This is a genomic window from Nonomuraea sp. IBHARD001 (assembly GCF_056106265.1).
Window position 1 is genome coordinate 3,972,005 of the sequence record NZ_JBWBBW010000002.1, and the last position, 893,321, is coordinate 4,865,325.

The window sequence follows — 893,321 nt, forward strand, 5'->3', positions numbered from 1 at the left end:
GTTCTTCCTCGGCGTGCTGCCGTTCGAGGCCAGCAACTGGGGCGTGATGCTCAACCTGGCCGTGTTCGGCGGCGGCGCGATGTCGAGCCCGGCGGCGCTGCCGTACCTGATGGCGCCGCTGCTGGCGATCCTGCTGCTCACGCTGGGGATCGTGCTGGTCGTCGATGCGATGGACGAGATCTTCAATCCCCGGCTGCGAGAGGAGTGACCATGACGCCCGGTGTGCGGATCAACGATCTCACCGTCGTCTACAAGACCCAGGCGGGCGAGCTGCCCGCCGTACGCGGGGTCAGCCTCGACCTCGCGCCCGGCACCATCACCGGCGTGGTGGGCGAGTCCGGCTCGGGCAAGTCGACGCTCGCGCTGTCGCTGCTCAACGCGGTGCAGCCGCCCGGACGCATCAGCGCGGGCTCGGTGGTGATCGACGGACTCGGCGACGTGGTCGAGCTCAAGGGTGGCGACCTGCGCAAGGCCAGGGGGCGTCATGTCGGCTATGTCTTCCAGGCCGCGCAGAACTCCCTGAACCCCCTCAAGACGATCGGCAAGCAGCTGCTCGACCTGGGCCGCTCGCACGACGTCAAGGACCTGCGCGCCCTGGTCGCCGAGGCCAGGGCGCTGCTGGCCAGGATGGGCCTGGACGGCGCCCGTGTGCTCGACTCCCACCAGCACGAGCTGTCGGGCGGCATGCGCCAGCGGGTCGGCATCATGCTGGCCCTGGTGCTCAACGCGCACGTCGTCGTGCTCGACGAGCCCACGACCGCCCTCGACATGATCACCCAGGCCACCATCCTGAAGATCGTCAGAGAGGTGCACGAGGAGCGCGGCCTGACCACGCTGCTCATCACCCACGACATCGGCGTGGTCGCCGAGGTCGCCGAGAACCTCGCCGTCATGTACGGCGGGCGCATCGTCGAGCACGGCCCCACCCGCGAGGTGCTGGCCAGTCCGAGCCACCCGTACACACGCGGCCTGATCAGGGCCATCCCGCGCCTGGTCGGCGACATCGACGAGGCCCAGGCCCTGCCGGGCAGGCCGCCCACCCTGGCCACCGTGCCCCGGCAGGGCTGTGTGTTCAGGGAGCGCTGCGCCCTGCGCATGGACGTGTGCGAGAGCGAGGACCCGCCCGCGCTCGCGCACGGCGGCCGTACCGTCGCCTGTCATGCCGTCACGGCCCCCGTACTGGAGAAGGAGAGCGCGTGATCACGGGTCACGGCATCACGAAGACCTTCAGGCAGCGCGGCAACATGCTCAAGGGCCGCGAGGTCCAGGCGCTGCGCGGCGTCGACTTCGCCATCCCGGCCGGAGGGGCCGCCTCCTTCATCGGCGAGTCCGGCTGCGGCAAGACCACGCTCGGGCGCATCATCGCCGGGCTCGAACCCCACGACGGCGGCGAGATCGAGATCGGCGGGCAGCCGATGTCCGCGCTCAGGCCGAAGGAGCGCCAGCCGCACTTCCGCCGGATCCAGCTGATCCACCAGGACCCTTACTCGGCGCTCAACCCGACCAGGACCGTGCACCAGGCGTTGTACGCGCCGCTGACCCTGCGCGCCAGGCAGACGGGGCGCTCGCGGCAGTGGATGGACGAACGGGCGGCCGAGGTGCTGACGCTGGTCGGCCTCGACCCGGGCAGTGTGCTCGGGCGCTACCCGCACCAGCTGTCCGGCGGCATGCGCCAGCGCGTGGTCATCGCCAGGGCGCTCACCGTCGACCCCGACATGCTGGTCGCCGACGAGGCCACCTCGATGATCGACGTGTCGCTGCGGCTGGGCATCCTGGCCCTGCTGAAGGACCTGCGCGAGCGGCTCGGCGTCAGCGTGCTGTTCATCACGCACGACGTGGCCACCGCGCGCTACATCGGCACCGATGGCGAGCTCTACGTGCTGTACCGGGGCCAGGTCGTCGAGCGCGGCGCGGTCGAGACGGTGATCGCCGATCCGGTGCACCCGTACACGCAGGCGCTGCTGTCGGCCATTCCGGTGCTGCACGGCCTCGAGGTGCCGGGCGAGGAGCCCGTCGTGCCGACGGAGGCGCTGTCGGAGGCGCACGGCGAGCAGGGCTGCCTGTTCGCCAGGCGGTGCCCGTTCCGCACGGCCGAGTGCGAGAGCGAGCGGCCGGTGCTCGGCCATCTGGGCGGCTTCCCGCAGGAGCACGCCTGTCACCATCCGAAACCACGTCGTGTGGTGGCACGCCCGGCGGGGCGGGCATGAGCGCGCTCGGCGCGGTGCGGCCCGCGCTGGACTCGGAGCTGGGCGCGCTCGCCGAGCTCGCCTCGGCCGCGCTCACGCTGGACGAGCAGGCGGGCGAGCTGGTGACCAGGTTGTCGCGTCCGCCTGTGGGCCGGGAGTGGACGGTGCTGGTGACCGATGACCTGTCCGGGTTCGTGTTCGCCTCGCTGTCGGGGCGCGACGCCACGGTCGGGCACATCGACCTGCTGGCCGTGCGTCCCGGGGCGCGGGGACGGGGGAGCGGGCGTGCGCTGGTGCTGGCCGCCGAGGCGTGGCTGCGCGAACGCGGTGCGCGCGAGGCGAGGTTCGCCGGCAATCCGCCGTGCTACGCCTGGCCCGGCATCGACGTGCGCTACACCCCGGCCGCGTGTCTGGCCGAGCGGCTCGGCTACGAGCGGCTGAACGTCGCCTGGAACATGACGGCCGATCTGAGCGCGCCGCCCGCTCCCGGCTCCGGCCGGCTCGGCGAGGGCGTCACCGTGCACGCGGCCCCGCCGGGCGGGCGTGCGGAGGTCGTCGCGTTCGTCGAGGCGCACTGGAACGCGTTCTGGGCCTGGGAGGCGGCCGAGGCCACGGGCCTGCACTACGCCGAGCGCGAGGGGGAGATCCTCGGGTTCGCGGCGTGGGGGGCGCGTCCGGCCTGGTTCGGGCCCATGGGCACCGCGCCGGCCGCGCGCGGTCTCGGTGTGGGCGGTGCGCTGTTGCGCGCGTGCCTGGCCGAGATGCGCGAGGCGGGGCTGGCGAGCGCGCAGATCGGATGGGTGGGGCCGCTCGGCTTCTACTCCCGTGCGGTCGGCGCGCGTGCCGAGAGGGTGTTCTGGCTCTACCGCCGCGAACTGGGCTGATGGCGCCCCTCGCGCGGCGGCTACGTCCAGCCGTACAGCAGCGGTCCCTGCGGGGTCGTCGGGTCGCCGACCAGGTCGCGGGGGTCCTGGCCCGCGTCGAGGCGGGCGCGCAGGTCGCCGCCGCCCCAGAGCTTGTCGAGGAAGTCCGTCGTGGTGAACTCGCCCGGGTGCAGGGTGCGCATGACGTGCATCATGGACACGCCGGTCAGCACCGGCCTGAAGGCGTCGCGGTCCAGCACGTGCACCTGCACGCCGCTCACCATGACCCCCGCGTGCTTGCCGAACGTGGGGGTGAACCACGCCTCACGGAAACGCGCCCCCGGCAGGTCCATGGCGTTGAGCGCGGGGGCCAGGCGGCTGTCGAAGTACGGCGCGCCGACCAGTTCGAACGGGCGCGTCGTGCCTCGGCCCTCGCTGACGTCCGTGCCTTCCAGCAGGCAGGTGCCCGGGTAGAGCAGCGCGGTGTCGGGCGTGGGCATGTTCACCGACGGCAGCACCCACGGCAGGCCGCTGTCGGCATGCCACTGACCGCGCCGCCAGCCTTCGGCCTCGATCACCCGTACGTCGGCGTCCAGCTCACGTGCGGCCGACAGGGCGAGCTCGCCCGCGGTCAGGCCGTGCCTGACGGGGATGGGGAGCTTGCCGACGAAGCTGGTGAAGCCGGGCCGCAGCGGCGGGCCTTCGGCGACCTCGCCGCCGATCGGATTGGGCCGGTCCAGCACGACGAACGGCAGGCCGAGCCTGGCCGCCGAGGCCATCAAGTCGTACATCGTCCAGACATAGGTGTAAAAGCGGCTCCCGATGTCGAAGATGTCGAACATGAGGGTGTCCACGCCCGACGCGGCCACCGCCTCGTCGAGTTCGGGCCCGTCCTTCAGATAGGTGTCGACGACGCCGGGCTCCTGGCCGATCTCGGTGGAACCAGCCTGGGCCGCGCCCCGCAGGCCGTGCTCGGGTCCGAACAACGCGGTCACCGGCACTCCGGCCGCGCGCAACGCGTCCACGTTCGAGGTGAGGTCCGGCAGGACGCCGGTCGGGTTGGTGATCAGGCCGATCCGCTCGCCCTTGACCAGGTGGGGGTCGGTGACCAGCCGATGAATTCCGGTGCGCACGTGTGACATGGCGACCAATCTAGAAGATAATTTGCAGAGATGAAGACTTCAATGAAAATTACCGACATGGGACGACATGATTGATCCGCTCGCCGACCTGTCAACCGAACAGAGCGACCCCCGCTACAGCCAGATCGACCGGCTGTCGACGGAGCAGGTCGCCCGGCTCATGAACGCGGCCGACGCCTCGGTGCCCACCGCCGTCGCCGAGGCGGTGCCCGCGATCTCGGCCGCGGTCGACGCCATCTCCGCCCGTATGAAGGACGGCGGGCGACTGCTGTACGTGGGTGCGGGCACCTCGGGGCGGCTCGCCGTGCTCGACGCCTCCGAGTGCCCGCCGACCTTCGGCACCGATCCCGAACTCGTGCAGGGTGTGATCGCCGGTGGCGAGCGCGCGCTGACCCGTTCGGTCGAGGGCGCCGAGGACGACGACGTCGCCGGGGCCGCGGCCATCGCCTCCCGCGGCGTGGGGCCGCTCGACTCCGTCGTCGGCGTCTCGGCCAGCGGCAGGGCGCCCTACGTGCTCGGCGCGCTGGCCGAGGCCGCACGGCGTGGCGCGCTGACGGCCGCGATCTCCTGCAACGCGGGCACACCGCTCTCGGCGGCGGCCCAGCACCCGATCGAGGTGATCGTCGGCGCCGAGGTGGTCACCGGGTCGACCCGGCTCAAGGCGGGCACGGCGCAGAAGCTGGTGCTCAACATGATCTCGACGATCTCGATGATCAGGCTCGGCCGTACCTACGGCAACCGGATGGTCGAGGTGTCGGCGGCCAACTCCAAGCTGGCCGACCGTGCGGCCCGCATGGTCAGCGATCTGACGGGCGCCGGGATCGGCGTGGCCAGGTCGGCCCTGGAGAGCGCCGGATGGCAGGTCAAGATCGCCGCGGTGATGATCGAGCACGGCGTCGACGCCGAGGCCGCACGCGCACTGCTGCAGACGCACGGCGACCGGCTCGACACCCTGCTGGCCAGGGAGTCGCAGGGTGCCTGAGGACGGGCTCGGCCGCATTCTCGCCTCGGCCGTGCCGCAGGCGGCCTCGGCGGCCGTCGCGCTGATCGCCTCGGGCGGGGTGGTCGTGGCCGGTGCGGCGGTGGGGGAGGCGGTGCGTTACGCGGGCGCCGACGGCGCGCTCGCCGCCGAGCGGCCTGCCGTACGGCGGGACTCGATCTTCGATGTGGCCTCGATCAGCAAGCTGTTCACCACGAGCGTCGTGCTGTCGCTGCGCGAGTCGGGGCTGCTCGACCTGGACGAGCCCGTCGCGCACCGGCTGGGGCCCGGCTACGGCGGGCATCGCGCGGCCACGCTGCGGCACCTGCTCACGCACGTGGCCGGACTGCCGCCGACGCGCAGGGCCGATCTGGAGCTGCCGGACGCCTCCCCGGCCGTCCGGCTCGACCTGGTGCTGTCCACCCGGCCGGAGCGGGCGCTCGGCGAGCTGCACGTCTACTCCGACGTCGGCATGGTGACCGTCGGCAGGGTGGCGGAGCTGGCGGGCGGCGCGCCGCTCGACGAGCTGGTGCGCGAGCGGGTCACCGGCCCGCTCGGCCTGCGCGACACCGGCTACCGCCCGGCCGAGTCGCTGCGCGGGCGCGTCGTCGCCACCGAGGCCAAGCCCGAGCGCCCGCACCCCGGTTGCGTACGCGGCGAGGTGCACGACGAGACCGCCTACGGCCTGGGCGGCGTCGCCGGGCACGCGGGCGTCTTCGCCACGGCCGACGACCTGGTCGTCTTCGGCGAGGCCCTGCGCACGGGCGGCGCGCCGGTGCTGCGGCCGGACTCGCTGGCCGAGCTCGTCCGCGACCACGGCGTCAAGGGCGCGGCCTACGGGCAGGGGCTCGGCGTGCGCGTCGGCGACCCGGCGATCACCGGTCCGCTGTCGGGTTCCTACGGGCATTCCGGATTCACCGGGACGTCGCTGGTGGTGGATCCGGCCCGGGGCCTGACGGTGGTGCTGCTGACGAACGCGGTGCACCCGCTGCGCGGGCGTGCGGGCATCAGAGCGCTGCGCCACGCGGTGGCGGCCGAGGCGCTGCGCCTGACACGAGACTGAAGCTCACTTGCGGATCGGCCGAAACGACCCTGCCGACAGGCCCGCGCCACTCAGGATGGCCGCATGGAGGGTTTTGGCAGCATGATCTCGACCGCCGACTGGAACCGCCTGATCGGCACGGGCCGCATCCAGCGCTTCCCCAAGGACGCGACGCTGATGACCCAGGGGGATCGGGCCGACTCCGTGCTCATGCTCACCGCCGGTCGGGTCCGGGTCTCACGCGTCGAGCCGGACGGCAGGCGGGTGGTGCTGGCCGTACGGCATGCGCCGCAGTTGCTGGGCGAGCTCGGCCTGCTCGGCGAGGACGGCAGGACGGCCACGGTCGTCGCCGTCGATCCGTGCACGGCGGTGCGCGCGGACGGCAGGGTCTTCCAGGAGGCCGTGCGGTCCATGGGGCTCGAATCGACGCTGATGCGGCACCTGGCCGTGCGCCTGCGCGAGAGCGAGGACCTCAGGGCCGAGCTGTCCCTCCTCCCGGCGGGGCCGCGGGTGGCGAGATTCCTGCTGCGCCTGGCCATGGCGGTGCCGGACGGCCGCACCGAGAACGACCTGGGGCTCGGCCAGCTGGATCTGGCCGACGCGGTCGGGCTGACCCGGCAGACGGTGAGCGCCGAGATCGGCAAACTCAGGGACCGCGAAATAGTGCAGACGCTGCGCGGGCGCATCATCGTCCTGGATATCGCCGAGCTTTCGAAGGCCGCTCGAAAATAACGCGAAAGAGTGTCGGATTCCTTACATAGCAGTCAGGGCTTGTCGGGCATAGTAATGCCTCTCGTCGGACGACCCCTGGAGGCGATCCCCCGTGGAGCCCATGGAATCCGTACTTTCCGACCGATTTGTCATCGGTGTCGACGTCAAGAACTACAGTTCGCGCAATGCCCGGAGACAGGATGCCATCCAGCACGACGTCAAGGCCGTGCTCGACCTGGCGGCCAAGGAGGCCGGGCTCGACCCCGCACGCTGGCAGCGGATGGGCGCGGGCGACGGCGAACTGATCGTCCTGCCGCCGGACGTCGATCTGGTCCGCGTCGTCGCCAGGCTCACCCCCGAGGTGAACGCCCTGCTCAAGGCGTACAACGCCGACCGTGTCCCCAGTGCGCAGATCAGGTTGCGGCTGGCCATGCACATCGACACGCTCAAGCCCAGCGCGTACGGCTATGCCGGGCCCGCCCTGGTCGAGGTCAGCAGGATCCTCGACGCCCAGCCGTTGCGCCAGGCCCTCGACGCGGCGCCGGGCAGCGCCGTCGCACTGATCATCTCGGAGGCCGTCCACCGCAAGGCCGTGCTGTCCGATTTCGGGGGGCTTGACGCGAATCAGTTTCGCGAAGTCATCGTGAGTATTCCGGCCAAGGATTTCCGGCAACGAGCCTATGTGTACGTCCCTGACCACAATATGTCCACTTTCACCCCCAAAGCCGACAAGCAGGAAAAAGGGGACGACGAGCGCCGATCCGCTGCCCAGGTCGTCAATCACATCGAGACCGTGAACGCCCCCTGGGGATTCATCGGTAACGCGTTCTGATGACGGAGAAAACCGAGCCTGCCCTCCAGAAGGAGCCGGGCGAACGGCATTTCCCCAAGGCCGTGACGATCATCGAGCAGATGTACGCGCCGCACGCCACCGTGGGCTCGGCCGTCGGCTCCGCGGGCGGCGGCAGGCGGCGTGCGGGCCGGCTCGACCGTGAGGAGGTACGCGGCCATCTGCGCGCCTACCTCGAACCCGCCTGCCACGCCGAGGCGCTGGCCCAGCTGTCCAAGACCATGATGATCGCCCTGCTCGGCAGGCCCGGCCTGGGCAAACGCACGGGCGCGCTGAGCCTGCTCGACGCCGTCACGGCCAGGGAACTGGTCGAACTGCCTCCGCTGCCGCCAGCCGAACTCGCCGACTACCCCTTCAAGGAGGGCAACGGCTATCTGGCCTGCGGGTACGAGGACGGGCCCGGCGAGCCCGGCAGGGAGGTCGACTGGCTCGCCGTACGCGCCCAGGTGGTGGACAGCCGCGCGCACCTGGTCGTGACCGCGCACCGCGAGCCCGCCGTCAGGGCGGGAGGCGTGCGGCAGATCACCTGGAGCGCGCCGGACCCCGCCCGCTACCTGCGCAGGTCGTATCCGCCCGACAAGGTGGCCCTCATCGTGGCCGAGCTCGACGGCTTCTGCACGATGGAACGCCTGGCCAGGATCGCCTCGCACGAGGACCTCGACTGCGCGCTGCGGGAGCTGCGCTCGTCCTCGGTCGAGCCGGTGCGGGCCTGGTTCCAGGTCGACAAGCCGCGCGCCGCCCTGGTCGACCTGGCCGCGCTGTGCTTCCTGCAAGGGGCCAGCGAGCGCCGTTTCGAGCAGCTGAGCGCGCCGCTGACCGAGATCCTCGCCCAGCGGATGCCCGAGCCCGCCGACGACGCCCCCGCGGCGGCCGAGCAGGCGCTGCACCGGGGCAGGCACCGCCTCGTGGTCGAGGACAACCTGGTCGTCAGGCACAAGGACGAGCACGGCAGGACGCTCCTGCGTTTCGCCGACCCCGCCTACCACGACGAGGTGCTGGCCCAGCTGTCACGCTGGTACGCCACCCCCTTCTGGGAGGCGCTGCGGGAGTGGCTGTCCGGCCTGGTCAGGACCGGCGGGGCCGACCTGCGCTCGGGGGTGGCCCACGGGCTGTCGCGGCTGGCGCTGAGCAATCCGGAGGAGGCGGAGGACTCCTACCTGGAGCCGTGGTCGCGCGACGAGGGCGACTGGCAGGGGCAGGAGACGGCGACGTACCTGCTCTGGCTGATGTCGGAGCAGGACGCCCTGGCCTTCAAGGCGCTCACCACCGCCAAACGCTGGGCCGGATCGCCGGACCTGTGGCAGCGCTGGACCGCGGCGATGGTCTTCAGTGGCGTGCTCGGCCTGCGCTATCCGTTCGAGGCGGTGCGACGGCTGTGGAGCATCGCCGTGTACGGCACGAAGCTGGAGCACGAGGGAGTGCGCGCGATCGCCGAGCTGTTCGCCACCCTCGTCGACCAGCGCGAGGACCCCGCGCCCGTGCTGAAACTGCTGGAGCTGCGGCTGGCCAGGTTCGGCAGGACAGGCGCCGACGCGCGGCTGAAGCGGCTGACCATGTCGGCCGTGCTGACCGTGCTGTCGGTGTGCGAGGACGGCGGCAGGCCGTCGGTCGCACGCCTGCTGGCCGGGCGGCCCGGCGCATCGCCGCGGGTGGCCAGGCTGCTGAGCACCATGCTGCTGCACCGGCCGCACCGCCGCGCCGCGATGGACGTCCTGGCCGTCACCCTCGAATGGCTCGCCCGCGACGGGGCGAACGGCGACGCGGACGGCGAGGAGGTCGCCCACCGGTTCTGCCTGCACGTGTTCGCCCTGCTGGGCGCCGAGGAGCAGGAACTGCTCAACGCCGAGTTCACCGCGATGGTCACCAGCCGTCCCGAGACCACCTCACTGGCCGACATCCTGCGCGCCGCCCTGAACACAGACGACCCCGCGATCCACGAAAGCCACCAGCCATGACCCATGAGGACTACCCCGTCATCGAGAGCCGCCCGCTCAGCGCCCCGGGCAAGCGACTGCTGCGCGGCAGGCGCAGGGACCCGGCCGAACTGCCCAAGGCGCAGGGCCACCACCGCCTCGTCTACCGCGTGGACGGCGACTACATCCTGGACAACGGGGCGCTGAAGGCACGCGACGACACGCTGCTCGCGGCCGATCACGTCAGTGTGGTCGACGTCAGCGCCGACGTCGAGGTACGCGCGCAGCTGACGATCCGCTCGGCCGAGGACAGCGAGCTGACCGTCGAGGTCGCCTTCAGCTGTGTGGTCACCGACCCCGTCGTGGTGGTCAGGAACGGCCTGCGCGCCTCCCAGGTCCTCACCACCTACCTGCAGGGCCACCACCGGTTCTACGAACTGGCGCTCGGCTTCGACGACGGCCAGATCAACGAGATACGCCGCCTGGTGAACGCCCAGGTCAGGGCGTTCACCACCGTGCAGCCGCCGCTGTTCGCCGGAATGACGGCGTCGATGGCGAGCGTGCAGGTGCACACCCCCGACGAATGGGCCGAATGGGCCCGCCGCCGCAGAAGCCAGCAGTACGAGAGCCGCCTGCAGACCGAGCAGGAGGAACGCGACCACCAGCGCCTGGTCGTCAAGACCGAACGCGACCAGGCCCTGCAGGCCCAGCAGACCGACCACGCCCACACTCAGCAGTACGGCAGGCAGCAGCAGGACCACCTGATCGCCAGCAGGGACCAGGAGCACCGGCACATCCTGCACGCCCGCGACCAGGAGCACCTGCGCGAGCAGGTGGCCAGGCATGCCGAGACCATCGGCGCGGACCCCGAGCTCGCCCTGGGCCTGGCCCTGCAGTCGGGCGCGCTGACCCAGGTCGAGTACATCGAGGCCATGAGCAGGCTGAACGAGCGCCAGGAGGAGCGCTACCTGGCCGAACGCCGCGACGAGCTCGACTGGGACAGGGCGCAGCTCACCCTGGAACGCGAGGACAGGCGCGAGGAGCGGGCGTGGGCGCGCCGCATGGAGGAGCTGCGCCTGGAGTCCACCCGGGTGGAGCACCAGTGGTCGCACGAGGAACGCGTGAAGGAGATCGAGGCCACCTACGAGACCCAGCGCATCGAGCTGGCGCAGCAGCGCGAGAACGAGCTGCGCCGCCTCGAGCTCGAACGCGAGCGCAACGAGCAGAACTACGCCGTCAGCAGGGAGGACGCCAAGTACCACCACGAGCTCAAACTGACCAAACGCCAGGCGGAGGAGGCGGGCCGGCTGTTCCAGGAGCAGGAGGCGCGCGAGGCGGCACGCCGCCAGGAGGAGTGGAAGCGGGCCGACGACCTCAGCCGCGCCGAGCGCCAGGCCCGCTTCGTCGAGGGACTGCTCAGCAGGGGCCACTTCGACACCCAACCGGCCAAGGTCAGCCTCGACGGGCTGCTGGAGTCGATGGCGCTCGGCGGCGGCGACGGCGCACCCGAGGTCGAGGCCGCCGCGACGGCCCCGGCCCTGGAGGAGGCCCGGATGCCGGACGCGGAGCCGCAGGAGGACGACGACTGATGACCACCCAGCTGAGGCTGCCCTCGCTGCCCGACCAGTTCCGGCCGAAGGCGCCGGACAGAGGGGCGGGGCGCCACCTGCGCAGGCTGACCGGTGTGACGGAGGAACTGCTCGACTGGGTCCCCGAGGACCGCTCGCGCTACACCCTGCTGGGCTGCATCGTGCTCAACACCGGGGTGATGGCCGGGCTGTCGCTGTTCGTCGCGCTGAGCGGCATCGCGGCGGATGTGTGGGGCCTGCTCGCTGGGGCCGTCATGTGGGCTGTGGTGATCATGGTGCTCGACGCCTGGCTGATCGCGAGCACGCACGGGCTGATGGAGCGCAAGTTCAGGGTGCTGGCCGTCAGGCTGCTGGTCTCGCTGCTCATGGGGGCCTTCATCTCCGAGCCGCTGGTGCTGTGGGTGTTCGGGCCCGCCGTACGCGGGGAGGTCGTGCGGATGCGGGCCGACGACGCGCGGGTCGAGCGCAGCACCTGGGTACGGTGCAACCCCATCGACGAGTCCGCCGAGCTGCCGCCGGGATGCGCCGACTACGTGCTGGCCACGTCCGACTCGCCGAGGGCGGTCGCGATCCAGCTACGCAACGCCAAGGACCAGCGCGCCGGGCTGAAGGCCGAGATCAAGACCATCGGCGCGGAGATCGGCAGGCGGCAGGCGCTGGCCCGCGACGAGTGCAACGGCCGCAGGCGGCGCGGGCTCAGCGGCATCACCGGCGAGGGGCCGAACTGCAGGCAGGCCCGCATCGAGATCGCCCAGCACCGCAGGGACAGCGGCCTGGTGAACAAGCAGCGCCTGGTGATGCGGGCCGACGCCCGCATCACCACGCTGACCGCCAAGCTGAAGGACAGCCAGCAGGGCTACGAACGCCAGATCAAGGACGAGATCGACCTGCAGCTGCGGACCTGGCAGGCGGGCCAGAGCGACCGGGGCATCCTCGACCAGGTCAGAGCCCTGGAACGGCTGGCCGAGCGCAGTGTCTACGTGACGTTCCTGGTGTGGCTGCTGCGCCTGCTGCTGATCACCATCGACATCAGCCCCATGCTGGCCAAGGCCCTGCAGCGCAACACCGCCTACGACGCCGTGCACCGCCGCCAGCTCATGGCCGGGCGCAGGCTCAAGGACGAGGACGTGGACCTGAAGGTCAAACAGGCCATGGCCGAGTACGTCGTCCTGGGCAGGCAGAGCGACCACACCCGCGAAGCGCGCCTCAGCCAGGTGGCCGAGGCCGACAGATCGGCACGCGCACGGCGTCAGACCGACCTGGACCAGGAGGTGGAACGCCTGGCGGCCGAGCTGCGCGACCGCCCCTGAGCCGAGCTCAGCGCCCCCGCGCCCTGGCGTCGGCCAGATAGGCGTCAAGGGCCGCCCGGGTGACCCGCACCGCCGACTCGGAGGCGGCGAACGTGCGCTGGGCGACTCCCACGAACACACAGTCGACGATCAGCAGCTGGCTGATCCTGCTGGCCAGGGCGCCGGGCCTGAAGGCGGTCTCGCGCCCGGCCGAGACCAGCACGTGCGCGGCGACCGAGGCGAGCGTCGAGCGCGGGTGGTTGGTGATCGCGACCGTGGTGGCGCCCGCCGAGGCCGCCAGGCGCAACGGCTCGATGACGTCGGGCGTCTCGCCGGTGCAGCTCACGGCCACCACGACGTCGTCGGCGTGTACGATCGCCGCGCTCGTCACGGCCAGATGGGCATCGGTGAAGGCGTGACCGGACAGGCCGATGCGCATGAGCTTGTGTGCCATGTCGGTCGCGACCAGGCCCGACGCGCCGACGCCGTACACGACAACGCGCCTGGCCGACGCCACGGCCTCGACGACCGCGCCGAGGCGTTCGGGCGTGAGCTGGGCGGCGGTGTCGGCCAGGGCCTCGGACTCGGCCCTGGCCACCTTGGCGATCACGTCGGTCAGCGGGTCGTCCGGGCCGAGGTCGCCCGGCACCAGCCGGTCGGGCGTCATCTGCGCCGCCGCGGCGGCCAGGGCGAAACGCAGCTGGGAGTAGCCGGCGAAGCCCAGGCCCCTGGCCGTGCGTACGATCGTCGCCTCGCTGGTGCCGGACATGGCGCTCAGCTCGGTGATCGTGGCACGGGCCACGGTGGCGGGGTCGTCGAGGATCAGCCTGGCGATCGCCCTGGCGGCGGGGGTGAGCGAGGGCAGCACCGAGCGGATGGTGGCCACCAGGTTCTCGGGCGCGAGCTCGCTCATCGCCGACCGGCCAGCCACAGGGCCGCGGCCCGCGCCGACGCCCTGGAGATGCCGTGCGTGGCCAGGTGCACGGCTCCCACGGGTTCGCCGGGCAGGCCGGTCTCCACGACGATCGCGTCCGGACGCCGTTCCAGCGCCTCCCGCAGCAGCTCGCCCACCCAGGGGTGGCGTCCCGCGTCGTAGGTCACGACGACGACCGGTCGCTCCAGGTCGCCGAGGTCGGGCAGGACCGGGTCGTCGGCGGTGACCGTGTGCCCGGTCGTGCCCGGCAGGAGCTCGCCGAGCGCGCCGTACAGGCCGGTGGGGGTGCCGGGGTCGACGGCCAGGTTCATCCGGGGCGCGATGTCGACGACCAGGGGCGGGCCCGACGGCGCGGGCGCCTGCGCGCGCACGGTCACCTTGAGCGCGGCCCGCGCGGCCCGCAACCCGAGCTCCGAGCCGTGCGTGAAGGCCTCGGGCGCCTGGACGGCGGGCTCGGTGCGCGGGGTCGCGAGGGTGAGGACGCGGTTCGCCGCCTCGGCCAGCCGTTCCTCGGGGAGGCGGCCCTCGTGCACGGCCGTCACGAGGGCGTCGCGCAGCTCGTGCACGAGCGACTCCGAGGCGGCGCCTGCGCAGATCGCGTCGGCCCCGGCGGCCAGGGCCAGGACGGCGATCTCGCCGGGGGAGTGCAGGGCGGCCACCGCGCGCATCTCGATCGCGTCGGTGACGAGCATGCCCTCGAACCCGAGCTCCTCGCGCAGCAGCCCGGTCAGCACCCTGCGGCTGAGCGTCGCGGGCCGATCGGGGTCGAGCGCGGGCACGAGCAGGTGCCCGCACATCATCGCCCGCACCCCCGCCCGTACGGCGGCGCGGAAGGGCGGCAGGTCGCGCTCGTACAGCTCGGCGAGCGTGGCGTGCACGGTGGGCAGGGCGTGGTGGGAGTCGGTCACGGTGTCGCCGTGCCCGGGGAAGTGCTTGGCGCAGGCGGCGACGCCGGTGCTCTGCAGGCCGGTGATCCACGCGGCGCCGTGCGCGGCGACCAGCTCCGGGTCCGCCCCGAACGAGCGGATGCCGATCACCGGGTTGGCCGGATTGGCGTTGACGTCCAGGACGGGCGCGTAGTCGAGCGTCACTCCGGCGGCGGCCAGCATGCGGCCCATCTCGGCGGCCACGGCCTCGGTCCTGGCGACGTCGCCGCCTTCGCCGAGCGCCCGGTTGCCCGGCCACGAGCTGCCCGATGCCGCCTCGAACCTGGTGACGGCGCCGCCCTCCTCGTCGACGGCGACGACGACGGCCGGGTTGTCGGCGCGCAACCGGGCGACGAGGCCGGCGGTCTGCTCGACGCCGGTGATGTTCCTGGCGAACAGCACCGCACCGCCGAGCCCTTCGCCCAGCGCGCGGCGCAGCCACTCGGGGGGCGTGGTGCCGTCGAAACCGGGCTGCAGCACGGTCATCGCCAGTCTGGCCAGGTCGGGACTGCGGTGAAGCATCGGGGGGAGCCTTTCGCCGGGAAGCCGGGACATCCGGAATGTAGATAATCTCCGAATGACTGTACCGTGATGAAGAGTATCTACAAGGAGTGGGTCGTGCGTGTGCTCGGACTGATGTCGGGGACCTCCCATGACGGGATCGACGGCGCGATCGTCGACTGGACGATGAGCGAAGGCGTGCTGACCGGGGTGGTCGGGCCGTTCGGCTCGACGCCCTACGACGCGGGCCTGCGGGCCAGGCTGGTGGCCGCGTTGCCGCCGGGCCGGGTGGACATGGCCGAGGTGTGCGCGCTCGACACCCTGATCGGCCAGGCGTTCGCCGAGGCGGCGCAGGCGGCGGGACCGGCCGATCTGATCTGCTCGCACGGGCAGACGCTCTACCACTGGACCGGCGAAGGCCGCGTGCTCGGCACCCTGCAGCTGGGCGAGCCCGCCTGGATCGCCGAGCGCACCGGTCTGCCCGTCGTGTCCGGACTGCGCACGCGCGACGTGGCGGCCGGAGGGCAGGGGGCGCCGCTGGTGTCCTATCTGGACCTGCTGCTGCTGGCCGGACTGCCCGGCCGGGGAGGCGCCCTCAATCTGGGCGGCATCGCGAACCTGACCACCTGCGACGGACTCGCCTACGACACCGGCCCCGCCTCGGCCCTGATGGACGCCGCCATGCTGGCCGCCACCGGCCTGCCCTACGACGAGGACGGCCGCGTCGCCGCCTCGGGCACGGTGCACGAGGCGGTGCTCGAACACCTGCTCGCCGAGCCGTACTACCGGCTGCCCGCGCCCAAGAGCACCGGCAAGGAGCTGTTCCACCAGGGGTACCTGGCTCCGGTGTCCGGGCTGCCGCTGCCCGACGTGCTGGCCACGCTCACCGCGCTGACCGCCAGGACCGTGGCGGCCGAGCTGTTGCGTCATCGCCTGGCCACGGTCGTGGTCTCGGGGGGCGGGGTGCGCAATCCGGTGCTCATGCGCATGCTGGGTGAGCACGCTCCCGGCGTGCGGATCGTGGCCAGCGACGAGCTCGGCGTGCCGTCGGACGCCAAGGAGGCCGTCGCGTTCTCGCTGTTCGGCTGGCTGACCGCGCACGGCCTTCCCGCCACCGTCCCCTCGTGCACCGGGGCTCGCGGGCCTCGCGTCCTGGGCTCGCTCACACCCGGCCGGGGCCCGCTCCGCCTGCCGGAGCCGCTGGGGGAGGCGCCGAGGGCGGTCCGTTTCGTGCCGGGGGCGGGCTGACCGGTCGCGCCGCCCGTGGGTGAGGGCGGTGCGCCCCCGTGCGCCCCGCCCTCACGTCCTGTCGGCCTGCCGGTCGGCTACGGTGCGGCTCGGCCCGCGACGGCCGCCATGATGGCCGGGAGGCGGGCCGGGGCGTCCGAGGGCGGATCCCACTCGGTGGAGTTCAGCAGCACGGTGGCCAGGCGGCCCAGGTCGCGGGTGGCGAAGACCGCGCTGAAGTAGCCGGGCCTGTCGCCCACGTGACCCCAGTAGGTCTGGCCGCCCACCGCCGCCGACTGCAGTCCGGCGCCGTGGCAGGCCCGGCCGCCGGGACAGCCGGGCCCCTGCGAGGGCACGGCCGGAACGGTGAACATCTCGGCCAGCTGCGCCTTGGGCACCACCCGGCCGGAGAACAGCGCGGTGACGAATGTCGTCAGGTCACGCGCCGAGGAGATCATCTCGCCCGAGCCCCACGCCACCGACGGATTCTGCGCGCTCACATCGATCAGCCGCCCGCCCGCCGACACGTATCCCCGTGTGTGCGGTCCGGGTATGCCGGTCCTGACGCCGGGCACCGAGGTGGCGTCGAGGCGCAGCGGGCGCAGGATGCGCCGGGCGATCTGCTCGCCGTACGGGCGGCCGGTGACCTGCTCCAGGATGAGGGCGGCCACGACGTAGTCGTTGTTGTTGTACTGCTGGCGGGTGCCGGGGGCGAAGTCGAGCGGGAGGGCGACGGCCTTGGCCAGGAGCTGGGCCGGGCTGTAGGTGTCGAAGCGGTGCTCGGCGTACCACAGCGGGTCGTTGACGCGTACCCCCTCGCGCGACAGGCCGCTGGTGTGGTTGAGCAGCTGGCGCACGGTGATCGGCGCACGGCCGGAGGGCAGCAGGCCGGGCAGGTGCGACTGTACGGAGTCGTCGAGGCTCAGCGCGCCGTCGGCCGCGAGCTGCAGCACGGCCGCCGCGACGAACGTCTTGGTGATGCTGCCCACCCGGAAGCGGCCCTCCGGCGGGACCGGCGTGCGCCTGCGCAGGTCGGCGTGGCCCGACCTGCCCTTCCAGCGCCCGGCCCTGCCTTCGACGGCGACGGCCGCCGCGCTCGCCGTCTCGTCGGGCAGGCCCGCGATGGCCCGGCCGAGCGTCGCAGGGTCGAGGGGTGGGAGGTCGGAGGCCTGGGCGGGCGCGCCCGCAAGGAGGAGCGCCGCGAACGCCAGGGCGCTCAGCAGGCGGGTCGGCTTGCGTCGGAGCAGCATGAGCTGCTCTCCTTTCTGTCGTGACCGGTGTCGCGTAAGGACACGCCCGTTCGGGCGTGGTGATGCGGTCGCGTGGCCGCCGAGCTGCAACTCGGCGGCCACCTGTGTCGGTCGGCCAGGATCGGCCGGCCAGGATCAGTCGGCCAGGATCAGTCGGCCAGCTCGGGGAACGCGACGAACCTGGTCAGGATCGACCTGGTTCCCTCGCGCGGCCCCCCGGCCGAGAACCTGTCGAGCAGAGCGAGGTAGGCCGCGAAGAACTCGGCGAGCTCCTCGACCGTGAGATGCACCCTGCCCCTGGAGTACGGCAGCGCGTCGCCCCACTCGCCGAGCTCGTCGCGCGCCCGTTCGAACCTGGCGAAGTGGTCGAGGTCCTGGGCGAGCCACAGCCGGTGCAACTCGCTCATCGACGCGCGCATCTCCTCGTCCTGGGCGCTGTGCCGGGGGAAGGTCAGGGGCCGCCTGGCCGGACGCCACCAGCGCTGCCTGCCGCTCCCGCCCGGCACCTCCTCGATGAAGCCGTGCTCGGCCAGCACCCGCAGGTTGTAGCTGGTGCCGCCCGTCGTCACGCCCAGTTTCCTGGCCAGTGTGGTCGAGGTGGCCTCCCCTTCGGCCGACAACGCGCGAAGGATCCGCTGCCGCAGGGGGTTGGCGAGCACCTTGACCAGGTTGAGATCCGCTACCTCACTCACCTATGCACGATAACTCGTGCATCACTTGTCGTGCAACGGGGATTCGGGACGGCCCACGTTCTGCCGGAAGCGCCCCTCGACGTTCCCGGCCGGTGTGTACCTCGCCACGACGAAGGTGGCGGCCATCGGCAGCACGGTGCCCGCCGGGCAGCGGCCGACGGCCAGGGCGACCCGGGTGCTGGCCTTCCACACCACCTGGGTGAAGCCGCTGGTCGACTCGGAGTACCCGGGCCGCCCGTAGTCGTAGTCGGCCGCCTGCCCCATCCACGCCTCGAACGCCGAACCGATCGCCTCCTCGACCGGCGGCGAGCCCGACACGGCGAACAGGGTCTCCCCGTAACGCCCTCCGGAGTCGGAGGCGCGGAAGGCGCACCCGGCCACCTGCTCGCGTGTCGGCCCGGCCAGCGCCGAGCTCCAGGTCAGGGCGGAGGCGCCGTACTGCGCACGGGCGGCGTTGGCCGACTCCAGGGTCAGGGCCGCCACGTCCGGCGGCGCCAGGGTCAGCGCCACGGCCAGGGCCAGACTCGATGCGATCATGATTCGTCGTCTCCTTCGACCGAGGGCTCCTCGGGTGAGAGATAGGCCGATCTGGCCGTGATGTAGGCCGCCACCGAAACGGTGACCACCTGGGCGACCCCGACCAGCAGCAACGGCCCGGCCGTCGCCCACGTGGGCCGGTGCAGCCACATCGCCAGCAGGACCAGCAGGACGCCCACGACCTGCGGCTTGGTCCCGGCGTGCATGCGGTCGAGCACGGTCGGGAAACGCACCAGGCCGATGCCCGCCGCGAACGCCAGACCGGAGCCGAGCAGCAGGCAGCACGCCGCGGCCACGTCCAGCGGGCTCACCGCGAACCGCCGGAGAAGAACCTGGCCAGCGACACCGACCCGACGAAGCCCAGCAGCGACAGCACCAGCAGGTCGGGCAGCACGGTGTAGTCGTCGTCGGCGATGGCCGCCGCCCCGAGCCCGCACATGGCCAGCGCCGTCATCACATCGACGGCCACCGCCCGGTCCAGCATCCGCGGCCCGCGCACGATCCGGAACAGCGTGGCCGCGCCCGCCGCTCCGATCAGTGCCAGGGCGATGACGAACACGACGTTCATCCGGCCAGCTCCCCTCGGTCGGCGCGCGTGCCGAACGCGGCGACGACGCGCTCCTCGAGCCGGGTGACGTCCTCCTGTACGGCCGCGGGGACGTCGCCCCTTAGCCCGAGCACGTGCAGCACCAGCTCCCTGTCCACCACGTAGGCCTCCACGACCAGGCTGCCCGGCACCGACGACAACGCCACCATGATGATCATCGTCATCGGCTCCGACGACGTGCGCAGCCGTACCCGCACGAGTTCGACCGGCGGCGGCCCGGGGTGCAGCACCCACATCACCACCCGTACGGTCGACAGCACCATGTCCCGGCCGAACCACAGCAGGAACGCCACCAGCGCCACCGGGTGCACCCGGATACCGGGATCGACGACGGGCAGCGGCAGCAGCCACGTGATGACGACGGCTGCGACCAGCCCGCCGAGCACGTTGGCGAAGCTCAGCTCGCCCCACAGCAGCACCCACATCAGCGTCAGCCAGCCCACCAGCGGCAGCGGCACGTGCCGCCCCAGCACCCTGGGCGCCAGCCTGCTCTCCTCGTCCGACACGCTCACGGCGCCTCCCCCAGCACGGCCGAGATGTAGGGCGAGCGCGCGAGCAGCTCGCCCGCCGTACGCTCGGCCAGTCCTGACAACGGCCCCGCCAGTACGGTGAACGACAGGCCGAGCACCACCAGCGCCGCCGTCGAGCCGATCAGCGCGGCGGGCATCGTGGTCGTGGTGACGACGGCGTCGGCGCCGGTCGCCTCGGTGCTCTCCACGACCGTGCCGGGCCGGTCGGGCGCGTCGGGCTGCGGCGTGCGCCAGAACGCCTTGCCCCACGTCTTGGCCACCGCGTAGAGCGTGAGCAGGCTGGTGGCGAGGCTGGCGGCGACCAGGACGAGTGCGATCGGCCTGCCGTCGGCCACACCCGCCTGGATCAGGGCGAGCTTGCCCAGGAAGCCCGACATGGGCGGGATGCCGGACAGGTTCATCGCCGGGATGAAGAACAGCACCGAGATGACCGGCGCCAGCCGCATCAGCCCGCCGAGCCGCTCGACCGAGGTGTCCCCGGTGCGGCGCTCGATCAGCCCGGTGACCAGGAACAGGCTGGTCTGCACGGTGATGTGGTGGGCCACGTAGAACACCGCGCCCGCCATGCCCTGCACGCTGGACAGCGCCACCCCGAACACCATGTAGCCGATATGGCTGACCAGCGTGAAGGAGAGCATGCGTTTGATGTCGCTCTGGGCGACCGCGCCGAAGATCCCGACCAGCATGGTCGCCAGCGCCACCCACATGAGCAGCTGGGCGACGGGCCCGCCGGGAAACAGCAGGGCCTCGAGCCGGATGATCGAGTAGACGCCGACCTTGGTGAGCAGGCCCGCGAACACCGCCGTCGCGGGCGCCGGAGCCGTCGGATAGGAGTCGGGCAACCACGCCGACAGCGGGAACGCCGCCGCCTTGATCGCGAACACCAGCAGCAGCGTCAGCTCCACCAGCAGCTTGATATGCGTCGGCAGGTCGGCGAACCGCTCGGCCAGCTGCGCCATGTTCAGCGTCCCGGTGGCGGCGTAGGCGACGGCCATCGCGATGAGGAACAGCATCGAGGAGGCGAGCCCCATCACCGTGTACGTGGCGCCCGCCCTGATCCGCGACTGCGTCCCGCCGAACGTCAGCAGCACGTACGACCCGCCCAGCAGCATCTCGAACGCCACGAACAGGTTGAACACATCACCGGAGAGGAACGCGTCCGACACGCCCGCCACCATCACCAGGAAGGCCGGATGGAAGATGGCCATCGGCGCGTCGTGCTCCTGGTCGGCGAACGCGCTCGACACCGAGTAGATCATCACGCAGAGCGTCACGGCCGACGAGACGACCAGCATGAGCGTGGAGAGCCTGTCGGCCACCAGGCAGATGCCGAGCGGAGCGGGCCAGGAGCCGACCGAGGTGACCTGGGGCCCCTCGGTGTCGGCCGCGACCAGCAGCAGGAGCGAGACCACCAGCATCACACTCAGCGTGGCCACACTGATGAGCGACTGCAGCCGCCGCAGCCGCCCGCCGATCGCCAGCTTGAGCCCCGCGGCCAGCAGCGGCAGCACCACCGGCACGCTGATCAGCGTCTCCATCAGTCGTCGCCCTCCAGTTCCGGGTCGAGGGCGAGGGCCTGGCGTTCGCGTTCGGCCTGCAGCGCGGCGCGCATCTCGCGGCGCGCCTGCCGGTACCTGGCCCGCAGCCTGCGCCGCATCTCGCGCTCCCTGGCCGCCTGGTCGCGGCGGCTGCGGGCGTAGTCCTCCCTGAGCTGGTGCACGCGGGCCTCCTTGTCCTGGGTGGAGGCCTCCTCCTGGCGCCTGGCCTCCTCGAAGCGCTTCATCAGCTCCTCGGCGGGCAGGCCGTCGTCCTTGTGCGCCTGCATCCAGCGGCCAAGGTCGGCGTTCACGTCGAGGATGCGGCTCTCCAGCTCGGCCTCCTCGCGGCGTTCGCGTTCGAGGCGTTCGCGGTCCAGGTCCTCCATGGCGGCGCGCTGCTCCCGCAGCAGGCGGCGGTAGGCCTCCTGGCGTTCGACCAGGGCCAGGCTCAGCTCGCCGCGCCTGGCGCGCAGCCGTACCCTGCGGTCCTCGGTGTCGTCCTGGACCTCGTCGGTGCCGGTGAGCTGCCAGGTACGGTGCACCATGGCCAGCAGGAACGCGGTGATGCCGAGGGTGATGACGATCGAGGTGAGCACCATGGCCTGCGGCAGCGGGTCGGCCATGTCCCGCGGCTCGGTCAGGCCCAGGATCGGCGGGTCTCCGGCGGGGCCGCCCGCGGTGAGGATGAGCAGGTTCACGCCGTTGCCGAGCATGATCACGCCGCCGAGCACGCGCAGCAGGCTGCGTTCCAGCATCAGCGTCACGCCGACCGCGATGAGCACGGCCGAGATCGCGAACGGCAGCACGGGCAGGCTCATGAGGCGCTCTCCTCGTCGATCTGGCGGTCCAGCTCGGCGCCGAGGCTGCGCAGGATGTCCTGGACCATGCCGATGACGGTGATGTACACGCCGAGGTCGAACAGCAGCACGGTCGACAGGTGCACGTGCCCGACCAGTGGCACGCTCAGATCGGCGGCCAGCATGGTCAGCACCGCGTCGCCGAACACCAGTCCGGTCAGCGCCGTGCAGGTCGACAGCGTGAGGCCGACGCCGAGCAGGACACCGGCGTCGGCGGGGACCGCCCTGGCCAGTTCGTACCTGCCGCCCGCCAGGTAGCGCACGGTGATGGCGAGTCCGGCGACGATGCCTCCGGCGAACCCGCCGCCGACGCCGCTGTGCCCGGTGAACAGCAGATAGATGGAGACCAGCAGGATCGAGTGGAACAGCAGCCTGGCCACGATCTCGAAGGCCACCGAGCGCTGGCCCTGCGGCAGGGTGGCGGCCAGCCAGTGCCCGCCGCCGCCCGCGTCGGCGGCGCCCGCGTCGCGATCGAGGGAGTAGCTGCGGCGGCGCAGGAACACCAGGCTGGTGACGCCGAGCGCCAGCACCACCAGCACCGAGCTCTCGCCCATCGTGTCCCACGCCCTGATGTCGACCAGCAGCGCGCTGACCACGTTGTGCGCACCGGCCTGCGGCGCCGCCACGGGGGCGAGCTCGCCGACGGGCTGGGTGTCGCGCGCGCTCAGCGCCACCATCCCGGCCCCCGCTGCCACCACGCCGACGATCGCGCCGAGCGTGCCCCTGAAGGCGAAGGGCAGCCTGGCCGAGGTACGGAACGGCTTGATCGGCAGCCGCCGCAGCACCAGGGCGAACACCACCAGGCTGAGCGTCTCGGCCAGGAACTGCGTCAGCGCCAGATCGGGCGAGCCGTGCGCGAAGAACAGCAGCGCCACGCCGTAGCCGACCATGCCGATCACCACGGCCAGCAGGATGTAGGCACGGCAGACCAGGACGAACACCGAGGCGGCCAGGATCAGCGCCCCGACGATCGGCTGGGCGATGCCGGTCCACGGCACCAGCGTGAGGTTGATCTCGGCGGGCGGGCCGTAGATCATGGCGAAGGCGCCGATCGCGGCCATGCAGGCCATGGCGATGACCAGGTAGTCGGGCAGCGAGCCGCGCTGGAAGACGCCGGTCAGCTGCACCGCGGCCGAGTCGAGCCCGCGCACGACCGACCAGTACGCCTGGGCGGAGTCGTAGCGGTGCAGCCACAGCCCGGCCCTGGCGACCGGCTCCCTGGCCAGGAAGAGCACGAGGCCGCCGACGATCGCGGTCGCCGACAGCAGCAGCGGCACGGGCGCCCCGGTCCACACGGCCAGGTGCGTGCCGTGCCCGGGATCGGCGAAGGCGTCGGTGTAGGGCGCCATCGCCGCGCCGTACCGGCTCGCGAGCGGGGCGAGCAGCAGGCCGAGCGCGGCCAGCAGGGCGGGGGGTGCGAACATGGCGGCGGGCGCGCGGTGCACCGGGGTCGGCGTCAGGCCGGGCTTGACGGCGAAGGCGCCCCAGACGAAGCGCACCGAGTACCCGACGGTGAGCACCGATCCGACGGCGATCCCGGCCAGCACCGCCGGGTCGTGCAGCAGCGCCTCGAACGCCGCCTCCTTGGCCACGAACCCGATGAGCGGCACGATGCCGGCCATCGAGGCGGCGGCCAGCACGCCGGTCGCGCACACCCACGGCGCCGAGCGCCGCAGCCCGCTGAGCTCGCGCAGGTCGCGGGTGCCGCTGGCATGGTCGACGATGCCGACCACGAGGAACAGCGACGCCTTGAACAGGGCGTGCGCGGGCAGCATCGCCACCCCGGCGAGCGCGGCGTCACGCGTCCCGGCCCCGAACAGCACGGTCAGGAAGCCGAGTTGGCTCACGGTCCCGTAGGCGAGCAGCTTCTTGAGGTCCACCTCGCGCAGCGCACGCCACCCGGCCATCACCATGGTGAGCAGCCCGAGAGGTACGGCCAGCGCACGCCAGACGGTGACGTCGCCGAAGAGCGGCGAGAGCCTGGCCAGCAGGTAGATCCCGGCCTTCACCATGGCGGCGGCGTGCAGGTAGGCCGAGACCGGCGTCGGCGCGGCCATCGCGGCGGGCAGCCAGCCGCTGAAGGGGAAGATCGCCGACTTCGACAGCGCCCCGGCCAGCACCAGCGCCAGCGCGACCGGGACCAGCCCGCCGGACGGCGGTCGCTCGGCGATCTCGGAGATCCGGTACGTGCCCGCGGCCTCGCCGATGATGACGAACCCGGCCAGCATGGCCAGGCCGCCGAGCGTGGTGACGGTCAGCGCCTGCATGGCGGCCCTGCGGCTGGCCCTGCTCTCCGGGTCGTTGCCGATGAGCAGGTAGGAGAAGACCGTGGTCAGCTCCCAGAACACATACAGCAGCAGCAGGTCGTCGGCGACGACCAGGCCGAGCATGACACCGGCGAAGGCCACCATGACGGCGCCGAAGCGGCCGTCGCCGGTGTCGAAGTAGCGGCCGCAGTACACCAGGACGAGCACGCCGACCCCGGTGACCAGGAACATCATCAGCACGCTGAGCACATCGGCGCGCAGGCTCAGTCCGAGCCCGAGGGCGGGTGCCCAGTCGTGGTGTGAGGAGACCGGCAGCCCGGTGAGCGAGATCCACAGCGTGTAGGCGAATCCCGCGCCGGGCGCGAGCGCCAGCAGGGCGAAGACGCCGCGCCCGAAACGCCGGGCCAGCCATGGCGCGCACACCGCGGCCAGGGCGTGCACGATCAGCAGCGACTCCATGCTCTCCTCGGCACCACATGCGGGGATACGTCCGCGTTCAGTGTCGGATGCCGCCGCCGTCGTGATGGGAGACGCTGCCAGGGCCTGACCAGTTCATGATCGGAAAGTTGCCCCGGCGGGAGACGGGCCTAGTGGTGGTAGGCGTGCACGACCGCGTGCCCCTTGCCCTTGCCGATGATCCACTTGTTGATCGGCCAGGTGACGAAGAAGGCCACGACCAGCGCGAAGGCCAACGCGCCCCAGAACAGCCAGCTGGCCAGCCCCGCGTCCATCGCCCCGGGCACGGCGAGCATGACGCCGTTGTCGACGATCTCCATCACCGCGATCGACACGGTGTCGGCCGCCAGTGCGACCTTGATCGCCTGCCGCCAGCCGAGTCCCGCCTTGCGCACGCCGTACAGGGTCAGGGCGTAGCCGAACACGAAGGCCAGGGCCACGGCGAGCACGATCGTCCACAGGTCGCCGAACCCGAGCGCGGTGCCGATCACCATGCCGAGCACCTCGCCGATGGCGCATCCGGTGAGGCAGTGCAGGGTCGCGGAGGCGGCGGCCTTCCAGGTGGCTTTGGGCGGGTGGTGGTGGGGGGTTTCATGGTGGTGCGTGGTCATAGATCACATTTATACCCAGAGGGGGTATGGTTGGCAACCTCGGTCGGTTGACACCCCGAACGCGGCTCGGCAGGATCGCCGATCATGATCCCGGCGCAGCACCCTTTACCCTCCCGGCCTTCGCGCGCCGCCCTGCTGGTGTGGGGGGTGCTGGTCGTGGTCGCCGGGTGGGGGTGGGCGCCGCGGGAGTCCGGCTCGTTCGGCTGCTTCGGGTTCCAGCCCGTGCCGCGGCCCGCCGGATGGGAGGCGGCGCTACGGCAGGTGGCCGAGCCCGTGCTGTACACCGCGCTGCTCGGGGCGCCGATCGTCTTCGCGGCGCTGGCCTGGGTGGCGGTACGCACGGGAGCGCACCGGCGTGCGGCCGGACTCGGCGTCGCCCTCGTGCTCACGCAGTACGGGGCGCTGCACGCGCTGGCCCATGTGGACCGGATTCCCCAGGGCATGACGTGCGAGCGGGTGTTCGCCGGGCCGAGTGCGGCGCAGCTGGCGCTGGTGGTGACGCCGGGCCTGCTCGTCGTGGTCGCCGCCTGGCTCGGGAGCGGCGCGCCGAAGGTGGTGGGCAGGCGCGGCCTGGTGGTGGCCGTGTGCGTGCTCGCCGGGCCCGCGCTGGTGGTCGCCGGGCTGCGGCTGCTGCCCACGGGAGCCGTCGAGCAGGCGCGCAACGCCGACGGCACGCCCAGGCACGTCGTCCTGCTGGCCGAGGAGGGCGTGGTCGTCGTCGACACCGTCACCGGACGGCAGAGCGGCAGGCTGCCGGTCGCCGACGACCGGCTGCCCGGCTACCAGGCGGTCGCCCGTGACGCCGAGCCCGGTCACTATCTGGCCGCGGCCGGGTCGCCGGGCCCGGCCGATGGTCGTTCGCGGATCTTCAGGTTCACCGTCGGCCCCGACGGCGGCGCGGTGCTCGGCGATCCGGTCGGCGACGAGCTCGACGGCAGGGTGAGCGGCCTGGCCGCCTCGCCCGACGGGCAGGTGGCCTACAGCCTGGCGGCGGGAGGCGTGGACGGCGCGGTCGTCGGCACCGTGGACGGCCGTGAGTGGAGCACGCTGGAGGGCAGCCAGGGGCTGAGCTGGCTCGACGAGGGCACGCTGACCTTCGCCATGACCAGGAACCCGGCCATCGGCCCTGAGGTGGTCGGGCTCGACGTCACCAAGCCGGCGGGCGAGCTCAGGAGCGCGGTGCACCGGATCCTGCGCATGCCGCGCGGCTGGACGGGCACGCAGCTCGTCACCGGCGACCGGGTGCTCGCCCACGACGCCGACAGGGGAGAGGGGCTGCTGCTCTACGCGCGGACCAGGGGAAGGGCGCTCGGCCACGCCTACCGGAGCGTCGCGCCGACGGCCTACACGGTCGACGCCTCGGGACGCGTGCTGCTGGTGGCCGAGTTCGACACGGGCGACACGGGCGCGGGACCGGCCGCACGGATCGTGCGGGTCGACCTGGGGCCCGCGCTGGGCGCGATCGAGCCGCCCAGGCTGAGGGCGCCGCTGGACCTGCCCGATCTCGGCCTGCCGAGCGCCCCGCTGTTCTCGCTGCGGGGCACGGTGCTCGGCATCGCCTGGTAGGCAGGCGCTCAGGACACGCGGGTCTCGTTGATGATGGTGCGCTGGAAGCAGACGCCGTCCTTGAGCCACTGCCAGGTCCTGCTGCGGTGCTTGCCGTCCTCGCTCAGCACGATCATCTCGTACAGGCGCATGTCGGTGCCGGCCTCCTTGTAGATCCAGTTCAGATAGATCGTGCGCTCGTCGATCTCCCAGAACTCGCCCCTGATGCGGTCGGTGTCGAAACGGCAGCGCCCGCCGCCCAGGTACTCGCCGGGGAAGCGGTGCTCCTCGGTACGGCCGTCGGCCCAGGTGTAGACGTTCACCTGGTAGTAGTCGTGCTCGGGCGGCAACGTGCACGACACCAGCGAGCGATGGGTGTCGGTGACGGTGCCGTCGGGGGTGACATAGGTATAGGTGCCCTCCCAGTCGCCCTCGTGCCTGGCCAGCAGCGGCATGTCCTCGCGAATACCCATCAAGCTCTCCAAGGGGGATGAAAGACAAGGGGGATGAAAGATCAAACCATCCCGGAACCTAGTCCTGCGGGCCCGGCCACGCAACCATTGACCCCCTAAACGTCAGACGATTAGCGTGTCTGAGCGTGACGCTGCATGAGGCCGCGATCGGCCGCTACTACGAGGACTTCGAGATCGGCGACGTCTACCAGCACGCGCTCGGCCGTACGATCTCCGAGGCCGACAACACGTGGTTCACCCTGCTGACGATGAACACCAACCAGAACCACTTCAACGCCCACTTCGCCGCCCGCGCCCCGGTCGGCAAGGTCATCGTCAACTCCGGCCTCTCGGTGGCCATCGTGCTCGGCCTCTCGGTCATGGACGTCAGCCAGACCGCGCTGATGAACCTCGGCTGGGACGAGATCAGGCTCACCCATCCGCTGTACGTCGGCGACACCGTCTACGCCGAGTCCAAGGTGCTGGCCAAGCGCGAGTCCGGCTCGCGGCCCTACGCGGGCATCGTCACCTGCCGCACGCGCGGGCTCAACCAGGACGGCGACGAGGTCATGTCCTGGCGCAGGACCGTCATGGTCTACCGGCGTGACGCACCGCAGGACAAGAACTACTTCCCCCAGGCCAAGACGGGCCCGATGTGAGGCCGACGCCGGCCGGAGCGGTGATGCGATGAGATCGGCCCTGTACGTCCCGGGCGACCGGCCGCAGATGCTGGCCAAGGCGCTCGGCAGAGGGGCCGACGCGCTGATCGTCGACCTGGAGGACGCCGTGCACCCCTCGGCCAAGCGCGCGGCCAGGGCGGCGGTCGCCGCCTGGCTGGACACGCTCGACGGCTCCGGGCCCGCCGTCTGGGTCCGGGTGAACCCCGGCGAGCTCGGGCACGAGGACCTGCGCGCGGTCGCACGGCCGGGCGTCGCGGGCGTGTGCGTCGCCAAGACCGAGACGGCGGCCGAGCTCGCCGCCGTCGACGAGGTGCTCGCCGGCGCGCCGTGGATCGCGGTGTGCCCGCTGCTGGAGAGCGCGGCGGCGGTGCTGGCCGCCCAGGAGATCGCGCGGGCGCCCCGGGTGGTCAGGCTGCAGCTCGGCGAGGCCGACCTGAAGGCCGATCTCGGCGTGGAGTGCGGCCCGGACGAACGCGAGCTGCTGTGGGCGCGGTCGCATGTCGTGCTGGCCTCGGCCGCGGCCCGGATCGAACCGCCGCTCGGCCCGGTCAGCACCGACTTCCGCGATCTGGAGCGCCTGCGCGAGACGACGCACGCCCTGCGGCGGCTCGGCTTCCGGGGGCGCACGTGCGTGCATCCGGCGCAGGTGGCCGTCGTCAACGAGGTGTTCACGCCCTCGCCCGCCGAGCTGGCACGGGCCAGGGCGCTCGTCGAGCGCTTCGAGGCGGCGGGCACGGGTGTGGTGGTCGACGAGGCCGGGCGCATGGTGGACGAGGCCGTCGTCAGGCAGGCCAGACGGGTGCTCGGCCGCTGACGGGCGCGGCGGCCCGCCTGGCCGCGCGCCGCCCCGGCCACCCGCGCTCGGCATCCCGCAGGTGTGAGCCTCGCCGATCGGCGGCGTTGGTATCGTCACGCGGGTGAGCGCATTCGAGGAGGTGGCGCGGGGGCTCGCGCCGCAGGTGCTGGGGGTGCTGGCCCGCAGGCACGGGCAGTTCGACGCCTGCGAGGACGCCGTGCAGGAGGCGCTGCTCGCGGCGGCGACCCAGTGGCCGCAGGAGGGCGTGCCGGACAACCCGAGGGCCTGGCTGATCACCGTGGCCTGGCGCAGGCTCACCGACCAGGTGCGCGGCGAGGTGGCCAGGCGCTCGCGCGAGGAGCGGGCCGCGGCCATGGAGCCGCCCGCGCCGGACGAGGAGGCCGCAGGCGAGGACGACACGCTGACCCTGCTCTACCTGTGCTGCCATCCGGCGCTGTCGCCCTCGTCGCAGGTCGCGCTCACCCTGCGGGCGGTCGGCGGCCTGACGACCGCGCAGATCGCCCACGCCTACCTGGTGCCGGAGGCGACGATGGCCCAGCGCATCAGCAGGGCCAAGCGCAGTATCAGGAACGCGGGCGCCACCTTCGCCCTGCCGCCGCAGGCCGAGCTCGGCGAACGGCTCGGCGTCGTCCTGCACACGCTGTACCTGATCTTCAACGAGGGCTACACCACCACCTCGGGTCCCGGCCTGCACGAGACGGCGCTCACCGCCGAGGCCGTCAGGCTGACCCGCGAGCTGCACCGCCTGCTGCCCGGCGACGGCGAGGTGAGCGGGCTGCTGGCGCTCATGCTGCTCACCGACGCCCGCACGCCCGCCCGCACCCGGGGCGACGGCTCGCTGGTCCCACTGGCCGAGCAGGACCGCTCGACCTGGGACGCCGCCAGGATCGAGGAGGGCGTCAAGCTCGTCCCCGCCGCCCTGACCGGCTCGCCGCTCGGCCCCTACCAGCTCCAGGCTGCCATCGCCGCCGTGCACGACGAGGCGCCCAGCGCGGCCGAGACCGACTGGCCGCAGATCCTGGCCCTGTACGACCTGCTGGAGGGCGTCGGCGGCAATCCCATGGTCACACTGAACCGGGCGGTGGCCGTGGCCATGGTGCACGGCCCCCGCGCCGGGCTCGACGTCCTGGCCGCCCTCGACGGCGACGACCGGGTGGCGGGCCACCACCGCCTGCATGCCGTACGCGGGCATCTGCTGGAGCTCGCGGGGGAGCGCGAGGCGGCGGGCGCGGCCTACGCGGAGGCGGCCAGGCGCACGACCAGTGTGCCGGAACGCCGTTACCTCCAGGAGCGGGCCGCGCTCAGATGACGCCCTTGCCCCGCAGTTCGGCCAGCCGGTCGGGGGTCAGGCCGAGCAGGGAGCCGTAGACCTCGTCGTTGTGGGCGCCCATCGGCGCTCCGGCCCAGCGGATCGAGCCCGGTGTGAGCGACATCCTGAACAGCACGTTCTGCATGCGGATCGGCCCGAGCTCGTCGTCCTGGACGGTGGTGAGGGAGTCGAGCGCCTGGTACTGGGGGTCGTCGAACACGTCGCGCACGTCGTAGATCGGCGCGACGGCGGCCTGGGCGTGCTCGAAGGCGGCGATCACCTCGGCGGCGTCGCGCTCGGCGATCCAGCCGCCGACGTACTCGTCGAGCAGGGCGGCGTGCTCCGCCCTGCTCGATCCGGCCGCGAACCAGGGCTCGTCGATCACCTCGGGCCTGCCGACCAGGCGCATCACCCGCTCGGCGATGTTCTGCGAGGACGTCGAGACCGCCAGCCAGCGGCCGTCCCTGGTGAGGTAGGTGTTGCGCGGGGCGTTGTTCACACTGCGGTTGCCGGTGCGCTCCTGCAGCACGCCGAGCTGGTCCCACCACAGCGGCTGCGGGCCGAGCACGGTCAGCATCGGCTCGATGATGGCCAGGTCGATCACCTGGCCGAGGCCCGAGTTCGCCCGGTGCAGCAGGGCCATCGTCACCGCGTTGACGCACGTCAGCGCCGCGATGCTGTCGGCCAGTCCGAACGGCGGCAGGGTCGGCGGGCCGTCGGGCTCGCCGGTGATCGCGGCGAATCCGCTCATCGCCTCGGCCAGCGTGCCGAAGCCGGGCCGGTTGGCGTAGGGGCCGAACTGCCCGAAACCGGTCACCCGGGCGACGATCAGGCGGGGATTGGCCTCCTGGAGCGACTCGGGGGACAGGCCCCAGCGCTCCAGCGTGCCCGGCCTGAAGTTCTCGATCAGCACGTCGGCGCGCGCGGCCAGCTCCCTGATCAGCTCGGCGCCGTCCTCGGTGCTCAGGTCGCAGGTCACGGTCTTCTTGTTGCGGCCGAGCAGCTTCCACCACAGGCCGACGCCGTTCTTGCTGTGGCCGTGCTTGCGGGAGGGGTCGCCGTGCCTGGGGTGCTCGACCTTGATCACCTCGGCTCCGTAGTCGCCCAGGACGGTGGCGGCCAGGGGGCCGGCGAACAGGGTGGCCAGGTCGAGCACGACCACGCCGCCGAGCGCTCCTTCGTTCAAGACGTCCCTCCATGTTCCAATTTGGGGAATGCTGTTTCAGACTATGAGCCATGATCTACCTCGTCTACCGCATGCGTCTCACCGAGCGCTCACGCCGGAACATGAAGCAGTTCTGGGCCTGGCTGGAGGACAGGGAGCGCTGGTTCTACCGCGATCTGCCGATGGTGCGCGAGGTGAGGTGGTATTACAGCGTGATAGGCGAGGTCTACACGCTGGAGAACTGGGCCGCCTTCGACGACGAGGCGGCCTGGGGCGCCTACCGTACGGCGCTCGCCGGGCTCAAGAACGACGACGACTGGGAGGTCGAGCGCGTGTCGCAGGACGAATGGTGGGAGTTCCTCGACACCAGGATCGTCACCGATCCACCGGTGCGCACCGGGTTCAGCCGTGACTGACCCGCCGGTCGGCACCGGCAGCCAGACCGTCGCCACCGTCGAACGCGCGGCCGACGTGCTCGTGCTCTTCGCCGAGTCCGCCTCGCCCACGCTCGGCGTCACCGAGATCGCCGAGAGCCTGGGCCTGTCCAAGGCCGCCGTGCACCGCATCCTCGCCTCCTTCCGCAGCCGGGGCCTGGTCGAGCTCGACGAGGACAGCAGACGCTACCGGCTCGGGCTGACCGCGATGCGCGTCGGCCTGGCCTATCTCGACCGGATCGACGTGCGGGCGATGGCGGCGCCGTACCTCGCGGCGCTGTCGCGGGCGACGGGGGAGACGGCGACGCTGTCGGTGCGCACCGGCGACAACCGTGTCTACCTGGAGCAGGTCACACCGCGCCGGGAGGTCATCATGACCGTGCAGCTCGGCGTGCCCTACCCGCTGCACGCGGGCGCCTCCTCCAAGGCCTTCCTGGCCTTCCTGCCTCCCGACGAGATCGACGCCTACCTGGCGGGGCCGCTGCGCGAGCTGACCGCGGCGACCGTGGCCGACCCCGCCCGGCTGCGCACGGAGCTCGACCTGATCAGGCGCAGGGGATATGCGATGTCGTTCGCCGAGCGGCAGCAGGGCGCGGCCTCCGTCGCGGCGCCGCTGCTCGACCACGACGGCCTGCCCGCCGCCGTCGTCAGCGTGTGCGGCCCGGCCGAGCGCTTCAAGGACGAGGCCGACCAGTGCGCCGCCGCCCTGCTGGAGAGCACCGACGCCCTGTCTGCCAGACTCGGCCACCGGGGGACGCGCCACTAGGGCGGCCCCTGGCGCGCGATCGGGGGGCGAGGATGAGAGCAGTGGTGCTCGACGCACCGGGACCTGTCACCAACCTGCACATCAGGCGGCTGCCGCTGCCCGAGCCGGGGCCGGGCCAGGTGCGGATCAGGGTCAAGGCGTTCGGCCTCAACCGTTCGGAGCTGCACACGCGACTCGGCCTGGCCCAGGGCGTGACCTTCCCCCGCGTGCCCGGCATCGAGGCCTCCGGCGTGATCGACGCCGACCCCGAAGGCGTGCTGCCGATCGGCACCCAGGTGGTGACCATGATGGGCGGCATGGGCCGCACGTTCGACGGCGGCTACGCCGAGTACACCGTCGTGCCGCGCGCCCAGGTCATCACGTTCGTCTCCGGCCTGCCCTGGCAGACGATCGGGGCGGTGCCCGAGACCCTGCAGACCGCCTACGGCTCGCTCACCGTCGGGCTCGGGCTCACGGCCGGGCAGAGCCTGCTCATCAGGGGCGGCACCTCGGCGCTCGGCCTGCTGGCCACGACCCTGGCCAAGGACATGGGCGCCACCGTCTACGCCACCACACGCCGGGCCGACCGCCTCGCCCTGCTGGCCGAGCACGGCGTCGACCACCCGCTCGTCGACGACGGCGCGGTCGCCGCCCAGGTCCGCGCGCTCCTGCCCGAAGGCGTGCACGCCGCACTCGAACTCGTCGGCACGCCCACCCTGCCCGACACCCTCGCCGCCACCCGTGTGCACGGCACGGTCTGCTTCACCGGCATGCTGTCCAACCAGTGGCTGGTGCCCGACTTCTACCCGATCGGCTACCTGCCCAAGGGGGTACGGCTCAGCGCATACGGAGGCGAGAGCGCCGATCTGCCCGCCGCCGTGCTCCAGGAGCACCTGGACCTCATCGCCGCAGGCCGTCGCACGGCCGGACGCGTCACCGTCTACGGCCTCGACGACATCCGCCAGGCGCACGACGACCTCGAACACGACCGGGCGGCGGGCAAACTCGTCGTGCTGCTGGACTGAGGGCGGCGCTCAGGGCAGCTCGGCGAAACGTTCGACCTGCTCGGTGGCGCCCGAGACGATGATCACATCGCCGTAGGTCAGCTCGGTCTCGGCCGTGGCGTAGGTGAACTCCTCGCCGGGGCTCTTGACCGCCACGATCGTCACGCCGTACTTGCGCCGCAGGTTGGAGCGGCCGAGCGGCACGCCGACGTACTCCTTGGGCGGGCGGGTCTTGACCAGGGCGAAGTTCTCGTCGACCTCCATGTAGTCCAGCAGCCTGCCGCTGACCAGGTGGGCCACCCGCTCGCCCATGTCGTGCTCGGGGAAGACGACGTGCTGCACGCCGATCCGGCTGAGGATCTGGCCGTGCTGGAGGCTGACGGCCTTGGCCCAGATGTCGTTGATCTCCAGCTCGACCAGCAGCGAGGAGGTCAGGATGCTGGCCTCCAGGTCGCCGCCGATGGCCACGACCGCACGGTAGAAGTCGGGCACGCCGAGCTGGCGCAGCGCCTCCAGGTCGGTGGCGTCGGCGGTGGCGATCTGGGTGATCTGGCCGGACAGGTGCTGGACCACCTTCGGCCTGTGGTCGATGGCCAGCACCTCGGTGCCTCGCCTGACCAGCTCCAGGGCGAGCGAGCTGCCGAACCGGCCGAGCCCGATCACCACGACGGGGTCGTTCCGCGTCTCAGCCAATGATCACTCGCTCCTCGGGTAGTTCGTATCGTCGGGTGCGCTCCTTGAGGGCGAGCGCGGAGCCCAGGGTCAGCGGGCCGATACGGCCCACGAACATCAGCACGCTGAGCAGCACGTGCGCGGCCATCGGCGTGTCGGCGGTGATCCCCGTCGACAGGCCGTTGGTGCCGAAGGCCGAGATCACCTCGAACAGCACCTGGTCCAGGCTGTGCGGCGTCAGCACCAGCATGGCGTAGGTCGACAGGGCGACCAGGGCCACCCCCAGCATGCCGATCGACATGGCCTGGCGCTGGGTCGACTCCGGCAGCCTGCGGTGGCCGATGTTGACCCGGCTCTCGCCGCGCAACTCCGCCCACACGATGAACAGCAGCAGGCCGAACGTCGTCACCTTCACCCCGCCCGCCGTTCCGGCGCTGCCGCCGCCGACGAACATCAGGATGTCGGTGGCCAGCCAGCTGGAGGGGTTCATCTGGCCGATGTCGACGGTGTTGAAGCCGCCCGATCGGGTCATCGCCGAGGCGAAGAAGCTGGCCAGCAGCTTGTCGCCGTCGGACAGCGAGCCCATCGTGCCCGGGTTGCGCCACTCGGTCGCCAGGAACACCAGCGTGCCGATCAGCAGCAGCCCGCCGGTCACGCCGAGTGTGATCCTGGTCAGCAGCGACCACTTGCGCGGCCGCCGCCACGAGCGCCGCAGCTCGAACATCACCGGGAAGCCGAGCCCGCCGACGATCACCGCGGTGGCGATCGTCAGGCAGATCCACGGGTCGCCGACGAACCTCATGAGGTTGTCCGGCCACAGCGAGAACCCGGCGTTGTTGAACGCCGAAACCGCATGGAAGGCCCCCAGGTAGAGCGCCCTGCCGAACGGCTCGCCGTAGCCGACGACGAACCTGGTCGTCAGGATGACCGCGATCACCGCCTCGGAGGCGAGGCTGAACAGCACCACGTTGCGGACGACCCGCCGCAGGTCGGAGGCGCTGAGCGACTTGGTCTCGGTCTGGGCGAACAGCCGGGCGCGCAGCCCGAGCCGTCCCGACAGCAGGACGGTGAACACGGTCGCCAGCGTCATGATGCCGAGCCCGCCGACCTGGGCGAGCATCGCGATGACCACCTCGCCGAACACCGACCAGTGCCCGGCGGTGTCCACCACGACCAGCCCGGTCACACACACGGCCGACGTGGCGGTGAACAGGGCGGTGATCCACCCGGCGGACTCGCCGGACGACGTCGCGATCGGCAGCGCGAGCAACGCGGTGCCCATCAGCACGGCGGCGCCGAACCCGGTCGCGATCACCTGCGTGGGACTGCGAAACCGCTCCAGCACCGTGGAGGCGGGCCTCATCCGAGCGCCCCTCCACCAGATCTCCGCACCACGCCCGCCACCGGGACCTCCGTGTGAACCCGCCACCACGACCGCCGCCAGGCCACCCCTGACACCCGGCATACGCTAACAGCATTCGTGCGGGTCGGTGGGGGTGGGGCCGCGTGCCGGGCCGGGCTCTACATGCCGTCGCCGTCCCAGCGGCCGGCCGAGCGGCTGCGGACGGGCATGGTGGAGACGACCGGGGCGGGGATGGGCTCGCCCTGCCGCCAGGTGCGCCCTTTGCCCCGGTTGTGGGCATGGGCGTCGCCGCGCTCGCCCGGGTGCTCCAGCACGGCAGGGTCGGCGCCCCAGTCCATCGCTGGGGGATGGGGGTGGTCGTGGGTGTGGCCGTGCTCATGGTCGGCGGAGTGGCCGCCCTGCAGCCGGGCGGCGTCCACGGCCTTGGCGATGGCCAGCAGGCCGGGGTCGGCGCCCTGGCCGTGCTGGACGTAGTCGCCGTCGGGCTCGCCCTGGGCGCGCTGCAGGGCGAGCGACCCGGCCAGGTCGGCCAGGTCGCGCTCGGTACGCCAGGTGGGGACCGAGGCCAGGTCGTGCGAGGACTGCGACCAGCGCATGCGCCCGCCGCCGGGGCCGTAGTTGGTCGCCTCGCCGCCCCACCTGATCCACTCCTGCTGGGTGTACCAGTTGTGCAGTTCGCCGTCCGAGCGCAGCAGCCAGGTGGCGCCGCCCTCCATCGTGGTGAAGTGGCCGTGCTTGACCCGGGCCGGACGGAAGAAGTACGTGCCTTCGGTGAGGGTGCCGAAGTTGTACTCCATGTGGCCCTGCGTCGTGTAGGCCTCCTCGTAGCAGGGGTGATGGGCCAGGCGGTGGTCGGCCCAGCCCTCCTGGGCGTGCACGAGACGGGTGTAGAAGCCGGTCACCGGGTCGACGTGCAGGTACTTGATGAACAGTCCCGGCATCGGCCCGGCGTTGGGCACGGCGTCCCAGCGCATGGCCTCGGTGTCGAGGACGACGACCTCCTCGCGGGCGTCGGCCCAGCGGGCAGCTGCGGCGTCGAAGCCCGCGTCGCCGTACTCGCGGTAGTGCAGGATACGGGTGCCCTCGGTGAAGGTGAGGGCCTCGGCGGGCACGCCGCGAGGGGTGTAGAGGTAGCCGCCCTTGCCGATGCGCCTGCCGCCGTAGGTCATGGAGCCGTCGAGGACGTAGTACTCGGTGTCGGCGTGGTGCACTCCCGGGCCGCGGCCCCAGCCGGTGTGGAAGTCGATCCGCAGGGAGGAGGAGCCGTCCTCCTCGTCGACCGACAGGCGGCGCTCGCTGGCCCGGCCTTCGCCGCCGATGAGTTCGGCGCCGTGCCAGACGTAGTCCTTCTCGGCGATGAGTTCGACGTGGGGGCGCATCAGTGCTCCTTCAGGGATCATTCCTGCGGTATCGCGGGGGCAGGGCGGGCGCACAGGTGTCGTGGCGTGGCCCTTTGTTCCACTGGGAGAAACGGCTTTCCGATCCTTTGTAGAATGTCCCTCTGTGCTGCTGATCGTCAATGGAAAGTCTGACGATTCCCGTACGATCGGCCGCATGAGCACTCCGGCCTACCAGGCCCTGGCCGCCGATCTGCGGACGCGCATCGTCGCCGGAGAGTTCCGCCCCGGCGACCGGCTGCCGGTCGAGCCCGCTCTGTCGGCCCGCTACGGCGTCAGCCGCAGCACGGTCCGCGAGGCGTTGCGCCTGCTGGCCAGCCAGAGCCTGATCAGTACGACCAGGGGAGTGGCCGGAGGCAGCTTCGTCGTGGTGCCGAGGCCCGAGCAGATCAGCGACTATCTGCAGACCAGCTTCGGCCTGCTCGCCGTCGACGCCGAGACGGCCGTCGGGCAGCTGCTGGAGTTCCGCGACCTGCTGGAGGTCCCGGCCGCCGGGCTCGCCGCCCTGCGCCGCACCGAGGAGGACCTGCGGGAGCTGCGCGCCACCCTGTTCGACCCCGAGCCGGCCGCGCCGGAGGAGATGTACGAGCCGAACAAGCGCTTCCATGCCGTCCTGCTGCGCGCCTCGGGCAATCCGCTGCTGGAGGTCGTGGCCGCGCCGATCTTCCACGTCCTGGACGAGAGGTTCCATCGCGCCGATGCGCCCGCGCGCTTCTGGCGTGAGGTGGACCACGACCATCGCGCGATCCTCGCGCACGTGGAGTCGGGCGACGAGGCCGGGGCCAGGCAGGCGGCGCATGCCCATCTGCTGCAGTTGCGCGCCGCCTACGTGGCGATGGCCCGCTGATGCCGACAGACCCCAGGGGGGTATGTTAAGCTCGTTCTCATACCCCCTAGGGGTAGCAAAGCGCCTCCCGGAATACCATAGGGGGGTATGGTGTTCAGTAGGATGTAACGCTCAGCCGGAGGAGGAGACGACATGGCCGGATACGCCGGGACCAAGCAGGACCAGCTCACCAGGTTGCGCCGCGTCGAAGGCCAGATCCGAGGGCTGCAGCGCATGGTCGAAGAGGACAAGTACTGCATCGACGTGCTCACCCAGGTCTCCGCGGCCAACCGGGCCCTGCAGTCCTTCGCGCTCGGCCTGCTGGAAGAGCACCTCGCGCACTGCGTCGCCGAAGCCGCGGCCAAGGGCGGCCCGGAGGCCGACGCCAAGATCAAGGAAGCGTCCGACGCCATCGCCCGCCTCGTCCGTTCCTGAACAACCAGGCATCCTGAAACTCTCGCACCAGAAGGAGTCACCCATATGAGCACCTCGACCTACACCGTCAAGGGTATGACCTGCGGACACTGTGTCTCCTCCGTCAAGGAGGAGGTCGGATCCGTCGCCGGGGTCACCGGCGTCGAGGTCGATCTCGCCAGCGGCCTGGTCACCGTCGAGAGCGCGGCCCCGCTGGCCGACGCCGACGTCAGGGCCGCCGTCGAGGAGGCGGGCTACGAAGTGGTCGGTCGGTCGTGAACACAGCAGGCAAGCTCGGCGCCTACGCCCTGGGTCTCGTCGTCGTCTTCGGCGGCGCCCTCGGCGCGGGCGCGGCGGCGGGGCCGGACGCCGGTCCCGCACCCGCCCCCGCGCAGCACGACACCCACCCGAACGCATCCGCCTCTCCTGACCGTACGAAGATCGCGCCCGCGGCGGCGCAGCAGGTCCCAGGAGGGCTCCAAGTGTCTCAGAACGGCTACACCCTGACCCCGGTCAGCACCACGCTCACCCCCGGCCAGGCCACGGACTTCAGGTTCGCCATCACCGGCCCCGACGGCAAGCCGGTCACCAGGTTCGAGGTCCAGCACGACAAGAAGCTGCACTTCATCGTCGTCAGCCGCGACCTCACCAGCTTCCAGCACCTGCACCCGCAGGAGGGCGCCGACGGCGTCTGGAGCGTCGAGCTCACCCTGCCGGAGGCGGGGGCCTACCGGGCCTTCGCCGACTTCCTGCCCGAAGGCGGCCAGGCGCTCACCCTGGGCGCCGACCTCACCGCACCCGGCGACGTCCGGGCCAAGCCGCTGCCCGCCGCAGGCCGTACCTCCACGGTCGACGGATACACCGTCTCCGTGCGCGGCGACCTGGTGGCCGGGCGCTCCAGCGAGCTCACGCTGCTGGTCGGCAAGGGAGGCAGGCCGGTCACGGACCTGGAGCCCTACCTCGGCGCCTACGGGCACCTGGTGGCGTTGCGCGCCGGTGACCTCGCCTATCTGCACGTGCACCCGGCCAGCACCACGTCCGGCCCGGCCATCGTGTTCGGCGCCGAGGTGCCGAGCAGGGGCGACTACCGGCTGTTCCTCGACTTCCAGCACGAGGGGAAGGTCCGCACCGCCGACTTCACCCTCACCGCCACCGAGGGCGCCGCGGCCCCGCAGCCGTCGCAGCCCTCGGGCCACGACGCCGTGCCGCACGGCCACTGAACACCGCCACTGAAAGGAGAACGCAGATGACGACCACGGCCAACGGGTCGGTCGAGCTCTCGATCGGTGGCATGACCTGCGCGTCCTGCGCCAACCGCATCGAGCGCAAGCTCAACAAGCTGGAAGGCGTCACCGCCACCGTCAACTACGCGACGGAGAAGGCGAAGGTCACCTTCCCCGAAGGCGTCGACCCGCAGCAGCTCATCGCCCAGGTCGAGTCGGCGGGCTACACCGCGGCCCTGCCCGCGCCGCCGCGGCCCGAAGGCGCGGCCGAGCAGGAGCCGCACGACGAGCTCGCCCCGCTGCGGGCCAGGCTGCTCACCGCGCTGGTGCTCTCGGTGCCGGTCATCGCGATGGCGATGATCCCGCCGCTGCAGTTCACCTACTGGCAGTGGCTGTCGCTGACCCTGGCCGCGCCCGTCGTGGTCTACGCGGGCTGGCCCTTCCACAAGGCCGCCTGGACCAACCTGCGCCACGGCGCCGCCACCATGGACACCCTGGTCTCGCTCGGCACCCTGGCCGCGTTCGGCTGGTCGCTGTGGGCCCTGTTCCTCGGTACGGCGGGCACGCCCGGCATGACGCACGGCTTCGACTTCACGATGACCAGGAGTGACGGCTCGGCCAACATCTACCTGGAGGCCGCGGCGGGTGTGACGCTGTTCATCCTGGCGGGCCGCTACTTCGAGGCCAGGTCCAAGCGCACGGCCGGAGCCGCACTGCGCGCCCTGCTGGAGCTCGGCGCCAAGGACGTGGCGGTGCTGCGCGACGGCGTCGAGACACGCATCCCGTCCGGCCGGCTGGCCGTCGGCGACCTGTTCGTCGTCAGGCCGGGCGAGAAGATCGCCACCGACGGCGTCGTCCAGGAGGGCTCGTCGGCCGTCGACGCCTCGATGCTGACGGGCGAGTCGGTCCCGGTCGAGGTCAGGCCGGGCGACGGCGTCACCGGCGCCACCGTCAACGCGGGCGGCAGGCTGGTCGTCCGGGCCACCAGGATCGGCGCCGACACCCAGCTCGCCCAGATGGCCAAGCTGGTGGAGGAGGCGCAGACCGGCAAGGCGCAGGTGCAGCGGCTGGCCGACCGCATCTCGGGAGTCTTCGTCCCGATCGTCATCGCGCTGGCCGTGGGCACGCTCGGCTTCTGGCTGGGCACGGGAGGCGGGGCGGGAGCCGCGTTCACCGCCGCGGTCGCGGTGCTCATCATCGCCTGCCCCTGCGCGCTGGGCCTGGCCACGCCGACCGCACTGCTCGTCGGCACCGGCCGGGGCGCCCAGCTCGGCATCCTGATCAAGGGGCCGGAGGCGCTGGAGTCGACGCGTTCGATCGACACCATCGTGCTGGACAAGACCGGCACCGTGACCGAGGGCCGGATGACGCTGGCCGAGGTGCACCTGGCCGAAGGGCAGGACCGCGCCGAGGTGCTGCGCCTGGCCGGAGCCCTGGAGCACGCCTCCGAGCACCCGATCGCCCAGGCCATCGCACGCGCGGCCGGTTCGACCGCCACGGTCGAGGACTTCGCCAACGTCGAAGGACTCGGGGTGCAGGGCGTCGTCGACGGGCACGCCGTCCTGGTCGGCAGGCCGCAGTTGCTGGCCGAATGGTCGCAGCACCTGCCGCCCGCACTCCAGGAGAACCTGCGCACCGCGCAGGAGGCGGGTCGCACGGCCGTCGCCGTCGGCTGGGACGGGCAGGCCAGGGCCGTGCTCGTCGTCGCCGACACGGTGAAGGCCACCAGCAAGGAGGCCGTCGAACGGCTGCGCGGGCTCGGCCTGACGCCGGTGCTGCTCACCGGTGACAACGAGGCCGTGGCCAGGTCGGTGGCCGCCGAGGTGGGCATCGACGCCGAGCACGTCATCGCCGACGTGCTGCCGGCCGACAAGGTCGACGTGGTCAAGCGGCTGCAGGCCGAGGGCCGCACGGTCGCCATGGTCGGCGACGGTGTCAACGACGCCGCCGCGCTGGCCCAGGCCGACCTGGGCCTGGCGATGGGCACCGGCACCGACGCCGCGATCGAGGCCTCGGACCTCACCCTGGTCCGCGGCGACCTGCGGGTGGCGGCCGACGCGATCAGGCTCTCGCGCCGTACCCTGCGCACGATCAAGAGCAACCTGTTCTGGGCCTTCGCCTACAACGTGGCGGCACTGCCGCTGGCAGCCCTCGGCCTGCTCAACCCGATGATCGCCGGAGCCGCGATGGCGTTCTCCAGCGTGTTCGTGGTGAGCAACAGCCTGAGGTTGCGCAGGTTCTCCTGAGGGCGCGTGACGAACGCATGAAGAAGAGGAACCCCCGTGGCGCGATGCCACGGGGGTTCCCTGTGTTGCGGCGAGGCGACGGCAGCCGCTCATGGACTGCTACGGCGAGGGCCAGGGGTTGGGGTGCGGTTGCCTGCGGACTGTTACGGCGAGGGCCAAAGCTCGGGGCGCGGTCGCCTGCGGAGTGTTACGGCGAGGGCCAGGGGTTGGGGCGGCAGCCGTTCAGGGACTTGGTCTGCTGGGCCATCACCGGCGCCCTGCGGCCGGTGCCCGGGCATGAGCTGTGGGAGTGGCCGAGGCCGTGCCCGACCTCGTGACTCACGACGTACTCCCGGTAGGCGGCCAGGTCGCCCCGGTAGGAGCGCACGCCGCGGCCCCAGCGCATGGCGTTGATCACCGCGCGCCTGCCGTTCCAGCATGACAGCTCGCCGCCGGTGTTCAGCGGCAGGCACTGCTCGTCGGTGAGGGAGGGGCTGGACAGGGCGACCTTGAGATCGGCCGCGTAGCCGCTCGCCACCCTGACGAAGCGCATGCCCCAGCCCCTGCGGTCGTTGAGCACACGGTGCACCTCGGCGGCGAACTCGCGCCCGTCGAACGGCAGCCCGCGTTCGACCTCGACGGCGTAGCGCACGATCGGCCCCCTGGCCCCTCGCGGAGCGCGCGCCCCGCCGGGCACCAGCAGGTAGCGGCCGGTCGCCGCCTGCCGTACCGAGACGGCGGGCGGCTGCACGCGGCCGTTGACCACGACGGCGCGCGGCTGGGGCGGCGGGCGGCGGGTGGAGGAGGCGGTGGGCGTCACGGTGGGGGACGGCGTCGTGGCGGCCGGGCGCGAGGCGTCCGCCACCGGACGGACGCCGGTGGCGCGGGGCCCGCCGCATCCCGCGAGTACGGCGGCGAGCACGCAGCCCGCCAGCAGCCTGGTACCGGCACTTGCCCGCATAGCGAAGCCCCCAACGTCAGAGACGGCGGGGGCCAGGCAAGATCATAGCGCGTCACACCAGGTCAGGACGTGAGGCGCTCCCACCACGGGTCCTCTTCACCCGTGCGGGCCAGATCGACGAGCTCACCGGGCCTGGGTACGGCGATGCGCACGCCCTGGGTCCTGGCGGCGTGCCCGAGCCTGTCGACGGGCTCGGCCCACGGATGGGCGGCCAGGGTGAAGGTCGCCCAGTGCACCGGGATGAGCAGCTCCCCGCCCAGGTCGAGATGGGCGGTGACCGCCTCCTCCGGGTTCATGTGGATGTCGGGCCAGCTCGGGCTGTAGGCGCCGATCGGCATCAGCGTCAGGTCGAACGGCCCGTGCGTCGCGCCGATCTTCGCATAGCCCTCGAAATACCCCGAGTCGCCCGCGTAGAAGACCTTGCGCCGCCTGCCCGCCACCACCCACGAGCCCCACAGTGTGTCGTTGCGGCGCAGTGTGCGGCCCGAGAAGTGGCGTGCGGCGGTCGCGGTGAAACGCAGCCCGGCGACGGTGGCGTCCTCGTCCCAGTCCAGCTCGATGATGCGCGCGGCGGGCACACCCCAGCGCTCCAGATGCGCGCCGATGCCGAGCGGCACCAGGAACGGCGCGGCCGAGATCCTGGTCAGCTTGCGTACGGTGGCCAGGTCGAGATGGTCGTAGTGGTCGTGCGAGATGACCACGGCGTCGAGCTTGGGCAGGCCGTCCAGCGGCACCGGCAGCGGATGGATGCGCTTGGGCCCGACGAGCTGCGAAGGCGAGACGCGCCTGCTCCACACCGGGTCGAACAGCACCCGCCTGCCCTCGATCTCCACCAGCGTGGAGGCATGGCCGTACCAGACCGCGCGCACGCCGTCGGCGGGCGGGGTGTCGGCGGGAGGGACGCGCAGCGGGATCGGGCCCGCCGGTTTGCGCTGGACCTTGTCGGTGAGCATCTGGCGCAGCACGCTCGCGCCCTCCTGCGGCTCGACCAGCGAGGCGGGCACGGCGTTGTGGAAGGAGCCCTCGCGGTAACGCGGCGAGTTGCGCATGCGCTCCGCGCGCTCGGCCGAGGGACGGCCGCCGAGCTCGGCCGGGATGTTGCGCAACGCCGCGAACGCCGCCGCGGCGCCCGCTGCCGCGAGCCCGGCGGTGATCAACGTTTTCCTGGCTGCCTTCACGCGCCCACGCTCCCTGCACTCGACGTTCCATCGGATCAACTGCTCGGGACGGCATCGGTGTTCCCGCCCGGCTGAGAGCGGTCTCAGCTGTCGTAGGTCACCTGCGGGTCGCGCAGGCCGCGTGCGCCGGCCATCAGCGCGGCCTCGCGCTCGACGGCCTCGGCGACACGCGCGGGCATCGGCGCGAACGGCGTCACGCCCAGTGTCAGCCTCCTGCCCGCAGCCTTGGCCCGCCACACCCCCGCGACCTCGCCGTCGGCCAGCACCACGCCCGGACTGCCGATCGGCCGCCACACCGCCTTGTGCAGCGACCGGTCGGGCAGCAGCAGGTCGCGATCACGCGTGCGCAGCCAGAGGTCGGAGGGCGGCAGCAGGCGCACCAGGCCGGTGGCGGGCTCCGCGTTCAGCAGCGCGTCGACGCGGTCGTCGGGCAGCCAGGCCCTGCGCCCGTCCACCTCGATCTCGGTCAGGCCGTCGACCGGCCAGGCGGGACTCAGGGCGCTCACACCGGTGCCGAGGAAGGCGGCGGCGTCGGCGGGTGTGGCCGGGCCGTTGGAACGCAGGTACTCCAGCAGCAGCTCGGTCGTGCCCTCGGCCTTCCCTGGCAGGTCGAACGCGGGCTCCAGCGGGTGGAGCTCGGTGCCCTGGCCGACGGGCCGCACGCCGACGCCGCCCGCCAGGCCGGCCTGCTGGAACAGCGCGCCGGAGATGTGCTGCGAGCCGCAGGTCTTGCACCAGTACGTCAGCTCGGCGGGCACCAGGGCGCTGACGCCCTTGCTCACCTCGCCCTTGGGCATCGGCCCGGTCACGACCTGGCGGAAGGCGAGCGCCGCCGCCGTGAACGCCGCCACGCCCAGCTTGGCGCCCTCCTTGATGGACGTGCTCACGATGCGGGTGCGGGCGTCGGCGTCGCTCAGCGGCCACAGCTCCGCCGCCAGCCCCGGCAGGTCCTCCGGCCGGTGCAGATGCGGCGCGCCCCTCATGCTCCACGCCAGGACGAGGCCCTCGGGCTCCTGCTCGGCCACACCCGTCCTGGCCGCCAGCGCCAGCCTCGCCGAGCCGTACGGGGTGTCCTGCAGGCCGATGCCGAGCACGGCGGGACGCGCCCGCGCCCGGTCGAGGCCCTGGGCGGCGATCCGGTAGGCGAGCACGCGCTCACGCGATATCGCTTGCATGCCGACCAGCCTAAAGGGCGCCGAGATCGGCCCGGATCAGGCGTTCCCGCGCACGCGTGGAGGCTGTCGGGTCAGCCGTCGACGGCCCAGGCGTGGGTACGCCTGAGCACGGCGGCGACCGAGGCGAACCTGTCGCGGTCGAGCACCGCGCCCTCACGCCTGATGCCGTCCTCGGCCAGCTCGTACACACGGTCGAGGCACAGGTAGGACACCCGGTTGTCGCGATCCCACGGGCCCGTGCCGAGCTCCAGGTAGTCGTCGCGGCCCGCTCCCCTGCTGGAGAGCATCAGCGCCAGCAGGCTGCGGCCGAGCCTGCCCACCACCAGCAGCGGCCTGTCCTTGCCCTTGGCCGGGTCCTCCTCGTAGGGCACCCAGGCCCAGACGATCTCACCCGGGTCGGCGAGCCCGTCGAGATCGGGGGAGTAGGCGAGGCTCGCCGCCCTGTCGATCCTGTGCACCTGCCGTACCGCCCCCGTGGCCGGGCGGGGGTCGTCCTGGAGATCGCGCATCGGGCCAGGGTAGACGATCGGGCGGGCTGGACCTAGGTCATCTCCTTCGGCATGGGCAGGAGTGGCGTTGGCTCCTGTCGCCTTGCTGGTCGCGATCCGGATCGGCGATGCCGTCCGCGTCTCGTCGGCCTTCGTCGTGACCGCGTTCCGGGCACCGGTGCCGTGCGTTCGGCGGCCGGATCGCGGTCATGGCGAGGCGGGGGCCGGGCGCGGGTGTCGTGCGTTCGGCGGCCGGGACGCCGTCACGACGGGGCGGGAGCCGCCGCACCGGACGCCAGGGCCGCCTGGACGATGCGGATCGCCTCGCCGGGTTCGATTCCGACGCTGGCGATCACGGCCGCGTAGTCGGCGGCGGCCCGGCGGGCCCGTTCCCTGCCTTCCTCGCCGGCCGCCGCGACGAACGAGCCCGCCCGCCCGCGTGTCTCGATCAGCCCGGCCTCCTCCAGCTCGCGGTAGGCCCGGCCGACGGTGTTGACGGCCAGGCCGAGGTCGGCCGCGAGGTGGCGGATGGTCGGCAGCCGGGCGCCGACGGCCAGCGTGCGTTCCTGGATCTGCCGGGCGAGCTGGGCCCGCAGCTGTTCGAACGGCGGCACGGGTGAGGCCGCGTCGATGACGATCATCGCTGGCTCATGACCCGCCGGGCCACCGTCGCGCACGACGGCGTCCTCACCCGGAGCACGATGAACGCGCCCGCGCCCAGGACCAGGTTGGCGACCGCGGCGGCGCTCAACCAGCCCGGCACCGCGCCGAACAGCACCACCATGGGCAGCAACCACTGCACGCTCGGCGTGGTGAGCTCGCGGGCGTCCTCGACGCGCATGATGACGTCGGCGGTCAGCGACTCCTCGTCCTCGGCCACGACCGGGTGCCTGAGCAGGTGGCGCAGTTGCAGGGCGGTGATGGCCGTCACGCCGAGCAGGCCGATCAGCAGGATGACGGCCCGCTGCCGCACGCCGGGGTCGGGAACGGCCAGGGCGCCGCCGGCCAGCGCCAGCGCGCAGACGAAGGTGACGACCGCGAAGACGGCGTACGGCAGGCCGAGCACGGCGCGCCAGCCCGGCTGGATCGGATGGGCGGCCCTGCGCGACAGCGCCGCGCCCGCCCGCCGGTCGACGCGCCGCACCCACCGGTCGAGCAGCCACTGGGCGGGCAGCAGCGCGGCCACCAGTGCGGCCAGGGCCAGCAGCGGCAGCGGGCTGTACTGCGTCAGGCCGCCGAAAGCCGAGACGGCGGCGAGGCTGCTCACGATGATCAGCACGGCCAGGAGGACCTGGGCGGCGAGGCGGGCATATCCCCTGACCGCCAGCCTGCTGGCCAGCAGCGGGGTCGGGCGGACGTCGGCCAAGCCGTGCAGGGCCAGCCAGGCGCTCGCCACGCGCAGATCGGCCGCACGCGCCGACGGGTCGGCCTCCGGTGACGTTCCACGGGTCATGGCGCCTCCTTTTGTCGCAAGCTTTGTAGCAGCATGGTGCGTCATGCCTTGCGACAAAGTCAACCTCTCGCGGGCTCCCGTCGTCCCGGTGGAGCGAGTCCCCGGACGGCCATGGCCACCACCGCACGAGGTGGGGATCGGCCGGGCGGGGGTGGCCTGGCCAGGCGTGTGAGGCCACGACAGGCGCGCGTCGGCCACCACCGAGCGTGGCCGCCCAAGATTTTCGCCGAGTTTCCCCCTGGGGTCTCCGCCGCTTTCCTGTGAGTGTCCGCCGCTTCCCTGCGGGGTCTCCACCGCTTCCCCGCGGGTCTCTGTCGCGTCCCTGTGGGGTTTCCGCCGCTGTCCCGCGGGGTCTCCGCTGCTTGCCCCTGGGTCTCCGCCGTGACACGGCCGATGGGGGCGGGTCCGGTCACGCGCCAAGACAAAGCCCCGGCAAGCTCCGAGGCCGGGCGCCCTCCGAGGCTTGATCATGGGGCTGAAGCTCCACACCTCGACCACACGATCCCAACCCCGAACAGCTCCCAGCCGGAAGCCGGAGCGGGTCGCGCTTGATCCCGGTGCCGGGCTCCGAACGGCTCCTACTCGGCGGCGGCCGGGCCCAGCAGGCGGCGTAGGGCGGCCGGGGTGTGGCCGAGTTGGGTGCGCAGGGTGCGGGTGAGGTGGGACTGGTCGGCGAAGCCGAGGTCGGCGGCGAGCACGGCGAGTGCGCTCTCGCCCGCCTCCAGCCGGTCGAGCGCCATCCCCGCGCGCACCCGGGCACGGTAGGCGGTCAGCGACATCCCGCTCTCCCGAGAGAACGCCCTGCTCAACCGGTACGGCGAGACGCCCAGATGGGCGGCGAGCGACACCAGCGTCGAGGCGGCAGGATGGGCGCAGGACACGGCATGCCTGGCCGACGCCGCCAGCGCACGGTCACGCGGCGAAGGCGCCGCACCGGGCAGCCGCCCCTCGCAGGTCCGCGCGACCACCCCGGCGAGCACGGCCAGCAGCCGCTCGGAGACGTCGTCGCCCGCGACCGATGCCGCCCGCACCAGCCGCCGGTGCGCGAGTTCGAGCCGCGCGTCGACGTAGACGGTCCGCCGGGCGGGCACACGGTCGTCGCCGGTCAGCCCGCGCCACCACGAGGCGTCGAAGCCGATCGCCGTGCACTCGTCGCCGCCGCACGGATGGGCGAAGCGCTCCTCCTCGCCGGGCACGCTCAGATATCCGGCCGTCGGGTCGAGGTCGGCCTCCTGCCCGCGCACCTGCCGCCGGAAGCGCCCGCGCCTGACCAGCACGATCCGGTGCCGCGCGCCCGCCTCGGGCCGAGACCATCGCGTGTGGTCGTCGTCGCAGCTCACCGCCGTGATCGTGCAGCCCGGCGGAGCCGTGAGCCGAAGAGAGGAACGCACCCGGCCCACGCTACGCGGCGCCACCGACAATCCCGGGCCGCAAGGATGTTCAAGACCGGCACCCGCCCCGGACGCGACGCTGGACGCATGAACACCGAACTCATTGAGACAGGCACCAGGGCCATTGCGGCCCTCACCGGCGTGGTCGTCGACTGCGCCGACCCGCGACGCCTGGCCGCCTTCTACCGCACGGCGACCGGATGGGAGATCACGCACGAGGACGACGAGTTCGCCACGGTCGCGGCGCCTGGCCAGGCGGCAGGCGTGGGGCAGATCTCCTTCCAGCGGGTCGAGGGCTACCGCGCGGGGGCGTGGCCCGAGCACCCGGCCCATGTGCACCTGGAGTTCTCGGTCGCCGACATCGAGACGGCGGCCGGGCAGCTGGTGGCGCTCGGCGCCACGGTGGCGGCCGTCCAGCCGGGCGAAGGCGGCTGGCTGGTGCTCCTCGACCCCGAAGGACACGCGTTCTGCATCTCCGGCTGACCGGGGCGGGTGCGAGACTGGGCGGGTGTTGGACACCTCGGCTCGGTTGTTGCGGCTGCTGTCGTTGCTGCAGGCGCGCAGGGACTGGCCGAGTGCGGCGCTGGCCGAGCGGCTCGGCGTGACGACGCGCACGGTGCGGCGCGATGTCGACCGGCTGCGCAGCCTCGGCTATCCCGTGCACGCCACGCCCGGCGTCGCGGGCGGGTATCGGCTGGGCGCGGGAGCCGCGCTGCCTCCCCTCCTGCTGGACGACGACGAGGCCGTCGCGGTGGCGGTGGGGCTGCGCACGGCCGCCTACGGCACGGTGGGCGGCATCGAGGAGAGTTCGGTGCGGGCGCTGACCAAGCTGGAGCAGGTGCTGCCGTCGAGGCTGCGCCACCGGGTCAACGCCCTGCACACCGCCACCGTGCCGCTGCCCGGCGGCGGCCCCGTCGTCGACGCCGGGGTGCTGACCGCCGTCGCGGGCGCGTGCCGCGCGCACGAGCGGCTGCGTTTCGACTACACCGGCCACGACGGGAGTCGCTCGCTGCGCGTGGTGGAGCCGCACAGCCTGGTGTGCTCCAGCAGGCGCTGGTACCTCGTCGGCTGGGACGTCGAGCGCGCCGACTGGCGCACGTTCAGGGCCGACAGGATGAGCCCGCGCTCGCCCACGGGCCCCAGGTTCGAGCCGCGCGACCCGCCCGGCGGCGACGTCGCGGCCTATGTGGCCCATCGTCTCGGCTCGGCGATGTGGCCGATCGAGATCAGGGTACGGCTGCACGCACCCGCCGCGAGCATGGCCGCTCTGACCTCGGGCGTGGTCGAGCCCGACGGCGACGACACGTGCGTGCTGACGCTCGGCGGGGAGTCGCTGACCATGCTGGCGGCGGTCGTGGGCATGCTGGACGTGGACTTCGAGGTCCTCGACCCGCCGGAGTTCCGAGCCCACGTCGCCCGCCTGGCGGGCCGCTACGGCGCCGCCTCGCAGTGAGAGGGGGCGCGGGCGCTACCGTGCCGGGTTCGCCTCCGCCGCGGGTCCGGGGGTCGAGGTCAGCCTGCTCCACGCGATGCGGGCCGCGGCGGCGTTCCCGCCCGGGGTGCCCGTCACCCAGTGCGTCAGCCGGGGTGACTCCCGGCTGTCCTGGATCACCCAGCTCGCCCCGGTCGGAACATCGTTCCGGAACAGCCGGGCCACGCCCGAGCTGTCGACGCTCACCCGCCACACGGCCTCGCGCCCGGCGTCGGCCAGGACCAGGACGCGCTCCCAGCGCGTGGCGCCCTTGCGCATGCTCCACACGCCGCCCTTCTGCACGGTGAGCATGAGGCGGCGTGCGCCGTTGGCGACCTTCGCGCCGAGGCTGACGCCGCGGCCGGTGGCGGGGTCCAGGGCGCTGTCGTCGTCGACGCGGCCCCTGAACTCCAGGGTGAAGTCGCACGACTCCCGTATCTCCAGCGCGAGAGCGGCGCTCGCCGTACCCGCGTCGGGGGTGTGCAGGCGCAGGTGGCCCTCGTGCACGCGGGCGCCGGCGCCGAGCCGCCAGCCCGCCCACGCGATGCCGGCCAGGTTGTCGGCGACCTCCAGGCGGGAGAGTACGGCGGGGGCGGCGCCCGAGGCGGTGACGGTGACCCGGGCGGGCGCGGTGTCGGCGGGAAGCGTCCAGCGGGCGCCCGTGTCGGCGCCGTCGCACAGCAGGGCGGCGTTGCCCTTGCGGTCGGCGACGGCGGTCCACAGGTGCGAGCCGGTCGCCGGGTGCAGGAGCCTGCCGGAGGTGTGCAGGCCGGAGGGCAGGGCGCTGAGGGCCAGGCGCCTGCCGCCGGTCGTGACGTCCAGGGCGAAGGCGCTGCCCTCGGCCGAGACGACGAACCCGGCGGGCGGCCCCTGGCGCTGGGTGAGCACGCCGTCCACGCCGAGCCGCCAGCCCAGGCCCGTACGCTCGGCCGTGCCGCCCGTCTCCCAGGTGGCGTCGGAGCCGCGCACACCGGTGAAGGCGGCGTTCACATCGAGCCTGGCCAGCTTGATCTCGCGCTGGTTGTGCTCCCACACGACGAGGAAACGGCCGGGCGCGTACTCGTCGGCCGAGGCGTACACGTCCCAGCCCCGCGCCGCGCCCTTGGTCAGCCGCCTGCCGTCGGCGAACAGCCTGCCGGGGCCCCACGCGCCGCCCGGCCGCCTGACCTTGTAGTGCAGCACCTCGCGGTACTGGTCGGGCTTGTCCGCCGAGTCGCCCGTGAACGGCCCGCCCAGCGTGTTGTAGATCGTGATGTGGCGTCCCTCGGCGTCCCTGACGTACAGGCTCTTGACGTAGGCGTTGGGCAGTTGCTCGTCCAGCGTGAGCGCCGACCAGGTCAGCCCGCCGTCGGCGCTGGTCGCGGTGGCCGCGTACGTGGCGTGCGTGCGGTACCAGGCGTCACGCTCGGCCTTGGTCGCACCGCCGCGCAGATCGAGCGTACGGGTGACCATGACGAGCCTGCCGGGATCCTCCTGCGACACCACGACCTGCGGCTCCTCCACCGCGACCCCGGCGAGCGGCGGGGCCGAAGCCCCGGGCGTCCAGGTGCGCAGATCCGTCGAGCGCAACACGCCCACCAGGCTGCCGCCGTGCCCTTGCCGCCAGTACGGCAGCAGCCAGACGCCCTGGTGCCGCAGCGGCTTGCCCGCCAGCACGACGCCACGCGAGTTGGCGGGCACCCGGACGTCGACGGGGAAGTCGTGCCAGGTCAGCCCCCTGTCGGTGCTGCGCCTGGCCACCATCGTGACCGGGAACCCGTCGACCGCGCCCCTGGCGTCACGGTCGGCCGCGACGTCGATCCTGCCCAGGTAGGCGTACAGGACGCCGTTGTCGTTGAGGAAGATGACGTAGTGGTAGCGGTGCGCGGCCGTCGCGGCGGCCAGCACGCCGCGGGTCCAGGTGCGGCCGCCGTCGGTGGAGCGCGCGAAGCCGATCGAGCCCTGGTCGTTCGGGGCGGGGTCGATCGGGTCGGCCACACCGGCACGCCAGCCGACGATCACCGTGGCGGCGTCGAGCGCGACGACGTCGGGGACCCGGTTGCCCTCGTGCGCCAGTTCGCCGTCCGGTCTGAGGTCGGCGGCGGCGTGAACCGTCACGGGCTCGCTCACGCAGGGGCCGACCACATCGGCCTCGGACTCGGCTTCCGGCCAGGGCTTCGCGCTCATGCGAGACAGGCAACACAGCGGAGATCATCGCCAGCAAGGGGCGGCTCCCGACGTTCGGGAGATGTTCGGCCGTATGTCATCTGACGCCTCACGTGTTGACGCGGGCCGTCGCCGGGAGGAGCGTCGAAGGCAGGACGAAGGGAGAGCGGGATGCGCGTCACCGACGCCGCGCGGCCCGTTGTCGCAGGATACGACGGGTCGCCGGAGAGCGCACAGGCACTGCGATGGGCGGTGCACGAGGCCAGGATGCGTTACGCGCCGCTGGTGGTGTGTCACGCCTGGCAGGTGCCCTACCCGCTGCGGCCCGCCTCGCCCGCGACGGTGGAGAGCGTCAGGCGCATGGGCAAGCACGTCCTGGACCGGGGCCTGGCCCAGGCGCGCGGTATGTCACCGCGCCTGGAGATCAGGGCGGCGCTGAGCGCCGGTTCGGCCTCGGCCATCCTGCTGGGCGAGGCGGTGGGCGCCGAGCTCGTCGTGCTGGGCGCGCGGGGCGACGGCGGCTTCGCCGAGCTCGGCCTGGGCGCGACGGCGACCCAGGTGTGCTCGCACGCCCGCCGCCCCGTCGCCGTCGTACGGCCCGCGGGCGGCGCGACGGCCAGGGGGACGGGCAGGCGGCCGGTCGTGGTCGGCACCGACGCCGAGTCCCGCTGGACGGGTGAGCTGGCGGTGGCGTTCGAGGAGGCGTCGCTGCGCGGCGCCGTGCTCAGGGCGATCTGCCTGTGCCCGGCGGACACGGGCGACATCAGGGCTCAGGCCAGGAGCTTCCACCGGATCGTGGCGCTGTGGGAGGAGAAGTACCCGAGCGTCGAGGTGGAGACCCTGGTCGTCTCCGGCGACCCCGTCGACGTGCTCGCCGAGGCCGCCGGGCACGCCGACGTGCTGATCCTGCCCGACCGTCAGCCGGGCGACCTGCCCGACCTCACCCTGGGCCCCGCCTGCCAGGCCCTGCTGCACCGCAGCCCGTGCCCGGTGATCGTGGTGCCCTCCGCATAGCGCCAGAAGGGTCAGTCGGTGCGGTGCTCGCTCCGGTCGCCCGACCAGTCGGTGTGGTAGGCGCCGGGCCGGTCGACGCGGTGGTAGGTGTGGGCGCCGAAGTAGTCGCGCAGCCCCTGCACCAGGGCGGCGGGCAGCCGGTCGCGGCGCAGCGCGTCGTAGTAGGCGAGCGCCGACGAGAACCCCGGCGTCGGCACGCCGATCGACACCGCCGTGCTCACCACGCGCCGCCACGCTTCCTGGGCGACGGCGAGCGCGTCGGCGAATCCCTGGTCGGCCAGCAGGGTGGGCAGGCCGGGGTCGGCGGCGTAGGCGGCCCTGATGCGTTCGAGGAACCTGGCCCTGATGATGCAACCGGCCCGCCAGATCGTCGCCATCGAGCCGAGGTCGACGTCCCAGCCGTACTCCTTGGACGCCGCCGCGATCTGGTCGAACCCCTGGGCATAGGCGACGATCTTCGAGGCGTAGAGCGCCCTGCGCACGTCCTCGACGAGGTCCTCGCCCGCGACCGCGTGCACGGCGGGGCCCGCCAGGTCCTTGGCCGCGGCCCGCTGCTCGGGATGGCCGGACAGCGCACGGGCGAACACCGCCTCGGCGATCCCGGTCACCGGCACGCCCAGGTCGAGCGCGCTCTGCACGGTCCAGCGGCCGGTGCCCTTCTGCTCGGCCTGGTCGACGATCACGTCGACGAGCGGCCTGCCGGTCTCGGCGTCGACCTGGTCGAGCACCTCGGCGGTGATCTCGATCAGGTACGACTCCAGCTCGCCCTCGTTCCACTGCCTGAACACCCCGGCCAGCTCGGCCGGTGTCGCGCCGAGCGCCTGGCGCAGCAGGTCGTAGGACTCGGCGATGAGCTGCATGTCGGCGTACTCGATGCCGTTGTGCACCATTTTCACGAAGTGCCCGGCGCCGTCCGGCCCGACGTAGGCGCTGGTCGGCACGCCGTCCACCTTGGCGGCGATGTCGGCCAGGATCGGGCCGAGCGCCTCGTAGGACTCGGGGGAGCCGCCCGGCATGATGCTGGGGCCGAGCAGCGCGCCCTCCTCGCCGCCCGAGATCCCGGCGCCGACGAAGTGCAGGCCACGCTCACGCAGCTCGGCCTCGCGGCGGCGGGTGTCGGCGAAGTGCGCGTTGCCGCCGTCGACGATCATGTCGCCCGGCTCCATGAGCGCGGCGAGCTCCTGCACGACCGCGTCGGTCGCGGGCCCGGCCTTCACCATGACGATGGCCCTGCGCGGTCGCTTGAGCGAGGCGACGAACGCCGCCATGTCGCCCGACGGCACGAAGGCGCCCTCGTCGCCGAACTCCTCGACGAGCGCGTCGGTCCTGGCCGCCGAGCGGTTGTGCACCGCGACGGTGTAGCCGTGCCTGGCGAGGTTGCGGGCGAGGTTGCGGCCCATGGTCGCGAGTCCGGTGACGCCGATGTCGGCCTGGCTCATATCGTCTCCTACGTCGGTCAACACCCTTAGGTTCACTCGCAACCTCGCCGATCGGCCGCTGATTCCCCGGTGGCAAGCGCTGATTTTGCTGCGATGTGGGCATTCCGGGCCGGGGGAGTGACCGTGGAGCCGGGCTCGCGTTCGGCGGGGCGCGGCGGTGTCTGGTAGGCATGGGCGATGCGCCGTTCCCCGTGGGCCGCCCTCGCGGTCCTCCCCCTCCTGGCCGGTTGCGCGACGGTTCCCGTCGCGCGCGCCGCTCCCGCCCCTGCTCGGAGTACGGCTTCAGCGGCGCCGGGCGGCGCGGCGGTGAAACCGGTGCGGACGCCGGTCGTCCCCAAGGGCACGACGGCGGGCTACGTGCTCTACGACCGCCAGGCGGGCCGGATCGTGGCGCACCGCGAGGCGCACCGGCGCTTCCGCTCGGCCTCGGTCGTCAAGATCATGATCGCCGTCGACTACCTGGAACGGCACCAGCGGGTGCCCGCACGCGAGCAGGGCCTGCTCAAGCTCATGCTGCGATCGAGCGACGACGGCGCGGCCACCCGCCTGTGGACACTCGGCGGCCAGGGCGCGATCGTCGAACGCATGGCGAGGAAGCTCGGCCTGGCCGACACCGCGCCGCCGCCCGCCACCAAGCCCGGCTTCTGGGGCTATGTCTCGCTGAGCGCCTATGACGTGACCAGGACCTATCTCTACCTGCTCAGACAGGCCGAGCCGAGGGTGCGCGACACCGTGCTCGGCCATCTGCGCCGGTCGACGCCGTGCGGCACCGACGGCTTCGACCAGACGTTCGGCATCCCGGACGCCGTGCCGAAGCCGTGGGCGGTCAAGCAGGGCTGGTCCGGGTTCGGCACGGTGCCGCCGGTGGCGTGCTCGCGAGTGTCGGCGTCCTGGCTGCGGGCCGCGCCCGCCGGGCACGCGCGGGCGCGTGCCGTACCCGATCTGGGGCGGCCGGTGCTGCACACGACCGGTCTGGTCGGCAAGGACGAGCGCTACGTGCTGGCCCTGCTGACCGCGCAGCCGGTGGGGGCGACCTGGCGCGAGTCGGTCAGGCGCACGACGAAGCTGGCGGGCGAGCTGTACCGGATCACCACGCCCTGAGCGACGGGCGGCCCCGTCGACAGCCGTGAACGCGCCGTTGACAGCCGTGAAGGCGGGCCTCTACCGTCCATGGCGTCGATTAAAACGTTTTACTAGCTGAAAGGGAAGCCGCGTGCAGCGCATCCCTCCCACGGTCAAGGACCTGCTCCGCCGCCAGCACATCGAGACGCCCTCGTGGGCGTTCGGCAACTCGGGCACCCGCTTCAAGGTGTTCGCCCAGCAGGGCGCGCCCCGCGACCCCTTCGAGAAGATCGCCGACGCCGCCCAGGTGCACCGCTTCACCGGCGTCGCGCCCACCGTGGCCCTGCACATCCCCTGGGACCGCACCGACTCCTACGCCCGCCTGGCCGAGCACGCCCGCGACCTCGGTCTCGGCATCGGCGCGATCAACGCCAACCTCTTCCAGGACGACGACTACCGGCTCGGCAGCGTCGCCAACCCCGACCCGGTGATCAGGCGCAAGGCGCTGGAGCACCTGCTGCACTGCATCGACGTCATGGACGAGACCGGGTCGGCCGTACTCAAGCTGTGGTTCGCCGACGGCACCAACTACCCGGGCCAGGACGACGTCAGGGCCAGGCAGGACCGGCTGGCCGAGGCGCTCGGGCAGGTCTACGCGCGGCTCGGCGAAGGGCAGCGGATGCTGCTGGAGTACAAGCTCTTCGAGCCCGCCTTCTACACCACCGACGTGCCCGACTGGGGCACCGCCTACGCGCACTGCCTCACGCTCGGCGACAAGGCCGAGGTCGTCGTCGACACCGGCCACCACGCGCCGGGCGTTAACATCGAGTTCCTGGTCGCGTTCCTGCTGCGGGCGGGCAAGCTCGGCGGGTTCGACCTCAACTCCCGCTTCTACGCCGACGACGACCTGATGGCGGGGGCCGCCGATCCCTTCCAGCTCTACCGGATCATGACCGAGGTCGTCGCGGGCGGCGGCTACGACGGGAACGTCGCGTTCATGCTCGACCAGTGCCACAACATCGAGCCCAGGATCCCCGGCCAGATCCGCTCGGTCATGAACGTCCAGGAGGCCACGGCCAAGGCCCTGCTGCTGGACCGGGCCGCCCTGGCCGAGGCGCAGCGCGCGGGCGACGTGCTCGGCGCCAACGCCGTCTTCATGGACGCCTTCGCCACCGATGTGCGCCCGCTGCTGGCCGAGGTGCGCCGGGAACAGGGGCTCGACCCCGACCCCATGGCCGCCTACGCCAGATCGGGACACGCCGAGCGGATCGTGGCCGAGCGGGTCGGCGGCGTGCAGGCGGGGTGGGGCGCGTGAGCACCGGACACACGCCCGTCGGCGACCTGGTCGCCCGCTCCAACGCGCTGGGCGCCGACCCGCGCAACACCAACTACGCGGGCGGCAACACCTCGGCCAAGGGCCGCGAGCTCGACCCGGTCACCGCCGAGCCCGTCGACCTGCTGTGGGTCAAGGGCTCGGGCGGCGACCTCGGCACCCTCACACCGGACGGCCTGGCCGTACTCAGGCTGGAGCGCCTGCGGGCGCTCGCCGGGCGCTACCCGGGTGTGGAGCGCGAGGACGAGATGGTGGCCGCGTTCGAGCACTGCCTGTACGGGCGGGGCGGCGCCGCGCCCTCCATCGACACCGCCATGCACGGCCTGCTCGCCGCCGCACATGTCGACCACCTGCACCCGGACGCGGGCATCGCGATCGCCACGGCCGCCGACGGGCCCGAGCTCACCCGGCGGATCTTCGGCGACCGGGTCGTCTGGGTGCCCTGGCGGCGGCCCGGCTTCCAGCTCGGCCTCGACATCGCCGCCGTCGAACGCGAGCACCCCGAGGCCATCGGCGTCGTGCTCGGCGGCCACGGCATCACCGCGTGGGGCGCGACGTCGCAGGAGTGCCAGGCCAGATCCCTGGAGATCATCCGCACCGCCGAGTCGTACCTCGCCGAGCACGGCCGTCCCGACCCCTTCGGCGAGGTGATCCACCGGACGCTGGACCCGCAGGCCAGACGCGAGCGCGCGGCCGACCTGCTGCCGCTGGTGCGCGGGCTGGCCGCCAGTGACCTGCCGGTCGTGGGGCACTTCACCGACTCGCCCGAGGTGCTCGACTTCGTGGCACGCGCCGAACACCCGCGCCTGGCCGCGCTCGGCACCTCCTGCCCCGACCACTTCCTGCGCACCAAGGTCGCGCCGATGGTGCTCGACCTGCCGGGCGACGCGCCGCTCGCCGAGGTCGAGGCCAGGCTGCGGGAGCTGCACGCCGACTACCGCGCCGCCTACGCCGCCTACTACGCCAGGCACGCCACGCCCGGCTCGCCGCCGATGCGTGGCGCCGATCCCGCCATCGTGCTGCTGCCCGGCGTCGGCATGCTCTCCTTCGGCAGGGACAAGCAGACCGCCAGGGTGGCGGGCGAGTTCTACCTCAACGCCGTCCAGGTGATGCGCGGCGCCGAGTCCGTCTCCACCTACGCGCCGATCCCGGAGGCGGAGAAGTTCCGCATCGAGTACTGGGAGCTGGAGGAGGCCAAGCTGCGCCGGATGCCCGCGCCCAAGCCGCTGGCCGCCAGGATCGCCCTGGTCACGGGCGGTGGCTCCGGCATCGGCGCCGCGACCGCGCGCCGCCTGGCGGCCGAGGGCGCGTGCGTGGTCGTCGCCGACCGCGACCCGGCCGCCGCCCGCGAGGTCGCCGCCTCGATCGGCTCGCCCGACGTGGCCGTCGCCGTCGAGGTGGACGTCACCTCCGAGGAGCAGGTCCGCTCGGCCGTACGGCAGGCGGTGCTCGCCTTCGGCGGGCTCGACCTGGTCGTCAACAATGCCGGGCTGTCGTTGTCGCGACCGCTGCTCGACACCACGGTGGCCGACTGGGACCTGCAGCACGACGTGATGGCACGCGGCTCCTTCCTGGTGTCGAGGGAGAGCGCCCGGGTCATGGTCGAGCAGGGGCTCGGCGGCGACATCGTCTACATCGCCTCGAAGAACGCCGTGTTCGCCGGGCCCGACAACGTCGCCTACGGCGCGGCCAAGGCCGACCAGGCGCACCAGGTACGGCTGCTGGCGGCCGAGCTCGGCGGGTTCGGCATCCGCGTCAACGGCGTCAACCCCGACGGCGTCGTCCGCGGCTCCGGCATCTTCGCCGGAGGCTGGGGCGCCAAGCGCGCCGCCGTGTACGGCGTGGCCGAGGCCGACCTGGGCGTCTTCTACGCCGGGCGCACGCTGCTCAAGCGCGAGGTGCTGCCCGAGCACGTCGCCGACGCCGTGTTCGCGCTGACCACGCTCACCCGCACGACCGGGCTGCTGGTGCCCGTCGACGCGGGCGTCGCCGCGGCGTTCCTGCGATGAACACACGACCGATGAGCACACGACCCACGCACACGCGGTGGGCCGCCGTCGACCTCGGCGCCTCCAGCGGGCGGGTCGTGGTGGCCGAGATCGGGCCCGGCGGCGCGGACGTGCGGCTGCGCGAGGCGCACAGGTTCGCGAACGTGCCGGTGCGGGCGGGCGGCGTCCTGCACTGGGACGTCCTGCGCCTGCACCGCGGCGTGCTCGAAGGGCTGCGCGCGGCCGGGCCGGTCGACGGGATCGGCGTGGACGGCTGGGCGGTCGACTACGGGCTGCTCGACGCCGACGGGCGGCTGCTCGGCAACCCCGTGCACTACCGCGACGGCCGTACCTCATCGGTCGGCGACCCGGGACTGTGGGAGCGCACGGGCATCGCGTGGCAGCCGTTCAACACCGTCAACCAGTTGCGCTCGGCCGCCGGGTCGGCGCAACTCGCGGCGGCCAGGACGCTGCTGCTGGTGCCCGACCTGATCGTGTACTGGCTGACGGGCCGGATCGGCGCCGAGCTGACCAACGCCTCGACCACCCAGCTCCTCGACCCGCGTACCCAGGCGTGGGACACCGCGCTGATGGGCGAGCTCGGCATCGACGCGTCCCTGTTCCCGCCGATCGCCGCGCCGGGCGAGCGGCTGGGCGTCACCGGCGACGGCACGCCGGTGCTCGCCGTCGCCTCGCACGACACGGCCTCGGCCGTGGCCGCGGTGCCCGCCGCCGGGCCCGCCTTCGCCTACATCTCGTGCGGCACCTGGTCGCTGGCCGGGCTCGAGCTGGACGCGCCCGTGACGACGGCCGAGGCCGGGGCCGCCGGGTTCACCAACGAGGCGGGCCTCGACGGCACGGTCAGGTTCCTGCGCAACGTCACGGGCCTGTGGCTGCTGCAGGAGTGCCTGCGTACCTGGGGCACGGCCGACCTGGACGGCCTGCTGGCCGGGGCGGCCGAGGTGCGGGGCGGGCCGGTCGTGGACGTCTCGGACCCGGCCTTCCAGCCGCCGGGCGACATGCCGGCCAGGATCGCCGACGCCTGCGTGCGCGCGGGCCTGCGTCCGCCCGCGACCCGGGCCGAGACCGTGCGGTGCGTGCTGGACTCGCTGGCCGAGGGGCACCGCCGTGCGATCGAGGACGCGGTCAGGCTGTCGGGCCGCCCTGTGGAGGTCGTGCACCTGGTCGGCGGCGGCTCGCGCAACGCCCTGCTGTGCCGCCTGACCGCACGCGCGTGCGGCCTGCCGGTCCTCGCGGGTCCGGCCGAGGCCACCGCGCTCGGCAACGCCCTGGTCCAGGCGCGGGCGGCAGGCGCCGTGCCCGACGTGCGCGCCGCCGTACGGCAGAGCTTCGCGCCGGTGCGCCACGAGCCGGACTGACCGCTCAGGGCACCGGGTGGCCGCGGTCGTCGACGAGGACGCGGAGCTTCTTCGGGACGCACATGCGCCAGGCGTCCACGACCAGCTCGCGCATCTCGTCGGCGCCCAGGGCCGACATCCTGGCCATCACCCACTGGTAGCGCATGCTCGACTCGGGCGGAAGCAGGAACTTCTCCGGCTCGGCGGCGACCAGGGCCGCGCGCTCCTCCTTGGGGAAGCCGAAGCCCATGAGGGTCTCGTCGCGGGAGAAGGCGACGTAGACGATCGAGCCGACCCTGAACTTCACCCTGTCCCTGATCAGGTGTTCGGTGGTCCGGGGGAGGGTGACGGCCAGTCGGCGTACGTCGTCGACGGTGAGCATGAACAGCCTTCCTACCCTAGGCGACGTTGTTGACGGGCGTGATGGAAAACGATACGTTCCGGATGATTTCGCGGTGGCCGATGGGAAATCCGGTGAGATGCCGGTGCGGTCGCGCCACTGTATCCGGGCCTTGAGCCCGGGAGCCAGGTCTCTTGGCCGCCGCGTCCTCATGCATTGGGACGCGTGATCCCTAAGGAGGCCTGATGAGTGACCTGACCGGTCCGACGACCGTGCCCTTGCCCAGCCTGCGCCCTTGGCTGCTGGCCGTGCCGGTGTTCCTGCTGCTGGCGTATCTGGTGCTGATGGACAACGGCGCCATCTCGCAGACGGGTACGTTCCTCCACGAACTCATGCACGACGGGCGTCACCTGCTCGGCGTGCCCTGCCACTAGGGGACGTCGTGGTACGCACCCTGCTCGTCCGGGGCCTGCTCGTGGGGCTGGTCGCCGGACTGATCGCCGCTGCCTTCGCCTTCACGCTCGGGGAGCCGCGCGTCGACGCGGCCATCGCCATCGAGGAGGCTGCGGCGGCCGCCGCGCCCCCCGCGGCCGAGCCCGAGCCCGCCGACGGCCACTCGCACGAGGAGGCCGAGGTCACCAGACCCATGCAGAAGGCCGGCCTCTTCCTCGCACTCGGCCTGTACGGCGTCGCGGTCGGCGGCGTGTTCGCCCTCGTGTTCGCCGGGCTGCGCGGCCGGGTCGGTCCCCGCTCGGACGCCGCCCTGGCCGTCGTGGCCTCGGCCACGGCTTTCGTCGCCGTCATCGTTGTACCGTTCCTGAAATATCCGGCCAACCCTCCGGCGGTGGGGGATCCCGAGACCATCAACAGCAGGACCCTGCTGTACGTGGTCATGGTGCTGGTCGGCCTCGCCGCCACCGCCGTCGCGGTCGCCACCGCGCGCAGGGTGTCGCCGGGCAGCGGGCCGTGGGCCAAGTGGGGCGGTGCGGTCCTGGCCTTCCTGGTGCCGGTCGTGGCCGCGTGGCTGCTGCTGCCGAAGATCGACGAGGTCGCCGAAGGCTTCCCCGCCTCGCTGCTCTGGGAGTTCAGGCTGGCCTCGCTCGGGACGCAGCTGGTGTTCTGGACGGCGTTCGGCGTGCTGTTCGGCTATGTCGGCGACCGCGCCGCCCGCACCCGCGACCTGCGCGCCGTCCCGGCGACCTCACCGGGCTGAGCGGCATGCCCGCAGGTCGTCGCCTGCTGTTCGTCAGGCAGGCCATGACCCCGGGCATGCGCGAAGCCCGCTTCCCCGGCACCCCCGTCCTGGACGCCCACGGCCCCCGGCCCGCCGCTTTGCCGGGCGGGGCAGGGGCAGGCGCACGGACCGCGAGCCGGGAGCCCGGCCCTCCTCTGGAGGGCCGAACCGCCCCCGGGTCGCTCGATCCGGCCGATCGGCCGGACCCGGCGGCGCTGGCCAAGGCCACGCAGTTGCGCGACGCCGTCGCGCGCTGGGCGCGGGGGGCGGTGGTGTGCAGATGCGCGCCGCATCCCTCCGCCATGGCGACCGGCCGGGCGCTCGGCCTGACGCCGGTCGCCGAGGACGTGCTGGCCGAGGCCGACCACGGGCGCTGGAGCGGCCTGCCGTACGCGGCGGTCGCCGTGGAGGAGCCGCAGGCGCTGGCCGGGTGGCTGGCCGATGCCGGGTCGGCGCCGCACGGCGGGGAGAGCCTCGACGCCATGGTCGACCGGGTGGCGGCCAGGCTGGCGGTGTTCGGGGCCGCCTCGCACGCCAGGCTGGGGGAGAGCGTCGTGCTGATCGGCGACGCGGGGCTGATCCGCGCCGGGCTGTGTCACGCGCTCGGGCTGCCGTCGTCCGCGGGCCTGCGCTTCGACCTCGCCCCCCTGTCCTTCACCGAGCTGACCGCCGCCGGGAACGGCTGGCGGATCGCCTACGTCAACAGGAAGGTCCCTTCGTGATCCCTGCCTATCCGTTCAGCGCCGTCGTCGGCCTGGCGGACCTCAAGCTCGCACTGGTGCTGAACGCCGTCTCGCCACGCGTGGGCGGCGTCCTGGTGCGAGGCGAGAAGGGCACCGCCAAGTCCACGATCGTCAGGGCGCTGGCCGCCCAGCTGCCGCCGGTGGAGGTGGTATCGGGCTGCCGGTTCGGCTGCGACCCCGCCGCGCCCGACGCCTCCTGCCCCGACGGGCCGCACGAGAAGGGCGCGGGATCGCAGGTCAGGGCCGCCGCGCTGGTGGAGCTGCCGGTGGGCGCGGCCGAGGACAGGCTGGTCGGCTCGCTCGACCTGGAGCGGGCGCTGACCGAGGGCGTGAAGGCGTTCGAGCCCGGCCTGCTGGCCGCGGCCCATCGGGGCGTGCTCTATGTCGACGAGGTGAACCTGCTGCACGACCACCTGGTCGACCTGCTGCTCGACGCCGCCGCGCTCGGCACCAACTATGTGGAGCGCGAGGCCGTGTCGGTGCGGCACGCCGCCAGGTTCCTGCTGGTGGGCACCATGAACCCGGAGGAGGGCGAGCTGCGCCCGCAGCTGCTCGACCGCTTCGGCCTCACCGTCGAGGTACGCGCCTCACGCGATCCGGTGGAACGCGCCGAGGTCGTGCGCCGCCGCCTGGCCTTCGACGCCGATCCCGGGGCGTTCGCCGCGCGCTGGCGCGAGCAGGAGGCGGCGCTGGCCGCCAGCATCGCCTCGGCCAGGGCCAGGGTGGCCGCCGTCGTCCTGCCCGACGCGCGGCTGCGCCAGATCGCCACCGTGTGCGCCGCCTTCGAGGTCGACGGCCTGCGCGCCGACCTGGTCACCGCCAACGCCGCCGTCGCGCACGCCGCATGGTCGGGCCGCGCCAAGGTCACCACCGAGGACGTACGGCAGGCGGCAAGGCTGGCCCTGCCGCACCGCCGCCGCCGCGACCCGTTCGACGCCCCCGGCCTTGACGAGGCCAAGCTGGAGGAACTCCTCGCCCAGACCGACGAGGACGACCCCGACGACACCCCGGACGACCCGGGTGATCCGGACGCGGGGCCTGAGGACGGGCCTGCCGAGGACCGCGCCCCCGATGCCCCCGAAGCCTCCGACACCGACGCCCCCTCCTCCGACGCCGAAGCCGGCCGGAACGCCCCTCCACCCCCGTCCGCCCAGCAGGACGGCTCCCCTCCGGACGACTCCCAGGCGCCCCCGGGCGACGACCCCACCGCGGCCCTCGTCCCCCTCGCCGTCGCCGCCCCCGACAAGCCCTACCGCGTCCCCCTGCTCAAGGTCCCCGGCCTGGGCGAGGGCGCGTCCGGCAGGCGGTCGCGCGCCCGCACCCCGCACGGCCGTACGACCGGCTCGCGGATGCCGCGCGGCAGGCTGCGCGACCTGCACCTGGCGGCGACGCTGGGCGCGGCGGCGCCGTACCAGCGGGAGCGCGGCCGCAAGGGGCCCGGCCTGCTGATCCACGGCGGTGACCTGCGTGAGGCGGTGCGCGAGGGCAGGGAGGGCAACCTCGTGCTGTTCGTCGTGGACGCCAGCGGTTCCATGGCGGCGCGCAAGCGCATGACCGCGGTCAAGACGGCCGTGCTCAGCCTGCTCCTGGACGCCTACCAGCGCCGGGACAAGATCGGCCTGGTGACGTTCAGGGGTGCGGGAGCCGTCGTGGCCCTGCCGCCGACCTCGTCGGTCGAGGCGGGAGCCGCCAGGCTGCGCGAGCTGCCGACCGGCGGGCGCACACCGCTGGCCGCCGGGCTGACCAGGGCGGCCGAGGTGCTGCGCGTCGAACGGCTGCGCGACCCGGCCAGGCGCCCGCTCGTGGTCGTCGTCACCGACGGCCGCGCCACCTCCGGCGGCGACGTGGCGAGGGCTGCGGCCCTGTTCACCGGCCTGGCCTGCATCGTCGTCGACTGCGAGGACGGCATGGTACGGCTCGGCCTGGCCGAACGCCTGGCGGCGGTCATGGGCGCGCGGAACGTACGCCTGGACTCCCTCGCCGGGCTCGGCGACCTGGTCAGGGCGAGCACGGCACACGATCACAGGAAGGCGGGCTGAGCATGCCGCAGGGAAAGCCGGACAGTGTGCCGGACGACGGGCTCACCACCCGCCAGCGCAGGACCAGACCGCTGCTCATGGTGCACACGGGCACCGGCAAGGGCAAGTCGACCGCGGCGTTCGGCATGGCGTTGCGGGCCTGGAACCAGGGCTGGCCGATCGGCGTGTTCCAGTTCGTGAAGTCGGCCAAATGGCGCATCGGCGAGGAACGCGCGCTGACCGTGCTCGGCGCCAGCGGCGAGGGCGGCGAGGTGACCTGGCACAAGATGGGCGAAGGCTGGTCGTGGATCCAGCGGCCCGGCACCGGCGACGACCACGCCGAGCAGGCCCGCGAAGGCTGGGAGCAGATCAAGCGCGACCTGGCGGCCGAGCGCTACCGCTTCTATGTGCTGGATGAGTTCACCTACCCGCTCAAGTGGGGCTGGATCGACCTCGACGACGTCCTGGACACGCTGAAGGCCAGGCCGGGCGGCCAGCATGTGGTGATCACCGGCAGGGACGCGCCCGCGAGGCTGCTGGAGCTGGCCGACCTGGTGACGGAGATGGGCAAGGTCAAGCACCCCATGGACGCCGGGCAGAAGGGACAGAAGGGCATCGAGTGGTAGCACGGCTGGTGATCGCGGCTCCTTCGTCGGGCAGCGGCAAGACGACGGTGGCCACCGGTCTGATGGCGGCGCTGCGCTCGCGCGGCCTGCGGGTCTCCCCGCACAAGGTGGGCCCCGACTACATCGACCCCGGCTACCACGCGCTGGCCGCTGGCCGCCCCGGCCGCAACCTGGACCCGTACCTGGTCGGCGAGGACCGGGTGGCCCCCCTGTTCGCGCACGGCGCGGCCGGGGCCGACATCGCCGTGGTCGAGGGCGTGATGGGCCTGTTCGACGGCGTCGGCTCCGGCGAGACCGCCTCGACCGCTCACGTCGCCAGGCTGCTGGACGCACCGGTCGTGCTGGTGGTCGACGCGGCCAGGCAGAGCCGGTCGGTGGCCGCCCTGGTGCACGGATTCGCCTCGTTCGACCCGGCGTTGCGCTTCGGCGGCGTGGTGCTGAACCGGCTCGGTTCGGCCAGGCACGAGCAGCTGTGCCGGGCGGCCCTGGCCGAGCGCGGTGTGCCGGTGCTGGGCGCGATCGGCAGGCAGGAGAGCGTCGAGACGCCGTCGCGCCACCTCGGCCTCATCCCCGCCGCCGAGCGCAGCGCCGAGGCCGTCGAGGCCGTGGCCAGGCTCGGCGAGCTGGTGGCCAGGTCGTGCGACCTCGACGCCCTGGTACGGCTGGCGAACTCGGCCCCACGCCTGCACACGACGCCGTGGTCGGCGCAGGGCGCGCTCGACGGCGTGCGAGCGCCGGGCGGGTCCCGCCGGAGCCGTCCTGTGGTCGCGATGGCAGGGGGAGCCGCGTTCACCTTCGGCTACACCGAGCAGCGTGAGCTGCTGCGGGCGTCGGGCGCCGACATCGCCGTCTTCGACCCCCTGCGCGAGCGCCTGCCCGAAGGCGCCGCCGCGATCGTCGTCGGCGGCGGCTTCCCCGAGCTGTACGCGCCCGAACTGGCCGCCAACGAGCCGCTCAAGCGCGAGATCGCCGCGTTTCCCGGGCCGATCGCCGCCGAGTGCGCCGGACTCCTCTACCTGTGCCGCTCGCTCGACGGCCTGCCGATGTGCGGCCGTATCCCGGCCGATGCGGCGATGACGCCCAGGCTCACCCTCGGCTACCGCGACGCCACGGCCACGGCGCCGAGCCTGCTCACCCGCACGGGCGAACGCGTGCGCGGCCACGAGTTCCACCGCACGGCCGTACACCCGCCGGGCGGCCTCTACTCCTGGGAGGGCGGCGGCGACGGGTACGGCGACGCCATGCTGACGGCCTCCTACCTGCACCTGCACTGGGCGGGCAGCCCGCATCTGGCCGCCCGCCTGACCGATGCCGCCTACGCGGTGCCCTCCTCCAGGTCGCCCTCGGTCTTGAGGTAGACCTCCTGCAGCCCTTGCAGCAGGTCGGGGTCGGGGTGCTCCCACATGCCCCGGCTCGCCGCCTCCAGCAGGCGTTCGGCGATCCCGTGCAGCGCCCACGGGTTGGACCTGGCCATGAACTCCCTGTTCTCCGGGTCCATGACGTAGGTGGCGGCCAGCTTGTCGTACATCCAGTCGGCCACCACGCCGGTCGTGGCGTCGTAGCCGAACAGGTAGTCGACGGTCGCGGCCAGCTCGAACGCGCCCTTGTAGCCGTGGCGGCGCATGGCGGCCAGCCAGTTCGGATTGACGACGCGCGCCCTGAAGATGCGCGAGGTCTCCTCCGACAGCGTCCTGGTGCGCACCGCGTCGGGGCGCGTGCTGTCGCCGATGTAGGCGGCGGGCGCCTTGCCGGTCAGCGCCCGCACGGTGGCGACCATGCCGCCGTGGTACTGGAAGTAGTCGTCGGAGTCGGCGATGTCGTGCTCGCGCGTGTCGACGTTCTTGGCGGCTACGGCGATGCGCCGGTACGTGCTCTCCATGTCGGCGCGCGCCTCGACGCCGTCCAGGTCGCGGCCGTAGGCGTAGCCGCCCCACACGGCGTAGACCTCGGCCAGGTCGGCGTCGTCGCGCCAGTTGCGGCTGTCGATGAGCGGCAGCAGCCCGGCCCCGTACGCGCCCGGCCGTGAGCCGAACACGCGCAGGGTGGCCCGGCGTTCGTCGCCGTGCTCGGCCAGCGACTGGCGGGTGTGCGCCCTGACGTAGTTGTCCTCGTCGCTCTCCTCGAGGCCGGCCGCCAGCCGTACGGCGTCGTCGAGCATGGCCACCACGTGCGGGAAGGCGTCGCGGAAGAAGCCGCTGATCCGGACCGTGACGTCCACGCGCGGGCGGTCGAGCTCGGCCAGTGGGATCGGCTCCAGGGTGGTGACGCGCCGCGAGGCCTCGTCCCACACCGGGCGCACGCCCAGCAGGGCGAGCACCTCGGCCACGTCGTCACCGGCCGTGCGCATGGCGCTGGTGCCCCAGACCGACAGGCCGACCGAACGCGGCCAGGCGCCGTGGTCGGCCCGGTAGCGTGCCAGCAGCGAGTCGGCCATCGCCTGGCCGGTCTCCCACGCCAGGCGGCTGGGCACGGCCCTCGGGTCGACGGAGTAGAAGTTGCGGCCGGTCGGCAGCACGTTGATCAGCCCGCGCAGCGGCGAGCCGCTCGGCCCGGCGGGCACGTAGCCTCCGGCCAGCGCGTGGGTCAGATGGGTGAGCTCGTCGGTCGTGCGGGCCAGCCTGGGCACGACCTCGGCCGAGGCGAACTCCAGGATGCTCGTCACCAGCGCGTCGGGCCCGCCGAGCACCCGCGCGGTGACCTCGCCGGAGGCGGCCTTCGACCAGCCGGAGTCCTCCATGGCCTGGACGAGCGCACGGGCCTTCGCCTCGGCCTCGTCGACGCTCACCCGCCCGGCCGAGCCGTCCTCGGCCAGGCCGAGCGCCTCGCGCAGTCCGGGCAGCGACTCCTGACCGGCCCACATCTGCCTGGCCCGCAGCATCGCCAGCACCAGGTCGACCCGAGTGGCGCCCTGCGGGGCCGCGCCCAGCACGTGCAGGCCGTCGCGGATCTGGGCGTCCTTCACCTCGCACAGCCAGCCGTCGACGTGCAGCAGGAAGTCGTCGAACTCGGTGTCGTGCGGCCGGTCGGCCAGCCCGAGGTCGTGGTCGAGCTTGGCCGCCTGGATGAGCGTCCAGATCTGCGCCCTGATCGCGGGCAGCTTGGCCGGGTCCATCGCCGCGATCGAGGCGTGCTCGTCCAGCAGCTGCTCCAGGCGGGCGATGTCGCCGTAGGTCTCGGCGCGGGCCATCGGCGGCACCATGTGGTCGACGAGCACCGCGTGCGCCCTGCGCTTGGCCTGGGTGCCCTCGCCGGGGTCGTTGACCAGGAAGGGGTAGATCAGCGGCACGTCCCCGAGCGCGGCGTCCGGCCCGCAGGCGGCCGACAGGCCCGCCGACTTGCCCGGCAGCCACTCCAGGTTGCCGTGCTTGCCGACGTGCACGACGGCGTGCGCGCCGAAGTCGTCGGCCAGCCAGCGGTAGGCGGCCAGGTAGTGATGGCTGGGCGGCAGGTCCGGGTCGTGGTAGATGGCGATCGGGTTCTCGCCGAAACCGCGCGGCGGCTGCACCATGACCACGACGTTGCCCGCGCGCAGCGCCGCGAGCACGATGTCGCCCTCGTGCGTGAACAGCTCGCCGGGCGCGGGGCCCCAGTGCTCCTCGACGCCTTCGCGCAGCGCGGCGGGCAGCGTGCCGAAGTACTCGGCGTAGCGGGCGCCGGGGATGCGCACGGGATTGCCCGCGAGCTGCTCCTCGGTCAGCCAGTCGGCGTCCTGGCCGCCCGCCGCGATCAGCGCGTGGATCAGCGCGTCGCCGTCGGCGTCCGCCACGCCGGGGAAGCCCTCGCCCAGGTCGTAGCCCTCCTGCTGGAGCACGGCCAGCAGCTTGACCACACTGGCCGGGGTGTCCAGCCCGACCGCGTTGCCGATCCTGGAGTGCTTGGTCGGGTAGGCCGACAGCATCACCGCGATCCGCTTGTCGCCGGGAGCCACGTGCCGCAGCAGCCCGTGCCGTACGGCGATGCCCGCGACCCTGGCGGCGCGCTCCTCGTCGGCCACGTAGACGGTCAGCCCGTCCTCGTCGATCTCCTTGAAGGAGAAGGGCACGGTGATGATGCGCCCGTCGAACTCGGGGATGGCCACCTGCGAGGCGGCGTCCAGCGGGGACAGGCCGTCGTCGTTGGCCTCCCACGCCTCGCGGCTGGTCGTCAGGCACAGGCCTTGCAGGATCGGCACGTCGAGCCCGGCGAGCGCGCCCACGTCCCAGGCGGCGTCGTCGCCCCCGGCTCCGGCCGAGGCGGGCTTGGACCCTCCGGCGGCCAGGACGGTCACCACCAGGGCGTCGGCCTGGCGCAGCACCTCCAGCAGCTCGGGCTCGGCCGTCCGCAGCGAGGAGCAGAACACCGGCAGCGCCCGCCCGCCTGAGGCCTCGACGGCCTGGCAGAGCGTCTCGACGAAGGCGGTGTTCCCGGCCACGTGGTGCGCGCGGTAGTACAGGACGCCGATGACGGGGCCGTCGGTCGCGGCGGCGGTGCGCGGCAGCGGTCCCCATGAGGGGGTGGGCTCGGGGGCGGCGAAACCGTGCCCGGTCAGCAGCACGGTGTCGGACAGGAAGGCGTGCAGCTCGCCCAGGTTGGCCGGTCCGCCGTGCGCGAGATAGGCGTGCGCCTCGGCGCAGACACCGCCGCTCACCGTGGACAGCTCCATGAGCTCGGCGTCCGGCGCCTGCTCGCCGCCGAGCACCACGACCGGCCTGGGGCCCGCGAGCAGGGCGTCGAGCCCGTCCTCCCAGGCTCTCCTGCCGCCGAGGATGCGCACGACCACCAGATCGACGCCGTCGAGCAGGGGCGGCAGGTCGTCGGCCGTGAGCCTGGCCGGGTTGCCCAGCCGGTAGGCGGCGGCGCTGGCGCGTGCGCTCAGCAGGTCGGTGTCCGAGGTGGAAAGCAGCAGGACGGTGGGGTGCTCGGGACGCACGAAAGGTCCTCCCTCGGGGTCCGCGCCCCGGTCGTGGGTGTCACGACGGCAGAAGTCTCCTGGCTCCCGGATCGGCGCTCACCCCTGGCCTTCCCGTCCGTCGCCGGACCGTGGCCTGCGGTGGGGCTTGCTCCCCGGTTACAGTGGCGGGACCGCGCCGGTTTCTCACCGGCTTCCTTCTGCGCCGTCGCCTGCGCTCAGCATGGCACACAGATCCGGCCCAGAAAACTGGCGTTACCATCCTCAACGTGGCTGAAACCGGACGATCACGACGTGACGCCTGTCCCGGTGCGCTGTCGGCGCACGCCGCCGCCGACGGCCTGCTGGCCCGCGTACGGCTGCCGGGAGGCGCGATCACCGCGAGCGGGCTGCACGACCTCGCGGACGGCGCCGCCCGGCTCGGCTCCGGCGTGCTCGAACTCACCTCACGGGGCAACATCCAGGTCAGAGGGCTGGACGCGACCGGCCTTCCGCTGCTGGCCGGCCTGCTCGCCCGGGCCGGACTGCTGCCTTCGGCCACCCACGAGCGCGTGCGCAACATCGTCGCCTCGCCGCTGAGCGGGCGCTCCTCGCACACCCTGCTGGATGTGCGGGAGGCGGTGCGTGAGCTGGACGAGCGGGTGTGCTCGACGCCTCGGCTGGCCTCGCTGCCCGGGCGGTTCCTGTTCGCGCTGGACGACGGTTCGGGCGACGTGCGGGCGTTGCGTGCCGACGTCACGGCCGTGGCCGTCGCGGCGGACGAGGCGGCCGTCCTGCTGGCCGGGGCCGACAGCGGCCTGCGGGCGCCCGCCGCCCTCGTGCCCTCCGTGCTGGTCGCGGCGGCGCACGCCTTCCTCGACGAGCGCGAGGCGCAGGGCTCGGCGGCCTGGCGGCTGGCCGAGCTGCAGGAGGGCCCCTCGCGCTGCGCCGTACGGCTGGGCGGCGTCGCGGGGGTGGGCCGGGCGCCCGGAGGGGACGGGACGCCGCCAGCCGTCGGAGGCGTCGTCCAGCCCGACGGACGGGTGGCGGTGGTGGCCGGTGCGCCTCTGGGGCGGCTGACGGCGGCGCGGGCCGAGCTGCTGGCGGCCGTGTCCGCGCAGGCCGGAGGGCTGATCGTCACCCCGTGGCGTACGGTCGTCGTGCCCGACCAGGAGGCGGGGCGTGCGGCGGAGCTGATCGGGGAACTGGCGGCGGCCGGGCTGATCACCGATGCGGCGCATCCGCTGGCCGGGGTGAGCGCGTGCACCGGGCTCCCGGGATGCGCCAAGTCGCTCGCCGACGTACGGGCCGACGCCGAGCGCTGGGCGGCAGGGCAGGGGGTGATGCCGCCGGGTCCGGCAAAGGGCGCTAATCTCCCCGTGCACTGGTCGGGATGCGAGCGACGTTGCGGACGGCCACGCGAGACAGCGGCCGACTTCGTCGCCACAGCGGACGGCTACCGTACACAGCACGCAGGGGACATGTGAGCGACTACATCCGCGACGGCGCGGAGATCTACCGGCAGTCCTTCGCCACCATCAGGGCCGAGGCCGACCTGTCGGGCCTGCCCGCCGACGTCGCCAGGGTCGCCGTGCGCATGATCCACGCGTGCGGCATGACCGATCTGCCCGCCGACATCGGCCACAGCCCGCGCGTGGTCGCCTCGGCCCGTACGGCGCTGCTGGCCGGCGCGCCGGTGCTGTGCGACGCGACCATGGTGGCCTCCGGCGTCACCCGTCGCAGGCTGCCGGCGGGCAACGAGGTGCTCTGCCTGCTCGGCGACCCCCGCGTGCCCGCTCTGGCCCAGCGGCTGGGCACGACCCGCAGCGCGGCGGCCGTCGAGCTGTGGGCCGACCGGCTCGACGGCGCGGTCGTCGCGGTGGGCAACGCGCCGACGGCCCTGTTCCGGCTGCTGGAACTCGTCGCGGCGGGCGGACCGCGCCCCGCCGCCGTGCTGGGCGTCCCGGTGGGCTTCATCGGCGCGGCCGAGTCCAAGCAGGCCCTGGCGGAAAGCGACCTGGAACACCTGGTGGTACACGGCCGCAGAGGCGGCAGCGCCATGGCGGCGGCGGCGCTCAACGCGATCGCGAGCGAGGAGGAGTGAGCGTGGGCAAGGGACGCCTCAGAGGCGTGGGGCTGGGACCGGGCGACCCGGAACTGGTGACGGTCAAGGCCGCCAGGTACATCGGAGAGGCCGACGTCATCGCCTTCCACAGCGCCAGGCACGGCCGCAGCATCGCCCGCTCGGTCGCCCTGCCGTACCTGCGGCCGGGCGAGCAGATCGAAGAGCCGCTGATGTACCCGGTGACGACCGAGACGACCGACCACCCCGGCGGGTACCAGGGCGCGATGGACGACTTCTACGCCGAGTGCGCGGCCAAGCTCGCCGCCCACCTCGACGAGGGGCGCGACGTCGTCGTGCTGTGCGAGGGCGATCCGCTGTTCTACGGCTCCTACATGCACCTGCACAAGCGGCTGGCCCATCGCTACCCGACCGAGGTGGTGCCGGGCGTGACGTCGGTGAGCGGCGCCTCGGCCGTGCTCGGCAGGCCGCTGGTCGAACGGGACGAGACGCTCACCGTGCTGCCGGGCACGCTGCCCGCCGAGGTGCTCGCCGACCGGCTGGCACGCACCGACTCGGCCGCCGTGCTCAAGCTCGGCCGTACCTTCGAGAAGGTGCGCGATGCGTTCGCCGAGGCGGGCAGGCTGGAGGAGGCGTGGTACGTCGAGCGGGCCACCACCGGCGCCCAGCGCGTGCTGCCGCTGAAAGACGTCGATCCCGCCGGGGTGCCGTACTTCTCGCTGGCGCTGCTGCCGAGCGCGCTGACGCCCGAGCACGGCCTGCGCGCCGAGGCGGCGGGCGCCGTGCCCGGCAGGGGCGAGGTCGTCGTGGTCGGCCTCGGTCCCGCCGGTCGCGAGTGGCTCACGCCGGAGGCGCAGGAGGCGCTGGCCGCGGCGGACGACCTGATCGGCTACGGCCCCTACCTGGAGCGGATCGCGCCGAACCCGCGTCAGCGGCGGCACCCGACCGACAACCGCGTCGAGGCCGAACGCGCGGCGCACGCCCTCGACCTCGCGCTCACCGGTGTGCGGGTGGCGGTGGTCTCGTCGGGCGATCCCGGTGTGTTCGCGATGGCCAGCGCGGTGCTGGAGGTCGCCGACGATCCGAAGTACGCCGATGTCGAGGTGCGCGTGCTGCCCGGACTGACCGCCGCGCAGGCCGTCGCCAGCAGGGCGGGCGCGCCGCTCGGGCACGACTACTGCGTGCTGTCGCTGTCGGACCTGCTCAAGCCGTGGGACGTCGTCGCCGCGCGGATCAGCGCCGCCGCATCGGCCGATCTGGTGCTCGCGATCTACAATCCGGCCTCGCGCAGCCGCAGGTGGCAGGTGGCAGCCGCCCGCGACCTGGTGCTGGCGCATCGCGAGCCGGGCACGCCCGTCGTGGTGGGCCGTGACGTCGGCGGGCCCGGCGAGCGGGTGCGCGTGACCACGCTGGGCGAGCTCGACCCGGACGAGGTCGACATGCGCACGCTGCTGGTGATCGGCTCCTCGACCACGCGGGTGGCGTCGAGCGGCGCCGTCTACACCCCGCGCCGCTACCCGGCCTGAGAGACGGGGGAGGCCGCCCACGCGGCGGCCTCCTCGGCGGTGCCGGCCAGGCGCGCACCGGCGGGCAGGGGCGGCCTGTCCACCATGACGACGGGCAGGCCGAGCTCGCGCGCGGCCACCAGCTTGGCGGTCGTCATCGCGCCGCCGCTGTCCCTGGTCACCAGCACGTCCAGGCGGTGCTCGGCGATGAGCGCACGCTCACCCTCGACCGTGTACGGCCCGCGCGCCAGCAGCACGTGCATGTGCGCGGGCACCGGCGGCTCGGGCGGGTCGACCGATCTGGCCAGGAACCACAGGCCCGCGCACCCGGCGAACACCGGCATGCTGCGCCTGCCCGTCGTGAGGAACACCCGTGAGCCGAGTGCGGGCAGCAGCTCGGCGGCGGCCCGCAGGTCGGGCACGTGCCGCCAGTCGTCGCCTGGGCCACGCGTCCAGCCGGGCCTGCGCAGCACCAGCAGGGGCACACCCGTCGCCGCAGCGGCCTCGACCGCGTGCGCCGTCATCGTGGCGGCGAACGGATGCGTGGCGTCGACCAGCCGATCGACGCCTTCGGCGCGCAGCCAGTCCGCCAGCCCGGCCGCCCCGCCGAAACCGCCCAGGCGCACCTCGCCGACCGGCAGCCGGGGATCGCGTACCCGACCGGCCAGCGACGACACGACCCGCAGCCCCGGCAGCCGCTCCAGCAGCGCCGCCAGCGCCCTGGCCTCGGCGGTGCCGCCCAGGATGAGCACGCGTGCGGTCACGGGGTACGGCACCTGGCGGCGGAGTACAGGTGGCTGTCGGGGAAGCCTTCGGCGGCGAGCACCCGGCCCACCACGATGACGGCCGTGCGCACGATGCCCTCGGCGCGCACCTTGGCCGCCACGTCGGCGAGCGTGCCCCTGACGATCACCTCGTCGGCCCGGCTGGCCCTGGCCACGACCGCGACCGGGCAGTCGGCGCCGTAGCGCGGCAGCAGCTCGCGCACGACCTCCTCGATGCGCTGCACGGCCAGGTGCAGCACCATCGTCGCCCCGCTCGCGCCCAGCGTCGCCAGGTCCTCGCCTTCGGGCATCGGCGTCGCCCTGGCCGAGGTGCGCGTGAGCACGATGCTCTGCCCCACGCCCGGCACGGTCAGCTCCCGCCGCAGCGAAGCCGCCGCCGCCGCGAACGCCGGAACACCCGGCACCACCTCGTACGGCACGCCGATGGCGTCCAGCCTGCGCATCTGCTCGGCCATGGCGCTGAACACCGAAGGGTCGCCGGAGTGCAGCCTGGCCACATCGAGCCCGGCCTCGTGCGCGGCGGCGAGCTCGGCGACGATCTCGTCCAGCGTGAGCCCCGCGGTGTCGACCAGCCTGGCGCCCGGCGGGCAGTCGCCGAGCAGTTCGGCGGGCACGAGCGACCCGGCGTACAGGCACACGGGCGCGGCCCGGAGCACGCGCAGGCCGCGCACGGTGATGAGATCGGCCGCTCCGGGACCGGCGCCGATGAAGTGGACGGTCATACGCGCTCCTCGCGGGCGGCAGGGGCCGGGTGGGGTGTCACATGTGCTCCTTGACGGCCGTCCAGACGGTGACGGGCATCATCGGCCGCCAGCCGGTGAAGCCGCCGACCGGGGCCGCGTGCTGCACGGCCAGGCGCACCAGGTCGCCGCCGTGCTCGCCGTACCATCGGCCCAGCACGGCCTCGGACTCCATCGTGACCGCGTTGGCGACCAGCCTGCCGCCGGGGCGCAGGGCCTGCCAGCAGGCGGTCATCAGGCCGGGCACGGTCGCGCCGCCGCCGACGAACACGGCGTCGGGCACGGGCAGCCCGTCGAGTGCCCGCGGCGCCCGGCCGACGACGACCCGCAGGCCGGGCACGCCCAGGGCCGAGGCGTTGCGCCCGATGCGGTCGGCCCGCTCCTGACGGCTCTCCACGGCGACCGCACGGCAGGCCGGATGGCTGCGCATCCACTCCACGGCGATGCTGCCCGACCCGGCCCCGACGTCCCACAGCAGCTCGCCGGGCACCGGCGCCAGGCGCGACAGGCTGACCGCGCGCACCTCGCGCTTGGTGAGCTGCCCGTCGTGCTCGAACGCCTCGTCCGGCAGGCCGGGCACGGACGCGAGAGGGGTACGGCCGGGCGCGAGCACGCACTCCACGCCGATCACGTGCAGCGCGGGCGAGTCGCCCTCCGGCCAGCTCTCCGCCAGGCCGCGCACGACGGACTCGCGCTCGGAGCCGAGGTCGCCCAGCACACTCATCGGGCTCGGCCCGTAACCGGCCTCGGCGAGCAGGGCGCCCACGGCGGCCGGAGTGCCCGGCCCCGAGCCGAGCACCACGAGCCGCCGCCCCGGAGCCAGCCGCGCACGCAACGCCGCGAGCGGCCTGCCGACCACACTGACGGTCTCGACCTGCTCGTGCGCCCAGCCGAGCCGGGCGCAGGCCAGACTGAGACTGGAGGCATGCGGCACGACCCGCACCGCGTCGGCCCCGAGCAGCCGCACCAGCGTCGCGCCGATGCCGTAGAACAGGGGATCGCCGCTGGCCAGCACGCACACCCGCCGCCCGGCACGCTCCCGCAGCAGCGCGGGAAGCGCGGGCAGCAGCGGCGAGGGCCAGGCCACGCGTTCGGCGGCCGGATCGCCCGGCACCAGGCCGAGCTGTCTGGCCGAGCCCATCAGGACCTCGGCCGCCCGTACCTCGGTCCGCGCTGCGGCGCTCAGGCCGCTCCAGCCGTCGGCGCCGATCCCGACGACAGTGATCACATGTTCCCCAGCACGCGGGTCACCCGGATCTCCAGGACGACACGGGCCGGGTTCTGCCTCGGCGGCCGGTAGCGGGCGGTGTAGCGGGCCTCGGCGTCGGACACGGACGCGGGGTCGTCGCGGACGATCGCCCTGCCTTCGAGCGTCGACCAGCGGGCGCCGTCGACCTGGCACAGCGACACCGCCACCCCTTCGGCCCCGGCCCGAGCGGCCAGTACGGCCTTGCGCGAGGTACCGGAGGTGATCACCCGGGCCGTCGCGCTCTCCAGGTCGAGCGTGGCGCCCACGGGGACGACGTGCACACTGCCGTCGGGCCTGGCCGTGCTCAGCGTGCACAGGTGACGCTCCTGCCAGAAGGCGGCGAATCCCGCGCCCCGCTCGGCCAACTCCACGTCAGGTCCCCTCGCTCACCCACCAACGGCGCTGGCCATCGTAGCGGCGCGGCCCGCCCCGCCCGATGCCAGGTGAGCCGACGCCCCGGCGATCTCCCCCATTGCCAGGATTTCTGATGAAGAATCCGGCTTTTTCCGGCAAGCGAACTCTTTCTGTCATCTGTTACATGCTGGGCGGCCCGAGGGTGGGAATCTATTGGACGGACTCGCAGACGAACGAGGACGGCGTTGTGACCGATACCAGAACCCTGACGATCGGCGGTGTGGCCGCGCACCGCCGGTTGGACCGTGAGCGCGAGAGCCTGGCCCCGCGCCTGGTCGAACGGATCGTGAGCGAGGTGGCACGCTACCGGCCGCTGCCCAGGCAGGAGCTGGGCGCGGGCGTCGCCCTCGTCGTCGAGGAGAACCTCCAGGCCCTGGCCGAGGCGCTGCGTACCCGCGTCGTGCCCGACCTGCCCGGGGAACGGCTGGCCGAGACGGCGGCGGAGGGGGCCGAGGCGGGCATCCCGCCCGAGGCGCTGCTCGGGGCCTACCAGCTGGCGTTCGCCGAGGCCTGGCGTGCCGTGGTGGCCGAGGCCGCGCCCGGCGACCTGGCCGACGTGCTGACCTGTACCGAGCTGGTGCTCGACTTCGGCCGCAAGGCCGCCCAGGCGATCACCGCCGCCTACTTCGCCGAACGCGGGAGGGCGTCAGGGCGGGAGCAGGACGCCAGGTACCGCTTCGTCTCGGCTCTGCTGCGCGGCGAGGCGGGCGACGCGCTCGCCGTACGGGCCGGGCTTCGGCTCGCGCCCCGCTACCTGGTGCTCAGCCTGGCCTTCGACGGTGAGGGCGACGGGCGGCTGAGCCGCATCGAACGTGAGCTCGACGAGGAGGTGCTGTCCCTGCTCGACGCCGACGGCGGCACGTTGCTGGTGCCGTGGGAGGGACGCAGGGGCTCGACGGCCGTGCACTGGGACGGCGCGCCGGGCCCGTCCGCGCACTCGCTGGTCGAACGGCTGGCTGCGGCGGGCCGTACGTCGATCACGGCGGCGGTCGCCGAGGGGGCGCCCGAGGAGGTTCCGGCGCAGCTCAGGCAGGCCAGGGAGGTGCTCGACGTGGCCCGGTGGTTCGGCAAGGGGCCCGGGCTGTACCGGCTGGCCGACGTGCTGGTGGAGTACCAGCTCACCCGGCCGACCGCGGCGACCGCGGCGCTCGCCGGACTGCTGCGACCGCTGGAGGGGCATCCCGACCTGCTGGAGACGCTGGAGCTGCACCTGTCGCTCGGCCGGGCCAGACGGCGTACGGCCGAGGCGCTGCATCTGCATCCCAACACGGTGGACTACCGGCTGCGCAGGGTGACGATGCTGACCGGCCTTGAGCCCGCCGACGACGGCGAACTGTTCCGCCTCGTCGCCGCGCTCGCCGCCCGCAAGGCCGCAGGGCCGGGCTGACTCAGCCCGGCTCCCCCCTCGGATACAGGGCCCGGATCGCGCCGCCCAAGGCGTCGAGGTCGACGGCCTCCGGCGCGACGCGCCACTGGGCGTGCACACCGATCACCACACCGACCAGCAGCACGCTGAACGCCTCCGCGTCGACCCCCTCGGGCAGCACGGGAAGCAGCGCCCGCACGCCCTGACGCAGCGCGCCGTGCAGCCGGGCGTAGTGCTCCCTGATCGGCGAGTCCTCCTCCACGGCCTCGGCGAGCAGCGTGATGAACAACCGCGTGCCCGGCGTGCGGACGAACTCCGCGAGCCGGTCGAGCGGCTCGCCGCCCCCGGTGTCGAAGCCGGTCAGCAGGGCGCGCAGCCGGTCGTCGAGCACGGCCTCCAGCAGCCCCAGCTTGTTGCCGAAGTGCCAGGGGATGGAGCCCCGGCTGATGCCCGCCCGTTCGGCGATGTCGACGAAGCTCGTCTGCCGATACCCCCGCTCGGCGAAGAGCGCGGCGGCGGCGTCGACCAGGAGCCTGCGACTCTCGTCGCTCCTTTGCTCGCGTCGGGACGTGGTGGTGCTCATGGGTCCATCTAACCAGGTATGCCGGATGGCAGAGCGAGTGTTGAGCGGTATAGCCTGTGTTGGTCAGCATAGAACTTTGGGAGGCTCAACATGGCAGATCCGGGCGAAGTCTCGTGACCCGGCCTTGTGTCGCGACCAGGGTGCGGCGGGTATCCGAGACCGCACTGTCGAACGGCTGGTCCGGGCGTCTTGTCGGGGGTGGTGTCGCGCGTCGCCACAGTCTTTTCGGGGTCGATATCGCGTTCTTTCGGGGCCTGTCCGTGGCGGCTTTCGCGCTCTGGCGAGGTCCCCGCGAGGCAGTCGTCCCGTCCTTGCGTCGGCCCGGGGTTCGCTCGGCGACGACCGCGCGGCACCGGGGGCGCGGCTGGGCCGGGTGCGTTGCGGGGCGGTGGGCGTGGTGACGGCGGTGGTGCGCAGGCGGCTGGTGCGGTGGGCCGGTGGGATCGTGGTGGTGCTGGGGGGTGGGCACCTGCTGCTGATGACCGTGCTGGCCGGGGACGAGGTCGCCGGGTGGGCGCGGCGGGGTGTGTGGGCGGCGGTGCCGTTGCTGCCGGGTGAGGTGACGGTCGGGGCGTTGCGTAACTCGGCGGCCTTCTGGGGCGGGCCGGGGAGTTTCGCGGTGCCGCTGATCCTGTTCGGGTGCCTGCTGTGGCACCTCGCGGGGCGCGAGGTGGCCGTGCCCGCCGCGTTCGGGTGGGCGCTGGCGGGGTGGTGCCTGCTGGGCGGGCTGCTGCTGGTGCCCTCGCCGTTCATCGCGGGCGTGGTCGCGGGCGCGCTCGTCGTGGCGGCGGCCCGCGCCCGGCCGAAGCCCGGATGACATCCGGACCAGCGTGCGCGAGGCGATGGGAGCGCCCGTGGCGGCGGCCCGCGCCCGGCCGAGGGCCGGATGACGGCTCGGCCCGCCCGCTGACCGCCCCCGAGCGCGCCGGTATGACCGCGGCCGGAGCTCGGGTGGCGGCTGGGCCCGCCTGGGGCGCGCGTCGTTCTTGGCCTGTGCGACCGCGCTGCCCGGAGGAAGGCTCGGCCCGTCCGGCATACACCTTGCTCGACCCGCGCGGCCGTGCCGTCCAGGTGGCGGGTGGGGTCGGTCAGGCGCCGCTGGCGCCGTCGATGCGTTCGCGGAGTAGGTCGGCGTGGCCGTTGTGGCGGGCGTACTCGGCGATCAGGTTGATGAGCAGCCAGCGGACGGTGAACGGCCGGCCGCTTCCCCTGGCCGTGCCGGTGGCGTCGAGGTCGGCCGTGGCGAGGATCTGCCGTGAGCGCTCGCACTCCTCCCGCCACTGGGCCAGCGCTTCCAGGACGTCGCCGTCGAGGCGGTCGAAGTCCTGGTCGGGGTCGTCGTCGGAGTAGTGGAGCAGCGGCACGTCCTCACCGGCGAACTGGATGCGGAACCACCACCGCTCCACGCCTGCCAGATGCCGTACCAGCCCGTGCAGCGACATCGACGACGGCGGCACGCCACGCTCCGACAGCCGCTCGGGCGGCACGCCCTGGCACTTCAGCTCGAACGTCGCGCGATGCCAGTCCAGGAAGGCGACGAGCATCTCCCGCTCACCACCGACCCTGGGCGGATCGTCCCTCGTGTCCTCCTGCCACCGCTCGGCGAAGGTGGCGGGCACGAAGAGCTCGCTGTCGGACATGTAGTACTCCTCTCGTCTCGTCAGACCACGCCCGAGCAGTCTGCCCGAAGCCACCGACAGTTCTGCACAGCTCCCCCGGGTCGTTCGGCACAGCTCCCTCCGGCTGTTCAGCACGGCTCTCCCTGGCCATCCGGCACAGCCCCCTCCGGCTGTGTTCAGCACGGCTCTCCCCGGCCATCTGGCACAGCCCCCGCCCGTTCGGCGCAGCGCCGATGCCGTACGGCCGCAGAGTGGGGGAAGTGCGGGCATGGCGGCGCGGGGGAGCGGGGATCGTCGCGGCCGTGTGGACCCGCCGCCCGATGCGCCCGCTGTGCCCGGCCGCCCGCCTGGCCGCCTTCCCCCTGACCACGCGAACCCTGACCGTGCTCGCCCTGACCATGCGAACCCTGACCACGCTCGCCCTCACCGCGCTAACCATGACCGCACTCGCCGCCCCGAGCCCCGCCGCAGCCGCCTCCTCCCGCACCACGGCCGCCTACGGTACGAAAGCGGCCCAGCGCATGGACGTCATCCCGGGCCGTGACGGCCGCAGGCCGGGGGTGTTCCTCGTGCACGGCGGCTGGTGGTCGGAGGGCGACAAGAGCGCGCTCGCCTCGGTCGCCGCGCACTTCGCCGGCCGGGGATACGCCGTGTTCAACCTCAACTACCGCCTGACGGGCGCGGTCGTGTGGCCTTCGCCGCGCACCGACGTGCTGGCCGCCGTCGCGCACGCCCGTGCCAACGCCCGCCGCTACCGGTTCGACGCCTCCCGCTACGTGCTCGTCGGCTTCTCGGCGGGCGGCCATCTGGCCCTGTCGGCCGGCCTGTACGCCGAGGGCCCGCCGGGCCTGCGTGGGGTGATCGGCCTGTCGCCGGTGGCCTCGCCCGCCCTGGCCTACGAGGCGGGCGGCAGGGCGACGGCCTCGCCGCGTGCGGTACGGCTGCGCGAGGCGGCAAGGGCGCTGGCCGGATGCTCGCCTTCGGCCTGCCGTACGGTGTGGCGGAGTATGGAGCCGGCCGCGCACGCCACGGCGGCGGACGTGCCGGTCCTGGTGTTCCACTCCAGGCGCGAGTTCGTCCCGCCGGGCCAGAGCAAGGCGCTGGGCCGGTCGGGGATCACCCTCACGACCCGCGTCCTGCCGGGCAGCGCGCACAGTACGGACCTCTACCGGCGCGCGGACGTCGCGGCGGAGGTCGACCGCTGGACGGCCGAGGCGCTCGGCCGATGACGGGCAGGCCCGGCTATCCAGCCTCGGTCAGGTCGAAGAGGGCAGGCCCGGCTATCCGGCCCCGGTCAGGTCGAAGACGGGCAGCGCCTTGGCATGCAGCCAGCCCCGGAAGAACGGTGTCAGCGGCCGGGTGGTGAAGTGCTGGGCGTGTGCGACGAAGGCCTCGGTGGTGACCGTGCCGTAGCGGTGCAGGGCGCTCCAGCCGCGCAGCATGCGGAAGAAGGGCTCGTCGCCGAGCAGCCTGCGCAGCATGTGCAGGGTCAGGGCGCCGCGCTTGTACACGCGGTCGTCGAACAGCATGCCGGGCCCGGGATCGGCGAGCGGGAAGTCCTGCGGCAGCGCCTGCAGCCTGCGGTGCCAGCGCAGGGCCAGCTCGTCGGCCGAAGGGCCGCCGGACTCCTGCGACCACAGCCATTCGGCGTAGGCGGCGAATCCTTCGTGCAGCCAGATGTCACGCCAGTCGGCGACGGTCAGGCTGTTGCCGAACCACTGGTGGGCCAGCTCGTGCGCGACCAGCCGTTCCTCGCCCCTGCGCCCGTCGACGTGGTTCCTGCCGAAGATCGACATGCCCTGCGACTCGATCGGGATCTCCAGCTCGTCGTCGGTGACGACAACGGTGTAGGAGGCGAAGGGGTAGGGGCCGAACCGGTCGGCGAACAGCGCCTTCATCCGGTCCTGGCGCCCGAAGTCGTACCTGGCCTTGGTGGTGAGGCGGGGCGGGCACACCAGCAGCCCGCCGGGCGTCTGCACGCTCTGGTAGCGCCCGACCTGCACACTGGCCAGGTACGTCGACATCGGCTCGTCCTGCTCGTACGTCCAGGTGAGCGACGATCCGGCGCGGCGTTTGCCGGTCAGCCTGCCGTTGGCGACGACGGTGTAGGGCGCGGCGGCGGTGACGGCCACCCGGTAGGCGGCCTTGTCGCCCGGCCTGTCGTTGCACGGGAACCACGAGGGCGCGCCGATCGGCTGGCTGGCCACCAGCGACCCGTCGGTCAGCTCCTCCCAGCCGACGCCCCCGTAGGGCGAGGGCACGGGCCTGGGCGTGCCCGAGTAACGCACCTCGATCTCCAGCGGCTCGCTCAGCGCCAGCGTCCTGGCCAGCGGCAGCCGCAACCGCCCGCCGCGATGGGAGAAGCGCACCGGCCGCCCCCCGGCCAGCGCGTGTGTGACGCGGAAGCCGCGCAGGTCGAGGTCGACACTCCCGATGCGGGCCTCGGCCGTCACCGAGAGCCTGGCGGTGCCGCCCAGCCAGTTGCTGGCCACCCGATACTCCAGCGCCAGGTCGTAGCGCCGTACCCGGTAGCCGGGATCGCCGTGCCCGGGGAAGTAGCCGCTCACCCCTTGGACCACAGCGTGATCGGATTGCCGAACCAGCGTGTGCCGTCGGGCACGGACTCGCCCCGCATGACCAGTGAGGCCGGGCCGATCGTGGCGTCGGCGCCGATCACCGCGGCGGGCAGCACGACGCCGTGCGGCCCGAGCGTCGCGCCGCGTCCGAGACGTACCTCGTCGATGCTCATCACGCGGTCGTGGAACAGGTGGGTCTGCAGGACGCAGCCCTTGTTCACGGTCGCGCCGTCACCCAGCTCCACCAGGTCGGCCTCCGGCAGCCAGTAGGTGTGGCAGGTCACTCCGGCGCCGATCCTGGCACCGAGCGAGCGCAGCCAGACGTTCAGTGGGGTCGTGCCCAGCCACGGCTCGGCGAACCACGGCGCGGCCAGCACTTCGATGAAATTGTCCGCCAGTTCGTTACGCCACACGAACGAGCTCCACAGCGGCCTGTTGCCGACCGCGATCCGCCCGACGATCACCCATTTGGCGAGTGTCGCGAGCACGGCGGCCGCGACCCCGGCCAGGGCGAACACCAGGCCGCCGAGCAACGCGGCCACCGCGTGGCCGTACGCCTGGGCCAGGGCGAGCAGCGCGCCCGCCACCACGACGGCCAGCGCCACGGTCGCCATCGCGGGCAGGACGCGGCACGCCTCGACCAGCGCGCGGGCCGTCTTGAGCCGCAACGGCGGGTCGTAGGTGCGGCTGCGGTCGCCGCCCTCACTGGTACGGCGCAGCTCGACCGGGGGCATGCCCAGGTACGACGATCCGGACTTGGCCTTCTTCGGCGCGGCCGACAGCACGCCGACCAGGCCGTCCTTGGGCACCTTGCGGCCTGCCGCGGTCATGCCCGAGTTGCCGAGGAAGGCGCGTTTGCCGATCCGGGACTCGGCGATGCGCATCCAGCCGCCGTCCAGCTCGTAGGGGGCGACCATCGTGTCGTCGGCCAGGAAGGCGCCGTCGCCGACGCGCGTCATGCTGGGCAGGGCGAGCACGGTGGACAGCTCCACGTCCCTGCCGACCCGCATGCCGAGCGCACGCAACCAGGCGGGCGTCAGCACGCTGGCGTACAACGGGAACAGCCACACCCGGGCCGAGGCCATCAGCCGTCCGGTCGCCCACGCCTGCCAGGCCTGACGGCTGTGCACGGCATGACGGCCCGGCCGCAGCCCGATCGCCAGCAGCCGCACCCCGACCAGCGTGGCCAGCGCGAACACGGCCATCCCGGCGAGCGTCGCCAGAGGTACGGCGGGCAGCGCGCCGAGCACGGCCTGCCACACGCCGGGGCCTTCGGCGAACCTCGCCAGCACCGCGAGCCCGGTCAGGGCGGCCAACACCGGCAGCAGGCTCAGCAGCAGGGCGGAGACGCCGTAGACGGCCACCCAGCGCCGGGAGCGCGGCGCGACGGCGGCGTGCGGCTTGGCCTTGCCCTGCCTGGCCGCGGGCGCACCGGCCCAGCGTTCGCCGGACGGGATCGACCCGGCCACCGCCGAGCCGGGCGCGACCTGCGCGTTCTTGCCGATCCGCGCGCCGGGCAGCAGGGTGGAGCGTGCGCCGATCGTCGCGCCCTGGCCGATGCGGATCTCGCCGACGAGCAGGCGGTCGCCGTCGTACCAGTAGCCGCTGAGGTCGGCCTCGGGCTCGACGGAGGCGTTGTCGCCGAGGCGGAGCATGCCGGTGATCGGGGGAGCGGTGTGCAGGTCGGCGTTCTGGCCCACCTGGGCGCCGAGCAGTCTGGCGTAGTGCGCCATCCACGGCGCTCCGGCCAGGTCGGGCACGCCGAGCCTGGCGGCGAACTGCTCGGCGAACCACAGCCGCAGATGCGCACCGCCGCCGCGCGGATGGCTGCCCGGCCGCAGCCCGCGCAGCAGCAGTCTGGCCACGGCGGCGCTCAGCAGCATGCGGCCGGGCGGCGAGACGAACACCAGCCAGCCGAAGGCCACGGCCCACCACGACAGATGCGGCGCCCACGGCACCAGGTTGGCCAGCGTGACCAGCAGCGTGAGCCAGCGCAGCGCACCGGCGGTCAGCAGCGGGACCATGAGCAGCGCCTGGGCGGCCTGCGCCTTGACCGGCATCGGCTCGACCGGGCGTTTGCGGCGTTTGGGCTTGTGCGCGAGGACCGGCTTCAGCTCGGCCAGCCGGGCGGCCAGCGCGCCGAGCGTCGGGTGTTCGTACACGTCGGCGACGACCACGGCCGGGTGTTCGGCGCGCAGTTCGGAGACCAGGCGCGCGGCGGCGAGGCTGCCGCCGCCCTCGGTGAAGAAGTCGGCCTGCGGGCCTTCGGGCTCGACGCCGAGGATCGCGGTCCACAGCGCGGCCAGCGGGCCGAGGTCGGCGGCCGGGGCCTCGCCGGAGGCCTTCTTGGGCAGCGGCCACGGCAGCGCGTCCCGGTCGATCTTGCCGGACGTCCGGGTCGGCAGTTCCTCGATCACGGCCAGCCTGGGCACGAGCGCCGCTGGCAGGACCTCGCCGAGGCGCTCGCGTGCGGCCTTGACGTCGAAGGAGGCGTCGGCGACGACATAGCCGACGAGCAGCTGGTGCCCGCCGCCCGCCGTGCGCACGGCCGACGCCGCGCCCGCCACGCCCGGCAGGGCCTGCAGGGCGGCGTCGACCTCGCCGAGCTCGATCCGGCGTCCGCCCAGCTTGACCTGCTCGTCGGCGCGCCCGGCGAAGATCAGGCCCTCTTCCTCGGCGCGGACCAGGTCGCCGCTGCGGTAGGCGCGTTCCCAGCCGAGCGAGGGCAGCGGCGCGTACTTCTCCGCGTCCTTGTCGGCGTCGAGGTACCTGGCCAGGCCGACGCCGCCGATGATCAGCTCGCCGGTCTCGCCCATGGAGACGGGCCGGCCGCTCTTGTCGACGACCGCCAGGTCCCAGCCGTCCAGCGGCAGCCCGATCCTGACCGGCCCCTCCCCGGTGAGGATCGCGGCGCAGGCCACGACGGTCGCCTCGGTGGGTCCGTAGGTGTTCCAGACCTCACGCCCGGGTACGGCCAGCCGCTCGGCCAGTTCGGGCGGGCAGGCCTCGCCGCCGAAGATGAGCAGGCGCACGTCGTCGAGCGTCTCGACCGGCCACAGCGCGGCCAGGGTCGGCACGGTCGAGACGACTGTGATCGCATTGGCCACCAGCCACGGGCCCAGGTCCATGCCGGTGCGGACGAGCGCGCGCGGAGCGGGCACCAGGCAGCCGCCGTTGCGCCAGGCCAGCCACATCTCCTCGCAGGAGGCGTCGAAGGCGACCGAGAGTCCGGCCAGGACCCGGTCGCCGGGCGCGATCGGCTCGGCGGTCAGGAACAGCCCGGCCTCGGCGTCGACGAACGCGGCGGCGCTGCGGTGGGTGACGGCCACGCCCTTGGGCTTGCCGGTCGAGCCGGAGGTGAAGATGATCCAGGCGTCGTCGTCCAGGCCGGGGGGCTTCGGCGCGGAGGGGCCGGCCGGGTGCTCGCCGTACAGGGTGATGTCGTCGGTGATGACGGCGCGTACGGCGGCCTCGGTGAAGACCAGGCTCGCGCGCTCCTCGGGGTCGTCGGCGTCGACGGGCACGTAGGCGGCGCCCGCGCGCAGGATGCCGAGGATGGCGACGTACAGGGCGTTGGTCCCGGAGGGCACGCGGACGCCGACCCGGTCGCCGGCGCCGACGCCGAGCGCGTGCAGCCGGTCGGCGACGGCCTGGGCCTCGGCGGTCAGCGCGGTGTAGTCCAGCGCGACGACGCCGTCGTCGAGGGCGAGCGCGTGCGGGAAGGCGGCGGTGGTGGCGTCGAGGACGTCCACGAGGGTGCGCGGCTCGGCGGCCAGCACTCCGGCCGGGTAGACGGCACGGGGTACGGGCGTCGGGAAATCGGGTATCTGCGACGCGTACAGCTGGTCGGCGTCGAGCGGCGATGGTCGCAAGGCGGCTCCCTCGGGTCAGTCGGCGGCCCTGGCGCGTGACCTGGGCACGAACCGCGAGCGGGGCGACACGGATCGGCGCCGCCCCGGAGCCAACGGCCCATTTTCGCCGACTATTCCACGCTTTCCCGCACTTTCCGAGTCATGAGGCCCACGTCACGACCAGTATTTGAGACGAACTTTCTTGTTATTTGAGATTTGAGCTAGGGTCCATGGCACGGGCAAGACGATCGAAGGGCAGGTCATGGTCTATACACACGGGCATCACGAGTCGGTGCTGCGCTCGCACCGCTGGCGCACGGCCGAGAACTCGGCGGCCTATCTGTTGCCGCACCTGACACCTGATGTTCGCCTGCTGGACGTGGGGGCCGGGCCCGGGACGATCACCGCCGACCTCGCCACCCGGGTGCGCTCGGTGACCGCGACCGAGGTCGACGAGGCGGCGCTGGCCCTGACCAGGGCCGAGGCCGAGCGGGCCGGGGCCGCCAACATCGACTTCGCCGTGGCCGACGTGCACGCCCTGGACTTCCCCGACGACTCCTTCGACGTGGTCCACGCCCACCAGGTGCTGCAGCACGTCGCCGACCCGGTGCTGGCCCTGCGCGAGATGCGCCGGGTGTGCAGGCCCGGCGGCCTGGTGGCGGTGCGCGACAGCGACTACCGGGCCTTCGCCTGGTACCCCGAGCCGCCCGAGCTGGCGCAGTGGCTGGAGCTCTACCAGCGCACGGCCAGGTCCAACGGCGGCGAGCCGGACGCCGGCAGGCGCCTGCTGTCCTGGGCCGGGCAGGCCGGGTTCACCGAGGTACGGCCGTCCTCGTCCACCTGGTGTTATGCCGCGCCCGACGACAGCGCGTGGTGGGGCGGCATGTGGGCCGACCGGGTGCTGGTCTCCGACATGGCACGCCAGGCCCTGGCCGCGGGCTTCGCCGAGCAGGCCGACCTGGAGCGCATCTCGCGGGCCTGGCGCGAGTGGGGCGCCGACCGGGACGCCTGGATCTCGATCGTGCACGGCGAGATCCTGGCGCGCGCCTGACCGGCCTCGCGGGCCGGGCTCCGCGCTCTCAGGATCTCGATCGCGCACGGCGAGATCCTCGCTCGCGCCTGCCCCGCCTCCAGGGCCGGGCTCCGCGGCCTCAGATGCCCACCGAGCGCACGCGCTGCCACTGCGGGTCGCGGTAGAGCACGGTCGGCGTGCCGTCCAGGAGCTCGTCCGGGGCGGAGATCAGGATGACCTCGCCGCGTGCGCTCAGCTCCTGCAGCACGTCGCGCACCCTGGGCCCCACGGGCAGCCGCCCGGCGGGCACGCCCAGGGCGGCGCGCACGGCGTCGGCGAGCTCCGACAGGTGGAACGGGCCGTCCCAGGCCTCGATCATGCTTCTGACGACGGAGACCGTGATGACCTGCTCGGCCTCGGAGTGGGCCAGCTGCCAGATCAGCTGCTGCCTGCGTCTGCCGGTGCCCGCGCAGGCCGTGCAGTCGCGTACGAAGCCCTCGACGACCTCCTCGTCGGTGGAGCCGAGGCAGACGCTGCACATGCCGCGCTCCATGGCGTGCAGCTCGGCCGCGACCCGGTCGGCGAGCATGGCGCCGCAGTCGCAGCCGTAGGCGGTGCCGAGCAGGTGGCCGCTCTGCCTGGTGATCGTGTGCTTGGACATCTCGTTCCTCGTCATCGGGGACGAATCTACCCTTGGGGCGTGTCCTGCGCGCCGTCGAGCAGGCGCAGGGAGCGGCGGGCGGCGGCGGCCACCCGGTGGTCGGGATGCCCGGCGAACAGCCGCAGGGCCTCCTCGCTGCCCGGATGGTCGGACAGGCCGATCGCGGGCACCATGACCGAGACCTCGGCCGGGTCCATGCCCGCGGTGACCTCGGCCAGGATGTCGCCCTCCTCGCCGCCGAGCTCGCGCAGCGCGGCCGTCATGTCGGCCAGCACCCAGCCGAGCTCCTCGAACGACTCCACGCCTTCGGCCCCGTCGTCGAGCCTGGAGGAGATGAGCGCGCCGACGCCGTGCACCGCGCGTACCTCGGCCAGCGCCGCACGCCCGGTGGCGCCGAGGTCGTCGGCGAGCAGGCCGAGCCCGACGGCCCTGGCCAGCGGGCTGACCTGGGCCAGCGCCGAGGCCAGCTCGGCCGCGGCCTTGACGGCGTCGCGCCCGTCGAGCCAGCCGGTCAGCTCGGCCGCCTTGTCGGCCTCGGGGTAGGAGCGCAGCGCGTGCAGGAGTTCGGCCGCCGTCGCTTCGGCGCAGGCGCCGAAGACGGGCACGTCCTGGCCGGTGACGTCCTGGACGAACTCGCGACCGGCCCACAGCCCGAGCGGGGTGAGCCGTCCCTGCCGGGTGAGGCCGAGCCGCTCCAGCAGCGGGGGAGCATCGCCCGCTTCGCCCTCGCCGGTGAGGAAGAGCTGCATGAGCGCCATGCCGACCTCCTCCTCGCCCAGCTCCTCGGGGTTGAGCAGCAGGTAGCAGACGTCTGACCAGGCGTCGAGCACCCGTGCGGGCGGCCCTTCGCGCAGGGCGGTGTAGGCGGCGCCGGGCCAGGCGCTCTCCTCGTCGTCCTCGAGCTGGAGCACGCCGGTCTCGGTGGTCAGCGTCCACAGCCAGGAGGAGGCCAGGTCGTGCTCGCGCAGCGGCGGGGTGAGCTCGCCGACGGCCAGCAGCTCGGCGGTCAGGGGTGCGGCCCTGACGGCGGCGGCGAGCTCGGCGTCGGCGGCCAGGCGCACCGGCGGGAGCAGAGGCGCCGCGTGCGGCTCTTCGATGAATTCCACGCGACCATAGTGTCGGATCCCGCAAATACATGTATTTCCTATAGAAAGTGTGGGATATTAGACGGCGGAGCGAGGAGACTCGATGCCGAGGAGTGAGGGTGCGGTGCCGCGATGCGTAGGACAATCGACGTCATGAGCCCGTTGGAGGCCGCGGTCCAGGCCGGGGCATGGATCCGCTCGCTGGCCGTCGAGGACGAGCACGGCGTGCACTGGCGTGCCGGTGAGCCCGCCGCCCTGCCCCACCGCCCCGCCTCGCTGTACTCCGGCGCGGCCGGCATCGTGCTGTTCTTCCTGGAGCTGGCCGCCGCCACCGGCGACGACTCCTACCTGGAGGACGCCGTGGCCGGAGCGCGCTACCTGACCCGCGTGTGGCCCGCGCAGACCGACCTCACGCTGTACGACGGCCTGGCCGGCATCGTGTTCGCCCTGGCCGAGGCCGGGTGGGCGACGGGCGAGAGCGCCTTCTCCGAGGCCGCCGCGGCCGCCGCCGACCGCATCGTGCTGGCCGAGCACTGGACCGGCGACCCGGCCCAGCGCGGCGACGGCGGCATCGTGCTGGCCCTGCTGCACGCCTCCGCCATGCTCGGCGACCCCGCCTACGAGCGCGCCGCCATCGCCGCGGGCCTGCGCATCGCCACCATGCCGGTGCCCGGCCACAGCTTCGGCCAGGCCTGCACCGCCGACGTCCCGCTCGACGCCGTCGCCCCCGGCTTCCTCTCCGGTACGGCGGGCACCGCCTTCCTGCTGGCCCGCCTGCACGGCGTCACCGGCGACCAGCGCTTCCTCGGCGCGGCCCGCACCGGGGCCGGATTCGTGCGCGAGGTCAGCGAGGTGGCCGGCTCCTGCGCCCTGGTGCCGCACCACGTGCCGCAGGGCCGCGACCTGCACTACCTGGGCTTCTGCTCGGGCTCGGCCGGGGTCGCCCGGATGTTCCACGAGCTGCACGAGGTGGCGGGCGACCGCGGCGACCTCGACTGGGTCGAGCGCCTGGCCCACGGCATCCTCAGCAGCGGCGTGCCCGGACGCGAGACCGACGGCTTCTGGGACACCTCCTGTCAGTGTTGCGGCACGGCCGGACTGCTGGAGCTGTTCGTCGGGCTGTGGGCCGCGACCGGGCGCAGGCCCTACCTCGACTACGCCCGCATCCTGGGCGCCGACCTGGTGCGCAACGGCCGCGAAGGGCGCTGGGAGCAGGCCTACCGGCGGCTGCGCCCGGCCGAGCGCAGCATCGACTCCGGCTACATGGTCGGCGCGGCCGGGATCGGCGTGGCCCTGCTGCACCTGGACGCCGCCGAGCACGACGACTCCCGCCGCCTGATCCTGCTGCCCGACAACCCCTTCCCCGCCATCGCCCTGCCGAGGACCGAGCTGCGCCGCCTGCCGTGAGATCGCCCGGCGAAGGCGCGATTTCGGAAGTGTCATAGGGTTCTGCCACGATCCCGTGCATGTCCGACGAACCGGCCTGGGTTCAGGCCACCCCCGACTACCGCCTCGCCCTCGACGGCGCGACGCTGATCTGCGAGAACGCCAAAGGCGTACGGCTGAGGTCGGTGCCCAAGGCCGCACGCCAGAGCCAGGCGGCGGACGACCTGCTCGCCCTGCGCGACTACCTGGCCAGGCACCAGGCCGAATGCCGCACCGCGGTCGAGTCCTGGATGCTGGGCGCGCTGCCCGTGCCGAGCACCCTGCTGGCCGAGGTCTGGGCCGACCCGGCGTGGCGCTCCCAGCTCACCGACCTGGTCGTCATGCCCTGCCCGCAGGGCGAACCCGGGCTGCTGCGCCAGGTGGACGAGCGGGGACGCGTCGGCGTGGTCGACCTCGACGCCGAGAGCGCGTGGCTGGAGCCGGGCGAGGTGCTCATCCCGCATCCCGTCCTGCTGGACGACCTCGACGACCTGCGTGACTTCGCCGCCGAGCTCGGCGCCGTCCAGGCGGTGCCGCAGCTGGCCCGCGAGGTCTACCGCGCGCCGTACAAGGGGGAGAACGCGGGCGGCAGGTTCGCCGAGTTGCGGCATGCGACCGGCCGGGCGGCCTCGATGGGGTTCCAGGTGCGCGGCGGCTATGCGGTGTGCCGGGTGATCGACGGCGGCAGGCAGGTGCAGGCACGCTACTGGCTCGGCTCCGACAGCCCCGACGCCGAGGCCGTGACCGGCGAGCTGATCTGGGTCGACGCCGACGAACGCACGATCGAGCAGGCCGAGGTGGGCCCCGTGGCCTGGTCCGAAGGCGTGCGCATGGCAGAGCTGATCTACGCGGGCAGGAGCACCGATGACGAACAGTGACGACCACACCTCCCAGGCGTGCCGGGACCAGGCCGGAGCACCGACGACGAGCAGGGACGGCGACGCCTCCGCCGGTGTGCTCCTCGACGCCGGGCTCGCGCCGCTCGGTGCGCCGGGTGGCGAGGAGGTCACCGCACGCGGCTACCGCCACCCCCTGCTGGGCGAGAGGGTCGTGGTCAGGCTGACCGGGGCGAGCGTCGCGCCCGGCGAGGACCGGGCGCTGGCCTTCCTCGGCTTCGGCGAGCCGCACAGCGCCGTGCCCGTCGCCACCGGGCGCAGGCGCGGGCTCGGCTACCCGGCCTGGGCGTTCGTGCACGACCCGCGGCGGGCCAGGGCCGCGCTCGCCGCCGTCACCCCGATGGAACGTGCCGCGCGCCTGGGCCGGTCGCGACCGGGCGCGGCGGTGGAGGCCTACACCGAGATCGCCGCGACGCTGCCGCACGCGCACCTGCCGACCTTCTGGGAGCAGGCGGGACGGGCGTTCGTCGCGGGCGGGCAGGCCCAGCAGGCCGCGGTCATGTTCGGCCGGGCACGCGAGGCCGAACGCGTCTACGCGCTGCCGGTCGACGACGCGGCCACCCGCGCGGTGTTCCTGGAGTACGCCTTCGCCGGGGCGCTGCCGGTCAAGGCCATCGCCTCCTATGTCGCCGACCTGGCCGCCAGGCACCAGCCCGCCCGCGCCTACGCCGAGCTGTGGGAGGTCGCCGTACGCCGCACGCTCGGCGGGCTGCCGCCGTGGAGCGAGCTGCCCAAGCAGCTGCGCAAGCTGGCCAAGGCGGCGGGGCTCGACGCCGCGGCCGAGGACCGCAGGCTGATCGAGACGCTGCTGCCGGTGCCGTCGGTGCGCTCGGCCACGGCCGGGTTCTTCAAGAGCTACCGCGAGGCCATCCTCGCGTGCGCACGCGACTCGCCCGCCTTCCGCTCGGCGCTGGCCCAGGTGTTCCCCACCGCCGACGGCATCGACGCCTGGTGGCTCGGTCTGCTCGACGACTGCGACGCCCTGGCGGACGCCGACGCCGCCTGGCTCACGCGTCAGGCCGCGCACCTGCGCAGGGGCTGGCGCCGCCACCCGGTGCCCGACGCCTTCCTGGCCCTCGTCCGCAGGCTCGCCCCCACGCTGCGCGAGCCGATCGCCCTCGACGACTCCTCGGGCAACTGGCGGATGCGCACGATCGACCCCGACCTGCTCGACACCTGCCTGTCGGCGGGCGCCCAGGTACGCGCGCCCGGCGAGCACGCCGGTCTCGACCTCGGCACCTGGCTGGAGGCGGCGGGCGAGGCCAGGCGCACCGACCTGGCCGCCGTGGCCGCCGACCCGCGTTTCGCCAGGCTGCTGGCCTCGGCCGTGGCTGGACGCGGCCGCCACACCCACCTCGACGACCTCGCCGTACACCCCGTGCTAGGCCCGTTCGTGCGCGACTGGATGATCGCCAAGGCCGGGGAGGCGGGCGCGGGCGGCCTGATCGACGCCGCCGAGGCGCTGACCCTGCTGGAGAGCGGCATCGGCGGCGCCGCGCTCGACACCCTCGACGGTGTGCGCGAGGCCCTGCTCGCCGTCGACCCGGTGGGCCCGCTGCACCGGGCGCTCAAGGCCGGCGTGCTGGACGAGTACGGCTGGCCCGCGCTCGACGAGGCGGCGGCCGAGCTCGGCGAGCACCTGCACTGGACCGCGAGCTGGCCCGTGCTGGCCCTGCACAACCACGTCAAGGCGATCGCCGTAGGCCCGGAGGGCAGGGTCGCCGAGCACGACATGCGCGTGCCCGCCGGAGCGCGCAACAACCGCGTGATCTACTCCGGCCAGGCCTTCCTCGTCATCTGGGACGCCGACTACGACACCCATGCCTACTGGTCGACCGCGCCGAACGAGATCTTCGAGCCGAAGGGCTACGACTGGTACGCCCTCACCTACGGCGGCAACGACCTCGGCCACTCCTTCCTCACCCCTTCGGGCGCACGCCTCGGCGGCAGGAAGGAGCTGCGTCCCGGCGAACGCACGATCGGCCCGGCCGCACACCAGCTCTGGGACGGCCACACCTTCTGGATCCAGCAGGAACGCTGGAGCTCGGAGCTGCGTGAGCTCGATCCCGCGACCGGCGAGCTCGGCCGGGTCTCGCTGCCCGCCTTCCTCGAGGACGCGCCCCTGCCGCAGGGCAGCGGCCGCTGCCTGGCCCTGTGCTCGCTGGCCCCGCTGCCGCAGGGCGTCGGCGAGACGCCGCTCGGCCAGGCGGACGGGATGACCGGCTTCCGCGTCTCGATCGACGAGGACGGCTCGTACACGATCGAGGGGGTCGACGGGCGCAGGGCCGTGATCGACAGGCGGATGACCGCGCCGTGGGGCCTGCTGGCCTTCCCCGGGGGTGAGCGTCCGATGGCCGTGTCGGGGCAGTCGTCGGTGCGCCTGACCGGCGAGGACGGGCACACGCACTGGCAGCTGTCCGCCGACGGCGAGGGCCAGGGTTCGGCCCTTGTCGCGCCGCCCGCGTTCTGGCACTTCCTGCGCCCGCGCGACCTCGAAGGCTCCAAGGCCCTGCGCGCCCTCACCCCTGAGCGGGCCCGCGCCCTGCTCGACGGCGCGTCCGTCCAGGAGGCGCTTCCCGAGATCACCGACGAGCGGCTGCGCACCGGCGTGGCCGGGCTCGTGGCGCACGCCGCCGACCAGGGCCGCCGCCGCGACGACCTGCTGGCCAGGGCGAGGGCGGCGGGCCACGGCCGGTTGGACGAGAAGGCGCTGGGCGAGGCCCTGCACGGCCTGCTCGGCCACGACGGCTGGCGCGACGTCGACGACATCGGCAGGCAGCTGGAGCTGGCCGCGGCCCTGCTGGGCGGCACGCTCGACCCCCAGGCCGCCGTCGCCGCGCTGAGCAACCGCGCCGACGACTGGAGCGCCCTGGTCGGCCGGATGGGCGCGGTCGTCGTCCGCGCGGCCAGTCCGGCCACACCGCCGCGGCGCAGGGCCGCGCTGATCGCCCTGCTGCGCATGTGGGCGGCCCATCCGCACCTGGACCGGGTCCGCGTCGGCGTCACCACACTCGAAGGCCCCCAGGCCGGGTACGAGGAGAGGGGCGCCTGGCTGGTCATGTACGCGAGCGTCGACGACGACGAGGCGGACTTCGACGACGACGACGCCTACCGCTTCGTCGCGGTCGGCGACCTGCTGCCCGGCGGCGTGCTGGACGTGGAGGCACCCGGCCGCTCGGTCGCGCCGATCGACGCCGGAGCGCACGCCGACGCGCTGGAGGCGGCGGGGGAGCCGCGATGGGACGAGGAGGCCGTACGGCGCCTGGCCCAGGCCACCGGGCTGAGCCGGACAGCGGCGGCCCTGCTGCTGGCCGGTCTGCCCGACATCGACCAGTACGGCAGGGCCTTCCTCGATCCGCACACCCTGGGCGTCCTGGGCGTCAAACCGGCCCAGGCCGACGCCGCCAGGGCCGAGCTGGCCGACCTGACACCCGGCAGGCGTGCCGCCCTGCTGCACGCCGCCGTGCCCGTACGCCCGGACGCCGTGCTCGACCAGGGGGCGCTGGCCGACCGGCTGGCCGAGCTGTGGGTGGGGGAGTTCGGCAAGCGGGTGAACGTGCCCGACGACGCCGTCGCCGCGGCGGCCACCCTGCCCTTGCGCACCCCCGCGGCCAGGCTGCTCGGCCTGCTCACCGAGCCGGACGCGGCGCCCGAGCTCACCGTCGACGCCGACACCTGGCCCAAGGGCAGGCACTACGCCACCTCGCTGGTCAGGGCCGACGGCAGGCAGCCGATCGACGAGGTCGTCACCGACCTGGTCACGGCCATCCCCTGGGCATACGCGTGCCTGCCGGGCGGCCACCCGGTCAGGGCGGGCGTCCCCAGGGCGCTCGCGCTCGTCCGCGACCGGCTGGCGCACGAGGGCCTGCTGCTCGACGGCGGCCACGACGGCGAGGTCGGGCTCGAAGGCCACTCGGTGTTCGGCGCCGAGCCCTACACCGGCAGGAGCGAGGTGAAGGACGCGGCGGGCCTGGTCGACGACGGGCTGACGGTCGCGGTGACCGACGGCGGCGGCAGGCTGTTCTTCCGCCCGGCCAGGCTCGGCGACGACCCGCGCTCGGCGCTGCTGCGCTCCTCCCAGACGTACTGGGGCGAGCACCCCGGCCTCACCACGGCCGTCGACCTGCTGCGCTCCGACGGGTTCGGCGCGATGGCCGCCAGGGTCGCCGAGCTGCCCGAAGGGGCCTGGGAGCAGGACCCGCGCGCCAGCGCGCCCGGCGTCGTGGAGAGCGTGTCGGCCGGGCTCGGGCTCGGCGAGGACGCGGCCACGCTCTACCTGCAGCTGCTCACCCTGCTCGAACCCACCGACCGCCATGTCCGCACCTGGAACGCCTGGACACCCGCCAGGCACAAGAAGGCGGTGGCCGTCCTGCTGGAGGCCGGGCTGGTCCTCGCGGCCAAGCGCGAGCGCGCCGGACGAGGCGTGTTCGCGCCGGGCGGCTGGAGCAAGGCCAAGGCGCCGAACCTGCCGTTGGAGACGAGCAAGACACCCCTGTACGACCTGCGCGAGACGAACGGCAGAGCGCACGGCCCACTGCCCAGACACCTGCCGCTGAACCCGCTGCCCGCCCTCTTCGCCGAGGCCTGGCGGCGCCGTACCCAGGAGGGCGCGTCGTGAGCGTCGCACAGGTCACACCGGCCGAGGTCCGCTACGCCGACGAGCTCGACCGGCTCGCCGCCTCCGACGACGGGCCGAGGCCGCCGGGCTGGCGGCTCACACCCGCCGCCGTGGTGGCGTTCGTCACGGGGGAGGGGCGCGGCCTGACGCCCAAGTTCGTCGGCCCGCGCTCGCTCGTCGAAAGGGCCGTCGTCACGCTGGCGGGCGAGCGCGGCCTGCTGCTCGTCGGCGAGCCTGGCACGGCCAAGTCGATGTTGTCGGAGCTGCTGGCCGCAGCCGTCAGCGGCGACAGCGCCCGCACGGTGCACGGTACGGCGGGCACGAGCGAGGAGCACCTGCGGTACGGCTGGAACTACCAGCTGCTGCTGTCCAGAGGGCCGATCCCCGACGCGCTGACGCCTTCGCCGGTCCTTTCGGCCATGCGGGCCGGAGCCGTCGCCAGGGTCGAGGAGATCACGCGGTGCCTGCCCGAGGTGCAGGACGCGCTCGTCTCGGTCCTGTCCGAACGCCGGATGGCGGTGCCCGAGCTCGGCGTCACGGAGTACGCCGTGCGGGGGTTCAATGTCATCGCCACCGCCAACCTGCGCGACCGGGGCGTGTCGGAGATGAGCGCGGCACTGAAACGGCGTTTCAACTTCGAGGTCGTCGAGCCGATCGCCTCCCTGCAGGAGGAGATCGACCTGGTGCGCAGACAGGCGGGAGCCGTGCTGGCCGGGCACGACAGGGAGCTCGGCGTCGACGACGCGGTGCTGGAGGCGCTGGTCACCGCCTTCCGCGACCTGCGCGGCGGCCGGGCGGTCGAGGGCTGGCCGGTCGAGCGGCCGGCCGCCGTGATGAGCACGGCCGAGGCGGTCGCGGTGGCGGGCTCGCTCGGCATCCAGGCGGCCTACCTGGGCGCGGGCGACCCGCTCTCGCTGCTGCCCGGCTACCTGCTCGGCGTCGTGCGCAAGGACGAACCCGACGACCAGGGCAGACTCCTGGCCTACTGGGACACCGTCGTGCGCCGCCGGGCCGAGGGCGGGGCCAGGATGTGGCGTCGCCTGTACGAGCTGCGCGACGCGCTGGAACAGCGGTGAGCCGCTCGGCGGCCGAGGTCGTCGGGGAGCTGGCCGCCTCCCGCTCGCCGTACCTGATCGGGGTGCGTCATCATTCGCCGGTGCTGGCCGCCGCCATGCCCGCGCTGCTGCGGGCGGCCGAGCCCGACGCCGTGCTGGTGGAGCTGCCCGGCGAGCTGGAGCCGTGGCTGACCTGGCTCGGCTCGCCGCACACCCGGGCGCCGGTCGCGCTCGTCGTCGCGGCGGCCGGTGGGGAGCGGCTGGGGTTCTATCCGTTCGCCGACTTCTCGCCCGAACTCGCCGCCGTCAGATGGGCGGCGTCGGCCGGCGTGCCCGTGCACGCCGTCGACGTGACCGTGCCCGACGACGGCGGCGAGGGCACGGCCCTGGCCGGGGACCCGGACGAGCTGTGGGACCGCCTGGTCGAGACGCCCTCCTACGGCGCCTCGCCCGAGCGGGTACGGCGTGCGGCGCTGGCGGCCGGATGGGCGCTGCGGGAGGCGGGCGGCGAGGCAGGGGCCCGCGACCTCGTACGGGAGCGGCACATGCGGGCCAGGATCGCCGGGATCGGCGCGAGCCGCCCGGTCGCCGTGGTCGGCGCCTACCACGCCCCTGCCCTGCTGGAAGCCGACGCCCGCCTGTTCGGGGCCGCGCCGGACGACGTGGTGACGGCGCTGGTGCCGTACACGTTCGGGCTGCTCGACTCGCGCTCCGGCTATCCGGCCGGGATCAGGGACCCCGAGTGGCAGCAGGCCGTGTACGAGGCCGGGGGCGCGCCGGAGGCGGTCGAACGGGCGGTGGCGGCGTTCGCGACCGCGATCTGCGCCGGGATGCGGGCGGCCGGGCACGTGGCCGGGGTGCCGGACGCGAGCGCCGTCGTGCGTCTCGCGTCCGGTCTGGCCGCCCTGCGAGGTCTGCCCGCGCCCGGTCGAAGGGAGCTGATCGAGGGCCTGCAGAGCGCCCTGGGGCAGGGCGAACCGCTCGGCCGGGCCAGGGCCGTCGCCCGCGCCGCCGAACACGTCCTGGTCGGCGCGCGGCGCGGTGTGCTCGACCCCGCGACGCCCAAGGCCGGGCTGCGGGCCGACCTCGCCGCCGTGCTGTCCGGCCTGGGCCTGCCCGGTCCGGGCGAGAGCGCCGAACTCACCCTCGATCCCGCGCGCTCCGCCCTGGACAGGCGTCGCCACGTGACCCTGTCGCGGCTGTGCGCCGCCGGCATCGTGTACGCCACGCCCAGGCCGGTCGCCGGAGTCGGCGGCGCCGAGGCGCTCACCCGCGCCTGGAGCGCCTCCTGGCGCCCCCTGACCGAGGCCACGGCCGAGGTCGCCTCCGTGTACGGCACCAGCCTGAGGCAGGCGTCCGAAGGCCGTGTCAGAGGCCTGCCCGGCCCCGCGTACGAGGCGATCGAGACGGCCGCCGAATGCGGGCTCGGCGACCTGGCGGCCGAGCTGACCGAGCGGGCCAGGCACGAGTTCGCGGCCACGGCGGGACTCGCCGACCTGGTGGCGGCCCACCACCTGCTGCACAGGATCGCCTCCGGCGCGGTCCCCGGCCTGCCGGAGGCCGCCCCCGTCTTCGCCGAGGCCGCCGGCGAACTGCTCGACGCCGCCGTGGCCGGGATCAAGGGCATGGCCGGGGCCACCGGGACGCGGGAGGCCGAGGCGCTCGGCGAGCTGGTCAGGCTGGGCGGCCCCTCCGGCAGGCTGCTGTGGGCGCTTCGCGCGGTGCGGGAGCAGGGCAGCCCGCTCATGCAGGGCGCCGCGGCGGCGGCCCTTACCGTGCTGGGCGCCTACTCGGCCGCCGACCTGGGCGACCTGCTCGCCGGATGGGCCGAGGGCGGGCACCCGGGCGAACGGCTCAAGGGCGCGCTGGTCGTCGCCGCCCCGCTGGTGGAGGCCTCCGCCGATGTCCTCGACGCGCTCGCCGAACGCGTGTGCGCGTGGGAGGACGGCGTGTTCCTGGCCAGGCTGCCCGCACTGCGCGAGGCGTTCGAGGTCCTGTCGCCCGGCGCGCGGCGGCGGCTCATGGAGGCGCTGGGCGCGTCCGGCGTCGACGGGCTCGACGGGGAACCCTGCCTCGCGGCCTCGCCCGAGGAGCTGGCGTCGTGGGCGGGCGCCGACCTGGCGGGCCGCCGCGCGGTCGAGGCGCTGGGCCTGCCGCCGGGCGCACCTGGCGCGTCCGCGCCGCCCTTGCCCGCTGCATCTGGTGCGTCCGCGCCGCACTCGTCGCTCTCGCCCGCCGGGCCGATGCCCGCCGACCCGGCGCACGTCCTTTCGGCAGCCGATCGGTGGCGGCTGATCCTGGGCAGGCAGGCCGAGCGGCTCCGCGGCCAGGCGCGGCCGGTGGCCAGGGCGCTGGACGACCTCTACGGCCGTGGGCAGGGGGAGGAGTCGCTCGGCGGCGGTGGCGGCGAGCCGTACCCGTCGGTGCGGGAGTGGACGCTCGAACTGGAGGCGCTGTTCGGCGCGCGGGTACGCGAGGAGGTCGTGGCCAGGGCCGCGGCGCGCGGCAGGTCCGACGCGGTCGCCGCGCTCGACCCGGAGGGCGTGAGTGCCTCCATGGAGCTGCTCACCCACGTCCTCGCCCTGGCGGGCGGCATGCCGGAGGCGGGCCTGGCCAGGCTCAGGGCGCTGGCGGCCCGGATGGTGGCGGAGCTGACCCGCCGCCTGGCCGTACGGATGCGACCGGCGCTCACCGGGCTCACCTCGGCCAGGACCACGCGCAGGCCGGGCGGCCCGCTCGACCTGGCCGCGACCGTGGGCCGCAACCTGCACACGGCCAGGCCGGTCGGCGGCGGCTTCGAGCTCGCCGTCGAACGGCCGCTGTTCCGCACGCGCAACCGGCGTACGGCCGACTGGCACGTGCACATCTGCGTGGACGTGTCCGGGTCGATGGAGCGCTCGACCGTGTACGCCGCCCTCGTGGCCGCCGTGCTGCACGGTGTGCCCGCGTTGAGTGTGCGCTTCGTGACGTTCTCCACCGAGGTGATCGACCTGACCGGGCGAGTGGCCGATCCGCTCGGGCTGCTGCTGGAGGTCGCGATCGGCGGGGGGACCGACATCGGGGCCGGGCTGGCCTACGTACGCTCGAAGCTGACGGTGCCACGGCGCTCGATCGTGGCGCTGGTGACGGACTTCGACGAAGGGACATCGGTGGGACGACTGCTCGGCGAGGTGCGGGCGCTGGCCGAGAGCGGGGCGCATCTGATCGGCCTGGCCGCGCTCGACGACCGGGGGAGCGCGGTCTACAACCACGCGGTGGCCGGGCAGGTCGTCGCCGCCGGGATGCCGGTCGCCGCGCTCTCGCCCACCGAACTGGCCGCCTGGATCGCCGACAGGGTCCGCTCGTGACCCGCCCGGCCGTCGCGCCCGCCCCGCTGGCCGCCGTGCTGGCCGACGCCCCGGCCCGCGTCGCCAGGCGCCTGGACGCCCAGCCGCCTCCCGCCGCCGCCTGGCCGTGGACCCGGTCGGACGACGGCGGCTGGACGATCACCGCGGGTCAGGAGCGGGTCCACCTCGACGCCTCCCGCATCACCGCGCTCGCCCAGGTGAGGTGCACCTGCCTGCTGGCCCCCCGCTGCCTGCACCTCGCGGCCGTCCTCAGCCTGCTGGACCTCGCCGATGACGCGCCGGAGGAGGAGGCGTCCCCCGAGGAGGCCCGGCCCTCCGCCTGTCTCACACCCGCCCAGCGGGCGGCGGCCGACCAGGCGTGGGAGGCGGGGGTGCGCCTGCTGGCCACGGGCGTGGCGCATGCCGGGGCCGACACGCGGCTGCGGCTGCTGCGGGCCGTGCACGCCTGCCGTGCGGCCGGGCTGCCCAGGGCGGCGCACGCGGCGACCGTCCTGGCCCAGTCGGTGCTCGACCGCTCGTCGGCGCACCCGCGTTTCGCCCTCGCCGCCTGCACCCGAGCCCTGGCCGACCTGCTCGGCGTCGCCTGGCGGCTGCGGGCGGGCGCCGACGCCTCCCCCGCCGACGTGGGCGTCGCGCGACGGACGGCCCGGCCCATCGGCACCCTCGTCCTGTACGGCCTGTGCACCGACGCCGTCGTCTCGCCGGGCGGCCACGCGGGCGTCGTGACGTACCTGACCGACGAGCACGGGCGCGTGTACTCGGTGGCCGACGTCATGCCGGGCGACGAGGACAGGGTGAACGCCGCCTACCGCTCGGGCGTGCGCTTCGGCGGGCTTGGCATCGGGCACGAGGCGCTCGGCCGGTCGCGGATCTTCGCCCAGGAGGCCGCCGCGACCGAGGACGGCAGGCTGGGCGGCGGCAGGCGCACCTCGGCCGCCAGGACCGGCGAGGCGGACTGGCGTGCCGACCCGCTGGACCGGCTGTGGCGCGTGCCCCTGCAACGCCAGCTCGACCGCGTGTGGGCAGGCCAGGGCCCCACCCCGCGCGCCGGGCACGACCTGGTCTTCGTCGAGGCGACGATCCTGGGTGCGGGCGGCGCCGCTCTCGTGCTGGAGGCGGAGGACGGGCTGATCAGGGCCGTCGGCCCCGCCGGGAACGGCCCGGCCGAGCTGAACCTGCGGCGGCTGGCCGAGCAGCAGGGCAGAAGGGTGAGGCTGATCGGCCGGGTGCTCCCGTCGCGCCCGCACACGGTGGCGGCGCTCGCCGTCGACGGCGCCGACCTGGCCTTCGCCGACCTCCCCGGCGTGCCCGGCCCGGCGTTCGGCCCCGACCCCGGTGTTCCCGCCTCGCCGCTGACCCCGCTGACCAGGGTGCTGGAGCGCCTGGTCTACGGCGGCCGTCAGACGGCCGGCCCGCACGGCGCGAGAACCCTGGCCGCCACCGCCGCCGCCCTGAGCCGCGACCAGCTCCACACGGCCGCCGCCCTCCTGACCGCACTCGGCGAGGCCGCCTCCCGCCTCGCCCGCCGTACGACGGGCGAGGCCGTGCCCACCGACCCGGACGAGCTCGGCCGCGCCTGGCTGGCCGCCGTCTCCTACGAGCACGCGGCCCGCCTGACCCTGGACCGCGAGAGCTGGCGCACCCACTCTGGCCGGTGAGATGGGAACCCGGGTCAGACGGCCCCGTCGAGCCCCTCGCGCCTGACACCGATCAGGAACTCCTCCACCGCCCCCCGATCCGGCTCATCGGGCAGCGCCCGCAGCTTCACCGCACGCTCGAACTCCTCCATCAGTCCCGCACGCCAGGCCTCGACCTCCTCCCAGCCGATCTCACCGCGCCGCAGCGCCAGCAGCCGCTCCCGGTGCTCGCCCACGTCCACCATCGGCTCGCCGGAAAGGGCAATGCGCACCCCGCTGATCAGCAGCCTGATCATGTGCATCGCCTGCTTGCCCGGCGGCCGTTCCATGTCCAGCCGCCGGAACTGCGCATCGGCGTACCCGACATAGGCCTGGTACGACCGAGCCGAGACGAACGCCGGGCGCAGGTCGCGCAACCGCTGCCCGACGGGCGTGATCACCTCGACCAGCGGCGACCACAACACCTCCAGCACGGTCGGATTCGCCTGAAGCGCCAGCACGCAGAACCTTTCGACCTCCCACGAGAACTGCTCGGGCAGCGGCCCCTCCCGATGCGTGGCGGGCTTGTCCAGCCGCCAGAAGTCCGCCGTCGGCGCCACGAACACGCCCCGCCTGTCGGTGTCGGACCCCTCGGTCTGCAGCCCGTAGGCGCGTGAGCCGACGACGACACCGAGGACGAGATCGCTGAGCATGCAGGTCAGACTAACGATCTGATCAATCCTGGCGGTATCCGCACCCAGATCGGCCCGATGCGGCGACGATGGGCCGGTGAGCCTGCCCCGCGTGCACGTCACCGTCGCCGATGGCATGGTGAGCACAGAGGCGGCGCAGCCGTACCCTCTCGGTCCGATCGAGCTGGACCCCGCCCTGGTCGCCAGGTTGCGTGACGGCACGACGAGCAGGGCCGACGTCGAGCACTACGGCAGGACCCTGCACACGGCGCTGCTGGGGCCCGCCTGGACGGCCATCACCGGCGCGGCCGAGGTGAGCCGGGCGGGCGGTGTGGAGCTCGCCCTGCTCTGGCCGCCCGGCGACCCGCTGCACACCCATCTGTGGGAGGCCATGCACGACGGTCGCGGGCACCTGGCCGCCCACCCGGACCTGCTGGTCGCCGTCACCAGGGTGGTGCCCAGCGCGCAGGCCGAACCCGAGACCGTGACCAGGACGCCGAGGGTGCTGTTCGCCGTCGGGGCCGAGCTCACCGACGACGTGATCAGGCCGGGCGCGATGTTCATGGGCCTGCTGCGCGCCTTCGACACCGAGGGCCTGGCGGTCACCAGGATCGCGCAGGGCGTCAGCGCGCCCGAACTGGCCGACGTGTGCGCCGCCTTCCGGCCCGACATCGTGCACCTGGTGGCGCACGGCCGCCTCGACGAGGACGGCAGGCCCGTGCTCGACCTGCGCGGCGACGTCACCGGCGAACGACTGGCGGCGGCGCTCACCGCCGGAGGCGGCCTGCGGGCGGTGGTGCTCAGCGCCTGCCACACCGGCTGGGCGGGACCCGGCATGGCGCCGCTGGCGGCCGGGCTCGTCGCGGCCGGGGTGCCCATCGTGTCGGCCATGGCGGGCGAGGTGGCCGAACGGGCCTGCCGCCTCTACACGCGGCGCCTGGTGCACGCCATGCACGACGGCGAGCCGATCGCCGAGGCGGCGGCGAAGGGCAGGCGGGCGGCGCTCGTCGGCGTCGAGCACGCCACCGAACGCCTCGACTGGGCGATGCCCACGTTGTACCTGGCCTCGTCCGTGCCCGCCTCGCACCGCCTCACCGACCCGGTGAGCGCCATGCGGGTGGCCCAGCTGGCCGACGACCTCGACCTGCGCAAACCGCCCGTCTACATCGGCAGGAGCGAGATCCTCTCGCTGTCGGACGGCCTGTTCAGCCAGGGCGCGCGCGAACGGCTCGGCTTCGTCCTGGCCCGCCGCGACGGCACCATCCGCCGCCTCGGCGGCACCCGCCTGCTGCGCGAGGCCGCCTTCAGACTGCTGCGCGACGGCCACGTGCCGCTCCTGCTCGGCCCGTACGGCGCCGCGCCGCCCGCGACGCTGCGCGAGCTGGTCAAGAGCGTGCTCGAACAGGCCATCATGGTCGCCGACCTGCTCAAACGCCCCGCCCCCTCGCTCACCACGCTGGGCGCTCCCGCCTCCGGCTACGACGACCTGTACGACGCGCTGGAGGAGTTCGGCGCCGACCGCGCCCCGCTGCGCCCGCAGATCGTCAGGCGCAGGCTGGCCGCCGACCTGGCCGCGCTCGGCCGCGACCTGGGCCTGGCGGGCGAGCCGTTCGGCGCCCACACCAGGGTCGCGGTGTTCGCCGACGACCTGCACGAGTTCGCCGCGCTCGGCCCGCTGCTGGAGATGGTCAGGGGCACCGGCCTGGGCACCGACGAGTGCCCAGTGCCGCTGGTGGCGACCGCCTCGCTCACCGAAGGGCACGGACGGCTGCTGAAGTCCTTCAGCGAGGAGCACGCGGGCAGACGCGGATACCGTTTCCCCGAGCTGGCGCCGCTCGGCGAGGAGGAGGCCGTGCTCGGCTTCCAGTGGGTGCTGCTGCACCCGTGGCTGCGTGACGCCGAACCCGACCTGCGCAAGGTGTACGTCGCCGACCGCACGGCCGACCCCGACGACCTGCGCGAGACGTTCGGCATGCTGAAGGGCAACCCCACCGTCGTCGACACCGACCTCTACCTGGCGGCCAGGATGATGCGCAAGTTCAGACTGCTGATCTCCGACGACGACGACGAGACCTACGCGCGGTATGTGGAGAGGTTCGGATGACCCGGGCCGGACTCGAGGAGCAGCTGTCGCGCGCGGCGGGCGAGCAGCTGGCCCGCCGCCTGTCCGGGTTCGAGCCCCGGGTGCTGGCCAGACTCGCCCTGCTGCCCGAGTGGACCGAGGAGCTCGCGGCGGGCGTGGCGCTCACCGGCGACCTGCGGGAGCTGCTCGACCGGCTGGAGGCGATCGGCGTCGTGGACAGGCGCAGGCTGCTGGGGCCGAGGGGGCGCAGGCAGGAGGCGTTCTGGGTGCGCTCGTCGCTGCGCCCTGCGCTGGCCGCCTACCTGCGCGAGCGGCTCGGCGACGGGCTCGACGACGTGGTCGGCTCGCTCGCGGCCGAGCTCGCCGTCCAAGGCGCGGCGGCGGACTGGACGCGGGTGGCCGGGCTGCGCCACGACAGCACGGGAGGCGCGCTCACCGCGGCCGTCGACGAGCGCATCGCGGCGGGCGACCTGGCCTCGGCCACCGCGCTCGTCACCGCCGCCCAGGTGCTCGGCGACGTGCTCGCCGGAGCGCACGCCGACAACGCGCGCAGGGCGGGCTGGCGGGTCGAACGGCTGGCCCGCACCGAGGACGACCTCAACCACCTGCGCCACTACCTGGGCAGGCGTGAGGCGGAGACGGCGCTCGCCGAGGTGATCACCGGCGACGGGCCGTGGGCGCTGCACCTGCTGGGCGGCGGCGGCACCGGCAAGACGATGGTGCTGAGATACCTCGCCTCCGGCAGGTTCGCCGCCGACCACGGCCTGCCCGGCCTGACCGTGGCCAGGGTCGACTTCGACCACCTCGACCCCCGCTACCCGCAGGAACGCCCCGGCGAGGTGCTGCACGCCCTGGCCGCCGAGCTGGTCGGGCACGGGCCGGGCACGGGCGCCGGGCACCGGGCCTTCGAGGACACCGCGATCGCCCTGCACGAGGAGCTGGCACGCAGCGCCCCCGACCCCGCGCACGTCGAGGGCCTCCTGGGCCGGATGGCGAGCGGGTTCGCCGCCTTCCTGGCCACCCTGCCCGGCCGTGTCGTCCTGGTCCTGGACACGTGCGAGGAGCTCGCCAAGCTGTACCCTCCCGGCTCGGCCGCGCCGGGCGTCGAGCACACCTTCAGACTGCTGGAGCTGCTGCACGAGGCCGTGCCCGGCCTGCGGGTGGTGCTGGCGGGCCGCCGCAGGCTGGTACGCCCGCCGCCCGGCGTCCCGCATCCCGACGGCCCGCTGCTGTCGGCCAGGCCGTACGTCAGGGTGGAGGTGATGGGCGGGTTCACCCGGCAGGAGGCCGAGACCTACCTGGCCGGAAGGGCGCCGGGGCTGCCCGCGGCGTTGCGGGAGGCGGTGCTGGCCAGGGCCGGACAGCCGGACGGGCGCTTCAACCCGTTCGAGCTCGCCGCCTACGGGCACTGGGCGGCGGCCGAGCCGGACATGGACGCGGGCGAGCTGCTGCGGGCGCCGGGCGACCCGTATGTGAACTGGCGCATCATCGGCAGGATCGCCTCGCTCGACCTGCGGGACGCGCTGGAGGTCGCGGTGGCGTTCGGGCGCTTCGACCTCGACCTCGTCACCCCGGCGCTGCGCCGCAAGCGCCTGGACCCACGGGTGGTGTTCGACGGGCTCGCGGCCCAGGAGTGGGTGCACGTCGTCTCGCTCGGCGCGGACGGGCGGGCCCGCGTGATCGAGGTGGACGAGCATCTGCGCGAACGGCTGCGCGCGGCGCTCGGCGTGACGGACGGGCCGAGGCTGGCCCGCGACGCCGCCGACGTGGTGGACGCGACGCCGCTGCCGGACGTGCCGGTCGAGACCGTCGAGGCGGCGCTGCGGCTGCTGCCCGCCGCCGATGCGGGCCGGCTGTGGCGGCGGATCGAGGAGCGCGTGGTCGCGGGCGGCCACTGGGGCTGGGCGGCCCAGGTCGCCGCGCGCGCCGCCGCCGCGATCGAGGGCGGCGACGGCCCGACCGTGCTGGCCGCCGTACGCGCCACCCAGGCCGCCGCGCTGCTGCGCACCGGAGGGCCGGACGCCGCCGTCGGCCGGGCGTGGGAGGCGGTGGCCGAGCTGGCGGCCAGGCATCCCGACCGGGAGCTGGCGGCCGTGCTGCGGGCCAGGGGCGTGCTCGGCGGCATCGCCTGCGGTGCGACCGGCTCGCTCGCCCCCGTCTTCGACGTGCTGGCCGACGCCCCGGCCGACGCCCTGGTGGCCGCGCTCGAACGCGCCGTCGACTGGCCGGACCCCGACCAGGAGCGTTTCGCCGCCCTCACCTCGCAGCGGGAGCCGTCCACGCGTGAGGCGAGCCTGCTGCGCGCGCTCGCCGGAAGGCTCGGCCCCGACGCCATGGCGCTGCTGCTGGCCAGGCAGGCCCTGGTGGAGATGTGGGCCTGCCGCCTGGAGGAGGCGGCGGCGCTCGCCGACCAGGCCGTCGAGCTGGCCGAGAAGGCGCAGCGCACGGCCTGCGCGCCGGCGGCCGACTGGGTGGCTCCCCAGGCGCTCGCCGACCGGTGCAGGCTGACCCGCCTGTACGTCGCGACCAGGCGTGAGGAGGGCCTGACCGCCCTGCCCTGGCGGCACTGGCGCGACCAGGCCCGCGAACGCCCGCACCTGCACGACGCCGAACGCCTGCTCGCCCTCACCCTCGCCTACGAACTCGGCCACCAGCGCGTCGAGGCGCACGACCTGGACGACCTGGCCGAGGTGGGCGGCCATCTCACCAGGCCGGACGCGCACTGGCTGCGCGGCCGGGTCAGGCCGCTGACGGTCGAGCTGGCCGAGGCGTACGGCGTCGCCGGAGACCCCGAGACCGGCCAGCGCCTGCTGCGCGCGAGGATCAACCAGGTCGTCGAGCAGGGCGACGACCCCGACCTCATCGAGGCCTGCCGATGCGCCCAGCTGGAGCTCTCCCGCCGCTCCCGCACGCGGGCATGGGTGCTCGGCCTCGAACCCCTGTCGTACACGGGCACGCCGAGGGAGCGCGCCGAAGCCTGGCTGGTGCGCACGCTGGTGCAGCAGGAGCGCCCGGCGACCCCGGCCGAGGCGGGCAGCTGGCACGGCTGGTGGCGCTGCCAGGACCGCGCCTCGCTCGCCAGACTCGCCCAGCCCCTCCCGCCCCCGGCCGAGGGCGTGGAGCCGGGCGAGCACGCGGCCGACCTGGCCGAGTACGCCGCGCTCTTCCCTCAGGCGGCGAGCCCGCCGGAGGTGTCGCCGAGGCTGCTGTCCGACGCCGACCTGCTGCGCCTGGGCCTGGACCCGGCCCCCGCGACCCCGGGCGGCAGGGGACGCGCGCTGCTGTACGGCGCCGAGTCCACCCGGCTGCGCCTGCCCAAACAGGCCGCCACCCGCCTGGCCACCGCAGCCGTCCTGCTCACCAGGGCGGGCGACCTGGAGAACGCGCGCCAGGCCAGGACGCTGGCCCTGCTCGCCGAGGCCGACGCGGGCGGCTCGGCCCACCTGCAGCGGGCCAGGGACGAGCGCGTCAACCTGCTGAACGGCCTGCCCGAGATCGAGGGCTCGACCTGGCGCACCGAGTCGCGCGCCGCCCAGGACCTGATCGGCGGACGCCGCCCGCACCCGCGCCAGGACGCCCACGACGAGCAGAGCGCCGAGCCCGCCAAACCGGGCCTGCAGCCGAGGGGCGCGACGAAGGGGTTCTGGACCTGGGCCTCCACCTTCACCTGGCCGCGCTCGGTGCTGGGGCTGCTGGGACCGTCCCTGGCCTGGCTGGTGCCGGTCGGCGGGCTGGTCTGGGCGGTGCTCGCCCTGGTGCCGAGCGTCTCCGAAGGCGGCACGGCGCTGATGATCGCGCCGCTGGCGATGGTGCTGGGGGTGGCCGTGATCTTCACCGCGTTCGGCGTGTCGGCCGCCACCCAGGACATGGACTCCCTGCTCAGGCTGGGCAGCGCCAGCGGCCTGGTCTGCGTGGGCCTGGCGCTGCTGGCCGCGCCGCTGCCCTCGGGCGGGCTCAGGGCGGCCGTGCTGCTCGTGCTGGCCGCAGTGCCGGGCGTCGCACTCGTCTGCATGGGCGTGTGGTGGCTGGTGGCCGTCGGCCATCCGCCCGCCTTCACCATCTGGGTCAGCCGCGACCTGGACGGCGACGAGGGCCTGCGGCTGCAGGAGCACTCGACGGCGGCCACGTTCGACGGCGGGGTCGGCGCGATGGCCGACCGGGTGATCCCGCTCGGCTCGACCCGCTCGCACGCGCCCCGCATCGAGCCGGACCAGGGCGCGATCAGTCTCGGCGTCGAGGACTTCACCCAGCGGCGCTGGCGGCGCGGCCCGATCGGCGTGCGGATCTTCGCCGCCGAGGTGCAGGAGGACCACCCGTGGGAGCGCAGGCTGAGCGAGGGCCTGCCGGTCGGGGCGCGGGCCCGGCTGGTCGTCTTCAGGCAGCGCGGCTACGCCGGACAGGGCGTGGCCAGGGGCTGGACGGCCGCGCTCAAGCACGCCTTCGTCGGGCCCGCCGAGCTCTCACGCGAGCACAAGCCGCCGAGCGCCAGACGCGGACTGCTCGGCTACCGGGTGCTGCACGTGGTGGGCGACGCGCTCACCACGGCCGCCGGGCCGCGCCTGCGCGTCCAGGACACGCTCGGCCACGACCCCGGGCCTTCGGGCGCACGGGTCGGCGATGGTGAGCGCCTGGTCTTCGGGGAGGAGCTGGCCGACGGGATCGGGCTGGTGGTGCTGCAGCCGCGGCCGCACGGGCAGGCGCCTGGCCCGCTGGCCGAGCAGCGGGCCGCGTTCGTGGCGATGGCCGAGGAGGTGGTCTCGGGCCGGGCCAGGGCGGTGCTCGTACTGCCGGTGCTGCCGGTCGAGGCCGCGCTGCACGTGTCCGGCATGATCACGCAGGGCTATGCGAACCGCCTCTCGCCCCCGGCGCCCACCGCGACGATCGCCCTGGTCGCCGAGGTGAAGACGTACCTGTCCGGCCTCGAAGGCTCAACCGGGCAGGCCCTGCACGACGTGATCCTGCTCCTGCACGCCGCCGGGTGACAGCTCGGCCAGCAGCACGGCCGCGTCGATCTCCCTGACGCCGTCCAGCGCGCCCGGGTACAACGCGCACACCGACGCCCCCGCCGCCAGCCCGCCCACGTCCCCGTCGACGAGCACCGCCAGGTCCACCTCGCCCAGATCGCCCTCGTACGGCGGCGCCGGGTCCGACAGGCGGGCCGCGAACGCGCTCGCCGACTCGTCCTCGGCCCGCTCGTAGCCGACGATCCCGCCTTCCGCCCGCCGTACCAGCACCTGGCGGGCCCTGGCGGCGGCGTGCCAGCAGGCCAGCTCCCACAGGGTCACGCGGCCGGGATGCGACTCCTCTAGGGCGGAGCCGAGCGCGGCGATCTGACCGTGGGTGCGGGAGGCGCTGTGGTGCAGGCCGGTGGCGGCCAGGTTCAGATCGGCCCAGCGCAGCCTGCGCGCCCACAGGTCGGCCACCAGCGGCACCAGCACCTTGGCGGGCCCGGTCAGGTCGAAGCGCTGGCGTACGGCCGAGGGGTCGAACAGGCCGTCGGGCGTGCTCATGAACCCGGCGAAACCACGTTCGAGCCGGTCGAAGGGCACACTGTTGAAGCTGTAGACGACCGGGACGACGTAACGGCCGCCGAGCATGCGGATCGCGGCGGTGTCCAGGTCGACGAACTCCGACGAGCCCAGCGGTCCCGGCGCCGAGGTCAGGTCGCCCGAGTGCACGGCGGCGTCCTTGTCCAGCCGCAGCCTGGTGTAGTCGCACAGTCCGACGTAGGACCAGGCGGCGTCGAACACCACGATGGACAGGTCCAGGTCGACGCGTTCGTCCGTTGGCTCGATCCAATGCAGGAACAACCGCAGCACCTGGCCGGGGGGCAGCGGCTGGGTGCTGCCCCTGGCCAGCCGGGTGAGCGCGGCGGAGGCCGAACGGTCGGACGTGGGGGCCAGCAGGTCGGCCACCCCCTCGTCGAGCAGCACCTGGCGCAGCGGCGGCAGCGCGGCGGCGCGGCGGGTCAGCTCGCCGGCCAGCAGGGCGACGGCGGCGCTCACCGTGCCGGACGGCAGCGGCGGGCGCTCGTCGGCGCCGGTGTGGAAACGCGCGGACGCGCTCCTGGTCAGGAAGAGCCGTTTGCCGCCGGGCCAGGCACGCAACTGCCCGAGCGCGCCGAGCAGCACGCCGGGCGCCGCCTTCGTCGTCGCCGCCGCGATCGTCGCCTCGGCGCCGGGCACGCGCAGCAGGTCGGGCGCGCTGCGCAACAGCTGCGACAGCCGCCGCATCAGCTCGCCCGGCCGCTGGGCCAGCAGCGCGAGCGCCGTCTCGGCCTCGCGCCCCGCCACCGCTGCCTCCACCGCACTGGCCCAGGTCCGTACGACGACACGCCCGTCGCGCACCTCGAACCCGGCCCGCGCGGCCCGCTCGATCATGGCCCGCCCGAACGCCGTCCCCGCCTCCAGCCTGCTCCCGCGCACCGCCGCGAACGCCAGCGCCGCCGTCGGGTAACGCGCGTGGTGCTCGTGCGGGTGCAGCACCTCGGCCATGTGCTTCCACCGCTCCCGATGCCGCAGCAGGTCCTCCACCAGGTACGGCGCCGCCATGCCGTCCAGCAGGGCGAGCAGCGTCCGCCGCAGCGCCCTGGGCAGGGACGACCGCCTGGCCGGGCGCACGCGCAGGCCGGGATCGGCGCCCATGAGGACGTACAGCAGGCGCAGCACGTCGGTGGCGGTGCGCACCATCCCGGCGGGAGGCGTGCCGCCGCGGCGCAGCAGGCAGGCCACGGCCACGGCCCTGGTCTCGGCGACCGGGATCTCGGCGGGCAGCCAGCCGCCCAGGTCGGACGGGCAGGCGGCCAGCAGGGTGACCAGGTCGGCGAGCTGGTCGGCGGCCATCGGCGTGCGCAGGGCCAGCATCGAGGCGGCCAGCTCACGCGCCGAGGCCGGGGGGTCGGCGCACAGCCGCAGGGGCCGCAGCGGTGCCGGCTCGCCGCCGCCGGACCGCGGGGCCTTGGCGTCCGGCACGAGGAAGGGCTCGCTCGGGTCGAGCCGCCGATGGCAGATCGGGCACGCGCCGAAGTCGGAGGCGTCCCAGCACCGCCCGCACACCAGATGGGCGCACGGCGCGACCGCGTGCACGACCGATCCGGTGCCGCACAACACGCACGGCCGCTCGGGCTCCTGTACGAGCAGGGCGAACATCCGCCGGACGTAGAAGTCGCCGGTGTCGGCGGGCACACTCTTGGGGAAGCGCCGAAACAGCGGCACGTGCTCGGCGTCGGCCCCCACCTCGCGCAGCGCCAGGCGCAGGAGTTCGCGTCCGGCCGCGGCCAGGTCGTCCTTGGCCAGGGCGCTCAGGGCGGCGTGCAGATCGGCCGAGACGACATATCCGGCCTGGAGCAGCTCGCCCTCCAGCGCGCGCACGCCCAGCGGGATATCGGCCCGGACCGAACGCGGCCTGCCCGGCGCCCGCCGTCCCGGCGCCTGCGGTTCGGAGGCGGCGGCCAGGAGGCCGAGTGCGACCTCACGGCGACGCCGCAGCAACACCTCGGCGAGATCGGACATCCGGCACCCCTTCGGGATCCAGGCATGGAGAAGGGGCGGAGAGCGGACGCGCTGGGTCCATTTCGTAGATGAAGAAGAAGGAAGCACGTCCAGGAGCCGCCCCTAGACGAGCAACATAGCGACATATACCGAAATAGTCGCCCCCTTTCCCCGCACTACGAGCGACTTCTCAGGTCGGGGTCCTGACGTGCGCGCCTCCCGGCACGCGCGCTGGTGTCAGTACATCGTCTTCTCGTACCCCTTGGCCAGGTCGGCGTCCAGCTCGTCGGCGCTGTGGCGCAGGTCGAGCTGGTCGCGCAGGACGCGGCCCAGGCTCGCCTGGCTGCCGTGCTCGGGCCAGGTCTCGGGCTTCCACAGGCCGGAGCGCTTGAAGGCCTTGGCGCAGTGGAAGAAGCACTCCCGCACGTCCACGGTGAGAGCCAGCAGGGGCGACCTGCCGCCGACCGCCATCCGGTCGAACCACGGCGCCGAGCGCACGATGGCGGCCGAGCCGTTGACCCGCAGGGTCTCCTCCTTGCCCGGGATGAGGAACAGCAGGCCGACCTGAGGATTGCCCAGGATGTTGGACAGGCTGTCGAAACGCCGGTTGCCCGGCCGGTCGGGAATGGCGAGGGTGTTGTCGTCGAGTGCGAGCACCGTGCCGAGCGGCTCGCCGCGCGGGGAGACGTCCACGGTGCCGTCGGCGGCCGAGGTGGCCAGCAGCAGGAACGGCGAGGCCGCGATGAACGCCCTGGCGTGCTCGTCGAGCCGCCCGACGTCCTTGCGCAGGACCAGCTCGCTCGGCCGGCCGACGATCTCCCGCAACTCGGCTTCGGACGTCACACGCACAATGTTCTCGGGGGCAATGTTCTCGGAGGCACTCATACCGGCATCCTAAGCCGACGCGCCGTGCCCGCCATCAGGCACGGGAGCTCGGCGGAAAACCGTTTGTGGCCGTGGCGCCGGCGCTGTTAGCGTCCGGAACCGTTCCCCGACCTCGACGTGCCCGGCCGTGCCCCGGCCGTAGAAAGCAGTTGATGTATGCCCCTGGCCAGCGCCGAGCGTGCCCAGCCACGCCGCAGGCGACAGCAGTCCTTCTCCACCCAGGTCTGAGCAGCTCGCCCGGCCGGCTCGTTCGGCACGCCTTGCCCCGTCTCGTTCGTCTCCATGAGATCAAGCAAGGAGTTACCCAGGGTGTCTCACGCACGTTCCGTACTACGGACCGAGACGTTCGCATGTGTCCGCTGCGGCCTGCCCACCACCGTGATCGCCCCCGACGGGGTGCGACGCAACCACTGTCCCCGGTGCCTGCACTCGCGGCACGTCCACGACCAGGCCGAAGGCGCTCCTTCCGAGTGCCTGTCGCGCATGGTCCCGATCTCCGTCGCGGTGCTGCGCGACGGCGACTGGATGATCGTCCACCGCTGCGTGGGCTGCGGTGAGCTGACCTCCAGCCCCATCCGCAGCGACGACAACCAGTTCATCCTCATGCGGATGGCCGTACGGCCGCTCGCCCAGCCCCCGTTCCCGCTAGAGACGTTCGGGGACCTGTGAGATGCCGCGCCGCAAAGCGCCCAAGCGCTCACCGCAACGGCCGAAGGACGTCCTGCACGGGCCGGGAGGCGAGCGCGGCGACGCGTTCCGCTGCGCCGGATGCCGGATGGACGTCCCGCTCGCCGCGCCGGGCACCGTGCACCGCAACCACTGCCCGCACTGCCTGACCAGCCTGCACGTCGACGGCCGGGTACCCGGCGACCGGCGCACGGGCTGCCGGGGACGCATGACGGCGCTGAGCGTCTGCGTGCGTGAGGACGGCGAGTGGATGATCGTCCACTGCTGTTCGAAGTGCGGCGAGCTCAGCGTCAACCGGATCGCGGGCGACGACAACGCACTGGCGCTGATGCGCCTGGCCATGCGCCCGCTGTCGGAGCCACGACCGGGCGCGGCCTGACGCCGGGCCGAGCAGGCGCCGCCGGAATCCACCGGCGGCGCCCCGCGCCGGTTCAGTCGCGGGCGGTGGCCAGCAGCAGGTCGGTCAGCGCCTCGGCCGCGTCGACGCGGCCCAGCTTGCGCGCGGCCTCGGCCATCGTGGCGCGCAGCGACGGATCGGCCAGCAGCGGCATGAGCTCGGCCAGCAGCGCCTCACCCGACGGCTTGGGCGTCAGCAGCGCACGGGCCGCGCCCGACTCGGCCAGATAGGCGGCGTTGCTGCGCTGCTCGTCGCCGCTGCTGGGAATGAGCGGCACCAGCACCGACGGCTTGCCCACGGCCGTCAGCTCCGACAAGGTGCCCGCGCCGCTGCGCGAGACGACCACATCGGCCGCGGCCAGCAGGTCGGGCAGCTCGGCGCCCACGTACGGCACCGGGTGGTAGCGGTCGGCCAGCCCCTCGGGCAGGGACAGCGCCCGCATGCGGTCGATCCAGGCGGGCCCGCACTGGTGCACGACCTGGGCGTGCGGGAGCAGGCTGGGCAGGATCTCCGAGATCAGCGTGTTGATCTGCAGACTGCCCTGCGCCCCTCCCGTCACGTACACCAGCGGCACCTCGAACGTCAGCCCGAACAGGTCGTAGGCGGCGGCCCGGTCCCCGTGCAGCAGCTCGGCCCGCACCGGATTGCCGGTCACCACGGCACGGCCGCGCGCCGACGGCGGCAGATGCTCCATCGAGGAGGCGTGCGTGAGCGCGATGCGGGTGGCCATGCGGGCCAGGATGCGGTTGGCCAGCCCGACGACCGTGGTCTGCTCGTGCATGACCAGCGGGCGGCGCAGCAACTTGGCCGCCAGGCCGATCGGCACCGCCACATAGCCGCCGGTCGAGAGCACCACGTCCGGCTTGTAACGCGCGGCGTGCCCCACGGCCTGGGCGACGCCGAGCGGGATGCGGAAGACGTCCGCGACGTTGGTGGCCAGCTCACGGAGGTTGGGGCTGCGGCGGAGCTTGCCTGTGGTGATCGCCTTGAACGGGATGCCGTGCTCGGCGGTGATCCGGGCCTCGAGGCCGCTGGCCGTACCCACCCAGAGGACGTCGTGCGGGACGCGCCTGCGCGCGACGGCCGCGAGGGTGGTGAGCGCCGGATAGGTGTGGCCACCGGTGCCGCCACCGGTGACCAGCAGTCGTAGGGTTCTTGACATACGGCCAACAGTAAGGCTGCCCGCGCGAAAGCGCTGTGTCCGGCGAGCGAGTCGGGCTCCCGGCCGGCCGGTTTCGGCGAACCTCGCGGACAGTGATGTCGCGAAGGGACGATTGGTGATCAGCCGGACATGAGCTGGTGTCGGGATCCGCTACCGTCTTTCCATGCGACTCGGCGTTCTGGACATCGGCTCCAACACCGTTCACCTGCTCGTGGTGGACGCCCACAGGGGAGCACGGCCGATACCCGCCTACTCGCACAAGGCCGAGCTGCGGCTGTCGGAGCACCTGGAGGCGGGCGAGCGGCTGTCGGCGCGCGGGATCGCCAGGCTGGGCGAGTTCGTCGCAGAGGCCCTGCAGATCGCCGAGGACAAGGGCGTCGAGGACTTCCTGGCCTTCGCCACCTCGGCCGTGCGCGAGGCCGCCAACGGCGAACAGGTGCTCGCGGAGATCAACGAGCGCTGCGACGTCGACATCCGGGTGCTGTCGGGCCGCGACGAGGCCAGGCTCACCTTCCTGGCCGCCCGCCGCTGGTTCGGCTGGTCGGCGGGCAGGCTGCTCACCCTCGACATCGGCGGCGGCTCGCTGGAGATCGCCTCGGGCGTCGACGAGGAGCCGGACGTGGCCGTCTCGCTCCCGCTCGGCGCGGGCAGGCTGACCCGCGACCGCTTCACCGCCGACCCGCCGAGCCCCGACGAGGTACGCAGGCTGCGCAAGCACGTGCGCGCCGAGATCGCCCGCACGGTCGGCGACGTCAGCAGGTACGGCGAGCCGAACAAGGCCGTCGCGACCTCCAAGACGTTCAGGCAGCTGGCCCGCATCGCCGGGGCCGCGCCCTCCAGCGAGGGCCGCTACGTCTCGCGCACGCTGACCAGGGACGCGGTGGCCGAGTGGGCGGCCAGGCTGGCGGAGATGCCGGCGTCGGAACGTTCCGAGCTGCCCGGCGTCTCCGAAGGCAGGGCGGTGCAGCTGGCCGCCGGTGCGCTGGTGGCACACGCGACCATGGACCTGTTCGAGGTGGACCGCGTGGAGGTGTGCCCGTGGGCGCTGCGCGAGGGCGTGATACTGCGCAGGCTCGACAGCCTTCCGGCCCGCGCGGGCTAGCGGCTGGGTGGTTCGCGCCCCGATGGGTAGGGGGATTGCGGCCGCCCGCGGAGAATGATCGCCTTGATGGCGGGTGGCATGGCTTTGGACGACGGGCGGAGGTGTTGAGTGATGTGGACGCTGATCAGTACGGTCGGCACGGTGCTGGTCGTGTTGGGGCTGATCACGGTGGCCATTGTGGTGATCTCGGTGGTGGTGATGGTCGTGCTCGGCGTACTGCTGGGGCTGACCGGCCGCGAGCGCGTCTCGCGCAGGGCGAAGGTGCGCGCGCGGGCTGAACAGGCCGAGCGGGCCGAGCCGGGCGCGGACCCCGTGCCCGAGGCGGCGCGCCCCCAGGGCGTCGCACGGCCGGTGGTGCCCCGCGGTGTGCGGGTGCCGAGACCACGCACGGAGGCGGAGGTCCGCAGGCAGGCCGAGGCCCGCAGGCAGGCGGCGGCAGCCGCGGCCCAGCAGGCCGAAAGGCCGGCCGGGTCCGGCGCACGCGCGGGAGCGGCACGGCCGCGCAGCGGCACTCCCCGCTGAGACCGCCGAGACCGCCGAGACAGCGCGAAGGGGGCACAGGGACGAGATGTCCCTGTGCCCCCTTCTCCTCATGTCGTCAGGTGTGCGTCGTCAGGTGTGCACGGACATCGACATCAGGTGCCTGCCGGGCGCGTCGGCCAGAAAGCGCAGGCGCTTCTCCAGGCAGACCACCGCCCCCTGCTCGGTGCGGTTGGTGAAACGCACGTCGTCGGCCAGTGCCCGCATGATCTGCAGCCCCCGGCCGTGCTCGGCATGGGGCGCGGCCCGCTCGGGCACACCGTGGGGGTCGAAACCGGTCCCCGTGTCCACCACCTTGATCACACACTGGTCGTCGACCACGGTGGCGCTCACCGTGTAGTCGTCGCTCGGCCCGGCGTGTCTGATCACATTGGAGCACGCCTCGGACAACATCAACTGAATGTCGTCACGGATCTGTGGCTCCACGCCGAGCGAGCGTAGTGTGCCGTCCAGCATCTGACGGATCACGGGCACGCTGGCCGCGTCCCTTGGAAGTCGTAGGGCGATGCTCGCTTCCACGCTCACTCCTCAGGTCTCGAGTACCTGGCCCGTTCCCCGTACAGGTCGTCCCAATCGCATCGCAGGTCGCACGGGGTGCCGGGAGAGGTGTTCAGTCCCCGAGTATGGCCAGGGCGGTCTCGAAGACGACGGCGCGTGCCTCGTCCTCAGGCAGGTTCTTCGTCGACAGCAGCCACATGCCCGCGTGCAGGGTGAACAGCGCCATCGAACGGCGCAGGCGCACCGGCATCGGGTCGTCGTCGTCGCTGAGGCAGTCGGCCAGCTCCACCATCGTCTGACGCATCGTGGTGATCGTGGGATGGTCGCGCAGCGCGGTCTGGTTGCGCTCGAGGAAGCGCATGATCTCGTGGTGATGGGAGTGGGCCAGGTTCGCTGAGTAGCGGTGCAGGATCTCCCTGCGGGTCCCCGGCCCGGGCTCCTGCTTGCGGGCCCAGTCGACCAGGTCCTGGATCTCCTGCACGCGCCTCATCGCGAGGCTCGTCACGATGTCTTCCTTGGTCTTGAAATGGTAGTAGAGTGCGGCCTTCGTCACATGGAGCCGCTCGGCGATCTCCCGCAGCGAGGTGGCCTCGTATCCCTGCTCGGTGAAGAGCTCCAGGGCGATCTCCTGAATGCGGCTCCTGGTGTCCTCACGCATGGGGATCCTTAATCTGACTTGACGGCCGGTAAGTACGGACTTTAGCGTATGCACTTGCTTGCCGGTCGGCAAGTAAGTCGGAAGGGGGTATGCCGTGGCCGAGAAACCCGTCAGGCGGCCAGAGGTCATGGTGGTCCTGCCTGGCCTCATGCTCGCGATGATCCTCGCGATGCTGGACAACATGATCGTCGGTACGGCGATGCCGCGCATCGTCGGCGAGCTCGGCGGCCTGACCCACCTGTCCTGGGTGGTGACCGCCTACGTGCTGGGCACCACGGTGTCGACCCCGATCTGGGGCAAGATCGGCGACCTCTACGGCCGCAAGACCATCTTCATGGTCTCCATCGTCATCTTCATGGTCGGCTCGGTGCTGTGCGGCATGGCGGGCTCGGAGCTGTTCGGCGGCCCCGACGGCGGCATGGGCGAGCTCATCGCCTTCCGCGCCCTTCAGGGCCTCGGCGCGGGTGGCCTCATGGTCAACGCCATGGCCATCATCGGCGACCTGGTGCCCCCGCGTGAGCGCGGCACGTACCAGGGCATGATGGCCGGGGTGATGGCGCTCGCGATGATCGCGGGCCCGCTGGTCGGCGGCTTCATCACCGACCATCTGAACTGGCGCTGGGCCTTCTACGTCAACCTGCCGATCGGCGCGGTCGCGCTGATCCTGCTGGCGCTGAAGCTCAAGCTGCCCAAGTTGCGCTCCGAGGCCAGGATCGACTGGCTGGGCGCGATCCTGCTGTCGGTCGGCATCACCGCGCTCGTGCTCATCACCACGTGGGGCGGCAACGAGTACGACTGGGGCTCCCCGCAGATCCTCGGGCTCGCCGCGCTCGCGGTCGTCTCGCTGGCGCTGTTCGTGCCGGTCGAGCGGCGTGCGGCCGAGCCGATGATGCCGCTGGAGCTGTTCCGCAACCGCAACTTCACGCTGATCTCGCTGATCGGCTTCCTGCTCGGGTTCGCGATGTTCGGCGCGATCAACTTCCTGCCGCTGTTCCAGCAGACCGTGCAGGGCGCCAGCGCCACCAACTCGGGCCTGCTGCTGCTGCCGATGATGGCGGCGGCGATGGTCGTGTCCATCTTCGTGGGCAAGGCGATCACCAATACCGGCAAGTACCGGATCTATCCCATCCTGGGCGGCGTCGGCATGGCGCTCGGCATGTGGCTGCTGTCGCTCATGGGCGTGGACACACCCGCGTGGCAGACCGGCGTCTACATCGCCGTGCTCGGTCTCGGCATGGGCTTCCTCATGCAGACCACGATGCTCATCGCCCAGAACAGCGTCGAGCAGAAGGACCTCGGCGTCGCCAGCAGCGCCTCGACCTTCTTCCGGTCGATCGGCGGTTCGTTCGGCGTCTCGCTGTTCGGCGCGATCTTCAACAACCGGCTGCTGTCCGGCCTCGAGGACCGGCTCGGCCCGGCGGGCACGCAGATCGCCGAGGGCGGCGGCCGGGTCGACCCCGCCGCGCTCGCCCAGATGCCGCCGCAGGTCAAGGCCGGTTTCCTGGAGTCGCTCGCCTCGGCCATCTCGGGCATCTTCTGGTGGGCGATCCTGTTCGCGGCGCTGGTGCCGGTGCTGGCGTGGTTCGTCAAGGAGATCCCGCTGCGTGGCGGCGAGAGCGCGGTGGAGAAGGAGGTCGCGGCGGCGGGCTGAGCCGGAGCCGCCGACGACTCGCACACCTGGCTGAAAACAACAGAAACCAGGACCGTCAGTGTGTGGCGGGGGAAGCTACTGATCGACTACGGTCCTCGCGTGATCGATGGCGACGGCGGCTTCCCCGGCGCGGTGGGCATCGCCCATCTGCGCCCCTACGAGTGCGGCGGCTCACCCCACCTGCACACGGCCTCCACCGAGGGCTACGTGGTGCTCGACGGATCGGGCACGCTGGAAACGCTCAGCGGCCAGGGCTACCGCGAGCACCAGCTCGCCAAGGGCACCGTGCACTGGTTCACGCCCGGCGCGGTGCACCGGGTGCGGGGCGAGCTGGAGATCCTCGTCGTCATGGAGAACGCGGGCCTGCCCGAGGCGGGCGACGCGGTGATGACCTTCCCGGCCGAGGTGCTCGCCTCCCGTCAGGCCTACGGCAGGGCGGCGGCCCAGCCCGTCGACGAGGCGGGTGCCATCAGGCGCAGGGACCTGGCGGTGGCCGGGTTCGAGTTCTGGCGCAACCGGGTGCTGGCCCAGGGGCCGGGCGCCCTGGCCGACCTGCACGCGCTGGCCGTCGCGCTCGTCTCGCCTCGGCTGAGGCAGTGGCGGGAGATGTGGCGTTCGCAGGCTCTGGCCCAGGCCGAGCGGACCGGCGTGCGCATCGACCAACTGGCCGAGGGCGGCATCGAGCTGCTGGCCGCCTCGGGGGTGTCGGAGGGGGCGCACTCCGAACGTCTCGGTATGTGCGGGCATCTGCGGTCGTACCACATCAACGCGTAGGCAGCCGGGTTCACCGGTGTCACCCCTTGACCGCGGCCACCGAGCCGGGCCTCAGGGCAGCAGGTGTGAGGCCACCGTGCACAGGTCGGCGTCGGGGTCGATGTCGCGCACATGACAGGCGACACGGCGGAGCAGATCGCGAAACAGCACGCGCTGTCCGTCGTCGAGGCCGCCCAGCAGGCTGTCCTCCGCCTGCCGTACCCGGGTCTGGAGGGCGGTCAGCGCGGCGGCGCCCCCGGCGGTGGCGGCGATCTTCCTGGCGCGCCGGTCGGCGGGGTTGACCTGGCGTTCGACCAGACCTGCGGCGGCCAGGTCGTCGATCACGTAGGTCATCACCGTGCGGTCGATGCCGAGGTGGGCGGCCAGGGCGGCCTGGGTGGGCGGCTCGCCGTGCACCACCGTGGACAGGATCTGGTAGCCGCGCATGCCGTGCGGCAGCTCGCCCAGCAGCGGCGAGACCGATCCCTGGTAGGCGGCGAGCAGCGCGCCGAGATGCCAGCCGAAGTCGTCCGTCGATGTGCCGCTCATGGCGAAATATTACCCAGACAAGCGCTGTTCGACAAAACATCTGGCGTAAATATAGTTTGTGCGACAACTCATCTGTCGTACAGCGTTCATGGGGAAGGCGGAGGCATGCCCGACTACGGCCACGACCTGCTCTTCGGGTCGTTCATCACTCCAGACAACAGTGCGCCGCAGCAGGTCGTGGACCTGGCGCGTGCCTCGGAGGCGGCCGGGCTCGACCTGGTGACCTTCCAGGACCACCCGTACCAGGCGGGTTTTCTCGACACCTGGACCCTGCTGTCGTACGCGGCGGCCAAGACCGAGCGCGTGCACCTGTCGGCCAACGTGCTCAACCTGCCGCTGCGCCCCCCGGCCGTCGTGGCCAGGGCCGCCGCCAGCCTCGACCTGCTGTCCGGCGGGCGATTCGAGCTCGGCCTGGGCGCGGGCGGCTTCTGGGACGCCATCGAGGCCATGGGCGGCAGGCGGCTGACCCCGGCCCAGGGCGTCAGGGCGCTGAGCGAGGCCATCGACGTCGTGCGCGGCATCTGGGACGTGGGCGCCAAGGCCAGACTGCGTGTCGACGGCGAGTTCTACCAGGTCGACGGAGCCAAGCGCGGCCCCGCCCCGGCCCACGACATCGGCATCTGGCTCGGCGCGTACAAGCCGAGGATGCTCGCGCTGACCGGCGCCAAGGCCGACGGCTGGCTGCCCTCGCTGTCCTACCTGCCGGGCGGCATCGAGCAGATCGAGCAGAGCAACGCCGCCATCGACGCCGCCGCGACCGAGGCCGGACGCGAGCCGTCGGCCGTACGCAGGCTGCTCAACATCGGCGGCAGGTTCGGCCGGGCGGGCGAAGGCTTCCTCACCGGACCGCCCGAGCAGTGGGTCGAGCAGCTCGCCGCCCTCACCCTGGTCTACGGCTTCTCCGGCTACATCCTCGCCGGTGACGACCCCGCCGCCCTGCACATCTTCGGCCAGGAGGTCGCACCGGCCCTGCGCGAGCTCGTCGCGGCCGAGCGCGGCCGGGCCGAAGGCAGGTGACGGGCGTGGACTACGGGCATCGGCTCAGGTTCGGCGTCTTCCTCACCCCGTCGAGCGACCGGCCGCAGGCGCCGGTCGAGCTGGCCAGGCTGAGCGAGGAGCTCGGCTACGACCTGGTCACCTTCCAGGACCATCCCTACCAGCCCGCCTTCCTCGACACCTGGACGCTGCTGTCCTACGTCGCCGCCGCCACCGAGCGCGTGCACCTGTCGGCCAACGTGCTCAACCTGCCGCTGCGCCCTCCGGCCGTGCTCGCCAGGGCCGCCGCCGGGCTCGACCTGCTGTCCGGCGGGCGTTTCGAGCTCGGCATCGGCGCCGGAGCCTTCTGGGAGGCCATCGAGGCCATGGGCGGCAGGCGGCTCACCCCCGGCCAGAGCGTGCGGGCGCTGGGCGAGGCGCTCGACGTCGTCCGGGGCATCTGGTCGGCCGCCGACCGCGATCCGGTGACCCTCGACGGCGACCACTACAGCCTCGCCGGAGCCCAGCGCGGCCCCGCCCCCGCCCACACCATCCCGATCTGGATCGGCGCACGCGGGCCGAGGATGCTGCGGCTCATCGCACGATCGGCCGACGGCTGGCTGCCCTCGCTGAGCCGGATGAAGCCCGGCGAGCTGAGCGCGGGCAACGCCGTCATCGACGAGGCCGCCCGAGCGGCCGGGCGCGACCCGCGCGAGATCCGCCGCCTGGCCAACATCACCGGCCCGTACGGCCCCGCCGCCCGATGGAGCGAGGAGCTGACCGGCCTGGCCGTGAACGAAGGGGTCAGCACGTTCATCCTGGCCACCGACGACCCCGACCGGCTGCGGAGCTTCGCGGCCGAGGTGGCTCCGGCCGTGCGCGAGGCCGTCGCCGCCGACCGCGCCGCCCGGGGCACCGACGAGCGCGAGGTGCCCAGCCTGCTCCTGCGCTCCCGCCGCCACCAGGACATCGACTACGACGCCGTGCCCGAAGCGCTGCGCGAACGCGCCGTCGAGCCCGGCGCCGCCGCCTACGCCTCCGTACGCTCCACCTACATGCGCGGCGGCGCGCCCGGCCTGGTGCTGCGCCCGCGTGACGCCGTAGAGGTGGCGCAGGCGATCGGCTACGCCAGGACCCAGCCGGTGAAGATGTCGCTGCGCAGCGGCGGTCACGGCATCAGCGGCCGTTCGACCAACAGGGGCGGCATCGTCGTCGACCTGTCGGCGCTCAACACCGTCGAGGTGCTCGACCGGGCCACCCGCCGGGTCCGCGTCGGGCCCGGCGCCCGCTGGGGCGAGGTCGCCGAAGCCCTCGCCCCGTACGGCTGGGCGATCACCTCGGGCGACTACGGTGGTGTCGGCGTGGGCGGCCTGGCCACCGCAGGCGGCATCGGCTGGCTGGTACGCGAGCACGGCCTGACCATCGACCACCTGCGCGCCGTCGACGTCGTCCTGGCCGACGGCAGCCTGGTACGCGCTAGCGACGAGCACGACGCCGACCTGTTCTGGGCCGTGCGCGGGGCCGGGGCCAACTTCGGCGCGGCCGTGTCGTTCGAGTTCGAGGCCGACGAGGTGGGCCAGGTGGGATTCGCCCAGCTCGTCTTCGACGCGAGCGACGCCGCGGGCTTCCTGCGGCGCTGGGGAGCCGCGGTCGAGGCGGCGCCACGCGAGCTGACCAGCTTCCTCATCATGGGCCCGCCACGCCCCGGGCAGCCGCCGATCGCCCAGGTCATGGCGGTGGTCGACTCGGCCGATCCGGAGACCGTCGTGGAGCGGCTGCAGCCCCTGGCGGGCGCCGGGCCGTTGCTGCGGCACGCGGTGCAGATCATGCCCTACGACGTGCTCGTCCACACCGGGCCCGCCGTGCACGACGGGCAGGGGGAGCCGGTCACCAGGTCCGGGTTCGCCACGCACATCACGCCCGGGTTCGCCGAGGCGGCGGCCGAGCTGATCATGAGCGGGCGCACGCACTTCTTCCAGATCCGCTCGGTCGGCGGCGCCGTGGCCGACGTCGCACCCGAGGCCACGGCGTACGCCCATCGGTCGGCCGGGTTCTCCGTCGTCGCGTTCGGATCGGGCCGGAGCAGTCTGGACCTGGCCTGGGAGGGGCTGAGCCCGCATCTGTCCGGCCTGTACACCAGCTTCGAGACCGACCGGCGGCCCGAACGCCTCGACGACGCCTTCCCGCCCGCCACCCTGCGGCGGCTGCGTGAGCTGAAGCGGCGCTACGACCCCGGCAACGTCTTCCGCGACAACTTCGCCATCACCCCCGGGTCGAGCTGAGCCGCGCACGGTAGCGCGAGGGGGCGACGCCGTACCTGGCGGTGAAGGCCTGGCGCAGGGTCTCGGCCGAGCCGAAGCCGCAGCGGGCGGCCACCGCCGGCATCGGCAGCGCGGTGCCGGTCAGCAGGTGGGCGGCGGCCTCCAGCCTGGCGTGACGCACGTAGTGGCCCGGCGTCCGGTCGAGGTCGGCCAGGAACAGGCGGGTCAGGTGCCTGGCGCTGACGCCCGCGCCCTTGGCCAGTGCGGCGGTGGACAGGTCGCCGTCGAGGTGGGAGGCGATGTGGCCGACCACCTGGCGCACCACGGGGTTGCCCGGCGGGGCGGGCGCGGTGAACATACTCATCTGCGCCTGGTTGCCCGGCCGCTGCAGGTAGATCACCAGGTCGCGGGCCACCGTCCTGGCCAGCTCCGGCCCGTGGTCCTCCTCGATCAGCGCCATCGACAGGTCCAGGGCGCTGGTCACCCCCGCCGACGTCGCCAGATTGCCCTCGCGGATGTAGATCGGATCCGGGTCGACCCGCACCGCCGGATGCCTGGCGGCCAGCAGCCCCGCATAACGCCAGTGCGTGGTCACCCGATGCCCGTCCAGCAGCCCCGCCGCCGCCAGGATGCTCGCCCCCGTGCACACCGACGCCACCCGCCTGCTCTCCCTGGCGATCCGCCGTACGTGCGCCACGATGACCGGATCGGCGGCGGCCTGCTCGTGCCCCCAGCCGCCCGACACGAGCACGGTGTCGAACGGCCCGACCGCACGCTCCAGCGCATCGCCGCCCTGCAGCGTCAGGCCGGTGGGGAAGGAGATCGGCCTGCCGCCGGGGGTGAGCACGCGCAGGCGGTAGGGGTCGGTCAGCGCGCCCATCTGGTTGGCCATGCCCAGGCTGGTGGTGACACAGGCGATGTCGATCAGCTCGGCGTTGTCGTATCCGACCACCGCGATCTGGCGCTCGTTCACGAGGCCGACCCTAGTACGCCGAGAGCCGCTCGGACAGGTATCCCAGGATTTCGGACGTACAGGAGGAGGGATCTGGGCGGGGAGTCGTCGCGTCGGAGATGGTCGCCGCATGGCTGACACATCGCACACGCGCGTCGCGTCCTCGTCCAAGCGCTCCCTCGTCGCCGCCGTCGGGCATCGGTGGCCGACCCTGTGCGGGCTGGCGTTCATGGTCGTCTCCGCGCTGGACATGGGGGACGGGACGGGGCAGGCGATGATCGTGTTCCTCGCGGCGCTCATCTATCTCGGCACCGCCGTACTCGGCAGGCCCGGGGTGGTGTGGGTGCTGTTCGGGGTGTCGGTGGTGGCGGTGACGGTGTTCCGGGTGCTGGACGCCGATCCGTGGCCCGCCCTGGTCGCGAGCGCGGGCACACTGCTGGTGCTCGGGGTCGTGGGCGGAACGGCCGGGCGGTGGGGGCCGGCGGCCGTGCAGGTGCCCGCCATGGTGGTGTTCGGGGGAGTCGCGCTGCTCGCCGTGTCGGTGTCGCCCGAGATCGGCGGGTACCTCGTCGCGGCCGGGCTCATCGGACACGCGGTGCTCGACGTGGTGCTGCTGCGGGCGGACAAGGTGGTGGTGCGGTCGATGGCGGAGTTCTGCGCGGTACTGGACTTCACACTCGGAATCGCCGTTCTGCTCCTTGTCTGACCGGGATATCGTCACCCGAACTGCGCGTGACGAGTGAAAGCGGTCTGCCGTGTACCTGATCTACCGTTCCTGGGACGAGGGCCCCCTGGCCAAGTCCGTACGACGCCTGCCCGAGCCCACGGTGCTGGAATGGGTGCACCGGATGTGGCGCGAGGAGCCCGGCACCTCCGACGAGGCCTGGGCCGACACCGGACCGGCCGACCTCGGCGTCCTGTTCGAGAAGGGCGGCCCCAGGCCGGAGAGCATGGCCCAGGTGTGCGCGATCGTACGCAGGGACCTGAACGACCTCACCCAGTGCAACGCCGACGACGTCAGCCTGCGGGTGTTGTGGGAGAGCACCAGCCACCAGGTGGCCCTCTACCTGGTGGACGACGCGGCCGTTGCGGCCGATCCGGCCCGGTGGGCCTTCGCGGCGCACGAGGGGCCGCTGCCGAAGACCACCGGGCCCGCCGCCGCCTTCACCCCGCCGATGCCCGTGCTGAACCTGGCGCCCGCGCCGGGCGAGGGGACGACGTACGGGGTGATGTTCGGGTTCGACGGCGCGCACGAGAGCGTCGGCCAGGACGAGACCTGGGCGCTGCCCGGCACGCGCCTGCCCGGCCTGGCCGACGCGCTCAGGGCCGCCGGCGGCGAGGACTGGCCGACCCGGCTACGCGTGCTGAAGGCGCTCACCGCACCGGGGGAGCACGACCTCGCCGCCGCGCTCGCCCGGTGCAGGCGCTGGCCCGGCCACGACGACCCCGATCTGCTCGACGACGTCGGCACGCACCAGGCCGCCCTCGACCTGCTCGGCGACGACCCCGACGCCGACGAGTTCCCGGTCGAGGCCGGGGAGCACGTCATGCGCGTGTCGATCGGCTCGGCGGACGACGGCCTGCAGCCGTGGGTGCTCTTCGACGACGTGTGGGCCGCCTCCCATCCCGACCTGGCGGCCTCGCTCATCAGGTACGCCCGCCACTGGGATCCGGTGTGCGCGGGGACGCACTTCAGGGACGCGCCGTGCGGTGAGGACCGGGTGACCTACCTCGTGCTGGCCGCAGAGGACGGGGGAGTGCGGGTGCGCGTCGCCGGGCAGCACGACAGGGAGATCATGCCGTCGGGACGGCCGGGTGGGATCGAGGCGGGCGACGTGGTGGCCGGTATGGAGGTGAGCCTGCACTACCCCGAACCCGACATGTTCGGCTGCGTTCACCTTTTCGCCGCGCCCGGCCCGCTGGGACGTGCGGCGCAGCAGGCGCTCTGCGACCGTCTCACCGGCGACCTGCGCGACCGCGGCATCACCCGCGCCTACGGCTACTACGGCGGCGGCGCGGAGGCCAGGAGGCTGCTGGACTCGCTCATCCCTGCCCTGGAGGCACGTTGAACAGCCGGTCCAGCGCCGTCATCGCCAGCAGCCTGCGCAGATAGGGCGTGAGCGCGATCACGCTGAACACGGCGTCGCGGCCCTTGGCCTCGTTGTAGAGCAGGATGAGCGCGGCCAGCCCGGAGGAGTCGACGAACGACAACCCCGACAGGTCCGCCTCGAGCGAGCGGCTGCCTGGACCGAACAGACCCGTGTGGGCCAAGGCCGACAACTCCTTGGCCGTGTCGTAGTCGAGGTCGCCGCTCAGCGCGAGATGGACGGTCGCGGGGTCGGGGTTGTCCACTGTGATCCGCAACGGCATCCGCTCTTGCTGCACCCCCCCACCCTACATAGGACTGGCGGCAGAAAAATAAGAGGCGCCCAAGCCGCGCGAGGATGACAATGCTCGGCATGGACTTGCGCAGACCCGTCGTCGAGGACGCCCCGGCCATCCACGAGCTGATCTCGGCCTACGACCTGGCCGCGATCGGGCAGCCCGACTGCACGCTCGACGACGTCGCCGACGAGCTCACCGAGCCCGGCTTCGACATCGGCAAGGACGCCTGGCTGGTCCACGACGACCTCGGCGTGCTGGTCGGCTGGGCCTGGGCCTGCCGCAAGGGCGACAGCGACCAGATCGACGCCGAGGTGATCGTCAGGCCCGGCGTCGACCAGGTGGGCGAACAGCTGTGGGACCTGGTGCTCCAGCGTGCCCGGGAGCTCGGCGCCGAGCGCGGGCACCCCGCCGTGACCGTCGACATGGGCGTGTACCGCGAGGACGAGCCCAAGCGGGAGGAGGCCGAGGCCAGAGGGTTCACGCCCGGCACCAGCTTCCACCGCATGCGCATCGACCACGACGGCCCGTTCGAGCCGCCCGCGCCGCCCGACGGCATCACCCTGCGCTCGGGCGACGACCCCGAGGTGCTGCGCGCGGCCCACGCCGTGCAGCAGGGCGCGTTCGCGGCGCACTTCGGGTTCGTCTCGGTCGACTTCGACGGCTGGTACGAACGGCGTGCCGCGCAGAGCATCACCGACTGGTCGCAGCTCACCGTCGCCTGGGCCGGCGGCGAGCCCGTGGCCATGGCGCTGGGCAACAACCAGTTCCTGCCCGACGAGGACTGCGGCTACGTGGCGACGCTCGCCGTACTTCCCGATCACCGTGGACGAGGGCTCGGCAAGCTGCTGCTGCGCCATGCGTTCGCCCTGGACGCCGCGCGTGGCCGCAAGGGGACGATCCTCCACGTCGACGCCAACAACACCACACCGGCCCTCGGCCTCTACACCTCGTCCGGCATGCGCCGCATCATGGTCATCGACGTATGGCGCGCCCGGCTGGCGACGCCCTCAGGACGGTGAGGTCGCCCAGTTGAGGGGGCCGCGCCACTCGCCCAGCGTGTAGGCGATGGCGTCGTCGTAGGACAGGGCCGCCCCCTCGGCGAAGGCCGTGTCGTAGCCGCTTTCGCCCAGGGCCGTGCGTGCGGCCTGCTCGCACGCGGTGTGCTCGGCCGAGTAGAACGGCGAGCCGAACAGCGGCAGCCCGAACGAGCGCCAGATCGACTGCGCCGCGCCCAGCAGCCTGGCGCCGCGTGCGGCGTCGCCCTGCCCGGCGGCGGCCCAGGCCAGCAGCTCCAGACACATGACGCCACCGGTGACGTCGTGGAAGAGCCGCTTGACCCGCAGGGCCACCCTGGCATGCGCCCACGCCTGCGTCAGGTCGCCCGAGGCGAACTCCACCACCCCCAGCACGTAACCGGCGTAGGACCTGGCCCACAGCTCCCCGGCGTCGTCGCAGATCGCCAGGCACTCCAGCAGCACGTGCCGGGCCCGCTCCAGCTCGCCCGAGACCAGGTGCGCCATCGCCAGCTGCGGCAGGCCGAGCAGCAGGCCGGGGTTCAGCTCGCCGTTGGCCCGGTGGTAGGAGGTGGAGGCGCCGAACTGCAGCAGCGCCGTCGTCACGTCACCGGCGAAGAAGGCCGCGGCGCCCGCCACCTGGGTGGCGTAGGCCACGGCGGTGGCGTCGTGCTGGGCCTCGGCGTCGTCGTGGCAGCGCACGGCCCTGGTCGTGGCGTGGGCCAGGTCGCCCTGCATGACGGCGATCCAGCCGCACACCCACTGCGCCTTGGTCCTGGCCGCGCTCGGCTCGGCGGCCAGCGACAGCGCCAGGTCGAGGTAGTGGCGGCCTTCGCGCATCCGGCCGCAGGCGGCCCAGAAATACCACAGCGTGCCCGCCATCACCAGGCCCGCGTGCTGCTCGCCTGGATCGGCGAGGCTGTAGTCGAGCGCGGCCCGCAGGTCGGCCAGGTCCCGGGTCAGCCGGGTGCGCCATTCGACCTGGTCGCGGCCCGACCACGCCTGCTCGCCCTGGCGGGCCCTGCGCAGGTAGAAGTCGCGGTGCCTGCGCCTGATCGCCTCCTGCTCGCCGAGCGCGCACAGCCACTCGGCGCCGAACTCGGCCACGGTGGCGAGCATGCGGTAGCGCCCCTCGCCGTCGCACGTCAGCAGCGAACGCGACCGCAGCCTGGCCAGCAGCAGGTCCACCTCGTGCGCGGGCAGGTGCTCGTCGCCGCACACATAGACGGCCGCCGCCAGGTCGAACCCTCCGGCGAACACCGAGAGCCTGGCCCACACCAGCCGCTCGTCGGGGTCGCACAGCTCGTGGCTCCAGCCGATCGCCGCCCGCAGCGTGCGATGGCGCGGCAGCGCGCCGTCGGCACGGCGGCGCAGCAGCTGGAACCTGTCGCCGAGCGCCGTCACCAGCCGCTCGGGCGACATCACGGTGAGCTGGATCGCGGCCAGCTCGATCGCCAGCGGAATCCCGTCGAGCCGCTCGCACACCCGGGCGAGCGCCTGCCCGCTCGTCGCGGCGAGCTCGGGACGCCCAGCCCGGTCCACCAGCAGATCGACGGCGTCGCAGCCGTGCTCGCCCGGACCGGGCAGCGGCAGCGGACGCACCTCGTAGACCAGCTCGCCCGGCACGTCCAGCGCCTGGCGCGAGGTGGCCAGCACGCGCAGGCCGGGCGCGCAGCCGAGCAGCAGCTGCACCAGCATCGCGCACGAGTCGGCGACCTGCTCGCAGGAGTCGAGCACCAGCAGCAGCGCCCGGCCCTTCAGCCCCTCGATCAGCGCGTCGAGCTGCGGGCGCGCACTCTGGTCGCACAGTCCGACGGCCTCGGCCACGGCGCCGGGCAGCATGGCGGGGTCGGTGAGCGCCGACAGGTCGGCGACCGCGACCAGCCCGTCGTGCCGGGCCGCGGCGCGCATCGCCAGCCTGCTCTTGCCCACGCCGCCCACACCTGTGAGCGTGATCAGGCGCTCCTGCCTGATCAGCTGTGCGAGGTCGGCCAGCTCGTGCCTGCGGCCGACGAAACTCGTCGTCTCGAGATTCAACAGAGGACCTGACTCACTCGGTCGCCACGACAGTCCGATCCTAACGCTCAGCCGCGCCCGCCGGGCACGATCCGATGCTCGGCCAGGTGGGCGAGCACCGACTGATTGGCCTCCCACCCGTCGGGGAACTTGACCGGCACCCCGAGCCGCACGCCTTCGGCCGAGGGATGGGCGTCCAGCAGCTCGGGGATGCCCGACCTGGCCACCACCACGCACGCGTGCCGATGGCGGGAGGTCAGCACGCAGAGCCTGCCTGACTCCAGGTGGAAGGCGGTGGCGTCCCTGCGGCCCGACAGCGGGTGCAGCACGATCGTCACGTCGTACTCGCGTCCCTGCAGCCGGTTGGCGGTGTCGACGGTGATCTCGGCGGGCACGCCCGCGTTCCTGATCGCGGCGACCTGGTCGCGGTGCGCGGCGCCGATCGCGATCCGGCCCGCGCCGACGGCGCTCTCGCCGCGCTCGGACCGCGCGACGGGCGCGCGTTGCAGCAGCCGCTCCGCCAGCAGGGCCACCGCCTGTACGGCCTCGGCGTCGGTGCGCACGGTGTGCCTGGAGGGCAGTTCGTACAGCGCCCAGCCCGACCTGGCCGCCTCCTCAAGGGCCAGGTCGTAGGAGGTGCCCATCCCTGCGGTGGTCAGCTCCATCGAGCGCTCGCCGGGCCCGGTGCCGGACCTGAACCCGGTGAACGGATAGAACGCCTGCGACACCACCGGAGCGGCCGACGCGGGCAGCCGCCAGGAGACGGGCAGGCGGTGCACCGGCAGGTCGGGGTTGTGGCGGAGCAGCACCGAGACCGCACTCTGCAGCGGATCCCACGACAGTCCGGCCCACCGGTCGCCGTCGACGATCGAGAACGGGTCGAGCTGCCCGGGATCGCCCACGAACAGCGCGCGTTCGAACAGCCCGGCGATGCGCAGCAGCTTGTCCGAGCGCATCTGGTAGGCCTCGTCGACGATCGCCCACGGCCACGTGCGCCCGGCGATCCAGGCCCACTTGTCGGAGGTGGCGATGACGATCGCCGGGTCGTTGAGGTCCTCGATCCTGGTGCCGACCGTGACGCTCGGCAGGTCGAGCAGGCGTTTGGGCGCGATGTAGCCGCTCGCCGACAGCCGTCCCACGCTCAGCCCGGGATGCCCGTCGGCGATCCGCTCGACCAGGTCGTCGACCTGCTCGTTGGTCTGGGCCACGATCATCAGCGGGTCGCCGGTCGCGGCCAGGTGCGCCGCGGCGCGTACGACCAGGGTGGACTTGCCCGCGCCCGGCGGTGAGTCGACGACCACGCCCCTGTGCCTGGGCAGGTCGGCGAGCACCGCCCTGATGACCAGCTCCGGGTCCTGCACTACGACCAGTCCTCCTGCGCGTCGCCGTCGCTGGGAACGTACTCCTGCGGCGGACCGCCGTGCGTCCACGGCGTGAACTCGCGTTCGGGCAGCGCGGCGGCGCCCTGGAAGTCGTCGGTCAGCGAGCTGTAGCAGATGCGCTCGCCGATCTCGGGCACGGCGCCGGGTGCCGGAGTCCTCCCCCTGCCCATGCCCTTGGTCACCTTGAGGGTGACGACGCCGCCGACGATGCTCACCACCTGGGCCGCATGCCCCTTGCGTCCGGGCGAGCCCAGCGTGACACCGGGCGCGAGACGAGGGGCGTCCTCGGTGCGCACGACGACGATCGGCCGCAGCTTGCGCGAACGGCCCTCGCCCTCGGCGTGCTCCAGGTCGCGCTCGACGACCGTGCCGGCGAACGCCTCGCCGGTCAGGCGGAGCTCGGCCATCACCAGCGGGTCGTCGTAGGCGCGCTGCACGTCGTAGGAGGCCTGGGCGCGCTCCATCCGGGCCAGCCGGGAGGCCGCGGCGACCGCGCCGTCGCGCCTGGCCTGCGGCGGCGCCCCCTCGGCGATCTTCAACGCCATGTCGCTGAAGGAGCCCCTGTCGAATTCCCAGCGCTGGGCGACGCTCGCCCCCGGCGTCAGCGCGCGCAGCAGGTCGAGCGCCTGCCACACGCAGCGCCACGTGGGTTCGAGCTGCCCGCGCAGGGCCTCGGCGACGCGCTCGGGCGTGCCCGACTCCATCGCGGGGGCCAGCACCTCGGCGTCGAAACCGGGATCGGTCGCGGGCCCGGCGGGCGGCCACAGCAGTGGGTCCTCGGCGTCGGCGGCGGCCTGCGGGCCCTCGGTGATCCAGCCGAGCAGCGCCGCCAGATTGGCGTCCTCGAAGCCGCTCTGCCCGCTGGCCCAGTGGCGGCCGAGCTCCTCGGTCGCGGCCAGCGTCAGCGACGAACCAGGATGGGCGGCCCGCTCGGCGAAGTACGTCAGCCAGCGCCCCAGCAGCGGCACGCTCGCGTGCACCGGATAGGGCCCGTCCGCGCGCCGGAAGCGCGTCGAGCGCCCGACGAGCCGGGTGAACCCCACGCCCGCCGCGTTGGGCAGCACCAGCTGCGGCGCGTCGAGCGTGCGCTCGTAGGGGTCGGCGTTCTTGCGTTCGACCTTCTCGGTGTCGCCGAGGAAGGCGTCGAGGTAGGGCAGCAGCAGCCCGGCCAGCTCCTCGGCGAAGGCGAAACGCTGGTCGCGGTTGCGCGGCTGCAGCACGACCAGCAGCTGCGGCCGGTCGCGGTCGGTGCCGAGCATGGCGGCCAGCGGGGCCGCGGCCTCGCCCGACAGCTTCAGCGGGATGAACACCATCGGCCGCTCGGCCACATGGCAGTGCCTGACCGTGGTGATCGGCTGGGCGCGGCCCTCCTTGATCGCCCTGAGCCGGGCCAGCGAGGTCAGCAGGCTCACGTCAGGCATTCTCCCCTGAGCCGCTCGGCCGCGCGCAGCAGTCCGGCGATCTCCTCCTGGCCGGGCGCGGGCGCGCGTGAGCCCTCGGCCAGGGCCAGCGCCTCCTCCATCGAGGCCACCCCGCCGAGCTCGTCGCGCACACTGCGGCCGAGCACGTCGGTCGAGCCCTCGTGCCTGGCCTCGTCGCGGCAGAAGAAGCACAGGTCGCAGGTCGAAAGGCAGTCGGGCGCGTAGCGTGCCTCGACCCTGCGCAGCGCCTGCGACAGCTCGCCCGGCGGGCGCGAGGGCCGGCCGTCGTCGTCGGGCAGCAGGTCGAACGACAGGCCCTCGGGCAGGTCGGCGAGCAGCGCGTCGACTCCGGTCATCCGGGTGAGCTGCCGCTTGAGCACGGCCAGCTGCCTGCGGACGTCGACGAGGGTGGCGACCGGGCGGTTGGCGAAGTTCTCGGGGCAGACGAGGATCACCTCGTGCGAGACGCGCAGCGGGTCGTGGCCGAGGTCGGTCAGCATCTCGCGCAGGGCCAGCACGTAGACGGCGGCCTGCCTGGCGGCGCCGGCGACGGAGGCGGGCTCGGCCTGGCCGTCCACGACGGCGAACGACTTGATCTCCACGATGTGGAACATGCCGCCGAGCCGGAAGGCCACCACATCGGGCTCCAGGTAGGCGACGTGCCCGGCGATCGTCAGGCTGAGCAGCGGATGGTCGTGCAGCGTGCCCGCGTCGTCCTCCTCACGCGCGGCCCTGTCGATGAGCGTGCGCGTGTGGGCGTGGCGCAGGTGCGCGCCGACGCTGTCGACGTCGTGGTAGGCCACCAGCGGGATCGGCAGGCCGAGCAGCTCGCGCAGCATCCGCAACAGCTCGGCACAGCCGTTGTCCTTGACCAGCGCCTCGAAGGCGTTGCCGCGCGTGATGGCGAAGGGCGACTGCCCGAACGGCGCGGGGAAGCCCAGATGCCTGGCCGCTCCGTCCTTGTCGACGCCCGAGGCGTCGAGCAGGGCGCGGCGCGCGCATCCCGGATTGGCGGCGAGCGCGGCGATCGCGCGGGCGTCGTGCGGTCGGGCGGGGGTCGTGCCCCGCAGTGCGTCCAGCCGGCTCACCCGGAGCCCTCCTTCCTCGCGGCGTCACCCAGCGTAGCGGCGCCGAACAGTTGTGCGCCGTCTTCGAGCTGTTCGCGGGCCCGTGCGGCGATGGCCGTACGGGTGGCGGTGTCGGCCCGTTCGTGCACGCGTAGTTCTTCCTCGGCGGCCTCGGCCACCCTGGCCGGGTCGCAGGGGCCCGATCGGTCGGCGGCTCCCGGGATGGTACGTGCCATCCTGGTCAGCAGCCGTTCGCCGCCGCCCGGCTCGGGGCACTCGGCGAGCCGCCCCGACACCGCGATCGCCGCCCTGAGGAAGTCCACCCTGAGGCTCAGCGGCCCGACCACCCGGCGCGGCTGCTCCCACGTGCTGAGCGAGAGCAGCCCCCTGGCCGGGGACAGCCGGTCGGTGAGCGTGGCACACAGGTAGTACGGCCTGCCGTACGGGGCGCGTCTGAACGAGCGCTCCTCGTCCCTGCGCAGGCTGGTCAGCTGGCGGCTGCGCAGCGTCCCGGCGTAGAACGCCTCCTGTACGGCCACCACCAGGCGTCCGGCCGACGGCACCCCGAGCAGGCACAGCGCCTGGTGGGCCTGCTCCCTGACCGGCGTGGTGCGGGCGGCGGGCTGCGGCGGGCCGGGCGGTTCGGGCTCGGCGACCAGCTCGTCCCAGGCCTGTTCGGCCGCGCGCAGGTCCACCCGCAGCCGCCTGGCGAGCGCCGTGTCCCTGGCCTTCGCCGCCCTGCGCACGGCCGCCCTGAGCGTGTCGATACGCCGTTCGAGTGCGTCGAGGTCCTCGCTCATCGGCGGCCCATCTCAGCGCCCGTCGAGCAGCATCAGGGCCACGCCTGAGGCCAGCAGCACCAGGAAGGCGCCCATCACCGCCAGGTAGACCCGCGAGGACACCCCGGCAGGCGGGGGCGTCTTGCCCGGCGGCACGGCCGGCCGCTGCCCGCCGTACTGCTGGGGCCTGCCGTGCTGGGGGTGTACGGCGGGCTGGTACGGAGGGGGCTGTGGGCCGGAGCCGGGGGCGCCGGGGTAGGGGCCCGAGCCTGGGACGCCTGGGTAGGGGCCCGAACCGGGGTGGCCTGCGGGGGAGTGGCCGGAAGGGCCGGTGGGGGCGGAGTGCACGCCTCGGGCGTCGGTCGGCATGGCGTGAGCCTGAGGCCCGGTGTGGCCGTGCGCCGCACTCTGCCCGCCGTGTGCCGGGCCCGATCCCATCGGACCGCCGTGTGCCGGGGCCCCGCCCATCGGCCCGCTGTGCCCGGCCGCGCCGCCGCCCTGGACCCAGGCGCCGCTGTGCGCCTCCGGGCCGCCGGGCTGCCGCCCACCGGAGCCGGGGCCCGCGGGCAGCCCGACGGCGCCGGACAGGTCGGCCGCGGCCAGTTCGTCGCGCAGGGCCCTGGCGGAGCGGGTGCGGTGGGCGGGCTCGGTGGTGAGGGCGCGGCGCAGGACGTCGGTCAGGGCCGTCGGCACCCCGGCGATGTCGGGCACGGGAAGACGGTGGAAGGCCATGATCATGGCCAGGTTCGGCACGCCGGTCGCGGGGAAACGCGGCGGGCGGCCCGACATCAGCGCGTAGACGGTCGCGGCCAGCGCGTAGACGTCGCCGGTCGCGGTCGGCTCGGTCAGCTCGAACGCCTCGGGCGGCGCGTAGGCCGGGGTCAGCGACTCGCGGGTGACCGACGCCTCGCTGCCGGGCGAGGGGTCGGTGGCCAGGCCGAAGTCCGACAGCGCCACATTGCCGTAGCGGTTGATGAGGATGTTGGCCGGTTTGACGTCACGGTGCAGCACCCCGGCGTCGTGCGCGGCGGCGAGCGCGTCCGCGATCTTGACTCCGACGTCGCGTGCCTCGGCGGCGGGCAGGGTGCCCGCGCGCAGCCGGTCGGCGAGCGAACCGCCGGGACACAGCTCCAGCACCATGAACGGCCGCCCGTCGGCCAGCACGCCCGCGTCGTAGACGTGGGCGACGTGCGGATGGCCCGACAGCGCTCCGGCGGCCGTGACCTCGCGCATGAACCTGCGCCTGTCGCGTTCGGACAGCAGCACCCGGTTGTCCACCTTGAGTGCGACCTCGCGGCCGACCGCGAGCTGCCTGGCCCGGTAGACGACACCGAAGCCGCCCTGGCCGAGCAGGCCGAGCATCTCGTAGCCCGGCACGTCCGGCGCCACCGCCCACCTCCCATCGAGTCCGCGTTGCGGCAGGCTATCGGAAACCGGCGACATTCCCGAGATCAACGCATATCGTCACCAGCGCGTCGTCGAAGCCGCCCTACGCCGCCGCGATCAGCACGGTCGTGACCATCGTCAGGAGCATCGGCGCCCGGCCATCCGCCTGAGGATCTCGCGCCCGTGCACCCGGGCGGGTACGGCCCCTACCGCCTCGCCGGAGCCGGGGAAGCGCCGCAGGGCGTCGGAATGCGACCGCACCGGGGATGACACCACCACGACCGCGAAGGTCCACGCCGACGATCCTAAGCGCCGCACGTTCCGCCGCACCCGCTCTGGCCTCCCGGGTGCGGGCATGTCAGGATCACTCGGCGAGATGGACGACACGCGTCGAGCCGAGGAGCAGGCAATGTCGAATGGAGCACGCCACCTCATCGGGCTGGCCGTCGGGGTGGTGCTCGCGCCGGTGCTGTACCTGCTGTTCGCCTGGGGGCTCGAACTCGTCAGCGACGTGATGCGGACGTTCAGGCTCTCCTGGGGCGGCTACGCGGTGATGGGCCTGGCCGCGGCGCTGACCGGTGTGGTCGTCGCGTGGCGGTGGCTGTCGCCGCTGGCCGGGCTGGTGGCCTGCCTGCCGATGTTCGCGGTGCAGGGGCTCTGGCTGGTCCAGGTGGGCGTGGGGCTTGAGGGCTCGGTCGTGCCCGAGTTCCTCAGGGGCCACGGATCCTCCACGGGCGCTCTCACCGGGGTCTTCCTCGTCATCGGGGTGCTGCTGGTCGTGCCCGCCCTGTTCCCCGACCGCTGGCGGGCGCCGGTCACCCGCACCGCCGCCGTCTCCCAGCACGTGTTCCCCACCGGCCCGCCCCCGCCTCCGTACGGCAGCGCGCCCTTCCAGGCAGGGCACCAGCAGTACGCGCCGAGGCCCTCCGACAACCAGCCGCCGTACCAGAGCCCGCCGCCCCACGACCCCCGGCCGCAGGGCGGGCAGCCTCCGGTGATCCGTCCTCAGGGCGGCCCGCCCCAGGAGGGCCCGCCCCAGACCTGGACGGGCCCCTGAGCCCGGCGGACTCTCAGGCGGGCACGGCCGCGACCCAGGTGCGGTCGTCGGTCAGGAAACGGTCGAGCCGCAGGCCGGTCGCGTCCAGTTCGGCGGCCAGGTCGTCGTCGGTCAGCCGTTCGGAGGAGAACGACTGGGTCCACACGCGCTCGCCCAGCGTGTACCTCAGCGTGCAGTAGTAGAGCGAGGGGCCGGGCTTGGTGAGCTCGGTCATCTCCACCGTGAGGTCGCCCTCGGTCCTGACGTGCCCGGTGACCTCCCACCGGTCGTGCGCCTCGGGCGGCATCCACTGGATCAGCACCACACCGTCGGGCGAGACGTGCCTGGTGCACGCGCTCAGGAACGAGCGACGCCGTTCGGCGGGCGGGTAGTTGGCGAAGAACGACGCCAGGATCACACCGTCGAAACGCCTGCCGAGGTCCAGTGCGAGGATGTCGGCCTCGACGGTCTCGGCGCCCCGGATGTGGGCCAGCATGTCGGCCGACTCGTCCACCGCGACGACCTGGAAGCCGCGCTCGACGAGCGGATGGGTGACGCGGCCGACGCCCGCGCCGAGTTCGAGCAGGGTCGCGCCCTCGGGTACGGCCGACGCGATGACGCCGGGTTCCTCAACGGCCTCGATGAGGGCGAACAGTTCGACGGGGGAGCCGTCGGGAGCGATCGAACCTGGTCCTGTGCCACTGTTGGGGGAGATCGTCATACTTCGCACGCTAACTCAGCGCACCGGACCGGTGTCCAGGAAGAGCATGACATCGTAGGCGGCCTTCTCCCCGTCCTGCCGGTCCTCAAGGGCGGCCACCTGCCTCCTCAACTGTTGCGTCCAGCGCAACAAAGCCGTCGGCGACCCGTCCGGCACCTCCACCTGGAACGTCGCGGGCAGCACCGGCAGGACCACCACCGCGTACGCGCCCAGCAGCACCGACGACCTGGCGAAGGCCCTGAACGCCGCACGCGAGTCGCCGAGCGGCCTGGGTGTGCCGTCGTCACCGGGGGGCGGGCGCAGCACGACGATGTCGGCGTCGGCGGCGAGCGGCTCGAAGAGCCCACCCGCGTTGCCGCGCATCCGCCATCCGGCGCTCGTGCCGACGGCCACGCCGGCGAACAGCGCGATCCGCCGATCGGCCCCGGGCGCCCTTGGCCTGGCCTGGGCCGGTTTGACCCAGACGACCTGGTCGAGCAGGCGCCCGAGACGCGCGCCGAGCCGCTGTTCGTCGGCGTCGTCGTTCAGCTCCAGCAGGACCGGGGTACGCCTGCCGCCGAGCATGCGGGCCCTGCCGATGCCGTCGGGCAGGGCCGATCCGGCCGTCGTCAGCACCTCGCGCCGCCTGTCACGGCTCAGCAGCAGGGCGAGCACGCCGCAGAACACAGCCGTCACGGCCACGGCGACGGCACCGACCAGAGGCGGGCCGAGCAGGGCGGCCAGCGCGTAGGCCAGCCCGGCGAGGGCGTGCGGAACGGCGCCGAAGGTCCGGTTGCCCCGGTATCGGGGTGTCCTGACGGGCCGCCCCACGATCTTGCCGCGCCGTTCCAGCTCGGGCACCAGATCGACGCGCCCGGACAGCGAATGGCCGTCGAGCAGCCGCAGGGCGAACCAGGCCCGATGCCCCCACTCGTCCGTGTCCGAGAGCGGGGCCAGTGCCGAGGTGGCGTCCGGGGGCGACAGCTGCTCGTTAGGGTGCAGGAAGACCAGCAGGGTGATCGCCTGGGCCTGCACACGCTCGTCGCCGCTGTCCTTGGCCAGGGCGATCGCCTGCCTGAACAGCCGTGCCGCCAGGTCAGGCGCGCAGAAGTACAGCGACTCCGCCTTCTCCAGCACCCGCAAAGCGATGAAATCGTCGGCGATGTAGGACCGGTGGAACGCCTCCACCTCCACCTCGCCCAGCTGTCCTCCCGCACGGCAGCGCCGCAGGCCGATCTCGCTGCCCGCCTCCTCGGCGTCGGCCGGTCTGGCCCCGGTGACCAGGCGCAACGTCAGCCACGCCTCCGCGCGTACCCACGGCGTGCCCGTCCTGGCGATCGACTCGATCTCGGGGAACGCCTCCAGCGTCCGGTGCCGCCTGCACAGCCGCAGCAGGGCCAGCTGGCACTCCTGCACGGTGTCGGGATCGTCCCGGCCCGCCAGCGCGGCCTCCAGGATCGCCCGCAGCGCGGGTACGGCCTCCCGCAGTGGCAGCGACTCGGCCAGCTGCGCGCCCAGCGGCCTGACCACGCGGTGCAGCCAGACGGCGGGCGGGGGAGCCGTCGCGGGGAGCGCCCAGGCCGAGGTGCCGCCACGCAGCGCCGCGACCAGGCTGAGCAGCCGGTCGCCGTCGGCGTCCCCGCCCGACGTCTCGCCCGCCCACCTGGCCAGTTGCAGGGCGCGTATCCGCTCCTCGCTCTCCAGGGCGAGCCGGGCCAGCCTGCGCCTGGCCCGGGGGTTCACCGGCGGGATCCAGTCGAGGTACGGCTCGTCGGGCTGCCCGTCGGGGAAGGGCGACCGTGCGAGCACGGGGTTGCCGTGCAGCAGGGCCCTGTGCGCCTGCATGTGCGGATGCTCACGCAGTTCGGGATGCTCGGCCCACGGCGTCAGCTCCGCGTAGCGCTCGCCGCCCATCCAGCCGTCGAGCGCCGCCAGGACCGCGCCGCACGGCGGGTGCGCGCCGGGCCCGGCGGGCAGGGTGACGTCGGGGTCGCCGAGCGCGGCCAGCCCGAGTGCCGCCCGTTCGTCGCCCGGCCGCAGGCGCAGCACCTCGCTCCACAGCCGGTGCCGCCCGCCGGTCCCGGTGTGCAGCCTGGCCGAGGCCTGTGTGCCGAGCACGGCCGCGAGCAGGTCGCCCGACACGACGGCCGCCGACCTGGTGCAGGCCTGCTCGGCCCAGCTCCACGCCCGTCGCTCCCGCACGCGCTCCTCGAGCTCGGCCCACAGTACGGCGGCCGGGCCCGGCGGCGACAGCCGGAGCGCGGCCACCACCGTGGAGACCGGCAGCCCGGCCGGGTCGTCCGCCCGGCGTACCTGCGCCGCCGCGTCCGCGCCCAGGGCGCCGCGCCCGGCCGGGCCCAGCGGCAGCGCCCTGCGCAGCCTGACCCGCAGGTGCTCGTCGACCTCGACGACCGAGGGCAGGCCGTCGGCGCCGCGCTCCACGACCTGGATCCACTCCTGCGCGGCGAGTGCGGCGAACGCGGGTCCCGGGTCGTGCCCCGCCCGGGCCAGGGCGGGGGCGAGCAGGTCGAGTGTGAAGCGTTCGAGCTCGCAGGCCAGAGCCACGGCCGTGGTCAGCGCGGGCCCCCGCAGCCTGCCGAGTATGCGCCGCTCGACATACGGATCGCCCGGAGCCTGCCGCAACGTCACGGCGTCGAGCGACGGGTCCTCCTCCGCCCACGAGCAGTAGGCCGCCAGGTCGAACGGGTTGTACAGCGCCCCCGCCCTGGCCCGCTCCAGCACCGCCTCGCCCAGCGGCCGCGGCACCCGCCTGCGCTCCACATAGCCGAGCGCCTCCTCCCGCTCGAAGCCGTCCATGGCCAGCACCCGCAGGTACGGCCTGGCCGCCAGCTCCGGACCGGCGGGAGCCGAAGCGGGCGGCGGCACCAGCCAGGCGCGCCCGGCCAGCAGCACCCGCACCTGCGGCGCGAAGACCTGCAGCGCCTCCAGCAGCTCGAACGTCCTGGCGATGGCCGGAGCGGGAGAGCCGGGCAGATACAGCTTGGCCAGCTCCTCGCAGGTGTCGAGCACCAGCAGGGGCGCGACCGGCAGCGCCCCGGTCAGGGCGGCGAAAGCGCGCACGCACTCCTCGGTCAGCCGCTCCACCTTGGCCCGCTCGGGCGCGCTGCCCGCCAGCTCCTCGTGCAGCTCGGCCGCCTTGTCGCGCAGCGCGTCGTGCAACTCCTCCTGCTCACGGGTGACGGCATGGGCCAGCAGGTCGTCGGCGAGCGCCTCCAGCAGCGCGCCGGGCCTGGCGGCCGGATAGCTCGGGTCGAGATGGTCGAAGTCCACCCGGGCCACCGGAAAGGCGGCGAGCCCGTGCCGCCGGGCGAAGTCCCCCGACGCCAGCGACCGCACCAGCGTCGTCTTGCCGACGCCGCCCGCGCCGAGCAGGTGCAGCGCCCACCGCCGTCCGCCCAGCAACTCGGCCACCGCCCGCTCGTGCACGGGCCGGGGCGTGTAGTGCCTGAGCCTGCGCAGGTCCTCACCGTCACGCAGCGCCCGCTCGACCAGCCGCACGGCCCGCCCGGCCCGCGCGTCGAACGGCGCCCCGAACACCTGCGCCAGCCGTACGGCGTGACCGGCGAGGCGGGAGGCGCCGGACAGGTCGTCGTCGGCGAGCAGGGCGGCGGTCGCCTTCCTGATGTGGGCGGGGTCGGCGCTGTGGCACATCGCGGCGGCGTCACGCCAGGCGGGAAACAGCGCGCCGAAGCGTGCGGTCAGCCACGACAGCACGGCGTGCAGCGGCACCGGCCCGAGCGCCTCACGCAGGTACGCGCCGATCTGCGGGCGCATGCTCTCGCCCGCCCAGAACGCCACCTCGCGGGTGCCGGGCGGCCTGGCCAGGCGGCGGTGCTCGACCAGGCCCAGCGCGTCGAGCCTGGCGAACGGCACGCCGATGCCCGCCTCCGCGGCCCTGGCCGCGGTCCACTCGGGCAGCAGGACGAGCTTGGCCAGGTCGGTGGCGTCGAGCGCGGCCAGGTCCTCGTACAGGGCGCGTCGTCTGAGCGCCGCGAGCTCGGTCACGGCCTTCCCCTCAGATAGGCGGCGTAGGCGGCCTCGTCGTCGGCCGCCTCGAAGCGGCCCGAGGCGCGCACCACCAGGTACAGCTCCCTGCGCACGGCGTTGGGCCTGCCCTCCAGGTCGTCGAAGGCGCCGGAGACGTCGGCGCCGTCACGGGCCACGTACACCTGGGCGAACCTCCGGTCGGGCAGCCACGGATGCAGCAGCACCCACTGGAAGCCGAGCAGCGCCTCGCTCGCGCCGAACGGTTCGAGCGGCAGCACGACCCGGGTGACCGTGTTGGAGCCGTGGTCGAGCTCGGTGCGCAGCGGGCCCTCCCTGCTCCGGTCGCCGGTCACGACCAGCGGGACGGGGCACGCGGCCGTGCCGAGACCGAACCCGTTGACCCCCGCCAGCAGCGGGCCGAGCGCCCCGACCCACGTGTGCACGGCGTCGCCCATGACCACGACCCTGCTGTGCGGGCCGAACGGCGGCTCGCATGCCCTCAGCACCCGGGTGAGCGCGTCGAGGTCGGCGCCGAGCCGCAGCCTGGTCAGTCGTTCGTCCAGCGGCTCCGGTTCGCTCTCGAAGGCGGCGAGTGCGGTGGCGATCTCCATCGCATCCGCCGGTGCGGTCAGGCCGAGCGAGGCGACGCCGGGCAGGCTCAGCGAGCGTGTGTGCAGCACGGTCAGCACCTTGTCCATGATCCGTACCACGACGTCCCGCAGCGATCCCGGGGCTCCCGCACCGCCGTCGGCGTCGATCAGCAGCGGGAGATGGCCGCGCAGCAGCAGGCGCAGCCCCGTCTCCTGCAGCAGCCGCGTCGCGCCGAGCCCCGCGTAGTCCTGCCTGGCCACGGCGGCGATCAGGCCGTGCCCTTCGTCCACCCCGGCCTGCACGGCGCCGAGCAGCCCGGCCCTGCCGACATAGACCGGCTTGCGGTGCAGGTCGAGCGCCGCGACCAGGTCCCTGACGCCCGCGCCGGGCCGTGCGGCGATCGGCGGCAGGTCGCGCCAGGCGCCGCCGTGCACGTAGAGGACGGGCATGGCCCAGTCGAAGCGTTCGCGGCAGGCGGGATCGGCCCACAGGGCGGCCCTGCGCCCGTGCGCCGCCGCGGCGGCCAGGTCCTCGCCCTTGAGCAGCGCGTCGACGAACCTCCTGGAGAACAGCCTGCACGCCTGCTCGCCGACCTCTCCCGCCATCGCCGCCACGACCGGGACGCCCCGCCGTACGAGCTGTTCGGCGAGCGAGGGGGCCGCGCCGTGCCCCGTGCCGCTCTGGCAGGCGCTCAGGACGACCACGCGGGGGCGGTGGCCGGGCGGGGTGAGGGCTCCGGCGAGCCTGGCGGCGCTGACCCGCTCGCCCGCCAGTTCGATCGTGGCCTCGCCCTCCTCGTCGAGCGCGCCGTGCGCGGCCAGGTGCACGACGTCCGGGCGCAGCGCACGGCATCGGGCGGCCAGGTCGTCCAGGCCGACGCCTTCGGCCATCGTGACCTCGCAGCCGCCGTCGAAGTCGCCGAGCAGGCCCATGAACAGCCAGCCGGGCCTGATGACCGGGTCGTCGGCCGCCGAGCCCGCCGCGAGCAGCACGCGCGGCACGCCGGGGACGGGGGAGTACGGCATCGGCTCAGGCGTGCGGACGACCCGGGTGAAGGCCACCTCGACGTCGGGATGGGCGGCCAGGAAGGCGGAGGAGTCGTGCATGGCCTCCCAGTGCAGGTGCCGCAGCTCGGGCGGCAGGTCCAGGGCCAGTTCGACCGGGCCGCCCGGCGCTTTGACGCCAGGCCACTCGGGTCCGATCAGCGCCTCGAACAGCCGCCTGCCGTACCTCGCGGGGTCGGTGTCCAGTGCGTGCGGCGCTCGCATCGCGCGTGGCGCGAACCCCTCGACGGCCACCTCGTACGCGCCCGCGTCGCCGCCCTTGACCGTCACCAGGGTTCGGGGGTGGGTCACGGTCCGCAATCTACCCAGGAATGCCGCGCCCGGCGATGGCACGGCACGGATCGTGATCGTCCTATTCTGGCGGGGTGAGCGGAAGGGACCCCGATCGGCGCAGGGCGCTGCTCGACGCGGCCGACCGGGTCATCCTCAGGCAGGGGCCCGAGGCGTCGATGGCGTGCATCGCGGCCGAGGCGGGCGTCACCAAGCCGATCCTGTACCGGCACTTCGGCGATAAGAGCGGCCTGTACCAGGCGCTGGCCGATCGCCATGTGGGCTTCGTCGTCGGCGCGCTGCGCCCGCTGCTGGCGTCGGGCGGCGACGTGCGCTCCAGGGCGCGGGCCACGATCGAGGCCTATCTGGAGGCGATCTCCGCCCATCCCGGGCTGTATCGCTTCCTGTTCCACCGGGCGGGCGCCGAGGACGCCAGGATGCGTTCGCACATGACGGCGATCGTCAGGGATCTGGGGGAGGAGCTCGGCGCGCTGCTGGCCGCCGAGTGGGGCACGCCCGGCGCCCTGCGCGCCCAGATCCTCGGCCATGCCTTCGTCGGCCTGGTCCAGACGACGGGCGACTGGTGGCTGGACCACCCCGAGGTGCCCCGCGAGCGCGTCGTCGCCACCCTCACCGACACCATCGCCACCGCCCTGCACACGCCTGCGGGCCCCTGAGGGCGCGTGCCCGTCTCGGGCCTGACCTGCTCGAACCCCGATCGGCTCGCCGGGCATCGGCCGGAGGAAAAAACCGGGATAATTGCGGACTAGTAATGTCGCCGGACGCACAGCAGGGTCCGGGACGTGCTTGTATGTCCCTGTTTCGTAGTGTCAGCCAGCCCCTTGCCGATTAGAGGATCCGTTTCATGTCCGAATCATCGTTGCCGGTCGTGCAGTTCCTGCGCGAGGGGTTGGATCCGGTGGCCGAGCTGGGCCGCCTGCGTGCGGAGGAGCCGGTCAGCAAGCTCGACGTCCCCGGCGGCATCGTCGTCTGGCTCGTCACCCGCTACGACGACGTCCGTACCGTTCTGGGCGATCCCGCCAGCTTCATCAACGACTTCAAGAGCCTCGCCGGAGCGGGCAACCTGGCCGAGCCGGACCCGGGCGGCCTGGGCTTCACCGACCCGCCGCACCACACGCGGCTGCGCCGGATGCTCACCCCCGAGTTCACCATGCGCAGGCTGCGCCGCCTGGAGCCGCGCATCGAGGCGATCGTCAACGAGCGCCTGGACGCCATGGAGGCGGCGGGCTCGCCGGTGGACTTCCTGCAGGAGTTCGCCCTGCCGATCCCCTCGCTCGTGGTGTGCGAACTGCTCGGCGTCAAGTACGAGGAGCGCGCCGACTTCCTGCGCGCCAGCACCGACAGGTTCGACCTGTCAGGCGGCATCGAGGCGGCGCTCGGCGCGATCAACAACTCCCTCGACTACCTTGAGCCGATCATCGCCCGCGAGCGCAAGGAGCCGGGCGAGGGCCTGCTCGGCCAGCTCGTCCGCGAGCACGGCGACGAGATCACCGACCGCGAGCTGGCCGGCCTGGCCGACGGCCTGCTGACCGGCGGCCACGACACCTCCACCAGCATGCTCGCACTCGGCACGCTCCTGCTGCTGCAGAACCCCGACACCGCCAAGCTGGTGCGCGACGGCGACGAGCACATCGGCGCGGTCGTTGAGGAGCTGCTGCGCTATCTGACCGTCGTCCAGGTCGCCTTCCCGCGCTTCGCGATCGCCGAGGTCGAGGTCGGCGGCCAGAAGATCGCCCCCGGCGACATCGTGCTGTGCTCGCTGTCGGCCGCCGACCGCGACGAGGGGCTCGGTCGCGACATGGAGCGTTTCGACATCGAGCGCGACGCGGCCTTCTCGCACCTGGCCTTCGGGTACGGCATCCACCGCTGCGTCGGCGCCGAGCTGGCCAAGATGGAACTGCGCATCGCCTACCCCGCGCTGCTGCGCCGCTTCCCCTCGCTGCGCCTGGCCGTACCGGCCGAGCAGGTGCCGTTCAGGCCCGTCTCGATCGTGTACGGCGTGCAGTCCATGCCGGTCGCCTGGGACGCCTGAGCGCCGGGATCTCGCCTGGCCCGGCGGCCGCCCTCGGGCCGCCGGGCGAAGGGGCGCCTCCTCAGTGCGGAGCCGCCAGGTCGAGATCCTTGATCCGGGGGTCGCCCTCGTCGGCCGTGTAGTGGTCGGGCCTGGTCGCGTCCGGGCCCTCCGACAGCCGGGCCGCCCTGGCCACCAGCGTCACCACGACCGCCACCAGCAGGTTGGCCGCGAGCGCCAGCACCCCGGCGTAGATCGTCATCTTGGTGTCGAACCCGAGCAGCCCCAGCGGGAAGTGCGACCCGGCGAAGTGCGCCTTGCCGGTCACCGGGTTGGCGATGTTGTACAGCAGCCACATCCCCGAGCCCATGCCCGCCACCCACCCGGCGATCAGTCCGGCCTTGTGGAACCAGCGCGTGTACAGCCCGATCGCCACCGCCGGAAGCGTCTGCAGGATGATCACCCCGCCGATGAGCTGCAGATCGATGGAGAACCCGGTGTCGAGGAACAGGATGCAGGCCACCGCGCCGACCTTGACCAGCAGTGAGGTGATCTTGCTGACACGCGCCTCCTGGGCGTCGGTGGCCTCGCGGTTGAGGTACTCGCGGTAGATGTTGCGCGTGAACAGGTTGGCCGCCGCGATCGACATGATCGCCGCCGGGACCAGCGCGCCGATGCCGACGGCCGCATAGGCCACACCGGTGAACCAGTCGGGGAACATCTGGTCGAACAGCTGCGGCACGACCGTGTTGTTGTCCTTGCCGATCGGCGTCACACCCGCCGCGATGGCCATGTAGCCCAGCAGGGCGATGAGGCCGAGCAGCAGGCTGTAGGCGGGCAGCGCGGCCATGTTGCGTTTGATCACGTCACGGCTCCTGGCCGCGAGCACCCCGGTGACCGAATGCGGATACAGGAACAGCGCCATGGCAGACCCGAGGGCCAACGTGATGTAGGACAGCTGGTTGTTGGCGTTGAGCAGCAGTCCGTCCCCGGGGGCCGCGGTGGCGGCGAACTTCGCCTCGGCCTTGCCGAAGATCACCTCCCAGCCGCCCAGCTTGATCGGGATGACGATGATCGCCACGATGATCACGATGTAGATCAGCGTGTCCTTGACGAAGGCGATCAGCGCGGGCGCCCGCAGCCCCGACTGGTAGGTGTAGGCGGCCAGGATCGCGAACGCGATGACGATCGGCAGATGCCCCGTCACCCCCATCGACTTCAGCACCGCCTCGATGCCGACCAGCTGCAACGCGATGTACGGCATGGTCGCCACGATCCCGGTGACGGCCACCAGCAGCGCCAGCGTCGGCGAGCCGAACCTGGCCCTGACGAAGTCGGCGGGCGTGACGAACCCGTGCACGTGCGAGACCGACCACAACCTGACCAGCACCAGGAAAACCAGCGGATACACGATCACCGTGTACGGCACGGCGAAGAACCCCATCGCGCCCGCCCCGTAGAGCAGGGCGGGCACGGCGACGAAGGTGTAGGCGGTGTAGAGGTCGCCGCCGACCAGGAACCAGGTGATCCACGAGCCGAAGTTGCGCCCGCCCAGGCCCCACTCGTGCAGGCTGGCCAGGTCGTCGGGCCTGCGCCATCGGGCGGCGACGAAGCCCATGCCGCTGACCAGCAGGAACAGTGCGGTGAAGACGATGATCTCGGTGAGGTGTTCGCTCACGGGCGGTGCCTCCGCTTCGTCACCTGGTAGACGACGGTCGTGCACGCCACGCCCACGGCGATGAAGGCGAGCTGCAGCCAGTAGAACAGCGGGATGCCGAGCAGTTTCGGCTCCATGCCGTTGAACAGGAAGGGCAGCAGCGGGATGACGATGGGGACGAGCAGCAGCCAGTTCCACGGGCTGCTGTCAGACCGCTTCCGGGGGGTTGTCACCAGGTCAGCAAACCAGTCACGCCCAGCCTTGGGCCCGCGCCATTCGGTGAGCGGAAGAACTCGTGCGACGAATGGTCGCTCGGATGGAAAGCCCTGGAAAACATGACACAGGGTGTCCTGTTTCGACGGCACGCTGACCGTCATGGACAAGCCACTCAGCCAGAAGGTCGCCCTCGTCGCCGGAGCCACGCGCGGCACCGGCAGGGCCATCGCGGTCGCGCTCGGCGCGGCGGGCGCCACCGTTTACTGCACCGGCCGCACCACCCGGGCACAGCGCTCGGACCTGGACCGCGCCGAGACCATCGAGGACACCGCCGCCCTGATCGAGGCGGCCGGAGGGCACGGCGTCGCCGTACAGGTGGATCATTCCGTACCCGAGCAGGTCAAGGCGCTCGTCGAGCGGATCGACGGCGAGCAGGGGCGGCTCGACGTGCTCGTCAACGACGTGTGGGGCGGCGACCACCTGGCCCAGTGGGACACGCCGGTCTGGGCGCACTCGCTGCGCGACGGGCTGACCCTGCTGCACCGGGCGATCGACACCCATCTCATCACCACCCACTTCGCGGGCGCGCTGCTGACCAGGAAGCCGGGCGGGCTGCTGGTGGAGGTGAGCGACGGCACCTGGGAGTACAACAGCGCCAACTACCGGCTCAACGCCTACTACGACCTGGCCAAGATCTCGGTCAACCGGCTCGGCTTCAGCATGGCGCACGAGTTGCGCCCGCACGGCTGCGCGGCCGTGTGCCTGACGCCCGGCTGGCTGCGCTCGGAGATGATGCTCGACCACTACGGCGTCACCGAGGAGACCTGGCGCGAGGCCACCGTCGCCCAGCCGCACTTCGCCATCTCCGAGTCGCCCGCCTACACGGGAAGGGCCGTCGTCGCGCTGGCGAGCGACCCCGACGTCATGCGCTGGAGCGGGCAGTCGCTCTCCAGCGGCTCGCTGGCCCAGGTCTACGGCTTCACCGACGTCGACGGCAGCAGGCCCGACGCCTGGCGCTACCTGGTGGAGGTCGACCAGGAGGGACCGGCCGACACCACCGGCTACCGCTGATCGCCGGTGTAGAGGCGGTGCATGCGCTCGGCCGCTTCCGCCAGATGGGCGCGTAGCTCGGGCGGGCCGAGCACCTCGGCCTCCGGCCCGAAGCGCATGACCTGCGCGTAGGCGACGTGCACCGACTCCACCGCCAGCCGTACGACCGTCCAGCCCTCCTCGCGGCCGGCCGCGGGCTCGGCGGAGGCCACGGCGTCGGCCAGGGCGGCGGGGTCGGCCACGTGCCGCAGCATGCGCATGCCGGAGGGGCTCAGCAGCAGCCGCACGTGCGTGGTGAGCAGGGAACGCGCGAAGCTCTCGCCCTGCTCGCCCCAGAACGCCGCCAGGTCGAAACCGGGCTCGCGCTCGAAACGCCGCTCGCCGAGCACGGTGACCGGGCCGAACCTGTCCACGCGGTAGAGCAGGAAGCGCGGGCCCGAACGCCCGGCCAGGTACCAGGCGCCCGCCTTGAGCACCAGGCCGTAGGGCTCGATCAGGCGTTCGCGGCCCTTGTAGACGACCTCGACCGGATGGTCGCCCCACACCGCGCGCGCCAGGGGCGCCAGGCCCTCCGGCGGGGTGCGTCCGACGGCGAACCAGCCGGGGGCGTCCAGGTGGAAGCGCTGTGCGGCCGTCGCCGGGGCGTCGCGCAGGCCGGGTGCGAGTGCGGCCGACGCCTTGAGCCTGGCGGTCGCCGCCACCTCGCGCAGACCCATGTCGCGCAACGCCTCGGGCACGCCCGACAGGAACAGCGCCTCGGCCTCGGCCCGGTCCAGTCCGGTGAGCCTGGTGCGGTAGCCGTCGAGCAGCCGGTAGCCGCCGCCGCGCCCCCGGTCGGCGTAGACCGGCACCCCCGCCTCCGACAGGGCCAGCACGTCGCGGTGCACCGTGCGCTCCGACACCTCCAGCTCGCGGGCCAGCTCGCAGGCCGTCATCCCGCCCCTGGCCTGGAGCAGCAGCACCAGCGACATCAACCGGGCGGCCCGCACGTCAGCCCGCGACCGGGAGCGTCAGCGCCGAAGGCCGATCGGCGTCGTGGAAGACCTCGACATCGGCCGGGACCGAGGCCGCGCCCGCGCCCAGCGGCTCGCCGGTGCCGAGATTGCGGGCGATGGTGGGATAGGCCCCTCCGGCCACGTGCACCCGGATGCGGTGCCCGCGCCCGAACCGGTGTCCGGCCGGCCACATCTCCACCCGGACCCGGCGCACCCCGTCGGCGTCGGCGCCTTCGTGCGAAAGCCGCCGCACGCCCTCGCAGACGTTCACCGAGACGCCGTCCGGGCGCACGTCGCACAGCCTGACCACGACGTCCACGTGCGGCGTGCTGGAGCGCACCCACAGCTCGGCCGAAACGGGCCCGATCACCTCGACGTCGTCGCCGAGCGGCTGCCCGCTGTAGACCAGCACGTCACGCCTGGCCTCCAGGCGCCGCTGGTCGCGCGGCAGCGAGTTGCCCAGCAGGACGGGCCCGCTGATGACCGGCGTCGGATGGTCGGGATGGTAGCGGTAGGAGTCGGGCGGCGAATCGCCCGGCCGCTCGGGCGAGAGCCCGCCGCCCGCGCGCAGGTGCCAGCGCCGCTCGCGCACCCCGGGCACCGGCCAGTCGGGATAGTCTCGCCACTGCTCGGCCCCCGTCACGTACAACCGCACCGGCGACTCGCGCACCCCCGAGAAGTCGCCCAGCAGATGCGCCCTGAACCACGCCAGCGCCTCGGCGTTCGCCACCCGCCCGTGCCGCACGTCGACGTGGTACCACGGCCCGATCGTCAGGTACGGCCGCCGCCCCGCGGCCCGCAACGCCAGGTAGTCCTTCAGCTGCCACGGCAGGAACACGTCGTACCACCCGCCGAGCATCGTCACCGGCGCCGTCACCCCGCCCACACCGCAGGAGAAGTCACGCCGGTCCCAGTACGGCACCGCCGGGTCGGCGTGGTGGGCCAGCAGGTCCTGGTAGAAGGGCAGCGAGTGCCCGGCCGAGACCAGGTCGAGCCCGCGCACCGGCCCTTTGGTCAGCACCGCACGGCGCGTCCGGCGCGGCGCGGTGAACATCGCGGTCGAGCCGAACCTGCCGCCCATCGCCGCCGTCAGCGTCGTCCAGCTCAGCGCCGACTCCAGGGCGAAGGCCCCGCCCACATAGGCGGCGTCCCTGAACTGCGAGGCGCTGATCTGCACCGCCATCGCCGCCAGGTCGGGCCCCACGTCGGCCGCGATCGCCCACTGCGTGTAGCCGAGGTAGGAGGGGCCGTGCATGGCGAAGCGCCCGCCGTACCAGCTCTGGGCGCGTAGCCAGGCCACGGTGTCCATGCCGTCGTCGTGCTCGTCGCCGAGCGGGTCCAGGCTGCCGCCCGAGCCGAAACCGCCGCGGCAGCTCTGCAGCACGACGTCGAAGCCGTGCCTGGCGAACGCCCTGCCGTAGGCCAGGCCGAACAGCCCGCGCCTGCCGTAGGGCGAGCGGACGAGCACGGAGGGCGGCCGGTCGGCGCCCACGGGCTGGTAGCGGTCGGCGAGCAGGGTCACCCCGTCGCGCATGGGGACGGGCACGTCCCTGTGCACGCGTACCCGGTAGGTCGGTCGCATCCTTATACGAGTAACAGAGGCCGCGTGCGGGGGACAAGGCGGGGACGGCCGCGCGCCGTGTGGCGTTGCACTACGGCCCGCGACGCCGGTAATCTCTAGGCCATGCGAAACCGCTTGCGTCTTCAGTGGTGGCGCCGCTTCTAGGCGGCGCGATTTTTCGCATTTCCCACAGGGATGGCCGCCCCGGAAGGCGGCCTTTCTCATGTCCGCCCCGGGGCTCTTTGAGCTAGAGGGGCGACAAAGTGGAGACGAGCCGATATACCACCGCAGGGGGCGTGGGGGTTCAGCGGCAGGTTGGCGAGGTGTCCGAAGCGGCACTCGAGGAGATCGTGACCGCGCTCGGCGAGCGGAGGGGCGGCGCCTTCTCCTCCGGCATGGACTACCCGGGCCGCTACAGCCGATGGGCCTTCGGCTATGTCGACCCCTGCGTCGAACTCGTCGCCAGGGGCCGCACCATCTCGGCGCGCGCGCTCAACGAACGCGGCAGGGTCGTCCTGCCCGCCATCGCCTCCTGCCTGCTGGCGGCGGGCAAGCCGGTGGCCGAGCCCACCGAGGAACTCGTCGAGGTGCACGTCGCGGAGTCGGAGGACCTGCTGCCCGAGGAGCAGCGCAGCCGCAGGCCCACCGTGTTCACCGCGATCCGCGAGATCATCGCCGCGTTCGGCGCCGACGACCCGCACCTCGGCCTGTACGGCGCCTTCGGCTACGACCTGGCCTTCCAGTTCGAGCCCGTGCGCGAGCACCTCGTGCGCCCCGCCGACCAGCGCGACCTCGTCCTGCACCTGCCCGACAGGCTCGTCGTCATCGACCGCGTGCGCGAGACCAGCATCGAGGTGCGCTACGAGTTCACCGTCGACGGGCGCGGCACCGAAGGCCTGGCGCGCAGCGGCGAGAGCGTCGCCCTGCTCCCGGCCGGTGAGGTGCCCGCCGATCCGGTGCGCGGGCACTACGCCGAGGTCGTCGCCGCGGCCAAGGAGAAGTTCAAGCGCGGCGACCTGTTCGAGGTGGTGCCCGGCCAGGTCTTCCACGCGCCCTGTGCGGACCCGTCCGAGCTGTTTCGGCACCTGCGCGTCACCAATCCGGCTCCGTACGAGTTCATCCTCAACCTCGGCGAGGGCGAGCACCTGGTCGGCGCCTCGCCCGAGATGTTCGTCAGGGTCAGCGGCGACCGCGTCGAGACCTGCCCGATCTCCGGCACGATCGCACGCGGCAACAACCCGGTCGAGGACGCCGAGAACATCCGTACCCTCCTGTCCAGTGTGAAGGAGGAGTCGGAGCTGACCATGTGCACCGACGTCGACCGCAACGACAAGTCGCGCATCTGCGTGCCCGGCTCGGTGCAGGTCATCGGCCGCCGCCAGATCGAGATGTACTCCCGTCTCATCCACACCGTCGACCACGTCGAAGGCCGCCTGCGCCCCGAGTTCGACGCGCTCGACGCCTTCCTCACCCACATGTGGGCGGTCACCGTCACCGGCGCGCCCAAGTCCTGGGCCATGCAGTTCATCGAGGACCACGAGGCCACCACCCGCCGCTGGTACGGCGGCGCCGTCGGCTTCATCGGCTTCGACGGCTCCATGAACACCGGCCTGACGCTGCGCACCGCCCAGATCAGGAACGGCGTGGCCGCCGTCAGGGCGGGCGCCACCCTGCTGTTCGACAGCGACCCCGAGGCCGAGGAGCGCGAGACCGAGCTCAAGGCCAGCGCCCTGCTCGGCGCGCTCGCGGCCGTCGGCAACCCGGCGCCGCCCGCCGAGCCGGTCAAGGCCGAGCAGCCGGGCGCGGGCATGAAGGTCCTGCTCGTCGACCACGAGGACTCCTTCGTCAACACCCTCGCCGACTACTTCCGCCAGCAGGGCGCCGAGGTCACCACCCTGCGCCACGGCTTCCCGGCCGAGGTGATCGACTCCGTCGCCCCCGACCTGGTCGTGCTCTCACCCGGGCCCGGCTGGCCCTCCGACTTCGGCATGTCGGCGCTCATCGACCAGATCTACGCCCGCGACCTGCCGGTCTTCGGCGTGTGCCTCGGTCTGCAGGCGATGGTCGAGCACGCGGGCGGCACGCTGGAGCTGCTGGACTACCCCGAGCACGGCAAGCGCGGCCAGGTCGCCAGGCTCGGCGCGAGCTCGCTGCTCGACGGCCTGCCCGAGACGTTCACCGCGGCCCGCTACCACTCCCTGCACGCCAAGGAGCACGGCGTGAAGGGCTTCGCCGCGACCGCCCGCACGCCCGACGGCAATGTGATGGCGATCGAGGACGTCCAGCGGCGGCGCTACGCCGTGCAGTTCCATCCCGAGTCCATCCTCACCGTCGAGGGCGGCGCGGGCGCGAAGATCATCGCGAATGTGCTGAGGCTGGCGCGTAGGTAAAGCGCAGGTCGAATCGGCGGACTCGCGGGCCGGGCAGCACCTAGGCTTCCGGCAAGCCCTTCCACCTCCCGCGCACGGGCGCAGCCGCATGGGCCGGGCCCGTGCGCGGGACGGAAATCCCCGAGGTGACCTGACCATGCTCCCCCCTGACCTGCCGGACGCCGTACGCGAGGCGCTGCTCGCCCCGCTGGTCGACCACCACTGCCACGGGGTGCGCCGCGACGAGTTGTCGAGGGCGCGGTTCGAGCTGATGATCACCGAGGCGGCCACGCCCGCGCCGCCGGGCACCACCCACTTCGACACGCCCGTCGGCGCGGCCGTCAGGCGCTGGTGCGCGCCGGTCCTCGGCCTGGAGCCGCACGTGCCCGCGGCCGTCTACCTGGGCAGGCGGGCCGAGCTCGGCGCGGGCGAGGTCAACAGGCTGCTGCTGCAGGCCGCCGGGATCTCGCTCTTCCTCGTCGACACCGGCCTGGAGACGCCTGAGCTGCTCAGCCCGGCCGAGATGGGCAGGCACGGCGCCGCCGCGGCCGACGAGGTGGTCAGGATCGAGCAGATCGAGCACGAGGTGGCGGCCGAAGGCATCGGCGCGGTCGACTACATGGAGAGCCTGGCGATCGAGCTGGCGGCCAGGAGCTCGCGCGCCGTGGCGTACAAGACGATCATCGCCTATCGGCACGGCCTCGACTTCGACCCGGCCAGGCCCTCGCGCGGCTCGGTGATCGCCGCGGCCAACCGCCGCCTGTCCGATCCGAAGGAGCCGCTGCGCGACCCGATCCTGCTGCGTCACCTGCTGTGGAGCGCCGTCGACGTGGCCAGGGACAGGGGGCTGCCGATCCAGTTCCACACCGGGTTCGGCGATCCCGACCTCGATCTGTCCAGGGCCGACCCGGCCCAGATGACCGGCTTCATCCGGGCGGTGCAGCCGCTCGGCGTGCCGCTGGTGCTGCTGCACGGCTACCCCTTCCATCGGCAGGCCGCCTACCTGGCCGCGATGTTCCCGCACGTCTACATGGACGTGGGACTGGCGCTCACCTACACGGGCGCGGCGGCGGCGCGGGTGCTGGCCGAGACGCTGGAGCTGGTGCCGTGGCACAAGCAGCTGTTCAGCAGCGACTGCTACGGCGTCGCCGAGACGGCGCTGCTCGGCGCGCTGCACTTCAGGCGGGGCCTGGCCACGGTGCTGCGCGAGCGGCTGGCCGATGGCGACTGGAGCACGGCCGACGCCGTCCGCGTCGCGCACATGATCGGCTCGGGCAATGCCAGGCGGGTATACCGGCTGTGACCCGCCGAGGCGGGCCGGGTCTACCGGCGCGCGCTCGGGACCCGCGATAATCCCCCGCAATGAGTGCGATTGAGATCCGAAACCTGTCGAAGTCGTTCGGGCCGGTCAGAGCGGTCGACGACATCTCCTTCACTGTCGAGGCCGGGACGATCACCGGCTACCTGGGCCCCAACGGCGCGGGCAAGACCACGACGCTGCGCAGCCTGCTCGGCCTGGTCACCGCGGACTCCGGCACCGCCCTGGTGCACGGCACCCGCTATCCGGACCTGCGCGCGCCGCTCACCGAGGTGGGCGCCGTGCTGGAGGCCACCAACTTCCACCCCGGGCGCAGTGCGCTCAACCATCTGCGCATCATGTGCACGGCGGCCAGGCTGCCGGCCGAACGGGCCGCCGAGGCCCTGGAGCAGGTGGGCCTGGCCGACGTCGCGGGTAAGCGCGTGGGCGGCTTCTCCCTGGGCATGCGTCAGCGCCTGGCCCTGGCCGGTGCGCTGATCGGCCATCCGAAAGTATTCATCCTGGACGAACCCGCCAACGGCCTGGACCCGGCGGGCATCCAATGGCTGCGCGGTTTCCTGCGCCATCTGGCCCACGACCGGGGCGCCGCCGTACTGGTGTCCAGTCATGTGCTGTCGGAGGTCGAGCAGACGGTCGACGACGTGGTCATCATCGCCAAGGGCAAGCTGGTCAGGCAGGGCACGCTGGCCGAGCTGACCCGGGGCGAGGAGGCGCCGGTCCGGTTGCGCACGCCCGACGCGGGCGGCCTGGCGGGTGCGCTGGAGGCGGCGGGCGGCCGGGTCGAGCCCGGCGACGACGGCGTCGTGCGCGTGCGCGGCCTGGAACCCGAGCGGATCGGGCGGATCGTGCTGGAGCAGGGCGTGGTGCTGACCGAGATGGTCCGCGAGCACTCCGACCTCCAGGCGGTCTTCCTCGAACTCACCGGCGACGGCACGGCTTCACAGCAGGACCAGGCGCAGACGGGGGAGGTGCGGGGCTGATGGCGCTCATTCGCGCGGAACTGCAGAAGTTGTTCACCACCCGGCTGTGGTGGGCGATGTTGCTGGTGATGGTGCTCTACGTCGGGATGACGATGGGCTTCTTCGCGGCATTCGCCGGGCAGGCGCCCGGCAACGGCGCACCCGGCCTGCCCGGTCGCGACAGCCCGGAGTTCCAGCAGCTCATGTGGAGCTTCGGCACCGGCGGCGCGCTGTTCGTGATGATCCTCGGTGTGGTCATGATGACGTCGGAGTACCGCTACCAGACCATCACCGGCACCTTCCTGACCACGCCGAGGCGCGAGCGCGTCGTGGTGGCCAAGCTCGGCGCCGGGTTCCTGGTCGGGCTGCTGTTCGGGGTCGTGGCGCTGGTGCTGACGACCGCCGTCGTGGTGCCGGTCGCACTGGCGTCGGGAGGCGAGTTCAGCTTCACCGCCAACCACATCCCGCGCATCAGCCTGGGCGTGCTGGCCACGATGGGCCTGTACGCGTTGTTCGGCATCGGGCTCGGCGCCCTGGTACGCAACCAGATCGCGGCCGTCATCGGCGCCGTGGTGTGGGTGACGCTGATCGAGGCGATCGTCAACGCGGTGCCGCAGCTGCAGAGCGCGGTCGGCAAGTGGACGCCCGCGGGTGCGGGCAGCGCGCTGACCAGCACCGGCGTGGACGTGGGCCAGGGGGTCGACGTCCTGCCGCCGTGGGCGGGCGCCCTGGTCCTGGTCGGGTACGCGCTGCTGTTCGCGGGCGTGGCCTCGCTGACGACCCTGCGCCGGGACGTCACCTGAGGCGGGCGCACGAGCGGCCGGTCGTGAGGCAGGCGGGTCGTGCGTCAGGCAGGCGTCGGCGGGTGTTCCATGCAGGCGCCGAGCTTGGCGCCGACCGCCTGCATGGCCTCGCCGAACGCCGCCACCTGGGCGGGGGAGAGGTGGTCGAACAGCACCTCGCGCAGCGCCTTCACGTGGTCGGGCGCGATGGCCGCCACCAGCGCCCGGCCGCCGTCGGTGATCCGCGCGACGCTGGCCCGGCCGTCGGCCTCGTCGGGCCGCAGCTCCACGTAACCGCGCTCGACCAGCTTGCTGATGCGATGGCTCAGCCTGCTGATCGACACGTTGGAGGCGGCGGCGAGCTCGCTCAGCCTGCGCCCGTCCGGGCTGGCCGCGAGGCCGGTCAGCAGGCCGTACTCGATGTGGACCAGGCCGTGTGCCCTGAAGGTGCGCTCGACCTGCGGGATGCCGACCAGCATGACGGCCATGAGGCCGTGCCAGGCCCGCTGTTCGTCGTGGGTGAGCCCCTCGTCCAACGTCTTTCCGTCCTCTAGAAGCGCCCCCATGCGACGACGATCGTCATGGCCAGCAGCACCAGATTAGCCGCGATCGGCTCATTGCGCCGCCGGTGCACCAGCGCCGCGAGGACCATGGTGACGGCCAGCCCGACGGCCGCGATCGGCGTGAGGACGGGCGCGATGCCGGTGGCCCAGGGCAGGATCAGGCCGAGCCCGCCGAGCAGCTCCAGCACGCCGATGCCCCGCATCTGGGCCTGACTGAAGTCCTCGACGTACGGCAGGCGGTCCTTGAGCTTGTTCTTGTCGACGAGGGACTTCACCACACCGGCGCCGATGAAGACGACCGCGAGCAGGATCTGGAGCACCCAGAGGAAGACGTTCATAACTTGACCCTTCAAGTAAGTGGCGAGCCCGAGAGTAGCCACCAAAGCTTGAAGCGTCAAGTTGTTCGGCGACGGAGGGTCGCTTGCTCGTTTCTGCGCGAAACCGCCATCCTGCGAGCTTGACTGCGGTGATCAAATTGTGATTTGTCGGATGTCAAGACGAGGGTGATGATCAGGACGCCAGAACCCCCCTACGCCACCTGGAGGTGTCGTGCGCTGGCGACCGATCACCGTGACCGCATTCGGCCTGGCCCTGGCCCTGGCCGTTCCCGCGGGCGCCCAGGCCACGAGTCAGGCCCCGCCGCCCTCGCCGCCGGAGATCGAGGCCAGGGCGGGCACCGACGCCCCGGCCGAGGTCAGCGGGCTGGCCGAACCCGCCGAGGCGGCCGACCCGCTGCAGGCCGCCAGGGCGCACCTGGCCGACCCGCGCTACCACATCGACCCGGCCTCGCTCGTGCCGATCGGCGTCGTCGCCGACGGGCCGGAGCACACGGTCAGATTCGCCCAGCGCCACCGCGGCCTGCCGGTGTTCGGCGGCCAGTACCTCGTGCACATGCGCTCGGCCGACGGCCGCCGTGAGATCACGGGAGCGGGCGGCAGGTACCTGACCGAGCTCACCGTCGACGTCACGCCCACGCTCAGCGCGGCACGCGCGGCCGCGATCGCCCGCAGCCGCGCGATCAGGGACCCGCTGGCACGCGAGAGCGCCAAGGCCGAGACCGGCGAACTCGTCGTCCTGCCGCGCGGCTCCGGCGTCCTGGCCTGGCGGGTCAGGGTCGGCGCCGACGACGCCGCGCGCGGACGCCCGATCCTGCTCGACGTCTATGTCGACGCCCACACCGGCGCCCCCGCCCTGACCGTGAACAAGCTGCAGCTCGAAGGCCCGATCCAGGCCACCGGCACCAGCGCGCACGGCGACGCCCTCGCCCTGCCCGCCTACCGGCGTGCCGATACCCAGGTGGAGCTGCGCGACCGCAGCAGGCCCATGTGGAACGGCACGAAGGGCGAGATCCTCACCTACGACGCCGCGGGCGGCGACGTGCGCCAGTACCTGCAGCCGGGCATCCCGGCCGGCACCGAGCTCGCCCGCTCGCCGGGCGCCGTCTTCGGCCCCGAGCACACCGAGAGCGGCGCCGCCGACGCGCACTGGGGCAGCGGCAAGGTCTACGACTTCTACCGCGCGCTCGGCCGCGACGGGCTCGACGGCAAGGGCGCGACCATGCACTCGGTCGTCGACGTCACCTACCTCGGCTACCCCTTCGCCAACGCCTTCTGGGACGGCACCAAGATGGTCTACGGCGGAGGCGGCGACTACCACTCCTTCGCCGCCGGGCTCGACGTCGTCGGCCACGAGATGACACACGGCGTCATCACCAACAGCGCCGACCTCGCCTACATCGGCCAGTCGGGCGCGCTGAACGAGGGCCTGGCCGACTACTTCGGCAACGCCGTCGAGACCCAGGCGCTCGGCGTGCCGATGAGCCACCCGGACGCCAGCCTGCTCGGCGACCGGCTCTGCCGCACCGCCGCGCCCGCCGACTGTGCGATCCGCGACCTCGACGACGCCAGGGTGGCGGCCGACGACTACATCGGCGTCACGGTCGCCACCGACAGCGGCGGCGTGCACCTCAACTCCACCATCTTCTCCGGCGCGCTGTGGGACATCAGGGAGCGGCTCGGCGCCAGGACCGACAAGATCGTCTACAAGGCGCTGACCGAGTACATGACGCCGATCGACGACTTCGTCGACGGCCGCAGGGCCGTGGAGTCGGCGGCCAGGGCGCTACGCCTGTCGTCCGCCGACCGGCGGGTCGTGGCCAGGGCGTTCGAGGCGCACGGCATCCGCAAGGGCTGGGAGCGCCGTACGGGCACCGACAGCCGTACCCTGCTCGACGGAATCACCGACCCGGCCGCGACGCCCGACGTGGCCAAGGGGCGCTATGTGGTGTCCGACTCCTCGCCCGACGGGGCCTCGCCCACCCACATCGTGACCGGCGAGGTCAAGGGCGGCAGTCCGTCGAGGCTGTCGAGCGGGCAGGCGTGGAACTACGCGCCGGTCACCGACGGCGAGCGGGCGGCCTGGATCGCCTACGACGCGGCCGGAGACAGCTTCCAGGTGCTCACCAGGTCGCTGCGCGGCCATCGCCCGGCGACCGTCGCCTACGACAGCGGCGCGGTGGAGCTCGGCACCCTGGCCGTCGACGGCGACGCGCTGGCCTGGGACCGGGTCGACGGACTCACCCGCGAGAACGACGTCTGGCTGAAGAAGGGCACGGCCGAGCCGGTCAACCTCACCGCCCAGCAGGGCGTGCGCGGCTTCTACCCGACGATGCGCGACGGCAGGCTGGCCTACATCAGGGTGTGGGTGCAGGGCGGCGCCGTCAGGAGCACACCCGTGCTGTACGACATCAGGACGGGCACGGAGGTCGTGGTGCCCGAGTCGCCAGGCACGGGCACGCTGCCGCCGCTGACCATCCTGCCCGCGCTGACCGGCGGGCACCTCGTCTGGTTCGCCGACCTCAACCGTGACGGCCGCTACGGCGTCATGCGCGCCGCCGCCGACGGCACCGGCGTCGCTGCCGTCGTGCCTGACGGCCCCGCCGCCCCCCAGGCGTACTGGCTGGACGGCAACGAGCGCACGGTCACCGTCGGCCTCTATCCCGATGACGGCGACCTGCCGAAGATCTACCAGGTGCCGCTGTCCGGCGGTTCCCTCACCCGCTACTCGTGCAACAGGGGCGAGCAGAGCGTCTTCGCCTCGGGCGAGCGCGCCCAGGTCGTCTGGATCGACGGCACGGCGGGCGACACCGACCTCGTCACCAGGCAGGAGGCGAGGGGCGGCTGCTGAGCACCGCGGGCCGCCCGCCCGGTTGACGACGTCGGGCGGGCGGCCCGCGGGTTTGTGACCTGCGGGTCCACACAGTCTTGTCCACACAGTCGGGTCCACACAGTGGCCGGCGGGTCTAACATGGCGGGCGGCCTTGCAACCTGAGACATGGGGGTGTTCGAGTGAGCGACGAGCCGCGCTTCCTCGACGATGTGACCGTCGAGCTGGTCAAGCACAGCGCGTCCGATGCCGACGTGCTGTTCGCCGCGCGGGTGTCGACGGCGGGTGAGCAGTCCCTGGAGGAGCTGGACAAGGATCCCGAGCGGTCCAAGGGGCTGATCAACTACCTCATGCGCGACCGGCACGGCAGCCCGTTCGAGCACAACTCGATGACCTTCTTCATCAGCGCGCCGATCTTCGTCTTCCGTGAGTTCCACCGCCACCGCGCCGGATGGTCCTACAACGAGGAGAGCGGGCGCTACCGGGAGCTGCAGCCCTCCTTCTACGTGCCTGGCCCCGAGCGCAAGCTGGTGCAGGAAGGCAAGCCCGGCCGCTACGTGTTCGTCGACGGCACGCCCGAGCAGCACAAGCTGACGACCGAGGCGATGGAGGAGTCCTATCGGCGCTCCTACCGCGCCTACCAGGAGATCCTGGCCACGGGCGTGGCCCGCGAGGTGGCCAGGGCGGTGCTGCCCGTCGGCCTGTTCTCCACCATGTACGCCACCTGCAACGCGCGGGCGCTCATGCACTTCCTGTCGCTGCGGACCAAGCGCGATGAGGCCAAGGTGCCCTCGTTCCCGCAGCGCGAGATCGAGATGGTGGCGGAGAAGATGGAGGCGCACTGGGCGGGCCTGATGCCGCTCACCCACACCGCCTTCGTGACCAACGGCCGCGTCTCGCCGTAGCGGACGCTCCCCGGCCCGCCCGCCGAGTCACGGCGGGCGGGCGCCGGGCTCACAGCGCGGGCAGGACGAACACCTCCGCGCCCGGTGGCAGCGCGCAGTCCAGGCCGCCGATGCCTTTGGCGTTCTCGCCGCAGACGAACATACTGATGTGCCGCCTGATCCGCCCGTAGTCGTCACGCAGCCTGCCCTCCAGCGAGGGATGCGTGCGGCGCAGCGTGTCGAGGGCGGAGCCCAGGGTGGGCGGCGTGTCGGGGTCGGCGCCCACGGCGAAGACCTTGACCTCTGCCGCCCCGCTGACCCAGTGGCGCAGCGTGCTGGGCAGGACGAATACCACCATCGTGACGGGTTTGGCCACGGTCAGAGCACCGCCGCGCGCACGGTCAGCACGTCGGGCAGATGCCTGGCCACCAGCGTCCAGCTCTCGCCGCCGTCGCGCGAGCCGTAGACCTCGCCGTCGCGGGTGCCGAAGAACACGCCCGCCTCGCTCGCGCACATGGCGTCGCGCAGCACCGAGCCGTGCACCGGATCGCCGGGCAGGCCCTGGCTGAGCGGCTGCCAGCTGTCGCCGCCGTCGTCGCTGCGGTAGACCCTGGTCCGGTGGCCGACCGGCGTGCGATCGACGTCGGCCTGCAGCGGGAAGACGAACACCGTGTCCGGTTTGCCGGGATCGACCACCACGGGGAACCCGAAGTCGGACGGCAGCGACGAGCCGATGTCGCTCCAGGAGCCCCCGAAGTCGTCGGATCGGTAGACCCCGCCGTGATGCTGCAGGTAGAGCCGCTCGGGCCGGTCGGGATGCATGGCCACCTTGTGCACGCAGTGCCCGAACTCGGGGTACTGCTGGCCTTCGGGCAGGAACGGCACCCTGATCCCGGTGTTGGCCGCCTCCCACGTGGCCCCACCGTCCCGCGAGCGGTAGAAGCCGCCCGAGGAGATCGCGATGCCCAGGACGGCCGGGTCGATCGGATGGTTGACGATCGTGTGCAGGCACAGCCCGCCGCCGCCCGGTTGCCACTGCGGCCGGTGCGGATGGTCCCACAGCCCTCGGACCAGCTCGAAACTCTGCCCCCTGTCCTCGGACCTGAACAGTGCCGCCGGCTCGCTCCCGGCCCAGACCACACCGGGCTCGGCGGGCGAGGGCAGCAGTTGCCACACCTTCTCCAAGGTCGCCCCGGTCTCCTCGGGGAAGGCGACGGGCGGGCTGCCCGACTCCTGCCAGGAGGCGCCCAGGTCGTCGGACCACATGACCGACGGGCCGAAATGCCCGTATTCGATCCCGGCGAGCAGGCGGGGCGAAGGACCTCTGGTGTCGATCGCGACCGCGTGCACGCCGATCGTGGAGAACTGGATCGGCTCGACCTCGAAGGGGCCCGCTCCCGCCGATCTGGCCAGGAACAGCCCCTTCCGGGTGCCGATCATGAGAAGACTCGTCGTCATCACTGGCTCCCCTCTCTCGTCCCGCCATCGTGTCACGGCATGCTGGGAACCGCCTGGCTCTGCGCTATTTGCACCCGAGCGTCGTTCCATTACGTACCAGGTAATCGTGATGATTCCCTGGTGTCGGTAACGTGCCTGCCATGGGTGCTCTCGCTACACAAACTGAGACTTTTGGTGATTTGCTGCGGCAGTGGCGGCAGCGCCGCAGGGTCAGCCAGCTCGATCTGGGCATCGAGGCCGACGTCTCGGCCCGCCACATCAGCTTCCTGGAGACCGGCCGGGCCAATCCGAGCCGTGAGATGGTGATGCGCCTGGCCGAGGAGCTCGACCTGCCGCTTCGCCACCGCAACCACCTGCTGGTGTCGGCCGGGTACGCCCCGGTCTTCCCCGAGCGCGACGTGCGCGCCCCCGAGATGGACGCGGTACGGCAGGCGCTGGACACCATCCTGGCCGGGCACGAGCCGTACCCGGCGCTGGTGGTCGACCGGTTGTGGAACGTGGTGGCGGCCAACGGGGCGGCGGCGATGTTCATGGACGGCGCGCCCGCCGAGCTGCTGAAGGAGCCGATCAACGCGATGCGGCTCTCGCTGCACCCGGACGCGATGGGCGGCAAGCTGCTCAACCTGGCCGAGGTACGCGCCCACCTGCTGCCCAGGCTCAAGCGCCAGGCCGAGATGTCGGGCGACGGCAGGCTCGCCGAGCTGCACGACGAGCTGGCCGCCTACACCTACCCCGGCGTCGAGCTGAACGTCGCCGTCGTGCCGCACCCCGCCGACATCCTGGTCCCGCTGCGGATCAGGCACGGCGACGGGGTGCTGTCGATGTTCACCACGATCGCCACCTTCGGCACCCCGCTCGACGTCACGGTGTCGGAGCTGGCGATCGAGACGTTCTGGCCGGGCGACGAGGAGAGTGCCGCGGCGTTCCGCACGAGGTGACGGCCGCCCGCGCCGCTACCTCTCGGCGTGCACGATGTCGCGGTGGATCTGGGCGGGCGGCATGCCGTCGAGCTGCAGCCGCCTGACGGTCTCGTTGACCATGCTCGCCGGGCCGCACACGTATGCCTCGTGCTCGGCCCAGGAGTGGAAGCGCGAGGCGACGTCGGGCAGGCTGCCGCGCATGCCGTCGTAGCCCGCCTGCTCCGAGACCACGGGCAGGACGCGCAACCAGGGGAAGGCGGCCTCCATACGCGCCAGGTCGGGCAGGTCGTACAGGTCGCGTGCGCTGCGCGCGCCGTAGAGCAGGTGGATGTTGGGCCGCCTGCCCGAGGCGATGATGTGCTCGACGATCGCCTTGATCGGTGCCAGCCCCGTGCCCCCGGCCACGCACAGGACGTCGCGCGCCGAGCCCTCCTGCGGCGTCATCGTGCCCACGGGCGGCCCCAGCATGATGGTGTCGCCGATGCGCGTGTGCTGGGCCAGCGTGGTGGAGACCCAGCCGCCTGGCACCGCCCGCACGTGCAGCCTGACGGTGTTGTCGGGGCGCGGCGCGTTGGCGATGGAGAAGGCGCGCCAGACCCTCGGCCAGCGTGCGGTCTGCACGTTGACATACTGTCCGGCCCGGTAGGGCAGGCGTTGCGATGGTCTGACGGTGATGACAGCGATGTCGGGCGTGCGCAGTTCGTGGTCGATCACCTCGGCCAGCCACCAGGCGGGGGACACGCCTGAGTCGCTCTCGGCCGAGTCGATCATCAGGTTGGCCGCGGCCGTGTAGGCGGCGACCCACGCCGATTCGATCTCCCTGGTCCAGATGTCGGCGGCGAACCGCCGTACCGTGGCGAGAAGGGCGTTGCCCACCGCGGTGTAGTGCTCGGCGATGACTCCGTACTTACGGTGGTCCCTGCCGAGCTGTCCGAGGAAGCACGACAGGCTGTCCGGACTGTCCAGGCTCCACACGATCCTGGTCAGCGCGCTGAACAGCCGGTCCCGCTGCACGTCCATCGCCGGAGGGAACATGCCCCTCAGGTGTGGGCTCTCGGCGAACAGCCGACCGTAGAAGTAGGCCGCGGCCTTGCCGGCCACGGGTTCGATGACGGAGAAGCTCTCCTTGACGAGGCGCGGATTCAACGACATTTACTTAACCCCACCTATTGACCGGAATGCGATTCCGGTCGTGTCGCTCCACCTCCTGACGGCTCCGGGTGAAGAGCGCAAGGCGGGCCCCGGCACATCCATACGCTCGTTTTTGAGTCTTACATCACCTCTCGGGTGTCACAACCGTTTCACCACCAAACCGCGCGAACGGGAACTATCCGTGACGGTAATGTTATTTACCGTATCTGTCCGCAACGGGATTTCGGACGATAAATACGAATGTTTATCGCATTCATCTCCACCCCTCTTTCATGGCGCGCCAAATGCGTCCGGCGGGGGCCCGAGGCTGCTCCGTACCCCCTGCGACGGGCGGTCAGGACAGGTCAGTCGATCCTGAAGTGACACCACTGATACGCGGGATGGGTGACATAACCGAAATGCAGTGCGCCATGATGGGCTTGCATCTGGAGCCACCGGCCCACGGTGGCGGCATCATCCTGCTGCACGCCCCCCGGGAGCCCGTATGTCTCGACCGCTGATCGGTATCACCGCCTACCTCGAGGCCGCCCGATGGGGCATCTGGGTCAGGGAGGCGATCCTCACGCCGCCCTCCTACGCCAAGGCCGTCGAGCGGGCGGGCGGCGCGCCCGTGGTGCTGCCGCCGCTCGGCTTGCATGCCATCGACGACTACGTGCGGGGCCTGCGCGGCCTGGTGCTCACCGGCGGGCCCGAGGTCGCGGCCAGCGCCTACGGCGGCGAGCCGCACGTGCGCAGCGAGGACCCGCAGCCGCACCGCGACCGCTTCGAGCTGGCCCTGGCCAGGGCCGCCGTCCAGCACGACGTGCCCATCCTGGCCGTCGCCAGGGGCATGCACGTCCTCAACGTCGCCCAGGGCGGCACCCTCATCCCCTGGCTGCCCGACGTCGTCGACCACGAGCGCCACGGCACGCCCGGCCGTCCGCACGTCATCCAGGTCAGCGTCTCCAGCAAGCTGGGCAAGGCCGTCGGCGACAAGGTCGAGGTGACCGCGCCGCACCAGCAGTCGGTCAAGCGCCTGGGCAACGGGCTGCTGGCCGTGGCCTGGGCCGACGACCAGATCGTCGAAGGCGTGGAGCTGCAGGGCCACCGCTTCGGCGTCGGCGTGCAGTGGCACCCCGAGCGTGACGCCGAAGGCCGCCTGTTCGAGGCGCTGGTCGAGGCCGCCATGTAAGGTCCGATCATGGCGTTGCACCCACAGGCGAAGGCCTACCTGGAGCACTACCCCTCCGACCTCGGCGTCGACCTCGCGAGCCTCGGCCGCAAGGAGATCGACGCGATGCGGGCGTCCGACGGGTTCGCCGCACAGCGCGGCCCGCTCGTGGAGCTGCCCTACGTCAGGGACGAGACGGTGCCGGCCGACACCGCGATCCCGGTGCGCATCTACCGGGGCTACGAGGACGACGGGCCGCTGCCGGTCGTCGTCTACTTCCACGGCGGCGGCTGGGTCTTCGGCAGCGTCAAGCGCAACGACGCGCTCGGGCGCGACCTGGCGCTGCGGACGGGCGCGGTGGTGGTCTCGGTCGACTACCGGCTGGCGCCCGAGCACACCTTCCCCGCCGCCGCCGACGACGCCTGGGCGGTCGTGCGCGACGTGTTCGCCAGGCCCGCCTTCTACCAGAGCAACGGCAGGGTCGCGGTCGTCGGTGACAGCGCGGGCGGCAACCTGGCCGCCGTGGCCGCCTGGCAGGCGCGTGAGGCCGGGCTGCCGCTGGCCCACCAGGTGCTGATCTACCCGGTGCTCGACGTCGCCATGGACACCCCCAGCTACCGCTCCTACGCCACCGGCTTCGGCCTCGACGCCGCCGAGATGGCCTGGTTCGCCGAGCAGTACTCCCAGGGCGCCGCCCCCGACGACCCCCGCCTGTCGCCCGCCCGCCTGCCCGACGTCTCGGGCCTGGCCCCGGCGACCGTCGTCACCGCCGAGTGCGACGTCCTGCGCGACGAGGGCGAGCAGTACGGCAGGCGCCTGGCCGAGGCCGGGGTGCCGGTCGAGCTGCGCCGCTTCGACGGCGCCGTGCACAGCTTCTTCGGCCTGCCCGGCTTCTTCGACCAGGCCGTCGAGGCCCGCGCCTACGTGGCGGCACGGCTGCGCGAGGCCCTGTGACCCCTGCCGCCGCCCGGAAAACGTCTCGCGCCGGGGCGAGGGCGGCTGCCATGATGCCGGGATGCTCATCCGCGAGGTACGTCCCGGCGACGACGAACTCGGGCCTGCCCTGCTCGCCCTGCAGCACGCCGCCTACGCCGTCGAGGCGAAGCTCATCGGCGACGACCGCATCCCGCCCCTGCGCGAGACGCTCGACGACCTGCGCGCCGCCCCGCTGACCTGGCTGGCCGCCTACCAGGGCGAGCGCCTGGCCGCCGCCGTGGCGTGGGGCGAGAGCGGGAGCGAGGTCGACCTCGACCGGCTGGTCGTCGACCCGGGCCTGCACAGGCGCGGGCTCGGCGCGGCGCTGGTGCGCGAGGTGCTGGCCCGCGCGGACGGGCGCCGCGTCGTCGTCTCGACCGGCAGGGACAACACCCCGGCCCGCGCCCTGTACGAACGGCTCGGCTTCACGCGGACGGGCGACACCGAGGTGCTGCCCGGCCTCTGGGTCACCGGCTACGCCCTACCGGCCTGAGGGGCGGCCTCAGAAGCTGCGCGGCAGCCCCAGCACCTGCGTGGCGAGGTAGTTCAGCAGCAGTTCCTCGGTGACCGGCGCGACCCTGCCGATCCTGGCGTCGGCCAGCAGCCTGGCCACCGGGTACTCCAGCGAGTACGCCATGCCGCCGTGCGTCTGGAAGGCCGCGTCGGCCGCCTCCCAGGCCGCCTGCGAGGCGGTCAGCTTGGCGATGTTGGCCTCGGTGCCGCACGGCAGGCCCTGGTCGAAGCTGGAGGCCGCCTTGTACAGCATCAGCCTGGCCAGCTCGATCTTCGCCTTGACCTGGGCCAGTGGGAAGGCGATGGCCTGGTTGGCGCCGATCGGCCTGCCGAACACCTCGCGCTCCTTGGCGTACGCGACGGCCACCCGCAGTGCCACCTCGGCCCCGCCGAGCGCCGATGCCGCCAGCAGGACGCGTTCGGGGTTGAGGATGTCCCACAGGACGGCCGCGCCCTGGTCCGGCTCGCCGACGACGTCACGGGCGGGCACGCGCAGGTCGTCGATGAAGACGGTGTTCGACGGCGTGGTGTTGGCGCCCATCTTGGGGATCGGCCGGTAGCTGAGCTGCCCGGCCGCGACCGCCTCGGGCACGTCGACCAGCAGGACGGTCATGCCGTGCGTACGCGGCCTGGCCTCGGCGGCGGGCACGGTCCTGGTGACCAGGAGCATCCACCGGGCGCGCTGCACGCCGGTGATCCAGACCTTCTGGCCGTTGACCACGTACTCGTCGCCCTCGCGCCTGGCGAAGGTGGTGATGGCCAGCGAGTTGGACCCGGCGTCCGGTTCGGTCAGCGCGAAGCACGTCTCGATCTCGCCGGTCGCCAGGCCGGGCAGCAGGCGTTCACGCTGTTCGGGGCTGCCGTGCCTGGCCAGTGTCATGGCGCCGAAGCCGGGCGTCAGCACGTAGGTGAAGGCGGAGCCGCCCGCCGAGCCGGACGCCGACAGCGTCTCGGTGGCCACGGCGAGCTCCAGCAGTCCCTGCCCGCCGCCTCCGTACTCCTCGGGCACCGCGAGGCCCAGCCATCCGCCCTTGGCCAGGTCGGCCCACACCTCTTCCGGCCAGCGTTTGTCGCTCTCGCAGCGCTGCCAGTAGTCCATGTCGTAGCGCGCGCAGATGTCGCCCACGCCGCGTTGTACGGCCTTGGCGCTGTCGGGAAGTGTGAAGTCCACCGTGATCAACTCCGTCCTCGTTGCGTGCGCAATCGTAGAACGGAGTTCGGTTGACTGCCAGGACCAGCTCAGCCCCGGGGGCGGCGCGCGTGGTAGACGAACGCGGGAGGCGCGTTGCGCCACACCGTACGGCCGAGCACGACCTCCTCGAAGCTGTCGGCGAGCAGGGCGCGGAAGCGCCTGGCCGAGCCCAGCGGAATGGCATGCACATAGGAGAAGGTGGTGAAAGCCCCCGAAGGGCACATCGCCGTCATGACCGCACGCATCAGACTGCGCTGCAGATCCTCGGGAAAGGCGGCCCACGGCAGCCCGCTGACCACCACGTCGGCCCGCGAGAGCCCCCGGTCGACCAGGAGTTGCGGCAGCTCGACGGCATCGGCGGTGACCACGTCCACGTGCGGGAAACGGCCGGTCAGCAGGGTGGCCAGCTCGGTGTTCAGCTCGACGGCCAGGTGGTGCCCGCGACCGGCCAGCCTGCGCTGGATCGCGGCGGTGAAGGGGCCCGTGCCCGGACCCAGCTCGACAACGATCGGTTCCCCACGCTCGGGGACGGGGGTGGTCACCGTCTCGGCCAAGCGTCGCGAGCTGGGCGCGAAAGCGCCGATCGTCGCAGGCGAGCGCATGAACTGGCCGAGGAAGAGAGCCGTGTCATTGGGCATGGCAAGACTCTAGGCGACCGGTGAACTCCACATGATCCCCCTTTCGGGCGCGAGTGCGGCCGAAAGGAGGAGGCGACGTCGTTCCCCGGGAGGAGAGGGGCGGGTGCGCCCGCTGAATACAGTTGGTCCATGCGATGGCGGCCCTGGATGATCGACGTGCTTCTCGCGTTGGCCGGGATCGGCCTCGACGTGCTGACCAGCTGGCACACGCCCGGAGCCTTCCTCGGCCTCGGGCCGTTCTTCACCGCGGCCATCGCCGCCGCCATGGCCTTCGTCAGGTCGAGGCCGGGGCTCGTCGTGGTGGCGCTGGCCGCCCTGCTCGTCGTCACCGACCAGCTGGGCTCGCACACCGCCGACACCGCGCAGATCCTGCTGCCCTTCGCCGTCGGCGTGTTCGCCTACCGCACGCCCCGCTGGGCGCCGATCGTGCCCGTCGTCGCGCTGGCCGCCGTCGCCAACGCCCTCAACCTGGCCGATCCCGGTCTCGCCTTCACCGCCGGGGCCTGGTACTACTCGCTGTCGTTCGCGGCTCTGCCCGTCGTCGTCGGCCGCTACCTGCGCGGCAGCGGCATGCGGGCGGCCAGGCCCGACCTGGTGGCCGACCTCATGCTCGCGGGCGGCGGCGTCGCGGTCTCCGTACTGGGCAGCTGGCAGATCTGGGGCACCGCGGGCAGGCCGCTGTGGGTGGACGGGGCGGTGGCCGTGCTGGCCGGGCTCGCGCTCGGGCTGGCCAGGCGGCTGCCAGGCGCGGTGTTCTGCGTCGAGGGGCTGCTGCTGGCCCTGGCCGGACAGCACCTGGCCGGGGCGGTCAACACCATGCAGGGCATCTTCCTCGTCGCGCTCGGCGTGTTCGCCATGCGGGCGCACTGGTTCTGGATCCTGCTGGCCTACGCCACCACGTGTGTGCTCACCACGGCCATCATCGTCAACCAGGCCGAAGGCGACGAACCGCTGCGCATCGCCCTGATGTTCGCCCTGGTCGCCACGCCGGTCGCGATCGGGCGCTACCTGGGCGCCAAGCAGGCCGCGGGGGAGTCCGAACGGCTGCGCATGCGCGAGTCGGAGGAGCTGGCCCTGGCCCGGATGCGCGCCGACCGGCTGGCCGAGCGCGAGCGCATCGCCCGCGAGGTGCACGACATCGTCGCCCACCACGTCGGCGCCATCGTCCTGCGCGCGGGCGCCGCCCGGTTCGCCGACCCCACCGGCCCGTCGGCCGAGGCCCTTGAGGACATCCGGGCCACCGGCCACCAGGTGCTCACCGATCTGCGCGGCCTGCTCGACGTGCTGCGCGCCCCCGACGCCGAGCAGGACCTGCTGGCCGACCCGGGTGACGTCGTGCGCGAGTCGGCCGAACGCATGGCCGCCGCCGGGCTGGTCGTCGACCTCGACCTGGCCGAAGGCGTGGCCTCGGCGCCGCTCGTCGTGCGCGCGTCGTCGGCCCGCATCGTCCAGGAGGGCCTGACCAACGTGCTCAAGCACGCGGGCCCGGGCACCCACGTCACCGTACGGCTGGCCGCCACGCCGGAGGCGCTCACCGTCGAGGTGCGCAACGGCAGGGCGGCGACCATCCGCGAGCCGCTGCCGTCGTCGGGACAGGGCCTGGCCGGTATGCGCGAGCGGGCCAAGGCGCTCGGCGGCACGCTGACCGCCGGTCCCGAAGGGGCGGGCTGGCGGCTGCACGTGACGCTGCCCTACCCCAAGGGCGCGACCACCGCGCCCCAGGCCGAGCCGGTCGTGGGCGCGGAGGCCTGCCGGATGCGCTTCACCCCACCCCAACCTCCCAAGAGCCCCCGCAACCAACCCCCGAAAGACCAGGTGACAGCATGATCCGCGTGGTGGTGGCCGACGACCAGGCCCTCGTGCGTGCGGGTGTGCGGATGTTGCTGCAGGCGGCGGGCGGCATGGAGGTCGTCGCCGAGGCCGAGGACGGCGCCGAGGCCGTACGCCTGGCCGAGCTGCACCGCCCCGACGTCGTGCTCATGGACCTGCGCATGCCCAGGGTCGACGGCGTCGAGGCCATCAGGCGCATCCTGGCGGGCTGGCCCGCGGCCAGGATCGTGGTGCTGACCACGTTCGCCGAGGACGCCGACGTCTACGCCGCGCTCCGGGTCGGCGCGCTCGGCTTCCTGGTGAAGGACGACGAGCCCGAGCGCATGGTCGACGCCGTGCGCAGGGCCGCGACCGGCGAGCCGCTGCTGGCGCCCTCGGTGCTGCGCCGCGTCGTCGAACGCGCGCTGGCCGCCGAGGACCAGGCCGCCGCGCCGATGCCGGCCGGGCTGACCGAACGCGAGATCGAGGTGCTGACGCTCGTCGGCGCCGGCCTGTCCAACGCCGAGATCGCCGAGCGCCTGCACGTCGGCATCACCACGGTCAAGACGCACGTCGGCAACGCCATGGAGAAGCTCGGCCTGCGCAACCGCATCCAGGCCGCCGTGATCGCGCACAGGGCGGGCCTGGTCGACGCCGCCTTCCGCCCGGTCAGGCATCCACCGGCAGGCGGATCGGCCACTCCGCCCGCAGGCTGACGACCGGCCGGGCGCCGCGCGCCCACGATGTGATCCTCACCAACGGAAGGATCACCTCATGCAGGAGGTACTCGCACAGGCCCCCGCCGAGCGGCGGCCCGTGTCCACCGCTCTGCTGTACGCCCTGCGCGTCCTGGTCGTCGCCCAGGCGGCGGCCGTCGTCGTGGCGGCCTCGTTCGCGGGCCAGTCGGTGCAGAGCGCGCATGCCATGGCCGAGACGCATGTCATGGTCGGCATGGTCGTGCATCTCATCGCGTTGCTCCAGATCGTCGCCGCCGTCCTGGTCTGGCGGCCGGGCAGGGGAGCGGGCTGGCCGGCCCTGGCCAGCGCCGGGCTCTTCCTGGTCGGGATGGGCCAGCACTTCAGCTGGGACCTGCTCGGCACGCACGTGCCGTCGGGGGTGGCGCTGTTCGGCCTGACGGTGGCCGTGCTCGTCTGGGCGTGGTCGCCCGCGGCCGCTCGCCGCCGCTCCTGAGGGGTACGGGGCACGGCGGCGGGCGCGTTAGGGTGCGAGGGTGTTCGTGAAGATCTGCGGGCTGAGCAGGCCCGAACATGTCGAGGCCGCCGTCGAGGCGGGGGCCGACGCGATCGGCTTCGTGCTGACCGCGAGCCCGAGGCGGATCGAGCCCGGCCTGGCCAGGGAGCTGGCCGCGCTCGTGCCGCCGCACGTGCTGAGCGTGGCCGTCTTCAGGGGCGAGCCGACGGCCGTCGTGCGCGAGCGGTCCCTTGCGGCGGGGGTGGGCGCGGTGCAGTTGCACGGGGCGCATCCGCACGAGGACTTCACCGCGCTGAAGGATCTCGGGCTGACGCTGGTGCGTGCCGTCGCCGACGGCGCCGATCTGCGCTGCGGCGCCTTCGACGAGGACCTGCTCATCGTCGACGCGCCCAAGCCGGGTTCGGGCGAGCCCTGGGACTGGTCGGCCGTACGCGGCCGTCCGTCCGGCCGCTGGCTCCTGGCGGGCGGCCTGGCGCCGGCGAACGTCGCCGAGGCCGTCGCCGCGGCGTCGCCCTGGGGCCTGGACGTCTCCAGCGGCGTCGAGAGCGCGCCCGGCGTCAAGGACACGGCCCTCATCCGGGCCTTCCTCGCCGAGGCCAGGGCGGCGAGCGCCTGACGCTCCTCACGGAGCACCGTGTTCCCGATGCACAGGGTCATTAGGCCTACAAACCATGACAAATCCCCGTTACGGTCGAGCCACGTTTGTGTCGATCATGGTGTTTGGCGCTCCGGCGCCCAACGTTAGGGGAAACTCATGGTCACGACGCTCTCCTCTGTCGTGCGCTCATCCGCCGACGGGGCACGTGTCACGCTCGACCTGCCGGCCGAGGCGGGAGGACTGGTGTGGCACGGGCACACCAGATTCGCCGGTCCCGGGCTCGTCCGCTCCTTCAGCCTGGCCCCGGCCGGGCACCACAAGGTCATACCCAGCAAGATCTTCCCGGGCGGCCGCACCGAGACGTTCCGCCGTCAGGGATTCGACCTCGTGCTCTACGAGGCCGCCGACCGGTCCGACAGCGCCCTGGTCTGGGCCGGGCCCTACACCTCCGTCACCACCTGGTTCGGCGGGCCGACGCCGCGCCGCGCCCTGCTCAACCGCATCACCGCCGGGGTCGCCTTCGCCGACTCGCCCGAAGGGGCGAAGGTGACGCCGCTGCACGCAGCCGTGCGGCAGTTCGGCACGATGGTCATCGGCCAGAGCGACGACCTCGTCGTCCTGGCCAAGGACGCCAGGACCGCGCGCGAGAACCTCCCCGCCTGGCGCGGGGCCAGGGCGGGCGACGCCGAGGTGTGGAAGGACAAGCTCGACCTCGACCCCGAGGCCAGGGCGGTGCTCGGCGGCACCCCCTACGAATGGCGTTACACCTTCGCCAACCCGACCTGCGTCTTCACCCTCATCTTCCCCAGGGAGGCCGAGCAGGCGGGCCGTTCGCTCGCCGCCGACGACGGCCGGGTGGAAGCCGTGCTCGGCTCGATCCGGGTGGGGTGGCAGGCGTGACGCTCGCGACCTCGCTGGCGCTGCTGGCCCTGCTGGTGGCGGTGTTCGCCCTGGTCGGCGTGGTGGCCGTGTACGCGCGGGTGCGCACGCTTGAGCAGACCGCGCTCAACCCGGCGGGCGCCAGGCTCGACGACGACCTGCGGCCCGCCCCCGAGGCGCTGCTGCCCGAGGCCGGGCAGCGGGCTTCGCTGGTCGTGCTCATGGACGCCTCCTGCGCGATCTGCCACAACGTCTGGGAGGCCGCCGTCGGCGCCGAGCCCGAAGGCGTGCGCGTGCTCGGCCTGCTGGCCGACAGGCGATCGGCCGACGCCTTCGACCGCGGCGTCAGGCTGGCCGACGCCGACCTGTGGGCCGCCATGTACGAGGGCTACACGCCCTGCCTGTTCGTCGTCGACCCCGCGGGCCGTGTGGTCGACAGGCGCTTCGTCTACGCGGGCGACGACGTCGCCGCCCTGATCGAGACGATCGTGCCGTCCGCCGATCCCGTCGCCGTGCCGAGGAGTGAGCATGCGTCCTGACGACATCCCCACGATGACGGCGGCTCCGCAGGGCGCCGAGCCGAGCCGCGTACGCGCCCTGATCGCCGACGCGCCCGCCACCCGCAGGACCGTGCTGAAGGGCCTGGTGGTCTCGGCGCTCGCCGCGGTCGTCGTGCCGTTCGACTGGGTGCTGAACAAGCGGGCGGCGCTGGCGGCCGGCCCCACGTCGGAGTGGACGGCGGCCAACTGCTCCGACGCCTACGGCAGCGGCGGCTACACCCAGCAGAGCGCCAACTGGTGGGGCGGCCCCGCCGTCTGCTTCGGCGGCTGGCGGCGCGGCGCGAACCCGTGCAACTCCAACCAGCGCCACTTCGAGGGCAACCGCACCCACAACGCCGGCCAGTCCGACCAGGAGAAGTACTACGCCTACCGGGTCGACGACTACTGCGGCTACCCGACGAAGAACGCCTGGCGCTGGACCTACAACGGCGGCACCTACCGCTGCTCGGACGGCTTCACCAAGGTCACCTGGCGCGACGGCACCTACCACACCGACCTGACGATCGCGATGTGCCGCCTGTGAGCATGGCGGCCGGAAGGGGCCGGGCGCTGCGACGCCTGGCCCTGCACCCGCTGGCGCTCGCCGTACCCGTCGTCGCGGGTACGGCGGTGCCGGCGCTCGTGCCCGCTCTGGCGCCGCTGCTGGCGCTGTGGGCCGGGCTGAACGCCGGGTACGCCAACTCCGGCAGCACTTGAAGCCACAACTCGGCATTTCTGCTGGGCGCGTCGGTCTGGCGCGGTAAGGGGGCTTTGGCGTGGTTCGGACTGGGACTCTGGCTCGGCGCCTCGACGGTGGCGCTGGTGGCGGCGGTGCTCGGCGGCGTCGTGCAGGCGCTGACGCCCTGGCAGGGCAGGCTGGCGGTGCTGGCCGTGCTCGGCGTCGTGGTGGCGTCGCGCGAGTTCGGCGTGATCTCGCTGAAGGTGCCGGAGAACCGGCGACTGGTGCCCGAGCACGTGCTCAACCGGGGCCGTGCGGTCGGCGGTGTGCAGTTCGGGTTCGAGATGGGCACCGGCATGCGCACGTACTCGCCTTCGGCGCTGCCGCACCTGGTGCTGGCGGCGGCCGTGCTGGCGCTGCCGTTCGGCGGGGCGATGCTGGCCGGGACCGGCTTCGCGCTGGCCCGCTGGATCATGGCGGCGGCGAGCATCACGCACAGCGACGACGGCGAGTGGAGTCAGCTGTGGCGGGCCCGGCGCAGGCTGCTGGCGGCGCTCACCACGCTCGCCGTGCTCGGCGCGCTCACCCTGGCCCTGTGGCCGTGGGGAACCTACTGAACGGGAAGCGGGTATCACCACCATGAGACGACTGCTCCTGCTGCCGGCCCTCGTGCTGGCGCTCACACTCGTGCCCGCGGCTCCCGCGCTGGCCAAAGGGCCGGACACGGCCGTCATCACCGGCCCCGGGCTGAGCGCGCCCGTCCAGGTGCGGCCGGGCACCAGGGCCCAGGACAGGCGCCTGGACGACCTGCGGCTCGGCACCGCCGTACTGGCCGCTCTGGTCGCGGAGTACCCGCACGCCAGGTTCGCGGCCAAGCGGCCCAAGGGCAGGCTCGGGGCGCGCTACCGGGTCGCCTGGCACCTGGCGGGACGGCCCGAAGGCACGCTCGTGCAGTACCTCTACCCCCGGGCGGGCAAGGGCGTGCTGGTCTTCACCCCGGCCCAGGAGCACGCCGAGCGCACCGGCTGGCTGCGTGCGCCACGCTGGCTCAGGGGCACGCTGAAGGCCGCCGGGCTGCCGTGACGACGCACAACGGTCGTGGCGTGACACGCTGGGGATGAATCGGACGCAGTAGGGTCGCAAGCGTGAGCGAGACATCGGCCGAGGACCGCATCTGGACGGTTCCCAACATCCTGAGCTTCCTGCGCCTGCTCGGCGTCCCGGTTTTCCTGTGGCTGGTGCTCGGTCCCAAGGCGGACGGGTGGGCCATCGCGCTGCTCATGCTGGCCGGGTTCTCCGACTGGCTGGACGGCAAGATCGCCAGGGCGTGGAACCAGACCAGCAGGCTGGGCCGCGTCATCGACCCGGCCGCCGACAAGCTCTACGTCTTCGCGACGCTGCTCGGCCTGCTGCTGCGCGAGATCATCCCCTGGTGGCTGGTGGCGGTCATCCTGGCCAGGGAGCTGTTCGTCGGGGCGTTCTTCCCCGTGCTGCGCAGGCACGGCTACCAGGCGCTTCCCGTGCACTTCCTCGGCAAGGCCGCCATGGCCAACCTGATGTACGCCTTCCCTCTGCTCTTCCTCGCCTCCCACACCGGCGCCTGGTACCAGGAGTTCACCCAGATCATCGGATGGGCCTTCGCCATCTGGGGCACTGGTCTGTACTGGTGGGCCGCCGTGCTGTATGTGGTACAGGTGCGACAGCTCGTCAAAGCGGTCGAAGAGGCGCCAAAGGGGTGATCCGTGAAGGCGGTCGTCATGGCGGGCGGGGAGGGCACTCGGCTGCGGCCGATGACGGCCAACCAGCCCAAACCACTGCTGCCCGTGCTCAACCGCCCGATCATGGAGCACGTCCTGCTCCTGCTGCGACGGCACGGGCTGACCGAGACCGTCGTCACCGTGCAGTTCCTGGCCGCCCTCGTGCGCACCTACTTCGGCGACGGCGACGAACTCGGGATGAGCCTGCACTACGCCACCGAGGACATCCCGCTCGGCACCGCCGGAAGCGTCAGGAACGCCGCCGACCGGCTGCGTGACGGCAGCTTCCTCGTCATCTCGGGCGACGCGCTCACCGACATCGACCTGTCGGAGATGATCCGCTTCCACCGCGCCAACCGCGCCCTGGTCACCGTCGGCCTCAAGCGCGTGCCCAACCCGCTGGAGTTCGGCATCGTCATCGCCGACGAGCACGGCCGCGTCCAGCGCTTCCTGGAGAAGCCCACCTGGGGCCAGGTCTTCTCCGACACCGTCAACACCGGCATCTACGTCATGGAGCCGGAGATCCTCGACGAGATCGAGCCGGGCCGCTCGGTCGACTGGGCCGCCGACGTCTTCCCCAGGCTCCTCGAACGCGGCGCCCGGCTGTTCGGCTACGTGAGCGACGGCTACTGGGAGGACGTCGGCACGCACGAGAGCTACCTGAAGGCCCAGGCCGACGCGCTGTCGGGCCGGGTACGCGTGGAGATCGGCGGATTCGAGCTCTCGCCGGGCGTGTGGGTGCACGAGGGCGCGTCGGTCGATCCCGACGCCGTGCTCAAGGGCCCGCTGGTGATCGGCCCGTACGCCAAGGTCGAGGCGGGCGCCGAACTGCGCGAGTTCACCGTGCTCGGCAGCAACGCCGTCGTACGCGAGGGCGCGTTCCTGCACCGCGCGGTCGTGCACGACAACGTCTACGTCGGGCCGAGCGCCCACCTGCGCGGCTGCGTGATCGGCAAGAACACCGACATCATGACCGGCGCCAGGATCGAGGAGAACGCCGTCGTCGGCGACGAGTGCGTCATCGAGGCCGAGGCGTACGTCACCAGCGGCGTCAAGGTCTATCCCTTCAAGACCATCGAGGCCGGGGCCGTCGTCAACACCTCCGTCATCTGGGAGTCGCGCGGCCAGCGCAGCCTGTTCGGCCCCAACGGCGTCAGCGGCCTGGTCAACGTCGAGATCACCCCCGAACTGTGCGTACGGCTGGCCAGCGCCTATGCCACCACGCTGCGCAAGGGCGACAAGGTCGTCACCTCGCGCGACTCCTCGCGGGCGGCCCGCGCGCTCAAGCGCGCGGTGATCAGCGCGCTCACCGCGAGCGCCGTCGACGTGCTCGACCTGGAGGCGGCGGCGCTGCCCGTGGCCCGCTTCCACACCTCCCAGGCCCATGCCGCCGGAGGCATCGCCCTGCGCACGACGGCGGGGGACCCGCAGAGCGTCGACATCGTGTTCATGGACGCGCGCGGCGCCGACCTGGCCGCGGGCGCGCAGCGCAAGCTGGAGCGCGTCTTCTCCCGCCAGGAGTTCCGCCGCGCCTTCCCCGGCGAGATCGCCGGGCTGAGCTTCCCGGCCAGGGCGGTGGAGAACTACGCCCAGGAGCTGGCGCGCCGCGTGGACATCTCCGGCGTCAGCGACATGAAGGTCGTCGTGGACTGCGCCGGAGGCACCGCCTCCCTGGTGCTGCCCGCCCTGCTCGGCCGGGTCGGCGTCGACGTGCTCACCGTCAACGCCCGCCTCGACGACGCCTCGCCCGCCGAGACGATCGCCGGGCGCCGCCGCGACCTGCAGCGCCTGTCGGAGCTCGTCAGCTCGTCGAGGGCGGCCTTCGGTGTGCGCTTCGACCCGGTGGGCGAGCGGATCGCCCTGGTCGACGAGCTGGGCAGGCTGATCAGCGAGGAGCGCGCCCTGCTGGTCGTGCTCGACCTGGTGGCCGCCGAGCGGCGAGGCGGCCAGGTGGCGCTGCCGGTCAGCACCACGCGGGTGGCCGAGCAGGTCTCGCGCTTCCACGGCGTGCAGGTGCAGTGGACCTCCACCGCGCTCGACGCGCTCACCGAGGCGGCGAGCAGGCGCAACATGATCTTCGCCGGGGACGGCAGGGGCGGCTTCATCGTGCCGGAGTTCGCACCGACCGTCGACGGGCTCGCGGCCTTCCTGCGCCTGCTCGGCCTGGTCGCGCGCACCCGGCTCTCGCTCAGCCGCATCGACGCCCGCATCCCGGAGGCCAGGCTGCTCAAAAGGACCGTTCCGACGCCGTGGGCGGCCAAGGGCGCGGTCATGCGCTCGGTCATCGAGGCGGCGGGCGGGCGCGTGATCGACACCACGGACGGGGTGCGCGTGGTCGAGGAGGACGGGAGCTGGGCGCTCGTCCTGCCCGCGACGGCCGCGCCGGTGACCCATCTGTGGGCCGAGGGGCCGGACGTGGACGCCGCCCAGGCGCTGCTCGCCGAGTGGGCGGCGATCGTGGAGGCTGCGGCGGCCGCGGGGTGAACGTTGTTCGGAGGGTAAACAGGAGCGGGAAAAGGGTTGTCAGAAGGCGAACCCGCGTGTGGGATGGACCTTGGTACCGGCTCGGCGGTAACTTTGTCACCGTCCAAGTCCGTCGTCCAGCGTTCCGCCTTGACCTTTGCGTCTCATCAGCGTAAGTTGCGGCATTCGCAGTCGTAGCGACCCAACAACTTGAGAAGCGAAGAAGCAGGACGCCGTCGCCCTGAGCACCGTGAAACGCGTCTTCGCGGTAGGAGGCCGAGCCAGTCGATGCCGAGCGTCTACTGCACGCAGTGCGGACATGCCAACCCCGAGGATGCCCGTTTCTGCTCCCGCTGCGGGTCACCCCTGACCCGTATGGAGGTCGTGGGGGACACCACCTCGACGATCTCCGTCGCCGGGATCGAGGCGTATGAGGCGGAGACAGGAGAGGCGCTCCTGGCCGAGCGCGCCGCAGTGGAGAACCTCGCGCCGGGCACCGCGCTGCTCATCGTCATGCGCGGCCCCAACGCCGGCAGCAGGTTCCTGCTCGACCGCGACCTGACGACCACCGGCCGTCACCCGGAGAGCGACATCTTCCTCGACGACATCACCGTCTCGCGCCGCCACGTGGAGTGGTATCGCCACCCGGGCGGTCGCTTCACCGTGCGTGACGTCGGCAGCCTCAACGGCACCTACGTCAACAGGGAGCGCATCGAGGAGGTTCCGCTGCACGCCGGGGACGAGGTGCAGATCGGCAAGTTCCGTCTCGTGTTTCTCATGCGGGGCACCCCCGGCGTATGAGCGCTCAGGCGGCACGCTCACACATGAGCATCGGGGAGGTGCTCGCCCTGCTGCAGGGCGAGTTCCCCGACGTGACGATCTCCAAGATCCGTTTCCTGGAGGGCGAGGGGCTGATCGAACCCGAGCGCAGCCCCTCGGGTTACCGCAAGTTCACCCACCACCACGTGGAGCAACTGCGTTACATCCTCACCGAGCAGCGTGACCACTACCTGCCGCTGCGGGTGATCAAGGACAAGATGGCCGAGGCGCTGTCCAGGCCCAGGGTCGTCGGCGAGCAGCAGGAGCTGCGGCTGAGCCGTGCCGAGCTGCTGGAGTCGGCCGGGCTCGACGAGGAGACCCTCACCGAGCTGGAGGACTACGGCCTGCTGGCGGCGGTCGCCAGGCGCTACGACGAGGACGCGCTGAAGATCGCACGTGCGGTGGGCGCGCTGGCCGCCTTCGGGCTGCACGCGCGGCATCTGCGTGCGGTCAGGGCGGCGGCCGAGCGCGAGAGCGGGCTGGTCGAACAGGCCGTGGCCCCGCTGTTGCGCAAACGTTCCCCCGGGGCGATCGGCGAGGCCGATCAGGCGGCCCGCGAGATTTCGGGCCTGCTCATGGAGTTGCACGCGGCGCTTCTGCGCACCGGCGTCAGGGGCGTTCTCGGTCGATGACCGGCCCACAGGGACATTCCACGCCCCTCGGGTGTTACGTTGAATTGCGGTAGTGCGGCCCAACAATTGCGGTAGTCGAAATACGGAGCAGCCCGTGTTGCAGATGGAGGTCGTGGGCGTTCGGGTTGAGATGCCTACAAATCAGCCGATCGTCCTGCTCAAGGAGGCGCACGGAGAGCGATACCTACCCATCTGGATCGGGATGAACGAGGCCACGGCCATCGCCATGGCCCAGGCGGACGAACCACCCCCTCGCCCGCTGACCCACGATCTGTTCAGGGACGTGCTGAGCGCCCTGGGAGTCAGTCTGCGCACCGTCAACATCGTCGCCCTGCGCGACGGCATCTTCTACGCCGACCTGGTCTTCTCCAACGGCGTCGAGGTCAGCGCCAGGCCGTCGGACTCCATCGCGCTGGCCCTGCGGACCGGTGCGCGCATCTTCGCCAGCGAGGAGGTGGTCCAGGAGGCCGGAGTGATCATCCCGGACGACCAGGAGGACGAGGTCGAGAAGTTCAGGGAGTTCCTTGACACGATCTCGCCCGAGGACTTCGGCCGCGCTGGGTAGCTAAGTCTTCGAAAGAGGTAAGCGGCTCCGTACTCTGGCATGGGGCCGGTATTTCATTGCATTTACGCTTCACGACGCGCCGGGCAGGATCGTTGACTGACGTTGGTCACGGTCCTACGGTTCAAGTGAACCCTGTGGTTGTCCTTGACGAACCCCCAGATCAGACCACGGGATGAGAGAAAGCCGGAGGTCCGCGTGGCGGTCAGCAGCGGCGAGGGAAAGACGGCCGGCCAGGAAGATCCGGTGCGGCGCGAAAGCGCGAGGCAGCGTGCCGGTGAACAAGGTCTGCTGTTCGACGAGCAGCCTTCTTCGCTGCCCGCCGACATCGGCTACCGCGGCCCCACAGCCTGCGCGGCCGCCGGTATCACCTACAGGCAGCTCGACTACTGGGCCCGCACCGGACTGGTGGAGCCCACGATACGAGCGGCGCAGGGCTCAGGCTCGCAACGCCTGTACAGCTTCCGCGACATCCTGGTGCTCAAGGTGGTCAAACGCCTGCTCGACACCGGAGTGTCGCTGCAGCAGATCCGCACGGCCGTCCACCACCTGCGCGAGCGGGGATCGGGCGACCTGGCGCAGATCACCCTCATGAGCGACGGAGTCAGCGTCTACGAGTGCACGTCGGCCGACGAGGTCATCGACCTGCTCCAGGGAGGGCAGGGCGTGTTCGGCATCGCGCTCGGCCGGGTCTGGCGTGAGGTCGAGGGCTCCCTCGCGGAGCTGCCGGGGGAACGCGCGGCGGTCGAGGACGAAGTCCCGGCCGACCACCCAGCTGACGAGCTCGCCCAGCGCAGACGCGCCCGCCGCCTCGGCTGATCCGGAGGCGCTGGTAACCTAGGAGCAAGGCTGACGACCCCGTGCGGGAGAGTCCCCGGTCCGCCCGGGGCGCCGAAGGAGCAACCCTCCCCGGAATCTCTCAGGCAACCCGTACCGCTCGGGATAGGCAACTCTGGAAAGCAGGCGCGCCCGCCAGGCGCGTCTCACCGACGGTGAAAGCCCTCACGGGTGAAGCTCTCAGGTTGAGGTGACAGAGGGGGAGATCCGGCCTACGCCCGCGCCCTGGCGCCGGTCTCCACAGCCCTCGGGAGGCACCTCCATGACCGACCTTTCGTCGCCCCTCAGCGCCCTCGGCGCGCCCGCATTCGCCACCCGCCACATCGGTCCCTCCGACGCCGACCAGGCCAGGATGCTGGAGACCGTCGGCTTCGAGTCGGTCGCCGACCTCGTGGCCGTGGCCGTTCCCGAGGCGATCAGGGCCAAGGACAGCCTCAAACTCCCCGCCGCGGCCAGCGAGAGCGAGACGATCGCGGAGCTGCGCGAGCTGGCCGGGCGCAACAGGGTGCTCACCTCGATGATCGGCCTGGGCTACCACGACACGATCACCCCCGCGGTGATCCGCCGCAACCTGCTGGAGAACCCGGGCTGGTACACCGCGTACACGCCCTACCAGCCCGAGATCTCGCAGGGCCGCCTCGAAGCGCTGATCAACTTCCAGACCGTGGTGTCCGACCTGACCGGGCTCGACGTCGCGGGCGCCTCGCTGCTCGACGAGGCCACGGCCGCGGCCGAGGCGATGACGCTGGCCCGCAGGGCGAGCAAGGTCAAGAGCGAGGTGTTCGTCGTCGACGCCGACGCGCTCCCGCAGACCAAGGCCGTGCTGGCCACCAGGGCCGAGCCGCTGGGCATCACGCTGCGCGAGCAGTCGCTGGACGAGGACCTGCCCGAGTGTTTCGGCGTCCTGGTGCAGTACCCCGGCGCGGGCGGCAGGCTGCGCGACTTCCGCCCGGTGGCCGAGCAGGCGCACGAGGCGGGCGCCGTCGTCGTGGCCGCCGCCGACCTGCTGGCGCTCACGCTCGTCACCTCGCCCGGCGAGCTCGGCGCCGACATCGCGATCGGCTCCTCCCAGCGCTTCGGCGTGCCCTTCGGGTTCGGCGGGCCGCACGCGGCCTTCATGGCCGTGCGCGAGGGCCTGCAGCGGCAGATGCCCGGCCGTCTGGTCGGCGTCTCGCTCGACGCCGACGGCGACCCGGCCTACCGGCTGGCCCTGCAGACGCGCGAGCAGCACATCCGCAGGGAGAAGGCCACCAGCAACATCTGCACCGCCCAGGTCCTGCTGGCCGTCATCGCCGGGATGTACGCCGTCTACCACGGCCCCGAGGGGCTGCGCCGCATCGCCGCCCGCACCCACCGCCTGGCCGTGACGCTGGCCGAGGGGCTGCGCGCCGGTGGCGTGGAGGTCGTGCACGGCGAGTTCTTCGACACCGTGCTGGCCAGGGTGCCCGGCCGGGCGGCCGAGGTGCTGGCCGAGGCCGCCGCGCGCGGGATCAACGTGCACCTGGCCGACGCCGACCACATCTCCATCGCCTGCGACGAGAAGAGCACGCTGGCCGACGTGGAGCAGGTCGCCGCCGCCTTCGGCGCCGCCGCCGACCTGGCCGCCCTGGCCGAGCGCGACGACCTGGGCGCGCTGCCGCAGTCGCTGGTCCGCGAGTCGGACTACCTCACCCACCCGGTCTTCCACAGCCACCGCTCCGAGACCGCCATGCTGCGTTACCTGCGCAGGCTGCAGGACAAGGACATCGCACTCGACCGCTCGATGATCCCGCTGGGCTCGTGCACGATGAAGCTCAACGCGACCACCGAGATGGAGCCGATCACCTGGCCCGAGTTCGCGGCCGTGCACCCCTACGCCCCCGAGGAGCAGGCTGCGGGCTACGCCGAGCTGATCGGGACGCTGGAGGCCTGGCTGGCCGAGGTCACCGGCTACGACGCCGTCTCCATCCAGCCCAACGCCGGATCGCAGGGCGAGTTCGCCGGGCTGCTGGCGATCAGGGCCTACCACCGGGCGGCCGGGCAGGAGCACCGCGACGTCTGCCTCATCCCGTCCTCCGCCCACGGCACCAACGCCGCCAGCGCCGTCATGGCCGGCATGCGGGTGGTCGTCGTGGCCTGCGACGACAACGGCAACGTCGACCTCGCCGACCTGGACGCCAAGATCGGCAAGCACGCCGACGCCCTGGCCGCCATCATGGTGACCTACCCCTCGACGCACGGCGTCTACGAGGAGAGCATCACCGAGATCTGCGCCAAGGTGCACGAGGCCGGCGGCCAGGTCTATGTCGACGGGGCCAACCTCAACGCCCTGGTCGGCCTGGCCAAGCCCGGCGAGTTCGGCGCCGACGTCTCGCACCTGAACCTGCACAAGACCTTCTGCATCCCGCACGGCGGCGGCGGCCCCGGCGTCGGCCCGGTCGCGGTACGCGCCCATCTGGCCGACTTCCTGCCCGGCCACCCGCTCAAGCCCGGATCGCCCGTCGGGCCGGTCTCGGCGGCGCCGTACGGGTCGGCGGGTATTCTGCCGATCTCGTGGGCCTATGTGCGCATGATGGGGGGCGACGGGCTCAAGGCGGCGACCGAGCAGGCGATCCTGTCGGCCAACTACCTGGCGCGCAGGCTGGCCCCGCACTTCCCCGTCCTCTACACCGGGCGGGGCGGGCTGGTCGCGCACGAGTGCATCGTCGACCTGCGTCAGATCACCAAGGAGACCGGCGTCACCGTCGACGACGTCGCCAAGCGGCTCATCGACTACGGCTTCCACGCGCCGACCATGTCCTTCCCCGTGGCGGGCACGCTCATGATCGAGCCCACCGAGAGCGAGGACCTGGCCGAGCTCGACCGCTTCGTCGAGGCCATGGTCGCCATCCGGGGCGAGATCGCCAAGGTCGCCTCCGGCGGCTACGACCGGGCCGACAACCCGCTGCGCAACGCGCCGCACACGGCGGACTCGCTGGTGGCCGACGACTGGAGCCACCCCTACTCCAGGTCGGAGGCCGCCTACCCGCTGCCTTCGCTGCGCGAGGGGAAGTACTTCTCGCCCGTGCGCCGCATCGACCAGGCCTACGGCGACCGCAACCTCGTCTGCTCCTGCCCGCCGCTGGAGGCCTACGAGGACTGAGCACCGGACGGGCACGGCGGGCGCGGGCGCGCGCGGCCGCCGTGCCCGCGCTCAGCCGCCGGCCTTGCGCAACGCCCTGGCGGGCGCAGAGGGGACGCCCGCCCGCAGCGTTTCGGCGACCAAGGCCGCGACGTCGAAGTCGCCGCTCGCCCGCAGCTCCGCCACGCCCTGACCGACCCGCAGCATGATCAGCACCTGGCGTTCGTCCAGGCGCAGCCACAGCTCGATCGGCTGGGTGCGGGTCACCGGGGTGCTCCCGGCACGCAGTTGCGCACGGTCAGCGTGAGGCCGGGCCCCGCCGTGCACTGGTGCCACGCCTCGGTGGCCAGATTGACCCGCCCGACCGGCAGCTCGTGGCCCCGGTAGCTCACGTCGATCGAGTTGTTGCGCTGCCAGTCGGCGGTGACGACGAACTCCAGCGCCGGGCTCGCGCCGAGCGTCGCGGTGACCGAGATCGCCGCCGTGTCGCAGCCGGGCCCCACGGGCAGCTCGGCCACGAACCTGGCGCCGTGCGCGTCGTCGGCGGGTGTGAACAGACCATGCACCAGCAGCGTTCTCTCCTGCACCCCACCAGGCTCGCCCGCCGGGCCCGCGCCCGCAAGCCGCCGTGTTGGCCCATCCCGCATGGGTGAACTCACCCATGCCCGGTGCGCACCGTCACCTCCTGCCCGTACGGCGTGCAGGCCGAGCGCCTGGCGAAACGGCGGTCGCACGCCTGCACGGAGAAGAAGTACACGGCGTCGGGCAGCAGCCCGGTGAACTCCTGCTCGAACGCGCCCGTCTCGACGGCCCGGTGCTCGCTCGGCGCTCCGGAGTCGGCGAAGGCGAAATAGCCGATCTGGAACACGTCGGCCGGTCTGAACCTCCAGGTCACCCGTACGGTCGTGCCCTCGACCTCGGCCGAGACCACACACGGCCGGTCGGGGTGCTCGCACGGCACGACGCCCGACACCACCGGGGCGAACGGCCCCGGGGCGGCCACGGGCGCGCCGCGCGACGGCTGCAGGACGTGGCCGCGCGTGAACACCGTCACCGTGCCGTCGCCGTACGTCACCACCTCGCCGGTCGGCACGCCCAGCTCCGGGCGGCGCAGCCACAGGGCGAGGGTGGCGGTGGGCATGGCGACCAGGCTGCCGCGCGGGGCCAGCAGCGCCGCCGGGTAGAGGTGGTGTGCGAGGAAGTAGGTGATCCGGTGGCCGCCCGCCGTGACGGTGTCACCGGCGGGACAGCCCCAGTCGGGGTTCCAGTCGCGCACGTGGGCGGCGTCGACCCGGTAGCCGGGGCAGGCGTCCTGCAGCGGCGGGTCGGCCTGGATCGCCCTGACCACGGCGAACGCACTGGCCGGGAGCAGCACGCACAGCACCGCCGCCTGCCACCACGGCCGCGCCTCGCGCCTTTCGCCGGGCCGCTCGCCGTCGGCCAGGGCGAGCAGCCGCCCGGCCAGCGCCGTCTGCCGCAGCAGCCAGGCCAGTGCCGCCGCGGCGGTCAGGCCGGACGACAGGAGGACGGCGAGCTCGCCCGGCAGGTCGCCTGGCAGGTGCAGCACCGCGGCCAGCGCCAGCCCGACCACGAACGCGGGCACCCCCACCCTGGCCAGCCGCCACGGCCAGCGCGCCCCCGCGTGCAGCCTGGCCCACGCCGTGGCGACCGGGGCCACGTCGGCGTCGTGATGCGCCGTGCCCGCGCGCGCCGCAGCCCTGACCTCGGCCCTGAGCCTGAAGCCGAGCTGCCACCAGGCCAGCTGCGCGCCGAACCCCTCGGCCACCTCAGGCGGCGACAGAGGGCTCCAACCGCCCGAAGCGGCTCGCGGGCCCGGCGGGTCGCCTTGAATGGAGTACGGCCCTGGAGATACCACGGCTTCATCATCGCCCGGCACCGGAAGGCGGGGCGGTGTTCCGGCCCGATCCGGAGGCGATGCGATGCGTCCCGCGCCCATGCTGCTCGTGCTGGCGCTGCGCTGGGCGGCGTTCGCGTGGACGGCGCTGCTCGCGCTGGACGCCGACCAGGAGGAGCGGCCCTGGCTGACCGTGGCCGTCGTGGTGACGCTGCTGGTGTGGAACGGCTGGCTGACGTTCGCCGCGCCGCGCCGTACGACCGTGTTGCTGGTGATCGACCTGGTCGTCTCGGCCGGGCTGGTGCTGGCCTCCGGGCTGGTCCTGGCGCCGCAGCAGCTGCTCGGCAGCCATCCGTGGCTGGCCGGGGCCTATCCCATGGCGACGGTGGCGGCGTGGGCCGTGCTCTACCAGGTACGCGGGGGAGTGCTGGCGGGGCTGACGCTGGCGTTGATGTCGCCGCTCGCCTATGCGGTCAACGGGGTGGACTTCGCGGCGATCTCCTATCTCAGGACACTCAAGATCATCGGCGAGAGCCTGGCGTACCTCCTGGTCGGGGTCAGCGTCGGCCTGTCGGCCGGGCAGCTCGCCCGGCTCGTCGCCCATGCCGAACGCTCCTCGCGCAGTGCGGCCATGGCCGAGGAACGCAGCCGCCTGGCCGGGCTCGTGCACGACGAGGTGCTCCAGCACCTGGCCAGGATCCGCAGGTCCGGGCGTGAGCTCGCGGAGCGCGGGGCGGCGTCGGCGCTCGAACTGCGTGCGCTCATGGCCGACCTCGGGCTGCAGGAGGAGGCGCTGCGCTCGATGATCTACCCGTCGGCCGCGAGCACGCCGCCGGGCCAGGTCGCGCTCGGCCAGGCGGTGCGCGGCATGCTCACCGGCAAGGCCAGTGTGCCGGTCCAGCTCACGATGGCCGGGCCCGTCATGCTGCCCGCCGGGCACGCCGCCGAGGTGGTGGCGGCGCTGAAGGAGGCGCTGACCAATGTCGAACGGCATGCCAGCGCGCGACAGGTGTGGGTGACGCTGCTGCAGGAGCGGGGCGGCGTCACGGTCAGCGTCAGGGACGACGGCGTCGGCTACGGGCCCGAGACGCTGGAGCGGCCCGACCGGCTCGGCATCAGGGTGAGCATCAGGGAGCGCATCGAACGCCTCGGCGGGCGCGTCACCATGCGCAGCAGGCCGGGCAGCGGCACCGAGGTGGAGATGTGGGTGCCGCTCGACGGGAGCGGGTGACGGGCGGGCGGGGGCGTGCGATGCTCGGCAGGTGATCCGGGTCATCCTGGTCGAGGACCATCCGCTCACCCGTGACGGGGTGCGCGCCGGGCTGGCGTCGAGCGACAGGGTCGAGGTCGTGGCCGAGTGCGGCACAGCGGCCGGTGCGATCGAACTGCTGGCCGTGCACGACGCCGACGTCCTGCTGGTCGACCTGGCGCTGGAGGGCGGCGGCTCCGGGCTCGACGTCATCGCCGCCGCGCGCGGGCCCAAGGTGCTGGTGTTCTCGCAGGCGTCGGTCGAGGAGGTCGTCCGCGCGGTGCGGGCGGGCGCCGACGGGTGCGTGACCAAGGACGCGACGGCGGCCGAGCTGGTCCGCGCGGTCGAGCAGGTGCTGGAGGGGCCGGTGCTCCCGCCGGTGGTGGCGGCCAGGCTGGTGGCCGAGTTCCAGCATCCCGGGGAGCTGACGCCCAGGGAGATGTCGGTGCTGCGGTGCCTGGCCAAGGGCTACGACAACCGGGAGATCGCCGAGGATCTCGGGATCGCGGTGCGCACCGTCAACCGGCATATGGAGAACATCCGGGCGAAACTCGGACGGCAGCGGCGCTCGGAGCTGATCAGGCTGGCGCGTACCCGGTACCCGGACGCGGAGTGAGGGGCCGCCGGGGCGGTGGCTTCGAGTGGGGGTCATGTCCGGCTATAGGGGTGGCAAAGTCGTGTCCGGGATGGGCATGTGAGGGGACGGCGGCGGGGTTTCTGGTTAGGCTCGGATGATCGTCGTCGAAGGAGCTTTCTTGACGTCCCCCGAGCTCGACACCCCCCCACTTGACACCGCGAGGCGGCTGGCCGAGAGCGGTGACCTCGACCGGGCGGCCCAGATCCTGGCCGGTCCCGCGGCCGATCCGGACTCGCCCGACCACGCCCAGGCGGCGGTCGGCCTGGCGATGGTCCTGGACGGCACCGGCGACCAGGACGGAGCCAGGAGCGCCGCGCGTGCGGCCCTGGCGACCGGCCATCCCGAGTACGCCGCCCAGGCCGCCTGCCTGCTGGCCAGGGGATTCGAACGCGAAGGCAGCAGCGACCAGGCGCGGGCCGCCTGGCAGGCCGTGCTCGGTCTCGGCACGCGCGCCTACCTGCCGGTGGCGCATCTGGCGCTGGCCAGGCTGGCGCTGGGCGAGGACGACCTCGGCGCGGCCGAACGCGGCTGGCGTGAGGTCATCGCCGGGCCCGACCCCGTGCTCGCGCTCACCGCGGCCCAGGAGTTCGCCGAGCTGCTCATCGAGGAGGGCGAGCCGGACGAGGCGGCCAAGGTGGTGCTCGCGGCGCTCGGCAGCGTGGCACTCGAACAGGAACGCGGCCAGCCGTCGGGCGCCTCCGCCGGGAGCGCCGCCGTGGTACGCCTGCGGGTCCTGCTCGGCATCGCCAGGCTGGAGCAGGCATGCGCCGAGTTCGCCGCCGCCGTCGAGGAGGAGGGCGACGAGCCCGAGCCCACCGCCCTGGCCGTCGAACTCCTGGCCAGGACCCTCCCCTTGCGAGGCCGCGCCGACGACGCCGCGCGCGTCTGGTCCTTCGGCCTCGACCACGCCAACTCCACCGTCGCCGAACAGGTACGCCTCCGGATGTCCAGGGACGCCGAGGGCTGAGGGGGAGGCGTCGCTCGCGGACGTGGGCGGCCCCTCCCGCTACCGTGGACGCCATGGAGATCATGACGCCGCAGGGCCCCGCGCTCGTCGAGGTGGACGACGTGCCCGGTGCGCGGCTGGTGCTGGTGCTGACGCACGGGTCGGCGGGGAGCGTGGAGGCGCCCGACCTGCTGGCCGTACGGGAGGCGGTGGTGCGGGCCGGGGTGGCGGTGGCGAGGGTGACGCAGCCGTTCCGGGTGAAGGGGGCGCGGGCGCCGGGGAGCGCGGTGCGGCAGGACGAGGCGTGGGGCGTGGTGGTGGAGCGGTTGCGCGGGCACTGGCCGGGGGTGCCGTTCGTCCAGGGCGGCCGGAGCAACGGGGCGCGCGTGGCCTGCCGTACGGCGAAGGACGTGGGGGCGCTGGCGGTGGTGGCGCTGGCGTTTCCGTTGCATCCGCCGGGACGGCCGGAACGTTCCAGGGCCGACGAGCTACGCGGAGCGGGCGTCGACGTGCTGGTCGTCAACGGGGACAGGGATCCCTTCGGGGTGCCCGACCCTGCCGATGCCGCACGCCTGGTTGTGCTGCCGGGGGAGGGGCACGACCTCAAGAAGGATCCTGCCAAGGTCGGCGAGGTGGTCGCCGATTGGATCGGCCCGCTGCTGCGGGCGTAGTCATTGCGGGTGGTTGTTATGCCGCCCCGACGAGCGGGTTGGGGCGGTGCGGGGCGATGACGGCGCCGCTCGGCAGGAGCTCGCCGGTGTCCTCGAACAGCACCACGCCGTTGCAGAGCAGGCTCCACCCCTGCTCGGGGTGGCACGCGAGAGTACGCGCCGCCTCGCGGTCAGGCGCCTCGGCTGACGGACAGGCCGGTTCGTGCGGGCACATCGGCGTGCCTCCGATATCTGTGTGGGCTCCCTTTCCCGGAGTGTGGGCAGGGAACGGCTCGTGTTGTCGTGCTTTGCTGCCAAGTGTGTCGCGTGGATCACACTGTTCGACATAGTCCGTTAGGACGGTTGAAGGAGGACCTGGAGGATGATCCTTTGGGGCTGGTCTCCTTGTGACCTGAGACACAGGTTGCCCTATGGAAGATAACGGGCCAACTTCGACACGCCGCCAGAGTGGTAAACGATCGGTTACGGTGCCGCGCGCCGTCGTGCGCCGGGGGCGGGCATGGGGCCATACTGGTGGCGTTTTCCGAGGTCAGGCGGCCAGGCCGGTGAGCAGGGCGGCCAGACCGCGCTCGAAGTCGGCGTCGGCCGCGCTGTCGTGCGCCTGCCAGCGTTCGCCGTCGGGGTCGGCCCACCCGGCCTTCTGCACCTCGACGGCCACACTGCCGAACACGAAGGCCCGCAGTGCCTGTACGGCGCCGGCGGCGTCGTGCACGCCGGACTCGGCCAGCTGCTCGGTCTGCTCCTGGATGGCGATGGCCGTCGCGCCCTTGGGCGGTTTGGTCAGGGCGAGCGCCAGGACGCCTGGATGCTCGCGCAGGGCCGTGCGCGCCGCCCTGGCCCAGGCGGCGGCCGTCTCCTGCCAGGTGGGACGCCGTTCGACCTGCACGGCGGTGACGTGCTCGGCCAGGGCGTCCATCAGCGCCTCCTTGCCGCGCGGCAGATGGTGATATATCGCCATCGCCTCCACCTGGAGGGAGTCGCCGAGCCTGCGCATGGTCAGCCTGCGCAGGCCCTGGCCGTCGGCGATGTGCAGGGCGGCGTCGATGATCCGCTCTCTGGACAGGGGCACGGGCGGTCGCTTCGCGGGCATGCGATCATCCTGCCAAGCCGTACCTTACTGTGTAAAGGGCGGCGCGCCGTGCGGTCGACCCCTGAGTACGCGTCCGGGGCCCGGGCGGCGTACGCTTACCGCTGGTAACGACGTGTTGAGAGTGCGAGAGGGCAGAGTCGATGGCGTTTTTCCGTCCGCGTGTGAGCCGGGAGGCCGAGGTCCGCTTCCACGCCGACCAGGAGATCTCCAAGAGCTTCCCCGAGCTGCTCGAGAAGGCCAGGAAGGCCGAAGAGGTGCTCAACGACCTGCGGGCCGTCACCGCGCCCGAGATGGAGCTGCGGGCGGCCGGCCTGGCCTTCGACCGTTCGCTCACCGACGCCCTGCGTGCGGCCGAGGCGGGCCAGCGGGCGACGTTCGGCGTCAAGGCATACGACGACCGCATCAAGCGCCGCCAGGCCAAGGCCACGCCCAAGGGCGCCCTGTGGACCGCCGAGGTCGACCGGCTGCGCACGATGCGTGAGGACAACCGGCTGACCGGGATCGCCAGGCTGCCCCGGCCGGTGCCCTCGGCCCGGTAGGGCGAAGCGGGCTGCTCAGGCAGGGATGTCGACCTTCGGGTGACATCCCTGCCTTTCGTGTTTTCTGGTCATTTTTCGAGGAGGACCCATGGAGCGGTTCGAGGTGCCGGGTGGGCTGGCGCGGCGCACGATCGGGCGTGAGGGCGAGCGGGGCGAGGCGTGGGTGCGGGCGCTGCCCGCACTGCTGGGCGGGCTGGCGGCACGCTGGGGCCTGCGCCAGGACGGCGCCCCCCTGCACGGCTATACGGGAGTCGTCGTGCCGGTGCTGCGGGCCGATGGCGTCAGGTGTGTGCTGAAGGCGGGATGGGTCGACGAGTGGACGAAGGGGGAGCCGCACGCGCTGGCGGCGTGGGCGGGGCGTGGCGCCGTGCTGCTGCTGGAGCACGACGAGGCCTCCGGCGCGATGCTGCTGGAACGGCTGGACGCCTCGCGTTCGCTGGAGGACGTGCCCGACGTCGACGAGGCGCTGGAGACGGCGGCGCGGGTGCTGGCCGACCTGCATGCTGTACGGGCTCCGGAGGGCGTGTGGACGATCGCGGAGCTCGCCAGGCGGCAGCTGGAGGACCTGGGCAGGCTGCAGCACGAGCTGGGCGGGCCGGTGCCGGCGCGGGTGTTCGAGGCGGGCATGGCGGTGTACGAGGAGCTGACGCGCTCGCGTGCCGACGTGCTGGTCCACGGCGACCTGCACTTCCTCAACGTCCTGGCGGGCGGGCGCGAGCCGTGGCTGGCCATCGACCCGCAGGGCGTGGCGGCCGAGCCGGGGTGGGAGATCATCCCGCTGCTGCGCAACCGCTGGGAGGGGGCCGACCGGGTCCTGCCCCGCCTGGAGCGCGTGTGCCGGGTCGCGGGCATCGACGTGGAGCGGGCGCGCACGCTGACGTTCGCCAGGGCGGTGGACGACGCGCTCTCCATGCGTGAGGAGGACCCCGCCGGCCACGAGAGCGCCGAGATCGCCGACGCCGTGCTGAAGGCGCTCGCCCCCTAGCCCGCGCTCCTGCGGCGCACCAGCGGCAGGTACACCTCGTCGGTGATCTCGACGAGGACCTCGTCGGGCGCGGTGGGGATGCCGCGCACGACGTACTCGTTGCGCAGCAGCACGACGGCCACGGTGGCGACGCGCGGGCGCAGGGCGTCGGGCGTGGCCTCCCCCCTGGCGACGGCGCGGCCGAGCACGGTCAGCCAGGGGGCCGCCGCGGCCTCGTCCGACTGCTCCTGCAGCTGGTTGAGCAGCTCGCGTGCGCCTCCCGCCGCGGCCAGCAGGTCGCGCAGGACGGCGCCGAGCGGCGAGCTCCAGTGCCGGTTGGCCCCGCGCAGCAGCGCCAGCACGTCCTCGCGCAGGTCCCCGGTGTCGGGCGGCTCGACGGCGGTGGCCAGGCGCCGGTACGCGGCGATGCCGAGGGCCAGGCGGTGCGGCCATCGGCGGTAGACGGCGTTCTTGTTCGTCCCGGCACGCGCGGCGACCCTGTCCATGGTCAGCCCGGCGTATCCCGACTCGGTGATCTCGGCCACGGCGGCGGCCAGGATCGCCTCCTCCAGTGCGGCTCCGCGCCGTCGTGTGCTGCCTGTCATCGCGCCCCCGATCGTACCCTCGCCTGTTGCCAGGACTCGTCCGCCCTGTTTAGGGTACGGCTCGTACCTTAAATGAAGGGGAGCGACCATGCGTGCCCAGGGCATCAGCTACGACACCGGATTCGTCCGGCACGGCGTCACCGGCCGTCCGGCCTTCGACCACGACACCGCCGAGCGGGAGTTGCGCGTCATCCGCGACGACCTGCACTGCACCGCCGTACGCGTCATGGGCGGCGACCCGGCCAGGATCGAGCTCGCGGCGCGGATCGCGGCGGGGCTCGGCCTGGAGGTGTGGTTCTCGCCCTACCCGCTGGAGCTGACCGCGAGCCGGATGCTGGAGCTGTTCGCCGACGCGGCCGAGCGGGCCGAGCGGCTCAGGCGGGAGGGCGCCGAGGTGGTGTTCGTCACGGGAGCCGAGCACAGCCTGATGAACCAGGGCTTCCTGCCCGGCGCCGACACCGCCGAGCGGGTGGCGGCGCTGACCGGCCCCGAGGGCGCCCGCGCGCACATCGGCCGGGTCGCCGAGGCCGTCAACGCCTTCCTCGCCTCGGCGCTCGCCGTCGTGCGCGAACGTTTCGGCGGGCGCGTCACCTATGCCGCCGTGCCGCTGGAGCAGGTCGACTGGACGCCGTTCGACATCGTCTCGCTCGACCTGTACCGCTCGGCCGAGGTCGCGGACCGGTTCGCGGACGGCGTGCGCGCCCTCGTCGCGCAGGGCAAGCCGCTGGCCGTCACCGAGTTCGGCTCGGCCGGGTACGAAGGCGCCGCCGACAGAGGCGCACGCGGCCTGGAGGTCGTGCACTACGACCAGGTCACCGGCGAGCCGCTGCGCTTGAAGGAGAGGCTGGCCCGCGACGAGGCCGGGCAGGCGGCCTGCGTGCGCGAGATGCTGGAGGTGTTCGACGAGGCTGGCGTCGACGTCGCGTTCGTGTTCACCTTCGCCCTGTACGACCACGTGCACCGGCCGGACGGCGACCCCAGGGACGACCTGGACCTGGCCAGCTACGGCGTCGTCAAGGTGCACGAGGACCGGAGCCTGGAGCCCAAGGCCGTCTTCCACGCCGTCGCCGAGCACTACGCGGCCGGTCGTTTCAAGGATCGGTGAATTGATTGCCCGCCCTGCCGGACATGCCGGACGATCTTCGGAGAGGACGTCTCGCCTCCACACGTCAGGGGCCGGGTGGAAGGCGGGGCCGCCCGGCCGATCAGGAGGCGAACAGCTCGACCATGGCATCGCCGCGCGCGGTGCGGAAGACGCGTACCTCGCGGCCGCGCCGCTCCTTGGCCAGCAGCCCGGCCATGGCGAGCTGGGCGCAGTGGTAGGTGGCCGCGCTCGGCAGCACGCCGAGCGCGGCCGCGAGCTCGCCCATCGTCATCGGGCGTGCCGCCAGGCGCAACGCCTGCGCCCTGCTCGGTCCCAGCAGGACGGCCAGCTCGTCGGCCGGCCCCCGTGCGGGCCTGGTGGGCCAGGCCTGGGCCAGACCGGGCAGCGGGTAGCCCATCCACACCTGGTCGGGCAGCTCGAAGTCGAACACCGACGCGCCCGACCCGGCCAGGACGGGGACCAGGGTGATGCGGCGTCCGGCGAGCTCGAAACGCGCCGGGTCGACGTCCGGGATGCGCAGGGTGTCGCCCGCCAGCCGCCAGCGCGGGTTCAGCCCGGCGAGCACCACGTCGGCCGAGCCGCGCACCACGGCCGACCCGACCCGCTCGGCCTCACGGTCGAACAGTCCCTGCGCCCGTCCCCAGATCGGCGCGTAGGCCCGCCAGCACGCGCCCAGCACCCCGACATAGCCGCGCAGCCAGGCGGCGGGCCGATCGACCACGGCACGCCAGCGCTCGCTCTCGCCGAACTGCTCGACGAGCTGCGCCGCCAGCCGGTCGGGCGGCAGGTCGGCGAGCCGTTCCAGCGCGGCCCCGATGTCCGGCCCGCCCTGGCCCGCCTCGACGGTGAGGCTGTCGGGCAGCGCCGAGCCGCCCGGCGCGAACAGCGGTCGCAGCACACCGGCGGCCCCGGGAGGCGCCGCCCGCCTGACGAGGCTGCGCCAGGGCGGGGCCACCCCCTGGCTGACCCCGCCGAACGCGTCGGCCAGCAGCGACAGCAGCGTCGTCAGCGGGTCGACGGCCAGCGTGACCCGCGCGGAGTCGATCGCACCCAGCCGCAGCTCGGTATGGCCACGAGGGCTCACCATCACCACTCCCTCCCGGCCATCGGTGATCCGGCATCGGTGATCCGGCCACCTGTGATCCGGCCATACGTGAACGCCGGAAATCGATCAGCCGATCCTAGGGCCGATGCCCGATGTTGGACGGCGAAGCCCGTGGGTAGTGCTTCGACAATGTTGGATAAGACAACGGGGGATATTTCGGAAGATGGGCACGACAGAGCGCACTGGATCGCCGTCGAGAAGGCCGCGACGAACAATCTGCGCGAGGTGTCGCTGCGCATACCCAAGCAGGCGCTGACCGTCTTCACCGGCGTGTCCGGGTCCGGCAAGTCGTCGCTGGCGCTGGACACGGTCGCGGCCGAGGCCCAGCGGCTGGTCAACGACTCCTTCCCGGCCTTCGTCCGCACCAGGCTGCCGCAGGCGCCGCAGCCGGACGTGCAGTGGATCGACGGCCTGACGTTCACCGTACTGATCGACCAGCGGCGGTTCGCCGGGAACGCCCGCTCGACGGTCGCGACGGCCACCGATGTGGCGCCGCTGCTGCGGCTGATCTTCTCGCGCGTGGGCGAGCCGTCGGCCGGGTACTCGCCCGCCTACTCCTTCAACGACCCGGGCGGCATGTGCCCCAGGTGCGAGGGGCTCGGCGTCGTCCAGGACGTCGACGTCGGCGCGCTGCTCGACCTGGACAGGTCCATCGACGAGGGGCCGGTGAACTTCCCCGTCTTCAGGCCCGGCACCTACCGGTGGAAGCGGTTCGCCTACAGCGGCCTGTTCGACCGCGCCAAACCGCTGCGCGACTACACCGAGCGGGAACTGCACGACTTCCTGTACGCCGAGGACCTGAAGCTGCCCGACCCCGATCCGCGCTTCCCGAAGACGGCCAGGTTCGACGGCGTCGTCACCCGGATCAGGGACGTGTTCGTCCGCAACCCGCCCGCCAAGCGCTCGCCGGAGACCGACCAGGCGATGCGCCGCGTCATCACCGCCCAGACGTGCCCGCTGTGCGAAGGCGCGCGCCTGAACGCCGCCGCGCTGGCCAGCCGCATCGAGGGCCGCTCCATCGCCGACTGGTACGCGATGCCGGTCGACCGGCTGCACGACGTGCTGGGCGCCCTGCGCGACGCCCGGGTGGCGCCCGCGCTGGCCGAGGCGCGCAGGCGGCTGGAGGCGCTGCGCTCGGTCGGGCTCGGGTACCTCACCCTCGACCGGGTCTCCTCCACGCTGTCGGGCGGCGAGGCCCAGCGCGTGAAGATCATCCGGTACCTGGGCAGCCCGCTGAGCTCGGTCACCTACGTCTTCGACGAGCCGAGCAGCGGCCTGCACCCGCACGACGTCCGCAGGCTGACCGAACTGCTGCTGCGGCTGCGCGAGGCCGCCAACACCGTCCTGGTCGTCGAGCACCACCCCCAGGTCGTCATGCTCGCCGACCACGTCGTCGACCTGGGGCCGGGCGCGGGGGAGCAGGGCGGCGAAATCATGTTCGAGGGCACGCCCGCGGCCCTCCTGCGCACCGACGCCCCCACGGCCCGCTCCCTGCGCGAACCCGTACGGCTGCGCACCGCGACCCGTGCCGCGCACGGCCACGTCACGGTGGTCAACGCGCGTGCGCACAACCTCAAGGGCTTCGACGTGCGTATCCCCTTGCGCGTGCTCACCGCCGTCACCGGCGTGGCGGGCTCGGGCAAGAGCTCGCTCATCACCCAGGAACTGCCCGGACAGCACCCCGACTTCGTGGTGGTCGGGCAGGACCCGCCACGCGGCGGCGGCAGGTCGACGCCGCTGAGCCAGCTGGCACTCGCCGAGCCGATACGCAGGATCTTCGCCGCCGCGTCCGGTCTCGCGCCCGCCTGGTTCAGCTTCAACTCCAAGGGCGCCTGCCCCGAGTGCAAGGGGCGTGGTTTCGTCGTCACCGAACTCGCCTTCCTCGACGACGTCGCCACACCGTGCGAGGCGTGCGGGGGGAGTCGCTTCAACCCCCGGGCGCTCGCGGTCCGGATCGAGGGCGCGACGATCGCCGACGTGCTGGCCGCCAGGCCCGCCGCGCTGGCCGACCTGTTCGCCGGTCACGACGACATCGCCGCACGCCTGTCGTGGATGCGGCGCGTCGGGCTCGGCTACCTGGCCGTCGGGCAGTCGCTCGACACCCTGTCGGGCGGGGAGAAGCAGCGGCTGCTGCTGGCCAGGCACCTGGGCGAGGCCGTGCGGGGGCCGGGCATGCGGATCGTGCTGGACGAGCCCACGACCGGCCTGCACGGCACGGACGTCGACCGGCTGCTGCATCTGTTCGACGAGCTGGTCGACGACGGCGCCACGCTGGTGGTGGTCGAGCACGACCTCCGCGTCGTGGCGCACGCCGACCACGTGATCGACATCGGCCCCGGCGCCGGTGACGCGGGCGGCCACCTCGTCTTCGAGGGCCCGCCGACCGACCTGCCCGCCGCACCCGCCTCCCTCACCGGGCAGGCCCTGAGGACGGCACTCGGGCGAACGAGCTGACGGCCCCCGCCGCGCTGCCCGGCGGGGGCCGTCATGACCTGGGGGTGGGGGTCAGCACACGATGAAGATGCTCTGCCAGCCCACCGGGGTGCGCTGCTCGGCGCCGTCGTCGGAGGGGAGGGTGAAGTGGGCGACGCCCTGGCCGTCGGGCTGGTTGTACATCCGGCCGCTCTGGCCGTCGCCGTACCACTTGTACGAGCCGTGGAAGGGGATGTTGGACACGCCGCACGCGGTGATGACGACGCTTCTGCCGGAGAAGCCCTCGCCTTCGTAGGCGACGTACTGCGAGGCGTAGGCGGCTGCGGCCGTGCCGGTGATGAGGGCGGCGGTGAAGGCGGTGGTGAGGATGAGTCTCTTCACGGGGGTCCTTCCGACGACGAGCTCGATGGTTACAATATGTAATAGTAATATTACTCTCTGTATATGTCCATGGCTCGGTCGTCCTGGCGGCAGAGGACGAAGTCGGCGAAGGCATGCGCGCCGCGCCGTTCGCCGACCTCGTCGACGGCGGCGCGGATCCGGCGCAGGTGGTCGACCGTGAGCTCCAGGGGCGGCCCGTCCGGCTGGTACGTCGTCCTGGCCGGGTAGTCGACGCCCGGCGTGGTGGTCATCTCGATATGACATCCCACGACATGCGTGACCGGCCTGACCGCGGCGAACGCGATCAGCCGGTCGACGGTGGCGGTGAACGCGGCCCAGTCCTGGACGTACAGCCTGCCGGGATAGATCGTGTCGCCGGTCAGCAGGAACCCCGTGTGCGGGTCGTAGAACGTGACGGCTGAGCCACTCCTCGATCAGAGCGTCGACCACCGCGCGCAACGGGAAGTACCGCGGCGAGGCGGTCGCACCGGTGTCGAGGAGCACCGCCCGCTCGGCGCCGAACAGCAGGAACAGGAAGGGCGCCTCGTAGTCGACCGCCATGTTCTGCCGCAGGATGTGCGTGTGCTCGTCGTGGCGTAGACCTGGATGTCCGGATCGGTGTTGTGCTTGGCCGAAGGCGACCCGTGGATCCAGTCGACGTCGAAGGCGTGTGCGCGGGGAGGCGAGGTCGCGAATGCGGGATGCTGCGTCACCTCACCCATGATCGCCCACCGATCCGGCCGGGATCGGGGCGATGACCGCGACCGGCCGGGCCGCGGCGTCGTGCGGCTCGCGGCCCAGGCGTCTGACCGGCCTGATCAGCAGCAGCGCCGCCACCACCCCGGCGGTCACCACGGCCGAGACCATCATGAACGTACGCGGCTCGACCACCGTGGCGACGGGACCGGCCAGCGCCTGCCCGACCGCCATGCCCGCGACCGAACCGGCGACCTGGTAGGCGTTGACCCGGTTCACCACGTCCGGTGCGACCTGCGTCTGGACGGAGGTCGACCACATCACCGACCAGAACGCCAGCGCGCCGCCGCCGAGGAAGTGCCCGGCCATCAGCAGCGGCAGCGGCAGCCCGAGCGCGACCGTCAGCGGCACGGCCACGTACCCGCTGAGCGCCACGGCCCCGGCGGCCAGCGGCAGGCGCGGCCTGAGCCTGATCGCCACCAGCCCGCCGAGCACGGTGCCGAGGCCGAGCGCCGTCATCACCCAGCCGTAGTCGGCCCCGATGACCTGCGAGGACAGCGGCACGTACGGCCCGACGACCAGCACGCCCCAGAACACCCAGACCAGGATGACCGACCACATCCAGTTCCTGGCCTTGAACTCCTCCCAGCCCTTGCGCAGGTCGCCGAGCACGTTCGAGGGGCCGGGCCTCGGCGGTACGGTGACCCGGACCAGGATCAGGCACAGGCCGCTGACCAGGAACGTCGCCGCGTCCACCGAGTAGACGAAGACCGGCCCGGCGACCACGATGAGCACACCGGCCAGCGCCGGGCCCAGCAGATGGGTGACCGCTTCGGCGATCTTCAAAGTGGCGTTGGCCCGCTGCGGGTCCTTGGCGACCAGCGGGACCATGCCGTTGACGCACGGCTCGAACACCCCCGCCGCCATGCCGGAGAAGAACGCCATCGTCAGCAGCAGCGCGTACGGAGGCGACCCGTCGAGGAAGGCCAGGGCCACGACGCCCTGCGTGACGACCCTGACGACGTCCGCGCCGATCATCAACCGCCTGGCGCCGATCCGGTCGGCCACCACCCCGCCGAACAACATGACCAGCACGGCCGAAGCCGTCCAGATCGCGAGCACATAGCCGACTCCCGCGATCCCGTACACTTTGCCGATCGCCAGCGCCGAGGCGACGGGCATCATCGCGTCGCCGAGCAGCGAGATCGTACGGGCCCCGAAGTAGAGGGTGAAATTCCTCGTCCACATGAGCCCCAATTCTGGATATTTCCTGATCAGAGCACCGGTGTCCCGGATGACATCATTGGGTACTTTCGCGCCATCGCCTGCGGCCCGGACCGCGCTTTGCGAGCATGGAAGGCCATGACCTCCGGGACAGGGGAGTTGGGGCGCATGCACAGATGGCTCGCCGGTCTGACGCTCCTGCTGACCTCCTGCGCCCTGCCCGGCCCGTCCCCCTTCCGCCTCTCGCCCGAGGAGTTCGAACGGCGTGCCGTCGAGGTCGCCGACCGCTGGCACGGCTCGCCCGGCGACCTGGCCTGGCGCCACGGCCTCGTCGCCTTGGGCAGCCTCAGGACGTCCACGCACGGCCTGCCCGCCTGGGTGGGCACCAGCGCGCACAACGGCGCCTGGCGCCTGGCCGCCCCCCTCCCCACCGCCTCCCCGGCCCCGGCCGCCGTGCGCTTCCCCGACGGCGGGGTCATGCGGGTCCCGCTCGTCACGGCGTCGAGCGCGTACGCCGCCTTCAGCCCACCGGCGGCCCTCATCGAGGAGCCGTGCCCCGCCGGAGGCTGCCGCCCGCTCGACGTGAGCGCCGCCCACCTGGGCGAGGTCCCCCTGGAGACCAGCCGAGGCCGGGTACGCGTGCCCGCCTGGCTGTTCACCGTCAAGGGCGTCGACCAGCGGATCGCCCACATCGCGCTCGCCCCCTCGGCCGTCACCCCCCGCCCCCGGCAGGCCAAGGGCGAGACGGAAGAGGTGTACGCCTACGACCTCGTCCCCGGCAGACCGCACGCCCTCCTCCTGCGCTACGGGTACGGCGCCTGCGACACCGTCCACGGCGCCCGCTCCTACGAGAACGACCACGTGGTCGTCGTCGACGTCGACGAAGGCCGCACCCCGAGCGGCGAGGTCTGCCCGGCCATCCTCAAGTCCGCCACCACGACCGTCACCCTCACCCGCCCCCTGGGCAACCGCCTCGTCCTCGACTCCGGCACGGGCCTACCGGTGCTCCGGGGGAGGGGCAGGCCAGAGGCGGCGCTCCCACGCCGCCTCCCCCTCACGGTCTCTCGTGAAGGGGAGGCGATCAGCGCCTGGTGAGACCACGAACCCCGCGCAGCGTGGACGTCAGACCGTTCCCCCCGCGTGGCGCAGGGGTGCCGCGTGTTCCAGGGCCCAGTCCAGGGCGTGGTCGGCGACGGCCTCCCAGCCGGGGGCGCCGCAGGTCCAGTGGTCGCGGCCGGGGAACTCGTGGTAGTCGGTGCGGGCGGGGGAGGCGTGGTAGTGCTTGGCGTTCGAGCGGTTGACCGACGGGGGCATGATGTGGTCCTTCTCCCCGGCGATGAACAGCAGGGGGGCGCGGTCGGCGGAGTAGTCGACCCACGTGTCCTGGTGGCCGGGCTTGAAGTTGGCGAACAGGCCGTACTCCCACACCCAGTGGCCGGGCGCCGCGATCGCGTAGCGCTCCCAGACCTTGAGCGACTCCTCCTCGGTCAGTGTGTTGGTGAAGGCGTAGTGGAACTCCTCCGGCGTGAAGGCGACCGCCCGGTGCCGGTTGGCGGGGTTCTTCAGGGCGGGGAAGAGCGAACGGGCCTGGGAGATCGGGTTGACCCTGACCCCTTCGGTGGGCGCGGAGTCGATGACGACCCCGGCCGCGCCGAGCCCCTTGGCGAGCAGGAGCTGGGTGAGGGTGCCGCCGAAGGAGTGGCCGATGATGATCGGCGGAGTCGGCGCGGACTCCACCACGGCGGCCAGGTGCGCGACCGTCTCGGGAACGGTCAGTTCGGCGATGAGCTCGGGCTTGTCGCGCAGCGCCTCGACCTCGATCTCGAAGCCGGGGTAGGCGGGGGCGAGCACGGTGAAGCCCTTGGCCTCGTAGTGCGCCACCCACGCCTCCCAGCTGCGCGGCGTGACCCACAGGCCGTGGACCAGGACGATGGTGTCGGGGCGTTGGACGTCGTTCATGGCATGCTCCTGGCGGTGGTGGGTCAGGCGTCGATGAAGGCGAGCAGGTCGGCGTGCAGGCGGTCGCGGTCGGTGTCGGGCAGGGCGTGGCCGCTGCCTTCGTAGACCTTCAGCACGGCGCCGTCGATGAGGGCGGCCGACCGTTCGCCGCCGACCTCGAACGGCACGATCTGGTCGTCGTCGCCGTGCAGGACCAGGACCGGAATGTCGATCTTGGCGAGGTCCGGCCGGAAATCGGTGGCGGAGAAGGCGGCGATGCACTCATAGGCGGCACGATGCCCGCAGGCCATGCTCTGCAACCAGAACGCGTCCCGAAAGCCCTGTGCGACGTCCTGACGGCGGTTGTGCCCGAAGAAGGGGCCGTCGGCCAGGTCGCGGTAGAGCTGGGAGCGGTTGGCCGCCTCGCCCGAGCGGATCGCGTCGAACGTCTCGGGCGGCAGTCCGGCCGGGTTGTCCTCGGTGCGCAGCATCAGCGGCGGCACCGCGCTGACGAGCACCGCCCTGGCCACGCGGGCGCTGCCGTGCCTGCCGAGATAGCGTACGACCTCGCCGCCGCCGGTGGAGTGGCCGACCAGGGTGAGCTCGCGCAGGTCGAGGTGCTCGATCAGGCAGGCCAGGTCGTCGGCGTAGGTGTCCATCTCGTTGCCGTGCCAGCTTCTCCCGGAACGGCCGTGGCCACGGCGGTCGTGGGCGATCACCCGGTGCCCGTGCGTGGCCAGGAAGAGCGCGGCGGCCTCCCAGGCGTCGGAGTTGAGCGGCCAGCCGTGGCTCAGCAGGACCGGCGTGCCGCCGCCGCCCCAGTCGGTGTAGAAGATCTGTGTTCCGTCGTCGGCTGTGACGTACGGCATCGCGGGCCTCCCGGTGCTCGATGAGTATGGAATCGAGCATGTCCGCCGGGTACGGCACGCGGACCACGTGAAGCACGTGGTCCGTCAGTGCTCGGCGGCCTTGAGCCGGTCGGCGAGCTGGCGGCGCGAGGACAGGCCGAGCTTCTGGAAGACCTTGCGCAGGTGGTAGTCGACGGTGTTCGCACTGATGAACAGATTGGCCGCGATCTCGGGATTGGTGTGCCCCGCGGCGGCGAGCCTGGCGACGGTCAGCTCCTGGGCGGTCAGGTCGAGCCTGCCCTGCTCGTCGGAGGCGGCCGGCCTGCCGCCGACGGCCTCCAGCTCGGCATGGGCCCTGGGCAGGAACATCCGGGCGCCGCTGTGCTCGAAGTGCCGTATCGCCAGCTTCAGCTGCTCACCGGCGTCACGACGGCGCCGCATCCGCCGCAGCCACTCGCCGTACACCAGATGGGTACGCGCCAGGTCGATCTCCGCGCTCGTCGCGCTCAGCGCCTCCACCGAGGCCGTGAAGTACGGCTCGGCCTCGGTGTCCAGGCTGGTCAGCGCCCGCACCCGGGTGGCCACGCCGCGGCACCACGCCGATCCGTTGGCCTCGGCGAACCCTTCCAACAACGCGCGGACGGGGTCGGCCGCACGCGGGTGCCCGCTGCGGGCGGCGGCCTCGGCGAAGTCGGCGTACTGCGTCGGTGTGACCTGGAGGAACGGGTCCTCGACATACGGCTTGAGCCGCTCGTAGGCGTCACGGTAGGCGCCTTCGGCGACGTCGCGCAGGGCCAGGGCGGCGACGGCCGAGGCGGTGACCCCGCCGAACCCCACCGCGCGTGCGCCGTCGGCGATGGCCAGGACGACATGGCCGGGCGCGCCGGTCCAGGCCATGAGGGCGGCGTTGATGACGTTCTCGGAGTCGTAGCCCATCGCCAGCCGTACCTCGCGTACCTGGGCCATGGCCTCTTCGGCGCGCAGGACGGTGCCGCCGGTGAGCTCGGCCAGCGAGGTGGTCCAGAGCAGGGCGTCGAGCGCCTGCAGCGCACCGGCCTCACGGGCGGCGGCCGAGGCCCTGGTCAGCGCCGCCCTGCGCCCCGACTCGTCCCACAGGAACGTGGCCAGGGCCGCGATCGAGGAGGACATGTGCATCATCTCGTCGTCGGGCAGGTCGAGCAGCGCGTCGAAGGCGGCCCTGGCCTTGGGCACGGCCTGCGCGTACGGGTCCAGGACGAGGGCCGCGAGACCGGCGAGCACCGTCGCGCCGCTGCCCTCGGCCGAACGCGCGGCGCTCTCCAGCCGCCTGCCGACCTCCGGCAGGGACACCCCTTGCATGAACCGGTCGGCCACCGTACAGGCGATGAAGGCCTGGGTGACGGCACGCTGCTCGCGTTCGCCGTCGACGCCGCGGAAGTCGTCGGCGGCGCGTACCAGCTCGGCGGCGGCGGGCAGCAGCACCGCCGGGTCGGCTGTGAACATGCCGAGCGCGCACCTGACCACGATCATGCGCCCGCGCTCGACGCGGTCGACGGCGTCCGGGTCGATCCTGGCCAGCAGCTCGTGCGCGACATGGGCCGCGCCCACCGCGAGCGCCGCCTCGGCTGCTCCCACCAGCCGCGAGGCCTTGTGCGCGCCCGGCGGGGTCAGCTCGGCGGCCCTGGTCAGGATGCTCGCGCGTGAGGCCAGGCCGCCTCGGCGTGCGGCCAGGTCGGCGGTGTGCTCAAGGCGGTCGGCGACCTGCGCGTCGGTGCCGAGTGTGGCCCTGGCCGAGTGCCACGCCTCCAGCTCGACCATGCCGAGCCGGTCGGCGGCGGCGGCCAGCGCACGGTGTACGCGTCGGCGGTCGGCTCCGGACGCGGCGTTGTAGATGGCCGATCGCACCAGCGGGTGCCGGAAGCGGATCGACTCGCGCAGCTCGACCAGTCCCGCGATCTCGGCCCGGTCGGCGACCTCCTTGCTCAGGTCCAGCGCCTGCCCGGCCTCGGTGACGAGATCGAGGCTGGCGCTGGTGTCGGTGGCGGCGAGCAGGACCCACTGCTGGACCTGGGCGTCGGCGCGCCTGGCCTGCCGTACGTAGTGTTCCTCCAGGTGGCGGCCCACCGGGATGGGGTCGGCGCCCAGGCCGAGCCCGCCGAGCTCCTGGGCCGACAGGTCCTCGGCCAGGTCGATGAGCGCCAGCGGGTTCCCGCCGGTCGCGCGGGCGATCGAGGCCGCCGCCGCCGGGTCGATGGGGGCGCCGAGCGATCGGCGCAGCAGGGCGGTCGCCGGTTCCTGGTTGAGTCCGGTCAGGGCCAGTTCGGGCACGCCGCCCATCCGTGCGGCGATCTCCTGCTCGTCCCTGGCGGCGAACAGGATCGCCACCGGTTCGACGGCGAGCCGCCTGGCCACGAACGCCATGACGTCCAGGCTCTCCGGGTCGAGCAGGTGCGCGTCGTCCACCACACACACCACGGGCGTGGTGGCCGCCGCCGAGGTCAGCAGGCCGAGTACGCCCATGCCGACGAGGAACCGGTCGGGCGCCGGGCCTTCGGCCAGGCCGGACGCGACCCGGATGGCCTGGCTCTGACGTCCGGGCAGTGCGGGCATCAGCTCGCCGAGCGGGATGATCAGCCGCTGGATGGCGGCGAAAGGCAGTGTGCTCTCGGACTCGACCCCGTCCAGATGCAGCGGCGACAGCCCCGCCGCCTGCGCCGTGACCCTGTGCAGCAGCGCCGTCTTGCCGATTCCGGGTTCCCCCGTGACGAGCAGCGCACCGCCCCGCCCGTTACGCGCATGCCCGAGCAGCGACGTCAGCCGCCGTCGCTCTTCGTCCCTGCCCAGCAGTTCCCCGGCGTCGATCACGAGGACGACGGTAGATCACCCGTGCATACGTAGGCTAGGCGTATCGTGTCGCACAATTCCTACCTGTCTGGTGTGCGGAGTCCGGGTCGGCCGGACGGTGATCCAGCGGGGGATGGGCGGGCGCTCGTGAGGACCGGTTCGGACTCGCGTCTTGCCGCCTACGCGGCGGTCTCGGCGCGGCTGGCGATGCTGGGCGACCGGCGGCTCGCGCAGATGGTGGGACACGCCGACGTTCGCTCGGCTGGGATCGGCGGCAGGCCGGCCGAGATGGAGGTCGCCGGGAGGCGGGTCTTCGTGAAACGGATCGCGCTGACCGCCGTCGAGTCGCGACCGGAGAACGTGGGCTCGACGGCGAACATCTTCGGGCTGCCGCTGTTCTACCAGTACGGGGTGGGGTCGGCCGGGTTCGGGGCCTGGCGTGAGCTGGCCGCACACGTCATGACGACCAGATGGGTGCGCACCGGGCAGTACGCGGGCTTTCCGCTGATGTACCACTGGCGGGTCCTGCCCGACACGCCGCCCACCGGGTTCGCCGACGAGTTCGGCGGCATCGACGGGGCGGTCGCGCACTGGGAGGGTTCCCCGGCCGTGCGGGAGCGGCTGGAGGCCATCGGTCGCTCGACGTCGAGCCTGGTGCTCTTCCTGGAGCACGTGCCGCAGACCCTGGCCGCCTGGCTGGCCGGATCACCGGGGGTGGCGTCCTGCCTGTGGGCGGAGGAGGGGCTGGCGCGTGGGACCGCTTTCCTGCGTTCGCGTGGGCTGGTTCACTTCGACGCGCATTTCGGCAACATCCTGACCGACGGGCGCCTGCTGTACTTCGCCGACTTCGGGCTCGCACTCAGTACGGCGTTCGAGCTCGGTACGGCCGAGGCGGAGTTCCTGGTCGCGCATCTGGACTACGACCACTGCTACACGGCGGCTCACCTGCTGCACCACGTCCTCGGCGACCGGCCGGACTTCCTGCGCGACCGGGCCGCGGGAGAACGACGGCTCGGCGACGTCGCGCCGGAGATCGGTGCGATCGTCGAGCGGCACGCTCGGGCGGTCGTCGTCCTGAACGACTTCCATCGCCGCCTGGTCGGCGAGAGCAGGCGGACGCCGTTCCCCGCCGCCGCGATCAGGCGGGCCAGGCGTGGAGGATGACCGTCCCGGTCAGGTGCCGGTCCGGCGGCGTACGGCGTAGGCGTAGGTCAGGGTGAGGACCAGGGGGCCCCACGCCAGGCCGAGTGCGATGCACGTGTTCGCCAAAGGGATGGCGTGGGCGGTGAGGTTCGCCCATCTCGGGACGGGGCGCTCGGTCCGGCCGGGGCCGGGCGTCGGATGGGTCGGCGTGGTCGCCATGGGACCTACCCTCGTCGATGTCCGGCGGCCGTACCTCCCTTGCCGGGGTGATCGTTCTCCCCTCGGCGGGGGAGGGCGGGCCTCGCGTTGATCGGGTACGGCTGCTGCGGCTACCCTGATCGGCGTACCGGCGGGAGGGCATCGTGCAGTCGGGGGCAGGGGCGAGGATGAGTGCGGAAGACGATTTCCGGCAGGTGGGCGCGGAGCTGGCCGACCTGGGGGTTCGGACCTCGCGGATGATGGGCAGTCCGGCGCTGAAGGACCGGGCGGGCAAGGTGTTCGCGAGCCTGTGGCATGACGGCTCGATGGTGTTCCGGCTGGTCAGGGACACGCCCGAGCATGCCGCCGCGCTCGGGCTGCCGGGGGCCTCGCTGTTCGACCCGTCGGGGGCGGGCAGGCGGATGCGCGACTGGGTGGTCGTGCCGCACGCCTCGGTCGAGCAGTGGACCGACCTGGCCGAGGCCGCCCTCAGCCGACCGCGCTGAACGGGACACGGCCGGGATGATCGGGTGCCGCCCGCCCCCTGAGCAGGAGGCGCGCGGCGGCGAGGCTCTCGCCCCGCGACCGCGCGCCGTGCCCCGGCCGGGCCGTACCGGCTTCGGGGGTCAGGTCCTACCGGGCTAGCAGTTGGTGTGCTTGATGCCCATCGACAGGGCGGCGGTGATGGGGCTGCCCATGGCCGGGTAGGAGATGGAGAACTCCACGCAGCGGTTGTTGGCCGCCGCGTAGGACCAGACGTTCCTCAGCTTGGTCGCCTGGTAGTAGGCGAGCAGGCCGCAGGCGACCTTGATCGCCGCGTTCGGGATGGCGGCGCAGGTGGCGGCCAGGCCCTGGACGTAGGTGATGCTGTGGCGGTAGTTCCAGACCTCCGACCTGTTCCAGGTGACGTAGACGCTCCAGCCGAAGGAGACGCGGGGGTCGGCGACGACGGGGAAGACCGCGCCGGTGTGGTCGACCGTCTGGGTGATGCGGTTGCCGGTCAGGGAGTAGGAGGTGGGCAGGTCCCTGCCGGTGGCGTCCTTGGCCCACGGCGTGAAGACCTGGCCGACGACGGTGTCGCCGATCGTGATGACATATCCGCCCGCCGCGGTGTTGCCGGTCTCGGCGGCGGGAACGGGCTGGAGCTTCGCGCCCGGGGGCAGGGTGAGGTCGAACGCGGTCGAGGTGGGGGCGGAGGCGTCCTTGGCGACTGTGAGCAGGCGCGCGCCGCCCGCCACGGACTGGACCGCGGCCTGGACGGAGCCGACGTCGGTCGGGCCCGCCGCGATGCCGACCGAGTCGAAGTCGCCGGTGGTCAGCGGGGTGGTGGCGGTGGGCACCGACACCTTGAGTTCGAGCGGTGCGGCCGGGTCGACGGTGACCGTGGGCGCATCCGGCGCGGGGGGCCCGGTCTCGACGGCCGGTTTCCGCGCCGCCAGTGTGACGCCGTCGGCCAGGGAGTCGCCCGCCAGCTTGGCCGCGCCGGGCACGGTCTCGGCGATCACGTCGGGCACGGCGGCGATGGCCTCATAGGTCCGCCCTGCTCCGGCGTCGGCCGAGGTGACGAAGAAGTCGACCTCGTCCTGCTGGCGTTGCCTGCCGATGTGGTCGTCGGCGAACACCTTGAAACGGTGGGCGCCGGGTCCGGTGATGATCGGCCAACTGTACGGCGCTTCGGCGTCCTCGCCGATGAATTCGCCGTCAAGCCAGAAACGTAGGTTGGTCAAGTCGTCCGGCCCGGAGAAATCCACGACGAACGAGCCGTCGGCAATGGCACTCTCGTCAAGCTTGACACCGCCGACTGTCGTCAACGGCTTGGCACCGGTGTCGGCGAACGCCGTGGGGACACCGCAGAGCAGGAGTGCGCCTGCCGCGAGCGCGACGGCTGTGAGTTTTCTTAGTTGCATCTGAGAACTCCTGAACGAACACAAATGGACAAGACGCCCTCTTTATAGATCAGAAGATCTGAACGTCGGCCGGACGCCGCATGAACAGGGTCCCAAGATCAAGGATCTTGACAGCGGCTGGACGCCGGGCTCTGCTGAAGGCGGAAGATGTCGGGATGTGTCGCCGCTGGAGGACTGGAGCGCCGGTCATCAGGCACGCGAACGCGGCGCGCGGGTCCACACGACCACGCTCGCCGACCTCGACGCCGTCCGGCGAGCCCCGGCCGGCCCGCCGCCGTGAGGCCCGGGCGGGACCAAGCCGGTCGCGCCGACGTCAGGACCGGGCGCGTCCAGGTCGGTCCCGCCCGTGTCGAGATCGGGCGGGACCGGCATGACGCCCACGCGACCTACCGCCCGCCGCCCGACCCCGGCAAGCCGTCGCCGTTCGTCCGATCAGGCCTGGCCCCCCACAACGCAGGAACGTTGGGCGGCGTCCACCACGGCTGCGAGGTATGCGGCTGCCTGCACACGTACGTCACCCCTTCGTACGTCACCCGATCCCCCTTGGCGTACCTCTGATGCGGCGCCCAGGCGGGAATCGAGGGCAGCACGGTGAGCGTGTAGGGCGCGGTGACGTCGGTCAGGCCGTCGCCGATCACCTGGACGGTGTGGACGCCGGGTGCGGCGGCGGGGGAGAGGGCGATGGTCAGGGTGGAGGACGCGCCGGTGCGGACGGTCGGAGGGCTGAAGGAGGCCGTCACGCCTGCGGGCAGGCCCGAGGCGCGCAGCACGATGTCCTCGGGGACCGGCCCGAGGGTCGCGGTCTCGACGGTCGTGGTGAGCGACTGCCCGGCCTGCGCGCTGCCCGCGACCGGACGCAGCCGCAGCGAGAACGCCGACGGCTCGCAGATCGGCTCGCCGGGCTGCATCGGCACGTTCACCGCCGACCAGGCCGCCTGGACGCGTCGCGTGATCGTGCAGTCCTGCGGGAAGAGGTAGCCGGCCGCCCGTACGGTCGCCGAACGGGCCTTGGCGTGGTTCCACGGGGAGGTCTTCGTGTTCAGCCCGGCCATGAAGATCTGCCCGGCCTTCTGGATGCCGATGCCGGTCAGGGTGCTGCCGTCGCAGGTGGGGCTCGCCGGTCGGCCGCCGCCGGGCGCGCTTCCCTCGGCCAGCAGGTAGAACCAGTGGTTCTGCACCCCGGCGCCCGCGTGGACCTCCGTGCCGGGTATGGCCGAGCTGTAGCAGTTCGGATGGCCGAGCCGCGAAGGGTGGTACATGTAGCGCAGCGGTCCCTGCCCGGTGGGCGCGACCATCTCGCCGACCTCGTAGTCGGGCCGGTCGTAGGCGTTGTCGGCGTAGTGCTCGGTCAGCGCGCCGAAGACGTCGCCGGTCGACTCGTTCAGGGCGCCCGCCTCGTTGCCGCTGCCGGTGCCGCCGGGAGTCGTCTGGAAGACGGCGTGGCCGTACTCGTGTGCGACCACGTCCATCGCGGTCAGGGGCAGGGACAGGGCGGAGGCCTGGCGGCCGAACGCGGCGTAGGAGCCGTTCCAGTACGAGGCGGTGGTGTCGAGGCCAACCCGTGCGGGGTAGGCGCGGCCCTGGCCGTCGATGCCGCTGCGGCCGAGCCACGTGCGCATCATGTCCCACTGCTTCTGGACCGCGTAGAACACGTCCACGCAGGCGGTGTGGTGGGTGGAGGCCGGGGGGAAGGTCAGGGGGACGCCGTCGGGGCCGCCGCATCGCAGGCCGGGACGGGTCGGGTCGACCAGGGTGTACCCGTCGGCGGTGGGCGTCACCTCGATCTTCACCCGGCCGTTGTGGTTGCTGTCGGCCTCGACCTCGAGATGGCGTACCTCCTCCACCCTGTCGAAGATCGAACCGGTCACGGCGTCGACGAAGACACGCAGGCGGCTCGGCCCGCCCGCCTTCGCCCGGCCGCCGACCAGCACCTCCCAGGCCAGCCTGGGCACGCCGGTGCTCACGTGCACGACGGCCTGCGGCGCGGTGGCCGATTCGACCGCGCCGAGTTCGGCCTTCGCCGAGGCCAGCGCGTCACGGGCGCTCACCACCGGCTCGACGCCGATCGAGATCGGCGCGCGCTGCCCGGTCGTGACCTCGTGGACGACGCGCCCGGCCTGGTCGGTGGCCACGACGACCTCGCCGCCGTGGACCGGCAGCCCGGCATGCGTGCGCCGGTAGGCCAGGTAGCGCACGCCCTGCGGCCCGGTGACGCTGCTCGCCAGGGCGTAGGCGTCGCCGTCGGCCGTGTGCAGCCGCTCGGCGTGTTCGGTCAGCGCGGCCTGGGCCGAGGCGAGCGCGGAGGCCGCGGGCGTGGGAGGCGGTGCGGCCGAGGCGGGCACCGCGGCGAGCGCCGACGACATGATCGCCAGCACGATGACAGCCGATCCGAATGCGCGTTTCACAGCGGCCGGTCCTCTCAGCAGCCCCGAGGGAGTGACTGCTACCAATCTCCACCGCCGGACGCGCGCCGGGAGGTCCCAGCTTTCCATACGACGGTGCAATACCCCCCGCTACGCTGGCCGCCCCGGCCTGTCCAAGGAGCGAGACGGACGCGTCGGTCTCCTGGCCGTCGTCCGGGGCCGGGCCCACCTGTTCAAGGAGCGAGATGGACGCGTTGACGCTCGGCCCCGTACGGCAGGACCGCGTCGTGCTCTTCGCCGCCGGAGCGGGTGGCGACCCGGAGCGCTACCTGCCCCTGCTCGAGCACCTGGCCGACCACGGGTGCCAGGTCGTCGCACCACGCTTCGCGCCGTTCGACGGGCGCAGTCCGGCCGCCGCCGACCTGCTCGCCCGTCCGCTGGGCCTGGTCGAGGCGCTCGGCCGCCGGGCCTCGCCGTACGCCGATGTCGTGGCGGTGGGACATTCGATCGGCGGCTGGGCGGCGCTGTGCCTGGCCGGTGCGACGCCGTGGTGGCCGGACGGCCCGCTGCAGGTGGCGCGTGAGCCGCGGGTGCGGCGGCTGGTCCTGTACGCGCCCGCCGCCGGGTGGTTCGCGGCGCCGGGCGCCCTGGACGCGGTGACGGCGCCCGCGCTGGTGTTCGCGGGCGGCCAGGACGTGGTCACGCCCGTGGAACAGGCCCTGCACCTCAAGAGCGCACCGGCGGCCGACGTCGAGGTACGCGTGGTGCCGGGCGCCGGCCACTTCAGCTTCATGCACAGCCCTCCGCCCGGCGTACCGGCCGACGCCGCCGCCTTCGACCGCGACGGCTTCCTGGCCGACCTGGCGGGCCGGACCCTGGAGTTCGCCGTCGCATGACCACTCGGGCCAGTGCGATCATGACCCCATGACGCCCGACGGTACGGCTGCCGCGTGGGCGGAACGCAGGATCGCCTCGGTGCGTGACGACCCGGCGGCCAGGATCGCCCTCATGCGGCGATGCTACGGCGGCCCGTTCGGCAGGGCGCCACGGCATCTGCCGTTCCGCCGGGCGGCGATGTCGTTCATGCGCTGGCAGGTGCGGCGCGGACTGCTGGACCCGGTGTCAGGCAGTCCGTGGTGGCGTGCGGTGAACGAGCGTATCCTGCGCGACGGCTGTGAGGCGGTCGCGCTGAGCGCCGGTCTGCCCGGCCCGGCCTCCTCGCGCACGGCCGCGTCCTGGCTGGCGTTCGCCCGCCGCCCGAGCGCCGTGTCCTGGTACCGGGCGCACAACGGCAGTGTGGTCGCCGCCTTCCTCGAGCACCGCGACCTGGCCGATGCGGAGAACGAGGCCGAGCGCTTCTTCATGAACGTCGTGCTGTGCCGCGTGCTGTACGCGCATGCGCTCGTCGCGGCTCCCCGGATCTCGCTGGGATGGCTGCGCCCGCTCGCCCCGCTGCTCGGCGATCCGAGGCTCGGGATGACCGGTCTGTTCCTGCATCTGTCGCGCGTGCTGCCCGACGAGTACCCGTTGCGGGCGGGCGTCGGCTTCTTCCTGCGGGCCGAGCACGGGTTCGGGCGGCTGCTGGACTACGGCGTGATCACCCCGAGGCTGGAGCGGCTCTACGCGTGGTCGGCCGCCGAGCTCGACGCTCCGGGCCTGCTGGATTGTATCCACGAGGGCGCTCTGACCTATGCCTGGCCGCTGGACAAGCGTCACGTCTGGCGGGCGCCGAGGTCGTTATCGGTCCGAATGGTGCACAGGGCGCTGCCGCCGTACGGTCCGCATGGGCGGTTTTGACGGGGTTTTCGGCTCGGCAACACGGTATGGAAGCTTCCAAGCAAGCGCTACGATCTTCGTATCCACCACGCTCCTCGTCCCCAGGAGTCAGTACATGTCCGTCGATGACGAAAACCCGCGCCGGGATCTCGCCGCCAAGATCAAACCCGATGTGCCGCACGCCGCCAGGATGTGGAACTACTGGATGGGCGGCAAGGACAACTTCGAGGCCGACCGCGTGGCAGGTGACGCGGTCGCCCAGGTGTATCCAGAGATCGTGACGATGGCCGCGCAGTCCAGGCTGTTCCTGCAGCGCGCCGTGCACTACCTGGCGGGCGAGGCGGGCATCGACCAGTTCCTCGACATCGGCACCGGCCTGCCCACGATGCAGAACACCCACGAGATCGCCCAGGGCCTGGCGCCCCGGTCGCGCATCGTGTACGTCGACAACGACCCCCTGGTGCTCGTGCACGCCCGCGCCCTGCTGCGCAACACCACGCCCGAAGGCGTGACCACCTATGTGGACGGCGACTACCACGACCCCGACCAGATCCTCGACGACGCCGCGAACGTGCTGGACTTCACCCGGCCGATCGCGGTCATGTTCATGGGCGTGCTCGGCTACATCGCCGACCTGGAGGAGATGCGCTCGATCGTGTCGCGTGTGATGAGCGCCGTGCCGCCGGGCAGCTACCTGGTGCTGTGGGACGGCACCAACACCGGCCAGGCCGTCAGCGACGGTGCCGACCAGCTGCAGGAGAGCGGCGCGGTGCCGTACTACCTGCGTTCGATCGAGGAGCTCACCGGCATCTTCGACGGGCTCGACATGGTCGAGCCGGGCCTGAGCCCCATCACGCACTGGCGCAACGACACCAGCGACAAGCCGATCGACGCGCACGGCGCGGTGGCGCGCAAGCGCTGACCCGCCCGCACGGCGGCGCATGTGGAAAGGGCAAGAAGATCTCTCTTCTTGCCCTTTCTAACGTATAGCGGCCATGGGGGCTTGCGGCAAGACCCGGGGTGTGCCGCAGAATCGGCGGCCGTACGCAACACCGCCGAGCACATGGGGGTAGGACGTGGGTGTGCTGCCGGGAGACGAGCAGAATGTGATCGACCTTCGACAGGTCGACGAGACACAGGTGGCGAGCGTGGGCGGCAAGGCCGCGCACCTGGGGGCGCTGTCGCGGATCGAGGGCGTCGAGGTCCCCGCCGGGTTCGCCGTGACGACGGCGGCCTTCCGGCGGGTCGTGGCGCCCGCGCTGGAAGATCGGCTCGACCGGCTCGCGCGCCTGGACCCCGACGACCGGGCGGCCATCGGCGCCCTCGGCGCGCGGATCCGCGCGAGCGTCGAGGCGATCGCGATCCCGGGCGACCTGGCGGCGGCGATCACCGGGGCGCTCGCCGGGCTCGGCGACGAGCGGGCCGCCTACGCGGTGCGCTCAAGCGCGACGGCCGAGGACCTGCCGACGGCCTCGTTCGCCGGTCAGCAGGACACCTATCTGAACGTCGTGGGCCCCGATGAGATCCTCAGGCACGTCAGCCGGTGCTGGGCGTCGCTGTTCACCGAGCGGGCCGTGACCTACCGGCTGCGCGGCGGCATCGACCACCGCGCGGTCCACATGGCCGTCGTCGTCCAGCGGATGGTGCGACCCGACGCCTCGGGCATCCTGTTCACGGCCGATCCCGTGACCGGCGACAGGAAGGTCGTCACCGTGGACGCCGGGTTCGGCCTCGGCGAGGCCCTGGTCTCCGGCCTGGTGAACCCGGACGTGTTCAGGGTGCGCGACGGCCGCGTCACCGAGCGCGCGATCGCCGCCAAGCACCGTGCGATCGTCGCCGTGCCCGGCGGCGGCACCCGCGAGCGGCCGATCGACGCCGACGACCAGCGGCGCCCGGCCCTGACGGACGAGCAGGCCGTACGGCTGGCCGGGCTCGGACGGCGGATCGAGGCGTACTTCGGCAGGCCGCAGGACATCGAATGGTGCCTGGCGGGCGACGACCTCCTGATCGTGCAGAGCCGTCCGATCACCACGCTGTTCCCCGTGCCGCGCACGGGCGACGACGGCAACCACGTGTTCCTGTCGGTCGGGCACCAGCAGATGATGACCGACGCGATGAGGCCGCTGGGCCTGTCGATGTGGCAGCACACGGCCATGGCGCCGATGCTGGAGGCCGGTGGCAGGCTGTTCGTCGACTCCACCCGGCACCTGGACACGCCCGCGGGCCGGGCCGCCTTCCTGGAGCTCGTGGGCAGGTCCGACCCGCTGACCAGGGACGCGCTGGAGACCGTGCTGGCGCGTGACGGCTTCATCGCGCCGCCGGCCGAGCCCGTACCCGCCGCCGTGCCGCCCGGCGCGGGCCCGCCCGCGCCGATCCCCACCGACCCGGCCGTCGTGGAGGAGCTGGTCGGACGCAGCGAGGACTCCGTCGCCGCCCTGCGCCGCGACATCGCGGGCAGGCACGGGCCCGAGCTGTTCGACTTCCTGCTGGAGGCCTTCCAGGAGCACAAGCGTGTCCTGGGCGACCGCCTGAGCATGCAGGCGATCATGGCGGGCATGGAGGCCACCTGGTGGCTCAACGACCGGCTGGCGGAGTGGCTGGGCGAGAAGAACGCCGCCGACACCCTCACCCTTTCGGCCCCGGGCAACATCACCTCCGAGATGGGCCTCGACCTGCTGGACGTCGCCGACGCGATCCGCCCCCACCCCGAGGTGGCGGCCTTCCTCCAGGGCGTGCGCGACGACGACGACTTCCTGCGCGAGCTGCCCGGCCTCGACGGCGGCGCCGAGGCCCTGCGGGCGATCGAGACCTACCTCGACAGGTACGGCATGCGCTGCGTCGGCGAGATCGACATCACCAGGCCACGCTGGAGCGAGCGCCCGGCCACCCTCGTGCCCGCGATCCTCGACAACGTCAGGAACTTCGAGCCGGGCGCCGCCGCACGCCGCTTCGAGCAGGGCAGGCGACAGGCCGAGGACAAGGCCCGGGAGGTGCTGGCCCGCCTGCGGAGGCTGCCGGACGGCGAGTCGAAGGCGCGGGAGACCGAGCGGATGATCGACCGGGTCCGTACCTTCGTCGGCTACCGCGAGTACCCGAAGTACGGCATCATCAGCCGCTATCTCGTCTACAAGCAGGCCCTGACGGGTGAGGCCGAGCGCCTGGCCCGGGCCGGGGTGCTCGCCGACGCGCAGGACGTCTTCTTCCTCACCTTCGAGGAGTTCCACGACGTCGCACGCGCCAACCGGGTGGACCAGGCGCTGATCGCCGAGCGCAAGGAGGCGTTCGACGCCTACCGCGTGCTCACCCCGCCCCGGGTGCTCACCTCGGACGGCGAGGCCCTGACCGGCTCCTACCGGCGCGAGGACGTGCCGCCCGGCGCCCTGGCCGGTCTGCCGGTCTCGGCCGGGACCGTCGAGGGCCGGGCCCGTGTCGTCCTGGACCTGGCGCGGGCCGACCTCGAACCCGGCGACATCCTGGTCACCGTGCACACGGACCCGAGCTGGACGCCGCTGTTCGTCGCCGTCGCGGGCCTGGTGACCGAGGTCGGCGGCCTGATGACACACGGGGCGGTGATCGCGAGGGAGTACGGCCTCCCGGCGGTCGTCAGCGTCGTGGACGCCACCCGGCTGATCCGCGACGGCCAGCGCATCCGCGTGCACGGCGGCGACGGGTACGTCGAGATCCTGCCCTGACCGGCCCTACACCGCGGCCTCGGCGGGGACGGGCCGCCAGGTCCAGGCGAGGCCGAGCACGACGAGTGTGCAGCCGATCTCGACGGCGCTGTAGAACGCGTAGTACATGGTCACCGGTCCGGCCGTCAGCGAGGCCGCCTGCACGACGGTCATCAGCAGGGCCGCCGCGAGGTTGGCCCAGCGGTTGGCCCGGTGGGCCAGCACGCGTGACAGCACGACCATGGCGATCGGGATCTCCATGAGCACCCCGGCGCCGAGCAGGAAGCCCTGGGTGAGTCGCAGGCCGCCCGCCTCGCCCGACAGCAGTTCGGTCAGGACGGCGGCGTCCATGTGGCCGAGCACGTCGCAGTAGAGGTAGTTCAGCACGACGAAGATCCACAAGGTGGAGAGCAGGACGGGGCGGGGCGGGTTCACGGGGATCGGTCTGCCTTTCAGGATGGCCGGGCCACCGACGCAGGAGGGCCGGGCCACCGACGCTAGAAGGAAGGCCGCCGCCCGCCCACCCTCCTGAGAGGGGAGCGCCCCCCTCCCCGGAGGGGTCGCTCACGAGCCGGGCACGACGAAGCCGCTCTCGTAGGCGGCGATCACGGCCTGGGTGCGATCGCGCACACCCAGCTTGGCCAGCACGGTCGCCACGTAGGACTTGACCGTCTGCAGCGAGAGGAACAACTCGCCCGCGATCTCCGCGTTCGACAGCCCCCTGGCCAGCAGTCGCAGCACATCCTGCTCGCGCTCGGACAGGCCGGGAAGCGTCGCGCCCGTGCACGGGGTGAAGCGTTCGACGAGGCCGCGCACCGAGGCCGGGAACAGCAGCGACTCGCCCGCGCCCACCACCCGCACGGCCTCGACGAGCTGGGGCGGAGGCGTGCGCTTGAGGACGAACACGCAGGCCCCCGCGCGCAGCGCCTGATAGACGTAGTCGTCGACCTCGAACGTCGTCAGCACGAGCACCCGCACGCCGCCGCCCGCGCCGGTGATGCGCCTGGTCGCCTCCAGGCCGTCCATGCCCGGCATCCGCACGTCCATGAGCAGCAGGTCGGGCCGTGCCCGGGTGGCGAGCGCCACCGCCTCGGCCCCGTCGCCCGCCTCGCCGACGACCTCCCATCCGGGCTCGGCCGCCAGCACCACGCGCAGGCCCAGCCGTACCAGGGGGTCGTCGTCGACGATCGCGATCCTCATCCGGCCACCGTACGGCGCAGCGCGCAGCCCAGGCAGTCGCAGTCCGGATCGAGGCGGCATCCGGCGCGGGCCCGGCCGGGCAGCGCGACCCCCAGCGGCAGCACCGCCCGTACGGCGAAGCCGCCCGTCGTGGTCGTCCCCACCGTGGCCTGTCCGCCGAGCAGGGCGACCCGGTCGCGGATGGAGGCCAGCCCGTGCCCGCCGCCCCGGCCGGGCGCGACGGCGGTACGGGGGAGCGGGTTGACCACCGACAGGGCCACGACGTCGTCACCGCAGACCAGGTCGACGTCGACGACCCGGCCGGGCGCGTGCTTGGCGGCGTTGGTGAGCGCTTCCTGCAGCACCCGGTGCACACCCCGGGCGAGCACGGCGGGCAACGGGCCGAGGTGGATCCGCGTGCGCACGCGCATGCCCGCGTCGGCCGCCTCCCGCAGCAGCACCGGCAGGTCGGCGAGGCCGGGCAAGGGGGCGAGCCCGTCCTCGCGGAAGCCGGCGATGATCCGGTCCAGCTCGCCCAGCGCGGCGCGGCCCCGTTCCTGGATCGTGTCGAGCGCGTGCCTGGCGAAGCCCGGGTCGGTGTCGAAGACGTGGGCTCCAGCGCCCGCCTGGACCACGATCATCGACAGCAGGTGCCCGATGCTGTCGTGCAGCTCCTGGTCGATCCGTACCTGCTCCTCGGCCCGCACCGCCCGCGCCAGCACCGCCGCCTCGACCTCCTTCCGGCCCGGCCCGAGCAGCCGTACGGCCAGCCTCCGCTGCCACTGCGCGGCCCCGCGCACGGCCGTACGCGCGGTCGGCGCCACCACGAGGAACAGCACCGGCCCGAGCGGCAGCCACCACTGCGGCGCGAGGACGCCGACGAGCGGCAGGAGCGGGGCGACGAGCAGCAGGGGCGAGGCCGCGCAGGCCACGACGACGAGCGCGCCGAGCGGCCCGGCGACCGAACGCACGAGGATCCAGCCCAGCACCCGCAGGCTGTGGCGATCGCGCACCGTCGCGAGCGTCCGGCGCCACAGGTCGGCGGCCCGGGGCAGCCGGGCCCCCGCCGCGCGCACATGGCCGACCGGCGGCGGGGCGGGCACGTCCTGACCGAGCAGGGCGCGGGCGAGATGCCGCTCCAGCCGCCCGATCGGCCGCAGCGACAGATGTGCGACCAGGGCGAGCAGCAGGCCGACTGGCGCGAACCGCGAGGCGAACCCCGCCAGATACAGGCCGGCCACGCAGGCCGGCCAGAGCGGCCCGGTCAGCAGCCCGAGCAGCAGATATCCCGCCTCACGTATGTCACGGCCCGTCACCACGCGCCCATCTTGTCAGGCAAAAAGGGGAATTCCTTGAGGGGGACATACTGAGTATGCATACTTAGTATGCACTCCGGCCGTTCTCAAGGGGGAAGAAATGACGTCTGTGCGACCAGACCAGGTGGCCGCGGTGATGGCTCGATGAGCGTCTTACCGGTCACCCTGCGTCTCGCCCGCCGCAATGCCTGGCGGTCGCGGGGGCGAAGCGCGCTCATCATGGCGATGATCGGGCTGCCCGTCCTGGTCATCACGGGGCTCTTCACCTACATCGAGACCTCCAGGCTCGACCCGCGCGACGCGGTGGGGGTCATCCTGGGCACGGCCGACGTCCGGCTCACGCACGTCCCCGAGGGCGAGCAGCGGCTGATGCAGACGCAGGACGGAGGGGGCTGGACCACGAGCGGGAACGGCGAGGCGGCAAGGACCTCCCCGTCGGCGGCCGCGGTGGCGGCGCTGCTCGGGCCGGGCACACGGGTGATCCCCTACGACGCCGCGACGACCGCACTGGGCGGTCGGCAGATCACGACCGTGCGGACCGATCTGCGCGACCCCCTGACCGGTGGGATGCGGACGCTGAGCGAAGGCAGGCTCCCGGGGTCAGGTGAGGTCGCGGTGACGCCCGCGCTCGGCCTGCGGCCCGGCGAGACGCTGCGGCTGCCCGGCGCGGCCCCGCTGGCCGTGGTGGGCGTCGTCGAGCACCCGAACTTCCCCTCGCTCCTGGAGGTCACCGGGCCGGACCTGCCGCTGACGATCAAGGAGGGCCTCTGGAGCCCGGAGCAGCACAGTCTCGGCTGGCTCGCCGACACCGCGAAGCCGGTGGCCTGGAGTCAGGTGGCCCACCTGAACGCGCAGGGCCTGTTCGTCGTCTCCCGCGCCGCGCTCCCGACGCGCAACCTGTTCAACATCGCCGCTCTGGAGGTCCAGCAGATGGTCGGGCTCGGCGCCATGGCGGTCCTGGTGGTGATGGTGACCGTCCTGATGGCCGGGCCCGCCTTCGCGGTCGGGCTCAGGAGGCGGCGCAGGGAACTGGCCGAGATCGCGGCGCAGGGCGGGTCACACGGCCACCTGCGCGCGATCGTGCTCGCCGACGGCTTCGTGCTCGGAGGGGCGGCCACGGTCACGGGGACGGCGCTGGGCATCGGGGCGGGCGTGCTGGGCGCCTGGGTCGCCGCCCGCTGGGGCGGGGCGATCGGGCCGCCGGACGTGCCGTGGGCGCCGGTGCTGGGCGTGGCCGCGCTGGGCCTGCTCGCCGGGGTCGTCGCGGCGCTCGTCCCCGCCGTGCAGGCCGCCAGGCAGGACACCGCCGCCGTGCTCGCCGGTCGTACGCCGACCGCGGCCGACCGGCCCGGGTGGCCGCTGGTGGGAGCCGCGCTGGTGCTGGCGGGGCTGGGGGCGACCGTGGTGGCGCGGCGGCAGAGCGAGCCGGTCTGGGTGTGGGCCTCGGCCCTGCTGGTCGTCATCGGGCTGGTGGCGCTGATGCCGTGGCTGGTGGGCCGCACCGCGCCGCTCGCCACGCGGCTGAGGCTGCCGTTGCGCGTGTCCGTGCGCGACGCGGTGCGCCACCGCTCCCGTACGGTGAGCGCCGTGGCCGCGGTCATGGCGGTCACGGCCACGGTCGTGGCGCTGGGCATCGGCGCCCACAGCGAGTACGTGGACCGGCGTGAGGCCTACACCTCGGCCAGGCCGACCGGCATGCTGGCCATCTGGGCGGGCAACATCACCGACGCCGCCTGGAGCAGGCTGCGCGCCGAGGCCGTACGCGGCCTGCCCGGCGTGCCGCTGGCCGCGGGCTACCTGGCCAGGGACGCCAAGGGCAGCCGCTACGCCCTGCGCTACACCGTGCGCTGGAACGGCACCCGCACCCGCCGCACCGTGGCCGTCGGCGACCAGGCCCTGCTCACGATGTTGCAAGGGCGTGCGGACCCGAAGGCGGCCCAGGCGCTGGCGAGCGGCAAGGCCGTGGTGTTCGACCCCGGCGCGGTGCGCGACGGCAGGCTGGCGCTGCGGGCGAGCTCCACGTCGGGTCCGGCGCGCAGGTTCGAGGTGCCCGCCGTGGTGGCGGTGCCCGCCGACGAGCACCAGGGCGGCGCCGTGCTGCCGAGGGCCCTGGTCGAGCGGTCCGGGTTCTCGACCGTGGAACGCCAGCTCTACGCCATGCACCGGCTGTCGCTCGACTCCAAGCTGCCGGAGGCGCTGTCCAAGGTGACGTCCAAGGTGACGATCGCCGGTGAGGACGGGTACCGCCACATCTACCCGCCCGACACCCGGGGCTGGGTCGTCGGCGCGCTGATCCTCGTCGTGGGAGGCACCCTGATCGCCACCCGCCTGGCCGCGGCCGACATGCTCCCTGACCGGCTGACCATGCTGGCCGTCGGCGCGCCGCCCGGTGTGCTGCGCATGGTCGTGGCCGGTCAGGCGCTCTACATCTCGGGACTCGGCACCTTGGTGGGGCTGGCCGCGGGCACGGTGGCGGGCGTGGCGCTGAGCAGGCCGATGACGACGTACGGCGCGGGCGATCCCACCACGCTCGCGGTGCCGTGGCCGTTCGTGCTCACCGTGGTCGTGGGGCTGCCCCTGCTCGCGACGGCGGTCGCCCTGATCACCCGTACCCGTCCGCAGCTCACCCGCAGACCCGTGTGACGGTCGGTCCGTGGCGGCCGGGACCGGTACGGCGCCCGCCGCCCGGACGCCGTGCGGGGCCTTATATCGCCCGCGTATCGAAAAGCGCATACGGACCGGCAACACCGTCCTGCCTTGACTACGGGTATGAGCTACAGCCAACCCGTACGAACACCAGCACGCCGCATGCGACCGGCCCAGGTCGCCGCCGCCGTCGTGGTCGTCGGCGCCGTGGTGGCAGGCCTGGCCGCCTCGATCGCCGGGACCCTGCGTGACGGACCGGACGCGGGGCCGGTCGGCGGCGAGTCGGGGCGGCCGGCGAGCGAGGTGCACGAGCGGAGTGTGCCGCACGACCCGCCGCGTGCGCTCGGCGTGGCGGACGGCGCGGTGCCCGACGGCGTGACGGTGTTCGACGACGAGATCCCGGGCGTGGCCAACCTCGACCCCGCCCTGCTCGGCGCCCTGCGCAAGGCCGCGACGGACGCCGCGGACGACGGTGTGGAGTTCGTCGTCAACAGCGGCTGGCGCTCCCCGCCGTACCAGAACCAGTTGCGCCGCGAGGCGATCGCCACCTACGGCTCGGAGGAGGAGGCCGCCCGCTGGGTGGCCAGCCCCAGCGCCTCCCTGCACGTGTCGGGCGAAGCGGTCGACATCGGGCCGCCGCGTGCCGCCAAGTGGCTGGCCAGGCACGGCGCCGGCTACGGGCTGTGCCAGATCTACGACAACGAGCCCTGGCACTACGAGCTGCGCCCCCAGGCCGTCGGCCACGGCTGCCCGCCCAGGTACGCCGACCCCACCCGGGATCCGAGGATGCGCCCGTGACCACACCACGTGACGCCGTCGCCTCCCTGCTGGCGGCCGTCCTGCTCACGGGCGGCGTCCTGGCCGGTACGTCCGCCGTGCGCACGGCGCTCGCGGAGGAGGGCGGCAGGCGCCACCCGCTCGACGTCACGCTCACCGCGACCGCCGGGCCGCTCACCCGCGACCTGCTCGACCGGGTACGCCGCACGGGCGGCGTGGCGGCGGCCGTCGCGGTGGACGGCGTCGTGGCGCGGGCGTCCTGGCTCGGCGGGCCGCTCCCGGTCGTCGCGGCGCCCGCCGCCGACGAGGTGGCCCGCGACGCGGGGGCGTTCGCCCGGGTCGGGCCCGGCTGGATCGGCATCGACGCGGGCGCCTTCGGGCCGGAGGCGGCTCTCAGGACCGGCGACCAGGTCACGGTGGGCGTCGGCCATCGGCTGCTCGCCCTGCGGGTCGTCGTGGGCGCCGGATGGGGTCGCGCGGGCGTGGTCGCCCCGGCGACGCTGGAGTCGCTCACCGACGCCTTCGCACCGTACGCCGTCTGGGTGCGTGCCCGGCCGGACGCCGACGCGGAGCGGCTCGCCGCCGACCTGGACGCCCTGGCGCGTACGGCCGGCGCGACGACGGGCGGCGGGCTGCGGGCCAGACGGGAGGAGGAGCGGCGGGCGTCGCTCGGCTGCGTGGTCGTGGTGCTCGCGGTGCTCGGGGGCTGCGCCGAGGGGCGGTGGATCATGCGCGTGCGGCACGGCAGTAGGGTCGCTGCGGACCGGCGGCCGACGGGGCGCACGCCGCAGACGTACAGACAAGGACAGGTATGACCACCACCGCACTCATCGTCGGCGACCTCCAGGCGGGCATCGTGGACTCCTACTCCTTCGCCGAGGGTGTGCTCCCCGTCGTGGAGCAGGCGATCGCGGCGGCCAGGGCGGCGGCCCTCCCGGTGATCTTCATCCGGTTCGGCCTGCGCTCCTCCGGCGCCGACGTGGGAGCGGGCAATACGATGATCAGAGGCCTGCACGAGGCCGGAACGCTGTTCCACGAGGATTCCCCCCGGACGCTGGTGGCCCCGCGCATCCGGCCCCTGCCCGGCGAGGACGTCGTCGTCAAGCGCCGGGCGAGCGCGTTCGCCGGCACCGACCTCGACCGGCTCCTGCGCGCCCAGGGCGTCGACTCCCTCGTCCTGACCGGCGTCGCGACCAGCGCGATGGTCGCCGCCACCCTCTACGACGCCGCCGACCGCGACTACCACCTCACCGTGCTGTCGGACGGCTGCGCCGACGGGGAGCCCGACGTGCACGACTTCCTGGTCGGCCGGGTCTTCCCGGCCAGAGGCGTCGACGTCCTCACGGGCGCGGAGTGGATCGCCCGCCTGTGAGGTCGGGCCGCCGCATCCCTCTGCTGTTCGCCTGGCGTGTGATTGTTGAAGGGTCGATGAAGAAAATGAAGACTGTGTTATTGACCTGTTAATAAAATCAACATACGTTCACGTCAAGGCCTGTTCCAGGAGGAGTCCGCATGTCGACGTCGCCGCCCACCCCACCCAGCCTGCGAGCGTCGGACGCCGAGCGCGAGCGGGTCGTCGACCTGCTGCGCGCGGCCGTGATCGACGGGCGGCTGGACCCGGTGGAGTTCGACGAGCGGATCGAGGCGGCGCTGGCCGCCCGCACGATGGACGCGCTGGCGCCGCTGGTCGGCGACCTGGGCGTGCTGCCGACGGCCGAGCCCGCCCCCGAGCTGCTCACCATCAAGGAACGCCACGGCATCGTGCGCCGTGACGGCCGTTGGGCGCTGCCGAAGCGCCTGGTGCTGAACACCGGCTGGTGCGACGTGCTCCTCGACCTGACCGACGCCGTGGCGGGCGCTCCCGAGCTGGTCGTCGACATGCGGGTGAGCGGCGGCAAGGTGGAGCTGCTCCTGGCCCCCGGCATGGTCCTGGACGCCAACGAGCTGTCGGTACGGCACGGCGAGCTGGAGATCGGCCGCGACCGCGGCGGCGTGCCGCCGGGGCTGCGCGTCCGCCTGGCCGGACGCATGAGGCACGGCCGGATCGAGGCCCGATGGCAGGCGTGAGGCCGATGGCGGGCGCGCTGGACTGGCAGGAGCTCACGCATCTGACCCAGGGCAGGCCGTTCGTCGTCGAGCGGGTCAGGCTGGCCGGCAACGGGGTCGCGATCGAGGGCGAGTTCGAGCCGCCGCAGCTGGCCCATCTGAATGTCGAGGACCAGGTGTTCGTGACGGCGTTCGTCCGGTGCCACGGTTCGATCAAGGAGATGGAGCGGATCTTCGGGGTGAGCTACCCGACGATCAAATCCCGGCTGAACCGGATCACCAGGAGCCTGGAGTTCGTCGAGACCGACCCGGCCCCGACCGGCGCCGACGTGGTGGACCGGCTGCGCCGGGGGGAGATCACGGCGACGCAGGCGCTGGCGGAGCTGGAGGCGCGCCCATGACGCCGTAGGCCGCCGACCGTGCGCAGGGCCGTACCCGTACCCAGGAGAGGTCGCGATGAGCGAACAGCGCAGGGACATCCTCGGTCTGCTGGCCGAAGGCAAGATCACCGCGGACGAGGCGGAACGGCTCATCACGGCGCTCGAACGCGACCGGCCTTCGGCGGCGGCACCGGAGACACGGATCAAGGGCAGGGCGAAGTACTTACGGGTGCAGGTGGAGTTCGTCGAGGAGGAGGAGTCGGGCCGGATCAACGTCCGCGTGCCGCTCCAACTGCTGCGCGCCGGGGTGCGCCTGGCCGCGCTCATCCCGCCCCAGGCCCTGGGCAAGGCCAATGCGGCGCTGAGCAAGGCCGGAGTGCCGATCGACCTGGCCCAGCTCAGGCCCGACCAGCTGGAGTCGCTGGTGGAGCACCTCGACGAGCTGGCCGTCGAGGTCGACGGCCCCGACGGCCAGGTACGCGTCTTCTGCGAGTAGGGGCCGCGGGGCGTCGTCAGCGCCTAGCCTCCAGGTATGGACCTGGTCGGGCTGGCCCTCACCGCGATCGGCACCGTGGCGGGCGTGGCCGCCGCCTGGTTCGCCTGGATCCCGCTGCGCAGGCGGCTGCCGCCGGGCCGCGCCGCCGCCCCGCCCCCGGCGGCCGGGCCGGCGACGCCCGCCGGCTACGACGTGTTCATCTCCTACGCCCGCGACGACCGCGACTGGGTGCGCGCCTTCGCCGGGCGGCTGCGGGCCAACGGCGTGCGGGTGGCCTACGACGAGGAGTTCGTCCGCCACGGCGACCTGCTCGTCGTCAGGATCGAGGAGGCCATCCGGGCCGGTACGGCGGGCATCCTGGTCTTCAGCCCGGCCTCGGCCGCCAGCGACTGGGTGCGCAACGAGTACGCCGTCATGATGAAACGCGCCATCGAGACGGGCAGCCGCTTCATCCCGGTCCTGACCCAGGACACCGAGCTGCCCCCCTTCGCCGGGGCCCGCTCCTGCGCCGACTTCCGTGGCGTGGACCAGGGCGCCTACGACAGGCTGGTCGAGCAGATCGCCGCCGCGGTGCGCACCCCCCGATGACCTACGACCAGCCCGCGGCCCCGATGCGGGCGTGCAGGCGGCGCAGGAGCGCGGGCGCCCACCAGTTGGCGGGCCCGGCCAGCCGCATCGCCGCCGGGAGGAGGATCGCCCGGATGACGGTCGCGTCGACGAGGATCGCCACCGCCATCCCCACGCCGAGCATCTGCACGAACACCACCCCGGCCGTGGCGTACACGGCGAAGGACAGCGCCAGGACGGCCCCGGCCGTCGTGATGAGCGGCGCGGCGGCCCGCAGCCCGGTGGCGACGGCGGTGGCGGTGTCGCCGGTGCGGTCGTACTCCTCCTTGATCCTGGAGATGAGGAACACCTCGTAGTCCATCGAGAGCCCGTAGGCGATGCAGAACATGAGGATGGGGATGCTCGGGTCGATGCTGCCGGTGGCGGTGAAGCCGAGCAGGCCGGACAGGTGGCCCTCCTGGTAGACCCGGACGAGTACGCCGAACATGACCGCCAGGCTGAGCAGGTTCAGCACGATCGCCTTGAGCGGGATCAGCACACTGCCGGTCAGCAGGAACAGGATGACGAACGTGACGGCGAACATCAGCAGCACGAGCAGCGGCAGCCGCTGCACGACCGAGGCGCGGTAGTCGGCGAGTTCGGCCGGATAGCCGCCGACCAGGACGCCGAAGGGCGCGGGGGCCGCGCGTACCCTGCCGACGAGTTCGGCCGGGTCGTGCGCCGTCTGCGCCGAGGTGGGCACGACCGACAGCCACGTGCTCTCGCCCGAGACGAACCGCGCGGCCTCGCCCCCGGCCACGCGCGCTCCGGCCCGGTAGGAGCCAGCGGCCGAGTCGACCTGGGCGACGCCGTCGAGCCTGGACAGCGCGGCGGCGTACCCGGCGACGCCGGTGGCGGGCGTGGTGGACACGATCTGCAGGGCGTCGCTCTCCTCGGCGGCGAACTCGGCCCTGATGACGTCCTGCGTTTGGCGTGCGGGCGCCGATGCGGGCAGCACCCGGTCGTCGGCCACCCCGAACCTGACCCCGAGGAACGGCGAGCCGAGCAGGAGCAGCACCAGCGTCGCCGCGCCGCCGTACAGGACAGGTCTGCGCATGACACGCCCGGCCATCGCGTGCCAGAACCCGCCCGTGCCCGGCCCCGTGTCGCGGCGCGGCACCACCGCGCGCCCGAACGCGCCGAGCAGCGCGGGCAGGACGATCACCGCACCGGCGACGCCTCCCAGCACGACCGCGATCCCGGCATAGGCGAACGAGCGCAGGAAGTCGAACGGCAGCGCGAGCAGCACCGCGAGCGAGGCGGCCACGGTCAGCCCACTGAAGATCACGGTACGGCCCGCCGACTCGACACTGCGCGCCACGGCCTCGTGGTGGTCCCGGCCGTTACGCAGTTCCTCCCGATACCGGGTGATGACGAACAGCGAGTAGTCGATGCCGAGTGCGAGGCCCATGGCCAGGGTGATGTTCAGGGCGAAGGTGGAGACGTCGGCGAACAGCAGCACGCCCCGCAGCAGTGCGAGCGTCACCACCATGGCGAACACGCCGATCACCAGCGGCAGCACGGCGCCGAGCACCCGGCGCGAGTAGGCCCACAGCAGGACGAAGACCAGCGGGAAGATGATCATCTCGGCGCGGACGAAGTCCTGCCTGGCCTGCGGGACCGTCTGCCTGAACACCTCTTCGCCGCCTCCCGCCCTGACCGAGACGACCGCGTCGCCCCGGGTGAACTCGGGCACCAGGGCGGGCAGGATCCGCGAGCGCACGGTGTCGGCGTCGCCGGGGACGCGGGCCAGGATCAGCGCCTTGCCGCCGTCCTCGGCGCGCAGGGTGGCCGGTCTGCCCCTGCTCCAGTAGGAGGCGGCCTCGGCCACCCCTTCGTAGGCGGCCAGCCTTCGGGTCAGCTCCAGCCCGGCGGCGCTCACGTCGGCGTCGTCGACCGTGCCCGACCTGGCGGTGACCAGCAGGACGAGGTCGGCGCTGCCGGTGCCGAAGCGGGCGGCGAGTTCGGCCGCCGCCCGGTCCGACTCCGAGCCGGGCGCCTCGAACCTGGCCAGCGACAGCCCGCCGACCGTGCCCGAGGCCAGGACGGCGAGTCCCAGCGTGAGCAGCAGGCCGATCGTCAGGACCAGGCGGCGGCGCCGTACCAGGAGGTGGCCGAGGCGGCGCAGGCGGGGCGGCGCGGCGGTGGCGGGTGGAGGGGCGTGGAGCTGAACCGGCATGGGACTCCCCCGAAACTCGGTAAACTGCTCGTGTTTTCGTTGCGAGAGCTTTTTTACAAGTAAAAGCTCGTATTCGTCAATCGGGTGAGAGACATGTCCGACACACCCCGCCCCGTACGCCGCCAGGCCCGAGGGCTCAGACGCATGGCCGAGATCCTCGACGCGGCCGAGGAGGTCATCGCGGAGGTCGGCTACGCCGAGGCGACCACGAATGCGATCGCCGCCAGGTCCGGGATGTCGCCCGGCTCGCTGTATCAGTTCTTCCGCAACAAGGAGGAGATCCTCGACGGCCTGGTCGCCCGCTTCACCGACGACCGCCGCCGCCACTGGGAGGAACGCCTGGCCGGACCCGCACTCGACCTCCCGCTGCCCGACCTCGTCGACCAGGTCGTCGACGAGATCGTCGCCTTCAAGGGCACCCGCCCCGCCTACTGGTCCCTGCTGTACGGCTCGGCCACGGGCGACCGCCTCACCTCGGCCTCGGCCGTCCTGCACGGCCACATCGCCGAAGGCTTCGCCGCCCTGCTGGCCCGCCGTGCGCCGGGCCTGACGCCCGAGCGCTGCCTCACGGTGGCGACGCTGTGCCTGGCGACCGTCAAGGCGGTGACGCCCCTGGTCGCCGCCGCGCCCGCCGCCCGTGCGGCCGAGCTCACGGCGGAGCTGAAGCGGATGTTGCTGCTCTACCTCTCGCCCGCGCTCGGCGAAGGCCGCGACTGAGCGAGCAGGCGTGCGATGCTCGGCCAGAGGCACACGAGCTCGCCAGGCGGCACCCGCCCGGCGGGCGCCGCGCCGAGCGAGGCGTAGAACCGGCGCCCGCCCGTGTTGACGAGCCGGACGCGCACGCCCAGCGACCCGTGCCCGTCGCCCGCCAGGTCGGCGGCCACCGCCAGCACCAGCGCGCGACCGTGCCCGAGACCGCGGTGCCCGGCGTGCACGGCCAGGGCGTATATCTCGGCGTCGTGGCCGCTCCCCGGTGCGGCCGGGCCGCCCATGACCAGGCCGACGACAGCTCCGTCCGGCAGGAGCGCGACCCTCGTGTGATGCGGGCGCGGGCGCTCGGACGCCTCGGCGAGGAGGGTACGCCGCCAGTTGGCCGCCGACCGCTCGGGGGTGAGGTCGAAGTCGTCGTACCCGGCGAACGCGGCACACGTGATGCCGGCCATGACGTCCGCGTCGCCGGGACGCGCGTACCTGATCGGCATGCGCCTCACCCTAAGGGCGGTGCACCAGGTCGGGGGTGATGTCGTCCAGGCTGCGGCAGCCGGACAGCGCCATCGCGACCCGCAGCTCGGCGCCCAGGATGTCCAGCGCACGACAGGCGCCGGCGCGCCCGGCCGCGCCCAGGCCGTACACCAGGGGCCTGCCCACCAGGCAGGCGCGGGCGCCGAGCGCGAGTGCCTTGAGGATGTCGGCGCCGCGTCTGACGCCGCCGTCGAGATAGACCTCGACCCGGTCGCCGACGGCCTCGACGATCGCGGGCAGGGCGTCGATCGTGCTCACGGCGTCGTCCAGCTGCCTGCCGCCGTGGTTGGACACCACCACCGCCGACACCCCGGCGTCGGCCGCGCGTCCGGCGTCGTCGGGGCGCAGGACGCCCTTGAGCACGATCGGGCCCGGCCACAGGCCCCGGATCCACTCGATCGTCTCCCAGGACAGCGTGGGGTCGAACTGGGCGTTGATGTAGTCGGTCAGCGAGACGGCGCCCGCCGGGCTGCCCGCCGTACCGGCCACACTGGCGGCGGCGAAGCGGGGGGAGCGCACGAAGCGCCACGACCAGCGCGGATGGCGCATGCCCTGGGCGAGTGTGCGCAGGGTGAGGCGGGGCGGGATGCCGAAGCCGTTGCGCAGGTCGCGTTCGCGCGATCCGGCGCGCGGCACGTCGGCCGTGACGACCAGGGCGGTGTACCCGGCATCGGCCGCGCGTGCGATCAGGTCGGCGACGAGGGCGCGGTCACGCCACACGTACAGCTGGAACCACCTGTCGCCGTTGGAGCCGTTCGCCACCTCCTCGATCGAGTAGGAGCCCATCGCGGACAGGATGTACACGGTCGCGGCGCGCTCGGCCGCCTGGGCGATGCCCAGCTCGCCGTCGGGGTGGACGAGCCCGGTCAGGCCGGTCGGCGCGCCGAGCAGCGGCAGGCTCACCGGATGGCCGAGCACGGTGGTGGCGGTGTCGACGCCGGAGACGTCGGCGAGCACGCGGGGGAGCAGGCGCAGGTCGGCCAGGTCGCGCTCGTTGCGGCGCGCGGTGCGTTCGTCAAGCGCGGCGCCGTCGACGAAGTCGAACACGGCGCCCGGCAGCGCGGCCCTGGCGGCGCGGCGCAGGTCGTGGATGCTCAGGGCACGCGGGCCGCCGCCGCCCCTGCCCTCGCGGAGCCGGTGCCGGATCAGGTCGGTGAAGTCGCTCATGTACCGGTCCTTGTCCTCTCAAGTGGTCCGCTCAAGTGGTCCGCTCAAGTGGTCCGCTCATGTGGTCCACGAGCGGGCCAGTACGGTTCGCCCGTCGATCGTCACCTCGGCGTCGAGCCGGGCATGGTCGCGCGACAGGCGCGAGCGGGTCTCGACGTCGATCCGTTCGCCGCCGCCGAGCCGCAGGCGGACGTGGGAGCCGCCGGTGAACACGGCGCCGCCCTGATCGGGGCCGACGCTCGCGGTGCCGTGGAAGCCGAGATCCATCCGGCCGCCGTGCGGCAGCTCCAGGTGCGAGGTGCTGCCGATCGTGACGCCCGACTCCGTCACCTCGTGCCGGGGCAGGGCCGCCACCGTCCAGCCGTGCCGTACCTCGTCAGGGTCGGGGCGGGCGATCGCGACCCGTTCGCCGAGCTCGGCGCCGGGCGGCAGGGCGGGGACCAGGACGGCGGAGGGGTGGGCGGGGCCGTGGTGCAGGCGGATCTCCGGCGTCACCGGCGTCGGCCAGAGCCTCGGGAAGTCGGCCGTCGTGAGCGCCAGTCGAAGGGTGTGCCCGGCGGGCACCCGCCAGGCCGTGGGCCGCAGGACGACCGTGACCTCCTCGACGTCGCCGTGCCGCAGCGCCCTGGGCCGGCCTGAGGAGTCGCGGTGTGCGGCGTTGAGCGAGCCGACGGCCATCAGCGTCGACTCGCCCTCCGGCGAGACGTGCGACAGCTTGGCGCTCAGATGCACCTCGTCGCCGGTCACGAGCTCGACGAAGATCCTCGCCTCGACCGTGCCCGCGATCTCGGTGTCGTGGCCGAGCGGCGGGCTGTCGTAGCAGGCCGAGCGCCGGTCGTCGGCGCTCTGCTCGCGCGGGTCGCCCACGCCCAGGCCGACCGGGTCGAGCAGCCCGGCGGCGGTCCCGGTGCCGGGGTCGCCGCGATGGGTGTCGGCCGCGCCGGTCGAGGGCGGCAGCGGGAGCAGCCGGCCGCCCCCGGCCAGGTACCACGGCGTCGGCGGCACGGCGGGCGGCCAGGCGTCGGCCGCCCGCCAGCTCCCCTCGCCCTGGACGAAGGCGAGCACGGCGGGCTCAGGCGTGCCGGGCGCGCCCTTCAGCCACCGGCCGAACCAGGCCGCCAGCTCCGTGATCCAGTCCCACGGCTCGTGGCCGGGCGTGTCGGGAAGCACGTGCGTCCAGGGGCCGACGACCAGGCGCTTGGGCGCGGTGACCCGTTCGAAGGACCTGGTGACGCCGTCGAGCAGCACGTCGTTCCACCCGGCGACGAACAGGGCGGGTACGGCGACGCGCTCGGCGTCGATCGTGCTGGGCCGCCAGTGCTCGTCGAAGTCCGGACGGCCGGGCCAGGCCAGTGAGTGCACGGTGCCGTGCTCGAACCGCGCCAGCCGCTCACGCCAGACCCGCGACCAGCGTCCGCCGGGGTCCTGGTAGCTGGGCGGCGCGAGGTCGAGCGCCAGCATCAGCGACTCGCGCACCGCGTTGCCGATCAGGTTCGGGCAGCCGCCCGGGTAGACGAAGTCGTGGTACAGATCGGCCGATGCGAACATCGGCGCGATCGCCCTGAGCGCCGGGGGCCGCTCCGCGGCGATGGCCAGCGCCATGCACCCGCCGTAGGACATGCCCCACACGCCGACCGAGCCGTCGCTCCACGCCTGCCCGGCCGCCCACTCGACGACCCGCGCCCCGTCGCGCCCCTCGGCCCGCAGGTCGAACGTCGGGGTGCAGGTGCCCGACGAGCCGCCGGTGCCGCGGAAGTCGACCAGCAGGCTGGCGAAGCCGAGCTCGGCGAGCCGGACACGCGCGTGCTCGTACTTCGAGCCGATGACGTCGTCCTTGCGGTAGGGGTAGTAGCCGACCAGTGTCGGATGCCGCCGCCCGGTCGCGGGCAGGTACAGGCTCGCGGCCAGCTCGACGCCGTCGGGCAGCGGGATCAGGACGTCGGGGTGGCGGCGGACGCCTCCGATGGGCTCGGGCATGCGGACCTCTTCGCTGAAGGCAGGGCTGCCGGTCATGGGGCGATCACACTCAGGCGCAGGTGCGAGGGGGAGTGCTCGTCGTGGAAGACGGCCAGCTCGGCCGCGGAGCCCGCGCCGTCGTAGGCGGGGAAGGCGCTGGAGCTGACCTGCACCCGCAGCCTGCGGCCCGGCCGTACGGCGTGGGCGAGCGGGCCGAGTTCGATGCGCAGCTCGGTGGGCGTATGGGCGTCCAGGCGGGTGGTCGGGCCGGTGCGCAGGATGCCGTCGGCCAGCGAGTACGACACGCCGTCCTCGTTCACCTCGCACAGCTTGGCCGCGAAGTCGCCGCCCGGCGTCGTGCCCGTGACGTGCAGGAGGAGTTCGAGGTCACCGGCGACGATCAGCTCGGAGGCCAGCGGCGGCGAGGTGTAGACGAGCACGTCCTGACGCGACTCGACCCGGTGCTGGTCCTGCGGGCCCGCCGGGCTGCCGCCGAACTCCAGGTACCTGCCGCCGATCGACGGCACCGGCCGTTCGGGGTCGTGCCGGTAGCGGTCGGGCGGGCTCGCGGCGGGCGGCGGTTCGAGGCCGAGCCGCCCGTCGCCGTGCACGCCGTTGGCGCCGCCGCCCGAGCCGAGGTACCAGCGCTGCTCGCTCGCCTCGGGCGGCGGCCAGGAGTCGGCGGTGCGCCAGGTGTTGTGCCCCATGAGGAAGTACTGCACGACCGGCAGGTCGACGCTCTCGGCCCGCAGGTGGCGGCGGTAGAAGTCGAGATGCGTGCTCGTGATGCGGTCGGTGAACACGCCGGGGATCTCCCCGACGCCGAAGAACCACTGCCCGGCCGTCGGAGCCGGGCTGCCGTGCGTCCACGGCCCGACGATCAGCGACGTGCCCGCCCTGGCCTCGGCCGTGGCGCCGCGCTCGCGCAGGCCGGTGAAGTTGCCGATGGTGGCGCAGGCGTAGAAGTCGAACCAGCCCGTGCTGCACAGCGCCGGGACGCCCACCCTGGCCGGGTCGAACACGGCGCGCAACGCGGCGATGGTCTCGCTCATCAGCTTCGGGTCCGGCCTGCCCGCGATCGGGCCGAGCTCGGCGGTCCGGCGCGCGTAGGACTGCGGGTGCCGCCCGGCGTCGCGCAGGGTGGCCGCAAGCTCCGAGGTGATCGCCCCGGCCGCGACCATGGCGTCCAGGCGTTCCTCCAGCATCAGGGCCGTCAGCGCGATGCGCGCGTCCAGGATCAGCGCGGTGTTGTCGCGCGGCGCGCCCGCCTGCGCCGGGGCGATCGCCCTGAGCGCCTGCGGGCCGCCCACGGCCGCCGCCTGCTGGGTCGCCGCCACGAACGACCCGCCGATCATGGCGACCTTCCCGTCGCACCACGGCTGATCGGCCAGCCAGTTCACGGTCTCGACGCCGTCGCCGGTCTCGCCCGCACCCGAGTACGGCCTGAGGCTGCCGCCCGAGCCGCCCCTTCCCCTGATGTCCTGCGCCACGAACGCGAACCCGGCACGCGCCGCCGCGACCGGCGACAGCCCGTAGTCGCGTCCCCTCTCCTTGCCGTACGGCGTGCGCATGAGGATGGCGGGCACGGGCCCGGCGCCTGCCGGGCGTACGACGTCGGCACGCAGGGTGGTGCCGTCGGACGTCTTCATCTCGACGTCCAGGTCGATGCGCAGATGGTCGTTCATCGCTCTCCTCGGGCCACACGGGTGAAATCGGGGAACGGCGGCAGGTCCGCGCGCTCGCGCCAGCTGACCTCGACGCGGTCGCCGATCGCCACGGCCGCGCCGGTGATCGCGGCCATCAGCCTCGGCCCCTCCTCCAGCTCGACCACGGCGACCTGATGGGCGGGATCGGCCGTGCGCACGGTGGTCACCGCGTACACCGATCCGCGGCCGGAGGCGACGAGGCCGCCCACCTCGGGGCCGTGGCAGCGCGCGCACAGGGTTCTGGCCGGGAACTGGCGGTGGCCGCACGACGCGCAGTGCTGGACGAGGAGCAGGCCGCGGCGGGCCGCCGCCCAGAACGGCCGGCTCAGGGGGTCTCCGTACTCGGTGTGTTCGGCGGGCACGGTGCTCTCCTTCCTTGGGTCAGTCGCGGGTGAGCACGGCGGTGGCCGACATCCAGAACAGCCCGCCGTAGCCGTGGGCGACGGCCACCTCGGCGCCTGGCACCTGCCGTGCGCCCGCCTCGCCGCGCAGCTGCCTGACCGCCTCGACGAGCAGCTGCAGTCCGAGGCAGCCGGGATGGTTGTGCGACAGGCCGCCGCCCGAGGTCATCGAGGGCAGGCTGCCGCCGGGCCCGAGGCGGCCTTCGGCGACGAACGCGCCGGACTCGCCGGGCGCGCAGAAGCCGAGCTGCTCCAGTTGCAGCAGGACGGAGATCGTGCTGGCGTCGTAGGGCTGGAAGACGTCCACGTCGGCGGGGCCGATGCCCGCCGTCTCGAAGGCCCGCCGCGAGGAGCGATCGCCTCCCCAGTCCAGCAGGTCGGGCATCTGCCAGCTGGTGAAGGCCCGCACGCTCGTCCCGACCCCGCTCAGGCGCACCGGGGTCACGGCGGCGTCGCGGGCGCGGTCGGCACGGGTCAGGAGCAGCACGGCGCCGCCGTCGGTGCGCAGGCACAGGTCGAGGCGGCGCAGCGGATCGCACACCAGCGGCGAGTCCAGCACGTCGGCCACCGTGAGCGGCTCGCGGTGGAAGGCGTCCGGATTGCGTGCCGCCCACTGCCGCGCCGTGACCGCGACGGCCGCCAGCTGCTCGGGCGTGGTGCCGTACGCCGCCATGTGCCGTGAGGCGGCCAGCGCGAAGTGCCCGGCGGCCAGCGGGAGGCCGACCGGCTGCTCGAACTGGGCGAGCCAGCCGTCCTCGGGCGTCCAGCCGTCCCAGCCGGAGGGCCGCGTGCGTTTCGTCCGCTGCCTGCCGGCATAGGCGATCATCGCGACGTCGCAGAGCCCGGCGTCCAGGGCCGCCGCCGCGTGGGCGACGAAGGCGATCAGCTGGCCGCCGCCGATGTCGGAGCAGTCGGCGTGGCGCAGGTCGAGGCCGAGGTGCTCGGCGATCTGCGCCGCCGTGGCGGGGCCGAGCCCGAAGCCGAACACCCCGTCGACGGCGGCCAGCGGCAGCCCGGCCTCGGCCGACGCAGCCAGCGCCGCCTGGGCGATCATCGAAAGCTCGCTGTGCTCGTGCACCCTGCCGAGCGGCGTCTCGGCCGCGCCGACCACGTAGATCGGCCTGCCGACCAGATCGAGAGCCATCCTTCCCCCTCGCTCAGCCACCGGCCCGGTCGTCCGGGGCGGTGCCCAAACGGTGCCAGCGAGGGCATTCATTGTCAATGCTGACAACGAATGAAGTGCTGATACTTGGGTGACACTTAGATTTCACTGTCATTCTTGACAACGAATACGCGTGGTGCCTAGGTTGACCGGCAGACCTTCCCGACCGAGGAGCACCCCGTGGCCGACACAGTCAGGCGAAGCCGTGCCGAGCAACGCGCGATCAGCAGGACGGCGATCCTGGACGCGGCGGTCGACTGCCTGCTGACCGACGGCTACGCGGGGACGACCACGGTCGCCGTCCAGGCGCGTGCCTCGGTCAACAGGGGCACCCTGCTGCACTACTTCCCCTCGCGGGCGGCGCTGCTGGTCGGCGCCGTCGACCACCTGTTCGCCAGACGGCGCGAGGAGCTGCACGAGCTCTCGCTCGGCCTGCCGCCCGGCGGGTCGCGCGTCGGCACGGCGATCGACCTGCTCTGGGCGACGGCACGCTCGCCGCTGGTCGCGGTGACCCTGCAGCTGTGGGTCGTCTCGGCCGCCGATCCCGAGCTCGCCGACGCCCTGCGGGCGCACACCCGCTCGTTCGCCGAGCAGACGGCGCGGATGTTCGACGGGCTGTTCGGCCCCGAGCTCACCGCGCACCCCCGCTACCCGGCCGTGCGCGACCTGCTCTCCCACGCCGTGCGCGGGGCGGGCGTCGCGGCGGCGCTGGGCGGCGCGCCCGCACCCGAGTTCTCACCGGACGGCTGGAAGGAGATCGTCCACACCCTGCTCGACGTGCCGCCGGCCTGAGCACGACCCGGCGACGCGCTCGCGGCACCGCCTGCCCCGGAGGAGCACCATGCGAGACGACCAAGCCGTCGCCTACCCCGCGCGCCTGCGCGCCCTGGCCGAGGCCGACCCCGACCGGCCGATGCTGATCTTTTCCGCCCCCGGCGGGCAGAGCGTCCTGACCTGCGGCGAGCTCGTCCTGCGGGCCGAGGCCACCGCCGAGGCCCTGTCCGGATGCGGGGTCGGCGCCGGGACCCTGCTGCTGATCGACCTGCCGAACTCGCCCGAGCTCGTCGTCGCCTGCCTGGCCGCGTGGCGGCTCGGCGCGCTCGTCCTGGCGCTCAACCCGCGCCTGCCCGATCCTGAGCGCGAGCGGATCGTCGAGGCGGCGAGCCAGGGCGACCGGCCGCTCGCCGCCGTCGCCTCCTGGGCGCACCCGGCCGTCGGGCCGATCGTGGACGCGGCCGCACTGCCAGGCGCGCCCGCCGCCGGGTTCGGCGCACTGCCGTACCTGCCGCCGCTGCCCGGCCGATGCCTGGCCACCGGCGGCTCGACCGGCCGTCCGAAGATCGTCGTGGACACGCGCCCGCTGGCCTACCGAGGCGTCGAGCCGCTGCTGACCGCCCTGGGCGCGGCCGAGGGCCAGACCCAGCTCGTCGCCGGGCCGCTGTATCACGGCGGGCCGTTCGCCGCCCTGTTCCACGGCCTGGCCGCAGGTCAGCGCGTCGTCCTGATGGACCGCTTCGACGCCGGGCGAGCCGTCCGCCTGATCGAAGAGCATCGGGTCAACTGGATGTTCATGGTGCCGACCCAGCTGCAACGGCTGCTGGAGGTCGAAGGCCTCATCGCCGGACGGCTGGCCAGCCTGGAGGCGATCGAGGTGTCGGGCGGCGCCTGCCCGCCCTGGCTCAAACGCCGCTGGATCGACCTCATCGGCGCCGAACGCGTCTACGAGCTCTACGGGGCCAACGACGGGCTCGGGGTGAGCGTCATCCGGGGCGACGACTGGCTCGAGCATCCCGGGTCGGTGGGCAGGCCCTGGCGCAGCGAGGTCCGCATCCTCGACGGCAACGGCGCCGACGTGCCGCCGGGGACGATCGGCGAGATCTACATGCGCCCGCTCGGCGGGGTCGACCCGCGCCGGATCTTCACCTACCTCGGCTCGCCGCCGCCCGCCTCGGCGCCGGGCGGGTGGGAGAGCGTCGGCGACCTGGGCAGGCTCGACGACGACGGCTATCTGTACATCGCCGACCGCCGTACCGACATGATCGTCACCGGTGGGGCGAACGTGTTCCCCGCCGAGGTGGAGTCGGCGCTGCTGGAGCACCCGGCGGTCGCCGACGTCGCGGTGATCGGCCTGCCGGACGAGCGGTGGGGACGCCGCGTGCATGCGATCGTGCACCCACGGCGGCCCGCCTCGCCGCCTTCGCCCGGCGAGCTCGACCGGCACTGCCGCGAGCGGCTCACGCCGTACAAGGCGCCCAAGACGTATGAGTTCGTCGCGGACTTCCCGCGCACCGAGGCGGGCAAGGTACGGCGAGGCCTGCTCCTGGACGAACGCGTCGCCCCCACCTCTTCGGAAGAACGGATCCAAGCATGAGCGCAGTCGTCTTTCCCCAGCCGGGCGGGCCGCACCCCGTGGGATTCGCCGATGTCGAGTTCGTGGACACGACCTACCCGGGCAGGCGTCCGCAGGAGCGGGACGGGCGGCGGCTGAGCGCCCGGATCTGGTACCCGGCCGTGGAGGGCGGCGCCGAGCCCGAGGCGTACTTCCCGATGGAGGGGCCATCGGTGATCACCGAGGCGCTCACCCGGATGGGCGTGGCGGGCGCGCTCGTCGAGGCGCTCGGCGCGGCACGCACCCACGGCAGGCGGGAGGCGCCCCACGCCGACGGGCGCTTCCCCGTGCTGGTGTTCTCGCCCGGCCTCGGCTTCCACCTCTGGCAGAACACCGCCCTCATGGAGCATCTGGCCGCGCACGGCTACGTCGTGGGCGCGGTCGGGCATCCCGGCGGGGGCGGCGTGCGGTTCGCCGACGGACGGGAGGAGGGGCTGGACGCCGCGCACCTGGCGGCGCTCATGACCCACCACCGGCACACGCAGCTCGTCATCGAGGCGCGCGGCGACCTCGACGGGCTGGCCGCCGCGTGTGAGGTGATGCTGGCGGAGTCGCCGCTCGGCCCGCTCGCCGAGCGCAGGCGCGACGACCTGCTGGCGTTCGTCGACGCGCTGGTCGCGGGGGAGTTCGGCCAGGACCTGCGTGCGCACTGCGACACGGCCAGGCTGGGCTACTTCGGGATGTCGCTGGGCGGGGTGGCCGCCGTCGGCGCCGCCCAGCACGACCCGCGCGCCTCCGCCTCGGCCAACCTCGACGGTATGCACGTCTCGCGTGACCTCTACGACGCCGACGTACGGGTGCCGCTGCTGTGCCTTGCGGCCGAGTCGACCCTGCGGGTCGCCGGTGAGCAGGTGTACTACAACGGCCTGTTCTACGAGCGGCACGCCCACGCGGGCGAACGGCCGGACATCGTACGCCTGCGGCTCGACGGCGCCACGCACTGGGACCTCACCGACCTGGCCCTGATCCCGGTGCGCGAGACGTTCACCGCCATGCTGCCCGAACACGCCAGGCAGGGGCTCGGCGCGCCGGGGACGCCGGAACGGGCGATCGCCGCACTCGTGCGCGGCTTCTTCGACCGGCATCTGGCCGGGGGCGGCGCGTTCTCCGCCGACCTGGACGGTGTCCGCCCGATCGACGTCGGCGGCGTCCGGGCCTGGGCCGCCGCCCGGCTCACGGCAGGTGAGGGGCGGCGGGCAGCTCAACGGTGATGCGGATCCCGCCTTGCGGGCGCGGTGTCAGGGTGAGCGTGCCGTTGTGGGCCTGGGCGATGGTCTTGACGATGGCCAGGCCCAGGCCCACGCCCGCATGGTCGGTGTGGATGCGCTCGGTGCCACGCCTGAACGGCTCGGCCAGCGTCGAGAGCAGGCCGGGGGACAGGCGCTCGCCGGTGTTCTCGACCGTGAGCACCGCACGACCGGCGCGCACGCGGGTGCTCATCCACACCTCGCCCCGTCCGGGCAGGTTGTGCACGATCGCGTTCTGCAGCAGGTTCATGGTCAGCTGCAGCAGCAGGGCGGGCGAGCCGTCGGCGACGGCGATGTCGCCCGAGGTCTCGACGGTGACGCCACGCCGTTCGGCCAGGGGCAGGAGCGTCTCGGCCGCCTCCTCGGCGAGCAGGGACAGATCGACGCGCTCGCGGGTGAAGGAGCGCTGGTCGGCCCGGCTGAGCAGGAGCAACGCCTCGGTGAGGTCGATCGCCCTGGTGTTGACGACGTGCAGCCGTTCGATGACCGCACCGGCGTCGTGCCCGGGATCGGTGCGGGCCACGTCGAGCAGCGCCTTGGAGGTCGCCAGCGGCGTGCGCAACTCGTGCGAGGCGTTGGCCGCGAACCTGCGCTGCTCGGCGACGTGCGCCTCGAGCTGGGCGAGCATGCCGTCGAAGGCGTCGGCCAGCTCGCGGAACTCGTCCTGCCTGCCGTGCAGCCTGATCCGGTGCGACAGCGTGCCACCGGCGGCCGTGCGGGTGGCGTCGGTGATGCGGGTCAGCGGCGCGAGCATGCGACCGGCGAGTATCCACCCGCCGGGCAGCCCGAACACCAGCAGGAACCCCAGCACCACACCCGCCGCCAGCACATAGGTGCGCATCAGCGCCGCGCGCTCCAGCACCCCGCCCGGGATGACCGCGAAATCCGGCAGATCGCGCAGCAGGAACACCCACACCGCCGCGAGCAGCAGCACCCCGGCCAGCAGGAGGAACCCGGCATAACTGAGCGTGAGCTTGAGCCGGACACTCACCCCTGGCGCTCTGTCCACGTCCTGCTCCCTCGTCTCGGGGCGCACGGCGACGGCGCACGCACCCGGCTCATGCTAGGAGCCGTGAGGTATCGCGGGCGTCTCGAAACTCCGGGGCCGCGACGCCATCGGGTGCGGCGTCCGAGCAGGCCGGTCGGGTCGCCGTCCACGCCTGGCGTGCCGTACGGGGTGCAGCCTGCGCTCCACGAACTCCTCCGCCGGAGGGTCGCCGAGGTACTGCCGGTCGTAGCCCCCGTACGGTTCGACCATCGTGGCCGGGTCGAGAGGCCAACCGGCCGGCGAGCCGTCGAGGGTCTCGGGATCGTCCGGCGCAGCGGCCATGCTGACGAACAGCGGAACCGCCATCCCGAACAGCACCATCGCCATCCCCATCGCGACACTCCACCGCAAACCGTGCATCCATGACACGGTCGACGATTCTAGGGCCTCGCCGGAAAGGTCATCCCGCCCGACGAGCGCTCCGGCGATCCGGGCGAATGGCATACCCACCTCCGTGCACTCCTTCGAGGAGTGAAGCGCGTAGGGGGGCGGCCGGTACACCCCGATTCGCCCGTCCGCTCGCCCCGCAGACCCCCTACCGCATGCCCCTGACCTCCCTATGCCGTCCCGCGGCCCTCGACCGGCGACGACGGCCACGCCGAGATTGGCGATGAGCGCCTCAGGCCCACCGGGGCTCGGGGCGGACGAAGGAAGGAACCTCCTGATGAAGATCGGCAAAATCCTGGGCACGGGAGTCGCGACCGTGCTGTGCGCCGCCGCGCTGACCGCGGGGCAGGCCTCGCCCGCTTCGGCGGCGGGCGGCGGCTGTTCACCCGCTTCGGCCAACGGCTGGCGCATCAGCGTCTGCAGCTCCGACAACGGCCGGCGCGTCTCGGCCGACGTGTACGTCAACGCCCGGGGCTCGCTGGGCAGCTCGTGCTACGTCAGCTACGGCATCTTCAACCTGACCCGGAACAGGTTCATGGAGCAGACCGCGACGCCGTGCTCGCTGGGTCGCTCCCCCGAGCTCCACACCGACAAGGAGAAGGACCACCGCTACCAGAACCGGGCCGTCGTCGTCGTCAACGGCGTCGCCGTGGTGGGGGGCGTCAGCCCCATCACGTACTGACCCGGAGACAGTGGATCCCGGCGTCGCGCGGCGCCGGGATCGCCTCCGGTCATCGTGCCCGCCGCCGCTACGCGCGTGGGTCGCGTGCGATGACCTCCACCTCGATCAGCCAGTCAGGCTGGGCCAGCGAGGAGACCTCCAGCAGGGTGTCGGCCGGGTAGGGCTCGCTCAGGAACTCGCCCCTCAGCTGGATCACATGGTCGAGGTCGGCCGCCATGTTCCGGACGAAGATGCCCACCTTGACCACGTCGGCGAGCGAGGCCCCCGCCTCGGCGAGCACGGCCTGCAGATTGCGGAAGGCCTGGCGGCCCTGCTCGAGGAAGCCGCCGGGCACGGTGGCGCCGGTGGCGTCGAAACCGGCCTGCCCGGAGACGTAGATCAGGCCGCCCGCGCGGATGGCCTGGGAGATCTTGTAGGGCTCGTACCAGTCGGGGGTGGTGGCGATCTGCTCGATCTTCATGAGGCACTCCAGTACGCTTGTATGTACGTGCAAGTAAGTCCGTCGAGGATTAGTTTGCATGTGCATGTATCTACCTGTCAAGCCGGGCGGCCCGGGACCCGCCGGACCCGGGCCGGGGGAGTCACCGCGACACGCCCGCGCCCCGTTGTGTCGTGCCTTGCCCGCTCCACGTCAATCGGCATGCGATAGGGGGATCGGGGCGGCGTCCCGGCACAGGTCGTGGATGTCCGGGCGCGGGTGGAAACCGGCGGAGGTGTAGGTGGCGACGGCCCCGGTGTTGGCGGTCGGGGTGCACACGACGGCGCTGGAGGCGCCCATGTCCCGCAGGGCGGCGGCGGCCGCGACGGTGACGGCCCTGCCGTGGCCACGCCCTCGGTGCTCGCGGTGCACACCCATCGGCTCCAGCAGGCCGGGACGGCCGGGCCCCGCCGACCACACGGTCACGGCGGCCACCGCCTCGCCCGCGGCGTCGAGTGCCACCAGACACCTGCCCTGCTCGTACGGCGTCGCGGCGGCCATCGCGGCCCAGCGCTCGTCGCTGAAGGTGGACCCCTCGAACGAGGCACGCTGCACGGCGGCGCGCACCTGCGCGCGGGCGGGGCCGATCACCTCGATCCGGGCCCCCGGCGGGAGCTCGACCGGCCGGGCGAGGTCACGGCGCAGCGGCGTCCACGGCTCGCCCGGCCGCCATCCGGCCTTGGCCAGCAGGTCGCGGACGAGCGCGTCGGCGGGCGCCTCGACACCGACCGCCCCGTCGCCCAGGACGCCGCGTGCGGGCTCGGTGATGTCCTCGGCCAGGCGGTGGGCGAGCTCCTCGTCCTGCCGTGCGCCGGGTGCGACGGTCAGGCGCAGCAGGTCGCTCCCGTCCAGGAGCCCGGCGGCGAGGATACGCCCGTCCCTGCGCCATGTCCGGACCGCGGCAGCCGTGGCCTCCGGGCCGAAGCGGAAGTACCACCCCAGATCGCCCGGATGGAGCTGCGCCGGAGCGTCCTCCCGCTGCCATGCGCGCAGGGCGTCCACGACCTCGTCCAGTTCGCCGACGCCCGGTTGATTCAGTTCCACAGCCATGGCCACGATCACACACCATTGCGCTGGACGTCCGCATCTCATTATCCCGGCGCGCGGATTGCGTATCGACCGGGACAGCGGGAATTCACGCTCGCGCATATTGCTGCCATTCCCCGTGGGGAGTGCATTTCGGGCGTCGAGCGGCTGGTGGCGTCTGGCCGATGATGATTGCTCATGATGTGGACGGCGACGGCCCCGCGGTGCTCCTGCTGCATGCCGGGGTGTGCGACAGGCGGATGTGGGACGGCCAATGGCAGCCGCTGGTCGACGCCGGTTACCGGGTGATCCGCTGCGACCTGCGAGGCTTCGGCGACACGCCGCTCGGCCCCGAGCCGTACAGCGATGCGGGCGACCTGCGGGCCCTGCTCGACGGACTGCACATCGAGCGGGCATCGGTGATCGGATGTTCGTACGGAGGCAAGGTCGCACTGGAGTTCGCGGCGAGCCTGCCCGACCGTGTCGAGTCGCTGGTGCTGATCGCCGCCGCTCTGCCCGGACACGAGCCTGGCGACGCGTTGCGGGCGCTCGGCGACCGGGAGGACGTGCTGGTCGAGGCGGGTGACCTCGACGGCGGTGCCCGGCTGATGGCCGACAGCTGGCTGGGGCCTGACGCCGGGCCCGAGGCCTGGCAGGCGGTGCGTGAGATGCAGACCCGTGCTTATGAGCTGCAACTGGCCGACGGAGTGGTCGGACCTGTCGAGACCGCGTTCGACCCGGCCGCCGTCACGATGCCGTGCCTGACCGTCTCGGGCGGCCTCGACCTGCCGGACTTCAGGGCCGCCGCGACCCTGCTGCCGCACGCCGTACAGGTCGAGCTGGACTGGGCCGGGCACCTGCCGAGCATGGAACGCCCGGGAGAGGTCAGCGAACTGCTGCTCACCTTCCTGCGCGAGGCCGTGCGGCCGTAGGGCGACCCGCACCGGGTGCGGCGCGGATCGCCGGGGCCGATCACTCGAAGACGTAGGCGTAGTCGGCGCGGTCGTTGGCCCAGCTGCCCACGAACGCCTCCTCGTACCAGGCGCGGGAGTGGTGCAGGGTGGTGTTGCCGTCGATGATCTTCCCGCCCGCCCCGCCGGACTGGTTGTTCACCAGGGCGCTGGTGATGTCCTGCCAGCCGTAGTCGGACAGCTGGTACAGGTTGTACTCCTCGAAGGCGATCATGGCGCCGCCGTCGCGGTCCCACAGGGCGTGCTGGTAGAGGCAGTAGTTGCCGTAGCCGCAGACGATACGGGCGAACGTCGTGCTCCTGGCGGCACGGGCGGGCGTGGGGAAGGTCAGGACCACGCCCTGGTCCTTCCACACGATCTGGTTCGCGCCTTTGCGCTCGCCGCCGTGCCTGGCGATGTGGCCCTCGATCTTCCTGGTGAGGTCGGCCTCGTTCGCCGAGGCGAACGCGGAGGCCTCGGACGAGGGGCCCGGCGATGGGGGAGCCGCGTTCGCCGGGGCGGAGAGCGCCATTCCGAGTACGACGGTCGCGGCTGCGGCGAACATAGTGAGTTTTACGTTTCTCATAACGTCCTTCGCGTTTCGTGAATCGCTTCCTGGTGATTAGTCTGAGCGATTTCCCGAAAGGCATACGGGGCGGAAGCCGCCAAACACCGCCGGTTTTCTGCCGTTGTTTCTCACGCGGTCGGGCGGAGCTCCCATCGGCGGCACGTCGTCGAGCGCGGGCAGCCGCGATATCCGGGGTACGGCGGCGCGGCGGGCGTGGTGTCGCGGGTCCAGGTGTACAGACGCCACAGCGCCGCGTCGCGCCCGGCCCGGTCGTCGGTGCGTCCGGCGAGATCCTTGGCGTACCTGCGCAGCAGGTCGTGCACGCCGAACCGGGAGCCGTCGTGCCAGCGCAGGAGGTGCGCGTCGCTGAGCCTGGCGACCAGGTCGGCGGTGTCGGCGGCGGGCAGCCCGGCCAGCGCGGCGGCGGCGGGCAGGTCGAAGTCGTCGCACGGCACGATGCCGAACAGCCGGAACAACCGCCCGGCCGCCTCGCCGAGCGTGGCGTAGGACAGGTCGAACGCGGCCCGTACGGCACTGCCGGGGTCGGCGCCGATCTCCAGCGCCCCGATCGCGTCGCCCGCCCGCAGCAGGTCGGCATAGGCGCCGATCGCATGCGAGGGCCGATCGGCGAGGAAGGCGGCGGCCAGGCGCAACGCCAGCGGCAGGTGGCCGCACTCGGCGCACAGCCGGGCCGACGCCTCGGGCTCGGCCGCGACACGCGCCTCGCCGAGCAGGGAACGCAGCAGGCCGAGCGCCTGCCCTGGGCCGAGCACGTCCAGCGAGAGCCGGTGCGCGCCCTCGCGTGCCACCAGGCCGTGCAGCCGGTCGCGGCTGGTGATGAGGACCAGCGCCGACGGCGTGCCGGGCAGCAGTGGCCGTACCTGGTCGGCCGAGGCCGCGTTGTCCAGCACGATGAGCATGCGCCTGCCCGCCACCATGGACCGGAACCTGGCCGAGGCCTCGGCGGGATCGGCGGGGACGCCGCGTGGGTCGTGCCCGAGTGCGCGCAGGAACCTCGCCAGCGCGTCGATGGGCGCGACCGGCGCCTGCCTGTCGTAGCCGCGCAGGTCGATGAAGAGCTGCCCGTCGGGGAAACGACCGGCGACGCGGTGCGCCCAGTGCACGACGAGCGCGGTCTTGCCGACGCCCGCCGTACCGGCGACGGTGGTGAGTGCCGTGGGCCGATCCAGCAGGGCGTCGAGCCGGGCGAGGTCGGCGGCGCGCCCGCCGAAGCCGGGCACGTCGGCGGGCAGCTCCCTGGGCAGCGCCGCGGCGGGCGCGGCGGGCGCCCCGGCCAGGAGCGAGCGGTGCAGCTCGCGCAGCCGGGGACCGGGCGAGGCGCCGAGCTCCTCACGCAGGACGGTCCTGGCCCGCTCGTAGGCCAGCAGCGCCTCGGCCTGCCGACCGGCGCCCGCCAGGGCGAGCACGAGATGGGCGTGCAGCGGCTCGCGCAGCGGGTGCGCGGCGACCAGGGCGCCGAGCTCGGGCACCAGGCCGTCGTGCAGCCCGAGCGAGAGCTCGGCGCCGATGCGCAGGTCGAGGGCGCACAGGCGCAGCTCCTCCAGCCGCAGGGCCAGAGCCTGTACGCCGTCGTGGTGCTCGACGTCGGCGAAGGCGGGCCCGCGCCACCAGCCGAGCGCCTGCCGAAGCGTCGCCACGGCCGCGACCGCCCGACCTTCGGCCAGCTCGGCCCGCGCCTGCTCGACGGCCCGCTCGAAGGCGAACGCGTCGACGTCGGACCTGGCGGCCTCCAGCAGGTACCCGCCGCCTCCCGAGACGATCGAGGCGACACCCGCCAGGTCGCGGCGCAGGCGCGAGACGTGCACGCGCAGGTTGTCGGGCGCCGAGTGCGGCGGCGCGCCCGACCACACGGCCTCGATCAGCCGCGCCGTGCTCACCCGCTCGCCCGGTCGGCACAGCAGCTCGGCCAGCAGCTGCCGGGCACGGCCCGCGGGCGGCACCGCCCCGTGCGCCCCGTTGACCACGACGGCGCCCAGTACCCCGAATTTCACAGCACCTCGAACTTCACAGCACCCCGAACTTCACGACACCTCAGTACGTCACGACGCCCCGAACCTCACGACGCCCTGCCTTCCGATGCACCGATTCTGCGACCAGAACGGCGCTCGGGCTGCCGAACTCCGGAAATTTCGGCATATACGGCCGATATACGGGTGGTGCAACGCTTGGACGGCACGGTGGAGCACGCGAACGACCCTTCGGGATCGGCCTGAAGGGGGCGGCAGGCCGTACACGGGAGGCACAGCGTGAACAGAGGCTCAGCGGCGATCACGGTGACGGAGACGGGGGCGGGCCTGGTGTTCATGCCGACCGAGGCCAGGACGGCGAGCGGCGGAACGCCGTGCGCCCGCTGCGCGCTCCCGGCCCACCCGCCCCTGCGGCGTCCCGTGCGGCTCAGGTGGCGATCGGCGGGCAAGGACGCCTGAGCGGAAAGGGCGGACCCCGCAGGCCGGAGAGCGGCCTGCGGGGTCCGGGGGAGATGCTCAGCGGCGCTGCCAGAGAGCCGGGACGTTCGGGGGCTCCCAGCCGACATAGGCGGTGTGAGCCTGACGGCAGACGTACACGGCGCCCTGGTAGGTGACCTGGGCTCCGGCGGTGTAGGCGGTGCCCGCGCTCCAGGGGGAGGCGGGGACCGTCGTGGTGGCCGTCGGGGTGGAGCTCGGCGAGACGGTGGGGGTGGGGGTCACGGTCGCGGTGGGCGTGGGGGTGGGCGTCGGGGTGGGCGTCGGCTGGGGGCCGCCGCCGAGCTGCAGGTCGACGCAGTTGTAGAACGCCATCGCGGTGTCGGCGATGTTCCAGATGGCCAGCAGCTTGACCTTGCCGGTACGGCCGCCGAAGTTCACCGTGTGGTTGACGACGGAGCCGGGCACCCTGCCCTTGTCGTCGAAGACGGCGATCCGGGTGCTGCCGATGTAGTACTCCCACGTGCTGGTGGAGTGCCGGGCGTGGATGAGCCACTTGAAGTTGACGGTGTCGCCGACGCTGGCGACGGGCCAGGCCTTGCTGTCGTTGTCGAGCGGGGCCCAGCGGGCGTCGCCGCCGCTGCAGTTGCGCTGGCCCTTGGGACCTTCGACGCTGAACGGCTCCCAGATGATGTCGCCGCAGTTGCTCACCTTGCCGGAGGCGCAGTTGGCCTGGCGGCTCGGCGGGTCTGAGATGTAGCCGTGCGCGTTGGCGGGCGAGGCCACCACGAGCACGGTGGAGGCGGTGACGGCGAGCATGGCTAAGTATGTGAGCAGTCGTCGCATGGCAGGCTTCCTTTGGGGGATGATTGCCCTCCAAATATAAAGAAAAGTTTCCTAACAGTAAACGCGGGCGTCAGCGAGTTCCCACAGGCCACATACCATTTGCACACCACATCACGCTATGGCCAGACGTTTCGCAAGATCAACGGCAGCCGCGCGGCCCGGCTCCGACCGAGGCCACACCCACCGCCAGATCCAGGTCGCGCATCAGCTCCGACAGCACCTGCGGCGCCACCTCCTCCAGGCGGGCCTCCTCCAGCGGCGTCTGCTGGTCGGCCCTGGCGAAGCGCACCTCGTCGCTCGCGCACAGCGACACCGTGCCGTAGCCGTCGGCCCCGGCGTCGGAGGCCGCGTGGAAGGCCGCCATCGCACGCCACCCGTCGAGCTCCTTGGTCGCCACACACAGGTCCGACTGGCTGACCGCCTCCCAGTGCCCCAGCGTGAACCCCTGCCAGCCCCGCCCTTCGAGCAGTGCCTTGGCCTGGCCGTACCTCAGCACGTGCCCGGCGAAGCGCGCCGACGCCGTCAGGTGCGCCTCGGCCGGAGCCAGCGGGTAGACCTCGCGAAACACCTGCTCGTACGGCTGGCGCACCCCGGCTGCCAGCAGGTACGCGCGCCAGGAGCGCACCTCGTCGCGGGCCGCCCTGATCGGGTGCCACAGCCGTACCGGGGTACGCGGGTCCGGCTGGATGAGGCGGCCCGCGGGATCGGTCAGCGCCCAGCCGCCCGCGGTGGGCAGCGGGATGCCGGCCGGGCCCTGGAGGATCTCCCAGACCAGGGCTCCGGCCTGCGGACCGGTCAGGGGATGGTCGAGGAAGTACGCCTCGACGTCGCGCCAGCGCCACAGCCGGTCCTCGGCCAGGCCGCGCTCCAGATGACGGGTGACGGCCAGCAGGGTACGCCGTAGGTCCATGGCCGTGGCCTTGAGCTCGGCCAGCGCCTCGGCGTGCTGTTCGCGCACGGCCTTGGACGGGCTCCTGCGCCCGTCGAAAGTGAGCGACCCGTCGGCCCGCAGCACGGCCGTGCCCCGGCCGAGGGGGAAGGCGCGCTCGCCCTCGGGGGACAGGCCGAAGTCGGGAAAGGCCCGGTCGGCGAGCTGGGCGGGCGTCAGGCCCTCGGCCTCGGCCACGCCGTCGAGGGCGCGCTGCACGAGGGTGAGCAGGCTCCTCCTGCGGACCCGCACCCTGACCTTGGCCAGCTCGGGCACCACCTGCTGGCCGCCGCGCCTGGCCAGCACGCCGATCGCGGCGTCGGCCAGACGCGCGCACCGCGAGGCCGTACGCGCGCCGACCGGTCCCGAGCCGGTGACGGCGGCCAGGTCGCCGAGCAGGGGATCGACCCACGGCTCGGCGACCCGCTCCAGGCTCCACACCATGCCGCGCAGCACGTCGGCCGTGCGGTCGTGCAGGAAACCGCGCGAGGTCCACTCCCGCCTGCCGTACGTGTGGTGGATGCCGCACTCGCGGTGGCTCAGCAGGCGCGTCAGCACGTGCCTGACCAGGGCGGTGGCCGGCGGTGTGAGCAGGGCGGTGACCGCGCGCAGCCAGGCCGCCGAAGGGCGGGTCGTGGTGGCCGAGCTCCAGTGGCGCAGCAACATCGGGTCGGCGGTCAGTGCGGCGGCGTGCTCGCCCGCGAGCATGAGGGCGAAGTCGTCGTGCCCGCCCACCAGCCGGAGCACGGTGTCGGCCTCGCCCCTGCCGCCGAGCGCGGACACCAGCGCGTCGACCTTGCGCCGGGTGCGCCAGGCCGAGCCGCCGCTCGCATCGGTGGCCGCCTGCATCGCCAGCAGGCTGGGCAGGTGCTCGCGTTGCAGTTCCCTCGGCAGCGACAAGGTGGCCGCGACGGGCAACTGGTAGCCGCTCTCGTGCGCGAACTCGCGCCCGAGCGCCAGCCGCCACAGCGCCGCCGTCTCCTGCTCGCTCCACGCCAGCCTGCGCCTGGCCAGGCCGGCGATCACCGCCGTCAGCGTCGGGCAGTAGCTCCACCGCGCCGCCGACACCTTGCGCTGGGCCCACAGCCCCGCCTCACGCAGCTCATCGGCCCCGAACCCGGCCAGCAGCCCGCCCTCGGGCCGCTGCGCGAGCGGCAGCCTCGGGTGCGCGCTGCCCGGCACATAGACGGCGTCGAGCCGATCGGACACGGATGCGTGCTCCATGGGGGGCCTCCAAAACCACTGATCGCCTGTCCGCGATCGTAAGCGTTCCGCCTGACAGAACGCCGGGAGCCCCTGACCCAGGAAGCTCCTGACGCCTGCGGGCTCCTTGACGCCAAGAAGCCCGGCACCCCTGCCGTCGAGGCAGGAGGCGCCGGGCTCCCGGGGGAATACGGTGGCTAGCTGGCCCAGTCCAGCAGCGGCCTGGTGTTGCTGGGGTGGCGCAGCTTGGACAGCGACTCCTTCTCCAGCTGACGGATGCGCTCCCTGGTCAGGCCCAGGTGCTTGCCGATCTCGTCGAGCGTGTGCGGCTTGCCGTCGACCAGGCCGAAGCGCAGCGCCATGATGCGCGCCTCACGCGGCGACAGGTTGCCGAGCACGCCGCGCAGCTGCTCGCCGAGCAACTGCCTGTCGACGACCTCGGAGGCCTCGGGGGAGTCGACGTCCTCGATCAGGTCGCCGATCGTGGTCTCGCCGTCCTCGCCGATGGTGGCGTTGAGCGAGATCGGCTGGCGGCTGGTGCGCAGCAGCTCCTCGATCTGGTCGGGGGTGCGGTCGAGCTCGACGGCCAGCTCCTCGGGCGTGGGCTCGCGGCCCAGGCGCTGGTGCATGTCACGCTCGACGCGCGACAGCTTCGACAGCATCTCCAGCACGTGCACGGGCAGCCTGATCGTACGGGCCGAGTCGGCGAAACCGCGCTGGATGGCCTGCCTGATCCACCACATGGCGTAGGTGGAGAACTTGAAGCCCTTGGTGTAGTCGAACTTCTCCACCGCGCGGATCAGGCCGAGGTTGCCCTCCTGCACGACGTCGAGCAGGGCCATGCCGCGGTCGGTGTACTTCTTGGCGACCGAGACCACGAGCCTGAGGTTGGCCTCCAGCATGTGGTCCTTGGCCGCGCGGCCGTCCCTGACCACCAGCTCCAGGTCGGCGCGCCTGGCCGGGGTGAGGTCGAGCTCCTCCTCCAGCTTGTACTCGGCGTAGAGCCCGGCCTCGATCCTCCTGGCCAGGTCGACCTCCTGCGCGGCGGTCAGCAGGGTCCTGCGGCCGATCGACTTGAGGTAGGTGTGCACGGAGTCGCCCATGACCGAGGCGTTGTCGTCGAGGTCGAGGTTCTCCTCCACGTCGACGTCCTCGGTGGCCGAGACCAGCATGGCCTCGTCGGGGCTGTCCTCGCCGTCCTGCTCGGCGGCGGGCGCGGCGGTGTCGCTCTTGCTGGTGTCGCTCGTGGTCTCGCCCGTCTTCTTGCGGGTCGCTGTGGTCTTCTTCGCCGTCGCCTTCCTGGCGGCGGGCGCCTTGGGCTGCGCGCCCAGCTTGGGCTCGTTCTCGGCGGCGAGGCTCACCCCCGCCTCGGTCAGCTCGCGCAGGATCGACCTGCCCTCGGTCGGGCTGATGCCCGCCAGGGCGAACGCGTCGCGCAGCTCGGCGAGGGAAAGGTGACCTTGGGCTCGGCCTCGGTCCAGGAGCTGGTCGAGGGTCGTCGGGGCCTCGGTCGAGGTAACCACGGCGGTTCGGGGCATGAGGACACCTCCTCCTTCACGGAGTTTCAATGCTTACGGCTGTTTCAATGCTGTGGGCTGCCTGTGGTGGGGCGGCGTTCGGGCCGCTCGGCGCACCAGTAGCAATAACGTCTTTGGGCGGGATTTGTTCCCGGAGTGAGCGTAAAGAGCAGTGTGGCATGCGGAACACTCGCCGGGGATGAAAAAGGGCGGACCGCTGCCCGCGGTCCGCCCGGAAGGCCGGCTGGTCTACTCGGGGATCTCCCTGAGACCGCCGTCCACCTCGGGCATCGGCATCGGCTGGGCGTCTTCCATCCGCTCGGGCGTCCAGTGCTCGTAGACGGCGGCGGGGTCTTCGTTGAGCTCGTGGGAGACGACGACGTCGTCCGGCTCGGTCGGCTCCGCCTGTGGCGCGGGGCTCTGCACGACGGCCTTGGTCTCCTGTCCGGCCTTCTCCAGCCTGCCCGTCGAGGCGGCGGCCGCAACGGAGACCCCGCCGACGAGCACGGCGGCGATGACTCCTGCGGACACCCACATCTTGCGGGGCTGGTTCATGAGGGCTCCTTGTCGTCTTGCCTGTCACACTCTATGACGCGCGAAAACGCTTTCAGGTTCCGTCCCGCAGGGCGCCGAGGTCGGTCTTGCCGTTGGGCAGCAGCGGAAGCGCCGTGAGAACGCGCAGCTCACGGGGCAGGGCGTAGCCGGGGAGGCGCTCGCGGCCGAAGTCGCGCAACTCCGGCAACGAGGGCGCCCGCCGCCCCTCGCGCACCACCGCGACGGCCACCACGCGCTGGCCCCACTCGGCGTCGGGCGCGCCCACGACGGCCACGTCGGCCAGCGCCGGATGCTCGGTGAGCACGCCCGCGACGGCCGAGGCGGCGACCTTCTCGCCGCCGGTGTTGATCACGTCGTCGGCCCTGCCGAGCACGCTGAGCCGTCCCTCCGTGATCTCGCCCAGGTCGGAGGTGGTGAACCAGCCGCCGGGCGAGGCGCCGAAGCGGTAGCCGGAGAACAGCACCGGTCCGGCGACATTGATCAGTCCGTTGTCGTCAATCTTGAGATCTACATTGTAAAGGGGCTCGCCGTCGTACACGCAACCGCCGCACGTCTCGCTCATGCCGTACGTGGTGACCACCCGGGCGCCGAGGTCGCGCGCCTCCCGCAGCAGGCCGGGCCCGGCGGCGGCGCCGCCGAGCAGGATCGTCCTGAAGAGCGACAGGTCGGCGCCCAGGGCCACCAGCCTGTGCAGCTGCGTGGGCACCAGCGAGACGTGGTCGGCGCCCGAATCCAGCACGGCCCGCGGCTCGAACCTGTCATGGATGATCGGCTCGCTCTCGCACAACAGCGACCTGACCAGCACCTGAAGGCCGGACACGTGCGAAGGCGGCAGGCAGCACAGCCAGCGCTCGCCCTTGACCGCGCCGAGCCTGCGCAGCGAGGCCGAGGCGGAGGCGCGCAGGGCCGAGGCCGACAGCTGCACCCCCTTGGGCGTCCCCGTGCTGCCGCTCGTGGCGATGACGACGGCCACCTCGCCCGGCACGCCGACACCGCCGGGCGGGCGGCGCGAGCCGTCGGCGTCGAGCACCCGCGAGGGCCGCAGGCGCTCCAGCGCACCGGCCTCCTGACCGGGCGCCAGCGGCAGGATCGCGGGCCCCTCGCCGCTGAGCGCGAGCGCGACCGCCTCCATCAGGCGAGGCCCCGGCGGCGACACGACGGCCAGCAAGTCACGGTCCGCGTGCAAGGGGTGGCTCCTCATGCTCGTAAGGTTAGTGGCGACAGGTCGGACATCAGGAGGACGAGATCGTGAGTGCTGTCGACTGGAAGCGGTCGGGTGAGTACGAAGACATCATCTACGAGACCGCCGAGGGCATGGCGAAGATCACGATCAACCGCCCGGAGGTGCACAACGCCTTCAGGCCCACCACGCTCTTCGAGCTCAAGCACGCCTTCAACGAGGCGCAGGAGGACACCTCCGTCGGTGTGATCATTTTCACCGGCGCGGGCGAGAAGGCGTTCTGCTCGGGCGGCGACCAGAAGATCAGGGGCGACGACGGCTATGTCGACAAGTCCACCCCGCACGTCGGCAGGCTCAACGTGCTCGACCTTCAGGTGCAGATCAGGCGCTGCCCCAAGCCCGTCATCGCCATGGTGGCCGGCTACGCCGTCGGCGGCGGCCACGTGCTGCACGTGTGCTGCGACCTGACGATCGCCGCCGACAACGCGCAGTTCGGCCAGACCGGGCCCAAGGTCGGCTCGTTCGACGGCGGCTACGGCTCGTGGCTGCTGGCCGAGACCGTCGGCCTCAAGCGGGCCCGCGAGATCTGGTACCTCTGCCGCCTCTACGACGCCCCCACCGCGCTGAACTGGGGCCTGGTCAACGCCGTCGTGCCGCTGGCCGAGCTGGAGGCGACCACCGTGCAGTGGGCGCGCGAGATGCTCGACAAGTCGCCGCTGGCCCTGCGCATGCTCAAGGGCGCGCTCAACGCCGTCACCGACGGCGCGGCCGGCATGCAGCAGTTCGCCGGCGACGCCACCATGCTCTTCTACATGAGCGAGGAGGCGCAGGAGGGGCGCAACGCCTTCAAGGAGAAGCGCAAGCCGGACTTCGACCAGTTCCCGCGCCGCCCGTAGCCGATCGTCCATGCACGTCTTCCGTATTCCGATGCGCACCCGCTTCCGTGGCCAGACGGCCAGGGAGGGGGTGCTCATCCACGGCCCCGCGGGCTGGGGCGAGTTCTCGCCCTTTCCCGAGTACGGCCCGCCCGAGACCACCCGCTGGCTGGCCTGCGCCCGCGAGGCGGCCTACGAGGGCTGGCCCGCTCCGCTGCGCACCGAGATCCCGGTCAACGCCACCGTCCCGGCCGTCGGCCCCCAGCAGGCCCACGACCTGGTCAGCCGCTCGGGCTGCGGCACGGCCAAGGTGAAGGTCGCCGAGCGCGGCCAGAGCTTCGCCGACGACCTGGCCAGGGTCGAGGCCGTACGCGACGCGCTCGGCCCCGCAGGGAAGCTCAGGATCGACGCCAACGGCGCCTGGGAGGTCGCCGAGGCGATACGCAACATCAAGGAGCTCGACCGCTTCGACCTGGAGTACGCCGAGCAGCCCTGCGCCACCCTTGAGGAGCTGGCCAGGGTGCGAAGGTCGGCCAGTGTGCCGATCGCGGCCGACGAGTCGATCCGCAGGGCCGAGGACCCGCTGAAGGTCAGGGCGGCAGGGGCGGCCGACATCGCGGTCGTCAAGGTGCAGCCGCTCGGCGGTGTGCGCAACGCGTTGCGCGTCGTCGAGGCGTGCGGGCTGCCCGCGGTCGTCTCCAGCGCCCTGGAGACCTCGGTCGGACTGGCCGCGGGTCTCGCGCTGGCCGCCGCGCTGCCGGAGCTGCCCTACGCGTGCGGGCTCGGCACGATGTCGCTGCTGGAAGGCGATGTGGTGGAGCGCTCTCTGACGCCGGTCGGCGGCATGCTGCCCGTCGTGCGTCCCGAGGTGTCGCCGCCGGCGCTGGCCGCCTACACGATCGACGCGCCCTCGTGGTTCGTCCGTATGCAGGGGGCTGAGGCGTGAACCCCGCCACCGCGCTGGCCACCGTGCTGGTCGACGAGTTGGTGCGCTGCGGCCTTTCCGACGTGGTGCTGGCGCCGGGCTCGCGCTCGGCGCCGCTGGCCCTGGCCCTGCACGCCGACCCGCGGGTACGGCTGCACGTGCGCATCGACGAACGCTCGGCCTCCTACCTGGCGCTCGGCATGGCCAGGAGGCTGGAGCGCCCCGTGGCCCTGGTGTGCTCGTCTGGCACGGCCGCGGCCAACTTCCACCCGGCCGTCCTGGAGGCCAGCGAGTCCGACGTGCCCCTGCTCGTCCTGACCGCCGACCGCCCGCCCGAGCTGCGCGGCACCGGCGCCAACCAGACGATCGACCAGCTCAAGCTGTACGGCAGTGCGGTCAGGTCGTTCGTCGAGGTCGGCGTGCCAGAGGAGCGGCCCGGCCAGGTGGCGTACTGGCGTTCGCTGGCCTGCCGCGCCTACCAGCGGGCGCTCGGGCCAGCAGACCCCGGCCCGGTGCACCTCAACCTGGCCTTCAGGGACCCGCTGATCCCCGACGGCGACCCCTCGTGGTGCGAGTCGCTCGACGGCGACGCCTCGGGGCCGTGGGTGCGCGCCAGGGTGGCGCCGCCGCCGGTCGCGCTGCACCTGCCGCCGACCAGGCGCGGTGTGCTGGTCGTCGGCGACGGCGCGGCCAACGTGCGCCGCTACGTGGCCGCGGCGGGCATGGCCGGATGGCCGGTGCTGTCGGAGCCCAACGGCGGCGGGCGCTACGGCGACCACGCGATGTCGACCTACCACTTCCTGCTGGGCACACCGGAGTTCGCCGAGGCGCACCGCCCCGACGTCGTGGTGACGCTGGGCCGTCCCGGCCTGTCGCGCCCGCTGATGTCGTGGATGCGCAGGGCCGACGAGCACATCGTGGTCTCGCCCGATCTCAGCCACTGGCCGGACCCGACGCGCTCGGCCACCCAGGTGGCCCAGGCGGTCGAGATCCCCGTCGCCTCGGGCGACGACGCCTGGCTGCACTCCTGGAGGCGGGCCGACCAGGCGGCCAGGAGGGCGATCGACGCCGTGCTCGACGCCACCGGGGTCTCCGAGCCGCGCCTGGCCCGCGACCTGGTGGACTCGCTGCCCAACGGGGCGCTGTTGTTCTGCGGCTCCTCGATGCCGATCCGCGACCTGGACCAGGCGATGCGCCCGCGCAGGGGCATCAGGCTGCAGGCCAACAGGGGCGTCTCGGGCATCGACGGGCTGGTCTCGGCGGCGATGGGGGCGGCACTGGCCCACAACGGGCCCGCCTACGCGCTGCTGGGCGACCTGACGTTCCTGCACGACCAGAACGGGCTGATCCTCTCGCGCCGCGAGCCCAGGCCCGACCTGTGTTACGTCGTGGTCAACAACGACGGCGGCGGCATCTTCTCGCTGCTGCCGCAGGCGGCGCTGCGCGACCCGTTCGAGCGGGTGTTCGGCACGCCGCACGGGGTGGACCTGAGCTACGTCGCGGCGGCGTCCGGTACGCCGCACACGCTGGTGACCGACCTGGACCAGCTGCCCAAGGCGATGCGGGGGGAGGGGCTGCGGATCGTGGAGGTACGCACCGAGCGTGACACCAACGCCGTCCTGCACGCCGAGATGCGCGACGCGGCCCAGGCCGCCATCAGGTCGGAGCTGGCGGCCGAGGTCGGCTGAGGCGGGCGAAGGCGCGGGCGGCTCACATGACGGCGAGCTGCCCACCGTCGACGACGAGCTCGGCCCCGTGCACGAACGAGGCGTCGTCGGAGGCCAGGAACGCATACGCCGCCGCGACCTCCTCGGCCAGTCCCGCCCGGCCCAGCGGGATGCGCTCGCGCTCGTATGCGCCCTGGAAGTCGTCGTCGAGCCCGGCGGCGATGGCGGAGTTGAGCGGCGTGGCGATGTAGCCCGGGCACAGGGCGTTGACCCGGATGCCGAGCCTGCCGAGCTCGACGGCCATCGTCTTGGTCAGCAGCAGCACACCCGCCTTGGAGGCGTTGTAGTGGGCGTAGTCGGCCTCGCCGCCCAGGCCGTTGGTCGAGGCCATGTTGACGATGACCCCGCCGCCGCCCTGCAGGACGAACTGCCTGGCCACCGCCTGGGCCATGAGGAACATACCGCGCAGGTTGACCGAGACGACGTGGTCCCAGTGCTCGGGGGTGATGTCGAGGAACGGCTCGCGCCAGGCGATCCCGGCATTGTTGATCAGCACGTCGACGCCGCCGAGCGCGTCGACGGCGCCCGACAGCAGGGCGGCTACGTCGGACTCGGAGCTCACGTCGCCCGCCAGGCCGCTCACCTCGCCCAGCGGCGCGAGCGCGGCCGTGGTCTCGGCCACCTCGTCCGGGTCGAGGCCGCCCAGGACGACCCTGGTGCCCTCCTGCAGGAACCTGCGGGCGGTGGCGGCGCCGATGCCGCTGCTCCCGCCGCTGATCAGCACCCGCTTGCCGGTCAGTCCTCGCATGCGCTCACGTTCTCCTCGCTGGATGTGGGCTGGATGTGGGCTGGATGTGGGGTTGGGGCTTCGCCGTACGGCAGGACGGCGGTCAGCGTACGGCTCCGCGCGCGGCGACACGCAACTCGGTGACGACCTCGCCGCCCGAGACGCCGTAGGCCAGGTCGAACTGGTTGACGGCCGAGCAGGCATGGCCGGGAATGAGTTCGACCCTGGAACCCGCGGGCAGGTCCGGGCCGCGGGTGAGGTCGAGGTCGGCCACGGCGTGCTCCTCGTTGAGGAAGTCCATCCGCACGTGCGGCAGCCCCGCCGCGGTGATCCAGCCGGGCGTGCCCGCGTTGTCGGAGGTCAGGCACTTGGTTCCCGCGTCGAGGACCACCCGGCCGGGTGCGGGCCTGCCGACCACGGTGGCCAGGACGCGGGCCGCGGTGTCGCGCTCGCCGGCGACGCCGAGGCGCATCATGGCGGTGTCGTTGAAGATGTAGGTGCCGGGCCGGATCTCGGTGACGCCCGCGACGCCCGCGACATACCTGGCGGTGGGTGTGGAGCCGACGCTGATCTCACGCAGTTCGATGCCGTCGCGCGCGCACAGCTCGGCCGTGGCCACCAGGTCCTCGCCCTCGCGCCGGGCCACCCGCTCCAGCTCGGCGGGCGTACGGGCACGGTAGGCGTGGCCCGCGAGCGTCAGCAGGCCGACGACCTCAACACCCGGCACGGCGGCGATCTCGGCGACGAGGTCGGCCGTCGGCCTGCCCGGCGGACGGCCGAGCCGGTGCTGGCCGGTGTCGACCTCGACCAGGACCTCGACAGGTGAGCCGGTGGCCAGGCCCATGGCGCCGAGCCCCGCCGCGACCTCGGGGGAGTCCAGGCTGAGGCGTACCCTGACCCGCTCGCGCAGCGCGGCCAGGCGGCGCAGCTTGGGCTCGCCCCAGATCGGATAGGCGAGCAGGATGTCCTCGACCCCGGCATCGGCCATGATCTCCGCCTCGCCGAGCTTGGCGCACGTGATGCCGACGGCACCCGCCTCCAGCTGCATACGGGCCAACTCGGGGATCTTGTGCGTCTTGACGTGCGGGCGCAGTCTCACGTCGTGCGCTGCGGCGGTCGCGGCCATCGCGTCGATGTTGGCGCGCACCACGTCCAGGTCGATGACCAGGGCGGGGGTGTCGAGCTCGGGGTACGGGGGCGTGAAGTCGGGATGTGTCACTCCGGGGTACGTCACTCCGGGGTACGTCATACGTCACTCCTCTCGCGGGACCGCTTCCGCGAAGCGCGTCTTTCGGCATCGGCCTTGCCGGCTTTGACCTCGTCGGCTTCGGTGCCTGGCTCTGCCTGTTTCTGCCTGGCTTCGTGCCGGTCGCGGTGCCAAGCCCAGCCCAGCCCGCAGTGCCAGCTTCAGGCGCCTGCTGTCGCCCTCGGCGCAGGCCTTCCGTGCCGCCCCCGAGTGGGGCGCGGACCTGCCGGTGCCGACGGTCGAGCGCTCCAGCCGTACCGGCCGTCCGGTTCAACCGCGCCGGCCATGCGCTCGACGCTAGCAGCATTCCACAAAGCGGTCCAACATTCCACAATACGGAATCCAAAGTTGACAGTCCGCCAGTCGGAGTGCTTTTCTGACGCCACTTCGGAATTGCGTTCTGCTATACGGAATCGAGCGATGAGTATGAGACTGGGCACGGTGCGGTACGGCGGCCGGAAGGTCGCCGCAGTGGAGCGCGAAGGCGAGTGGTACGCGCTGCACGACTCCGCCCCCTTGGAAGCGCTGCTGGACGCCGGGAACACGGCCCTGGCGGGGCTGGCCGGACGCGCCGTGCGGCGGCTCCCGGGCGCCAGGCCAGCCGCCCCGCTGCGTCCGGGCAAGATCGTGGCGATCGGCCTGAACTACCTCGACCACATCCGTGAGGCCGCGATGGAGCGACCACAGCGGCCGCTGATCTTCGCCAAGTTCCCCTCCAGCGTGATCGGGCCGGGCGAGCCGATCGTCGTCGACGGCGACCTGACCACCCGGGTGGACTGGGAGGTCGAACTGGCCGTGGTGATCGGCGCCCCGATCAGGCGGGCGAGCCGCGACGAGGCGATGGCGGCGGTCGCCGGATACACGGTCGCCAACGACGTCTCCGCCCGCGACCTGCAGTTCGACGACGGCCAGTGGACCAGGGGCAAGAGCCTGGACACCTTCTGCCCGCTCGGCCCGGTCCTCGTCACGCCCGACGAGCTCGGCGACCCGCAGCGCCTGCGCCTGCGCACGCTGGTCAACGGCGAGGCCGTCCAGGACTCCAGCACCGCCGAGATGCTGTTCGGCGTGGCCGACCTGCTGGCCCACTGCGCACGCGCCTTCACCCTCGAACCGGGCGACGTCGTGCTGACCGGCACGCCGTGGGGCTGCGGCGAGTTCATGACCCCACGCAGGTCGCTACGGCCGGGCGACACCGTCGAGGTGTCGGTCGAAGGCGTCGGCGCGCTGAGCAACCCGGTGATCGGCGCTGGTGCCCGATGAGGGCCCTGGTGTTCACGGCGCCGGGCGAGGTGGCCGTGCGCGAGGTCGACGAGCCGAGCCCGGGACCGGGTGAGGAGCTGGTGCACGTCGTGGTCTCGGGCATCTGCGGCAGCGAGTTGCACGGCGTCAGGTCGCCGGGGTTCAGGGTGCCGCCGCTGGTCATGGGCCACGAGTTCGCCGGCCGTACGGGGGACGGGCGCAGGGTGGTGGTCAATCCGATCCTGTCGTGCGGGGAGTGCGACCTGTGTGGCCTGGGGCTGCGCAACGTGTGCAGGCGGCGGCGCATCATCGGCGTGCACACGCCGGGCGGCTTCGCCGAGCGCGTCGCCGTGCCGTCGGAGGCGATCACCGAGATACCGCATGACCTGACCTGGGCGGCGGCCGGGATCGTCGAGCCCGCGGCCAACGCCGTACACGCCTGGGGGCTGGCCGAGGCGCCCGAGGGCGCCAGGGTCGGCGTCGTGGGGGCGGGGGCGATCGGGCTGGCCTGCCTGCTGGTGGCCGCCTCGTCGGGTGCGGGCAGCGTCGAGGTGGCCGACACCTCGCCGGGCAGGCTGGCGATCGCGGCGGGGCTCGGCGCGGCGGTCACCGGGCCGGAGCTGACCGGCGAGTACGACGTGATCTTCGACGCGGTCGGCGCGGCGGCCACGCACGCGCAGTCGCTGGCCAGGCTGCGGCCGGGCGGCAGCGCGGTGTGGCTCGGCCTGGCCGACGCGAACGCCGCCTTCGACGCCGCCGACCTGGTCCGGGCCGAGAAGCGCGTGCGCGGCTCCTTCGCCTACACCGGCGGCGACTTCGCCTCGGCGCTGTCGATGGTCGGCGACTGGGACCTGGGCTGGGTCGACACCTTCCCGCTGGTGGAGGGCGCGCAGGTGTTCACCACGCTGATGAACGGCGCGAGCGTGCCGGTGAAGGCGTTGCTCGCGCCATGAGCATCACCTCAGCGGCAGGGCTGGAACGGCAGGTCGTTCAGCGAGTAGTCGGGCTTCTTCTTGATGGAGTTGAAGCCGAGCCTGACCGCGTCGGCGCAGTAGGTCTTCGGCGCGGTGGCGTACTCGACCTGGAAGACCGCCTTGCCCGCGGCCGTGAACGGGGCGAGTTCGCCGCACTCCTCGTGCTCGAAGCACTCCTCGTTGACGGCGTAGTCGAAGCTCGCGACGAGGTCGGCGGCCTGGCTGAGGTCGTTCTTGAGCGCCGCCGACAGGCCGTGGCGGTGCGCGATGGCGGCCAGGGCCCGGTTGTAGAGGAGCTGGGTGGCGGGGCTGACCGTCCAGCCGGTGACCGACCTGCCCTCCTCGTGTGCGTTGACGACGTCGAACTCCACGCCGTCGAACCCGGCCTGGGCGCACTTGGCGACCCGCGCCTCCATCATCGTCAGCAGGAAGTCGCGCTGGCCTTTGTCGTTGTTGATGTTGGCCCAGCGCTCGTTGGGGAACTCCGGGCTGAACGGCTTGCCCAGCAGCGACTTGCCGTGCGCGTTGTGCCAGTCGAGGAACTGCCGGTAGTCGGGCCTGAAGTCCTCGATGGACCCGGCGTCGACATAGCAGACGGCCCTGGCGCCCTTGGCGTGGATGGCCTTGACCGCCGCGGTGTTGAGCGTGGTGTTGTTCCCGGCCACGGCGGCGTCGGCGTACAGGTCGATATCGAACACCGTGGGCCGCACGCAGGCCCCGCCGCTCTGCGGCACCCCGCACACCTCCACATTGATGCCACCGGTGGCCGGATAGGCGGGATTGCCCTCCAGCTGGTACTGCCAGCGGCTCTGCGCGGCGGGCACCCAGACGGCGCCCTGCGTCTTGGCCGTCGGCGTGGGCGTCGCTTTGGCCGTGGCCGTGGCCGTGGGCCGGGGCTTGGCCGCGACGCGCTCGTCCGCCTGTGCGGCTCCGGCGGGTCCCGCGACGAGCGCGGCGGCGGCGGCGAGGGCCGCCCCCCATCGCAGCGACGTCGAGCCGAGGACACGGAAGGCGTTCACCATATGATCCCCTAAATTCCATATAGCGGAATGAAATTCCGACCACAAGGAAATCGAAGATCACCAGTGGTTGTCAACTCCCGCATCGCGGCCAGAGGCCCGCGCCGGGGGCGACGCATCAGGAAGTTGTCCGCACCACCACCCCCTCAACCAGCAGATTCCGCAATGCGGAACTCTAGTCTGCATGACGGACGGCCGCTATAATCCTGCCACGCAGCGGCATCTCACGTCCGCCGTGCTCTGCGGAAGGAAACCATCCCATGGCACGCATCGTCTTCGTCGGCGCAGGGAGCGTCGAATTCACGAAGAACGTCCTATCCGATCTCCTGACCCTCCGCGGCCTCGACGATCTCACGCTTGTCCTGCACGACATCGACGGGGGTCGGCTGGCGACGGCCGAGGCCATGGCCCGGTGGATGGTTTCGGCCGTCGGCAGCGGGGCCAAGGTCGAGGCGCACCTCGACCGCAGGGCCGCCGTCGAGGGCGCCGACTACGTCATCAACGAGATCGCCGTCGGCGGCCACGCCGCCACTCTCACCGACTTCGAGATCCCGCGCCGCTACGGCCTGCGCCAGACCATCGCCGACACGCTCGGCATCGGCGGCATCTTCCGTGCGCTGCGCACCATCCCGGTCATGGTCGGGCTCGGCAACGACCTGGCCGAACTCGCGCCCGGCGCACTGCTGCTCAACTACACCAACCCGATGGCGATGATCCCGCGCGCCGTCTACCAGGGCACGCCGTTCCAGCGTGTGGTGGGGCTGTGCCACTCGGTGCGCGACACCCAGGCCAGGCTGGCCTCGCTGGTCGGCCTGCCCGAAGAGGAGATCGCCTTCGTCACGGCCGGGGCCAACCACCAGGCGTTCGTGCTGAAGTTCGAGCACCAGGGCCGCGACCTCTACCCGGCGCTCGACGCCGCCATCGCCGCCGACCCCGAACTGCTGCGCACGGTCAGAGTGGAGATGTACCGGCGTTTCGGGCACTTCCCCACCGAGTCGAGCGAGCACGGCTCGGAGTACCTGCCCTGGTTCCTGCACCACGACGACCAGGTGGCGCACTTCCGCATCCCGGTGGAGATCTACCTGCGGTGGTCGGCCGACAACCTCGACACCTTCGAGGACACCAGGCGCCGCCTGGCATCGGGCCAGGGGGTGGAGATCGAGCCGATGAGCGAGCTGGCCTCCGAGGTGATCCACTCCATCGAGACCGGCACCCCCCGGGTCATCCACGGCAACGTGCGCAACGACGGCCTGATCGGCAACCTGCCCGCCGACGCCTGTGTCGAGGTGCCGTGCCTGGTCGACCGGGCGGGCGTGCGGCCCACCCGCGTCGGCGACCTGCCGCCGCAACTGGCCGCGCTCAACACCACCTTCCTCAACGTCGGCGACCTCACCGTGCGCGCCGCGCTCGAAGGCCGCCGCGACCACGTCTACCACGCGGCCATGCTCGACCCCAACGCCTCTGCCACCCTCACGCTGAGCCAGATCCACGACCTCGTCGACGAGATGATCGCCGCGCACGGCGACCTCATGCCGGAGGGTGTGCGATGAGGCGGCTGACGGCGGTCGCGCTCGCCCTGCTGGCGGCGACGGCCGGCCTGAGCGCGTGCGCGTCGGAGCCCGAGAGCGCCGCCGGACCGGTGGAGATCACCATCTGGCACGGGCAGGAGGACCGCTCGGCCAAGTCGGTGGAGAAGCTGGTCGCCGCCTTCAACCAGAGCCATCCGGCCATCAGGGTACGCACCGAGTCGGGCGGCGCGACCGCCGACGGCATGCTCCCCAAGATCACCGCGGCGCTCACCTCGGACGCCTACCCCGACATCGCCTACCTCTACGGCTCGTGGGCGCCCAATGTCGCCAGGAACCCCAAGGTCGCCGACCTCACCGAGGCGGTCAAGGCGCCCGCGGTCGGCTGGCAGGACTTCTGGGCCAGCGAACGCGAGGCCGTCACCGTCGAGGGCAAGGTCATCGGCTTCCCCGCCGTCGTCGACAACATGGTCGTCCTCTACAACACCGACCTGCTGAAGAAGGCCGGACTGCAGCCTCCGGGGCCGGACTGGACCTGGGACGACTTCCAGGCGATCGCCAAGGCCACCACCGACGCCAAGGCGGGCGTGTTCGGCGCCACCTGGGCCATCAGCGGCGGCGAGGAAGCCGTGTGGGGCCTGTGGCCGATGATCTGGCAGGGCGGAGGCGACATCCTCACCCCCGACCACAAGAAGGCCGTGTTCAACTCCGAAGCCGGCGACAGGGCCCTGGGCAGGCTCGCCGACATGGCCCTGCGCGACAAGTCCCTCTATCTGGACTCCAGCCCGGCCGAGAAGGGGCAGAAGCTGTTCGAGTCCGGCCGCCTGGCCCTGTTCATGTCCGGCCCGTGGGTCCTGCCCGACCTGCAGGCGGCCGGCCTGAAGTACGGCGTGGCCCAGCTGCCCGGCACGGCGGGCAACCACGAGACGGTCTCGGGACCTGACAACTGGGTGGTCTTCCAGCACGACCGACGCCGGGTCGAGGCCGCGACGACCTTCCTGACCTGGCTGACGGCTGCCGAGCAGCAACTGGTGTGGATGAAGGACACCGGCTCGCTGCCGATCCGCGAGTCGATCACCGCACTGCCCGGCTACCAGGCCTACCTGGACGCCTACCCCGGCATCGACGTCGTCTCGGCGAACCTGGCCAACGCCAAGCGGGTACGCCCGCCGACCACCAGGTACCCCAGGGTGTCGTCGTTCGTCGCCGACGCCATCGCCCAGGCGCTGCTCGGCAAGAGCGACGCCGCGAGCGCGCTGGACGAGGCCGCGGCCAAGGCCGACGCGGCGCTCGCCGTACCCGGGTCATGACCGTCACCGCGCCGGGCCTGAAGCGGGGGCGGCTGGGCGACCACGTGGCCGGGTGGTCGTTCGCGGGGCCGGCGACGCTGGTCATCCTGGGGTTCTCGCTGATCCCGATGGCGTGGGCGCTGCGGCTGTCGTTCACCGACTCCGACCTGATGTCGCAGGGGCGCGACGTGGGGCTGGACAACTACCGTGCGCTGCTGGCCGACCCGGTGTTCTTCCAGGCGTTGCGCAACACCGGGCTGCTGGTGGCGCTCTACATCCCGGCCTCGCTGATCGCGGGGCTGCTGGTGGCGGTGCTGCTGAACAGGAAGGTGCGGGGGATCGGCTTCTACCGCACCTGCTTCCTGGTGCCCTACATCGCCTCGGCGACCTCGGCCGGGCTGCTCATGGGCTACATCTTCGACCGCGACTTCGGGCTGATGAACGGCCTGCTGGTCAAGGTGGGGCTGCCGGTCCAGGGCCTGCTGAGCAGCCCTTCGCAGGCGATGTTCGTACTGACGCTGATCTTCTTCTGGACCAGGTTCGGCTTCTCCGTGGTGATCTACCTGGCCGCGGTGCAGGAGATCAGCAAGGAGGTCATGGAGGCCGCCGCCATCGACGGCGCCGGTGGCTGGGCGCGTTTCCGGCACATCATCGTGCCCGCGGTGCGCCCGATGACGATCTTCCTCGCGGTCTGGGGGCTGATCGACGCCCTGCAGTTCTTCGACCTGGTGATGACCACCACGAAGGGCGGACCGGCCAACTCCACCGTGACCATCGTCTACTACGTGTGGCAGCTGGCCTTCAGCTTCTTCACCGCCGGGTACGGCGCCGCCGTGGCCTACGTGCTGTTCGCGGGCACGCTCGTGCTGATCGTGGCGGGCATGGTCGTGGCCAGGCGCAAGGGGGCGATGCGATGAGGAGGCTCAGGCTGCCCAGCCGCTGGCACCTGCTGCTGGCGCCGATGTCGGCGCTGACGGTGCTGCCGTTCGTGTGGATGGTGCTCAGCTCGCTGATGACGCAGAGCGAGCTCAACAGGTTCCCGCCCGCGATGTGGCCCTCCGGCATCGACCTCGGCGGGTACCGCACGGTGCTGGCCGGCTCGGACTTCCCGCGCTGGTTCCTCAACAGCGTGATCGTCTCGGGTGCGATCGTGGCGGCGCAGCTGGTCCTGTGCAGCATGGCGGGCTACGCCTTCGCCAGGATGCGTTTCGCCGGGTCCAAGCTGGTGCTGGTGCTGGTCATCGCCACGGCGTTGATCCCGTTCCAGCTCACGGTCATCCCGACGTTCCTCATCTTCAACGAGGTGGGACTGACCGACACGCTGGGCGCGCTCATCGTGCCGCAGCTCAGCTCGGCGGTGGGCATCTATCTGATGACCTCCTTCTTCCAGTCCTTCCCCAGGGAACTGGAGGAGGCGGCCCGCATCGACGGGTGCTCGCGCTTCGCGGTGTTCTTCCGGGTGGTGCTGCCGGTGGCCAGACCGGCGCTGGCCGCGCTGGCCGTCATCACCTTCATCACCGCGTGGAACGATCTGTTCTGGCCGCTGGTGGCGATCAGCTCGGAGGCCAACTACACCGTCCAGGTCGGGCTGACCACCTTCCAGGGCCAGCACAAGGCCGACTGGCCCGCCGTGATGGCCGGGACCGTGCTCACCACGCTTCCCGTGCTCGCGGTCTTCCTGTTCGGCCAGCGCCGCTTCGTGCAGGCGCTGACCGGGGCGGTCAAGGGCTAGAGGCGTCAGGGCTGCCCGTGCTCCCGGTAGGGATGGGCGGGCAGCCCCCGCACGTCGGTACGGCAGCGCAGCAGCTCGCCGCCCGTGCTGCCGTCCCAGGCCGTCGTGACGTACAGGTCGGTCAGACCGGGGCCGCCGAAGGCGCAGCTGGTCACCAGGGAGGCGGGCAGCTCAACCCGCTGGCCGACCTCGCCGTCCGGCCGCAGCCGCAGCAATGCGCCGCCCTCCCACAACGCCACCCACACGTGGCCGTCGGCGTCCACCGTGATCCCGTCGGGCCAGCCCTCGCCGATCCGTGCGAACACGCGCCTGCCGCTCGGCCTGCCCGCGGCGGCGTCGTAGTCGAACACGTCGACGCGGCGGGTGGCGGTGTCGACGTAGTACATCAGCCGTTCGTCCGGCGACCAGGCGATCCCGTTGGAGATCGACACCTGCTCCAGCACCCGCTCGCACCGCCCGCCGGGCCCGAGCCGGTACAGCGAGCCCGCGCCCGGCGTGTCGTCCTCGGCCTTGCTCCCGGCGAAGAAGCGCCCGGCCCGGTCGCAGGCACCGTCGTTCATCCGGGTCCCCGCACGCTCCGCACCCGCCACCCCGGCCACCATCCGCAGCGCCGATCCGCCGTCCTCCAGGACCGCGAACCCGTCGCGCACGGCCAGGGCGAGGCCGCCCTCGGCGCGGGGGACGGCGACGCCGACCGGCATGCCGATCCCGAGTTGCGCATGCCGCCCGGTGGCGGGGTCCAGGCGGTGCACGACGCCCGCCGGGATGTCCACCCACAGCAGGCTCGACGTGGCCGCGTCCCAGCGCGGCCCTTCGCCGAGGCGTGCCCGAGGGACGTCGAGCACCTCCGGCCGCGACACCTTCACCATGGCCACATCCTTTACCTGATTCTGCCTGACGGAATCTAATTCCATGAGACATTCTAGGCAAAGTACGGCCGGTCGGTCAGAGCTGGTCGGCGATGGCCTGGCGCAGGGCCTGGCCGACCTCCTCCAGCCGGGCGGGCGGCATGCGGTCCTTCAGTGCGGTCACGCTGACGGCCGCGACCGGCGTGCTGCGCCCCATGAAGACGGGAGCCGCCACGCAGCGCACGCCGGGCTCGTTCTCCTCCAGGTCGAGGGCGTAACCGCGCTCCCTGATCTGGGCCAGGTGCGAGGCCAGCTTGGCGGGCGCGGTGAGCGTCGAACGGGTGCGCTGGGCCAGCGGGCCGTAGCGTGCGGCCCAGGTCCTGATCGCCTCGTCGGTCGGATAGGTCCAGGCCAGCAGGGCCTTGCCGACGCCCGTGCAGTGCGCCCCGTTGCGCCCGCCGACGACCGAGGTCATGGTGATCGAGCGCACCGCCTCCACCTTGTCCAGGTAGACGACCTCGCCGCCGTCGAGCGTGGCCATGTGCACGGTCTCGGCGAACTGCTCGCTCAGCCGCAGCAGCAGCGGGTGCACCAGCGTGCGCAGGTCCATGCTCTCGTAGAACCTGAACGCCGTGGCCAGCAGTTCGGTGCCGAGAAAGTACGGCCCGCTCGGCTCGGGCTGGCCGGCGAACCCCCGGTGCTTCAACGCGCCCAGCAGGCGGTGCAGCGAGCTCTTCGGCAGCGCCAGCCTGGTGGCGAGCTCGTCGAGCGTCACCCCCCTGCTGTGCCTGCCGATCTCCTGGAGGATCAGCAGAGCGCGGTCGACGCTCCCGACAGGGGACTGGGCCTCACCCATGGTTCTCCCTCGCATGTTCCGGATAATGGAATGCTAGAGCGTGATACGGAACTCTGGCCAATCCTGTGACCGAAACCTGGGGGCGTCGTGTCGGCCGCGCGGATCAGGCGATGCTCCTGATCGTGCTGTACTCCTTGAGCGTGATGCCCTCCGCCACCCTGCGCGCGGCCTTGGAGAGCAGACCCTTCCACGGAAGGTAGGGCAGGATCTTGTAGTTCTGGTTCAGGAACCATGCCATGAACCTGTTCTCCGGCACCATGAACTTGCTGACACCTTCACCGGATTTCTGACAGCCCTCCGCGTACGGCCGCACCTCCTGCTCGTACCTGGCGAAGGCCGTGCGGTGCTCGCCCCCCGCACGGGCCAGCTCACCGGCCAGGACGTAGGCGCCCACCAGGGCCAGGCCGGTGCCCATGCCCGACAGCGGCGAGGGCGAGGCCGCCGCGTCGCCCAGCAGGGTGACGCGCCCGCGCGACCAGGACTCCATGCGCACCTGGGCGACGGCGTCGAAGTACAGGTCGTCGGCCCGCTCCATCGCGCCCAGCAGCCGCTCGCTCTCCCAGCCGTTGCCCGCGAACCGCTCGGCCAGCACCGCGCGCTGGTGGCCGAGGTCGCGCCTGTCGTGCCCCAGCGGCGGCGAGCCGAAGTAGAACATGGCCTTGGCCTCGGCATTGTGCCGCGCCGCGTACAGCGCGACCAGCTTGCCCGGCGTCACGTACGCCAGGCCGGTGTGGTCGAGGTCCAGGTAGTTGGCCGTGGTGAACACCGCGCAGTACAGCCCGAGATGACGCACGAAGCGCTCCTCGGGCCCGAAGGCGAGCCGCCGTACGGCCGAGTGCAGCCCGTCGGCGCCCACCACCAGGTCGAACCGGCGCGGCGCCGCTTTCTCGAACGTGACGGCGACCCCCCGGTCGTCCTCGTCGAGCGCGGTGACGGTGTCGTCGAACAGGTAGGTGGTGAACGGCCTGGTCAGGTCGTACAGGATGCGGCCCAGGTCGCCGCGCAGGATCTCGACGTCACCGGCGAACAGGTCGGCCGGCATGTCCGCCAGCTTGCGGCCGGCCGCGTTCACATACGACATGGCGCCCATGCCGGTGCGCTCGCGCATCACCGCGGCGGTGATCCCCATGCGCTCCAGCAGCCCCATGTGCACGTGCCCGCGGAAGTCGACCGAGTAGCCGCCCGTGCGGGGCGCGGGCGCCCGCTCGACGACGGTGGCGGTGAAGCCGTGCCGGTGCAGCCAGTAGGCCAGGGCGGGTCCCGCGACGCCGCCGCCCACGATCAGGATGTTCTTCGTCATGCCGCCCACACTCGCGCCGGCCGCTCACCGGCCGCTCACCGGCGGCTCACCGCCCCTCATGAACACCACCAGCGGCGAGGTCCGCACCACGTCCGCGTGCACGCCCGCCCGGCGCAGCGCCTCCTCGGGTGCCAGGCCCATCGCCTCCGTCACCGCCAGGCGCACCCCCTCCGCACCCAGTACGGCCGCTGCCTCGGCTCGCACGCGTGCGCTCTCGGGGGTGGGACGGTCGGCGCCCCGCAGGACGACCGCGATGCCCAGCAACGCGGCGGCCCGCCCGGCGGCCTCGCGCGTGGGCGCCTGGCCTTCCCCCAGTACGGCCAGCGCGGCCATCGCCTCGATCGCACGCGCGGCATCGGGAAGCGCCCCCTGGTGCACGGCGGACTCGGTGGCGTGACGCAGGCTCTCCCAGGCGGCGGGCAGCTCCCCCCGGGCGGCGGCGAGATGGGCCAGGCCGATGAGGGCGCGGACGCGGTGGCCGACGCTGCGTATCCAATGCGGGTCGAAACCGGCCAGCGCCCGCTCGTACAGGCGCCGCGCCGTCGTGGGGTCGCCTTCGGCGCGGGCGAGATCGCCCAGGCCGCGCTCGGCGGCGGCGAGCGAGGAACGGCTCCCGGCACGCCTGGCGACCCGGGCCGCGCGCTCGTAGTCCGCGTGTGCCCCGGCCGGATCGCCGGCCGCCCGCTGATCGCCCCGGTTGCACAGCAGGTCCGACAGGTCCTCACCGGCGTCGAGTTCCTCGGTCAGCGCGATGGCCTCGTCCAGCAGCGCGATCGCGGTGTCGCCGTCGCCGCCGAGCTCGGCCAGCCCGGCCAGGGCGTCCAGCGTCAGCGCGGTGCCCCAGCGGTCGCCCAGGGCACTGAAACCTGCTCTGGCCTGGGCGAACTCATGTTCGGCCGTCGCGAAATCGCCACTGGCGTAGGACGGGTAGCCCCAGATGAGGTGCACGCCCGCCCGCTCCCACGGGTCGGGGCTGCCCCTGCCCGCCTCGACCACCGCCAGGGCGACGTGCGGGTCGCCCGAGCCGGAGTTCACCATCGGCCACAGGATCGTCACCATGGGATGCCTGCCCGGCCGGTCGGGATCGCGCACCAGCGCCTCGGCGCACGCGCGGTAGGCCCGCCACGCCCGGCTGCCCTCGGCCGAGACCGCCGTGGCCAGCGCCGTCAGCACGTAGGCGTCGCCGTAGGCCGGGTCCGGGTCAGGCCCGATGCGCTCCAGCAGCGTGACGGCCTGCGGCGTGGCGACGGCGCGCAGGCCCCGCATCCACAGGTACGGCAGCAGCGAGCCGAGCAGTCGCAACGCCAGCGGCACCGGGCCGTGCCCGGCGGCCCAGCGCAGCGCCGCCAGCAGGTTGTCGTGCTCGGCGGCCAGCAGGGCCAGCCTGGACAGCTGCTCACGGCCGCGCAGATGCGGATCGGCCTCGACGGCCAGCGCGGTGAAGTGCTCGGCATGGGCCAGCCGCAGTCGTTCGGCCTCTCCCGCCTCCTCCAGGCGCTCGGCGCAGTAGGCCCTGACGGTGTCGAGCATGCGGTAGCGGCCCGCCGTCACCTCCACCAGCGACTTGTCGGCCAGCGACTCCAGCACGTGCTCGCCGCCCGCCCCGCACACCCGAAGGGCCGCCCCGGCCGTCGCGCCGCCGGTGAACACGGTCAGCCGTCTGGCCATCGCCTGCTCGGGCCCGTCGAGCAGCTCCCAGCTCCAGGCGACGACCGCGCGCAACGTGCGGTGGCGTGCGGCGGCGGTCCTGCTGCCGCGTGACAGCAGGGCGAACCTGTCGTCCAGCCTGGCCGCGAGCTCCGCCAGCTCCAGCGTGCGCATCCGGGCGGCGGCCAGCTCGATGGCCAGCGGCAGCCCGTCCAGCGCGGCGCACAACCTGGCGACCAGCCCGTCGTCGCCGTCGGCGGCGAACCCCGGCCGTACGGCGGCGGCCCGGTCGGCGAACAGGCGCACCGCGTCCGGCCCCGTCAGCGGGCGTACCGGCCACAGGTGCTCGCCCGTGATGCCGAGCGGCTCCCTGCTGGTGGCCAGCACGCGTAACTCCGGGCACCCGGCGAGCAGCCGGTCGACCAGATGCGCGGCGGCGCCGACCAGGTGCTCGCAGTTGTCCAGCACGAGCAGCACCGGCCGATCGCCCAGCGCCTGGGCCAGCCGCTCGGCCGCGGGCACGGCCGGGGCGCCGAACAGGCCGCTCTCGCGCAGGCCGAGCGCCGCGAGCAGGGCCATGGGCAGGTCTTCGGAGGCGCGCAGCGGGGCGAGTTCGGCGTAGCACACCTCGCCGTGCTCCCGGTGTGCGATCTCCACCGACAGCCTGGTCTTGCCGCAGCCGCCCGGACCGATCAGCGTGACCAGCCTGGCCGAGGCGAGCAGGCGCGCGACGTCGCGCACGTCGTCGTCCCTGCCGACGAAGCTGGTCAGCTGGGCGGGCGGTCCCGGCGGGCCGCCCGGCCGCTCGCCGCGCAGCAGCGCCTGGTGCAGCGCCGCCAGCTCGGGCGAGGGGTCGGCGCCGAGCTCGTCGGCCAGCGTGCGCCTGGTCCTGTCGTAGGCCACCAGCGCCTCCGCCTGCCGCCCGCCCTGCTGCAGCGCGCGCATGAGCAGGCCGCTGAGCCGCTCGCGCAACGGATGCCGCTCGGCCAGCTCCCGCACCTCGCCGACGACGTCGTGCCCGCCCTGACGCAGCCGCGCCTCCAGCCGGTCCTCGAGCGCGCTCAGACGGCGCTCGTCCAGGTGTACGGCATGCGCGCGGCCCGGGCCGGTGCCGCTCACGTCGGCCAGCGCCCGGCCGCGCCACAACGCCAGGGCCGCGTCCAGCAGGTCCTGGGCCGCGCCGAGGTCGCCCGCGTGCAGCGCCCGCCTGCCGTCGTCGGCCAGCGCCTCGAACGTCACCGCGTCCACCTCGCCCGGCGGCGGCGTCAGCAGGTAGCCGGAGGGCGTGCGCTCGACGCCCGCGTGCGGGGCGAGGGCACGACGCAGGCGTGAGACCTGCGACTGCAGCGCGTGCGCCGCCTTGTCGCCGGCCGCCTCGCCGTACAGGTCGTCGAGCAGGCGCTCCACCGGCACCGTGCGTCCGGGCGCGGCGACCAGCAGGGCGAGCAGCGCCCGCTGCGCCTGCCCGCCGAGCGCGACCTCCTCGCCGTCGTCGTGCCAGGCCTGGGTCGCGCCGAGAATCCCGAATCGCATGGCGACCATTGTCGCCACCCGGGCGGCCCTACGACGCCGATGCCGGGCCGCGGCGGCCGTGCCAGGCGGTGAGGCCGGGCGGGGTGAGGAAGGCGTCGAACACCGACTCCAGCGCCCCGACCAGCGGCCCCCGCCAGCCCAGCGCGGAGGCGAGGACGGCGGGCGGGTCGGCCCGGTGCATGGTCATGAGCGCCGATGCGCAGGCGGAGTCGATCGCGGCGGCGGCATGGGCGTGCAGGTCGGCGCCGAAACCGGACAGCGTGACCACATGCGGGTCGTGTGCGTTGACGAGGGCGCCGATGCCCGTGCCCAGGGCGTGCGCGTTGGCGCGCACGGCCCGGGCGGCGGCGGGGTCGCCCGAGGCGGCGGCGGTGACGATCGCCTCGGCCTGGGCGCGGCCTCTGCCGCCTCCCGAGGCCAGGCCCATGCCTCTGAGCAGGGCGTTGGCCCCCACGTCGAGGCTCCAGCAGCCGCGCGCCCCGCACGTGCACGGCGCCGTGCCCCCGCTCAGCGGCATGTGGCCGAACTCCCCGGCGGCGCCCCGGGCCCCTTCCTGCGGGCGGCCGTCGAGCAGCAGGGTGCCGCCGAGGTCGAAGTCGAGGTGCAGGTGCAGGCCGACGGGCGCCTCGCGCAGGTGTCCTCGGCGCGCCTCGGCCAGGCCCGCCAGCCTGGCGTCGTTGCCGACGTGGACGGGACAGGCCGGTGCGCGTCCGCCCGACAGCAGCAGGGGCAGGTCGAGCTGCTCCCAGCCCAGGTGCGGCACGTCGACGAGCCCGCCGCGCCGTACGGGGCCGGCCACGGCGACCGCGACGCCGACGACGCGGGGGGCCAGGGCGTGGACCTGCTCGCGCAGGACGGCGCCGAGTGCGGCGAGCGTGGGGTGGGGGTCGCCGTCGTGGTGGCCTTCGGCGAGTTCGGTGACGGCGCCGCCGAGCTCGCCGGATGCCACCAGCCAGGAGTCCTCGCGCAGATCGGCGGCCAGGGCGAGCGGCCCTTCGCGGTGCGGTCCGGGCACGCTGGTGGGACGGCCCCGGGTGTGGGCGGCGACGGGCGACTCGCGGGCCAGCTCCTCGTCGGCGAGCTCGGCCATCAGCACGGAGGCGGTGCCTCTGGCCAGGTCGAGGTCGCGGGTGAGCTGGGAGCGGGTGCGGGTGGCGCCTGTCTCGTGGATCTCGCGCAGCAGTCGCACCAGATTGTGGCGGCGCAGCTCGCCGCTCGTCGTCGCGCCGGCAGGGGTCCGCATGCCCTCCATTGTGGCAGCGTCGGCGACTGATTATGCTCTCGGTATGAACAAATCCCCCGATGTGATCGCCAGACGGGCGCGCGGCGCGGTTTTCGTCTACTTCTTCCTGAGTGGGTTCATCGTCGGGCTCTGGGCCACCGGGCTGCCCGGCCTGGACGAACGCCTGCACCTGGGCCCGGCCAGGCTGGGCACCTCGTTGCTGCTGATCTCGCTCGGCGCCCTGGTGTCCATGCTGGTGGCGGGACGGCTGGTCGACCGGTGGTCGAGCCGTGCGGTGTGCCTGTTCGGGGCGCCCCTGTCGGCGTTGTCGCTGCTGGGGCCGGCGCTGGCGCCCGACTACGGATGGCTCGCGGTGTGGTGCGTGCTGTACGGCGCGGGCCTGGGTGTGGTCGAGGTCGGGATGAACGCGCACTCGGTGGAGGTCGAACGGCGCTACGGACGGCCGATCATCTCGGCCTTCCACGGCTTCTGGAGCCTGGGCGGCGCCGCGGCCGGCATGGTGACGGCGGCCGGAGTACGGCTGGGCGCCGACGGGCAGGTGCTGCTCATCGTGGCGGCGCTCGTGGTGCCGTTGGCGTACATGGCGACCGCCAGGTTCCTGCTGCCGCCGGTCGCGGCAGGGGAGCGGGCGCAGGCGCAGGGGGCGGCGGGCGGCGGCTCGGGGCTGCGCTGGGGGCTGATCGCCCTGCTGGGCGCGGTGGCGTTCGCCGGGCACCTGGCCGAAGGCGCGGCCATGGACTGGGCGGCGCTGCACGCGCGGTGGGTCCTGGACGCCGATCCCGCGCTCGCGCCGGTGGCCTTCACCGTGTTCGCGGTGGCGATGACGGGGGTGCGCCTGCTCGGCGACCCGCTGCGGGCCAGGCTCGGCCCGGTGGCGACGATGCGGCTGGCCGGTGCGCTGGCCACGCTCGGGTACCTGCTGGTGCTGTTCGGGCCGCTGGCAGGCGGGCTGCGCGTGGGCGCCTCCTGGGTGGGCTGGGCGCTGGTCGGCGTGGGCCTGGCGACGGTGGTGCCGGTGATCTTCAGTGCGGTGGGGGCGTCGGGAGGGGCGGTCGGGCGGGCGTTGTCGCTGGTGACGGCGTTCGGCTACAGCGGGCTGCTGATCGGGCCCGCCCTGCTCGGCTATGTCGCCGAGGCCGCGACGCTGACCGTCGCGCTGATCATCCCCGCGGTGCTGGCCGCCGCCGTCGGACTGGTCGGGCCGCCGTCGCTGGCCGCCCTGGCCGCGCACAGCCATCGGGCCCGCGAGGAGCGGGAGCTCGGCGTTCGATGAGGGCGACCTCGCTAGGGGCGGGGCCTCGCAAGGGGCAGGGGCTCAGCGTGGCCTCGCAAGGGTCGGGGCCTCGCGAGGGTCGGGGGCTCAGCGTTCGATGAGGGTGACCTCAAGGGAGTAGTGCGAGGCGCGGTAGAGGTGGGAGCCGTGCTCGACGGCTCTGCCCTGGTCGTCGTAGGTGGTGCGGACCATCGTGAGCAGAGGCGCGCCCCGGCGCTCGCCCAGCAGCCTGGCCTCGCTCACGCCCGCGGCCCGGGCGCCGATGCGCTGGTTGGCCACCCGCATCCGCACCCCGGCCGCGCGCAGCAGCTCGTACAGCCCCCTGCTCTCCAGCTCCTGCGCGCCGAGCCCGGTCAGCCCGGTCGGCAGCCAGTTGTGCAGCAGGGCCAGCGGCTCGCCCGAGGCGAAGCGCAGCCGCTCCAGGTAGAGCACGTCCGAGCCCTGTGGCACGCCGAGCACGTGTGCGATCGGCTCGTCGGCCGCCCGTGTCTGGAAGGCGAGCACCCGCGTGGCGGGGTCCTGCCCGGCGCCGCGCAGGTCGTCGTAGAGGCTGGTGAGCTCGACCGCGCGTTTGACCTGGCCGTGCACGACCTGCGTGCCGACGCCGCGCTTGCGGACCAGCAGGCCCTTGTCGACGAGGTACTGGATGGCCTGGCGGATCGTCGGCCTGGACAGGCCCAGCCGTGCGGCCAGCAGGATCTCGTTGTCCAGGCGCGAGCCGGGCGGCAGGTCGCCCTTGCCGATCGCGTCGGAGATCTGCTCGGCGACCTGGAAGTACAGCGGCACCGGGCTGGAGCGGTCCAGGTCGATCGCCAGATTCGCGGTCATGCGGGTCAGGCTAGCCGAGGTCAGAATGTCCTGACAAACACCCATCCGGGTGCGCGTCGTCCCGCCGTACCCGACAGGATGAAGGCGGGCCGTGCGGCCTGCGCGGCATCTCACGGCTTTGCGGGGAGGACATGTGGACACGTCAGGGCGGCATCGGCTGAGCGAGGTCGCGGAGGAGGCGGCCAGGGCGGTGGGCGACACGCTGCGCAAGGCGTTCAGGTCCAGGCCGCAGGTCGCCACCAAGCGCGACTTCCACGACCCCGTGACCGAGTACGACCGGGCGGCCGAGGACATCATCCGCAGGGTGCTGGCCGAACGTGATCCCGGCAGCGTCGTGGTCGGCGAGGAGGGCGGCGAGCTGGCCAGTGCGGGCGTGGCCGAGGGGGAGCGCACGACCTGGTACGTCGATCCGATCGACGGCACCGCCAACTTCGCGGCCGGTGTGCCGTTCTTCTGTGTCTCGATCGGGGCGGCCGTCGGCGGCGAGCCGGTCGCGGGCGTGATCTACGACCCGGTGCGCGAGGACCTGTTCTCGGCCTCTCCCGACGGCGCGTGGTGCAACGGCTCGCCCCTGCGCAGCGCGGGCGCTTCGACCGAGCGCGGGGCGATGCTGCTGACCAGCTTCCCCAGGCCCGCCGACGTGGCCGAGGGCGGGCAGGGGGCACTGCTGGCCTACGGCTCGCTGGTCACCTCGTTCGCCGCGGTGCGCAGGCCGGGCAGTGCGGCGCTGAAGCTGGCGCACGTGGCCGCCGGGTGGGCCGACGTCGCCTACGGGCGCGACTCGCACTCCTGGGACGTGGCGGCGGGCGCCTACCTGGTGCGCCAGGCGGGCGGCGTCTACGTCGGCGACCCGCTGACCGGAGGCGACTACCTGGCGCACGTGGCGGGATTCGACCTGGCGGGCTCGTCCCTGGCACCGCTGCTGCGCTGATCCCGCCCACTGTCGCGCCTGCCGGCGAGCCCGCTGTCGAGGGCCGTAACAAGGCGAGCCCGCTGTCCAGGCCGCTCAGTCCTTGACCACCCACCGCGCGCCGAGCTCCTCGTCGCGCGGCGGCGGGCCGGGCAGCTGCGAGGTGCGCGGCGGGGTGTGCACGGCGTCGAGCAGCATGGCGAGGTACCTGTGGCGCAGCTGCTCGGTGCGCTCGGCGTCGCCCAGCCGTACGGAGGCCAGCTGTTCGAACAGTATGGCGACGTCGGCCACCGTGATGTCGGACCGCAGCACGCCCGCCACCCTCGTGCGGTCGAAGACGGCCGTGCCCAGCCGGGAGGCCTCGGCCGATGCGGCGAACAGCTCCTCGGTGGGCGGGAAGGTGCCCGCCAGCGCGATGGTGAGCGAGTGGGTGTCGGCGACCACGATGTCACGCATGTAGCCGCAGAAGGCCTGCCACGGATCGCCCTGGTCGGCCAGTGCCCGCTCGCAGGCGGCGATGTAGAGGGCCAGGCCGTCGGCGCACAACTTCTGCAGCAGGGCGTCCTTGCTGGGGTAGCGCCGGTAGAGTGCGCTGATCCCGACGCCCGCCCTGTCGGCCACGGCGGAGATCGGCGCGCCGGGGTCTTCGGTGAAGACGGCGCGCGCCGCTTGGAGGATCAGTTCGTCGTTGCGCGCGGCCTGGGCCTTGCGGCCGCTCAGGGGTGTGGACGTCATGACTCCAGCATACATTGGAACGTAGGATTCCGTTCTATGTAATGGAGGGAGACTCCTCGGGGGTCGGGTCCGGGATCGCGCCGATGCCGAGCGTGCTCCGCATCGGCAGGATGTTCGCCTGCAGCACCGCGACCAGCAACGGCATGACCAGCTGCAGCAGCCGCTCGGCCGAGTCCGCGCCCAGGGCGCGCCAGGGCTGGGTGGCCAGCTCGTCGGTGCGCAGCTCGACCCTGTTGCGCCCGGCCAGGCCCCGGCCGGTGGCCAGGCCGTCGCCGCCGATCCAGCCGCGCGCGGCCAGGCGCTCGCGGGCGGCGGCCCACTCCTGCTCGCTCCAGCCTCGCCCGGCGAAGTTCGCCTCGGGCGCGGCGCCGACCGCGGCGAAGGAGACGAGCGCCTCGGCCGGGTCCAGGTCCGCCTCACGCAGGGCGCTCAGGTGGCCGTCGCCCCGGTGCTCGCGCAGTACGGTGATCGCCTGCCACAGGGTCAGATGGGGCTCCTTCGGCCAGGGCAGGTCCAGATTGGCCGCGGCCAGGGGCCTGGTGGCGGTCGAGACGCTCTCGGCCGCCCTGACGGCCAGCTCCGCCGCCTCGGTCATGGCCCCGGCGTCGTAGGCGTCGCCGAGCAGGTCGCGGATCACCCGGTCCATGGCCCGCGTCCTGGCCCGCAGTACCTCGGCCGGTGCGGCGACCTCCCACACGGCGGGCACGTAGGAGGCGATCATCGCGGGGCTGAAGCTGTAGAACGTGGCGGCGACCAGATGGGGGCCGGCCGCGCCCAAGGGGGCGGCACGCCAGGCGAAGTAGCTCGGCCAGCGCGGGTCGCGGGCGTAGCCGAGCGCGGCGGCGGCGTCGAAGGCCTGCGGTGCGAAGTACACCGAGGCGTGGACGGGTTCCAGGTGATGCCACATCCGGCGGGCCAAAGTCTCGTACACGGGTCCTCCTTGATTGGATAGTCACACTATCCAGTGGGCCGGCCGGTTGTCCACCCGAGGGGGGAGGGGTGCACGATGGGCGGTATGGCTTCATGGCGGCAATTCGAGGAGCAGGCGCCGGATCTCGCCTCGCGGGTACGCGCGGTGTTCGACGCGCGCACGCACAAGACGCTGGCGACGCTGCGCAAGGACGGCTCGCCCCGGGTGAGCGGCACCGAATGCATGTTCCGGCTGGGCGAGCTGTGGCTGGGCTCGATGCCGGGCGCGGTCAAGGCGCTGGACCTGCGGCGCGACGGGCGCATGGCCCTGCACGCCACCTCCGACGACCCCGACCCGCTGGACCCGGGGGCGTGGGCGGGTGACGCCAAGGTCTCGGGAGTCGCGGTGGAGGAGGGCGACCCGGAGGTGATCGCCTCCTTCGAGATGCCCGGCGACGGGCCGCACCTGTTCCGGATCGCGCTGGAATCGGCGGTGCTGACCCGGGTCGAGGGCGACATGCTGGTGCTGGACATGTGGCACGCGGGACGAGGCGTCAGCCAGGTACGCCGGGCCTAGCGACATGTGGCACGAGGTGTCAGCCGGGTGCGCCGACCTTAATGATCTACTTTGTAAAGGCGCCCGGCGCGGTTCGCCCGGCGGGCGAACCGCACTCAAGCACACCCCGCGGCGATCAGCCCGGGGCGCTCGTGGTTACCCTGAGCTGAGGAGGACGCCATGTCGATCATTTCGCGCGGTTTCCGCGGCAGACGCAGGGACGGCGACGTCGCGCTGCCGCCCGGCCAGTACCTCGTGCACGACTTCCCCGTCCTGTCGGCGGGCCCGACACCGAGGGTGCCGCTGGATCGGTGGGAGTTCGCCGTCGACACCGAGGCCGAGCAGGTGCACCGCTGGAGCTGGGCGGAGTTCACCGCACTGCCCCAGGCGAGCCCCACGGTCGATCTGCACTGCGTGACCAAGTGGTCCAAGCTCGGCACCACCTGGCAGGGCGTCTCGCTCGACGTGCTGTTCGAGGGGATCGAGACGCGGGCCGCCCACGCGCTGGTGTACTCCTACGGCGGGTACACCACGAACCTGCCGCTGGCCGATCTGCTGGGCGGCAAGGCGTGGATCGTGCACGAGTTCGACGGCGAGGCGCTCGAACCACGGCACGGCGGCCCCGCCAGGCTGCTGGTGCCGCATCTGTACCTGTGGAAGTCGGCCAAGTGGGTACGCGGGATCCGGCTGCTGACCGAGGACAGGCCCGGCTTCTGGGAGACGGCCGGATACCACAACTACGGCGACCCCTGGCGCGAGCAGCGCTACCAGGGCGACTGATGGCCCAGCCCGAGCGGCTGACGGCCGGGCCCGAGCGGCGTCTTCGCTGGGTGGCCGCGCGGCTGCTGTCCTCGCGTGCCGAGAGCGCCACGGCCCGCACGCTGGTGTTGCGGGCGCCCGGCTGGCCCGGTCACCTGGCCGGGCAGCACGTCGACGTCAGGCTGACGGCCGAGGACGGCTACAGCGCCCAGCGCAGCTACTCCCTCGCCGCCCCTGCCGACGGCGACCGCCTTGAGCTGACCGTGCAGACGGTGCCCGACGGCGAGGTCTCGCCGTACCTGACCGAGGTGCTGCGGCCCGGGGACGAGGTGGAGTTGCGCGGGCCGGTCGGCGGGTGGTTCGTGTGGCGGCCGGGCGGCGCGCGGCGGGTGACGCTGGTGGCGGGCGGGTCGGGCGTGGTGCCGCTGATGGCGATGCTCAGGGCGGGCGCGGCCGAAGGCGTCAGGCCGTTCCGGCTGGTGTACTCGCTGCGCGGTCCCGCCGAGCGGTTCTACGCCGAGGAGTTGGCCGGCCTCGACGTGTCGTGGGTGTACACGCGCGTGGCGCCCCCCGGGTTCGCCCGGCCGGTGGGCAGGCTGAACGCGGCCGACCTGGTGGGCGGCGGGTGGCCGGTCGAGGCCGGGCCCGACTGTTTCGTGTGCGGGCCGACCGGGTTCGTCGAGGCGGCGGCCGATCTGCTGGTGTCCCTCGGTCATGATCCGGCCCGGATCAGGACCGAACGTTTCGGTCCGACGGGAGCCTGACTTGAGCACCGATGAGCTGGAGTACCTGGACGGCAACGCGCTGGCGGGCCCGTTGCGCGAGATCTTCGCCGTGGACGTGACGGCGGCGCTCGGGGTGTGCGCCGGGTGCGGCCTGGAGGGGCCGGTGGCGGCACTGCGCGTGTACGGGCCGCCGTCGGCGCTGGTGGCGCGCTGCCCGTCGTGCGAGGAGGTCGTGCTGCGCGTGGTGCGCGGGCCGGGCGATGCATGGCTGGATCTGCGCGGCACGGTACGGCTTCGCATCGCGCTGCCTTGAGGGGGCGCGGGGTGTCCGAGGGCGGGCTTCGGGCTTGGGGCTTCGTACGGATCGAGGCTTTCGGGTGTTCTCAGGCGGTGCCCGCGAGGCCTTGGTGGAGCAGGGTGGTGAGGGTGTCGAGGATCTCCTCGTCGTCGGTGCCCGGGCCGTGTTCGCCTGCGGTGAGGAGCGCGTAGCCGAACATCGACATCATCGCGCCCATCGCCGCCGCCACGATCTCGGGGTCGCCCGGCAGCGTGCGGCCGATGTCGCGCATGTAGACGAGGTGGTCGCGCAGGGTGGCCGTCTCGGTGGTGAGGCTGTGCCAGGCGCGCCCGGAGCCGGGTGGTTCGGTCATGGTGGACTGCACGAGCGCGGCGACGACCGGCAGGTGGTCGCGGAAGACCTGCCAGGAGACGGCCAGATGCCTGCGTAGCTGTTCGCGTTCGCCCAGGTCGTGGTCGTGGGGGTGCTCGGCCGCGCCGATGGCGTCGTCCGCCTGGGCGTTCATGTCGGCGAGCAGGGCCTGGAGCAGATCGTCCTTGCCGGTGAAGTGGTCGTAGAAGGAGCCTGTCGAGCGGCCTGCCTCGCGGGTGATGTCGGTGATCTTGGTGTTGGTGAAGCCGCGCTCGACGAACAGGCGTCGCGCGGCCCGCTTGAGCGCGGCCTCGGTGTCCGCGGCCTTCTCCTTGCGTACTCCCACGGCGGCCCTTTCTTGACGGGGGTGTGGCCGCTCATCATACTGAACTCGATTTCGCCGAATGTATATTCACCGAATCATAGTTCAGGGAGTGTGTGTGAACGTCATCGTCATCGGCGGCGGTGTCGCGGGAGCCGCCGCGGCCGTCGCCCTGCGCAGGATCGGCGCCGAGGTCACCGTGTACGAGTCGCATGCCGACCCCGCAGGCCGGGTCGGCTCGTTCATCAGCCTGGCCGCCAACGGCATGCGGGCCTTGCAGGCACTCGGCTGCCTCGACGCCGTGCGCACGGCCGGGTTCGAGGTCGCCGACCAGCGCATGTGGTCGGCCTCGGGCCGCCTGCTCGGCACCGTCCCGCGCGGCCGGGCGGCGGGCAACGGCCTGCGCAGCGTCACGCTGATGCGCGCCGACCTGGTCGCCGCACTACGCGAACAGGCCGTGCTGGCCGGGGCGCGGGTGATCACCGGGGCCCGGCTGACGGCCGTCGAGCACGACGACGGGCCGTACGCGGTGCTGTCGGGCGAGGCGGGGGCACTCGACCGCGCCTGCGGGTGCGGGGCGGTGGATGTGGGTGAGGCGAGCACGCCCGATCCTGCCTGCCGGTGCCGGGCGGTGGTGCCGGGCGGTGACGGCTCGGTCGGCAGGGTGCGGGCCGATCTGCTGGTGGGGGCCGATGGTCTGTGGTCGGCGACCAGGCGTGCGCTCGACCCGGGCTCACCCGAACCCGCCTACGCAGGTCTGTACAGCGTCTCCGGTGTCAGTCCGGGCGTTCGGGGCGCCGAGCCGGTGTTCGACATGGTCTTCGCCCGTAACGGGGCCTTCCTGCACGTGTCGACGCCCGACGGGAACGTGTGGTGGTCGGCCCAGGTCGCCGAGCCGGTCGCGCCCCGGCTGGAGGGTGTGGGCGAGGGCGAGTGGCGTGCCCGGCTGGCCATGTTGTACCGGGGTGAGGCGGGGCCTTCGCGGCTCGTCGAATCGGCCACGCGCGTGCACACCCCCACGCTCATGCACACGCTGGCCGAGGTCGATCGCTGGCACGACGGCCGGGGCGTCGTGCTGAGCGGCGACGCCGCCCATCCGGTGGGCGCGGGCCAGGGCGCCTCGATGGCGATCGAGGACGCGCTGGTCCTGGCCCAGGAGGTCGCCGGGCACGCCTCGATCGGCGAGGCGCTGGCCGCGTACGAGCGCCGTCGCAGGCAGCGCGTCGCCAGGATGGTCAAGGCGGCGATCGCCAATCGCGACGCCAAGAAGGCGGGACCGCTCGGCCGTACGGTGGCGGGGGTGGTGATGCCGATCGCCCTGCGGCACTTCTACGGCAGGGCGACCGGCTGGCTCTACACCTGCGACCTTGGCGTGCTGCCTGCCAGGTGAGGGCCGGTCAGCGGGGCGGGCACTCGCCGCCCCAGCGCACGTGGTGGATGGTCAGGCCCGGCAGGCCGTAGTCCTCGATGCGGCCTTCGTTCCAGCCTCTGTGCACGCAGCGCTCCCATCGGGTCGGCTCGTTGTGCCAGCTGACGGTGAGCCAGGCGTGGTCCCAGTTGGGCTGGGTGTAGCCGTTGTTGAAGATCGAGCGCACCGGGCCGCAGTTCATGTACTGCGTGTTGGGCGTCGAGCAGATCTTGGTGTAGCCGTTGGCCTGGCTGTAGAAGCAGACCGATCCCTGCGGGCACGACCACTGGGCCGCGGCCGAGGCGGCCTGTGCCGACGGCGCCGCCACTGCCGTACCGGCGAGTACGGCGGCGATCGCGAGCACCTTGAGTTTGCCTGTCATGCGCTTCCCCGTCCCTGTTGAACGCTGAACCCCTGTTGAACGCTGAACCCCTGTGCGAGCGCCGGACCCGTGTGGAGCGCCGGATCCGCGTCGAACGCTGTCGAGCCAAGGGCAGCACGCCGCGTTCCCCGGACGCGACGATTCGGCCACCGTCGAATGCTCACCTCGCGGGTACTTCATCGTGGGCGACCGCCCGAGACGGCCTGGCGTCGCCGCATGCCCGCCTCTTGTGGGTAGGTCCTGTGGGGTGACTCCCCATGAGGCGAGACTCCGCTTCCGGGCCGGTTTGCGGACCCCGACCGCGGGCTGGTGTCCGGGGTGGGCGCAGGCCAACTTGGTCGCGGTGCCCTCCGCCTACGCCGACGACCTGGCCGCTTTCGCCGCGCGTAACGCCCGTGCGTGTCCCGTGCTCGACGTCGGCGCGCCGGGTGCGACCTCGACCAGGTACTTCGGCGGCGATCTGCGCACCGATCTGCCCGGCTACCGTCTCTACCGCGACGGCGTGGCCGAGGACCTCGACGACGTGCTGGAGCACTGGCGGCCCGACCTGGTGGCCTTCCTCATCGGCTGCAGCTTCACCTTCGAGCACGCCCTGCGTTCGGCCGGTGTCCCGGTGCGGCACGTGGAGCAGGGCGTGAACGTGCCGATGTACGTCACCGACGTGCCCTGCGCGCGTGCGGGGCGCATCGGCGGGCCGCTGGTGGTGTCGATGCGCCCGATGCCGCCCGGCCTGGTCCCGGAGGCCGTGCGGGTGAGCGGCCGTTTCGCCGACGCCCACGGCGAGCCCGTACACGTGGGCGACCCGTCGGCGATCGGCATCACGGACCTGAACACACCCGACTTCGGCGACCGGGTCGACCTGCGACCGGGCGACACGCCGGTCTTCTGGGCCTGCGGGGTGACACCCCAGGCGGCGGTCCTGTCGAGCGGCGTGCCCTTCGCCATCGGCCACCTCCCGGGCCACATGGCGATCACCGACCTGCCGGCGGAGTGAAACGCACGAGGTACGGCGTTCGCCGCCCTGCCGACGGGCCGGCGTAAGGAGGCCGCCTGCCTTCCCTCCGCCCAGGAACCCGGGACGCATCGACGCATGGCGTACCTCGGATTCCCCCGATGGAGCCCGGATCCCCTCCACCCGCAACGCTTTGACGGCGTTGACATATTGACCTGAGGTCACTATTAATGACCTCAGGTCAATAAATGCGTCCCAAGGAGTGCCGATGTCCCTCGCGACCGACAGCCAGACCTCCGGATCCGGCACCTCCGGACTGGAGCTCGTCGCCCGGCTGCTCGACCCCGCCGCGCGCCCGGACCCGTACCCGATCTACGCCGAGTTCAGGGAGCGCGGGCCGGTGTGGGTGCCGGAGATGCGCTCGCTGGTGGTGTCCGGGTACCGCGACTGCGAGGCGCTGCTGCGCGATCCCAGGCTCAGCGCCGAACGGCAGCGCTTCTTCCAGCCCGGGGACGCCCCTGACCCCTATCCGGCGCACGCGCCCTCCTCGGTCAGGCAGCCGTGGTTCCTCTCGCAGGACCCGCCGGACCACACCCGGCTGCGGCGCCTGGTCAGCAGTGCGTTCACCGCGCGTGCGGTCGCCAGGATGCAGGAGCCGATCTCGCGGCTGGTGGAGGAGTCGCTCGACGCCATGGCCGGAGGCGACAGCTTCGACCTGCTGGCGGGACTGGCGTACACGCTGCCGGTGACGGTCATCTGCCGGATGCTCGGGGTGCCCAGGGCCGACGACGAGCGGTTCCACCTGTGGTCGGCCCAGCTCACCCGGATGCTCGACGGGTTCTCCATGCCCGACGAGAGCCCGGGGCGGACGCCGCCGTGGGTGCACGGCATGGTCGACCTGCACACCTACGTCAACGACCTGGTCGCCGAACGCCGCCGCAGCCCGCGCCGCGAGGACCTCATCTCCGACCTCATCGCCGCGCACGACGGCCGCGACGCGCTCGCCCACGACGAACTCGTCGCCACCATCGTGCTGCTGCTGGTGGCGGGGCACGAGACGACCGTCAACCTCATCGCCAACGGGGTGCTCGCCCTGCTGCGCAACCCGCAGCACCTGGCCGCCCTGCGCGCCGCGCCCGCCCTGGCCTCGGCGGTCGTGGAGGAGACCCTGCGCTACGACCCGCCGGTCCAGCTCACCGCCAGGGTCGCCACCGAGGACCTGCGCATCGGGCAGGCCACCGCGCCCGAGGGCAGCCTGGTCATCCTGCTGCTGGCAGCCGCCCACCGCGACCCGGAGGCCAACCCGGGCCCCGACGTCTTCCACCCGGGACGGGCCAACATCCGCCACCTCGGCTTCGGCTTCGGCGCGCACTTCTGCCTGGGCGCGCCGCTGGCCAGACTCGAAGGACGCCTGGCGCTGGCCGCCTTCGCCAAGCGGGTACGCCACCCGGCCCTGGTCGTCGACCCGCCGCCCTACCGCGAGCACCTCAACCTGCGCGGCGTCAGCGAACTGCTCATCGCCCACCAGGGCGTCACCATCCAGGGAGCCGTCCAGGGAGCCGTCCAGGGAGCCGCCCAGGAGGGCGAGCGCTGACGACGAGGCGGCTACCCTGGTGCGATGGTCACACCCAGGAGCCGGCGCCGTCTCGCCCCCGAGGCCAGGCGTGCCGAGCTCATCGACGCCGCCATTAGGCTCCTGGACTCCGGTCAGCCGGTCACCAACTGGGTCCAGGCCGTCACCGCCGAGGCCGGCGCCGCCAAAGGCACCTTCTACGTGTACTTCTCCTCATGGGATGACATGCTGGTCGCCGTACGCGATCGTGTGCTGGCCGCCTACGTCGACCACTTCGACCACCTGGCCGCCACCGACGAGCCGATCGACTGGTGGGCCACGCTCGACGCCGAGTGCGCGACGGCCATCGAGCTCATCTCCAGGCCCGGCGGGCTGCACGCCGCCGTCTTCCACCCCGCCGCCGCGCACACCCCGGCCGACGAGGGCAGGCGCAGCACGATCGGCGCCGTGGCCAAGGTGCTGCGGCGCGGCATGGACGAAGGCGCCTTCCGCTGGATCGACCCGCACATCGCGGCCACGATCCTGTTCACCGTCCTGCACGACGCCGCCGACGCGATCGCATCGGGGGAGCCCGCCCAGCTGTGGCAGGAGGCCGTACGCGACCTGACCGGCCACTGGCTGGCCCCCCTCAGCCCCGGGCGGGGCCCTGACGATGACACGGCCAGTCGGGCAGCAACTCGTGCAACGCCCTCCTGACCTCGCTCAGGCTGTACGGCGCGGCCTTGCGCGTCATCGACACCGCCTTGCGGGCGTAGCGGGCGGCCTCGTCGTCCTCCCCGGCGGCGTCCAGCACCAGCGCGTGCGCGGTCAGCGTGCTGGCCATGGCGCCCTCGTGGGCGCGCCGGTCCAGGCGCAGCGCACGCATGCCGAGCTCCACGGCCTGGCTTGAGCGCGACAGCGCACGGCCGGGATCGGAGGAGCGCAACGCCAGCGCGTGCGTGCTGAGCGCCCGGGTCAGCAACGGCAGGTGCCTGCCGAAGTCGGCGGCGCACAACCGCCTGCACGCGGCCAGCCCCTCCTCGGTCGTCGTGACGGCCTCGTCGTCGTGCCCGGCCGCGATCAGGCAGCCCGCCCTGACGTCCAGGGCGGTGGCCAAATCCGGCAGGTAGTCGGGGTCGTCGGCCGCGTCGATGGCCCGCAACCGCGCCACCGCCTCCGCGCTGGCGTGCAGCGCCTCGGCGCCGCGCAGCAGCCGGGCGCGCACGGTCAGCGCCACACCCAGGTCGCGCTGGCGGTCGGGGGTGCCGCGCCACAGCGGGCGGCCCGAGACCGGCTGCCCGCCTTCGGCCAGTTCGGTGCGCAGCGCCACCAGTTCGGTCGCGGCGGCCAGCGCCTGCTGCCTTCGTCCTGCCTGGCGCAGCACGTCGCTGTGGTGCTGCAGCGCCCAGGCGAGCTTGGACAGGTGCACCCTGCGGTCGCGCTGCGTGAGCATGCGCGCGTGCCTGACCCGCCTGCCGCCCTCACGCAGTCGCCGTGCGTGCCTGAGCGCCAACATGAGCGTCATGCAGACCACTGTGAGGCCGCGACGCCCGCCTGTCACCAGGCGGCGGCGATCTTTTGCCGTGCCCGGCCGATGGCGCCTCAGTGCACGGAGAAACCGCCGTCGACGTGCAGCAGCTGCCCGGTCACGAACCCCGAGGCAGGGGATGCGAGGAACAGCACGGCCGAGGCGAAGTCGGCGGGCACGCCGTTGCGCTTGACCATGTGCCGGGCCGCCAGCGCCTCGGCCCTGCCGGGCACCGCCTGGGCCGCAGCCGTCAACGGCGTCAGCACGAACCCCGGCACGATCGTGTTCACCGTCACGCCGTGCGGCGCCCACGCCTCCGACTGCGAACGCGTCAGCCCCGCGATCGCCGCCTTGGCCGCGCCGTACACGCCGCTGTCACCGAAGGCGCTGATGGTCTGCTGGGAGCCGATGTTGACGATACGGCCCCAGCCGCGTGCCGCCATCCGGGGGCCGAAATGCTGGCCGAGGCGGTAGGGGGCGGTGAGGTTGACGGCGATCGTCTGCTCGTAGTCGTCGTCGGACAGCTCGGCCATCGGCTTGCGTATGTTGTTGGCCGCGTCGTTGACCAGGATGTCGATCGGCCCGAACGGCTGCTCGGCCTCGGCGATCACCCGGTCGACGTCGGCGCGCAGGCCCAGGTCGGCGGCGATCCACGCGCCGCGTACGCCGTGCTCGCCCCACTGTGCGACGCTCTCGCGCAGCCGCTGCTCGCCCCTGGCCACGGCCACGATCGAGGCGCCCGCCCGGCCGAGCGCCTCGGCCATCGCCCGGCCGATGCCCGAACTGCCCCCCGTGACGAGCGCGACCCGTCCACGCAGGGAGAACTGCTGGTGAAGATAGTCAGACACGAACGGTGAAGCTAGCACCCCGCCGCGCCCACCGCCCCGCCGGGTGGCCGCGCCGTCACCGGCAGCGCCTGTGCGCGGGCCCGACGCTGCCGAACGCGAACGGCCTGTCCCCGCGCCCGTCCAGCCGCGCCCGCAGCACCAGGCACCCTCCGCTGCGGCGGGCCTTCAGCAGATGGGCTCGCGCACGGTCGTACAGGGAGGACAGGGCGAGCAGGCACAGCGTGGCGACCCCTTTGTGCGGGATGCGGACGCAGATGACCTGGGCGGCGGCCTGAGCACTCCACTGCCTGTCCTCCAGCCAAGTGGTGATCTTCGCGGTACGCGCCTGGCTGACGTAGTACCGGCAGACGCCCTTGGAGCAGGACGGCTCCTCCTGGGCCGGAAGCCTGGAGCCGAGCACGGCCACGACCACGACGACGACAACGACGAGCGCCCTCATGACGCCTGTGCCCTGTGCGGAGCCCGGTGCGAACCGACGGCGCCCAGTACGGCGAAGCACACGCCCCAGCCGCCGATGGCCGGCACGGCGGCGAGCGGCCCGAGCGTCGCCAGGACCGGAAGGAGGACGACGAAGACATACAGCCCCGTCCCGGCCTCGGCGAGGCGCCGACCGGCCACGCCCGCCACCACGAGCCCGGCCCCGGCCGACGGCGTGGCGACGGCGAACAACGTACCCGCGACGTCCACCGAGACGAGCGCCGCCAGCTCGGCCACCACCATCACGGCCACGGCCACGGTGGCGACCCCGCGCCCCGCCCTGACCGGCGTGCTCGCCCCCGCCGCGGCCAGCAGGAAGAGCCCGCCCGCCTGCGGAACGTGGACGACGGCCAGGCACACCGCCCACCAGGCGGGCGAGGCCCTGCCGAACCCCAGCGCGGGTACCGCCATCGCGACCAGGACGAGCGCGACCTGCGACAGACCGCCGCCGACCAGCCAGCCAGCCGGGTGCCTCATGGCATCGCTCCTTTCGTGTGGATGTGTGGTCGTGTGGATGTGTGGCGAGGCTCGGCGTCCGTCCGGGTGTCCGGCAATGGACACGGACACCTCGCTCAGGCCCCCTGTGCGGCCGCAGGTGGTGGCCTATGCTGCAGGCGCGAGGGGGTGTCCGGCGCCGCCGGACACCCGGCGCTGCGGCAGGCGAGGTGCTCGGGTGCGCGACGACACGGATCCACGACGGGCGACGGATCCACGACTGGCGTTCGCGCGACGCCTGCGTGCCCTGAAGGACGCCGCCGCCCTGTCCGTGCGCGACCTGGAGTCGGCCAGCGCCCGCACCCCGCGCCGCCGTCGCGGCACGCCCGCCCTGACGCTGCCGCGCGGGACCATCGCCGGGATGATCAGTCTGACCCGTCCGGTACGGCCGGAGCAGGAGCATGTCGAGGTGTTCGTCGACACCTGCCTGCGGGTGGCGGGGGAGGCGGGGGTGGTGCTGCCCGCCGGGTTGGGGGAGCGGGGGGAGTGGGACCGGGTCTATCGGGAGTTGCTGGTGGAGTTGGCGGGGGCGCGAAGCGAGCGGCGGGTGGCGGGGGAGGCGGCTCGACGGTTGGAGGCTTCGTGGCTGGGGGCGGGGTCAGGGGCAGAGGCAGGGGAGGGGAGCGGGGCGGACGTGGTCGGGGCGGAGGGGGAGGTGGTGGAGGGGGCTTTTGTGGCTGGGGATGCCTCTGTGGCTGGGGGTGCTACAGGGGTGGTGGAGCTGCCTGTGTCCTCTGAGACGGTTGTTGGGTCGGCCTTGTCTACTGACACGCCTGTGTCCTCTGGCACGCCTGTGCCTCCCCTGTCACTCACGCCTCCCCAGCACCTCCCACCCCCCATCGACCAAGCGACATCCCACGCGAAAACCGCCCTGGCCACCCTCGTCACCCAGCAATGGCGAGTGGAGGCGGCATTGCGGGCGCTGGGCGATCCCGACCCGATTCCCGTGCGCTGGAGGACGACCGGCGACGAGCGGCTGATGGACCACCCGGACAACCTCACCCCCGCCACCACCCACCTGACCGCGTCCAGCGCCGACGTCGCCGCGCTGGCCGTACGGCTGCGGGCGATGCGGCGCAGGCGGCTGGTGATACTCGGCGGGCCGGGCACGGGCAAGACGACGCTGGCCGTACAGCTGCTGCTGGAGTTGCTGGCCACGCGGCGGGGGCACGAGGACGAGCCGGTGCCGGTGCTGCTGCCGGTGGCCGACTGGGACACCGCGCGCTTCCCACTGGTGCAGGACTGGCTGGCGGCGAGGCTGGCGCAGGACTACCCGGCGTTGCGCGCCACGGCGCTGGGGGCGGGAGCCGCGGCGGCGCTGGCGGGGGGCGGGCATGTGCTGCCGGTCCTGGACGGACTGGACGAACTGCCCGTCCAGGCCAGGGCCGCCGCCGTCACGGCGCTCAACCGCTCGCTCACCGCGACCGACCAGGTCGTCGTGACCAGCCGTACCGGCGACTACCGCAACGCCGTCGACAGCGCCGGGGACGTGCTCACCTCGGCGGTCGTCATCGAGCCCGACGCCCTGGACCCGGCCGCGGCCGCCGCGTACCTGCGCCGCTGCCTGCCGGCGAGGCCGGGCCCGGTGTGGGAACGCGTCCTGGACGGCCTGACCGGCGAAGAGCCGGGCGCGGTCGCGGGGGTGGCGGCCACGCCGCTGGGGTTGTGGTTGCTGCGCGCGGTGTACGTCGCGCCGGGCGCCGATCCGGCCGGCCTGCTGGACGCCGTGCGCTTCCCGGGCGCGGCCGAGTTGCGCGCGCATCTGTTCGACCGGCTGGTCGAGGCGCTGATCGACAGCCGTCCGCCCAGCGCGCGTCCGGGTGACGTGTTCCGGCCCCGGCGACGCCACGACCCGGCCCGGATGCGTCAGGTGCTCGGCTTCTTCGCCTGCCACCTCACCCATCCCCGCAATCCGGACGGCACCCCCCGTACCCGCGACCTGGCCTGGTGGCGGCTGGCCGCGCAGACGCGGGCGCTCAGCCGTACGGTACGGCTCGCGCTGGCGGCCGTCATCGCGCTTACGGTCACGGTGTTCTCGACGCTCACGACCGGGGTGACCGGGTCGATGCTGGGCAACGGGGTGGCCTACGGGCTGGCGTTCGGGGTGGGGGCGGGGCTGGTGGTGGCGTTCGGGGCGCGCCGGTGGGCGGGGCAGGCGCCGGGTTTCGCCGATCTGCGGCTGCGCGGGAGGCGCTTCAGGCCGGAGTTCAGGCCACTGCCCGCACTGCTGCTCGGCCTCCTCGCCTGCCTGGTGATGCTGGTCATGATGTGGTTCACGGTCGGCCCCGGCCTCGTCACCCTGGCCGCGGTGCTGGTGTCGGGCCTGGCGGTCGGCCTGGCGTACGGCTTCGCCACCGGGTTCGCGGCGTGGGCCGAGTCGCCCTCTCCCGACGGCCGGGCCAGTACGCCGCCGACGAGCTGGCGGGCCGATCGCACGCTGAACCTGGTACGCGCCGCGACCGTGGGCGGCACCGCCGCGCTGACGACGGGCCTGGCGGCCGGGTTCGCGGCGGGCATGAGCGACTCGGCGGCGTTCGGGTGGGCGGTCGGGCTGTCGTACGCGCTCACGTTCGGGCTGGGCGCGGGGCTGGCCGCCGGGCGGCATCACGCGTGGATGGCGTACACGGTGGCGAGTGTTCGTCTCGCCACGGCCGGGCGGCTGCCGTTCGGGGTGATGGCGTACCTCGACGACGCCCATCGTCTCGGGTTGTTGCGTGCGGTGGGTCCGATCTACCAGTTCCGTCATGCCGAGCTGCAGGACCGGCTGGCGGCCGGGCTCGACTCCGGAGGGTCTTGACGGGTGTGCGCGCGGGCTGCACTTCGTGTTCGACGCCGGCCTGCACTCGCAAGGGTTGAGGCTGGGCTCGCCGGCCGACCTGGTCGGGGCGGCGGGCGACCTGCGTGAGGCGCTGCTGGCCGTACGGGAGCTGCTGGCTGTTCTCGCGGCACACGGCGTCGACCTGCGGCGTCACCGGGCCGGTGTGCTGGTCCTGCGCGCTCCGGCCTGGCTGACGGCCGCGGTGCTCGCCCGGGTGCTCACGCATTTCGCCCCGGCGCGCGTGAACTTCGGGGCGCACCGCGACCCGCAGGCGCGCGAGCCGCGCGCGATCTGCCGCGACACCTTGGCGGAGGCGCACCGGCTGGGGGGCGCGGTTCCCCGTCTGGAGGCGGCGCGACCGCTCTTCGCCCGCGAGGCGACAGGCTGAGCGGGTCGCTTCCGCCTGGCCGCCAGGTCTGCGGCACCCTCGGCGGGCAGCCGTGCGCGCCGGTGTCCTCCATGCGACACTGCCTGGCCTCATAGTGGGTTGTGGCCATGTTCGGCGGATCATAGCGTCGTCGGGTGCCGATGATTGTGTTGTGTCTTGTCCAGTTCATGCTCGTGCTCGACGACACCGTCGTGAACGTTGCGCTGCCCAGCATCCGCGATGAGCTGGGGTTCAGCGCGTCCGGGTTGCCGTGGGTGGTCAACGCCTACTTCCTGGCCTTCGGCGGGTTGCTGTTGCTGTGCGGCCGGTTGGCGGACCTGCTGGGGCGCCGCCGGGTCTTCCTGGTCGGGGTGGCGCTGTTCGGGGTGGCCAGCCTGGCCTGCGGGCTCGCCCAGGAGCCGTGGCAGTTGGTGACCGGGCGGTTCGTCCAGGGGGCGGGGTCGGCGATGGCCGGACCGGCCGCGATGTCGATGATCACGCTGCTGTATCCGGGGCCGGGGGAGCGGGCCAGGGCGCTGGGCATCTGGGGCGGCATCGCGGCCCTGGGCGGGACCTCGGGCCTGGTGCTGTCGGGGGCGCTGACCGACCTGGTGTCCTGGCGGGGGATCTTCCTGATCAACCTGCCCGTCGTCGCCGCGGCTCTGGTGCTGATGCCGCGCCTGGTCCCCGAGTCGCGCGCTCCCGGGCGGCGCCGCCTCGACGTTCCCGGCGCGGCCCTGGTCACCGGCGCCGCGGTGTCCCTGGTGTACGGGCTGCTGCGGGCCGGGGAGAGCGGCTGGGGCGATCCGCTCGCCGTCGGCGCCGTCGTGCTCTTCGCCGTCCTGGCGGCGGCGTTCCCGGTGGCCGAGTCGCGGGCGGCGGCGCCGCTGGTGCCCCGCTCGTTCCTGGCCTCGCGGACGCGGGCGGTCGCCAACGGTGCGACGCTGCTGTTCTCGATGGCGATGTACGCGATGGCGTTCCTGCTGATGATCCAGGTACAGACCGTTCTGGGCTACAGCCCGCTTGTGGCCGGCCTCGCCTGTCTGCCCTACGGCGCCGGCATCCTGGCGGGCATGTGGCTGTCGTCGCGCCTCTCGCTCAGGATCGGGACGCGCTGGGCGCTCCTGCTGGCCTTCGGGGTCAACATCGCCGGCCTGCTGCTGCTGTCCGGTGTGGCGGCGGGCGACTCCTACGCCGCCCATGTGCTGCCCGGCATGCTGATCCTGAGCGTGGGCAACGGGCTGAGCCTGCCCGTCCTGGCCGTGGCGGCGGTCGACGGCACCACGGAGGAGGACGCCGGACTCGGGTCGGCGCTGTTCACCTCCGTCCAGCAGATCGGCGGGGCGGTCGGGGTGGCCGCGCTGGCCGTCATGGGCTACGCGGGCGGGCTGACGGCGGGCGCGGTCTGCGTGGCGCTCGGCGCCGTGCTCGTCGTCGTGCTGCTGCCCTCGCGTCCCAGGCGCGCCGACCCGCAGCCGCTCCCCGGCGAGGCGCGGTGAAGCGAACGCCATCGCCCTGAGGACATACGCTCGACTCCATGATCGAAGCCGCCGACTCCATGATCGAGGCCGTCGACACCGTCGTCCCGCCCTCGGTCGGCGTGATCGTCGTCGGGCACTTCGCGCTGTCGTCGGGCCAGTGGATCTCCCCGCACAGCCACACCCACCACCAGCTGGCCTGGACGCGCAGCGGCGTCCTCAGCGTCGCCGTGGACGACGCGTACTGGATCCTGCCCCCCACCCGGGCCCTGTGGCTGCCGGCCGGAGTCGTGCACCGGACCGGCGCCACCCGCGACGCGCCGCTGTGCAGCCTCTACTTCGATCCGGCGCGCTGCGCGCTGGACTGGACGGAGCCCACCGCGGTCGGCGTCGACGGGCTGCTGGCCCATCTGATCGGCTATCTCGCCCGCGGCGACCTCGCCGACGACGCCCGGCTGCGGGCCGAGGCCGTCGTGCTCGACCTGCTGCACCCGCTGCCGGCCCTGCCCATCGATGTTCCGCTTCCCGTGGACGAGCGTGTACGCGCCGTGGCCGACGCCCTGCTCGCCGACCCCGCCGACTCGCGCAGCCTCGATGCCCATGCGCGCCGCATCGGGGTGAGCAGGCGTACCCTGACGCGGTTGTTCGTCCGTGACACGGGGGTGAGCTTCGACCGCTGGCGCACGCACATGCGTCTGCGCGCCGCCCTGCCTCTCCTCGCCGAGGGCCGGCCGGTGTCGCAGGTGGCCCACACGGTGGGGTACGCCACTCCCAGCGCTTTCCTGGCGGCCTTCCGCCGGACCGTCGGCACCTCGCCCGGGCGCTACCTCGACAGCGCATCGAGCGAAAACGCCTATGGGGGAGACTGGGGCGGTGACGATCGACGGCGGGGGCGGGCGGCCTCCTGTGAGTAGTCCTTCCATCATCGTGCTGACGCTGGCGCGGCGGGTGGAGGCGGAGCTGGCGCAGGCGCTGGCGGGGCTGGAGCTGACGGTCGGCAGGCTGGGGCTGCTGGGGCACATCGCGGGGGTGCCGGGGGTGTCGTTCAGCGATCTGGCCAGGATGTCGGGGATCAGTGTGCAGAGCGCGCACGCGGCGGTGAAGGTGCTGGCGAGTGCGGGGCTGGTCCGCGACAACACGGCCAGGGCGGGGTCGGCCTCGGCGATCGCCCTGACGCCCGAGGGCGAGGACCTGCTGCGGCGGGCGCGGCAGCAGGTGGCGGCCGTGGACGAGCGCCTGTTCGGCGCCGATGCCGATCCGATCCTGCGTCAGGTGGGCGACACGATCCGCTCGGCGTTCTCCGAACCTTATTGATCTACTTTGTAAAGGCGCTCCCGGCGATACAAGATCACCAAACAGCATGAAGGACTGAAGACGTTCTTCAAGAAGCGGGCGGGCCCAGCTCGGTGGCGATGGCGAGGATCTCGTCGGTGAGGCCGGCCAGCAGGCGCAGGCGGTCGAGGTCGAGTCGCTCCATGATGCGGCGGTACTGGCTGGTGCCGGAGTCGGTGATCTCCTCGACGAGGGTGCGCCCCTGCTGGCTGAGCTCGACGCGGCGGATGCGCCGGTCGTGACTGTCCTCCCTGCGTACGGCCAGGCCGTGGGCGACGAGGCGGTCGACCAGGCCGGTGACGGTGCCGAGGCCGACGCCGAGGTGGTGGGCCAGGTCCTGGCCCGATGCCGAGCCCATGAAGGCCAGCAGCATGACGACGTGCAGCTGGCGCATGGTGAGGTTGGAGCTGAACAGGGGTGAGGATCGGTCCTGGGCAAAGATGCGGCCCAGGCCGCGCTGGGTTTCGCTGATCTTCTGGATCAGGGCTTCGCGTTCGTCGCTCACACTCACCTCTCGCTTCCTGAGAAGGTTATCAGGATTCCATCGCTCGGCTAAATATTCGTCATGAGCGAAGTGTTAGGCTGAAGCGAAACCTTTGGTCTCCCCTTCGTGAGGATTCGATGACCGCACTGGCCAGGTTGAGCCTTGCCAACCGCAGCCTCGTCATACTGGTCGCGCTGGTGATCACGGCGTTCGGCGCGCTTGCCATTCCGGGGCTCAAGCAGCAGCTTCTTCCATCTCTTTCGTTCCCGGGCGCCTTCGTGGTGGCGCCCTATCCCGGCGCCTCCCCCGAGATCGTCGAGGATCAGGTCACCAAGCCGATCGAGGACAGTTTCGCCGGGATCGCCGGGGTGGAGAAGGTCACCTCCTCCTCCAAGGAGGGCATGGCGCAGATCCAGGTGGCGTTCGCGTACGGCACCGACATCGAGGCCTCGCTGGGCAAGATGCAGCAGGCGGTGAGCCGGATCGCGCCCAGGCTGCCGCAGGGCGTGGACCCGCAGGTGGTGGCGGGCAACACCGACGACATCCCGGTGCTGGTGCTGGCGGTGGGCGACGGCGGTGACGAGCGGGCGATGGCCGACAAGCTCGACCGGATCATGATCCCGGAGTTGCAGGCGATCGAGGGGGTGCGCGAGGCGGCGGTGACCGGCACGCGCGAGGAGACGGTGGTCATCACCCCCGATCTGAAGAAGATGGCGCTCAAGGGCCTGTCCCCCGCGCAGATCCCCGAGGTGCTGCGCGCGAACGGCACGCCGATCCCGGCGGGCACGCTGACCGACGCGGGTAAGTCGCTGACGGTGCAGGTGGGTTCGCGGGTGGAGTCGCTGCAGGAGATCAAGGACCTGTATCTGATGCCGGCCGTACCCGCCCAGGCCCAGGCTCCGGTGCAGGGGCGTCAGGTGCCGCCGGGTGCCGCCGGGCAGGTGCGGGCGTTGCCGAAGCCGAAGCCGGTACGGCTGGGCGAGGTGGCGCAGGTGCGTCAGGAGCTGGCGGCGGCGAGCACGCTGACGCGCACGGACGGTAAGCCGAGCCTGGGTGTGTCGGTGACGATGACGCCTGATGGCAATGCGGTGGCGATCTCGCACGCGGTGAACGAGAAGTTGCCCGAGTTGACGCGTGCGCTGGGTGATTCGTCGGAGTCGGCGGTGAGTGTGGTCTTCGATCAGGCGCCGTATGTGGAGCGTTCGATCGAGGATCTGACGACGGAGGGTTTGCTGGGGCTGGCGTTCGCGGTGCTGGTCATCCTGGTGTTCCTGTTGTCGGTGCGTTCGACGTTGGTGACGGCGGTGTCGATCCCGTTGTCGGTGGTGATCGCGTTGATCGCGTTGTGGGTGGGCGATTATTCGCTGAACATGCTGACGCTGGGCGCGTTGACGATCGCGGTGGGCCGGGTGGTGGACGACTCGATCGTGGTGCTGGAGAACATCAAGCGTCATCTGGAGTACGGCGAGCCGAAGCGCACGGCGATCGTGGCGGCGGTGCGTGAGGTGTCGGGTGCGGTGACGGCGTCGACGTTGACGACGGTGGCGGTGTTCGCGCCGATCGCGATCGTGGGCGGCATGGTGGGTGAGTTGTTCGCGCCGTTCGCGGTGACGGTGGCGGTGGCGTTGCTGGCGTCGTTGCTGGTGTCGCTGACGGTGGTGCCGGTGCTGGCGTTCTGGTTCTTGAAGGCGCCGGTGTTGTCGCCGCAGGAGGCCGAGCGGGTGCGGGCGGAGGCGGAGGCGAAGGAGCGGCGTTCGTGGTTGCAGCGGGCGTATCTGCCGGTGTTGCGGTTCGCGACGCGGCGGCGGTTGGTGACGTTGCTGGTGGGTGTGGTGGTGTTCGTGGCCACGATGGGGCTGGCGGGCCGGTTGGAGACGAACTTCCTCGACTCTTCCGGGCAGAACACGGTGTCGATGACGCAGCGTCTGCCGGTGGGCACGGATCTGGCGACGTCGGATGCGGCGGCCAAGCGGGTGGAGGGGGTGCTGGCCGGGTTCGGCGATGTGGAGTCGTACCAGGTGACGGTCGGTGGTGGTAATCAGATGCAGGGCGGGGTCGGTGGGAGTGCCGATCGGGTGTCGTGGTCGTTGACGGTGGCCGATGGGGTGGACACGCCTGCGCTGGAGGAGCGGTTGCGTCAGCGGATCGGGGCGTTGGCGGATGTGGGTGAGGTGACGGTCGGTGGTGGTGGCGGTGGTGGTGGTTTCGCCTCTGATGCGATCGAGGTGATCGTGAAGGCGCCTGATGCGGCGGCGTTGGAGACGGCGGCGGAGACGGTGCGCGCGACGGTGGCGGGTGTGCCGGGGTTGCGTGATGTGTCGTCGAATCTGGAGGCGAGTGCGCCGCGTGTGCAGGTGGCGGTGGATCGGGAGAAGGCGGCTGCGGCGGGGTTGTCGGAGGCGCAGATCGGTCAGTCGGTGGCGCAGGCGTTCCGTGGTGCGCCGTTGGGTCAGGTGACGGTGGAGGGCCGGGCTTCTGATCTGGTGTTGCGCACGGGTGATGCTCCGGTGGATGTGGAGCAGGTGCGGGATCTGGAGTTGCTGACGGCTGCGGGTCCGGTGGAGTTGCGTGATGTGGCGAAGGTGTCGGAGGTGGAGGGGCCGACGCAGGTGACGCGGATCGATGGTGAGCGTACGGCGACGGTGTCGGCGAAGGCGTCGGGCAGTGATCTGGGCAGTGTGACGTCGGCGTTGACGGCGAAGCTGGACGGGTTGGCGTTGGCGGCGGGTGCGTCGTTCGAGATCGGTGGTGTTTCGGCTGATCAGGCGGAGGCGTTCTCGGATCTGGGGTTGGCGATGCTGGCGGCTGTCGCGATCGTGTTCATGATCATGGTGGCGACGTTCCGTAGTTTCGTGCAGCCGTTGATCTTGCTGGTGTCGGTGCCGTTCGCGGCGACGGGTGCGATCGGGTTGTTGCTGGCGACGGGTACTCCGCTGGGGGTGCCTGCGTTGATCGGCATGTTGATGCTGATCGGCATCGTGGTGACGAATGCGATCGTGCTGATCGATCTGGTCAATCAGTATCGGGCGTCGGGCATGGGTGTGGTGGAGGCGGTGCTGGAGGGTGGCCGTCAGCGGTTGCGTCCGATCCTGATGACGGCGGTGGCGACGATCTGCGCGTTGACGCCGATGGCGTTGGGTGTGACGGGGTCGGGCGGGTTCATCTCGCAGCCGCTGGCGATCGTGGTGATCGGTGGTCTGGTGTCGTCGACGGCGTTGACGCTGGTGTTGGTGCCGACGTTGTATGTGCTGGTCGAGCGGGCCAAGGAGCGGATGGGGCGTAGGTTCGGCCCGGCTTCGAAGGCTGAGGAGAGGGTGTTGCAGGAGGCGTCGGTCTGAGGTGTGGTGTCGTGGGGCCGGTGGCGTTGTGGCGTCGCCGGCCCTTCGGCTGTGTGTGTGGGGGGGCGGTGCGGGGGTCAGTGGGGCGGGCCGTGGCGTGTGGTCAGGCCGCCTCGGATGATGCCGGCGCTGTCGCGCAGGGTGGGGGTGTGTCGGCCTGGTGGTGCGCATTCGAGGATGGTGGCCAGGAGTTCGTCCTGGCGGGTGCGGCGGTGGCGGGGCGGGTAGGCGCGCAGGAGCCGGCGGCAGCGGTGTTCGTAGGCCGGTGGGTAATGGGGGTCATCCTGTCCGGGGGGTGATGCGCGGGGTGGTGAGGCGTTGGCGTGCTCGTGCGGTCAGGGCGGTGAGGCGTTCGGTTTCGGTGTTGAGCGCGTGGTGGCCGGGTGCGGTGAGGCGGTAGTAGCGGCGGAGGCGGCTGTCGACGATTTCTTCGTGGTCGAGGTCGACGAGGCCGTCGGCGCTGAGGCGGTCGAGTGCTCCGTAGAGGGTGCCTGGGCCGAGTTTGACGCGTTCGTCGGACAGGTGGCGTACGGCGGTGATGATGGCGTAGCCGTAGAGGGGTTCGGGGGTGAGGGCGAGGAGGATGAGGTAGGTCTGTTCGCGCAGGGGTGGTGATGCCATGCCCTACATATATCGTTGTGCGATATATGTCGCGAGGTGGACTATGGGGTGGTCCAGGGGGTGGCGTCGGCGATGGTGGTGGCGAGGGTGTCGAGGGCGTGGTTGTAGCCGGTGTCGAGGTCGGCGATGTGGTCTGCGGCCTGCGGGGTGGTGTCGGTGAGGCGCAGGTGCAGGTCGAGGTCGGTGCCCCAGGGGGTGGGCAGGAGGGTGAGGTCGTGGTGTGCGGTGAAGGCGGGTGCGCCGCCCGGCAGGTGGTGGGTGAGGCGGTAGGTGAGGCGTTCGCCGTTGCGGGCGTGCTCGACGGCGCCTTCGGCCGTGTCGTGTGCGATGCGCCCGCCGGGGCGTGCCTCGAAGAGCAGGTCGCCGGAGCTGGGCGCCCACCAGCGGGCCAGCAGCGGCGCCTCGGTGAGGTGGCGCCAGATGAGGGCGGGGTGCCCGGCCAGGCAGCGGTGGAAGGTGAGGGTGCGGCCGTCGGCCCAGCCGTGCTCGGGCCCGAGCGGCTCTTCGGGTGAGTCGGCGTGGGGCTCGCCGCGGTCGGCGAGTTCGGTGAGGGTCTGGGCGAGGGCGCGCAGGGGGCCGGGTGCGAGGGCGTAGAGGTGCAGGGTGCCGCTGCGCCGGGAGGTGAGCAGTCCGGCCCGCCGCATGGCCTGCAGGTGCTTGGTCGTCTGGGGCTGGCGGGCGCCCGCCAGCCTGGCCAGGACGCCGACGGGGCGGGGCCGGTCGGCCAGCAGGGTGAGCAGGTGCCAGCGGGCGGGGTCGGCGAGCGCGGCCAGGACTTCCTCCATGATCACGAGTATTCGTGGCTGCGAATATTCGCGTCAAGGAATACACGCCGGGGCGGAGCCATGGGCTTGTCCGCAGGCGTTATAGGCTGGGGCAACGTGACGTCCAAGCCGCGTATCCCCAATGTCCTTGCCGCCCGCTACGCCTCCGCCGAGCTGGCTTCGCTGTGGTCCCCCGAGTCGAAGGTGATCGCCGAGCGCCGCCTGTGGCTGGCCGTGCTGCGGGCGCAGGAGCGGCTGGGTGTGGCCGTGCCGGAGGGTGCGGTGGCCGACTACGAGAAGGTCGTGGAGCGGGTCGACCTGGCCTCGATCGCCGAGCGTGAGCGGGTGAGCCGCCACGATGTGAAGGCGCGGATCGAGGAGTTCAACGCGCTGGCCGGGCACGAGCAGGTGCACAAGGGTATGACCTCGCGCGACCTGACGGAGAACGTCGAGCAGTTGCAGGTGCGCGACAGCCTGCTGCTGGTGCGTGATCGCACGGTGGCGTTGCTGGCGCGGCTGGCGGAGCTGGCGGTGCGTTACGAGGGCCTGGTGATGGCGGGGCGTTCGCACAATGTGGCGGCGCAGGCCACGACGCTGGGCAAGAGGTTCGCCTCGGCGGCCGATGAGCTGCTGGTGGCGTTCGGCCGGTTGGAGGAGCTGCTGGCCCGTTACCCGTTGCGCGGGATCAAGGGCCCGGTGGGCACCGCCCAGGACATGCTGGACCTGCTGGGGGGCGATGCGGGCAGGCTGTCGGAGCTGGAGGACGAGGTGGCGGCCTTCCTCGGTTTCGAGCGGCGGCTGAGCAGTGTGGGGCAGGTGTATCCGCGTTCGCTGGACTTCGAGGTGCTGACGGCGCTGGTGCAGCTGGCGGCGGCGCCGTCGTCGCTGGCCAGGACGATCCGGCTGATGGCCGGGCACGAGCTGGTGACCGAGGGGTTCGCGCCGGGCCAGGTGGGGTCGTCGGCGATGCCGCACAAGATGAACACGCGTTCGTGCGAGCGGGTCAACGGCCTGGCGGTCATCCTGCGCGGGTACGCCTCGATGACGGGGGAGCTGGCGGGCGATCAGTGGAACGAGGGGGATGTGTCGTGTTCGGTGGTGCGCCGGGTGGCGTTGCCGGATGCGTTCTTCGCCTTCGACGGGCTGGTGGAGACGATGCTGACGGTGCTGGCCGAGTTCGGCGCCTTCCCGGCGGTCGTCGGCGCCGAGCTGGAGCGGTATCTGCCGTTCCTGGGCACGACGAAGATGCTGATGGCGGCGGTGCGGGCCGGGGTGGGCCGGGAGAGCGCGCATGAGCTGATCAAGGAGCACGCGGTGGCGGCGGCGCTGGCGATGCGTGAGCGCGGTACGGACAACGACGTGCTGGAGCGCCTGGCCGCCGACGAGCGTTTCCCGCTGGGTCTTGCGGAGCTGCGGGAGCTGCTGGCCGATCGGCTGGCTTTCACCGGGGCGGCGTCGGAGCAGGTGCGCGCGGTGGCCGAGCGCGTCGGCGAGGTGGTCGCCGCCTACCCGGGCGCGGCCGGGTACGCGCCTGGCGACATCCTGTAGGCGCTCACACCGTCGCGGTCGCGGTTCGGCGGGCGAGCTGGCGGCGTTCGAACCACAGGGAGGTGAACGGCGGCACCGCGCACGCCAGGCCGAGTGCCACGGTGGCGGGCCGCCAGCCTTCGGCGCGTGCGGCCACCAGCACCCCCGCCACGTACAGGACGAACAGGGCGCCGTGGATGGGGCCGAAGATCTTCACGCCGAGGTCGCCGGTCGCGGTGACGTACTTGAAGAACATGCCCACCAGCAGTCCGGCCCAGGAGCAGGCTTCGGCGATGGCGACGGCGCGGAACAGGCGGAGCGGGGTGGGCACGGGGGCTGCCTTTCACGGCGACAACAGCGGGAGCGGGGTTTCGGCTGGAGGAAAACCAGCATATGGGCGGTGGTGGCCGCCCGTGGATCCGGGCCGGGCGAAAACCGGGTGAGGTTGCGCAGGCCGTCAGGCACAGTGGACAGCGTGATGACCGGATTTGTTCCTGGAATTGAGCTTTCGCGTTCCTTTTATGCCGAGGTCGTGGCGCCCGCCGCCGCGCCCTGCCCGCACAGCGCCGCCCTCGTCGGGCCCGGCTCGGAGGTGCAGGCGTATGACACCGAGCGTTCGGCCGACCACGACTGGGGGCCGAGGGTGCTGCTGTTCACCACCCCGCAGCGCGCCCAGGAGCTGAGGGAGCGGGTCACGGCCGCGCTGCCCGGCTCCTTCCGCGGCTACCCCACCGTCTTCCCCCAGCGCGGGGCCAGCGCGCCGGGTGTGCGCGTGGGCGTGCTGGGCGAGTGGCTGCAGGAGCGCCTGGGGTTCGACCCGCGTGCGGGGATGACGACGCGGCGGTGGTTGTCGGCGCCCTGGCAGAGCCTGGCGGAGGTGACGGGCGGCGAGGTCTTCCACGACGGGCTCGGCGAGCTCGGCGAGGTCAGGAAGGCGCTGGCGTGGTACCCGGCCGACGTGTGGAGGTACGTGCTGGCCTGCCAGTGGCAGAAGGTCGCCCAGCAGGAGGCCTTCCCCGGCCGGTGCGCCGAGGTGGGCGACGAGCTGGGCTCGACGGTGGTGGCGGCCGGGCTGGCGCGTGAGCTGATGCGGCTGGCGCTGCTGATGCGCCGCCGCTACCCGCCGTACGCCAAATGGCTGGGCAGCGCGCTGGCCAGAGTGCCGGGTTCGGCCGAGCTGGCGGCGGCGCTGACACAGGTGGGCGCGGCCCGCTGCTGGCCGGAGCGGGAGCGCGCGCTGTGCGCGGCGTATGAGCGGGTGGCGGCGCTGCAGAACAGGATGGCGCTGGCCGCCCCGCAACCGGCGAAGGTGGGCCCGTACTTCGAGCGGCCCTTCCAGGTGATCGGCGGCGGCCGTTTCGCCGCGGCGCTGCGTGCGGCGATCACCGACGAGCAGGTCGCGGCGCTGGGCCCGGCCGGGTGCGTGGACCAGATCAGCGACAGCGTCGAGGTCCTGACCAGCCCGCACCTGGCGGCGGCGGTGACGCAGGCGGCTCTGGCGCTGTGAGATGAGCGCTGTGAGATGAGCGGTGCGGCGGTGCGGGGGAGCGTCGGGGGGCGGGCGGGCGGCATGCTGGTGGGGTGAGTGATGCGATGTTGGTGCCCATCGGGCGTTTCGCCGAGCTGGGGCGTCTGAGTGTGAAGCAGCTGCGGCACTACGCCGAGTTGGGGCTGCTGGTCCCGGCGCATGTGGACGAGGCGTCCGGTTACCGCTACTACCGGCCCGAGCAGGCGCGGCAGGCTTTGGCGATCGGGCTGCTGCGCTCGATGGACGTGCCGCTGGCGGTGATCGGGCAGGTGCTGGAGGACGGGGTGGGCGCCCTGGAGGGCGTACGCGAGCGGCTGGAGGCCGAGCTGGCGCGCCGCCGCCGCACGCTGGGGGTGCTGGAGCAGGTGCTGGCCGCCGGGCTGCCGTCGGCGCAGGTGCGGCTGGTACGGGTGGAGGCCGAGCGGGCGCTGATCGCCTCGGGGGTGGCGGCCGACAGCTCGGGCATCGCCGAGGTGACGTCGGCGTGTGTGGCCGCGCTGATGCCGGTGGCGGCGCAGGCCGGGCAGGTGCGGCTGGTGGGGTTGTTCCCGCTGCTGCTGGGTGCGCCGGTCGAGGTGCGGGTCGCGGCGCTGGGCGTTGCCGGGGACGCGGCCGCGGAGGGGCTGGTGGCCGGTGAGCTGCCCGGCGGGTTGTTCGCCGCCGCCTGCCACGTGGGCCCGTACGAGCACGTGCAGCTGACCGCGCACGCGCTGCTGGCCTGGTGCGCCGAGCAGGGCAGGGCGGTGCGCGGCCCGATCAGGGAGGTGTACGTGTCCGACCCGGCGACCACGCCAGCAGCCGAGCTGCGCACCGATCTGATGGTGGCGGTCGGCTGAACGCGGCGGCGCCGCGGGGTGTCGTGCGGCCTGAGGCCACGGGCCGGGCGCCCCTCTGATCGGCCGCCCGGTGAGCCCCTCCCGCGCTGCGCGATGGCGGCCGCCCCTCGCGCGGCCTTCGCCGCCCGACGCCGACGGCGACATCCAGCGCGGCCTTGAGCGCCCCTCCCGCGCTGAGGGCCTTCGCCGCCTGCCGGCGCACCCCGCGCGTACTGCGTGCGGGTGAGGGCGGGGATCACTCGCGGGCGTGACGCGCCGGGCGGCCTCGCGCGCCGACGATGGGCGCATGACGATCTCTGTGATGTGGCGGGCGGTCGGGTGTGCCGTCTCGGCCGTGGCTCTGGCCTTCGGGACCGGCCTGACGCCGGTGTGGTGGTGTGCGTGGGTGGCGGTGCTGCCGCTGCTGGTCGCGGTGAACGGGATGCGGCCCCGGTGGGCGGCGCTCGCCGGGGCGGCGGCGTGGCTGGGCGGGCAGACGCCCCTGTGGGGGTACTACGCGGGCACGCTGGAGATGCCGCTCGGCGTGGTCGCGGCGCTCATCGTGGGCACGTCGGTGCTGTTCGGCGGCGCGGTGGCGCTGTATGCGGCGGTGGCGGGGCGCGGCAGGCCGGTCCTGGCGGCGCTGGGGCTGGCCTCGGCGTGGACGGCGGTGGAGTTCGGGGTGTCGATGGCGTTGCCGCACGGCGCCTGGTGGTCGATGGCCTACTCCCAGGCCGAGACGCCCGTGGTGGTGCAGCTGGTGTCGGCGACCGGCGTGTGGGGGGTGACGTTCGCGCTGCTGGCCGTACAGGGGCTGGTGGCCGCGCTGCCTGCCGCCGCCCGCCGGGTGGCGCCCGCGGGGGTGGCGGCGCTGGTGGTGGCGGTGGTCTGCGGGTACGGCGTGGCGCGCCTGGCCTCGGCGCCCGGCCTCGCGACGCCGGGGCCGGGCGCGGTGCGGGTGGCGATGCTGGCCACCGACACGCCCGGCGACACCGTCGAGGCGGGCAGTGGGCAGGGGGCGGACCTGCTGGAGCGCTACGCCGCCCAGCTGGGCCGGGTACGGGCGGACGTGGTGGTGCTGCCGGAGAAGACGTTCGCCGCAGGGGGCAGGGCGCTACGCGGACTGGACGCGCGGCTGGCGGCGCTGGCGGGGGCGGGCCGGATGACGATCGTCGCGGGCGTCACCGTGCGCCAGGGGGATCGCGCCACCAACAGCGCCCTGGCCTACCCGCCCGGCGGCGGCGCGCCCGTACGCTACGACAAGCAGCACCTGATTCCCGGCCTTGAGCAGGAGTTGTCGCCCGGCGACGGGCAGGCGTTCGTGGCCGACGGGCGCGGCCGGTGGGCGATCGCGGTGTGCAAGGACCTGGACTTCCCCGCCCTGGTGCGCGCCTACCGGGCCGCGGGGGCCGATGTGGTGTTCGCCCCCGCCTGGGACTTTCCCGGCGACGCATGGATCCACAGCAGGGTCGCCCTGGTCCGGGGTGTGGAGAACGCCATGACCGTGGTGCGCGCCCCGCGCGCCGGGACGCTGCTGGCCAGCGACCCCTACGGGCGGGTGCTGGCCGAGCGGGCCACCGGCCCGGCGTTCGCGCTGGCGCAGGCCACGCTGCCGCCCGCCCAGCCGGCCACCCTCTACAGCGTGTGGGGCGAGTGGCTAGGCTGGGCGGCCCTGGCCCTGCTGGTGGTGTGCTCGCTCATCGGGCTGCGCGGGCCGGCGGGCGGCAAGGGGGCCGGACATGAGCCAACCTGTGAGTCAACCGTGGCAAGCCGTGACACAAGCGGTTGAACGGTTGCGCGCCCGGATCCCGCAACGCGTCGGCGACCTGCTGCTGGGCGGCGCCGTGACGGCCGCGACCGTCGTGCCCGCCCTGCTGCCCGCGCCCGGCTCGTGGTGGGTGCCGGCCCTGGCGGTGTGCTCGTCGGCGCCGATGATCTGGCGCAGGCGCGCCCCGGTGGCGCTGTCGCTGCTGACCGGCCTGGCGATGACGGCCATGGTGGTGTGGGAGAAGCCGTACCTGCCGTGGGGGCCGCTGCTGGGCGTCTACACCGTCGCCGCGCTCAGCCGCCCCGCGGTGCGCCTGGCCGTGGTGCCGCTCATCGGGGCCGCGGTGTGGGTGTCGCTGGCGTTGCCGCAGGAGGATGAGGAGGTCTACCGGATGGTCGCCACCGCGTTCGTGGCCGCGTGGGCGCTGGGCACCGGCGCCCGCGCCAGGGCGGCGGGCCGCGCCGAACACGCCGAGCGTGACCGCCGCCTGGAGCAGGAACGCCAGGCCGCCGCCGCCCGCGAACGCACCCGCATCGCACGCGACGTGCACGACGTGCTCACCCACTCGGTGGGGCTGATGGTGGTGCAGGCCGAGGCCGGGGCCGCCGTCGCGGGCGGCGAGCGGGCGCGCGCGGCGTTCGAGACCGTCGCCGACACCGGCCGCGGCGCCCTGAGCCAGCTGCGCGGCCTGCTGACCACGCTGCGCGAGCCCGGCCAGACGCCCGGCGAGCCCCGCCCCGGCCTGGCCTGGCTGCCCGACCTGGTGAGGCTCACCCGCCGCTCCGGCCTGCGGGTGCACCTCACCATGCCCGACGGCGCGCACACCCGCCTGCCGGCCGAGACGGACGTGGCCGCCTACCGCATCGTGCAGGAGGCGCTGACGAATGTCGTACGGCACGCGGGCGCGAGCACCGCACGGGTGAGCCTCGTCCTGGACGAGAGCGCCCTGCACGTCACGGTGTCCGACGACGGCACAGGAGCGGGCGCAAGCGGCGGCGGGACAGGCGGGCACGGCCTGACCGGGATGCGGGAGCGGGCGCAGGCGTGCGGCGGCGTGCTCAGCACCACCTCCGGCGGGCCGGGCGGCGGGTTCACCGTACGGGCGCGGCTGCCTTTGGCGGGCGCGGAGGTGGGCGGGTGAGCATCCGGGTGCTGATCGCCGACGACCAGGACCTGTTCAGGGCCGCCTTCACCATGATCCTCGCGGCGCAGGAGGGCATCGAGGTGGTGGGCGAGGCCGCCGACGGCGAGCAGGCGATCGCCCAGGCCGAGGCGCTGGCCCCCGATGTGGTGCTCATGGACGTGCAGATGCCCGGCATGGGCGGCATCGAGGCCACCGCGGCGATCTGCGCCCGCACCAGGGCCAGGGTGCTGGTGCTGACGATGTTCGACCTGGACGCCTACGTGTACGAGGCGTTGCGGGCCGGGGCGAGCGCGTTCCTGCTGAAGGACATCCGCCGCCAGGAGCTGGCCGAGGCGGTGCGCGTGGTGGCGTCGGGGGAGGCGCTGCTGGCTCCCACCGTCACCCGCCGCCTGGTCGAGACCCTGGTCCGGCGTCCGGCGGGCGGGGTGGCGCCGTTGCTGGCCGGGCGGCTGGCGGTGCTGACCGGGCGCGAGCGCCAGGCGCTGCGGCTGATGGCGCGCGGCCTGTCCAACACCGAACTGGCCGCCGAGCTGGTCGTCAGCGAGAACACCGCCAAGACGCACGTCAGCCGGGTGCTGGCCAAGCTGGGGCTGCGCGACCGGGTGCAGGCGGTGGTGTTCGCCTACGAGTGCGGCCTGGTCGTGCCCGGCGAGTGAGCGTGAGGCGGGCCGCTGCGGGAGAACACCGCCACCTGGCTCACCCCGGCGCGGGCACGCTGAGGGCCAGCACCGCCGCGTCGTCGTCCAGCGCCGTGCCGAACGAGGCCAGCAGGTCGCCCACCGCCGCCACCGCGCACGCCGCCGACGTCGGCGCCAGCGACGCCGCGAACGCCAGCAGCGCCGCCTCCCCGAACAGCCGCCCGGGCCCGGAGCCGGTGCGGGCCTCGGTCAGCCCGTCGGTGTAGAGCATGAGTGTCTGCCCGGGGCCCAGGCGCAGCGTGCGGGCGCTGAAACGGGCCTTGGGCAGCACACCGATGAGCATGCCGCCGGGTGTGGCCTGGAAGGCGGCGCCGTCGGCGGTGATGAGCACCGCGGGCGGGTGCCCGCCGGAGGCCAGGGTCACGCTGAAGGCGCCGCCGTCGCCCTCGGGGGCCAGCACCCCGAACACGGCCGTGCAGTAACGCGGGTCACGGCCGTGGAACTCCTGGTACAGCACCGTGTTGAGGGTGTTCAGCACCGCCAGCGGGTCGCCGTCGTGCACGGCGGCGGCCCGCAGCGTGTAGCGCACCAGCGAGGTGACGATCGCCGCGCGCGCCCCTTTGCCGCACACGTCGCCGAGGAAGAACGCCCACCGGGAGCCGCCCAGCGGGAACAGGTCGTAGAAGTCGCCGCCGACCTCGTCGCGGGAGGCGGTGTGGTAGCGGGCGGCGGCGCGCAGGCCAGGCACCTGCGGCAGCGACGGCGGCAGCAGGCTGGCCTGCAAGGTGGTGACCAGGCGTTGCAGGCGTTCGCGTTCGGTGTCGGCCTGCTGGCGGGCGTGCAGGAGTTCGCGCTCGTAGGCGCGGCGGTCGCGGGCGTCGACGACGGTGGTGCGGATCAGCAGGGGGCGGCCGGAGTCGTCGTGCCTGACGACGGAGGTCAGCAGCACCGGCAGCCGCCTGCCGCCCGCGGTGCGCAGCTCCAGGGCGACGGTGTCGATGTGGCCCTGGATGGCCAGCAGCGGCGCGTAGTGCGTCTCGTGGTAGATCCGGCCGCCGACGGTCAGCAGGTCCGACAGGGTACGCACGCCGAGCACCTGGTCGCGTTCGTAGCCGAGCCAGCCGAGCAACGTGGCGTTGATCTTGGCGATGCGGCCGTCGGGAAGCGTCGACAGGTAGCCGCACGGGGCGTTCTCGTAAAGGTCTTCGGCGCTCTGCTCAAGGTCGGGGACGCTCACGTGCGGCCTGCTCAGCGGGCACCGGCAAACGCCGCGATGGCCGCCAGGGTGGCTTCGGGCGCGCTGAGCTGGGGGCAGTGGCCGGTGGCCGGCAACGTCTGCAGGCGGCTGCCGGGGATGGCCGCATGGACGAACGCGCCGACCTCGGGCGGTGCGATGACGTCGTCGGCGCAGTCGAGCACCAGGGTGGGCACCCGCACCTTCGGCAGGTCGGCCCGGTTGTCGGACAGGAACGTCAGGCGGCCGAAATGGCGGGCGATGACCGGGTCGGTACGGCAGAAGCTGCTGGTCAGCTCCTGGGCGAGGCCGGGCCGGTCGGGGTTGCCCATGATGAGCGGCGCCATCGTCGCCGACCAGCCCAGGTAGTTGCTGTCCATCGCCTGCAGCAACTCCTCCACGTCGCCAGCGCTGAAGCCGCCCCGGTAGCCGGTGGCCGGGTCGTCGAGGTAGCAGGGCGAGGGCGTCAGCAGGACGAGCCTGGCGAAACGGGCGGGTTCGCGCACGGCGGCCAGGACGGCGATGGAGGCGCTGACGGAGTGCCCGACGAGCGTCACCTGCCGCAGGTCGTGCTCGGCGCAGATGCGCAGGATGTCGCCGGCGTAGGCGTCGAGGGTGGCGTAGCCGTCGGCGCTCCACGCCGACAGGTCCGAACGGCCCGCCCCCGTGTGGTCGAACAACACCAGGCGGAAGTCGCGGGCGAGCGCCGGGGCGACGAGACGCCACATGTTCTGGTCGCAGCCGAACCCGTGCGCGAGCATCATCACGGGGGCGTGCGGGGGGCCGGTGAGAACGACGTTGTTCCGGACGGCGTTGCCCGGGGCGGGGGCGTTGTGGTTGACGACGCTGTTCGTGGCGCCTGCGTTCATGCCTGCCATCCTGCCAGCCGCGCCGCGCCCGCACGATTGCCACGGCGATTGTCACCGGCGACGTTTGCCCCGGTGCGGATGGGTAGAGGGGGAGACGTCCCACCCACTACACCAGGGAGTTCGGCCTATGACTGAGTACTGGACCTACCGCGAGGGCGTCGGCGCCGAGACGGGCGTCAGCCTGGTCGGCTACGACGTCGAAGCCGTCGACGGCAAGATCGGATCGGTCGACGAGGAGAGCGACGCGGCGGGGGACAGCTACATCGTCGTCGACACCGGGTTCTGGATCTTCGGCAAGAAGGTGGTCCTGCCCGCCTCGACCATCACCCAGATCGACCCGCAGAACAAGAAGGTCTTCCTGGCCAGGACCAAGGATGAGATCAAGGAGGCGCCGGAGTTCGACGAGAGCACCTACCGCGAGCCCGGCTACCGTCAGCAGGTGGGCGACTACTACGGCCGCTACCCGCACCAGCCCTGATCTTCGGGCTAGGCCGCAGGGGCCCTTTCCGGTGCTGTCACCGGGGAGGGCCCCTGCGGCGTTGCGGGGGTGTTGTGGGGGTGTTGTGGGGGTGTGGCCGCCTGTGGCGCAGTGCGTGAGGGCTCGGCCGAAGCGGCGCGTTCGTGAGGGCCGGGCTCGTACGGGTCAGGTGGGGGCAGGTCGTCGTGGAGCCGGGAGCTCCTTCGGCTGTCCTGCGCGGGCGCGGGTCAGGTCAGGGTGAGGATGCGGGGGCCGTCGTCGGTGATGGCGACCGTGTGCTCGGCGTGGGTGGCGCGCTCGCCGCTGCGGCTGCGCAGTGTCCAGCCGTCGGGGTCGGTGACGTAGCGGCCGTCGCCTCCGGCCACGAACATCGGCTCGATGGCCAGCACCAGCCCCGCCCGCAGCCGTAGCCCCCTGCCCGCACGGCCGTGGTTGGGCACGTGCGGGTCCTCGTGCATGGCCCGGCCGATGCCGTGCCCGCCGAACCCGTCGGGGATGCCGCACCCGGCCTCGGCCGCCACCGCCGCGATCGCCGCCCCGATGTCGCCCATGCGCGCCCCGGGCACCGCGACGGCCACCGCCGCCGCCAGCGCCCGCTCACCGGCCTGCACCAGCGCCTGGTCGGCGGGGTCGGCCCGCCCGATCGTGAAGCTGATGGCCGCGTCGCCCGTCCAGCCGCCCAGGTGCGCGCCGCAGTCGACGCTCAGCAGGTCGCCCTCGCGCAGCCGGTAGGGGCCGGGGATGCCGTGCACGATGGCGTCGTTGACCGACGCGCAGATGACGGCGGGGAACGGCGTGGGCGCGAACCCCGGATGGTAGTGCAGGAACGCGGGCCTGGCCCCGGCGTCCTTCAGTACGGCGGCGGCGACGGCGTCCAGCTCCAGCAGGCTGACCCCGACGGCCGCCGCGTCCCGTACGGCGGCGAGCGCACGGCCGACCACCTGACCCGCCGCGCGCATCGCCTCGATCTCGGAAGGCGTCTTCATCTCAACCATAGGCGATAACTATACCGGTATTTGTATCCCGGTCGGTAGGATGTGTTCATGGTTCGCACCCCGTTGACACCCGAAGAACGCCTGCGCGGCCTGCGCCTGGGCGAACTGCTGCGCCACGCCAGAGCCGAACGCAGCATCGTCGAGGTCGCCGCAGCCGCAGGCATGTCCGCCGAAACCCTGCGCAAGATCGAGACCGGCCGCATCCCCATGCCCGCCTTCTTCACCGTCGCCGCCCTGGCCGCCGTCCTGGACGTCTCCCTCGACGACCTCACCTCCCGCCTGGCCCCCGTACGCACATGAACCCGCACCCGCCCGCGTGAAACCCGCCCGCCGCGCCCGCCGCGTGAACCCGTTTGCCGCCCCCGAGCCCGCTGGGGTAGCGTGACGGCCACGCCCACGGCGGCCCGCCACGGCCGCCGGCGACCGAGGAGGTGACACACCCATGACCGCTACCGCAGGCAGGGTGCTCTCCCCTCAAGGCCGATCGGCCGGCCGCCCCTAGGCGACCACGAGAGCGCCCCAGGCAACACCGGAAGGCGCCTCATGCTCCACCACACCACCACCCTCACCGCCGTCACGGCCACCCTGCGCGCCGCAGGCTGCGTCTTCGCCGAGGACGAGGCCGCCCTGCTGCACGCCACGGCCCGTACCCCGGCCGAACTCGACGACATGATCACCCGCCGCGTCGCAGGCCAGCCCCTGGAACACGTCCTGGGCTGGGCGCAGTTCCACGGCGCGCGCTACGCCGTCGAGCCCGGCGTGTTCGTGCCCAGGCGGCGCAGCGAACACCTCATCGCCCAGGCCGCGGCCCTGGCCGTACCCGGAGCCCTGCTGCTGGACCTGTGCTGCGGCACCGGCGCCATGGGAGCCGCCCTGGCGATCGCGCTCGGCGACGCCGAACTGCACGCCTGCGACATCGACCCCGCCGCCGTACGCTGCGCCCGGCGCAACCTCGCGCCCCTCGGCGCCCACGTCCACGAAGGCGACCTGTACGCGCCCCTGCCCCCGCACCTGCGCGGGCGCTTCGACGTCGTCATCGCCAGCGCGCCCTACGTTCCCACCCAGGCGATCGGCCTGCTGCCCGCCGAAGCGCGCGAGCACGAACCCCGCACCGCCCTGGACGGCGGCCCCGACGGCCTCGACGTCGTACGCCGCGTCATCGCCCAGGCGCCCGCCTGGCTGGTGCCCGGCGGCCACCTGCTGCTGGAGACGAGCCAGGACCAGGCCCCCCAGGTGGCCGCCCACGCCACCGCCGCCGGCCTGCCCGCCCGCATCAGCCACTGCGAGGACCTGTACGCCACCGTCGTCATCGCCGGAGGAACCGCCGGGGGAGCAGAGGATCCTGTGACGCCTGCGCCCCCAGCCGATTAGACGCGCTTAGACGCCCCTAGACACACCGAGAATCACTAGACGAGGCGTGTACGCCCCAGCCGCCAGGGGCGTACACGCTCGGACAACCCCGCCGAACGCACCGCGTGCAAGGACGCGGCCCCCGGTCACGGCTGCGCCAGCGCCAGCCGCAGCCCGAACGCCACCAGCACCATCCCCGTCACCCGGTCCACCGCCCGGCGCACCCCGGGCCGCCGCAGCCACCCGCCCACAGCCCCCGCCCCGAAGATCAGCAACGAGAACCACACCAGCCCCTCGGCGTTGTGCACCAGCGCCAGCAGCACCCCCGTCCCGAGCGCCGAATCCTGCGGCGCGATGAACTGCGGCAGCAACGCCACGTAGAACACGCCCACCTTCGGATTGAGCAGGTTCGTCAGCGCCCCCCGAGCCCACGCCCCCCACACCGTCTCGGCACGCTCACCCTCCTGGAGCTCCGGCGCGCCCGCCGCCCGCGCCCTGCGCAGCAGCGAGATCCCGAACCACACCATGTACGCGGCGCCCGCCCAGCGCAGCGCCGTGTAGGCCACCTGCGAGGCCGTCAGCAACGCCGACAGGCCCGCCGCCGCCGCGGCCCCCCACACCAGGACGCCGGTATTGACCCCCAGCGCCGTCGCGAACGCCACCCGCCTGCCCCCCACCAGCGCCGCCCGCAACACCAGCGCCGTGTCCAGCCCCGGCACCACGGTCAACACCCCGGCCACCACCGCGAACGACAACACATCAGTACTCATGCCGCACATTGTCCCCGCCCCAGGAGCCCGCACATCACCCCTACTGCTCCTCACCCGAACCGGACGAAGACGAGGAGGACGACGAGGACGGCCGCAGCAGCGGATGCGTGCGCATCGCCACCTCCAGCTCGCCAGGCAGCTCGTCACGATAACGCCCGAGAGTCGCCAGATCGCTGTGACCCAGCACCCGGCGCACCGCATCCATGTCCACCGCATCGGCCAGCAGATGCGTCGCCGTCGTATGCCGCAACCCGTGCGGCGTGACCGAACGCCGCTGATCGGGCGCCACCCGCGCCTGCACCCGGTCGATCACCGCCTGCACGTCACCACGCGCCAGCCTGCGCCCACGCCACGACAACAGCAACGCCTTGTCGGGGGAGTCCCCGCGCCCCGAAGCCAGGAACACCTCCAGCGCACGCGCCACATCCGAAGGCAACGGCACATCACGCGTCTTGCCGCCCTTGCCGAAGATCCGCCAATACCGCACACCGTCGTTGGTGTAGAAATCCTCCACATTCGCCCGCACCAGCTCCGACACCCTCGGCCCCAGCGCCGCCAGCAGCAACACGATCAGCCCGTCACGCGACTCCGTGCGCTGATCACGCCGCGCCCGCCTGCCGTCACGCGCCTGCGGCACCCCCTCCACCGCCGCCGCAGCGCCCACCTCGGGCGCCTCCTGCAGGCCGCGCGCCGCCCCGATCAGCCCCTGGGCCTGCTCCCTGGTCAGCGCCCGCCGCTCGGGACGCAACCCGCCACGCTCCTTCGACATCACCGTCGCCGACGCCATCGGATTGAGCTGCACCCACCCCACCCGCGCCGCATGCTTGAACAACGCCGACACCGACCGCCGGAAACGCGCCTGCGACGACGGACTCTGCAACCCGCCCTCCGGCGCCGCACGCCGCCCGTCCGGCTTACGCGCGAACGCAAGCAGCACCGCGTCCACATCCTCACCCGTCAGGTCGTCCAGCACCCGATCAGGCCCGGCCAGCCTGGCGAACGTCGCCACGTCCCGCGCGTAGACCTCGGCCGTCGAAGGCGACAACGCCCCCGTCGTCGTGCGCGCCACCACCAGCTCCACATAACGATCGACCGCCCGCTCCACACTCAGCCGATCCAGCTCCGCAGGCCGCATGCGCCCCCTCACCCCACCCCACGACAGACCCGTGCACCCGACAGAGCACGCCCGACAGAGCACGACCGTAGCGACCGCCACCGACACTTTGCCCCACCCACCCGCCACACGTTGCCGAAACCGCAACAGCGTTTGTCAACCGGACACCCCCTGACCCACAGTGGAAGCACACCACACCCGCACACCCCGGAGGACACCCACCGTGAACGACACCTACGACGTCGCCGTCATCGGCGGGGGAGCAGCCGGACTCAGCGCCGCCCTCACCCTGTCCCGCGCCCGCCGCAGCGTCATCGTCATCGACGCCGGCCACCCCCGCAACGCACCCGCCGCCCACATGCACGGCTTCCTCACCCGCGACGGCACACCCCCCGCCGAACTCCTGGCCGCAGGCCGCAAGGAGATCGCACAGTACGGAGCACACCACCACGACGCCACCCTCACCCACGCCGCCCCCGCACCCGGCGGCGGCTTCACCCTCACCCTCGACGACGGCGCCACCCTCACCGCACGCCGCCTGCTGCTCACCACCGGCGTCACCGACGAACTGCCCGACATCGAAGGACTCGCCGACCACTGGGGCACCCACGTCCTGCAATGCCCCTACTGCCACGGCTGGGAAGCGGCCGACCAGCCCATCACCGTCATCGCCACCGGCGCCCACGGCGTGCACCAGGCCCTGACCTGGCGCCAATGGAGCAAGCACATCACCCTGCTCCTGCACACCGGCCCCCAGCCCACCCCCGAACAACGCCACCAGCTCGCCGCCCGCGCCATCACCGTCGTCGACGGCCGAGCACAAGCCGTCGAAAGCCGCGACGGCGCCGTCACCGCGGTGCGCCTCACCGACGGCCGCACCATCGCCTGCACCACCGTCGTCACCGCCTCCCGCATGAACGTCACCCCCGGCCCCCTCACCGGACTCGGCCTGCACCCCGTCGAACACACCATGAACGGCCACGTCACCGGCACCCACATCCCCGCCGACCCCACCGGCGCCACCACCACACCCGGCGTGTGGGCCGCGGGCAACATCACCTCACCCACCGACCAGGTCATCAACGCCGCAGCCGCCGCCACCCGCGCCGCAGCCGCCATCAACGCCGACCTCATCACCGAGGACACCGCCGCGGCCGCCGCAGCCCACGGCAGCGGCATAGGCAGCGACAGCGACGAGAGCTTCTGGGACGAGCGCTACTCCCAGAGCGAGCAGATCTGGAGCGGCGACCCCAACACCATGCTCGTCACCCAGACCTCGAACCTGACCCCCGGCACCGCACTCGACATCGGCTGCGGCGAAGGCGGCGACGCCATCTGGCTGGCCGCCCAGGGCTGGCACGTCACCGCCACCGACATCTCCACCGTCGCCCTGCGCCGCGCCGAGGCACACGCCCGCGCCGCAGGCGTCGCCGACCGCATCGACCTGCGCCACCACGACCTCGCCCACACCTTCCCCGAAGGCGCCTACGACCTCGTCAACGCCGCCTTCCTGCACGCCCCGCGCGACATGCCCCGCACCGCCATCCTGCGCCGCGCCGCCGCCGCCGTCGCACCCGGCGGCACCCTGCTGATCATCGGCCACTCCTCCTTCCCCTCCTGGGAGCACGGCCACCACCCCGAAACCCACTTCCCGACCCCCCAGGAAGTCCTCGACGACCTCGCCCTGCCCCCCGGCCAATGGCAGGTCGTCGCCTGCCAGGACTACGAACGCCACCAGCTCGACCCCCACGGCCACCCCTCCACCCGCCCCGACAACGTCCTGGCCGTACGGCGAGCAGACGCCTGAGGGGCTCCGGCTCTCCTCACAGGCCGCGCCGGACGCAGGCCATGGCCTCCTGGGCCTCCTGGGCCGCCTGGGCCGCCGGACCGGCGAGGCGGCGGCCCGGCCCTCGGGGCAACGTCTGCGCGCACCCACCCCAAACGTTTTGACAACAGGGGAGAGGCACGGGCATGCTCGAACCACACGAGACGAAACGGTCCGTCTCGCCACCCGAGCAGCACCCCACAAGGAGACCCCATGCCCGCCCACATCGCCATGGTCAGCATCCCAGCCCCGGGCCACGTCAACCCCAGCCTCGAAATCCTCCGCGAACTCACCCACCGAGGACACCGCGTCACCTACGCCAACGACCCCACCTACACACCCATCACCACCGCCATCGGCGCCGAACCCAAGCCATACCCCACCACCCTCCCCACCGGCGACGACGCCACCTGGCCCGACGACACCATCGGCCAGCTCGACCTCTTCCTCACCGACAACATCGCCATGACCCACCACCTGCGCGACCTCTACCAACACGACCGCCCCGACCTCTTCCTCTACGACATCGCCGCAGCCCCGGCCCGCATCCTCGCCACCCAATGGGACATCCCCACCGTCCAGCTCTCACCCACCTACGTCGCCTGGGACGGCTACGAAGACGACATGGCCCCCATGCTCACCCAACTCGCCTCCACCCCACACGGAGCCGACTACTACCGCCGGGCCGAGCAATGGCTGCACGACAACGACATCCACCACACCACACACGCCGCCTTCACCGGCCGCCCCGAACACTGCCTCGCCCTCATCCCACGCGCCCTGCAACCCAACGCCGACCGCGTCGACCCCCGCCACTACACCTTCACCGGCCCCTGCCTGGCCCCCCGCACCACCCAGCAACCCTGGCAACGCCCCGACACCACCGACAACATCCTGCTCATCTCACTCGGCTCCACCTTCACCAACCAGCCCGCCTTCTACCGCAACTGCATCACCGCATACGGCGACCTGCCCGGCTGGCACGTCATCCTGCAGACCGGCAAACACATCGACCCCACAGACCTCGGCCCCATCCCCGCCAACATCGAAACCCACCCCTGGGTACCCCAGCTGGCCATCCTCGAACACGCCGACGCCTTCATCACCCACGCCGGCATGGGCGGCTCCAGCGAAGGCCTCCACCACGGCGTCCCCATGATCGCCGTGCCCCAGGCCGTCGACCAGTACTCCAACGCCGACCACCTCACCGCACTCGGCGTCGCCACCCGCCTCGACACCGCCGACGCCACCCCCGAAGCCCTGCGCCAGGCCCTGCACCACCTCACCACCGACCCCGCCGTCGCCCAGGCCTGCGCCGACGCCCGCACCGCCGTACGCGCACACGGCGGCACCACCCACGCCGCCGACCTCATCGAAAGCCACCTGCGCTGAACCACCCACCGGGGGAGAGGTGTCAGATGTCGCGGAACGTCTCGATCTGCGCACCCACCGCGTTCAACCGCTCCGCCAGATCCTCATACCCCCGGTTGATCACATACACGTTGCGCAGCACCGACGTGCCCTCGGCCGCCATCATCGCCAGCAGCACCACCACCGCAGGCCGCAACGCCGGAGGACACATCATCTCCGCCGAACGCCACCGCGTCGGACCCTCCACCAGCACCCGATGCGGATCCAGCAGCTTCACCTGCGCACCCAGGCGCGTCAGCTCCGTCAGATAGATCGCCCGATTGTCATACACCCAGTCGTGAATCAGCGTCGACCCCTGCGCCGCCGCCGCGATCGCCGCGAAGAACGGCACATTGTCGATGTTCAGCCCGGGGAACGGCATCGGATGGATCTTGTCGATGGGGGAGCGCAGCTTCGACGGGCGCACCGTCAGATCCACCAGCCGCGTACGCCCGTTGGCCGCCGCGTACTCCGCCGTGCGGTCGTGATCCAGCCCCATCTCCTCCAGCACCGCCAGCTCGATCTCCAGGAACTCCACCGGCACCCGCCGGATCGTCAGCTCCGAAGAGGTCACCACCGCCGCCGCCAGCAGGCTCATCGCCTCCACCGGGTCCTCGGAGGGGGAGTAGTCCACATCACGCTCGATGTCGGGCACCCCGTGCACCGTCAGCGTCGTCGTCCCCACCCCCTCCACCCGCACGCCCAGCACCTCGAGGAAGAAGCACAGGTCCTGCACCATGTAGTTGGAGGAGGCGTTGCGGATCACCGTCACACCGTCGTGACGCGCCGCCGCCAGCAGCACGTTCTCCGTCACCGTGTCACCGCGCTCGGTCAGCACGATCGGCCGCGCGGGGGCCAGCGCCCGGTCCACCTGCGCGTGGTACGTGCCGCCCGTCGCGGTGATCTCCAGCCCGAAGTGCCGCAACGCCGACACGTGCGGCTGCACCGTGCGCGTGCCCAGATCGCACCCACCGGCGTAGGGGAGCAGGAAGCGGTCGCTGCGATGCATCAACGGCCCCAGGAACATGATCACACTGCGGGTACGGCGGGCCGCCTCGGTGTCCATCGCCTCCAGGTCCAGCTTGGCCGGGGGGACGATCTCCAGGTCGTTGCCGTCGTTGATCCAGCGCGCCCGCACGCCGATCGAGGCCAGCACCTCCAGGATGCGGTAGACCTCCTCGATGCGGGCGACCTTGCGCAGCGTGGTGCGCCCGGCGTTGAGCAGGCTCGCGCACAGCAGCGCCACGCAGGCGTTCTTGCTGGTCTTGACGTCGATGGCGCCCGACAGGCGGCGTCCGCCGACCACGCGCAGGTGCATGGGGCCCGAGTAGCCGAGCGAGACGATCTCGCTGTCGAGGGCCTCGCCGATGCGGGCGATCATCTCAAGGCTGATGTTCTGGTTGCCTTTTTCGATGCGGTTGACCGCGCTCTGGCTGGTGGTGAGAGCTTCGGCGAGCTGGGCCTGGGTCCATCCGCGGTGCTGACGTGCGTCACGGATGAGGCGGCCGATCCGGCCGAGGTAGTCGTCTGCCACAAGGGGAAAAGATATCTCAGATATGAGATGCGGCCGAGACTGCGGCGACGTGAGAGGCGTCTCATTCCGGCCCCTCGGCTATACCAAACAGAATTCACCTTCTGTCCGGTATAGCATGTTCTGTCCGTTTCAGAGCTTGCGGACCAGGCGGGCCGCGGCGCGGTGACTCATGCCGGTCTCGCCGCGTACCAGGAAGACCGCCTCCTGCAGCTGGCCGCCCGCCTTGAGCTCGCGGGCCCGCTCCAGCAGGTCGGGGGCGGCGATCAGGCTGTTGCGCGGGCGCCCCGCCAGCCGTACGAAGAAAAGGATCACCATGACGGCCGCGACGACCGCGACGGCGGTCAGGGCGACCAGCCCGGGGGTGGAGATCAGCGGCAGGGACATGGCGCGATCGTAACGTCACACGGCGTTGACGAACAGCTCGGCCGCCTGTTGATCCATCCCGGTTTCGCCGCGTACCAGGTGAACGGCCTGTTCATGGTGCCCGGCCGCCTTCAGGGCGCGCACCCTGGCGGCCAGGTCGCCCTGCGGCGGGGAGGGGAGGTGCGGGGGCGCGTAGGGGGTGGCGGCGAGGGCCTCGACGTAGTTCTTGGCCTCGCGCAGGCCCAGGCCGGTGCGCTCGCGTACCAGCTTGATCGCCGCGATCTTGTGGCCTCGGCGGACCAGCTCGCGGATGTGATCTTCGAGTTGGTCCGGTGTGAGCGGCCACTGCGGCAGGATCGGCGCGGGCTCCTTGTCGCGGCTGAGCCACAGGACGACGCCGGTGATCAGCACGCCGAGCGCGATGGCGAGCATGACGAGTCCGGTGAACCCGATTGACAGCATGGCGCGCATCGTAGAGCGTCTGCTGACGGGCCGTACAGGTCCTCGCTGGTTGCCTGATAATGAACATTATGTCAAGTAGACCGCTTCCGGGGCCACCGGAGGGGGTGGCGTGCGCTCTGACGGCAGCCTTGACGTAATGTCGAAATACCGACTGAGAATGTTTGGCGGCATTTAGGCTGCTTCCGGGATAGCGCACGGGAAAAGGAGTAAGCGTGGGGAACGACTCGATCTTGTGCCAGGCGTGTCAAGGTGTTCTGCCGGCGTCCGGGCGTGATGCGTACACGCCGTCGCGTGGGCGGCTGATCGTCTCCAACGGCTACTGCGACGGCAACTGCGCGCGTGCGCAGGCCGCCGCCGCGCACCAGCTGCCGCAGGCCCAGCCTGTGCAGCCGGTCCAGCCTCAGCATGTCCAGCACGCCGCGCACGCCCAGCACGCGCTGGCCGCGCCCGTGCACGCGCCGCAGGCTCACGTGCAGCAGCAGCAGGTCGATCCGCTGATGGCGTTGCGTGGCGGTGAGGCGCGGGTCTGACCTGCGGGTCTCTTCGGTGCGGGCCGCCCTCCCGCCTCCCTCTCCCCCGTCGCCGCCCGGCGGGGTGATCTTGGGTTGTGCTCCCCCGTGCCCGCTGCGGCGGGCGCGTCTTCAGTGGTGTCCTGGCGTGGTGTGCCAGTAGTCGCGTGTGTGTACGGCCAGGCCGCGGGGGTCGAAGCGGACGAACACGCATCCGGCGAGTGTGGTGGGTTCGCCGTTGTCGTGGGCGTGGACGCGGAATTCGACGGCCGCCTGGTCGCCGTCGACGATGGGTGTGGTGAAGGTGACGCGGGGGTCGCTCTCGGTGGCGAACGACCACGTGATGTAGTCGGCGATGGCCCCTCTCCCCCGGTGTGGCTGCCTGAAGGGCATGGAGTGGTGCACGGCGTCCTCGGCGTACAGGGCGGTGATGGCCTCGACGTCGTGGTGGGTCCAGCCGTGGCGCCAGGTGGCGGCGAAGTGTTCGGCGGCCGCCCTGGTGTTCGGGTGGAGGGCGTCGGGTGTGGTCGTGGGGTCGCCGGGTGTGGTCATGGGGTCATTGTGGCCGGTAAAACGGGTTGCGGTTGTGTCGGTGGGGTTGGCTAGGGTCTTGGTTCGTGTCTGAGCAATCTTTGATTCACGCCCGCGCTCTGGTGAAGCGGTTCGGGGACTTCACGGCGGTCGACGGCATCGATCTGGATGTGGAGCCGGGTGAGGCGTTCGGTTTTCTGGGGCCCAACGGTGCGGGCAAGTCCTCGACGATGCGGATGATCGCGTGTGTGTCGATGCGGTCGGCGGGTGAGCTGCGGATCCTGGGGCTGGATCCGGGGGTGGACGGGCCTGCGATCCGGGGCCGGTTGGGGGTGTGCCCGCAGCTGGACAATCTGGATCCCGACCTGACGGTGCGGGAGAACCTGACGACGTATGCGCGCTATTTCGGGTTGTCGCGGGCGCAGGCGTCGGCGAAGGCGGAGGAGTTGCTGGAGTTCGCGCAGTTGCGTGACAAGGCGGCCAGCAAGGTGGAGCCGTTGTCGGGCGGGATGAAGCGGCGGCTGACGATCGCGCGGGCGATGGTCAACGATCCGGAGCTGGTGTTGCTGGACGAGCCGACGACTGGGCTGGATCCGCAGGCGCGGCATCTGTTGTGGGAGCGGTTGTTCCGGTTGAAGCAGCAGGGCACGACGCTGGTGCTGACGACGCATTACATGGACGAGGCCGAGCAGTTGTGTGATCGGCTGGTGGTGATGGACGGCGGGCGGATCGTGGCGGAGGGGTCGCCGCGTGCGCTGATCGAGGCGTATTCGACGCCTGAGGTGGTGGAGTTGCGTTTTGGTGGGCTGGAGCTCGCCGGGGTGGTGGCGGGGCTTGAGGGGGTGGGGGTTCGGGTGGATGTGCTGCCTGATCGGATTCTGCTGTATGCCAAGGATGGTGACGGGGCGGTGTCGGAGGTGCATCGGCGGGGGCTCGCGCCGTCGAGTGTGCTGGTGCGGCGTTCTTCGCTTGAGGATGTGTTCCTGCATCTGACCGGCCGGACGTTGGTGGACTGATGGCGCATCCGACGTTGGCCGTGTTCGAGCGGCACATGGTGTTGTATCGGCGGTTGTGGCGGGCGTCGTTGTTCTCGTCGTTCGTGTTGCCGGTGTTGTTCCTGGCGAGCATCGGGCTGGGTGTGGGGGGTTACGTCGGTTCGGTGCAGGGTGTGCCGTACGTGGAGTGGATTGTTCCCGGGGTGCTGGCGTCGACGGCGTTCCAGATGGCGGTGGGTGAGTCGACGTATCCGGTGCTGGGGTCGTTCAAGTGGGATCGGTCGGCGCATGCGATGTATGCGACGCCGGTGTCGGTGTGGGACATGTTGCGGGGGTGGTTGCTGTATTTGGTGGTGCGGGTGGAGATTGCGGTCGCGGTGTTCCTGGTGATCGTGGCGGTGTTCGGGGTGGTGGGTTCGGTGTGGGCGCTGGCTGCGCCGTTGGTGGTGGGGTTGCTGGCGTTGTCGGTGGCGGCGCCGGTGACGGCGTTCGCGGCGTCGATCGATCACGACAGTTATTTCGCGTTGTTGTTCAGGTTTCTGGTGATTCCTTCGACGTTGTTCGCCGGGGTGTTCTTCCCGGTGGAGCAGTTGCCGGTGCTGGTGCGTCCGTTGGCGTATGTGTCGCCGTTGTGGCATGGGGTGGAGTTGTGCCGTGCGGCGTTGACGGGTGTGGGGCAGGTGGGGGCGGTGGCCGGTCATGTGGCGTATCTGGTGGCGTGCACGGCGGCCGGGGTGTGGTGGGGTGCGGTGGTGTTTCGCCGGAGGTTGCAGGACTAGCCGCTCGTGTGGCCCGTTGTCCCTGGTGTTCGTTCGAGTGTCGTGAGGATGGTTCGGCGATGGTGACGTTGATGCTGGTCGGGCGGGTGTCGGCTCGCCGGGTGGGTGCGGTGGTCAACCGTAATGTGGGGGCGTTGCGTAGTGGCGCCTCGTACTGGCTGGTGTTGGTGTCGGGGTTTTTCGAGCCTTTGTTGTATCTGTTGTCGATCGGGGTGGGGGTCGGCGCTTTGGTGGGGCGGATTCCGCTGGCCGATGGGCAGGTGGTGTCCTATGCGGTGTTCGTGGCTCCGGCGATGCTGGCGGCGTCGGCGATGAACGGGGCGCTGGCGGAGACGACGTTCAACTTCTTCTTCAAGATGAAGTACGCGCGGACGTTCGATGCGATTCTGGCGACGCCGGTGCGGCCGGTGGAGATCGCGCTGGGTGAGTTGTCGTGGGCGATGGCGCGCAGTTCGTTCTACACGGCGGTGTTCTTGGTGGTGATGGTGGTGCTGGGGCTGGCGGAGCCGGTGTGGGCGTTGCTGGCGTTTCCGGCGACGATGCTGGTGGGGGTGGCGTTCGGTGCGGTGGGGATGGCGGCGTCGACGTTGCTGCGGGGGTGGCAGGACTTCGATCTGATGACGGCGGTGCAGTTCTCGTTGTTCTTGTTCTCGGGGACGTTCTCGCCGGTGTCGGATTATCCGCCGGCGCTGGCGGTGGTGGTGCAGGCGACGCCGCTTTATCACGCGGTGGAGTTGGTGCGTGGGATCACGCTGGGGCAGGTGGAGTGGTCGTTGGTGGGGCATGTGGGGTATTTGGTGGTGATGGCGGTGGCGGGGTCGTGGTTCGCGGCTCGGCGGATCGAGCGGGTGTTGTGTAAGTAGGGGGCCTGTCTTCTTCGGTGGGGTGGGGTGCAGGGCAGGTGAAGGAGAGCGAGGTGTCGCGGGCGGTGGCGGCGGCCGCCGGTTTGGCTGCCGGGTATGGTCTGGGCGTCGATGAGGCCGCTGTGCTGCATCGGTCGAATCGGATCGTTGTGGTGCTGCGGCCCGGTGGTGTGCTGGCCCGGGTGGCGTCGCTTGGGGACCGTCTTGATGTCGAGGTGGAGGTCGCCCGGCGGCTGGCTGGGACCGGTAGTCCGGTGGCGGGGCTCGATCCGAGGGTCGAGCCTCGTGTTCATGTTCGTGACGGTTTCGCTGTCACCTTCTGGACCTACTACGAGCCGGTCGGTGTACCGGGGGTGCACTCCCCTGCTGTTTACGCTGAGGCGCTGGCTCGGCTGCATGCCGGTTTGCGGGGTGTGCGCCTGGGTGTGCCGCACTTCGGGGATCGTGTCGCCGATGCCTTGCGGGTGGTGGAGGATCCTGCCGTGAGTCCGGGGCTCGGTGCGGCGGAGCGCTCCCTGTTGGGTGGCACCCTTCGCGGGATGAGTCGTGCGATCTCGGGGCGTGGTGCGCGGCAGCAGATTCTGTATGGTGAGCCGCACCCCGGGAATCTGCTGGCCACTGCGCAGGGGCCGTTGTTCGTCGATCTGGAGACCGTTTGTCGCGGGCCTGTGGAGTTCGATCTGGCGCATGCGCCGGAGGGTGTCGCCGCGTACTATCCGGGGGTCGATGCGGGGTTGCTCGACGATTGCCGGATTCTGGGTCTCGCTCTTGCGGTCTGCTGGCGCTGGGATCGTGGTGATCGGCTTCCCGATGGGCGCAGGAGGGGGCGGGAGTGGCTCGCCGAGATGCGGGCCGCGCTCGATCGGCGGGGGGATGGGGCCGGTGGCGAGCGTTGAGCGGCGTGTCTCTCGTCGGTTGCTTTCCTGTTTCTTGGGTGCCGGTTCGGCGCTGGGGGTTGGCTTGTTTCGCTCCCCCGTTGGCGATCCCGCTCAACCGGTGCCCCCTCCCCTGGTGTCAGGTCGTAGGCGCGGGTGGGTAGGGCTCGGTGCTGGTGACGTGGGAGGTGGGCAGCGGGCCGTACAGGTGGGGGAAGGGTTCGGGGGCGCCTGGTGGGGTTTCGAGGCGGACGTCGAGGCCGGTGGGGTCGATGTGGAGGATGAGGAGGGGGTCGGTGACGGTGTGGTAGTAGCGCTGGGCGACGCCGTGGAGTTGGGCGAGGGTGGAGCAGCAGTGGATGTAGCCCTCCTGCTGCAGGGTGCGGCCGAGGGTGGAGGTGGTGTACTCCCCCGTGTGCTGGGCCTGGCGCCAGTCGTCGGCGAGGGCGAGGTGCAGGATCATGTGAGGGCCTCCAGGGCGCGGTCGACGTCGTCGGTGGTGGTGTAGAGGTGGAAGCTGGCGCGGATGCGGCCGTTGCGGGTGGCGGTGCGGATTCCGGCGTCGGTGAGGCGTTGGAGGGTGCGGTGGTGGTCGGGGGTTTCGATGGTGGTGATGGCGCTGTCGCCGGGTGGCAGGCCGAGGCCGGTGCGCAGGCGGTTGGCCAGGGTGGTGTTGTGGGTGTGGATGGCGGGGATGCCGATCTGGTTGAGCAGTTCGATGGCGGGTGCGGCGCCGACGTAGGCGAACCAGGCGGGTGACAGGTCGTAGGCGCGGGCGTCGGGCGCCAGGCGCAGGGGCGGGCCGTAGGAGGCGTCGGTGGTGGTGGAGTACCAGTTGGCGGCGATGGGTGTCATGCGTTCGCGCAGGCGGGGTGAGAGGTAGCCGAAGGCGGCGCCGCGTGGGGCCATGAGCCATTTGTAGGCGGAGCAGGCGAGGGCGTCGATGCCGTGGGTGGTGACGGGCAGCCAGCCGCAGGCTTGGGTGGCGTCGGCGATGACGAGGGTGTCGTGGGTGCGGGCGGCGGTGATGATGTCGTGCAGGGGGGCGAGTTCGCCGGTGGATGATTGCACGAGGCTGAAGGCGACGGCGGTGGTGTGGGGGCCGATGGCGTCGGCGAGGTGTGCTGGTGGTGCGGTGTCGAGGTGGGCGGTGACGGCCCAGGGGAAGAGGTTGCTGGTGAATTCGATGTCGGGGGTGAGGACGCGGCTGCCGGGTGGCAGGGCGGTGGCGACGGCGGACATGATCTGGGAGGTGGTGGAGGAGATGGTGATGTCGGCGGGTGGTGCGTCGATGAGGTGGGCGAAGGCGGTGCGGGCGCGGTGGGTGGAGTGGTCCCAGGGGGTCCAGTCGGTGTGGCCGTGGCGCCAGTCGGTGAGGGCGTGTTGCAGGGCGGTGTAGGCGGGTGTGGGGGGCAGGCCGTAGCTGGCGGTGTTGAGCCATCCGGGCCGGGCCTGCCACAGGTGCTGGGTGTCGGTGATGTTCACCGGGGTGTGGTGTTCCATTCTTCGGCGAGCATGGCGTAGACGGCTTCGTCGGTCCATTCGCCTTTGATGTATTCGTTCTGGATGAAGTGGGCTTCGTGTCGCATGCCGAGGCGTTGCAGGAGGCGGGCGCTTGCGGTGTTGCGGGCGTCGAGGCGGCCGATGACGCGGTGCAGGCGCAGGTCGTCGAAGGCGAGGGCGAGGATGGGGCGCATGGCTTCGGTGGCGTAGCCGTGTCCGTGGTGTGCGGGGTGGAAGACGTAGCCGATTTCGCCGCTGTGGTGGGTGGCGCTGGTCCAGATGAGGGTGCAGTCGCCGATGAGTTCGCCGGTGGTGGTGAGGGTGGCGGCGATGGAGAGGATGTCGCCTTCGTGGGTGAGGGTGGTGCGCTGGGTTTTGAGGGTGAGGGCTTCGCGGGTGGCGTCGAGGTCTCGGGGGTCCCAGTAGAGGTATCTGGCGACTTCGGGCAGGTGCTGGAAGGCGTGCAGGGCGTGCAGGTCGTCGGGGGTGAAGGCGCGCAGGGTGAGGCGTGGTGTGGTGATGGGGTATCCGGGCTTGAGCACGGGCGCACTATAGGCGGGTGTGGTGGGGGGTGGCGAAGGGTTTTGGGGAACGGCTTGCGGATGGGCTCGAATACGTGTTCCACTTGCTGGCGTGGCTTGGGACGCTCTTTCGCTTGTCGAGGTGGGTGGCGTGGATCGGCCGCTCGCTCGGGGGCTGGTGTCGCGTGGGGCGTTTCTGGAGACGCAGGCGCGGGTGATGATCGAGAGGACTCCTGCGGCGGCGGGGTTGCGTGAGCGGCATGGTCTGAGCCCGTATCGGGGGTGTGTTCATGCGTGCCGGGGGTGTGTGGCGCGGCGTTCGCATCGGCGGCTGGGGTTGGATGCCGGGCGTGATTTCGATACGCGGGTGGTGGTGAAGGCCAATGCGGTGGCCCGGTTGCGGGCGGAGCTGGGGCGCTGGGACGGGTCTCGGCTGGCGGTGGGGGTGTCGGGTGACTGTTATCAGGATGCCGAGGAGACCTACCGGTTGATGCCGGGGGTGGTGGCGGCGTTGGTGGCGGCGCGGGTGCCGTTCACGGTTTATACGAAGAGTGCGCTGGTGTTGCGTGATGCGCAGGTGCTGGCGCGGGCGGGGCGGGTGTGCGGGGCGTCGGTGGCGGTGTCGATCGCGTTCGTCGATGAGCGCATCCGGCGTTCGGTCGAGCCGGGTGCGCCGAGCACGCAGCGGCGGTTGGAGTTGGTGTCGGCGCTGGCGCAGGCGGGGGTGCGGGTGCAGGTGGCGATGTCGCCGGTGTTGCCGTTGCTGACGGATGCGGCCGATCAGCTGGAGGCGACGGTGCGGCGGGTGGCGGCGGCGGGTGCGGGTGCGTGCTGGCCGGTGGTGTTGCGGTTGCCGCCGGGGACGCGGGAGTGGTTCATGGCGTGGCTGGGGCAGGCGCATCCGGGGTTGGTGGAGCGTTATGAGCAGTTGTATGACCGGGCGGGTGAGCCGGGTGCGGCTTATGAGGGGCGGATCACGGGTCAGATCCGGCAGTTGGCGGCGGCGTGCGGGATGCGGGGGCAGGAGGGTGAGCAGGAGGTGTGTGCGCCGGGGGCGCCGCAGCTGAGCCTGTTGTGAGGGGTGGGGGTGAGGGCGTGGAGATGCAGGGGTCTGCGTCAGGGCAGGAGGATGATTTTGCCGCGGGTCTGGCCCGCTTCGCTGTGCCGGTGGATGGTGGCCGGCTCCTCCAGGGGGACGGCTTCGGTCACGTCGACCTTCAGCTCCCCCTTGGCGACCAGGGCGGCGAGTTCGGCGACCTGTGCGGGGTCGTTGCGGGCCGAGAAGGACGGGTGCCCGGGTGGGGGGTGGCGGCTGACACGGTGGTGCCGCCCGGCCGTACCGAGGTGGCCGGGGTGGCGGCGGTGTGGGCGGTGACGGGGGCGAGGTTGATCACTGTGTCCATGGCGGAGGGCTTCAGATCATCCTTCAGGGCTCCTGCTGGCTGGTCCCGCCCGCCGGTGAGCCGGTGGCGCTCAGCGCCGGTGACGTGGTGTTCTTCCCGCACGGTCGCGGCTACGGGCTGGCCGACTCCCCTGCCCGGCCGCTGAACGAGCCCCGCTGTGATCCGACGACCGACGCCGGCCTGTTCGTGAAGGACTTCGTCGGCAACAGCGGGCCGAAGACGGTCACCTTGTGCGGCGGGTACCGGCTGGATCCGGGCCGGGCGCATCCCGTCCTGCGTGACCTGCCCGACCTGATCCACCTGCCCGCCCGGCTCGGTCACCATCCTCAGCTGCGTGCGGCCGGGTCTGGGCGCGGACACCGTCGTGCTGTCCCTGCTGGACACGTTGCTGGGCTGGACACGTTGCTGGGCTACCTGCTGCGTACCTGGCTCACCCAGCCTGACGGACCCGGCCGGGGGTGGCCGGGGGCGCTGGGCGATCCTGCGGTGAGTGCGGCGCTGCAGGCCATGCACGACGACCCCGGCAGGGCCTGGACCGTGCAGGCGCTCGCCGATCACGCCCGGTTGTCGCGGGCGGCGTTCGCGCACCGTTTCGCCGCGCTCGTCGGACGGCCGCCGCTGGCCTATCTGACGTGGTGGCGGATGGGCACGGCGGCCAGGCTGTTGCGGGAGTCCGGCGCGCCGCTGGCCGAGGTCGCCGCGCGTGTCGGGTACACCTCCGAGTTCGCCTTCGCCAACGCGTTCAGGAGGGAGTACGGCCAGGCGCCCGGCCGCTATCGCCGTGCGGGTTCAGCGGCCGGGCCGGCGCTGGATCGCCGTCCGTAGTGAGGCGCGCGAGCCGGTGGCCCAGCCCGGTGCGATGGGCGCGGACCGGGCCGGGCAGGACGGACGACCCGCTCGACCACGGGGGTGTCGGGGAGGCCCGCGACACCCGTGATCAACGCCCCTGGGCCGGTGTCTCGGTGTAGCGGTGGGCGGGGTTGGTGAGGGCGGCGGTGATGCCGCCGACGGCGTCGCCGAAGACGGGGCGCCAGCCGAGGGCGCGCAGGCGGCCGGCGTCCAGGGCGGCGTCGGTGGCGAGGTAGGCGGCCATGGGGCCGTGCTCGGCGAGCGCCTGCTCCAGCGGCCAGGAGCGTGCGGGGGTGCCGGTGGCGGCGCCGATGGCGGTGAACAGGTCGGCGATGGCCACCGGCTCCTGCTCGGCGGCGTGGTAGACGCCTTCGGCGCCGCTCTCCACGATGAGGGCGTAGGCCAGGGCGAGGTCGTTGACGTGGACGGTGGACCAGCGGTTGGCGCCCTCGCCCGCATACCGTGCGACGCCGTCGGCGCGGGCCAGGCGGGCCAGGGCGGCGACGGGACCCGCCCCCTCGCCGTAGACCATCGGCGGCCGCACGACCGCGCCGCGTACTCCCCCGGCGCTGAGCACGCGCTCCTCGGCGTCGGCGAGCCAGGCCAGCGGCCCTTCGACGGGTGCGGTGTCCTCCTCGGTGACCGGGGTACGGCTGGCGCGGGCACGCGGCGCGCCGGTGGTGGTCACGAACGCGCCCGCCGCGCCGAGCATGGCTCGCACGGCCGCGGCGTCGACGGCGGGCCGGTCGGGGCCCTCGGTGGCGGCGGTGTGCACGACGGCGTCGGCGGCCGCCGCCTCACGCGCCAGGACCGACAGGTCGGTTAGGCTGCCGGGCACGGCCTGGCCCCCCGCGGCGCGCACGAGCGCCTCGGCCCGCACGCTGCGGGCAAGCCCCCGCACCCGGTGGCCCCTGGTGATGAGCGCACGGGTGAGGGCCGAGCCGATGTATCCGCTGGCTCCGGTGAGGAAGATGTCCATGGTGTGTTTCCTGTCGCAGGTCAGGGGCGGGGTGTGGCTCCACCGTAGGCAGCGGCGCGAGGACGGGGTATGTCGCTCGCTCCAGGCGCCATGCGCGATCGTCTGAGGGGGGACGTGCTGGGCGCGGTGCTGGCCCGGGTACGGATCGAGACGAGCCTGTTCGCCCGGGTGGAGCTCGGCGCCCCGTGGGGTGCGGCGGTCGAGGCGAGCCCCGGGGTGGTGCTGCACCACGTGCTGGAGGGCGAGGCGTGGGTACAGGCCGCCGGGTCGCCGGTGTGGCGGGCGGGGCGCGGCGAGGTGGTGATGCTCCCCCACGGCCTGCCGTACACGATGCGTCACCGTCCGGGGGCGCCGCTGCGGCCGGTGGTGGCCTGGCCGCGGCGCGGGGACGGGCTGTCGGTGCGCAGGCGTCTGGGCGGCGACGGCGCCCGCACGGTGGTGCTGTGCGCGCGGCTGAGTGTGTCCGGGGCGGGGCACGCGCTGCTGGCACGGGCGCTGCCGCCGGTGATGCACTTCGCGGCCGGCGACGGCGGTGAGGCGGTGGCCGGGTTCGGGGCGACGCTGGAGGCGTTGCGCCAGGTCGTGCGGGCCGGTGGGCCGGGCGCGGCGCTGGTGGCGGCCCGGCTGGCGGAGGTTTTGCTGCTGCAGGGCGTACGGGCCGAGCTGGGGCGCGGCGCGGCCCCGGGCTCGTGGCGTGCGGCGCTGTCGGACGAGGGGGTGGCGCGCAGCCTGGATGCCATGTACGGCGAGCCGGAGCGCGCGTGGAGTGTGGCGTCGCTGGCCCGGGAGGCGGGCATGAGCCGGGCGGGTTTCGCGGCGCGTTTCCGTGAGCTGGTGGGCCAGACGCCGTTCGCGCATCTGACGTGGTGGCGGATGGAGGTGGCCAAGGCCATGCTGGCCGAGCGGCCCGGGGTACGGCTGGGCGAGGTGGCGGCCGCGGTCGGGTACGCCGACGAGTTCGCGTTCGGGTCGGCGTTCCGGCGGGTGGTGGGGGTCGCGCCCGGCGGGTGGGCCCGGCAGTAGGTTGGGGGAAGGGGGGCGGGGTCGTGGAGCGTGAGGTGGTGTTCGCCGGGCACCGCGCCCTGCTGCACGCCGTGGCCTACCGGGTGCTGGGCAGCGCCTCCGAGGCCGAGGACGTGGTGCAGGACGCGTGGCTGCGCTGGAGCCGGGCCGAGGTGGCGGCGGTCGCCGACCCCGAGGCGTACCTGGTCAGGGTGGTCACCCGGCTGGCGATCGACCGGCTGCGCAGCGCCAGGGTGCGGCGCGAGACGTATGTGGGGTCGTGGCTGCCCGAACCCCTGCTGACCGATCCGGACGCCGCCGGGGGCGTGCTGCTTCAGGAGTCGGTCTCCACCGCGATGCTGCTGGTGCTGGAGTCGCTCTCGCCGGTGGAGCGCGCGGTGTTCGTCCTGGGTGAGGTGTTCGGGTACGGCCATCACGAGGTGGCGCACCTGCTCGGGCGCAGGCACGCCACCGTGCGCCAGATCGCGCTGCGCGCCAGGAAGGCGGTCGCCGCGCGCCGCCGCCGCTACGACACCGACCAGGTGACCAGGCGCCGGGCGACCGAACGCTTCCTCGCCGCGTGCCTGGGCGGCGACCTGAACGCCCTCATGGAGGTACTGGCGCCGGAGGTGGTCATGGTGAGCGACGGCGGCGGCCTGACCGGCGCCCCGCGCAGGCCGATCCGGGGCCGCGAGCTGGTGGCGCGCGCCGCCGTCGTCCTGTCGGCGCGCCGCCCCCTCGGGTCGCTGGCCCGCCTCGCCGAGGTCAACGGCGGCCCCGGCATCGTCATCCACGCCGGTGACACACCCGTCCTGGCCGCCACCCTCCACCTGGTGAACGGCCGGATCGAGACGATCCACGTGGTGAGCAACCCGAACAAACTCTCCGGCATCCTCATGTGACGCAGACCACAGCGCCGTGTTGTCACTGCGCGGGCGCCCGTCTCGTCCGTGAGGCGATCCATCAGCCGATCGCCTCACGAAAGAGGGAACATGTTCACCGTCTATCTCACGATCACCCTGCTCGCCGCTCTCCTGTACGGCGCTGCGGCGGTCGCCAACCTCGCCGGGCACGACTATCCCGGCAGGCAGGCCGACAAGCTGGGGGTGCCCCGGTCGTGGATGCCCGTGCTCGGGATGTTGCTGGGCGCCGGGTCGCTGGGGCTGGCGGCCGGGATCGCCGTGCCGATCCTGGGCACGCTCGCCGCGTGCGGGCTCGTGCTGTACTTCGTCGGCGCGTTCGTGGTGCATCTGCGGGCCGGTGACCGCGATCTGGGGCCTTGGGCGCTGTTCTTCGGCACCGCAGTGGCCGCCCTGGTGGTCGGCCTGGTGGGCCGGTGAGCGGCGGGCGGCCTGTGTGAGCCCTCCCCTGCGGCGGCTGTCGTCGCAGGGGAGGTCGCGGTAGCTTGTGTTCGCGTTGGTTGAGCGTGCTGTGCGCAGGGGTGCGGGGAAGGCGGCGGGGCGTGGGGCGCTGGGTGTCGTCGGCGGTCCTGGTGCTGGTGCTGGCGGGGTGTGGTCTGCAGTGGCCGTTCACGCATCCGGGGGTGCGGTCGCTCGGGGTGGGGCTGGGGGGCGACGGCCGGGTACAGGTGCTGGTGCCGACGTGTCCGGGCGAGATCGTCGTCGACATGGCCGCCATGAGTTCCTGGGAGGCCGAGCCTGAGGTCATGCACTGGAAGGCGCATCAGCTGAGAGCCGGGCCCGGCGCCTCCGCGGACGCGGATGCCGATGCGCAGGTCAGGCTGACGGTCGGCGACGACGCCGCGTTCGGCCAGGTGACCTATCCCGTCGAGGCGGCGCTGCCCGGCGCCTACCACGTCGAGGTGGGGGTCCAGGTCGGAGGCGATCGCGAGGGCATCGGCGGGGCGGTGGACGTGTCGCGTCTTGCCGGGCTGCCCGAGGGGTGGGTGCTGTCGGACGACGGCGAGGCCGCAGGGCTGCCGGGCGCCGCGTTCATCCAGGCGGAGCGCGAGGAGTACTGCTGAGGGGACCGCGCCCAGGTGCTCAACCGCTTGCCTAGGGCCAGGGCTGGGGCTGGGGGCGGATCAGGTCCAGGCGCAGGCAGGCGGCGTAGGCCAGCAGGGCCAGGACGGCGGCGTCGACGCCCAGCGTCACCAGCGACCGCACCACCAGCCCCGCGCCCAGCGTCGCGATCAGCACGGCCGCCAGCACCCCCGCAGCAGCCACCACCCCCAGCCGCACGCCCACCCCCGGCTGCGGCACCGGCTCCCCCAGCGGCCTGCGCCACCACCACCATCCGGCCCACCCGACCGCACTCAGCGTGATCAGCGACCCGAACAACGCCACCCCTTCCTCCCGTAGCAGGACCGGATCCCCCGCGGCCGACAACCACACGTCCACGAGGTGATCCCAGAGCAGGTGCGTGGCGATCCCCACCGCCGCGCCCACCAGCCACCAGGCCCAGTGCACCACCCGAGCCCTGCTACGCCGTCCCGAACGTCGGGCCAGCGCCTGCGGGAGCAGCGTGCGGGCGGGCCCGGCGCACACCGTGATCACCGCTGTCAGCGCCAACGCCACCACCAGGTCGAGAGCCAGCGCCCAGGGCTGTGTGCTGTGGGTGTACCCGGCCTCCAGCATCGGGCCCCCGGGGACGGACAACGCCAGTACGTCGTCGGTGAGCGCGTAGGGGATGAAGTAGGGCAGGTCTGGCGCCATGGCCCCGGCCGCCACCGCGACGGGCGGCAGGAACCGCCGCAACGGCAACGCCACAACAGGATGAATCAACGTAAAAGGCACAAATGGGCAGACTACCTACCGTGACGCCTTGCTGCGGTCGTGGCGGAGTGCACCATGGCCGCAGTCATGTGGACGAGGTGTCCGCTTCGCGGCCGGACGGCGCGGAGACGCTTTCCTCCGCACGAACCCCCACCCCCCATGAACGCTTTCCCCCACACGAAGCCCCACCCCCATGAACACCTTCCCCCACACGAAGCCCCACCCTCCACGCGCCACCGCACCACGCCCTCACCCCGACGCGTGCAACTTCTGCCACTCGCCAAGGTCGTGGGCGCTGAACACGGTGACCTGCGGCGGCAGCTCCCGCAGACGGGCGAGATTGGCCAGGCGCAACGAATGGTCGACGGCGACGCTGCGCTGGGCCAGGGCCAACGCCCTGGGGCAGGTCGGGTTGCGCCGGTCGCGTTCGGTGGCGGCGTAGTAGGCGTCGCCGGCGTGCAGGAGCCAGCCGTCGCGCCGGGGGACGGCCACCGCGCTGTGCCCCCGGCTGTGACCGGCCAGCGGGACCAGGGCGATGCCACCGAGCCCGGGGATGGGCCGGGCGCGCAGACCGGCCAGCCAGGGCTCACCGGCGTCGTCATGGGTGACCCACTGGGGATGGTGAGCCCATTGCGCGCTCTGGTACCGGCGGCGTTCGGCCGCGGTCGGCGGGTTCACGGCGGCGGTCAACTCGGCGGTGTGCAGATGAACCTTCGCCTGCGGAAAATCAGCCAGACCACCCGCATGATCGAGATCAAGATGAGTCAGCACGATATGCCGTACATCGCCAGGATCCAGCCCCAAAGCGCGCAGGCGCGAGAGCATCGTCTCGGCCGGGTCGCACGCCGGACGGCACATCAGGCGGAACGCGGCCGGCACTCCCCCGCCCGGCCCCGGGTTGATCCCGGTGTCGACGAGGACGAGCCCCGCGTGGTCACTCTCCACGATCAGGCAGTGGCAGCCAAGGGCGGGTGCGCCGAACGGGCGCATGGTGCCGCAGTTCAGGTGATGGACCTTCATTTGATCGATTATGCGGGCTCGGCGGGCGAATTATGATCGTTCGATGGAGATTCGGATGGGCGGGGCCGGAGATGTCGACACGGTCCTGGCGATGTTCGACAGCGCTGTGACGTGGCTGGTGTCCCAAGGACGCTCCGGCCAGTGGGGCAGCGAGCCGTTTTCGGGCAATCCACAACGCAGGGCCCAGGCCGAGGGGTGGGGCGCCTCGGGCGGGATGCGCATCGCCGTACTGGACGGGCAGGCGGCCGGGTGCCTGGTGGTGGGGGCGCCGTCGGCGTTCGTGGGGCCGCCGCCCGGCGGGGAGAGCGAGCTGTATGTGCAGGTCCTGGTGATCGACCAGCGCTTCGCCGGGCGCGGCGTGGGCACGGCGCTGCTGCGGCGGGCGCACGAGGAGGCCGTGGCGCTGGGGGTGCGGCTGCTGCGCGTCGACTGCTACGGCGGCGGCGACGGGCAGCTGGTGCGCTACTACGAGAGACACGGCTTCACCCGGACCGAGACATTCGAGGTGGAGCAGGCGTTCGCGGGCGGAAAGTGGCCGGGCCAGATCCTGCAACGCCGCCTGCCCACCCGCAGCGCCCCCGACCCCGCTTGACGACCCCCCACCCAGCACGCCGAACCCACCCCTTCTTACGGCTTCGCCCCCACCCGGGCCACCGTGGTCCGTCGGCGGGCGCCCGTCTCAGCCGTGTGCTCGGGATCCGCCCCCTCCCGCCGTCACGACGCAATCGCCGAGCCCTGGCCCGGCGGAACGCGGGGTGGCCAGCGTCCCCCTGCACCCGGCGTGTGGGGGACGCCGGCCCGGGGGTGGACTACGGGTTGTGCTCGTGGATGTTCGGTGCGGGGCTGTTCACCTGCAGGGGGCGGTTGTTGCCGTTGGGGCCCCAGCGGGAGCGCATGCTGGAGACGAGGGTGTCGGTGGCCTGGGAACGGTTGCCGAAGACGACCCAGTGGATCGGCTGGCCGTAGGAGGGGGTCGTCAGGGAGCCGGTGTAGCGGTAGTTCAGCGTGTTGGACGGGAGCAGGTCCGCCACGTTGATGCCGCCGACGCTCGCACTGGCGCCCAGGGTGGCAGGGGCGCTGTTGAGGATGTCGTCGTGCGCGGTGACCGAGGGAGTGGCGACCGAGTCGATCAGTACGCCGAGCACGACCGTGCTCACCGCCCCGCTCACCGGATGGGTGTACTGGTGCAGCAGGTGCGCCTCGCTGGGCGCCACGCTCTCGCCCGCGAACGTGTGCTCGGCGTCGAAGTGGTAATGCACCTGCTTGAGCTTGTGCTTGACCCCGCCGAACATGATGTGCGGGTCACTCCAGGCGGCGATTTCGAAATGAATGTCGTCGTGGTCGCTCACGGTCCCGGTGGGCGCCTTGTCGCGGAAGTCGACGGTGCCGTCGGCGTACCCATAGTTGATCACCAGGGTGGGGGCGGCGTTCGGACAGGCTATGGAACGGTCGATTTCGATCGGGCTTTGCACGGCGCTGTTGGTGCCGGTTCCCGGGCAGGTGGGCGTCATGCGGGCCGAGGCCGGGGCCGGGACGGAGACGAGGGCGGCGGTCAGCGTGATGGCCGCCAATAATCGAACAACAGGGGAATGCATGCATTTGCCTTTCAGTGGGGTTAATTTCACCTTAATTGACAATCAATGACTCATGAAGGCATGCATTGACGAACAAAATGACCAAAAGACAAATGACCAAAAAGACCACAAGAAGTGCGGAGAGTGAGGGGGCGACAACGACCACAAAGAACGAACGGCGAGTAGAGAGGCAGGCGGGGCCGGGGCAGTGGACGGCGATGGACGACTATGGACGGCTATGGACGCGGTCGAAGACTCCTGCACCGGACCTCGCACCGCTCCCCGGCCTGAACCCTCCGTTCCCCGGGCCAAACCCTCCGTCCCGCGCACCCGACGCCCGCACAGCCGCGCACCCGACGTCCGCGCACCCCTCCCCCCGCCAGGCGGTCGCCGCCCGTCGACCTTCCACCCCGGCGCCCGAAGCGCCACCCAAGCGAAACGACCGACGACCGACGACCACCCACACCAACCGCTCACACCACCCCGTCACCCCTCCGACCGCACCACCTCCCCCTCGGTCTCCTTCTCGGCCGCCCTCTCGGCCGCCACCTCGTCCACCGCCGACCGCGACACCCCCGGCAGCCGCCACGCCGCCACCACGGCCGCCAGCATCACACCCCCCGCCACGTACAACGCCGTCCGCATCCCCCCGGTCGAAGCCTCCAGCAACGCCTCCCCCGACACCCCCGCGATGTCGCGATTGGCCACCGCCACCAGGGCGGCAAGCCCGGCCGCCGTGCCCACCTGCAACGCCGTGGACGCGACCCCGGAGGCCAGTCCTTGCTCGTGCGCCGCGACGCCGGTCCCGGCGGCGACCCACATGGCCTCGTAGGTGATGCCCATCCCCAGCCCGACGACCACGATCCCGCCCAGGACGGTCAGGACCGACCCTTGCGCATACATCCCGGGCGCCAGCAGCACGGCCCCGAGGGCGTTGGCGACGATCCCGGTGAGCAGCGTGGCGCGGGTGCCGAAACGGTGGATCAGGCGCTCGCTCAGGAAGTTGCCCGCCGTGATCGACAGGGTGGGCCCGAGGAAGGCCAGGCCGGTCTGCAGGGCGCTGAAGCCGAGCACGTCCTGGAAGTACAAGGTCAAGAAGTACGGCACGGCCTGCATCGTCAGGCCGAACACCAGGATGACCACGACCGCCCCGCTGAGCGCCCGGTTGCGAAACAGCCGCAACGGCATCAGCGGCGTGCGGCCCCGGGCCTGCAGGCGCAGGAACACCGCCAGCAGGACCAGCGCGGCCAGCACCGAGCCGACGACCTCCCCGCGCGCCCACCCGGCCTCCGAGCCGTGCGCGACCGCGAAGATCAGCGCCGTGATGCCCGCCGTACCGGTCAGGGTGCCGGGGACGTCGACGCCGCCGCGGGTGGCGCGGCCGTCGGGGGGCAGCAGGGCGAAGGCGGCCAGGGCGCCGGCGACGGTGAGCGGGACGTTCACATAGAAGACGGCCTGCCAGCCGAGGGTCTGGGTGAGGACGCCGCCCGCCAGCGAACCGGCGGTGAGGCCGCCCGCGCCCGCCATGGCCCACACGGTCAGGGCGCGGTTGCGCTGCCTGCCCTCGGCGAACGTGGTGTTGACCAGGGCCAGTACGGCGGGGAACAGCACCGCCCCGGCCAGGCCCTGCAGGGCACGCGCCCCCAGCAGTACGGCAGGCGTGGTGGCCAGGCCGCCCAGGACGGAGGCCACGCCGTACAGGGTCAGGCCCAGGACGAACATCCGGCGCCGTCCCGCCAGGTCCGACAGCCGCCCGCCGAGCAGCAGGAAGCCGCCGTACAGGACGGCGTACGCGGTGACCACCCAGGGCAGGGTGTGCGGGGTGAAGCCGACATCGGTCGCGATGTCGGGCAGTGCGACATAGATGATGGTGAAGTCGAGGCTGATGATCAGATGCCCGAGCGCGAGCAGCGCCAGGCTCCAACCCGGCCGTCGGCTGAGCGCCGGGGGCAGGGGTGTGGACATGGGTGTGCCTTTCGTGAGTGTCCGGTCCGGTGGCCTGTCATGGCTGCACTGCGACCGGCGGACACTTGTTGGCACATCCCCGCATGGCGCTGGGGTGGGCGGCGCTCGGGCTCGGCCCGTCGGGTCCGCGCATCGCCCCTCCCTCCCCGCGTCGGCGTCGTGCGCTGGCTGCGCGGGAACGACTATGCCGCCCGGCGGCCCGCGACGGCATCGGGCGCCGGGTCGGTACGGGCTGCGACTTTGGACCTAGGTCCATCGCCGGGACGAGGGGGCGTCGCGGTCCCCGCTGCGCTACGGCGAGGTGATCGCCAGGGTCACCAGGGACGTGGTCGAGGCGACCGTGCCCAGGCCCGGCGTGCACAGCAGGAGCCCGGCCGAGGGCCCGGTGACGGTCTGCACGACCGTGTCGCCGGTGAACAGGCCCGGGGTGACGACCCCGGTGACGGTGTACACGGCTGGCGGTGATCACACCCGACGGGGAGGCGCGCCCCGCCTGCCTGGCCCGGGTCAGGACGGCGCAGGACGAGATCACCGACCTGGCCGTGCTCGTTAGCGCGGCCAGGTCATGGCGTCCGGCCCCAGGCGGGGAGGGGGCTCACTCCTGGGCGTCCTCCCCGCGCAGCGAGGCCGCGAAGCGCCGGCCGGGGCCGGGGTCGACGCCGAAGCGTTCGGCATACAGCTCGTGCGTCTGGCCCCATCCCTCGTGGGCGGCCTCCTCCGACAGGGCGTGCCCCTGCAGGTGGGGGGTGAGGCGGGAGAGGTAGGCCTCCCAGCCGGTGGCCGTCTGGGCGCTCAGGCCGAGGTCGTCGATGACGTGCACGAACGTCAGGCGGCAGCCGTCCTCGCCGTGCGGCTCCAGGTCGAAGCTGTAGAGCTGGCCGGCGAACGTCCAGGCCAGGCGGTGCGGCGGGTCGACCTCGGTGACCTCGCCGGAGGCGCCACCGGCCTCGAACCTCTCGCCGACGGCGGGAGTCCACTCGGCGGCGGCGGGGAACCAGCGCTCCAGCTCGGCGGGCACGCTGACCGCCCGCCACACGCGTTCGACGGGGAAGGCCAGGTCGCGTACGAAGCGCAGGGCCGGGCGGCCCGCTACGGTTTCGAGGCTTCCGTGGATCATGGGTTGTCCTCCAGGTGTTGTTCCAGGGCGTCCAGGCGGCCCGACCAGTAGGCGCGGTAGGGCTGCAGCCATTGGTCGATCTCGGCCAGCGGCCCGGGGCGCAGGGAGTACACGCGCTGCTTGCCGTGGGTGCGTACGGCGACCAGCCCGGCCTCGCGCAGCACCTTGAGGTGCTTGGAGACGCCGGGCTGGCTGAGATCGAGGCGTTCGACCAGCTCGCCGGCGGGCCGTTCGCGTTCGCGCAGCAGGTCGAGGATCTGCCTGCGGTGCGGCTCGGCGAGTGCTGCGTAAGCGCTCATCCGGACATATTGCCAGATGGAAATATGACAGGGCAAGCCGGCCCGGTCGCAGACGGTCATGGTGTTCACGGTCGGCTCCCCTGGACGGCACTCAGCCCCGACCTACCCACCACCACGCAAACAGCAGCCCCTGCATGGGAAAGAAGCTCCCCGGCAAAAACGGACAGGCCGGCCTTCACCTCTCCCGAAGTTCACCTCGCGCCGCCAGCCCCCGTACGGCCAGATCGGCCTGGCGGGCAAGGGCGGCAGAGTCGTCCGGGGGCAGGAGTTGGGCGATGCGGATGAGGCCGAGCAGGTGGTAGGCGATGTCGCCGGCGGTGACGTCGGGGGCCAGGGTGTGGTCGGTGCGGGAGCGGTCGACGGCGCTTTGGCCGATCGCGGTGAGGTGGGTCAGGCAGCGCTGGAGGTCGGCGTCGGACGGCTGCCCGGCGGACAGGACGTCGGACATGGCCTTGTTGGACGACAGGGCGTCGAGGGTCGCGGTGAAGAAGGCGCGCAGGGCGTCGAGCGCCGTGCGGCCGGGTGGCAGGCCCGCGGTCGACAGGGCGGCCAGGTCGGTGCCGGTGACGGCGTGGACGAGGGCCTCGCGGGTGGGGAAGTTGCGGTAGAGGGTGCCGATGCCGACCCCGGCGGCCGCGGCCACGGCGCGCATGTCGACGGCCATGCCGCAGCGGCGGAAGGCCTCGCCGGCCGCGGCCAGGATGCGTTCCCTGTTGGCGGCGGCGTCGCGGCGCCGCGACCGGTCCGGTGTCATACGCCCATCCTATCGATGCGGAACTTGTGTTCCGATTGGTGTTAGCCTAAGCGGAACAAGCGTTCCGCAAAGGGAAGGGGCTCGTGCGATGAGGACGATCGTGATCACCGGGGGCACCGACGGGATGGGGGCGGCGCTGGCGCGGCACTACCTGCGCGCCGGGGAGCACGTCACGGTGGTCGGCAGGGACCGGGCCAAGTACGAGGCCCTGATCGCGGCCGACCCGGGCGAGGGGGAGTTCTTCGCCGCCGACCTGTCCCTGCTGGCCGACAACCGGCGCCTGGCCGAGCACCTGCTGGCCAGGCACGAGCGGGTGGACGCGATCGTGCTGGCCGCCTCCTACATCCGCACGCGCAGGCACCTGACCGCCGAGGGGCACGAGGCGTCGTGGGCGCTGTTCTTCCTGGGCAAGCACGTGCTGCTGGATCGCCTGGCGCCGCTGCTGGAGCGGGCCGGGCGGCCGGTCGTCGTCAACACCTCCGTGCCGGGCGCACGGCCGGACGCCATCGACCTCGACGACCTGGAACTCCAACGCCGGTTCACGTTCAGGCGCGCCAACGCCCAGCAGCGGCGCGCCAACGAACTGCTCGGCGTCCTCGCCACCCGGCGCCTGCCCGGCCTCACCTATGTGACGTGGGGGCCCGACCGCCTGGTGCGCACCGGTTTCGCCGGGCAGGTCGGCCCGGTGATGCGGCTGAGCGCGGCGCTCGCGGGCCGCCTGCTCGGCCGCAGCCCGCAGGAGGCGATCCGGCCGGTCGTCGCCCTCCTCGACGCCCCCTCCCCGGGCAGGCACGCCTACCGGGGCGCCGCGCGCCTGCCCCTGCGAGAGGGCGAGGGCGAGGAGGAGGCCGCCGACCGGCTCGCGCGGGCGATCGGCCCCACGGTGTGAACGAGACGCGACGCCCGGACTGTCGGTGCCGCCCGCCATACTCCCGCCAGGCCCGCAAGATCACCCACCGATGCGAAGGCGTGGACACGACATGGCGAACCTGCTGCGACGGCTCGACGACGAGGTCTACGTCCAGTACAACACGTTCGGACTGGAGGACACCGACCTGGCCGGATGGAGCTCCCCCACCGAGGAGATCTACCACTTCAACGCCGCCCTGCGCCTGGAGTCCTGGGACGCAGAGCCGGGGCCAGCGCAGGAGTGCTGGACGCCGTTCGAGTCGGCGACGTTCGTGGCCGGGAGCGGCGTCGTGTCCGTCGTGACCATGATGGACGGCCGCAGCCACGACTTCCTGATCGGCCCGCCGCACTTCGAGTACGGCCTGCGGCTGTACCTGCGCGAGCCGCGGCCGGGCGACGGGCACGGCACCGGCGAGTGCGACGAGACGTGGCTGCTGCGGTTCTGGCCGATCCGCGACGTCTTCGACCCCCTCCAGCACGCCAAGCCGTTCCCGTACTTCGCCCCCGCTGTCATGTACTACTCGATCGACCTCGAGCCCGGCCAGGGCGAGCAGGTCCCGGCCGCGCGGCAGGTGGCGGTGCCGGTGTCGGCCTGCGAGGACTGGGCGTCGCTGCGGACCGGCCCCGGTCTGGACACCTTCGACGGGTGGCTGCGCACGATGAGCGAGCGGGCGCGGGAGGCGGGGCTCACCGTGCACGCGCTGCTGCGCGGGCACGGGATCGACGTCGAGGACGGCGCCGACCTCACCCCGGCCACCTGCATCCCGGCCCGGGCGCGGGCGGGCCGCTACCAGGACGTGCTGCTCGACCGCTACGCCGCCGAGCGGGAGCGCCACTGCCACCCCCCGGGCAACCCGCTCGACGAGGAGACGCTACGGGGGCTGGCCGACGGCGAGCGCATCGCCAAGGAGCTGTGCCGCGACGGCGCGCACACCTACTCGGTGCCGCTGGTGGGTCGGGGCAACGCGCACGCGCCGGCGGGGAGCACGCGCCGGGTGTGGCAGTGGGTGGACGACCTGCTCGGCGGCGAACCCCACGGCGGCGCGCTCACGGTGGAGCGGCAGGTGCTGGCCCGCAACCCGTGGACCCGCCAGCTCCTGGTCTCCGGCCTGGTGACGATCCTGCGCCCCGACCACGACCGGCGGGGCGACTTCGACACCGTCTGGTACGTGGTGCGCGACGCCGAGCCGCACGAGGCCGCCCGCGCGTTGTGCGCGGAGGCGGTGTGGGAGGAGGACCGGGAGCGCCGCCGGGCCCTGGACGAGGTGGCCGCCGAAAAGCTGGCCCACCTGCGGGCCACCTGGCGCGAACGCGAACGCCGCGAGGCCCGCGGGTAGGCGGGCCCGTGCCGGTCAGAGGGCCGAGCCCTGCTTCCACTTGGCGAACGACATCTGCCAGTACCCCCAGCCGTTGTCCCACTCCAGCTCGCGGTCGGTGCCCTTGATGTCGACGATGTCGCCGCGCTGGGAGTTGGAGTAGAACCACTTGGCCTGGTCGGGGCGGGAGTTGATGCAGCCGTGGCTGACGTTGCGCACGCCCTGGGCCCACACGTTGTTCTTGGCGTGGACGTACTCGCCGGAGTTGGAGATGCGCACCGCGTGGTTGATGAGCACCTTGTAGTAGCCGGGGTCGCCCTTCTTGCGGCCGGGCGACTCCATCCACACCGGGTTGACCGCCTCCATCGTCAGGTGCACGCCCGAGGTGGTGGTGTACTCGCGCGTGGTGGCCATCCCGGCGCTGACCTTCATGGTCTGCACCAGCTTGCCGTCACGCCTGACGTACATGACCTTCTTGCGGGTGTCGAGCGTGCTGATCTGGCGGGCGCCGATCGCGATGACGGTCTCGTAGTCCTTGACGCCGTACATGCCCTTGCCGCCCTGCACGCCGTCCAGGCGGGCGGTGAAGGTGACGTCCTGGTGGGCGGGCCAGTACTTGGCGGTGCGGTAGATGACCTTGTTGTCGGCCACCCAGCGCCACGCGCCGTCGACCGGCTTTTCGGCCTCGACCTCAAGGGCACGTTCCACGGCCTTCTTGTCGGTCACCGCGTTGTTGAAGGTGACGATGATCGGCGCCCCCACGCCGACCTTCTCCCCCTTGCGGTTGGGCGTCACGTCCACCACGGCCAGCTCCACATCCGGCTTCACGGTGGTGAAACGGCTGGTCTGCGTGGTGGCGCCCGCCTTGGCCGTCACGGTGTAGGCGCTGGCGGGCTTGAGCGTCACCTTGGAGACCCACTTGGAGCGCGCGGCGTCGAAGGAGCCCTCAAGGGGGCCGTCCTTGCCCTGCACCACGACCTCGTCCAGCGCGCCGCCCGTGGCGGTGACCACGACCTTCTTGCCGGGCTTGACCTTGGCGCCGCCCTGGGCCGGACTGATCTTGATCGTGGGCGCGGGCGCGGCGCTCGTCGTCTGCTCCGCCTCCTGCCCCTGGGCGCCGGTGGCCGCCTGGCCTCCCGAGCACGCCGCCGTCACGGTGGCCGCGAGGGCGAGCGCGATGCCCGCCGCCGGCCGCTTCCAACCTGGTCCAACGCTCAACACTGTTCTCTCCCCCACCGCAGCAAACTGCACCCAAAAACCCTAATGGCCTTTCCCTTTAGACGTCACATCATTTGGGAGAGTTCGGTCACGTTTCGGTCACTCGCAGGATTCAATTGCACGTCAAGTGAGGGTCAAGAACGTGCCAAGCGCTGGGCGAGACGATGCGTCAGACCGGTATGGCGCCGCCCCGCCCCCTTGGTCCGTACGGCCTGCGCCAGCGCCCGCCGCGACCCGACGATCACTACCAGTTTCTTGGCCCGGGTGATGGCGGTGTAGAGCAGATTGCGCTGCAGCATCATCCAGGCGCCGGTCGACAGCGGGATCACCACGGCCGGGTACTCGCTGCCCTGCGAGCGGTGGATGGAGACGGCGTAGGCGTGGGTCAGCTCGTCGAGTTCGTCGAAGGAGTAGTCGACGCTCTCCTCCTCGTCGGTCAGCACGGTCAGCTGCTGGTCGTCGGGCCTGATGTCGGTGACGACGCCCACGGTGCCGTTGAAGACGCCGGCCGCGCCCTTGTCGTAGTTGTTGCGCAGCTGGGTGACCTTGTCGCCGATGCGGTAGACGCGCCCGCCGTAGCGGCGTTCGGGCAGGCCCTCGCGTGCGGGGGTGAGCGCCTCCTGCAGGGCGATGTTGAGCGCGCCCGCCCCGGCGGCGCCGCGGTGCATCGGGGCCAGCACCTGGATGTCGCGGCGCGGGTCGAGGCCGAAGCGGCGCGGGATGCGCCTGGCGACGACGTCCACGGTCAGCTCGGCGATCTCCTCGGCCTCCTCGCACGGGAAGAGGAAGAAGTCCTTCATGCCCTCCAGCTCGGGATGGCGGCCGGTGTTGACCCGGTGGGCGTTGACCACCACGCCCGACTCCTGCGCCTGGCGGAAGATCTGCGTCAGCCGTACGCGGGGGACGTCGTCGGCGGCCAGCAGGTCCTTGAGCACCTCGCCCGCGCCGACCGAGGGCAGCTGGTCGACGTCGCCGACCAGCAGCAGGTGCGCGCCCGGCGCGACGGCCTTGACGAGTTTGTTGGCCAGCAGCAGGTCCAGCATGGAGGCCTCGTCGACGACCACGAGGTCGGCCTGCAGCGGGTTGTCGCGGTCGTAGGTGGCCTCGCCGCCGGGGCGCAGCTGCAGCAGCCGGTGCACGGTGGTGGCCTCGTGGCCGGTCAGCTCCGACAGGCGCTTGGCGGCGCGGCCGGTCGGGGCGGCCAGGATGACCTTGGCCTTCTTGGCGCGGGCCAGGGTGACGATGGAGCGCACGGTGAAGCTCTTGCCGCAGCCCGGCCCTCCGGTCAGCACCGCCACCTTCTGCGTCAGCGCCAGCCGTACGGCCTGGCGTTGCTCGGGGGCCAGTTCCGAGCCGGTCCGGCGGTGCAGCCACTGCTCGGCCTTGGCCCAGTCGACGTCGCCGAACGCGCCCAGCCGATCGCCCTTGGACCACAGCAGCGACAGCAGCCCCGAGGCCAGCGACGTCTCGGCCCGGTGGAAGGGCAGCAGGTAGATCGCGGGCACGACGTTCTCGCCCGCCGGGACGTCCTCGCGCACGACGCCCTGTTCGGCGACGAGTTCGCCCAGGCAGGTGGCGACCAGATCGGCGCCCACCTGGAGGATCTTGACGGCGTCGGAGACGAGGTTGGGCGCGGGCAGGTAGCAGTGGCCGTCGTCGGCGGCCTGCGAGAGCGTGTAACGCAGCCCGGCCTTGACGCGCTCGGGGCTGTCGGCGGCGATGCCGACCGCCTGGGCGATGGTGTCGGCGGTCTTGAAGCCGATGCCCCAGACGTCGTCGGCGAGCTTGTACGGCTGGGCCTTGACGACCTCGATGGAGGACTCGCCGTACTGCTTGAAGATGCGCACCGCGATCGAGGTGGAGACGCCCACGCCCTGCAGGAAGATCATGACCTCTTTGATGATCTTCTGTTCGGCCCAGGCGGCGGCGATCAGCTTGGTGCGCTTGGGGCCGAGGCCCGCCACCTCCACCAGCCGTCCCGGGGCGGTCTCGATGATGTCCAGGGTGTCGGTGCCGAAGTGCGTGACGATGCGGTCGGCCATCCTCGGGCCGATGCCCTTGATCAGGCCCGAGCCCAGGTATCGGCGTATGCCCTGGATGGTGGCCGGGAGCACGGTCTCGTACGTCCACACCTCGAACTGCCTGCCGTACTGCGGATGCGACATCCACCGGCCGCTCATCCGCAGCGACTCCCCCGGCTGGGCGCCCAGCAGCGGGCCCACCACGGTCAGCAGTTCGTCCCCACCGCGTGCGACGGCGACCCTGGCGATCGTGTAGCCGGTCTCCTCGTTGGCGTAGGTGATGCGTTCCAGCACTGCGGTCAGGCTCGCGCCCGGGGTCTGGCCCTGCTCCGTCGACGCCACCCGCCGCCCTCCTCGCCGATCTGCCCGAGGTCAGCGTAGGACAGGCTTACGGCCCTGCGGGCCCGGGTTTTCGGCGATGATGGCGGGGTGACGGACGGTAGCGTTTCGAGCACGCGCGATGACGCTCTTCTGGTGCGGATCGAGCAGAAGGTGCACGACCCGGCGGTCTCGCTGTCGGCGGTGCTGCTCATGTGTGTGGCGTTGAGCGGCAAGGGCCGCTCCGGGTGGCTTCGCGACTGGGCCAGGAAGGAGGTCATCGGACACCCGCCGGGGCGCGTGCCGGTCTACCGTGTAGTCAATTCGGTGCTGCACGTGGCCTGCGTCCCATGGGCGGGCGGAGGCGGTGACGCACTCGCGCCGCCGCCGCGGCAGCTGCTCGGCGGCGTGTGCGAAGGGGTGGACAACATCGTCTACCTGTATCAGCCGATGCACGAGCTGGAGGCGCTGGCCGCCGCCCCGGGACCGACGTTCCTGGTGCACCCGCTGAGCGCGGACAGGTCGTGGATGGAGCAGCTGACCAGGAACGCCCGCAGCAACGGCAGCATCGCCTACAACGAGCGGGTCGGCTATCTGCTGATGGGGGTGGCGCCTGTGACGTACGGGGTGGCCGTGGGGCGCATGCGGGCCATGCTCGCCCAGGCGGTCTCCGACCTCCTGGGCGCAGGTCCCGGGCACCTGGGCGCGGCGGCGGCCGTGGGCGAGGGGGCGCCGCTGGTGGTGAGCGCCGCCTCCGGTTCGACCGTGCACCTCAACCACGGCGGCGCGTCCGTGAGCAGCAGCCGCACCGTCGTCGGCGGCGAGGCCGGCTCGCGCGGGTGGGCGCTGCTCGGGTGGGTGCTGGGCTTCCTCGTCGCCGCCGCGGGCGCCTACGCCGGGCTCGGGCAGTGGCTGCACTGGCCCGCGCCCTGGCCGTGAGCGCCCGGGCGCGGGCGGGCGCTAACCTTGGGGCCCATGAGTCAGGTGGGTGAGGCCGCCGCGCGTGCGCTGCTGCGCAGGCTGGCCGTCGAGCAGTCCGAGTCCAGGGTGCCGTCGCTGACGGCCGCGATCGTGCGCGAGGGCCGTACGGCCTGGTTCGGGGCGCGCGGGCAGGTGGAGGGCGCGACGCCGACCCCCTCGACGCAGTACCGCATCGGGTCGATCACCAAGACGTTCATCGCCGTGCTCGTCATGCGCCTGCGCGACGAGGGCCTGCTCGACCTGCTCGACCCCCTGGACAAGCACGTGCCGGGCACGCCGTTCGGCGAGGTGACGATCGCGCAGCTGCTGGCGCACTCGGGCGGGCTGACCGCCGAGCCGCCCACCGCCTGGTGGGAGCGCACGCCCGGCCTGCCGATCGAGGAGCTCATCGGGCGGCTGGGTCCCGAGCACGCGCGCCACCGGCCGGGACGGCGCTTCCACTACACCAATCTCGGCTACGGCCTGCTCGGCGAGGTCGTGGCCAGGCTGCGCGGCCGGGGCTGGGCCGAGGCCGTGCACGAGGAGATCCTGCTGCCGCTCGGCATGGGCGAGACCACCACGCGCCCGCGCGCACCGCATGCCACCGGCTACGCCGTGCATCCCTTCGCCGACGTGCTGCTGCCCGAGCCCGAGCACGACGCCGTCGCGATGGCGCCCGCCGGGCAGATGTGGTCGAGCGCCACCGACCTGGCCCGCTGGGGCGCCTTCCTGGCCGGGCACACCGGCGGCGTGCTCGGCGCCGAGAGCCTGGCCGAGATGCGCGAGCCCGCGATCGTCGACGACGGCGACGCCTGGGTGTCGGGGCACGGCCTGGGGCTGCAGCTCAAGCGTGAGGCCGGGCGCAGGCTGGCCGGTCACACCGGGTCCATGCCCGGCTTCCTGGCCACGGTGTGGGCCGACCCGGCCGAGGACCTGGCGGTGCTGTTCATGGCCAACACCACCACCGGGGTGCGCTCGTCGCTGCTGAGCGACATGCTGGCCGTCATGGCCGAGCACGAGCCGCGCCTGCCTGCCGAGTGGCGGCCCGCGCCGGTCGAGGCGGGCCTGCTGGCGCTGACCGGGCTGTGGCACTGGGGGCCCGCGCCGTACCTGCTGCGGGTGCTGCCCGAGCGCGGCCTGTCGCTGACGCCCGCCACCGGGCCGGGGCGCGCCTCCAGGTTCGCCGCGCAGGCCGACGGCACCTGGCTCGGGCTGGACGGCTACTACGCCGGGGAGACGCTGCGGGTGCACGAGGACCACCTCGACCTCAACACCTTCGTCTTCACCCGCGAGCCGTACGGGCCGGGCGACCCGGTGCCCGGCGGGGTGCACGAGGGCGGCTGGCAGGGGTGAAGGGGTAGTTCGTCGCCCGGCCTGTCCCGGTGGCGGTGGGCGCGTTCAGCAGCAGCGGGCGCGGGCGGCGGAGGCGAGCGGCCGGGGGTGGGTGGCCGCGGCGGCCTCGACGGCGGCGAGCATCGCCCGGCGTTCGGCCGGGGAGATCAGCCTGCCCCGGGTGACGACCGTGTGGATCCTGGTGGTGTTGCGGATGTCGCGCAGCGGGTCGGCGTCCAGGACGACCAGGTCGGCCAGGCGGCCCGCGGTGACCGTGCCGCTGTCGTGGGCGCGGCCCGCGTGGCGCGCGGCGTCCGAGGTGGCGCTCTGCAGGGCGCGCATCGGGCTCAGGCCCGAGCGCACCAGCAGTTCCAGTTCGTCGTGCAGGCCGAAGCCGGGGAAGACGTAGGGCTGGTTGCTGTCGGTGCCGGCCAGCACGCCGACCCCGGCCTCGCCCATCGCGCCGACGACGCGCAGCCTGGCCTCGAAGTAGGCGCGCTGGTCGGCGATCTCCTGCGGCGTCACGGGCGCGCCGAGATCGGCCTGCCAGTAGTCCTCCGTGCCCGGCGGCAGGTACTTCAGCCGCTCGTCGCCACGGAAGGTGCCGGCGGGAAAGGCCGTCACCCGGGTCGCGGTGAGGGTGGGGCAGTGCCAGGTGCCGTGCCGCCTCAGCGTGGCGAACAGGCGCCCGGCCGTACGCTCGTCGTAGTCGGCCACCGCCTGGCGCTCCAGATCGCGGGTCCACTGGAACCACGGGTAGGCGCCGCCCTTGCTCGCGATCGTGGTGCTCGCCAGCCGGGCGCGGATCGCCTGCTCGTGCCGTGAGGTCGCGAAGAACGTCCCGAACAGATGCTCCACACTGCGCTGCCCCAGCGCCGCCGCCTGCCCCATCGCCACCAGGTCGGGCAGATGCCCCGCCACGGCCAGCCCCAGCCGCCGCGCCTCACCCGCCAACGCCTCGAACAGCCCGGCGGGCAGCAGCGAGTACACCTTGACCAGGTCGGCCCCCGCCCCGGCACTCTCCCGTACGGCTTCGCGGGCCTGCTGCGGCGTGGCGACCGTACGGATGGGGAAGGCGCCGAGGAAGGAGTCGGGGCCGTCGACGATATTGCCCGCCAGCACCATCCTGGGCCCGGCGACCCGCCCCGCCTCCAGGCTGCGCCTCAGGTCGAAACGGTCCGGCGTGCCCCACATCTCCCTGATGCCGGTCACGCCGTTGGCCAGGTACAGCGGCAGGTACAGGTCGAGCTTGTCCATCTCGGTATGGGCGTGCATGTCCCACAGTCCGGCGATGACGTGCTTGCCGCGCAGGTCGAGGACGTTCGCGCCGGGCAGGTGCGGGGCCTGGGCGTCCCGGCCGACCCAGGCGATGCGCTCGCCCGCCAGGACGACGCTCGCGCCGGTCAGGGGTGGGCCGCCGAGGCCGTCGATCACGGTGGCGCCGCGCAGCACGTTCACCTGGTGGCGCGGGCGGCCCTCGGCGGAGGCGGCCAGGGGGACGGCCGAGGCGGCCGCGGCCAGGGCCAGCACGCTCATGAACTCACGACGGGAGGGACCGACAGGCATGGACAACTCACTCCTCGAACCAGCACGACCAATCGGAGTAGATCACTCCGTTACGTCCGGAACACTACGCCGGAGCGAAACGCTCCGCAAGCCGTCGCGCGCCCGGCGGAGCACGGCATCCGGCGAGGGCCCACCTCCGGAGGCGTCCGCGCCGTCCCGGGAGGGGCGCGCCCCCGGCGGGAGGCGGGCACGTCACGGCGCGAACAGGCCGGTAAGGTGGGGGAAGTGGCGTCGCCGGGCGCACCCGGTCCGCGGGGCAGGGATCATCCCACCGGTCGTGACACCTGGCTGACGGCCGACGGACCTCGGCCCGCACGCGCGGACACGGGCAGACGGGGGTTCGCCATGACCGCATCACCATCCCATCCCGAGCCTGCCGCGCGGCCAATGCCGGACGGGCGGCGCCTGTCGCTGGAGCACCTGCGCAAACAAGCCAAAGCGGGGGCCCGCGCCCAGGCCGTGCCGCTGAGTACGGCCCAGCACGACCTGGCCCGCGCATACGGCTTCGCCAGCTGGCCCAGGCTGGTGCGCCACGTGCGCGCCGAGGCGCTCGGCGGCATGGAAAGGGCGCTCGTCCTGGCCGACGCCCAGGCGCTGGCCGCCCTGCTGGCCGCCGGGCCGCACGCCGCCCGTGCCCCGGTCGCCGGGACGACGCCGCTGCTGGCCCTGCTACGCCGCTCGGGCGGCACGCCCGGCGACGTGCGCGCCTGCGCCGGTCTGCTGCTGCGGGCGGGCGCCGACGCCCGCGAAGGCGACGCCGACGGCAACGCGCTGCCGGCCGCGGTGGGGCGCGGCGACGCCAGCCTGGTCGCCCTGCTGATCGAGCACGGCGCCCCACCTGACGCCGACACCTTCTACCACGCCTGCGAGCACGGCGGCAGCGCCCTGCTCGACCTGCTATACCAGCCCGGCTACGAGAGCATGGTCGCCCACAAGCTCGACTTCGAGGACGCCGCCGGACTGGCCTGGTTCCTGGAGCACGGCGTCGACGTCAACGCCTGCCGCGCCCTGCACCACGCCATCGCCAGGGGCCGGGGCACGGCCATCCTCGGCATGCTGCTGCGGGCGGGCAGCGACGTGAACCTGCCGTGGGACCGCTGGGACGTCGGCCGCAGGCCCCTGGCGCTGGCCGCGCGCTGCGGGCACCTGGCCGCCTACGACCTGCTGCTGGCCCACGGCGCACGCGCCGACCTCGATCCGGTCGACGCCGCGGTGCTGGCCGTCGCCCAGGGCAGGAGCACCCGGCTGCCGCTCGCGCCGCCTCCCGCGCTCGGCATCGGCCAGGACGACCACGACTTCGGCTGGATTCTCGGGCAGTTCGCCCTGCTCGGCCGTACCGAGGTGGTGGCCGCTCTGATCGAGGCCGGGGCCGGGGTCGACACGCGCGGGTGGAGCGACTTCACCCCCCTGGAGCAGGCCGCCATGCACGGCCGCGCCGACACCGTGCGGCTGCTCGTCGAGCGCGGCGCCGATGTGGCGGACCGCGCCTTCGACGAGGAGGGGCCGACCCCGCTGGACTGCGCCCTGTGGGGCCTGGCCAACAACCGGGCCGAGGACGGCGACTACCCGGCCGTCGTGGCGATCCTGCTGCGGGCGGGCGCGCCCACCCGGCTCGGCCCGCCGACCGGCGACGCCGACGTCGACGCGCTGCTGACCGCCCGCTAGCCCACGACCTTCGCCAGGAAGCCCGCCAGGTTGGCCTCGGTCCTGCCGATGAGCTCCTCCAGGGTGAGCGACTCGTGCAGGCGCCCGCCGGGGCCGACCTCCTTCTTGCCGCGCAGGTACAGTGAGCAGGCCAGATCGGTGCAGATGTAGGCGCCGACCGAGTTGCCCTGCTGGCCGGTGCGCCCGGCCCGGCGTGCGCTCAGCAGCGAGACGCCGTCGCCGGTGTGCATGGTCAGGCACAACGAGCACATGCTGCGCCGCACGTGTCCGGCGCCCGGCGCCGCCCGGCGCAGCGCCACCCCGACCAGGTCCTCGCCGGTCTCGGCGACCAGGTAGGCGCGCTCGGGCGAGGCGGGGTCGCGCCAGCCGAGGAAGTCGAGGTCGGCCCAGGGCCTGGTGGCCAGGTCCCTGGGGACGGCCAGGCGTTTGGCCTCCCCCTTGGTGCAGTTGACGAAGGATGCGCGGATGTCGCGCTCGCTGACCTCTTTCATGAAGCCGACGCTAGCTTTCCCTAGAGCCAGCACGCAAATGCTTAAACCCCCTAGGCAGAACGTGTCCCACCTTCGTTCAGCCGGTCCGCCCGAACAGCAGCGCCGCGAGGAGGAAGGCGAAGAAGGCCAGCAGCACCAGCGTCGGCCAGTACACGCTCAGCAGGTAGGACAGGGCGAACAACCGGCCGGGACGCGCCCCGGCAGTCGCGGGGCCTGGCGGGTCCGGCGGATCGAGGTCCGGCGGATCGAAGGGCGGCGCGGAACGCCAGGCCGCGGGGACGCTCACGCGCCGAAGCGCCGGACGCTCGGTGCGCGCGCCGAGCGGGGCCTCCTGCAGCAGGCGCGCGGCCTGCAGGCGCAGCACGTTCACCTCGCGCTGTAATTCGTGGATCCGGCCCAGGGCCTGGGTGAGCTCGCCCTCCACCTGGTGGGCGTAGCGCCCGGCCGCCTCCAGCTGACGCGTGCTCCACTGCGCCTGCCGCCGTGCCGCGTCGCGGTCGGCCTCGGCGCGGGCCAGCTGGATCTCGGTGCGGTGCAGGCTGTCGTGCAGGTGCAGCAGCCGGGCCTCGGCCGCCTCCAGCCTGGCGACGTTCCCGGCGGTGTCGTCGCGCCGGTCGAGTTCGCGCCGCAGCCGTACGAGCTCCGCCTGGGCGCCGGTGGCGATCTCCTGCCAGTGCGTGGCGCGGACCAGCGCCGAGCCGCTCGCCCGGTGCGCCCGCTCGCGCAGGTCGTGCAGCGCGTCGAGCTGCGAGGCCGGTACGGCGTGCCCGTGCCGGGCCAGGTAGGCGGCGAAGGCCGTCAGGAACGACGCGGGTGCGATGCGCTCGCCCGACAGGTACCTGCTGACGGTGGATCGAGCGGTGTGGGTGGCCTCGGCGAGATCCTTCTGCTGCCCGCCCGCGCGCAGGACAGGCTCCAGCAGGGCCCGCAACCGCCCCGCGTAGACGGCGGCCTCCTGCCCGGCCCCCGCACCGCCGTACTCCTCGTGCTGCCCCATGCCCCGCCCCCGCAGACGACTCGACCGGCCCGCCACCACCCATCGTGCGCCGCGCGGTTGCCAATCCGCCGGGAATCGGCCCTTCCCCTACCGGCGGGCCCGGCCGTGCCCGAATCTCGATGAGCCGCGACCGGCCACGCCGCCGGAAAACCGAGGAGGAAACGGAAAAATGCCTGCTGATCGCCCGGTGCCGGGCATCGCCGTGACCACGCTCGTGGTGGCGGCGGCACTGTACGGCTCCGCCCGGGTGAGCGAGCGCGCCTTTCGCCTGCTGCGCCTGCTGAGCGCACAGCCGGAGCCACGGCAGCCGCCCGCGCCCGGCTGTCCGCCCGGCGAACGCCGCAGCGGTGTCAGGCTAGACTGACGGCTATGTCGACGCGCGACGAGCAGGCCGCCACGGGCCCGGATCGGGGCCGACGGGTGCGGATCGGCATACTCGGGCCGCTGCAGGCGACGGCGCACGACGGCGGCGTCGTCGAGATCGGCGGCGCCAGGCTGCGGGCGCTGCTGGCCAGGCTCGCCCTGGCCGCGCCGCGTGTGGTGGGCGTGGAGGAGCTGGCCTCGGCGCTGTGGCCCGACCAGCCGCCCGCCGATCCGGTCAACGCCGTGCAGTCGCTGGTCTCCCGGCTGCGGCGGGTGCTGCCCGGCGAAGGCGTGCTGGAGTCGGGGCCCGGCGGCTACCGGCTGATCGCCGACGTCGACGCGCACACCTTCGAGCGCCTGGCCCGCGACGGCAGGCTCGCCCTGCGCGCCGGGCGAGCGCGGGAGGCGGCCCCGGTGCTGCGCGAGGCGCTGCTGCTGTGGCGCGGGCCCGCGCTGGGCGAGCTCGGCGGGACGGAGTTCACCGGATACGCGGCCGGGCTGCGCGAGGCCAGGCTCGGCGCACTCGAAGACCGCATCGAGGCCGACCTCGAGCTCGGCGAGGCCGGGCCGCCGGTGGCCGAGCTGAGCGAGCTCACCACCGCGCACCCCTTGCGCGAACGGCTGCACGCCCTGCGGGTGCGCGCCCTGCACCAGGCGGGCAGGGGGGCCGAGGCGCTGGCCGCATACGAGCACGCCAGGGCGCTATTGGCCGAGGAGCTCGGCGCCGACCCCGGGCCCGAGCTGCGCGCCGCCCACCTCCAAGCGCTCGGCCAGGCGCCCGCGCCCGGCCCGCGCCGCGTCCGGGGCAACCTGCGGGCGCCGCTGACCAGCTTCGTCGGGCGCGAGGCCGAGCTGGCCACCCTGCGCGCCCAGCTCGGCGCCGGGCGCCTGGTCACCCTGGTGGGGCCGGGCGGCGCGGGCAAGACGCGCCTGGCCGCCACCGCCGCCGCCGCGCTGGCCGCCGAGCACCCGGGAGGGGCGTGGATGGTGGAGCTGGCCGCCGTCACCAACCCGGCCGACATCGCCCAGGCCGTGCTCGGCGCGCTCGGCCAGCAACGCGTCATCGACACGCCCGGCGCGCCCCGCGACACCATGGGCCGCCTGACCGAGGCGCTGTCGGCCGCCGACACCCTGCTCGTCCTGGACAACTGCGAGCACCTCATCGCCGCCGCCGCCCACCTGACCGCCGACCTGCTCGGCCGGGTCGAAGGCCTGCGCGTGCTGGCCACCAGCCGCGAGCCGCTCGGCATCGACGGCGAGAGCCTGTGCCCGGTGCCGCCGCTGGAGCTGGCCGCGAGCGCCGCCGGAGGCCGGGCTCCGGCGCTGGAGCTGTTCACCGACCGGGCCAGGGCCGTGCGTCCCGGGTTCGAGCCCGGCCCGGCCGCCGCCGAGATCTGCGCCAGGCTCGACGGGCTGCCGCTGGCGATCGAGCTGGCCGCGGCCAGGCTGCGCTCGATGACGCTGGAGCAGGTCGCCGCCCGGCTGGACGACAGGTTCGCCCTGCTGACCGGCGGCAGCCGCACCGCGCTGCCGCGCCACCAGACGCTGCGCGCGGTCGTCGCCTGGAGTTGGGACCTGCTGGAGGAGGCCGAACGCGACCTCGTCGAACGCCTGTCGGTCTTCCCCGCCGGGTTCACCCTGGAGGCGGCCGAGCACATGGGCGGCAGCCTGGAGCGCCTGGCCGCCCTGGTCGACAGGTCGCTGCTGCAGCTGATGCCGGGCCCGCGCTACCGCATGCTGGAGACCATCCGCGAGTACGGCATGGAACGCCTGGCCGAACGCGGCATCGGCGCCGACGTGCGCGCCGCGCACGCCGCCTACTACCTGCGCCTGGCCGAACGCGCCGAGCCGATCCTGCGTACCCGCGAGCAGTTGCCGTGGATCGCCGTACTCAACGCCGAACGCGACAACCTGCTCTCGGCCCTGCACCACGCCGCGGCCTCGGGCGACGCCGCCACCGCCGTACGGCTGGCCGCCGCCCTCAGCCAGTACTGGACGATCAAGGGGAGGCGCAGCGAGGCGGCGGGCTGGCTCGGCCTGGCGCTGGAGGTGCCCGGCGACTCCCCCGTCGAGGCCAGGCTGATCACCACCACCATGTACCTCCTCAACAGCGCCGTCACCAACGGCTACGCCAAGCTCGGCGACACCATCGCCGGGCTGCGCGGCCTGGCCGCCCTGGCCGAGCCCGGCAGCGGCTCGCACCCGGTGCTCACGCTCGTGGAGCCCGCGCTGGCGCTGTTCACCGACGACGACGAGGTGGGCAAGCAGGCGGTCGCCCGCAGGCTGGGCCACCCCGACCCCTGGACCAGGGGCATGCTGCGGATGATGCGCGCCTTCCTGCGCGAGAACGGCGGCGACCTGGCCGGCATGCGCGAGGACTTGGAGATCGCGGTGCCCGAGCTGCGCGCCGTCGGCGAACGCTGGTCGCTGTCGCAGGCGCTGACCGCACTGGCCGAGGCGAGCATGTCGGCGGGCGAGCCGCTGGCGGCCATCGCGGCGCTGCAGGAGGCCATCGACCTCATCCGCGAACTCGACTCCGACGACGACGCGGGCCACCAGCGCATCGCGGTGGCGGGCCTGCGCGCCCAGCAGGGCCAGGCCGAGGAGGCCAGGGCCGAACTCGTCGCCATCGCCGAAGGCCGTGACGCCGAGTGGTCGCCGCGCAACGTCGCCTTCGCCAACCTCGCCATCGGCGACCTGGACCGCGCCGCAGGGGACCTGGAGGAGGCCGGACGCCGCTACGCGCTGGCCTCGGCCGCCATCGAGCGGGTGCCGATGGTCGCCCCCCAGTTCAGGGCGCTGGTCATGGCCGCGCACGCCCAGCTCAGCGCCCGCTCGGGCCGCCTGGCCGAAGGCTGGGCGCAGATCGCCGACGGCGTGGACAAGGCGCTGCAGGCCAAGGACATGCCGGTGCTGGCCACCGTGGCCGTCGCGGTGGCCGCCCTGCACGAGCGCGCCGGGCTGGCCGAGCGCGCCGCCGTCGTCCTGGGAGCCGCCCAGCAGCTGCGCGGCGTCACCCACGCCCACCTGCCCGACGTGCACCGCGTCACCTCCGCCCTGCACCACACCCTCGGCCCCACAGCCCTCGCCGCCCTGCTCACCCAGGGCCGCACCCTGACCCGCCCCGAGGCCATCACCCTGGTACGGCAGGCCGCCCGCCCCCCGCACGGCGTCGGCTAGGCGCGCCTGCGGTAGGCGCGCACCGCCAGCGGGGCGAACACCGCCAGGAAGGCGGCCGACCAGCCGAGTGTCCAGGCGACGGGAGCGGCGACGGGGCCGCCGACCATCAGGCCCCTGGTCATGTCCATGACGTGGCTGACCGGATTGACGTTCACCCAGGCCTGCAGCCAGCCGGGCAGCGTCGCCGTCGGTGCGATCATGCTGGTGCCGAACGTCAGCGGGAACATCGTCAGGAACGCCACCCCCTGCACCCCGCCGGGCTCGCGCATCAGCACACCGGCCAGGACGAACGCCCAGCTCACACTGAAGGCGAACACCACCGTCAGCACGCACGCCAGCAACGCCGACAGCGGATCGGTGCCCAGCCGGAACCCCAGCACGAACCCGAACGCCAGCAGGCTCACGATCGCCACCGCGTACCTGATGAGATCGCCGAGCACCGACCCGATGAGCGGGGCCGACCTGCCGATCGGCAGGCTGCGGAAACGGTCGAACACTCCCTTGCCGATGTCGCTGTTGAGGTTGACGCCCGAGGCCATCCCGGCGAACATCACCGTCTGCACCATGATCGCGGGCAGCAGGAACTGCAGGTAGGCATGGGTGTCCCCGGCCACGGCGCCGCCCAGCAGGAACACGAACATGACGACGAAGATGATCGGCTGCAGCGTCACGTCGATGAGCTGCTCGGGGGTGCGCAAGGTCTTGATCAGGCTGCGCCGGCCCAGCGCCAGGCTGTGGCGCAGCAGCCCGAAGGGACGCGGCCCCTCGATCGAGGGCGTGGCGGGTGGGCGCCGTGTGATGGTCGTGCTCATGCCGCAGCCTCCTCGCCCGCCGCCTCGGCGTGCCTTCCGGTCAGGGTGAAGAACACCTCGTCGAGGCTGGGCAGGCGCAGCGACAGCTCGGCCACGCCGATCCCCGCCGCCGCCAGCCTGGCCACCACCTCGGTGAAGGCCGCCTCGCCCTCCACCGGCACCGTCAGCACGCCCCGGCCGGGGGTGTCAGGTGCGCGACCGGCGGCCGAGGCCAGGACGGCGGCGGCCTCGGGCAGGCGGGCGGCGTCGTGCGGGCGTACCAGGATGGTCTGGCCGCCGACGATCGCCTTCAGCTGCGAGGGGCTGCCGTGCGCGATCACCGAGCCGTGATCGATGACGCAGATGTCGTCGGCCAGCGCGTCGGCCTCCTCCAGGTACTGGGTGGTCAGCAGGACGGTGACGCCGTCGTCGACCAGGCCGCGCACGATCGCCCACACGTCCTCGCGCTTGGCCGGGTCCAGGCCGGTCGTCGGCTCGTCCAGGTAGATCACCTGTGGCCGGCCGACCAGGCTCGCGGCCAGGTCCAGGCGTCTGCGCATGCCGCCGGAGTAGGTCTTGGCCGGGCGGTCGGCCGCCTCGCTCAGGCCGAACTCCGCCAGCAGCTCCCCCGCCCGCTGCCTGGCCTGGCCCCCGCGCAGGTCGAGCAGGCGGCCGATGAGGACCAGGTTCTCGGCCCCGGTGAGATCCTCGTCCACCGAGGCGTACTGCCCGGTCAGCCCGATCATGCGCCGGACCTTGGCGGCCTCGCGCTGCACGTCCAGGCCGCACACCACCGCCCGGCCCGCGTCCGGGCGCAGCAGCGTCGCCAGAATGCGCACCGCCGTTGTTTTTCCCGCCCCGTTGGGACCCAGCACGCCCAGCACGCTGGCCCGGCGTGCGGCCAGGTCGATCCCGTGCAGGGCGGTGGTCCTGCCGTACCTCTTGACCAGCCCTTCGGCTTCGAATGCGTAGCTCATGGCGCTCAGCGTGCGCCCCGGCGCTGTCAGAGGGAGCACAGATCGCTGTCAGCGCGGGCACAGTGCCTCGTCCCATGGAGCCGATCATGGAATCGGCGGCGTATCGGCGGTTCGGTCGCAGTCCGTCCTTCCGGCGAAGGAGTAGACGTAGGGCGTGGTCGTGGCCAGCTCCGCGAATCCCAGGCCGCCCAGGATGGGACGGCTGTCGGGCGAGGCGTCCACCTGCAGGTAGCGCACGCCGAGCGCGGCGGCGGCCCGCGCGCGGTAGGCGACGAGGCTGCGGTACAGGCCGCGTCCGCGCCAGGCGGGCACGGTGCCGCCGCTCCACAGACCGGCGAAGGCGGTGCCGGGACACAGGTCCATCCTGGCCGCGCTGACCGGCGTGCCCTGCGCCGTCGCCACGACCGCCACCAGCGTGGGGTCGCCTTCGGCCAGGCGGGCGACCAGCTGTGCGACGATCCTGCCCGCGTCGCCGCCGAACGCCCGCTCGTGCACCTGCCCCATCAGCGCCGCGTCGGCCGCCGTGCGGACCGGGCGCAGCCGTACGCCGGGCGGCGGCCGGTGCTCGGCCAGGCCGGGCAGGGCGTGCAGGTCGGCGACCATGAGCGTCTCGCTCTCCTCGGCCTCGAACCCGGCGGCCAGCAGGCGCGCCCCCAGGTCGGCGGGTGTGTCGTGGGAGTAGTGCTTCCACTCGAAGGCATGCGGGAAGCGCGCGATCTGCGCGGCGACGGCCGCGTCGGCGTTCGCGGCGTCCAGGCCGGACCACACCACGCCGTTCCAGTCGCCCGGCCCGCCCACCTGGCGTACGACGCCGTCGCGGTGCTCGACGACGACGCCCGCGTGGTCGGGGCGGTGCCCGAGACGGATCTGGGTGTCGAAGTCCCGCAGGAGGAACTCATCCGGCATGGGTCACCGCCTTCGCTCAGAGGTCGTGCTGTTCGGCCAGGCGGGCCAGCCGGCGCAGCGAAAGCCGCAGGAACGCCGAGAAGGCCGGCCTGATCAGGGCGAAGCCCGCCCGGCCCGGCGCCCCGAACGGCAGGTGCAGTGTCTCGGCCCAGATCACCCTGCTGCCGCCTTCGGACGCGCCGATGCGGAAGTGGCCCTGCCCGCGCACCAGGAACCCGGTGTGCTCGACCGCCACGACGTGCGGCGGCTCCCATCGGGTGATCGTCATCGTGTCCAGGAAGCCGATCGGCCCCACGCCGGTGAACGCGGCGATCGAGGAGCCCCGGCTGCGGCCGTCGCCGCCGCTCACCCCGGCCCGGGTGGCGACCATCCACTCGGCGTGGCGCGGCCAGTCGGTCAGCACGGCGAACAGGCGCTCGGGCGTGGCGGCGCTGCGGGCGGCGACCGCCAGGTGTGTCGGCCTCATCGCCTCCACGCTACAGCCAGGCCTCAGGAACCGAGGAAGCGCAGCACCGCGAGCACCCGCCTGCTGTAGCCGCTGGCATGCGACAGCGACAGTTTGTCGAACACCGCGTTGGCGTGTTTCTCCACCGCGCTCTGCGACACGTGCAGGCGTTCGGCGATCGAGGCGTTGGTCAGGCCCTGCGCCATGTGTTCGAGCACCTGGCGCTCGCGCGGGGTCAGCGCCGCGATCGGATCGGCCCTGCTCGTACGGGCCAGCAGCTGGCGCACCACCTCCGGGTCGAAGGCCGCGCCCCCGGCCGCCACCCGCTCCAGCGCGTCCAGGAAGTCGCCCACCTGGGCCACCCTGTCCTTGAGCAGGTAGCCGACCCCTTCGACCGAGCCGCTCATCAGCTCGGTGGCGTAACGCCTCTCCACGTACTGCGACAGCAGCAGCACGCCGACGCCCGGGTGCTCGGCCCTGATGCGCAGGGCGGCGCGCACGCCCTCGTCGCTGTGGCCTGGCGGCATGCGCACGTCGGCGACCACGACGTCGGCGCCGTGCTCGGCCAGCGCCGCCAGCAGCGCCTGCGCGTCGCCGACGGCCGCGACCACGTCGTGGCCCTCCTCGGCCAGCAGCCGTAGGAGCCCCTCGCGCAGCAGGGTGGAGTCCTCGGCCAGGATCACGCGCACGGCAGCTCCGCGGTGATCTCAGTGGGGCCCGCGGCGGGGCTGAGCACGGTGAAACGGCCGTCCAGGGCGGCCACCCGGCGGGCCAGCCCGGCCAGGCCGCCGCCCGAGGGGTCGGCGCCGCCCCTGCCGTCGTCTGCGATGCGTACGACCAGCATCCGCGTCTCCTCGTTGGTGTGCACGTCGACGGTGATCAGGGTGGCGCCCGCGTGTTTGGCGGCGTTGGTGACAGCCTCGCAGGTCACGAAGTAGGCCGCGGAGCCGACCGCGCCCGCCGCCGCAAGGCCCGGCGCGCAGCTGAGGCGCACCGGGACCGGGGAGCGCTCGGCGACCGCGGCCAGCGCCTCGGCCAGGCTGAGGGAGTCGAGGCCGCTCGGGTAGACCCGCCAGGCCACCTCACGCAGCTCGGCCAGCGCCTGCTGAGCCTGCTCGTGTGCCTGGCCGAGCAGCTCGCCGAGCAACTCGGGTGATCGGCCGCGCCTGGCCCTGCCGATCACCATGGCCAGGGCGACCAGGCGTTGCTGCAGGCCGTCGTGCAGGTCGCGTTCGATCCTGCGGCGTTCGGCGTCCACGGCCGTCACGATGCCCGCCCTGGTCTCGGCCAGTTCGGTGATGCGCCTGCGCAGCGCCTCGGTCGGGTCGGGGGCCAGCAGCCTGGCCACCAGATGACGTTCCAGTACGGCCAGGCCGGCCAGACCCGAGGTGATGAGGAACATCACCACCACCCCCGCCACCACCACATAGGCCACCAGGCCGGGCGTGGGGGCGATGCCGTCGGGCCGTTCGCCGCGCAGCCATCCGCTCAGCAGGTTCCACCCCGTCAGCACCCCGACCACCAGCAGTGCGATGACCAGGGCGGCCAGCACGCCGACGCACCCGCGCAACGCCAGGTAGCGGTGCGCCCTGGAGCCGGCGCCCGCCTCCTGCGCCCGGCCCGCGCCCACGCCCAGCAGGGCCAGCCTCGGGCCGTGCGCGGCGGCCAGCGCCTTGGAGGCCCGCCCCACCGCCCGGCGTGCGGGCGGCACGGCCAGCAACGGCGAGGACAGCAGCACCCAGAGCAGCTCGACCGGCGCCACCAGGGCGCCGATCACCAGTGCGGCGAACGCCCTAGCGTGGGGCATGGCGTCCCTTGCGCCGGAGCTCGGCGATGCGTGTCGCCGCGAACACCAGCACCGCACCGCCCACCAGGACGACCACCACCTTCGATCCGATGCCCGCGTAGCTCTCCACCAGCGTCCAATTCTCCCCCAGCAGATATCCGGCCAGGACGAACGCCGTGTTCCACACCGCGCTTCCGGCCGTGGTCAGGGCCAGGAAGCGGCCCAGCGGCATGCGCTCGACGCCCGCGGGGATGGAGATCAGGCTGCGGAAGATGGGGATCATCCGCCCGAAGAACACCGTCTTGCCGCCGTGCCTGGCGAACCACGCCTCGGTCCTGGCGATGTCCTCGACCTTGACCAGCGGCAGCCTGGCCGCGATCGCGACCACCCGCTCGCGGCCCAGCAACGCGCCGATCGCGTACAGGGCCAGCGCCCCGGCGACCGAGCCGAGCGTCGTCCACACCAGCGCCTCGGCCAGGCTCATCGTGCCCCTGCTCGCGGTGAACCCGGCCAGCGGCAGGATCACCTCGCTCGGCAGCGGCGGGAACAGGTTCTCCAGCGCGATCGCCACCCCGGCCCCGGGCGCGCCCAGGCTCTCCATCAGCCCGACGGCCCAACCGGCGATTCCATCCATCTCAGTGCTCATGCCGACGACCCTAGAAACGCCGCCCGCCTGGGGTAATGCGGTGATCCATCGGCCTTTACTGGGGTAAACCACACCTTGCGCCTCCCGGTCCGGGCGCATAATCGGGCGCATGGACCTTGAGGTGTGGCACCTGAGGTACCTCGCCACGATCGACGCCACCGCGAGCCTCACCAAGGCGGCGAGCGCGTGCGGCCTGTCGCAGCCCGCGCTGAGCGCACAGCTCAAGCGCATCGAACAGGCCGTCGGCGGCTCCCTGTTCGAACGCGGGCAGGCGGGCACGAGCGCGACACCGCTCGGCCGTTCGCTGATGCCCCGGGTGCGGGAGGTGCTCGACGCCCTGGAGGATCTCGACCGGGCGCTGCGCCGCTTCCACGACCGCTCCAGCCGCCTGCTCCGGCTGGGCGCCAGGCGCACGGTGCTGGCCTCGCGCCTGTGCGAGGTGGTCGCCGAGGCCGTACCCGGTACGCCGGTCGACCTCACGCTGATCGACCGTCTGGCCGTCGCCTACGACGCGCTGCTGGACGGGACCGTCGACCTGGCCCTGCACATGGACTACCCCGGCCGGGAGGCGGCGCCGCCACCGGGGGTGCGGATGACGGTCGTCGGCGACGAGCCGACCTTCGTGATCGTGCCCTGCGACCATCCCGCCGCCCGGCGCGGCGAGGCGGGCCTGGAGGAGCTGGCGGGCTACGGCTGGCTGGCCGCCGTCAACGGCGACGACGAGTTCGACCGCCACTTCCAGGCCGTCTACGAGCAGGCCGACCTGGGCCAGCCCACGGTGCGCACCTTCGACCCGCTCATCGCCACCCAGCTCATGCGCAGGGGCGACCCGGTCGTGCTCATGGCCCAGGCCCTGGACAGCGGCGTCTCCCTGCCCGGCACGGTCGTGGCGTTGCGCGGCTCGCCGGTGCGGGCCAGGCACGTGCTGCTGTGGGCGCAGGGCGGCGCCTTCGACGAGGAGCTGGCGGCCAGGGTGCGAGACGGCCTGGTCGGCGCGTATGCCGAGCTGGCCGCCGAACGCGGCAGGCTGCCGGGATGGTGGGAGCGCAATCCGGGCTGGCTGGGTTCGCCCGGCTTTCACCCCGGCGGCGGGAACTCCTCCGGGGTCGTGCGCCACCCGGGGTGATCGGCGAGCCAGGCCCGGTAGGCGGGGGCCCGCTCGACGATCTCGTGCTGGGCCCAGCGCAGCCGCTCCCACAGCCGCCCGGCCTCGGCATGGCCCAGCGGCCCGTCGGCATGCCAGTACAGGCTCGTGGTCGTGCGCAGCGGCGCGTCCCGCAACGCGGCCACGGCCAGCGCCCCGTACGGCCTGGCGCCCGGCATCACCGGCAGCACCGCACGGCCGAGCTCGGTGAGCTGGTAGGCGGTCGTGTGATCGCTGCGGCGCGGGTCGACGGCATGCCCGGCCTCGCGGGCGGCCTGACGCAGGTAGGCGGCGAAGCCGGTGGCCCAGCCGTCGGTGACGCACCAGGTCTGCCCGGCCAGCTCGGCCAGCGTCACCTCACGCCGTCCGCCCAGCCGATGGCCGGCCGCCAGGGCGACGAACACCGGCTCCTCGGCCACCACCGCGCGCCGAAGGCCGGGCTCGATCGGCCGGAGCGCGTGCGGGAACTCGATGACGAGTGCGGCCTCCAGGTGGTGGCCCGCCAGCAGGGCCAGCAGCTCGCCGCCCGCCAGCGCGGTGCGCACCTCCACGTCGGTGCCGGTGACCTGCGGCACCGCGACCGTCAGGTGGGCCACCAGCATGCCCGGCGTCGCCCCGAACCGCACCAGCGACGGCATCGTGCCCGACAGGCTCCGCGCCGCGGTGAGGACCAGCCGGTCGTAGGCGTCGAGCACCGTGCGGGCGTGTGCGACCACCAGGGTGCCCAGCGGTGTGGGCTCGGCGCCGTGCGCGCCGCGCCGGAACAGCGCCCCGCCGCTGGCCCGCTCGGCCCGCTGCAGCGACTCCGAGACCGAAGGCTGGGCCAGGCCGAGCTCGGCCGCCGCGGCCGTCAGGCTCCCGGTCGAGGCCACCGCCAGGACCACCCGCAGGTGGCGGAGCTGTAACTCCATAGGCGGAGCTTATAGAGCACCGGGATTGGTTCAACCCCCGTGCGCCTCAGCACAGTGATCTCACGGCCGGCCGCCTCACCCCCCATCCACCTGTGCGGAGGAAACCCCCCATGCGAAGATCACTTCGTCTGCTCGTCCCGCTGCTGTTCGCCACGGCGATGGCCGTCGCCGTACCGGCACACGCCGCCGTCCCCGAGCCCACGCCGGAGCCCACCACCGCGATCGTCGGCGGCGGGCAGGCCAGCCAGGCCTACTCCTTCATGGCCTCGATGGAGGTCCAGGGCCGTCACCACTGCGGCGCCTCGCTGATCACCGCCGAATGGCTGGTCACCGCGGCGCACTGTGTGCAGCAGGTCTCGCCCGGCTCGGTGCAGATGCGGATCGGCTCGATCGACCGCACCACCGCGCAGGCCGTGCCCGTCGCCCAGCTGGTCACGCATCCCGGCTGGCGTGGGCAGGGCGCCGGCGACATCGCGCTGATCCGCCTCTCGCGCTCGGTCACCCACCAGACCGTCGCGCTCAACGACTCCTCACCGGCTCAGGGCGCCTCGATCCGGCTGCTGGGCTGGGGCCAGGAGTGCGGCACGCGCGGCTGCCAGCAGCAGGCGCCCCGCAGGCTCAAGCAGCTCGACACGCGGATCAACCCCGACCGCATGTGCACCAACGAGTTCAACGCCGCCGGCGAGCTGTGCGTGTACGGCTCGCGCACCCAGACCGCCTGCTACGGCGACTCCGGCGGACCGGCGCTGCTGCAGGCCGACGGCGGCTGGCGGCTGGTCGGCGCGACCAGCCGCTCGGGTGTGCAGAACGAGACCTGCGGCACGGGCGACTCCACCATCTACACCGATGTCACGGCCTACCGGCAGTGGATCGAGTCCTACACCGGCGGAGGCGGCCCCGGCACCCCGGGATGCACCGCCGCCGCGTGGAGCCCCGGCCAGTACTACCCGGCCAACTCCCGCGTCTCCCACCAGGGATATGAGTGGCTGAGCAGGTCCGGGTCGCAGGGCCAGACCCCGGGCACGTCGTGGATCTGGCAGCGCGTCGGCGCGTGCTGATCGGCGCCGCCTGACACCGGCCGCCGGTGGTGACGCCCGACCGGGCGCCGCCACCGGCGTGCGTGTGCCCGGACCAAGGCGGCGCATGCCGTACGGTACAGTGTACGGCTCCGGGTGGTCAGCGGCAGGAAGCAGAGGGCATGACGGGGCTTTCCAGACAGCAGACGGCCGTGCTCGCGCGATGCGCGGTGGTCTTCAGAGCGGCCGACCCGCCCAGGAACGCCCTGGTGAGCTTCTACGGCGAGGACCTGCCACCGGGCGAGCGCGAGCCGATCACCCTGGCGCGAGCCGACGGGGGTGTGGCCGGGACCGAGGCGATCAGCATGGGCGTCAACGAGGCGGTCGCCGTGCTCAGCCGGGCCCGGATGTCGCCCGGCGCCCATCCGGCGGCCGTGTTCTGGGGCGCGGCGAGCGTCATGGCGCTGCAGCTGGTCGCCAGGGGGCGCATCGTGCCGTGCGTGAGCGAAGACGGCTTCGACGCCTGGCGGGCCGGCCCCTTCGACGCCGCCGACCTCGACCGCCTGCGCGCCCTGGCCGCCACCATGCCCGCCGCCGCACGGGCGGTGCCGCTGCCCGCCTCCGACGGCGATCAGGTGCTGCTGCCCGAGGCCGAGCCGCTGCTGCGCGCCTACCTCGACGCCGTGGCCGACGCCATGCCGCGCAGCCCCGCCGCCGTGCGCGCGAGCGGCTCGGCGCTGTTCGCCTCCCGCGCCCCCGTCCAGGCCGGCCACCTGCGCGCCTGGTCGCAGGAGGTGGCCGCGAGCCTGGACTCAGGGGTACGGCTGTCGCTGCGCGTGCAGAGCCAGGGCGCCGAGCACACCTCGTTCACGGCCGTCGTGCAGCTGCACAGCAAGCAGGACCCCGCCCTCGTCGCCGACGCCGCCGACGTGTGGGCGGGCCGCGCCCCCGCCTTCGGCCCGCGCTCCCGCATGGACGCCGTGCTCGCCGTACGGCAGGCGGCCCGGGTGTGGGAGCCGCTGCGCGCCCTGCTGGACGCGGCCGTGCCCGACGAGCTGCCGCTGTCGGACGCCGACCTGGCCGAACTGCTGGCCGGGGCCGCGCTCAGCCTGTCGGCCGCCGGGATGGACGTCATGTGGCCCAAGGCGCTGCTGGGTGAGCTGAGCGCCAAGGCCGTCGTCGGCGGCTCCCGCGACGAGCGCGCCTCGATGCGCAGCTTCCTCGGCGGCCAGGAGGTGTTCGCCTTCGACTGGCAGCTGGCCCTGGGCGGCGTGCCGCTGACCTCCGCCGAGATGGACGTGCTGGCCGAGTCGCACCGGCCCGTCGTCAGGCTGCGCGAGCAGTGGCTGCTCGTCGACCCCGAGCTGGCCAGGAAGGCACGCGAACGCGACCTCAAGCCGATGGGTGCGCTGGAGGCGCTCGGCGCGGCCCTCAGCGGCAGCGCCGAGGTCGACGGGCAGGAGATCGAGGTCGAGGCCGCCGGTTGGCTGGCCGAGCTGCGCGAACGCCTGGCCGACCCCGACTCCGGCGCCGAGCCGATCGCCCAGCCGCCCGAGCTGAAGGCGGCCCTGCGCGACTACCAGCTGCGCGGCCTGCGGTGGCTGGCCAGGATGACCTCGCTCGGGCTCGGCTGCTGCCTGGCCGACGACATGGGCCTGGGCAAGACCATCACGCTCATCGCCCTGCACCTGCACCGCCGGCGTGAGCCGGACACCCAGGGGCCCACCCTGGTGGTCTGTCCCGCCTCGCTGCTGGGCAACTGGGAGCGCGAGATCGCCAGGTTCGCCCCAGGCACGCCCGTACGGCGCTACCACGGCGCGGGCCGCAGCCTGGAGGGAGCAGAGGCCGGGTTCGTCCTGACCACCTACGGCACCATGCGCCTGTCGGCCGCCGAACTCGGCGCGCACCCCTGGGGGCTGCTGATCGCCGACGAGGCCCAGCACGTCAAGAACCACGCCTCCGGCACCGCCAAGGCCCTGCGCACGATCGGCGCGGGCGCACGCGTCGCCCTCAGCGGCACCCCCGTGGAGAACAACCTGTCGGAGTTGTGGGCCATCCTCGACTGGACCACGCCCGGCCTGCTCGGCCCCGTCGGCCGCTTCCGCGCCCGGTGGGCCAAGCCCATCGAGGCCGACGGCGACCGCGAGAGCGCCGCGCGCCTGGCCGCGCTCGTGCGCCCGTTCCTGCTGCGCAGACGCAAGTCCGACCCCGGGATCGCCCCCGAACTGCCGCCCAAGACCGAGACCGACAGGCCCGTCGCCCTCACCACCGAACAGGCCGGCCTGTACGAGGCCACCGTGCGCGAGATCATGACACAGGTGCGCGAGTCGAGCGGCATGCAGCGGCGCGGCCACATCGTCAGGCTGCTGACCGGCCTGAAGCAGATCTGCAACCACCCCGCGCACTACCTCAAGGAGGCCGGACCCGCCCTGGCCGGACGCTCGGGCAAGCTGGAACTGCTCGACGAACTCCTCGACACCATCCTCGCCGAGGAGGGGTCGGTCCTGGTCTTCACCCAGTACGTCGCCATGGCCAGGCTGCTGGAGCGCCATCTGGCCGATCGCGGGGTCGCCACCCAGTTCCTGCACGGCGCCACCCCCGTGCCCCGGCGTGAGGAGATGGTCGCACGCTTCCAGGACGGCGGCGTGCCGGTCTTCCTGCTCTCGCTCAAGGCCGCGGGCACCGGGCTGAACCTGACCAGGGCCGATCACGTCATCCACTACGACCGGTGGTGGAACCCGGCGGTGGAGGACCAGGCCACCGACCGCGCCTACCGCATCGGCCAGACCAGGCCGGTCCAGGTGCACCGGCTCATCGCCGAAGGCACCGTCGAGGACCGCATCGCCGAGATGCTGCGCGCCAAGAAGTCCCTGGCCGACTCGGTGCTGGCCGGAGGCGAAGCCGCCCTGACCGAGCTCACCGACGCCGAACTCGCCGAACTCGTCTCCCTGCGCAGGCCGTGATGGCCGCCCCCGTCCCCTCGCGGAGGTACTGATGAACGCCAAGGGCTTCGCGCCGTTCCCGCCGCAGCACCCCGGCACCCGCTTCGCCCGCACCTGGTGGGGCCAGGCGTGGATCAAGGCGCTCGAACACACCTCACTCGACCAGACCCTGCTGAAGAAGGGCCGCGCCTACGCCAAGACCGGTCACGTGGGCACCATCACCGTCTCGCCCGGCCGTATCGGCGCGATCGTGCACGGCCTGTCGCACGAGGAGGCCTACGAGAGCGTCGTGCGGGTCGAGCCGCTCACCGACGCCGGATGGGACCGCTTCCTCGACCAGGTCGCCGCCAAGGCCGCCCACCTGGCGGCCCTGCTGGAACGCGAGATGCCGCACGCCCTGGTCGAGGCCGCCGCCGACGCCGGGGTGGCGCTGCTGCCGTCGGTCGGTGACCTGGAGCCGCAGTGCACGTGCCCCGACTGGGGGCATCCGTGCAAGCACGCGGCGGCCCTGTGCTACCAGGCCTCGTGGCTGCTGGACGACGACCCGTTCCTGCTGCTGCTCATGCGGGGACGCGGGGAGGCGCAACTGCTGGCCGAGCTGCGCGAGCGGGTGGGAGGCCCGGCGCAGGGCCCGACCGGTGGGGTGCCCGCGGTGTGGGCGTTCGCGCAGGACGCCGCCCTGCCCGAGGCGCCGCCCGCGCCCCTGGGCGGCCCCGCCGCGGCATCCTCGTTCCGCTACGACCCCGCGCCCGGCGTGGACCCCGAGGCCCTGGCCCTGCTGGCCGCCGACGCCGCCCTGCGGGCCCATGCCCTGCTGCACGACGCCGAGCCGCCCGAGCCGCTCGACGAGTGGCAGGACACCGTACGCCTGGCCGCCACGCATGCGGCGCCCGCCGTACAGGGGCGGCTGCGGCAGGGCGCGGGGGCGGGGCTCGACCGGGCGGCCGACGCCTGGCGTTACGGCGGACGTGCCGGGCTGGAGGTGCTGGAGCACGCCTGGAGCCCGCCCAGGGCGGACCTGCTGCGTGGTCGCAGCGCCGTACTGGGTGCCTGGGAGCGCGCCCCCGAGGCCGACATCTGGCGCAATCGGCTCACCCTGCCCGAGCACGCCCTGCAGGTGCGGTACGGCAGGGACGGGCGCTGGTACCCCTACCGCGACCGCACCGGTGCCGGCGACTGGTGGCCTTCGGGCAGGCCCGCCCGCGACCCGGCGGCGGCCCTCGACCTGATCGACCAGGCCTGATCCGGAAAAATCTAAGGCTCGACCTAAAAACAGGCTCGTCCTATGCAAAGATGACGCCATGAGCACCGACACCCTCGGCCTGCGCGAGCAGAAGAAGCGCGAGACCCGCCAGGCCATCTCCGACCACGCGACCCGCCTGTTCGTGGAGCGCGGTTTCGAGGCGACGACGATCGCCGACATCGCCGCCTCGGCGAGGGTGGCCAAGATGACCGTCACCAACTACTTCCCCCGCAAGGAGGACATGGCGCTCGACCACCAGGAGGAGTTCGCCGCGAGCCTGGCCGCGATCGTGGGCGCCAGGCCGGGCGGCCAATCGGCGCTGGGCGCCCTGCGCAAGGCGTTCCTGCGGGCCCTGGACGAGCGTGACCCCGTGGCCGGGTTCGCCGATCCCTCCTTCGCCCGCATGGTCGCCGCCAGTCCCACCCTGAGCGCCCGCATCCGCGACCTGCACGTGCGCCGGGAGGAGGCGCTCGCGGCGGTCCTGACGGCCGAGACCGGCGCCGCCGCCGACGACCTGACCCCCCGCGCCGCCGCGGCCCAGCTCGCGGGCGCCCACCGCGTCCTGTTCACCGAACTGCAACGCCGCATCCTGACCGGCGAGCCCGCCTCCTCGATCATCCCGGCGATGACCACGGCCGCGACCGCCGCCTTCGACCTGCTGGAAGCGGGCCTGGGCAGCTACGCCATCCGCTGACCCGGACTTGCTGGAAGCGGGGCCGGGCGGCTGCGCCATCCGCCGGCCCGGACCATCTTCAAGCAGGACCCGGCGGCTACTGCCGGTGGCTCAGCACGTTGACCACACGGCCACTCGGATCGCGTACGAAGAAGCGGCGCACCCCCCACGGCTCGTCGGTCAGCGGATGCACGATGCGATCGCCCGCCCCCGAGGCCAGCAGCGCCTCGTGCACCGCGTCGACGTCGGCCACCTCCACACTGATGTCCGGCTGCACCGCGGCCGAGGCGTCGGGCCCGGTCAGCGTCACCTGCGCGGTCGGGTTGGACGGCGAGGCCAGGGTCACCGCCCAGCCCAGATTCATCACCTCGACGAAGCCCAGCGTCTCGTAGAAGGCCCGGCTCTGCCCGAGATCCTGCGTGGTCACATCGGGGACAACCCTGCGAATGCTCATCCCCCATTGTCCCCCGCCCGGCGAGTACGGAGGTGCTGTCGGGGCGTATGGCCGCTTTGCCCATTTCGGTGGAGCATTATCGGAGCGCCAGATTCTAGAATTCGGCACTCCTGATTTGGCTGGGCCGACAAATTCCCGCGATATCTGATTTCATTCGATATCTGCGAGATTGTCGGGCGCCGAGAGGTGGAGCGTGCCATGGAATGCTCGTTTCCCGACCACACCTGGCAGTCGCGGGGGACGAACTCGCCCGCCTATCGGGCCCAGGCGATCGTGTGCGGCCGGTGCGGTGTCGGGCATTCGCTGGAGTTGACGTTCGAACCGGGCGAGAAGGTGCGGCTGGTGTCGGAGTTCTTCGCCGCCTCCGGCTCGGCCACGGTCTCGGAGGAGGTACGCAACTACTTCACCGTCTCGGTCGCCGTCACCTGGCGCGAGATCCAGAACGACGGCTACACGGTCGAGGCCGACGTCAGGGAACTCCCCTCGGCCGCAGCCAAGGAGCCGCCCCCGGCAGCCCCGCCTGCCCCGCCTGCCGCGCCTGAGCCCGACCCGCCTCGGCAGGGTCTGCGTGCCGAGCCCATGACCGTGGAACCGCCCAAGCCCAGGCCCAAGCCGTCCCCCCGCCCCGTCCCCCAGCCCCGCTCCCGGCTCCTCAAATCCCCGCCGCCTCCCCGACGGCGCAGATCCCGCCCGTGGCTCGGCGCGCTCCTCCTGCTGGCGATCGCCGCGGCCATCACCTTCGCCCTCATCGCCAACCGCCAGCCGCCCGCCGTCCAGAGCGTCGCCGCCCCGGCCCTCGTCTCGCCCTCGCCCGGCGCCAAGCTCAAACTCGCCAAGACCCTGACCGTCAAGGTACGGCCGGTCGCCGGGGCCAGCGGTTACCTGTACGGCTTCTTCCAGCGCGACACCATGGTCTGGGAGAACCAGCGCGACCAAAGCCGCCTGTCCGGCTCGGTCTACGCCATCAAGCCCAAGACCAAGGCACACCAACGCCTGCGCAAGGGCGAACTGCGGATCTGGGTCAGGGCCATGGTCGCCGGTCGATGGAGCGAGGCCGCAATCGTCACGGTGACGCTGCGCTGAATCCGCTCCGGCTACGTAGCATCGAATACATGCAAAAGGGCTCACTGGGCAGAGCGCTTGGGCTGATCTCCGGGGTGCTGGCCATTCTTGCGTTTCTCGGATATCAGACATACAACGACTTCGACGCACCGAAGTCACCCCGCGAGGGCGAGGCGGCGACATCCGCACCGGCCCCCGACCCGGATCAAGGCAAGTGGGACTACATCCACGAGGCCGACGAAGCCTGCTCCTCCGTCACCACCAGGATCGACACCGCCGGAAAGTACTCCACCCAGCGCCCCTCCGTCTGGCCCGCCGCGATCGGCCGCCTCCGTGCCGACATGCTGAAGACCTGGAAGAAGGCCGGAACGCCGGAGGACCCCTTCTCCACCTCCTTCGGCGACGAGACGAGGAAGATCTGGTCCGACTTCTCCGACGCGAACTGGTGGTGGTCGCACATGGTGCGCCTGCTGAAACGCGCGCAGTGGGACGACGCGCACGCGGCCTACGAGAAGTTCAAGGTCCACGACGACTCCGCGACCCAGCGCGCCACCCGGCTCGGGTACTCCGCCTGTGACTACGACTGGCCCCGATTCACCACCTGGTAAGTCGTCTGCCTGCGGGTTTTCCCCTGCCTCGGCCATGGAAGATCACCATGCATGGAACTGACGGTGATCGCCGTTGTCGGCGTGATCAGCATCGTGGCGGTGGCGGTCCTGTCCCGGCGGATCGGCGTGGCCGCGCCGCTCGCGCTGGTCGTGGTCGGGACCGCGCTCAGCTTCCTGCCTGGCGTGCCGCATGTCGAGATCCCGCCGGACCTGGTGCTCACCGTGGTGCTTCCGCCGCTGCTGTACGCCACGGCGGTCAACATGCCCGCGACCGACTTCCGGCGTGACATCAAGGCCATCTTCCGGCTGGCGGTGCTGCTGGTGGCCGCCACGACGCTGTGCGCCGGGTACCTGCTGTCCTGGCTGCTGCCCGGACTCGGCCTTGCGGCGGCGTTCGCGCTGGGCGCGGTCATCAGCCCGACCGACGCGGTGGCCGCGACCTCGGTCGGCAAACGGCTCGGGCTGCCGTCGCGGCTGATGACGATCCTGGAGGGCGAGGGCCTCGTCAACGACGCCTCCTCGCTGGTCCTGCTGGGTTCGGCGATCGCCGCGATGACCTCGACCGTGCATCTGTGGTGGGTCGGTGCCGACTTCGTGTACTCCGTCGTCGTCGCCACCCTCATCGGCGTCCTGGTCGGCCTGCTGACCGTCGTGGTACGGGGGCGGCTGACCGACACCGTGCTCAACACGGCCGTGTCGTTCGTGGTGCCGTTCCTGGCGTTCCTGCCCGCCGAGGAGGTCGGCGCCTCCGGGGTGCTGGCCGTCGTGATGACCGGGCTGGTCAGCGGACATCTCAGCCCCAGGTTCCTGCGGGCCAGGGACCGGCTGGCCGAGAAGATCAACTGGCAGACCGTGGCCTTCCTGCTGGAGAGCGCGATCTTCCTGCTGATGGGACTGCAGCTGCGTACCCTGGTCGACCAGGTACGCGACGCCGGTGAGAGCGTCGCGCAGGCGGTGGGCATCGGGCTGCTCGCCTCGCTGCTGGCGATCGTGGTGCGCATGGTGTTCGTCGCGCCGATGGTCGCCTCGCTCGGCCGCGACGCCGCCAGGGCCGAGGACTCGCGCACCATGCTCGACGACCTCGCCGACCGGCTCGGCAAGGGCGAGGAACTGCCCGGCAGACTCCGCAAGGCCGATCCCGAGAAGTTCGCCCACCGGCTGCAGCGCCGCAAGAACGACGACGACTTCATCATCAACGAGAGGTTCGGCTGGCGCGGCGGCACCGTCATCGCCTGGGCCGGGATGCGTGGCGCGATCACGGTGGCCGCCGCCCAGACGCTGCCCGCCGGCACGCCGTACCGGCCGCAGTTGCTGCTGATCGCCTTCGTCGTGGCGGTCACCACCCTGCTGGTCCAAGGGCTGAGCCTGCCGAAGGTGATCAAGGCGCTGAAGATCCCGGGCGACGACGCCGCCGCCGACCGCGCCGCCCTCCTGGACCTCAACGCCGACCTGTCGGCCAGGGCCGCCGACGCCCTCGCGGACCCCGACCTGACCAGACCCGACGGCACCCCCTACGACCCGGAGATCGTCGAACGCGTCCGCGCCATGACCACGGCCCGTAGAAAGCCGCCCGCCGCCCCGCACACCTCCTCCGGCGACAACGACCCCCGCGAGCAGTACCGCGAACTCCTCCTCACCGCAGCCGCCGCCCAACAGGACGAACTCCTCGCCGTACGCTCCACCGGCACCTACAACTCCCGCGTCCTCGGCCAGGCCCAAACCATGATCGACACCGAACTGGCCCGCCTGCAGAACACGCAGGGGTGACCTGCTACGGCTCCAGCAGGCGGTGGGGCCCCGGGCCCCGGTCGGCCAGGGTGTCGCCCGGGTTGGCCAAAGCGCACTGGTCGAAGGACAGGCAGCCGCAGCCGATGCACTCGGTGAAGCGGTCGCGCATGCGTTCCATCTTCTCGATGCGGGCGTTGATCTCCTGGCTCCAGCACACCGAGGCCAGGGACCAGAACTCCTCGGTCGGCGGGGCGTTCTCCGGCAGGAAGCCGAGCACGCCCGCGATCACCGACAATCGTCCGGCTGGCCGTCATCGTCAGGCAGGGCCGCCCGCCCTTACGCCGCCTGAACGACAACAAGGAGCACACCATGACTGAGACGACATCCCGCTGGATCCGGCACCACGCCCACCCCCTCACCACGCTCGACCCCCAAGCCCCCCTCACCGGCCTGCTCACGGCGCCGACCAGGACGCGGCTGGTCGGCCCGGACCACGACCCGGCCGACGACGCCGCGCACCACCTGTCCGGCGGGTCGCTCGCCGGTTGGTTCGACGTGCTCGCCCACCACCGCGAGGTCACGCCGGTACGGCTCATCGCCCCGCCGTCGTGAAGGCCAGCAGCAGCTCGCCGGTCTGCTCGGGCGCCTCCAGCATGGGCAGGTGCCCGACGCCGGGCAGCAGGACGACCCGTGCGCCCGCCACCGTCTCGTACCGGTGCGCCGACGCCGGGTCCCACCGGGGATCGGCGGCGCCGAACAGCACCAGCACGGGCAGGCCGAGCGCGGCCAGCCGCTCGGGCACGGCGCGTTCGGCGATGTAGGCGGTGTTGTGCCGCAACAGCGTCCTCATCGTCCGGTAGCCGATGCCCCGCACGTCGGCGAGCACGTCGTCCGGGATGTCCACCGGGAGGGCGGCCGTCGAGGCGATCCCGTCGCGGATCATCGCCGCCGACCTCCTCGGCCACAGCAGCGGGCCGATCGGCGGCGCCAGCAGGAGCCGCAGGACGAGCGGCTGGGGACGCAGCGCCTCCGGGCCCGGCCCGCTGCTGATCAGCGTCAGCGAGGCCACGAGGCCGGGACGCCGTTCGGCCAGCGCGGTGGCGACGTAGCCGCCGCTGGAGTGCCCGGCCACGGCGACGTGCCGCAGGCCGAGCTCCTCCAGCAGCGCCGCCACCCGTTCGGCCAGCGCGGGCACGTCGCACGACGGCGCGGGCGGCGACTGGCCGCAGCCGGGCAGGTCGACGCGGATGACGTGGTGGCGCTCGGCCAGCGCCGGGACCAGCGGGCCCCAGAAGCCGCCCGAGGCCCCCGACCCGTGGACGAGCAGCAGGGGCGGCGCCTCGGGCGGGCCGTCGTGCACCACGTGCATGCCATGGCGGTACTCAGTCATGGCAGCACGGTGCCAGGCCGGTCGGCGACGGGTCTTGGACGAATGTTCCCGCCTCGGACACAGCCCAGAAGTCCGCATATCGCCCGCCGAGCCCCAGCAGCTCCTCGTGCCCGCCGTACTCGGCGATCCGGCCCCCGTCCAGGAGGACGACCCGGTCGGCCCGCCGTACGGTGCGCATGCGGTGGGTCACCATCACCACCGTACGGCCGGTCATCAGGCGTTCGACGCCCTCGTGCACGGCGGCCTCGTTGGCCGGGTCCAGGGCCGACGTCACCTCGTCGAGCAGGACGACGGGGGCGTTCTTCAGCAGGGCGCGTGCGATCGAGACCCGCTGGCGCTCACCGCCGGACAGCAGCGCGCCGCCCTCGCCGACGTCGGCAGCCCAGCCGCCGGGCAGGCGTTCGATCACCTCGTCCAGTTGCGCCGCCGTCGCCGCGGCCCGTACCTCGGCCTGGGTCGCGCCGGGACGGCCCAGGCGTATGTTCTCCTCGATCGTGCCGTCGAAGAGGTGGACGTCCTGGAAGACGATGGAGATCCGCGCCATCAGCGCCTCGGTGCCGATCGCGCGCACGTCCACGCCTCCCATGCGCACGGCTCCGGCGTCCACGTCGTGGAAGCGGGCCAGCAGCCGCAGCATCGTGCTCTTGCCCGCGCCGGACGGTCCGACGATCGCCAGCCGCTGTCCTTCGGGCACGACGAGCGAGACGTCGTCGATCACCGTGCGCCCGCCGTGCCCGAAGGTGACGGCGTCGAACTCCAGGCCGTGGTGCGCGGGCGCGACCGGTACGCGCGGGTCGGGCAGCGGCTCGGTGCGCAGCAGCGCCTCCAGCCGGGCCAGCTCGGCCCGTGCGCCGCGCAGTTTGCCGCCGATGTCCGACAGCGACAGCAGCGGGTCGGCGCAACGGGCGGCCAGTACCAGCATCGCCAGCACCTGCGCCGCACCGGCCTGCCCGGCCAGCGCGAGATAGGCGCCCAGCGCCAGCAGCGCGGTGAAGAGCGCCTGCACGGTGAACGTCAGCCCCACGACGCCGGGCAGCGCCGCCAGCACCCCGCGGCGGGAGGCGCGCCCGACCTCGATCAGGGAGTCGTCCAGCAGCCGGAAACGTTCGCCGCTGCGACCGCCGACCCGGAGCACCGGCTGGGCCAGCAGGTACTCCACGACACGTGCGCCCGCCTCCTGGTCGCGTCCGTGCCGCTCGGCGTCCGCGGCGGCCGTCGCACGCGCCGTCCACCGCTGGATCACCGCCACCACGGGTACGGCCAGCAACGCCGCAGCGCCCATGCGCCAGTCGAACGCGGTCAGCACGGCCACGACGGTCAGCGGCGTCACCAGCGCGGACACGAACGGCGCCAGCAGATGCGCGGCCACGCCCATGGCCTGCAGCAGCCCGCGACCGGCCAGCACCGACACCTCGCCGACGCGCCCGGCGTCGTACCAGCCGAGGGGAAGGCGGGCCAGATGGGCGCCGAGCCGGTGGTACATGCCGCGCAACATGGTGGTCCCGACCCGCATGCCGGACAGGTCGCTGACATAGCGCAGCACGGCATAGCCGGCGACCGCGCCACCGAAGGCGGCCAGCCAGGGCACGGCGTCGGCGGGCGCGCCTTCGAGCAGTGCCCGCAGGACCGGGAGCAGAAGCGCGTAGGACAGGCCCTCGGCCACCGCGGTGATCGTCATCAGGATCACGGTGCGGCGCATCGCCCTGGCGTGGTCGTCTCCGAGCACGCGCAGCAGCGTCCGGATCATCGGGGCTCCCCTCCCCGGGTCTCGTGCCCGGCGTGTCGTTGCTGTCGTGCCGCCGGTTCGCCCGGTGCGCCGCGTTCGACGATCACGCCGTCGCGCAGGCTGACGACGGTGTCGGCGTCGGCGATCGTCTCCGGCCGGTGCGCGACGACGACGATGGTGCGCTCGTCGCCCAGGCTCCTCAGGGCCTGCCGTACGGCCTGCTCGGTCTGCGGGTCGGCGAAGGAGGTCGCCTCGTCCAGCACCAGGACGGGTGTGTCGGCCAGCAGCGCGCGGGCGATCGAGATCCGCTGCGCCTCGCCTCCCGACAGCTCGGCCTCCTCGCCGAGCACCGTGTCGTAGCCGCGTGGCAGGCGCAGGACGCGCTCGTGGACGGCGGCCAGGCGGGCGGCCCGGACCACGTCGTCACGGCTCGCCCCGGGCACGGCCATTGCGATGTTGTCGGCGACCGACGCGCGCAGGAGGCGTACCTCCTGAAGGACGAAGGACACGTGCCGGTACAGCTCGCCGGTGGCGATCTCGCGCAGGTCGACGCCGCCGAGGAGGATCGAGCCGTGGGTGGGGTCGAACAGGCGGGCCAGCAGCCGGGCCAGGGTGGACTTGCCGCTTCCCGACGGCCCGACGATCGCGGTGACCGTACCCGGCTCCAGGACCAGGTCGACGCCTCGCAGTACCTCGTGGCCGGAGGCGTCGTAGGCGAAGCGGACGTCGCGCAGCTCCAGCCGGTGCCCCTGCGGGACGCGCGGGCGTGCGGGTTCGGGCAGCGGGGCCACCGCGAGCACGTCCTTGATCCGGCCGAGCGCGCGGCCGGCGCTCCGCAGGTCGTCGAAGCCGTGCCCGAGCGCCGCCACCGGAGCGGTCAGCCCCAGCCCGAGCAGCAGGAACGGCAGCAGGTCCGCCGGGGCCAGGCCGCCGTACCCGATCAGCGCCGTCCCGCCCGCCAGCACCACCAGCAGGACGAACGGCGGCGACAGCGCCAGCTGCATCCCGGCGGCGACCGCCGACATGCCGCGTACCCAGCGCGAGAAGACGGCGACGAAGTCGTCGGCCGCCGTCAGGAACGCGCGGTGGGCGCGCGCGCCGCCGCCGAACGCCTTGACCACCGCGATCCCCCGTACGAACTCGACGACGGAGGCCGCGATCCGTCCCATCGCCGCGTCGTAGGCCTCCTGCTCACGCGTCCTGGCGGGCAGCATCAGCAGCGGCACCAGCGCCACCGCCAGCACCACCGGGATCAGGGTGATCAGTGTGAGCCGCACGTCGACGCCGAGCAGGTACACCAGCGACACCAGCGGGACCACGAACGCGGCGACGAGCTCACCGGGCGCGTGCGCGATGAACGGATGCACCGCGCTCACGTCCTCGCCCACCACCTTGGCCAGCTCGCCGGTGCGCCGCCCGGAGTACCAGCCGAGCGGGACGCGCCCCAGCGAAGCGGCGAGCGCACGCCGGAGCGTCAGCTGCACCCGGCCGTCGAGCACGTGCCCGGCCCCCGACGACGCGGCGGTGAACAGCAGCCGGACGAGCAGACCCGCCGCACCCGCGATCACCACACCCCGCACGTGGGCCTGGTCGACGGGACCGGCCGCCAGCAGGGTACGGCCGAGCTCGGCGACCGCCAGCAACGGCGCCAGCCCCGCCAGCGCACCCACGACCTGAAACAGCACCACGGCCGTGAAGCTCCATGAGTGAGGACGTAGCAGTCGGGCCATACCCGGAATGGTCATGGGCCCCACTGTCGCCGCCCGGGCCCGCCGGAGGATTGAACGAATGTTCCCCTAGCATGGCGTTCATGCCCTCCACCGCTCCCGCGTGGGACGCCACCTCCCCCGCACGGCGCAGCCGGGTCGCCGGTGTCACCATGGCCGGATTCCACGACCCCGGCACGGACGCGCAAGGGCACCGGATGATTCCGCACCCCGCCGTGACACTGGTCCTGGACGTCGGCGCCGGAGCGCCCGTCGTCGAGGACGCCGCCGGGCGACGGCACCGGGGCAACCTCGTCGCCGGGCTCGGACTCGGCGGCGCGGTGTGGGTCGGCGGCCAGAACATCACGTGTGTCCAGATACGCCTGTCCCCCGTGGTCGTCCGCGCGATCCTGGGCGTCGGCCCCGATGAGCTGGACGGCCGTGTGGTGAGGCTGGAGGACCTGTGGGGCGCTCAGGCCGCACGGATGGGCGAGCAACTGGCCGAGGTCTCCTCCTGGCCGGACCGTTTCACCCTGATCGAGGCGTCGCTCGGCCGCAGGGCCGAGGCAGGGGCGCAGGTCGAGCCCGAGGTGGCGTGGGCCTGGCGGCGCATCGTCGCAGGCCGGGGCCTGGTCCCCGTGGAACGGCTGGCGGCCGATCTCGGCTGGAGCCGCAAACGCCTGTGGTCACGCTTCCGCACCCAGATCGGCCTGCCGCCCAAACGCGCGGCGAAACTGGTCCGCTTCGACCACGCCGTCCACCGCCTGGCCGCCGGCCGCGACGCCGCCCGGGTGGCGGCGGACGGCGGCTACGCCGACCAGTCCCACCTGCATCGCGACATCGCCGAGTTCGCCGGCGTCACCCCCTCCACCGTGGCCACCGAGCCCTTCCTGGCCACCGACGACATCGCCTGGCCCCACGATCCCGGCCGATCGGGCGATCGCCGGGGGTGACGGGGGATGCGAATGGCCTGCGATGCGTGCTCGCCGCGATGCGCGGGCTGGTGGCCCGGTGAGGGTCTCGGGTCGGTGATACTGGGCGGGTGCAGTACGTGTCCAGAGTGCCGGGGTCGCCGCTGGACGGGCTGATCGACGACCTCTACTACCTGGAGGGCGCGCCGCCGTACGCCCGGTTGATGTTGCCGCCGATGCCGGGGGCGTTGCTGATCGTCAATCTCGGGGCGCCGTTCCGTATCCGTGCCGGGGCCGATGCCGAGACGGCCGAGTACGCCGATGGGTGCGTGGTCGGCATGCCGTCGCGTGCGTTCGAGTTCGGCTATCCGCCGGGGACGCGGTCGGTCGGCGCGCATGTCAAGGCGTGGGGGCTGGCGCCGTTCCTGCCGATGCCCGCGGCCGAGCTGTGTGATCGGCCGGTCGAGGTGGAGCAGGTCTGGGGCCGGGCGGCCGTCGCGGGGCTGCGGGATCGGCTGGAGGCGTCGGCCGGGCCGTACGAGATGCTGGCGGTGTTCGAGGCGGAGCTGATGCGGCGGCTGGGCGGGAGCGCCGGGTTGGGACTGGTCCGGCACGTGAGCGGTGTCATCGCGGCGAGCGGCGGGGCGGTGGCGATCGGCGAGCTGAGTACGGCGGCGGGGGTCAGCAGCACGCATCTGGCGCGGCGGTTCAAGGAGCTCGTCGGGGTGACGCCGAAGCGGCTGGCCCGTACCCATCGCTTCGCCGCCACCGTGCTCGCGATCGACCCGGCCGGGCCGATCGACTGGGGCGCCATCGCCGCCCGGGCCGGCTACTTCGACCAGGCCCATTTCGGCCATGAGTTCCGGGCGTTCACCGGGCTCACCCCGACCCGCTACATCGAGGTACGGCGGCGCTTCCTGCGCGAGCATCCCGGCCATGCGCTGGACGGCTGGCCGCTGCCCGTCGATTGATTTCTTACAAGAGCGACGGCTTGCCGGACGCTACTTTGGGGTCGTCCCCAAGCAGAGGAGAGGCCCATGGGCAAGGTGGTCATGTACGGCTCGGTGTCGGCGGACGGCTTCGTCGCCGACGACAACGACGCGCCCGGACCGCTGTTCGACTGGCTGACCGGCGGTGACGTCCTGCTGGACGGGAGCGGCGTGCTGAAGGTGTCGCAGACGTCCTACGACTACATCCGGCCGTACTGGGACGGGATCGCCGTCACGATCGTCGGCCGCCACGTCTTCGACCTGACCGACGGCTGGGACGGCAAGCCTCCGGGCGGGGTCGACCACGTGGTCGTCGTGACCCACCGCCCGGCGCCCAAGGGCTGGGACCCCGGGACGCCGTTCCACTTCGTCGACGGTGTCGAGGCGGCGATGGCCAAGGCGCAGGAGCTCGCGGGCGAGCGCGTGGTCGAGGTCGCCGCGGGCGACGTCGGCGGGCAGGTGCTCGCGGCGGGGCTGGTCGACGAGGTGCGGATGGACGTCGTGCCCGTCGTGTTCGGATCCGGCAAGCGATTCTTCGGTCCGGTCCACGGCCTGCACCTGCTGGAGGACCCCGACGAGGTGATCCAGGGCAACCGCGTCCTGCACCTGCGCTATCGGGTACGCCGCTGAGCGACGCTCACCCGATGCGGCGCATCGCCCGTTCGCGGCGTTCGGCGACGCTGGAGCCGGACTCGCCACCGGCCATCCGGCGCAGCACGATCGGGGCGAGCAGCAGGCCGACGACGGCCCAGACGCCGAGCACGCCGACCGTCTCCAGGTGCCGCCACGACTGGCCGATCTCCACGACCACCGCGCCGTCGGGCAGCAGGGCCGAGCGCATGCCGAGGCCGAGCCAGTACACCGGCAGGCCCTGGGCGATCCACTGCAGCCATTCGGGCAGCGCGGTGACCGGGTAGAAGACGCCGGAGATCGCGATCATGCCGAGGATGGGCAGCTGCAACAGGCCCTGGCTGCGGGCGCTGGTGAACACCGAGCCGAGGATCGCCCCGAGGGGCAGGGTGGCGACCATACCGAGCACCAGGACCCAGGCCAGCGTCGGCCAGGAGATGTCGGACCCGGCCGCGAGCCCGCCGATGAGCAGCACCCCCGGCACTATGAAGATCGCCAGATCGGCCAGCAGCCCGCCGGAGACCGAGACGACCTTGCCGACCAGGTAGGCGAGCATGCCGTTCGGTGTCGCCTTGGCGCGCAGCAGCGTGCCGTCCTCGCGTTCGGCGGTGAGGGCCTGGCTCATGCTGACCATGCCCATCGCGACGTTCATCCCGAGGATGCTCGGCAGGGCCAGGCTCGCCAGCAGCAGCCCGCTCGACCCGAACGGCATGTCACGCATGAAGTACACGACGCCCAGCAGCAGGCAGGGCCACAGCAGATGCGACAGCAGGTCGGCGCCGTTGGTGAACGACTGGCGCAACTCGATCAGACCTCGTGACAGGCCGATCCGGAATGTGCCGGCGACCGGGTTCATCGCGTTGCCTCCGCTTCCACAAGGTCGGACTCGGCCTGGCGTACCAGGGTGAGATAGGTCTGCTCCAGGGAGGCGCGGTGCACCTCGAGTTCGGCGATCGCCTCGCCGTACTCGGCGAACAGGGTGCGGACGAACGCGGTGGAGTCGGGCGTGGTGCGGGTGTGGCGGCGGCCCTCGTGCAGCCAGCGGACCTCGTCCTGTCCGGCGATGCGGCGGGCGAGCTCCTCGGCGGTGCCGTCGGCGACGATGCGCCCGCCGTTCAGGACGACGATGCGGTCGGCGAGCCGGTCGGCCTCCTCCAGGTCGTGCGTGGTGAGCAGGATCGTGCACTCGCGCCGGTCGGCCAGGCCTCTGACCAGGTCGTGGAACTCGCGTCTTGCCTGGGGGTCGAAGCCGGTCGTGGGTTCGTCGAGGAAGAGCAGTTCCGGGCGGCCGACCAGGCCGATCGCCACGTCCAGGCGTCGCCGCTGCCCGCCGGAGAGCGTTTTGATCTTCTGGTCGGCCTGCTGGGTGAGGCCGACGGCCGCCATCAGGTCGCCGGTCGGCCAAGGGCGTTCGATCGCGGCCGCGGCGTAGGGCCGGTAGTAGGCGCCCAGGTGCGCGAGCAGTTCGCGTACGCGCCATTTGCCGTGGTCGCGCCAGGACTGCAGGACGACGCCGAGCCTGGCCCGCCAGCGTTCGTCGCCTCGGGCCGGGTCCACGCCGAGGACCTGGACTCGGCCTCCCGAACGGGCGCGGAAGCCCTCCAGGATCTCGATCGTGGTGGTCTTGCCTGCGCCGTTGGGGCCGAGCAGGGCCAGTACCTCGCCGTGGCGCGCCTGGAAGGTGACCTCGTGCAGCACGTCGTGGGCGCCGTAGCGCATCCGCAGACCGTCGACGTCGAGCACGGTCGGGTCGGCCGTCGCCATCGTCGCTCCTTTCACCGGTGTCGAAGGGGTGCCGGAGGGCGGGGAGGCGGCCCCAGGCATGCAAGCAACTCTAGTTGACTAATTTCGACATAGTCAACCGGAGTTGCTTAGTGGGGGGCGGGAATGACATGGCCGCCAACCTGGCGGGCGAGCCGGGCTTTCCGTGCGTGCGTCGTGGTCACCCGTAGCGCGAGCCTGCCGCCTCCTGCTACCGGGCCTCGTGGCCCTCGCCCGGCATGTCCGGCGGGGATGCGGGGCGCCGGTTGGCGCGGTGGTTGAGCAACGAGGTGGTCAGCTCCAGTACGGCCACGATCGGCGGGAGCCACAGCGGCAGCTGATCGGCGAGACCGACGACCGTGGCGAGATGCGCGAGAAGGAGCGTCATGGCGGGAGATCCGTTCTGGTCCCGGCCGCCCCGGACGGGCGGCGCATCCCCCACCGTGCGGTCCCCCGGGCGTCGGTACGAGAGGCGCGAACAAGATCGGACAGGCGCTGACGAGGCCGTCCATGCCGTGACAACCGGCGACATTTCCTGACAACCGCTGACGTCGGCGGCCGTCCGGGCTTTACAGCCGCTTACAGCGTGGCATGCTCATGGGCACCATGACCGAGATCGGCGACCCGCTGGGCGCCCTGCGGCACCGGCTCCAGGAACTGCACGCCCACGCAGGCGAGCCCAGCACCCGCCACACCGTGCGGGTCATCCAGGATCAGGGGCTGGCGGAGAAGGGCGAGAGCATCAGCCACACCACGGTCCACACCGTCCTGCGGTGCGAGCGCCGCCCCGGCTGGCCGTACGTGCGGATGGTCGTGACCGCATGGGGCGGCGACGTTCAGGAACTCCACCGGCTCTGGCTCGCAGCCCGCCCGCGAACCGCGCCCCGCGCCCGCGCCACCGAACGCCCTCCCCTGATCGCCGCCGACACGGCGGGGACCGAAGGCGCGGCCCGGCCCGGCGGCAGGCAGATCGGCGGACCACTCATCGGCTACGACGACACGGTGTCCACGGTGGTGTGGAGCCCCGACGGCCGCATGCTGGCCAGCGCCGACGAAAAAGGCGGCGTGCGACTGTGGGACCCGGCCACCGGCCGACAGATCGGCCAGCCCATCACCGGCCACAACGGCCCGGTGTACGAAGTGGCCTGGAGCCCCGACGGCCGCATCCTGGCCTCAAGCGACATCGACGGCACAGTACGGCTGTGGAGCCCGGCCACCCGCCGGCAGATCGGCGCCCCTCTCACCGGCCACAACGACACGGTCTACACGATGACCTGGAGCCCCGACAGCCGCATCCTGGCCACCGCCGACGGCGACAGCGGCACGGTACGACTGTGGGACCCGGCCGTCGGCCGGCAGATCGGCGAGCCCCTCACCGGACACAACGGGTGGGTATACGCAGTGGAGTGGAGCCCCGACGGCGGCATGCTGGCCGGCGCCGGTGAGGAAGGCGTGATACGGCTGTGGGACCCGGCCACCGGCCGGCAGATCGGCGAGCCCCTCACCGGGCACAACGACACGGTGTTCGGGCTGGCGTGGAGCCCCGACAGCCGCGTCCTGGCCAGCGCCGGCGACGTCGACGGCACGGTACGGCTGTGGGACCCGGCCGTCGGCCGGCAGATCGGCGAGCCCCTCATCGGCCACAACGGGTGGGCGTTCGGGGTGGCGTGGAGCCCGGACAGCCGCATCCTCGCCAGCGCGGGCGAAGAAGGCGCGATACGGCTGTGGGACCCCGCCACCCGCCGGCAGATCAGCGCTCCCCTCACCGGGCACAACGGCGCGGTGGTCGGGGTGCGGTGGAGCCCGGACGGCCGCCTCCTCGCCAGCGCCGGCAACGACCACACCGTGCGGCTATGGGGCATTGCGCTCGACACCGCCGCACAACTCGACCTCCTGACCCGAGAACTGGCCGAACTACGTCAGGCCAACACCGACCTCCGCCGCGAACGAGACGAACTCGCCAAACAGCTGCGGCAACGTCAGGCAGGCACCTACGAGCAGCCAGCCAAGCCCGACTCCCCGCCGCGCCGACGGTGACCACGTCAACAGCCCCGTGATCTCGCCAGCTGCGTAGCTGGCTCTGGTTGTCGCCAAACGATTCTCTGCGCGCCCTACGCCCTCATACCTGAGCTGCCGTTGGAGGGTCTCACCGCGCAATCGGTTCAGGTCACGGCCAGGCCTCCGTCGACGACGATGTTGGTTCCGGTGATGTAGCCGGCTGCTGGGGAGGCGAGGTAGGCGACCAGATGTGCGACCTCGTCATCGGAGCCGAACCGCCCGAGGGGCAGTGTGGCGGCCAGGGTGTTCTTGAAGGTGCTGAGCGCGTCGGCGGAAAGGTCGAGCTTGTCGTAGGCGGGGGTTTCGATCGGGCCTGGGCTTACCGCGTTGACGCGGATCCCGCGGGGCGCGAGATCGACGGCGAGCGAACGGACCAGGGACAGTTGCGCGCCTTTGGTCGCGCTGTACACCGACAGATTGGGGCTGCCCTTGTCGGCCATGACCGAGCTGGTGAAGATCACCGAGCTGCTGTTCCGCAGCAATGGCAGGATCTTCTGCAACGTGAAGAGTTGGCCCTTGACGTTGATGTCGAAGAGCTCGTCGTAGGTTTGCTCATCGAGGGCGTCCAGGGGCGTGAACCGCACGACACCGGCGTTGAGGAAGGCGACGTCGACCCTGCCGAACCGCTGCCGGAGTTCGGCTGCGACCTGCTCGGCGTCGGCGATCGAGCGTGCATCGGCGCGGAACACGACGATGTCGCCGGGCAGCGTGCGTCGGGCGGCGGCCAGGGTGTCCGGATTCCGGCCGGTGACGAGGACCGCGAATCCCTGTTCGTGCAGCACGCGGGCCGTGGCAAGGCCGATACCGGTCGTGCCGCCCGTGATGAGCGCGGCACGAGGGGAGTCGGGCGCGATCACGTCGCGCTCACGTGGTTGGCGGTGGGGCGGCGCCATGCGTCGGCGGCGCCCGCCGCGTACTCGGCGAAGGTGGTCGCGGGTCGGCCGGTGACGGCGGCTATGTCGTCGGTGACCACGCCGAACGCGCCGGTGGTCATGGCTGCGACGAACAACTGGGTCACGTACTCGGCCTGGTCGGTCGGCACACCGGTGGCGAGGAGAGCGTCGCGGATCGTCTGAGGGCCGGACTCCACGTAGCGCACCTGCCGACCGGCGGCGACCGAGATGTGGTGGGCCACCTCCGCGAGCGTGAGTGCCTCGCGTCCTGTCAGCGAGTACGCCTTGCCGTCGTGGCCGTCCTCGGTCAGCGCCACGGCAGCCACCGCCGCGATGTCGTGGGTCGACACGTAGCTCACCAGTCCATCCCCGCCCGGCATGACGATCTCGTCACGTTCCCGGATGCTCGCGTCGAGGTTGGACCAGTGCTTTTCGGAGAAGTTCTGCATGAACGTGCCCGGCCGCAGGATGGTGCTCGGAATCCCGGCCTCCTCGACGACACGCTCGATGCGACGCAAGGGGTCCTCTGCGGGCGCCTGGTCCACGCCGAAGGCTGACAGCAGCACGACTCGTCGTGCTCCGGCCACCGCCGCGGCGTCGAGGAGGGACGCGACCTGCTGGGATTGGTGGGTGGTGATACCGGAGAGGTTCGCGGTGACGACGTAGACCGCGTCCACCTCCTTCAGCGCGGCTGCATAGGTACTTTCGTCGGACCAGTCGAAGTGCACTGGTTCGACGTGGGCATCCGCCGGTGCGGGGTTGCGGCTGGCCGTACGCACGGTGACGCCTCGTGCGGCGAGCTGGGGTACGAGGCGGCGGCCGGTCTTGCCGGTGGCGCCGGTGACCAGGACGGTCGAGTTCATCCGATCCTCCGGTGAGTGGTGCTGGTGAACGACTCGACCGTATGGCCCACTACTGAGCGCATCAATGACAGTTCTGAACGAGAACATATCCAGTTAGCTCAACCGCTACGGTGAATGGCATGACCGCACACGCACCTGCCCCGCCACCCGCTCCCGCCCGGCCGGGAGACGTTGTCGCTGACATCGTGGCGGACGTCGTGGCCTTCGCCCGGCGCGGCAGCACCGTCTACGGCCGCAACCGCTTCCACGCTCCGTGGGGTATCGGCTTCCCGGCGGGCGCGATGGCCAGTGTCCACGTCGTCACCGCTGGAGCGTGCTGGCTGATCCCGGACGGCGGCGAACCCATCCACCTCACCCGCGCCGACGTGGTCCTGGTGCCCTCCGGGCTGGCGCACGCGCTCGTCGACAGACCCGGCCGGCCGGTACGCCCGGTGGAGGAACTGATCGGAGGCCCACTCGGGCAGGCGACACCGACAGATCTGGTCATCGACGGGGACGGCCCGCTGACCGGGCTGCTGTGCGGCGCGTTCCTGCTGGACTCCAGCCCCGGACACCCGATCACCGCCGCGCTGCCACCCATCGTCCACATCGCCGCCGGGCAGGCCCGGGGCACCGGCCTGCCCGCCGCCCTCGACCTGCTCTCGGCCGAAGTCGAGCGTTCCGGCCCCGGCGCAGCGGCGGTCGTCGCATCCCTGCTCGACCTGCTGTTCGTCTACATCCTGCGCGCCTGGATCGCCGAGCAGCACAAGGAATGCCCAGGCTGGGTCGCAGCGCTCTACGATCCCGTCGTCGGAGGCGCACTGGCACTGATCCACCGTGACCCGGCCCATCCCTGGACCGTGCCGTCACTCGCCCGTGCCGTCAGGGTCCCGCGCGCAACGTTCAGCCGTCGCTTCACCACGCTCACCGGCCAGGCACCCATGGCCTACGTCACCTCCTGGCGGATGACGGTCGCATCCCGCCTGCTGCGTGAGGAACAGGCGCCACTGCGGGAGGTCGCGCGGCGAGTCGGCTACGACTCCGAATTCGCTTTCGCGCGAGCATTCAAGCGGACCGTCGGCCACTCCCCAGGCCAGTACCGGACATCAGCCAAGGCGAACCAGGTCCGCCCCGAAACCGGCCACCAGCCGACGCCCTCGCCGATCCACGCTACGGTTGTGGGGCCACTGGCGAGACGACATTCCGGCGGTCCATGACTTCTGGCGCAACCCGGCCGGTTCGGCCTGCTCGTGCTCCCCCCGCAATGGGGAGGCCCCTCCCCCGCAGTGGGGAGGCCCGCAAGATCGAACCTCACCAGAGTGGTCGTCATGGATCTGCAGAGCATCCCGGCGATCGCCGACGGTTTGCGTAAGGTCGAGAACACGATCACTCGGCTGGGCGGCTCGTCGGCGTTGCCTGCCATCAACGAAGCGGCCGAACGCGTCATCCACGCCGGAGGCAAGCGGCTGCGTCCCGCGCTGACCCTGGCCACCGCGCTGGCCTTCGGCAAGAAGCCCGACCGCAGGGTCATCATCGCCGCCGCCTGCGTCGAACTGATCCACGCGGGATCGCTCGTCCACGACGACCTCATGGACGGCGCCACCCAGCGGCGCGGCATCCCCACCCTCAACGCCGATCTCGGCCACGGCAAGGCGCTGGTCATCGGCGACTTCATGCTGGCCAGGGCAGGGCTGGCCGCGCTGACCGCCGTGTCCAGGCCGGTGGCCGAGGTGCTCGCCGCCACCACGGTGGAGCTGGCCGAGGGGCAGTTCCTGGAGAGCGCCAGCCTGTTCGACCGCGAGCGTACTCAGGAGTCCGCGCTCAGGTCGATCACCGGCAAGACGGCCGCACTGTTCCGTGCCAGTTGCACCGTCGCGGCGATCTGCGCCCGCGCCGAGCCACAGGATCGCGCGAGGACGGCCGCGTACGGCGAGCGGTTCGGCCTGATCTTCCAGATCCTCGACGATCTGCTGGACCTGGCCGCGCCTGCCGACTCCATGGGCAAGCCCACCGGTCACGATCTGGAGCAGGGCGTCTACACCCTGCCCGTGCTGCGGGCCAGAGCAGGCAATCCGCAGCTGCTCGACGGCGACGTGCCCGCGATCCTGGCCAGGCTCGATCGAGCCGAGATCGTCGCGGACACCCTGGCCTACTGCCGCGACCTGGCCGACCAGGCCGCCTCCGCCCTGCCCGCCTTCCGTGAGCCGGGCATCGCGGCGTCCTTGCGCGAACTGCCGCACTCCTACATCGACCAGGTCGCCGAGCTGACCCGCCGACCGGCACTGCGGAAGGCGATCTGACGCGCATGCCGGCCGCCCTGTCGTCGATCGCCGTGGCGGGCGTCGAACCCGTTCGGCGCCCGCCACCGCCTGACTGGGCCGCAGGGTTGAAAAGCACGAGAAAGCATAAGAAAGCGCGAGAAAGCAGGGTCAGACGGGTGGATTGTGGCGTGAGTAGTCGCCGAATGCCCAGCGCAGGGTGAAGGCGCCGGCGACCTCGACGACGGACTCGATGTCCAGCACCACCCGGCGTGGCTCGTCCCACTCCACCTTCGCCCGCCCGCTCACCTGCAGCGCCGAGCCGGTGTCGTAGTCGAGGAACAGCAGCCCACAGCCCGGATCGAGCTCCAGATTGCCGAGCGTCATGTACATCGAATTGCCGACATAGTCAGGCCAGGCCAGCCGCCGCTCGCCGAGCACCTGGACGAACCCGGGACGACCGCCCCGGTGCGAGGCGTCGGCGCCGAACCCCTCGGCATGGGTGGCGACGAAGAAGGTGTCGGCGGCGGCGATCAGCGCGGCCTGGTGTTCGCCGAGCGCGTCGGCGGTCGTGGTCGTGGTCGCGACCGGCGGGCTGTCGGCGATCGGCGTCCTGGTCTGCAGGTACTTCGGGCAGTTGGCATAGACCTGCTCGGTGCGCACCAGCAGCCCGTCCCCGGTCGCGCGGGCCCGGCCGTTGATCCGCATGCGCCGCCGGGTCGCGGCGTCCAGGGCGATCATGCCGATCGGCCGTTCGGTCGCGAAGGCCCCGGCCAGCGGCCCCGCGGGCTCGGCGGCGACCAGGACGGTACGCTCGTCGAGCGGCGTGGCGAACCCTTCGGGCCCGGTCAGCGGCGCCGACCACATCCGGCCCTCGTCGTCGCTCGCGCCGATGACGAGCAGGCGTCTGGCACGCAGGAACTCGGCGGCCACCTCGGGGATCTCCCCCTTGGTACGCGCCGACCCCCAGGCCCCGGCCCGCACACCCAGGCGGCGCTGGACGATCGTCTCTCCGATGTGCTCCATGACATGACCCCCGTGTAGGCGAACGTCTAGAAGAAGCCGCAGGTCGGGGCCGCGCCGCCGGGAGCCGGTCGCTCGCCTGCCCCGTTGGGCGCGTAGATCTCCAGCCTGATGCCGTCGGGGTCGTCGAAGAACACGCCGCCGGAGGAGGCGCCCTCGCCGTGCGGGACGATGCCGCCGTGGTGGATGCGCGCGCCGAGTTCGCGCAGCACCTGCTCGGCCGCGTTCACCTCGCTGAGGTCGCCGACCTGGAACGACAGATGGTGCAGGCCCGGCTTCCCGGTGTCGAAGCCGCCCGCGCTCTGCCGCCACAGCGTGAGCACGAGCCGGCCGTCCTGGGCGAGGAAGGCGTAGTCCTTGTCGGCGTCCCCCGACCGCCCGGCCAGGTCGAAGCCGAAAACGCGCTGGTAGAAGTGCAGGGAGGCGTCGAGGTCTGTGACATTGAGGCCGATGTGGCCGGTCTGGAAGGCGCCGGGCATGCTCACTCCTTGGCTCGTTGCGACACGAACTCTTGGTTCGTTGCGACACGAACCAATCTAACGGATGAGAGCCCGTTTTGCCGTTAGAAAATAGTGACCTGTGTCACCCTTCGTTCTTGTGGGTGTGGTAGTGCCTGGCCGCCCTGGCCCGGTTGCCGCATCCGGTCGAGCACCACTCCTGACGCGGGTGCTCCTTGACGAAATACAGCACGCAGCGCGGCGCCGGACACGCCCTGAGCTCCCCCGCCTGCGGCCCGGCCAGGAACTCCACCGCCGCCCCCGCCAGCGCCGCCGTCAGCCGCGCCTCCCGCGGCCCCACCGCCACCGCCTCCGCCCGCGCCCCCTGCGCGTCCCACGCCAGCCGAAGCGCGGAGGGCACGGCGAGCGCGGCCGAGTTGACCTGCTCCAGCGCCTGCTCGAAGGGCGGCAGCGCGGCCGAGTCGGCCAGGCTCGGCGTCGACGGATGGACGGCCCTGGCGAACAGCGCCCTGATCGCCGCCCGCAGACGTATCGCCTCACGCCACTGCGTCTCGGTGCAGTCCTCGTCCGCGAGGCCGGGCGCGTGCGTGCGCGCCCATGCGGTGAGCGCCTCGGCGTCGGGCAGGGTGTCGACGAGGCCCTGGCGGTCGGCACGGATCGTACTGACGAAATCTAGGACGAGCATCCTTCCAACCTAACGGGTGAACGATGCTCGCGGCGTTAGGCCCGCTGGCTGTCGTACCAGGGCTGGGCCGGGGCGATGTTGTGGATCAGGCCGAAGACGTTGCCGGGGTCGTAGGCCGCCTTGACCGCGCGCAGGCGGCGCAGGTTCGGCGCGGTGTAGGCGTCGGCGGTGCGGGACTGGTCGGCCACGAAGTTGAGGAACGAACCGCCGGTCGCATACGGACGCAACGCATCGGCCAGACCGGGCGGCGGCGCATCGACGATCACCGAGACGTCGTGGTCGCGGTGCCCGGCCGAACCGGTGTGCTCACCGTCGAGCGCCAGGGCGCCCGCCCAGTGGCGTACCTCGACCGAGGACTGCTCGCCGGTGCGCACCAGGATGTCGATCACCGCGTCCGGCAGGCCGGTCAGCAGGTCGAGATGCCTGGCCGCGGTGCCGCCCATGGCCGCGTCGGCGAACGGCATCTCGGCGAACGTGTCGAGCAGGGCCGCTCCCGCCGCCCGCCGCAGCGGCGCGAGCAGGCGCGTGCCGGTTTCGGCGTCGCCCGCGTACATCGCCTTGACGCTCACCACCCTGCGCCCGCGCGAGTCCTCGGGCACGTCGCCGGTGCCGGGCAGACGGTGGATCAGTACGGCGGTGCTCAACTCGCCCGGCGCCTGCTCCATCAGCGTGCGGTAGGCGCCGAGCAGGTCGGCGGCGCCTTCGGCGGCGAAGGTGGCCATGCCCGCCCACACGCTCGACACCGGGTACAGCTTGAACTCGAGCGACGTCACCACACCGAAGTTGGAGCCGCCGCCGCGCAACGCCCAGAACAGCTCGGGATGGCGCTCGGGCGTGGCCACGAGCACGTCGCCGTCGGCGGTGACGACCTCGGCGCGCGTGACGCTGTCGGCGGCCAGGCCGTGCGCCCGGCCCAGCCAGCCGAGCCCGCCGCCCAGTGTGTAGCCGACCACGCCGACGTCGGAGGAGGAACCGCAGAGCGGCGCCAGCCCGAACGGCGCGGCGGCGGCCAGAACCTCACCCCAGCGGGCACCCGCGCCGACCCTGGCCACCCGTCTGACCGGATCGACCACGACGGCGCCCATCCTGGCCGTCTTCAGCAGCAGCCCGCCGTCGCAGGCGACATGGGTGCCGTGCCCCGTGGCCTGCACGGCGAAGGGCAGGCCACGTCCTGAGGCGGCGAGCACGGCCCTGCGTACGTCGGCGACGCCCGCCGCCTCCACGATCACGGCCGGGCGCGGGTCGAGTGTGGGATACAGCGCGCGGCGCTGCTCGTCGTAGTGCGCACCGCCCGGCTCGTGCACCAGGCCCGAAAGAGCCTGGCGAAGACGTCGGCCGGAAGCGAGCGAGGCGAATGAGGACATGGTGAAACGCTCCTTGGCGAGGAAGGGGAAAGGCGAGAGGGGGTCGGAACGGCCGGCTCGTTCTCGACCTGCTCATCACATCATGTGGCACCGACAAAAACGGGCCCGCGGGAGTCAGGGGGTGGCGGCCGCGCGCATCAGCGTCTCGCCCGCCTCGGTGCGGTAGTACAGGACCGAGCGGCCCGCCCGGCGACGCCGTACCAGGCCGGCCTCCAGCAGGACCCGCAGGTGGCCGCCGACCGAGCCGAGCCCCTGGCCGCTCAGGGCGGTGAGCTGCGAGGTGCTCAACGGGGTGTCCAGCAGGGTCAGGATCGTGGCGCGGGCCCGGCCGAGCAGCCTGGCCAGGGCGAGCGGCGCGGCCTCGGCCAGGTCGGAGGCGGCCAGCGCGCCCGAGCACGGATAGGTGAGCGCGTAGCGGCCGGTGCCGTCCCACGACGCCCAGCCGTGCCCGCCCGTGACCGGTACGAACATCAATTCGGCCCCGGCCAGCGCCTTCGGCGGGTAGTCGTGGGTGTTGATCTGCAGCCGGTTCTCCCCCAGCCAGCGCACGCCCGAGCGCATGCCGTCGAGCGCCCCGGCCCACCCGTGCCCGGCCATCCGCGAGGTACGCGCGAGGATGTCGGCCTCGGCCACCCGCCGGGTACGCGGCCAGTACGGCTGCACGCACTCCTGCCAGACCCAGGTGAGCAGGTCGGCGGCCAGGCCGGGCAGGTCCTCGCGCAGCATCGACTCGGGCAGCGGCGCACGGGAGGCGACCTCGAGATCGGCGCGGGCCCGCTCGGCGGAGGTGGCGCGTACGACGGCGATCTCCCGCTCGAAGTCCGCATCGCCGGAACCCGGCGGCGTCGGCGTGATGAAGTCGGCCACCCACCTGCGCCCGAAGGCCAGCCGTACCAGCAGGGCGGCCCCGGGGTCGGCGGCCAGCACGGCGCGGTAGGCGGGCAGGTGGCGTTCGAGCCAGAGGCGATCGGCCGGGTGCTCGGCCCTGGCGGTGTTCAGCGCCATCAGCCTGGCGGTGGTCTCGGCCAGCGGCGAGATCACGAACCTGCTGCGCGCGAGGGTGTCGGCATTGACGTGCCACCAGCCCATGCCGCCCTCACCCGGTGAGCTCAAGCTCGACGAGCGCCAGCGCGGGGCCCTCGCCGAAGTCGTGCGCGTGCTGCCTGCCGGTCGCGGCGAAGCCGTGCTTGGCATAGAAACGCCTGGCCTGGGGCGAGTCCCGCAGCGTCCACAGGTGCACCCCGTCGTGCCCCGCCGCACGCACCCGACCCAAGGCCTCGGCCAGCAGCGCCGCCGCCAGGCCGCTGCCCCACACGTCCGGATGGGCGAACAGCGTGTGGATCTCCGCGAGCCCCGCCCGCGAGGCAGAGGGCCCGAACCGCACGAAAGCGCCCGGACGCTCGTCCAGGAACGCCAGCAGAAGTGTGACGCCGTCCTCGTCCGGCAGGTCGTGCCATCTGCCGCGCCGCTCCTCGACCCCGGCGGCGGCGACGCCCGGCGCACACAGCGGACCGTGCGAGCGCCCCCAGGAGAGCGCGTGGATCTCCCCCAGCACACCACCGTCGCCGCGCACGGCCTCCCTGATCGTGACCACCCCGCCCATGGGGCGACTGTACGGCGCGGGCCACGCGGAGGGGTATTCGGGGAGCGCCGGTTCCCTTCCCGGCGTAGGGTCGCGGCATCACCACCGGCGCACGACGAAGGACAGGTGACATGGCCGAGCCGGATGACAGCTCCGACCGCGAGCACGACGAGCTCCTGCGTCACGTCTTCGGCACCAATACGCGCCCCGTCCCCGATCTCGCCCTCGCCAATGCCCTGCTGCTCCGGCGTTACGTCATGGGCTGGACGTGGGGCCTGCCCCGGTATGTCCGCCTGATGGGCGACCAGGTCGAGACCTGGAACGGCCGGTTCAGGCGCGCCATGGTCCGCGACGCGCGGAAGATCAGCGACGCCGATCTCGACCGGTTGCTGGCCTGCGGGTGGCGGCCGTCGCTGGCCGCGGCCTGGCTGATCGCCATCGACCGGCGCATGCGCTATCGCCAGGCCCTGAGCGAGCTGCTGCTGGAGAGCGCCGGGCCCTACGCGGGCGGCGGGTACTGCATCGCCCTCGCGCGATTCGGCCGCCACGAGGACGCCGCCGTGCTCGCCCGCTACCTGGAGCACTATCTGCCCCTGACCGACTGCCGGTTCGACCAGGACACCGCGATCGGCGCCTTGCTCCACCTCGACGAGCGCCTCGGCACCGACCATGCCCGCCGCTTCCTCGACAACGGCCTGTGGCAGGCCTCCGCCTTCGCCGACACCGACCCCGCCGCCTGCCACCGCACGATCACCCACCTGTGCGCGGAGATCGAGGCGATGGCTCCGCGCCCCCATGCGGACGACCTTCCGGCCTGATGTACTCCAACGCGTACCCCTCGCCCGAGGCGGAGACGCGGGCGATGCCGGGTGAGTCGAGGTGGGCGCCCGCCACGTAGTGGGCGGGCCGGGTCAGGCGGCGCAGGAGGGCGGCGCGGGCGGCGCGGGCCTGGGGCTGGTCGCCGTCGAGTTCCCAGGTGATGTCGGGCCGCTCGAACTGCAGGGTGGGCACGTGGACGGTGTCGCCCCAGACGAGAAGGTGGCCTGCGGAGCCGCTGACGTCGTAGACGGTGTGGCCGGGTGTGTGGCCGGGGGTCGGGATCGCGGTCGTCCAGGCGTTGATCGCGACCTCCTGCGACACGGGCACGACGCGGTCGCGGACCGGTGCGAGGCGGCCGGTGAACACCGAGGCGTCGCCCGCGCCGATCCACACGCGCTCAAGCCCGGCGAACGCCTCGGACCCGCCCGGTGCGATCAGGCCGCTCACGTGGTCCTCGTGCCGGTGTGTGATGGCCACATCGGTGATCTGCCCTCGGTCGACGCCCGCCTCCTCCAGCGCGTCGTTGAGCAGTCCCATCGTGGGGTCGTGCCAGGCGTCGGACGCGCCGGTGTCGATGAGAAGTGAACGGGCGCCGTCGGTGACGTAGAAGGCGTTGACCGAAAGCCGCAGGTTCTCGCCCGCCAGCGGCACGGCGGCGGGCAGTTCGGCGAGCGCGCACCCGTCCTCGTCGCGCAGCCGTGTGACGGGCATGTCGATGTACCCGTCCCGCAACGAGATCACCTGAAGATCGCCGAATTCGAAGATGGCATGGTGCCTGCCACCGGAGACCAAACGCATGGGAACCTCCACCGGATCGCGTGTCTTCAATAGGAGACCGAATCTCCTTTAGAAGAAACCGTACACTGTGCCCAGCGCAGCGAGGTACCCACACGATCGAGGAGCACGGTGGCCGAACCACAGCACGGTGACGACCTGGCCGGAGCGTTCGGCGCCAATGTGCGGCGCCGCCGCGAGGAGGCCGGCCTGACGCTGGAGCAGCTGTCGGTGCGGTCGGCGGTCAGCCGGGCGATGCTGTCCAAGGTCGAACGAGGCGAGAAGAGCCCGACGATCGGCGTCGCGTCCAAGATCGCCCATGCGCTCGGCGCGTCCCTCTCCGACCTGGTCGGAGCGCCTGCCGCCGCCGCGCCCGGTGTGGCCATCGTCATGCGCAGGAAGGACCGTCCCGTCTTCCGCGACCCGGAGACCGGCTTCGAGCGGCACATCGTGTCGGCGGCCCCGGGTGCGGGCGGATCGGAGATGATCGCCCACCACCTGCCCGCCCGGGTCTCCACCGGGTTGCTGCCCGCCTATCCGCCGGGTACGGAGAAGCAGCTCGTGGTGCTCGACGGCACGCTCACGGTCGCGATCGGCGGCATCAGCGAGACGCTGGACGCGGGCGACTCCCTGTTCTTCCAGGCCGACGCCGACCACGGCTTCGCCAACCGGACGGACGCCCCCTGCGCCTACATCATGGTCATCTCGCGCAGAGCCTGAGCCTGACGCCGGGCGCTTTGCCCCACCACCATGCCGATGGTGGGGCAAAGCGCCGCCCCCGTCTCCGACGGCGAGCCGTCGGCCGGTCGCAGGTCAGCCGACGGACGCCTCGATGCGGACCGACGTCTTGCCACCCGAGGACTCGACGCTGGCGCTGAAGGAGCAGGTGAACGCGGCCACCTGTGCCACCTTGCGTACGGTGACCGTGATGTCGTCGCCCTCGCGCAGGGCCCTGGCCACGGGGGCGAAGGTGCTCCTGGCACGTTCCAGGCCCACGCGCGACAGGCCGGCACGCTGGGCCGGCTCCAGCCGGAACAGGCGGGCGACGACCAGGCGGGGGTCGCGGTCGAGGGAGGCGGCGTACTCCCACGCCCTCTGCTCGTCCGCCCTGACCCAGGCGACGAGCTCGTTGGCCTCTTCGGTGGTCAGCGCCACCGGGGCCGGGTCTTTTGTGATCGTATCCGACACGATGCACCTTTCCTTGATGGAGGGAACACCCCGTATTTCGGCGTACGCCCACTTTTGGATGACGGCCGATGGCATGCACTTGCATTGAGGAACCGGAGCTTCCTCAATGGCTCATACCGTTTGTCTCACACCGCACCGCAGGACGAACGAACGGAGCACCACCATGTTGCGTGGCCTGTCCACCACCAGCTTCTACGCCCCCGACCTCGACCTCGCCGCCACCTGGTACACCGAGTTGTTCGGCGTCGAGCCGTACTTCAGCGTCCCCGGCCCGTCCGGCAGGCCCGCCTACCTGGAGTACCGCATCGGCGACTACCAGCACGAGTTCGGCCTCATCGACAGTGCGTTCGCCCCGCCGGGACACGCCCTGACGCCGGGCGGCTCCATCGCCTACTGGCACGTCGACGACATCGAGGCCGCCGTCGCCCGCCTGGTCGAGCTGGGGGCGACGCCGCACGAGCCGGTCACCAGGAGGGGCGAGGGGTTCGTCACCGCGTCGGTCGTCGATCCGTTCGGCAACGTGCTCGGCGTCATGTACAACGAGCACTACCTGACGATCCTCAAGGCGAGCCGGTGACGACGCCGCCGCGGCAGGACGCGATCCTCGTCTTCGACGACGTCGCCCAGTGGGAGGACTGGCTGGGCGAGCATCACGACGAGCCCGAAGGGGCCTGGCTGAAGATCTCCAAGAAGGGGGCGCCCAGGCCCACGATCACCGTGGTCCAGGCCCTTGAGGTGGCGCTGTGCCACGGCTGGATCGACAGCCTGCGCCGTACCTACGACGAGCACCACTACCTGCAGAAGTACTCCAGGCGCCGCCCCAAGGGCTCCTGGTCGCTGATCAACGTCGAGCGGGTCGAGGCGCTGGAGGCGGCGGGTCGCATGCGCCCGGCGGGGCTGGCCGAGGTCGCGGCGGCCAAGGCCGACGGCCGGTGGGAGACGGCCTACGCCTCCCAGCGCAACGCGGTCGTGCCGCCCGATCTGCAGGCCGCGCTCGACGCCGACGAGGCGGCGCGGGCCCGCTTCGAGGCGATGGACAGGACCGGCCGCTACCTCGCCGTCCTGCCCCTGCTCAAGTCGCGTACGCCCGCGGTGCGCGCGGCCAGGCTGGCCAAGCTGCTCGCCGCCCTGACCTGAGGGCTCAGGCGGTGGGCCGCCTGGTCTCCAGGCCGTCGAGGATGCGCTCGACGCCGTAGTGGAAGCCGCTCTCGCGGGCGCCGCGCAGGTCGCCCTCCTGCAGGGCGGCATGGCCCTCGCGCAGCATGGGGTGCTCCCGCAACGCCCGCTCGGCCGTGGCGCGCAGGCTGTCGGCCCAGTCGGCCTCGCTCTTGCCGCTGCGGGCCAGCATCGACAGATAGGCGGCCTCGCTGGTGGTCATGCCGATGACGTAGGCGATGAGGGTGTTCATCGCCTGGGCCGCCTCCCCCGGCGGGAAGCCCGCCACCGTGAACACCGCCAGCATGCGCTCGCTCTGGCGCATCAGATTGGGGCCGAGCTCGGCCAGGCCCACCTGTCCGAGCACCGAGGCCACCCAGGGATGGCGCAGCACCATCGCGCGCAGGCTCAGCGCGCACGCGCTCACCGCCTCACGCCACTGGTCGGCCCGCACGTCCTCGGGCACGACCAGCTCGCCGTACACCTCGTCGACCACGAGTTCGATCAGCTCGTCCTTGCTGGCGACATGGCGATACAGGGAGGTGGCGCCCGCGCCGAGCCTGGTGCCGAGGCCGCGCATGCTGAGCGCGTCGATCCCGTGGGCGTCGAGCAGCTCGACGGCGACGGCGACGATGCGCTCGCGGCTCAGCGCGGGCTGCTCCTTCTTGCGGGCGGGCCGGGCCCACACCGAGGGAATGGGCTGGTCGCCGGTGGACATGGCAGGTCTCCTCTCTGTTGTCGCCACCAGTCTAGAGTACGGCGTGCGCAATTGCGTACAGTGAGTGAGGTTCGCCAGGCGGCGATTAGTCAACTAGAGTTGCTTGCATGTCCGCTGTTGAGAATCCCGCCTCCTCGCAACCCGCCGACGGGCTCGCGGCCGTGGTGGCGCTGCGGCGCCTGGCCGACCAGCTGGAGGACGCCGTCGTCGAGCAGGCCATGCGTGAGGGCTGGAGCTGGCCGCAGGTCGCCGAGGCGCTCGGGGTCACCCGTCAGGCGGTCCACAAGAAGCACGCCAAACGGCTCATCGCCGCAGGCGTCACGCTGAGGAGGCGCTGAGCGATGCCCGCCGCATTCGACATCTACCTGCACGCGATCCTGGAGCGCGGCCGCGCCGAGGCGCTGAAGGACGGCTCGGCCACGATCGAGGCGTACCACATGCTGCTGGGCGTGGCCGCCGAGCCGGACGGCACGGCCCAGCCGCTGCTGGCCTCGGCCGGGCTTGACGGCGAGGCGATACGCGAGGCCCTTGAGCGCGAGTTCGACCGGAGTCTCGGCGTGGCGGGCGTGTCGCGAGCCGCCTACGCCTTCCCCGCCGCGACCGGCGATCCCGAGCGGCGGCCCCAGCTCGGGGCGAGCGCCAAGCTGGCCATCGAGCGCGGCATCGCACTCGGTGCGCGCAAGCGCGACATGCGGGCCGCGCATCTGCTGTTCGGCATCCTGGAGGCCGAGCACGGCACCGTGCCGCGCGCGCTGGCGCTGGCCGCCGTCGACCGTGACGACCTGCGCGAACGCACCCGTCGGGCGGCGCTCGCGCAACCCTGAGGTTGCATGTCGGGTGCCCTATGTGCAACTGTGGAGTTGCACATAGACCGACGTATCCGAGTCGAAGGAGTACCTCATGAGCGAGGACCGCATCGAGCGCGACACCCTGATCGACGCCTCCCTTGAGCGGGTGTGGTCGCTGGTGACCGAGCCCGGCTTCTGGGTGGCCGACGAAGGCACCGTGAGCGGCGTCGTGGCCAAGGAGGGCGAGTCGCTGGTGGCCAGCAACGCCCAGTACGGCGAGTTCCCCGTGCGCGTGGAGAAGGTCGACCCGCCGACCTACATCGCCTACCGCTGGGCCAGCGCCTTCCCCGGCCAGGAGGTGAGCGAGGACAACAGCACGCTGGTGGAGTTCACGCTGACGCCGGAGGAGGGCGGCACGCGGCTGCGCGTCGTCGAGAGCGGCTTCGCCTCGCTGGCCGGGTCGCAGGAGCTGCGCGCCCAGGCGCTGAAGGACAACACCGGCGGCTGGCCCGAGGTCCTCGGCGGCTTCAAGGTCCGCGCCGAGAAGCCCTCCGTGTGACGGTCGACGAAGTCCTGGTCGCCCTGGCCGACCCGACGAGACGGCAGCTGCTCGACCTGCTCGCCGCCCGTGGCGAGGCCACGGCGACCACGCTCGCCGCCCAGCTGCCCGTCTCACGGCAGGCGGTGGTCAAACACCTGACCGTCCTGGACGCCGCCGGGCTGGTGGTCGGCGCCAGGGTGGGCCGCGAGGTCCGCTATGCCGTACGGCCGGCCGCGCTGGATGCCACGGCGCGGTGGATGGCGGCGCTCGCGGCCGACTGGGACCGGCGCCTGGCCGCCGTCAAGCGGATCGCGGAAGCGGCCGAGCGGGAGGCGCACTAGGCCTCGGCCTCGGTTTCGACCAGGCCGAGCACGCCGAGGAAGGCGCAGGCGGCGGGTGTGGGGGCGAAGCGGCTCCACACGGCGTACTCGACGCGGGCCGGCGCGTCGGACACCGCGACCGTGACCACACCGCTGAGCCGTGGCGCGTAGGCGGCGGGCAACATCGCGACGGCGAGTCCCGGCCCGACGAGCCTGTCGATGAAGTCCGCCGTCGTCACCTCGAACGCCACGTCGCGCACCAGCCCGGCGGCGGCGAACGCCTGGTCGGACTGGACGCGCCCGGCCGTGCCCGCGGGCAGGTCGACGAACACCTCGCGGGCCAGGGTACGCAGGTCGACCGACGCCTCCGCGGCCAGCGGGTGGTCCGGCGGGAGCACGGCGACGAGCCGGTCGCGTGCCAGCTCACGTACGGCCACGCCGTGCGGGCGCACGGTGGTCGGCATGCCGAGGAAGGCCACGTCGAGCGAGCCCTGGACGACCTGCTCGACGAGGTCCTCGCTCGCGCCCACCCGCAGGCCGATGCGTACGTGTGGGAAGCGCCTGCGGAAGTCGCGCAGGGCGATGGGCACGTCGACGGCCGCGACGGTGGGGATCAGGCCGACGGCCAGCCTGCCGCGCACCTCCCCCACGGCCGCCGCCACCTCGGCCGTCGCCCGTTCGGCTGCGTCGAGGCACTGGCGCGCTGCGGGCAGGAACGCCTCACCGGCGGGCGTCAGCCGTACCCTTCGGCTGGTGCGCTCGAACAGCCTGGCGCCGAGCTCGCGCTCCAGGCGGGCGATCTGGTGGCTGAGCGCCGACTGCACGACCAGGCAGCGCTCGGCCGCCCGGGTGAAGCTGTTGGTCTCGGCGACGGCCACGACGTAGCGCATCTGCTGGAGTTCCATCTATCTATCGTCTATCACGATCGATGCGCTGACAAACATGTGTTGGACTCATTGATTGTCCGGCGGCGAGACTTCCGGCATGACAAGTCCCCCTGTTCCCGCCACGGGCCTGGGCGCTCTGCCGCGTGTCGCGCTGACCGCCATCGCCCCTCTGACCTGGGGCACGACCTACGTCGTCACCACCGAACTGCTGCCGCCTGGCCATCCACTGTTCGCCGGGCTGCTGCGGGCGCTGCCCGCCGGGCTGATCGCACTCGCGCTGACCCGGACACTGCCGCGCGGCGCCTGGTGGGGCAAGGCGGCGGTGCTCGGCGTGCTGAACATCGGGCTGCTGCTGCCCCTGCTGTTCTACGCGGCCGAACGGCTGCCCGGCGGCGTCGCCGCGACCCTGGCCGCCGCCCAGCCGCTCGTCGTCGCCGTACTCGCCGTCGTGGTGCTCGGGCAGAGCCCGTCGCTGCGGCAGCTGGCGTGGGGGGTGGCCGGGGTCGCGGGCGTCGGGCTGGTCGTGATCGGGCCCGAGGCCTCGCTGGACGCCGCCGGGGTCGTCGCCGGGCTCGGCGGCGCGGTCACCATGGCGCTCGGCGTGACGCTCACCAAGCGGTGGGGGCGGCCCGAAGGCGTCGGCGCGACCGCGTTCGCCGGGTGGCAGCTCACGGCCGGAGGGCTGTTCCTGGTGCCGATCACCTTCGCGTTCGAGGGGGTGCCCGCCTCGATCGACTCGGGCGCCGTGCTCGGCTATCTGTGGCTGGGGCTGGTCGGCGGGCTGGTCGCCTACGCCCTGTGGTTCCGCGGGCTCTCCACGCTGCCCGTCGCCTCCGTCGCGGTGCTCACCCTGCTGTCGCCGCTGGTCGCGGCCGTTCTGGGCGCCGTACTGCTCGGCCAGACGCTCGGGCCGCAGCAGCTGGCCGGGTTCGCGCTCGCCCTGGCCGCGATCGTCGCCAGTCAGCTTCCCGCACGTTCTCCCGAAAGGATTTCTCGATGAAGATCGCCGTTGTCGGAGCCGCCGGCATGGTCGGCTCCCGTGTCGTGGCCGAAGCCGTGTCCAGAGGCCACGACGTCGTCGCCGTGCACCGCGGGCCGCGTCCTGCCTCCCTGCCCGCCCCGGTGATCGCCGTACGGGGCGACGCCGACGACACCGCTCATCTGGCCGGGCTGCTGGCAGGCGCCGAGGCGGTCGTCGCCGCCACCCGCCCGGCCGCCGGGCGCGAGCACGACGTCACCACCACCACGACCTCCCTGCTGCACGCGACGACCTCGGCCGGAGCCCGGCTGCTCGTCGTCGGCGGCGCCTCCCCCCTGACCGTGCCCGGCCGGCCGGACCTGCTCGTCCTCGACTCCCCCGCCTACGTCCCCGCCGACATCCGCCCCATCGCCGCCGCCAGCCTCGCCCAGCTGCGGACCTGCCAGGCCCACCCCGGCGCCTGGACCTACCTCAGCCCACCCGCCCTCCTCGCCCCCGGCCCCCGCACCGGCTCCTACCGCCGAGGCACCACCACCCTGCTGCTCGACCAGGACGGCCGCTCCCACATCACGGCCGAGGACCTGTCGATCGCCATCCTGGACGAACTGGAGAACCCCCGAGGCGAACAGCACTTCACGGTCGGGTACTAGGCGGCCGTCGCGCCCGGCGAAGCCGTACGGCCTCGGTCGAGTCGGGCGCCTGCAGGCTGCTGTCGTCGTGGATGGCGTGGGGCACGGCGACGAGCATCTCGTAGACGAAGTGGTGGAAGGGCGTCTCGGTGGGCGCGGTGAAGGCGAGCGGCAGCACGCCGAACTCCAGGTAGTGCACCATCTTCCTGGCCAGCTGCATCGGCGACAGCACGCAGGCCAGATGGCCGAATGGCCCGTCCTTGAAGTAGGAGGCCGTGACGAAGCACTCGTCCGCCGAGCCGTAGACGCCCTGGTCGCCTTTGTAGCGCAGGTTCAGGTCCTCGCCGTGCAGCACACCGCCCGGCACCCCCGCCGCCAGGAGGAAGGCCGTTCCCGCTTCGCTCAGGCTGACGGGATCGGCGCGCCCGTCGTGCATGTGCCTGCTGCCGGGCACATAGATCTCCACCTCCAGGCCGCGCCCGGCGTAGTGCCCATACAGCTCGGCGCCACGCTCCAGCCTGGTGGCGAACTCCTCGCCGGGTGAGCCGTCGGCCTCCAGCGGGTGCTGGGCCGCCACCTCTATGAGCACCCGCCCGATCGCCCGGCGACCCGCCATGAACGCGGCGGCGTGGTCGTATCTGGCGTTCCAGGCCCGCTCGGCCTCGGTCGTCTCTCGTCCAGCGGGCATGGCGCGGTTTCCTAACGTGGAGGCAGCTCGACCGGATGGGTGCGAGGGGGAGGCAGGCTGACGGGATGAACCTGCCCACTCTCCTGGGCGATCATCCAGGTTCGGTCGAAATGTCGGACGCAGGTCTGCAGGAGCGGGAGGTCGTCGCAGTTCCTGAGTTCGAGCGACGGGGTCTCCGAGGCGCGGGCCGGAGGCAGGGTGAGGGTGACCCAGCCCCACGTCCTGTCGCACAGCACCATGGTCGAGCGCAGGTGGGTACCGAAATGCCCGATGAAGACGCGGCCGAGCCTGGTCCTGCCGGTCAGCTGCATACGACGCCGCGCGTCCGCCAGCGCCTCGGTCGTGCGGGTGCGTACCAGCCGGATCTCGTTGGAGATCGACTCACCGCGCGCCACGTCCTCCGACTCGCTGGCCTCGACGTCGCGCAGGAACTGACCCTCGGGTTCAGGCACCAGGACGCGCAGCTCGCCGCCGCGTGCCAGCATCTCGACGAAAGCGTGCTTGTAGATCTCGAACAGCCTGACGCCGCTGGTGGACATCACCCGGACGGTCTCGGCGTTCCTGATCGGATCGGTCATCAGCTCGCCCGCGATGCCGTCCACCTTGATCTGCCTGATGCCCAGTCGTTCCGCGGGCCTGAGTACCTGGGTGATGTCGCTCCTCGACGAGACCACGTCGGAGTCGCTGCGGATCCAGCCGGGCCGATCGGGGTAGTCCCGCACCTCCTTGCGCAGGCTTGCGACGACTTTGCGGGCGAGCTCCTCCGCGGTGTTCCAGCCGCCGCGGAGCAGGTCCTTCTCGATCTTCGCCCGGAAGTCGAGGACCTTCTGCCGGAGCACCGGATCGCTCTCGTGCTGGTCGGCCGGACGCCTGCCGATGTTCTCGGCCAGGAAGGCGAGCACCGGCTTTCCCCGACCCAGGGCGTAGTCGTACTCACTCTCGGTGTAGCTCACGCCGTTGTCGAGCATGGAGCCGTAGGCGGCCGCGACGATGACGACGTAGTAGTCGCATTCGTCGATGAAGCGTTTGATCAGCTCCCAGCCGCCCCTGCTCGCGGCGGAGAACTGCTCCATGCCGATGGGGATGTAGTCGTTCTCCAGAAGGGCGTCGGCGACCGCTCTGCGTTCGTCGGCGAGATCCCTGCGGGTCGAGCTGATGAACACCTGGTAGCGCTTCTCGATCAACCTCGGCTCCTGAGAACGGCCCCCGGCTAGTGGTCGAGTACACGTTCATCCTAGGGACCAAAGCCCCGCCCGGCAGGGTGCGATAGGTTGCTGGGTTCATGACGGGATCATTGGAGTTGCCCGCTCGTGTGCTGGTCACCGGGGCCGCGGGGAACATCGGGTCGGTGTTGCGCCGGTCGCTGCTGGGCCGGGTCGCGCGGGTGCGGTTGTCGGATGTGCGGGAGGTCGGCGGGCTGGGGGCGAACGAGGAGTTCGTCCGGGCCGATCTCACCGATCTCGGGCAGGTCAGGCAGGCCGTGCGCGGGATGGACGCCGTGGTGCACCTGGGCGGGGTGGCCGACGAGGCGAGCTTCGAGGTGCTCAAGGGGCCCAACCTGGAAGGGGCCTACCACGTGTTCGAGGCGTGCCGGCTCGAAGGGGTGCGGCGGGTGGTCAGCACCAGCTCCAACCGCATCACCGGGCTCCACCCGGCGGGCGCCGCGCTCGACGGCGAGGAGGCGGTCAGGCCCGACGGGCTGTACGGGGCGACCAAGGCCTTCGGCGAGGCGCTCGCCGCCATGTACGCCGACCGGTTCGGGCTTGAGGTGATCTCGGTACGGGTGGGGTCGTTCGAGGAGAGGCCCGCCGAGCCGCGCCACCTGCACACCTGGCTGAGCCACCAGGACGCCGCCCGGCTGTACGAGGCCTGCCTGACCGCGCCTTCGGGGCTCGGCCACGTGCGGATCTACGGCGTCTCGCGCAACACCCGGTCGTGGTGGCGGCAGAGCCCGGCCGCGCAGCTGATCGGCTACGCCCCGCAGGACGACGCCGAGGACCACGCGGCCGGGCTCGGGGCCTTCGCCGAGCCGTACCAGGGCGGCAGGTTCACCGCGCCCGGCTATGGCGGCTGGGCCGTGGACGAGGGGTCAGAGACGGGCGGGTGAGGCGGAGTTGGCCCCGCTGATGAGCAGGCGCGGCGCGCCCGACCCGTCGGCGGGCACCGTCCAGGTGTTGTTGGTGCCGTCGGAGGTCTGCAGCGCGTAGGCGAGCGTGCGCCCGTCCAGCCAGACCGCCTGGTCGTCGACGCTGCGCGTCTCGGCCGTCGCCGTCACGTGCCCGGTGGCCAGGTCGAGCACCGAAAGGCGCCATCCCCTGGCGGGATCGCCGCCGACGGCCGACTTGTAGGCGATGCGGGAGCCGTCGGGCGACAACGAGGGACATTCCACATTCTCGCGCAGCGTGCGGACGGTCCTGGCTGCGAAGTCGCCCTCGACCAGGTGGCGGCGCCCGGCCGTCGCCATGGTGGCATAGAAACGGTTGTCGTCGGCGGTGAAGGTGACCCCCCAGAAGTTCACGTCCAGGCTCCGGTACGGCCGGCCGTACCTGGTGATCGTGAAGTCCTCCAGCGAGCGGACCAGCGTGCCTTTGACGGTGTCGAGCACGCCGGTCTGGGTGGAGAAGCCGCTCGTGGCGTAGGAGTGCCCGTCGACGAACACCGTCCAGGCGACCATGCGCCCGTCGGCCGAGACGCGCAGCCGGTTCGGGAACCCGGTCAGCGGCACGCGCCTGCGCTCGCGCAGCCGTTCGTCGAGCACGACCAGGCTGGTCGAGGCGAACGCGGCGACCGGCTTGAGGCAGGCGACCGTCGTGGCCGCCGCGTAGACGCGGTCGCAGGACACCTCGGTGATCTCGCGCGGCCCGCCCGGGTCGGAGCGGGCCACGGTGGACAGCAGGCCGTTGGTGAGCACGGTCATCGCCGGGCCCTCGACCACACCGGTCGCCGGCGCGGGCGGCGGCGGCTGCCTTCGGGACAGCGTGTACCCGGTGGCCGCGCCGCCCAGCAGCAGCACGACCACCACGGTGAGGAGCACGCGCAGGCGCGGGGACAGGGAGCTCACGCGCGTCAGTGACAGGCGGTGGTGCCGGAGTCGGTGAACGTCATCCCCGCCTGGGGCACGAACTGCCAGGTGTAGGCGCTCGCCCCGAGCGTCAGCTTCAGCACGCCGTAGGTGGTGCTGTTGCGTACCTCGCTGTTGGCAAGGACGGTGCCGAAGCCGTAGTGGCTGGCGCCGCCGGAGCCGACGACGAAGTGCCTGATGCCGCGGGTGGTGTCGAGCTGGTTGCTGGGATTGATCGGGGCGAACCGTTCGTACTGGTGGTTGTGCCCGGTGAGGATCAGATCGGCGTCGGCGTCGTACAGCGCCTGGACGAACGGTGCGACCGAGCTGTTGGGCGCGTGGTTGGAGCCGGAGGTGTAGCGCGGGTGGTGCCACATGGCCACCGTGCATGGCCTGCTGCTGGCGGCCAGGTCGGCGCGCAGCCAGGTGACCTGCGCCGAGCTGCTCCCGCAGCCGCCCACGGCCGAGCAGTTGGAGTTCAGCACGACGACGTGCCAGTTCGAGCCGATGTCGTAGGAGTAGTACCCCTTGGCCGGGTCGCCGGCCGCCGCGCCGAAGTAGCCGTAGTAGCCGCTCGCGCCCGAGGTGTTGTACTCGTGGTTGCCCGCGACCGGCCGGGTACGCGCCTTGTGCCGGCCCCAGGTCGGGTTGTAGTACGTCGAGAACTCCGAGGCCGTGCCGTTGTCGTAGACGTTGTCGCCGAGGGTGAAGACGGTGCCGGGGATGGCGTCGAGCAGGGCGGCCGTCGCCGAGTCGCCCGAGCCGGAGTTGGAGATGTCGCCCGCGCCGACCAGCACGTCACCCGCGGGCGGCGTGACCGTGGGCGTGGGCGTCGGGGTGGGCGTGACGCCGTAGGTGACGACGAGCTGCGGCGCGGTCGTGGCGCCGCTCTCGCGCGAGTCGTAGTCGGCGCCGTTGCCGCTGGTGGAGGTGGCGCCGATGGAGTACAGGCCGTTGCCGCTCACATAGGAGGTCACGTCGAGCTCGTACCAGGTGTTGGCCGCGACCGAGCCGAGCGAGCCCAGTGTGACGCCGTCGACGGCGGGCTGGTTGTTCCACGTGGTGGCGCTCTCGGACCAGGAGGTGCTGCTGACCGCCCTGAACAGGCCGCCGTTGTCGCTCTCGGCGCCGCTGACGGAGTCGGTGTGCACGCGCAGCTTGACCGAGGTGATCGCCGACGTGATCCCGGTGACGTCGAAGCGCAGGAACGTGCGCTTGACCGGCGAGTTGTCCACGCCGAGCTGACTCGAGGAGCCGTAGTTGGTGCCTGTGCTGCTGTTGTCCACATAGGTGTCGGCCACGGGCTGGAAGGTGGCCGTGGCCGCGCTGGCCGGTGGTTGGGCCAGGGTGACCGCGGCGAACACGACGGTCGCCGCCACGATGGCGCTGATGCTTCTGCCTCGGAACATACGCCTGCTCCTTGCTGCCGGCCTGGGGGGCATCCGGACGATAGGTCGCCCGGATGAGCACCCGAGGAGCGGCAGGCGTACGGCAGGTGAAGGGGCGGCCCACGTTCGAGGCACCCGGAGCCACAGCTTGACCTTGTCACAGTGTCAAGCTGTTCACTGATGGGGAGGAGGTGGTCACCATGACCAGGACCGAACAGACGACGACCGAACAGACGACGGACACACGTAAGGCTCTGCTGGCGCTGGAGGACGACAGTTCGTCGGTGCGGCTGCGGGCGGCGATGGGAGTGGGCACGACCCCGGACCCGGGCTACGTCGCCGCGCTCGTCGAGCGCTCGGCCGTCGAGCCGGAGTTCTTCGTACGCGACATGCTCACGTGGGCGCTGACCCGCCACCCGGCCGACCTGACCGTGCCGCTGCTGGTACGGGAGGTGGGCTCCACGCGTTCGCAGGCCCGCAGCCAGGCGCTGCACACGCTGTCGAAGCTCGGCGACGTCCGGGCGTGGCCGGTGATCACGCAGGCGCTGGTGTCGGACGCCGACGAGGAGGTGGCGCGGGCGGCCTGGCGTGCGGGGGTCGCCATGGCGCCGGAGGAGGAGCGCGCCGGGCTGGCCGTCATGCTGGCCACGCAGCTCGGGCGCGGCTCGCGGCAGACGCAGCTGAGCCTGAGCAGGGCGATGATCGGCCTCGGCGACGTGATCGTGCCGACGCTTCGCGACGCGAGCACGCACACCGACCCGAAGGTACGCGCGCACGCCCTCGCGACCGAGCGGCTGCTGCTCGACCCCGACGCCGGGTTCGAGTTCGCGATCGAGGAGGCCAAGCGCGCCGTGGCGCTCGGCGAAGGAGGCGGGCCCGGGTGAGGCGGTGCTGATCGGCGATGTGGCCAGGCACTCGGGCGTCAGCGCCCGGATGCTCAGGCACTACGAGTCGCTGGGCCTGGTACGGCCGACCGGGCGCAGCGAGGCGGGCTACCGGGAGTACTCAGGCGAGGACATCCGGCGCATCTTCCATATCGAGAGCCTGCGCTCGCTCGGCCTGTCGCTGCGTGAGGTCGGGCGGGTGTTCGACGATCCCGGCTTCACGCCATCGGAACTGGTCGACGACCTCATCCGCCAGACGCGTGAGCGCATCGCGGACGAGATGGAGCTGCTGACGCGCCTGCGCCGCATCGACGCCGCCGGGCCCGCCGGATGGCAGGACGTCCTGCAGATCGTCGCCCTGCTGCAGGCGCTCGGCTCCAAGAACGGCGCCAGGAGGCAGAGCGCCGCCCTGTCGTCGGTCGAGGACGCGTCCGTGCCGGTGGAGGCGCTGGCCGAGGCGGCGCTGCGGGAGTCCGACCCGCACGTCGCGGGCGCCCTGCGCTGGGCGCTGGCCCAGGCGGGCGAAGGCGGCGGCCTCGCGGTGCTGGCCAAGGGCCTGACCTCACCCAAGGCCGAGGTACGCAAACGCGCCGTGCAGTCCATCGCCGAGCTCGCCGACGACGAGGCGACCGCACTCCTGCGCAAGGCCCTGACCGGCCCCGACGCCGTGGTACGCGGTTACGCCGCCCTGGCGCTCGGGGCCCGCGGCCTGCCGGAGGCCGTTCCCACACTGATCGCCATGGTCGCCGAAGGCACCAACGACGTCGACGCGGCCGACACGCTGAGCGCCCTGGCCGGCCGTGCCTCCGCGGGCGAGACGATCGCCGCCGCCCTGGTCAAGCGCCTGGCGGGCGGCGCGGCCGACGTCCAGGTGCGGCGCAGGGTGGCCCAGGCGCTCGCCGACATCCCCGGGGACACGGCCCTGGGCGCGCTCAAGGAGCTCAGCCACGACGAGGACCGCTCGGTCGCGCTCACGGCCGCCTACGTGCTGGGGCTGCGCGAGGACACATAGAACCGCACGGCCCTGTCGCCCGAGGTGGACGACGCTGCATGAGACCTCACAGCCAGCCGCGCGACTCGGCCCTGTGGGCGGCCTCGGCGCGGTTGCGTGCGCCGGTCTTGGCGATGGCCGAGGACAGGTAGTTGCGTACGGTGCCCTCGGTGAGGAAGAGGCGTGCGGCGATGTCGGCCACGGTGGAGCCGTCGCGGGCGGCGGCGAGCACCTCGCCCTCACGCCTGGTCAGCGGGCTCGGGCCGACGGTGCGGGCGCCGGCGGCGAGCTTGGGGTCGAGCACCCGCTCCCCCGCCAGCACCCGCCGCACGGCCGAGACCAGCTCGGCGACGGGGGCGTCCTTGACCACGAATCCGGCCACGCCCGCCTCCAGCGCCCGGTCGAGATAGCCGGGCCTGCCGAAGGTCGTCACGATGATCACCTTGCGGTCGCGCAGCCGGGCGGCGACCTCGAGCCCGGACAGGCCGGGCATCTCGATGTCGAGCAGCACCACGTCGGGGTCGTGCTCGCGCACGGCCGCGACGACCTCGTCGCCACGCCCGACCTCGGCGACCACCTCGACGTCCGCCTCCAGGGCGAGCAGCGCGGCCAGGCCGCCCCTGACCAGGTCCTGGTCGTCGGCGATCAGCACGCGGATCACGAGGCCACGCCCAGGGCGACCCTGGCGTAGAGCCGGTAGCCGCCGCTCGCCGCTCTTCCGGCCTCCAGCAGGCCGCCCGCCTCGCCGACCCGTTCGGCCAGGCCGGTCAGCCCGGCTCCCCTGCGTTCCGCTGCGGGCTCGGGCCGACCGGTGTGCGGGCCGTCGTCGTGCACCTCCACGCTGGCCGTCCGCTCGTCCACGCGCAGGTCGATACGGCAGCGTCTGGCGCGGCTGTGGCGCAGCACGTTGGTCGCCGCCTCGCGTACGGCCCAGGCCAGGAGGGTCTCGGCGGCGGCCGGGACGGGGCCTTCGGCCGGTGAGACCTCCAGCTCGATGCCGGCCAGGCGCATCTCGCGTGCCGCCCGCTCCAGCTCCTCCGACAGGGCGGGCGCGCGATAGCCGGCGACCGCCAGCCGTACCTCGTCGAGGGCCTGGCGGGCCAGGTGTTCCATGTCGGTCATCTCGCGGGCCGCGCGGGCGGGGTCGGTGGTGGTCAGGCGGGCGGCGAGCTGGCTCCTGACGGTGATCGAGGTGAGGGTCCGGCCGAGGATGTCGTGCAGGTCGCGGGCGAAGCGCAGCCGCTCGTTCTCCACCGCCAGCTGTGCCACCTCCGCGCGAGCCGCGTCGAGCCTGGCCACCAGCCCTCCCATCCGCTTGATGCTGTCCACCGTGACCGCCTGGGCGGCGCCCGCGAACGGCACCCACCACACGCCCGCGAACGCCACCCCGTACGCGATCAGCGCGAGCCCCTCGACCCCGGCGGTCAGCGCCGCCGCCACGGCGAACACGACCCCCTCGAAGGCGACGGCCAGCGTGCTGACGACGAAGACGAACGACACGTAGGCCCACGGCGGTCCGAGCACGGGCAGCAGGCCGAGCGCGGCGGCGAGCAGCCCGGCCACAGCCGCGCCCGGGGCCCGCCTGCCGCCGAACACGCTCGCCATGACGACCAGCCAGCAGACGGTGAACAGCACCACCCCCGCGCCCGCCCCCACCGCCCGGCCGATCCCGGGCCCGGACCGCAGCAGCTCCCACAGCGGCCAGCCGACCAGCAGCAGCCATGCGACGGCTCCGGCACGAGCCGCGGTGCGGTCCCTGCCGAAGTCCTTCGGCGCCATGCCCATGCTCACAGAGCTCGACGGTAACGCCAGACGGCCAGCGCGGAGAACAGCAGCGTCCAGGCGGCCAGCACCCCGACCGACGTGCCCGTCGGCCACCGCCCCTCCAGCGCCCGCCAGCCGAGCGACCCCGCCTGGTAGGCCGGGCTGTACTCGGCCAGCGTGCGCATGCCCGCGGGCATCAGCCGCACCGGCAGCCACAGCCCGCCGAGCACCGACAGGCCGAAGTAGAGCGCCATCATGGCCAGGTTGGCCGCCTGCCCCTTGAGCGTGTAGCCGAAGGCGACGCCCAGCGCGGCGAACGGCATGACGCCGAGCCAGATGAGCACGACGAGAGCGGGCCAGGTCCACAGCGGCAGCCGTACCCCGGCCAGCAGGGCGCCCGCGGCCAGGACGGCGACGATGCTCGGCAGTACGGCGCTCGCACCGCTGAGCAGCTTGGCCGCCACGTAGCCGTGCGCGGGCAGCGGGGTGACCGCGAGCTGGCGCGACCAGCCCTTGCCCCGCTCCAGTGCGATGGCGCCCCCGATGAACAGCGCCCCTCCCATCGCACCGTAGGTGGCCATCGACACCATGATCGCCGAGGCGAAGTCGCCGTGCTGCTCCGGCGGCACGACATTGAGCACCTTGGTCCACAGCAGGTACAGCGCCACGGGGAAGCCGGTCAGCAGGACCAGCCCCGCCGGGTTGCGGAACCCGCGCCGCATCTCCAGAGCCAGGTACGACCTCATCGCGTGCCTCCGGTGAGGCTGACGAAGGCGCTCTCCAGATCGACGTCCGCCGTGCGCACGTCCCTGAGCTCGGCCGCGCCGAACGCCGCGAACAGGGCGCGCAGGGTGGCGTCGGGGTCGGCCGTGCGCAGGGCGACGACGCCGTCCTCGACGCGCACCCGGCCGACGCCGGGCAGCCGTTCGAGCGCCCGCGTTCGCGCGCTGTCGCTCCGGAAGCGGATCTCGGTGCCGCCGACCAGCGCCTTGACCGCGTCGACCGGCCCGTCGGCCACGATCCTGCCTTCGGCCAGCAGGACGACCCGGTCGGCGTGCTCGTCGGCCTCGGTGAGGTAGTGGGTGGCGAACACGACGGTACGGCCCCGCGCGACCCTGGCACGGACCACCTGCCACAGCGCCCTGCGGCTGTCGACGTCGAGGCCGACGGTCGGCTCGTCGAGCACGAGCAGCCTGGGGTCGCCGACCAGGGCGAGCGCGAACCGCACTCGCTGGCGCTGCCCGCCCGACAGCCGTCCGATCGGCCGTGCGGCCAGCTCGTGCACACCGGCGGCCAGCATCGCTCGATCGACCGGCATCGGACGGCCGTGCATTCCGGCGACCGCCCTGACCAGCTCGGCCACCCGTACGTCCTCCAGGAGCCCGGCGTCCTGCAGCAGCGCCCCGACGTCGCCGCCGCGCAGGGCCTCGGCCGGGGTGCGGCCGAACACCCGTGCCGATCCCTCGTCGGGGGTCAGCAGGCCGAGCGCGATCGACAGCAGGGTCGTCTTGCCCGCGCCGTTGGGGCCGAGCACGGCGACCGCTTGGCCCTCCTCCACCTTCAGCTCCACGCCGTCGAGCGCGACGGTCGCGCCGTATCGCCTGCTCACGGCCTTGATCTCCAGTGCGGTTCCCATGGGCCAAGCATGCGCGGCGGCCTGCGGCGGCTGTAGTGCCGTGTGTCACCGGTGTCAGGGTGCGGGGGTGGCGCGGCCGAAGCGTGCGGCCAGGGCGCGCAGGCCGGCGAGGAGTTCGGGCGGGCCCACGGCGTCGAAGTCGAAGCCGAGTCTGCCCAGTTGCAGGGCGAGCGCCTGGGGGTCGTCGGCGCCGACGTGGGCCAGGCATCGGTCGTCGGCGAGCGGTTCGATCACGATGGCGGCCGGGAGCCTGGCGGCGAGCGTCTCGGCATCGGTGTGCACGACGACCTCGGCCCGGAAGGACCAGGTGGCGGTGGCCAGGCCCTGACCGACGTAGGCCGCCACGTCGCCGCCGGGTGGCTCGCGCGGCTCGAACCTGACGCCTCCCGGGTCGGGCGAGGCGATCCGGTCGACGCGGAACGTGCGCCAGGCCGAGCGGGAGACGTCCCACGCCACCAGGTACCAGCGGCCTCGCGTGTGCACCAGGCGGTGCGGCTCCACCTCGCGGCCCGACTCGCCGCCGTCGTGTCCCCGGTAGCCGAAGCGCAGCCGCCTGCGTTCGCGAGCGGCTCCCGCGATGGTGGTGAGCAGGTCGGCCGCGACCGAGGGGCCCTGGGCGGGAATCGGCACGGTGTAGTCCTGCAGGGTGCTCACCCGGTGCCGCAGCCTGGCGGGCAGCACCCGCTCCAGCTTGGTGAGCGCACGTTGTGAGGACTCCTCGATCCCGGCCACGCCCGAGGCCGTGCGCAGGCCGATCACCACGGCCACCGCCTCCTCGTCGTCGAGCAGCAGCGGCGGCAGCGCCGCTCCTGCGCCCAGGCGGTATCCGCCCGACACGCCGGGCGTCGCCTCGACCGGGTAGCCGAGGGTACGCAGCCGCTCGACGTCGTTGCGTATGGTCCGGTCGGTCACGCCGAGGCGCTCGGCCAGTTGCGGGCCGGTCCAGTCGCGGTGCGTCTGCAGCAGCGACAGCAGGCGCAGCAGTCGTGCGGAGGTTTCCAGCATGGTCCGATCCTTTGCGCAAACCCGGAAAGAACCTTTCCGCTATTGCTCCTATCGTCGCAGACATGAGCCACGACATCCGTCCTTTCCGCATCGCCGTACCCCAGTCCGACCTCGACGACCTGCGCGAGCGCCTGAACCGCACGCGCTGGCCCCGGGAGGTGGACAGCGGCTGGAGCAGAGGGGTGCCGCTCGGCTATCTGCGGAAGCTCACCGCCTACTGGGCCGACGGGTTCGACTGGCGGGCGCGTGAGGCCGAGCTGAACGAGATCCCGCAGTACGTCACCGCGATCGCCGGTCGCGACATCCACTTCCTGTACGTCCGCTCGCCCGAGCCGGACGCGATGGCGCTGGTCATGACGCACGGCTGGCCGAGCTCGCCGATCGAGTTCCTCAAGGTGATCGGCCCGCTGACCGACCCGCGCGCCCACGGCGGCGACCCCGCCGACGCCTTCCATCTCGTCCTGCCGACCCTGCCCGGTTACGGCCTGTCCGCGACGGGCGAGCAGCCCGGCTGGGGCGACCTGTACGGCGTGGCCACCGCCTGGGCCGAGCTGATGGCACGCCTGGGCTACGAGCGCTACGCCGTACAGGGCACCGACGCCGGGACGGGGGTGGCCGGGATGCTGGCCATGATCGCGCCGCAGGCCGTGGCCGGGACGCATCTGACCGGCACCGGGGCGGGCATGCCGTTCGGGCCGCCGATCGCGCTGGAGGGGCTCGACGCGGCCGACCGGGACCGCGCCGAGCGCTTCAACGCCGCGCGTGAGGACGGCTACGGCTATCTGCACCTGCAGTCGACCCGGCCGCAGACGCTCGCCTACGCGCTCACCGACTCGCCGGTCGCGCAGCTGGCGTGGGTGGTGGAGAAGTTCCGCGAGTGGAGCGACCCGGCGGCCGAGCTGCCCGAGGACGCCGTCGATCGCGACCAGCTGCTGACCGCGGTGAGTCTGGCCTGGTTCACCGAGGCGGGCGCGTCGTCGGCGCATGCCGTGTACGACGGGATGCGGGCCTGGCGGCGCATGATGGCCCAGGGGTACGGCCACGCCCCCGCCGCGGCCGGTCCGCCGACCGGTGTCGCGGTGTTCGCCGCCGACACCACGATCAGGTCGCTGATGGACCCGGATGGCCGGATGCACTGGTCAAACTTCGACATCGGCGGACATTTCCCGGCAATGGAGACGCCCGACCTTTTGTCATCAGATATCAGGACGTTCTTCCGCGAACTGCGGTGATGTCGTTGCGGCAAATCGTCGCAGGTTGATTAGAGTCGGACATTGATGCCGATAAAGCATTCATGGTGACGTTTGTTCGTATCGTGGCTCTGGTGGCGTGCGGGGCCTTGTGGGGTTGGCTGGCCGTACCGTCGGTGCAGGGTGCGGCCAGGCGCGACTACGCCACGAGTTGCGCCAATCCCACCCGGATTCTCACCAGCGGCTCGGCCGTGCCCGCGATCGGGGCCGGGGCCGTCGTGCTCTTCCAGGCGGGCACCTACACCAGTGCGACCGCCAGCATCACCGGCGGCGGCATCGCCTGCCTGGCGCCCGGCGCGACCTGGAACGTCAACTCCTTCGGCACGCCGGTCGGCTCGATCTTCGTACGCGGCACGCTGAACGTCCAGACGCTGCAGGCGCTGAGCGCGGGCTTCAAGCTGGAGAACGAGGGGCTGATCGTCGTCAGCGGCATCATCCAGGCGGCGGCGAACGCCATCCTGCTCAACGACAAGGGCGCGACCTGGCGCGGCACCGGCTCGCAGTCGGTGCTCGGCACGGCGATGTTCACCAACCACGGCACCGTCGACCTGTCGGGCTCGCTCACGGTCGGCGAGCAGAGCAAGTTCGTCAACTCCGGCGACACCACGATCGGCGCCTTCCAGAACAACTCCTCCACCACCAACACCGGCAAGGTCACCGTGCTCGGCTCGGCCACCACCTCGGGCACCATGCTCAACCAGTGCATCGCCGACTTCCAGTTCGGCTACGAGTCGGAGGGGTCGACGACCAACGAGGGCATCGTCCTGGCCACCGGCGGCAGCGCGGGCCGGACCGGGCTGTACATCTCCGGGATCTACACCCAGACCACCGCCGGTGTCACCAGCGGCTCCGACTTCCGCGTCATCCTGATCGGCAGGCTGACCGGCGCGGGCGGCTACCGCTTCACCGGCTTCACGTCCGTGGCGGGCAACGTCACCGGCTCACCGCTGACCTTCTACGACACCACCCAGACCGGCAGCCAGATCTTCGACGTCGTCACCGGCACGGTCAGCGGCGTCGTACGCGCCGTCGTCCCCGCCCCCAACCCCGCCGTCCTGCCCGCCACCTGCGCCGCGGCCAAGGTCGACCTGTCGATCACCAAGTCGGTCCGCGCCAAGACGTGATCCGCCCGGCCGGTTCCTCTTGGAGGGCGTGGCAGGCGCACCGGGCGACGGCCGCGCATGGCAAAGGGCGGTGCCCGGCCGTGACGGCCGGGCACCGCCCTTTCGGGTGGTCAGCCCGCGCGTACTGACTTGGTGATCGACAGGTCGGACACCGCGGTGATCGGGGTGACGATCGTCGTGGTGTTGTTGTCCGGGGTCGGGTCGGTGTTGTCTCCGGTGACCGTGGCGGTGTTGCTCACCGTTCCGGCGACGTCGGCGCCGACGGACACGGTCAGGGTGAACACCTGGTCGGAACCGGCGGCCATGTTGCCGGGCGTACAGGTGACGACCTGACCGGCCGCGGTGCAGCCCGCAGGCGTGCTGGAGACGAAGGTCAGCCCGTCCGGAAGGGTGTCGGTGAACTTGACGCCCGTGTTGTCGGAAGGGCCGTTGTTGGTGACGGTGATGGTGTAGGTGCCGCTGCCGCCCGCGTTGAGGGTGCCCGCCGTCTTCGTGATGGCCATGTCGGACTCACGCGTGACATTGATGTTGGCGTTGTTGCTGTCCTCGGGCGTCGAGGTGTCGGAGTCGACGTTCGACAGGTTGGGGATGACCGCACCGGCTGCTGTGTCCGCCTTGACCTTGACGGTGATCTCCCAGTCCTTCGTGTCGTCCTTGGCCAGCGTGGCGAGGGTACACGTGATGGTCTGCCCCGATGTCGTACAGCCGGCGGGCAGCGGGGTGACGAACTCCAACCGGCTGTCCAGCGTGTCGGTGACGACCACGTTGGTCGCGGTGGCGGGGCCCGCGTTGCTGACGCTCAGCGTGTAGATGCCCTCCTTGCCCGCGACGACCGTGGCCTGCGGGTCGTCACGCCTGGCTCGGAAGGCCCTCGCGGGCTGACGCAATACGCTGCGGCGGACGCTCAGCTGGTCCTTGCCCCGATCGGCGCTCACCTTCGGCGCGGCGGCCGAGGCCTTGGGCGCCGAAGTCCGGGGCGCCGAGGCGCTCGCACCCGACGCCGTCGCGCCGGCCATCGTGGAGGCCGCCATCACGAACGCGCACGCCACGACACCCGCCGCCCGCCGACGGGAACGAAGGGAATTCAGGACTATTTTGGCGAGCGATGTCTTTTTTGCCACGTTTCTCCTTCGGTCAACAAACGCCGAATTCGATATGCCCTCCCGAAAGGCGAGGCCGCATACGGCTTACCGCATTTTGTGAATGATTTGCATGCGGTACCGCCCCCGTCACCAGGGCACCGCTCCGGCGTCGTCGAAAAAACCTCCCGTCGGGCCGTCGCCGGGCAGGGTCGCGAGCCGGATCGCGATGGCCGCACCCTGCTGAGGCGTGCGGACGCCGCGAAAGCCGTTGAGGTCGGTGGCGACGAAACCGGGGCAGGCGGCATTGATCAAGATCGTGGTGTCACGCAGTTCCTTGGCGTACTGGACGACGAGGGCGTTGAGGAAGGTCTTCGAGGCCAGATAGGCGGCGGGCACCGGCCCCAGGTCGATGCCGGGCGTGGTGTTCAGAGTGAGCGAGCCGACGCTGCTGGACATGACGACGATGCGCGGCGCGGCCGAGACGCGCAGCATCGGCAGCATCGCGTTGGTGACGCGGACGACGCCGATCACATTGGTCTCCACGACATCTCGCACGGTCGCCGGGTCGACCGTGGCCGGCGTCTGGGGCAGACCCCCGGTGATCGCGGCATTGTTGACCAGGACGTCTAGCCCTCCGGCGCGCTCGGCGACCAGTTCGGCCGCCGCGGCCACACTCGCGTCGTCGGTCACGTCGAGCGGCACGCCGAACGCGTCCGTCCCGGCCGCGCGCAGCTTGTCCACCGCGTCCTCACGACGCCGCCGATCGCGCGCGCCCACCCCGATCCGCCAGCCGAGCGCGCCGAGCCCGGCCGCGATCTCGTACCCGATCCCCTTGTTCGCACCGGTCACCAGCGCGATCCTCTGTTCACTCGTGCGCTGTTCACTCATACCGCGTTCACTCTCAAGGCGTTCACTCATACCGCGGATCCTGCTGCGGGCGCGGGTACGGCGTCCAAGACCGATCAGGTGGACGGCGATACCGCACGGGTATCGGTCGTGGTCATCGCCGGTTAGCATGATCGGGTGGAGACGCGGGAGATGCGCTACTTCGTCGCCGTCGCCGAGGAGTTGCACTTCGGGCGGGCGGCGCAACGGCTCGGGATCTCGCAGCCACCCCTGTCGCGAGCCATCCAGCAGCTCGAACGGCGACTCGGAGTCCTCCTGCTGCACCGCACCGCCCGCACGATCGCGGTGACCGAGGCCGGGTCGGTGCTGCTGCGTGAGGCGCGGTTCGCCCTCGAAGCGGTCGAAGCCGCCGAACGCCGTACCCGCCGCGCCGCCGCCGACCGGCCCGGTGTGGTGCTGGCCACCAAGGCCGGAGCGTCCAGAGAGCTGCTGCCGAAGCTGCTTGACGCCCACCCGGCCGAGGTCGAGGTGGTGCTCTGCGGGCCCGGCGAGCCGGAGGCCCTGCTGCGCGACGGCCGCGCCGACGTCGCCCTGCTCCAGCGGCCCTACGACCCGACGGCCGGATTCGACACCGAGGACCTGCACGCCGAAGGGCAGGTCGTGGTCCTGCCCGCGGGACATCCCCTCGCCGATCGGCCCCACCTGTCGATGGCCGAGGTCAACGCCCTGACCGATCTGCCGCTGCCCCGCTGGCCCCGACGTGACGGGACCTACCCCGACGGTCCCGGCCCGCAGGTGCGCGACCACACCCAGCTGACCCAGCTGATCACGCTCGGCCGGGCCTGCGCGCTCATGCCCGAGTCGCTCGGCGCCCAGCTGCGCGCCCAGCACGCCATCGTGCCCGTGCCGGACGCGCCGCCCGTCACGACCGTCATCGCCTGGCCCCGGCACAGCACCTCCCGGGCGGTCGCCGACCTCGTCCGTACGGCGATGCGCCTCTAGCCGGCGCATGGGACCCGGCTGGCGCGACACCGTACTGCCCGGCCTGGCCCGGCTGGCGGCCTCGCTACCGGCCTGACGCCGTCCGCCCGAGCCCGGCGGCCACCCCGACCGCGAGCGCGGCATACGCGCAGGTCACCGCCAGGCCCGCCCAGGGCGGCAGCGGGTAGTACCCGCCCAGCAGCGACGGATCCACCTCCACGTGCGCGAACGACGGCACGCTCTGCGTGATCGCGAACCCGGCGGCGGGCGTGACCACCAGCAACCACGGCGCGACCCCGGCCCCGGCCAGCAGGTACGGCACGACGACCAGCACCCCGGCCAGCCCGGCCCCGGCGTACCTCCGCCCGGTCAGCGCCCCGAGCCCCAGCGCCAGCACGGCCGAAACTGACACCAGCGCCGCGTACCCGACGATCACCCGGACCTCGGTCACCCAGGTCAGCGGCTGGATCGGATTGCCCTGGGCTCGCAGCAACGCGAGCCCGCCGGGCACCACGACCGCCGAAGCGGCCAGCCCGGCCGCGAACCCCACCCCCGCGACCACGACCGCCCTGCCCCCCAGCGCCTCCCGCCGTCCGGCCGCGCCGTACCCGGCCGCCAGCACGAGGATCGGGATCAGCCCCAGCGCCCCGCCGATCAGGGTGAGGTCGGCGCGCAGCCCGCCCTCCACCGTGGCGGGCCCGATGTCGCCGCTCCCGCTGACCACCACCCTGTCGCCGGACTCGACCGCACGACCGGGATGATGCGGCGTCCCGTCCGCCTCGACGCCCACGCCCACGTCGTCGTGCAGCCACGGCCCTTCGGCGCCGCGTACGTCGATCCGGTCGAAGGTGGCCCCAGCCTGGGCGAAGCGCTGCGTCATGTCCTGCAGCGAGCCCGGCGAGGTGGCGAACATACCGATCTGCACGGTCTCGGGCAGCCCGTTCAGCCTGACCGTGCTCACCTGCTTCCAGCGCGTGCCGTCGACCGACTCGTAGCCGGTGATCGTCTCGCCCGATCTGGTCAGCCGTAACCACAGCGGCCCCCGGATGTCGGAGCCCGCCACGTCGTGCACGAAGTCGTGCTGCATCCGCACGCCGTGCCCGCCGGTGAGCATGACGGCCGCGTACGGCGTGCCCTGCCGGATGCTCTGCCTGACCAGCAGCCCGGCCTTGGCCCACGGGACCACGCCTCGGGTGACGTTGCGCACGCCGGGCACGACGTCGGGCAGCCTGATCTCGCCGGTCAGGTCGGACATCCGGACGGTGATGCCGCCTTCGCCGCGCAGCGGCTTGTGCACGAAGAAGTACCTGTCCCTGACCGCGCTGCCGTCCGGCCCGAGCAGCGGCGCCGGGCAGGCCCCCTCGCCCGCTCCCGTCACGCAGGAGCTGCGCGCGCTCGCGGAGACCAGCAGGCCGAGCGAGACCGTGACCAGGACGGAGGCGGCGAGCAGCAGCGCCCGGCCCCGCACATCGCGCAGGGCCGGGCCGGATCGAGGTCGCGTGGATGCACTCATGGCGACCGTTGTACGCGGACCCTGGTTCCGGTGGCGTCGCACCGGCCGCGACCCGGCTGCGACCGGCGATCTGGCATCGTGGCCGCATGGCACCCCGATGCGGCCCTGTGTCCGGCCTCCTCCACGCGGCGAGCCCGCAGTGAGAGTGCTCGTCGTCGAGGACTTCGAGGTACTCGCCCGATCGCTGGCGACCGGCCTTCGCCGCGAGGGCATGGCCGTGGACGTCGTGCTCGACGGCACACAGGCGCTGGAACGGCTGGCCGCCACCCGCTACGACGTGGTGATCCTCGACCGCGACCTGCCCGGTGTGCACGGCGACGAGATCTGCGCGCGGATCGCCCGCGAGCGCTGTGCGACCCGCGTGCTGATGCTCACCGCGTCCGGCACGCTGCAGGACCGGGTGGAAGGGCTCGGCCTCGGCGCCGACGACTACCTGCCCAAGCCGTTCGCGTTCGCCGAGCTGCTCGCCCGGGTGCGGGCGCTGGGCAGGCGGGCCACACCGCCGCTGCCACCGGTGCTGACCTGGGCCGACATCACACTCGACCCGGCTCGCCGGGTCGCCTCGCGGGCCGGGAGGCGGCTGGAGCTGAGCCCCAGGGAGTTCGCCCTGCTCGCCTGCCTGCTGGCGGCGCCCGGCGTGGTCGTCCCGGCCGAAGAGCTGCTCGAACGCGTGTGGGACGAGGCCGCCGACCCCTTCAGCAGTGCGGTCAAGCACACCGTGCACCGCCTGCGGGCCAAGCTCGGCGAACCGCCCGTGATCGAGACCGTCCGCGAGGGCGGCTACCGCGTCGGGCCGTCGTGAGCGCGGCCAGGAGGTCGCTGCGGACGCGTCTCGCGCTGGCCTACGCGGCCGGTGTCTACGCGGCGGGCGTGCTGGTGGTCGTCCTGGTCGACGTGCCGCTCGCGGGCATCCACGCGGCCGTGCCCAAGGACGGCCCCGCGCCTGCCACGACCGCAGGTACGGGGTCCGGGATCGCGCTGCCGCATCTGCTCGCCGGATCGGCCGTCGCCCTGGTCCTGCTCGTCCCGGTCGCGCTGGGCCTCGGCTGGTACGTCGCGGGCCGCTTCCTCGCGCCGTTGCGGGAGATCACCGCGACGGCCAATGTCATCTCGGCGGGCGACCTGCACCGGCGTCTGGGGCTCGGCGTGCCGCAGGACGAGCTGACCGAGCTCGGCCACACGCTCGACGGCCTGTTCGCCAGGCTGCAGGCCGCCTTCGACGCCCAGCGCCATTTCGTCGCCAACGCCTCGCACGAGCTGCGCACCCCGCTGGCCGGGCTGCGTACCCTGCTCGAAGTCACGCTCGCCGATCCCGGCGCCGACGTCGCCGCCCTGCGCTCGGCCTGCCAGGAGGCGCTCGCGCTCGGCGCCTACCAGGAGCGGCTGGTCCAGGGGATGCTCGCCCTGGCCACCGGCGAGCGCGGTGTCGCCCGGCGTGAGGCCGTCGACCTCGCCGCCGTCGCCGGGCGGGCGCTCGCCGCACGCCGCCCTCAGGCCGCCGAGCAGGAGATCGCCGTCACCGGGCGTCTCGGCCCGGCCGTAACGAGCGGCGATCCCGGGCTGGTCGAAAGCCTCGTCGCCAACCTGCTCGACAACGCCGTACGCCACAACCATCCCGGCGGGCACGTCCACCTCGTCACGGACACCTCCGGCCCGCACGCGGTGCTCACGGTCGCCAACAGCGGGCCCGCCGTCCCGCCCGAGGAGGTCCGGCGCCTGCTGCGCCCCTTCCAGAAACTCACCCCCGTACGGCACGGCGGCGACGGCCACGGGCTCGGCCTGGCCATCGTCGAGGCGGTCGCCCTCGCACACCACGCCACGCTCACCGTCGAACCGCAGGCCGAAGGCGGAATGTCGGTCACAGTGCGTTTCGCAGACGGCTCGGGGGCTCGATAGGGTTTCGGCACAATGTCTGATGTGCGAGTACTTCTGCTGGGGCCGTTCGAGGTCCGAAACCATGACGGATCCCCGGTGGAGGTCCCCGGCGCCCGGCTGCGCGCCCTGCTGGCCGCACTCGCCCTCGAACCCGGCAGGGTCGTCACGCGCTCGAAGCTCGTCGACTGGATCTGGGGCAGCCGCCCGCCCGCCGACGAGGCCAACGCGCTGCAGGCGCTCGTCTCGCGCCTGCGCCGGGTGCTGCCCGACGGGCTGATCGAGGCCGACTCCGGCGGGTACCGGCTGGCGGTGGCGCCCGACGCGGTGGACGCCTCCCGCTTCGAGCACCTGGCCGGCCAGGCCCGCACAGCCGAGCCCGCCCAGCGTGCCGAGCTGCTGCGCTCGGCGCTCGCCCTGTGGCGGGGCTCGGCCATGGCCGACATCGCGCTGCGCGACAGCGACGCCTTCGACGCGGCGGCGGCACGGCTGGACGAGATGTACGTCAACGTGCTCGGGGACCGGGTCGACGCCGACATCCGCATCGGGCGCGGCTCGGAACTGCTGCCGGAGCTGACCGAGCTGACCTCGGCCTACCCCCTGCGCGAAGGCTTCGTCGCCGCGCTCATGCGGGCGCTGGCCGAGGCCGGGCGCGGCCCCGAGGCGCTGACGGTCTACCAGCGCACGCGCGAACGGCTCGCCGACGAGCTCGGCGCCGACCCCTCGGCCGAGCTGTCGGCCCTGCACACCGCACTGCTGCGCGGCGAGCTCGGCGAGAGCGCCGACAACCGCAGGACCAACCTGCGCGCCGAACTGACCGGCTTCGTCGGCGAGGCGGGCGACATCGCGGCCGTCGCCCGCCTGGCCATCGCGCACCGGCTGGTCACCCTGACCGGTCCCGGCGGCTCGGGCAAGACGAGGCTGGCCACCGAGACCGCCCGTACGATGCTGACCGAGCTGCCGGACGGCGCCTGGCTGGTCGAACTGGCCTCCGTACAGGCGGGAGGCGACCTGGCGCAGGCCGCGCTCACCGCGATCGGGCTGCGCGACCAGGCGCTGCTCGGCGGGGCCAGGGACGGCGAGCCGATGGAACGGCTCGTCGCCGCGCTCAGGGAACGCGCGATCCTCCTCGTCCTGGACAACTGCGAGCACGTGATCGAGGAGGCCGCGGCCTTCGCCGACCGGCTGCTCGGCGAGTGCCGCCGGTTGCGCGTGCTGGCCACCAGCAGGGAGCCGCTCGGCATCACCGGCGAGGTGGTGCGGCACGTCGAGCCGCTGGCCCTGCCCGCCAAGGGGGCGAGCCCGGCCGAGGTCGGCGCCTCGCCCGCGGTGCGGCTGCTGCGCGAGCGCGCCGGGCTGGTCCGCGCGGACATCGGCTCCGACCCGGACACCCTCGCGGCCATGGCCCGCATCTGCCGTGCGCTCGACGGCATCCCGCTGGCCATCGAGCTGGCCGCCGCCCGGCTGCGCACCATGTCGCCCGACCAGCTGGCCCGCCGCCTCGACGACCGCTTCCGCCTGCTGACCGGCGGCAGCCGTACGGCGCTCGCCCGGCACAAGACGTTGCGCGCGGTCGTGGACTGGAGCTGGGACCTGCTCACCGAGGCCGAGCGAGGCGTGCTGCGACGGCTGTCGGTGTTCACCGGCGGGGCCGGGCTGGAGGCGGCCGAGCAGGTGTGCGGAGGCGAGATGTTCGCCGGTGAGCCGGTGCTCGACGTGCTGACCGCGCTCATGGACAAGTCGCTGCTCATCGCCGACGTCGAGGACACGCGCTACCGCATGCTCGGCACCATCAGGGAGTACGCCGCGCACCGCCTGGCCGAGGCGGGTGAGAGCGAGAGCGCCCGCGCGGCGCACCTGGCCTACGTCACCGAGCTGTGCGAGGCGGCCGAGCCGCACCTGCGCAGGTCGGAGCAGCTGTCGTGGCTGCCGCTGCTGAAGGCCGAGCACGACAACATCGGCGCGGCCATGCGCTGGGCCATCGCCGAAGGCCGGAGCGCGGAGGCGATGCGCCTGGTCGCGGCGGCCGGGTGGTACTGGTTCCTCAGCGGGCACCGGGCCGAGGGCGCCGAGCTGAGCATCGCCGCCGCCTCCTTGCCCGGCGAGGTGTCGCATGCCGCACGGGCGATGGCGTACACGATGGTCACGATCTTCATCACCTCCGGTCCCGGCCGCGACCAGTACCAGGCGAGCGAGTGGATCGACAAGGCGCACCACTACACCCAGCTCAGCGGCGAACGCCACACCATGCTGGGATTCGTCGCGCCGCTGCAGAAGATGGTGCAGGGCCCGACCGAGTACATGACCGCGTTCGACCCGCTCGTCTCCGACGAGGACCCGTGGGTACGCGCCCAGGCCAGGCTGACCCGCGGCCGGCTACGGCTGACGCTCGGCGGCGACGAGAACGGCGTCGACGCCGACATCGAGATCGCATTGGCCGAGTTCCGGGTGCTGGGCGACCGGTGGGGCATCTCGCTGGCCCTGACCTTCCTCGCCGACCGGCTCTCGGCGCAGGGCGACCTGGCCCGCGCGTGCGAGCACTACGAGGAGGCCGTCGAGGCGCTGAGCGAGCTGGGCGGCACCGAGGACGTCGTCGGCCTGCGCGCACGCCAGGCCAAGCTGTACAGCCTGCTGGGCGACGAGCGCGCGAGCGCCTTCGCCATGGCCGAGGCCGAACGGCTGGCCGAAGGCATCGTCTGGCCGGACGAGCTCGTCGAACTGGCCCTCGCCAAGGCGCAGCTGGCCCGCTGGCGGGGCGAGCACGAGCTGGCCAGGGAGCACCTGGCCACGCTGCGCGACGCCCGGACGAGCGAGTCGGCGCACGCCAGGGCGGTCACCTCCTACGGCTATCTCAGCGACGACCTGGAGGAGTCGCGTGCACTCTGGAGCGAGGCCTTCCGCTCGGCCGCCGAGTCCGGCTATCCGCCGCTGATCGCCGAGGTGCTGATCGGCGTTGCCGACCTCGCCCTGCGCCAGGGCCGTGCCGAGCTGGCCGCACGCCTGCTCGGCACCAGCGACGCCGTACGCGGGACGCCCGACCGCGCGCAGCCGGACGGGGCCAGGATCGAGGCCGGGGCGCGCGAACGCCTCGGTGAAGGGGAGTTCACCGAGGCGACCCTGGCCGGGCGGGCACAGGACTGGCGCGAGCTGGCGGAGCACGCCCTGGCGCCGTTCACGCCCGCTTCGTGAACGAGGCACGCGCCCACAGGTACCCGGCCAACGCGATCCCGGCACACCAGCCGACGGCGACGACGGCCGTGCCCGCCGACGGCGTGCCGGTCAGCAGCCCGCGCAGCGTCTCGATGATCGGCGTGAACGGCTGGTACTGCGCGAACTCCCGCACGACCGGCCCCATCCTGTCGGCCGGGACGAACGCGCTGCTCAGGAACGGCAGCAACATCAGCGGCACCCCGGCGAGCCCCGCGCTCTCCGGCGTCCTGGCCGCCAGCCCGAACGCCACCGTCAGCCAGCTGATCGCCACCGCCGTCAGCACGACGACACCGGCCACGCCCAGCCACTGCACCGGGCTCGCCGAAGGCCGGAACCCCATGAGGAAGGCCACCCCGAGCACGACCACGATCGCCGCCAGGCTGCGCAGCGTGGTCGTGAGCACATGGGCGTTCAGCACGGCGGCCCTGGACACGTGCATCACCCGCAGCCGGTTGATGAACCCGGTCGTCATGTCCGAGCTCACCGCCGTCGCCGTCGGGCCGATGCCGTAACAGATGGTCGTCAGGATCAGCCCGGGCGTGGCGTAGTCGGCGTACCCGACGCCCACGCTGAACGCGTCGCCCAGCACGTACACCATGAGGAACATCAGGAAGATCGGCATGAGGATCGCATTGAACAGGGTCAGCGGATTCCTCGTCGTGTGGCGCAGGTTGCGCCTGAACATGGTCCGGGAGTCGGCCAAGGTGGCTGAGAGGGCGTTCATCGGGCACTGCCTTCCGTGGTGGTCGTGGTGGTGGTGCCGGGCTTGCCGGTGAGGGCGAGGAAGACGTCGTCGAGGTCGGGCGTGTGCACCGACAGCTCCTCGACCTCGACGCCGTGCGCGTCCAGCCGGTCGAGCAGCGCGCGCAACGCCTTCACCCCGCCGTCGCCCGGCACCCGCAGGGCCTGCTCGTCCTCGTCGGCGGTGGCGTCGGGCAGCAGCCGGGCCGCCAGGTCGAGCGCCGGCCGCCCGGCGAACCGCAGCCGCACGTGCCCGCCGGGGACGCGACGCTTGAGCTCGGCGGCCGTGCCTTCGGCGACGACCCTGCCGTGATCGAGTACGGCGATGCGGTCGGCGAGCGCGTCGGCCTCCTCCAGGTACTGCGTGGTCAGGAAGATGGTCCTGCCGTCGTCGACCAGCTCCTTGACGATCTCCCACATCGTGCGGCGGCTGCGCGGGTCCAGGCCGGTCGTGGGCTCGTCCAGGAAGATGATCCGGGGCTCGCCGACCAGCGTCATGGCCAGGTCCAGCTTGCGGCGCATACCGCCCGAGTACGAGGCCGCCATCGTGCCCGCCGCCTCGACCAGGTCGAAGCGCTCCAGCAGCCGTCCGGCGACGCGACGCCCCTCGGCCTTGGGCAGGTGCAGCAGGTCGGCCATCATGAGCAGGTTCTCCTGGCCGGTGAGCAACGCGTCGACCGAGGCGAACTGTCCCGTCACGCCGATCGCCGCCCGCACCGCCCTGGTCTCGGTGACCACGTCGTGCCCCGCGACGCGCACGGTGCCCGCGTCGGGGGTGAGCAGGGTGGTCAGGACGTTCACCGTCGTGGTCTTGCCCGCGCCGTTGGGCCCGAGCAGGGCGAAGACCGTACCCGCTTCGACCTCCAGGTCGACGCCGTCGAGCACGACCTTGTCCTTGTACGCCTTGCGCAGCCCCGAGGCTGCGATCGCTGTGTCGTTCATGGGGACAACGGTGGCCGAACGCCCTGATACCGGACCGCCGCGCGCCTGACATGGGCGCTGACGCGGGTGCGGTGCGTGCCAGGATGCTGGGCATGACGAGTCGTGCACGGAGCTTCGGGTCGATGGCGCGGGCGTACGAGGAGTTCAGGCCCGGCTATCCGGACGAGCTGTTCGACGTCGTCGCCGCCTACGCCGCGAGGCCGATCCGCACCGCGCTGGAGATCGGCGCGGGGACCGGCAAGGCGACTCGGCTGCTGGCCGCCCGTGGCGTCACGGTCACCGCGACCGACCCGGACCCGGGCATGCTCGCCGAGTTGCGCAGGCACGTGCCGCCGGACGTCGGCACGAGGCTGGCCGCCTTCGAGGACCTGCGGCCGGGGCCGCGCCACGACCTGGTCTTCGCGGCGGCGGCCCTGCACTGGACGGCGTCCGAAGGCCGATGGCCGCGCGTGGCCGCCCTGCTGGAGCCCGGTGGTGTGTTCGCCTCGTTCGGTGGCCCGGTCCGCCTGGCCGACCCCGCCGTGGCCGAGGCCGTGCGTGTGGCCCGCTCGCCGTACCTGGCCGGGGACGAGGTGCCGTCGCCCGACGGGACGCCTGACGGGGAGGCCATGCAGTGGCCGGGCACGGAGTTGCGGCGTTCGCCGTGTTTCCACGACGTCAGGCAGGTCGTGCTCGAACGTCCGCTGGTGCTGACGGCCGAGCGGTTCGTGGGCTATCTGTCGACGGTGTCGGCCTATCTCGTGCTGGACCCGGCGCCGCGGCGGCAGGCGCTCGAGGCCGTCAGGCGTGTGCTGCCCGCGACGGTGCGGATCTCGGCCGACATCACCGTGCATCTGGCGCGGGAGGTCACCTGTCGGTGAGGAAGGCGAGGGTGTCAGGGGCGAAGCGCCTGTCGGTGAAGGTGGCGCTGTGGCTCTTGCCCGGGTACACGATGAGCTGGGCGTCCGGGATGCCCTCGACGGTCTGCCTGGCCAGCTCCAGCGGGTAGACGACGTCGTTCTCCCCTTGGACGAGCAGGGTGGCCGCCTTGATGTCGTGCAGCCGTCCGCGCAGGTCGAAGGTGTCTTCGGCCGCCATCACGGTGGCGGCGTCGGTGTGGTCGGCACGGCCGTCCGACAGCCACAGCAGGCCCCTGAGCAGTCGCCTGCCGATCGGCGAGCCGGTGACCAGCTCGGCGAGGGCCGGGCTCGGCCGTCTGCCCTGGCGGGCGCGTTCGGTGTAGGCGCGCTGGGCCCGCCTGCCTGCCGGACCGAGCGTGCAGGCGGCGCCCCCGAGCACGAGGCGATCGACCAGGCCGGGATGGTCGGCGGCGAGTTGCAGGGCGATGGAGGCGCCGGTGGAGATGGCCAGGACGTGCACCGGCCCCTCGAAGGAGTCCTTGATCGCCCCGGCGAACAGCGCGGCGAGATCGGCCATCGTCGTGCCGTCCGGCAGCCCCGGCGGGCGGTTGACGACATACACCGTGAAGTCCCGCGTGTACGGCCGGACCAGCCGCATCGTCGACCAGCGTGCGATCCCGGTCGGGTTGGCCGCCTGCGGCGTGTAGAGCAGCACGACGAGCGGCGGCCCCTCCCCCACCACGAGGTACGGCAGGCCGTTCAGCATGAGGTGATCCCTTCGGTGACCGCGTCGATCAGGCGCTCCATCACGGCCGGGTAGATGTCGGCGCCCAGGTGCTCGGCGTGCAGCGGTGTCATCAGGACCGCCCGCAGCACGCCGATCAGCACATCAGGATCGCCGTCGAGCCGGGCGTCGACGAAGGCGCGCAGGTCGGCCGAGGGTCCGGCTTCGGCCGCCGCCAGCCGTTCGGGGGTGAGCCTGGCCGCGACCGCCGCCATCTCCTGGGGGTGCGACAGCAGCCGCCGGTAGAGCGGGTTGGCGTCGAGCTCGGCGACCGTGGCCCGCAGGAAGCGCCGCAGCGCGTCACGCGTGTCGGCGCCCTGCTCCAGGCCCTCGTCGATGACGCGTCGCCGTACCTGGTCGCTCTGGCGCAGGACGGCCTCGAAGTACAGGTCCTCCTTGGAGTCGAAGAAGGCGTACAGCGAGGACTTGGCGATACCGGCGGGTGCGGTCAGCTCCTCCAGGGAGGTCTTGCGCAGGCCTTGGACGGCGAACAGGCGGGTGGCGGTGTCGAGCAGCAGCTCGGTGATCCGCGACCGCTCGGCGGCGGAGAACGCGGGTGGCATCACATCTCCATATGAACAGATTGGATTCTTGTTCACAGCATACTCCTCGCCCGGCGGCCCATAGCTATGTAGTGTTGCTGAGTACTGGTAGTCAGTGTTACTTTGTAGCGGTAGTCAGTGGCATTAGGTAGCTGTGAAATCCACCGGGAAAGGAAGACGACAATGGCAGGCAGGACAAATGAGAATGGCGTCGAGGACGGCTGGGGAAAGGTCGCCGACGTCTTTCGCGCGAACTTCGACCAGCCCGGCGAACTGGGCGCGGCCTGCGCCGTTTACGTGAACGGCCGCCGCGTCGTCGACCTCTGGGACGGCGTCGCCGATCCCGAGACGAACCGGCCCTGGGAGGAGGACACCGTCGTCCAGGTCGCCTCCACGACGAAGGGCGCCACCGCCATCGCCGCCCACATGCTGGCCCGGAGCGGCGACCTCGATCTCGACGCCCCGGTGGCCGAGTACTGGCCGGAGTTCGCCGCGCACGGCAAGGCGGAGATCCCGATGCGCCTGCTGCTGTCGCACCAGGCCGGACTGCCGATCGTCGACGGCCCGCTGACCTTCGAGCAGGCGTGCGCCTGGGACCCGGTCATCCGCGCACTGGAGGCCCAGCCGCCGCTGTGGCAGCCGGGCGCCGAGCACGTCTACCACGGCGTCACCTACGGATTCCTGGTCGGCGAGGTCGTCCGCAGGATCACCGGCAGGTCGCTCGGCACGTTCTTCGCCGACGAGGTCGCCGCCCCGCTCGGTCTGAGCACCTGGATCGGCCTGCCCGAGGAGCACGAGGGCCGTCTGGCCCGGATCGGGTACGCCGCGCCGTTCAGCCTGGAGGAGCTGACCGCCGGGATCATCAGGAGCACCGGCCTGGACGCCGACACCGTCACAGCCTGGATGAACGCCGGATGGGGCCCGGACTCGGTCGCGATGCGCGCCGGGTCGCTCGGCGGCGCGCTGGACAACGCGGCCGACCCCTCGACCGCCTACCACACCACCCGGGCCTGGCGGGCGGCCGAGTTCCCCGCCGCCAACGGGATCTCCGACGCGCGCTCGCTGGCCCGGATGTACGCCGCCACGGTGAGCGAGGTCGACGGCGTGCGGCTGCTCGAACCGTCGGACGTCGAGCGGGCGATCGCGGTCCAGACCGACCGGACGCGGATGCACGGCATGCCGCCCGGACTCGACCTCCCGGCCGAGCGCTCCTTCCACATGTCGCTCGGCTTCTGGCGGGCCTGCCCGCCGCTGCCGATGACCGGGCCGAGGTCGTTCGGCCATCCCGGCTCCGGCGGGTCGATCGGCTTCGCCGACCCCGACGCGGGCGTCGGCTTCGGCTACGTCACCAACCTCTGGAACTTCCGCCCCGACGACCCGCGGGCGGCGAACCTGGCCGCCGCCGTCCGGTCCTGTCTCGGGCAGGACTAATTCCTGCAAAACCTATCTGATCTGCATGAATATCTATTCTGAATGGCGGGAATACGGTTACTTTTGGCAGCGATCGGGCTTACGAAGATTTTCCCGGCGGGTGATTCTGATGACGAAGAGGCGGCCTTTCCCTGAAAAGGGAGATCCGCCTTCGGAAATCACAGGGAGGTAGTCATGCGTCCGTCGTACGCAGGTTTCGCCGGCGACCCGGCACTGGAGCTGGACCAGGCGTTCAAGATGCAGGCACTCAGCGAGGACAGGGCCGGCGCCACCGTCAGCTCGGCCACGCGCGTGTGCTCCGGCACGGTGTCGTGCTGTGCCTGATTTCCCCGGGTACGCCCTCGCGGGCGTACCCGCCTTTCTTCGTGCCGCGCCCCTCGCCGAGCGCCGCGGCGGCGCCGTACCTCCGGACGAGGAGGCCAGGCGGCGGCTGGAGGCGTGGCGTTCGATCACGCCGTTCGACACACCGGGGCTGTGGGAGCGGCGGCTGCGGGCCGACGGGCTGGACGAGGATCGCCTGCTCGCCCTGCTGGCCGGTCCGGGCGGCGGCGACGCGCGTGAGCCGCAGTGGATGCGGCTCGTGCACGACAGCGGCTTCCTGCTGGAGCGAGACCTGGACGCCGACTGGGAGCTGACCCAGATCAACACCCTCTCGGCCCTGGTCGCGCCCCTGCTCAGGCATGGCCGCGCCCTGCTGCACGCCCGTCTCGACAGCCTCGGCGGCACCCTGTTCGAGCAGGAGCGCAGCCGCGCGGTCATCGTCGGCGACGCGTTCGGCCCCTTGACCGAGCTCGTCCACCGCATGATGGCCCGTACCTCCGTCGTGGAGCTGTACGAGGCGCGCGAGAGCGGCGCGCTCGGCGAAGGCGGCAGCGAGGAGCGCTTCGAGCGCTTCATGGACCTCTACCGCCATGCCGAAGGCCGGGCGCGGCTGCTGGAGCGCTACCCGGTGCTGCTGCGCCAGATCTCCATCGCCGTGCGCAACTGGGTCAGCACCACCGCCCTGCTGGCCGAGCGACTGGAGGCCGACGCCGATCTGCTGGGCCTCACCGGCCCGCCCACCGAGCTGCACATCGGACTCGGCGACCGGCACCGCGACGGACGCACCGTGTGCCGGGTGGGATTCGCCGACGGCCTGCAGATCATGTACAAACCGCGCACACTCGCCGTCGACGCGCACTTCCAGGAGTTGCTGCGCTGGTTCAACGAGCACGGCGCCACCCGCCGCCTGCTGACCATCGAGGTGCACGACCGCGGCGACTACGGCTGGGTGGAGTACGTCCGCGCACGGCCGTGCGAGACCCGCGCGGCGTTGTGCGACTTCTACCACCGCCAGGGCTTCCTGCTCGCCCTGCTGCACCTGCTGCGGGCCGCCGACTTCCACGCCGAGAATCTGATCGCGGTCGGCGACCAGCCGGTCCTGGTCGACCTGGAATCGCTGCTGGCCCCCGAACTGGCGTTGCGCGACACCCGGATGACCGAGGTCGAGCATGCCATGGGCCAGCTCACCGTCTCCTCGGTCCTGGCCATCGGCCTGCTGCCGCAACCGGCCTGGACCGCCGAGGACGGCACGCTGGTCGACGTGTCCGGCATGGGGCACCCGGTGAACCTCACCACGCCGACGCCCATCCCGTTCCTGGTCGACCTGGGCAAGGACACCATGCGCATCGAACTGGCGCACAAGCCCATGGAACTGCCCAACCACCGTCCCGTCGCCCCCGACGTGACCCTCGACCTCAACGAGTTCCGCCAGAACGTCCTGGCCGGGTTCACCGAGGCCTACCGCATCTGCGAACGTCAGCGGCAGCCGCTGGCCCGGGTGCTGGAGATGTTCCGCGGCGACCGGGTCCGGGTGATCGTCCGCCCGACCATGCTGTACGAGGCCATGCTGCGCACCGCCCTGCACCCCTCGCTGCTGCGCGACGGCAGCGACAGGGACCGCCACCTGGACGCGCTGTGGCGGGAGTCGCCGCACCTGCCCGCACTCGATCCGTGCATCGCCGCCGAGCGGCGCGACCTGTGGAACAACGACATCCCGTACTTCAGTGTGCTGACCGACGGCGACACCCTGCTGGCCAGCCACGACGAGCCGGTGCCCGGTTTCCACGTACGGCCCGCGATGGACGCCGTGCTCGACCGCCTGGCCACGTTCGGGCCCGACGACTATGCCCTGCAGCACTGGCTGGTGCACGGCACGATCGGCCTGGCCGCCGCCAAGAACCACAGCGCGAGCCTGCTCCCCTCCTACTCCCTGCACCCGGTCGCGGGGCCGCGCGAGCACGACCCCGGCGACCTGCTGCGCGCGGCCGTCGGCATCGGCGACCGGTTGCGCGAACTCGCGGTCACCACGGCCGGGGGCGCGCAGTGGTTCGGCGTCAACGCCACCGGCGACGGCGACTGGTCGCTCGGCCGGGTCAGGCCCGACCTGTTCAACGGGCTCAGCGGCATCGCCCTGTTCCTGGCCCACCTGGGCGCGCTGACCGGCGACACCGGGTACACCGGCCTGGCCCGCGCCTCGGTCGACACCGCGCTCGCCCAGTCCGGGCGTGGCCTGCTGGGCCGGGAACTCGGCATGGCGGGCTACGGCGGCGTCGTCTACACGCTGAGCCATCTGGCCGTCCTGTGGCAGGACGAACGGCTGGTCGACCAGGCGATGAGCCTGCTGGAGCCGCTGAGCACACTGATCGAGTCCGACCGCGAGCACGACGTCGTCGGCGGCTGCGCCGGAGTGCTGGCCTGCCTCGACAGCCTGTACGCGCTCAGCCCCCGGCCACGCGTACGCGAGATCATGAACAAGGCCGCACGCCACCTGCTGGGCAGCAAGGCCGGGCCGGGCTGGCTGCCCGACTCGCTGCGCGGCCAGGCCTTCCGTCCCATCTCCGGCTTCTCCCACGGCATGGGCGGCATCGGCTGGGCCCTCGGCAAGGCGGGCGAACTGCTGTCGGAGGAGGTCTACATCCAGGCCGGACTCGACGCCATCGGCTACGAGCAGCAGAGCTTCGACCCGGTGACGGGCACGTTCGCCGAGCTGCGCGACCACTCCGGCTTCGACTTCCCCGAAGGCACGCCGCCCGCCGCGTTCTGGTGCTACGGCGCGATGGGCATCGGGCTGTCGCGCGTGCTGTCGCATGAGCGGCTGGGCGGAGCGCTCGCCGATGCCGAGATCGACGCCGCCCTCGCGGCCACCCGGGCCCACGGTTTCGGTCTCAGCCAGTGCCTGTGCCATGGCGACTTCGGCAATATCGAACTGCTGTTGCAGGTGGCCGCGCTCCGCGACGACCCCGCGCTGCGGCAGGAGGCCGTCGCCCTGGCGCACGCCTCGGCCGCCAGGGGCGAGTGGGTGTGCGGGACGGTCGGCGAGGTGCAGGTGCCCGGCTTGATGACCGGCCTGGCCGGGATCGGGTACGGCATGCTGCGGGTGGCCAGGCCCGGCCGGGTGCCCGGGGTGATCGCCCTGGAGAGGCCGTACGAGGACGGGTGAGAGCGGCTGTGGCATCGCGGTCCAGGTCGTCGTTGCCGTTGTTCGTCACCGCCGAGGCGTTGTCGGTGTTCGGCAACGCCGCCGTCGGCGTCGTGCTGCCGTTGCTGGTCCTGGAGCGCACCGGCGACGCCTCGGCCGCCGCCCTGGTGGCGACCTTCGGCGCGGGGGCGGTGGTGGTGTCGTCGTTCCTCGGCGGCTGGCTGGCCGATCAGGTGGATCGGCGGGCGATGAGCGTGCTGGCCGATCTCGGCAGTGCGCTGGCGGTGGCCGCGCTGGCGGTGGTGGACGGGCTGTCCGGGCTGACCGTGGAGTGGCTGGCGGTGCTCGGGGTGGCGGGCGCGCTGTTCGACGCGCCCGGACTGACGGCCAGGGAGACGCTGATGGCAGGCGTCGGGCGCGCCGGTGGGGTGTCGCTCGACCGGATCGCCTCGGTGCGTCAGGCGGCGGTCGGCGTGGCGTTCCTGAGCGGTCCGGCCGTCGCCGGGGCACTGCTGGGCTGGGTGGACGCGATCCACGTGGTGTGGCTCACGGCGGCGTGCTCCGCGCTCGCCGCCGTGTGCACCCTGTTCCTGCGGGTCGAGCCCGAAGAGGTCCTGGGGGGCGAGTCCGAAGGCGTTTCGTCCGGTGCGGGTGGTTCCGGTGCTTCGCCGGGGGCCGGGTTCCTGTGGCGTGATCGCGGGCTGCGGGCGTTCGTGGTGGTCGCGGCCGGGAGCACGTTCGTCATCGCGCCGCTGGTCGGGGTGCTGGTCCCGGCGTACTTCCGTGGACTGGAGCAGCCCGGCTGGCTCGGGTACACGATGTCGGGCATGGCCGTGGGCAGCATCGCGGGCTCGGGCCTCTACGCCCTGCTCGTGGCGCGCTCGCGGCGGTCGGCGTTCGTGACCGGTCTGCTGATGCTCACCTGCGGGCTGTTCAGCACGTGCACGTTCGGCGGCCTGCTGCCCGTCGCCGCCGGTGGGGCGCTGATCGGCCTGGGCAACGGGGTCATGATGCCGGTCGCCATGGTGTGGTTCAGCTCGTGCGTCCCCGAGCGGGTGCGAGGACGTGCGCTCGGCGTGTTCAACGGCCTGACCCTGATCGCGGGCCCGGCCGGGCTCGGCTGCGCGGGCGTGCTGCTGACGGCGTTGTCGCCCGGGGCCGTCGCCGCCGTACTGGCCGGTGTGTGGGCGCTCGTCGCCGTGTACGCGGGCGTCGGCCAGGGCATGCGGGCGTTCAGCTCGACTCCGAGATCAAGAACTTGACCGCCGAGCCGTTCGAGCCCTCGCCCGGCTGCGGCCTGCTTTCTACCCGCGTCGCATGGACACATAGGCGGAGAACCCCGCACGCCGGGCGAACCTGACAGGGCGCCTGCGGTACTCGGTGAACCCGAGCTTGGCGTAGAGGCCGAGCGCCGGGGCGTTGGTGTCCTTGATGTCGCGCAGGATGAAGGTGTCGATGCCGGGAAGGGCGAGGATGTGCCGGATGAGGGCGGTCGCCACCCCGCGTCCCTGCTGGGCCGGCGTGGTGGTGACGAAGCCGATCTCCGCCAGCCCCGCCCTCGCCTCGTCCGCCGCCCCGAGGAACTGCGAGCGCACGACGAGATGGCTGATCGTGCCGTGCACCGCCCCCAGATGACGCCGCACATCCGGCAGTCGCGGCGCGAAACACTCCTGCGTCCCCTCGGTGACCGAGGCGATGGCCGCAGGCTCACCCTCCACCAGCGCGACATGGAAGCGGTCCAGCAGGATCATGTGCTCGAACGCCCGCGCGAGCCTCTCCGGATCGGCGGAGAAGAACGCGAAGTCCTCGGCGAAGCCCCGCACCAGCACCTCGGCGATCCGCCGCCGATACCCTTCGCCCAGCTCGTCACCACGCTTGATCTCGATCATCGCGACGCCTCCTCCTTGAGCGGGCCGACCCCGGCTACGGCGAGTTCGATCCGCATCATGTCCCCTCCGTCAGCACCCGCAGCACGATGTCCACACCTGGTACGGCGAGCTCGGCGCCGAGCGCGAGCCGCATCGTGGTGAGCCCGCCGAGTATGGCGAAGTAGCATGCCGTGATCTGCGCCGGATCGCCGTCGCCGAACTCCCCTGCGGCCTGGCCGCGCCGTACGAGCTGCTCGAAGGCCTGCCACATGGAGCGGTGCGCCCCGACGATCCGCTCGACCGTGCCCGGGGGTGTGTCGGTGGTGACCCCGTGGTTGACCACCACGACGAACTCGGCGGCGCCGTCGTCGGCCGTGACACCGGCCAGGAATCGAACGGTGAACGCGCGCACCAGGTCGATCGGCCGCCCCGGTCCCGCCATGTCGGCCGCGAGTGCGACCAGCCCGGCGGCGGCCTGGTCGAGCAGGTCGGAGTACAGCTCGTCCTTGGTGGCGTAGTGCCGGTAGATCGAGCCGATGCTCACATTCGCTTCGAGTGCGATGTCGCGCATCGCCGACGCCGCGAACCCCCGGCGGGCGAACACCCGGACGGCAGCCGTCTGGATGCCCTCACGCGTGGCCGCCCGCAACGCCGCATTCTGTTCGGCCGTACGGGCCATGACACCTCCATAATGAAATGAACTTTTGTTCATTCTATCATGGCGGGTCGCTACCCGGCCGGCGCCGGTGAGGTCGGCGTAGAAGGCGCGCACGTCCTCGACCAGCAGCTCAGGCGACTCCAGCGCCAGATACGCGCCGCCCCGGCCAATTCGGTCCAGCGCACGACGTCGGCGTCACGCTCGGCGAAACGGCGGATCGTGACGTCCTGCCTGGCCAGCAGCTCCCCCGTGGGCACGCTCACGCACGGCTTGGGCGCATAGGCGCTCGGGTCGTGCCCCACCTCGTAGTAGAGGTTGGCCACCGAACCGGCCGTCGCGGTGAACCACATGACGCTCACATCGGTCAGGATCCGGTCACGCGAGAAGGCGTCCTCGGGCAGGACCGCCGCCGAGCCGGTCCACTCCTTGAACTACTCCACGATCCACGCCAACTGCGCGACCGGCGAATCGGTCAGGCCGTAGGAGATGGTCCGCGGCCGGGTGGACATGATCTGGTTGAAGCCGAGACCGTTCCTCGACCGGCCCACTGCCCGCCGAGTTCCGCCGACGCGTCCTCGCCGAGGCCGCGGGCAATCCGCTCGCCCTGCTGGAACTGCCCAAGTCCGCCGACAACCAGCAGGAGCTCTCCCTCACCTCCCGCCTGGATCCCTACCTCCCGCCTGGAGGAGGCCTTCGCCCACCAGGTGAACGGCCTGTCGGCGAACGCCCGGCTCCTGTGCCAGATCGCCGCCGCCGACGCCACCACCGAACCGGCGATCGTCCTGGCCGCCGGGCACGCACTGGGCTGCGCCCCTGAGCACCTGGAGGAGCTCGGCGCGGCCGGACTACTCCGCACCGCCGACGGCACGGGCCCGGACCTCCCGCACCCCCTGGGCGGCACGCGACCGGAGTTCAGGCATCCCCTGGTACGGGCGGCCGTCTGGCAGCGCACGCCCTCAGCCAGGTCCTGGACGGTACGGCCGACGCCGACCGCAGCGCCTGGCACCTGGCCGCCACGGCCTCGGCCTACGAACGCGCCGCCGCCCCGAGCCCCTCCGAAGGCGACCGCGCCCGCAGGCTCACCCTGGCCGCCGAGACCACCGAGTTCAGCGGCCGATTCGACCGGGCCAGACCCCTGGCACTCGACGCCGGAACCCCCGGAGCCGGGCTGACCTCCCGTCTGATCCGCGTGCGCGCCTGCTCCGACTACGGCGAGGGCCATCTGCAGAACGCCCATGCGATGCTGTCGGCCGGCGTCGACCACCTGGCCGCCGACGACCCGGCCTCGGCCGCGTGGTTGCTGCTGGACGCCGCCTCGATGATCTGGCTCGACGGCGACCGCGACATGGCCCACCGCACGGCCGAACAACTCGACGCCCTGCGCCCGCCGCCCGACGCCGACGTCACCGCCGTACACCAGCTGTGCCGCTGGCTCGTCGCACTGGCCATCGGCCGTCCCGTCACCGCTCTGCCGCCCTGGCCGAAGTGGTGGAGTTCGCCCGCGCCCAGGCCGGGGCCGACCGGCGCGGCCTGCTGCTGATCGGCGGCCTCGGCCTGGCCGACCACGACGCGCGTACCCATCACCTCGCCCTGGCCGCCACCCTGACGATCCGCACCGAAGGACGCATCGGGCTGCTCCCCCAGGCACTGACGTTCCTGGGACGCGTCGAGTACACCCGCGGGCGCTACGCCGACGCCCACGCCTTCGCCCAGGAGGCGGCGGCGATCGCGGGCGACACCGGGCAGACGGCTCGGGCACGCTTGGCCGCCGGGGTGCTGGAGCAGGTCGCCGCCGTGCGGGGGGACCCGCTCGGCGCTGTACGGCGAGACGTACCCCCTGTACGGCGAGACGTACCCGCTCCCTCGCAGGCAGGCCCGCTCGACACTGCGCAGGGCGGCCCGCACCCGGCACGTACTCCTTCAAGATCGGCGGCACCCAACAGTGCCTGAGGCCGACCGACGCGGCGGTCGATAACTCCCCGGTGTTCACCGAGTTCTGCCGCAAGGTGGTCCTCGGACCTCAGCACGAATGGATCCTTGAGACCCCGGCGGCGTGGAACGCAGCACCCGGCACCTACCGGATCATCAACGTGCTCAGCAACTCATGCCTGACACCCGCCGGCGACAGCGAGGGAGCGGCAGTCGTCCAGGCGAGCTGCGACAGCGACAACCTCCGGCAGCGGTGGCAGTCCTCCACCTTCAATCCCACCAACCCCCTCTTCGTCCAGTTCACCAACATCGGCAACAAGAAGCTCCTCATCGGGTCCTTCTCCGGCACCAAGGTCTCGCTGACCGCAACCAACAACACGTCTCGCCTTTACGCAGGCAGACCAGGACCAGCAGAGCCTGCCGGCGGGGGTGAGTTGCCGCCACACCGAGCCGATGGCCTTGCGGTGCCACCGGATGATCCCGGCGACGTAGGTCGGCGTTGAACGCGACGATCGACCGCAGCACGGTAGAACGGCATCCGAGACCTCTGGTATTGGCGGATGGATTGTGGTGATCAACTCGTCTACTAGGGGTTTCTCTATGCGGACAGGCGGACGGCCGTCTCGCGATCATGCTGTGACCCGCAAGCCTCCAGCAGAGGATGAAAAGGGCTCAGTGGATGGTTTTGGTGGAGCCGTCGGCGTGCGGCACATATTAGAGCACGTCCATCACATGCGGGCGCGACTTATTTTAATCAATGGCGAGTTGCCGCTTGATCCGTTCGAGAGCCCGCAAGGCTGTGCTTTTGCTCGCACCACAAGGCGCCCGACACCAACTGCCGAGCTACAGGAGTCTTCCTCACGCTTGACGCACAGACTGTGATTCTGTAAACACAATATGAAACACAAAGGGTCTTCGCAGGGCACATTCAGGGCGTCGGATCGCTCGTCGGGTCATGTTCCACGGCCACTCCAGCGCGCTTGGAGCAGATACGGCCATTGTCGTTGGACGGCTCGCGGAACAGTCGGAAGGAGTTGCCTTGATTGCTGAAGCGAGCATGCGGAATCCGTCTCACGTCGCAGGCCGACCAGGCATCGGCCTGGGGTGTCTCTGGGACGGCGAATCCTCGCTCGCGCCGCCACCCTCTCGGCCCGCTCATCCAGGGGCCGGTTCGCTTCTGCGCTTTGGAACGCGAGCGCACGTGGGGCGGCTGTGCGGCCTTCCGCAGTCCACGAGTCGTGGGAGCGTCGACGTCTGTTCGTCCTTCGTCTCTTTAGCGATACCGCTCGCAAGGCTATGCATAGCATGCGGACTGTCGTCCGACGTTGCCCAGGTCATTCTTGCTCGTTGCGTGGAGACGCGCGGGAGACGGCGGCCTTGAAGGAAAGTCGCTGAAACGTGCGAGTTGGTCTTCTCGGGCAAATCGCCCTCGCGCTGCCGGTGTGAAACGTCCGGGTCGGGCAGTACCCCGTTTCTGATGCCATGCGACACATTGGTGAACACTTGTACGCGGCGCCGACACGTGTGAAGGCATGCCGAAAGCAAGAACCTTCGTCGGGCGCGCCGAATTCGTCAACCAAGGGGAGCCGTAAATGCGTGGTACGCAATCTAGTTGAAAAGCTCCAGCATATGATTTTACATCCTTGGAGCTAGATGTGCTCAGCCCATTCGTTGATCTGAAATGCAGGAGTAGAGGCAGTCGACGGGCAGGTAATTCTGCCTCATCGCGGCGTTCGGATAAATGCCGGTTGCGCAGGGCGCGTCATGCCGTACTGGATTGGCTGGTTGTGCATTCGGGCCCCGCTGCCTGCAGGCGACTCCGGCGCCACTGTCAGGCGTTCACAACTCTGAAGGGTCGCCGCAACCATGATGACAAAGGAAGGCTCCTCCCTCGCCGGTCCGCGAGAGGACGACCAGGGCAACCGGTTCTCCGGCGCCTCCACAGTCGTACTTCACGCGCGGGGCGCCAGCCTCGCTCTGTACGCAGAAGCGACTGCTCGCATGATGTGGGGCGTCAGCAGTACCCGTTCGCCGACTCTCACCGCAGATGACCACACCATCGCCCTGCACGGCCCGAGGTGGCCACGTCATGGCAATCGGTCCACATGACCGTGGCGCCACTCGGATATCGGCCGCCCAGGACTCGGCGGAGATCGCGGCACTCAGATGCGAGTATGCGCCGCCCGGCCTTCGTCGCCGATTCGACGTTTCCGCTGCCGGAGATCGCGATGTCGGTTCTCGGGATTGTCTGGAAGCGTTTTCCGCCCTGCCCGGTCACCGATTCGACAAAGGAGCTCCCATGCACACCCATGCCGGCCCGCCCCATGAGCAGGTCGTGCACTGTCAGGACGCCCGCACCGGTCTGCACGCGATCATCGCGATTCACTCCACCCGGCTGGGTCCCGCCCTTGGTGGGACCCGGTTCTACCCCTACCCCTCACCGGAGGCCGCACTCGCCGATGTTCTCGACCTGTCCCGAGCCATGACCTACAAGAGCGCCTTGGCGGGACTGGACCTCGGTGGCGGCAAAGCCGTGATCATCGGGGACCCGGCGGAACTGCGATCCGAGGCGCTGCTCCGCGCATTCGGCAGATTCGTCCAGACGCTCGGTGGGCGTTTCATCACCGCGTGCGATGTCGGGACCAGGCCCGAGGACATGGACATGATCGCCCGATCCTGCTCCTTCGTCACCGGCCGCACACCTCATCACGGCGGGTCGGGCGACTCTGCGATCCTCACCGCCCATGGCGTGATCCACGGACTGCTGGCGGCGGCGGCGCATGTCTGGGGCGAACCCTCGGTCAACGGGCTCACCGTCGGCGTCCAGGGGGTCGGCAAGGTCGGCTCCAGGCTCGTCGAACACCTCCTCCGACTGGGCGCGCACCCCGTCGTGTGTGACATCGACGACGATGCAGTACGCCGGATCACCAAGATCCATCCGACCGTGGACGTCGTCGCCGACAATGCAGCCCTGGTCCGGTCCGAGCTTGACGTGTACGCGCCGTGTGCGCTGGGGGGCGTGCTCGACGATGACACGGCCGAAGCACTCACCGCCACGATCGTGTGTGGTGGCGCCAACAACCAACTCGCCGGTGACATGGTGGAGAAGCGGCTCGCCGCTCGTGGGGTGCTGTACGTGCCTGACTACGCGGTCAACGCCGGTGGACTGCACCAGGTGGCGGACGAGCTCAGCGGCTTCGACATGGCCCGGGCCGAGGTCCGCACCGCCGGTATCCACGCCCTTGTCCGACAGATCCTCACCGAGGCCACGAAACAGGACGTCACCCCTATGACCGCCGCCAACCGTCTGGCCGAAAAGCGCATCGCGGACGTGGGCGGGCTTCACCACATCCTGGTCCCGGAGTGGAGCCGCCACCATGAGTGATCACCGCGTGGCTGTCGTCTTTCCCGGGCAGGGCATCGCGGAGCCTTGCCTCGGAACGGTCTGGAGAGATCACCCGGCTTGGGCGCTGGCCGAGGAGGTCGAGCAGTCGCTCGGCACACCCCTGACCGCCCTGCTGCTCGACGAACACCGGCCCCCGTGCACCACCGCCGAGATCCAGGCCGTAACCGTGCTGATCTCGATCATGTCGTGGGAGGCCGTCAAAGGGATGCTGCCCGCGCCGCCGATCGTCGCCGGGCACTCCCTGGGCCTGTTGTCCACCCTGTACGCTGCGGGATGCCTGAGCGCGGCCGGTGCCGTCAGCGCGGCCATGCGACGCGCCGCCGAGACCGACCGGGCCGACACCGAGGTTCCCGGTGGGATGGTCGTGCTGCGAACCTCGATCGAACGGGCACGCGACATCTGCGCCGAGATCGACGATTGCTGGCCCGCGAACGACAACGCCCCCGGCCAGACGGTGGTCGCCGGGACCGAGACCGCGCTGAGTGCCGCGGCTCGGATCGCCTGCTCGGCCGCGATCGAGACGAGTCGGCTCCCCATCCGCGGCGCCCAGCACACCCCCTTGATGGTGGATGCCGTCGCCCGATCCGAGGCCGCGCTCGTGGGTCTTTCCACCGGCCTCCCCCGCCTGGCCATCGTATACAACGGCGAGATCGCCTCGCCGGGACACGACTGGCAAGCGACCGTCTCCCGCGACCTGATGGTCCCCATCCGATGGCGGGAAACCCAACTCGAACTCGCCGCACGTGGCGTCCGGTCGCTCGTCCAGCTCGGACCGGGGCATGTTCTCACCAGCCTGGCCAAACGCACCGTACCGGCTCTCTCCCGTCACGCTGTGGCCGGTCCCGCAGACCTCGGGACACTGTCCCGGATCATCTGAACTCTCCTAGCGAAGCCTGGAGCCACACATGTCTGACCAGTCCGTCCGCCAAGCCGTCGTGACCACGATCTCCCAGGTCCTGTCCGTGCCCTCGGAGCGGGTCCGGGTCGACGCCACACTCAAGGACGACCTCGGCGCCGACTCCCTCGACTGTGAGGAGATCGCCGAGGTCCTGTCGAAGGAACTCGATCTCAGGCTGCCCTCGGAGGTGATCAAGAGAGCGGTCACGGTCGAGGATCTCCTCAACGGCCTCGAAGCCGTGACCGACCTGATGGCCCTCGACCGCTTCCTCTCCCGGATCACCCGCGACGGCGCCGCGGCCGAGGTCGGGGACGCGATCGCCGACCTGTACGCCTGGCTCGACGACCACCGCCGAGCCCAGTCGGCCCGCGAGTGGCGACAGCTCGCCGACGACCTGCGCAACCACCCGCTGCATCAAGTACTGCTCACCGACCCGTACAACGAACTCGCGCTGCGCAAACCGCGTGGGTACGCAGGTGACGCGGAGATGATGGACCACTACTACGGCCTCGCCCGCGCCACCCCGGCCGATCCGGTCGGACAGGCCATCAATCACCACTCGACGGTCACCAGTCAGGTTTCCAAGATCGTTCGCTACCGGCTGTCTTGGACCCGCGCCCTCGCCGAGGAGACGATCGCCAGCCATCGGGCCGCCAGAATCGCCTCGGTGGCCTGTGGCCATTTCCGGGAGTTCGAGGACAGCGTGCCTCTGCGAGAGGCCCACGGCGGCGTCCGCTGCTTCGCCTTCGACCAGGACGCGGACTCCTTGGCCCGCATCGAGCGCAGCTACGCCCCTGCCGTCGTCACCTGCCGCCAATCCGTTCGTGAGATCCTCGCCGAGGGGAGCCTGCGTACCGACGGACCCATGAACCTCATCTGGGCGAGCGGCCTCTACGACTACCTGAACGAGCGCTCCGCGCAGGCGCTCACCACCATCCTCTTTTCCTGCCTGTCTCCCGGCGGGCGACTGGCCATCGGCAATGTGACCCCCGAGTTCACCGACGCGGCCTTCTTCGAGGCCGTCCTCGACTGGCACCTTTTCTACCGCGACGCCACCACTCTCGTGTCCGTCCTCGACCAGGTCCCTCCGCACGAAATCGCCGAGGTCAGCGTGCACCGCGACCCGACCCAGGGCATGGCGTTCCTCCTGGTCACCCGTGCTACGGCGCCCGTCTGACCGACGTGCGGGCCTGACAGCACGGTTCCGGGGCGGAAAGGCGAAACGGTACGCAAAGCTCCTCCGCGTACCGTTTCGCTCACGCCCGCGATCACGGCCACGACAGAAGCCCTACCGAGCCGCATATCGGCACATAGGATCACATAAGCCGCTGGCTTGATGTGATCGGTCGCGCATGCAAGGTGAGCTCTCCGGGATTGCTTGCCAGGTGACCGGCTGCGCAGCGCGGCCACCAGCTCGACGGCGCGGGTCTGTTCGGTAGCCGGCGTGCTCCGGGCGGCAGTGAGGCCAGCGCGGGCGGCGGCCAAGTCCTCACGCAGCTCGCCCACCCGTTCACGCTCCTGCTGCAGAGCGGCCGCAGCGGCGTCGGCCTGCTCGCGCAGCGTGGCCAGCTCTGCGGCGTGAGCCTGGCGCGCGGTGGTGGCCTGGTGCTGCTCACGGGCGCCTGCTCGCGCATCTCGGCCAACTGTGCGTGAGCGCCGCCCACCTCGATGCGCATCCCGGCCATCTCGGCGCGTTCGACGGCCGAACCCCGTTCTGACGCAAAGCGCGATCCCTCACGCGTCCACGACGTTCTTCAGCCGCTTGCGCGAGGTGATGTCGAGCTTCCCGAACACCTTGCGCAGGTGGTACTCCATGGTGCTGGCGCTGATGAACAACTCGGTGGCGATCTCCTGGTGGGTGGCACCGGCGGCGGTCAGCCGAGCTACCCGCACTTCCTGCGGGGTCAGGGTGCGCACGGTGCTGGGATCACGGGTGCGGGCGTGCTCACCGGTGACGGCCAGCTCAATGCGGGCTCGTTCGGCGAAGGCGGCGGCCCTCATGTCAGCGAACAGGTCGAAGGCCGCCCGCAACTGCTGCCTGGCCTCGCTGCGGCGGTGATGGCGGCGCAGCCACTCCCCGTAGAGCAGGTGCGTGCGGGCGAGGTCGGGCACCACAGGGAGGAGGCCAGGAGCTGGTGGGCGTGCAGGTAGAGCTGTTCGTCGTCGGTGACCAGTGCACGGCTGCGGGCCAGCAGGCCCAGCGCCCAGGGGGTGGCGCTCGCTTTGGCGCGCTCGCTCAGCCGTAGCAGAGCGCGCTGCGCGGTGGCCGGGTCGTCGTTGCGCACGGCGGCCTCCACCAGGTCCGGCAGGACGCCGCCGCTGTAGTGGGGAGGGTCGCCGGCGTAGACGATCTCGGCGGCGGCCTGGGCGTGGGCGTAGCGGCGGTGGCCGAGTTCCAGCACCACCAGCGCGGTCCGGGCGAATTGGACCTGGAGCCCGCCTGGCCGTTCGGATTCGGGTCCCGCCTGTGCCGCCACGGCGGCCAGCGTCTGTTCGCGATCGCCGCGCCAGGCGTGCAGCATGACGTCGCGGGTGCCCGCGAACCGCAGGTCGGCGCCAATTGAGGCGACGATGTCCATGAACTCGGCGAAGTACGCCTGCGCGGCGGCGAAGCGGCCGCGCAGCAGGGCGTGCGTGGCCGAGCCGTGCGCGCCGGCTTGAAGCATCCGCAACGCTCCTTGCTGGCGCGCGGCGTCGGAGAAGCGGTGCGAGCCGGTGCCGAGGGCGTCGATGTCCCACAGGCCTGGCCGTGGCATCCCCTTTCATCTGCGCGACGCCCGTGCGAACGGATACTGGTGAGCCTTGCCCAGGTCCGAGTTCTATTGCAGTACTGGCGGAGTCCCGCGACGAGTTCTATGTGTGCCCGCTCCCGCGCACTGATGAGGTGTTCGACCTGCATGACGGGGGCTCAACCACGGCCAGATCGAGATCGGTCGTCGCCGCAAGACTCCGGCCGGTCCGACGCTGCCGCGAGCCGCCGATGACGGATCATCCCAGCGGTCGATGAAAGCCCCTGGCCACACCTGGGTGCCGCCGACGCCACCAGCCGGGATCGATCCTGCTGCCACACCTACGGCCCGCAGCAAGGACACCCACATGACGATGGCAGTACGTGCTGGAAACGCCGCACTTCCGGGACCGCCCTGCAAGACGCGGCTTCGGTCTCCTCTTTCCGTTAGACGCGGCTCCCCCAATCCCCGCCATGCACCTACCCCCCCGAGCGCTGCCCCCTGAGCTCCGCCGCCACCGCCCGTTCGCGTAGCTCGGCGGCCTCCTGCCGGGCGGCCAGTACCTGCGAACGCGACTCCTCCAGCCTCGCCTGCTCCAATGTGAGCTCCACCCGCAGCCGATCGCGCTCGACCGCGGCTGCCTCCAACCGGCGTACCTCCTCCTGCGCCGCCGCGACCAGCGCCTGAGCGGCCACGACCTCGGCGCGTGCCGTACTTCTGTCGCGTTCGCCCTGTGTCAGGGCCGCGGTCGTCGCGCGTTCGGCGGCTTCGGCGCGGCCTGCGGCGCGGTCGCGTTCGGCTTCGGCTGCCTTGCGTTCGGCCTTGGAGGCTGCCGCGGTCTGCTCGGCCGCGGCTCGCGCCTTGGTCGCCTTGGCCACCTCGGCACCGGCCTCACGGCGTGTGCGCTCGGTCTCGGCTGCCGCCTGCTCCACCTGCGCCCGGGCGTCTCGCACCTCGCGTTCGGTTTCGTCGCGTACGGCTTGGGCCTCGCGGTGGGCCTGTTCGGCCTGCTCCTGGTGGGTGGCGGCGAGCGCCTGGGCCTCGGCGGTCTGGCGTTCGGCGGCCTCGACCTGCTTGTGCGCCTCCCGTATCGCCTGGTCGCGTGCGGCTTCGGCGGACGCCGCACGGCGTTGGGCCTCGTCGGCGGCGTGCTGGGCGACACGTTCGGTCGCGGCGGCCTCGCGTAGTGCGGCGAGCGCCTGCTCCCTTGCCGTCTCGGCGTCGACGAGCGCGGTATCCCGTTCGACCAGCGCCTCCTCCACCTGCAGCCGCATCTGCGCACTTTCCCTGCGCGCGTGCTCGGCCGCCTCCCTGGCCAGCCGTACCTGCTCGAAGGCCTGCTCACGCTCGGTGCGCGCGATGGCGACCCGCGTGTGCGCCTCGGCCTGCACCGTGCTGAGCTTCGCCTCGACGCCCGCCGGACTGAGCTCGTCGGCAAGCGCCTTGGCCAACGGCTCGATGGCCGCGACCAGCCCTACCTCCATCCGCTCGTACAGCTGCTCGGCCCTGGCCAACGCCCCTTCCAGCCCGGGAGTCGCCCGCCGCATCTCCCGCTCCCGCTTGGCGGCAGCCTGACAATCCCGATCCGGACAGTACGCCTTGGGCCGCCCTCGCCCCGGCCGCTGCTCGATCGACGCCCCACAGTGCCCACACGGCGTAACCACGCCACCTTCTTTCGCCACCTGCTCAGCCTAGCATTTCTGACTTTCTGGAAATTGAAAATCAGAAATTCGATTCTGTTGTGTCGCGAGGTGTTGGAGTAACTTGCGAGAAGGGCAGTTCCCGCAGGTTAGTGCTGTGTGAGTGTGACTCTGCATCGAGTTGACCTGCGTACTCGTCACTTGCTGTCAGTGGTGTGACTTGTGACTCTGCATCGAGTTGACCTGCGTACTCGTCACTTGCTGTCAGTGGGCTCGTCACCAAACTGTCAGTGGACTCTGCACGCTCTTGTCCTTGGCGTTCGTCATCTGGGTGTCAGTAGCCGAGATCTGGACGCGTACTGATGCGTGGAGCTGCTGAGTAGCGTTAAGGTGCGTTATCGACAGTCAGGTAGCGGGCGGCTGAAAAGCAGGTGCCATGATCAACAAAGGTGAGATCGCGGTCCGATCAACCGCGCCGACGCCCGAGTCGGCTGCATACCCCGGCGCGACCGGTTTGAGCGAGGATGCCGCGCGCCTGGTCGAGCGCGGCCTGGCCGCCAACACACTGCGCGCCTACGCCCACGATTGGAGCGCCTATGGCGCCTGGTGCGACGAGCACGGTCAGGCCGAGCTGCCCGCCTCCGCCGACACTCTGGCCAATTACGTCGCCCATCTGGCCGGCGCGGGCTACTCCCCCGCCACCATCGACCGCGCGCTGGCCTGCATCCTGTCCGCCCACGAGCACGCCCAGCTCGGCAAGCCCTCCACCAAGAAGGCCCGGCTCGCCCTGCGCGCCTACCGCAGGGACCGCGCCCAGCAGGGCCTGCGCCCGCGCAGATCCCCGCCGATCACCGTCGACCGGCTGCGCGCGATGCTCTCCGCCCTGCCCCGCGACACCTCGACCGGCCTGCGCGACCGCGCCGTCCTCGTCCTCGGCTTCGCCCTGATGGGCCGCCGCTCGGAGCTGACCGCCTGCGACATCACCGACCTGACCTTCACCCCGGACGGCCTCGAGGTCTACATCCCGCTTAGCAAGACCGACCAGGACGCCCACGGCGAAACCGTGCCCATCCCGCACGGAGCCCACCCCGAGACCTGCCCGGTACGCGTATTGCGCGCCTGGCTCGCAGTCCTGGCCGAACGCGGGGTCACCACCGGCGCACTCCTGCGCCCGATCGACCGCCACGGCGGCATCGGCGGCACCGGCCCCAGCGCCGGACGAGGCACCGGCCAACGCCTCAGCGCTCAGACGATCAACCTCATCGTCAAGAACGCCGCCACCCTGGCAGGCCTCGACCACCCTGACGCCTACACTGCTCACAGCCTGCGCGCGGGAGGCGCCACCTCCGCCGCCAAGGCAGGCGCCCCCATGTCCGCCATCACCGCCCACGGCCGCTGGGCCGACGGCTCCCCCGTCGTCGCCGGCTACATCCGCCAAACCGACAAATGGAACGACAATCCCCTACGCGGCGTCGGCTTGTAGCACCATGCTCGCCTCTGACTCCACCGAGCGAGCCAGGGCGAAGGAGCAACTGGGCGGGGACCAGTCAGGGACAAGTACGGCACGATGCCGTAGCACGTCCCGGACGGAGACCGTCAGTCCGAAGGGTGCGGCAGCTGGAGAGCGGGAATCGCCGGGACGGTTACAGAAATGCCTCAGGTCTCAGTGGACGCAGGTCAGATGCCTAGATTCCCGGACGCCAGCGCGGTGCCCTGGACGCGAGCGGCTATCTTGGCGAATGCCGTGTCACGGGAGGTGGAGGTGTCGTCGGCGAACGGGGAGAAGCCGCAGTCGTCGCAGGTGCCCAGTTGATCGACAGGTATGTGGCGGGCGGCATCCAGAACCCGGTCGCGTACCTGTTCCGCGGTCTCCACCTGAGGATCGACGGGATCGGTCACCCCGACGAAGACCCGTACGCCGGGACGCAGGTGCTCGGCGACGAGGGCCAGCACCCGAGGTGGGTCGGCTTCTCCGGCGAGCTGAAGGTAGAAGTTGCCCACGGGGAGGGCGAGGAGGCCGGGCAGCAGTCCGGCGTAGTCGACGTCGGCGCTGTGGGTGGAGTCCTGATCGCCGCCGGGGCAGGTGTGCACGCCGATCCTGGCTCGTTCGTCCTCGCTGAAGCGCTCCAGCACCTGGCGGTTGAGCGTGAGGAAGTCCTCCAGCAGCGCGCCGCTCGGGTCGAGCTTGAGCGCAAGCCGACCCTCCGTGAAGTCGAGCTGGACGACGTGGGCGCCCGCGCTCAGACAACCTCGGATGTCAGCCTCGGCCTCGGCGATCAGGTCGTCCAGGAATGTCTTGCGCGGGTAGTCCGCGAGGGGCTCGCCGGGATAGAGCAGGCTGAGCGCAGAAGGCGCGATGACGGCCTGCTTGACGGGAAGCCGGGTGTGCCGTTGCGCCGCGCTCAGGTAGGTGTCGGCATGGACGCCGTAGCGGAAGGGGCCGGCGGTGAGCCTCGGTAGCTGCCGGGTGTGACCGTCGGCGAACGGGATGACCGCGCCGTCCGGAGCGAGGTGCTCCAGACCGGCGAGCGGGTAGGTGGCGAAGCTCGGTTTCGACTGCTCGCCGTCGACCAGCACAGGGCAGCCGAGCTGCTCCAGGCGGGCGATGGTCTCGGCGACCGTCTGGTCCTGGACTGCCGCCAGGTCCGAGTCGCTGATCGTTCCCGCTGCGTGATCGGCCAGAGCGGCCAGCAGGGCGGGAGGGCGGGGGATGCTGCCGATTGGTTCGGTAGGTATACCCATATCGCGAGCGTAGATCACGATACGTGCCCCAGCAATCACAGGAAGCCAGGCTTCGGGGCCGATCGGCACACTAGTGGCAACGTATGGTGACTAGTCTTAACGCTTCGTGCGCATCCGTGTCGCTCAGGTGTCGTATCCGGGGATATCCCGTTCGTCTCAGGGGTAGGAGGTGGTTCACGTGAAGTACGTGTTGATGTTCATCGAGACCGAGCAGTACCGCAAGGACTGGGAGGCCAAGGATCAGTCCGAGCGCGACGCCGCGTTCGAGGCGGTGGGCCGGTGGTTCGCCGAGCATGGAGCGAAGATCACACATAGCACCCAGCTGCAGCCGGCCCATGCGGCGACCACGATGCGGCTGAACGGCGGCGATGATCCGGTCGTGACCGACGGGCCGTTCGTCGAGGGCAAGGAGATCGTGAGCGGTTACGTGGAGGCCGAGCTCGCCGATCTGGACGAAGCGCTGCGCATGGCCAGGTCGTGGCCCGCGTGCCCGGTGGTGGAGGTCCGTCCGGCGTCGTGACGGCCGAGGTGACGCACGACGCCCTAGCCCGCGTGGTACGTGAGCACGCGGGCCGGTTGGCCGCTTCCTTGGTGTCACTGCTGGGCGACTTCTCAGCGGCCGAGGATCTGGTCCAGGACGCGGTGGAGATCGCATTGCGGCGCTGGCCGGTCGAGGGCATCCCCGACCGGCCTGACGGATGGCTGTTCACCGTCGCCAGGCGGCGCGGGCTGGACGTGTTGCGGCGCGAGGCCGTCTACCGCGCCAAGCTTGCGCAGGTGCAGTGGCCGGTACGGCAGGAGCCCGACGATCGGCTGAAGCTGATGTTCGTCTGCTGCCATCCCGCACTGTCCAGACCGGCTCAGATCGCGCTGACCTTGCGCACGGTGTGCGGTCTGACGACGGGACAGATCGCTTCGGCGTTCCTGGTGCAGGAGACGACCGTGGCCCAGCGCCTGACCAGGGCCAAGCGGAAGATCGGTGAAGCGGGTGTGCCGTTTCGGATGCCGTCGGCCCAGGAGTTGCCCGAGCGGCTCGGCCAGGTACTGACGGTTGTGTATCTGCTGTTCAACGAGGGCTACCTGAGCAGTGCGGGTGGCGACGCTCATCGCAGGGACCTGGTCGACGACGCGGAGTGGCTGGCGGCGCTGCTGGCCGCGATGGTGCCGGGTGAGCCGGAGGCCGCTGGGCTGCTCGCGCTGATCAGGCTGCACCGGGCCCGGCAGGCCGCCAGGTTCGACGTCGACGGGGCTTTGGTACGGCTGAGCGAACAGGATCGGGACCTCTGGGATCACGCCGCCATCGCGGAGGCGACCGCACTGCTCGGCCGTACGGCACGAGCGCATCGGACGCCGGGGCCGTACCAGGTACAGGCGGCGATCGTGGCCTGCCATGCCGAGGCCGCGAGCTGGACGGACACCGACTGGGCGCAGATCGTCGTGCTCTACGACATGTTGCTGCTGCTGCAGCCGTCGCCGGTCACCCGACTGCATCGCGCGATCGCGGCGAGGTATGTTCACGGGCCGACCACGGCTCTCGCGGAGGTCGACGCTCTGGGCGATCCGCTGTCGCGGTATCACCTGTTCCACGCCACCCGGGCCGAACTGCTCCGTGAGCTGGGACGCGACGGGGAAGCCAAGTCCGCCGACGAGCAGGCGCTGCTCTTGGCGACCAACCATGCCCAGCAGGCTCTGCTGGAGCAGCGACTGAGCTGGGCATAGTCAGGAGGCGATCGGCAAGCCCGCGTTACGCCATTCGGGCAGGCCCTCGGTCAAGGGGTGAGCGTCGTATCCGAGCTCGCGCAGCAGACGCACCGCTTCGGGCGCCATGACGCAGAATCGGCCGCGGCAGTACGCCACGATCGTCTTCTCCCGCGACAGTTCCGACAGGCGGCTAGCCACTTCGTCGTGCGGGATGGACAGCGCCCCGGGGATGTGGCCGGCGGCGAACTCGGACTCGGGCCTGACGTCGATCACCACGACGTCGCCTGACTCCAGCATCTTGGCCAGCTGGGGCCGGCTGACGGGGGCCATGTCGTACTGGTCGCCGAGGTAGGCGTGCGCCGCCTTCTCCACCTCGGCCAGCGAGGAGGCGGCCAGCGTCTTCATCGTCTCGACGAAGGCGTGCACCGACTCGTCGGAGAGGCGGTAGTAGACCTTGGTCCCGGCCCGTCGTGTCCGCAGCAGGCCGGTCGAATGCAGCACCTTGAGCTGGGCAGAGGTGTTGCTGAGCTTGAGCCCGCAGGCCGCGGCCAGGTCTTCGACGCTCCGCTCCCCTTGGGCCAAGACGTCGATCAGTTCAAGTCGCAGTGGATTGGCCATGGCCTTACCCAGCCGGGCGAACTGCGCGTAGAGCTGTGACTTGCGCTCACGGTCGTTCATCTATCATCCTCCAAAGGGTTATGGAATATTGTAACAACCTGAAGCCGGGAGGAACAACGTGCCGCAAGTGATCCCCCTCGTCGACGAGGGACTGGGGAACACCGCCTATCTCGTGGACCTGGACGACGGGCGAGCCCTGGCCGTCGACGTCTCCCGTGATCTGCGTGCTGTGAAGGCCGTTGCCGATCGGCACGGACTACGCATCGCCTTCGCGGCCGACACACACCTGCACGCCGACTACCTGTCCGGCGCCCGCCAGCTCGGTCACGACGACGGGGCGACGGTGATCGCCTCCGCGGGCGGGGAGCGGAAGTTCGCGCATACCGCGATGCGCGACGAGGACCAGATCGACCTCGGCGGCCTGACGTTGCGGGCGCTGACGACACCGGGCCACACGACCGAGCATCTGTCCTACCTGCTGCTCGACGCCGACAGGCCGCTCGGAGTGTTCACCGGCGGCTCACTGATCGTCGGCGCGGCGGCCAGGACCGACCTGGTATCGGCCGAGCGCACGATGGAGCTCGCCCTCGCCCAGCACGCCTCGCTGCGCCGCCTCAGCCTGCTGCCCGACGAGGTCGCGGTGTGGCCGACGCACGGCGCGGGCTCGTTCTGCTCGGCTCCACCCGGCTCCGAACGCACCTCCACCATCGGCGTGGAGAAGCGCACCAACCCCCTGATGCGGATCGCCGATGCCGACACGTTCGCCCGCCGCCTGATCGAGGGGCTCGGCAGCTACCCGACCTATTTCGCCGGTCTGCCCGAGGCCAACCGTGTCGGACCTCGAATTCTCGGGCAGCGGCCCGAGCTCGGGACGTTGAGCATGGAGCAGGCCGTCGCCGCCGGTGCCACGGTGGTCGACGTGCGCCCGGTGCTCGACTTCGCCAAAGGCCACATTCCCGGCGCGATCTCCATTCCGCTGCGGCCCCAGTTCGCCACGTGGCTGGGCTGGGTACTGCCCGCATCCCAGCCCTTCGTGGTCGTTCGAAACCCCGAGCAGGACCTGGACGAGATCGTCTGGCAGGCATTGAAGATCGGACACGAGCTCCTGCTCGGCGAGGTGGCCGACACGTGGCGCGAGCAGGCGGAGACGATGCCGGTCATCGGTCCTGGCCAGGTCGGCGACGCAGACGTCCTCGACATCAGACAGGCCGCAGAGTTCGGCGCCGGGCACCTGCCAGGCGCACGGCACCTTGAGCTTGGCGAGCTGTCGACGGCCACCGTTCAGGACGAGCCCCTCATCGTGATGTGCGGTCACGGCGAGCGTGCGGCGACGGCGGCAAGCCTGTTGCGGCGTGCCGGGCACGGGCCTGTGTCGATCCTGTCGGGCGGGCCCGACGACTGGTCACGGATCACCGGCCTCGCACTGGAGCGCAGTCTGTGAGTCGCACCACTACGCTCGGGCTCCGCGCCAACCTTCCCCAGTTCGCCCTGCTCGTTCTCGTCAACGCCCTGGTAGGCGGCATGCTCGGCCAGGAACGCACAGTGCTGCCCCTCCTGGCCGAACAGACATTCGACGTGCGCGCCTACACCGCGATCCTCACCTACATCGTCGCTTTCGGGGCGACCAAGGCCGTCAGCAACTTCTTCGCCGGCACGCTGTCCGACCGCTACGGGCGCAAACCCGTGCTGATCGCGGGCTGGCTCGCCGGACTGCCGGTGCCGCTCATGCTCATCTGGGCGCCCGGCTGGGAGTGGGTGATCGCGGCCAACGTCCTACTCGGCGTCAACCAGGGGCTCACCTGGTCGACCACCGTCATCATGAAGATCGACCTGGTCGGACCACAGCGCCGAGGGCTGGCCATGGGCTTCAACGAGTCCGCAGGCTATCTCGCGGTCGCGCTCACCGCTCTGGCCACCGGGTTCCTCGCCGAGCAGTACGGACTGCGTCCCGCCCCGTTCCTGCTCGGCCTGAGTTACGCCGTGCTCGGACTTGGGCTGTCGGCGCTGTTCGTCAGGGAGACACGTGAGTACGCCGGCCTGGAGGCGCGACAGGGGTCCGGTGAGCAGTTGAGCACGTGGCAGGTCTTCCTCACCACGAGCTTCAAGGACCGGTCGTTGTCTTCGGTCAGCCAGGCCGGCATGGTGAACAATCTCAACGACGGTCTCGCCTGGGGGCTGTTCCCACTGCTGTTCATATCGGGTGGGCTAAGCCTGGCGGAGATCGGGCTGCTCACCGCAGTGCTACCCGCTGTGTGGGGGGCCGGTCAGATGGTGACAGGCTGGGCGTCCGACCGGATCGGCCGCAAGCACCTCATCACCGGCGGCATGCTGCTGCAAGGTCTCGCCCTCGGCGCCGTGACCCTGGCGGACGAATTCACCGGTTGGCTGGTCGCGGTGGCACTGATCGGCGCGGGCACCGCGATGGTCTACCCCGCCCTGCTGGCCGCGGTCGGCGACGTCGCGCATCCCTCGTGGCGAGCGCGTGCGGTCGGCGTCTACCGGCTGTGGCGCGACGGCGGGTTCGCCGCCGGGGCGCTGCTGGCCGGCGTGCTAGCCGACATGTACGGCGTGCGCGACGCCATCTGGGTGGTGGCCGCCATCACCGTGCTGTCCGGACTGGTGGTCGCGGTACGCATGCGCGAGACGCTACCCCGGGTATGACGCGACCTCAGCCCATGGGCTGATCGCCCGGATCTCGACGAGCGCGGCCATCGGCCAGTCGCACACCATCTCCACCGCGTGCTCGCGCCGGGCGACCTCCACCTCGACATAACCGCCGACTGCCGTGCGCTCGTCACCGTATGTGCCGTCGACGTAGTGGCGGCTGGGTGGCGACCAGCGCAGGGTGGTCGCGCTCACCACCGATCCCAGCCGGCACCTATGCCTGACCCTGTCGGCGTGGCGGGCGAACCAGCGATCGATCTGTTCGTACTCCTCGTCCCCAAGCTCCGACAGGGCTTCCGCAGGAGCGGCGTCACGGAAAACCAGCGCATATCTCACACGTGCACCTCCTACTCCTTAGACGAATACCAAGGCCGACAATTCGACACCTTCGCTGAGAGTCTCCATCCAGCCACCAAACGCCTCCTTTAGCTACAGATGGCGCAATGGTAAGCTTTAGAAATATATAGCTCCTTCACTGCTGTACGCCGTGCACAGGAGGCATCATGGCTGACCAAACACCTCCCACCACCCCCAGCACCTCACCCATGACTAACGAAAATGCCTACGACCGGCGTCTACTGCTCCGCGGTAGCGCTCTCGCCGCGGCCGGCGTGCTCGTAGCAGGGTGCACCACAGCACAGGCAGGCGGCCCCGCGCACAGCGTGGCGACGCCACGAGCCGACGACTGGGAATCGGTACGGGCCCAGTTCCCCCTCACCCGCCGCCTCGCGCACTTCTCCGCGTTCATGCTCGCCTCGCACCCCGCTCCCGTGACGGCGGCCATCAAGGAGATCCGCGACGGCCTGGACTCCTTCCCCCAGCAGTACGGCATGGGCATGGCCGACTTCGACCGCTCCGCGCAGGCGAGACAGGCGCTGGGCGGCTACATCGGAGCCGAGGCCGGCCAGATCGCCCTCACCGACAGCGCCACCATGGGCATCGGCCTTCTGTACGGCGGGCTGCGACTGAAGCCGGGCGACGAGATCGTGACCACCGAGCACGAGTTCTACTCCACGCACGAGTCGTTGCGCCTGCGCGCCCAGACCGGGGGCGTACGTATCAAGACTGTCCGCCTGTATGACGACCCCGCGACGGCACGCTCCGACCAGGTCGTCGCCAAGCTGCGTGCCGCCGTCACCAGCAGGACCCGCGTCATGGCGCTGACCTGGGTGCACTCCAGCACCGGAGTGAAGCTGCCGATCAAACAGATCTCCCAGGCGCTGGCCCGGATCAACACCGGGCGCAGCCGGGACGAGCGGGTGCTGTTGTGCGTGGACGGCGTGCACGGGTTCGCCGCGGAGGACGTCACGATGAACGACCTGGGATGCGATTTCTTCATTACCTCAACGCACAAGTGGCTGTTCGGCCCGCGAGGCACCGGATTCGTGTGGGGCAGCGCGGCCGGGTGGGCCCGCTTCCAACCGATCGTGCCGAGCTTCTCGATGCCCGCCTTCACCGGCTGGCTCACGGGCAGCACTCCCAAGGGCGCACCCGGTGAGCTGGCCACGCCGGGCGGCTACCACTCCTTCGAGCACCGGTGGGCGCTGTCGGCCGCCGTACGCTTCCACCAGGCCATCGGCCTGTCCAGGGTCGCCGCTCGTGTTCGCGAGCAGGCCAACCAGCTGAAAGCCGGACTCGCGGAACTGAAGCACGTACGTCTCGTCACACCGCTGTCACCCGAGATGTCGGCCGGCGTCATCTGCTGCTCGGTGAACGGGCTCAAGCCGGAGGCCGTCGTGCACAAGCTGGCCGACCATGGCATCTCCGCAGCCGAGACGCCTTACCGCGAATCCTTCGTACGCTTCGGCCCCAGCATCGTCACCAACCCTCAGGAGGTCGACCGCGCTATTCGCGCCATGGCCGCCCTCGCTTGACAGACGAGCCTTGGACTGGGGCAGGACCGCCTCTCGACACGATTGCGCATCCCGCCCGCGTCGGCATTCGCGTGAGCGAGTGCCGTCACGTCACATCGAACGGCAACAGAGGACAGGCCCCCCGGTCGAAGGCGTCCACTGCAAGGTCCCCCGCTGGGGTGTCGAGTTCGGCTCTGATCGCTGCCAAGAGTCGCTCTTCCCTCCGAAGCCGCAACGTCGGTATCGCATCGCCTGGATGAGAGATGCCGTTCAGCACGTCGGTAACGCTGGCCGCAACGCCTGCGGCTTCTCGCCGGACCTGGCAGCTACCGAGAGCGACAACACCCGCCCATGCCTTCACGAAGACATCCTCGGCTCTGCTGTACATCTTCAAGGATTCGTCTCGGGAAACAGCTCCTGCCAGAGAGGCATGTAAGCGCCTTCTCGAAGCTTCGACCTGTGACCACGCCTTCAAGAAGGCGACGTAGCTCGCTCTCCGTTCCCTCACCCGCTCATCCTGCAGTTGAAGCTGCAGACGAGTGAGCTCGGCGGACGTAGTCATTCGCGTGACCACGTAAGTGGTGCCTATCGTCAACAGCGATGCGACGATCAGGAAGGCTCCTGAGAGAGCCGCCACCCGAAGGTCCGTTCTGACCTGGTTCTCCTGGCTCTGGTCATCAACGGCAGACATGACCCATGTCCCATCAGTGGACAATGCCGACATCGAAATGTAGACGATCACATGAGACCAATGCGACGAGCTGGCCGTCAGGTCCCGGACCGAAACAGACCGGACACCCACGCCGTCAGCGTGGGTGTCCGGCCGTTGTGTGGTCACTCGCTCATACGTTGATCGTCTTGTCCGCCCACTGGGTCCACTGGGCCAGCTCCTTCATCGAGGAGCGGCGTGAGCCCTGGGCCACGTGCTCCTCGCTGATGCCGCGGGCGTCGAGGCAGGCGCCGCAGCAGCCCACTTCACCCTGCTTCGCCACCACCCCTTTGATCATGTGGGCGACGTTGTAGTAGCCGTCGGGCGTCTTCTGGCCGGCCATCGCCGAGGAGACGGCGTCGCCGAACAGGAAGACCTTGACCTCGTTGCCGTCCTCGTCGAGCATCTGCCTGGCCCAGCGGATGCCGTTGTAGGTCCGCTCGCTGCCGTACGGAGCGTCGTGCAGGACGAACAGGAACTTCATCGGGAGCTCCTCTCAAGGAGAGAACGATAGGGACGCGACCTGTGGTCGCTGGTGCGCCCGGACGCCGCGCCCAGTCGGCTCCGGAAGATCTTGGAAATTCGGTCGACCACAATGACGAGGATCACGACCGACGCCACGAGCGTGGCCAGCTCCTGGTACCGGAACAGGTGCAGGGCGATCCCGAGCGCCTGGCCGATGCCGCCCGCCCCGACGAAACCGATCACGACCGAGCTGCGGATGTTGCACTCCCACTGGTAGAGCACCTGGGAGGCCAGATGTGCTCGCGCTTGCGGGATGATACCGAGCAGCGCCGTGGTGGCCCGGCCGCCGCCGGTCAGGCGCATGGCCTCGACCGGGCCCGCGTCCACGGCCTCAAGGTGTTCCGAGCACAGTTTGGCCATCACTCCAGCCGAGTGCAGTGCGATGGCATAGACTCCCGCGGCGGGACCGAGACCCACGGTCGCGACGAACAGCAGGGCCCACAGCAGCTCGTGCACACTACGCAGCAGCGTCGCCGCGCCTCTGGCCAGCACGGCCAGCCACACCGGCGCCTGCACATTGCCCGCCATGAGAACGGCGAGCGGCAGGCCGAGCAGGGAGCCCAGCAGCAGGGCGGCGATCGACATCTGCACGGTCTCGACGGCCGCCGTGATCACGCGAGACAACAGCGCCGCGTCGAGGTCGGGCGGGAAGAGCCCGGAGATCAGTTGTACGGCGCCCTCACGCCCCTGGATGAGGGAGGTCAGGCCGACCTCCGTCCCGGCGAGCGACCATGCCACGACCAAGACGATGAGCACCACCACCGTCAGGCGTCCGGACCTGCGCGTGCGAATGGTCATGGGATCGTCCCCGCCGGACCGATCCCCCCATAGATGTGCTCAGCCTCGTCATCGTCCGGTGCCGCACCGTCGTAGACGATCGTGCCCGCGCGCAGGGCGACGACTCTGTCGAAGTGCCGGGCGACGCGCAGATCGTGGGTGGTGGCCACCAGCGTCGCGCCACTGCCGTACAGGTGTGCGAGCGCGGTCGCGGCGCGCACGGGGTCGAGTCCGGAGGTGCTCTCGTCCGCAAGCAGCAGGCCGGGCTCGGTGAACAGCGCCCGCGCCAGCGCGACCCGCTGACGCTCGCCTCCCGACAGCAGCTCCACTCTGGTGCCGAGCGTCGGCTCGATCTCATGGCGTACGGCGAGCTCGTCCAAGCGGGCGGCGAACCTGCGAGGGACCGTACCCGACAAGATCGTGACCCAGTCCACCGGCCGCCACCGGTAGGCCGCTCCCGCCAGGATGTTGGTCCTAGCGGTCAGTCCCGCGACCAGATCGTCCCTCTGACGCACGCACCCGATGGACCTGCGCATGCGGGTCACCTCGGCTCGGCGTCCGAATGGACTGTGCCCGTCGATCGCGACCAGACCGCGCACCGGCCGCACAGCTCCCACGATCACACGGAGCAGGGTGGTCTTGCCCGCGCCTGAGGGTCCGAGCAACGCGACCCGCTCGCCTGCCTGGATCTTGAGCGTCACGTCGTCGAGCACGGTTGTGGCACCGAAGTCCACTCTGACCTGGGAGACCTCGATCTCCACGGCCTTGGTGGCCATCACTGTCCTCGGCGTACGGTGAGCAACCCGAGGGCTCCGGCGTGCCGGCGTACATCGTTGTAGTCGGCGGCCGTGACGGTGGCATATCCCTTGGCACGCATCAGGTCGAGGAGCTTGGGGTCGCGGATGTCGAGGAAGGCTTCGGCGATGGCCTTGCGCGCGGCGGGGAACAGGTCGGCACTGGCCACCCATGGATAGCCCATGACCTCGCGCGTCTCCACCGTGCGCAGTGCACCCTTGGGCACGCTGCCCTGCTTCTCCAGGCGGTGCAGGATCCGCAGCTCGATGCCGCCCGCGTCCACGCCTCCCGACAGCACCGCCTGCGCGGTGGCGTCGTGGCCGCCGGTGAAGGACACCGAAGCCAGCGGTGGGCAGCTGGTCAGATCGCCGGTGTCACATCGGGCGCCCGCCTCCGCGATCATGACGCGGGGGTAGAGGCTGCCGGAGGTGGAGCTGACGTCACCGAAGGCGAACTTCCCGCCAGCCGCCACGACCTCCTTCGTCGAACGGAAGCGTGAATCGTCCTTGACGACCACGGCCGACAGGTACTTCTTCGTGCCTGTCTCCTGGTCGATCTCGGTGACGAGCGGCTCGACCTTCCACTGCGCCTCAGCCTGTACGTAGGTCAGGCCACCGAGATAGGCGATGTCGAGCTTCCTGGCGACCAGGGCCGAGACCACCCCGGCGTAGTTGGTGGCCACGAAGAGCTCGACCTCGGTGCCGAGCACCTTGGCCAGGTATGCACGGAACGGCTCGTACTGTGCCCGCTGGGTCTCCGGGGAGATGTTGGGGACGATGCCGACCCTGAGCTTCGCGGGCAGCCCGCCATGGTGGGCGTGCCCTGAGGCGCACCCGGCCGCGAGCAACACCAGGCACAGCAGGGTGGTGACGACCTTGGACCTGCCCGTCATCGCGGCCCGCCTCCCGCCGGAGGGGCGATAGGCGCCAGCTCCACACCCAGCGTGCTGGCGCCGATGAGCTCACTGCCCGTGCGCCCGTTGATCGGCATGATCAGTCCGGCCTGGACGTCGCGCCACATGCGTTCAAACGGCTGGGATCGCGCAAGTGCCGCGCCGCCCACCACACCGGCCAGCCGGGTCATGATCGCGGCGGCGTTGTCGGTGCAGACGTTCTTGACGAACGCGCACCGTCCCAGTCCTTCCTGCACCGACAGTTGCGAGGTCAGCCTCCCGCTCGTCACATCGCTCGCATGCCGGCTCAGCACGCTGCGGTTGACTTCCAGCGCGGTCTCGGCATCGGCGATGGCGTCCTGGACACGGGCGTCGCCCTGCAAGCCGCGCCGCTTGATCTGGCTCACGGTCCAATCCAGGGCGCCAGCGGCGATGCCGGTGTAGACGGCGCCGAAGCTGGGTGCGGTCCAGCAGATGATCGTCTCCAGGACCTGGACGTCGAAGTGCCCGACCGGGATGGACTGCACGACGCCGTGCTCGGGGACGAAGTGCCGCTCGAACAGCACGTCGTTGCTCTGGGTCGCGCGCATGCCGAGTGTGTCCCAGGTCTGCTCGATCGTGATCCCGTCGGTGCTGGGATCGACCAGCAGGATGAGAAGGCGGGGGCCGACCCCCGGGTCCTCGTATCGTGCGGTCGTCGCCCACATGGTGGCGACGGCGCTGTTGGTGGCGAAGCTCTTACGCCCGTTGAGCAGGAAGCCGCCGTCGACCTTGGTCGCCGTCGTCTTGGCGTCGACGAACAGGTTCGAGGTGCCGATCTCACTGGCGACGGCAGCGAGTGTCAGGTGGCCCATAGCCGCCAGGCGCAACACCTGCTCCAGCGGCGGCGCACCCGTCTTCGACCAGGTCAGCGCCCAGGACCCGAGCGGTGCTGCGTGCATGGCGTAGGCCAGCGCGGTGGCACCGTCGGCGCCGGCGAGCCGTTCGAGAACGAGCAGGAGGTCGTGCTGGTCGGCGCCGAGCCCGCCCAGCGCCTCGGGGACGGTCAGTCTCAGCAGCCCGGCGTCACGCAGGTCGGCGTAGTTGTCCAGGGGAAAAGTGTTGTCGCGGTCATGGCGGGCGGCTCGCTCCGCGAGCGCGGGAACCACTTTGTCGGTGAGCGCTAGGAGCGCTCGCTGGCGTTCGTCCAGACACTGGCGCATGGTGATCTCCTCGAAACTCGATGAGACGTGACGGGCTTCATGTGGTCATGGGTGTCGCCTGGACGACGTCGTGCTGGGCTGTTCGTGACTTGAGCAAAAGTCCACCTGTGGCGCTCAGCAAAGCGATCGCGGCCAGGACGACCAGCGCCCACAGGACGGTCATGGTGCCCCGCTGCAGCACCGCCCCCGTCAACGCGACCCCCAGCAGTCCGGCCACCTGCCTGCCCGTGTTGAGCACGCCCGAGGCAGCGGGCACCAGAGAGACCGGAAGATCGCGCACCGCCTCGGCGCTCGCGGGCGCCATGATCAGCCCCACCCCACACCCGACAAGGGTCAGAGGTACGGCCAGCAGTCCCAACGACGCCGCCTGCGTGGTGAGAACAGCGAAGGCTCCGACACCCACCGCCATCGCCACCAGCCCTGAGACGATCACCAGCCGGCCGCCGACCCGATCGGCGACCCAGCCCGCGAACGGGGACAACAATCCGGCGCCGACCGCCATCGGCAGAAATGCCAGTGCCGTGTCCAGCGCGCTGCCGCCGAGCGCGCCCCGCACGTGCAGGCTGATGGCGAGCATGAGCCCCGACAGCACCAGGAATTGCACGCAGGCCATCCAGCCCGCGGCGTTGAAGGCCCGATGCCGGAACAGGGCGGGCGGCATCAGCGGGGAGCTGTGGCGCCGCTCCCACCAGCCGAACAGCACCAGCAGCAGCAGCCCGGCGACCGCGAACACCGATCGGTCGTCACCGGCCCCGACCATGGCATATGTGATCATGGCAAGTCCGACGGTGACGAGCGCGACTCCCGCCCAGTCCAGTCCGTGGCGGGCTTGCGGCCTGACATCGGGCACCCAGCGAAGAGCCAGTGCGAGGGCCACTGCGCAGATGGGCACGTTCACCAGGAAGGCCCATCTCCAGCCCCACGCACTGACGACCACGCCGCCGCCGATGGGCCCGACGACGGCCGCGAGCGCCATCGTGGCGCTGATCACGCCGAGAGCCGCTCCCCGCCTGTCCTTGGGAAAGACGGTCGCGATAATGGTCAGGCTCTGCGGCACGATCATCGCCCCACCGGCGCCCTGGGCCAGCCTGGCGGCGATCAGCTGCGGCACGGATGCGGCCAGCCCGCAGGCCAGTGAGGCGAGTGCGAAGACCAGCAGCCCGGCGAGGAGCATCACCTTGGGCCCGCGCAGCCCCCCGAGCCTGCCCGAGGTGATGAGCAGCGCCGCGTAGACGAGCACGAAGCCGTTGACCACCCACAACGCCTGCTCCAGGTCGCCTCCGGCCAGTCGTACGAGGTCAGGGATCATGACCTGGACCACGGTCGTGTCGACCATGACCACGAAGACTGTGAGGCACAGGACCGCCGCTGACGCGACGAGTGGAGGAGGGTGTCGAGGGGGTTCGCGCGTGGGCATGGAGTGCTCCCAGCTGATCGGAACCGGGCACGGCCAGCGGCCGAATCGCCACTGAAGTCGATTTACTTTAGAAATATATAGTCATATTCCATGGGTGAAATATGCCTGTCAAGTCCCGAGTCAGAATTGCTGTGCGTGACAATTGATGCCCTCTATGTGACATCGGACGAGCTGAAGATGAGACCGTGCATGACATAGGGGGCGGCCTCCATCTGAAAGTCCATCAAGGGATAAAGCCTTCTCACCGCTCCTTCCAGCGACAGCAGGCTCAGCAGCGGGAAGACAAACTCAGGCTCGGCGAACAGACGGTTCCTGCGCTGCAGGTCGAACAACTCGACGGAGAAGGCGGCCAGCTCGAAGTCCGCGGCCACACTGCCGGTACTGCGTCTGACCAGCTCGACGACCTCGTGCTTGAACACGGCGACGTCCGCGCCGGCGTCAATACTGCATACGGTCGACAGCAGAACGTCGGCGCAGAATTCCCCATCACCACGAATCATTCCGGCGAAGAACTGCGTGAACCGTGTTCGCGCCGTTTCGCTGAGCTCGTACATGAATCCGGCGTCCAGCATGACGACGCTGCCGTCATCGCGGAAGTACACGTTTCCCTGGTGCAGGTCCACGTGAATGAAGCCTTCGATGAAAAGCATGTGGTAGACCGTTTGAACCAGACGCGTTACACCGGCCTGTCGTGTGGCCTCGGGCAGCGTGTCCGCAGCCAGCCGGTCCAGTCCGTGGACATACTCCATGGTGATGACGCCGCGCGCCGACAACCTGGTCAGCGCTCGTGGCACGACCACGCCTGCCAGGTCGGCCAGGTCGTCGTGCATTCGCTGTAGCTGTCGCGCCTCCTGTGCGAAGTCCATCTGGGCGGCCAGGCTCGCGCCGACCTGTTCGACGATCTCTGTCACCGGCACCCTGCGCAACATCGGCAGCCTTGCGGCCAGCCCCGCCAGGAAGGTCGCGATGGCGATGTCGGCGGCGAAGCGCCGTCCCACATCCGGGCGGCGGACCTTCACCGCGACCTCGACTTCGCCTGCGGCTCCGCGGTAGACACAGGCGATCGACCCGCTGGCCACCGCCGGCCGCCGCAGTGCGTCGCGGATGACCGGCGGCACGACGTCGAAGGCGTTCTCGACCGTCTCCCAGGCCCGTCTGGAACTCATGGGCCGTACGTCGTCGTGGAGCCGGCCCAGCGCTTGCGCCAGCTCGACCCCGATGAGGTCGACACGGGTGCCCACGAGCTGCCCGATCTTGAGGAAAGCCCCGCCCAACCGTTCGAGCAGGCGGGCGACCTCGTACGCGACGAACTCGCGCCTGCTCGTCCGAACCCCCGCCGCCGGCGCAAGCATCATCCGCGGCACGGCCGCCACAAGCATGGCGAGCACGAACAGCAGCCGCCCACACACGCGGACGCCACTCACCACGCTCATCCCCGCTCTCCGCTCAGCGCCCGCTCGGCAACCGCACGCAACGCCTCGGGCGAACCGCCGAAACACCCTTCGGGCAGCTCGACGGCCTGTCCGGCCCGGACGAAATCTGTACGATGACCGCTGTCCACCCGCGACACCCGCACCCGGACGGGCAGCCGATCCTCAGCGGGATCACCCAGCTCAAGGGCGTCCCAGCGCCGGACCCGCCGTCCACTTCTACTGACGACCCGGGTGACGACCAGCCCACGGCGAGGCGTGCTCAGCTCGGTGACATGCAAGCCGTCGAGCGGACCCGAGCCCGCAAAGCAGCGTTTGTCCGCACGCGTCCTGCCTTCAACGGGCGGGCAGCAGTCGGCAGTCTCGGCCGGGCGCAGACCTGGGTGCGGCCAGGCCATGAGGTCGAGGTAGCCGATGTCGGTGAGCGGCAGGCAGTCGAAGACCAGCCTGTCCACCACGTCGATCGGCTTCTTCATCGTCGGAAGGAAGGTGTGGATCCGGCAGGAGGCGGGCTCGCGCCGCTCATCGATCCACACATAGGTGCCGAACAGCACATCGGGCCGCAAGACGAAGATCGCGGTCGTCGCGTTCACTCCGCCGTCGGAAAACCTTCGCGCGAAGATGTACCGCATGGGGTTGTGGCCGATGTTCGCCTCGACGCTGAAAGCGTAGGAGTCGAGCTGGCCCGCACGATTGTTCGCACGGACCGGCCCTTCGACGCGCACGTCACTCATCGCCCAGCGCCTACGCCAGCAGTCTGGCGAGCTCGGCGGGCACCACCGCGCTGGTGATGGGAATGTGGTGGAGCAGGTTTCCGATCTCGATGTCGGCGGCGATCAACTCGCCGAGCTGACGGCCCTCGCCGTCATACAGTGCGTACGATCGTGCTGTGCGCGACACGTCCCCGATCGGCGGGACCATCGCGACCCGCGACTCCAGACGGACCACCTGGTCGCCCGTGTCGACGGTCGTGCCGAGCTGCTCTACCTCGAACCGAGGATAGATCATGGTGATACAGTCCTTGATGGGCATCGTTGTCCCATCGTCAGGCGCCGGACTCGGCTTGACCCGCGCCCCTTCCGCCTTGCTGGGCGTGTTGGAGACCTTGACCTGGCCGAAGATGTCGCTGTGGCCCGTCACCTGAAGCGACAGGAACTGCGCTGTGATCGTGGAGCTCGACCAGTCCAGTTCGGTCGCGGAGTGTGGGTCATGGCGACGATAGATCGCCATGCCGTGGAGGTCGACGATGTCCTCACCGAGGCCGTCGATGCGCACGTGGATGCGCTCGCGGACGATGAAGGTCTCGAGGGCCGACGGCGTCAGCGTGTAAGGGCGAATGGGATAGAGGTTTCCCTGCCCTCCCCACGCGGACGCGTGCCCCTTCACAACCTCCGCCGGCGAGAGGGTCGCGGCGTCGATGCCTGCCGCCACCCCCCTGTCGAGGAGCTGTTGGAGGATTCTCTGTGGTTCGCTCACGTTCAACCTTTCGAGTGAGAGCGATGAAGCGGGGTTGCCCAGCGTCACCCGTCAGACGTCGAGGGACGCCATGAGTGCGTCGAGCGAATCGATGACGTGCGCGAAGTCGACCGTGCGCTCGCGGATCCGCGTCTTGTCGACCGTCTGGTCGCCGAGCTCGGTCGCGAGGACCTCGATGAGCCGATCGAGGTTGTTGTAGGCGATGCTCACGGGGAAGTGCGCGAGCGGCGGCTCGTACTGCGGATCGGCGGACGGGCCTCCGGTCTCCAGCCGTCCGGTGGACCCACTGAGCCTTCGCCATGCCTGCTCGACCGTCAGGTCGTAGTCATGGAAGACGCCCAGGTAGTGGGGCTTCCAGAGGCGGCGCAGCTCGTTGGCGCTGATCCTCCTCTCCAAGTAGTCCACGGCCACGGGGACGAACCTCTCGCGGTACTCCTTGAGCAGAGGGCGGACATCAGGGGACGCCGTCGACAGCGCGTTGTCAGCGATGGTCATGCCTGTCTCCCAACTGGCTGTTGATCAGGACACCCGTCAGAGCGTCGGTAGCCTCAGTGGACTACTTTAAATTCATATAGTCAAGAAGAGTGGGCGATTCAGTGTTCTGATGAACAAAACAGCTTTTGAATAGCCTGATCAGTGGCATCCACTCAGACTGTCTACTGATCACCGTTGACATGTTGCTATATCTATCATTAGTTAGTTAATGGAGGCGTTGGGTGCCTGGTGGCCCTCCCGGTCTACAAAACCGATGGGGCGGCGTTCACGTCGCTGGCGGGTTCGATTCCCGTTCGCCTCCGCTCATGATCGTCGCCGGTTCGCACGAGCGATGGGAACGTAAGGCATGCACGTAGTCGCGACCGCAGGCCACGTGGATCACGGAAAGTCCACCCTCGTCAGGGCGTTGACCGGTATGGAGCCCGATCGCTGGGCCGAAGAACGCCGCCGGGGACTGACCATCGACCTGGGGTTCGCCTGGCGGACCCTGCCGTCGGGGCGCTCCCTCGCCTTCGTGGACGTTCCCGGTCACGAGAGGTTCGTGACCAACATGCTGGCCGGGGTCGGCTCCGTGCCCGCCGTGATGGTGGTGGTCGCGGCCGACGAGGGCTGGATGCCCCAGTCGGCCGAACACCTGGCGGTGATCGACGCCATGGGAATGCGACACGGCCTGCTGGTCGTCACCCGCTCGGATCGGGCCGATCCCGCTCTCACCCTTGAAGAGGCCGGCGTGGAGATCGCCGCGAGCTCGCTGGGGGACGTCGACGCCGTCGCTGTCAGCGCCACCACAGGCCAGGGCCTGGACGATCTGGTCGAAGCCTTGGACAGACTGCTCTCCCGCCTGCCCGAAGCCTCTCCTCGGGACCCCGTACGGCTATGGATCGACCGCGCGTTCACCGTGAGGGGAAGGGGAACCGTCGTCACCGGCACCCTGCCCGCAGGCACGATCGCGGTCGGCGACGAACTGACCCTCAGCCCGTCGGGCCGCACGGTACGGGTGCGGGGGCTGGAGTCGCTCAAGCAGCGCGCCTCATCCGTGTCAGGCGTCTCGCGTGTGGCGCTCAACCTCAAGGGCGTCGAAGTGCCGGACACCTCACGCGGGACTGCCCTCATCGGGCCCGGCCAATGGACGATCACCGGCTCGCTCGACGTTAGAGTTCACAGGCTCAGCACCGACGCGCTCGGCCGCGAATGCACCCTGCACATCGGCTCCGCCGCCATCGCGGTCGAGGTGCGGCGGCTCGGGATCGACCTCGCCCGTCTGACCCTGGCCCAAGCCGCCCCGTTTCACGTCGGCGACCGTGCGATCCTGCGCGAACCAGGCTCACGCAGGATCGCCGGCGTCACCGTGCTGGATGTGCGGCCTCCCTCGCTCAGAGGGCGCGGCGCCGCCTCGAACGCGGGCAGGCAACTGGCCACATGGCCGGACCTGCCCACCCCGCACGATCTGCTGCGCCGTCATCACTTTCTCAAGGCGGCCGACCTCGCCCTCATGGGGCATGTCGCCCCTGGGCGCCCCACAGCCGGCGAATGGCTGGTGGACCCCGCTCGGTGGACGGCCCTGCACCATGAGCTCGACCAGCTCGTGGGCGACTACGCGGCCAAGAATCCTCTGGCCCCGGCCCTTCCCGTGGACATCGCCAAGCAGATCCTGGCTCTGCCCGACCGCCGTCTGGTCGAGTCGCTCGTCCGCCCGCCGCTGCGCGTCGAGGCCGGTCGCGTCCACCGGCCCGCAGCCGTGCCCCAGCTCCCCGCCGCGGTGGCCGCCGCCGTACGCAAGCTGGAGGACGAACTCGCTGCCACCCCCTTCCGGGCGCCCGACGCGACTCGGCTGGCGGAGCTCGGCCTGACCTCTCGCGCCGTCATCGCCGCCCACCGGGTAGGCGCACTCCTGCGGCTGGCCGAAGGCGTGGTTCTGCCCCATGGCGCCGAACACGCGGCGCTCGCCGTCCTGCGCGATCTACCCCAGCCGTTCACGGCCAGCCAGGCCAGAACCGCTCTCGACACGACTCGCAGGGTCGCCATCCCCTTGCTGGAGTACCTCGACGAGAAGGGACACACCGTTCGCGTGGACTCCACGAACAGGAGGGTGAGACTCTGAACGGCCCGGGCGCCAATCGCATTCGTCACCCAATATCTCGGGTCGGGTTAATTGTGACGTTTTGTGCAATAAATAGCGCATACAAAAATGTCGGGCCCGCACACTAGGCTTTGCCGCAACGCGAAACCTCAGCGCAAGCGGGTCGGCGCGCAGGGTTTTGTCGTGATCACACCGGCCATAGGCCGATGTGCGAAGCCGGAGATGCACCTCGCATCGTGCCCCGTGATCGCCTGTCTCCTGGCGCTGGCCGATCCTCATGGAGGTTCGATGCACCTGGTCAGGGCGCATCGAAGACTCGGACACGTTCGGCATCGAGCCGGACGTCACCTGTCTGGTCGGGAAGAACGAGTCGGGTAAGACGACCGCGCTACAAGCGATCTACAGAGTCAATCCGGTTGAATCCTCGGCCAGGTTCGATGAGGTCATCGATTTCCCCGCACGCTTGACGCGCAAGCGCAAGCAGTTCCCCGACGGGGAGAAGATTCCCGTCGTCGTCGCCACCTTCCGCTACTCCGACGAGGAAATGGCGCTGATCGAGAAGGACCTTGGAGCCGACGCTCTGCGTAGCCCTGAATTCACCGTCACGATCGGCTACCGCGACACCAGCCAGGCCTACACGCACGCCTACGATCAGGCCGCGATCGTCAAACATCTGCGTTCCGGCCTCGACCTGCCTCAGGGGTCAGCCGGGGACGTCAACGCCGCCTCCACGGTCGCCGAGCTCCTGGAGGCGCTGGACAAGCTGGAGGAGCCGCCGTCAGCCGCCCAGAAGGTCGCCGAGCGCATCCGCGGCTGGCGAAACGAGAGCGTCGGCTTGTACCTGATCGACAAGTTCGCCTCGCCGCGCATGCCGAAGTTCGTCTACTTCAACGACTACGACACCATGCCAGGCATCGTCTCCATCCCCAATCTCATCCGCCGCCGGGACCAGGAACAGCTCGATCGCGGTGAGAGGGCGCTGCTCAGCCTACTGGACATGGCAGGTGTCACCCCGGAGGACTTCCACCGGACCGACCAGCACGAGCACCTCATCCGCGAGCTGGAGAACTCCGGGAACGTGACGGTCTCGCCCGACCACCTCCACCGCGTTCGTACCGTCGTCGACCATGACAAGATCGGCACCAAGGTCTCCCCTGAGATCTTCAAGGCCGACAGCGACACCGTCTCCCCGCTGCTGACCGCGATGGGCATCGAGATGAGCCAGACCCTCTTCGTCGGCGAGCACACGCTGCTCCTCGAAGGGCCGAGCGATCTGATCTACCTTGACGTCCTGTCCGAACTGGCCTCCGCCAACGGGCTGAGCGGGCTCGACCCGCGCTGGGTCAAGACGCCCATCGGCAGCTCAGGCAAGCTGTCCACCTTCGTCACCCTGCTCGGCGCGAACAAGCTACATGTCGCTGTGCTGGTCGACTCCAGTACCAAGGACGTCGGCGCCGTCAAGCAGCTGCGGGCCAACGACCAACCCGCTGCCAACGGTCTCGTGGAGATCTGTGAGTTCACCGGAACTCCGGACGCCGACATCGAAGACCTCTTCGAGCGGGACTTCTACCTGGAACTGGTCAACCGCGCCTACCACGGGCAGCTGCCGACCCCGATTGCGGTCGCCGATCTCAACGACCAGGACCCGCGTATCGTGCGCCAGGTAGAGGCCTACTTCTCCCGGCATGGAATCACCGCGGGCAAACTCGACCACTTCAAGCCCGCTGCCGTCCTCCTGCGGGAGCAGAACGCGCTGGAGTCACGCATCGACACCGGGACCCTCGACCGTGCGGCCAAGCTGTTCACACGCCTCAACAGGCTGTTGCCATGACATCGCCCGGCGGCCTCTCCCCAGCGGCCGGGCCGCCGGTCCGATCAAACCCGAACCACGGGAAGGTCAGCGAGCGCCGAAACGGTCCCATTGATCCCACTCGGCTGAAGGAAACGAGCGCAGCCACCTCGGCGGATACTGTGCGCGGATGGTCACCGCCCTGTCGTCAGGCGCGTTTTCCAGCTCACCGCCCAAGATGGTGCCGTCTGGCAGACGGAGCAGCAGGTCAACGGCAGCGGTCGGCCACGTCGTACGTACCAACTGCACCACAGGGCGCGCGTCGAAGCTGAGCCCGTCGGCGGTCGTCTGTGGCTTGGCCAGAACCAGGACCGACCGGGTGAGTTCTCGACCGGGCAACCCTCCCAGGCCGTGATGGTTGTTCAGCTGGTCGAGCAGGAAGAGCAGGTTGGAGCGTTCACGGACGCTGAGGGTCGCGCTGATCAGGGCTGCCGAGAATCCCTGCACCGCGCGGAAGAAGTAGCCCAGTTCCTCGCGGGTCATGATGGTAGGTACGCGGGACTGCCCGGGGGCCTGCGAAGCCTCCAGCCGGCCGTCGGCATGCACGATCAATTCCCGGTGCACCACGGAATGCCGAAGATCGACTGTATTGGCGTACAAGCGCATGAATCGTCGCCACACCTCCACCTCACCCCTGAACGGCGGCTGCCGCTGTGGGCCGTTTCCCGTCCCGGCATTGCGACACTTGGCCTCGATGGTGGGAGAAGCGGCACCGGAACCGAGGGTGCCGTCCATCACAAGATCGAGCACCTTCCAGGCCGCGCCGAACAGCATGGGGGTCACATCGACCTCCACCGGTCGACCATTCATGGACACCACGGCGCGCGCACTTCCACTCCCCACCAGGGCATGAATGCGTGGACTCGCACGGCTCTCGTCCCGGTAGTCCACGATCTGTAGCCCAGGCGTGAGAATCAGAGCAGGTGCGACCTCGTCAAGAACGTAACGCTCGAATGCGCTGTCCTGGCCGAACCGGGCGGCGGAAAACGGCATTGGCCATCGCTCCCTAACGGATGGGGACGAACCCGTTACTGGAGCCTACGGTTCAACAGGCGGCTCGCACTCGGGCTTGCGAGAATCTCGGCCTGTGCCTGGCCCGGCGAACGCGAGTTAGAAAGGCCGCCAGCCGCTGCTCAAGATCGCGATCACCAAGAGGAGGATCACCAAGGCGGTCACACCAGCGGCGACCTCCTTCCAGCGCGTCGGCCGCAGGCTCGTGGAGGTGGTGCCGTCAGTCGACGCGGTCGCCCTTCCTCCCTCCGAGGCCTGAGGCATCTGAAGGATGATCTGGTGTCGTTCCCCGTGCACAGCGAGGTTCAAGGCGCTTTCGGCGTGCTGGACCAGGGCAACACCCGGCTCGTCGGGCATGGTGGCAAGCAGTTCGGCGACGAACTCGGTCAACACGGTTCTGACCTGGTCCAGGACGCCCGAGAGAATCGCCTTGCTCACTGACCAGTGCACGCTGGTGACATAGACCGTCGCCAGGGATGTCTGGCCACTCGCGAGCTTTGCGATCGTGGCCGCGTCTCGCGCCGGCCAGCGCCGGTCCAGTTCTCCCGGAGCAGTGGCGTCGGCCAGGAGTTGGCCGATCGGTTCACGGATGCCGAAGCCGTGAACCAGTGCGTCGGTGACTTCACCGGGCATTCCTGTCAGCTCGCCCAGCATCACAGTGAACGTCCGGCGCTGGCCGTACTCCACCTGTAACGGGCACAGCACCACTCGATAGGCGGGCAGCTCGTCATTGCTTCCGTAGCCGCGTAACTCCTTGGACGCCCAGATGCGGAGTTTCTCGGACTGCACCAGGCTGCCCAGCATCAGAACCTTGCGCAGCAGGTCCGCGACGTCCACCGAGCGGTCCAGGACGTCCTGCCCGATTTCGCGGATCAGAGTCTTCTGGCGATTGTTCACCGGATGGCCTTCCGTAGCGTTACCAGGGCCATCCCGCCTGCGCCCAGGTCAGCACGGCGACGACGAGCGCGAGCACGGTGGCCAGGCCGACGACGAATCGTCCTGTCCCGCTCATCCAGCGCTTCAGCTTCTGCGACGGCATGTCCGGGCTGTTCGCATGCTGCTGAGGGGCAGTGTTAACAGCTGCGGTGGCCAGCCCACCGCTCGACGCCCGAGGCATCTGAAGGATGACCTGGTGTCCTTGTCCGGTCACGGCGACGCTGATCGCTCTACTCGACTCCTCGGGCTGGACGTGCTGCCCATCGGACGCGGCGATCAGCACCTGGGCGACGAGCTCTGTCAGCATCGACCTGACCTGATCCAGCACACCTGTCAGCTCAGCGCTGCTGATCTTCCAGTACACGTCATACACAGCCTGCTCTCGTTGCAGATGTCGAGCAGCCATCACCCGCGAGATCTCTAATGCGCTGGTGAGGCTCACCCTGACGTCGCCGTCCTCCGCCAGCCGGGACAATTCGGCGATCGGCTGCCTGAGGCGGACCCCATACGCCATCTCCTCCCTGACCGGTGCGGACAGTTCTTCCGCGGAAGGCAGGCCGAAGTCACGGGAGCCGCCGGATTGCACGTCCATCATGATCGCGGAGTGCAGCACTCTGTACGACGGCAATTCCTGGAGTTCGCTGTAGCCTCGCAGTTCTTTCGAGGCCCATTGCCGCAACACCTGTGTGTGCTCGTTCTCGCTGAGGGCCAGACATTTGCGCAACACATCGCCCAGGCCCACCGCCGAGTCGAGCACATCGCGCGCGATCTCGTGAACGAGAGCCGTCTGGCGGTCCGTCATCGAGCCAGTGTGACGCGAGGACGCCCACCGCGCGACTCGGACACGTTCAGGCGGGACCAAGCGTCACAACAGAGCCTCGATCAGGCTCTTCGCGACGATATCGTCGTGGTCAGGGGGGACGGTGCGCAGGTCGATCACGACGCTGCCACGCTCGGTCCGAACGATGACGGGCGGGTCGCAGGCGCGCAACCTAGACACCAGGGTGGTCTCGGTCATGCCTGTCGGGCGGACTTCGACAACGGCGGTGGGAAGCAGTTCGGTGGGCAGGCTTCCACCTCCGACCATGCTCGCACCTGGACGTACTCTCGCCTGTGGTCCGACGGCCGCGGCCAGCCGTTCGGCTCGCCCGGTCAGTTCGGTCAGCGGGGTGGCGAGCATGCGCAGGACCGGCAGGTCATGCCGACGGCCCGACAGGTGCGACAGAACGGTGGCCTCCAGGGCGGCCAGCGTCAGCTTGTCGATCCGGACAGCACGGGCGATCGGGTGGCGGGTCAGGCGCTGGACGAGGGCGGCGGAGCCGACGACGATGCCCGCCTGCGGCCCGCCGAAAAGCTTGTCGCCGGAGAACACAGCCAGGTCGACCCCGGCCTTGAGGCTGGTCTCGAGGGTGGGTTCGTCGCCCACCCGGCCCCTGATCAGGCCCGAGCCTAGATCGTGGAGCAGCGGTACACCCGCCTTGCGGGCCAGTGTGACGAGGGCGGGAATGGTCGGCTGGGTGGTGAAGCCCTCGATACGGTAGTTGGAGGGATGCACCACCATGATCATCGCGGTTCGATCGCTGACGGCATGGGTGTAGTCGGCCAGATGTGTCCTGTTCGTAGAGCCCACCTCGACCAGCCGGACACCGGCGGCCTCCATGATCGCCGGGATGCGGAACTCTCCGCCGATCTCCACCAGCTCCCCACGCGAGACGATTACCTCCCTGTCTCGCGCCAACGCGCCGAGAGCCAGGAAGAGCGCGGCGGCGGCGTTGTTGACAGCCATGGCTCCGGCCGCGCCGGTGAGTTCACGCAACAGCGCGTTGGCCGTGCTCCCCCGTTTGCCGCGCCCGCCGGACTCCAGGTCGAACTCGACGGTGGAGTACCCGGAGGCCGCGAGCACGGCGGCGCGAGCGGCCTCCGACAATGGCGCGCGCCCGAGGTTGGTGTGCAGGACGACGCCCGTCGCGTTGACGACCGCGCGTACCCGGCCGACGGTCAGCAGCTCGACGGTCGTGCTGACCGAGGCCGCTATGTCGTCCAAGGGCGGCAGCGGCAGGCCGTCCAGTACGGCACGCCTGGCCTGCTCCAGCGCACGCCTGGCCATCTCGGTCAGCAACGGCCGGCCCCATGTGCGCATTTGATCGGCGATGCGGGGATGCGACAGGACGACGTCCATCTTGGGCAGAGCCCGTCTCGGATCCGCGTTCATGGTTTGTCCGCCTCCCTCGTCCGATGGTCGGCTCACACTCCGGCTCGCACATCGATCCGGCCGGCAGGGCCGGCTACGACCTGCCCCACGGCCGCCGCCGCGACGCCGCGCTCGTGCAACCGCTCGATCACGATGCCGCTCGATGCCCCCGGCACCGCCATGAGCAGCCCGCCCGAGGTCTGCGCGTCGTGCAGCAGGATGGAGACCTCCTCGTCGACCGACACGTCGATCCTGACCCGGCCTGTGAGGAAGTCCATGTTGGCCCGCGTGCCTCCGGGGACGTGCCCCTTGGCCGCGAGTTCGCGGGCGTCGGGCAGCAGCGGTACCTTGTCCGCGTCCAGTTCGGCTGCGACGCCGCTGGCTTTGAGCATTCTGCGCAGGTGGCCGAGAAGACCGAAGCCGGTCACGTCGGTGGCCGCGCGCACTCCCGTCGCGAGCGCGACCTCGGCGGCGACATCGTTGAGCGCGACCATCGAGGCGACCGCCTCCACGACGGCGGCCTGGTCTGCCGCCCCTTGCTTCAGTGCGGTCACCACCACACCGGTCCCCAGCGGTTTGGTCAACACGAGTTCGTCGCCTACCGCGGCCCGGTCGATGGTCAGCAGGCGGGACGGATCGGCCAGGCCGAGCACGGCCATGCCGTACTTGGGCACAGGGTCGGAGATGGTGTGGCCGCCGACGATCACGCACCCACCGGACGAGGCCGTCGCTATCGCGCCCCGCATGACGGTGGCCAGCATCTCAAGCGGAAGATCGTCGCCGGGCCAGGCTGCCAGATTGACGGCGATCAAGGGGCGCCCCCCCATGGCGTAGACGTCGGACATCGCGTTGGCTGCGGCGATGCGCCCCCAGTCGTAGGGGTCGTCCACGATCGGGGTGAAGAAATCGGTGGTGAGAATCAGGGCCTGCCCGGTCTCCAAGGTGACGACCGCTGCGTCGTCGCCCTGAGCGAGACCGATGAGCAGGCCGGTTTCCTGCGCGTCAGGCGGCGAGCCGAAGTCGCTCATGAGTTGCTCAAGGGCGGCCTGCGGCAGTTTGCAGGCGCATCCGGCACCGGGCGACAGAGAGGTGAGGCGGACAGGGGGCGGGGTGGTCGCGCTCATGACGGCCCTTCCTGATGAGCGGCGAAAGGCTGGAGAAAGGAGCAGCCGCCACGGCAGCGCGAGTTCACATGCCGGGCGGCCGCCGCCTGCGGGCCTAGTGGCCGAGGGCGCACATCCGGTATCCATCGTTGATGATCATCTGTGCCATTCCGACGTACGCGGCGGGGTCGTCCGGCACAACGGCGGCGAGCCCGTCGCAGTAACGGTTGAACATGCAGAACGCCGCGGCGATGAGGACCGTGTCGTGGATCTCGGTGTCGGTCGCGCCGACCTGCCTGGCGGCCTCGACCATGGGCTCGGTCACCTCGTGGCCGCCGCGCTGAGTGGCGCCCGCAATGGTGAGAAGGGACTTGAGCTTGGGAGTGACAGGGGCGCTGTCGAGGTCGTCGATCACCTTGTCGACCAGCGTCCTGCCACCCTCGATCTGCGCGGCGCTGACCTCGGAATGAGTGGAGCTGCAGAAGGTGCAGTGGTTCAGGACGGACACGTAGGCCGCGATGAGCTCGCGGTCGCCGCGACTCAGTGAGTGTGCGTTGCGGAGCAGCACCTCGGCGAGTTCGCCCAGAGGGCGGCCGGTCTCGGGGCGATACTGGAACAGGCCGGGCGTGCCAGGTGCGAGCTCAGGGGACATGGCGATATGCGGCATGGTCTCTCCTTTGGAGCGGGCGCTGTGCACCCATGAAGCCGCCGCGGCAGGCCGTCGACTGGGCGTTCTCGTACGGCCCACGAAAGCGGGGCGAAGTACTATCAACTCCTCAAAGTAGACAACTTTAGAGATATATAGTCAAGCATTGCCTTGGCCGCTGGATGCACCTTCAATCAGAACAGAACACCCGCAGACAGAACGGATACTCCGTGTGGCCTGCCGCAACGAAGAGCCGACCTCGCAAGCGAGATCGGCTACTTAATTCACAAGTGAGACTGGCTTCAGCGGGCACCGGAGGCCGCCGGGGCGGCGGCCGGCATCAGACCGAGCAGCACGCTGGAGCGCACGACGGCGTCGGTGTCCCCGGCCAGCGACAGCCTGCCCGAGGCGAGGGCCTCGAACGGGCTGAGACGCTTGGCCCCGATCTCGACGAATGTCTTGGCGTCCGTGCGGGCGACGACGGCCGCCTCTCCGGCGTACGACCCCTCGACGGCCCGCGGGACACCGCCCTCCACCACGATGTGGAAGACGATGTCGTCGACGTGGAACTGGTAGGCCTCGTCCACCTCACCCGCGCGCGCACGGTCGATCATGGCCTGGACCGCGAGGAACCCCCAGTGCGGGCGCACCTCAAGACCTTCGTCGGGCGAGCCGAGGAAGGACATGCCCCAGCGGGCCAGCATCAGCACAGGCTCCCGCAGCTGCATTCCGAGTTCGGTGAGCTCGTAGCCGTGCTCGCGCGACTCGGGCTTGGTGACGATGCCCAGCTCGGCGAGGTTCTTCAGGCGCTCGGCCAGCAGGTTGGTGCCGATGCCCGGCAGCTCGGCCAGGAGTTCGCCGTAACGGCGCTGTCCCAGGAGCAGCTCCCTGACGATGAGAAGCGTCCAGCGCTCGCCCACGATGTCGAGGGCCGAGGCGAGGCCGCAGTACTGGCCGTAGATTCGCCGCGTATGAGCCATGGCATCCTCCCTACCGCGTGGCGTACTTTAATTATACATAGAACATTGCTAGAGCGCTCAACCTTTCGGGAGCGGAGATGACAGCGGACGGCGACGGCGTACGACTACCCGTGGTGCAGGAGAGCCAGGCCGTGGACGTCACGGCCGACATCTACCGGGAAATGCGCGACCACTTCGGACTCGGACTGGTGCCCGATGTCTTCAAGCTCGTCAGCACCAGGCCCGACTTTCTCAAGGTCTTCTGGGACGGATATCGCTCGATCTTCGACCACGGTCTGATCGAGCGCGAGACCAAGGAGTTGATCGCCGCCTATGTGGCCCGTGAGATCTCCTGCCACTACTGCGTCGACGCTCACGTGCTCTTCCTCGACCTGGTCGGCGCCGACTCCCGCCTGCGGGAGAGCCTGAGCGTCGCCGAGATCGAGGACATGGCGCTCCCCGAGACCACCCGCGCCCTGCTGCGCCTGGCCAGAGCGATCACCCACCACGCCCATCGGATCACCGACGCCGACTTCGAACAGGCGCGTGCCTGTGGCTGGAGCCGGGAGCAACTGCTGGAGGCCGTCTGGACTGCGTGTCAGTTCAACTGGGTGACCCGCATGGTCAACGCGGCGGGGCTGGCCACGCTGGGTCAGCTGGCCGAGCGCGACTCCAGCGGCAGCGCGGAGTGAACGCTAGACAATACTGAAGGCAAGCGCAGCCCCGCTCCCAGCGTCTCCCGCACGCACGACGACCCTGTGACCAGGGCCGAGCCTGCCGTTCAGCAACTCGGCCGACAGCACGTCGTCCAGCTCACGCCTGACGATCCTGCGCAGCGGGCGTGCTCCGAGTGCCGGATCGTGGCACATGCCTACCAGGACGGCTCTGGCCTCCTCCGAGACTTCCAGTTCCGCCCCGGTCCCCGCGAGCAGCCTTTGTGTCAGCTCTCCGATGAGAAGGCCGACGACGGCCGCCAGCTCGGGCCGGCCCAGCGGCGCGAACACGAGGATGTCGTCGAGGCGGTTGAGCAGCTCCGGTCTGAGGACACGCCTCAGCTCCGCCCGGACAACCTCGGTGCTCTCCCGCCTGGCGGCCTCGTGAGCGAAGCCCGCCACCATACGCATGGCCTCCTTCGTGCCGAGGTTGGTGGTCAGGATGACGACGGCATCGGTGAACCTGACCGTGCGGCCGTCGCCCGATGTGAGCCGGCCTTCGTCGAGAATCTGCAGCAAGGTGTCCAGCACGGCCGGGTGTGCCTTCTCTATCTCGTCCAGCAGCACGACGCTGTAGGGCCGCTCCCTTACCTTGCGGGTCAGTAATCCGCCGTCCTCGTATCCCGCGTACCCCGGTGGCGCTCCGAAAAGCTTGGAGACGGCGTGCTCCTCGCCGTACTCGCTCATGTCGATCTGTACCAGGGCGTCGTCGTGGCCGAACAGGAAGGCGGCCAGGGCTTTGGCCAGCTCCGTCTTTCCAACCCCGGATGGCCCGGCGAACAGCAGCGAACCGATCGGCCGGTCAGGGGCGGAGACACCCGCCCGGCCGCGGCGGACGGCGGCGCTCAGCGCCGCGATGGCATGGTCCTGTCCGACGACGCGCTTGCGAAGCTCGTCGTCGAGACCGCGCAGCCGGGCCATCTCCTTGGTGGTGAGCTGCTCAAGAGGGATACCGGTCGTGGCCGCGACCACCTCCGCGATCAGCTGCCGCGTGACGCGCACAGCACCAGGTGTGGCCATGTAGCGGATACGTGCCAGCGCTCCCGCCTCGTCGACGGCGTCAATGGCCTTGTCGGGCAAGGCTCTACCGGTCACGTGCCTGTCGGTGAGGCGGGCTGCGGCCACCAGGGCGTCATCGGTGTAGACGACGGCATGATGGGCCTCGTAGCGGCCGCGTAGTTGTTTGAGGATCCTGATCGTGCCCGCGATGTTCGGGGCCTCCACGGGCACCGGCTGAAACCTTCGCTCCAGCGTGGCATCGCGCAGGATGTGCGCGCGGTACTCCTCTGGAGTGGTGGCCGCGATCAGGCGCAGCTCGCCGCGCGCGAGCATAGGTTTGATCATGGCTGCCGCGTCCAGCCCGCCGCCGGCCCGGCCCGCGCCGACCAGCGTGTGCAGCTCGTCGATGAAGAGCAGCACTCCGCCGTCGGCACCCGCCTCCTGCAGCACGGTACGGAAGCGCTCCTCGAACGTCCCCCTGCGGCGGGTCCCGGCGATCATGGATCCGATGTCGAGGGAGTAGAGCCGGCTGTCTCGCAGGTCCTCCGGCACCTGTCCCGCGACGATACGGCACGCCAGTGCCTCCACCAGGGCGGTCTTACCCACCCCGGGCTCGCCCAGCAGGACAGGGCTGTTCTTGGTACGGCGCAGCAGGATCTGCACCATCCTGGTCAGCTCGTCGTCGCGGTCCACCACGGGGTCGAGCGCACCCGCGCGGGCCGCATCGGTCAGATTGCGGCCGTACCTGCCCAGCAGCAGGTCAGCCGAGCGCACCGGCCCCGCAACCACTCTGACCGTCTGGTCCGTCTGATCGAGCAGTTCGAGGATGCGTTCGCGTAGCCGCCCAGGGTCGGCTCCGAGGCTCTTGAGCACGAGGAGGGCGGCCCCGTCCTCGTCGGCGAGCATACCCAGCAGCAGATGCTCGGTGTCGACGTCGTCCTGTCCCAGACGCCCTGCCTCCAGCGACGAGCGTCTGAGCAACTCGACCGAGGCTTCACTGAGCGGTATCCGGCCCGCCGACGAGACCATGCCGCGCCCGACGATCTTCTCCACCTGCTGGTGCACCGCATCGAGATCGATCTCCAGGTCGGTCAGCAGAGCCCCGGCGATCCCGTCGGCTTGCACCAAGCCGAGCAGCAGATGCTCGGTGCCGATGGTGTTGTGGTTGAACATCCTGGCCTCTTCCTCCGCCAGGACGAGCACCTTTCGGGCGCGAACACCGAGCCGGTCCACCATCTGCGCTCCTTGGTCGGGCCCCGGCGAGGTGAGCGCCGGGGCCCGGACTACATGGGCCGGTGCGGTCGTCCGCCCCGCCCTCGCCCGGCGTCACGGGGACCGCGGGCGGCCTTGAGCTATTCATTTTTCGATCTTGGTCTTCCGCCACCTCCCGCGCGAGGTCGAAGCCCTCGCGCCAGATGGCCTCGACGAACTCCCTCAGCCTGGCGAGCGTCGCCGGGCTGGCCCGGTAGAGACGCCGCGTGCCCTGGCGCCGCTCGGTGATCAGGCCGGCCTGCTTGAGGACCTTCAGGTGTTGCGACACCGCCGGCCGGGTGACCGCGAAGTGCTCGGCGATCTGCCCGGCCGGTAGTTCGGTGGATGCGATGAGGTGGAGGATCGCGCGGCGAGTGGGCTCCGCGATCGCTCTCAGAACGACGTCGAGTTCGGCTGCCGTCGACTCCTCACGCATCTCACCGGGATGCATGCCGCAGGCGTCTCAGCGCTGCCACAGCCCGACCACCAGGCCGTCGGGGTCCTTGAAGGTCGCCATGCTCCCGAAGCCGGGAATCTCGTACGGCGAGCTCACTCGCTCGCCCCCCAGAGCTTCGATCTGCTTGAGCGTGGCCTCGGCGTCGGCGACGACGATGTACATGACGAGCCCGGCCTGACCGTCGTCACCGGCCTGGCCGATGCCGCCTTGGACGCCGTCGGCGGAACCGGTGTCGACCATGCCGTAGTTCATCTGCGGGTCGACGTCGATCTTCCATCCGAAGAGTTCGCTGTAGAAGCTGCGGGACTTTGGCGCGTCCTTGGAAGTGAGGTCGAACCAGGCTACGGAGCTGCCCATGATGATTCCTTTCGGTCGCGGATACGGATGTCGAACGGTTGGAGGGTTCTGTGGAGGTGCGCCGGCCTTCCCCTGCTCTGCGCACCGGGTGGTTCAGGGGGTCGTCGGTCCTGGCTGCATCTCGGGTGAGGCCATGGGCTGCTCGGCGGGGCGGCGGATGATCAGCGCGGCCAGGACACCCGCGAAGGTGACGACGCTGAGCGCGATCGTGGCGGGGGTGAATCCGGCGATGAAGCGCTCATCGGTGCCGTAGCCCCCTGTCGCCGTGAAGATCGCGGCCACGGCGGCGACACCGAACACGGCGCCCACCTGGCGGATGGTGTTGCTGACGCCTGCCGCTATACCTGTCTCCATCGGGCTGACCGAGCGCATCACAGCCGAGGCGACGGTCGGGAACGCGATGGCCACGCCGACGCCCGCCAGCAGCAGCGGGAAGATCATCGGCCCGTATCCCATGCCGGCCGAAGCCATCAAGGCGATCGCGAGGAAGCCGATTCCGTGCAGCAGCAGACCGATGATCACCAGCGGGCGCTCGCCCATGCTGTCGGCCAGTTTGCCCGCGATCGGCGAGATGAACAGGGCCAGCCCCACCCAAGGCAGCAGCCTGATCCCGACGCCGAGCGGATCGTTGCCCTCGGCGAGCTGGAGATACTGAGCGAACACGAAGCCGTTGCCGTACAGGGCAGCCGCCAGCACGAACCCGGCCAGGCAGCCGCCCGTGAAGCTGAGGTTGCGGAACATGCCGACCGGCATCATCGGGCTCTTGGCTCGTGTCTGCCACACCACGAACAGCACGAGGGCCACCAGCCCGCCGACGAGCCCGCCGAGCACCGTCGGTTCGGTCCACCCCACCTCGCCCCCGCGGATCAGCCCCTGAGCGATGCCGAAGACGCCGACCGTCGACAGGATCAGCCCGAGCAGGTCGATGCCGCGCGCCGGGCCACGCGTCTCGCCGATCTTCATCAAGCTGAAGGCGATGAGGACGACGCCCACGGGGACGTTGAGCCAGAAGATCCACTGCCAGTCGAAGCCCTGGATGATCAGACCGCCGACGAGGGGGCCCGCGGCCACGGCCACGCCGGAGATCGCGCCCCAGACACCGAAGGCCGCCCCTCGCTCCTGCGGCGGCGTGGCGTCGGTGATGACCGCGAGTGCCAGCGCGATGGCGATGCCACCGCCGATACCCTGCAGGCCGCGTGCGGCGATGAGGGTCTCGATCGACGTGCTCATGGCGCAAAGGGCCGAGCTGATCGTGAACAGCGCGATGCCCACCACGAACAGCGCGCGGCGGCCGAACCGGTCACCGAGTGCGGCTCCGGTGAGGATGAAGGCGGCGAAGCCCAGCTCGTAGGCGTTCACCGTCCATCCCAGACCTGCTACCCCGGCGCCGAGCTGCTCGTGCAGCGTGGGCAGTGCGGTGGTCACGACGAGCACATCGAGCCCGACCATGAAGGAGGCGAACGACGCGAGGACGAGGGTCCATCGCTGCCTCGCCCTTGAGAACCCTTGTGACGAACTGTCACCGACGGTCATGGCTACTCCAACCAGACAGATTGGCAGGACGGGCAGCGCCCCCGATCCGCAGACCTGGATGTCCACAGGCCGCTGCATGCTCTCAAACGTTAGTCATGGCTTCCGAAAGCGTCAACTGTCGCTTGGCATCTCTTCAGCGCCTTGCCTTGGCCGTACCAGTGAGCAGTTGACTATATGTTTATAAAGTAATCCACTGGAATGATGAATGACAGCCCCCACCGCCCCAGCCGGGGACGAATACTGCTCTCCCTGATGACGGGGCTGCTGGTGGTGATGGCCACCGGCGCGGCCGCAAACCCTGCGAACACCCCTCTGATCAGTGGCAACATGCGGCACGTGGCCAACCTGCCGAAAGCCCCACCGTTCGACGGCATGTTCACCCCCACCACCGACCTGGCCTTCTCCGGTCGCCACGCGATCGCGGGCAACTTCGCCGGCTTCACCGTCTACGACATCGCAGACCCGCGACGCCCCAGGATCGTCACCCAGGTGGCCTGCCCCGGAGCCCAGAACGACGTATCCGTTGCCGGGGACCTGCTGTTCCTGTCCACTGACGAACCACGTAGTGACGACTCCTGCCAGAGCAGCTCCGCAGCCCCCGCCGATCCGGTGGCTTGGGAGGGCATAAAGATCTTCGACATCCGTGATGTGGCCCGTCCCCGCTATGTCCGCTCGGTCAGGACGGCCTGCGGGTCGCACACCCATACGCTCGTGCCAGGCAAAGGCGCCAACCGTGATGTCGTGTACGTCTATGTGTCGTCCTACCTCGCGGGCCCCGACACCGCCACCTGCCGGGCGCCGCACGACAAGATCTCCATCGTCCGGGTTCCGCTGCGTCGGCCGCAGCAGGCGGCGGTGGTCACGACACCGGTGCTCTTTCCCGACGGCGGCAACCCGGGTGGCACTGGAAATACCTGGTACCCCACCTCGGGCTGCCACGACCTCACCGCCTATCCTGCCCGCGATCTCATGGCTGGAGCGTGCATGGGCGATGGCATTCTCATGAGCGTCGCCGACCCCGAACGCCCACGGGTCCTCAGCGTCGTCCGCGACACCGACAACTTCGCCTTCTGGCACTCGGCCGTGTTCAGCAACGACGGCCGCAAGGTCGTGTTCAGCGACGAACTGGGCGGAGGCTTCGCTCCCACCTGCACCGAAGGCTCCAACCCCGCCAGGGGGGCCAATGCGATCTACACGATCCGAGGTCGGAGCATGGTCAGGCAGAGCTACTACAAGATCCCCCGGCCTCAGTCGGCGACCGAGAACTGCGTGGCGCACTACGGGGCGGTGCTGCCCGTGCTCGGGCGCGACATCATGGTTCAGGCGTGGTACCAGGGCGGCGTATCGGTGTGGGACTTCACCGATGCCCGCCGCCCCCACGAGATCGCCTACTTCGACCGTGGGCCGCTCTCGCCCACACAGCTCCTTCTCGGCGGCGCCTGGTCGGCCTACTACTACAACGGGTACATCTACGTCACAGATACCCAGAAGGGACTCGATGTCCTGGACATCCGCGATCCGCGCACGCTGAGCGCGAGCCTGACGTACTACCAAGAGCTCAACCAGCAGACCCAGCCCCGCTTCCCGGGAAGGCGGTGCGCGTCGGCGGATCGAAATCTCAACGGAACCCGACGCGTCACGGAGCCCACGAGCACCACATGTTCACCGTTCACATGACGTGAGAGTGGTCAGGCGAAAACTCTCCGCTAAAACTACCCTCAGTAAGGAATGACGGCTGCGCAATCTCATCTACGCCCCATTCTCATTGATCCTGGATCACACCTTGCCCGGATCCTCCGGGCAAGTTACCTTCGAAAGGAAGATCTTCAACTGCAGAGAGGTGAGGGCATGCCGGAACCAACGAAACGTCACCTAGGTCGCAGAGGCCTGATTCTGGGCGGCACAATAGGGGTTGCTGTAGCCGCCCTTTCCAAGGTCGCAGACGCTAGCACGTTCGCGTCAGAACCTCGGGGCGGCATGGGCGACGTCATTGAGGGATCGGTCAAGAGTCTCACAGTAAAGCTGCGTCACAGCGACCGACAGCTGACCATTCCCGCTCAAGACTTTCCGCATGACTGGGCTTTTCAATCGGGCGACGCCGTATTGGTCGCCCCGAACGACGGGGCAACAGGTCCGCTCGTTGCAAAACCATTCATCGTGGTCAATCAGGAGCCCGGCCGTAGCGAAGTCTTCGTTTTCAATAATAGAACGGGAACACGGCGCGCCGCCGTGGTGACCCGGCCCTGAGATGACCCTGCAGTCGGTGGTCGCGGCTGGTCTGGCAGGTGGCCTCCGTGTGACGGTCGCCGTTGTCCTGGCCGTCGGCGCACTGGAGAAGCTACGAGCGGCAGAACCGTTCCTTGAGGTTCTGCGCCATCTCCGACTGGCACGAACACGCTGGACGTCCCGTCTGGGTTGGGCCGCGGTATGCGCCCTAGAGCTCGGAACGGCAGCGGTAGTGATCGCCGGGCCGCCGTCACTCGGCGCCGTAATGGTACTGCTGCTCGCCCTGGCTTTCGGATGGGCCGGTTGGATGGCCATTCGATCGAGCAGCGTCATCCAATGCGCGTGCTTCGGAACCACAAGAAATCGTCCTCTCGGCCGGTCGCAGTTGATCACACTGCCGATATGGGTTGTGGCTGCCGCTGGAATCGCTACGTGGCCGCTCCGCAATTCTCAACAGGTTTCCGTCGCTGTAGCCGCAGCCGTTCTCCTCCTGCTTGCCGTTCCCGGGTGGTCGTTGCTTCGAATCATGTTTCATTCACGAACAGATCGCCTGGCAACGGGCGGTGGAGCCACAATGGCGCGAGTCTTGCGCCTGAATGAGCCTGTGCAGCCGATCGTGTCGGAAGGGATTTGACGGTGCTGGCCGTCTGGATCGTTGTCATCGCGCTCGTCATCGTCGTTTTTCTCCTCCTCAGTGCGCTGGTCGAGATGTATCGCGCGATCGAACAATTGAGGATCGAGACCGGAGTCATGGACCTGCTGACACCGATCGACATTTCTCTGGACGATGAACTCTCCCTGCGGTCCGGATTACCGGAGGAGATACACCGTCTCGACCAATCAATCGTCTTGGTGTTGTCCGAGATGTGCTCCACCTGCCGACAGATCGCCGAGAGACTCGCAGGCGGTCTACCTCCCGGGGTGTGGATGATCTTCGAGCAACGTGACTCGGAATCCGGCGAGCAGTGGTTGTCTCTTTACGGCCTCCAAAACGATCAACGTGTGATTCGTGACGTCGACGGTGGCATTGCCGAACGTCTGGAAGTCGCGATCAGCCCGGCTGTCATCCGGTTTCGCGGCCGGACGCCGGTCGCGGCGCACACCGTCCCCTCGGTACGCCGTCTCGAAGAAGAGCTTCGCTGGTTGAGGGGCGATGGACCTGACCAGCCCGTGTATGGCAGACCGACCTCCGAGCTACGCACGATCACGTAACCTCCCCTGCTCAACATGAGGAGTTCCCATGCGCGTCCTTGACGCAACGCACAAATGGACCCAGGCGGGAGTCTGGGCGGTCGAGAAAGTCGCGCAGGCCACCGGGCGGCGGTACACCGCGGAAGCAGCCCCCGTTTGCTGTGATCTCGTCTATCCCAGTGGCCCCTTCTGCGGCTCCACCTGCCCATCCGGCTACAGGCGTAGGGAGTGGACCTGCTGCTACAACGGCAAGATCTGGGGCTGCGTGGAGTGCACCTCGGGAGCCACCTGTTGGGAGGGCAACTTCGCCTGCTCCGCCTACTATCCCACGCAGTACACATGCTGACATCGATCATGCTCGGCCTTGCGCTCGCGCTCGGTGGTGCGGCTCAGTTCGGCAGTCCTTGAGGACTGTCCATGCTGGGCCAAGCCCAGTCGCCGCTGGTCAGCGGCGATCGAGACGAGCGCAGGGACGCGTGGTCTTGGCTCGTCGGACTCGCATCAGGCTTCCTGGCGGGCTCAGCCGTCGTCGTCGTCGGCATCGGCGTCGCAGGACGACTGACCGGCGGGCAAGAGCTTCCCGAGGCGACGAAGATATGGCTTTTCCTCACTGCGCTTCTCATGCTCCTGGTTTTCGACGTGACCGCGTTGCGAGCGGGAACAGCGCTACGTCTGGGGCTGTCACGGCAGACTCCGCAGCGCTGGGGCAGAAACATGCGGCGTCCAGCAGTCACCGCGTTCTTCTGGGGATTCGACATCGGCACAGGCATCACGACGTTCCGGATGACATCGGCGATCTGGCTGTGCCTGGTGGCGGTCTATCTGGGGCTCATTCCCTTCCACATTGGATGGTTGTATGGCCTGGGCTTCAGCGCAACGGTAATCGGATCCCTGCTTTGGCTGGGCGAACGCCCGGTTTCGTCGTCGTTGCCGGTGCTGATGCCTCTGGCGAGGCGGCTGCGCGAAGGCTACGCCTTGGCCGCTCTGCTGGCCGGGATCAGCCTTCTGAGCGGCTGATCGCGACCACACGAGCGATTACCTCACTGCGGTGGATCCACCCCCAGGCGCGGCTGTCGGCGCTTCTCCGCGCGTTGTCCCCGAGGAGCCACAGTTCATCACCGTCACGGATGGCGTCTACACGTTTGATGGCAAGCCGTGAATAGACCGGGTCGAGGATGACCACGATATCCCCGCGGCGTACGACAGTGGTGCGGACGCCCAGAGCCAACGACCCCGAAGGCAGGGCGGGAGACATGGAGGGGCCCTCCACCCGATATACGGCCGGCCGGTATCGCCAGACGGCCGCGGCGAGCACAAGAGATAGACCTGCGGCGCCCGCAACCTGCCACCTCATCATGCGCTCTTCCGTCAGAGCCGTGGGGCGGGCAGCTGCCCAGGACACGGGGCCCCGATACCGATGCGCACTTGCCGTGTGGGGCCATTCCCGACGCGAACCTCCACTGGAAGGCAGGCGGCGCGCCGGACGGTGTAGCCGCCTGTGAACGCCAGCCATTCGTCGTCGCCGCTGCAGTGGTCCACCACCACATGTTCGCTCGGCGGCTCGGGGCTGCCCCACTCCATCCACAACTCATCCCGGAGATCTTCCGGCACTATCACCTCGACCAGCCGATCTCGCCGCACGAGCAGCCCTTGCTTGGCGAACAAGCCCGCTTTCCCATCGCGCAGCTCTGCCTTCCCGACCTGCAGTGCCCGCGGCCTAGCCTGGCTCGTCGGCAGTGCCACCGCGTCGTCGACGACCTCGAACCCCGCTGGAGGAGCCGACTCGCCACCGACCGACGCATCACACCGGACGGTTGCCGCGACCGTGGCCACAGGGGAGGCTGAGACGACGGCAGCAGGGCTGCTCGGCGACGCGCCAGGAGCGCAGGCGACCACGGCGAACAGGAGAACAACGAGCATTCTTCGGGCGAGCATCTCGATGGTTCCCATCCGATTGTCGTGGGTTGAACAGGATTCGCCGTGCCCTGACAAGTACGCCGCCCGGTATCTTAACGATCATCGATGTCATATGTAGCCGCATGGCCATACGCCCTCGTCAGTGGAAGGCGGCGATCACCTCACCCCAGGTGCGCAGCGCTCCCAGATCTCGCAGGTCGGCTGGGCGGATCATCATCTCGCTCACTCCGGCATCCGCCAGTTCCCTGCATCTTCCGATGTGGTCGGCCACGGTTCCCGCGTTCACCGACGCCGCGAACCGGGCCGCGCCCATCCCCCGAGGTCTCAGCCCCTCGACCAGCTCGGCCACGTGCCGATCATCGGTGCCGGCCAGCACGGTCGACAAATGGGTGAGCTCGACCGTGCGACCCGCCTCTGCGCAGTGCTCTGCCAGGACGGCGGCTTTGCGGCGGACGGTGGCCAGGTCGCCCATGACATTGGCCGCCGTGCCGTACCTGGCCGCCAGTCGCAGGGTACGGCGCTCGCCTCCCCCTCCGACGAGGATCGGCACAGCCTCCTGCAGCGGGCGGGGATAGCAGAGGGTCTCAGGGACGTCGAGCACCTCCCCCTTGAACGGCTTGGCTCCGGGCCCCCACAGCACGGGCAGCAGGCGCAGGGCGTCCTCCAGCAGGGCGTAGCGCCGCGAGACGGAGGGAAACTCCCAGCCGTAGGCGAGATGTTCCTCACGGTGCCAGGCCAGGCCGAGCCCGCACACCGCCCTGCCCTGGCTGAGCACGTCGAGGGTGGCGATCATCTTGCCGAGGTGGGCGACGTTGCGGTAGGTGATGCCGGTGACGAGGGCGCCGAGCTTCACCCGCTCGGTGCAGGCTGCCAGGAAGGCGAGCGTGGTGTAGCTCTCGGGAAAGTCCTCCCAGGGGCGGCCCAGCTGCGGAATCTGCCGGAAGTGATCCATGGTGTAGATGGCGTCGAATCCGGTGTCCTCCGCGGCTGCGGCGATCTGCCGAAGATCCGCGCCCAGGGCGGCCGTTCCACCGGCGAAGGCGAATCGCCCCAGGTGCAGCCCGAAGCGCAAGGAGGCAGGGCGGTCGCTCTGACGTCGGGATGCGGCCTGGGCTCCGGCGAAGGACGGGGCCACCACCCTGACCGGCTCTGGGGTGAGGACCTGCTCGAAGCCCTCTTCGGCCAAGCCGTCGCGCGCCTGTGCCCAGGCGCGCAGCTGCGCGGTCAAGGCGGCGGCGGGGATGGGTTTGCCACGGGCGCGGTTGCGGGCACGGCATTCGGCGGCGGGAGTGTCGAACGCCACCGCCACACACGGCAGGTTGTGCCGCCCCGCCAGCTCGCGCCATCGGCTACGGCGCCCCGCGTCCAGGCCGAGTGTGTCGATCACCGTGGTGAGCCGCCTGGCCATACGGCGGCTCACCACCTCCTCCAGCAGGGCGAACGCGTCGGCGCTCGCACCGAGGTCGTCCTCGCCTTCGCCGACCACGGCGCGCAGCCGGTCGCTGGAGACGATCTGGCCGGGCTGGAAATGCGTGGCCGCCCACGTGGACTTCCCGGCTGCGCCGGGGCCCACGAGGACGATCACGCACGGTGCTGGCAGATGGATGGGCACGTGAAGGTGTGTACCCCGATCAGCGGGCCCGCGTCAGCGCTCCGGCGCAGGTGCACGACATCAGGGCGCGTTCGGCGGCGTTGGGTCGCTGGTGCAGGATGATGGCCACGACCATGGGGATGAAGACCAGGCCGTTGTAGAACAGGTGGAGCTCCACCCTGGGGATCAGGAGCTGGATAAGGCTGGTCGGCACGGGTTTGCCTACCAGGTTGTTGCCCGTCAGCGCCTGCAGGAGCAGCAGAAGATGCTCCATGTGGTGCCAGACCTGGATCCAGAGCGAGATGCTCCACCACGTCCTGGCCCGCCCCACGAACGCGGGCCTGAGCAGGATGAGCCCGATGAGCATGAGCAGGGCGTAGCCGTAGTGCATCCACTCCGACGACACCAGCCAGGGGAAGGGCAGGCCGAGGACCCCTCTTGCCTCGGGGATCGGCCAGTTGAAGACGTAGATCTGGACGGCCTGGGCGATGTGCTCGGCCCAATGCGCCACGACGATCACGAAGTAGGCGCCGAGGGCGAGCCGGTGGTAGCGGTGGTTGAGTGCGGTCGACTGCAGGCTCATGGTCATGGCGAGTACCAACTGACGATCGGGTACCAGATGACGCCGGTCCTGGCGAGGAGCCGGACGTCCCAGTACAGGAAGGTGAAGACGCCCGCGACGAGGAGCGCCGAGGCGGTGACGGCGGCTGCCCGGCCTGGCCTGGCCGTCAACCAGCGCTGGATCCTGCCGCCGACCACGACCGCGAGCAGGATGAAGAGGATCGACAGCACGACGATGTTGCCGAGCGACTGCAGGACGAAGGACGCGGCGCCGTACCACGGGTTGCGGCTGTCGGCGACGTCGCGGAACAGCTGCCGGTACAGCCCGAACGGCCTGCCGATGAGGAATGCGCCGATGAGGACACCCATGAGGACCGATCGGGCGTTCGGACGGCGCTGCGACAGTCTGGCCAGTGGGTCCTTCACCACGCCGAGGGCTGCCAGCCCCAGATAGCACGGCACCAGGCCGATCACCCCGAAAACGACCATGGACTGGACGAGCCTGGGAGAGAGCGCACCGGCGGCAGCCGCGGCGGTGGAGTACTGCGGCATCCGGGTCCCGAACTGGGCTGCGACGACGCCGTACAGGGCGGAGACCGCGGCCATTCCGGCCACCAGCCAGCCCAGGGGCGGCAGGGCCTGTGCGATCCGTCCTCTGATCGACTGTCTGTGGCCCAGGAGTGGGGCCACGGCGCCGAGCGCGGCGATGTTGCAGGCGGTGAACGTGCCGCCGAGCCCGCTGGCGAAGGCGAAGACGGCACCTGAGACGATCCCCGCGATGGGGGCGCCGGTTGCCTCGTGACCGATGATGGCGCTGGTGACGCCGTCGCCGATCACCCGGTCGACGAAGGGGGCCGACCACAGAACGGTCAGGACGAATCCGGCCAGGACACTCAGCCCGATCACCAGCCCGCGCCGTGCCGGCACCGCGGGTAAGGCGGTGCTCTGTGCCTGTGTACTCGTCACGTGCACTGCTCCTTTCTCCACTCATGGGCGTCGATGTGTTCAAGGCGCAGCAGGCGGAAGCCGACCGCGTCCCCCAGGCCTTCCTCGCTGCCCACCCTGCGCAGCAGTTCGGCCAGGCCTTCGATCCACCGGCTGTGACTCAGCGGCCCGGCGTCGGCGACGTCGAGCCCGAGCCGATGCAGCACGGCCGTCACGTACTGCTTGGACTCAAGGTCGTCCCCGGCGATGGGGATCGTCGGTGAGAGGTCCCCGCGGCGCAACAGCCGCAGCCGTCTGGCCGAGACACAATTGAGCGCCTTGACGACCGTGCTCTTGGGGAACGCCTCGGCCAGCGCCTCGGCGGCCGAGGCATGACCGGACGCCGACAGGTCGCCGGGCACCGGGTTGGAGACGTCGAGCAACACCTTGCCTGCGAGGCTGTGCTGAACGCGGGGTGCGATCTCGGTGCGGCTCACCGTGAGACCCGTGGCCAGGACCACAATGTCGGAGTGCCGTGCAAGCGTCTCCAGCGGAGCTGCGACCGTGTGCGGGAGGAGCTCGGCAAGGCGGCCCGCCGTTCTGCGCCTGCCGCCCGCCAGGTACACGGGGAAGCCGCCGCCGCTCAGAAGTTCGGCGATCGCCGCCCCCATGGGACCGCAGCCCACCACGCCGAACGTGGGCGGATCCGGCTGCCGGGACTCTTCTGCCATGGGCGCTCCCCCGCTGGTGTTGAGGTCGTACTACGGCCGTACGTAGGCTTCGAGCGCCTGCAGCAACTCGGCCGGAACGTCGATGGAGACCAGGTCGCCTTCGACGCGTTTCATGCACGCCACCGTCTGCGCGCCTCTTGCGACAAGCTGACCCGGCCCCGAGTTGAGCCGGATGTAGTCGAAGCCCATGGCGATACGGTTGACGTCGATGCCGTGCAGCGACATACGGACCGAGACGTGGTCGAAGGCCAGCAGCTCGGCGAAGTACTCGCACGAGCACGAGACGGTGACGAGCGCCAGGTCGTGCGTCAGCCGTTCCACGACTCCGGGGGCGTGCTCGGCCAGGAACCGTTCCCTGCAGGCGCCCTGCCACATCAGGTAGTTGGCGAAGTAGACGTTCCCCACCAGATTGGTGTCGGCGAACGTGACGGTGTGGTCGTAGACAAAGTGCTGTCTCATGCGGCTCCCTTCACCATGACCGAGACGGCGATCGGCAGGACGGCCCCCTCGACCCGCAGGACAACAGAGGCGATCTGGTCGGTTCCACAGCGCATGAGGACCCACCCCTGTTCGAAGACGCCCTGGACGGTCACCGGCGCCTGCGCCACGGCCTGCCCCCGTTTGGAGAGGCATTCGCGTACGGTCCACAGACGCATGAGCGTGTGCGTCTCGGGTTCACCGGTCATCTCGGAGAGCTGCCGGAGCTGGCCTGCCAGCAGCCTGGCGGTGTACGGCTCGCCGGTGGCCGCCTCGCCGATCCACTCCCAGTCGCAGGCGAGCGCGGCCGCCCCGCCGATCCGCAACACCCAGTCGTCAAGGTGACTGCGTCCCGCTCCTTGCCCCCGTGCTGCGCTCCTGCCACCCTGTTTCGGTGTGACGTGAACCTGCACCGGGCGGTCCGGCAGTAGCGCCTCGATGCTGCGCTGCAGGTAGGGCCCCAGGAGGACGGCGGGCCACAGGGCCGGCTCCAGCGGCCCTACGTCTCGCAGGCGCAGGCCACGCCAGCTGACCACTGGATAGCCGCCGCCGTCGCGCACCGTCACGTCGTAGACATGTTCAAGTCCGTGGCGAGCCCGTTCGACGGCGGTCAGCACGAGCCGCTCCGCAGGGAACGCCGCCGTGTCGACGCTGAAGGCCGTGCATCCGATCGGCAGCAGCCGCCGGTTGGGCACGCATGCCTGAAGAACGTGGATGGTGGCGTCGTTGAGCGTCGGGTCGCCGAGGACCATGGGCATGGCCTCGTCCCAGCGCTGCCGGGCGTCCAGCAGCGCCGTGCACGACGTCGCCTCCAGATGCTCGTAGCCGAGCAGGCGCTGGAAGAGCGGGCCGTGGAAGAAGGCGGGGCCGTACAGGTCGCCTGCCTGATGCTCGGGTACGGCCTGCGACGGCCCGTCGAGGTGGGCGGCGACGTGCACTGGTTGCCGGGCGGGGACGCGGGCGGAGAAATGGTCGATCGCGTAGCCGCTCTCGTCGCTGCGCATGACGACGCGCACGCTGCCGTCCTCGTCGGCGAGCGCGCAGATCCTGATCGTGCGTTTCCCATCGTCGGGGATGATCACCGGGCGGTCGAACCGGCAGTCGGTCAGGCCGCCTGCGAGCCTGCCGAGCAGTGCCGTCGCCGCTTCGGCCATCGCCTCCATCGCGCAGACCGCCGGCAGGACGACGAGGCCGTCGATCCTGTGGTCCAGAAGGTAGGGATCGGCCTGAAGGTCGAGGTCGGCCTCGGCTATGAGCTCGATGCCCGGGGTGTGAGCGCGTGTGCGTCTGAGATAGGTGGTGGTGGGAGGCTCGGGTGAGGCGGCGTTCAGCTGGGGCAGGCGTCCGGTGGCCAGCACGGTGCCGCTGGGCGTGATGGAGGACAGCAGGCGGTTCAGCAGGCCGACTCCTTGTTCGACCGGCAGCGGCACGACGCCGGATCGCAGCAGACCGTCCAAGACGTCGAGACGCTCCCCCATTCCGGCTCCCGACCAGGCGCTCCAGTCGATGTTGTGCACCCGGCAGTGCGGCAGCTCCCTGGCCAGGACGCGGGTCAGCTCGCGCATGCGACCGTTGGCGAGGGCGTAGTGCGCCTCCCCCGGCAGCCCGAACCTGCCGATCACCGATCCGTAGGTGACGAGCAGGCGCAGGTGTGTGGTGTCGAGCACGGTGAGGATCTCCCGCAACCCCCGGTGCTTCGGGGCCGCGTGGTCGGCGAAATCGCCTGGCCTCAGATCGCTGAAGCGACGCGGCTCGTTGATCCCGCCGCTGTGGATGAGCGCGGTGACAGGTCCTTCCTGAGCGACGACGGCGGCCAGCGCTTGGCGCAACGATGGCGGCCGGGTCAGGTCGGCCTGGACATAGCGGTAGCGCAGTCCGCCGGTGGTGAGTTCATCGAGGTTGCGGCGTAGCTCGTCGTCCTGGTCGGGATGGCTTCTGCCGAGCAGAACGAGCCGGGCGCCGCTGCCGCGTCCCAGGGCCAGGGCCGTCCGGAACCCGATGCCCTTGCCGCCGCCCGTGATCAGGACCAGGTCGAGGGCGTTCAGCGCGTCGTGCTCGGCCGGGCGGTGAGGCAGAGGCTCGTACGTGAGCGTGTGGGGTGTGCCCGCTTCGTCGACGACCAGCTCGGGATGCCGCTCAGAGGGCAGGCTGAGGATGTGGCGCACGGCGTCGGCGCCTGCGGCCGATCGCACGCCGATCCATCGCAGAGCGAGGCCGGGGTACTCCTGGCGCAGCGTCGCCACGAAGCCGCAGGCGGTGTCGCCGTGGTCGACGACGGACAGCGGCCGCCTTTGCTCGATCGAGGACCTGGCGACGTCGATGAGCGTGTCGACATCCTCGTCCGAGGGGTTCTCCGGCAGGAAGAGGACCTCGGCGTCAGGGGCCCGCTCGTCGAGCGCCAGGCCGGTGAGGACCAGTGGGCGCAACGGACCTCCGCCGCACACCCGCCAGGTGAGGCTCCGATCCGCCTCTCCCGGGTCGGCCTCCGTCAGCCGGAGCCGCAGAAGGCGGTGCCAGGGCGCGACACCCGCGATGTTGGGCCCTTCCTCCTCGTCCTGGTCGGTGGCCGGAGGCAGCGCGGCGATCTGTCTGGCCAGCTCGGCCACCGAGACGTCGGCCAGGACGAGCGGTTCGAGGGGGACGGCCCTGCCGCAGGCGGCGGCGGCGCGGGAGGCCAGTTGCACGACGCGCAGCGAGTTCAGATGCAGGTCACCGAGCAGGCGATCGTCGTCGCCTATCGCCTCGGCCGGGAGTTCGAGTGCGAGCGACACCAGGTCTCTGACGACCGCGTGCGGCTCGCCGTCGATCGCCGCCGGACGGTTGTCAGGCTCAGCACTGTCAGGAGGGGCTGTGGGCAACGCTGTCGCGGCTGGGGCACTCTCGCAGGGGTTGGTGAGGAAGCGCGGCTCGCGCCAGAGGTCGAACGTGCGGTGGAAGCGGGCTTCGTACAGGGGGCGAAGATCGCTGGCGGACCCCAGGGCGTGCAGGGCCCCGGCCACACCGGCGAGAGCGGCGCCGGAGCGCGAGCCCACGTCCAGCGCCAGGGACGGCAGGCCCGACAGCTCGCCCGACAGCCCTGCCAGAGTGTGCCCCGGGCCGACCTCGACCAGCAGGTCACACGTGTCGGCGAGGCTGAGCACCGCCTGCCGGAACAGCACCGGCGCGGTCAGCTGTTCGGTGAGCAGAGTGGCGAGGTGGGCGTCGGGAGACAGTGGCCGTCCTGTGATCGTGGAGTGGACGAAGCGTGCTACCGGACCGAAGGCGACGTGCTCCAGATGGCCGGCCAGTGACGGCCCGGCTGCTCGCATGGCGGGTGAGTGGAAGCCGTGGCCGACCTTGAGCCTTCTGCTCCCGACGCCGAGCTCGGCGCAGCGCCGCACGAGCGCGTCGAGGTCGGCGTCCGCTCCTGCCACGACCTGGGCGTGACCGTGGTCGGCGGCGATCACCAGAGCGGTGCCGTCGATGAGACGCAGAGTCGTCTCCTGATCCGCGGCAAGGGCGAGCATGCCGCAGGCGGGAGCGCCGTGCTCGGCCATGATCCGCCCACGGGCCGCCGCCAGCTCAGTGGCCTGCTCGGCGTCGAGGGCTCCGGCCCAGTGCAGAGCGGTGATCTCACCCAGGCTGTGGCCGACCGCGCCTTCGGCCTGTACACGGAGCCGCCGCAGCCAGCGCAGCCCGGCGATCGAGGCGTTGACGATCGACGGTTGCGCGATGGCCGTGTCGGCGAGGTCGCCATTATCGGCCCTGCCGAAGAGGTCGTCGAGCCCCGCAAGGACCGCGCCGAGTGCGCCCGGTCCTTGCGGGAGAGGCGCTCCCTGGCCGGTGAAGACCAGGCCCAGCCTGCCCGCCGCACCGGTCCCGACCGCTATGCCAGGGAGCGTGACAAAGGTGACCTCTTCGTCGGCCGCCACCATGCGGGCGGCCTGCCGTACTCTGCGCAGCAGTTGCGTGGGGGAGGCGGCGACGACGGCGGCTCTGAAGGGGCGGAGCCGTCCTGCCGCCGCCCGTGCCAGCGCGGCGGCCAGATCGATCTGTTCGGCCAGCGACATCACGGCGGCGACCTCGGCGGCCCTGTCGAGCTGGGCGAGCAGGTCGTCGCGTGTTTCGGCCGCGAAGACGAACACCTCGGCGTCCAGCGGGCGGCTTGGCGTGCTCGCCGTCGCGCGGCGGGGAGCGCCGTCGGCCGCTTCGAGGACGATGTGGGTGTTGATGCCGCCGAACCCCATCGCGCTCACCCCGGCGCGCAGCGGAATGTCGTCGGGCCAGACCTCGGCCTCGTCGACGATCCGCAGGGGGACACCGCTGCCCAGCAGTGTGGCGTGCGGCTGCGCGCATCCGGTCGTAGGCGGTATGACCTGCTGGTGCAGCGCCATCGCGGCCTTGAGCAGGCCCGCGATTCCAGCGGCGGCCTTGGTGTGCCCGATGTTGGCCTTGATCGATCCCAGCGCCGCAGCCCGTCCCGTCCTCAGGCCGTGTTGCGCTTCGACCAGGGTCGCGATCTCCACGGCGTCTCCGACGGCGGTGCCGGTGCCATGCCCTTCGAACAGGCCCACGCTCTGCGGGCCGAACCCGGTCTGCTCGTAGGCGCGGCCCACCGCGAGCAGCTGACCGTTCTTCTCCGGCCTGGTGATGCCGCCGCGCCCGTCGGAGGAGATCCCCCAGCCGCTGATCACGGCCAGCGGAGTGTGGCCTGCGGCGTATGCCTCCTCTGCGCGCATCAGTACGACCATGCCGCACCCTTCGCCGGGGATGAATCCGGTCGGCGCCGCGTCGTAGATCCGCATCTCGGTCGTGGCAAGCGCGCCCGTCCTGGCGAATCCCACCAGCTCGAACGGGTCCAGGCTCAGGTCGACTCCACCGGCGATCGCCACGTCCAGCTCACCGGCCCGCAGCGCATTGGCCGCCGTGATGACCGCCAGCAGCGAAGAGGAGCAGGCGCCGTCCACGGTGTAGCCGCCGCCGTGGAAGTCGAAGTGGTTGCAGATGCGCCCGGCGATGGTGTTGGACAGCCCGCCTGCGAGCGACTCGTCGGTCGGCTCCGGAAAGGGGCTCTTGTAGGCCTGCTCGAAGGCGGCGACGAAGCCCGCCTGCCGTTCCCTGTCCCACCCCTCCTGCGCCAGCGCCTGCTGCAGCACCCTGCGCACGTACGGCCAGCGCAGTCTCAACCCTCCGGCGCGACTGAACTCACCGTTCATCGTATTCCCGACGACCACCCCCACCCGGTCACGATCGAGACCTTGCCCTTGTGGATACCCGGCCGCGGCCAGTGCGCCTGACGCGACGTCGAGGGCGAGCCAGTGTGTGGTGTCGGTGACGCGGTGCGCCGAGCCGGGAATGCGGAATTCGGTCCGGTCGAAGCTCCACCCTTCCAGCACGGCGGCGAACCGTGCGTAGGTGCCGTCCACCTCTCCCTCGGCGTAGTCGGCGAGGTTCAGCCGGGCTCGCGGGAGGGGGCGGAAGGCTTTTCGTCCCGCCATCACCAGCTCCCAGAGCTGGTCGAGGCCGTCGGCATCCGGGTAGCGGCACGAGGCTCCGACGATAGCGATGGGGTGGTTCATGGGGCTCATGTCCTGTTCACGGCCTGTCCGCTGATCAGCTCTGGCACGGCCTCAGCCTCGACGGGTTCGGCCCGTACCGGTTGCTCGCCCTGGCGCATGGACACGACGGCGAGCGCGAGACCGCGGATGGCGCAGACGATCACCAGGGCGAAGAACAGGCCGAAGGAGATGTGCAGATGCACCAGCAGGCCGTACACCGTTGCGGCGGCGACCCCGAACATGACCTGCCTGCTCGGCTTGACCGGTGTGGTGCCGGGGTCGGTGATCATGTAGTTGGTGAACAGGATGAAAGCGGTACCGGTCATCACGGTCAATGCGGTGACGGTGGCTGTCCCGTCGATAGCCGTCCTGATCACGGCCTGCGCCGCGAACGCGCCCACCCAGCCGAGAATCAGCGGTGTCTTCTTGGTGAGCATGGCGTTGAGCATCGTTCCCGAGGCCAGGATCAGAACCGGGATGATCCAGTCCAGCGGCCCGTTCACCCACTCGGTGAAGTGGTACGGCGGCGCGATCCCGACCCATGGGAAGAGCAGCAGCACGACGACGATGCCGAAGTTAGAGGGGTTGAGCACGTGCCGGTAGGCGCCGCGCAGCCGTACCCGGATCAGGTGTTTGCTGCACAGGGCGACCACGACGGCGAACACCACAGGCATCAGCCGGTCGTTGGCGTAGAGCAGCATGGCGCAGGCCAGCGCGGTGATGTGGGCCGGTAGCAGGAAGTCGACAAGGTTACGCGCCCCTCCCGCGTACTTCACCGGCCTGCCGTTGGTGGCAGCGTCGATCTTTTCCAGGCCGAGCTCCACCACATAGGCGACGAGCAGCGCCACGATCGGCGTGGCGTAAGCCTGCTCGAACCCGAGCACTGTGTGTCCCAGGATGTTGAAGGCGGTGATCGAGGTGGCGAACCGTCGCAGGGCGCTGGTGCGGGGGTCTGGCTTGCCGGTCATCGGGTGATCTCCTGTGCTGATCCGTCGGTGGCGAGCAGGAGGGTGTGCCAGCCGGGTGTCAGCTTCACCGCAGCGTGGTGGCGGGTGCCGCAGACGTCACGCCAGGTCAGGCTCACGTCGGCGGTCATGGTCTGGGCGGACAGCGCGATCATCGCCTCGGGCGCCGAGACGCCGGCGTGCCCGTTGGCCGGGTAGAACTGCGCGGTACGCACCCCTGCGGCACCGGAGCGCACCTGGGCGGTGGCGCCGATGGCCGTCGTTGTGGCGGTGCTGCTCTGGGGACCTTGGCAGGAGCCGACCGGGCGTTGGAGGTTCAGACCGACGAAGGGACGGCTCGTGCTCCTGGCATTGCGGAAGAACTGCGACTGACGCCATTGGTTGGCCACGGCGTAGTCCAGGCGGCCGTCCCTGTCGACATCGGCCAGAGCCAGCCCCCGGCTCGGTCCTCTGTTCTCCACACCGATTCGCGACGCGATGTCGATGTAGCGCCCATCGCCGCCCTTGGCGAAGAAGCGGTCGGGGTTGTCGCCGGACAGGTCGTCGGTCTGGGTGAAGCGAGGCCAGGTGGCAGGGTCGATGAGCAGCTCGTCGTTGGTCATCGCCAGCTCCTGCAGCTCGGGCCAGCGGTTGGCGGTGCCCTTGATGAAGCCCGTGGCCTGGATGATCTGGGTCTGGCCGTCACCTGCGAAGTCGCCGGTCTTGAGGTCCCACCCCCAGCCCGAGCGCGACAGGCCGAGGGGTTCACTGTGGTCGTCGTAGCGAACGGTGTCGCCGTCGAAGATGTTGCCGCTCTGGCTGACCCAGGCGAAGTTACTCTCGTGCAATGCGAAGTTCTCGGTGATGTTGCTGACCACGATGTCGGGGACGTCGTCCTGGTTGAGGTCGGGAAAGGCCACGCCCATGCCTTTGAAGGAGTCCAGGCCGAGCGTCTTGGACTTGGGCGTGGTGAAGTGGCGAACCCCCTGCACCAGCTCGAATCTGGGTCGGCCCGGGTTCGAGGTGTTGCGCAGCAGCCGGTCGGGGCCGAAGTCGTTGGCCACGTAGAGATCGGGCAGCCCGTCGCCGTCGAGGTCCTGTGCCCCCAGGGCCAGTGTCCAGCCGTTCTCCATCTCCGCGGTGAAAGCGCCCTTGGCCTCCTGGAAGCGGGCCCCCGTCGTGGCCTCCTGCCAGAGCATGAGGCGGTTGCGTCCGGCGTTGTACCCGCCCGACATCGAGTCCTGCATCTGCAGTTCGCGCTGCACCGCCTTGGGATCGAGCACCCTGGCCCCGTCGGGGAAGTAGTTGCCGATCACCAGGTCGGTGTGGCCGTCGCCGTCGAAGTCGCCCAGCGTCACCGCGTTGGTGTTCCACACCTGGTACGGCTGGACGAGCTCGTGCACGGAGAACGAGGTGACCGTGAGCGGATCGGCCTGGCGCAGGTAGAGGACGGGTGAGCGCCCCCAGAAGTAGACGAGCACGTCACTCTTGCCGTCTTCGTTGTAGTCGCCCGGCACGCAGCCCATCGGCGCCATGGTGGCGTCGTAGAGCAGGCCGGTGGGCTTGAGTTCGAACGCGGCGTAGCGTGCGGTGCTGGTCGGGGCGGGCTGCACCCGGACCGATTCGTCACGGGGGTCGACCAGGCAGATGTCGTCCGGTCTGCCGTTGGCGTCGAGGTCGGCGAGCGCGACGGCGGCGCCGAGGGAGGAGATCCAGTGTGCGATCTTCCGGTAGGCCGGTGCCACGGTCCTGATCGTGCGGGTGGTGGTGGCCGTGTTCAGTGGATGCGCCTCGAAGGCGAAGCGGGAGGCCAGCGAGGCTGCGCTGTGTGAGGAGGCCTGCGGAGGGCGTGCCAGTTGCCAGCCTGCGACCACCAGGACGAGTGCCACGATCTGCGCCAGATGCGATCTGAGGCGTCCTGCCATCATGCTGCTCCTCCCGTGTGCACGGTCCAGGCGTGACGCACGCCCGTGCGCCAGCGCTCATACGTTCGCGGGCTGTCGCTCAGCCCACTGACGGCCTGCAGGGCGTCGTCGGTCCACTCGGCCGCGGTCTGGGGGTCGACTCCGGTGAGGAGCTTCACCGAGGTGGCCACGTCGGTGGTGACGACACCGGACACCTGGTGGGCCTTGGCCGCGAAGGCCGCGCCCTGTGCCAGGTGGTCGTGGTACCCGGCGCCCGCCCGCAGCAGCCGTTCCAGTGCCTCGGGGGTCTGAGCGCCGGTGTAGGCGGCGGCCAGACCGACACCGGCCCACAGATCGGCCCGCCGGTGTGCGGCGAAGCCTTCGATCACCTGCGCGATCCGCGCGGGGTCCGCGCCGGAGTAGAACCACAGTGCGCGCCCGATGCCCTGATCGCGCATCGGCAGCACGTTCGTGCGCGCGGCGCGCTCCACCTGTCCGGTGTAGACGGCGTCGGAGCGGAAGAAGGCGTGGTGGAAGCCCCAGCCGTCCCAGGCCAGCCAGCCCAGCACGGGCCGATGCGCGGCGATCGCCCGCCAGGGGCGCACGTGCAGCCTGGCGAAGGCCCATCCGGCGCCGACATGGATCAGATGAACGTATCGCCCACCGGTCAGATGGTGCAGGGCGCATAGTCGGCTGCCGCCGGACAGGGTGAGCAGGTCGAGAAGCGTCGCGCTCATCGCCGCACCTTCCACGGCGAACCCGCGCAACCCCGGGGCGACGTCGTCGACGCTCAGCTCACCCACAGGTCCGGCGAGCATGGCGTTGTATCCGACAGCGAAGGCGCGGACCACGGCGTCGAGCTTTGGCGCCACCTCCGGGACCGCTGGTGAGAATCCCCGCCGGACGAGGTCGAGCGCACCGGGATCGAGCGTCATCGGTCCCAGCAGCAGAGATCTTATTCGAGACTTCGGGTCAGGCACCGTCCATACCTCATTGCACGAGAGGGAGGTCTGGAAGGCACGAAATATCAGCCCAGAAGGCCTGTCAACACGAAGTCAGAGCGAAAACTCACGACCAGGGAGAACAAATTGTATAAGAATCTTTTGAATAATACGGAGTACCGGATCGGCTACCGGAAGCGAACATGAGAACTCCCCCTCGACAGCCGTCGAAGGGGAGTTCGATCATGCATTAGTCAGAGAAGGCGTCCTGGAAGCGGCTCAGGATGAACGGCCAGCCGGTCTGGTGCGCCAGATAGGAGTCCATCAGCAGCGGCGTGAGGTTCTCCCAGCCCTTGTGTGTCATCTCCACCCGGGTCAGGGCCGGGCCGAGCTCCTTGAACTGGAGTTCGACCTCGGTGAAGACAGGCCCTTCGATGATCTCCCACGTGAACGACACACCGCGCGGCGGATCCCAATACAGAATGTGACCCCAGTCGCGCTCCTCGCCATTGTCGAGCACTTCGTAAATGCGACCGCCTACCCATTCCTCCAGGCAGACGTCACGCACTTTTCCGGGCTCGATGGCAATAGAATCGATGGGCCACCAGGTGGCGAGCTTCTTGGTGAACGTGCCGAAGGTGCGACTTTGGTCCGCCTCCACATTGACAGCATGACGGATCGGCTCGACTCCGGTCCCGGTCGGGCTATTCATGGGTGTGACCTCTATTGGCGTCGGAACAACGCGCACAAGTCTGCCAGATCCCTCAGCCGACCGCCGTCTCATCGCGCGCTCCCGTGTCCGTGCCCTCGACCGATTCCGCGGCTCTCATCATGCTCTCGCGCCACAGGGACTCCACCACGTCGCGGAGCTGTCCGAGAGCGTGCTCGCTGGCCCGGTAGATCCGCCTGGTGCCGTCACGGCGCTCTACGATGAGTCCCGCGTCCTTCAGCACCTGAAGATGCTGCGAAACAGCCGACCTCGTGACGTCGAAGTGCTCGGCGATCCGGCCCGCAGGCAGTTCTTCGGTCGCGACGAGACTCAGAATGGCGCGCCGCCGTGGCTCGGCGATCGCGCGCAGCACTTCGTCCAAGTCTCCGCTCATGGTGGCGATCCTAGCCAGCGGGCCGTCTCCCCCGCGCTGAAGTGGGAGGTCGCAGCCGTTTGCAGTCATCCGAGAATATTCTTCTCCTTCCGTTAGCGTCAACTGTCGCAAGCGTCGGTCAGGCGCCCGCCGCCACCGGATGCACGTGCTGGCGTGCCCTGATCGGGCGGGTGCGGTGGATGGCGGGCCGACCGGCCTCCAGGGGTAGTCTCTGCAGCCGCCATTCGAGCATGCCCTCCTCCAGCGGCCTGGCACACCGCCCGTGCGCCTTGAGCAGCCAGACCGCCTCACCGGCCAGCAGGCAGTGCGCGCTGCGGCAGTAGGTGACGACCTCCACACCCACCGGGATCTCGTCCATGCGCAGCCGCAGTTCCTCAAGGGGCATGGACACGGCTCCGGGGATGTGCGCGGCGGTGAACTCCAGGACAGGCCGTACGTCCAGCAGCATGGTGCGCCCGTCACCCCGTTTGCGCAGCAGTTCCTCCTGCGTGACCAGGTGTGTGGCGGGAACGGCCCGCAAAGCGGCCGCCCGATGCTCGGGTTCCATTGCCCGCTGTCTCGACACCTTGCGCAGATTGGCGTAGAGGTAGGCGACATCGTCGCCGGCCAGCCGGTAGAAGATGCGCGTGCCCTCCCGGCGACTGCACACGAGCCCGGCGTCGCGCAACACCTTGAGCTGCGCCGATGTGTTGCCGATCGGCACCTTGGCCGCAACGGCTAGGTCGTCCACACACCGCTCGGCCTGGGAAAGCAGATCCAGCAGATGAAGACGTACAGGATTCGCCATGGCCTTGGCCACACGGGCGAACTCGGCGAGTATCGTGGTCGTGTTGTCGGTGGGCATTTCTACCACGCCTTTCGCATCGAGCTTGAGCATGTGATGCCGCGCTAGGCATTCCAGCGCTTGAGCCAGTCGCTCTCCTGAGCCGCCTTCTCCTGGTGGAACTGCGGTGAAGGCTCATGGAGGGTCACCACAGGGCCAGGAGCGGCGAGGAAGTCACCCTCCCCCTTGGCGGCCAGATGGTCGCCGAGTTCGATGTAGCACGAGCCGTGGCCGTCGAACCACGGCTCAGGTGCGTCGTAGCCGAGGTGGCGGAGCACCCCGTTGACGACGACGTCGGCGGCGCCCTCGGCGAAGACGGCCGCCTTCGGCAGTGGTTTCCCGTTGGGGAGCGTCAGCGCGCTCACGTCGCCCAGGGCCCACACCCCCGGTGTGCTGGTGGCGAAGGTGCGGGTCTCGACCGGGATCCAGCCCGAGGGGCCGAGTGTGGTGCCGGTGATCGCGGCAGGCGGCCGGTGCGGTGGGACCACGGCGAGCAGGTCGAAGCCCTCCCGCCCGCCGTCGGCGAAGACGAGCTCACCGGCCTCGACGCGCTCGATGACACGTTTGCCGTTGAAGCCCACGCCGTACGCGCTCAGCATGTCGACCAGCGCCTGTCCCACGACCGGGCCCGCCACCGGCATGGGCAGCGGGTCGGGCGTATAGGTCTGGATGTCGATCCGGTCGCGCGCGCCGCTCTCCTTGAGCAGGTCGGCCAGGAGCAATGCCCCTTCGAAGGGGGCCGCCGGGCACTTGAACGGCACACCCGCGACGAGGACGGCCAGGCGTCCGCCGCGCAGAGCCTTGGCCTGCTCATGAAGCCTGCTCGCGCCTTCAGGGGTGTAGAACTCTCCGGCCTGCCCGGACTCGAGCGCCTCGGCGAGGCCGGAGACCGTCGTGGGGGCGAGGTCGGCGCCGAGGGCGATGACCAGCGCGTCGGCGGTGAACTCCCCCGTGCTTGTGAGCACCTTGCGGCGTTCGGGCTCGATCAGCCTGACCGTCGCGGAGATCATCTCGATGCCGCGCAAAGCGTCGGCGGTGGGACGTACCCGAACCTCGGACGGCGAGCGCCAGCCTCTCATCAGCCACAGCAGGGACAGGCCGAGCACGCCGTCGAATGATTGGTCGACGAGGACGACACGGTCGGTTTCGGGAAGTCGATCGCGCAGCTGGGAGGCGACATTCAGGCCCCCCACTCCGGCGCCTAGGACGACAACGGTCTTGGTCATGGTGCAGAGCTCCCGTCGACTGATGGCGAAGGTCTCTTGGGCACATGAGCACGTGGTGACAGCAGGGGGACAGAGCGCAGCAAGAACGCTATAATCCTCCATGGATCCATTAATCCATTGCTCCTTGGAGGATTATATGGTGGGAGACGCCAGCAGGAAAGCCTCCCTTTTCGACCAAATTGCCCGTGTCGGTAAGGCTCTTGGTCATGGGAAGCGCCTGGAGCTTCTTGACCTGCTAGCCCAGGGAGAAAGGAGTGTCGAGGTTCTCGCCCAGACCGCCGGGCTCGGTGTCACGAGCACGTCGGCGCACCTGCAGACGCTCAAGCACGGAGGGCTCGTCTCCACCCGGCGAGACGGCACCAGGGTCCTCTACCGGCTGGCCGGCACCGACGTGGTGGAGCTCTACGCCAGACTGCGCAACGTCGCCGCCACCTATCTGGCCGACGTGCAGGTGGCGGTGGCCGCCTACCTCGGCGAGCACACCGAGGAGGTCACCCGCGCCGAACTGCTGGAGCGCGCCGCCTCCGGCAATGTGACCATCCTGGACGTGCGCCCTCAGGAGGAGTACGACGCCGGCCACATCCCCGGCTCGGTCTGCATCCCGATCAACGAACTGCCCGACCGGCTGAACGAGCTGCCTGCGGGCAACGAGATCGTGGCCTACTGCCGGGGCGCCTATTGTGTGTTCGCCCCGGAGGCGGTCCGTCTCCTCACCGCCAACGGCATGCCTGCCCGCCGGTTGTCCGAGGGCATGCTCGAATGGCAGGTCGACGGCCGGCCGGTGGAGACCAGCGGCCCATGAGCGAAGGCCCCCCCACCAGCATCCTGGACGGGGGCCTGCGTTCGTGCGTCGTGCTCCTGATGTCCCTGGCTGACCATGTCGCCGCCCTCGCGCCCGGCGACGTGGTCCACCTGATCGCCTACGATCCGGCAGCTCCCCTCGACCTGCCGGCCTGGTGCCACCTGACCGGCCACAGCTATCTCGGCCCGATCACCGACACCCCGCCCACCTACGCGCTGCGCATCGAACCGCACGCCCACGCGACCGAATCCCGTTCGCCCTGGCGGCGCAGTCAAGACCGTAACCCCGTCACATGAAGTTACGAGTGTGCAGCGCCGACAGTTCGGCAGCCTCGTCGCCGGGGAAACCGAGCCGGATGAGACGGTGCTGACGCCCCTGGTCCATCTCGTACTGCAGCTCCTGGACGGCGGCATACCCGCGCCGGATGCCGGCGGGGCTCCACTCCCCGGCCGCCAGCAGTACCAGGGCGTCGAACACGTCCTGGTTCAGCCCCGCGCTGGAGATGAGCGTTTGATGACGCTGCTCGACGGCGCCGCGAAGCCGTCCCAGCAGGGTCGGGTCCACCCTGCCCTGGTGCTGCAGGTGGGCTACCCCGAACGCCACGTGTCTGGCCTCGTCCTGCCGGGCCAACTGGGCGACCTGCCGGGTGACGGGATCGGGCGCGTTCCTGTCGATGAAGGTCAGCAGGTTGAGGAAGCTGCCCTCGCCGAGCACCGACAGCAGGAAGGAGGCAAGCGAGAAGTCCGGCTCGGTCAGCAACGTCGCCAGCGACTCGCGCCCACTGACCGACGACGTGCCCATCTCCCCACCGCCCAGCAACGCCCTGCGGGTGAAGACCTCCACATGTCTGGCCTCGTCCGCCGCCTGCACGGCGAGCAGTTGCAGGACCTCGCGAAAGTGCGGATGAATGCGGGCCAGCAACCGTGCGGGTACCACCAGGGCCGCCTGCTCGTTCTCCACCAGAAAGGTCATGATCTGTACGACCGCGCGCTCGATCTCGGGCGCGAGTGCCGCACCCGCAGCCCACCGTACGGCGGTCGCGGGATCCCACTGGGCGGCTGCCGCGTGCGCGTACAGGCTGGGCGCGAGCTCCGCCCACACCACGTCCCTGTCCAGCAGGTCGGCGTTGAGCCGGGGACCGCCGGGCTCGACCAGCGCACCTCTGGCCGCCAGCCCCCAACTCGGGTCAGGGCTGGCGACGATGCCGCCGGGGCCGGGCCCTCCCGCCCGTTCGGCCCTGGCCCACCGGTCCAGATCGCTGCGCCCGCGCCGTACGGTCGCTCTGACTCCGTCGTCGTTGTCGTCCAGGCGCCGCGCCTGGTGGCCCTTGGCGCGGCACCACGCCTCCAGGTGCACGACGAGCGCCGGATCGAGCCCGGCCACGTTCAGCTCGGCACCGGGGGGCAGATCCTCCAGCGCCCGCTGCACCAGCAGGTGTGCCCCCTGCTCGAACCCGAGGTCGCCGAGGTCGAGCAGGGGGCCGGTGGCGCTGCTCACGGCCGGTACTCCGATGCGGTGACGGCGCCTTCCCCGCTGTAGAAGCCCGTTTCGTCGACCGCGCGCTCCAGCGCCTGATAGCCGCTGACGCGGCCCGGCTGCCAGCTCGTCAGCCCTTCCATGTCGAACAGCGGTCGCACCTGCGGGTCGGCGTAGGACATCGACAGCAGCAGGTCACCGAACGCCCGCGTGACCTCCGGCCGCACGCTGTCGCCCACGCTCATGTTGCAGTGGTCGAACGGCTCCGTCTGTGCCAGGACTCTCGTACTGCCCGCAGCCAGTGTGCCCTCCCTGCCGAACAGCAGATGGTTGCTGTCGATCATGCAAGCGGCGGCCACGGTGCCCGCGGCCAGCGCCCTGGCGGCGTCGCGCTCACCGCCGATGTGATCGCCGTGCAGGCCGACACCCACGTCGAAGCGCCGGATGTCCACCTCGACGCCCGCACGCAGGCCGCGTGCGGCCAGGTAGGAGCGCGGCAGCAGGGTCGCCTGCGGTGAGTCCACCGCGCCCACGGCCACCGTTTCCCCTTGGAGGTCGGCCAGATCCTTGAACGGCGAGTCGGCGCGGACCACCACGAGCGAGGTGAGATCGCGATCGGTGTCACGCATGACCACAGGCGTCAGTACCCGGCCGTTCGTCTCGGCCAGACGGCGGCTGCGGATCCAGGAGAGCGGCGAGTTCCACGCGGCGTCGATCCGGCCTGTGGCCAGATCCTCAGCCTGGCGTTCGTAGTGGGAGTACAGCACGAAGTCGAAGGGGAAACCGTGCTCGTTCAACCAGGCGCGGAAACCGCCCCAGATGGTGACGACCTTCGGGTCGTAGGCGACGGCGCCCATCAGCAGAGTCATGCGATGCCCCCTAGAACAGCGGAAGGCCGAGAGTGGCCCTGCCGACGAAGTCGTGCAGCGCCTCGGTGGTCGGCGCCATCACCCTGGCTGCGAGCGCGTCACGGAACAGCCGCTCGACACCCGTTGACCTGCGGAATGCCGATCCGCCGCACAGGCGCATCACCCCGTCGGCGACTTCGGCGGCCGCCTCGCCCGCCACCGCCTTGGCCTGCAGCACGCGAAGCGTTGCATCCGCCCGGCCCGAGCCCAGTGCGGCCAGTGTGTCGTCGCGGAAGGTCCTGGCCGCGTCGGCCTGCGTACGCAGCTGGGCGAACCTGACCCGCTGCAACGGTTGCTCGGCCAGCGTCTGGTCCAGGTGCTCAAGCCGCGTGCTCACCAGATGATCGGCCGCAGCGCTCACCAGCGCCTCCATCAGCCCGATCGAGAACGACGCGTTGAGCACAAGGAAGAACGGCAACGCCGACTGCAGCGCGAGATCGAGCCCCGCCCCGTCGGTCCCGAGCAGAGCCTCGCGCCCCACGCTGACGGCCTGGGCCTTGACCGGGTTGGAAGCATTGCCTCGCAGCCCGAACCCGTCGAAAGGCCCGCGAACGTCGAGCCCTGCAGCGCCGCTGGGCACGAGCCAGAGGCTCATCGGCCCATCGGCGGCCAGCGGCCTGCTGGACCACACATAGCTGTCGGCCTCACCCGCCGCCGTCACCCAGCTCTTGTCCGCGTCGAGGCGCACGTGCTGCCCGTCGGCGGTCGCAGTGCCGAGCGGTGCCCAGAAGTGGCTGCGCGAGCCGGCCTCGGAGAAGGCGAGCGTGGTCAGATGCTCGTTTCGGGCGATCACCTCGCGGGCCGCCTTGCTTCCGTGCGCCTCCACCAGTGCTGTGGCCGCGTAGTGCATCAAGACGACCATCGCCGTGGAACCACACGCACCTGCCAGTCGCTCGACGACATGAGCGGCCTGCGCCATGCCCACGCCGCGCCCGCCCACCTCCTCGGCACTGATCAGCCCCAGCAGTCCGGCCTTGGCCAGCGCGTCGACACTGGCACGAGGAAAGGAGCCGGCACGGTCGACCTCGGCGGCCTGTGGGGCGATGGTGGATTCGATGACGGAGTCCAGAGCCGCGACATGCTCGGAGTTCTCAGAGGACATGGCTAATCACCACTTTCGGGGGGTTGGTGGTCGATAGCTGCAGGTCTTCATTTGTGTACACACAAATAGCCGGACAATGGTCTGCCATCCGTGCCGACGGGAATATCTCCGCTTTAGAGCGCGGCATCCATGCGACTGGATACCTCTTGCCGAGCCTACGCAAGCCTTCCGTTAGCGTCAACTGTCAGAAGAGGCGGGCACCTCCTGCGTCGAAGTGAATTTCATTCGCCTTTGTTGGCGGATGGGGTAGATGTGAATAGCGCCACATTTCATCATTTGTCAGGAGTTCGATGCGCTGTCGCCCGACTGCGGTTCAGCTGATGCGGAGCGGGGCCCTGCTGTACAGGTCCACGTCCACGCCCACCCCGCTTTACGCGAGGCCAGGCATCTCTCATGAGTCGTGACCGGGAGCGGTTGAGTATTGCCGGATCCAGAAGTGGGCTCTGTCGGAGCGTGGGTCGGAGCATAGATTTCTGGCACCCAACGGGCAGCCTGCCGCAGCAGGTCGCCATAAGGGCGATATTGCATCACCTGTTGCCGCAGAATCGACGATTCAACCCCCGCTTCCAGCAGCAGCACTCCGGTGATTACCCAGCGCAGCGTCCGGAGTAATACGCCGCGTTCCCGCCACACCTCTTCCGCCAGGGCCGCACCTTCACCTGGAAGGCGATGCGCAAATCCGTTGCGCACTTTCGTGATACGCCGTTCCCACAGCCCGGTGGTGTCAGTCCCGTTCTCTGTCGCCGCACCCGCGATACCGGGTAGCGCCTGATGAGCCAGCTGGGCGAGCAGGGCGAGACGTTCCTTGTAGGAGGGGGCGTCGATGTGGGCCAGCGCCTCCTGCACTCTCTGGCGCATCTCCTGCTCGACAGCACGGCTCGCACTGCGCCGGACTCTCGTGTGCTGGCCCGGGGTCATCACTCGTGCGCCTGGCCGCAGGATGCGGTGCAATCCCTCGGCCGCGACTGTCATGTCCAACAGCTGGTTGTCCAGCGTCCTGCCCGTGGGCCGGGCGAGCTCGGTCACCAAGCCGGGCACAGGGGTGAGGCGAGCTGCGATCTGCAGCCACTGAGCCAGGTGCTGCATGTTCAGCTCCCTGCGGCTCAGCAGAACCAGATGGTGGTCGAGCAGGTAGGAGGAGGGCTCGGCCATCTGGGGATGCCTCAGCTGCAGCCATTCGCGCTCGCGCTCGCAGAAGACCTTCACCCACACCGGTGGGCAGTACACATCCATCCCAAGGGTGAGGATCTCCGACATCGGCAGCACGAACCGCTGCCACACCTCGTCCACCGTCCAGCCTGCGGCGACCTCAAGCCGCAACTCGGCGATGCGGGCAAGCCCCGCGCCGACCTGGCTCGGCTCCTCCACGTCCACCTGCGCGCTCAGCGTCAGCCGCCCGCCGAGAGCGGGAACCTCGACAACCGAGTCAGGGGGTGCCTCATAGGCCAGCGTGATGCGGCGCCAGTCCCGGCTGCGCTCCATCGCCAGACCACGCAGTCCCGCCCATGTATCCAGATGCCTGAGCCGGATCCGCACCTGCCGGAATTCGGTGCTGCTGCCTGCCTGATGAGGTCCGATGAGGGCATAGTCCGCCGTCCACTGCTCCTCGCCCGGATCGTCGGCCGTGCCGCCGAGAACGTAGCTGCGCCCCACACGGCGGGCGCCGACGAGTGTCACCCGGAGCGAAGGGGTGCGCAGCATGCCATGGACGGTCGTTGTCAGGGATCGTTCGCTCCGGTCAGCCGGCTCGGCCACCGTCACGGACGCGCCCGGCGGTATCGCCGGCACAACGTCGGGGATCAGCGGATCGGCAAGCGTGAGTTCTGGCCGCGTCCCGGAAAAGTCCAGCCAGCCGCCTACGCTCTCCCCGGAACCAGGAATCCAAAATCGCCCCGATGCTCCTCTATCGTCTCCCATGCACAGCAAGCTACGACGGAGCATCACCCGACAAAGGTGGATTCGCCGAACTCCGCCGACAGACGACAGACGACAGACAACAGGAAAGGAACATCGCACTGCGGATCTGCCACCTTCGGTTTTCCGGGTACCGCTTGGGAGATTCGTTCATGAACGGGACGCGTGCTGCCTGTCGGGCGATCACACCTTCGCGCAGGCCCTGCCTGCTGCGACTCCCCCTGCTAAGGTGTGCTCCTGTCGCGAGCCCGGCAGGGGCGAGTTCGGCAAAGCGCGGACCGGGCCGCGATCTGCCCGGCCAGTACTTTCGATCATGCGCGACACCGTGAGGCAGTTCGTGCCTGTCTGATCATGAGGTCGGAAATGCCAGGCGATAAGGGGGCCAGTCGGCAATTTCGTGGGCTTTTCATCGGCGTTGACCGATACCGTTCACACCGCATTCGCCGCTTGGCATCCGCCGTACGCGACGCGAGGGCCCTGCATGCCATCTTCTCGGACAACCTAGGTGGCAGCAGCGAGTTGCTCGTCAACGCCGATGCGACCCGTGCGGCAGTCGTGGCAGCTCTTGTGGAGCTGCGTAGTGCCTGCACGAAGGACGACATCGTCGTCGTGGCCTTTTCCGGGCACGGATCCGACACCCATCAACTGGTGACATATGACGCCGACCCGGCCCAGCTATCGTCCACCACACTGTCGCTTGAGGAGTTCACGGACCTGGTGAGCGCCATCCCAGCCCGTCAACTCGTGGTCGTCCTGGATTGCTGCTTCTCGGGCGGCGCCGGGGCGAAGGTTCTCAACGCCCCCCTCGCCCCCCGCGGCGGCGAGGGATTGCCCTTGTCCACCACTGCTCGGCTGGAGAAGCTGGCCGGGGTGGGGCGGCTCATTCTGACCGCCTCGGCCGGTGATCAGGAAGCCTGGGAGGATCCACGACTCGGTCACGGGCTGCTGACCTACCATCTGCTGCAGGCTCTGCTGGGATCGGCGGGCGCTAGCCAGGACCACGTCGCCCTGTACGAGCTTTTGGGGTATGTGGTACGCGAGGTCAAAGCAAAGGCGTCTGGGACGGTCGCGGCGAAACAGGAGCCGAGCCTACGCGGGCAGGTGGACGGCGAGCTGGTGTGGCCCCTCTTCACACCCACTGGCCCGCTGTACTCGGCCCTGTGTCCACCATCTGCGAAATCGCCGGCCACCGCAAGGCTGTCGAGCCTGAGCGAGCACGGCATTCCGCCGTCGGTCCTGGAAGCTTGGGCGAGCAGATTTGAGGGTCTCAACTCGCTGCAGCTCGCCGCGATCAATGAAGGCGGTCTCCTGAGGGGCGTCAACCTGCTTGTCTCGGCCCCCACCTCCTCAGGCAAGACCATGGTGGGCGAACTGGCCGCCATGCGAGCTGCCCGAAGTGGAGGGCGGACGGTGTTCCTGTTGCCGACCAAAGCACTGGTCAATGAGCAACACCGGAAGTTCACCAGCACCTACGGCCCATTGGGACTGCAGACGATCCGCGCCACCGGCGAAACCAGCGACGACATCCCCGCTCTGCTGCGAGGACAGTTCGATCTAGCCCTGCTGACATATGAGAAGTTCGCAGGCCTCGCCCTTGGGAACGCCCACCTGCTCAAGATGTTGTCCGTCGTAGTGATCGATGAGGTGCAGACGATCGTCGATCGCGGGCGCGGCGGCTACCTCGAGTTCCTGCTGACCTTGCTGAGGGTGCGCCGGGCAGCCGGTGTCGCGCCTCAGATCGTGGCGCTTTCCGCGGTGCTCGGCGATCTGAACGGGCTGAACAGCTGGCTCGACGCCAAGGTGATCCGCCGCACCGAGCGTCCCGTTCCCCTGTTAGAAGGCGTCCTCGGCCCCGACGGCATGCACCGTCACCTCGCCGTGGACGGCTCGGAGATGTCCGAATCCCTGATCCCCCCTCCACCCTGGGTGGAGCGCAACCGCGACCTGGTCATTCCGCTGGTGGCCAAGCTGGTCGGCGACGGCCAGCAAGTGATCGTCTTTCGCAGCACCCGCGGCGCCGCCCGCAGCTGCGCGAACTATCTTGCAGAAGCTCTGCGCCTTCCTCCCGCCACGTCGACACTGGAAGTCCTGGCTGGCGGGGATCAAAGCGCAGTCTTGGCCCAACTTCGCCGCTGTCTGGGCGGCGGTGTCGCCTTTCACATCTCAGATTTGGCCCGCGACGAGAAGATCGCCCTGGAAGAGCAGTTCCGTGCTCCTGGCAGCGAGATTCGCGTTCTCGTCTCAACAACGACGCTGGCACAAGGTGTCAATCTGCCTGCCGAGACCGTCGTCATCGTCGAACTGGATCACCCTGGCCCTCAAAGGACGCTGACCCCCTATACCGTCGCCGAGTACAAGAACATCGCGGGCCGGGCCGGACGTCTCGGGCTCAGCAAAAGCGGTCGCTCGATCCTGATCGTCAGAGGCGACATCGCCGCCCAGCACCATTGGAGCCGCTACGTCACGGGTTCCCCGGAAGATCTGCACTCCCAGCTGCTGGACGTGCAGCAGGACCTGTATACCCTCGTCCTGCGGATCGTGAGTGTCGCGTCGCACCGCGAAGGCGCCGACGTGCTGAGCGTCGATGACGTGGTGGCATTCCTCGCCGACAGCTTCGCCGCCCATCAGCGTCGCCTGTCCGGCGAGCCGGCCCCGTTCACGCCGCAAGCCGTGTCACAGACACTGGCCGAACTGATCGATGCGGAGCTGCTGGCCGCTACCACGTCAGGGCTGGCCCTGACGGAGCTGGGCACCTATGTGGCACAAAGCGGCTTGAAAGTGTCCTCGGCCGTACGGGTTACGCGTGCGCTGCGAAGTGTTCAACCCTCGCATCTCAATCGCGCCACATTGATCGCCGCCGCACAGCTCACCGACGAGTTGGACGACGTGCGCATTCGCGTCAATCACCGAGGCTGGCGCCCAGAGCTGCAAACCTTCTTCGGCGAACTGGAGCGACATGGGCTTGCCGCCCCCGTCTTCAACGCCCTTCACACCGGCCCCTCGCAGACGATCGGCATCGCTCGAGCCAAACGCGCGGTGGCATGCCTGCTTTGGATGGGCGGTGTGCAGATCGGGACGATCGAGACACTGCTCATGCGGCACCTGCCGGGCAACGATGCGGCCGGGCCCGCCCGCGCCGTCGCCGACCGCACACAAGGACTCATCGGCGCCGTCGTTGAGATCGCGCGCTGCCTGCATCCGAGCGCCCAGTTGGATGAGCTCGCGGCCCTGCTCCCCGTACAGCTCGAATTCGGCATCCCCGCCGAACTGGTCCCGCTGGCTGTGCACACCGACGGCGCCTTGGGCCGGATGGACTTCCTGCGCCTGCGCGAACAGGACCTGATCGACCCTGCGGCCATCCTCGACAGCGACGACGCGACCTTGCTGGCGTGCATCGGCGGCAGCGTGATCCGGCTGGCTCAGCTACGCCGCGCGGCGACAGCGGCGCAGGGCGACGGGGGACAGATCGACTTCTCCGACGTCCTGCCTGCCTCCGTGGACTAAGAACAACAGCCCCCGAGTGAGGACAACAATCATGACTAGCGACCCTGTGGCGATCACTCTTGGCAATGACGAAGACCACTGGCCCACGTTCAAGCTCGGGCCGACCGAGTATGAACGGGCCGTGGAGAAGATCGCAATGTCGATCAGTCCAGAAGTCCGTGACTGGCGCGTGCAGCACCTTGACACCATCGCGGCACCTGACGGCGAATACATCATCGATGTGAGCCTCCGCTTCCAGGTTGCGGGAATGGACTTCCTTGTCCTGTTCGAGTGCAAGCGTCACGCCACTCCGGTCAAGCGCGAACATGTTCAGATACTGCACTCGAAGATGAAGTCGATCGGGGCGCACAAAGGCGTCGTCGTGGCTGCGTCCGGGTTTCAGAGCGGAGCGCTAAGATATGCCAAAGCGCACGGCATCGCCTGCGTGCGCCTGGTTGACGACGCCTGGACCTACGAGTCGCGAACGATGTCCGCCGCACACCATTCCCCGACTGGGGTGTACACGGCTTATGTGATCACCCACGACGATGACGACTATGCGTTCACCGTCGTCGGCGATCGCCAGGATGACGCCCGCCGGCTCCTGCTGGGGACCTGAATCATCACCGTTGGAGCCCCAGGCGTGATGCGCTCGCACTGACGGCGGCGGGTGCGTGGGGTCGACCAGGCCGAATAGGGCTCCTCGCCATTTGGGAAGCTCTCAGCGCCGTCCCGTCGGTGATCGCTGCCGAGCTGGTGCATCGGCGCGTCGAACGAACTCCTGGAGCTCGCCGCATGTCGTGCCTGCCTGCGAGGATCTCACACTGATGTGTGCAGCTCCGCGGCGAACAGTGCGCTGGCCGCGCGCAGGATCTGGTTGGTCCGCCTCAGCTCAGCGTTCTCCTTGCGCAGGCTCTGCAGTTCGGTCACCGGAATGGTGACCAGTGCATCCTGTTTCTTGTTGCGGCTTGCCTCATCCTCTCGGATCCAGGTCCGCAGAGCTTCGCGGTGCACCCCGAGGTGCGCGGCCAGACCGCTGATGGACGGCCTCGGATCGGTCTCCCGGTACAGGCGTATCGCCTGCAGCCTCAACGCGTCGGAGTACTTTCTCGCTGCGGGCACCCGGCTCCTCCTCATTCGGACTGCACCGCGTGCCGGGACTGGCACTCCCTCACGGCGGACAGCCAGCCGGAAGGCAACCGGCCTGGTCACCCTCCGTTAGATGTACCAAGCATGGTACAGACTTACGGCGCAGTACATACCAGTTTTGGTACGTGCCATCCGCGATCACTCCTCGGCTCGTTGAGCTGCGCAGACAGTTCGGTCTGCGGCTCCGCGAGCTGCGCGAGATGCGCGGATTCACCCAAGAGCAGCTGGGCGAAATCGCGGATGTCGACCGAAAGACAGTCAATCGCATCGAGAATGGCGCTTACAGTCCGTTGCTGGACCATGTGTTCCGGATCTCCGATGCCCTTCAGGTTCCTGCCGTAGAACTGTTTCGGACCGCTCAGGCTGCACCAGGGACTTCCGGCGGCGATGACCTGCCATAGGCCTCGCTCTGCTCACCGCGACCGGATGGGCGCGATCGGTGTTGCATGGGATGCGCTCGCGCCCGCCGCCTGCCCGGACGAGGGCGTGCCCAGCACGGGTACGGCGTCAGAAGGAATCGCGATTCCAGCGTCGAGGAGCAGGTTGAGCAAGAGCTTGTTGAAGTGCAGGCGACTGAGACGCTGGTCTGGCGTGGTAGTGCCGCGCGGAACCGTGGCCAGGAGCGCTCCGCGCAGGAAAAGCGGTCGGCATGCCCGCCTGGCGGCACGTCGGGTGAGATAGGCGGCCAGGTGGGAGCGGGCAGGGGTGGGCAGCACTCGGGTCGGCGCTTTGGACGGCGTGCCGGGTCCTGTCCAGAGGGTGAGTTGATCGTCGAGGTCCGACAGGCCGAGCACCGAAGTCATGTCTGCGTTCACCAGGGCGTCGACGGACATGCCGGTTAAGAAGAGCAGGGAAACCGCCGCGCAGTCGCGCCAGGCCGCTTCCGACCTGTTTTGCTCTGCCTGCCAGACAGCTACCTCGACCACGGTAGCCGTGGCTGCAGCGCTCAGCAGCCACGGGTACGGCGTGGAAGGTGACTCGGTCTTCTTTTCGCGGACGGGCACGCGGATGCCGATGGTCGGGTTGCTTTCACATGCCTGACGGGAGACGAGATGCCGATACCATGACGAAACCGCAGACAGTCGCTGTTTTCCGACTCGGGCGTGTGAACCAACCCTCACCTGCTCGGATGACCCCTCCAGCCACGACGAGACCGCAAAAGCCGAGGCTTCGGCGGGATCCGCGCAGCAATACAGCCACCATGACGACAAGCTGTGGAGGTAACTCATACGGGTTGCCGTGGACTTGCCTTCCAGCCACGTCCACGTGAGGTTGATCAGTGTGCAGCGCCGTTCCAGTGTCATTTCCACGTTGACAAAAGCGGTGTCGAAGGCTGCCATCACACGCGCGCCGAGTTCCGATCCCGACCAGCGCGCCTCGTTACCCACGGCTTCGCCTTCGCGTCCCAGGGCGTTTGGACAGCCCCAAGGCAAACAACAGGTCGGGATGGGGAACGAGCCGGACTGGGTAGCTCCGCCAGCCTCGCGTCGGCGCCATGGCGCCTCCTTGTGCGGAGAGGTCCTCCGCGACGTCCCACGCCACCATCGGTGGACCCGGATGAGGCCCCAGCATATGGGCGCGTACCGCGAGCAGCATGACCGGAGCTTGGCCCGGATCCAGTGAATCCTCGTCGTCGTGCTTCAACGCCAGCGCCTGCTCGCGACGCTCAAACCAGTCCCATGTCGTGTCGTAGACCAGGCGGCCACCCCGACGCCGCACAGTCAGCCCTAGGGGCTGCAAGTGGGTGTAGAGCGCCGCAATTGCGCGGTCAAGGCGCCCGGGAGTCCATTTCCATGCGGCGAGGATGGTGCTCTCCGCCAGGCGTGGATGGCTTACCAGGGCCCCCGCCAGCGCGGCTGCGTCATTCAGCGAATCAGTGCCGTCGTCCCTGGCCTGGACGGAGGTGAGAAGCTCGTCAACAGTGACTGACAAAGCCTCAGCCAGAGTGACGAGTTGCTGTGCGCTGAGCGCTTCCAGGCCTATCTCTCGCATCAGGGCCGATTCGTTTCCGCTCTGCATCCCCAAACGTGCGGCAATCGTCTCCCGTGCAACTCCTTGCGCTGCTGCGATCCGCCAGACATGGTGCAGATCAAGTCTGCGGGACATGAAAGCCCTCCTCCCTGCCTGGGCTCCGGTGCAGGTTGTCATGCAACGAATCGGCGACCCACGCACATCGTGTGCGTAACTGCCACGTCGCGCTTCTGTCGTCATGACGCGTCCATACCGGCATATCCAGGCCCACACGCTCAGCGTCCAGGCGCAGCTGCTGCGTGCTCATCACCATCTGTTCGGTAAGAAGGTGCTGCTGGTGTGGGGCGAGCGGAGACAGAGGAGTAGCTGTGGAGGAGTGCAGGAACCAGAAGTACAGGCGAGCCGCCTCCATCACATCGCGTGCGACACCTGGCACAGGAAAGACGAAGGGCACATCCCGCCTCCAGCCGGTAGTCCACAGGCGCACAGCCAGCTGAGAGGCGTCGGGAGACAGATCCTCAAGCACAACCGATCCCAGCTCAGCCGGAGATAGACCTGTGAATAACACAGAAGCCAGGGCCGCAGCACGAACGGGATCGCTTAGATATCCACGAATCAGCTCAACGCTGTCCGCTGTCAGAATCGCTTCGCCGAACCCAGCGCCGCCATAGACGGCAGGATCGCCGGGCGGTGACAGCAGCAGCCCGTGGCGAAGAAAGCCGGCCTCGGCACCCCGAAGCATGATCAATGAGTGATCAGCCGATGGACTGCCCAGCATGAGCGCGACCAAATAGTTGTGCAAAGCGACAGTGTCGCTCCAGGAGAACGGATAATAGACCAGGACACCGGCACCATCTTGTTGAGGCAGCGCCGGCGAGGCCTGGGGCCCGTCGCCCCTGGCGCGCGGTACAGGTTCGGAGTGATAGTGCGCGTGCCCGGTCAAGAACGCGCACGCCGAATCCATGCCGTACCGATACAAGGTGTCAGCGTCAGCGAAATCCTCGGAGCCGAACTGGCGGTAGAGCTCTGCGCGAAATCGGGTGAGCGAGCTGGTGGGAACCGGCGGAAGCGCTCGCGCCAAAACGTGGTTGACGTGATCGGGGTCGGTGATCGCCGCCTTGCAGTACATGGGCAGGGAGGCTGGTTCGACCCTGAGCATGTGCCTGCCGCGCCTCTGATCAAAGGCGTGCTGCACATCGTCCAAAACCGTGATGACAGCCGACGGTAGGACGTCATGCCAGCTGAGCGGCGGTCGGTCGTGCCACACCAGGCGCAGGGCGGCCCCCGTCTCCGCAGTGAGCTGAACCAGGCGGGCCAGGGCGGGCTTGGACAGCAGATGCGTGCGCAGAACGATGATCTCGCTGATGCGATACGCGCCCACCCAGGCCGCCACCTGCTGCCAGGCTCTGCTGGGCAACTTGGACTCCGCATCGGTTCCTACGCGCTTTCCCAGGGCCGTCAGCAGATCGTGGGCCAGCGCGATCAGAGCGCGCGTGCCGACTGTGGGATGCACGGTGATCAGCCCGTGTTCCAGGTTGTGGACGGTCAGGGCCCGGCGCGTCACTGCACTGTCGTCTTCTTGATCAAGCACGATCGTCACCGCCGCCACATGTGCCTGTCCAGCGTCGCCGCTCATGAGATGCCACCGAGCTTGCTGAACACCCAGGCCAAGACTTCCTCGTCGATGGTGTCGCGTTCCAAGCGCTTGAGCGCCCGGCTGGCAAAGGCGGTGATCGTGGCCCAGAGCCGGAAGTTGCCGTGCGCCGCGTGCGTGTCGGTATAGACAATGAGATCCGGATCTGCGCTCCGCCAGATCCCGTGATACTCGGGTATGACACGCCTGACCTCGTCTCGCGACAGGCGGCGCAACTCCTGCCAGATGGCGATACGCGAGGCCAGCATAGGCTCTCGTCGCAGGACCTGGTAGCAGGTGTCACCCCCGACAAAAACAATGGCGATCTGGGTTTTCGGGTCATCCCACAGATGCCGCCACAGCTCGAAACACTCGCGCGAAAGCCATTGCGCCTCATCACAGACCAAGACCCGGAACTCTTGCCTGAGAACGTCCTTGAGCAGCCGGTCGAACTGGCCCGCCCTCCCGGGTTGTTTGCCTGGGATACCCAACCCCTCGAAGAGCACCTCGCGGATATCACGAGGATAGGGGTGTGAGCGAAACTGCACGCGCACAGCTTGCTCGGGTGCCAGGTCACGCAGCGCTTCGTTGACCGACAACGTCTTACCCACGCCTGCGTCCCCGTGCAGGCACATCATCGCCCGAAGATCGATCACCTCGCGCAGGTTCTCTTTCGTCGTGAGCAGTCCCTCTGTTGCGATCAGGCTGGCGTTACGCAACCGCAGGTGATGATCATCGGGGCCCGGGATTCCGGAGAATCCGGTGTTCACGAAGACTCCGTATGCTCGCTGGAGTCGGCCGCATCCGCGTGCTTGGGAACCACCCAGCGAAAACTGGGTTCCGGCAAGGGGAACAGATCAGGGCGAGTGACGGGCTTCAGCGGACGATAGGAGTTGTCCAGTTCGGCGTGGGCCTCCGCCGCAGTCATACTGCCCAGCACTCGGGGCGGCTGGGCGACAGTGGCCGCCTCGAACCGCACGCGACGCTGGCGCGCTGCCCTACGCAGGGTCTGGGTGAGCTCCTTCTGAGCGGAGCGGCGCGCGGCCAGCACCTCCCTCTGCTGCTGGCGGGTTGCGGCGTTCGACAGGAACGCCGGCCCCAGATGGGCACCGCTCACCGCGTCGAAAACCTCGATCTCATGGTCGTGGTGTGGCATGTACCGCAGACGAACCCGTCGGCCGTCATTGGCCGAGCCGTTCATCCACGGCCCCACGTACATGCGCGTACGCCACTGAACACCATCAGGACGGATCACCCGTACCCGGCCGTCGTCCTCCAGCATCATGAGTCGCAGATCAGCAGAAGGAACGGTTTCCAACGGTGTCGGGTCTTCCAGCCACGCCTGCTGCGGCGTACGTCCACCCAGCACCGGTTTGGGGATGAGTGTGTTCCACTCCTGCACCCATTCCAGCAACAACCCCACAAAGGCTTCGAACATCAGCGCGGGCGCATCCGGATCCACCGGTTGGCCGCCCTGGAGCCGAGCCTGATGGGTGTATCGCGGGAGCGAGCACAGGAACATCTCGTCCACCGCGTGATTCAACTCCTCAACCACCCCCTTCAACCATGGGCTGTATCCGGGCAGATCGCCAACCACGACACCGAAGCGGGCCAACGCCTGTTTGACGGCATTGGACAGGAAGTCCTTGCCCCGATCCACGCGGATCGCAGCGGGCAGACCCCCGAAGGGCCCGAGCGGCGCCTCGTTCACGATCGCGCTACGTAACGCGACCAGCACGCTCTCCCGGGAAGGATAGGTAGGGGTAACAGCCAGCCCGCAGATGGCGTTGGTCGCATGGTCGACAAACCATGTGACCCACGGTTTGTGGAGTTCTCCTTCGACGTCCACCTCTATGGAGAGCTGCTTGTGATCTCCTTCCCAGACGAGATTGCGATGGCTCTTGTCCTCGTGCCCGGGACCCTTGGGCCGCTGCAGCCAGATGTCGTGGGCGCGACGCGCCTTCTCGCCTTTCCTCAGCCCGGCTCTTTCCCCTGACGACAGATCACGTCGGATCGCCCGATGTGGGGTCGCCAAGCTCGGAACCTCGCCGCCATCTGCTTGCTGAATCAATCTGCGGTGCAGGTGAGAGGCGTTGCCACCCAACAAGGCCAGCTCAACTCGTAGCTCGTCGGTGATGGCGAATCGCCGCGACGGCTTCCGCTGGCAACGCCCCTCTTCGCGAGCGGCCTTCAGCCATCGCCACAGGGTTCTTTCGCTCACCCCTAACCAACTTCCGAGTACGCCGATGTGCTCGGGAGTCATCGCCCCTTTCTGGTGGAGTACGAGCAGACGTCGTGCAACCGGTCCGCGCAGCTCATGCAGTGGCTCGTCCCCAAAGCCGGGTGTAGGCCAAGCCATTGCAACCCACCCCAATCGCTCAAACTGTTCAGCAGTCGGCGTTCATCTCAGAAGTGACGCTCTGCACATCCACCACACAGGGAACATAACTCTAGAAAGTCATCCGACTCCATAGCGTCAACTGCTGCTGTTTCCGGACCACGGCACTCTCACCAACACGCCACACGTGCGTCGGCGACGTCCCCTGCTCGACCGGCTACACCCGGACCAAGCGGTCTACCTTTGCGACGACGTCAGCCGAGTTGCGTTCAATCCACTGCGGCGCATCATGCAACGCGGCAGGCTACTGACAGAGGCTGACGAACTGCTACTGACAGAAAGCTGCAGAATGCTACTGACACCAGGCGACGAATTTGAGCTGACAGAAGCATGCACAGTCACACCTGAGTAGCGTCAAGCTCGCCTATCGCCAGTCAGGCGACGTGCGCCCGAAGAGCAGGTGCCTTGAACGACAAGGGAACGACAAGGGTGAGATCGCGATCCGATCAACCGCGCCGCCGCCCGACTCGGCCGCAAGCCCCGGCGCGACCGGCTTGAGCGAGGATGCCGCTCGCCTGGTCGAGGGGCATGGCGAGCATCGGAACGGAAAGTCCCGTTAGCAGCGTCGCCAGCTAACTATTTGATCTTCTGCTCGTCCTGGCCGCTGAACCTGCCCTACTTTCGGCGGCTATGCCAGTTGAGTTCCTCAGTGATGACGAGGCCGCCGTCTACGGCCGGTTCTCGGGTGCTCCGTCGTAAGCGGAGCTGGAGCGGTTCTTCTTCCTCGACGACGCGGACCGGGCGTTGATCGCCGAACGGCGTGGGGCGCACCATCGTCTCGGCTTCGCTCTGCAAGTGACCACGGCCCGGTTCGTCGGCCGGTTCCTCACCGATCCACTGGATGTGCCCGGCGAGGTTCTGCACTACCTCGCCGACCAGCTCGGGATCGAGGACATGGCGCAGGTCGCTCGCTACACCGAACGCCGTAGCACGCCCTTCGAGCACCAGGAAGTGATCCGCGACGCCTACGCTTTGACGGACTTCTCCGAGGCCGAGGCGGACTTCATCGCCTGGGTAGACGCCCGGGCGTGGAACACCGGCGACGGCAAGAAGACGATCTTCTACGACGGGTTGACGTGGCTGCGCACCAAGAAGATCCTGCTGCCCGGCGTGACCACGCTGGCCCGGCTGGTGGCCCGGGTGCGCGATGAGGCCACCGACCGGCTCTACGACACCCTGTTGGAGGCGCTGACCCCGCGCCAGCGCACGATTCTGCAGATGCTGCTGGAGGTGCCGGACGGCAGGCGCGCCTCCGACCTGGAGCGCTGGCGCAAGGGCCCGGCTGTGACATCGGGCAAGAACCTGGAGAAGGCGCTGGAGCGCGCGGCTGTCGCCGTTCGTGCGCCAACACCTGAACGTGATCGGCACCTACTCCTTCGCTCTGCCGGACCTCGGCCCCGCCGGCGTCCGCCCGCTCCGCAACCCCGATGAACCGGATGGGGAGGACGACAGCCACTCGTGGTAGGCGCCCGTCGGCGTGCAGACGCATCCGGCCGGTGGACACGCGGGAGCAGGCGATCGACACCCCGCGCCCCTCGGTCCATATCACCTGGCCAAGCTCTCCCTGGCCGGGCTGGCTTAGATCGGCGCGAGGGCCGCAATCACGCGCGCGGCAGGCCGGTACGGCGGAGCCAGGCGTCAACGTCGGGGCCGCCACCGGAAACGGTTTCCCCTTGTACGGCTAGTCCTTCGCCGAGGGTGGCGCCGGGGCAGGAGGCGGCGTAGTCGGCTTCGGTGGTGCCCAGGCCGCTCATGGCGTAGGTGGTGAGGGGGTGGATGGTCTTGCCGGTGAAGTCGTACCGGTCGGTGAACGTCGTCATGATCATGGGTGCGCGGATGTTCCAGATGGGGCTGGCCAGCAGGACGATCTGGTAGCGGCCGAGGTCGGGCAGGCGGCCGGCGATGGCGGGGCGGGCGTCGGCGTTCTGCTCCTCGACGTTGCGGGCGACGGTCTGCTCGTAATCGTGGGGGTAGGGGTCGGCGGGCTGGATCCGGTAGACGTCGCAGTCCAGCCGGTCGCCGATCATCTGCGCGAGGACCTGGGTGTTGCCGACCTCGAGGTCGCGGCGGCCGCCTTTGTAGTAGTTCTCACCTGGCCGGGAGAAATAGGCCAGTAGCACCGTGCGGCCCGCCGCATACGGGCGCGGGCTCGCTGGCTGCGAGGACGGCCCAGCGTCCGGTTGGCCAGTCGGCCTGCCAGCGGGGCGGGGCCCGTCCCCGCAAGCGGTCGTGGTGATCATGGCGCCTCCCAGCAGCAGTGCGCCGCGCAGGACCTGGCGGCGATCGAGAGCGCGGGGGGAGCTGTGCATGGCAGTCTCCCTCTGTCAGCCGGTGCGGCGGTTGCCCAGCCAGGTGACCATGGCCGGGTCGCGGTGGTCGAAGTACAGGCTGGCGCCGGTGTCCAGGGCGGCGATGCGCTCCATCTCCTGATCGGTGAGCTCGAAGTCGAACACCTCCAGGTTGGCCGTCATCCGCTCGCGGCTGACCGACTTGGCGTTGACCGGGATGCCGCGCTGGATCAGCCAGCGCAGCACCACCTGCGCCACGCTCTTGCCGTGCGTTTCACCGATGCTCGTGAGGACGGGGTCGGTGAACAGGTTGTTCTTGCCCGCGGCGAACGGCCCCCACGACTCGACGACGATGCCGCGCTCGCCGCCCAGCTCCTGGTCGGCGGCGCGCTGGAAGAACGGGTGCACCTCGATCTGGTTGACCGCCGGGACGACGTCGTTGTGGTCGACGAGGTCGACGACCCGGTCGGGGTAAAAGTTGGAGATCCCGATCGCCTTGGCCAGCCCCTCGCCGTACAGGGCCTCCATCGCCCGCCACTGGCCGTAGACGTCGCCGAACGGCTGGTGCATCAGGTACAGGTCCAGGTAGTCCAGGCCGAGCTTGGTGGCCGAGGACTCAAACGCCCGCCGGGTGTTCTTCTCAGCGGGGTTGTCCTGCACCCACAGCTTGGTGGTGACGAACAGCTCCTCGCGCGCGATGCCGCTCTTGGCCAGCGCACGCCCGACGGCCTCCTCGTTCTCATACGAGGCGGCGGTGTCGAACTTGCGGTAGCCGGCGGCCAGAGCGTCGCTGACGGCCTGCTCGGTGTCCTCGGCCGGGATCTGGAAGACCCCGAAGCCCAGGATCGGCATCTGGACGCCGGTGTTCAGCGTGACGGTGTTCATGACTGCTCCTTCATCGTGATCGGTACGGCTGCCGCACGCGGCAGGCCGGAGTGCAAGCTGGCTGCTTGGTGGTCAGCGTTCGAGCATCGCCAGCCCGGACTCGGTGTGCGTCGCACCCGCCGCGGGCGGCAGCGCCGACAGCCGGGCCAGTTGCTCGCCGCTCAGGTGGAGGTCGGCGGCGGCGATGTTCTCCTCCACGCGCCGCACCCGCTTGGTGCCGGGGATGGGGACGACGTCGTCGCCCTGGGCCAGCAGCCAGGCCAGCGCCACCTGCGCCGCGCTCGCCCCGGCCTCGGTGGCCACGGCCTGCACCTCATCGGCGATGCGCAGGTTGGCCTGCAGGTTGTCGCCGGTGAAGCGGGGGTTGCCGTGCCGGAAGTCGCCCTCTGCGAACTCGGTGTCGGAGCGGACGTTGCCGGTGAGGAAGCCGTGGCCGAGCGGCGCGAACGGCACCAGGCCGATCCTGAGCTCGCGCAGCACCGGCAGTACCCGCTCCTCCACGCCACGCGTCCACAACGAGTATTCGGACTGCACCGCGGAAACGGGCTGGACCGTGTGGGCGCGGCGGATGGTGTCCGGCCCGGCCTCCGACAACCCGAACGCCCGCACCTTGCCCGCCGCGATCAGGTCGCCGACCGCTCCGGCGACCTCCTCGATCGGCACGCCGGGGTCGACGCGGTGCTGGTAGTACAGGTCGATGTGGTCGGTACCCAGCCGTGCCAGGGATCCCTCGATGGCGGTGCGGATGTTGGCCGGGCTGCTGTCCAGGGTCCATGGGCCCGCGCCGGCATGGGAGATCAGCCCGAACTTCGTCGCCAGCACCACCTGATCGCGGCGGCCCTTGAGCGCTCGGCCGAGCAGTTCCTCGTTGGTATAGGGGCCGTAGATCTCGGCGGTGTCGATCAATGTGACGCCCAGCTCCAGCGCGCGGTGCAGCGTGGCGATCGACTCGGCCTCATCGGTTCCCGAGTCGGTGTAGCCGTGGGACATGCCCATCGCGCCGAGCCCGATCCGGGCCACGTCCAGCTCGCCGAGCTTCACATGCTTCATGATCGTCACCTTTCTCGGGCCGCGACCGCGGTGCTCGCACCCGGTCGTGGCCACCGAACCGAGCCCTACCCGGTCCGGCGGGCTCGGGCCTCCCGAAGGGCTCGAAGGCGGGCAAAGCACTCTTTGCCTGACCTGTCCTGACCCCTGCTGGCTCGCTCGATCAGGCGATGCTCCCAGCAAACCCCTCATCGGCGTCGGGAGGCAGTCACCGGCCAAAGGGGTACCGGCAGGGACCCCCTCCCCGCCCGAATCATGCCTAACCTGGGAATATGGACAACCGCAGCGAGGTCAAGGCCTTCCTCACCTCCCGCCGGGCCAAGGTCAGCCCGCAGCAGGCGGGCCTGCCCTCCCACGGCCGCCGCCGCGTCGAAGGGCTACGCCGCAGCGAGGTCGCCGCGCTGGCGGGGGTCAGCGTCGAGTACTACACCCGGCTGGAGCGCGGCAACCTCGCCGGCGCTTCCGACAGCGTGCTGGAGGCGATCGCCCGCGCGCTGCGCCTGGATGAGACCGAGACCGCGCACCTGCACCACCTGGCCCGCGCCGCCGCCGCCCCGCCCACCCGCGCCCGCCGCGTCAAGACCCCCGAGGTACGGCCCGCGGTCCGCCGGGTGCTGGAGGCGATGACCGGCGTGCCGGCGTTCGTGCGCGACCACCGCTTCGACATCCTGGCCGCCAACCCGCTCGGCCTGGCCCTGTACGCGCCGATGTTCGCCGCCGGCGGGGTCTTGCCGGTCAACTCGATGCGCTTCACCTTCCTCAACCCGCACGCCCAGGCCTTCTACCCCGACTGGGCGGGCGTGGCCCGCTCGGCGGTGGCCGCGCTGCGCATCGCCGCCGCCCGCCACCCCCACGACGAGCACCTGGCCAGCCTCATCGGCGAGCTGTCCATGCGCAGCGACCCGTTCCGGACCTGGTGGGCCGCCCAGGACGTCTACGTGCACCGGCACGGCACCAAACGCTTCCACCACCCCGCCATCGGCGACCTCGACCTCGACTACGAAGCCTTCGAGCTGTCCGGCGAGCAGCCCCTGACCTTGCTGACCTACTCCGCGCAGCCCGGTACCCCTTCCGGCGACGGCCTGAGCCTGCTCGCCGCCTGGGCCGCAGGCAACACTGCGGTTCCCACTAGCGCTCGCGAAGTCACCGAATGAGCGGCTGCCTTCAACAAACGAACGTTTATTGAAGCCTGTGATGCCGCAGAGGCCGACCAGGGCCGACAGGCTTCAAAAACTCGCTTCAACAACCTGGCATCTTCAACAACTCTGGAGACCGTTTGTTGAGAGAGTTTGAGGGTGACGACCGCCCCGCTGAAACTCCCCGAAGACTTTCTCGCCGCCTTCCCCGCCGTACGGTCCGAGATCCGCATCGGTTATGCCCGCGTCTCTACCCGCGGCCAGAACCTGGACCGTCAAATCGACGCCCTGACCACCGCCGGCTGCCGCAGAATCTTCGCCGACAAGAAGTCCGGCAAGAACGCCCAACGCCCAGAACTCGCGGCTTGCCATGCCTTCCTGTCCGCCGGCGACACCCTGGTTGTGCCCGAGCTGGCCCGCTACGGCCGATCCCTGCACGACCTCATCACCATGGTCGGCGATCTGCGCCGCCGCGAGGTCGGCTTCACCAGCCTGCACGAACAACTCGACACCACGACCCCCGGCGGCCGACTGGTCTTTCACGTCTTCGCCGCCTTGGCCGAGTTCATCCGTGAACTCATCGTGGCTGGCACCCATGAAGGCCTGGCCGCCGCCAAGGCCCGCGGCCGCACCGGCGGCCGCCCCACCGTTGTCGACGCCGAACTCCTCAAGGCCGCCCGAGACCTACTCCCGGACCCCGAGCGCTCCGTCACCTCGATCGCCAAACTGCTAGGCATCTCGGTCGGCACCCTCTACAACCACATCCCCGAACTGCAAGAGATACGCAGGGGATGCCCACCTTCTTGACCTGCGAGAACCTGCCTGTGAAGCGCATTCGAGCGGAAAGTCACGGTAAGCCGCCGAGCTGGGTCCTGCTAGCGGGACTTTTCGTTCGGATGCTCGTCAGGCCCCGTCGAGCGCGGCCTGGCCGCCAACACGCTGCGCGCGTACGCCCACGACGGGAGCGCCTTCATGTGCCCCCACTCGGGTAGTCGTCACCAGCCGCAAAGTAACCCTGCGTGACGGCAGCGACTGCGTGTAGTCGCACGGCTGTGGGGTGGCTGTGGTTGTCCACTAACAGGCGTCAGACCGAGACGGACTGTTTCCAGGCGACCGCAGCTGCAGGGAGTGCTGGCAGCTATCGGCGGCGGCGAGTGGCGGGATCGCGCCTGGCCATGTGGTCGGCGACGGCGTCGAGGCCGGGGCGGGCGTAGCGTTCCAGAGACCGGACCGAGGCACGTGCCGGGACCGGTAGGACAGCCGGCCGCGTCCGGTGATCTTGCACACGTCGGTGGTCGGGGTGCGGGCGGGGACTTTGCGGTCGGTGAGGAAGAGCGGGCCGTGGCCGTGGGGGCGACTCATGAGCAGGCGGGGCAGGGGTCGGGTGGTGCCTGATCGCCAGTGCCCCCAGTCGGTCACGCCGCCTTTGGATGCGACCCGGCCGCGTTCGTCGGCCAAGAGCAGGTCGGCGATGTCGAGGGTGAGGATCTCCTGGGCTCACCCGCACGTTTCGTACAGCATCTTCCACAGGGCCATTTCCTGGATTCCGGCCTTGGGGTCGAACGCGGCAGCGAGCTGTTCGCGTGACAGGGCCTTGGTCCGGTCGGGCGGGGCGGGCCGTCGTTCGATGCCGGCGGTCGGGTTGGAGGCGAGCCGACCGCGATTGCGCCACCAGCCGGTGGCGGCCTTCATGGTCGACGGTTCCCGGTTGACGGCGTCGGCGTCGGTGTCGGCGTCGACCAGGTGGGCCCGCTGGACTATGGCGGCGGCGATCAGGTCGACGGTCGCCGGGTTGGCGAGGGGCGCGAATCGGTTCGCGGGTGCGTCGCGGCGGTCTATGCCGAGGGGTGCTGTCCGCAGGCGAGCCAGGCACAGGTCGTCAGCGAGATGCGGTAGATCCGCGTGGATGAGGCGCCGATCCCGGCCGAACGCAGGTAGGCCTCGACCGCGTCGGCGTAGGTCTCGGGGCGATCTTGGTCGCAAGGGATCACGTGGGCGGGGCTGGTGGTCATGGTCAGCCTCTCCACTCCTGCCGCAGCAAATGCGTACTGCTTGACCTTGGTCGTCAGAGAAGGCGCTTCAGGTCAGTATGGTCGTGACCATCGAGCTACCGCAGTAGGCCGGTACTTGCTGTGGAAGCCCGGCCCGGAGTGCGATGGTGGGGTGACAGCGACTTTCACGCGAGACGGCGCCCTCGGGTGGTGAGGTGGTGATCGCCAGGTGGCGGTCGATGGCGAAGGTCGGGAGACGCGGGAGACACGGGCGTGGGCGTCGATCATCGGGTGCGCCGACGGGAAGCCGGTCACGGCCGGGCACGTGTGCCGGATCGCGAGTGTCGCGGTGGGCGTGGACGGGTCGGCGTTGTCGCTGTCGACGGAGCTGGCCAGCCAGAGCCTGGTGTATGCCACCGATGAGGTGGCCCGGCAGGTGGAGGAGCTGCAATTCACCCTGGGTGAGGGGCCGGGGGTGGAGGCGTGGACCTACGGCGGCAGCTGCCTGGCCGCCGATCTGAGCTCGGCGGCCACGACCGCCCGCTGGCCGTGGTTCGCCTCGGCCGCGGTGCAAGCCGGGGCGCGGGCGGTGTTCGCCTTTCCGTTGCAGGTCGGCGCGATCCGGCTGGGCACCTTGGATCTGTACAGGACCCGATGCGGGCCACTGACGGCCGAACAGATGGCTGATGCGCTCACCTTCGCCGCGGCCGCGCTCGGCGTCATGCTGCACACCGCCCACCCTCAGGCGAGTCCCGGGCGGGAGGTGCAGCCCTTCGGTGGGATGGAAGAGAGCCGGGCGGAGGTCTACCAGGCCACCGGGATGATCGCTGTCCAGCTGGGTGCGAGTCTGGCCGAAGCGCTGCTGCGGCTGCGCGCCCACGCCTTCAGTCAAGGGGTGGGGGTGGCCGAGATCGCCCGCCTGGTCGTGGCCCGCATCCTGCACTTCGACCCCGACCTGGCCGCCGATCCGGGCGACTGAACCGAACACCGTGTGCGAAAGCTCTGCGAGCACGCAGGGCCTGAAGGGGAGGAAAGGGAGGGAGACCATGCCGCGTGAACAGCGTCTGGCACGGGTGTTCGTCGAGCTGGCCGACACCCTGGTGGCCGACTTCGACGTGATCGAGTTCCTGCACCTGCTCACTGAGCGGTGCGTGCAAGTGCTCCAGGTGGACGCGGCCGGGCTCCTGCTCACCGATCAGGCCGACCACCTGCAGCTGATCGCCGCCTCCAGCGAGCAGTCTCGACTGCTGGAGCTGTTCCAGCTGCAAGCCGACCAGGGGCCGTGTCTGGACGCCTATGCCACCGGAACGCAAGTCGCCGTGGCGGACCTGGCCGCCGAGGCTGCGCGCTGGCCGCAGTTCGCCGCGGTTGCTCACGAACGGGGTTTCGCCGCCGTGCACGCCATGCCGATGCGCCTGCGTGACCAAGTCATCGGTGCCCTCGACCTGTTCAGCACCACGACCGGAGGTCTGGACGCCGACACCGCCGCACTGGGCCAGGCCTTCGCCGACGTTGCCACGATCGGCCTGCTTGGCGAACGGGCCGCCCGCGAACGGACGCTGCTGTCACAGCAACTACAGGTCGCGCTGAACACCCGAGTGCTGATCGAGCAGGCCAAGGGCATGCTCGCCGAACGCGGCGACCAGTCGATGGACGCGGCGTTCACCACGATGCGCGCCTACGCCCGCGCCAACAACCGCAAACTCACCGACGTCGCCCACGCCGTCATCAACGGAGACATCCTGCTGCCCGAACTCGCCCGTACCCATAAGACCACCTGCCGTCCACCGCTCTGACCGCGCCCGATCGCCATTGGCTCTACCCCTGTGACCGGGGGCGCCGGGGCATGGATGGTCTGGAGGATCTTTGGGGGCAGATGGCCTGGTGGAAGGTGGGGTCGGGGTCTATGGTGAAGTTGGTGGTACTCCACCGCATCTCAGACACTTCGCACCATCTGAAGCTTGCGAACATCGTGATCTTCTGGGAGCCGTCCGGACCCCGCGGCGACGCCGCGATGCTGCCGCACGGTCTATGAACCCCAGCGTGTGCTGGGCAGTGGATCTCGCGGCCTGACCCGTATCTTCATGTGATGCCCCGCGAGGAAGTGGGCACCATGACCGAGTTGACCGTGACCAAGACCCGTGATCGCGATCACTGGGTGTTGACGCTGACCGGGGACCTGGACCTGCTGACCTGCCCCCAGCTGCAGCGCGAGCTGAACGAACTGCTGGCCGAGCAAGACCAGTACGTCATCGTCGACATCACCGGCCTGCGATTTTGCGACGTGGCCGGCCTGCGCCTGTTCGTGCTGGGCACCACCAGCTTCTTCGAAGCCGGCGGCTGGCTGCGCTTGCACGGAGTGTGCCGCACCCTGCTACGCCTGGCCGATCTCACGGCCTACCGCAGCGTCTTGTCCTTCACCCTCGCCGCCCCTCAGAGGTCAGCGGCCCAGTGCGGCACGGACCAGCTGGGCTGGGCGCTCCCGCCTCAACCCGCTCCGGGCACGGCACACCTGGGCTGAAGCCCTCACCCCGTCGGGGGCCCGTCGACCGGGGTGGATCAAAGGAAGTGGCGCGGAGGGGGCGGATACGATGCGCGGCGACCATCATGAGCGTATGCTGCGCCATGTGTACAACTGATCGCCTAATGTGACGGTTGGTTGTGGTACACCACGCCACTCGTGGTGGACTGTGCCGTCCAGACCTTGCGACACACGCATCGACGCGGAGCTGACGAGGACGCGCTGGGGCCGAGCGAGGGTTCCGGAGGGGGTGTCCCTCGCTCGGCTCCGCCTATCGCCTGGTCTGGAGCGATCATGGACGCATTGGTGCTCTCCACCGCGCGGCTGAACGGGTTCGTGGTCGTGAGCGCGGCAGGCGAGGTAGACCTGATCGGCAAACCGCTGCTGTACGGGTGCGTCCAGGCCGCGTTGCAGACCCACCCCGAGGGGCTGCTGGTCATCGACCTGTCGGCGGTGTCGTTCATGGACGCCCAAGGACTGTCCGCGTTGGTGCTGAGCAGACTGCACGCCCTCCACCATCGGCGGGCGCTGGCCCTGGCCGGCCCCTCAGCCGCCGTGCGGCGGCTTCTGCAGATCACCGCGCTGAGCGGCAGCTTCCCACTGATGGCCTGAGGCCGAGGGCGCAGCGACACACCCAACGTGAACGCACCAGGTGAAGCGCCAGCGCGGATACTTCGGCGTGTTCGCGGTCGTCGCCGGTCAGATCGCCGGCCCTGCCGTAGAGGATGTCCTTGTTGGCCGAGTTCCAGTTCCACCCCGTTGAGGCCCTCGTGGATCTCACGCCGAAGTGCTTCGGCGGCGAGGTAGTCGCCGATGAAGATCGTACGGATCACCCGTCCGAGTTCCTCGATCGCCCGGTAGGTGGGGTGCTCGGGGCCAGCCGCGAGTGAACCGGCGCATCATCTGGTGGGCCTCGGCGGGCTTGAGCCGCAACGCGGTCGCGTACTTGATCATCTGGTCGTGTTGGTTGGCGATCAGTTCCCAGCCGATGCTCTTGCCCGACAGGACGGACTCCAGTTGCGGCCAGGCCTCTGCTTCGGTCACCCTCGGGCGGGTACAAGCGGGCCGAGCCGATGCTTTGAGCCGCGGCAGCAGCTTGAAGTCCAACAGGTGCGAGAAGGCAAAACCCACGACCGAAGCGCCATGGGTATCGGTGTACTGGCGATCGATCTCCGCACTGGCCAGGTGGAGCAGCAGCCCCTCGATCATTCGGGCAAGGGTACGGCCGCTTCCCACGCCAGCCGACGGCCGGCGCGAGGAGCGGTGCCACCACGATCGCGGCGGTCAGCATCACCTGGGTGAGGCCGATCCGGGCGGGCGTGGCGGGTCGCGGGAACGGCGAGCGGCCGTCGCAGCCCACGTCGGTGAGAGTTGCGTTGGGTATGGCCGTTCACACCATGATCGGGAATCGGTGTTCCAGGCCCGAGACCTGCAGCAGCCGGGTCAGCAACGGGGTGAGCCCGGTCAGGGCCAGGGTGATGCCGCGCGCCCGGGCGCGGCCTTGCACGCCGAGCAGCACGCCCAGCCCGCCGACGCCGCAGAAGGTGACCTGGGACAGGTCCAGCACGAGCAGGTTGGTGCTGTAGCCGAGCGCGTTGAGCAGCCGTTGGCGCAGTTGCTCGGTGGTGAAGATGTCGATGTTCCCGGACAGGTGGATCAAGGTGGGCGCCGCGGCGCCCACCCCGCCGAGCGGCGGGGCGGTGTCAATGACAGTCATGGAAGTCTCCTGTTCGGAGAGGCTGCGAATCGGGGGGCCGGACAGATGCCTGCCGGCCGGAGAGCGGTCCACCGCTGGATAGGGATACCTGGATCCGCTCGATCCGGCCGGCAGGCGGCACATGGGTGATCTCACGCTGGTGCTGAGGTTGGTCGTCCGAGGCCGGGTTGTCCGAGGCTCCTGCCTTCGGCGTGATGACCGATCCGCCTTCGTCCTCCCAGCGGGCCGGGCTGTCGGTAGTCCCCGCGCCGGTGGTCCGGAAGGCGGGATCGGGGGGCAGACTCGCCAGGATGAGGATGTCGTCGACTGCCGGGCCGACGGTGTCCTGCGCGGTGAGCCTGAGCGCGGCCTCGGCGGCGTCGGCTGCGGTGTCGGGTGGGATGAGCAGCAAGACGATCGGCTCGCCGGTGGCGAAGACGAGAGTGATCACACGCGGGTCGCAGTGGCGGAACCAGCCGACGCGGACCTGTCTGCCACGGGCCGGGATGCGTCGCGGGATGTGCTGCCAGGCGTCCCGGTACACCCCTATCCGCAGGATGGTACGGCCCAGCCGCTGATCGACGGCGGCGATGAGATGAGGCAGCTCGGCGGCGGCGTCGTGGGAGTGGGGCCACCAGGCCCCGTCCACCAGGGCCCGGCGATCCGGTACCGGGTAAAGAGCGAGCCGGAGCGCGGAATCGCCCCACGGCATCGCCGATGCGACAGGGCTGAGCGGGGTGCGTTGAGAAGGAAGCGTCGACGTCATGGACGGCCTGACCTGTCCGGGCCCCCTGCGAGGGGCCGGTGGTGGTTCGCCGTGGGCGACGCCGACCTGAATGTCAACGCTCGAAAAGTCCTCGGTGTCTCCACCCTACCGCAACACTTCCGGAATTGCGCGATTCCGGAAGTAAACTGAGCGAGTGACTTCCGGAAACCCGCCCTCAGACATCACCCAACCAGCCGGAGCAGCCTCCGGAAACACAAGCCGGTCGCGGGCCGTGCCGCTCCCCGCCCCTCACGCCGCCGTCCTGGCCGACTACACCGCCGCGCTCTCGCACGCCCCGCTGGCCGACTCCACCAAGACCAAGTACGCCTCGCGGCTGCGCGGCTACCTGGCCTGGCTGGCCGACCAAGCCGACGCCCTGGACGGCGACCCGCTCACCGACCCCACCGCCGCCACCGGCGCCGTACGCGACTTCCGCCGACATCTGAAGAACGGCCGCCGCGCCCCTAACACCATCGACACCTACCTGTCGGCCATCGACGACTTCTACGCCCGCCGCGGCCTCGGCAAGCCCCAGGCGCGCCGCGAACGCGACGCCCGCCGCCCCGCGCCCCGCGCCCTGGACGCCCGGCGCACCCGCCGCTACCTCCGCCACGTCCAGCTCACCGCATCTGCGCGCGACACGGCCATCGCCCTGCTGCCCTACTACGCCGGCTTGCGCATCTCCGAGGTCGTCGGCCTCGACCTGGCCGACGTCCACCTCTCAGCCCGCAAGGGCGAACTACGCATCCGTGGCAAGGGCCGCGACGGCGGCAAGATCCGCCCGCTGCCCGTCCACCCCGACCTGCGCCGGGCCCTGACCGACTGGCTGCGCGACCGCGCCGACTGGAAAGGGGCCGACACCCACACTGCGGTATTCCTCAACCACCGCGGCGGCCGCCTGAGCGACCGCGCCGCCCGCGACATCATCACCGGCCTCGGCGACGCCGTGGGCCTCAATGACGACCCCACCGAACCTTTCAGCCCGCACGTCCTGCGCCACACCTTCGCCACCCAGCTCATCCGCGACGGCAAGGACCCCATCCTGGTCGCCGAACTCCTCGGCCACGGCTCACTGGACACCACCCGCCGGTACGCCCTGCCCACCGAAGCCGACAAAGCCGCCGCCCTGAACGCCCTCATCACCGACCACGAGCAGGGAGAAGAAGCTCCTACGGCACCTTGACCGGAGCACGTGCGGATGGCCACAGCCGGGTTCGCGGGCTGACAGCGCGTGCAGAACGACCCCGTGCCCACGCATCCAGCCAGGTTTCTCGCGGGCACGGCCAACGGCTGCCCGCAGTCCCGAGGACGATCGCCGCGACAACGTCCGCAAGACCAAGAACGGCCTGGCCCACGCCGAGTTCGAGGGCTTCACAGCCCCACATGGGACGGAAATTGCCTCGCCCTGGAGAACGAGGAGGATCAGCGGCGGAGGCTCGCGACGCCGAGCAGGACGAGCCCCAGCGCCGCCTGGATCACCCACGAGGCCGGGCTCAGCCCAACGAACATCGGTACGGCGGCCAGGATCGCGAGATCGGTACCGGCGATCGCCCACAGCACGGGGCCGGTGGGGATACCGCCGAAGCCCAGGTCGATGACAGGCGTCGCATGGTCGATCGGGCCGCGCCTGGCCATGCGCAGCCCACCCAGCGCGAATCCCGGCGCGGCGGCCACGCCGTACAGGCAGCTCCACCCCGGGGCGAAGCCGGCGGCGGACAGCAGTGCGAACGCCGTGCCCACCCAGACGCCCGCCAGTACGGCGGGCATGATCGTTCTGGCGGGCGAGCGCCGGGTGTTGAACATGCGGGCCAGCTCGGGATGCTGAGCGTCCCAGCGCGCACCGGCCGCTCCCGTCGTGGCGGCGGCCAGCCCACCGCAGAAGAGCACGAGCATCGCCACTCCCGCCGCCCCTCCGGTCAGCCGGATGAGCACGGGCAGGCAGGTCAGCGCCGCCAGTACGGCCAGGCGTCCTGGGCGGCGGCTCAGCATGCGGGCGTCCGACCACACGATCGCCGTGCGGCCGCCGCTGGGCCAGGGACGGGAGTGCAACCGCTGGGAGCGCCAGAAACGCTGCTCCGCGAGCGAGGTCAGCACGGCGGGTTCGAGGTTGAAGGAGGCGGTCGCCAGCGTCCCCATCTGGGCGGAGGCGTCCAGCAGGGCGCGGGCCGGGAAGCGCTCCACCACACGCCAGGCCCGCCAGACCAGGAGCGCGGCGATCACCGGCGTCAGGTACGCGAGGACGGCGACGGGCAGCGAGGGCAGGGCGGGGCGGAGCCAGGCGAGGAGCCCGGCGAGTACGGCCAGGACCAGCGCGGCAAGCCGGAGCCAGCCGTTCCATGCCTGCCTCGCCTGCAGGATCGTCGCCGCGGCCCCCGCCGAGAGCGTGACGGCGACGCCCAGAGCCGCGCCCGCCACCACGTCCTGCGGGCGGGCGAAGAGCCCCGTGCCCAGCGCCCCCAGGAGCAGCCCGGCGATGGTCAGGGAGACGAGCAGCGCCGCAGTGCTCCTCGTCAGGACCTGGCGGCGGTTCAGTGGTGAGAGGACCAGCCACCGCAGGTCGGCAGGTGAGGCCACCACCGGCCCCACCCAGGCCAGGAGCAGGAGCAGCCCGGCCAGGAGCGCCAGCAGGAGTGCCAGCGCGGGCACGGGATCGCCGCCGCCGGAGCCGTCGAAGATCCAGGACGCGAACGTGATCGCCTGAGGAACGCCGATCGCGGCGGCAAGCGCGAGGACGGTCAGCCAGTAGTAGGCCTGCTGCCAGCCGGGCCTGCGCCGTCGGCGGTTGCGCCGGGTGAGTTGGGCGACCATCAGCGCGCCCCGCCGTCGAGCGTGACGACCCGTGCCCCGACGGCCTCGACCAGCTGCTCGTCGTGGGAGGCCAGTACCACGGTGCCTCCGTCGCGGGCGTAGTCGGCCAGCAGCGCGCCGAGTGTCCGGCGGAAAGCCCGGTCGAGGCCCTGCTCGGGTTCATCGAGGAGCAGCAGCCTGCTCGGTCTGGCCAGTACGGCTGCCAGGGACAGGCGTTGCCGCTGCCCGGTCGAGAGCATCATCGGCGCGACGTCGGCCCGGTCGGCCAGCCCGAACGTCTCCAGCAGGTCCTTGGGATCAAGGCCGTGACCGTGAATGCGCCCCACGAGTTCGAGGTGCTCCCAGGTGGTCAGCCATGGGTACCAGGCCTGTTCTTCGGTGACGATCCCGACATCGCGCCAGAACGCCTCGTCGTCACGGGGCGGTTCGCCGAAGACAAGGATCTCTCCGGCCCGTTCGCGTTCCAGCCCGGCGAGGCAGCGCAGCAATGTCGACTTGCCCACACCGTTGGCACCCATCAGCGCGACGGCCTCACCCTGCTGCACGCTGAGGCTGAAATTGTCGACGACGGTGACTGCTCCCAGAACGACTTTCACCGCCCTGGCTTCGACAACCTTCGGCATTGATTTCCCATCGGTAGAGACGCATAAATATCTCATAGTCTACGGTCGGGACAGAGGAGACGGAGCTTCACAACTTCGCGTGGAGGAATTCGCGGTCGGGAGGGGTTTACCGTTGTCGGTCCTGCACGGCCCGCGAATGGACTATCCGTCGGGATAGCCCATCGATCGACTGGTGACGACGGCTGCCCGCAGGACGGCCGTACGATACCGGGATACCTCGCTCCCCTACCACGAGCTGGTTCGTCGTGCGAACATAACCGCTGACGTGCGCTTCGTCGTGGGTATGGTCGCCGGTGATGTGATAGCAGTACGCGTCGAGCGAACACCGACGTCTTTGTCGCCCTTCTGGCACTGTTGAACGCCGACGCTGTTTAGGCTGGATGCCTGGGTGGCCGGCCCGTCGCGCGGCTCGTTCGGCTCATCGGACAAACGAATGCTGTTTTGTATTTGAGCACGGAGAACGAGGAGGCATGGCGAACAGCATTTCGCTGAAAATGCATTCGTCATGGCCGCGGGTAGCCAGAAGGCGATACCTGATAATCGAGAAAGTGCTCCATTCTACGTTTTCCTGACCGCCGGCAGTACCGGGCGGCCAAAGGCAGTCCTGACCGCATCCGCCGCGCTCCCCGTCGACCTTGAAAGCCTTGACGTGCACGGGCCCGGTTGCACGGCCGCCGAGCGCTCCGGGCACGTCGTCATGCGCGACCACCGCCACAGCCCTAGCACCATCCGCCTGTCGTGATCCCTTCGGAGCACGGATGGTGGTGTCTCGGCAGGCGCAGGCGCAGGCGCTGATGCGGTCCGGCCGGATAGCTTCAGGCATTCCTGGCCACTGACCGGAGGCCAGGTGCCTGCTTGGTCATTGCGGGGTGGGAAGGTCGGCTGGTGGGCCGAGCGGGGGGTCGTTGGCCAGGTCGAACGCGGCGGCGAGGATGGTGAGGACCTGGGTCGTGGCCTGAGGTGCGAGTTCGTACTCGCCGCGCTTGCGTTGTGTGATCAGCCTGGCGCTCTGGAGTGCGCGCAGGTGGTGGTAGAGCTGGCCGCTCGTGCTCTGCTCGCCGTCTCCGGCGAGGGAGTCCTGGAGGTCGGTGCTGGTGCGTCGGCCTTGTTGTACGAGTGCGGCGAGCAGCGCCAGGCGCGGTCGGCTGCCCAGGGTCTCCAGGATGGTGGCCACCGGTGTCCAATCGGCCGACAGCAGCTCGGCGAGGGAATGCTGCCTGTCCCAGAGACTCTCGCCGCCGGCCAGTCGGGCTGCTCCGGCGTAGCTCACGGTGCCGAGACTGTTGTCCTGCTTCGCCTGGCGGAGCATGCCGGCGGCTGCCGTGGTGAGGGGCGGCGCCTTCGGGGGGTGTGGTGGGGCTACGGTGTCGATTCGACTTTCCAGGTGGGCGATCCGGCGCTCGAATTCGGCGAGTTTGTCCGCGCTCATTACACTCTCCTATGCTGGTCCGTAGTTACGGAATAGCGTAGATGGCTGGTGCGGGTATGACAACGCCCTTGGCGGGCGAGGAACAGCCGCGGGATGTCGGCACCGCCCTGCGGGAGGCGGGAGGTGCGGCGCTTCGATGGCGTGCTCTCGCGGTACTGCCCGGTGCTTCCAGGCGGGCGAAGGCAGGAGCGTCAGGGCTTCGCCCGCGCTCACCGAGCGGCCGTGCGCCAGACGGTTGATCTGTGACGCTGTCAGCCCGGGTCGGCCCTGGTTCGGGGTGTGACGTGCGCATCGCCGCAAGTGGCGGCAGCGGGTGGGGGCCACTCGTGGCAGGATCGGAGCGTGGAGCAACAGCGTTACACCACCGACAGTCGATCGGGCGGGCGCGGGCGTCTGTTCGTGCCGGTGCCGTTCGATCCGGACCAGGTGTGGGCGCCCAAGCCGGTCCATCACGTGAGCGGCACGGTGAACGACATGGGCATCCGTGCGGTAATCGTCGAACACCAGGGGGAACGCGGCTTCCTGCTCGGCCCGGCCTGGCTGCGCTGCGGTCTTCAGCCCGGCGAGCAGGTGAGCGTGGCGCTCATCCCGGAGGGGCCGCAACGGGCCGATCTCGCCGATGATGTCGCGGCGGCGCTGGAGGCCAGCCCGGCGGCGGGTGCCTTCTTCGACGCCCTCGCCCAGTTCTACCGGCGGGCCTATCTGCGCTGGATCGAGGCGACCAAGGGCCGGCCCGAGGTGCGGGCGCAGCGGATCGCCGAGGTGGTCGATCTGCTGGAGGCGGGCGTCAAGGAGCGCCCGAAATCCTGAGCGCGGATCTCAGCCCCTGAACCGGCCATCCGGGCTATCCGAACATCCGGCCGACGCGCGAAGCCCCCGCGTCGACGCGTCGAAGATGGAGCACACCTTCACCACCGAACGCGCCGCCCGCGCCGCCCGCGTTGTCGCCGAAGCCCGGCGGTCAGCACGTCGGCCATCCTTTCGCCCACCCCGAGGGCAAGATCCAGTACGCGCGGCCCCTCAAAGCCCAGTGCACTACAGCGAACACAGCGAACCACGAGCCGTCCGCGATGGGCCCTGACAAGCGACGGGTCCTGACAAGCGACGGGCCCTGACCACACGTGAGACAGCCCGTAGAGACCCCGATCGCACTGTTGCCTCGCCCTCAGCCCGGAATCGGCCGGTTTCTCCCGACTACTGTTGTCCTGCATGACGCACACTGAGATCGAGATCGGTGCTGAGCTGGTACGGCGGTTGCTTCGTGACCAGCACCCCGACTTGGCCGATCGCCCGGTGACATTCGGCGCGCGTGGGTGGGACAACCAGCTGTGGCGCCTCGGTGACGATCTCGCCGTGCGGTTGCCCTGGGCGACGGGGTCCGCAGCGGAGTTGCTGCTCAAGGAGTACACGTGGCTGCCCTCGCTTGCCGCGCGGCTTCCGCTGCCGGTTCCCGTCCCGCAGCGGCTCGGCGAGCCCTCGGCTCTGTTTCCGCAGTGCTGGATCGTGACCACCTGGGTGCCGGGTGAGCCCGCCGACCGTGCGCCTGCCACCTGCGGCGCTGAGGCCGCCGATGCTTTGGCCGCCTTTCTGACGGCTTTGCATCAACCGGCTCCCGAGCAAGCGCCCGCCGGGCGGGGCCGCGGCGGGCCTCTGCGTCACTACGCCGAGGGCTTCGCTGCCGGACTTGCTTGGGCTGCCGACAGTGGGCTGATCTCCGACCCTGAAGCCGTTCGCGCTGTCTGGGACGACGCCGTGGCCGCGGCCGACTGGGACGGCCCTGCCCTCTGGCTCCACGGCGATCTGCATCCGGCCAACGTCCTCACCACGGACGGCACCATCAGCGGCGTGATCGACTTCGGCGACATGTTCGCGGGCGACCCGGCCTACGACCTCGCCGCCGCGTGGATCCTGCTCCCCGACGGCGCGATCGACCGCTTCCACGCCGCCTACCGGCCGGCCCCGGACGCCGATACCCTTCGCCGTGCGCGCGGCTTGGCCGTACTGAAGGCTCTCGCTTGCCTCGGCATCGGCGACGCCGGAGTGCACGGCCGCCCGGGCGGCAAGGCCACATGGGGCCCACCCGCTCGTGACGCACTGCGACGCCTTACTGCGACCGGGTACTGACGATCTGCCCTGTCGGGACGTGGTGGTTTCCCTGGTGAGGGCTGGGGCTGGAGGCTTTCGTGAAGCTCATGGTCATCCAGTGCTGCCAGGTCGTGCCGTCGTCGGTGCGTTCCCATTCGGCCGTCATGGAGTCGCCGTCTTCGGCGATCACCAGTGTCGCCCGTTCCGTCTCGCCTGCGAACGTCCAGACGCCCTTGTCGTCGACGCTTGCCGACATGGTGAGGAAGTTGCCGTGATGGTCGAAAGAGCGCATGGGGTACGTCCGGCTCGCCGGATCGTAGGGGCCGATCATCTCGATGACCTCGACGTGTTCCTCGTTCATGCGCACGTCCACACGGTGAATGAGGAAGTGCTCGCCGGCCAGCCACTCGTAGGTGTCCGATCCGGCGATGCGGATCGCCGGTTCGCTCGCGGTGGCCGCCGTACGCCCCTGTGAACGCCAACGGCCAACCAGTGCGTTCAGGCGCCGGTTCTCCGATCGCTGGGTACGGGTGTTGTCGTCTCCTGGCATGGCGGATCCTCGTCGTCGTCCGTGTGTAAGATGTTGCTTAAACACTTACATACTGTCCTGGCAGTGCGCAAACGAAGGCGGTGACCCATGGACGACGCGCTTCGCGCTGTGGCGGATCCGACCCGCCGGGCGATCCTCGTCCTGGTACGGGATCGCGAGGTGTCGGCAGGCGAGATCGCCGAGCGCTTTCCCGAGATCAGTCGCCCTGCGGTGTCCCAGCATCTGCGAACGCTGACAGCGGCCCGCCTCGTCGACGTCCGCCGCGCGGGCAATCGCCGCTTCTATCGGCTACGTCCGCAAGGGCTGGCCGAGGCGGTGACGTTCCTGCAGACGATGTGGTCCGCCTCGCTCGGCCGCCTCCAGTACGAAGCCGAGCAGGAGGAACGCGCGTACACCGGCGACCAGGACGTGAAGGGATCGTTGTGAGCGAGACGATTGAGCAGACACTGCACATCCGCGCGCGTCCCGAGACGGTCTGGCGGTTCTTCACCGACCCGGCACGCCTGGCGCGGTGGTGGGGTACGGCCGAGCTGGACGCCCGCCCCGGCGGCGCCTTGCGGGTCGCGATGCACGAGGGGCCGCGTCCGGTGATGCGCGGACGGTTCGTGGAGCTCGTGCCGTACGAGCGTCTTGTCTTCACCTTCGGCTGGGAGGCCACGCCGGGGGCGCCCGACATCGCGCCTGAGGCCTCACTGGTCGAGGTCACCCTGACGCCGGACGGTGACGGCACCAGGCTGACCCTGCGTCACAGCGGTCTGCCGGCCGTACTCGAGGAGGAGACCGGCGGCGGCTGGGCGCACCTGCTTCGTCGGCTGGGTGAAACGGCAGAAGGCCAGGAGCTTCGCTGAACGTATGCGTACGTAGCGCTTCATGAATCCCGGCCGCGGTCGAAGCCACTCCCCCGGCTCTCGACACCATACATACTAGTATGTATGGTGCTCTCATGGCTCTCACTCGCACCGCACACGACAACCGTGTGCACTACGCAAGCCTGCTGGACGTCGCCGCGAAGCTACGCGCACGCGAGATCACGCCGGTGGAGCTGACCGAGACACTGCTGGCGCGGATCGATCAGGTCGATCCGGTGCTGCGCAGCTACGCCACGGTGACGGCGGACCTCGCCCTTGAGCAGGCCAGGAACGCCGAGGCCGAGCTGGCGGCAGGCCAATACCGAGGTCCTCTGCACGGTGTGCCGATCGCGGTGAAGGACCTCTGCTTCACCGCCGGAATCGTCACCGCGGCAGGCACCACGATCCGTTCCGGCCATGTGCCCACCTACGACGCGACGGTGGTCCGGCGTCTCGCGCAGGCCGGGGCCGTACTGCTCGGCAAGTTGCAGCTCACCGAGAGCGCGTTCGCCGAGCACCACCCGTCCGTCCCCCCACCGCTCAACCCGTGGAACCCGGAGTACTGGTCCGGCGCCTCCTCCAGCGGCTCGGGCGTCGCGGTGGCGGCCGGGCTCGGCTTCGGCTGCCTGGGCACCGACACCGGCGGGTCGATCCGCTACCCCTCCGCGGCCAACGGCGTCACCGGCATCAAGCCCACGTGGGGACGGGTGAGCAGGCACGGCGTCTTCGCGCTCGCCGCGAGCCTCGACCACGTCGGCCCGATGGCGCGCTCGGCGCAGGACGCGGCCGCCATCCTGGGCGCGATCGCCGGAGCGGACGCGCACGACCCGACCGCGGCCGCCGTACCGGTGCCCGACTACCTGGCCGACCTCGACGCCCCGATCGGGGAGGTACGCATCGGGGTGGATCGCGCGTACAACGAGACCCGTGTCGACCAGACGACCATCGGCATGCTCGACGACGTCATCGCCGTACTGCGCCGCCTGGGTGCGACGATCGTCGAGGTCACCCTTCCGGATACCGGCGCCATCAACGCCATGTGGGCCCGATACGCCGGTGTCGAGGCCGCGATCGCCCACCAGGAGACCTATCCCTCACGCGCTTCGGAGTACGGCTCGGCCGACACGCCCGGGTCGATCGCCGGGCTCGTCTCGCACGGCCACACGGTCTCCGCGATCGAGCTGATGCACGCCCACCATCAGCGGCTCGCGTTCACCGGCGCACTGGCGCGTACCCTGTGCGACGTGGACGTCCTGCTGGCACCGGTGCAGCCGACCACGAGCCTCACACTCGCGCAGAAGGAGGCGGTGTATGCCGATCCCGAAGCCCTGACGGACTACCTGCGCTTCGTCACGCCGTTCAACATGGCCGGTACCCCGACCATCACCCTGCCGGGCGGTTTCGGCGAGGATGACATGCCGCTGGGGTTCCAGTTCGTCGGCAGGCCGTTCGAGGAACACCTGCTGATCCGGCTCGGCCACGCTTACCAGCGTGAGTCGGACTGGCACCTGCGGCATCCGGCCCTGTAGGACGGGCCGGGACAGGCACCGCACCGCATTGCTGGGAGGCACCATGAAACCGAACGCCCGCGAGCGCTTGATCGAGGGCACGCGGCAACTGCTGTGGGAGCGTGGATATGTCGGCACCAGTCCGACCGCGATCCTGGCGCGCTCCGGCGTCGGCCAGGGCAGTATGTACCACCACTTCGACGGCAAGCCTGACCTGGTGCTGGCGGCCGAGAAGCGCAGTGCGGAACTGATGCAACAGCAGGTCGCCGAAGCGTTCGCCGTGGACGGCACCGCGCTCGAACGCATCGAGGGATATCTGGGGCGCGAACGCGACGTGTTGCGCGGGTGCAGCGTGGGACGGCTCACCGCCGATCCGGAGGTCATGGCCGACGACGCCTTGCGCGCACCGATCCGGGAGGCCTTCGAGGTGCTGCACGAACACCTGCGGCGCACGATCGCCGAAGGGGTGGCGGCCGGTGAGCTCGCCGGTGACCTGGACGTCGACGAGACCGCCTCCACCATCGCCGCCGTCATCCAGGGCGGCTACGCCCTGGCCCGCGCGGCGCAGGCGGTCGAGCCCTTCGACCGCGCGATCAGAGGGGTGCTCGCACTTCTGCGGGCAAGCGCTCCGCGCACGCACTGAACCCAGGCGCCCCACTTCCTCACCCGTCGATCAGGGCTCTCGACGAGTTCGAAACCTATGCGCGTAATTCGAATCCATGCGCGTAAGACTCCGGCCGGCGTCTTGCGGGACTCGGGGTCGCCGTCGCTACCCGCTCGGCCATAGCTCCACCGGGTAGCGACACCGCAGGCACCGGGCCCCTCCCCTCCCCTCCCCTGCCCTCTGCCCATTGGCCGTAGCCGCCCTCGGTAGAGGAGCCCGCTACAGCCGTCGTGCGTGTTTCCCGTACTTCCATCGGGTGTTTTCCCGTCCTTCCATCGGAGTGACCGTGTCACCTGACGCTGCCCACGATCGGCCGCCACCGCCTGCTTCCACCACCAGCCGGACACTGGGTCTCACCGGCCTGTGTCTCGGCACCGCACTGATCATCATGGAAGCGAACGTCATCAACGTCGCGATCCCCGTCATACGTACCGACCTGCACGCGAGCCTGGCGGGCGGACTGTGGGCCATCGACGCCTACACGCTCATGTTCGCCGCGCTGCTGCTGTCCGCGGGTCGGCTCGGAGATCGGATCGGGGCCCGGCGTGGCTATCTGACCGGGCTGGCGGTGTTCGCCGTCGCCTCGATCGCCTGCGCCGTCGCTCCCACCACGGGCCTGCTCGTCCTCGGCCGCGCCTGCCAAGGGCTGGGAGCAGCGCTGCTCGCCCCGGCGCCGCTGACCCTGATCAGCCGTATCTTCACCGAATCGGCCGAACGCACCAGGGCGGTCTCGATCTGGGTGAGCGTAGGCGGTATCGGCTTCGTGATCGGCCCCTTCATCGGCGGGCTGCTGGTCGACACGCTCGGCTGGCGGAGCATCTTCCTGCTCAACCTCCCGGTCGCCGCCGCCACCGGCTGGCTCGTCGCCCGGCACGTGGCGGAGGTTCCGCTGCAACGCGTGTCGTTCGACCTGCGCGGGCAGGCCCTCGCGATCGTCGGGCTCGCCGCCCTGGTGTGGGCGCTGGTCGAGTCGAGTGTCGCGGGCTGGCTCGACCCCGCCGTGCTCACGGCTCTCGCGGGCGGCGTCCTGGCCCTCGTCGTGTTCGTCGCGGCGCAGTACGCCTGGGCTCGGGAGGGGCGACAGGTCCTGCTGCCTCCTGCCATCATCGCCGCGCGTCCGGTGCTCGCCGGTCTGCTCGGCGGTGCGACGTACAACTTCACGCTGTACGGGATGCTGATCGTCTACACGTTCAACTTCCAGCAGGTACGTGGCTACTCGGCCTTGCAGACCGGCTTGGCCTTCCTTCCCCTGACCGTGGCCGCGACCCTCGCCGCGACCTTTCTCGGCGCTCGCTTCATCACCGCGTTCGGCCCCCGTACCGGCTTGGCGACCGGAATGGCGCTTTCGGCCATCGGGCTCGCGCCGCTTACCGTCGCATCCGCGCCGTATCCGCTCATCGCGGCCGGGTTCTGCGTCTTCTCGCTCGGGATGGGGCTCTCCGCGCCCTCCCAGACGCTTGCCGTCATGACGTTCGCTCCCGATCGGCATCAGAACATGGGATCGAGCGCGCTGAACACGGCGCGGCAGACGGGTGGGGTCATCGGGGTCGCACTTCTCGGAGCGGTCGTCGCAACAGACCCTGGCAGGGGCACCTTCGCGGCCATCGCGATCGCCATCGGCATGTGCGTGATCGCAGCCGCCACCGCGCTGCGTCTTGTTCCGCGTGAGAGCATCCGTACTGGCCCGGTCTAGTCCGGCATGTCCGCCAGCAGAGCCGACGGCGCGGGCCGACCGTCCGCGTCGGGCGGCGCCACCGGTACGGCCGGGCACCGGGTTCCGCGCGCGGGTAGCCTCAGCGAGATCAGGTAGGCGTCGACGGCGGCCGTGACACAGTCGCCACAGCCATAGGCGCCGTGCCCCCACCCTTCGTAGGTGAGCAGCCGCGTCTTCTTCCCGATCTGGGCGGCGGCGTTGAGCGCCCACGCGTAGCCGGTGGCCGGGTCGTGCAGCCCGTTGACGAGCAGCAGCGGCGGGCCGCCCTTCACCCGCAGGCGGTGCTGAGGATTCGGGATCGGATCCGGTTCACCCAGGCACAGGGCGGTGAGCGTCAGGCTGGTCGGGACGATCCCCATGTCCGGCGCGACGGCCTTGGCGCGGCGGAGGTGTCGGGCGTACTCGCGGTGGTCGCGGATCGGCCAGCGAAAATCCTCACAGAAGATCTGGAGGGATATGGGCACATCCGGCTCTGCGGCTGCGGAAGCCTGTCGCGAGTCCGCCGTGTCACCCAGCAGCCAGGCGGCGGAGGCGGGTGGCTTGCGCGCGCCCGCGTCCAGGGCGACGAGCAGTTCGGCCAGTTCGTACCACGCGGGCACGTAGCCCGCCCGGAAGACGTAGCGGATCACGTCCTGCCTGGTGAGCGACCTGTCAGGGGCGCCCGGAGCGCGGATCTCGCCGCGGTCGGCGCGCTTCAGCAGCCGAGCCCAGAACGCGCGCACGTTCGTGCCGTGCAGCGCGCATCGGCTTTCCCCTTCGCACCACGTGACGAACTCGTCGAAACTGTCCTGGGCGAATGTGGCCCAGCTGGAGAGGTAGGGGCCGGTGCTCAGGCTGTGGTCCAGATTGCTGTCCAGGACGAGGGCGCGGATCCGGTGCGGGAACAACTCCGCGTACATCTGACCGACCAGCGTGCCGTAGGAGAGGCCGTAGAAGGTGACCTTCTCCTCGCCGAGCGCCTCGCGGATCGCGTCCATGTCGCGGGCCACGCTCACGCTGTCGACATGGTCGAAAACCGGTCCCGTACGGGCGCGGCAGTCGGCGCGTAACCGCCTGCTGTAGTCGAGCCAGGCGTCGAACTCCGCCTGACTCTCGATGAGCGGGTCGGGGAACTGCGACAGCAGCTGGGCCGAGCACACGATGCGCCCGCTGTCCTCCACGCCACGGGGGTCGAACCCCACGATGTCGAACCGGCGCTTGAGCTCCGGGCTGAAGTTGTTCAGCGAGATCGCGTAGCCGACCCCGGAGGAACCGGGGCCGCCGGGATGCAGCAGCAGCGAGCCGACCCTGGCCGCCGGGTCGGTCGCCTTGCTCCTGGCCACGGCCAGGTCGATCGTCGGGCCGCCGGGGTTCTTCCAGTCCACAGGTACGGCAAGTCTGCCGCACTCGGCGGAGGGGTTTCGCGGGCACGGCGCCCAGGCGATCGCCGCTGAGGCCGTAGGCACGGCCTCGGCGGGCACGAGGGGGGACAACGTCATGAGAGCCGCCAGAGCGACGGCGAGCAGTGAAACGATCCTACGCACGCGATCTCCCATCACAGGCGTATGCCGATCGAGGGGCCGCCCGGAGCCGCGAAGGCCTCGGCCGCGTACATCAGCCGGACTGCTCCTCACGACCCGGAGGACATCCGGGCGCCGACAGCCTCGGCAAGGCCTTTGGCTCGTGGTTGTCCTCGCTCGAAGATCGGGCGAGCACCGTCAGGGTAGAAGCCGGAGCAGGGGCGGCGCTTCAGTCGATCGACTTAATCCGGCCGACTTACGTCGCTCCGAGCCGTCCGAGGTGCTTCTGCTCAGCGGCCTGTGCGGTTGTTCTCGGGCAAAGCCCGGCGGGATGCCCTGTATTGCAGCGGGGACCATGTCCTGGGAGCCGTCCACCGTCGATGCCATCAGGTGGAGCCGACTTTCGCCGACGCCGCCGAGCACCTGCCCGCCGGGGATCACTCGCATGATCGGCGGCCTTCAGAACGCGTCCTCGACCAGGCCCGAACTGCACACCGCCCGCGTCCGGGGCGCCTAACGAAGGGCGGCTGCCGTACCAGGAGGTGGTGGGGGATCCAGGAGGGCTCGGGTGCACTGGTCTCGGAGCCAGGCCTCTGCCTGGGCGAAGGGCCAGCCGTTGTCCTCGGTCAGGGTGAAGTAGCCGTTGTAGCCGAAGTAGAACCACAGCACGTCCGCCGCGCGCTGAACGTCCATGCCATCGGCGAGGGCTCCGAGTTCGTCCAGGCGTCTGGCGACGGCGGTCAGCGTCCCGCGATAGCGGTCGGTGGAGCTGCGCAGGCCTGCGGCGGCGACCTCGTCGTGGGGGGCGGCGGCGATGAGGACGCGCATGACGCTGCCGTGCGCCTCGCGTACGGTACGGCTGGCCGAGGCGACGGCGGCCAGGATTTCGTGGGGGTCGCGCAGGGCGGCGAGCCGGTCGAGGCTTTCGCGCAGTATCGGGGCGGTGCCCCACTCGTCGACGAGGATCTGCAGCAGCCCGTGCTTGCCGCCCGCCGCGTACACGGTCCCCGGGGCCACGCGGGCGGCCTTGGCGATCTCGTCGACCTTGGTGCCGAAGAATCCCTTGCTGGCGAACAGGGTGCGGGCCGCGTCGATGATCGCCTGGCGGGTGGCCTCGGCGTAGTCGGCGCGGCGGCTCTGGATATAGGCAGACATGATGACCGGACCATACCCCTTCACTGAGATGAGTGAATCACATTGAGATGAGTTAAGCTCAGCCCAATAGAGCACGGGTTCGACGAACTGCACGCGAAGGGAAGGCCGGAAATGCTGGACACGTACGACACATTGCCCACCGAGGCGGACTTCATCGTCGTGGGGGCCGGTGCCGCCGGATGTGTGGTGGCGGCGCGGCTGAGCGAAGATCCCGGACGCCGGGTGCTGCTGCTGGAAGCAGGCACGACGACCGGCACGGAACCCGAAGCCCGTGCCCCCGGTCACGCCTTCCGATTACTCGCCGGCCCCACGTCGTGGGGCGACCTGACCACGCCGCAGCACAAGCTCGGCGGTCGCCGGATCGGGCTGGCCCAAGGGCGTGGCATCGGCGGCGCGAGCAGTATGAACATGATGGCGTGGTTCCACGGCCGCCGCCAGGACTACGACGAATGGCAGGCGCTGGGGGCGACCGGGTGGGGCTGGGGTGACGTCCGGCCCGTTCTGCGCGCCATCGAGGACAACGACCGGGGGGCGGACGCGTGGCACGGGGTGGGCGGCCCGATGGCGGTCACCTCCGTCCGGGACGCCGGGCCGATGCCGCTCACCTTCGTTGCGGCCGGTGTCGAGTACGGGCTGCCGCTGCTCGACGACTTCAACGGACCGGCCGACGAGGGTGTCGGCCTGATCCAGAGCAACATCCGCGACGGCCGCAGGCACAGCGTCGTGGACGGCTACCTCGCACCGGCCCGGGACCGGCCCAACCTGGTCGTCGCCGCCGGACGGCACGTCACCTCGGTCGTCGTGCGGGACGGGCGCGCGGTCGGCGTGCGCGCGGGCGGCGCGGAGATCCACGCCCGCGGCGGCGTGGTGCTCTGCGCCGGGGCCCTGCGTACCCCTCAGTTGCTCATGCTCTCCGGCATCGGCCCCGCCGACCACCTCGGCGACCATGGCATCCGCGTCGTCCGCGGCCTCCCCGGCGTGGGTGCGAACCTCCAGGACCACCCGATGGCGACCCCGCTCTGGCCGGTCACCGACGGCAGCCCGCTGTGGAACACGCTGACCGAGCACGACCTGCGCGACTATCGCCTCCTGCGCCGCGGCCCGCTCGCCTCGCTCACCCAGGCCGCCGCCCTGCTGCGCAGCGATCCCGGCTGCGCGAGCGCCGACATCCAGTTCACGCTGACGCTGCTCGGCATGAGCGCCGGGATGACCCTGATCGAGGATCCGGTCGTCACCTGCGCGGTCAGCCTGCTCGCCCCCGAAAGCCGGGGCACGGTACGGCTGGCCGGCGCGAACCCGGCCGAGCCGCCGCTGGTGGACCCCGGGTACCTGGACAAGGACGCCGACCGGGCCCGGCTGCGGTCCGGCCTGCGGCGGGCACGCGACCTGTTCCGCACGACCACGCTCGCCAAGGCCACCGGCGGCGAGGCGCTCAGCCCGCACGACTGGTCCGACCAGGCCCTCGACACCTGGATCGACGGCAACGTCGGCAGCGAATGGCACCCGGTCGGCTCGTGCCGGATGGGCGCCGACGCCGGGGCCGTCGTCGACCCGGCCACCATGGGAGTGCACGGCATGGACGCGCTGTACGTCGCCGACGCCTCCGTGATGCCCGTCATCACCCGGGGCAACACCCAGGCCCCCACCATCATGATCGCCGAGCGGGCCACTCCGTTGATCGCCCGCGCCGCCACCTGACCGGGACGCCCCGCGGAACCGCCACCACAGGACGAGCACCGTGTACGCGAAGCCGACCCGCAGGGGAAGGGCAAGGCGAGTGACATGGCCGAAGAGCACCACGACGACGAGGCGATCGTCGGGCGAGAACGCGAACAGAGCGCGCTGGCGAACCTGCTGACTCCGGGCGCAGGACCTCGGGCGATGGTCGTGGTGGGAGCGGCGGGCGTCGGGAAGAGCGCTTTGCTGCGGGCGTTGCGTGGTGAGGCGCTGCGCTCCGGCCGGCGGGTACTGTACGCGGCCGGGGACCGCAGTGAGAGCGATCTGCCGTTCGCGGGCCTGCACCAGGTGCTGCACCCGGTGCTCGATGCCGCGGACGATCTGGGCGGCGCGACACCCGCTGTGCTGGAGGCCGTCTTCGCCCCGGCCGGGCGGGCGAGTACGCCGCAGCGGTTCGCCGTGGGCATGGCGGTGCTGAGCCTGCTGTCGGAGGTGGCCGCGCGTACGCCGCTGCTGGTGGTGGCCGACGACGCGCACTGGCTGGACCGGGCGTCGCTGGCGGTGCTCGGTTTCGTGGCCCGCCGTCTTGCCGGTGAGCCGATCGCGTTCGCGGGCGCGGCTCGTGGTGACGGGCCGCCGCCCGGGTGGGAGCGCGGGCTGGAGGTGGTCGAGGTCGGGCCGCTGGCGCCCGCGGCCGCGCGGCGACTGCTGGACCGTCAGCCGGGCGCCCCCGGCAGGCATCTGCGTGAACGGCTCCTGACCGAGGCCGCGGGCAACCCGCTCGCCGTCATCGAGCTGGCCAAGGCAACGGGTGAGGCCGCCGACGCCGGGCCGATGCAGGCACTGCCGCCGAGTGAGCGGCTCGGCCGGTTGTACGCCTCCCAGCTGGCCGCGCTGCCGCGCGAGACCATGCGTCTGCTGCTGATGGCGGCGCTGGCCGGCCATGTGAACCTCCAGACCCTCCTGCAGGCAGGCGGCGGGCTCAGCGGTGAGCTCGGGCTGGAGGCGCTGCGGCCTGCCGAGCGGCAGGGCCTGATCTGGGTGCAGAACACCGGCGACGGGGCCACGATCGTCTTCCGGCACCCGCTGCTGCGCTCGGCCGTCGCCCAGGCCGCCCCGTTCACCGACCGGCGGGCCGCTCACCTGGCGCTGGCCGCCGTCGCCGCCGATCCCGACCGGCGAGCCTGGCACCGAGCCGCCGCCGCCGTCGCCCCCGACGCGGAACTGGCCGACGAACTGCTGGCGACCTCGATTCGCGCACATACCCGCGGGGCCACGGTGGAGGCGCTGGCCGCGATGGAACGCGCGGCGACCACCACATCAGATCCCGTGCTCAAGGCACAGCGGTTACTGGCCGCCGCCCAGCACGCGTGGCTGAGCGATCTGACCGAGCACATGCTGCATCTGGGCGGACAGGCCGCCGCTCTCAGTGACGATCCCGCCGTACAGGCGACGGCGTCGCTGGTCACCGGCCGGGCACTGTCGGACCAGGGACGGCTGAGCGAAGCCCTGGACACCCTGATCCCGCTGGTCGGCACCGGCCCGGCGGCCAATGGATGGGCACCGATCGCGGTGGCGAACGCCCTGCTGCTGTCGGGTACGGCCGGGCACCGACGGCGGGTGCTGCGGCTGACCGCCGAACTGCCCCCGCCCGCCGACCCCGCCGACGTGCAGGAGATCTGGGCGCGGGCCCTGCCCGATCCGCTCGCCCGGCACGAGGAGATCGAGAAGGTGATCGAGCACACCGCCCGGCACCACGGCCGCGACCAAGTACGGCTGATGCTGGGCGGGACGCTCGCGCTGTTCACCGACCGTACCGATCAGGCGCTGCGGCTGCTCGCCGAGCCACCCGCCGCGAGCGGCGACGGTGCGCCGCGCCGTACCGGTGCCGGCATCTTCTACCACGCCTGCGCGTACCTGGACGCGGGCCTGTGGGATCAAGCCCGGGAAGCCGCCGAACTGGCCGGCGAACCGAACAAGGGGATGCACCTCGCGCTGAGCCGTGCCCTGCTGGGCACCCTCGCCGCCCTGCGCGGACAGGCGGAGGCCCGCCCGCTGCTGACCGCGGCCCTGGAGGCGGGCTTCGAGGAGGTAGGGCAGATCGGCGTACGCGCGCACCGTGCGCTGGCCATGCTGGACATCGACGCCGATGACCCGGCCGCCGCCTATGAGCACCTGGCCAAGGTGTTCGACGCCGACGGCGAACCGGTCCACTACCTGCTGTCGCCGTACGCGGTGGCCGAGCTGGCCGCCGCCGCGGTGCGCACCGGCCGCGACGGCCACCGCGAGCACGCAGCCAGGTCGGCCAAGACGGTGGCGGCCATCGTGGCGGGCGGTGGCACCCCCCGCCTGCGGATGCTGGCCTACCATGCTCGCGCGCTGCTGGAGCCGCCGCAGGCCGAGGCGCACTTCCTGTGCGCGCTGGAGAACCCGGCCTGCGAGCGATGGCCGTTCGAGCGAGCGCTGGTACGGCTGGACTACGGGCGGTGGCTGCGCCGACGGCGCCGGACCGCGCATGCCCGGCCGCATCTGGTCGCGGCGATGGAGGTCTTCGAACAGCTGTCCGCGTCGCGGTGGGCCGGGCGGGCCCGCGACGAACTGCGGGCCGCCGGCGTGCAGCCCGCCGGTCTCTCCGCGCCGGTGAAGCTGAGCGGCCAGGAGACACGCATCGCCCGGCTGGCCGCCCAAGGGCTGAGCAACCGCCAGATCGCCGAGCGCATGTTCCTGTCGCCGCGCACGATCGGCGCCCACCTTTACCGCATCTTCCCCAAGCTCGGCATCACCACCCGCACCCAGATCCGCGATGCACTGGACGATCCCGGCAGCACGGGCGGGGCGCCTTGACCGGGAGGAGTGCTGCGAGGCCTTGCGTGGGTGGGAGGGAGAACGTCGTACGCCGCTCCGGCAGCATGCGCCGGAGCGGCGTATCTCGATCAGCGGGGCGGCCCGGCGGGTTACCGGCCCTGGCTAGGGGTGGAAAGTGGAGAAGTAGTCGGGAGCGAGTTTGTTGAGCCAGGCGTGGGTGACGCCGGTCCAGCCGATGCGCAGGAAGTCGGCCTTGCCGTCGCCGTTGACGTCGGCGAACTGGACGTCCTTGGGAGGCACCTCGGCGTCACCGGCGATCTTGCCGATGTCGCGGTAGGTACCGCCCGAGCCCCCGGGTCCTTCGTTGATCCAGGCGCGGGCGCCGCCCTTGGCGGTGATCAGGATACGGTCGGCCCGCCGGTCGCCGTTGATGTCGGCGTAGCGGATCTCCCGGGGGCTGGCCAGCGGGCCGCTGATCCTCTGCGGGACCTCCCACTCCAGGTAGGAGCGGGTGCGATGCACCTGCAGGCCCTTGTTGTACCAGGCGGTGGTGCTGCCGTCCGGTTCGATCAGCAGGTAGTCGTCGCGTCCGCCGCCGGTGACGTCCGCGAAGCGGATCTTCGTGGCCGGGTCGATCTCCAGCGGGTTCCCGATCGCCCCACCGGTCAGGACCGTGGTGCTCCCCTTGTAGTGGTCCATGCACATCCGAGATCCGGACGGGTTGTCCGCCTTCCAGGTGAAGAGGTCGATCCGGCCGGTCAGGCCGACGATCGAGCAGTCGGGGAAGCCGTCACCGTCCAGGTCGGCGAAGCGCAGCATGTTGCCGACCGCCCCGGCGGGGGGTGTGTAGGAGTTCTGCCCCTCGACGAAGGGGACCCAGCCTGAGGCACCGGAGGGGCCGCCGTTCCACCAGAACCGGAACTTCTGGTCGGTACCCACCACCACGAACTCGGCCTTGCGGTCCTTGTTGATGTCGACCATCCAAAAGCGGCTGCTGGCGGAGAACTGCTGCTTTTGGATGACGCCGCGGTCCTCCCAGCCTGGGCCGAGCTTGTTCGACCCGTCGCCGACGCCCGTGCCGTCGTCCTTCATACCGCAGACGTCGGACACCTGGTCGGGGTCCTGTTCGGCCGGGAGCCGGTACCATCCCTTGTCGAAGGCCTGCCCGGCCGCTTTCACGAACGCCTCGCCGATCTTGGCGTACCCCTCGTCGTTGGGGTGGATGCCGTCGGCGGTGCTGATGTCGGAGGCGTCCAGGGCGCTGATGTCGGTGTACTGCACGCGCAGGCCGCGTGTGACCAGCCGGTCGACCAGGCCGGGGATCTGCGCGGTGAACGCCTCGCCCCGCGCGTTCCTGGCCGGGTCGTGGAAGGGCTGCATCCCGGCGACCAGGATGACGGCCTTCGGGGTGTCGCGGGCGACCTGCTCGATCAACCTCTGCAGCCGCCCGATCGCGCCGTCCATCTGGTAGTTGTTGACCACGTCGTTGCCGCCGGCGATCAGCGTGACGAGGTTGGGCTTGAACACCTGGGCCGAACACCGCGCCTCGGCGGCGATCTCGTTGATCTGGTAGCCGGGCCAGCCTTCGACCTCCCGATCGGCCATCGTCCCCACGCGGACCGAGCCCACCCAGTCCACGTACGGGGTGGCGTCGCCGTTGGGCCCCGGCCCGGTGGGCTGGTTCGACTCCATCAGCCGGTTGAGGCCCTGATCGACGGTGTCGCGGTAGCCGTTGCCGTCGGAGCTGCGCTGGCCGTAGGTGGTGGAGGAGCCCAGCGCCATCGGCCGCAGAGTCGCCACTCGGATACCGCCCAGCAGCTTTTCGATCATCTGGCGAATCCCCGGGCTCATATCTTGGAAAAGGCGCCCCAAGTACTGGAGGACCCTCGCGTACTCGCCCATCGTCGACACCATGGCCCACAGCGCCTTCGCGAACAGTTTGACCAGCGGCTCGACTTCGAGCACCAGTCCCGAAATCACATCGGCCGCCAGGAAAGCGAGGAAGGCGCCGACCACTCCCATGGCGAACGCCTCTTTCCAGACCTCCGGGTCCTTGAACGACCTGCCGTCGTAATGGGCCTGCATCAGTTCGTTGGTCATGCCGAACACGAACCCGAATATGGCTCCGCACACCAGCAGGGCGACCCTCCCGGTCAGGCCCAGGAAATACAGGCATACCCCGATGACCGCGAGGCTGACGACGGTCGCCACCATGGCGGATTTGATCTTCTGCCACCAGTTGGCGGTCGTCCCGACCTGGCCGGCCGGAATCGTGAAGGCCAGCCCGGTGCCGGTCATCCGGACGGAGCCGTCGAAGGCGAGGTCGTCCTGCGAGGCGGGCACGACGCCCGGTTCGTAGGAGCGCATGACGGAGGTCAGATAGTCGCCCAGCGACGCGCCCGCCGCCTGGGCTCTGTGGATCTTGGCTACCTCCTCCTCGGCGTACCGACGCTCTTCCGCTGGGATGTCGATGGCCACGATCAGGTCTTCGTCGTCGGCGGCCAGCGCGGCCAGAGCCGCGGGGGCGGCGGCCGCGCACATCAGGCGAAGCGTTCTGCCCGGCCCGGCCGTCGTCTGGGCGCCGACGGCCGTGGCGCCCGAGCACGTGGACAGGTACCGCGTATCCGCCCGCACCGGGGCGACACCGGCCAGGACCAGCACGACGGACATCACGATCGCGACGATCCGGCCGTGGGTCGCCGTGGCGTGTCCCCGGGGGCGTGGAGGTGAGTTCATGTGCGACCGCAGCGCACGTAGGACCCATGAATCCGGTTTCACTCATTCTCCTCAGGACGTGGTGGACGCCGAATATCCAAGGGCACGGCGAAGGACCTCCCAGCCCTTGTGTGTTTCCGCGCGCGAAGCTCGTGGCCGTCCCCGCCCGGAGATCGGACGAGCACCGTCACCGTAGGAGCCGGTGCGGGGGCGACGCTTCAGTCGATCGACCTAATCCGGCCGGTTAAGTCGGGGCCGAGCCGGATTGGGGCGGCTCGTCTGCGGGCGGCGGGGGTCCGTGGCGTGTCGCGGATCCGGGTGCGGGCGGTGTGGTGGCGCCCCTGGGTGGCGGCGCAGCCGCAGGGGGCGAGACGATGAGGTGCCGGGAAGGGCGCCGAACTGGCCGCGATGGCCTGACCTCTTGACCCGGCCGCGCCTGAGGCCGTCCGGCAGGTCGAGGGCCACCTCTTCGGAGGGGAAGCACAACCCCTGCCGCATCGTCGAGCCCGTCGGCCCCTGGCGCCGCCTGGTCACGGGTTCGCCGCAACCTCGTCCGCTCCTGGGCGCGGGGGCGGGCGGGTGTTCAGGGTGGGGGTGTGAGGGCGTGGGTGCGCATCGTGGTGGTGGCCGGGGCGGGTGCGGCCGCGGTGGGCGGGCTGGTGTGGTTCGTGGTCCGCCCGCCTGATCCGGATGATCCGACGCTGGGCAGTCTGGACATGCTCGGCGGGGCGCTGGGGCTGCCGCTGGCGGTGGCCGCTTTGGTGGTGGGGGTGCTCGCATGGCACCGCCCCCTGCCGCCACGCCCACGCGACGGCGACCACGAAGGACACGAGCCCGGCCCGTTGCCGCCCGCCTCCGGAGAGCGCTCGGTCATGGTGAGCGGGGGCAACACAGCAACGATCATCACCGGGGACCTGCACCTGCCGCCCGCAGGACCGGCGCCGCAGGCGCTGGCCGGGTTGCCCGCCCCTCCGGCAGGATTCACCGGCCGCACGGACACGGTACGAAAACTGGTCGCCTTCCTCGACCCGGCCCGCGACCTGAGTAGCACCAAGCCGGGGGTGGTGGTCTCAGCGGTGGCGGGGATGGGCGGGATCGGCAAGACCGCCCTCGCCCTGGTCGCCGCCCACCACACCATGGCGAAGGGGTGGTTTGCGGGCGGGGTGTTCTTCGTCGACCTGCGCGGCTACACCCCCGACGCGGGCGGGCAGGTGAGCGCGGGGGCGGCGGCGGGGCAGCTGCTGCGGGCGATGGGCGTGCACGGCGAGGACCTGCCTGCGCAGGCGGAAGAGGTGCTCGGGTTGTACCGGTCGGTCCTGGCCGGCCTGGCGAAAGAGGGTAAGGGGGTAAGGGGGTTTTGGTGGTGGCAGACAACGCCGACGGGCCGCCGCTGTCGCCCAGGTGCAGCCGCTGTTGCCCGCACGAGCGTGTCATCGGTTGCTGGTGACATCCCGGCACACCCTGGCCTCGCTGCCTGCCCGCCACCTCGACCTGGCCGTCCTGGAGCGGGCGGAGTCGGTGGAGCCGCTGCACACCGCGCTGCCCCCCCGACCTGCGAGCCATCGAGCAGGAACCAGACGCGAGCCGGGTGGCGGGGTTGTGCGGGGATCTGCCGCTGGCGTTGCAGATCGCCGCCGCCCTGCTCGCCACCGAACCCGGCCGGCGACTGTCAGAGCTGGCCGTCGAGCTGGCTGCGGCCGGGGAGCGGCTGGACGCGCTGTCCCCGCGGCCGACCCGCGCGTGTCGCTCGGGTGGCCCATCTACCTCACCTGGAGCAAGTCGGAGGTGGGGAACTACCGTGACCTGATCAGATACATCCAGGCCTGCTGGCGACATACGCGGCTATCAAGAACGCGCTGGCGAAAGTGGTGTGCGGCATGCTCGGGTACATGAAGATGACCCAGCTGCGCAACGTCTGGTCCTACCCCGCCAACCACAACCGGTGTGTGGAGTCCGTCATCCCGTACGTGAACGGAGGCCCCCGTCGAGGCCGCCATGTTCACCGACATCAAGCACCTGAACTGCTGACCACTTCCCCGATACCGGCCCCCCGCCCGAGAACCTGGGCGGCGGGCCGGCCGCGACTTGCCGTTGTTCCTCACCCCGACCAGCAGCAGGTTCGGCATCCGCTCCCGCTCCGGAGCCTCCAGAAGCCGCCGCCCAGCTCCGCCGCCTGAGGGATCAGTATTCATAGGGGCCGATCTCGGCGGCGGCCTGGGCGAAGGCACGGATCAGTGGGGTTTCGCCCGTGGCACGCCAGATCAGAGCCCACCGGCCGACCGGGGCATCCCGTACGGGCACGTAGCGGATACCGGGCCACGGGTAGTAGCGGATGGCCTCGGCGAACACCAGCGTCACCGCCTGGCCGGAGGCGACGACCGCCAGCCCCTCCTGGAAGGTCGTGACGAGGGGGCCGCGCGGAATGGGGCGACCGCTGGGAGTGTGGGACGGGTTGAGGGCCTCCATCCAGTAGGCGGGGATCTCCGATGGCGTCTGCACCATGAGGCAGTCGCCGAGATCCTCCAGGCACACCGATTCGTGTGCGGCCAGCGGGTGCGTCACGGAGACCATCAGGAACATCGGCTGGATGAACACCTCCGACCCGACGGTCAGGTCCGGTTCGAGTACCGGCAGCCAGGAGGTCTGGAGGTCGACCTGGCCATGGCGGAGCGGCCCGAACGGGTCGTTGAACGCCACTTCGCGCAGGACGAGTTCGCATTCGGGGTGGCGGGCCCGGAACAAGTCGGTGACTGCGGTCAGGTCATGGGCCTGGGGGCCGTGGACGCCGAAGATCAGGGTGCCGACCGTGCCGCGGGCGGTCGCGGTCGCGGTCGCGATTCCGTCCACGATCAGCTGGTAGCCGGCCCTGAGGTCGCGCTGCAGTTGCTCACCGAGCGGCGACAGCCGCACCTTGCGGCTGTCGCGGACGAACAGGTCGCCGCCGATGGCGCGCTCCTGCTTCTTGATCGCCTGGCTGACCCGTGCGGGGGAAACGTGCAGTCGTTCGGCGGTGCGGCTGAAGTGCAGTTCCTCGGCCAGGATCAGGAAGATTTCGACGTCGCGAAGTTCCACCACAGACCTCTCTGATCTTTAACCTGTGTGTTAAAAGGCGTTGCAAGGTTAGCCGTTGTTCATGCCCTCTGCCTGGGCGGATGCTTGATCGCGTCGCCGGTCCGGCCCGGTTGGCGACGATCGAACACAGCGGAAGGGCGGCCGTACACGCCCATGGCCGCCACACCGACTGACCCGAACAGGACAGCCATGAGCAACGCCAAGATTCTCGCCATCTCCGGGAGCCTGCGCGCCGACTCGCACAACACCGCTCTGCTACGTGCCGCGCAGAAGTTCAGCCCCGGCGATCTGGACATCGAGATCTACGAGGGACTGCGTGACATCCCGCCCTACGACATGGACCTCGACACCCCGCACGATCGACCGGCCGTCGTCAGGGACCTGCGCCGCCGGGTCACCGAGGCCGACGGCCTGCTGATCGCCACCCCGGAGTTCAACTACTCCATCCCCGGCACGTTGAAGAACGCCATCGACTGGGTCAGCACCGACTGGACCAAGACCGAGGGCCTGCCGCTGCTGCGCAAACCGATCGCCATCATGGGCGCGGCCCCCACCAACTTCGGCTCGGTCCGCGCCCAGCTCGCCCTGCGCCAGGTCTTCGTCTGGACCCACTCCGACGTGGTGGTCAAGCCCGAAGTGATCGTCTTCCGCTCCGCCGAGCGGTTCGACGCCGACGGCAACCTCATCGACGAGGGCATCGCGGACCTGATCGGCGAACTGCTGGCCGAGTTGCGGGAGAAGATCCTCCGATGATCCGCACGGCCAACGCGGCGCTGGCCGCGATGACGGTGTCCTTTGGTCTGAACTTCTCCATGGGGGTGTTCTTCGCGCCGACCGCCGCCGCCTACGGGGTCAGCGCCGCCGCGCTGTCGCTGGCGGCGGCGCTCAGTACCGCGCTCACCGGCCTGGTCCAGTGGCACATCGGGGGCCTGCTGGACCGGGTGGGCGCCCGGGCCGTGCTGGCCGTGGGACTGATCCTGACCTCGGGCAGCTACCTGGTCCTGTCGATGGTCCAGCAGACCTGGGAGTTCGTGGCCGCCTACATGGTGCTCGGCGGGCTGGGCTTCGCCGCCTCCTCCAGCCTCACCATCACCACCCTGCTCTCCCGCTCCTACGGCAGCCAGGCCGGACCCGCGCTGGCCAGGGCCGCGATCGGGATCAACCTGGGCCAGGTGCTCGTCCCCTGGACGGCGACGGCTCTGTTCGAGCCGGTCGGCGTCCGCGCCGCCTACGCGATCCTGGGTGTGGCGGGCCTGGCCGTCACCGCGGTCCTGTGGTTTCGACTGCCCGCCGACCGGATCGAGGGCGCCGGATCCGCGCGTGGCGAGTCGCTGGCCGGTCGGATCAGGATCCTCGTGTCGTTCGGGCTGCACGCGGCGACCATGTACGTCGTCGTGCTCATGCTGCCCAAGCACGCGCTGGAGACCGGCTGGTCGGTGGTCGGCGCGGGCCGGCTGGTCGCCATCGGCGCGATGTCGGCGGGCTTCACCTCCGCCCTGGTGGCCCGCCTGCTGCGCACGCGCAGCCCGGAGACCCTGCTGCGTGCCCTGTACGGCGTGCGCGGGCTGGCCCTGGCCCTGGCCGTCCTGGTCCCGGGACCAGGTGTGCTGGTCGCGGTGGCGGTGCTGTTCGGCGCGGCCTCCTTCCCGATCATCCCGCTGACCATGGCGGTCCTGTCTCGCGGGCTCGACCTCAGCCGGATCGGCCGGACCCTGGCCCCCGCCTGGGTCACCCATCAACTGGCCGCCGCCACCGGACTCGGCGTGGCGGTGGCAGTCCACGCGCTGACCGACAGCTACCGCGCCTACTTCGCGCTGGGCCTGGCCTTCAGTGTCGCGGCAGCCGTCCTCCTCACTCCTGCCAGAAAGCCGGTGCTCGCATCATGACCCTTCCCCCCGTCCCCGACACCAAGCTGGTGGCCGAGGCCACCGAGCTGGTGCGAGAGGCGGCCACGCCGCTGATCTACCACCACTCCCGCCGCGTCTACTTCTGGGGTGCCCTGCGCGGGCTGCGTGACGGCCTGCCGTACGACCCGGAGATCCTCTACGTCGGCGCGCTCTTCCACGACCTCGGTCTCATGGCGCAGTTCCGCACCGACCGGCGCTTCGAGATCGACGGCGCCGACGAGGCCCGCCGCTTCCTGCTCTCCCACGGCATCGCACCGGAGGCGGCGCACCTGGCCTGGACCGGCATCGCGCTGCACACCACCCCGCAGATCCCGCTGCACATGGCGCCGGAGATCGCCCTGGTGAGCAGGGGAGTCGAGCTGGACGTGCTCGGCCTGGGATACCACGAGATCAGCGACGCCGAGCGCGCCGCCGTGGTGGCCGAACATCCCCGGCCCGACTTCAAGCGGCAGATCCTGGCCGCCTTCACCGACGGGATCAAGGACCGTCCCGAGACCACGTTCGGCAACGTCAAGGCCGACGTGCTCGCCCATTTCGTCCCCGGCTTCCGCCGCGGGGACTTCGTCGAGGTCATCCAGACCTCACCTTGGAAGGAATAACCATGATGGTCAGGCACAACACCGTCGACATTCGCGGCCAGAAGATCTTCTACCGCGAGGCGGGTGACCCGTCCCGGCCCACCCTGGTCCTGCTGCACGGTTTCCCGACCAGTTCGGCCATGTTCCGCCACCTGATCCCGGCCCTGGCCGACTCATACCACATCATCGCCCCCGACCACCTGGGCTTCGGCCAGTCGGCCATGCCGACCGTGACCGAGTTCGACTACAGCTTCGAAGCGCTCACCGAGATCACCCTGGACCTGCTCGACACCCTGGGCGTCGACCGGTTCGCCCTCTACATCCAGGACTACGGCGCCCCGATCGGCCTGCGCATCGCCTCGCGCAACCCCGAGCGGATCACCGCGCTCATCGCCCAGAGCGGTAACGCCTACCTGGAGGGCTTCACCCCCTTCTGGGAGCCGCTGTTCGCCCACGCCGGTGACCGGGTCACCCACGAGCCCGCCGTGCGCAAGCTCCTGGAGGCCGACGCCACCCGCTGGCAGTACACCCACGGTGTCCCGGCCGACCGGATCGCCCTGGTCAGCCCCGACACCTGGACCCTGGACCAGGCCTACCTCGACCGGCCGGGCAACCAGGAGGTCCAACTCCAGCTCTTCTACGACTACAAGGTCAACCTGGACGGCTACCCCGCCTTCCAGGAGTACTTCCGCACCCACCGGCCGCCGCTCCTGATCGCCTGGGGCCAGAACGACGAGATCTTCGCCGCCGACGGCGCCAAGGCCTACCTGCGCGACCTGCCCGAGGCCGAACTGCACCTGCTGGACGCCGGCCACTTCGCCCTGGAAACCCACGGCCCCGAAATCGCCCACCTCATCCGCGACTTCCTCCGCCGCAAGGTCGGCTGACCCGGTCAAGGATTTCAGGTTTCCCGCTCCGGAGCGGGAAACCTGATCGGAACGAGCACCTGATGTGTACCACCACCCTGCGTTCTGAGGTCATCGCTCACAGCTGACCTGCGACAACCGAAAGACAGTGCCCCGCCATGTCCCGACTTGCTCTCATCCAGCCCGCCACCGCCACAGGCAAAGCCGCTGACCTGCTCGCCGGCGTGCAGGTCTGCGGCGTCACGCCGAACATGACCAAGGCGATGGCCAACAGCCCCGCCGTGCTCAAGGCATACCTCGAATTCTCTGGTGCGCTCAACGGCGACAGCCTGCCCGCCACGACCCGCGAGCGGATCGCGCTGCTGGTCGCCGAACTCAACGGCTGCGACTACTGCCTGTCCGCCCATACCTACATCGGCACCAACCTGGTCGGGCTCTCCTCGGAGGAAGCCCATGCCGCCCGCCACGGGCGGGCCGCCGACGCCAGAACCGAAGCCGCTCTGACCCTGGCCGCGACTCTGGTGGAGACCCGCGGTGACGTCAAGGACGCCGACCTGAAGGCCGCCCGCGAGGCCGGGCTGAGCGGTGGTGAGATCGCCGAGGTCGTCGCACACGTCGCGCTCAACGTCTTCACCAACTACTTCAACAAGACCGCCGACACCGCCATCGACTGGCCCGTCGTCCTCCACGGCGAGCACTGACCGACCCCACGCTCCGGTACGGCTCGCGCCCACAGCGGCGGCGCGAGCCGTACCGGCACCACCGGCTACCACCAAGGAGGGCCGATGTCCCGCCCGCCGCTTCCCCCCTTCGCCGCCGAGTCCGCCGCCCAGAAGGTCCAGTTGGCCGCGGACGCCTGGAACAGCCGCGACCCCGAACGCGTCGCCCTCGCCTCTCCGATTCGGTCTGGCGCAACCGCGAGGGGTTCCTCACCGGACGGGAGGAGATCACAGCCTTTCCGACCCGCAAGTGGGATCAGGAGAACGACTACGCGCTGCGCAAGCAACTGTGGGCCTTCACCGACGAGCGCATCGCCGTCCGGTTCCATTACGAGTGGCGCGACGCCGACGGTCAACTTGCCGCGTTGACTTTGATGACCAATGTCTGCATTTGTGGAATACCGCCTACACGCCGCAGGCCCTGTCTGAAGCTGTGCGCGAAGGCAACTTGCGGCCGCTGCGTATCCCTGGCCAGCAGTAACTCCGTTTCGATCGGTGGTTCCGGGGGACGCCGTAGCGGGCTGGTGAGCGCGCACGTGCGGGCAGATCGGTGTCGTAGGGCGCCATGTGGAGGCGGCCCAGGCCCTCCTCGCCACCACCGCGATCCAAGACCCTGGCCCTACCCTGCATAGGCGAGGTGTCCTGATCTCAGGTGCGGTATGCCGCGAGCAGCGTGTCGACCTCCGTACTGACGAGGGCGAAGCTCTCCTCGCGATCGGGAGAATGAGCCAGGGCGAGGGCCAGGGCCGCCTCGCACAGGGCGCCGAGGATGAGGCGGCTGCGCAGGTCGGCGTCCCCCGGACGTGCGCTGCCCTCCTGCTCGGCCCGGCGCAGCCCGGCCACCAGCAGGGCGGCCACATGCTCTTCTTCGATCCGCCTGACCTGGTCGCGCCCGAGGACTGCGGGTGCGTCCAGGACGACGATCTGCCGGACGGCCGGCTGCAGGCAGGTGTGCAGGAAGGCGTGCGCGCCCAGCCGTACCGCCTCCCAACCGTTGGTGGCCTCGCCTGCCGCAGCAGCCAGCTCCTCGGTGAGCTGTCGCTGCGCCTGGGTGAATGCTGCGGCAAACAGGCTCGGCTTGCCGTCGAAGTGGTGGTAGACGGCGCCCTTGCTGACGCCGGCCGCAGCGGCCACCTCCTCGAGGGAGACCTTCGCGTACCCGTGACGCCCGAATAGCTCGCCCGCCGCCGCGACCAGCTCTGCCGTTGTCGTCTCCGACCGGTCCGCCTGCTTGCGTCTGCCCATCTGGCACCTCCTGTTGACATGCGTACTTCCAGTAGCTAACTTACCAACTGAAGGTACGTACTCTAAGTATGTAAATGAATGAAGGGGCTTGTCATGTCTGACTTCGTGAACCGCTGGGCCACCTTCTGGGCAGCACCCGACCCCGAGACGGTGCACGCCATCGCGGCCGACAACATCGTGCTGCGCTACCCCGGAGTGCCAGAACCGCTCGACGGCCTCGACGCCTGGAAGGCCCGCATCGCCTCCATCATCGAGCGCTTCCCCGATGTGCGGCTGTCGGTGACCCACCACGCGGCCGAAGGCGACTTGGTCTTCATCGCCTGGCAGGGCGATGCGACCGCAGGGGGCCAGGCCATCTCCTGGTCGGGCATCGACCGCATGACACTCAAGGACGGCGTCGTGGTGGACTCGATGGTCGCCTTCGACACCGCGGGATTCCGCCGCTAACAGGTGAGTCACGATGGCGCTCGGGCTGCGAATCGGATCGAAGTCGGCCCAGCAGTCCGAGCTCATCCTCAACCACGGCCGGCCCCATTCTTGCGGCAGGCCTGTGCCGACGACGCCATCATCATGATCGCCGTGCTGCGCTCGGTCGTGCGCCGAACCGAGCCTCAGGCCGTGCGCCAGCACTGGCCCGAGCACCGACGACGGCCTTGTCGTTCTGGCCAGGCCAGCCTGGCCCGGCAAGCCGACAGCCGTTTTCTGAGCAGCCTCCGCACGCTCCCACCTTCGCACAAACGGTCCATTCCCAGAGCATGATCAAACTCTCCGGCTGGGGGCCATCCGGGGCGCCGATCCACTCTCACAACTCGTTCTCACTCGAAGCGCCCAACCGGCCACTTCTGGGAAATGTCTGCGAGAGCATGCGGGCATGGCAGTCCCCCCGCACGGCGCCGCCGACGCCGAGCCCGGCTCAATGAGCGTCAGCGACGCGACGAGGTCGAGCGGCATCCGTGCCCACAGCGCAAGGCCGAACCCGGCTCGCCGCGCCGCTCCCGCTCCGGCGCGGTCGCCGACACCTACCACACCGGCTGCTTCGCCCTCGTGCCCCGCCTGACCAAGCTGCTGCGCGTGCCTACCCCCGGCGGCCCGGCACCCCTGGTGCCGACATCCGCGTCGGCCACGCCCGCTGCTCCACCCTCACCCAGGAACTGCAATCCCAGCTCGACATCCTCGAACGGCACGGCATCCCCCGCGAGAAGATCTTCGCCGAAAAGATCTCCACCCGTATCCGTGTGCACCCCGGTTCGAGACCGCGCTCGCCGCCGCCCGCGACATCAACGCCCACGCGCCGCACTGCCGCGTCATCCTGAACGCCAGCGAGATGAGGCGCCTGGGCTGTAAGTTTCCGGCGCTAAGTGGCCGAGAAGTACGAGCTATCTGGCCGGGATGGCGGCCGTCTTGATCAGCCCGCAACGTCAGGTTGAACTCTCAGAGTCCAGCGGACAGGCGTCAAGAAACGCGGGTGCAGAACGCTATCTGGACGCCGTTCGAGGAGAGTAGAGGTGTGATGTTGGGGTCTACCCAACCGGGCAGTCCGGCCAGATAGCTCTGGAGATTCCGGCCATCAAACCGCAGAGCTGACACCCTGACCGGGAAGACCGGCCCAGCACAACAGACGTGCCTCGCTCTGCTCCGGGTGCTCGGCTCTCGGAACCGGCTGGGGGCGGGGTCAGCGCGGGCCGGTGTCGAGTGCGGCGGCGTGGGGCCTGTGCTGCGGCTTCGGCGCGGGCGTTCGTCTCGTCGTGGTCGGCCAGGGCGCGGTACGAAGGGGGATGCCGGTAAGACTCGTGCAACCAGGTACACCCGTTTAGGTCCGCCCAGGTCAGTGCTGGTGTCCACGGACCGTTAAGGGATCCTTCTTTGATCGTCGGACGTACGTGGTCGTGCACGGCCAGTATTGATCCTGATTCGTGGGGTTTGCGGCGGCGTGGCCGACCGCTTCGCGAGAGAGCCGGATGCCGCGTGGCGCGTGTGCTGGACGAGGACGAGCTCGTTGGGAACTGGACGCTGGTCGGGGACGAGCTGGATCAGTTGTCGGGCCGGCGGGGCGCGACGAAACTCGGGTTCGCGCTCCTGCTGCGGTTCTATGCGCTGAACGGCCGGTTCCCAACGGGCCGCGCCGAGCTTCCCGATCAGGCCATCGGCTACGTTGCCCGGCTGGTCGACGTGCCCGCCTCAGAGCTGGGGCTGTATGAGTGGGACGGCCGGACGATCAAGGATCACCGCAAGGACATCCGGAAGTACTTCGGGTTCCGGAGTGCTCTCTCGCTGATTCCGACAAGGCCGCGGACTGGCTGGCGGCCGAGGTCTGTCCGAAGGAGCGGCAGGTCGACCGTGTCCGCGCCGAGTTCCTGGCGCATCTGCGCTCGCACCCGCACGACGTCAAGGTGACGTTGCTGGCGGCCTACCTGTACTGCGGGTCCCGTGAGATCACCGACACCCTGGTCGACCTGCTGATCGCGACGGTGCATCGGATCAACGCCCGCGCCGACACGAAGGTCATCGGTGACTTCGTGGCGGAGCTGAAGCGGGTGTGGGGCAAGGAGAACATCCTGTTCAAGATGGCCGAGGCCGCCCTGGAGTCGCCGGAGTCGCGGGTAGAGGACGTCATCTACCCGGCGGTGCCGGGCGGCTATAGGACGCTGGTCCAGTTGCTGCACGAGTACAGAGCGAGGGGCACCTCTTACCGACAGCACAAGCAGCGGGTGTTCAAGGCCTCCTACACCAACCACTACCGGACCGGCCTGATCCAGATCCTGGAGGTGCTGGAGTTCGGGTCGACGAACACTGTGCACACGCCGATGATGCAGGCCCTGACCTTGATCAAGCGGTACCAGGCTGAGCAGTCCAACCGGATCAAGTGCTACGCCCTCGGCGAGCACGTCGCCGTCGACGGGATCGTCCCGTCCGAGCTGGTAGAGCTGATGTACCGGGCCGACAGCACCAAGCGGCAGCGGATCCTGCGCACCGTGTACGAGTGCGGTGTCTTCCAGACGCTACGGGAGAAGCTGCGCTGCAAGGAGATCTGGGTCCACGGGGCGGACCGGTGGCGCAACCCCGATGACGACCTGCCCAAGGACTTCGAGGACAGGCGCGCGGAAAACTACTCCAAGCTCCGCAAGCCGCTGGACCCGCAGGTGTTCGTCGACCAGCTGCGCGAGGAGATGGACGCCAAGCTGTCGGCGCTGAACGACGCCCTGGGCGGCAAGGGCCTTACCTGGTTGAGGATCGCCGAACGGCGCAACGCCGAGGCGATCCACCTGACCCCGCTGGACGCCGCCCCGGAGCCGCGCAACCTGCGTCGGCTGAAGGCGGCGATCCGGGAGCGATGGGGCGTCGTCCCGCTGATGGACATGCTCACCGAAACCGCCCTGCGGACGGGATGCCTGAACGTCTTCACCCCCGCCGGAACCCAGAACCACCTCGACGCCCAGGTGCTGTTCGAACCGCTTCTGCTGCTGATCTACGCCTACGGCACCGGGACCGGGATCCGAGCCGTCGCCGCCGGCGACCATCCCCACACCGAGGACGACCTGCGGTATGCGCGCCGCCGCTTCCTGACCGTCGAGGCCTGCCGCGAGGTCGCCCGGGTGATCGCGAACGCGACCTTCGCCGTCCGGCAGGCCGCCCTGTGGGGCGAGGGCACGACCGCGGTCGCCTCGGACTCCACCCACTTCTCGGCCTTCGACCAGAACATCTTCACCGAGTGGCACTCCCGCTACCGGCGCGCCAAGCGCGGCGTGCTGATCTACTGGACGGTCGAGGTAGGTGGGTCGATGGCCGTGCACAGCCAGCTCATCAGCTGTTCAGCCTCCGAGGTCCACGCGATGGTCGAGGGCGCGATGCGGCACGGCACCGACATGGAGGTCGAGCAGAACTTCGTCGACTCCCACGGCGCCAGCTTCGTCGGGTTCGGGATCACCAGGCTGCTGGACTTCGACCTGGTCGCCCGGTTCAAGCAGATCAACAAGATGAAGCTGTATGTGCCCGGCCGGGGCGAGGACTTCTCCTACCCGCTGCTCGCGCTGACCAGGCCGATCCGGTGGGACATCATCACCCAGAACTACGACATCATGATGAAGTACGCCACCGCGATCCGGCTGCGGACTGCCTCTACCGAGGCTCTGCTACGCCGGTTCACCTCCGAGACCACCCACCCGGCCTACGCCGCGATGCTGGAGGTCGGCCGCGCCCAGCGCACGATCTTCCTCGCCCGCTGGCTCCGCGACCGCGATCTCCAGCGGGAGACCGAATCCGGATTGAACGTGGTGAAGAGCTACAACGGCGTCAACGACTACATCAAGTTCGGCAAGCGCGGCGAACTCGCCTCCAACCGGCGCGAAGAACAGGAACTGGGGATGCTGTGCCTGCACATCCTCCAGTCGGCCCTCGGCCTGATCAACACCCTGATGATCCAGGACACCCTCGCGCTACCCGAGTGGGAAGACGTCCTCACCGACGCCGACCGGCGCGGCCTCACCCCGCTGTTCCACACCAACATGACGCCCTACGGCGAGATCCAGCTGCGCACGGACCGGCGCCTCGACCTCACCGACCTGCCGACCGCGTAGCGGGCCGGGCCCGGAGTCAGGACCCGCTGCGGGTCCATTGGGCGCCCCTGACGGTCTGATGGACGTGGTGGGCGTGGTGGAGGGGCAGCGTGCAGTACCCGTAGTCCCCGAGGGGGATGGTCGGATGGGGCTCTCCGCACGTCCGCAGCGCGTCGATGTCTTCCTCGTCGTCAAAGAAGTCGGCGTCATAGAAGCCTTCCTCCTCACGGTTGGCCAGGCATTCGGCGAGGATGTCGCGGGAGCCCTTCGAGGCCGGCTCGCCGATCAGGGCGTCCTTGCCCTGGCCGTCGTTCTCGAAGGAGTCGTTGAACTGGATGGTGGGCTCTACCACCCCATGCAGATTCTTGTAGGGGCCGATCCACACCCGCACCCTGGGCAGGTCGGCGCGGGTGCTGGCCCACCGCACCGCACCACGCCGTCGCCGGCTCCAGTGCGCCATCCTGGCGCAGCCAGGCGCGCCCCTGGGCTACTTCAACAACAGAAGAACCGCAGATCGAAACCCCTCGAAAGAGGTCTTGACCTGCGGTTCTTCAAGCTGTATATCAGTACTCTGAGTAGCCCCGACGGGGCACCCGGCAGATGGATGCAGGATGCGCCCCTGGTCATCGAAGCCTTGTGTTCGCTGGACCGATCTGGCGTGTGAGAAGCGGTTCGCTTCGGGCGAGGGTGAGTTTCGTCGACGAGGTCAGCGAGACAGTCCAGCTGCCCCGGACGTCGCGTCGCTTCTTCGATCCGCCCGACAGGGATCAGGCCGTCGAGGACGTCGACGACGAACTGGGACGCGGGGCATGGCTTCGAACTCGTCTCGTTAGTCGGCGTTCAGCATCGTGTGCGTATCAGGTGACGGATGCTCAGCGATGGCTGGGCCCGCCGGTCAGTCGATGCCTTCGATGATGCGGAAGTCGCGCTCGACGCCGTCGGGGAGGGCCACCAGCGCCTTCTGGTATGCCTCGCTCTCGTATGCCGCGACGGCCTGTTCAAAGCTGTCGAACTCGATCAGAACGACGCGTTGCGTGATTCCGGCCTCGTGGGCGACGACTCGACCGCCACGGGACGGGATCCGGGACAGGGTGTGCCCGCCCCCAGCCTGGACAGCCGGACCGGCCAGCTTGTCGTAGGCAGTCAGCCTCTCAGGGTCGGAAATGGCGGGGTAGACACTGACCCAGTAGCCCTTAGCCATGGAAACCTCCTGTGTTGGGCCGGACACGTCCGGCTTCGAATTGACACTCAGATCGATCGATCCCGGCGACGGGTACTGCGGTCAGTTGAATCGTCATATGCGCAGGTTAGGGCTTGATGTGCGGTCGAGGGAAAGACCGGTACGGGATAGACTCAGAACGGATCGTTATCAATCGGCAGGGAGGGCACGTGGCGCCGGATACGGTGAGCCTGCGGTACTTCCTGGTGCTGGCGCAGGAGTTGAACTTCACCCGCGCGGCGACACGGATCGGTATCGCACAGCCCGCACTCAGCGCCCGGATGCGCCGATTGGAGGCGGAACTCGGTACGGCCCTGCTGGTCCGCAACACGCGTAGCGTCGTATTGACCACGGCCGGTGCGGCTTTGGCGGAGTCCGCGCCGCCCGCGCTGGCGGCGCTGGACCGGGCATGGGACACCGCCCGGAGCGCGGCGGCCGGTGAACTGGGCACGCTGCGCATCGGATACAGCCTCAGCGCCGGGGCCGAGACGGCACCGGCCCTGGTGGACAGGCTGATTCGCGGCAACAGCGGACTCGAGGTCGGCGCGGTCCCGATGGCGACACCGGAGATCTCCCCCGCTGTCGCCGACGGCCGCATCGATGCCGGAATCACCCGCGGTGAACAGCCGGGCCGTGGCGTGCGTCGGTTCCTGCTGCGGCGTATGCGCGTCGGGGTCCAGCTGGCGCAGCATCATCCGCTGGCCGAACACCCGGAGATCGAGATCGCCGACGCGGCCGCGTATCCGCTGCGACTCCCGGACCGTGCGGCCAACCCCGTGATCCACGATCAGCTGTCCGCACTGTTCCGAGACACCCGACCACACCCTCGATTCCACACGCCCGCAGTCTCTTTCGACATGTCTCAGCGCGACCTGCGCGACGGGGTCACCCTCGCCCCGGCCGGAGAAGCCGCGGTCACGGCACAACCGGCCGGTCTCACCTGGCGACCGCTGCGGGGCGCGCCCAGCCTGACGATTCACCTGGTCCTCCCACGCGAGCAGTCGCCGCTTCACCGCCGCATCCGTGCCGTCGCCAAAACCCTGGCGCACGAGCTGCACTGGCTGTCGGACTGACGCGCAACGGGACGGACGCCTGCGGTGGCGAGGCCGAAGACCTTGCGCCCGGCGGACTTCGCGGTGATGACGACGGCGGTCTTGCTGAATGTCCGACACGACCTCGCTACGTCGGCGGATCAGCATCCGATGATGGCCCCGGGTCCGGTCCGAGTCGTACACCGCGGCGACGTCCTCGCCCAGCCCGAGATCTCGGCGGATACCGCGCCTTCGCCGACGCCGAACCGGACAAGCACGGGTAACCGGCGGGAACGCCCGCCGTCAACGGCGTCCATGACGTCGGTCAATGCTTAACGCCAACCACTGTTCCATTGCTCCCCGAGGCCGGCGTAAGGGTTGTGCTTCTTGATCATGCGAAGCATTCGCACCGCTGAAGACTCCATCACGATCTCCGCTCGGGATCGGGGTCGGCTTCGTGCTTCTGATATTACTCAATATCAGAAGCCATACACGGGGCCAGCTTCTGATATCGCGGCACTGGGCTACGCTTAGCCCAGCGAAATCACTTCTGATATTGCGAGGGCAATGTGGGGCGGCAACACCAAGCGGTACCCGAGGCGTTCACCACGATCCACGCCGCCTATGCCGCAGCACTCGAACGCGCCCCGCTGGATGGCGACACCCGACGCGCCTACGACTCCCGGGTGCGAACCTTCCTCGCCTGGCTCGACGCGAGCGGTCTGGACGGCGACCCTCTCACCGACGCCCACGACCGCGACTTCGCCGTCCGTGACTACAAGACCCACATGAAGACCGTCCTGCATCGGGCGTCGAACACCGTGAACGCCCACCTCACCGCGCTGGACCACTTCTTCTCTCAGCTCGGGCTCGGCCCCGCGATCGTCCGCCGCGACGACGCGCCCAAACTCGCGCCCCGCGCCCTGGACGCCCGCCAGCAGAAGCGGTACTTGCGCGCCGTCGAACGCCGCCCCCTCGCCCGCGACCGCGCGATCGGCCGGCTGCTGTTCTACTCCGGCGTCCGAATCGCCGAGCTCGTCGCCCTGGATGACAACGACGTCCCGCTCTCGGCCCGCAAGGGCAAGGTCATCGTCCGCTCTGGCAAGGGTGAGACCTCCCGCGAGATCCCGCTGCTGGACGGCACCGCCCGCGCCTCGGTCACCGAGTGGCGCACCGAGCGCGCGTCCTGGCCCGGCGCGGCCGACAACCCCGCCCTGCTCCTCAACCGCCGCGGCGGACGCCTGTCGGCCCGGGCCGTCGACCAGCTCGTCGACGAACTCGCCACCGACGCCGACATCCTCGACGACGCCGGCGCCCTCGCCCTATCCGCCCATATCCTCCGGCACACCCTCGCCACCAACCTGCTGCGCGCGGGCGTCGACATCGTCGTCGTCGCCGAACTACTCGGCCACGCCCGCCTCGACACCACCCGCCGGTACACCCTGCCCACCCACGCCGACCTCGAAGACGCCGTCGGACGCCTCCCCACCGATCAATAGGGCACCGCTGATCTGGGCGAACTCAAACGGGTGTACCTGGTTGCACGACTCTTACCGATACCCCAGCTTCAGTGGGTGCGGCAGCGTTGCCAGGACGCGCCTGGCAGGCAGGCGCCGACGGCGTCGACGAGCCCGGCGTGGGCGTCGGAGACGACCGGCTGCACACCGGACAGGCCACGGGCCACCAGGCTGCGCAGGAACGCCGGCCAGCCGGCGCCGTCCTCACGTGAGGCGATCTCCAGGCCGAGGGTCTCGCGCTGGCCGCCTGCGTTGACCGCGGTGGCGACCAGGACATGCATGTTGATGATCCGGCCGCCCTCGCGCACCTTCTGGGTCAGGGCGTCCAGCCGGAGAAAGGTGTAGGGGCCGCTGTCCAGAGCACGGGTGCGGAAGGCCTCCACCTGGATGTCGAGAGTCTTTGTCATCGTCGAGACCTGGCTTTTGGAGATGCCGGTGATGCCGAGTTGCTCGACCAGCCGATCGACGCGGCGGGTGGAGGCCCCGAGCAGGTAGCTGGTGGCCACGACGCTGATCAGGGCTTGTTCGGCGCGCCGACGGCGTTTCCAGCAGCCAGTCGGGGAAATAGGAGCCCGAGCGCAGTTTTGGGATGGCCAGTTCGATGGTGCCGGCGCGGGTGTCCCACTCGCGGGCACGGTAGCCGTTGCGGAGTTGGTGCGCTCGTCGCTGCGCTGTCCGTAGCCGACGCCGCAGCGGGTGTCGGCTACGGACATGGTCTTCACCATGGATCGCAACAGATCCGGATCCTGGGTCTGGATCTGCTGCGCCAGCCAGGCTGCTGGGTCCACACTGTCGTGCACGGGCATCGTTTCGATCTCCTTCTGGTTCGCACTTGAAGGAGCACGCGACGGCCGTTCTCATTTCACGGCTGCCATGCTTGTGACCAGGTCAAACTCGTACACCACTTCCGTGGACGCAACCGAGCGAAGGCAGCAGCCTCGGTCTCGTGCACGTGGATCTCGCCGAGTGCGATCCGGCTCATCTCCTCCTGTCCCGCACGGCCATCGATGATGGCTGGGATCAGTGTGTTGGCTCGCAGATGTCCCTCCGGGTCACCGGCCACCCGGTCCAACAGACGCTGAACTTCGGTCAGAGAGGTCATGCCCACGGTCCCTGCGTCTCGGACTCAACCCAGCCCGGCTGCCGAAGCCTCCGCGGATGCTTGGGCAGCCGGGCTCGATAACCTGCCACAACTCGTCGCCGCCGCGAGCTCCGCACTCCATCGACCGCGATGGCGAGCAGATCCCCAGCCGCTGCGGCGAGGCCATCGCCGCAGCGGCCGCCGTCACCACGTCATCGACCGCCACATGGTCAACAAGCGACAGATGCGCTGGTCACCACACGGCGCCTATCCTCTGTGGGTTCGCACCCACGTCCTCAGCGATGACGTGGCCGACGGCGCCTCGACCACTCCGATCGCGCCGAACGTCCGGCCTGATACCTTCCACGGTTTCTCCCGGACTCCGTGCGCTCGACCTCTACGAGGTCGGGGGGGGCGCCGGCCGTTTGCTAGGGGGCAGGCGGCGGGTCCGTGGAGTCTCCTCGGCCGGATTCCGATAAACGCAGCACGGCACTGGTCTATTTTGTGCAGTGCAACCCGATGGTCAGGCAGTTCTCGCGGAAATCACGCCAGTAATCCGTACCGTGGCGGTCGAGATCCTCGGGTGAAACCTCTGTTGGCTGCCATGAGAACGTCTTGAATCCAGCCTGTTCCATGGCCCATTCGTAGGTGTCCTTGCTCCACCTGAAATAGTTGAATCTTGCCGGCGGCGTCGCCAGGAACAGGGCCTCGCAATCGCGACCGTCTTCCGCGGGTCCGTCGGACAGGACTTCTACTCCGTATCTCGCGAAGTTCCCTGATTTCAGAGAATAGTCGGGGTTGACGGTCTGTGCGATCAGGCGGCCACCCGGCACCAGATGGTGATGCGCCACCTTGAACATGGCCAGAAGATCGTCCCTGCTCCTCGCGTAGTTGAAAAGGAAGACCGCGGTGACGACGTCGAATTCGCCGACATCCAGGATCTCGGTGCAGTCGCCGACGATGTATTCGAGGCCGCTCCCCTCGTCTTCCTCTGTGAGACGGGCCAGGCGGATCATTTCCGGCGAAATATCCACCCCGATCACCCTGTTCGCGTTTCGTTGCTTGATTTGCCTCGTGTAGTGCCCCTGGCCGCAGGCAAGGTCCAGAACGTCCTTGCCGTCGAGGCGGCCTGCGCTCCGGAAGATCGTGTAGCTGTCGGCACGCCGGTGCGTGGAAATGGCCGCGTACTTGCCGTACTCATCTCCGATGGTGTCGTATTGAACGCTCATCGTCTGCTCTCCCTCACGGGTCGCATCATGCGACCACATCGAATCGACGGGCGGGGTGCGTGAACGCTTCAGTGGTACATCTGCAGCGGGCCGTCCTGAGTTTGGAGGACGAGGAAGAATGAGATGGTGCTTCTCAGTCCCTCGACTCTGTTGACGGCGTGCGTGAAGCGCGAGTTGATGAGGATCATCTCGCCCGGCCTCGGGCTGAGTATCAGATCGGGCTGGCACGACGCCTTGTCCTCGACACTGCACTCGCAGACTTCCGGATGGGCAGGCTGGTCCGGCTGAGAGTTCCACACCAGCAGCTCACCGCCGCTGTCGCCGACCGACAGGTAGACATTCCCTGACATTTGAGCATAAGGAAGCTCAAATGATGCGTGGCTGTACCAGTCACAGCGGTCGACGTGGGGGGCGAGTTCGGAGCCGTCGACGATAGTTCTCGCGAGACACGGCCGCATCGGCCTTCCCGACGGGTGCCGAAGCGTCGTCAGTCCGGCAGGCCACGATTCGTCGAGGGTGGCGCGAACGACGTCAATCGGCAGTGGCGACGGCGCGAAAACGTCACGCAGACTTTCCATGACGCGGTTCGCGTTTGAGAAGTAGTAGTCCTCGCGTTCCGGATTGACCGCCTCGAAATAGCTGAGACCGATTGTTTCCATGTGCGAGAAGTTACGGTACGTGCTCTTGTCTCCGAGTGTCTGAAGCTTCCGAGCGACGCGCCCCGCTTCATCGGGGTCCAATACTCCCGACACGCGGACGGCCGCAACCTCGCCAGCCGCGACAGCGGGTATGTACTTGGCCAGGCCGTGATCGAATGTGCATTCCTCGACGATCATTGCTGCTTTCACCTCGATTTGTCCTGTGGGTGTGCCGTGCGCTTGCCCGTCTAGTTGACATTTCGATGGCAAGAGAATTGGGTTGCATGCAAGAAAGGAGTCCACAATTGGGTCGAGACCCAACGTGGTGTCGCCTCTCTTGCAGCTTGGAGTCGTAGCCGGAATCGCCGCGTGCAGGGCAAGGGAATGCCGTCGCACATATCGGAGCAAGATCCGGGCGCTGATTTCCGAATCTATTCCAACGAAGTCCGGGGGCGGTGGCCGAAGACCTCGGCAACCGCTCCAGGTGCGATAGGGCGGACTCGAACCCGCGGGGAGGAGCCATGCCCTCACTGTGTGACGGCGGCGGTATCCGTGCCAAGCATTGGCCGCCGCGACCGTGTCGCCTTTGCCGCCGTGTCACGCTTACCGGCCTATTTGACAGGTGCGGCCTAAGAGATGGTTGACAGACAAGTAGCGTGACTTGCTTGTCGGCCGCGGGGATTCTTGTCGGTTCGACCTGAACCGCCCCGGCTTCGGTGGAGGCTTGATCTCTTGAGAGGAGCAAGCCCCTGCCCCGCCGAGGTACAGCCGGACCATCTGACCGACTGGGCACAGAAACAACGCGGAGACGCTGCGTACCTCGAGACCGGAAGAGACCGCGGGATGGGTCAGGCCGGCAGGCTGGCGCTTGATCTGAGGTGGGTATCAGCGGGATGAGGTCGCAGCAGATGATCCGGGCAAGGGTGCGGGCGATGGAGCTGTCGGCGCGGTGGCGCCGGGCCTTGGTGCCGAGGTCTTCGGTGGTGAACCAGGAGACGGATCAGCACAAAGGACTCCGGGAGTCGACGGCAGTTCGCGAAAATGGTGTCACGTTTGGTCGCATGTCCCCCTTAAAGGCCTTAGGAGAACGATCTCGACACGCGTTGGCGAATGTGTCATAACAGGACATATCAATGCGCCCGTGGTTGAGGCCTGTGTGAGAGGCGGGCCGGAAAGCGATGCGATGAGTCGGCAGGCCGTACTGAATCGTTTTCTCATTGAATTGCTCGACGAAGCCGCATGGAGCGGGGAGGCGCTGGCCCGAGCCGTCAACAGGGTGGCTGCGGAGTCGGGTCCGGCGCTCCGGCTGGACCGCAGGGCCGTGTCGATGTGGGTCGCGGGACGGCGGCCACGCCCTCCGATTCCCGCTTTGGTGGCCGAGGCACTGAGTCGGCGCCTCGGGCGTCATGTGACGGTGGCTGATACCGGCCTGACTCCTCGGACTCGCTCCAGGAGCGGTAGCACGAACATGGCTCTGGGCGGGGAACGGGTCGATGGTGGACTGCCCGATGTGTTCGAGGAACTGCAGCAGCTGGAGGATGAAGGGCGCAGCCGACTCATGACCGGCGGCGTCTACAGGCTGGCTTTGCTGGAGCTCCCAACCTGGGACGAAGTATGTGACACCCGCTCGCCGCACACGTCGTGGGAAGGGGCGCAGCGACTGACAGCGGAGCAGATCGGTGCGGCCGAGAAGCTGGCGGCCGTCTTCACCGACACCGATCTGATCTTCGGCGGCGGCCACTCCCGGACCGCCCTCGCAGGCTACCTGGCCCACGTCGTGGCCCCCGGCCTGCGCGGAACGGGTGGCGCCGGTCTGCAGACGCGCATGCGCTCGGTCGCCACCACGTTGGCTTACCGGTGCGCTTTCATGTGCTTCGACGATCAGGCGCACGACCTCGCCCAGCACTACTACAGGATCGCGCTGACCTTGGCCGCCGAGACCCGCAGCGAAGCCGACTACGCGGTCGTCCTGCGGGGCATGTCGGTCCAGGCTCGCGCTCTCGGGCACCATGGGCATGCCGCACACCTCGCCGAGGCGTCCGCTTCGGTCGGACAGCGCAAGGTGCCGCAACTACGGCAGGGGTTTCTCGTCGGTCAGGTGGCGGTGGCGAAGGCCGCCACCGGCGCCCGCGCCGAAGCGCTCTCTGCGTTGCGGCTCGCCGAGCGCTGTGTCGAGCGTGCCACGTCACAGGCACCGGGAGAGGCACGCCCCGGAGCGCTGATAGGCGACTACAACAGCGCTGCCCTCGCTCACCAGGAAGCCGCCGTCCTTGCGATACTCGGAGATCGGCAGGGGGCGATCGCCGCGTTGCGCACATCGATCCGGCTACGCGCGCCACGCGATCGACGGGCTCGTACCCTGCTACTCGCCCGGCTGGCCGAACTCCAACTGGGACTTGGCCATCTTGAGGCGGCGGTCGACACCTGGAACGCCTTCGCCGATGAGTACCCGCACCTGTGTTCGGGGCGTGTCACCGCTGCGGCGAGGGCCATGAGGTCGCAGCTCAATCCCTTCGGTAACCACCCGGCCGCTCAAACCCTGCTGGCCCGGACCCGGGATCCGCGACCCGTCCTGCGGCTTCCCTGCTCGCCCGAGTGACAGCTCCGACGGTGCCCACCTCGTCGGCCGGCCAAGTGGGGCGGGTGAACTGGGTCCGCAGACGTGCTGACAGCGGGCCGAGTCCCGACAGTGCCCGCGTGACCTCCGCCAGGAGAGACGGGCGGGCGGATCGGGCGACAGCCAGCCCGACCGTGGTCACATTCGCCAGATTGGCGCGTGCCAGGTCCTCGCGCCGGGTGACGCGGTGCACGAGCGCGTCCGGCCCGCAGGCGCGCACCACGGTTTCGGTGTCGTCGTCATCGCCCGCACCGCACAGGACCAGGGTCAGCTCACTGGCAGCCGCAGTCGCGAAGATGCTGTGCGCACGATCACTTGCCGCCTCGCAGAGGACGTTGAAGTGATGTCCGCGTAGCTGAGGAAATCGAGCCCGTAGTGCGGTCACGACCTGTAGCGCGTCATCCGCCGGAACGGCGGGGTTCACCACGAAGGACACCTGTTGTGGATCGATCGTACTGCTCAGCTTCTCGACGTCGGCTGGAGACGCGATGGCGACCGAGTCCGGGCCGGCGTGTCCTGCGAGAGTCGGTGCGGCGGCGCTGCCAGGGCGCCCGATGATCACCACGGTTCTCCGCTGGGCGGCGTACGACATCGCATCCATCTGCGCCTCGCCCAGCAAGGGGCAGGTCCCGTCAACGATCTCCAGCCCTCGGGCGACGGCCTCCGCTCGCACGGACAGAGGTGTGCCGTGCGCGGGGAAGAGCAGCCGCGCCCCGTCGGGCACCGTGTCCAGGTCTGCTGTCACCTGCAGGCCCGATTCCTCGAGAGTGGCCAGCTCGTCCGGCGAGAGCACGGGTCGGCCTATCACCCACGCCGGGTTCGCGGTCGAGACCTGTTGTGCGGCCATGCCGAGAAAACGTCGGCTGCCCCAGCACGATGCAGGCACATCCGCGACCAGAAGTCGGCGACTACGCAGGGCGTCGGTCCATCGCATCAGCGCGCGGCGAGCCAGTTCCAGGCCTGCCGAGTCTTGTGCGTGAGCGGCCACCCCGAGTCCGCCCACCCTGCCCTCGCGGTCCACCCACGATGAGCTGAACAGAATGCCGTTGTTCTCCGAGTACCTGCTGCCGGTGAGAATGGGACCGGCCTCGACCGCTATGCCCGATTCACAGAGCTCTGTGGTCAGCAGAGCCTCAGCACGGCATTCCACCATTCCGCGCTCGGGGTCCATGAATGTCGACGCCACGGCCAGTCGTCCAGCACGAGGCCCGACGACTGAGGAGCTTTTGGTACGAAGCACGCTTCTCATCGCACTGCCCTCTCCTTCGAATACGCAGAACTGCAGATGGGGATATCCATACGGTTCACCGATTGGCTGGTACCTCCTCGGCTGTATGTCGGCCGGATGGCGACCTGCCCCGGCCTCGCGCTTCGGGCCGGGCTGTCATTGGTCCTCGGCTTGGTTACGGAGCCGGAGTCACAGTCAGGCGAGTGTGCCAACGAGACTGTGTCGAAGGCTTCGCGTACGTAGGATCGCCGCATTGCGTCAGACAGCCGAGCCTCGGCTCCGATACCGTCCCTCATTCTCTCCCCTGGTTTCCCTCGCCGACAGTTAACTTCGGATGGGCGCCCGCGATAGTTGCCGTCAAACGCGCATTTGCCTGAGACCATTCGCCGACGGGAAATGAAATGTCGCGTTTAGGCGTTTTCTTGGTGCGGATCATGAGTCGGTTCGAGAGAAGCTCCTGCGGAAAGAGGCCCTGGTGCGCGGTGATCTGACGGATGACGATTGTGGGTTTATCAAGCCGCTTCTGCCCTACAGTGGGACAATTCGGGCCGTTAATCGATCGAGACACCGCCGACGCCACCAACTGCGAGCAGCGGGGGTCATGTCCACGGACGTGGTGTATGAATCAGCCTGCGTGTGTGACCCCCATGCTGTTCGGCGCGGCGTGGAAGGTGCTCGATCTTGTGATGGACTCCATCCTCGGCTCCGGTGCAGTTTCTCTCACCATCGAGGCCAAATGTCGCAATGCCGGGACGGGAAACGGCCCACAGCGCCAGCCGCCGTTCAGGGGTGAGGCGGAGGTGTGGCGACGATTCATGCGCTTGTACGCCAATACACCGAGAGCGAGTTCGTCACGGCTGAGGGCCTGCACCCCTGGTGCGCCCTGCTGTCGCTGGCGGCTGGACCCGCTCGCGCGGGCAGCCGCTGTCCCCGCCGGCTCGCAGGCAGCCGCCCGGCTGCCGCACCAGCACCGAGGTTCCCTCACCGCAGCGGGCGAAGGCGAGACAGGAACATGAGCGCGGACCAACCGACCGGCGAGGATCTCACCCTGGTGCCCGCCGTGGTGATACCGCCCGGCGGCAACCCACGCCACCATGGGCTGGGGCGCAGCCGGGGCAGATCTCCCAGCGTACGGCGAGCCCGGCGCGCAGATGCCGCGGCCGTGGCCGGCATACCTCCACGCTGAAGTCCTGCTACGGCTACGCCGCCCGCCGTCGGATGATCGGCCACGGCCCGTCGACGTGCGTGGAACGCCCTGAGATCAGCAAGGTCGGCGCCACCCCCGCGCTCGCGCTGGGCGAGGGCGCCGCCCTGCTGCGCGGCGCGCAGCTGATCGCCGGCCGCTACCCGGCCGACGCCGCCCATCGCGGAGCGCGCGATGAATGCGGCGGTGTGCGCGATGGCCACCCCGACCGGCGCCCGTAGCTATCTCGGGCCTGTAGAGGCCTGGTCAGCAGGGCTGTCGTGTCCCCCTGCGGGTTGTGCCGCAGGGGCGCGGTCATGCTCTCGTTCATGGGCGCATACCTGGTCCGGCGATGATGATCATCGGGTGACCGAGAACACGTTCGGGCGTTCGGTGCCCTCGATCGCGGGCTGCGGTTTGTGTGATTGTCGCTGTTTGTTGCCCGATCCTGCTCTTTCGCCTGGCCAGTGCCCGCAGGCCCTGCCATGTGTGTGGCGTCGTGGATATGCTCACGACGCCTCACGCCACAGCCGCTCTGGTGCGGTCGGTCGCGTCGGGCGGGTTGGACCTGGCCGATGCTGTGGGGTGCCTGTGGGCGGCGGTGACCTTTTCGGACGTCGTGCCGAGCTCGACCAGCTCGCCGGGTTCCTCGACAGTGCCAGGCGGCGCGGCGACGTGCGGTTGCTCTGGGGCGAGCCGGGGGTGGGCAAATCCGCCCTCATGGCCGCTGCTGCGGAGCTCGCCGTCACGGCGGGCATGCGCGTGCTGCGGGCGTCAGGGTCGGAGTTCGAGGCGGAGGTCGGCTACTCCTGCCTCAACCAGTTGCTCCTACCGCTCAACGACGACGTCGGACGTCTCCCGCCCGGTCTGCGGGAGGCTCTGTCGGTGGCGCTCGGATTCGGAGTGGGGGCGCCGACGGATGCGCTGCTGGTGTGCAACGCGACGCTCCTGCTCGTCAAGGCGGTGGCAGCCGACACTCCGCTCGTGCTGCTGGTGGATGATGTGCATTGGATCGATCGGGCCAGCGCCGTCGTCCTGGGCTTCGTCGCCCGCCGCCTGGCCGATACTCGGGCTGGGCTGCTGGTGTCGGCCCGAACGGGCTCGTCGAGCTTCCTGGACCCACGGGGGCTGACCGAGATGACAGTCCGGCCGCTGGGGCAGGCCGCTTCCGGGCAGCTGGTCGACGCCGCTTTCCCGGAGATGCCGCCGCGCGTGCGGCGGCGGCTGCTGGATTTGGCCCAAGGCAATCCGCTTGCGCTGACCGAGCTGCCGTCCACGTTGCTGGGTGCCGCACACCACCCGATGCCCCACCTTGAGGTGGTTCCGCTCAGTGACCGGCTTCAGGCGATGTTCGCCACGCGGATGGCTGATCTGCCGGAGCGGACCCGGTTGCTGCTCTTGCTGGCCACGTTCGAGGGCAGTGGCGACATCACGGTGATCAGGGCGGCTGCGGGGTCCGGGGACGGCCTGGCCGACCTGGCCCCGGCCGAGCGGGCTCAGCTGGTGCGTGTGGACGACGCCACGGCGCGGATCGCGTTCAGGCATCCGTTGATCCGGTCGGCTGTTGTCGCGATGTCGACCCACGAGGAACGACGGGGTGCGCATCTTGCTCTGGCCGGGGCGCTGGATGACGATCAGGAACGACGGGTGTGGCACCTCGCCACAGCCGCTACCGGCCCGGACGAGGCGGTGGCTCAGCTGCTGGAGGAGTGCGCGCACCGCGTCATGCTCCGCGGGGACGCCTTCGCCGCGCTCGCGGCTCTGATCCGCGCCGCCGAACTCAGTTCGACCAGTGCGAGCCGTGGTCGGCGGCTCGCCGAGGCCGCCTACATCGGTGCCGAGGCCGGGGGTGCCGCAACGGACGCCCGCTCGCTTCTGTCGGACGCACGTCGCTCGGATCCCGGTTCGGCGGGGTCCCTGCCGGCCGCCAACGCGGCCGCGTTCCTGATGCTCAACGGGGACGGCGATGTGAACATCGCGCACCGCCTCCTGGTGGGTGCCATCGAGACCGGTGACCACGGCTTCCTCGCCGACAATCCCGCCCTGATCGAAGCCATGCACACCCTGCTGTTGTTGTGCTGGTACAGCAACGATCCGGCGTACTGGGAGCCGTTCTACCGGGCGCTGGGCAGGCTGAAGCCGGCGCCGCCCGACCTGCTCGCCCTGGTGAGCAGGACATTTCCCGACCCGGTACGCACCGGGGCTTCGGCCCTGGCGGAGATCGACGAGATCTTGCGCACTCTCGCCGAGGAGGAGGATCCCACGCGCATCATGCGGATCGGGACGGCCTCGGTCTATCTGGACCGGTTGCCGGATTGCCGCGAATCCTCATGGCGCCTGGTTCAGCAAGGGCGGGCGGGCGGAGCCCCTCGCCGTCATCTTGGCGCTCTGATGCACCTGTGCCTGGACGACTACCTCGTCGGCAGGTGGAGCGAGGCCGAGGAACTCGCGCTGGAGGGGAGTCGGGTCTGCGACTCCAGCGGTTTCTCCTTCTTCGAGTGGTACTTCCTCTACAACCGTGCACTCATCGCCGCAGGCCGGGGTCGTTTCGACGAGGCGTACGCATTGGCCGGCGAGATCACGCACTGGGCGCTGCCGCGCGGGGTGTCGGCGGCGGCGTTGTTCGCGCACCATCCACGCTGCCTGGCCGCGCTGGGCCGGGGTGACTACGACGAGGCCTTCAGGCATGCCGCCGCGATGAGCCCACCCGGTGTTCTGGCCTCGCATGCCCCCCACTGCACCTGGGTCATGTTCGACCTGGTCGAGGCTGCGATGCGTGTCGGACGAACGGCCGAGGCACGAGCGCATGTGGAGGCCATGCGGGCTGCCGGCGTGGCTGCGTTGTCGAGCAGGATGGCGCTGCTGCAGGCGGGTGCGGAAGCTCTCGTTCTCGACGGCGACGGCGCGACGGCGCGGCTGGAGGCTGTCTTGGCCAGTCCTGCGAGCGAGCGGTGGTTGTTCGACACCTCGCGCGTACGGCTCGCGCTCGGCGAGAAGCTGCGCCGCGACCGATCGACGTCGCAGGCCCGTCGGCACCTCTTCCTGGCCTGCGACGGGTTCGCCGCCATGGGTGCCGAACCGTGGCTGGCGCGTACCCGCAAGGAGCTGGGTGCGGCTGGTTTGCGGCAGGTCGACGAGCCGTCGGGTGGTCCGGCCACCTTGACCGCGCAGGAGGCTCAGATCGCGCACCTGGCAGCCGGCGGCCTGAGCAACAAGCAGATCGCCGAACGCCTCTACCTGTCGCACCGGACGGTCGGCGCGCATCTGTACCGGATCTTTCCCAAACTGGGAGTCACCTCTCGTGCGGGGCTCAGGGACGCGTTGTCGTCGTATCCCGACGAGCGGCAGCCACCTGGGCGCTGAAAGCGTCAGCGTGGTTCTCCTTCTCCTCCAGCAGCCGTTGCAGCAGTCGCCGGGTGGTCGGATCTTTGTCGTTCACCCAGCGGACGGCCTCCTGCAGGGTCTGCACGAGGATTCGCGTCGTGACGAGGTCCTGCGTGGTGAGGCCGGCGAGGTCCCCGTCGGGGAAAGCCTTGAAGGTGACGCGTGAGCGGGTGCTCAGGTGCTGCGGGTCGTGGTCGGCGGCGAACCCGAGCTGCAAGATGCGTGCCGCGAGCAGTCTGACCCCCGCACGGTCCTGGTCGGCGCAGGCATGGAGGAACTCGCGGACGGGCCGATGGGATGGCGCACGGACGAGGCCGGCGTGTTGCTCGTGCTGCAATGAGGACACGATCAGACTCGCCAGCAGCACGTTGAGCAGCCGCGCGGTGGCCGTCGGCTCGGCACGGTTCGACGGGGTCACCGGCCCGTCCTCCAGATCGAACAGGGCGCGGTCGCGGACCTGGCGATTGGACAGCTGCTCTGGATTCGGAAGCCTTGTCACGTCCTCGATGGTGAGCCATGCGGTCGCGCCGAGGCATCTGTCAAATGACCTAACCAGCGTGGCCCGGTGGGTTTCGGGCCAGCGGTTTCCGAAGGCGCGACTCCACTCGTGAGGAGGTCGATCGCCTTCGGCCGGGTCGTGAACTCGGAGTCGAATGACTGATGTGGGGCCTGCTGCCCGGCGCGGACAGTTGAGCGTGAGACAAGCCAACCGTCCACCACAGTGAGGAGGTCGTCCATGTCGGTCGGCCATGGATTTCACGCGACGATGACGGCCAGGCCGGGGCGCGGCGACGAGCTGGTGCAGCTTCTGCTCGACGCGCCGTCGCTGGCGAACAAGGACTGCCAGGTGTTTCTGGTCAGCCGATCCTGCGGCAACGGGGACGTTGTGCACGTCACGGAGGGGTGGGTCAGCCGGGAGGCGCACGGGAGGTTCTTCGCCACCCAGCAGGCGCAGTCCCTGGTGGCCCGCCTTCAGCCGCTGCTCGCCGGCGAACCCGTGTACGCCGACGCGGTGCCGGTCGGCGGCAAAGCCGCCTTCTGAACCTGAACCTGAACCTGAACCAGAGGAGCTCAGCATGCCATCGGCCAGACCCGACCTCGATCCCGAGCTGCGCAGACTGCTCGCGGACATGCCCCTGGTGTCCCGGTTGGACCCGGAACTGCTCGCCCGGATGCGCCGGCTGTCCACGACGGCGGTGCAACCACACCTCAAGGACGGCGCGATCGATCGGCGCGAGGTCATGGTGGCTGGCGGGGACGGCTCCCAGATTCCCCTGTCGATCTTCACCCCCGCTCGGCCGTCCGCGGCGGCGCCATGTGTCTACTGGATCCACGGCGGCGGAATGATCATGGGCGATCGGTTCTCGAACATCGACATCCCCCTGGAATGGCTCGAACTGTTCGGTGCCGTCGTGGCCACCGTGGAGTATCGGCTCGCGCCGGAGGCGACCGGCTCGACCTTGGTCGAAGACTGCTACCAGGGCCTGACCTGGATCGCTGAGCACGCCGACGAGCTGGGTGTCGACCCGGGGCGAATCGTCGTCGCAGGGGCCAGTGCCGGTGGCGGCCTGGCTGCCGGGCTCGCCCTTCTTGCTCGCGACCGCGGCTGTCCCGACATTGCCGCGCAGGTTCTGATCTGTCCCATGCTCGACCATCGCAACATCACCGTCTCCAGCCACCAGTTCTCCGGCGACCCCGGTGTCTGGACCGGCGAGATGAACGCGTTCGGCTGGCGATCGGTTCTCGGCTCTTTGCATGAGCAGGCTGTGCCCTCCTATGTCGCACCCGCGATCGCGGACGACCTGTCCGGGCTGCCGAGCGCCTACGTCGACGTCGGGAGCGCGGAGGTCTTCCGCGATGAGGCCGTCACCTACGCCACCCGGATCTGGGCGGCCGGCGGGCAGGCGGAGCTGCACGTCTGGGCGGGCGGCTGCCACGGCTTCGACGCGCTCTACCCCCATGCCCGTATCTCCGCCGGCGCCCGCCGTACCCGCAGCGACTGGCTTGCTCGCCTCCTGGCCTCGGCCTCCCCTGGCAACGCTCCCCTGCGGGTGCGAGAGGCCGGTCGATGAGCACCGGTGAGCGCGCCGCGTTCCTGCATGAGTTCCTCCGATCCCCGTTCACCGTCGGCGCCGTGGCACCGAGCGGTGAACCGCTGACCGACGTGATCACCTTGCCCGTCCCGCGCGGTGGGGATCCGCTCGTCGCCGAGCTCGGTCCCGGCACCGGCGCGTTCACCGGTGCCCTCCAGCGGCGGCTGGCCGGCCGCGGGCACCATCTGGCCGTGGAGGTCAACCCGCGATTGGCCGGCCTGCTCGCCGCACGCTTCCCGCAGGTCGATGTCGCGGTGGCGGACGCGCGTCACCTGCGCCGGGAGCTGGTCGAGCGCGGCCTCGGGCGGCCGGACGTGATCGTGAGCGGGCTGCCGTGGGCGGCCTTCGCGCCGCTCCTGCAGGACGACCTCCTGGATGCCGTCACCGGCGTCCTGGCTCCGCACGGTGTGTTCACCACGTTCGCGTACTCCTGCACGCGGTGGACCCCGCAGGCTCGCCAACTGCGCCGGTCCCTCGTCGAGCGGTTCGACGAGGTCGTGGTCAGCCGCACGGTGTGGGCCAACGTGCCGCCGGCGTTCGTCTACTTCTGCCGCAGGCCCCGCGTCCCGGCGCCGGTCGCTTGATCTGAAGGGGTGTGGTCATGGGGGTGAAGCGTGGGCGCGCCACCGTCCGCTCCACCGATGAGAACCATCGTGCGACGCCGTTCGAGTTGTTCTTCGATCTGGTCTACGTTTTCGCGATAACGCAGCTCAACGGCTACATGGCCGAGCAGCACAGCGCTTATGGCGTCCTTCGGGGGCTGCTGGTGCTGGCCCTGCTGTGGGGTACGTGGTCCGGCTACACCTGGCTGGGCAACCACTCGCGGGCCGACCAGGGGCTGCCGAGAGCGGGGATGGTCGTCGCGATGACGGCGATGTTCGTGGTCGGCCTGACCATTCCCGAGGCCTGGCACGACGAGCCGGGCGGCCTGAACGGTCCTTTGGTGCTGGTGTGCGCCGTCCTGCTGGTCCGCTGGGTGCACCTGGCGGTCTTCGCGGTGGCCGCGATCGGTGACAGCGGCCTTCGACGGCAGATCACGCTCACTTGGCCGGCCATGGTGACGAGCGCAGTCTTGCTGGTGTCGGGGGCGTTGCTCGGGGGCTGGGCGCAGGTGCTGGTGTTCTGCCTCGCCCTGCTGGTGGACTGGGTCGGCATCTACTTCACCGCCAGGCACGGGCAGTGGCGGCTGCACAGCCCGGCCCACCTGAGCGAGCGTCATGGCCTGTTCGTCATCCTGGCCATCGGTGAGTCCTTCCTGGCGATCGGCGTCGGGGCCGCCGACCGGCCCATGAGCGGGGCACTGCTGCTGGCCGCCGTACTCGGCGCCGCGGTCGCGGTGTGTCTGTGGTGGCTGTACTTCGAGGAGGTGGCCGTCGCGGCCGAGCGGCGGCTCGGCCAGACCCGGCGTGAGGCGAGGCTGGCTCTGGCCGTGGAGGCCTACACCTACGCGCACCTGCCGCTCATCGCCGGCATCCTGCTCACCGCCCTCGGAGTGGAGGGCGTGCTCGCCCACGCCGAAGACGGCCGGCCGCTGGGCGCCTTCTCCGCCCTCGCTCTCTTCGGCGGCTTCGCGTTGTATCTGCTCGGCCACCTGTTGTTCGAACGGCGCATGCACCACACGCTGCGCCGCACCCGGCTGTGGGCGGCAGGCACGATCCTGCTCGCCGTACCGCTCGCCGTGCATGTGCCCCCGCCGGCCGCTCTGGCGGGGCTGGTGGCCATCGTGATCACTTTGATCGTTCTCGAGAACGGAAGGTCATGAGCGACGACTCCTACAGCGCGATCTCGCTGCGCGTCAACGGCACGACACACCGGCTGCGCCTCGACAATCGCCGGACCCTGCTCGACGCGTTGCGCGAGGACACCGGCCACACCGGTTCGAAGAAGGGCTGCGACCACGGTCAGTGCGGCGCCTGCACGGTGCTGCTGGACGGCAGGAGGGTGTTGTCCTGCTTGACGCTCGCGGTCGCCGCCGAAGGCGCCGAGGTCACCACCGTCGAGGGGCTCGCCGTCGAGGGCGAGCTGCGGCCGATCCAGGAGGCTTTCGTGCGCCTGGACGGGTTCCAGTGCGGCTACTGCACCTCCGGGCAGCTCTGCTCGGCCGTCGGGATGCTGGCCGAGCACGCGGCGGACTGGCCCAGCGCCGTCACCGCTGACCTGTGCCCCTCCGGCCCGCCCCCGGCGTTGGACGAGGCCGAGGTGCGCGAGCGGATGAGCGGCAACCTGTGCCGCTGCGGCGCCTACCCGTCGATCGTGCGCGCGATCTTGGAGGAGACCGGATGAAGGAGTTCGCCTACCGCCGCCCCTCGCACATCGGCGAGGCGCTCAGGCTGGCCGCCGACGGCGACGACGTCCGCTATCTCGCCGGCGGCACGAATCTCGTCGACCTGATGAAATCCGGGGTCGAGTCGCCCTCCCGGCTGGTGGACATCCGCTTCCTCCCCCTGGGGAGCATCCGGGCGCTGCCCGGCGGCGGGATGGAGATCGGCGCGACGACGACCAACAGCGACCTCGCCGCCCATCCCGAGGTGCGGCGCCGGTATCCGGCGCTGAGCCGGGCGGTGCTGGCGGGCGCGTCAGGCCAGCTGCGCAACATGGCCACGGTCGCGGGCAACCTGATGCAGCGCACCCGGTGCCCCTTCTTCGCGGACCGCTCGCAGCCATGCAACAAACGTACGCCTGGCAGTGGTTGCGCGGCGATCGACGGTGCGCACCACAACCACGCCGTCCTCGGCCGCTCCTCGCACTGCGCGGCGACCAACCCGTCGGACATGGCGGTCGCGCTGACCGCCTTCGACGCGGTGGTGCACTACGAAAGCCTTGACGGCGCCGGGGTGATCCCACTGGAGGATTTCTACCTGCCCGTCGGTGATACGCCGCATCGGGAGACGGCGTTGCCGCCCGGAGCCCTGATCACCGCGGTGCGGCTACCGCAGTCCGCCCTCTCGCCCCACTCTCGATACCGCAAGATACGTGAGCGCGCCTCCTACGCGTTCGCGACCGTGTCCCTCGCCGCGGACCTGAGCCTCCGCGACGGACTGATCATCGGCTCGCGGCTCGCTCTCGGCGGGGTGGCCTCGCGCCCCTGGCGGGCCAGGACCGCCGAGCACATGCTGCTGGGCGGCCCTGCCACCACCGACCGCTTCCGGGCGGCGGCCGAAGCCGAACTGGCCGCCGCCGAGCCGTTGCCCGGCAACGCCTACAAGGTGACGCTGGCGCGCAATCTCATCGTGGCCGTCCTGGCCGATCTGGCCGCTTCGCCGTACTGAAGGAGATCACTCGTGAACGATGACGCCTTGAGCCCGAAAGCCGTCGGAATCGCGCGACCTCGCGTCGAGGGGCGAGCCAAGGTCAGCGGCGCAGCCCGCTACGCCGCCGACGAAGTGGTGCCCGGCCTGGCCTTCGGCGCAGTTGTCCTGTCCACCATCAGCCGCGGGCGGGTCCTCGGCATCGACGCGGCGGCCGTCGGTGCGATGCCCGGCGTGCTGGGCGTGATCGACCACACGAACGCGCCCCGGCTCAACCCCGGCGCGGGGCACTTCTTCGGGCCGGACGCAGGATTGCAGCTGCTGCAAGATGACACGGTTCCGCACGCGGGCCGTCCCGTCGCACTCGTGGTGGGAGAGACCTTGGAGCAGGCTCGCGCCGCCGCGCAGGCACTGCCGGTGGTCTATGACGTGCACCCCCACGACACGGAGTTCTCCCTCGGCCATCCTGCAGGGCGCCCGGCTGCGGCCCTGTTCGACGGACCGGTGGCGGTCGGCGACGTCGAGGCCGAGCTGGCGGCCTCGGCGGTGGTGGTCGAGGAGAGCTACCACACACCCGAGGAGCACTGCAGCGCCATGGAGCCCCACTCGGCGACCGCCTGGTGGCAGGAGGATCGCCTGCAGGCCATCGACTCCGACCAGGGGCCGTACCAGATCGCGGCCACCCTGGCCGCCCTGTTTCACCTGCCAGCGGAACGGGTGCGCATCCGCGTCGAGCACGTCGGCGGCGGGTTCGGCTCCAAGGGCATGTGCGGGCCGCAGCTGATCCTGGCCGCGATGGGCGCCACGCTGTTCGGGCGGCCCGTGCGCGTCACGCTCACGCGCGAGCAGGTGTTTCTGGCCACCGCGCAGAGGCCGGCCACCGAGCAGGTGATCCGGATCGGAGCCGACGCGGATGGGCGCCTGCGGGCGATCGACCATGAGGCCGCGTTCGAGCTGTCCCCGCTCGCGCAGTACATCGAAGGCTGCACCGAGCTCACCAAGACGCTGTACGCGGCTTCGGCGATCCGCACCCGGCTCACGGCGGTTCCGCTCGACATCCTGCCGCCGTACTCCATGCGTGCGCCCGGCGCGGCGCCCGGCTCCTTCGCGCTCGAATCGGCCATGGACGAGCTCGCCGAGCGCCTGAGGATGGATCCGCTCGAACTCAGGCTGCGCAACGAGCCCGTCGTCGGTCCCGTGTCCGGGCTGCCGTTCAGCAGCCGCCATCTGGTGAGGTGCCTGCGCGAAGGCGCTCACCGGTTCGGCTGGGCAGGCCGCGACCATCGGCCACGGGTACGCCGCGAAGGATCCCTGCTCATCGGCACCGGCCTGGCGGCCACCTCCTTCAGCGCCGGGGCCTTCCCCTCGACCGCGTCCATCACGGCCGAGCCGGACGAGACCTTCACCGTGCTCATCGCCGCCACCGACCTGGGCACAGGTGCCCGCACCGCCCTGACCGCGATCGCAGCCGACGCGCTGGAGGTGGACGTGGCCAGGATCCGGCTTCAGATCTCCGACAGCGACCTCGGCCCCGCGTGGAGCGCGGGCGGCTCGCGCGGGACCGCGTCATGGGCATGGGCGATCACCGAGGCGGCGGCCAAGATGCGCGGCCCGGACCACCCCACCACGGTCACGGTCGACACCGCGCGCCTGCTCGGCGAGCTGCCGTCCAAAGAGCGCCACGCCTACAGCGCCGTCTTCGCCGAGGTCACCGCCGACCCGCAGACCGGAGAAGTGCGGGTACGGCGGCTTCTCGGCATGTTCGCCGTCGGCCGGGTGATCAACCCGCTCATGGCCCGCAGCCAGGTCATCGGAGCAATGATCGGCGGCCTGTCCATGGCGCTGCACGAGGAAGGCGTCCGCGACCCGGTCTCGGGACGACACGTCAACCCCGACTTCGCCGGCTACCACATCGCCGCCCACGCCGACGTTCCCGACGTCGAAGCCGAATTCGTGCCCGACCACGAACCCGGCCTGCCCTTGGGTGTCAAAGGCGTCGGCGAGATCGGGAACGTCGGCACCGCAGCCGCGATCGCCAATGCGCTGTGGCACGCGACCGGGGTACGACAGCGGCGGCTGCCCATCCGCCTCGACCGCGTCCTGCGGCAGTGACTCAGCTTGTGGCGCGCAGGCGCAGGGCGTCCTGACTGGGGGACGCGCCGAACTGACGGCGGTACTCGCGGCTGAACTGCGACGCGCTGTCGTAGCCCACACGGCGGCCGACGGCCGCGATGTCGGCCGGAGCCGCCGCGAGGTGAAGGCGTGCCTGCTGGAGCCGGATCTGCTTCTGGAACTGGATCGGGCTCATCGCGGTGACAGCGTGAAAGCTCCGGTGGAAAGCGGAAACGCTCATCCCCGCGAGCTTGGCCACTTCCTCGACCCGGAAGGGCTGGGCATGGTGGTCACGGATCCACTGAACAGCGCGCGCGATGTGACTGAGGCTGCTGTCGGGCAGGCCGAACTGGCGGATGGCCGCCCCTTGGTCACCGGTGATGAGCCGCCAGAGGATCTCCCGTTTGACGAGGGGCGCGAGCACGGCGATGTCGCGGGGGCGGTCGAGCAGGCGGACCAGGCGCACAACCGCGTCGAGCAACTCGGGCGAAGCGGTGCTGACGGCCAGGCCCGCCGGCGCGTCGTCACCGAGCTGCGGCAGGTCGCCGGACGCCGCCTGCAACGCTACTTCGGCGACGGCTGCCGGACGCAGGATCATCCCGACCCCGAGCCCCGGAAGTTCCGGGCTGGCCCGGGCGAAATGGGCGGTCACCGGCAGATCCACCGAGGCAACGAGGTACTGGCCCTCCCGGTACTCGTAGAGCGTGTCGCCCAACGCGAACCGCTTCACTCCCTGGGCGACCACAGCCAGCACCTTGCCGTAGGTGGTCGGCGTCGGCGGCTGGGGGTGCACAGCCTTGAATATCAGCACGTCCTCGATGGAAGTCCCCAGGTCGGGCCGGGCGTGACGGTTGAGAAGATCGCGTAACTCATCGAGAACCATGATCCCGATTCAAGCAGCGCACCCGAACGACGACAATCGGCCCACTGCCCAGCTCGACGTGCCCCTATGGCACCCGATGGCGGTCTAGGAGCACGTTTCGACCAGGTGCTCGGCGTACTCAACGACGTCAGGGTCAACCGTGATGGTGATCCTGACCTTACGACCCCCGCTCGTATCCCGGATCATGCCCACCAGGATAGCCGCCGCCCCGCTGTCTGGCGGGATCGCTCACCCGGCCAGACGAACGGTCGAGCGCTGCCGTTCCGGGCTTTGACCCAGGTTTCGCGTGTGGTGGTGAGCTGCTGGGTGGAGCAGTGCACGCCGCGGTCGAGGCAGCGGCGCTGGAGTTCGGCGAACCACCGCTCGATCTGGTTGATCCAGGAGGAGTAGGTCGGGGTGAGGCGCAGGGTGAAGCGGGGATGGGCCACGATCCACCGCAGGATGAGCGGCCTCTTGTGAGCTGACAGGTTGTCGCAGATGACGACGTCCAGGCCGGCGGGTACCAGAGTGCCGGGGCCGGCCAGGAAGTCACGGAAGTCTGCGGCGGTGTGCCGGGCGGTGACCTTGCCCGAGACCTCACCGGTGGCGATGCTGAGCGCGGCGGAACGCGGGCGGCGAGTTGTCGTTTGGATCAGTGGGTCTCCCCTTCGGGGCGGTTTCCAGGGGGGCGATGACCACGGCCTCGGCCTGGGCATCGGTGATGGTGCGGGAACTCCGGGGCGGGCTCGTCGCTGAGCCCGTCCAGTCGTGCGGCCAGGAATCCGGCCCACCATGTGGTGACCGTGCCGCGGGTGATTCCCATCCGTGCGGCGATAGCGAGGTTGGAGCCACCCCGCGCGCGCTCCAAGACGATCCGTGCCCGTAAGGCCAGGCCCTGCGCCATGGTCCGCCGGGCGGCCCACCCCTGGAAGGTCGCCTGCTCATCTTCGGTCAGGAAGCGGTGGGAGTCTGCTGTCACCCATCTGTCCAGCACACCTGTGAACGAGCCTGAAGTCACCAGCGAGTTGCGTGAAACAACACATGTGGTGACTGGGAAACTCAGAACCAGCTCACCAGGACAACACCGGCCGAGCCCGACCTCACCGCGCTACCGCCCACTCTCCGCGTTGCAGTGGCTCTTCGCACTGATCAAGGACTGCATCGACCCCCAGGTCGCCGAACTGCGCCCCGAACTTCACCGCCTGCGTGCGCTCTATCGGCGTAGAAGGGGCTGGGTGCTGCAACGGAAGGAGCCGCCGAGGGAGCGGGTGATGGCGAAGTCGACGTACTCGACCTTCACCCCACGCCGTTCCAGCCCCTCGCCGAGGAAGGCGAAGGCCGGGTCGGTCACGTAGGCGTCGGGCGAGAGCGGCAGGCCGTTGGTGGCGAGCCGGATCGCGGCCTCGAAGGCGACCGGCACCCGTGCCCAGTCGCGCAGCACCTCGGGAACGCCGTCGAGCAGCGCCTCTTCGCAGACGACGAGCAGGTCGTCACGGACCAGGCCGAGAGCGCAGTCGAGGTGCAGGATGCGCTTGTGCAGCCGGACCAGCTCGACGGTGTACCCGTACGGGGCCAGGTACTTGGCGAGCCAGCGGGCGCCGAGCGCGTTGGAGGCGAGCCCCGAACTGCCGACGAACACGTGCCGGCCGAGGACAAGCACGTCGCCGCCCTCCAGAAACGGCCCCGGGCCGAGCGTGGGGTCGCCGGGCGCGGGGATCTCGGGCACGGGGACGGCGACGTAGCCGCAGTCGGCCGGGTACACCTCGGTCCGCATGATCTCTCGGACCGGGAGAACCTCGTGGCGGCGGTGCCGGAAGCGCATCGAGCCCTCGATCACCTGGCCGCCGACGGTGAAGAACGGGTCGCGGGCGAAGAAGTTTGCGTAGCCGTCGGCCCCGGACGCCGCCTTCTCCTGCGGGGTGAGCGTCCGCGGCCGCAGCACGCGTACGCCGTGGCGTTCGAGCACGGCACGCAAGGCATCGCGCTCGCGCTCCCACGCGACCTGGCGCGCGGGAGCGCCGTCGCGCATGTCCTGGCCGACGGGATTGAGGTCGAAGGAGTCGTCGGGCAGAAACCGAGCATCGTCGGACTCGGCGCCATCGACCGGAATGAAGACCTCACTCTGCGCCAGCACCACCGTGCGCAACGGCGCGAACTCGCTGTCGACGAAAACCTCCGCTCGCCGGCCAGCGCGTACTCGTTGTAGCCGCGGATCACGACCTCGACGCGGCCGTCGGCCGTGGCGCCTCCCACCTCCAGCCGGTCGCTCATGACCATCCGGAGCCGGCTCATCGCGTGGGGCGGGCACAGCGCCTGGATCGTGAGGGGGCGCCTGCGGTCGACCTCGTCGGAGATCTCGCGCCAGCTCTCGGCGGGGTCGAAGCCCTCGGGGCGGTACACGGCTCGCCGGTCGGGTCGGCGGATGACACGCGGTCGATCCGGAAGGTCCGCAGGCCGGTCTCGGTGCCCGCGACGAGGTATCACGCCGGGCCTTTGGCGACGATGCCGAGCGGGTGCACCGCTCTCGTGGTTTCAGCGCCGCTGCCGTCGACGTAGCCGAGCCGTACCCGCAGGCCGCGGATCACCATGTCCTGGAACTCGTCGAGGAAGCGTGGGGGCGGCGCTCGCCCCATCGTTGCTCGTCCATGACCAACGACGCCGCCGCCTCGGCCTGTCCCAGAAAGGGCTCCGGCAGGGCGTGGACGAGCTTGCGCAGAGCCGCTTTCACCGCAGGCGTGGCGATCGAGGCCTGCCCGGGCCACCAGGAACAGCGCGCGGGCCTCACTCGCGGTCAACCCGGACAGGTCTGTACGGGCGCCACCTCCCTCCAGACACGCCCCGAGAATGCCACGTCGCTTGCGCTAAGGCAGAAGGGTCATACGGTGAACGTGGCGGGACACCTGCGATCAAGCCCTCCTAGATCGCCATGCGACGAGGAGGCGTGGTGGGCGGACGACTGCGCGCTGCCGTAGGACGGACCACGGCGTGGTGCGTGGTGCTCGTCTCCAGGGTGAGCGCCGATCCGCTGCCCGGCGGACTCGGGCCGTGCCTGGGCAGCGAGTGCCCTGCGACCTTCCCACCGCTCAACAACGGCGACTTCACCGGTCGCGACTCGGCGATCAACATCTATGTCGGCGGCCACTTTCAGGTACGCGATGGCGCCGCCGAGGCCGAGGGCAAGGTCGTCGTGATCGGCGACTTCGACCAGGACAAGCGGGACGGCGTCTCGGCGATCTACAACCTCGGTGTCGTGGGCGTGGGCTCCCGCGTGCCGCCGCCCGACGGCTCCGACTTCCTCACCACCGGCGGCTCGGTCACCATCGCGAGCGGCCAGCGACTGGTCGTCGAGGGCGGCGGCGTCAAGCACGCGGGCCCGCTGACCGGCACGGTCATCAACGACCAGGTGCTCGCCCCGAACGCCGCGGCGCCGTACGAGGACCTGGCGGCCCAGTTGACGACGGCGAGCACGTGCTACGCCGACGACGGCAGCGACGCCGACGAAGAAGCCCAAGCCGAGGCCGTCGGAGAAGCCAACCCTGTGACGATGCGGCGAGATGGCGACGCCCGAGGCGTGCGTGTGATCTCGCCCGCAGGATGGAACAGCTGCGGGCGCGGAAGTGGGCCCAGTGGTGCGGCAGCAGGTGGGGGTAGTGCACGGGCTGGGCGGTGCGGCAACTCCTCCCTGCGACCCCGTTGATCTGATCGCGGGACGCCCGTCCCGCCGAGCGGCGATCGCCTCTGTTCGGCGCCTGCCGAGCCCAGGCAGGAGAGGGCGCCGCCCGGCGGTCTGATTCCGCAGCCGCCGCACTCGCGGCACGTCTCCCGCATCGGCTACGACCGCCATCGAACCGGCCGGGCCCGGCGCGTGATCACCCCGCCGGGCTGCAGCGGGCCGGACAGGTGCGGGGCCTCGGCTCCGATGCTGGTCGCCTCCCCGTGGCCGGCGCGTACCACTGTCGGCGGTGCCGAGGTCGGCAACCGGTTCGTCGCGATCGAGGTGATGATTGCCGGGCGCTCTCTGGCCGGCGAACACCCGCACGTCCTGCCTGGCCCGGCCCACAGGAGTGCCGCCGAGAAGGGTGACGCGCGCTCTCACACTCCGCGAACCCCCGGCCTCACGCACTCCATGAATTGCGAATATGCGTAATCAGTCATTACATTGACTCCGCAACTCATCACCCGGGACGAGGGCAGTGATCATGGACGATGCGTTCACCGAAGCGATCCGCCGGCGCGTGGCCGAGCAGCGGCGCCAGCTCGCCGACGCCGAACGGCTGGGCGACGCAGAAAGCGCCGAGGTGGCCGAGGCCGAGCTGGCCGATCTGCTCCGTCTGGCCCGCGTGCACGGCATCGCCATCAGCGCCGGCCCGGCTCCCGCCCCCGGCGCGCCCGCCGATGCCGAAGATCGGGAGGTCTGATGCCGATCCCGCTCCATCAGGCCAAGGCCGAGCTGTTTCGCCAGCTCGGCCACCCGGTGCGGATCCGGGTGCTGGAACTGCTGCAGGAGGGACCCACCGCGGTCCGTGACCTGCTGGCCGCGATCGAGGAGGTGGAGGCGACGGGCCTGTCGCAGCACCTGGCCGTGCTGCGCCGGGCCGGGCTGGTCAACGCCCGCCGCGAGGGCTCCACCGTGCTGTACGAGCTGGCCGAAGGCGACGTCGCCGAGTTGCTGCGCGCGGCACGTCAGCTGCTGGCCCAGCTGCTCGCCGGTCAGAACGAGCTGCTGGCCGAGCTGCTGCAGCCCCAGGCCGAGGATCGGTGAGCCTGCCGGTCGCCGCCCGGCCGCAGGCGCCCTCGCGGCTGCGTGCCCTGCTGCCCGCGCGGGCCGAGCTGGCCGCGATGGGCCGCCACCCCAGGCGTGACCTGCTGGCCGGGCTCACCGTCGCGATCGTCGCACTGCCTCTCGCACTGGGGTTCGGTATCTCCTCCGGGCTGGGCGCCGCCGCCGGGCTGGCCACCGCGGTGGTGGCGGGTGCGCTGGCCGCACTGTTCGGCGGCTCGGCCCTGCAGGTGAGCGGCCCGACCGGGGCCATGACCGTGGTGCTGGTGCCGATCGTGCACGCCCACGGCGCCCCGGGCGTACTGATGGTGGGCCTGCTGGCGGGCGGCATGCTGGTCCTGCTGGCGCTGGCCCGGGCCGGGCGGTACATGGCGCTGGTGCCCGCCTCGGTGATCGAGGGCTTCACCCTCGGCATCGCCTGCGTGATCGCGCTGCAGCAGGTTCCGGCCGCGCTCGGCGTGGCCGCACCGCAGGCCGACCGGGTGACGGTGGCCGCCTGGCTGGCCGCGGCCGACTTCCTGTCCACGGCGGGCCCGGCGGCGTGGGCGGCGCCGGGCGTCGCGGTGGCGGTGGCCGCGCTCATGCTGGCCGGGGCGAGGGTACGGCCCGCCTGGCCGTTCTCGCTCATCGCGGTCGCGCTGGCCACCGCGGCCGTGGAGATGGCGGGCCTGCCGATCGCGCGTATCGGCGAGCTGCCCGCCGCGTTGCCGATGCCGTCGATCGCCTTCGCCGATCCGGCGGCGGTGCCGGGACTGCTGGCCCCGGCGGTGGCGGTCGCCGCACTGGCGGCGCTGGAGTCGCTGCTGTCGGCCTCGGTCGCCGACGGCATGAGCACGCGTCACCGGCACGACCCCGACCGCGAGCTCCTCGGCCAAGGCCTGGCCAACCTGGCCGCGCCGCTGTTCGGCGGCATACCCGCCACCGGTGCGATCGCCCGCACCGCGGTGAACGTCCGCGCGGGCGCCTCCTCCCGGCTGGCCGCCCTCGCGCACGCCGTGATCCTGGCTGCCGTGGTGTTCGCCGCTGCCGGCCTGGTCGCCCGCATCCCGCTGGCCGCCCTGGCCGGGGTACTGCTGGCCACGTGCGTGCGCATGGTCGAGGTCTCGTCGCTGCGCGCGATGCTGGGCTCGACCCGCTCCGACGCGCTGGTCCTGGTGCTGACCGCCGTCGCGACCGTCGCGCTCGACCTGGTCCAGGCGGTGCTCATCGGGCTCGTCGTGGCCGGGGCGCTGAGCCTGCGCGCCATCGCCCGCAGCGTACGGCTGGACAGCGTGCCGCTGGCGCCCGACCTGCCCGGCGACGCCGATCGCGAGCACGCGCTGCTGGCCGAGCACATCGTCGCGTACCGGCTGGACGGCCCGCTGGTCTTCGCCGCGGCCCACCGCTTCCTGCTGGAACTCACCGAGGTCGCCACCGTCTCGGTGGTGATCTTGCGCATGTCACGCGTCACCACCCTGGACGCCAGCGGCGCCCTGGTCCTCAAGGACGCCATCACCCGACTGCAGCAGCGCGGCATCACCGTGTACGTCTCAGGCATCCGCGACCAGCACCACCGCCCCTTGCGCGCACTCGGGGTGATCGCCCGCCTCGACGCCGACGGCCGGGTGTTCGCCACCACCCCCGAGGCCATCGCCGCCGCCCGCACCCTGCTCCACACCAACGGCCACCTCCCGGACGGCCCTTCCTGACCGAAGCGGCCCTCTCCTCGCCGCCCGCCGTGGCATCGACAGCCGGCCCGGTGCCGCCCCTGGCGCATCGCGGTGCTGCGGCGCCCACGCGGCCCGGCGGGCAGGTGGCGGCGGTGGTGACGCGGATCGGGTCGTCTGCAATGTCGATCATCGTGGCGATAGGAGCCCCTTTGTGGGTCTTATGTGCGTACATACGGTGAGTGTTCCGTATGTAACTGAAGTGACTCTTGTTGATACACGTGCTTGATCGCTACGTTTCGCCTGATCATTTGGAATGTTCTTCTGGCTGTGTCGCCTGTTGAAAGCAATCACGAAGAGCGTGTTCCGGCGTCTCCGGATGCCGCTGTTCGGTTCGGAGTGTGACGGCTGATGCGCCGCCTTGTGTCATGGCAGGGCTCTGCTGGCCGCAGATCGTTGCCGGTGTTGGGGTGACGATCTGCGCCCCTGCCGATGTTGTTGCAGCTGAGCGCCTTACGTGTGCATGCCGTTCGAGGAGCGGCCGCCGTTTCGGCAGGCACATCGGCTCGCGCGGGTACTGCCACCTTGCCGCGTCAGGCAGCCAGCCCGGCCAGGGAAGTCGCCCGCCGCTGGAGACCATCACCACGGCCACTGTGGTGGCGGTGGAAGAAGCGCCGCAGGCGGCGCAGGTGCCCGAGGGGGCACTGCCCTCGCAAAGCGCGTCTGCTGGCGCAGCCCCAGCCGGCCCCACAGCGGCGGCGGCTCGGCCCCACCAACGCGAGCCCCAGACACACCCGCGACACGCGCCCGAAGTGCGCCCGGCGAAACACCGAGGCGAACTACGGCCACCCACGCCTTCGCGCGGAAAGATGCTTCAGAACGGCCGCGATCACCAAGCGGGCCGATCCGCGGGGTCCTGGCGCTGCCGATCTGCGATCAGGTCGTCCGCTGATGCGGGTCAGGAGCGGGTCCCGTTGAGGGCACGCCCTGCGCTCTTCGGAGCACGGTCGCTGATCAGGTTCGAGAGCTTCTCGACGATGAGTATCGGTGTATGCGCTCCAACTCCATGCGTACCCCGCCGCGTCAGAGCACAGCGCCTTGCGGGCTCCTGGCGTCAGGAATCTGCCGACGGACTCCTGTCGCTTCGCGGTCGGTTACCGCGCGTTGCCGAAGGTCATGGGGAGGAGTCGCAGCCGAACAGTGCTGTCGTACGGAATCACGAAGGTGGAGATGGCCGCTTCACGGTCTCCTGGCCGCCAGGTGAGAGGCACCAGAAACAGTCGGCCACCAGATCCCAGCAGCAGGCGCAGGCTGCGGTAGCGATACTGGTAGCTGACCTGCCCCCAGGCCGTCGTGCCCGGCGGCCGCGGGCAGGTCCGGGATCGGGTGCGTGGAATAGATCACCACCTCTGGCCAGGTGTGCAACCGGCGCGCGTCCTCCAGCCCGCACGCCATACCGCTCTGCCCGGCGAAACTACTAACCGCCCAAAACAGACCCGCGATGCCGATCGCGCCGACGATCAGGCGAATCTGCCGCCAAGCGGCCGGCTCAGCAGCCAGTAGGCATAGACGAGTGCAGGCATGTGATGACGGATGTGCCATCACAACAAGGACAGGCTGGTGCGGTGGGTGCAGGAGAAACGGGGATGCCGGAGCGTACGTTCCGGCGCCGGCAGCTCCGGTGCGCTTGATGGAGCAGCCACGATCGGCGCTCCGGAAAATGGGCAGTTCAGCAGGCGAACAAGGACAGAGGAGGTGACGGAGCGGCCGAGGCCGCTCTTCACCTGTGCGCAACCCGTACGCCGCAGGCCCTCCCTCGAATTGCGTCAAACGGGGGGCAGGCGGGCGGCAAAGACCGATCTTCCTCCGGCGCCCGCGCCCGTTTGGGATCATCGACACCGACCGGCGCGAACCCACCCGGAAAGAGGCGCGATGGCCGACCCCCTGCACGACGGCGACCCGGCTCAGATCGGCCCCTACCGCCTGCACGCCAGGCTCGGCGGGGGCGGGATGGGACAGGTGTTCCTGGGCCGCTCCCCCGGCGGGCGCCTGGTCGCCGTCAAGCTGATCCGCCCGGAACTTGCGGGCGGTGCTGACTTCCGACGCCGTTTCGCCGCCGAGGTGGACGCCGCCCGGAAGGTCGGCGGCTTCTACACCGCGCAGGTCGTGGACGCCGACACCGGCGCAGAGCAGCCGTGGCTGGCCACCGCCTACATCCCGGGCCCCTCCCTGCAGCAGGCCGTCGACGAGCACGGGCCGCTCCCGCTGGAGTCCGCCGCGGTGCTCGGCGCCGGGCTGGCCGAAGGGCTCGCAGCCGTGCACGACTGCGCGATGGTGCACCGCGACCTCAAACCGGCCAACGTCATCCTCTCCGACGACGGGCCACGCCTGATCGACTTCGGCATCGCCCGGGCCCTGGATGCCACCAGCCACACCCACACCTCCACCGTGCTGGGCACCGCCGCGTCATGTCACCGGAACAGGCCACCGCCCAAGAGGTCGGGCCGCCCTCGGATGTGTTCTCGCTCGGGTGCGTCCTCGCCTTCGCGTCCAGTGGCCGCAGCCCCTTCGGAACCGGGCCCGCGCACGCGGTCGTCTACCGCGTGGTGCACGCCGAGCCCGACCTGGACGGCGTGCCCGCGCCGCTGGCCGGCCTGGTGGCCGCCTGCCTGGCCAAGGATCCCGCCGCCCGGCCCGGCCTGCCGCAGGTGCTGGCGTTTCTGACCGCGCTCGCCGCGCCCGGCCAGAGTCCTGAGCAGGCCCGGTGGCTGCCGGATGAGCTCACCCGGGTGATCGCCGAACGCCGGACCCTGGCCCTGACCGCCCTACCCGCCCCGGGCGATTCCGGCCGTCTGCGGCAGGAACAGCCGGTGGAGACCACGGGCCGGCAGGAGCCGCCGCAGCCGCTGCTGGTCGACGAACGCCGCCGACGGCGCCGCGGCGGCACGCCGAGCGTTCCTGTCACCGGCTACGAGATCGCTGTGTACTCGTTGCTCGCGGGGCTGGCCCTGGTGGCGGTGTCCACAGTTGCTCACCAGATCAAGATCTTCGACGACACCGGGCGATACATCGACGAATCGGCCTTCGGCGACATGAGCGACCTGCACGAGGCGATCGGTACCGTCTTGCAGGCGGGGCAGATCGCCTGCGGCCTGGGGCTGGTCCTGTCGTGGCTGCTGTGGTTCCGTCAGGTGCGCGCCGTCGCCGAGCGGCTCGCGCCCGGAAGGCTCCGCTACCCGCCCGCCATGGCCGTGTACGGCTGGCTGATCCCGCTGGCCAACCTGGTACTGCCCAAGCAAATCGCCGACGACATCTGGCACGCCTCCAGCCCGCCCGCAGGCGAGCGCAAGAGGGCGCCGGCCTGGCTACCGCACGTGTGGTGGGCTCTGTGGCTGCTCACACTTGCGACCTGGCCGCTGCTCTGGGCCGAATGGACCAGCTTGCTCAGGACGGACTCCTACCTTCGCGACAGCGATGAGGTCTTCACCTACTACTTCCGGCTGAGAACCTGGGCCAGTGTGGCCGCGCATGTTCTGGCCGTGCCGGCGGCGATCGTCGCCGCTCTGTTCGTGCGGCGGTTGAGCACCATGCAGGCGGCACGAGACGGGCAGCTGAGCACCGAGCACCTGCGCGCCGAGTGATGAGTCCGCCATTCATGGCCCTCGGCAGGCCGGTCGTCGAGGCGTAGGTCGTCAGGGGAGTGCGGGGTGAGCCTGCGGGCGGGCAGGTGAGGCGGACCCAGTGGGTGTGTACAGGGCGCGCCCCGGCCGGCGAACAACTGCTCGATCTCCTCAACGGTCGGTGGGACGCGCAGCTGCGGATCCACCGACAGCCGTGGCCGATTGACCTCATCGAGCGGGCATTCGACGACTCGGCCGGTGAGGTTGTGCGGTTCAACCTTGTGCCTGAGCTCGAGAAACCGGAAGAACACCGTCAGCGCCGCCGCTCGCCCGGTGCGGGTGGAAGGCTTGGCGTCTCGCAGCACCTTGCCGAAGTAGACGTCACCGTCTTCGGGCTGCATCTCCCACAACGGCCGGCCGAACCAGTCCCGGATCAGCTCCAGATGATTGGCGTCGTTGCGGATGGTGCTGTCGGTCAGTTCTGCTGACGCGCGGGCCAGCACGAACCCTGCCAGGACGTCGGTCTCGAAGGCGACGAGATCTTCTTCGCTGCCCGGGGCTCGGTGCTCGCGTAGGTCCTGTACGACTCCCAGCGTCAACCCACACCTCCCGACTTCAGCAGCGCCACCGCTCCATCACTCCGGTGACAGAAGCTTCACCGAGAGTGAAGCTACGTCGATGTGTGGTGATCGATCCGGCAGATGGGGGAAGACGCAGTTCGCAGGCAGTGCGCGTTCAGGGTGAGGAGGATTCAGCGCCCTCAACTCAAGAACTGTTGCTTACCCACCTTGCGGGGAGCCGGTTGGCGCGGGTGATCACGGAAGCCGCGCCGGACATCGGCCTGTGCTGGGCACCGGATCGTAGCCCGGAGGCCTGCTGCGGAAACCCCGTCTGGCTCCCGTCTCGTCGACGTCATCTTCACGGCCGTGTCGCGTGTCTTCGGGGTGCTCGGCACCGGGTTTCGCATCCGACCAGAGAACGACAATGTGATTCACATTCCGACATCAGCGGCCGGGTTTGATTTAACAGACAGACGCCTTCGATAACGAGAATGGCATTTCATGGACCCGGGCCGGTGTCCGCCGCATAATAGGCGGCCCGAGAGAAAGGTGATACGAGGTTTAGGGATAGCCCAAAATGCTATGACAGTTCGCCCCGACAGAATCGTAAAGAGGCGGGATGATTCACAAGCGCATACCAGGCACCCTGATCGCCCTCACACTGGCAGGCTCGGTGGTGGCGTCAGCCGCGCCTTCCTCTGCCGTCACCAGCACGAGCGCGGCATCGCACTGCACTCCTGCGCCGTCGCCGGCCAAGCCCGTCCGCTGGGGAAAGCCCGTGGTCGTGGAGAACTTCAGCGGAAAATCGGTCAACGAGAAACGGTGGTTTCTCTACGACTACAAGAACGAGACGCCGCCTCGTGTCCGGTCCGCTGTTAAGGTCAAAAACGGGGCTCTGGAGATCACAGGGGGCAAGCGATACGGAAAGGACACTGGTGGCGCCGCCCTCCTGCGAGGCCACCGTATGTACGGGCGCTGGGAGGTGCGGCTGCGCGCGGATAAGGGAGCGGGCTTTACCCCGATCGCGCTGCTGTGGCCGGGGCCCAAGTTCTGGCCGGCGGGCGGCGAGATCAACCTGGTGGAGATCTACAAGGCTGAGCGTCACAAAGCCGTGCACTACCTGCACAACGGCGCCGCCGACAACAAGTGCGACTGGCTGGTGACCAAGGACTTCACCCGCTGGCACACGGTGGCGGTCGACTGGCTGCCCAGGAGCATCACCTTCTGGGTCGACGGCCGCCGCACCCTCACGGTCACCGACCCTGTGTACATCCCTTCCACCAAACCCATGGAACTCGTTCTTCAGCTCGATCCGGGATGCAACCAGTACGTCGCCTGCCGAAACGCCTCGACGCCGAAGTGGGTGCGAATGTACGTCGACTGGGTCAAGGTCTACCGCTGGCCCGGGATGTGATCGAAACGCCGCACGGCGGGGACCCCGACCGGCCGCCGGGTGCCGTTCGGAGAGTGACCGGCGCCGCGCTCGCCGTCACGTTCACGGCGGGCGCGTTCGCCCCTTTGGCTGCTCTGCTCGCGGGAGCCGGTCCCGGCGTGGTCGAGGCGGGACTCACGGTGGTCGCCGCGGTGGGAGGGAATTTCCTGTCCGACGCCCTCCAGGACGCGATCAGGGTTTTGCGGCACGGACGCGGCGATCAGAGGCCGGTCACCGAGCAGGAAGCGCTCACGGTGCTGCGGGACCTGCTCAAGCCGGTGCTGACCGATGACGATCAGTCGACGGCGATGCTCCTGCAGCTGGCCGAGGCGGCGCGTGACCTGCCCGCGGTATTCGCGAGACTCGATGAGGTGCACTCCCAAGCCGTCCAGACCGACACCGGCCTGCGGCGAGCGGTTCAGAGCGTCTTCAGCCGCCTGACCGGTATGGAGGCGTCTTTGATCGAGCTCAACGCCGCGCTCACCCGCCAGCGGTCGCAGGGCATCGCCTTGGAGGCGCTGAGCGAGAACGTGAAGAGGTTGGCCGCAGGCGTTCACGTCCTGGCCGGGAATGCAGGTCCGCGGACCAAGGACACCTTCCTGGTGCATTGGTATGACCGTTGCCCCTACCCCGGGCTGGAGCCCTACGACCAGAGCCGCGCGGACGTCTACTTCGGCAGGGAAAGCGACACGCTGGAGCTGATCGATCTCGTCCAACATCGCCTGACCGCCCCCTCCCTTGTCGTGGTGACGGGAGCCTCCGGCGTGGGAAAGTCCTCGCTCTTGCAAGCAGGCCTGCTGCCCTACCTGGGCAAAGGCCTCACCGGGCACCCGGACACTGCCCGGTGGCCGCATGTGGTCTTCGCCCCGGGACGGCACCCGCTGGCCGAGCTGGCCGTCCGGATCGCGGCGGTGGGCGGCCTGGATTCCGGCAGTGTCGAGGCCAGGCTGCTCGCCGCCCCGCAACAGTCTCCGCGACTCGTCCGTGAGGCCTTGGTGCGGCATGCGGGCGCCGAACGTCAGGACCCGGGCCGGATGGTGGTCGTCGTCGACCAGTTCGAGCAGGTGTTTACCCTCGCCCGTCTGTCCGGGCGGCAGGCAGGGCAGGAGGGGGCGTCGTTCATCAGCGCCCTGCACGCCATGGCCACCCGCCCCCTCGACCGTGAGCCGGTCGCACTCGTCGTCCTGGGCGTACGCGCCGACTATCACGACCGCTGCCTGGAGCATCCGGAGCTGAAAGAGGCGCTGCGCAACGGCTGCTGCTGGCTGAGCCCGATGCGGCCGGAGGACTTCCGGGCCGCGGCCGTCATCCCCGCGAAGGTCGCCGGACTGGAGCTGGAGCCCGCCCTGGCGGAGACGATCGCCACCGAGGTCCTCGATCACCGGCTGGACAACGGGGCACTTCCCCTGTTGTCGGAGGCGATGCGGCGCACCTGGGGGAAACGCGACGGCCGACGCCTCACCCGCTGGGGCTACGTGGAGAGCGGCGGTCTGGCCCGGGCCGTACAGGAGAGCGCCGAAGAGGTGTACAGACGGCTGCCGGCAGAGCAGCAGCAGCTCGCCGAACAGGTGTTTCGCCGCATGGTCGTCATCGGCGACGACGGCAAACTGTCGGCCAGGCCCGTGCCCCGCACCGAGTTCTACCTCGGCAACACCGGCCGGGAGAGCGACGTCGACGGGGTGCTGGAGGCATTCGCGCGTGCCAGGCTCATCGTGCTGGCGTTGCATAGCGTGCACGTCTCCCACGAGATCCTCCTGCAGGCGTGGGCACGCATGAGCACGTGGTTTGCCACCGACCGCAGCCAGCACCTCCTGTACGGAAATCTGATCACCGACGCCGCCGGCTGGAGAAACAACACCAAGGAAACGTCCTATCTCTACCGTGGAAAACGGCTCGCGGCCGTTATCCGGTCGATCGGGCAATGGCGGTCGGACCCGCGCTATCCGGAACTCAGTGCCGAGGTGAAGGAGTTCCTCCACGCAAGCATCCGCACCCGCACCCGCCAGCGCATGACGTCGGCTACCGCCGTGGCCCTGGTGGTACTCACCGTTGCGGTCCTGGGCGCCAGGTGGATCCAACAGGCACACCACGACGCCGCCGTGGCCCTGGCCGATCGGGCGGCGGAGAAAAGCATCTCGATCGGCGACAGCGACCCCCGGATGTCATCGCTGCTGGCCGCAGGGGCGTGGCGGCTGGAGCAGGGGCCGCGATCGCGCACCGCGCTGCTGTCGGCGCTGTCACGTGCCGGGCGTGATGTCCTGCGCGGCCACACCCACCGGCTGACGTCCGCCGCATTCAGCCCGGATGGAACGATCCTGGTCACCACCAGCTGGGACCTGACCCTCCGATTCTGGGACGTGGCACGACGTCTGCCGATCGGTGAGCCGATCACATCGCCGTCGATGCTGGTCTCAGCCAAGTTCAGCCCGGACGGAAAGATCCTGGCCACCGGCAGCGAGCAGGGCCTCGTCCAGCTTTGGGACCCGGCGTCCAGGCAGCAGATCACGACCTTGGGCAAGCCCACCGTTCCCGTGAAGGCGTTGGCCTTCGCCCCGCAAGGCGACCTGCTGGCGGTGGGGCACAGCAGCCCTGAGATCCACCTGTGGTCCGTACGGATGCGCAAACGTGTCGGCATCACGCTGAACGGTCACATCGGCGGCGTCATCGCGCTGCACTTCCAGCCGGGGAGCCGGATCCTCGTCAGCGGCGACGGCGACGGCACGATTCACCGGTGGGACCTCTCCCGTGACCGTCGTCGCCCCCCGCACATCACGGTCAAGGCAGGACACACACCGGTGATGTCGCTGGCGTTCTCCGGCGACGGCGCTGTCCTGGCGAGTGCCAACAGCGGAGACGCCATACGCTTGCGCCACCCCGGCACCCTGCAGCCTGCGGGAGCGCCTTTGCCTGCGCATGAGGGCTCACGCATCGGCGCCATAGCCTTCGCTCCCGGAAGCGGGCTGTTCGTCTCCGCCGGGCTCAACGGCACGGTTGAGCTGTGGAACGCCCATTCCGGCCAGCGGGCCGCACCTCCCCTCACGAAACACGCCGGCGGTGTGACCACGGCAGCCTTCGGCCCGGCCGGAATCTTCGCCAGCGGCGGGGCCGACGGCACACTCAGGCTCTGGCGGGTGCCGACCGGCACCGAGGAGGGACGCCCTCTGATGCACCACGGCCCAGTGCAGGCTGCGGTGTTCAGTCCCAACGGAAAGATCATCGCCACCGCAAGCGCCTCCGGCCACATCCAGATGTGGTCCGCAAACACCTCGCAGCCTTTGGGCCCGCCGCTTCGTTCGGCCCGCGGCGCCGCGATCAACACCCTCGCCTTCTCCCCTGACGGCCGAATCCTCGCCGCAGGCAGCAGCGAAAGCCTCATCCAACTCTGGGCGACCGCCACCCGCCGACAGCTTCGCCCGCCGCTGACACATGATCCGGCCAAAATGAGAGCCGTCAACGCGCTCGCCTTCAGCTCCGACGGCAAGACGTTGCTGAGCGGCGGAATCGACGGCGTCGCCCGGCTCTGGAAAACCGCCGACTGGACACCGGACAGCAGGAGCTACACCACTAGCCGGGGCGCGCTGAGCAGCGCCGCACTGAATCCGGCCGCAACCCTGCTGGCCACGTCGCAAGACCACGGCCCGGTCACCGTCTGGGACGTCAGCGAAGGCAGGAAGGTCACGGAGCTGGCAGGAGGCACAGCGGCCACCTCGATCGCCTTCGACTCGACAGGCGACACCCTGGCCGCCGCCTACCGGGACGGGACCGTCAGGATGTGGCGCTCCCCCTCGTTCGAACCGGCTAACTTCATGATCAAGAACGACACGAGCCGTGTGAACATCATCGCTTTCCACCCTTACGGAGAGATCCTCATCGGCGGGGGCAGCGACGGCCGGGTGCACCTCTGGGACCTGCACAGCGGGCAGCTGATCAGTTCGTCGGTGTCCACCCACGGCGAGACTGTCTCAGCGGTCGCAGTCCGGGCCGATGGCAGGCAGATCGTGACAGCCGGAGCAGACCAGCAGGCACGACGCTGGAGCGGCCTCCCGATCACAAAAGACCTCATCACCACCGTCTGCGCCGAAATCGCGAACGCCGGCACCGACGGCACACCAGACCTGGGCCTCGAAGGACTGATCGCGGACGAAGACATCTGCCCGGCCTAGATTCCAGATCAAGCCGGCCGAGATCAGGCAGCGGCAGGCGGCAGTACCGGTTCAGTGCTCTGCCTGATCCGTGGCATGGGTTCAGAAACACTCTCGACAGCTGCCGTGTGGCGAGTGCTGGTCGGCCTTCCGCCGCGGTCCCTAGCGAGGGAAGACGACCTGCCGCAGGTTCCAGAGTTGGTTGTTGCCGGATCCGGCTCCCGCGCAGGTGGCTTGGACCACGTTGGCGCCATGGGCGAGATTGGCGTTGGCGACATCCAGGCACTTGCCGCTGTGATGGGCGCGCAGCCGGAAGGGTTGCAGGAAGCCGGGCTGGACCGGTCGCATGGACCAGAACTGATTGGTGGTGGAGCCTGCCCCTCCACAGGTGCCCTGCAACACGTTGGCGCCGTGCTTGAGGCTGGCGTGCGCGACGTCCAGGCATCTACCGCTGTGGCGGGCGATGACGCGGACGTGGCCCTTGAGATGGGGAACACCTTCGAGGCGCCAATGCTGGTTGGTAGTGGCGCCGACGCCCCTGCAGGTGCCCTGGATGACGTTGGCACCATGGGCGGGGTTGGCGTGCGCGACGTCCAGGCATTTGCCGCTGTGTACGGCGACGATCTCGAACCAGGCGAATTCCTGAGCCTCACCGGAGGCGGAGGTTGCCGAGGCGGCGGGAGTGGAGACTGCGGTGGCGAGCAGGACGCCCGCCGCCGCGAGGGCGAGCCGTGTGCGTTTCATCGGTCTCTCCGGGATGTCGTCGAGAAGGTGACCCCTCGACCATCGTCCCGATCCCCATGCCCGGTCATGAGTATCCCCCTACTCGGTTTCGGTGCCATGCCGGTACCGGTCCGCACCGAAACCGGTCATGATGGCTGGGCCCGAAGCCTCCAGACACCTCCCAGGCCCGCATCAGGCTTTCCTCCTGGCAGAGGAGTCCGAGAAGAGCGCATCGCCGCGGGGATGGGTTATTGGGTGCGGCGGGGTGGGGCGAGGATGGCGGTGATCTCGGCGACGGCTTCGCCTCCTGGTTGGGTGTAGCGCATGGCGGTGCGGGGGTTTTGTGCCGGGTCTTGGCCATGATGAGCTGGAGCGGGACTTTGGCCTCACCGAGGTGGGTGGCGGCGGAGTGGCGGAGCTGGTGGGGTCGAGGCCGATCTGTTGTTCCATGAGGACGCGGTCGTAGCCGAGGCGGGGGCGGCCTGTGTGCGGGCAGATGTGCTCGGGCCCGGGGCGGCGTACCGGGACAGGGCGCCGCTCGGCCAGGAAGAGGGGCCCGCGGGTGCGGGTGGTTCCGTCGGGGTGGGCGTCGGGCAGGCGCAGCAGCCTTGGCAGGAGGTGGGCGGTGCCGGTGTCCCAGTACACCCATTCGAGGTCGCCGCCTTTGGCGGTGACCGGGGCCCGCCGGTTGTCCAGGTCGAGGTCTTCGATGTTGAGGGCGAGGATCTCGGATGCGCGGGCGGCGGTCTCGTAGCGCATCCGATACAGCGCCTTGTCCCGCAGCGGCAGATCGCGCCGCGACAGCAGCCGTTCCAGCCTGGTCTTGGCCACCGCCCTGGTGTGGTCGGTCTTCTCCCGCCGCCGTTCGGCCTCGGCGGGGACCGACGGGGCGGCCCATCTCTTCTTGGTGGCGCACCAGGTGAGCCGGGAGGAGACCGCGGCCCGGTTGCGGTTCCGGCCCTTAGGTGACGGCCTCGCCGCTGTCGGCGGTGATCCACCACCCGCCTGCACCACCGGGCCCGCACCGCGCGACCGCAGCTGTCCGCGCCGCGGCCGCGACCCTGCGGTCGATCACGATGGTTCCTCATTCAGACGATCCTCCGGCTTCTTCGCTCACGGGGGTGGTGTCTGTGATTGAGCCGGTACGGACGCTTTTCCCGTTCGCCCTGCGCTGGTGCGGTGGAACGGGCAAGGTGAAGGACCGATGAGGCGAGTGCGCGCTGGCCCAATCGACGATCATGTGGTCGTCGGCGAGAACCGCGCCGGAGCGGCCAGGACGGCGTCCACGTGACCCCAGGTCAGCCGCCACCCCCAGGCGAGATCAGCCCGGTCTCGTAAGCGACCACCACCGCCTGGACGCGGTCGCGCAGGTCGAGTTTGGACAGGATGCTGGCGACGTGCGTCTTGACCGTGGCCACGCTGAGGGTCAGGCGGTGGGCGAGTTCGGCGTTGCTCAGGCCGGTGGCGAGCAGGCGTAGCACGTCCAGTTCGCGGGGGGTCAGCTGGTGCAGATCGCGGTGCAGGGCGGGGGGCGCGTCGTCGCGGCGGGCGAAGCGCTCGACCAGGCGGCGGGTGATGGTGGGGGCGAGCAGGGCGTCGCCGGAGCGCACCAGGCGTACGGCGGCGACCAGGTGCTCGGGCGAGACGTCCTTGAGCAGGAACCCGCTGGCCCCGGCGGCGAGTGCGGCGTACACGTAGTGGTCGAGGTCGTAGGTGGTCAGGATCAGCACGCGGGTGTCGGCGGCCCCGCCCGCGAGGATCCGCCGGGTGGCTTCGAGGCCGTCCATCTGTGGCATCCGGATGTCCATGAGGACGACGTCCGCCCGGGTACGGCGGACCGCGGCGACCGCCTCGTTCCCGTTGGCCGCCTCGGCCGCGACGTCGATGCCGTGGGCGGTGAGGATCATGCGGAACCCCGTGCGTACCAGTGCCTGGTCGTCGGCGATGACGGCGCGCAACCTGTCGCTCACGTGGTTCTCCACGGGAGGCGGGCCCTGATCCGGAATCCGCCTTCGGCCGTCCGTCCGGTCTCCAGGGTGCCGCCGTAGACGGTGAGGCGCTCGCGCAGCCCGATCAGTCCCCTGCCGTCGCCGGTCCGCGGCCCGGTGCCCGGCGCCCCTCCGGTGTCGCTCACCTCGATCTCCAGCCAGTCGCCGTCATGGCCGACGCTCACGTACGCGGCGGCGCCGGGTGCGTGCTTGATCGTGTTGGTGAGGGCCTCCTGCACCACGCGGTAGGCGGCGAGGTCGACCCCGGGCGTCAACGGGCCGGGCGGCGACACCGCGACCCGTACCGGCACTCCGGCGGCGCGGACCCGTTCCACCAGGGCGTCGAGCTGGTTGAGCCCGGGTTGGGGTTCGAGCCCGTCGGCGGGCCCGTCGAGGCGTTCGCCGCCTGGGCCGGCCAGCAGGCCCATGACATGGCGTAGTTCGGCCATGGCGGCCCGGCCGCCGGACTCGATCGCGAGCAGGGCCTGCTTCGACTGTTCCGGCTCTATGTCCATCACGCTGCGGGCCGCACCGGCCTGGATCACCATCACGTTGACATTGTGGGTCACCACGTCGTGGAGCTCGGCGGCGATCCGGGACCGCTCCTCGCTGACGGCCCTGCGCATGGCGTCCTGCTGCGACCGCTGCAGCTCGGCGAGCCGGTCCCGGCCGGCCCCCAGCGTTCGCCGCCAGGAACGGACGAAGCTCGCGAAGACGCCGACGCTCAGCAGGACGACGAACGCACCCATCCAACTCGGCAGCGCGGGCGCGACATCCCGGAAGGCGACGCCGGCGAGTACGGCCGCGAGCACGAGGCCGCCCATGGCCAGGAACCTCTTGCGGCTGTGGACGACGGCACTGTACGCGGCGACGGCGCAGGTCAGCACGGTGATCCAGGTGATGCCCGCATGGGTGGCAGCTGCCGCCGCGAGTATCACCCAGAAGGCGGCCAGCGGGTAGCGGCGCCGCACCGCCAGCGGCAACGCCGTCAGCGCCACGAGGACCGCGGGCTGGGCCGGGGTGTCGCCCGAGGGTAAGGGCGGAATCTCGGGAACCGGCGGTAGGCCGGAGGTCGGCGGTGGGAGCGAAAGGCCAGGTTCGAGCCGTAGGCGCTCGAACAGCCCGGCCTGATCCGCGACAGGGCCGCCCCCTGGGTATCTCACCGAGACGGCCACCACGACGAACGTCAGCACGAGGGCGACCACCACATCGACGGCCAGCGCTCCGCGGGACGGCCTCGGGCCGTCGTCGGCGCCGCGCCGGGCCAGGACGAGCGCCTTGCGCCACCACGGCGGCCGTTCTCCAGTCTGCACCAGCACATTGTCACGCCTGCCCGCCCCTCCCACATCGGCCGTGGTGACGGGTCCGCACACCCGCGAGGAGTAGATCGCAGGGATGACCCGCGCCCCTCTCATCCCCGAGAGGTATGCGATCTCGCCACGACGACCGACGCGCGCCGGCATGGGCGGTGCCTAGGTTCGTACCCGCCATCTCCCCGAACACCGCTCAGGAGGTACCAGCGTGACCACTGTCCTGCAAGCCCAGGACCTAGGCAGGAAGTACGGCAGGCACTGGGCACTGCGCGAGTGCACGATCGACATCCCCGCGGGCCATGTCGTGGGGTTGGTGGGCGCGAACGGAGCCGGCAAGACGACGCTGCTGAAACTGGCCGGCGGCCGGATCGAACCGACGGCGGGCCGGATCAGCGTGCTCGGTGGACGGCCCGGGTGCACGTCGGCGCAGCTCGCCAGGGTCGGATTCGTCGCCCAGGACACCCCCGTCTACGCGGGTCTGACCGTCGCCGATCATCTGCGGCTGGGCGCGCGGCTCAACCCGCGCTGGGACGCGGCCCTGGCGCGGGACAGGTCGGCCCGGCTCGGCCTCGACCCCGCTCGGCGTGCGGGCAGGCTGTCGGGCGGCCAGCGCGCCCAGCTCGCCCTCACCCTGGGCCTGGCCAAGCGGCCCGAGCTGCTGATCCTGGACGAGCCGGTCGCCTCGCTCGATCCGCTGGCCCGTCGCGAGTTCCTGCAGGGGCTGCTGGAGGCCACCGCCGAGCACGAGTTCAGTGTGGTGCTCTCCTCCCATCTGGTCTCCGACCTGGAGCGGATCTGCGACTACGTGATCGTGCTCGTCGACTCCCGCGTCCAGGTGGCCGGGAAGGTCGGGCAGCTGCTGGACACCCATCACCGGCTCACCGGCCCGCGCCCCGATCACGACCGGCTCCCCGCAGGCGCGCACGTGATCTCCGCCGACCACACCGAAGGGCACAGCACGTACGTGATCCGTACCGGCGACCCGAGCCGCGACCCCGCCTGGACGCTCACCCGGCTCAGCCTGGAGGAGCTCGTCCTGGCCTACATGGACAGGCGGACCGCCGACGGCAAGGGCGCCCTGGAGGTGCGGCGATGATCTGGCTGACCTGGCGCCAGTTCCGCGGCTCGGCGATGTCGACGGCCGCCGTGCTCGTGGTCGTCGCCGCAGTCCTGGCCCTGACGGGTCCGAAGCTGGCCGCCGACTACGCCGCCGGGATCGCCGGCTGTACGCCGGACGGCAGCTGTGAGCAGTTCTTCGACCGTTTCTTCGCCGGTCACCAGCTCCCCTTCGTCGCCGTCAGCTTCGCCGTACTGGCCGTGCCCGCTCTGGCCGGGCTCTTCTGGGGGGCGCCGTTGATCACCCGTGAGCTGGAGGCGGGCACGCACCTGATGGTGTGGAACCAGAGCGTCACGCGCAGCCGCTGGCTGGCGGTCAAGCTGGGGATCGTCGGGCCGGCGGCCGTGGTGGCCGCCACCGTGAGCGGCCTCGTGGTGACGTGGTGGTCGGGCCCGTTGGACAGGTCTGCCGTTCTGGACCTGGCCCTGATGGCTCCCCTGGTGTTCGGCGCGCGCGGCATCGCCCCGATGGGGTACGCGGCCTTCGCCGTCGTCCTGGGGGTGAGCATGGGCCTGCTGGTACGCCGCACGCTGCCCGCCATGGCCCTGACCCTGGTCGTGTTCGCCGGGATCCAGCTCGTCATGCCGCTGACGGTCCGGCCCCACCTGATGCCACCGGTCACCGCGACCTTCGAGATCGGCCACGTGAACGGGGGCGGCATCCACGTGCCTGAGCAGGGAGGCGGACGCGTGTACCTGTCCATGCGGCCGGGTGTTCCCGGGCACGCGGGCGCGTGGGTCCTGTCCAGCGACCTTCTCGACCCGTCGGGGCGGACGATCGCCGGGATGCGGGAGGAGGCGCCCGTCCCCGTCTCCGCGACGTCGGGCCCCTGCGCGCCATGGGGAGGACCGCCGAGCCTGGAGGCGTGCTGGGCCGAGATCAACCGGCTCGGCTACCGGCAGCGGGCGACCTTCCATCCCCTGGAGCGGTTCTGGCCCTTCCAGTGGATCGAGACCGGGATCTACGCCCTGCTCACCGTCGGCCTCACCTGGTTCTCCTTCTGGTGGATCCGCAGGCGCCTGACATGAGCGCGCACAGGACCGCGGCCACCGTACTCGCCCTCCTCCTTGTCTTCGCGGTGGCCTGCGCCGCACCGCCACCGCCACGCGGCCAGGCCGGTACGGCGGGCACGACGGCCTGCGCGCGCCCGCAGGGCGTGCTCGGCGCGCAGACGGCCACCACGATCGATGTCGTCGAGCAGGCCTACTTCTGCATCCTGGGCCACTACTACAGCGGGGCCACACTGGATGCCCGCTCGCTGCTGAGGGCCGGATTCGCCGCCCTGACCCAGGAGCTCAACCGCCACGGGCGCGAGGTGCCCGAGGCGGGTATGCCGGCGCTGACCGGTGACCGGAAGGCCGACTGGGCCGTCTTCGAGGCCGCCTACCGCACGATCGTCGACCAGGTGCCCGACCTGCGTGACAGCCTGGCCGCCGTCACCCTCGACGCACTCGTGGCCGCACTCGGCGACAACCACGCCCGCTGGACGCGCCAACCCGTGCGGCCGCCCGGCCACTACGACGGCGACGGATACGGCCTGGGCCTCGAGGCGAGCATCACCGGTCCGCAGGTGAACACCGGCTACGGCGGCGCAGTCGCCCCGCTGTTCGTCGCGACCGTGCCGGGCGGCGCGGCGCAGGCCGCCGGGGTGCGTCCCGGCGACATCATCGAGACGGTCAACGGCTCGGCGCCCTTCATCGACGGCAGAGCCACCGCCGCCGTCGCCGCCCTCTATCCCGAGTACCCGGACGCGCGGCCGGTGCGCCTGCGACTGCTGAGACAGAGCACGGGATCGCGCAGGAACGTGACGCTCACCCCCGGCCTCTTCCCGCAGGATCCGGCCGCCCTGCGGGTGGTGCGGTCGAAGCTGCTGGACGACGACATCGCCTACGTGCGGATGACCGGGTTCGCCCCCCATTCCGCGAATCGGGTCCTTCGGGCGATCACCAGACTGCGTGCCGGCCGTACGCTGTCCGGTGTCGTGCTGGACCTGCGCGGCAACGGCGGCGGCAGCCCCACGGAGGCGACCCGGCTGCTGAGCGCCTTCGTCCACGGCAGGAACACCGCCTACCAGTGCACCGTCGACGGCGCCTGCCAGGCGACCGCGACCGACGACACCGTCGCACTGCTTGGCCTGCCGCTGGTCGTGCTCGTCGACCGCGGCTGTGCCTCGGCCTGCGAACACTTCAGCTCCGCGGTCAAGGACCTGCGCATCGGCCCGTTGGTCGGCGCCAGAACCGCCGGCGTGATCTCCGGCCCGGCGCAGCCGTACCTGCTCGTCAACAACACGTTCCTGAGCCTGCCCGCCAGGCACCACCTCGGGCCCGCCGGTGAGGTGGTCGACGGGATCGGCGTGCCGCCCGACCACCACGTGCCCGCGACTCCGCGGGACGCGGCCGCCGGGCGTGACGCCGCACTGGCCAAGGCCCTGACCTTGCTGAAGGAGTGAAGGAGCGCCCATGAGAAGCCGCCTCGCCCTCGCCGCCGCGCTGGCCGTCCTCGCCGCGTCCGCGTGCTCCGTGCCGTCGCCACCCAGAGCCGACGCCCCGCAGGCCGGACCGCCCGGTCCCGTCACCCTGCCCGCCCCCACCGGTCCACGGCCGGTAGGCACCACCATCCTGCATATGACCGACACCTCCCGCCCCGACCCGTGGGATGCCGAGGCAGAGGCCAGGGAGCTCAAGGTCACCCTGTGGTACCCGGCCGAGCGGCGCGACGGGCAGCGCGCGCCCTACATGAGCGCCGAAGAAGCCGAGCTCCTCCTGAAGGGCTCCGGGGTCTCGGCCGAGCCGTACGACACGCTGAGCAGGACACGGACCAACGCCGTCAAGGACGCCGCCCCCTCCGGGCGCGGGCTCGCGCTGGTGGTGCTCTCGCCCGGCTTCACCAAACCGGCGAGCACGCTCACCTCCCTGGCCGAGGACCTGGCCAGCCGTGGATACGTCGTGGCCGGCATCGACCACACCTACGAGAGCTACGCCACCACCCTGTCAGGCGGGCGGATCGCCGGATGCCTGGCCTGCGACAGCGACACCGACCCCGGTTTCGGCGCCGGACTGGTCCAGGGCCGGGCCGCCGACGTGTCCTTCGTCCTCGATCGGCTCATCGCGACGTACTCAGGCCTGATCGACCGCGGCAGGATCGCGATGGTGGGCCAGTCGATCGGCGGGGCCAGTGCTGTGGCCGCCATGGTCAAGGACCCACGCGTTCGCGCCGGAATCAACATGGACGGCACCACCTACGCCCGGATCCCCAAGGGCGGCCTGTCCCGGCCGTTGCTGTTCCTGGGCTCGCCGGGGCACCTGCCGGGTGGCCGCGACACCTCCTGGGACCGGGACTGGAAGCTGCTGACCAGGTGGAAGCGCTGGCTGGTGCTGTCGGGCGCCGAACACCAGTCCTTCACCGACATCCCGCTGGTGGCGGACGTCATCGGTCTCGCGCCTCCGCCCGGCATGCTGCCTGCGGCACGGGGCGCGGAGCTCACCCGCACCTACGTGGCCGCCTTCCTCGACCAGCACCTGAGGTCGCGGCGGCAGCCCCTCCTGGACCAACCGTCGGCGCGCTATCCCGAGGCCGTGTTCTGCCTGCGGCCTCGGTCGTAGTCGCTCCGCCCGCTGGTGACGGCGTCGACGAGGGCGTCGGTGAACTCCGGGGACGGGTTCTGCCCGGTGACGAGGACGCGGTAGTAGATGGGCCCGACGAGCTGGTCGACGGCGAGGTCGACATCGAAGCCGGGATCGAGCGCGCCGCGGGCGAGTGCGCGTTCGAAGGGCAGCCGGTCGAAGCCGCGTTGCCTGCTGAGGTGCTCGAAGCGCAACCGGGTGGCCAGCGCGGGGTCGTGCTGGGCCTGTGCGGTGAGTGCGCGGAAGACCGCACCGGCGTCGGACTCGGTCAGGAATCGGGCGATCGCACGGGCGTGGGCCCGCAGATCCCGGCGGAGGTCCGCGGTGTCCGGCGGGATGAGCGCCTCGGCGGCGTCCTGGACGAAGGCGTCCATGAGGATGTCGTTCTTCGACGGCCACCAGCGGTAGATCGTCTGCTTGGCCACACCGGCGCGCTCGGCGATCCCCTCGATGGTCAGCCGCGCGTAGCCGACCTCCACCAGCAGGTCGTCGGCGGCTTCGAGCACGCTCTGGCGGGCTTCTTCACTGCGGCCGTGCCTGTTTCCGCGATGCCTGCTCGCGGCTCCGCCGGAGTCAGCGCTCATGGGTCCCTCCTTCTCCCTTCGACGATGCGACCTTAGCATCTTGCCTAGACGCAACGGTGCGTCTACCGTAGCGGCCATGAACACACTGACAACGCCCGGCACCGCCGCCGTCCTCGATCGGCTGTTCGCGGCCGCCGACCTCGAAGAGGCCAACCCCGCGCCGTGGCCGCTGGACACGCCCTACGACGACGCGTCGGCGAAACAGCGTGCCGACGCGCTGGCGGGGGAATACATGCCGATCTCCAGATCGGGCGGCCAACTGCTCTACGCGCTCGTGCGCAACGGCCGTCCCGAGACGATCGTCGAGTTCGGCACCTCCTACGCCGTCTCCACGATCCACCTGGCCGCCGCGGTCGCCGACAACGGCGTCGGCCACGTGTGGACGACCGAGCTCAGCCGGACCAAGGTCGACGCCGCCCGCGACAACCTGGAGCGGGCCGGCGTCGCCGAGCACGTGACGATCCTGGCCGGCGACGCCATGCTGACCCTGGCCGAGGTGCGCGGACCCATCGGCCTGCTGCTGCTCGACGGCTGGAAGGACCTCTGCCTGCCGGTGCTGCGACTGCTCGAAGACCGCCTCGCCCCGGCCGCGCTCGTCATCGCCGACGACACCACGTTCGCGAGCATGGCCGACTACCTCGCCTACGTCCGCGACCCCGCACACGGCTACGTCACCGTCGCGTTTCCCGTGGAGGACGGCATGGAGATCAGCTGCCGAGCCTGACGGGTCGCGTGCCGCAGAACACCTTCTGGACCAGCCCGTCCAGCAGCTTCTGGAAGTCCTTCGCCGGCCCCCGGGTCGCCGAGTCCACCCAGGTGACCGACCCGGTCAGCGTCGTCCTGCCGTCGGGCGAGCTGTACATCAGCGTCCCGTAGCCGTGCGGCGGGCTGCCGTTGTGCTGGTAGACGACACCGCAGCCCGGCCCCAGGTCCTGCGCGAACACACCGAGCCCGTAGCCGAGCTTCCCGTACGGCTCACGCATCTGCGCGAGCAGATCGGGCGGCAGGATCCTGCCCTTGTTCAGCGCGGCGAAGAACGTGGTCAGATCACGCGTGGTCGAGGCGAGGTCCCCGGCCCCGGCCAGCAGCGACAGGTTCTGCCGGGAGATGTCGATCGTGGCGCCCCGGTAGCTGTAGTAGGCGTGCGCGTACGGCCCGGTCAAGGCGCCTGCCTGATGGGTGGCGGACAGGCGGAGCGGGCGCAGGATCCGCCGGCTCAACTGCTCGGCGTACGTCCGGCCGGTGACCTTCTCGATCAGCAGCAGGGCCAGGGTGTAGTTGGTGTTGGAGTAGCTCTGGCCGGTGCCGGGCTCGAAGCGGGCGGGCTTGGACAGCGCCAGCCGTACCAGCTCCTCGGGTTCGTAGGCGTGGAAGCGGTTCTGCAGCCAGGCGTCGCCGGTGGCGGGGATGCCGGGCGCGAACGTGCCGTCGTCGTAGTACTCACCGGTGTAGTTGAACAGGCCGCTGGTGTGCTGCAGGATCATCCGTACGGTGATCCGCCGGTCCAGGCCGAGGTCGGGCAGGTAGGCGGCCACCGGTGTGTCGAGCTCGACCCTGCCCTCGGCGACCAGCTGGAGCACCAGCGTCGCGGTGAAGGGCTTGATGACGCTGCCGGTCCAGAATCGCCCGTCCGTGGAGGGCTTGGCCGGGCTGCCGAGCCTGCTCACTCCGGCGCTGGCGGCCCATTCGCCCGCCCGGTCGTTCACGCGGAGCTGCACTCCGGTGAACCCGGCATCGACGAACGCCTGCATGGCCTTGCGCAGTTCGGGGCGGTCCGGGGAGGTGGAGGCCGTCGCGGGGGTGGCGAACGTGGCGGCCAGTAGTGCGGCGGCGCCCAGGTGTCGCGTGATCATGGTCATCTCCGTTTCGCTTCGGGAATCGTGGTCAGGCGGCGTCGAGCGCGTCGGTGATCTTGCGGGCCATGGCGGCCACGGTGGGGCTGGGAGTGCCCTGGTGGGTACGGGCGGCGGCCTCGACCGAGACGACGACGGTGCTACGGAAGTTGTCCGCCTCGTCCGGCGCCTGCCGCCTGAGCAGAGCCATGGACGCGGTCAGCGCCGGCAGCGCCTGCTCGGCGAGATCGGCGACGCTCGTGCCCCACTTCACCCCCTTGGGCGCCTTGGCCAGCACATGTCCGACCAGCCCGGTCGCCGAGGTGAGCGCGATGGACCCTTCGGCGCCCGCCCTGTGGGCCGATCCGGCGGCGCTCGCGGCCGACATCAGCGAGACGGCGCCCCACGCGGCGGTACGGAGGGTGAGCTTGTCCTGGTCGGTGAGGGTAACGGTCATGATGGTGAACTCCTTGTGTGTTGTCGTGCTGCTGGAATTAGGGTCGCGAATCGCGCTGATACGAGCCGGTCACCGCACTGACGCGACCCCTGACACGCCCTCAGGACGCGAAACCACACCACCCACGCGACCGCGCAGAAGGAACACAGCCAGTACGGCGGCGCCGAGCACACCGGCGGCCGCCCCGAGGAACGCGGTGGACATCGCCGCGTCGTTGGCCTGACGCGCGACGGTTGAGGGGGAAGGGAAAGGCGCTGTTGATTCTCCATGCGTGTACGGCGTCGCCAGCGTGGGCGGTGCTTACTCCGGTGACCTGTCGGTAGGCCTTGGTGGCGGCGTAGGCGAGAACGACCGCGCTCACCGTCGCGCTGAGCCTCGAAGGGCCAACCATGGGCGTCCTGGACCTGCTCACACGACATTTCCTGCCGCCGTCCTCGTCAGGCAGCACGGCGGCGAGCAACAGGGGCGACGGTCGGGCCTAGAAAGGACCATCGCCGTACGTGCATCGCCGATCAGCTCAGGGCGGCCTTGTCGGTGACCAGACTTCGGACCTGGCCTGCCTGGCATTCCCAGATCAGCTCCACCAGTTTGTCGGTCAGCCGATCGGCGGAGCGACGGATGAACGCATCAACCGGAGCCGCCAACCGATACTCGCTCGCTCAGGGCCTCCCCTGCGGGGATACTGCATGCCGATGACCGAATACGACAGCCCGGACTCCTTTCGCGGTCGGCTCCAACGAGGACGTGGTGCCGTACTGCGTCGCACCTCGGTCGCTCCCGGTGCAGCCGATGCCGTGTACGCGTGTGTGATCGCGGACACGCGCTGGGATCCACAAGTCGATCACCGCGACAGTTATCTCGCCGGGCTCGTCGCTCGGCTCGGCCTGTCGCTGGCACCGATTCAGCGGCACCTGCTCGCCTACGACGGCGAGGACGCCGAGCCGGTCGAGCTCGCCTTGCAGGTTCTGGCCCTGCTCCCCCTGGTCGGCCGGTTCGACGCGGCGGCCGTGCTGCGCAGGTACGCGATCGACGGGCCGCATTGGTCCACGGCGCTGGAGGCGATCGGCGACTGCGGGGCGATGGGGCTGCCCGCGATCTGGGACGGGCTCGCCGATGAGAGCATCGCCAGGCGTGACGATGCCCAGCTCGCACAGGCGATCTGGTACGACGCGGAGCCGTGGACGACGTTCGCGCAGTCACAGCCACGGGTACGGCGGGTGCTCGACGGGCTCAAGCCCCTCCGGTCATCCGGGCGGGCCAGGCGTGACACACGTGCCGCAAACCACGGCGACCTGGTCAGGCTGGTCGCGGCCGGAGGCGTCGAACGGCGGCGAGCGCTGGAGGAGCTGGGCAGGCGCGGCGATCACGTCGTCCTCGACCTCGCCGAGGACCCCGGCCTTCGCAACGCGGCCGGATGGGTGCCTGGTGTACCGCAGGCGCTCCGCCACCTCGGGGTGGACGCGCTGCCGCGTGCTCGTACGTGGATCGGCAGTGGGGACGACACGCTCGTCGCGTTCGGGGAGCAGGTGGTGGCGGAGGTCGGTGACCGGGGCGATGCGCCGGTGTTGCTGGCCGCGTTGCACCGTACGGTCGCCGCCGGGGAATGGTGTGCCGCCGAGGTGCCGGCGCGGGGCCTTGGGCGGTTGCGGATTCGTGACGCTGCGGGCGATCTCATGGCCGCTTGGGAGGGCACGGTTCATTCCGTTGCACGGGAGGCGTTTCTGGACGGGCTTCGGGGGTGCGCGCCCGAGCAAGCCGTTGCGGTCGCGGTCGAGGGGCTCGACGATTGCGAACCGGCGGTTCAGCGAAGGGCCTGTGCGGCAGCGCCGGACACGGCCGTGGTCCGCTCGCGTCTGCGCGAGTTGGCTGCCGATCCCCTGGCGACGACGGTTCAGGAGGCGGCGGATGCGAGACTGCGCGGCATGGCCGTCAGCGGCTGAGCTCATCGGCTGTGCTGTGGTACTTGGCCACCACGCGATTCAAAGCGTCGCCGCCGCAGACGACCCCGGCCCCACCGATCAGCCTCCCACCGCAGACTCCTGGGCGGTGGGCTGGGACTGGCAAGCCCCCGAGGTGCGAAACGGCTCGGCCAGTTGGGCCAAGTAGCCGACCGGGTAGTCCGGCTTGGCCGCCATCCCCAGCATCTCGGAGGAGAACCGGCGGGCGGGGTCGTAGGAGAAGGTGCCGAGCAGGTGGTCCCAGGTCAGGGTGAACAGGCCGAAGTTGACATCGCCGATGCCCGCCCACTTGAGGTGATGAAAGCGATGCCCTTCGTTGAGAGCGAGCACGTACCTGAGGGCGCCCACCCGATAGTCGGCGTTGGAGTGCTGCAGCAGCAGCTGGACGGCAACGGCGACGGCAAGTGCGGAGGCCACCTCGACGGGCAGGCCGATGAGGATGAGCGGGGCGACTCCCGCGCTCATCTCCAGGGTCTGGTGCAGGGGATGCTTCATCAGCCCGTTGAAGCCGTAGAAGCGCTTGACGGAGTGATGAACGGCGTGGAAGCGCCACAACACGCCGATCTTGTGACTGGCGTAGTGGGTCAGCGTGATGCCCAGGTCGGCGACCAGTACGGCGGCCAGCACCTGCACCACGAACGGCCAGGAACGCGGCCACAGGTCGGACAGCGTCACGGTGGCGGCCAGCAGCGGGATGACGCCCACGCTGACGAGCAGCAGCAGCTCGTTCACACCGGCGTGGGCGACGTCACGCGCCCCGTCGCCGTCCGGTCGGTTCCAGTCGGCCTCGTACGGCAGGGCGCGCTCGGCGGCGAACGACAGGCCGATCGCGGCCAGCAGCAGGCCGACCAGCCAGAGCTTGGAGGCGCCGGAGGCGGCCAGCGCGACGGCGACACCGTTGACGCCGAGCAGCATGAACGGCGCGTAGCCGTAGCGAATCACGGGTGGGATCAGGGTGCGATGCATGCCGTTCAGCGTCGCGCCGATCGGGTCGCGAAGGCTTGGACGGATCCGCTGACCGAACGCCGTACCTCAGCCGAGGGCGTTCACCCGGCGCCAGGCCGGATCGCGTGCAGCAGGTGCGAGGGCGGCAGGCCGAACATCTCGCGGCAGGTGCGGGTCAGGTGGGAGCTGTCGGCGAAACCGGCGCCGTGCGCGGCCAGGGTGAGGCTGGCGCCGTCCTGGGCCAGCTCGGCCGCACGCCGCAGCCGTACCCAGCGCAGATGGGCGGGGAACGGCAGGCCGAGCTCGGAGGTGAACAGATGCCCGAGGCGGCTGGCCGACAGCCCGACCGCCTGCGCCACCTCGGTCAGCCGCACGGGACCGGGCAGCAGCCGGGGCACCAGGTCGACGGCTGCCTGGAGCACCGGGTGCCAGGTCGCCGCGGGGGCGCTCCCCCGGTCGAGCAGTTCCGCCAGCGCGCTCGTGTCGTGCCTGTCGAGAAGGGCGGTGTGCGCGGCGTCGATCCAGCCTTGCAGGTGGTCGTGGCCGTGATGGAGGCGCCGGGCTGCGGCACCGTCCGGATCGAGGTAGATCATGGTGGCGGTCGCGTCCGGACCGGCGTGCAGGGCATGCCGTACCCGGGTGGGGATGATCGCGGCGCGTACGGGGCGGCGGGTGCCGTGGGCGTCGCTCAGCTCCACCTGTCCGCCGGTCACGAGCAGGATCTGTACGGCGGCATGGGCGTGCGCTGCGGCACTGCCCGCCGCACCGGTGAAGGCCAGTCTCCCCGGGCCGAGCGTCGTCGTGCCCTGCCAGCCGGGCGCGTCCGCGTCGACCACGCCCTCGAACTCCGCCATCGGGCAAGGTTTGCCTGCTCAGGCATCCGATGTCAACAAACGTTGCTCAGCAGGCCGTGCCGGGCGAACCTGGGCGCCCCGGAACGCGTCGGAAGAGGGTAGGTTCCGGCTTCTCTCGCCCTTGGAGTGGTCATGCGGATGGCACGGGTCCGGCGGGCGTTCGCGTCCCTCGTGGTGATCGTCACGGCGGCTGCGGCGACCGTGACGTCGGCTCAGGCGGCGAACGCGGCCACGCCGTACGGGTACACCTTCGCCGGGATCGCCGACTGGGACGGCGACGGCCACCAGGACATCGTCGCCAGGGACGCGGCCGGCCTGCTGTGGCTGTACCCGGGCGAGAGCACACGCACCTACAGCACCCAGGGCCGCTACCAGATCGGCAACGGCTGGAACGGGTACGGCTTCGCCGGGCTGGGCGACTGGGACGCGGACGGGCACCAGGACATCGTCGCCAGGGACGCGGCCGGCCTGCTGTGGCTGTATCCAGGCGAGAGCACACGCACCTACAGCACGCAAGGCCGCTACCAGATCGGCAACGGCTGGAACGGGTACAACTTCACCGGGATCGCCGACTGGGACCTCGACGGGCACCAGGACATCGTCACCTTCATGGACTACGGCTCGCCGTTCTGGCTCTTCCCCGGCCAGAGCACCCGGGCCTACAGCACGCAGGGCCGCTACCAGATCGGGTACCGGGAGGGCATCTCGTACTCGGGTGTGAGCGACTGGGACGCCGACGGCATCCCCGACGTCATCGTCAGAAGGCCGGGCGGCCAGCTCTGGTGGCATTCGGGCAGCGGCACGCGTGCGAACTCCGTCTTCGTGGGCGTGCCGGGCGAGGGCGTACAGATCGGCAACGGCTGGAACGGCTACACCATCGCCGGCCTGGCCGACTGGGACGGCGACGGCCACCGCGACATCGTGGCCGTCGACCCGGCCGGCACCCTCTGGCTCTACCCGGGCACGAGCACCCGAGGCTACAGCGGTCAGCAACGCACCCCACTCGGCACCGGCTGGTGAGCGCCCTTGCGGCGCTGTCCGGCACCCCGGTCCTGCTCCGGGCGGCAGGAGGCAAGGCCGTGTGGTGATCCGTCACCACGGGCCGGGTACGGCAGGCTATCCAGGACTGAATCCCGCTCCGGCCGACATGCCGGACATATCCGTGACCCTCCAGAGCTGTCCCGGACTGCCGTCGCAGGTGTGGAGCTGGAGTGGGGTGTCGGGCTGGACGGCGGTGAGGCATCGGTGCTGGTTGGTGATGGCGTACCAGCCGTCCTTGGTCTGGTGGAAGGTCCAGAACTGGGCCGGTGATCGGGTGACGGGTTCGACGCCGACGGTGCCGCTCGACAGTGCGGCGAGGACGGCTCCGCCGCCGTTGACGCCCTGGCGGACGGTGCGGTCGGTTTCGAGGAGGACGGCCCGGCTGTCGGGGCCGCCCTGGTTGGCGCCGTACCAGAACGTCCATCGCTGGGCCGCGATGTCGTCGGGGCCCGCCGAAACGGCGGTGTCGCCGGGCTGCCGTTCCTCCACCGCGAGCCCGTCGGCCGAGCGGATCTTCGCCGTGTGACCGTAGGCGACCGGCGGTGCGACCTCGCGCCCGATCGCCGCTCCGGATGTCGCGTCGCGTTGGGTGGCGGCGAGGACCACCGCGACGGTCGTACCGGTCGTGACGAGCACGGCCAGGGCGACGATCCACGCCTTTCTCCCCAGAGGGACGGCGGGAAAGTAGTTGATCTGGACGTTCCCCTGGCCGACGATCGGCGCCTGCGCCTGGTTGAGGGTGACGTCGTAGTCGCCGGGCTCCGCCTGCACCGAGCCTCACCTCGCATCCGGCCTACCGGGGTGGAGCGCCGCCCCAGTGGTTGACCTGCTGGTTGTCGTTGCCGACGACGACGCCCTGGCTGTCGTTGACGGTGACCGTGTAGCCGCTGGCCGGTCGGCCGCGCTCGCCCGGCGGCTGGAGCGCCGAAACGATCATGTCGCTCGCGTCGGCCCCGTGCCGGGATGCGGTGGACCTGGTCAGCAGGTGCCGCCAGCCCGCGTCGTCGTACGGGATGCCCAGGTGGCCGCAGACGGCGCGGGAGTTGTCGATCCGGCCGAGACACAGGCGTACCGCCACCAGCAGTTGCTCACTGCTTTGCGGCAGGTGGGAGCCGTTGCACCAATCACAGAGGGTGCTGTGGCTGAGGGTGCCTTCGAGCGCCTTGGCCAGGCTCTTCCTGTTGTAGCCCGCTGCCGAGATGAGCTCCGTGAAAGCGGCGGCGAAATCGTTGCTCATGTGCGGCGCCCTGAAAGGCATCGCCTGGAATCAGCCGGGCGTCCCGGCTTCATGCGCATGCCTTCGATTGTAGGCGTCTTCGCGAAGAACCCGCCTGGTCCGAGCAGGTCCGAGGTCGTCCGAAATCCCTTCCGGACCGGTACCGGCGCGGCCGAATCTGAGGACAGGCAGGACAGGAACGGGAAAGGACGCAGGAAAAGAAATGAACGCATACACCGAACGCCACGAGAGCCTCCTCGCCGCCGTGAGGCGTGCAGCCGTACGGGCTCCGTTCAGGCTGGGAAAGCGCCCACGGGACGACGAAGGGAGAACGCGGCTCAGGCGGGCCCGCGCGCGACAGGTCGCGGCCGAGTCGCACCCGTCCGCGTGAGCCGCGCGAGCTACATCCGCGTCCGCGCGTAGACCCGCAGGGCGGCGCGGACGAACATCGCCCCCGCCTCGTCGTCGTACATGGCGGCGAAGCGGGGGTCGTCCACGAACATGTCCGCGATGCCGTTCACCATGTCGATCGAGCGCTCCCTGTCGCCGTCGGCGGTGGGGGTGCCCGGGATGCGGCTGAGCCATTGCACGTGCCGTGCGGCCAGCGATTGGGCGTGGTCCGACGTCGGCGCTTCCCCGGTCTTCGCCGCGGCGATCCAGGCGGCGACGAGGTCGTCGGTGTCCTGCTTCCAGGCCTGCTGCTGGCCGAGGCTCTTGTCGTGCCACCAGTCGTTGCTCACCCGGAACGCGCGCTCGCCCCAGCGCGAGATCACCTCGTCCTTGTAGTGGTCGTTGAACCCGGCCAGCATGACGTCCATCCGGGGTTCCACCCCGGCCTGCAAGGCCTCAAGCGTGTGGCGTACGGACCGGACCTGCCGTTCGACGCGGTCGCGTTCCTCCTCGAGCGCGGCGATGTGGGCGCGGAGCCCGTCGAGCTCGTCCACCTCGTCGGCCAGGACCCGGGCGATGTCCGGCAGGCTCATGCCGAGCCTGCGCATGAGCAGGATGCGCTGGAGCCGGGCGACCGCGGTGGGGTCGTAGTAGCGGTAGCCGTTCGCGCCGACCCGGGACGGAGTCAGGAGCCCGACGCGGTCGTAGTGCCGCAGGGTGCGACTGGTGATGCCGGCCCTCGTCGCGAGTTCCTGGATCGTCCACTCCATCCCTCCAGTGTCACCCGCGGCGCACCGTGGTTGCGATGATCTCGGCGGCATCGGCGTGCAGGGCCTGGGCCGCCGTCTGTCCGGTCGCCGCCAGGTAGGTGTCGACCAGCCGGTTGCCCGCGGCGTACCCCGCGCCCATCGGCAGGCCCACCGGCGTGACGCCGAGGTGCTCGGCTCCCGGGTCGCCGTGCACCCATGCGGTGAAGTTCTGCATACCGGTCACATCCAGCCCGGTGAGGACCTTGGCGAAGACCTCGTCGTCGTGCAGATGCGGCACACCGATGCGGGTGGGGCCGAGCTCGTCGCCGTAGAGCTGGCGGGCGAAGGCGTCGGCCAGCCCCTCCCCCACGATGTGCTCGCCGACCGTGACGGTCATCGGGTCCCACACCACCCCGCCCGGACCCCACCGCAGGTTGTGATGCAGTTCGTGTACGGCGGTGGCCTCCAGCCGCTCCACGTTCTCCGGGAACGGCCAGCACGTGATGGCGATATTTCCCGAGATGCCGCCGAACCCGGTCAATCCCCTGCAAGGCCCCATGAAGTGCTCGTCACCCGGATCCCCCAGGACGAACAGCACGGTGATGTCCGGGGCCCGCAACCCAGGCACGGCCCCCAGCAGTACGGCGAGCGCCTCGTCCAGCGCGTGCTGCATCCGCTGCCACGCCCCGGCCTCGGCCAGGGTGTCGAGCGCCTCCAGGCAACGCTCCTCGTCCCGGTCGACGGGAAACCCGGCCGACTGGAGGTGCACCGCTACCAGGTCGAGCTCGCCCGGATGGTAGCGGTACATCCCCGCATTCGCCTCCAGCATCGAACGCAGCAGATCGGCGCGCTCCGCGACCGGAGCCAGCAGGATGCGCCGCATGGCGGAACAGGTGTCAACAACAGTGATCGACATGACCCCGATGCTAGAAGTTGACGCAACGTCAACGTCAACCGACGACTCCGGTCATCGGGCGACGTCAACCGGCGACTCCGGTCACCGGAATGCGCCCGCTCCGGATGGCATCCTGCCGGCGCAGCCACTTCACCATCACCTGAGTGGATTCCTCCGGCTTCTCCTCCTGGATCCAATGGCCGCAATCCAGGCTGACCACCTCCACATTCGGCACGAACTCCGCCAGGTTCTCCGACTTCGCGACCACGTCACGGTCGCCGTAGATCATGAGAGTGGGCTGCCGGATGACGGGATCCACGTCCGCCAGCAGGTGCCAGTTGCGGTCCAGGTTGCGGTACCAGTTCACACTGGCAGTGAAACCCGTCGCCTCGAAGGAGGAGACGAGAACGGCCAGTTCCCCGTCGCTCATCACGGGCTCGCCGAGCGGCGTCTCGGCCTTGGCGAGCTCGATCAACGCCATGCCCGGCCGAGGAGCCCCGGCGGGCTCGTTCTTCCGGTACAGATTGCGGAGGAACCGCGCCGTGTGCTCGTCGAACACGGCGTCCGCGACGCCCGGCCGCCGATTGAAGTGCACGAAATAGTAGTCGCCGCCGAGCACGGCCTCCATGGACTCGATCCAGGGCCTCTCCCCGCGATCGAGGTAGGGCAGGCTCATATTGATCACCTTGTCGACCCGGTGCGGATGCAGCAGGGTCAGCCCCCAGACGACGGCCGCGCCCCAATCGTGGCCGACGAAGACGGCATCCTCGTATCCGTAGTGATCGAGCAGCGCGACGAGGTCGCCCGACAGGTGTTCGATGTCATAGGCCGTCACCTCGGCCGGACGTGCGGAGTTTCCGTAGCCTCGCTGGTTCGGGACGATGACGTGGTAGCCGGCCGCCGCGAGGGCGGGCATTTGGTAGCGCCAGGAAAAGGCGTGCTCCGGCCAGCCGTGACAGAGCACGATCGGCTTTCCGGCATTCTCCCGGCCCGCTTCGAAGACCTCGAGCTCCACACCGTTGACGGAAATGAGGGTCGGCTCGGGAAAGTCGGCTGGATCGAACATCGCATACCTCTCAGTTACTTCTCGAAGACTGCATCTCGAAGACTGCGTCTCGAAGACTGCGTCTCGAAGATTGGGTCTCGGGGATCGCTTCTCGGGGTGAGAGCGTGTCGCCATCCTGCCGAGGTAAACCGGTCACCTCATGACCGGTTTGGTGTGAGAGTCTGACCGGCGTGCGAACCGACCGGCTGGTGGCCGTCCTTCTCCTGCTGCAGCGGCGCGGGCAGGTGACGGCGGCGGAGGTCTCGCGGGAGCTGGAGGTCTCCGAGCGCACCGCCCGCCGCGACCTCGACGCCCTGGCCATGGCCGGAGTGCCGCTGTACTCCATGCAGGGCCGGGGCGGCGGCTGGCGTCTCGTGGGCGGCTCCCGCACTGATCTGTCCGGGTTGACGGCAGGTGAGGCCCGCGCCCTGTTCCTGGTCGCGGGGCAGGCCTCGGCGGCGACACCGGCCGTGAAGGCGGCTCTGCGCAAGCTCGTCCACGCCCTGCCCGAACCCTTCCGCGACCAGGCCGAGGCCGCGGCGTCGTCGCTGGTCATGGACCCGCAACGCTGGGGAGCACGACGGGTCGAACGCCGATCGCCCCACTTCCTCGACGACCTCCAGGACGCGGTGATCAAGGGCGTCCAGGTACGGCTCGGCTATGCCGACGGCAATGGCGTCGAGACCGAGCGAACCGTTCACCCGCTGGGCATCGTCGCCAAAGGCCCGTCCTGGTATCTCGTCGCCGGGACCGAGGCCGGACTGCGGACCTTCCGGATCGACCGGGTGTCGTCCGCCGAGCCGACCGGCGATCCCGTGCTACGGCCCGGCGACTTCGACCTGGCCGAAAGCTGGCGTGCGATCGCCGACGAGGTCGACCGCAGGCGAACACCTCTGGCGGTCCAGGCGGTGTGCGCACCCGACGGCATCGGCGTGCTCAGGCTGACGCTCGGCGACCGCCTCGAACTGGGAGGCCCGACGGCCGACGGCCGTGTCGAGGTCGTGATCCGCGGCCACAACGCCTACGCGCTCGCCGGTGAGCTCGCCGGGCTGGTCGAATGGCTGGAGGTGAGCGGCCCGCCGAGCGTGCTGGAACACCTGGCCACGATCGGCGCCGCCCTCGTCGGGCGCTACGGCTGAGCGCCTCCCCCGGCGTCAAGCAGCCTTGACCAGCCGCACAGGCTTCGCGGCATCGGCCCGGGGATGACCAGGGGGTACGTCGTAGCTTTCGGGGGGGCGTAGCTTTCGGGGGTTCGACCATGCATGACCTCATCGTCATCGCCTACCGCGCCGATCGCCGGCATCGCGCTGGCCGCCGACGGCGCGGCCCTGTTCGTGCTCACCCCCGCCGACCGGAGCGACACCGTCCTGACCGCCCTGTCAGGCCTCTCCCCCACCCAAAGGCCATATTTACCCACATATTGACCAGGCGTGTTCCCTCGGTTCAAATGCAAGTGGCTCCACCTCCCCTCACAGCCGGCCGCCAGGCCGCCCCCCAAGAGTGAAGGAGCACCCCCATGAGACGCAGTGCCGCGTTAGTGATGGTCGCGGGCGCCGTCAGTGTGCTCGTGACCATATCCGTGCCCGGCCAGGCGACCGCCGTCACGCCGGCCCCGGCCCTGGCCGCCGATCTGCTGGTACGGGCCAGGCCATCGGTCCTGCACAGCTCCCCTGACGACGCCTACACGCGCCGCGGCACGACCGTGGGCACGAGCGGCCTGACCTACGTCGCCTACACGCGTACGTACGCGGGGCTGCCGGTGTTCGGCGGTGACTTCGTCGTGGTGACCGACGCGCAAGGTGAGGTGCTGGGCACCTCCGTCGCCCAGGAGAGCGTCCTGAACGTGTCCACCACGCCGCGACTCACGGCCGCCGAGGCGGCCAGGGTGGCACGCGCCCAGCTGCCGGGCGTCTCCTCCGTGTCGGCGGCTCCCGGGCTGAGCGTCCTCGCGCAGGGCAGCGGGCGACTGACGTACGAGGTCGTGGTCGACGGCAGCGCCGGGGGCAGGCCGAGCAGGCTGCACGTGTGGGTCGACGCCGCGACCGGCGCCGTCGTGCAGAAGTCGGACGAGGTCAGGGCGGGCACCGGCAGCAGCTACTACAACGGCACCCCGGTGACCATCGGCACCAGCGCCTCCGGAGCCGTCACCTACGTCATGAGGGACCTGACGCGCCCCGGCATCAGCTGCGGCGGCCAGAGCGGTGTCACCTACTCCGGCCCGGACGACGTGTGGGGCAACGGCAACGGCACCAACCTGGAGACCGCCTGCGTGGACGCGTTGTACGCGGTCGACAAGCAGTGGGACATGCACGCCGCCTGGCTGAACCGCCGCGGCATCGACGGCCTCGGCAAGGGCTTTCCCATCCGCGTCGGCCGCAACGGCTACGACTCCTACTGGAACGGCACCTACACCACCTTCGGCCGTACCCTGGACGGACAGCGCCAGCTCACGTCCATGGACTCCGTGGCCCACGAGTACGGCCACGCCGTCTTCGCCACCACGCCGGGATACGACCTGGGCACCAACGAGAAGGCGATGCTGAACGAGTCGACCGGCGACATCTTCGGCGCCCTGACCGAGCACTACGCCAACCAGCCGCCCGCGCTGGACCCGCCGGACTACATGGTCGGCGAGGAGACCAACGTCGCGGGCACCGGGCCCCTGCGGTACATGTACCGGCCGTCGCTGATTCCCGGTGACCCCGACTGCTTCTCCGGCCCGATGCTGAGCAAGCCGCCCGAGGTCGGGGCCGGGGTACAGAACCACTGGTTCTACCTGCTGGCCGAGGGCACCAACCCGGGCGGCGGACGACCGCCGAGCCCGACCTGCAACTTCCCCGCCATCACCGGGATCGGCATCCAGAAGGCCGGCCGGATCTACATGGACACCCTGCTGCGCAAGACCACCGTCTGGACCCACTCCCTGGCCCGCAGGGCCTCCCTGCAGGCCGCCCTGCACGTCCACCCCGGCTCCTGCGTCGAGTACAACGCCGTGCTCGACGCCTGGAACGCCGTCAGCGTGCCCCCGCACCCGCAGGAGCCTGTCACCTGCCCCCGGCAGTTCGACATGAGCCTCACCCCGCTGTCGGCGACCGCGCACCCGGGCGAGCAGGCCACGGTCACGGTCGCCACCACCACGACGCTCGGCCTGCCCCAGCACATCAGCCTGAGCGCCCGCGGCCTGCCCGCCGGTATGACGGCCGCGTTCGCACCGTCGGCCATCGTCTCGGGAGGCGGCTCCACCCTGACCCTGACACTCGCCCCCACCACGCCGTCCGGCACCTTCACCCTGCAACTCCGGGCGGACGGAGCCGCCGTCGACCGCTACGCCACCTTCACCCTGACCGTCGTCCCCTGAGGTACGGCCGGCCCCACCGCAGCCGGTACCGCCGGCCCTCCCCTCGTTCCGGGGGTCGGCAGGCTGGGGTGGGAGGGGGCGGGTTCCTACCGTTTGGACTGTCCTTGCGCGCGGCCCCCGCTGGAAAGGCGTGCCGACGTCCGCGGTCCTTGGAACAGGCTCGGCGGCGACCTGCGCATTCCGCACTTCGTCGGGCTGCACGGGCTGCAGGTCATGCTGGCCCTGGCCCTGGCTCTCGGCTTCCTGGCGAGCCGGATCGCCTGGTTGGGTCAGGAGCGGACGCGGGCGGGCCTGATGGTCGTGGCGGCCGTGGCGTACGCGGGGCTGATCGCGCTGGTGACCTGGCAGGCGTTGCGCGGGCAGCCGCTGCTGCGCCCGGACGGGCGGACGCTGCTCGCGCTGGCCGTACTGGTGAGCGCCACGACGGCGGCCGGTGCGACGGTCATCGCCTCGGGCCGACCCCGCGAACGCCGATCCTGAAAAAGCACCGAAGCGATGTGTCCGATCGGTGGGGTGGCGTTCGTGGAAGGGGTGAGGCCGCCGCGACGGAGCGGCGCGGAGACAGGGGAACGCGATCATGAAGCTGACGACCATGACCCAGATCACCATCGACGGCGTGATGCAGGGCAACGGCGGCACCACGGACGAGGACCGCAGGAACGGCTTCGAACGCGGCGGATGGGCCATCAACCGGGCCGACAAGGAGACACACGCCTATATCAACGAGGCCTACCAGGGCGCCGACGCGTTCCTGTTCGGCCGGGTGACCTACGAGCTGTTCTCCGGCTGGTGGGGCTCGCTGACCGAGCAGGACGTCCCCGGCTGGGAGCCGGTCATGCGGGCACTGAACACCCGGCCGAAGTACGTGGCCTCGACCACGCTCACCGAGGCCGGATGGCCGGGCAGCACCGTCCTGCCGGGCGATCTCGCGGGCGCGATCGCGGACCTGAAGGCGGGCGGGCCGGGTGAGCTGCAGGTGCACGGCAGTGGCACCCTGGTCCGATGGCTGCTGGAGCACGACCTGGTCGACGAGATGACGCTGATCGTCGTACCGGTGATCGTCGGGCAGGGCGCGCGGTTGTTCCCGCAGTCGGGGCCGGACCTCGCTCTCGACCTGGTCGAGTCGCGGGTCGACTCCAAGGGCGTGGCCACCCAGGTCTACCGACCGGCCGGGCGCCCGCAGTACACGACGTTCCAGGGGTAGGCGCCCGGCGCGGCCTGGACGCGGTGCGTGTCCGGGCCACGTCGGCGCCGCGTCAGGTGGTGGGCAGGTAGGGCGTGGTGTGCAGCTCGCGGTAGAGGTTGCGTGCCACGTCGAGCAGTCCCCTGACGATCGAGACGACCAGGACGATCTTCACGATCTGGTCGGCGGGCTCGGCGGCGAACATCGCGTCCGCCAGGGCCACCCAGCCGAAGACCGCGCACGTGGCGAGCGTCAGCCCGATCTCGATACGCCTGGTCAACGGCTGCCACCTGCCGACGACGATCAGCGCCCCGTACAGCGCGAAGTGCCCGGCCAGCACCGCCACCAGCCAGGGCGCACGCTCGCTCAGGAAGCCCTCGTCCAGCGCCAGCGCCTGGTACGCCTCGGGCGCGGCGTGCCCGCCGAGCAGCACGTCGCCGTTGAACAGCAGGAACAGGCCGACCCCGCCCGCGACGACGGCCGCGGCGAGGCCGGGACGGCTGATCTCGTCACGCCCGAGACGGCGGGGCCGCCAGGCGACGCTCTCGGGCCTGCTGCGCCGCCACCACCCGGCGGCGGCGAAAACGACCACGAGGACGCCCGGCCACCACAGCGCGCCCAGCCCGTAGCCGGTCAGCCAGGCCCCGAGCGAGCTGAGCGCGGCCCCGGGCGAGGCGGCCGGCGGGCTGGTGAGGAGGTCGAGCAGGCTGAGCGCCCAGATGGCGACGACACCGATCACCGACAGGCGGACGAACCTCCGCGAGTCGGCCGGGTCGATGAGGGACGGAGGCGGGCGATATCTGGCCGCGGTCTCGGCGGGGCGGCCGTAGCCGAGCACGAGCGCGGTGGCCATCGCCTCGTCGGCGGGGCGGCCCGCCTGCTCGGCCTCGGCGGCGAGCTGCTCGGCCAGCAGTGTGCGCAGCTCGTAGCCGACGTCGTCGCGCTGCGCGCGGGGCAGCAGCTTGGTGACGTCGTCCACGTAGTTCTGGATGAGCTCGTCGGGGGTCATGGGCGCTCTCCGCCTTTCAGGAGAAGATCCATGGTCTGGTTGAGTCCGCGCCACGAGGTCGTGAGGCGTTGGTACAGCTCGAGGCCTTCGGGGCTGAGCAGGTAGTACCGGCGTGGGGGGCCGCCTTCGGTGCGCCATTGGCTGGTCAGCACACCTTGGGACTCCAGTCGCCTGAGCAGGGGGTACAGCGTGCCCTCTTCGATCGGCATGCCGCCTTCGGCCAGCGATTGGCGTAGTTCGTAGCCGTAGCGCGCGGTGTGCAGCTGGGACAGCGCGGCGAGCACGACGACGCCACGCCGCAGCTCCAGTTCGAGCTTGTCGTACGCATCTCCGTTCACCATGTGGCACACAGTACTATGCGCCACACAGGTCGTCCAGAGCCGCGGTCACAGCCAGCCGTTGCGGCGGAAGGCGTGGTGCAGCTCCTCGCCGGAGCGCACCGACCGGGCGGTCGCGCGCACGTGGTGGGCGATCTCGCCCACGCCGCATGTCACGGCGGGCCGTGCGCGCTTGGGCAAGCCTTGGGGCGAGCCATGCCGTACCGGGCGGGACGGGCGGCAACATCCAGGAGGAAGCGATCTCCCCCGGGGAAACCACCGGAAGGATTCACCACCGATGAGCACCCAACCTTCGGCGCCGGGCGGCGACCCCGACAGCAGCACCGGCGACGTGCCACGCCAGAGCGAACCACCGGGCCGCCACGCGGCCTCGCGCCCCGCCGACCTGCCCAGCCAGCCGCACGCCCCTCGGTCCGAACGTGCGCCCGCCCCGGCCGCGACACCGGCCGCGCCCCCGGCCAAGGGGTACATGACGGCGAGCGCGCTGGGGTTGATGACCGCGGCCACCGTCGTCACCAGCCTGCGCGGGCTGCCGTCGATGGCGCAGGAAGAACTGACGATGTTCTTCTACATCGGCTTCTCCACCCTGCTCTTCCTCATCCCGGCCGGTCTGGTCGCCGCCGAGCTCGGCAGCGCCTTCTCCAACCGCAGCGGCGGCGTCTACACCTGGATCGGCGAGGCGTACGGCAAGCGGATGGGCTTCCTGGCGATCTGGCTGCAGTGGATTCAGAACGTGGTGTGGTACCCCACCGGCCTGAGTTTCGCCGCCGCCGCCATCGCCTTCGCCATCAACCGGGGCGAACTGGCCAACAACAATGTCTATGTCGGCCTGTTCTGCATCCTGGCGTACTGGGTGGCCACGCTGGTCGCCTTCAGCGGCACCAAGCTGCTGACCAAGGTCACCCAGTACGGGTTCGTGCTGGGCACGGTGCTGCCCGGACTGGTGCTGCTGGCCCTGTTCGTGTGGTGGTGGGCGGCCGGGCATCCGCTCGGCTGGGAGACCGCCACCAGCCCGGAGGTCAGCACCGACACCGACGGCCACTACTCGCCGCGCGTGCTGCCGCTGGCCGCGCTCGGCACCCTGGCCTTCCTGGGGACGATCCTGCTGAACTTCGCCGGGGTCGAGTCCACCGCGGTGCACGTCAAGGAGTTGCGCGAGCCGAAGAAGGACTACCCCAAGGCGATCTTCATGGCCGCGGGCATCTCGTTCCTGGTCTTCACGCTCGGCGCGCTGGCCGTGGCCGCGATCATGCCCTACGCCAGGATCAACCTGAACTCCGGCGTTTTCGACACGCTGACCACGGCCTTCACCACCCTGCTGGGCACCACCTGGCCGGTGAACCTGCTGGCGCTGCTCATCTGCTACGGCGCGCTCGGCGGCGCCCTGGCCTGGCTCGGCGGTCCGTCCAAGGGACTGCTGGCCACCGCGCGCGACGGCATGCTGCCGCCGGTCCTGCAGAAGACCAACGCACGCGGCATCCAGCGCAACATCCTGCTCGTCCAGGGTGTCATCGTCACGCTGATCTCGTCGATCTATCTGTTCATGGACAATGTCAGCGTCGCGTTCTTCCTCATCTCCTCCATGACGGTCAGCCTCTACATCGTCATGTACCTGCTGCTGTACGCCGCGGCGATCAAGCTGCGCCGTACCCGGCCGGACCTGCCGCGGGGATTCAAGATCGGCGGAGGCAGGGCCGGGATGCTGGTGGTGGCCGGGGTCGGGTTCGCGGCGGTGGCGTTCGCGCTGGTGACCAGCTTCGTGCCGCCCACGCAGTTGCCGGTGGGCAGCCCGGCGGCGTACGTGGCGCTGGTGGCGGCGGGCATCGTCGTCTTCACCGCCATCCCCATGATCATCTACAGGGTGCGCAAGCCGTCCTGGCGCAGCGCGAGCGCCGACACCGGCGAGTAGGGAGCCGTGCAGGTCGGCGGACCGGTGCGCTGGGGTACCGCCCTGCGGACGCGGCTGTTGCCCGGAGCCACCACGGGGCGGAAGGATCACAGGCGGGCAAATAGCATCCAAGCGGGTGAATCACCCGATCCACCCCGTGGACGAGGAACAAGGTCAGGCAGTGACGACGATCGACGACCCCGGCAAGGACCACCTCAAGGTCTCCCCACCCAAGACCTGGGCCGCCGGCCTGCCCGGCGTCGTCCACGCGCTGGACTACGCGCTCGGCCAGACCTCGGTCAGGCGCACGGCGCTGACCCTGCTGAACATCAACCAGACCGCCGGGCTCGACTGCCCGGGATGCGCCTGGCCGGAGCCGGGACGCAGGCACCTCAACGAGTACTGCGAGAACGGCGCCAAGCACATCAGCGACGAGGCCACATCGGCCCGGCTGGATGCCGCCTTCTTCGCCGAGCACACCATCGCCGACCTGGCCGGACGCAGCGACAAGTGGCTCAACCAGCAGGGCCGCCTCACCGAGCCCATGGTCAAGCGACCGGGCGGCGCCCACTACGAGCCAATCGGCTGGGACGAGGCGCTCGGGCTGATCGCCGGGGAGCTGCGCGCGCTGGACAGCCCGGACGAGGCGCTGTTCTACACCTCGGGACGGCTGGGCAACGAGGCCGCCTTCCTGCTGCAGCTGTTCGCCAGGGCCTTCGGCACCAACAACCTGCCCGACTGCTCCAACATGTGCCACGAGTCCAGCGGCTACGCGCTGAACGAGACGCTCGGCATCGGCAAGGGCAGTGTCAGCCTGGACGACCTGCACAACGCCGACCTGGTCTTCGTCGTCGGGCAGAACCCCGGGACCAACCATCCCCGCATGCTCTCGGCGCTGGAGGTCACCAAGCGCAACGGCGGGCAGGTGATCGCGGTCAACCCGCTGCCCGAGGCGGGCCTGATCCGCTTCAAGAACCCGCAGAAGGCGCGTGGCCTGGTCGGCGCGGGCACCCGGCTGGCGGATGTGTTCCTGCAGATCCGGCCGGGCGGCGACCTGGCGCTGTTCCAGATGCTGAACCTGCTGCTGCTGCAGGCGGAGGACGCGGCCCCCGGCACCGTCCTGGACCGTGCGTTCATCGACGCCCACACCACCGGGTTCGACGCCTTCGCCGAGCACGCGCGCACGATCGGCTGGCCGCAGGTGCTGGAGGCGACCGGCCTCACGCGCGAGCAGATCGAGGACGTGCACGCCAGGGTCCTGGCCAGCGAGAAGATCATCGTGTGCTGGGCGATGGGACTCACCCAGCACAAGCACGGCGTGCCCACGATCAGGGAGATCGTCGACTTCCTCCTCCTGCGCGGCAACCTCGGCCGGCCGGGCGCCGGAGTGTGCCCGGTACGCGGCCACAGCAATGTGCAGGGCGACCGGACCATGGGCATCTGGGAGCGCCCGCCGCGCGCCTTCCTGGACGCGCTGGAGCGTGAGTTCGGCTTCACCCCTCCGGCCAGGCACGGGTTCGACACCGTCGAGGCCATCCGGGCCATGCGCGACGGCCTGGCGAAGGTGTTCGTCGGCGTGGGCGGCAACTTCGTCAGGGCCAGCCCCGACAGCGACCTCACCGAACGGGCGATGCGCTCGTGCCGCCTGACCGCGCACATCTCCACCAAGCTCAACCGCTCGCACACCGTGTGCGGCGAGACCGCGCTCATCCTGCCCACGCTGGGCCGCAGCGACCGTGACGTCCAGGCGGGCGGCGAGCAGTTCGTCACGGTCGAGGACTCCATGAGCCAGGTCCACGCCTCACGGGGCAGGCTCGTGCCCGCCTCCCCGCACCTGCTCAGCGAGGTCGCCATCATCGGCCGCCTGGCCGGGCTCACGCTCGGCGAGCGGCCGGAGCTGCCGTGGGCGGAGTTCGAAGCCGACTACGACACCGTGCGCGAGCGCATCGCCCGGGTCATCCCGGGGTTCGAGGACTTCAACACCCGGGTGCGCGAGCCCGGCGGCTTCGCCCTGCCCAATCCGGTCAACAGGCGCGTGTTCAGCACCGCCTCCGGCAAGGCCGTCTTCACCGCCAACGACTTCACCAGCCTGACCGCGCCGCCCGGCCACCTGATCCTGCAGACGCTGCGCTCGCACGACCAGTGGAACACCGTCCCCTACACCGACAACGACCGCTACCGGGGCATCCGGGGCTCACGCCGCATCGTCATGGTCAACCCCGCCGACCTCACGGACCTGGGCCTGGCCGACGGCGACACGGTCGACCTCATCGGGATCTGGCACGACGGCTCCGAGCGCAGGGCGCCCGGCTTCACCGTCGTCGCCTATCCCGCCGTGCCCGGCTCGGCCGCCGCCTACTACCCCGAGACCAACGTCCTGGTCCCCCTGGACAGCGTCGCCGACTTCAGCAACACCCCCACCTCCAAGGCGATCGTCGTACGGCTCGAGCCGTCCGCGTGACCGGGGGGAGGCGGCCAGGCAGGGGCCGCCTCCCCCCGGGGCTCAGCGAGTGGCGAGGTGGTCGTAGGCCTGGGCGTAGTTGACGCTCGCGCCGCGTTCGGCCCGGCCGACGAAGTCGGCCAGCTCGTCGGGGCTGAAGTGGTGCAGGTCGGCGACGGCCCGCTCGATGGCGTCCAGCGCGGCGTCGGCCTTGACGCGCAGGGCGTTCAGGTCGTGGCCGACGAGCTTGCCGTCACGCTTGCGTACCTCGCCGTTGACCAGGACGGTCTCGACGTCGGCGGCGGTCGACTGCAGGACGACGGTGGCGGTGGGGTGGCTGGAGCGCACCAGGTTCCAGCGCGGCTTGACCACGATGACGTCGGCCAGCCTGCCCGGCGCCAGCGATCCGATCTTGGACGCCAGGCCCATGATCGCGGCGCCGTTCGTGGTGGCCCAGGTGAGGGCGTCGCGGATCTTGAGGTCGACGCCGAGCGGTGAGCGGCCTTCGGCGTGCACGGGCAGGGCGTCCATCGCCCGCTGGTGCTGCAGGCCCAGCCTCATCTGGCCGAACAGGTCGCCGGAGCCGCAGATGATGCTGTCGGTGCCCACCCCGGGTGCGATGCCGTGCCGTATCGCCTGGTGGATCGGCAGCAGGCCCATGCCCATCTGCAGTTCGGTCTCGGGAGAGGTCACGACGTGGGCGCCGCTCTCGCCCAGCAGCTTCCACTCCTGCTCGTCCAGGCCGTTGCAGTGCACGTGCAGGTGGCCGGGCAGCAGCAGGCCGTGGTCGTCGAGCTCACGCAGGCCGCGCAGCAGGACCGAGCCCGCCGCCGCGCCGGTGTGCGAGGCGGCGTGGATGCCCAGGTCACGGGCGTGGCGTACCTCGGCGGCGGTGTCGTTGAACGGGATGGTGCCGAAGTCGCTGAAGAGCATGCCCATCTGGTACATGTCATCGTCGCCGGAGAAGTGCTCGGCCCGCACGCGGGCGGCGTCGGCCAGCCGTTCGGCGTGGTGGTGGAAGGCCGGGGGCTGGAAGTCGTAGCGCTGCATGCCGTAGGCGTAGACCGAGCGGAGCCCCGCCGCGCGCAGCCCCTCCACATTGGCGTCGGCGTGCTCGGGGCTGTTGACGCAGTCGGAGCAGTCGAAGATCGACGTCACCCCGGCGTCCAGCGCCTCCAGCGAGCCGACCAGGGTCGCCACCGCCATGTCCTCGGCCCGCATGACCGCGCCGGTGCGGTAGAAGGTGTTGGCGATGAACTCCAGCAGCGCCTGGTCGCCCGAGATACCGCGCAGCAGCGCCATCCAGGTGTGCCGGTGGCTGTCGATCATGCCGGGCAGGATGTAGCCGCCGGTGGCGTCGATCCGCTCGGCGTCCACACCCGCCAGGTCGTCGGCCGACCTGGCAACCTGGACGATCTTGTTGTTCTCGATCAGTACGGCGCCGCCCGGGATGTCGCCGAGCTCAGGGTCCATGGTGATGACCAGGCCGCCGGAAATGATGGTGCGCTTCACACTCATGACTGTCCTCGTTCGTCGGGGGTCTTATCGGAGGGAAGGCGTGGCCAGCCGCCTGAGCTTGGCCACGGGCATACGGTGGTTCACGGTGGCCGCCGCGACGGGCACGCCGCCGGAGCACCACTGCAGGACAAGGCTGCGCCGGGCCCGGTCGCCGGTGAGAACGACCGGGTCGCCCGTGCCGGGGATGAGCCCGCACACCTTGATCGACAATCCGAACTGCTCGGTCCAGAAGTACAGCCGCGCCTGGTAGGCGGGCGCCGCCTTCGGGTCCAGCAGTGTCGCCGCCGCGGCCTGGCCCTGGTCGAGGGCGTTGGTCCACAGCGGGGTCCGTACGGGTCCTGCGGGGGTCGGCAGGAGCACCACGTCTCCCGCGGCCACGACTCCCGGGGCCGCGAGCAGTCTGGGGTCGACGAGCACGCCGCCCGGACCGGCCAGGCCGGATCCGGCCAGCCATTCGGTGTTGGGGAGCTCGCCCGCGGCCGTGATCACCAGGTCGGCGTCGATCCGGTCCTCACCCGACACCACCGCGTGCTCGGTGACGTGCGCGGGCCCGCTCGCCCGGACGAAGCGGACACCCGCGTCGCGGGCCGCCTCCACGATGAGATCGGCGAGGTAGCCTCCGGCCTGGCGGAGCATCGGCGGCAGCACGTCGACCACGCTGACGTCGTGGCCCAGGTTCCGGCAGGCGGAGGCGATCTCCATACCGAGGGGGCCGCCTCCCGCCACCGCCACCGTCCGGGCGCCGCGCAGGCGTTCGCGCAGGCGCAGGGCGTCGTCCATGGTGCGCAGCCGTACCTCGTGCGCCGCGTCATGCGGGGTGCACGCCAGGGACCTGGCCCGCGCGCCGGTCGCGATCACCAGGGCGTCGAAGGCGACCTGTTCTCCGGTGGACAGCCGCACACTTCGCGCGCCCACGTCGCAGGAGGCCGCCCGCACCCCCGGGCGCACCTGGATGCCGTCGTGCAGGTGGAGGGTCGCCGAGTCGCCGGCACCGGTCCCGAGCAGGATGTCCTTCGACAGCGGCGGCCTGCTGTAGGGCGGGCGCTCCTCCTGCGACAGCAGGGTGATACGGCCGTCGAACCCGGCCGTGCGCAAGGCGTTGGCCGCGCTCACCCCGGCCAGGGAGCCTCCGGCGACCACGACGTGTTCGAGCCGCCTCACGGCACGATCTTCAGGGCTGCCACCGGGCAGACCCCGGCCGCGGCCCGGGCCGCGGCCTCGTGCTCGGTGGGGACGTCGCCGTTCCCGAACTCCAGGTGCAGATCACCTGCGTCGTCGAGGCGGAACAACTGCCCGGCGCGCTCCTCGCACATGCCGTGCCCCTCGCACCGGTTGTAGTCGACGATCACCTGCATGGTGCTCCTCCTCGCATCAGGGGGTTCAGGTAGTGACAACTCGGGTGGGCAGCGTGTCGAAGGCGCGCATCACGTTGTTGACGGTCCTGCGCTCCCCGGACACCTCGAACCTGCGCACCCGCCGCGCGAGCGCCTCCAGTACGGCCTGCGCCTCCAGCCGGGCCAGCCCCTGCCCGGCGCAGCCGTGCGCGCCGTACCCGAAACCGACGTGCTCGACCGGATCGCGGGTCACGTCGAAGACGTCGGGCCGCGCCCACTGCCGTTCGTCACGGTTGGCCGAGGCGAACATCACCAGCACCTGCGCGCCCTCCGGCATCGGCGTCCCCGCGATCCAGGTGTCACGCGCCACCCGGCGGCCGAACTGACGCACCGGCGTCTCGAACCGGATCACCTCGTTGAACGCGGGCGCCACCAGCGACGGATCGGCCCTGACCAGGTCCCACTGCCCGGGATGCTCGGCGAACAGCCAGATCGCCGAGCTCAGCGCGGTGACCGTGGTGTCCAGCGAAGGCACCAGGTAGTCGATCATCAGGTTGATCGCCTGGTCCTCGTCGACCCGCCCGTCGTCCATGGCCTCGAGCACGCAGTGTGCCAGGCCGCCCGGCTGAGGGGAACGTTCCACGACGAGCCTGGCGGCGTACTCGGCCATCCGGCCCGAGACCGCGAGCGCGGCCTCGGCCCGCTCGTTGAGCGGCCCGTGACAGTCGAAGTTGGCCGCCGCCCAGTCGATGAGGTGCTCACGCCCCTCCTGCGGGATCCCGATGAAGTCCGGCACGATGGACATGACCATGTCGCGGGCCAGCTCCCCGACCGAGTCGAACGCGCCGCGCGCGATCACCCGCTCCACGGCCCCGGCCGCGACCTCCTCGATGCGGCCCTTCATCGGCCGCAACGCCTTCGGGGTCAGCTTGTGCCCGACCAGGCCACGCAGGAACGCGTGCCGCTCCCCGTCACTGGCGAACATCGACCCGCGCAACAGATCGTTGTACCGCTCGTTCAGCGAGACCCCGCCACCGGTGCGGAAGGTCTCGTCATCGCCCAGTACGGCACGCACCTGCGCATAACGCGGCAGCGCGTACACCTCGTGCCGCTCCAGCCACACCACCGGGCCGAGCTCACGCAGCGCGCGGTAGTGCGGATAGGGGTCGAGGATCGCCTCCTCGGAGTACAGGTCCTCGGCGTACACGGGTGGCCCGGCCGCAGGCTTGACGGTGTCGATGGCGCACCTCCCTCTCTTCGACGGCGACGCCCGCCCCTCGCGTGTGCGGGCGAGGGGACGGCGTCGGTTGACTCGGGGCCGCGGCGGTTCCGTTACGCCCGTTCCGGCAAGCCCGTCGGATGTCCCGCGACACCACCGTGGGGTATGCGGGTGCATCGATGCTCCCGTGCCGGGTGGTTCCTGACCAATGTCAATCCCGCGCCGAGCTATGCCGATCGGGGCATACGTCCGGCGCGACGACAGCCTCGATGGCCGCCGCCCGCTCGCGCAGCAGCCCCAGCAGCAGGGCTGCCGACGGCGAGAGCGGACGCCCGTGCGGCAGCGTGACACCGACCGGCCTGCGAATACGCTCCAGAGGCACGGCCAGCGGCGCGAGATCGCGATCGGCGGTGGCGATCAGCTCGGGCAGTACGGCGATCATGTCGGTCTCCCTGAGCAGAGCGCGTACCGTCAGGATCGAGGTGCACTCCACCAGGTCCGACGGCAGCTCCAGCCCCTCGTCGGCGAAGGCCTGCTCGACCTCCTGGCGCAGCGCGGTCTGCTGCAACGGCAGGATCCACGGGTAGTCCAGCAGGTCGGCCAGGACCAGCGCGCCCCTGGACCGCACCGGGTGCTCGCGCCTGGCCACCAGCCGCATGGGCTCGTTGCAGAGCTTGATCTGGCGCAGCCCGCCGAGCCGGGTGATCGGGTTGAGCCGTCCCACGATCAGGTCGAGCTCACCGGCCAGCAGGCGCGGGGCGTGCGTGTCGAACGTCGCCTCGTACACCGCCACCGTGACACCCGGATGGGCCCGTTTGAGTTCGGCGATCGCCTGAGGCAGCAGGACGCTGGACCCGGCCAGCAGCATCCCCACCCGCACCGTGCCCACGGCGCCCGCCGCCAGCCCCGACACACGCTCGCCCGCCCGGCGCAGCTCGGCGAGCGCCGCCCGCGCGTGTTCGAGGAACGCCTCGCCCGTAGGGGTGGGCGTCATGCCACGCGGCCCCCTGACGAACAGCTGGACGCCGAGGAGGTGCTCCAGCTCGCGCAGGTAGCGGGTCACGGCCGGTTGGGCCAGCCGGAGCCGGTCGGCGGCCCGCAGCACACTGCCCTGGTCGGCGACGGCGACGACCACGACGAGATGGCGCAGCTTCAGGCGGCCGTTGAGCAGGTCGATCTCCGCCACCTCCACTGGCTCGCAGATATGATCCAAAGATGGATACAGATGACAGGTCGCGTTCGGGGGACGCGGTGGCGCTGGTGCACGAGGAACTGCGGGAGCGCATCCTCTCCGGACACCTGCCGCCCGGCCAGCGGCTGACCCAGCGGGAGCTGTCGGACCAGCTCGGAGCCGGGCGTACCCCCGTGCGTGAGGCGTTGCGGATGCTGGAGGCCGAGGGTTTCGTCGTCTCCCGGGCCAACCACGGCATCACGGTCGCCGAACTCGACCTGGACCAGGCCGAGGAGCTGTTCTCCGCCCTGCTGCTGCTGCAACCGCCACTGCTCGGCCGCGCGGCCGAGCAGATCTCCGAGCAGGCCCTGCACCGCATGGGCGAGCTGTCGGCCGTCATGCGCGACCTGCCGCAGGAGCCGCGCGACTTCCACCGCGATCACACGGAGTTCCACACCCTGCCCCAGCTGACGTTCGGCCCCACGCTCGCCAGGCTCATCGGCGATCTGTACCGGCGGCTGTCGCGCCTGCAGCGCTTCTACTACCGGGGCAGGCGGATCCCGGCCTTCGCCCAGGAGCTCGACCTGGCCTTCCTCGAGGCGATGCGCGCCAGGGACGGCGCCCGGGCGCGACGCGTACAGGAGCTGCACATGCTCAGCTCGGCGGTCGGCCTCATCACCGACGTCGACCCCTGGCACAGGTTCGGCCCGCTGATCGACGCGGCGGCCGGCTCCGGCATCCACATCCCGCTGACCGCCGGGCGCACCCTGACCCCGGCGGTACCCGTCACCTGGGCGACGCCTCTGCCCGGCTATCGCCCGGTCCGCACCGACTACGTGGTGGATGTGACAGCCGATCCTGCCCACCCCCAAGAGGATCAAAGATTGGATCCACTTTAGGATACCTCCCGCCATCCTGTGCCAGAGGCCGGACGCCGTCCAATACCGATGCCACTGCGAGCTATAACAAAACCCACATACCCCCAGGTAAGGCTCCCCACCTGACCTTGGAGAGTGCGAGATACCTGAGCAGCACCCCCCAAGCCGTTCTCACCCAGCCAACGCCGGAACAGGTCCAGACAGGGAGCCCCGGCTCCCGCTTTCGCCCGGCACGGAGTTGGACGATCGCGGTGTGCAGGGCACAGTGGGCCTGCAGTCGGGCAACAGCAATCATTGCGACTACTAGGTCCGCCTTGTCCCTGCTCACCACGCTGCCGGACGCCGAGATCGCGCGCTACTACGAGTCGGCCGCGATCGAGGGCGTGGCAGGCCGTACCCTTTCCGGCATCGTCCACGTCAACCCGAGCGGCTCCTGGCGGGACGGGTTCAAGGGCGTCATCGTGGAGTTCTTCGACGGATTCCACGAGCCCGGGTTCGACCTGCGCTGCCACTGAACACAGCCCTCGCCGGGCGGGCGCTACCCGAGTGTGCTGGGGAACCTGTCCCAGACGCGGTGGCGGGCCAGCAGGCCGGTCACCTCCTCGAGGACGTCCGCTGCCCGGTCGCCCGACACCACGCCCGGTGATCCGGCCGGGATGCCCGCGGCGGTGAAGGCGTCCTGGGCCTCGCCCCAGCCGCCGATCGGCTTGGCGTGCCGGTAGGCCTCGCCCAGCAGCAGGGCGACGCGCGGGTCCACCGCGGCGCCGATCCCGGCCTTCGCGTCTCGTACGCCTCGGGCGTCGGCGCCGGGCTCGGGGGCTCCGGCGACGAGGATCGCGTCGAACTCCACCGACCTGGCGGCGGCGAACGTGCGTTGCACGGTCACGGGCTCCCCCTCCCCCGGCAGGACGCCTCCGGCGGGCGCGATCACCAAGGGCGTCATGCCCACCTCCAGCACCTCCTGCCGTACCAGGCGGACGGCGTCGAGGTCGGAGGCGGCGACGATGCCGATGACGCGGCCTGTCGTCGGCCAGGTACGGCCGACCTGCGACAGCGCGGGGCTCGGCGTGGGATCGCCGTCCGGTGTGCCGTCGGGCGCCGGTAGGCCGAGGCCGGAGGCGACCTCCTGGCACAGGACGGGGTCGATGCGGGCCAGCACCTGCAGTTGGCGTTCCTTGATCGCCTGCTCGTACACCTTGCTCAGCTCGAAGGTGTAGGCGGCGATCACGTGCTCCCGCTCCACCGGCGACAGGCTCAGCCAGAACAGTCGCGCCTGGCCGAAGTGGTCGTCGAACGAGGCCGGAGCCAGCCGCCCCCTCGGCCCCGCCTCCACCGGGAAGGGCACCTCGACATAGCCGTCCGGGGCGTGGAAGGGACAGCCGCCGTCGAGGGAGTTCGGCCGGTACGGCGCGGCCCCGGCGTGCACGGCGCTCTGGTGCATGCCGTCGCGCTGCATGTCGTTGACCGGGGCGTGGGTGCGGTTGATCGGCAGCTGGTCGAAGTTCGGCCCGCCGAGCCGGGTGATCTGCGTGTCCAGGTAGGAGAACAGGCGTCCGGCCAGCAGCGGGTCGTCGGTCACGTCGATACCGGGCACCAGGTGGCCGACATGGAAGGCGACCTGCTCGGTCTCGGCGAAGTAGTTGACCGGGTTGGCGTTCAGCGTCATCAGCCCGATCGGCTGCACCGGCGCCAGTTCCTCCGGCACGATCTTCGTCGGGTCGAGCAGGTCGATGCCCTCGAACGTCTGCTCGCCGGTGTCGGGGAAGACCTGCACCCCCAGCTCCCATTCGGGGAAGGCGCCGGACTCGATCGCGTCGGCCAGGTCGCGCCGGTGGAAGTCCGGGTCGACCCCGGCCAGCAGCTGCGCCTCCTCCCAGACCAGTGAGTGCACCCCGGCCTTGGGCTTCCAGTGGAACTTCACCAGCGCGGTCGCCCCTTCGGCATCGACCAGCCGGAAGGTGTGCACGCCGAAGCCCTCCATCGTCCGGTACGAGCGCGGGATGCCCCGGTCCGACATGTTCCAGATCGTGTGGTGGGTGGCCTCGGTGTGCAGCGAGACGAAGTCCCAGAACGTGTCGTGGGCGCTCTGGGCCTGCGGGATCTCCCGGTCCGGGTGCGGCTTTCCGGCGTGGATGACGTCGGGGAACTTGATCGCGTCCTGGATGAAGAAGACCGGGATGTTGTTGCCGACCAGGTCGAAGACGCCCTCACCGGTGTAGAACTTCACCGCGAACCCGCGGGTGTCGCGCACGGTGTCGGCCGAACCGCGTGAGCCGAGCACGGTGGAGAACCGCACGAAGACCGGCGTCTCGGCGTCCTTGGCGAGGAAGGCGGCCTTCGTGACGCCTGCGGCGGTGCCGTACGCGCGGAAGATGCCGTGCGCGGCGGCGCCACGGGCGTGCACGACACGCTCCGGGATGCGTTCGTGGTCGAAGTGTGTGATCTTCTCGCGCAGGTGGTGGTCGCGCAGCAGTGTGGGGCCGCGCGCTCCCGCCTTGAGCGAGTGGTCGGTGTCGGGCAGGCGGGTTCCGGTTGCCGTGGTCAGGTACGCGCCGCCCTGGGCGCGGGTCTCGGCGCTCTCGCCCGACGGCTGGCCCGTCGCCGTCACCGGGGCGGGCCCGCGCTGGTCGGGTTTGGGGGGCAGTGGGTCGCGCGGCTGCACGGGTTCGGCGAGGCTCGGCGCCTCTGCGCCCGGACGGCCTGGGACGGCCGCTCGCGCGTCCTCGGTTTCGGCCTGGCGCTTGCTCTGTTCAGGCATGTGCGTGGCCCCCTTGTGGTTGCTCGGATCAGTCACTGAGCGCGTCGACCAGTTGGTCCTTGGTCATCGAGCTGTAGCCGTCGAGGCCCTTCTGCTTGGCCTGCTCCAGGAGCTCCTGCTTGGTACGCCCGACCGGCTTGGGCGGGGTCGCCAGCTCATCGGCCTTGGCCTGGCTGAACACACGGCCCAGCTTGACCAGCTTGTCGGCCGGGATGGCCTTGGCCATGGCCGGGAGGATCTCGCTCTCCTCCTCCTCGACGTGATGGCTGACCGCCTTGACCAGTTTGGCCAGGGCGGTGCCGAACTCCGGCTTGTCGGGATCGGCGTCCATCAGCTTGGCCAGCAGTTCCTCGGCCTCGTGGTGCTCCTCGACGCCGTGGTGCACCTCGCCGCGTTCCGAGGGGTCGGCCTTGGCCAGCTCCGGGTACACCTTCGCCTCTTCGGCGCGGGCGTGCGCGATGAACTTGGCCGCCAGCTCGGCCACCAGCGCGGGCCGGTTCTCCGGCTGCCGCTTGAGCTTCTCGAAGATCATCTCTACGTCGCGGTGGTCCGCCCTGATGAGATCAATCACTGTTTGTGACATTTCGCCTCCCGATGGTGATTCGGGAGTGCTACCCGAGACCGGGCATGCCATGCGAGAGGGATGCACGGTGACGGATGCGCCTTCCACCTCGGCGCGGCGACATCCGGCCGCCGTCCGTCAGCTGACCCGCGGCCACGAACCTCCTACCGGCGCGCACCGGTGATCGGCGCCAGCAGCCGCTCGTGGGCGGCTCCCTGCCATTCGGCGAGCAGCACGGTGGCGTCGTCACCGAGTTGCCCGTCGTGGTAGGCGAGGATGTTCACGACCAGGCGTCGCAACGTCTCGGGAACGGGCAGCCTGCTGCTGTGATGGCGCACGATGAAGTCCACGAACCTCGCCAGCCCGAACTCGTTGCCGTGCGCGGCCCCCGCCTCGGTGATGCCGTCGGTGTAGAGCAGCACCCGGTCTCCCGGTTCGAGCTGTTCGCGATACACGGTCACGGGAAGACCGAGATCCATTCCCATGGGGTGAGCCGGCGCGCCGGCCAGGACCGTGCTCCACCGGCCGCCGCGGATGATCACGGGCGGCGGGTGGCCGCGGTTGATCCAGGTGAGCATGCCGGTGCGCAGGTCGAGGTCGGCCATGACGGCGGTGACATAGCGGGAGGCGCGCCCCCACTCCTCGACCAGCACCCGCTCGATGGCCGCACTGGTGGCGGCCAGGGTCATGCCCTGACGGCGGTGGTTGCGGCAGGCGGCCATGGCCAGGTTGGCGGTCAGGCCCGCGGTGACGTCGTGGCCTTCGGCGTCGAAGACGGCCAGGTGCAGGGTGTCGCCGTGGAAGGCGTAGTCGAAGGTGTCGCCGCCGACCTCGTAGGCCGGTTCCATCACCGCCCCCACCGTCACCCGGGTCGTGGCGCAGGTCAGCGGCGGGATCAGCCGCCACTGCATCTCGGCCGCGACGTTCATCGCCCGCGTGCGGACCAGCCGGGGATAGGTGTCGCTGCTGGCGCGGTGACTGACCAGGATCAGGGCCACCAGGGAAGCCAGATGCCGACCGGCCTTCGGGGGCTCGGATCCGGAGCCGGGCAACTGCAGCACACCCAGCCGCTCGGTGCCGTCCAGCAGCGGGACCCACCACAGCTGCCGCCCGTGCTCGTCGCCCTGGGCCAGCGGCCGTACCTCCTGAAACGCCCGCCCGGCCAGCGTGCCGTCGATCCGCAGCTCACCGGGACAGCTCGCCCGCCCGGTCTGCGCCAGCGGGCGCAGCACGCTCTGTTGCAGGTCCGCCACGTAGATCACGACCGGCCCGAGATCGGCCTGGGCGGCGTGCTGTGTCACCAGGGCCGGGAGCTCGTCCAGCGTCGCGAGGTGGCTGGCCTCCAGCAGTCCGGCCAGCATCCGCTCCACACCACTCGTCGGCGCCATCACCGTCCCCTACCCCATGTGGGCGCCGACGACCATGTGTCGCTTTCGGCCCGGCGGTGCGCCCGGCGCATACGTCCGTGATGACGAAACCGCCTCAAGGGTTCCGGCGCGTGGTCAGAAGGCCGGCCTCGGGCAGGGCCTGGTTGCAAGGTGGGACAGGTGTGCAGGAGCCGGTCGACGCCGGTGATCGCCAGCAAGCGGACGACGCGGCGGTGCGGTGCGGCCGGCAGCAGGCTGCCGCCGTGCTGGTCCGCGCGCCGTTGCAGATCGATGAGCAGGTGCATGCCGGAGCTGTCCATGAAGGTCATGGCGGCCAGGTCCAGGATCAGCGGGGAAGCGAGGTCGCAGTGGTGATCGACGACATAGGCGGTGCTGGTGGCGTCGAGTTCGCCTGCGGCGCTGATCACCGTGCCGACACCTGCCGCAGCAGGTGGCGGGCTCCTCGCCGTCCGCCAGCGGGCCGAAAGTGACAGCTACCGTGGACTCCGCGCTTCCCCGCTGGACCTTCCTCACCCACCACGCCCGGGTGCAGATGGAGATCGCCCGCGATCCCGAGGTACGGCTGCGCGAGATCGCCGCCGCGACCGGCACCTGGCGTGAACTCACCCCCAGGGGGAAGTGCATCAGGAACTGGGGCGCCGCGGACGGCGTCTTCGGCTGGGTCGGCGGATCGGCCGTCGGCGTGCTCACCAACCGGAGACCGGAGGTGTGGGGCCGTTCGTTCTCCAGTTCCACGGCTTCGTGGCCGGAGCGACACACGGGATGAAGTTCGGCGAATGGGTCGCCGACCAGTACGAACCCACCTGATGAGAGGGCCGGGAGAAAACGCGGAAACGGTTTCTCCCGGCCCCCACGAACCTTTCAGAGGCCCGCCGTTGCCCCTTGGGGATCGAGCAGGATGATGAGCGTCAGAATGGCGATCCACACGACGACCGCGGCCAGCAGGAGGCGGCTGACCGAGGGCCTGCGGGGCCGCTTCACAGCCACCCGCTGTTGCGCAGCAGGCGGTGCACGATGATGACGGCCACCACCATGACGGTCAGGCTCAGCGGATAGCCGAGCATCCAATGCAGTTCGGGCATGTAGTCGAAGTTCATCCCGTAGATCCCAGCGATCATGGTGGGGACGGCGATGAGCGCCGCCCAGGACGAGATCTTGCGCATGTCGGAGTTCTGCTGCATGGCCGCCGCGCTCTGTTCGCGTCCCACCAGGGCGAGGTGGGCGCTGAGCGCGCTGGTCAGCAGTTCGTTCTGCTCGTCGACGCGGGCGTCCACCCGCAGCAGGTGGTCCAGGACGTCACGGAACTGCTCCCGGCTGGCGGCGCACAACGCCACCCGTCCCCTGACGATCTCCTCCAGGACGGGGATCAACGGGTCCTGCGCGGTGCGGAACTCCATCACCTCCCGTTTCAGCGAGTAGATGTCGGCGGTGACGTCCTCCTGCTCGCCCCTGAACACGCGCTCCTCCAGGGTGGTGAGGTCGTTGTCGATCTCCAGCGAGATGTGCGCGTAGGTGTCGACGACCTCGTCGCAGATGGCGTACAGAACGCCGGGCGGTCCGGCCTGGAGCAGTTCGGGGTCGGACTCGATGCGGCGGCGTACGCCGCGTAGTTCGTTGGCCTCGCCGTGGCGGACGCTGATGACGAAGTCGCGGCCGATGAACAGCAGGATCTCGCCGACCTCGACCTCGGAGGTCTCCTCCACGTACTGCAGGGGCTTGAGCACGACGAGCAGGCTGTCGTCGTAACGTTCCAGCTTGGGGCGCTGGTGGGCGTTGATCGCGTCCTCCACCGCGAGCGGGTGCAGGCTGACCTCGCTGGTGATGAGGTCGAACTCCTCCTGCGTGGGCTCGTGCAGGCCGATCCACAGGAAGCAGTCGCCGTCGGAGCGTGCGGCGGCGAAGGCGTCGCTGATGTCGCCGTCGATGGTCTGGCGCACGCCGCCGCAGTAGATCGCCTTGTCCACAATCACATCCGGCATTCTCCCGTATGTCGGCACGCGATCAACCTCGCTCGTCCAGGCGTCAAAGAGCGTCAAGAGGGTGTCAGAGCTCGCGGCCGTGCCGTCGGGATCGCGTCACGATCACGCCATTGCCCCGCCTACGGCCCTAGCGTCCCTGGTGCCCGTTCTCTCATCAGGAGGAAGTCATGTCGGAAGTCGCGCTGTTCGTCCCGGTTCGGCGTGGCGCCTCGTTCGAGTCGCTGCGGCTGTTCCGGACCCCCTCGGGCGGGCGTACGGCGCTCGCCTTCTCCACCAAGCCTCGCCTGGCCCAGGCACTGGGCGCCGACCAGCCCTGGGTACGGCTCGGCGAACCCGCGCTGCGCGAGATGATCAGGGACCTCGACGTGACCGGCGTCGTGCTCGACCCGGCCCCGGGCGGCCGTGCCGTCACGCCTGCGGTGGCGTGCGACCGGTACAGATGCGTCCGTACGATCATGGAGTTGCCGAGCGTGCGCAGCCGGTGCAGGCGTGAGGCGTTCTGATGCTCCCAGCCGCTGGTGCCGCCGAGCCGGGAGTAGCGCAGCTCGGCGAGCTGCCCCGCGTGGGCGTCGCGCGGCTCGGCGAGGTAGGCGGTCAGCTCCTCGTCCGGCGTGGGATCGAGGAGGCGGGACAGGTCGGAGTTCGCCTGCCGCAGCGGCGAGGTCTCACCTGCCGAGGTGTTGAACACCATGCTCAGCAGGCTGGCCAGCAACGGCTCCCGCTTGACCTCCCACTGCCTGTCCAGCTTCTCAGGGCTGAACCGGCTCAGCTCGGCCAGCTGCGGGAACTCGACTCCCACATAGGCGTCGACCAGCGTCGAGCCGTCCAGCAGCACCGCCTTCACGAGGCCTCCGGGGGGCGAAGGCGCGGACCAGGCCGTCACGTCGCCCATGCCCGGCACCCTAGGCCGCTGCCCTCAGCCCTGTCGACGACTGTCTTGTTGCCTGCTATTCGCTGTTGCGAAACATGTGCAATAGTACATATCCCACGAGCACGGGCGGAGGCAGTGATGTCGGAACAAGGTGTGAGACGTTTCGCGACGGCGGGTACCGCGCCGCATGACCCGGACTACCCGGACAAGTTGCTGGAATTCATGCGGACCGGCTGGAACGACCACGCGATAGAGGTACGGCCCCAGCCCGCCGTACCGCACTACGCACGACGCCGGGCCGCACTGGCCGCGGCCTTTCCCGGGGAGACGCTCGTCATCCCCACGGGGCCGAACAAGATACGCGCCAACCGCACGCTCTACCGGTTCCGTCCGGGCAGCGACTTCGCCTACCTGACCGGCGACCACGACCCGGACAGTGTCCTCATCGTGCGGCCGGGCGGAGCCGTCCTCTACACCAGGCAGCGTTCCTCACGTGAGAGCGACGAGTTCTTCCGCGACCGGGACGGCGAGCTGTGGGCGGGCCGCCGCCGTACCCTGGCCGAGAAGGCGGCCGAGCTGGGCGTCGAGACCGCTCCGCTCGCCGACCTCGAGACCGCGCTGGCCCGATGCCCGTCCGGCCGCACTCGGGTGCTGCGCGGACTCGACCCCAGGATCGACCAGGCCGTGCCCGGCGGCGGCAGCCGTGACGCCGAGCTGGGGGCGGTGATCTCCGAGCTGAAGCTCGTCAAGGACGACTGGGAGATCGCCCAGTTGCGCGACGCCGTCGACGCCACCGTACGCGGCTTCGAGGACGTCGCCCGTGTGCTGCCCGCCGACCGGGGCGTGTCCGAGCGCCTGATCGAAGGCGTGTTCGGCCTGCGCGCCCGCCACGACGGCAACGACGTCGGGTACGGCTCGATCGTCGGCGCCGGCCCGCATGCCACGATCCTGTGCTGGAAGCGCAACGACGGCCACACCACACCGGGCGGCCTGCTGCTCATGGACATGGGCGTGGAGAACAACCACCTCTACACCGGCGACGTGACCCGCACCCTGCCCGTCTCGGGCGTCTTCTCCCCGCTCCAGCGCGAGGTCTACACCATCGTGCACGCCTCGCAGCAGGCCGGGATGGACGCTGTCAAACCGGGCGTGAGGTTCGCCGACCTGCACCTCATCTGCATGCGCGTGCTCGCCGAAGGCCTGGCCGACCTCGGCGTCCTGCCGATCGGCGCCGACGAGGCCATGGAGCCGGACTCCATGCTGTACCGGCGCTGGACGCTGGCCAGCTTCGGCCACATGCTCGGCATCGACGTGCACGACTGCTCGGCCGCCAGGCCCGAGGCCTACCTCCACGGCGTGCTCAGCGAGGGCAATGTGCTGACCGTCGAGCCGGGGCTGTACTTCCAGGCCGAGGACGACCTGGTGCCCGCCGAGCTGCGCGGGGTCGGCATCCGGCTGGAGGACGACATCCTGGTCACCGCCGAAGGCGGCGTGAACCTCTCCGCCGCCCTGCCGCGCAGCGCCGACGAGGTGGAGACCTGGCTCGCCGCCCAGCGCGCCTGCGGCCCCCGCTTCCCCTCCGCCCTTCCTTCGGCATGACGGGCCTGGACAGCGGCGCGGTGGCACGCGCCCGCGAGCAGACGCCCGGATGCGCCGCGGTCGTGCACCTCAACAACGCGGGCGCCGCGCTCATGCCCGACCCGGTGCTCGACGCCGTCATCGGCCACCTGCGGCTGGAGGCGCGGATCGGCGGGTACGAAGCGGCGGCGGCAGCGGCCGGGAGCATCGACGCCGTCCCCCGCTCGATCGCCCGGCTGATCGGCTGCCTGCCGCACGAGGTCGCCGTACTGGAGAACGCCACCCGCGCCTGGGACATGGCCTTCTACGCGCTGGACTTCCGGCCGGGCGACCGCATCCTGACCTCACGGGCCGAGTACGCCAGCAATGTCATCGCCTTCCTCCAGGTCGCCCGGCGCACCGGGGCCACGGTCGAGGTGGTGGACGACGACGAGCACGGCCAGCTGTCCACCGAGGACCTGGCACGACGCCTGGACGACGACGTCAAGCTGGTCGCCGTCACGCACGTGCCCACCCAGAGCGGCCTGGTCAACCCGGCGGCCGAGATCGGCAGGCTGACCCGTGCCGCCGGTGTCACCTTCCTGCTCGACGCCTGCCAGTCGGCCGGGCAGCTGCCCCTCGACGTGACGGAGATCGGCTGCGACATCCTGTCGGCGACCGGGCGCAAGTTCCTGCGCGGGCCGCGCGGCACCGGGTTCCTGTACGTGCGCGACCAGCTGGCCGAGACGCTGGAGCCGCCCTTCCTCGACCTGTACGCGGCGACCTGGACCGGGCCGCAGACCTACGAGATCCGTCCAGGCGCCCGCCGGTTCGAGAGCTGGGAGAGCAATCTCGCGGCCAGGATCGGCCTGGGCGCGGCCGTCGACCACGCGCTGGGCTGGGGCGTGGAGGCGATCGCGGAACGCGTCACCGCCCTGGCCGCACGCCTGCGCGGCCAGCTGGCCCCGCTGCCCGGCGTGACCCTGCGCGACCGGGGCGAACGCCTGTGCGGCATCGTCACCTTCACCGTCGACGGCGTGCCCGCGGCCGACGTCCAACGCCTGCTCGCCTCGGCAGGCATCAACACCAGCGTCTCGGCGATCACCTCCGCACGCTACGACCTCGGCGCACGCGACCTGCCCGCCGTGGTCCGGGCGTCGGTGCACTACTACAACACCGACGACGAGCTCGACGCCCTGGTGCGCGGCGTCGCCGGAATCGCGCGCGACGGGGATCCCGGGCCGCCGTCGTCGGCGTGACCGTGGCAAGGGCGTTCTCCGTCCAGGCCGTCGAGGTACGCCGACAGGCCTGCGACACGACCACGCCCATGGCGTGACCCCGGACGCGCGTCGGCCCCGCCTGGTCCGGCGGGGCCGACGGCCGTACGGGAGTGTGTCAGTCGGCGCAGATCGCGTAGACGCTGATGCCGACGTCGTTGTAGCCGATCTGGCGGCCGAGCCCTATCCAGCCGCGCCCGTCACCGGTGGGGAAGGAGCCCACCAGGATGGCGCCGTTGCCCTGCGCCTCGGCTCCGCCGCCGAGCACGCGCTTGGTCCCGGGGCAGTAGAGCGTGCGCCGCTGGAAGTTGGGGACGTTGGCGTTGGCCAGGGTGACGATCTGGTACCCGGCGGGGAGTGCGGCCTGACGGGTGGCCGCCGCGACGGGGGCGGGCCCCTGCAGGGCGACGACGGTGGCGGCCACACAGGCCGCGGTGGCGAGGGTGGCGGCGGGAAGGAGCATGGACTTCTTGAATCGCACGATCTCTCCTTGTCCTCTCCCCTGACAAGCACGGAAGGGGGTCAGGGGAAGCGGGATTGACACACAGAGTATCCACTCGGTTGCTCTCCGTGTCCATAGGTCGAAGCGGTGGCCTCGAAAGAAATCTGCACGGCTCTGAGCTGCGGCGATGTCGCCCGGCTGACGGCGTCCGGCAGAACAAGACTGTTGTTTGCCTTTTTTCCGGCGCATGGTTGTCGGCGTCCCCCACCACGCCGACAGGAGATCACCCATGACCGAGACCGTCCCGCTCCACCTGGCGGGCAACAACGCGCCGATCGCCGAGGAGGTGACGCTGGAGCCCGTGAAGGTGACGGGCGAGATACCCGCCGAGCTGTCGGGGCAGTTCTTCAGGAACGGGCCGAACCCGCGTACCGGCTGGTCGCCGCACTCCTTCGCCGGGGACGGCATGATCCACACGATCGCGCTGGACGGCGGCCGGGCACGCTGGTACCGCAATCGCTACGTCCGCACGCCGCTCTACGACAACCCGGGCGAGTCGCGGTTCGCCCTGGCCTTCGACCCGGAGACCGGCCGCCTCGACTACCGGGTGAGCACGGCCAACACGCATCTGGTCGCCCATGCGGGCAGGCTGTTCGCACTGGAGGAGGGCGGGTTCCCGTACGAGGTGACGCCCGATCTGGCCACGGTCGGGCCCTGCACGTTCGACGGGGAGCTGCGCACGCCGATGACGGCGCATCCCAAGACGTGCCCGATCACGGGTGAGCTGCTGTTCTTCGGCTACCGGCTGCGGGCGCCGTACCTGACGTACTACCGGGCCGACGCCTCGGGGAAGGTGGTGCAGAGGCGGGTGGTGGACATGCCCCGGGCGACGATGATGCACGACTTCGCCGTCACCCGAGACCATGTGATCTTCCTGGACCTGCCGGTCGTCTTCGACGAGGGCCAGGCCGCGGCCGGTGGGCCGCCGTGGCGCTGGGACGACACCCACCGGGCCAGGTTCGGCGTCCTGGCGCGCACGGCGGGCGACGACGCGCCGGTGCGCTGGTTCGACGTCGAGCCGTGCTACGTCTGGCACACGATGAACGCCTTCGAGGACCCCGCGACCGGCACCATCACGATCACCGGCACGCGGGTGCCGTCCCTGTGGCGCGAGGGGGCGGACGACTTCGGCGGCGGCCTGCCCGTCCTGTACCGCTGGACGCTCGACCTGCGCACGGGCACGGTCGGCGAAGGGCCGATCGACGACACGCCCAGCGAGTACCCGCGTGTCGCGGACGGCGTGATCGGGCTGCCGCACCGCTACGGCTACACCACCGCGTTCTCGCTGGAGGCCGAGCCGGAGCGGTCGGAGATCTACGCCTACGACCTGACCGGCGGCGGCGGCGCGCGGGCCGTGCACCGTCTCCCGGCCGGGCACACGTGCGGCGAGGCGGTGTTCGTCGCGGCGGGGGCGGGCGGTGAGAACGACGGCTACCTGATGACCTTCGCACACGACCGGGCGACCGACCGGAGCTATCTGGCCATCCTGAACGCCGCCGACCTGGCCGCCCCGCCGCTGGCCGAGGTGCATCTGCCGGTCCGCGTCCCGGCCGGGTTCCACGGCAACTGGATCCCGGCCTGACCTTGGCTACGACCTCGACAGCCTGGCGCGTACGGCGTCGCGGTCGACGCCCAGGCGGTCGAGGAGGCCGGCCACGGGGTCGGGGCGCCGGGCGTCGATCAGGGTCAGCAGGAGCTGGTCGGCCGCCCTGCTGTTGCGGGTGCGTGCGCTCGTCGTCTGCACGGTGCGGCGCACGGCGGACTTGGCGCCCGAGGTGAGCATGCCGACGCTCACCGCCGGGTGCCTGCGTGGTCCGGGCGGCCCGTCGGCGATGTCGAGGCCGATGGCGGCCAGCGCCTGGCGGTCGAGCGCGTCGAGGGCGGCGCGCGCGCTGTCGAGGTCGACGCCGAGCGCCTGCGCGGCGGGCGCCTGGCGATCGTGCAGCAGGCCGAGCAGCAGGTGCTCGGTGCCGATGCGCCGGTCACCCCGGGCACGCGCCTCCTCCTGTGCGGCCTTGACCGCCACCGCGAACGGGCTCCTGGTCATGCTCATCCCTCATTTCCCGTATCTGGCGTGAACGGACTGGCGTGACGTGCCCAGCGCGTCACCGATCTGCTCCCACGTCCAGCCCTGCTCCCTGGCTCTGGCCACGGAGGCCGCCTCGACCTGCTCGGCCAGCCGGTGCAGTGCGCCCACGGCCCGGAGGCTGAGCTCCGGGTCCTGGGATCTGATCAGTTCGGAAAGCTCCACACTCGTCAGGCTAGATTGACAGGCGCATTTCTGTCAATCTAGCCTGACGAGTATCGAAGGAGGTTGACGATGATCGACACCGTGATCGCGGGGGCGGGTCCCACGGGGCTGATGCTGGCCTGCGAGATGAAACTGGCCGGAGCCGACCCGGTCGTGCTCGAACGACGCGCCCGGCCCAGCGACCAGCCCCGGGCCAACGGCCTGGTCGGGCAGGTCGTGCGGTTCCTGGAGTACCGAGGCCTGCTGGAGCGCTTCGGCCAAGGCTCGCCGTACACCGGGCCCGTGCCCGAGTGGCAGTTCGGCCCCATCGCCGTGGACCTGACCGGGCTCGACGACCCGCTGCGCGTGCTGGTGATCCAGCAGCCGGAGCTGGAGCGCCTGCTGGCCGAGCGCGCCGCCGAGCTGGGCGTGCGGGTACGGCGCGGCCAGGAGGTGACCGGCCTGCGACAGGACGAGGACGGCGTCGGCGTCGAGGCGGGCGGGCAGTGGCTGCGCGCCCGCTACGTGGTCGGCTGCGACGGGGGCCGCAGCCGGGTGCGCGAACTGGCCGGGATCGCCTTCCCCGGCACCACCGGCAGCGAGATGCTGCGCATCGCCCACCTGTCCACCGAGCTGACCCCGCCGCAGGCCGGCTGGGTCCGCACCGCGCTGGGCGCGACCCTCGTCACCTCGCTACGGCCCGGCGTCACCGTCGTCGGCGTCCTGGAGGAGACGTCGGCCGAGCCGGGGACGCCGCTGACCGGGCGGGAGCTGGGCGAGGCCTTCCGGCGGGTGGCGGGAGCGGACATGCCGCAGGGGGAGCCGATCTGGCTGTCGCGCACGGTGGCCCAGGCCCGGCTGGCCGAGCGATACCGCTCCGGCCGGGTCCTGCTGGCGGGCGATGCGGCCCATCTGTTCCCCGCCGGCGGCTCGGCGCTCAACATCGGCCTGCTCGACGCCGTGAACCTGGGCTGGAAGCTGGCCGCCGACCTGCGCGGGGACGCACCCGAAGGCCTGCTCGACACCTACCAGGCCGAACGCCGTCCGGTGGCGGCGCGCACCCTGACGCACACGCGCGTCCAGGCGTTCCTGGAGCGGGCGGCCGACGAGGACGCCTTGGCCGTACGGGAGTTGCTCGGCGAACTCCTCGCCCTGCCGCAGGCGTCACGCCACCTCGGGGAACTGCTGCTCGACGGGCGCTTCCCGGCCGGGTTCGCGCCGTTCGACTCCGCCGGGCGCGCGGTGCTGGCGGGTCCGGCCGAGCTCACGGGGGTGGCGGACGGCTGGCGCGACCGGGTCGACGTGGTCGAGCACACCGAGGGGATGCTGGTACGGCCGGACGGCTACATCGCATGGACGGGCGATCGGCCCGACGGGCTCGCGGGGGCCCTGTCGGCCTGGTTCGGCCCGGAAGCCGCAGCGAGCACGTCCGGCTGAGCACGCCGCCATCCGTCTCCGGTCGAGCAGGCCGTCAGTCGAGCTTGGCGGCCACCGCGTCGAGCACCCAGTCGAGGCCGGTCGTGAACGTCGTCTCGGCGTCGACGTGGGCGCCGTCGTGCACGGCCCTGGCCAGTGCGGGGAAGCGGCCGGTGGCCAGCATGGCCGTCAGGTGCGGGCCGCGGGAGCGCTGCCACTCGTGCTCGGACAGCCCCGTGGCCCGTTCGGCCCGCAGGTTCGCGATCTCGTGCCTGATCGCCCCGGTGACGTACGCGCCGACGGTCTCCACGGCTCGCATCACGGTGTCGAGCCCGGCGAGGCCGTCGAGCGCGGACAGGGTGGTCTCGCCCAGCGCGAGGGCGTTCGGGCCGAGCGCGGGACGGCCGCCCAGCACGTCGGCCAGCCAGTCGTGGCGAAGGGCCGCCTCCCGGGTACGCAGGGCGCGCAGCCGCAGGACAGCACGCCAGTCGCCGGGCCAGTCACCGGCGAGGATCTCGGCGTGGACCTCGTCCACCATGAGGTCGAACAGCTCCTCCTTGGAGGCGATGTAGCCGTAGAGCCGCATCGGCCCCGCCTCCAGCCTGGCGGCGACCTTGCGCAACGACACCGCATCCAGCCCGCCCTCGTCGGCCAGGGCGACGGCGGCGGCGACGATGCGTTCGCGGTCGAGCGGCACAGGGCGGGCAGCGGGTTCCGGCCGATCCCACACGGTCATGAATCCATCGTAGCGTTGCGATACAGTGTATCGACATGAGACGTCGTATCGCAGTGGTCGGAGCCGGTCCCGGCGGCCTCACCTTCGCACGCGTGATGCATCGCCACGGTCACCACGTCACCGTCCTGGAACGCGACCCGGCACCCGACGCCCGTCCCCCCGGCGGCATGCTCGACCTGCACGAGGGGCTCGGCCAGCTGGCCTTGGCCAAGGCCGGGCTGCTGGAGCGCTTCGAGGAGCTGGCACGCCCCGAGGGACAGGCCATGCGCATCCTGGACACCGACGCGAGCGTCCTGCGCGACTGGCGGCCACACCCGGACGAGCGGGCCAATCCCGAGATCGACCGGGGCCACCTGCGCGACCTGCTGCTCGGCCCTCTCGACGTGCGATGGGGGCAGGGCGTGCGCGAGGTCACGCCCGGGTCCGTCGTCCTCGCCGACGGGCGGCGGGAGGCGTTCGACCTCGTGCTCGGCGCGGACGGCGCCTGGTCCCGGGTCCGCGCCGCGCTCTCCCCCGCGACGCCGCACTACACGGGCGTCACCGTCGTCGAGACCTCCCTGGACGACGTCGACACCCGCCATCCCGGCCTCGCCCGCCTGATCGGCGCCGGTTCCATGGCCGCGTACGGCGTCAACCGCGCCCTGGTCGCCCAGCGCAACAGCGGAGGCCATGTCAAGGTGTACGTCCAGCTCAGGGCGCCGCAGGCCTGGCACACGGACCTGGAGCAGGGCGACACCGACTCCGTGCGGTCGCACCTGCTCGCCCTGTTCGACGGCTGGGCCGATCCCCTGCTCGACCTGCTGCGGCACGGCACGGCGTTCGTCTTCCGGCCGCTGCACGTCCTGCCGGTTGCGCATACCTGGCCGCATGTGCCCGGGGTGACGTTGCTGGGCGACGCGGCCCATCTGATGCCGCCGCTGGGCCTGGGCGCGAACCTGGCCATGCTGGAGGGCGCCGAACTCGCCGAAGCCGTCGCCGCCGGGCCAGGCGACCTGGACGAGGCCGTACGCGCACACGAACAGCGGATGTGGGCACGTGCGGAGCGATGGGCGAGGATGACGACCGAAGGGCTGGAGCGCCTGGTGAGCCCGGACCCGGCCCAGGCCCTCGCCCTGTTCGACGAGGTCCACCCTGACTGAGCGCCCTCAGCGGGCCCGGCGTGCGTTGAGCCTGGCCGCCTGGCGGGTCAGGTGGTCGCGTTCGGCCAGGTTGGGCGCCTGGTGGGCCGCCTCGGCGTACAGGCGGGCCGCGGTCGTCAGGTCGCCGTCGCGTTCGTGCAGGTAGGCCGAGACGGCCGTGTGGCGGGGCACCGACGCCTCCACCGCCGCGAGTGCGGCCAACCCGGCCCTCGGCCCGTCGGCCTCCCCGACGGCGACCGCGCGGTTGAGCCGTACGACGGGGCTGTCGGTCAGGCGGGCGAGCTCGTCGTACCACTCGACGATCTGCACCCAGTCGGTCTCTTCTGCGGCGGGCGCGTCGGCGTGCAGGGCGGCGATGGCGGCCTGGGCCTGGAACTCGCCCAGGCGGTCGCGGGCCAGCGCCGCCTGGAGGATGGCGACCCCCTCGGCGATCATCGTGGTGTCCCACCGGCCCCTGTCCTGCTCGGCGAGCGGCACCAGGCCACCGCCCGGGGTGGTCCGGGCGGCGCGCCTGGCGTGGTGCAGCAGCATGAGCGCGAGCAGCCCGGCCACCTCGGGATGGTCGATGCGAGCCGCCAGCTGCCTGGTCAGCCGGATGGCCTCGGCGGCGAGGTCGACGTCGCCGGAGTAACCCTCGTTGAAGACGAGGTAGAGCACGCGCAGCACGGTGGCGACCTCGCCCGGCCGTTCGAAACGCACGCCGGAGACCGTGCGCTTGGCCCGGCTGATGCGCTGGGCCATCGTCGCCTCCGGCACCAGGTAGGCCTCGGCGATCTGGCGTGTGGTCAGCCCGCCGACGGCACGCAGGGTGAGCGCGACCGCCGATGCGGGCGTCAGCGACGGGTGCGCGCACAGGAAGTACAGCTGCAGCGTGTCGTCCAGGGCGGACGCCGGGCCCGGTCCCGGCTCCTCCTCGATGCGTTCCTCACGCCGCTGGCGCGCGGTGTCGGCGCGTGTGGCGTCGAGGAACTTGCGCCAGGCCACGGTGACCAGCCAGCCCTTGGCATCGCGCGGCGGGTCGGCGGCCCAGACGCGCAACGCCTCGACCAGGGCGTCCTGCACCGCGTCCTCGGCCGCCGCGAAGTCGGCTCCGCGGCGGACGAGAACGGTGAGCACGCTCGGGGTGAGGCTCCTGAGCAGAACCTCGTCCATCGGTGCGGTCACTCCGTGATGGTGGGCGGCGAGGACAGGAACGGGCGCAGCTCCAGCCACTCGTGGATCGGCTTGCCGTCGATGCCCGGAGCGGCCGACAGCTCCCCCGCCAGTTCGACGGCGCGCTCGTAGCTGTCGACGTCGATGATCATCCATCCGGCGATGAGGTCCTTGGTCTCCGCGAACGGGCCGTCGGTGACCGGCGGGCGCCCCTCGCCGTCGTAGCGCACCCACGCGCCTTCGGGGGCGAGCGCGTCGCCGCCGACGTACTCGCCGGTGGTCTCCAGGCGGGCCGCGAAGTCGCGCATGTACTGCACGTGCGCGGTGATCTCCTCCGGGGTCCACTGGGCCATCGGCGCGTCGTTGACCGAGGCCGGGGCGCCGCGGTAGTGCTTCAGCAGCAGGTACTTCGCCATCGTCGTTCTCCTTGGTGCTCGTGCGGCCCTTGTGGCCGCCTTCACCCCTGGGACGGAGCGGGACACGGGTTCTCGACATCACCCGCGAACTTTTTCCCGGGCGATTTCCCGCCCGTCCCTCCATCCTCGCCCATGCGCGCCCGGCCGTTCGCCTTCAGGCCTGGGACGGGACGGCTCGTGCCGCCTTGACCAGGTAGAACAGGCCGATGCCCAGTCCTGAGAGCAGCAGGAGGAGCCCGAGCACGCCCATGGCGACGATGACCGGCCACTGCAGAGCCGGCGGCAGGTGCAGGGCCAGGAACCACGACCGGGTGTCGTCGCCCGCGTCCAGCATCAGCGCGGGCACGATGCTCTGGGCCACCAGCGGCACCCAGCACAACGTCAGGCTCGCCCGCACGTACAGGCGCAGGCCCTTCGGCGCGAGGTCGAGCCCCAGGCCCGGCGCGGACGGCAGCGCGACCGGGACGGGATGGCGCGGGGCGAGCGCCGGACGTGCGCGCCGAGGGGCGGCGCCGGTGCGCATGAGCAGGAGCAGTTCGGGGGCGCGGGCTTCGAGCCTGGCCGAGGCCAGCCGTCCCAGCAGCCACGCCAGCGCGAACCCGCTCGCCACGCCGACGAGCGGCCCCGACCAGGCGGGTCCCCAGCGAACGGCGGCGTAGGCCGGAGCCATGGTCGCCGTGGTGAGGATGAGCACCAGCAGCGCCTGGACGAAGTCGGTGCCGTTCTCCAGGAGGTTGCCGCCGCGGCGGTGCGGATCGGGCATCGGCACCGGGCGCAGCACCGACACCAGCACGCTCACCCCGGCGCCGCCGCCCAGCAGCGCGGGCGTCAGCGCCACCAGCCACGGCCACAGCGCGTGCTCGCCGGTGACGACGACCATGACCACGGTCAGGACGAGCGTCGCGGGCGCCGACACCGCCAGCACGGCGAGCTGACGGCCCCGCACGTCGTGCCTGATGGCGCCCGGGATCATCATCTTGCCCCACAGCTCGGTGCCGTCCTCGCCGTAGAGGTTGGCCGAGATGGCCGACACCCACAGGGCGAACACCAGGCCGGTCCACGGCAGGAAGATCGTCGACCCGGCGGCCAGCGGAAGTGCGCAGAACACCAGCGCGTAGGCCAGGGCGAAGACCAGGAAGTGCAGGCGCAGCAGGTCACGTGTCCAGGTGCGCAGCTCGCGGGCGACGACCGCGCTCACCGGGCCCCTGGCCCACCGGCCGGAGGAGGCCGAGGCGGGACGGCCGCTGGCCCGCCGCGTGGTCATCCGCCGCTCCAGCAGCGCGGCCCAGCCGTACCAGCAGGCCACGCCGAGCGCCGCCAGCCCCGCCAGGGCCGCCGCCGCGGTGAGCCAGCGCCCCTGCCCGGCCGCCTGTACGGCCAGCACGCCCCACCCGGACGGCAGCGCCGTCAGCCAGGCGGACAGGGTGTCGGGCACGCCGGTGCGCAGGGCGGACCGCGCCAGCGGGGTGAGCGCCCAGCCGCCGTGCACGCCCGCCAGCAGCGTCGCGCTGACGACGGCGGCCATGGCCGCGCCCAGCTTGGAGCGGAGCACCCGGCCGAGCGCCGCGACGACCAGCCGCGAGGCCAGCACACAGACCGCCACCTGCAACAGCACGGCGAGCACGCCGACGGCGACGGCCGCGGCGCCGAGCCCGGCGTCGACGGCCACGATCACGAGCGCGGAGAAGGCCACGAGGGTGACGACGGGCGCGACGCCGACGAACGCGGTCGCGGCCAGCCCGGCCGCCAGGCGGCGCGGTGTGAGCGACAGCAGCGTGAAGTGCTCGGGCCGCAGCGTCTCGTCGCCGCCTCCGAACAGCGCGGGCCCGAGCAGCCAGCTCAGCGTCCACAGGGCGAAGCCGATGCCGAGCAGGTCGAACGGCAGCGAGGCGACCGCGTGCGCACCGGTCACGAGCACGATCAGGACCGCCGCGAGCGCCAGCCCGGCGGCGGCGCCGGTGGCCATCAGGGCGGCGCGCTGGCCGGTCATCGAGTGCCGCAGGACGGCCAGCTTCATACGGATCAGGACGACAGCCACGCCAGCTCACCCACCTCGCGGACCTGTCCGCCCACCAGGCTGACGAACCGCTCCTCCAGGCTCAGCCCGCCGCGCACGTCCTGCAGCGGACCGGCGGCCACGACGCGGCCCGCGTCGACCACGGCCACGTGGTCGCACACCTGCTCCACGACGCTCATCACGTGACTGGAGAACACCACACAGCCGCCACCGCGTACGAAATGACGCAGCATGGCCTTGATGGTGGCGGCCGAGACGGGATCGACGGCTTCGAGGGGTTCGTCGAGCACCAGCAGCTTCGGCGCGTGCAGCATCGCCGTGGCCAGGCCGATCTTCTTGCGCATGCCGGTGGAGTACTCCAGCACCAGCGTGCGCTCGGCCTCGTCCAGCTCCAGGATCTCCAGCAGTTCGGCGGAACGGCGTTCGACCTCGGCCGGGCGCATGCCGCGCAGCAGGCCGGTGAAGTGCAGCAGCTCGCGGCCGGTCAGCCGTTCCGGCATGGACAGGCCGTCGGGCAGCACGCCGATGAGCTCCTTGGCGCGGGCCGGGTCCGACCACACGTCGATACCGAAGATCTCCGACCGGCCGGCGTCGGGGCGCAGCAGGCCGACCGCCATCGACAGCGACGTCGTCTTGCCGGCTCCGTTGGGGCCGACGAGGCCGAAGAAGGACCCGCGCGGCACGTCCAGATCGAGGTGGTCGACCACCGTGGTGCGGCCGAAGGTCTTGGTCAGACCGGCGAGCCGTAGGGCGGGGTCGGTCATGAGGGGTCCCCTTTCGCTCGGGCACGGCACGTGTCGTGCCGCTCTTGGAGCATGGCGGGGACGATCCCGTACTGTCAACACGGCACGTGCCGTTCCACTTAGGATGGGGAGATGACCGACAGACATGCCGAACGCACCGAGGCCATCATGCGGGCCACACTGGAGCTGGGCGAGGAGATCGGCTACGGCAGGCTCAGCATCGAGGCGGTCGCCGCACGCGCCGGGGTCGGCAAGCACACGATCTATCGCCGCTGGTCCTCCAAGGGCGCCCTGTTCCTCGACTCGCTGCTGTCGCTGAACGAGGGCGACCTCGACTACCCCGACAGCGGCGACATCATCGCCGACCTGCGCCTGCAGATCCACGCCGCCATCGACCTGCTCGACGCGCCGCCCTTCGGCCCGCTGTATCGCGCGCTGATCGCCGAGGCGCTGCTCGACCCCACGCTCGCGGTCGCGCTCAACGACCACTTCATCGCCCCGCAGACCGCCAAGACCCTCGCCAGGCTGGAGAAGGCGCGCGAACACGGCCAGGTCTCGGCCGACTTCGACCTCGACCTGGCCATGGCCGTGCTGTCAGGCCCGCTCTACTTCCACGCGCTGGTCACCCAGCAGCGGCTGACGCACGACTACGTCGACCGCATGCTGGAGGGCCTGTTCACCGGGATGGCCCCCAAACCCTGACCCGGGTTCACTCCTCGGGCATGACGGTGAACCCGAAGCCGGCACTTGTCGTACGGCGTAGCGGTGTGTCGCGTTTGATGCGGCGTGTCACCTCCTTACGGCTGAAGCCGAGACCGCGCGCGATCAGCCGATCGGGACGCACCGGGATCGGGTCGTGCAGGGCGACCTCCACCTGGACCGGCCAGGCCACCTCCTGCCACGGCTCGGGGGTCTCCAGGCGCCAGGCGCCCGTCCAGTCCAGGGTGAAGCGGTTGCGCCTGGCGAAGAGCGGATCCAGCAGCCGGGCGGCCACCAGGTCCGGGTCGTTGTTCTGGTAGCCGAGGAGTTCGGCCGGGTCGAGGGTCCTGACCGGGGTACGCGCGTGGACGGTGAGCTTGTGCGTCCGGTCGCACGACACGCAGCGCACCAGCAGCCACACGTCCAGCAGGTGGCCGTTGGCGTTGACGCGGAACCTGCCCTCGCCGGTGGTGGCCGCCTCCGAAGGGCAGTCCACGCACCGCGACGACAGCAGGGGCAGCCTGGTACGGCGGACGACCCAGGGCAGCACGACATGAGGGTATGAAGACATGATCTCTCTAGATCTGACACGAGGCCGATTGCGCGCGGCCTCAAGCGCCGTAGGACCGGGCGCACGCGGGCAGCCCGGCGGAGCCGGTGCCAGGACCGGCTTACGGAGAGGCGGAAGAAGGTGTCAGATCCGGAAAGCAGGCGGGGTCACGCGGGGTATGTCCTCACTACGAACTGCTGCTTCATCAGCATGTCGCAGGAAACGTACGGGAAGCGGGCGTGCGGCCTCAAACGGTTTTCCGCCTCAGTGCGGGGTCAGGACGCAGAACTCGTTGCCCTCGGGGTCGGCCAGCACCGCCCACGGCACCTCGCCCTGGCCGAGGTCGACGTCGGTGGCGCCGAGCGCGCGCAGTCTGGCCACCTCCGCGGCGTGGTCGTCGCCGGGGTAGGGCCGAAGGTCGAGGTGGATGCGGTTCTTCACGGTCTTGACGCCGGGCGTGCGGAGGAACTCGAGGTAGGGGCCGACGCCCTTGGCCGAGCGGAGCAGAGCGTGCTCGTCGGTGAGCTCGTGCACCGTCCAGTCGATGGCCTCGTCCCAGAAGGCGGCCATCGCGCGGGGATCGGCGCACTCGGCCACGACGACGGCGATCGGTCCGGTGTCCTGGTGCTGCGGCCGGGGCTCCAGCACGCAGAACTCGTTGCCCTCCGGGTCGGCCAGGACCGTCCACGGCACGTCGTCGCCCTGTCCCACGTCCAGGCGCGTGGCGCCGATCGCCAGCAGGCGCTCGACCAGCTCGGCCTGATGGGCCGCGGACGTGGTGGCGAGGTCGAGGTGCACGCGGTTCTTCGCCGTCTTGGGCTCGGGCACGGTGATGATGTCGACGACGACGGCGGCCGGGTCGGGATAGACCGACCCGGCCGGCTCCAGGTTGGTCACGCCGGGCCCCTCGCTGGAGATGCCCCAGCCGAGCGCCTCGGCCCAGAACCTGCCGAGCGCGGCGTCGTCGCGGGCGTTCATCGCGGTCTGCACAAGCCTCAATGCCATGGCGTCGATCCTATGCCGGGGCCGCAGGTCAGCCTGCCATGAGCCATGGTCAGGACGGTGTGGCTCAGTGCCAGCGCCGCCGGGTCGCGCGTCAGCATGACGGTGGCCAGGCCGTCGCGCGCGGTGAGTTCGGCCAGCAGGCGCACGACCTGCTCGCCCGCGGGGTCGCCGAGCACGCCGGTGGGCTCGTCGACCAGGAGCAGGCGCGGCGCGTTCATCAGCGAGCGCGCGATGCCGACCCGTTGCCGCTCGCCGCCCGACAGCTCGTGCGGGCGCCGGTGCCGCCTGCCGCCGAGGCCGACGGCGAACATGAGCTCCGCCGCCCTGGCCGAGGCCGCGCCGGGAGGCTGTCCCGACAGGTGGGCCACGGCCAGGAGCTGGTCGAGCGCCGAGAGCGAGGGCAGCAGGGCGTCGCGCCTGAACACGATGCCGATGTGGTCGCGGCGCACCCTGCTCCGGGTGGCCGGACCCGCGCGCGAGACGTCGTGCCCGGCGACGACGACGCTCCCCGCGTCGGGGGTGAGGAGCGTCGCGGCGACGGCGAGCAGGCTGGACCTGCCCGCACCGGCGGGGCCGGTGACGGCGGTGAACTCGCCGGAGGCGACCGTCATGCTGACGGAGTCGAGCGCGGTCAACCTGCCGTCCCCGTCGGGGTAGGTCAGGACGACGTCGCGCAGTTCGAGTGTCATCGGGCTGCCCCCAGGGCGACGAAGCGGCGGACGAGGCGAGACTAGGTCTCCCCCGGCCCGCTTCCGGCCGGTGTTTCCGCACATCGTGCATCTGGTCGCCCGAAACACTCCCGTGGGGCGATGCGGTAGATGATCACTGTTGCATTCGCTGAGCAAGCCATGACCGATCGGTCCCCGGCCCCCTTGTCAGTACACCTCGCTCTTGTTGTTGTTGATCTCGTCGAGAACGCGGGTGGCCTCGCTGTAGCGGCCGGTGTTGCCGCTCACCGGGAGGTGCAGGGTGGCGATCCCGAACAGGGCGCCCGCCCGTACGCTGCGCAGGCCGTGCCGTTCGGCCATCGCGGACCTGATGACCGTCGAGGCGTTGATCCGCCGGGTGGCCAGGTTGAGGTAGGTCCCGGCCAGCTGGACGCGCAGGACGCCCGCGTGCGGCCCGGCCGAGTCGAAGATCGCCTCCACCTCGGACGCCGAGAGCGCGCCGTCGCCTCCGGTGTCGAAGCGCTGGTCGCCTGACTGGACGCGGGCCAGGATCTCCGCGCTCCACTGCTGTTCGTGCGTGCGCCAGTAGCCGGGGCTGCGCGGATCGCGGGTGGCGCTCGCCTGGGTGATCCTGGTGCTCGCCGACGCCCGTACCGGCTCGTAGGCGCAGCCGTTGACGTTGGTGAAGGTCAGGGTCGCCGCGTTGGTGATCTCGGTCCCGGCGGTCAGCAGCAGGCTGGGCCTCGCGGTGTACTCGATGCGCTGTTCGCCCGACTGCGCGGCCAGGGTGCCGATCGGCCAGGTGAGCGTCGTCGTGCCGTCGGCGTTGCGTGCCACCGTCGCGGGCCGGGGTCCGGCTCCGGTGTCCAGGGCCTTGCTGTAGTAGACGTCCTTCGGCAGCACGTCGGTGACGACGACCCCGGTGGCGCCCGCACTGCCCGTGTTCCCGTAGGCGATCCGGTAGGTGATCGCCTCACCGGCGTGCACGGTGGCCCTGGCGCTCTTGGCGGCGCTCAGCCGGGGCGCGTGCACGGTGGTCGCCAGCGAGTCCGAGCCGCTGAACGGGTTGCCCAGCATGTCCTGGCCTTCGGCCGCGGCCGTGCGGCTCAGGACGGTGGCGTCGGCGGTGTCGCACGGCACCTCGACGTCCGCCTGCCGGGTGAGGGAGGCTCCGGCCACGGCCGTGGCTACGTCCTCGCCGTCCAGCCTGGTCGCCAGGGACGGGCCGCGGCCCGGGTTGCCGAGCGTGGTCGCATACCTCAGCGTGTCGCCGGGCGAGGCGTCGGCGGGCCCGGTCAGCTCCACCTCGAGCTCGGGCCGTACCAGGGCGGCCAGGTTGTCGCGTGCCGCCCTGATCGCGTCGGCGTCGGGCTCGTTCTCGACCGGAGCTCCGGCCGTACGGAAGTCCTCGATGGTACGGAAGCCGTAGGACAGGTGGTTCCAGTCCTCGAAGCCGTCGAGGCGGGTGAGCAGCGGCGGTTCGCCGGGGTCGTGGGAGCCGTTGCCGTTGGCGTCGTCGCCGGTGTCGTCGTTGACGTTGGCCGAGACGTTGGCCGTGGGCGACGGGGAGCAGCTCACGCCGCTCCGGCCGCCCGCGCCGTCCCAGTCGACGCCGCCGAGCGCCGGGATGCCGATGCCCGCGCACTCGTCGAGCCCGGGAGGGAGCTTCTCGTGCAGGGGCGGCAGGGCCGTGCGCGAGTAGTCGCATCCGCCGGGCAGGCCCGCCGCGGGCACGGGGGTGACGTCGCACAGCTGCATGGCGTAGGACATGACGCTCAGGTAGTTGGGTTTGTCGTTGAACTCGTCGCCACCGCCGTGCCGCAGGCCCAGCCCGTGGCCGAGTTCGTGCATGAGCGTGCCCGCCTGCTGGTCGGCCGAGCCGACCGACCCCGTGTAGCAGGGGACGCTCCCGGGGTTGGTGCCGCCGAGTGTGATCATGAAGTTGACACCCGGGATGCCTTTGGCCCAGCCGCCGGTGCAGTCGTCGCTCGCCGCGCGGAGGTTGGTCTGGTGGGCCGACAGCGCGTAGCGGAAGACGAGGTCGCGTGCGGCGTCCATGCTCTTCAGGGTGAAGAAGTTCGTCGCGGGCCGTCCGGCGGCGCCGTCCCAGTCCACGATCTCGTTGCCCGCCTCGCTGATCCGCTCGCCGCCTCCGCCCCGGTTGCCGAACGTGCCGACGGCGCCGACGGTGCTCCTGGGCACGGCGGTGGCCGTTCCCTGGGCATGGCCGTACAGGCCGCCGATGTCGACGTGCAGTTGGATGCCCGAGGTGCCGTCGGCGTTGGACACCGGGGCGTCGGCGAAGGCCTGGACGGTCGCGCGGATCGCGGCCGGCACCGGGCAGTGGGTGTGGCCGACGCCCACCAGGCAGTCGATCTCCAGGTAGAGGTCCTTGCGCCGGAAGTCGGCCCCCATGGCGGGCAGGTCGACGTCGATGGTGGCGTCCCCGTCCGCGTTGTAGCCCCAGCGCTCCCAGCCGTCCAGCAGGAAGTCGCCGTCGGTGTCGCCGTTGCCGGAGTCGATGCTGATGTCGAAGCAGATCTTGACGCGGGGTTCGTCGTCGTCGCCGCCGTCGCCTGTGGCGCACGACTGCGGCCAGCTGACCCTGTCCTCGGCGCCGGTGGGGTCGATCCACTTGCCGGTGAGGTGGTCGACCCTGAAGTCGAGGTTGTTGTCGCCGTCGCGGGGGCTGATGTCACCCAGGTCGTCGCCCGTCGTGCTGTCGTAGTCCCAGATCTGGATGCCGATGGGGATGTTCAGCACGTTGTCCGGCACCTGTTCGGTGATCGTCCAGAACGGGGTGATGAGCGAGCTGTCGTCCACGCGTGGTGTCGAGGGGTCGTCGTCGCTGCTTCCCGGCGGCTGTTTCCTGCCGTTGATCCACACCTTGGCGTACAGGTCGGCCGGGCCCTCGGCCGCCGCTTCGAGCCCCGCGTTGCGGCAGTCGTCGACGCACTGCACGTGGGTGATGGTGAGGGTGACCGTACGCGTGGCGAAGGCCCGGGCCTGCGTCCCCGGCACGAGGGTCACCACCAGGAGGCCGAGCGCCCCGAGTACGGCCGTCAGGAGTCTGGCGTTCATGTCGCTCCCCTTGGTTGGCTGAGCGACACCTTCACACCTGCACAGAGTGAGCACATGAGTACGGGGCTACTCATGGCGGTGCGATGAGAGGCGAGCGGCTGTTCGGCGGACCTACGCCCTGAGGGCCAGGGGCGAGAACAGGGCGCCGAGCCGGTTGACGGTCTCGGGGACGAGCCAGTAGTACACCCAGGTGCCGCGTCGTTCGCCGTCGATGAGGCCAGCCGTGCGCAGGACCTTGAGGTGGTGGGAGATCGTGGGGGCGCTCAGGTCGAAGCCGGGCGTCAGGTCGCACACGCACACCTCGCCGTCGGCGTGGGAGCCGATCATCGAGAGCAGGCGCAGCCGTACGGGGTCGGCGACGGCCTTGAGGAGGGCGGCGAGTTCGGTGGCGTCGGTCTCGGTCAGTGGCTGCCGGGTGATCGGCGCGCAGCACGCGCTGGACGCGGCGGTCATACGGCAGCCCCTTTGCTTCGACGACTGTCGAAACTATACGCGAGCGGCTCAGCCGCAGCACGCCGTGTGCGGGCGCGGTGCCGCAGGAGTGGTGGTCGGGTCGATGAGCGGGCGAGCGCGGGTGGCGCCGAGCACGTCGGGCACGGCCTGGTCGAATCAGAACCGGGGGGCGCGAGACTCCTCGGGGTCGCCGTGCGCGGAACCTCTCAGGATCGCCGTGCGCGCAGCCGGATGAACGCGCGCAGGGCGAGCAGGGCCACGACGGCGACGATCTGCCCGCCTATGATGATCTTGTTGACGTCGAGCGCGGGCTGCCACTGCACCTGGCCGTCCTTGATGACGTACACCCCGGCCGGGGTCGCGCTGACGCCGAAGCCGCCGCCCTCCCCCTCGCCCGGCCGATCGCCGCCCTCCTGCTTGCCGCTTCCGCCGCCGCCGCCCGCGCCCAGCCTGGCCACGGGGATGACGGTCACACCGTCCTGGGTGATCGGCTCGCCGAACACGCGGGTGACACCGGCCGAGCGTTCGACCTTCTCCAGCATCTCGTTGACGTTCACGCGCCTGCCTTCCTCACCTCTGACGACCTTGACCTGATGGACATACCCCGCGGCGGTCACGAGGGCTCCTGCCGTGGGCGTACGACCGCGACGGGGCTGTGGGCGTGGTGCAGGACGCCGTGGCTGACCGAGCCGAGCAGGGTCGAGGCCAACCGGCCGCGCCCCCGGGAGCCGACGACGACCAGATCGGCGGCACGCGAGGCGGCGACGAGCGCGTCGACCGGGTGCCTGCCCTCGGTCGTCTCGACGAGGTCGACGTCGGGGTGCCTCTCGCGCCAGGGCGCCAGGCGTTCGGCGGCCAGGCGGCTCTCGTTGGCGGAGAAGTCCTCAACCAGGGCGCCGTACCCGGCGGCGTAGGGCGAGAGGATCGGCATCGTCCAGGCGTGCAGCACGCGCAGCCTGGCCTTGCGCAGCCGCGCCTCGGTGATCGCGTACTCCATCGCGGCCTGCGCGTGCGGCGAGCCGTCGTAGCCCACGACGATCTCACCGTGCTCGCCGGCGGCCTCCTCTCGCACGACGACGACCGGCGCGACGGCACGCCCGGCCACGGCCAGGCCGGTGGAGCCGAGGAGCAGTCCGGCGAATCCGCCGACGCCTCTGCTGCCGAGCACGAGACAGTCTGCCTGCTCGGCCTCACGCAGCAGCGCCGCGGCGATGTCGGCACTGACCGGCTGCGTGCTCACCTTCACACCGGGTGCGTGCCGCCTGGCCTGGTCGGCGGCCGAGGCGAGCAGTTCCTCGCCGTAGCGGGCGAAGTGCTCCCTCGTCGGCATCAGCAGGGGGTTGGGCGACCACGGCTCGGTCACGTGCACGATCTTCAGTTCGGCCTCGCGCAGGGCGGCGTCGCCTGCCGCCCATCGCACGGCGGCCAGGGCCGCGTCCGAGCCGTCAACGCCTACGACTACCGATGCGCTCATTGCGGGGCTCCTTGCCGGTCATGTGGGGTCTTGACCTCCATTGCACCTCATCGCCCCGGCGGCGGCAGCGGCCGAAGGTCCTCACGCGGCGGGACCTCGGTCCTGTCCGCCGCGCCGGGCGAGGTGCTCGCGCTGCCCGGCGTGGACGTCGCTCACCCATTCCCAGCCGGGCCTGGCCGCCGGGCCGATCCTGGGGTCGGCGGGTTCGTGCCCGGCGCGCAGGGCCAGGACGTAGGCGCGGTCCTGCTCGATCCTTTCGTGCAGCCGATCGGCCCCTGCGGGCGACCCGTGGCCGGGTACCACGACGTCGGCCTCGCCCGCCACGCCCTGCAGCAGGCGCAACGCGGTGAGGTAGTCCTCGATCGGGTCGGCGGCCTCCAGGTCGAGCATGGGGACCAGGACGTCGGAGAGCATGTCACCGGCGAGGAGCACCCGGTGCTCGGCGACCAGCAGCGCCGCATGACCGGGGGCGTGCGCCTGGTGCTCGACGACGCGGACCTCGGGGCCCTCCCACGGGACGTGCGTGGTCCCGGCGGGCAGGGCGGCGATCTCGCCGTACAGATCCAGCGGGACCTGTCCGGCGATCTCCGTCTCCAGCAGGTGCTCGGCGATGCGCTCCTTCGCGTCCGGCTGCGCCAGCTGCCCGGCCGCGGCGGCGGCGCAGCGTGCGGTGCCGTACCTGGGGGCGGGGCCGAGAGCGGGGTGCCAGAGCAGGTGGTCCCAGTCCGGATGGGTGGAGAAGGCGGCCACGACGGCCTGTCCTCGCGTGCGCAGGTCGGCGGCCAGGCACTCCAGCTCGGCGCCGGTCACGCCGGGGTCGACGAGCAGCACGCCGGTGCGGCCTCGCACCACGACGGCGTTGCTCTGCACGAACTCACTCTCGTGGACCCATACGTCGCGGGCGACCGGCTTCAGCACTATCCCGCCTCCTTCGCGTCAAGTACGGCATAGCGGTGCAGCGTGACGCCTTGCGCGAACGAGCGCTGCTCCAGCAGGCCGAGGTCGATCGGCAGGTCGTGGTCGTCGAACAGCGGCCTGCCGAAGCCGAGGATCGAGGGATGGGTCCACAGCAGCAGTTCGTCCAGCAGTCCCCGCCTGAGCAGCTGCGTCGCCAGGTTCGCGCCGCCGACGCTGATGACGCCTTCGGTCGTGGCGCGCAGGGTGGCGAGCTGGTCGATGGCGTCGTCGCCGCCGATGACGCGGGTGTTGTGCTCGGCGGTGCGCCGGGTGCGGGACAGGAGCACCTTGGGCTTGGCGGTCCAGAGCTCGCCGTACTCGCGCATGTAGCCGGGCAGCGAGGCGTCCTGGGACGAGGTCGGCCAGAACTCCCGCATCACGTCGTAGTACACCCGGCCGTGCACCATGAGGGCGAGCTCCCGCGTCAGGCGGTTGGCCTCGCGGTGCACCTCCTCGTCGATGCGCAGCCAGTCGCCCGCGCCGTTGTCCCCTGGAACCTGCTCGATCCGCAGGTCGACGGAGACGTTCATCGAATAGACGAAGCGCCCCATCCGCCCCTCCTCCCGCATAGTGCTTGCATTTTGCAACCACTATAGTGAGGGCGAATGGCCTGTCAAGGAAAGGAGGGGGTCTTGGAAGCACGCTCCGGGTGTCCGATCAACGCCGCCGTCGAGGTGCTCGGGGATCGCTGGTCGTTGCTGGTGCTGCGCGACGTCGTCTTCGGCGACCGCCGCCACTTCCGGGCGCTGCTCACCGGCTCGATCGAGGGCATCGCCTCCAACATCCTCGCCGACCGCCTGGTCCGGCTCGTCGAGGCCGGCCTGCTCACGCGGGGCACCGCCGCCCGGGGGCAGCGCGCCCGCTACAGCCTCACCGAGGCCGGCATCCAGACCCTTCCGATCCTGTACGCGCTGGGCAACTGGGGTCTCGACCGGAGCGCCGGCGACGAGGAGCTCCGCGCCAGGCAGCTGCTCATGCGCCAGGAGGGCCCGGCCTTCGTCGAGGACCTCATGGACGACCTGCGCACCCGCCATCTCGACGCCCCGCCCAGGCCGCGCGAGGGCCCGAGCCCGCTGGAGCGCCTGGCCGCGCTCTCACCCGCCCGGTGAGAGCTGGTCGCGCCGGCGCGTGAGGTGGCCGATCTCGGCCGTGTTGCCCGCCAGCGCGATGGCCGCGTCGTAGGCCGCGCGCGACTCGCCGCCGCGTCCCAGCCTGCGCAGCAGGTCGGCACGCGTGGCATGGAAGGCGTGGTACCCGGCCAGCTCGCCGCCGAGCCGGTCGACGATCGCCAGCGCCACCTCGGGTCCGTCGAGCTCGGCCAGGGCGATGGCCCGGTTGAGTGCGACGATCGGCGAGGCGTCCAGCCGTACCAGCTGGTCGTACAGGGCGACGACCTGCGACCAGTCGGTGTCGCGCACGTCGCGGGCCGAGGTGTGCACGGCGTTGATCGCCGCGAGGATCTGGTAGCGGCCGGGCGCCACCCCGGCGGCCAGGCGCTCGCGGACCAGCCGATGGCCTTCGGCGATCATCGCGGCGTCCCACGCACCCCTGTCCTGCTCGCCGAGCGGCACCAGCTCGCCGCTGACCGAGACCCTGGCCGTACGGCGGGCCTCGGTCAGCAGCATCAGCGCCAGCAGCCCGGCCACCTCGCCGTCGCCAGGCAGCAGCGCGCGCACCAGCCGGGTCAGGCGGATCGCCTCGGCGGTCAGGTCGTGGCGCACGGGATCCGTGCCGGGCCCGCTGGCCAGGTAGCCCTCGTTGAAGGCGAGGTAGAGCACGGCCAGCACGCCCGACATCCGCGCCGGGAGGTCGGGCCCGGAGGGCACCCGGTAGGGGATGCGGGCCGTTCTGATCTTGTCCTTGGCCCGGGTGATCCGCCTGCCCATGGCGCTCTCCTGGACGAGGAAGGCGCGGGCGATCTCGGCCACGCTCAGCCCGGCGACCATGCGCAGCGTCAGCGCCACCCGGGTCTCCATCGCCAGCGCCGGATGGCAGCAGGTGAAGATCAGCCGGAGGCGTTCGTCGTCGATGGGGCCGTGCGGCTCGGGCGGGACGTCGTCGTACATCGTCTGCGCCTCCCTGTGCTTGTCGCCGCGTTTGCTCTCGCGCCTGATCCTGTCGATGGCCTTGCGCTGGGCGGTGGTGGTGAGCCAGGCGCCCGGGTTCGGTGGCGGGCCTTCGGCGGGCCAGCGTTCGACGGCGACGGCGAACGCCTCGGCCGCCGCCTCCTCGGCGATGTCGAGATCGCCGAAACGCCTGGTCAGGGCGGCGACCACCCGGGCCCATTCCGCGCGGTGGACTCGGGTGATCGCCTCCTGCGCGTCGGTGGCGTTCACAGGAAGGGACGTACCTCGGTCTTCCGATTGCAGGCCTTCGAGCCGTCGGCCGCCAGGGCGAGGGCGGCGTCGAGGTCGGGCGCCTGGACGATCCAGAAGCCGATGAGGAACTCCTTGGACTCCACGAAGGGCCCGTCGGTGTACAACGGCTCGGCGCCTCGGTTGTCGATCACCGTGGCCGTGTCGGGCCCGCCCAGGCCTCCGGCGAACACCCAGTGCCCCGCGGCCTTGAGCCGGTCGTTGAACACGTCGATGGCGGCGTCCTCGTCGGGGGTGGACAGGTCGGGCGAGTCGGTGATCACGGAAATCAGGTACTGCATGGCGTCTCATCTCCTGCGGTCGCGCACCTTGTGAAGGGAGCCTTCACCCTTGCCACGAAGACGAGCGGCCGGATCCGACATCTTTGTCGAACTTTTTCCGGCCGGACCTCCTACAGCGGTCCCACGGGCGGCAGGAGCGGGAGCGCCGTTGAGGCGAATCCCGGCCCGGCCGGTCGCGGGGCCGGGCAGAAGCGGTCGCGCGCGGGAAGCGTCCCGGCGGCCAGGAAGGCGACCATCGCCTTATCGGCGCAGCTGCCCAGCCCGATGACGCCGTGCCCGCCCTGGTCGACCGTGATCATCACAGCCCGCTTGCCCAGTACGGCGCGCAGCCCGCGCGCGGCCGCCAGGGGGGTGGAGGGGTCGCGGGTGTTCTGCAGGATGAGGATGTTGCGCGGCCCGTGCCCGGTGACCCGCACCGGCGCCTCGATCGGCCGGGTGGGCCAGGCCGCGCACGGCCAGATGTTGGCGGGCATGCCCGCGGACACCGGCCAGGCGCGCCGATCGGCCGCGACCTGCCGGGCGTGCAGGGCGGTGCTGCGGGGCCAGGCGGCGTCATCGCAGATCACCGCGTACAGGGCGGCCACCTGGTTGTCACTCGGCTGGTTGTCGCTCGGCTGGTTGCCGCTCGTCCGGTTGCCGCTCGTCGTCAGGCCCGCATGGCGCTCCAGGCGCGTGAGCACGGCCGCGTCCGGCGCCGCTCCGGTCAGTTCCGCCCACACCTCGGCCAGGAGCGGGAAGCGCGCATCGGCGTAGAGCACCACCCGGGTGATCTCGCGCAGCGTGTTGCCGTCGAACGGCGGGCCGCCCGGGTCGGGCAGCGGGTCGCGGTCCAGGGCGGAGGTCAGCCGGTCGTAGGTGCGGCGTACCTCGGCCTGGGTGGTGCCCAGGTGGTAGAGGTCGTCGCGTGCGGCGGCGAAGGCCAGGAAGTCCGACAGCCTCTCCTCGATCGCCTGGTTCCACAACTGCCACATGTCACGCCACACCAGGCGGGGGTCGGCGGCGCTGTCCATCACGATGCGGTCGCCGCGCCCGGGGAACAGCGAGAGGTACACCGCGCCCAGGTACGTCCCGTAGGACAGGCCGAGGTAGGACAGCTTGGGCTCGCCGAGCGCCGCCCGGATGCGGTCCATGTCCCTGGCGGTGTTGGCCGTGGTGATGAACGGCAGCAGGTCGCCCGAGTGCCTGGCGCAGGAGGCGGCGGTGTCGCGTGCGAAGGCGATGTTGGCCGTGATGTCGCCGCCGGGCGCCGGGTAGGGCAGGGCCAGGGTGAGGATCTTCGCGGGGTCGAGTCCGCAGGTGACCGGGGTGCTGTGGCCGATCCCGCGCGGGTCGAAGCCGATCAGGTCGTACTGTTCGAGCACCTCGGGCGGCATGCCGACCGCGAGCCTGCTGGGCAGGTCGAGGCCGCTGCCGCCGGGCCCGCCCGGGTTGGACAGCAGGATCCCGCGGCGTGCCTGCGGGCGTGAGGTGGCGATGCGGGAGATCGCGATGTCGATGCCGCGCCCGTGCGGGGCGCGGTAGTCCAGCGGCACCCGCAGGGTGGCGCACTGCTGGCGCGGGTCGCGCGGGGGGCCGGACCCGCCAGGCGGGCAGGCGCCCCACACCGGGGCCGCGCCCGAGGTAGCGGCGGGCGCGGGGGCGGGGACGGTCAGGGTGAACGCGGTGATGAGCACGGCCAGGGCCGATCGCAGAGCTAATCGCATGGTGTATCCCTTCTCCGGGAGTTCTCGATGGTCATGCCGGTGCGGTGTGTGCCTGGGTGCGGGCGGCGGGCCTGACGCCGGGCGCGGTCACGGCGGTGGTCAGGGCCGCCTGGACGATGCGGATCGCCTCGCCGGGTTCGATGCCGACACTGGCGATCACGGCCGCGTAGTCGGCGGCGGCCCGGCGGGCCCGTTCCCTGCCCTCCTCGCCGGCCGCCGCGACGAACGAGCCCGCACGCCCGCGTGTCTCGATCAGCCCGGCCTCCTCCAGCTCGCGGTAGGCCCGGCCGACGGTGTTGACGGCCAGGCCGAGGTCGGCCGCGAGGTGGCGGATGGTCGGCAGCCGGGCGCCGACGGCCAGCGTGCGTTCCTGGATCTGCCGGGCGAGCTGGGCCCGCAGCTGCTCGAACGGCGGCACGGGTGAGGCCGCGTCGATGACGATCATCGCTGGCTCATGATCCGCCGGGCAAGCTCCCTGCTCGGCGTCGTGCGGAAGGTGAGCAGGATGTAGGCGCCCATGGCCACGAGCAGGTAGGCGACCGCCGCCACCCGCCACCAGCCCGGCGCCACGCCGAACAGCAGCACCATGGGCAGCGTCACCTGGACGTTCGGCGAGAGCAGTTCGCGGGCGTCCTCCACCCGCATGATGACGTCGGCGCTCAGCGACTGCTCGTCCTCGGCCACGACCGGCCGCCTGATGAGGTGACGCATCTGCAGGGCGATGAGCACCGTCACCCCGCTCACGCCGATCAGCACGACGAGCGCCACCTCGCGCACGAGCGGCAGGTCGAGGGGCAGGGCGCTGCCGACCAGCGCGACCGCCCCGAGGAAGGTGGCCACGGCGAAGATCGTGTACGGCCGGCCGAGCACGGCGCGCAGGCCCGGCTGGACCAGATGGGCGGCCCGGCGCGACAGGGTGGCGCCCGCCCGCCTGTCGACCCGCCGTACCCACCAGTCGAGCAGCGACTGGGCCACCAGCAGGGCGCCGACCAGCGCGCCGAGTGCGGCCATCGGCCCGTAGCGCTGCCCGCCGCCGAAGAAGACGGCGGCGGTGAGGGCGCTGGCCACGATCAGCACCGCCAGGATGACGTGCTCGGCCAGCCGCACACGCCTGCGTACGGCCAGCCGTTCGGCCAGCAGCGGGGGCAGGCGGTCGCCGGTCAGCTCGTGCCTGGCCAGCCACTGTCCCGCCAGCCACAGTTTGGCCGTGGCGGCCGTCGGCGCGGCGGCGCCCGGCAGGGGGTCGGAATGCACGACTCCTCCTTTGTCGCAAGGTTTGTATCAGCATGATGCGTCATAGCTTGCGACAAAGTCAATGCGGGGCCGTCAGCCGCGAAGGCGCACCGGCAGGGCGCTCAGGCGGCTGCCCTGGATACCGCCGAGGTCGACCTGCCGGAGTTCGGCGTAGGGCACGGCCAGGCGGGCCCGAGGGAAGTCCGAGCGCAGGACCTCGGCGATCGCCTCCAGTTCGAGCTGGGCCAGCTGGGCGCCGGTGCAGTAGTGCGCTCCGGCGCCGAAGGTGAGGTCGGGGCCGATCGAACGGGCGGGATCGGTGTTGATGCCCTGGATGTCGACCAGCACCGGGGAGCGGGCGGGCAGCCGGACCCCGGCGAGTTCCACCTCGGCGGCGGTGAAGCGCCAGAGGCTGAAGGGCGCGGGCGCGCGCAGGCGCAGGGTCTCGCGGACGAGGTCGCCGCCCGGGGCCTGCCGGTCCACCTCGTGTCCGGCCAGGAGGCGGGCCAGCAGGAAGCCGAGCGACGGGTCGGTGGTGAGCTGCCCGGCGTAGATGAGGGTGAACAGCAGGTAGTGCAGCTGCGGCTCGGTGAGCTCGGCGGGCACCCGGGCGCGCAGTTCGACGGCGAGGCCGTCCCCGCCTTCGCCGAGCGCGGCGGCGGCCAGTTCGCCGAAGGCGGCCATCGCCGCGCCCACCTCGGCCGGGTCGGCGCTGTACATGCCCCGGCAGGCGGCGATGGCCTGGTCGATGCGCTCGGGCGGCACGCCGAGCACGTCGCAGACCACGCTCAGCGGGTACCTGGTGGTGAAGTCGGCCATCAGGTCCACCGTCTCGCCATCGCCCGCGGCCCGGGTGAGCAGGTCGCGGGCCAGTGCGGTGACGCGGGCGGCGTAGCCGCCGATGCGCCTGGCGGTGAACAGCGGCGCGTGCGCGCGGCGCAGCCTCTCGTGCGCCGGGCCGTCGCTCGTGGTGAGCGACGGCTGCGCGGCGGCGGCCGGCTCCAGCCCCGCCGTGCGCGGGTCCCAGCCGTGCGGCGCCCAGGCCGGGTCCTTGACGATGTGCGGATGGACGAACACCTGCCTGGCGAGCGTGTCGTCGGTGACGATCCACACCGGCCCACCGGCCGGGGCCTCGACCCGGACGAGGGGACCCGCGGCCCGCAGGACGGCGCAGGCGGCATGCGGCTCGCCGATCCCGCGTACGGCGCTCGCGAACGGGTCGACGGCGACGAAGGGAGCTTCGGTCATCGGATCTCCTCCAAGGGTGGCGGCCGTACGGGCATGCGATAGCATTGCTGCGCGACACAGTAGCTGCGCAACGCAGCAAACCTAGCACGATCGCTGCGCGACGCAGCAATACAGGAGGAAGGGGAGCTCGCGATGACGAAACCGGGCCCGCACGCCCAGGCCCTGGCCCTGACCGACGAGATCGTCGGGGAGGCGATCCCCGTCTGGGCGATCCTGGTCGTCCAGCTCAACAACCTCGTCGCCACCCGGCTCGGCGTCACCGACACCGACGTGCAGTGCCTGCACGTGCTGGGCCGGCACGGGCCGACGACACCGGGCGTGCTGGCCAAGCACGTCAACCTCACGACCGGATCGGCCTCGCGGATGATCGACCGGCTGGTCGCGGCGGGCTGCGTGCGGCGGGTGGCCGACCCGGGCGATCGCAGGCGGGTGCTCATCGAGCCCACCCCGGAGGGCCTGGAGCGGGTCTCCGGCGCCTATGCCGGACTCATCGCCAGGACGCGGGAGGATCTCGGCGATTTCGGTGAGGAGGAGCTCGGCGTCGTCCTGCGCTTCCTGGGAGCGGCCCGCGACAGCACGGCGGCCGAGATCCAGCGGCTGCGCTCGACACCCCCAGACATCGGATGACCTACGACACATGCGATCATGTCCGGAATGAGTGCTCGTTTCGTTGGTATCGAGGAGTTGGACGGCGTTCCGTCCGTCGCGGTCGTGGTGGACGTCATGCGTGCTTTCACGGTGGCCGCCTGGGCCTTCTCCCGGGGGGCCGAGGCGATCGTGCTCGCCGGGTCGCTGGAGGAGGCGCTGGACCTCAAGAGCGGCAATCCGGGCTGGGCGGCGCTCAAGGACGGGCCGCTCGCGCCCGGCTTCGACCATGTCAACTCGCCCGGCCTGCTGCGCTCGGCCGACCTGCGCGGCCGTACCCTCGTGCAGAAGACCACGGCGGGCACCGTCGGCGCGCTCGCGGTCAAGGACGCCTCGCTGGTGCTGTGCGCCTCCTTCGTGGTGGCCGGGGCCACGGCCGGGCTGCTGCGCGCTCGCGGCGAGGACGGCGTCACGTTCGTGGTCACGGGCGAGGACGGCCGGGCCGATGAGGACCTGGCCTGCGCCCAGTACATCGCCGCCCGCACCGCCGATGCCGAGACCGATGCCGCCCCCTACCTGAGCCGCGCCGCCGCCTCACGCGCCGCCGCCGAACTGGCCACCGGCGTACGGCAGGGCGTGCACGCCGACGACGTCGCCCTCTGCCTGGAGCTCGACCGCTTCCCCTTCGCCATGACGGCGAGCCCGGAGGGGCCGCTCATGGTCCTGCGCCCGCACTCCCCCGCGTGAGCGCGCGGCGGCCCTGGTGTCGCGTACGCCACAGGGCGGCCCGCTGGACTTAGTAGGACGTCCAACTATATTTTCGGGGAGAACGCTCGCGGTGCAGGGAAGCCGGTGTGAATCCGGCACGGTCCCGCCACTGTGACCGGGGATGTGCGTCATCGCTGGGCAACGGGCCACTGGCGAAAGCCGGGAAGGCCGGATGACGTGCGCTGATCCGGGAGTCAGGATACCGGCCGCGAGCCCAGCACGTGTTGTCCACGAGGATGGAGCGAACACGCATGGCATCGCAGCGCGCCCGCGACACAGGTGACCCGACGGCCACGGCACTGCCGCGTCCCTGACCCGTCTCGCCTTGCCCATCCTCGGGTCCACCTGGCGAAAGCAGGCTTCATGATCCGTGAACTGACGCATTTCATCGGCGGCAAGCACGTCCCCGGCGGGTCCGGGTCCTTCGGCGAGGTCCACGACCCCAACACCGGCGCCGTCCAGGCCAGGGTGCCGCTGGCCACGGCCGCGCAGACCAGGACGGCGATCGCCGACGCCGCCGACGCCCAGGCGGCGTGGGCGGCCTGCAACCCGCAGCGCCGCGCCCGGGTGCTGCTGGCGTTCCTGCGCCTGGTCGAGGCCGAGCGCGGCAGCCTGGCCAGGCTGCTGTCGTCCGAGCACGGCAAGACCGTGGCCGACGCCGACGGCGACATCCAGCGCGGCCTTGAGGTGGTGGAGTTCGCGGCGGGCATCCCGCACCTGCTCAAGGGCGACTACACCGACAACGCCGGCACCGGCATCGACGTGTACTCCATGCGCCAGCCGCTGGGCGTCGTGGCCGGCATCACGCCGTTCAACTTCCCCGCCATGATCCCGCTGTGGCAGGCGGCGCCCGCCCTGGCCTGCGGAAACGCCGTCGTGCTCAAGCCGTCCGAACGCGACCCGTCGGTGCCGCTGCGCCTGGCGGAGCTGTTCGTCGAGGCGGGCCTGCCGCCCGGCGTGCTGAACGTCGTGCACGGCGGCAAAGCGGCCGTCGACACCCTGCTGTCCGACGGGCGCATCGCCGCGGTCGCCTTCGTCGGCTCGACCGCGATCGCCGAGCACGTCTACACCGGCGCCACCGCGCACGGCAAACGCGCGCACTGCTTCGGCGGCGCCAAGAACCACCTGATCGTCATGCCGGACGCCGACCTCGACCAGGCGGCCGACGCCCTGATCGGCGCCGGGTACGGCTCGGCGGGCGAACGCTGCATGGCGGTCTCGGTGGCCGTCCCCGTGGGCGAGGACACCGCCGAGGCGCTGCGCGCCAAGCTCGTCGACAGGATCGCCGCCCTGCGCGTGGGCCGCTCCGACGACCCGTCGGCCGACTTCGGCCCGCTGGTCGGCCGCGACGCCCTGCGGCGCGTGCGCGACTACCTGGAGATCGGCGTGGCCGAAGGCGCCGAACTCGTCGCCGACGGCCGCACGCTGACCCCGCCCTGCGAGGGCGGCTTCTTCATCGGCCCCTCCCTGTTCGACCACGTCACCCCCGCCATGCGCGTCTACCGCGAGGAGATCTTCGGCCCGGTGCTGTCGATCGTGCGCGCGGGCGACTACGAGCAGGCGCTGCGGCTGCCGAGCGAGCACGAGTACGGCAACGGCGTGGCGATCTTCACCCGGGACGGCGACACCGCACGCGACTTCGTGCACCGGGTCGGCGCCGGCATGGTCGGCGTCAACGTGCCCATCCCGGTGCCGGTCGCCTACCACTCCTTCGGCGGGTGGAAGCGCTCGATGTTCGGCGACCTCAACCAGTTCGGTACCGACTCGGTGCGGTTCTTCACCCAGACCAAGACCGTCACCTCCCGCTGGCCGTCGGGCATCAGGACCGGCGCCAGCTTCACGATCCCGACGATGGGGTGAGGCCGATGCCCGCGCTCACGCAGGAGCAGACGGCGATCGTGCAGGCGGTCGGCGAGTTCACCCGCGAGCACCTGGCGCCGCATGCCATCGACTGGGACCGGCGCAAGCACTTCCCCGTCGACGTGCTGGTCAAGGCGGCCGAGCTCGGTCTCGGCGGCGTGTACGTCGGTGAGGAGTCGGGCGGCTCGGCGCTGTCCAGGCGCGACGGCACGCTGATCTTCGAGACGCTGGCGACCGGCTGCCCCTCCATCGCCGGGTACCTCTCCATCCACAACATGGTCGCCTGGATGATCGACCGGTACGGCAGCGCCGCCCAGCGCGCCCGCTGGCTGCCCGGCCTGTGTGCGATGCGCTCGCTGGCCAGCTACTGCCTGACCGAGCCCGGCGCCGGTTCCGACGCCGCGGCCCTGGCCACCCGGGCGGTGCGCGACGGCGGCCACTACGTCCTGGACGGCGTCAAGCAGTTCGTCTCGGGGGCGGGCGCCTCCCAGGTCTATGTCGTCATGGCCCGCACCGGAGCCTCCGGCGCGCACGGGGTGTCGGCGTTCGTCGTCGAACGCGACGACCCCGGCCTGTCCTTCGGCGGCAACGAGGAGAAGATGGGGTGGAACGCCCAGCCCACCCGCCAGGTCGTGCTCGACGGCGTGCGCGTGCCCGCCGACCGGCTGCTCGGCGGCGAGGGCGACGGCTTCCGCATCGCGATGAGCGGCCTCAACGGCGGCAGGCTCGGCATCGCCGCCTGCTCGCTCGGCGGTGCGCGCGCGGCGCTGGAGGCCAGCACCGCCTACCTGGGCGACAGGCACGCCTTCGGCGCCCGGCTGTCGCAGGCGCAGGGGCTGCAGTTCCAGCTGGCCGACATGGCCACCGAGCTGGAGGCCGCACGCGCGCTGCTGTGGCGGGCGGCGACGGCGCTCGACGAGGGCGACCCCAAGGCGGTCGAACTGTGCGCGATGGCCAAACGTTTCGTCACCGACACCGGGTTCGCCGTGGCCGACCGGGCTCTGCAGCTGCACGGCGGCTACGGCTATCTCACCGAGTACGGCATCGAGAAGATCGTGCGCGATCTGCGGGTGCACCAGATCCTCGAAGGGACCAACGAGATCATGCGCGTCATCGTCGCCCGAGGCCTGATCGGGGCCGCCTGATGGACATCGAGACCACACGCTCCGGACCGGTCGGCCACATCCTGCTCAACCGCCCCAAGGCCATCAACGCGCTGACCCACGAGATGGTCCGCCACATCGACGCCGCCCTGCGCGCCTGGGAGGGCGACGACGCGGTCGAGGCCGTGCTGATCAGCGGCGCGGGCGAGCGCGGCCTGTGCGCCGGGGGCGACATCCGCTCGATCTACCACGACATCGGCGAAGGCGGCCTGGCCACCCCCGCCTTCTGGCGCGACGAGTACCGGCTCAACGCCCATGTCGCCGCCTACGCCAAGCCGTACGTGGCGCTCATGGACGGGCTGGTGATGGGGGGCGGCGTCGGGGTTTCGGCGCACGGCAGCGTGCGGGTGGTCACCGAACGCACCCGGCTGGCGATGCCCGAGGTCGGGATCGGGCTGGTGCCCGACGTGGGCGGCACGTACCTGCTCTCGCGCGCGCCGGGCGAGATCGGGCTGCATCTCGCGCTGACCGGGGCCGCGATCGGGGCGGGAGACGCCATCGCCTGCGGGCTCGCCGACCACTTCGTGCCCTCGGCCGCGCTGCCGGCCTTCCAGCGGGCGCTGGTCCAGGACGGCGTCGCGGGGGCGCTGCGGGCCTGGGCCGAGCCGCCGCCCGCCGCGGTGCTGCCGGGGCGGCGCGACTGGATCGACGCCTGTTACGCGGCCGAGAGCGTTCCGGAGATCGTCGAGGAGCTGCTGGCCGGCGGCGACGGCGCGGCCAAGGAGGCGGCCGAGCAGATCGCGGCCAAGGCGCCGACCGCGCTGCGCGTGACGCTGCGGGCCGTGCGGCGCGCCGGGCTGCTCGGCTCGCTCGGGGAGGTGCTCGACCAGGAGTACCGCGTCTCCTGCCGTGCGCTGGCCCACCCCGACCTGCGTGAGGGCATCCGCGCCCAGGTCATCGACAAGGACAGGTCGCCGCGCTGGGCGCAGGCCGCCTCCGCCGGGGAGATCGCCGCCTTCTTCGCCCCCCTCGGCGACGGGGAGCTGGGACTGTCGTCCGGCGACAGGGGGCTGGGAGCGTCATTCGGTGACAGGGGGCTGGGGCCGTCATGAGGATCGCCTTCATCGGCCTGGGCAACATGGGCACCCCCATGGCGGGCAACCTGGCCAAGGCGGGCCACGACGTGCACGGCTTCGACCTCGACACCGAGGCCCTGCGGGCGGCGAGCGCGCTCGGGGTACGGGCCGCCGCGTCGGCGGGCGACGCCGTCGAGGCGGCGGAGCTGGTCATCACCATGCTGCCCGCCGGACGGCACGTCCTGAGCTGCTACGCCGGCATCCTTCCCGCCCTTCGGCCGGGCACGCTGCTGGCCGACTGCTCGACCGTCGACGTGGCCGACGCGCGCGAGGCGGCGGCCCTGGCGGTCGCGGCCGGGCATCGGGCGCTGGACGCGCCGGTCTCGGGCGGTGTGGCGGGCGCGGGCGCGGCGACGCTGACGTTCATGGTGGGCGCGGGCGAGGCCGACTTCGCCGCCGCCGAACCGGTCCTTTCCGCCATGGGCCGCCGGGTCGTGCACTGCGGCGGTCCCGGCGCCGGGCAGGCGGCGAAGATCTGCAACAACATGATCCTGGGCGCCTCGATGATCGCCGTCAGCGAGGCGTTCGTGCTGGGCGAGCGTCTCGGCCTCTCCCACCAGGCCTTGTACGACGTGGCGTCGGCCGCCTCCGGGCAGTGCTGGGCGCTGACCGCCAACTGCCCGGTGCCCGGCCCGGTGCCCGCCAGCCCCGCCAACCACGACTACCGGCCCGGGTTCGCCGGGTCGCTCATGGCCAAGGACCTGGGCCTGGCCGCCGCCGCCGTACGGGCGCACGGGGTCGCCGCCGAGATCGGGCTGCACGCCGAGCGGATCTACGCGGCCTTCGCCGAGGGCGCCGGGGCCGCCCAGGACTTCTCCGCGGTCGTCAACGCCATCAGGGAGCGCTCATGAGCACCTACGAGACCGTCATCGTCGAGACCAGGGGCCGGGTCGGCCTCATCACCCTCAACCGGCCGCAGGCGCTCAACGCGCTCAACCTGCGGCTGATGGACGAGGTCGTGGAGGCGGCCGGCGCCTTCGACCGCGATCCCGGCATCGGCTGTGTGGTGATCACCGGGTCCGGGCGGGCGTTCGCCGCCGGGGCCGACATCAAGGAGATGCGCCCGCACGACTACATGGACGTCTATCTCAGCGACTGGTTCGCCGCCTGGGACCGGCTCGCCCAGGTACGCAAGCCGACCGTCGCGGCCGTGGCCGGGTACGCGCTCGGCGGCGGGTGCGAGCTGGCCATGATGTGCGACGTGCTGCTGGCCGCCGACACGGCCGTGTTCGGGCAGCCGGAGATCAAGCTCGGCGTCGTGCCCGGCATCGGCGGCTCCCAGCGGCTGACCCGCGCGGTCGGCAAGGCCAAGGCGATGGAGCTGTGCCTGACCGGCCGCACCATGGACGCCGCCGAGGCCGAACGCGCCGGGCTGGTGTCCAGGATCGTGCCCGCCGCCGACCTGCTGACCGAGGCGCTGTCGGTGGCCGACACCATCGCCGCCATGTCCACGCCGATCGCGATGATGGCCAAGGAGGCCGTCAACCGCGCCTTCGAGACCACCCTGGCCGAAGGCGTCCGCTTCGAACGACGCCTCTTCCACGCCACCTTCGCCACCGCCGACCAGAAGGAGGGCATGGCGGCCTTCACCGAGAAACGCCCGGCGGTGTTCGTCAACCGCTGAGCCCGGCGAGCGCCTCGTCGTGCTTCACGTCGTCGATCGGCACGCCTGCTCGCCCCTTCCCGCTCCCCCGCGTGCCAGCATCGCCAGCGCCGCCCCGTACAGCAGCACGATGACGCCGAGCAGCACGTAGTACTGCGCCGGGAGGGTCGTCAGGCCCAGAAGCGGCCCCACGGGTGCGAGCGGCACCAGCAGCGCGACGGCGACCAGCCCGGCGGTGGCCAGGCCGAGGGGGCGCGAGACGCGCAGGGTGGGGCGCAGCAGGAGCATGACCAGGGCCTGGGTGAAGAGGTTCTCCACGAACCAGCCGGTGTGGAAGGCGGCCTCCTCACCGGAGGGCAGGGCGTGGCGCAGGACACCGAAGGTGGCCAGGTCGGCCAGGGCGTTGAGGGTGCCGAAGGCGGCGATGAAGGCCAGGATGCCGCGCGGGCGCAGCCGGGCGGGGCGGCGGGTGACGGCGGTGTCTGGCCGGTCGAAGGCGAAGGCGAGCTGGGCGGCGTCGAAGCAGAGGTTCTGCACCAGCACCTGGCCTGGCGACATGGGCAGGAACGGCAGCAGCACGCCCGCGGTGACCATGGCGATCACGTTGCCGAAGTTCGACGACAGCGCCACCCGCAGGTAGGTGACGAGGTTGCCGGTGCTGGCCCTGCCGACGGCGATGGCCGCGTCGATGGCGGTGAGGTCTTTCGCGGCCAGCACCACGTCGGCCGCCTCCCGGGTGACGTCGACGGCCTCACGCGGGCAGATGCCGACGTCGGCGGCGCCGATCGCGGGCAGGTCGTTGACGCCGTCGCCGAGGAAGCCGGTGACCCGGCCGCTGCGGCGCAGCGCGTGCACGAGGCGGGCCTTGTGCGCGGGGGTGCAGCGGGCGAACACGGTGGTGCGCACGGCCAGGTCGGCCAGTTCGTCGTCGCCGAGCGCGTCCAGGTCCGCGCCGATGACGACCGGGCCGGGCCGCAGCCCGAGGTCGCGGCAGACGCGGGCGGCGGTGGCGGCGTGGTCGCCGGTGAGGACCTTGACCTCCACCCGGCGCCGGGCCAGCGCGCCGAGCGCACGGGCGGCGTCGGGGGCGGGCCGGTCCAGCAGGCCGACGAAACCGGCCAGGTCGAGGTCGCGTTCGTCGCCGCTGACCCGGTGCCCGGCGGGCCTGGTCCCGCTCGCCACGGCCAGGACGCGCAGGCCTTCGGCGGCCAGCCGTTCGGCGTGCGCGCGGGCGCGCTCGCGGGCGGGGCCGTGCAGGGCGCAGCGGGCCAGCACCTCCTCGACCGCCCCCTTGATCACCAGGGTGTGCGGCCGTCCCGGCACGGCCAGGAGTGCGGCCGAAAGGCGGCGCACCGGGTCGAAGCCGAGCGCGTCCACCCCTTCGGCCCTGTCGTGCGCGATGTCGTCGCAGGCGCGCAGGATGGCCTCGTCGAGGGCGTCGGGTGCGGGCAGGTCGGCCAGGTGCAACGTCCAGAAGGCGTTGGCCGCCGCCAGCCGCAGCACCTGGGCGTCGGCCCGGCCTCCGGCGTCGACGCTGCGTTCGACCTCGGGCCGGTCGCAGGTGAGCGTGCCGGTCTTGTCGGTGCACAGGACGTCGACGGCGCCCAGGTCGTGCAGGGCGGGCAGCCGCCGTACGATCACCTCGCGCTCGCGGGCCAGGACGGCGGCGCCGCGCGCGAGCACGGTGGTGACGATGACGGGCAGCATCTCGGGCGTCAGCCCGACGGCGACCGCCAGCGCGAACGGCAGCGCCTGCGGCCCCCGGTCGTGCACCACCTCGTTGGCCAGCAGCGCGATCGGCGGGATGAGCAGCGTCAGGCGCAGCAGCAGCCAGGAGATGCCGTTGACCGAGCGCCTGAACGGCGAAGGACGCGCCCGAGACGGCCGCCCGCTGCCCGCCAGGCGGGTGGCGGCGCCGGTGGCGACGACGACGGCCAGCGCGCTGCCGGAGGCGACGCTGCTGCCCTGCCAGCACAGATGAGCCTCGCCTTCGGGCAGGTCGGCCGCGTGTTTGGGGGCGGGGGCCGACTCGCCGGTGAGGGCGGCCTGGTGCACGGTCAGCCCCTTGGCCCGCAGCAGCCGCACGTCGGCGGGGACCAGGTCGCCGGGCCCGAGCTTGATCACGTCGCCGGGCACGAGCTGGTCGGCGGGGACCTCTCGTGCGGTGGCGGCCTCGCGCTCGGCCGTGCGGCGCAGGACCGTTGCGGTCGTGGCCACCAGGCGGCGCAGCGCCGCGGTCGAACGGTCTGCCGCGCGTTCGCCGGCCGCGCGCAGCACACAGCTGACCGCGACCAGGATGACGATCACGCAGGCCGTGCCCCAGGCGGAGATCAGCGCGGAGACGACGCCGAGGCCCAGCAGGACCAGCACGAACGGGTCGCGCAGCGCCGAGGCCAGGCGGCGCGGCCACGAGCGGGCCCGTACGGCGGGCAGCACGTTGTCGCCGTGCCCGCTCAGCCGCAGGTCGGCCTCGGCGTCGGTCAGGCCGCGCAGGCCGCTGTCCAGGCGCCGCAGCACCTCCAGCACGCTGCCGGAGCTCGGGGCGGCGCCCGGTGCGGGCGCCGTGTGCGGGCTGTCAGGCGCCCAGACCACGCAACCGCTCCGCCGAAGGCGCCCCGGCCGACCTGCCCAGCAGGTGGCGCACGGTCATCACCACGTCCTCGTCGTCGATGAGGTAGACCACGTGGCGTCCTTCGCGGCGCGAGCGCACCAGACCGGCGAGTTTCAGCTTGGCCAGGTGCTGGCTGACGGCCGGGAGCGCGCCGCCGACCCGTTCGGCCAGGCCGCTGACGTCGCACTCGCCCTGTGCGAGCGCCCAGATGATGTGCAGGCGTGCCGGAGCCGCCAGCAGCCCGAACAGCGCGGCGGCCTCGCTCAGCGCCTCGGGGGTCGGATCGGCTGCCACGCCCGGTCCTTTCGACGCGTCCTGGATCGTGCTGCCACCGTACGGCATCGCCCGCCCCCTCCCGAACGTGATCGCACTCAGGCCGCGACCAGCAGGGTGGTGAGCAGGTCGTCGAGGCTGACCAGCCCTTCGGGGGCGGCGTCGCCCGCGCGGACGAAGGCGATCTGGCTGTGGGCGGCGCGCAGCGCGGCCACTGCCTCGGCGACGGAGGCGTCGGCGGCCAGCCACGGCGCGGGATGCATCAGCCCGGCGGCGGTGGCGTCGCCGCCTGCGCGTATGGCGAGGTAGGCCTCGCGCAGGTGCACGACGCCGACCGGCCGCCCGCCCTCGCGTACGGCCAGGCGGTTGCGGCGGGTGCGCAGCGCGGCCGAGACGATGTCGTGCGCGGTGGCGTCGGCGGGCACGGCGTCGATGCGCGTGTCCGGGACGAGCAGGGCGGTGATGGCGGTGTCGGGTGCGCTGAGCGTCTGGCCGAGCAGGGCGGAGTCGCCGCTTTCGATGAGGCCGAGCCTGCGCGACTCCTCCACCAGGTGGCGCAGCTGCTCGGGGGTGCGCGCCGTGCTTGCGCCCTCGTCCTCGCGTACGCCCGCCAGGCGCAGCAGCAGGTTGGTGACGCCGTTCAGCACGCTGATGAGCGGGCGCACCACCAGGGTGAAGGCGCGGAAGGGCAAGGCCAGCGCGACGGCGGAGCGTTCGGGGTGTGCGATGGCCCACGACTTGGGCGCCATCTCGCCGAGCACCATGTGCAGGAACGTGACGACGGCCAGGGCGATCACGAACGCGACCGCGTGCGCGGCGGCCTGCGGCAGCTCATCACCTGGCCGCCTCCGACGCCGAAACGCTCGTCAGCAGCACACGTTCGGTCACGTGCCGCGCCAGGCTGAGCACCCTGACCCGCACCCGCGTCGGCGGCAGCTCCCGCACCAGATCGTCCCCGGGTACGGCGAAGCGCCCGAGCCTGGAGACGATCAGCCCGGCCAGGGTGTCGTAGTCGTCGCCTTCGGGCAGCGCCAGGCCGGTGGCCAGCTCGACCTCGTCGATGCGCAGGGCGGCGTCCACCACGCAGGCGACCTCGCGCCCGCTGGTGTGCATCTGCCGTACCAGGCTGGGCAGCGGCGGCGAGAACGGCACGATCAGCACGTCGGCGGCCAGGTCGGCGACGAGGGTGGTGGCGGCGGCCCCGGCGGGCACGGCGGCCAGGTCGCGCAGGCTCACGATGCCGACGACGTCGTCGACGCGGGAGCCGAGCACCGGGTAGTGGGTGTGGCCGTGCTCGGCGACCAGGTCGCCCAGCTGGGAGGCGGTGGCGGCGCCGCCGACGGCCACGACGTCCACCTGGGGCACCATGACCTCGGCGGCGGTGTGCTCGGAGAAGGCCAGCACCCGTTCCAGGACGTCGGCGTGGCGGCTGTGCAGCTGGCCGTGTTCCTGCGACTCGCCGATGATGTGGCGCAGTTCCTCCAGGGTGGCGCCGTGGTGCAGCTCCTCCACCGGTTCGATCCCGGCCGCGCGCAGCAGCCGGTTGGCGGCGGCGTCGAACAGCCTGATGATCGGCCCGGCGACCGTCAGGTACACCAGCGTCGAGCCCGCCAGTGCCCTGGCCAGGCGTTCGGACCTGGCCAGGGCGAGGTTCTTGGGCGCGAGCTCGCCGATGACCGGCTGCACGACGGTCGCCACGACCAGCCCGAGTGCGAGCGCCACCCCGCCGACCAGGTCTTCGGGCAGGCCGGCCGCGCGCAGTGCGGGTGCGATCAGCTCGGCCAGCGCCGGTTTGGCGATGAACCCCACCACCAGCGCGGTGACGGTGATGCCGAGCTGCGCGCCCGACAGCATGAACCACAGCCGCTCCATCACCCGTACGGCCTTGGCCGCCTTCTTGTCCCCGGCCTTGGCCTGCTGGGACAGGGCCAGGCGGTCGGCGCTGACGTAGGCGAACTCCTGGGCTACGAAGTAGCCGGTGGCCAGGGTGAGCACCAGGACCGCCAGCAGGCCCAGTGCCACGTTCACGCGTCGCCGCCCATGGTGAGTCCGCCCTCGTGATCGGTTTTCCTAGTTGCGCGATATAGCAATCGGCGAGGTGGGGGCGGGGGCCGGCTGTTCTAGTCGTCGCCGCCTTCGTCCTCGTCGGCGCCGAACATCTCGTCGGCGACCTCGGCGGCGACGAACCCGCCGACCAGCCCGGCCGCGCCCGCCGCCGCGACGGCTCCCCACCCGGGGCCGTCACGGTGCTGCTCGTGGTGGCCGTGGGAGTCGTGGCCGTGGTGGCCGTGGGAACCGTGGCCGTGGGAGTCGTGGCTGTAGGTGTCGTGGGTGGTGAAGCCGTGCGTGGTGAAGCCGTGTGAGGAGGACAGGCCGTGCAGCCAGCGGTCGAGTTCGCCGGTCCAGTCGGTGTGCAGGGCCTGGTCGTGGCTGACCCGGAAGCGGCCGACGGCGTCGCCGGAGTGGTGTCCGGCGCGTTTGTCCGCCTCCAGGATGACCTCGAGGCCGTGCGGGGAGGCGACGAAGGTCAGCTCGACCTCGGTGACGGCCGAGGCGTGCTGGGGCGGCGGGTAGAACTCGATCTCCTGGTAGAAGGGCAGCTCCTGGTGCACGCCGTACAGGCTGCCTGCCTCCAGGTCGGCCGAGCGCAGGGAGAGGCCGAGCCGGGCGAACGCCTGCAGGACGTGCGCCTGGGAGGGCAGCGGCTCGACGGCGAAGGGGTCCAGGTCGCCCTTGTCGACGGACTGGGCGACGGCGACCTCGGTGCGCACGCCGAGCGCCATGCCGTTCAGGTGCCGCCCGGCGACCTCGGTGAGGGGCAGTTCCCAGGGCAGGGCGAGCCGGAAGTCCAGCCTGCGTTCCTCGCCCTGGCGCAGGCGCAGCGGGCCCGACACCTGGGCGCGCAGGAACTCGCCGAAGCCGTCGTGCTCGCCGCCCGCGTGTTCGAGTTCGACGCGTGCGACCAGGCCGAGTGTGATGTGCTCGACCTCGGCGTCGAAGTCGCCGCCCGCCAGCCGTACCTCGCCGGCCAGCAGGCCGCCCGGCCGGACCCGGGTGCTCGCCAGGACGGTGTCCACGGTGGGGCCGCCGACACCGAAGGCGCCGAGCATGCGTTTGAAGATCACGGTTTCCTCTCTGATCGCGTGGGGCCGCCCTGGTGGCACGGCCCGGTGATCGCTCCGCATGAACGTTCGCACACGCTTGCATGCTTGCGCAACTCAGGAAATGATGGCGTGCGGCAGGTCGAGCGCGGTGAGGAACTCCAGCAGCAGCGGGCGCTCGCGGGTGGCGCGGGCGTCGATCAGCAGGGCCAGGCGTTTCTCACCGACCCAGCGGATGGCGGTGTCGCGGTCCATGCCGTGCTCGTGCGCGAGCACCCCGGCCACCCAGGAGGTGACCCGGCGCGGCGCCGGCCCGGCATGCGGGAAGGCGCGCGGCGCCAGCAGGACGGGCACGGGGGCGGCCGGGTCGGCCTCGGCGCGCCGCAGCAGCTCGGCGCCGAGACGGGCCAGCTCGCCGGGCTCGCCGGCCAGGGTGAGCGCGCCGTCGCAGGCGTCGAAGCGGCGCAGCAGGTCCGGCCCGCCGTGCGCCTGCCGCATCCCCGCTCCCACGCTCGCCATCAGCGCCCGCCGTACGGGCATGTCGTGCTCCGCGGGCGGCGGCAGGCCCTCGTCGGGGTCGATGCGCAACAGGAACGCGTGCACGATCGGATCCGCGCTCGCCAGCCGTTCCCGCGTCGCGGCACGGTGGTGCCACGAGCGCAGCGGCCAGGCGGACGGCCACAGCAGCAGGGTCCCCACGGCCAGCACGGCACCGACCACCCGCCCGAAAGGCAGCCCGACCAGCAACAACCCCAGCTCGTACGGCACCGCGGGCAGCAGGCCCCGTTCGACGGCCAGCGCAGCCAACGGCACGAGCGCCACGGCCCACCGGAGCACGCGCCCGCCCGGCGTGCCGTCGGAGGCGGCGGGCGCGGCCATCAGCCACCCGGCGGGCATGGCGAGCACGCCCCCGAGCGCCACACCCACCCAGAAGGAGCCGGTGAGCCGCGCTGGCGCGAGCCCCTCGAACAGCAGGAACGTCACGGCCAGCAGCAGCGACCCCACCACGAAGGAGCCGCCCGGGACCAGCGCGTCGCCGATCGGCGGCAGCAGCGCCCAGAACGCGAGTGCGACCAGCACCCTGGCGTCGGGCCCGGTCCACAGCGCGATGTCGGCCTGCGGCATGCCGAGCGCCGTGAACGCGTCGCGCAACGCCTCGGCGCAGAAGGTCAGCGCCTCGGTGAACTGCCCGGCCACGACCGGGACCAGGACCGACAACCCTTGCGCCAACGGCTGCACCGCCAGGCCCAGCAGCGCGCCGATCGGCACGGCGGCCAGCCCGTACCCGAGGCGCAGGCGCGGGGTGACGGTGGCCAGGGCGAGGCGCGGCGGATGGCGTGCGGCGCTCAGCACCCAGGCGCCGAACGCGACCAGCGGCGTCCACGCCGCCGCGACCTGCCATCCGTGACCGCGCGCCAGAGGCCAGGCCAGCGCGGTGGCCACGACGCAGGCGTACATGAGGGGCAGGAACAGGCGTCGCAGCCGGTCGGCCCCGATCGGCGACAGCCCCCGGCCCGAGGGCAGGACCCGGGCGTCGGAGGCCAGGGCGCGCAACGCCCGCACGGGCGGCACGTGCCGGGAGCGGGCCAGGCCCTCGGCCACGAACCCGGCCGGCATGCCGTACCTCGACGGGTACCTGCCGTGCCCCCGGGCGATCGGGAGCAGGAAGCCGGGCCTGACGAGCCGGTCCCACACCCGCATGTCCCGGGCTCCGGCGGCGATCACCTCGGGGGTGACGAGCGCGGCGCGCACCTCGCCGGGCAGCGGCATGATCGTGAAGGTGTCGGGCCCGTTCAGCGTCTCGGCCGTCAGGGCGGCGTAGCGGATGCCGTAGCGTTCGCGCAGGTCGGACAGGTGGCTGAGGACCACGGCGGGTTTGGCGGGCAGCCCGGTGACCAGCAGGACGGGTCGGCCCGCGCGCAGCCAGCGCCCGGCCGCGCCGGGTGAGATGTGGTGGTCGGCGGCGATGCGCGCGATGAGGCGTTCGGCGAGCGGATTGTCGCGTACGGCACCGCGCTGCCATTCCGCGGGACCACCCCAGCCGCCGAGATCGACCAGCACGGGCAGTCCGCCGGGTTGTGCATCGGGCTGGGCGCCTGGTTGGGCGGTGGCGCTGGACAGCAGGGCGGTGGCCAGTTCGGTCAGGACGTTGTCGCCGCCGCCGTACGGGGGCTCCAGGAGCAGCGTCTCGGCGCCCAGCCGGGCGGCGAGTGCGGTGACCGGGATCTGGGCGCCGGACGCAGGGGCCACGGTCATGGCGACGGGCTCGGGCAGTACGGCCAGGCGTGCGGCGACGCGTGCGGCCAGCATGGTGTGCTCGGCGGCGTGGTCTGCGGCCTCCTGCCCGGCGGGCGGGACGGCGGCGAAGTGCTCCTTGATGAGCGCGTGCCGGAAGCGGTACTGCCCGAGTGCGGCGATGAGCAGGTCGCGTTCGGCGGCGAAGCGCAGCACGGGCGTCAGCCGCCACGGCAGCCACCCGCCCAGCGGCAGCGCCAGGCGCATGCTCAGATGGCGCACGGCCTGCCCCGCAGCCCTGGCCCCCCGCTCCCCCAGCGGGGCCGACCAGGCCAGGGCGAGTACGACGGCCGCCAGCCACCACGCCGCCTTCTCGCCGCTGAAGCTCCCGGACTCGCTCGTCAGCGCCACGAGCGCCGCCGCGGCCAGGGCCGCCACCGCGATCCTGCGGCGGGCGGCGCTCTGCAGGATGCTCACACTGGCGACGGTCCTGACCGACCCCGGCGTGTTGCGTTCGCGCCCGGGCTCCCGCTGTTCACGGCCGGGCACGTGCGCGAGGACCCCGAGCACGGTGAGCGCCAGAGCCGCGAACGCCACCAGCAGGTCGAGGTAGGCCCGCACCGCGAACGCCGGAGGGCCGGGCACCAGCAGGCACACCGCCGAAAGGCCCGCCAGCGCCACACCCCCCGCCACCCTGCCCTCGGCCGACCCGGCCCTGACCAGCGCCCACGCCGCCACCGCCACCAGCGCCGACAGCAGCACCAGCCACCGCGCGGCCCCGGGCAGCGGCCGCGCCAGCTCGCCCAGCGCCCACTGCCCGGCCAGGATCGCCCCGCCCGCCGCCACCCCCACCCCCAGCCCGGCCGCGTGCACCGCGATCACGTGCCGCAGGCCACTGGCCGGTGAGCCCGGCGTGTACGGCAGGCGCTCGAAGACGTCGTGCGCGGCCATCACCAGCCCCACGAGCGCGAAGTAGGCCAGCAGGCCCGCCCAGAGGAAGCCCATGAGCTGGGCGGCCGGGCGGGCGAACCCGGCCGCCACCACGGCGACGCCCACCCACGGCAGCCCGTGCAGGATCATCAGCGCCTTGGCCGCGAGCGGCGGCTCCACCCAGCGATAGACCGTGCGCAGGTCGTCCTCCCCCTCGATGCAGGCGAGCTGGCGCAGCACGGTGTGCGCCCTGGCCTGCGAGACGTGCGGGGACGGGCGTGAGGCGATCATGGTCTGGGTGTAGCGGGCCAGCAGGTCGCCGGGATGTGCCGCCACCGGCAGGTGCCCGGCCTGGACCCCGGCGGCGATGCCGAGCCACAGCGGCGTGCTCACCAGGGGGGCCAGGCCCGCGTCCTGGCGCAGCAGCCGGCGCAGCGCCTCGAAGCGTTCGTCGCCCTTGTCGGCGTAGGCGCGTACCTCATCGGCGCTCAGCGCCTCGATGCGGACCGCGCCCTCCAGGCGCAGGCGCGCGGGCAGGCTCTCGTACTCGCCGGCGCGGCTGGTCACGACGACCGGCGGGGCGGCGTCACCGGCGTGCAGGTCGTTGACCAGGCGCACCATCGTCTGGCGTTCCTCGGCGGGCATCTCGTCCAGGCCGTCGAGCAGCAGGACGAGCGCGCCATCGGCCAGCCAGCGCTTGGTGATCGCGGCCGGGACCTTGTAGCGGGCCCGCGCGGCCGTGGCGATCCACTCGGTGAGGTCCTCGGCCGTCAGCGCGGCGAGCGCGGCCGTGCCGTGCGGCGTACCGTCCTGGCGGCCGGTGTCCTGCACGCGGGCCAGGCGGCGAAGGATCTTCGGCAGCGGCAGGCGGGCCAGGCGTCGGGCGGCCCCGGACCGGAGCGGCAGGCGCCGGGTGTCGCCGCGTGCGGCGCGCAGGCCGGAGTGGCCGGCCAGGGCGAGCACCATCGGCACCGGTTCGGCGGGGTCGGCCTCGGCGCGTTCGGCCAGGGCCAGGGCCAGCCGGTGCAGTTCGGTCGTCTTGCCCGCGCCCGGCGCGCCGACCAGCAGCATCGAGCCGCGCAGGTCGTCGAACACCGCGACGATGCCGTCCTCGTGGCGCGGGGCCAGCCTGAGGTGCCCGGCGTCGTCCATCGGCGCCTGCACCAGGCCGGTGGCCTCGCGCAGGCGCAGGGTCAGCGGCGGCAGCCCCAGCTCGGTCCGCTCGCGCGCCTCTCGCCGTACGTCGTCGACGGCGCGGGCGCGCGCCCTGGCGGTGAGCGGGTCGCCTCCCGCGGTGGCGGCCTGCCGCCCGTCCCCGCCCACGCGGGCCACCACGAACGAGCTGACCACCCCGCACACCACCAGCGCCGCCCACGTCAGCCACGGCATGGACGCGAACGGCTCGGGCGGCGGCCCCGCGGTCACGTAGTTCGTCAGCAGCGCGGCGGCCATCCCCGCCCACAGCCCGGCGACGCCCAGCACGGCGACCAGCCGCCCGCGCCGACGTCCTGGCATGTGCTCCCCGCCACCCCGATCCGCATCGTGCCGCACCCTCGCAAGGGATATCGCGGCCCGCGTCGATGATGTTGCGCACGGCTCCGACCGGCGCGCAGGGGCCAGCGCCCACTGCCGCCTCAGCCGGTGTGCAGCACCCGGAAGTGTGCCGGGTCGCCCGGGTCGCGGTCGGCGACCTGGATGGGCGCGAGGTCCCACTGCCACACGCCGGTGCCCGGTGTGCGGGTGAAGGTGATCGGCCCTCTGCTGCCCTCGACCGCGACGTGCGACCAGGTGGCGGCGCCGTGGTCGCGCAGGAGGTCGGCCAGGACGAGTACGGTGTCGTAGCCCTCGAAGGCGACGAACGACGGCTGCTCGCCCAGCCGGTCGCGCAGGGCGGCCTCGACGCGCAGGCCGAGCGGGCCCAGGCGCTCGGGCAGGTAGCGCAGGAACGCGATCTGCGCCCCGCCCTCGGCCCATGAGGCGAACTCCGGCTGCCCGGCCGGGGCGCCGATGACGAGGCCCGCCAGGCGGCCGTCCCCGCGTACGGCGGCGACGATCGGCAGGGCGGGTTGCGGGTGTCCGGCCAGGAGCAGCAGCGCGCTCGCCCGGTTGTCGGCCAGTTCGTCGCACAGGGCGGCGGGGGTGAGCGTGCGCAGGTCGAGTTCGATGACGGTGACGCCGCGCGGGGTGAGGTGCTCGCGCAGGATGCGTGTGCCCGCCGCCCAGTACACGCTCGCCTCGGCCGCGACGGCGACGCGCCGGTGCCCTGAGGCGAGCAGGTGGTCGGCGTAGACGCGCCAGCCGCGCGACTGCGGCGGTGCCAGGCGTGCGACCCCGTGCGCGACCTCGTCGGTGAGCGCGTCGATGACGGCCGACGAACACAGGTACGGCAGGCCGATCGCCTCGGCCCCGGCGGCGGCGGCGCGTGCGGCGACGCTGTGGTACTCACCCGCCAGTGCGGCGACGCCGAGCCCGGCCAGTTCGTGGACGGCGGCGCTCGCCTTGGCCGGGTCGGCGGCGCTGTCGCGTACCAGGAGTTCGACGGGCACGCCGCGGTCGTCGTTCTCCTCGGCCGCCAGCCGCATCCCGGCGAGCAGGTGCCGCCCCGCCTCGGTCCAGCCCGGCCTGCTCAGCGGGGCGAGCACGCCGATCCGCACGGCCGGTCCGGGCGCTGGTGAAGGGGTTGGGCCATGGGGTGGGGTGTTCATGCGATGACGTCTCCCGTGTGACGACGAGCCGGTGTGCCGGACATTGCACCCACAACCCCTACCAACCGGCAACCGAATATCGTTCACAAGAGCCGAAACAAGCCCCTGAACAGGATGTATTACCTTCGGTTAGTATTCCTACTACACAGAGTGATGTAGCGTTTTTGGGGTGATCTCCGATGCGCGCTCCGGCCGCCCGCGACGCCGTCACGCGGTGGTGCGGTGGCTGTGCGTGCTGGCGGGGATCGTGGTCGCGCTCACCCTGTGCTCGCCGCAGGCCAGGCCCGCACCGGCCGAACACGCCCCGGCGTGGCCGGTGGCCGGGCAGAGCGCGCAGGCGCCCGGCGCGGGCGAGGCCGACCAGTCGTGCCCGGCACCCGTGCCGACCCGGCGCCACCACGGCGCCAGGGCGCTGAAGTTCAGGACGACGGGCGGCACGCTCTCCTGGGCGCCTGCCGCCTGTCAGGAGGCGGCCCCGCCCGTGGCGCCCGCCGTACACGCCCGCCTCGGTGTGAGCGGGGGCGGGGTCGCGACCGTGCTGGCGCGGCTGAGCGTGTGGCGGATGTAGGAGAGCGGTTCTTCCCGCCTTCGATCCGCCTTCGCATCACTCATCGCACGGAGCGTGTTCTGTCATGCGCGAAACCGATCTGTTCCTGGAGACCTGGACGTTCCACTGCCTGAAGTGCCTGCACTCCTGGCAGGACCTGTACGAGGCCCGCCGCCAGGGCGACGAGGCCTGCGCGTGGCGGCGCAGCGGCGTCGTCAGCATGCCGCCCTGGGCCGATCCGACCTGCCCGGGGTGCCAGAGCGCCCACGTCAAGGTCTTCCCCGTCAACCATCACGCCGCCCTGCTGCCCCGCCAGGACAGGACGGGCGACTGACGGCGAAGGCGCCCGCGCCCGCCCGGCGCGGGCGCCTTTCCCCGGGCGGGGTTCAGCTCAGCCGGCCGAGTATCCTGCCTGCGGGCGCGTCGGGGTCGTCGGTGAGGAAGAACTCCAGCCAGGCCGCCGTGTACTCCTGGCGGGTGATCGAGCCGTCGCCGTCGCCGTCGAAGACCGCCACGGCCTCGTCGGCGTCCTGCCCGGAGGCGCCGCCACCGATGAGCATCGCGCGCAGCGCCCGCGCCGGGATCAGGCCGTCGTCGTCGGCGTCCATGGCGTCGAACGTGGTGCGGACCGCGGCGTGCACGGTGTCGCGCAGGGCCGGGTCGGAGGGGGAGAGCCCGCCCATCGCGGTGCGGAACTCCTGCCGGGTGACGACGCCGTCGCCGTCGGTGTCGGCGTGCGCCGCCAGCACGTTCCACCACGCCGTGTAGCCCTCCAGTACGGCCTGGGCCTTGGCCGATCCGGCCTGCAGCCCGCAGCCGCCCACGACCTTGGCGACCATCAGCTCGACGTCGCGGCGGTCGATGTGGCCGTTGCCGTCCACGTCGTAGAGGGTGAACAGCCGGTCGCACTTCTGGGACATGACCTGGGGCACGAAACTCCTCCGAACATCGCGGGTACTGCCGCAGAAGTTACTGTGCGTGATCGCCCCGGTCTCGCGCATTGCCATGCCTTGACCCCCCGGGACCCGCCCGGTGCCCGCTCAGGGCTGGAAGTCCGCCGCGTGGTCGCCGACCCATTGGGCGAACGTACGGCCCGGCCTGCCGATGAGCAGGGACAGGTCGGGGGTGATGGCGGAGGGGACGCCGTCGCAGGCCTGCTGCCAGTCCAGGAGCGCGTCGGCGATCGGGCCGGGGACGTGCTCGGCCTGCTCGCTCTTCCACTGCTGCCTGGAGACCTGCCTGACGACGACGTCCATGCCGGTGACGCGTTCGATGACGGCGGCCTGGGCGGCGTTGGTCATCGTCTCGGGACCGGTGAGCGTGTAGGCGGGTGCGGCCAGGCTCGGGTCGCTCAGCACGGCGGCGGCGGCCTCGGCGAGGTCGGCCTCGTGCAGGGGGTCGCCGAAGGCGCCCGGGTAGGGCATGCCGATCGGCTGTCCGGCCTTGATGGGCCGGGCCCAGGCCAGGGCGTTGCCCGCGAACGCGCCGGGGCGCAGCAGCGTCACCCGGAAGGGGGCGCCGGTCAGGGCGCGCTCGGCCTCCAGGTGGGAGGCGGCCAGCGGGTTGGCCTCGGGGTCGGGCGCAAGGACCGACGAGGACGACAGCAGCACGACGTGCCCGACCCCGGCGGCGGCGGCCTCCTTGGCGAAGGCGTCGGCGTGCGACGGCTCGGCGTACAGGAACACCGAGGTGACGCCCGCCAGCGCGGCGGGGAAGGTGGCGGGGTCGGACAGGTCGCAGGCGGTGATCGCCGGACCGGCCGGGCGGCTGGAGGCGGGGCGCACGGGCAGGCCGCGGCGGCGCAACAGGGTGACGAGCTCGGTGGCGACGGCGCCTCGGGCGCCGGTGACGAGGATGGTCATGGGAGGAGGTGCCTTTCGGGGTGTACCGGGGCCGCGCACGACCGGCGACGGCTACGATAGGAAGCGTGACACAAATGCTGCGCCACGCGATGATTGTGTGACGCAATTAAAAGTGAGGCAGAGGACCACGTCGTGTCAAATCGCGCCGAGACGCTGAAGCGGATCATGGACGAGAGCCAGCGGCACTACGCCGCGTACGTGCTGTTCAACCAGGCCATGGCCGACCATCTGGGCATCCACTCCACCGACCTGCAGTGCCTGGCCCTGCTGGACGCCGAGCCCGCCCCCGTGAGCACCGGCGACATCGCCCGCCTGACCGGCCTGACCCCCGGCTCGGCCACCCGCCTGGTCGACCGCCTGGAGAAGGCGGGCCTGGTCACCCGCCTGCCCGACCCCGGCGACCGCCGCAAGGCCCTGGTCGCCCTGGCCCCTGCGGCCGGCGAGCGCATCGGCGCGGCCTGGGACCGGCCGGGAGCGGCGTTCGCCGAGGTCCTCGACGGCTACGACGACACCCAGCTGGCCGTCATCGCCGACTACCTGCGCCGCGCCGCAGGCGTCGGCCGCGCCCAGGCCGCCCTGCTCAACGGCCGGACCTGAGCGACCGGCACCGGGGAGCCCATCCTCCCGGTTGGGCAAAGCCCCCTTCAGTGCCGATCAAATACGTGCGTTTCGCCGCTTTTCTCTCTCTAGGGTCGAAAAGACGACGACCAAGGGAGAGACGCCGTGCCGTTCGACCAGACCTTCCTCCGCGACCTTGTCAGCATGAAGGACGAAGTGGGGGTGCTGTCGCTCTACACCAGCGCCGACCCGGCCGAGCAATCCGCCACCCGCCCGGCCTGGGGCGTGCGGCTGCGCAACGAGCTGTCGGCGTTGCGCGCGCAGGTCTCCTCCTGGCCGGACAAGGAGCGCCGCCAGGCCGTGCTGTCCAGGCTCGACTCCCTCGAACCCGACATCGCCGAACTGACGGCCGCCGCCGAGTCCGGCATCGGCCGTGCGCTGTTCGCCCGGGTCAGCGAGGACGACGTGCGCAAGGTCTCGCTGCAGGTGCCCGTCGAGGACTGCGCGGTCCTGGAACCGACCGCCTACGTGCGCCCCCTGGTCAACGCCATGGCCACCAGCGCGCCCGCGGGCCTGGTGCTGGCCTCGCGCGACGGGCTGCGCTTCGTCGACCACAGGTACGGCATGTCGCAGGAGCTGGACGGGGTCGCCTTCGACGTCGACACCGACGACTGGCGGCCCATGCGCGGGCCCGGCCCCGGCGGCGGCTCGCAGAGCACCTCCGTGCACACCGACAAGTTCGACGCGCGTTTCGACGACAACCTGCGCCGCCTGGTGCACGCCGCCGGCGCGCAGGTCGCCTCCCTGGCCGCCGAGCACGACTGGGCCCAGGTCCTGCTCATCGGCGACCCGCAGCTGACCGACGTCCTGGCCGCCGCACTGCACCCGATGCCGGTCATCCGCGTCGACACCATCATCGACACGCTCCCGGCGAGCGAGGTCGCCAAACACGTCGCCGGCGAACTGGCCGCCGCCCGCACCGAACGCGACCAGGCCCTGGTCACCCGCGTCCTGGACACCGCCAAGTCCGGCGGCAAGGGCGCACTCGGCCTGAACCAGACCCTCGCCCTGCTCAACGAGGGCCGCGTCGAGCACCTGCTGCTGCAGGAGGCGGGCCGCTGGAGCGGCGCCCGCGGCCAGGACGGCTTCCTGTACGAGCAGACCCCGCAGGGCCTGGACACCGTACCCGAGCAGGACCTGGGCGAGCGCATGATCGAGGCCGTCCTCGACAGCAGCGCCACCCTGACCATCCTCGGCCCCGAGGCCGCGGCCCCACTGGCCGACTACGACGGCGTGGCGGCGCTGCTGCGCTGGTAGGGGTAGGGGCTCGGCGGGCCGCGCCGCGCCGTGCTCGACCAGCTGCCCGGCCGCCCGCGCGGGTCTCTCACCTCGCCTTGGGCACCGCCCGGACGTGGGCGCGCTCGCCCTGGCGGCCGACCAGGCTCAGGTACTCCACCGGGCCCGACGCCGTCGCCCCGAACCAGTGCGGGGTGCGCGTGTCGAACTCGGCGGCCTCGCCCGGGCGCAGCAGCAGGTCGTGCTCGCCCAGGACCAGGCGCAGCGTGCCGTCGAGCACGTAGACCCAGTCGTGGCCCTCGTGGGTACGCAGATCGGGCACGGCGTCGTCGCGGCCGGGCGGCAGCACGAACTTGTAGGCCTGGATCCCGCCCGGACGCCGGGTCAGCGGCAGGATGACCGACCCGTCGGCGCACGGCACCGGCCGCAGATGCACACGCGGATCACCGGTCGGCGGGGCGTCGACGAGCTCGTCCAGCGTGACGCCGTGGGCGCGGGCCAGCGGCAGCAGCTGCTCCAGCGTCGGCCTGCGCAGGCCCGCCTCCAGGCGCGACAGCGTGCTGACGGAGATGCCGGTCTGCCGGGCCAGCACGGTGAGGGTGACGTCGCGCTGCAGCCGAAGGCGTTTCAGCCTCGGCCCGACGGCGTCGAGAGTACGGTCAACGTCTTCGTCCACACCCCCGATTTTGCCATTCGGCAACATGGTTTGCGTATCGGCCGCGGGTGCTCGCACTATGGGCACACACATCCGCGCCGGTCAGGGGGGACACACAGGTCATGACACACGCATTCGACAGAGGCTACTGGGAGCAGCACTGGCAGCAGGGCGCCGCGGGCCAGGCCCCGCCCAACCCCTACCTGGCCCGCGAGGCAGCCGACCTGAAGCCGGGCACGGCGCTGGACGCCGGGTGCGGGCACGGCGCCGAGGCGCTCTGGCTGGCCGAGCACGGCTGGGACGTCACCGCGGCCGACATCTCCGCCCACGCCCTGGCCCAGGCCGCCGCCCGCAGACCCGCAGGCGAACGGCTGCGCTGGGTGCGGGCCGACCTGAGCACCTGGACCCCCGCCGCGCCCTTCGACCTGGTGATGACGCACTACGCCCACCCGGCGATGAACCAGCTGGACTTCTACGACCGCATCGCCTCCTGGGTCGCGCCCGGCGGCACCCTGCTCATCGTCGGCCACCTGCACACCCCCGACACCACAGGCCACGGGCACGGTCATGGGCATGAGCCTCCGGTGGAGGCGTCGGCCACCGCCGCCACCGTCACCGCGCGGCTGCGGGCCGACAGCTGGGAGGGCGACTGGGAGATCGTCACCGCCGAGGAGCACGTCCGCACCCTGCCCGGCCACGGACACGACCCCGAACGGCTGCACGACGTCGTCGTACGGGCCCGCCGCCGCGCCTGAGCCCGCAACGGGGATCGCGCAGCGGGTTCACAGGAGGATCTTGGGCTGACAGGATGCGGGTGTGCCCCCGCTCCTGCGCCTGGTTCGCGCCGCCGCGTTCGCGGCCGTCTGCGTGCTGGTCTCGGCCGGGGGTCACCTGTTCGCCGGAGGCGCCGCCGTGCCCGCGCCGTCGCTAGCGCTCGGCCTGGCCGTGCCGTTCGCGCTGGCGTTGCTGCTGGGCGGGCGCGAACGCTGCAGGGAGAGCGTGCTGGCCGCAACGGCGCTCACTCAGCTGGCCCTGCACCAGCTGTTCATGCAGGTCGCGCCCGCGCACATCGACGAGGGCGGCCACGGCCACATGAATGCCGGGATGACGCTGGTCCACCTCATGCTCGCCTGGGCCAGCGGCTGGTGGCTGCACTACGGCGAGAACGCGGTGTGGACGATGCTGCGCCTGTGGGGCACGGCCCCGCTGCGCCTGCTGGCCCTGATGCTGCTCGCACCGGTCACGGCCGCCCCCGCGTGGCGGCCGGTCGCCACACGGTGGGACGGCCGCTCATGGCGTTCACGGGAGTTCGCCGCGGCCGTGCGCAGACGCGGGCCGCCCGCGCTCCTTCGCGCGGGCTGACGCCTTTTCCGGGACCCTCCTTCTCTTCGTCCAGGGCTTTCAGGGGCGGCGGCTTTTCGCGCCTTGTGCTCATCAGCCGTGCCCCCGCGGCGTGTGTGGCGGGGGCACGTGTCCGCCCTGTAGCTACGGAGCCCCCCGATGGCGATCACGCCTCGTACCGTCACGGCCGCGTCCCTGTGCGCCCTGCTCGTCGTGTTCTGCTCACCCGCCGCGCTCGCCCACGAACGCCTGACCGCCAGCTCGCCCGGCCACCAGGCCAAGGTCGCCGCACCGCAGGAGATCGAGCTGCGGTTCTCCTTCCGCGTACGGCTGCCGCACGTGGTGCTGCGCGACGCCGCCGACCGCCCGCTGCCGATCGGCAGGCCGCAGGTGAAGGACCGGGTGGTCACCGCCGCCGTGCCCGGGAAGCTGGCGGCGGGGCGGCACGTGATCGCCTGGCGGGTCGTCTCCTCCGACGGGCACCCGATCGAGGGCGAGATCCCCTTCACCGTCAAGGCCGCCCCCCAGCCGCCCACACCCACCCCCACCACCCCGGCCCCCACCCCCACGCCCACACCCACCCCCGTGGCGGCGGCGCCGCCTCCCGCCTCCGGCTGGCCGCGATGGCTGTGGGTGCCCGCCGTCGCCATCGCCCTGCTGGGCGGCGGGCTGCTGCTGCGCCGGGCCAGGCCGGGGCGGTGACCCCCGCCCTGCACCTGAGCGCGCTCAGCTGCGCACACGGGCGCGTGCCCGCCGTACACGAAGTCGACCTGGACCTCGCGCCCGGCGAGCACCTGGCCGTCACCGGCACCAACGGCTCCGGCAAGAGCACCCTCCTGCGCGCCGTACTCGGCCTGCACACCACCGTCAGCGGACGCATCGAGGTGTACGGCGAGCAGGCCCGCACCCACGCCGAATGGCGGCGCCGCCGCGCCCAGGTGGCGTGGATCCCGCAACGCCAGGCCGCCGGGCGCTTCCCCCTGCTGCTCGGCCAGCTGCTCGACAGCGGCGGCCACCCCGGCCGCGCCACCCGGGCGGCAGCCGAGCTCGGCATCGGGCACCTGCTGCGCCGCCCGCTGTCCACCCTGTCCGGCGGGCAACTGCAACGCGCCTACCTGGCCAGAGCCCTCGGCCAGGTCGCGGCCGGAGCCGGGCTGCTGCTGGCCGACGAACCCAGCGCCGCCCTCGACTTCGCCGCCCAGCAGCAGGTCGCCGACATCCTGGCCGCACTGCCCGTCGCGGTCATGGTCGTCACCCACGACCGGGCGGTGGCCGCCGCCTGCGACCGGGTGGCGGAGATGGCGGCCGGACGGCTGCGGGAGGTGCGGTGAGCCAGATCCTGGCCCTGCCCTCGGTGCAACTGGCGTTCCTGGCCCTGCTGCTCGGCTCGGTCGGGCTGCCGATCGTCGGGGTGTTCATCGTCGGCCTGGACATCATGCCGGTGCGTTTCGCGATGATGCACGTGGCGTTGCTCGGCATCGCGATCGGACTGCTGAGCGGCCTGGACCCGCTGCTGTGCGCGCTGGTGCTGTGCGCGGCGACCGGCGGCGCGCTCACCCCGCTGGCCCGCACCAGCACCGGCCTGTCGGGCGCGATGGGGCTGCTCATGACGCTGGCCGTCGCCGCCGCCCTGCTGGTGCTGTCGATCTCGGGCGTCAACGCCAACGGCGCCTTCGAACTGCTGTGGGGCTCCATCCTGGCCACCCGCCCCCAGGACGTGGCCGCGCTGGGCGTGCTGGCCGCCGCCGTACCCGCCCTGTACCTGGTACGGCGGCGCGAGCTGGCGCTGCTGCTGCACGACAGGGAGCTGGCGTTGTGCTCGGGGGTGGCGGTGCAGCGGCTGACCCTGGTGCTGCTGGTGGTGATCGCGGTGGCGATCGCCTCGGCCATCAGGCTCACCGGCGCCCTGCTCGTCGACGCCCTCACCCTCCTTCCCGCCCTGGCCGCCCGCCGCGTCGGCCGCTCGCTGCCGTCGATGGCCGGCTGGGCGGTCGCCTTCGGGCTGGTGTTCAACCTGGGTGGGTTCGTACTCGCCCTGCTGCTCGATCTCCCGCCGGGGCCGACGCTCGTCATGGTCGGCGGGATCTGCACCCTCCTCCTCCACCTGAAAGGCGCCCCGCGATGAACAAGACCCTCCCGGCCTTCGCGGCCTTGACGCTGCTGCTGGCCCTGACCGGCTGCGGCACCGCACCCCAGCCGCCCCAGACGCCCGACACGCCCGGCCCCGGCGGCCTGAAGGTGGTGGCCGCCTCCACCTGGGAGGCCGCCTTCGCCAAGGCGGCGGGCGCCACCGACATCACCGTCATCGTCCCGCCCGGCGTGCGGCACGCCCCCGACTACGACCCCAAACCCTCCGACCTGGCCAAGGTCGCCGACGCCGACATCGTGCTGTACGCCGCGTTCGAGGGGTTCGCCGGCAAGCTGAAGGAGGCGGCCGGGTCGAAGGCCAAGGTGATCGAGGTCGCGCTCGACAACTCCCCCGCGATGGTCAAGTCCGAGGTCAGCCGCCTGGCCGCCCAGTTCGGCACCACCGAGGCCGCCTCGGCGTGGGCGTCGGTCCTGGACGCCGAGTACGCCACACTCAAGGCCGGCCTCGTCGGCGCATCCTCCCGGCCCGTCATCGTCGCGCAGGCGTTCGTCGCCTGGGCCGCCGACCTGGCCGGGGCCGAACCCGCGGGCGTGTACGGGCCGCAGCCGCCCACCGCCTCCCAGCTCGCCGACCTGGCCGCACTCAAACCGACCTTGGTGCTGGACAACTCCGCCATGCCCGAAGGCCAGGCACTGGGCAACGTCACCGCCACCCGGGTCGTCATCGACAACTTCCCCGGCGCCGACCACGACCTGCTGGCCATGTACCGGGCCAACGCCGACGCGCTGCGGGCGGCCCTGCGATGAGACAGGTGCCCGTCCTCATCGTCGGCGGCGGCCCCGCCGGGCTGTGCGCCTCGATCGCACTGTCCCGCTTCGGCGTGCCCTCCCTGCTGGTCGAACGCCACCCCGCCGCCTCCCCCTTCCCCAAAGGCAGGGCGCTGAGCATCAGGACCATGGAGGTGATGCGCCGCTACGGCCTGGAGGAGGCGGTGCTGGCCGCCGGGGTGCCACGCCACGAAGGCCAGCACTTCTACTTCGGCGCCACCCTCACCTCCGCACACCACAGCCGCACCTCCAGCGCGCCCGGCCCGGCCCGCGCCGCACTGTCGCCGACGTTCACCGCGTTCTGCTCCCAGGACGTGCTGGAGCCGCTGCTGCGCGAACACGCCGAATCGCTCGGCCCCGCCACCCTGCTGTTCGGGTGCGAGGCCACCGCCCTGCGCCAGGACCCGGACGGCGTCACCGCCACCCTGACCGAACGCGACGGCCCCGCCTTCGACGTGCGCGCCCGCTACGTCATCGCCGCCGACGGCGCGCGCGGCACGCTACGGCCCGCACTCGGCATCGGCGTGTCCGGGCAGGCCGAACTCAGCCGCAACCTCAACATCCTGTTCGAGGCCGACCTGCGCGAACACGTCCGCGATCGCCTCAGCCTCGTCTACACCATCGCCGGCGGCGGCCTCAACGGCGCGTTCCTCACCGTCGACAACGCCAGGCGCTGGCTGTTCAACCTGGTCCTCGACCCGTCCACGCCGGTCACGGGCGACCTCGCCTCCGTCGTACGGCAGGCGGCCGGGCTGGACGACCTGGACGTCGAGGTGGTCGCCTCCCAGGAGTGGAGCGCCTCGGCGCTGCTGGCCGACCGCTACCGGGCCGGGCGGGTGTTCCTGGCCGGGGACGCCGCCCACACCATGACCCCCTACGGCGGGTTCGGGATGAACTGCGCCATCCAGGACGCCGACAACCTGGCCTGGAAACTCGCCGCCGTCCTGCAAGGCTGGGCCGGGCCCGCCCTGCTCGACACCTACGAGCGCGAACGCCGCCCGGTCGGCGCCGACACCGTCGCCGAATCCCGCCGCAGCCTGCTGGCCGTACTGGAGTCCACCCTGGTCACCGCAGGCCCTGCCGGGCCGCGCCCGACCGCCAGGCCCAGCGACGGGCTCGTGCTCGGCTACCGCTACGACCTGCCCGGCGCCGCCGTCGCCGCCGACGGCACCCCCGCGCCCGGCGAGGCCGACCCCGTCGCGCACTACACCCCATCGGCCAGGCCCGGCCACCGCCTGCCGCACCTGTGGACCGGACCAGGCCGGCACTCCACACTCGACCTCGTCACCACCGGCTTCACCCTGCTCAGCGGGCCCACCGGGCAGCGCTGGCACGAGGCCGGGCCGTGCGGGGTGCCCCTGCACCGGCACACCGTCGGCGAGCACGTCGCCCGCGCGCTCGGCATCGGCCCCGACGGCGCCGTCCTGGTACGGCCCGACGACCACGTCGCCTGGCGCGGCGCCCACCTGCCCGCCGACCCGGCGGCCGAACTCGCCCGCGCCTTCACTGCGGTGCTGAGCAGGTGAACGCCGTTCAGCAGGTGATCGCGGCTCGGCGGGTGAACGCCGTTCAGCAGGTGAACGGGGCCACGGCGTCGGTGAGCACGGCCAGGCCGAGCGCCAGGAAGAAGTCGCCCCACACCAGTTCGTGTGCGGTGGCGACGCCGCGGTGAAGGTCGTAGCAGCCGCCGAGCAGCCGCCCGCCACGCAGGTGCGCGCCGGTCAGCTCCCGCAGCGCCCCTTCGGCGACGGCACGCAACCGGGCACGGTCGCGGCCTTCGGCGAGCTCGGCCGCCTTGAGCAGGGCGAGCGCCTCGATGGCGGCGGCCGAGGTGTCGCCCGGGGGTGCGGTGGTGCTGGTGAGGGAGCGCAGGCGGTGGCGGTGGCGTTCGCGGGTGCCGGGGTCGGCGTGCGCGGCGTCGGCCAGGGCCAGCAGCAGCCATGGCGTCGTACGGCTCCACCCGGGGGGCGGGTCGGGGTGCGGCACCCATCGGCCGCCGGGCTCGTGCCGCCAGGCGGGTGTCAGGGGGCCTGGGGGTGGGCGTGTGCCGCCTGTCATCAGGTCCAGGTGGCGGGCCAGGTGGGCACGCGCGACCGGCAGGCCACGCCCTCCGGGCGCACCGGCGAGCAGGGGGAGCAGGCCGGGCAGGCTGTCCACACGCGCCACCTCACGAGGGCCGCCGAAGGCCGCACCCCAGGGGATCACGCCGAGCGCCGGGTCGTAGGCGTCGATCAGGTGCTCGGCCGCGCGTTCTCGCAAGGGGGGCGGTTGGGCCGGGCGTGGACGGGCGGGTGCCGATCTGTTCGTTTGTCCTCGGGCGGGTGTGGTTCCGGTCGCCTGGTCGTGGGTGAATGCCGTGCCGTACCAGAAGATCATCCCCCGGGTGGCCGTGTCCGCCGTGAGCCACACGCTCAGCGCGGCCGTACGGGCGGCGGCGGCATGCCGATCGGCGGGCGCCCCGCCCCACACGGCCCGCAACCCCAGCAGGGCGGCCCAGAAACCGCCCGTCCATGAGCCGCGCGCCGTGCTCGTCCACTCGCTGGTGCGGGGATCGGCGAACAGCGGCCAGCGCGGCGCCACCCGCTCCTCCGTACGCCCGGCCTGCCGCAGCACCTCCCCCAGCGCCCGATCGGCCCACACGCTCATCCCGGCCCCCGCAACGGCCGCACCACCTCGGCGGCGAGCGCGAACTCCACGGCGACCAGCGCCCACCCGCCCCCGTACCCGCCGATCTCCACCAGCGCCCCGAACAGCGCGGGCCCGGCGGCGAAACCGGCGAAGAACCCGCACGAGACCAGCGCGGAGTCACGCCCGGCCGCCCCGGGAGCCGCCCCGGCGATCACCGCCACCATGGTGACGGCGTTGGCGGCGACGCCGAACGCCCCGACGCCCGCCGCCCCGGCCCAGACCACGACCGGCGCCACCGACGCCAGGCCCAGCACGAGCGCCGCCCCGCACGCCCCGGCGGCCAGCACGGCGAGATGAGCGGCGGGCCTGCCCGAACGCCCGGCCCGCCGCGACCAGCCGACACGCCCGGCGATACCGGCCAGCCCCAGCACGGCCACCAGCCACGCGGCCACCACAGCACCCAGCCCGGCCCGCTCGACGCCGAACAACGCCAGATAGGTGTTCACCGACGCGACCCCGCCCCCGAGCAGCACCGAGTACACCGCCAGCCGCCGCACCACCGCCCCGTACGCCTCCCCCCGGCGCCGCGCGACCGCCACGGGAACGGGATCGGCGGGAAGCACCCGCACCGCCCACACCGCGACCCCGGCGGCGAGCACGGCGGCGACCCCCATGACGGCACGCCACCCGGCCACCGACGCCAGCACGGCCAGCGGCACCCCGGCGGCGAACGCCCCCAGCTGCACACCGGACTGCTTCCACCCGGTGACGACACCACGACGCGCGGGTTCCACCACCGTTGCGATGATCTTGTTCGTTGCGGGATTGGCCAAAGCCTGCGCCACCCCGCCCAGCGCCAGCGCCCCCAGCAGCACCGCCGTACCCCACGACAGCCCGGCCAGCCCCAGCGCCAGCGCCGCCACCACCAGCAGCGCCACCACGCACCGCCTGCCGCCCGCCGCGTCGACCCAGCGCCCGGCCGCCGCCGACAGCAGCGCCGCCACACCGAAGCCGGCCGTGCTCGTCCAGCCGAGCGCCGCCCGGGCCAGCCCGCCCTGCGCCACCAGCAACGGCCCCAGCGCCCCCACCAGGAACAACTGCGCCATCGACACGGCCATCACCGCGGTGAGCACCGCCGTCACCTGCCTGCCCGCCATACCCGCCCCTCTCACCTGGCTGCCGGCCATCGCCCGCCGCGCCGTCGCCGACCGCCACCGCTCGGCCGCCGCACGGCCCGCCGCCGCCTCACCGCGCCCGCACCACCAGCTCCCGCAACGCCGCACGATCGGCCTTGCCCGCAGGCGTGAGCGGCACCCGCTCGACCGCCACCAGGTACTCCGGGTGCTTGCACCGGTCCAGCCCCTGCCCCGCCAGCCACACCGCCAGCCCGGGCAGGTCCTCCCGCAGCCCCGCACGCCACACCACGCACGCGGCCAGCCGCTCACCCATCACGGCGTCAGGCACCCCCACGCACACCACCTCGCGCACACCCGGATGGGCGGCGATCACCCCCTCGACCTCGGCCAGGCTGATGTTGGAACCACCGCGCACGACCACCTGCTTCAGCCTGCCCAGCAGCCGCAACCGCCCCGCCTCGTCGATCGTGCCCAGATCACCGGTACGCACCCAGCCCTCGGCCGTGCGGTAACGCTGGTTCAGCTCCGGCGCCCCCACATAACACATCGGCGTCATCGGGCCGCGCGCCACGATCTCCCCGTACTCCTGGCCCGGCACCGCCCTGATCACGATCTCCGCCACCCGCGGATCGGGCGCCCCCACCACCACACCCGGCCCCTCCCGCACCGCCACCTGCTCGGCCAGACCACCGTGACAGTTCACCCCGTCGGCCGAGCCGTACAGGTTCACCACCGGGCAGCCGAACACCTGCCGCGCCTCCGCCGCCGTCGCCGCGTCCAGATCCGCGCCACCGAGCACCAGCGCCGTCATCTCCGGCATCGGCCCGCCCCCGGCCACCTGCAACATCATCCGGATCATCGTCGGTACGGCCAGCACATGCGTGGGCCGGTGCTCGGCGATCGCCACCAGCGCCGCCTCCGGCGAGAAGTGCGCCAGCAGGACCAGGCTGCCGCCGTGCCTGGCCAGCGCGACGCTGGTGCCGTTGCTGCCGAACGCCGAGGCCAGCGGCACCAGGAACAGACAGCGCGGCGCCGCACCCGACGGCATCAGCGACGCCAGGAAGTTACCCCTGCCCCCGGCCAGCGCGTTGTGGGAGTAGGCCACCATCTTCGGCTCGGCCTCAGAGCCCGACGACACCAGAATGCGCGCCGCACCGTCAGGATCGGGACGCCCAGGCGTGAACGCACACGGATCGGCCGCCAGCACCCGATCCCAGCCCACCGCCCCCGCCACCGGCCCCCCGACCGCCACCACCGCACGCAACGCCGGCAGCAGATGCGCCACCCCCAGCAGATCGGCCGCCGGAAAAGCCCCCCGGTGCTCGGCCGCCACCACCACCGCCCTGGCCCCCGATCTGGACAGCAACGACACCGCCTCCCGCGTGCCCCGCCCCGCCGGGAACGGCAACACCACCGCGCCCAGCGCCGCCAGCGCCAGATCGGCCACCACCGCATCCCTGCCGTTGGGCACCTGCACCCCCACCACGTCCCCCGCGCACACCCCCAGCGCCCGCAACCCGGCTGCGGCGGCACGCACCAGCAGGTCCAGCTCGGCATAGGCGAGCGCGCCCACCTCGTCCACGACCGCCACCGCCCCGGGCGAGGCCATGCGATGCGCCCGGAACAACGAGTACAGGTCGAGATCGGGACAGGTGCCATCGGCCGCCCACGCCCGCCGCAGCCTGCCGGGCACCAGATCGATCAGCGAACCGCTCACACGAACCTCCACGGAACCGGCACGACGACCGCGCTCATCCGGCGAACCACTCACGCGAACCTCCAAGGGGCAGGCACGACGACCGCGCCGTGCGCATCACGCGACAACACCGAGGCGAAACGAGGATCGGCGGGCAGATCCTCCAGCGCCGTCGTCACCGCGGTCGCCCGCAGCCCACGCCCGCGCAGCACCGCCAGCGCCCGCCCGGTGCCCACCCCATCGGGTACGGCCCCCGCACACGCGGGCGCGCACTCGTCAGCGGGGGCGATCCACCCGTCCGCCGTGCGCAACGGCCGCCTGAACCCCGCCGGAGCACGCGGATCCAGCCCGGCCGCCACCCTGCCCAACGCCGGAGCCGTCAGCATCTCGGCCGCGCCCAGCAACGACGACTCCACCCGCACCCCCCTGCGCTCCCGCTCCCGTACCAGCAGCCCGGCCAGCACCGCCTCGGCCCCCAGCAGCCCGCCCAGCACGTCCAGCAACGTCATCAGCGACGGCGCCACCCCCTCGTCCGCAGCCCGTACGGCCTCGCCGACACCGGTACGCGCCTGGACCATGAAGTCGGTGCCCAGCGGCGCCCCCTCCAGACGACCCGCCCACCCGCTGGTGTAGGCGTAGACCAGGCCCGGATTGGCCGCGGCCAGGCCGACGGCGTCGAGCCCGAGACGTTCGGCCGTGCCCGGCGCCCAGTTGTGCACGAACACATCCGCCTCGCGCACCAGGTCACGCACCTCGTCACGGCCCTGGGCCGACTTGATGTCGATCCGCACCGCGCCCTTGCCCCGGTTCAGCGCCAGCCACCTGGCCGACACACCACCGCAGGCGGGCGGCATCCCGCGCAACGGGTCACCGCCCGGCGGTTCGATCCGCACGACACGCGCGCCCAGCAGGCCCAGCAGATGCGCGGCCAGCGGCGCCTGGATCCGCCGCCCGGCCTCCAGCACGACCATCCCCGCCAGCGGCCCACCCTCCTCAGGCTGCGCGCTTCCCCCCTCCGCCGACGCCTCGAACGCCCGGCCGGGCGTCAGCTCCCACGGCGCCGCCGCCACGCCCTCGGCCAGGCGCTCACGCAAAGGGGTCAGCGCGCACACCGAGGCGCCCGAACGCGCCGCCGCCCGCCGTACCCGCTCCCAGGTGTGGGAGCGCGCCCCAGCGTGCAGGGCGGCGGGCAGCGGCGCGCACGCCGTGGCGTACCGGAACTGGAAGGAACGCCACGCCTGACCCGCCACCCGCGCCGCCACCCCGAGCTCCTGCCAGAACGCCGCCCACACCTGCGCCTGCAGCGTCTCGACCTCGAAACACACCCCGTCACCCGTGGTGAACGGCGGGCCGCCAGCCTCGAGCGGCACCGCCTCGCCCTCCTCGGCGCCGGCCGCGGCCAGGTACTGCGCGACGGCCAGCAGGCCCGCCAGGTCCACCCCCGTGCTCACCCGCGCGTACCCGCCGCCGCCGCGGGCACGGCCGAGCGTCGCCGCCAGCAGCCCCTGCACACTCAGCAGCGCGCACGCGGCCGCCAGGTACCCGACGGCCAGGCCGCGCGGCCCGCCGGCGCCACGCCCGTGCACGTGCATGACACCGGTGGCCGCCTGCGCGGTCGCCTCGTCGCACACCTCCTCCGGCGGGGCCGCACGCGCCCACGCGATCTCGGCGTGCACGGCCCCACCGAGCACGAGATGACCTTCGCCGCCACGGGCCGGGGCGCTCTCCCCGTGGCAGCCCAGCAGCGCCAGATGCGCCGCCGCGAGCTCGATCAGCGCGGGCGGGCCCGCCGCACGCAGGTCAACACCCTCCAACGGGCGTAGCGTCCCGACCTCGGCTGGGTGGGTCATGGACTCTCCTCTCCCGGGCGGGAACCCGGAGGCGTCTGCGGACGACCTGTTCCACAGCAGCCAGTCGGCCGAATCGCCCCCCAAGTTCCCGACATGTCCCCAAAACCCACCGAGACAGGAAAACACCAATGGACGACAACGACCCGTCGGACGCACCCGGGGCCGGTCGGCATACGCCACACACCACGATGGACGACGACCTATGGGGCGCCCCCCACTGCCCACCCCACCTGCGCCCCCTGCGCGAACGGACGAGCGCCTTCGTCACCGCCCACGTCCTGCCACACGCGCACACCCTGAACACCCCAGGCCAGGCCGCACGCGACCTCACCCGGCGCCTGCGCGACCACGCACGCGCCGAACACCTGTGGGGCCAAGCCCTGCCCGCCGAACTCGGCGGCGCCGCACTACCCCTGGCCGACTACGCCCACCTCGCCGAAGCCGAAGCCCAGGCCGAAGGCGCCGCAGAACACGCCGCCGCCGTACTCGGCGCCACCGCCCTGCTCGACATCCACACCCTCACCGGCCACCCCGCCCAGCAGCACCGCATCGCCACCGGACACCTCACCCTCTGCAACGCCATGACCGAGCCCGGCACCCCAGGCTCCGACCCCCGCCTCGTCACCACCACCGCCACCCCGCGCCCGGACGGCACCTGGCGCATCGACGGCCGCAAATGGTTCGTCACCGCAGCCGCACACGCCGACCTCGCCCTCGTCCTGGCCCGCACCCCGGCAGGCCCCTCCCTCTTCCTCGTCCCCACCACCGCACCCGGCTTCCGCCTCCAGCGCGAACTCCCCGTGCTCGGCGCCGGAGGCCAATGGGAACTCACCCTCCACCAAGCACCCGGCCACCTGCTCGGCACCGAAGGCCACGGCCTGCACGCGGCAGGCAGACGAGTACGGCTGGGCCGCCTGCTGCGCTGCCTGCGCTGGCTCGGCCAGGCCAGACACGCCTTCCACCTCATGCGCGAACGCGCCACCCACCGCCACCTGACCACCGGCCGCCTCGCCGACCACCAGCTCATCCAACTGCTGATCTTCGACTCCCTGCTCGCCATCCGCACCGTACGGCCACTCGTGCACGACGTCGCCGCCCAGCTCGACGCCGGCCTCGACCCCCGCCAGGACGCCGCACTCGCCAAGGTCGCCACCGCCCGCATGCTGCAACAGGTCAGCGACGCCGCCATCCAGATCCACGGCGCCGCGGGCCTCGGCCCCGACACCCCCCTGCCCGCCCTCTTCCGCACCGGCCGCATGGCCCGCCTCCTCGACGGACCCGACGAACTCCACATCACCACCGTCGCCCGCCGCATCCTCAAACCCCGCTAAGACCGTGACTCATTTGGGGGTCGGGTTAGATCAGCCGTGGATGCATTTCTTCAGTGACTGGTTCCTGACGAGCTGTGGGAGCTGTTCCAGCGTGTGGTCCCGGGCGCATCCTGCGGGTACGGCTCGGCTGCCACACAGCCGCCTGGCTGGTACTCGCCTCCGCCGCGACCGTCCTGCTCTACCCCGCCGCCGTGATGCCGATCTTCTTCGGAACCCGCACACACAGAGAGTCACGCCCATGGCCCTCGTCGCCCGCTTCGAGCCCGATCTGTCCGACATCGGCTTCTGGAAGCTCCCCCGTCACACCCAGCGCGAAGGCCTCACCGCCCTGCGCGCCCCCGAACATCCCCGCTTCTACGCCAGCCCCAAGGTCCCCTGATTCGCAGCGGCACCGGCTTCCACGCCCTGGTACGGCATGCCGACATCGCGCACGCCAGCCGCCCGCCCAAGGTGTTCAGCAGCGAGCCCAACGCCATCGTGCTGCCGGAACCGCCCAAGCCCCTCGGCCCCTACCTCGGCTCGATGATCAACCTGGACGACCCCAGGCACGCCAAACTCCGCCGCATCGTCTCCAGGGCGTTCAGCCCGCGCATGCTCGCCCGTATCGAGGCCGACATCGAGGCCGACATCGAGGCCACCGCCCGGCGCATCGCCGACGACCTCGCCGCGAAGGGCACGGCCGACTTCGTCGCGACCGTCGCGCAACCGCTGCCGATCGAGATCATCTGCTCGATGATGGGCATCCCGGCCGCCAGGAGGGGCGAGGTCCTCGCGCACACCTCGGTCGTGCTGGCCGGGCTCGACCCCGAGTACTTCGGCGGCGACGTCGGCGTGAGCACCATGGCGTCGGCCAGGATGATCGGCCGCATCTACCGCTCGCTCGTCGCGCTGCACCGCATGGCGATGCACGTCGCCGAGGCGCGCATACGCGAGCCGCTCGACGACCTCACCTCGGCGCTCGTCACCGCGAACGTCGACGGCGAGCGGCTGACGAAGAGGGAGCTCGGCTCGTTCTTCATCCTGCTCGTCATCGCCGGCAACGAGACCACACGCCATTCCCTCTCCCACGGCCTCAAGCTGCTCACCGATCACCCCGAGCAGCGCGAGCTCCTGATTTCGGACTTCGAGGCCCACCAGTTCGGCGCCGTCGAGGAGATCCTCAGGATGGAGCCACCCGCCCTTCAGATGCGCCGTACCCTCACCGAGGACCACGAGCTGAACGGCCACCTCATGCGCAAAGGGGAGAAGGCCTGGCTCATCTACCTGTCGGGCAACCACGACGAGAGCGTCTTCCCCTCGCCCGACACGTTCGACATCACCAGAGCGGCGCACGAGCACCTCAGCTTCGGCGGGCCCGGACCACACTTCTGCCTCGGCGCGCACCTGGCCAGACAGGAGATCCGCGTCATGCTCCGCGAGCTGTTCACCCGACTGCCCGGCCTGCGTTCGACCGGCGAGCCCGACTACCTGGTCTCATACTTCATCAACGGCATCAACCGGCTGACCTGCCGTACCTAGCCTTCATGGACAGAACTGCCGGTCAGGCCGCCGAGTGAGGCCTTCCAACACCTACCGCCCAGGAGCTGACGGCGAATGTCCGGCGTTCACACGCGTTCGACGACGAGGGCCATGCCCTGGCGAGGCAGCGGGCTTCGAAGGGCCTGGTCAGGACCAGCCAGCCGCTCATGTCGTCACATCCGCCCGGCCATCTCGACGAGCCGGTTGGCATATCCCCACTCGTTGTCGTACCAGCCGAAGACCTTCACCAGGCCGCCGTCGGCCTGGGTGAGGGCGGAGTCGAAGACGCAGGAGGCGGCGTCGCCGATGATGTCGCGCGAGACCAGCGGGGCGGTGCTGTAGCGCAGGATGCCGCGCAGGCTCCCATCGGCCGCCGTGGCGAAGGCCCCGTTGACCTCGTCCCTGGTCGCCTCGCGGGACAGGACCGCGGTCAGGTCGGTGATGGAGCCGTCCTCGACCGGCACCCGGATCGCCACGCCGTCCAGGCGTCCGGCCAGTTCGGGCAGCACCTGGCCGACCATGCGGGCCGCGCCCGTGGTGGTGGGCACGATGTTGACGGCTGCGGAGCGGGCCCGGCGGGCGTCCTTGTGCGGGCCGTCCAGCAGGTTCTGGTCGCCTGTGTAGGCGTGGATGGTGGTCATGAAGCCCTTGACCAGGCCGAAGCTCTCGTGCAGCACCTTGATCATGGGGGCGACGCAGTTGGTCGTGCAGGAGGCCAGGGAGACGATCTCGTGCCGGGCGGGGTCGTAGGCGCTGTCGTTCACCCCGGGGACGATGGTCGCTTCGATGCTCTTGCCGGGCGCGGAGACCAGCACCTTGCGCGCGCCGGCCTTGAGGTGCCGGGCGGCGTCGTCGCGGGTGCGGAAGCGGCCGGTCGCCTCGATGACGAGGCCGACGCCGTAGCCGCGCCAGTCGATGTTCGCCGGGTCGCGCTCGGCGGTGACGGCGATCTCGCGGCCGTCGACGGTGATGGCCGAGGCGGTGGCCGTGACCGGCAGCGGGAAGGCGCCGTAGGTGGAGTCGTGCTTGAGCAGGTGGGCCAGCGTGCCGGAGTCGGTGATGTCGTTGATCGCGACGATCTCCAGGTCGGTCGCGAGGGCGCGACGCAGGACGGCGCGGCCGATCCTGCCGAATCCATTGATTCCAATTCTCATAGCCTCAGACTCCGTCGCGAGCACACATCGAATAAGGGGCGAAAGTCCTCACATCACCGGTAGATGGCCTGGTCGATGACGTACCAGATGAATTCCTCGCCGGCCCATGCACCATGGATCTCAGCGGGGATGGTGAAGCCGTCCAACGTGATCTCACCCAGGCAGGTGGCCGTGAAGGTGAGGTAGTGCGGCGCGCCGCCGTCCGGGTTGCCCCAGCGTTGCAGCGACACCGACTCCAGACGTCCGCACGGAGCGACCGTCAGGGTGATGTCGAACCAGCTGCCGTCCACGTGGACCCGCGCCACCGCGTGAGCAGAGTCCACTTCCTACCAGATGATCTCCGGGTCGAGGGCGACGGCCGGAACCATGGCGAACTCGGCGGCGAGCCGCCCGGCGGCGCTCCGGGTGACGTCCGGACCCCGGTCCGAGCGGACCGGGATCAGGTCGAGCAGCCGCCGGCGCATCTCGCCCTCGCCCGCGCAGTAGCGATCGAAACCGGAGATCAGCGGGGTCGCGGCCGACCAGACGTAGCCGTCGAACGGCTTGAGCACCTGGTGCGAACGGAAGCTCCGCCACGACCCGAGTTTGATCATCCCGTGCGTGTGCAGCACCACTGCCCGCCGTAGCGGCGTGCCCGGCCGGATCGCGTGCCGTACCCATCGGCGGGCCGGCTCGGGCAGCCGCTCCGCGTCCTCCGGGTCGAACGCCGGGGGTGTGGGAGTTTCCTCCTGCAGGCGGTCCCAGTCCCGGCGGGCCCGTTCGGTCAGGTACGGCGGGGCGACGACGAAGCTCATGACGCGCTCACCGCCGGAACCCTCGCGTGCTGCGCCACCATGACGGGGCACCGCGAGGAGTGCAGCACGCCGCTGGTCACCGAGCCGAGCAGCGTCTTGCGGGAGCCGACCACGAGCAGGTCGGCGTGAGCCGAGGCGGCGCGCAGCGCCTGGACGGCGCCACCGCAGACGGTTTCTTCGATCACTTCGACCTGCGGGTACCGCTCCCGCCAGGACTGAAGCAGTCGGTGAGCGCTGTCCTTGGCGTTGTCGAAGATGCCCGCGTACATGGGGGGCCAGTCGGCGACGAACGGCGAGAACGTGGGCGGCTGCCAGGCGTGGATGGCGCGCAACCGGGCACCGCGCTGCGCAGCCTCGGCGAAGGCCAGCTCAAGCGTTGCCTCGGAGTCCTCGTCGAAGCCGACGAGGATCTCGCCGTGCACGCCCTCCGGGGGCCCGGGGACGACGACCACCGGGCAAGCGGCTCGGGCGGCGATGGCGGCCGCGGTGGAGCCGAGTCGTAAGGATGCCGTCCAGTGGTGTCCGTGGGTGCCCAGCACCAGCAGGCCGGCCTGGGTGGATTCGCGTTGGAGGGCGAGGGTGACCTTGCCCCGGACGACGGTGGTCGTCGCCTCGGCGCCCAGCTCGCGGGCGATGCGGGTGGCTTCGGCGAGGATGGTCTCCTCGTGGTCGTGCAGGGTCTCGATCGCGCTGAGCACGGTGCGGGTGGGCCGGTCGTTGGCCCAGACGCCGCTGACGTGGACGATGCGCAGGGGCCGCCCGGTGCGGGCTGTCTCGGTCGCCGCCCAGCGGACGGCGTCGCTCGCGGTGGGCGATCCGTCTGTGCCGACAAGGATGGTGTTCATACCTCTATCGCATCCTTTGCCGGAATCTCGGCGCTGCGGTCGAACGTCCCTGATGTCCGGGACTTCCGGCCCGCCAGGTCGCAGAGAATCGGGGTGAGCACGGCCGCGCTCAGCGCCATAGCCCATCCGGTGGCCGGGATCGGGACCAGCGCGAGCAGTTCGCCCAGGGGCGCGACGAGCGTCAGCACGGCCTGCAGCGCGGCGGTGCCGATGACGGCGATCATGATCGCCTTGCCGTGCCACCAGCCGCGTTCGAAGGTCCAGCGGCGGGCCCGGACCACGTAGGCCAGGGTGAGGCGGGCGAAGACCAGCGCCAGCACGGCCTGGGTGCGCACCTGCTCCTCGCTCCAGCCGAGCCTGCGGGCGATCTCGATCGCGGCGAAGACCAGCACGCCGACAATCAGCGACCGTACGGCGATGCGGGCCAGCACCCGCCCGGACAGCAGCCCGGCCCGGCTGGGCGGCCCCTTCAGCGGATCGCCGGCCGGGCGGTCGACGCCGAGGGCGATGGCGGGGATGCCGTCGAGCACGAGGTTGATCCAGAGCAGGTGCACCGGCAGCAGCGGGATGACCAGGTCCGGCCAGGCGAACAGGCCCACCAGCACCAGGAAGATCTCGGCGAGGTTCCCGGCGAGCAGGTAGCCGATCATGGAGGCGACGTTGTGGTGGAGGCGTCTGCCCTGGCGTACGCCGGTGACGATGGTGCCCAGCTCGCCGTTGGTGACGACCACGGCGGCGGCTTCGCGGGCCACGTCGGTGCCTTCGTCTCCGGCCATCGCGACGCCCACGTCGGCGTGGCGCAGCGCGGGCGCGTCGTTGACGCCGTCGCCGGTCATCGCGACCACCTCACCGTGCTCGCGTAACGCGGTGACGAGGGCGAGCTTGGTGGCCGGGTCGACGCGGGCGAGCACTCCGGCCTCGCGCAGCCGCGCAGCCCGATCACCGGCCGCAGGATCGGGGTCTAGGGCTGTCCCGGTGACCACGGGGTCGGGGTGGATGCCGACCTCTTCGGCGACGGCGCGGGCGGTGTCGGCGTGGTCGCCGGTCACCATGATCACCCGAATGCCCGCACGGCGGCAGTCGGCCACGGCCTGCCGCGCCGAGGGGCGGATCTCATCGCTCAGCGCCACCAGCCCGACCGCCCGCAGCCCTTCGGCGTCCAGGTCGGCCGTCGGCTTCTCGGCCAGGGCCAGCACCCGTAATCCGCGACGTGCCAACTCCGGTACGGCTCGCGCGAGCCGTACCGTCTCCTCGTCCTGGACGCAGCGGGCCAGCACCACCTCCGGCGCACCCTTCACCGTCAGCAGCGGCCCTTCGGTGATGACGGCCATGCTCCGGGTCTCGGCGTCGAAGGGCCGCGCGGCCAGTCTGCGTTCCCGCAGGGGCAGCCGTACCGCTCGCAGGTCGGCAGCGGCGGCGAGGGCCACGTCGACCGCGTCGCCCAGCCCGTCGCGGGCGTCGTTGCAGCGCGACGCGGCCACCCACGGGTCTCCTAGCGTCTCGACGACGGCGAGCCGTCCGGTGGTCAGGGTGCCGGTCTTGTCGGAGGCGATCACCGTGGTCGCGCCGAGCGCCTGAATCGCAGACAACCGACGGACGATCACTCCAAGGCGGGCCATGCGCTGCGAACCGAGCGCGAGCGCGGTGGTGACGGCGGCGGCCATGCTCTCCGGGACTGCGGCGATGGCCAGGGCGACCCCGGCCAGGACCAGGTCCAGCGGGGCGATGCCGCCGCGCGCGAGGCCCAGGCCGACCATGACCACCCCGGCAGTCACGGCCAGGATGCCGACGCGCCGGGAGACGGTCGCGAGCTCGATCTCCAGCGGGCCTTTGACACCGCCCTCCAGCGCGGTCGCGATCCGGCCGATCTCCGTGCGCGCGCCGGTCCGGGTCACGACCGCGACGCCCGAGCCGCGCACGACCAGCGTGCCGGAGAAGAGCGAGCCGTCCTGGTCGCCCAGCGGGCCTTCGATCGTGCCGTTCGCCCGCTTGTTCGCGGACCTGGACTCGCCGGTCAGCATCGCCTCGTCAACCGCCAGCGCCGCGGCCTCCACGACCTGGGCGTCGGCGGGCACGCGATCTCCCGCAGCCAGCTCGATCACATCACCGGGAACGATCTGGATCGCGGGCAGCCGTACGGCGACGCCGTCGCGGCGGACCCTGGCCATCGGCGCGGTGAGCGTCCTGAGGGCTTTGACCGCGCGTTCGGCCTTCACCTCCTGGGTGACGCCGATGACCACGTTGACCAGGAGGATGGCGAGGATTGCCGCCCCTTCCGGCACCTCGCCCAGGATGAGCAGAGTCACCAGCCCGGCGGCCAGCAGCAGCACGGACAGCGGATCGGCCAGGTGGCGGGCGGCGCGGGCGAGCACCGATGGCGGCGCCGGCTGCGGCAGTTCGTTGGGGCCGATCTCGGCCAGCAGGCGGGCGGCGTCGCGGGTGGAGACGGTCATGGCTTCACCAGATCATCGAGACGCCGGGGCAGGCGTGAGCCGAAGGGCCCTCGTCGGAGGGACCTTCGGCCCGGGATTCATGCCTTCACCATGGGGGTGACGGCGTGCCGTACCGTCGCCACCAGCCACAGCGCGAGCGTGGCCACGGCGAAGACCAGCAGAGCGATCTCCGCGTCGGCGATCAGCGCGACGGCGGCGGCCAGCAGGGCAATGGCCCCCAGCGTGCTCGCCAGCATCGTGTAGGCGCCCTTGGGCAGGTCGCCGCGACTCATCGCGCAGCCGCCGGCCAGGCCGAGCAGCAGGATCGTCGTGGTGGCGCCGCGCACGCTGTCGATGATCGGCACGCCGGCTCCGGTCAGGAACGCGACGTAGACCGCGACGACGGCGCCAGCGGAGATCGTGGCCACCGCGTCCTTCCAGGTCAGTCTCATCTCATCCACCTCCCTTCACCTTGAGCGTGTCAGCGCGACGGGTCGCGGAGCAGGGTCGGAGGACCCCTTCTTGGGAGGCGAAATCACCACAACGGGGCAGGGCGGATCGCGCAGGCAGGCCAGCAGCACACGGCCGAGCCAGGCCCCGCCTCGCTCGCCGGCGTTCGACCCGAGCACCAGCGCCTCCGCACCGGCGGCCAGCCGGGCCGGCTCTCGCGCGGGCCTGCCCTCCACCAGGTGCCCACCTCTGAGTTTCGCCACGGCACAGCCGCAGGTACGGCGGGCGAGCACGCGGTCTCATGGATGCCGCGCTTCTCCGGCGACGTCACGGTGGGCCAGGCCTGGTAGGAGATGCTCGACAGGCAGTTCGACAGTGCCTCCGACATCGTGGTGTGCGACGCGGACGGCAGGCTCACCGGGCTCGTCGCGATCGAGCGGCTGCTGGCCGCCGATCCCGCGACCTCGCTGGGCGCCCTCGCCGGCACCGGCCCTCCGGTCGTCACCGCCGGGTCGGCCAGGAGGTCGCGGCGCTGAAGGGGGTCAAGCACGGCGAGAGCGGGCTGCCCGTCACCGGTCCCGATGGGGTCTTCCCCGGGCTGGTACCCGCAGGCGACTGCTGCGTGTGCTGCTCGAAGAGCACGATGAGGACCTGGCCAGGCTCGGCGGCAACCTCAAGGCCGAGGTCGCGGTGACCGCGGCCGTCTCGCTCTTCGCGGCCTGCTCGGTGGCCTCGGCGCTCGCGATGGGGTTGCCGTCGCTGCTCAGGCGGCTGGGTCACGATCCGGCGTTCGGATCGTGACCGCCGGCCACCGTGCTGCAGGATCTGGTCTCCATCGCGGTCTACCTGTTCACCGCGCAGCCCGTCATCGGGTGAACAGCCGAAAGGCGCGGGCCGAAGTCCGCGCCTCCCGGCTGCGAGGGTCAGTGCTCGATGGCGATGCGCCGGCCCTCTGCCTTCTCTCCGTCGGTCAGCTCCACGCTGACCTCCAGCACGCCGCCCTTGTAGGTGGCCTTGACGTCGTCCGTCTTGGCTTCCCTGGGCAGGGTGATCGTCCGGGTCATCGACCCGTAGGAGAACTCCGAACGGTGCGGCTCGGAGACCTTGTGGGTCCGCTCGGCCCGGATGTGCAGCACGCCCTCGCCCACGGTGACCTCGACGTCCTTGTCGGGGTCGATCCCGGGGAGCTCGGCGCGCAGCACGTACCTGCCGTCGGCCACGTAGTCCTCCACCCGGATGACCTGTCCGAAGGGGCGGAACCCGAACATCGGGTGCTCCAGCCACTCCAGCAGCTCCGGGAGACCGAACCTGGTGTCCCTCCGCTCTGGCAGGATCATCACGGCCTCCTTTCCTTGTCCCACCTCTCCAGCACACTCCTGCGCGCGACGGCGCAACAGGGTCTTTGGGCACTGTGGATGTCGAGAAGGAAAGCAGCGGCCAGGGCCTTCGGGCACGGCCACACGCTCTGGCAGCAGACACAGGAGCCGGCTCCGCCGGAGCGGTGAGAGCTCAGCTCGTCGGCAGCCCCGGTGAAGTAGGCCTCGCTCAGCCGGTCGTTGTCGACGCAGGTCGAAGTCAGCAGGAGGGCCATCACGATCACCTCATCCAGCGGTTTCCTCGTTGTGTGACCACCAACACATTCCTGCCGGGTGATTGTCCGAGTCGCAGGACTCACAGACTCCAGCCGAGGTCCGGGACTTTGGTCCCTGGTGTGAGACAGGGCTCGGCGGTGAGAGTGCGGACATGGACAATCTTGAGCACATCGACGCCTACTGGCGTGCCGCCAACTACCTGTCCGTCGGCCAGATCTACCTGCTGGACAACCCGCTGCTGGCCGAACCACTCAAGGCCGAGCACATCAAGCCGCGGCTGCTCGGCCACTGGGGCACCACCCCTGGCCTGAACTTCTGCTTCGCCCACCTCAACCGGATCATCGCCGAGCGCGACCAGGACATGATCTACATCGCCGGGCCCGGTCACGGCGGTCCGGCAGCTGTCGCGCACGCCTGGCTGGAAGGCACCTACAGCGACAGATACCCGGACGTCTCGCAGGATGTGGCAGGGATGCGGCGGCTGTTTCGGCAGTTCTCCTTCCCCGGCGGCATTCCCAGCCATGTCGCCCCTGAGACGCCCGGATCCATCCACGAGGGCGGCGAGCTCGGCTACTCCCTGGCCCATGCGTACGGCGCCGCCTTCGACAACCCGGACCTGGTGGTCGCCTGCATCGTGGGCGACGGCGAGGCCGAGACCGGACCGCTGGCGGCGAGCTGGCATTCCAACAAGTTCCTCAACCGCGAGCGGGACGGCGTGGTCCTGCCGATCCTGCACCTCAACGGCTACAAGATCGCCAACCCGACCGTACTGGACCGGATCCCGCTGCCGGACCTCGAAAAGCTGATGGAGGGGTACGGTTACCGCCCGCACGTCGTCGGACCCGCGCACGAGGAGATGGCGACAACCCTGGACCTGGTCTTCGACGAGATGGCCGACGGCGGCCCGCTCCCGATGATCATTCTGCGGACGCCCAAGGGCTGGACCGGGCCGCGATTCGTGGACGGCCTCCCCGTCGAGGGCACCTGGCGCGCCCACCAGGTGCCGCTGGCCGACGTGCGCCACCACCCCGAACGGCTGGCCCAGCTGGAGGAATGGATGCGCTCCTACCGGCCCGGCGAGCTCTTCGACGCCGACGGCCGGCCTACGGAGATCGTGCTGCGTGCCGTACCAGAAAAGCGCATGTCCGCAAGCCCGCATGCCAACGGTGGCGAGATCCTGCGCCCCCTGATCCTGCCGGACTTCCGCGACTACGCGGTCGAGGTGAAGGCGCCCGCGACGAGCTCGACCGAGCCGACCCGGGTGCTCGGAGGCCTCCTGCGCGACGTGATCGCCGCCAACCCGACCAGCTTCCGGCTGTTGGGCCCGGACGAGACCGCCTCCAACCGGCTCCAGGCCGTCTTCGAGGTCACCGACCGCACCTGGAACGCGCGTCTGATGGAAGGCGACGACCATCTCGCTCCCGACGGCCGGGTCATGGAGGTGCTGTCCGAGCACCTGTGCCAGGGCTGGCTCGAGGGTTACCTGCTGACCGGCAGGCACGGGCTGTTCACCTGCTACGAGGCGTTCATCCACATCGTCGACGCCATGTTCAACCAGCACGCCAAATGGCTCGACGCCTGTGGTGACATCGACTGGCGCCGCCCGATCGCCTCGCTCACCTACCTGCTGTCCTCACACGTGTGGCGGCAGGACCACAACGGCTTCTCCCACCAGGATCCGGGCTTCCTGGATGTGGTGATGAACAAGAAGGCGTCCGTGGTGCGGGTCTACCTGCCACCGGACGCCAACACGCTGCTGTCGGTGGGCGATCACTGTCTTCGCTCGCGCGACTACGTCAACGTGATCGTCGCGGGCAAGCAGCCGGTGCTCGACCTGTTCACCATGGACGAGGCGATCACCCACTGCACGCGCGGGCTGGGCATCCTGCCGTGGGCCTCGAGTGACGACGGCGGCGAGCCCGACGTGGTGCTGGCCTGCGCCGGCGACGTGCCGACCCTGGAGACCCTGGCCGCCGCCGCTCTTGTCAGAGAACACCTGCCGCAGCTGAAGGTGCGGGTGGTCAACGTCGTGGACCTGATGCGCCTGCAACCTCCGAGCGAGCACCCGCACGGCATGTCGGACGCCGAGTTCGACGCGCTGTTCACCGTGGACAAGCCGGTCATCTTCACCTTCCACGGCTATCCGTGGCTGATCCACCGCCTGACCTACCGGCGACACGCCCACGCCAACCTCCACGTACGCGGGTACAAGGAGGAGGGCACCACGACCACGCCCTTCGACATGGCCATGCTCAACGACATCGACCGCTACCACCTGGTCATGGACGTCATCGACCGCGTGCCCGGCCTCGCCGTACAGCAAGCTCACCTGCGCCAGCGGATGGCCGAAGCCCGCATGCACGCCCGCGCCCACACCCGTGAGCACGGCGAGGACGCGCCCGAGATCAGGGAGTGGACGTGGCCGTTCTCGTCCTGAACACCGGCTCCTCCTCGATCAAGTACCAGCTGATCGAGAGGGACGAACGCCTGGCCAAGGGCACGCTCGGCCATCGGGACGAGTTGCCCGCCCATCCGGTGCCCGAGGCCGTCGGGCACCGGATGGTGCACCGCGGCGCCCGCTTCCGCGACCCCGTCCTCATCGACGACAAGGGCATCGCCGCCATCGAAGAGCTGGAACCGCTGGCCCCGCTGCACAACCCGGCCGGCCTCGCGGGGATCCTGAAATGTCGGGAACTGTTTCCCGGGTGTCGCAGGTGGCCGTGTTCGACACCGCCTTCCACGCGACGCCCCCACCCGAGGCCTACACCTACGCCGTCCCTGCCGAGTGGGGCGTGCGCCGCTACGGCTTCCACGGCACCTCCTGTACGTCGATCGTGCGCGGGCTGCCGGGGCCGAGCCGGTTGATCGTGCTGCACCTGGGCAACGGCTGCTCGGCCACCTCGCCCGGACCCGCGGCGTGAACCCGCAGGCCGTCGAGGATGCCCTCAGCCACGACGCCGAGTTGAAGGCCCTCGCCGGAACCAGCGACCTGCGCAAGGTACGGCCTGGCCTGGCCCTGGACATCTACTGCCGAAGCATCCGCAAATACGTCGGCGCCTACTACGCCCTGCTCGGCACCGTGGACGCGATCGTCTCCACCGGCGGCGTCGGCGAACACGACGCCCGCGTGCGCGCAGGGGCGTCGAGCGGCCTGGAGCGGCTGGACATCGCCGTCAAGGTGCTGGTCGTCCCCGCCGACGAGGAGGACGAGATCGCCCGTCAGACCATGGCCGTCCCGGCCAGCGCCTCGCCCCACTGACGGGCCCGCTCCAGCTCCCCGTCCACCAGCGGCCCGGTCGTGCCGGTCACGTAGAAACTCTCCGGCCGGGCCGCCAGCGCGACTCCCTGCCGGCGCAGCCGCTTGACCGCCCCGCGTGCCGCCGACCCCGGCAGCCGGGGCCTGCTCACCCGCGTGTCGAAGGCCGCCGCAGCAGCCGACCCGATCCGTGCCACGGCCAGCCATTCGCGCAGACCGCGCCCCTTGGACACCAGCTCCCCTGCGCCCTGCTCGGCGGCGGACCTGCGGGTGGCGGGCCTGCTCATGCCGAAGGCGTGGGTGGGCCCGCCGACGACCACCAGGCCGATCTCGGCCCCGATGGTGTCGGGCGCCGACCCCACCTCGACCGCCTCCGCGCCCAGCCCGATGGCGATCGCCTCGGCGACCTGCCGCGTGTTGCCGAACATCGATTCGTAGATCACCAGTGCACGCATCGCGGCGCTCCTTCCTAGTCGGGCAGGACAGGTTCGAGGTGGAACATCCCGGTGACGACCTCGCCCGGACCAGTGGCGGCCGGGAGCCGTCCGGCGACGGCGGCCAGCACATCCGTGGTGGTGATCAGGCCGACCAGTCGACCGCCCTCGGCGATCACCGGGATCGCGTCACGACCCGCGTCGAGCATGTGCGCCGCGACCTTGGACAGCTCCTCGCCGGGCGGGACGTGCGGCAGGCGGCGGGTGCCGAGCAGGGCACGGACCGGGCGGCGCGACTGCACGTCCGGCCCGCCGTACCAGGAAGCCTGGATGTCGTCGCGGCTCAGCAGGCCGACGAACCGGCCGTGGTCGACGACGGGCAGGTGGCGCACCTCGGCGCGCCGCATGAGCTCCCACGCCATGAGCGAGGAGTCGTCCGGGGTGATCGCCATCAGGATGCGGCTCATCACCTGTTCGGCGGTCAGCATGACTCCTCCTTGCCGGGCCGGACGACCGCGACGGGACACTGGGCGTGGTGCAGCACGCCGTGGCTCACCGAGCCCAGCAGCCCTGAGCCGACCGCGCCCAGGCCACGTGAGCCGACGACGACCAGATCGGAGGTCCGGGAGGCACCGGCGAGCGCGGAGACGGGATGTTCACAGACCGGGTTCTCCTCGATCCGCCTGAACCTCCAGTCGCTCGCACACGTGCACGAGCCGTACCGGCAGCCCGCGATTCCTGGCGTCATCGGCCGCCCATCACACCGCGCCATGGCGGGCGCGGATCCGTCCACGCCGACGGGAACCATTGCGTTCATATCCTCAGCCTGACGTTCCGCGCGTCGTCTGAGAGGGGGACGAAGTCCTGCTCAACGGTGACCTTCGGCCCCTGTCACAGCCTTTGGGCGATGCTGCGCTGGTGGTATGGATACCTATCCCGTTCGCGTGACGGCCCGGCTGGATGAGCCGCTGAGCCGGTGGCTGTGGATCGTCAAGCCGATCCTGGCCATCCCGCACTACTTCCTGCTCGTCTTCCTCTGGATGGCGTTCGCCGTGCTGACCATGGCCGCCTTCTTCGCGATCCTGTTCACCGGCCGCTACCCGCACTCGATCTTCGAGTTCAACCTGGGCGTGCTGCGCTGGAGCTGGCGGGTGACCTGCTACAGCTTCGGCGCGCTGGCCACCGACCGCTACCCGCCCTTCTCCCTGCAGGCCGAGCCCGGCTACCCGGCCACCCTGGACATCGCCTACCCCGAGCGGCTCTCCCGCGGGCTGGTGCTGGTCAAGTGGTGGCTGCTGGCCATCCCGCACTACTTGGTCGTGGCCCTGTTCACCAGCGGCAGCCTGGTCGCCTGGGACAACGGCGTCGCCAGGACCATCGACCTGGGCGGCGTGATCGGCATCCTGGTGCTCATCGCCGCCCTCACCCTGCTGTTCGTCGGCCGCTACCCGCGCGGGCTCTTCGACCTGGTGATGGGCCTGAACCGGTGGGTCCTGCGGGTCGCGGCCTACGCCGGGCTGATGACCGACGTCTACCCGCCGTTCCGGCTGGACCAGGGCGGCGACGACCGGCCCGTGGAGATCCCTCCGGTACGGCACGGCGGGCAGGTCCGGCACACCGGCGGATCGATCGCGGCCCTCACGGTCGGCGCGGTCCTGGTGCTCGGCGCCCTGGCCACCGCGACCGGTGGTGCCGCGCTGGCCCTCACGCGCGGGGACGACGGCTACGTCAGCAGCCCGGCCCAGCGCGTGAGCACGTCCAGCCATGCCCTGACCAGCGAGGAGGTCACCATCGACTGGCCTGGCTCCGGCTTTCTGCGGAACCTGGCCGGGACGGTGCGCGTGCGCGCCACGGGCTCGGACCGGCCGCTGTTCGTCGGCATCGCCCCGGAGCACCAGCTCGACGGCTATCTGCGCGAGGTGGCTCACGAACAGCTCACCACCGGACGAGACGTCCCCGGTGGTCCGCCCGCGACCGCGCCGGGCGCGCAGCCGTTCTGGGTCGCGCAGTCGGACGGCACGCTCGTCTGGGAGATCCAGCCCGGTGACTGGGCCTTCGTGGTCATGAACGCCGACGGCAGCGCCGGTGTCGACGCCGAGCTGGACGTGGCCGCGGCGCTACCCTCGCTTCGGGCTCTGGTGACCGGGACGCTGAGCGCTGCAGCGGTCCTGCTGTTGATCGGCGCTGGGTTGATCGTCGTGGGCCTGCGGCCGGCCACCGCAGCACCGGAGCGTGTGCGATGAACCGGCCCGTCGTCGTCGGCGTGGACGGCTCCGCCTCCTCGACGCGCGCGGTCGCCTGGGCCGCGGAGGCCGCTCTCGTCGTGGTCGGCAGCCGCGGCCGGGGAGGCTTCGCCGGGCTGCTGCTCGGCTCGGTGGGCCGCCATCTGACGGCCAGGGCCGCGTGCCCCGTCGCGATCATTCGCGGTCTCCGGGACTCCCGCAACGGTCTCCGGGACTTCCGCAACGGAGAGGTGGCCGTGGGCGTGACCGGCTCGCCCGGACAGGAGGCGGTCCTCGACTTCGCCTTCCGCGAGGCGGAGTTGCGCGGAGCCATCGGGACTGGTCATCGTGGGCACCCGCAGCGGACTGCTGAGTCCGGGGCCGGTGGTCCACGCCCTCACGCACCAAGCGCGCTGCCCGGTCGTGGTGGTGCGACACTGAGACATGATCCGTCGTGATCTGCTGGCCGGGCTGACCGTCGCCGCCTACCTCGTCCCTCAGGTCATGGCCTACGCCACCGTGGCAGGTCTGCCGCCGGTCGCCGGGTTGTGGGCGGTCCTCGCCCCGCTCGCGCTCTACGCCTTCCTCGGCTCCTCCCGCCGGTTGTCGGTCGGGCCGGAGTCCACGACCGCCCTCATGACCGCCGTAGCCGTAGCGCCTCTGGCCGCAGGGGATTCGGGCCGCTATGCCGCGCTGGCCGCCGCGCTGGCGATCGTGGTGGGCCTGCTCTGCCTGGCCGCCCGCCTGCTGCGACTGGGCTTCGTCGCCGACCTGCTGTCACGGCCGATCCTGGTCGGCTACCTGACCGGCGTCGCGATCATCATGATCCTCGGCCAGCTGGGCAGGCTCACCGGCGTGCCGATGGAGGGCCGCGACCTGCTCTCCTTCCTGCGTGACCTGCCCGGCCTCCACCTGCCGACGCTGCTGCTCGCCCTGGCCGTCCTGATCTTCCTTTTCGTCACGCAGTGGCTGACACCGCGCCTGCCGGGACCCCTGCTCGCCGTCCTGGTCGCGACCGCCTGCGTCACCCTCTTCGACCTGGAGGCGCTCGGTATCAAGGTGGTCGGCCAGATCCCCGCCGGCCTCCCGACACCGGTCCTGCCGCATCCTGGCGACCTGCCCGCGCTGCTCCTGCCCGCCTTGGGCGTCCTGCTGGTCGGCTACAGCGACAACGTGCTCACCGCCCGCTCCTTCGCCGCCAAGCACGGCCAGGAGATCGACGCCAACCGCGAACTGCTGGCCCTCGGCGCGGCCAACCTGGGCGCCGGCGTGCTGCAGGGCTTCCCGATCAGCAGCAGCGGCAGCCGTACAGCCCTCGCCGACGCTGCCGGAGCCGGCAGCCAGCGCTACTCGCTCGTCGCGCTCGCCGGAGTGGTCGCGGTGCTGCTGTTCGCCGGGCCGCTGCTGGCCGACTTCCCCACCGCCGCGCTCGGCGCCATCGTCGTCTACGCCGCTATCCGGCTGATCGACCTGTCGGCCTTCCGCCGCCTGGCCGCCTTCCGCCGCAGCGAGCTCCTGCTCGCGCTGGCCGCCACCGCCGGGGTGCTGGTCTTCGACATCCTGTACGGCATCCTGCTCGCCGTCGGCCTGTCGGTCGCCGAGATGCTGCACCGCGTCGCCCGCCCGCACGACGCCGTCCAGGGCCTGGTCCCGGGGTTGGCCGGGATGCACGACGTCGACGACTACCCCTCGGCCAGCACCGTCCCCGGCCTGGTCGTCTACCGCTACGACTCACCGCTCTTCTTCGCCAACGCCCAGGACTTCCGCCGTCGCGCCCTGGCCACCGTCTCCCCGGAGACGAGCTGGTTCGTCCTGAACGTGGAGTCCAACGTCGAGGTCGACATCACCGCGCTCGACGCCCTCGAAGCGCTGCGCGCCGAGCTCACCGGCCGGGCGATCGTCTTCTCGCTGGCCCGCGTCAAGCAGGACCTGCGGACCTCGCTCGACGCCTACGGACTGACCGCCTCGATCGGCGAGGAGCGGCTATTCCCGACCCTGCCGACCGCGGTCGACGCCTACCTCAACCGGCCAGCTGAAGCACCTCGGGCAGGCTCCTCAGCCGCGCCAGCGACTCCTTCTCCAGCTGACGGACCCACGTCGGAGTGAGCCCCAGCTTCGCGGCCACCTGCCGCGGCGTGTGCTGCGCCTGCCCGTCGAGGCCGAACCACATCCGCATGATGAGCGCCTGGCGGGGCGCCAGCGTGTCGACCGCCGGCCGCAACGTCTCCCTCAGCAGGTGCGCCTCCGCGATCTGCTCGGGAGTGCGGGCGTCCGGGTCGGTCAACATGTCGCTCAACGTGGTGTCCAGGGTTACGCACGTCCACGGCGGCCGCACCGCGTGCGCGGGCGTGCGAATCGTGGCGGCCCGCTCCAGGCCCTGAAGGATCGCCTTGCGGATCCACCACGTCGCGCACGTGGAGAACCGGGTCCCCCGGGTGTGGTCGAACCGCTCGACCGCGTGGATGAGCCCCACGTTGCCGTCCTGCACCACGTCGGCCAGGGGCAGGCCCCGATCGGCGTAACGCTTGGCGATCGACCTCACCAGGCGGAGGTTGGCGCAGATCATGCGCTCGCGCGCCGCCCGTCCATCCGCGGCGATCGCCTCCAGCTCCGCGTCGGGCCCGTTCGCTTCGATCAGATGGTCGGCGTACGCGCCCGCCTCGATTCTTCTGGCCAGGGCGATCTCTTCCCGCGCGGTCAGCAGTGGTGTGTCCATGCGATCACCGTCGCACCTCCCACCACCACCTCGGCAGGGACCATCGGCACGTCCGGCCGGGACCTTCGGACTCAGGTACCGGGCAGCTGACATGGCGAAGCCGCCCGGTTGGCCACCGGACGGCTCAGCCGTACGTCATGCGCGGGTGCGGACCACCGCCATCGGGCACGGCGCGTGGTGCAACAGAGCCTGGCTCACCGAACCGAACACCAGACCGGCGAACTCTCCATGCCCATGCGAGCCGACCACCAGCAGGTCCGCACGCTCGGCAGCCTGGCGCAGCACCTCGACGGCGTGCCCCCTGACCACCTCCGGCACCACCTCGACGTCCGGATAGCGCTCCCGCCACCCCGCCAGGGCCTCGGCCAGCATCCGGACCTCGTTCTTCTCGTCGTCGAAGTCGTCGGGCACCGTTAGGAACCCGCCGCCCACGTCGAGCCAGGTCCATGCGTGTACCGCACGCAGCCGCAGTCCGCGCAGTTGGGCTTCGGCGAAGGCGAATGCCAGCACTTCGGCGCCGACGGCGGAACCGTCCACTCCGACCACCAGCTCGCCTCGTGGCTGCGCGGGCAGCCGCCGGACGATGACCACGTCACAGGCCGCGTGCCCGGCCACGCCGTACGCCACCGACCCGATCAGCAACCCGCGCACGCCGCCCAGCCCGTGGTTGCCGACGACCAGCAGCTCGGCGTCCTTCGCCGCGTCGATCAGGGCGACGCGGGCGTCTCCCGGCAGCAGGGCCGAGTCCGCCTTGACCTCCGGCTCCTCGTGGCGCGCCCGGCCGAGCCCGGCTTCCACCACTGACGCGGCGCCGTCGCGCATCCACTTGGCGACTTCCTGGTAGTGCCCGGTGCGGTTCTCGATGGCCCAGCCCGGCATCGCGTGGACGATCCGCAGCGACAGGCCGCGCAGCCGCGCCTCCCTGGCGGCCCAGGCCACCGCTTCGAGCCCGGCATGCGAGCCGTCCACTCCGACCACGATCATGACGCCCTCCTCGTGTGGTGAGTTCCCTCCATGACACCGGTCCCGCTGCGGCCCGCCCATGGCCGTTGGTCCCGCGCGTCAAGGACTTCGGTCCCGGCCACGGCGACTGGGCGGGCCGCGTGCCGTCAGGAGGCGGCGCCGCCCGTCGCCGCGAAGCGTTCCACGTCCGCGACGTGACCCCCGGTGGAGGCGACCACTGTCACCGTCCGGCCGGGCGTGGCCGTGAACGAGACCTTGGCCGTCCACGGCTGGTTCTCTCCGCCGGCGGGGATGGCGCGCACCTCGCCCAGGACCTTGCGCTGGAGCACCTTGACGTGGATGCTCTCGTCCACCCCGGTGATCCTGCCGCCCACGGTCATGGGCGAGCGCATGGCCGAGCCGTACCGGGGTGTGGTGAGGCTGAGGGTGGTGTCGTCGGTGCCGACCACCTCCCAGGGCGCGTCGAGGCCCGTGCCGTACCGGACGAGATGGATCACCGCGGCGACCAGCGGCTCGGGGCTTTCCTGGCTGAGGAACCCGACCGTCACCCTCGCGTGGATGCCTTCGGTCGTGGTCGAGACGACCTGGTCGATCTCACGGAAGCCCAGGTAGCCCTGGGTGAAGCCGAGTGCGGTACGGCGGGCGTCCAGGTGCCAGGGCTGGTGTCCGCCGGAGCGGTAGGCCTCCAGCCAGGCTCGCACCTCGGCCGGGCTCGTGAAGGGCCACAGCGGCTGATAGTAGCCCGCGACCAGCCGGGACTCTGGCGGACGGGTCGGCGTCGTGGGCGGGGACGTGGTCACGGTGGCGGTCGCTGTGACGGTTGCCGGGACGGTCACCGTGGCTGTGGCGGTCGCCTGCGGAGCTGACACGCCGCCACAGCCCGCGGCCAGCAGCACAAGCGCCAGGATTCCCCGAACCTTCATCGTGTCCTCCTCTTTGGCGATATGTCCGTCAGGGGCGCCGTTCATGCATGTCGCCGCACCCGCAGGATGACGGCTCCGGCCGCTGCCCAGGCGGCGATGACCGCGAGATCCAGCCACGGCCAGGGCCGGCCGTCCAGGGCGGCCAGCAGCGCGTGCGCGAGGTGCTTGAGCGGGAAGAAGTCCCCGACGACCTGCAGGACGCCCGGCAGCGGGCCCCCGATGACGAACACGTCGGAGACGAAGGCCAGCGGCAGGAAGGTGCCCAGGGCGAGGACGCCGGCCGTCTGCGGCTTGGCGGCGAGGGAGGCGACGACGGCACCCAGGACAGCGAAGCAGGCGACGCCCAGGGTCATCGCGGCCAGCACGCCGGGCAGGGCGGCGACGGTGAGCGGGACACCGTAGCCGAGCCAGGCGACCAGGGCGAGAGTGAGGGCGGTGGCCAGGCTGACCAGCAGCGCGCTCGCCACCCAGCCGCCGTAGTAGACCGAGCGCGGCAGCGGGGTGCCGGCCAGCCGCTTCAGCACTCCCCTGTCCCGGTCACCGGACAGGGCCTCGGCGAGATTGAGGTAGCAGGCCGCGCCCACGGAATAGGTGATCATCGCGGCGAGCATGAACAGCGGCAGTTCGACGCCGTTGACCAGCGCCCCGCGGAAGATGAGCGAGACCAGCGCGAGCAGCAGAACCGGCAGCGCGACAGTGAAGAAGGCCGTCGCCGGATCCCGGCGCAGTCTGGCCAGTGCGTGCCCGATCTGCCCGAGCACGACCGAGCGGCTCACCCGGCGTGGCCGAGACGACCTGACCACGCCGGCTCTGGCGGTCGGCCGTTCCCAGCTGAAGCGCCCCAGCGCCACCGCCGCGCCGCCGACACCCCACGCCGCCAGCACGAGCAGGTGATCACCGGAGAACCCGGCCCCGGTCAGGAAGGGGTTGAAGCAGTCACGCACGGCGTGGGCCAGGTGGCGCAGCGGGAAGATCCACCCCACGGTGTCCAGCCAGCCGGGCAGCTTGGCGCCGACCAGGATGACGTCGGAGATGAACGCCAGCGCCAGCAGCAACCCGGTCCCCAGCAGCTGCACGGCCGCCGCGCTGCGCACCAGGGCGACCACGGCGAAGCCGAGCGTGGTGAAGGCCAGCGCGCCCAGCAGCAGGGTGAGCAGCAGCGCGGGCATGGTCCGCCAGACGATCTGCAGGTCGTAGAAGACCAGCCCGGCGCCGATCAGGAGCGCGACGGTGATCGCCGAAACGACCAGCACGGAGCCCGCCAGCCCGGCCAGCACCGCCCACGCGGGAACGGGCGTGCCGCGCAGCCGCTTCAGCCAACCCCGGTCACGCAGGTCGGCCAGATGGATCGCCAGCGCACCGAAGCAGCCCTGGGCGACGCCGAAGACCACCATCACCGGCACGACGAACTGCATCACCCGCACGCCCGAGGCGGGGTCGACCGTCGCGTTGCCGATGGCCGCGCCGACGATCACCATCATCATCAGCGGCATCGCCACCGTGAAGATCGCGGCGATCGGGGAGCGGAAGAACGAGACGACCTCGTGCCTGACCAGTCTCGTGATCATGACCGCACCAGCTCCAGATAGACCTCCTCCAGCGTTGGCCGCGAGAGCGTCAGACCGGGTAACTCGGCGCCCCGGTCCAGCGCCCAGCCGGTGATCGTGTGCATGTCGCGGGCGGGCTGCCCGGTGTGCACGGCGACGGTGGCGCCCTGGACCTCGATCCGGCCCGCCAGCGCCGGCAGGTCCGCGGCAGCCGTACCGTCGGGCAGCCGGAAGGAGAGCACGCTGAGCTGCTCGGTCCCGGCCAGCGAGCCGGGCGGGCCGATCGCCACCAGGCGGCCCTCGCGCAGGACCGCTACCCGGTCGGCGAGGTGCTGCGCCTCGTCCATGTAGTGGGTGGTGAGCAGGACCGTGGTGCCCGACTCCCTCAGCGCGTCGATCAGCTCCCATGCCTTGTGCCGGGCGGAGGGGTCGAAGCCGGTCGTCGGCTCGTCCAGGAAGAGCACCTCGGGCCGACCGACCAGGCCGAGTGCCAGATCCAGGCGGCGGCGCTGACCGCCGGACAGGGTCCGCACCTTGGCGTCACGCTTGTCCTTCAGACTGACCTGCTCGATCACCTCGTCGGGCGAGCGTGAGTTCCGGTAGAACCCGGCGTAGAGCCGGACGAGTTCGAAGACGGAGAACTCCTCCTCGAAGCCCGCCTCCTGCAGCACGATCCCGATGTGCTCGCGGTAGGCCCGCCCGCCGGTCGCCGGGTCGTAGCCCAGCACCGAGACCGTGCCCCCGTCCCGGTCACGATGGCCCTCCAGGATCTCCACGAGCGTGGTCTTGCCCGCGCCGTTGGGGCCGAGCAGGGCGAACACCTCGCCCGGCTCGATGGTGAAGCTCACCCCGTCCACCGCGCGCACCGGGCCGTAGTGCTTGCGCACTCCTTCGACGATCACCGCGGCCATCATGGCTTCCTTTCGATACGTGTCCCGGCCTCGCCCTTCAGGACGAGCGCCATCTCCTCCAGCGCGCCGATCACCGCTGGGCGTTCTGTGACGCTCACGAACCGGCGAACGGCCTCGATCTTCGGCCGCATGAATTCGGCGGGCTCCAGGTCGCCGGGCGCGGCTGACAGGTTGGGCCGCTCGCAGGGCGTGCCGTATTCGCGCAGGACCTGCGGCACGTCGGTCCGGATGACCAGGAGGTCGGCACCGATCTGCTCGGCCAGCAGTCCGGCGACGAGGTGCGGGGCGGGCGACGCGACGACCTGGCGCCAGCCGTACCTGTCCTGGACGAAGGCTCCGTCGCCACCCGGAGCCGGGTGGTGGGGGCCGACGGGTCTGGTCGGCTCAGCGAACGCCGGACCGGCGGCGTTGACGACCACCTGTGTGACGAGCGCGGCCACCGGACGGTCCGGCAGGTTCCTGCCGATCCCCTGGGCCAGCCAGTAGCCGATCATGCCCTGCGTCTCCGCCACGAGGGTGTCGAGTCCCGGGGCGCTCTCCTCGGCGAGCTGCCCGGCCTGGGGGCCGTTGCCGTGCACGACCAGCGCCAGGGCGCGCGTGACCAGTTCGACGTTGCGCAGTTGCGTGGCGGCCTCGACCCGATCTCCGCGGCGCAGGAGGGCATTGCCGCCGACCGCGACGACGACTCTCATGTCAGACACTCCAGTACGGCTTGCGCGACAGGCAACCGGTTGGCCCTCGTAGCCGGAGCCCGCGATGGTCCACAGCATCAGGGCGGTGACCATCACACTGGAGACGATCAGCCCGACGGCGGGGGGTGTCCCAGCGGGTGAGCTTGGCGAAGACCGCCGGGAAGAGCCCGTCGCGGGCGGCGGCCAGGGGCACCTGGCCCTGCAGCAGGATCCAGCCGTTGAGCGCGCCGAAAGCGCTCATGATCGCGCCGACGGCGACCGCGGTGCCGGCCCAGCTGCCGAACATCGCGGCTGCCGCGTCGGCGAAGGCGGCGACGGTACCCAGGATGCAGACGGCGGCGGCGGTGACGACCGTGCCGATGATCATGGCGCGCGGGATGGTCCGCCCGGGGTCACGGACGTCCTCGGCGGGGACGGTGGCCGACTCGATGCCGATGGACGCCCACAGGGTCAGGGCCGCCGCGCCGCCGGGCGGCAGGAAGACGCCGGAGCCGATCATGTCACCGACGACCAGCGCGGTCGCCCCCCAGTGCCCCGGCTTGCGTCTGGGCGGTAACGGGGTGACGGACATGGCTGTCCCTCCTTCGGGTCACTCTCAGCAGACCAAGCAGGGGGTTCGCACCACTGCGGGCGAAGGTCACCGGTCGGTGGGACCATCGGCCTGTCTGCGCGAGAAATAGGCGTCTTCCTCCCGGGCGAAGTGCAGGGTCGGAACGGCGTGCAGGCCATACAGGCAGGCGCGCAGGTCGTCGAGCTGTTCGGGCGCGGGTCCGGCGGGTTCGGCGAGCGCCAGGTGGTGGCCGAGCCGGCGGGTCAGGCGGTGGATCCCGGCGTCGGCTCTGCTCATGGTCATGCCCAGCAGGAGCGAGCCTTCGGCGGCGAGGGCCAGGAAGAGGAGCACGACGGCGGTGATCATGTCAGCGCTGGGGAGGGGCGTAAGACCCTGACCTCCGCTCGTGGTGCGGAGGTGACTTTGGTCCCTACTCGCGGGCCCGGATGAGGACTAGCGTCACAGGCATGATTCGCGTGTTCCTGCTCGACGATCACGAGGTGGTACGGCGCGGCGTGGCCGCCCTGCTGGAGTCCGAGGACGACATCGAGGTGATCGGTGAGGCCGGGACCGCCTCCTCCGCCATCGCCCGCATCCCGGCGCTCAAGCCGGACGTGGCGGTGCTGGACGTGCGCCTGCCCGACGGCAGCGGCGTGGACGTCTGCCGCGAGGTACGCTCCCGCCTGCCCGAGCTGCACTGCCTGATGCTGACCTCCTACGCCGATGACGACGCCTTGTTCGACGCGGTGATGGCCGGAGCGTCTGGATATGTGCTCAAGCAGATCCACGGCAGCGACCTGATCGGCGCCGTGCGCACGGTCGCGAAAGGCCAGTCGCTGCTGGACCCGCAGACCACAGCGACCATGCTGCAGCGGTTGCGCGAGCAGGCCAGCCGCAAGGATCCGCTGCAGGCACTGTCGGAGCAGGAGCGGCACATCCTGGAGTTGATCGGCGAGGGGCTGACCAACCGGCAGATCGGCGAGCGGCTGCACCTGGCCGAGAAGACCGTCAAGAACTACGTGTCGAACCTGCTGAGCAAGCTCAACATGCAGCGCCGCACCCAGGCCGCCGCAATGGCCGCCCGGCTCAAGGCGGATCGTCAGAAATAGAGGGACTTTCGCCTCTGATTCCGGGCAGGGGCGCCCGACATGCTGGATGGCATGCAATACGACGGTTCCGGGCTTCAAGTGCTCTCCCGGCAGGAATGCCTGCAGCTGCTGTCGACTGTCCAGCTGGGCCGGATCGTCTTCACCGATCGCGCGCTGCCCGCCGTACAGCCCGTGAACTTCCTGCTCGACGGCGATGACATCGTCATCAGAACCGGTCGAGGGTCGAAGCTCGCGGTGGCGGCCAGGCAGGCCGTGGTGGCTTTCGAGGCCGACGAGTTCGACATGCGCCGGCGCGCCGGCTGGTCGGTCTCCGTGGTGGGGCACGCCGCGGTCGTGCTCGACCCGGAGGAACTGGCCAGGCTCAAAGGCTTGCCCCTGGATTCCTGGGCGCCCGGCGGCCGGGACCACTACATCGTCGTCCGGGTCGAGCAGGTGAGCGGCCGTCGCATCACAGCGGAACACACCACCGGATCCGTGTCCCGTTAGCCGACTCCACCTCCAGGGCACCGCCGAGCTGGGCCGCCCGATCCTCCAGGTTGCGCAGGCCGCTCCGGCGATCCGAGCCGATCCCGACACCGTTGTCAGCCACGACGAGGCTGAGTCGCTGCCCGGCGACCTCGACGGTGACGTCCGCACGGGTGGCCTTGGCGTGGCGTACCACGTTCGACAGTGCTTCGCGCAGCACGGCCAGCAGGTGTTCGGCGTGCGCCTCAGGGACCTGGTGGTCGAGCTGGCCCTCCATGCTGAGGCCCGGCATGAAGCCCAGGTGGCCGCGCGCGCCTTCGACCAGGTCGACGATCTGGGCGCGCAGGCTGGGCGACCCGGACCCCCGTACGCCCTGCAGAGCGAAGATCGTCGAGCGGATCTGGCGGATGGTGCCGTCGAGCTCGTCGATGGCGTGCTGGAGCCGGGTGGACGCTTCCGGCCGCTCGACCAGCCGCACCGCGCCCATCAGCGTCATCGCGACCGCGAACAGCCGCTGGATGACCACGTCGTGCAGGTCCTTGGCGATGCGGTCGCGATCTTCCAGCAGCCCGAGCCGTTCGGCGTCCTTGCGCGCCTCGGCCAGCTCCAGCGCGATGGCCGCCTGGCCGGCGAAAGCCTCCAGCATCTTCTGCTCGCCGCCGCTGAACGGGATGCGTCCAGGCCGCTTGGCGAGCATCAGCGCGCCGCGGACGGCGGGCTGCGCGCCGAGCGGAACCACCAGCCCGGGACCGAATCCGAGTTCCTTCAGCGGAGAGTTGAGATAGGCGGAGTTCTGCAGGTTGCCATCGCTCATGGACTCGCCTCGGGTGAAGGCCGCCCCGGCCAGGCTGCCCTCCATGGGGACGATCAGGTCGTCGGGGGCCTGGCCGTCGGCGATCTCGACCCGCAGCCCACCGTCGGCCGGCAGCAGCACGGCCGACAGGTCGGCGTCCGTCATCTGGCGGGCGCTGACCGCCATCATCCGCAGCACCTCCTGCGACTCCGCGCCGGACAGGAGGCTGGTGGTGATCTCGGAGGAGGCACGCAGCCACGTCTCCCGGCTGCGGGTCTCCTCGTACAGGCGGGCGTTCTCCACCGCGACACCGGCGGCGGTGGCCAGCGCGATGACGATCGCCTCGTCCTCTTCGTCGAACTCTGCGCCGCCGCGTTTCTCGGTCAGGTAGAGGTTGCCGAACACGTCGTCACGGACCCGGATCGGCACACCGAGGAAACTGCCCATCGGCGGGTGGCCGGGCGGGAAGCCGTAGGACTCGGGATGGTCGGAGATCCGGGCCATGCGCAGCGGCCGGGCGTCCTTGATGAGCAGGCCGAGCAGGCCGAGCCCGTGCGGCCAGTGCTCGATGGCGGCGATCTCCTCCTCGGTCAGGCCGACCGGGATGAACTGCAGCAGCGTGTGCTCCTGGCCCACCACGCCGAGCGCGCCGTAGCTGGCATCGACGAGGTTGGTGGCGGTCTCCACGATCCGGCGCAGCACGGTCTCCAGGTCGAGGTCGCCGCCAACGGACACCACCGCGTCCAGGAGAGCATGCACCCGATCACGGGTGGCCAGGACGGCGTTCAGACGTACCTGGAGCTCGGATAGCAACTCGTCCAGTCTCATGTGCGGGATCAAGGGATTCGACACATCAGCGAGTTTCGCACCGTAACGACGAAACGCCCATCCCTTGCGGGGATGGGCGTTGGTCGCCCGCTCATCTACTTCAGGTACGGCTGGCGCACGTACTTGCCGAGCCCGAAGGTGTTGCCGGCGCCCGCCAGAGCCAGGCCGATCAGCACGATGGTGTAGATGACGTGATCGTCCATGAACGGGTTGTTGGCCAGGGGCAGCTCGGCCGCCCACATCAGCATGAGCAGCAGGCCACCGGTCGCGGCGGCGACGCGGGTGCCGACGCCCAGGGTCAGTGCCAGGCCGATGCCGAGCAGGCCGGCCATGAACAGCCAGTCCACCCAGGCCTGTCCGGCCAGGCCCGAGAAGAAGCCGCCCAGGGCGTTCTCGCCGGTGCCCTTGAGGAAGCCGGTGGTGGGGCTGCCGCCGTTGATCCAGGCGCGCTCGGCGGGGGTGGCGAAGCCCCAGCCGAAGGTCTTGTCGAGGAACGCCCAGAGGAACACCCAGCCGATCGAGATGCGAGTGATCGCCCAGACGCGGTCGACGGGCTTGGTGGGGGTCGTGGTCCGCGGCGTGGTGTCCATCACGTGGCGGGGGATGGTGGTCATGATGTCCTCCTCTTCCTATGGCTCAAGCACACCGTTTGCGGCGGCGGGCGGTTAGAGACCTTGGTCCCGGACTTCCAGGACCTCCGACAGGGGCCGCCGCACGCTCGCACCGTCGTCGAACGCGGGTGCTCGACCGGCGTGAGCAGGACGCGCTCGGCCATGGCCTGCTTGGTCGGCTCGTCGACGAGCTTGCCGGGAATGGGCAGCTCGGTGAATCCCGCCGCTGATCAGCAGCTGCCCGCCGACCGCGTCGCTCACCTTCAGCGTGCGGTCGCTGTCGGCCCGGACGCTTTCAGGGCCGAAGTCCCGCGAGAGCCGGACCTCAGTCCACAGGAACGACCGCGACCGGGCAACGGGACTCCTGGAGCAGATCGCGCGCCTGGCCCTCGATCCGGCCTGGCCGGGCACGGCCGACCACGACCACGGTCGCGTCGGTGGACATGTCGCTGTCCACAGTCAGGCGCCGGATCGCCGCCTCGTCGCGGGCGAAGGCGAGCACGGCTTCGGAGGTGTCCGCCGTCACTACGGGACCGAGATGCTCGGGCATGGGCAGCGGGCCGGGGCCGCGCACGACCACGACCGGGCAGGAGGCGTTGGCCGCCACGTACTCGGCTACGGAGCCGAGCACCCCGCGCGAACCCACGATGACGAGGCGGGCAGTCGCGGACAGCTCGACGAGTCGCTCACCTGCATCTCCCTCGTAGAGGTCGGTCTGGACGCGGGCGAGCGAGCTGGTGTGGCGCACGCAGTCGGCGCCGTGCCACAGCACGTGCTCGGCCGCCTTGCGCAGGTGCAGCACGGTTGCCCGGTCCGCCTCGCCGTACGGCCAGCGCCAGGCGTGGCAGACGGTCAGCTCGGCTCCGCGCAGCTCGGTCTCGTCCATCGCCCATTCCAGGGCCTGCATCGAGAAGTCCGAGCCGTCGTATCCCACGACGACGGTGTCCATGTCAGTTCGCTCCTGTCAGTCGACGGCGGAAGATCCAGTAGGTCCAGGCCTGGTAGGCCAGGACGACGGGGGTGAAGACGGCCGCCACCCAGGTCATGACGGTCAGGGTGTACGGCGTGGACGCCGCGTTGGTCACGGTGAGGCTGTTGGCCGGGTCGAGCGCGGGCAGCACGTCGGGCCACAGACTCCAGAACAGGGTGGCCACGATCGCCAGGATCGCCGCCGTGGTGGCCGCGAACGACCAGCCGTCCCTGCCCCGCAGCACCGCGACGAAGGCACCCGCCAGCGCGGCGACGGCGAGTGAGGCGGTGATCCAGGTGGCCGTGCTGTCGGCGGTGACGGCCAGGAAGAGCGCGCCGACGACCGCGGTGACCGGCAGCAGGGCGCGGGCTGCCCGGACCGCCCGCTCGCGCAGTTCGCCCGTGGTGCGCAGGGCGAGGAAGACCGCGCCGTGCAGGGTGAACAGCCCGAGCGTGGCCAGCCCGCCGAGCAGCGCGTAGGGGTTGAGCAGGGTCAGCAGGGTGCCGGTGTACTCGTGGTCGGCGTCCAGCGGCACGCCGCGCACGATGTTGGCGAACGCCACGCCCCACAGCAGCGCCGGACCGGCCGAGCCCCAGAACAGCGCGCGGTCCCAGCCCTTGGCGGAGTCGGTCTTGCGCCGGTATTCCAGGGCGACCCCACGCACGATCAACGCCAGCAGGATCAGGAAGAGTGGCAGGTAGAAGCCGCTGAACAGGGTGGCGTACCACTCGGGGAAGGCGGCGAAGGTCGCGCCGCCGGCGACCAGCAGCCACACCTCGTTGCCGTCCCAGACCGGCCCGATGGTGCGGGCGATGACGTCACGGTCAACGGGGGTACGGCCGAGCACGGGCAGCAGGATGCCGACGCCGAAGTCGAAGCCCTCCAGCACGAAGTACCCGGCCCAGAGCACGGCGATGAGCAGGAACCAGACGGTGGTGAGTTCCATGGCGTTTCCCTCGTGTCAGTAGCGAAGCGCGGGAGCCGGCTGCCGCTCGGGCTCCTCGTGCGGGCCGAGGCGGATGAACTTCAGCAGCAGCCGTACCTCGATGACGGCGAGGACGGCGTAGACCAGGGTGAACCCGACGAGGGTGATGGCCACTTCGGTGACGTCGACACCGGGTGAGACGGCGGAGGCGGTGCGCATGACGCCGTAGACGGTCCAGGGCTGGCGGCCCATCTCGGTGAAGATCCAGCCGACCGAGTTGGCCAGGAACGGCAGGGCCAGGCCGAGCATCGCCGCCCGGTAGAACCACGGGTGGTGCCTGCCGCGCCTGGTCAGCCAGAGGCCGAGCAGGGCCAGCCCGGCCGACAGGGCGCCGAAGCCGATCATCAGGCGGAAGGTCCAGTAGGTCAGGCCGATCACCGGCTGGTAGTCGCCGGGGCCGTAGAGCCGCTCGGAGCGGGCCTGGATGTCGTCGATGCCCTGGACCTCGCCGTCGAGGGTGTTGGTGGCCAGCAGGCTCAGGCCGTACGGGATCTGGAGGTTGACCTTGTCCTCATAGGCGAACAGGGAGAATCCGGCGCCGCGCTCGTCCTCATACAGTGCTTCCGCGGCGGCCATCTTCATCGGCTGCTGTTCGGTCATGATCTGGGCCTGCCAGTGGCCGGAGAAGGCGACGCCGGCGGCGGCGATCGCGGTCACGACCATGGCGACCTTGGCCGAGGTCCTGAAGAGCGAGACATCCCGCTTGCGCAGCAGGAACCAGGCGCTCACGCCGAGCACGAAGCCGCCCGCGGTGACGAAGGCGCCGAAGATGACGTGGGGATAGGTGACCAGCGCGGTGGAGTTGGTCAGCACGGCCCAGATGTCGGTCAGCTCGGCCCGGCCGTTGTTGATCCGGTAGCCCACCGGGTGCTGCATCCACGAATTTGCCGCAAGGATGAAATAGGCGGAAATGTTGGTGCCGATCGCCACCAGCCAGATCGTCGCCAGATGCACCCGCTTCGACAGCCGGTCCCACCCGAAAATCCACAATCCCAGGAAGGTCGACTCCAGGAAAAAGGCGATCAGGCCCTCCATGGCCAGCGGCGCGCCGAACACGTCACCCACGAAGCGGGAGTAGTCGCTCCAGTTCATCCCGAACTGGAACTCCTGCACGATCCCGGTGACCACCCCCATGGCGAAGTTGATCAGCAGCAGCCTGCCCCAGAACTTCGTCAGCTTGAGGTAGGACTCCTTGCCGGTGCGAAACCACGCCGTCTGCAGTCCGGCCACGATCACCGACAGCCCGATCGTCAGCGGGACGAACAGGAAGTGGTAGACGGTCGTGATCCCGAACTGCCAGCGCGCCAGATCCAAGACATCCATGCGCCACAGCCTGCGGCGATGGCCTGACGGGCCGTAGAGGCACTAGACCTTCCGGATCGGGACCTTGGTCCTCCACATCTTGTGCAGCGTGTCCGCGACCAGCACCGCGGGAATGGCCAGGGCGGCCAGCGCCCACCCGGCGGTCGTGGGGAACGTGCCGCCGAGTGGCAGGACCAGAAAGAGCAGCAACGCCGCCGCCTCGAACACCAGCGCGCCCAGCAGCAGCCGGTTGCCCCGCCAGCGCAGGCGGCCCACCCAGCGCGACTCGCTGCGGCAGGCGAAGGCGTTGGCGAACTGCCCGAGCACCACGGCGGCGAAAGCCGTACCCGAAGCGGTCGCCAGCAGCGCCGCGTCCGGGGTGGCGCCGAAGGCCCAGCCGCCGAGCCACAGCACGGCGGTGAAGGCGGCCATCTCGGCCAGTGCCTGGGCCGGGCCGAGCACGCCGAAGACCCGGGTGAGCAGCCGCCGGTCGATCAGGTTGCCGCTCCTGGCGGGGCCGTCCATGGTGCGCGGGTTGGCCGGTTCGGCGCCCAAGGCGAGGGCGGGCAGCAGGTCGGTGCCGATGTCGAGCGCCAGCACCTGCAGCACGGTGACGGCCAAGGGGATCTGCCCGCCGGACAGCGCCCACACCACGAACGGGGTGAGCTCGGCGACGTTGTCGGTCAGGTGGTAGGTGAGGAAGCGGCGGATGTTGGCGTAGGTCGCCCGGCCCAGCTCGACCGCCGTGACGATGGTGGCGAAGTGGTCGTCGAGCAGCACCAGGTCGGCGGCCTCGCGGGCGACGTCGGTGCCGGAGGCGCCCATGGCGATGCCGATGTCGGCCTCACCCAGCGCTGGTCCGTCGTTGACGCCGTCGCCGGTCATCGCCACGACGTGACCGCGCATGCGCAGGGCGCGGGCGATGCGGAGCTTGTCCTCCGGGGTGACCCGGGCGATCACGATGCCGTCCTGGTCGACCAGTTCGCCGAGGGCGGCGTCGTCGTCGGGCAGGTCGGTGACGACCGGGCCGTCCAGGCCGACCGCGCTGGCGATGGCGCGGGCCGTACCGGGACGGTCTCCGGTGACCATGGCCAGCTTGATGCCCGCGATGCGGCACTTCCAGATCGCCTCCGCGACGTCCTCGCGCGGCGGATCCTCCAGCCCGACCAGCCCCAGGAAGGTCAGCTCGCCCTCATCAGGCCCGGCCGCCACCGCAAGCACCCGCAGTCCGGCGGCGCCCATCTCGGCCAGGACCTGCTCGGCTTGCGGCGGTACGGCGGAGCAGAGCGGCAGGACCCTGTCCGGAGCGCCTTTGACATGCAGGACCCCGTCGACCAGCACCGCGGTCCGGCGGCGCACCGGGTCGAACGGCCACCGCTCGGCAACCTGGCCTTCCACGTCGACTCCTTGACGCAGCGCCTCGGCGTGGAAGGCGACCTCCATCGGATCGCCCACCGGCTTGCCGTCGACCAGCCGTCCTGTCGAACTGAGTACCGCCGAGCGCAGGGCCGCGGGCGCATCACCCCAGATCCGGGCGACGGACATCCGGTTGACGGTGAGGGTGCCGGTCTTGTCGGTGCAGATGAAGGTGGCCGAGCCAAGCGTCTCCACTGCCTCCAGATGCCGGACCAGCGCGTTGCGGGCGGCCATCTTCTGGGCAGCGCGAGCCAGCGACAGGGTGACCGTCGGCAGCAGCCCCTCGGGCACGAGCGCGACCGTGACCCCCAGCGCGAACAGGAACCCGTCGCCCGCCGGCATGCCCATCAGCAGCGCCAAGCCGTAGAATCCCGCTCCCACGGCCAGCGCGATCAGGGCGACGAACCGCACCACCTTGCCGAGCTGCAAGGCGAGTGGGCTGGGCGGGCGGGAGGCCTGCCGGGTCAGCGCGGCGATGCCCGCCAGCCGGGTGCGGGCTCCGGTGGCGGCCACGACCGCCTCGGCCTCGCCCTCCACCACGAAGGTTCCCGCGCAGACCCGGCCACCCGATGACGGGTGGGCGGGCACGCTCTCGCCGGTGAGCATGGACTCGTTGACCGCCAAAGCGCGCACCTCGGCCAGGTCCAGGTCAGCCGACACCCGGTCACCGGCGTCCAGCAGAACCACATCCCCCACGACCAGGCCGGCGGCGTCGATGACCGCCCGCCGACCGTCGCGCCGCACGGTCACCCTGGCCGGGATCAGCGCCGACAGCCGCTGGGCGGCCCGGTCGGCCCGGTACTCCTGGGCGAAGGCGAAACCGCCGTTGAGCAGCACCACGATCACGATGGCCACGGCCAGCTGCGGCATCCCGGCCAGGTAGGCGAGCACGGCGGCGACCCACAGCAGCAGGGCGAAGAAGTGCACCAGCTGCCGCAGCAGCAGCACCGCCGGGGAAGAGCGTCGGGGCGCCGGCAGCGTGTTGGGGCCGTCGGCGGCCAGCCGCCTGGCGGCTTCGGCACCGCTGAGTCCGGGCGCGGCAGTGGAGAGGCTCGTCATGCTGCCACGCTCCCCAGCCGCTCTCCCGGCACGTAGGGGCTTTCGTCCCTGCCCGGCGGGTCCTCCGGCACTGCCCGCCGCTCCCCCTCCTCGGCGAACGTCGAGGGCGGGAGGTGCGCCATGAACCCGTCGATCACCCGTCTGCTTCTCGCCGCCGACCAGGCTCCGTCCGTGCACAACACTCGTCCCTGGCAGGTCGTCACCATGCCGAAGGGCGAGTTCGTGGAGCTGCTGGCCGACTGGGACCGCTGGTTGCGCATCAGCGACCCACGAGGCCGCTCACTCCATGTGAGCTGCGGTGCGGCGCTGTTCAACCTCCGCTTCGCCGCACTCGCCGAGGATGTGCTGGCCCGTGACACCGCCTACCCGGCCGAGCCGGCCACCGCCGACATGCCCGCCTACGTGCACGGACCGCAGGCAAGCGGCGCCCGCGACCCCATCCGCGACTTCGGCCACCGCGTCGGCACCGCCCGCTTCGAGCGCGAACCCCAGCTCGCCGTGATCACCACCCCCGGCGACGAGCCGCTGGACTGGCTGCGCGCCGGGCAGGCGCTGCAGCGAATGTTGCTGACCGCCACCTTGCACGGAGTCTCGGCCTCCTTCCCCAACCAGCCCCTCGACCTGCGTGACATGCGCCGCCACGAAGACCCCGCCCACCGCGGCGGCCATCCCCAGATGATCATGCGGCTGGGCTACGGCCCCGCTGGACCCCGAGCACCCCGGAGGGCCCTCGATGTATGACGTGCTGCTGAAGGACGGCGGCATCGCCCAGGTGCGCCCGCTGCGCCCCGAAGACCGCCAAGCCCTGCACGACCTGGTCGAACGCACCTCGGAACGCTCCGCCTACCTGCGCTTCTTCACCGGCGGGCGAGCCACCGCGCACACCTACATGGAGCGCATCACCGGCGGCGCCTACCGGGGCCACGCCCTGGTCGCCCTGCTGAAAGGGCGGCTGGTGGCGATCGCCGAATACATCTCCACGGCGGGCGGGCAGGCCGACCTGGCCATCCTCGTCGACGACGCGGCCCAGGGCCATGGGCTGGGCACGCTGCTGCTGGAGCATGCCGCCCTGGACGCCGCAGAACACGGCGTGCGCGAGCTGGTCGCCGACGTGCTGTCGGAGAACAGAGCCATGATCCAGGTGCTGCGTGACCTCGGCGCCGACGTCACGCAGCACCACGACAGCGGAGTGGTCAGCGTCCGCATCTCGGTCAGGCCGACCGACGGGCTGCGTGACCGGATCGAGCAGCGCGACCACCAGGCCGAGCGCGCCTCGTTGGCCCGGGTGCTGGCTCCCCGGTCTGTCGCGGTGATCGGCGCGGGCCGTGCCCCGTCCAGCGTGGGCAACCGGGTGGTGCGCAACCTGATCGAGAGCGGCTTCGATGGCCCGGTCTACGCGATCAGGTCCGCCTACCCCGACCTGCGGTCCGTGCCCGGACCGGTGGACCTGGCGGTCGTCGCCGTCCCGGCCCGGCACGTGCTGGAAGTCGCACACGACTGCGCCGAAGCGCAGGTGGCCGGGCTGGTCGTGCTGTCGTCCGGCTTCGCCGAAGCAGGCCACGACGGCGAGGCCGAACTGCTGCAGATCTGCCGGACCGCCGGCATGCGACTGATCGGCCCCAACTGCCTCGGCCTGCTGAACACCACGACAAACCTCAACGCCACCTTTCTCCCGACATTTCCGAACAAGGGACGGGTGGCGCTCATGTCGCAGTCCGGCGCGGTCGGCGCCGCCATCCTGGACCGGCTGCCCGTCTCCAGCTTCGTCTCGGTCGGCAACAAGGCCGACGTCAGCGGCAACGACCTCCTGGAGCACTGGGAGGACGACCCCGACACCGACGTCGTCGCCCTCTACCTGGAGTCCTTCGGCAACCCGCGCAAGTTCCTGCGCATCGCCGGGCGAGTCTCGGCCAAGAAGCCGATCCTGCTGCTCAAGAGCGGCCGATCCGACTCCGGCGACCGCGCCGTCCGCTCCCACACAGCCGCCGCGGCCACCCCCGACCTGGCCGTCGACGCCCTGGTCCGCGCCTGCGGCGTGATCCGCCTCGACACCGTCGCCGAACTCCTCGACACCGCCCGCCTCCTCACCTCCCAACCCCTGCCGAAAGGCCGCCGCGTCGCCGTCATCGGCAACTCCGGCGGCCCCGAAGCCATGGCCGCCGACGCCTGCGAGCAGCACGGCCTGATCGTCCCCGAACTCTCCGGGACCTTCCAGGCGGCAGCCGGCGCGGCTCTGGGCAACCCGATGGACCTGACCGCAGAAGCCCCGGCCGAGCAGATCGGCCGCGCCATCGAGACGTTCGCCCCCGAAGTGGACGCCGTCCTGGTCGTCTACACCCCGCCCTTCGGCTCGGGCCTGGAGCGCACCCGGAAGGTGATCGCCGAGGCGGCCCGCAAGGTCGACGTCCCCGTGCTCGCCTGCCTGGTGGGGCACGAAGGCCTGATCGAGGGCCAGGTGCCCAGCTATCCCTTCCCCGAGCAGGCGGTCGCCGCCCTCGCCCGCGTCGCCGCCTACGCGCAATCCCGCCGCCGTCCCCATCCCGCCGGCCTGTCCGAGCCCGACCAGAGCGCCCGCGCCCTGGTCCACGCCGCGGGCGAGGGCTGGGCCGACCCGGCCCTGTCCGCCCGCCTGCTGCGCTGCTACGGCGTCATGGTCGCCGAGACCATCACTGCCGACGGGCCGGAGACCGCCGCCGAGGCCGCGGGCCTGATCGGGCTGCCCGCCGTCCTGAAAGCCACCGGTCCGGTGCACAAGAGCGACGTCGGCGGGGTACGGCTCGGCCTGCAAACCCAGGAGCAGGTACGGCAGGCCTACCGCGACATGGCCGCGTCCATCCCCGAGATGACCGGCGCGATCGCGCAGCACCAGCTTCCGAAGGGTGTCGAGATCATCGTCGGCGGCGTCTCCTACCCCGCCTTCGGCCCCCTGGTGATGGTCGGCATGGGCGGCGTCACCGCCGAACTCCTCGGCGACCGCGTCTTCCGCGTCCCGCCCCTGACCAGGGCCGAAGCCATCGAGATGATCGGCGAGCTGCGGTGCGCTCCTCTGCTGTACGGCTACCGCGGCAGCCAACCGGCGAACGTCGAGGCGCTGGCCGACCAGATCGTCGCCGTCAGCCACCTGCTCGACGACCTCCCCGAGGTCGCCGAACTCGACCTCAACCCGATCATCGTCACCCCGCACGGCGCGGCGGCCGTCGACGTCCGGATCCGGCTGGCGCCCCGCGAGGCCCGCCCCTCCCCCCTACGCCGCCACCTCAGATGAACACCGAAGGAGGAATCATGCGTACCAAAGTGAAGGACGTCATGACCCGCGAGGTCGTCTCCGTCCACGGCAGCACACTGTTCAAGGACGTCGCCGAGGCGATCATCGCCCACGGCGTCAGCTCGGTCCCGGTCCTCGACGCCGAAAGCCGCGTCACCGGCGTCGTCTCCGAGGCGGACCTGCTGTTCAAGGAGGAGTTCCGCGAGCTGTACTACCGCGAGGGCTACCAGCCCCCGCTGCGCGTACGGCGCCGCCACCGCGACGCCCCGCGCAAGGCGCTCGGCGACCACGCCTCCCAGATCATGACCGCCCCCCCGATCACCATCGAGCCCGACGCCTCGACCGTGGCCGCCGCCCGCAAGATGGATGAGCAAGGTGTCAAGCGGCTCGTGGTCACCGACGCCGACGGCTGCCTACTGGGCGTCGTCAGCCGCCGCGACCTGCTCAAGGTCTTCGTCCGCCCGGACGCGGAGCTGGCCAGGGAGGTCCGCGAGGACGTGCTGGAGCGCTCGCTCTGGGTCGACACCGACCGCGTCCAGGTCAAGGCGAGCCACGGCGTGATCACCCTCAGCGGCCGGATGGACCGCCGCAGCGAGACCGAGATCGCCGCCCGCATGAGCGCCCGCGTCAACGGCGTCGTCGAGGTCGTCAACGAGCTGACCTGGAACGAGGACGACACTCCGCAGTGGGACGGGCGGTAGCCATGCTGGTCCGCGAGGTCATGACCAGCCCGGTCGTCACAGTCGGTCCCGACACCCGGTCCGGCAGGCCATCCGGCTGCTGTACGGGCGTGGTCGGCCTGCGCGACGAGCTCACCTGGAACGAGGACGACATCGCCGCGCAGTTCCCCGTATACGGAGGTGCATGACATGAAAGCGCTCGTCTACCACGGCCCCGGCCGACGCTCCTGGCAGGAGGTGCCCAAGCCGGAGATCCAGGCGCCCACCGACGCGATCGTCCGCGTCGACGCCGTCACCATCTGCGGCACCGACCTGCACATCCTCAAGGGTGACGTGCCCACTGTCGAACCCGGCCGCATCCTCGGCCACGAGGCCGTCGGCACCATCGTCGAGGCAGGCGCCGGCTGCGACCGCAAGCCCGGCGACCGGGTGCTCATCTCCTGCATCACCGCGTGCGGCCGGTGCCGCTACTGCCGTACCGGCTCCTTCGGGCAGTGCCTGGGCGGAGGCGGCTGGATCCTCGGCCACCGGATCGACGGCGTCCAGTCCGAGTACGTCCGCGTGCCGTACGCCGACACCTCCACGCACCTGGTGCCCGACGGTGTCAGTGACGAGAACGTGCTCATGCTCGCCGACATCCTGCCCACCTCCTACGAGGTCGGCGTCCTCAACGGCCGGGTCACCCCCGGTGACACCGTGGTCGTCGTCGGCGCGGGCCCGATCGGCTTGGCGGCGATCGCCACCGCCCGGCTGTTCACCCCGGGCCGGATCATCGCCGTCGACCTGGCCGAGTCCCGGCTGCAGGCGGCCACCCGCTTCGGCGCGGACACCGTGATCAAGGACGACCCCTTGAGTCGAGTGGCTGAGCTCACCGGCGGGCTGGGCGCCGACGTCGCCATCGAGGCCGTCGGCGTGCCGGAGACCTTCGAGCTGTGCACCCGTCTGGTACGGCCGGGCGGGCACGTCGCCAACATCGGCGTGCACGGCAAGCCCGCCACGTTGCACCTGGAGGACCTCTGGATCCGCAACCTCACCATCACGACCGGGCTGGTGGACACGTACTCGACCCCCACCCTGCTGTCCATGATCGCCGCCGGGCGGCTCGACTCCGGCGCGTTCGTGACGCACCGGTTCACGCTGGAGGAGATGGAGAAGGCCTACGAGGTGTTCTCCGCGCCGCAGGAGACGGGTTCGTTGAAGGTCGTGCTCACCCGCGTGTGAGCGCACGAAGCGCCGCTCTGCTCGGGTCGAGCAGAGCGGCGCTTCACTGCCTGGCCGAAGCTGATGCCACCGTCGTTGGAGGTCACCGGGCAGTCGACGCCCTGCTCGATCATGCGGCGCAAGGAGGGCGAATCGACGGCGAGACCGCGCTCGGCCGCCACCGCGGCCGCGTGCGCAATCCGACAGTCCGGCCAGCATGCACGCGGTCGTCAGGTCGCGCACCATCACCGCCAGCGGCTCCAGCTCGCGTCTCTTCTTCACCCCGCGCCTACATCAGGGGCGGGACGATCACGGTGTCGTCCATCTCGGAGACCAGCTCGGACACCACGTCCACCACGCCCTCGACCCGGCGGATCTGCTCGACGACCTGCACGGCCTGGGAGTGGCGCTCGACAGTGCCGCCGACGGTGACCACGCCCCGGTCGATCGTGATCGTGAACGCGGCCGGGTCGGTCAGCAGCGCCTCGATCTCCTCCAGGAGCTGCTCCGGCGGGCGCAGGAACACCCGCAACACGTCGGACTGGTGCAAGGTGCCGACGATCCGTCCGGTCACCGGGTCGACCACCGGCAGCTGCCTGATGCGCTTGCCGTGCATCTCCCGCGCCGCCTCCCGCAGCGCCGTGCCGGGCGTGACGGTGATCGCGGGCGAGGTCATCAGCTCGGCGGCGGTGACCCCGGCGGCCTTCTGGTGCTCGGCGCGCCGCTTGCGCCCCTCGAAGATCGAGACCGCGTGCCGTACCGTGTCGGTCTCCTTGAGCAACAGGTCGTCCTCCGAGACGACGCCCACGGGCCGCCGGTCGGCGTCGATGACGGTGACCGCCCCGACGGCGTAGCGCCGCATCGCGGCCACGATGTCCGCGAAGGTGGCGTCCTGGACGACGGCGATGGCCACCCGGCCCATCACGTCCTTGACTTCGACCGGCATCACTACCTCCTCAGGTTCACTCCCAGGCTGCTCTTCACGGGAGGTGCCCGGCAGCGGCGAACCTCCCGGCTCGTGCGGGCTTTGGTCCCACCGCCACGTGCGCGACCACCTCGACGCCACCTCGGGTGGCCCGTGTGTAGGCCAGCCACGCCATCCGCCGGACCTGCTCGACCGCCTGCGTGCTCAGCTCGTGCGAGACCGAGACGTAGATGTGCACGGTCTCGTCCAGCTCGACCAGCCGCACCAGCGGATACGCGTCCAGGTTCCTCAGCACCGTCCGCACCGCCTGGTAGACCGCGCGCAGAACCGCCGGGCCCGTGGGGCTCACGGCCTCGGCGCAGCGCTCCACCACCTCGTCGATCTCGCAGGCGGGCAGGTTCGTGCCAGTCGGGACATGGCCGGCGACCAGCGTGGGCACGCCGCTGCGCGAGGCGCACATGACGCCGGCCTCGCGCAGCGTGAGCGGTCCAGGCTCGGGCCTGACGTCAATGACAAGGTCGACGTCACCCTCAGCCAGCGGGCAGGTTCCCCCGGGGGCCAGGCCGACGCAGGGCGCACCGCCCAGGTCAGCCGGGTGACAGCGGGCGATGTGATGTCCCTCCAGGGCCAGCAGCGCCCCGGCCGGCCCCGGTCGTGTCTCGGTCACCAGGATTCGCATGCCGACACTCTGCCGGGCCGGCCTTCATGACCGGCAGGGACCAAAGTCCCTGCTGTCAGGAACGAACGACCGCAACCGCGCACCGGGCCTGATGCAGGACACCCCGGCTCACCGATCCCAGCAGCGCCGATCTCAGCGCACCTCGCCCGTGCGAGCCCACCACGACCAGATCGGCCTCCGCCGAGGCCTGCAGCAGCAGCTCGACCGGATGCGCGTGCCGTACCACATCATCGACCTCGACCTGCGGGAACTTCTCCTTCAGTACGGCCAGCCGGTCGGTGACCACCTGGTGCTGCGCCGTACGGATCTCGTCCATGTCGATGTAGATCTCCGGCGAGCCCAGCCCGACAGGCAGCTGCCAGCCGTGGATCGCCACGATGCGCGCCCCGCGCAGCGAAGCCTGCCGGAAGGCGTACTCCATGGCCGGCTCGCACTCGGGCGAGTCGTCCACGCCCACGACGATCTGTCCGGTGAGCGGCCTCTGATCCGCGTGGACGACCACGACCGGGCAGTGTGCATGACCGGCGACGTGGATGCTGACCGAACCGATCAGCGCTCCGGCGAACCCGCCTAGGCCGCGGCTGCCGACCACGATCTCCGTAGCGTCCTCCGCCTGGTCGCGCAGGGTCAGCGCGACCGGACCCTCCAGCAGCTTCGTGGAGACCTCCACGTGCGGCTGGCGCGCCCGGGCGATCTCCTCGGCCTGCGCCAGCACCTTCTCTCCGCCCCTGATCAGCCAGTCGGTCGGCTCCGAGGCCGAAGACCTGTTGATCTGGTACGGCCAGCGATCCACGGCGTGCACCAGCCGCAGCGACTCATGCATCCGGCAGGCGTCGTCGGCCGCCCATTCCACTGCCGCACGACTCGCCTCGGAGCCATCGACACCCACAACAATCATGATTTCTCCTCCTTCGTCTCCCTCATCGGACCTTGTTCAGTACGGCAAGCCGTAGGGCCTTTGGTCCTCGATCGCGGGGCCAACGCCCATCCCGCGCGACGAGCCCACCCGCCTACCGTCGAGGCATCAGGAGGTGACGACCATGGCCAACCGCGGCGACCTCGCCCGCAGAATCGTCCACCGACGCCAGGAACTGGGCCTCAGCGACCACGACCTCGCCGAGCGCGCCCAACGGGAGCCCGGCTTCATCGACTGCGTCGAGACCAACCCAGCACCGTTCACCAACGGCGCCCTGCACCGCCTGGCCGCCGCTCTTGAGACCACCGCCACCGCTCGATCCCGCGCGCCCGCTTGGACAAGCTGTTCACCGCAGGTCAGCACGGCCTGCGCGCACGTGTGCTCCGGCGGACGCTGTGCGAGACCGCCGCCCGCGCTCTGATCACCGTCAGCCTGCTACTGATCGCGGCCGCCACGCCTGGCTCACCGTGCTTCATCCCGGCATCGGCGCCGCCGGATGGCTCGGCCGCTGGCGACGATCGGGACCGGCATAGGCCTGGTGCTCGGCACAACCGACGCGCAAGCGGTCAACCAGGTCGATCAGGAGCGCATCAGCATGGCCACCGGACTGCTCAACACCGTACGCGCAGGAGGAGGAACGCCGGCCATCACCCTGTTCGGCACCGCTGTGACCAACGCCCTGCGAGCACGGCTCGGCGAGTCAGGGCATGCCGCACGGATCACCGCCGGCAACCTGTCGGGGCCCGGCCGAATGCTGGAAGCCGAGCTGTTCCCCTTGTTCACCGGAGCGTGGCAGATCACGCTGTGGGGTGCGGCAGGCGGTACGGCGGGCACGGTTGTCATCACCGGCCGAAACTTCAGACGATCCAAGAAATTCCGCGACGTCCGGGCGACGGGCCGCGCCGCCCTTGTGATCGACGGCGTGCTTCCACTCTGGCGGCCCCGAGGATCGAGATCCGCGGTCGGCCGAGGCCATCGCCGACGGCCGTCCGAGAATCGCGATCACTCAACGTTCGCGCCGAGACGGCGCCTGCGCAGCTTCGTTCCGCCGGGCGCGATGGGACGGACACGCACGCCGGCGGCCCCACCGACAACCGCCGACGTCCGGCGGCCACTTCACGTCACTGCGATTCGAACGGTCCGCGCTTCAGACACCTTCCTCGTCCTCGACAGCGGCACTGGCGGTGCAGGGCGTGTGCCCTTGTCCGGGGCCGCGGGTGTTCGTAGCGGCGGATGGGACAGCTGGTGGCGCGATCTAGGTGGCGCAGGCGGGCCAGCCGGTAACGGGACAGGACGCGATGGACGGTGGAGGGGTGCAGGCCCAGCAGGTAGCCAATGCGGGCCGGTCCCCACCGGCGTAGGACCCGTAGGTTGACGATCCGGCGCTCGGTGCGGTCGGGGGGTGTTAACACGCCAAGCACAACGGGCCAGCACACCACGAGTTACGACCTGTCGTTGTCGTACTAAGGCGAACCCGGCCGCCGCCCCAGATCATCATGATCGGTGAACAGATCGATCAACCGCCCCACCGGCAGATTCGCCTCCGTCCGATAACGCAGATTCTGCTCCGGATGAATGCTGTACCGATTACGCCGCCCCACCCGCTCACGCGTCACATACCCGGCCTCCCGCAGATCACCGATGATCCCCTGCACAGCCCGCTCGGTGATCCCGATCGCCGCCGCGATCTCACGCACCCGCGCATCAGGCGACCGCGCGATCGTCAGCAACACCCGCGCATGATGAGTCAGGAACGTCCACGAGGAACGCTCCTCGAAATCCCGCACAACGCCCCACCCCCTCAACCTCCGCCGTGACCCTTTCCCTACCTTAAGGTGAACAACCTTTCCGGCAATCTCCTGCTGTGATTACCTGAACACACGTGAACCGCCTCAGCTGCCACCGCCGAGCAGAGGAGCAGCCGTGACACCCCTGTCGACAACCGCCCACCGGGTCGACGGCCGCCACGTCATCACCGTCAGCGGCGAGATCGACGCCACCAACGCACCCGGCCTCACCACCTTCGTCGACACCACACACCCGCACGCCGCCGAACCCCTCGTCCTCGACCTGCACGACGTCCCCTTCATCGACAGCACCGGCCTGGCCCGCCTCATCCGCGCCCAGACACGCCAGCAACAGGCCGGAAGCCGCCTCCACCTCGTCGAACCCCACCAACGCGTCATGCGCCTGCTGGAGATGACCGGCGTCGCCTCCCTGCTCAGCCTGCACCCCAGCCTCGAAGAGGCCCTCCACGCCGCAGGCCTGCCCAGCCACACCGCCTGACCTCACGGCAACCGCCAGAACTCCCCCGTCAGGCCACACTCCTCCAGCAGCCCCTGGTTGAACTCACGGCTGTGCGGCACGAAACCCGGATCCAGGCGATCGCCGTACCACGGGCCCGACAGCCGCCACACCACACCCGCCTCCACCACGACCCCCTCACCCGGCGCACGCGCCTGCGCCCACCGCTCGGCATGACCACGCTCGCAGAACACCCGGATCAGCGTGCACGTGCCCACCACATCACGCCACCACTGCGCGGCCGGACACGGAAAACGCACCACCAGCCCCGGCGCGGGCGCCCTGTCCCGCCCCGCCTCGAACGCGATCGCCGCACCACACCCCGGACACGCCGTATCGACCCGGACATCCACCCCCACGGCAGCCGCGACACCGAACGAATCCCACCCGCACCCACCCCACCACCGCCGATCGTCGAACCCGTCCAACGGCGTCACCACGAACGCCATCGGCGCCGCCGAGAACGGATGCGCCATCCGCACCGCGTCCCCCTCAGGCGTCAGCACCACCGCACGCGCCGCCGCCAGCTCCCGCAACGCCTCCCGGACCACCTCGGCGCCCCCGCCCGTCCTGCGCGCCAACTCCGCCACCGACGGCGCCCGCCCCTGCGCCGCGAACGTCTCGTACACCACATCCCGCACCCTGCGCGCCCACGACACCATGACACTCCCTCCCCGAAGGCCACCCGTACGGCATGCTCACCGAGCCGCAGGAAGGCGCACCGTCACCACCAGCCCGCCACCCCGGCGCGGCACCAGCACCAGCGCGCCGTCATGCGCCCTCACCACACTGTGCACGATCGCCAGCCCCAGCCCCACACCGTCGTGCTCACCCGTGCGCACCCGCTCACTCCCACGACGAAACGGCTCCGTCAGCGTCGGCACCACCTCGGGCGCCAGCACACCCCCGGTGTTCTCCACCCGCACCACACACGCGCCGCCCATCGCCTCGGTGTGCACCCACACCCGCCCGCCCGACGGCACATTGTGCACGATGGCGTTCTGCACCAGGTTCACCACCATCCGCAGCAACAACGCCGCCGAACCCGCCGTCACCGCCCGCTCACCCCCCACCTCGAGCCCCACCCCACGCCGCTCGGCCACACCGAGCAACATCTCCGCCGCCTCCTCCGCCACCAACGACAAATCCACCCGCACACGCTCAAAACCCCCACGATCACCGCGGCTCAACAGCAACAACGCCTCCGTCAGATCAATCGCCCGCGTATTCACCACCTGCAACCGCTCGATCAACTCACCCCGATCCCCCGAAGGATCACCACGAGCCACATCCAGCAACGTCCGCGAAATCGCCAACGGAGTACGCAACTCATGCGACGCATTCGCCGCGAACCTCCGCTGCTCCGCCACATGCGACTCCAACTGCTCCAACATCGCGTCGAACACATCCGCCAACTCACGGAACTCATCCCCAGGCCCCTCCACCCGGATCCGATGCGACAACGAACCACCCGCCGCCAACCGCGCCGCCTCCGTGATCGGCCTCAACGGCGCCAGCATCCGCCCCGCCAGAAACCACCCACCCACCACCCCGAACACCAGCAAAAACCCCAGCAACCCCACCACCGCAGGCGCGAAAGCCCGCAACAACACCCGGCGATTCGGCGCAAGCCCATCACCCGAACTGAACGTCCCCGCAGGTACATGACGCAACAACACCACCCACACCACAGCCAGCAACAACCCACCCGCCAACAGCAGGAACCCCGCATAACTCAACGTCAGCTTCAACCGCACACTCAACCCCGGCCGCCGGCTCACGAGCCACCGTCGATCCGATACCCCACCCCGGGCACCGTCACGATCAACCACGGCTCACCCAACCGCTTACGCAACGCCGACACCGTGATCCGCACCGCATTCGTGAACGGATCGGCATGCTCATCCCACGCCCGCTCCAGCAACTCCTCCGCACTCACCACCCCACCCGCCGCCCCCACCAACACCTCGAGCACCGCGAACTGCTTCCGCGTCAACGCCACATAACGCCCATCACGAAAAACCTCCCGCCGAAACGGATCCAACCGAAGACCCGCGATCTCACTCACCGGCGGACGCACATACGCACGCCTGCGATCAAGCGCCCGCAACCGCATCACCAACTCCCGCAACTCGAACGGCTTCGTCAGATAGTCATCCGCACCCAACTCGAACCCCGACGCCTTGTCGTCGATCCGATCCGCGGCCGTCAACATCAAGATCGGCATACCACTCCCCGACGCCACGATCCACCGCGCCACCTCATCACCCGAAGGCCCCGGAATATCACGATCAAGCACCGCCAGGTCATAGGAGTTCACCCCCAGCAACTCCAGCGCCGCATCACCATCACCCGCGACATCCGCGGCGATCGCCTCCAGCCGCAGACCGTCCCGGATCGCCTCAGCCAGAAACGGCTCGTCCTCCACGATCAGAACACGCATCCCCCGCACCCTAAACAGCGCCACATATCGCCGACATATGCATCCCCCTACCCCGCCTCCAGCCCCTGGCCCCGGCCCTGCCCGAACAGCGGCACCACCAACTCCACCAACGCCTCCACATCCCCCGCCACCATCGGCCCACCCGTCATCCCCATCCGATGCAACAACGTCCCCACCACCACATCGACGAAGAACAACACCCGATGCTCCGGCTCACCCAGCACCTCCTGCAACACCAGCCGGTACGGATCCTGCAGACGCTCCGACAACACCACCCGCAACGCCGGATCACTCACCGCGTCACTGAACACACCGGCGAACGCGTCACCCACACCCGGCTCGCCGATCTTCGCCGCCACCCAGCGCACCGCACCCGCCACCACCTCCGACCGATCGGCCGACCCCACGGGCACCGGCCCGAACGCCTCCAGCAGGCACTCCACGATCAGCACACCCTTCGACGGCCAGCGCCGATAGATCGTCGTCTTGGCCACACCCGCCGCCGCCGCGATCCGATCGACGGTCGCACGCGCATAACCGAGCTCGTGCACCGTGCTCAGCGTCGCGGCGAACACCACGTCATTGAGCCCCGCGCGCGGGCGGCCCAGCGGTCTTGCGGAAGAAGCCGATGCGGTCATGGCCACACGATATCGCCTTGCGCTACGATCAGTATCGATACCTCTAGTAGCGAAACTAAACGATCACACAGGAGCCCCCGTGACCACCACCGCACACCGCCCACCCCTCGGCATCCGCATCCTGCACGCCCTCAGCGGCGCCCAGCCCGACTGGAACACCCTCACCCCCGACCAGCTCAACGCCTACGCCACAGCCGAGAACCGCAAACGCGCCTCCCGCATCGCCCGCGTCGTCACCGGCCGCCCACACCCCGGCGCCACCGCCCGATGGCAGAACATCACCCTGCCCGGCCGCGACCTCCCCCTGCGCGTCCACCGCCCGGCCCACACCACAGGCGCCGCACTGCCCCTCCTGCTGCACATCCACGGAGGCGGCTTCGTCGGCACCGCCGCACAGTGCGACTGGATCACCAGTCACCTCGCCGCACGCCTGCCCGCCGTCGTCGTGTCCGTCGAGCACCGCCTGCTCGGCCCCACCACCTCCATGGCCGACGCCGCCGCCGACGGCTGGGACACCCTGTCCCACATCCTGGACGACCCGGCTCCCTGGGGCGTCGACCCCTCGCGTACCGCACTCGTCGGGGAGAGCGCCGGATCGCTCATCGCCGCGCTCTCCGCCGCCCGCGCTCGTGACGCCGGACTGCCGGTCGTCGCCCAGGTGCTCGTCAATCCCTGCACCGACCTCACCGCCACCCTCGACGAGCACCCGTCCTTCACCGAGCACGCCGAAAGCCCCACCCTCACCGCCACCCAGATGCGCCTCTTCCAGCGCCTGGCCGTACCCGAAGGCGCCGACGCCCGGCTCGTCTCGCCCCTGTACGCCGACGACCTGGGCGACCTCGCACCGGCCCTCGTCCTGGTGCCCACCCTCGACCCGCTCGCCGACCAGGGCCGCGCCTACGCCGCACGCCTGCGCGCGGAGGGCACACCCGCCCTGCTCACCGAGTACCCGGGCGCGGTCCACGGCTTCCTCAGCATGCCGGGCGTCGTCCCGCACGCGAAGACCGCACGCGCCGACATCCTCGCCTTCCTGCGCCAGCGCCTCGCTTTTTGATGATGAGTCTTCAGTCCTTCGATGTTTGTGAGCGATCTTGTATTGCGGGGAGCGCCTTTACAAAGTAGATTTCTAAGACTCTGACACACTGCTGGCCATGGCGGTTGTGCGGATCGGGCTGCTCGGGCCGCTGCGGCTCGACGGCGTACAGCCGGGCGGTGCCCGGCTGCGGGCCCTGCTGGCCAGGCTGGCCCTGGACGCGGGCCGTCCGGTACGGCCTGCCACGCTGGTCGAGGCGTTGTGGGCCGGCGGCTCCCCCGACGAGCACCTGCACGCCCTGCAATCCCTGGTCTCGCGCCTGCGACGCCTCCTCGGCGACGCCGCCCCGGTCCCCTCCGGCCCGGCCGGGTACACCCTGGCCGTCGAGCCCGACACCGTCGACGTCCTGCGCTTCGAACGGCTGGCCAAGGCCGGGCGGCAGGCGCGGGAGCGGCCGGGCGAGGCCGCCGTGCTGCTGCGGCAGGCGCTGGGACTGTGGCGGGGTCCGGCGCTGGCCGACGTGCGGGAGGCGCCGTTCGCCGAGGCGGAGGCCGAGCGGCTGGAGCGGGCCAGGCTGGCCGCACTGGAGGACCGGATCGAGGCCGACCTGGCCCTGCACGCCGATCCGGTCGCCGAGTTGGAGGCGCTGACCTCGGCGCACCCGCTGCGCGAACGGCTGCACGCCCAGTTGATCCGCGCCCTCGCCGCGGCCGGGCGTGGGGCCGAGGCGCTGGCCGCCTACCAGGTCGTGTGCGAGCGGCTGGCCGACTCCTTCGGCAGCGATCCCGGGCCGCATCTGCGGCAGGCGCATCTGGAGGTGCTGCGCGGGACGCCACGCGCCCGCACCGGCAACCTGCCCGTCCCGCTGACCAGCTTCGTCGGCCGCGAGCAGGACGTGCGCCGGGTCGGCGACCTGCTCGCCCGCACCCGGCTGGTCACCCTGGTCGGGCCGGGCGGCGCGGGCAAGACCAGGGTGGCCGCGGCCGTGGCCGAGCGCCTCACCCCGCAGGGCGGCGTCTGGCTGGCCGCCCTGGCCCCCGCGACGCCCGACGACGTGCCCCGCGTGGTGCTGCAGGCGTTGCGCGCCCGCCGCCAGGCCGCTCCCCCACGCGAGAACCCCCTGGACAGCCTGATCGAGACGCTCGGCGACGACGACGTCGTCCTCGTGCTCGACAACTGCGAACACCTCGTCGAGGCCGCAGCCGTACTCGCCGGCACCCTGCTGGGCCGATGCCCGGGCCTGCGCGTGCTGGCCACCAGCAGGCAGGCGTTGCGCGTCGACGGCGAGCACCTGCATCACGTCACGCCGCTCGGCCTCCCCGGGCCGGGCGCGAGCGACGAGCAGGCCAGGCAGTGCGCCGCGGTACGCCTGTTCCGCGACCGGGCCGCCGCCGTGCACCCGGGCTTCACCGCCGAAGGCGGCGCCCTGACGGCCGTCGTGCGGATCTGCGAACGGCTCGACGGCCTGCCGCTGGCGATCGAACTGGCCGCGGCCAGGCTGCGCGCCCTGCCGGTCGAGGCCGTCGCGGCCAGGCTCGGCGACAGGTTCGCCCTGCTGACCGGCGGCAGCCGTACGGCGCTGCCCCGCCATCGCACGCTGGCCGCCGTGGTGGCCTGGAGCTGGGACCTGCTGGAACACGACGAGCGCGCCCTGCTGGAGCGCCTGTCGGTCGCGCCGGGCCCGTTCGGCGAGGACGCGGCGCGGGCGATCGGCGACGCGGACGACGCCGGGGAGACGCTGGCCGCCCTGGCCGACAAGTCCCTGCTGCACCCGGCGCCCGGCCCCGACCCCGCCGAACCCCGCTACCGCATGCTGGAGACCATCAGGGAGTACGGCCTGGCCAGACTGGCCGAACGCGGCGAGCTCGACCGGGCGCACGCCCGGCATGCCGCGTACTTCCTGAGCCTGGCCGAGCGGGCCGACCCCCACCTGCGCACCGCCGATCAGCTGCGCTGGCTGACAAGGCTGACGACCGAACGCGACCACCTGTCGGCCGCGATCCGCTGGGCCGCCGCCTCGGGCGAGACGGACCTGGCGACGCGGCTGGGCGCGGCGATGGCGTGGTACTGGCTGCTGCGCGACCACCCGCCCGAGTCGCTCGACCTGCTGGGCCTGATCCTGCGGACGCCCGGCCCCGCCGATCCCCGGGCCCGCGCGCTCGTGGCGGCGGCGCACGGACTGGCCGTCGTCGAGACCGTCGACGGGCCCGAACAGGCGCGTGCCGCGTTCGCCCTGATCGCCGAGGCGCTGAAACAGGCCGGGACCGACGCGCATCCGCTCCTGCGCATGGCCGGGCTGGCACTCGCCGTCGGCCAGGGCCGGGAGCACGGCCCCATGGACGAGCCCGGCGACCCGTGGGGCGCCGCCCAGGCATGGCTGGTCCGAGGCGTACTGATCATGAACAGCGGTCAGGCCGAGCGGGCGGTGCCGGTGCTGGAGCGGGCGCTGGCGGCGTTCGAGGAGCTCGGCGAGCGATGGGGGCTGGCGATCACCCTGAGCACGGTGAACGCGGCCCTGCTGCGATCCGGTGCGGGCGGCGCGCCCGCGTCGGCCGAACGGGCGAGCCGCCTGTTCGAGGAGCTCGGCATGCCCGAGCACACGACGGAGAACGAGGTCGCCGCCGCCCTGCACCAGGCGGCATCGGGCGAGGAGCACTCCGCCAGGCGGCGACTGCACGACCTGCTCGCCCGCGCCGGTTCGGCCGAGTCGCAGACCCAGGTACGCCTCGGCCTGGCCCGGCTGGAACACCGGGCGGCAGACCCTCGGGCCGCACGCGAGCACGCGCTGAACGGCCTGGCCGAAGACCCCGCGGGCCGTACGACCCCGCACCTGAGCGCCCTGCTGCTGTGCGTGCTGGCCCACCTCGACCTCGCCGAGACCGGCCCGGCCGAGGCCGCGGCCAGGCTCGCCCACCCGGCCGTGCGCACGGCGCTGACCTGGCACACGCCGGTCGCCGCCGCGATCGCCGTCGCCTCGGCCGCCGTCGAGCTGCACCGCGACCGGCCCTACCGCGCGGCCCTGCTGCTCGGCGTCGCCGACGCCCTGCGCGGCCGCCGCGACCCCGGCGACGAGGACGCCCACACCACGGCGCGCTACGCCGAGAAGGCGCTGGGCGCCGACGCCTTCACCGCGGCACACGCCGAGGGCGCGGCCATGTCGAGGACCGAGGCCGAGGCCCAGGTGAGGGCGGCACTCGACGCCTGACACCGGTCAGCGCACCGGCTTGCCGAACATCGCGCAGATCACCGCCGTCTGGAGCGCCTCGGCCGCTTCGGCGATCTTCGGTTCGGCGCCGAACTCGGCCCAGTACTCCGTCGTGACGACCACGCTCGCCGTACGGGAGCCGGTGCGGTCGGCGACGCTGGTGGTCAGATAGCCCGGTATGCCGCCGTCGTGACCCCAGAACGTGCCGCACGGCGTGGGACCGGTCTGGATGCCGAGCCCGTAGGCCGGGCCCTGGGGACGTGCGGGGTCGACCGGCACGGTGGCGCGCATCTGCGCGAGCTGGGCGGCGGGCAGCAGGCGGCCCGACAGCAGGGCCTGGTGGAAGACGGCCCAGTCCCGTGTGCTCGACACGATCGCCCCCGCGGCGCCGCCCCAGCCGGGGTCGTTGCCCGACACGTCCACGTGCCCGTGCCCGCGCGGCCCCGCCAGCCGCCTGAACTCCTCCGGCACGCCCGGCGGCATGTGCGCGGCGTCGCGTTCGTACCCCCGGGCGTAGGAGCCCTGCCACGCCCCGGTCGAGGGGTAGTAGGTGTGCCCGAGCCCGAGCGGCCTGGCGATCCGGTCCCTGACCAGTGCGGCCAGGCTCGATCCCGTGACCTTCTCCAGCACGGCCCCGATCGCGGCGTAGTTGGTGTTGCTGTAGCCCCATTTCGCGCCCGGGGCGAACAGCGGGTCGTGCTTGACGCCGAGGGCGAGGAGCTGGGCCTGGCTCCACTGCCGCCGATCGGCCCCGACCAGGGATGCCACGATCGCCGGGTCCTGGGTGTAGTCGTACAGGCCGCTGGTGTGGTTCAGCAGCATGCGCAGGGTGATCGCGGCGCCGTTCGGCACCTTGCCCGGCAGCCATCGCTCCACCGTGTCGCCCAGCGCCAGCCTGCCTTCGGCGACCAGTTGGAGGACGAGCACGGCCGTCATGGTCTTGGTGCTGGATCCGGCACGGTACTCGTCGCCCGGCCTGAGCCTGTGCTCCTTCCTGGTCCACGCGGCCTGCTCGGCGATCTCGACCGGCCGCCCCCTGCCGTCGTCGAGCCTGACGAGGACGCCCGGCGCGCCCGCCTCGACCAGGTCGCGGGCCAGGCGGCGCAACGAGCTCTCGACCGGGCCGGGCGCGGCCAGAGCGGGAGTCGCCGCAGTGGTCACGGCCAGGGCCAGCGCCGCGACCGCGGTGAACGTACGTGAGGACATGCTCGTGCTCCCCGTATGGTGGGTGTGGGTCGTCTGAACGCCCCTCACCCTCCACTCCCCCGCTCACAAACCACTCCCAGCACGCTGGCACGCCCTGAGCAGCGCTACGGCCGGACAGGCGGAAGAGGGGAATCGCGATGAGCTCGGCCACTCCCTTCGACCCCGCCGGACCCGAGGTCCCGCTCACCGGCGGCGAGGTCACCGAGGGTGTCGTGCGCGTCGGCGACACCCTGCGGCGTCCGCGCCAAACATCACTTGAGTGTGACATATCGTAACTCAGGGTAATAATCCCAGCATGAGCACACTTTTGGCCTTGGATCCGGAGCTGAAAATCGACTGGGCCAAGATGCCCACCTACAACACGATCATGGCGATCGCCGCCGGAGTCGGACTGATCCTCGTCGTGGCGCTCGGCCGCAAGATCATGCGCAAGGAGCCGCTCGACCACCTCGAAGGCTGGGCCCTGGCCTTCGGCGCACTCGGCGCGATCCTCGTGGCGACCGGACTGCACATGACGCTGACCTGGCCGCTCGCCGGACAGGGCTTCCCCTTCGACAACATCATCTTCGGCGAGCCCTCCCTCGCCTTCGGTGTGCTCATGCTGGCCGCCGCCCTGTTCCTGTGGCGGCGCGCGGCCGTACTCGCCGCCGCGCCCGACCCGGCGCTCCTGGTCGCGCGCACCGCCGGGCCGATCTCGCTGTTCGTCTTCGCCTGCGGGCTCGCCTGCTTCGGCATCGCCGCCGCCGGATGGACCTACACGCTGTTCGCCGCACCCCCGCAGGAGCCGATCTCGGGCCTGTTCTCCGACATGCCGATGCTGGAGGCCACCTTCATCTCCGGCCTGTATGTCCTGGTCGGCGTGGGGGCCGTGCTGTTCCCCTTCGTCCTGCGACGGGCGAGCGGCGGCCTGGCCAAGGTGGTCGGCGTGTGCTGGGGACTGTCAGGCCTGGCGTTCATGCTGTTCGGCGCACTGAACTACTTCACCCACATCGGCCTCATCGTCAATACGATGTGAACCCGCACGCACAGAAGAACACGCACGGAAGAACACGCATGAAAGAACGGAGAGGGGAGTGTTCACCTCTCTCCACTCTCAACGTATAGCGCACCCGGGGGCTTGCGGCAAGACCCCCGGGATGCCGCACAATCGTGGGCCGAGGCCACAACCTGCGAAAACGGGGGAACGACACGTGCCGATGCCGACAATCGGACAGGACGACGGCAACACGGGAACGAAGCCCCCGAACTAGGGCGAAGCACAGCGAAACGATAGGCCGAACGGGCGGGCCCGGCCGCCGCATGCCTCGTCCACCCCCAGATCGGAGCCGTACACACGTGAACACATCGACCAGCAGCGCCTTCGCCCTGCCGGACGCCCTGGCCGCCAAGGCCGCACCGGCGCTCATCGCCGACGACGAACAGCACTTCGCCGCGATCGCCGCGAGCCTGCGCGAGTCGATCGCCGACCTGACGGCCCGCCTCGACGCCGAACGCAGGAACCCCGGCGGAGCCGGACGCCGCGCACTCGACCGCGACCTGGAGATCCACCGCCTCACCGCACGCCTGCGTACCCTGCGCCGCTTCGGCCTCGACCTCTGCCTCGGACGCATGGTCGGCGCCGACTCGGCCGCACCCGTCTACGTCGGACGGCTCGGACTCACCGACAGCACCGGCCGCAGACTCCTGCTCGACTGGCGCTCCCCCGCCGCCGAACCGTTCTTCGGCGCCACCCACGCCAACCCCATGGGCCTGGCCAGCCGCCGCAGGTACCGCTGGGCACGCGGCCACGTCAACGACTACTGGGACGAGGTCTTCACCGACGACGGCTTCGAAGGCCACGCCGCGCTCGACGACCAGTCCGCCTTCATCGCCAGCCTCGGCGGCAACCGCACCGCACGCATGCGCGACGTGCTCGGCACCATCCAGGCCGACCAGGACGCCATCATCCGCGCCGGATCACGCGGCGCGCTCGTCGTCGACGGCGGGCCCGGCACCGGCAAGACCGTCGTCGCCCTGCACCGCTCGGCCTACCTGCTCTACTCCGACCCGCGCCTGGGCCACCACCGGGGCGGCGTGCTCTTCGTCGGACCGCACCAGCCCTACCTCGCCTACGTCGCCGACGTCCTGCCCAGCCTCGGCGAAGAGGGTGTGCAGACCTGCACCCTGCGCGACCTCGTCGCCGAAGGCGCCGCGGCGGGCGTCGAGGCCGATCCCGCCGTCGCCCGGCTCAAGGCGTCGGCCGACCTGGTCAAGGCCATCGAACCGGCCGTCACCTTCTACCAGAACGCCCCCACCCAGGGCATGACGGTCACCACCCACTGGTCCGACATCCCGCTCAGCCCCGCCGACTGGGCCGAGGCCTTCCAGGCGCCCGACCCGGGCACCCCGCACAACGACGCCCGCGAGCAGATCTGGCAGGAACTGCTCACGATCCTGGTCGACAAGCACCAGAGCAACGAGGAGACCCCCGACGACCTGCTGCGCCGATCCCTGCGGCGCAACAGGGAGCTACGCGCCGCCTTCAACCGCGCCTGGCCCCTGCTCGAACCCACCGACCTCGTCGGCGACCTGTGGACCGTACCCGCCTACCTGCGCCTGTGCGCCCCCTGGCTCACCCCGGAGGAGGTACGGCTGCTGCAGCGCGCCGACGCCCAGGCCTGGACGGTGTCGGACCTGCCGCTCCTCGACGCCGCACGGCAACGACTCGGCGACCCGGAGGCGGCCCTGCGCAAACGCCGCCAGGACGCTGTCATCGCCGCCGAACGCGAGCGCATGTCAGGCGTCGTGGACAACCTGCTCGCCGCCGACGACGACGGCGAAGGCCTGGTGACGATGTTCTACAACCAGGACATGCGCGACGCCCTCGTCGACGAGTCCGTCCTGGCCGTCGCCGAACCCGACCAGCTCGCCGGGCCGTTCGCACACGTCGTGGTCGACGAGGCGCAGGAGCTCACCGACGCCGAATGGCAGATGCTCCTGCTGCGCTGCCCCTCGCGCAGCTTCACCATCGTCGGCGACCGCGCCCAGGCCAGGCACGGCTTCACCGAGACCTGGCGCGAACGCCTCGAACGCATCGGCCTCGACCGCGTCACCCTGGCCTCGCTCACCATCAACTACCGCACGCCCGAGGAGATCATGACGCAGGCCGAGCCGGTCATCAGGGCCGTGCTCCCCGACGCCAACGTGCCCACCTCCATCCGCAGCAGCGGCATCCCCGTCGAACACGGCCACACCGGACAGCTGCCCGCCATCCTGGACGCCTGGCTGGCCGCCCATCCCGAAGGCGTCGCCTGTGTCATCGGCGATCCCGCCTTCCCCGCCGGTCCCCGCGTGCGCTCGCTCACGCCCGAGCTGGCCAAGGGCCTGGAGTTCGACCTGGTCGTCCTCGTCGACCCCGTGTCGTTCGGCGAGGGCGTCGAGGGCGCGGTCGACCGCTACGTCGCGATGACCAGGGCCACCCGGCAGCTCGTCGTCCTCACACCGGAGGCTCGGCCAACCCCCTGACCCGCACCTCCAGCACCTCCCCCAGGTCCCTGCGCACACCCGTCGCAGGGTCGGGGGCCGACCCCAGACGCATGATCATCTGCGGGTGGTCCCCCGAACACAACTCCTCCCGTACGAACGCCCGCAGATGCGACGACTCCAGCGCCTGCGTGTGAAAGGCCGCGCTCACCCCGAACGCCGACGCGTGCAGCAACACCGCCTGCAACGCCTGACCGGCCGCCACCCAGTCGGCACGCGTGTCCGCACGGGTACTGAGCATCGCCACCAGGCCGGTCCCGGCGGCGTCGCTCCCCCACCCCTGTCCGTTCCGCTGGGCGAACGGCGTCTCCCCCTGACGTGCGTCCAGGCGGGAGGCGCCGGTCGGACGGGCCCAGCGGATCACCTCAAGGGAGAGCGGCCTCTCGTGCGAGCGCACGTCCTGGGCCACACCGGTCAGCATGGCCAGCACCCGCACCGCGCGCTCGACCCGCACCGGCGTGAGCCTGGCCCCCTCCTGCGCCGCCTCCCGCACCAGCGCGTCGACCAGCTTGCCCGGCACGGGCAGGTCGGTGAACCCGGCACGATGGGTACGGCGGCGCTCGACCTGCCCGCGCAGCATGCGCACGTGCTCACCGGGCTCGGCGGGCCGGCCCGCCCTGACCGTGGCCACCAGCGCGGGCCGATCGGGGTCCGGCAGCACCGCCGTGACCGGCTCGACGCCCTGCGCCAGCAGTGCCAGCCGCAGGTTGTACAGGGCGGCCCCACAGCTGACGAGTTGCTGCCTGCCCTGCTCGTCGACCGGCCGCAACCGCCTGTCGGCATCGGCCCGCAGGGCGATCTCGTCCCCTCGCACGGCGAACGTCCACGGCTGGCTGTTGCCGATCGAAGGCGCCCAGGTCGCGGCCTCGACGGCGTCCCGGAGGACTGTGAAGATCTCTGGCTGTGTGCGCATCGCCTACGCCGCCTCCTCTGTGTGAGGACAGCGCACCATTCCGCCAGGCACGGGCGTCAGAGGCGAAAGTCCCATGTTCGTCGGTGTTGAGTCTTCAGTCCGCTGTGCTTTGCCGATCTTGTATCGCGGGCAGCGCCTTTACAAAGTAGATTTATTAGCGGCCTTCCGAACAGGGGTTGCGCATAACTCTATCTAGGTAGATATTCGGTTCATGGTCCGTGCGCGCCGTCCGTCACCGCAGACCGTCGCCGTGCTCGTCGCCCTCGCCGGGACCGGCGCCGGATGGAGCCACGGCTACGACCTGTGCCGCACACTCGGGCTGAAGGCGGGGACGGTCTACCCGATCCTCATCCGGCTCACCGAGCGCGGGCAGGTGGAGACGTCCTGGGAGGTCGATCCCCCGCGCGGCAGGCCGGCCAGGCATCTGTACCGGCTCTCCCCCGAAGGCGCCGAACTGGCCGCCTCCCTCACCGCCGCGGCGGCCCAGCGCTCGCCCGCTCCCGGCCCCGCCCGCCTCTCGCCGGGACCCGCCTGACGGATCCCGCTCCCCCGCCGTCCGGAGGGCAGTGATGCTCGAATCGCTGATGATCGTCGCGGTGCTGGCACCGGCGCCGCTGCTCGCGATCGCGGTTGTCGCGATCCGTCTCGGTTCGGCCGTGCGCCGGGGGCGTGTGGGAGTGGTCGACGGGGTGCGGGGTGGCGTCGGGTGGCCGGTGCCGGGTGCGCTGCTCGTCGTCGCGGTGGTCGCGGCGGGGATCGGCGCGGTGGCCGAGCGTGTCCATCTCGGCGCGGCGCTGGAGTCCGACGGTTCCTCGTCCACGCCTGCCGCGTTGCTGCTGGCCCTGCTCGCGGTCGTCGGGTGCGCGGCGGTCGTCGCGTTCGGTTCGGCGCTGGTCGCGCGGGTGCGGGGGTTCGGCGCGGGGGCGGTCGCGGGAGAGCTCGCCCTCGGCGCCCTCGTCGTGGGGGTGCTTGCCGTACACCTGCCGTTGCGGGCGGTTTATCTGGCCGAGCCGGACCGGTTGCCGCCGGTGGTGATGCTGGGTGGGGTGGTGCTGCTGGGGCCGGTCGAGATGTTCCTGGTCGCCCTGCTGTGGGCGCTGCCGTGGCCGGTGCTCGGCGCCGCGCTCGCCTCACGTCGCGGGAGCGCCCCTCGCACGCGGTCCGTGCGTGACGGGTGGCAGCTGCTGGTCGACCTGGCCGTCGCCGATCTGCCCGCCGGGCGTTCGGCGTGGGGGCTGGCGCTGCGGGCCGAGCTCGCGGCCGTCGACCCGCCCGACGAGCGCCGCAGGTTCGCGCTCGGCGGGGCCTGGGCCGCGCTGCGCTCGGGCAGGCCGGCCGGGGCCTGGTGGCAGGCGGCGCTGGTGGGCGTGATCGTGGCGGGCGGGCTGCTGGCCGCCTCCCGCTGGTCGCTGGCCCACGACAGGGGCGGCGTGCTCGGCTTCATGACGGCGGTGCCGAGCGCGCTGCTGCTGGGCGCGGCGCTCGGCACGGCGTGGCGGGAGCGCTCGTTCGGCGCGGGGATACGCGTCGCCGTACTGGCCGGGCCCGTCGCCCTGGTGGCGGTGCTCGCGGTCGGCATCCCGGAGGCGATCGTCTGGGCCGAGCGCAGGGCCGGGTACCTGAGCACCGGTGACGCCGTGCCTCCCAGCTGGCAGGCCGCCGTCCTGGACGTGGTGCGGCCCGACTTCCTGCTGGCCATGGCGGTGGTGTGGGCGGCCGGGGCGCTGGGCGGCGCCGCGCTCGGCACGGCGCTGGGGCGCATGCGCGGGTAGCCGCGGGCACGATGTCAGCGGGCGTGTCAGCACGGCGACAGGGCGGTATCAGGGCGTTCGGTGAAAGTTACTCCCGTAAGCGACATTCACCTCTTCACCCGGAGAACCCCATCATGACCCTCACCCTCACCGACCAGGACAAGCTCACCCTCCGCGTCGCCGCCTGGGGCTCGGTCTCCCTCATGTCCGCCGCGGGTGCGGCGGGCTCGGCGCACAAGGTCGCCACCGAGGGCTCCATCGCCCTCACCTCCGCGACCGGCCCGATCGGCCACGTCCTGGCCAAGGCGCCCAAGGGCATCAAGTACGGCAGGACCACCGCCGATCTGGCCGACCAGGTCCTGCCCGCGCTCACCGCCTCGATGCGGCTGCTCAACGCCCAGGACACGGCATGCGCCGACGACTTCCGCACCACGATCACCGTCGCGCTGGACGCCGCGTCCCGCATCCACGAGGGCACCCCCAGCCCCACGCTCGTCGACATGGCCCGCAAGATCACCCAGGCCCTCGACGCCGCCTGACCCGCACGCCTCTTGCCGGCACGGTATTCAGTGTTACTATGTACCAGTAGTCAACAACGCTAAGTAGGAGGCGTTCCGTGGGCAAACAGATGACGGAGATGCTCAAGGGAACGCTGGAGGGCATTGTCCTGGCGATCCTGGCCATCCGGGCCGCATACGGCTACGAGATCACCGCGTCGCTGCGCGAGCAGGGCTTCGCCGACATCGCCGAAGGCACGGTCTACGCGCTGCTCGTCCGGATCGAGCAGCGCGGGTTCGTCGACGTGCAGAAGGTGCCCTCCGAGAAGGGCCCGCCCCGCAAGGTGTACTCGCTCAACGCCCAGGGGCTGGCCCACCTCGACGAGTTCTGGGCGACCTGGAGCTTCCTTTCCGAACGACTCCAGCAGCTCCACCAGGCACAGGAACAAGGAGGAGGACCATCATGACCGAACACGACCCGGCCGAGCCGAGGAGCCGCTACCGGCACTACCTCGACCTGCTCGTGGGGCCGATCGAGGACAAGAGGCGCTACCGGCGTTTCAAGGCACGCGTCGAGCGGCTTCCCCCCGACTACCGCACGGCCGTCGAGGCGTTGCAGCGCTTCATGCTGCACTTCGGGCCCGGCCAGGCCGACAGCCTGCTGGCGATGCTGGACGACCTGGCCGACCTCTTCGAGCAGAGCGCCGCCGACGGCATCCCGCTGCGCGACGTCGTCGGGGACGAGCCCGTCGAGTTCGCCGACGCGTTCCTGCGCAACTACCCCGAAGGCCAGTGGATCGGCAAGGAACGCGAACGGCTCAACACCACCATCAACCGCGTCATCGGCCCCGGCACGCCGTGACCAGCAGCAGAACGGACCCCCGCATGACCCCCACCCAGGCCGGCGGACCGGCCATCCAGGTGCACGGCCTGCACAAGGCCTACAAAGACCTCCAGGTGCTGCGCGGCGTCGACTTCGACGTGGCACGGGGCAGTATCTTCGCCCTGCTCGGCTCCAACGGCGCGGGCAAGACCACCGTCGTGAAGATCCTGTCCACCCTGCTCAAGGCCGACGGCGGCACGGCGGGCGTCAACGGCTTCGACGTCGCCACCCAGGCGGCGAAGGTACGCGAGTCGATCAGCCTCACCGGGCAGTTCGCCGCCGTCGACGAGATCCTCACCGGCAGGGAGAACCTCACGCTGGTCGCCAGGCTGCGTCACCTCAGGAACCCCGCGGCCGTCGCCGACGACCTGCTCGCCCGCTTCTCGCTGACCGAGGCCGGAGCGCGCAAGGTGTCGACGTACTCGGGCGGTATGCGACGCCGCCTCGACATCGCGATGAGCCTGGTCGGCGACCCGCCGCTCATCTTCCTCGACGAGCCGACGACCGGGCTCGACCCCCAGGCGCGCATCGAGGTCTGGCAGGCCGTCAGGGCGCTCGCCGACCAGGGCACGACCGTGCTGCTCACCACTCAGTACCTCGACGAGGCCGAGCAGCTCGCCGACCGGATCGCCATCCTGCACCAGGGCCGCATCATCGTGAACGGCACCCTCGCCGAGCTCAAGCGACTGCTCCCGCCCGCCCAGGTGGAGTACGTCGAGAAGCAGCCGACCCTTGAGGACGTGTTCCTCGCGCTCGTCGGCTCAGACCCCCGCGCCGACGCCTGAGGAACGACCATGACGACACACTTCTTCGCCGACACCAGCGCCCTGCTGGGGCGCTCCCTTCGCCACATCTCGCGCAGCATGGACACGATCATCACGACGACGATCATGCCGATCATGTTCCTGCTGCTGTTCGTCTACGTCTTCGGCGGGGCGATCAAGACCGGGTCGGAGTCCTATGTGACCTACCTGCTGCCCGGCATCCTGCTCATCACGGTCGCCTCCGGCATCGCGTACACGGCCTTCAGGCTCTTCCTCGACATGAAGAGCGGCATCTTCGAACGCTTCCAGTCCATGCCGATCGCACGCTCGTCGGTGCTGTGGGCGCACGTGCTGACCTCGATGGTCGCCAACGCCATCTCGCTCGTGGTCGTCGTGCTCGTCGCGGTGCTCATGGGGTTCAGGTCGAGTGCGGGCATCGGGGCGTGGCTGGCGGTGGCGGGCATCCTGCTGCTGTTCACGCTGGCACTGACGTGGATCGCGGTCATTCCCGGCCTCACCGCGCAGACGCCCGACGGGGCGAGCGCGTTCTCCTATCCGCTGATGTTCCTGCCGTTCATCAGCTCGGCGTTCGTGCCGACCGACACCATGCCCGGCCCGGTGCGCGCCTTCGCCGAGCACCAGCCGGTCACCTCGATCGTCAACGCCATCCGCGACCTGCTCGCCGGGCAGCCGGTCGGCTCCGGCATCTGGGTCACGCTCGGCTGGTGCCTCGCCCTCCTGGTCGTCGCCTACGGCTTCGCCATGATGACCTACCGTCGCAAGATCTCCTAGCGCCGGGTCTTTGCCCGGTCATGGTCATAGCCCCGGGCAGGCGGCGGGCATGGACCTCGAAGGCGGGCGATCCGCCGGTGCGCAGCGAGGGGCAGAGCGATGACACACGACGCCTACCGGGCCGACGCCCATGTCCTGGCCGCCATCGGGCTCGCCGTGCACGACAGGCTCGTCCGCACCGCCGTACGGCTGCCCGGCGACCTGGCGGCCTCGGCGCGGGCGGCCTGGGACCGTGAGGACGAGGGCCAGGCCGTACGGGAGAGCTTCGAGGAGTTCGTCCTGCGCTCGTTCGCCGCGAGCCTGGCGCTCATCGGGGCGGCGCTCGACGAAGGCGGCGAGGCCGAGCTGGACGCCACCACGCTGGCCTACGCCGTGGTCGCCGCCGACCTGCTGCAGGAGGGCGTGCTCGGTCAGAACGGGTAGTGCGCCTGCTGGGTGGCCAGGGTGACCCAGCGGGTGTTGGTGAAGGCGTCGGCGGCCCAGCGCCCGCCGAACCGGCCGTGGCCCGAGGCGCCGAACCCGCCGAAGGGGGCCTGCGGTTCGTCGCCCACCGACTGGTCGTTGATGTGCACGATGCCGGTCCTGAGGCGGCGGGCCAGGCCGAGGCCGTGCGTGCCGTTCTCGGTGATGATCCCGGCGGTCAGACCGTGCTCGGTGTCGTTGGCCAGGGCGACGGCCTCGTCGTCGGTGGCGAAGGACGCGATCACGCACAGCGGCCCGAACGCCTCGGCGTGGTGCAGGTCGGCCTCCTCGGGCACGCCTCGCAGTACGGTGGCCTGATGCAGGGCGCCGTCGGGCTCGCCGCCGCCGGTCAGCACCTCGGCGCCCTTGGCGACGGCATCCCTGACCAGGGCGGCGACGCGTCCGGCGGCCTTGGCGCTGATCAGCGGCCCGATGACGGTCGAGGGGTCCGCGGGGTCGCCCGACGGCAGCGCCGCCACCTTCTCGACGAACCTGCGGGTGAACTCGGCGGCCAGCGAGGCGTGCACCAGCACCCGGTCGCCCGACATGCAGATCTGCCCGGCGTTCATGAACACACCGAACGCCGCCGCGTTCACCGCGTGCTCCAGATCGGCGTCGTCCAGGACGATGATGGCGTTCTTGCCGCCGAGTTCCAGCAGGGCCGGCTTGAGGTGGGCGGCGGCGTGCGTGCCGATGACGCGGCCGACCTCGGTCGAGCCGGTGAAGTTCACCGCGCGTACGCGGGGATCGGCGATGAGCGCCTCGGCGACCCCGGCCGCGTCGGCGGGGTCGTTGGTGACGACATTGAGCACCCCGGCGGGCAGCCCGGCCTCGTGCAGCACGTCGGCGACGAGCAGGCCGCAGGCGATGGGCGCGTCCTCGCTCGGCTTCAGCACGACGGTGTTGCCCGCCGCCAGCGCCGCCGCGACCGAGCGCACACCGAGGATGACGGGCGCGTTCCACGGCGAGAACGCGGCCACCACCCCCAGCGGCTCGCGTACGGCCAGCCCGAGCACACCCGCCTCCTGGGCGGCGAGCACCGAGCCACGCGGCGCGGTGATCGAGGCGGCGGCCTCGCGCAGCATGTTCGCGGCGAGCATCACATTGAACCCCGCCCACGGCCGGGTGCCGCCCACCTCGGCCGCCATCAGCTCCGCGATCTGCCCCGACCGCTCCTGCAGCAGGTCGGCCGCCCTGAGGAAGATCGTCCTGCGGGCGAACGGGCTCATCGCCGCCCAGCTCTCGAACGCCGCCTCGGCCGCGCCCACCGCCAGCGCGACGTCCTCGGCGTCACCGGCGGCGACGACGGCATAGGGCTCGCCGGTGAGGGGAGACAGGTCCGGCGCGGTACGCCCCGACACGGCGGGCACGGCCTTGCCGCCGATCAGCAGGTCGCGGGTGATGGTCATACGCCCTCCCAAGGAACTCCGGCGAACAGGGCATAACCCATGAAGTCGACCTTAGACAGGAGGACGCCGGAACGGGAGAGGGCAGCACCGCCCGGCTCACCCACGCCTGCCGGGCAGGCGGACCACCGCGCATCCCGGCCGCCGGGCGTTCTCGCCTCCGGCGGGGCATCAGGGTGGCGCAGGCCGTGGCCCCTCCTCCGACAGCCCGCGCCACCCCGGCCCGCAACAGCGTAGAGCGCTCACCCGTTCACCGGGCGTTAATCAACCGAATACGGTTCACGCCCCGTCATGGAACCGGGAACCGGGAGCCGGAGCGGGACGACGGGCGCCTACGGCTCGTGCGCGCACAGGGGCACGGACGGTTCGGCCCAGTGCAGAGCGACGAAGGGGTACGGGCACGAGGGGTGGTGCACCCGCTCACGTGTGACCAGGTACGGGGCCGTCGCCTCCGGCTCGTCGGGCGAACGACGGGGCACGGGGACGGCCAGCAGCCCGATGTCCTGCTCGACGTGCGTGAGCATGCCGTGGCACGGGCCGCCCAGGCAGATGGCATTGTGCGAGGCGAGACCCATGGCGGTCAGGGGGTCTCGAAGCCGGCCTTGGCCAGGACGTCCTTGCCCTGCTGCGACAGCACCAGGTCGACGAACGCCTTGGCCTGCCCGGCCGCGGGAGCCTTGGACAGGGTCGCGATCGGATAGTCGTTGATCGCCTGGTCGGCCTCGGGGAAGGCGATGCCGGTCACCTTGCCGGCCGAGGCGAGCACATCGGTGCGGTAGACGAGCGCGGCGTCGACCTCGCCCAGCTCCACCTTGGTGAGGGTGGCCTTGACGTCCTGTTCGAGGGTGACGGGCGTGACCTCCAGCCCGGCGGCGGCCAGCGCCTTGACCGCGGCGGCGCCGCACGGCACCTGCTCGGCGCACAGGGCCACTTTGACCTTGGGGTCGGTCAGGTCCTTCAGCTCGTCGACGCCCGCCGTGTTGCCCGGCGGGACGGCGATCTGGAGCTTGTTGCGGACGAAGGTGACCGGGGCCGTGGCCAGGGCGGCGTCGGTGACGGTCTTCATCGTGGCCGGGCTGGCCGAGGCGAACACGTCGGCGGGCGCGCCCTGCGTGAGCTGCTGGGCCAGGGTGGCGCTGGAGCCGAAGTTGAAGCGCACCGTGACACCGGGATGCGCCGCCTCGAACGCCTTGCCGAGCTCGGTGAACGTCCCGGTCAGCGAGGCCGCGGCGAACACCGTCACGGTCGTGGCCGGCGCCTCGGAGGCGGCGGGCCCGGTCGAGGAGCAGCCGGACACCCCGGCGGCGAGAACGAGCGCGACGGCGGCCGTACGCCACCGGCTGGACAACAGCCTGGACAACAGGGGGCTCCTCGACGAACTCCGGCGGCGGCAGGGGCGCCACCGTCACTGCCTCCACCATACAGACGCACATTCCACCCTCAAGAGGCAGGGCACCTGGCAAACACCCGCCAAGGTGGCGTCCATGCCTGGCAAGCGCGAGACCGGCACGCGATGGCGTACCATCACTGCTATGGCCACACCGCAGCAGCTGCGCGACCTCGCCCTGCTCCGTCGTGTGCGCGACCGCATCGACCGGGAGTACGCCAGGCCGCTCGACGTCCCGGCGCTGGCCAGGGGTGTGCACATGTCTGCCGGGCATCTCAGTCGCGCGTTCAAGCAGGCCTACGGCGAGTCGCCCTACGGGTATCTGATGACGCGGCGCATCGAGCGGGCGATGGCGCTGCTGCGGCGGGGCGACCTAAGCGTCACCGAGGTGTGCTTCGCCGTGGGCTGCTCCTCGCTCGGCTCCTTCAGCACGCGCTTCACCGAGCTGGTCGGCATGCCGCCGAGCGCCTACCGGCTGAAGGCCGCGGGCGCGACCGACGGGATGCCGACGTGCGTCGCCAAGCAGGTGACCAGACCGATCAGGATTCGAGAAGCGGCGATGACCTGAGCGCAACTAGCGTGAACGGCATGGACATCACCATCCAGGCGAGTTTCCTGCCGCACACCGACCCCGACGCCTCCGTCGCCTTCTACCGCGACCTGCTCGGCTTCGAGGTGCGCACCGACGTCGGCTACGAGGGCATGCGATGGATCACCGTCGGCCCTCCGGGACAGCCCGACACCGCGATCGTGCTGCAGCCGCCGGTCGCCGACCCCGGCGTCACCGACGACGAGCGCCGTACCATCGACGAGATGATGGCCAAGGGCACCTACGCGGGCATCGTGCTGGCCACCGACGACCTCGACGCCGCCTTCGAGCGCGCGGCGAGCGGCGGCGCCGAGATCGTCCAGGAGCCGGCCGAGCAGCCCTACGGGGTGCGCGACTGCGCCTTCCGCGACCCGGCGGGCAACATGATCAGACTCAACGAGCGGCGCTGAGCGACGAACTCCCGCGCCACCGCCCGGAGCTGGTTAGATCGATGGCAGGCCGCGTGCCAGGCAGATGCGAAGGGCACGCGGCCAGGCCCAACAGATGGAGACACGATGAGCAAGACCGGCAGGACGGACACGCCGTCGCCCGCCCCGCACGTCGCCGACAGCCTCGACGTCATCCGCGTGCACGGCGCCCGGGTGAACAACCTCAAGGACGTCAGCGTCGAGATCCCCAAGCGCAGGCTGACGGTGTTCACCGGCGTGTCGGGCTCGGGCAAGAGCTCCCTGGTGTTCGGCACGATCGCGGCCGAGTCGCAGCGGCTGATCAACGAGACCTACAGCACGTTCGTCCAGGGCTTCATGCCGTCGCTGGCCAGGCCGGACGTCGACGTGCTCGAAGGGCTGACCACGGCGATCATCGTCGACCAGGAGCGCATGGGCCCCAATCCGCGCTCCACGGTCGGCACCGTCACCGACGCCAACGCGATGCTGCGCATCCTGTTCAGCAGGCTCGGCGTCCCGCACATCGGCTCGCCGCAGGCCTTCTCCTTCAATGTCGCCTCCATCAGCGGCGCGGGCGCGGTGTCCTTCGAGCGCAACGGCAAGAACGTCAAGGAGCGGCGCGACTTCAGCATCACCGGCGGCATGTGCCCGCGCTGCGAGGGCATGGGCCGCGTCTCCGACATCGACCTGACCCAGCTCTACGACGCCTCCAAGTCGCTCAACGAGGGCGCGCTGACCGTGCCCGGTTACAGCATGGACGGCTGGTACGGCCGTATCTTCGGCGGCTGCGGCTTCTTCGACCCGGACAAGCCGATCAGCAAGTTCACCAAGCGCGAGCTGCACGACCTGCTCTACAAGGAGCCGACCAAGATCAAGATCGATGGCATCAACCTGACCTACGAGGGCCTGGTGCCGAAGATCCAGAAGTCGATGCTGTCGAAGGACAAGGAGGCGCTGCAGTCGCACATCCGCACCTTCGTCGAGCGTGCCGTCACCTTCGCCGTGTGTCCCGAGTGCGAGGGCACCCGGCTGAGCGAGGCGGCCAGGTCGTCCAAGATCGGCGAGGTCGGCATCGCCGACGCCAGCCGGATGCAGATCAGCGATCTGGCCGAGTGGGTGCGTACCCTCAAGGAGCCTTCGGTCGCGCCGCTGCTCGACACCCTGCGCCGCACGCTCGACTCCTTCGTGGAGATCGGCCTGGGGTATCTGTCGCTGGAGCGGCCTTCGGGCACGCTGTCGGGCGGCGAGGCGCAGCGCGTGAAGATGATCCGCCATCTGGGCTCCTCGCTCACCGACGTCACCTACGTCTTCGACGAGCCCACCGTCGGCCTGCACCCGCACGACATCCAGCGCATGAACGACCTGCTGCTGCGCCTGCGTGACAAGGGCAACACGGTCCTCGTCGTCGAGCACAAGCCGGAGACGATCGCCATCGCCGACCACGTCGTCGACCTCGGGCCCAAGGCGGGCTCGGGAGGCGGCACGGTCTGCTTCGAGGGCAGTGTCGACGGCCTGCGCACCAGCGGCACCATCACCGGCAGGCACTTCGACGACAGGGCCTCGCTCAAGCCCGAGGTGCGCTCCTCCACCGGCAAGCTGGCGATCAGGGGCGCGTCGCTGCACAACCTGCACGACGTCGACGTCGACATCCCGCTCGGCGTGCTCACCGTCGTGACCGGTGTCGCGGGCTCGGGCAAGAGCTCGCTCGTGCACGGCTCGATCCCGGCGGGCGCCGACGTCGTGTCGGTCGACCAGGGCGCGATCCGGGGCTCGCGGCGCAGCAACCCCGCCACCTACACCGGGCTGCTCGACCCGATCCGCAAGGCGTTCGCCAAGGCCAACGGCGTCAAGCCCGCACTGTTCAGTGCGAACTCCGAAGGCGCCTGCCCCGCCTGCAACGGCGCCGGGGTCATCTACACCGATCTGGCGATCATGGCGGGGGTGGCCACCACGTGCGAGGAGTGCGAGGGCAAGAGGTTCCAGGCCTCGGTGCTGGAGTACCACCTCGGCGGGCGTGACATCAGCCAGGTGCTCGCGATGCCGGTCAGCGAGGCCGAGGCCTTCTTCGCCGAGGGCGAGGCCCGCACCCCCGCCGCGCACACCATCCTGTCCAGGCTGGCCGACGTCGGGCTCGGCTACCTGAGCCTGGGCCAGCCGCTGACCACGCTGTCGGGCGGCGAGCGCCAGCGGCTCAAGCTGGCCACGCACATGGCCGACAAGGGCGGCGTCTACGTGCTGGACGAGCCGTCGGCCGGGCTGCACCTGGCCGATGTCGAGCAGCTGCTCGGCCTGCTCGACCGGCTGGTCGACTCCGGCAAGTCGGTCATCGTGGTCGAGCACCACCAGGCGATCATGGCGCATGCCGACTGGATCATCGACCTGGGTCCCGGCGCGGGCCACGACGGCGGCCGTATCGTCTTCGAGGGCACACCCGCCGCCCTCGTCGCCGACCGTTCCACCCTCACCGGCCAGCACCTGGCCGCGTACGTGGGAGCCTGACGCCCGGCCGCTCAGCCCGGGAGCTCGACCGTCACGTGCGGGCTCAGGGAGGCGAGGAAGTCGGCGGCGTCGAACATCGCGCCCGCCGAAGCCGCCCCCCTGACCCGCACGCGCCCGTCCAGGACACGCTCGACCGCCTCGGCGACCAGCGGCGCGGTGACCGCGTAGATGTCACGGCCGCGCGCGACGGCACGGCGCTCGACGCCGCCCCTCGTGACCAGGACGTCGACGACGAACGTCTGGTCCGAGCGCCCGTGCGCGTCGACCGCCTCGGGCGCGGGCGTGTCCTGCGAGGCCAGGTCACCGGCGGCCGTCACCGTCATGTGGGTCCGCACGTCGGCCACGTCTAGGTGGCTCGGCACCGTGACGATGTCGGCCATGCTGAACTCGGCCAGCACCTCCTGTGTGCCCAGCGGCTCGGGGAAGGCCCACTTCCGCCGCACCGGCGCCTCCTCGTGGTAGTCGAGCCCGCCGTTCCTGAACCTGACCCGCTTTCCGGCCCTGCGCTCGTGCGAGACCCTGCCCGCCGTACGGGTGCCGCCGGTGGGGTGCCACTTGTCCAGGCCGTAGGCGATGTGCACCTCGTCGGCGTCGGTCCAGTCGCCCATCGCGGCGGTCGCCAGCAGGTCGCCCAGGCCGCCGTAGAAGGCCATCGCGGGCACCACGGGCGTGCCCGAGCGCCGGGCGGCCTCGCCGTGCTCGGCGAACATGGCGGCGTTCGCCTCGATCTCGGCCGCCACGTCGAGGTAGGGCAGCCCGGCCCGCAGCGCGGCCTCGACCAGCGGGCCCGCGGTCACCGCGAAGGGACCGGCGCAGTTGACCACGGCCGATACGCCCTCAAGCGCCCGATCAAGTGCGGCCGGGTCCTGCGTGCTCGCCGCCCGCACCTCCGTGTCGCCCCACTCGGCGGCCAGTGCGTCCAGCCTGCCCGCGTCGCGGCCGGAGGCGACGACGGTCAAGCCGCGCCTGCGCAACTCGGCCACGACGAACCGCCCGGTGTGTCCTGTCGCGCCGTAAACCAGTACCGCGGTCGCTCTGCTCATCGTCTGCCCGATCTCCCTGTGTGGCCGTCGGATCTCAGTGTTCCGGTCGGAGGAGCTCCCCGCGATGGTCCGAAACGACGACATGCGTACACTTTCGGACATGCGAACAGTCGCCGTCGTGGCCGCCGGGCATCTGCTGCACTTCGAGCTCGGCGTGGCCTGCGAGATATTCGGCAATCCTCCGCAGGGCGCCGCCGGGCGCTGGTACGACGTCCTGCTGTGCGGGACCGGCGCGGTCACGGTCGGGCCCTTCACCGTCGAGCCCGCCCACGGCCTGGACCGGCTGGCCGAGGCCGACATCGTGATCGTCCCGGCCTGCGCCGACATCGACGAGGCGCCGCGGCCCGATGTCGTCGAGGCCGTGCGCGCGGCGCACAAGGCGGGCGCCAGGATCGCCTCGCTGTGCACGGGAGCGTTCGTGCTCGGCGCGGCCGGACTGCTGGACGGCAGGCGCGTCACCACCCACTGGGCGCACACCGGCGAACTCGCGGCCAGGCACCCGGCGGCCCTGGTCGACGCCGACGTGCTCTACACCGACAACGGCAGCGTGCTCACATCGGCGGGCAAGGCCGCGGCCGTCGACCTGTGCCTGCACCTGGTCCACCTCGACCACGGCGCCGCCGTCGCCAACACCGTCGCACGCCGCCTGGTCATGCCGCCGCACCGGCAGGGCGGGCAGGCGCAGTACGTGTCCACGCCGGTCCAGGCGAGCGGCGAGCACACCCTCTCGCACGTGCTGGCCTGGGCCGGGCAGCGCCTGGACGAACCGCTCACGGTCAGCGACCTGGCCCGCAGGGCAGGCACCAGCCCGCGCCACCTCAACAGGCAGTTCCACGCGGTGACCGGCCAGACGCCGCTGCAATGGCTGCTGACCCAGCGTGTGCGCCGCGCGCAGGAGTTGCTGGAGTCGACCGACGCCGGCATCGAGGCGATCGCCGCCTCCACCGGCATGGGCACGGCCACGACGCTCAGACGGCAGTTCAAGCGCGTCACCGGCGTCTCGCCGGTGAGCTACCGGCGCACGTTCCGCGCCACCCGCGCCGACTAAGCCGGCTGAGCCGTACCGGCAGGTCAGAGGTGGTGGGTGGTAGCGTGAGCGGCATGGGTCCCGAAGAGCTCGCCAACCTCGCACACCTGCGCAGGGCGCGTGATCTGATCGACAGGGACTACGCCCGGCCGCTGGACGTGCCGACGATGGCCAGACGCGCGCTGATGTCGCCCGCGCACTTCTCCAGGCGCTTTCGCGCGGCCTACGGCGAGACGCCCTACAGCTATCTGATGACGCGCCGGATCGAGCGGGCGATGGCGCTGCTGCGCGGGGGGATGAGTGTCACCGACGCCTGCATGGCCGTCGGGTGTACCTCCCTCGGCTCCTTCAGCTCGCGCTTCACCGAGATCACCGGTGAGACGCCGAGCGCCTACCGTGCCCGCGAGCACGAGGCCGAGGCCGCCATGCCCGCCTGCGTGGCGAAGGTGCAAACCCGTCCGACACGCCATCGGCCGAGCAGGATCGAAGAAGCGGATCGCGGACCTTCCGGCCTAACGTTGACGTCATGAGCATCGCACTGCATTACTGCCACATCACCGTCAACGACGTCGACGAGTCGCTCGCCTTCTACCGCGACGCCCTCGGCCTCGACGTACGCAACGACGTCTCCTCCGGCGAGCACCGCTGGGTCACACTCGGCAGCGCCACCCAGCCCGACCTGGAGATCGTGCTGTCCGACCCGCATGCCGGCCGTTCCCAGGCCGACGGCGACGCGCTGCAGGAGCTGCTCACCAAGGGCGTCCTGCCGATGGTCGTGTTCAGCACCGACGACGTCGACGCCACCTTCGAGCAGGTGCGCGCCTCCGGCGCCGAGGTGCTGCAGGAGCCCATCGACCAGCCGTGGGGCCCGCGCGACAGCGCCTTCCGCGACCCTTCGGGCAACATGGTGCGCATCCAGCAGGCGGCCAAGGCCTGACACCGCTCCCGCGCGACCTAGCCGAAAGAGCAGCACCGCCTGGCCGTACGAGCAGTGCGTGCCGGGCGTGTCCTCGATAGCGTGCCCGCATGGCACCTGTCGATGCGATGCGCGCTCTGGAGATGGCGAGGGCGATCATGTGCGCCTCCCTGCCGGAGGTGCTGCCCGCGATGTCGCGTGCGGTGGCCGAGCTCGTGCCGCACCGGGCGCTCGCCATGCTGACCGGCGACTGCCCCAAGTCGGCCGCCTGGACGACGGGCGAGGCAGGGCTGACCGAGCAGATCACGGCCGCCGAGATGGCCGCGCTGTCGGCCCAGGTGGACGTCGGCAGGCCCTGGTACGGCACGGCCGCGCTGGCCGGTGGGCAGCGCACGGTCCTGGCCGTGGCCTCGGTGCCGAAGGGTTCGGCCGGTGCGCTGCTCGCCGTCGTCGCGCACGACGCGCCCGCGCCGGGCGCCGCGGTGCTTGAGCTGGTGGAGCGGCTGTGGGAGCTGGCGACCATCCGCGTGGTCGACCTGCTCCCCCAGGCCGTGCCCGTGGACATGAACGACGCCCTGCGCGCCGGAGGCGAACGCCTGCGCGTCACGGGCGAGCTGACCGAACGGCATGCCGCCGGGCTCACCGGCCTGCTCGGCGTGCTGCGCGCCCGTTCCCTCGACGACGCGAGCGCCAGGCGTATCGCCGTCGACATGGCCGTCTCGGCGCTCATCGAGACCAGGGGCGCGCACGGCGACGAGCACCTGCCGGACGAGGAGACGTTCGCCGAGGCGTTCGGCAGGCTGCGCGAGATGCTCGGCACGTTCTCCCGCTACAGCGACCTGGTCCTGGAGTACGCCGGGGCCGGTGCGCCCGATCGGCTGCTGCCCTCCGGTGTGGCGCGCACGATCCGCACGGTCGTGCGCGGCGTCGTGCTGGCCACGATGGAGCAGGGCGGGGTCAGCCGGGTACGCGTCGGCTGGGAGGTGTCGGGCGACGAGCTGCACGCCTCGGTGCGTGACGACGGGCCCGGCCTGCTGGCACCGGAGGCGCTGGCCGTCCATCGGCTCAAGGAGCGCATCGCCGCACTGGGCGGCACGCTCGAGGTGGACTCCGTGCCCGCCTGGGGCACCTCGGTGACCGTACGGCTGCCGCTCGTCGGCGCGGCCAAACCGATGCCGCACTCCGGCGTGCTGAGCGGCCTCAACCCGCGTGAGCTGCAGGTGCTGCAACATCTGGTGCAGGGGCATCGCAACCGGCTGATCGCCGACCGGCTGCACATCAGCGAGCACACGGTGAAGTTCCACGTCGCCCGGCTGCTCAGAAAGCTCAACGCCGCCTCCCGCGGCGAGGCGGCGGCGCTCGCCCTGGCGGCGGGCTACCCGGCTCCGCCCGCCCCGGTGGCCTGAACGTCCTGTGGCGTTCGGGTGGCCCGAGCGCCCCCGTACGCCGCGACCACCTGTGCCCTCAACCCGGCGGGCAGGTCCGCCGCCGCCGCGAGCACGACGTCTCGCGCAGGCTGCGGCGCGTGCGGGGCCAGCCTGATCGCCACCCGCACGGCCCGTTCCCTCAGGCCGGGCGCCCGCACCGCGAACGCCCCGGCCAGTCCCGGCAGCGCGAGCGCCCCACGCCCGACCGGCGCACCCCCGGCCCACCGCACGGCGCTCTCCACATGCCTGCTCTCCATCCGGTACGCCAGGGCCGAGACCGCCTCGCCGAACAGCTCGTCGCCGATGCCGGAGCGCTCCAGCTCCTCGACGGCGAGATCCACCACGGGTGAGGCGGCCGCGCCCAGCATCCTGACGAACGCCGTCACCGGGATCTCCCCCACCTCGGGCCGCAGTCCCCTCCACAGCCGGACGAACCCTGCACTCCCCGCCGCGTCCACCCCGGTGAGGAAGCGGCGCACGCATCCGGCGAGCAGTTGGGCCCGCGACACGCGCCCGGTCCCGGCCAGGATGATCAGCTCACCGGTGATCGTGTGCACGCCCGCCCAGCCCTCGTTGCGGTCGAGCACCTCGCCGACGCCCTGCGCCAGGAACAAGCGCGTCACCATCACATCCAGCAGCCGGTCGTCGTCGAGCACGGGCCGCCCGCCGCTCAGCCGCTGGCGCATCGTGGTGCGCACCACCCATCCGGCCACGAACGCGTCGTCGTCCGGCGGACGCACGCCGAGATCGGCCACCAGCGCCGCCACCAGATGCCAGCCGCCGAGTTCCTCCGAACGCCGCCCGACCGATCCCCTGCCGGGCCGCAGCCGCCGTACCAGGTGCTCGGTCAGGTCGTGCAGCCACTGCGGCGGGCGGTCCCCGAGCACGGCGACCAGGCGGGCGGCGTCGGCCTCGGGGTCGGCGGGACGCAGCTCGCGCCGGGCGAGCCAGGCCGCCACTTGCCCCGCGCCGCCCATGCAGGCCGCGCCCGCCAGCCGGTAGCGGGGGACGAGGTCCAGGTCGCGGCCTCCGGCGGGGAAGCCCTCACACGCGGCCAGGTGCGCGGGCAGCTCCCGGGCCACCTCACGTCGCTGACCAGGACCGAGACCGGCGAGCGAGCCTCCGTCGAGAACACGCTCCAAGACCTCGGACATACGCGACAGGCTAGCGCGCGCCACCGACGCCACCAGGCCCGGTGACACCCCCGGATCATCCAAACGACAGGGGCGCTCAGTCAAGCCGGGCCGGGTGATCTGGCTCCCCGACTCTCATCAGGGACGAGCAAAAGGTAACGGGCACGTCCACGGGCGTGAGCTCGGGGCGGTGCTCCCTGCCCGTCTCGCGTGACGGGCAGGGGCACCGGTTCTCCGGTTGCCGTCCGGGTGGGGCGGCGACCGGTGGGGTGCGGGGCGACGCGCCATCGTCCCGCGAGGGGATGCGGGCGAGTCAGGCGGAGGCGACCGGTCGTGACGGCCGGTCGTCGGTGTTCCGCTCTGGCCGCTTCATCCACGTTCCCGCGTCCCGGGACGGAATCTAGCGATCCAGAGGCCACGCGACGGGCCGTGCGGCCGCAGTTGGCAGAAGGGCGGGCAAGAATGGCGGTATTCGGCGCCTCTCGACGTCGCCGGACCCCTGCCCGGCGCGACCCGGCAGGTCGGGTGGGTGCGATGATGGCCGTCGTGGAGCATGGGCAGCGATGTGTCGTCGGCAGTGTCGGGGAGTTGGTCGCGGTAGCGGAGGCGTTGCCCGACGGGTCGCCTGTGGTGATCGACGTGGAGGAGATCGAGCCCGGGCACGACCCGGCCGACGCGGACGGCTGGGCGGTGGTCGCTCGCCTGGTACGGCTGCCGCTGAACGAGGCGGGACTCCCGGCCGGGCCCGGCGAGCGGGTGGCGACCGGCGAGGCGGACGCCGATGGGGTACGGCCGCTGCTGTTCGGCCCGGCTCTGGCGTTGCAGTCGCGCAGGCTGGCCGTACCTGGGCGGATCGGGCCCGTTGCCAGACCGGCCGAGCCCGGCAGGCGGCGCGAGGACGCCTATGAGGCGATCGAGCGTTCGGGCGATGCCGGGCTGTACCTGATGGAGCTGGTCGAGGCGGTGACCGACCTGCAGCGCGAGGTCGCCGCGATGGCGGCGGACGAGGACCGCCTGCTGCACCCGGCGGCCCGCAGGCACCTGGGCGACATGCGCGACGCTCTGGAGAAGGCACGCGCCTTCGCCGACAAGGCCACCCGGTTCGGCACGGTGTGCGAGCTGATCAGGGGCGAGTACGGCGGACGCTGGGCGGCCGAGATCGAGGACGACGAGCCGTGCACGAACGACGCCCTGCACCGCATGCTCGTCGAACTGCCGGGCACCACCCAGCCCGAACCGTCGTGCCCCGCCCACGCCAAGATCGCCCAGGAACGCTTCCCTGACGCCGTCATCACCCAGAACGACTACTAAGACGCACATATCCCCATAAATCCCGACAAATCACGAACACCCCCATCCGGCGAGCCCCCGGGCACCCCCCACAGCACCCGGGCCCCTCACCCGATCAAAGATCCATCGCCCGATTCACCAACTCCCGCAACCGCACGGCCTCCTCCGAGTCCCCGATCCTGGTCAGCTTCAACTTCCCGGCGATCCCCTTGAACGCCCACCCGGGCAGCACGACCGCCGCCCGGTTCAACGCCTTGAGCGTGTCGGTGTCGGAGGCGATGTCCCTGCTCAGCACCAGCGAGTACAGCTCGTTGGCCAGGTAACGCTGCGTCTCGATCGTCACGCGCCCGGCCGGCCTGCCGAAGAACGACACGAGCAGGGGTACGGCGGTGCCCTTGGGACGCAGGTTCTGCACGGCGAAGGAGCAGTAGGAGGCGACGATGTTGTCGCGGTAACGCGCCAGCGTGGCGTCGTCCTTGTCCAGGACCAGGCTGAGCGCCTCCAGGTGCTCCCGCACCGCGTCGAGGGACAGCGAGCCCAGGTCGACGGGCGTCTTGCCGGGCTCGGTCGCACCGGGCGGAATCCCGGACGACAGGTGGCCGAAGGCGTAGAAGTACTCGACCATCGCCTCCTTCGCCTCGTGCCCGGTGTTGATGCGTACGAACGGCCCGGGAATGCCCCCGACGTACGAGGTGCGCAGGAAGGAGAAGCTGTCGCGCCTGTCGATCGTGACCAGGGTCTTGAACAGGTCGTCGACCGTGCCGGTGAGCGTCCCGCGCAGCAGCAGCGGAATGCCGTCGACATAGGCGGTGCCCAGACGCGGGTTCTCGCGGTCGACGGGCCAGCAGAACTCGTCGACGAACTTGGCGTTGCGCGCGGCGCTGCGCATGAGGTTCAGCTCGTCGCGGTGGCCGTGCCTGAGCATGTGCACGACGAGTTGGGCCTCGTCGTGGTGGGCCAGGTCGAGGGCGAGGTCCTGCAGCAGCGCCTCGGCGCGGGCGAAGGCGGAGGCGAGGTTGCCCTTCTGGGAGAGCATCGTGAGGTCGCCCGCCGCGACCTTGCCGGTGCCGAACGAGGCGTACTTCTGGAAGCTCTTGCACAGGAAGACCTCCAGCGAGCCGTCGGCGATCGCCCCCTTCAGTCCGCCGAGCACGACGTCGAGCTGGGTCCTGCCGCCTTCGGACCTGGCCCCGACCTCGATCGTGGTGTCGAGGATCAGCGCGAACGGCTGGTCGTCGGTCCGTTCGACCTTCAGCGCCTCAAGGACGTCGGAGACCAGCTTGCCCGCCGACGGCGCCTCGACGGGCGTGCTGGGGTTCAGCGCGGCGATGAGGACGTCCTCGCGCGGCGACGAGGTCTGGCCCTTCTTGAGCTTGCCGAGCAGCAGCCCGGTCTCGAAGTAGTCGATCTTCTCGGTCGGCCGGGTGACCTGGTCGTGGCCGCGCGAGGACAGCGCGATCCACAGGGCGGTGCCGAGGGAGTCCATGCCGCTGGACATGAGGTGGCTGTCGAGCTGGATCTCCTTGTCGATCAGCGGCTCGATGCTCGGCGCCCGCTCCAGCAGCACCTGGCGCATGGTCGTGCGGTAGTCGGTCCAGGTGTAGTTGGTGGCCGCCGCGACCACGATGCCGATCTCGTCCACCATGAGGTCGACCGCGCGCATGGCCACCGAGGGGCTGTCGCCGTTGTCCACGACGATGTCGAGCAGGCTGCGCATCGACCCCAGGGCGTTGGCGGTCAGCGTGTCGAAGCGGCTGGGGCCGAGCTCGTCGGCGAGGCCGAGCACGAGGTGTTCGAGCATGGCGCACACGGGCGCGAGCTCGCCCTTGCCGCGTGCGAGCTCCTGCAGCCGCGAGAACGGACTGCAGGTGATGAGCGCCACGAAGTCGGCCCGCGCGTCGACGGTGAAGTCGGTCTCCGGCGCCTTCTTGCCGCTGTCCATGAGCTCGTACAGCTGGTACGCCGAGGGCGTCGCGCCGAGCTCCTCCAGGATGACGTCCCACATGATCGTGGTGAACCTGTCGGTGCCCATGAGCACGCTGACGCCCGACGTGCCGACGAGCGGCCTGATCTTGAGCCGGTCCACGACGTCCTTGCCGACCAGCATCTCCAGCTTGCGCAGCACCCTCGGGCTGTTGACCAGCCGGTCGCCCTTCTCCGGCTTCCCGCTCAGCTCCAGCTTGTCCACGAAGCTCTGTAACGTGTCACGGAAGTTGGTACGCCAGTACGTGGCCGCGAGCTGGTTGCTGGTCGACAGGCCCGTCTTCTCCAGTCGCTGGGTCTTGGCCGCGCGAAAGCCGATCTGCTCGACGAGGTGCTCCTGCGTGGTGCCCTTCACCGTGGGCGCGAGTTCGACGCGGCGGCCGATGGAGTAGGCGGGCTTGGCGCCGATGACGTCGAGCAGCTCAAGTACGGCCAGCAGGTGGCCGACCGAGGTGGCGTCGAACTCGTCGTCGGTGCGCCGCTCCAGCTCGACCAGGTCGAAGGTGACCTTGCCCGCGGCGGCGAGGTCGAGCCCCTCGAACTTCGTCCTGCTGCGCCCGCCCGGCGTCTCCGGCTCCAGCCGCTTGATCGTCTTGGGCGGCAGCAGGTCGAGCGTGTGCAGGATGCTCTCGCTCTGCCTGGGCGGCGTCTGCTTGGGCATCTCCCCCGTCGGGTGCGCCAGCCGTACGGCGGCGGTGGACTTCACGAAGCCTCGGGCGAGGTCGCCCATGAGCCTGGAGACGACGAGCCTGGACATCGAGCTGCGTTCGCCCGCCGTGCGCTTGGCCAGGGTCTCGGCGATGAGCGTGAGGCTGGCGAGCGCGTCGGTCTGCTCCATCTCCTGCAGCGCTTTCGCCACCACCTTGGCGGTGTTCTCGTCGGGTGTGGCGACGAAAGCCTGCCAGCCCTTGGGCAGCACGGCAGTGGTCGGGGAGAGATCCGACATGACTTTCCTCTCGTTGGTACTCGCGCACGGAAAGCGCACGGAAAGCGGGGCCGACGGCGACTCACACGATGCTCGATGCAGCCTTTGGAACGAGTCAATGACTTCGGCTGTCCGGCAGCGGACACCTGGAGGGCGGCGGGAAATGGGTTGGCGCCGGGGTCGCGCGGCGGGCTAGCGTGGCCTGCGTCATGCGTCGGGGGACGTGCTCTGCCTGCGCTGCCGCACTCTGCCGAGAGGAGGCGCGAGATGGCTGTCCAACTCGTCGCGCTCTGTTTCCATGCCGGTGATCCCGTCGCACTCGGGCGGTTCTGGGCGGGGGTGCTCGGCTGGGAGCCGGTCGGCGACCCGCACGACGGCGTCACGCTGGAGCCCGGCGACGACACGGGATTCCTGCTGCGGTTCCTGCCGAGTCCGGCGGAGAAGGCCGGGCCCAACCAGGCGCACTTCGACCTGACCAGCGCCTCCCTCGACGACCAGGCCACGACCGTGGCCAGGGCGCTCGACCTCGGCGGGCGCCATCTCGACATCGGCCAGGGGCCGGAGGCGACGCACGTGGTGCTGGCCGATCCCGAGGGCAACGAGTTCTGCGTGCTCGAGCCGGGCAACAGGTTCCTGGCCGAGTGCGGATTCCTCGGGGCGCTGGCCAGCGACGGCACGCAGGCCGTCGGCTACTTCTGGAGCGAGGCGCTCGGCTGGCCGCTGGTCTGGGACCAGGACGAGGAGACCGCGATCCGTTCGCCGCACGGCGGTCCCAAGATCACGTGGGGCGGCCCTCCCGTGGCGCCGAAGCTCGGCCGCAACCGCCTGCACTTCGACCTGGCCCCCGTACGGCCCGGCGGCCAGGAGGCGGAGGTCGAACGCCTGATCACCCTGGGCGCCGAGCGCACCGGCCAGGGCGGCGGCGGACGCGTGGAGATGCTCGACCCCGACGGCAACGAGTTCTGCGTCCTGGCCACCGGGTAAATGCGACGCGTCGTTGCCACCGGGTGGCGCGGCGCGTCCCCGTCCGACCGGGGGCGCGCCGCGCGGTCCCTCAGAGGGCGGGCACCGGTGGCAGGGCCAGGTGCTCGCGCAGCGTCGTGCCCTCGTACGCGGTGCGGTAGGCGCCGCGCTCCTGCAGTTCGGGCACCAGCTTGTCGACGATGTCCCGCAGCGACGACGGCACCAGGTGCGGTGTGATGTTGAACCCGTCGACCGCCCGGTCGCGTACGAAACGCACCCACTCGTCGGCGATCTGCGACGGGGTGCCGACGAACGTCTTGTGCTGCGGCGTCACCTTGCGCACGAGCTGGACGATCGACAGGTTCTCCGCCTCGGCCTGCTCGCGCCACTGGGCGACGCGGGCGAGCTTGCCGGTGCGCTGGGCGATGGGGATGGTGCCGCGCGAGGGGTCGAGCTCGCCTTCGCCCGGCTCGATGTCGGGCAGCGGCCCGTGCGGGTCGTAGGCCGACAGGTCGGTGTCCCAGTACTGCTCAAGGAAGGCGAGCGCCCTGGCGGGTGAGATCTGCTGGTCGCGTACCCACTCGGCGCGTTCGCGTGCCTCCTGCGGCGTGTCGCCGAGGACGACGGAGGCGCCGGGCAGGATGCGCAGGGAGTCGGCCGAACGCCCGTTGCGCGCCAGCCTGACCCGCAGGTCTGCGGCGTAGGCGACCGCACTGTCGTAGTCGGTGTTGGCCGAGAACACGACGTCGGCATGCCTGGCCGCGAGCTCGCGCCCGCCGTCGGAGTCGCCCGCCTGGAACAGCACGGGCCTGCCCTGCCCACCGGCGGGCACGGTGGCCCGCGCGCGCAGCCGTACCAGGTCGGTGTCCAGGTCGACGTCGTGGATCGCGCCGGGGCGTGCCCACGACTTGGCCGTGACGGTCGCGGCGACGGCCTCGGGCTCCCAGGAGGCCCACAGTCGCTTGGCCGTCTCCACGAACTGGGTGGCGCGCTCGTAGCGGCGTTCGTGTGCGAGCCAGCCGCCGTGGCGGAAGTTCTCGCCCGTCCAGGCGTTGTCGGTGGTGACGACGTTCCATCCGGCCCTGCCGCCGGACAGCAGGTCGAGGCTGGCCAGGCGGCGGGCGAGGTCGGCGGGGAAGTTGTAGGTGGTGTTCTGGGTGGCGACCAGGCCGATGCGCTCGGTCACTGCGGCCAGCGCGGCCAGCTGGGTGATCGCGTCGGGCCTGCCCGCGACGTCGAGGTCGTAGACGCGACCGCGGTTCTCCCGCACGCGCAGGCCCTCGCCGAGGAAGAAGGCGTCGAACAGCCCGCGCTCCAGCAGGCGTACCAGGTCGACGAAGGTCTCGACGGCCACGTGCGGCGCGCTGTCCGGGTCGGTCCAGATGAGTTGCGGGCCGACCCCGGTGTAGAAGACGCCGAGGTGGACCTGGGCGTTCGGGTCGTAGGGCGCGCCCGCGGGGCCTTCGGGTGTCGTGGTGGTCATGCTCACCTCACGCGGTCGTGCTCGCCGCGGCGGCGAAGCGGTTGGCGGGGTGGGACAGGCCGAGCGAGGTACGCAGCGTGTCGCCGGGCTCGGGCGCCCGGAACAGCCCGGCCGAGACGAGCGCGGGCAGCACCTGCTCGGCGAGCACCGGCAGGTCGACGGCGAGCACGGCCGGGTGCAGGCGTACCCCGTCGACGGCGCCCGCGAGGGAGCGCAGCAGGTCGACGAGCCCGGCCGGGTCCCCGGCGTACCTGGTGCGGCCGGTGTCGGGCCACGGGGTGGCGGCGTCCAGGTCGGCCAGGCGCGCGGCGCCGGGCTCGCCTGCGTCGAGCACGACCTCGATCTCGGCGAAGGCGAGCGGCGCGCCCGCGTTCCTGGCCTGCTCGGCGCGGATCGCGAGGGCCTGCGGGTCCGGCTCGGCGATGAGCACGACGTCGGCGCGTGCGTCGATCTCCAGGGCGGCCGGCGCCAGCACCACGATCTGGCCCTGCGGCGGGCGCGGGGTGATGAGCGGGCCCTTGACCGAGAAGGTGGCGCCGACGAAGTCCACGTGGTGCACGCGGTCGGCGTCGAGGTAGCGGCCGCTGTCGGCGTCCTTGATCACGGCGTCGTCCTGCCAGGAGTCCCACAGCAGCCTGGCCACCTCGACGGCGTCGGCCGCCTCGCCGCGCGCCGCCTCCTCGGTGAGCCCTTCGGCCCCGATGGTCGCCAGGTCGTCGGCGTCGCGGGTCGCGCCGACCACCCAGGCGGCGCGGCCCTTGCTGAGGTGGTCGAGGCTGGCCAGCTGGGTGGCCACGTGGAAGGGCTCGGTGGTGGTCGTGTGCAGGGTGGGCGCCAGGCCGATGCGGTCGGTCAGCGGCGCCGAGTAAGCCGCCCTGGTGCCCGCTTCCAGCCGTCCGGCCGCGTCCAGCGCACGGCTCGGCGGCAGCGGGCTGTCGGTGAAGGTGGCCAGTGTGAAGCCTGCGGCCTGCGCCGTGCCCACGGCGGCGCGTAACGCGGTCGAGGTCAGGACCTCGCCGGGCGCTCGGCCCGCACGGCGCCACGCGGCCGGATGGGCGCCGTCGCCGTCCAGGTCGACGGCGAGCAGCAGGGTGCGGTGATCACTCATCGTTTCGGCACACTCCTTCGGTACGGCATGGCTGCGGGGTCGTCCCTGGCGGGAACCTTCCTCCAATCACCCTATATTCAGGTAGGAACAATAGGATATATCCCGTGAGCATCATCACCAGCCCCCAGATGTCCACCTTTCCCGCCACCTGGCCACTGTCCGGATCACGGCCGTGAGCACCTCGTTCGACGCGGCCGGGCGCCGCGTGCTCCTGGTCTGCGTCGCGGGCGGGTTCACCACGCTGCTCGACAACTCCGTGCTCAACCTCGTCCTGCCCTCCGTGCGCGCCTCGCTGCACGCGGGCCCGGCCCACGTGCAGTGGATGGTCGCCGGGTACTCCCTCGCCTTCGGGCTCGCGCTCGTGCCCGGCGGACGCCTCGGCGACGTCCGCGGGCGCAGGCCGTACTTCCTGGCCGGGATGGCGCTGTTCACGGTCGGGGCGGTGCTGGCGGGGGCCGCGCCCGGTCCCTGGCCGCTGGTGGCCGCGCGCCTGCTCCAGGGGCTCGGCGGCGGGCTCGTCAACGCCCAGATGATCGGCACGATGCAGGACGCCTTCACCGGGCACGCCAGGACGCGGGCGCTCGGCCTGTACGCCGTCACGGGCGGTGTGGCCTTCGCGCTCGGGCCACCGGTCGGCGGTGCGGTGATCGCCCTCGCCGGGCCGGACGCGGGGTGGCGGCTGACGTTCCTGCTCGCGGTGCCGTTCGGGCTGGCCGCGCTGGTGCTCGCCGCGCGTTTCCTGCCGCCCGCGCGCGGGCGCAGCGGCTCGGCCGATCTCGACCCGGTCGGGCTGGCGCTGACGGCGGCGCTGACGTTGTGCCTCATGGTGCCGTTCGCGCTGCCCGGCGGGCTGGTGTGGGCGCCGCTCGCCCTCGTGCCCGCCGTGGCGTTCCTGCGCTGGCAGCGGCGCTACGCGCGGTCGGGGCGGCTGCCGCTGGTGCATCCGGCGTTGCTGCGCTCGCCGCCGTTCGTGACCGGTGTGCTGGTGGCGATGGGGTACTTCGGGGCGGGGCTGGCCAACTCGCTGGCGCTGACCATGTTCGTACAGGAAGGGCTGGGATTGTCGGCCCTGGGGGCGGCTGCGGTCGCGCTGCCTTCGGCGGTGACGATGGCGACGAGCTCGGCGCTGTCGTGGCGGCTGGCCCGCAGGCTCGGCCGCCGGGCCATCACGCTGGGCCTGGCCCTACTGGTGGCCACCATGCTGGCCGGGACGCTCGTCGCCCTGCTCGCGCCGGGTGCTCACCTGCCCGTGCTGCTGGCGCTGTGCGCGGCCGGTACGGGCGTCGCCTCCGGGTTCGTCGTCGCGCCGCTGCAGGCCTCGATCCTCGCGCACGCGCCCGCCGAGGCCGCCGGGGTCGCGGGAGGCATCCTGCAGATGTCGCAGCGGGTCGGCGCGGCCATCTGCATCTCGGCCGTGTCCAGCATCTACCTGCACGCGGGGTACTGGCAGGCCGCGCTCACCTGCGCGGCCGTGGCCGCCGCCGCCTGCCTGGCCGCGCTCGCCGCCGACCGCTCCCGCGCCTCCCCTCCCCCGGCCGTCGCCGCGGCGGGGCTCAGGGACCGGTGAGGCGTACGTCCTCGGCCGCCGTGCCCTTGCCCGACAGCACGAACACCTGCCAGTTGTAGTAGGCGTAGAAGCTACGCGGATCACGCCTGATCTGGTCGGCATGCGTCAGCACGGCGTCGACGTACCTGGTGTCGTGGTTGTAGGCGAACACGGCACGGCGGTAGTTCTTGGGCGCGCCGGTCGCCTTGAGGTAGTTGGCCGCGGCGGCGATGGCGTCACGGGCGTCGTGCACGTCGCCTCCCATGCCGTAGGCCTTCCAGGTGCCGGGCATGAACTGCATCGGGCCCTGCGCCCCGGTGGAGCTGGAGGAGGTGATGCGACCGAACTTGGTCTCGACCAGCATGATCGCCGCCAGCACCTCCCACTCGACGCCGAAACGCCGTTCGGCCCGCACCATGTGACCACGCAGCTCGGCGGCGGGCAGCGGCGGCACCAGGCGGATCTTCCGTCGCTGTGCGGCCGTGATCGGATGGGCCATGGCCAGCAGCCTGCCGACCGCCGTGCTGTTGGCCCGCGCCTCGGCCGCTACCGCACGGGGCAGCCTGCGCAGCACGGAGGCGGTGAGCGCGCTGTCGCGGGCGAGCGTGCGGTAGATGCGCTGGTGGTGCAGGGCGAGCAGGACCAGCTCCTGCGGCGGTCTGGCCCGCTTGCTCGCCCGCCAGGCGTCGATCCCCGCGTACAGTGCGGTCGTCGTCCTGGTCAGCGCGGCGGCGAGCTTGGCCGGGGAGGCGGGGATGCGCACATCGGGCTCGGGCGCGGCGGGCGTCACGGCCGAAGGGCCGGTCGTCGGGGTCGGCGAGGCGGCGACCGCGGGGGCGGCCGCGGGGACGCCGGGCACGACCTGGCCGACCGCCGCGCCGCACCCGGCCACCAGGGCGACGACGAGCAAGGGAGGAAAGGCACGCGAGGGGAGCAACGGGAGCGCTTTCATGGGGCACCACCGTATCCCCCGGCACCGGGTCTCCAGGGGTTTCCAGGCGTTTCTAGGCGCGTTCGAGATGCTCCAGGATCGTGCGCAGGGAGGTGGCCAGGTCACGGCGGCTGGAGCCGTCGAGGTTCTTGACCACGTAGGCCTCCTGCCGGTTGAACTCGGGGAACAGCTCGCGCATCAGCCGCTCGCCGGTCGGGGTCAGGGCGAGCATGACGCGACGGCGGTCGCCGGGATGCGGGCTGCGCTGCAGGTGACGGTAGGACTCCAGGGTGCGCACCACGCCGGTGAGGGTGGCCTTGGAGATGCCCGCCTCCTCGGCCACGTGCCTGGTCTCGCTCTCGCCCCAGATCCAGACCACCCACATCACCACGAACCCGGTCCAGGTCAGCCCGGTGTCACGCAGGACGGTCTGCTCCAGGTGGTTGCGGATGGCGGAGGAGGCGCGATAGATGTTCGACACCGCCCACATGGCCTCGAAGTCGAGGTTGAGGCCGCCGAGGCGCTCCCCGACGGCCTCCTCGGTCTGGCGCAGCGTGTGGTGTCCTGTCATGGTCACCCATCGTATTCGGGCCTGAGCGGTCAGCTTTCGTACACCACCCTGCCGTCGAAGACGGTCAGGTCGATCGGCGCCCGGGTGAGCTCGTGCGGGCTGGTGGCGGCGCTGACACACAGGTCGGCCACCTTGCCCGGGGTGATCGAGCCCTTCCAGTCGTCGGCGTGGTCCTGCCAGGCCGCGGCCGTGGTGTAGGTCCGCAGCGCCTCCTCCAGGCCGAGCCCCTCCCCCTCGCGCGCGACCAGCGCGGCCACGCCCGCACGCCAGTCGGGCGGGGTGACCGGCGCGTCCGAACTGCACGCGGTGACGACACCCGCCGCCACCGCCGAACGGGCGGGCCATTCCGCGCGCATCATCGCCTCGCCGAACAGCTCGCGCGTGGTGTCGGACTCCATGGCCTGCAGCACCGGCTGCAGGTTGATCCCGCAGCCGAGCCGCGCCAGCGTCGCCAGCGCCGAAGCCGAGGCGAACTGCCCGTGGATGACGTAGTGCCTGGCGTCGTGCCTGGGATGGGCCTGCTGGGCCAGGGCCAGCGTCTCGGCGACCGTGTCGATGCCCTGGCTGCCGACGACGTGCACACCGAGTTGCAGCCCGGCCTCGTGCACGAGCCTGACGATCTCCGTCAGCTCCGACACCCGCTCGCCCGTGCTCGCGCCGTGCGTGCACAGCGCGCCGTGCCCGCCCGAGGGGTACGGCTCGCGCATCCAGGCCGTCTCCGAAGGCGGGATGCCGTCGGCGAACACCTTGACGCCCAGCAGCCGCAGCACCCTGGGCGAGATGCCGGACAGGTCCGGCCGATCGGCGAGCCAGGCCCTGGTGTCGTCGGCCGATGCGCCCGACATGGCACTGGGCAGGCCGAGCACACTGACCCGTGCGGCCAGCTCGCCCGTCCTGGCCAGCTCGGCGTATGCGGCCAGCGCCGACTCGCCCATGCCTCCGGCGAACGTCTCGCGCCCGCCGGGGCCAAGGCCGGGTTCGGTGAGGCTGGTGATGCCCAGTCCGTGCAGCTCGGCCAGCACGTCGCGGACGACCGCGATCATGCCGCCCTCGGGGGGAGGCACCGCACGCTGGACGCGTGCCTGGTCGCCGTGGTGCAGGACGCCGACGGCGGTGTCCGCGCCCGCCAGCCGGAGGGCCACGGTGTTGGCCCAGACGGCATGGCCCGAGTAGTCCTGCAGCAGTACGGGATGGTCGGGCGCGACGGCGTCCAGATCGGCGGCCTCGGGCACACGTGCGGGGTCGGCCAGGCATTCGGCCATCCGGCCGGGGTGCCAGCCGATGCCCCTGATCCACTGGCCCGGCCGTGCCCGCCGTACGGCGTCGGCGACCTCGGCGGCCACGGCCGCGATCGAGTCGCGGGAGACGTCGAGGCAGAACGGCGGGCGGTGCAGGCCGTAGCCGACGGCGTGGATGTGGGAGTCGTTGATACCGGGCAGCAGGACGCGCCCGCCCAGCTCGACGACCTCGGCCGCGCTCCAGCCGCCGGCGTCGTCGCCGACGTGCACGATCACGCCGTCGCGCACGGCCACGGTGCTCGCCCGCGGCAGGGCCGGGTCCATGGTCAGGACGCGGGCGCCGGTCAGGACCAGGTCAGCGTTCGGCATCGGTGTCGGCTCCCAGGTAGGCGCGCCGCAGCGCGGAGTCGTCGGTGCGCAGCGGCTCGGGATCGCCGCCGTAGGTGAGGCTGCCGTGCGAGAGCACGTAGGCGGCGTCGGCCAGCCGCAGCGCCGCGTGTGCGAACTGCTCGACCAGCAGCACCGCGCACCCGGCGTCGGCCAGGCCCCTGATGACCGGCAGCAGCCTGCTGACCACGACGGGGGCCAGGCCCAGCGACATCTCGTCCAGCAGCAGGGCCGACGGCTCGCGCAGGATCGCACGGGCGAGTACCACCATCTGCTGCTCGCCGCCCGACAGCAGCCCGGCCCGCACGCCCAGCCGGGGCTCCAGCTCCGGGAAGAGGTCGAGGGCGCGTGCGGTGTCTCCCGCCAGGGCGAGGTTCTCGGCGGTGGTGAGCGTGGCGAAGACGGTACGGCCCTGCTCCACGTGGGCCAGGCCGAGCCCGGCCCTGCGGGTGCGGGGGCGGCCGGTCAGGTCGTGCTCGCCGAGCATGATGCGGCCCTTGCGGGTGGGCAGGACGCCGGAGACCGCCTCCAGCAGGGTCGTCTTGCCCGCGCCGTTCGGGCCGAGCAGCACGGTCACCTCGCCTCGGCGGGCATGCAGGGTGACGTCCCTGACGACCGGCTGCGCGCCGCGCGCCACCGTCACCTCCTCCAGCACGAGCGTCATGCGGCCACCTCCTGGCCCAGGTAGGCGCGCAGCACCCGTGGATCGGCGAACACCTCGGCGGGCGACCCCTCGGCGATGACCTCGCCGAAGTCGAGCACGGTCACGCGCTCGCACGTGGCCCGTACCAGGTCCAGGTCGTGCTCGATGAGCAGCACGGCCGCGCCGAACCTGGCGGGCGCCTGCCTCAGCCAGACGCCGAGCCGTTCGGACTCGGTGTGGCCGAGCCCGGCGGCGGGCTCGTCGAGCACGGCGAGCACGGGCCTGGCCAGCAACGCGCCCGCGACCTCCAGCAGGCGGCGCGTCCCGACGTCGAGCTCGGCGACCGCATGCCCCGGCCGTACCTCGACCAGGCCGTCGAGCGCCTCGGCCAGCTCGCCGGGGGTGAGCCTGCGGCGCGAGACGAAGCGCAGGTACTCGGCCACGGTCAGCGAGGTGGGCACCCGGTCCTGCTGGAAGGTACGGCGCAGGCCCGCCTGTGCGCGCCGGTGCGCCGGGTCGGCGGTGAGGTCCTGTCCCGCCAGCTCCACGACGCCTTCGCACACGACGAACCCGGTGATGGCGTCGACCAGCGAGGACTTGCCCGCGCCGTTCGGCCCGACCAGGCCGTGCACGACGCCAGGCGCGACCTCAAGCCCGGCACCCTTGACCGCGACGACCTGCCCGAACCGTACGCCCAGGCCCTCCACCCGCAAGGCGGGCGGCCCTTCGGCCGGGGCCGTCGCCCGCGCGGGCGGCTCCTCCGCGACCGCGGCGGTGGCGGGCGCGTCGAGCAGGCGTGCCCGCCACCGGCGCAACGGGGTACGGCGCAGCCCGGCGCGTATCCCGTCGCTGATGCCTGACCCCTGGGTGAAGGCCTGGATGGCGCCCGCGGCGAACACCACGTTCGCCCACTGCTGCGGAATGCCGAACCGCCGCAGCAGCTCCGAGACCAGCACGCCGAGCGCCCCGCCGATGAGCGCGCCCTCGGCATGATGGGCGCCCGCCATGACCGCCACCGCGAAGGCGACGAGCGACTGCCCCGGGTCGAAGTTGCGCGCCAGCACCATGGACAGCTGCCCGGCCAGCAGCGCGCCCGACAGCCCGGCCACGAAGGCGCTGACCGCGAACGCGCTGAGCTTGGCCCCGGGCACGCCCGTCCCGGCGGCGGCGGTGGCCCGCTCGGACTCACGCAGCACCCGCCACGAGGCGCCCATCCGGGTACGGCTCAGCAGCGCGAGCCCGACGGCGACCACGGCGAACACCACGCAGCAGAACAGAAAGTACTGCCGCTCCGACCCCAGCCCGGCCGGTCGCCCGACCGTGATGCCCTGGGCGACTCCCGGAAAGGAGGAGGCGGCCAGCACCACGTCGACGGTCGCGGCGAAGCCGAGTGTGACGATCGCCAGGTGCACGCCGCGAAGGCGCAGTGCGGGCAGCCCGATGAGCAGCCCGAACGGCACCGCGGCCAGTCCGGCGAGCGGCAGCCACACATACAGCCCGCCTGGCACCTGCCAGACATTGAGCTGTGCGGTCGTCCACGCGCCGATGGCCGCGAACGCCGCCTGGCACAACGTCACCAGCCCGGCGCGGCCGGCGACCACGCCCAGACTCTGCAGCAGCACGGCCGAGACGACGGCCGAGGTGGCCAGGAAGATCCAGTACGCGGGGAGCACGGCGGCCAGGCCGTACATGAGCAGGAGGGCGGTGACGGCCGATCCCGCCCGGCTAGCGAGCCGCATCCCATACCTCCCGGCGGCGGGTCCACAGCAGGATGATCAGGATCGCCGCGAACGGCACGGCGTCCCGGTACTCGCGTACCGCCGCCGAGGCGGCGAGCACGCCTTCGAGCAGGCCGAGCGCGAGTCCGCCGAGCAGGGCGCCCGACAGCCGCGACAGCCCGCCGACCAGTGCGGCGGCGCAGGCGGGCACGATGAGCATGCTCAGCGAGAGGATGTCGCTGGAGCGCACGGGCGCCACCAGCAGCAGCACGAGCGCGGCCAGCGCGCCGGTCGCCGCCCACAGCACGACGGTCGGCAGGCGGGTGCCGATGCCGAGCAGTTCGGTGGTGACGGGCCGCTCGGCCATCGCGCGCAGCCGTACTCCCGCGGGGGTGCGGGTGAGCAGCAGGTGGGTGCCGCCGCCGATGAGCGCGGCGATGGCCAGCAGGGCGGGGGTGCCCCAGGTGATCACCACGCCCGCCAGTTCGGCCGCCGCGCCTCCCGCCGGGTTGGCCAGGACGCGCGGGGTGTCGCCGAACAGGATGTAGGCGAGTGCGATGATGCCGATGAGCTGGGCGATCGAGACCGCCGTGCGCAGTTGCGCCCCGCTGGCCGCGAACCAGCGCACCATGATCACGCCGCAGGCCGCCGACAGCAGTGCGCCCGCCGCCACGCCCGCGAGCGCGGCCAGGCCGTACGGCACGCCGGTCTCGGTGAGCGCGGCCATCACGTACACCCCCGCGACCCCGGTCGCCGCGACGGCCAGATTGACCGTCGCGGTGAGCCGGTACATCGCGGTGAGCAGGAGGCCGAGCGCGGCGAACGTGCCGCCCGCGGCCAGCCCGGACAGCAGGCCCTGGAGCATCAGTTCAGGGTCCCGGGGTAGCGCACCCAGTCGGGGGTGACCACCTGCCAGGTGCCGCCGCGCAGCTGGACGATCTTCCCGGCGCTGTTGGAGCGGTGCTTGGGCGCGTCGCCGAACTCGTACGGGGTTCCGGCCATCGGGTTCTGGATGGGCTTGAGCGCTTTGAACGCCTGGGTGACCGATGCCCGGGTGATCGGGCCCTTGATGGTCTTCAGCGTGTCGACGAAGTGCGTGGCGGCGAGGTAGCCGCCCTGGCCGAAGGAGGTCAGCGGCACGTTCTTGGCCGTCATCAGCTCGCGCCAGTCCTTGAGCGCGGCCGAGGCCGTGTCGGTGAACGGCTCGAACTCGGCGTTGGCGTAGGTGCCCTCGCCGTCGGCGCCCAGCGCCTTGGCGACCGCGTCGGTGTAGGGGGCGGTGGTCATCAGCCAGTCGATGCCGGTGACGTTCTGCTGCTTGACCACCTTCATCCAGGAGATGGCCATCGGCTCGGTGCCGTTGTAGAGCACGGCCTGGCATCCGGCGTTGCGGGCGCGCAGGACGAACGGCGTGGGGTCGGAGTCCGGCTTGACCGTGCGGTCGTCGAGGGCGAGCTTCTTGCCGGTCAGGGTGCTCCAGCTCTGCACGGCCGCGCCGTAGGCGTCGTTGGTGTTGCCGAGGATGGCGAGGAACAGGCAGACCTTGTCGCGCTTGAGCACCTCGGAGGCGTAGTACATGTTGATCGCCATATTGAGGTACGGGCCGGTGTTGACCGGGGAGATGGCCGGGGACTCGAAGCAGGTGGGGTCGACGCCGGTGCCCTGGATCGCCACGATGCCGGACTGCACGTAGAACGGCGCGTTGACCGCGCAGTCGAGCAGGCTGGCCGAGCCGACGAGTGCGACCACGCCCTGGTTGGTGACCACGTCGCGGGCGGCCTGCGCCGCGGCGGCGGGGTCGCCCTTGTCGTCGCCCAGCAGGTATTCGATGCGCTGGCCGTTGATGCCGCCCTGCTCGTTGACCCGGTCGAAGACGGCCTTGGCCGCGGCGGAGGAATCTGGGAAGGTGACGGGGCCGCTGAGCGAGCTGACGCTGCCCACCTTGATGGTGCCCGCGGGTCCCTGGCTGACGGAAGGCTCGTCGGCTAGGCCGCAGCCGGTGGCGGCGGCGGCCAGCAGAAGGACGACGAGCGCTCTGGAACCGATCATGGCGCTGGCCTCTCTCGCGTAACGGTTCCCGGATCGTATGGTTCCAAACAAAGGCTGGCAAGAGCCAATATCAGCCCTATCGTTTGGGTATGAACAATCCTCGAATGCAACTCGTGCTCTCCGAGAACTGGACGATGACCCCCGCGCGCGACCTGCCCGTCCTGGTGCGCTGGGCGAGGCAGGCCGAGGAGGCGGGATTCGACTCGGTGATGGTCAGCGAGCACGTCGTACTCGGCCCCGACGCCGGTGCGCAGGGGCGCATGGCCAATCCGCGCGAGTACGCGCTGCCCGGCAACCAGGACCCGTTCACGCCCTGGCCGTCGCCGCTGACGCTGCTCGCCTCGATCGCGTCCGTCACCAGCACGCTGCGCCTGGCCGCCGCCGCGGTGCTCGCGCCGCTGCGCCACCCGCTGCTGCTGGCCCGCGAGCTCGGCACCCTCGACCTGCTCGCCGAAGGCCGCCTCATCGTGCTGCCGACGGTCAGCTGGAGCCGCGACGAGTACGCCGCGCTCGGCGTCGACTTCGCCAGGCGCGGGCGCATGCTGGACGAGCAGCTGGAGATCCTCGAACTGCTGTGGCGCGAGTCGCCGCTCACCTACCACGGCGAGTTCTACAGCTTCGACGAGGTCTACTTCGAGCCCAAGGCCTACCGCCCCGAAGGCCCCGTCCTGTGGTTCGGCGGCGCCGGGCTCAGCGAGCACCTGCTGCGCCGCGTCACCCGCTGGGGCAGCGGCTTCAACCCGCTCGGCTACCCGCCCGCCGCCGACATCGACGCCCTGCTCGCCGCCCGCCCCGGCCTGGAACTGGCGGGCGGCACCCGCGCCGTCTTCCCCGACGCCACCTCCTGCGCTCCCCTGGCCGCGGCCCTGGAGCACATCCCGCAACGCATGTCCGAGGGTTACACGACGTTCTGCATCAAGCCGTCACAGTTCACCGACGACCCCGACGACGTCGGCCGCTTCTGCGAGGAGGTCATGCGCAGGGTGACGGCTTTGTGCTCCTGACGCCGACGCCGGGTACGCCGAACATGGGCGTATGAAGAAGCGCGTGAAGAAGAAGGACGCGGAAGAGGCCAGGAAAGTCGGCAAGGCCATGGAGAAGACGGTCGGGCTGCTGGGCGGCGACCCCGTGACGGCGAAGCTCACGGGCAAGGCGACCGAGCTCTACTGGCGCCAGACGTCCAAGATGAGCACCAAGGAGCTCATCGAATACAACAAGACGATCCGCGGCTACTGAACCGGCCCGCAGCCGGGGCGGAAGAGCGGGAAAGGCGCGTCCTTCCTCCAGGATTCACCCGCCATGGCGCATGTGTGTCAAGCGGCCCGACGGGATTCTCCGCATGCCTCAGGCCAGGTCCATGCGGAGAAACTCGGTGATGCGGAACACCTTCGGCGGGCGGGGCGCCTCGGGGGGCAGGGCCTGGAAGGCCTCGTCGGCGTCGATCAGGCGTGGGGCGGTCAGGGCGACCTCCTTGCCGGCGGCCGTCAGGCGTGCGCCTCCCGCCGCCATGACGTTGCGCACCCAGTCGCACTTCGAGCCGTAGACCAGGACGAACACATATCCCCCTGCCACCTGGTGCGCGTCGAGCGGCGTGTGGTAGGTCGCGCCGGACACCCGGCCGACGTGCACGATCACCGGCCAGGTGCCCGCGGCGATCGCACGAGGGTTGAACACCTTCTTGTTCACATGACCCCACCACCTCGGCATCGGCATGTCCCGCTCCTTTCTCGACTTCCCAACAGCCTTACAGGTGTAAGAATGGCTTACAGTCGTAAGGCACGTCAACCCGACCACATCCGGAGCCGCAGTGCCGCCACCGTCGCGACCGCTCAGCAGAGCCCTCGTCCTCCAGGCCGCGATCCGGGTCGCCGACCGGGGAGGCGTCGAGGCGATCACCATGCGGCGGGTGGCGCAGGAGCTCGGCGTGGAGGCGATGTCGCTCTACCACCACGTGCCGAACAAGGACGCCATCCTCGACGGCGTGGTCGACACGGTGTTCGCCGCGATCGAACTCCCCCGCGCCGACGCCGGGGGCGACTGGCGTACGGCGATCCGCGTCAGGGCGTGCTCGGCGCGTGCGGTGCTGTCGCGCCACAGCTGGGCGCTCGGCCTCATGGACTCACGCCGCGACCCGGGCCCGGCGACGCTGCGCCACCACGACGCCGTGCTCGGCGTGCTGCGCGGGGCCGGGTTCGACCTGCCCACGGCCGCGCACGCCGTCTCGCTGATCGACAGCTATGTCGGCGGCTACGTCCTGCAGGAGGCCAACCTGCCGATCGGCACGCCGGGCGACGTCGAGGAGGTGGCGACGGCCATCCTCGACCACCTGCCGCCCGGCGAGCTGCCCCACCTCAGGGAGATGATCACCGACCACGCCCTGCGCCCCGGCTACGACCACACGGCCGAGTTCGACTACGGCCTCGACCTGATCCTCGACGCCCTGGAATCGCGCAGGGCCTGAGCGCCGTGATCGCGCTCTGCCGGTGCGCCCTGGAGTCACGCAGGCGCTGAGCACCGTGATCACCCTCGACCGGTGGGCGCCCCGGAGACGCGCAGGCGCTGAGCGCCCCTCGCGCCGCCCGGCCGCCTCGCCCCCGCGCAGGCGTCCGGGCGGCGGCGTGGACCGCGCCTCGGCGCTGTTCCCACCCTCCGTCAGCCGGGCCGCCGTGCGCTTGAACATCGGTACGCGACTTCGCCCGCCTATCGGGGCGCCACGCCGATCACCCGCAGCCGGTCCCGTACGGTGGACGGGGTTTCGCCCAGGTGGGCGCGCACGGTGCGGGTCAGATGGGCGTGGTCGGCGAAGCCGTAGCAGGCCGCGAGGTCGGCCAGGTGTTCGGCGCCAGCGGCGAGGTCGTTGAGCACGGCGCGGATGCGGAGTTCGTTGCGGTAGCTCGTGATCGTCCGGCCGGTGAAGCTGTGGAAGATCTTGCTCAGATGCTTGGGCGAGACCCCGACCAGCTTGGCCAGTTCCTCGACGTTCGCGGTGAGATGCCCAGCGTAGAAGGCCTCCTGCACGGCGAGCGCGAGACGGCGATGGGTGGTCCGGGCCGACGGTGAGGCCTGCGGCCCTGCCGGGTGCGAGGCGTGCGGGACCAGCTCGTCGATGAGCCGGTAGAGCCTCTCCTCCGCCTCCAGCCGGTCGGTGCCCCGGTGCAGTGCGGTGAGCAGTTCCCGGTGCCGCAGATGTCCGGCCGTACTCACTTTCAGGGTCCAGCTCCCGGCGGAGAAATCGCAGAACCTGTCGGCGAAGTCGTCGGGGGTGAAGCTGATTCCGGTGTAGGTCCAGTCCCGGCCTTGGGGATTGGCGAAACGCTCCTCGCTTCCGGCGAGGTTGACATATCCACAGGCGAGGTCGAAATACGCGGTCTGCCCGACGGCGTCGCGCAGGAAGGAGCCGTATTGCATCAGATAGACGCCGTCCTTCTCGTCGAGCGAAAAGGGCGTCCAGTTCGTCGGCGGACCGCCGTTGCCGGTGATCTGTTCGACGCTCACCCCTAATTCGGCGGCGTGCATGAGGACCTCAACAGGCATGGAGCCAGTCCAGCACATTTGTCCGCATGTGTTGGCGTTTACCGGCGCATTCCGCGGCCCGGTCGTCCGTGTTGAAACGGTCCATTTTCCCCTCTAGTGTCGCCCCCTATGAATAGTCGTCTTGCCGCAGTCGCGGCCGCCGTCGTCGGTGTGTCCGCCCTGCTCACCCCCTCCGCCGCGGGAGCCGTCGCGAACCCCATCGGGGAGCTCACCCACAACCCGCTCTACAAGGCGGGCAAGCTGTCGGCGTCGTGTGCCAAGGGCCTGGTCAAGGGCACGACCAGGGCCTCGACCAGCAAGTACCTGACCGCGATGGTCGCGTGTATGAACACCGCGTGGCAGCCCAGGATGAAGGCCGCGGGCCTGCCGTTCGCACCGTTGAAGGCGGATCTGACCGGCGACGGCTGCACGACCGCGGGCGGCGAGGAGACCAAGTGGACCACCTCACATGCCACGGCGTGCAGGGGCACCCTCGCGATCACGCTGAAGTCCGACTGGATCAAGGCACGTGACGACCGGGCGATCCTGCCCGGCCTCACCTACGCCTACTCCAAGATGATCGGCGCCTATGCCGGAATCGAGGAGGCGGCGTTCGCGCTGCCGACCGACGTCATGGAGCACGGCGAGCAGACGACCAGGCGCTTCCTGCAGTGGGACTGCCTCGGCGGTGTGTTCATGAAGGGCGTGTGGAGTGCGGACAAGCGCCCGGCCTCGGACTGGAAGCGCCTGGTGAAGGCCTGGACGACGTCGGAGTCGAGCAAGCTCGGCTGGTACGGCAAGCCCGCCTCGCGCGCCCACTGGCTCAACGCCGGGTTCGGCTCGGGCAACCCCGCCTCGTGCAACACGTGGAAGGCGCCCAAGTCGAAGGTCGCGTAGGGGCGTAGGCGTGGGGAGGGGGCGGTCGTCCCTCCCCACGCCGGTCAGCTGACGAGTTCGGGCTCGGGCTCGCGCACGTCCTTGGCCCTGATCAGGGTGAGCGCGGCCAGCACGCCGAGTGCGGCGACTCCCGCCGCGACCAGGCAGGTGGTGGACAGCGCACCGGTGACGGCGCTCGCGGCCAGCTCGCGCAGCGGGCCTTCGGGCAGGGCGGCGACCCGCCCACCGGCCACCGCGGCGCGTACCTGGGCGGCCGCGGCCCCGGTGAGCCCGAGCACCGAGTCGGGCAGTTCGGCCGCGACCCGGGCGGTGAAGATCGCGCCGAAGACGGCGACTCCCGCCGCCGTGCCCAGCGGGAAGAAGGTGCTGGACAGGCCCGACGCCATCCCGGCCCGCGAGGCGGGCACCACCCCGAGCGTGACGCCGAGCAGCGGCGGGAAGGCCAGCGCCCCGCCCACCCCGAGCAGCACGAGCCCGGACAGCACCGCCGTCCAGTCACTGCCGGGCCCGACACCCGTCATGGTCAGGAACCCGATCGTCACCAGCGCGAACCCGGCCGCCATCAGCCACGAGGCCCGGACGAACCGCTGCAGCACCCCGGCCAGCGGCGCGACCACGAGGATCGGCAGCGTCATCGCCAGCAACCGCAGGCCGGTCTCCAGCGGACTGTGCCCGAGCATGCCCTGCAACCACAGGATCAGGTACGGCAGGATGCCGAAACTGGTCACCCTGGCGAAGAACGTCAGCACGATCGCCCCCGAGAACGAGGGAATGCGGAACAGAGCGACGTCCAGCATCGCCGACTCCCCGCGCCGCTCCACGACGACGAACGCGATCAGCAGCACCACCCCGCCGACCAGCGTGAGGAGCACGGCGGGCGAGGTCCAGCCGTTCTCCGGCCCGGCCAGCAGCCCGTAGTTGAGTGCGAAGAGCATGAGCACGGCCAGCGCCGCCCCCGGGAGGTCGAGCGCCCTGCGCTCCACGACGACGACCGGCTCGCGCAGCTTGAGCAGGGCCCCGGCCAGGACGACCAGGCCGATCGGCAGGTTGATCCAGAAGATCCACCGCCAGCCCACGGCGTCGACGACCGCACCTCCGACCAGCGGCCCGAGGCCGGCGGCGGCCCCGCCGACGGCGGAGAACACGCCGATCGCGGTCTGCCTGGCCCGGCCCTGCGGATAGGCGCCCGCGATGAGCGCCATCGCGGTGGCCATGACGAGCGCGCCTCCCGCCCCCTGGGCGACCCTGAACGCGGTGAGCGCGCCCGCGCTCCCGGCCAGACCGCAGGCGACCGAGGCGGCGGTGAACAGCACCACGCCGCCGATGAAGATCGAGCGGCGGCCGATCCGGTCGGAGATCGACCCTGCGGTCAGCAGCAGGGCGGCGAAGGTCAGCGAGTAGCCGTTGATGATCCACTGCAGCCCGTCGAGCCGGGTGGACAGGTCACGGGCGATCTCCGGGAGCGCCACATTGACGATCGTGATGTCGAGGGTGAGCAGGACGGCGGCCAGGCACACGAGGGCCAGGGTCCATCCGGCCTTGGGGGCGGATGTCATGTATACAAAGTACACATAAGTTAGGTAAGCCTAAATAGGCATGGGGTGGGTTTTTCCGGATCAGCGGGCGGCGAGCCCTTCGACGAGCGTGCGCAGCCCCGCGGCGAACGCCGGTGCGTGGTCGAAGCCGCGCATGGCCGCGCGCACCCGCTCGGGCTCGGCCACCGCCGAGGTCATCAGCGCCTCCCTCGCCGCCCGGCTCTGCGGCGTCACCGAAGGCAGGTACGCCAGATGGCCGAGCACGAACCACCACAGGGCGGCATAGGCGTCGGTGGCCCGCGCGTCGTCGAGGCCGAGTTCGCCGAAGCGGTCGAGCGTCCACGGGTACAGATGGGCGGCCTTGGTGGCGAACAGCTCGCCCTTGCGCAGGATCTCGATCACCCAGACGTGCCGGGTGAGGTAGTCGTCGACGGCGGTGAAGGCCGCCACGATCCGATCCTGCGGCGTGCCTTCCTCGCCGGGCAGCGGCGGCAGCCCTTCGGCGACGTCCTCGAGCAGGGCCATGATCAGCTCCTGCTTGTCGCGCACGTGCCGGTACATCGCCATCGGCGTCGCGCCGAGCTCGCTCGCGACCCGGCGGATCGTCAGCCCGTCGGCGCCCTCGCTCTCGGCCACACGCCTGGCCGCCTCGACGACCACCCGCCGGGTGAGGAAGCGCTTGCGGCTGGCGCCTTCGCGCGGAGTCACGGCCACCGGACCACTCTACGGGCGGGCCTCGGTCCGCAAGGTGTCCAGCCAGGCCAGCAGCATGTCGACGGTATGGCCGAAGATCGCGTCGGGGCTCAGATCGGGGCGCGCGGCGAGCACCTCGCCGGTGCGGGGCAGGTCGAGGTCGGCATGGCGGGCCAGCACCTCGGGCGGGGTCGGCGCCCACTCCTGCGGGTCGTGGTCGCCCATGCCGCCGAACCAGGCGTCGATCTCGCCGTGCCCGGCGAGTGTGGTGATGGTGATCGCCCAGGCGACGCCGCTCTCGCGGGCGGGGATACCGCAGTCGCGGTAGAAGGCGATGATCTTCTCATTGCTCGTCAGCATGTCGGGGTGCACGCTCGGCGGCCCGCCGGGCAGCTCGCGGGCCAGGCGCAACATCCCGGGAAAGCGCGAATACCACGCCCGCAGCCGCGCGCACAGCAGCCGCACACCCGCCTGCCAGTCGGCCGGGTCGAGGTCGGGCACCCGCAGCTCGGACTGGGCCACCATGACCGCGCACCTGATCGCGTCGTCGCGGTCGCTCACGTAGTTGTACAGCGCCCTCGGCGTCACGCCGAGCCGCTCGGCGAGTGTGCGCATGCTGAGCGCGCCCACTCCCGCGCCCGGCTCGCCGACGAGTTCGAGCACGGCCGCGCCGATGGCGTCCCTGGTCAGCGTGGGTCTGCCGTTGCGGAAGTCGGGCCTGCGCCTCGACTTGTTCTTCACAAGTGTTGACTTTAGCAGCTCGAACCGGAAATCCTTTATTAGGTGAGCCTTACCTCATCTCCCCCGCGTTCCCTGCCGAGAGCCACCCCGCCACCGGTGCCGAACCTGCGCGAAGCCGTACGGCGACGCCGGCTGCCGCTGGTGGCCAGCGCGCTGTTCGCCGTGCTGGCCACGGCCGCGTCGCTGACACCGCATCTGGTGGTGTTCGGCATCGCGGTGGAGCTGTTCACCACCGGCGAGCCCGACCCCGGCAGGGTGCTGACGCTGGCCGCGATCGCCTTGGCCGCCGTGCTCGTCCGGGCGGTGTGCGGCGGCGTCTCGGCGCATCTGGCGCACGTGGCCGCCTATGCCGTCCTGGCCGACCTGCGCCGGTCGCTGGCCGCCAAGCTGGACCGCATCCCGCTGGCCAGGGTGCGCGCCCGCACGCAGGGCGAGTTGAAGAAGACGCTGCACGACGACGTGGAGAAGCTGGAGGAGGGGCTGGCGCACGGTGTGCCCGACATCGCGTCTGCCGCCTCGGTGCCGCTGGTCAGTGCGGTGATCCTCATCGTCTACGACGCGTTCGGCTGGGCCGCAGCCGCGCTGGCGCTGGCCGCCTTCAGTGCGCTCGCCCTGCCCGCCGTACTGTCATGGCGGGAGCGGGAGAGCACGGCGCGCGTGCCCGCGCCCCGGGTCGGGCTGCGGCAGATCGGCGCGATCATCTCCAGGGTCGGCAGGCGTCCGGCCATGCTCGGCTTCGCCGTGCTGCAGGCGGTGTCGGTCGCCGCGATGATCCCGCTGTCGCTCGGGCAGAACTCCACCGTCGTCGTGTTCGCCGTGGTCGCGCTCGGCAACGTCGCCTTCGCCGCCGGATTCGCGGCGGTCTTCACCGTGTCGATGGACCTCTGCCGCCCCGAGACCCCCGCCACCGACTTCACCATCCTCACCACCCTGACCACCATCGTCATGGTCGTTTCGGGCGGCATCGGCATCGGCCTCGCCGTCGACTACACGACAACCCTGCTGGTGGCCACCGCACTCGCCCTGGTCGGGGTACTCGCGGTCTGGACGGGCCTGACCCCCGTACTCGACGCCGCCCGCACCCGCACCGAGCCCCCTGCGGCCGTGACCCCGTGAACGCCGAAGGCCACATTCAGGGCAGTGCCCACTGGGCGGGGACCCGGGACGGGCGGCGGCTGCACACCATGGTGCTCGCCGGGCCCGGTGGTGCGGAGCCGACCGTGGTGTTCGAGGCGGGGGCCGCGGCCGGGCGCTCGTCGTGGGCGTCGGTGCAGCCGGCCGTCGCCCGGTTCGCCCGCGCGGTCGTGTACGACAGGTCCGGACTCGGCCGCTCGGCGCCCGATCCCTCCTCCCGTACGTTGCGGCGCATGGCACACGACCTCGGCGACCTGCTCGACCACCTGGGCCCCGGCCCCTACATCCTCGTCGGCCACAGCGCGGGCGGCCCCATCGTACGGCTGGCCGCCGCCGACCGGCCGGACAGGATCGCCGGGCTCGTCCTGGTCGACCCCACCGACGAGGCGGCCGACGTGCTGTTCTCCCCCGCCTTCCGCAGGTTCGAGCGGGTGGCCCTGCGGGTCAACATGGCGCTGGCCCGCACGCGGCTGCTGGGAGTCGCCTACCGTTCATCGATGCGCTCGCTGCCCGAGGACGCCAGGCGCGACATGAGACGCGAGGCGTTCACCGTCGGCGTCGTACGCACCCACGCCGCCCAGGCGCGTACCTTCATCGACGAGCTCGCCGCCTGGCGCGACACCCCGCCCGACCTGGGCCCCATCCCCGTCACCGTCATCTCGGGCGGCGGGCTGACCGCCTCCCTCAGAGCATCGGCCAACGCCTCGCACGCCGTACGGGCCGCCGCCTCTCCCCATGGGCGGCACGTCGTGGCCGCACGATCAGGACACTACGTGCCGATCACCGAACCCGAGGTGATCACAGCCGAGATCCACCGCCTGGCCACCTAGCGCCGCCCTTCGCCGGGACATGCGGTCGCGGGTGGGCAGCCCGCTGCCGTCCTTCGTCTCCTGGCGTCTTGACCGGCCCTGGCCTGCCGGTCGCCGCCGAACCATCGCTGTGGTTCCTCGGCATCTCCGCACCGGCGAGACCTGGCAGCCGTCCGGCGCCGAAGACGTGGGGCCCGCTCGACGCCGAGGTGTGGACTTTCCCGGCCTTCTCCCGAGACCGCGGTCCCACTGCCCTGGGACGCACGATCGCCACCGTCGTCCAGCGCGACTCCCCTGCCCTGCTGCCTCACAGCCCCGTCCAGGGACCTTCCTCCACAACCTGGCCAGCCTGCTCCAGGTCCGCTCACGGGGCGACAGACCGCGAGGGAATCCCATGCAGGCCACACGCGCAGACGCACTCGGGCACACATGGCCAGAGGCACACGAACAGAGGCGTGAGACGCAAGCTGCCGGAGACACCTCCACCGGGACATACCAACTGCCGAAACGCCGTCTGCTGCCTACCGACCACCCCCACCACAAGCCCTCGCCGCCCACCAAAACCGTTTACCGCTCCGGATTCCCCCCAAAGCCCAGCACCTCGAATCCCCCAAACGCAGCGCCCTGCATTCCCCAGCGCCTTTCCGCGCCATCAACTCCGCACGGAGAAAGCGCAGCTCCGCGCACTCGCTCCACCATTCGCGGGATTCAAACGTTCCAGCTCCGGAAAACACAACCCCGCGTACAAGCACACCGCCACGAGCGTGAACGTGTGGAGTCGGGCCCGCCTCTCACGTCAGATCTCACGCTTGCCGGAAAGCGTCTTTCCCCAGCCCCGTCGTATGGATTCCCCCTCGCCTTCCCCGTCGGAGGTATATCGCTCAGTGTGCCGCTTCGTACTTCTCGACGATGGTGGCGGCTATGCGGCCGCGTTCGCTGACCTGGAGGCCGTGTTCGCGGGCCCACAGGCGGATGGCGGCCGTCTTGTCGCGGCTCAGCGGGGGCTGGCCGCGACGGCCCTTGCGGACGGCGGCGGCGGGGGCCGCGGTCCTGCGCGCGTGCGCCATGAACGGCGACAGCGCCTGCCTCAGGCGTGAGGCGTTGGCGTCACTGAGGTCGATCTCGTAACTGAAACCGTCTACGGAGAAGCCCACCGTCTCGGTGGCGGTGCCTCCGTCGAGGTCGTCGATGAGAATCTCCTGGATGTGCTTGGCCACGCTGGCCCTCCCACTGCACTCGTGATTTATCCAAAGCGCCTGCCCCCTGCCGGATGTGACTCCGAGCCGAAATCCCTCATGATTTCGATTGGCTTTCACACCCGCGAGTCGGCGCGGACTTCTACGTGCTCCCACAATATCGGATGGCCGGCATTCTCAGCGCCCGAGTCGACCACTATCCCGATGTGACATGTCCGACTTAGTGCGGCTTTCGTAAACAACATGCACGCACGCGTGACACATCCTTACAGAAAGGCACGTTCCCTGGTCGCACGATTGCCACGGCGTCGCACGATTGCCACGGCGTCGTCCCGGGATTCCCACACGGGAGCACGGAAATCGGCGCCCGGCCGTCGGATGCGCGCCGCGACGAATGATCAACAGCCCGTAGCCGCCCCACCAATCCGCCCGCCCCACCGCCCCGAACACCTCACGGTGGCGACCCAACGCCACCCGCCGGACCGGACGCACCACCCCCGGCGTACCGTGATCAACGGACGAACAGTACGGAAAGCGGCGCTTCGCCGCAAAGCTGGTTGGAACTCAGAAAGACGTGGGCGGCGCATGAAATCTGGTGACTTCATCGAAGACTTCGAGCTACCCGACGAAACGGGACGACCCCGCAGACTGTCGGAGTTTCTCCACGACGGCCCGGTCGTGCTCTTCTTCTACCCGGCCGCGATGACGGCGGGCTGCACGAGCGAGGCGTGCCACTTCCGCGATCTGGCCGCCGAGTTCGCCGCCGTGTCGGCGCAGCGGGTCGGCATCAGCACCGACGAGGTCGCCAAGCAGGAGCGCTTCAGCGCCATGCACGACCTCGGCTATCCCCTGCTGTCCGACCGCGACGGCGCGGTCAGCGCGAAGTTCGGCGTGAACCGGGGCTGGACCCTGTCGCCGACCAGACGCCAGACATTCGTCATCGGCCAGGATTTCCGCATTCTGGACATCATCAAGTCCGAAATTCGCATGTCCGTCCACGCCGATCGCGCCCTGAAAACGCTCCGGCAGCACAGATAGGCAGCCCCACCCGCCCGCGGCGCCGGCAACACACCACCTCAACCCGCCCGCCGCGCGACCCGACAGCAGGGACAAACAGCACCCGCCCATCCCACCCGCCCGCAACACGCCCCCGCAGGCGGCAACCGACACCCGCCCGCTCCCCTACTCCCCCGCCGCGCGATCCGGCAGCGTCGGGTACAGCAGCGCGTGCATCACGACCGGCAGCACTCCGGGCCCCTCGTCGCTGTAGGCCTCCTCCTCGATCAGCTCGGTGATCGCCGCCCGCACCCGGGCGTACCTCTCGGGCGTCATGTTCACCCGCACACTGCTGATCTGCAGGCTGAGATCCGGCCCGTAGGCGGGCGGATCGAGGGGAACGCGCCCGGCGAGCAGGTCGCCGCGCAGCCGGTCGCGGGCCGACTCCAGCAGGGCCATGGTGGCGTCGCTGAAGTCGCCGGTGTCCTGGGCCAGGCCGAAGACGTCGCTCTCGATGGTGAGCTTGCGGTACGTCGGGCGGTAGCGCTTCTCGATGATGCCGGAGACGACCCTGGTCTGCGCCACGTAGATCAGGCCGGCCTCTTCGAGCTGCCTGATGTGGCGATACAGCTTGGTCTGGTTCTCGCCGAGCCGCTCGGCCAGCTCCTTGACGGTGAGCGGCTCGGCCTGCTCGCCGCTGGGGAAGGCGGCCAGGATCGACAGCCGCAGAGGGTCCGCGAGCATGCGGAGCGTCTCCAGGTCGGTGATGCGGCGGACGTCGACGATCGCACTCTCGGACACGCTGGCTTCCATCATCTCAGACTCCGTCGCGGTCACCGGTCATGTTTCGCACTGCGCCGGGCCACAGTAGCGCACTCGACAACATTCACGTTAGCATGAATGCGTGCCATCATGTGAACGGTAACGATGCCGAGAACAAAGGCGAAGACGATGACTGTGACCCAGACACCCGAGACCCGGCCGGAGCCGGCCGACCTGCCGTTACGCCGCAACCATCGCTTCCACGCCCTGTGGGTCGGCGGCGCGGGCGCGGCCCTGTCCGCGAACATGGCGCTGGTCGTGATCCCGCTGCTGGTGCTCGCGGTGACCGGTTCGGCGCTGATCGCGGGCCTGTACGGCCTGGTCACCGGGGTGAGCGCGTTCGCCGCCGGATTCCCGTCGGGGGCGGTGCTCGACCGCCACGACCGAAGGACGCTGCTCATCGCCTCTGAGCTGGTACGGGCGCTCGCGTTCGGCACGCTCCTGGCGGCCCTGGCCTACGACGCGCTCACCGTCGCGCACCTGCTCGTCGTCGCGGCGATCACCGGCGCCACCCAGCCGCTGTCCAGCGGCGCCCGCATGCTGGCCACCCGCAGTGTCGTGCCCGCGGCCCAGCTGACCGCCGCACTGACGCAGGAGGAGGTCAGGTCGCACAGCGCCTCGATCATCGGCCCGGCGATCGGCGGCATGCTCTACGCCGCGGCGCGCACGCTGCCCATCGTCGGCATCGCGGCCGGTTACGTGATCTCGGCGTTGTGCGCGCTGGCCGTACCCCGGGACCGTGAGGCCAGCGAGGCCAGGCGGGCACGGCCGAGCGGCAGCATGCTGAGCGGTCTGGCGCTGCTCATGCGCACGCCGGTGCTGCGGGCCTCGATCATCGCGTTGAGCCTGCTCAATGTCGGCGGCTCCGCACTCGACCTGCTGGTCGTCGTACTGATCAGGCAGGGCGGCGGCTCCGAGGCCGAGGTCGGGTTCGCGTTCACGATCGTGTCGGTGGGCGGGCTGGCGGGTGCCGCGCTCGTCGGGCTGCTGCACAGGCGGCTGAGTCCCGGCACGCTGCTGATCGCGCTCTACGTCTGGGGCGGGCTGCTCACCGCCGCGCTCGTCGTGCCGCTCGGTTTCTGGTGGTACGGCGCGGTTCTGGCGCTCGCCGTGCTGCCTTTGCCCGCGGCGATGGTCCTGGTGGATATCCTGATCTTCCGTCAGGTCGACGACGCCCTGCGCGGTCGCACCATCACCGCCACCATCACGCTGCTCACCGTCGGCGCGGCCCTCGGCCCGTTCGTCGCCGGACTGCTGCTGGACCTCGCGGGGCCCGTGCCCGCGGTGCTGGCCGTCAGCGGCATCTTCCTGGCCGCAGGCGGCTACGCCGTGAGCAGGCGCGTCATCCGCACAGCCCGGTGGCCGCAACCGCAGGACGCGGAGGCCTAATGCTCAAGCCAGCCCTGGCGCACGGCCCGCACGCCGGCTTCGAACCGGCTGCGGGCCCCCAGCCTTTCGATCAGTGTGGCCGCCAGCCGTCTGGAGGTACGCGGCGAGACGCCGAGCCGTTTGGCGATGGCCTCGTCGGTGTAGCCCTGGGCCAGCAGCGCCACCGCGCTCTGCTCCTGCGGCGACAGGCCGTGCGCGTTGACCCGGACGGCGCTGGACAGGGGGCTGGCGCTCATCCACACGCTCTCGAACAGCGCGCACAGGGCGGTCACCGTGCCCTCGCCGCTCAGCACCACGGCGCCCGCCGCGGTGTCGTCGCTGGAGACCGCGATGATGACCGTGCTACGGTCCATAATGATCATGCGATTGGGCAGCGTCGCCACGGTACGCACCTCGGCGCCGCGCTGCACGATCCAGTCGGCGTAGTCGACGGTCGGCTGGTTGTTGCGCAGGCTGTCCAGATAGATCACGCGCAGCCGCACGCCACGTTCCAGGATCGCCTCGTCCTGCGGGCGCGCGCTCTCCAGGTTCTCCGCCGTCTGCGCGCCGTCCGGCGCGAAGGTCATGATCTCCCGCTGCACGGTACGGCAGAGCACCGCGATCCGGTCGCGGATGTTGTCGATGCCGATCAGCTGTTCCACCCCGGCGGTCTCGGCCGCCGGTCTGAGGTTGGCGTGGTCGGCGATGAGCCTGGCGGCGGCGGCGCGCGACTCCTCGAGGCGCTGCTGCTGGGCGATCAGTCCGGCCTGCTGCCTGCTGAGCAGGATTTCCATTCCGATGTCGGGAGACACCGCGTGCAGATGCCCGTCGCGCTGGCGAGAAGGGCGGATGAGGGCGAGCTCACTCAGCTCGTCCAGTGCGGTCCTGACGTCGTCGGCAGTGCAGCAGAGCCGTTCGGCCAATTCGCTGACCCCGTCGTTGGGCCGGGCCAGCATCGCGCGGTAGACGGACTCAGCGATCTTACTCAACCCGAGGGAAGTAAGCACCTGCGTTTCCTTTTGGATCAAACATCGCCGTTGACCGGAATATTGGCAGAGCGGCAAGCGGGATAGCAAGGCGCAATTCGCCAAAAACTTTGAGTTTTCATGACATATCTCTCCCTGTAGTAGTCAACGGCTGAATTTTGGGCGACTAGAAAGCTGGCACCGATGTACCTCGTGCACGTGCAGATCAGATCGGCGGCCGGAACCGGCCTGCCGGCCGATTGCGCGGCCCGCGTCCTGGCCTCGGCCGCGCCTGGCGAGCGCGTCGAGCACGTCACCGCGCACCCGCACGCGCGCCCGTACCCGGTGCTCGGGGTGGTGATCGGCGCCGACGGGCTGGAGCAGGCCGAACGGCAGGCGGCGGCCGTCGTGCGCCGTGCCCTGGCCACCCACTCCGAACTGCGCGAATGGGAGCAGGTCGGAGCGCAGGTGCCGCTGGTGGCGCCGTACTACGAACGGCTGGTCGAGAGCGAGTCCCCGATGGGCGAGGCCGGGGACCCGTCGCGCTGAACGGTTCCGGCCACGGCATAGAGCGGCCAGGCCGAACCCCTTCCGAGCAGGCGAAACGGCAGTGAAGATTGGTCTCAGCACCCCGGGATGAGCACCTGGAAGGCGGCCTGACGAGGCGCCGACCGCCCACCTTGAGCCTTGAGGCTCGTCTTCACGACAGGACTCCCATCATGTTCGGTACTCGCCTCGCCCTGCCCGCAAGCGCCGCCGCCCTCCTCGTCGCCACCGTCCTGGCCGCCCTGGCCGTCGGCTCCGCCGTCACCGCCCCCGCCGCCTCCCCCTCCGGCGTCACGCACGTCCTGGCCAACGGCGGCACCGGCTGGCAGTAGGCCGCACACCCCTCCGCACACTGCAGGACCAGGCACGATCCGGCCGCACGGCGTCCCCTCCCGGCGGCCCGAACCCCCCTCGCCCCTCCCGTCACACCCCCGATTCGGCCGGGACTTTATACCGCCGGATCCAGCATTCACTTCTGCGCCAGATCCGCCTGAATGATCAGTGACGGCGGTCACTCATTGACAGGCCGCGCATACCAACCGCCATTACTCAGACGAACATTCTGCCGCCGTGCGCGCAGAAAGCCCTTTCCGCCGGCGCGGTTGTACGCCGTGTGTTTCCCCGCCATGCCGTCCCCCCGACGGAAAGCAACCCCTCCAGCCCGAAAGGACGCGTCATGCGGCCGGTGAACTCAGTTGCCACGCCCGAGCGTCAGTTCCACGCGATTAAGCGAGTGCCGAGACCGGACGTCAGGCTGGTCTGCTTCCCCCACTCGGGTGGGTCCGCCGGTTACTTTCGCGGCTGGAAATCGGTGTTACCCGAAGGCGTCGAACTCCTCGCGGTCCGCTATCCCGGCCGGGAGGAACGACTGGGCGACCCCTTCGCCGAGGACATGGACGAACTGGCGGGCGCCATCGCCAGGGCATGCGCGCGCTTCGACGACGCGCCGCTGGCCTTCTTCGGCCACAGCCTGGGCTCGCTGGTCGCCTACGAGGTCGCCGCGCGGGTGTCGCAGTGGTACGGCATCACGCTGCGGGCGCTGTTCGCCTCCAGCTGCCAGGCGCCCTGGCTGGCCCCACGGCTCGGCCTCGGCGACGCCGACGACGCGGCGCTCATCGAACGGATCAGACAGCTCGGCGGCACCGACATGCGCGTCTTCGACGACCTGGAGCTGCGCGAGCTGGTCATGCCCGCCATCAGGGCCGACTACCGGCTGCTCGACCGCTACACCGAACCGGCCACGACCGCGCTCGACTGCCAGGTCCGCGCCTACCACGGCAGCGACGACCCCGGCGTCGACCCGGGCGGCGTCGCCGCGTGGTCACGTGCGACCGGGCGTGAGTTCTCCGCCCAGGTCTTCCCCGGCGGGCACTTCTACCTCGCCGACCACCTGCCCGCCCTGGCCCGCGACGTGTTCGCGCGCCTCGGCGCCCCCGCGGTCAGGCCTCCTGCCCGCTCCAACCTGTTCTACGTCCTAGCCATGTGAGAGAGGCGACCCGTCATGGTCAACCCGTTCGAGGACCCCAGCGCCGCGTACTTCGTACTCGTCAACGACGAGGGCCAGCACTCGCTCTGGCCCGCCTTCAGCCCCGTGCCCGACGGCTGGAACGTGGTATTCGGCCAGGCCGCACGCCAGGACTGCCTGGAGCACATCGAGAGGTCCTGGACCGACATGCGGCCCAAGAGCCTGATCGCCGCCATGGAAAGCAACTGACGAACGCCGACAAGGCAAGCCGAAGGAGGGACCGCATGTCTGCGGTTGGTGGTGTGAGCCCGCTGGCCAGGCGGCGGACGACCCTGGCGACACTGTCCGGGCTGATCGAGGCCCAGGCGGCCAGGACGCCGGGCGCCGTCGCGCTGACGGCCGACGGCGTACGGGTGACCTACGCCGAGTTCGACCGGCTGGCCGGGCGGCTGGCCGGGCGGCTCGCGGCGCTGGGCGTCGGCGCCGAGGACGTCGTCGCCCTGGCGATGCCGCGCTCGGTCACGGCGATCACGGCCGTCCACGCGATCGCCAAGACGGGGGCGGCCTGGCTGCCCGCGGATCCCTCCCTCCCGGCCGAACGGCTCCTGCACATGTTCGCCGACTCGGCGGCGAAGCTGGTCCTCACCACGGCGGAGCACGCCGCCGCCCTGCCCGGCTGCGGCCTGCCCGTCCTGCTCGCCGACGACCTGACGGCCGCCGCGCCGTACCCGGTGCGCCCGTTCGGCCCGGCCAACACCGCCTATGTCATCTACACCTCGGGCTCGACCGGAACGCCCAAGGGCGTGGCCGTCACCCACACCGGGCTGGCCTCGCTGCTGGCCACCCACACGGCGCAGACCGGCATCGACGCGACCTCCCGCGTCCTGCAGGGCGCGTCGCTGAGCTTCGACGTGTCCGTCTCCGACATCCTCACCGCGCTCGCCGTCGGCGCCGCTCTGGTCCTGCCGGACGAGCAGAGCCAGATGGTGGGCGAGGAGCTGGCCGGCCTGATCGGGCGGTTCGGTGTCACGCATGCCGACCTGTCGCCCGCGATGCTGGCCACCCTGCCTGACGTGCCGCTGCCCACGCTGCGGACGATCACGGTCGGCGGCGAGGCGACCTCCCGTGAGCTGGTCGCCCGCTGGAGCGGCAGGCACACGCTGATCAACGGCTACGGCCCGACCGAGACCACCGTGACCGCCACCATGAGCGGCCCGCTGACCGGCCGCGAGGAACCGCCGATCGGCCTGCCGTGCCGCGACACGAGCCTGCACGTCCTGGACGCCGCCCTGCGCCCGGCCGAGGAGGGCGAGCTGTACATCGCGGGCCCCGGCCTGGCCAGAGGCTATGTCGGCAGGCCCGGCCTGACCTCCGAGCGCTTCGTCGCCTGCCCGTACGGCGAGCCCGGCGAGCGCATGTACCGCACCGGCGACCTGGTCAGGGTCCGCCCGGACGCCCAGCTGGAGTTCGTCGGCCGCGTCGACGACCAGGTGAAGATCCGCGGCTTCCGCATCGAACCCGGCGAGGTCGAAGCGGCCCTGTGCACCCACCCGTCCGTACGGCAGGCCGCCGTGCTCGCCCGCCAGGACGAACCGGGCCGCAGGTACCTGGCCGCCTACGTCGTGGGCCACGCCGACCCCGCCGCCCTGCGCGAGCACTGCGCGAGACGCCTGCCGCACCACATGGTGCCCGCCGCGTTCGTCGTCATGGACGCGCTGCCGCTCACCACCTCGGGCAAGGTCGACAGGAAGGCACTGCCGGCGCCGGTCTTCGGCGGCCGGGCGAGCGGCCGTACGGCGGCGAGCGAGCCGGAGCGCGTGTTGTGCGAGCTGTACCGCCGGGTGCTCGGCCTGGCCTCGGTCGGCGTCGAGGAGTCGTTCTTCGAGCTCGGCGGCGACTCGATCACCGCCATCCAGCTCGTGTCCGAGGCCCGCAGGGCCGGGCTGCGCATCACCCCGCGCGACGTCTACACGGCGGCCAGTGTGACGGCGCTGGCCAGGCTCGCCGCCACCGTCGACGAGCGTCCCGCCGTGGCCGAGGAGGAGGGCGCGAACCTCGGCGAGGTGCCCGCGACTCCCATCGTCGCCTGGCTGGCCGACCAGCGCGGCCCGCTCGACGGCTACCACCAGTCGATCACGCTGACTCTGCCCCCGCGTACCGGCGCCGAGCGCCTGACCGCCGCAGTGCAGGCCGTGCTCGACCGGCACGACGTGCTGCGGCTGCGTACCTCTCCCCTGGACGTGCGGCCGTGGACGCTGACCGTCGAGCCGCAGGGCGCGGTGCGCGCCGGTGACGTGCTGGAGGTCGTCAGGACCAGGGCGGACTACGAGCGGGCGGCGCGGCAGGCGCGGGCACGGCTGCGGCCGGAGGCCGGGATCGTCGTGCGCGCGGTCAGGCACAACAGGCGGCTGCTGCTGGTCGTGCACCACATGGTCGTCGACGGCGTGTCGTGGCGCATCCTCCAGGCCGACCTGCTGGCCGCCGTCGGCGGGGCCGAGCTCGAACCGGTGCCGACGTCGTTCCGCCGGTGGGCGACGCGGCTCGGCCAGGAGGCGCTCACGCCCTCGCGAACGGCCGAGCTCCCCCTCTGGACCGAGATCCTCGACACCCCGCACCTCCCGCTCGGCGCGCGGGCGTTCGACCCCGCGCTCGACACCCACGCCACCGGGGGCTCGCTCAGGCTGGCCCTTCCCGCCGGGCTCACCGAGGCGCTGCTGACCCAGGCGCCCGCCGCCTTCCACGCGCAGGTCAACGACGTGCTGCTGACGGCGTTCGCCCTCGCGCTCGGGCACTGGCGGGGCCGCCGCGCGCCGGTGCTGGTCTCCGTCGAGGGGCACGGCCGCGAGGAGATCGTGGACGGCGCGGACCTGTCGCGTACGGCGGGCTGGTTCACCTCGGTCTTCCCCGTCAGGCTCGACCCGGGCCGGGTGAGCTGGGCCGACGTGCTCGCCGGAGGGCCGGGCGTCGGCGAGGCGGTCAAGCGGGTCAAGGAGCAGCTGCGGGCGATCCCCGACCACGGCATCGGCTACGGCCTGCTCAGGTACCTCAACCCCGACACGGCCGGGATCCTGGCCGCCAGGCGCGACCCCGAGATCGAGTTCAACTACCTCGGCCGTTTCCCCCTGGACGGCGTGACCCAGGCCGACTGGCTGGCCGGCGCCGACCTGCTGGGCGAGGGCGGCGAGCCCGGGATGGCGCTGCCGCACGCGCTCGGCCTCGACGCCCTCACGCTCGACACCCCCGAAGGGCCGGTGCTGCTGGCCGAGTGGACGTGGGCGGGCGACCTGCTGGACGAGCGCGAGACGGGCGAACTGGCCGAGGCGTGGTTCGCCGCCCTGCGCGGTGTCGTCGAGCACACCGCGCGTGCGGGCGCGCCCGTGCACACGCCTTCGGACTTCCCGCTCGTCGCCGTGCGTCAGGCCGATCTCGACTCGCTGGCCGCCTGCCACGCGCCCGGTGTGGTCGCCGACGTGTGGCCCGCCTCCTCGACGCAGCGCGGCATCGCCTTCCACTCCGACTACGAGCGCGACGGCGCCGACGTCTACACCGCCGTGTGCGGCTTCGACCTGACCGGAGAGCTGGAGCCCGCCCGGTTGCGGGCCGCGGCCGACGCCCTGCTGGAGCGCCACCCCAATCTGCGGGTCGCCTTCCATCAGGCGGGCGACGGCTCGACGCTGCAGGTCGTGGTGGACGGCGTGCGGGCCTCGTTCACCGAGGCCGATCTGTCGGACGAGCCCGATGCCGAGGCGCGGGTGGCGGAGATCGTGCGGGAGGAGCGTGCGCGCAGGTTCGAGCCGGCCAGGCCGCCGCTGGTGCGCTGGCTGCTGCTGCGGCTCGCGCCGGGCCGGCACAGGCTCGTCGTCTCGGCGCATCACATCCTGCTCGACGGCTGGTCCATGCCGATCTTCGCCGAGGAGCTGTGGGCCCTGTACGCGAGCTCGGGCGAGGAGTCGGCGCTGCCGCCGCGCACGCCGTACCGCGACTACGTGGCCTGGACGGGCACGCGGGACCGGGCGGCGGCCGAGCGGGCGTGGGGCCGGGCGCTGGCCGGGTTCGAGGAGCCGACGCTGGTGGCGCCCGGAGTGCGGGCCGGTGAGCTGCCCGGACGGCTGCGGACCGAGCTGCCCGCCGGGACGGGCGAGCGGCTGGCCGCACTGGCCAGGGCGAGCGGCGTGACGGCCAATACCGTACTGCAGGCCGTGTGGGCGGTGCTGCTGTCCAGGCTGACCGGGCAGGGCGACGTCGCCTTCGGGATGACGGTATCCGGGCGTTCGCACGAGATCGCCGGTGTGGAGCGCATGGTCGGCCTGCTGATCGACACCGTGCCGGTACGGGCGCTCGTGCGTCCGGCCGAGAGCTGGGCCGATCTGCTGACCCGGCTGCATGCCGAGCAGGCGGACCTGCTGGAGCACCAGCACCTGGGCCTGGCCGACATCCAGCGATGCGCGGGCGTCGGCACGCTGTTCGACACGGTCGTCGTGTACGGCAACTACCCCGACAGCGGTCCGCTCGGCCTCGACGGCGTCCTGGACGTGCGCCTCCTGGACGACGCCGACAGCGCGCACTACCCGCTCGTGCTGGCCGTGACGCCCGGCGAGCGGCTCGGCCTGCAGCTGGACCACCAGCCGTCGGCGTTCACCGCCGAGCAGGCCATGACCCTGCTCGGCCGGTTCGAACGGCTGCTCGGCCACCTGCTGGACGCCCCCGCCTCGCCGATCGGCCGCGCCGGTGTGCTGACGCCGCAGGAACGCGCCCAGGTGCTCGGCGCGTGGAACGACACCGCGTGCCCCGTGCCGTACGGCAGCCTGCCCGAGCTGTTCGCCGCGCAGGCCGCCCGCACGCCCGACGCGGTGGCGCTCGTCTCCCCCGGCCTCCGGCTCACCTACGCCGAGCTCGACGAACGCGCCGAACGCCTGGCCGACCGGCTGGCCGAGGCCGGAACGGGCCCGGAGACGCCGGTCGCGATGCTGGTCGGCCGCTCGCCCGAGCAGGTGGTCGCCCTGCTGGCCGTGCTGAAGGCGGGCGGCCTGTACGTGCCGCTCGACGACAGGCATCCCCTCGAACGCCTCGATCGCATGCTGGCCGAGGCCGGGGCCCGGCTGCTGCTGGTCGACGAGGCGCACGAGGCCCACCGCCTGACCGGCCACGACGGCGTCCGGACCCTGCGCGTGCACGACGCCGCCCTCGCTCCCGCCAGGCCGCCGGTCCGTGTGCTGCCGGGCAACCGGGCGTACATGATGTTCACCTCGGGCTCGACGGGCGTGCCGAAGGGTGTCGCGGTCACCCATGCCAACGTGGTGGCGCTGGCCGCCGACCGGCGGTTCCGGGCCGAGGCGCACCGCAGGGTGCTGCTGCACTCGCCGCTCGCGTTCGACGCCTCCACCTACGAGCTGTGGGTGCCGCTGCTGTCGGGCGGCCAGGTCCTCATCGCACCCCCTGGGGAGCTCGACCTCGACGCCATGAGCGCCCTGCTCATCGAACAACGCCCCACCGCCGCTTTCTTCACCACGGCCCTGTTCAACCTGCTGGCCGAACACCCTTCACACCCGCTGGCCGGACTGCGCGAGGTCTGGAGCGGCGGCGAAGCCGGATCGGTCACCGCCATGCGCCGAGCCGTCGAACGCTGCCCCGACCTCACCTTCGTCCACGTCTACGGCCCCACCGAAACCACCACCTTCGCCACCGACCACCCGGTGCGCCGCCCCTTCGACTACCCAGCCGTACCCCCCATCGGCCGGCCGATGGACAACACCCAGACCTTCATCCTCGACACCGCCCTCCAGCCCGTCCCGGTGGGCGTCGCGGGTGAGCTCTACATCGGCGGCGCGGGACTCGCCCAGGGCTACGCCGGACGGCCAGGCCTGACCGCCGAACGCTTCGTGGCCTGCCCGTACGGCCCCGGCCGCATGTACCGCACCGGCGACGTCGTGCGCTGGAACGCGGGCGGCGACATCGAGTTCGTCGGACGCGCCGACGACCAGGTCAAGATCCGAGGGTTCCGCATCGAACTGGGCGAGGTCGAAACGGTCGTCGCCGGACACCCCTCGGTCCAGCAGGTCGTCGTCCTGGTACGCGAGGACCGGCCGGGCGACAAACGCCTGGTCGCCTATGTGACCGGCGACGCCGTACCGGAAGACGTGCGAGCGCATGTCGCCGGGCGGCTCCCGGCGTACATGGTGCCGGTCGTGGTCGTCATGGACGCGCTGCCGATGACCGCCAACCAGAAGGTGAACCGCCGGGCGCTTCCCGCACCCGGCCTGGGGACGGCCGAGGGACGCGAGCCGCGCACACCGCGTGAGGAACTGCTGTGCGCCCTGTTCGCCGAGGTGCTCGGCGTCGAACGCGTCGGGGTCGACGACGGCTTCTTCGCCCTGGGCGGCCATTCGCTGCTGGCCACCAAGCTGGTCAGCCGCATCCGGAGCGTGCTCGACGTCGAACTGCCGATCAAGGCCCTGTTCGAGCATCCCGACGTCGCCGGGCTCGACCGCTACCTGGCCGGTGCGCAGGGCGCGGCCGTGCGTCCGGCGCTTCGGCCGGTGGCGAGGCCCGAGCACGTGCCGCTGTCGTACGCCCAGCAGCGGCTCTGGTTCGTCGAGCAGCTCGAAGGGCCGAGCGCGCTGTACAACACGCCCTTGGCCGTCAGGCTCGACGGCCGGGTCGACGCCGATGCGCTGCGGGCGGCGCTGGGCGATGTGGTGGCCAGGCACGAGGCGTTGCGCACGGTCTTCCCCTCGGTCGAGGGGCTGCCGGGGCAGCGGATCGTCGAGGACGCGCGTCCCCTGCTCGACGTCCACGTCTGCGCCGATGCGCGGGCGGCGGTCGAGCGCATCGCGGTGGAGCACGTCTTCGACATCGCGGTGGACGTCCCGCTGCGGGCCTGGCTGCTGTCGCAGTCGCAGGGCGAGCACGTCCTGCTCCTGCTGCTGCACCACATCGCGGGCGACGGCTGGTCGCTGCGACCGCTGTTCGACGACCTGGCCACGGCGTATCGGGCGCGACTGGACGGCCGGGCGCCGGACTGGGAGCCACTGCCGGTCCAGTACGCCGACTACGCCCTCTGGCAGCGCGACCTGCTCGACGACCTCATGGACGCACAGCTCACGCACTGGCGGGGGGCGCTCGACGACCTGCCCGAAGAGCTGGCCCTGCCCTACGACCGGCCGAGGCCGGGCCGGGCCGGGCATCGGGGCGGGAACGCGCCGTTCGAGGTGGACGCCGAGCTGCACGCCAGCCTGGGCAGGCTGGCGGGCGAGCACCAGGTGAGCCTGTTCATGCTGCTGCAGGCGGCCGTCGCCACCCTCTACGCCAAGCTCGGAGCCGGGACCGACATCCCGCTCGGCACCCCGATCGCCGGGCGGACGGACGAGGCGCTCGACGACCTCGTCGGGTTCTTCGTCAACACCCTCGTCCTGCGCACCGACCTGTCCGGCAACCCCACCTTCACCGACGTCCTCAAGCGCGTCCGGACCGCCAACCTCGACGCCTACACCCACCAGGACGTGCCCTTCGAACGGCTCGTCGAGCACCTCAACCCGGCCCGTGTCCCGGCCAGGCACCCGCTGTTCCAGACGCTGATCACGATGAACAGCCAGACGCCGCTCCCGGCCGGGTTCGCCGGGCTCGGCTGCGCTGAGTACCCGTTCGACCTGGACATCGCCAAGTTCGACCTGGCGTTCAACTTCGCCGAGGCGCAGGGCGTGACCGGGATGATCGAGTACGCCCGCGACCTGTTCGACCACGACACCGTCGTCACGCTGGCCGAGCGCCTGGTCAGAGTGCTGCGAGCCGTCGCGGACGAGCCGGACCTGCCGATCGCCGAGCTCGACATCCTCTCCCCGCGGGAACGCGAACGCCTGCTCGTGGAGTGGAACGACACCGCAACCCCGGTGCGCACCGACACCACCCTGCACGAGCTGTTCGCCGCCCAGGCCGCCCGCACCCCCGACGCGATCGCACTCGCCTCGCACGACCTCCGCCTCACCTACGCCGAACTCGACGCCCGCTCCACCGACCTCGCCCACCACCTGCGCACCCTCGCCCCCCTCACCCCCGACACCCCCGTCGCCATCCTCATGGAACGCGGCCCCGACCTCGTCACCACCATCCTCGCCATCCTCAAGACCGGCGCCGCCTACCTCCCCCTCGACCCCACCCACCCGCTCGACAGACTCCGGCAGACCCTCGCGGGCGTCCCCCTCCTCGTCACCGACCGGCCCTCCCCGGAGCTCGACACCCCGGCCTACCTCCACGGCGCACCGCCACCACCGTCCGGACAGCCGATCACCACCACCACGACACACCCCGACCACACCGCCTACGTCATGTACACCTCCGGCTCCACCGGAACGCCCAAGGGCATCACGATCACTCACCGGAACGTGCTCGACCTGATCGCCAACAGGTGCTGGAGCCGGCCGTACCCGCAGCGGATCCTCTTCCACGCGCCGCACGCCTTCGACGCCTCCACCTACGAGCTCTGGGTGCCGCTGCTGTCGGGCGGCACGGTGGTGCTCGCGCCGCCCGGACAGGTGGACGCGGCGGCGATACGGTCGCTGGTCAAGGAGCACGGCCTGACACACGTGCACGTGACGGCGGGGCTGTTCCGGGTGGTCGCCGAGGAGGACCCGGACGCGTTCGCCGGGGTGCGGGAGGTGCTGACCGGGGGCGACGTGGTCTCGCCGCACGCGGTGCGCCGGGTGCGCGCGGCCCATCCCGGCATCACGGTCAGGATCCTGTACGGCCCGACCGAGACGACCCTGTGTGCGACCCAGCTGGAGGCGGGGCCCGGACGGCTGTCGATCGGCCGCCCGATGGACAACACCCGCGTGTACGTCCTCGACCCTGGCCTGCGACCGGTGCCGGTCGGCGTGCCCGGCGAGCTCTACATCTCCGGCGAGGGCCTGGCCAGAGGGTATGTCGCCAGGCCCGGCCTGACCGCCGAACGCTTCGTCGCCTGCCCGTACGCCCCCGGCCGCATGTACCGCACCGGCGACGTCGTGCGCTGGAACGCGGGCGGCGACATCGAGTTCCTCGGCCGGGCCGACGACCAGGTCAAGATCCGGGGCTTCCGCATCGAGCTCACCGAGATCGAGACCGTGATCGGCGAACACCCCTCGGTACGCCAGGCGGTCGTCCTGGCCCGCGAGGACCGGCCAGGCGACAAACGCCTGGTCGCCTATGTGACCGGCGACGCCGCACCGGAAGACGTGCGCGAACACGTCGCCGGGCGCCTGCCCGCGTACATGGTGCCGATCGTCGTCGTGCTCGACGCCCTGCCGGTCACCACGAACGGCAAGGTCGACCGCAGGGCGCTTCCCGCCCCCGACTTCGGCCCGGCGGGCGGGCGGGCGCCACGCACCGCGCAGGAGAAGGCGCTGTGCGGGCTGTTCGCCGAGATCCTCGGCCTCGACGAGGTCGGCGTCGGCGACAGCTTCTTCGACCTCGGCGGCCACTCGCTGCTCGCCACCAAGCTCGTCAGCCGCATCAGGACCGTACTGGGCGCCGAGCTGCCGATCCGCTCCCTGTTCGACGCGCCCACCGTCGAGGCGCTCGCCTGCGCCCTGCCCCAGGCGGGTCCGGCCAGGCCCGCCCTGCGCCCGAGGCGCTGAGCAGCTCCCCCATCCCCCCGTCGGAGGAAGACCATGATCCCGCTTTCGTACGCGCAACAGCGCCTGTGGTTCATCGAGCAGTTAGAGGGGCCGAGCGCCCTGTACAACACGCCGCTCGTGCTCCGGCTCGGCGGCGGCGGCGTCGACGCCGAGGCCCTGCGGGCGGCGCTGGGCGACCTGGTGGCCAGACACGAGGCGCTGCGCACGGTGTTCGTCAGCGAGAACGGCAGGCCGCGCCAGGAGATCCTGGCCGAGGACGTGCGCCCGGTGCTCCAGGTGCTGGCCTGCGCGGACGCCGCGCAGGTACGGGCCTCGGTCGAGGCGGCGGCGGGCCACGTCTTCGACATCGCCACCGAGCTGCCGATCCGGGCGTGGCTGCTCTCCCGGCCGGACGGCGAGCACGTGCTGGTGCTGCTGCTGCACCACATCGCGGGCGACGGCTGGTCGGTCGGGCCGCTGTTCGACGACCTGGAATGCGCCTACGAGGCCCGGCTGGCCGGCCGGGCCCCCGTCCAGGAGCCGCTGCCGGTGCAGTACGCCGACTACGTGCTGTGGCACCACGACCTGCTCGGCGACGCCGACGACCGGGCGAGCGTGCTGAGCGCGCAGCTGGCGCACTGGGCGAGCGCACTGGCCGGGACGCCGGACGAGCTGGCCCTGCCCTACGACCGGGCCAGGCCCGCCACGGCGAGCTACCGGGGAGGCGTGGCGGGCTTCGAGCTGGACGCCGAGGCGCACGCGGCGCTCGTGCGGGTGGCGGCCGAGCACCAGGTGAGCCTGTTCATGCTGCTGCAGGCCGCCGTCGCCACCCTCTACGCCAGGCTGGGCGCCGGGACCGACATCCCGCTCGGCACCCCGATCGCCGGACGCACGGACGAGGCGCTGAACGACCTGGTCGGGTTCTTCGTCAACACGCTCGTCCTGCGCACCGACCTGTCCGGCGACCCGACGTTCGCCGAGGTGCTGGGCCGGGTCCGGACCGCCAACCTCGACGCCTACAGCCATCAGGACGTGCCGTTCGAGCGGCTGGTCGAGCACCTCAACCCGGCCCGGGTGCCCGCCAGGCATCCGCTGTTCCAGACGGCGGTCACACTGGACAGCCAGACGCCGCTGCCGTCGTCGTTCGCCGGGCTGGCCTGCGAGGAGTACCCGTTCGGGCTGGACGTGGCCAAGTTCGACCTGACGTTCGCCTTCTCCGAGTGCGCGTCCGGCCTGACCGGTTCGCTGGAGTACGCGGCCGATCTGTTCGACCATCGCACGGCGACGACACTGGCCGAACGGCTGCTGCGCGTGCTGCTCGTGGTCGCGGCCGATCCCCGGACGCCGATCTCGGCGGTCGACGTGCTCGCGCCCGAGGAGCGCGCGGAGATCCTGGCCGACTGGAACGACACCACCCGCCCGGTGCCGGACGGCAGCCTGCCCGAGCTGTTCGCCGCCCAGGTCGCCCGCACACCCGATGCGGTCGCGCTGCGCCAGGGCGACCGGGAGCTGACCTACGCGGAGCTGGACGAGCGCGCCGATCGGCTGGCCCGCAGGCTGGCGGCCGAAGGCGTGGGGACCGAGAGCCGGGTCGTGCTCTTCATGGAGCGTTCCTTCGACGCGGTGAGCGCCATCCTGGGCGTGCTCAAGGCGGGCGGCATGTACGTGCCGCTCGACCCGCGCTATCCGGCCGCGCGTATCGAGGCGATCCTGCGCCGGAGCGAGGCCCGGCTGGTCCTGGGCGACGAGAACGCCCTGCGGGTGGCCTTCCCGGCTCTGCCCGACGCCATGCCCGTGCTCGATGTCGCCACCCTCCTCAGCGAGTACGAGCCAGACACCACCTCTGCTGGGCGAAATATTCCCATAAATGGCGACCAGCTGGCCTATGCCATGTTCACCTCGGGCTCCACGGGTGCACCCAAGGGGGTCGCGGTCACCCACCGCAACATCGTGGCGCTGGCCGCCGACCGGCAGTTCCGGGCCGAGGCGCACCGCAGGGTGCTGCTGCACTCGCCGCTCGCGTTCGACGCCTCCACCTACGAGCTGTGGGTGCCGCTGCTGTCGGGCGGCCAGGTCCTCATCGCACCCCCTGGAGAGCTCGACCTCGACGCCATGAGCACCCTGCTCATCGAACAACGCCCCACCGCCGTCTTCTTCACCACGGCCCTGTTCAACCTGCTGGCCGAACACCCTTCACACCCGCTGGCCGGTCTGCGCGAGGTGTGGAGCGGCGGCGAAGCCGGATCGGTCACCGCCATGCGCAGGGCGGTCGAACGCTGCCCCGACCTCACCTTCGTCCACGTCTACGGCCCCACCGAAACCACCACCTTCGCCACCGACCACCCGGTGCGCCGCCCCTTCGACTACCCAGCCGTCCCCCCCATCGGCCGGCCGATGGACAACACCCAGACCTTCATCCTCGACACCGCACTCCAGCCCGTCCCGGTGGGCGTGGCCGGTGAGCTCTACATCGCGGGCGAAGGCCTGGCCAGAGGCTATGTCGGCAGCCCGGCACTGACCGCCGAACGCTTCGTGGCCTGCCCGTACGCCCCCGGCCGCATGTACCGCACCGGCGACGTCGTGCGCTGGAACGCGGGCGGCGACATCGAGTTCGTCGGACGCGCCGACGACCAGGTCAAGATCCGGGGCTTCCGCATCGAGCCCGGCGAGATCGAGGTCGTCGTCGCCGCACACCCGTCCGTACGGCAGGCCCTGGTGATCGTCCGCGAGGACCGGCCGGGCGACAAACGCCTGGTCGCCTATGTGACCGGCGACGCCGTACCCGAGGACGTGCGCGCGCATGTCGCCGAGCGGCTGCCCGCGTACATGGTGCCGGTCGTGGTCGTCATGGACGCGCTGCCGATGAACGCCAATCAGAAGGTCGACCGCAGGGCGCTGCCGGTTCCCGAGTCCGGGCCGGGCGACGGCCGCGCGGCCCGGACGCCGCGTGAGGAACTGCTGTGCGGCCTGTTCGCCGAGGTGCTCGGTGTCGAACGGGTCGGTGTGGACGACAACTTCTTCGAGCTGGGCGGCCATTCGCTGCTGGCCACCAAGCTGGTCAGCCGCATCCGGAGCGTGCTCGACGTCGAACTGCCGATCAAGGCGCTGTTCCAGCACCCCTGCGTCGCCGGGCTCGACCGCTACCTGGCCGCCCAGGCGGGTGGCGTCGAGCGCAGGCCGCTGGTGCCGGCCGTACGGCCCGAGCAGGTGCCGTTGTCGTTCGCGCAGCAGCGGCTGTGGTTCATCGAGAGCCTGGAGGGGCCGAGCGCGCTGTACAACACGCCGTTCGCCGTCGGGCTCGACGGCCGTGTGGACGCCGATGCGCTGCGGGAGGCGCTGGGCGACCTGGCCGGGAGGCACGAGGCGTTGCGCACGGTCTTCCCGAGTGTGGACGGCGTGCCGTACCAGCGGGTGCTGGAGGGCGTCTCGCCGACGCTCGACGTGCGGGCGTGCGGCGACGACGCCGAGACGCGGGCCGCCGTGGAGGAGCTGGCGCTGGGCGTGTTCGACATCGCGGTGGACGTCCCGCTGCGGGCCTGGCTGCTGTCGCGCTCGGACGACGAGCACGTGCTGGTGCTGCTGCTGCACCACATCGCGGGCGACGGCTGGTCGCTGCGACCACTGTTCGACGACCTGGCCACGGCGTATCGGGCGCGGCTGGACGGCCGGGCGCCGGACTGGGAGTCACTGCCGGTCCAGTACGCCGACTACGCCCTCTGGCAGCGCGACCTGCTCGACGGCCTCATGGACGCACAACTCGCGCACTGGGAGCGGGCGCTCGGCGACCTGCCCGAAGAGCTCGCCCTGCCCTACGACCGGCCGAGGCCCGCGACGCCCAGCCATGTGGGCGGCGTGGCGGCCTTCGAGCTGGACGCCGAGGCGCACGCGCGGCTCGTCCGGGTGGCAGCCGAGCACCAGGTGAGTGTGTTCATGCTGCTGCAGGCGGCCGTCGCCACGCTCTACGCCAAGCTCGGAGCCGGGACGGACATCCCGCTCGGCACCCCGATCGCCGGGCGGACGGACGAGGCGCTGGACGACCTCGTCGGGTTCTTCGTCAACACCCTGGTCCTGCGCACCGACCTGTCGGGCGACCCGACGTTCGCCGAGGTGCTGGGCCGGGTCAGGACCGCCAACCTCGACGCCTACACCCACCAGGACGTGCCGTTCGAACGGCTCGTCGAGCACCTCAACCCGGCCCGTGTCCCGGCCAGGCATCCGCTGGTCCAGACCGTCATCACGATGAACAGCCAGACGCCGCTGCCGGACGAGTTCGCCGGGCTCGGCTGCCGGGAGTACCCGTTCGACCTGGACATCGCCAAGTTCGACCTGACGTTCACCTTCGCCGAGGAGGCCACCGGGCTGACCGGCACGCTGGAGTACGCCGCCGACCTGTTCGACGCCGCCACCGCGACGGCCATCACCGAACGCCTGGTCCGCGTGCTGACGGCCGTGACCGGCGAGCCCGGCACGCGGATCGCCGAGCTGGACGTGCTCTCGCCCGGCGAGCGGCGCCGGCTGCTGGTCGAGTGGAACGAAACGGCCGCGCCCGCCACCACCGGAGCGACGCTGCACGAGCTGTTCGCCGCCCAGGCCGCCCGCACCCCCGACGCGATCGCACTCGCCTCGCACGACCTCCACCTCACCTACGCCGAACTCGACGCCCACTCCACCGACCTCGCCCACCACCTGCACACCCTCGCCCCCCTCACCCCCGACACCCCCGTCGCCATCCTCATGGAACGCGGCCCCGACCTCGTCACCACCATCCTCGCCATCCTCAAGACCGGCGCCGCCTACCTCCCCGTCGACAGACTCCAGCAGACGCTCGACGGCGTCCCCCTCCTCGTCACCGACCGGCCCCCTCCCCCCGGGCTCGGCATCCCGGCCTACGTCCACGGCGCACCGCCACCACCGTCCGGACAGCCGATCACCACCACCACGCGCCCCGACCACACCGCCTACGTCATGTACACCTCCGGCTCCACCGGAACGCCCAAGGGCATCACGATCACCCATCAGAATGTGATCGACCTGGCCCGCGACCGGTGCTTCGAGGAGATCGCGGGACGCAAGGTCCTGCTGCACTCGCCGACCGCGTTCGACGCCTCGACGTTCGAGCTGTGGGTGCCGCTGCTGTCGGGCGGCACGGTCGTGCTCGCGCCGCCCGGACGGCTGGGCACGGCCGACTTCACCGCCCTGCTCGCCGGAGGCCGGGTCGACGCGCTGTGGCTGACGGCCGGGCTGTTCAACCTGGTCGCACAGGAGGCGCCCGAGGCGTTCGCGGCCGTCGCCGAGGTGTGGACAGGCGGCGACGTCGTCTCGCCCGTCGCGGTCAGGCAGGTGCTCGAGCGCTGTCCCGGCCTGGTGGTCGTGGACGGCTACGGCCCGACGGAGACCACGACGTTCGCCACCCGGCACCGGATGCGGGCGGCCGGAGCGGTGCCCGCCTCGGTGCCGATCGGCAGGCCGCTGGACAACATGCGGGTGTACGTCCTGGACGCCGGGTTGCGCCCGGTCCCCGCCGGGGTCGCCGGCGAGCTGTACATCGCGGGCGCGGGCCTCGCCCGCGGCTACGCCGACCGGCCCGGCCTGACCGCCGAACGCTTCGTCGCCTGCCCGTACGGCCCCGGCCGCATGTACCGCACCGGCGACGTCGTGCGCTGGAACGCGGGCGGCGACATCGAGTTCGTCGGACGCGCCGACGACCAGGTCAAGATCCGGGGCTTCCGCATCGAGCCCGGCGAGATCGAGGCGGTCATCGCCGGACATCCGGCCGTACGACAGGCCCTGGTGATCGCCCGCGAGGACCGGCCGGGCGACAAACGCCTGGTCGCCTATGTGACCGGCGACGCCGCACCGGAAGACGTGCGCGAACACGTCGCCGGGCGCCTGCCCGCGTACATGGTGCCGATCGTCGTCGTGCTCGACGCCCTGCCGGTCACCGCCAACGGCAAGGTCGACCGCAGGGCGCTTCCCGCCCCCGACCTGGGCTCGGGCGAGGGGCGGACGCCGCGTACGCCACGCGAGGAGATCCTCTGCGCCCTGTTCGCCGAGGTGCTCGGCGTCGAACGGGTCGGGCTCGACGACAACTTCTTCGACCTGGGCGGCCACTCGCTGCTCGCCACCCGGCTGGCCGGGCGCATCCGCGGGGTGCTGGGGGTCGAGCTGCCGATCCGGGTGCTGTTCCAGCATGCCGACGTCGCCTCGGTCGAGCACTACCTGGCCGCCGGGCAGGGCGGGGCCGTGCGTCCGGCGCTTCGGCCGGCGGTCAGGCCCGAGCACGTGCCGCTGTCGCATGCGCAGCAGCGGCTCTGGTTCGTCGAGCAGCTCGAAGGGCCGAGCGCGCTGTACAACACGCCGTTCGCGGTCAGGCTGCACGGCCGCGTGGACGCCGACGCGCTGCGGGAGGCGCTCGGCGACCTGGTGGCCAGGCACGAGGCGCTGCGCACGGTGTTCCCCACGGTCGAAGGGGTGGCCAGGCAGGAGGTGCTCGACGGAGTGCGGCCCGAGCTGCACCTGGAGGGCGAGGTGGCGGACATCGTCGCCCGGACGTTCGACCTGGCGACCGACATCCCGGTGCGGGCCTGGCTGCTGCCGCGCGGGGACGACGAGCACCTGCTGGTGCTGCTGCTGCACCACATCGCGGGCGACGGCTGGTCACTCCGGCCGCTGTTCGACGACCTGGCCACCGCCTACCGGGCGCGACTGGACGGGCGGGCGCCGGACTGGAAGCCACTGCCGGTCCAGTACGCCGACTACGCCCTCTGGCAGCGCGACCTGCTCGACGACCTCATGGACGCACAGCTCGCCCACTGGCGGGAGGCGCTCGACGGGATGCCCGAAGAGCTGGCACTGCCCTACGACCGGCCGAGGCCCGCGACGCCCGGTCATGAGGGCGACCTGGCCGAGTTCCACGTTCCCGCCGAGCTGCACGCCGAGCTCGTACGGGTGGCGGCCGAGCATCAGGTGAGCCTGTTCATGCTGCTGCAGGCCGCCGTCGCCACCCTCTACAGCAGGCTGGGCGCCGGGACCGACATCCCGCTCGGCACCCCCATCGCCGGACGCACGGACGAAGCGCTCGACGACCTCGTCGGATTCTTCGTCAACACCCTCGTCCTGCGCACCGACCTGTCCGGCAACCCGACCTTCGCCGAGGTGCTGCGGCGCGTCCGGACCGCCAACCTCGACGCCTACACCCACCAGGACGTGCCCTTCGAACGACTCGTCGAGCACCTCAACCCGGCCCGCGTGCCCGCCAGGCACCCGCTGTTCCAGACCGTCGTCACCTTCGACAACCAGAGCAGGGCCGAGCTCGACTTCGCCGGGCTGCGCGGGGTCATGGAGCCGGTGGGCGAGGCGCACGCCCAGTTCGACCTGAACTTCGTCTTCACCCGGACGCACGACGGCCTGGCCGGAGCCGTCGAGTACGCCCGCGACCTGTTCGACCCCGGTACGGCGAGCGCGCTGGCCGAGCGGCTGGTCAGGGTGCTCCGGGCGGTGGCCGCCGACCCGGGCGGGAGCGTGTCCGGCATCGACGTGCTGTCGCGGGACGAGCGCGACCTGCTGCTGCGCACCCGCAACGACACGGCCGACGGCCAGGGCGCCGGGCGCTGCCCGCACGAGCTGTTCGAGGCACGGGCCGCCGCGGCGCCCGACGCGGTGGCCGTGGTGTCGGGCGATGCCCGCGTCACCTACGCCGAGCTCAACGCCCGCGCCAACCACATCGCGCACACGCTGCTCGATCACGGCCTGGCCGCCGAGGAGCCGGTCGCGGTGCTGATGGAACGCGGCGTCGAGCTGGTGGCCACGGTGCTGGCCGTGGCCAAGGCCGGGGGCACGTACGCGCCGCTCGACCCGCGCTACCCGCTGCCCAGGCTGCGGCACGTCCTGGACGCGACCGACGCCCGGCTGCTGCTCGTCGACGCCGCGCACACCGGGCACCCGATCGCGGCCGTCCCCGGCACGACCGTGCTGGAGATCGCGGGCGCCGGGCGCGCCGAGGCCGGCCCCGCCGTCCGGGTGCACCTGGACCAGCTGCTGTACGTCATGCACACCTCGGGCTCGACCGGGCTGCCCAAGGGCGTGGCCGTCACGCACCGCAATGTCGCCGACCTGCTGGCCAATCCCCAGTTCGGGACCGGCGCGCACGAACGCACGCTGCTGCACTCGCCGACCGCCTTCGACGCCTCCACGACCGAGATCTGGGTGCCCCTGGTGACCGGAGGCGCGATCGTGTCGGCCCCGCCCGGCCCGCTCGACGCGCACACGCTGGCCGCCACCGTCGCCGAGCACGAGGTGACGCTGGTCCAGGCGCCTTCGGGACTGCTCAGTGTGCTGGCCGCCGAGTCGCCGGAGAGCTTCCGCGCGGTCAGGCAGGTGTGGACGGGCGGCGACGTGGTCTCGCCCGCCGCCGTACGCGACCTGATCGCCGCCTGCCCGGACGTCACGGTCGTCGCCGTCTACGCGCCGACCGAGACCACGGCCATCAAGACCTGCCACACCGTCACCGCCGCGACCGGCGTGCCCGCGACCGTGCCGATCGGCCGCCCGATGCGCAACACCCGCGTGTACGTCCTGGACGCCTGGCTGCAGCCCGTGCCCTCCGGCGTGGCCGGAGAGCTCTACATCGCGGGCGACGGCCTGGCACGCGGCTACCTCGCCAGACCCGCCCAGACGGCCGAACGCTTCGTGGCCTGCCCGTACGGCCCCGGCCGCATGTACCGCACCGGCGACCTGGTGCGCTGGAACAGCACGGGCGAGCTGGAGTTCGTCGGCCGCGCCGACGAACAGGTCAAGATCCGAGGGTTCCGGGTGGAGCTCGGCGAGGTCGAGTCGGTCCTGGCCGAGCACCCGTCGGTACGGCGGGCGCTGGTCGTCGCCAAGGACAACCGCCTGATCGGCTATGTCACCGGCGACGGCGACGGCGAGAGGCTGCGTGCGCACGCCGCGAGCAGGCTGCCCGACTACATGGTGCCCGCCGCGGTCGTCGTGCTCGACGCGCTGCCGGTCACGGCCAACGGCAAGGTGGACCGCCGTGCGCTGCCCGAGCCGGACTTCGGGCCATCGGGCGGGCGCGGGCCGCGTACCCCGCGTGAGGAGATCCTGTGCGGGCTGTTCGCCGAGGTGCTCGGCGTCGACCGGGTCGGCCTCGACGACGACTTCTTCGACCTGGGCGGCCACTCCCTGCTGGCGACCAGGCTGGTCGGCCGTATCCGCGGTGTGCTCGGCGCCGAGGTGTCGATCAGGGCGCTCTTCCAGCACCCGGACGTCGCCCGGCTCGACCGGCACCTGGACGAGGCCGGGCACGCCGCCGCCAGGCCGCCGCTGACGCCGCTCGCCCGGCCGGAGCTGGTGCCGCTGTCGCACGCCCAGTCGCGGCTGTGGTTCATCGAGCAGATGAAGGGCACCGGCGGGCTGTACAACTCGCCGCTCGCGCTGCGCCTGCACGGCCCGCTCGACGTGCACGCCCTGCGGCTGGCGCTGGGCGACGTGGCCGAGCGGCACGAGGTGCTGCGCACGGTCTTCCACGTCGTGGGCGGCGTGCCGTACCAGAAGGTGCTCGACGGGGTTTCGCCCGAGCTGCACGTGCGGGCGGTCAGGGACGAGCGGGCGCTGGGCCGGGCGTTGCGGCTGGCGCAGGGCTACACCTTCGACCTGTCGGCCGAGCCGCCGATCAGGGCCACGCTGTTCGCACGCGGCGAGCGGGAGCACGTGCTGGCGCTGGTCATGCATCACATCGCGGGCGACGGCTGGTCGCTCGGGGCGCTGCTGCGCGACCTCGGCGCGGCCTACGAGGCGCGGACGGCGGGCGAGCGGCCGGGCTGGGCGCCGCTGCCGGTGCAGTACGCCGACTACGCGCTGTGGCAGCGGGAGCTGCTGGGCGCCGAGGACGACGAGGCGTCGCTGCTGAGCACGCAGCTGGCCTACTGGCGGGCCACGCTGGCGGGCGCGCCGCAGGAGCTGGCACTGCCGTTCGACCGGCCGAGACCCGCCGTGGCCGGGAACGGGGGCGACTCGGTCGAGCTCCGGATCGGGCCCGACGTGCACGCCGCACTGGCCGCACTGGCCAGACGGGAGAACGCCAGCCTGTTCATGGTCCTTCAGGCGGCGCTCGCCACCCTGCTCGGCCGGCTCGGCGCGGGAAGCGACCTGCCGATCGGCACCGTGATCGCCGGACGCACCGACGACGCCCTTGAGCACCTGGTCGGCTTCTTCGTCAACACGCTCGTCCTGCGCACCGACGTGTCGGGCGACCCGACGTTCACCGAGCTGCTGGCCCGGGTCCGCTCGCTCGACCTGGACGCGTACGGCCATCAGGACGTGCCGTTCGAGCGGCTGGTCGAGGCGCTGAACCCGGTCAGGTCCATGGCCAGGCACCCGCTGTTCCAGGTGATGCTCACCCTGCACGACAGCACGGCCGCCGAGGCGCGGCTGCCCGGATTGCGGGCCGAGACGATGGAGCTGGAGACCGGGACGGCCAAGTTCGACCTGTCGTTCGGACTCGGCGAGACACGCGCGCCCGACGGCACGCCCGGCGGGCTGACCGGCGTGTTGGAGTACGCCACCGGCCTGTTCGACCGGGACACGGCCGAACACCTCGCCGCGCGCTTCGCCGCCGTGCTCGAAGCCGTGGCCGCCGATCCCGGCCTGCGGGTGGGCCAGGTCGACGTCCTGACCGACGCCGAACGCGCCCTGACGCCGGACACGAGCCGGTACACGCCCGCGCCCGGCACGCTGAAGGACCTGTTCGAGGCGCAGGCCGCCCGCACGCCGGGCAACGTGGCGCTGAGCCTGGGCCGGGAGCGGCTGACCTACGCCGAGCTCGACGCGCGTGCCGACCGGCTGGCCCGGCTGCTGGTGGCACGGGGCGCCGGGCCCGAGCGGTTCGTCGCCCTGGCGCTGCCGCGCTCGCTCGACCTGGTCGTGGCGATCGTCGCGATCGTCAAGACGGGCGCCGCCTACGTGCCGATCGACCCCGGCTACCCGGCCGACCGCATCGCCTACACGCTCGCCGACGCGGCGCCCGTCCTGCTGGTCAGCACCGCCGAGGTCGTCGCGGGCCTGCCGCGGGGCGGGCCGCCGTGCCTGCTGATCGAGGAGGCCGACCTGGACACCGGACCGACCGGCAGCCCGGCCGCGGGCGTCGAGCCGGGCCATCCGGCCTATGTCATCTACACCTCGGGCTCGACCGGCAGGCCCAAGGGCGTGGTCGTGCCGCACGGCAATGTGGTGCAGCTGATGGCCGCGACCGAGCAGTGGTTCGGCTTCGGCCCGGACGACGTGTGGACGCTGTTCCACTCCTACGCCTTCGACTTCTCGGTGTGGGAGCTGTGGGGGCCGCTGCTGAACGGCGGGCGCCTGGTCGTGGTGCCGCGTGAGGTCAGCAGGTCGCCCGGGGAGTTCCTCGCCCTGCTCGCCGACGAGCGGGTCACCGTGCTCAACCAGACGCCTTCGGCCTTCTACCAGCTCATGCAGGCCGACGCCGACGACCCCGGCACCGGGGCGCGACTGGCCCTGCGCAGCGTGATCTTCGGCGGCGAGGCGCTCGACCTGAGCAGGCTGACCGACTGGTACGCGCGCCACCGCGACGACGCCCCCGTCCTGGTCAACATGTACGGCATCACCGAGACCACGGTGCACGTCTCCTACCGCGCGCTGGACGCCGCGACCGCCGACGGGCAGAGCCGCTCGCTCATCGGGGCGGCCATCCCGAGCCTGCGCGTCCACGTGCTCGACGCCACCCTGCGACCGGCGCCGACGGGAGTCGCGGGCGAGCTGTTCGTCGCGGGCGAAGGTCTGGCCCGCGGTTACCACGACCGGCCCGCGCTGACCGCCGAACGGTTCGTCGCCGACCCGTACGGCCCGCCGGGCACCCGCATGTACCGCACCGGCGACCTGGCCCGCCGGGCCTCGGACGGCGAGCTCGAATACCTCGGGCGCATCGACGACCAGGTCAAGATCCGGGGCTTCCGCATCGAACTCGGCGAGATCAACGCCGTGCTCGGCGCCCAGCCGGGCGTCGCGCACAGCGCCGTCGTGGTCCGCGAAGGGCGCCTGGTCGGGTACCTGGTCGCACGCGGCGAGCCGGACACGGCCGCCGTGCGCGCCGCACTGGCGGCCAGGCTGCCCGAGCACATGGTGCCCGCCGCGCTCGTCGTGCTCGACGCGCTGCCGCTGACCCCCAACGGCAAGCTGGACCAGCGGGCGCTGCCCGCCCCCGACCTCGGCGCGGCCGAAGGCGGCAGGCAGCCGCGCGACGCCAGGGAGCAGGTGCTCTGCGAGCTGCTGGCCGAGTCGCTCGGCCTGGCCAGGGTCGGCATCGACGACAACTTCTTCGACCTGGGCGGCCACTCCCTGCTCGCGGCCAGGCTGGTCGCCGAGATCCGCGCCCGCACCGGGCTCGACCTCGGGGTGCGCGACCTGTTCCAGGCGCCGACCGTGGCGCAACTGGCCGCGCTGGACGCGGCGCCGGGCCGGGAGAGCTTCCCCGTCCTGCTGCCGATCAGGGCCAGGGGCACACGCAACCCGCTGTTCTGCGTGCACCCGGCGGCCGGCATCAGCTGGGTCTACACCGGCCTGCTCGGCCATCTCGACGCCGACCGCCCCATCTACGGGCTGCAGGCGCCCGGCCTGTCGGACCTGTCCCTGCACCCGGTCAGTGTGGAGAAGCTGGCTCTGGCCTACGTCGAGCAGATCAGGGCCGTCCAGCCCGCCGGGCCCTACGCCCTGCTCGGGTGGTCGTTCGGCGGGGTGGTCGCCCATGCGGTCGCCGCCGAGCTGCAGGCCCAGGGCGAGGCGATCGAACTGCTCGCCGTGCTCGACGGCTACCCCGAGCTCGACGAGAGCCCGGCGAGCCGGGACCCCGGCCTGCTGGCCGCCATCCTCACCTCGCTCGGCCAGCCGGTGGGCGACATCACCGGCTGGCCGAGCACCCCCGACGAGCACGCCGCGCTCGTCGCGCATGGCGAAGGCCCGCTGTCCGGGCTGAGCGGCGAAGGCGTCGCCCGCGTCGTCGGGGTCTTCCTCGCCAACCTGGCGCTGGCCGCCGAGCGGCCACGGCGGATCTACGACGGGGACGTGCTGTTCTTCCTCGCCGCAGCCGACCGCCCGGCCTCCGCGCCCGACCCGTCGGCCTGGCACCCCTACGTGTCCGGCCGTCTCGACATCCATCACGTGCCCGCCACCCACGGCGAGCTGACCGGCCCCGCCGCCCTGGCGGTCATCGGTCCCGTACTGAACTCCCACCTCTGAGATCGGAAACGCACATGAACAAGTACGACATCCCCGAGCAGTGGCACGGCCAGGCCGCCACCCCCATCGCGCCCGCCGACGCCTACAACGGCTACATCGCGGCGAACGTCATCTTCGCCCTGGACCGGCTCGGCCTGCTGGAGCGGATCGCCGCCGGCGACCAGCTCTACAGCGAGGACCTCAAGGACAACGACCGGGCCGAGGCCATCCTGCGGGCGGCCACCTGCTGCGGCTATCTCAAGGCCGACGACGAGGTCTACATCCCCACCGAGGCGGGCCGGGAGGTCGCCCGCTCGCGCGGCTACTTCACCTGGGCGGTCGGCGGCTACAACGAGGTGTTCGCCAACGCCGGGCAGCTCACCCAGGGCAGCAGGCGCTACGACCCCAGCGACATCCACCGCGAGGAGTCGATGGTCGCGCTCGGCTCGGCGCAGTGCGACCAGTCCATGTTCGCCGCCCTGCTGGACGAGGTGCTCGACGACGTCGAGTTCGGCACCATCGCCGACCTCGGCAGCGGCAACAGCGCCAGGGTCGCGAGAGTCGTCGGCAAGCGCCCCGGCACCCGCGGCCTGGGCATCGACATCAGCGAGCCCGCCACGCTCATGGCCAGGCGTGACATCGCCGCCGCCGGGCTGAGCGACCGGGTGCAGGCCGTACAGGCCGACGTGCTGGGGGTGCTGGACAGGCGGCGGCGGCTGGAGATCACCGGGGATGTGGACACGGTGATGAGCTTCTTCCTGCTGCACGACCTGCTCGCCGACCCGGCGACCCGGGCCGACATCCTGCCCAGGATGCGCGAGGCCTTCCCCGCCGCCCGCAGGTTCGTGCTCGGCGACACCATGCTGCGCGACCATGTCGAGCACGACAGCAGGCAGCCGATCTTCTCGGTCGGGTTCGAGCTCGCCCACGCCATGATGGGCATCCCGCTGCACACCAGGTCCACCTACGACCGGCTGTTCACCGACGCCGGGCTGCGCATCGCCAGGGTCGAGCCGTTCGCGACCCCGCACTCGTGGCTGTACGTCCTGGAGGCGGTGTGACCATGAGACATCTCCTGGCGCAGAACGAGAATCCCTTCGGCCCCCTGCCCGCCGTACGCGCGGCCCTGGCGCGGGCGGTCGACGAGCTCAACCGCTATCCCGAGTTCAGGCCGGTCTCGCTGCCGAACGTGATCGCCGGCTGGCAGGGCGTCGAGGCGGGGCAGGTCATCGTGGGCACCGGCTCGGCCGGGGTCGCGCACGACCTGTTCCGCGGGCTGCTACGGCCCGGCGACGCCGTCGTGCACAGCGATCCCTGCTTCGACGTCTACCCGATGCTGTGTGCGATGGCGCAGGCCGAGTCGGTGCCCGTGCCGCTCGGCGGCGACGCCAGGCACGACCTGGCGGGCATGGCCGAGCGGATCGGCGAGCGCACCCGGCTGATCGTGCTGTGCAATCCGCACAACCCGACCGGCACCGTCTACACCTGGGAGGAGCTCACCGCCTTCTTCGCCCGGGTGCCGTCGTCGGTGGTGATCCTGCTGGACGAGGCCTACATCGACTTCGCGCCCGGCATCGGCGCGCCGGACGTCGCCACGCGGCTGGCGGACTGGCCCAACCTGGTGGTGCTGCGTACCTTCTCCAAGTCGCACGGCCTGGCGGCGCTGCGCATCGGCTATGCGATGGCCGCCACCGGGATCGTCGAGCGTGTGGTGCCGCACCAAGTGCCGTACACGCCCGGCCAGCTCCAGCTCGCCGCCGTGCGGGCCGCGATCGGCGCCGACGACGAGGTACGGCGGCGCATCGCGGAGATCTCGGCGCAGCGCGAGCGGCTGCGTGCCGCGCTGGTCGGGCTCGGCTGGTCGGTCACGCGCAGCCGTACCAACTTCCTGTGGGTCACTGCGGGCGACCCGGCCAGGCTCGACCTGGCCCGCGCCGCGTTCGAGCGGCACGACATCGCGGCCCGCTTCTACCCCGGGCGCGCCATCCGGCTGGCCGTCGGCGACGCCGCGGCGAACGACGCGGTGATCGCCGCGCTGTCCACCCTGGAGAACGAGGGACCCATGCCTGTCGACGTCACGCTTGACCACATCGAGTTCTATGTCGGCGACCTCGGCGCGCAGGTGGCGCGGCTCATCGGCGCCTACGGCTTCGAGCTGCTGATCCCGCCGAGCCCGAGGGCCGGGTGCGAGGAGCAGATCTCCGCGCTGGTCGGGCAGAACGGCATCAGGATGCTGCTCACCCAGCCGCTGGCCGCCACCCACCCGGGCCGGGCCTATCTGGCCAGGCACGGTGACGGCGTGGCCACGATCGCGCTGCGCGTGGCCGACGCCGAGGCCGTGCACACCGAACTCGTCGAACGCGGCGCCGACGGACTGGCGGCGCCGCACGCGCAGGACGGGTGCGTGCTCGCCTCGGTGTCGGCGTTCGGCGACGTCGTGCACACGCTGCTGCAGCGCGATCCCGGCACGCCGCAGGGCCGCATCCCCGGGCTGCCCGACCCGCTGTCGTGCACGGGCTCGGGACAGGTCGGACTGCGGCGCATCGACCACTTCGCGGTGTGCCTGCCGCTCGGCGACCTGGACAAGACGGTGCGCCGCTACAACGAGGTGTTCGGCTTCGCGACCATCTTCGAGGAGCGGATCGAGATCGGCGCGCTCGGCATGGACTCGGCCGTCGTGCAGAGCGCCGACAGGACGGTGACGTTCACCCTGATCGAGCCGCTGCCCGGCCGTTCGGGCGGGCAGATCGCCGGCTTCGTCGCCGATCACGGCGGGGCGGGCGTGCAGCACGTCGCCTTCGACTCGCGTGACATCGTCGCCACCGTCGCCGCGATGGCCGAGCGCGGTGTCGGCTTCCTGTCCGCGCCCGCCGCCTACTTCGACCGGTTGCTCGACCGGCTCACCCCGATGTGTCACACCCTCGAACAGCTGCGGAACCTGGACCTGCTGGCCGACCAGGACCACGACGGCCAGCTGTACCAGATCTTCGCCAGGTCCGAGCACGAGCGCGGCACGTTCTTCTTCGAGGTGATCGAGCGGGCCAAGGCCAGGACGTTCGGCAGCAACAACGTCCGCGCCCTGTACGAGGCCGTCGAGCAGCAGAACAGGTCCGGCGGAGCCCCGGCATGACGCAGCTCGCCGTGACGGACTTCGCCGACGAGGCGAGAGCCGCCCTGCAGCCCCAGATCTGGGACTGGCTCGAAGGCGGCGCCGAACGCGAGTGGACGGTAGCGGGCAACAGGGCGGCGCTCGACCGCGTCGCCCTGGTCCCCCGCGTCCTGGCCGACGTCTCGCACTGCGACACCAAGACGACGCTGGTGGCCAGCGGCTCCAGCCTGCCGTTCGCGGTCGCGCCCGTGGCCTACCACCGGCTGTTCCACCCCGACGGGGAGCTGGCCACGGCGCGGGCCGCCGCCTCGGCCGGTGTGCCGTTCACGGTGGGCACGCTGAGCAGCGTCGGCCTGGAGGAGCTGGCCGCCACCGGCGCGGTCCTGTGGTTCCAGCTCTACTGGCTGCGCGACCGTGGCCGCCTGCTCGACCTGGTACGGCGGGCCGAGGCGGCGGGCGTCGAGGTCCTGGTCGTCACCGTCGACGTGCCGTTCATGGGACGGCGGCTGCGCGATGCGGGCAACGGGATGGCCCTGCCGGACACGGTGACGGCCGCCCTGCTCGACGACGGGAGCACCGGCCGCGCCCACCGGGGCTCCCGGGACGCCTCCGCCATCGCCTCCCACACCGCCGATCTCTTCTCCCCCGCCGTGACCTGGGCCGACATCGCCTGGCTGCGTGCGCAGACCCGGCTGCCGCTGCTGCTCAAGGGCGTGCTCGACCCGGGTGACGCCGTGCGCGCCGCCGCCGAGGGTGCGCAGGGGGTGGTCGTCTCCAACCACGGTGGCCGCCAGCTCGACCAGGCCGTTCCCGCGGCCTGCGCGCTGCCCGACGTGGCCGCCGCGGTGGCCGGGCTGCCCGCCTCGCGTTTCCAGGTGCTGCTGGACAGCGGTGTGCGCAGTGGGTGCGACATCCTGGCCGCGCTCGCCCTCGGCGCCTCCGGCGTGCTGGTCGGCAGGCCGCTCATGTGGGGGCTCGCGGCCGGGGGCGAGAGCGGCTGCGCGCGGGTGCTGGCGCTGCTGGCCACCGAACTGCGCACCGCGATGGGCCTGGCGGGCTGCCCCGATCTCGCCGCCGCCGCACGACTCGGCGTCGCCGCCATGCCGTACTTCACCGACAGGAAGCCACGATGACGACCCCGCGCACCGCTGTGCGACCCGACCTCGACCTGGCCGATCTGCACGGCTCGCTGACCGATCCGGCGATGAGCTCGATGAACCTGCTCAACGAGATCGCCATGCGCTTCCCCTCGGCGATCTCGTTCGCGGCCGGGCGTCCGGCGGAGGACTTCTTCGACCTGGCCGACGTGCACCGCCATCTCGACCGGTTCCACCGGCATCTGCGCACCGCCAAGGGCCTGACCGAGCCGGAGGCCAGACGGCTGGTGCTGCAGTACGGCCGGACGAAGGGGATCATCCACGACCTGGTCGCCGAGCACCTTCGCCTGGACGAGGGCATCGACGCGCCCGACGAGTCGATCGTGGTGACGGTCGGTTGCCAGGAGGCGATGTTCCTCGTGCTCAGGGCGCTGGCCGCCGGTCCGCGGGACGTGCTGCTGGCCGTTTCGCCGACCTATGTCGGCGTGACCGGCGCCGCGCTGCTGGCCGGGCTGCCGCTCTGGCCGGTACGCGGCGGCGACGACGGCGTCGACCTGGAGGACCTGCGCGCCCGGATCGGGGAGGCCAGGTCCCGTGGCCTGCGCCCGCGCGCCCTCTACCTGGTGCCCGACTGCGCCAATCCGACCGGCGTCAGCCTGCCGGAAAGCCTGCGGCACGAACTGCTGGTGCTGGCCGAGCAGCACGACCTGCTGCTGCTCGAGGACAACCCCTACGGCTTCTTCGGCGGCGGCGAGCCGATGCCCACCCTGAAGTCCATGGACACCGGCCGCCGCGTCGTCTACCTGGGCTCGTTCGCCAAGACCGCACTGCCGGGCGCCAGGGTCGGCTATGTCGTGGCCGACCAGACGCTCTCCGACGGCACGACGCTGGCCGACCGGCTGGCGATGATCAAGAGCATGACGACCGTGAACACCTCGCCGATCGCCCAGGCCGTCATCGGCGGCGCGCTGCTCGAACACGGGTGCAGCCTGCGCGCGGCCAACACCGGGCAGGCCGCGCTCTACCGGCGCAATCTGCGGCTCGTGCTGGACGGGCTGGCCGAGCGGTTCCCGCCGGGGTGCGGGGTGAGCTGGACCGAGCCGACCGGCGGGTTCTTCGTCGTGGTGAGCGTGCCGTTCGAGGTGGACGACGCGCTGCTGGAGCACTCGGCGGGCAGGCACGGCGTCATCTGGACGCCGATGTCGCACTTCTGCCCGGACGGCGGCGGGGACAGGCAGCTCAGGCTCTCGCTCAGCCAGATCACCCCGCAGAGCGCCGGGCCCGGGCTCGACCGGCTGGCCGCGATGATCGGGGAACGCCTCTGACCCCGGCGCGCTCACCCGTCCGGGTCGGCGGGGCGCCAGGTCCACTCGCGGATCTCGGCCGGGTCCTCGCCGTGCTCGCGGGTGTGGGCGCGGGCGCGCTGACGGGCGTCGCCCATCCGCTGGCGCAGGTGCGCGGCCGTCGACGCCAGGCCGGGCACCCGGTCGATGACGTCGATGACCAGGCGGTAGCGGTCGATGTCGTTGAGCATGGCCATGTCGAAGGGTGTGGTCGTGGTGCCCTCCTCCTTGTACCCGCGTACGTGCAGGTTGTCGTGGCCGGTGCGGCGGTAGGTGAGGCGGTGGATCAGCCAGGGGTAGCCGTGGAAGGTGAAGATGATCGGCCTGCCGGTCGTGAACAGCGTGTCGAACTCGGCGTCGGACATGCCGTGCGGGTGCTCCGAAGGCGGCTGCAGGCGCATGAGGTCGACGACGTTGACCACGCGCACTCTCAGCTGCGGCAGGTGCTCGCGCAGCAGGGCCGCCGCGGCGAGCGTCTCCAGGGTGGGCACGTCGCCCGCGCAGGCCAGCACCACGTCCGGCTCGGTCCCGGCGTCGCTGCTGGCCCACTCGACGATGCCGAGCCCCCTGGCGCAGTGCGCGAGCGCCTCCTGCATGGTGAACAGGTCGAGCACCGGCTGCTTGCCCGCGACGATCACATTGACGTAGTCGCGTGAGCGCAGGCAGTGGTCGGCCGTCGACAGCAGCGTGTTGGCGTCCGGCGGCAGGTAGACGCGGACGACCTCGGCCTTCTTGTTCATCACCACGTCGAGGAAGCCCGGGTCCTGGTGGCTGAAGCCGTTGTGGTCCTGCCGCCACACGTGCGAGGTCAGCAGGTAGTTCAGCGAGGCGACCGGACGCCGCCAGGCGATGTCGCGCGAGGTCTGCAGCCATTTGGCGTGCTGGTTGAACATCGCGTCGACGATGTGGATGAACGCCTCGTAGCAGGTGAACAGGCCGTGCCTGCCGGTCAGCAGATAGCCTTCGAGCCAGCCCTGGCACAGGTGCTCGCTGAGCACCTCCATCACCCTGCCGCCCGGCTCCAGGTGCTCGTCGGTGGGCAGCGTTTCGGCGTTCCAGGCCCGGCCGGTCGCCTCGAAGACGGCGTTCAGCCGGTTGGAGGCCGTCTCGTCCGGGCCCATCAGGCGGAAGGTGTGCGGGTTGGCCACGATGACGTCGCGCAGGAACGCGCCGAGCACCCGGGTGGGCTCGCTCGACTGCCGCGCGGGCGTCTTCACCTCGACGGCGTAGGAGCGGAAGTCCGGCAGGGCCAGTGGGCGCAGCAGCTCACCGCCGTTGGCGTGCGGGTTGGCACTCATCCGGCGTACGCCTTCGGGCACGGTCTGCCGGATCGCCGCCACCGGCCTGCCGTGCTCGTCGAACAGTTCGCCCGGCCGGTAGGAGCGCATCCACTCCTCCAGCATGGCCAGGTGCTCCGGGTTGTCCCGGACGCCGGACAGCGGCACCTGGTGCGCCCGCCACGTGCCCTCGACCGGCAGGCCGTCGACCTCCTTGGGCCCGGTCCAGCCCTTCGGCGAACGCAGGACGATCATGGGGAGGCGCTCGGCCCTGCCCTGCTTGTAGTCGGCGATCTGGTCGAAGACGGTGTCCAGGGTGGCGGCCATCAGGGCGTGCATGGCGTCCGGGTCGTCGCCGGAGACCACGTGCGGGCGGTAGCCGTACCCTTCGAGGAGGTTGAGCAGGTCGGGTTCCGGGATGCGGGCCAGGACGGCGGGGTTGGCGATCTTGTAGCCGTTGAGGTGCAGGATAGGCAGGACGACGCCGTCCCGGTAGGGGTCGAGGAACTTGTTGGCGTGCCAGCTCGCCGCCAGCGGGCCCGTCTCGGCCTCGCCGTCGCCGACCACGCAGGCCACGACCAGGCCCGGGTTGTCGAAGGCGGCCCCGTAGGCGTGGGTCAGCGCGTAGCCGAGCTCGCCGCCCTCGTGGATGGAGCCGGGCGTCTCGGGCGCGACGTGGCTGGGGATGCCGCCGGGGAAGGAGAACTGGCGAAACAGCCTGCGCATGCCGTCGGCGTCCTGGGTGATGTCCGGGTAGCGCTCGGTGTAGGAGCCTTCGAGCCAGGCGTGCGCGACCGCGGCCGGGCCGCCGTGTCCGGGGCCCGCGATGTAGATCATGTCCTGGTCGCGTTCGGCGATGATCCGGTTGAGATGGGCGAAGCAGAAGGTCAGGCCCGGCGTGGTGCCCCAGTGGCCGAGCAGCCGTGCCTTGATCTGCTCGGGCCGCAGGGGCTCGGTCAGCAGGGCGTTGTCCAGCAGGTAGATCTGCCCGACGGACAGGTAGTTCGCGGCACGCCAGTAGGCGTCGATCTTCTGGAGTGTGTCCATGGTGGTGAGCCTCGTCGGTGGTCGGCCGGGCCCAGTAGGGACCTTGGTCCCGGAGCACTGGGGCGAAGGGCGTGGTTCTGCGGTGTTGCTGTGTTGCGGTGTTGCGGTGCCGTGTGGTCGGGGACCGGGATGACCCGGCCCTTTGGTCCCGGGTCGCCATTGCCGGAAATGTCGCCGTCAAACACGACATGGGGCTCGATAGGCGGTTCGAAGGACGGGACTTTCGCCCCTGACGGCAGGGCCGGGCCCGGCGAGACGCTGGAGGGCATGAAGCTCGACTCAGCTGGACTCCAGATCCTCACGCGCCAGGAATGCCTGCGGCTCATGGCCACGGCCGTCATCGGGCGGATCGTCTTCACCGATCGGGCGCTGCCCGCCGTACAACCGGTGAACTTCGTCCTGGACGGCTCGGGCATCGTGATCCGTACGGCGGTCGGCTCCAAGCTCGCGGCGGCGGCCCGTGACGCGATCGTCGCGTTCGAGACCGACGAGTTCGACCCGGAGGCGCGCCGGGGCTGGTCGGTCACCGCCGTCGGTCCCGCCAGGAGCGTCGGCGACCCCGACGAGATCCGCCGTCTGGCCGCACTCCCGCTGACCACATGGACGCCCGGCAGCAGGGACCACTACATCGTCGTACGGATCGAGCACCTCACCGGACGCCTGGTTTCGTCTGGTTTCGCCGACTAGGGGACCAAAGACCGGGCGGAAGGAGCCCTCCGCCTCTGGGCACGCCGCCCGCGCCGCGCGATCGTGGGCCGGTCCCCCGCGCCTCCCGTCCACGAAACGGAGCTGGTCCCATGTCCTCGCACGGACGCGTCGTCGTCGGTCTCGACCGTTCCCCCGACTCGATCGCCGCCCTGCGCCGGGCCACCGACGAGGCGGTGTCACGCGGCGCCTGTCTCGATGTCGTGCACGTCGTGGCCGAGTCCGGGGGCGTCGCCGAGGCGATCACGATGGTGCATCAGCTGACCGGGACGTTCGTCGGCGACCTGGACGGCGCCGAGGTACGCATGCTCGTCATGGAGGGCGGCACGGCCGAGACCCTCATCGCCCATGCCGAGGACGCGGCCCTGCTGGTCGTCGGCGCCAGGTTCGAGCGCGGCCCCCTCGGCGGCTCCACCGTCGCCGCCGTCCTGGCGGCGCGACCCTGTCCCGTCATCGTGTGCGGCGCCGCCGACCTGGCCGGCCGCATGCGCTGGACGGTCGGCATCCCGGCCTAGGTGTTCCCTCGCGAGAGGCTGGGTATGCGGCTGGCTGGTGAGCCCGGAGGGCACGGCCGGGCGGCGAAGGGAGCGGCGACATGCCGGAAGACGCCCAGGCACGGTTACGCGCGCTCCTCGAAGGACTGCGCCGCGCCCGCACCCCCGGCGACGCCTTGACGGTGGCGCCCCGCACGCTCGCCCGCCTGTTCGACCCGAGCCCCGCCGAGCCCCTCCCGCCCTGGGAGTCGTACGTGCGCTTCCTGGACGGCGTGGGCGCGGGCGGGCAGGACAGGCAGGCCTGCTACGAGCTGTGGAAGCGGGCCTACCTCGACTCGCGGAGCGCGCCGAGGCCCAGGCCCGACGACGTGGCCGAGGTGCTGCGCGGCGAGGGGTACCTGCGGACGCTTCGCGGGCTCTACGACCAGGAGCGCTTCCCGCTGGTCACGCTCTTCGGCGTCACCGCCCCGATCTGCGTCTTCCCCGCTCCCCCGGCGCAATGGCACGACCTGGAGGCGTCGCTCGGCCCGGCGCCGTACGGCCTGCCCTTCCCCACCCGGCTTGAGCGTGACCCGTCGCGCTGGCCCGCGGACTACGACCCCAGGGCGTGGAGGCGCTACCGCGAGGAGGTGGACAAGGGCGAGAACGACCGGCGCTGGGACGGCCCGACCTGGGCGTTCGACCGTCTCACGCTCGGCGCGGACGGCGCTCCGCTGCTCGGCTGCGTGCCGGGGCGCTACTACCGCTCGCTCGCCACCAGCGAGTACCTCGACGAGGAGCTGATGCTCGCGCACCGGGGCCGCGCGGACGAGCCCGTCGGACTGGAGGAGCTCCCGCACCGGCGATGGCTGCACGAGCGGGCGGGCGGCGACGGCGTGGTGCTGGACGGCGGGGGCCGCAACGCGGCCGTCTCGGTCGCGACCACGCTGATGGTCGCCGACGGCGACGGGGGGTACCAGGTCATGCTCACGCCGCGTTCGGAGGACGTGGCGACGCACAGGTTCTTCAACCACGTCCTGCCCGCCGGGATCTTCCAGCCCTTCGACCACCCGGGCTCCTCCGCGCCCGGTCGTGCGTTCGTCGAGGCCGAGTTCAGCGTCAGGCGCACGTTCGCCCGCGAGTACATCGAGGAGCTGTACTCGGCCGAGGACCTCACCCAGCGCGACGGCCACGTGGTGGGCGAGCCCGAGCGGCAGCCCGAGATCATCCGGCTGAACGCCACGCCGGGCGCCGCCCTCTACTACACCGGCGTCTCGGTGAACCTGCTCACGCTGCGGCCCGAGATCTGCCTGCTCCTGCTCGTCACCGACCCCGGCTGGCCGGTCAGGGAGGCGGCGATCGCCGACGCGTCCGCGCCCGGCGGCGGCAGGCCGATGATGTACGGCTGGGAGATCGTGCAGCGCGAGCGCGACCTGCCGCCCGGCCGTTCGCTCGACCGGTGGCTCGCCCTCGACCACACCTTCGCCCCCGTCGCGCACGACAGCCTGCGGCCCGACCTGCTCGTGCCCAACGCGGCGGCGGCCATCAGCCTGGCCCTGCCGGTCGCCAGGGACCGCGCGCCCGGCCTCAGTCGGTCAGCGTGTCCTCCGGCGCCGTTCCGGCCAGCGCCGCGAGCGTCGTGAGCGCCTGGTCCAGCGCGGGCAGCGGCGGCGCGGCCAGGGCCAGCCTGACGGCGTCGGGGGTGTGGGCCGCGCCGAGCGTGAAGGCCGCGGCGGGCGTGACGGCGATCCCCCTGCGGGCCGCGGCGGCCACGAACGTCTCGGCACGCCACGGTCTGGGCAGCCGCCACCAGCAGTGATAGGCGCCAGGGTCCGCCTCGATCGCGAAGGCGGCCAGCCTCTCGCGCATGAGCGCCTGCCTGTCCCGCGCGTCCTCGCCCTTGGCCAGCTGGATCCGCCCCACGGTGCCGTCGCCCATCAACCGGGTCACGGCGTCCAGCGCGTAGCTGGGGCACGACCAGCCCCCCGAGCGCAGCGCGGCGCCGAGCCGGTCGGTCAGCGCGGCGGGGCCGAGCACGAATCCCGCGCTCAGGCCGGGCGCCAGGCGCTTGGACAGGCTGTCCACCACGACGACGCGCTCGGGCGACAGCTGGGCCAGCGGCGCGAGCTCCGGGCGCAGGAAGGAGTAGACGGCGTCCTCGATCGCGTACAGGCCGAGCTCGTCGAGCAGGGCGGCGAGCTCGGCTCGGCGGTGCGGGGCCATCGTGATGCCCAGCGGGTTGTGCAGGACCGGCTGCAGGTAGAGCGCGTGCAGCGGGCCGCTCGTCCTGATCGCCTCCGGTGTGACGCCGTGCTCGTCCATGGCCAGGGGGACGAGTGTGACGCCGAGCCTGGCGGCCACGCCCTTGACGACCGGGTAGGTCATGGCCTCGACGCCGAGGCGTTCGCCCTGCCGTACCAGGGCGGTGATGGAGGCGGCGATCGCCTGCCTGCCGTTGCCCGCGAACAGGACGCGGGCCGGGTCGGGGCGCCATCCGGCGCGGGTGAGCAGGGCGGCGGCGGCCTCGCGGGCCTGTGGTGTGCCGGTCGCGACGGCGGGGCGCAGCGCGGCCTGCAGCACGTCCGGGCGGGTCATCGCGGTCAGGGCCGTCGCCATCAGCTCCGGCTGGCCCGGCAGGAAGGAGAAGTTGAGCTCCAGGTCGACCGGGGCGTCGGCGGGCTCGGCCAGGGCGGGCTCACCGCGCGGGCGGCCGGCGCGGACGAAGGTGCCCCTGCCGACCTCGCCGATCGCCAGGCCACGCCTGACCAGCTCGCCGTAGACGCGGGCGGCGGTGGAGTCGGCGATGCCGTGCTGCCTGGCGAAACGCCGTTGCGGGGGCAGCCGGTCGCCCGCGCGGAGCCTGCCGTCGGCGATCCGCGCGGCGAGCTCGTCGGCGATCTTGCGGTAGTCGTCCATCGCCATCCAATATTGCACCGAGAGCATTTCTCTTATTGCATTGACATATTGCTCTCCATAGCATCGAGGAGTCAAGCAGGCCAGGCACGTGAGGAGCCCCTTCATGACCATCGCGTACGACGACGAGGGCGACCCGGACGGCCCCGTCCTGGTGCTGGTGCACGGCCATCCGTTCGACCGGTCGATGTGGCGCCCGCAGATCACGCGCTTCGCCGCCGAGGGGCTGCGGGTGATCGCACCCGACCTTCGCGGGTACGGCCGGAGCCCGGTCGTGGCGGGCAAGACGCCGCTGGGCGACTTCGCGCGTGACATCGTGGGCCTGCTCGACCGGCTCGGCGTCGGCGACTTCGTACTCGGCGGGCTGTCCATGGGCGGGCAGATCGCCATGGAGATCCACACGCGGGTCCCCGGCCGCGTGCTCGGCCTGGTGCTCGCCGACACCTCGCCGTGGGCCGAGACGCCGCAGGGCAGGCAGGCGCGCAACGACCTGGCCGACCGGGTGCTGCGGGAGGGCATGCGGCCCTACGCCGAAGAGGTGCTGACCAAGATGGTGGCGCCCGCGAACGTCGAGCGGCTGCCCGACGTGGCCGCGCACGTGCTGGGCATGATGCTCGCCACCTCGCCGCAGGGCGCCGCCGCCGCGCTGCGGGGCCGGGCCGAGCGCCCCGACTACGCCGCCTCGCTCGGCGCGGCCACCGTGCCGGTCCTGGTCGTGGTGGGGGCGGACGACGAGTACACACCCGTCGCCGACGCACGGCGCATGCGCGCGCTGGTCCCGCATGCCGAACTCGCCGTCATCGACGGGGCCGGGCACATGCCCAATCTGGAACGCCCCGAGGCGTTCAACGACGCGCTCGGCGCCTTCCTCGCCGCCCTGCCGAAGGGCCGGTGAGCGCGGTGACGAAGAAGGTGCTCGTCACCGGTGCGAGCTCCGGCTTCGGCGCCGCGATCGTCCGCCGCTTCGCCGAGGACGGCGCCCACGTCGTCGCCTGCGCCCGCAGGGCCGACCGGCTCGACGCCCTGTCCGAGGAGTACGGCGACGCGGTCAGCCCGCTCGTCCTGGATGTGCGCGACGGCGCGGCCGTGGCCGGGGCGCTGGCCGGACTGCGCGTCGACGTGCTGGTGAACAATGCCGGGCTGGCCAAGGGCATGGAGCCCGCGCACCGCGCCGACCTCGCCGACTGGCAGGAGATGCTCGACACCAACTGCAAGGGCCTGCTGCACTGCACCAGGGCCGTCCTGCCCGCGATGGTGGCACGGGGAGGCGGCCATGTGGTCAACCTGGGCTCGGTCGCGGGCAGCTACCCCTACCCCGGGGGCAACGCCTACGGCGCGACGAAGGCGTTCGTCAGGCAGTTCAGCCTGAACCTGCGCAGCGACCTGCACGGCACCGGCGTCCGCGTCACCTGCGTCGAGCCCGGCATGGCAGGCTCGACCGAGTTCTCCACCGTGCGCTTCGACGGCGACGCCGACCGGGCCGCCGGAGTCTACGCGGGTATGCGGCCGTTGCAGCCGCACGACATCGCCGAGACCGTCCACTGGGTGGTGTCCCAGCCTCCGCACGTGAATGTCAACACGATCGAACTCATGCCGACCGCGCAGAGCTTCGCCCCCTTCGCGGTGCACAGAACCTAGGAATTCATCGATGCGTGCAACCTATCGCCGCCCCCGAGCATCTTGAGTGATGTGAAGCCATTGATCGGGGGACCCATGAGCCAGGCAGAGCACAGCGAGCGGCGCGACATCGTGTGGCCGTGAGCGGGCAAATCAGTGCGGCAGCAGGAGGGTGGTGGCGCTGCCGATGAGCGGCCCGAGCACGATCAGACCGGCCTGGAGGTCCTCCCAGGAACGCCGGGTCACCCCGAGCAGGTCCTCCAGGCTTCGGCGTTGTTCCAGTCCGGTCAGGACGGCGTCGAGGTCGTCGGCCTCGCGCAACCCGCTCAACCGGGCGATCAGCGCCAGGCCCTGCCTGCGGATGTCGGAGGCGGCGGGCAGGTAGAAGGCCACCACGAGCAGGGTGCCGACCGCGCCGAAGAGCAGCACGCCCTCCTGGGCGAGGGCGCCCGCCACCGGGCGCGGACTGTACTTCTGCGCCACGGCCAGGGCGAGAACCGCCAGCGCGACCAGCGTGCCGAGCGGCGGCAGCAACCGCAGCAGCAGCCTCCGCAGCTCGATCAGCGTCGCCGCCCGCGCCCCGTAGGTCGGCTCCCGCTCCACCCGGCCCGCCTGGGCCCGTACCCCCAGCATGGCCGCGACCGCCGGAGTCGCGCCGACGACCGCGGTCCCGACCAGCACACTGCCGCGCCAGGACGACCACCCCGCCCAGACCTCGTAGGCGAGCAGCCCGCACAGCACGAGCACGCACAGCAGCACGGCCCTGACGACGGGCGGCCTGACCGGCAACTCGCCTAGCCTGGCGAGCGCGAAGGTGAACACCGCACCGGCCGCCCCCGTGAGCGCCGTCGCCGGCGCCGCCCACAGCAGCCAGCCCGGGGAGGGGCGCAGGGCCGAGGTCAAGGTCACGGCGACGCCGATGCCCACTCCTGCCAGTGTGGGGGCCACGCGCCCGACGATGCGCCAGGTGATCGGCATACGCCGTCCGCCTTCCGGTCCGTGGTGCTCGGCGGGGCGAGCACGCTCACGCCTCACTGCCGGGTCACCGAGCGTGTGACACCGGCCACGATCGTCGTCGCCAGCACCCAGCCGAGCACGATCAGCAGGTAGGCCAGCCACTGCAGCCAGCCCTTCGGGTTGAACGCGGCCTCCTGGCCGAACCCCACGATCGGCAGCAGCAGGTCCAGCGTGTAGAACAGCGCGTTGAAGTCGGGCGACTCGGCGGGCTTCAACGGCGGCGGCGGACGCAGGCCGAACGCCACCGTGCCCACGACCAGCAGGGCGGCCAGCCAGGCGGCGGCGCGCAGCGGCCTGAAGCCGTAGCCGACCGTGACGTCCTGCAGATGGCCCCAGCTCCTGGCGTGCCACGGCAGCGTCCTGCGGTGACGGCGCTGCTTGGCCAGCTGGACCGCGCGCGCCGCGACGTCGTCGCCGACCCTGCGGTACTCGGCGGTGAGCTGCTCGTAGGAGTGCGGCACATAGCCGTCGGCGTCACGCGCGAGCATGGGCAGCCGCTGCTCGGCGGGCAGGCGCGGCAGCAGCGAGCCGTAGCCGAGCCCGTCGAGCCTGACCGGGCCCGGCACCCGTTCGGGCGCGAGATGGAGCAGCCCGACCTGCGAGCGCCGCAACGACACCGTGCCCTCGATCGGCGCCGCACGCAGCCACAGCTCGCCGATCGCACAACTCGTCGCCCGCAGCGCCACGCCGTCCGGATGGCTCAGCCGGGCGCGGCCGAGACCGAGCTGGCCCGGGATCCTGGCGCCGCGCAGGTTCGTCTCGCCCTCGACGCGCATGTCCTCGCACCGCAGGTCGGCCCCAACGGTGAGGATCTCGGCGTCCAGCGCGCGCTGCCCGGGGTGCACCAGGACGGCTCCCACGAGGTCGACCGTTCCGGTCACCTCGGCGGAGGAGAGCCTGGCCCCGCCGACGACGGTCAGGCCGGTCGCGACCACGTCGTCGTCGATGCTCGCATGGTTGAGCTGCAGCGCCGGATCGCCCGTCGACGGCGTGCCGCCGATGGTCGCCCGGTCCAGGAAGAGCGCCCCCGAGATCCGCGCTCCGCCGAGCCGTACCCCGCCGGGCACCGTGCAGCCGGTCAGGCGCAGCACGCCGTCGAGCCTGACGGTCGCCGCGTCCAGGCCGGGCAGGTGGCAGTAGCTCAGGTTGAGCTGCCTGATCTGCAGGCCGTACAGGTTCACGGGGGCGTCGAAGTCGCAGGCGAACAGGGCGACCGCGTGCTCGACGACGCCGTACCTGAGGTCGAGGACGCCGCTCACGCGTGCGCCGGTGAGGCGCAGCCTGGCCACCTCGCCGCCTTCGGGCGCGCCGCCGAGCAGCAGGGCCCTGATCACCTCGCCGCGTACGGTCCGGTCCGGCCCCCGGCCAGGGGACAGGGCGGTGAGCGGCGCTGACGGGTCTGGGCGCAGGTCGACGGCCTCGCCTCGGGGGAAGGCCTGCCACATGCGCCGCTCCGCGGGGGTCAGATCGGCGATCTTCATCGGTGATGAATGTGGCGCTATCGCCCGGCCCTGTCAATGCGCACCCGTACGGCCAGGCCCAGCGCCAGCGCGGCGAAGGCGGCGCTCACCCCGAGCCCGGCCCAGGGTGGCAGCGGGAAGAAGCCGGTCGCGGGGACGAAATGCCCCTGGACGAACGGGTAGGCGGGAATGCTCTGCATGATGGCGAACCCGGCCGACGGCGTCACCCTGAGCAGCCACTGCGCCGCCTGATCGGGCAGCACCCCCAGCCCGGCCACCGCGTACGGCAGGACGACCGATGCCGCCGCGAGCCCCACGGCCGCCCAGCGTCGCCGTACCAGGGCGGCCAGGGCCACGGCCAGCACCGCGACGACCGCGCAGAACAGTGCGACGCCCACGACGACGCGCGCCTGGGTGAGCGCCGTGACGGGCAGCACGTGCGTGCCCGCCCCGGCCAGGATCGGCGGCACGGCGAGTACCCCGGCGAGCGCGGCCACCAGCCCGGCGGCGCCCGCCGCTCCCCCGGCACGGGCCGCCCGTCCGAGCACGGGGGTGTCGGGCCGCCGTCCGGTCGCCACGACGATCATCACGAGGAGCCCGGCGACCAGTCCGTTGAGCGCGTCCTCGATCTGCGCGCCCTCCACCAGCGGTCCCACGTCGCCGACGCCCGTCAGGGTGAAGCCGTCGCCCGTGCGCTTCACACCGCCGGGGTGGTGCGGCGTCGTGCCGTCCGGTTCGAAGTCGACGCCGATGTCGTCGCCGCTCCACTCCACACCGCTCGCGCCGCGCACGCCGAGCCGGTCGAAGGTGGCCGTGACCTCGGCGAAGGACAGGGAGAAGCCGGTCGGCGTCACGGTGAGGGCGCCGGGCGATGCGGCGAACATACCGATCCTGGCCGGGCCCTCGATCTCGGCCCGTGAGATCGCCGTCCAGTGCTCGCCGTCGCGCGAGGCGTAACCGGTGACGGTCGTGCCCTCCCTGGTCAGCCGCAGCCAGTCGCCCGCGTCGCCGCCGGGCGTGTCGTGGACGAAGTCGTGCTGCATCCTGACGCCGTGCCCGGCCGTCCTCATCACGGCCGCATAGGAGTCGCCCTGCCGCACACTCTTCTTGACCATGAGGCCCGCCCTGGCCCAGGGCACCACACCGGGCTCGGGCGGCGGCCCCAGCGGTCGCTTCACACGCCCGGTCAGCGGCCCCACCCGCACCGTGATCTCACCATCGCCCCGCAACGGCTTGCTCAGGAAGAAGAACCGATCCTGTACGGCCTCGCCGCCCGGCCCGGTCACCGGGGGCGGGCACGGCGCGCTCACCCCGTCGCCCTTCGCACAATCGGTGCCGCTCGCCGCCGCACCCGCCAGGCCTGGCAGCACGATCAGCACCGCGGCGACCGCCATCCCCGCACTCGTCGTCATTCGCATGCCGCCCGTTGTACGCGGGGGCGGGTGACGCGGGCCGAACAGGGGCTGTCACCTCGTTGTCAGGCCCGGCACGGCATGCTGGGGGGCATGCGAGCGAAGCCGCGGTTCACCCTGCTCTACAGCGCCTTGTTCTTGTTGTCCGGATTCGGCCTGCTGATTCTCACCAATGTGCTGGCCTTCGGCCCGCAGCAGATCAGCCGCAGCGCCCCGGTGAACGCGCCGCCCGCCTCCACCGCGCTCGCCGCCGCCGACGCGCGCATCGCCGAACTGGAGACGACCCTGGCCACGACGCGCTCCGACCTGGCCCAGCGCGTGCTGATCGGCTCGGGCGTCGCGCTGGCCGTCATGGCGGGGGTCTCGGCCGGGCTCGGCAGGGCGCTCGCGGGGCGCGTGCTGCGTCCCCTGGCCACCATCACCGCGAGCACACGGCGCATCACCGCCGACAACCTGCACGAACGGCTGGCGGTCGCCGGGCCCTCCGATGAGGTCAAGGACCTGGCCGACACCATCGACGACCTGCTCGAACGCCTCGAAGGCGCCTTCGCCGCCCAGCGTACGTTCGTGGCCAACGCCTCGCACGAACTGCGCACGCCGCTGGCCACCATGCGCGCCTCGCTCGACGTCGCCTCGGCCAAGCCCGAACCGCTGCCGCCCGCGGCCCAGGCCATGGCCACCCGGGTACGCACCGAACTCGACCAGGTCGACAGGCTCCTCGACGGCCTGCTCTCGCTGGCCCGAGCCCAGCACGCCCAGGCCGGCGAGCGCTCGCCCGTCCCGCTCGACGCCCTGGTCGCCGAGGCGCTGGCCGGGTGCGGGCTCACCGTGCGCACCTCGCTGTGCGGCGCGGTCGTGCCCGGCAGCCCGGCCCTGCTCGCCGGGCTGGTGGGCAATCTCGTCGACAATGCCGTACGGCACAACGAGGCCGGCGGGTGGATCGGCGTCAGCACGCTGGCACGCGAGGGCGGCGGCACGCTGCTCGTGGTCGAGAACGGCGGCCCCCGGCTCGACCCGGCCCAGGTCGCCCTGCTCGGCCGCCCCTTCCAGCGCATCGGCGCCGAGCGCACGGGCGCGGGCGGCACGGCGGGCGCGGGGCTCGGCCTGTCGATCGTCGCCGCCACGGCCGCCGCGCACGGCGGCAGGCTGGAGCTGAGGGCCAGGCCGGACGGCGGGCTCGCGGCAACGGTCTCGCTGTGGGAGGGGCGGGCATGAGGGTGCTGGTGGTGGAGGACGCGCGAGCCCTGGCCGATGTCGTCGTGGAGGGGCTGCGCGACCAGGGCATGGCCACCGACCTGGCCCGCGACGGCCTGGAGGCGGCGGCCAAGCTCGACCTGACCGCCTACGACGTGGTCGTGCTCGACCGCGACCTGCCCGGCGTGCACGGCGACGTGCTCTGTCAGATGATCACCGCACGCGACGACAGGGCCATGGTCCTCATGCTGACCGCCGCCGCCTCACCGGGCGAACGCGTCAGCGGGCTCATGCTCGGCGCCGACGACTATTTGGCCAAACCCTTCCACTTCCCGGAACTCGTCCTGCGCATCCGCGCCCTCGCCAGGCGCAGGCCCGCCGCCCGCGCCCGCACGCTCGCGGTCGCCGGGGTGGAACTCGACCCGCTGCGCCGTACGGTCACCCGGGACGGCGCGCCGATCGCCCTTTCGGTCAAGGAATTCGCCGTGCTGGAGGCGCTCATGGCGGCCAGCCCGGCCTTCCTCAGCGCCGAGGACCTGCTGGAACAGGTCTGGGACGAGTTCGCCGACCAGATGACCAACACCGTCGCCGTCACCGTCGGGCGACTGCGCCGCCGCCTCGGTCCCCCGGCCGTCATCACCACCACCCCGGGAGTGGGATACCGCATCATCTGACCCCCGGCACGTCCGCATCGCCCCTTCCCATGCCACATCACCCCGCCCGACGCGTTTGTGCGATCCCCACAACTCTGCTCGCCAAGCACGCTGAGTCCTCACCATTCCGATGACCGTGGGCAACCGAGAGTATGGACTCCTGGTGGGGGCGGGGACGGGCCGCCGTTGTGTGCACTGTCTTCGAAAGGGCCGGTACGTGTTCAGTCGTGTCGCGATCGTCAACCGCAGTGAAGCCGCCATGCGGCTCATCCATGCTGTGCGGGATCTAGCCGCGGAGACGGGGACGCGGATCGAGACCGTCGCCCTCTACACCGACTCCGACAGGGGCGCCACCTTCGTCCGCGAGGCCGACATCGCCTACGACCTCGGCCCGGCCGCCAACCGGCCCTACCTGGACCACGCGGTGCTCAGGAAGGCCCTGCTGGAGACCGGCGCGGACGCCGCCTGGGTCGGCTGGGGATTCGTGGCCGAGGATCCGGCGTTCGCCGACCTGTGCGCCGAGATCGGCGTGACGTTCGTCGGACCGAGCTCCGAGGCCATGCGCAAGCTGGGCGACAAGATCGGCTCGAAGCTGATCGCCGAAGAGGTCGGCGTGCCGGTCGCGCCGTGGAGCCGGGGGCCGGTCGAGACGCTGGAGGAGGCCAAGGCCGCGGCCGGCGGCATCGGCTATCCGCTGATGCTGAAGGCGACGGCGGGCGGCGGCGGGCGCGGCATCCGCATGGTCGCCGACGCCGACGAGCTGAGCCAGGCCTACGAGCTGACCCGGCAGGAGGCCGCACGGGCCTTCGGCAGCGGCGTGGTCTTCCTGGAGCGCCTGGTGACCGGCGCCAGGCATGTCGAGGTGCAGGTCATCGCCGACGGACAGGGCACCGCGTGGGCGCTCGGCGTGCGCGACTGCTCGGTGCAGCGGCGCAACCAGAAGATCATCGAGGAGTCGGCGTCGCCCGTGCTCGGCGCCGAGCAGGTCGCCGAGCTGAAGGCCGCCGCCGAGCGGCTCGTGCTCGCGGTCGGCTACTCGGGCGCGGGCACCGTCGAGTTCCTCTACCACCCGGGCGAGCGGCTGTTCGCCTTCCTCGAGGTCAACACGCGTCTTCAGGTCGAGCACCCGATCACCGAGATCACCACGGGCGTCGACCTGGTCAAGGCCCAGCTGCACATCGCGGCCGGAGGCAGGCTGGAAGGCCGGGCCCCGGCCGAGTGGGGCCACGCCGTCGAGGCCAGGCTGAACGCCGAGGACCCCGACCGCGACTTCGCCCCCTCCCCCGGCAGGATCGTCAAGCTGGCCCTGCCCAGCGGCCCCGGCGTCCGGGTCGACACCGGCTTCAGCGAGGGCGACACGATCCCGGCCGACTTCGACTCGATGATCGCCAAGATCATCGCGCACGGCCGCGACCGCACCGAGGCGCTGGCCAGACTGCGCCGTGCGATGACCGAGACGACCGTCATCATCGAGGGCGGCGTGACGAACAAGGGCTTCGTCCGCATGCTGCTCGACGAGCCGCCGGTGATCGACGGCTCGGCCGACACCGGCTGGATCGACCGCGTCCGCGCCCAGGGCGCGCTGGTCTCGCACCGGCACTCCGCCATCGCGCTCATCGCCGCCGCCATCGAGGCCTACGAGGACGAGGAGGCCGTCACCAGGCAGCGCTTCCTCACCGCCGCGCACGGCGGCAGGCCGCAGGCCCAGCACGAGAGCGGCCGGGCCCTTGAGCTCAAGCTGCGCGACGTCGGCTACCGCGTGCAGGTCTCGCGCACCGGCGGCCACCGCTTCCGTGTCGGCATCTCGGCGGGCGGCCCCGAGCACGCCGCCGACGTCGACGTCGAGCGCTTCGACAGCCACAGCGGCCAGATCATCGTCAACGGCGTCAGGTTCAGGGTCGTCACCAGCACGCACGGCCCCATCCACCTGGTCGAGGTCGACGGCGTCACCCATCGCATCAGCCGCGACGAGGGCGGCATCGTCCGCTCGCCCGTGCCCGCGCTGGTGGTGGCCACGCCGCTGCAGACGGGCGACGAGGTCGAGGCCGGGGCGCCGCTGCTCGTGGTCGAGAGCATGAAGATGGAGACCGTGCTGCGTGCGCCGTTCCGCGGCCGGGTCAGGGAGCTCGCGGTGTCGGTCGGCAGCCAGGTGGAGGCGGGCGCGCGCCTGCTCAGACTGGAGCCGCTCGGCGACGGCGACGAGGCCGCCGGGCCCGCGGCCGGGAGCGCCGAGGTCGAGCTCGACCTGCCTGACGAGCCCGGCGACGTGCCCGCAGCCCGGCGTGCGGCGCGCGGGCTGCAGGACCTGCGCAGCCTGCTGCTCGGCTTCGACATCGACCCGCAGGACGACAAGCGCCTGCTCAACGGCTATCTGGACGCGCGCACCGGCCTCGTCGCCGAGGGCGGGCACCAGCCGTCCGGCGAGGTCGAGCTGCTGCGGCTGTTCGCCGACCTGTGCGAGCTGAGCCGCAACCGGCCGGTGGGCTCGGAGTCGAAGTCGGCCTCGTCGGTCCGCAGCCCCCGCGAGTACTTCCACACCTACCTGCAGTTCCTCGACCCCGACCGGGCGGGCCTGTCCGACGGGTTCCGCCAGCGCCTGACACACGTGCTCTCGCACTACGGCGTCGACGGCCTGGAGCGCACGCCCGAGCTGGAGAACGCGGTCTTCCGCATCTTCCTGGCCCAGCAGCGCGCCTCCGCCGACGTCGCCGTGGTCAGCACGGTGCTGCGCGAGTGGATGAAGCAGGGGCCGCCCGCCCAGGCCGACCGCGTCACCGTCGGCCTGGCGCTGGAGCACCTGGTCGCCGCCACGCAGGTGCGCTTCCCCTCGGTCGCCGACCTGGCGCGCGGCATCGTGTTCGCCTGGTTCGCCCAGCCGTTGCTGCGCCGGGCCAGGGCCAAGGTCTACACGGCCGTGCGCAAGCACCTGCGCCACCTCGACCTGAACCCCGACGCGCCCGACCGCGCCGAGCGCATCTCGGCGATGGTCGCGAGCTCCGAGCCGCTGGTGCGGCTCATCGGCCAGCGCATCGGCCGCGAAGGCGCCGACCCGGTGCCGCTGCTGGAGGTGCTGAGCCGCCGCTACTACGGCAACCGCGCGCTGAGCGACATCCGGGTGAGCAGGGCGGCGGGCTGCACGTTCGTCGTCGCCGACCACCGCACCGCGACCGGCAACGGCCGCGTGGTGGCCACCGCCGTCGACTTCCCCGCGCTCGCCCACGCGGTCAAGGCCGTCGAGGAGGTGGCCGGTGCGGGTGAGGTCGTGGCCGACGTCTATCTGACCTGGTCCGACGGCCCCGCCGACCCCGAGGAGATGGCCGCGCGCCTGCACGAGGTGCTCATCGCCCAGCAGCCCTCGCACCGCATCAGCCGTATCTCCACCACCGTGGCCGGCAACAGCGGCGCGGTCATGCACCACCACTTCACCTTCAGGCCGTCGGCCGACGGCTTCAAGGAGGAGCGCCTGCTGCGCGGTCTGCACCCGCGCATCGCCGAGCGCATGCAGCTGGAACGGCTGCGCGACTTCGACCTCACCAGGCTGCCTTCGCCCGACGAGGAGGTGTACCTGTTCCGGGCCTCGGCCAGGCAGAACCCCTCCGACGAGCGCCTGGTCGCACTCGGCCAGGTCCGCGACCTGACCCCGCTGCGCGACGACGAGGGCAGGCTCGTCGCCCTGCCCGCAGCCGAGGACATCCTGGCCACCTGCCTGGACGCGATCCGCAGGGCCAAGAAGCCCGGCGCCAAGCCGTCGGCGACCAACCGCATCGTCATCTACGTGTGGCCGCCGACCGACCTGTCGCCCGACGACCTGAACACCGTCGCCAGGCGCGTGCTGCCCACGACCGCGGGCGCCGGGCTCGAAGAGGTGCTCTTCCTCGGCAGGCGCCGCGACCCCGGCACCGGCGAACTCGTCGACATCGCCGTCAGGATCGGCTACGACATGGGCTCGGGCGTGCGCCTGTCGGTCGAGGCGCCTCCCACCGAGCCGATCGAGCCGCTCGACGACTACCGCCAGGAGGTGCTGCGCGCGCACAGCCGGGGCACCCACTACCCCTACGAGCTGACCGGCATGCTCGCCGGATCGGCCGGTTCCTTCACCGAGTACGACCTCGACGACGACGGGCGGCTCGTGCCGGTCGACCGGCCCAAGGGGCGCAACAGCGCCGCGCTGGTCGCCGGTGTGGTCAGCACGCCCACGCCGCGCCACCCCGAGGGCATGACCCGCGTCGTCCTGCTCGGCGACCCGACCAAGGCGCTCGGCGCGTTGTCGGAGCCCGAGTGCGCCCGGGTGATCGCCGCGCTCGACCTGGCCGAGCGCATGCGGGTGCCGCTGGAGTGGTTCGCCCTGTCGGCGGGCGCGCGGATCTCGATGTCGTCGGGCACCGAGAACATGGACTGGGTGGCCGCGGCGCTCAAGCGCATCGTGACCTTCACCCAGGACGGCGGCGAGATCAATATCGTCGTCGCGGGCATCAACGTCGGCGCCCAGCCGTACTGGAACGCCGAGGCGACGATGCTCATGCACACCAAGGGCATCCTGGTGATGACGCCGGACTCGGCGATGGTGCTGACGGGCAAGCAGTCGCTCGACTTCTCCGGCGGTGTGTCGGCCGAGGACAACCACGGCATCGGCGGCTACGACCGGATCATGGGCCCCAACGGCCAGGCGCAGTACTGGGCGCCTGACATCAGGGGGGCGCGCGACGTGCTGATGTCGCACTACGACCACACCTATGTCGCGCCCGGCGAAAGCGGGCCGAGGCCGACGGTCACCGGCGACCCCGCCGACCGCGACGTCTCGCTCTACCCGCACGCGGTGCCCGACAGCGACTTCACCACGGTCGGGCAGATCTTCTCGGCCGAGTTCAACCCCGACCGCAAGAAGCCGTTCGACATCCGCACGGTCATGCGGGCGCTGTCGGACCAGGACCACCCGGTGCTGGAGCGGTGGGCGGGCATGGCCGACGCCGACACCGCCGCCGTGCAGGACGTGCACCTGGGCGGCAGGCCGGTGTGCCTGCTGGGCATCGAGTCCAGGTCGGTGCCGCGCCGCGGCTTCCCGCCCACCGACGGGCCCGACACCTACACGGCGGGCACGCTGTTCCCGCGCTCGTCGAAGAAGGCGGCCAGGGCGATCAACGCCGCCAGCGGCAACCGCCCGCTGGTCGTGCTGGCCAACCTGTCCGGTTTCGACGGCTCGCCCGAGTCGATGCGCAAGCTGCAGCTGGAGTACGGCGCGGAGATCGGCCGTGCGGTGGTGAACTTCAAGGGGCCCATCGTGTTCTGCGTGATCTCGCGCTATCACGGCGGTGCGTTCGTGGTGTTCTCCAAGGCCCTCAACCCGGACATGACCGTGCTCGCGGTCGAGGGGTCGTTCGCCTCGGTGCTGGGCGGTGCTCCGGCCGCGGCCGTGGTGTTCGCCCGTGACGTCGACAAGCGGACGGGCAACGACCCGAGGGTGCGTGAGCTGACCGCCAGGGTCGCCCAGGCGCCCGCCGCCTCGCGGGCCGCGCTCGCCGCCGAGCTGACCGAGCTGCGCGCGTCCGTGCGCGCCGAGAAGCTGACCGAGGTCGCCACCGAGTTCGACCGGGTGCACAGCATCCAGCGGGCCGTCGACGTCGGCTCGGTCGATGCGATCATCAGCTGCGCCGAGCTGCGGCCCCGGATCATCGAGGCGGTGGAGCGGGGCCTGGCCAAGCAGGCCTGACGCGCAGGGGCGTTGCGCCGGGAGTGAAGCCGGGTCCGGCCGCCGGGCCGATCGGTCAGGATGAGGGCATGCGGACACTTGTTCTGGGTGGCACCCGGTTCCTTTCCCGGCAGATAGCACGCGAGGCCCGCGACCGCGGCCACGAGGTGGTGTGCGCGGCCCGAGGGCTCGCGGGCGAGCCGCCGTCCGGCGTCGAGTTCGTCAGGGTCGAGCGCGGCAGGGACGGCGGCCTGGCCGAGGTGCGGGGCGAGTTCGACCTGGTCGTCGACGTGGCCAGGCACCCGAGCCTGGTGCGCAGGACGCTCGCCGAGCTCACCGGCCGCATCGGCCACTACACGCTCGTCTCCTCGGGCAGCGTCTACGCCGACACGAGCGTGGCCTCCGACGTGCTGCACGAGCCGCTCGCGGCCGACGCCGACGAGGGCGACCCGGCCAACTACGGTCCGGCCAAGGTGGCGTGCGAGCAGCTGGCCGGGCCGGACGCGCTGCTGGTGCGGGCCGGGCTGATCGTGGGGCCCGAAGACGGGAGCGACCGTTTCGCCTACTGGGTCGACCGGCTGGCACGCGGCGGCAGGGTGCTGGCTCCGGGGGCGCCGGACGACCTCGTGCAACTCGTCGACGTCCGCGACGTGGCGGCCTGGACGATCGACGCGGCGCAGCGGGGGCTGAAGGGCCCCTACGACGCGATCTCGGCGCCGTTCGGCCGGGGCAGGCTGCTGGCCGAGATCGCCGAGGGGGTGGGCGTGCGGCCCGAGCTGGTCTGGGCCGGGCAGGAGTTCCTCGTCGAGCAGAAGGTGGAGCCGTGGACGGGGGCGCGCTCGCTGCCCATGTGGCTGCCGTTGCCGCAGTACGCCGCTTTCATGGCGCGTGACGTCTCGGCCACGCTGGCCGAGGGCCTGCGCATCCGCCCGGTGGCCGACACCGCCCGCGACACACTGGCCTGGATGCGCGAGTCCGGTCACACGGTGGCCAAGGCGGGCCTGACGGCCGAGGAGGAGGCGGAGCTGCTCGGGTTGCTCGGCTGACCTGGGGATTCGGGTCTTGCGTCGGCGGTCAGGTTTCTTTACTGTCCAAGAGGTTAGGAAAGCTTCCTAACTATAGTTGCGCGTCCGCCTCTCACCCCCCGAGGACACCGCCGATGCCGTCACCTGTCACCGCCTCCGCCCTCCTGCTCACCGCCGCCCTTCTCACCGCACCGGGCCCGGCCGCCGTCACGATCGACGTCTCGACCTCGGCCCAGCTCCTCGCCGCGCTGGGCGCCGTGCAGCCCGGCCAGACGATCAGGCTGGCGTCCGGGGAGTACCGAGGGGCGTTCGTCGCCAGGCGTGCCGGGAGCGCCGCCGCGCCGATCACCCTGACCGGGCCCGCCGGAGCCGTACTGGTCAACGACGGGCCTTCGGGCAGTGCGCCCTCGTGTCCCGCGCCCGTCGCCGGCTGGGACTCCGGCTATGGGCTGTGGTTGTACGACTCGCCGTACTGGAATCTCACCGGGTTCACGGTGAAGGAGGCCAAGAAGGGGATCGTGCTGGACAACTCCCCGCACGTGACGATCTCCGGTGTGCACGTGCATCACGTGGAGGACGAGGCCGTGCACTTCAGGCGTTCGTCGGCCGACGGCGTGCTGCGCGACTCCCGCATCCACGACACCGGCCTGGTCCAACCGGCCTACGGCGAGGCGGTCTATCTGGGCTCGGCGGCCTCCAACTGGGGCTGCCACGGCAACAGCGGCGGCGTCGACCGCTCCGACCGGGTCAGGGTGCTGAACAACACGATCGGCCCGAACGTCAGGGCCGAGCACGTCGACGTCAAGGAGGGCACGTCCGGCGGGCTGATCCAGGGCAACACCTTCGACGGCACCGGGCTGAGCGGCCAGAACTCCGCCGACTCCTGGATCGACGTCAAGGGCTTCGGCTATGTCGTCGAGGGCAACACGGGCACGTTCGCCGCGCCCGGCACGTTCGCCAACGGCTACGAGACGCACAACCCGGTGACCACGCCCGCCTTCGCCAACGGCTGCGGCAATGTCTGGCGCGCCAACCGCTCCGACCTGGGCGGCGTCGGGCAGTATGCCGTCAAGATCCTCTCGACCTCGAAGTGCCCGGCCGCGCCGAACGTCGTGCACGCCTCCAACACCGTCACCGGGGCCGTGCGCGGCCTGACCAATGTCAAGGTCACGCCTTGACCCGAGGCGCGTAGTGGCTCATGAACATCGTCACACTGTCGGCGATGAGCCGATCGGCCAGGCCCGGGTCCAGGCTCGCGCCGAGTGAGCCGACGATGAGGTGCGGATAGACGGTCATGCCGAAGAACTGCACGACCGCGACCTCGATGTCGTCGACCGCGAGCTGCCCGCGCCCGCACAGGTCGCCGAGCAGTTCCCCGAGCACGGCCGCCGAGCGGCCGGGGCCGCGCCTGCGGTAGGCCGGACCGAGCTCGGGGAAGCGGCGCAGCTCGGCGGTGACCAGATTGCGCAGCGCCAGCCTGGCCGGGTCGTTGGCCGCGTCGATCAGGGCGTGCGCGATGCGGATCAGCGCCTCGCGGGCGTCGGAGGAGTCGGCGAGATGGGCGCGCAGCTCGATCATCGTGGCGTGCGCCTCGCCCATGGCCTGCCCGACGACCTCGGTGAACAGCTCCTGCTTGCTGCGGAAGTGGTTGTAGACGGTCACCTTGGACACGCCCGCGGCGGCGGCGATCGCGTCCATGCCGGTGTCGAACCCGTCGCGCGCGAACATCTCGCGTGCGGCGGCCACGATGGCCTCACGGTTGCGGGCGGCTCGTTTGCCCGAGGGGGCCGGCGTGCGGGTGTTGTCCTGATCCACGGTGTCCATCCTACCGGTAACTGAACGGTTGAGTACAGAACAACTTTACTGTACAGTCCAGTTCAGTTAGCGATCCAGACCCCGTCGCAGGAGGACCAGATGACCAGCAGCAAGCCCCAGACGCTTCACGTCCCCGGCGCCCGCCTCCACTACGAGGTGCGTGGCAGCGGCCCCCTGGTGGCCCTCGTCGGCGCGCCGATGGGCGCCGACGCGTTCGCGCCGCTCGCCGACCTGCTCGCCACCGACCACACGGTGCTCACCACCGACCCGCGCGGCATCGGCCGCAGCGTCCTGGACGACCCCGCCCAGGACTCCACCCCGCAGCTGCGCGCCGACGACCTGTCCAGGCTGCTGTCGGCGCTCGACGCCGGACCCGCCCACGTGTTCGGTTCGAGCGGCGGCGCGGTCACCGTGCTCGCACTCGCCCAGGCGCATCCCGAGCAGGTCGCCACCGTGATCGCGCACGAGCCGCCGCTGGTCGAGCTGCTGCCCGACCGCGACCACCTGCACGCGGGCACCGACGACCTCATCGCCACCTACCAGAAGGGCGACGTCATCGGCGCGTGGGCGAAGTTCATGGACCAGGCCGCGATCGTGCTGCCCGACGGCATGCTGGAGATGATGTTCGGCGGCGAGCGCGACCCGCAGCAGGTGACCGACGAGCGCCGCTGGTTCGCCCACGAGCTGCGCGGCACCACGCATTGGGCGCCCGACGTCTCGGCCCTGCGTGAGGCGCACATCGTGGCCGCGATCGGCGCCGACTCCACCGGCGAGCTGTGCGACCGGGCGACCAGGGCGCTGGCCGAGGCGCTCGGCATCGAGCCCACGCTGTTCCCCGGCGGCCACATCGGCTTCGCCGACGACCCCGCCGGATTCGCCCCCAGCCTGCGCGCGATCCTGAACCGGGCCTGACCTCTAGGCGGGCTCCCCCGGCGGGGGCGGGAGCAGCGCCGCGAGCACCCGTGCGGCCCGGTCGGGGTCGGCGGGCTCACCGGTGATGGTGGGCAGGTAGTGGAAGGACTCGGCGACCCGCAGCACGGTGTAGGCGAGGTCGTCGAGCGGTATCGGGCTGACCACACGCCCTTCGGCCAGGTCCTCGCCCAGCCTGGCTCTGACCACGTCGAGCAGGCGGGGCTGGAAGCCGTGCGAGCTCAGCGTCAGCAGCCGCATCGCCAGGTCGTTCTCCTGTTCGAGGAAGCGCCTGGCGCCCGGCTGGTCCCAGATCGCCCGCAGCAGCCCGACCATGAGCGCGGGCACCCTCGGCCCCGGCCGCCCCGCAAGACGCGACCACTCCTGGGTGAGGGTCTGCTCGGTCAGCGACCAGATCACCTCGACGAGCAGCTGCTCACGGGTGCCCACCCATCGGTAGAGGGTGACCCGGCTGACGCCCAGGTGCGCGGCCAGGGACTGCAGGTCGATCCGGCGGCCGGCCAGGAAGTCGGCACGGGCGCGGCGGAAGGCGTCGAGGGCCGTGGGGCGGCTCGGCTTGGCCAGCTGTCGCTGCAGCGGGGTCTGATCCACAAATGCAACATATCTGATGGACGTTACATCTTGACACCCGCACCGGCAGAACCTCAGTCTGTTTGCAACAAGAAGCTGTTCTGTTTCAGAGGAGCAACGTCATGACTGAGGTGTTGCATATCGGGCAGGGCACACTGCGCGGCCGTGAGAAAGACGGAATCACCTCCTATCTCGGCATCCCGTACGCCAAGGCGCCCTTCGGCGAGCACCGCTTCGGCGCGCCCGTCGCGCCCGACCCCTGGGACGGCGTCAGGGACGCGACCGCCCACGGCCCCACCGCGCCCAAGGCCGACTACGTGCAGATGTACGTGCCGCTGTTTCCCGAGGTGTCCATCCCGGGCGAGGAGTGCCTCAACCTCAACGTCTGGACGCCCGGTGGCAGCGGCCTGGCCGTGCTCGTGTGGATACACGGAGGGGCCTTCACCAACGGCTCCAACTCCCTGCCCGAGTACGACGGAGCCGCGTTCGCCAGGGACGGCGTGGTCTTCGTCGGCGTGAACTACCGCCTGGGCGCCGAGGGCTTCCTGCACCTGCGGGACGCACCGGCCAACCGGGGGCTGCTCGACCAGATCGCGGCGCTGCGCTGGGTCCAGGACAACATCGAGGCGTTCGGCGGCGACCCCGGCCGGGTCACGGTCGCGGGCGAGTCGGCGGGCGCGTGGTCGGTGCAGGCGTTGCTGTCCATGCCCGAGACGAAGGGCCTGTTCCGCCGTGCCATCGCCCAGAGCGGCGGCGCCCAGACCTACCTGTCGCACAGCGGCGGCGCCCTGGTCGCCTCCGACCTGGCCGAACGGCTCGGCGTGCGGCCGACCAGGGCGGCGCTCTCGGCCGTGCCGCCCGTCGTGGTGGCGCAGGCCGTACGGGAGCTGATCACCGAGGTGCAGACGGCTCCCGATCCGGCCAAGTGGGGGGAGCTCGCGCTCATCTCGCAGCCGTTCGCGCCGACGCTCGACGGTGAGGTGCTGCGCAATCCGCCGCTGGAGTCGCTCGACGCCGATGTCGAGCTGCTGACCGGGACCACGGCCGAGGAGGCCAGGCTGATCCTCGTCGCCTCCGGCGCCATCGATCTCATCGACGAGGAGGCGCTGCGGGTCTCGGTGGCCGCATACGGGCTCGATCCCGATGTGGCCATCCCCGAGTACCGCGCCAGCCGGCCGGGCGCGACGCCGGGCGACCTGCTGTCGGCCATCGTCTCGGACTGGTACTTCCGCATCCCCGCCGTGCGCTCGGCCGAGGCCAGGGGGCGCAACACCTGGATCTACCGCTTCGACTGGGCCTCGCCGACGCTGGGGTCGGGGCACGGCGTCGACGTGCCGTTCGCGTTCGACACGCTCGACTCGCCCGGCCTCGAGCCCCGCCTGGGGCCGAACCCGCCGCAGGGCGTGGCCGACGTCTTCCACGAGATCTGGGTGGCGTTCGCCCGCAACGGCGACCCCGGCTGGCCGCCCTACGACCGCGAGCGCAGGACCGTCGCCCTGGTCACCGACACCGTCACCCTCGCCGACGACCCCGCCGGGTCCGAGCGAGCCCTGTGGGAGGGCCGCCGATGAGCGTCGTCCTGTACGAGACACCGATCCCCAAGGTCGCCCGTATCGTCCTCAACCGCCCGGCCACCCGCAACGCGCAGGACACCGCCCTGCTCCACGCGCTCAACGACGCCTTCGACCGCGCCGCTCAGGACGAGGACATCGCGGTCATCGTGCTCGCCGCCAACGGCCCGCACTTCTCCTCCGGGCACGACCTGCGCGAGAGCGACGCCTACGGCGCCCTGTACGACCACGACAGGGTCGGCACGTCCGCCGGATTCACCCGGCCAGGCGCCGAGGGGCTGATGGCCCGTGAGGAGGAGATCTACCTGGGCTTCTCCGAGCGCTGGCGAGACATACCCAAGGCGACGATCGCCGAGGTGCACGGCAAGGTCGTCTCGGGCGGGCTCATGCTCGTGTGGCCGTGCGACCTCATCGTGGCCTCCGACGACGCGGAGTTCATCGACAATGTGGTCTCGATGGGCGTCAACGCGGTGGAGTTCTTCAACCACCCCTACGAGTTCGGCTTCCGCAAGGCCAAGGAGCTGCTGTTCACCTCGGGCGCGCTCACCGCGCACGAGGCCGAGCGGATCGGCATGGTCAACCGGGTGGTGCCGCGCGAACGGCTCACCGAGGAGACGCTCGCGCTCGCCGCCCGCATCGCCGAGCAGCCGCCGTTCGCGGTGAAGCTGGCCAAGCAGTCGGTCAACGCCGCCCAGGACGCCCAGGGCAGGCCGGAGGCGATCAGGCACGCCTTCGCCCTGCATCAGCTCGCCCACAGCCACAACATGCAGGTACACGGCCTGGTGGTGGAGCCCGGCTTCATGAAACGGTTCACCCGTGAGTAGCAGGGTGCCGCTCGGCCAGGTGCTGAGCGACCTGGCCGCCGCCGACCCCGGCAGGCCCGCCGTGACCTGCGGCGAGGAGAGCGTGACCAGGGCCGAGCTGGAGTCCAGGGCCAACCGCCTGGCCCGCACCTACCGTGCGCTCGGCGTCGGCCGGGGCGACTTCGTCACCGTCGCCCTGCCCAACGGGGTCGGCTTCTACGTGGTGATGTTCGCCCTGTGGAAGCTCGGCGCGATCCCCCAGCCCGTCTCGCCCGCGCTGCCCGACCTGGAGCGCGCGGCCATCGTCGAGCTGGCCGCGCCCCGCCTGGTCGTCACCCGCGAGGAGCCGGACGCCTCGCTCGACGACGCCTATGTCGAGCCGCTCGTCAGCCCGTCGTGGAAGGCGCCCACCTCCGGCGGCAGCACCGGCAGGCCCAAGCTGATCGTCTCGGGCCAGCCGGGCGAGATCGACCCCAGGGCCAACGCCGCCCTGCTCGGCCAGCACGACGGCGGCGTCCAGCTCGTGCCCGGCCCGCTGTATCACAACGCGCCCTTCAACTTCTCGATGTACGGCCTGTTCGCCAGTCAGCACCTCGTCGTCCTGCCCCGTTTCCACCCGGTGGCCGCGCTGGAGGCGATCGCCGCCCACCGCGTCGACTGGGTGAGCTTCGTCCCCACCATGATGGTGCGGGTGCTGCGCGAGCTGGAGCGCGGCGCGTGGGACATCGGCTCGCTCCGCCAGGTCTGGCACGGCGCCGCGCCGTGTCCCGGCTGGCTGAAGCGCGCCTGGTTCGACCTGGTCGGCGCGGCCAACGTGCACGAGATGTACGGCGGGACCGAAGGCCAGATGATGACGCTGATCGACGGCGTCGAATGGCTCGCCCGTCCCGGCTCGGTCGGCAGGCCGCTGTGGGGTCAGGTCCGGATCCTGACCCCCGAGCTGACCGAGGCGCCGACGGGCGAGATCGGCGAGGTGTTCATGCGCCCGGAGCCCGGCTCGCCGCCCACCTACCGCTATGTGGGCGCCGAGGCGCGGACGGCCGACGGGTGGGAGTCGCTCGGCGACCTCGGGCGGGTGGACGCCGACGGCTATCTGTACCTGAGCGATCGGCGCACCGACCTCATCCTGACCGGTGGGGCCAATGTCTATCCGGCCGAGGTCGAGGCCGCCATCGCCGAACATCCGGCCGTCGAGGGCTGTGCGGTGCTGGGGCTGGCCGACGACGACCTCGGGCAGCGCGTGCACGCCCTGGTGCAGGCGTCGGGGCCGTTGACCGATGCCGAGCTGCGGGCGTTTCTGGCCGAGCGGCTGGTGCGGTACAAGATTCCCCGTACGTTCCGGTTCACCGACGCCGTGCTGCGCGACGACGCGGGCAAGCTGCGGCGCGGGGCGCTTCGGGAGCAGGAGGAACGGCTGGTGGCCGGCGCTTAGAGGCGGGCGGAGCGTTGTTCCTGGACGGTGCTCAGCGGCGGACGGCGGTGACGGCGAGCATGGCGTACCCCCAGCCGGCGTTCAGCGGCGGACGGCGGTGACGGCGAGTGTGGTGTAGGCCATGGTGAACGAGCCGCCCACCGCGTCGATGACCTCGCCGATGGCCGTCAGGAGGGGCCGGAGCTCGGCCTGCGGCAGCCGGGTGTGCGCGCCGCTGGTGGGCAGCAGGTCCAGCCACTCCTCGCGGGTGTAGTCCTGACGCCGGTCGAACCTCCACATCTCGGGCTCGCCGTACGCTCCGGTCGCTCTGATGCCGTCGGCGGCTCTGGCGCACAGGGCGGCGTAGCCCTCGGCGGCGTCCGGTGGCATGCGGGTGGCGAGCGAGTCGGGCAGCAGGCGGCGGTGCACCTCGGCGAAGGCCTCGCTCAGGCCGGGCGGCGGCTGGCCCGCGTTCCAGAACAGGCACAGCGGCCCGCCGCCACGCAGGGCCTGCGCCGCCTTGGCCGCGCCCTGCTCCTGGTCGATCCAGTGCCAGCTCTGGCCCGAGACCACGGCGTCGAACAGCCTGCCCGCCGGGTCCCACGCCTCGAACGCCGCCGTCTCGACCCGCAGACCCCGCCCGCGCGCCCAGGCGGCCATGCGCTCGTCGATCTCGACGCCGAGCACCTCGCACCCTTCGGCCTGCAACTGCCTGGCCACGATGCCGGTGCCGGTGCCGACGTCGAGCACCGTGCGCCCGGGGCTCGCTTCGGCGATCCGGCGCACGAGCGCCTCGGGGTAGCGGGGACGCGCCCGGTCGTAGCGTTCCGGATCGATGCCGAACGACTCGGCCACCTGTCTGGCCTCTGCGGAGCGCAACGGCTCCGGCGGTACAGTGGGCATGCGCCCACTATAAGTGGGCAACCGCCCACTCGTCGAGTGCGGACGGCGGCGACCGACGAGGGAGAGCACACGGTGCCGACAGGCGTAGCGCTTCGCGACCCGCGCGAGCAGCTGTTCGACGCGGCCGAGCGCGTCCTGCTCAGGGACGGGCCTAGCGCGCTGACCAGCAGGGCGGTCACGACCGAGGCGGGCTGCGCCAAGGGCGTGCTGCATCGGCACTTCGCCGACTTCGACGCCTTCCTCGCCGAACTTGTCTACGACCGGGTCGGCCGGATCGAGGTCGAGGCCGCCGTCCTGCGTGCGGCGGCGGGCACGGGCAGCGTCGCCGGCAATCTCACCGAGGCGCTCGGCTCGCTGTTCGGATCGGTCGCCGTGGCGGTCGTCGGGCTCGTCATCTCCCGCGACGGCCTGCGCGAACGGCTGCGCGACACCTGGCCGACCGGCGTGCCGCTGCTGACCGAGGCGGCCTCGATGATCGCCTCGTACCTGACGGCCGAGCGCGACCTCGGCCGCGTCGCCGCGGGCGCCGACATCACCGCCCTGGCGCCGACGCTGATCGGCGCCACCCACATGCTGTACGCCGACCGCCGGGGCGGGCCTCCGGACGCCGACACCGTGCGCCGCGTCGTGTCCACGGTCCTGGCGGGCGCGAAACCCTAGACGCGTACCGGCGGGCGCGAGACCCTAGACGCCGACCGCCGCGTCCAGCAGGGGGCCGAGTTCGGCGGCGACCGTGGTCAGGGGGCGGGTGCCGCCTTCGGCCCTGGCCAGCAGGAGGGCGCCCTCCAGGGCGGCGATCATGAGCGTCGCGAGCGGTGCGGCTCGTTCGGCGGGCACGCGCATGGCGGTCAGGGCGTCGGCGACAGCCCCGGTCCAGGCGGCGAACGCCTGCGCCGCGGCCGTACGCGTGGACACGGCGCCCTCCACCACGGCCGCGGCCACCGGGCAGCCGGTCGGGCCGCCTTCCGCCGCGCACTCGTCGATCCACTGGCCTGCCATCGCGGCCATCAGGGCGCTCGGCGACGGGCTGGGCAGTGCGGCGACGAACCTGGCGACCCTGGCGGCGGCGTAGCGGCCCGCCCAGGCCACGGCCTCGTCGACGAGTTGGCGCTTGCCGCCGGGGAAGTAGTGCTGCAGCGAGCCGCGCGGCGCCTGGGCGTGCGCGACGACCTCGCGCATGCCGGTCGCGGCGACGCCGTCACGCCGGATGAGCTGAGCGGCGCTGAAGACCATGCGCTCGCGCGGCCCCCGGTTCGTGCCCGTCATCGTCTTCCTTCCTCGCGGCCGGGTCCAGCATATAGACGGATGACTATGACAGCTGTCATAGTCGGCTGCGTGACCGTTGCCGGATTCGTCGGACTCGGCGTCATGGGACAGCCGATGGCGCTCAACCTGGCCAGGGCGGGCACCCCGCTCGTCGTCTGGAACCGCTCCCCCGCACGCGCCGAACCGCTGCGCGCCGCCGGGGCCGAGGTCGCCCGCGATCCCGGCGAGGTCTTCGCACGCGCCGACGTCGTCTTCCTCATGCTGGCCGACGAGGCAGCCGTCGACGCCGTGCTCGGCAGGGGTACGGCCCGGCTGGCCGAGCAGGTGGCAGGGCGGGTGATCGTGCCGATGGGGACGACCTCGCCGGAGTACTCACGCGAACTGGCAGCCGATGTCGTCTGCGCCGGAGGCCACTACGCCGAGGCGCCGGTATCGGGCTCACGCACACCCGCCGAGCAGGGCTCGCTCGTGGCCATGCTGGCCGGGCCCGAGGCCGTGCTGGCCAGGGTCAGGCCCCTGCTCGCGCCGATGTGCCGGGAGAGCTTCGACTGCGGGCCCGTGCCAGGCGCACTGCTGATGAAGCTGGCGGTCAATCTGTTCCTCATCACGATGGTGACCGGGCTGAGCGAGGCCTTCCACTTCGCCGAGCGCCACGACCTGGACCGGCGCCGTCTGCTCGCCGTACTCGACGCCGGGCCGATGGCCAGCGCCGTCTCGCGGATCAAGGGCGCCAAGCTGGAGGCGGGCGACTTCGGCGTCCAGGCGGCGGCGCTGGACGTGCTGATGAACAACCGCCTCATCGCCGATGCCGCCAGGAGGGCGGGCCTGGCCTCACCGCTGCTCGACGTCTGCCATGCGCTGTTCGTGGAGACCGTGGCGCTCGGGCACGGCCAGGCCGACATGGTCGCCGTGCTGCACGCCCTGCGGGCCCGCACCGGGCAGGGCCGCAGCCGCTGAGCCATCGGCGCTCCGGGCGGCCGTACCCGCGAGCAGGAGCAGGGCCGATCCCCCTCCGACCACGGCCCGCCCTCTGCCGCCGATGCCGCACAGACAGACCAGCAGCACCGCGGACACGACCTCGGCCCAGGGCTGCGACATGGTACGGAAGACCAGCCAATCCACCCCCGCCCCGACGGGACTCCCCCACGACCGCGCGGCCGCCAGCAGCAACACCGCCGCCGTACCCCAGGCCAGAGCGCGTACCCCCGTCAGCGCCGTGAGCACCACGAGCACCAGGACCAGCCACCCGGCCCCCACCACCAGAAGAGGCGGGAGCGGGGAGTTGACCACGATCATCACCGGCACCGGCACCAAGAGGACCGGCCACCACGGATGCACGGCCGGGCGGCGACCGCCCTCTACCGCGCCCGAAGGCCACGCGACGACCTCGTGCGCGGAGCGCACCAGCCACAGCGCGCCGAGCACCTGCACCACCCCCAGCAGCCCCGCGACCACCCCACTGTGCGGCACCACCACAGACACCGGCCCCACCGCGTACGGCAGGACGACCGCGATCACGCCGAGGCCGGCCGTACCCGGGCTCCACCGGCCGCTGCGCAGTTGCCCCAACGGCAGCAGCAGGGCCAGCACCAACCACAGCAGCCGGGTCGCCATCCCCAGCAGGAAGTCCGGCGGCCACCCGAGCGCGGTCCCCATCGCCTCCCCGACCACGGCCGTCACGGCCAGGGCGAGCAGCGCCCCCCACATGCGGCCTGGCATCGCCCGGTAGCACGCCACCACGAGCGCGAAGGTCGCGGCCCGCAGCGCGAGCGACGACCATCGCGTGTCCAGCGCCAGATCGGCCAGCCAGAGGGCGGCGACGGCGTAAAGGGTGACGGCCAGCCACCGCGCACGCCGGTCGCCGCCCTCGCACCGCCCCGCCTCCGGACCGCGCAGGACCAGCCAGATCACCCACCCCTGCGCGCACCCGGACACCGCGAGCGCGGCGCGGACCGACAGGTCACCGTGTTCGAGCAGGCGGCGGCCGTACGGGATGAGGTCGCCGGGGAACCGGAAGCCGCCGGAGTGGGCGGTCAGGACGGCGAGCACGGCGAGCGCCGCGTAGAGCAGAGCCGCGACGGCGGCGATCGTCCCGAACCGGTAGCGGCGCACGCCCACTCCTGCACATCAAGATCAGTGAATGCCTCACCCTAGTACAGGAGTGGGAACTCCAGGTCAGCTCTGCAGGAACGCCAGCAGGTCGGCGTTGAAGCGCTCCTTGTCGCCCGGCACCATGGCGATGCCGTGCGAGCCCTTCTCGTACACCTTCAGCGTGGCAGCCGGGATGATCTCCACGGACCTGCGGGCGGTGGCGTCGATCGGGACGATCTGGTCGTCGTCACCGTGCACGATCAGCGTCGGCACGTCGAACTTCTTGAGGTCGTCGGTGAAGTCGGTGTACGCGAAGGCGTCCACGCACCGCACCCCGGCCTCGATCGACTGCTGCATGGCCATGAACCAGAAGGCGTCCTTGTTGCCCTGGGTGACCTTGTTGCCCGGCTGGTTGGCGGAGAAGAAGCCGATCGCGGTGTCCTGCCAGAACTGCGAGCGTTCGCGTAGGATGCCGTTCTTGATGTCCTGGAACACCTTGTCCGGCACACCGTCCGGATTGCCGTCGCCCTGCAGCATGAGCGGCGGCACCGCCGACAGCAGGACGGCCGACTTCACCCGATCCGTCCCGTGCCTGCCGATGTAGCGCGCCAGTTCGCCGCCGCCCATCGAGTGCGCGACCAGCGTCACGTCCTTCACGTCGAGATGGGTGAGCAGGTCGTTCAGGTCGTCGGCGAAGGTGTCGAAGTCGTAGCCCTGCCACGGCTGGGCCGACCTGCCGTGCCCGCGCCTGCTGTGCGCGATCCCCCGGTAGCCCGCATCAGCGACCGCCTTCAGCTGGTCCTCCCAGGCGTCGGCGTTCAGCGGCCAGCCGTGGATGAAGACGACCGGCCTGCCCTGGCCCCAGTCCTTGTAGTGGATCTCGACATTGTCCCGCGTGGTCACGTACGGCATGCGATTTCCCCCGATGTCGATCGCGGACGAGGCACGTGCCCGCCGATGCCGACGGGCGGCCCCCTGACAACCTGCCCCACCTGCCCTCTTCGCTGTCCCAAAGGGCCGCCAAAGCTCCCCTTATCGTTTGTGCCGCCGATCTACCAAAGCATCACTCTCGCCACCCGAACGATCACAATATGTAGTCAACGACTCGTTCAGTGGAGAAGTGAGATGCGGCAGAGCATGCGATACACGGCGGGCTGGCTGGCCACGGCCGGACTGGCCGCCGCGCTGACCGGCGGCGGCACGGCGACGGCGGCCTCGACCGTGCCCCCGGCGACGGCGTCGACATCCGTGGTCACAGTCAAGGTGGGCGGCGACCGTACCGGACCGAAAACGACGGGGCCGCTGGCCGGAGTGACGCTGGGCCTGTTCGCCACGGAGGCGGCGGCCGACCCGGTGGACCCCGGCTGGGGCGTCTGCACCTCCGACGCCGGGGGCGACTGCAGCTTCGTCGTCCCGGCCGAGCGTGCGGGCGCCCGCCTGTACGTCAAGCAGGTCGACGCGCCCACCGGATGGTACGTCAGTCCGAGCCTGCGGACCGGGCCGGGCAGCGGTTCGGGCTCGGTCGACACGCCGTACGTCTTCCAGACGCCCGTCCTGACCCTCGGCAAGGTGCACTCCTCCACCGCCGACTTCATGATCAGCGACACGAAGGGCCTGCAGACCGCGTCGGGCGGCGTCTGGCAGCAGTCGCGCGTCAACCCGCCGCTGCCCGACCGCTGCGGCCTGGACGTCGCCCTCATCCTCGACCTGTCCGCCTCGGTCGGCAGCGCGCTGCCCTCGCTGAAGAAGGCGGCCGACACCTTCACCGACTCCCTCGTCGGCACGCCCTCGCGGCTGGCCCTGTTCACCTTCGACAAGAACTCCCCCAGCACCGGCACCACCAACCATCCCGCCCTGGCCTCGGTCTCGACCCAGGCGGGCGCGCAGGCGTTCAAGAAGCTGTACGCGGGATGGGCGCTCGGCAAGGGCACCAACTGGGACCAGGGCCTGGCCGCCGTCGCCAAGGCGAGCCAGACCTACGAGCTGGCCGTCGTGCTCACCGACGGCAACCCCACCTACTACGACGCCACCGGCGGCAACGGCTCGACCACCCGCCTGCGCGAGGTCGAGAACGGCATCTTCTCCGCCAACGCCATCAAGGCCAAGAAGACCCGGACCGTCGCGGTCGGCGTCGGCAAGGGCGTCGTCGGCCTGACCGAGCTGAACCTGCGCGCCATCTCCGGCACCACGGCCTTCACCGGGTCGAACTCCGCCGACGCCGACTACTACCAGACCACCGACTTCGAGGCCGCCGGCACCGCGCTCAAGGAGCTCGCGCTGACCCAGTGCGCCGGATCGCTCTCGGTCGTCAAGCAGCTGGTCGACGACGACGCCACCGGCGAGGAGATCACCGGCGCCCATCCGGCCGGCCCCGGCTGGACGTTCGAGGCCACGACCGTCACGCCCGGCGTCACCGGCCTGCCCGAGACCCAGACCACGACGGACGACGGCACCGGCTCGGTCGCCTTCCACCCCGAGTACGGCGAGGCCTCGACCGCCGCCGTGACGATCACCGAGACGCAGCACGCGGGCCACACGCTCGTCACCAGGAACGGCGCCAACGGCCAATGCCGCAACCTGGACACCGGCAAGAGCCTGACCTCGACCAACGAGGGCGCGCACGGCTTCACCGTCGACGTGCCGCAGGGCGCGGCCATCAGCTGCACGGTGTACAACCGCCCCGCGAACGACCCCGGCGACGACCCCGGCCGCCTCACCCTGAGGAAGAAGGTCGTCAACCGCAACGGCGGCACCGCCCGCCCCTCCGCCTGGCTGCTGCACGCCGACGGCCCGACCCCCGTCAAGGGCCGCTCGGGCACCTCCGCCTCGGTCCTGCCCGGCGTCTACACCCTCAAGGAGAGCGGCGGCCCACGCGGCTACACCGCCTCCCCCTGGAACTGCGCCTCCGGCGACCGCCGCCTCACCGTCACAGCCGGCAAGGTCACCATCCCGCCCCGCACCCACGTCACCTGCACCATCACCAACCACCAGCGCCCTGTACGGCCAGGCCCGGTGTGTCGGCTCGTACCCCGGCCCGGGGGGCTGCTGTGCATTGAGCCGCAGGCCGATCGCGCAGCGGGGTACGGCTCCCGCCCTCGTGACGAGGGCTGACGATCGATGTGTCAAGAGCGCGCCTGGCTGGCCGCCTGGACGGTGTCGTACACCGGTAGGCGGTCGGCCAGGCCGGTGATGCGCAGCATGCGGGCGGGCAGCGGAGCCGGGGCGGCGTAGGCCACCTGGACGCCTCCCGCCCGCAGACGCGTGTACACCGACAGCAGCGCAGCCAGCCCGATCGAGTCCAGGAACGTCACCGCCGACAGGTCCACCACGGTCAACGGCACCGGATCCAGCGCGTACTGCCTCAGCCAGTCCTGCAGCCCCTGCGCACTCAACCAGGTCAGCTCCCCCACCGGCCTGACGGTCAGCACGTCGCCCTCCTCGTTCACCGTCACGTGCAGCCCCGCGTCCATCCCGATCCCCCTTCGGCTGTGCCGTGGGCGCTCCTCCCCCGGGCTTTCCCGGCCAAACAAACCCTCGCGCGCGGGTCCGGCCGTACTCTGGTGAACCCCAGGCGTGCCCCGGCGCTACCCACCTGGCAATGAACGGGGTGGCGGTGGGACTGACAGGCCGTGTGCGGCGGCTCGCCCGTGCGGGCGGCGACGATGCCATGGCTGATGCCAAGGTGCTGGCCAGGGTCGCCGACGGCGACCCGGCGGCCCTGGAGGAGATCTACGACCGGTACGGCAGGCCGCTGCTGACGTTCCTGCAGCGCCTGACCGGGGACAGGGGCACGGCCGAGGAGATCCTGCAGGACACCCTGCTGGCGGTCTGGCGTTCGGCGGGCACCTACCAGCGGCGTTCCAGTGCGAGCACCTGGCTGTTCGGCGTGGCCCGCAGGCAGGCGCACAACCGCCTGCGCAATCTGCCGCCTCCCGTCACGGCCGAGCCCACCGACGAGGCCGACCCGGTCGCCGGGCCCGAAGAGCTGGCCGTCGGGGCCGACCGGGTGCAGGCGGCGCTGGCCAGGCTGCCGCTTCCTCAGCGTGAGGTGGTCGCGCTCGCCTATCTGGAGGATCTGAGTCACCAGGAGGTGTCCGACCTGCTGGGCATCCCTGTCGGCACCGTGAAGAGCCGTCTGCACCACGCGCGTGCGGCGCTGAGGGAGGAGCTGGGATGAAGGACGTCATCCGCGCCGTGCTGCTGCGCTCGGCGCTGGGCGAGCAGGAGCCGCTGATCGTCGACCGCGCGGCGCGCACCCGGGCCCTGCTGCTGGCCCAGCTCAGGCTCGTGCATCCGGCGCAATGGTGGGCCTCCGGGCTGGTCATGCTGGTCGCCGCGCTGCTGACCCTGGCGGGCAACGAGGCTGCCGAGATCGTGCTCGCGCTGGTGGTGCCCCTGGTGACCGCCTCCGGCGTCGCCTGGCTGCACGACGAGGCCGTCGAGGTGGTCAGCGTGACACCGACCTCACCTCGGGTGATCCTGCTGGCCAGGGTGACGCTGCTGATCGGCTACGACCTGGTGCTGGCGCTCGGCGCTTCCGCAGTGCCCTATGCGATGGGGCTGGGGTCTCTGGTGACGACGTGGCTCGGGCCGATGGCGTTGCTGTCGGGGCTCAGTCTGCTGCTGTCGGTGTGGTGGAGTCCTGAAGGTGCCACCGGAGTGGCGGTGACCGCTTGGTGTGCCTATGCCCTCGCGGTGCTGGGCGGGATCGGTGGCGATTGGCGCACCGGGCCGATGGCGGGCGTGCTGGCCGTGGTGCTGGCGGCCGGGGCGGTGTACGGCGCTGGGAGGCGTGAAGTGGCTGGTGGTCGGGGGTGACGCGGAGACCGTGGATGTGGGTGTGGAGGTGGAGGTTGGTGTGGGCGGATGTGAGCAAGGGCGGTTCGGGGGCGGTGAACCTTGGACGGGGTGGGGTGCAACTCAATGGTCATGAGACCCGTGGAACTCTGGGCGCACGAGGTGCGCAGGGCCGGACCCGGCGCCCTGGCCGCCCCGCCCGGCATCGCCGTGTCGATAGCGGCGTTCGCCGTCTGCGCGCAGGCGCTGGGCTCGCGTGAGGCGGTGACGGAGATGTTGCTGCTGGCCTCGGTCGAGATGGGCATTCCGCTG

Annotated in this window: 821 protein-coding genes, 1 tRNA gene, 12 pseudogenes and 4 riboswitches (2 of these 838 running past the window's edge); of the genes and pseudogenes, 415 read left to right on the plus strand and 419 right to left on the minus strand. The window is 71.6% G+C overall.

The window, feature by feature from the left end; translation table 11 throughout:
• The 4 genes in view from ACTWNK_RS20135 to ACTWNK_RS20150 are tightly spaced (at most 2 nt apart) and all read left to right on the plus strand, a layout consistent with a single transcriptional unit that may run on beyond the window.
• Positions 1–208 carry the end of an ABC transporter permease gene (locus ACTWNK_RS20135; protein WP_474305912.1) on the plus strand. 686 nt of this gene lie to the left of the window's left edge, so the window shows 208 of its 894 coding nt (coding positions 687–894); the start codon falls outside the window, past its left edge; the stop codon is at positions 206–208.
• Between the two features lie 2 nt (positions 209–210).
• Positions 211–1,200 (plus strand): ABC transporter ATP-binding protein, encoded by a 990-nt coding sequence (locus tag ACTWNK_RS20140; RefSeq protein ID WP_474305913.1) that lies wholly within the window; start codon positions 211–213, stop codon positions 1,198–1,200.
• Positions 1,197–2,207, plus strand: coding sequence for an ABC transporter ATP-binding protein (locus tag ACTWNK_RS20145; protein WP_474305914.1), 1,011 nt, complete (start codon positions 1,197–1,199; stop codon positions 2,205–2,207). Before ACTWNK_RS20140 ends, ACTWNK_RS20145 begins: the two co-directional genes overlap by 4 nt.
• Positions 2,204–3,070, plus strand: a complete 867-nt coding sequence (locus ACTWNK_RS20150; RefSeq protein WP_474305915.1) for a GNAT family N-acetyltransferase — start codon at positions 2,204–2,206, stop codon at positions 3,068–3,070. Before ACTWNK_RS20145 ends, ACTWNK_RS20150 begins: the two co-directional genes overlap by 4 nt.
• Before the next feature lie 20 nt (positions 3,071–3,090).
• Here ACTWNK_RS20150 and ACTWNK_RS20155 read toward each other — a convergent pair whose 3' ends face one another.
• Positions 3,091–4,191, minus strand: coding sequence for an exo-beta-N-acetylmuramidase NamZ family protein (locus tag ACTWNK_RS20155; RefSeq protein WP_474305916.1), 1,101 nt, complete (start codon positions 4,189–4,191; stop codon positions 3,091–3,093).
• Positions 4,192–4,258: 67 nt separating this feature from the next.
• Between ACTWNK_RS20155 and murQ the strand changes: the two genes are divergently transcribed.
• From murQ to ACTWNK_RS20190, 7 genes are all read left to right on the plus strand, one after another.
• Positions 4,259–5,173: an N-acetylmuramic acid 6-phosphate etherase gene (gene murQ, locus ACTWNK_RS20160; protein ID WP_474305917.1), complete on the plus strand. Its 915-nt coding sequence runs from the start codon at positions 4,259–4,261 to the stop codon at positions 5,171–5,173.
• Entirely contained in the window at positions 5,166–6,233 is a 1,068-nt protein-coding gene (locus ACTWNK_RS20165) for a serine hydrolase domain-containing protein (protein WP_474305918.1), read from the plus strand. Before murQ ends, ACTWNK_RS20165 begins: the two co-directional genes overlap by 8 nt.
• A gap of 63 nt (positions 6,234–6,296) precedes the next feature.
• Positions 6,297–6,944 (plus strand): Crp/Fnr family transcriptional regulator, encoded by a 648-nt coding sequence (locus ACTWNK_RS20170; protein WP_474305919.1) that lies wholly within the window; start codon positions 6,297–6,299, stop codon positions 6,942–6,944.
• Positions 6,945–7,044: 100 nt separating this feature from the next.
• Positions 7,045–7,755, plus strand: a complete 711-nt coding sequence (locus ACTWNK_RS20175; protein WP_474305920.1) for a hypothetical protein — start codon at positions 7,045–7,047, stop codon at positions 7,753–7,755.
• Entirely contained in the window at positions 7,755–9,728 is a 1,974-nt protein-coding gene (locus ACTWNK_RS20180; protein WP_474305921.1) for a hypothetical protein, read from the plus strand. The genes ACTWNK_RS20175 and ACTWNK_RS20180 overlap by 1 nt, the downstream gene beginning before the upstream one ends.
• Positions 9,725–11,275: a hypothetical protein gene (locus ACTWNK_RS20185; protein WP_474305922.1), complete on the plus strand. Its 1,551-nt coding sequence runs from the start codon at positions 9,725–9,727 to the stop codon at positions 11,273–11,275. Before ACTWNK_RS20180 ends, ACTWNK_RS20185 begins: the two co-directional genes overlap by 4 nt.
• Entirely contained in the window at positions 11,275–12,585 is a 1,311-nt protein-coding gene (locus tag ACTWNK_RS20190; RefSeq protein WP_474305923.1) for a DUF4407 domain-containing protein, read from the plus strand. The genes ACTWNK_RS20185 and ACTWNK_RS20190 overlap by 1 nt, the downstream gene beginning before the upstream one ends.
• Positions 12,586–12,592: 7 nt before the next feature.
• Here ACTWNK_RS20190 and ACTWNK_RS20195 read toward each other — a convergent pair whose 3' ends face one another.
• Positions 12,593–13,477, minus strand: coding sequence for a MurR/RpiR family transcriptional regulator (locus tag ACTWNK_RS20195; protein WP_474305924.1), 885 nt, complete (start codon positions 13,475–13,477; stop codon positions 12,593–12,595).
• Positions 13,474–14,946, minus strand: a complete 1,473-nt coding sequence (locus tag ACTWNK_RS20200; protein ID WP_474305925.1) for a glycoside hydrolase family 3 protein — start codon at positions 14,944–14,946, stop codon at positions 13,474–13,476. The genes ACTWNK_RS20195 and ACTWNK_RS20200 overlap by 4 nt, the downstream gene beginning before the upstream one ends.
• Positions 14,947–15,015: 69 nt before the next feature.
• On the opposite strand from ACTWNK_RS20200, the gene ACTWNK_RS20205 reads away from it, so the two are divergent.
• The gene (locus ACTWNK_RS20205; protein ID WP_474305926.1) at positions 15,016–16,173 is read left to right on the plus strand and encodes an anhydro-N-acetylmuramic acid kinase; all 1,158 of its coding nucleotides are present in this window, start codon (positions 15,016–15,018) and stop codon (positions 16,171–16,173) included.
• Between the two features lie 77 nt (positions 16,174–16,250).
• Here ACTWNK_RS20205 and ACTWNK_RS20210 read toward each other — a convergent pair whose 3' ends face one another.
• The 10 genes from ACTWNK_RS20210 to ACTWNK_RS20255 all read right to left on the minus strand — a co-directional run bounded on the left by ACTWNK_RS20210 (position 16,251) and on the right by ACTWNK_RS20255 (position 25,497).
• Positions 16,251–17,402 carry a serine hydrolase domain-containing protein gene (locus tag ACTWNK_RS20210; RefSeq protein WP_474305927.1) on the minus strand — a complete coding sequence of 384 codons (1,152 nt, stop codon included), beginning with the start codon at positions 17,400–17,402 and terminating at the stop codon, positions 16,251–16,253.
• Between the two features lie 149 nt (positions 17,403–17,551).
• On the minus strand, positions 17,552–18,094 hold the full coding sequence (locus ACTWNK_RS20215) for a helix-turn-helix domain-containing protein (protein WP_474305928.1): 543 nt from the start codon (positions 18,092–18,094) through the stop codon (positions 17,552–17,554).
• A 21-nt stretch (positions 18,095–18,115) separates the two neighbouring features.
• Positions 18,116–18,631: a CAP domain-containing protein gene (locus ACTWNK_RS20220; protein ID WP_474305929.1), complete on the minus strand. Its 516-nt coding sequence runs from the start codon at positions 18,629–18,631 to the stop codon at positions 18,116–18,118.
• The gene (gene mnhG, locus ACTWNK_RS20225) at positions 18,628–18,942 is read right to left on the minus strand and encodes a monovalent cation/H(+) antiporter subunit G (protein ID WP_474305930.1); all 315 of its coding nucleotides are present in this window, start codon (positions 18,940–18,942) and stop codon (positions 18,628–18,630) included. The genes ACTWNK_RS20220 and mnhG overlap by 4 nt, the downstream gene beginning before the upstream one ends.
• Entirely contained in the window at positions 18,939–19,199 is a 261-nt protein-coding gene (locus ACTWNK_RS20230) for a monovalent cation/H+ antiporter complex subunit F (RefSeq protein WP_474305931.1), read from the minus strand. The genes mnhG and ACTWNK_RS20230 overlap by 4 nt, the downstream gene beginning before the upstream one ends.
• Complete coding sequence (locus ACTWNK_RS20235) at positions 19,196–19,750, minus strand: Na+/H+ antiporter subunit E (RefSeq protein WP_474305932.1); 555 nt, start codon at positions 19,748–19,750, stop codon at positions 19,196–19,198. The genes ACTWNK_RS20230 and ACTWNK_RS20235 overlap by 4 nt, the downstream gene beginning before the upstream one ends.
• Positions 19,747–21,306, minus strand: coding sequence for a Na+/H+ antiporter subunit D (locus tag ACTWNK_RS20240; RefSeq protein ID WP_474305933.1), 1,560 nt, complete (start codon positions 21,304–21,306; stop codon positions 19,747–19,749). The genes ACTWNK_RS20235 and ACTWNK_RS20240 overlap by 4 nt, the downstream gene beginning before the upstream one ends.
• On the minus strand, positions 21,306–22,124 hold the full coding sequence (locus ACTWNK_RS20245; RefSeq protein WP_474305934.1) for a Na(+)/H(+) antiporter subunit C: 819 nt from the start codon (positions 22,122–22,124) through the stop codon (positions 21,306–21,308). The genes ACTWNK_RS20240 and ACTWNK_RS20245 overlap by 1 nt, the downstream gene beginning before the upstream one ends.
• Complete coding sequence (locus ACTWNK_RS20250; RefSeq protein WP_474305935.1) at positions 22,121–24,889, minus strand: Na+/H+ antiporter subunit A; 2,769 nt, start codon at positions 24,887–24,889, stop codon at positions 22,121–22,123. Before ACTWNK_RS20250 ends, ACTWNK_RS20245 begins: the two co-directional genes overlap by 4 nt.
• 128 nt (positions 24,890–25,017) lie before the next feature.
• Positions 25,018–25,497, minus strand: a complete 480-nt coding sequence (locus ACTWNK_RS20255; RefSeq protein WP_474305936.1) for a DUF4396 domain-containing protein — start codon at positions 25,495–25,497, stop codon at positions 25,018–25,020.
• Positions 25,498–25,581: 84 nt separating this feature from the next.
• Here ACTWNK_RS20255 and ACTWNK_RS20260 point away from each other — a divergent pair, with 84 nt between their 5' ends.
• Positions 25,582–27,063 carry a hypothetical protein gene (locus tag ACTWNK_RS20260; protein WP_474305937.1) on the plus strand — a complete coding sequence of 494 codons (1,482 nt, stop codon included), beginning with the start codon at positions 25,582–25,584 and terminating at the stop codon, positions 27,061–27,063.
• An 8-nt stretch (positions 27,064–27,071) separates the two neighbouring features.
• Here ACTWNK_RS20260 and ACTWNK_RS20265 read toward each other — a convergent pair whose 3' ends face one another.
• On the minus strand, positions 27,072–27,515 hold the full coding sequence (locus ACTWNK_RS20265) for a DUF3598 family protein (RefSeq protein ID WP_474305938.1): 444 nt from the start codon (positions 27,513–27,515) through the stop codon (positions 27,072–27,074).
• A gap of 125 nt (positions 27,516–27,640) precedes the next feature.
• On the opposite strand from ACTWNK_RS20265, the gene ACTWNK_RS20270 reads away from it, so the two are divergent.
• From ACTWNK_RS20270 to ACTWNK_RS20280, 3 genes are all read left to right on the plus strand, one after another.
• Positions 27,641–28,153, plus strand: a complete 513-nt coding sequence (locus ACTWNK_RS20270; protein ID WP_474305939.1) for a MaoC family dehydratase — start codon at positions 27,641–27,643, stop codon at positions 28,151–28,153.
• A 28-nt stretch (positions 28,154–28,181) separates the two neighbouring features.
• A complete protein-coding gene (locus ACTWNK_RS20275) occupies positions 28,182–28,988 on the plus strand; it encodes an HpcH/HpaI aldolase/citrate lyase family protein (protein ID WP_474305940.1) in 807 nt (268 codons plus the stop codon).
• A gap of 103 nt (positions 28,989–29,091) precedes the next feature.
• Positions 29,092–30,300 (plus strand): RNA polymerase sigma factor, encoded by a 1,209-nt coding sequence (locus ACTWNK_RS20280; protein WP_474305941.1) that lies wholly within the window; start codon positions 29,092–29,094, stop codon positions 30,298–30,300.
• Here the strand turns inward: ACTWNK_RS20280 and ACTWNK_RS20285 are convergent.
• Complete coding sequence (locus ACTWNK_RS20285) at positions 30,293–31,486, minus strand: CaiB/BaiF CoA transferase family protein (protein ID WP_474305942.1); 1,194 nt, start codon at positions 31,484–31,486, stop codon at positions 30,293–30,295. The two genes, ACTWNK_RS20280 and ACTWNK_RS20285, sit on opposite strands and share 8 nt — an antisense overlap.
• Positions 31,487–31,536: 50 nt before the next feature.
• On the opposite strand from ACTWNK_RS20285, the gene ACTWNK_RS20290 reads away from it, so the two are divergent.
• The 3 genes from ACTWNK_RS20290 to ACTWNK_RS20300 are packed head-to-tail and all read left to right on the plus strand — an operon-like array spanning position 31,537 to position 33,669.
• Positions 31,537–31,881 (plus strand): hypothetical protein, encoded by a 345-nt coding sequence (locus ACTWNK_RS20290; RefSeq protein WP_474305943.1) that lies wholly within the window; start codon positions 31,537–31,539, stop codon positions 31,879–31,881.
• Positions 31,874–32,665: an IclR family transcriptional regulator gene (locus ACTWNK_RS20295; RefSeq protein WP_474305944.1), complete on the plus strand. Its 792-nt coding sequence runs from the start codon at positions 31,874–31,876 to the stop codon at positions 32,663–32,665. Before ACTWNK_RS20290 ends, ACTWNK_RS20295 begins: the two co-directional genes overlap by 8 nt.
• A 32-nt stretch (positions 32,666–32,697) precedes the next feature.
• Positions 32,698–33,669, plus strand: a complete 972-nt coding sequence (locus ACTWNK_RS20300) for a zinc-binding dehydrogenase (RefSeq protein ID WP_474305945.1) — start codon at positions 32,698–32,700, stop codon at positions 33,667–33,669.
• Between the two features lie 9 nt (positions 33,670–33,678).
• Here the strand turns inward: ACTWNK_RS20300 and ACTWNK_RS20305 are convergent, their stop codons facing one another.
• The 3 genes from ACTWNK_RS20305 to ACTWNK_RS20315 form a co-directional block, all read right to left on the minus strand.
• On the minus strand, positions 33,679–34,341 hold the full coding sequence (locus ACTWNK_RS20305; RefSeq protein ID WP_474305946.1) for a potassium channel family protein: 663 nt from the start codon (positions 34,339–34,341) through the stop codon (positions 33,679–33,681).
• Positions 34,334–35,683 carry a TrkH family potassium uptake protein gene (locus ACTWNK_RS20310; RefSeq protein ID WP_474305947.1) on the minus strand — a complete coding sequence of 450 codons (1,350 nt, stop codon included), beginning with the start codon at positions 35,681–35,683 and terminating at the stop codon, positions 34,334–34,336. Before ACTWNK_RS20310 ends, ACTWNK_RS20305 begins: the two co-directional genes overlap by 8 nt.
• A gap of 158 nt (positions 35,684–35,841) precedes the next feature.
• Positions 35,842–37,062: a DUF4437 domain-containing protein gene (locus ACTWNK_RS20315; protein WP_474305948.1), complete on the minus strand. Its 1,221-nt coding sequence runs from the start codon at positions 37,060–37,062 to the stop codon at positions 35,842–35,844.
• Between the two features lie 175 nt (positions 37,063–37,237).
• On the opposite strand from ACTWNK_RS20315, the gene ACTWNK_RS20320 reads away from it, so the two are divergent.
• The 5 genes from ACTWNK_RS20320 (at position 37,238) to ACTWNK_RS20340 (ending at position 41,789) form a co-directional block, all read left to right on the plus strand.
• Entirely contained in the window at positions 37,238–37,927 is a 690-nt protein-coding gene (locus ACTWNK_RS20320; RefSeq protein ID WP_474305949.1) for a FadR/GntR family transcriptional regulator, read from the plus strand.
• A 132-nt stretch (positions 37,928–38,059) separates the two neighbouring features.
• On the plus strand, positions 38,060–38,341 hold the full coding sequence (locus ACTWNK_RS20325) for a metal-sensitive transcriptional regulator (protein ID WP_474305950.1): 282 nt from the start codon (positions 38,060–38,062) through the stop codon (positions 38,339–38,341).
• 45 nt (positions 38,342–38,386) lie between these two features.
• Positions 38,387–38,599: a heavy-metal-associated domain-containing protein gene (locus ACTWNK_RS20330; RefSeq protein WP_474305951.1), complete on the plus strand. Its 213-nt coding sequence runs from the start codon at positions 38,387–38,389 to the stop codon at positions 38,597–38,599.
• Positions 38,596–39,540: a hypothetical protein gene (locus tag ACTWNK_RS20335; protein WP_474305952.1), complete on the plus strand. Its 945-nt coding sequence runs from the start codon at positions 38,596–38,598 to the stop codon at positions 39,538–39,540. The genes ACTWNK_RS20330 and ACTWNK_RS20335 overlap by 4 nt, the downstream gene beginning before the upstream one ends.
• 26 nt (positions 39,541–39,566) lie before the next feature.
• Complete coding sequence (locus ACTWNK_RS20340) at positions 39,567–41,789, plus strand: heavy metal translocating P-type ATPase (protein WP_474305954.1); 2,223 nt, start codon at positions 39,567–39,569, stop codon at positions 41,787–41,789.
• Positions 41,790–41,976: 187 nt separating this feature from the next.
• On the opposite strand, the gene ACTWNK_RS20345 is transcribed toward ACTWNK_RS20340, so the two are convergent.
• From ACTWNK_RS20345 to ACTWNK_RS20375, 7 genes are all read right to left on the minus strand, one after another.
• Positions 41,977–42,729: a DUF3152 domain-containing protein gene (locus tag ACTWNK_RS20345; protein ID WP_474305955.1), complete on the minus strand. Its 753-nt coding sequence runs from the start codon at positions 42,727–42,729 to the stop codon at positions 41,977–41,979.
• Positions 42,730–42,791: 62 nt separating this feature from the next.
• Positions 42,792–43,907 carry an MBL fold metallo-hydrolase gene (locus tag ACTWNK_RS20350; protein ID WP_474305956.1) on the minus strand — a complete coding sequence of 372 codons (1,116 nt, stop codon included), beginning with the start codon at positions 43,905–43,907 and terminating at the stop codon, positions 42,792–42,794.
• Between the two features lie 83 nt (positions 43,908–43,990).
• Positions 43,991–45,082, minus strand: a complete 1,092-nt coding sequence (locus tag ACTWNK_RS20355; RefSeq protein WP_474305957.1) for a winged helix DNA-binding domain-containing protein — start codon at positions 45,080–45,082, stop codon at positions 43,991–43,993.
• A gap of 71 nt (positions 45,083–45,153) precedes the next feature.
• Complete coding sequence (locus ACTWNK_RS20360) at positions 45,154–45,591, minus strand: type II toxin-antitoxin system PemK/MazF family toxin (RefSeq protein ID WP_474305958.1); 438 nt, start codon at positions 45,589–45,591, stop codon at positions 45,154–45,156.
• A gap of 242 nt (positions 45,592–45,833) precedes the next feature.
• Positions 45,834–46,211, minus strand: a complete 378-nt coding sequence (locus ACTWNK_RS20365; RefSeq protein WP_474305959.1) for a GntR family transcriptional regulator — start codon at positions 46,209–46,211, stop codon at positions 45,834–45,836.
• On the minus strand, positions 46,208–47,023 hold the full coding sequence (locus tag ACTWNK_RS20370; protein ID WP_474305960.1) for a hypothetical protein: 816 nt from the start codon (positions 47,021–47,023) through the stop codon (positions 46,208–46,210). The genes ACTWNK_RS20365 and ACTWNK_RS20370 overlap by 4 nt, the downstream gene beginning before the upstream one ends.
• Positions 47,024–47,601: 578 nt before the next feature.
• Positions 47,602–48,414 carry a helix-turn-helix transcriptional regulator gene (locus ACTWNK_RS20375; RefSeq protein ID WP_474305961.1) on the minus strand — a complete coding sequence of 271 codons (813 nt, stop codon included), beginning with the start codon at positions 48,412–48,414 and terminating at the stop codon, positions 47,602–47,604.
• Positions 48,415–48,501: 87 nt separating this feature from the next.
• Between ACTWNK_RS20375 and ACTWNK_RS20380 the strand changes: the two genes are divergently transcribed.
• Together ACTWNK_RS20380 and ACTWNK_RS20385 are read left to right on the plus strand one after the other, a co-directional pair.
• Entirely contained in the window at positions 48,502–48,897 is a 396-nt protein-coding gene (locus ACTWNK_RS20380) for a VOC family protein (protein ID WP_474305962.1), read from the plus strand.
• Between the two features lie 25 nt (positions 48,898–48,922).
• A complete protein-coding gene (locus ACTWNK_RS20385; protein ID WP_474305963.1) occupies positions 48,923–49,867 on the plus strand; it encodes a helix-turn-helix transcriptional regulator in 945 nt (314 codons plus the stop codon).
• 15 nt (positions 49,868–49,882) lie between these two features.
• On the opposite strand, the gene ACTWNK_RS20390 is transcribed toward ACTWNK_RS20385, so the two are convergent.
• Complete coding sequence (locus ACTWNK_RS20390; protein ID WP_474305964.1) at positions 49,883–52,051, minus strand: sialidase family protein; 2,169 nt, start codon at positions 52,049–52,051, stop codon at positions 49,883–49,885.
• Positions 52,052–52,201: 150 nt separating this feature from the next.
• Here ACTWNK_RS20390 and ACTWNK_RS20395 point away from each other — a divergent pair, with 150 nt between their 5' ends.
• A complete protein-coding gene (locus ACTWNK_RS20395) occupies positions 52,202–53,044 on the plus strand; it encodes a universal stress protein (RefSeq protein ID WP_474305965.1) in 843 nt (280 codons plus the stop codon).
• 11 nt (positions 53,045–53,055) lie between these two features.
• On the opposite strand, the gene gndA is transcribed toward ACTWNK_RS20395, so the two are convergent.
• Positions 53,056–54,483 (minus strand): NADP-dependent phosphogluconate dehydrogenase, encoded by a 1,428-nt coding sequence (gndA, locus tag ACTWNK_RS20400; protein WP_474305966.1) that lies wholly within the window; start codon positions 54,481–54,483, stop codon positions 53,056–53,058.
• A gap of 315 nt (positions 54,484–54,798) precedes the next feature.
• Here gndA and ACTWNK_RS20405 point away from each other — a divergent pair, with 315 nt between their 5' ends.
• The 4 genes from ACTWNK_RS20405 (at position 54,799) to ACTWNK_RS20420 (ending at position 60,245) form a co-directional block, all read left to right on the plus strand.
• Entirely contained in the window at positions 54,799–55,584 is a 786-nt protein-coding gene (locus ACTWNK_RS20405) for a hypothetical protein (RefSeq protein WP_474305967.1), read from the plus strand.
• A gap of 112 nt (positions 55,585–55,696) precedes the next feature.
• A complete protein-coding gene (rhaI, locus tag ACTWNK_RS20410) occupies positions 55,697–56,860 on the plus strand; it encodes an L-rhamnose isomerase (protein ID WP_474305968.1) in 1,164 nt (387 codons plus the stop codon).
• The gene (locus tag ACTWNK_RS20415; protein WP_474305969.1) at positions 56,848–58,887 is read left to right on the plus strand and encodes a bifunctional aldolase/short-chain dehydrogenase; all 2,040 of its coding nucleotides are present in this window, start codon (positions 56,848–56,850) and stop codon (positions 58,885–58,887) included. The genes rhaI and ACTWNK_RS20415 overlap by 13 nt, the downstream gene beginning before the upstream one ends.
• A gap of 11 nt (positions 58,888–58,898) precedes the next feature.
• A complete protein-coding gene (locus tag ACTWNK_RS20420; RefSeq protein WP_474305970.1) occupies positions 58,899–60,245 on the plus strand; it encodes a rhamnulokinase in 1,347 nt (448 codons plus the stop codon).
• Positions 60,246–60,249: 4 nt separating this feature from the next.
• Here ACTWNK_RS20420 and ACTWNK_RS20425 read toward each other — a convergent pair whose 3' ends face one another.
• Positions 60,250–60,606 (minus strand): MmcQ/YjbR family DNA-binding protein, encoded by a 357-nt coding sequence (locus tag ACTWNK_RS20425; RefSeq protein WP_474305971.1) that lies wholly within the window; start codon positions 60,604–60,606, stop codon positions 60,250–60,252.
• 56 nt (positions 60,607–60,662) lie between these two features.
• Positions 60,663–60,809, plus strand: a riboswitch (adenosylcobalamin (AdoCbl) riboswitch).
• Here ACTWNK_RS20425 and ACTWNK_RS20430 point away from each other — a divergent pair.
• The 6 genes from ACTWNK_RS20430 to ACTWNK_RS20455 are packed head-to-tail and all read left to right on the plus strand — an operon-like array spanning position 60,810 to position 66,543.
• Positions 60,810–60,998: a CbtB domain-containing protein gene (locus ACTWNK_RS20430; protein WP_474305972.1), complete on the plus strand. Its 189-nt coding sequence runs from the start codon at positions 60,810–60,812 to the stop codon at positions 60,996–60,998.
• A gap of 8 nt (positions 60,999–61,006) precedes the next feature.
• A complete protein-coding gene (locus ACTWNK_RS20435) occupies positions 61,007–61,777 on the plus strand; it encodes a CbtA family protein (protein WP_474305973.1) in 771 nt (256 codons plus the stop codon).
• Positions 61,778–61,782: 5 nt separating this feature from the next.
• On the plus strand, positions 61,783–62,520 hold the full coding sequence (locus tag ACTWNK_RS20440) for a histidine phosphatase family protein (protein ID WP_474305974.1): 738 nt from the start codon (positions 61,783–61,785) through the stop codon (positions 62,518–62,520).
• Positions 62,517–64,580 carry a putative cobaltochelatase gene (locus ACTWNK_RS20445; RefSeq protein ID WP_474305975.1) on the plus strand — a complete coding sequence of 688 codons (2,064 nt, stop codon included), beginning with the start codon at positions 62,517–62,519 and terminating at the stop codon, positions 64,578–64,580. The genes ACTWNK_RS20440 and ACTWNK_RS20445 overlap by 4 nt, the downstream gene beginning before the upstream one ends.
• Positions 64,581–64,582: 2 nt before the next feature.
• Entirely contained in the window at positions 64,583–65,185 is a 603-nt protein-coding gene (gene cobO, locus ACTWNK_RS20450; protein WP_474305976.1) for a cob(I)yrinic acid a,c-diamide adenosyltransferase, read from the plus strand.
• Positions 65,179–66,543 carry a cobyrinate a,c-diamide synthase gene (locus tag ACTWNK_RS20455; RefSeq protein ID WP_474305977.1) on the plus strand — a complete coding sequence of 455 codons (1,365 nt, stop codon included), beginning with the start codon at positions 65,179–65,181 and terminating at the stop codon, positions 66,541–66,543. The genes cobO and ACTWNK_RS20455 overlap by 7 nt, the downstream gene beginning before the upstream one ends.
• Here ACTWNK_RS20455 and cobN read toward each other — a convergent pair.
• The gene (gene cobN / locus ACTWNK_RS20460; protein ID WP_474305978.1) at positions 66,501–70,094 is read right to left on the minus strand and encodes a cobaltochelatase subunit CobN; all 3,594 of its coding nucleotides are present in this window, start codon (positions 70,092–70,094) and stop codon (positions 66,501–66,503) included. The genes ACTWNK_RS20455 and cobN overlap by 43 nt on opposite strands.
• A 37-nt stretch (positions 70,095–70,131) precedes the next feature.
• A riboswitch (cobalamin riboswitch) is annotated at positions 70,132–70,322 on the minus strand.
• Between the two features lie 20 nt (positions 70,323–70,342).
• Here cobN and cobG point away from each other — a divergent pair.
• Genes cobG through ACTWNK_RS20475 form a run of 3 tightly spaced genes read left to right on the plus strand, consistent with a single transcriptional unit; the run spans position 70,343 to position 73,661 of the window.
• Positions 70,343–71,539, plus strand: a complete 1,197-nt coding sequence (gene cobG, locus ACTWNK_RS20465; protein WP_474305979.1) for a precorrin-3B synthase — start codon at positions 70,343–70,345, stop codon at positions 71,537–71,539.
• Entirely contained in the window at positions 71,536–72,156 is a 621-nt protein-coding gene (locus ACTWNK_RS20470; protein ID WP_474305980.1) for a precorrin-8X methylmutase, read from the plus strand. The genes cobG and ACTWNK_RS20470 overlap by 4 nt, the downstream gene beginning before the upstream one ends.
• Positions 72,153–73,661 carry a precorrin-2 C(20)-methyltransferase gene (locus tag ACTWNK_RS20475; protein WP_474305981.1) on the plus strand — a complete coding sequence of 503 codons (1,509 nt, stop codon included), beginning with the start codon at positions 72,153–72,155 and terminating at the stop codon, positions 73,659–73,661. Before ACTWNK_RS20470 ends, ACTWNK_RS20475 begins: the two co-directional genes overlap by 4 nt.
• Here ACTWNK_RS20475 and ACTWNK_RS20480 read toward each other — a convergent pair.
• The 4 genes from ACTWNK_RS20480 to ACTWNK_RS20495 are packed head-to-tail and all read right to left on the minus strand — an operon-like array spanning position 73,649 to position 76,785.
• Complete coding sequence (locus ACTWNK_RS20480; RefSeq protein ID WP_474305982.1) at positions 73,649–74,404, minus strand: cobalt-precorrin-6A reductase; 756 nt, start codon at positions 74,402–74,404, stop codon at positions 73,649–73,651. The genes ACTWNK_RS20475 and ACTWNK_RS20480 overlap by 13 nt on opposite strands.
• On the minus strand, positions 74,401–75,147 hold the full coding sequence (cobM, locus tag ACTWNK_RS20485; RefSeq protein ID WP_474305983.1) for a precorrin-4 C(11)-methyltransferase: 747 nt from the start codon (positions 75,145–75,147) through the stop codon (positions 74,401–74,403). The genes ACTWNK_RS20480 and cobM overlap by 4 nt, the downstream gene beginning before the upstream one ends.
• Positions 75,148–75,184: 37 nt before the next feature.
• The gene (gene cbiE / locus ACTWNK_RS20490; RefSeq protein ID WP_474305984.1) at positions 75,185–76,393 is read right to left on the minus strand and encodes a precorrin-6y C5,15-methyltransferase (decarboxylating) subunit CbiE; all 1,209 of its coding nucleotides are present in this window, start codon (positions 76,391–76,393) and stop codon (positions 75,185–75,187) included.
• Complete coding sequence (locus ACTWNK_RS20495; RefSeq protein WP_474305985.1) at positions 76,390–76,785, minus strand: pyridoxamine 5'-phosphate oxidase family protein; 396 nt, start codon at positions 76,783–76,785, stop codon at positions 76,390–76,392. The genes cbiE and ACTWNK_RS20495 overlap by 4 nt, the downstream gene beginning before the upstream one ends.
• 230 nt (positions 76,786–77,015) lie before the next feature.
• Here ACTWNK_RS20495 and ACTWNK_RS20500 point away from each other — a divergent pair, with 230 nt between their 5' ends.
• Positions 77,016–78,215 carry a PucR family transcriptional regulator gene (locus ACTWNK_RS20500; RefSeq protein ID WP_474305986.1) on the plus strand — a complete coding sequence of 400 codons (1,200 nt, stop codon included), beginning with the start codon at positions 77,016–77,018 and terminating at the stop codon, positions 78,213–78,215.
• Position 78,216: 1 nt separating this feature from the next.
• On the opposite strand, the gene ACTWNK_RS20505 is transcribed toward ACTWNK_RS20500, so the two are convergent.
• Positions 78,217–78,777, minus strand: coding sequence for a TetR/AcrR family transcriptional regulator (locus ACTWNK_RS20505; protein WP_474305987.1), 561 nt, complete (start codon positions 78,775–78,777; stop codon positions 78,217–78,219).
• A gap of 394 nt (positions 78,778–79,171) precedes the next feature.
• Here ACTWNK_RS20505 and ACTWNK_RS20510 point away from each other — a divergent pair, with 394 nt between their 5' ends.
• Complete coding sequence (locus tag ACTWNK_RS20510; protein WP_474305988.1) at positions 79,172–79,594, plus strand: DUF6463 family protein; 423 nt, start codon at positions 79,172–79,174, stop codon at positions 79,592–79,594.
• Positions 79,595–79,865: 271 nt separating this feature from the next.
• Here ACTWNK_RS20510 and ACTWNK_RS20515 read toward each other — a convergent pair whose 3' ends face one another.
• The gene (locus ACTWNK_RS20515) at positions 79,866–80,417 is read right to left on the minus strand and encodes a DinB family protein (RefSeq protein WP_474305989.1); all 552 of its coding nucleotides are present in this window, start codon (positions 80,415–80,417) and stop codon (positions 79,866–79,868) included.
• A 239-nt stretch (positions 80,418–80,656) separates the two neighbouring features.
• Between ACTWNK_RS20515 and ACTWNK_RS20520 the strand changes: the two genes are divergently transcribed.
• Positions 80,657–81,625: an alpha/beta hydrolase gene (locus tag ACTWNK_RS20520; RefSeq protein ID WP_474305990.1), complete on the plus strand. Its 969-nt coding sequence runs from the start codon at positions 80,657–80,659 to the stop codon at positions 81,623–81,625.
• Positions 81,626–81,676: 51 nt separating this feature from the next.
• Here the strand turns inward: ACTWNK_RS20520 and ACTWNK_RS20525 are convergent, their stop codons facing one another.
• Both ACTWNK_RS20525 and ACTWNK_RS20530 read right to left on the minus strand, forming a co-directional pair.
• A complete protein-coding gene (locus tag ACTWNK_RS20525; protein ID WP_474305991.1) occupies positions 81,677–82,963 on the minus strand; it encodes a M1 family metallopeptidase in 1,287 nt (428 codons plus the stop codon).
• On the minus strand, positions 82,960–86,844 hold the full coding sequence (locus tag ACTWNK_RS20530; protein WP_474305992.1) for a Pls/PosA family non-ribosomal peptide synthetase: 3,885 nt from the start codon (positions 86,842–86,844) through the stop codon (positions 82,960–82,962). Before ACTWNK_RS20530 ends, ACTWNK_RS20525 begins: the two co-directional genes overlap by 4 nt.
• A gap of 241 nt (positions 86,845–87,085) precedes the next feature.
• On the opposite strand from ACTWNK_RS20530, the gene ACTWNK_RS20535 reads away from it, so the two are divergent.
• Positions 87,086–87,874 (plus strand): class I SAM-dependent methyltransferase, encoded by a 789-nt coding sequence (locus tag ACTWNK_RS20535; RefSeq protein ID WP_474305993.1) that lies wholly within the window; start codon positions 87,086–87,088, stop codon positions 87,872–87,874.
• A 100-nt stretch (positions 87,875–87,974) separates the two neighbouring features.
• Here ACTWNK_RS20535 and ACTWNK_RS20540 read toward each other — a convergent pair whose 3' ends face one another.
• The gene (locus ACTWNK_RS20540) at positions 87,975–88,511 is read right to left on the minus strand and encodes a hypothetical protein (RefSeq protein WP_474305994.1); all 537 of its coding nucleotides are present in this window, start codon (positions 88,509–88,511) and stop codon (positions 87,975–87,977) included.
• 11 nt (positions 88,512–88,522) lie between these two features.
• Positions 88,523–89,602 carry a hypothetical protein gene (locus tag ACTWNK_RS20545; RefSeq protein ID WP_474305995.1) on the minus strand — a complete coding sequence of 360 codons (1,080 nt, stop codon included), beginning with the start codon at positions 89,600–89,602 and terminating at the stop codon, positions 88,523–88,525.
• A gap of 132 nt (positions 89,603–89,734) precedes the next feature.
• Between ACTWNK_RS20545 and ACTWNK_RS20550 the strand changes: the two genes are divergently transcribed.
• The 6 genes from ACTWNK_RS20550 to ACTWNK_RS20575 are packed head-to-tail and all read left to right on the plus strand — an operon-like array spanning position 89,735 to position 102,580.
• A complete protein-coding gene (locus tag ACTWNK_RS20550) occupies positions 89,735–90,988 on the plus strand; it encodes a lanthionine synthetase LanC family protein (protein WP_474305996.1) in 1,254 nt (417 codons plus the stop codon).
• A 59-nt stretch (positions 90,989–91,047) separates the two neighbouring features.
• On the plus strand, positions 91,048–91,884 hold the full coding sequence (locus ACTWNK_RS20555) for a DUF4132 domain-containing protein (RefSeq protein ID WP_474305997.1): 837 nt from the start codon (positions 91,048–91,050) through the stop codon (positions 91,882–91,884).
• On the plus strand, positions 91,871–96,520 hold the full coding sequence (locus tag ACTWNK_RS20560) for a hypothetical protein (RefSeq protein WP_474305998.1): 4,650 nt from the start codon (positions 91,871–91,873) through the stop codon (positions 96,518–96,520). The genes ACTWNK_RS20555 and ACTWNK_RS20560 overlap by 14 nt, the downstream gene beginning before the upstream one ends.
• Positions 96,517–97,596 (plus strand): ATP-binding protein, encoded by a 1,080-nt coding sequence (locus ACTWNK_RS20565; RefSeq protein ID WP_474305999.1) that lies wholly within the window; start codon positions 96,517–96,519, stop codon positions 97,594–97,596. The genes ACTWNK_RS20560 and ACTWNK_RS20565 overlap by 4 nt, the downstream gene beginning before the upstream one ends.
• Positions 97,593–100,922, plus strand: coding sequence for a DUF5682 family protein (locus ACTWNK_RS20570; protein ID WP_474306000.1), 3,330 nt, complete (start codon positions 97,593–97,595; stop codon positions 100,920–100,922). The genes ACTWNK_RS20565 and ACTWNK_RS20570 overlap by 4 nt, the downstream gene beginning before the upstream one ends.
• Positions 100,919–102,580: a hypothetical protein gene (locus ACTWNK_RS20575; RefSeq protein WP_474306001.1), complete on the plus strand. Its 1,662-nt coding sequence runs from the start codon at positions 100,919–100,921 to the stop codon at positions 102,578–102,580. The genes ACTWNK_RS20570 and ACTWNK_RS20575 overlap by 4 nt, the downstream gene beginning before the upstream one ends.
• A gap of 14 nt (positions 102,581–102,594) precedes the next feature.
• On the opposite strand, the gene ACTWNK_RS20580 is transcribed toward ACTWNK_RS20575, so the two are convergent.
• Positions 102,595–103,251 (minus strand): nucleotidyltransferase domain-containing protein, encoded by a 657-nt coding sequence (locus tag ACTWNK_RS20580; protein ID WP_474306002.1) that lies wholly within the window; start codon positions 103,249–103,251, stop codon positions 102,595–102,597.
• A gap of 76 nt (positions 103,252–103,327) precedes the next feature.
• On the opposite strand from ACTWNK_RS20580, the gene ACTWNK_RS20585 reads away from it, so the two are divergent.
• Positions 103,328–105,334: a CHAT domain-containing protein gene (locus ACTWNK_RS20585; RefSeq protein WP_474306004.1), complete on the plus strand. Its 2,007-nt coding sequence runs from the start codon at positions 103,328–103,330 to the stop codon at positions 105,332–105,334.
• A complete protein-coding gene (locus ACTWNK_RS20590) occupies positions 105,331–110,295 on the plus strand; it encodes a hypothetical protein (RefSeq protein ID WP_474306005.1) in 4,965 nt (1,654 codons plus the stop codon). The genes ACTWNK_RS20585 and ACTWNK_RS20590 overlap by 4 nt, the downstream gene beginning before the upstream one ends.
• Here the strand turns inward: ACTWNK_RS20590 and ACTWNK_RS20595 are convergent.
• Together ACTWNK_RS20595 and ACTWNK_RS20600 are read right to left on the minus strand one after the other, a co-directional pair.
• Positions 110,242–112,824 carry an MXAN_6230/SCO0854 family RING domain-containing protein gene (locus tag ACTWNK_RS20595; RefSeq protein ID WP_474306006.1) on the minus strand — a complete coding sequence of 861 codons (2,583 nt, stop codon included), beginning with the start codon at positions 112,822–112,824 and terminating at the stop codon, positions 110,242–110,244. The two genes, ACTWNK_RS20590 and ACTWNK_RS20595, sit on opposite strands and share 54 nt — an antisense overlap.
• A 216-nt stretch (positions 112,825–113,040) precedes the next feature.
• The gene (locus tag ACTWNK_RS20600; protein WP_474306007.1) at positions 113,041–113,646 is read right to left on the minus strand and encodes a pyridoxamine 5'-phosphate oxidase family protein; all 606 of its coding nucleotides are present in this window, start codon (positions 113,644–113,646) and stop codon (positions 113,041–113,043) included.
• 351 nt (positions 113,647–113,997) lie between these two features.
• Between ACTWNK_RS20600 and ACTWNK_RS20605 the strand changes: the two genes are divergently transcribed.
• Both ACTWNK_RS20605 and ACTWNK_RS20610 read left to right on the plus strand, forming a co-directional pair.
• The gene (locus tag ACTWNK_RS20605; RefSeq protein WP_474306008.1) at positions 113,998–114,357 is read left to right on the plus strand and encodes an RNHCP domain-containing protein; all 360 of its coding nucleotides are present in this window, start codon (positions 113,998–114,000) and stop codon (positions 114,355–114,357) included.
• Between the two features lies 1 nt (position 114,358).
• Positions 114,359–114,754 carry an RNHCP domain-containing protein gene (locus tag ACTWNK_RS20610; RefSeq protein ID WP_474306009.1) on the plus strand — a complete coding sequence of 132 codons (396 nt, stop codon included), beginning with the start codon at positions 114,359–114,361 and terminating at the stop codon, positions 114,752–114,754.
• 52 nt (positions 114,755–114,806) lie between these two features.
• On the opposite strand, the gene ACTWNK_RS20615 is transcribed toward ACTWNK_RS20610, so the two are convergent.
• Complete coding sequence (locus tag ACTWNK_RS20615) at positions 114,807–115,934, minus strand: UDP-N-acetylglucosamine--N-acetylmuramyl-(pentapeptide) pyrophosphoryl-undecaprenol N-acetylglucosamine transferase (protein ID WP_474306010.1); 1,128 nt, start codon at positions 115,932–115,934, stop codon at positions 114,807–114,809.
• A gap of 163 nt (positions 115,935–116,097) precedes the next feature.
• On the opposite strand from ACTWNK_RS20615, the gene ACTWNK_RS20620 reads away from it, so the two are divergent.
• Both ACTWNK_RS20620 and ACTWNK_RS20625 read left to right on the plus strand, forming a co-directional pair.
• Positions 116,098–117,036, plus strand: a complete 939-nt coding sequence (locus ACTWNK_RS20620; RefSeq protein ID WP_474306011.1) for a Ppx/GppA family phosphatase — start codon at positions 116,098–116,100, stop codon at positions 117,034–117,036.
• Between the two features lie 111 nt (positions 117,037–117,147).
• Positions 117,148–117,558: a hypothetical protein gene (locus ACTWNK_RS20625; RefSeq protein ID WP_474306012.1), complete on the plus strand. Its 411-nt coding sequence runs from the start codon at positions 117,148–117,150 to the stop codon at positions 117,556–117,558.
• 90 nt (positions 117,559–117,648) lie between these two features.
• Here the strand turns inward: ACTWNK_RS20625 and ACTWNK_RS20630 are convergent, their stop codons facing one another.
• Positions 117,649–118,101, minus strand: a complete 453-nt coding sequence (locus ACTWNK_RS20630) for an ATP-binding protein (protein ID WP_474306013.1) — start codon at positions 118,099–118,101, stop codon at positions 117,649–117,651.
• A gap of 85 nt (positions 118,102–118,186) precedes the next feature.
• Positions 118,187–118,732, minus strand: coding sequence for a TetR/AcrR family transcriptional regulator (locus ACTWNK_RS20635; RefSeq protein ID WP_474306014.1), 546 nt, complete (start codon positions 118,730–118,732; stop codon positions 118,187–118,189).
• 94 nt (positions 118,733–118,826) lie between these two features.
• On the opposite strand from ACTWNK_RS20635, the gene ACTWNK_RS20640 reads away from it, so the two are divergent.
• Complete coding sequence (locus tag ACTWNK_RS20640; protein ID WP_474306015.1) at positions 118,827–120,383, plus strand: MDR family MFS transporter; 1,557 nt, start codon at positions 118,827–118,829, stop codon at positions 120,381–120,383.
• Positions 120,384–120,482: 99 nt separating this feature from the next.
• A complete protein-coding gene (locus ACTWNK_RS20645) occupies positions 120,483–121,157 on the plus strand; it encodes a cupin domain-containing protein (protein ID WP_474306016.1) in 675 nt (224 codons plus the stop codon).
• 51 nt (positions 121,158–121,208) lie between these two features.
• On the opposite strand, the gene ACTWNK_RS20650 is transcribed toward ACTWNK_RS20645, so the two are convergent.
• Positions 121,209–121,685 carry a MarR family winged helix-turn-helix transcriptional regulator gene (locus tag ACTWNK_RS20650; protein WP_474306017.1) on the minus strand — a complete coding sequence of 159 codons (477 nt, stop codon included), beginning with the start codon at positions 121,683–121,685 and terminating at the stop codon, positions 121,209–121,211.
• 105 nt (positions 121,686–121,790) lie between these two features.
• On the opposite strand from ACTWNK_RS20650, the pseudogene ACTWNK_RS20655 reads away from it, so the two are divergent.
• Together ACTWNK_RS20655 and ACTWNK_RS20660 are read left to right on the plus strand one after the other, a co-directional pair.
• A pseudogene (locus ACTWNK_RS20655) lies at positions 121,791–122,687 on the plus strand (LLM class flavin-dependent oxidoreductase); the annotation flags it as partial.
• Between the two features lie 20 nt (positions 122,688–122,707).
• A complete protein-coding gene (locus ACTWNK_RS20660; RefSeq protein WP_474306018.1) occupies positions 122,708–124,942 on the plus strand; it encodes an LLM class flavin-dependent oxidoreductase in 2,235 nt (744 codons plus the stop codon).
• Here ACTWNK_RS20660 and ACTWNK_RS20665 read toward each other — a convergent pair.
• Positions 124,923–125,894 carry a GlxA family transcriptional regulator gene (locus ACTWNK_RS20665; RefSeq protein WP_474306019.1) on the minus strand — a complete coding sequence of 324 codons (972 nt, stop codon included), beginning with the start codon at positions 125,892–125,894 and terminating at the stop codon, positions 124,923–124,925. The genes ACTWNK_RS20660 and ACTWNK_RS20665 overlap by 20 nt on opposite strands.
• Before the next feature lie 109 nt (positions 125,895–126,003).
• On the opposite strand from ACTWNK_RS20665, the gene ACTWNK_RS20670 reads away from it, so the two are divergent.
• Both ACTWNK_RS20670 and ACTWNK_RS20675 read left to right on the plus strand, forming a co-directional pair.
• Positions 126,004–126,579 (plus strand): hypothetical protein, encoded by a 576-nt coding sequence (locus tag ACTWNK_RS20670; RefSeq protein WP_474306020.1) that lies wholly within the window; start codon positions 126,004–126,006, stop codon positions 126,577–126,579.
• Between the two features lie 49 nt (positions 126,580–126,628).
• A complete protein-coding gene (locus tag ACTWNK_RS20675) occupies positions 126,629–127,942 on the plus strand; it encodes a hypothetical protein (RefSeq protein ID WP_474306021.1) in 1,314 nt (437 codons plus the stop codon).
• On the opposite strand, the gene ACTWNK_RS20680 is transcribed toward ACTWNK_RS20675, so the two are convergent.
• Positions 127,917–128,258 carry an STAS domain-containing protein gene (locus ACTWNK_RS20680; RefSeq protein ID WP_474306022.1) on the minus strand — a complete coding sequence of 114 codons (342 nt, stop codon included), beginning with the start codon at positions 128,256–128,258 and terminating at the stop codon, positions 127,917–127,919. The genes ACTWNK_RS20675 and ACTWNK_RS20680 overlap by 26 nt on opposite strands.
• 74 nt (positions 128,259–128,332) lie before the next feature.
• Between ACTWNK_RS20680 and ACTWNK_RS20685 the strand changes: the two genes are divergently transcribed.
• Positions 128,333–129,277 (plus strand): GNAT family N-acetyltransferase, encoded by a 945-nt coding sequence (locus tag ACTWNK_RS20685; RefSeq protein WP_474306023.1) that lies wholly within the window; start codon positions 128,333–128,335, stop codon positions 129,275–129,277.
• Here ACTWNK_RS20685 and ACTWNK_RS20690 read toward each other — a convergent pair.
• From ACTWNK_RS20690 to ACTWNK_RS20720, 7 genes are all read right to left on the minus strand, one after another.
• Positions 129,266–131,308 carry an ATP-binding protein gene (locus ACTWNK_RS20690; RefSeq protein WP_474306024.1) on the minus strand — a complete coding sequence of 681 codons (2,043 nt, stop codon included), beginning with the start codon at positions 131,306–131,308 and terminating at the stop codon, positions 129,266–129,268. The genes ACTWNK_RS20685 and ACTWNK_RS20690 overlap by 12 nt on opposite strands.
• A 47-nt stretch (positions 131,309–131,355) precedes the next feature.
• Complete coding sequence (locus tag ACTWNK_RS20695; RefSeq protein WP_474306025.1) at positions 131,356–132,648, minus strand: AAA family ATPase; 1,293 nt, start codon at positions 132,646–132,648, stop codon at positions 131,356–131,358.
• Positions 132,648–134,081: a hypothetical protein gene (locus ACTWNK_RS20700; RefSeq protein WP_474306026.1), complete on the minus strand. Its 1,434-nt coding sequence runs from the start codon at positions 134,079–134,081 to the stop codon at positions 132,648–132,650. Before ACTWNK_RS20700 ends, ACTWNK_RS20695 begins: the two co-directional genes overlap by 1 nt.
• Positions 134,078–135,178, minus strand: a complete 1,101-nt coding sequence (locus tag ACTWNK_RS20705) for a hypothetical protein (RefSeq protein WP_474306027.1) — start codon at positions 135,176–135,178, stop codon at positions 134,078–134,080. The genes ACTWNK_RS20700 and ACTWNK_RS20705 overlap by 4 nt, the downstream gene beginning before the upstream one ends.
• Positions 135,175–135,957 carry a hypothetical protein gene (locus ACTWNK_RS20710; RefSeq protein ID WP_474306028.1) on the minus strand — a complete coding sequence of 261 codons (783 nt, stop codon included), beginning with the start codon at positions 135,955–135,957 and terminating at the stop codon, positions 135,175–135,177. The genes ACTWNK_RS20705 and ACTWNK_RS20710 overlap by 4 nt, the downstream gene beginning before the upstream one ends.
• 12 nt (positions 135,958–135,969) lie before the next feature.
• On the minus strand, positions 135,970–137,325 hold the full coding sequence (locus tag ACTWNK_RS20715) for a serine/threonine-protein kinase (RefSeq protein ID WP_474306029.1): 1,356 nt from the start codon (positions 137,323–137,325) through the stop codon (positions 135,970–135,972).
• 135 nt (positions 137,326–137,460) lie between these two features.
• A complete protein-coding gene (locus tag ACTWNK_RS20720) occupies positions 137,461–137,601 on the minus strand; it encodes a hypothetical protein (protein ID WP_474306030.1) in 141 nt (46 codons plus the stop codon).
• Between the two features lie 130 nt (positions 137,602–137,731).
• On the opposite strand from ACTWNK_RS20720, the gene ACTWNK_RS20725 reads away from it, so the two are divergent.
• Positions 137,732–138,379 (plus strand): hypothetical protein, encoded by a 648-nt coding sequence (locus ACTWNK_RS20725; protein WP_474306031.1) that lies wholly within the window; start codon positions 137,732–137,734, stop codon positions 138,377–138,379.
• A gap of 13 nt (positions 138,380–138,392) precedes the next feature.
• Here the strand turns inward: ACTWNK_RS20725 and ACTWNK_RS20730 are convergent, their stop codons facing one another.
• From ACTWNK_RS20730 to ACTWNK_RS20740, 3 genes are read right to left on the minus strand one after another with little or no spacing between them, the layout of a single operon-like run.
• Entirely contained in the window at positions 138,393–139,079 is a 687-nt protein-coding gene (locus ACTWNK_RS20730; RefSeq protein WP_474306032.1) for a class I SAM-dependent methyltransferase, read from the minus strand.
• Positions 139,080–139,094: 15 nt separating this feature from the next.
• Positions 139,095–143,084: an AAA family ATPase gene (locus ACTWNK_RS20735; protein WP_474306033.1), complete on the minus strand. Its 3,990-nt coding sequence runs from the start codon at positions 143,082–143,084 to the stop codon at positions 139,095–139,097.
• A complete protein-coding gene (locus tag ACTWNK_RS20740; protein WP_474306034.1) occupies positions 143,081–145,012 on the minus strand; it encodes a CHAT domain-containing protein in 1,932 nt (643 codons plus the stop codon). Before ACTWNK_RS20740 ends, ACTWNK_RS20735 begins: the two co-directional genes overlap by 4 nt.
• Before the next feature lie 74 nt (positions 145,013–145,086).
• Here ACTWNK_RS20740 and ACTWNK_RS20745 point away from each other — a divergent pair, with 74 nt between their 5' ends.
• Positions 145,087–145,668, plus strand: a complete 582-nt coding sequence (locus tag ACTWNK_RS20745) for a TetR family transcriptional regulator (RefSeq protein ID WP_474306035.1) — start codon at positions 145,087–145,089, stop codon at positions 145,666–145,668.
• A gap of 188 nt (positions 145,669–145,856) precedes the next feature.
• On the plus strand, positions 145,857–147,044 hold the full coding sequence (locus ACTWNK_RS20750; RefSeq protein ID WP_474306036.1) for a cytochrome P450: 1,188 nt from the start codon (positions 145,857–145,859) through the stop codon (positions 147,042–147,044).
• A gap of 61 nt (positions 147,045–147,105) precedes the next feature.
• On the opposite strand, the gene mctP is transcribed toward ACTWNK_RS20750, so the two are convergent.
• Positions 147,106–148,701 (minus strand): monocarboxylate uptake permease MctP, encoded by a 1,596-nt coding sequence (mctP, locus tag ACTWNK_RS20755; protein WP_474306037.1) that lies wholly within the window; start codon positions 148,699–148,701, stop codon positions 147,106–147,108.
• Positions 148,698–148,913, minus strand: coding sequence for a DUF3311 domain-containing protein (locus tag ACTWNK_RS20760; RefSeq protein WP_474306038.1), 216 nt, complete (start codon positions 148,911–148,913; stop codon positions 148,698–148,700). The genes mctP and ACTWNK_RS20760 overlap by 4 nt, the downstream gene beginning before the upstream one ends.
• A 142-nt stretch (positions 148,914–149,055) precedes the next feature.
• On the opposite strand from ACTWNK_RS20760, the gene ACTWNK_RS20765 reads away from it, so the two are divergent.
• Positions 149,056–149,967 (plus strand): SDR family oxidoreductase, encoded by a 912-nt coding sequence (locus ACTWNK_RS20765; protein WP_474306039.1) that lies wholly within the window; start codon positions 149,056–149,058, stop codon positions 149,965–149,967.
• Here ACTWNK_RS20765 and ACTWNK_RS20770 read toward each other — a convergent pair.
• Positions 149,958–150,935 (minus strand): helix-turn-helix transcriptional regulator, encoded by a 978-nt coding sequence (locus ACTWNK_RS20770; RefSeq protein ID WP_474306040.1) that lies wholly within the window; start codon positions 150,933–150,935, stop codon positions 149,958–149,960. The genes ACTWNK_RS20765 and ACTWNK_RS20770 overlap by 10 nt on opposite strands.
• A gap of 1 nt (position 150,936) precedes the next feature.
• Positions 150,937–152,523: a CocE/NonD family hydrolase gene (locus tag ACTWNK_RS20775; RefSeq protein WP_474306041.1), complete on the minus strand. Its 1,587-nt coding sequence runs from the start codon at positions 152,521–152,523 to the stop codon at positions 150,937–150,939.
• 242 nt (positions 152,524–152,765) lie between these two features.
• Here ACTWNK_RS20775 and ACTWNK_RS20780 point away from each other — a divergent pair, with 242 nt between their 5' ends.
• The 4 genes from ACTWNK_RS20780 (at position 152,766) to ACTWNK_RS20795 (ending at position 157,951) form a co-directional block, all read left to right on the plus strand.
• Positions 152,766–154,892, plus strand: a complete 2,127-nt coding sequence (locus ACTWNK_RS20780) for an anthranilate synthase component I (RefSeq protein WP_474306042.1) — start codon at positions 152,766–152,768, stop codon at positions 154,890–154,892.
• Between the two features lie 136 nt (positions 154,893–155,028).
• On the plus strand, positions 155,029–156,174 hold the full coding sequence (locus tag ACTWNK_RS20785; RefSeq protein ID WP_474306043.1) for an amidohydrolase family protein: 1,146 nt from the start codon (positions 155,029–155,031) through the stop codon (positions 156,172–156,174).
• 59 nt (positions 156,175–156,233) lie between these two features.
• Positions 156,234–157,169: an ABC transporter ATP-binding protein gene (locus ACTWNK_RS20790; protein WP_474306044.1), complete on the plus strand. Its 936-nt coding sequence runs from the start codon at positions 156,234–156,236 to the stop codon at positions 157,167–157,169.
• Positions 157,169–157,951, plus strand: coding sequence for an ABC transporter permease (locus ACTWNK_RS20795; protein WP_474306045.1), 783 nt, complete (start codon positions 157,169–157,171; stop codon positions 157,949–157,951). Before ACTWNK_RS20790 ends, ACTWNK_RS20795 begins: the two co-directional genes overlap by 1 nt.
• 44 nt (positions 157,952–157,995) lie before the next feature.
• On the opposite strand, the gene ACTWNK_RS20800 is transcribed toward ACTWNK_RS20795, so the two are convergent.
• Complete coding sequence (locus ACTWNK_RS20800) at positions 157,996–158,496, minus strand: MarR family winged helix-turn-helix transcriptional regulator (protein WP_474306046.1); 501 nt, start codon at positions 158,494–158,496, stop codon at positions 157,996–157,998.
• Complete coding sequence (locus ACTWNK_RS20805; protein ID WP_474306047.1) at positions 158,481–158,831, minus strand: DoxX family protein; 351 nt, start codon at positions 158,829–158,831, stop codon at positions 158,481–158,483. The genes ACTWNK_RS20800 and ACTWNK_RS20805 overlap by 16 nt, the downstream gene beginning before the upstream one ends.
• A 211-nt stretch (positions 158,832–159,042) precedes the next feature.
• Between ACTWNK_RS20805 and ACTWNK_RS20810 the strand changes: the two genes are divergently transcribed.
• Positions 159,043–161,679, plus strand: coding sequence for a M4 family metallopeptidase (locus ACTWNK_RS20810; RefSeq protein WP_474306048.1), 2,637 nt, complete (start codon positions 159,043–159,045; stop codon positions 161,677–161,679).
• A 161-nt stretch (positions 161,680–161,840) separates the two neighbouring features.
• Positions 161,841–162,563, plus strand: a complete 723-nt coding sequence (gene thyX, locus ACTWNK_RS20815) for an FAD-dependent thymidylate synthase (RefSeq protein WP_474306049.1) — start codon at positions 161,841–161,843, stop codon at positions 162,561–162,563.
• A 49-nt stretch (positions 162,564–162,612) separates the two neighbouring features.
• On the opposite strand, the gene ACTWNK_RS20820 is transcribed toward thyX, so the two are convergent.
• Entirely contained in the window at positions 162,613–162,900 is a 288-nt protein-coding gene (locus ACTWNK_RS20820) for a ubiquitin family protein (RefSeq protein WP_474306050.1), read from the minus strand.
• A gap of 20 nt (positions 162,901–162,920) precedes the next feature.
• Positions 162,921–164,000, minus strand: coding sequence for a WD40/YVTN/BNR-like repeat-containing protein (locus tag ACTWNK_RS20825; RefSeq protein WP_474306051.1), 1,080 nt, complete (start codon positions 163,998–164,000; stop codon positions 162,921–162,923).
• A gap of 179 nt (positions 164,001–164,179) precedes the next feature.
• On the opposite strand from ACTWNK_RS20825, the gene ACTWNK_RS20830 reads away from it, so the two are divergent.
• Positions 164,180–164,938 (plus strand): helix-turn-helix domain-containing protein, encoded by a 759-nt coding sequence (locus tag ACTWNK_RS20830; protein ID WP_474306052.1) that lies wholly within the window; start codon positions 164,180–164,182, stop codon positions 164,936–164,938.
• A 15-nt stretch (positions 164,939–164,953) separates the two neighbouring features.
• Here the strand turns inward: ACTWNK_RS20830 and ACTWNK_RS20835 are convergent, their stop codons facing one another.
• On the minus strand, positions 164,954–166,072 hold the full coding sequence (locus tag ACTWNK_RS20835; RefSeq protein WP_474306053.1) for a globin domain-containing protein: 1,119 nt from the start codon (positions 166,070–166,072) through the stop codon (positions 164,954–164,956).
• A 484-nt stretch (positions 166,073–166,556) separates the two neighbouring features.
• Between ACTWNK_RS20835 and ACTWNK_RS20840 the strand changes: the two genes are divergently transcribed.
• From ACTWNK_RS20840 to ACTWNK_RS20850, 3 genes are all read left to right on the plus strand, one after another.
• Positions 166,557–167,243, plus strand: a complete 687-nt coding sequence (locus ACTWNK_RS20840) for a gamma-glutamyl-gamma-aminobutyrate hydrolase family protein (protein WP_474306054.1) — start codon at positions 166,557–166,559, stop codon at positions 167,241–167,243.
• 9 nt (positions 167,244–167,252) lie between these two features.
• On the plus strand, positions 167,253–168,176 hold the full coding sequence (locus ACTWNK_RS20845) for an alpha/beta hydrolase (RefSeq protein WP_474306055.1): 924 nt from the start codon (positions 167,253–167,255) through the stop codon (positions 168,174–168,176).
• 61 nt (positions 168,177–168,237) lie between these two features.
• Complete coding sequence (locus tag ACTWNK_RS20850) at positions 168,238–168,690, plus strand: GNAT family N-acetyltransferase (RefSeq protein ID WP_474306056.1); 453 nt, start codon at positions 168,238–168,240, stop codon at positions 168,688–168,690.
• 9 nt (positions 168,691–168,699) lie between these two features.
• Here ACTWNK_RS20850 and ACTWNK_RS20855 read toward each other — a convergent pair whose 3' ends face one another.
• Together ACTWNK_RS20855 and ACTWNK_RS20860 are read right to left on the minus strand one after the other, a co-directional pair.
• Positions 168,700–169,881, minus strand: coding sequence for an acyl-CoA dehydrogenase family protein (locus ACTWNK_RS20855; RefSeq protein WP_474306057.1), 1,182 nt, complete (start codon positions 169,879–169,881; stop codon positions 168,700–168,702).
• Positions 169,882–169,949: 68 nt separating this feature from the next.
• Complete coding sequence (locus tag ACTWNK_RS20860; RefSeq protein WP_474306058.1) at positions 169,950–170,540, minus strand: class I SAM-dependent methyltransferase; 591 nt, start codon at positions 170,538–170,540, stop codon at positions 169,950–169,952.
• Between the two features lie 129 nt (positions 170,541–170,669).
• On the opposite strand from ACTWNK_RS20860, the gene ACTWNK_RS20865 reads away from it, so the two are divergent.
• From ACTWNK_RS20865 to gcvP, 17 genes are all read left to right on the plus strand, one after another.
• Positions 170,670–172,367, plus strand: a complete 1,698-nt coding sequence (locus ACTWNK_RS20865) for a sensor histidine kinase (protein ID WP_474306059.1) — start codon at positions 170,670–170,672, stop codon at positions 172,365–172,367.
• Positions 172,364–173,065 (plus strand): response regulator, encoded by a 702-nt coding sequence (locus ACTWNK_RS20870; RefSeq protein ID WP_474306060.1) that lies wholly within the window; start codon positions 172,364–172,366, stop codon positions 173,063–173,065. The genes ACTWNK_RS20865 and ACTWNK_RS20870 overlap by 4 nt, the downstream gene beginning before the upstream one ends.
• 58 nt (positions 173,066–173,123) lie before the next feature.
• Complete coding sequence (locus ACTWNK_RS20875; protein ID WP_474306061.1) at positions 173,124–173,540, plus strand: hypothetical protein; 417 nt, start codon at positions 173,124–173,126, stop codon at positions 173,538–173,540.
• 40 nt (positions 173,541–173,580) lie between these two features.
• Complete coding sequence (locus tag ACTWNK_RS20880; protein WP_474306062.1) at positions 173,581–174,177, plus strand: phosphoribosylanthranilate isomerase; 597 nt, start codon at positions 173,581–173,583, stop codon at positions 174,175–174,177.
• Between the two features lie 138 nt (positions 174,178–174,315).
• Positions 174,316–175,059 (plus strand): hypothetical protein, encoded by a 744-nt coding sequence (locus ACTWNK_RS20885; RefSeq protein WP_474306063.1) that lies wholly within the window; start codon positions 174,316–174,318, stop codon positions 175,057–175,059.
• Entirely contained in the window at positions 175,056–175,577 is a 522-nt protein-coding gene (locus tag ACTWNK_RS20890; protein WP_474306064.1) for a hypothetical protein, read from the plus strand. The genes ACTWNK_RS20885 and ACTWNK_RS20890 overlap by 4 nt, the downstream gene beginning before the upstream one ends.
• The gene (locus tag ACTWNK_RS20895; protein ID WP_474306065.1) at positions 175,567–176,121 is read left to right on the plus strand and encodes a hypothetical protein; all 555 of its coding nucleotides are present in this window, start codon (positions 175,567–175,569) and stop codon (positions 176,119–176,121) included. Before ACTWNK_RS20890 ends, ACTWNK_RS20895 begins: the two co-directional genes overlap by 11 nt.
• Before the next feature lie 2 nt (positions 176,122–176,123).
• Positions 176,124–176,294: a hypothetical protein gene (locus ACTWNK_RS20900; RefSeq protein WP_474306066.1), complete on the plus strand. Its 171-nt coding sequence runs from the start codon at positions 176,124–176,126 to the stop codon at positions 176,292–176,294.
• Between the two features lie 54 nt (positions 176,295–176,348).
• Positions 176,349–176,873 carry a hypothetical protein gene (locus ACTWNK_RS20905; RefSeq protein WP_474306067.1) on the plus strand — a complete coding sequence of 175 codons (525 nt, stop codon included), beginning with the start codon at positions 176,349–176,351 and terminating at the stop codon, positions 176,871–176,873.
• A gap of 22 nt (positions 176,874–176,895) precedes the next feature.
• A complete protein-coding gene (locus ACTWNK_RS20910; protein ID WP_474306068.1) occupies positions 176,896–177,339 on the plus strand; it encodes a hypothetical protein in 444 nt (147 codons plus the stop codon).
• Between the two features lie 62 nt (positions 177,340–177,401).
• A complete protein-coding gene (gene clsA / locus ACTWNK_RS20915) occupies positions 177,402–177,995 on the plus strand; it encodes a cardiolipin synthase ClsA (protein ID WP_474306069.1) in 594 nt (197 codons plus the stop codon).
• Positions 177,996–177,998: 3 nt separating this feature from the next.
• The gene (locus ACTWNK_RS20920) at positions 177,999–180,497 is read left to right on the plus strand and encodes a sugar phosphate nucleotidyltransferase (RefSeq protein ID WP_474306071.1); all 2,499 of its coding nucleotides are present in this window, start codon (positions 177,999–178,001) and stop codon (positions 180,495–180,497) included.
• Between the two features lie 267 nt (positions 180,498–180,764).
• Positions 180,765–181,277 (plus strand): FHA domain-containing protein, encoded by a 513-nt coding sequence (locus ACTWNK_RS20925; RefSeq protein WP_474306072.1) that lies wholly within the window; start codon positions 180,765–180,767, stop codon positions 181,275–181,277.
• A 23-nt stretch (positions 181,278–181,300) separates the two neighbouring features.
• Positions 181,301–181,927 (plus strand): transcriptional regulator FtsR, encoded by a 627-nt coding sequence (gene ftsR, locus ACTWNK_RS20930; protein WP_474306073.1) that lies wholly within the window; start codon positions 181,301–181,303, stop codon positions 181,925–181,927.
• 94 nt (positions 181,928–182,021) lie between these two features.
• The gene (locus ACTWNK_RS20935; RefSeq protein WP_474306074.1) at positions 182,022–182,492 is read left to right on the plus strand and encodes a bifunctional nuclease family protein; all 471 of its coding nucleotides are present in this window, start codon (positions 182,022–182,024) and stop codon (positions 182,490–182,492) included.
• A 195-nt stretch (positions 182,493–182,687) separates the two neighbouring features.
• A complete protein-coding gene (locus ACTWNK_RS20940; protein WP_474306075.1) occupies positions 182,688–183,308 on the plus strand; it encodes a MerR family transcriptional regulator in 621 nt (206 codons plus the stop codon).
• A 34-nt stretch (positions 183,309–183,342) separates the two neighbouring features.
• Positions 183,343–183,435: riboswitch (glycine riboswitch) on the plus strand.
• A 153-nt stretch (positions 183,436–183,588) separates the two neighbouring features.
• Positions 183,589–186,447: an aminomethyl-transferring glycine dehydrogenase gene (gcvP, locus tag ACTWNK_RS20945; RefSeq protein WP_474306076.1), complete on the plus strand. Its 2,859-nt coding sequence runs from the start codon at positions 183,589–183,591 to the stop codon at positions 186,445–186,447.
• A 51-nt stretch (positions 186,448–186,498) separates the two neighbouring features.
• Here the strand turns inward: gcvP and ACTWNK_RS20950 are convergent, their stop codons facing one another.
• From ACTWNK_RS20950 to ACTWNK_RS20960, 3 genes are all read right to left on the minus strand, one after another.
• Positions 186,499–186,693, minus strand: coding sequence for a hypothetical protein (locus ACTWNK_RS20950; protein ID WP_474306077.1), 195 nt, complete (start codon positions 186,691–186,693; stop codon positions 186,499–186,501).
• On the minus strand, positions 186,690–187,013 hold the full coding sequence (locus ACTWNK_RS20955) for a hypothetical protein (RefSeq protein WP_474306078.1): 324 nt from the start codon (positions 187,011–187,013) through the stop codon (positions 186,690–186,692). Before ACTWNK_RS20955 ends, ACTWNK_RS20950 begins: the two co-directional genes overlap by 4 nt.
• A gap of 68 nt (positions 187,014–187,081) precedes the next feature.
• Positions 187,082–188,212: a fibronectin type III domain-containing protein gene (locus ACTWNK_RS20960; RefSeq protein ID WP_474306079.1), complete on the minus strand. Its 1,131-nt coding sequence runs from the start codon at positions 188,210–188,212 to the stop codon at positions 187,082–187,084.
• Positions 188,213–188,366: 154 nt separating this feature from the next.
• Between ACTWNK_RS20960 and ACTWNK_RS20965 the strand changes: the two genes are divergently transcribed.
• The 4 genes from ACTWNK_RS20965 (at position 188,367) to ACTWNK_RS20980 (ending at position 191,784) form a co-directional block, all read left to right on the plus strand.
• Entirely contained in the window at positions 188,367–189,512 is a 1,146-nt protein-coding gene (locus ACTWNK_RS20965) for a sensor histidine kinase (protein ID WP_474306080.1), read from the plus strand.
• A 31-nt stretch (positions 189,513–189,543) separates the two neighbouring features.
• Complete coding sequence (locus ACTWNK_RS20970) at positions 189,544–190,146, plus strand: LuxR C-terminal-related transcriptional regulator (RefSeq protein WP_474306081.1); 603 nt, start codon at positions 189,544–189,546, stop codon at positions 190,144–190,146.
• A 139-nt stretch (positions 190,147–190,285) separates the two neighbouring features.
• Entirely contained in the window at positions 190,286–191,134 is an 849-nt protein-coding gene (locus ACTWNK_RS20975; protein ID WP_474306082.1) for a hypothetical protein, read from the plus strand.
• A gap of 53 nt (positions 191,135–191,187) precedes the next feature.
• A complete protein-coding gene (locus ACTWNK_RS20980; RefSeq protein ID WP_474306083.1) occupies positions 191,188–191,784 on the plus strand; it encodes an alpha/beta hydrolase family protein in 597 nt (198 codons plus the stop codon).
• Between the two features lie 16 nt (positions 191,785–191,800).
• Here the strand turns inward: ACTWNK_RS20980 and ACTWNK_RS20985 are convergent, their stop codons facing one another.
• Complete coding sequence (locus ACTWNK_RS20985; RefSeq protein ID WP_474306084.1) at positions 191,801–191,998, minus strand: DUF5999 family protein; 198 nt, start codon at positions 191,996–191,998, stop codon at positions 191,801–191,803.
• Positions 191,999–192,313: 315 nt separating this feature from the next.
• Positions 192,314–192,874: a TetR/AcrR family transcriptional regulator C-terminal domain-containing protein gene (locus ACTWNK_RS20990; protein WP_474306085.1), complete on the minus strand. Its 561-nt coding sequence runs from the start codon at positions 192,872–192,874 to the stop codon at positions 192,314–192,316.
• 140 nt (positions 192,875–193,014) lie between these two features.
• Here ACTWNK_RS20990 and ACTWNK_RS20995 point away from each other — a divergent pair, with 140 nt between their 5' ends.
• On the plus strand, positions 193,015–193,413 hold the full coding sequence (locus ACTWNK_RS20995; protein ID WP_474306087.1) for a hypothetical protein: 399 nt from the start codon (positions 193,015–193,017) through the stop codon (positions 193,411–193,413).
• Between the two features lie 88 nt (positions 193,414–193,501).
• Positions 193,502–194,398 (plus strand): aminoglycoside phosphotransferase family protein, encoded by an 897-nt coding sequence (locus ACTWNK_RS21000; protein ID WP_474306088.1) that lies wholly within the window; start codon positions 193,502–193,504, stop codon positions 194,396–194,398.
• On the opposite strand, the gene ACTWNK_RS21005 is transcribed toward ACTWNK_RS21000, so the two are convergent.
• On the minus strand, positions 194,395–194,982 hold the full coding sequence (locus tag ACTWNK_RS21005) for a TetR/AcrR family transcriptional regulator (protein ID WP_474306089.1): 588 nt from the start codon (positions 194,980–194,982) through the stop codon (positions 194,395–194,397). The two genes, ACTWNK_RS21000 and ACTWNK_RS21005, sit on opposite strands and share 4 nt — an antisense overlap.
• Positions 194,983–195,070: 88 nt before the next feature.
• Here ACTWNK_RS21005 and ACTWNK_RS21010 point away from each other — a divergent pair, with 88 nt between their 5' ends.
• Positions 195,071–196,087, plus strand: coding sequence for a hypothetical protein (locus tag ACTWNK_RS21010; protein ID WP_474306090.1), 1,017 nt, complete (start codon positions 195,071–195,073; stop codon positions 196,085–196,087).
• Positions 196,088–196,187: 100 nt separating this feature from the next.
• Here the strand turns inward: ACTWNK_RS21010 and ACTWNK_RS21015 are convergent, their stop codons facing one another.
• Entirely contained in the window at positions 196,188–197,174 is a 987-nt protein-coding gene (locus ACTWNK_RS21015; RefSeq protein ID WP_474306091.1) for an ArsR/SmtB family transcription factor, read from the minus strand.
• 147 nt (positions 197,175–197,321) lie between these two features.
• Between ACTWNK_RS21015 and ACTWNK_RS21020 the strand changes: the two genes are divergently transcribed.
• Positions 197,322–199,646: an excinuclease ABC subunit UvrA gene (locus tag ACTWNK_RS21020; RefSeq protein WP_474306093.1), complete on the plus strand. Its 2,325-nt coding sequence runs from the start codon at positions 197,322–197,324 to the stop codon at positions 199,644–199,646.
• A 51-nt stretch (positions 199,647–199,697) separates the two neighbouring features.
• Here the strand turns inward: ACTWNK_RS21020 and ACTWNK_RS21025 are convergent, their stop codons facing one another.
• From ACTWNK_RS21025 to ACTWNK_RS21035, 3 genes are all read right to left on the minus strand, one after another.
• A complete protein-coding gene (locus tag ACTWNK_RS21025) occupies positions 199,698–200,006 on the minus strand; it encodes a MiAMP1 family antimicrobial peptide (RefSeq protein ID WP_474306094.1) in 309 nt (102 codons plus the stop codon).
• 50 nt (positions 200,007–200,056) lie between these two features.
• A complete protein-coding gene (locus ACTWNK_RS21030) occupies positions 200,057–200,257 on the minus strand; it encodes a hypothetical protein (protein WP_474306095.1) in 201 nt (66 codons plus the stop codon).
• Between the two features lie 463 nt (positions 200,258–200,720).
• Positions 200,721–201,950, minus strand: coding sequence for an MFS transporter (locus tag ACTWNK_RS21035; RefSeq protein ID WP_474306096.1), 1,230 nt, complete (start codon positions 201,948–201,950; stop codon positions 200,721–200,723).
• Between the two features lie 144 nt (positions 201,951–202,094).
• Here ACTWNK_RS21035 and ACTWNK_RS21040 point away from each other — a divergent pair, with 144 nt between their 5' ends.
• Entirely contained in the window at positions 202,095–203,021 is a 927-nt protein-coding gene (locus ACTWNK_RS21040) for a hypothetical protein (RefSeq protein ID WP_474306097.1), read from the plus strand.
• Positions 203,022–203,048: 27 nt separating this feature from the next.
• On the opposite strand, the gene ACTWNK_RS21045 is transcribed toward ACTWNK_RS21040, so the two are convergent.
• From ACTWNK_RS21045 to ACTWNK_RS21055, 3 genes are all read right to left on the minus strand, one after another.
• Positions 203,049–203,885, minus strand: a complete 837-nt coding sequence (locus tag ACTWNK_RS21045; RefSeq protein WP_474306098.1) for an alpha/beta hydrolase — start codon at positions 203,883–203,885, stop codon at positions 203,049–203,051.
• A gap of 23 nt (positions 203,886–203,908) precedes the next feature.
• Positions 203,909–204,733 (minus strand): alpha/beta fold hydrolase, encoded by an 825-nt coding sequence (locus tag ACTWNK_RS21050; RefSeq protein WP_474306099.1) that lies wholly within the window; start codon positions 204,731–204,733, stop codon positions 203,909–203,911.
• A gap of 84 nt (positions 204,734–204,817) precedes the next feature.
• Positions 204,818–207,556 carry a helix-turn-helix transcriptional regulator gene (locus tag ACTWNK_RS21055; RefSeq protein WP_474306100.1) on the minus strand — a complete coding sequence of 913 codons (2,739 nt, stop codon included), beginning with the start codon at positions 207,554–207,556 and terminating at the stop codon, positions 204,818–204,820.
• A gap of 126 nt (positions 207,557–207,682) precedes the next feature.
• On the opposite strand from ACTWNK_RS21055, the gene ACTWNK_RS21060 reads away from it, so the two are divergent.
• Positions 207,683–208,699 (plus strand): protein kinase family protein, encoded by a 1,017-nt coding sequence (locus ACTWNK_RS21060; RefSeq protein ID WP_474306101.1) that lies wholly within the window; start codon positions 207,683–207,685, stop codon positions 208,697–208,699.
• 9 nt (positions 208,700–208,708) lie between these two features.
• Here the strand turns inward: ACTWNK_RS21060 and ACTWNK_RS21065 are convergent, their stop codons facing one another.
• A complete protein-coding gene (locus ACTWNK_RS21065; protein ID WP_474306102.1) occupies positions 208,709–208,897 on the minus strand; it encodes a hypothetical protein in 189 nt (62 codons plus the stop codon).
• Positions 208,898–209,064: 167 nt separating this feature from the next.
• On the opposite strand from ACTWNK_RS21065, the gene ACTWNK_RS21070 reads away from it, so the two are divergent.
• Positions 209,065–209,382: a hypothetical protein gene (locus ACTWNK_RS21070; protein ID WP_474306103.1), complete on the plus strand. Its 318-nt coding sequence runs from the start codon at positions 209,065–209,067 to the stop codon at positions 209,380–209,382.
• A 135-nt stretch (positions 209,383–209,517) separates the two neighbouring features.
• Here ACTWNK_RS21070 and ACTWNK_RS21075 read toward each other — a convergent pair whose 3' ends face one another.
• Positions 209,518–210,783: a hypothetical protein gene (locus ACTWNK_RS21075; protein WP_474306104.1), complete on the minus strand. Its 1,266-nt coding sequence runs from the start codon at positions 210,781–210,783 to the stop codon at positions 209,518–209,520.
• Between the two features lie 157 nt (positions 210,784–210,940).
• On the opposite strand from ACTWNK_RS21075, the gene ACTWNK_RS21080 reads away from it, so the two are divergent.
• Complete coding sequence (locus ACTWNK_RS21080) at positions 210,941–211,063, plus strand: hypothetical protein (protein ID WP_474306105.1); 123 nt, start codon at positions 210,941–210,943, stop codon at positions 211,061–211,063.
• Positions 211,064–211,169: 106 nt separating this feature from the next.
• On the opposite strand, the gene ACTWNK_RS21085 is transcribed toward ACTWNK_RS21080, so the two are convergent.
• Positions 211,170–213,188: a M4 family metallopeptidase gene (locus tag ACTWNK_RS21085; protein WP_474306106.1), complete on the minus strand. Its 2,019-nt coding sequence runs from the start codon at positions 213,186–213,188 to the stop codon at positions 211,170–211,172.
• Positions 213,189–213,391: 203 nt separating this feature from the next.
• Here ACTWNK_RS21085 and ACTWNK_RS21090 point away from each other — a divergent pair, with 203 nt between their 5' ends.
• The 4 genes from ACTWNK_RS21090 to rph all read left to right on the plus strand — a co-directional run bounded on the left by ACTWNK_RS21090 (position 213,392) and on the right by rph (position 218,614).
• Entirely contained in the window at positions 213,392–214,042 is a 651-nt protein-coding gene (locus ACTWNK_RS21090) for an alpha/beta hydrolase family protein (RefSeq protein WP_474306107.1), read from the plus strand.
• Positions 214,043–214,070: 28 nt separating this feature from the next.
• Entirely contained in the window at positions 214,071–214,943 is an 873-nt protein-coding gene (locus ACTWNK_RS21095; RefSeq protein WP_474306108.1) for a hypothetical protein, read from the plus strand.
• Positions 214,944–215,037: 94 nt separating this feature from the next.
• A complete protein-coding gene (locus tag ACTWNK_RS21100; protein WP_474306109.1) occupies positions 215,038–215,844 on the plus strand; it encodes an SAM-dependent methyltransferase in 807 nt (268 codons plus the stop codon).
• Positions 215,845–216,028: 184 nt separating this feature from the next.
• On the plus strand, positions 216,029–218,614 hold the full coding sequence (rph, locus tag ACTWNK_RS21105; RefSeq protein ID WP_474306110.1) for a rifamycin-inactivating phosphotransferase: 2,586 nt from the start codon (positions 216,029–216,031) through the stop codon (positions 218,612–218,614).
• 6 nt (positions 218,615–218,620) lie between these two features.
• On the opposite strand, the gene ACTWNK_RS21110 is transcribed toward rph, so the two are convergent.
• The 3 genes from ACTWNK_RS21110 to ACTWNK_RS21120 form a co-directional block, all read right to left on the minus strand.
• On the minus strand, positions 218,621–219,028 hold the full coding sequence (locus ACTWNK_RS21110; protein ID WP_474306111.1) for a DUF6326 family protein: 408 nt from the start codon (positions 219,026–219,028) through the stop codon (positions 218,621–218,623).
• A 129-nt stretch (positions 219,029–219,157) separates the two neighbouring features.
• A complete protein-coding gene (locus ACTWNK_RS21115; protein ID WP_474306112.1) occupies positions 219,158–219,793 on the minus strand; it encodes a response regulator in 636 nt (211 codons plus the stop codon).
• Complete coding sequence (locus tag ACTWNK_RS21120) at positions 219,790–221,091, minus strand: sensor histidine kinase (RefSeq protein WP_474306113.1); 1,302 nt, start codon at positions 221,089–221,091, stop codon at positions 219,790–219,792. Before ACTWNK_RS21120 ends, ACTWNK_RS21115 begins: the two co-directional genes overlap by 4 nt.
• A 141-nt stretch (positions 221,092–221,232) precedes the next feature.
• On the opposite strand from ACTWNK_RS21120, the gene ACTWNK_RS21125 reads away from it, so the two are divergent.
• The 8 genes from ACTWNK_RS21125 (at position 221,233) to ACTWNK_RS21160 (ending at position 228,021) form a co-directional block, all read left to right on the plus strand.
• Positions 221,233–223,731 (plus strand): ABC transporter permease, encoded by a 2,499-nt coding sequence (locus ACTWNK_RS21125; protein WP_474306114.1) that lies wholly within the window; start codon positions 221,233–221,235, stop codon positions 223,729–223,731.
• Positions 223,732–223,857: 126 nt separating this feature from the next.
• Positions 223,858–224,532, plus strand: a complete 675-nt coding sequence (locus tag ACTWNK_RS21130) for a M15 family metallopeptidase (protein ID WP_474306115.1) — start codon at positions 223,858–223,860, stop codon at positions 224,530–224,532.
• Positions 224,529–225,326 (plus strand): hypothetical protein, encoded by a 798-nt coding sequence (locus ACTWNK_RS21135; protein ID WP_474306116.1) that lies wholly within the window; start codon positions 224,529–224,531, stop codon positions 225,324–225,326. Before ACTWNK_RS21130 ends, ACTWNK_RS21135 begins: the two co-directional genes overlap by 4 nt.
• Positions 225,323–225,883, plus strand: coding sequence for a cysteine hydrolase family protein (locus tag ACTWNK_RS21140; protein WP_474306117.1), 561 nt, complete (start codon positions 225,323–225,325; stop codon positions 225,881–225,883). The genes ACTWNK_RS21135 and ACTWNK_RS21140 overlap by 4 nt, the downstream gene beginning before the upstream one ends.
• Before the next feature lie 140 nt (positions 225,884–226,023).
• Positions 226,024–226,578, plus strand: a complete 555-nt coding sequence (locus ACTWNK_RS21145) for a DUF1707 SHOCT-like domain-containing protein (protein WP_474306118.1) — start codon at positions 226,024–226,026, stop codon at positions 226,576–226,578.
• Positions 226,566–226,958: a DUF2089 domain-containing protein gene (locus ACTWNK_RS21150; RefSeq protein WP_474306119.1), complete on the plus strand. Its 393-nt coding sequence runs from the start codon at positions 226,566–226,568 to the stop codon at positions 226,956–226,958. The genes ACTWNK_RS21145 and ACTWNK_RS21150 overlap by 13 nt, the downstream gene beginning before the upstream one ends.
• Positions 226,959–227,013: 55 nt before the next feature.
• Positions 227,014–227,433, plus strand: a complete 420-nt coding sequence (locus tag ACTWNK_RS21155) for an SHOCT-like domain-containing protein (RefSeq protein ID WP_474306120.1) — start codon at positions 227,014–227,016, stop codon at positions 227,431–227,433.
• A 36-nt stretch (positions 227,434–227,469) separates the two neighbouring features.
• On the plus strand, positions 227,470–228,021 hold the full coding sequence (locus tag ACTWNK_RS21160) for a toll/interleukin-1 receptor domain-containing protein (RefSeq protein ID WP_474306121.1): 552 nt from the start codon (positions 227,470–227,472) through the stop codon (positions 228,019–228,021).
• 1 nt (position 228,022) lies between these two features.
• Here ACTWNK_RS21160 and ACTWNK_RS21165 read toward each other — a convergent pair whose 3' ends face one another.
• Positions 228,023–230,218, minus strand: coding sequence for an MMPL family transporter (locus tag ACTWNK_RS21165; RefSeq protein ID WP_474306122.1), 2,196 nt, complete (start codon positions 230,216–230,218; stop codon positions 228,023–228,025).
• A gap of 93 nt (positions 230,219–230,311) precedes the next feature.
• On the opposite strand from ACTWNK_RS21165, the gene ACTWNK_RS21170 reads away from it, so the two are divergent.
• Positions 230,312–230,935 carry a TetR/AcrR family transcriptional regulator gene (locus ACTWNK_RS21170; RefSeq protein ID WP_474306123.1) on the plus strand — a complete coding sequence of 208 codons (624 nt, stop codon included), beginning with the start codon at positions 230,312–230,314 and terminating at the stop codon, positions 230,933–230,935.
• On the opposite strand, the gene ACTWNK_RS21175 is transcribed toward ACTWNK_RS21170, so the two are convergent.
• From ACTWNK_RS21175 to ACTWNK_RS21200, 6 genes are read right to left on the minus strand one after another with little or no spacing between them, the layout of a single operon-like run.
• Positions 230,899–231,420, minus strand: a complete 522-nt coding sequence (locus ACTWNK_RS21175; RefSeq protein ID WP_474306124.1) for an N-acetyltransferase family protein — start codon at positions 231,418–231,420, stop codon at positions 230,899–230,901. The genes ACTWNK_RS21170 and ACTWNK_RS21175 overlap by 37 nt on opposite strands.
• A 10-nt stretch (positions 231,421–231,430) precedes the next feature.
• A complete protein-coding gene (locus tag ACTWNK_RS21180) occupies positions 231,431–232,627 on the minus strand; it encodes an alpha-hydroxy acid oxidase (protein WP_474306125.1) in 1,197 nt (398 codons plus the stop codon).
• A gap of 57 nt (positions 232,628–232,684) precedes the next feature.
• Positions 232,685–234,640, minus strand: a complete 1,956-nt coding sequence (locus ACTWNK_RS21185; protein ID WP_474306126.1) for a CocE/NonD family hydrolase — start codon at positions 234,638–234,640, stop codon at positions 232,685–232,687.
• The gene (locus ACTWNK_RS21190; RefSeq protein WP_474306127.1) at positions 234,637–236,268 is read right to left on the minus strand and encodes a CocE/NonD family hydrolase; all 1,632 of its coding nucleotides are present in this window, start codon (positions 236,266–236,268) and stop codon (positions 234,637–234,639) included. Before ACTWNK_RS21190 ends, ACTWNK_RS21185 begins: the two co-directional genes overlap by 4 nt.
• Complete coding sequence (locus ACTWNK_RS21195) at positions 236,265–236,651, minus strand: Zn-ribbon domain-containing OB-fold protein (RefSeq protein ID WP_474306128.1); 387 nt, start codon at positions 236,649–236,651, stop codon at positions 236,265–236,267. The genes ACTWNK_RS21190 and ACTWNK_RS21195 overlap by 4 nt, the downstream gene beginning before the upstream one ends.
• Before the next feature lie 19 nt (positions 236,652–236,670).
• Positions 236,671–237,834 (minus strand): thiolase C-terminal domain-containing protein, encoded by a 1,164-nt coding sequence (locus ACTWNK_RS21200; protein WP_474306129.1) that lies wholly within the window; start codon positions 237,832–237,834, stop codon positions 236,671–236,673.
• Positions 237,835–238,032: 198 nt separating this feature from the next.
• Between ACTWNK_RS21200 and ACTWNK_RS21205 the strand changes: the two genes are divergently transcribed.
• From ACTWNK_RS21205 to ACTWNK_RS21215, 3 genes are read left to right on the plus strand one after another with little or no spacing between them, the layout of a single operon-like run.
• Positions 238,033–238,644: a TetR/AcrR family transcriptional regulator gene (locus ACTWNK_RS21205; protein WP_474306130.1), complete on the plus strand. Its 612-nt coding sequence runs from the start codon at positions 238,033–238,035 to the stop codon at positions 238,642–238,644.
• A 49-nt stretch (positions 238,645–238,693) separates the two neighbouring features.
• Complete coding sequence (locus tag ACTWNK_RS21210; RefSeq protein ID WP_474306131.1) at positions 238,694–240,223, plus strand: AMP-binding protein; 1,530 nt, start codon at positions 238,694–238,696, stop codon at positions 240,221–240,223.
• The gene (locus ACTWNK_RS21215) at positions 240,220–241,452 is read left to right on the plus strand and encodes an alpha/beta hydrolase (protein ID WP_474306132.1); all 1,233 of its coding nucleotides are present in this window, start codon (positions 240,220–240,222) and stop codon (positions 241,450–241,452) included. The genes ACTWNK_RS21210 and ACTWNK_RS21215 overlap by 4 nt, the downstream gene beginning before the upstream one ends.
• On the opposite strand, the gene ACTWNK_RS21220 is transcribed toward ACTWNK_RS21215, so the two are convergent.
• Together ACTWNK_RS21220 and ACTWNK_RS21225 are read right to left on the minus strand one after the other, a co-directional pair.
• Positions 241,415–242,497, minus strand: coding sequence for a sensor histidine kinase (locus ACTWNK_RS21220; protein ID WP_474306133.1), 1,083 nt, complete (start codon positions 242,495–242,497; stop codon positions 241,415–241,417). The two genes, ACTWNK_RS21215 and ACTWNK_RS21220, sit on opposite strands and share 38 nt — an antisense overlap.
• Before the next feature lie 54 nt (positions 242,498–242,551).
• Positions 242,552–242,869, minus strand: a complete 318-nt coding sequence (locus tag ACTWNK_RS21225) for a hypothetical protein (RefSeq protein WP_474306134.1) — start codon at positions 242,867–242,869, stop codon at positions 242,552–242,554.
• A gap of 331 nt (positions 242,870–243,200) precedes the next feature.
• On the opposite strand from ACTWNK_RS21225, the gene ACTWNK_RS21230 reads away from it, so the two are divergent.
• Complete coding sequence (locus tag ACTWNK_RS21230) at positions 243,201–243,605, plus strand: hypothetical protein (RefSeq protein ID WP_474306135.1); 405 nt, start codon at positions 243,201–243,203, stop codon at positions 243,603–243,605.
• A gap of 67 nt (positions 243,606–243,672) precedes the next feature.
• Here the strand turns inward: ACTWNK_RS21230 and ACTWNK_RS21235 are convergent, their stop codons facing one another.
• Entirely contained in the window at positions 243,673–244,065 is a 393-nt protein-coding gene (locus tag ACTWNK_RS21235; RefSeq protein ID WP_474306136.1) for a RidA family protein, read from the minus strand.
• A 171-nt stretch (positions 244,066–244,236) separates the two neighbouring features.
• Positions 244,237–245,133 carry a GNAT family N-acetyltransferase gene (locus tag ACTWNK_RS21240; protein ID WP_474306137.1) on the minus strand — a complete coding sequence of 299 codons (897 nt, stop codon included), beginning with the start codon at positions 245,131–245,133 and terminating at the stop codon, positions 244,237–244,239.
• 161 nt (positions 245,134–245,294) lie between these two features.
• Here ACTWNK_RS21240 and ACTWNK_RS21245 point away from each other — a divergent pair, with 161 nt between their 5' ends.
• On the plus strand, positions 245,295–246,041 hold the full coding sequence (locus ACTWNK_RS21245) for an alpha/beta fold hydrolase (protein WP_474306138.1): 747 nt from the start codon (positions 245,295–245,297) through the stop codon (positions 246,039–246,041).
• 40 nt (positions 246,042–246,081) lie between these two features.
• On the opposite strand, the gene ACTWNK_RS21250 is transcribed toward ACTWNK_RS21245, so the two are convergent.
• Both ACTWNK_RS21250 and ACTWNK_RS21255 read right to left on the minus strand, forming a co-directional pair.
• Positions 246,082–246,645, minus strand: a complete 564-nt coding sequence (locus ACTWNK_RS21250; protein ID WP_474306139.1) for a hypothetical protein — start codon at positions 246,643–246,645, stop codon at positions 246,082–246,084.
• A gap of 110 nt (positions 246,646–246,755) precedes the next feature.
• Positions 246,756–248,639 (minus strand): AfsR/SARP family transcriptional regulator, encoded by a 1,884-nt coding sequence (locus tag ACTWNK_RS21255; RefSeq protein WP_474306140.1) that lies wholly within the window; start codon positions 248,637–248,639, stop codon positions 246,756–246,758.
• A gap of 255 nt (positions 248,640–248,894) precedes the next feature.
• Here ACTWNK_RS21255 and ACTWNK_RS21260 point away from each other — a divergent pair, with 255 nt between their 5' ends.
• Positions 248,895–249,074, plus strand: coding sequence for a hypothetical protein (locus ACTWNK_RS21260; RefSeq protein WP_474306141.1), 180 nt, complete (start codon positions 248,895–248,897; stop codon positions 249,072–249,074).
• A 57-nt stretch (positions 249,075–249,131) separates the two neighbouring features.
• On the opposite strand, the gene ACTWNK_RS21265 is transcribed toward ACTWNK_RS21260, so the two are convergent.
• The 5 genes from ACTWNK_RS21265 to ACTWNK_RS21285 form a co-directional block, all read right to left on the minus strand.
• On the minus strand, positions 249,132–249,896 hold the full coding sequence (locus tag ACTWNK_RS21265) for a lytic polysaccharide monooxygenase (RefSeq protein WP_474306142.1): 765 nt from the start codon (positions 249,894–249,896) through the stop codon (positions 249,132–249,134).
• A gap of 139 nt (positions 249,897–250,035) precedes the next feature.
• Positions 250,036–252,048 carry a DUF4132 domain-containing protein gene (locus ACTWNK_RS21270; RefSeq protein WP_474306143.1) on the minus strand — a complete coding sequence of 671 codons (2,013 nt, stop codon included), beginning with the start codon at positions 252,046–252,048 and terminating at the stop codon, positions 250,036–250,038.
• Between the two features lie 176 nt (positions 252,049–252,224).
• Complete coding sequence (locus ACTWNK_RS21275) at positions 252,225–253,565, minus strand: RNA polymerase sigma factor (protein WP_474306144.1); 1,341 nt, start codon at positions 253,563–253,565, stop codon at positions 252,225–252,227.
• Between the two features lie 228 nt (positions 253,566–253,793).
• Entirely contained in the window at positions 253,794–254,099 is a 306-nt protein-coding gene (locus ACTWNK_RS21280) for a hypothetical protein (protein ID WP_474306145.1), read from the minus strand.
• Positions 254,100–254,151: 52 nt separating this feature from the next.
• Positions 254,152–255,300: an AMP-binding protein gene (locus ACTWNK_RS21285; protein ID WP_474306146.1), complete on the minus strand. Its 1,149-nt coding sequence runs from the start codon at positions 255,298–255,300 to the stop codon at positions 254,152–254,154.
• 44 nt (positions 255,301–255,344) lie between these two features.
• Between ACTWNK_RS21285 and menB the strand changes: the two genes are divergently transcribed.
• From menB to menD, 3 genes are read left to right on the plus strand one after another with little or no spacing between them, the layout of a single operon-like run.
• Positions 255,345–256,175 (plus strand): 1,4-dihydroxy-2-naphthoyl-CoA synthase, encoded by an 831-nt coding sequence (gene menB / locus ACTWNK_RS21290; protein ID WP_474310950.1) that lies wholly within the window; start codon positions 255,345–255,347, stop codon positions 256,173–256,175.
• 10 nt (positions 256,176–256,185) lie between these two features.
• Positions 256,186–257,100 (plus strand): o-succinylbenzoate synthase, encoded by a 915-nt coding sequence (locus tag ACTWNK_RS21295; protein WP_474306148.1) that lies wholly within the window; start codon positions 256,186–256,188, stop codon positions 257,098–257,100.
• Positions 257,097–258,767 (plus strand): 2-succinyl-5-enolpyruvyl-6-hydroxy-3-cyclohexene-1-carboxylic-acid synthase, encoded by a 1,671-nt coding sequence (gene menD / locus ACTWNK_RS21300; RefSeq protein ID WP_474306149.1) that lies wholly within the window; start codon positions 257,097–257,099, stop codon positions 258,765–258,767. The genes ACTWNK_RS21295 and menD overlap by 4 nt, the downstream gene beginning before the upstream one ends.
• Positions 258,768–258,789: 22 nt before the next feature.
• Here the strand turns inward: menD and ACTWNK_RS21305 are convergent, their stop codons facing one another.
• Entirely contained in the window at positions 258,790–259,554 is a 765-nt protein-coding gene (locus ACTWNK_RS21305) for an SDR family NAD(P)-dependent oxidoreductase (protein WP_474306150.1), read from the minus strand.
• A gap of 82 nt (positions 259,555–259,636) precedes the next feature.
• On the minus strand, positions 259,637–260,782 hold the full coding sequence (locus tag ACTWNK_RS21310) for an alanine racemase (protein ID WP_474306151.1): 1,146 nt from the start codon (positions 260,780–260,782) through the stop codon (positions 259,637–259,639).
• A gap of 417 nt (positions 260,783–261,199) precedes the next feature.
• Between ACTWNK_RS21310 and ACTWNK_RS21315 the strand changes: the two genes are divergently transcribed.
• Together ACTWNK_RS21315 and ACTWNK_RS21320 are read left to right on the plus strand one after the other, a co-directional pair.
• Positions 261,200–262,039, plus strand: a complete 840-nt coding sequence (locus ACTWNK_RS21315; RefSeq protein ID WP_474306152.1) for a fumarylacetoacetate hydrolase family protein — start codon at positions 261,200–261,202, stop codon at positions 262,037–262,039.
• Positions 262,036–262,971 carry a zinc-binding dehydrogenase gene (locus tag ACTWNK_RS21320; RefSeq protein WP_474306153.1) on the plus strand — a complete coding sequence of 312 codons (936 nt, stop codon included), beginning with the start codon at positions 262,036–262,038 and terminating at the stop codon, positions 262,969–262,971. The genes ACTWNK_RS21315 and ACTWNK_RS21320 overlap by 4 nt, the downstream gene beginning before the upstream one ends.
• Positions 262,972–262,979: 8 nt before the next feature.
• On the opposite strand, the gene ACTWNK_RS21325 is transcribed toward ACTWNK_RS21320, so the two are convergent.
• On the minus strand, positions 262,980–264,014 hold the full coding sequence (locus tag ACTWNK_RS21325; RefSeq protein WP_474306154.1) for an endo alpha-1,4 polygalactosaminidase: 1,035 nt from the start codon (positions 264,012–264,014) through the stop codon (positions 262,980–262,982).
• A gap of 257 nt (positions 264,015–264,271) precedes the next feature.
• Between ACTWNK_RS21325 and melA the strand changes: the two genes are divergently transcribed.
• Genes melA through ACTWNK_RS21345 form a run of 4 tightly spaced genes read left to right on the plus strand, consistent with a single transcriptional unit; the run spans position 264,272 to position 268,558 of the window.
• Positions 264,272–265,561, plus strand: coding sequence for an alpha-galactosidase (gene melA / locus ACTWNK_RS21330; RefSeq protein WP_474306155.1), 1,290 nt, complete (start codon positions 264,272–264,274; stop codon positions 265,559–265,561).
• Complete coding sequence (locus ACTWNK_RS21335; protein ID WP_474306156.1) at positions 265,558–266,847, plus strand: ABC transporter substrate-binding protein; 1,290 nt, start codon at positions 265,558–265,560, stop codon at positions 266,845–266,847. The genes melA and ACTWNK_RS21335 overlap by 4 nt, the downstream gene beginning before the upstream one ends.
• A complete protein-coding gene (locus tag ACTWNK_RS21340; protein ID WP_474306157.1) occupies positions 266,844–267,743 on the plus strand; it encodes a carbohydrate ABC transporter permease in 900 nt (299 codons plus the stop codon). Before ACTWNK_RS21335 ends, ACTWNK_RS21340 begins: the two co-directional genes overlap by 4 nt.
• Positions 267,740–268,558: a carbohydrate ABC transporter permease gene (locus ACTWNK_RS21345; protein WP_474306159.1), complete on the plus strand. Its 819-nt coding sequence runs from the start codon at positions 267,740–267,742 to the stop codon at positions 268,556–268,558. Before ACTWNK_RS21340 ends, ACTWNK_RS21345 begins: the two co-directional genes overlap by 4 nt.
• A 5-nt stretch (positions 268,559–268,563) precedes the next feature.
• Here the strand turns inward: ACTWNK_RS21345 and ACTWNK_RS21350 are convergent, their stop codons facing one another.
• The 5 genes from ACTWNK_RS21350 to ACTWNK_RS21370 form a co-directional block, all read right to left on the minus strand.
• On the minus strand, positions 268,564–269,427 hold the full coding sequence (locus tag ACTWNK_RS21350) for an SMP-30/gluconolactonase/LRE family protein (protein WP_474306160.1): 864 nt from the start codon (positions 269,425–269,427) through the stop codon (positions 268,564–268,566).
• Between the two features lie 76 nt (positions 269,428–269,503).
• Positions 269,504–270,262, minus strand: a complete 759-nt coding sequence (locus ACTWNK_RS21355; protein ID WP_474306161.1) for an IclR family transcriptional regulator — start codon at positions 270,260–270,262, stop codon at positions 269,504–269,506.
• Between the two features lie 103 nt (positions 270,263–270,365).
• Complete coding sequence (locus tag ACTWNK_RS21360) at positions 270,366–271,562, minus strand: FAD-dependent monooxygenase (protein WP_474306162.1); 1,197 nt, start codon at positions 271,560–271,562, stop codon at positions 270,366–270,368.
• Between the two features lie 24 nt (positions 271,563–271,586).
• A complete protein-coding gene (locus ACTWNK_RS21365; protein WP_474306163.1) occupies positions 271,587–274,742 on the minus strand; it encodes an ATP-binding protein in 3,156 nt (1,051 codons plus the stop codon).
• A gap of 28 nt (positions 274,743–274,770) precedes the next feature.
• Positions 274,771–275,985 carry an ROK family protein gene (locus ACTWNK_RS21370; protein ID WP_474306164.1) on the minus strand — a complete coding sequence of 405 codons (1,215 nt, stop codon included), beginning with the start codon at positions 275,983–275,985 and terminating at the stop codon, positions 274,771–274,773.
• A gap of 43 nt (positions 275,986–276,028) precedes the next feature.
• Here ACTWNK_RS21370 and ACTWNK_RS21375 point away from each other — a divergent pair, with 43 nt between their 5' ends.
• Positions 276,029–277,258: an MFS transporter gene (locus ACTWNK_RS21375; RefSeq protein WP_474306165.1), complete on the plus strand. Its 1,230-nt coding sequence runs from the start codon at positions 276,029–276,031 to the stop codon at positions 277,256–277,258.
• Positions 277,259–277,345: 87 nt separating this feature from the next.
• On the opposite strand, the gene ACTWNK_RS21380 is transcribed toward ACTWNK_RS21375, so the two are convergent.
• Positions 277,346–278,086 (minus strand): GntR family transcriptional regulator, encoded by a 741-nt coding sequence (locus tag ACTWNK_RS21380; RefSeq protein ID WP_474306166.1) that lies wholly within the window; start codon positions 278,084–278,086, stop codon positions 277,346–277,348.
• Between the two features lie 133 nt (positions 278,087–278,219).
• Between ACTWNK_RS21380 and ACTWNK_RS21385 the strand changes: the two genes are divergently transcribed.
• The gene (locus ACTWNK_RS21385; RefSeq protein ID WP_474306168.1) at positions 278,220–279,017 is read left to right on the plus strand and encodes an inositol monophosphatase family protein; all 798 of its coding nucleotides are present in this window, start codon (positions 278,220–278,222) and stop codon (positions 279,015–279,017) included.
• A 75-nt stretch (positions 279,018–279,092) separates the two neighbouring features.
• Here ACTWNK_RS21385 and ACTWNK_RS21390 read toward each other — a convergent pair whose 3' ends face one another.
• Entirely contained in the window at positions 279,093–279,731 is a 639-nt protein-coding gene (locus ACTWNK_RS21390) for a TetR/AcrR family transcriptional regulator (protein WP_474306170.1), read from the minus strand.
• A gap of 34 nt (positions 279,732–279,765) precedes the next feature.
• The gene (locus ACTWNK_RS21395) at positions 279,766–280,662 is read right to left on the minus strand and encodes an SCO6745 family protein (protein ID WP_474306171.1); all 897 of its coding nucleotides are present in this window, start codon (positions 280,660–280,662) and stop codon (positions 279,766–279,768) included.
• Positions 280,663–280,746: 84 nt separating this feature from the next.
• On the opposite strand from ACTWNK_RS21395, the gene ACTWNK_RS21400 reads away from it, so the two are divergent.
• From ACTWNK_RS21400 to ACTWNK_RS21415, 4 genes are all read left to right on the plus strand, one after another.
• A complete protein-coding gene (locus ACTWNK_RS21400) occupies positions 280,747–281,217 on the plus strand; it encodes a pyridoxamine 5'-phosphate oxidase family protein (protein ID WP_474306172.1) in 471 nt (156 codons plus the stop codon).
• A 159-nt stretch (positions 281,218–281,376) separates the two neighbouring features.
• Positions 281,377–281,976: a sulfite oxidase-like oxidoreductase gene (locus ACTWNK_RS21405; protein WP_474306173.1), complete on the plus strand. Its 600-nt coding sequence runs from the start codon at positions 281,377–281,379 to the stop codon at positions 281,974–281,976.
• On the plus strand, positions 281,976–282,719 hold the full coding sequence (locus ACTWNK_RS21410) for a ferredoxin reductase (RefSeq protein ID WP_474306174.1): 744 nt from the start codon (positions 281,976–281,978) through the stop codon (positions 282,717–282,719). Before ACTWNK_RS21405 ends, ACTWNK_RS21410 begins: the two co-directional genes overlap by 1 nt.
• 1 nt (position 282,720) lies before the next feature.
• The gene (locus ACTWNK_RS21415) at positions 282,721–282,993 is read left to right on the plus strand and encodes a DUF6510 family protein (protein WP_474306175.1); all 273 of its coding nucleotides are present in this window, start codon (positions 282,721–282,723) and stop codon (positions 282,991–282,993) included.
• Between the two features lie 70 nt (positions 282,994–283,063).
• Here the strand turns inward: ACTWNK_RS21415 and ACTWNK_RS21420 are convergent, their stop codons facing one another.
• Positions 283,064–283,675: a TetR/AcrR family transcriptional regulator gene (locus tag ACTWNK_RS21420; RefSeq protein ID WP_474306176.1), complete on the minus strand. Its 612-nt coding sequence runs from the start codon at positions 283,673–283,675 to the stop codon at positions 283,064–283,066.
• A gap of 94 nt (positions 283,676–283,769) precedes the next feature.
• Between ACTWNK_RS21420 and ACTWNK_RS21425 the strand changes: the two genes are divergently transcribed.
• The gene (locus ACTWNK_RS21425; RefSeq protein WP_474306178.1) at positions 283,770–285,041 is read left to right on the plus strand and encodes an FAD-dependent monooxygenase; all 1,272 of its coding nucleotides are present in this window, start codon (positions 283,770–283,772) and stop codon (positions 285,039–285,041) included.
• Positions 285,042–285,048: 7 nt separating this feature from the next.
• On the opposite strand, the gene ACTWNK_RS21430 is transcribed toward ACTWNK_RS21425, so the two are convergent.
• Positions 285,049–285,441 (minus strand): peptidase inhibitor family I36 protein, encoded by a 393-nt coding sequence (locus ACTWNK_RS21430; protein ID WP_474306179.1) that lies wholly within the window; start codon positions 285,439–285,441, stop codon positions 285,049–285,051.
• Between the two features lie 229 nt (positions 285,442–285,670).
• Here ACTWNK_RS21430 and ACTWNK_RS21435 point away from each other — a divergent pair, with 229 nt between their 5' ends.
• The 3 genes from ACTWNK_RS21435 to ACTWNK_RS21445 all read left to right on the plus strand — a co-directional run bounded on the left by ACTWNK_RS21435 (position 285,671) and on the right by ACTWNK_RS21445 (position 288,662).
• Positions 285,671–286,435, plus strand: a complete 765-nt coding sequence (locus ACTWNK_RS21435; protein ID WP_474306181.1) for a putative hydro-lyase — start codon at positions 285,671–285,673, stop codon at positions 286,433–286,435.
• Positions 286,436–286,661: 226 nt separating this feature from the next.
• Positions 286,662–287,987 carry a cytochrome P450 gene (locus ACTWNK_RS21440; RefSeq protein WP_474306183.1) on the plus strand — a complete coding sequence of 442 codons (1,326 nt, stop codon included), beginning with the start codon at positions 286,662–286,664 and terminating at the stop codon, positions 287,985–287,987.
• Positions 287,988–288,011: 24 nt separating this feature from the next.
• Complete coding sequence (locus ACTWNK_RS21445) at positions 288,012–288,662, plus strand: TetR/AcrR family transcriptional regulator (protein WP_474306184.1); 651 nt, start codon at positions 288,012–288,014, stop codon at positions 288,660–288,662.
• Here ACTWNK_RS21445 and ACTWNK_RS21450 read toward each other — a convergent pair.
• The 4 genes from ACTWNK_RS21450 to ACTWNK_RS21465 all read right to left on the minus strand — a co-directional run bounded on the left by ACTWNK_RS21450 (position 288,595) and on the right by ACTWNK_RS21465 (position 291,275).
• Complete coding sequence (locus ACTWNK_RS21450) at positions 288,595–289,470, minus strand: hypothetical protein (RefSeq protein WP_474306185.1); 876 nt, start codon at positions 289,468–289,470, stop codon at positions 288,595–288,597. The genes ACTWNK_RS21445 and ACTWNK_RS21450 overlap by 68 nt on opposite strands.
• 77 nt (positions 289,471–289,547) lie before the next feature.
• Positions 289,548–290,321, minus strand: coding sequence for an SDR family NAD(P)-dependent oxidoreductase (locus tag ACTWNK_RS21455; RefSeq protein WP_474306187.1), 774 nt, complete (start codon positions 290,319–290,321; stop codon positions 289,548–289,550).
• A 55-nt stretch (positions 290,322–290,376) separates the two neighbouring features.
• Positions 290,377–290,760, minus strand: a complete 384-nt coding sequence (locus ACTWNK_RS21460) for a hypothetical protein (protein WP_474306189.1) — start codon at positions 290,758–290,760, stop codon at positions 290,377–290,379.
• Entirely contained in the window at positions 290,757–291,275 is a 519-nt protein-coding gene (locus ACTWNK_RS21465; RefSeq protein ID WP_474306191.1) for a hypothetical protein, read from the minus strand. The genes ACTWNK_RS21460 and ACTWNK_RS21465 overlap by 4 nt, the downstream gene beginning before the upstream one ends.
• 919 nt (positions 291,276–292,194) lie before the next feature.
• On the opposite strand from ACTWNK_RS21465, the gene ACTWNK_RS21470 reads away from it, so the two are divergent.
• From ACTWNK_RS21470 to ACTWNK_RS21490, 5 genes are all read left to right on the plus strand, one after another.
• Positions 292,195–294,090 carry an NACHT domain-containing protein gene (locus ACTWNK_RS21470; protein WP_474306192.1) on the plus strand — a complete coding sequence of 632 codons (1,896 nt, stop codon included), beginning with the start codon at positions 292,195–292,197 and terminating at the stop codon, positions 294,088–294,090.
• A 55-nt stretch (positions 294,091–294,145) separates the two neighbouring features.
• A complete protein-coding gene (locus ACTWNK_RS21475) occupies positions 294,146–294,499 on the plus strand; it encodes a hypothetical protein (RefSeq protein ID WP_474306193.1) in 354 nt (117 codons plus the stop codon).
• A gap of 140 nt (positions 294,500–294,639) precedes the next feature.
• Positions 294,640–295,977 (plus strand): MFS transporter, encoded by a 1,338-nt coding sequence (locus tag ACTWNK_RS21480; RefSeq protein ID WP_474310952.1) that lies wholly within the window; start codon positions 294,640–294,642, stop codon positions 295,975–295,977.
• Between the two features lie 38 nt (positions 295,978–296,015).
• A complete protein-coding gene (locus ACTWNK_RS21485) occupies positions 296,016–296,870 on the plus strand; it encodes an AraC family transcriptional regulator (RefSeq protein ID WP_474306194.1) in 855 nt (284 codons plus the stop codon).
• A complete protein-coding gene (locus ACTWNK_RS21490; protein WP_474306195.1) occupies positions 296,863–297,270 on the plus strand; it encodes a MarR family winged helix-turn-helix transcriptional regulator in 408 nt (135 codons plus the stop codon). The genes ACTWNK_RS21485 and ACTWNK_RS21490 overlap by 8 nt, the downstream gene beginning before the upstream one ends.
• Positions 297,271–297,337: 67 nt before the next feature.
• Here ACTWNK_RS21490 and ACTWNK_RS21495 read toward each other — a convergent pair whose 3' ends face one another.
• Positions 297,338–297,793 (minus strand): MarR family winged helix-turn-helix transcriptional regulator, encoded by a 456-nt coding sequence (locus ACTWNK_RS21495; RefSeq protein ID WP_474306196.1) that lies wholly within the window; start codon positions 297,791–297,793, stop codon positions 297,338–297,340.
• A 116-nt stretch (positions 297,794–297,909) separates the two neighbouring features.
• Here ACTWNK_RS21495 and ACTWNK_RS21500 point away from each other — a divergent pair, with 116 nt between their 5' ends.
• Complete coding sequence (locus ACTWNK_RS21500; protein WP_474306198.1) at positions 297,910–301,110, plus strand: efflux RND transporter permease subunit; 3,201 nt, start codon at positions 297,910–297,912, stop codon at positions 301,108–301,110.
• Positions 301,111–301,389: 279 nt separating this feature from the next.
• On the opposite strand, the gene ACTWNK_RS21505 is transcribed toward ACTWNK_RS21500, so the two are convergent.
• Positions 301,390–301,731: a PadR family transcriptional regulator gene (locus ACTWNK_RS21505; protein WP_474306200.1), complete on the minus strand. Its 342-nt coding sequence runs from the start codon at positions 301,729–301,731 to the stop codon at positions 301,390–301,392.
• 41 nt (positions 301,732–301,772) lie between these two features.
• A complete protein-coding gene (locus tag ACTWNK_RS21510; RefSeq protein WP_474306201.1) occupies positions 301,773–302,516 on the minus strand; it encodes a metalloregulator ArsR/SmtB family transcription factor in 744 nt (247 codons plus the stop codon).
• A gap of 96 nt (positions 302,517–302,612) precedes the next feature.
• Here ACTWNK_RS21510 and purB point away from each other — a divergent pair, with 96 nt between their 5' ends.
• The gene (gene purB, locus ACTWNK_RS21515) at positions 302,613–304,043 is read left to right on the plus strand and encodes an adenylosuccinate lyase (protein WP_474306203.1); all 1,431 of its coding nucleotides are present in this window, start codon (positions 302,613–302,615) and stop codon (positions 304,041–304,043) included.
• A gap of 4 nt (positions 304,044–304,047) precedes the next feature.
• Here the strand turns inward: purB and ACTWNK_RS21520 are convergent, their stop codons facing one another.
• On the minus strand, positions 304,048–304,353 hold the full coding sequence (locus ACTWNK_RS21520; RefSeq protein WP_474306205.1) for a DUF3817 domain-containing protein: 306 nt from the start codon (positions 304,351–304,353) through the stop codon (positions 304,048–304,050).
• Between the two features lie 147 nt (positions 304,354–304,500).
• Here ACTWNK_RS21520 and ACTWNK_RS21525 point away from each other — a divergent pair, with 147 nt between their 5' ends.
• The 5 genes from ACTWNK_RS21525 to ACTWNK_RS21545 all read left to right on the plus strand — a co-directional run bounded on the left by ACTWNK_RS21525 (position 304,501) and on the right by ACTWNK_RS21545 (position 309,933).
• Positions 304,501–305,529, plus strand: coding sequence for a DUF4037 domain-containing protein (locus ACTWNK_RS21525; RefSeq protein WP_474306207.1), 1,029 nt, complete (start codon positions 304,501–304,503; stop codon positions 305,527–305,529).
• A 74-nt stretch (positions 305,530–305,603) separates the two neighbouring features.
• On the plus strand, positions 305,604–306,386 hold the full coding sequence (locus tag ACTWNK_RS21530; protein ID WP_474306209.1) for a MerR family transcriptional regulator: 783 nt from the start codon (positions 305,604–305,606) through the stop codon (positions 306,384–306,386).
• A 286-nt stretch (positions 306,387–306,672) separates the two neighbouring features.
• Positions 306,673–308,154, plus strand: a complete 1,482-nt coding sequence (locus tag ACTWNK_RS21535; RefSeq protein ID WP_474306211.1) for a nitrilase-related carbon-nitrogen hydrolase — start codon at positions 306,673–306,675, stop codon at positions 308,152–308,154.
• Complete coding sequence (locus ACTWNK_RS21540) at positions 308,138–309,274, plus strand: sensor histidine kinase (protein WP_474306213.1); 1,137 nt, start codon at positions 308,138–308,140, stop codon at positions 309,272–309,274. The genes ACTWNK_RS21535 and ACTWNK_RS21540 overlap by 17 nt, the downstream gene beginning before the upstream one ends.
• A complete protein-coding gene (locus tag ACTWNK_RS21545; RefSeq protein ID WP_474306215.1) occupies positions 309,271–309,933 on the plus strand; it encodes a response regulator in 663 nt (220 codons plus the stop codon). Before ACTWNK_RS21540 ends, ACTWNK_RS21545 begins: the two co-directional genes overlap by 4 nt.
• Positions 309,934–309,973: 40 nt before the next feature.
• Here ACTWNK_RS21545 and ACTWNK_RS21550 read toward each other — a convergent pair whose 3' ends face one another.
• Both ACTWNK_RS21550 and ACTWNK_RS21555 read right to left on the minus strand, forming a co-directional pair.
• A complete protein-coding gene (locus ACTWNK_RS21550) occupies positions 309,974–311,152 on the minus strand; it encodes a PP2C family protein-serine/threonine phosphatase (protein ID WP_474306217.1) in 1,179 nt (392 codons plus the stop codon).
• Between the two features lie 11 nt (positions 311,153–311,163).
• Positions 311,164–312,018 carry an alpha/beta fold hydrolase gene (locus ACTWNK_RS21555; RefSeq protein ID WP_474306219.1) on the minus strand — a complete coding sequence of 285 codons (855 nt, stop codon included), beginning with the start codon at positions 312,016–312,018 and terminating at the stop codon, positions 311,164–311,166.
• 127 nt (positions 312,019–312,145) lie between these two features.
• Between ACTWNK_RS21555 and ACTWNK_RS21560 the strand changes: the two genes are divergently transcribed.
• Positions 312,146–312,496: a PRC-barrel domain containing protein gene (locus tag ACTWNK_RS21560; RefSeq protein ID WP_474306221.1), complete on the plus strand. Its 351-nt coding sequence runs from the start codon at positions 312,146–312,148 to the stop codon at positions 312,494–312,496.
• Positions 312,497–312,723: 227 nt separating this feature from the next.
• On the opposite strand, the gene map is transcribed toward ACTWNK_RS21560, so the two are convergent.
• Positions 312,724–313,491: a type I methionyl aminopeptidase gene (map, locus tag ACTWNK_RS21565; RefSeq protein ID WP_474306223.1), complete on the minus strand. Its 768-nt coding sequence runs from the start codon at positions 313,489–313,491 to the stop codon at positions 312,724–312,726.
• 48 nt (positions 313,492–313,539) lie between these two features.
• Here map and ACTWNK_RS21570 point away from each other — a divergent pair, with 48 nt between their 5' ends.
• Together ACTWNK_RS21570 and ACTWNK_RS21575 are read left to right on the plus strand one after the other, a co-directional pair.
• Positions 313,540–313,791 carry a helix-turn-helix domain-containing protein gene (locus ACTWNK_RS21570; RefSeq protein WP_474306225.1) on the plus strand — a complete coding sequence of 84 codons (252 nt, stop codon included), beginning with the start codon at positions 313,540–313,542 and terminating at the stop codon, positions 313,789–313,791.
• A 243-nt stretch (positions 313,792–314,034) separates the two neighbouring features.
• A complete protein-coding gene (locus tag ACTWNK_RS21575) occupies positions 314,035–314,862 on the plus strand; it encodes a putative protein N(5)-glutamine methyltransferase (RefSeq protein ID WP_474306227.1) in 828 nt (275 codons plus the stop codon).
• Positions 314,863–314,987: 125 nt separating this feature from the next.
• On the opposite strand, the gene ACTWNK_RS21580 is transcribed toward ACTWNK_RS21575, so the two are convergent.
• Both ACTWNK_RS21580 and ACTWNK_RS21585 read right to left on the minus strand, forming a co-directional pair.
• On the minus strand, positions 314,988–315,611 hold the full coding sequence (locus ACTWNK_RS21580) for a LysE family translocator (RefSeq protein ID WP_474306229.1): 624 nt from the start codon (positions 315,609–315,611) through the stop codon (positions 314,988–314,990).
• A 40-nt stretch (positions 315,612–315,651) separates the two neighbouring features.
• Positions 315,652–316,746 carry a tyrosine-type recombinase/integrase gene (locus ACTWNK_RS21585; RefSeq protein ID WP_474306231.1) on the minus strand — a complete coding sequence of 365 codons (1,095 nt, stop codon included), beginning with the start codon at positions 316,744–316,746 and terminating at the stop codon, positions 315,652–315,654.
• 202 nt (positions 316,747–316,948) lie between these two features.
• On the opposite strand from ACTWNK_RS21585, the gene ACTWNK_RS21590 reads away from it, so the two are divergent.
• Both ACTWNK_RS21590 and ACTWNK_RS21595 read left to right on the plus strand, forming a co-directional pair.
• Positions 316,949–318,532, plus strand: coding sequence for an FAD-dependent oxidoreductase (locus tag ACTWNK_RS21590; RefSeq protein ID WP_474306233.1), 1,584 nt, complete (start codon positions 316,949–316,951; stop codon positions 318,530–318,532).
• A gap of 231 nt (positions 318,533–318,763) precedes the next feature.
• On the plus strand, positions 318,764–319,942 hold the full coding sequence (locus ACTWNK_RS21595) for a macrolide family glycosyltransferase (protein ID WP_474306235.1): 1,179 nt from the start codon (positions 318,764–318,766) through the stop codon (positions 319,940–319,942).
• Positions 319,943–319,964: 22 nt separating this feature from the next.
• On the opposite strand, the gene ACTWNK_RS21600 is transcribed toward ACTWNK_RS21595, so the two are convergent.
• The 3 genes from ACTWNK_RS21600 to ACTWNK_RS21610 all read right to left on the minus strand — a co-directional run bounded on the left by ACTWNK_RS21600 (position 319,965) and on the right by ACTWNK_RS21610 (position 322,319).
• Entirely contained in the window at positions 319,965–321,494 is a 1,530-nt protein-coding gene (locus ACTWNK_RS21600; protein ID WP_474306237.1) for a UDP-N-acetylglucosamine 1-carboxyvinyltransferase, read from the minus strand.
• 129 nt (positions 321,495–321,623) lie between these two features.
• The gene (locus ACTWNK_RS21605) at positions 321,624–321,878 is read right to left on the minus strand and encodes a hypothetical protein (RefSeq protein ID WP_474306239.1); all 255 of its coding nucleotides are present in this window, start codon (positions 321,876–321,878) and stop codon (positions 321,624–321,626) included.
• A gap of 15 nt (positions 321,879–321,893) precedes the next feature.
• Complete coding sequence (locus tag ACTWNK_RS21610; protein WP_474306241.1) at positions 321,894–322,319, minus strand: ribosomal protein L7/L12; 426 nt, start codon at positions 322,317–322,319, stop codon at positions 321,894–321,896.
• Between the two features lie 212 nt (positions 322,320–322,531).
• Here ACTWNK_RS21610 and ACTWNK_RS21615 point away from each other — a divergent pair, with 212 nt between their 5' ends.
• Positions 322,532–322,849 (plus strand): hypothetical protein, encoded by a 318-nt coding sequence (locus ACTWNK_RS21615; RefSeq protein WP_474306243.1) that lies wholly within the window; start codon positions 322,532–322,534, stop codon positions 322,847–322,849.
• Between the two features lie 111 nt (positions 322,850–322,960).
• Here the strand turns inward: ACTWNK_RS21615 and ACTWNK_RS21620 are convergent, their stop codons facing one another.
• Positions 322,961–323,380, minus strand: a complete 420-nt coding sequence (locus ACTWNK_RS21620) for a nuclear transport factor 2 family protein (RefSeq protein ID WP_474306245.1) — start codon at positions 323,378–323,380, stop codon at positions 322,961–322,963.
• Positions 323,381–323,445: 65 nt separating this feature from the next.
• On the opposite strand from ACTWNK_RS21620, the gene ACTWNK_RS21625 reads away from it, so the two are divergent.
• Genes ACTWNK_RS21625 through ACTWNK_RS21640 form a run of 4 tightly spaced genes read left to right on the plus strand, consistent with a single transcriptional unit; the run spans position 323,446 to position 326,892 of the window.
• On the plus strand, positions 323,446–324,375 hold the full coding sequence (locus ACTWNK_RS21625; RefSeq protein ID WP_474306247.1) for an ABC transporter ATP-binding protein: 930 nt from the start codon (positions 323,446–323,448) through the stop codon (positions 324,373–324,375).
• Positions 324,375–325,133 carry an ABC transporter permease gene (locus ACTWNK_RS21630; protein ID WP_474306249.1) on the plus strand — a complete coding sequence of 253 codons (759 nt, stop codon included), beginning with the start codon at positions 324,375–324,377 and terminating at the stop codon, positions 325,131–325,133. The genes ACTWNK_RS21625 and ACTWNK_RS21630 overlap by 1 nt, the downstream gene beginning before the upstream one ends.
• Before the next feature lie 59 nt (positions 325,134–325,192).
• The gene (locus tag ACTWNK_RS21635) at positions 325,193–325,996 is read left to right on the plus strand and encodes an ABC transporter permease (RefSeq protein WP_474306251.1); all 804 of its coding nucleotides are present in this window, start codon (positions 325,193–325,195) and stop codon (positions 325,994–325,996) included.
• 38 nt (positions 325,997–326,034) lie between these two features.
• On the plus strand, positions 326,035–326,892 hold the full coding sequence (locus tag ACTWNK_RS21640; RefSeq protein ID WP_474306253.1) for a phosphotransferase: 858 nt from the start codon (positions 326,035–326,037) through the stop codon (positions 326,890–326,892).
• Between the two features lie 118 nt (positions 326,893–327,010).
• Here ACTWNK_RS21640 and ACTWNK_RS21645 read toward each other — a convergent pair whose 3' ends face one another.
• The 3 genes from ACTWNK_RS21645 to ACTWNK_RS21655 are packed head-to-tail and all read right to left on the minus strand — an operon-like array spanning position 327,011 to position 328,916.
• Positions 327,011–327,334 (minus strand): DUF952 domain-containing protein, encoded by a 324-nt coding sequence (locus ACTWNK_RS21645; protein WP_474306255.1) that lies wholly within the window; start codon positions 327,332–327,334, stop codon positions 327,011–327,013.
• Positions 327,331–328,356: an aminotransferase class V-fold PLP-dependent enzyme gene (locus ACTWNK_RS21650; protein ID WP_474306257.1), complete on the minus strand. Its 1,026-nt coding sequence runs from the start codon at positions 328,354–328,356 to the stop codon at positions 327,331–327,333. The genes ACTWNK_RS21645 and ACTWNK_RS21650 overlap by 4 nt, the downstream gene beginning before the upstream one ends.
• Entirely contained in the window at positions 328,353–328,916 is a 564-nt protein-coding gene (locus ACTWNK_RS21655) for a GNAT family N-acetyltransferase (RefSeq protein WP_474306259.1), read from the minus strand. Before ACTWNK_RS21655 ends, ACTWNK_RS21650 begins: the two co-directional genes overlap by 4 nt.
• A 130-nt stretch (positions 328,917–329,046) precedes the next feature.
• Here ACTWNK_RS21655 and ACTWNK_RS21660 point away from each other — a divergent pair, with 130 nt between their 5' ends.
• Positions 329,047–329,973 carry a radical SAM protein gene (locus ACTWNK_RS21660; protein WP_474306261.1) on the plus strand — a complete coding sequence of 309 codons (927 nt, stop codon included), beginning with the start codon at positions 329,047–329,049 and terminating at the stop codon, positions 329,971–329,973.
• A gap of 38 nt (positions 329,974–330,011) precedes the next feature.
• Here the strand turns inward: ACTWNK_RS21660 and ACTWNK_RS21665 are convergent.
• A pseudogene (locus tag ACTWNK_RS21665) lies at positions 330,012–330,167 on the minus strand (zinc-binding dehydrogenase); the annotation flags it as partial.
• A gap of 92 nt (positions 330,168–330,259) precedes the next feature.
• Here ACTWNK_RS21665 and ACTWNK_RS21670 point away from each other — a divergent pair.
• Positions 330,260–331,123, plus strand: a complete 864-nt coding sequence (locus ACTWNK_RS21670) for an AraC family transcriptional regulator (RefSeq protein ID WP_474306263.1) — start codon at positions 330,260–330,262, stop codon at positions 331,121–331,123.
• Positions 331,124–331,235: 112 nt separating this feature from the next.
• Here the strand turns inward: ACTWNK_RS21670 and ACTWNK_RS21675 are convergent, their stop codons facing one another.
• Entirely contained in the window at positions 331,236–332,126 is an 891-nt protein-coding gene (locus ACTWNK_RS21675) for an NAD-dependent epimerase/dehydratase family protein (protein WP_474306265.1), read from the minus strand.
• Between the two features lie 90 nt (positions 332,127–332,216).
• Between ACTWNK_RS21675 and ACTWNK_RS21680 the strand changes: the two genes are divergently transcribed.
• The 4 genes from ACTWNK_RS21680 to ACTWNK_RS21695 all read left to right on the plus strand — a co-directional run bounded on the left by ACTWNK_RS21680 (position 332,217) and on the right by ACTWNK_RS21695 (position 335,112).
• The gene (locus tag ACTWNK_RS21680) at positions 332,217–333,149 is read left to right on the plus strand and encodes an AraC family transcriptional regulator (RefSeq protein WP_474306267.1); all 933 of its coding nucleotides are present in this window, start codon (positions 332,217–332,219) and stop codon (positions 333,147–333,149) included.
• Between the two features lie 23 nt (positions 333,150–333,172).
• A complete protein-coding gene (gene sigJ / locus ACTWNK_RS21685; RefSeq protein ID WP_474306269.1) occupies positions 333,173–334,030 on the plus strand; it encodes an RNA polymerase sigma factor SigJ in 858 nt (285 codons plus the stop codon).
• A 90-nt stretch (positions 334,031–334,120) separates the two neighbouring features.
• The gene (locus ACTWNK_RS21690) at positions 334,121–334,468 is read left to right on the plus strand and encodes a DoxX family protein (RefSeq protein ID WP_474306271.1); all 348 of its coding nucleotides are present in this window, start codon (positions 334,121–334,123) and stop codon (positions 334,466–334,468) included.
• A 122-nt stretch (positions 334,469–334,590) separates the two neighbouring features.
• Positions 334,591–335,112 carry a hypothetical protein gene (locus ACTWNK_RS21695; protein ID WP_474306273.1) on the plus strand — a complete coding sequence of 174 codons (522 nt, stop codon included), beginning with the start codon at positions 334,591–334,593 and terminating at the stop codon, positions 335,110–335,112.
• A 31-nt stretch (positions 335,113–335,143) separates the two neighbouring features.
• On the opposite strand, the gene ACTWNK_RS21700 is transcribed toward ACTWNK_RS21695, so the two are convergent.
• Positions 335,144–335,872: a DUF4184 family protein gene (locus ACTWNK_RS21700; RefSeq protein WP_474306275.1), complete on the minus strand. Its 729-nt coding sequence runs from the start codon at positions 335,870–335,872 to the stop codon at positions 335,144–335,146.
• Positions 335,873–336,112: 240 nt separating this feature from the next.
• Positions 336,113–336,883 (minus strand): MBL fold metallo-hydrolase, encoded by a 771-nt coding sequence (locus tag ACTWNK_RS21705; RefSeq protein WP_474306277.1) that lies wholly within the window; start codon positions 336,881–336,883, stop codon positions 336,113–336,115.
• A 43-nt stretch (positions 336,884–336,926) separates the two neighbouring features.
• Here ACTWNK_RS21705 and ACTWNK_RS21710 point away from each other — a divergent pair, with 43 nt between their 5' ends.
• On the plus strand, positions 336,927–337,475 hold the full coding sequence (locus tag ACTWNK_RS21710) for a GNAT family N-acetyltransferase (RefSeq protein ID WP_474306279.1): 549 nt from the start codon (positions 336,927–336,929) through the stop codon (positions 337,473–337,475).
• Positions 337,476–337,692: 217 nt separating this feature from the next.
• Here the strand turns inward: ACTWNK_RS21710 and ACTWNK_RS21715 are convergent, their stop codons facing one another.
• The 6 genes from ACTWNK_RS21715 to ACTWNK_RS21740 all read right to left on the minus strand — a co-directional run bounded on the left by ACTWNK_RS21715 (position 337,693) and on the right by ACTWNK_RS21740 (position 342,592).
• Positions 337,693–338,478 (minus strand): carbonic anhydrase family protein, encoded by a 786-nt coding sequence (locus tag ACTWNK_RS21715; protein ID WP_474306281.1) that lies wholly within the window; start codon positions 338,476–338,478, stop codon positions 337,693–337,695.
• 465 nt (positions 338,479–338,943) lie between these two features.
• Complete coding sequence (locus tag ACTWNK_RS21720) at positions 338,944–340,422, minus strand: MFS transporter (RefSeq protein ID WP_474306283.1); 1,479 nt, start codon at positions 340,420–340,422, stop codon at positions 338,944–338,946.
• A 291-nt stretch (positions 340,423–340,713) separates the two neighbouring features.
• Positions 340,714–340,875 (minus strand): hypothetical protein, encoded by a 162-nt coding sequence (locus tag ACTWNK_RS21725; protein ID WP_474306285.1) that lies wholly within the window; start codon positions 340,873–340,875, stop codon positions 340,714–340,716.
• Between the two features lie 142 nt (positions 340,876–341,017).
• On the minus strand, positions 341,018–341,539 hold the full coding sequence (locus ACTWNK_RS21730; RefSeq protein WP_474306287.1) for an SRPBCC domain-containing protein: 522 nt from the start codon (positions 341,537–341,539) through the stop codon (positions 341,018–341,020).
• On the minus strand, positions 341,536–341,838 hold the full coding sequence (locus ACTWNK_RS21735) for an ArsR/SmtB family transcription factor (protein WP_474306289.1): 303 nt from the start codon (positions 341,836–341,838) through the stop codon (positions 341,536–341,538). The genes ACTWNK_RS21730 and ACTWNK_RS21735 overlap by 4 nt, the downstream gene beginning before the upstream one ends.
• A gap of 175 nt (positions 341,839–342,013) precedes the next feature.
• Complete coding sequence (locus tag ACTWNK_RS21740) at positions 342,014–342,592, minus strand: TetR/AcrR family transcriptional regulator (RefSeq protein ID WP_474306290.1); 579 nt, start codon at positions 342,590–342,592, stop codon at positions 342,014–342,016.
• 88 nt (positions 342,593–342,680) lie between these two features.
• On the opposite strand from ACTWNK_RS21740, the gene ACTWNK_RS21745 reads away from it, so the two are divergent.
• Together ACTWNK_RS21745 and ACTWNK_RS21750 are read left to right on the plus strand one after the other, a co-directional pair.
• Complete coding sequence (locus tag ACTWNK_RS21745) at positions 342,681–343,481, plus strand: SDR family NAD(P)-dependent oxidoreductase (RefSeq protein WP_474306292.1); 801 nt, start codon at positions 342,681–342,683, stop codon at positions 343,479–343,481.
• A 91-nt stretch (positions 343,482–343,572) separates the two neighbouring features.
• Positions 343,573–344,838 (plus strand): hypothetical protein, encoded by a 1,266-nt coding sequence (locus ACTWNK_RS21750; RefSeq protein WP_474306294.1) that lies wholly within the window; start codon positions 343,573–343,575, stop codon positions 344,836–344,838.
• A 15-nt stretch (positions 344,839–344,853) separates the two neighbouring features.
• Here ACTWNK_RS21750 and ACTWNK_RS21755 read toward each other — a convergent pair whose 3' ends face one another.
• Both ACTWNK_RS21755 and recD2 read right to left on the minus strand, forming a co-directional pair.
• Entirely contained in the window at positions 344,854–346,038 is a 1,185-nt protein-coding gene (locus tag ACTWNK_RS21755) for a L,D-transpeptidase (RefSeq protein ID WP_474306295.1), read from the minus strand.
• A 131-nt stretch (positions 346,039–346,169) separates the two neighbouring features.
• Positions 346,170–348,398: an SF1B family DNA helicase RecD2 gene (gene recD2 / locus ACTWNK_RS21760; RefSeq protein ID WP_474306296.1), complete on the minus strand. Its 2,229-nt coding sequence runs from the start codon at positions 348,396–348,398 to the stop codon at positions 346,170–346,172.
• 132 nt (positions 348,399–348,530) lie between these two features.
• On the opposite strand from recD2, the gene ACTWNK_RS21765 reads away from it, so the two are divergent.
• Both ACTWNK_RS21765 and ACTWNK_RS21770 read left to right on the plus strand, forming a co-directional pair.
• Positions 348,531–349,313, plus strand: a complete 783-nt coding sequence (locus ACTWNK_RS21765) for an AbiTii domain-containing protein (protein WP_474306297.1) — start codon at positions 348,531–348,533, stop codon at positions 349,311–349,313.
• Positions 349,314–349,349: 36 nt separating this feature from the next.
• Positions 349,350–350,687 (plus strand): serine hydrolase domain-containing protein, encoded by a 1,338-nt coding sequence (locus tag ACTWNK_RS21770; protein WP_474306298.1) that lies wholly within the window; start codon positions 349,350–349,352, stop codon positions 350,685–350,687.
• A gap of 45 nt (positions 350,688–350,732) precedes the next feature.
• On the opposite strand, the gene ACTWNK_RS21775 is transcribed toward ACTWNK_RS21770, so the two are convergent.
• Entirely contained in the window at positions 350,733–352,232 is a 1,500-nt protein-coding gene (locus ACTWNK_RS21775; protein WP_474306299.1) for an amidohydrolase family protein, read from the minus strand.
• 387 nt (positions 352,233–352,619) lie between these two features.
• On the opposite strand from ACTWNK_RS21775, the gene ACTWNK_RS21780 reads away from it, so the two are divergent.
• Positions 352,620–353,897, plus strand: coding sequence for an ankyrin repeat domain-containing protein (locus ACTWNK_RS21780; RefSeq protein WP_474306300.1), 1,278 nt, complete (start codon positions 352,620–352,622; stop codon positions 353,895–353,897).
• Here the strand turns inward: ACTWNK_RS21780 and ACTWNK_RS21785 are convergent.
• Positions 353,894–354,388: an FBP domain-containing protein gene (locus ACTWNK_RS21785; protein ID WP_474306301.1), complete on the minus strand. Its 495-nt coding sequence runs from the start codon at positions 354,386–354,388 to the stop codon at positions 353,894–353,896. The genes ACTWNK_RS21780 and ACTWNK_RS21785 overlap by 4 nt on opposite strands.
• 76 nt (positions 354,389–354,464) lie before the next feature.
• Positions 354,465–355,385 (minus strand): helix-turn-helix domain-containing protein, encoded by a 921-nt coding sequence (locus ACTWNK_RS21790; RefSeq protein ID WP_474306302.1) that lies wholly within the window; start codon positions 355,383–355,385, stop codon positions 354,465–354,467.
• Positions 355,386–355,554: 169 nt separating this feature from the next.
• Here ACTWNK_RS21790 and ACTWNK_RS21795 point away from each other — a divergent pair, with 169 nt between their 5' ends.
• Complete coding sequence (locus ACTWNK_RS21795) at positions 355,555–355,749, plus strand: hypothetical protein (protein ID WP_474306303.1); 195 nt, start codon at positions 355,555–355,557, stop codon at positions 355,747–355,749.
• A 5-nt stretch (positions 355,750–355,754) separates the two neighbouring features.
• A complete protein-coding gene (locus ACTWNK_RS21800) occupies positions 355,755–358,928 on the plus strand; it encodes a BTAD domain-containing putative transcriptional regulator (RefSeq protein ID WP_474306304.1) in 3,174 nt (1,057 codons plus the stop codon).
• On the opposite strand, the gene ACTWNK_RS21805 is transcribed toward ACTWNK_RS21800, so the two are convergent.
• From ACTWNK_RS21805 to ACTWNK_RS21835, 7 genes are all read right to left on the minus strand, one after another.
• Positions 358,925–359,740, minus strand: coding sequence for an ABC transporter permease (locus ACTWNK_RS21805; RefSeq protein ID WP_474306305.1), 816 nt, complete (start codon positions 359,738–359,740; stop codon positions 358,925–358,927). The two genes, ACTWNK_RS21800 and ACTWNK_RS21805, sit on opposite strands and share 4 nt — an antisense overlap.
• A complete protein-coding gene (locus tag ACTWNK_RS21810; protein ID WP_474306306.1) occupies positions 359,737–360,696 on the minus strand; it encodes an ATP-binding cassette domain-containing protein in 960 nt (319 codons plus the stop codon). The genes ACTWNK_RS21805 and ACTWNK_RS21810 overlap by 4 nt, the downstream gene beginning before the upstream one ends.
• A gap of 84 nt (positions 360,697–360,780) precedes the next feature.
• A complete protein-coding gene (locus ACTWNK_RS21815; RefSeq protein WP_474306307.1) occupies positions 360,781–361,602 on the minus strand; it encodes a GNAT family N-acetyltransferase in 822 nt (273 codons plus the stop codon).
• 16 nt (positions 361,603–361,618) lie between these two features.
• Complete coding sequence (locus ACTWNK_RS21820) at positions 361,619–362,068, minus strand: SRPBCC family protein (RefSeq protein WP_474306308.1); 450 nt, start codon at positions 362,066–362,068, stop codon at positions 361,619–361,621.
• A 23-nt stretch (positions 362,069–362,091) separates the two neighbouring features.
• Positions 362,092–362,736 (minus strand): response regulator, encoded by a 645-nt coding sequence (locus ACTWNK_RS21825; RefSeq protein WP_474306309.1) that lies wholly within the window; start codon positions 362,734–362,736, stop codon positions 362,092–362,094.
• Positions 362,727–363,854 (minus strand): sensor histidine kinase, encoded by a 1,128-nt coding sequence (locus ACTWNK_RS21830; protein WP_474306310.1) that lies wholly within the window; start codon positions 363,852–363,854, stop codon positions 362,727–362,729. Before ACTWNK_RS21830 ends, ACTWNK_RS21825 begins: the two co-directional genes overlap by 10 nt.
• A complete protein-coding gene (locus tag ACTWNK_RS21835; RefSeq protein WP_474306311.1) occupies positions 363,841–364,479 on the minus strand; it encodes a DedA family protein in 639 nt (212 codons plus the stop codon). The genes ACTWNK_RS21830 and ACTWNK_RS21835 overlap by 14 nt, the downstream gene beginning before the upstream one ends.
• Positions 364,480–364,588: 109 nt before the next feature.
• On the opposite strand from ACTWNK_RS21835, the gene ACTWNK_RS21840 reads away from it, so the two are divergent.
• Entirely contained in the window at positions 364,589–365,605 is a 1,017-nt protein-coding gene (locus ACTWNK_RS21840; protein ID WP_474306312.1) for a LysR family transcriptional regulator, read from the plus strand.
• Here ACTWNK_RS21840 and ACTWNK_RS21845 read toward each other — a convergent pair.
• Positions 365,557–366,534, minus strand: a complete 978-nt coding sequence (locus tag ACTWNK_RS21845; RefSeq protein ID WP_474306313.1) for a LysR family transcriptional regulator — start codon at positions 366,532–366,534, stop codon at positions 365,557–365,559. The genes ACTWNK_RS21840 and ACTWNK_RS21845 overlap by 49 nt on opposite strands.
• A 110-nt stretch (positions 366,535–366,644) precedes the next feature.
• Between ACTWNK_RS21845 and ACTWNK_RS21850 the strand changes: the two genes are divergently transcribed.
• From ACTWNK_RS21850 to ACTWNK_RS21865, 4 genes are all read left to right on the plus strand, one after another.
• Entirely contained in the window at positions 366,645–367,592 is a 948-nt protein-coding gene (locus ACTWNK_RS21850; protein ID WP_474306314.1) for a trypsin-like serine protease, read from the plus strand.
• Between the two features lie 140 nt (positions 367,593–367,732).
• Complete coding sequence (locus ACTWNK_RS21855) at positions 367,733–370,513, plus strand: DEAD/DEAH box helicase (RefSeq protein WP_474306315.1); 2,781 nt, start codon at positions 367,733–367,735, stop codon at positions 370,511–370,513.
• A gap of 31 nt (positions 370,514–370,544) precedes the next feature.
• Complete coding sequence (locus ACTWNK_RS21860) at positions 370,545–371,735, plus strand: SWIM zinc finger family protein (protein WP_474306316.1); 1,191 nt, start codon at positions 370,545–370,547, stop codon at positions 371,733–371,735.
• A 58-nt stretch (positions 371,736–371,793) separates the two neighbouring features.
• Positions 371,794–372,429 carry a TetR/AcrR family transcriptional regulator gene (locus ACTWNK_RS21865; protein WP_474306317.1) on the plus strand — a complete coding sequence of 212 codons (636 nt, stop codon included), beginning with the start codon at positions 371,794–371,796 and terminating at the stop codon, positions 372,427–372,429.
• A 76-nt stretch (positions 372,430–372,505) separates the two neighbouring features.
• Here the strand turns inward: ACTWNK_RS21865 and ACTWNK_RS21870 are convergent, their stop codons facing one another.
• On the minus strand, positions 372,506–372,862 hold the full coding sequence (locus ACTWNK_RS21870) for a VOC family protein (protein ID WP_474306318.1): 357 nt from the start codon (positions 372,860–372,862) through the stop codon (positions 372,506–372,508).
• 198 nt (positions 372,863–373,060) lie between these two features.
• On the opposite strand from ACTWNK_RS21870, the gene ACTWNK_RS21875 reads away from it, so the two are divergent.
• From ACTWNK_RS21875 to ACTWNK_RS21885, 3 genes are read left to right on the plus strand one after another with little or no spacing between them, the layout of a single operon-like run.
• Positions 373,061–373,945: a hypothetical protein gene (locus ACTWNK_RS21875; RefSeq protein ID WP_474306319.1), complete on the plus strand. Its 885-nt coding sequence runs from the start codon at positions 373,061–373,063 to the stop codon at positions 373,943–373,945.
• Between the two features lie 29 nt (positions 373,946–373,974).
• The gene (locus ACTWNK_RS21880; protein WP_474306320.1) at positions 373,975–374,532 is read left to right on the plus strand and encodes a hypothetical protein; all 558 of its coding nucleotides are present in this window, start codon (positions 373,975–373,977) and stop codon (positions 374,530–374,532) included.
• Between the two features lie 51 nt (positions 374,533–374,583).
• On the plus strand, positions 374,584–376,299 hold the full coding sequence (locus ACTWNK_RS21885) for a cation:proton antiporter (RefSeq protein ID WP_474306321.1): 1,716 nt from the start codon (positions 374,584–374,586) through the stop codon (positions 376,297–376,299).
• 4 nt (positions 376,300–376,303) lie between these two features.
• On the opposite strand, the gene ACTWNK_RS21890 is transcribed toward ACTWNK_RS21885, so the two are convergent.
• On the minus strand, positions 376,304–376,549 hold the full coding sequence (locus tag ACTWNK_RS21890) for a MerR family transcriptional regulator (protein ID WP_474306322.1): 246 nt from the start codon (positions 376,547–376,549) through the stop codon (positions 376,304–376,306).
• Between the two features lie 80 nt (positions 376,550–376,629).
• Here ACTWNK_RS21890 and ACTWNK_RS21895 point away from each other — a divergent pair, with 80 nt between their 5' ends.
• Positions 376,630–376,872 carry a hypothetical protein gene (locus ACTWNK_RS21895; protein ID WP_474306323.1) on the plus strand — a complete coding sequence of 81 codons (243 nt, stop codon included), beginning with the start codon at positions 376,630–376,632 and terminating at the stop codon, positions 376,870–376,872.
• Here the strand turns inward: ACTWNK_RS21895 and ACTWNK_RS21900 are convergent.
• Genes ACTWNK_RS21900 through ACTWNK_RS21910 form a run of 3 tightly spaced genes read right to left on the minus strand, consistent with a single transcriptional unit; the run spans position 376,853 to position 381,064 of the window.
• The gene (locus ACTWNK_RS21900; RefSeq protein WP_474306324.1) at positions 376,853–377,650 is read right to left on the minus strand and encodes an alpha/beta fold hydrolase; all 798 of its coding nucleotides are present in this window, start codon (positions 377,648–377,650) and stop codon (positions 376,853–376,855) included. The two genes, ACTWNK_RS21895 and ACTWNK_RS21900, sit on opposite strands and share 20 nt — an antisense overlap.
• A complete protein-coding gene (locus tag ACTWNK_RS21905) occupies positions 377,643–379,397 on the minus strand; it encodes an ABC transporter ATP-binding protein (RefSeq protein ID WP_474306325.1) in 1,755 nt (584 codons plus the stop codon). Before ACTWNK_RS21905 ends, ACTWNK_RS21900 begins: the two co-directional genes overlap by 8 nt.
• The gene (locus ACTWNK_RS21910; protein ID WP_474306326.1) at positions 379,394–381,064 is read right to left on the minus strand and encodes an ABC transporter ATP-binding protein; all 1,671 of its coding nucleotides are present in this window, start codon (positions 381,062–381,064) and stop codon (positions 379,394–379,396) included. The genes ACTWNK_RS21905 and ACTWNK_RS21910 overlap by 4 nt, the downstream gene beginning before the upstream one ends.
• Positions 381,065–381,186: 122 nt before the next feature.
• Here ACTWNK_RS21910 and ACTWNK_RS21915 point away from each other — a divergent pair, with 122 nt between their 5' ends.
• The 3 genes from ACTWNK_RS21915 (at position 381,187) to ACTWNK_RS21925 (ending at position 383,612) form a co-directional block, all read left to right on the plus strand.
• The gene (locus ACTWNK_RS21915) at positions 381,187–382,035 is read left to right on the plus strand and encodes an AraC family transcriptional regulator (protein ID WP_474306327.1); all 849 of its coding nucleotides are present in this window, start codon (positions 381,187–381,189) and stop codon (positions 382,033–382,035) included.
• 98 nt (positions 382,036–382,133) lie between these two features.
• The gene (locus tag ACTWNK_RS21920; protein ID WP_474306328.1) at positions 382,134–382,964 is read left to right on the plus strand and encodes an AraC family transcriptional regulator; all 831 of its coding nucleotides are present in this window, start codon (positions 382,134–382,136) and stop codon (positions 382,962–382,964) included.
• Between the two features lie 66 nt (positions 382,965–383,030).
• On the plus strand, positions 383,031–383,612 hold the full coding sequence (locus tag ACTWNK_RS21925; protein ID WP_474306329.1) for a dihydrofolate reductase family protein: 582 nt from the start codon (positions 383,031–383,033) through the stop codon (positions 383,610–383,612).
• Between the two features lie 7 nt (positions 383,613–383,619).
• Here ACTWNK_RS21925 and ACTWNK_RS21930 read toward each other — a convergent pair whose 3' ends face one another.
• The 3 genes from ACTWNK_RS21930 to ACTWNK_RS21940 form a co-directional block, all read right to left on the minus strand.
• Entirely contained in the window at positions 383,620–384,468 is an 849-nt protein-coding gene (locus tag ACTWNK_RS21930; protein ID WP_474306330.1) for an ABC transporter permease, read from the minus strand.
• Positions 384,465–385,376: an ABC transporter ATP-binding protein gene (locus ACTWNK_RS21935; RefSeq protein ID WP_474306331.1), complete on the minus strand. Its 912-nt coding sequence runs from the start codon at positions 385,374–385,376 to the stop codon at positions 384,465–384,467. The genes ACTWNK_RS21930 and ACTWNK_RS21935 overlap by 4 nt, the downstream gene beginning before the upstream one ends.
• A 208-nt stretch (positions 385,377–385,584) precedes the next feature.
• Positions 385,585–385,761 carry a hypothetical protein gene (locus ACTWNK_RS21940; protein ID WP_474306332.1) on the minus strand — a complete coding sequence of 59 codons (177 nt, stop codon included), beginning with the start codon at positions 385,759–385,761 and terminating at the stop codon, positions 385,585–385,587.
• Positions 385,762–385,979: 218 nt separating this feature from the next.
• On the opposite strand from ACTWNK_RS21940, the gene ACTWNK_RS21945 reads away from it, so the two are divergent.
• Positions 385,980–387,410, plus strand: a complete 1,431-nt coding sequence (locus ACTWNK_RS21945) for a WD40 repeat domain-containing protein (protein ID WP_474306333.1) — start codon at positions 385,980–385,982, stop codon at positions 387,408–387,410.
• 125 nt (positions 387,411–387,535) lie between these two features.
• Here ACTWNK_RS21945 and ACTWNK_RS21950 read toward each other — a convergent pair whose 3' ends face one another.
• Both ACTWNK_RS21950 and ACTWNK_RS21955 read right to left on the minus strand, forming a co-directional pair.
• Positions 387,536–388,288: an SDR family oxidoreductase gene (locus ACTWNK_RS21950; protein WP_474306334.1), complete on the minus strand. Its 753-nt coding sequence runs from the start codon at positions 388,286–388,288 to the stop codon at positions 387,536–387,538.
• The gene (locus tag ACTWNK_RS21955) at positions 388,285–389,187 is read right to left on the minus strand and encodes an NmrA family NAD(P)-binding protein (protein WP_474306335.1); all 903 of its coding nucleotides are present in this window, start codon (positions 389,185–389,187) and stop codon (positions 388,285–388,287) included. Before ACTWNK_RS21955 ends, ACTWNK_RS21950 begins: the two co-directional genes overlap by 4 nt.
• Positions 389,188–389,372: 185 nt before the next feature.
• Between ACTWNK_RS21955 and ACTWNK_RS21960 the strand changes: the two genes are divergently transcribed.
• Positions 389,373–390,383, plus strand: coding sequence for an AraC family transcriptional regulator (locus tag ACTWNK_RS21960; protein WP_474306336.1), 1,011 nt, complete (start codon positions 389,373–389,375; stop codon positions 390,381–390,383).
• Between the two features lie 111 nt (positions 390,384–390,494).
• Positions 390,495–391,466 carry a polyprenyl synthetase family protein gene (locus ACTWNK_RS21965; protein WP_474306337.1) on the plus strand — a complete coding sequence of 324 codons (972 nt, stop codon included), beginning with the start codon at positions 390,495–390,497 and terminating at the stop codon, positions 391,464–391,466.
• Positions 391,467–391,595: 129 nt separating this feature from the next.
• On the opposite strand, the gene ACTWNK_RS21970 is transcribed toward ACTWNK_RS21965, so the two are convergent.
• The 6 genes from ACTWNK_RS21970 to ACTWNK_RS21995 all read right to left on the minus strand — a co-directional run bounded on the left by ACTWNK_RS21970 (position 391,596) and on the right by ACTWNK_RS21995 (position 396,557).
• Entirely contained in the window at positions 391,596–392,450 is an 855-nt protein-coding gene (locus ACTWNK_RS21970; protein ID WP_474306338.1) for a pyridoxamine 5'-phosphate oxidase family protein, read from the minus strand.
• A 26-nt stretch (positions 392,451–392,476) separates the two neighbouring features.
• Positions 392,477–392,926 carry a VOC family protein gene (locus ACTWNK_RS21975; protein WP_474306339.1) on the minus strand — a complete coding sequence of 150 codons (450 nt, stop codon included), beginning with the start codon at positions 392,924–392,926 and terminating at the stop codon, positions 392,477–392,479.
• A gap of 103 nt (positions 392,927–393,029) precedes the next feature.
• Positions 393,030–393,590 carry a CGNR zinc finger domain-containing protein gene (locus tag ACTWNK_RS21980; protein WP_474306340.1) on the minus strand — a complete coding sequence of 187 codons (561 nt, stop codon included), beginning with the start codon at positions 393,588–393,590 and terminating at the stop codon, positions 393,030–393,032.
• 35 nt (positions 393,591–393,625) lie between these two features.
• Positions 393,626–394,954, minus strand: coding sequence for an FAD-binding oxidoreductase (locus ACTWNK_RS21985; protein ID WP_474306341.1), 1,329 nt, complete (start codon positions 394,952–394,954; stop codon positions 393,626–393,628).
• Positions 394,955–395,068: 114 nt separating this feature from the next.
• Positions 395,069–396,043, minus strand: coding sequence for a helix-turn-helix domain-containing protein (locus ACTWNK_RS21990; protein ID WP_474306342.1), 975 nt, complete (start codon positions 396,041–396,043; stop codon positions 395,069–395,071).
• A gap of 7 nt (positions 396,044–396,050) precedes the next feature.
• Positions 396,051–396,557, minus strand: coding sequence for an N-acetyltransferase family protein (locus tag ACTWNK_RS21995; protein WP_474306343.1), 507 nt, complete (start codon positions 396,555–396,557; stop codon positions 396,051–396,053).
• 110 nt (positions 396,558–396,667) lie between these two features.
• Here ACTWNK_RS21995 and ACTWNK_RS22000 point away from each other — a divergent pair, with 110 nt between their 5' ends.
• Positions 396,668–397,354: a DUF6000 family protein gene (locus ACTWNK_RS22000; RefSeq protein ID WP_474306344.1), complete on the plus strand. Its 687-nt coding sequence runs from the start codon at positions 396,668–396,670 to the stop codon at positions 397,352–397,354.
• Here the strand turns inward: ACTWNK_RS22000 and ACTWNK_RS22005 are convergent.
• Entirely contained in the window at positions 397,287–398,153 is an 867-nt protein-coding gene (locus tag ACTWNK_RS22005; protein ID WP_474306345.1) for an MBL fold metallo-hydrolase, read from the minus strand. The genes ACTWNK_RS22000 and ACTWNK_RS22005 overlap by 68 nt on opposite strands.
• Positions 398,154–398,261: 108 nt before the next feature.
• Between ACTWNK_RS22005 and ACTWNK_RS22010 the strand changes: the two genes are divergently transcribed.
• The gene (locus tag ACTWNK_RS22010) at positions 398,262–398,849 is read left to right on the plus strand and encodes a helix-turn-helix domain-containing protein (RefSeq protein WP_474306346.1); all 588 of its coding nucleotides are present in this window, start codon (positions 398,262–398,264) and stop codon (positions 398,847–398,849) included.
• 93 nt (positions 398,850–398,942) lie between these two features.
• Here ACTWNK_RS22010 and ACTWNK_RS22015 read toward each other — a convergent pair whose 3' ends face one another.
• The gene (locus tag ACTWNK_RS22015) at positions 398,943–399,317 is read right to left on the minus strand and encodes a hypothetical protein (protein ID WP_474306347.1); all 375 of its coding nucleotides are present in this window, start codon (positions 399,315–399,317) and stop codon (positions 398,943–398,945) included.
• Positions 399,318–399,480: 163 nt separating this feature from the next.
• Here ACTWNK_RS22015 and ACTWNK_RS22020 point away from each other — a divergent pair, with 163 nt between their 5' ends.
• Both ACTWNK_RS22020 and ACTWNK_RS22025 read left to right on the plus strand, forming a co-directional pair.
• Positions 399,481–399,894 carry a VOC family protein gene (locus tag ACTWNK_RS22020; RefSeq protein WP_474306348.1) on the plus strand — a complete coding sequence of 138 codons (414 nt, stop codon included), beginning with the start codon at positions 399,481–399,483 and terminating at the stop codon, positions 399,892–399,894.
• Positions 399,891–400,454: a YdeI/OmpD-associated family protein gene (locus ACTWNK_RS22025; protein WP_474306349.1), complete on the plus strand. Its 564-nt coding sequence runs from the start codon at positions 399,891–399,893 to the stop codon at positions 400,452–400,454. The genes ACTWNK_RS22020 and ACTWNK_RS22025 overlap by 4 nt, the downstream gene beginning before the upstream one ends.
• A 4-nt stretch (positions 400,455–400,458) precedes the next feature.
• Here ACTWNK_RS22025 and ACTWNK_RS22030 read toward each other — a convergent pair whose 3' ends face one another.
• Positions 400,459–401,190, minus strand: a complete 732-nt coding sequence (locus ACTWNK_RS22030; RefSeq protein ID WP_474306350.1) for a TetR/AcrR family transcriptional regulator — start codon at positions 401,188–401,190, stop codon at positions 400,459–400,461.
• A gap of 107 nt (positions 401,191–401,297) precedes the next feature.
• Between ACTWNK_RS22030 and ACTWNK_RS22035 the strand changes: the two genes are divergently transcribed.
• The 4 genes from ACTWNK_RS22035 (at position 401,298) to ACTWNK_RS22050 (ending at position 402,860) form a co-directional block, all read left to right on the plus strand.
• Positions 401,298–401,528: a hypothetical protein gene (locus ACTWNK_RS22035; protein WP_474306351.1), complete on the plus strand. Its 231-nt coding sequence runs from the start codon at positions 401,298–401,300 to the stop codon at positions 401,526–401,528.
• Positions 401,529–401,531: 3 nt separating this feature from the next.
• Entirely contained in the window at positions 401,532–402,014 is a 483-nt protein-coding gene (locus ACTWNK_RS22040; RefSeq protein ID WP_474306352.1) for a Clp protease N-terminal domain-containing protein, read from the plus strand.
• Positions 402,015–402,090: 76 nt separating this feature from the next.
• Positions 402,091–402,537, plus strand: coding sequence for an SRPBCC domain-containing protein (locus ACTWNK_RS22045; protein WP_474306353.1), 447 nt, complete (start codon positions 402,091–402,093; stop codon positions 402,535–402,537).
• Positions 402,534–402,860: an ArsR/SmtB family transcription factor gene (locus tag ACTWNK_RS22050; RefSeq protein ID WP_474306354.1), complete on the plus strand. Its 327-nt coding sequence runs from the start codon at positions 402,534–402,536 to the stop codon at positions 402,858–402,860. Before ACTWNK_RS22045 ends, ACTWNK_RS22050 begins: the two co-directional genes overlap by 4 nt.
• Here ACTWNK_RS22050 and ACTWNK_RS22055 read toward each other — a convergent pair.
• Positions 402,857–403,744, minus strand: a complete 888-nt coding sequence (locus ACTWNK_RS22055; RefSeq protein ID WP_474306355.1) for a LysR family transcriptional regulator — start codon at positions 403,742–403,744, stop codon at positions 402,857–402,859. The two genes, ACTWNK_RS22050 and ACTWNK_RS22055, sit on opposite strands and share 4 nt — an antisense overlap.
• A gap of 79 nt (positions 403,745–403,823) precedes the next feature.
• Here ACTWNK_RS22055 and ACTWNK_RS22060 point away from each other — a divergent pair, with 79 nt between their 5' ends.
• Complete coding sequence (locus ACTWNK_RS22060; protein ID WP_474306356.1) at positions 403,824–404,726, plus strand: EamA family transporter; 903 nt, start codon at positions 403,824–403,826, stop codon at positions 404,724–404,726.
• Positions 404,723–405,355, plus strand: coding sequence for an NAD(P)-dependent oxidoreductase (locus ACTWNK_RS22065; protein WP_474306357.1), 633 nt, complete (start codon positions 404,723–404,725; stop codon positions 405,353–405,355). The genes ACTWNK_RS22060 and ACTWNK_RS22065 overlap by 4 nt, the downstream gene beginning before the upstream one ends.
• On the opposite strand, the gene ACTWNK_RS22070 is transcribed toward ACTWNK_RS22065, so the two are convergent.
• Positions 405,339–406,022, minus strand: coding sequence for a hypothetical protein (locus tag ACTWNK_RS22070; RefSeq protein WP_474306358.1), 684 nt, complete (start codon positions 406,020–406,022; stop codon positions 405,339–405,341). The genes ACTWNK_RS22065 and ACTWNK_RS22070 overlap by 17 nt on opposite strands.
• Positions 406,023–406,033: 11 nt before the next feature.
• The gene (locus tag ACTWNK_RS22075) at positions 406,034–407,206 is read right to left on the minus strand and encodes a DUF4062 domain-containing protein (protein ID WP_474306359.1); all 1,173 of its coding nucleotides are present in this window, start codon (positions 407,204–407,206) and stop codon (positions 406,034–406,036) included.
• Between the two features lie 98 nt (positions 407,207–407,304).
• Between ACTWNK_RS22075 and ACTWNK_RS22080 the strand changes: the two genes are divergently transcribed.
• On the plus strand, positions 407,305–408,129 hold the full coding sequence (locus tag ACTWNK_RS22080; RefSeq protein ID WP_474306360.1) for an NAD-dependent epimerase/dehydratase family protein: 825 nt from the start codon (positions 407,305–407,307) through the stop codon (positions 408,127–408,129).
• On the opposite strand, the gene ACTWNK_RS22085 is transcribed toward ACTWNK_RS22080, so the two are convergent.
• Positions 408,112–409,083 carry a TolB family protein gene (locus ACTWNK_RS22085; protein ID WP_474306361.1) on the minus strand — a complete coding sequence of 324 codons (972 nt, stop codon included), beginning with the start codon at positions 409,081–409,083 and terminating at the stop codon, positions 408,112–408,114. The genes ACTWNK_RS22080 and ACTWNK_RS22085 overlap by 18 nt on opposite strands.
• 5 nt (positions 409,084–409,088) lie before the next feature.
• Positions 409,089–410,492, minus strand: a complete 1,404-nt coding sequence (locus ACTWNK_RS22090) for a CBM96 family carbohydrate-binding protein (protein WP_474306362.1) — start codon at positions 410,490–410,492, stop codon at positions 409,089–409,091.
• A 179-nt stretch (positions 410,493–410,671) separates the two neighbouring features.
• Between ACTWNK_RS22090 and ACTWNK_RS22095 the strand changes: the two genes are divergently transcribed.
• The gene (locus tag ACTWNK_RS22095) at positions 410,672–411,355 is read left to right on the plus strand and encodes a HEAT repeat domain-containing protein (protein WP_474306363.1); all 684 of its coding nucleotides are present in this window, start codon (positions 410,672–410,674) and stop codon (positions 411,353–411,355) included.
• Between the two features lie 4 nt (positions 411,356–411,359).
• Positions 411,360–412,367 (plus strand): HEAT repeat domain-containing protein, encoded by a 1,008-nt coding sequence (locus ACTWNK_RS22100; RefSeq protein WP_474306364.1) that lies wholly within the window; start codon positions 411,360–411,362, stop codon positions 412,365–412,367.
• 46 nt (positions 412,368–412,413) lie between these two features.
• Here the strand turns inward: ACTWNK_RS22100 and ACTWNK_RS22105 are convergent, their stop codons facing one another.
• From ACTWNK_RS22105 to ACTWNK_RS22125, 5 genes are read right to left on the minus strand one after another with little or no spacing between them, the layout of a single operon-like run.
• On the minus strand, positions 412,414–413,007 hold the full coding sequence (locus ACTWNK_RS22105) for a response regulator (RefSeq protein ID WP_474306365.1): 594 nt from the start codon (positions 413,005–413,007) through the stop codon (positions 412,414–412,416).
• Entirely contained in the window at positions 413,004–414,131 is a 1,128-nt protein-coding gene (locus tag ACTWNK_RS22110) for a sensor histidine kinase (protein ID WP_474310953.1), read from the minus strand. Before ACTWNK_RS22110 ends, ACTWNK_RS22105 begins: the two co-directional genes overlap by 4 nt.
• Before the next feature lie 2 nt (positions 414,132–414,133).
• On the minus strand, positions 414,134–414,856 hold the full coding sequence (locus ACTWNK_RS22115) for an ABC transporter permease (protein WP_474306366.1): 723 nt from the start codon (positions 414,854–414,856) through the stop codon (positions 414,134–414,136).
• A complete protein-coding gene (locus ACTWNK_RS22120; protein ID WP_474306367.1) occupies positions 414,853–415,746 on the minus strand; it encodes an ABC transporter ATP-binding protein in 894 nt (297 codons plus the stop codon). The genes ACTWNK_RS22115 and ACTWNK_RS22120 overlap by 4 nt, the downstream gene beginning before the upstream one ends.
• A gap of 54 nt (positions 415,747–415,800) precedes the next feature.
• The gene (locus ACTWNK_RS22125) at positions 415,801–416,751 is read right to left on the minus strand and encodes a helix-turn-helix transcriptional regulator (RefSeq protein ID WP_474306368.1); all 951 of its coding nucleotides are present in this window, start codon (positions 416,749–416,751) and stop codon (positions 415,801–415,803) included.
• A 62-nt stretch (positions 416,752–416,813) separates the two neighbouring features.
• Here ACTWNK_RS22125 and ACTWNK_RS22130 point away from each other — a divergent pair, with 62 nt between their 5' ends.
• Together ACTWNK_RS22130 and ACTWNK_RS22135 are read left to right on the plus strand one after the other, a co-directional pair.
• Complete coding sequence (locus tag ACTWNK_RS22130) at positions 416,814–417,983, plus strand: epoxide hydrolase family protein (RefSeq protein ID WP_474306369.1); 1,170 nt, start codon at positions 416,814–416,816, stop codon at positions 417,981–417,983.
• A gap of 62 nt (positions 417,984–418,045) precedes the next feature.
• The gene (locus ACTWNK_RS22135; protein ID WP_474306370.1) at positions 418,046–419,125 is read left to right on the plus strand and encodes a hypothetical protein; all 1,080 of its coding nucleotides are present in this window, start codon (positions 418,046–418,048) and stop codon (positions 419,123–419,125) included.
• Between the two features lie 110 nt (positions 419,126–419,235).
• Here the strand turns inward: ACTWNK_RS22135 and ACTWNK_RS22140 are convergent, their stop codons facing one another.
• Complete coding sequence (locus tag ACTWNK_RS22140) at positions 419,236–420,174, minus strand: hypothetical protein (RefSeq protein WP_474306371.1); 939 nt, start codon at positions 420,172–420,174, stop codon at positions 419,236–419,238.
• A 180-nt stretch (positions 420,175–420,354) separates the two neighbouring features.
• Positions 420,355–421,095, minus strand: a complete 741-nt coding sequence (locus tag ACTWNK_RS22145) for an SDR family NAD(P)-dependent oxidoreductase (protein ID WP_474306372.1) — start codon at positions 421,093–421,095, stop codon at positions 420,355–420,357.
• Positions 421,096–421,230: 135 nt separating this feature from the next.
• Between ACTWNK_RS22145 and ACTWNK_RS22150 the strand changes: the two genes are divergently transcribed.
• Positions 421,231–422,055, plus strand: a complete 825-nt coding sequence (locus tag ACTWNK_RS22150; protein WP_474306373.1) for a LysR family transcriptional regulator — start codon at positions 421,231–421,233, stop codon at positions 422,053–422,055.
• Positions 422,056–422,119: 64 nt separating this feature from the next.
• Here the strand turns inward: ACTWNK_RS22150 and ACTWNK_RS22155 are convergent, their stop codons facing one another.
• On the minus strand, positions 422,120–423,547 hold the full coding sequence (locus ACTWNK_RS22155; RefSeq protein ID WP_474306374.1) for a hypothetical protein: 1,428 nt from the start codon (positions 423,545–423,547) through the stop codon (positions 422,120–422,122).
• 139 nt (positions 423,548–423,686) lie between these two features.
• Between ACTWNK_RS22155 and ACTWNK_RS22160 the strand changes: the two genes are divergently transcribed.
• From ACTWNK_RS22160 to ACTWNK_RS22170, 3 genes are all read left to right on the plus strand, one after another.
• Complete coding sequence (locus tag ACTWNK_RS22160) at positions 423,687–424,349, plus strand: response regulator transcription factor (protein ID WP_474306375.1); 663 nt, start codon at positions 423,687–423,689, stop codon at positions 424,347–424,349.
• Positions 424,346–425,443, plus strand: a complete 1,098-nt coding sequence (locus ACTWNK_RS22165; protein ID WP_474306376.1) for a sensor histidine kinase — start codon at positions 424,346–424,348, stop codon at positions 425,441–425,443. The genes ACTWNK_RS22160 and ACTWNK_RS22165 overlap by 4 nt, the downstream gene beginning before the upstream one ends.
• A gap of 75 nt (positions 425,444–425,518) precedes the next feature.
• A complete protein-coding gene (locus ACTWNK_RS22170; protein WP_474306377.1) occupies positions 425,519–428,608 on the plus strand; it encodes an AfsR/SARP family transcriptional regulator in 3,090 nt (1,029 codons plus the stop codon).
• On the opposite strand, the gene ACTWNK_RS22175 is transcribed toward ACTWNK_RS22170, so the two are convergent.
• Both ACTWNK_RS22175 and ACTWNK_RS22180 read right to left on the minus strand, forming a co-directional pair.
• Positions 428,592–429,353 (minus strand): ABC transporter permease, encoded by a 762-nt coding sequence (locus ACTWNK_RS22175; RefSeq protein ID WP_474306378.1) that lies wholly within the window; start codon positions 429,351–429,353, stop codon positions 428,592–428,594. The two genes, ACTWNK_RS22170 and ACTWNK_RS22175, sit on opposite strands and share 17 nt — an antisense overlap.
• Positions 429,350–430,312, minus strand: coding sequence for an ATP-binding cassette domain-containing protein (locus ACTWNK_RS22180; RefSeq protein ID WP_474306379.1), 963 nt, complete (start codon positions 430,310–430,312; stop codon positions 429,350–429,352). Before ACTWNK_RS22180 ends, ACTWNK_RS22175 begins: the two co-directional genes overlap by 4 nt.
• Before the next feature lie 92 nt (positions 430,313–430,404).
• Between ACTWNK_RS22180 and ACTWNK_RS22185 the strand changes: the two genes are divergently transcribed.
• Positions 430,405–431,172, plus strand: a complete 768-nt coding sequence (locus ACTWNK_RS22185; protein WP_474306380.1) for a class I SAM-dependent methyltransferase — start codon at positions 430,405–430,407, stop codon at positions 431,170–431,172.
• Here the strand turns inward: ACTWNK_RS22185 and ACTWNK_RS22190 are convergent.
• Together ACTWNK_RS22190 and ACTWNK_RS22195 are read right to left on the minus strand one after the other, a co-directional pair.
• Positions 431,159–431,917, minus strand: coding sequence for an alpha/beta fold hydrolase (locus tag ACTWNK_RS22190; RefSeq protein WP_474306381.1), 759 nt, complete (start codon positions 431,915–431,917; stop codon positions 431,159–431,161). The two genes, ACTWNK_RS22185 and ACTWNK_RS22190, sit on opposite strands and share 14 nt — an antisense overlap.
• Entirely contained in the window at positions 431,911–432,498 is a 588-nt protein-coding gene (locus tag ACTWNK_RS22195; protein ID WP_474306382.1) for a TetR/AcrR family transcriptional regulator, read from the minus strand. Before ACTWNK_RS22195 ends, ACTWNK_RS22190 begins: the two co-directional genes overlap by 7 nt.
• A 162-nt stretch (positions 432,499–432,660) precedes the next feature.
• Here ACTWNK_RS22195 and ACTWNK_RS22200 point away from each other — a divergent pair, with 162 nt between their 5' ends.
• From ACTWNK_RS22200 to ACTWNK_RS22215, 4 genes are all read left to right on the plus strand, one after another.
• On the plus strand, positions 432,661–433,908 hold the full coding sequence (locus ACTWNK_RS22200) for a serine hydrolase domain-containing protein (protein WP_474306383.1): 1,248 nt from the start codon (positions 432,661–432,663) through the stop codon (positions 433,906–433,908).
• A 174-nt stretch (positions 433,909–434,082) separates the two neighbouring features.
• On the plus strand, positions 434,083–434,232 hold the full coding sequence (locus ACTWNK_RS22205) for a hypothetical protein (protein ID WP_474306384.1): 150 nt from the start codon (positions 434,083–434,085) through the stop codon (positions 434,230–434,232).
• Positions 434,225–437,389, plus strand: a complete 3,165-nt coding sequence (locus ACTWNK_RS22210) for a type 2 lanthipeptide synthetase LanM family protein (RefSeq protein WP_474306385.1) — start codon at positions 434,225–434,227, stop codon at positions 437,387–437,389. Before ACTWNK_RS22205 ends, ACTWNK_RS22210 begins: the two co-directional genes overlap by 8 nt.
• A gap of 8 nt (positions 437,390–437,397) precedes the next feature.
• Positions 437,398–438,630, plus strand: coding sequence for an MFS transporter (locus tag ACTWNK_RS22215; RefSeq protein WP_474306386.1), 1,233 nt, complete (start codon positions 437,398–437,400; stop codon positions 438,628–438,630).
• A 42-nt stretch (positions 438,631–438,672) separates the two neighbouring features.
• Here the strand turns inward: ACTWNK_RS22215 and ACTWNK_RS22220 are convergent, their stop codons facing one another.
• Genes ACTWNK_RS22220 through ACTWNK_RS22230 form a run of 3 tightly spaced genes read right to left on the minus strand, consistent with a single transcriptional unit; the run spans position 438,673 to position 440,253 of the window.
• Complete coding sequence (locus tag ACTWNK_RS22220; protein WP_474306387.1) at positions 438,673–439,257, minus strand: GNAT family N-acetyltransferase; 585 nt, start codon at positions 439,255–439,257, stop codon at positions 438,673–438,675.
• 55 nt (positions 439,258–439,312) lie between these two features.
• A complete protein-coding gene (locus ACTWNK_RS22225; RefSeq protein WP_474306388.1) occupies positions 439,313–439,915 on the minus strand; it encodes a TetR/AcrR family transcriptional regulator in 603 nt (200 codons plus the stop codon).
• Positions 439,916–439,965: 50 nt separating this feature from the next.
• Positions 439,966–440,253, minus strand: coding sequence for a hypothetical protein (locus tag ACTWNK_RS22230; RefSeq protein WP_474306389.1), 288 nt, complete (start codon positions 440,251–440,253; stop codon positions 439,966–439,968).
• Between ACTWNK_RS22230 and ACTWNK_RS22235 the strand changes: the two genes are divergently transcribed.
• From ACTWNK_RS22235 to ACTWNK_RS22270, 8 genes are all read left to right on the plus strand, one after another.
• Positions 440,243–440,377, plus strand: a complete 135-nt coding sequence (locus ACTWNK_RS22235; RefSeq protein WP_474306390.1) for a hypothetical protein — start codon at positions 440,243–440,245, stop codon at positions 440,375–440,377. The genes ACTWNK_RS22230 and ACTWNK_RS22235 overlap by 11 nt on opposite strands.
• A gap of 221 nt (positions 440,378–440,598) precedes the next feature.
• Complete coding sequence (locus tag ACTWNK_RS22240) at positions 440,599–441,066, plus strand: hypothetical protein (protein ID WP_474306391.1); 468 nt, start codon at positions 440,599–440,601, stop codon at positions 441,064–441,066.
• Between the two features lie 17 nt (positions 441,067–441,083).
• Entirely contained in the window at positions 441,084–441,434 is a 351-nt protein-coding gene (locus ACTWNK_RS22245) for a hypothetical protein (RefSeq protein ID WP_474306392.1), read from the plus strand.
• On the plus strand, positions 441,380–441,844 hold the full coding sequence (locus tag ACTWNK_RS22250; protein WP_474306393.1) for a hypothetical protein: 465 nt from the start codon (positions 441,380–441,382) through the stop codon (positions 441,842–441,844). The genes ACTWNK_RS22245 and ACTWNK_RS22250 overlap by 55 nt, the downstream gene beginning before the upstream one ends.
• A gap of 32 nt (positions 441,845–441,876) precedes the next feature.
• Positions 441,877–442,326, plus strand: coding sequence for an RICIN domain-containing protein (locus ACTWNK_RS22255; protein WP_474306394.1), 450 nt, complete (start codon positions 441,877–441,879; stop codon positions 442,324–442,326).
• A gap of 1,796 nt (positions 442,327–444,122) precedes the next feature.
• Positions 444,123–445,208 (plus strand): Glu/Leu/Phe/Val family dehydrogenase, encoded by a 1,086-nt coding sequence (locus ACTWNK_RS22260; protein WP_474306395.1) that lies wholly within the window; start codon positions 444,123–444,125, stop codon positions 445,206–445,208.
• Positions 445,201–446,106 carry an ACP S-malonyltransferase gene (locus tag ACTWNK_RS22265; RefSeq protein WP_474306396.1) on the plus strand — a complete coding sequence of 302 codons (906 nt, stop codon included), beginning with the start codon at positions 445,201–445,203 and terminating at the stop codon, positions 446,104–446,106. Before ACTWNK_RS22260 ends, ACTWNK_RS22265 begins: the two co-directional genes overlap by 8 nt.
• Before the next feature lie 28 nt (positions 446,107–446,134).
• Complete coding sequence (locus ACTWNK_RS22270; RefSeq protein WP_474306397.1) at positions 446,135–447,304, plus strand: phosphopantetheine-binding protein; 1,170 nt, start codon at positions 446,135–446,137, stop codon at positions 447,302–447,304.
• A gap of 557 nt (positions 447,305–447,861) precedes the next feature.
• On the opposite strand, the gene ACTWNK_RS22275 is transcribed toward ACTWNK_RS22270, so the two are convergent.
• The 3 genes from ACTWNK_RS22275 to ACTWNK_RS22285 all read right to left on the minus strand — a co-directional run bounded on the left by ACTWNK_RS22275 (position 447,862) and on the right by ACTWNK_RS22285 (position 450,403).
• Positions 447,862–448,128 (minus strand): helix-turn-helix domain-containing protein, encoded by a 267-nt coding sequence (locus ACTWNK_RS22275; RefSeq protein ID WP_474306398.1) that lies wholly within the window; start codon positions 448,126–448,128, stop codon positions 447,862–447,864.
• Complete coding sequence (locus tag ACTWNK_RS22280; protein ID WP_474306399.1) at positions 448,125–448,883, minus strand: hypothetical protein; 759 nt, start codon at positions 448,881–448,883, stop codon at positions 448,125–448,127. Before ACTWNK_RS22280 ends, ACTWNK_RS22275 begins: the two co-directional genes overlap by 4 nt.
• 452 nt (positions 448,884–449,335) lie before the next feature.
• On the minus strand, positions 449,336–450,403 hold the full coding sequence (locus ACTWNK_RS22285) for a hypothetical protein (protein ID WP_474306400.1): 1,068 nt from the start codon (positions 450,401–450,403) through the stop codon (positions 449,336–449,338).
• A gap of 529 nt (positions 450,404–450,932) precedes the next feature.
• Here ACTWNK_RS22285 and ACTWNK_RS22290 point away from each other — a divergent pair.
• Positions 450,933–451,979: a site-specific integrase gene (locus ACTWNK_RS22290; RefSeq protein WP_474306401.1), complete on the plus strand. Its 1,047-nt coding sequence runs from the start codon at positions 450,933–450,935 to the stop codon at positions 451,977–451,979.
• Between the two features lie 194 nt (positions 451,980–452,173).
• Here ACTWNK_RS22290 and ACTWNK_RS22295 read toward each other — a convergent pair whose 3' ends face one another.
• Positions 452,174–453,238, minus strand: coding sequence for a uroporphyrinogen decarboxylase/cobalamine-independent methonine synthase family protein (locus ACTWNK_RS22295; protein WP_474306402.1), 1,065 nt, complete (start codon positions 453,236–453,238; stop codon positions 452,174–452,176).
• 178 nt (positions 453,239–453,416) lie between these two features.
• Between ACTWNK_RS22295 and ACTWNK_RS22300 the strand changes: the two genes are divergently transcribed.
• Together ACTWNK_RS22300 and ACTWNK_RS22305 are read left to right on the plus strand one after the other, a co-directional pair.
• Positions 453,417–453,758, plus strand: a complete 342-nt coding sequence (locus tag ACTWNK_RS22300) for a YciI family protein (protein WP_474306403.1) — start codon at positions 453,417–453,419, stop codon at positions 453,756–453,758.
• Positions 453,755–454,957: an RNA polymerase sigma factor gene (locus ACTWNK_RS22305; RefSeq protein WP_474306404.1), complete on the plus strand. Its 1,203-nt coding sequence runs from the start codon at positions 453,755–453,757 to the stop codon at positions 454,955–454,957. Before ACTWNK_RS22300 ends, ACTWNK_RS22305 begins: the two co-directional genes overlap by 4 nt.
• Here the strand turns inward: ACTWNK_RS22305 and ACTWNK_RS22310 are convergent, their stop codons facing one another.
• Entirely contained in the window at positions 454,958–455,617 is a 660-nt protein-coding gene (locus ACTWNK_RS22310; protein WP_474306405.1) for an ArsR/SmtB family transcription factor, read from the minus strand.
• A 58-nt stretch (positions 455,618–455,675) separates the two neighbouring features.
• On the opposite strand from ACTWNK_RS22310, the gene ACTWNK_RS22315 reads away from it, so the two are divergent.
• Together ACTWNK_RS22315 and ACTWNK_RS22320 are read left to right on the plus strand one after the other, a co-directional pair.
• Complete coding sequence (locus ACTWNK_RS22315) at positions 455,676–456,998, plus strand: MBL fold metallo-hydrolase (protein WP_474306406.1); 1,323 nt, start codon at positions 455,676–455,678, stop codon at positions 456,996–456,998.
• Positions 456,995–458,218: an MFS transporter gene (locus tag ACTWNK_RS22320; protein WP_474306407.1), complete on the plus strand. Its 1,224-nt coding sequence runs from the start codon at positions 456,995–456,997 to the stop codon at positions 458,216–458,218. Before ACTWNK_RS22315 ends, ACTWNK_RS22320 begins: the two co-directional genes overlap by 4 nt.
• Here the strand turns inward: ACTWNK_RS22320 and ACTWNK_RS22325 are convergent.
• Positions 458,204–458,557: a YciI family protein gene (locus tag ACTWNK_RS22325; protein WP_474306408.1), complete on the minus strand. Its 354-nt coding sequence runs from the start codon at positions 458,555–458,557 to the stop codon at positions 458,204–458,206. The genes ACTWNK_RS22320 and ACTWNK_RS22325 overlap by 15 nt on opposite strands.
• A 326-nt stretch (positions 458,558–458,883) precedes the next feature.
• On the opposite strand from ACTWNK_RS22325, the gene ACTWNK_RS22330 reads away from it, so the two are divergent.
• The gene (locus ACTWNK_RS22330) at positions 458,884–460,095 is read left to right on the plus strand and encodes an aminotransferase class V-fold PLP-dependent enzyme (RefSeq protein ID WP_474306409.1); all 1,212 of its coding nucleotides are present in this window, start codon (positions 458,884–458,886) and stop codon (positions 460,093–460,095) included.
• A gap of 85 nt (positions 460,096–460,180) precedes the next feature.
• Here the strand turns inward: ACTWNK_RS22330 and ACTWNK_RS22335 are convergent, their stop codons facing one another.
• From ACTWNK_RS22335 to ACTWNK_RS22385, 11 genes are all read right to left on the minus strand, one after another.
• Positions 460,181–460,765 (minus strand): hypothetical protein, encoded by a 585-nt coding sequence (locus ACTWNK_RS22335; RefSeq protein WP_474306410.1) that lies wholly within the window; start codon positions 460,763–460,765, stop codon positions 460,181–460,183.
• 151 nt (positions 460,766–460,916) lie between these two features.
• Positions 460,917–461,267 (minus strand): DsrE/DsrF/TusD sulfur relay family protein, encoded by a 351-nt coding sequence (locus ACTWNK_RS22340; protein WP_474306411.1) that lies wholly within the window; start codon positions 461,265–461,267, stop codon positions 460,917–460,919.
• Positions 461,264–462,106, minus strand: a complete 843-nt coding sequence (phnE, locus tag ACTWNK_RS22345; protein ID WP_474306412.1) for a phosphonate ABC transporter, permease protein PhnE — start codon at positions 462,104–462,106, stop codon at positions 461,264–461,266. The genes ACTWNK_RS22340 and phnE overlap by 4 nt, the downstream gene beginning before the upstream one ends.
• Entirely contained in the window at positions 462,103–462,861 is a 759-nt protein-coding gene (locus ACTWNK_RS22350; protein ID WP_474306413.1) for an ATP-binding cassette domain-containing protein, read from the minus strand. The genes phnE and ACTWNK_RS22350 overlap by 4 nt, the downstream gene beginning before the upstream one ends.
• On the minus strand, positions 462,861–463,772 hold the full coding sequence (gene phnD / locus ACTWNK_RS22355; protein WP_474306414.1) for a phosphate/phosphite/phosphonate ABC transporter substrate-binding protein: 912 nt from the start codon (positions 463,770–463,772) through the stop codon (positions 462,861–462,863). The genes ACTWNK_RS22350 and phnD overlap by 1 nt, the downstream gene beginning before the upstream one ends.
• On the minus strand, positions 463,769–464,974 hold the full coding sequence (locus ACTWNK_RS22360; RefSeq protein WP_474306415.1) for an acyl-CoA dehydrogenase family protein: 1,206 nt from the start codon (positions 464,972–464,974) through the stop codon (positions 463,769–463,771). Before ACTWNK_RS22360 ends, phnD begins: the two co-directional genes overlap by 4 nt.
• Positions 464,975–465,011: 37 nt before the next feature.
• On the minus strand, positions 465,012–466,391 hold the full coding sequence (locus tag ACTWNK_RS22365) for a DHA2 family efflux MFS transporter permease subunit (RefSeq protein ID WP_474306416.1): 1,380 nt from the start codon (positions 466,389–466,391) through the stop codon (positions 465,012–465,014).
• Positions 466,392–466,543: 152 nt separating this feature from the next.
• On the minus strand, positions 466,544–467,824 hold the full coding sequence (locus tag ACTWNK_RS22370; protein WP_474306417.1) for an ABC1 kinase family protein: 1,281 nt from the start codon (positions 467,822–467,824) through the stop codon (positions 466,544–466,546).
• Complete coding sequence (locus tag ACTWNK_RS22375) at positions 467,821–468,555, minus strand: hypothetical protein (protein ID WP_474306418.1); 735 nt, start codon at positions 468,553–468,555, stop codon at positions 467,821–467,823. Before ACTWNK_RS22375 ends, ACTWNK_RS22370 begins: the two co-directional genes overlap by 4 nt.
• Positions 468,556–468,565: 10 nt before the next feature.
• Complete coding sequence (locus tag ACTWNK_RS22380; RefSeq protein ID WP_474306419.1) at positions 468,566–469,297, minus strand: DUF6073 family protein; 732 nt, start codon at positions 469,295–469,297, stop codon at positions 468,566–468,568.
• Positions 469,298–469,348: 51 nt separating this feature from the next.
• Positions 469,349–469,792, minus strand: a complete 444-nt coding sequence (locus tag ACTWNK_RS22385; RefSeq protein WP_474306420.1) for a hypothetical protein — start codon at positions 469,790–469,792, stop codon at positions 469,349–469,351.
• 210 nt (positions 469,793–470,002) lie between these two features.
• On the opposite strand from ACTWNK_RS22385, the gene ACTWNK_RS22390 reads away from it, so the two are divergent.
• The 3 genes from ACTWNK_RS22390 (at position 470,003) to ACTWNK_RS22400 (ending at position 473,703) form a co-directional block, all read left to right on the plus strand.
• Positions 470,003–470,095 (plus strand) — tRNA-OTHER (locus ACTWNK_RS22390).
• A gap of 43 nt (positions 470,096–470,138) precedes the next feature.
• On the plus strand, positions 470,139–471,893 hold the full coding sequence (selB, locus tag ACTWNK_RS22395) for a selenocysteine-specific translation elongation factor (RefSeq protein ID WP_474306421.1): 1,755 nt from the start codon (positions 470,139–470,141) through the stop codon (positions 471,891–471,893).
• 442 nt (positions 471,894–472,335) lie between these two features.
• Positions 472,336–473,703 (plus strand): hypothetical protein, encoded by a 1,368-nt coding sequence (locus tag ACTWNK_RS22400; protein WP_474306422.1) that lies wholly within the window; start codon positions 472,336–472,338, stop codon positions 473,701–473,703.
• A gap of 66 nt (positions 473,704–473,769) precedes the next feature.
• Here the strand turns inward: ACTWNK_RS22400 and ACTWNK_RS22405 are convergent, their stop codons facing one another.
• The 7 genes from ACTWNK_RS22405 to ACTWNK_RS22435 all read right to left on the minus strand — a co-directional run bounded on the left by ACTWNK_RS22405 (position 473,770) and on the right by ACTWNK_RS22435 (position 480,588).
• Positions 473,770–474,714, minus strand: a complete 945-nt coding sequence (locus ACTWNK_RS22405; RefSeq protein WP_474306423.1) for a hypothetical protein — start codon at positions 474,712–474,714, stop codon at positions 473,770–473,772.
• 117 nt (positions 474,715–474,831) lie between these two features.
• A complete protein-coding gene (locus ACTWNK_RS22410) occupies positions 474,832–475,629 on the minus strand; it encodes an AbiTii domain-containing protein (RefSeq protein ID WP_474306424.1) in 798 nt (265 codons plus the stop codon).
• A 19-nt stretch (positions 475,630–475,648) separates the two neighbouring features.
• On the minus strand, positions 475,649–476,470 hold the full coding sequence (locus ACTWNK_RS22415; protein ID WP_474306425.1) for an AbiTii domain-containing protein: 822 nt from the start codon (positions 476,468–476,470) through the stop codon (positions 475,649–475,651).
• Positions 476,471–476,533: 63 nt separating this feature from the next.
• Positions 476,534–477,880 carry an L-seryl-tRNA(Sec) selenium transferase gene (gene selA / locus ACTWNK_RS22420; protein WP_474306426.1) on the minus strand — a complete coding sequence of 449 codons (1,347 nt, stop codon included), beginning with the start codon at positions 477,878–477,880 and terminating at the stop codon, positions 476,534–476,536.
• A gap of 32 nt (positions 477,881–477,912) precedes the next feature.
• Complete coding sequence (gene selD / locus ACTWNK_RS22425; protein WP_474306427.1) at positions 477,913–478,983, minus strand: selenide, water dikinase SelD; 1,071 nt, start codon at positions 478,981–478,983, stop codon at positions 477,913–477,915.
• Between the two features lie 94 nt (positions 478,984–479,077).
• Positions 479,078–479,629: a carboxymuconolactone decarboxylase family protein gene (locus ACTWNK_RS22430; RefSeq protein ID WP_474306428.1), complete on the minus strand. Its 552-nt coding sequence runs from the start codon at positions 479,627–479,629 to the stop codon at positions 479,078–479,080.
• 281 nt (positions 479,630–479,910) lie between these two features.
• Positions 479,911–480,588, minus strand: a complete 678-nt coding sequence (locus ACTWNK_RS22435) for a winged helix-turn-helix transcriptional regulator (RefSeq protein ID WP_474306429.1) — start codon at positions 480,586–480,588, stop codon at positions 479,911–479,913.
• A gap of 77 nt (positions 480,589–480,665) precedes the next feature.
• Between ACTWNK_RS22435 and ACTWNK_RS22440 the strand changes: the two genes are divergently transcribed.
• Complete coding sequence (locus ACTWNK_RS22440) at positions 480,666–481,259, plus strand: carboxymuconolactone decarboxylase family protein (RefSeq protein WP_474306430.1); 594 nt, start codon at positions 480,666–480,668, stop codon at positions 481,257–481,259.
• Between the two features lie 3 nt (positions 481,260–481,262).
• Here the strand turns inward: ACTWNK_RS22440 and ACTWNK_RS22445 are convergent, their stop codons facing one another.
• From ACTWNK_RS22445 to ACTWNK_RS22460, 4 genes and pseudogenes are all read right to left on the minus strand, one after another.
• The gene (locus tag ACTWNK_RS22445) at positions 481,263–483,515 is read right to left on the minus strand and encodes an ATP-dependent Clp protease ATP-binding subunit (protein ID WP_474306431.1); all 2,253 of its coding nucleotides are present in this window, start codon (positions 483,513–483,515) and stop codon (positions 481,263–481,265) included.
• A gap of 211 nt (positions 483,516–483,726) precedes the next feature.
• Positions 483,727–483,981, minus strand: a pseudogene (locus ACTWNK_RS22450) (ArsR/SmtB family transcription factor); the annotation flags it as partial.
• Positions 483,982–483,993: 12 nt separating this feature from the next.
• Positions 483,994–484,344, minus strand: coding sequence for a VOC family protein (locus tag ACTWNK_RS22455; protein ID WP_474306432.1), 351 nt, complete (start codon positions 484,342–484,344; stop codon positions 483,994–483,996).
• Between the two features lie 93 nt (positions 484,345–484,437).
• Complete coding sequence (locus ACTWNK_RS22460; RefSeq protein WP_474306433.1) at positions 484,438–485,877, minus strand: DHA2 family efflux MFS transporter permease subunit; 1,440 nt, start codon at positions 485,875–485,877, stop codon at positions 484,438–484,440.
• 252 nt (positions 485,878–486,129) lie between these two features.
• Here ACTWNK_RS22460 and ACTWNK_RS22465 point away from each other — a divergent pair, with 252 nt between their 5' ends.
• From ACTWNK_RS22465 to ACTWNK_RS22485, 5 genes are all read left to right on the plus strand, one after another.
• Positions 486,130–487,554: an LVIVD repeat-containing protein gene (locus ACTWNK_RS22465; protein WP_474306434.1), complete on the plus strand. Its 1,425-nt coding sequence runs from the start codon at positions 486,130–486,132 to the stop codon at positions 487,552–487,554.
• Positions 487,555–487,854: 300 nt separating this feature from the next.
• Positions 487,855–488,124, plus strand: coding sequence for a hypothetical protein (locus tag ACTWNK_RS22470; RefSeq protein ID WP_474306435.1), 270 nt, complete (start codon positions 487,855–487,857; stop codon positions 488,122–488,124).
• Position 488,125: 1 nt separating this feature from the next.
• The gene (locus ACTWNK_RS22475) at positions 488,126–488,737 is read left to right on the plus strand and encodes a MauE/DoxX family redox-associated membrane protein (protein WP_474306436.1); all 612 of its coding nucleotides are present in this window, start codon (positions 488,126–488,128) and stop codon (positions 488,735–488,737) included.
• 2 nt (positions 488,738–488,739) lie between these two features.
• Complete coding sequence (locus ACTWNK_RS22480) at positions 488,740–489,315, plus strand: hypothetical protein (RefSeq protein ID WP_474306437.1); 576 nt, start codon at positions 488,740–488,742, stop codon at positions 489,313–489,315.
• Positions 489,316–489,711: 396 nt separating this feature from the next.
• Complete coding sequence (locus tag ACTWNK_RS22485; protein WP_474306438.1) at positions 489,712–490,311, plus strand: hypothetical protein; 600 nt, start codon at positions 489,712–489,714, stop codon at positions 490,309–490,311.
• Here ACTWNK_RS22485 and ACTWNK_RS22490 read toward each other — a convergent pair.
• The 15 genes from ACTWNK_RS22490 to ACTWNK_RS22560 all read right to left on the minus strand — a co-directional run bounded on the left by ACTWNK_RS22490 (position 490,292) and on the right by ACTWNK_RS22560 (position 507,973).
• Entirely contained in the window at positions 490,292–490,651 is a 360-nt protein-coding gene (locus tag ACTWNK_RS22490; protein ID WP_474306439.1) for a S26 family signal peptidase, read from the minus strand. The genes ACTWNK_RS22485 and ACTWNK_RS22490 overlap by 20 nt on opposite strands.
• Positions 490,652–490,662: 11 nt before the next feature.
• Entirely contained in the window at positions 490,663–491,244 is a 582-nt protein-coding gene (locus ACTWNK_RS22495) for a hypothetical protein (protein WP_474306440.1), read from the minus strand.
• Between the two features lie 106 nt (positions 491,245–491,350).
• Positions 491,351–492,796, minus strand: a complete 1,446-nt coding sequence (locus ACTWNK_RS22500; protein ID WP_474306441.1) for an LLM class flavin-dependent oxidoreductase — start codon at positions 492,794–492,796, stop codon at positions 491,351–491,353.
• A gap of 46 nt (positions 492,797–492,842) precedes the next feature.
• Entirely contained in the window at positions 492,843–493,391 is a 549-nt protein-coding gene (locus tag ACTWNK_RS22505; RefSeq protein ID WP_474306442.1) for a hypothetical protein, read from the minus strand.
• Positions 493,388–494,329: a hypothetical protein gene (locus tag ACTWNK_RS22510; RefSeq protein ID WP_474306443.1), complete on the minus strand. Its 942-nt coding sequence runs from the start codon at positions 494,327–494,329 to the stop codon at positions 493,388–493,390. Before ACTWNK_RS22510 ends, ACTWNK_RS22505 begins: the two co-directional genes overlap by 4 nt.
• Positions 494,326–495,018 carry an NADPH-dependent F420 reductase gene (locus ACTWNK_RS22515; protein ID WP_474306444.1) on the minus strand — a complete coding sequence of 231 codons (693 nt, stop codon included), beginning with the start codon at positions 495,016–495,018 and terminating at the stop codon, positions 494,326–494,328. The genes ACTWNK_RS22510 and ACTWNK_RS22515 overlap by 4 nt, the downstream gene beginning before the upstream one ends.
• A 30-nt stretch (positions 495,019–495,048) precedes the next feature.
• The gene (locus ACTWNK_RS22520) at positions 495,049–495,477 is read right to left on the minus strand and encodes an acyl-CoA thioesterase (RefSeq protein ID WP_474306445.1); all 429 of its coding nucleotides are present in this window, start codon (positions 495,475–495,477) and stop codon (positions 495,049–495,051) included.
• Positions 495,474–501,053: a type I polyketide synthase gene (locus ACTWNK_RS22525; RefSeq protein WP_474306446.1), complete on the minus strand. Its 5,580-nt coding sequence runs from the start codon at positions 501,051–501,053 to the stop codon at positions 495,474–495,476. Before ACTWNK_RS22525 ends, ACTWNK_RS22520 begins: the two co-directional genes overlap by 4 nt.
• Before the next feature lie 5 nt (positions 501,054–501,058).
• On the minus strand, positions 501,059–502,000 hold the full coding sequence (locus ACTWNK_RS22530; protein ID WP_474306447.1) for an enediyne biosynthesis protein UnbU: 942 nt from the start codon (positions 501,998–502,000) through the stop codon (positions 501,059–501,061).
• Positions 501,997–503,904 (minus strand): FG-GAP repeat domain-containing protein, encoded by a 1,908-nt coding sequence (locus ACTWNK_RS22535; RefSeq protein ID WP_474306448.1) that lies wholly within the window; start codon positions 503,902–503,904, stop codon positions 501,997–501,999. The genes ACTWNK_RS22530 and ACTWNK_RS22535 overlap by 4 nt, the downstream gene beginning before the upstream one ends.
• Positions 503,901–504,815, minus strand: coding sequence for a DUF1702 family protein (locus tag ACTWNK_RS22540; RefSeq protein ID WP_474306449.1), 915 nt, complete (start codon positions 504,813–504,815; stop codon positions 503,901–503,903). Before ACTWNK_RS22540 ends, ACTWNK_RS22535 begins: the two co-directional genes overlap by 4 nt.
• Positions 504,816–505,071: 256 nt before the next feature.
• Complete coding sequence (locus ACTWNK_RS22545; protein ID WP_474306450.1) at positions 505,072–505,533, minus strand: SRPBCC domain-containing protein; 462 nt, start codon at positions 505,531–505,533, stop codon at positions 505,072–505,074.
• A 52-nt stretch (positions 505,534–505,585) separates the two neighbouring features.
• Positions 505,586–505,924: an ArsR/SmtB family transcription factor gene (locus ACTWNK_RS22550; protein WP_474306451.1), complete on the minus strand. Its 339-nt coding sequence runs from the start codon at positions 505,922–505,924 to the stop codon at positions 505,586–505,588.
• 118 nt (positions 505,925–506,042) lie between these two features.
• On the minus strand, positions 506,043–506,768 hold the full coding sequence (locus ACTWNK_RS22555) for an ArsR/SmtB family transcription factor (RefSeq protein ID WP_474306452.1): 726 nt from the start codon (positions 506,766–506,768) through the stop codon (positions 506,043–506,045).
• A 44-nt stretch (positions 506,769–506,812) separates the two neighbouring features.
• Entirely contained in the window at positions 506,813–507,973 is a 1,161-nt protein-coding gene (locus ACTWNK_RS22560; RefSeq protein ID WP_474306453.1) for an NAD(P)/FAD-dependent oxidoreductase, read from the minus strand.
• Positions 507,974–508,109: 136 nt separating this feature from the next.
• Between ACTWNK_RS22560 and ACTWNK_RS22565 the strand changes: the two genes are divergently transcribed.
• Together ACTWNK_RS22565 and ACTWNK_RS22570 are read left to right on the plus strand one after the other, a co-directional pair.
• A complete protein-coding gene (locus ACTWNK_RS22565; protein ID WP_474306454.1) occupies positions 508,110–508,775 on the plus strand; it encodes an ArsR/SmtB family transcription factor in 666 nt (221 codons plus the stop codon).
• A complete protein-coding gene (locus ACTWNK_RS22570; RefSeq protein WP_474306455.1) occupies positions 508,772–509,071 on the plus strand; it encodes a sulfurtransferase TusA family protein in 300 nt (99 codons plus the stop codon). The genes ACTWNK_RS22565 and ACTWNK_RS22570 overlap by 4 nt, the downstream gene beginning before the upstream one ends.
• Here ACTWNK_RS22570 and ACTWNK_RS22575 read toward each other — a convergent pair.
• The 4 genes from ACTWNK_RS22575 to ACTWNK_RS22590 form a co-directional block, all read right to left on the minus strand.
• On the minus strand, positions 509,064–510,272 hold the full coding sequence (locus tag ACTWNK_RS22575; protein WP_474306456.1) for a hypothetical protein: 1,209 nt from the start codon (positions 510,270–510,272) through the stop codon (positions 509,064–509,066). The genes ACTWNK_RS22570 and ACTWNK_RS22575 overlap by 8 nt on opposite strands.
• The gene (locus ACTWNK_RS22580) at positions 510,269–511,120 is read right to left on the minus strand and encodes a phosphate/phosphite/phosphonate ABC transporter substrate-binding protein (RefSeq protein ID WP_474306457.1); all 852 of its coding nucleotides are present in this window, start codon (positions 511,118–511,120) and stop codon (positions 510,269–510,271) included. The genes ACTWNK_RS22575 and ACTWNK_RS22580 overlap by 4 nt, the downstream gene beginning before the upstream one ends.
• A gap of 10 nt (positions 511,121–511,130) precedes the next feature.
• Positions 511,131–512,261 (minus strand): acyl-CoA dehydrogenase family protein, encoded by a 1,131-nt coding sequence (locus ACTWNK_RS22585; protein WP_474306458.1) that lies wholly within the window; start codon positions 512,259–512,261, stop codon positions 511,131–511,133.
• A 279-nt stretch (positions 512,262–512,540) separates the two neighbouring features.
• Positions 512,541–514,202, minus strand: coding sequence for an ApeA N-terminal domain 1-containing protein (locus tag ACTWNK_RS22590; protein ID WP_474310954.1), 1,662 nt, complete (start codon positions 514,200–514,202; stop codon positions 512,541–512,543).
• A gap of 336 nt (positions 514,203–514,538) precedes the next feature.
• Between ACTWNK_RS22590 and ACTWNK_RS22595 the strand changes: the two genes are divergently transcribed.
• Together ACTWNK_RS22595 and ACTWNK_RS22600 are read left to right on the plus strand one after the other, a co-directional pair.
• Positions 514,539–517,679: a DEAD/DEAH box helicase gene (locus tag ACTWNK_RS22595; RefSeq protein ID WP_474306459.1), complete on the plus strand. Its 3,141-nt coding sequence runs from the start codon at positions 514,539–514,541 to the stop codon at positions 517,677–517,679.
• A 31-nt stretch (positions 517,680–517,710) separates the two neighbouring features.
• A complete protein-coding gene (locus ACTWNK_RS22600) occupies positions 517,711–518,277 on the plus strand; it encodes a restriction endonuclease (protein WP_474306460.1) in 567 nt (188 codons plus the stop codon).
• A gap of 200 nt (positions 518,278–518,477) precedes the next feature.
• Here the strand turns inward: ACTWNK_RS22600 and ACTWNK_RS22605 are convergent, their stop codons facing one another.
• A complete protein-coding gene (locus tag ACTWNK_RS22605) occupies positions 518,478–518,780 on the minus strand; it encodes a transposase (protein ID WP_474306461.1) in 303 nt (100 codons plus the stop codon).
• Positions 518,781–518,932: 152 nt separating this feature from the next.
• Between ACTWNK_RS22605 and ACTWNK_RS22610 the strand changes: the two genes are divergently transcribed.
• On the plus strand, positions 518,933–519,208 hold the full coding sequence (locus ACTWNK_RS22610; RefSeq protein ID WP_474306462.1) for a helix-turn-helix transcriptional regulator: 276 nt from the start codon (positions 518,933–518,935) through the stop codon (positions 519,206–519,208).
• A 12-nt stretch (positions 519,209–519,220) separates the two neighbouring features.
• On the opposite strand, the gene ACTWNK_RS22615 is transcribed toward ACTWNK_RS22610, so the two are convergent.
• The 5 genes from ACTWNK_RS22615 to ACTWNK_RS22635 are packed head-to-tail and all read right to left on the minus strand — an operon-like array spanning position 519,221 to position 524,674.
• Positions 519,221–520,195 (minus strand): hypothetical protein, encoded by a 975-nt coding sequence (locus tag ACTWNK_RS22615; RefSeq protein ID WP_474306463.1) that lies wholly within the window; start codon positions 520,193–520,195, stop codon positions 519,221–519,223.
• Positions 520,188–520,913 (minus strand): hypothetical protein, encoded by a 726-nt coding sequence (locus ACTWNK_RS22620; protein WP_474306464.1) that lies wholly within the window; start codon positions 520,911–520,913, stop codon positions 520,188–520,190. Before ACTWNK_RS22620 ends, ACTWNK_RS22615 begins: the two co-directional genes overlap by 8 nt.
• Positions 520,897–522,378 carry a hypothetical protein gene (locus ACTWNK_RS22625; RefSeq protein WP_474306465.1) on the minus strand — a complete coding sequence of 494 codons (1,482 nt, stop codon included), beginning with the start codon at positions 522,376–522,378 and terminating at the stop codon, positions 520,897–520,899. Before ACTWNK_RS22625 ends, ACTWNK_RS22620 begins: the two co-directional genes overlap by 17 nt.
• Before the next feature lie 32 nt (positions 522,379–522,410).
• Positions 522,411–523,181: an AAA family ATPase gene (locus ACTWNK_RS22630; RefSeq protein WP_474306466.1), complete on the minus strand. Its 771-nt coding sequence runs from the start codon at positions 523,179–523,181 to the stop codon at positions 522,411–522,413.
• Entirely contained in the window at positions 523,178–524,674 is a 1,497-nt protein-coding gene (locus ACTWNK_RS22635; protein ID WP_474306467.1) for a transposase, read from the minus strand. Before ACTWNK_RS22635 ends, ACTWNK_RS22630 begins: the two co-directional genes overlap by 4 nt.
• Positions 524,675–525,514: 840 nt before the next feature.
• On the opposite strand from ACTWNK_RS22635, the gene ACTWNK_RS22640 reads away from it, so the two are divergent.
• Positions 525,515–526,240 (plus strand): DUF4158 domain-containing protein, encoded by a 726-nt coding sequence (locus ACTWNK_RS22640; protein ID WP_474310955.1) that lies wholly within the window; start codon positions 525,515–525,517, stop codon positions 526,238–526,240.
• A gap of 170 nt (positions 526,241–526,410) precedes the next feature.
• Here ACTWNK_RS22640 and ACTWNK_RS22645 read toward each other — a convergent pair whose 3' ends face one another.
• From ACTWNK_RS22645 to ACTWNK_RS22655, 3 genes are all read right to left on the minus strand, one after another.
• The gene (locus tag ACTWNK_RS22645) at positions 526,411–526,929 is read right to left on the minus strand and encodes a flavodoxin (protein WP_474306468.1); all 519 of its coding nucleotides are present in this window, start codon (positions 526,927–526,929) and stop codon (positions 526,411–526,413) included.
• A gap of 204 nt (positions 526,930–527,133) precedes the next feature.
• Positions 527,134–527,982, minus strand: coding sequence for an aldo/keto reductase (locus ACTWNK_RS22650; protein WP_474306469.1), 849 nt, complete (start codon positions 527,980–527,982; stop codon positions 527,134–527,136).
• A 72-nt stretch (positions 527,983–528,054) separates the two neighbouring features.
• On the minus strand, positions 528,055–529,032 hold the full coding sequence (locus ACTWNK_RS22655; protein ID WP_474306470.1) for an aldo/keto reductase: 978 nt from the start codon (positions 529,030–529,032) through the stop codon (positions 528,055–528,057).
• Between the two features lie 269 nt (positions 529,033–529,301).
• On the opposite strand from ACTWNK_RS22655, the gene ACTWNK_RS22660 reads away from it, so the two are divergent.
• Positions 529,302–530,183 (plus strand): helix-turn-helix domain-containing protein, encoded by an 882-nt coding sequence (locus ACTWNK_RS22660; protein WP_474306471.1) that lies wholly within the window; start codon positions 529,302–529,304, stop codon positions 530,181–530,183.
• Positions 530,184–530,324: 141 nt separating this feature from the next.
• On the plus strand, positions 530,325–530,972 hold the full coding sequence (locus ACTWNK_RS22665) for a recombinase family protein (RefSeq protein ID WP_474306472.1): 648 nt from the start codon (positions 530,325–530,327) through the stop codon (positions 530,970–530,972).
• A 690-nt stretch (positions 530,973–531,662) separates the two neighbouring features.
• Here the strand turns inward: ACTWNK_RS22665 and ACTWNK_RS22670 are convergent.
• The gene (locus ACTWNK_RS22670) at positions 531,663–531,857 is read right to left on the minus strand and encodes a hypothetical protein (protein WP_474306473.1); all 195 of its coding nucleotides are present in this window, start codon (positions 531,855–531,857) and stop codon (positions 531,663–531,665) included.
• Between the two features lie 143 nt (positions 531,858–532,000).
• Positions 532,001–532,177 carry a hypothetical protein gene (locus ACTWNK_RS22675; RefSeq protein WP_474306474.1) on the minus strand — a complete coding sequence of 59 codons (177 nt, stop codon included), beginning with the start codon at positions 532,175–532,177 and terminating at the stop codon, positions 532,001–532,003.
• Between the two features lie 208 nt (positions 532,178–532,385).
• On the opposite strand from ACTWNK_RS22675, the gene ACTWNK_RS22680 reads away from it, so the two are divergent.
• From ACTWNK_RS22680 to ACTWNK_RS22695, 4 genes are all read left to right on the plus strand, one after another.
• The gene (locus ACTWNK_RS22680) at positions 532,386–533,135 is read left to right on the plus strand and encodes an ANTAR domain-containing protein (RefSeq protein WP_474306475.1); all 750 of its coding nucleotides are present in this window, start codon (positions 532,386–532,388) and stop codon (positions 533,133–533,135) included.
• 67 nt (positions 533,136–533,202) lie between these two features.
• On the plus strand, positions 533,203–533,952 hold the full coding sequence (locus tag ACTWNK_RS22685) for a GAF and ANTAR domain-containing protein (protein ID WP_474306476.1): 750 nt from the start codon (positions 533,203–533,205) through the stop codon (positions 533,950–533,952).
• Positions 533,953–534,269: 317 nt separating this feature from the next.
• Positions 534,270–534,677: an STAS domain-containing protein gene (locus ACTWNK_RS22690; RefSeq protein ID WP_474306477.1), complete on the plus strand. Its 408-nt coding sequence runs from the start codon at positions 534,270–534,272 to the stop codon at positions 534,675–534,677.
• A 294-nt stretch (positions 534,678–534,971) separates the two neighbouring features.
• Complete coding sequence (locus ACTWNK_RS22695) at positions 534,972–535,289, plus strand: STAS domain-containing protein (protein WP_474306478.1); 318 nt, start codon at positions 534,972–534,974, stop codon at positions 535,287–535,289.
• 282 nt (positions 535,290–535,571) lie between these two features.
• Here ACTWNK_RS22695 and ACTWNK_RS22700 read toward each other — a convergent pair.
• The 3 genes and pseudogenes from ACTWNK_RS22700 to ACTWNK_RS22710 form a co-directional block, all read right to left on the minus strand.
• A pseudogene (locus tag ACTWNK_RS22700) lies at positions 535,572–535,886 on the minus strand (Tn3 family transposase); the annotation flags it as partial.
• 181 nt (positions 535,887–536,067) lie between these two features.
• On the minus strand, positions 536,068–536,394 hold the full coding sequence (locus tag ACTWNK_RS22705) for an STAS domain-containing protein (protein WP_474306479.1): 327 nt from the start codon (positions 536,392–536,394) through the stop codon (positions 536,068–536,070).
• Positions 536,381–537,139 carry a DUF5994 family protein gene (locus ACTWNK_RS22710; protein ID WP_474306480.1) on the minus strand — a complete coding sequence of 253 codons (759 nt, stop codon included), beginning with the start codon at positions 537,137–537,139 and terminating at the stop codon, positions 536,381–536,383. Before ACTWNK_RS22710 ends, ACTWNK_RS22705 begins: the two co-directional genes overlap by 14 nt.
• Before the next feature lie 232 nt (positions 537,140–537,371).
• On the opposite strand from ACTWNK_RS22710, the gene ACTWNK_RS22715 reads away from it, so the two are divergent.
• Entirely contained in the window at positions 537,372–538,322 is a 951-nt protein-coding gene (locus ACTWNK_RS22715; RefSeq protein WP_474306481.1) for a tyrosine-type recombinase/integrase, read from the plus strand.
• Positions 538,323–538,561: 239 nt separating this feature from the next.
• On the opposite strand, the gene ACTWNK_RS22720 is transcribed toward ACTWNK_RS22715, so the two are convergent.
• From ACTWNK_RS22720 to ACTWNK_RS22730, 3 genes are all read right to left on the minus strand, one after another.
• Positions 538,562–539,947 carry a DUF6297 family protein gene (locus tag ACTWNK_RS22720; RefSeq protein WP_474306482.1) on the minus strand — a complete coding sequence of 462 codons (1,386 nt, stop codon included), beginning with the start codon at positions 539,945–539,947 and terminating at the stop codon, positions 538,562–538,564.
• Positions 539,947–540,543: an ABC transporter ATP-binding protein gene (locus tag ACTWNK_RS22725; protein ID WP_474306483.1), complete on the minus strand. Its 597-nt coding sequence runs from the start codon at positions 540,541–540,543 to the stop codon at positions 539,947–539,949. The genes ACTWNK_RS22720 and ACTWNK_RS22725 overlap by 1 nt, the downstream gene beginning before the upstream one ends.
• Positions 540,544–541,429: 886 nt before the next feature.
• Positions 541,430–541,999, minus strand: coding sequence for an ArsR/SmtB family transcription factor (locus ACTWNK_RS22730; RefSeq protein WP_474306484.1), 570 nt, complete (start codon positions 541,997–541,999; stop codon positions 541,430–541,432).
• 342 nt (positions 542,000–542,341) lie between these two features.
• Here ACTWNK_RS22730 and ACTWNK_RS22735 point away from each other — a divergent pair, with 342 nt between their 5' ends.
• Positions 542,342–542,809, plus strand: a complete 468-nt coding sequence (locus tag ACTWNK_RS22735) for a YdeI/OmpD-associated family protein (RefSeq protein ID WP_474306485.1) — start codon at positions 542,342–542,344, stop codon at positions 542,807–542,809.
• Positions 542,810–543,208: 399 nt separating this feature from the next.
• The gene (locus ACTWNK_RS22740; protein ID WP_474306486.1) at positions 543,209–544,123 is read left to right on the plus strand and encodes a phosphotransferase; all 915 of its coding nucleotides are present in this window, start codon (positions 543,209–543,211) and stop codon (positions 544,121–544,123) included.
• Here ACTWNK_RS22740 and ACTWNK_RS22745 read toward each other — a convergent pair.
• Complete coding sequence (locus ACTWNK_RS22745) at positions 544,104–544,634, minus strand: DUF1579 family protein (protein ID WP_474306487.1); 531 nt, start codon at positions 544,632–544,634, stop codon at positions 544,104–544,106. The genes ACTWNK_RS22740 and ACTWNK_RS22745 overlap by 20 nt on opposite strands.
• A gap of 87 nt (positions 544,635–544,721) precedes the next feature.
• Between ACTWNK_RS22745 and ACTWNK_RS22750 the strand changes: the two genes are divergently transcribed.
• From ACTWNK_RS22750 to ACTWNK_RS22770, 5 genes are all read left to right on the plus strand, one after another.
• The gene (locus ACTWNK_RS22750) at positions 544,722–545,060 is read left to right on the plus strand and encodes an ArsR/SmtB family transcription factor (protein ID WP_474306488.1); all 339 of its coding nucleotides are present in this window, start codon (positions 544,722–544,724) and stop codon (positions 545,058–545,060) included.
• Entirely contained in the window at positions 545,057–545,482 is a 426-nt protein-coding gene (locus tag ACTWNK_RS22755; RefSeq protein WP_474306489.1) for an SRPBCC family protein, read from the plus strand. Before ACTWNK_RS22750 ends, ACTWNK_RS22755 begins: the two co-directional genes overlap by 4 nt.
• Before the next feature lie 95 nt (positions 545,483–545,577).
• Positions 545,578–547,011 (plus strand): amidase, encoded by a 1,434-nt coding sequence (locus ACTWNK_RS22760; protein ID WP_474306490.1) that lies wholly within the window; start codon positions 545,578–545,580, stop codon positions 547,009–547,011.
• A 43-nt stretch (positions 547,012–547,054) separates the two neighbouring features.
• The gene (locus ACTWNK_RS22765; RefSeq protein ID WP_474306491.1) at positions 547,055–547,633 is read left to right on the plus strand and encodes a TetR/AcrR family transcriptional regulator; all 579 of its coding nucleotides are present in this window, start codon (positions 547,055–547,057) and stop codon (positions 547,631–547,633) included.
• Positions 547,634–547,940: 307 nt separating this feature from the next.
• Positions 547,941–549,347, plus strand: coding sequence for an MFS transporter (locus ACTWNK_RS22770; RefSeq protein WP_474310956.1), 1,407 nt, complete (start codon positions 547,941–547,943; stop codon positions 549,345–549,347).
• Here the strand turns inward: ACTWNK_RS22770 and ACTWNK_RS22775 are convergent.
• Positions 549,344–550,891, minus strand: a complete 1,548-nt coding sequence (locus ACTWNK_RS22775; protein WP_474306492.1) for an alpha/beta hydrolase — start codon at positions 550,889–550,891, stop codon at positions 549,344–549,346. The genes ACTWNK_RS22770 and ACTWNK_RS22775 overlap by 4 nt on opposite strands.
• A gap of 489 nt (positions 550,892–551,380) precedes the next feature.
• Positions 551,381–552,022 (minus strand): TetR/AcrR family transcriptional regulator, encoded by a 642-nt coding sequence (locus tag ACTWNK_RS22780; RefSeq protein WP_474306493.1) that lies wholly within the window; start codon positions 552,020–552,022, stop codon positions 551,381–551,383.
• A 111-nt stretch (positions 552,023–552,133) separates the two neighbouring features.
• Between ACTWNK_RS22780 and ACTWNK_RS22785 the strand changes: the two genes are divergently transcribed.
• Both ACTWNK_RS22785 and ACTWNK_RS22790 read left to right on the plus strand, forming a co-directional pair.
• A complete protein-coding gene (locus ACTWNK_RS22785; RefSeq protein WP_474306494.1) occupies positions 552,134–553,720 on the plus strand; it encodes a GMC family oxidoreductase in 1,587 nt (528 codons plus the stop codon).
• Positions 553,721–553,804: 84 nt separating this feature from the next.
• The gene (locus ACTWNK_RS22790; RefSeq protein WP_474306495.1) at positions 553,805–556,543 is read left to right on the plus strand and encodes a helix-turn-helix transcriptional regulator; all 2,739 of its coding nucleotides are present in this window, start codon (positions 553,805–553,807) and stop codon (positions 556,541–556,543) included.
• A 123-nt stretch (positions 556,544–556,666) separates the two neighbouring features.
• Here the strand turns inward: ACTWNK_RS22790 and ACTWNK_RS22795 are convergent, their stop codons facing one another.
• A complete protein-coding gene (locus ACTWNK_RS22795) occupies positions 556,667–559,174 on the minus strand; it encodes an FG-GAP-like repeat-containing protein (protein WP_474310957.1) in 2,508 nt (835 codons plus the stop codon).
• A gap of 641 nt (positions 559,175–559,815) precedes the next feature.
• Here ACTWNK_RS22795 and ACTWNK_RS22800 point away from each other — a divergent pair.
• Complete coding sequence (locus ACTWNK_RS22800; protein WP_474306496.1) at positions 559,816–561,021, plus strand: hypothetical protein; 1,206 nt, start codon at positions 559,816–559,818, stop codon at positions 561,019–561,021.
• Here the strand turns inward: ACTWNK_RS22800 and ACTWNK_RS22805 are convergent.
• On the minus strand, positions 561,013–561,411 hold the full coding sequence (locus tag ACTWNK_RS22805) for a TniB family NTP-binding protein (protein ID WP_474306497.1): 399 nt from the start codon (positions 561,409–561,411) through the stop codon (positions 561,013–561,015). The two genes, ACTWNK_RS22800 and ACTWNK_RS22805, sit on opposite strands and share 9 nt — an antisense overlap.
• Positions 561,401–562,291, minus strand: a complete 891-nt coding sequence (locus ACTWNK_RS22810) for a LysR family transcriptional regulator (RefSeq protein WP_474306498.1) — start codon at positions 562,289–562,291, stop codon at positions 561,401–561,403. The genes ACTWNK_RS22805 and ACTWNK_RS22810 overlap by 11 nt, the downstream gene beginning before the upstream one ends.
• Positions 562,292–562,480: 189 nt before the next feature.
• Between ACTWNK_RS22810 and ACTWNK_RS22815 the strand changes: the two genes are divergently transcribed.
• From ACTWNK_RS22815 to ACTWNK_RS22840, 6 genes and pseudogenes are all read left to right on the plus strand, one after another.
• Entirely contained in the window at positions 562,481–563,044 is a 564-nt protein-coding gene (locus tag ACTWNK_RS22815) for an NADPH-dependent FMN reductase (protein WP_474306499.1), read from the plus strand.
• On the plus strand, positions 563,041–564,177 hold the full coding sequence (locus tag ACTWNK_RS22820; RefSeq protein ID WP_474306500.1) for an MFS transporter: 1,137 nt from the start codon (positions 563,041–563,043) through the stop codon (positions 564,175–564,177). Before ACTWNK_RS22815 ends, ACTWNK_RS22820 begins: the two co-directional genes overlap by 4 nt.
• Positions 564,174–564,797 carry an HD domain-containing protein gene (locus ACTWNK_RS22825; RefSeq protein WP_474306501.1) on the plus strand — a complete coding sequence of 208 codons (624 nt, stop codon included), beginning with the start codon at positions 564,174–564,176 and terminating at the stop codon, positions 564,795–564,797. Before ACTWNK_RS22820 ends, ACTWNK_RS22825 begins: the two co-directional genes overlap by 4 nt.
• 2 nt (positions 564,798–564,799) lie before the next feature.
• Positions 564,800–565,663 carry an alpha/beta fold hydrolase gene (locus ACTWNK_RS22830; RefSeq protein WP_474306502.1) on the plus strand — a complete coding sequence of 288 codons (864 nt, stop codon included), beginning with the start codon at positions 564,800–564,802 and terminating at the stop codon, positions 565,661–565,663.
• Between the two features lie 137 nt (positions 565,664–565,800).
• Entirely contained in the window at positions 565,801–566,343 is a 543-nt protein-coding gene (locus ACTWNK_RS22835) for a carboxymuconolactone decarboxylase family protein (RefSeq protein ID WP_474306503.1), read from the plus strand.
• Positions 566,344–566,427: 84 nt separating this feature from the next.
• Positions 566,428–566,717, plus strand: a pseudogene (locus tag ACTWNK_RS22840) (DUF1348 family protein); the annotation flags it as partial.
• Positions 566,718–567,009: 292 nt separating this feature from the next.
• Here ACTWNK_RS22840 and ACTWNK_RS22845 read toward each other — a convergent pair.
• Positions 567,010–567,606 carry a TetR/AcrR family transcriptional regulator gene (locus ACTWNK_RS22845; protein WP_474306504.1) on the minus strand — a complete coding sequence of 199 codons (597 nt, stop codon included), beginning with the start codon at positions 567,604–567,606 and terminating at the stop codon, positions 567,010–567,012.
• Between the two features lie 93 nt (positions 567,607–567,699).
• Here ACTWNK_RS22845 and ACTWNK_RS22850 point away from each other — a divergent pair, with 93 nt between their 5' ends.
• Both ACTWNK_RS22850 and ACTWNK_RS22855 read left to right on the plus strand, forming a co-directional pair.
• Complete coding sequence (locus ACTWNK_RS22850; protein ID WP_474306505.1) at positions 567,700–568,053, plus strand: nuclear transport factor 2 family protein; 354 nt, start codon at positions 567,700–567,702, stop codon at positions 568,051–568,053.
• A gap of 1,518 nt (positions 568,054–569,571) precedes the next feature.
• Positions 569,572–572,180, plus strand: a pseudogene (locus tag ACTWNK_RS22855) (Tn3 family transposase).
• Between the two features lie 16 nt (positions 572,181–572,196).
• On the opposite strand, the gene ACTWNK_RS22860 reads toward ACTWNK_RS22855, so the two are convergent.
• Both ACTWNK_RS22860 and ACTWNK_RS22865 read right to left on the minus strand, forming a co-directional pair.
• The gene (locus tag ACTWNK_RS22860; protein WP_474306506.1) at positions 572,197–572,586 is read right to left on the minus strand and encodes a hypothetical protein; all 390 of its coding nucleotides are present in this window, start codon (positions 572,584–572,586) and stop codon (positions 572,197–572,199) included.
• Between the two features lie 468 nt (positions 572,587–573,054).
• Positions 573,055–573,360 carry a DUF1330 domain-containing protein gene (locus tag ACTWNK_RS22865; protein WP_474306507.1) on the minus strand — a complete coding sequence of 102 codons (306 nt, stop codon included), beginning with the start codon at positions 573,358–573,360 and terminating at the stop codon, positions 573,055–573,057.
• A gap of 188 nt (positions 573,361–573,548) precedes the next feature.
• On the opposite strand from ACTWNK_RS22865, the gene ACTWNK_RS22870 reads away from it, so the two are divergent.
• Positions 573,549–574,451 carry a LysR family transcriptional regulator gene (locus tag ACTWNK_RS22870; RefSeq protein WP_474306508.1) on the plus strand — a complete coding sequence of 301 codons (903 nt, stop codon included), beginning with the start codon at positions 573,549–573,551 and terminating at the stop codon, positions 574,449–574,451.
• 527 nt (positions 574,452–574,978) lie between these two features.
• Positions 574,979–575,908, plus strand: a complete 930-nt coding sequence (locus ACTWNK_RS22875) for a tyrosine-type recombinase/integrase (protein ID WP_474306509.1) — start codon at positions 574,979–574,981, stop codon at positions 575,906–575,908.
• Positions 575,909–575,979: 71 nt separating this feature from the next.
• Here the strand turns inward: ACTWNK_RS22875 and ACTWNK_RS22880 are convergent.
• The 4 genes and pseudogenes from ACTWNK_RS22880 to ACTWNK_RS22895 all read right to left on the minus strand — a co-directional run.
• Positions 575,980–576,732: pseudogene (locus ACTWNK_RS22880) on the minus strand (IS256 family transposase); the annotation flags it as partial.
• Between the two features lie 56 nt (positions 576,733–576,788).
• Positions 576,789–577,028 carry a hypothetical protein gene (locus tag ACTWNK_RS22885; protein ID WP_474306510.1) on the minus strand — a complete coding sequence of 80 codons (240 nt, stop codon included), beginning with the start codon at positions 577,026–577,028 and terminating at the stop codon, positions 576,789–576,791.
• Between the two features lie 476 nt (positions 577,029–577,504).
• On the minus strand, positions 577,505–578,236 hold the full coding sequence (locus ACTWNK_RS22890) for a class I SAM-dependent methyltransferase (protein ID WP_474306511.1): 732 nt from the start codon (positions 578,234–578,236) through the stop codon (positions 577,505–577,507).
• 68 nt (positions 578,237–578,304) lie between these two features.
• On the minus strand, positions 578,305–579,072 hold the full coding sequence (locus tag ACTWNK_RS22895; RefSeq protein WP_474306512.1) for a 2OG-Fe(II)-dependent halogenase WelO5 family protein: 768 nt from the start codon (positions 579,070–579,072) through the stop codon (positions 578,305–578,307).
• A gap of 1,312 nt (positions 579,073–580,384) precedes the next feature.
• Here ACTWNK_RS22895 and ACTWNK_RS22900 point away from each other — a divergent pair.
• Positions 580,385–581,473, plus strand: coding sequence for a hypothetical protein (locus ACTWNK_RS22900; RefSeq protein ID WP_474306513.1), 1,089 nt, complete (start codon positions 580,385–580,387; stop codon positions 581,471–581,473).
• Here the strand turns inward: ACTWNK_RS22900 and ACTWNK_RS22905 are convergent.
• Positions 581,379–582,677 (minus strand): hypothetical protein, encoded by a 1,299-nt coding sequence (locus ACTWNK_RS22905; RefSeq protein ID WP_474306514.1) that lies wholly within the window; start codon positions 582,675–582,677, stop codon positions 581,379–581,381. The two genes, ACTWNK_RS22900 and ACTWNK_RS22905, sit on opposite strands and share 95 nt — an antisense overlap.
• Positions 582,678–583,937: 1,260 nt before the next feature.
• Between ACTWNK_RS22905 and ACTWNK_RS22910 the strand changes: the two genes are divergently transcribed.
• Together ACTWNK_RS22910 and ACTWNK_RS22915 are read left to right on the plus strand one after the other, a co-directional pair.
• Complete coding sequence (locus tag ACTWNK_RS22910; RefSeq protein WP_474306515.1) at positions 583,938–584,144, plus strand: hypothetical protein; 207 nt, start codon at positions 583,938–583,940, stop codon at positions 584,142–584,144.
• A gap of 349 nt (positions 584,145–584,493) precedes the next feature.
• Positions 584,494–587,265, plus strand: a complete 2,772-nt coding sequence (locus ACTWNK_RS22915; RefSeq protein WP_474306516.1) for a helix-turn-helix transcriptional regulator — start codon at positions 584,494–584,496, stop codon at positions 587,263–587,265.
• Here the strand turns inward: ACTWNK_RS22915 and ACTWNK_RS22920 are convergent.
• A complete protein-coding gene (locus ACTWNK_RS22920; protein WP_474306517.1) occupies positions 587,213–587,785 on the minus strand; it encodes a ferritin-like domain-containing protein in 573 nt (190 codons plus the stop codon). The genes ACTWNK_RS22915 and ACTWNK_RS22920 overlap by 53 nt on opposite strands.
• 237 nt (positions 587,786–588,022) lie before the next feature.
• On the opposite strand from ACTWNK_RS22920, the gene ACTWNK_RS22925 reads away from it, so the two are divergent.
• Genes ACTWNK_RS22925 through ACTWNK_RS22955 form a run of 7 tightly spaced genes read left to right on the plus strand, consistent with a single transcriptional unit; the run spans position 588,023 to position 594,739 of the window.
• On the plus strand, positions 588,023–588,328 hold the full coding sequence (locus ACTWNK_RS22925; RefSeq protein ID WP_474306518.1) for a putative quinol monooxygenase: 306 nt from the start codon (positions 588,023–588,025) through the stop codon (positions 588,326–588,328).
• A 34-nt stretch (positions 588,329–588,362) separates the two neighbouring features.
• Entirely contained in the window at positions 588,363–589,358 is a 996-nt protein-coding gene (locus ACTWNK_RS22930) for an alpha/beta hydrolase (RefSeq protein WP_474306519.1), read from the plus strand.
• Entirely contained in the window at positions 589,355–589,963 is a 609-nt protein-coding gene (locus ACTWNK_RS22935; protein ID WP_474306520.1) for a class I SAM-dependent methyltransferase, read from the plus strand. Before ACTWNK_RS22930 ends, ACTWNK_RS22935 begins: the two co-directional genes overlap by 4 nt.
• Before the next feature lie 17 nt (positions 589,964–589,980).
• Positions 589,981–591,141, plus strand: coding sequence for a low temperature requirement protein A (locus tag ACTWNK_RS22940; protein WP_474306521.1), 1,161 nt, complete (start codon positions 589,981–589,983; stop codon positions 591,139–591,141).
• Positions 591,138–591,662 (plus strand): (2Fe-2S)-binding protein, encoded by a 525-nt coding sequence (locus ACTWNK_RS22945; protein WP_474306522.1) that lies wholly within the window; start codon positions 591,138–591,140, stop codon positions 591,660–591,662. The genes ACTWNK_RS22940 and ACTWNK_RS22945 overlap by 4 nt, the downstream gene beginning before the upstream one ends.
• Complete coding sequence (locus ACTWNK_RS22950; protein WP_474306523.1) at positions 591,659–592,648, plus strand: FAD binding domain-containing protein; 990 nt, start codon at positions 591,659–591,661, stop codon at positions 592,646–592,648. Before ACTWNK_RS22945 ends, ACTWNK_RS22950 begins: the two co-directional genes overlap by 4 nt.
• 12 nt (positions 592,649–592,660) lie before the next feature.
• Positions 592,661–594,739 (plus strand): xanthine dehydrogenase family protein molybdopterin-binding subunit, encoded by a 2,079-nt coding sequence (locus tag ACTWNK_RS22955; RefSeq protein ID WP_474306524.1) that lies wholly within the window; start codon positions 592,661–592,663, stop codon positions 594,737–594,739.
• 1 nt (position 594,740) lies between these two features.
• Here ACTWNK_RS22955 and ACTWNK_RS22960 read toward each other — a convergent pair whose 3' ends face one another.
• The 5 genes from ACTWNK_RS22960 to ACTWNK_RS22980 form a co-directional block, all read right to left on the minus strand.
• The gene (locus ACTWNK_RS22960) at positions 594,741–595,622 is read right to left on the minus strand and encodes an AraC family transcriptional regulator (RefSeq protein WP_474306525.1); all 882 of its coding nucleotides are present in this window, start codon (positions 595,620–595,622) and stop codon (positions 594,741–594,743) included.
• A 182-nt stretch (positions 595,623–595,804) separates the two neighbouring features.
• Positions 595,805–596,317 (minus strand): transposase, encoded by a 513-nt coding sequence (locus tag ACTWNK_RS22965; protein WP_474306526.1) that lies wholly within the window; start codon positions 596,315–596,317, stop codon positions 595,805–595,807.
• Positions 596,254–596,505: a helix-turn-helix domain-containing protein gene (locus ACTWNK_RS22970; RefSeq protein WP_474310958.1), complete on the minus strand. Its 252-nt coding sequence runs from the start codon at positions 596,503–596,505 to the stop codon at positions 596,254–596,256. Before ACTWNK_RS22970 ends, ACTWNK_RS22965 begins: the two co-directional genes overlap by 64 nt.
• Before the next feature lie 309 nt (positions 596,506–596,814).
• Positions 596,815–597,738: a dimethylarginine dimethylaminohydrolase family protein gene (locus tag ACTWNK_RS22975; protein WP_474310960.1), complete on the minus strand. Its 924-nt coding sequence runs from the start codon at positions 597,736–597,738 to the stop codon at positions 596,815–596,817.
• 343 nt (positions 597,739–598,081) lie between these two features.
• On the minus strand, positions 598,082–598,234 hold the full coding sequence (locus tag ACTWNK_RS22980) for a WYL domain-containing protein (protein ID WP_474306527.1): 153 nt from the start codon (positions 598,232–598,234) through the stop codon (positions 598,082–598,084).
• A 311-nt stretch (positions 598,235–598,545) separates the two neighbouring features.
• Between ACTWNK_RS22980 and ACTWNK_RS22985 the strand changes: the two genes are divergently transcribed.
• From ACTWNK_RS22985 to ACTWNK_RS23020, 8 genes are all read left to right on the plus strand, one after another.
• Positions 598,546–599,298 carry a choice-of-anchor A family protein gene (locus ACTWNK_RS22985; protein WP_474306528.1) on the plus strand — a complete coding sequence of 251 codons (753 nt, stop codon included), beginning with the start codon at positions 598,546–598,548 and terminating at the stop codon, positions 599,296–599,298.
• Positions 599,299–599,800: 502 nt separating this feature from the next.
• Entirely contained in the window at positions 599,801–600,019 is a 219-nt protein-coding gene (locus ACTWNK_RS22990) for a hypothetical protein (protein ID WP_474306529.1), read from the plus strand.
• Positions 600,019–600,363 (plus strand): ArsR/SmtB family transcription factor, encoded by a 345-nt coding sequence (locus ACTWNK_RS22995; RefSeq protein ID WP_474306530.1) that lies wholly within the window; start codon positions 600,019–600,021, stop codon positions 600,361–600,363. The genes ACTWNK_RS22990 and ACTWNK_RS22995 overlap by 1 nt, the downstream gene beginning before the upstream one ends.
• 77 nt (positions 600,364–600,440) lie before the next feature.
• Positions 600,441–602,069: a SulP family inorganic anion transporter gene (locus ACTWNK_RS23000; RefSeq protein ID WP_474310961.1), complete on the plus strand. Its 1,629-nt coding sequence runs from the start codon at positions 600,441–600,443 to the stop codon at positions 602,067–602,069.
• Positions 602,070–603,959: 1,890 nt separating this feature from the next.
• Positions 603,960–604,751, plus strand: coding sequence for a serine/threonine-protein kinase (locus tag ACTWNK_RS23005; protein ID WP_474306531.1), 792 nt, complete (start codon positions 603,960–603,962; stop codon positions 604,749–604,751).
• Positions 604,634–605,668 (plus strand): DUF4328 domain-containing protein, encoded by a 1,035-nt coding sequence (locus tag ACTWNK_RS23010; RefSeq protein ID WP_474310962.1) that lies wholly within the window; start codon positions 604,634–604,636, stop codon positions 605,666–605,668. The genes ACTWNK_RS23005 and ACTWNK_RS23010 overlap by 118 nt, the downstream gene beginning before the upstream one ends.
• Before the next feature lie 1,158 nt (positions 605,669–606,826).
• On the plus strand, positions 606,827–607,621 hold the full coding sequence (locus ACTWNK_RS23015; RefSeq protein WP_474306532.1) for a glycoside hydrolase family 16 protein: 795 nt from the start codon (positions 606,827–606,829) through the stop codon (positions 607,619–607,621).
• A gap of 53 nt (positions 607,622–607,674) precedes the next feature.
• Positions 607,675–611,802 carry an nSTAND1 domain-containing NTPase gene (locus tag ACTWNK_RS23020; protein WP_474306533.1) on the plus strand — a complete coding sequence of 1,376 codons (4,128 nt, stop codon included), beginning with the start codon at positions 607,675–607,677 and terminating at the stop codon, positions 611,800–611,802.
• A 141-nt stretch (positions 611,803–611,943) separates the two neighbouring features.
• Here ACTWNK_RS23020 and ACTWNK_RS23025 read toward each other — a convergent pair whose 3' ends face one another.
• The 4 genes from ACTWNK_RS23025 to ACTWNK_RS23040 all read right to left on the minus strand — a co-directional run bounded on the left by ACTWNK_RS23025 (position 611,944) and on the right by ACTWNK_RS23040 (position 615,907).
• Positions 611,944–612,525, minus strand: coding sequence for an RICIN domain-containing protein (locus ACTWNK_RS23025; protein WP_474306534.1), 582 nt, complete (start codon positions 612,523–612,525; stop codon positions 611,944–611,946).
• Positions 612,526–612,696: 171 nt separating this feature from the next.
• Positions 612,697–613,335, minus strand: a complete 639-nt coding sequence (locus ACTWNK_RS23030; RefSeq protein ID WP_474306535.1) for a tyrosine-type recombinase/integrase — start codon at positions 613,333–613,335, stop codon at positions 612,697–612,699.
• A gap of 467 nt (positions 613,336–613,802) precedes the next feature.
• Positions 613,803–614,474 (minus strand): response regulator, encoded by a 672-nt coding sequence (locus ACTWNK_RS23035; protein ID WP_474306536.1) that lies wholly within the window; start codon positions 614,472–614,474, stop codon positions 613,803–613,805.
• Positions 614,471–615,907 (minus strand): sensor histidine kinase, encoded by a 1,437-nt coding sequence (locus ACTWNK_RS23040; RefSeq protein ID WP_474306537.1) that lies wholly within the window; start codon positions 615,905–615,907, stop codon positions 614,471–614,473. Before ACTWNK_RS23040 ends, ACTWNK_RS23035 begins: the two co-directional genes overlap by 4 nt.
• Positions 615,908–616,013: 106 nt before the next feature.
• Between ACTWNK_RS23040 and ACTWNK_RS23045 the strand changes: the two genes are divergently transcribed.
• The 4 genes from ACTWNK_RS23045 to ACTWNK_RS23060 are packed head-to-tail and all read left to right on the plus strand — an operon-like array spanning position 616,014 to position 620,524.
• Entirely contained in the window at positions 616,014–616,901 is an 888-nt protein-coding gene (locus ACTWNK_RS23045; RefSeq protein WP_474306538.1) for an ABC transporter ATP-binding protein, read from the plus strand.
• Positions 616,898–617,950: an ABC transporter permease gene (locus ACTWNK_RS23050; protein WP_474306539.1), complete on the plus strand. Its 1,053-nt coding sequence runs from the start codon at positions 616,898–616,900 to the stop codon at positions 617,948–617,950. The genes ACTWNK_RS23045 and ACTWNK_RS23050 overlap by 4 nt, the downstream gene beginning before the upstream one ends.
• A complete protein-coding gene (locus ACTWNK_RS23055; RefSeq protein ID WP_474306540.1) occupies positions 617,947–619,371 on the plus strand; it encodes a S41 family peptidase in 1,425 nt (474 codons plus the stop codon). Before ACTWNK_RS23050 ends, ACTWNK_RS23055 begins: the two co-directional genes overlap by 4 nt.
• 10 nt (positions 619,372–619,381) lie before the next feature.
• Positions 619,382–620,524 carry an alpha/beta hydrolase family protein gene (locus ACTWNK_RS23060; protein WP_474306541.1) on the plus strand — a complete coding sequence of 381 codons (1,143 nt, stop codon included), beginning with the start codon at positions 619,382–619,384 and terminating at the stop codon, positions 620,522–620,524.
• Here ACTWNK_RS23060 and ACTWNK_RS23065 read toward each other — a convergent pair.
• A complete protein-coding gene (locus ACTWNK_RS23065) occupies positions 620,485–621,129 on the minus strand; it encodes a TetR/AcrR family transcriptional regulator (RefSeq protein WP_474306542.1) in 645 nt (214 codons plus the stop codon). The two genes, ACTWNK_RS23060 and ACTWNK_RS23065, sit on opposite strands and share 40 nt — an antisense overlap.
• A gap of 76 nt (positions 621,130–621,205) precedes the next feature.
• Between ACTWNK_RS23065 and ACTWNK_RS23070 the strand changes: the two genes are divergently transcribed.
• Positions 621,206–621,853, plus strand: a complete 648-nt coding sequence (locus tag ACTWNK_RS23070) for an O-methyltransferase (RefSeq protein ID WP_474306543.1) — start codon at positions 621,206–621,208, stop codon at positions 621,851–621,853.
• On the opposite strand, the gene ACTWNK_RS23075 is transcribed toward ACTWNK_RS23070, so the two are convergent.
• Together ACTWNK_RS23075 and ACTWNK_RS23080 are read right to left on the minus strand one after the other, a co-directional pair.
• Positions 621,837–622,982 carry a serine hydrolase domain-containing protein gene (locus ACTWNK_RS23075; protein ID WP_474306544.1) on the minus strand — a complete coding sequence of 382 codons (1,146 nt, stop codon included), beginning with the start codon at positions 622,980–622,982 and terminating at the stop codon, positions 621,837–621,839. The genes ACTWNK_RS23070 and ACTWNK_RS23075 overlap by 17 nt on opposite strands.
• Before the next feature lie 31 nt (positions 622,983–623,013).
• Entirely contained in the window at positions 623,014–623,418 is a 405-nt protein-coding gene (locus ACTWNK_RS23080; RefSeq protein WP_474306545.1) for a hypothetical protein, read from the minus strand.
• Positions 623,419–624,110: 692 nt separating this feature from the next.
• Here ACTWNK_RS23080 and ACTWNK_RS23085 point away from each other — a divergent pair.
• The gene (locus ACTWNK_RS23085) at positions 624,111–625,358 is read left to right on the plus strand and encodes a hypothetical protein (RefSeq protein WP_474306546.1); all 1,248 of its coding nucleotides are present in this window, start codon (positions 624,111–624,113) and stop codon (positions 625,356–625,358) included.
• A gap of 78 nt (positions 625,359–625,436) precedes the next feature.
• Here the strand turns inward: ACTWNK_RS23085 and ACTWNK_RS23090 are convergent, their stop codons facing one another.
• The gene (locus ACTWNK_RS23090; RefSeq protein WP_474306547.1) at positions 625,437–626,342 is read right to left on the minus strand and encodes a sterol desaturase family protein; all 906 of its coding nucleotides are present in this window, start codon (positions 626,340–626,342) and stop codon (positions 625,437–625,439) included.
• Between the two features lie 80 nt (positions 626,343–626,422).
• Positions 626,423–627,175 (minus strand): helix-turn-helix transcriptional regulator, encoded by a 753-nt coding sequence (locus ACTWNK_RS23095; RefSeq protein WP_474306548.1) that lies wholly within the window; start codon positions 627,173–627,175, stop codon positions 626,423–626,425.
• A 132-nt stretch (positions 627,176–627,307) separates the two neighbouring features.
• On the opposite strand from ACTWNK_RS23095, the gene ACTWNK_RS23100 reads away from it, so the two are divergent.
• Positions 627,308–628,195, plus strand: a complete 888-nt coding sequence (locus ACTWNK_RS23100; protein WP_474306549.1) for an FG-GAP repeat domain-containing protein — start codon at positions 627,308–627,310, stop codon at positions 628,193–628,195.
• A gap of 96 nt (positions 628,196–628,291) precedes the next feature.
• Here the strand turns inward: ACTWNK_RS23100 and ACTWNK_RS23105 are convergent, their stop codons facing one another.
• From ACTWNK_RS23105 to ACTWNK_RS23125, 5 genes are all read right to left on the minus strand, one after another.
• Positions 628,292–628,987, minus strand: coding sequence for an RICIN domain-containing protein (locus tag ACTWNK_RS23105; RefSeq protein WP_474306550.1), 696 nt, complete (start codon positions 628,985–628,987; stop codon positions 628,292–628,294).
• A gap of 22 nt (positions 628,988–629,009) precedes the next feature.
• The gene (locus ACTWNK_RS23110) at positions 629,010–629,453 is read right to left on the minus strand and encodes a hypothetical protein (RefSeq protein WP_474306551.1); all 444 of its coding nucleotides are present in this window, start codon (positions 629,451–629,453) and stop codon (positions 629,010–629,012) included.
• Between the two features lie 380 nt (positions 629,454–629,833).
• Complete coding sequence (locus ACTWNK_RS23115; protein ID WP_474306552.1) at positions 629,834–630,592, minus strand: MerR family transcriptional regulator; 759 nt, start codon at positions 630,590–630,592, stop codon at positions 629,834–629,836.
• A 10-nt stretch (positions 630,593–630,602) separates the two neighbouring features.
• Positions 630,603–631,487 carry a DUF2268 domain-containing putative Zn-dependent protease gene (locus tag ACTWNK_RS23120; RefSeq protein ID WP_474306553.1) on the minus strand — a complete coding sequence of 295 codons (885 nt, stop codon included), beginning with the start codon at positions 631,485–631,487 and terminating at the stop codon, positions 630,603–630,605.
• 64 nt (positions 631,488–631,551) lie between these two features.
• Positions 631,552–632,532, minus strand: coding sequence for an alpha/beta fold hydrolase (locus ACTWNK_RS23125; RefSeq protein WP_474306554.1), 981 nt, complete (start codon positions 632,530–632,532; stop codon positions 631,552–631,554).
• Positions 632,533–632,702: 170 nt separating this feature from the next.
• Here ACTWNK_RS23125 and ACTWNK_RS23130 point away from each other — a divergent pair, with 170 nt between their 5' ends.
• The 5 genes from ACTWNK_RS23130 (at position 632,703) to ACTWNK_RS23150 (ending at position 637,073) form a co-directional block, all read left to right on the plus strand.
• A complete protein-coding gene (locus ACTWNK_RS23130; protein ID WP_474306555.1) occupies positions 632,703–633,650 on the plus strand; it encodes a helix-turn-helix transcriptional regulator in 948 nt (315 codons plus the stop codon).
• A 123-nt stretch (positions 633,651–633,773) separates the two neighbouring features.
• Positions 633,774–633,935 (plus strand): hypothetical protein, encoded by a 162-nt coding sequence (locus tag ACTWNK_RS23135; RefSeq protein WP_474306556.1) that lies wholly within the window; start codon positions 633,774–633,776, stop codon positions 633,933–633,935.
• Positions 633,936–634,027: 92 nt separating this feature from the next.
• Positions 634,028–635,869, plus strand: a complete 1,842-nt coding sequence (locus ACTWNK_RS23140) for a M4 family metallopeptidase (RefSeq protein ID WP_474306557.1) — start codon at positions 634,028–634,030, stop codon at positions 635,867–635,869.
• Positions 635,870–635,962: 93 nt separating this feature from the next.
• Positions 635,963–636,349, plus strand: a complete 387-nt coding sequence (locus tag ACTWNK_RS23145; protein ID WP_474306558.1) for a hypothetical protein — start codon at positions 635,963–635,965, stop codon at positions 636,347–636,349.
• Positions 636,350–636,446: 97 nt separating this feature from the next.
• Positions 636,447–637,073 (plus strand): dihydrofolate reductase family protein, encoded by a 627-nt coding sequence (locus ACTWNK_RS23150; RefSeq protein WP_474306559.1) that lies wholly within the window; start codon positions 636,447–636,449, stop codon positions 637,071–637,073.
• A 52-nt stretch (positions 637,074–637,125) separates the two neighbouring features.
• Here the strand turns inward: ACTWNK_RS23150 and ACTWNK_RS23155 are convergent, their stop codons facing one another.
• Genes ACTWNK_RS23155 through ACTWNK_RS23165 form a run of 3 tightly spaced genes read right to left on the minus strand, consistent with a single transcriptional unit; the run spans position 637,126 to position 638,579 of the window.
• Positions 637,126–638,061 carry a hypothetical protein gene (locus tag ACTWNK_RS23155; RefSeq protein ID WP_474306560.1) on the minus strand — a complete coding sequence of 312 codons (936 nt, stop codon included), beginning with the start codon at positions 638,059–638,061 and terminating at the stop codon, positions 637,126–637,128.
• The gene (locus tag ACTWNK_RS23160) at positions 638,058–638,402 is read right to left on the minus strand and encodes a PadR family transcriptional regulator (protein WP_474306561.1); all 345 of its coding nucleotides are present in this window, start codon (positions 638,400–638,402) and stop codon (positions 638,058–638,060) included. The genes ACTWNK_RS23155 and ACTWNK_RS23160 overlap by 4 nt, the downstream gene beginning before the upstream one ends.
• A 45-nt stretch (positions 638,403–638,447) precedes the next feature.
• Positions 638,448–638,579: a hypothetical protein gene (locus ACTWNK_RS23165; protein ID WP_474306562.1), complete on the minus strand. Its 132-nt coding sequence runs from the start codon at positions 638,577–638,579 to the stop codon at positions 638,448–638,450.
• 97 nt (positions 638,580–638,676) lie between these two features.
• Between ACTWNK_RS23165 and ACTWNK_RS23170 the strand changes: the two genes are divergently transcribed.
• A complete protein-coding gene (locus ACTWNK_RS23170) occupies positions 638,677–640,308 on the plus strand; it encodes an amino acid permease (protein ID WP_474306563.1) in 1,632 nt (543 codons plus the stop codon).
• A gap of 160 nt (positions 640,309–640,468) precedes the next feature.
• A complete protein-coding gene (locus ACTWNK_RS23175; protein WP_474306564.1) occupies positions 640,469–642,748 on the plus strand; it encodes an FdhF/YdeP family oxidoreductase in 2,280 nt (759 codons plus the stop codon).
• Between the two features lie 42 nt (positions 642,749–642,790).
• Here ACTWNK_RS23175 and ACTWNK_RS23180 read toward each other — a convergent pair whose 3' ends face one another.
• The 5 genes from ACTWNK_RS23180 to ACTWNK_RS23200 all read right to left on the minus strand — a co-directional run bounded on the left by ACTWNK_RS23180 (position 642,791) and on the right by ACTWNK_RS23200 (position 647,984).
• Entirely contained in the window at positions 642,791–644,245 is a 1,455-nt protein-coding gene (locus ACTWNK_RS23180; RefSeq protein ID WP_474306565.1) for an amidohydrolase family protein, read from the minus strand.
• Positions 644,246–644,269: 24 nt separating this feature from the next.
• A complete protein-coding gene (locus ACTWNK_RS23185; RefSeq protein ID WP_474306566.1) occupies positions 644,270–645,406 on the minus strand; it encodes an NAD(P)/FAD-dependent oxidoreductase in 1,137 nt (378 codons plus the stop codon).
• Positions 645,403–645,600, minus strand: a complete 198-nt coding sequence (locus ACTWNK_RS23190) for a ferredoxin (RefSeq protein ID WP_474306567.1) — start codon at positions 645,598–645,600, stop codon at positions 645,403–645,405. The genes ACTWNK_RS23185 and ACTWNK_RS23190 overlap by 4 nt, the downstream gene beginning before the upstream one ends.
• A 25-nt stretch (positions 645,601–645,625) precedes the next feature.
• Entirely contained in the window at positions 645,626–646,786 is a 1,161-nt protein-coding gene (locus ACTWNK_RS23195; protein ID WP_474306568.1) for a cytochrome P450, read from the minus strand.
• A 223-nt stretch (positions 646,787–647,009) separates the two neighbouring features.
• Positions 647,010–647,984, minus strand: coding sequence for a LysR substrate-binding domain-containing protein (locus ACTWNK_RS23200; protein WP_474306569.1), 975 nt, complete (start codon positions 647,982–647,984; stop codon positions 647,010–647,012).
• Between the two features lie 29 nt (positions 647,985–648,013).
• Here ACTWNK_RS23200 and ACTWNK_RS23205 point away from each other — a divergent pair, with 29 nt between their 5' ends.
• Together ACTWNK_RS23205 and ACTWNK_RS23210 are read left to right on the plus strand one after the other, a co-directional pair.
• A complete protein-coding gene (locus tag ACTWNK_RS23205) occupies positions 648,014–648,868 on the plus strand; it encodes a GntR family transcriptional regulator (RefSeq protein WP_474306570.1) in 855 nt (284 codons plus the stop codon).
• A 293-nt stretch (positions 648,869–649,161) separates the two neighbouring features.
• Entirely contained in the window at positions 649,162–649,362 is a 201-nt protein-coding gene (locus ACTWNK_RS23210) for a hypothetical protein (protein WP_474306571.1), read from the plus strand.
• 23 nt (positions 649,363–649,385) lie between these two features.
• On the opposite strand, the gene ACTWNK_RS23215 is transcribed toward ACTWNK_RS23210, so the two are convergent.
• The 4 genes from ACTWNK_RS23215 to ACTWNK_RS23230 all read right to left on the minus strand — a co-directional run bounded on the left by ACTWNK_RS23215 (position 649,386) and on the right by ACTWNK_RS23230 (position 653,962).
• Positions 649,386–651,605, minus strand: a complete 2,220-nt coding sequence (locus tag ACTWNK_RS23215) for a catalase (RefSeq protein WP_474306572.1) — start codon at positions 651,603–651,605, stop codon at positions 649,386–649,388.
• Between the two features lie 28 nt (positions 651,606–651,633).
• Positions 651,634–652,188: a hemerythrin domain-containing protein gene (locus tag ACTWNK_RS23220; RefSeq protein ID WP_474306573.1), complete on the minus strand. Its 555-nt coding sequence runs from the start codon at positions 652,186–652,188 to the stop codon at positions 651,634–651,636.
• Between the two features lie 143 nt (positions 652,189–652,331).
• The gene (locus ACTWNK_RS23225; RefSeq protein ID WP_474306574.1) at positions 652,332–653,555 is read right to left on the minus strand and encodes a PP2C family protein-serine/threonine phosphatase; all 1,224 of its coding nucleotides are present in this window, start codon (positions 653,553–653,555) and stop codon (positions 652,332–652,334) included.
• Complete coding sequence (locus ACTWNK_RS23230; RefSeq protein ID WP_474306575.1) at positions 653,555–653,962, minus strand: STAS domain-containing protein; 408 nt, start codon at positions 653,960–653,962, stop codon at positions 653,555–653,557. Before ACTWNK_RS23230 ends, ACTWNK_RS23225 begins: the two co-directional genes overlap by 1 nt.
• Positions 653,963–654,021: 59 nt before the next feature.
• On the opposite strand from ACTWNK_RS23230, the gene ACTWNK_RS23235 reads away from it, so the two are divergent.
• Entirely contained in the window at positions 654,022–654,321 is a 300-nt protein-coding gene (locus tag ACTWNK_RS23235) for a hypothetical protein (RefSeq protein WP_474306576.1), read from the plus strand.
• 95 nt (positions 654,322–654,416) lie between these two features.
• Here the strand turns inward: ACTWNK_RS23235 and ACTWNK_RS23240 are convergent, their stop codons facing one another.
• Both ACTWNK_RS23240 and ACTWNK_RS23245 read right to left on the minus strand, forming a co-directional pair.
• Positions 654,417–654,542 carry a hypothetical protein gene (locus ACTWNK_RS23240; RefSeq protein ID WP_474306577.1) on the minus strand — a complete coding sequence of 42 codons (126 nt, stop codon included), beginning with the start codon at positions 654,540–654,542 and terminating at the stop codon, positions 654,417–654,419.
• Positions 654,533–655,525: a magnesium and cobalt transport protein CorA gene (locus tag ACTWNK_RS23245; RefSeq protein WP_474306578.1), complete on the minus strand. Its 993-nt coding sequence runs from the start codon at positions 655,523–655,525 to the stop codon at positions 654,533–654,535. Before ACTWNK_RS23245 ends, ACTWNK_RS23240 begins: the two co-directional genes overlap by 10 nt.
• Positions 655,526–655,701: 176 nt before the next feature.
• Between ACTWNK_RS23245 and ACTWNK_RS23250 the strand changes: the two genes are divergently transcribed.
• From ACTWNK_RS23250 to ACTWNK_RS23260, 3 genes are all read left to right on the plus strand, one after another.
• The gene (locus ACTWNK_RS23250) at positions 655,702–656,037 is read left to right on the plus strand and encodes an SAV_915 family protein (RefSeq protein ID WP_474306579.1); all 336 of its coding nucleotides are present in this window, start codon (positions 655,702–655,704) and stop codon (positions 656,035–656,037) included.
• A gap of 521 nt (positions 656,038–656,558) precedes the next feature.
• A complete protein-coding gene (locus ACTWNK_RS23255) occupies positions 656,559–658,004 on the plus strand; it encodes an aminopeptidase P family protein (protein WP_474306580.1) in 1,446 nt (481 codons plus the stop codon).
• Entirely contained in the window at positions 658,001–659,221 is a 1,221-nt protein-coding gene (locus ACTWNK_RS23260; RefSeq protein ID WP_474306581.1) for an aminotransferase class V-fold PLP-dependent enzyme, read from the plus strand. The genes ACTWNK_RS23255 and ACTWNK_RS23260 overlap by 4 nt, the downstream gene beginning before the upstream one ends.
• 136 nt (positions 659,222–659,357) lie before the next feature.
• On the opposite strand, the gene ACTWNK_RS23265 is transcribed toward ACTWNK_RS23260, so the two are convergent.
• The gene (locus tag ACTWNK_RS23265) at positions 659,358–659,720 is read right to left on the minus strand and encodes a hypothetical protein (protein ID WP_474306582.1); all 363 of its coding nucleotides are present in this window, start codon (positions 659,718–659,720) and stop codon (positions 659,358–659,360) included.
• 250 nt (positions 659,721–659,970) lie between these two features.
• Here ACTWNK_RS23265 and ACTWNK_RS23270 point away from each other — a divergent pair, with 250 nt between their 5' ends.
• A complete protein-coding gene (locus ACTWNK_RS23270) occupies positions 659,971–661,323 on the plus strand; it encodes a carotenoid oxygenase family protein (protein WP_474306583.1) in 1,353 nt (450 codons plus the stop codon).
• Between the two features lie 6 nt (positions 661,324–661,329).
• On the opposite strand, the gene ACTWNK_RS23275 is transcribed toward ACTWNK_RS23270, so the two are convergent.
• Both ACTWNK_RS23275 and ACTWNK_RS23280 read right to left on the minus strand, forming a co-directional pair.
• On the minus strand, positions 661,330–661,788 hold the full coding sequence (locus tag ACTWNK_RS23275) for a Clp protease N-terminal domain-containing protein (RefSeq protein WP_474306584.1): 459 nt from the start codon (positions 661,786–661,788) through the stop codon (positions 661,330–661,332).
• Positions 661,789–661,797: 9 nt separating this feature from the next.
• Positions 661,798–661,992, minus strand: coding sequence for a hypothetical protein (locus ACTWNK_RS23280; RefSeq protein WP_474306585.1), 195 nt, complete (start codon positions 661,990–661,992; stop codon positions 661,798–661,800).
• A gap of 69 nt (positions 661,993–662,061) precedes the next feature.
• On the opposite strand from ACTWNK_RS23280, the gene ACTWNK_RS23285 reads away from it, so the two are divergent.
• The gene (locus ACTWNK_RS23285; protein WP_474306586.1) at positions 662,062–663,408 is read left to right on the plus strand and encodes an FAD-dependent monooxygenase; all 1,347 of its coding nucleotides are present in this window, start codon (positions 662,062–662,064) and stop codon (positions 663,406–663,408) included.
• A gap of 34 nt (positions 663,409–663,442) precedes the next feature.
• Here the strand turns inward: ACTWNK_RS23285 and ACTWNK_RS23290 are convergent, their stop codons facing one another.
• Positions 663,443–664,123 carry a TetR/AcrR family transcriptional regulator gene (locus ACTWNK_RS23290; protein WP_474306587.1) on the minus strand — a complete coding sequence of 227 codons (681 nt, stop codon included), beginning with the start codon at positions 664,121–664,123 and terminating at the stop codon, positions 663,443–663,445.
• A 35-nt stretch (positions 664,124–664,158) separates the two neighbouring features.
• Here ACTWNK_RS23290 and ACTWNK_RS23295 point away from each other — a divergent pair, with 35 nt between their 5' ends.
• Positions 664,159–665,262: an FAD-dependent oxidoreductase gene (locus ACTWNK_RS23295; RefSeq protein ID WP_474306588.1), complete on the plus strand. Its 1,104-nt coding sequence runs from the start codon at positions 664,159–664,161 to the stop codon at positions 665,260–665,262.
• Between the two features lie 6 nt (positions 665,263–665,268).
• On the opposite strand, the gene ACTWNK_RS23300 is transcribed toward ACTWNK_RS23295, so the two are convergent.
• The 4 genes from ACTWNK_RS23300 to ACTWNK_RS23315 all read right to left on the minus strand — a co-directional run bounded on the left by ACTWNK_RS23300 (position 665,269) and on the right by ACTWNK_RS23315 (position 669,611).
• Positions 665,269–666,414: an RNA polymerase sigma factor gene (locus ACTWNK_RS23300; protein WP_474310964.1), complete on the minus strand. Its 1,146-nt coding sequence runs from the start codon at positions 666,412–666,414 to the stop codon at positions 665,269–665,271.
• 8 nt (positions 666,415–666,422) lie between these two features.
• Complete coding sequence (locus tag ACTWNK_RS23305) at positions 666,423–666,830, minus strand: YciI family protein (RefSeq protein ID WP_474306589.1); 408 nt, start codon at positions 666,828–666,830, stop codon at positions 666,423–666,425.
• Positions 666,831–666,984: 154 nt separating this feature from the next.
• The gene (locus tag ACTWNK_RS23310; RefSeq protein ID WP_474306590.1) at positions 666,985–668,868 is read right to left on the minus strand and encodes a hypothetical protein; all 1,884 of its coding nucleotides are present in this window, start codon (positions 668,866–668,868) and stop codon (positions 666,985–666,987) included.
• Positions 668,853–669,611, minus strand: a complete 759-nt coding sequence (locus tag ACTWNK_RS23315) for an ABC transporter ATP-binding protein (RefSeq protein WP_474306591.1) — start codon at positions 669,609–669,611, stop codon at positions 668,853–668,855. The genes ACTWNK_RS23310 and ACTWNK_RS23315 overlap by 16 nt, the downstream gene beginning before the upstream one ends.
• 111 nt (positions 669,612–669,722) lie before the next feature.
• Here ACTWNK_RS23315 and ACTWNK_RS23320 point away from each other — a divergent pair, with 111 nt between their 5' ends.
• Positions 669,723–670,292: a TetR/AcrR family transcriptional regulator gene (locus ACTWNK_RS23320; RefSeq protein ID WP_474306592.1), complete on the plus strand. Its 570-nt coding sequence runs from the start codon at positions 669,723–669,725 to the stop codon at positions 670,290–670,292.
• A 7-nt stretch (positions 670,293–670,299) separates the two neighbouring features.
• Here ACTWNK_RS23320 and ACTWNK_RS23325 read toward each other — a convergent pair whose 3' ends face one another.
• From ACTWNK_RS23325 to ACTWNK_RS23365, 9 genes are all read right to left on the minus strand, one after another.
• A complete protein-coding gene (locus tag ACTWNK_RS23325) occupies positions 670,300–670,839 on the minus strand; it encodes a DUF1062 domain-containing protein (protein WP_474306593.1) in 540 nt (179 codons plus the stop codon).
• Positions 670,840–671,103: 264 nt separating this feature from the next.
• Positions 671,104–671,844, minus strand: coding sequence for a VOC family protein (locus ACTWNK_RS23330; RefSeq protein WP_474306594.1), 741 nt, complete (start codon positions 671,842–671,844; stop codon positions 671,104–671,106).
• Positions 671,835–672,533 carry an ABC transporter ATP-binding protein gene (locus ACTWNK_RS23335; protein ID WP_474306595.1) on the minus strand — a complete coding sequence of 233 codons (699 nt, stop codon included), beginning with the start codon at positions 672,531–672,533 and terminating at the stop codon, positions 671,835–671,837. The genes ACTWNK_RS23330 and ACTWNK_RS23335 overlap by 10 nt, the downstream gene beginning before the upstream one ends.
• 186 nt (positions 672,534–672,719) lie before the next feature.
• Positions 672,720–675,593 carry a hypothetical protein gene (locus ACTWNK_RS23340; protein ID WP_474306596.1) on the minus strand — a complete coding sequence of 958 codons (2,874 nt, stop codon included), beginning with the start codon at positions 675,591–675,593 and terminating at the stop codon, positions 672,720–672,722.
• 111 nt (positions 675,594–675,704) lie between these two features.
• Positions 675,705–676,046 (minus strand): metalloregulator ArsR/SmtB family transcription factor, encoded by a 342-nt coding sequence (locus ACTWNK_RS23345; protein ID WP_474306597.1) that lies wholly within the window; start codon positions 676,044–676,046, stop codon positions 675,705–675,707.
• Positions 676,047–676,252: 206 nt separating this feature from the next.
• Positions 676,253–676,663, minus strand: coding sequence for a spore germination protein GerW family protein (locus ACTWNK_RS23350; protein WP_474306598.1), 411 nt, complete (start codon positions 676,661–676,663; stop codon positions 676,253–676,255).
• Positions 676,660–677,520 carry a universal stress protein gene (locus ACTWNK_RS23355; RefSeq protein ID WP_474306599.1) on the minus strand — a complete coding sequence of 287 codons (861 nt, stop codon included), beginning with the start codon at positions 677,518–677,520 and terminating at the stop codon, positions 676,660–676,662. The genes ACTWNK_RS23350 and ACTWNK_RS23355 overlap by 4 nt, the downstream gene beginning before the upstream one ends.
• An 81-nt stretch (positions 677,521–677,601) precedes the next feature.
• The gene (locus tag ACTWNK_RS23360; protein ID WP_474306600.1) at positions 677,602–678,438 is read right to left on the minus strand and encodes an MBL fold metallo-hydrolase; all 837 of its coding nucleotides are present in this window, start codon (positions 678,436–678,438) and stop codon (positions 677,602–677,604) included.
• On the minus strand, positions 678,438–679,028 hold the full coding sequence (locus ACTWNK_RS23365; protein WP_474306601.1) for a dihydrofolate reductase family protein: 591 nt from the start codon (positions 679,026–679,028) through the stop codon (positions 678,438–678,440). The genes ACTWNK_RS23360 and ACTWNK_RS23365 overlap by 1 nt, the downstream gene beginning before the upstream one ends.
• Positions 679,029–679,109: 81 nt before the next feature.
• Here ACTWNK_RS23365 and ACTWNK_RS23370 point away from each other — a divergent pair, with 81 nt between their 5' ends.
• Positions 679,110–679,586 (plus strand): winged helix-turn-helix transcriptional regulator, encoded by a 477-nt coding sequence (locus tag ACTWNK_RS23370; protein WP_474306602.1) that lies wholly within the window; start codon positions 679,110–679,112, stop codon positions 679,584–679,586.
• On the opposite strand, the gene ACTWNK_RS23375 is transcribed toward ACTWNK_RS23370, so the two are convergent.
• The 6 genes from ACTWNK_RS23375 to ACTWNK_RS23400 form a co-directional block, all read right to left on the minus strand.
• Positions 679,572–680,813, minus strand: a complete 1,242-nt coding sequence (locus ACTWNK_RS23375; RefSeq protein WP_474306603.1) for an RNA polymerase sigma factor — start codon at positions 680,811–680,813, stop codon at positions 679,572–679,574. The two genes, ACTWNK_RS23370 and ACTWNK_RS23375, sit on opposite strands and share 15 nt — an antisense overlap.
• A complete protein-coding gene (locus ACTWNK_RS23380; RefSeq protein WP_474306604.1) occupies positions 680,810–681,133 on the minus strand; it encodes a YciI family protein in 324 nt (107 codons plus the stop codon). Before ACTWNK_RS23380 ends, ACTWNK_RS23375 begins: the two co-directional genes overlap by 4 nt.
• Positions 681,134–681,243: 110 nt before the next feature.
• Positions 681,244–682,836, minus strand: a complete 1,593-nt coding sequence (locus ACTWNK_RS23385; RefSeq protein WP_474306605.1) for an alpha/beta hydrolase — start codon at positions 682,834–682,836, stop codon at positions 681,244–681,246.
• Positions 682,837–682,867: 31 nt separating this feature from the next.
• Positions 682,868–683,281 (minus strand): GntR family transcriptional regulator, encoded by a 414-nt coding sequence (locus ACTWNK_RS23390; RefSeq protein WP_474306606.1) that lies wholly within the window; start codon positions 683,279–683,281, stop codon positions 682,868–682,870.
• Positions 683,278–684,090: a hypothetical protein gene (locus ACTWNK_RS23395; protein WP_474306607.1), complete on the minus strand. Its 813-nt coding sequence runs from the start codon at positions 684,088–684,090 to the stop codon at positions 683,278–683,280. The genes ACTWNK_RS23390 and ACTWNK_RS23395 overlap by 4 nt, the downstream gene beginning before the upstream one ends.
• Positions 684,091–684,162: 72 nt before the next feature.
• Complete coding sequence (locus ACTWNK_RS23400; protein WP_474306608.1) at positions 684,163–685,317, minus strand: cytochrome P450 family protein; 1,155 nt, start codon at positions 685,315–685,317, stop codon at positions 684,163–684,165.
• A gap of 132 nt (positions 685,318–685,449) precedes the next feature.
• Between ACTWNK_RS23400 and ACTWNK_RS23405 the strand changes: the two genes are divergently transcribed.
• The 7 genes from ACTWNK_RS23405 (at position 685,450) to ACTWNK_RS23435 (ending at position 692,393) form a co-directional block, all read left to right on the plus strand.
• Entirely contained in the window at positions 685,450–685,944 is a 495-nt protein-coding gene (locus ACTWNK_RS23405; protein WP_474306609.1) for a MarR family winged helix-turn-helix transcriptional regulator, read from the plus strand.
• 27 nt (positions 685,945–685,971) lie between these two features.
• Positions 685,972–686,649 (plus strand): 2-phosphosulfolactate phosphatase, encoded by a 678-nt coding sequence (locus tag ACTWNK_RS23410; RefSeq protein ID WP_474306610.1) that lies wholly within the window; start codon positions 685,972–685,974, stop codon positions 686,647–686,649.
• Between the two features lie 72 nt (positions 686,650–686,721).
• A riboswitch (cobalamin riboswitch) is annotated at positions 686,722–686,895 on the plus strand.
• Between the two features lie 138 nt (positions 686,896–687,033).
• Positions 687,034–688,530, plus strand: a complete 1,497-nt coding sequence (locus ACTWNK_RS23415) for a CoA-acylating methylmalonate-semialdehyde dehydrogenase (RefSeq protein WP_474306611.1) — start codon at positions 687,034–687,036, stop codon at positions 688,528–688,530.
• 5 nt (positions 688,531–688,535) lie between these two features.
• Positions 688,536–689,675, plus strand: a complete 1,140-nt coding sequence (locus ACTWNK_RS23420; protein ID WP_474306612.1) for an acyl-CoA dehydrogenase family protein — start codon at positions 688,536–688,538, stop codon at positions 689,673–689,675.
• On the plus strand, positions 689,675–690,745 hold the full coding sequence (locus ACTWNK_RS23425) for an enoyl-CoA hydratase/isomerase family protein (RefSeq protein WP_474306613.1): 1,071 nt from the start codon (positions 689,675–689,677) through the stop codon (positions 690,743–690,745). The genes ACTWNK_RS23420 and ACTWNK_RS23425 overlap by 1 nt, the downstream gene beginning before the upstream one ends.
• Complete coding sequence (gene mmsB / locus ACTWNK_RS23430; RefSeq protein ID WP_474306614.1) at positions 690,742–691,620, plus strand: 3-hydroxyisobutyrate dehydrogenase; 879 nt, start codon at positions 690,742–690,744, stop codon at positions 691,618–691,620. The genes ACTWNK_RS23425 and mmsB overlap by 4 nt, the downstream gene beginning before the upstream one ends.
• A complete protein-coding gene (locus ACTWNK_RS23435) occupies positions 691,617–692,393 on the plus strand; it encodes an enoyl-CoA hydratase (RefSeq protein ID WP_474306615.1) in 777 nt (258 codons plus the stop codon). Before mmsB ends, ACTWNK_RS23435 begins: the two co-directional genes overlap by 4 nt.
• Positions 692,394–692,417: 24 nt before the next feature.
• Here ACTWNK_RS23435 and mgtA read toward each other — a convergent pair whose 3' ends face one another.
• The 7 genes from mgtA to ACTWNK_RS23470 form a co-directional block, all read right to left on the minus strand.
• Positions 692,418–694,964 (minus strand): magnesium-translocating P-type ATPase, encoded by a 2,547-nt coding sequence (gene mgtA, locus ACTWNK_RS23440; RefSeq protein ID WP_474306616.1) that lies wholly within the window; start codon positions 694,962–694,964, stop codon positions 692,418–692,420.
• The gene (locus ACTWNK_RS23445; RefSeq protein WP_474306617.1) at positions 694,948–695,277 is read right to left on the minus strand and encodes an ArsR/SmtB family transcription factor; all 330 of its coding nucleotides are present in this window, start codon (positions 695,275–695,277) and stop codon (positions 694,948–694,950) included. Before ACTWNK_RS23445 ends, mgtA begins: the two co-directional genes overlap by 17 nt.
• Positions 695,278–695,354: 77 nt before the next feature.
• A complete protein-coding gene (locus ACTWNK_RS23450; protein WP_474310966.1) occupies positions 695,355–696,086 on the minus strand; it encodes a CNNM domain-containing protein in 732 nt (243 codons plus the stop codon).
• A gap of 4 nt (positions 696,087–696,090) precedes the next feature.
• Positions 696,091–697,284: a hemolysin family protein gene (locus ACTWNK_RS23455; protein ID WP_474306618.1), complete on the minus strand. Its 1,194-nt coding sequence runs from the start codon at positions 697,282–697,284 to the stop codon at positions 696,091–696,093.
• Positions 697,285–697,376: 92 nt separating this feature from the next.
• Positions 697,377–698,381, minus strand: coding sequence for a sporulation protein (locus ACTWNK_RS23460; RefSeq protein ID WP_474306619.1), 1,005 nt, complete (start codon positions 698,379–698,381; stop codon positions 697,377–697,379).
• Positions 698,382–698,474: 93 nt separating this feature from the next.
• Positions 698,475–703,037: a hypothetical protein gene (locus ACTWNK_RS23465; protein WP_474306620.1), complete on the minus strand. Its 4,563-nt coding sequence runs from the start codon at positions 703,035–703,037 to the stop codon at positions 698,475–698,477.
• 119 nt (positions 703,038–703,156) lie between these two features.
• The gene (locus ACTWNK_RS23470) at positions 703,157–704,176 is read right to left on the minus strand and encodes an ABC transporter substrate-binding protein (protein ID WP_474306621.1); all 1,020 of its coding nucleotides are present in this window, start codon (positions 704,174–704,176) and stop codon (positions 703,157–703,159) included.
• Between the two features lie 220 nt (positions 704,177–704,396).
• On the opposite strand from ACTWNK_RS23470, the gene ACTWNK_RS23475 reads away from it, so the two are divergent.
• Entirely contained in the window at positions 704,397–704,795 is a 399-nt protein-coding gene (locus ACTWNK_RS23475; RefSeq protein ID WP_474306622.1) for a hypothetical protein, read from the plus strand.
• 64 nt (positions 704,796–704,859) lie between these two features.
• Complete coding sequence (locus ACTWNK_RS23480; protein ID WP_474306623.1) at positions 704,860–705,108, plus strand: hypothetical protein; 249 nt, start codon at positions 704,860–704,862, stop codon at positions 705,106–705,108.
• A gap of 52 nt (positions 705,109–705,160) precedes the next feature.
• Here the strand turns inward: ACTWNK_RS23480 and ACTWNK_RS23485 are convergent, their stop codons facing one another.
• Together ACTWNK_RS23485 and ACTWNK_RS23490 are read right to left on the minus strand one after the other, a co-directional pair.
• The gene (locus ACTWNK_RS23485; RefSeq protein ID WP_474306624.1) at positions 705,161–705,706 is read right to left on the minus strand and encodes an EF-hand domain-containing protein; all 546 of its coding nucleotides are present in this window, start codon (positions 705,704–705,706) and stop codon (positions 705,161–705,163) included.
• Positions 705,707–705,814: 108 nt separating this feature from the next.
• Positions 705,815–706,636, minus strand: coding sequence for an NAD(P)H-binding protein (locus ACTWNK_RS23490; protein ID WP_474306625.1), 822 nt, complete (start codon positions 706,634–706,636; stop codon positions 705,815–705,817).
• Between the two features lie 132 nt (positions 706,637–706,768).
• Between ACTWNK_RS23490 and ACTWNK_RS23495 the strand changes: the two genes are divergently transcribed.
• Together ACTWNK_RS23495 and ACTWNK_RS23500 are read left to right on the plus strand one after the other, a co-directional pair.
• Positions 706,769–707,233 carry a MarR family winged helix-turn-helix transcriptional regulator gene (locus ACTWNK_RS23495; protein WP_474306626.1) on the plus strand — a complete coding sequence of 155 codons (465 nt, stop codon included), beginning with the start codon at positions 706,769–706,771 and terminating at the stop codon, positions 707,231–707,233.
• 165 nt (positions 707,234–707,398) lie between these two features.
• The gene (locus ACTWNK_RS23500) at positions 707,399–708,511 is read left to right on the plus strand and encodes a VLRF1 family aeRF1-type release factor (protein ID WP_474306627.1); all 1,113 of its coding nucleotides are present in this window, start codon (positions 707,399–707,401) and stop codon (positions 708,509–708,511) included.
• A gap of 67 nt (positions 708,512–708,578) precedes the next feature.
• On the opposite strand, the gene ACTWNK_RS23505 is transcribed toward ACTWNK_RS23500, so the two are convergent.
• Positions 708,579–709,166: a helix-turn-helix domain-containing protein gene (locus ACTWNK_RS23505; protein ID WP_474306628.1), complete on the minus strand. Its 588-nt coding sequence runs from the start codon at positions 709,164–709,166 to the stop codon at positions 708,579–708,581.
• A gap of 101 nt (positions 709,167–709,267) precedes the next feature.
• Between ACTWNK_RS23505 and ACTWNK_RS23510 the strand changes: the two genes are divergently transcribed.
• The 7 genes from ACTWNK_RS23510 (at position 709,268) to ACTWNK_RS23540 (ending at position 714,928) form a co-directional block, all read left to right on the plus strand.
• Complete coding sequence (locus ACTWNK_RS23510) at positions 709,268–709,900, plus strand: class I SAM-dependent methyltransferase (RefSeq protein WP_474306629.1); 633 nt, start codon at positions 709,268–709,270, stop codon at positions 709,898–709,900.
• A gap of 61 nt (positions 709,901–709,961) precedes the next feature.
• Complete coding sequence (locus ACTWNK_RS23515) at positions 709,962–710,507, plus strand: MFS transporter (RefSeq protein WP_474306630.1); 546 nt, start codon at positions 709,962–709,964, stop codon at positions 710,505–710,507.
• Positions 710,508–710,645: 138 nt separating this feature from the next.
• Positions 710,646–711,188: a copper resistance CopC family protein gene (locus ACTWNK_RS23520; protein WP_474306631.1), complete on the plus strand. Its 543-nt coding sequence runs from the start codon at positions 710,646–710,648 to the stop codon at positions 711,186–711,188.
• Entirely contained in the window at positions 711,185–711,817 is a 633-nt protein-coding gene (locus ACTWNK_RS23525; RefSeq protein WP_474306632.1) for a metal ABC transporter ATP-binding protein, read from the plus strand. The genes ACTWNK_RS23520 and ACTWNK_RS23525 overlap by 4 nt, the downstream gene beginning before the upstream one ends.
• Positions 711,814–712,611 (plus strand): metal ABC transporter permease, encoded by a 798-nt coding sequence (locus tag ACTWNK_RS23530; RefSeq protein WP_474306633.1) that lies wholly within the window; start codon positions 711,814–711,816, stop codon positions 712,609–712,611. The genes ACTWNK_RS23525 and ACTWNK_RS23530 overlap by 4 nt, the downstream gene beginning before the upstream one ends.
• The gene (locus ACTWNK_RS23535) at positions 712,608–713,381 is read left to right on the plus strand and encodes a metal ABC transporter solute-binding protein, Zn/Mn family (RefSeq protein ID WP_474306634.1); all 774 of its coding nucleotides are present in this window, start codon (positions 712,608–712,610) and stop codon (positions 713,379–713,381) included. Before ACTWNK_RS23530 ends, ACTWNK_RS23535 begins: the two co-directional genes overlap by 4 nt.
• A gap of 5 nt (positions 713,382–713,386) precedes the next feature.
• A complete protein-coding gene (locus ACTWNK_RS23540) occupies positions 713,387–714,928 on the plus strand; it encodes an FAD-dependent monooxygenase (protein ID WP_474306635.1) in 1,542 nt (513 codons plus the stop codon).
• Positions 714,929–714,971: 43 nt separating this feature from the next.
• Here the strand turns inward: ACTWNK_RS23540 and ACTWNK_RS23545 are convergent, their stop codons facing one another.
• From ACTWNK_RS23545 to ACTWNK_RS23560, 4 genes are all read right to left on the minus strand, one after another.
• Positions 714,972–716,048 carry a hypothetical protein gene (locus ACTWNK_RS23545; protein ID WP_474306636.1) on the minus strand — a complete coding sequence of 359 codons (1,077 nt, stop codon included), beginning with the start codon at positions 716,046–716,048 and terminating at the stop codon, positions 714,972–714,974.
• Entirely contained in the window at positions 716,045–717,187 is a 1,143-nt protein-coding gene (locus ACTWNK_RS23550) for an MFS transporter (protein WP_474306637.1), read from the minus strand. The genes ACTWNK_RS23545 and ACTWNK_RS23550 overlap by 4 nt, the downstream gene beginning before the upstream one ends.
• Before the next feature lie 88 nt (positions 717,188–717,275).
• The gene (locus ACTWNK_RS23555; protein WP_474306638.1) at positions 717,276–718,883 is read right to left on the minus strand and encodes a class I adenylate-forming enzyme family protein; all 1,608 of its coding nucleotides are present in this window, start codon (positions 718,881–718,883) and stop codon (positions 717,276–717,278) included.
• Between the two features lie 50 nt (positions 718,884–718,933).
• Complete coding sequence (locus ACTWNK_RS23560) at positions 718,934–720,712, minus strand: CoA transferase (protein ID WP_474306639.1); 1,779 nt, start codon at positions 720,710–720,712, stop codon at positions 718,934–718,936.
• 128 nt (positions 720,713–720,840) lie between these two features.
• Between ACTWNK_RS23560 and ACTWNK_RS23565 the strand changes: the two genes are divergently transcribed.
• The 3 genes from ACTWNK_RS23565 (at position 720,841) to ACTWNK_RS23575 (ending at position 723,561) form a co-directional block, all read left to right on the plus strand.
• Positions 720,841–722,043, plus strand: a complete 1,203-nt coding sequence (locus ACTWNK_RS23565; protein WP_474306640.1) for an acyl-CoA dehydrogenase family protein — start codon at positions 720,841–720,843, stop codon at positions 722,041–722,043.
• Positions 722,044–722,281: 238 nt separating this feature from the next.
• Positions 722,282–722,422 carry a hypothetical protein gene (locus ACTWNK_RS23570; RefSeq protein WP_474306641.1) on the plus strand — a complete coding sequence of 47 codons (141 nt, stop codon included), beginning with the start codon at positions 722,282–722,284 and terminating at the stop codon, positions 722,420–722,422.
• 71 nt (positions 722,423–722,493) lie between these two features.
• A complete protein-coding gene (locus ACTWNK_RS23575) occupies positions 722,494–723,561 on the plus strand; it encodes a cytochrome P450 (protein WP_474306642.1) in 1,068 nt (355 codons plus the stop codon).
• 173 nt (positions 723,562–723,734) lie between these two features.
• Here ACTWNK_RS23575 and gap read toward each other — a convergent pair whose 3' ends face one another.
• The 5 genes and pseudogenes from gap to ACTWNK_RS23600 all read right to left on the minus strand — a co-directional run bounded on the left by gap (position 723,735) and on the right by ACTWNK_RS23600 (position 729,238).
• Positions 723,735–724,715 carry a type I glyceraldehyde-3-phosphate dehydrogenase gene (gap, locus tag ACTWNK_RS23580; protein WP_474306643.1) on the minus strand — a complete coding sequence of 327 codons (981 nt, stop codon included), beginning with the start codon at positions 724,713–724,715 and terminating at the stop codon, positions 723,735–723,737.
• Positions 724,716–724,768: 53 nt separating this feature from the next.
• A pseudogene (locus ACTWNK_RS23585) lies at positions 724,769–725,509 on the minus strand (DUF6544 family protein).
• Positions 725,506–726,354 carry a universal stress protein gene (locus ACTWNK_RS23590; RefSeq protein ID WP_474306644.1) on the minus strand — a complete coding sequence of 283 codons (849 nt, stop codon included), beginning with the start codon at positions 726,352–726,354 and terminating at the stop codon, positions 725,506–725,508. Before ACTWNK_RS23590 ends, ACTWNK_RS23585 begins: the two are co-directional and overlap by 4 nt.
• The gene (locus ACTWNK_RS23595) at positions 726,351–728,807 is read right to left on the minus strand and encodes a cation-translocating P-type ATPase (protein WP_474306645.1); all 2,457 of its coding nucleotides are present in this window, start codon (positions 728,805–728,807) and stop codon (positions 726,351–726,353) included. The genes ACTWNK_RS23590 and ACTWNK_RS23595 overlap by 4 nt, the downstream gene beginning before the upstream one ends.
• A gap of 77 nt (positions 728,808–728,884) precedes the next feature.
• On the minus strand, positions 728,885–729,238 hold the full coding sequence (locus tag ACTWNK_RS23600; RefSeq protein ID WP_474306646.1) for a hypothetical protein: 354 nt from the start codon (positions 729,236–729,238) through the stop codon (positions 728,885–728,887).
• Between the two features lie 351 nt (positions 729,239–729,589).
• Here ACTWNK_RS23600 and ACTWNK_RS23605 point away from each other — a divergent pair, with 351 nt between their 5' ends.
• On the plus strand, positions 729,590–729,772 hold the full coding sequence (locus tag ACTWNK_RS23605; protein WP_474306647.1) for a hypothetical protein: 183 nt from the start codon (positions 729,590–729,592) through the stop codon (positions 729,770–729,772).
• An 88-nt stretch (positions 729,773–729,860) separates the two neighbouring features.
• Positions 729,861–730,037 carry a hypothetical protein gene (locus ACTWNK_RS23610; RefSeq protein ID WP_474306648.1) on the plus strand — a complete coding sequence of 59 codons (177 nt, stop codon included), beginning with the start codon at positions 729,861–729,863 and terminating at the stop codon, positions 730,035–730,037.
• 122 nt (positions 730,038–730,159) lie between these two features.
• Here ACTWNK_RS23610 and ACTWNK_RS23615 read toward each other — a convergent pair whose 3' ends face one another.
• Complete coding sequence (locus tag ACTWNK_RS23615; RefSeq protein ID WP_474306649.1) at positions 730,160–730,573, minus strand: Hsp20/alpha crystallin family protein; 414 nt, start codon at positions 730,571–730,573, stop codon at positions 730,160–730,162.
• A 406-nt stretch (positions 730,574–730,979) separates the two neighbouring features.
• Here ACTWNK_RS23615 and ACTWNK_RS23620 point away from each other — a divergent pair, with 406 nt between their 5' ends.
• On the plus strand, positions 730,980–733,265 hold the full coding sequence (locus ACTWNK_RS23620; RefSeq protein ID WP_474306650.1) for a phosphoketolase family protein: 2,286 nt from the start codon (positions 730,980–730,982) through the stop codon (positions 733,263–733,265).
• Positions 733,266–733,387: 122 nt separating this feature from the next.
• A pseudogene (locus ACTWNK_RS23625) lies at positions 733,388–734,087 on the plus strand (hypothetical protein).
• On the opposite strand, the gene ACTWNK_RS23630 reads toward ACTWNK_RS23625, so the two are convergent.
• From ACTWNK_RS23630 to ACTWNK_RS23640, 3 genes and pseudogenes are all read right to left on the minus strand, one after another.
• Entirely contained in the window at positions 734,048–734,539 is a 492-nt protein-coding gene (locus tag ACTWNK_RS23630; RefSeq protein ID WP_474306651.1) for a flavodoxin family protein, read from the minus strand. The pseudogene ACTWNK_RS23625 and the gene ACTWNK_RS23630 overlap by 40 nt on opposite strands.
• A gap of 14 nt (positions 734,540–734,553) precedes the next feature.
• Complete coding sequence (locus tag ACTWNK_RS23635) at positions 734,554–735,006, minus strand: CBS domain-containing protein (protein WP_474306652.1); 453 nt, start codon at positions 735,004–735,006, stop codon at positions 734,554–734,556.
• A pseudogene (locus ACTWNK_RS23640) lies at positions 735,000–735,179 on the minus strand (universal stress protein); the annotation flags it as partial. The pseudogene ACTWNK_RS23640 and the gene ACTWNK_RS23635, both read right to left, overlap by 7 nt.
• Positions 735,180–735,441: 262 nt before the next feature.
• Between ACTWNK_RS23640 and ACTWNK_RS23645 the strand changes: the two are divergent.
• From ACTWNK_RS23645 to ACTWNK_RS23655, 3 genes and pseudogenes are all read left to right on the plus strand, one after another.
• Positions 735,442–736,086 (plus strand): annotated as a pseudogene (locus tag ACTWNK_RS23645) (DUF4389 domain-containing protein); the annotation flags it as partial.
• A 671-nt stretch (positions 736,087–736,757) separates the two neighbouring features.
• Positions 736,758–737,198: a universal stress protein gene (locus ACTWNK_RS23650; protein ID WP_474306653.1), complete on the plus strand. Its 441-nt coding sequence runs from the start codon at positions 736,758–736,760 to the stop codon at positions 737,196–737,198.
• Complete coding sequence (locus ACTWNK_RS23655) at positions 737,185–738,846, plus strand: SulP family inorganic anion transporter (RefSeq protein WP_474306654.1); 1,662 nt, start codon at positions 737,185–737,187, stop codon at positions 738,844–738,846. The genes ACTWNK_RS23650 and ACTWNK_RS23655 overlap by 14 nt, the downstream gene beginning before the upstream one ends.
• Here the strand turns inward: ACTWNK_RS23655 and ACTWNK_RS23660 are convergent.
• The 8 genes from ACTWNK_RS23660 to ACTWNK_RS23695 all read right to left on the minus strand — a co-directional run bounded on the left by ACTWNK_RS23660 (position 738,761) and on the right by ACTWNK_RS23695 (position 745,408).
• Positions 738,761–739,456: a sigma-70 family RNA polymerase sigma factor gene (locus ACTWNK_RS23660; RefSeq protein ID WP_474306655.1), complete on the minus strand. Its 696-nt coding sequence runs from the start codon at positions 739,454–739,456 to the stop codon at positions 738,761–738,763. The genes ACTWNK_RS23655 and ACTWNK_RS23660 overlap by 86 nt on opposite strands.
• A gap of 135 nt (positions 739,457–739,591) precedes the next feature.
• A complete protein-coding gene (locus ACTWNK_RS23665) occupies positions 739,592–740,440 on the minus strand; it encodes a universal stress protein (protein WP_474306656.1) in 849 nt (282 codons plus the stop codon).
• 125 nt (positions 740,441–740,565) lie between these two features.
• A complete protein-coding gene (locus ACTWNK_RS23670; protein WP_474306657.1) occupies positions 740,566–741,342 on the minus strand; it encodes a hypothetical protein in 777 nt (258 codons plus the stop codon).
• 41 nt (positions 741,343–741,383) lie between these two features.
• The gene (locus tag ACTWNK_RS23675; protein WP_474306658.1) at positions 741,384–742,910 is read right to left on the minus strand and encodes an ABC transporter permease; all 1,527 of its coding nucleotides are present in this window, start codon (positions 742,908–742,910) and stop codon (positions 741,384–741,386) included.
• On the minus strand, positions 742,907–743,800 hold the full coding sequence (locus ACTWNK_RS23680; protein WP_474310967.1) for an ABC transporter ATP-binding protein: 894 nt from the start codon (positions 743,798–743,800) through the stop codon (positions 742,907–742,909). The genes ACTWNK_RS23675 and ACTWNK_RS23680 overlap by 4 nt, the downstream gene beginning before the upstream one ends.
• Positions 743,800–744,492 (minus strand): amino acid kinase family protein, encoded by a 693-nt coding sequence (locus ACTWNK_RS23685; protein ID WP_474306659.1) that lies wholly within the window; start codon positions 744,490–744,492, stop codon positions 743,800–743,802. Before ACTWNK_RS23685 ends, ACTWNK_RS23680 begins: the two co-directional genes overlap by 1 nt.
• A 1-nt stretch (position 744,493) precedes the next feature.
• Positions 744,494–745,063, minus strand: a complete 570-nt coding sequence (locus ACTWNK_RS23690; protein ID WP_474306660.1) for an APC family permease — start codon at positions 745,061–745,063, stop codon at positions 744,494–744,496.
• Positions 745,064–745,129: 66 nt separating this feature from the next.
• Positions 745,130–745,408, minus strand: a complete 279-nt coding sequence (locus ACTWNK_RS23695) for a hypothetical protein (RefSeq protein WP_474306661.1) — start codon at positions 745,406–745,408, stop codon at positions 745,130–745,132.
• 101 nt (positions 745,409–745,509) lie between these two features.
• Here ACTWNK_RS23695 and ACTWNK_RS23700 point away from each other — a divergent pair, with 101 nt between their 5' ends.
• Both ACTWNK_RS23700 and ACTWNK_RS23705 read left to right on the plus strand, forming a co-directional pair.
• The gene (locus tag ACTWNK_RS23700) at positions 745,510–746,151 is read left to right on the plus strand and encodes a response regulator transcription factor (RefSeq protein ID WP_474306662.1); all 642 of its coding nucleotides are present in this window, start codon (positions 745,510–745,512) and stop codon (positions 746,149–746,151) included.
• Between the two features lie 51 nt (positions 746,152–746,202).
• A complete protein-coding gene (locus ACTWNK_RS23705; RefSeq protein WP_474306663.1) occupies positions 746,203–746,637 on the plus strand; it encodes a pyridoxamine 5'-phosphate oxidase family protein in 435 nt (144 codons plus the stop codon).
• On the opposite strand, the gene ACTWNK_RS23710 is transcribed toward ACTWNK_RS23705, so the two are convergent.
• From ACTWNK_RS23710 to ACTWNK_RS23740, 7 genes are all read right to left on the minus strand, one after another.
• On the minus strand, positions 746,600–748,237 hold the full coding sequence (locus tag ACTWNK_RS23710) for a sensor histidine kinase (RefSeq protein ID WP_474306664.1): 1,638 nt from the start codon (positions 748,235–748,237) through the stop codon (positions 746,600–746,602). The two genes, ACTWNK_RS23705 and ACTWNK_RS23710, sit on opposite strands and share 38 nt — an antisense overlap.
• A 95-nt stretch (positions 748,238–748,332) precedes the next feature.
• Positions 748,333–748,851 carry a hypothetical protein gene (locus tag ACTWNK_RS23715; RefSeq protein WP_474306665.1) on the minus strand — a complete coding sequence of 173 codons (519 nt, stop codon included), beginning with the start codon at positions 748,849–748,851 and terminating at the stop codon, positions 748,333–748,335.
• Positions 748,852–749,173: 322 nt separating this feature from the next.
• Entirely contained in the window at positions 749,174–749,797 is a 624-nt protein-coding gene (locus ACTWNK_RS23720) for a universal stress protein (RefSeq protein ID WP_474306666.1), read from the minus strand.
• 1 nt (position 749,798) lies between these two features.
• Positions 749,799–750,764: a cytochrome d ubiquinol oxidase subunit II gene (cydB, locus tag ACTWNK_RS23725; protein WP_474306667.1), complete on the minus strand. Its 966-nt coding sequence runs from the start codon at positions 750,762–750,764 to the stop codon at positions 749,799–749,801.
• Positions 750,765–750,779: 15 nt separating this feature from the next.
• A complete protein-coding gene (locus ACTWNK_RS23730; protein WP_474306668.1) occupies positions 750,780–752,126 on the minus strand; it encodes a cytochrome ubiquinol oxidase subunit I in 1,347 nt (448 codons plus the stop codon).
• A gap of 42 nt (positions 752,127–752,168) precedes the next feature.
• Complete coding sequence (locus ACTWNK_RS23735; protein ID WP_474306669.1) at positions 752,169–754,580, minus strand: cation-translocating P-type ATPase; 2,412 nt, start codon at positions 754,578–754,580, stop codon at positions 752,169–752,171.
• Positions 754,577–754,717 (minus strand): hypothetical protein, encoded by a 141-nt coding sequence (locus ACTWNK_RS23740; protein ID WP_474306670.1) that lies wholly within the window; start codon positions 754,715–754,717, stop codon positions 754,577–754,579. Before ACTWNK_RS23740 ends, ACTWNK_RS23735 begins: the two co-directional genes overlap by 4 nt.
• A gap of 34 nt (positions 754,718–754,751) precedes the next feature.
• On the opposite strand from ACTWNK_RS23740, the gene ACTWNK_RS23745 reads away from it, so the two are divergent.
• From ACTWNK_RS23745 to ACTWNK_RS23765, 5 genes are read left to right on the plus strand one after another with little or no spacing between them, the layout of a single operon-like run.
• Positions 754,752–755,321 carry a hypothetical protein gene (locus ACTWNK_RS23745; protein ID WP_474306671.1) on the plus strand — a complete coding sequence of 190 codons (570 nt, stop codon included), beginning with the start codon at positions 754,752–754,754 and terminating at the stop codon, positions 755,319–755,321.
• The gene (locus ACTWNK_RS23750; RefSeq protein WP_474306672.1) at positions 755,314–757,845 is read left to right on the plus strand and encodes a bifunctional acetate--CoA ligase family protein/GNAT family N-acetyltransferase; all 2,532 of its coding nucleotides are present in this window, start codon (positions 755,314–755,316) and stop codon (positions 757,843–757,845) included. The genes ACTWNK_RS23745 and ACTWNK_RS23750 overlap by 8 nt, the downstream gene beginning before the upstream one ends.
• A 17-nt stretch (positions 757,846–757,862) precedes the next feature.
• Entirely contained in the window at positions 757,863–758,546 is a 684-nt protein-coding gene (locus ACTWNK_RS23755; protein WP_474306673.1) for a CBS domain-containing protein, read from the plus strand.
• A gap of 2 nt (positions 758,547–758,548) precedes the next feature.
• On the plus strand, positions 758,549–758,713 hold the full coding sequence (locus ACTWNK_RS23760) for a hypothetical protein (RefSeq protein WP_474306674.1): 165 nt from the start codon (positions 758,549–758,551) through the stop codon (positions 758,711–758,713).
• A 1-nt stretch (position 758,714) separates the two neighbouring features.
• Positions 758,715–759,746 (plus strand): zinc-dependent alcohol dehydrogenase family protein, encoded by a 1,032-nt coding sequence (locus tag ACTWNK_RS23765; RefSeq protein ID WP_474306675.1) that lies wholly within the window; start codon positions 758,715–758,717, stop codon positions 759,744–759,746.
• 268 nt (positions 759,747–760,014) lie between these two features.
• Here the strand turns inward: ACTWNK_RS23765 and ACTWNK_RS23770 are convergent, their stop codons facing one another.
• From ACTWNK_RS23770 to ACTWNK_RS23780, 3 genes are read right to left on the minus strand one after another with little or no spacing between them, the layout of a single operon-like run.
• Positions 760,015–760,671 carry a CBS domain-containing protein gene (locus tag ACTWNK_RS23770; protein WP_474306676.1) on the minus strand — a complete coding sequence of 219 codons (657 nt, stop codon included), beginning with the start codon at positions 760,669–760,671 and terminating at the stop codon, positions 760,015–760,017.
• 34 nt (positions 760,672–760,705) lie between these two features.
• Entirely contained in the window at positions 760,706–761,329 is a 624-nt protein-coding gene (locus ACTWNK_RS23775; RefSeq protein ID WP_474306677.1) for a hypothetical protein, read from the minus strand.
• 55 nt (positions 761,330–761,384) lie between these two features.
• A complete protein-coding gene (locus tag ACTWNK_RS23780) occupies positions 761,385–762,227 on the minus strand; it encodes a universal stress protein (protein ID WP_474306678.1) in 843 nt (280 codons plus the stop codon).
• A gap of 142 nt (positions 762,228–762,369) precedes the next feature.
• Between ACTWNK_RS23780 and ACTWNK_RS23785 the strand changes: the two genes are divergently transcribed.
• On the plus strand, positions 762,370–762,666 hold the full coding sequence (locus ACTWNK_RS23785) for a hypothetical protein (protein ID WP_474306679.1): 297 nt from the start codon (positions 762,370–762,372) through the stop codon (positions 762,664–762,666).
• 790 nt (positions 762,667–763,456) lie between these two features.
• Here the strand turns inward: ACTWNK_RS23785 and ACTWNK_RS23790 are convergent.
• Together ACTWNK_RS23790 and ACTWNK_RS23795 are read right to left on the minus strand one after the other, a co-directional pair.
• Positions 763,457–763,645: pseudogene (locus tag ACTWNK_RS23790) on the minus strand (IS481 family transposase); the annotation flags it as partial.
• Between the two features lie 63 nt (positions 763,646–763,708).
• Positions 763,709–764,032, minus strand: a complete 324-nt coding sequence (locus tag ACTWNK_RS23795) for a helix-turn-helix transcriptional regulator (protein WP_474306680.1) — start codon at positions 764,030–764,032, stop codon at positions 763,709–763,711.
• Positions 764,033–764,168: 136 nt separating this feature from the next.
• On the opposite strand from ACTWNK_RS23795, the gene ACTWNK_RS23800 reads away from it, so the two are divergent.
• On the plus strand, positions 764,169–764,531 hold the full coding sequence (locus tag ACTWNK_RS23800) for an STAS domain-containing protein (RefSeq protein WP_474306681.1): 363 nt from the start codon (positions 764,169–764,171) through the stop codon (positions 764,529–764,531).
• A gap of 2 nt (positions 764,532–764,533) precedes the next feature.
• On the opposite strand, the gene merB is transcribed toward ACTWNK_RS23800, so the two are convergent.
• The 4 genes from merB to ACTWNK_RS23820 are packed head-to-tail and all read right to left on the minus strand — an operon-like array spanning position 764,534 to position 767,630.
• Positions 764,534–765,211: an organomercurial lyase gene (merB, locus tag ACTWNK_RS23805; protein WP_474306682.1), complete on the minus strand. Its 678-nt coding sequence runs from the start codon at positions 765,209–765,211 to the stop codon at positions 764,534–764,536.
• A 36-nt stretch (positions 765,212–765,247) separates the two neighbouring features.
• Positions 765,248–766,306 (minus strand): sensor histidine kinase, encoded by a 1,059-nt coding sequence (locus ACTWNK_RS23810; RefSeq protein WP_474306683.1) that lies wholly within the window; start codon positions 766,304–766,306, stop codon positions 765,248–765,250.
• A 20-nt stretch (positions 766,307–766,326) separates the two neighbouring features.
• On the minus strand, positions 766,327–766,992 hold the full coding sequence (locus tag ACTWNK_RS23815) for a response regulator transcription factor (RefSeq protein ID WP_474306684.1): 666 nt from the start codon (positions 766,990–766,992) through the stop codon (positions 766,327–766,329).
• Between the two features lie 47 nt (positions 766,993–767,039).
• A complete protein-coding gene (locus ACTWNK_RS23820) occupies positions 767,040–767,630 on the minus strand; it encodes a TetR/AcrR family transcriptional regulator (RefSeq protein WP_474306685.1) in 591 nt (196 codons plus the stop codon).
• Between the two features lie 79 nt (positions 767,631–767,709).
• Between ACTWNK_RS23820 and ACTWNK_RS23825 the strand changes: the two genes are divergently transcribed.
• Both ACTWNK_RS23825 and ACTWNK_RS23830 read left to right on the plus strand, forming a co-directional pair.
• Positions 767,710–768,684, plus strand: a complete 975-nt coding sequence (locus ACTWNK_RS23825) for an alpha/beta hydrolase (RefSeq protein WP_474306686.1) — start codon at positions 767,710–767,712, stop codon at positions 768,682–768,684.
• 97 nt (positions 768,685–768,781) lie between these two features.
• Positions 768,782–771,868 (plus strand): ATP-binding protein, encoded by a 3,087-nt coding sequence (locus ACTWNK_RS23830; protein ID WP_474306687.1) that lies wholly within the window; start codon positions 768,782–768,784, stop codon positions 771,866–771,868.
• Between the two features lie 6 nt (positions 771,869–771,874).
• On the opposite strand, the gene ACTWNK_RS23835 is transcribed toward ACTWNK_RS23830, so the two are convergent.
• On the minus strand, positions 771,875–773,074 hold the full coding sequence (locus ACTWNK_RS23835; RefSeq protein WP_474306688.1) for a serine hydrolase domain-containing protein: 1,200 nt from the start codon (positions 773,072–773,074) through the stop codon (positions 771,875–771,877).
• A 295-nt stretch (positions 773,075–773,369) separates the two neighbouring features.
• On the opposite strand from ACTWNK_RS23835, the gene ACTWNK_RS23840 reads away from it, so the two are divergent.
• Complete coding sequence (locus ACTWNK_RS23840; RefSeq protein WP_474306689.1) at positions 773,370–774,089, plus strand: DUF981 family protein; 720 nt, start codon at positions 773,370–773,372, stop codon at positions 774,087–774,089.
• 320 nt (positions 774,090–774,409) lie between these two features.
• Entirely contained in the window at positions 774,410–776,578 is a 2,169-nt protein-coding gene (helR, locus tag ACTWNK_RS23845) for an RNA polymerase recycling motor ATPase HelR (protein WP_474306690.1), read from the plus strand.
• On the opposite strand, the gene ACTWNK_RS23850 is transcribed toward helR, so the two are convergent.
• Complete coding sequence (locus ACTWNK_RS23850; protein ID WP_474306691.1) at positions 776,550–777,509, minus strand: Acg family FMN-binding oxidoreductase; 960 nt, start codon at positions 777,507–777,509, stop codon at positions 776,550–776,552. The genes helR and ACTWNK_RS23850 overlap by 29 nt on opposite strands.
• A gap of 211 nt (positions 777,510–777,720) precedes the next feature.
• On the opposite strand from ACTWNK_RS23850, the gene ACTWNK_RS23855 reads away from it, so the two are divergent.
• The 8 genes from ACTWNK_RS23855 to ACTWNK_RS23890 all read left to right on the plus strand — a co-directional run bounded on the left by ACTWNK_RS23855 (position 777,721) and on the right by ACTWNK_RS23890 (position 782,619).
• The gene (locus ACTWNK_RS23855; protein WP_474306692.1) at positions 777,721–778,044 is read left to right on the plus strand and encodes a PadR family transcriptional regulator; all 324 of its coding nucleotides are present in this window, start codon (positions 777,721–777,723) and stop codon (positions 778,042–778,044) included.
• 34 nt (positions 778,045–778,078) lie between these two features.
• On the plus strand, positions 778,079–779,281 hold the full coding sequence (locus tag ACTWNK_RS23860; protein WP_474306693.1) for a hypothetical protein: 1,203 nt from the start codon (positions 778,079–778,081) through the stop codon (positions 779,279–779,281).
• A 113-nt stretch (positions 779,282–779,394) separates the two neighbouring features.
• A complete protein-coding gene (locus ACTWNK_RS23865; protein ID WP_474306694.1) occupies positions 779,395–779,799 on the plus strand; it encodes a hypothetical protein in 405 nt (134 codons plus the stop codon).
• 77 nt (positions 779,800–779,876) lie between these two features.
• Positions 779,877–780,224 carry a PadR family transcriptional regulator gene (locus ACTWNK_RS23870; protein ID WP_474306695.1) on the plus strand — a complete coding sequence of 116 codons (348 nt, stop codon included), beginning with the start codon at positions 779,877–779,879 and terminating at the stop codon, positions 780,222–780,224.
• On the plus strand, positions 780,221–780,619 hold the full coding sequence (locus tag ACTWNK_RS23875) for a DUF1048 domain-containing protein (protein WP_474306696.1): 399 nt from the start codon (positions 780,221–780,223) through the stop codon (positions 780,617–780,619). The genes ACTWNK_RS23870 and ACTWNK_RS23875 overlap by 4 nt, the downstream gene beginning before the upstream one ends.
• A gap of 23 nt (positions 780,620–780,642) precedes the next feature.
• Entirely contained in the window at positions 780,643–781,425 is a 783-nt protein-coding gene (locus ACTWNK_RS23880; RefSeq protein ID WP_474306697.1) for an ABC transporter ATP-binding protein, read from the plus strand.
• A gap of 9 nt (positions 781,426–781,434) precedes the next feature.
• A complete protein-coding gene (locus ACTWNK_RS23885; RefSeq protein ID WP_474306698.1) occupies positions 781,435–782,196 on the plus strand; it encodes an ABC transporter permease in 762 nt (253 codons plus the stop codon).
• A 99-nt stretch (positions 782,197–782,295) separates the two neighbouring features.
• Positions 782,296–782,619, plus strand: coding sequence for a hypothetical protein (locus ACTWNK_RS23890; protein WP_474306699.1), 324 nt, complete (start codon positions 782,296–782,298; stop codon positions 782,617–782,619).
• Here ACTWNK_RS23890 and ACTWNK_RS23895 read toward each other — a convergent pair.
• The 3 genes from ACTWNK_RS23895 to modA all read right to left on the minus strand — a co-directional run bounded on the left by ACTWNK_RS23895 (position 782,607) and on the right by modA (position 785,424).
• A complete protein-coding gene (locus ACTWNK_RS23895) occupies positions 782,607–784,067 on the minus strand; it encodes an aldehyde dehydrogenase family protein (protein ID WP_474306700.1) in 1,461 nt (486 codons plus the stop codon). The two genes, ACTWNK_RS23890 and ACTWNK_RS23895, sit on opposite strands and share 13 nt — an antisense overlap.
• Before the next feature lie 329 nt (positions 784,068–784,396).
• On the minus strand, positions 784,397–784,639 hold the full coding sequence (locus ACTWNK_RS23900) for a hypothetical protein (RefSeq protein ID WP_474306701.1): 243 nt from the start codon (positions 784,637–784,639) through the stop codon (positions 784,397–784,399).
• A 5-nt stretch (positions 784,640–784,644) separates the two neighbouring features.
• Positions 784,645–785,424 carry a molybdate ABC transporter substrate-binding protein gene (gene modA / locus ACTWNK_RS23905; RefSeq protein WP_474306702.1) on the minus strand — a complete coding sequence of 260 codons (780 nt, stop codon included), beginning with the start codon at positions 785,422–785,424 and terminating at the stop codon, positions 784,645–784,647.
• Positions 785,425–785,596: 172 nt separating this feature from the next.
• On the opposite strand from modA, the gene ACTWNK_RS23910 reads away from it, so the two are divergent.
• The 3 genes from ACTWNK_RS23910 to ACTWNK_RS23920 all read left to right on the plus strand — a co-directional run bounded on the left by ACTWNK_RS23910 (position 785,597) and on the right by ACTWNK_RS23920 (position 788,946).
• Positions 785,597–786,019, plus strand: a complete 423-nt coding sequence (locus ACTWNK_RS23910; RefSeq protein WP_474310969.1) for a helix-turn-helix transcriptional regulator — start codon at positions 785,597–785,599, stop codon at positions 786,017–786,019.
• 20 nt (positions 786,020–786,039) lie between these two features.
• Entirely contained in the window at positions 786,040–786,450 is a 411-nt protein-coding gene (locus ACTWNK_RS23915; RefSeq protein WP_474306703.1) for a VOC family protein, read from the plus strand.
• Between the two features lie 105 nt (positions 786,451–786,555).
• Positions 786,556–788,946: an ATP-binding cassette domain-containing protein gene (locus ACTWNK_RS23920; RefSeq protein ID WP_474306704.1), complete on the plus strand. Its 2,391-nt coding sequence runs from the start codon at positions 786,556–786,558 to the stop codon at positions 788,944–788,946.
• Positions 788,947–788,957: 11 nt separating this feature from the next.
• Here the strand turns inward: ACTWNK_RS23920 and ACTWNK_RS23925 are convergent, their stop codons facing one another.
• Positions 788,958–789,989, minus strand: coding sequence for a saccharopine dehydrogenase family protein (locus tag ACTWNK_RS23925; RefSeq protein WP_474306705.1), 1,032 nt, complete (start codon positions 789,987–789,989; stop codon positions 788,958–788,960).
• A gap of 100 nt (positions 789,990–790,089) precedes the next feature.
• On the opposite strand from ACTWNK_RS23925, the gene ACTWNK_RS23930 reads away from it, so the two are divergent.
• From ACTWNK_RS23930 to ACTWNK_RS23945, 4 genes are all read left to right on the plus strand, one after another.
• Positions 790,090–791,037 (plus strand): helix-turn-helix domain-containing protein, encoded by a 948-nt coding sequence (locus tag ACTWNK_RS23930; protein ID WP_474306706.1) that lies wholly within the window; start codon positions 790,090–790,092, stop codon positions 791,035–791,037.
• Positions 791,038–791,090: 53 nt separating this feature from the next.
• Positions 791,091–791,546: a helix-turn-helix transcriptional regulator gene (locus ACTWNK_RS23935; RefSeq protein WP_474306707.1), complete on the plus strand. Its 456-nt coding sequence runs from the start codon at positions 791,091–791,093 to the stop codon at positions 791,544–791,546.
• Positions 791,543–791,953, plus strand: a complete 411-nt coding sequence (locus ACTWNK_RS23940) for a VOC family protein (protein ID WP_474306708.1) — start codon at positions 791,543–791,545, stop codon at positions 791,951–791,953. The genes ACTWNK_RS23935 and ACTWNK_RS23940 overlap by 4 nt, the downstream gene beginning before the upstream one ends.
• 89 nt (positions 791,954–792,042) lie before the next feature.
• A complete protein-coding gene (locus tag ACTWNK_RS23945; RefSeq protein WP_474306709.1) occupies positions 792,043–793,338 on the plus strand; it encodes a helix-turn-helix transcriptional regulator in 1,296 nt (431 codons plus the stop codon).
• On the opposite strand, the gene ACTWNK_RS23950 is transcribed toward ACTWNK_RS23945, so the two are convergent.
• Positions 793,308–794,513, minus strand: a complete 1,206-nt coding sequence (locus ACTWNK_RS23950; RefSeq protein ID WP_474306710.1) for a hypothetical protein — start codon at positions 794,511–794,513, stop codon at positions 793,308–793,310. The genes ACTWNK_RS23945 and ACTWNK_RS23950 overlap by 31 nt on opposite strands.
• Positions 794,514–795,026: 513 nt before the next feature.
• On the opposite strand from ACTWNK_RS23950, the gene ACTWNK_RS23955 reads away from it, so the two are divergent.
• Positions 795,027–795,803, plus strand: a complete 777-nt coding sequence (locus tag ACTWNK_RS23955; RefSeq protein WP_474306711.1) for a hypothetical protein — start codon at positions 795,027–795,029, stop codon at positions 795,801–795,803.
• Between the two features lie 94 nt (positions 795,804–795,897).
• Here ACTWNK_RS23955 and ACTWNK_RS23960 read toward each other — a convergent pair whose 3' ends face one another.
• Positions 795,898–798,711: a hypothetical protein gene (locus tag ACTWNK_RS23960; RefSeq protein WP_474306712.1), complete on the minus strand. Its 2,814-nt coding sequence runs from the start codon at positions 798,709–798,711 to the stop codon at positions 795,898–795,900.
• A 246-nt stretch (positions 798,712–798,957) separates the two neighbouring features.
• Between ACTWNK_RS23960 and ACTWNK_RS23965 the strand changes: the two genes are divergently transcribed.
• Positions 798,958–799,674 carry a VOC family protein gene (locus ACTWNK_RS23965; RefSeq protein WP_474306713.1) on the plus strand — a complete coding sequence of 239 codons (717 nt, stop codon included), beginning with the start codon at positions 798,958–798,960 and terminating at the stop codon, positions 799,672–799,674.
• Positions 799,675–799,744: 70 nt separating this feature from the next.
• Here the strand turns inward: ACTWNK_RS23965 and ACTWNK_RS23970 are convergent, their stop codons facing one another.
• Positions 799,745–801,136, minus strand: coding sequence for an NtaA/DmoA family FMN-dependent monooxygenase (locus ACTWNK_RS23970; RefSeq protein WP_474306714.1), 1,392 nt, complete (start codon positions 801,134–801,136; stop codon positions 799,745–799,747).
• Between the two features lie 7 nt (positions 801,137–801,143).
• On the minus strand, positions 801,144–802,244 hold the full coding sequence (locus tag ACTWNK_RS23975) for an LLM class flavin-dependent oxidoreductase (protein WP_474306715.1): 1,101 nt from the start codon (positions 802,242–802,244) through the stop codon (positions 801,144–801,146).
• A gap of 172 nt (positions 802,245–802,416) precedes the next feature.
• Here ACTWNK_RS23975 and ACTWNK_RS23980 point away from each other — a divergent pair, with 172 nt between their 5' ends.
• A complete protein-coding gene (locus ACTWNK_RS23980; protein ID WP_474306716.1) occupies positions 802,417–803,811 on the plus strand; it encodes an MFS transporter in 1,395 nt (464 codons plus the stop codon).
• Here ACTWNK_RS23980 and ACTWNK_RS23985 read toward each other — a convergent pair.
• Genes ACTWNK_RS23985 through ACTWNK_RS24015 form a run of 7 tightly spaced genes read right to left on the minus strand, consistent with a single transcriptional unit; the run spans position 803,798 to position 811,327 of the window.
• A complete protein-coding gene (locus tag ACTWNK_RS23985) occupies positions 803,798–804,742 on the minus strand; it encodes a lytic transglycosylase domain-containing protein (RefSeq protein ID WP_474306717.1) in 945 nt (314 codons plus the stop codon). The two genes, ACTWNK_RS23980 and ACTWNK_RS23985, sit on opposite strands and share 14 nt — an antisense overlap.
• Positions 804,743–804,794: 52 nt before the next feature.
• Positions 804,795–805,292, minus strand: a complete 498-nt coding sequence (locus ACTWNK_RS23990) for a MarR family winged helix-turn-helix transcriptional regulator (protein WP_474306718.1) — start codon at positions 805,290–805,292, stop codon at positions 804,795–804,797.
• A gap of 29 nt (positions 805,293–805,321) precedes the next feature.
• Positions 805,322–806,899, minus strand: a complete 1,578-nt coding sequence (locus tag ACTWNK_RS23995) for an amidohydrolase (protein ID WP_474306720.1) — start codon at positions 806,897–806,899, stop codon at positions 805,322–805,324.
• Positions 806,886–807,581 carry an ABC transporter ATP-binding protein gene (locus ACTWNK_RS24000; protein ID WP_474306721.1) on the minus strand — a complete coding sequence of 232 codons (696 nt, stop codon included), beginning with the start codon at positions 807,579–807,581 and terminating at the stop codon, positions 806,886–806,888. The genes ACTWNK_RS23995 and ACTWNK_RS24000 overlap by 14 nt, the downstream gene beginning before the upstream one ends.
• On the minus strand, positions 807,578–809,299 hold the full coding sequence (locus tag ACTWNK_RS24005) for a branched-chain amino acid ABC transporter ATP-binding protein/permease (RefSeq protein ID WP_474306722.1): 1,722 nt from the start codon (positions 809,297–809,299) through the stop codon (positions 807,578–807,580). Before ACTWNK_RS24005 ends, ACTWNK_RS24000 begins: the two co-directional genes overlap by 4 nt.
• Positions 809,286–810,143, minus strand: a complete 858-nt coding sequence (locus ACTWNK_RS24010) for an ABC transporter permease subunit (protein ID WP_474306723.1) — start codon at positions 810,141–810,143, stop codon at positions 809,286–809,288. The genes ACTWNK_RS24005 and ACTWNK_RS24010 overlap by 14 nt, the downstream gene beginning before the upstream one ends.
• Entirely contained in the window at positions 810,143–811,327 is a 1,185-nt protein-coding gene (locus ACTWNK_RS24015) for an ABC transporter substrate-binding protein (RefSeq protein WP_474306724.1), read from the minus strand. Before ACTWNK_RS24015 ends, ACTWNK_RS24010 begins: the two co-directional genes overlap by 1 nt.
• Before the next feature lie 89 nt (positions 811,328–811,416).
• Here ACTWNK_RS24015 and ACTWNK_RS24020 point away from each other — a divergent pair, with 89 nt between their 5' ends.
• Both ACTWNK_RS24020 and ACTWNK_RS24025 read left to right on the plus strand, forming a co-directional pair.
• Positions 811,417–812,331: a TIGR03619 family F420-dependent LLM class oxidoreductase gene (locus tag ACTWNK_RS24020; protein ID WP_474306725.1), complete on the plus strand. Its 915-nt coding sequence runs from the start codon at positions 811,417–811,419 to the stop codon at positions 812,329–812,331.
• Positions 812,332–812,362: 31 nt separating this feature from the next.
• Positions 812,363–812,563 carry a hypothetical protein gene (locus ACTWNK_RS24025; protein WP_474306726.1) on the plus strand — a complete coding sequence of 67 codons (201 nt, stop codon included), beginning with the start codon at positions 812,363–812,365 and terminating at the stop codon, positions 812,561–812,563.
• 108 nt (positions 812,564–812,671) lie between these two features.
• Here ACTWNK_RS24025 and ACTWNK_RS24030 read toward each other — a convergent pair whose 3' ends face one another.
• Positions 812,672–813,040, minus strand: coding sequence for a PNPOx family protein (locus ACTWNK_RS24030; protein WP_474306727.1), 369 nt, complete (start codon positions 813,038–813,040; stop codon positions 812,672–812,674).
• A 94-nt stretch (positions 813,041–813,134) separates the two neighbouring features.
• On the opposite strand from ACTWNK_RS24030, the gene ACTWNK_RS24035 reads away from it, so the two are divergent.
• Positions 813,135–813,788: a TetR/AcrR family transcriptional regulator gene (locus tag ACTWNK_RS24035; RefSeq protein ID WP_474306728.1), complete on the plus strand. Its 654-nt coding sequence runs from the start codon at positions 813,135–813,137 to the stop codon at positions 813,786–813,788.
• A 239-nt stretch (positions 813,789–814,027) separates the two neighbouring features.
• Here ACTWNK_RS24035 and ACTWNK_RS24040 read toward each other — a convergent pair whose 3' ends face one another.
• Positions 814,028–814,861 (minus strand): helix-turn-helix transcriptional regulator, encoded by an 834-nt coding sequence (locus ACTWNK_RS24040; RefSeq protein ID WP_474306729.1) that lies wholly within the window; start codon positions 814,859–814,861, stop codon positions 814,028–814,030.
• Positions 814,862–814,969: 108 nt separating this feature from the next.
• Here ACTWNK_RS24040 and ACTWNK_RS24045 point away from each other — a divergent pair, with 108 nt between their 5' ends.
• Complete coding sequence (locus tag ACTWNK_RS24045; RefSeq protein WP_474306731.1) at positions 814,970–815,737, plus strand: hypothetical protein; 768 nt, start codon at positions 814,970–814,972, stop codon at positions 815,735–815,737.
• A gap of 44 nt (positions 815,738–815,781) precedes the next feature.
• Here ACTWNK_RS24045 and ACTWNK_RS24050 read toward each other — a convergent pair whose 3' ends face one another.
• From ACTWNK_RS24050 to ACTWNK_RS24060, 3 genes are read right to left on the minus strand one after another with little or no spacing between them, the layout of a single operon-like run.
• A complete protein-coding gene (locus tag ACTWNK_RS24050; RefSeq protein WP_474306732.1) occupies positions 815,782–817,293 on the minus strand; it encodes an MFS transporter in 1,512 nt (503 codons plus the stop codon).
• Positions 817,294–817,353: 60 nt separating this feature from the next.
• A complete protein-coding gene (locus ACTWNK_RS24055; RefSeq protein ID WP_474306733.1) occupies positions 817,354–817,986 on the minus strand; it encodes a TetR/AcrR family transcriptional regulator in 633 nt (210 codons plus the stop codon).
• Between the two features lie 9 nt (positions 817,987–817,995).
• A complete protein-coding gene (locus ACTWNK_RS24060) occupies positions 817,996–818,706 on the minus strand; it encodes a TetR/AcrR family transcriptional regulator (protein ID WP_474306735.1) in 711 nt (236 codons plus the stop codon).
• Positions 818,707–818,802: 96 nt separating this feature from the next.
• Between ACTWNK_RS24060 and ACTWNK_RS24065 the strand changes: the two genes are divergently transcribed.
• Together ACTWNK_RS24065 and ACTWNK_RS24070 are read left to right on the plus strand one after the other, a co-directional pair.
• Positions 818,803–819,822 (plus strand): ABC transporter transmembrane domain-containing protein, encoded by a 1,020-nt coding sequence (locus tag ACTWNK_RS24065; protein ID WP_474306737.1) that lies wholly within the window; start codon positions 818,803–818,805, stop codon positions 819,820–819,822.
• Positions 819,819–820,670: an alpha/beta fold hydrolase gene (locus tag ACTWNK_RS24070; RefSeq protein WP_474306738.1), complete on the plus strand. Its 852-nt coding sequence runs from the start codon at positions 819,819–819,821 to the stop codon at positions 820,668–820,670. Before ACTWNK_RS24065 ends, ACTWNK_RS24070 begins: the two co-directional genes overlap by 4 nt.
• An 860-nt stretch (positions 820,671–821,530) precedes the next feature.
• Here the strand turns inward: ACTWNK_RS24070 and ACTWNK_RS24075 are convergent.
• Complete coding sequence (locus ACTWNK_RS24075) at positions 821,531–821,866, minus strand: histone-like nucleoid-structuring protein Lsr2 (RefSeq protein WP_474306739.1); 336 nt, start codon at positions 821,864–821,866, stop codon at positions 821,531–821,533.
• Between the two features lie 564 nt (positions 821,867–822,430).
• Between ACTWNK_RS24075 and ACTWNK_RS24080 the strand changes: the two genes are divergently transcribed.
• Positions 822,431–822,883: a peroxiredoxin gene (locus ACTWNK_RS24080; protein WP_474306740.1), complete on the plus strand. Its 453-nt coding sequence runs from the start codon at positions 822,431–822,433 to the stop codon at positions 822,881–822,883.
• 144 nt (positions 822,884–823,027) lie between these two features.
• Here the strand turns inward: ACTWNK_RS24080 and ACTWNK_RS24085 are convergent, their stop codons facing one another.
• On the minus strand, positions 823,028–823,657 hold the full coding sequence (locus ACTWNK_RS24085) for an ArsR/SmtB family transcription factor (protein ID WP_474306741.1): 630 nt from the start codon (positions 823,655–823,657) through the stop codon (positions 823,028–823,030).
• Between the two features lie 135 nt (positions 823,658–823,792).
• Between ACTWNK_RS24085 and ACTWNK_RS24090 the strand changes: the two genes are divergently transcribed.
• Positions 823,793–825,052 (plus strand): MFS transporter, encoded by a 1,260-nt coding sequence (locus ACTWNK_RS24090; RefSeq protein WP_474306742.1) that lies wholly within the window; start codon positions 823,793–823,795, stop codon positions 825,050–825,052.
• Here ACTWNK_RS24090 and ACTWNK_RS24095 read toward each other — a convergent pair.
• Positions 825,049–826,020, minus strand: coding sequence for a helix-turn-helix transcriptional regulator (locus tag ACTWNK_RS24095; RefSeq protein ID WP_474306743.1), 972 nt, complete (start codon positions 826,018–826,020; stop codon positions 825,049–825,051). The genes ACTWNK_RS24090 and ACTWNK_RS24095 overlap by 4 nt on opposite strands.
• A gap of 180 nt (positions 826,021–826,200) precedes the next feature.
• Between ACTWNK_RS24095 and ACTWNK_RS24100 the strand changes: the two genes are divergently transcribed.
• From ACTWNK_RS24100 to ACTWNK_RS24145, 10 genes are all read left to right on the plus strand, one after another.
• The gene (locus ACTWNK_RS24100) at positions 826,201–826,545 is read left to right on the plus strand and encodes a hypothetical protein (RefSeq protein ID WP_474306744.1); all 345 of its coding nucleotides are present in this window, start codon (positions 826,201–826,203) and stop codon (positions 826,543–826,545) included.
• A gap of 170 nt (positions 826,546–826,715) precedes the next feature.
• Complete coding sequence (locus ACTWNK_RS24105; RefSeq protein WP_474306745.1) at positions 826,716–826,874, plus strand: hypothetical protein; 159 nt, start codon at positions 826,716–826,718, stop codon at positions 826,872–826,874.
• A gap of 401 nt (positions 826,875–827,275) precedes the next feature.
• On the plus strand, positions 827,276–828,028 hold the full coding sequence (locus tag ACTWNK_RS24110) for a thioesterase II family protein (RefSeq protein ID WP_474306746.1): 753 nt from the start codon (positions 827,276–827,278) through the stop codon (positions 828,026–828,028).
• Positions 828,029–828,043: 15 nt separating this feature from the next.
• Complete coding sequence (locus tag ACTWNK_RS24115) at positions 828,044–828,256, plus strand: MbtH family protein (RefSeq protein ID WP_474306747.1); 213 nt, start codon at positions 828,044–828,046, stop codon at positions 828,254–828,256.
• Between the two features lie 35 nt (positions 828,257–828,291).
• Entirely contained in the window at positions 828,292–837,615 is a 9,324-nt protein-coding gene (locus ACTWNK_RS24120; RefSeq protein WP_474306748.1) for an amino acid adenylation domain-containing protein, read from the plus strand.
• A gap of 33 nt (positions 837,616–837,648) precedes the next feature.
• A complete protein-coding gene (locus ACTWNK_RS24125; protein WP_474306749.1) occupies positions 837,649–850,845 on the plus strand; it encodes an amino acid adenylation domain-containing protein in 13,197 nt (4,398 codons plus the stop codon).
• Between the two features lie 14 nt (positions 850,846–850,859).
• Entirely contained in the window at positions 850,860–851,885 is a 1,026-nt protein-coding gene (locus ACTWNK_RS24130; RefSeq protein WP_474306750.1) for a hypothetical protein, read from the plus strand.
• A 2-nt stretch (positions 851,886–851,887) separates the two neighbouring features.
• Positions 851,888–853,954, plus strand: a complete 2,067-nt coding sequence (gene hppD, locus ACTWNK_RS24135) for a 4-hydroxyphenylpyruvate dioxygenase (protein WP_474306751.1) — start codon at positions 851,888–851,890, stop codon at positions 853,952–853,954.
• Positions 853,951–855,066 (plus strand): alpha-hydroxy acid oxidase, encoded by a 1,116-nt coding sequence (locus ACTWNK_RS24140; RefSeq protein ID WP_474306752.1) that lies wholly within the window; start codon positions 853,951–853,953, stop codon positions 855,064–855,066. The genes hppD and ACTWNK_RS24140 overlap by 4 nt, the downstream gene beginning before the upstream one ends.
• The gene (locus ACTWNK_RS24145) at positions 855,063–856,355 is read left to right on the plus strand and encodes an aminotransferase-like domain-containing protein (RefSeq protein WP_474306753.1); all 1,293 of its coding nucleotides are present in this window, start codon (positions 855,063–855,065) and stop codon (positions 856,353–856,355) included. Before ACTWNK_RS24140 ends, ACTWNK_RS24145 begins: the two co-directional genes overlap by 4 nt.
• A gap of 11 nt (positions 856,356–856,366) precedes the next feature.
• Here ACTWNK_RS24145 and ACTWNK_RS24150 read toward each other — a convergent pair whose 3' ends face one another.
• Positions 856,367–858,697, minus strand: coding sequence for a phosphoketolase family protein (locus tag ACTWNK_RS24150; protein WP_474306754.1), 2,331 nt, complete (start codon positions 858,695–858,697; stop codon positions 856,367–856,369).
• Positions 858,698–858,964: 267 nt separating this feature from the next.
• Here ACTWNK_RS24150 and ACTWNK_RS24155 point away from each other — a divergent pair, with 267 nt between their 5' ends.
• The 3 genes from ACTWNK_RS24155 to ACTWNK_RS24165 all read left to right on the plus strand — a co-directional run bounded on the left by ACTWNK_RS24155 (position 858,965) and on the right by ACTWNK_RS24165 (position 861,518).
• Positions 858,965–859,384: a pyridoxamine 5'-phosphate oxidase family protein gene (locus ACTWNK_RS24155; RefSeq protein ID WP_474306755.1), complete on the plus strand. Its 420-nt coding sequence runs from the start codon at positions 858,965–858,967 to the stop codon at positions 859,382–859,384.
• Between the two features lie 110 nt (positions 859,385–859,494).
• Positions 859,495–859,917 (plus strand): universal stress protein, encoded by a 423-nt coding sequence (locus tag ACTWNK_RS24160; RefSeq protein WP_474306756.1) that lies wholly within the window; start codon positions 859,495–859,497, stop codon positions 859,915–859,917.
• An 80-nt stretch (positions 859,918–859,997) separates the two neighbouring features.
• Positions 859,998–861,518 (plus strand): hypothetical protein, encoded by a 1,521-nt coding sequence (locus ACTWNK_RS24165; RefSeq protein ID WP_474306757.1) that lies wholly within the window; start codon positions 859,998–860,000, stop codon positions 861,516–861,518.
• Here the strand turns inward: ACTWNK_RS24165 and ACTWNK_RS24170 are convergent.
• Positions 861,463–862,818 carry an aminotransferase-like domain-containing protein gene (locus ACTWNK_RS24170; protein ID WP_474306758.1) on the minus strand — a complete coding sequence of 452 codons (1,356 nt, stop codon included), beginning with the start codon at positions 862,816–862,818 and terminating at the stop codon, positions 861,463–861,465. The two genes, ACTWNK_RS24165 and ACTWNK_RS24170, sit on opposite strands and share 56 nt — an antisense overlap.
• A 76-nt stretch (positions 862,819–862,894) precedes the next feature.
• Between ACTWNK_RS24170 and ACTWNK_RS24175 the strand changes: the two genes are divergently transcribed.
• Positions 862,895–863,683 (plus strand): alpha/beta fold hydrolase, encoded by a 789-nt coding sequence (locus ACTWNK_RS24175; protein WP_474306759.1) that lies wholly within the window; start codon positions 862,895–862,897, stop codon positions 863,681–863,683.
• Positions 863,680–864,426, plus strand: a complete 747-nt coding sequence (locus tag ACTWNK_RS24180) for an SDR family NAD(P)-dependent oxidoreductase (RefSeq protein ID WP_474306760.1) — start codon at positions 863,680–863,682, stop codon at positions 864,424–864,426. Before ACTWNK_RS24175 ends, ACTWNK_RS24180 begins: the two co-directional genes overlap by 4 nt.
• 132 nt (positions 864,427–864,558) lie before the next feature.
• Here the strand turns inward: ACTWNK_RS24180 and ACTWNK_RS24185 are convergent, their stop codons facing one another.
• The 3 genes from ACTWNK_RS24185 to ACTWNK_RS24195 are packed head-to-tail and all read right to left on the minus strand — an operon-like array spanning position 864,559 to position 868,300.
• Entirely contained in the window at positions 864,559–865,383 is an 825-nt protein-coding gene (locus ACTWNK_RS24185; RefSeq protein WP_474306761.1) for a hypothetical protein, read from the minus strand.
• Between the two features lie 53 nt (positions 865,384–865,436).
• On the minus strand, positions 865,437–866,903 hold the full coding sequence (locus tag ACTWNK_RS24190) for a hypothetical protein (RefSeq protein ID WP_474306762.1): 1,467 nt from the start codon (positions 866,901–866,903) through the stop codon (positions 865,437–865,439).
• A 17-nt stretch (positions 866,904–866,920) separates the two neighbouring features.
• Positions 866,921–868,300 carry a hypothetical protein gene (locus ACTWNK_RS24195; RefSeq protein WP_474306763.1) on the minus strand — a complete coding sequence of 460 codons (1,380 nt, stop codon included), beginning with the start codon at positions 868,298–868,300 and terminating at the stop codon, positions 866,921–866,923.
• A gap of 87 nt (positions 868,301–868,387) precedes the next feature.
• Between ACTWNK_RS24195 and ACTWNK_RS24200 the strand changes: the two genes are divergently transcribed.
• The 5 genes from ACTWNK_RS24200 to ACTWNK_RS24220 all read left to right on the plus strand — a co-directional run bounded on the left by ACTWNK_RS24200 (position 868,388) and on the right by ACTWNK_RS24220 (position 878,030).
• Positions 868,388–869,509, plus strand: a complete 1,122-nt coding sequence (locus tag ACTWNK_RS24200) for a sensor histidine kinase (RefSeq protein WP_474306764.1) — start codon at positions 868,388–868,390, stop codon at positions 869,507–869,509.
• Positions 869,506–870,162 carry a response regulator transcription factor gene (locus ACTWNK_RS24205; RefSeq protein ID WP_474306765.1) on the plus strand — a complete coding sequence of 219 codons (657 nt, stop codon included), beginning with the start codon at positions 869,506–869,508 and terminating at the stop codon, positions 870,160–870,162. Before ACTWNK_RS24200 ends, ACTWNK_RS24205 begins: the two co-directional genes overlap by 4 nt.
• A 196-nt stretch (positions 870,163–870,358) precedes the next feature.
• Complete coding sequence (locus ACTWNK_RS24210) at positions 870,359–875,848, plus strand: ATP-binding protein (RefSeq protein WP_474306766.1); 5,490 nt, start codon at positions 870,359–870,361, stop codon at positions 875,846–875,848.
• Positions 875,849–875,916: 68 nt separating this feature from the next.
• Positions 875,917–876,873: a Rossmann-fold NAD(P)-binding domain-containing protein gene (locus tag ACTWNK_RS24215; RefSeq protein ID WP_474306767.1), complete on the plus strand. Its 957-nt coding sequence runs from the start codon at positions 875,917–875,919 to the stop codon at positions 876,871–876,873.
• 113 nt (positions 876,874–876,986) lie between these two features.
• Complete coding sequence (locus ACTWNK_RS24220; RefSeq protein WP_474306768.1) at positions 876,987–878,030, plus strand: right-handed parallel beta-helix repeat-containing protein; 1,044 nt, start codon at positions 876,987–876,989, stop codon at positions 878,028–878,030.
• Here ACTWNK_RS24220 and ACTWNK_RS24225 read toward each other — a convergent pair.
• Positions 878,020–878,667: a TetR/AcrR family transcriptional regulator gene (locus ACTWNK_RS24225; RefSeq protein WP_474306770.1), complete on the minus strand. Its 648-nt coding sequence runs from the start codon at positions 878,665–878,667 to the stop codon at positions 878,020–878,022. The two genes, ACTWNK_RS24220 and ACTWNK_RS24225, sit on opposite strands and share 11 nt — an antisense overlap.
• A gap of 99 nt (positions 878,668–878,766) precedes the next feature.
• On the opposite strand from ACTWNK_RS24225, the gene ACTWNK_RS24230 reads away from it, so the two are divergent.
• On the plus strand, positions 878,767–879,579 hold the full coding sequence (locus ACTWNK_RS24230; RefSeq protein ID WP_474306771.1) for an alpha/beta fold hydrolase: 813 nt from the start codon (positions 878,767–878,769) through the stop codon (positions 879,577–879,579).
• 3 nt (positions 879,580–879,582) lie between these two features.
• Here ACTWNK_RS24230 and ACTWNK_RS24235 read toward each other — a convergent pair whose 3' ends face one another.
• Positions 879,583–880,188 (minus strand): QsdR family transcriptional regulator, encoded by a 606-nt coding sequence (locus tag ACTWNK_RS24235; protein WP_474306772.1) that lies wholly within the window; start codon positions 880,186–880,188, stop codon positions 879,583–879,585.
• A 101-nt stretch (positions 880,189–880,289) separates the two neighbouring features.
• Between ACTWNK_RS24235 and ACTWNK_RS24240 the strand changes: the two genes are divergently transcribed.
• From ACTWNK_RS24240 to ACTWNK_RS24250, 3 genes are read left to right on the plus strand one after another with little or no spacing between them, the layout of a single operon-like run.
• Positions 880,290–881,738, plus strand: coding sequence for a carboxylesterase/lipase family protein (locus ACTWNK_RS24240; protein ID WP_474306773.1), 1,449 nt, complete (start codon positions 880,290–880,292; stop codon positions 881,736–881,738).
• Complete coding sequence (locus ACTWNK_RS24245) at positions 881,735–882,562, plus strand: enoyl-CoA hydratase (protein WP_474306774.1); 828 nt, start codon at positions 881,735–881,737, stop codon at positions 882,560–882,562. The genes ACTWNK_RS24240 and ACTWNK_RS24245 overlap by 4 nt, the downstream gene beginning before the upstream one ends.
• Positions 882,555–883,973: an AMP-binding protein gene (locus ACTWNK_RS24250; RefSeq protein ID WP_474306775.1), complete on the plus strand. Its 1,419-nt coding sequence runs from the start codon at positions 882,555–882,557 to the stop codon at positions 883,971–883,973. Before ACTWNK_RS24245 ends, ACTWNK_RS24250 begins: the two co-directional genes overlap by 8 nt.
• Before the next feature lie 81 nt (positions 883,974–884,054).
• Here ACTWNK_RS24250 and ACTWNK_RS24255 read toward each other — a convergent pair whose 3' ends face one another.
• Positions 884,055–884,855 (minus strand): class I SAM-dependent methyltransferase, encoded by an 801-nt coding sequence (locus ACTWNK_RS24255; RefSeq protein ID WP_474306777.1) that lies wholly within the window; start codon positions 884,853–884,855, stop codon positions 884,055–884,057.
• Positions 884,856–884,927: 72 nt separating this feature from the next.
• On the opposite strand from ACTWNK_RS24255, the gene ACTWNK_RS24260 reads away from it, so the two are divergent.
• Positions 884,928–885,515, plus strand: a complete 588-nt coding sequence (locus tag ACTWNK_RS24260; RefSeq protein WP_474306778.1) for a TetR/AcrR family transcriptional regulator — start codon at positions 884,928–884,930, stop codon at positions 885,513–885,515.
• A 24-nt stretch (positions 885,516–885,539) separates the two neighbouring features.
• Here ACTWNK_RS24260 and ACTWNK_RS24265 read toward each other — a convergent pair whose 3' ends face one another.
• On the minus strand, positions 885,540–886,121 hold the full coding sequence (locus ACTWNK_RS24265) for a TetR/AcrR family transcriptional regulator (protein ID WP_474306779.1): 582 nt from the start codon (positions 886,119–886,121) through the stop codon (positions 885,540–885,542).
• A gap of 69 nt (positions 886,122–886,190) precedes the next feature.
• Between ACTWNK_RS24265 and ACTWNK_RS24270 the strand changes: the two genes are divergently transcribed.
• Positions 886,191–887,078, plus strand: a complete 888-nt coding sequence (locus ACTWNK_RS24270) for an NAD(P)-dependent oxidoreductase (protein ID WP_474306781.1) — start codon at positions 886,191–886,193, stop codon at positions 887,076–887,078.
• A 1,218-nt stretch (positions 887,079–888,296) separates the two neighbouring features.
• Here ACTWNK_RS24270 and ACTWNK_RS24275 read toward each other — a convergent pair.
• Positions 888,297–889,124, minus strand: a complete 828-nt coding sequence (locus ACTWNK_RS24275) for an alpha/beta fold hydrolase (protein ID WP_474306782.1) — start codon at positions 889,122–889,124, stop codon at positions 888,297–888,299.
• A 213-nt stretch (positions 889,125–889,337) separates the two neighbouring features.
• On the opposite strand from ACTWNK_RS24275, the gene ACTWNK_RS24280 reads away from it, so the two are divergent.
• Positions 889,338–891,323 (plus strand): hypothetical protein, encoded by a 1,986-nt coding sequence (locus ACTWNK_RS24280; protein ID WP_474306783.1) that lies wholly within the window; start codon positions 889,338–889,340, stop codon positions 891,321–891,323.
• A gap of 11 nt (positions 891,324–891,334) precedes the next feature.
• Here ACTWNK_RS24280 and ACTWNK_RS24285 read toward each other — a convergent pair whose 3' ends face one another.
• A complete protein-coding gene (locus ACTWNK_RS24285) occupies positions 891,335–891,682 on the minus strand; it encodes an STAS domain-containing protein (RefSeq protein ID WP_474306784.1) in 348 nt (115 codons plus the stop codon).
• A gap of 128 nt (positions 891,683–891,810) precedes the next feature.
• Between ACTWNK_RS24285 and ACTWNK_RS24290 the strand changes: the two genes are divergently transcribed.
• From ACTWNK_RS24290 to ACTWNK_RS24300, 3 genes are all read left to right on the plus strand, one after another.
• Positions 891,811–892,389 (plus strand): RNA polymerase sigma factor, encoded by a 579-nt coding sequence (locus ACTWNK_RS24290; protein ID WP_474306785.1) that lies wholly within the window; start codon positions 891,811–891,813, stop codon positions 892,387–892,389.
• Positions 892,386–893,030 (plus strand): hypothetical protein, encoded by a 645-nt coding sequence (locus ACTWNK_RS24295; RefSeq protein ID WP_474306786.1) that lies wholly within the window; start codon positions 892,386–892,388, stop codon positions 893,028–893,030. The genes ACTWNK_RS24290 and ACTWNK_RS24295 overlap by 4 nt, the downstream gene beginning before the upstream one ends.
• A gap of 111 nt (positions 893,031–893,141) precedes the next feature.
• On the plus strand, positions 893,142–893,321 hold the beginning of the coding sequence (locus tag ACTWNK_RS24300; RefSeq protein ID WP_474306787.1) for a hypothetical protein. Its footprint extends 513 nt past the window's final position; the window shows 180 of its 693 coding nt (coding positions 1–180); it begins with the start codon at positions 893,142–893,144; the stop codon falls past the right edge of the window.

What these genes read in the sequence shown, in the direction of transcription:
- ACTWNK_RS20140 (WP_474305913.1), top strand. Translation starts at nt 211, where the DNA reads ATGACGCCCGGTGTGCGGATCAACGATCTCACCGTCGTCTACAAGACC.
- ACTWNK_RS20150 (WP_474305915.1), top strand. Translation starts at nt 2,204, where the DNA reads ATGAGCGCGCTCGGCGCGGTGCGGCCCGCGCTGGACTCGGAGCTGGGC.
- ACTWNK_RS20155 (WP_474305916.1), bottom strand. Translation starts at nt 4,191, where the DNA reads ATGTCACACGTGCGCACCGGAATTCATCGGCTGGTCACCGACCCCCAC.
- murQ (WP_474305917.1), top strand. Translation starts at nt 4,259, where the DNA reads ATGATTGATCCGCTCGCCGACCTGTCAACCGAACAGAGCGACCCCCGC.
- ACTWNK_RS20170 (WP_474305919.1), top strand. Translation starts at nt 6,297, where the DNA reads ATGGAGGGTTTTGGCAGCATGATCTCGACCGCCGACTGGAACCGCCTG.
- ACTWNK_RS20175 (WP_474305920.1), top strand. Translation starts at nt 7,045, where the DNA reads ATGGAATCCGTACTTTCCGACCGATTTGTCATCGGTGTCGACGTCAAG.
- ACTWNK_RS20180 (WP_474305921.1), top strand. Translation starts at nt 7,755, where the DNA reads ATGACGGAGAAAACCGAGCCTGCCCTCCAGAAGGAGCCGGGCGAACGG.
- ACTWNK_RS20185 (WP_474305922.1), top strand. Translation starts at nt 9,725, where the DNA reads ATGACCCATGAGGACTACCCCGTCATCGAGAGCCGCCCGCTCAGCGCC.
- ACTWNK_RS20190 (WP_474305923.1), top strand. Translation starts at nt 11,275, where the DNA reads ATGACCACCCAGCTGAGGCTGCCCTCGCTGCCCGACCAGTTCCGGCCG.
- ACTWNK_RS20195 (WP_474305924.1), bottom strand. Translation starts at nt 13,477, where the DNA reads ATGAGCGAGCTCGCGCCCGAGAACCTGGTGGCCACCATCCGCTCGGTG.
- ACTWNK_RS20200 (WP_474305925.1), bottom strand. Translation starts at nt 14,946, where the DNA reads ATGCTTCACCGCAGTCCCGACCTGGCCAGACTGGCGATGACCGTGCTG.
- ACTWNK_RS20205 (WP_474305926.1), top strand. Translation starts at nt 15,016, where the DNA reads ATGAAGAGTATCTACAAGGAGTGGGTCGTGCGTGTGCTCGGACTGATG.
- ACTWNK_RS20210 (WP_474305927.1), bottom strand. Translation starts at nt 17,402, where the DNA reads ATGCTGCTCCGACGCAAGCCGACCCGCCTGCTGAGCGCCCTGGCGTTC.
- ACTWNK_RS20220 (WP_474305929.1), bottom strand. Translation starts at nt 18,631, where the DNA reads ATGATCGCATCGAGTCTGGCCCTGGCCGTGGCGCTGACCCTGGCGCCG.
- ACTWNK_RS20230 (WP_474305931.1), bottom strand. Translation starts at nt 19,199, where the DNA reads ATGAACGTCGTGTTCGTCATCGCCCTGGCACTGATCGGAGCGGCGGGC.
- ACTWNK_RS20240 (WP_474305933.1), bottom strand. Translation starts at nt 21,306, where the DNA reads ATGGAGACGCTGATCAGCGTGCCGGTGGTGCTGCCGCTGCTGGCCGCG.
- ACTWNK_RS20245 (WP_474305934.1), bottom strand. Translation starts at nt 22,124, where the DNA reads ATGAGCCTGCCCGTGCTGCCGTTCGCGATCTCGGCCGTGCTCATCGCG.
- ACTWNK_RS20250 (WP_474305935.1), bottom strand. Translation starts at nt 24,889, where the DNA reads ATGGAGTCGCTGCTGATCGTGCACGCCCTGGCCGCGGTGTGCGCGCCA.
- ACTWNK_RS20255 (WP_474305936.1), bottom strand. Translation starts at nt 25,497, where the DNA reads ATGACCACGCACCACCATGAAACCCCCCACCACCACCCGCCCAAAGCC.
- ACTWNK_RS20260 (WP_474305937.1), top strand. Translation starts at nt 25,582, where the DNA reads ATGATCCCGGCGCAGCACCCTTTACCCTCCCGGCCTTCGCGCGCCGCC.
- ACTWNK_RS20265 (WP_474305938.1), bottom strand. Translation starts at nt 27,515, where the DNA reads ATGGGTATTCGCGAGGACATGCCGCTGCTGGCCAGGCACGAGGGCGAC.
- ACTWNK_RS20275 (WP_474305940.1), top strand. Translation starts at nt 28,182, where the DNA reads ATGAGATCGGCCCTGTACGTCCCGGGCGACCGGCCGCAGATGCTGGCC.
- ACTWNK_RS20290 (WP_474305943.1), top strand. Translation starts at nt 31,537, where the DNA reads ATGATCTACCTCGTCTACCGCATGCGTCTCACCGAGCGCTCACGCCGG.
- ACTWNK_RS20300 (WP_474305945.1), top strand. Translation starts at nt 32,698, where the DNA reads ATGAGAGCAGTGGTGCTCGACGCACCGGGACCTGTCACCAACCTGCAC.
- ACTWNK_RS20310 (WP_474305947.1), bottom strand. Translation starts at nt 35,683, where the DNA reads ATGAGGCCCGCCTCCACGGTGCTGGAGCGGTTTCGCAGTCCCACGCAG.
- ACTWNK_RS20315 (WP_474305948.1), bottom strand. Translation starts at nt 37,062, where the DNA reads ATGCGCCCCCACGTCGAACTCATCGCCGAGAAGGACTACGTCTGGCAC.
- ACTWNK_RS20320 (WP_474305949.1), top strand. Translation starts at nt 37,238, where the DNA reads ATGAGCACTCCGGCCTACCAGGCCCTGGCCGCCGATCTGCGGACGCGC.
- ACTWNK_RS20325 (WP_474305950.1), top strand. Translation starts at nt 38,060, where the DNA reads ATGGCCGGATACGCCGGGACCAAGCAGGACCAGCTCACCAGGTTGCGC.
- ACTWNK_RS20330 (WP_474305951.1), top strand. Translation starts at nt 38,387, where the DNA reads ATGAGCACCTCGACCTACACCGTCAAGGGTATGACCTGCGGACACTGT.
- ACTWNK_RS20340 (WP_474305954.1), top strand. Translation starts at nt 39,567, where the DNA reads ATGACGACCACGGCCAACGGGTCGGTCGAGCTCTCGATCGGTGGCATG.
- ACTWNK_RS20345 (WP_474305955.1), bottom strand. Translation starts at nt 42,729, where the DNA reads ATGCGGGCAAGTGCCGGTACCAGGCTGCTGGCGGGCTGCGTGCTCGCC.
- ACTWNK_RS20355 (WP_474305957.1), bottom strand. Translation starts at nt 45,082, where the DNA reads ATGCAAGCGATATCGCGTGAGCGCGTGCTCGCCTACCGGATCGCCGCC.
- ACTWNK_RS20360 (WP_474305958.1), bottom strand. Translation starts at nt 45,591, where the DNA reads ATGCGCGATCTCCAGGACGACCCCCGCCCGGCCACGGGGGCGGTACGG.
- ACTWNK_RS20365 (WP_474305959.1), bottom strand. Translation starts at nt 46,211, where the DNA reads ATGATCGTCATCGACGCGGCCTCACCCGTGCCGCCGTTCGAACAGCTG.
- ACTWNK_RS20370 (WP_474305960.1), bottom strand. Translation starts at nt 47,023, where the DNA reads ATGACCCGTGGAACGTCACCGGAGGCCGACCCGTCGGCGCGTGCGGCC.
- ACTWNK_RS20380 (WP_474305962.1), top strand. Translation starts at nt 48,502, where the DNA reads ATGAACACCGAACTCATTGAGACAGGCACCAGGGCCATTGCGGCCCTC.
- ACTWNK_RS20390 (WP_474305964.1), bottom strand. Translation starts at nt 52,051, where the DNA reads ATGAGCGCGAAGCCCTGGCCGGAAGCCGAGTCCGAGGCCGATGTGGTC.
- ACTWNK_RS20395 (WP_474305965.1), top strand. Translation starts at nt 52,202, where the DNA reads ATGCGCGTCACCGACGCCGCGCGGCCCGTTGTCGCAGGATACGACGGG.
- gndA (WP_474305966.1), bottom strand. Translation starts at nt 54,483, where the DNA reads ATGAGCCAGGCCGACATCGGCGTCACCGGACTCGCGACCATGGGCCGC.
- ACTWNK_RS20420 (WP_474305970.1), top strand. Translation starts at nt 58,899, where the DNA reads ATGAGCACACGACCCACGCACACGCGGTGGGCCGCCGTCGACCTCGGC.
- ACTWNK_RS20425 (WP_474305971.1), bottom strand. Translation starts at nt 60,606, where the DNA reads ATGCTCACCGTCGACGACGTACGCCGACTGGCCGTCACCCTCCCCCGG.
- ACTWNK_RS20430 (WP_474305972.1), top strand. Translation starts at nt 60,810, where the DNA reads ATGAGTGACCTGACCGGTCCGACGACCGTGCCCTTGCCCAGCCTGCGC.
- ACTWNK_RS20440 (WP_474305974.1), top strand. Translation starts at nt 61,783, where the DNA reads ATGCCCGCAGGTCGTCGCCTGCTGTTCGTCAGGCAGGCCATGACCCCG.
- cobO (WP_474305976.1), top strand. Translation starts at nt 64,583, where the DNA reads ATGCCGCAGGGAAAGCCGGACAGTGTGCCGGACGACGGGCTCACCACC.
- cobM (WP_474305983.1), bottom strand. Translation starts at nt 75,147, where the DNA reads ATGACCGTCCACTTCATCGGCGCCGGTCCCGGAGCGGCCGATCTCATC.
- ACTWNK_RS20505 (WP_474305987.1), bottom strand. Translation starts at nt 78,777, where the DNA reads ATGAGCACCACCACGTCCCGACGCGAGCAAAGGAGCGACGAGAGTCGC.
- ACTWNK_RS20515 (WP_474305989.1), bottom strand. Translation starts at nt 80,417, where the DNA reads ATGTCCGACAGCGAGCTCTTCGTGCCCGCCACCTTCGCCGAGCGGTGG.
- ACTWNK_RS20535 (WP_474305993.1), top strand. Translation starts at nt 87,086, where the DNA reads ATGGTCTATACACACGGGCATCACGAGTCGGTGCTGCGCTCGCACCGC.
- ACTWNK_RS20540 (WP_474305994.1), bottom strand. Translation starts at nt 88,511, where the DNA reads ATGACGAGGAACGAGATGTCCAAGCACACGATCACCAGGCAGAGCGGC.
- ACTWNK_RS20550 (WP_474305996.1), top strand. Translation starts at nt 89,735, where the DNA reads ATGAGCCCGTTGGAGGCCGCGGTCCAGGCCGGGGCATGGATCCGCTCG.
- ACTWNK_RS20555 (WP_474305997.1), top strand. Translation starts at nt 91,048, where the DNA reads ATGTCCGACGAACCGGCCTGGGTTCAGGCCACCCCCGACTACCGCCTC.
- ACTWNK_RS20560 (WP_474305998.1), top strand. Translation starts at nt 91,871, where the DNA reads ATGACGAACAGTGACGACCACACCTCCCAGGCGTGCCGGGACCAGGCC.
- ACTWNK_RS20580 (WP_474306002.1), bottom strand. Translation starts at nt 103,251, where the DNA reads ATGCTCAGCGATCTCGTCCTCGGTGTCGTCGTCGGCTCACGCGCCTAC.
- ACTWNK_RS20590 (WP_474306005.1), top strand. Translation starts at nt 105,331, where the DNA reads ATGACCCGGGCCGGACTCGAGGAGCAGCTGTCGCGCGCGGCGGGCGAG.
- ACTWNK_RS20595 (WP_474306006.1), bottom strand. Translation starts at nt 112,824, where the DNA reads ATGTCCGATCTCGCCGAGGTGTTGCTGCGGCGTCGCCGTGAGGTCGCA.
- ACTWNK_RS20610 (WP_474306009.1), top strand. Translation starts at nt 114,359, where the DNA reads ATGCCGCGCCGCAAAGCGCCCAAGCGCTCACCGCAACGGCCGAAGGAC.
- ACTWNK_RS20615 (WP_474306010.1), bottom strand. Translation starts at nt 115,934, where the DNA reads ATGTCAAGAACCCTACGACTGCTGGTCACCGGTGGCGGCACCGGTGGC.
- ACTWNK_RS20620 (WP_474306011.1), top strand. Translation starts at nt 116,098, where the DNA reads ATGCGACTCGGCGTTCTGGACATCGGCTCCAACACCGTTCACCTGCTC.
- ACTWNK_RS20625 (WP_474306012.1), top strand. Translation starts at nt 117,148, where the DNA reads ATGTGGACGCTGATCAGTACGGTCGGCACGGTGCTGGTCGTGTTGGGG.
- ACTWNK_RS20635 (WP_474306014.1), bottom strand. Translation starts at nt 118,732, where the DNA reads ATGCGTGAGGACACCAGGAGCCGCATTCAGGAGATCGCCCTGGAGCTC.
- ACTWNK_RS20650 (WP_474306017.1), bottom strand. Translation starts at nt 121,685, where the DNA reads ATGAGCGGCACATCGACGGACGACTTCGGCTGGCATCTCGGCGCGCTG.
- ACTWNK_RS20670 (WP_474306020.1), top strand. Translation starts at nt 126,004, where the DNA reads ATGGCTGACACATCGCACACGCGCGTCGCGTCCTCGTCCAAGCGCTCC.
- ACTWNK_RS20685 (WP_474306023.1), top strand. Translation starts at nt 128,333, where the DNA reads ATGGACTTGCGCAGACCCGTCGTCGAGGACGCCCCGGCCATCCACGAG.
- ACTWNK_RS20710 (WP_474306028.1), bottom strand. Translation starts at nt 135,957, where the DNA reads ATGAGCGAGGACCTCGACGCACTCGAACGGCGTATCGACACGCTCAGG.
- ACTWNK_RS20725 (WP_474306031.1), top strand. Translation starts at nt 137,732, where the DNA reads ATGTCGAATGGAGCACGCCACCTCATCGGGCTGGCCGTCGGGGTGGTG.
- ACTWNK_RS20730 (WP_474306032.1), bottom strand. Translation starts at nt 139,079, where the DNA reads ATGACGATCTCCCCCAACAGTGGCACAGGACCAGGTTCGATCGCTCCC.
- ACTWNK_RS20750 (WP_474306036.1), top strand. Translation starts at nt 145,857, where the DNA reads ATGTCCGAATCATCGTTGCCGGTCGTGCAGTTCCTGCGCGAGGGGTTG.
- ACTWNK_RS20765 (WP_474306039.1), top strand. Translation starts at nt 149,056, where the DNA reads ATGGACAAGCCACTCAGCCAGAAGGTCGCCCTCGTCGCCGGAGCCACG.
- ACTWNK_RS20775 (WP_474306041.1), bottom strand. Translation starts at nt 152,523, where the DNA reads ATGCGACCGACCTACCGGGTACGCGTGCACAGGGACGTGCCCGTCCCC.
- ACTWNK_RS20785 (WP_474306043.1), top strand. Translation starts at nt 155,029, where the DNA reads ATGCTCCCCCCTGACCTGCCGGACGCCGTACGCGAGGCGCTGCTCGCC.
- ACTWNK_RS20790 (WP_474306044.1), top strand. Translation starts at nt 156,234, where the DNA reads ATGAGTGCGATTGAGATCCGAAACCTGTCGAAGTCGTTCGGGCCGGTC.
- ACTWNK_RS20795 (WP_474306045.1), top strand. Translation starts at nt 157,169, where the DNA reads ATGGCGCTCATTCGCGCGGAACTGCAGAAGTTGTTCACCACCCGGCTG.
- ACTWNK_RS20800 (WP_474306046.1), bottom strand. Translation starts at nt 158,496, where the DNA reads ATGGGGGCGCTTCTAGAGGACGGAAAGACGTTGGACGAGGGGCTCACC.
- ACTWNK_RS20805 (WP_474306047.1), bottom strand. Translation starts at nt 158,831, where the DNA reads ATGAACGTCTTCCTCTGGGTGCTCCAGATCCTGCTCGCGGTCGTCTTC.
- ACTWNK_RS20820 (WP_474306050.1), bottom strand. Translation starts at nt 162,900, where the DNA reads ATGGTGGTATTCGTCCTGCCCAGCACGCTGCGCCACTGGGTCAGCGGG.
- ACTWNK_RS20825 (WP_474306051.1), bottom strand. Translation starts at nt 164,000, where the DNA reads ATGACGACGAGTCTTCTCATGATCGGCACCCGGAAGGGGCTGTTCCTG.
- ACTWNK_RS20835 (WP_474306053.1), bottom strand. Translation starts at nt 166,072, where the DNA reads ATGTCGTTGAATCCGCGCCTCGTCAAGGAGAGCTTCTCCGTCATCGAA.
- ACTWNK_RS20840 (WP_474306054.1), top strand. Translation starts at nt 166,557, where the DNA reads ATGTCTCGACCGCTGATCGGTATCACCGCCTACCTCGAGGCCGCCCGA.
- ACTWNK_RS20845 (WP_474306055.1), top strand. Translation starts at nt 167,253, where the DNA reads ATGGCGTTGCACCCACAGGCGAAGGCCTACCTGGAGCACTACCCCTCC.
- ACTWNK_RS20850 (WP_474306056.1), top strand. Translation starts at nt 168,238, where the DNA reads ATGCTCATCCGCGAGGTACGTCCCGGCGACGACGAACTCGGGCCTGCC.
- ACTWNK_RS20860 (WP_474306058.1), bottom strand. Translation starts at nt 170,540, where the DNA reads ATGCCCAATGACACGGCTCTCTTCCTCGGCCAGTTCATGCGCTCGCCT.
- ACTWNK_RS20865 (WP_474306059.1), top strand. Translation starts at nt 170,670, where the DNA reads ATGCGATGGCGGCCCTGGATGATCGACGTGCTTCTCGCGTTGGCCGGG.
- ACTWNK_RS20870 (WP_474306060.1), top strand. Translation starts at nt 172,364, where the DNA reads ATGATCCGCGTGGTGGTGGCCGACGACCAGGCCCTCGTGCGTGCGGGT.
- ACTWNK_RS20875 (WP_474306061.1), top strand. Translation starts at nt 173,124, where the DNA reads ATGCAGGAGGTACTCGCACAGGCCCCCGCCGAGCGGCGGCCCGTGTCC.
- ACTWNK_RS20885 (WP_474306063.1), top strand. Translation starts at nt 174,316, where the DNA reads ATGGTCACGACGCTCTCCTCTGTCGTGCGCTCATCCGCCGACGGGGCA.
- ACTWNK_RS20895 (WP_474306065.1), top strand. Translation starts at nt 175,567, where the DNA reads ATGCGTCCTGACGACATCCCCACGATGACGGCGGCTCCGCAGGGCGCC.
- ACTWNK_RS20900 (WP_474306066.1), top strand. Translation starts at nt 176,124, where the DNA reads ATGGCGGCCGGAAGGGGCCGGGCGCTGCGACGCCTGGCCCTGCACCCG.
- ACTWNK_RS20910 (WP_474306068.1), top strand. Translation starts at nt 176,896, where the DNA reads ATGAGACGACTGCTCCTGCTGCCGGCCCTCGTGCTGGCGCTCACACTC.
- ACTWNK_RS20925 (WP_474306072.1), top strand. Translation starts at nt 180,765, where the DNA reads ATGCCGAGCGTCTACTGCACGCAGTGCGGACATGCCAACCCCGAGGAT.
- ftsR (WP_474306073.1), top strand. Translation starts at nt 181,301, where the DNA reads ATGAGCATCGGGGAGGTGCTCGCCCTGCTGCAGGGCGAGTTCCCCGAC.
- gcvP (WP_474306076.1), top strand. Translation starts at nt 183,589, where the DNA reads ATGACCGACCTTTCGTCGCCCCTCAGCGCCCTCGGCGCGCCCGCATTC.
- ACTWNK_RS20965 (WP_474306080.1), top strand. Translation starts at nt 188,367, where the DNA reads ATGCGTCCCGCGCCCATGCTGCTCGTGCTGGCGCTGCGCTGGGCGGCG.
- ACTWNK_RS20980 (WP_474306083.1), top strand. Translation starts at nt 191,188, where the DNA reads ATGGAGATCATGACGCCGCAGGGCCCCGCGCTCGTCGAGGTGGACGAC.
- ACTWNK_RS20985 (WP_474306084.1), bottom strand. Translation starts at nt 191,998, where the DNA reads ATGTGCCCGCACGAACCGGCCTGTCCGTCAGCCGAGGCGCCTGACCGC.
- ACTWNK_RS20990 (WP_474306085.1), bottom strand. Translation starts at nt 192,874, where the DNA reads ATGCCCGCGAAGCGACCGCCCGTGCCCCTGTCCAGAGAGCGGATCATC.
- ACTWNK_RS20995 (WP_474306087.1), top strand. Translation starts at nt 193,015, where the DNA reads ATGGCGTTTTTCCGTCCGCGTGTGAGCCGGGAGGCCGAGGTCCGCTTC.
- ACTWNK_RS21000 (WP_474306088.1), top strand. Translation starts at nt 193,502, where the DNA reads ATGGAGCGGTTCGAGGTGCCGGGTGGGCTGGCGCGGCGCACGATCGGG.
- ACTWNK_RS21005 (WP_474306089.1), bottom strand. Translation starts at nt 194,982, where the DNA reads ATGACAGGCAGCACACGACGGCGCGGAGCCGCACTGGAGGAGGCGATC.
- ACTWNK_RS21010 (WP_474306090.1), top strand. Translation starts at nt 195,071, where the DNA reads ATGCGTGCCCAGGGCATCAGCTACGACACCGGATTCGTCCGGCACGGC.
- ACTWNK_RS21015 (WP_474306091.1), bottom strand. Translation starts at nt 197,174, where the DNA reads ATGGTGAGCCCTCGTGGCCATACCGAGCTGCGGCTGGGTGCGATCGAC.
- ACTWNK_RS21020 (WP_474306093.1), top strand. Translation starts at nt 197,322, where the DNA reads ATGTTGGATAAGACAACGGGGGATATTTCGGAAGATGGGCACGACAGA.
- ACTWNK_RS21030 (WP_474306095.1), bottom strand. Translation starts at nt 200,257, where the DNA reads ATGACCACCACGCCGGGCGTCGACTACCCGGCCAGGACGACGTACCAG.
- ACTWNK_RS21035 (WP_474306096.1), bottom strand. Translation starts at nt 201,950, where the DNA reads ATGTGGACGAGGAATTTCACCCTCTACTTCGGGGCCCGTACGATCTCG.
- ACTWNK_RS21040 (WP_474306097.1), top strand. Translation starts at nt 202,095, where the DNA reads ATGCACAGATGGCTCGCCGGTCTGACGCTCCTGCTGACCTCCTGCGCC.
- ACTWNK_RS21045 (WP_474306098.1), bottom strand. Translation starts at nt 203,885, where the DNA reads ATGAACGACGTCCAACGCCCCGACACCATCGTCCTGGTCCACGGCCTG.
- ACTWNK_RS21050 (WP_474306099.1), bottom strand. Translation starts at nt 204,733, where the DNA reads ATGCCGTACGTCACAGCCGACGACGGAACACAGATCTTCTACACCGAC.
- ACTWNK_RS21065 (WP_474306102.1), bottom strand. Translation starts at nt 208,897, where the DNA reads ATGGCGACCACGCCGACCCATCCGACGCCCGGCCCCGGCCGGACCGAG.
- ACTWNK_RS21070 (WP_474306103.1), top strand. Translation starts at nt 209,065, where the DNA reads ATGAGTGCGGAAGACGATTTCCGGCAGGTGGGCGCGGAGCTGGCCGAC.
- ACTWNK_RS21075 (WP_474306104.1), bottom strand. Translation starts at nt 210,783, where the DNA reads ATGCAACTAAGAAAACTCACAGCCGTCGCGCTCGCGGCAGGCGCACTC.
- ACTWNK_RS21090 (WP_474306107.1), top strand. Translation starts at nt 213,392, where the DNA reads ATGGACGCGTTGACGCTCGGCCCCGTACGGCAGGACCGCGTCGTGCTC.
- ACTWNK_RS21095 (WP_474306108.1), top strand. Translation starts at nt 214,071, where the DNA reads ATGACGCCCGACGGTACGGCTGCCGCGTGGGCGGAACGCAGGATCGCC.
- ACTWNK_RS21100 (WP_474306109.1), top strand. Translation starts at nt 215,038, where the DNA reads ATGTCCGTCGATGACGAAAACCCGCGCCGGGATCTCGCCGCCAAGATC.
- ACTWNK_RS21115 (WP_474306112.1), bottom strand. Translation starts at nt 219,793, where the DNA reads ATGAGGATCGCGATCGTCGACGACGACCCCCTGGTACGGCTGGGCCTG.
- ACTWNK_RS21125 (WP_474306114.1), top strand. Translation starts at nt 221,233, where the DNA reads ATGAGCGTCTTACCGGTCACCCTGCGTCTCGCCCGCCGCAATGCCTGG.
- ACTWNK_RS21130 (WP_474306115.1), top strand. Translation starts at nt 223,858, where the DNA reads ATGAGCTACAGCCAACCCGTACGAACACCAGCACGCCGCATGCGACCG.
- ACTWNK_RS21140 (WP_474306117.1), top strand. Translation starts at nt 225,323, where the DNA reads ATGACCACCACCGCACTCATCGTCGGCGACCTCCAGGCGGGCATCGTG.
- ACTWNK_RS21145 (WP_474306118.1), top strand. Translation starts at nt 226,024, where the DNA reads ATGTCGACGTCGCCGCCCACCCCACCCAGCCTGCGAGCGTCGGACGCC.
- ACTWNK_RS21150 (WP_474306119.1), top strand. Translation starts at nt 226,566, where the DNA reads ATGGCAGGCGTGAGGCCGATGGCGGGCGCGCTGGACTGGCAGGAGCTC.
- ACTWNK_RS21155 (WP_474306120.1), top strand. Translation starts at nt 227,014, where the DNA reads ATGAGCGAACAGCGCAGGGACATCCTCGGTCTGCTGGCCGAAGGCAAG.
- ACTWNK_RS21160 (WP_474306121.1), top strand. Translation starts at nt 227,470, where the DNA reads ATGGACCTGGTCGGGCTGGCCCTCACCGCGATCGGCACCGTGGCGGGC.
- ACTWNK_RS21165 (WP_474306122.1), bottom strand. Translation starts at nt 230,218, where the DNA reads ATGCCGGTTCAGCTCCACGCCCCTCCACCCGCCACCGCCGCGCCGCCC.
- ACTWNK_RS21170 (WP_474306123.1), top strand. Translation starts at nt 230,312, where the DNA reads ATGTCCGACACACCCCGCCCCGTACGCCGCCAGGCCCGAGGGCTCAGA.
- ACTWNK_RS21175 (WP_474306124.1), bottom strand. Translation starts at nt 231,420, where the DNA reads ATGCCGATCAGGTACGCGCGTCCCGGCGACGCGGACGTCATGGCCGGC.
- ACTWNK_RS21180 (WP_474306125.1), bottom strand. Translation starts at nt 232,627, where the DNA reads ATGAGCGACTTCACCGACCTGATCCGGCACCGGCTCCGCGAGGGCAGG.
- ACTWNK_RS21185 (WP_474306126.1), bottom strand. Translation starts at nt 234,640, where the DNA reads ATGACCGGCAGCCCTGCCTTCAGCGAAGAGGTCCGCATGCCCGAGCCC.
- ACTWNK_RS21190 (WP_474306127.1), bottom strand. Translation starts at nt 236,268, where the DNA reads ATGAACGACCATCTGCGCATCGACCTGGACGTCGAGATGAAGACGTCC.
- ACTWNK_RS21200 (WP_474306129.1), bottom strand. Translation starts at nt 237,834, where the DNA reads ATGGCTCTCGATCTGGTCGGCAGGCCGATCTACGTGGTCGGCGCGGCC.
- ACTWNK_RS21210 (WP_474306131.1), top strand. Translation starts at nt 238,694, where the DNA reads ATGCGAGACGACCAAGCCGTCGCCTACCCCGCGCGCCTGCGCGCCCTG.
- ACTWNK_RS21215 (WP_474306132.1), top strand. Translation starts at nt 240,220, where the DNA reads ATGAGCGCAGTCGTCTTTCCCCAGCCGGGCGGGCCGCACCCCGTGGGA.
- ACTWNK_RS21225 (WP_474306134.1), bottom strand. Translation starts at nt 242,869, where the DNA reads ATGGGGATGGCGATGGTGCTGTTCGGGATGGCGGTTCCGCTGTTCGTC.
- ACTWNK_RS21230 (WP_474306135.1), top strand. Translation starts at nt 243,201, where the DNA reads ATGAAGATCGGCAAAATCCTGGGCACGGGAGTCGCGACCGTGCTGTGC.
- ACTWNK_RS21235 (WP_474306136.1), bottom strand. Translation starts at nt 244,065, where the DNA reads ATGAAGATCGAGCAGATCGCCACCACCCCCGACTGGTACGAGCCCTAC.
- ACTWNK_RS21240 (WP_474306137.1), bottom strand. Translation starts at nt 245,133, where the DNA reads ATGGCTGTGGAACTGAATCAACCGGGCGTCGGCGAACTGGACGAGGTC.
- ACTWNK_RS21245 (WP_474306138.1), top strand. Translation starts at nt 245,295, where the DNA reads ATGATGATTGCTCATGATGTGGACGGCGACGGCCCCGCGGTGCTCCTG.
- ACTWNK_RS21250 (WP_474306139.1), bottom strand. Translation starts at nt 246,645, where the DNA reads ATGAGAAACGTAAAACTCACTATGTTCGCCGCAGCCGCGACCGTCGTA.
- ACTWNK_RS21265 (WP_474306142.1), bottom strand. Translation starts at nt 249,896, where the DNA reads ATGCGACGACTGCTCACATACTTAGCCATGCTCGCCGTCACCGCCTCC.
- ACTWNK_RS21270 (WP_474306143.1), bottom strand. Translation starts at nt 252,048, where the DNA reads ATGGAGCACGCATCCGTGTCCGATCGGCTCGACGCCGTCTATGTGCCG.
- ACTWNK_RS21275 (WP_474306144.1), bottom strand. Translation starts at nt 253,565, where the DNA reads ATGCCCCGAACCGCCGTGGTTACCTCGACCGAGGCCCCGACGACCCTC.
- ACTWNK_RS21280 (WP_474306145.1), bottom strand. Translation starts at nt 254,099, where the DNA reads ATGAACCAGCCCCGCAAGATGTGGGTGTCCGCAGGAGTCATCGCCGCC.
- ACTWNK_RS21285 (WP_474306146.1), bottom strand. Translation starts at nt 255,300, where the DNA reads ATGAGGAGCCACCCCTTGCACGCGGACCGTGACTTGCTGGCCGTCGTG.
- ACTWNK_RS21295 (WP_474306148.1), top strand. Translation starts at nt 256,186, where the DNA reads ATGCACGTCTTCCGTATTCCGATGCGCACCCGCTTCCGTGGCCAGACG.
- ACTWNK_RS21305 (WP_474306150.1), bottom strand. Translation starts at nt 259,554, where the DNA reads ATGCGAGGACTGACCGGCAAGCGGGTGCTGATCAGCGGCGGGAGCAGC.
- ACTWNK_RS21310 (WP_474306151.1), bottom strand. Translation starts at nt 260,782, where the DNA reads ATGACGTACCCCGGAGTGACGTACCCCGGAGTGACACATCCCGACTTC.
- ACTWNK_RS21315 (WP_474306152.1), top strand. Translation starts at nt 261,200, where the DNA reads ATGAGTATGAGACTGGGCACGGTGCGGTACGGCGGCCGGAAGGTCGCC.
- ACTWNK_RS21320 (WP_474306153.1), top strand. Translation starts at nt 262,036, where the DNA reads ATGAGGGCCCTGGTGTTCACGGCGCCGGGCGAGGTGGCCGTGCGCGAG.
- ACTWNK_RS21325 (WP_474306154.1), bottom strand. Translation starts at nt 264,014, where the DNA reads ATGGTGAACGCCTTCCGTGTCCTCGGCTCGACGTCGCTGCGATGGGGG.
- melA (WP_474306155.1), top strand. Translation starts at nt 264,272, where the DNA reads ATGGCACGCATCGTCTTCGTCGGCGCAGGGAGCGTCGAATTCACGAAG.
- ACTWNK_RS21335 (WP_474306156.1), top strand. Translation starts at nt 265,558, where the DNA reads ATGAGGCGGCTGACGGCGGTCGCGCTCGCCCTGCTGGCGGCGACGGCC.
- ACTWNK_RS21340 (WP_474306157.1), top strand. Translation starts at nt 266,844, where the DNA reads ATGACCGTCACCGCGCCGGGCCTGAAGCGGGGGCGGCTGGGCGACCAC.
- ACTWNK_RS21345 (WP_474306159.1), top strand. Translation starts at nt 267,740, where the DNA reads ATGAGGAGGCTCAGGCTGCCCAGCCGCTGGCACCTGCTGCTGGCGCCG.
- ACTWNK_RS21350 (WP_474306160.1), bottom strand. Translation starts at nt 269,427, where the DNA reads ATGGTGAAGGTGTCGCGGCCGGAGGTGCTCGACGTCCCTCGGGCACGC.
- ACTWNK_RS21355 (WP_474306161.1), bottom strand. Translation starts at nt 270,262, where the DNA reads ATGGGTGAGGCCCAGTCCCCTGTCGGGAGCGTCGACCGCGCTCTGCTG.
- ACTWNK_RS21360 (WP_474306162.1), bottom strand. Translation starts at nt 271,562, where the DNA reads ATGACGAAGAACATCCTGATCGTGGGCGGCGGCGTCGCGGGACCCGCC.
- ACTWNK_RS21365 (WP_474306163.1), bottom strand. Translation starts at nt 274,742, where the DNA reads ATGCGATTCGGGATTCTCGGCGCGACCCAGGCCTGGCACGACGACGGC.
- ACTWNK_RS21370 (WP_474306164.1), bottom strand. Translation starts at nt 275,985, where the DNA reads ATGCGGACCCCTGCCGGCGCGACGACGAGCGGCGAGCTGCGCCGCCAC.
- ACTWNK_RS21375 (WP_474306165.1), top strand. Translation starts at nt 276,029, where the DNA reads ATGAACAAATCCCCCGATGTGATCGCCAGACGGGCGCGCGGCGCGGTT.
- ACTWNK_RS21380 (WP_474306166.1), bottom strand. Translation starts at nt 278,086, where the DNA reads ATGACCGCGAATCTGGCGATCGACCTGGACCGCTCCAGCCCGGTGCCG.
- ACTWNK_RS21390 (WP_474306170.1), bottom strand. Translation starts at nt 279,731, where the DNA reads ATGACGTCCACACCCCTGAGCGGCCGCAAGGCCCAGGCCGCGCGCAAC.
- ACTWNK_RS21400 (WP_474306172.1), top strand. Translation starts at nt 280,747, where the DNA reads ATGGCTTCATGGCGGCAATTCGAGGAGCAGGCGCCGGATCTCGCCTCG.
- ACTWNK_RS21405 (WP_474306173.1), top strand. Translation starts at nt 281,377, where the DNA reads ATGTCGATCATTTCGCGCGGTTTCCGCGGCAGACGCAGGGACGGCGAC.
- ACTWNK_RS21410 (WP_474306174.1), top strand. Translation starts at nt 281,976, where the DNA reads ATGGCCCAGCCCGAGCGGCTGACGGCCGGGCCCGAGCGGCGTCTTCGC.
- ACTWNK_RS21430 (WP_474306179.1), bottom strand. Translation starts at nt 285,441, where the DNA reads ATGACAGGCAAACTCAAGGTGCTCGCGATCGCCGCCGTACTCGCCGGT.
- ACTWNK_RS21440 (WP_474306183.1), top strand. Translation starts at nt 286,662, where the DNA reads ATGTCCCTCGCGACCGACAGCCAGACCTCCGGATCCGGCACCTCCGGA.
- ACTWNK_RS21445 (WP_474306184.1), top strand. Translation starts at nt 288,012, where the DNA reads ATGGTCACACCCAGGAGCCGGCGCCGTCTCGCCCCCGAGGCCAGGCGT.
- ACTWNK_RS21450 (WP_474306185.1), bottom strand. Translation starts at nt 289,470, where the DNA reads ATGACGCTCATGTTGGCGCTCAGGCACGCACGGCGACTGCGTGAGGGC.
- ACTWNK_RS21460 (WP_474306189.1), bottom strand. Translation starts at nt 290,760, where the DNA reads ATGAGGGCGCTCGTCGTTGTCGTCGTCGTGGTCGTGGCCGTGCTCGGC.
- ACTWNK_RS21465 (WP_474306191.1), bottom strand. Translation starts at nt 291,275, where the DNA reads ATGAGGCACCCGGCTGGCTGGCTGGTCGGCGGCGGTCTGTCGCAGGTC.
- ACTWNK_RS21480 (WP_474310952.1), top strand. Translation starts at nt 294,640, where the DNA reads ATGATTGTGTTGTGTCTTGTCCAGTTCATGCTCGTGCTCGACGACACC.
- ACTWNK_RS21485 (WP_474306194.1), top strand. Translation starts at nt 296,016, where the DNA reads ATGATCGAAGCCGCCGACTCCATGATCGAGGCCGTCGACACCGTCGTC.
- ACTWNK_RS21500 (WP_474306198.1), top strand. Translation starts at nt 297,910, where the DNA reads ATGACCGCACTGGCCAGGTTGAGCCTTGCCAACCGCAGCCTCGTCATA.
- ACTWNK_RS21505 (WP_474306200.1), bottom strand. Translation starts at nt 301,731, where the DNA reads ATGGCATCACCACCCCTGCGCGAACAGACCTACCTCATCCTCCTCGCC.
- ACTWNK_RS21510 (WP_474306201.1), bottom strand. Translation starts at nt 302,516, where the DNA reads ATGGAGGAAGTCCTGGCCGCGCTCGCCGACCCCGCCCGCTGGCACCTG.
- ACTWNK_RS21525 (WP_474306207.1), top strand. Translation starts at nt 304,501, where the DNA reads ATGACCGGATTTGTTCCTGGAATTGAGCTTTCGCGTTCCTTTTATGCC.
- ACTWNK_RS21535 (WP_474306211.1), top strand. Translation starts at nt 306,673, where the DNA reads ATGACGATCTCTGTGATGTGGCGGGCGGTCGGGTGTGCCGTCTCGGCC.
- ACTWNK_RS21555 (WP_474306219.1), bottom strand. Translation starts at nt 312,018, where the DNA reads ATGAACGCAGGCGCCACGAACAGCGTCGTCAACCACAACGCCCCCGCC.
- ACTWNK_RS21560 (WP_474306221.1), top strand. Translation starts at nt 312,146, where the DNA reads ATGACTGAGTACTGGACCTACCGCGAGGGCGTCGGCGCCGAGACGGGC.
- map (WP_474306223.1), bottom strand. Translation starts at nt 313,491, where the DNA reads ATGGTTGAGATGAAGACGCCTTCCGAGATCGAGGCGATGCGCGCGGCG.
- ACTWNK_RS21570 (WP_474306225.1), top strand. Translation starts at nt 313,540, where the DNA reads ATGGTTCGCACCCCGTTGACACCCGAAGAACGCCTGCGCGGCCTGCGC.
- ACTWNK_RS21575 (WP_474306227.1), top strand. Translation starts at nt 314,035, where the DNA reads ATGCTCCACCACACCACCACCCTCACCGCCGTCACGGCCACCCTGCGC.
- ACTWNK_RS21580 (WP_474306229.1), bottom strand. Translation starts at nt 315,611, where the DNA reads ATGAGTACTGATGTGTTGTCGTTCGCGGTGGTGGCCGGGGTGTTGACC.
- ACTWNK_RS21585 (WP_474306231.1), bottom strand. Translation starts at nt 316,746, where the DNA reads ATGCGGCCTGCGGAGCTGGATCGGCTGAGTGTGGAGCGGGCGGTCGAT.
- ACTWNK_RS21595 (WP_474306235.1), top strand. Translation starts at nt 318,764, where the DNA reads ATGCCCGCCCACATCGCCATGGTCAGCATCCCAGCCCCGGGCCACGTC.
- ACTWNK_RS21605 (WP_474306239.1), bottom strand. Translation starts at nt 321,878, where the DNA reads ATGTCCCTGCCGCTGATCTCCACCCCCGGGCTGGTCGCCCTGACCGCC.
- ACTWNK_RS21610 (WP_474306241.1), bottom strand. Translation starts at nt 322,319, where the DNA reads ATGCTGTCAATCGGGTTCACCGGACTCGTCATGCTCGCCATCGCGCTC.
- ACTWNK_RS21620 (WP_474306245.1), bottom strand. Translation starts at nt 323,380, where the DNA reads ATGACCACACCCGGCGACCCCACGACCACACCCGACGCCCTCCACCCG.
- ACTWNK_RS21630 (WP_474306249.1), top strand. Translation starts at nt 324,375, where the DNA reads ATGGCGCATCCGACGTTGGCCGTGTTCGAGCGGCACATGGTGTTGTAT.
- ACTWNK_RS21635 (WP_474306251.1), top strand. Translation starts at nt 325,193, where the DNA reads ATGGTGACGTTGATGCTGGTCGGGCGGGTGTCGGCTCGCCGGGTGGGT.
- ACTWNK_RS21645 (WP_474306255.1), bottom strand. Translation starts at nt 327,334, where the DNA reads ATGATCCTGCACCTCGCCCTCGCCGACGACTGGCGCCAGGCCCAGCAC.
- ACTWNK_RS21675 (WP_474306265.1), bottom strand. Translation starts at nt 332,126, where the DNA reads ATGGACATCTTCCTCACCGGAGCCAGCGGATACATCGGCTCGGCCCTC.
- ACTWNK_RS21680 (WP_474306267.1), top strand. Translation starts at nt 332,217, where the DNA reads ATGCGCGATCGTCTGAGGGGGGACGTGCTGGGCGCGGTGCTGGCCCGG.
- ACTWNK_RS21690 (WP_474306271.1), top strand. Translation starts at nt 334,121, where the DNA reads ATGTTCACCGTCTATCTCACGATCACCCTGCTCGCCGCTCTCCTGTAC.
- ACTWNK_RS21705 (WP_474306277.1), bottom strand. Translation starts at nt 336,883, where the DNA reads ATGAAGGTCCATCACCTGAACTGCGGCACCATGCGCCCGTTCGGCGCA.
- ACTWNK_RS21710 (WP_474306279.1), top strand. Translation starts at nt 336,927, where the DNA reads ATGGAGATTCGGATGGGCGGGGCCGGAGATGTCGACACGGTCCTGGCG.
- ACTWNK_RS21715 (WP_474306281.1), bottom strand. Translation starts at nt 338,478, where the DNA reads ATGCATTCCCCTGTTGTTCGATTATTGGCGGCCATCACGCTGACCGCC.
- ACTWNK_RS21720 (WP_474306283.1), bottom strand. Translation starts at nt 340,422, where the DNA reads ATGTCCACACCCCTGCCCCCGGCGCTCAGCCGACGGCCGGGTTGGAGC.
- ACTWNK_RS21730 (WP_474306287.1), bottom strand. Translation starts at nt 341,539, where the DNA reads ATGATCCACGGAAGCCTCGAAACCGTAGCGGGCCGCCCGGCCCTGCGC.
- ACTWNK_RS21735 (WP_474306289.1), bottom strand. Translation starts at nt 341,838, where the DNA reads ATGAGCGCTTACGCAGCACTCGCCGAGCCGCACCGCAGGCAGATCCTC.
- ACTWNK_RS21740 (WP_474306290.1), bottom strand. Translation starts at nt 342,592, where the DNA reads ATGACACCGGACCGGTCGCGGCGCCGCGACGCCGCCGCCAACAGGGAA.
- ACTWNK_RS21745 (WP_474306292.1), top strand. Translation starts at nt 342,681, where the DNA reads ATGAGGACGATCGTGATCACCGGGGGCACCGACGGGATGGGGGCGGCG.
- ACTWNK_RS21750 (WP_474306294.1), top strand. Translation starts at nt 343,573, where the DNA reads ATGGCGAACCTGCTGCGACGGCTCGACGACGAGGTCTACGTCCAGTAC.
- ACTWNK_RS21770 (WP_474306298.1), top strand. Translation starts at nt 349,350, where the DNA reads ATGAGTCAGGTGGGTGAGGCCGCCGCGCGTGCGCTGCTGCGCAGGCTG.
- ACTWNK_RS21775 (WP_474306299.1), bottom strand. Translation starts at nt 352,232, where the DNA reads ATGCCTGTCGGTCCCTCCCGTCGTGAGTTCATGAGCGTGCTGGCCCTG.
- ACTWNK_RS21780 (WP_474306300.1), top strand. Translation starts at nt 352,620, where the DNA reads ATGCCGGACGGGCGGCGCCTGTCGCTGGAGCACCTGCGCAAACAAGCC.
- ACTWNK_RS21785 (WP_474306301.1), bottom strand. Translation starts at nt 354,388, where the DNA reads ATGAAAGAGGTCAGCGAGCGCGACATCCGCGCATCCTTCGTCAACTGC.
- ACTWNK_RS21790 (WP_474306302.1), bottom strand. Translation starts at nt 355,385, where the DNA reads ATGGGGCAGCACGAGGAGTACGGCGGTGCGGGGGCCGGGCAGGAGGCC.
- ACTWNK_RS21795 (WP_474306303.1), top strand. Translation starts at nt 355,555, where the DNA reads ATGCCTGCTGATCGCCCGGTGCCGGGCATCGCCGTGACCACGCTCGTG.
- ACTWNK_RS21800 (WP_474306304.1), top strand. Translation starts at nt 355,755, where the DNA reads ATGTCGACGCGCGACGAGCAGGCCGCCACGGGCCCGGATCGGGGCCGA.
- ACTWNK_RS21805 (WP_474306305.1), bottom strand. Translation starts at nt 359,740, where the DNA reads ATGAGCACGACCATCACACGGCGCCCACCCGCCACGCCCTCGATCGAG.
- ACTWNK_RS21810 (WP_474306306.1), bottom strand. Translation starts at nt 360,696, where the DNA reads ATGAGCTACGCATTCGAAGCCGAAGGGCTGGTCAAGAGGTACGGCAGG.
- ACTWNK_RS21815 (WP_474306307.1), bottom strand. Translation starts at nt 361,602, where the DNA reads ATGCCGGATGAGTTCCTCCTGCGGGACTTCGACACCCAGATCCGTCTC.
- ACTWNK_RS21820 (WP_474306308.1), bottom strand. Translation starts at nt 362,068, where the DNA reads ATGAGGCCGACACACCTGGCGGTCGCCGCCCGCAGCGCCGCCACGCCC.
- ACTWNK_RS21830 (WP_474306310.1), bottom strand. Translation starts at nt 363,854, where the DNA reads ATGCCCCACGCTAGGGCGTTCGCCGCACTGGTGATCGGCGCCCTGGTG.
- ACTWNK_RS21835 (WP_474306311.1), bottom strand. Translation starts at nt 364,479, where the DNA reads ATGAGCACTGAGATGGATGGAATCGCCGGTTGGGCCGTCGGGCTGATG.
- ACTWNK_RS21840 (WP_474306312.1), top strand. Translation starts at nt 364,589, where the DNA reads ATGGACCTTGAGGTGTGGCACCTGAGGTACCTCGCCACGATCGACGCC.
- ACTWNK_RS21845 (WP_474306313.1), bottom strand. Translation starts at nt 366,534, where the DNA reads ATGGAGTTACAGCTCCGCCACCTGCGGGTGGTCCTGGCGGTGGCCTCG.
- ACTWNK_RS21850 (WP_474306314.1), top strand. Translation starts at nt 366,645, where the DNA reads ATGCGAAGATCACTTCGTCTGCTCGTCCCGCTGCTGTTCGCCACGGCG.
- ACTWNK_RS21855 (WP_474306315.1), top strand. Translation starts at nt 367,733, where the DNA reads ATGACGGGGCTTTCCAGACAGCAGACGGCCGTGCTCGCGCGATGCGCG.
- ACTWNK_RS21860 (WP_474306316.1), top strand. Translation starts at nt 370,545, where the DNA reads ATGAACGCCAAGGGCTTCGCGCCGTTCCCGCCGCAGCACCCCGGCACC.
- ACTWNK_RS21865 (WP_474306317.1), top strand. Translation starts at nt 371,794, where the DNA reads ATGAGCACCGACACCCTCGGCCTGCGCGAGCAGAAGAAGCGCGAGACC.
- ACTWNK_RS21870 (WP_474306318.1), bottom strand. Translation starts at nt 372,862, where the DNA reads ATGAGCATTCGCAGGGTTGTCCCCGATGTGACCACGCAGGATCTCGGG.
- ACTWNK_RS21875 (WP_474306319.1), top strand. Translation starts at nt 373,061, where the DNA reads ATGGAATGCTCGTTTCCCGACCACACCTGGCAGTCGCGGGGGACGAAC.
- ACTWNK_RS21880 (WP_474306320.1), top strand. Translation starts at nt 373,975, where the DNA reads ATGCAAAAGGGCTCACTGGGCAGAGCGCTTGGGCTGATCTCCGGGGTG.
- ACTWNK_RS21885 (WP_474306321.1), top strand. Translation starts at nt 374,584, where the DNA reads ATGGAACTGACGGTGATCGCCGTTGTCGGCGTGATCAGCATCGTGGCG.
- ACTWNK_RS21895 (WP_474306323.1), top strand. Translation starts at nt 376,630, where the DNA reads ATGACTGAGACGACATCCCGCTGGATCCGGCACCACGCCCACCCCCTC.
- ACTWNK_RS21900 (WP_474306324.1), bottom strand. Translation starts at nt 377,650, where the DNA reads ATGACTGAGTACCGCCATGGCATGCACGTGGTGCACGACGGCCCGCCC.
- ACTWNK_RS21905 (WP_474306325.1), bottom strand. Translation starts at nt 379,397, where the DNA reads ATGATCCGGACGCTGCTGCGCGTGCTCGGAGACGACCACGCCAGGGCG.
- ACTWNK_RS21915 (WP_474306327.1), top strand. Translation starts at nt 381,187, where the DNA reads ATGCCCTCCACCGCTCCCGCGTGGGACGCCACCTCCCCCGCACGGCGC.
- ACTWNK_RS21925 (WP_474306329.1), top strand. Translation starts at nt 383,031, where the DNA reads ATGGGCAAGGTGGTCATGTACGGCTCGGTGTCGGCGGACGGCTTCGTC.
- ACTWNK_RS21930 (WP_474306330.1), bottom strand. Translation starts at nt 384,468, where the DNA reads ATGAACCCGGTCGCCGGCACATTCCGGATCGGCCTGTCACGAGGTCTG.
- ACTWNK_RS21935 (WP_474306331.1), bottom strand. Translation starts at nt 385,376, where the DNA reads ATGGCGACGGCCGACCCGACCGTGCTCGACGTCGACGGTCTGCGGATG.
- ACTWNK_RS21940 (WP_474306332.1), bottom strand. Translation starts at nt 385,761, where the DNA reads ATGACGCTCCTTCTCGCGCATCTCGCCACGGTCGTCGGTCTCGCCGAT.
- ACTWNK_RS21945 (WP_474306333.1), top strand. Translation starts at nt 385,980, where the DNA reads ATGACCGAGATCGGCGACCCGCTGGGCGCCCTGCGGCACCGGCTCCAG.
- ACTWNK_RS21955 (WP_474306335.1), bottom strand. Translation starts at nt 389,187, where the DNA reads ATGAACTCGACCGTCCTGGTCACCGGCGCCACCGGCAAGACCGGCCGC.
- ACTWNK_RS21965 (WP_474306337.1), top strand. Translation starts at nt 390,495, where the DNA reads ATGGATCTGCAGAGCATCCCGGCGATCGCCGACGGTTTGCGTAAGGTC.
- ACTWNK_RS21970 (WP_474306338.1), bottom strand. Translation starts at nt 392,450, where the DNA reads ATGGAGCACATCGGAGAGACGATCGTCCAGCGCCGCCTGGGTGTGCGG.
- ACTWNK_RS21975 (WP_474306339.1), bottom strand. Translation starts at nt 392,926, where the DNA reads ATGCCCGGCGCCTTCCAGACCGGCCACATCGGCCTCAATGTCACAGAC.
- ACTWNK_RS21980 (WP_474306340.1), bottom strand. Translation starts at nt 393,590, where the DNA reads ATGCTCGTCCTAGATTTCGTCAGTACGATCCGTGCCGACCGCCAGGGC.
- ACTWNK_RS21985 (WP_474306341.1), bottom strand. Translation starts at nt 394,954, where the DNA reads ATGTCCTCATTCGCCTCGCTCGCTTCCGGCCGACGTCTTCGCCAGGCT.
- ACTWNK_RS21990 (WP_474306342.1), bottom strand. Translation starts at nt 396,043, where the DNA reads ATGGGCTGGTGGCACGTCAATGCCGACACCCTCGCGCGCAGCAGGTTC.
- ACTWNK_RS21995 (WP_474306343.1), bottom strand. Translation starts at nt 396,557, where the DNA reads ATGGGCGGGGTGGTCACGATCAGGGAGGCCGTGCGCGGCGACGGTGGT.
- ACTWNK_RS22000 (WP_474306344.1), top strand. Translation starts at nt 396,668, where the DNA reads ATGGCCGAGCCGGATGACAGCTCCGACCGCGAGCACGACGAGCTCCTG.
- ACTWNK_RS22005 (WP_474306345.1), bottom strand. Translation starts at nt 398,153, where the DNA reads ATGCGTTTGGTCTCCGGTGGCAGGCACCATGCCATCTTCGAATTCGGC.
- ACTWNK_RS22020 (WP_474306348.1), top strand. Translation starts at nt 399,481, where the DNA reads ATGTTGCGTGGCCTGTCCACCACCAGCTTCTACGCCCCCGACCTCGAC.
- ACTWNK_RS22030 (WP_474306350.1), bottom strand. Translation starts at nt 401,190, where the DNA reads ATGTCCACCGGCGACCAGCCCATTCCCTCGGTGTGGGCCCGGCCCGCC.
- ACTWNK_RS22035 (WP_474306351.1), top strand. Translation starts at nt 401,298, where the DNA reads ATGTCCGCTGTTGAGAATCCCGCCTCCTCGCAACCCGCCGACGGGCTC.
- ACTWNK_RS22040 (WP_474306352.1), top strand. Translation starts at nt 401,532, where the DNA reads ATGCCCGCCGCATTCGACATCTACCTGCACGCGATCCTGGAGCGCGGC.
- ACTWNK_RS22045 (WP_474306353.1), top strand. Translation starts at nt 402,091, where the DNA reads ATGAGCGAGGACCGCATCGAGCGCGACACCCTGATCGACGCCTCCCTT.
- ACTWNK_RS22055 (WP_474306355.1), bottom strand. Translation starts at nt 403,744, where the DNA reads ATGGAACTCCAGCAGATGCGCTACGTCGTGGCCGTCGCCGAGACCAAC.
- ACTWNK_RS22060 (WP_474306356.1), top strand. Translation starts at nt 403,824, where the DNA reads ATGACAAGTCCCCCTGTTCCCGCCACGGGCCTGGGCGCTCTGCCGCGT.
- ACTWNK_RS22065 (WP_474306357.1), top strand. Translation starts at nt 404,723, where the DNA reads ATGAAGATCGCCGTTGTCGGAGCCGCCGGCATGGTCGGCTCCCGTGTC.
- ACTWNK_RS22070 (WP_474306358.1), bottom strand. Translation starts at nt 406,022, where the DNA reads ATGCCCGCTGGACGAGAGACGACCGAGGCCGAGCGGGCCTGGAACGCC.
- ACTWNK_RS22080 (WP_474306360.1), top strand. Translation starts at nt 407,305, where the DNA reads ATGACGGGATCATTGGAGTTGCCCGCTCGTGTGCTGGTCACCGGGGCC.
- ACTWNK_RS22090 (WP_474306362.1), bottom strand. Translation starts at nt 410,492, where the DNA reads ATGTTCCGAGGCAGAAGCATCAGCGCCATCGTGGCGGCGACCGTCGTG.
- ACTWNK_RS22095 (WP_474306363.1), top strand. Translation starts at nt 410,672, where the DNA reads ATGACCAGGACCGAACAGACGACGACCGAACAGACGACGGACACACGT.
- ACTWNK_RS22110 (WP_474310953.1), bottom strand. Translation starts at nt 414,131, where the DNA reads ATGGGCATGGCGCCGAAGGACTTCGGCAGGGACCGCACCGCGGCTCGT.
- ACTWNK_RS22115 (WP_474306366.1), bottom strand. Translation starts at nt 414,856, where the DNA reads ATGAGGTCGTACCTGGCTCTGGAGATGCGGCGCGGGTTCCGCAACCCG.
- ACTWNK_RS22120 (WP_474306367.1), bottom strand. Translation starts at nt 415,746, where the DNA reads ATGGGAACCGCACTGGAGATCAAGGCCGTGAGCAGGCGATACGGCGCG.
- ACTWNK_RS22125 (WP_474306368.1), bottom strand. Translation starts at nt 416,751, where the DNA reads ATGCTGGAAACCTCCGCACGACTGCTGCGCCTGCTGTCGCTGCTGCAG.
- ACTWNK_RS22130 (WP_474306369.1), top strand. Translation starts at nt 416,814, where the DNA reads ATGAGCCACGACATCCGTCCTTTCCGCATCGCCGTACCCCAGTCCGAC.
- ACTWNK_RS22135 (WP_474306370.1), top strand. Translation starts at nt 418,046, where the DNA reads ATGGTGACGTTTGTTCGTATCGTGGCTCTGGTGGCGTGCGGGGCCTTG.
- ACTWNK_RS22145 (WP_474306372.1), bottom strand. Translation starts at nt 421,095, where the DNA reads ATGAGTGAACAGCGCACGAGTGAACAGAGGATCGCGCTGGTGACCGGT.
- ACTWNK_RS22155 (WP_474306374.1), bottom strand. Translation starts at nt 423,547, where the DNA reads ATGAGTGCATCCACGCGACCTCGATCCGGCCCGGCCCTGCGCGATGTG.
- ACTWNK_RS22175 (WP_474306378.1), bottom strand. Translation starts at nt 429,353, where the DNA reads ATGAACGCCCTCTCAGCCACCTTGGCCGACTCCCGGACCATGTTCAGG.
- ACTWNK_RS22180 (WP_474306379.1), bottom strand. Translation starts at nt 430,312, where the DNA reads ATGAACGACACAGCGATCGCAGCCTCGGGGCTGCGCAAGGCGTACAAG.
- ACTWNK_RS22185 (WP_474306380.1), top strand. Translation starts at nt 430,405, where the DNA reads ATGACGAGTCGTGCACGGAGCTTCGGGTCGATGGCGCGGGCGTACGAG.
- ACTWNK_RS22190 (WP_474306381.1), bottom strand. Translation starts at nt 431,917, where the DNA reads ATGCTGAACGGCCTGCCGTACCTCGTGGTGGGGGAGGGGCCGCCGCTC.
- ACTWNK_RS22195 (WP_474306382.1), bottom strand. Translation starts at nt 432,498, where the DNA reads ATGCCACCCGCGTTCTCCGCCGCCGAGCGGTCGCGGATCACCGAGCTG.
- ACTWNK_RS22200 (WP_474306383.1), top strand. Translation starts at nt 432,661, where the DNA reads ATGGCAGGCAGGACAAATGAGAATGGCGTCGAGGACGGCTGGGGAAAG.
- ACTWNK_RS22205 (WP_474306384.1), top strand. Translation starts at nt 434,083, where the DNA reads ATGCGTCCGTCGTACGCAGGTTTCGCCGGCGACCCGGCACTGGAGCTG.
- ACTWNK_RS22220 (WP_474306387.1), bottom strand. Translation starts at nt 439,257, where the DNA reads ATGATCGAGATCAAGCGTGGTGACGAGCTGGGCGAAGGGTATCGGCGG.
- ACTWNK_RS22225 (WP_474306388.1), bottom strand. Translation starts at nt 439,915, where the DNA reads ATGGCCCGTACGGCCGAACAGAATGCGGCGTTGCGGGCGGCCACGCGT.
- ACTWNK_RS22235 (WP_474306390.1), top strand. Translation starts at nt 440,243, where the DNA reads ATGACGCTCACATCGGTCAGGATCCGGTCACGCGAGAAGGCGTCCTCG.
- ACTWNK_RS22260 (WP_474306395.1), top strand. Translation starts at nt 444,123, where the DNA reads ATGCACACCCATGCCGGCCCGCCCCATGAGCAGGTCGTGCACTGTCAG.
- ACTWNK_RS22265 (WP_474306396.1), top strand. Translation starts at nt 445,201, where the DNA reads ATGAGTGATCACCGCGTGGCTGTCGTCTTTCCCGGGCAGGGCATCGCG.
- ACTWNK_RS22270 (WP_474306397.1), top strand. Translation starts at nt 446,135, where the DNA reads ATGTCTGACCAGTCCGTCCGCCAAGCCGTCGTGACCACGATCTCCCAG.
- ACTWNK_RS22275 (WP_474306398.1), bottom strand. Translation starts at nt 448,128, where the DNA reads ATGAGGGCCGCCGCCTTCGCCGAACGAGCCCGCATTGAGCTGGCCGTC.
- ACTWNK_RS22280 (WP_474306399.1), bottom strand. Translation starts at nt 448,883, where the DNA reads ATGCCACGGCCAGGCCTGTGGGACATCGACGCCCTCGGCACCGGCTCG.
- ACTWNK_RS22285 (WP_474306400.1), bottom strand. Translation starts at nt 450,403, where the DNA reads ATGCGGCGGGCGACTCCCGGGCTGGAAGGGGCGTTGGCCAGGGCCGAG.
- ACTWNK_RS22290 (WP_474306401.1), top strand. Translation starts at nt 450,933, where the DNA reads ATGATCAACAAAGGTGAGATCGCGGTCCGATCAACCGCGCCGACGCCC.
- ACTWNK_RS22295 (WP_474306402.1), bottom strand. Translation starts at nt 453,238, where the DNA reads ATGGGTATACCTACCGAACCAATCGGCAGCATCCCCCGCCCTCCCGCC.
- ACTWNK_RS22310 (WP_474306405.1), bottom strand. Translation starts at nt 455,617, where the DNA reads ATGAACGACCGTGAGCGCAAGTCACAGCTCTACGCGCAGTTCGCCCGG.
- ACTWNK_RS22335 (WP_474306410.1), bottom strand. Translation starts at nt 460,765, where the DNA reads ATGTCTGCCGTTGATGACCAGAGCCAGGAGAACCAGGTCAGAACGGAC.
- ACTWNK_RS22340 (WP_474306411.1), bottom strand. Translation starts at nt 461,267, where the DNA reads ATGAAGTTCCTGTTCGTCCTGCACGACGCTCCGTACGGCAGCGAGCGG.
- phnE (WP_474306412.1), bottom strand. Translation starts at nt 462,106, where the DNA reads ATGACCATTCGCACGCGCAGGTCCGGACGCCTGACGGTGGTGGTGCTC.
- ACTWNK_RS22350 (WP_474306413.1), bottom strand. Translation starts at nt 462,861, where the DNA reads ATGGCCACCAAGGCCGTGGAGATCGAGGTCTCCCAGGTCAGAGTGGAC.
- phnD (WP_474306414.1), bottom strand. Translation starts at nt 463,772, where the DNA reads ATGACGGGCAGGTCCAAGGTCGTCACCACCCTGCTGTGCCTGGTGTTG.
- ACTWNK_RS22360 (WP_474306415.1), bottom strand. Translation starts at nt 464,974, where the DNA reads ATGCGCCAGTGTCTGGACGAACGCCAGCGAGCGCTCCTAGCGCTCACC.
- ACTWNK_RS22365 (WP_474306416.1), bottom strand. Translation starts at nt 466,391, where the DNA reads ATGCCCACGCGCGAACCCCCTCGACACCCTCCTCCACTCGTCGCGTCA.
- ACTWNK_RS22370 (WP_474306417.1), bottom strand. Translation starts at nt 467,824, where the DNA reads ATGAGCGTGGTGAGTGGCGTCCGCGTGTGTGGGCGGCTGCTGTTCGTG.
- ACTWNK_RS22375 (WP_474306418.1), bottom strand. Translation starts at nt 468,555, where the DNA reads ATGAGTGACGTGCGCGTCGAAGGGCCGGTCCGTGCGAACAATCGTGCG.
- ACTWNK_RS22385 (WP_474306420.1), bottom strand. Translation starts at nt 469,792, where the DNA reads ATGACCATCGCTGACAACGCGCTGTCGACGGCGTCCCCTGATGTCCGC.
- selB (WP_474306421.1), top strand. Translation starts at nt 470,139, where the DNA reads ATGCACGTAGTCGCGACCGCAGGCCACGTGGATCACGGAAAGTCCACC.
- ACTWNK_RS22405 (WP_474306423.1), bottom strand. Translation starts at nt 474,714, where the DNA reads ATGCCGTTTTCCGCCGCCCGGTTCGGCCAGGACAGCGCATTCGAGCGT.
- ACTWNK_RS22415 (WP_474306425.1), bottom strand. Translation starts at nt 476,470, where the DNA reads ATGACGGACCGCCAGACGGCTCTCGTTCACGAGATCGCGCGCGATGTG.
- selA (WP_474306426.1), bottom strand. Translation starts at nt 477,880, where the DNA reads ATGAACGCGGATCCGAGACGGGCTCTGCCCAAGATGGACGTCGTCCTG.
- selD (WP_474306427.1), bottom strand. Translation starts at nt 478,983, where the DNA reads ATGAGCGCGACCACCCCGCCCCCTGTCCGCCTCACCTCTCTGTCGCCC.
- ACTWNK_RS22430 (WP_474306428.1), bottom strand. Translation starts at nt 479,629, where the DNA reads ATGCCGCATATCGCCATGTCCCCTGAGCTCGCACCTGGCACGCCCGGC.
- ACTWNK_RS22435 (WP_474306429.1), bottom strand. Translation starts at nt 480,588, where the DNA reads ATGGCTCATACGCGGCGAATCTACGGCCAGTACTGCGGCCTCGCCTCG.
- ACTWNK_RS22440 (WP_474306430.1), top strand. Translation starts at nt 480,666, where the DNA reads ATGACAGCGGACGGCGACGGCGTACGACTACCCGTGGTGCAGGAGAGC.
- ACTWNK_RS22445 (WP_474306431.1), bottom strand. Translation starts at nt 483,515, where the DNA reads ATGGTGGACCGGCTCGGTGTTCGCGCCCGAAAGGTGCTCGTCCTGGCG.
- ACTWNK_RS22455 (WP_474306432.1), bottom strand. Translation starts at nt 484,344, where the DNA reads ATGGGCAGCTCCGTAGCCTGGTTCGACCTCACTTCCAAGGACGCGCCA.
- ACTWNK_RS22460 (WP_474306433.1), bottom strand. Translation starts at nt 485,877, where the DNA reads ATGACCGTCGGTGACAGTTCGTCACAAGGGTTCTCAAGGGCGAGGCAG.
- ACTWNK_RS22465 (WP_474306434.1), top strand. Translation starts at nt 486,130, where the DNA reads ATGACGGGGCTGCTGGTGGTGATGGCCACCGGCGCGGCCGCAAACCCT.
- ACTWNK_RS22470 (WP_474306435.1), top strand. Translation starts at nt 487,855, where the DNA reads ATGGGCGACGTCATTGAGGGATCGGTCAAGAGTCTCACAGTAAAGCTG.
- ACTWNK_RS22475 (WP_474306436.1), top strand. Translation starts at nt 488,126, where the DNA reads ATGACCCTGCAGTCGGTGGTCGCGGCTGGTCTGGCAGGTGGCCTCCGT.
- ACTWNK_RS22485 (WP_474306438.1), top strand. Translation starts at nt 489,712, where the DNA reads ATGCTGGGCCAAGCCCAGTCGCCGCTGGTCAGCGGCGATCGAGACGAG.
- ACTWNK_RS22490 (WP_474306439.1), bottom strand. Translation starts at nt 490,651, where the DNA reads ATGATGAGGTGGCAGGTTGCGGGCGCCGCAGGTCTATCTCTTGTGCTC.
- ACTWNK_RS22495 (WP_474306440.1), bottom strand. Translation starts at nt 491,244, where the DNA reads ATGGGAACCATCGAGATGCTCGCCCGAAGAATGCTCGTTGTTCTCCTG.
- ACTWNK_RS22505 (WP_474306442.1), bottom strand. Translation starts at nt 493,391, where the DNA reads ATGACCATGAGCCTGCAGTCGACCGCACTCAACCACCGCTACCACCGG.
- ACTWNK_RS22515 (WP_474306444.1), bottom strand. Translation starts at nt 495,018, where the DNA reads ATGGCAGAAGAGTCCCGGCAGCCGGATCCGCCCACGTTCGGCGTGGTG.
- ACTWNK_RS22520 (WP_474306445.1), bottom strand. Translation starts at nt 495,477, where the DNA reads ATGAGACAGCACTTTGTCTACGACCACACCGTCACGTTCGCCGACACC.
- ACTWNK_RS22525 (WP_474306446.1), bottom strand. Translation starts at nt 501,053, where the DNA reads ATGAACCACCCCATCGCTATCGTCGGAGCCTCGTGCCGCTACCCGGAT.
- ACTWNK_RS22530 (WP_474306447.1), bottom strand. Translation starts at nt 502,000, where the DNA reads ATGACCGGCAAGCCAGACCCCCGCACCAGCGCCCTGCGACGGTTCGCC.
- ACTWNK_RS22535 (WP_474306448.1), bottom strand. Translation starts at nt 503,904, where the DNA reads ATGATGGCAGGACGCCTCAGATCGCATCTGGCGCAGATCGTGGCACTC.
- ACTWNK_RS22540 (WP_474306449.1), bottom strand. Translation starts at nt 504,815, where the DNA reads ATGACGCTCGATCCCGGTGCGCTCGACCTCGTCCGGCGGGGATTCTCA.
- ACTWNK_RS22545 (WP_474306450.1), bottom strand. Translation starts at nt 505,533, where the DNA reads ATGAATAGCCCGACCGGGACCGGAGTCGAGCCGATCCGTCATGCTGTC.
- ACTWNK_RS22550 (WP_474306451.1), bottom strand. Translation starts at nt 505,924, where the DNA reads ATGAGCGGAGACTTGGACGAAGTGCTGCGCGCGATCGCCGAGCCACGG.
- ACTWNK_RS22555 (WP_474306452.1), bottom strand. Translation starts at nt 506,768, where the DNA reads ATGCCCACCGACAACACGACCACGATACTCGCCGAGTTCGCCCGTGTG.
- ACTWNK_RS22560 (WP_474306453.1), bottom strand. Translation starts at nt 507,973, where the DNA reads ATGACCAAGACCGTTGTCGTCCTAGGCGCCGGAGTGGGGGGCCTGAAT.
- ACTWNK_RS22565 (WP_474306454.1), top strand. Translation starts at nt 508,110, where the DNA reads ATGGTGGGAGACGCCAGCAGGAAAGCCTCCCTTTTCGACCAAATTGCC.
- ACTWNK_RS22570 (WP_474306455.1), top strand. Translation starts at nt 508,772, where the DNA reads ATGAGCGAAGGCCCCCCCACCAGCATCCTGGACGGGGGCCTGCGTTCG.
- ACTWNK_RS22580 (WP_474306457.1), bottom strand. Translation starts at nt 511,120, where the DNA reads ATGACTCTGCTGATGGGCGCCGTCGCCTACGACCCGAAGGTCGTCACC.
- ACTWNK_RS22585 (WP_474306458.1), bottom strand. Translation starts at nt 512,261, where the DNA reads ATGTCCTCTGAGAACTCCGAGCATGTCGCGGCTCTGGACTCCGTCATC.
- ACTWNK_RS22590 (WP_474310954.1), bottom strand. Translation starts at nt 514,202, where the DNA reads ATGCTCCGTCGTAGCTTGCTGTGCATGGGAGACGATAGAGGAGCATCG.
- ACTWNK_RS22595 (WP_474306459.1), top strand. Translation starts at nt 514,539, where the DNA reads ATGCCAGGCGATAAGGGGGCCAGTCGGCAATTTCGTGGGCTTTTCATC.
- ACTWNK_RS22600 (WP_474306460.1), top strand. Translation starts at nt 517,711, where the DNA reads ATGACTAGCGACCCTGTGGCGATCACTCTTGGCAATGACGAAGACCAC.
- ACTWNK_RS22620 (WP_474306464.1), bottom strand. Translation starts at nt 520,913, where the DNA reads ATGTCCCGCAGACTTGATCTGCACCATGTCTGGCGGATCGCAGCAGCG.
- ACTWNK_RS22635 (WP_474306467.1), bottom strand. Translation starts at nt 524,674, where the DNA reads ATGACTCCCGAGCACATCGGCGTACTCGGAAGTTGGTTAGGGGTGAGC.
- ACTWNK_RS22650 (WP_474306469.1), bottom strand. Translation starts at nt 527,982, where the DNA reads ATGAACACCGTCACGCTGAACACCGGCGTCCAGATGCCGATCCTGGGC.
- ACTWNK_RS22655 (WP_474306470.1), bottom strand. Translation starts at nt 529,032, where the DNA reads ATGAAGCATGTGAAGCTCGGCGAGCTGGACGTGGCCCGGATCGGGCTC.
- ACTWNK_RS22660 (WP_474306471.1), top strand. Translation starts at nt 529,302, where the DNA reads ATGGACAACCGCAGCGAGGTCAAGGCCTTCCTCACCTCCCGCCGGGCC.
- ACTWNK_RS22670 (WP_474306473.1), bottom strand. Translation starts at nt 531,857, where the DNA reads ATGAAGGCCGCCACCGGCTGGTGGCGCAATCGCGGTCGGCTCGCCTCC.
- ACTWNK_RS22675 (WP_474306474.1), bottom strand. Translation starts at nt 532,177, where the DNA reads ATGACCACCAGCCCCGCCCACGTGATCCCTTGCGACCAAGATCGCCCC.
- ACTWNK_RS22685 (WP_474306476.1), top strand. Translation starts at nt 533,203, where the DNA reads ATGCCGCGTGAACAGCGTCTGGCACGGGTGTTCGTCGAGCTGGCCGAC.
- ACTWNK_RS22690 (WP_474306477.1), top strand. Translation starts at nt 534,270, where the DNA reads ATGACCGAGTTGACCGTGACCAAGACCCGTGATCGCGATCACTGGGTG.
- ACTWNK_RS22695 (WP_474306478.1), top strand. Translation starts at nt 534,972, where the DNA reads ATGGACGCATTGGTGCTCTCCACCGCGCGGCTGAACGGGTTCGTGGTC.
- ACTWNK_RS22705 (WP_474306479.1), bottom strand. Translation starts at nt 536,394, where the DNA reads ATGACTGTCATTGACACCGCCCCGCCGCTCGGCGGGGTGGGCGCCGCG.
- ACTWNK_RS22710 (WP_474306480.1), bottom strand. Translation starts at nt 537,139, where the DNA reads ATGACGTCGACGCTTCCTTCTCAACGCACCCCGCTCAGCCCTGTCGCA.
- ACTWNK_RS22720 (WP_474306482.1), bottom strand. Translation starts at nt 539,947, where the DNA reads ATGGTCGCCCAACTCACCCGGCGCAACCGCCGACGGCGCAGGCCCGGC.
- ACTWNK_RS22730 (WP_474306484.1), bottom strand. Translation starts at nt 541,999, where the DNA reads ATGAGCGCGGACAAACTCGCCGAATTCGAGCGCCGGATCGCCCACCTG.
- ACTWNK_RS22740 (WP_474306486.1), top strand. Translation starts at nt 543,209, where the DNA reads ATGACGCACACTGAGATCGAGATCGGTGCTGAGCTGGTACGGCGGTTG.
- ACTWNK_RS22745 (WP_474306487.1), bottom strand. Translation starts at nt 544,634, where the DNA reads ATGCCAGGAGACGACAACACCCGTACCCAGCGATCGGAGAACCGGCGC.
- ACTWNK_RS22750 (WP_474306488.1), top strand. Translation starts at nt 544,722, where the DNA reads ATGGACGACGCGCTTCGCGCTGTGGCGGATCCGACCCGCCGGGCGATC.
- ACTWNK_RS22760 (WP_474306490.1), top strand. Translation starts at nt 545,578, where the DNA reads ATGGCTCTCACTCGCACCGCACACGACAACCGTGTGCACTACGCAAGC.
- ACTWNK_RS22765 (WP_474306491.1), top strand. Translation starts at nt 547,055, where the DNA reads ATGAAACCGAACGCCCGCGAGCGCTTGATCGAGGGCACGCGGCAACTG.
- ACTWNK_RS22780 (WP_474306493.1), bottom strand. Translation starts at nt 552,022, where the DNA reads ATGTCTGCCTATATCCAGAGCCGCCGCGCCGACTACGCCGAGGCCACC.
- ACTWNK_RS22785 (WP_474306494.1), top strand. Translation starts at nt 552,134, where the DNA reads ATGCTGGACACGTACGACACATTGCCCACCGAGGCGGACTTCATCGTC.
- ACTWNK_RS22790 (WP_474306495.1), top strand. Translation starts at nt 553,805, where the DNA reads ATGGCCGAAGAGCACCACGACGACGAGGCGATCGTCGGGCGAGAACGC.
- ACTWNK_RS22795 (WP_474310957.1), bottom strand. Translation starts at nt 559,174, where the DNA reads ATGTCCGTCGTGCTGGTCCTGGCCGGTGTCGCCCCGGTGCGGGCGGAT.
- ACTWNK_RS22805 (WP_474306497.1), bottom strand. Translation starts at nt 561,411, where the DNA reads ATGAATACTGATCCCTCAGGCGGCGGAGCTGGGCGGCGGCTTCTGGAG.
- ACTWNK_RS22815 (WP_474306499.1), top strand. Translation starts at nt 562,481, where the DNA reads ATGAGCAACGCCAAGATTCTCGCCATCTCCGGGAGCCTGCGCGCCGAC.
- ACTWNK_RS22820 (WP_474306500.1), top strand. Translation starts at nt 563,041, where the DNA reads ATGATCCGCACGGCCAACGCGGCGCTGGCCGCGATGACGGTGTCCTTT.
- ACTWNK_RS22825 (WP_474306501.1), top strand. Translation starts at nt 564,174, where the DNA reads ATGACCCTTCCCCCCGTCCCCGACACCAAGCTGGTGGCCGAGGCCACC.
- ACTWNK_RS22830 (WP_474306502.1), top strand. Translation starts at nt 564,800, where the DNA reads ATGATGGTCAGGCACAACACCGTCGACATTCGCGGCCAGAAGATCTTC.
- ACTWNK_RS22835 (WP_474306503.1), top strand. Translation starts at nt 565,801, where the DNA reads ATGTCCCGACTTGCTCTCATCCAGCCCGCCACCGCCACAGGCAAAGCC.
- ACTWNK_RS22845 (WP_474306504.1), bottom strand. Translation starts at nt 567,606, where the DNA reads ATGGGCAGACGCAAGCAGGCGGACCGGTCGGAGACGACAACGGCAGAG.
- ACTWNK_RS22850 (WP_474306505.1), top strand. Translation starts at nt 567,700, where the DNA reads ATGTCTGACTTCGTGAACCGCTGGGCCACCTTCTGGGCAGCACCCGAC.
- ACTWNK_RS22865 (WP_474306507.1), bottom strand. Translation starts at nt 573,360, where the DNA reads ATGGCTAAGGGCTACTGGGTCAGTGTCTACCCCGCCATTTCCGACCCT.
- ACTWNK_RS22885 (WP_474306510.1), bottom strand. Translation starts at nt 577,028, where the DNA reads ATGACCTCTCTGACCGAAGTTCAGCGTCTGTTGGACCGGGTGGCCGGT.
- ACTWNK_RS22890 (WP_474306511.1), bottom strand. Translation starts at nt 578,236, where the DNA reads ATGAGCGTTCAATACGACACCATCGGAGATGAGTACGGCAAGTACGCG.
- ACTWNK_RS22895 (WP_474306512.1), bottom strand. Translation starts at nt 579,072, where the DNA reads ATGATCGTCGAGGAATGCACATTCGATCACGGCCTGGCCAAGTACATA.
- ACTWNK_RS22910 (WP_474306515.1), top strand. Translation starts at nt 583,938, where the DNA reads ATGATCGGCCACGGCCCGTCGACGTGCGTGGAACGCCCTGAGATCAGC.
- ACTWNK_RS22925 (WP_474306518.1), top strand. Translation starts at nt 588,023, where the DNA reads ATGTCGGTCGGCCATGGATTTCACGCGACGATGACGGCCAGGCCGGGG.
- ACTWNK_RS22930 (WP_474306519.1), top strand. Translation starts at nt 588,363, where the DNA reads ATGCCATCGGCCAGACCCGACCTCGATCCCGAGCTGCGCAGACTGCTC.
- ACTWNK_RS22935 (WP_474306520.1), top strand. Translation starts at nt 589,355, where the DNA reads ATGAGCACCGGTGAGCGCGCCGCGTTCCTGCATGAGTTCCTCCGATCC.
- ACTWNK_RS22940 (WP_474306521.1), top strand. Translation starts at nt 589,981, where the DNA reads ATGGGGGTGAAGCGTGGGCGCGCCACCGTCCGCTCCACCGATGAGAAC.
- ACTWNK_RS22945 (WP_474306522.1), top strand. Translation starts at nt 591,138, where the DNA reads ATGAGCGACGACTCCTACAGCGCGATCTCGCTGCGCGTCAACGGCACG.
- ACTWNK_RS22950 (WP_474306523.1), top strand. Translation starts at nt 591,659, where the DNA reads ATGAAGGAGTTCGCCTACCGCCGCCCCTCGCACATCGGCGAGGCGCTC.
- ACTWNK_RS22960 (WP_474306525.1), bottom strand. Translation starts at nt 595,622, where the DNA reads ATGGTTCTCGATGAGTTACGCGATCTTCTCAACCGTCACGCCCGGCCC.
- ACTWNK_RS22965 (WP_474306526.1), bottom strand. Translation starts at nt 596,317, where the DNA reads ATGCCCAGGCCGAGGCCGTGGTCATCGCCCCCCTGGAAACCGCCCCGA.
- ACTWNK_RS22970 (WP_474310958.1), bottom strand. Translation starts at nt 596,505, where the DNA reads ATGGCGCAGGGCCTGGCCTTACGGGCACGGATCGTCTTGGAGCGCGCG.
- ACTWNK_RS22980 (WP_474306527.1), bottom strand. Translation starts at nt 598,234, where the DNA reads ATGGGGCGAGCGCCGCCCCCACGCTTCCTCGACGAGTTCCAGGACATG.
- ACTWNK_RS22990 (WP_474306529.1), top strand. Translation starts at nt 599,801, where the DNA reads ATGGACGATGCGTTCACCGAAGCGATCCGCCGGCGCGTGGCCGAGCAG.
- ACTWNK_RS22995 (WP_474306530.1), top strand. Translation starts at nt 600,019, where the DNA reads ATGCCGATCCCGCTCCATCAGGCCAAGGCCGAGCTGTTTCGCCAGCTC.
- ACTWNK_RS23000 (WP_474310961.1), top strand. Translation starts at nt 600,441, where the DNA reads ATGGGCCGCCACCCCAGGCGTGACCTGCTGGCCGGGCTCACCGTCGCG.
- ACTWNK_RS23005 (WP_474306531.1), top strand. Translation starts at nt 603,960, where the DNA reads ATGGCCGACCCCCTGCACGACGGCGACCCGGCTCAGATCGGCCCCTAC.
- ACTWNK_RS23015 (WP_474306532.1), top strand. Translation starts at nt 606,827, where the DNA reads ATGATTCACAAGCGCATACCAGGCACCCTGATCGCCCTCACACTGGCA.
- ACTWNK_RS23025 (WP_474306534.1), bottom strand. Translation starts at nt 612,525, where the DNA reads ATGAAACGCACACGGCTCGCCCTCGCGGCGGCGGGCGTCCTGCTCGCC.
- ACTWNK_RS23040 (WP_474306537.1), bottom strand. Translation starts at nt 615,907, where the DNA reads ATGAGAGGGGCGCGGGTCATCCCTGCGATCTACTCCTCGCGGGTGTGC.
- ACTWNK_RS23050 (WP_474306539.1), top strand. Translation starts at nt 616,898, where the DNA reads ATGATCTGGCTGACCTGGCGCCAGTTCCGCGGCTCGGCGATGTCGACG.
- ACTWNK_RS23055 (WP_474306540.1), top strand. Translation starts at nt 617,947, where the DNA reads ATGAGCGCGCACAGGACCGCGGCCACCGTACTCGCCCTCCTCCTTGTC.
- ACTWNK_RS23060 (WP_474306541.1), top strand. Translation starts at nt 619,382, where the DNA reads ATGAGAAGCCGCCTCGCCCTCGCCGCCGCGCTGGCCGTCCTCGCCGCG.
- ACTWNK_RS23065 (WP_474306542.1), bottom strand. Translation starts at nt 621,129, where the DNA reads ATGAGCGCTGACTCCGGCGGAGCCGCGAGCAGGCATCGCGGAAACAGG.
- ACTWNK_RS23070 (WP_474306543.1), top strand. Translation starts at nt 621,206, where the DNA reads ATGAACACACTGACAACGCCCGGCACCGCCGCCGTCCTCGATCGGCTG.
- ACTWNK_RS23075 (WP_474306544.1), bottom strand. Translation starts at nt 622,982, where the DNA reads ATGATCACGCGACACCTGGGCGCCGCCGCACTACTGGCCGCCACGTTC.
- ACTWNK_RS23080 (WP_474306545.1), bottom strand. Translation starts at nt 623,418, where the DNA reads ATGACCGTTACCCTCACCGACCAGGACAAGCTCACCCTCCGTACCGCC.
- ACTWNK_RS23085 (WP_474306546.1), top strand. Translation starts at nt 624,111, where the DNA reads ATGACCGAATACGACAGCCCGGACTCCTTTCGCGGTCGGCTCCAACGA.
- ACTWNK_RS23090 (WP_474306547.1), bottom strand. Translation starts at nt 626,342, where the DNA reads ATGCATCGCACCCTGATCCCACCCGTGATTCGCTACGGCTACGCGCCG.
- ACTWNK_RS23095 (WP_474306548.1), bottom strand. Translation starts at nt 627,175, where the DNA reads ATGGCGGAGTTCGAGGGCGTGGTCGACGCGGACGCGCCCGGCTGGCAG.
- ACTWNK_RS23100 (WP_474306549.1), top strand. Translation starts at nt 627,308, where the DNA reads ATGCGGATGGCACGGGTCCGGCGGGCGTTCGCGTCCCTCGTGGTGATC.
- ACTWNK_RS23110 (WP_474306551.1), bottom strand. Translation starts at nt 629,453, where the DNA reads ATGAGCAACGATTTCGCCGCCGCTTTCACGGAGCTCATCTCGGCAGCG.
- ACTWNK_RS23115 (WP_474306552.1), bottom strand. Translation starts at nt 630,592, where the DNA reads ATGGAGTGGACGATCCAGGAACTCGCGACGAGGGCCGGCATCACCAGT.
- ACTWNK_RS23120 (WP_474306553.1), bottom strand. Translation starts at nt 631,487, where the DNA reads ATGTCGATCACTGTTGTTGACACCTGTTCCGCCATGCGGCGCATCCTG.
- ACTWNK_RS23125 (WP_474306554.1), bottom strand. Translation starts at nt 632,532, where the DNA reads ATGTTCGATCCAGCCGACTTTCCCGAGCCGACCCTCATTTCCGTCAAC.
- ACTWNK_RS23135 (WP_474306556.1), top strand. Translation starts at nt 633,774, where the DNA reads ATGACCTCATCGTCATCGCCTACCGCGCCGATCGCCGGCATCGCGCTG.
- ACTWNK_RS23140 (WP_474306557.1), top strand. Translation starts at nt 634,028, where the DNA reads ATGAGACGCAGTGCCGCGTTAGTGATGGTCGCGGGCGCCGTCAGTGTG.
- ACTWNK_RS23150 (WP_474306559.1), top strand. Translation starts at nt 636,447, where the DNA reads ATGAAGCTGACGACCATGACCCAGATCACCATCGACGGCGTGATGCAG.
- ACTWNK_RS23155 (WP_474306560.1), bottom strand. Translation starts at nt 638,061, where the DNA reads ATGACCCCCGACGAGCTCATCCAGAACTACGTGGACGACGTCACCAAG.
- ACTWNK_RS23160 (WP_474306561.1), bottom strand. Translation starts at nt 638,402, where the DNA reads ATGGTGAACGGAGATGCGTACGACAAGCTCGAACTGGAGCTGCGGCGT.
- ACTWNK_RS23170 (WP_474306563.1), top strand. Translation starts at nt 638,677, where the DNA reads ATGAGCACCCAACCTTCGGCGCCGGGCGGCGACCCCGACAGCAGCACC.
- ACTWNK_RS23180 (WP_474306565.1), bottom strand. Translation starts at nt 644,245, where the DNA reads ATGAGTGTGAAGCGCACCATCATTTCCGGCGGCCTGGTCATCACCATG.
- ACTWNK_RS23190 (WP_474306567.1), bottom strand. Translation starts at nt 645,600, where the DNA reads ATGCAGGTGATCGTCGACTACAACCGGTGCGAGGGGCACGGCATGTGC.
- ACTWNK_RS23205 (WP_474306570.1), top strand. Translation starts at nt 648,014, where the DNA reads ATGGATACAGATGACAGGTCGCGTTCGGGGGACGCGGTGGCGCTGGTG.
- ACTWNK_RS23215 (WP_474306572.1), bottom strand. Translation starts at nt 651,605, where the DNA reads ATGCCTGAACAGAGCAAGCGCCAGGCCGAAACCGAGGACGCGCGAGCG.
- ACTWNK_RS23220 (WP_474306573.1), bottom strand. Translation starts at nt 652,188, where the DNA reads ATGTCACAAACAGTGATTGATCTCATCAGGGCGGACCACCGCGACGTA.
- ACTWNK_RS23225 (WP_474306574.1), bottom strand. Translation starts at nt 653,555, where the DNA reads ATGGCGCCGACGAGTGGTGTGGAGCGGATGCTGGCCGGACTGCTGGAG.
- ACTWNK_RS23250 (WP_474306579.1), top strand. Translation starts at nt 655,702, where the DNA reads ATGTCGGAAGTCGCGCTGTTCGTCCCGGTTCGGCGTGGCGCCTCGTTC.
- ACTWNK_RS23260 (WP_474306581.1), top strand. Translation starts at nt 658,001, where the DNA reads ATGACGGGCCTGGACAGCGGCGCGGTGGCACGCGCCCGCGAGCAGACG.
- ACTWNK_RS23270 (WP_474306583.1), top strand. Translation starts at nt 659,971, where the DNA reads ATGACCGAGACCGTCCCGCTCCACCTGGCGGGCAACAACGCGCCGATC.
- ACTWNK_RS23275 (WP_474306584.1), bottom strand. Translation starts at nt 661,788, where the DNA reads ATGACCAGGAGCCCGTTCGCGGTGGCGGTCAAGGCCGCACAGGAGGAG.
- ACTWNK_RS23285 (WP_474306586.1), top strand. Translation starts at nt 662,062, where the DNA reads ATGATCGACACCGTGATCGCGGGGGCGGGTCCCACGGGGCTGATGCTG.
- ACTWNK_RS23290 (WP_474306587.1), bottom strand. Translation starts at nt 664,123, where the DNA reads ATGACCGTGTGGGATCGGCCGGAACCCGCTGCCCGCCCTGTGCCGCTC.
- ACTWNK_RS23295 (WP_474306588.1), top strand. Translation starts at nt 664,159, where the DNA reads ATGAGACGTCGTATCGCAGTGGTCGGAGCCGGTCCCGGCGGCCTCACC.
- ACTWNK_RS23300 (WP_474310964.1), bottom strand. Translation starts at nt 666,414, where the DNA reads ATGGACGAGGTTCTGCTCAGGAGCCTCACCCCGAGCGTGCTCACCGTT.
- ACTWNK_RS23305 (WP_474306589.1), bottom strand. Translation starts at nt 666,830, where the DNA reads ATGGCGAAGTACCTGCTGCTGAAGCACTACCGCGGCGCCCCGGCCTCG.
- ACTWNK_RS23315 (WP_474306591.1), bottom strand. Translation starts at nt 669,611, where the DNA reads ATGACCGACCCCGCCCTACGGCTCGCCGGTCTGACCAAGACCTTCGGC.
- ACTWNK_RS23320 (WP_474306592.1), top strand. Translation starts at nt 669,723, where the DNA reads ATGACCGACAGACATGCCGAACGCACCGAGGCCATCATGCGGGCCACA.
- ACTWNK_RS23330 (WP_474306594.1), bottom strand. Translation starts at nt 671,844, where the DNA reads ATGGCATTGAGGCTTGTGCAGACCGCGATGAACGCCCGCGACGACGCC.
- ACTWNK_RS23335 (WP_474306595.1), bottom strand. Translation starts at nt 672,533, where the DNA reads ATGACACTCGAACTGCGCGACGTCGTCCTGACCTACCCCGACGGGGAC.
- ACTWNK_RS23340 (WP_474306596.1), bottom strand. Translation starts at nt 675,593, where the DNA reads ATGAACGCCAGACTCCTGACGGCCGTACTCGGGGCGCTCGGCCTCCTG.
- ACTWNK_RS23345 (WP_474306597.1), bottom strand. Translation starts at nt 676,046, where the DNA reads ATGACCGCCGCGTCCAGCGCGTGCTGCGCGCCGATCACCCGGCAGCCA.
- ACTWNK_RS23355 (WP_474306599.1), bottom strand. Translation starts at nt 677,520, where the DNA reads ATGAGCGCATCGGTAGTCGTAGGCGTTGACGGCTCGGACGCGGCCCTG.
- ACTWNK_RS23365 (WP_474306601.1), bottom strand. Translation starts at nt 679,028, where the DNA reads ATGGGGCGCTTCGTCTATTCGATGAACGTCTCCGTCGACCTGCGGATC.
- ACTWNK_RS23380 (WP_474306604.1), bottom strand. Translation starts at nt 681,133, where the DNA reads ATGCAGTACCTGATTTCCGTGATCACCGACTCGCCCGACCTGTCCACC.
- ACTWNK_RS23385 (WP_474306605.1), bottom strand. Translation starts at nt 682,836, where the DNA reads ATGCGATTAGCTCTGCGATCGGCCCTGGCCGTGCTCATCACCGCGTTC.
- ACTWNK_RS23390 (WP_474306606.1), bottom strand. Translation starts at nt 683,281, where the DNA reads ATGATCGTCATCGACGCGGCCTCACCCGTGCCGCCGTTCGAGCAGCTG.
- ACTWNK_RS23400 (WP_474306608.1), bottom strand. Translation starts at nt 685,317, where the DNA reads ATGACCGAAGCTCCCTTCGTCGCCGTCGACCCGTTCGCGAGCGCCGTA.
- ACTWNK_RS23405 (WP_474306609.1), top strand. Translation starts at nt 685,450, where the DNA reads ATGACGAAACCGGGCCCGCACGCCCAGGCCCTGGCCCTGACCGACGAG.
- ACTWNK_RS23410 (WP_474306610.1), top strand. Translation starts at nt 685,972, where the DNA reads ATGAGTGCTCGTTTCGTTGGTATCGAGGAGTTGGACGGCGTTCCGTCC.
- ACTWNK_RS23415 (WP_474306611.1), top strand. Translation starts at nt 687,034, where the DNA reads ATGATCCGTGAACTGACGCATTTCATCGGCGGCAAGCACGTCCCCGGC.
- ACTWNK_RS23420 (WP_474306612.1), top strand. Translation starts at nt 688,536, where the DNA reads ATGCCCGCGCTCACGCAGGAGCAGACGGCGATCGTGCAGGCGGTCGGC.
- ACTWNK_RS23425 (WP_474306613.1), top strand. Translation starts at nt 689,675, where the DNA reads ATGGACATCGAGACCACACGCTCCGGACCGGTCGGCCACATCCTGCTC.
- mmsB (WP_474306614.1), top strand. Translation starts at nt 690,742, where the DNA reads ATGAGGATCGCCTTCATCGGCCTGGGCAACATGGGCACCCCCATGGCG.
- ACTWNK_RS23435 (WP_474306615.1), top strand. Translation starts at nt 691,617, where the DNA reads ATGAGCACCTACGAGACCGTCATCGTCGAGACCAGGGGCCGGGTCGGC.
- ACTWNK_RS23465 (WP_474306620.1), bottom strand. Translation starts at nt 703,037, where the DNA reads ATGCCAGGACGTCGGCGCGGGCGGCTGGTCGCCGTGCTGGGCGTCGCC.
- ACTWNK_RS23480 (WP_474306623.1), top strand. Translation starts at nt 704,860, where the DNA reads ATGCGCGAAACCGATCTGTTCCTGGAGACCTGGACGTTCCACTGCCTG.
- ACTWNK_RS23490 (WP_474306625.1), bottom strand. Translation starts at nt 706,636, where the DNA reads ATGACCATCCTCGTCACCGGCGCCCGAGGCGCCGTCGCCACCGAGCTC.
- ACTWNK_RS23500 (WP_474306627.1), top strand. Translation starts at nt 707,399, where the DNA reads ATGAAGGACGAAGTGGGGGTGCTGTCGCTCTACACCAGCGCCGACCCG.
- ACTWNK_RS23510 (WP_474306629.1), top strand. Translation starts at nt 709,268, where the DNA reads ATGACACACGCATTCGACAGAGGCTACTGGGAGCAGCACTGGCAGCAG.
- ACTWNK_RS23520 (WP_474306631.1), top strand. Translation starts at nt 710,646, where the DNA reads ATGGCGATCACGCCTCGTACCGTCACGGCCGCGTCCCTGTGCGCCCTG.
- ACTWNK_RS23535 (WP_474306634.1), top strand. Translation starts at nt 712,608, where the DNA reads ATGAACAAGACCCTCCCGGCCTTCGCGGCCTTGACGCTGCTGCTGGCC.
- ACTWNK_RS23545 (WP_474306636.1), bottom strand. Translation starts at nt 716,048, where the DNA reads ATGAGCGTGTGGGCCGATCGGGCGCTGGGGGAGGTGCTGCGGCAGGCC.
- ACTWNK_RS23550 (WP_474306637.1), bottom strand. Translation starts at nt 717,187, where the DNA reads ATGGCGGGCAGGCAGGTGACGGCGGTGCTCACCGCGGTGATGGCCGTG.
- ACTWNK_RS23560 (WP_474306639.1), bottom strand. Translation starts at nt 720,712, where the DNA reads ATGACCCACCCAGCCGAGGTCGGGACGCTACGCCCGTTGGAGGGTGTT.
- ACTWNK_RS23565 (WP_474306640.1), top strand. Translation starts at nt 720,841, where the DNA reads ATGGACGACAACGACCCGTCGGACGCACCCGGGGCCGGTCGGCATACG.
- ACTWNK_RS23570 (WP_474306641.1), top strand. Translation starts at nt 722,282, where the DNA reads ATGGCCCTCGTCGCCCGCTTCGAGCCCGATCTGTCCGACATCGGCTTC.
- gap (WP_474306643.1), bottom strand. Translation starts at nt 724,715, where the DNA reads ATGAGAATTGGAATCAATGGATTCGGCAGGATCGGCCGCGCCGTCCTG.
- ACTWNK_RS23590 (WP_474306644.1), bottom strand. Translation starts at nt 726,354, where the DNA reads ATGAACACCATCCTTGTCGGCACAGACGGATCGCCCACCGCGAGCGAC.
- ACTWNK_RS23595 (WP_474306645.1), bottom strand. Translation starts at nt 728,807, where the DNA reads ATGACCGTCTCCACCCGCGACGCCGCCCGCCTGCTGGCCGAGATCGGC.
- ACTWNK_RS23600 (WP_474306646.1), bottom strand. Translation starts at nt 729,238, where the DNA reads ATGAGACTGACCTGGAAGGACGCGGTGGCCACGATCTCCGCTGGCGCC.
- ACTWNK_RS23605 (WP_474306647.1), top strand. Translation starts at nt 729,590, where the DNA reads ATGCTCGACAGGCAGTTCGACAGTGCCTCCGACATCGTGGTGTGCGAC.
- ACTWNK_RS23615 (WP_474306649.1), bottom strand. Translation starts at nt 730,573, where the DNA reads ATGATCCTGCCAGAGCGGAGGGACACCAGGTTCGGTCTCCCGGAGCTG.
- ACTWNK_RS23620 (WP_474306650.1), top strand. Translation starts at nt 730,980, where the DNA reads ATGGACAATCTTGAGCACATCGACGCCTACTGGCGTGCCGCCAACTAC.
- ACTWNK_RS23630 (WP_474306651.1), bottom strand. Translation starts at nt 734,539, where the DNA reads ATGCGTGCACTGGTGATCTACGAATCGATGTTCGGCAACACGCGGCAG.
- ACTWNK_RS23635 (WP_474306652.1), bottom strand. Translation starts at nt 735,006, where the DNA reads ATGCTGACCGCCGAACAGGTGATGAGCCGCATCCTGATGGCGATCACC.
- ACTWNK_RS23650 (WP_474306653.1), top strand. Translation starts at nt 736,758, where the DNA reads ATGAACCGGCCCGTCGTCGTCGGCGTGGACGGCTCCGCCTCCTCGACG.
- ACTWNK_RS23655 (WP_474306654.1), top strand. Translation starts at nt 737,185, where the DNA reads ATGATCCGTCGTGATCTGCTGGCCGGGCTGACCGTCGCCGCCTACCTC.
- ACTWNK_RS23660 (WP_474306655.1), bottom strand. Translation starts at nt 739,456, where the DNA reads ATGGACACACCACTGCTGACCGCGCGGGAAGAGATCGCCCTGGCCAGA.
- ACTWNK_RS23665 (WP_474306656.1), bottom strand. Translation starts at nt 740,440, where the DNA reads ATGATCGTGGTCGGAGTGGACGGCTCGCATGCCGGGCTCGAAGCGGTG.
- ACTWNK_RS23670 (WP_474306657.1), bottom strand. Translation starts at nt 741,342, where the DNA reads ATGAAGGTTCGGGGAATCCTGGCGCTTGTGCTGCTGGCCGCGGGCTGT.
- ACTWNK_RS23675 (WP_474306658.1), bottom strand. Translation starts at nt 742,910, where the DNA reads ATGATCACGAGACTGGTCAGGCACGAGGTCGTCTCGTTCTTCCGCTCC.
- ACTWNK_RS23680 (WP_474310967.1), bottom strand. Translation starts at nt 743,800, where the DNA reads ATGGCCGCGGTGATCGTCGAAGGAGTGCGCAAGCACTACGGCCCGGTG.
- ACTWNK_RS23685 (WP_474306659.1), bottom strand. Translation starts at nt 744,492, where the DNA reads ATGAGAGTCGTCGTCGCGGTCGGCGGCAATGCCCTCCTGCGCCGCGGA.
- ACTWNK_RS23690 (WP_474306660.1), bottom strand. Translation starts at nt 745,063, where the DNA reads ATGTCCGTCACCCCGTTACCGCCCAGACGCAAGCCGGGGCACTGGGGG.
- ACTWNK_RS23695 (WP_474306661.1), bottom strand. Translation starts at nt 745,408, where the DNA reads ATGATCACCGCCGTCGTGCTCCTCTTCCTGGCCCTCGCCGCCGAAGGC.
- ACTWNK_RS23700 (WP_474306662.1), top strand. Translation starts at nt 745,510, where the DNA reads ATGATTCGCGTGTTCCTGCTCGACGATCACGAGGTGGTACGGCGCGGC.
- ACTWNK_RS23705 (WP_474306663.1), top strand. Translation starts at nt 746,203, where the DNA reads ATGCAATACGACGGTTCCGGGCTTCAAGTGCTCTCCCGGCAGGAATGC.
- ACTWNK_RS23710 (WP_474306664.1), bottom strand. Translation starts at nt 748,237, where the DNA reads ATGAGACTGGACGAGTTGCTATCCGAGCTCCAGGTACGTCTGAACGCC.
- ACTWNK_RS23715 (WP_474306665.1), bottom strand. Translation starts at nt 748,851, where the DNA reads ATGACCACCATCCCCCGCCACGTGATGGACACCACGCCGCGGACCACG.
- ACTWNK_RS23720 (WP_474306666.1), bottom strand. Translation starts at nt 749,797, where the DNA reads ATGGACACCGTCGTCGTGGGATACGACGGCTCGGACTTCTCGATGCAG.
- cydB (WP_474306667.1), bottom strand. Translation starts at nt 750,764, where the DNA reads ATGGAACTCACCACCGTCTGGTTCCTGCTCATCGCCGTGCTCTGGGCC.
- ACTWNK_RS23730 (WP_474306668.1), bottom strand. Translation starts at nt 752,126, where the DNA reads ATGGATGTCTTGGATCTGGCGCGCTGGCAGTTCGGGATCACGACCGTC.
- ACTWNK_RS23735 (WP_474306669.1), bottom strand. Translation starts at nt 754,580, where the DNA reads ATGACGAGCCTCTCCACTGCCGCGCCCGGACTCAGCGGTGCCGAAGCC.
- ACTWNK_RS23750 (WP_474306672.1), top strand. Translation starts at nt 755,314, where the DNA reads ATGTATGACGTGCTGCTGAAGGACGGCGGCATCGCCCAGGTGCGCCCG.
- ACTWNK_RS23755 (WP_474306673.1), top strand. Translation starts at nt 757,863, where the DNA reads ATGCGTACCAAAGTGAAGGACGTCATGACCCGCGAGGTCGTCTCCGTC.
- ACTWNK_RS23760 (WP_474306674.1), top strand. Translation starts at nt 758,549, where the DNA reads ATGCTGGTCCGCGAGGTCATGACCAGCCCGGTCGTCACAGTCGGTCCC.
- ACTWNK_RS23765 (WP_474306675.1), top strand. Translation starts at nt 758,715, where the DNA reads ATGAAAGCGCTCGTCTACCACGGCCCCGGCCGACGCTCCTGGCAGGAG.
- ACTWNK_RS23770 (WP_474306676.1), bottom strand. Translation starts at nt 760,671, where the DNA reads ATGCCGGTCGAAGTCAAGGACGTGATGGGCCGGGTGGCCATCGCCGTC.
- ACTWNK_RS23775 (WP_474306677.1), bottom strand. Translation starts at nt 761,329, where the DNA reads ATGCGAATCCTGGTGACCGAGACACGACCGGGGCCGGCCGGGGCGCTG.
- ACTWNK_RS23780 (WP_474306678.1), bottom strand. Translation starts at nt 762,227, where the DNA reads ATGATTGTTGTGGGTGTCGATGGCTCCGAGGCGAGTCGTGCGGCAGTG.
- ACTWNK_RS23785 (WP_474306679.1), top strand. Translation starts at nt 762,370, where the DNA reads ATGGCCAACCGCGGCGACCTCGCCCGCAGAATCGTCCACCGACGCCAG.
- merB (WP_474306682.1), bottom strand. Translation starts at nt 765,211, where the DNA reads ATGGTGTCGTGGGCGCGCAGGGTGCGGGATGTGGTGTACGAGACGTTC.
- ACTWNK_RS23815 (WP_474306684.1), bottom strand. Translation starts at nt 766,992, where the DNA reads ATGCGTGTTCTGATCGTGGAGGACGAGCCGTTTCTGGCTGAGGCGATC.
- ACTWNK_RS23820 (WP_474306685.1), bottom strand. Translation starts at nt 767,630, where the DNA reads ATGACCGCATCGGCTTCTTCCGCAAGACCGCTGGGCCGCCCGCGCGCG.
- ACTWNK_RS23830 (WP_474306687.1), top strand. Translation starts at nt 768,782, where the DNA reads ATGGCGGTTGTGCGGATCGGGCTGCTCGGGCCGCTGCGGCTCGACGGC.
- ACTWNK_RS23835 (WP_474306688.1), bottom strand. Translation starts at nt 773,074, where the DNA reads ATGTCCTCACGTACGTTCACCGCGGTCGCGGCGCTGGCCCTGGCCGTG.
- ACTWNK_RS23840 (WP_474306689.1), top strand. Translation starts at nt 773,370, where the DNA reads ATGAGCACACTTTTGGCCTTGGATCCGGAGCTGAAAATCGACTGGGCC.
- ACTWNK_RS23850 (WP_474306691.1), bottom strand. Translation starts at nt 777,509, where the DNA reads ATGCGCACACAGCCAGAGATCTTCACAGTCCTCCGGGACGCCGTCGAG.
- ACTWNK_RS23855 (WP_474306692.1), top strand. Translation starts at nt 777,721, where the DNA reads ATGGTCCGTGCGCGCCGTCCGTCACCGCAGACCGTCGCCGTGCTCGTC.
- ACTWNK_RS23860 (WP_474306693.1), top strand. Translation starts at nt 778,079, where the DNA reads ATGCTCGAATCGCTGATGATCGTCGCGGTGCTGGCACCGGCGCCGCTG.
- ACTWNK_RS23865 (WP_474306694.1), top strand. Translation starts at nt 779,395, where the DNA reads ATGACCCTCACCCTCACCGACCAGGACAAGCTCACCCTCCGCGTCGCC.
- ACTWNK_RS23875 (WP_474306696.1), top strand. Translation starts at nt 780,221, where the DNA reads ATGACCGAACACGACCCGGCCGAGCCGAGGAGCCGCTACCGGCACTAC.
- ACTWNK_RS23880 (WP_474306697.1), top strand. Translation starts at nt 780,643, where the DNA reads ATGACCCCCACCCAGGCCGGCGGACCGGCCATCCAGGTGCACGGCCTG.
- ACTWNK_RS23885 (WP_474306698.1), top strand. Translation starts at nt 781,435, where the DNA reads ATGACGACACACTTCTTCGCCGACACCAGCGCCCTGCTGGGGCGCTCC.
- ACTWNK_RS23890 (WP_474306699.1), top strand. Translation starts at nt 782,296, where the DNA reads ATGACACACGACGCCTACCGGGCCGACGCCCATGTCCTGGCCGCCATC.
- ACTWNK_RS23895 (WP_474306700.1), bottom strand. Translation starts at nt 784,067, where the DNA reads ATGACCATCACCCGCGACCTGCTGATCGGCGGCAAGGCCGTGCCCGCC.
- ACTWNK_RS23900 (WP_474306701.1), bottom strand. Translation starts at nt 784,639, where the DNA reads ATGGGTCTCGCCTCGCACAATGCCATCTGCCTGGGCGGCCCGTGCCAC.
- ACTWNK_RS23910 (WP_474310969.1), top strand. Translation starts at nt 785,597, where the DNA reads ATGGCCACACCGCAGCAGCTGCGCGACCTCGCCCTGCTCCGTCGTGTG.
- ACTWNK_RS23915 (WP_474306703.1), top strand. Translation starts at nt 786,040, where the DNA reads ATGGACATCACCATCCAGGCGAGTTTCCTGCCGCACACCGACCCCGAC.
- ACTWNK_RS23920 (WP_474306704.1), top strand. Translation starts at nt 786,556, where the DNA reads ATGAGCAAGACCGGCAGGACGGACACGCCGTCGCCCGCCCCGCACGTC.
- ACTWNK_RS23925 (WP_474306705.1), bottom strand. Translation starts at nt 789,989, where the DNA reads ATGAGCAGAGCGACCGCGGTACTGGTTTACGGCGCGACAGGACACACC.
- ACTWNK_RS23930 (WP_474306706.1), top strand. Translation starts at nt 790,090, where the DNA reads ATGCGAACAGTCGCCGTCGTGGCCGCCGGGCATCTGCTGCACTTCGAG.
- ACTWNK_RS23935 (WP_474306707.1), top strand. Translation starts at nt 791,091, where the DNA reads ATGGGTCCCGAAGAGCTCGCCAACCTCGCACACCTGCGCAGGGCGCGT.
- ACTWNK_RS23940 (WP_474306708.1), top strand. Translation starts at nt 791,543, where the DNA reads ATGAGCATCGCACTGCATTACTGCCACATCACCGTCAACGACGTCGAC.
- ACTWNK_RS23945 (WP_474306709.1), top strand. Translation starts at nt 792,043, where the DNA reads ATGGCACCTGTCGATGCGATGCGCGCTCTGGAGATGGCGAGGGCGATC.
- ACTWNK_RS23950 (WP_474306710.1), bottom strand. Translation starts at nt 794,513, where the DNA reads ATGTCCGAGGTCTTGGAGCGTGTTCTCGACGGAGGCTCGCTCGCCGGT.
- ACTWNK_RS23955 (WP_474306711.1), top strand. Translation starts at nt 795,027, where the DNA reads ATGATGGCCGTCGTGGAGCATGGGCAGCGATGTGTCGTCGGCAGTGTC.
- ACTWNK_RS23960 (WP_474306712.1), bottom strand. Translation starts at nt 798,711, where the DNA reads ATGTCGGATCTCTCCCCGACCACTGCCGTGCTGCCCAAGGGCTGGCAG.
- ACTWNK_RS23965 (WP_474306713.1), top strand. Translation starts at nt 798,958, where the DNA reads ATGGCTGTCCAACTCGTCGCGCTCTGTTTCCATGCCGGTGATCCCGTC.
- ACTWNK_RS23970 (WP_474306714.1), bottom strand. Translation starts at nt 801,136, where the DNA reads ATGACCACCACGACACCCGAAGGCCCCGCGGGCGCGCCCTACGACCCG.
- ACTWNK_RS23975 (WP_474306715.1), bottom strand. Translation starts at nt 802,244, where the DNA reads ATGAGTGATCACCGCACCCTGCTGCTCGCCGTCGACCTGGACGGCGAC.
- ACTWNK_RS23985 (WP_474306717.1), bottom strand. Translation starts at nt 804,742, where the DNA reads ATGAAAGCGCTCCCGTTGCTCCCCTCGCGTGCCTTTCCTCCCTTGCTC.
- ACTWNK_RS23990 (WP_474306718.1), bottom strand. Translation starts at nt 805,292, where the DNA reads ATGACAGGACACCACACGCTGCGCCAGACCGAGGAGGCCGTCGGGGAG.
- ACTWNK_RS23995 (WP_474306720.1), bottom strand. Translation starts at nt 806,899, where the DNA reads ATGCCGAACGCTGACCTGGTCCTGACCGGCGCCCGCGTCCTGACCATG.
- ACTWNK_RS24000 (WP_474306721.1), bottom strand. Translation starts at nt 807,581, where the DNA reads ATGACGCTCGTGCTGGAGGAGGTGACGGTGGCGCGCGGCGCGCAGCCG.
- ACTWNK_RS24005 (WP_474306722.1), bottom strand. Translation starts at nt 809,299, where the DNA reads ATGCGGCTCGCTAGCCGGGCGGGATCGGCCGTCACCGCCCTCCTGCTC.
- ACTWNK_RS24010 (WP_474306723.1), bottom strand. Translation starts at nt 810,143, where the DNA reads ATGCTCCAGGGCCTGCTGTCCGGGCTGGCCGCGGGCGGCACGTTCGCC.
- ACTWNK_RS24015 (WP_474306724.1), bottom strand. Translation starts at nt 811,327, where the DNA reads ATGATCGGTTCCAGAGCGCTCGTCGTCCTTCTGCTGGCCGCCGCCGCC.
- ACTWNK_RS24020 (WP_474306725.1), top strand. Translation starts at nt 811,417, where the DNA reads ATGAACAATCCTCGAATGCAACTCGTGCTCTCCGAGAACTGGACGATG.
- ACTWNK_RS24025 (WP_474306726.1), top strand. Translation starts at nt 812,363, where the DNA reads ATGAAGAAGCGCGTGAAGAAGAAGGACGCGGAAGAGGCCAGGAAAGTC.
- ACTWNK_RS24030 (WP_474306727.1), bottom strand. Translation starts at nt 813,040, where the DNA reads ATGCCGATGCCGAGGTGGTGGGGTCATGTGAACAAGAAGGTGTTCAAC.
- ACTWNK_RS24040 (WP_474306729.1), bottom strand. Translation starts at nt 814,861, where the DNA reads ATGCCTGTTGAGGTCCTCATGCACGCCGCCGAATTAGGGGTGAGCGTC.
- ACTWNK_RS24045 (WP_474306731.1), top strand. Translation starts at nt 814,970, where the DNA reads ATGAATAGTCGTCTTGCCGCAGTCGCGGCCGCCGTCGTCGGTGTGTCC.
- ACTWNK_RS24050 (WP_474306732.1), bottom strand. Translation starts at nt 817,293, where the DNA reads ATGACATCCGCCCCCAAGGCCGGATGGACCCTGGCCCTCGTGTGCCTG.
- ACTWNK_RS24080 (WP_474306740.1), top strand. Translation starts at nt 822,431, where the DNA reads ATGAAATCTGGTGACTTCATCGAAGACTTCGAGCTACCCGACGAAACG.
- ACTWNK_RS24085 (WP_474306741.1), bottom strand. Translation starts at nt 823,657, where the DNA reads ATGATGGAAGCCAGCGTGTCCGAGAGTGCGATCGTCGACGTCCGCCGC.
- ACTWNK_RS24090 (WP_474306742.1), top strand. Translation starts at nt 823,793, where the DNA reads ATGACTGTGACCCAGACACCCGAGACCCGGCCGGAGCCGGCCGACCTG.
- ACTWNK_RS24100 (WP_474306744.1), top strand. Translation starts at nt 826,201, where the DNA reads ATGTACCTCGTGCACGTGCAGATCAGATCGGCGGCCGGAACCGGCCTG.
- ACTWNK_RS24105 (WP_474306745.1), top strand. Translation starts at nt 826,716, where the DNA reads ATGTTCGGTACTCGCCTCGCCCTGCCCGCAAGCGCCGCCGCCCTCCTC.
- ACTWNK_RS24115 (WP_474306747.1), top strand. Translation starts at nt 828,044, where the DNA reads ATGGTCAACCCGTTCGAGGACCCCAGCGCCGCGTACTTCGTACTCGTC.
- ACTWNK_RS24120 (WP_474306748.1), top strand. Translation starts at nt 828,292, where the DNA reads ATGTCTGCGGTTGGTGGTGTGAGCCCGCTGGCCAGGCGGCGGACGACC.
- ACTWNK_RS24125 (WP_474306749.1), top strand. Translation starts at nt 837,649, where the DNA reads ATGATCCCGCTTTCGTACGCGCAACAGCGCCTGTGGTTCATCGAGCAG.
- ACTWNK_RS24130 (WP_474306750.1), top strand. Translation starts at nt 850,860, where the DNA reads ATGAACAAGTACGACATCCCCGAGCAGTGGCACGGCCAGGCCGCCACC.
- hppD (WP_474306751.1), top strand. Translation starts at nt 851,888, where the DNA reads ATGAGACATCTCCTGGCGCAGAACGAGAATCCCTTCGGCCCCCTGCCC.
- ACTWNK_RS24140 (WP_474306752.1), top strand. Translation starts at nt 853,951, where the DNA reads ATGACGCAGCTCGCCGTGACGGACTTCGCCGACGAGGCGAGAGCCGCC.
- ACTWNK_RS24145 (WP_474306753.1), top strand. Translation starts at nt 855,063, where the DNA reads ATGACGACCCCGCGCACCGCTGTGCGACCCGACCTCGACCTGGCCGAT.
- ACTWNK_RS24150 (WP_474306754.1), bottom strand. Translation starts at nt 858,697, where the DNA reads ATGGACACACTCCAGAAGATCGACGCCTACTGGCGTGCCGCGAACTAC.
- ACTWNK_RS24155 (WP_474306755.1), top strand. Translation starts at nt 858,965, where the DNA reads ATGAAGCTCGACTCAGCTGGACTCCAGATCCTCACGCGCCAGGAATGC.
- ACTWNK_RS24160 (WP_474306756.1), top strand. Translation starts at nt 859,495, where the DNA reads ATGTCCTCGCACGGACGCGTCGTCGTCGGTCTCGACCGTTCCCCCGAC.
- ACTWNK_RS24165 (WP_474306757.1), top strand. Translation starts at nt 859,998, where the DNA reads ATGCCGGAAGACGCCCAGGCACGGTTACGCGCGCTCCTCGAAGGACTG.
- ACTWNK_RS24170 (WP_474306758.1), bottom strand. Translation starts at nt 862,818, where the DNA reads ATGCTCTCGGTGCAATATTGGATGGCGATGGACGACTACCGCAAGATC.
- ACTWNK_RS24175 (WP_474306759.1), top strand. Translation starts at nt 862,895, where the DNA reads ATGACCATCGCGTACGACGACGAGGGCGACCCGGACGGCCCCGTCCTG.
- ACTWNK_RS24185 (WP_474306761.1), bottom strand. Translation starts at nt 865,383, where the DNA reads ATGCCGATCACCTGGCGCATCGTCGGGCGCGTGGCCCCCACACTGGCA.
- ACTWNK_RS24190 (WP_474306762.1), bottom strand. Translation starts at nt 866,903, where the DNA reads ATGAAGATCGCCGATCTGACCCCCGCGGAGCGGCGCATGTGGCAGGCC.
- ACTWNK_RS24195 (WP_474306763.1), bottom strand. Translation starts at nt 868,300, where the DNA reads ATGCGAATGACGACGAGTGCGGGGATGGCGGTCGCCGCGGTGCTGATC.
- ACTWNK_RS24200 (WP_474306764.1), top strand. Translation starts at nt 868,388, where the DNA reads ATGCGAGCGAAGCCGCGGTTCACCCTGCTCTACAGCGCCTTGTTCTTG.
- ACTWNK_RS24205 (WP_474306765.1), top strand. Translation starts at nt 869,506, where the DNA reads ATGAGGGTGCTGGTGGTGGAGGACGCGCGAGCCCTGGCCGATGTCGTC.
- ACTWNK_RS24215 (WP_474306767.1), top strand. Translation starts at nt 875,917, where the DNA reads ATGCGGACACTTGTTCTGGGTGGCACCCGGTTCCTTTCCCGGCAGATA.
- ACTWNK_RS24220 (WP_474306768.1), top strand. Translation starts at nt 876,987, where the DNA reads ATGCCGTCACCTGTCACCGCCTCCGCCCTCCTGCTCACCGCCGCCCTT.
- ACTWNK_RS24230 (WP_474306771.1), top strand. Translation starts at nt 878,767, where the DNA reads ATGACCAGCAGCAAGCCCCAGACGCTTCACGTCCCCGGCGCCCGCCTC.
- ACTWNK_RS24240 (WP_474306773.1), top strand. Translation starts at nt 880,290, where the DNA reads ATGACTGAGGTGTTGCATATCGGGCAGGGCACACTGCGCGGCCGTGAG.
- ACTWNK_RS24245 (WP_474306774.1), top strand. Translation starts at nt 881,735, where the DNA reads ATGAGCGTCGTCCTGTACGAGACACCGATCCCCAAGGTCGCCCGTATC.
- ACTWNK_RS24255 (WP_474306777.1), bottom strand. Translation starts at nt 884,855, where the DNA reads ATGCCCACTGTACCGCCGGAGCCGTTGCGCTCCGCAGAGGCCAGACAG.
- ACTWNK_RS24265 (WP_474306779.1), bottom strand. Translation starts at nt 886,121, where the DNA reads ATGACGGGCACGAACCGGGGGCCGCGCGAGCGCATGGTCTTCAGCGCC.
- ACTWNK_RS24275 (WP_474306782.1), bottom strand. Translation starts at nt 889,124, where the DNA reads ATGCCGTACGTGACCACGCGGGACAATGTCGAGATCCACTACAAGGAC.
- ACTWNK_RS24280 (WP_474306783.1), top strand. Translation starts at nt 889,338, where the DNA reads ATGCGGCAGAGCATGCGATACACGGCGGGCTGGCTGGCCACGGCCGGA.
- ACTWNK_RS24285 (WP_474306784.1), bottom strand. Translation starts at nt 891,682, where the DNA reads ATGGACGCGGGGCTGCACGTGACGGTGAACGAGGAGGGCGACGTGCTG.
- ACTWNK_RS24290 (WP_474306785.1), top strand. Translation starts at nt 891,811, where the DNA reads ATGAACGGGGTGGCGGTGGGACTGACAGGCCGTGTGCGGCGGCTCGCC.
- ACTWNK_RS24295 (WP_474306786.1), top strand. Translation starts at nt 892,386, where the DNA reads ATGAAGGACGTCATCCGCGCCGTGCTGCTGCGCTCGGCGCTGGGCGAG.